At 29.5% G+C, this 922,746-nt stretch carries 972 protein-coding genes, 21 tRNA genes, 1 other RNA gene, 12 pseudogenes and 4 riboswitches (2 of these 1010 cut by a window edge); of the genes and pseudogenes, 458 read left to right on the plus strand and 548 right to left on the minus strand.

Annotated elements, in window-relative coordinates:
- The 3 genes in view from ACIJYA_RS01775 to ACIJYA_RS01785 are tightly spaced (at most 2 nt apart) and all read left to right on the plus strand, a layout consistent with a single transcriptional unit that may run on beyond the window.
- Positions 1-933: the 3' portion of a hypothetical protein gene (locus ACIJYA_RS01775; RefSeq protein ID WP_435088767.1), read on the plus strand. The gene continues 729 nt to the left of window position 1, outside the view; only the last 933 of its 1,662 coding nucleotides appear in the window; its start codon lies off the left edge, out of view; the stop codon is at positions 931-933.
- A 2-nt stretch (positions 934-935) separates the two neighbouring features.
- Positions 936-1,547 carry a DUF3726 domain-containing protein gene (locus ACIJYA_RS01780; protein WP_435088768.1) on the plus strand — a complete coding sequence of 204 codons (612 nt, stop codon included), beginning with the start codon at positions 936-938 and terminating at the stop codon, positions 1,545-1,547.
- Positions 1,540-1,707, plus strand: a complete 168-nt coding sequence (locus ACIJYA_RS01785; protein ID WP_435088769.1) for a hypothetical protein — start codon at positions 1,540-1,542, stop codon at positions 1,705-1,707. Before ACIJYA_RS01780 ends, ACIJYA_RS01785 begins: the two co-directional genes overlap by 8 nt.
- Here the strand turns inward: ACIJYA_RS01785 and ACIJYA_RS01790 are convergent.
- The 3 genes and pseudogenes from ACIJYA_RS01790 to ACIJYA_RS01800 form a co-directional block, all read right to left on the minus strand.
- Positions 1,704-2,249, minus strand: coding sequence for a hypothetical protein (locus ACIJYA_RS01790; RefSeq protein WP_435086650.1), 546 nt, complete (start codon positions 2,247-2,249; stop codon positions 1,704-1,706). The two genes, ACIJYA_RS01785 and ACIJYA_RS01790, sit on opposite strands and share 4 nt — an antisense overlap.
- A gap of 153 nt (positions 2,250-2,402) precedes the next feature.
- A pseudogene (locus tag ACIJYA_RS01795) lies at positions 2,403-3,762 on the minus strand (aminomethyltransferase family protein).
- Positions 3,755-4,483 carry a methylenetetrahydrofolate reductase gene (locus ACIJYA_RS01800; RefSeq protein WP_435088770.1) on the minus strand — a complete coding sequence of 243 codons (729 nt, stop codon included), beginning with the start codon at positions 4,481-4,483 and terminating at the stop codon, positions 3,755-3,757. The pseudogene ACIJYA_RS01795 and the gene ACIJYA_RS01800 overlap by 8 nt, the downstream one beginning before the upstream one ends.
- Before the next feature lie 103 nt (positions 4,484-4,586).
- Here ACIJYA_RS01800 and ACIJYA_RS01805 point away from each other — a divergent pair, with 103 nt between their 5' ends.
- Genes ACIJYA_RS01805 through ACIJYA_RS01875 form a run of 15 tightly spaced genes read left to right on the plus strand, consistent with a single transcriptional unit; the run spans position 4,587 to position 16,521 of the window.
- Positions 4,587-5,780, plus strand: coding sequence for an aromatic ring-hydroxylating oxygenase subunit alpha (locus ACIJYA_RS01805; protein WP_435089248.1), 1,194 nt, complete (start codon positions 4,587-4,589; stop codon positions 5,778-5,780).
- Between the two features lie 2 nt (positions 5,781-5,782).
- On the plus strand, positions 5,783-6,190 hold the full coding sequence (locus ACIJYA_RS01810; protein ID WP_435088771.1) for an AAA family ATPase: 408 nt from the start codon (positions 5,783-5,785) through the stop codon (positions 6,188-6,190).
- Positions 6,190-6,564 carry a cytidyltransferase gene (locus ACIJYA_RS01815; RefSeq protein ID WP_435088772.1) on the plus strand — a complete coding sequence of 125 codons (375 nt, stop codon included), beginning with the start codon at positions 6,190-6,192 and terminating at the stop codon, positions 6,562-6,564. Before ACIJYA_RS01810 ends, ACIJYA_RS01815 begins: the two co-directional genes overlap by 1 nt.
- A 6-nt stretch (positions 6,565-6,570) precedes the next feature.
- The gene (locus ACIJYA_RS01820; RefSeq protein WP_435088773.1) at positions 6,571-7,422 is read left to right on the plus strand and encodes a HalD/BesD family halogenase; all 852 of its coding nucleotides are present in this window, start codon (positions 6,571-6,573) and stop codon (positions 7,420-7,422) included.
- Between the two features lies 1 nt (position 7,423).
- On the plus strand, positions 7,424-8,203 hold the full coding sequence (locus ACIJYA_RS01825) for an enoyl-CoA hydratase (protein ID WP_435088774.1): 780 nt from the start codon (positions 7,424-7,426) through the stop codon (positions 8,201-8,203).
- The gene (locus ACIJYA_RS01830) at positions 8,203-8,400 is read left to right on the plus strand and encodes a hypothetical protein (protein WP_435088775.1); all 198 of its coding nucleotides are present in this window, start codon (positions 8,203-8,205) and stop codon (positions 8,398-8,400) included. The genes ACIJYA_RS01825 and ACIJYA_RS01830 overlap by 1 nt, the downstream gene beginning before the upstream one ends.
- 3 nt (positions 8,401-8,403) lie before the next feature.
- Entirely contained in the window at positions 8,404-8,838 is a 435-nt protein-coding gene (locus tag ACIJYA_RS01835) for a CoA-binding protein (protein ID WP_435088776.1), read from the plus strand.
- The gene (locus ACIJYA_RS01840; RefSeq protein ID WP_435088777.1) at positions 8,839-9,258 is read left to right on the plus strand and encodes a YeeE/YedE family protein; all 420 of its coding nucleotides are present in this window, start codon (positions 8,839-8,841) and stop codon (positions 9,256-9,258) included.
- Positions 9,255-9,668, plus strand: a complete 414-nt coding sequence (locus ACIJYA_RS01845; protein WP_435088778.1) for a DUF6691 family protein — start codon at positions 9,255-9,257, stop codon at positions 9,666-9,668. The genes ACIJYA_RS01840 and ACIJYA_RS01845 overlap by 4 nt, the downstream gene beginning before the upstream one ends.
- 5 nt (positions 9,669-9,673) lie before the next feature.
- Positions 9,674-10,246 (plus strand): NAD(P)H-dependent oxidoreductase, encoded by a 573-nt coding sequence (locus tag ACIJYA_RS01850; RefSeq protein ID WP_435088779.1) that lies wholly within the window; start codon positions 9,674-9,676, stop codon positions 10,244-10,246.
- Entirely contained in the window at positions 10,215-10,691 is a 477-nt protein-coding gene (locus tag ACIJYA_RS01855; RefSeq protein WP_435088780.1) for a hypothetical protein, read from the plus strand. The genes ACIJYA_RS01850 and ACIJYA_RS01855 overlap by 32 nt, the downstream gene beginning before the upstream one ends.
- A gap of 56 nt (positions 10,692-10,747) precedes the next feature.
- Positions 10,748-13,177, plus strand: coding sequence for a GcvT family protein (locus ACIJYA_RS01860; protein ID WP_435088781.1), 2,430 nt, complete (start codon positions 10,748-10,750; stop codon positions 13,175-13,177).
- A complete protein-coding gene (locus ACIJYA_RS01865; protein WP_297682372.1) occupies positions 13,177-13,926 on the plus strand; it encodes an electron transfer flavoprotein subunit beta/FixA family protein in 750 nt (249 codons plus the stop codon). The genes ACIJYA_RS01860 and ACIJYA_RS01865 overlap by 1 nt, the downstream gene beginning before the upstream one ends.
- A complete protein-coding gene (locus tag ACIJYA_RS01870) occupies positions 13,926-14,879 on the plus strand; it encodes an electron transfer flavoprotein subunit alpha/FixB family protein (protein WP_435088782.1) in 954 nt (317 codons plus the stop codon). The genes ACIJYA_RS01865 and ACIJYA_RS01870 overlap by 1 nt, the downstream gene beginning before the upstream one ends.
- A 22-nt stretch (positions 14,880-14,901) precedes the next feature.
- Complete coding sequence (locus ACIJYA_RS01875; protein ID WP_435088783.1) at positions 14,902-16,521, plus strand: electron transfer flavoprotein-ubiquinone oxidoreductase; 1,620 nt, start codon at positions 14,902-14,904, stop codon at positions 16,519-16,521.
- Between the two features lies 1 nt (position 16,522).
- Here ACIJYA_RS01875 and ACIJYA_RS01880 read toward each other — a convergent pair whose 3' ends face one another.
- Together ACIJYA_RS01880 and hisI are read right to left on the minus strand one after the other, a co-directional pair.
- Complete coding sequence (locus tag ACIJYA_RS01880; RefSeq protein WP_435088784.1) at positions 16,523-16,897, minus strand: DUF2237 family protein; 375 nt, start codon at positions 16,895-16,897, stop codon at positions 16,523-16,525.
- Positions 16,898-17,365 (minus strand): phosphoribosyl-AMP cyclohydrolase, encoded by a 468-nt coding sequence (gene hisI / locus ACIJYA_RS01885; protein ID WP_435088785.1) that lies wholly within the window; start codon positions 17,363-17,365, stop codon positions 16,898-16,900.
- 76 nt (positions 17,366-17,441) lie between these two features.
- Between hisI and folE the strand changes: the two genes are divergently transcribed.
- The 9 genes from folE to ACIJYA_RS01930 all read left to right on the plus strand — a co-directional run bounded on the left by folE (position 17,442) and on the right by ACIJYA_RS01930 (position 25,067).
- Entirely contained in the window at positions 17,442-18,059 is a 618-nt protein-coding gene (gene folE / locus ACIJYA_RS01890; protein WP_435088786.1) for a GTP cyclohydrolase I FolE, read from the plus strand.
- A 1-nt stretch (position 18,060) separates the two neighbouring features.
- Positions 18,061-19,062, plus strand: coding sequence for an oxidoreductase (locus tag ACIJYA_RS01895; RefSeq protein ID WP_435088787.1), 1,002 nt, complete (start codon positions 18,061-18,063; stop codon positions 19,060-19,062).
- Positions 19,062-19,949, plus strand: coding sequence for a LysR family transcriptional regulator (locus ACIJYA_RS01900; RefSeq protein ID WP_435088788.1), 888 nt, complete (start codon positions 19,062-19,064; stop codon positions 19,947-19,949). The genes ACIJYA_RS01895 and ACIJYA_RS01900 overlap by 1 nt, the downstream gene beginning before the upstream one ends.
- Before the next feature lie 135 nt (positions 19,950-20,084).
- Entirely contained in the window at positions 20,085-21,104 is a 1,020-nt protein-coding gene (locus ACIJYA_RS01905) for an extracellular solute-binding protein (RefSeq protein WP_435088789.1), read from the plus strand.
- 3 nt (positions 21,105-21,107) lie between these two features.
- Positions 21,108-21,278, plus strand: coding sequence for a hypothetical protein (locus ACIJYA_RS01910; protein WP_435088790.1), 171 nt, complete (start codon positions 21,108-21,110; stop codon positions 21,276-21,278).
- Between the two features lie 75 nt (positions 21,279-21,353).
- A complete protein-coding gene (locus ACIJYA_RS01915; protein ID WP_435088791.1) occupies positions 21,354-22,973 on the plus strand; it encodes an ABC transporter permease in 1,620 nt (539 codons plus the stop codon).
- Between the two features lie 7 nt (positions 22,974-22,980).
- A complete protein-coding gene (locus tag ACIJYA_RS01920) occupies positions 22,981-24,039 on the plus strand; it encodes an ABC transporter ATP-binding protein (RefSeq protein ID WP_435088792.1) in 1,059 nt (352 codons plus the stop codon).
- Between the two features lie 16 nt (positions 24,040-24,055).
- A complete protein-coding gene (locus ACIJYA_RS01925; protein ID WP_435088793.1) occupies positions 24,056-24,754 on the plus strand; it encodes an AzlC family ABC transporter permease in 699 nt (232 codons plus the stop codon).
- Entirely contained in the window at positions 24,747-25,067 is a 321-nt protein-coding gene (locus ACIJYA_RS01930) for an AzlD domain-containing protein (RefSeq protein WP_435088794.1), read from the plus strand. The genes ACIJYA_RS01925 and ACIJYA_RS01930 overlap by 8 nt, the downstream gene beginning before the upstream one ends.
- Here the strand turns inward: ACIJYA_RS01930 and ACIJYA_RS01935 are convergent.
- The gene (locus tag ACIJYA_RS01935) at positions 25,060-25,743 is read right to left on the minus strand and encodes an MBL fold metallo-hydrolase (protein WP_435088795.1); all 684 of its coding nucleotides are present in this window, start codon (positions 25,741-25,743) and stop codon (positions 25,060-25,062) included. The genes ACIJYA_RS01930 and ACIJYA_RS01935 overlap by 8 nt on opposite strands.
- Before the next feature lie 22 nt (positions 25,744-25,765).
- Here ACIJYA_RS01935 and ACIJYA_RS01940 point away from each other — a divergent pair, with 22 nt between their 5' ends.
- Genes ACIJYA_RS01940 through ACIJYA_RS01970 form a run of 7 tightly spaced genes read left to right on the plus strand, consistent with a single transcriptional unit; the run spans position 25,766 to position 33,266 of the window.
- Positions 25,766-26,203, plus strand: coding sequence for a DUF4396 domain-containing protein (locus ACIJYA_RS01940; protein ID WP_435088796.1), 438 nt, complete (start codon positions 25,766-25,768; stop codon positions 26,201-26,203).
- 3 nt (positions 26,204-26,206) lie between these two features.
- Positions 26,207-28,048, plus strand: coding sequence for a proline dehydrogenase family protein (locus ACIJYA_RS01945; RefSeq protein ID WP_435088797.1), 1,842 nt, complete (start codon positions 26,207-26,209; stop codon positions 28,046-28,048).
- Complete coding sequence (locus ACIJYA_RS01950; protein ID WP_435088798.1) at positions 28,011-29,243, plus strand: L-glutamate gamma-semialdehyde dehydrogenase; 1,233 nt, start codon at positions 28,011-28,013, stop codon at positions 29,241-29,243. Before ACIJYA_RS01945 ends, ACIJYA_RS01950 begins: the two co-directional genes overlap by 38 nt.
- Complete coding sequence (locus ACIJYA_RS01955) at positions 29,244-30,443, plus strand: MFS transporter (protein WP_435088799.1); 1,200 nt, start codon at positions 29,244-29,246, stop codon at positions 30,441-30,443.
- A complete protein-coding gene (locus ACIJYA_RS01960; protein WP_435088800.1) occupies positions 30,418-31,134 on the plus strand; it encodes a class I SAM-dependent methyltransferase in 717 nt (238 codons plus the stop codon). The genes ACIJYA_RS01955 and ACIJYA_RS01960 overlap by 26 nt, the downstream gene beginning before the upstream one ends.
- Positions 31,127-32,590, plus strand: coding sequence for a DUF294 nucleotidyltransferase-like domain-containing protein (locus ACIJYA_RS01965; RefSeq protein WP_435088801.1), 1,464 nt, complete (start codon positions 31,127-31,129; stop codon positions 32,588-32,590). Before ACIJYA_RS01960 ends, ACIJYA_RS01965 begins: the two co-directional genes overlap by 8 nt.
- Positions 32,574-33,266 carry a 3'-5' exonuclease gene (locus tag ACIJYA_RS01970; RefSeq protein ID WP_435088802.1) on the plus strand — a complete coding sequence of 231 codons (693 nt, stop codon included), beginning with the start codon at positions 32,574-32,576 and terminating at the stop codon, positions 33,264-33,266. The genes ACIJYA_RS01965 and ACIJYA_RS01970 overlap by 17 nt, the downstream gene beginning before the upstream one ends.
- Here the strand turns inward: ACIJYA_RS01970 and ACIJYA_RS01975 are convergent, their stop codons facing one another.
- Positions 33,267-33,794 carry a cytochrome b gene (locus ACIJYA_RS01975; protein WP_435088803.1) on the minus strand — a complete coding sequence of 176 codons (528 nt, stop codon included), beginning with the start codon at positions 33,792-33,794 and terminating at the stop codon, positions 33,267-33,269.
- On the opposite strand from ACIJYA_RS01975, the gene ACIJYA_RS01980 reads away from it, so the two are divergent.
- Together ACIJYA_RS01980 and ACIJYA_RS01985 are read left to right on the plus strand one after the other, a co-directional pair.
- A complete protein-coding gene (locus tag ACIJYA_RS01980; RefSeq protein WP_435088804.1) occupies positions 33,789-34,256 on the plus strand; it encodes a c-type cytochrome in 468 nt (155 codons plus the stop codon). The two genes, ACIJYA_RS01975 and ACIJYA_RS01980, sit on opposite strands and share 6 nt — an antisense overlap.
- Positions 34,257-34,285: 29 nt before the next feature.
- Positions 34,286-34,807: a hypothetical protein gene (locus ACIJYA_RS01985; protein ID WP_435088805.1), complete on the plus strand. Its 522-nt coding sequence runs from the start codon at positions 34,286-34,288 to the stop codon at positions 34,805-34,807.
- A 280-nt stretch (positions 34,808-35,087) separates the two neighbouring features.
- On the opposite strand, the gene ACIJYA_RS01990 is transcribed toward ACIJYA_RS01985, so the two are convergent.
- The gene (locus ACIJYA_RS01990; RefSeq protein WP_435088806.1) at positions 35,088-35,945 is read right to left on the minus strand and encodes an NAD(P)-dependent oxidoreductase; all 858 of its coding nucleotides are present in this window, start codon (positions 35,943-35,945) and stop codon (positions 35,088-35,090) included.
- 44 nt (positions 35,946-35,989) lie between these two features.
- On the opposite strand from ACIJYA_RS01990, the gene ACIJYA_RS01995 reads away from it, so the two are divergent.
- From ACIJYA_RS01995 to ACIJYA_RS02010, 4 genes are read left to right on the plus strand one after another with little or no spacing between them, the layout of a single operon-like run.
- A complete protein-coding gene (locus ACIJYA_RS01995; RefSeq protein WP_435088807.1) occupies positions 35,990-36,169 on the plus strand; it encodes a hypothetical protein in 180 nt (59 codons plus the stop codon).
- Positions 36,170-36,224: 55 nt separating this feature from the next.
- A complete protein-coding gene (locus tag ACIJYA_RS02000; RefSeq protein ID WP_435088808.1) occupies positions 36,225-37,031 on the plus strand; it encodes an inositol monophosphatase family protein in 807 nt (268 codons plus the stop codon).
- A complete protein-coding gene (locus ACIJYA_RS02005) occupies positions 37,028-37,591 on the plus strand; it encodes a DUF924 family protein (protein ID WP_435088809.1) in 564 nt (187 codons plus the stop codon). The genes ACIJYA_RS02000 and ACIJYA_RS02005 overlap by 4 nt, the downstream gene beginning before the upstream one ends.
- 2 nt (positions 37,592-37,593) lie before the next feature.
- Positions 37,594-37,941, plus strand: coding sequence for a DUF952 domain-containing protein (locus ACIJYA_RS02010; protein ID WP_435088810.1), 348 nt, complete (start codon positions 37,594-37,596; stop codon positions 37,939-37,941).
- Here ACIJYA_RS02010 and ACIJYA_RS02015 read toward each other — a convergent pair.
- The 5 genes from ACIJYA_RS02015 to ACIJYA_RS02035 form a co-directional block, all read right to left on the minus strand.
- On the minus strand, positions 37,938-38,273 hold the full coding sequence (locus tag ACIJYA_RS02015; RefSeq protein ID WP_435088811.1) for a DMT family transporter: 336 nt from the start codon (positions 38,271-38,273) through the stop codon (positions 37,938-37,940). The genes ACIJYA_RS02010 and ACIJYA_RS02015 overlap by 4 nt on opposite strands.
- The gene (locus ACIJYA_RS02020) at positions 38,274-38,606 is read right to left on the minus strand and encodes a DMT family transporter (protein WP_435088812.1); all 333 of its coding nucleotides are present in this window, start codon (positions 38,604-38,606) and stop codon (positions 38,274-38,276) included. It lies immediately after the preceding gene.
- Between the two features lie 45 nt (positions 38,607-38,651).
- Positions 38,652-38,858, minus strand: coding sequence for a tetratricopeptide repeat protein (locus tag ACIJYA_RS02025; RefSeq protein ID WP_435088813.1), 207 nt, complete (start codon positions 38,856-38,858; stop codon positions 38,652-38,654).
- Positions 38,859-38,957: 99 nt separating this feature from the next.
- Positions 38,958-39,278: a nuclear transport factor 2 family protein gene (locus ACIJYA_RS02030; RefSeq protein ID WP_435088814.1), complete on the minus strand. Its 321-nt coding sequence runs from the start codon at positions 39,276-39,278 to the stop codon at positions 38,958-38,960.
- Between the two features lie 24 nt (positions 39,279-39,302).
- Positions 39,303-39,596 (minus strand): hypothetical protein, encoded by a 294-nt coding sequence (locus ACIJYA_RS02035; RefSeq protein WP_435088815.1) that lies wholly within the window; start codon positions 39,594-39,596, stop codon positions 39,303-39,305.
- A 181-nt stretch (positions 39,597-39,777) separates the two neighbouring features.
- Here ACIJYA_RS02035 and ACIJYA_RS02040 point away from each other — a divergent pair, with 181 nt between their 5' ends.
- Positions 39,778-40,191 carry a hypothetical protein gene (locus tag ACIJYA_RS02040; RefSeq protein WP_435088816.1) on the plus strand — a complete coding sequence of 138 codons (414 nt, stop codon included), beginning with the start codon at positions 39,778-39,780 and terminating at the stop codon, positions 40,189-40,191.
- Here the strand turns inward: ACIJYA_RS02040 and ACIJYA_RS02045 are convergent.
- Both ACIJYA_RS02045 and epsC read right to left on the minus strand, forming a co-directional pair.
- Complete coding sequence (locus ACIJYA_RS02045; protein ID WP_435088817.1) at positions 40,188-41,189, minus strand: cysteine synthase A; 1,002 nt, start codon at positions 41,187-41,189, stop codon at positions 40,188-40,190. The genes ACIJYA_RS02040 and ACIJYA_RS02045 overlap by 4 nt on opposite strands.
- The gene (gene epsC / locus ACIJYA_RS02050) at positions 41,189-41,767 is read right to left on the minus strand and encodes a serine O-acetyltransferase EpsC (protein WP_435088818.1); all 579 of its coding nucleotides are present in this window, start codon (positions 41,765-41,767) and stop codon (positions 41,189-41,191) included. Before epsC ends, ACIJYA_RS02045 begins: the two co-directional genes overlap by 1 nt.
- Before the next feature lie 72 nt (positions 41,768-41,839).
- Between epsC and ACIJYA_RS02055 the strand changes: the two genes are divergently transcribed.
- The 7 genes from ACIJYA_RS02055 (at position 41,840) to ACIJYA_RS02085 (ending at position 48,822) form a co-directional block, all read left to right on the plus strand.
- Positions 41,840-42,250, plus strand: a complete 411-nt coding sequence (locus tag ACIJYA_RS02055) for a VOC family protein (protein WP_435088819.1) — start codon at positions 41,840-41,842, stop codon at positions 42,248-42,250.
- Between the two features lie 3 nt (positions 42,251-42,253).
- Positions 42,254-43,735 carry an aldehyde dehydrogenase gene (locus ACIJYA_RS02060; RefSeq protein ID WP_435088820.1) on the plus strand — a complete coding sequence of 494 codons (1,482 nt, stop codon included), beginning with the start codon at positions 42,254-42,256 and terminating at the stop codon, positions 43,733-43,735.
- Positions 43,736-43,854: 119 nt separating this feature from the next.
- A complete protein-coding gene (locus ACIJYA_RS02065) occupies positions 43,855-44,817 on the plus strand; it encodes an ABC transporter substrate-binding protein (RefSeq protein WP_435088821.1) in 963 nt (320 codons plus the stop codon).
- A 72-nt stretch (positions 44,818-44,889) separates the two neighbouring features.
- Positions 44,890-45,951 carry a quaternary amine ABC transporter ATP-binding protein gene (locus ACIJYA_RS02070; RefSeq protein WP_435088822.1) on the plus strand — a complete coding sequence of 354 codons (1,062 nt, stop codon included), beginning with the start codon at positions 44,890-44,892 and terminating at the stop codon, positions 45,949-45,951.
- The gene (locus ACIJYA_RS02075; protein WP_435088823.1) at positions 45,941-47,446 is read left to right on the plus strand and encodes an ABC transporter permease; all 1,506 of its coding nucleotides are present in this window, start codon (positions 45,941-45,943) and stop codon (positions 47,444-47,446) included. Before ACIJYA_RS02070 ends, ACIJYA_RS02075 begins: the two co-directional genes overlap by 11 nt.
- 9 nt (positions 47,447-47,455) lie before the next feature.
- A complete protein-coding gene (locus ACIJYA_RS02080; protein ID WP_435088824.1) occupies positions 47,456-48,064 on the plus strand; it encodes a LysE/ArgO family amino acid transporter in 609 nt (202 codons plus the stop codon).
- A 5-nt stretch (positions 48,065-48,069) separates the two neighbouring features.
- The gene (locus tag ACIJYA_RS02085; protein WP_435088825.1) at positions 48,070-48,822 is read left to right on the plus strand and encodes an alpha/beta fold hydrolase; all 753 of its coding nucleotides are present in this window, start codon (positions 48,070-48,072) and stop codon (positions 48,820-48,822) included.
- On the opposite strand, the gene ACIJYA_RS02090 is transcribed toward ACIJYA_RS02085, so the two are convergent.
- From ACIJYA_RS02090 to ACIJYA_RS02115, 6 genes are all read right to left on the minus strand, one after another.
- Positions 48,819-49,700, minus strand: coding sequence for a carbohydrate ABC transporter permease (locus ACIJYA_RS02090; RefSeq protein ID WP_435088826.1), 882 nt, complete (start codon positions 49,698-49,700; stop codon positions 48,819-48,821). The two genes, ACIJYA_RS02085 and ACIJYA_RS02090, sit on opposite strands and share 4 nt — an antisense overlap.
- Positions 49,701-49,702: 2 nt before the next feature.
- Positions 49,703-50,731, minus strand: a complete 1,029-nt coding sequence (locus tag ACIJYA_RS02095) for a carbohydrate ABC transporter permease (RefSeq protein ID WP_435088827.1) — start codon at positions 50,729-50,731, stop codon at positions 49,703-49,705.
- Between the two features lie 49 nt (positions 50,732-50,780).
- Complete coding sequence (locus ACIJYA_RS02100) at positions 50,781-52,007, minus strand: ABC transporter substrate-binding protein (protein ID WP_435088828.1); 1,227 nt, start codon at positions 52,005-52,007, stop codon at positions 50,781-50,783.
- Between the two features lie 97 nt (positions 52,008-52,104).
- On the minus strand, positions 52,105-53,232 hold the full coding sequence (locus ACIJYA_RS02105; RefSeq protein ID WP_435088829.1) for a cobalamin-independent methionine synthase II family protein: 1,128 nt from the start codon (positions 53,230-53,232) through the stop codon (positions 52,105-52,107).
- Between the two features lies 1 nt (position 53,233).
- On the minus strand, positions 53,234-54,202 hold the full coding sequence (locus ACIJYA_RS02110; protein ID WP_435088830.1) for an ester cyclase: 969 nt from the start codon (positions 54,200-54,202) through the stop codon (positions 53,234-53,236).
- The gene (locus tag ACIJYA_RS02115; protein ID WP_435088831.1) at positions 54,202-55,146 is read right to left on the minus strand and encodes a cupin domain-containing protein; all 945 of its coding nucleotides are present in this window, start codon (positions 55,144-55,146) and stop codon (positions 54,202-54,204) included. The genes ACIJYA_RS02110 and ACIJYA_RS02115 overlap by 1 nt, the downstream gene beginning before the upstream one ends.
- A gap of 40 nt (positions 55,147-55,186) precedes the next feature.
- Between ACIJYA_RS02115 and ACIJYA_RS02120 the strand changes: the two genes are divergently transcribed.
- Positions 55,187-56,266: an ester cyclase gene (locus tag ACIJYA_RS02120; protein ID WP_435088832.1), complete on the plus strand. Its 1,080-nt coding sequence runs from the start codon at positions 55,187-55,189 to the stop codon at positions 56,264-56,266.
- An 8-nt stretch (positions 56,267-56,274) separates the two neighbouring features.
- Entirely contained in the window at positions 56,275-57,330 is a 1,056-nt protein-coding gene (locus tag ACIJYA_RS02125; RefSeq protein WP_435088833.1) for an ABC transporter ATP-binding protein, read from the plus strand.
- Here ACIJYA_RS02125 and hisD read toward each other — a convergent pair.
- Together hisD and ACIJYA_RS02135 are read right to left on the minus strand one after the other, a co-directional pair.
- On the minus strand, positions 57,327-58,613 hold the full coding sequence (hisD, locus tag ACIJYA_RS02130) for a histidinol dehydrogenase (protein ID WP_435088834.1): 1,287 nt from the start codon (positions 58,611-58,613) through the stop codon (positions 57,327-57,329). The two genes, ACIJYA_RS02125 and hisD, sit on opposite strands and share 4 nt — an antisense overlap.
- 166 nt (positions 58,614-58,779) lie before the next feature.
- Positions 58,780-59,691, minus strand: a complete 912-nt coding sequence (locus ACIJYA_RS02135; RefSeq protein WP_435088835.1) for a bifunctional enoyl-CoA hydratase/phosphate acetyltransferase — start codon at positions 59,689-59,691, stop codon at positions 58,780-58,782.
- A gap of 71 nt (positions 59,692-59,762) precedes the next feature.
- Between ACIJYA_RS02135 and ACIJYA_RS02140 the strand changes: the two genes are divergently transcribed.
- Positions 59,763-60,944 carry an epoxide hydrolase family protein gene (locus ACIJYA_RS02140; RefSeq protein ID WP_435088836.1) on the plus strand — a complete coding sequence of 394 codons (1,182 nt, stop codon included), beginning with the start codon at positions 59,763-59,765 and terminating at the stop codon, positions 60,942-60,944.
- Here the strand turns inward: ACIJYA_RS02140 and ACIJYA_RS02145 are convergent.
- Genes ACIJYA_RS02145 through ACIJYA_RS02155 form a run of 3 tightly spaced genes read right to left on the minus strand, consistent with a single transcriptional unit; the run spans position 60,934 to position 65,238 of the window.
- A complete protein-coding gene (locus ACIJYA_RS02145) occupies positions 60,934-61,989 on the minus strand; it encodes an ABC transporter ATP-binding protein (RefSeq protein WP_435088837.1) in 1,056 nt (351 codons plus the stop codon). The genes ACIJYA_RS02140 and ACIJYA_RS02145 overlap by 11 nt on opposite strands.
- Entirely contained in the window at positions 61,989-64,148 is a 2,160-nt protein-coding gene (locus ACIJYA_RS02150) for an ABC transporter permease (RefSeq protein ID WP_435088838.1), read from the minus strand. Before ACIJYA_RS02150 ends, ACIJYA_RS02145 begins: the two co-directional genes overlap by 1 nt.
- A 52-nt stretch (positions 64,149-64,200) precedes the next feature.
- Entirely contained in the window at positions 64,201-65,238 is a 1,038-nt protein-coding gene (locus ACIJYA_RS02155) for an ABC transporter substrate-binding protein (RefSeq protein WP_435088839.1), read from the minus strand.
- 144 nt (positions 65,239-65,382) lie between these two features.
- Between ACIJYA_RS02155 and ACIJYA_RS02160 the strand changes: the two genes are divergently transcribed.
- Positions 65,383-66,228 carry a bile acid:sodium symporter family protein gene (locus tag ACIJYA_RS02160; protein ID WP_435088840.1) on the plus strand — a complete coding sequence of 282 codons (846 nt, stop codon included), beginning with the start codon at positions 65,383-65,385 and terminating at the stop codon, positions 66,226-66,228.
- Here the strand turns inward: ACIJYA_RS02160 and ACIJYA_RS02165 are convergent.
- Entirely contained in the window at positions 66,221-67,186 is a 966-nt protein-coding gene (locus tag ACIJYA_RS02165) for a MarR family transcriptional regulator (RefSeq protein ID WP_435088841.1), read from the minus strand. The two genes, ACIJYA_RS02160 and ACIJYA_RS02165, sit on opposite strands and share 8 nt — an antisense overlap.
- Positions 67,187-67,290: 104 nt before the next feature.
- Here ACIJYA_RS02165 and ACIJYA_RS02170 point away from each other — a divergent pair, with 104 nt between their 5' ends.
- Both ACIJYA_RS02170 and ACIJYA_RS02175 read left to right on the plus strand, forming a co-directional pair.
- Positions 67,291-67,482 carry a hypothetical protein gene (locus ACIJYA_RS02170; protein WP_435088842.1) on the plus strand — a complete coding sequence of 64 codons (192 nt, stop codon included), beginning with the start codon at positions 67,291-67,293 and terminating at the stop codon, positions 67,480-67,482.
- Between the two features lie 62 nt (positions 67,483-67,544).
- Positions 67,545-67,745 carry a hypothetical protein gene (locus ACIJYA_RS02175; RefSeq protein WP_271497336.1) on the plus strand — a complete coding sequence of 67 codons (201 nt, stop codon included), beginning with the start codon at positions 67,545-67,547 and terminating at the stop codon, positions 67,743-67,745.
- Here the strand turns inward: ACIJYA_RS02175 and ACIJYA_RS02180 are convergent.
- The 4 genes from ACIJYA_RS02180 to ACIJYA_RS02195 form a co-directional block, all read right to left on the minus strand.
- A complete protein-coding gene (locus ACIJYA_RS02180) occupies positions 67,725-68,729 on the minus strand; it encodes an Ldh family oxidoreductase (RefSeq protein WP_435088843.1) in 1,005 nt (334 codons plus the stop codon). The two genes, ACIJYA_RS02175 and ACIJYA_RS02180, sit on opposite strands and share 21 nt — an antisense overlap.
- 2 nt (positions 68,730-68,731) lie before the next feature.
- The gene (locus ACIJYA_RS02185) at positions 68,732-70,642 is read right to left on the minus strand and encodes an ABC transporter permease (protein ID WP_435088844.1); all 1,911 of its coding nucleotides are present in this window, start codon (positions 70,640-70,642) and stop codon (positions 68,732-68,734) included.
- A gap of 1 nt (position 70,643) precedes the next feature.
- Positions 70,644-71,441, minus strand: coding sequence for an ATP-binding cassette domain-containing protein (locus ACIJYA_RS02190; RefSeq protein WP_435088845.1), 798 nt, complete (start codon positions 71,439-71,441; stop codon positions 70,644-70,646).
- Between the two features lie 89 nt (positions 71,442-71,530).
- Positions 71,531-72,472: an ABC transporter substrate-binding protein gene (locus tag ACIJYA_RS02195; protein WP_435088846.1), complete on the minus strand. Its 942-nt coding sequence runs from the start codon at positions 72,470-72,472 to the stop codon at positions 71,531-71,533.
- 200 nt (positions 72,473-72,672) lie between these two features.
- On the opposite strand from ACIJYA_RS02195, the gene ACIJYA_RS02200 reads away from it, so the two are divergent.
- Both ACIJYA_RS02200 and ald read left to right on the plus strand, forming a co-directional pair.
- Positions 72,673-74,019, plus strand: coding sequence for an aspartate aminotransferase family protein (locus ACIJYA_RS02200; protein WP_435088847.1), 1,347 nt, complete (start codon positions 72,673-72,675; stop codon positions 74,017-74,019).
- Between the two features lie 35 nt (positions 74,020-74,054).
- On the plus strand, positions 74,055-75,167 hold the full coding sequence (gene ald, locus ACIJYA_RS02205; RefSeq protein WP_435088848.1) for an alanine dehydrogenase: 1,113 nt from the start codon (positions 74,055-74,057) through the stop codon (positions 75,165-75,167).
- On the opposite strand, the gene galE is transcribed toward ald, so the two are convergent.
- Positions 75,156-76,142: a UDP-glucose 4-epimerase GalE gene (gene galE, locus ACIJYA_RS02210; protein WP_435088849.1), complete on the minus strand. Its 987-nt coding sequence runs from the start codon at positions 76,140-76,142 to the stop codon at positions 75,156-75,158. The two genes, ald and galE, sit on opposite strands and share 12 nt — an antisense overlap.
- A 22-nt stretch (positions 76,143-76,164) precedes the next feature.
- Between galE and ACIJYA_RS02215 the strand changes: the two genes are divergently transcribed.
- The 3 genes from ACIJYA_RS02215 to ACIJYA_RS02225 all read left to right on the plus strand — a co-directional run bounded on the left by ACIJYA_RS02215 (position 76,165) and on the right by ACIJYA_RS02225 (position 79,052).
- A complete protein-coding gene (locus tag ACIJYA_RS02215; RefSeq protein ID WP_435088850.1) occupies positions 76,165-78,609 on the plus strand; it encodes a GcvT family protein in 2,445 nt (814 codons plus the stop codon).
- A gap of 88 nt (positions 78,610-78,697) precedes the next feature.
- Positions 78,698-78,907, plus strand: coding sequence for a hypothetical protein (locus ACIJYA_RS02220; RefSeq protein WP_435088851.1), 210 nt, complete (start codon positions 78,698-78,700; stop codon positions 78,905-78,907).
- A gap of 68 nt (positions 78,908-78,975) precedes the next feature.
- Positions 78,976-79,052 (plus strand) — tRNA-Met (locus tag ACIJYA_RS02225).
- 1 nt (position 79,053) lies between these two features.
- Here ACIJYA_RS02225 and ACIJYA_RS02230 read toward each other — a convergent pair.
- On the minus strand, positions 79,054-79,581 hold the full coding sequence (locus ACIJYA_RS02230; RefSeq protein ID WP_435088852.1) for an adenine phosphoribosyltransferase: 528 nt from the start codon (positions 79,579-79,581) through the stop codon (positions 79,054-79,056).
- A gap of 41 nt (positions 79,582-79,622) precedes the next feature.
- Here ACIJYA_RS02230 and ACIJYA_RS02235 point away from each other — a divergent pair, with 41 nt between their 5' ends.
- Positions 79,623-80,495 (plus strand): S-methyl-5'-thioadenosine phosphorylase, encoded by an 873-nt coding sequence (locus ACIJYA_RS02235; protein WP_435088853.1) that lies wholly within the window; start codon positions 79,623-79,625, stop codon positions 80,493-80,495.
- Positions 80,492-81,565, plus strand: a complete 1,074-nt coding sequence (mtnA, locus tag ACIJYA_RS02240) for an S-methyl-5-thioribose-1-phosphate isomerase (RefSeq protein WP_435088854.1) — start codon at positions 80,492-80,494, stop codon at positions 81,563-81,565. The genes ACIJYA_RS02235 and mtnA overlap by 4 nt, the downstream gene beginning before the upstream one ends.
- Here mtnA and ACIJYA_RS02245 read toward each other — a convergent pair.
- Positions 81,555-82,658 carry a DUF1015 family protein gene (locus ACIJYA_RS02245; protein ID WP_435088855.1) on the minus strand — a complete coding sequence of 368 codons (1,104 nt, stop codon included), beginning with the start codon at positions 82,656-82,658 and terminating at the stop codon, positions 81,555-81,557. The two genes, mtnA and ACIJYA_RS02245, sit on opposite strands and share 11 nt — an antisense overlap.
- A 9-nt stretch (positions 82,659-82,667) precedes the next feature.
- Positions 82,668-84,029: a TrpB-like pyridoxal phosphate-dependent enzyme gene (locus ACIJYA_RS02250; protein ID WP_435088856.1), complete on the minus strand. Its 1,362-nt coding sequence runs from the start codon at positions 84,027-84,029 to the stop codon at positions 82,668-82,670.
- Positions 84,030-84,082: 53 nt separating this feature from the next.
- Here ACIJYA_RS02250 and ACIJYA_RS02255 point away from each other — a divergent pair, with 53 nt between their 5' ends.
- The 6 genes from ACIJYA_RS02255 to ACIJYA_RS02280 are packed head-to-tail and all read left to right on the plus strand — an operon-like array spanning position 84,083 to position 88,878.
- A complete protein-coding gene (locus ACIJYA_RS02255; protein WP_435088857.1) occupies positions 84,083-84,715 on the plus strand; it encodes a class II aldolase/adducin family protein in 633 nt (210 codons plus the stop codon).
- Positions 84,716-84,718: 3 nt separating this feature from the next.
- The gene (gene speD, locus ACIJYA_RS02260) at positions 84,719-85,759 is read left to right on the plus strand and encodes an adenosylmethionine decarboxylase (RefSeq protein WP_435088858.1); all 1,041 of its coding nucleotides are present in this window, start codon (positions 84,719-84,721) and stop codon (positions 85,757-85,759) included.
- Between the two features lie 59 nt (positions 85,760-85,818).
- Entirely contained in the window at positions 85,819-86,670 is an 852-nt protein-coding gene (locus ACIJYA_RS02265; protein ID WP_435088859.1) for a transporter substrate-binding domain-containing protein, read from the plus strand.
- Between the two features lie 44 nt (positions 86,671-86,714).
- Positions 86,715-87,407 carry an ABC transporter permease gene (locus tag ACIJYA_RS02270; RefSeq protein WP_435088860.1) on the plus strand — a complete coding sequence of 231 codons (693 nt, stop codon included), beginning with the start codon at positions 86,715-86,717 and terminating at the stop codon, positions 87,405-87,407.
- Positions 87,407-88,081 (plus strand): ABC transporter permease, encoded by a 675-nt coding sequence (locus ACIJYA_RS02275; RefSeq protein ID WP_435088861.1) that lies wholly within the window; start codon positions 87,407-87,409, stop codon positions 88,079-88,081. Before ACIJYA_RS02270 ends, ACIJYA_RS02275 begins: the two co-directional genes overlap by 1 nt.
- A gap of 8 nt (positions 88,082-88,089) precedes the next feature.
- Positions 88,090-88,878: a phytanoyl-CoA dioxygenase family protein gene (locus ACIJYA_RS02280; RefSeq protein WP_435088862.1), complete on the plus strand. Its 789-nt coding sequence runs from the start codon at positions 88,090-88,092 to the stop codon at positions 88,876-88,878.
- Here ACIJYA_RS02280 and ACIJYA_RS02285 read toward each other — a convergent pair.
- Positions 88,868-89,257: a DUF6165 family protein gene (locus ACIJYA_RS02285; protein WP_435088863.1), complete on the minus strand. Its 390-nt coding sequence runs from the start codon at positions 89,255-89,257 to the stop codon at positions 88,868-88,870. The genes ACIJYA_RS02280 and ACIJYA_RS02285 overlap by 11 nt on opposite strands.
- A gap of 32 nt (positions 89,258-89,289) precedes the next feature.
- On the opposite strand from ACIJYA_RS02285, the gene ACIJYA_RS02290 reads away from it, so the two are divergent.
- The gene (locus tag ACIJYA_RS02290) at positions 89,290-90,231 is read left to right on the plus strand and encodes a glycosyltransferase family 9 protein (protein WP_435088864.1); all 942 of its coding nucleotides are present in this window, start codon (positions 89,290-89,292) and stop codon (positions 90,229-90,231) included.
- Here ACIJYA_RS02290 and ACIJYA_RS02295 read toward each other — a convergent pair.
- Together ACIJYA_RS02295 and ACIJYA_RS02300 are read right to left on the minus strand one after the other, a co-directional pair.
- A complete protein-coding gene (locus ACIJYA_RS02295; protein ID WP_435088865.1) occupies positions 90,221-91,273 on the minus strand; it encodes an AbrB family transcriptional regulator in 1,053 nt (350 codons plus the stop codon). The genes ACIJYA_RS02290 and ACIJYA_RS02295 overlap by 11 nt on opposite strands.
- Positions 91,273-91,971 (minus strand): IclR family transcriptional regulator, encoded by a 699-nt coding sequence (locus ACIJYA_RS02300; RefSeq protein WP_435088866.1) that lies wholly within the window; start codon positions 91,969-91,971, stop codon positions 91,273-91,275. The genes ACIJYA_RS02295 and ACIJYA_RS02300 overlap by 1 nt, the downstream gene beginning before the upstream one ends.
- A 117-nt stretch (positions 91,972-92,088) precedes the next feature.
- Between ACIJYA_RS02300 and ACIJYA_RS02305 the strand changes: the two genes are divergently transcribed.
- From ACIJYA_RS02305 to ACIJYA_RS02315, 3 genes are read left to right on the plus strand one after another with little or no spacing between them, the layout of a single operon-like run.
- A complete protein-coding gene (locus tag ACIJYA_RS02305) occupies positions 92,089-93,069 on the plus strand; it encodes a tripartite tricarboxylate transporter substrate binding protein (protein WP_435088867.1) in 981 nt (326 codons plus the stop codon).
- 27 nt (positions 93,070-93,096) lie between these two features.
- Positions 93,097-93,567, plus strand: coding sequence for a tripartite tricarboxylate transporter TctB family protein (locus ACIJYA_RS02310; RefSeq protein WP_435088868.1), 471 nt, complete (start codon positions 93,097-93,099; stop codon positions 93,565-93,567).
- Positions 93,564-95,063 carry a tripartite tricarboxylate transporter permease gene (locus ACIJYA_RS02315; RefSeq protein ID WP_435088869.1) on the plus strand — a complete coding sequence of 500 codons (1,500 nt, stop codon included), beginning with the start codon at positions 93,564-93,566 and terminating at the stop codon, positions 95,061-95,063. The genes ACIJYA_RS02310 and ACIJYA_RS02315 overlap by 4 nt, the downstream gene beginning before the upstream one ends.
- Here ACIJYA_RS02315 and ACIJYA_RS02320 read toward each other — a convergent pair.
- Genes ACIJYA_RS02320 through ACIJYA_RS02335 form a run of 4 tightly spaced genes read right to left on the minus strand, consistent with a single transcriptional unit; the run spans position 95,060 to position 98,510 of the window.
- Positions 95,060-95,947 (minus strand): DMT family transporter, encoded by an 888-nt coding sequence (locus ACIJYA_RS02320; RefSeq protein ID WP_435088870.1) that lies wholly within the window; start codon positions 95,945-95,947, stop codon positions 95,060-95,062. The genes ACIJYA_RS02315 and ACIJYA_RS02320 overlap by 4 nt on opposite strands.
- Before the next feature lie 59 nt (positions 95,948-96,006).
- On the minus strand, positions 96,007-96,870 hold the full coding sequence (locus ACIJYA_RS02325) for a DMT family transporter (protein ID WP_435088871.1): 864 nt from the start codon (positions 96,868-96,870) through the stop codon (positions 96,007-96,009).
- 3 nt (positions 96,871-96,873) lie between these two features.
- Entirely contained in the window at positions 96,874-97,956 is a 1,083-nt protein-coding gene (locus ACIJYA_RS02330) for a glycosyltransferase family 4 protein (RefSeq protein ID WP_435088872.1), read from the minus strand.
- Entirely contained in the window at positions 97,956-98,510 is a 555-nt protein-coding gene (locus tag ACIJYA_RS02335; RefSeq protein WP_435088873.1) for a thioredoxin family protein, read from the minus strand. Before ACIJYA_RS02335 ends, ACIJYA_RS02330 begins: the two co-directional genes overlap by 1 nt.
- A 20-nt stretch (positions 98,511-98,530) precedes the next feature.
- Between ACIJYA_RS02335 and ACIJYA_RS02340 the strand changes: the two genes are divergently transcribed.
- From ACIJYA_RS02340 to ACIJYA_RS02350, 3 genes are read left to right on the plus strand one after another with little or no spacing between them, the layout of a single operon-like run.
- Complete coding sequence (locus tag ACIJYA_RS02340) at positions 98,531-99,043, plus strand: gamma carbonic anhydrase family protein (protein ID WP_435088874.1); 513 nt, start codon at positions 98,531-98,533, stop codon at positions 99,041-99,043.
- Positions 99,044-99,046: 3 nt separating this feature from the next.
- A complete protein-coding gene (locus ACIJYA_RS02345) occupies positions 99,047-99,967 on the plus strand; it encodes an ROK family protein (protein WP_435088875.1) in 921 nt (306 codons plus the stop codon).
- Between the two features lie 24 nt (positions 99,968-99,991).
- Positions 99,992-100,282, plus strand: a complete 291-nt coding sequence (locus ACIJYA_RS02350) for a DUF1330 domain-containing protein (RefSeq protein WP_435088876.1) — start codon at positions 99,992-99,994, stop codon at positions 100,280-100,282.
- Positions 100,283-100,284: 2 nt separating this feature from the next.
- Here ACIJYA_RS02350 and ACIJYA_RS02355 read toward each other — a convergent pair whose 3' ends face one another.
- Genes ACIJYA_RS02355 through ACIJYA_RS02365 form a run of 3 tightly spaced genes read right to left on the minus strand, consistent with a single transcriptional unit; the run spans position 100,285 to position 102,010 of the window.
- Positions 100,285-100,491: a SlyX family protein gene (locus ACIJYA_RS02355; protein WP_435088877.1), complete on the minus strand. Its 207-nt coding sequence runs from the start codon at positions 100,489-100,491 to the stop codon at positions 100,285-100,287.
- 8 nt (positions 100,492-100,499) lie between these two features.
- Positions 100,500-101,129, minus strand: coding sequence for a flavin-binding protein (locus tag ACIJYA_RS02360; RefSeq protein WP_435088878.1), 630 nt, complete (start codon positions 101,127-101,129; stop codon positions 100,500-100,502).
- Between the two features lie 5 nt (positions 101,130-101,134).
- Complete coding sequence (locus ACIJYA_RS02365; RefSeq protein WP_435088879.1) at positions 101,135-102,010, minus strand: NAD(P)-dependent oxidoreductase; 876 nt, start codon at positions 102,008-102,010, stop codon at positions 101,135-101,137.
- 14 nt (positions 102,011-102,024) lie between these two features.
- On the opposite strand from ACIJYA_RS02365, the gene ACIJYA_RS02370 reads away from it, so the two are divergent.
- From ACIJYA_RS02370 to ACIJYA_RS02415, 10 genes are all read left to right on the plus strand, one after another.
- Positions 102,025-103,230 (plus strand): MFS transporter, encoded by a 1,206-nt coding sequence (locus ACIJYA_RS02370; RefSeq protein WP_435088880.1) that lies wholly within the window; start codon positions 102,025-102,027, stop codon positions 103,228-103,230.
- A 43-nt stretch (positions 103,231-103,273) separates the two neighbouring features.
- Positions 103,274-103,810, plus strand: coding sequence for a DNA-directed RNA polymerase subunit omega (gene rpoZ, locus ACIJYA_RS02375; protein WP_435088881.1), 537 nt, complete (start codon positions 103,274-103,276; stop codon positions 103,808-103,810).
- Between the two features lie 22 nt (positions 103,811-103,832).
- Positions 103,833-104,825: a tRNA dihydrouridine(20/20a) synthase DusA gene (gene dusA, locus ACIJYA_RS02380; protein WP_435088882.1), complete on the plus strand. Its 993-nt coding sequence runs from the start codon at positions 103,833-103,835 to the stop codon at positions 104,823-104,825.
- Between the two features lie 40 nt (positions 104,826-104,865).
- Positions 104,866-105,651 carry a sulfite exporter TauE/SafE family protein gene (locus ACIJYA_RS02385; RefSeq protein ID WP_435088883.1) on the plus strand — a complete coding sequence of 262 codons (786 nt, stop codon included), beginning with the start codon at positions 104,866-104,868 and terminating at the stop codon, positions 105,649-105,651.
- A 59-nt stretch (positions 105,652-105,710) separates the two neighbouring features.
- Positions 105,711-107,192, plus strand: a complete 1,482-nt coding sequence (locus ACIJYA_RS02390) for a tripartite tricarboxylate transporter permease (protein WP_435088884.1) — start codon at positions 105,711-105,713, stop codon at positions 107,190-107,192.
- A complete protein-coding gene (locus ACIJYA_RS02395) occupies positions 107,185-107,631 on the plus strand; it encodes a tripartite tricarboxylate transporter TctB family protein (RefSeq protein ID WP_435088885.1) in 447 nt (148 codons plus the stop codon). The genes ACIJYA_RS02390 and ACIJYA_RS02395 overlap by 8 nt, the downstream gene beginning before the upstream one ends.
- A 163-nt stretch (positions 107,632-107,794) precedes the next feature.
- Positions 107,795-108,775 (plus strand): Bug family tripartite tricarboxylate transporter substrate binding protein, encoded by a 981-nt coding sequence (locus ACIJYA_RS02400; RefSeq protein WP_435088886.1) that lies wholly within the window; start codon positions 107,795-107,797, stop codon positions 108,773-108,775.
- Between the two features lie 75 nt (positions 108,776-108,850).
- Positions 108,851-110,272: an acylating sulfoacetaldehyde dehydrogenase gene (gene sauS, locus ACIJYA_RS02405; protein WP_435088887.1), complete on the plus strand. Its 1,422-nt coding sequence runs from the start codon at positions 108,851-108,853 to the stop codon at positions 110,270-110,272.
- A 4-nt stretch (positions 110,273-110,276) separates the two neighbouring features.
- The gene (locus ACIJYA_RS02410) at positions 110,277-111,791 is read left to right on the plus strand and encodes an AMP-binding protein (RefSeq protein WP_435088888.1); all 1,515 of its coding nucleotides are present in this window, start codon (positions 110,277-110,279) and stop codon (positions 111,789-111,791) included.
- Between the two features lie 4 nt (positions 111,792-111,795).
- Positions 111,796-112,194 carry an HIT family protein gene (locus ACIJYA_RS02415; protein WP_435088889.1) on the plus strand — a complete coding sequence of 133 codons (399 nt, stop codon included), beginning with the start codon at positions 111,796-111,798 and terminating at the stop codon, positions 112,192-112,194.
- Between the two features lie 107 nt (positions 112,195-112,301).
- On the opposite strand, the gene ACIJYA_RS02420 is transcribed toward ACIJYA_RS02415, so the two are convergent.
- Together ACIJYA_RS02420 and ACIJYA_RS02425 are read right to left on the minus strand one after the other, a co-directional pair.
- The gene (locus tag ACIJYA_RS02420; protein WP_435088890.1) at positions 112,302-112,586 is read right to left on the minus strand and encodes a hypothetical protein; all 285 of its coding nucleotides are present in this window, start codon (positions 112,584-112,586) and stop codon (positions 112,302-112,304) included.
- Positions 112,570-114,024, minus strand: a complete 1,455-nt coding sequence (locus ACIJYA_RS02425) for a phosphomannomutase/phosphoglucomutase (RefSeq protein WP_435088891.1) — start codon at positions 114,022-114,024, stop codon at positions 112,570-112,572. Before ACIJYA_RS02425 ends, ACIJYA_RS02420 begins: the two co-directional genes overlap by 17 nt.
- Positions 114,025-114,181: 157 nt before the next feature.
- On the opposite strand from ACIJYA_RS02425, the gene ACIJYA_RS02430 reads away from it, so the two are divergent.
- Complete coding sequence (locus ACIJYA_RS02430) at positions 114,182-116,119, plus strand: ribonucleoside-diphosphate reductase subunit alpha (protein WP_435088892.1); 1,938 nt, start codon at positions 114,182-114,184, stop codon at positions 116,117-116,119.
- Positions 116,110-117,126, plus strand: a complete 1,017-nt coding sequence (locus ACIJYA_RS02435) for a ribonucleotide-diphosphate reductase subunit beta (protein WP_435088893.1) — start codon at positions 116,110-116,112, stop codon at positions 117,124-117,126. Before ACIJYA_RS02430 ends, ACIJYA_RS02435 begins: the two co-directional genes overlap by 10 nt.
- Positions 117,127-117,135: 9 nt before the next feature.
- Here ACIJYA_RS02435 and ACIJYA_RS02440 read toward each other — a convergent pair whose 3' ends face one another.
- The 4 genes from ACIJYA_RS02440 to ACIJYA_RS02455 are packed head-to-tail and all read right to left on the minus strand — an operon-like array spanning position 117,136 to position 121,395.
- Positions 117,136-118,260, minus strand: coding sequence for a bifunctional 2-methylcitrate synthase/citrate synthase (locus ACIJYA_RS02440; RefSeq protein ID WP_435088894.1), 1,125 nt, complete (start codon positions 118,258-118,260; stop codon positions 117,136-117,138).
- On the minus strand, positions 118,260-119,156 hold the full coding sequence (gene prpB, locus ACIJYA_RS02445; RefSeq protein ID WP_435088896.1) for a methylisocitrate lyase: 897 nt from the start codon (positions 119,154-119,156) through the stop codon (positions 118,260-118,262). Before prpB ends, ACIJYA_RS02440 begins: the two co-directional genes overlap by 1 nt.
- Positions 119,156-120,658, minus strand: coding sequence for an MmgE/PrpD family protein (locus ACIJYA_RS02450; protein ID WP_435088898.1), 1,503 nt, complete (start codon positions 120,656-120,658; stop codon positions 119,156-119,158). The genes prpB and ACIJYA_RS02450 overlap by 1 nt, the downstream gene beginning before the upstream one ends.
- A 53-nt stretch (positions 120,659-120,711) precedes the next feature.
- On the minus strand, positions 120,712-121,395 hold the full coding sequence (locus ACIJYA_RS02455) for an HAD-IA family hydrolase (RefSeq protein ID WP_435088899.1): 684 nt from the start codon (positions 121,393-121,395) through the stop codon (positions 120,712-120,714).
- A 70-nt stretch (positions 121,396-121,465) separates the two neighbouring features.
- Between ACIJYA_RS02455 and ACIJYA_RS02460 the strand changes: the two genes are divergently transcribed.
- The 10 genes from ACIJYA_RS02460 (at position 121,466) to rpsD (ending at position 130,960) form a co-directional block, all read left to right on the plus strand.
- The gene (locus ACIJYA_RS02460; protein WP_435088900.1) at positions 121,466-121,681 is read left to right on the plus strand and encodes a hypothetical protein; all 216 of its coding nucleotides are present in this window, start codon (positions 121,466-121,468) and stop codon (positions 121,679-121,681) included.
- Between the two features lie 133 nt (positions 121,682-121,814).
- The gene (locus ACIJYA_RS02465; protein ID WP_435088902.1) at positions 121,815-122,084 is read left to right on the plus strand and encodes a DapH/DapD/GlmU-related protein; all 270 of its coding nucleotides are present in this window, start codon (positions 121,815-121,817) and stop codon (positions 122,082-122,084) included.
- A gap of 3 nt (positions 122,085-122,087) precedes the next feature.
- Positions 122,088-123,908, plus strand: a complete 1,821-nt coding sequence (glmS, locus tag ACIJYA_RS02470) for a glutamine--fructose-6-phosphate transaminase (isomerizing) (protein ID WP_435088904.1) — start codon at positions 122,088-122,090, stop codon at positions 123,906-123,908.
- 28 nt (positions 123,909-123,936) lie between these two features.
- Positions 123,937-124,323 carry a DUF2306 domain-containing protein gene (locus ACIJYA_RS02475; RefSeq protein WP_435088905.1) on the plus strand — a complete coding sequence of 129 codons (387 nt, stop codon included), beginning with the start codon at positions 123,937-123,939 and terminating at the stop codon, positions 124,321-124,323.
- A 95-nt stretch (positions 124,324-124,418) separates the two neighbouring features.
- Positions 124,419-125,798 carry a class II 3-deoxy-7-phosphoheptulonate synthase gene (locus ACIJYA_RS02480; protein WP_435088907.1) on the plus strand — a complete coding sequence of 460 codons (1,380 nt, stop codon included), beginning with the start codon at positions 124,419-124,421 and terminating at the stop codon, positions 125,796-125,798.
- A 39-nt stretch (positions 125,799-125,837) separates the two neighbouring features.
- Entirely contained in the window at positions 125,838-126,575 is a 738-nt protein-coding gene (gene nadE, locus ACIJYA_RS02485; protein ID WP_435088909.1) for an NAD(+) synthase, read from the plus strand.
- A 45-nt stretch (positions 126,576-126,620) separates the two neighbouring features.
- Complete coding sequence (gene cysS / locus ACIJYA_RS02490) at positions 126,621-127,970, plus strand: cysteine--tRNA ligase (RefSeq protein ID WP_435089249.1); 1,350 nt, start codon at positions 126,621-126,623, stop codon at positions 127,968-127,970.
- On the plus strand, positions 127,967-129,568 hold the full coding sequence (cimA, locus tag ACIJYA_RS02495; protein WP_435088910.1) for a citramalate synthase: 1,602 nt from the start codon (positions 127,967-127,969) through the stop codon (positions 129,566-129,568). Before cysS ends, cimA begins: the two co-directional genes overlap by 4 nt.
- A 20-nt stretch (positions 129,569-129,588) precedes the next feature.
- The gene (locus ACIJYA_RS02500) at positions 129,589-130,302 is read left to right on the plus strand and encodes an RNA methyltransferase (protein ID WP_435088912.1); all 714 of its coding nucleotides are present in this window, start codon (positions 129,589-129,591) and stop codon (positions 130,300-130,302) included.
- 40 nt (positions 130,303-130,342) lie between these two features.
- A complete protein-coding gene (gene rpsD / locus ACIJYA_RS02505) occupies positions 130,343-130,960 on the plus strand; it encodes a 30S ribosomal protein S4 (RefSeq protein ID WP_435088913.1) in 618 nt (205 codons plus the stop codon).
- A 3-nt stretch (positions 130,961-130,963) separates the two neighbouring features.
- Here rpsD and grxD read toward each other — a convergent pair whose 3' ends face one another.
- The 7 genes from grxD to purB are packed head-to-tail and all read right to left on the minus strand — an operon-like array spanning position 130,964 to position 136,724.
- On the minus strand, positions 130,964-131,302 hold the full coding sequence (grxD, locus tag ACIJYA_RS02510; protein WP_435086857.1) for a Grx4 family monothiol glutaredoxin: 339 nt from the start codon (positions 131,300-131,302) through the stop codon (positions 130,964-130,966).
- A complete protein-coding gene (locus tag ACIJYA_RS02515) occupies positions 131,302-131,532 on the minus strand; it encodes a BolA/IbaG family iron-sulfur metabolism protein (RefSeq protein ID WP_435089250.1) in 231 nt (76 codons plus the stop codon). The genes grxD and ACIJYA_RS02515 overlap by 1 nt, the downstream gene beginning before the upstream one ends.
- Positions 131,532-133,724, minus strand: coding sequence for a phosphoribosylformylglycinamidine synthase subunit PurL (gene purL, locus ACIJYA_RS02520; RefSeq protein WP_435088914.1), 2,193 nt, complete (start codon positions 133,722-133,724; stop codon positions 131,532-131,534). The genes ACIJYA_RS02515 and purL overlap by 1 nt, the downstream gene beginning before the upstream one ends.
- Positions 133,721-134,404, minus strand: coding sequence for a phosphoribosylformylglycinamidine synthase I (purQ, locus tag ACIJYA_RS02525; RefSeq protein WP_435088916.1), 684 nt, complete (start codon positions 134,402-134,404; stop codon positions 133,721-133,723). Before purQ ends, purL begins: the two co-directional genes overlap by 4 nt.
- Before the next feature lie 3 nt (positions 134,405-134,407).
- Positions 134,408-134,650: a phosphoribosylformylglycinamidine synthase subunit PurS gene (purS, locus tag ACIJYA_RS02530; RefSeq protein ID WP_435088918.1), complete on the minus strand. Its 243-nt coding sequence runs from the start codon at positions 134,648-134,650 to the stop codon at positions 134,408-134,410.
- Complete coding sequence (gene purC / locus ACIJYA_RS02535) at positions 134,647-135,432, minus strand: phosphoribosylaminoimidazolesuccinocarboxamide synthase (protein WP_435088920.1); 786 nt, start codon at positions 135,430-135,432, stop codon at positions 134,647-134,649. The genes purS and purC overlap by 4 nt, the downstream gene beginning before the upstream one ends.
- Positions 135,432-136,724 (minus strand): adenylosuccinate lyase, encoded by a 1,293-nt coding sequence (gene purB, locus ACIJYA_RS02540; protein WP_435088921.1) that lies wholly within the window; start codon positions 136,722-136,724, stop codon positions 135,432-135,434. The genes purC and purB overlap by 1 nt, the downstream gene beginning before the upstream one ends.
- 93 nt (positions 136,725-136,817) lie before the next feature.
- On the opposite strand from purB, the gene ACIJYA_RS02545 reads away from it, so the two are divergent.
- The 4 genes from ACIJYA_RS02545 (at position 136,818) to ACIJYA_RS02560 (ending at position 141,444) form a co-directional block, all read left to right on the plus strand.
- Positions 136,818-137,276 carry a hypothetical protein gene (locus ACIJYA_RS02545; protein WP_435088923.1) on the plus strand — a complete coding sequence of 153 codons (459 nt, stop codon included), beginning with the start codon at positions 136,818-136,820 and terminating at the stop codon, positions 137,274-137,276.
- Between the two features lie 16 nt (positions 137,277-137,292).
- Complete coding sequence (locus ACIJYA_RS02550; protein ID WP_435088924.1) at positions 137,293-137,562, plus strand: hypothetical protein; 270 nt, start codon at positions 137,293-137,295, stop codon at positions 137,560-137,562.
- Between the two features lie 8 nt (positions 137,563-137,570).
- Positions 137,571-140,369, plus strand: a complete 2,799-nt coding sequence (locus ACIJYA_RS02555) for a carbamoyltransferase C-terminal domain-containing protein (RefSeq protein WP_435088926.1) — start codon at positions 137,571-137,573, stop codon at positions 140,367-140,369.
- 343 nt (positions 140,370-140,712) lie between these two features.
- Positions 140,713-141,444: a hypothetical protein gene (locus ACIJYA_RS02560; protein WP_435088927.1), complete on the plus strand. Its 732-nt coding sequence runs from the start codon at positions 140,713-140,715 to the stop codon at positions 141,442-141,444.
- Positions 141,445-141,606: 162 nt separating this feature from the next.
- On the opposite strand, the gene map is transcribed toward ACIJYA_RS02560, so the two are convergent.
- The gene (gene map / locus ACIJYA_RS02565) at positions 141,607-142,362 is read right to left on the minus strand and encodes a type I methionyl aminopeptidase (RefSeq protein WP_435088928.1); all 756 of its coding nucleotides are present in this window, start codon (positions 142,360-142,362) and stop codon (positions 141,607-141,609) included.
- Complete coding sequence (gene sfsA, locus ACIJYA_RS02570; protein WP_435089251.1) at positions 142,355-143,053, minus strand: DNA/RNA nuclease SfsA; 699 nt, start codon at positions 143,051-143,053, stop codon at positions 142,355-142,357. Before sfsA ends, map begins: the two co-directional genes overlap by 8 nt.
- Positions 143,054-143,073: 20 nt before the next feature.
- On the opposite strand from sfsA, the gene ACIJYA_RS02575 reads away from it, so the two are divergent.
- The 8 genes from ACIJYA_RS02575 to ACIJYA_RS02610 all read left to right on the plus strand — a co-directional run bounded on the left by ACIJYA_RS02575 (position 143,074) and on the right by ACIJYA_RS02610 (position 151,596).
- On the plus strand, positions 143,074-143,823 hold the full coding sequence (locus ACIJYA_RS02575) for a competence/damage-inducible protein A (protein ID WP_435088929.1): 750 nt from the start codon (positions 143,074-143,076) through the stop codon (positions 143,821-143,823).
- Complete coding sequence (locus ACIJYA_RS02580) at positions 143,823-144,227, plus strand: gamma-glutamylcyclotransferase family protein (protein WP_435088930.1); 405 nt, start codon at positions 143,823-143,825, stop codon at positions 144,225-144,227. Before ACIJYA_RS02575 ends, ACIJYA_RS02580 begins: the two co-directional genes overlap by 1 nt.
- Positions 144,228-144,231: 4 nt before the next feature.
- Positions 144,232-145,524: an NAD(P)H-dependent oxidoreductase gene (locus ACIJYA_RS02585; RefSeq protein ID WP_435088931.1), complete on the plus strand. Its 1,293-nt coding sequence runs from the start codon at positions 144,232-144,234 to the stop codon at positions 145,522-145,524.
- A gap of 264 nt (positions 145,525-145,788) precedes the next feature.
- A complete protein-coding gene (locus ACIJYA_RS02590; protein WP_435088932.1) occupies positions 145,789-149,316 on the plus strand; it encodes a Helicase associated domain protein in 3,528 nt (1,175 codons plus the stop codon).
- A 112-nt stretch (positions 149,317-149,428) separates the two neighbouring features.
- Positions 149,429-149,514 (plus strand) — tRNA-Leu (locus tag ACIJYA_RS02595).
- Between the two features lie 4 nt (positions 149,515-149,518).
- Positions 149,519-150,289: an NAD kinase gene (locus ACIJYA_RS02600; RefSeq protein WP_435088935.1), complete on the plus strand. Its 771-nt coding sequence runs from the start codon at positions 149,519-149,521 to the stop codon at positions 150,287-150,289.
- A gap of 6 nt (positions 150,290-150,295) precedes the next feature.
- Positions 150,296-151,003 carry a phytanoyl-CoA dioxygenase family protein gene (locus ACIJYA_RS02605; RefSeq protein ID WP_435088938.1) on the plus strand — a complete coding sequence of 236 codons (708 nt, stop codon included), beginning with the start codon at positions 150,296-150,298 and terminating at the stop codon, positions 151,001-151,003.
- 158 nt (positions 151,004-151,161) lie between these two features.
- Complete coding sequence (locus ACIJYA_RS02610; RefSeq protein WP_435088940.1) at positions 151,162-151,596, plus strand: CBS domain-containing protein; 435 nt, start codon at positions 151,162-151,164, stop codon at positions 151,594-151,596.
- 12 nt (positions 151,597-151,608) lie between these two features.
- On the opposite strand, the gene ACIJYA_RS02615 is transcribed toward ACIJYA_RS02610, so the two are convergent.
- A tRNA-Thr gene (locus ACIJYA_RS02615) sits at positions 151,609-151,685 on the minus strand.
- Between the two features lie 33 nt (positions 151,686-151,718).
- Positions 151,719-152,462, minus strand: a complete 744-nt coding sequence (gene rlmB / locus ACIJYA_RS02620; RefSeq protein WP_435088942.1) for a 23S rRNA (guanosine(2251)-2'-O)-methyltransferase RlmB — start codon at positions 152,460-152,462, stop codon at positions 151,719-151,721.
- 128 nt (positions 152,463-152,590) lie between these two features.
- Between rlmB and ACIJYA_RS02625 the strand changes: the two genes are divergently transcribed.
- The 42 genes from ACIJYA_RS02625 (at position 152,591) to ACIJYA_RS02830 (ending at position 182,223) form a co-directional block, all read left to right on the plus strand.
- A tRNA-Tyr gene (locus ACIJYA_RS02625) sits at positions 152,591-152,676 on the plus strand.
- Between the two features lie 45 nt (positions 152,677-152,721).
- A tRNA-Gly gene (locus tag ACIJYA_RS02630) sits at positions 152,722-152,795 on the plus strand.
- A gap of 45 nt (positions 152,796-152,840) precedes the next feature.
- Positions 152,841-154,031: an elongation factor Tu gene (gene tuf, locus ACIJYA_RS02635; protein ID WP_435088944.1), complete on the plus strand. Its 1,191-nt coding sequence runs from the start codon at positions 152,841-152,843 to the stop codon at positions 154,029-154,031.
- Positions 154,032-154,041: 10 nt separating this feature from the next.
- Positions 154,042-154,117: transfer RNA gene (locus ACIJYA_RS02640), tRNA-Trp, on the plus strand.
- A gap of 16 nt (positions 154,118-154,133) precedes the next feature.
- On the plus strand, positions 154,134-154,325 hold the full coding sequence (gene secE, locus ACIJYA_RS02645) for a preprotein translocase subunit SecE (RefSeq protein WP_435088946.1): 192 nt from the start codon (positions 154,134-154,136) through the stop codon (positions 154,323-154,325).
- Positions 154,325-154,855 carry a transcription termination/antitermination protein NusG gene (gene nusG / locus ACIJYA_RS02650; RefSeq protein ID WP_435088948.1) on the plus strand — a complete coding sequence of 177 codons (531 nt, stop codon included), beginning with the start codon at positions 154,325-154,327 and terminating at the stop codon, positions 154,853-154,855. The genes secE and nusG overlap by 1 nt, the downstream gene beginning before the upstream one ends.
- Positions 154,855-155,280 (plus strand): 50S ribosomal protein L11, encoded by a 426-nt coding sequence (rplK, locus tag ACIJYA_RS02655; protein WP_435088949.1) that lies wholly within the window; start codon positions 154,855-154,857, stop codon positions 155,278-155,280. Before nusG ends, rplK begins: the two co-directional genes overlap by 1 nt.
- The gene (gene rplA / locus ACIJYA_RS02660) at positions 155,280-155,969 is read left to right on the plus strand and encodes a 50S ribosomal protein L1 (RefSeq protein WP_435088950.1); all 690 of its coding nucleotides are present in this window, start codon (positions 155,280-155,282) and stop codon (positions 155,967-155,969) included. The genes rplK and rplA overlap by 1 nt, the downstream gene beginning before the upstream one ends.
- A 2-nt stretch (positions 155,970-155,971) precedes the next feature.
- Positions 155,972-156,493: a 50S ribosomal protein L10 gene (gene rplJ, locus ACIJYA_RS02665; protein ID WP_435088951.1), complete on the plus strand. Its 522-nt coding sequence runs from the start codon at positions 155,972-155,974 to the stop codon at positions 156,491-156,493.
- 3 nt (positions 156,494-156,496) lie between these two features.
- Positions 156,497-156,859: a 50S ribosomal protein L7/L12 gene (gene rplL / locus ACIJYA_RS02670; protein WP_435088952.1), complete on the plus strand. Its 363-nt coding sequence runs from the start codon at positions 156,497-156,499 to the stop codon at positions 156,857-156,859.
- Positions 156,860-156,915: 56 nt separating this feature from the next.
- Entirely contained in the window at positions 156,916-161,001 is a 4,086-nt protein-coding gene (gene rpoB / locus ACIJYA_RS02675) for a DNA-directed RNA polymerase subunit beta (RefSeq protein ID WP_435088954.1), read from the plus strand.
- A gap of 2 nt (positions 161,002-161,003) precedes the next feature.
- Entirely contained in the window at positions 161,004-165,176 is a 4,173-nt protein-coding gene (rpoC, locus tag ACIJYA_RS02680) for a DNA-directed RNA polymerase subunit beta' (RefSeq protein ID WP_435088955.1), read from the plus strand.
- Between the two features lie 170 nt (positions 165,177-165,346).
- The gene (gene rpsL / locus ACIJYA_RS02685) at positions 165,347-165,718 is read left to right on the plus strand and encodes a 30S ribosomal protein S12 (protein ID WP_023648422.1); all 372 of its coding nucleotides are present in this window, start codon (positions 165,347-165,349) and stop codon (positions 165,716-165,718) included.
- A complete protein-coding gene (gene rpsG / locus ACIJYA_RS02690) occupies positions 165,718-166,188 on the plus strand; it encodes a 30S ribosomal protein S7 (protein WP_028036888.1) in 471 nt (156 codons plus the stop codon). The genes rpsL and rpsG overlap by 1 nt, the downstream gene beginning before the upstream one ends.
- Before the next feature lie 6 nt (positions 166,189-166,194).
- Positions 166,195-168,273, plus strand: a complete 2,079-nt coding sequence (gene fusA / locus ACIJYA_RS02695) for an elongation factor G (RefSeq protein WP_435088957.1) — start codon at positions 166,195-166,197, stop codon at positions 168,271-168,273.
- A gap of 2 nt (positions 168,274-168,275) precedes the next feature.
- Entirely contained in the window at positions 168,276-168,584 is a 309-nt protein-coding gene (gene rpsJ / locus ACIJYA_RS02700) for a 30S ribosomal protein S10 (RefSeq protein ID WP_023648425.1), read from the plus strand.
- A gap of 2 nt (positions 168,585-168,586) precedes the next feature.
- Positions 168,587-169,297, plus strand: a complete 711-nt coding sequence (rplC, locus tag ACIJYA_RS02705) for a 50S ribosomal protein L3 (RefSeq protein WP_435088959.1) — start codon at positions 168,587-168,589, stop codon at positions 169,295-169,297.
- Entirely contained in the window at positions 169,297-169,920 is a 624-nt protein-coding gene (gene rplD, locus ACIJYA_RS02710; protein WP_435088961.1) for a 50S ribosomal protein L4, read from the plus strand. The genes rplC and rplD overlap by 1 nt, the downstream gene beginning before the upstream one ends.
- A 1-nt stretch (position 169,921) precedes the next feature.
- On the plus strand, positions 169,922-170,215 hold the full coding sequence (rplW, locus tag ACIJYA_RS02715) for a 50S ribosomal protein L23 (RefSeq protein WP_435088963.1): 294 nt from the start codon (positions 169,922-169,924) through the stop codon (positions 170,213-170,215).
- Between the two features lie 3 nt (positions 170,216-170,218).
- Positions 170,219-171,058: a 50S ribosomal protein L2 gene (gene rplB / locus ACIJYA_RS02720; RefSeq protein ID WP_435088965.1), complete on the plus strand. Its 840-nt coding sequence runs from the start codon at positions 170,219-170,221 to the stop codon at positions 171,056-171,058.
- Positions 171,058-171,354, plus strand: a complete 297-nt coding sequence (gene rpsS / locus ACIJYA_RS02725) for a 30S ribosomal protein S19 (protein WP_297681959.1) — start codon at positions 171,058-171,060, stop codon at positions 171,352-171,354. Before rplB ends, rpsS begins: the two co-directional genes overlap by 1 nt.
- 2 nt (positions 171,355-171,356) lie before the next feature.
- Positions 171,357-171,755, plus strand: a complete 399-nt coding sequence (gene rplV, locus ACIJYA_RS02730) for a 50S ribosomal protein L22 (protein WP_028036894.1) — start codon at positions 171,357-171,359, stop codon at positions 171,753-171,755.
- Positions 171,739-172,419, plus strand: coding sequence for a 30S ribosomal protein S3 (gene rpsC / locus ACIJYA_RS02735; protein WP_435088966.1), 681 nt, complete (start codon positions 171,739-171,741; stop codon positions 172,417-172,419). Before rplV ends, rpsC begins: the two co-directional genes overlap by 17 nt.
- The gene (gene rplP / locus ACIJYA_RS02740; protein WP_023648433.1) at positions 172,419-172,829 is read left to right on the plus strand and encodes a 50S ribosomal protein L16; all 411 of its coding nucleotides are present in this window, start codon (positions 172,419-172,421) and stop codon (positions 172,827-172,829) included. The genes rpsC and rplP overlap by 1 nt, the downstream gene beginning before the upstream one ends.
- Before the next feature lies 1 nt (position 172,830).
- Positions 172,831-173,022, plus strand: a complete 192-nt coding sequence (gene rpmC, locus ACIJYA_RS02745) for a 50S ribosomal protein L29 (RefSeq protein ID WP_435088968.1) — start codon at positions 172,831-172,833, stop codon at positions 173,020-173,022.
- On the plus strand, positions 173,015-173,251 hold the full coding sequence (gene rpsQ / locus ACIJYA_RS02750; protein ID WP_023648435.1) for a 30S ribosomal protein S17: 237 nt from the start codon (positions 173,015-173,017) through the stop codon (positions 173,249-173,251). Before rpmC ends, rpsQ begins: the two co-directional genes overlap by 8 nt.
- Complete coding sequence (gene rplN / locus ACIJYA_RS02755; protein WP_008544079.1) at positions 173,251-173,619, plus strand: 50S ribosomal protein L14; 369 nt, start codon at positions 173,251-173,253, stop codon at positions 173,617-173,619. Before rpsQ ends, rplN begins: the two co-directional genes overlap by 1 nt.
- A 2-nt stretch (positions 173,620-173,621) precedes the next feature.
- Positions 173,622-173,867: a 50S ribosomal protein L24 gene (gene rplX, locus ACIJYA_RS02760; protein ID WP_435088969.1), complete on the plus strand. Its 246-nt coding sequence runs from the start codon at positions 173,622-173,624 to the stop codon at positions 173,865-173,867.
- The gene (gene rplE / locus ACIJYA_RS02765; RefSeq protein WP_435088971.1) at positions 173,867-174,421 is read left to right on the plus strand and encodes a 50S ribosomal protein L5; all 555 of its coding nucleotides are present in this window, start codon (positions 173,867-173,869) and stop codon (positions 174,419-174,421) included. The genes rplX and rplE overlap by 1 nt, the downstream gene beginning before the upstream one ends.
- 2 nt (positions 174,422-174,423) lie before the next feature.
- Complete coding sequence (gene rpsN / locus ACIJYA_RS02770) at positions 174,424-174,729, plus strand: 30S ribosomal protein S14 (RefSeq protein WP_435088973.1); 306 nt, start codon at positions 174,424-174,426, stop codon at positions 174,727-174,729.
- 11 nt (positions 174,730-174,740) lie between these two features.
- A complete protein-coding gene (gene rpsH / locus ACIJYA_RS02775; protein WP_435088975.1) occupies positions 174,741-175,136 on the plus strand; it encodes a 30S ribosomal protein S8 in 396 nt (131 codons plus the stop codon).
- Entirely contained in the window at positions 175,136-175,675 is a 540-nt protein-coding gene (gene rplF, locus ACIJYA_RS02780) for a 50S ribosomal protein L6 (protein ID WP_435088977.1), read from the plus strand. Before rpsH ends, rplF begins: the two co-directional genes overlap by 1 nt.
- Positions 175,675-176,031, plus strand: a complete 357-nt coding sequence (gene rplR / locus ACIJYA_RS02785) for a 50S ribosomal protein L18 (RefSeq protein ID WP_435088979.1) — start codon at positions 175,675-175,677, stop codon at positions 176,029-176,031. The genes rplF and rplR overlap by 1 nt, the downstream gene beginning before the upstream one ends.
- Before the next feature lie 2 nt (positions 176,032-176,033).
- Positions 176,034-176,549, plus strand: coding sequence for a 30S ribosomal protein S5 (rpsE, locus tag ACIJYA_RS02790; RefSeq protein WP_435086916.1), 516 nt, complete (start codon positions 176,034-176,036; stop codon positions 176,547-176,549).
- The gene (gene rplO / locus ACIJYA_RS02795) at positions 176,549-177,001 is read left to right on the plus strand and encodes a 50S ribosomal protein L15 (protein WP_435088981.1); all 453 of its coding nucleotides are present in this window, start codon (positions 176,549-176,551) and stop codon (positions 176,999-177,001) included. The genes rpsE and rplO overlap by 1 nt, the downstream gene beginning before the upstream one ends.
- Positions 177,002-177,010: 9 nt before the next feature.
- The gene (gene secY, locus ACIJYA_RS02800; RefSeq protein ID WP_435088983.1) at positions 177,011-178,291 is read left to right on the plus strand and encodes a preprotein translocase subunit SecY; all 1,281 of its coding nucleotides are present in this window, start codon (positions 177,011-177,013) and stop codon (positions 178,289-178,291) included.
- On the plus strand, positions 178,292-178,933 hold the full coding sequence (locus ACIJYA_RS02805; protein ID WP_435088985.1) for an adenylate kinase: 642 nt from the start codon (positions 178,292-178,294) through the stop codon (positions 178,931-178,933). It begins immediately after the preceding gene.
- 55 nt (positions 178,934-178,988) lie between these two features.
- On the plus strand, positions 178,989-179,372 hold the full coding sequence (rpsM, locus tag ACIJYA_RS02810; protein ID WP_435088987.1) for a 30S ribosomal protein S13: 384 nt from the start codon (positions 178,989-178,991) through the stop codon (positions 179,370-179,372).
- A gap of 2 nt (positions 179,373-179,374) precedes the next feature.
- Positions 179,375-179,824 (plus strand): 30S ribosomal protein S11, encoded by a 450-nt coding sequence (gene rpsK / locus ACIJYA_RS02815; RefSeq protein ID WP_435088989.1) that lies wholly within the window; start codon positions 179,375-179,377, stop codon positions 179,822-179,824.
- A complete protein-coding gene (locus tag ACIJYA_RS02820; protein WP_435088991.1) occupies positions 179,824-180,852 on the plus strand; it encodes a DNA-directed RNA polymerase subunit alpha in 1,029 nt (342 codons plus the stop codon). Before rpsK ends, ACIJYA_RS02820 begins: the two co-directional genes overlap by 1 nt.
- Positions 180,852-181,295: a 50S ribosomal protein L17 gene (gene rplQ / locus ACIJYA_RS02825; protein WP_435088993.1), complete on the plus strand. Its 444-nt coding sequence runs from the start codon at positions 180,852-180,854 to the stop codon at positions 181,293-181,295. The genes ACIJYA_RS02820 and rplQ overlap by 1 nt, the downstream gene beginning before the upstream one ends.
- Before the next feature lie 10 nt (positions 181,296-181,305).
- A complete protein-coding gene (locus tag ACIJYA_RS02830; protein WP_435088995.1) occupies positions 181,306-182,223 on the plus strand; it encodes an RluA family pseudouridine synthase in 918 nt (305 codons plus the stop codon).
- Here ACIJYA_RS02830 and lipB read toward each other — a convergent pair.
- A complete protein-coding gene (gene lipB / locus ACIJYA_RS02835; RefSeq protein WP_435088997.1) occupies positions 182,201-182,818 on the minus strand; it encodes a lipoyl(octanoyl) transferase LipB in 618 nt (205 codons plus the stop codon). The two genes, ACIJYA_RS02830 and lipB, sit on opposite strands and share 23 nt — an antisense overlap.
- Positions 182,819-182,878: 60 nt before the next feature.
- Between lipB and mgtE the strand changes: the two genes are divergently transcribed.
- Entirely contained in the window at positions 182,879-184,258 is a 1,380-nt protein-coding gene (gene mgtE / locus ACIJYA_RS02840; protein WP_435088999.1) for a magnesium transporter, read from the plus strand.
- On the opposite strand, the gene ACIJYA_RS02845 is transcribed toward mgtE, so the two are convergent.
- Together ACIJYA_RS02845 and ACIJYA_RS02850 are read right to left on the minus strand one after the other, a co-directional pair.
- Positions 184,255-184,761 carry a pantoate--beta-alanine ligase gene (locus ACIJYA_RS02845; RefSeq protein WP_435089253.1) on the minus strand — a complete coding sequence of 169 codons (507 nt, stop codon included), beginning with the start codon at positions 184,759-184,761 and terminating at the stop codon, positions 184,255-184,257. The genes mgtE and ACIJYA_RS02845 overlap by 4 nt on opposite strands.
- Positions 184,758-185,069, minus strand: a complete 312-nt coding sequence (locus ACIJYA_RS02850) for a pantoate--beta-alanine ligase (protein ID WP_435089000.1) — start codon at positions 185,067-185,069, stop codon at positions 184,758-184,760. Before ACIJYA_RS02850 ends, ACIJYA_RS02845 begins: the two co-directional genes overlap by 4 nt.
- A gap of 34 nt (positions 185,070-185,103) precedes the next feature.
- On the opposite strand from ACIJYA_RS02850, the gene ACIJYA_RS02855 reads away from it, so the two are divergent.
- Both ACIJYA_RS02855 and ACIJYA_RS02860 read left to right on the plus strand, forming a co-directional pair.
- On the plus strand, positions 185,104-185,919 hold the full coding sequence (locus tag ACIJYA_RS02855; RefSeq protein WP_435089002.1) for a sugar phosphate nucleotidyltransferase: 816 nt from the start codon (positions 185,104-185,106) through the stop codon (positions 185,917-185,919).
- Positions 185,916-187,214: a UDP-glucose dehydrogenase family protein gene (locus ACIJYA_RS02860; RefSeq protein WP_435089004.1), complete on the plus strand. Its 1,299-nt coding sequence runs from the start codon at positions 185,916-185,918 to the stop codon at positions 187,212-187,214. The genes ACIJYA_RS02855 and ACIJYA_RS02860 overlap by 4 nt, the downstream gene beginning before the upstream one ends.
- A 1-nt stretch (position 187,215) precedes the next feature.
- On the opposite strand, the gene ACIJYA_RS02865 is transcribed toward ACIJYA_RS02860, so the two are convergent.
- The 6 genes from ACIJYA_RS02865 to ruvX are packed head-to-tail and all read right to left on the minus strand — an operon-like array spanning position 187,216 to position 193,610.
- On the minus strand, positions 187,216-187,677 hold the full coding sequence (locus tag ACIJYA_RS02865; protein WP_435089006.1) for a RidA family protein: 462 nt from the start codon (positions 187,675-187,677) through the stop codon (positions 187,216-187,218).
- Complete coding sequence (topA, locus tag ACIJYA_RS02870) at positions 187,674-190,265, minus strand: type I DNA topoisomerase (protein ID WP_435089008.1); 2,592 nt, start codon at positions 190,263-190,265, stop codon at positions 187,674-187,676. Before topA ends, ACIJYA_RS02865 begins: the two co-directional genes overlap by 4 nt.
- 37 nt (positions 190,266-190,302) lie before the next feature.
- A complete protein-coding gene (plsY, locus tag ACIJYA_RS02875) occupies positions 190,303-190,881 on the minus strand; it encodes a glycerol-3-phosphate 1-O-acyltransferase PlsY (RefSeq protein WP_435089010.1) in 579 nt (192 codons plus the stop codon).
- Positions 190,882-190,883: 2 nt separating this feature from the next.
- The gene (pyrC, locus tag ACIJYA_RS02880) at positions 190,884-192,170 is read right to left on the minus strand and encodes a dihydroorotase (protein WP_435089012.1); all 1,287 of its coding nucleotides are present in this window, start codon (positions 192,168-192,170) and stop codon (positions 190,884-190,886) included.
- Positions 192,171-193,112 carry an aspartate carbamoyltransferase catalytic subunit gene (locus tag ACIJYA_RS02885; RefSeq protein WP_435089014.1) on the minus strand — a complete coding sequence of 314 codons (942 nt, stop codon included), beginning with the start codon at positions 193,110-193,112 and terminating at the stop codon, positions 192,171-192,173. It lies immediately after the preceding gene.
- A 42-nt stretch (positions 193,113-193,154) separates the two neighbouring features.
- Positions 193,155-193,610 carry a Holliday junction resolvase RuvX gene (gene ruvX / locus ACIJYA_RS02890; protein WP_435089016.1) on the minus strand — a complete coding sequence of 152 codons (456 nt, stop codon included), beginning with the start codon at positions 193,608-193,610 and terminating at the stop codon, positions 193,155-193,157.
- 50 nt (positions 193,611-193,660) lie between these two features.
- On the opposite strand from ruvX, the gene gatC reads away from it, so the two are divergent.
- From gatC to ACIJYA_RS02940, 10 genes are all read left to right on the plus strand, one after another.
- The gene (gene gatC / locus ACIJYA_RS02895; protein WP_435089018.1) at positions 193,661-193,948 is read left to right on the plus strand and encodes an Asp-tRNA(Asn)/Glu-tRNA(Gln) amidotransferase subunit GatC; all 288 of its coding nucleotides are present in this window, start codon (positions 193,661-193,663) and stop codon (positions 193,946-193,948) included.
- The gene (gene gatA / locus ACIJYA_RS02900; RefSeq protein WP_435089020.1) at positions 193,948-195,405 is read left to right on the plus strand and encodes an Asp-tRNA(Asn)/Glu-tRNA(Gln) amidotransferase subunit GatA; all 1,458 of its coding nucleotides are present in this window, start codon (positions 193,948-193,950) and stop codon (positions 195,403-195,405) included. The genes gatC and gatA overlap by 1 nt, the downstream gene beginning before the upstream one ends.
- Positions 195,405-196,880 carry an Asp-tRNA(Asn)/Glu-tRNA(Gln) amidotransferase subunit GatB gene (gene gatB / locus ACIJYA_RS02905; protein WP_435089022.1) on the plus strand — a complete coding sequence of 492 codons (1,476 nt, stop codon included), beginning with the start codon at positions 195,405-195,407 and terminating at the stop codon, positions 196,878-196,880. Before gatA ends, gatB begins: the two co-directional genes overlap by 1 nt.
- Before the next feature lie 5 nt (positions 196,881-196,885).
- Positions 196,886-197,536 carry an O-methyltransferase gene (locus ACIJYA_RS02910; protein WP_435089024.1) on the plus strand — a complete coding sequence of 217 codons (651 nt, stop codon included), beginning with the start codon at positions 196,886-196,888 and terminating at the stop codon, positions 197,534-197,536.
- On the plus strand, positions 197,536-198,444 hold the full coding sequence (locus tag ACIJYA_RS02915) for a rhodanese-related sulfurtransferase (protein ID WP_435089026.1): 909 nt from the start codon (positions 197,536-197,538) through the stop codon (positions 198,442-198,444). The genes ACIJYA_RS02910 and ACIJYA_RS02915 overlap by 1 nt, the downstream gene beginning before the upstream one ends.
- Before the next feature lie 7 nt (positions 198,445-198,451).
- Entirely contained in the window at positions 198,452-199,822 is a 1,371-nt protein-coding gene (locus tag ACIJYA_RS02920; protein ID WP_435089028.1) for an MATE family efflux transporter, read from the plus strand.
- Positions 199,785-200,264, plus strand: a complete 480-nt coding sequence (locus ACIJYA_RS02925) for a thermonuclease family protein (RefSeq protein ID WP_435089030.1) — start codon at positions 199,785-199,787, stop codon at positions 200,262-200,264. Before ACIJYA_RS02920 ends, ACIJYA_RS02925 begins: the two co-directional genes overlap by 38 nt.
- 44 nt (positions 200,265-200,308) lie before the next feature.
- Positions 200,309-200,818 (plus strand): TRAP transporter small permease subunit, encoded by a 510-nt coding sequence (locus ACIJYA_RS02930; protein WP_435089031.1) that lies wholly within the window; start codon positions 200,309-200,311, stop codon positions 200,816-200,818.
- Positions 200,819-200,820: 2 nt separating this feature from the next.
- Positions 200,821-202,158: a TRAP transporter large permease gene (locus ACIJYA_RS02935; RefSeq protein ID WP_435089033.1), complete on the plus strand. Its 1,338-nt coding sequence runs from the start codon at positions 200,821-200,823 to the stop codon at positions 202,156-202,158.
- A 124-nt stretch (positions 202,159-202,282) separates the two neighbouring features.
- Positions 202,283-203,359 (plus strand): C4-dicarboxylate ABC transporter, encoded by a 1,077-nt coding sequence (locus ACIJYA_RS02940; RefSeq protein WP_435089034.1) that lies wholly within the window; start codon positions 202,283-202,285, stop codon positions 203,357-203,359.
- A gap of 46 nt (positions 203,360-203,405) precedes the next feature.
- Here ACIJYA_RS02940 and ACIJYA_RS02945 read toward each other — a convergent pair whose 3' ends face one another.
- Both ACIJYA_RS02945 and ACIJYA_RS02950 read right to left on the minus strand, forming a co-directional pair.
- A complete protein-coding gene (locus tag ACIJYA_RS02945; protein WP_435089036.1) occupies positions 203,406-204,161 on the minus strand; it encodes an SDR family NAD(P)-dependent oxidoreductase in 756 nt (251 codons plus the stop codon).
- 1 nt (position 204,162) lies between these two features.
- A complete protein-coding gene (locus ACIJYA_RS02950) occupies positions 204,163-205,539 on the minus strand; it encodes an aldehyde dehydrogenase family protein (protein WP_435089037.1) in 1,377 nt (458 codons plus the stop codon).
- Between the two features lie 71 nt (positions 205,540-205,610).
- Between ACIJYA_RS02950 and ACIJYA_RS02955 the strand changes: the two genes are divergently transcribed.
- Both ACIJYA_RS02955 and ACIJYA_RS02960 read left to right on the plus strand, forming a co-directional pair.
- Entirely contained in the window at positions 205,611-206,777 is a 1,167-nt protein-coding gene (locus tag ACIJYA_RS02955) for an iron-containing alcohol dehydrogenase (RefSeq protein WP_435089038.1), read from the plus strand.
- Entirely contained in the window at positions 206,774-207,562 is a 789-nt protein-coding gene (locus ACIJYA_RS02960; protein WP_435089040.1) for a glutamine amidotransferase-related protein, read from the plus strand. Before ACIJYA_RS02955 ends, ACIJYA_RS02960 begins: the two co-directional genes overlap by 4 nt.
- A 3-nt stretch (positions 207,563-207,565) precedes the next feature.
- Here the strand turns inward: ACIJYA_RS02960 and ACIJYA_RS02965 are convergent, their stop codons facing one another.
- Genes ACIJYA_RS02965 through ACIJYA_RS02990 form a run of 6 tightly spaced genes read right to left on the minus strand, consistent with a single transcriptional unit; the run spans position 207,566 to position 214,230 of the window.
- Positions 207,566-208,297 carry an amino acid ABC transporter permease gene (locus ACIJYA_RS02965; RefSeq protein WP_435089042.1) on the minus strand — a complete coding sequence of 244 codons (732 nt, stop codon included), beginning with the start codon at positions 208,295-208,297 and terminating at the stop codon, positions 207,566-207,568.
- Between the two features lie 39 nt (positions 208,298-208,336).
- Positions 208,337-209,104, minus strand: a complete 768-nt coding sequence (locus ACIJYA_RS02970) for a transporter substrate-binding domain-containing protein (protein ID WP_435089043.1) — start codon at positions 209,102-209,104, stop codon at positions 208,337-208,339.
- Between the two features lie 34 nt (positions 209,105-209,138).
- Positions 209,139-209,702, minus strand: coding sequence for a sarcosine oxidase subunit gamma family protein (locus ACIJYA_RS02975; RefSeq protein ID WP_435089044.1), 564 nt, complete (start codon positions 209,700-209,702; stop codon positions 209,139-209,141).
- The gene (locus ACIJYA_RS02980; RefSeq protein ID WP_435089045.1) at positions 209,695-212,700 is read right to left on the minus strand and encodes a sarcosine oxidase subunit alpha family protein; all 3,006 of its coding nucleotides are present in this window, start codon (positions 212,698-212,700) and stop codon (positions 209,695-209,697) included. Before ACIJYA_RS02980 ends, ACIJYA_RS02975 begins: the two co-directional genes overlap by 8 nt.
- A gap of 1 nt (position 212,701) precedes the next feature.
- The gene (locus ACIJYA_RS02985; RefSeq protein ID WP_435089047.1) at positions 212,702-212,977 is read right to left on the minus strand and encodes a sarcosine oxidase subunit delta; all 276 of its coding nucleotides are present in this window, start codon (positions 212,975-212,977) and stop codon (positions 212,702-212,704) included.
- Positions 212,977-214,230: a sarcosine oxidase subunit beta family protein gene (locus ACIJYA_RS02990; RefSeq protein WP_435089049.1), complete on the minus strand. Its 1,254-nt coding sequence runs from the start codon at positions 214,228-214,230 to the stop codon at positions 212,977-212,979. The genes ACIJYA_RS02985 and ACIJYA_RS02990 overlap by 1 nt, the downstream gene beginning before the upstream one ends.
- Positions 214,231-214,297: 67 nt before the next feature.
- Between ACIJYA_RS02990 and ACIJYA_RS02995 the strand changes: the two genes are divergently transcribed.
- A tRNA-Ser gene (locus ACIJYA_RS02995) sits at positions 214,298-214,389 on the plus strand.
- Here ACIJYA_RS02995 and ACIJYA_RS03000 read toward each other — a convergent pair.
- Positions 214,390-216,609, minus strand: coding sequence for a lytic transglycosylase domain-containing protein (locus ACIJYA_RS03000; protein WP_435089051.1), 2,220 nt, complete (start codon positions 216,607-216,609; stop codon positions 214,390-214,392). It lies immediately after the preceding tRNA gene.
- 43 nt (positions 216,610-216,652) lie between these two features.
- Here ACIJYA_RS03000 and dapA point away from each other — a divergent pair, with 43 nt between their 5' ends.
- Genes dapA through recO form a run of 10 tightly spaced genes read left to right on the plus strand, consistent with a single transcriptional unit; the run spans position 216,653 to position 223,981 of the window.
- Positions 216,653-217,534, plus strand: a complete 882-nt coding sequence (gene dapA, locus ACIJYA_RS03005; protein WP_435089052.1) for a 4-hydroxy-tetrahydrodipicolinate synthase — start codon at positions 216,653-216,655, stop codon at positions 217,532-217,534.
- Positions 217,534-218,004: an SsrA-binding protein SmpB gene (gene smpB / locus ACIJYA_RS03010; RefSeq protein WP_435089053.1), complete on the plus strand. Its 471-nt coding sequence runs from the start codon at positions 217,534-217,536 to the stop codon at positions 218,002-218,004. Before dapA ends, smpB begins: the two co-directional genes overlap by 1 nt.
- On the plus strand, positions 217,970-218,482 hold the full coding sequence (gene folK, locus ACIJYA_RS03015) for a 2-amino-4-hydroxy-6-hydroxymethyldihydropteridine diphosphokinase (RefSeq protein WP_435089055.1): 513 nt from the start codon (positions 217,970-217,972) through the stop codon (positions 218,480-218,482). Before smpB ends, folK begins: the two co-directional genes overlap by 35 nt.
- Before the next feature lie 19 nt (positions 218,483-218,501).
- Positions 218,502-220,247 carry a RelA/SpoT family protein gene (locus ACIJYA_RS03020; protein WP_435089057.1) on the plus strand — a complete coding sequence of 582 codons (1,746 nt, stop codon included), beginning with the start codon at positions 218,502-218,504 and terminating at the stop codon, positions 220,245-220,247.
- Positions 220,204-220,791, plus strand: coding sequence for an orotate phosphoribosyltransferase (pyrE, locus tag ACIJYA_RS03025; RefSeq protein ID WP_435089058.1), 588 nt, complete (start codon positions 220,204-220,206; stop codon positions 220,789-220,791). The genes ACIJYA_RS03020 and pyrE overlap by 44 nt, the downstream gene beginning before the upstream one ends.
- Positions 220,788-221,507 (plus strand): pyridoxine 5'-phosphate synthase, encoded by a 720-nt coding sequence (locus tag ACIJYA_RS03030; protein ID WP_435089059.1) that lies wholly within the window; start codon positions 220,788-220,790, stop codon positions 221,505-221,507. Before pyrE ends, ACIJYA_RS03030 begins: the two co-directional genes overlap by 4 nt.
- A 3-nt stretch (positions 221,508-221,510) precedes the next feature.
- Complete coding sequence (gene acpS / locus ACIJYA_RS03035) at positions 221,511-221,897, plus strand: holo-ACP synthase (RefSeq protein ID WP_435089060.1); 387 nt, start codon at positions 221,511-221,513, stop codon at positions 221,895-221,897.
- Complete coding sequence (gene lepB / locus ACIJYA_RS03040; RefSeq protein WP_435089061.1) at positions 221,894-222,631, plus strand: signal peptidase I; 738 nt, start codon at positions 221,894-221,896, stop codon at positions 222,629-222,631. Before acpS ends, lepB begins: the two co-directional genes overlap by 4 nt.
- Complete coding sequence (gene rnc / locus ACIJYA_RS03045; RefSeq protein ID WP_435089062.1) at positions 222,631-223,296, plus strand: ribonuclease III; 666 nt, start codon at positions 222,631-222,633, stop codon at positions 223,294-223,296. The genes lepB and rnc overlap by 1 nt, the downstream gene beginning before the upstream one ends.
- A gap of 4 nt (positions 223,297-223,300) precedes the next feature.
- Positions 223,301-223,981 (plus strand): DNA repair protein RecO, encoded by a 681-nt coding sequence (gene recO / locus ACIJYA_RS03050; RefSeq protein ID WP_435089063.1) that lies wholly within the window; start codon positions 223,301-223,303, stop codon positions 223,979-223,981.
- On the opposite strand, the gene hemB is transcribed toward recO, so the two are convergent.
- The gene (gene hemB, locus ACIJYA_RS03055; protein ID WP_435089065.1) at positions 223,982-224,971 is read right to left on the minus strand and encodes a porphobilinogen synthase; all 990 of its coding nucleotides are present in this window, start codon (positions 224,969-224,971) and stop codon (positions 223,982-223,984) included.
- A 95-nt stretch (positions 224,972-225,066) separates the two neighbouring features.
- Here hemB and ACIJYA_RS03060 point away from each other — a divergent pair, with 95 nt between their 5' ends.
- The 11 genes and pseudogenes from ACIJYA_RS03060 to ACIJYA_RS03110 all read left to right on the plus strand — a co-directional run bounded on the left by ACIJYA_RS03060 (position 225,067) and on the right by ACIJYA_RS03110 (position 234,550).
- The gene (locus ACIJYA_RS03060; protein WP_435089066.1) at positions 225,067-225,657 is read left to right on the plus strand and encodes an aspartyl/asparaginyl beta-hydroxylase domain-containing protein; all 591 of its coding nucleotides are present in this window, start codon (positions 225,067-225,069) and stop codon (positions 225,655-225,657) included.
- 1 nt (position 225,658) lies between these two features.
- Positions 225,659-226,083, plus strand: a pseudogene (rpiB, locus tag ACIJYA_RS03065) (ribose 5-phosphate isomerase B).
- Between the two features lie 2 nt (positions 226,084-226,085).
- Positions 226,086-227,393 carry a serine hydroxymethyltransferase gene (gene glyA / locus ACIJYA_RS03070; protein ID WP_435089067.1) on the plus strand — a complete coding sequence of 436 codons (1,308 nt, stop codon included), beginning with the start codon at positions 226,086-226,088 and terminating at the stop codon, positions 227,391-227,393.
- A 3-nt stretch (positions 227,394-227,396) separates the two neighbouring features.
- A complete protein-coding gene (gene nrdR / locus ACIJYA_RS03075) occupies positions 227,397-227,855 on the plus strand; it encodes a transcriptional regulator NrdR (RefSeq protein ID WP_271485343.1) in 459 nt (152 codons plus the stop codon).
- A complete protein-coding gene (gene ribD / locus ACIJYA_RS03080; protein ID WP_435089069.1) occupies positions 227,836-228,942 on the plus strand; it encodes a bifunctional diaminohydroxyphosphoribosylaminopyrimidine deaminase/5-amino-6-(5-phosphoribosylamino)uracil reductase RibD in 1,107 nt (368 codons plus the stop codon). The genes nrdR and ribD overlap by 20 nt, the downstream gene beginning before the upstream one ends.
- A gap of 1 nt (position 228,943) precedes the next feature.
- Positions 228,944-229,537, plus strand: coding sequence for a riboflavin synthase (locus ACIJYA_RS03085; protein ID WP_435089070.1), 594 nt, complete (start codon positions 228,944-228,946; stop codon positions 229,535-229,537).
- Positions 229,524-230,624: a 3,4-dihydroxy-2-butanone-4-phosphate synthase gene (gene ribB / locus ACIJYA_RS03090; protein WP_435089072.1), complete on the plus strand. Its 1,101-nt coding sequence runs from the start codon at positions 229,524-229,526 to the stop codon at positions 230,622-230,624. The genes ACIJYA_RS03085 and ribB overlap by 14 nt, the downstream gene beginning before the upstream one ends.
- A complete protein-coding gene (gene ribH, locus ACIJYA_RS03095) occupies positions 230,624-231,013 on the plus strand; it encodes a 6,7-dimethyl-8-ribityllumazine synthase (protein WP_435089074.1) in 390 nt (129 codons plus the stop codon). The genes ribB and ribH overlap by 1 nt, the downstream gene beginning before the upstream one ends.
- Positions 231,010-231,414 (plus strand): transcription antitermination factor NusB, encoded by a 405-nt coding sequence (locus tag ACIJYA_RS03100; protein ID WP_435089075.1) that lies wholly within the window; start codon positions 231,010-231,012, stop codon positions 231,412-231,414. Before ribH ends, ACIJYA_RS03100 begins: the two co-directional genes overlap by 4 nt.
- Positions 231,407-232,366, plus strand: coding sequence for a thiamine-phosphate kinase (thiL, locus tag ACIJYA_RS03105; RefSeq protein WP_435089076.1), 960 nt, complete (start codon positions 231,407-231,409; stop codon positions 232,364-232,366). Before ACIJYA_RS03100 ends, thiL begins: the two co-directional genes overlap by 8 nt.
- Before the next feature lie 78 nt (positions 232,367-232,444).
- On the plus strand, positions 232,445-234,550 hold the full coding sequence (locus tag ACIJYA_RS03110; protein WP_435089078.1) for a sodium-translocating pyrophosphatase: 2,106 nt from the start codon (positions 232,445-232,447) through the stop codon (positions 234,548-234,550).
- Here ACIJYA_RS03110 and bamE read toward each other — a convergent pair.
- Positions 234,537-235,022: an outer membrane protein assembly factor BamE domain-containing protein gene (gene bamE / locus ACIJYA_RS03115; protein ID WP_435089080.1), complete on the minus strand. Its 486-nt coding sequence runs from the start codon at positions 235,020-235,022 to the stop codon at positions 234,537-234,539. The genes ACIJYA_RS03110 and bamE overlap by 14 nt on opposite strands.
- Between bamE and ACIJYA_RS03120 the strand changes: the two genes are divergently transcribed.
- The 6 genes from ACIJYA_RS03120 to ACIJYA_RS03145 are packed head-to-tail and all read left to right on the plus strand — an operon-like array spanning position 235,021 to position 237,548.
- A complete protein-coding gene (locus ACIJYA_RS03120) occupies positions 235,021-235,488 on the plus strand; it encodes a ubiquinol-cytochrome C chaperone family protein (protein WP_435089081.1) in 468 nt (155 codons plus the stop codon). The genes bamE and ACIJYA_RS03120 overlap by 2 nt on opposite strands.
- 2 nt (positions 235,489-235,490) lie before the next feature.
- Positions 235,491-235,673 carry a 50S ribosomal protein L32 gene (rpmF, locus tag ACIJYA_RS03125; protein ID WP_008544930.1) on the plus strand — a complete coding sequence of 61 codons (183 nt, stop codon included), beginning with the start codon at positions 235,491-235,493 and terminating at the stop codon, positions 235,671-235,673.
- A gap of 12 nt (positions 235,674-235,685) precedes the next feature.
- Complete coding sequence (gene plsX, locus ACIJYA_RS03130; RefSeq protein WP_435089083.1) at positions 235,686-236,687, plus strand: phosphate acyltransferase PlsX; 1,002 nt, start codon at positions 235,686-235,688, stop codon at positions 236,685-236,687.
- Positions 236,688-236,691: 4 nt separating this feature from the next.
- Positions 236,692-236,991 (plus strand): integration host factor subunit alpha, encoded by a 300-nt coding sequence (locus tag ACIJYA_RS03135; RefSeq protein ID WP_435089084.1) that lies wholly within the window; start codon positions 236,692-236,694, stop codon positions 236,989-236,991.
- Positions 236,984-237,355, plus strand: coding sequence for a MerR family transcriptional regulator (locus ACIJYA_RS03140; RefSeq protein WP_435089085.1), 372 nt, complete (start codon positions 236,984-236,986; stop codon positions 237,353-237,355). Before ACIJYA_RS03135 ends, ACIJYA_RS03140 begins: the two co-directional genes overlap by 8 nt.
- Before the next feature lies 1 nt (position 237,356).
- Positions 237,357-237,548, plus strand: a complete 192-nt coding sequence (locus ACIJYA_RS03145) for a 50S ribosomal protein L33 (protein ID WP_028036963.1) — start codon at positions 237,357-237,359, stop codon at positions 237,546-237,548.
- On the opposite strand, the gene ACIJYA_RS03150 is transcribed toward ACIJYA_RS03145, so the two are convergent.
- Positions 237,549-237,839 carry a chorismate mutase gene (locus tag ACIJYA_RS03150; protein ID WP_435089086.1) on the minus strand — a complete coding sequence of 97 codons (291 nt, stop codon included), beginning with the start codon at positions 237,837-237,839 and terminating at the stop codon, positions 237,549-237,551.
- Between the two features lie 43 nt (positions 237,840-237,882).
- On the opposite strand from ACIJYA_RS03150, the gene ACIJYA_RS03155 reads away from it, so the two are divergent.
- Positions 237,883-238,908 carry a COX15/CtaA family protein gene (locus ACIJYA_RS03155; protein ID WP_435089088.1) on the plus strand — a complete coding sequence of 342 codons (1,026 nt, stop codon included), beginning with the start codon at positions 237,883-237,885 and terminating at the stop codon, positions 238,906-238,908.
- A gap of 29 nt (positions 238,909-238,937) precedes the next feature.
- Here ACIJYA_RS03155 and ACIJYA_RS03160 read toward each other — a convergent pair whose 3' ends face one another.
- Positions 238,938-240,266: an O-acetylhomoserine aminocarboxypropyltransferase/cysteine synthase family protein gene (locus tag ACIJYA_RS03160; RefSeq protein WP_435089090.1), complete on the minus strand. Its 1,329-nt coding sequence runs from the start codon at positions 240,264-240,266 to the stop codon at positions 238,938-238,940.
- Positions 240,267-240,268: 2 nt separating this feature from the next.
- Positions 240,269-240,335: riboswitch (SAM riboswitch) on the minus strand.
- A 138-nt stretch (positions 240,336-240,473) separates the two neighbouring features.
- Between ACIJYA_RS03160 and rplM the strand changes: the two genes are divergently transcribed.
- Genes rplM through ACIJYA_RS03195 form a run of 7 tightly spaced genes read left to right on the plus strand, consistent with a single transcriptional unit; the run spans position 240,474 to position 245,707 of the window.
- Complete coding sequence (gene rplM / locus ACIJYA_RS03165; RefSeq protein WP_435089254.1) at positions 240,474-240,932, plus strand: 50S ribosomal protein L13; 459 nt, start codon at positions 240,474-240,476, stop codon at positions 240,930-240,932.
- A 1-nt stretch (position 240,933) separates the two neighbouring features.
- The gene (gene rpsI, locus ACIJYA_RS03170) at positions 240,934-241,371 is read left to right on the plus strand and encodes a 30S ribosomal protein S9 (RefSeq protein WP_435089091.1); all 438 of its coding nucleotides are present in this window, start codon (positions 240,934-240,936) and stop codon (positions 241,369-241,371) included.
- 33 nt (positions 241,372-241,404) lie between these two features.
- Positions 241,405-242,424 (plus strand): N-acetyl-gamma-glutamyl-phosphate reductase, encoded by a 1,020-nt coding sequence (gene argC / locus ACIJYA_RS03175; RefSeq protein ID WP_435089093.1) that lies wholly within the window; start codon positions 241,405-241,407, stop codon positions 242,422-242,424.
- A complete protein-coding gene (locus tag ACIJYA_RS03180; protein ID WP_435089095.1) occupies positions 242,424-242,651 on the plus strand; it encodes a hypothetical protein in 228 nt (75 codons plus the stop codon). The genes argC and ACIJYA_RS03180 overlap by 1 nt, the downstream gene beginning before the upstream one ends.
- Complete coding sequence (locus ACIJYA_RS03185; protein WP_435089096.1) at positions 242,648-243,940, plus strand: homoserine dehydrogenase; 1,293 nt, start codon at positions 242,648-242,650, stop codon at positions 243,938-243,940. Before ACIJYA_RS03180 ends, ACIJYA_RS03185 begins: the two co-directional genes overlap by 4 nt.
- Positions 243,940-244,839, plus strand: a complete 900-nt coding sequence (locus ACIJYA_RS03190; protein WP_435089098.1) for an AEC family transporter — start codon at positions 243,940-243,942, stop codon at positions 244,837-244,839. The genes ACIJYA_RS03185 and ACIJYA_RS03190 overlap by 1 nt, the downstream gene beginning before the upstream one ends.
- 16 nt (positions 244,840-244,855) lie before the next feature.
- Positions 244,856-245,707 carry a DMT family transporter gene (locus ACIJYA_RS03195; protein WP_435089099.1) on the plus strand — a complete coding sequence of 284 codons (852 nt, stop codon included), beginning with the start codon at positions 244,856-244,858 and terminating at the stop codon, positions 245,705-245,707.
- A gap of 552 nt (positions 245,708-246,259) precedes the next feature.
- On the opposite strand, the gene ACIJYA_RS03200 is transcribed toward ACIJYA_RS03195, so the two are convergent.
- The 3 genes from ACIJYA_RS03200 to ACIJYA_RS03210 are packed head-to-tail and all read right to left on the minus strand — an operon-like array spanning position 246,260 to position 247,266.
- On the minus strand, positions 246,260-246,538 hold the full coding sequence (locus tag ACIJYA_RS03200) for a methylated-DNA--[protein]-cysteine S-methyltransferase (RefSeq protein WP_435089101.1): 279 nt from the start codon (positions 246,536-246,538) through the stop codon (positions 246,260-246,262).
- Positions 246,519-246,956: a GNAT family N-acetyltransferase gene (locus ACIJYA_RS03205; RefSeq protein ID WP_435089104.1), complete on the minus strand. Its 438-nt coding sequence runs from the start codon at positions 246,954-246,956 to the stop codon at positions 246,519-246,521. The genes ACIJYA_RS03200 and ACIJYA_RS03205 overlap by 20 nt, the downstream gene beginning before the upstream one ends.
- A gap of 40 nt (positions 246,957-246,996) precedes the next feature.
- On the minus strand, positions 246,997-247,266 hold the full coding sequence (locus tag ACIJYA_RS03210; RefSeq protein WP_435089106.1) for a hypothetical protein: 270 nt from the start codon (positions 247,264-247,266) through the stop codon (positions 246,997-246,999).
- A gap of 80 nt (positions 247,267-247,346) precedes the next feature.
- Between ACIJYA_RS03210 and ACIJYA_RS03215 the strand changes: the two genes are divergently transcribed.
- Genes ACIJYA_RS03215 through ACIJYA_RS03230 form a run of 4 tightly spaced genes read left to right on the plus strand, consistent with a single transcriptional unit; the run spans position 247,347 to position 251,529 of the window.
- The gene (locus ACIJYA_RS03215; RefSeq protein WP_435089107.1) at positions 247,347-248,303 is read left to right on the plus strand and encodes a site-specific integrase; all 957 of its coding nucleotides are present in this window, start codon (positions 247,347-247,349) and stop codon (positions 248,301-248,303) included.
- A 49-nt stretch (positions 248,304-248,352) separates the two neighbouring features.
- Positions 248,353-250,119 carry an LIC_10190 family membrane protein gene (locus tag ACIJYA_RS03220; protein ID WP_435089108.1) on the plus strand — a complete coding sequence of 589 codons (1,767 nt, stop codon included), beginning with the start codon at positions 248,353-248,355 and terminating at the stop codon, positions 250,117-250,119.
- Positions 250,106-251,050 (plus strand): FAD-dependent oxidoreductase, encoded by a 945-nt coding sequence (locus ACIJYA_RS03225; protein ID WP_435089109.1) that lies wholly within the window; start codon positions 250,106-250,108, stop codon positions 251,048-251,050. The genes ACIJYA_RS03220 and ACIJYA_RS03225 overlap by 14 nt, the downstream gene beginning before the upstream one ends.
- A complete protein-coding gene (locus ACIJYA_RS03230) occupies positions 251,032-251,529 on the plus strand; it encodes a hypothetical protein (RefSeq protein ID WP_435089110.1) in 498 nt (165 codons plus the stop codon). The genes ACIJYA_RS03225 and ACIJYA_RS03230 overlap by 19 nt, the downstream gene beginning before the upstream one ends.
- Positions 251,530-251,531: 2 nt before the next feature.
- Here ACIJYA_RS03230 and ACIJYA_RS03235 read toward each other — a convergent pair whose 3' ends face one another.
- The 10 genes and pseudogenes from ACIJYA_RS03235 to ACIJYA_RS03280 form a co-directional block, all read right to left on the minus strand.
- Positions 251,532-252,416: a glycosyltransferase family 2 protein gene (locus tag ACIJYA_RS03235; RefSeq protein WP_435089111.1), complete on the minus strand. Its 885-nt coding sequence runs from the start codon at positions 252,414-252,416 to the stop codon at positions 251,532-251,534.
- Positions 252,417-253,451 (minus strand): glycosyltransferase, encoded by a 1,035-nt coding sequence (locus ACIJYA_RS03240; RefSeq protein ID WP_435089112.1) that lies wholly within the window; start codon positions 253,449-253,451, stop codon positions 252,417-252,419.
- A gap of 62 nt (positions 253,452-253,513) precedes the next feature.
- A complete protein-coding gene (locus ACIJYA_RS03245; protein ID WP_435089113.1) occupies positions 253,514-254,500 on the minus strand; it encodes a glycosyltransferase family 4 protein in 987 nt (328 codons plus the stop codon).
- Positions 254,490-254,750, minus strand: a complete 261-nt coding sequence (locus ACIJYA_RS03250) for a GIY-YIG nuclease family protein (protein WP_435089114.1) — start codon at positions 254,748-254,750, stop codon at positions 254,490-254,492. Before ACIJYA_RS03250 ends, ACIJYA_RS03245 begins: the two co-directional genes overlap by 11 nt.
- 3 nt (positions 254,751-254,753) lie before the next feature.
- Positions 254,754-254,828: transfer RNA gene (locus ACIJYA_RS03255), tRNA-Glu, on the minus strand.
- Positions 254,829-254,878: 50 nt separating this feature from the next.
- On the minus strand, positions 254,879-256,573 hold the full coding sequence (recJ, locus tag ACIJYA_RS03260) for a single-stranded-DNA-specific exonuclease RecJ (RefSeq protein WP_435089115.1): 1,695 nt from the start codon (positions 256,571-256,573) through the stop codon (positions 254,879-254,881).
- Positions 256,570-257,518 (minus strand): annotated as a pseudogene (gene glpX / locus ACIJYA_RS03265) (class II fructose-bisphosphatase). The gene recJ and the pseudogene glpX overlap by 4 nt, the downstream one beginning before the upstream one ends.
- Positions 257,518-258,510 carry a putative transporter gene (locus tag ACIJYA_RS03270; RefSeq protein WP_435089117.1) on the minus strand — a complete coding sequence of 331 codons (993 nt, stop codon included), beginning with the start codon at positions 258,508-258,510 and terminating at the stop codon, positions 257,518-257,520. The pseudogene glpX and the gene ACIJYA_RS03270 overlap by 1 nt, the downstream one beginning before the upstream one ends.
- Before the next feature lie 7 nt (positions 258,511-258,517).
- The gene (locus ACIJYA_RS03275) at positions 258,518-258,799 is read right to left on the minus strand and encodes an ETC complex I subunit (RefSeq protein WP_435089118.1); all 282 of its coding nucleotides are present in this window, start codon (positions 258,797-258,799) and stop codon (positions 258,518-258,520) included.
- A 6-nt stretch (positions 258,800-258,805) separates the two neighbouring features.
- A tRNA-Pro gene (locus ACIJYA_RS03280) sits at positions 258,806-258,882 on the minus strand.
- A gap of 93 nt (positions 258,883-258,975) precedes the next feature.
- On the opposite strand from ACIJYA_RS03280, the gene ACIJYA_RS03285 reads away from it, so the two are divergent.
- The 3 genes from ACIJYA_RS03285 to ACIJYA_RS03295 are packed head-to-tail and all read left to right on the plus strand — an operon-like array spanning position 258,976 to position 261,181.
- Positions 258,976-259,449, plus strand: a complete 474-nt coding sequence (locus ACIJYA_RS03285) for a zinc-ribbon domain-containing protein (RefSeq protein ID WP_435089120.1) — start codon at positions 258,976-258,978, stop codon at positions 259,447-259,449.
- Positions 259,450-259,455: 6 nt separating this feature from the next.
- Positions 259,456-260,637, plus strand: a complete 1,182-nt coding sequence (gene nhaA / locus ACIJYA_RS03290; RefSeq protein WP_435089122.1) for a Na+/H+ antiporter NhaA — start codon at positions 259,456-259,458, stop codon at positions 260,635-260,637.
- On the plus strand, positions 260,630-261,181 hold the full coding sequence (locus ACIJYA_RS03295; protein WP_435089123.1) for a glutathione peroxidase: 552 nt from the start codon (positions 260,630-260,632) through the stop codon (positions 261,179-261,181). The genes nhaA and ACIJYA_RS03295 overlap by 8 nt, the downstream gene beginning before the upstream one ends.
- Here ACIJYA_RS03295 and ACIJYA_RS03300 read toward each other — a convergent pair.
- The 11 genes and pseudogenes from ACIJYA_RS03300 to rarD form a co-directional block, all read right to left on the minus strand.
- Positions 261,176-261,307: a hypothetical protein gene (locus ACIJYA_RS03300; RefSeq protein ID WP_435089124.1), complete on the minus strand. Its 132-nt coding sequence runs from the start codon at positions 261,305-261,307 to the stop codon at positions 261,176-261,178. The two genes, ACIJYA_RS03295 and ACIJYA_RS03300, sit on opposite strands and share 6 nt — an antisense overlap.
- Positions 261,308-261,328: 21 nt before the next feature.
- Positions 261,329-261,511 (minus strand): annotated as a pseudogene (locus ACIJYA_RS03305) (MBL fold metallo-hydrolase); the annotation flags it as partial.
- The gene (locus tag ACIJYA_RS03310) at positions 261,505-261,945 is read right to left on the minus strand and encodes an MBL fold metallo-hydrolase (protein ID WP_435089126.1); all 441 of its coding nucleotides are present in this window, start codon (positions 261,943-261,945) and stop codon (positions 261,505-261,507) included. The gene ACIJYA_RS03310 and the pseudogene ACIJYA_RS03305, both read right to left, overlap by 7 nt.
- Before the next feature lie 5 nt (positions 261,946-261,950).
- Positions 261,951-262,712, minus strand: a complete 762-nt coding sequence (locus ACIJYA_RS03315; RefSeq protein ID WP_435089127.1) for a TatD family hydrolase — start codon at positions 262,710-262,712, stop codon at positions 261,951-261,953.
- Positions 262,705-264,246, minus strand: a complete 1,542-nt coding sequence (gene metG, locus ACIJYA_RS03320) for a methionine--tRNA ligase (protein ID WP_435089128.1) — start codon at positions 264,244-264,246, stop codon at positions 262,705-262,707. The genes ACIJYA_RS03315 and metG overlap by 8 nt, the downstream gene beginning before the upstream one ends.
- The gene (locus tag ACIJYA_RS03325) at positions 264,239-265,168 is read right to left on the minus strand and encodes an AAA family ATPase (protein ID WP_435089129.1); all 930 of its coding nucleotides are present in this window, start codon (positions 265,166-265,168) and stop codon (positions 264,239-264,241) included. The genes metG and ACIJYA_RS03325 overlap by 8 nt, the downstream gene beginning before the upstream one ends.
- 67 nt (positions 265,169-265,235) lie before the next feature.
- Positions 265,236-265,778: a dTMP kinase gene (gene tmk / locus ACIJYA_RS03330; RefSeq protein ID WP_435089131.1), complete on the minus strand. Its 543-nt coding sequence runs from the start codon at positions 265,776-265,778 to the stop codon at positions 265,236-265,238.
- A complete protein-coding gene (locus tag ACIJYA_RS03335; RefSeq protein WP_435089132.1) occupies positions 265,771-266,922 on the minus strand; it encodes a D-alanyl-D-alanine carboxypeptidase family protein in 1,152 nt (383 codons plus the stop codon). Before ACIJYA_RS03335 ends, tmk begins: the two co-directional genes overlap by 8 nt.
- Positions 266,915-267,676, minus strand: a complete 762-nt coding sequence (locus ACIJYA_RS03340; protein ID WP_435089134.1) for an SPOR domain-containing protein — start codon at positions 267,674-267,676, stop codon at positions 266,915-266,917. Before ACIJYA_RS03340 ends, ACIJYA_RS03335 begins: the two co-directional genes overlap by 8 nt.
- Complete coding sequence (locus ACIJYA_RS03345) at positions 267,666-268,667, minus strand: lytic murein transglycosylase (protein WP_435089135.1); 1,002 nt, start codon at positions 268,665-268,667, stop codon at positions 267,666-267,668. Before ACIJYA_RS03345 ends, ACIJYA_RS03340 begins: the two co-directional genes overlap by 11 nt.
- Positions 268,654-269,532: an EamA family transporter RarD gene (gene rarD, locus ACIJYA_RS03350; protein ID WP_435089136.1), complete on the minus strand. Its 879-nt coding sequence runs from the start codon at positions 269,530-269,532 to the stop codon at positions 268,654-268,656. The genes ACIJYA_RS03345 and rarD overlap by 14 nt, the downstream gene beginning before the upstream one ends.
- Before the next feature lie 86 nt (positions 269,533-269,618).
- Here rarD and ACIJYA_RS03355 point away from each other — a divergent pair.
- Positions 269,619-269,708 (plus strand) — tRNA-Ser (locus tag ACIJYA_RS03355).
- Between the two features lie 6 nt (positions 269,709-269,714).
- On the opposite strand, the gene ACIJYA_RS03360 is transcribed toward ACIJYA_RS03355, so the two are convergent.
- Positions 269,715-269,978 carry a succinate dehydrogenase assembly factor 2 gene (locus ACIJYA_RS03360; RefSeq protein ID WP_435089137.1) on the minus strand — a complete coding sequence of 88 codons (264 nt, stop codon included), beginning with the start codon at positions 269,976-269,978 and terminating at the stop codon, positions 269,715-269,717.
- A gap of 22 nt (positions 269,979-270,000) precedes the next feature.
- On the opposite strand from ACIJYA_RS03360, the gene recG reads away from it, so the two are divergent.
- The gene (gene recG, locus ACIJYA_RS03365) at positions 270,001-272,052 is read left to right on the plus strand and encodes an ATP-dependent DNA helicase RecG (protein ID WP_435089138.1); all 2,052 of its coding nucleotides are present in this window, start codon (positions 270,001-270,003) and stop codon (positions 272,050-272,052) included.
- Here the strand turns inward: recG and ACIJYA_RS03370 are convergent.
- Positions 272,049-272,666 (minus strand): DUF502 domain-containing protein, encoded by a 618-nt coding sequence (locus tag ACIJYA_RS03370; RefSeq protein WP_435089139.1) that lies wholly within the window; start codon positions 272,664-272,666, stop codon positions 272,049-272,051. The two genes, recG and ACIJYA_RS03370, sit on opposite strands and share 4 nt — an antisense overlap.
- 112 nt (positions 272,667-272,778) lie before the next feature.
- Between ACIJYA_RS03370 and ACIJYA_RS03375 the strand changes: the two genes are divergently transcribed.
- The gene (locus ACIJYA_RS03375) at positions 272,779-273,606 is read left to right on the plus strand and encodes a M48 family metallopeptidase (RefSeq protein ID WP_435089142.1); all 828 of its coding nucleotides are present in this window, start codon (positions 272,779-272,781) and stop codon (positions 273,604-273,606) included.
- Between the two features lie 10 nt (positions 273,607-273,616).
- Here ACIJYA_RS03375 and ACIJYA_RS03380 read toward each other — a convergent pair.
- The 6 genes from ACIJYA_RS03380 to ssb form a co-directional block, all read right to left on the minus strand.
- Positions 273,617-273,692: transfer RNA gene (locus ACIJYA_RS03380), tRNA-Lys, on the minus strand.
- Positions 273,693-273,776: 84 nt separating this feature from the next.
- The gene (tgt, locus tag ACIJYA_RS03385) at positions 273,777-274,889 is read right to left on the minus strand and encodes a tRNA guanosine(34) transglycosylase Tgt (RefSeq protein ID WP_435089144.1); all 1,113 of its coding nucleotides are present in this window, start codon (positions 274,887-274,889) and stop codon (positions 273,777-273,779) included.
- 9 nt (positions 274,890-274,898) lie between these two features.
- On the minus strand, positions 274,899-275,459 hold the full coding sequence (locus ACIJYA_RS03390; protein ID WP_435089146.1) for a peptidylprolyl isomerase: 561 nt from the start codon (positions 275,457-275,459) through the stop codon (positions 274,899-274,901).
- Positions 275,452-275,946 carry a pantetheine-phosphate adenylyltransferase gene (gene coaD / locus ACIJYA_RS03395; RefSeq protein ID WP_435089148.1) on the minus strand — a complete coding sequence of 165 codons (495 nt, stop codon included), beginning with the start codon at positions 275,944-275,946 and terminating at the stop codon, positions 275,452-275,454. The genes ACIJYA_RS03390 and coaD overlap by 8 nt, the downstream gene beginning before the upstream one ends.
- Positions 275,946-278,525 (minus strand): DNA gyrase subunit A, encoded by a 2,580-nt coding sequence (gene gyrA / locus ACIJYA_RS03400; RefSeq protein ID WP_435089150.1) that lies wholly within the window; start codon positions 278,523-278,525, stop codon positions 275,946-275,948. Before gyrA ends, coaD begins: the two co-directional genes overlap by 1 nt.
- 5 nt (positions 278,526-278,530) lie before the next feature.
- The gene (gene ssb, locus ACIJYA_RS03405) at positions 278,531-278,983 is read right to left on the minus strand and encodes a single-stranded DNA-binding protein (protein ID WP_435089152.1); all 453 of its coding nucleotides are present in this window, start codon (positions 278,981-278,983) and stop codon (positions 278,531-278,533) included.
- Positions 278,984-279,071: 88 nt separating this feature from the next.
- Between ssb and uvrA the strand changes: the two genes are divergently transcribed.
- Both uvrA and ACIJYA_RS03415 read left to right on the plus strand, forming a co-directional pair.
- On the plus strand, positions 279,072-281,924 hold the full coding sequence (gene uvrA, locus ACIJYA_RS03410; RefSeq protein WP_435089155.1) for an excinuclease ABC subunit UvrA: 2,853 nt from the start codon (positions 279,072-279,074) through the stop codon (positions 281,922-281,924).
- Between the two features lie 55 nt (positions 281,925-281,979).
- Positions 281,980-282,582, plus strand: coding sequence for a urate hydroxylase PuuD (locus ACIJYA_RS03415; RefSeq protein WP_435089157.1), 603 nt, complete (start codon positions 281,980-281,982; stop codon positions 282,580-282,582).
- A 32-nt stretch (positions 282,583-282,614) separates the two neighbouring features.
- On the opposite strand, the gene ACIJYA_RS03420 is transcribed toward ACIJYA_RS03415, so the two are convergent.
- The 14 genes and pseudogenes from ACIJYA_RS03420 to ACIJYA_RS03485 form a co-directional block, all read right to left on the minus strand.
- Positions 282,615-284,576 (minus strand): acetoacetate--CoA ligase, encoded by a 1,962-nt coding sequence (locus ACIJYA_RS03420; protein WP_435089159.1) that lies wholly within the window; start codon positions 284,574-284,576, stop codon positions 282,615-282,617.
- 29 nt (positions 284,577-284,605) lie between these two features.
- Positions 284,606-285,496 carry a protein translocase subunit SecF gene (secF, locus tag ACIJYA_RS03425; RefSeq protein WP_435089161.1) on the minus strand — a complete coding sequence of 297 codons (891 nt, stop codon included), beginning with the start codon at positions 285,494-285,496 and terminating at the stop codon, positions 284,606-284,608.
- Positions 285,496-287,049 (minus strand): protein translocase subunit SecD, encoded by a 1,554-nt coding sequence (secD, locus tag ACIJYA_RS03430; RefSeq protein WP_435089163.1) that lies wholly within the window; start codon positions 287,047-287,049, stop codon positions 285,496-285,498. Before secD ends, secF begins: the two co-directional genes overlap by 1 nt.
- Positions 287,050-287,063: 14 nt before the next feature.
- Positions 287,064-287,351, minus strand: coding sequence for a preprotein translocase subunit YajC (gene yajC, locus ACIJYA_RS03435; RefSeq protein ID WP_435089166.1), 288 nt, complete (start codon positions 287,349-287,351; stop codon positions 287,064-287,066).
- 55 nt (positions 287,352-287,406) lie between these two features.
- Complete coding sequence (gene serS / locus ACIJYA_RS03440; RefSeq protein ID WP_435089167.1) at positions 287,407-288,666, minus strand: serine--tRNA ligase; 1,260 nt, start codon at positions 288,664-288,666, stop codon at positions 287,407-287,409.
- Entirely contained in the window at positions 288,659-289,429 is a 771-nt protein-coding gene (gene tatC / locus ACIJYA_RS03445; protein WP_435089168.1) for a twin-arginine translocase subunit TatC, read from the minus strand. The genes serS and tatC overlap by 8 nt, the downstream gene beginning before the upstream one ends.
- Positions 289,422-289,637 (minus strand): Sec-independent protein translocase protein TatB, encoded by a 216-nt coding sequence (tatB, locus tag ACIJYA_RS03450; RefSeq protein ID WP_435089170.1) that lies wholly within the window; start codon positions 289,635-289,637, stop codon positions 289,422-289,424. Before tatB ends, tatC begins: the two co-directional genes overlap by 8 nt.
- A gap of 5 nt (positions 289,638-289,642) precedes the next feature.
- Positions 289,643-289,843 (minus strand): twin-arginine translocase TatA/TatE family subunit, encoded by a 201-nt coding sequence (gene tatA / locus ACIJYA_RS03455; protein ID WP_435089171.1) that lies wholly within the window; start codon positions 289,841-289,843, stop codon positions 289,643-289,645.
- A gap of 43 nt (positions 289,844-289,886) precedes the next feature.
- Positions 289,887-290,591 (minus strand): annotated as a pseudogene (scpB, locus tag ACIJYA_RS03460) (SMC-Scp complex subunit ScpB).
- Complete coding sequence (locus ACIJYA_RS03465; protein ID WP_435089172.1) at positions 290,584-291,327, minus strand: segregation and condensation protein A; 744 nt, start codon at positions 291,325-291,327, stop codon at positions 290,584-290,586. The pseudogene scpB and the gene ACIJYA_RS03465 overlap by 8 nt, the downstream one beginning before the upstream one ends.
- Positions 291,328-291,336: 9 nt before the next feature.
- Positions 291,337-292,287 carry a glycoside hydrolase family 3 N-terminal domain-containing protein gene (locus tag ACIJYA_RS03470; protein ID WP_435089174.1) on the minus strand — a complete coding sequence of 317 codons (951 nt, stop codon included), beginning with the start codon at positions 292,285-292,287 and terminating at the stop codon, positions 291,337-291,339.
- Entirely contained in the window at positions 292,280-292,540 is a 261-nt protein-coding gene (locus ACIJYA_RS03475; protein ID WP_435089175.1) for a hypothetical protein, read from the minus strand. The genes ACIJYA_RS03470 and ACIJYA_RS03475 overlap by 8 nt, the downstream gene beginning before the upstream one ends.
- Positions 292,540-294,273 carry an arginine--tRNA ligase gene (argS, locus tag ACIJYA_RS03480; protein WP_435089177.1) on the minus strand — a complete coding sequence of 578 codons (1,734 nt, stop codon included), beginning with the start codon at positions 294,271-294,273 and terminating at the stop codon, positions 292,540-292,542. Before argS ends, ACIJYA_RS03475 begins: the two co-directional genes overlap by 1 nt.
- Complete coding sequence (locus ACIJYA_RS03485) at positions 294,270-295,388, minus strand: deoxyguanosinetriphosphate triphosphohydrolase (protein ID WP_435089178.1); 1,119 nt, start codon at positions 295,386-295,388, stop codon at positions 294,270-294,272. Before ACIJYA_RS03485 ends, argS begins: the two co-directional genes overlap by 4 nt.
- A gap of 50 nt (positions 295,389-295,438) precedes the next feature.
- Between ACIJYA_RS03485 and ACIJYA_RS03490 the strand changes: the two genes are divergently transcribed.
- Positions 295,439-295,756, plus strand: a complete 318-nt coding sequence (locus tag ACIJYA_RS03490) for a HesB/IscA family protein (protein WP_435089180.1) — start codon at positions 295,439-295,441, stop codon at positions 295,754-295,756.
- Positions 295,756-296,532: an exodeoxyribonuclease III gene (xth, locus tag ACIJYA_RS03495; protein ID WP_435089182.1), complete on the plus strand. Its 777-nt coding sequence runs from the start codon at positions 295,756-295,758 to the stop codon at positions 296,530-296,532. Before ACIJYA_RS03490 ends, xth begins: the two co-directional genes overlap by 1 nt.
- Here xth and ACIJYA_RS03500 read toward each other — a convergent pair.
- Genes ACIJYA_RS03500 through ACIJYA_RS03515 form a run of 4 tightly spaced genes read right to left on the minus strand, consistent with a single transcriptional unit; the run spans position 296,524 to position 299,497 of the window.
- Positions 296,524-297,522 carry an Ldh family oxidoreductase gene (locus ACIJYA_RS03500; protein WP_435089183.1) on the minus strand — a complete coding sequence of 333 codons (999 nt, stop codon included), beginning with the start codon at positions 297,520-297,522 and terminating at the stop codon, positions 296,524-296,526. The two genes, xth and ACIJYA_RS03500, sit on opposite strands and share 9 nt — an antisense overlap.
- A complete protein-coding gene (locus ACIJYA_RS03505; protein WP_435089184.1) occupies positions 297,523-297,921 on the minus strand; it encodes a Fur family transcriptional regulator in 399 nt (132 codons plus the stop codon).
- A 24-nt stretch (positions 297,922-297,945) separates the two neighbouring features.
- On the minus strand, positions 297,946-298,749 hold the full coding sequence (locus tag ACIJYA_RS03510) for a metal ABC transporter permease (RefSeq protein WP_435089185.1): 804 nt from the start codon (positions 298,747-298,749) through the stop codon (positions 297,946-297,948).
- Between the two features lies 1 nt (position 298,750).
- Complete coding sequence (locus ACIJYA_RS03515) at positions 298,751-299,497, minus strand: ATP-binding cassette domain-containing protein (RefSeq protein ID WP_435089187.1); 747 nt, start codon at positions 299,495-299,497, stop codon at positions 298,751-298,753.
- 71 nt (positions 299,498-299,568) lie between these two features.
- Between ACIJYA_RS03515 and ACIJYA_RS03520 the strand changes: the two genes are divergently transcribed.
- Positions 299,569-300,615: a zinc ABC transporter substrate-binding protein gene (locus ACIJYA_RS03520; RefSeq protein WP_435089189.1), complete on the plus strand. Its 1,047-nt coding sequence runs from the start codon at positions 299,569-299,571 to the stop codon at positions 300,613-300,615.
- A gap of 291 nt (positions 300,616-300,906) precedes the next feature.
- Positions 300,907-301,872: a hypothetical protein gene (locus ACIJYA_RS03525; protein ID WP_435089190.1), complete on the plus strand. Its 966-nt coding sequence runs from the start codon at positions 300,907-300,909 to the stop codon at positions 301,870-301,872.
- A 78-nt stretch (positions 301,873-301,950) separates the two neighbouring features.
- On the opposite strand, the gene ACIJYA_RS03530 is transcribed toward ACIJYA_RS03525, so the two are convergent.
- Positions 301,951-302,121: a hypothetical protein gene (locus ACIJYA_RS03530; RefSeq protein WP_435084866.1), complete on the minus strand. Its 171-nt coding sequence runs from the start codon at positions 302,119-302,121 to the stop codon at positions 301,951-301,953.
- A gap of 224 nt (positions 302,122-302,345) precedes the next feature.
- On the opposite strand from ACIJYA_RS03530, the gene ACIJYA_RS03535 reads away from it, so the two are divergent.
- Together ACIJYA_RS03535 and ACIJYA_RS03540 are read left to right on the plus strand one after the other, a co-directional pair.
- Entirely contained in the window at positions 302,346-302,495 is a 150-nt protein-coding gene (locus ACIJYA_RS03535; protein ID WP_435089192.1) for a hypothetical protein, read from the plus strand.
- Positions 302,496-302,506: 11 nt separating this feature from the next.
- Positions 302,507-303,025 carry a hypothetical protein gene (locus ACIJYA_RS03540; protein WP_435089194.1) on the plus strand — a complete coding sequence of 173 codons (519 nt, stop codon included), beginning with the start codon at positions 302,507-302,509 and terminating at the stop codon, positions 303,023-303,025.
- A 2-nt stretch (positions 303,026-303,027) separates the two neighbouring features.
- On the opposite strand, the gene ACIJYA_RS03545 is transcribed toward ACIJYA_RS03540, so the two are convergent.
- Genes ACIJYA_RS03545 through ACIJYA_RS03555 form a run of 3 tightly spaced genes read right to left on the minus strand, consistent with a single transcriptional unit; the run spans position 303,028 to position 308,578 of the window.
- Complete coding sequence (locus ACIJYA_RS03545; protein ID WP_435089196.1) at positions 303,028-304,233, minus strand: sugar phosphate nucleotidyltransferase; 1,206 nt, start codon at positions 304,231-304,233, stop codon at positions 303,028-303,030.
- On the minus strand, positions 304,233-305,951 hold the full coding sequence (ilvD, locus tag ACIJYA_RS03550; RefSeq protein WP_435089198.1) for a dihydroxy-acid dehydratase: 1,719 nt from the start codon (positions 305,949-305,951) through the stop codon (positions 304,233-304,235). The genes ACIJYA_RS03545 and ilvD overlap by 1 nt, the downstream gene beginning before the upstream one ends.
- Positions 305,951-308,578, minus strand: a complete 2,628-nt coding sequence (locus ACIJYA_RS03555) for a valine--tRNA ligase (RefSeq protein ID WP_435089199.1) — start codon at positions 308,576-308,578, stop codon at positions 305,951-305,953. Before ACIJYA_RS03555 ends, ilvD begins: the two co-directional genes overlap by 1 nt.
- A gap of 124 nt (positions 308,579-308,702) precedes the next feature.
- On the opposite strand from ACIJYA_RS03555, the gene ACIJYA_RS03560 reads away from it, so the two are divergent.
- A tRNA-Cys gene (locus ACIJYA_RS03560) sits at positions 308,703-308,776 on the plus strand.
- A gap of 50 nt (positions 308,777-308,826) precedes the next feature.
- Positions 308,827-308,902: transfer RNA gene (locus tag ACIJYA_RS03565), tRNA-Asn, on the plus strand.
- Positions 308,903-308,995: 93 nt separating this feature from the next.
- On the opposite strand, the gene ACIJYA_RS03570 is transcribed toward ACIJYA_RS03565, so the two are convergent.
- The 10 genes from ACIJYA_RS03570 to ACIJYA_RS03615 form a co-directional block, all read right to left on the minus strand.
- Positions 308,996-309,367 (minus strand): helix-turn-helix domain-containing protein, encoded by a 372-nt coding sequence (locus ACIJYA_RS03570; protein WP_435089201.1) that lies wholly within the window; start codon positions 309,365-309,367, stop codon positions 308,996-308,998.
- Positions 309,368-309,566: 199 nt separating this feature from the next.
- Complete coding sequence (locus ACIJYA_RS03575) at positions 309,567-310,301, minus strand: amino acid ABC transporter ATP-binding protein (protein ID WP_435089202.1); 735 nt, start codon at positions 310,299-310,301, stop codon at positions 309,567-309,569.
- Positions 310,302-310,307: 6 nt separating this feature from the next.
- Complete coding sequence (locus tag ACIJYA_RS03580; RefSeq protein WP_435089204.1) at positions 310,308-311,579, minus strand: amino acid ABC transporter permease; 1,272 nt, start codon at positions 311,577-311,579, stop codon at positions 310,308-310,310.
- A gap of 2 nt (positions 311,580-311,581) precedes the next feature.
- Positions 311,582-312,727 carry an amino acid ABC transporter permease gene (locus ACIJYA_RS03585; protein ID WP_435089205.1) on the minus strand — a complete coding sequence of 382 codons (1,146 nt, stop codon included), beginning with the start codon at positions 312,725-312,727 and terminating at the stop codon, positions 311,582-311,584.
- Between the two features lie 66 nt (positions 312,728-312,793).
- Entirely contained in the window at positions 312,794-313,834 is a 1,041-nt protein-coding gene (locus ACIJYA_RS03590; RefSeq protein WP_435089207.1) for an amino acid ABC transporter substrate-binding protein, read from the minus strand.
- Between the two features lie 167 nt (positions 313,835-314,001).
- Positions 314,002-314,079, minus strand: a tRNA-Arg gene (locus tag ACIJYA_RS03595).
- A 34-nt stretch (positions 314,080-314,113) separates the two neighbouring features.
- Complete coding sequence (locus ACIJYA_RS03600) at positions 314,114-315,241, minus strand: TrkH family potassium uptake protein (protein WP_435089209.1); 1,128 nt, start codon at positions 315,239-315,241, stop codon at positions 314,114-314,116.
- A gap of 285 nt (positions 315,242-315,526) precedes the next feature.
- Entirely contained in the window at positions 315,527-316,918 is a 1,392-nt protein-coding gene (gene trkA, locus ACIJYA_RS03605; protein ID WP_435089211.1) for a Trk system potassium transporter TrkA, read from the minus strand.
- Between the two features lies 1 nt (position 316,919).
- The gene (locus ACIJYA_RS03610; RefSeq protein ID WP_435089212.1) at positions 316,920-318,275 is read right to left on the minus strand and encodes a sigma-54-dependent transcriptional regulator; all 1,356 of its coding nucleotides are present in this window, start codon (positions 318,273-318,275) and stop codon (positions 316,920-316,922) included.
- Positions 318,275-320,053, minus strand: a complete 1,779-nt coding sequence (locus ACIJYA_RS03615; protein ID WP_435089256.1) for an ATP-binding protein — start codon at positions 320,051-320,053, stop codon at positions 318,275-318,277. Before ACIJYA_RS03615 ends, ACIJYA_RS03610 begins: the two co-directional genes overlap by 1 nt.
- A gap of 25 nt (positions 320,054-320,078) precedes the next feature.
- On the opposite strand from ACIJYA_RS03615, the gene ispF reads away from it, so the two are divergent.
- Genes ispF through ACIJYA_RS03630 form a run of 3 tightly spaced genes read left to right on the plus strand, consistent with a single transcriptional unit; the run spans position 320,079 to position 322,131 of the window.
- Positions 320,079-321,179: a 2-C-methyl-D-erythritol 2,4-cyclodiphosphate synthase gene (ispF, locus tag ACIJYA_RS03620; RefSeq protein ID WP_435089213.1), complete on the plus strand. Its 1,101-nt coding sequence runs from the start codon at positions 320,079-320,081 to the stop codon at positions 321,177-321,179.
- Positions 321,176-321,667: a phosphatidylglycerophosphatase A family protein gene (locus tag ACIJYA_RS03625; RefSeq protein WP_435089214.1), complete on the plus strand. Its 492-nt coding sequence runs from the start codon at positions 321,176-321,178 to the stop codon at positions 321,665-321,667. The genes ispF and ACIJYA_RS03625 overlap by 4 nt, the downstream gene beginning before the upstream one ends.
- A complete protein-coding gene (locus ACIJYA_RS03630) occupies positions 321,667-322,131 on the plus strand; it encodes a CinA family protein (RefSeq protein WP_435089216.1) in 465 nt (154 codons plus the stop codon). The genes ACIJYA_RS03625 and ACIJYA_RS03630 overlap by 1 nt, the downstream gene beginning before the upstream one ends.
- Here the strand turns inward: ACIJYA_RS03630 and ACIJYA_RS03635 are convergent, their stop codons facing one another.
- The 8 genes from ACIJYA_RS03635 to tpiA are packed head-to-tail and all read right to left on the minus strand — an operon-like array spanning position 322,132 to position 328,582.
- Entirely contained in the window at positions 322,132-322,587 is a 456-nt protein-coding gene (locus tag ACIJYA_RS03635) for a type II toxin-antitoxin system RatA family toxin (RefSeq protein WP_435089218.1), read from the minus strand.
- Positions 322,587-323,507, minus strand: coding sequence for a lipoyl synthase (gene lipA / locus ACIJYA_RS03640; protein WP_435089220.1), 921 nt, complete (start codon positions 323,505-323,507; stop codon positions 322,587-322,589). The genes ACIJYA_RS03635 and lipA overlap by 1 nt, the downstream gene beginning before the upstream one ends.
- Positions 323,497-323,799, minus strand: coding sequence for an FtsB family cell division protein (locus tag ACIJYA_RS03645; RefSeq protein WP_435089222.1), 303 nt, complete (start codon positions 323,797-323,799; stop codon positions 323,497-323,499). The genes lipA and ACIJYA_RS03645 overlap by 11 nt, the downstream gene beginning before the upstream one ends.
- The gene (gene eno, locus ACIJYA_RS03650) at positions 323,799-325,055 is read right to left on the minus strand and encodes a phosphopyruvate hydratase (protein ID WP_435089224.1); all 1,257 of its coding nucleotides are present in this window, start codon (positions 325,053-325,055) and stop codon (positions 323,799-323,801) included. Before eno ends, ACIJYA_RS03645 begins: the two co-directional genes overlap by 1 nt.
- On the minus strand, positions 325,055-325,879 hold the full coding sequence (kdsA, locus tag ACIJYA_RS03655; RefSeq protein ID WP_435089226.1) for a 3-deoxy-8-phosphooctulonate synthase: 825 nt from the start codon (positions 325,877-325,879) through the stop codon (positions 325,055-325,057). The genes eno and kdsA overlap by 1 nt, the downstream gene beginning before the upstream one ends.
- The gene (locus tag ACIJYA_RS03660; RefSeq protein ID WP_435089228.1) at positions 325,876-327,492 is read right to left on the minus strand and encodes a CTP synthase; all 1,617 of its coding nucleotides are present in this window, start codon (positions 327,490-327,492) and stop codon (positions 325,876-325,878) included. The genes kdsA and ACIJYA_RS03660 overlap by 4 nt, the downstream gene beginning before the upstream one ends.
- Before the next feature lie 44 nt (positions 327,493-327,536).
- Positions 327,537-327,836, minus strand: a complete 300-nt coding sequence (secG, locus tag ACIJYA_RS03665) for a preprotein translocase subunit SecG (protein ID WP_435089230.1) — start codon at positions 327,834-327,836, stop codon at positions 327,537-327,539.
- 5 nt (positions 327,837-327,841) lie between these two features.
- Positions 327,842-328,582 (minus strand): triose-phosphate isomerase, encoded by a 741-nt coding sequence (tpiA, locus tag ACIJYA_RS03670; protein WP_435089231.1) that lies wholly within the window; start codon positions 328,580-328,582, stop codon positions 327,842-327,844.
- Between the two features lie 56 nt (positions 328,583-328,638).
- On the opposite strand from tpiA, the gene ACIJYA_RS03675 reads away from it, so the two are divergent.
- The 7 genes from ACIJYA_RS03675 to gltX all read left to right on the plus strand — a co-directional run bounded on the left by ACIJYA_RS03675 (position 328,639) and on the right by gltX (position 336,054).
- On the plus strand, positions 328,639-330,060 hold the full coding sequence (locus tag ACIJYA_RS03675) for a SurA N-terminal domain-containing protein (protein WP_435089232.1): 1,422 nt from the start codon (positions 328,639-328,641) through the stop codon (positions 330,058-330,060).
- Positions 330,060-331,517, plus strand: coding sequence for an anthranilate synthase component I (trpE, locus tag ACIJYA_RS03680; RefSeq protein ID WP_435089257.1), 1,458 nt, complete (start codon positions 330,060-330,062; stop codon positions 331,515-331,517). Before ACIJYA_RS03675 ends, trpE begins: the two co-directional genes overlap by 1 nt.
- Positions 331,517-332,083 (plus strand): anthranilate synthase component II, encoded by a 567-nt coding sequence (locus tag ACIJYA_RS03685; RefSeq protein WP_435089233.1) that lies wholly within the window; start codon positions 331,517-331,519, stop codon positions 332,081-332,083. Before trpE ends, ACIJYA_RS03685 begins: the two co-directional genes overlap by 1 nt.
- Positions 332,084-332,087: 4 nt before the next feature.
- Entirely contained in the window at positions 332,088-333,080 is a 993-nt protein-coding gene (trpD, locus tag ACIJYA_RS03690; RefSeq protein WP_435089235.1) for an anthranilate phosphoribosyltransferase, read from the plus strand.
- Positions 333,073-333,864, plus strand: a complete 792-nt coding sequence (locus ACIJYA_RS03695) for an indole-3-glycerol phosphate synthase TrpC (RefSeq protein ID WP_435087282.1) — start codon at positions 333,073-333,075, stop codon at positions 333,862-333,864. Before trpD ends, ACIJYA_RS03695 begins: the two co-directional genes overlap by 8 nt.
- An 89-nt stretch (positions 333,865-333,953) precedes the next feature.
- On the plus strand, positions 333,954-334,631 hold the full coding sequence (gene lexA, locus ACIJYA_RS03700; protein ID WP_435087283.1) for a transcriptional repressor LexA: 678 nt from the start codon (positions 333,954-333,956) through the stop codon (positions 334,629-334,631).
- A gap of 22 nt (positions 334,632-334,653) precedes the next feature.
- Complete coding sequence (gene gltX, locus ACIJYA_RS03705) at positions 334,654-336,054, plus strand: glutamate--tRNA ligase (RefSeq protein WP_435087284.1); 1,401 nt, start codon at positions 334,654-334,656, stop codon at positions 336,052-336,054.
- Here gltX and lpxB read toward each other — a convergent pair.
- The 44 genes from lpxB to ACIJYA_RS03925 form a co-directional block, all read right to left on the minus strand.
- Complete coding sequence (gene lpxB, locus ACIJYA_RS03710) at positions 336,031-337,167, minus strand: lipid-A-disaccharide synthase (RefSeq protein ID WP_435087286.1); 1,137 nt, start codon at positions 337,165-337,167, stop codon at positions 336,031-336,033. The two genes, gltX and lpxB, sit on opposite strands and share 24 nt — an antisense overlap.
- Positions 337,164-337,949: a UDP-2,3-diacylglucosamine diphosphatase LpxI domain-containing protein gene (gene lpxI / locus ACIJYA_RS03715; RefSeq protein ID WP_435087288.1), complete on the minus strand. Its 786-nt coding sequence runs from the start codon at positions 337,947-337,949 to the stop codon at positions 337,164-337,166. Before lpxI ends, lpxB begins: the two co-directional genes overlap by 4 nt.
- Before the next feature lies 1 nt (position 337,950).
- The gene (gene lpxA / locus ACIJYA_RS03720; protein ID WP_435087290.1) at positions 337,951-338,733 is read right to left on the minus strand and encodes an acyl-ACP--UDP-N-acetylglucosamine O-acyltransferase; all 783 of its coding nucleotides are present in this window, start codon (positions 338,731-338,733) and stop codon (positions 337,951-337,953) included.
- Positions 338,730-339,710 (minus strand): UDP-3-O-(3-hydroxymyristoyl)glucosamine N-acyltransferase, encoded by a 981-nt coding sequence (lpxD, locus tag ACIJYA_RS03725; RefSeq protein WP_435087291.1) that lies wholly within the window; start codon positions 339,708-339,710, stop codon positions 338,730-338,732. The genes lpxA and lpxD overlap by 4 nt, the downstream gene beginning before the upstream one ends.
- 51 nt (positions 339,711-339,761) lie before the next feature.
- Positions 339,762-340,208 carry a 3-hydroxyacyl-ACP dehydratase FabZ gene (gene fabZ / locus ACIJYA_RS03730; protein ID WP_435087294.1) on the minus strand — a complete coding sequence of 149 codons (447 nt, stop codon included), beginning with the start codon at positions 340,206-340,208 and terminating at the stop codon, positions 339,762-339,764.
- Positions 340,209-340,337, minus strand: coding sequence for a hypothetical protein (locus ACIJYA_RS03735; protein WP_435087296.1), 129 nt, complete (start codon positions 340,335-340,337; stop codon positions 340,209-340,211).
- Between the two features lie 38 nt (positions 340,338-340,375).
- Positions 340,376-340,735, minus strand: coding sequence for a hypothetical protein (locus tag ACIJYA_RS03740; protein WP_435087298.1), 360 nt, complete (start codon positions 340,733-340,735; stop codon positions 340,376-340,378).
- Positions 340,735-342,978, minus strand: coding sequence for an outer membrane protein assembly factor BamA (gene bamA / locus ACIJYA_RS03745; protein WP_435087299.1), 2,244 nt, complete (start codon positions 342,976-342,978; stop codon positions 340,735-340,737). The genes ACIJYA_RS03740 and bamA overlap by 1 nt, the downstream gene beginning before the upstream one ends.
- 5 nt (positions 342,979-342,983) lie before the next feature.
- Complete coding sequence (locus ACIJYA_RS03750; RefSeq protein WP_435089259.1) at positions 342,984-343,949, minus strand: 1-deoxy-D-xylulose-5-phosphate reductoisomerase; 966 nt, start codon at positions 343,947-343,949, stop codon at positions 342,984-342,986.
- On the minus strand, positions 343,859-344,143 hold the full coding sequence (locus ACIJYA_RS03755; RefSeq protein WP_435087301.1) for a hypothetical protein: 285 nt from the start codon (positions 344,141-344,143) through the stop codon (positions 343,859-343,861). The genes ACIJYA_RS03750 and ACIJYA_RS03755 overlap by 91 nt, the downstream gene beginning before the upstream one ends.
- Positions 344,144-344,833 (minus strand): phosphatidate cytidylyltransferase, encoded by a 690-nt coding sequence (locus tag ACIJYA_RS03760; protein ID WP_435087303.1) that lies wholly within the window; start codon positions 344,831-344,833, stop codon positions 344,144-344,146.
- The gene (gene uppS, locus ACIJYA_RS03765) at positions 344,833-345,507 is read right to left on the minus strand and encodes a polyprenyl diphosphate synthase (RefSeq protein ID WP_435087305.1); all 675 of its coding nucleotides are present in this window, start codon (positions 345,505-345,507) and stop codon (positions 344,833-344,835) included. The genes ACIJYA_RS03760 and uppS overlap by 1 nt, the downstream gene beginning before the upstream one ends.
- 1 nt (position 345,508) lies before the next feature.
- On the minus strand, positions 345,509-346,060 hold the full coding sequence (gene frr, locus ACIJYA_RS03770; RefSeq protein ID WP_435087307.1) for a ribosome recycling factor: 552 nt from the start codon (positions 346,058-346,060) through the stop codon (positions 345,509-345,511).
- A complete protein-coding gene (gene tsf, locus ACIJYA_RS03775) occupies positions 346,061-346,912 on the minus strand; it encodes a translation elongation factor Ts (protein ID WP_435087309.1) in 852 nt (283 codons plus the stop codon).
- A gap of 1 nt (position 346,913) precedes the next feature.
- On the minus strand, positions 346,914-347,732 hold the full coding sequence (gene rpsB / locus ACIJYA_RS03780; RefSeq protein ID WP_435087311.1) for a 30S ribosomal protein S2: 819 nt from the start codon (positions 347,730-347,732) through the stop codon (positions 346,914-346,916).
- Between the two features lie 129 nt (positions 347,733-347,861).
- Complete coding sequence (gene dnaE / locus ACIJYA_RS03785) at positions 347,862-351,278, minus strand: DNA polymerase III subunit alpha (protein WP_435087312.1); 3,417 nt, start codon at positions 351,276-351,278, stop codon at positions 347,862-347,864.
- A complete protein-coding gene (locus tag ACIJYA_RS03790; protein WP_435087314.1) occupies positions 351,271-351,948 on the minus strand; it encodes an ABC transporter ATP-binding protein in 678 nt (225 codons plus the stop codon). Before ACIJYA_RS03790 ends, dnaE begins: the two co-directional genes overlap by 8 nt.
- On the minus strand, positions 351,941-353,176 hold the full coding sequence (locus ACIJYA_RS03795) for a lipoprotein-releasing ABC transporter permease subunit (RefSeq protein ID WP_435087315.1): 1,236 nt from the start codon (positions 353,174-353,176) through the stop codon (positions 351,941-351,943). The genes ACIJYA_RS03790 and ACIJYA_RS03795 overlap by 8 nt, the downstream gene beginning before the upstream one ends.
- Positions 353,173-354,507: a proline--tRNA ligase gene (gene proS / locus ACIJYA_RS03800; protein ID WP_435087317.1), complete on the minus strand. Its 1,335-nt coding sequence runs from the start codon at positions 354,505-354,507 to the stop codon at positions 353,173-353,175. Before proS ends, ACIJYA_RS03795 begins: the two co-directional genes overlap by 4 nt.
- 1 nt (position 354,508) lies before the next feature.
- Positions 354,509-354,754, minus strand: coding sequence for a DUF1467 family protein (locus ACIJYA_RS03805; RefSeq protein WP_435087319.1), 246 nt, complete (start codon positions 354,752-354,754; stop codon positions 354,509-354,511).
- On the minus strand, positions 354,754-356,409 hold the full coding sequence (locus ACIJYA_RS03810) for a ribonuclease J (protein WP_435087320.1): 1,656 nt from the start codon (positions 356,407-356,409) through the stop codon (positions 354,754-354,756). The genes ACIJYA_RS03805 and ACIJYA_RS03810 overlap by 1 nt, the downstream gene beginning before the upstream one ends.
- A gap of 1 nt (position 356,410) precedes the next feature.
- Positions 356,411-357,157: a type III pantothenate kinase gene (locus ACIJYA_RS03815; RefSeq protein WP_435087322.1), complete on the minus strand. Its 747-nt coding sequence runs from the start codon at positions 357,155-357,157 to the stop codon at positions 356,411-356,413.
- 10 nt (positions 357,158-357,167) lie between these two features.
- On the minus strand, positions 357,168-357,704 hold the full coding sequence (locus ACIJYA_RS03820; protein WP_435087324.1) for a biotin--[acetyl-CoA-carboxylase] ligase: 537 nt from the start codon (positions 357,702-357,704) through the stop codon (positions 357,168-357,170).
- On the minus strand, positions 357,704-359,122 hold the full coding sequence (gene nuoN, locus ACIJYA_RS03825; protein WP_435087326.1) for an NADH-quinone oxidoreductase subunit NuoN: 1,419 nt from the start codon (positions 359,120-359,122) through the stop codon (positions 357,704-357,706). Before nuoN ends, ACIJYA_RS03820 begins: the two co-directional genes overlap by 1 nt.
- A gap of 1 nt (position 359,123) precedes the next feature.
- Positions 359,124-360,605, minus strand: a complete 1,482-nt coding sequence (locus ACIJYA_RS03830; protein ID WP_435087327.1) for an NADH-quinone oxidoreductase subunit M — start codon at positions 360,603-360,605, stop codon at positions 359,124-359,126.
- Entirely contained in the window at positions 360,605-362,518 is a 1,914-nt protein-coding gene (gene nuoL / locus ACIJYA_RS03835) for an NADH-quinone oxidoreductase subunit L (RefSeq protein WP_435087329.1), read from the minus strand. The genes ACIJYA_RS03830 and nuoL overlap by 1 nt, the downstream gene beginning before the upstream one ends.
- A 2-nt stretch (positions 362,519-362,520) precedes the next feature.
- Complete coding sequence (gene nuoK / locus ACIJYA_RS03840) at positions 362,521-362,832, minus strand: NADH-quinone oxidoreductase subunit NuoK (protein WP_271491689.1); 312 nt, start codon at positions 362,830-362,832, stop codon at positions 362,521-362,523.
- Positions 362,825-363,457: an NADH-quinone oxidoreductase subunit J gene (locus ACIJYA_RS03845; protein WP_435087331.1), complete on the minus strand. Its 633-nt coding sequence runs from the start codon at positions 363,455-363,457 to the stop codon at positions 362,825-362,827. Before ACIJYA_RS03845 ends, nuoK begins: the two co-directional genes overlap by 8 nt.
- Positions 363,458-363,461: 4 nt before the next feature.
- Entirely contained in the window at positions 363,462-363,947 is a 486-nt protein-coding gene (gene nuoI, locus ACIJYA_RS03850) for an NADH-quinone oxidoreductase subunit NuoI (RefSeq protein ID WP_435087333.1), read from the minus strand.
- A 2-nt stretch (positions 363,948-363,949) separates the two neighbouring features.
- Positions 363,950-364,948, minus strand: coding sequence for an NADH-quinone oxidoreductase subunit NuoH (nuoH, locus tag ACIJYA_RS03855; RefSeq protein WP_435087334.1), 999 nt, complete (start codon positions 364,946-364,948; stop codon positions 363,950-363,952).
- Between the two features lies 1 nt (position 364,949).
- Positions 364,950-366,989, minus strand: a complete 2,040-nt coding sequence (gene nuoG / locus ACIJYA_RS03860; protein ID WP_435087335.1) for an NADH-quinone oxidoreductase subunit NuoG — start codon at positions 366,987-366,989, stop codon at positions 364,950-364,952.
- Entirely contained in the window at positions 366,982-368,313 is a 1,332-nt protein-coding gene (gene nuoF / locus ACIJYA_RS03865) for an NADH-quinone oxidoreductase subunit NuoF (RefSeq protein ID WP_435087337.1), read from the minus strand. Before nuoF ends, nuoG begins: the two co-directional genes overlap by 8 nt.
- Positions 368,306-368,914 (minus strand): NADH-quinone oxidoreductase subunit NuoE, encoded by a 609-nt coding sequence (nuoE, locus tag ACIJYA_RS03870; protein WP_435087338.1) that lies wholly within the window; start codon positions 368,912-368,914, stop codon positions 368,306-368,308. Before nuoE ends, nuoF begins: the two co-directional genes overlap by 8 nt.
- Positions 368,911-370,086, minus strand: a complete 1,176-nt coding sequence (locus ACIJYA_RS03875) for an NADH-quinone oxidoreductase subunit D (RefSeq protein WP_435087339.1) — start codon at positions 370,084-370,086, stop codon at positions 368,911-368,913. The genes nuoE and ACIJYA_RS03875 overlap by 4 nt, the downstream gene beginning before the upstream one ends.
- Entirely contained in the window at positions 370,070-370,675 is a 606-nt protein-coding gene (locus ACIJYA_RS03880) for an NADH-quinone oxidoreductase subunit C (RefSeq protein ID WP_435087341.1), read from the minus strand. The genes ACIJYA_RS03875 and ACIJYA_RS03880 overlap by 17 nt, the downstream gene beginning before the upstream one ends.
- A gap of 2 nt (positions 370,676-370,677) precedes the next feature.
- The gene (locus ACIJYA_RS03885; RefSeq protein ID WP_435087343.1) at positions 370,678-371,193 is read right to left on the minus strand and encodes a NuoB/complex I 20 kDa subunit family protein; all 516 of its coding nucleotides are present in this window, start codon (positions 371,191-371,193) and stop codon (positions 370,678-370,680) included.
- 12 nt (positions 371,194-371,205) lie between these two features.
- Entirely contained in the window at positions 371,206-371,574 is a 369-nt protein-coding gene (locus ACIJYA_RS03890; RefSeq protein WP_435087344.1) for an NADH-quinone oxidoreductase subunit A, read from the minus strand.
- 87 nt (positions 371,575-371,661) lie between these two features.
- Positions 371,662-371,738: transfer RNA gene (locus ACIJYA_RS03895), tRNA-Asp, on the minus strand.
- Positions 371,739-371,751: 13 nt separating this feature from the next.
- Positions 371,752-371,827, minus strand: a tRNA-Val gene (locus ACIJYA_RS03900).
- Between the two features lie 51 nt (positions 371,828-371,878).
- Positions 371,879-374,257 (minus strand): endopeptidase La, encoded by a 2,379-nt coding sequence (gene lon, locus ACIJYA_RS03905; protein WP_435087346.1) that lies wholly within the window; start codon positions 374,255-374,257, stop codon positions 371,879-371,881.
- Between the two features lie 60 nt (positions 374,258-374,317).
- A complete protein-coding gene (gene clpX / locus ACIJYA_RS03910; RefSeq protein WP_435087348.1) occupies positions 374,318-375,586 on the minus strand; it encodes an ATP-dependent Clp protease ATP-binding subunit ClpX in 1,269 nt (422 codons plus the stop codon).
- Positions 375,587-375,677: 91 nt separating this feature from the next.
- On the minus strand, positions 375,678-376,289 hold the full coding sequence (gene clpP / locus ACIJYA_RS03915) for an ATP-dependent Clp endopeptidase proteolytic subunit ClpP (RefSeq protein WP_435087350.1): 612 nt from the start codon (positions 376,287-376,289) through the stop codon (positions 375,678-375,680).
- Between the two features lie 33 nt (positions 376,290-376,322).
- Complete coding sequence (tig, locus tag ACIJYA_RS03920; protein WP_435087352.1) at positions 376,323-377,747, minus strand: trigger factor; 1,425 nt, start codon at positions 377,745-377,747, stop codon at positions 376,323-376,325.
- 10 nt (positions 377,748-377,757) lie between these two features.
- A tRNA-Leu gene (locus ACIJYA_RS03925) sits at positions 377,758-377,842 on the minus strand.
- A 101-nt stretch (positions 377,843-377,943) separates the two neighbouring features.
- Between ACIJYA_RS03925 and ACIJYA_RS03930 the strand changes: the two genes are divergently transcribed.
- Genes ACIJYA_RS03930 through ACIJYA_RS03940 form a run of 3 tightly spaced genes read left to right on the plus strand, consistent with a single transcriptional unit; the run spans position 377,944 to position 378,776 of the window.
- Positions 377,944-378,195: a DUF1289 domain-containing protein gene (locus ACIJYA_RS03930; RefSeq protein ID WP_435087354.1), complete on the plus strand. Its 252-nt coding sequence runs from the start codon at positions 377,944-377,946 to the stop codon at positions 378,193-378,195.
- Positions 378,188-378,358 (plus strand): hypothetical protein, encoded by a 171-nt coding sequence (locus tag ACIJYA_RS03935; RefSeq protein ID WP_435087355.1) that lies wholly within the window; start codon positions 378,188-378,190, stop codon positions 378,356-378,358. The genes ACIJYA_RS03930 and ACIJYA_RS03935 overlap by 8 nt, the downstream gene beginning before the upstream one ends.
- On the plus strand, positions 378,345-378,776 hold the full coding sequence (locus tag ACIJYA_RS03940) for a hypothetical protein (RefSeq protein ID WP_435087356.1): 432 nt from the start codon (positions 378,345-378,347) through the stop codon (positions 378,774-378,776). The genes ACIJYA_RS03935 and ACIJYA_RS03940 overlap by 14 nt, the downstream gene beginning before the upstream one ends.
- Here ACIJYA_RS03940 and ACIJYA_RS03945 read toward each other — a convergent pair.
- Complete coding sequence (locus ACIJYA_RS03945; RefSeq protein WP_435087358.1) at positions 378,773-378,904, minus strand: hypothetical protein; 132 nt, start codon at positions 378,902-378,904, stop codon at positions 378,773-378,775. The two genes, ACIJYA_RS03940 and ACIJYA_RS03945, sit on opposite strands and share 4 nt — an antisense overlap.
- Positions 378,905-378,952: 48 nt before the next feature.
- Between ACIJYA_RS03945 and ACIJYA_RS03950 the strand changes: the two genes are divergently transcribed.
- Positions 378,953-379,633, plus strand: coding sequence for a uracil-DNA glycosylase (locus tag ACIJYA_RS03950; protein WP_435087359.1), 681 nt, complete (start codon positions 378,953-378,955; stop codon positions 379,631-379,633).
- On the opposite strand, the gene ACIJYA_RS03955 is transcribed toward ACIJYA_RS03950, so the two are convergent.
- Positions 379,623-380,045, minus strand: a complete 423-nt coding sequence (locus tag ACIJYA_RS03955; RefSeq protein ID WP_435087360.1) for a YbgC/FadM family acyl-CoA thioesterase — start codon at positions 380,043-380,045, stop codon at positions 379,623-379,625. The genes ACIJYA_RS03950 and ACIJYA_RS03955 overlap by 11 nt on opposite strands.
- Positions 380,046-380,103: 58 nt before the next feature.
- Between ACIJYA_RS03955 and ACIJYA_RS03960 the strand changes: the two genes are divergently transcribed.
- Positions 380,104-380,244, plus strand: coding sequence for a hypothetical protein (locus ACIJYA_RS03960; protein WP_435087362.1), 141 nt, complete (start codon positions 380,104-380,106; stop codon positions 380,242-380,244).
- Here ACIJYA_RS03960 and ACIJYA_RS03965 read toward each other — a convergent pair whose 3' ends face one another.
- From ACIJYA_RS03965 to ACIJYA_RS03990, 6 genes and pseudogenes are all read right to left on the minus strand, one after another.
- Positions 380,245-380,895, minus strand: coding sequence for a DUF3047 domain-containing protein (locus tag ACIJYA_RS03965; RefSeq protein WP_435087363.1), 651 nt, complete (start codon positions 380,893-380,895; stop codon positions 380,245-380,247).
- 218 nt (positions 380,896-381,113) lie between these two features.
- Positions 381,114-381,860: pseudogene (locus ACIJYA_RS03970) on the minus strand (SDR family NAD(P)-dependent oxidoreductase).
- Positions 381,861-381,864: 4 nt separating this feature from the next.
- Positions 381,865-383,322, minus strand: coding sequence for a cytosine permease (locus ACIJYA_RS03975; RefSeq protein WP_435087364.1), 1,458 nt, complete (start codon positions 383,320-383,322; stop codon positions 381,865-381,867).
- A 26-nt stretch (positions 383,323-383,348) separates the two neighbouring features.
- Positions 383,349-384,683, minus strand: a complete 1,335-nt coding sequence (locus ACIJYA_RS03980; protein ID WP_435087366.1) for a TRAP transporter large permease — start codon at positions 384,681-384,683, stop codon at positions 383,349-383,351.
- The gene (locus ACIJYA_RS03985; RefSeq protein ID WP_435087368.1) at positions 384,684-385,322 is read right to left on the minus strand and encodes a TRAP transporter small permease subunit; all 639 of its coding nucleotides are present in this window, start codon (positions 385,320-385,322) and stop codon (positions 384,684-384,686) included.
- 68 nt (positions 385,323-385,390) lie between these two features.
- Positions 385,391-386,488 (minus strand): TRAP transporter substrate-binding protein, encoded by a 1,098-nt coding sequence (locus tag ACIJYA_RS03990; RefSeq protein ID WP_435087370.1) that lies wholly within the window; start codon positions 386,486-386,488, stop codon positions 385,391-385,393.
- A gap of 149 nt (positions 386,489-386,637) precedes the next feature.
- Between ACIJYA_RS03990 and ACIJYA_RS03995 the strand changes: the two genes are divergently transcribed.
- From ACIJYA_RS03995 to ACIJYA_RS04025, 7 genes and pseudogenes are all read left to right on the plus strand, one after another.
- Positions 386,638-388,233: a GMC family oxidoreductase gene (locus tag ACIJYA_RS03995; protein ID WP_435087372.1), complete on the plus strand. Its 1,596-nt coding sequence runs from the start codon at positions 386,638-386,640 to the stop codon at positions 388,231-388,233.
- Positions 388,233-388,824: pseudogene (locus tag ACIJYA_RS04000) on the plus strand (TerC family protein). Before ACIJYA_RS03995 ends, ACIJYA_RS04000 begins: the two are co-directional and overlap by 1 nt.
- Before the next feature lies 1 nt (position 388,825).
- Entirely contained in the window at positions 388,826-389,584 is a 759-nt protein-coding gene (locus ACIJYA_RS04005; RefSeq protein WP_435087374.1) for an SDR family NAD(P)-dependent oxidoreductase, read from the plus strand.
- Complete coding sequence (locus tag ACIJYA_RS04010) at positions 389,569-390,372, plus strand: M23 family metallopeptidase (RefSeq protein ID WP_435087376.1); 804 nt, start codon at positions 389,569-389,571, stop codon at positions 390,370-390,372. The genes ACIJYA_RS04005 and ACIJYA_RS04010 overlap by 16 nt, the downstream gene beginning before the upstream one ends.
- 9 nt (positions 390,373-390,381) lie before the next feature.
- On the plus strand, positions 390,382-391,158 hold the full coding sequence (locus ACIJYA_RS04015) for a fumarylacetoacetate hydrolase (RefSeq protein ID WP_435087378.1): 777 nt from the start codon (positions 390,382-390,384) through the stop codon (positions 391,156-391,158).
- Positions 391,158-392,309, plus strand: a complete 1,152-nt coding sequence (locus ACIJYA_RS04020) for a M24 family metallopeptidase (protein ID WP_435087380.1) — start codon at positions 391,158-391,160, stop codon at positions 392,307-392,309. Before ACIJYA_RS04015 ends, ACIJYA_RS04020 begins: the two co-directional genes overlap by 1 nt.
- A 115-nt stretch (positions 392,310-392,424) precedes the next feature.
- Positions 392,425-394,605 (plus strand): hypothetical protein, encoded by a 2,181-nt coding sequence (locus tag ACIJYA_RS04025; RefSeq protein WP_435087381.1) that lies wholly within the window; start codon positions 392,425-392,427, stop codon positions 394,603-394,605.
- Between the two features lie 136 nt (positions 394,606-394,741).
- On the opposite strand, the gene ACIJYA_RS04030 is transcribed toward ACIJYA_RS04025, so the two are convergent.
- On the minus strand, positions 394,742-396,046 hold the full coding sequence (locus ACIJYA_RS04030) for an NAD(P)/FAD-dependent oxidoreductase (RefSeq protein ID WP_435087383.1): 1,305 nt from the start codon (positions 396,044-396,046) through the stop codon (positions 394,742-394,744).
- A 39-nt stretch (positions 396,047-396,085) separates the two neighbouring features.
- Positions 396,086-397,870 carry a sulfoacetaldehyde acetyltransferase gene (gene xsc / locus ACIJYA_RS04035; RefSeq protein WP_435087386.1) on the minus strand — a complete coding sequence of 595 codons (1,785 nt, stop codon included), beginning with the start codon at positions 397,868-397,870 and terminating at the stop codon, positions 396,086-396,088.
- 115 nt (positions 397,871-397,985) lie between these two features.
- Here xsc and ACIJYA_RS04040 point away from each other — a divergent pair, with 115 nt between their 5' ends.
- Together ACIJYA_RS04040 and ACIJYA_RS04045 are read left to right on the plus strand one after the other, a co-directional pair.
- Positions 397,986-398,270 carry a UxaA family hydrolase gene (locus tag ACIJYA_RS04040; protein WP_435087388.1) on the plus strand — a complete coding sequence of 95 codons (285 nt, stop codon included), beginning with the start codon at positions 397,986-397,988 and terminating at the stop codon, positions 398,268-398,270.
- A 4-nt stretch (positions 398,271-398,274) separates the two neighbouring features.
- A complete protein-coding gene (locus ACIJYA_RS04045; protein WP_435089260.1) occupies positions 398,275-399,441 on the plus strand; it encodes a UxaA family hydrolase in 1,167 nt (388 codons plus the stop codon).
- Here the strand turns inward: ACIJYA_RS04045 and ACIJYA_RS04050 are convergent.
- Entirely contained in the window at positions 399,419-399,649 is a 231-nt protein-coding gene (locus ACIJYA_RS04050) for a hypothetical protein (protein ID WP_435087389.1), read from the minus strand. The genes ACIJYA_RS04045 and ACIJYA_RS04050 overlap by 23 nt on opposite strands.
- Here ACIJYA_RS04050 and ACIJYA_RS04055 point away from each other — a divergent pair.
- On the plus strand, positions 399,618-400,532 hold the full coding sequence (locus ACIJYA_RS04055; RefSeq protein ID WP_435087390.1) for a YeiH family protein: 915 nt from the start codon (positions 399,618-399,620) through the stop codon (positions 400,530-400,532). The two genes, ACIJYA_RS04050 and ACIJYA_RS04055, sit on opposite strands and share 32 nt — an antisense overlap.
- 5 nt (positions 400,533-400,537) lie before the next feature.
- Here ACIJYA_RS04055 and ACIJYA_RS04060 read toward each other — a convergent pair whose 3' ends face one another.
- From ACIJYA_RS04060 to mnmA, 12 genes are all read right to left on the minus strand, one after another.
- A complete protein-coding gene (locus ACIJYA_RS04060) occupies positions 400,538-401,617 on the minus strand; it encodes a sulfite exporter TauE/SafE family protein (RefSeq protein WP_435087391.1) in 1,080 nt (359 codons plus the stop codon).
- Positions 401,618-401,850: 233 nt separating this feature from the next.
- On the minus strand, positions 401,851-402,201 hold the full coding sequence (locus tag ACIJYA_RS04065) for a hypothetical protein (protein ID WP_435087393.1): 351 nt from the start codon (positions 402,199-402,201) through the stop codon (positions 401,851-401,853).
- Between the two features lie 20 nt (positions 402,202-402,221).
- Positions 402,222-404,081, minus strand: a complete 1,860-nt coding sequence (gene aprA, locus ACIJYA_RS04070) for an adenylyl-sulfate reductase subunit alpha (RefSeq protein WP_435087395.1) — start codon at positions 404,079-404,081, stop codon at positions 402,222-402,224.
- Positions 404,081-404,551 carry an adenylyl-sulfate reductase subunit beta gene (gene aprB / locus ACIJYA_RS04075; RefSeq protein WP_435087396.1) on the minus strand — a complete coding sequence of 157 codons (471 nt, stop codon included), beginning with the start codon at positions 404,549-404,551 and terminating at the stop codon, positions 404,081-404,083. Before aprB ends, aprA begins: the two co-directional genes overlap by 1 nt.
- A 33-nt stretch (positions 404,552-404,584) precedes the next feature.
- Positions 404,585-405,379 (minus strand): adenylyl-sulfate reductase, encoded by a 795-nt coding sequence (locus ACIJYA_RS04080; protein ID WP_435087398.1) that lies wholly within the window; start codon positions 405,377-405,379, stop codon positions 404,585-404,587.
- 111 nt (positions 405,380-405,490) lie between these two features.
- Positions 405,491-405,889, minus strand: coding sequence for an HIT family protein (locus tag ACIJYA_RS04085; RefSeq protein ID WP_435087400.1), 399 nt, complete (start codon positions 405,887-405,889; stop codon positions 405,491-405,493).
- Between the two features lie 3 nt (positions 405,890-405,892).
- Positions 405,893-406,663, minus strand: coding sequence for an aminotransferase class IV (locus ACIJYA_RS04090; RefSeq protein ID WP_435087402.1), 771 nt, complete (start codon positions 406,661-406,663; stop codon positions 405,893-405,895).
- Positions 406,626-407,183: an aminodeoxychorismate/anthranilate synthase component II gene (locus ACIJYA_RS04095; RefSeq protein ID WP_435087403.1), complete on the minus strand. Its 558-nt coding sequence runs from the start codon at positions 407,181-407,183 to the stop codon at positions 406,626-406,628. The genes ACIJYA_RS04090 and ACIJYA_RS04095 overlap by 38 nt, the downstream gene beginning before the upstream one ends.
- On the minus strand, positions 407,180-408,343 hold the full coding sequence (locus ACIJYA_RS04100) for a chorismate-binding protein (RefSeq protein ID WP_435087405.1): 1,164 nt from the start codon (positions 408,341-408,343) through the stop codon (positions 407,180-407,182). The genes ACIJYA_RS04095 and ACIJYA_RS04100 overlap by 4 nt, the downstream gene beginning before the upstream one ends.
- Before the next feature lie 4 nt (positions 408,344-408,347).
- Positions 408,348-409,568 (minus strand): MFS transporter, encoded by a 1,221-nt coding sequence (locus tag ACIJYA_RS04105; RefSeq protein WP_435087407.1) that lies wholly within the window; start codon positions 409,566-409,568, stop codon positions 408,348-408,350.
- Positions 409,569-409,575: 7 nt separating this feature from the next.
- Positions 409,576-410,751, minus strand: coding sequence for a trans-sulfuration enzyme family protein (locus ACIJYA_RS04110; RefSeq protein WP_435087410.1), 1,176 nt, complete (start codon positions 410,749-410,751; stop codon positions 409,576-409,578).
- Positions 410,752-410,915: 164 nt separating this feature from the next.
- Entirely contained in the window at positions 410,916-412,034 is a 1,119-nt protein-coding gene (gene mnmA / locus ACIJYA_RS04115; protein WP_435087412.1) for a tRNA 2-thiouridine(34) synthase MnmA, read from the minus strand.
- A gap of 41 nt (positions 412,035-412,075) precedes the next feature.
- On the opposite strand from mnmA, the gene ACIJYA_RS04120 reads away from it, so the two are divergent.
- Genes ACIJYA_RS04120 through ACIJYA_RS04135 form a run of 4 tightly spaced genes read left to right on the plus strand, consistent with a single transcriptional unit; the run spans position 412,076 to position 414,446 of the window.
- Entirely contained in the window at positions 412,076-412,261 is a 186-nt protein-coding gene (locus ACIJYA_RS04120; protein ID WP_435087414.1) for a DUF3553 domain-containing protein, read from the plus strand.
- Positions 412,258-413,505 carry a hypothetical protein gene (locus ACIJYA_RS04125; protein WP_435087415.1) on the plus strand — a complete coding sequence of 416 codons (1,248 nt, stop codon included), beginning with the start codon at positions 412,258-412,260 and terminating at the stop codon, positions 413,503-413,505. Before ACIJYA_RS04120 ends, ACIJYA_RS04125 begins: the two co-directional genes overlap by 4 nt.
- Positions 413,506-413,532: 27 nt before the next feature.
- Positions 413,533-414,297 carry a 3'(2'),5'-bisphosphate nucleotidase CysQ family protein gene (locus tag ACIJYA_RS04130; protein ID WP_435087417.1) on the plus strand — a complete coding sequence of 255 codons (765 nt, stop codon included), beginning with the start codon at positions 413,533-413,535 and terminating at the stop codon, positions 414,295-414,297.
- Positions 414,297-414,446 carry a hypothetical protein gene (locus tag ACIJYA_RS04135; protein ID WP_435087419.1) on the plus strand — a complete coding sequence of 50 codons (150 nt, stop codon included), beginning with the start codon at positions 414,297-414,299 and terminating at the stop codon, positions 414,444-414,446. The genes ACIJYA_RS04130 and ACIJYA_RS04135 overlap by 1 nt, the downstream gene beginning before the upstream one ends.
- On the opposite strand, the gene ACIJYA_RS04140 is transcribed toward ACIJYA_RS04135, so the two are convergent.
- Complete coding sequence (locus tag ACIJYA_RS04140; RefSeq protein ID WP_435087420.1) at positions 414,433-414,996, minus strand: regulatory protein RecX; 564 nt, start codon at positions 414,994-414,996, stop codon at positions 414,433-414,435. The genes ACIJYA_RS04135 and ACIJYA_RS04140 overlap by 14 nt on opposite strands.
- Positions 414,997-415,022: 26 nt before the next feature.
- Between ACIJYA_RS04140 and ACIJYA_RS04145 the strand changes: the two genes are divergently transcribed.
- Together ACIJYA_RS04145 and ACIJYA_RS04150 are read left to right on the plus strand one after the other, a co-directional pair.
- Positions 415,023-415,496 carry an ABA4-like family protein gene (locus tag ACIJYA_RS04145; RefSeq protein ID WP_435087422.1) on the plus strand — a complete coding sequence of 158 codons (474 nt, stop codon included), beginning with the start codon at positions 415,023-415,025 and terminating at the stop codon, positions 415,494-415,496.
- Entirely contained in the window at positions 415,489-416,076 is a 588-nt protein-coding gene (locus ACIJYA_RS04150; RefSeq protein WP_435087424.1) for a 2-hydroxychromene-2-carboxylate isomerase, read from the plus strand. The genes ACIJYA_RS04145 and ACIJYA_RS04150 overlap by 8 nt, the downstream gene beginning before the upstream one ends.
- Here ACIJYA_RS04150 and ACIJYA_RS04155 read toward each other — a convergent pair.
- Positions 416,073-416,456 carry a rhodanese-like domain-containing protein gene (locus tag ACIJYA_RS04155; RefSeq protein ID WP_435087425.1) on the minus strand — a complete coding sequence of 128 codons (384 nt, stop codon included), beginning with the start codon at positions 416,454-416,456 and terminating at the stop codon, positions 416,073-416,075. The two genes, ACIJYA_RS04150 and ACIJYA_RS04155, sit on opposite strands and share 4 nt — an antisense overlap.
- A 270-nt stretch (positions 416,457-416,726) precedes the next feature.
- On the opposite strand from ACIJYA_RS04155, the gene ACIJYA_RS04160 reads away from it, so the two are divergent.
- Complete coding sequence (locus ACIJYA_RS04160; RefSeq protein WP_435087427.1) at positions 416,727-417,737, plus strand: glycosyltransferase family 9 protein; 1,011 nt, start codon at positions 416,727-416,729, stop codon at positions 417,735-417,737.
- Positions 417,738-417,739: 2 nt separating this feature from the next.
- Positions 417,740-418,195 carry a peroxiredoxin gene (locus tag ACIJYA_RS04165; protein WP_435087429.1) on the plus strand — a complete coding sequence of 152 codons (456 nt, stop codon included), beginning with the start codon at positions 417,740-417,742 and terminating at the stop codon, positions 418,193-418,195.
- 51 nt (positions 418,196-418,246) lie between these two features.
- On the opposite strand, the gene ACIJYA_RS04170 is transcribed toward ACIJYA_RS04165, so the two are convergent.
- The 4 genes from ACIJYA_RS04170 to ACIJYA_RS04185 form a co-directional block, all read right to left on the minus strand.
- Positions 418,247-419,548 carry an ammonium transporter gene (locus ACIJYA_RS04170; RefSeq protein ID WP_435087431.1) on the minus strand — a complete coding sequence of 434 codons (1,302 nt, stop codon included), beginning with the start codon at positions 419,546-419,548 and terminating at the stop codon, positions 418,247-418,249.
- A gap of 139 nt (positions 419,549-419,687) precedes the next feature.
- Positions 419,688-419,963, minus strand: a complete 276-nt coding sequence (locus ACIJYA_RS04175) for an HU family DNA-binding protein (protein ID WP_023648697.1) — start codon at positions 419,961-419,963, stop codon at positions 419,688-419,690.
- Between the two features lie 157 nt (positions 419,964-420,120).
- Complete coding sequence (gene rseP, locus ACIJYA_RS04180) at positions 420,121-421,233, minus strand: RIP metalloprotease RseP (protein WP_435087433.1); 1,113 nt, start codon at positions 421,231-421,233, stop codon at positions 420,121-420,123.
- A gap of 6 nt (positions 421,234-421,239) precedes the next feature.
- The gene (locus tag ACIJYA_RS04185; RefSeq protein WP_435087435.1) at positions 421,240-421,689 is read right to left on the minus strand and encodes a YtoQ family protein; all 450 of its coding nucleotides are present in this window, start codon (positions 421,687-421,689) and stop codon (positions 421,240-421,242) included.
- A 160-nt stretch (positions 421,690-421,849) separates the two neighbouring features.
- Between ACIJYA_RS04185 and ACIJYA_RS04190 the strand changes: the two genes are divergently transcribed.
- Together ACIJYA_RS04190 and ACIJYA_RS04195 are read left to right on the plus strand one after the other, a co-directional pair.
- On the plus strand, positions 421,850-422,152 hold the full coding sequence (locus ACIJYA_RS04190) for an ArsR/SmtB family transcription factor (protein WP_435087436.1): 303 nt from the start codon (positions 421,850-421,852) through the stop codon (positions 422,150-422,152).
- On the plus strand, positions 422,152-423,192 hold the full coding sequence (locus ACIJYA_RS04195; RefSeq protein WP_435087437.1) for a permease: 1,041 nt from the start codon (positions 422,152-422,154) through the stop codon (positions 423,190-423,192). Before ACIJYA_RS04190 ends, ACIJYA_RS04195 begins: the two co-directional genes overlap by 1 nt.
- 7 nt (positions 423,193-423,199) lie before the next feature.
- Here the strand turns inward: ACIJYA_RS04195 and ACIJYA_RS04200 are convergent, their stop codons facing one another.
- From ACIJYA_RS04200 to ACIJYA_RS04215, 4 genes are read right to left on the minus strand one after another with little or no spacing between them, the layout of a single operon-like run.
- Positions 423,200-423,823 (minus strand): SOS response-associated peptidase, encoded by a 624-nt coding sequence (locus ACIJYA_RS04200; protein ID WP_435087439.1) that lies wholly within the window; start codon positions 423,821-423,823, stop codon positions 423,200-423,202.
- A gap of 45 nt (positions 423,824-423,868) precedes the next feature.
- Complete coding sequence (locus ACIJYA_RS04205) at positions 423,869-425,050, minus strand: NAD(P)/FAD-dependent oxidoreductase (RefSeq protein ID WP_435087440.1); 1,182 nt, start codon at positions 425,048-425,050, stop codon at positions 423,869-423,871.
- Positions 425,051-425,091: 41 nt separating this feature from the next.
- Positions 425,092-425,637, minus strand: a complete 546-nt coding sequence (locus tag ACIJYA_RS04210) for a tetratricopeptide repeat protein (RefSeq protein WP_435087442.1) — start codon at positions 425,635-425,637, stop codon at positions 425,092-425,094.
- A 33-nt stretch (positions 425,638-425,670) separates the two neighbouring features.
- Positions 425,671-426,279, minus strand: coding sequence for an arylesterase (locus ACIJYA_RS04215; RefSeq protein WP_435087444.1), 609 nt, complete (start codon positions 426,277-426,279; stop codon positions 425,671-425,673).
- Here ACIJYA_RS04215 and ACIJYA_RS04220 point away from each other — a divergent pair.
- Together ACIJYA_RS04220 and ACIJYA_RS04225 are read left to right on the plus strand one after the other, a co-directional pair.
- Complete coding sequence (locus ACIJYA_RS04220; protein ID WP_435087445.1) at positions 426,278-426,943, plus strand: ABC transporter ATP-binding protein; 666 nt, start codon at positions 426,278-426,280, stop codon at positions 426,941-426,943. The genes ACIJYA_RS04215 and ACIJYA_RS04220 overlap by 2 nt on opposite strands.
- Entirely contained in the window at positions 426,927-429,464 is a 2,538-nt protein-coding gene (locus ACIJYA_RS04225; protein ID WP_435087446.1) for an ABC transporter permease, read from the plus strand. Before ACIJYA_RS04220 ends, ACIJYA_RS04225 begins: the two co-directional genes overlap by 17 nt.
- A gap of 27 nt (positions 429,465-429,491) precedes the next feature.
- On the opposite strand, the gene ACIJYA_RS04230 is transcribed toward ACIJYA_RS04225, so the two are convergent.
- The 6 genes from ACIJYA_RS04230 to ACIJYA_RS04255 all read right to left on the minus strand — a co-directional run bounded on the left by ACIJYA_RS04230 (position 429,492) and on the right by ACIJYA_RS04255 (position 433,300).
- The gene (locus ACIJYA_RS04230) at positions 429,492-430,058 is read right to left on the minus strand and encodes an SOUL family heme-binding protein (RefSeq protein WP_435087448.1); all 567 of its coding nucleotides are present in this window, start codon (positions 430,056-430,058) and stop codon (positions 429,492-429,494) included.
- 4 nt (positions 430,059-430,062) lie between these two features.
- The gene (locus ACIJYA_RS04235) at positions 430,063-430,629 is read right to left on the minus strand and encodes a hypothetical protein (protein WP_435087450.1); all 567 of its coding nucleotides are present in this window, start codon (positions 430,627-430,629) and stop codon (positions 430,063-430,065) included.
- 49 nt (positions 430,630-430,678) lie between these two features.
- The gene (locus tag ACIJYA_RS04240; protein ID WP_435087451.1) at positions 430,679-431,434 is read right to left on the minus strand and encodes a sulfite exporter TauE/SafE family protein; all 756 of its coding nucleotides are present in this window, start codon (positions 431,432-431,434) and stop codon (positions 430,679-430,681) included.
- Positions 431,425-431,694, minus strand: a complete 270-nt coding sequence (locus tag ACIJYA_RS04245) for a GNAT family N-acetyltransferase (protein ID WP_435087453.1) — start codon at positions 431,692-431,694, stop codon at positions 431,425-431,427. Before ACIJYA_RS04245 ends, ACIJYA_RS04240 begins: the two co-directional genes overlap by 10 nt.
- 173 nt (positions 431,695-431,867) lie before the next feature.
- Entirely contained in the window at positions 431,868-432,950 is a 1,083-nt protein-coding gene (locus ACIJYA_RS04250) for a helix-turn-helix domain-containing protein (RefSeq protein ID WP_435089262.1), read from the minus strand.
- Entirely contained in the window at positions 432,926-433,300 is a 375-nt protein-coding gene (locus tag ACIJYA_RS04255) for a helix-turn-helix domain-containing protein (protein WP_435087454.1), read from the minus strand. Before ACIJYA_RS04255 ends, ACIJYA_RS04250 begins: the two co-directional genes overlap by 25 nt.
- A gap of 111 nt (positions 433,301-433,411) precedes the next feature.
- Here ACIJYA_RS04255 and ACIJYA_RS04260 point away from each other — a divergent pair, with 111 nt between their 5' ends.
- From ACIJYA_RS04260 to ACIJYA_RS04270, 3 genes are all read left to right on the plus strand, one after another.
- Complete coding sequence (locus ACIJYA_RS04260) at positions 433,412-433,573, plus strand: hypothetical protein (protein WP_435087455.1); 162 nt, start codon at positions 433,412-433,414, stop codon at positions 433,571-433,573.
- A gap of 56 nt (positions 433,574-433,629) precedes the next feature.
- Positions 433,630-434,904 (plus strand): isocitrate lyase, encoded by a 1,275-nt coding sequence (gene aceA, locus ACIJYA_RS04265; protein WP_435087457.1) that lies wholly within the window; start codon positions 433,630-433,632, stop codon positions 434,902-434,904.
- Between the two features lie 89 nt (positions 434,905-434,993).
- Positions 434,994-436,133, plus strand: a complete 1,140-nt coding sequence (locus ACIJYA_RS04270) for a glycine cleavage T C-terminal barrel domain-containing protein (protein ID WP_435087459.1) — start codon at positions 434,994-434,996, stop codon at positions 436,131-436,133.
- Here ACIJYA_RS04270 and ACIJYA_RS04275 read toward each other — a convergent pair.
- The 6 genes from ACIJYA_RS04275 to ACIJYA_RS04300 form a co-directional block, all read right to left on the minus strand.
- Positions 436,130-436,897 carry an ABC transporter permease gene (locus ACIJYA_RS04275; RefSeq protein ID WP_435087461.1) on the minus strand — a complete coding sequence of 256 codons (768 nt, stop codon included), beginning with the start codon at positions 436,895-436,897 and terminating at the stop codon, positions 436,130-436,132. The two genes, ACIJYA_RS04270 and ACIJYA_RS04275, sit on opposite strands and share 4 nt — an antisense overlap.
- Entirely contained in the window at positions 436,887-437,822 is a 936-nt protein-coding gene (locus tag ACIJYA_RS04280; protein ID WP_435087463.1) for an ABC transporter ATP-binding protein, read from the minus strand. The genes ACIJYA_RS04275 and ACIJYA_RS04280 overlap by 11 nt, the downstream gene beginning before the upstream one ends.
- 101 nt (positions 437,823-437,923) lie before the next feature.
- Entirely contained in the window at positions 437,924-439,366 is a 1,443-nt protein-coding gene (locus tag ACIJYA_RS04285) for a sodium:solute symporter family transporter (RefSeq protein ID WP_435087465.1), read from the minus strand.
- Positions 439,367-439,564: 198 nt separating this feature from the next.
- Positions 439,565-439,858: a hypothetical protein gene (locus ACIJYA_RS04290; protein WP_435087466.1), complete on the minus strand. Its 294-nt coding sequence runs from the start codon at positions 439,856-439,858 to the stop codon at positions 439,565-439,567.
- 1 nt (position 439,859) lies between these two features.
- Positions 439,860-440,366 carry a pentapeptide repeat-containing protein gene (locus tag ACIJYA_RS04295; RefSeq protein WP_435087468.1) on the minus strand — a complete coding sequence of 169 codons (507 nt, stop codon included), beginning with the start codon at positions 440,364-440,366 and terminating at the stop codon, positions 439,860-439,862.
- 55 nt (positions 440,367-440,421) lie between these two features.
- Positions 440,422-441,153, minus strand: a complete 732-nt coding sequence (locus tag ACIJYA_RS04300) for a 20S proteasome subunit A/B (protein ID WP_435087470.1) — start codon at positions 441,151-441,153, stop codon at positions 440,422-440,424.
- A gap of 103 nt (positions 441,154-441,256) precedes the next feature.
- Here ACIJYA_RS04300 and ACIJYA_RS04305 point away from each other — a divergent pair, with 103 nt between their 5' ends.
- Together ACIJYA_RS04305 and ACIJYA_RS04310 are read left to right on the plus strand one after the other, a co-directional pair.
- Positions 441,257-442,696, plus strand: a complete 1,440-nt coding sequence (locus ACIJYA_RS04305; protein WP_435087472.1) for a circularly permuted type 2 ATP-grasp protein — start codon at positions 441,257-441,259, stop codon at positions 442,694-442,696.
- A gap of 2 nt (positions 442,697-442,698) precedes the next feature.
- Positions 442,699-443,616, plus strand: coding sequence for an alpha-E domain-containing protein (locus ACIJYA_RS04310; RefSeq protein ID WP_435087474.1), 918 nt, complete (start codon positions 442,699-442,701; stop codon positions 443,614-443,616).
- Between the two features lie 11 nt (positions 443,617-443,627).
- Here the strand turns inward: ACIJYA_RS04310 and ACIJYA_RS04315 are convergent, their stop codons facing one another.
- The 13 genes from ACIJYA_RS04315 to ACIJYA_RS04375 all read right to left on the minus strand — a co-directional run bounded on the left by ACIJYA_RS04315 (position 443,628) and on the right by ACIJYA_RS04375 (position 457,991).
- Positions 443,628-444,212, minus strand: a complete 585-nt coding sequence (locus ACIJYA_RS04315) for an FMN-dependent NADH-azoreductase (RefSeq protein WP_435087475.1) — start codon at positions 444,210-444,212, stop codon at positions 443,628-443,630.
- 9 nt (positions 444,213-444,221) lie between these two features.
- Positions 444,222-444,929: a cytochrome c biogenesis CcdA family protein gene (locus ACIJYA_RS04320; protein ID WP_435087477.1), complete on the minus strand. Its 708-nt coding sequence runs from the start codon at positions 444,927-444,929 to the stop codon at positions 444,222-444,224.
- The gene (gene ppc / locus ACIJYA_RS04325) at positions 444,930-447,620 is read right to left on the minus strand and encodes a phosphoenolpyruvate carboxylase (RefSeq protein ID WP_435087478.1); all 2,691 of its coding nucleotides are present in this window, start codon (positions 447,618-447,620) and stop codon (positions 444,930-444,932) included.
- Entirely contained in the window at positions 447,580-448,506 is a 927-nt protein-coding gene (locus ACIJYA_RS04330) for an SMP-30/gluconolactonase/LRE family protein (RefSeq protein ID WP_435087479.1), read from the minus strand. Before ACIJYA_RS04330 ends, ppc begins: the two co-directional genes overlap by 41 nt.
- Positions 448,499-449,671, minus strand: a complete 1,173-nt coding sequence (locus ACIJYA_RS04335) for a mandelate racemase/muconate lactonizing enzyme family protein (RefSeq protein ID WP_435087480.1) — start codon at positions 449,669-449,671, stop codon at positions 448,499-448,501. Before ACIJYA_RS04335 ends, ACIJYA_RS04330 begins: the two co-directional genes overlap by 8 nt.
- A 6-nt stretch (positions 449,672-449,677) precedes the next feature.
- A complete protein-coding gene (locus ACIJYA_RS04340) occupies positions 449,678-450,520 on the minus strand; it encodes a fumarylacetoacetate hydrolase family protein (protein WP_435087482.1) in 843 nt (280 codons plus the stop codon).
- A gap of 21 nt (positions 450,521-450,541) precedes the next feature.
- Entirely contained in the window at positions 450,542-451,285 is a 744-nt protein-coding gene (locus ACIJYA_RS04345) for an SDR family oxidoreductase (protein WP_435087484.1), read from the minus strand.
- A complete protein-coding gene (locus ACIJYA_RS04350) occupies positions 451,282-452,151 on the minus strand; it encodes an NAD(P)-dependent oxidoreductase (RefSeq protein ID WP_435087486.1) in 870 nt (289 codons plus the stop codon). Before ACIJYA_RS04350 ends, ACIJYA_RS04345 begins: the two co-directional genes overlap by 4 nt.
- Positions 452,151-453,464 carry a TRAP transporter large permease gene (locus ACIJYA_RS04355; RefSeq protein ID WP_435087487.1) on the minus strand — a complete coding sequence of 438 codons (1,314 nt, stop codon included), beginning with the start codon at positions 453,462-453,464 and terminating at the stop codon, positions 452,151-452,153. Before ACIJYA_RS04355 ends, ACIJYA_RS04350 begins: the two co-directional genes overlap by 1 nt.
- A gap of 1 nt (position 453,465) precedes the next feature.
- Positions 453,466-454,035 carry a TRAP transporter small permease gene (locus tag ACIJYA_RS04360; RefSeq protein ID WP_051348057.1) on the minus strand — a complete coding sequence of 190 codons (570 nt, stop codon included), beginning with the start codon at positions 454,033-454,035 and terminating at the stop codon, positions 453,466-453,468.
- 66 nt (positions 454,036-454,101) lie between these two features.
- A complete protein-coding gene (gene dctP / locus ACIJYA_RS04365) occupies positions 454,102-455,118 on the minus strand; it encodes a TRAP transporter substrate-binding protein DctP (protein WP_435087489.1) in 1,017 nt (338 codons plus the stop codon).
- A 127-nt stretch (positions 455,119-455,245) separates the two neighbouring features.
- Complete coding sequence (locus ACIJYA_RS04370; RefSeq protein ID WP_435087491.1) at positions 455,246-456,214, minus strand: 2-hydroxyacid dehydrogenase; 969 nt, start codon at positions 456,212-456,214, stop codon at positions 455,246-455,248.
- A gap of 1 nt (position 456,215) precedes the next feature.
- On the minus strand, positions 456,216-457,991 hold the full coding sequence (locus ACIJYA_RS04375; RefSeq protein WP_435087493.1) for an IlvD/Edd family dehydratase: 1,776 nt from the start codon (positions 457,989-457,991) through the stop codon (positions 456,216-456,218).
- Between the two features lie 59 nt (positions 457,992-458,050).
- On the opposite strand from ACIJYA_RS04375, the gene ACIJYA_RS04380 reads away from it, so the two are divergent.
- Together ACIJYA_RS04380 and ACIJYA_RS04385 are read left to right on the plus strand one after the other, a co-directional pair.
- A complete protein-coding gene (locus ACIJYA_RS04380) occupies positions 458,051-459,556 on the plus strand; it encodes a UxaA family hydrolase (RefSeq protein ID WP_435087495.1) in 1,506 nt (501 codons plus the stop codon).
- 14 nt (positions 459,557-459,570) lie between these two features.
- Positions 459,571-460,446, plus strand: a complete 876-nt coding sequence (locus ACIJYA_RS04385; RefSeq protein WP_435087496.1) for a DMT family transporter — start codon at positions 459,571-459,573, stop codon at positions 460,444-460,446.
- On the opposite strand, the gene ACIJYA_RS04390 is transcribed toward ACIJYA_RS04385, so the two are convergent.
- From ACIJYA_RS04390 to ACIJYA_RS04440, 11 genes are all read right to left on the minus strand, one after another.
- Positions 460,436-461,473, minus strand: a complete 1,038-nt coding sequence (locus ACIJYA_RS04390; protein ID WP_435087498.1) for a Gfo/Idh/MocA family protein — start codon at positions 461,471-461,473, stop codon at positions 460,436-460,438. The two genes, ACIJYA_RS04385 and ACIJYA_RS04390, sit on opposite strands and share 11 nt — an antisense overlap.
- A gap of 1 nt (position 461,474) precedes the next feature.
- Positions 461,475-462,458 (minus strand): aldose epimerase family protein, encoded by a 984-nt coding sequence (locus ACIJYA_RS04395; RefSeq protein ID WP_435087499.1) that lies wholly within the window; start codon positions 462,456-462,458, stop codon positions 461,475-461,477.
- An 8-nt stretch (positions 462,459-462,466) separates the two neighbouring features.
- Positions 462,467-463,228, minus strand: coding sequence for an SDR family NAD(P)-dependent oxidoreductase (locus ACIJYA_RS04400; protein ID WP_435087501.1), 762 nt, complete (start codon positions 463,226-463,228; stop codon positions 462,467-462,469).
- Positions 463,228-464,007, minus strand: coding sequence for an ATP-binding cassette domain-containing protein (locus ACIJYA_RS04405; RefSeq protein ID WP_435087502.1), 780 nt, complete (start codon positions 464,005-464,007; stop codon positions 463,228-463,230). Before ACIJYA_RS04405 ends, ACIJYA_RS04400 begins: the two co-directional genes overlap by 1 nt.
- Positions 464,007-465,602, minus strand: coding sequence for an ABC transporter permease (locus ACIJYA_RS04410; protein ID WP_435087504.1), 1,596 nt, complete (start codon positions 465,600-465,602; stop codon positions 464,007-464,009). Before ACIJYA_RS04410 ends, ACIJYA_RS04405 begins: the two co-directional genes overlap by 1 nt.
- 73 nt (positions 465,603-465,675) lie before the next feature.
- On the minus strand, positions 465,676-466,581 hold the full coding sequence (locus ACIJYA_RS04415) for a sugar ABC transporter substrate-binding protein (protein WP_435087506.1): 906 nt from the start codon (positions 466,579-466,581) through the stop codon (positions 465,676-465,678).
- A gap of 175 nt (positions 466,582-466,756) precedes the next feature.
- Positions 466,757-467,659, minus strand: a complete 903-nt coding sequence (locus tag ACIJYA_RS04420; RefSeq protein ID WP_435087508.1) for an ROK family protein — start codon at positions 467,657-467,659, stop codon at positions 466,757-466,759.
- 5 nt (positions 467,660-467,664) lie between these two features.
- A complete protein-coding gene (locus ACIJYA_RS04425; RefSeq protein WP_435087510.1) occupies positions 467,665-468,414 on the minus strand; it encodes an SDR family NAD(P)-dependent oxidoreductase in 750 nt (249 codons plus the stop codon).
- Position 468,415: 1 nt separating this feature from the next.
- Positions 468,416-469,888, minus strand: coding sequence for a tripartite tricarboxylate transporter permease (locus ACIJYA_RS04430; protein WP_435087512.1), 1,473 nt, complete (start codon positions 469,886-469,888; stop codon positions 468,416-468,418).
- Complete coding sequence (locus ACIJYA_RS04435) at positions 469,889-470,395, minus strand: tripartite tricarboxylate transporter TctB family protein (RefSeq protein ID WP_435087513.1); 507 nt, start codon at positions 470,393-470,395, stop codon at positions 469,889-469,891.
- 24 nt (positions 470,396-470,419) lie between these two features.
- Positions 470,420-471,391 (minus strand): Bug family tripartite tricarboxylate transporter substrate binding protein, encoded by a 972-nt coding sequence (locus ACIJYA_RS04440; RefSeq protein WP_435087515.1) that lies wholly within the window; start codon positions 471,389-471,391, stop codon positions 470,420-470,422.
- Between the two features lie 68 nt (positions 471,392-471,459).
- Here ACIJYA_RS04440 and ACIJYA_RS04445 point away from each other — a divergent pair, with 68 nt between their 5' ends.
- Positions 471,460-472,458, plus strand: coding sequence for a 4-hydroxythreonine-4-phosphate dehydrogenase PdxA (locus ACIJYA_RS04445; protein WP_435087517.1), 999 nt, complete (start codon positions 471,460-471,462; stop codon positions 472,456-472,458).
- Complete coding sequence (locus tag ACIJYA_RS04450; protein WP_435087519.1) at positions 472,455-473,630, plus strand: L-rhamnonate dehydratase; 1,176 nt, start codon at positions 472,455-472,457, stop codon at positions 473,628-473,630. Before ACIJYA_RS04445 ends, ACIJYA_RS04450 begins: the two co-directional genes overlap by 4 nt.
- A 7-nt stretch (positions 473,631-473,637) precedes the next feature.
- On the opposite strand, the gene ACIJYA_RS04455 is transcribed toward ACIJYA_RS04450, so the two are convergent.
- Both ACIJYA_RS04455 and iolD read right to left on the minus strand, forming a co-directional pair.
- Entirely contained in the window at positions 473,638-474,795 is a 1,158-nt protein-coding gene (locus ACIJYA_RS04455; RefSeq protein ID WP_435087522.1) for a Gfo/Idh/MocA family protein, read from the minus strand.
- Between the two features lie 6 nt (positions 474,796-474,801).
- Complete coding sequence (gene iolD / locus ACIJYA_RS04460; protein WP_435087524.1) at positions 474,802-476,646, minus strand: 3D-(3,5/4)-trihydroxycyclohexane-1,2-dione acylhydrolase (decyclizing); 1,845 nt, start codon at positions 476,644-476,646, stop codon at positions 474,802-474,804.
- A gap of 93 nt (positions 476,647-476,739) precedes the next feature.
- Between iolD and ACIJYA_RS04465 the strand changes: the two genes are divergently transcribed.
- Positions 476,740-478,182 carry an NAD-dependent succinate-semialdehyde dehydrogenase gene (locus ACIJYA_RS04465; RefSeq protein ID WP_435087525.1) on the plus strand — a complete coding sequence of 481 codons (1,443 nt, stop codon included), beginning with the start codon at positions 476,740-476,742 and terminating at the stop codon, positions 478,180-478,182.
- Positions 478,183-478,184: 2 nt separating this feature from the next.
- Positions 478,185-478,976 (plus strand): HpcH/HpaI aldolase family protein, encoded by a 792-nt coding sequence (locus tag ACIJYA_RS04470; RefSeq protein ID WP_435087527.1) that lies wholly within the window; start codon positions 478,185-478,187, stop codon positions 478,974-478,976.
- Between the two features lie 12 nt (positions 478,977-478,988).
- Here the strand turns inward: ACIJYA_RS04470 and ACIJYA_RS04475 are convergent, their stop codons facing one another.
- A complete protein-coding gene (locus tag ACIJYA_RS04475) occupies positions 478,989-479,402 on the minus strand; it encodes a MarR family transcriptional regulator (protein ID WP_023648238.1) in 414 nt (137 codons plus the stop codon).
- A gap of 36 nt (positions 479,403-479,438) precedes the next feature.
- On the minus strand, positions 479,439-480,407 hold the full coding sequence (locus ACIJYA_RS04480; protein ID WP_435087530.1) for a DUF1907 domain-containing protein: 969 nt from the start codon (positions 480,405-480,407) through the stop codon (positions 479,439-479,441).
- A gap of 86 nt (positions 480,408-480,493) precedes the next feature.
- Between ACIJYA_RS04480 and ACIJYA_RS04485 the strand changes: the two genes are divergently transcribed.
- The 4 genes from ACIJYA_RS04485 to ACIJYA_RS04500 are packed head-to-tail and all read left to right on the plus strand — an operon-like array spanning position 480,494 to position 484,310.
- Positions 480,494-481,438, plus strand: a complete 945-nt coding sequence (locus ACIJYA_RS04485; protein WP_435087532.1) for a ketopantoate reductase family protein — start codon at positions 480,494-480,496, stop codon at positions 481,436-481,438.
- Positions 481,439-482,308, plus strand: coding sequence for a 2OG-Fe(II) oxygenase (locus ACIJYA_RS04490; protein ID WP_435087533.1), 870 nt, complete (start codon positions 481,439-481,441; stop codon positions 482,306-482,308).
- A 14-nt stretch (positions 482,309-482,322) separates the two neighbouring features.
- The gene (locus ACIJYA_RS04495) at positions 482,323-483,312 is read left to right on the plus strand and encodes a phytanoyl-CoA dioxygenase family protein (RefSeq protein ID WP_435087535.1); all 990 of its coding nucleotides are present in this window, start codon (positions 482,323-482,325) and stop codon (positions 483,310-483,312) included.
- A 41-nt stretch (positions 483,313-483,353) separates the two neighbouring features.
- Positions 483,354-484,310: a hydroxyacid dehydrogenase gene (locus ACIJYA_RS04500; RefSeq protein WP_435087536.1), complete on the plus strand. Its 957-nt coding sequence runs from the start codon at positions 483,354-483,356 to the stop codon at positions 484,308-484,310.
- 5 nt (positions 484,311-484,315) lie between these two features.
- Here the strand turns inward: ACIJYA_RS04500 and iolE are convergent, their stop codons facing one another.
- Positions 484,316-485,218, minus strand: coding sequence for a myo-inosose-2 dehydratase (gene iolE / locus ACIJYA_RS04505; protein WP_435087538.1), 903 nt, complete (start codon positions 485,216-485,218; stop codon positions 484,316-484,318).
- A gap of 137 nt (positions 485,219-485,355) precedes the next feature.
- On the opposite strand from iolE, the gene iolG reads away from it, so the two are divergent.
- The 10 genes from iolG (at position 485,356) to ACIJYA_RS04555 (ending at position 492,537) form a co-directional block, all read left to right on the plus strand.
- The gene (gene iolG / locus ACIJYA_RS04510) at positions 485,356-486,357 is read left to right on the plus strand and encodes an inositol 2-dehydrogenase (protein WP_435087540.1); all 1,002 of its coding nucleotides are present in this window, start codon (positions 485,356-485,358) and stop codon (positions 486,355-486,357) included.
- A 1-nt stretch (position 486,358) separates the two neighbouring features.
- Positions 486,359-487,213, plus strand: a complete 855-nt coding sequence (locus ACIJYA_RS04515; RefSeq protein WP_435087542.1) for an SDR family oxidoreductase — start codon at positions 486,359-486,361, stop codon at positions 487,211-487,213.
- A 19-nt stretch (positions 487,214-487,232) separates the two neighbouring features.
- Entirely contained in the window at positions 487,233-488,195 is a 963-nt protein-coding gene (locus tag ACIJYA_RS04520) for an aldo/keto reductase (RefSeq protein ID WP_435087544.1), read from the plus strand.
- A 142-nt stretch (positions 488,196-488,337) separates the two neighbouring features.
- A complete protein-coding gene (locus ACIJYA_RS04525; RefSeq protein WP_271490833.1) occupies positions 488,338-488,661 on the plus strand; it encodes a GYD domain-containing protein in 324 nt (107 codons plus the stop codon).
- A gap of 142 nt (positions 488,662-488,803) precedes the next feature.
- Positions 488,804-489,796, plus strand: a complete 993-nt coding sequence (gene moaA, locus ACIJYA_RS04530; RefSeq protein WP_435087547.1) for a GTP 3',8-cyclase MoaA — start codon at positions 488,804-488,806, stop codon at positions 489,794-489,796.
- 1 nt (position 489,797) lies between these two features.
- On the plus strand, positions 489,798-490,343 hold the full coding sequence (gene moaC, locus ACIJYA_RS04535; RefSeq protein ID WP_435087549.1) for a cyclic pyranopterin monophosphate synthase MoaC: 546 nt from the start codon (positions 489,798-489,800) through the stop codon (positions 490,341-490,343).
- An 11-nt stretch (positions 490,344-490,354) separates the two neighbouring features.
- On the plus strand, positions 490,355-490,624 hold the full coding sequence (locus ACIJYA_RS04540) for a MoaD/ThiS family protein (protein ID WP_435087550.1): 270 nt from the start codon (positions 490,355-490,357) through the stop codon (positions 490,622-490,624).
- Positions 490,624-491,076: a molybdopterin synthase catalytic subunit gene (locus tag ACIJYA_RS04545; RefSeq protein WP_435087552.1), complete on the plus strand. Its 453-nt coding sequence runs from the start codon at positions 490,624-490,626 to the stop codon at positions 491,074-491,076. The genes ACIJYA_RS04540 and ACIJYA_RS04545 overlap by 1 nt, the downstream gene beginning before the upstream one ends.
- On the plus strand, positions 491,063-491,968 hold the full coding sequence (msrP, locus tag ACIJYA_RS04550) for a protein-methionine-sulfoxide reductase catalytic subunit MsrP (RefSeq protein WP_435087553.1): 906 nt from the start codon (positions 491,063-491,065) through the stop codon (positions 491,966-491,968). Before ACIJYA_RS04545 ends, msrP begins: the two co-directional genes overlap by 14 nt.
- Positions 491,968-492,537, plus strand: coding sequence for a sulfite oxidase heme-binding subunit YedZ (locus tag ACIJYA_RS04555; RefSeq protein ID WP_435087555.1), 570 nt, complete (start codon positions 491,968-491,970; stop codon positions 492,535-492,537). The genes msrP and ACIJYA_RS04555 overlap by 1 nt, the downstream gene beginning before the upstream one ends.
- A 3-nt stretch (positions 492,538-492,540) precedes the next feature.
- Here the strand turns inward: ACIJYA_RS04555 and ACIJYA_RS04560 are convergent, their stop codons facing one another.
- On the minus strand, positions 492,541-492,888 hold the full coding sequence (locus ACIJYA_RS04560) for a DUF779 domain-containing protein (RefSeq protein ID WP_435087556.1): 348 nt from the start codon (positions 492,886-492,888) through the stop codon (positions 492,541-492,543).
- A 44-nt stretch (positions 492,889-492,932) separates the two neighbouring features.
- Positions 492,933-494,484, minus strand: a pseudogene (locus ACIJYA_RS04565) (aldehyde dehydrogenase family protein).
- A 310-nt stretch (positions 494,485-494,794) separates the two neighbouring features.
- Between ACIJYA_RS04565 and ACIJYA_RS04570 the strand changes: the two are divergent.
- A complete protein-coding gene (locus ACIJYA_RS04570) occupies positions 494,795-495,040 on the plus strand; it encodes a DUF1244 domain-containing protein (RefSeq protein WP_435087558.1) in 246 nt (81 codons plus the stop codon).
- Here the strand turns inward: ACIJYA_RS04570 and moaB are convergent, their stop codons facing one another.
- Positions 495,041-495,541, minus strand: a complete 501-nt coding sequence (gene moaB / locus ACIJYA_RS04575; protein ID WP_435087560.1) for a molybdenum cofactor biosynthesis protein B — start codon at positions 495,539-495,541, stop codon at positions 495,041-495,043.
- Positions 495,542-495,555: 14 nt separating this feature from the next.
- On the opposite strand from moaB, the gene ACIJYA_RS04580 reads away from it, so the two are divergent.
- The 3 genes from ACIJYA_RS04580 (at position 495,556) to ACIJYA_RS04590 (ending at position 497,998) form a co-directional block, all read left to right on the plus strand.
- The gene (locus ACIJYA_RS04580) at positions 495,556-496,302 is read left to right on the plus strand and encodes a sulfite exporter TauE/SafE family protein (RefSeq protein WP_435087562.1); all 747 of its coding nucleotides are present in this window, start codon (positions 495,556-495,558) and stop codon (positions 496,300-496,302) included.
- 38 nt (positions 496,303-496,340) lie between these two features.
- Complete coding sequence (locus tag ACIJYA_RS04585) at positions 496,341-496,931, plus strand: putative 2OG-Fe(II) oxygenase (RefSeq protein ID WP_435087563.1); 591 nt, start codon at positions 496,341-496,343, stop codon at positions 496,929-496,931.
- A 92-nt stretch (positions 496,932-497,023) separates the two neighbouring features.
- A riboswitch (SAM riboswitch) is annotated at positions 497,024-497,087 on the plus strand.
- Positions 497,088-497,095: 8 nt separating this feature from the next.
- Positions 497,096-497,998: a homocysteine S-methyltransferase family protein gene (locus ACIJYA_RS04590; RefSeq protein WP_435087565.1), complete on the plus strand. Its 903-nt coding sequence runs from the start codon at positions 497,096-497,098 to the stop codon at positions 497,996-497,998.
- On the opposite strand, the gene ACIJYA_RS04595 is transcribed toward ACIJYA_RS04590, so the two are convergent.
- Together ACIJYA_RS04595 and ACIJYA_RS04600 are read right to left on the minus strand one after the other, a co-directional pair.
- Complete coding sequence (locus tag ACIJYA_RS04595) at positions 497,991-498,878, minus strand: DMT family transporter (protein ID WP_435087566.1); 888 nt, start codon at positions 498,876-498,878, stop codon at positions 497,991-497,993. The genes ACIJYA_RS04590 and ACIJYA_RS04595 overlap by 8 nt on opposite strands.
- On the minus strand, positions 498,875-499,357 hold the full coding sequence (locus ACIJYA_RS04600) for a YbaK/EbsC family protein (protein WP_435087568.1): 483 nt from the start codon (positions 499,355-499,357) through the stop codon (positions 498,875-498,877). Before ACIJYA_RS04600 ends, ACIJYA_RS04595 begins: the two co-directional genes overlap by 4 nt.
- A gap of 135 nt (positions 499,358-499,492) precedes the next feature.
- Between ACIJYA_RS04600 and glnA the strand changes: the two genes are divergently transcribed.
- Positions 499,493-500,899 (plus strand): type I glutamate--ammonia ligase, encoded by a 1,407-nt coding sequence (glnA, locus tag ACIJYA_RS04605; RefSeq protein ID WP_435087570.1) that lies wholly within the window; start codon positions 499,493-499,495, stop codon positions 500,897-500,899.
- A gap of 7 nt (positions 500,900-500,906) precedes the next feature.
- On the opposite strand, the gene ACIJYA_RS04610 is transcribed toward glnA, so the two are convergent.
- The 9 genes from ACIJYA_RS04610 to ACIJYA_RS04650 form a co-directional block, all read right to left on the minus strand.
- On the minus strand, positions 500,907-501,077 hold the full coding sequence (locus ACIJYA_RS04610; RefSeq protein WP_435087572.1) for a hypothetical protein: 171 nt from the start codon (positions 501,075-501,077) through the stop codon (positions 500,907-500,909).
- A 66-nt stretch (positions 501,078-501,143) separates the two neighbouring features.
- Entirely contained in the window at positions 501,144-501,479 is a 336-nt protein-coding gene (locus ACIJYA_RS04615; protein ID WP_435087574.1) for a HesB/IscA family protein, read from the minus strand.
- Positions 501,479-501,778 (minus strand): SUF system Fe-S cluster assembly protein, encoded by a 300-nt coding sequence (locus tag ACIJYA_RS04620; protein ID WP_435087576.1) that lies wholly within the window; start codon positions 501,776-501,778, stop codon positions 501,479-501,481. Before ACIJYA_RS04620 ends, ACIJYA_RS04615 begins: the two co-directional genes overlap by 1 nt.
- 1 nt (position 501,779) lies before the next feature.
- Positions 501,780-502,244, minus strand: coding sequence for a Fe-S cluster assembly sulfur transfer protein SufU (gene sufU / locus ACIJYA_RS04625; RefSeq protein ID WP_435087578.1), 465 nt, complete (start codon positions 502,242-502,244; stop codon positions 501,780-501,782).
- The gene (locus tag ACIJYA_RS04630) at positions 502,241-503,461 is read right to left on the minus strand and encodes an aminotransferase class V-fold PLP-dependent enzyme (RefSeq protein ID WP_435087580.1); all 1,221 of its coding nucleotides are present in this window, start codon (positions 503,459-503,461) and stop codon (positions 502,241-502,243) included. The genes sufU and ACIJYA_RS04630 overlap by 4 nt, the downstream gene beginning before the upstream one ends.
- The gene (gene sufD, locus ACIJYA_RS04635) at positions 503,458-504,696 is read right to left on the minus strand and encodes a Fe-S cluster assembly protein SufD (RefSeq protein WP_435087582.1); all 1,239 of its coding nucleotides are present in this window, start codon (positions 504,694-504,696) and stop codon (positions 503,458-503,460) included. The genes ACIJYA_RS04630 and sufD overlap by 4 nt, the downstream gene beginning before the upstream one ends.
- The gene (gene sufC / locus ACIJYA_RS04640) at positions 504,696-505,430 is read right to left on the minus strand and encodes a Fe-S cluster assembly ATPase SufC (RefSeq protein ID WP_435087584.1); all 735 of its coding nucleotides are present in this window, start codon (positions 505,428-505,430) and stop codon (positions 504,696-504,698) included. Before sufC ends, sufD begins: the two co-directional genes overlap by 1 nt.
- A complete protein-coding gene (gene sufB / locus ACIJYA_RS04645) occupies positions 505,431-506,873 on the minus strand; it encodes a Fe-S cluster assembly protein SufB (RefSeq protein WP_435087586.1) in 1,443 nt (480 codons plus the stop codon). It abuts the gene before it with no gap.
- Positions 506,874-506,876: 3 nt separating this feature from the next.
- Positions 506,877-507,302, minus strand: coding sequence for an Rrf2 family transcriptional regulator (locus ACIJYA_RS04650; protein WP_435087588.1), 426 nt, complete (start codon positions 507,300-507,302; stop codon positions 506,877-506,879).
- 149 nt (positions 507,303-507,451) lie between these two features.
- Here ACIJYA_RS04650 and ACIJYA_RS04655 point away from each other — a divergent pair, with 149 nt between their 5' ends.
- Positions 507,452-508,096: an alpha/beta hydrolase gene (locus ACIJYA_RS04655; protein WP_435089263.1), complete on the plus strand. Its 645-nt coding sequence runs from the start codon at positions 507,452-507,454 to the stop codon at positions 508,094-508,096.
- Here ACIJYA_RS04655 and ACIJYA_RS04660 read toward each other — a convergent pair.
- Positions 508,093-509,241: an anhydro-N-acetylmuramic acid kinase gene (locus ACIJYA_RS04660; RefSeq protein WP_435087590.1), complete on the minus strand. Its 1,149-nt coding sequence runs from the start codon at positions 509,239-509,241 to the stop codon at positions 508,093-508,095. The two genes, ACIJYA_RS04655 and ACIJYA_RS04660, sit on opposite strands and share 4 nt — an antisense overlap.
- A 47-nt stretch (positions 509,242-509,288) precedes the next feature.
- On the opposite strand from ACIJYA_RS04660, the gene tyrS reads away from it, so the two are divergent.
- On the plus strand, positions 509,289-510,518 hold the full coding sequence (gene tyrS / locus ACIJYA_RS04665) for a tyrosine--tRNA ligase (protein ID WP_435087592.1): 1,230 nt from the start codon (positions 509,289-509,291) through the stop codon (positions 510,516-510,518).
- Here the strand turns inward: tyrS and ACIJYA_RS04670 are convergent.
- The 3 genes from ACIJYA_RS04670 to ACIJYA_RS04680 all read right to left on the minus strand — a co-directional run bounded on the left by ACIJYA_RS04670 (position 510,515) and on the right by ACIJYA_RS04680 (position 516,366).
- On the minus strand, positions 510,515-512,938 hold the full coding sequence (locus ACIJYA_RS04670; protein WP_435087593.1) for a hypothetical protein: 2,424 nt from the start codon (positions 512,936-512,938) through the stop codon (positions 510,515-510,517). The genes tyrS and ACIJYA_RS04670 overlap by 4 nt on opposite strands.
- A complete protein-coding gene (gene prfB / locus ACIJYA_RS04675; RefSeq protein WP_435089264.1) occupies positions 512,935-513,966 on the minus strand; it encodes a peptide chain release factor 2 in 1,032 nt (343 codons plus the stop codon). Before prfB ends, ACIJYA_RS04670 begins: the two co-directional genes overlap by 4 nt.
- Positions 513,967-514,029: 63 nt before the next feature.
- Positions 514,030-516,366, minus strand: coding sequence for a penicillin-binding protein 1A (locus ACIJYA_RS04680; protein ID WP_435087595.1), 2,337 nt, complete (start codon positions 516,364-516,366; stop codon positions 514,030-514,032).
- A 104-nt stretch (positions 516,367-516,470) separates the two neighbouring features.
- On the opposite strand from ACIJYA_RS04680, the gene ACIJYA_RS04685 reads away from it, so the two are divergent.
- Entirely contained in the window at positions 516,471-518,297 is a 1,827-nt protein-coding gene (locus ACIJYA_RS04685) for an Rne/Rng family ribonuclease (RefSeq protein WP_435087597.1), read from the plus strand.
- Here ACIJYA_RS04685 and ACIJYA_RS04690 read toward each other — a convergent pair.
- Together ACIJYA_RS04690 and thiS are read right to left on the minus strand one after the other, a co-directional pair.
- Positions 518,290-519,066: a thiazole synthase gene (locus ACIJYA_RS04690; protein WP_435087599.1), complete on the minus strand. Its 777-nt coding sequence runs from the start codon at positions 519,064-519,066 to the stop codon at positions 518,290-518,292. The genes ACIJYA_RS04685 and ACIJYA_RS04690 overlap by 8 nt on opposite strands.
- Positions 519,067-519,285, minus strand: a complete 219-nt coding sequence (thiS, locus tag ACIJYA_RS04695) for a sulfur carrier protein ThiS (RefSeq protein ID WP_435087600.1) — start codon at positions 519,283-519,285, stop codon at positions 519,067-519,069.
- Positions 519,286-519,301: 16 nt separating this feature from the next.
- Between thiS and aroQ the strand changes: the two genes are divergently transcribed.
- From aroQ to accC, 3 genes are read left to right on the plus strand one after another with little or no spacing between them, the layout of a single operon-like run.
- Positions 519,302-519,742: a type II 3-dehydroquinate dehydratase gene (gene aroQ, locus ACIJYA_RS04700; protein WP_435087602.1), complete on the plus strand. Its 441-nt coding sequence runs from the start codon at positions 519,302-519,304 to the stop codon at positions 519,740-519,742.
- A complete protein-coding gene (locus ACIJYA_RS04705) occupies positions 519,739-520,173 on the plus strand; it encodes an acetyl-CoA carboxylase biotin carboxyl carrier protein (protein ID WP_435087604.1) in 435 nt (144 codons plus the stop codon). Before aroQ ends, ACIJYA_RS04705 begins: the two co-directional genes overlap by 4 nt.
- 4 nt (positions 520,174-520,177) lie before the next feature.
- On the plus strand, positions 520,178-521,515 hold the full coding sequence (gene accC / locus ACIJYA_RS04710; RefSeq protein ID WP_435087609.1) for an acetyl-CoA carboxylase biotin carboxylase subunit: 1,338 nt from the start codon (positions 520,178-520,180) through the stop codon (positions 521,513-521,515).
- Here accC and ACIJYA_RS04715 read toward each other — a convergent pair.
- Positions 521,512-521,916, minus strand: coding sequence for a DUF2155 domain-containing protein (locus ACIJYA_RS04715; protein WP_435087611.1), 405 nt, complete (start codon positions 521,914-521,916; stop codon positions 521,512-521,514). The two genes, accC and ACIJYA_RS04715, sit on opposite strands and share 4 nt — an antisense overlap.
- Positions 521,879-522,238: an NADH-ubiquinone oxidoreductase subunit NDUFA12 family protein gene (locus ACIJYA_RS04720; protein WP_435087613.1), complete on the minus strand. Its 360-nt coding sequence runs from the start codon at positions 522,236-522,238 to the stop codon at positions 521,879-521,881. Before ACIJYA_RS04720 ends, ACIJYA_RS04715 begins: the two co-directional genes overlap by 38 nt.
- A 114-nt stretch (positions 522,239-522,352) precedes the next feature.
- On the opposite strand from ACIJYA_RS04720, the gene ACIJYA_RS04725 reads away from it, so the two are divergent.
- Positions 522,353-523,174, plus strand: a complete 822-nt coding sequence (locus ACIJYA_RS04725; RefSeq protein ID WP_435087615.1) for a ribonucleotide reductase — start codon at positions 522,353-522,355, stop codon at positions 523,172-523,174.
- A 2-nt stretch (positions 523,175-523,176) separates the two neighbouring features.
- Here ACIJYA_RS04725 and aspS read toward each other — a convergent pair whose 3' ends face one another.
- From aspS to ACIJYA_RS04740, 3 genes are read right to left on the minus strand one after another with little or no spacing between them, the layout of a single operon-like run.
- Positions 523,177-524,961, minus strand: a complete 1,785-nt coding sequence (aspS, locus tag ACIJYA_RS04730) for an aspartate--tRNA ligase (RefSeq protein ID WP_435087616.1) — start codon at positions 524,959-524,961, stop codon at positions 523,177-523,179.
- Entirely contained in the window at positions 524,962-525,624 is a 663-nt protein-coding gene (locus tag ACIJYA_RS04735; RefSeq protein WP_435087618.1) for a DNA replication protein, read from the minus strand.
- Entirely contained in the window at positions 525,621-526,700 is a 1,080-nt protein-coding gene (locus ACIJYA_RS04740; RefSeq protein WP_435087619.1) for a hypothetical protein, read from the minus strand. The genes ACIJYA_RS04735 and ACIJYA_RS04740 overlap by 4 nt, the downstream gene beginning before the upstream one ends.
- Before the next feature lie 11 nt (positions 526,701-526,711).
- On the opposite strand from ACIJYA_RS04740, the gene purM reads away from it, so the two are divergent.
- Both purM and purN read left to right on the plus strand, forming a co-directional pair.
- Entirely contained in the window at positions 526,712-527,743 is a 1,032-nt protein-coding gene (gene purM / locus ACIJYA_RS04745; RefSeq protein WP_435087621.1) for a phosphoribosylformylglycinamidine cyclo-ligase, read from the plus strand.
- Positions 527,721-528,299, plus strand: coding sequence for a phosphoribosylglycinamide formyltransferase (gene purN / locus ACIJYA_RS04750; RefSeq protein WP_435087623.1), 579 nt, complete (start codon positions 527,721-527,723; stop codon positions 528,297-528,299). Before purM ends, purN begins: the two co-directional genes overlap by 23 nt.
- Here the strand turns inward: purN and ndk are convergent.
- Both ndk and ACIJYA_RS04760 read right to left on the minus strand, forming a co-directional pair.
- Entirely contained in the window at positions 528,289-528,699 is a 411-nt protein-coding gene (ndk, locus tag ACIJYA_RS04755) for a nucleoside-diphosphate kinase (protein ID WP_435087625.1), read from the minus strand. The genes purN and ndk overlap by 11 nt on opposite strands.
- Positions 528,692-530,149: a leucyl aminopeptidase gene (locus tag ACIJYA_RS04760; RefSeq protein ID WP_435087627.1), complete on the minus strand. Its 1,458-nt coding sequence runs from the start codon at positions 530,147-530,149 to the stop codon at positions 528,692-528,694. Before ACIJYA_RS04760 ends, ndk begins: the two co-directional genes overlap by 8 nt.
- Before the next feature lie 60 nt (positions 530,150-530,209).
- Here ACIJYA_RS04760 and ACIJYA_RS04765 point away from each other — a divergent pair, with 60 nt between their 5' ends.
- From ACIJYA_RS04765 to rsmA, 7 genes are read left to right on the plus strand one after another with little or no spacing between them, the layout of a single operon-like run.
- Positions 530,210-531,322 carry an LptF/LptG family permease gene (locus ACIJYA_RS04765; RefSeq protein WP_435087629.1) on the plus strand — a complete coding sequence of 371 codons (1,113 nt, stop codon included), beginning with the start codon at positions 530,210-530,212 and terminating at the stop codon, positions 531,320-531,322.
- Position 531,323: 1 nt separating this feature from the next.
- A complete protein-coding gene (locus ACIJYA_RS04770) occupies positions 531,324-532,397 on the plus strand; it encodes an LptF/LptG family permease (RefSeq protein ID WP_435087631.1) in 1,074 nt (357 codons plus the stop codon).
- Positions 532,387-535,095 (plus strand): LPS-assembly protein LptD, encoded by a 2,709-nt coding sequence (locus ACIJYA_RS04775; protein WP_435087633.1) that lies wholly within the window; start codon positions 532,387-532,389, stop codon positions 535,093-535,095. Before ACIJYA_RS04770 ends, ACIJYA_RS04775 begins: the two co-directional genes overlap by 11 nt.
- Positions 535,096-535,098: 3 nt before the next feature.
- Positions 535,099-536,031, plus strand: a complete 933-nt coding sequence (locus ACIJYA_RS04780; protein WP_435087635.1) for a peptidylprolyl isomerase — start codon at positions 535,099-535,101, stop codon at positions 536,029-536,031.
- Entirely contained in the window at positions 536,021-536,230 is a 210-nt protein-coding gene (locus ACIJYA_RS04785) for a hypothetical protein (protein WP_435087637.1), read from the plus strand. Before ACIJYA_RS04780 ends, ACIJYA_RS04785 begins: the two co-directional genes overlap by 11 nt.
- 53 nt (positions 536,231-536,283) lie before the next feature.
- Complete coding sequence (locus ACIJYA_RS04790; protein WP_435089266.1) at positions 536,284-536,979, plus strand: 4-hydroxythreonine-4-phosphate dehydrogenase PdxA; 696 nt, start codon at positions 536,284-536,286, stop codon at positions 536,977-536,979.
- Positions 536,980-537,765 (plus strand): 16S rRNA (adenine(1518)-N(6)/adenine(1519)-N(6))-dimethyltransferase RsmA, encoded by a 786-nt coding sequence (rsmA, locus tag ACIJYA_RS04795; RefSeq protein WP_435087639.1) that lies wholly within the window; start codon positions 536,980-536,982, stop codon positions 537,763-537,765. It abuts the gene before it with no gap.
- Here rsmA and gmk read toward each other — a convergent pair.
- From gmk to fabD, 4 genes are read right to left on the minus strand one after another with little or no spacing between them, the layout of a single operon-like run.
- A complete protein-coding gene (gene gmk, locus ACIJYA_RS04800) occupies positions 537,754-538,386 on the minus strand; it encodes a guanylate kinase (RefSeq protein WP_435087640.1) in 633 nt (210 codons plus the stop codon). The two genes, rsmA and gmk, sit on opposite strands and share 12 nt — an antisense overlap.
- An 8-nt stretch (positions 538,387-538,394) precedes the next feature.
- Positions 538,395-538,634 carry an acyl carrier protein gene (locus ACIJYA_RS04805; RefSeq protein ID WP_008544320.1) on the minus strand — a complete coding sequence of 80 codons (240 nt, stop codon included), beginning with the start codon at positions 538,632-538,634 and terminating at the stop codon, positions 538,395-538,397.
- A 48-nt stretch (positions 538,635-538,682) separates the two neighbouring features.
- Positions 538,683-539,420, minus strand: coding sequence for a 3-oxoacyl-ACP reductase FabG (gene fabG / locus ACIJYA_RS04810; RefSeq protein WP_435087642.1), 738 nt, complete (start codon positions 539,418-539,420; stop codon positions 538,683-538,685).
- Positions 539,417-540,343 carry an ACP S-malonyltransferase gene (gene fabD, locus ACIJYA_RS04815; protein ID WP_435087643.1) on the minus strand — a complete coding sequence of 309 codons (927 nt, stop codon included), beginning with the start codon at positions 540,341-540,343 and terminating at the stop codon, positions 539,417-539,419. Before fabD ends, fabG begins: the two co-directional genes overlap by 4 nt.
- A gap of 87 nt (positions 540,344-540,430) precedes the next feature.
- Here fabD and rpsF point away from each other — a divergent pair, with 87 nt between their 5' ends.
- The 11 genes and pseudogenes from rpsF (at position 540,431) to ACIJYA_RS04870 (ending at position 551,914) form a co-directional block, all read left to right on the plus strand.
- On the plus strand, positions 540,431-540,784 hold the full coding sequence (gene rpsF / locus ACIJYA_RS04820; protein WP_435087645.1) for a 30S ribosomal protein S6: 354 nt from the start codon (positions 540,431-540,433) through the stop codon (positions 540,782-540,784).
- A gap of 2 nt (positions 540,785-540,786) precedes the next feature.
- Positions 540,787-541,059, plus strand: coding sequence for a 30S ribosomal protein S18 (gene rpsR, locus ACIJYA_RS04825; RefSeq protein WP_435085215.1), 273 nt, complete (start codon positions 540,787-540,789; stop codon positions 541,057-541,059).
- A 2-nt stretch (positions 541,060-541,061) separates the two neighbouring features.
- On the plus strand, positions 541,062-541,520 hold the full coding sequence (gene rplI / locus ACIJYA_RS04830; RefSeq protein WP_435087647.1) for a 50S ribosomal protein L9: 459 nt from the start codon (positions 541,062-541,064) through the stop codon (positions 541,518-541,520).
- A 68-nt stretch (positions 541,521-541,588) separates the two neighbouring features.
- Positions 541,589-543,007, plus strand: a complete 1,419-nt coding sequence (locus ACIJYA_RS04835) for a replicative DNA helicase (RefSeq protein WP_435087648.1) — start codon at positions 541,589-541,591, stop codon at positions 543,005-543,007.
- Between the two features lie 20 nt (positions 543,008-543,027).
- Positions 543,028-545,419: pseudogene (locus ACIJYA_RS04840) on the plus strand (efflux RND transporter permease subunit).
- 6 nt (positions 545,420-545,425) lie between these two features.
- Complete coding sequence (locus ACIJYA_RS04845) at positions 545,426-545,971, plus strand: CvpA family protein (RefSeq protein ID WP_435087649.1); 546 nt, start codon at positions 545,426-545,428, stop codon at positions 545,969-545,971.
- Positions 545,925-547,406: an amidophosphoribosyltransferase gene (gene purF, locus ACIJYA_RS04850; RefSeq protein ID WP_435087651.1), complete on the plus strand. Its 1,482-nt coding sequence runs from the start codon at positions 545,925-545,927 to the stop codon at positions 547,404-547,406. The genes ACIJYA_RS04845 and purF overlap by 47 nt, the downstream gene beginning before the upstream one ends.
- A 65-nt stretch (positions 547,407-547,471) precedes the next feature.
- Entirely contained in the window at positions 547,472-548,767 is a 1,296-nt protein-coding gene (locus ACIJYA_RS04855; RefSeq protein WP_435087653.1) for a glutamate--cysteine ligase, read from the plus strand.
- Positions 548,757-549,683 (plus strand): glutathione synthase, encoded by a 927-nt coding sequence (gene gshB, locus ACIJYA_RS04860; protein ID WP_435087655.1) that lies wholly within the window; start codon positions 548,757-548,759, stop codon positions 549,681-549,683. The genes ACIJYA_RS04855 and gshB overlap by 11 nt, the downstream gene beginning before the upstream one ends.
- Positions 549,680-550,540: a DMT family transporter gene (locus ACIJYA_RS04865; RefSeq protein WP_435087657.1), complete on the plus strand. Its 861-nt coding sequence runs from the start codon at positions 549,680-549,682 to the stop codon at positions 550,538-550,540. Before gshB ends, ACIJYA_RS04865 begins: the two co-directional genes overlap by 4 nt.
- Before the next feature lie 57 nt (positions 550,541-550,597).
- Entirely contained in the window at positions 550,598-551,914 is a 1,317-nt protein-coding gene (locus tag ACIJYA_RS04870; RefSeq protein WP_435087659.1) for an MFS transporter, read from the plus strand.
- Between the two features lie 8 nt (positions 551,915-551,922).
- On the opposite strand, the gene ACIJYA_RS04875 is transcribed toward ACIJYA_RS04870, so the two are convergent.
- Together ACIJYA_RS04875 and ACIJYA_RS04880 are read right to left on the minus strand one after the other, a co-directional pair.
- Positions 551,923-552,294, minus strand: coding sequence for a TlpA family protein disulfide reductase (locus ACIJYA_RS04875; RefSeq protein ID WP_435087661.1), 372 nt, complete (start codon positions 552,292-552,294; stop codon positions 551,923-551,925).
- A gap of 66 nt (positions 552,295-552,360) precedes the next feature.
- On the minus strand, positions 552,361-553,380 hold the full coding sequence (locus tag ACIJYA_RS04880; protein ID WP_435087662.1) for a D-2-hydroxyacid dehydrogenase: 1,020 nt from the start codon (positions 553,378-553,380) through the stop codon (positions 552,361-552,363).
- 72 nt (positions 553,381-553,452) lie between these two features.
- Here ACIJYA_RS04880 and ACIJYA_RS04885 point away from each other — a divergent pair, with 72 nt between their 5' ends.
- The gene (locus ACIJYA_RS04885) at positions 553,453-553,938 is read left to right on the plus strand and encodes a YajQ family cyclic di-GMP-binding protein (RefSeq protein WP_435087664.1); all 486 of its coding nucleotides are present in this window, start codon (positions 553,453-553,455) and stop codon (positions 553,936-553,938) included.
- 163 nt (positions 553,939-554,101) lie between these two features.
- Here ACIJYA_RS04885 and ACIJYA_RS04890 read toward each other — a convergent pair whose 3' ends face one another.
- Together ACIJYA_RS04890 and ACIJYA_RS04895 are read right to left on the minus strand one after the other, a co-directional pair.
- Positions 554,102-554,596: a hypothetical protein gene (locus ACIJYA_RS04890; RefSeq protein WP_435087666.1), complete on the minus strand. Its 495-nt coding sequence runs from the start codon at positions 554,594-554,596 to the stop codon at positions 554,102-554,104.
- Positions 554,597-554,599: 3 nt separating this feature from the next.
- Positions 554,600-555,826 carry an MFS transporter gene (locus ACIJYA_RS04895; protein ID WP_435087668.1) on the minus strand — a complete coding sequence of 409 codons (1,227 nt, stop codon included), beginning with the start codon at positions 555,824-555,826 and terminating at the stop codon, positions 554,600-554,602.
- A gap of 68 nt (positions 555,827-555,894) precedes the next feature.
- Between ACIJYA_RS04895 and ACIJYA_RS04900 the strand changes: the two genes are divergently transcribed.
- Positions 555,895-558,615, plus strand: a complete 2,721-nt coding sequence (locus tag ACIJYA_RS04900) for an Ig-like domain-containing protein (RefSeq protein ID WP_435087670.1) — start codon at positions 555,895-555,897, stop codon at positions 558,613-558,615.
- Positions 558,605-562,465: an Ig-like domain-containing protein gene (locus ACIJYA_RS04905; protein WP_435087671.1), complete on the plus strand. Its 3,861-nt coding sequence runs from the start codon at positions 558,605-558,607 to the stop codon at positions 562,463-562,465. Before ACIJYA_RS04900 ends, ACIJYA_RS04905 begins: the two co-directional genes overlap by 11 nt.
- A gap of 425 nt (positions 562,466-562,890) precedes the next feature.
- Here ACIJYA_RS04905 and ACIJYA_RS04910 read toward each other — a convergent pair whose 3' ends face one another.
- Positions 562,891-563,814 (minus strand): NADP-dependent oxidoreductase, encoded by a 924-nt coding sequence (locus tag ACIJYA_RS04910; protein ID WP_435087673.1) that lies wholly within the window; start codon positions 563,812-563,814, stop codon positions 562,891-562,893.
- Between the two features lie 384 nt (positions 563,815-564,198).
- Between ACIJYA_RS04910 and ACIJYA_RS04915 the strand changes: the two genes are divergently transcribed.
- Complete coding sequence (locus ACIJYA_RS04915) at positions 564,199-565,488, plus strand: alginate lyase family protein (protein WP_435087675.1); 1,290 nt, start codon at positions 564,199-564,201, stop codon at positions 565,486-565,488.
- A 77-nt stretch (positions 565,489-565,565) separates the two neighbouring features.
- Here ACIJYA_RS04915 and ACIJYA_RS04920 read toward each other — a convergent pair whose 3' ends face one another.
- A complete protein-coding gene (locus tag ACIJYA_RS04920; RefSeq protein WP_435087677.1) occupies positions 565,566-565,862 on the minus strand; it encodes a DUF3303 domain-containing protein in 297 nt (98 codons plus the stop codon).
- Between the two features lie 446 nt (positions 565,863-566,308).
- Between ACIJYA_RS04920 and ACIJYA_RS04925 the strand changes: the two genes are divergently transcribed.
- The gene (locus ACIJYA_RS04925) at positions 566,309-567,079 is read left to right on the plus strand and encodes a heparin lyase I family protein (RefSeq protein ID WP_435087679.1); all 771 of its coding nucleotides are present in this window, start codon (positions 566,309-566,311) and stop codon (positions 567,077-567,079) included.
- 104 nt (positions 567,080-567,183) lie between these two features.
- Positions 567,184-567,411, plus strand: coding sequence for a hypothetical protein (locus ACIJYA_RS04930; protein ID WP_435087681.1), 228 nt, complete (start codon positions 567,184-567,186; stop codon positions 567,409-567,411).
- On the opposite strand, the gene ACIJYA_RS04935 is transcribed toward ACIJYA_RS04930, so the two are convergent.
- The 6 genes from ACIJYA_RS04935 to mobA are packed head-to-tail and all read right to left on the minus strand — an operon-like array spanning position 567,404 to position 573,599.
- Positions 567,404-568,456 carry a threonine aldolase family protein gene (locus ACIJYA_RS04935; RefSeq protein WP_435087683.1) on the minus strand — a complete coding sequence of 351 codons (1,053 nt, stop codon included), beginning with the start codon at positions 568,454-568,456 and terminating at the stop codon, positions 567,404-567,406. The two genes, ACIJYA_RS04930 and ACIJYA_RS04935, sit on opposite strands and share 8 nt — an antisense overlap.
- Before the next feature lies 1 nt (position 568,457).
- Positions 568,458-569,573, minus strand: coding sequence for a serine/threonine protein kinase (locus ACIJYA_RS04940; RefSeq protein WP_435087685.1), 1,116 nt, complete (start codon positions 569,571-569,573; stop codon positions 568,458-568,460).
- A gap of 5 nt (positions 569,574-569,578) precedes the next feature.
- A complete protein-coding gene (locus ACIJYA_RS04945; RefSeq protein ID WP_435087687.1) occupies positions 569,579-570,796 on the minus strand; it encodes an aminopeptidase P family protein in 1,218 nt (405 codons plus the stop codon).
- Entirely contained in the window at positions 570,797-571,702 is a 906-nt protein-coding gene (locus ACIJYA_RS04950; RefSeq protein WP_435087688.1) for a DMT family transporter, read from the minus strand.
- A gap of 51 nt (positions 571,703-571,753) precedes the next feature.
- Positions 571,754-572,998 carry a molybdopterin molybdotransferase MoeA gene (locus ACIJYA_RS04955; protein WP_435087690.1) on the minus strand — a complete coding sequence of 415 codons (1,245 nt, stop codon included), beginning with the start codon at positions 572,996-572,998 and terminating at the stop codon, positions 571,754-571,756.
- Positions 572,991-573,599, minus strand: coding sequence for a molybdenum cofactor guanylyltransferase (gene mobA / locus ACIJYA_RS04960; protein WP_435087691.1), 609 nt, complete (start codon positions 573,597-573,599; stop codon positions 572,991-572,993). Before mobA ends, ACIJYA_RS04955 begins: the two co-directional genes overlap by 8 nt.
- A 43-nt stretch (positions 573,600-573,642) precedes the next feature.
- On the opposite strand from mobA, the gene ACIJYA_RS04965 reads away from it, so the two are divergent.
- From ACIJYA_RS04965 to ACIJYA_RS04990, 6 genes are read left to right on the plus strand one after another with little or no spacing between them, the layout of a single operon-like run.
- Entirely contained in the window at positions 573,643-574,041 is a 399-nt protein-coding gene (locus tag ACIJYA_RS04965; RefSeq protein WP_435087693.1) for an iron-sulfur cluster assembly scaffold protein, read from the plus strand.
- Entirely contained in the window at positions 574,042-574,518 is a 477-nt protein-coding gene (locus ACIJYA_RS04970) for an HPP family protein (protein WP_435087694.1), read from the plus strand.
- A gap of 3 nt (positions 574,519-574,521) precedes the next feature.
- A complete protein-coding gene (gene fdhD, locus ACIJYA_RS04975; RefSeq protein WP_435087695.1) occupies positions 574,522-575,361 on the plus strand; it encodes a formate dehydrogenase accessory sulfurtransferase FdhD in 840 nt (279 codons plus the stop codon).
- Between the two features lie 15 nt (positions 575,362-575,376).
- Positions 575,377-577,032 (plus strand): NADH-ubiquinone oxidoreductase-F iron-sulfur binding region domain-containing protein, encoded by a 1,656-nt coding sequence (locus ACIJYA_RS04980; RefSeq protein WP_435087696.1) that lies wholly within the window; start codon positions 575,377-575,379, stop codon positions 577,030-577,032.
- Positions 577,032-579,800 carry a formate dehydrogenase subunit alpha gene (fdhF, locus tag ACIJYA_RS04985; RefSeq protein WP_435087697.1) on the plus strand — a complete coding sequence of 923 codons (2,769 nt, stop codon included), beginning with the start codon at positions 577,032-577,034 and terminating at the stop codon, positions 579,798-579,800. The genes ACIJYA_RS04980 and fdhF overlap by 1 nt, the downstream gene beginning before the upstream one ends.
- 5 nt (positions 579,801-579,805) lie before the next feature.
- Positions 579,806-581,248: a protein adenylyltransferase SelO gene (locus tag ACIJYA_RS04990; protein WP_435087699.1), complete on the plus strand. Its 1,443-nt coding sequence runs from the start codon at positions 579,806-579,808 to the stop codon at positions 581,246-581,248.
- Between the two features lies 1 nt (position 581,249).
- On the opposite strand, the gene ACIJYA_RS04995 is transcribed toward ACIJYA_RS04990, so the two are convergent.
- Both ACIJYA_RS04995 and ACIJYA_RS05000 read right to left on the minus strand, forming a co-directional pair.
- A complete protein-coding gene (locus ACIJYA_RS04995) occupies positions 581,250-582,353 on the minus strand; it encodes an NAD(P)/FAD-dependent oxidoreductase (protein ID WP_435087700.1) in 1,104 nt (367 codons plus the stop codon).
- Between the two features lie 2 nt (positions 582,354-582,355).
- On the minus strand, positions 582,356-582,823 hold the full coding sequence (locus ACIJYA_RS05000; protein ID WP_435087702.1) for a TspO/MBR family protein: 468 nt from the start codon (positions 582,821-582,823) through the stop codon (positions 582,356-582,358).
- A gap of 21 nt (positions 582,824-582,844) precedes the next feature.
- Between ACIJYA_RS05000 and ACIJYA_RS05005 the strand changes: the two genes are divergently transcribed.
- Complete coding sequence (locus ACIJYA_RS05005) at positions 582,845-583,606, plus strand: SDR family NAD(P)-dependent oxidoreductase (protein WP_435087704.1); 762 nt, start codon at positions 582,845-582,847, stop codon at positions 583,604-583,606.
- On the opposite strand, the gene ACIJYA_RS05010 is transcribed toward ACIJYA_RS05005, so the two are convergent.
- From ACIJYA_RS05010 to ACIJYA_RS05055, 10 genes are all read right to left on the minus strand, one after another.
- Positions 583,603-584,151 (minus strand): DUF3833 domain-containing protein, encoded by a 549-nt coding sequence (locus ACIJYA_RS05010; protein WP_435087706.1) that lies wholly within the window; start codon positions 584,149-584,151, stop codon positions 583,603-583,605. The genes ACIJYA_RS05005 and ACIJYA_RS05010 overlap by 4 nt on opposite strands.
- Before the next feature lie 18 nt (positions 584,152-584,169).
- The gene (locus tag ACIJYA_RS05015; RefSeq protein ID WP_435087707.1) at positions 584,170-585,348 is read right to left on the minus strand and encodes a class I SAM-dependent methyltransferase; all 1,179 of its coding nucleotides are present in this window, start codon (positions 585,346-585,348) and stop codon (positions 584,170-584,172) included.
- Positions 585,348-586,112 carry a DUF1365 domain-containing protein gene (locus ACIJYA_RS05020; RefSeq protein WP_435087709.1) on the minus strand — a complete coding sequence of 255 codons (765 nt, stop codon included), beginning with the start codon at positions 586,110-586,112 and terminating at the stop codon, positions 585,348-585,350. The genes ACIJYA_RS05015 and ACIJYA_RS05020 overlap by 1 nt, the downstream gene beginning before the upstream one ends.
- Complete coding sequence (locus ACIJYA_RS05025; RefSeq protein ID WP_435087710.1) at positions 586,105-587,352, minus strand: NAD(P)/FAD-dependent oxidoreductase; 1,248 nt, start codon at positions 587,350-587,352, stop codon at positions 586,105-586,107. The genes ACIJYA_RS05020 and ACIJYA_RS05025 overlap by 8 nt, the downstream gene beginning before the upstream one ends.
- A 9-nt stretch (positions 587,353-587,361) precedes the next feature.
- Positions 587,362-590,220: an aminomethyl-transferring glycine dehydrogenase gene (gene gcvP / locus ACIJYA_RS05030; protein WP_435087712.1), complete on the minus strand. Its 2,859-nt coding sequence runs from the start codon at positions 590,218-590,220 to the stop codon at positions 587,362-587,364.
- The gene (gene gcvH / locus ACIJYA_RS05035) at positions 590,221-590,601 is read right to left on the minus strand and encodes a glycine cleavage system protein GcvH (RefSeq protein WP_435087714.1); all 381 of its coding nucleotides are present in this window, start codon (positions 590,599-590,601) and stop codon (positions 590,221-590,223) included.
- A complete protein-coding gene (gcvT, locus tag ACIJYA_RS05040; RefSeq protein ID WP_435087715.1) occupies positions 590,598-591,704 on the minus strand; it encodes a glycine cleavage system aminomethyltransferase GcvT in 1,107 nt (368 codons plus the stop codon). The genes gcvH and gcvT overlap by 4 nt, the downstream gene beginning before the upstream one ends.
- Positions 591,705-591,781: 77 nt before the next feature.
- Positions 591,782-591,871: riboswitch (glycine riboswitch) on the minus strand.
- Between the two features lie 23 nt (positions 591,872-591,894).
- Complete coding sequence (locus ACIJYA_RS05045) at positions 591,895-592,773, minus strand: DMT family transporter (protein ID WP_435087717.1); 879 nt, start codon at positions 592,771-592,773, stop codon at positions 591,895-591,897.
- On the minus strand, positions 592,773-593,717 hold the full coding sequence (locus ACIJYA_RS05050) for a biotin-dependent carboxyltransferase family protein (RefSeq protein ID WP_435087719.1): 945 nt from the start codon (positions 593,715-593,717) through the stop codon (positions 592,773-592,775). Before ACIJYA_RS05050 ends, ACIJYA_RS05045 begins: the two co-directional genes overlap by 1 nt.
- Positions 593,710-594,384: a 5-oxoprolinase subunit B family protein gene (locus tag ACIJYA_RS05055; RefSeq protein WP_435087721.1), complete on the minus strand. Its 675-nt coding sequence runs from the start codon at positions 594,382-594,384 to the stop codon at positions 593,710-593,712. Before ACIJYA_RS05055 ends, ACIJYA_RS05050 begins: the two co-directional genes overlap by 8 nt.
- A gap of 28 nt (positions 594,385-594,412) precedes the next feature.
- On the opposite strand from ACIJYA_RS05055, the gene ACIJYA_RS05060 reads away from it, so the two are divergent.
- From ACIJYA_RS05060 to ACIJYA_RS05070, 3 genes are read left to right on the plus strand one after another with little or no spacing between them, the layout of a single operon-like run.
- A complete protein-coding gene (locus ACIJYA_RS05060; RefSeq protein WP_435087722.1) occupies positions 594,413-595,186 on the plus strand; it encodes a 5-oxoprolinase subunit PxpA in 774 nt (257 codons plus the stop codon).
- Positions 595,186-595,674: a tetratricopeptide repeat protein gene (locus tag ACIJYA_RS05065; protein ID WP_435087723.1), complete on the plus strand. Its 489-nt coding sequence runs from the start codon at positions 595,186-595,188 to the stop codon at positions 595,672-595,674. The genes ACIJYA_RS05060 and ACIJYA_RS05065 overlap by 1 nt, the downstream gene beginning before the upstream one ends.
- 5 nt (positions 595,675-595,679) lie before the next feature.
- The gene (locus tag ACIJYA_RS05070; RefSeq protein ID WP_435087724.1) at positions 595,680-596,465 is read left to right on the plus strand and encodes a putative hydro-lyase; all 786 of its coding nucleotides are present in this window, start codon (positions 595,680-595,682) and stop codon (positions 596,463-596,465) included.
- On the opposite strand, the gene ACIJYA_RS05075 is transcribed toward ACIJYA_RS05070, so the two are convergent.
- Genes ACIJYA_RS05075 through ACIJYA_RS05090 form a run of 4 tightly spaced genes read right to left on the minus strand, consistent with a single transcriptional unit; the run spans position 596,466 to position 599,761 of the window.
- Entirely contained in the window at positions 596,466-597,173 is a 708-nt protein-coding gene (locus tag ACIJYA_RS05075; RefSeq protein ID WP_435087726.1) for an ABC transporter ATP-binding protein, read from the minus strand.
- Complete coding sequence (locus ACIJYA_RS05080) at positions 597,163-597,885, minus strand: ABC transporter ATP-binding protein (RefSeq protein WP_435087727.1); 723 nt, start codon at positions 597,883-597,885, stop codon at positions 597,163-597,165. The genes ACIJYA_RS05075 and ACIJYA_RS05080 overlap by 11 nt, the downstream gene beginning before the upstream one ends.
- Positions 597,882-598,895, minus strand: a complete 1,014-nt coding sequence (locus ACIJYA_RS05085) for a branched-chain amino acid ABC transporter permease (RefSeq protein WP_435087729.1) — start codon at positions 598,893-598,895, stop codon at positions 597,882-597,884. Before ACIJYA_RS05085 ends, ACIJYA_RS05080 begins: the two co-directional genes overlap by 4 nt.
- Entirely contained in the window at positions 598,895-599,761 is an 867-nt protein-coding gene (locus ACIJYA_RS05090; protein ID WP_435087730.1) for a branched-chain amino acid ABC transporter permease, read from the minus strand. Before ACIJYA_RS05090 ends, ACIJYA_RS05085 begins: the two co-directional genes overlap by 1 nt.
- A gap of 124 nt (positions 599,762-599,885) precedes the next feature.
- Between ACIJYA_RS05090 and ACIJYA_RS05095 the strand changes: the two genes are divergently transcribed.
- Both ACIJYA_RS05095 and ACIJYA_RS05100 read left to right on the plus strand, forming a co-directional pair.
- Positions 599,886-601,142, plus strand: a complete 1,257-nt coding sequence (locus ACIJYA_RS05095) for an ABC transporter substrate-binding protein (RefSeq protein WP_435087731.1) — start codon at positions 599,886-599,888, stop codon at positions 601,140-601,142.
- A 95-nt stretch (positions 601,143-601,237) separates the two neighbouring features.
- Complete coding sequence (locus ACIJYA_RS05100; RefSeq protein WP_435087732.1) at positions 601,238-601,849, plus strand: YjbE family putative metal transport protein; 612 nt, start codon at positions 601,238-601,240, stop codon at positions 601,847-601,849.
- On the opposite strand, the pseudogene panB reads toward ACIJYA_RS05100, so the two are convergent.
- From panB to ACIJYA_RS05150, 10 genes and pseudogenes are all read right to left on the minus strand, one after another.
- Positions 601,850-602,622, minus strand: a pseudogene (gene panB / locus ACIJYA_RS05105) (3-methyl-2-oxobutanoate hydroxymethyltransferase).
- A gap of 4 nt (positions 602,623-602,626) precedes the next feature.
- Positions 602,627-603,046: a VOC family protein gene (locus ACIJYA_RS05110; protein ID WP_435087734.1), complete on the minus strand. Its 420-nt coding sequence runs from the start codon at positions 603,044-603,046 to the stop codon at positions 602,627-602,629.
- A gap of 22 nt (positions 603,047-603,068) precedes the next feature.
- Positions 603,069-604,631 (minus strand): glutamine-hydrolyzing GMP synthase, encoded by a 1,563-nt coding sequence (guaA, locus tag ACIJYA_RS05115; protein ID WP_435087735.1) that lies wholly within the window; start codon positions 604,629-604,631, stop codon positions 603,069-603,071.
- Entirely contained in the window at positions 604,621-605,058 is a 438-nt protein-coding gene (locus tag ACIJYA_RS05120; protein WP_435087736.1) for a tetratricopeptide repeat protein, read from the minus strand. The genes guaA and ACIJYA_RS05120 overlap by 11 nt, the downstream gene beginning before the upstream one ends.
- Entirely contained in the window at positions 605,058-606,134 is a 1,077-nt protein-coding gene (guaB, locus tag ACIJYA_RS05125) for an IMP dehydrogenase (protein ID WP_435087738.1), read from the minus strand. Before guaB ends, ACIJYA_RS05120 begins: the two co-directional genes overlap by 1 nt.
- Before the next feature lie 37 nt (positions 606,135-606,171).
- Positions 606,172-606,783 (minus strand): RlmE family RNA methyltransferase, encoded by a 612-nt coding sequence (locus ACIJYA_RS05130; protein WP_435087740.1) that lies wholly within the window; start codon positions 606,781-606,783, stop codon positions 606,172-606,174.
- Complete coding sequence (locus ACIJYA_RS05135) at positions 606,784-607,695, minus strand: glycosyltransferase (RefSeq protein ID WP_435087742.1); 912 nt, start codon at positions 607,693-607,695, stop codon at positions 606,784-606,786.
- 21 nt (positions 607,696-607,716) lie between these two features.
- The gene (locus ACIJYA_RS05140; protein WP_435087744.1) at positions 607,717-608,616 is read right to left on the minus strand and encodes a glycosyltransferase; all 900 of its coding nucleotides are present in this window, start codon (positions 608,614-608,616) and stop codon (positions 607,717-607,719) included.
- Positions 608,616-609,419, minus strand: coding sequence for a CDP-diacylglycerol--serine O-phosphatidyltransferase (pssA, locus tag ACIJYA_RS05145; protein ID WP_435087745.1), 804 nt, complete (start codon positions 609,417-609,419; stop codon positions 608,616-608,618). The genes ACIJYA_RS05140 and pssA overlap by 1 nt, the downstream gene beginning before the upstream one ends.
- A gap of 2 nt (positions 609,420-609,421) precedes the next feature.
- Positions 609,422-610,069, minus strand: coding sequence for a phosphatidylserine decarboxylase (locus ACIJYA_RS05150; protein ID WP_435087747.1), 648 nt, complete (start codon positions 610,067-610,069; stop codon positions 609,422-609,424).
- Positions 610,070-610,144: 75 nt separating this feature from the next.
- Between ACIJYA_RS05150 and ACIJYA_RS05155 the strand changes: the two genes are divergently transcribed.
- Positions 610,145-611,359, plus strand: a complete 1,215-nt coding sequence (locus ACIJYA_RS05155; protein WP_435087749.1) for an NADP-dependent isocitrate dehydrogenase — start codon at positions 610,145-610,147, stop codon at positions 611,357-611,359.
- Here ACIJYA_RS05155 and alaS read toward each other — a convergent pair.
- The gene (gene alaS, locus ACIJYA_RS05160; protein ID WP_435087751.1) at positions 611,351-614,017 is read right to left on the minus strand and encodes an alanine--tRNA ligase; all 2,667 of its coding nucleotides are present in this window, start codon (positions 614,015-614,017) and stop codon (positions 611,351-611,353) included. The two genes, ACIJYA_RS05155 and alaS, sit on opposite strands and share 9 nt — an antisense overlap.
- A gap of 118 nt (positions 614,018-614,135) precedes the next feature.
- On the opposite strand from alaS, the gene ACIJYA_RS05165 reads away from it, so the two are divergent.
- On the plus strand, positions 614,136-616,436 hold the full coding sequence (locus tag ACIJYA_RS05165) for a tetratricopeptide repeat protein (RefSeq protein ID WP_435087753.1): 2,301 nt from the start codon (positions 614,136-614,138) through the stop codon (positions 616,434-616,436).
- Positions 616,437-616,628: 192 nt separating this feature from the next.
- On the opposite strand, the gene recA is transcribed toward ACIJYA_RS05165, so the two are convergent.
- From recA to ACIJYA_RS05190, 5 genes are all read right to left on the minus strand, one after another.
- Positions 616,629-617,777 (minus strand): recombinase RecA, encoded by a 1,149-nt coding sequence (gene recA, locus ACIJYA_RS05170; RefSeq protein ID WP_435087755.1) that lies wholly within the window; start codon positions 617,775-617,777, stop codon positions 616,629-616,631.
- Positions 617,778-617,884: 107 nt separating this feature from the next.
- On the minus strand, positions 617,885-619,177 hold the full coding sequence (locus ACIJYA_RS05175) for a TolC family outer membrane protein (protein ID WP_435087756.1): 1,293 nt from the start codon (positions 619,175-619,177) through the stop codon (positions 617,885-617,887).
- Positions 619,174-620,103, minus strand: a complete 930-nt coding sequence (locus ACIJYA_RS05180; protein ID WP_435087758.1) for a uridine kinase — start codon at positions 620,101-620,103, stop codon at positions 619,174-619,176. The genes ACIJYA_RS05175 and ACIJYA_RS05180 overlap by 4 nt, the downstream gene beginning before the upstream one ends.
- Before the next feature lie 8 nt (positions 620,104-620,111).
- Positions 620,112-620,477, minus strand: a complete 366-nt coding sequence (locus ACIJYA_RS05185) for a GFA family protein (protein ID WP_435087759.1) — start codon at positions 620,475-620,477, stop codon at positions 620,112-620,114.
- Between the two features lie 13 nt (positions 620,478-620,490).
- The gene (locus tag ACIJYA_RS05190) at positions 620,491-620,688 is read right to left on the minus strand and encodes a hypothetical protein (RefSeq protein ID WP_435087761.1); all 198 of its coding nucleotides are present in this window, start codon (positions 620,686-620,688) and stop codon (positions 620,491-620,493) included.
- Positions 620,689-620,859: 171 nt separating this feature from the next.
- Here ACIJYA_RS05190 and ACIJYA_RS05195 point away from each other — a divergent pair, with 171 nt between their 5' ends.
- Together ACIJYA_RS05195 and ACIJYA_RS05200 are read left to right on the plus strand one after the other, a co-directional pair.
- Positions 620,860-621,255, plus strand: a complete 396-nt coding sequence (locus ACIJYA_RS05195; protein ID WP_028036578.1) for a LexA family protein — start codon at positions 620,860-620,862, stop codon at positions 621,253-621,255.
- Positions 621,233-622,513 (plus strand): Y-family DNA polymerase, encoded by a 1,281-nt coding sequence (locus ACIJYA_RS05200; protein WP_435087763.1) that lies wholly within the window; start codon positions 621,233-621,235, stop codon positions 622,511-622,513. Before ACIJYA_RS05195 ends, ACIJYA_RS05200 begins: the two co-directional genes overlap by 23 nt.
- On the opposite strand, the gene ACIJYA_RS05205 is transcribed toward ACIJYA_RS05200, so the two are convergent.
- The 3 genes from ACIJYA_RS05205 to ACIJYA_RS05215 are packed head-to-tail and all read right to left on the minus strand — an operon-like array spanning position 622,506 to position 626,496.
- Positions 622,506-623,525: a hypothetical protein gene (locus ACIJYA_RS05205; RefSeq protein WP_435087764.1), complete on the minus strand. Its 1,020-nt coding sequence runs from the start codon at positions 623,523-623,525 to the stop codon at positions 622,506-622,508. The genes ACIJYA_RS05200 and ACIJYA_RS05205 overlap by 8 nt on opposite strands.
- Before the next feature lie 17 nt (positions 623,526-623,542).
- The gene (locus ACIJYA_RS05210; RefSeq protein WP_435087765.1) at positions 623,543-626,023 is read right to left on the minus strand and encodes a hypothetical protein; all 2,481 of its coding nucleotides are present in this window, start codon (positions 626,021-626,023) and stop codon (positions 623,543-623,545) included.
- Positions 626,020-626,496, minus strand: coding sequence for a hypothetical protein (locus tag ACIJYA_RS05215; protein ID WP_435087767.1), 477 nt, complete (start codon positions 626,494-626,496; stop codon positions 626,020-626,022). Before ACIJYA_RS05215 ends, ACIJYA_RS05210 begins: the two co-directional genes overlap by 4 nt.
- Positions 626,497-626,587: 91 nt before the next feature.
- On the opposite strand from ACIJYA_RS05215, the gene ACIJYA_RS05220 reads away from it, so the two are divergent.
- A complete protein-coding gene (locus ACIJYA_RS05220; RefSeq protein WP_435087768.1) occupies positions 626,588-626,719 on the plus strand; it encodes a hypothetical protein in 132 nt (43 codons plus the stop codon).
- Between the two features lie 137 nt (positions 626,720-626,856).
- Here ACIJYA_RS05220 and ACIJYA_RS05225 read toward each other — a convergent pair whose 3' ends face one another.
- The 7 genes from ACIJYA_RS05225 to ACIJYA_RS05255 form a co-directional block, all read right to left on the minus strand.
- Positions 626,857-627,861, minus strand: coding sequence for a heparin lyase I family protein (locus ACIJYA_RS05225; RefSeq protein WP_435087770.1), 1,005 nt, complete (start codon positions 627,859-627,861; stop codon positions 626,857-626,859).
- On the minus strand, positions 627,862-629,004 hold the full coding sequence (locus ACIJYA_RS05230; RefSeq protein WP_435087771.1) for a hypothetical protein: 1,143 nt from the start codon (positions 629,002-629,004) through the stop codon (positions 627,862-627,864).
- The gene (locus ACIJYA_RS05235) at positions 629,001-630,362 is read right to left on the minus strand and encodes a hypothetical protein (RefSeq protein WP_435087772.1); all 1,362 of its coding nucleotides are present in this window, start codon (positions 630,360-630,362) and stop codon (positions 629,001-629,003) included. The genes ACIJYA_RS05230 and ACIJYA_RS05235 overlap by 4 nt, the downstream gene beginning before the upstream one ends.
- 120 nt (positions 630,363-630,482) lie before the next feature.
- Positions 630,483-631,649: a DUF1501 domain-containing protein gene (locus ACIJYA_RS05240; RefSeq protein WP_435087774.1), complete on the minus strand. Its 1,167-nt coding sequence runs from the start codon at positions 631,647-631,649 to the stop codon at positions 630,483-630,485.
- Positions 631,646-633,091, minus strand: coding sequence for a DUF1800 family protein (locus ACIJYA_RS05245; RefSeq protein ID WP_435087776.1), 1,446 nt, complete (start codon positions 633,089-633,091; stop codon positions 631,646-631,648). The genes ACIJYA_RS05240 and ACIJYA_RS05245 overlap by 4 nt, the downstream gene beginning before the upstream one ends.
- A 2-nt stretch (positions 633,092-633,093) precedes the next feature.
- Entirely contained in the window at positions 633,094-633,966 is an 873-nt protein-coding gene (locus ACIJYA_RS05250) for a glycosyltransferase family 2 protein (protein ID WP_435087778.1), read from the minus strand.
- Between the two features lie 2 nt (positions 633,967-633,968).
- A complete protein-coding gene (locus tag ACIJYA_RS05255) occupies positions 633,969-635,291 on the minus strand; it encodes a glycosyltransferase family 39 protein (RefSeq protein WP_435087779.1) in 1,323 nt (440 codons plus the stop codon).
- Positions 635,292-635,369: 78 nt separating this feature from the next.
- Between ACIJYA_RS05255 and ACIJYA_RS05260 the strand changes: the two genes are divergently transcribed.
- Positions 635,370-635,891: a TraR/DksA family transcriptional regulator gene (locus ACIJYA_RS05260; RefSeq protein ID WP_435087781.1), complete on the plus strand. Its 522-nt coding sequence runs from the start codon at positions 635,370-635,372 to the stop codon at positions 635,889-635,891.
- 11 nt (positions 635,892-635,902) lie between these two features.
- Here the strand turns inward: ACIJYA_RS05260 and ACIJYA_RS05265 are convergent, their stop codons facing one another.
- The 6 genes from ACIJYA_RS05265 to ACIJYA_RS05290 form a co-directional block, all read right to left on the minus strand.
- Positions 635,903-636,349, minus strand: a complete 447-nt coding sequence (locus tag ACIJYA_RS05265) for an MOSC domain-containing protein (protein WP_435087783.1) — start codon at positions 636,347-636,349, stop codon at positions 635,903-635,905.
- A 52-nt stretch (positions 636,350-636,401) separates the two neighbouring features.
- Entirely contained in the window at positions 636,402-637,028 is a 627-nt protein-coding gene (locus tag ACIJYA_RS05270; RefSeq protein ID WP_435087785.1) for a glutathione S-transferase family protein, read from the minus strand.
- On the minus strand, positions 637,025-638,041 hold the full coding sequence (locus ACIJYA_RS05275) for an NAD(P)/FAD-dependent oxidoreductase (RefSeq protein WP_435087787.1): 1,017 nt from the start codon (positions 638,039-638,041) through the stop codon (positions 637,025-637,027). The genes ACIJYA_RS05270 and ACIJYA_RS05275 overlap by 4 nt, the downstream gene beginning before the upstream one ends.
- Entirely contained in the window at positions 638,042-638,362 is a 321-nt protein-coding gene (locus ACIJYA_RS05280; protein WP_435087789.1) for a 2Fe-2S iron-sulfur cluster-binding protein, read from the minus strand.
- Between the two features lie 61 nt (positions 638,363-638,423).
- Complete coding sequence (locus tag ACIJYA_RS05285; RefSeq protein ID WP_435087791.1) at positions 638,424-639,425, minus strand: fatty acid desaturase; 1,002 nt, start codon at positions 639,423-639,425, stop codon at positions 638,424-638,426.
- Positions 639,426-639,502: 77 nt separating this feature from the next.
- Complete coding sequence (locus tag ACIJYA_RS05290; RefSeq protein WP_435085334.1) at positions 639,503-640,270, minus strand: bacteriorhodopsin-like; 768 nt, start codon at positions 640,268-640,270, stop codon at positions 639,503-639,505.
- A 214-nt stretch (positions 640,271-640,484) separates the two neighbouring features.
- Here ACIJYA_RS05290 and ACIJYA_RS05295 point away from each other — a divergent pair, with 214 nt between their 5' ends.
- Positions 640,485-642,386 (plus strand): propionyl-CoA synthetase, encoded by a 1,902-nt coding sequence (locus tag ACIJYA_RS05295; protein ID WP_435087793.1) that lies wholly within the window; start codon positions 640,485-640,487, stop codon positions 642,384-642,386.
- On the plus strand, positions 642,379-642,711 hold the full coding sequence (locus ACIJYA_RS05300; protein WP_435087795.1) for a DMT family transporter: 333 nt from the start codon (positions 642,379-642,381) through the stop codon (positions 642,709-642,711). The genes ACIJYA_RS05295 and ACIJYA_RS05300 overlap by 8 nt, the downstream gene beginning before the upstream one ends.
- On the opposite strand, the gene ACIJYA_RS05305 is transcribed toward ACIJYA_RS05300, so the two are convergent.
- Positions 642,704-644,011 carry a dihydroorotase gene (locus tag ACIJYA_RS05305; protein ID WP_435087797.1) on the minus strand — a complete coding sequence of 436 codons (1,308 nt, stop codon included), beginning with the start codon at positions 644,009-644,011 and terminating at the stop codon, positions 642,704-642,706. The two genes, ACIJYA_RS05300 and ACIJYA_RS05305, sit on opposite strands and share 8 nt — an antisense overlap.
- A 43-nt stretch (positions 644,012-644,054) precedes the next feature.
- Here ACIJYA_RS05305 and ACIJYA_RS05310 point away from each other — a divergent pair, with 43 nt between their 5' ends.
- Positions 644,055-644,945, plus strand: coding sequence for a YgfZ/GcvT domain-containing protein (locus tag ACIJYA_RS05310; protein WP_435087799.1), 891 nt, complete (start codon positions 644,055-644,057; stop codon positions 644,943-644,945).
- 4 nt (positions 644,946-644,949) lie between these two features.
- Here ACIJYA_RS05310 and ACIJYA_RS05315 read toward each other — a convergent pair whose 3' ends face one another.
- Both ACIJYA_RS05315 and ACIJYA_RS05320 read right to left on the minus strand, forming a co-directional pair.
- Positions 644,950-646,338, minus strand: coding sequence for a dienelactone hydrolase family protein (locus ACIJYA_RS05315; protein WP_435087801.1), 1,389 nt, complete (start codon positions 646,336-646,338; stop codon positions 644,950-644,952).
- A 62-nt stretch (positions 646,339-646,400) separates the two neighbouring features.
- Positions 646,401-646,486 (minus strand) — tRNA-Leu (locus ACIJYA_RS05320).
- A 55-nt stretch (positions 646,487-646,541) separates the two neighbouring features.
- On the opposite strand from ACIJYA_RS05320, the gene nadA reads away from it, so the two are divergent.
- Entirely contained in the window at positions 646,542-647,531 is a 990-nt protein-coding gene (gene nadA / locus ACIJYA_RS05325; protein ID WP_435087802.1) for a quinolinate synthase NadA, read from the plus strand.
- Between the two features lie 4 nt (positions 647,532-647,535).
- Positions 647,536-648,369: a carboxylating nicotinate-nucleotide diphosphorylase gene (gene nadC, locus ACIJYA_RS05330; protein ID WP_435087804.1), complete on the plus strand. Its 834-nt coding sequence runs from the start codon at positions 647,536-647,538 to the stop codon at positions 648,367-648,369.
- On the opposite strand, the gene ACIJYA_RS05335 is transcribed toward nadC, so the two are convergent.
- On the minus strand, positions 648,366-648,737 hold the full coding sequence (locus ACIJYA_RS05335) for a phosphoribosyl-ATP diphosphatase (RefSeq protein WP_435087805.1): 372 nt from the start codon (positions 648,735-648,737) through the stop codon (positions 648,366-648,368). The two genes, nadC and ACIJYA_RS05335, sit on opposite strands and share 4 nt — an antisense overlap.
- 66 nt (positions 648,738-648,803) lie before the next feature.
- On the opposite strand from ACIJYA_RS05335, the gene fumC reads away from it, so the two are divergent.
- A complete protein-coding gene (gene fumC, locus ACIJYA_RS05340; protein ID WP_435087806.1) occupies positions 648,804-650,192 on the plus strand; it encodes a class II fumarate hydratase in 1,389 nt (462 codons plus the stop codon).
- On the opposite strand, the gene ACIJYA_RS05345 is transcribed toward fumC, so the two are convergent.
- The gene (locus tag ACIJYA_RS05345) at positions 650,180-651,673 is read right to left on the minus strand and encodes a hypothetical protein (protein WP_435087808.1); all 1,494 of its coding nucleotides are present in this window, start codon (positions 651,671-651,673) and stop codon (positions 650,180-650,182) included. The two genes, fumC and ACIJYA_RS05345, sit on opposite strands and share 13 nt — an antisense overlap.
- Positions 651,674-651,705: 32 nt before the next feature.
- Between ACIJYA_RS05345 and ACIJYA_RS05350 the strand changes: the two genes are divergently transcribed.
- Genes ACIJYA_RS05350 through ACIJYA_RS05360 form a run of 3 tightly spaced genes read left to right on the plus strand, consistent with a single transcriptional unit; the run spans position 651,706 to position 655,432 of the window.
- The gene (locus ACIJYA_RS05350; protein WP_435087810.1) at positions 651,706-653,742 is read left to right on the plus strand and encodes an ATP-dependent helicase; all 2,037 of its coding nucleotides are present in this window, start codon (positions 651,706-651,708) and stop codon (positions 653,740-653,742) included.
- Positions 653,739-654,416, plus strand: a complete 678-nt coding sequence (locus ACIJYA_RS05355; protein ID WP_435087812.1) for an aminopeptidase P family N-terminal domain-containing protein — start codon at positions 653,739-653,741, stop codon at positions 654,414-654,416. Before ACIJYA_RS05350 ends, ACIJYA_RS05355 begins: the two co-directional genes overlap by 4 nt.
- A gap of 14 nt (positions 654,417-654,430) precedes the next feature.
- Entirely contained in the window at positions 654,431-655,432 is a 1,002-nt protein-coding gene (locus ACIJYA_RS05360; RefSeq protein ID WP_435087813.1) for a M24 family metallopeptidase, read from the plus strand.
- Here the strand turns inward: ACIJYA_RS05360 and ligA are convergent.
- The 21 genes and pseudogenes from ligA to ACIJYA_RS05465 all read right to left on the minus strand — a co-directional run bounded on the left by ligA (position 655,415) and on the right by ACIJYA_RS05465 (position 677,632).
- On the minus strand, positions 655,415-657,445 hold the full coding sequence (gene ligA, locus ACIJYA_RS05365; protein WP_435087815.1) for an NAD-dependent DNA ligase LigA: 2,031 nt from the start codon (positions 657,443-657,445) through the stop codon (positions 655,415-655,417). The two genes, ACIJYA_RS05360 and ligA, sit on opposite strands and share 18 nt — an antisense overlap.
- Before the next feature lies 1 nt (position 657,446).
- Positions 657,447-658,286: an outer membrane protein assembly factor BamD gene (locus tag ACIJYA_RS05370; RefSeq protein ID WP_435087816.1), complete on the minus strand. Its 840-nt coding sequence runs from the start codon at positions 658,284-658,286 to the stop codon at positions 657,447-657,449.
- A 46-nt stretch (positions 658,287-658,332) separates the two neighbouring features.
- Entirely contained in the window at positions 658,333-659,253 is a 921-nt protein-coding gene (lpxC, locus tag ACIJYA_RS05375; RefSeq protein ID WP_435087818.1) for a UDP-3-O-acyl-N-acetylglucosamine deacetylase, read from the minus strand.
- 64 nt (positions 659,254-659,317) lie between these two features.
- A complete protein-coding gene (locus ACIJYA_RS05380; protein WP_435087820.1) occupies positions 659,318-660,013 on the minus strand; it encodes a hypothetical protein in 696 nt (231 codons plus the stop codon).
- Positions 660,006-660,662 carry a cell division protein FtsQ/DivIB gene (locus ACIJYA_RS05385; protein WP_435087821.1) on the minus strand — a complete coding sequence of 219 codons (657 nt, stop codon included), beginning with the start codon at positions 660,660-660,662 and terminating at the stop codon, positions 660,006-660,008. The genes ACIJYA_RS05380 and ACIJYA_RS05385 overlap by 8 nt, the downstream gene beginning before the upstream one ends.
- Entirely contained in the window at positions 660,643-661,557 is a 915-nt protein-coding gene (locus ACIJYA_RS05390; protein WP_435087822.1) for a D-alanine--D-alanine ligase, read from the minus strand. Before ACIJYA_RS05390 ends, ACIJYA_RS05385 begins: the two co-directional genes overlap by 20 nt.
- Position 661,558: 1 nt before the next feature.
- Entirely contained in the window at positions 661,559-662,464 is a 906-nt protein-coding gene (gene murB / locus ACIJYA_RS05395) for a UDP-N-acetylmuramate dehydrogenase (RefSeq protein WP_435087824.1), read from the minus strand.
- Positions 662,464-663,858 (minus strand): UDP-N-acetylmuramate--L-alanine ligase, encoded by a 1,395-nt coding sequence (gene murC / locus ACIJYA_RS05400; RefSeq protein WP_435087825.1) that lies wholly within the window; start codon positions 663,856-663,858, stop codon positions 662,464-662,466. Before murC ends, murB begins: the two co-directional genes overlap by 1 nt.
- A complete protein-coding gene (locus ACIJYA_RS05405) occupies positions 663,848-664,918 on the minus strand; it encodes a UDP-N-acetylglucosamine--N-acetylmuramyl-(pentapeptide) pyrophosphoryl-undecaprenol N-acetylglucosamine transferase (protein ID WP_435087827.1) in 1,071 nt (356 codons plus the stop codon). Before ACIJYA_RS05405 ends, murC begins: the two co-directional genes overlap by 11 nt.
- Before the next feature lies 1 nt (position 664,919).
- Complete coding sequence (locus tag ACIJYA_RS05410) at positions 664,920-665,864, minus strand: FtsW/RodA/SpoVE family cell cycle protein (protein ID WP_435089268.1); 945 nt, start codon at positions 665,862-665,864, stop codon at positions 664,920-664,922.
- A complete protein-coding gene (locus tag ACIJYA_RS05415; RefSeq protein ID WP_435087829.1) occupies positions 665,864-666,046 on the minus strand; it encodes a hypothetical protein in 183 nt (60 codons plus the stop codon). The genes ACIJYA_RS05410 and ACIJYA_RS05415 overlap by 1 nt, the downstream gene beginning before the upstream one ends.
- Positions 666,036-667,337, minus strand: a complete 1,302-nt coding sequence (murD, locus tag ACIJYA_RS05420; RefSeq protein ID WP_435087831.1) for a UDP-N-acetylmuramoyl-L-alanine--D-glutamate ligase — start codon at positions 667,335-667,337, stop codon at positions 666,036-666,038. Before murD ends, ACIJYA_RS05415 begins: the two co-directional genes overlap by 11 nt.
- Positions 667,337-668,422 (minus strand): phospho-N-acetylmuramoyl-pentapeptide-transferase, encoded by a 1,086-nt coding sequence (gene mraY, locus ACIJYA_RS05425; protein WP_435087832.1) that lies wholly within the window; start codon positions 668,420-668,422, stop codon positions 667,337-667,339. Before mraY ends, murD begins: the two co-directional genes overlap by 1 nt.
- A 6-nt stretch (positions 668,423-668,428) precedes the next feature.
- The gene (locus ACIJYA_RS05430; RefSeq protein ID WP_435087834.1) at positions 668,429-671,266 is read right to left on the minus strand and encodes a UDP-N-acetylmuramoyl-L-alanyl-D-glutamate--2,6-diaminopimelate ligase; all 2,838 of its coding nucleotides are present in this window, start codon (positions 671,264-671,266) and stop codon (positions 668,429-668,431) included.
- A 2-nt stretch (positions 671,267-671,268) separates the two neighbouring features.
- Entirely contained in the window at positions 671,269-672,960 is a 1,692-nt protein-coding gene (locus ACIJYA_RS05435; protein WP_435087835.1) for a peptidoglycan D,D-transpeptidase FtsI family protein, read from the minus strand.
- Positions 672,960-673,265 carry a cell division protein FtsL gene (locus ACIJYA_RS05440; RefSeq protein WP_435087837.1) on the minus strand — a complete coding sequence of 102 codons (306 nt, stop codon included), beginning with the start codon at positions 673,263-673,265 and terminating at the stop codon, positions 672,960-672,962. Before ACIJYA_RS05440 ends, ACIJYA_RS05435 begins: the two co-directional genes overlap by 1 nt.
- Positions 673,262-674,272, minus strand: coding sequence for a 16S rRNA (cytosine(1402)-N(4))-methyltransferase RsmH (gene rsmH, locus ACIJYA_RS05445; RefSeq protein WP_435087839.1), 1,011 nt, complete (start codon positions 674,270-674,272; stop codon positions 673,262-673,264). Before rsmH ends, ACIJYA_RS05440 begins: the two co-directional genes overlap by 4 nt.
- 18 nt (positions 674,273-674,290) lie before the next feature.
- Positions 674,291-675,773: pseudogene (gene ftsZ / locus ACIJYA_RS05450) on the minus strand (cell division protein FtsZ).
- 3 nt (positions 675,774-675,776) lie between these two features.
- On the minus strand, positions 675,777-676,244 hold the full coding sequence (gene mraZ / locus ACIJYA_RS05455; RefSeq protein WP_435087840.1) for a division/cell wall cluster transcriptional repressor MraZ: 468 nt from the start codon (positions 676,242-676,244) through the stop codon (positions 675,777-675,779).
- Positions 676,245-676,498: 254 nt separating this feature from the next.
- Positions 676,499-676,853: RNase P RNA component class A (gene rnpB, locus ACIJYA_RS05460), an RNA gene on the minus strand.
- Positions 676,854-676,894: 41 nt separating this feature from the next.
- Positions 676,895-677,632 carry an N-acetylmuramoyl-L-alanine amidase gene (locus ACIJYA_RS05465; RefSeq protein WP_435087842.1) on the minus strand — a complete coding sequence of 246 codons (738 nt, stop codon included), beginning with the start codon at positions 677,630-677,632 and terminating at the stop codon, positions 676,895-676,897.
- A gap of 102 nt (positions 677,633-677,734) precedes the next feature.
- On the opposite strand from ACIJYA_RS05465, the gene ACIJYA_RS05470 reads away from it, so the two are divergent.
- Together ACIJYA_RS05470 and ACIJYA_RS05475 are read left to right on the plus strand one after the other, a co-directional pair.
- Positions 677,735-678,532: an MlaA family lipoprotein gene (locus ACIJYA_RS05470; RefSeq protein ID WP_435087844.1), complete on the plus strand. Its 798-nt coding sequence runs from the start codon at positions 677,735-677,737 to the stop codon at positions 678,530-678,532.
- Between the two features lie 24 nt (positions 678,533-678,556).
- Positions 678,557-679,141, plus strand: a complete 585-nt coding sequence (locus ACIJYA_RS05475) for an MlaC/ttg2D family ABC transporter substrate-binding protein (protein ID WP_435087846.1) — start codon at positions 678,557-678,559, stop codon at positions 679,139-679,141.
- A gap of 9 nt (positions 679,142-679,150) precedes the next feature.
- On the opposite strand, the gene ACIJYA_RS05480 is transcribed toward ACIJYA_RS05475, so the two are convergent.
- The 5 genes from ACIJYA_RS05480 to ACIJYA_RS05500 form a co-directional block, all read right to left on the minus strand.
- Positions 679,151-679,227, minus strand: a tRNA-Ile gene (locus ACIJYA_RS05480).
- Between the two features lie 60 nt (positions 679,228-679,287).
- Positions 679,288-679,362, minus strand: a tRNA-Val gene (locus tag ACIJYA_RS05485).
- A gap of 7 nt (positions 679,363-679,369) precedes the next feature.
- Positions 679,370-681,196 carry an RNA polymerase sigma factor RpoD gene (gene rpoD / locus ACIJYA_RS05490; protein ID WP_435087848.1) on the minus strand — a complete coding sequence of 609 codons (1,827 nt, stop codon included), beginning with the start codon at positions 681,194-681,196 and terminating at the stop codon, positions 679,370-679,372.
- A 67-nt stretch (positions 681,197-681,263) separates the two neighbouring features.
- On the minus strand, positions 681,264-683,039 hold the full coding sequence (dnaG, locus tag ACIJYA_RS05495) for a DNA primase (protein WP_435087850.1): 1,776 nt from the start codon (positions 683,037-683,039) through the stop codon (positions 681,264-681,266).
- Positions 683,039-683,500 (minus strand): GatB/YqeY domain-containing protein, encoded by a 462-nt coding sequence (locus ACIJYA_RS05500; RefSeq protein ID WP_435087852.1) that lies wholly within the window; start codon positions 683,498-683,500, stop codon positions 683,039-683,041. The genes dnaG and ACIJYA_RS05500 overlap by 1 nt, the downstream gene beginning before the upstream one ends.
- Positions 683,501-683,626: 126 nt before the next feature.
- On the opposite strand from ACIJYA_RS05500, the gene carA reads away from it, so the two are divergent.
- From carA to ACIJYA_RS05520, 4 genes are all read left to right on the plus strand, one after another.
- The gene (gene carA / locus ACIJYA_RS05505) at positions 683,627-684,820 is read left to right on the plus strand and encodes a glutamine-hydrolyzing carbamoyl-phosphate synthase small subunit (protein WP_435087854.1); all 1,194 of its coding nucleotides are present in this window, start codon (positions 683,627-683,629) and stop codon (positions 684,818-684,820) included.
- Positions 684,798-688,022: a carbamoyl-phosphate synthase large subunit gene (gene carB / locus ACIJYA_RS05510; RefSeq protein ID WP_435087856.1), complete on the plus strand. Its 3,225-nt coding sequence runs from the start codon at positions 684,798-684,800 to the stop codon at positions 688,020-688,022. The genes carA and carB overlap by 23 nt, the downstream gene beginning before the upstream one ends.
- Positions 688,023-688,125: 103 nt before the next feature.
- Positions 688,126-689,997, plus strand: a complete 1,872-nt coding sequence (locus tag ACIJYA_RS05515; RefSeq protein WP_435087858.1) for a glycosyltransferase family 2 protein — start codon at positions 688,126-688,128, stop codon at positions 689,995-689,997.
- Positions 689,998-689,999: 2 nt separating this feature from the next.
- The gene (locus ACIJYA_RS05520) at positions 690,000-691,601 is read left to right on the plus strand and encodes an EAL domain-containing protein (RefSeq protein WP_435087860.1); all 1,602 of its coding nucleotides are present in this window, start codon (positions 690,000-690,002) and stop codon (positions 691,599-691,601) included.
- 1 nt (position 691,602) lies between these two features.
- On the opposite strand, the gene ccoS is transcribed toward ACIJYA_RS05520, so the two are convergent.
- The 7 genes from ccoS to ccoN form a co-directional block, all read right to left on the minus strand.
- Positions 691,603-691,764, minus strand: coding sequence for a cbb3-type cytochrome oxidase assembly protein CcoS (ccoS, locus tag ACIJYA_RS05525; RefSeq protein ID WP_435085395.1), 162 nt, complete (start codon positions 691,762-691,764; stop codon positions 691,603-691,605).
- 2 nt (positions 691,765-691,766) lie between these two features.
- On the minus strand, positions 691,767-693,986 hold the full coding sequence (locus ACIJYA_RS05530) for a heavy metal translocating P-type ATPase (protein WP_435087862.1): 2,220 nt from the start codon (positions 693,984-693,986) through the stop codon (positions 691,767-691,769).
- Positions 693,938-694,399 (minus strand): FixH family protein, encoded by a 462-nt coding sequence (locus ACIJYA_RS05535; RefSeq protein ID WP_435087864.1) that lies wholly within the window; start codon positions 694,397-694,399, stop codon positions 693,938-693,940. The genes ACIJYA_RS05530 and ACIJYA_RS05535 overlap by 49 nt, the downstream gene beginning before the upstream one ends.
- A gap of 1 nt (position 694,400) precedes the next feature.
- Positions 694,401-695,822: a cytochrome c oxidase accessory protein CcoG gene (ccoG, locus tag ACIJYA_RS05540; RefSeq protein ID WP_435087866.1), complete on the minus strand. Its 1,422-nt coding sequence runs from the start codon at positions 695,820-695,822 to the stop codon at positions 694,401-694,403.
- A 10-nt stretch (positions 695,823-695,832) separates the two neighbouring features.
- Positions 695,833-696,711: a cytochrome-c oxidase, cbb3-type subunit III gene (ccoP, locus tag ACIJYA_RS05545; RefSeq protein WP_435087868.1), complete on the minus strand. Its 879-nt coding sequence runs from the start codon at positions 696,709-696,711 to the stop codon at positions 695,833-695,835.
- A 150-nt stretch (positions 696,712-696,861) separates the two neighbouring features.
- Positions 696,862-697,602 (minus strand): cytochrome-c oxidase, cbb3-type subunit II, encoded by a 741-nt coding sequence (gene ccoO / locus ACIJYA_RS05550; protein ID WP_435087870.1) that lies wholly within the window; start codon positions 697,600-697,602, stop codon positions 696,862-696,864.
- Entirely contained in the window at positions 697,599-699,017 is a 1,419-nt protein-coding gene (gene ccoN / locus ACIJYA_RS05555; protein ID WP_435087872.1) for a cytochrome-c oxidase, cbb3-type subunit I, read from the minus strand. The genes ccoO and ccoN overlap by 4 nt, the downstream gene beginning before the upstream one ends.
- 81 nt (positions 699,018-699,098) lie before the next feature.
- Between ccoN and ACIJYA_RS05560 the strand changes: the two genes are divergently transcribed.
- The gene (locus ACIJYA_RS05560; RefSeq protein ID WP_435087874.1) at positions 699,099-699,311 is read left to right on the plus strand and encodes a heme exporter protein CcmD; all 213 of its coding nucleotides are present in this window, start codon (positions 699,099-699,101) and stop codon (positions 699,309-699,311) included.
- 44 nt (positions 699,312-699,355) lie between these two features.
- Positions 699,356-699,544 (plus strand): hypothetical protein, encoded by a 189-nt coding sequence (locus tag ACIJYA_RS05565; protein WP_435087875.1) that lies wholly within the window; start codon positions 699,356-699,358, stop codon positions 699,542-699,544.
- A 2-nt stretch (positions 699,545-699,546) separates the two neighbouring features.
- On the opposite strand, the gene ACIJYA_RS05570 is transcribed toward ACIJYA_RS05565, so the two are convergent.
- The 8 genes from ACIJYA_RS05570 to ACIJYA_RS05605 all read right to left on the minus strand — a co-directional run bounded on the left by ACIJYA_RS05570 (position 699,547) and on the right by ACIJYA_RS05605 (position 704,629).
- Positions 699,547-700,230, minus strand: a complete 684-nt coding sequence (locus ACIJYA_RS05570) for a 2OG-Fe(II) oxygenase (protein ID WP_435087876.1) — start codon at positions 700,228-700,230, stop codon at positions 699,547-699,549.
- Positions 700,231-700,242: 12 nt separating this feature from the next.
- A complete protein-coding gene (locus ACIJYA_RS05575) occupies positions 700,243-701,331 on the minus strand; it encodes a ribonucleotide-diphosphate reductase subunit beta (protein WP_435087878.1) in 1,089 nt (362 codons plus the stop codon).
- Positions 701,332-701,334: 3 nt separating this feature from the next.
- The gene (locus ACIJYA_RS05580; RefSeq protein WP_435087879.1) at positions 701,335-701,757 is read right to left on the minus strand and encodes a plastocyanin/azurin family copper-binding protein; all 423 of its coding nucleotides are present in this window, start codon (positions 701,755-701,757) and stop codon (positions 701,335-701,337) included.
- Positions 701,754-701,987 carry a hypothetical protein gene (locus ACIJYA_RS05585; RefSeq protein ID WP_435087880.1) on the minus strand — a complete coding sequence of 78 codons (234 nt, stop codon included), beginning with the start codon at positions 701,985-701,987 and terminating at the stop codon, positions 701,754-701,756. The genes ACIJYA_RS05580 and ACIJYA_RS05585 overlap by 4 nt, the downstream gene beginning before the upstream one ends.
- Positions 701,988-701,991: 4 nt before the next feature.
- Entirely contained in the window at positions 701,992-703,077 is a 1,086-nt protein-coding gene (gene nirK / locus ACIJYA_RS05590; RefSeq protein ID WP_435087881.1) for a copper-containing nitrite reductase, read from the minus strand.
- A 173-nt stretch (positions 703,078-703,250) separates the two neighbouring features.
- Positions 703,251-703,505 (minus strand): DUF6868 family protein, encoded by a 255-nt coding sequence (locus ACIJYA_RS05595; RefSeq protein WP_435087882.1) that lies wholly within the window; start codon positions 703,503-703,505, stop codon positions 703,251-703,253.
- A complete protein-coding gene (locus tag ACIJYA_RS05600; RefSeq protein WP_435087883.1) occupies positions 703,493-704,134 on the minus strand; it encodes an aspartyl/asparaginyl beta-hydroxylase domain-containing protein in 642 nt (213 codons plus the stop codon). Before ACIJYA_RS05600 ends, ACIJYA_RS05595 begins: the two co-directional genes overlap by 13 nt.
- Positions 704,135-704,458: 324 nt before the next feature.
- Entirely contained in the window at positions 704,459-704,629 is a 171-nt protein-coding gene (locus ACIJYA_RS05605) for a hypothetical protein (RefSeq protein WP_435087884.1), read from the minus strand.
- Between the two features lie 160 nt (positions 704,630-704,789).
- Between ACIJYA_RS05605 and ACIJYA_RS05610 the strand changes: the two genes are divergently transcribed.
- Positions 704,790-705,233: an Hsp20 family protein gene (locus ACIJYA_RS05610; protein ID WP_435087885.1), complete on the plus strand. Its 444-nt coding sequence runs from the start codon at positions 704,790-704,792 to the stop codon at positions 705,231-705,233.
- Positions 705,234-705,273: 40 nt separating this feature from the next.
- Here the strand turns inward: ACIJYA_RS05610 and ACIJYA_RS05615 are convergent, their stop codons facing one another.
- Complete coding sequence (locus tag ACIJYA_RS05615) at positions 705,274-705,990, minus strand: Crp/Fnr family transcriptional regulator (protein WP_435087887.1); 717 nt, start codon at positions 705,988-705,990, stop codon at positions 705,274-705,276.
- A 79-nt stretch (positions 705,991-706,069) separates the two neighbouring features.
- Here ACIJYA_RS05615 and ACIJYA_RS05620 point away from each other — a divergent pair, with 79 nt between their 5' ends.
- A complete protein-coding gene (locus ACIJYA_RS05620) occupies positions 706,070-706,597 on the plus strand; it encodes a hypothetical protein (RefSeq protein WP_435087888.1) in 528 nt (175 codons plus the stop codon).
- A gap of 5 nt (positions 706,598-706,602) precedes the next feature.
- On the opposite strand, the gene ACIJYA_RS05625 is transcribed toward ACIJYA_RS05620, so the two are convergent.
- Complete coding sequence (locus ACIJYA_RS05625; protein ID WP_435087889.1) at positions 706,603-707,265, minus strand: hypothetical protein; 663 nt, start codon at positions 707,263-707,265, stop codon at positions 706,603-706,605.
- Complete coding sequence (locus ACIJYA_RS05630; RefSeq protein WP_435087890.1) at positions 707,265-708,209, minus strand: mitochondrial fission ELM1 family protein; 945 nt, start codon at positions 708,207-708,209, stop codon at positions 707,265-707,267. Before ACIJYA_RS05630 ends, ACIJYA_RS05625 begins: the two co-directional genes overlap by 1 nt.
- Positions 708,210-708,230: 21 nt before the next feature.
- Between ACIJYA_RS05630 and trxB the strand changes: the two genes are divergently transcribed.
- Positions 708,231-709,175: a thioredoxin-disulfide reductase gene (gene trxB / locus ACIJYA_RS05635; protein WP_435087892.1), complete on the plus strand. Its 945-nt coding sequence runs from the start codon at positions 708,231-708,233 to the stop codon at positions 709,173-709,175.
- A gap of 41 nt (positions 709,176-709,216) precedes the next feature.
- Positions 709,217-710,236, plus strand: coding sequence for an NAD-dependent epimerase/dehydratase family protein (locus ACIJYA_RS05640; RefSeq protein ID WP_435087893.1), 1,020 nt, complete (start codon positions 709,217-709,219; stop codon positions 710,234-710,236).
- On the opposite strand, the gene ACIJYA_RS05645 is transcribed toward ACIJYA_RS05640, so the two are convergent.
- From ACIJYA_RS05645 to ACIJYA_RS05655, 3 genes are all read right to left on the minus strand, one after another.
- Positions 710,233-712,662, minus strand: coding sequence for an FAD-dependent oxidoreductase (locus ACIJYA_RS05645; protein ID WP_435087894.1), 2,430 nt, complete (start codon positions 712,660-712,662; stop codon positions 710,233-710,235). The genes ACIJYA_RS05640 and ACIJYA_RS05645 overlap by 4 nt on opposite strands.
- A gap of 83 nt (positions 712,663-712,745) precedes the next feature.
- Positions 712,746-713,402, minus strand: coding sequence for an NAD(P)H-binding protein (locus ACIJYA_RS05650; RefSeq protein ID WP_435087896.1), 657 nt, complete (start codon positions 713,400-713,402; stop codon positions 712,746-712,748).
- A 3-nt stretch (positions 713,403-713,405) separates the two neighbouring features.
- Positions 713,406-714,593 (minus strand): pyridoxal phosphate-dependent aminotransferase, encoded by a 1,188-nt coding sequence (locus tag ACIJYA_RS05655; RefSeq protein ID WP_435087898.1) that lies wholly within the window; start codon positions 714,591-714,593, stop codon positions 713,406-713,408.
- A gap of 35 nt (positions 714,594-714,628) precedes the next feature.
- Between ACIJYA_RS05655 and uvrB the strand changes: the two genes are divergently transcribed.
- The 5 genes from uvrB to pgsA are packed head-to-tail and all read left to right on the plus strand — an operon-like array spanning position 714,629 to position 720,365.
- Positions 714,629-716,800 (plus strand): excinuclease ABC subunit UvrB, encoded by a 2,172-nt coding sequence (uvrB, locus tag ACIJYA_RS05660; RefSeq protein WP_435087900.1) that lies wholly within the window; start codon positions 714,629-714,631, stop codon positions 716,798-716,800.
- Complete coding sequence (locus ACIJYA_RS05665; protein WP_435087902.1) at positions 716,782-717,534, plus strand: SDR family oxidoreductase; 753 nt, start codon at positions 716,782-716,784, stop codon at positions 717,532-717,534. The genes uvrB and ACIJYA_RS05665 overlap by 19 nt, the downstream gene beginning before the upstream one ends.
- The gene (locus ACIJYA_RS05670; RefSeq protein WP_435087903.1) at positions 717,531-717,956 is read left to right on the plus strand and encodes a dihydroneopterin aldolase; all 426 of its coding nucleotides are present in this window, start codon (positions 717,531-717,533) and stop codon (positions 717,954-717,956) included. Before ACIJYA_RS05665 ends, ACIJYA_RS05670 begins: the two co-directional genes overlap by 4 nt.
- Positions 717,943-719,778 (plus strand): excinuclease ABC subunit UvrC, encoded by a 1,836-nt coding sequence (uvrC, locus tag ACIJYA_RS05675; protein ID WP_435087905.1) that lies wholly within the window; start codon positions 717,943-717,945, stop codon positions 719,776-719,778. Before ACIJYA_RS05670 ends, uvrC begins: the two co-directional genes overlap by 14 nt.
- A gap of 2 nt (positions 719,779-719,780) precedes the next feature.
- Complete coding sequence (gene pgsA, locus ACIJYA_RS05680; protein WP_435087906.1) at positions 719,781-720,365, plus strand: CDP-diacylglycerol--glycerol-3-phosphate 3-phosphatidyltransferase; 585 nt, start codon at positions 719,781-719,783, stop codon at positions 720,363-720,365.
- Here the strand turns inward: pgsA and ACIJYA_RS05685 are convergent.
- Entirely contained in the window at positions 720,362-721,243 is an 882-nt protein-coding gene (locus ACIJYA_RS05685; RefSeq protein ID WP_435087908.1) for a branched-chain amino acid aminotransferase, read from the minus strand. The genes pgsA and ACIJYA_RS05685 overlap by 4 nt on opposite strands.
- 71 nt (positions 721,244-721,314) lie before the next feature.
- Here ACIJYA_RS05685 and ACIJYA_RS05690 point away from each other — a divergent pair, with 71 nt between their 5' ends.
- The 3 genes from ACIJYA_RS05690 to ACIJYA_RS05700 are packed head-to-tail and all read left to right on the plus strand — an operon-like array spanning position 721,315 to position 723,722.
- On the plus strand, positions 721,315-721,752 hold the full coding sequence (locus ACIJYA_RS05690) for a MarR family winged helix-turn-helix transcriptional regulator (RefSeq protein ID WP_435087910.1): 438 nt from the start codon (positions 721,315-721,317) through the stop codon (positions 721,750-721,752).
- On the plus strand, positions 721,745-722,422 hold the full coding sequence (locus ACIJYA_RS05695; protein WP_435087912.1) for a response regulator: 678 nt from the start codon (positions 721,745-721,747) through the stop codon (positions 722,420-722,422). The genes ACIJYA_RS05690 and ACIJYA_RS05695 overlap by 8 nt, the downstream gene beginning before the upstream one ends.
- Positions 722,403-723,722 (plus strand): sensor histidine kinase, encoded by a 1,320-nt coding sequence (locus ACIJYA_RS05700; RefSeq protein ID WP_435087914.1) that lies wholly within the window; start codon positions 722,403-722,405, stop codon positions 723,720-723,722. The genes ACIJYA_RS05695 and ACIJYA_RS05700 overlap by 20 nt, the downstream gene beginning before the upstream one ends.
- Here the strand turns inward: ACIJYA_RS05700 and ACIJYA_RS05705 are convergent.
- A complete protein-coding gene (locus ACIJYA_RS05705; RefSeq protein ID WP_435087916.1) occupies positions 723,700-723,945 on the minus strand; it encodes a hypothetical protein in 246 nt (81 codons plus the stop codon). The genes ACIJYA_RS05700 and ACIJYA_RS05705 overlap by 23 nt on opposite strands.
- 32 nt (positions 723,946-723,977) lie before the next feature.
- Here ACIJYA_RS05705 and lgt point away from each other — a divergent pair, with 32 nt between their 5' ends.
- The 7 genes from lgt to ychF are packed head-to-tail and all read left to right on the plus strand — an operon-like array spanning position 723,978 to position 729,908.
- Positions 723,978-724,748 (plus strand): prolipoprotein diacylglyceryl transferase, encoded by a 771-nt coding sequence (lgt, locus tag ACIJYA_RS05710; RefSeq protein ID WP_435087918.1) that lies wholly within the window; start codon positions 723,978-723,980, stop codon positions 724,746-724,748.
- Positions 724,738-725,793 (plus strand): SAM-dependent methyltransferase, encoded by a 1,056-nt coding sequence (locus ACIJYA_RS05715; RefSeq protein WP_435087920.1) that lies wholly within the window; start codon positions 724,738-724,740, stop codon positions 725,791-725,793. The genes lgt and ACIJYA_RS05715 overlap by 11 nt, the downstream gene beginning before the upstream one ends.
- Complete coding sequence (gene pgeF, locus ACIJYA_RS05720) at positions 725,780-726,544, plus strand: peptidoglycan editing factor PgeF (RefSeq protein WP_435087922.1); 765 nt, start codon at positions 725,780-725,782, stop codon at positions 726,542-726,544. The genes ACIJYA_RS05715 and pgeF overlap by 14 nt, the downstream gene beginning before the upstream one ends.
- An 8-nt stretch (positions 726,545-726,552) precedes the next feature.
- Positions 726,553-727,485, plus strand: coding sequence for a ribose-phosphate pyrophosphokinase (locus ACIJYA_RS05725; protein WP_435087923.1), 933 nt, complete (start codon positions 726,553-726,555; stop codon positions 727,483-727,485).
- Positions 727,486-727,530: 45 nt separating this feature from the next.
- Positions 727,531-728,235 carry a 50S ribosomal protein L25/general stress protein Ctc gene (locus ACIJYA_RS05730; RefSeq protein WP_435087925.1) on the plus strand — a complete coding sequence of 235 codons (705 nt, stop codon included), beginning with the start codon at positions 727,531-727,533 and terminating at the stop codon, positions 728,233-728,235.
- Between the two features lie 36 nt (positions 728,236-728,271).
- Positions 728,272-728,835 carry an aminoacyl-tRNA hydrolase gene (gene pth / locus ACIJYA_RS05735; RefSeq protein WP_435087927.1) on the plus strand — a complete coding sequence of 188 codons (564 nt, stop codon included), beginning with the start codon at positions 728,272-728,274 and terminating at the stop codon, positions 728,833-728,835.
- Complete coding sequence (gene ychF, locus ACIJYA_RS05740) at positions 728,835-729,908, plus strand: redox-regulated ATPase YchF (protein ID WP_435087929.1); 1,074 nt, start codon at positions 728,835-728,837, stop codon at positions 729,906-729,908. The genes pth and ychF overlap by 1 nt, the downstream gene beginning before the upstream one ends.
- Here the strand turns inward: ychF and ACIJYA_RS05745 are convergent.
- From ACIJYA_RS05745 to petA, 3 genes are read right to left on the minus strand one after another with little or no spacing between them, the layout of a single operon-like run.
- Entirely contained in the window at positions 729,885-730,664 is a 780-nt protein-coding gene (locus tag ACIJYA_RS05745) for a cytochrome c1 (RefSeq protein ID WP_435087930.1), read from the minus strand. The two genes, ychF and ACIJYA_RS05745, sit on opposite strands and share 24 nt — an antisense overlap.
- A gap of 1 nt (position 730,665) precedes the next feature.
- Positions 730,666-731,928, minus strand: coding sequence for a cytochrome b (locus tag ACIJYA_RS05750; protein ID WP_435087932.1), 1,263 nt, complete (start codon positions 731,926-731,928; stop codon positions 730,666-730,668).
- Between the two features lie 8 nt (positions 731,929-731,936).
- Entirely contained in the window at positions 731,937-732,446 is a 510-nt protein-coding gene (gene petA / locus ACIJYA_RS05755) for a ubiquinol-cytochrome c reductase iron-sulfur subunit (protein WP_435087934.1), read from the minus strand.
- 90 nt (positions 732,447-732,536) lie between these two features.
- Here petA and ACIJYA_RS05760 point away from each other — a divergent pair, with 90 nt between their 5' ends.
- From ACIJYA_RS05760 to greA, 3 genes are read left to right on the plus strand one after another with little or no spacing between them, the layout of a single operon-like run.
- Positions 732,537-732,995, plus strand: a complete 459-nt coding sequence (locus ACIJYA_RS05760) for a tRNA (cytidine(34)-2'-O)-methyltransferase (protein WP_435087936.1) — start codon at positions 732,537-732,539, stop codon at positions 732,993-732,995.
- A gap of 1 nt (position 732,996) precedes the next feature.
- Positions 732,997-733,824, plus strand: coding sequence for an oxygen-dependent coproporphyrinogen oxidase (gene hemF / locus ACIJYA_RS05765; protein ID WP_435087938.1), 828 nt, complete (start codon positions 732,997-732,999; stop codon positions 733,822-733,824).
- A 3-nt stretch (positions 733,825-733,827) separates the two neighbouring features.
- Positions 733,828-734,304 carry a transcription elongation factor GreA gene (gene greA / locus ACIJYA_RS05770; RefSeq protein WP_435087939.1) on the plus strand — a complete coding sequence of 159 codons (477 nt, stop codon included), beginning with the start codon at positions 733,828-733,830 and terminating at the stop codon, positions 734,302-734,304.
- On the opposite strand, the gene ACIJYA_RS05775 is transcribed toward greA, so the two are convergent.
- The 4 genes from ACIJYA_RS05775 to ACIJYA_RS05790 all read right to left on the minus strand — a co-directional run bounded on the left by ACIJYA_RS05775 (position 734,301) and on the right by ACIJYA_RS05790 (position 738,217).
- Positions 734,301-735,575 carry a CCA tRNA nucleotidyltransferase gene (locus tag ACIJYA_RS05775; protein ID WP_435087941.1) on the minus strand — a complete coding sequence of 425 codons (1,275 nt, stop codon included), beginning with the start codon at positions 735,573-735,575 and terminating at the stop codon, positions 734,301-734,303. The genes greA and ACIJYA_RS05775 overlap by 4 nt on opposite strands.
- A 3-nt stretch (positions 735,576-735,578) precedes the next feature.
- Positions 735,579-735,652: transfer RNA gene (locus ACIJYA_RS05780), tRNA-Gln, on the minus strand.
- A 33-nt stretch (positions 735,653-735,685) separates the two neighbouring features.
- Positions 735,686-736,531 carry a 4-(cytidine 5'-diphospho)-2-C-methyl-D-erythritol kinase gene (locus ACIJYA_RS05785; RefSeq protein ID WP_435087943.1) on the minus strand — a complete coding sequence of 282 codons (846 nt, stop codon included), beginning with the start codon at positions 736,529-736,531 and terminating at the stop codon, positions 735,686-735,688.
- Positions 736,532-738,217 (minus strand): tetratricopeptide repeat protein, encoded by a 1,686-nt coding sequence (locus tag ACIJYA_RS05790; RefSeq protein ID WP_435087945.1) that lies wholly within the window; start codon positions 738,215-738,217, stop codon positions 736,532-736,534.
- Positions 738,218-738,228: 11 nt separating this feature from the next.
- Between ACIJYA_RS05790 and ACIJYA_RS05795 the strand changes: the two genes are divergently transcribed.
- The 3 genes from ACIJYA_RS05795 to ACIJYA_RS05805 all read left to right on the plus strand — a co-directional run bounded on the left by ACIJYA_RS05795 (position 738,229) and on the right by ACIJYA_RS05805 (position 740,825).
- Positions 738,229-738,948: a uracil-DNA glycosylase gene (locus ACIJYA_RS05795; RefSeq protein ID WP_435087947.1), complete on the plus strand. Its 720-nt coding sequence runs from the start codon at positions 738,229-738,231 to the stop codon at positions 738,946-738,948.
- Between the two features lie 141 nt (positions 738,949-739,089).
- Positions 739,090-739,662 carry a ribonuclease HII gene (locus tag ACIJYA_RS05800; protein WP_435087949.1) on the plus strand — a complete coding sequence of 191 codons (573 nt, stop codon included), beginning with the start codon at positions 739,090-739,092 and terminating at the stop codon, positions 739,660-739,662.
- A gap of 92 nt (positions 739,663-739,754) precedes the next feature.
- A complete protein-coding gene (locus ACIJYA_RS05805) occupies positions 739,755-740,825 on the plus strand; it encodes a site-specific DNA-methyltransferase (RefSeq protein ID WP_435087951.1) in 1,071 nt (356 codons plus the stop codon).
- Here ACIJYA_RS05805 and ACIJYA_RS05810 read toward each other — a convergent pair.
- Together ACIJYA_RS05810 and ACIJYA_RS05815 are read right to left on the minus strand one after the other, a co-directional pair.
- Positions 740,822-741,973 carry an NAD(P)-binding protein gene (locus tag ACIJYA_RS05810; protein ID WP_435087952.1) on the minus strand — a complete coding sequence of 384 codons (1,152 nt, stop codon included), beginning with the start codon at positions 741,971-741,973 and terminating at the stop codon, positions 740,822-740,824. The two genes, ACIJYA_RS05805 and ACIJYA_RS05810, sit on opposite strands and share 4 nt — an antisense overlap.
- Positions 741,970-742,953, minus strand: a complete 984-nt coding sequence (locus ACIJYA_RS05815) for an A/G-specific adenine glycosylase (RefSeq protein WP_435087954.1) — start codon at positions 742,951-742,953, stop codon at positions 741,970-741,972. The genes ACIJYA_RS05810 and ACIJYA_RS05815 overlap by 4 nt, the downstream gene beginning before the upstream one ends.
- On the opposite strand from ACIJYA_RS05815, the gene ACIJYA_RS05820 reads away from it, so the two are divergent.
- The 15 genes from ACIJYA_RS05820 to rnhA are packed head-to-tail and all read left to right on the plus strand — an operon-like array spanning position 742,954 to position 755,530.
- Positions 742,954-743,442, plus strand: a complete 489-nt coding sequence (locus tag ACIJYA_RS05820; protein WP_435087956.1) for a DUF721 domain-containing protein — start codon at positions 742,954-742,956, stop codon at positions 743,440-743,442.
- An 18-nt stretch (positions 743,443-743,460) separates the two neighbouring features.
- The gene (locus ACIJYA_RS05825) at positions 743,461-743,928 is read left to right on the plus strand and encodes a DsbA family protein (RefSeq protein WP_435089270.1); all 468 of its coding nucleotides are present in this window, start codon (positions 743,461-743,463) and stop codon (positions 743,926-743,928) included.
- Positions 743,929-743,936: 8 nt separating this feature from the next.
- The gene (locus tag ACIJYA_RS05830; protein ID WP_435087958.1) at positions 743,937-746,510 is read left to right on the plus strand and encodes a chromosome segregation SMC family protein; all 2,574 of its coding nucleotides are present in this window, start codon (positions 743,937-743,939) and stop codon (positions 746,508-746,510) included.
- Positions 746,511-746,519: 9 nt separating this feature from the next.
- Complete coding sequence (locus ACIJYA_RS05835; RefSeq protein WP_435087959.1) at positions 746,520-746,795, plus strand: AtpZ/AtpI family protein; 276 nt, start codon at positions 746,520-746,522, stop codon at positions 746,793-746,795.
- Between the two features lie 10 nt (positions 746,796-746,805).
- Positions 746,806-747,537, plus strand: coding sequence for a F0F1 ATP synthase subunit A (locus ACIJYA_RS05840; RefSeq protein ID WP_435087961.1), 732 nt, complete (start codon positions 746,806-746,808; stop codon positions 747,535-747,537).
- Between the two features lie 18 nt (positions 747,538-747,555).
- Entirely contained in the window at positions 747,556-747,783 is a 228-nt protein-coding gene (locus ACIJYA_RS05845) for a F0F1 ATP synthase subunit C (protein ID WP_006997791.1), read from the plus strand.
- Between the two features lie 56 nt (positions 747,784-747,839).
- Complete coding sequence (locus tag ACIJYA_RS05850; RefSeq protein WP_435087963.1) at positions 747,840-748,379, plus strand: F0F1 ATP synthase subunit B family protein; 540 nt, start codon at positions 747,840-747,842, stop codon at positions 748,377-748,379.
- Complete coding sequence (locus tag ACIJYA_RS05855; protein WP_435087964.1) at positions 748,336-748,866, plus strand: F0F1 ATP synthase subunit B family protein; 531 nt, start codon at positions 748,336-748,338, stop codon at positions 748,864-748,866. Before ACIJYA_RS05850 ends, ACIJYA_RS05855 begins: the two co-directional genes overlap by 44 nt.
- Before the next feature lie 39 nt (positions 748,867-748,905).
- Positions 748,906-750,366 carry a phytoene desaturase family protein gene (crtI, locus tag ACIJYA_RS05860; protein WP_435087966.1) on the plus strand — a complete coding sequence of 487 codons (1,461 nt, stop codon included), beginning with the start codon at positions 748,906-748,908 and terminating at the stop codon, positions 750,364-750,366.
- Positions 750,366-751,217: a phytoene/squalene synthase family protein gene (locus ACIJYA_RS05865; RefSeq protein WP_435087968.1), complete on the plus strand. Its 852-nt coding sequence runs from the start codon at positions 750,366-750,368 to the stop codon at positions 751,215-751,217. The genes crtI and ACIJYA_RS05865 overlap by 1 nt, the downstream gene beginning before the upstream one ends.
- A complete protein-coding gene (locus tag ACIJYA_RS05870) occupies positions 751,204-752,268 on the plus strand; it encodes a lycopene cyclase family protein (RefSeq protein WP_435087970.1) in 1,065 nt (354 codons plus the stop codon). The genes ACIJYA_RS05865 and ACIJYA_RS05870 overlap by 14 nt, the downstream gene beginning before the upstream one ends.
- A 1-nt stretch (position 752,269) precedes the next feature.
- Entirely contained in the window at positions 752,270-753,205 is a 936-nt protein-coding gene (locus tag ACIJYA_RS05875; protein ID WP_435087972.1) for a Brp/Blh family beta-carotene 15,15'-dioxygenase, read from the plus strand.
- Positions 753,195-754,139, plus strand: a complete 945-nt coding sequence (ispH, locus tag ACIJYA_RS05880; RefSeq protein WP_435087974.1) for a 4-hydroxy-3-methylbut-2-enyl diphosphate reductase — start codon at positions 753,195-753,197, stop codon at positions 754,137-754,139. The genes ACIJYA_RS05875 and ispH overlap by 11 nt, the downstream gene beginning before the upstream one ends.
- Entirely contained in the window at positions 754,140-755,105 is a 966-nt protein-coding gene (locus ACIJYA_RS05885) for a homoserine kinase (RefSeq protein WP_435087976.1), read from the plus strand. It abuts the gene before it with no gap.
- Positions 755,105-755,530 (plus strand): ribonuclease HI, encoded by a 426-nt coding sequence (gene rnhA, locus ACIJYA_RS05890; protein WP_435087978.1) that lies wholly within the window; start codon positions 755,105-755,107, stop codon positions 755,528-755,530. Before ACIJYA_RS05885 ends, rnhA begins: the two co-directional genes overlap by 1 nt.
- Here rnhA and ACIJYA_RS05895 read toward each other — a convergent pair.
- From ACIJYA_RS05895 to ACIJYA_RS05935, 9 genes are all read right to left on the minus strand, one after another.
- Complete coding sequence (locus ACIJYA_RS05895; RefSeq protein WP_435087980.1) at positions 755,522-756,007, minus strand: peroxiredoxin; 486 nt, start codon at positions 756,005-756,007, stop codon at positions 755,522-755,524. The genes rnhA and ACIJYA_RS05895 overlap by 9 nt on opposite strands.
- Positions 756,007-757,377, minus strand: coding sequence for a threonine synthase (gene thrC, locus ACIJYA_RS05900; protein WP_435087982.1), 1,371 nt, complete (start codon positions 757,375-757,377; stop codon positions 756,007-756,009). Before thrC ends, ACIJYA_RS05895 begins: the two co-directional genes overlap by 1 nt.
- Positions 757,378-758,031 carry an SURF1 family protein gene (locus ACIJYA_RS05905; protein ID WP_435087983.1) on the minus strand — a complete coding sequence of 218 codons (654 nt, stop codon included), beginning with the start codon at positions 758,029-758,031 and terminating at the stop codon, positions 757,378-757,380. It lies immediately after the preceding gene.
- Between the two features lie 10 nt (positions 758,032-758,041).
- A complete protein-coding gene (locus ACIJYA_RS05910) occupies positions 758,042-758,830 on the minus strand; it encodes a cytochrome c oxidase subunit 3 (protein WP_435087985.1) in 789 nt (262 codons plus the stop codon).
- Positions 758,831-758,839: 9 nt separating this feature from the next.
- Positions 758,840-759,370 carry a cytochrome c oxidase assembly protein gene (locus ACIJYA_RS05915; RefSeq protein ID WP_435089271.1) on the minus strand — a complete coding sequence of 177 codons (531 nt, stop codon included), beginning with the start codon at positions 759,368-759,370 and terminating at the stop codon, positions 758,840-758,842.
- A 121-nt stretch (positions 759,371-759,491) separates the two neighbouring features.
- Positions 759,492-760,403, minus strand: a complete 912-nt coding sequence (gene cyoE / locus ACIJYA_RS05920; RefSeq protein WP_435087987.1) for a heme o synthase — start codon at positions 760,401-760,403, stop codon at positions 759,492-759,494.
- A gap of 31 nt (positions 760,404-760,434) precedes the next feature.
- Entirely contained in the window at positions 760,435-762,069 is a 1,635-nt protein-coding gene (ctaD, locus tag ACIJYA_RS05925; protein WP_435087989.1) for a cytochrome c oxidase subunit I, read from the minus strand.
- Position 762,070: 1 nt separating this feature from the next.
- Positions 762,071-762,886, minus strand: a complete 816-nt coding sequence (gene coxB, locus ACIJYA_RS05930) for a cytochrome c oxidase subunit II (RefSeq protein WP_435087991.1) — start codon at positions 762,884-762,886, stop codon at positions 762,071-762,073.
- Positions 762,887-762,946: 60 nt separating this feature from the next.
- Entirely contained in the window at positions 762,947-763,648 is a 702-nt protein-coding gene (locus ACIJYA_RS05935) for an RsmE family RNA methyltransferase (protein ID WP_435087993.1), read from the minus strand.
- A 16-nt stretch (positions 763,649-763,664) separates the two neighbouring features.
- On the opposite strand from ACIJYA_RS05935, the gene ACIJYA_RS05940 reads away from it, so the two are divergent.
- On the plus strand, positions 763,665-764,336 hold the full coding sequence (locus tag ACIJYA_RS05940) for a haloacid dehalogenase type II (protein ID WP_435087994.1): 672 nt from the start codon (positions 763,665-763,667) through the stop codon (positions 764,334-764,336).
- A gap of 2 nt (positions 764,337-764,338) precedes the next feature.
- Here the strand turns inward: ACIJYA_RS05940 and ACIJYA_RS05945 are convergent.
- Positions 764,339-765,401: pseudogene (locus ACIJYA_RS05945) on the minus strand (homocysteine S-methyltransferase family protein).
- 131 nt (positions 765,402-765,532) lie between these two features.
- Positions 765,533-765,598: riboswitch (SAM riboswitch) on the minus strand.
- 146 nt (positions 765,599-765,744) lie between these two features.
- Positions 765,745-766,104 (minus strand): winged helix-turn-helix transcriptional regulator, encoded by a 360-nt coding sequence (locus ACIJYA_RS05950; RefSeq protein ID WP_435087996.1) that lies wholly within the window; start codon positions 766,102-766,104, stop codon positions 765,745-765,747.
- A gap of 129 nt (positions 766,105-766,233) precedes the next feature.
- On the opposite strand from ACIJYA_RS05950, the gene ACIJYA_RS05955 reads away from it, so the two are divergent.
- Genes ACIJYA_RS05955 through ACIJYA_RS05970 form a run of 4 tightly spaced genes read left to right on the plus strand, consistent with a single transcriptional unit; the run spans position 766,234 to position 768,666 of the window.
- Complete coding sequence (locus ACIJYA_RS05955) at positions 766,234-766,470, plus strand: CDGSH iron-sulfur domain-containing protein (RefSeq protein ID WP_435087998.1); 237 nt, start codon at positions 766,234-766,236, stop codon at positions 766,468-766,470.
- A gap of 3 nt (positions 766,471-766,473) precedes the next feature.
- Positions 766,474-766,851 (plus strand): DoxX family protein, encoded by a 378-nt coding sequence (locus ACIJYA_RS05960; RefSeq protein WP_435088000.1) that lies wholly within the window; start codon positions 766,474-766,476, stop codon positions 766,849-766,851.
- Positions 766,852-767,688, plus strand: a complete 837-nt coding sequence (locus tag ACIJYA_RS05965) for a pirin family protein (protein ID WP_435088002.1) — start codon at positions 766,852-766,854, stop codon at positions 767,686-767,688.
- Between the two features lie 3 nt (positions 767,689-767,691).
- A complete protein-coding gene (locus tag ACIJYA_RS05970) occupies positions 767,692-768,666 on the plus strand; it encodes a quinone oxidoreductase family protein (protein WP_435088004.1) in 975 nt (324 codons plus the stop codon).
- On the opposite strand, the gene ACIJYA_RS05975 is transcribed toward ACIJYA_RS05970, so the two are convergent.
- Positions 768,659-769,063 carry a DUF2721 domain-containing protein gene (locus ACIJYA_RS05975; RefSeq protein ID WP_435088006.1) on the minus strand — a complete coding sequence of 135 codons (405 nt, stop codon included), beginning with the start codon at positions 769,061-769,063 and terminating at the stop codon, positions 768,659-768,661. The genes ACIJYA_RS05970 and ACIJYA_RS05975 overlap by 8 nt on opposite strands.
- A 49-nt stretch (positions 769,064-769,112) precedes the next feature.
- Between ACIJYA_RS05975 and ubiA the strand changes: the two genes are divergently transcribed.
- The 5 genes from ubiA to ACIJYA_RS06000 are packed head-to-tail and all read left to right on the plus strand — an operon-like array spanning position 769,113 to position 774,742.
- Entirely contained in the window at positions 769,113-769,979 is an 867-nt protein-coding gene (gene ubiA, locus ACIJYA_RS05980; protein WP_435088007.1) for a 4-hydroxybenzoate octaprenyltransferase, read from the plus strand.
- A 5-nt stretch (positions 769,980-769,984) separates the two neighbouring features.
- Entirely contained in the window at positions 769,985-771,727 is a 1,743-nt protein-coding gene (locus tag ACIJYA_RS05985) for an ABC transporter ATP-binding protein (RefSeq protein WP_435088009.1), read from the plus strand.
- Positions 771,727-772,965: a 3-deoxy-D-manno-octulosonic acid transferase gene (locus ACIJYA_RS05990; RefSeq protein ID WP_435088010.1), complete on the plus strand. Its 1,239-nt coding sequence runs from the start codon at positions 771,727-771,729 to the stop codon at positions 772,963-772,965. Before ACIJYA_RS05985 ends, ACIJYA_RS05990 begins: the two co-directional genes overlap by 1 nt.
- The gene (gene lpxK, locus ACIJYA_RS05995) at positions 772,962-773,885 is read left to right on the plus strand and encodes a tetraacyldisaccharide 4'-kinase (protein ID WP_435088012.1); all 924 of its coding nucleotides are present in this window, start codon (positions 772,962-772,964) and stop codon (positions 773,883-773,885) included. The genes ACIJYA_RS05990 and lpxK overlap by 4 nt, the downstream gene beginning before the upstream one ends.
- Positions 773,882-774,742: a lysophospholipid acyltransferase family protein gene (locus ACIJYA_RS06000; RefSeq protein ID WP_435088014.1), complete on the plus strand. Its 861-nt coding sequence runs from the start codon at positions 773,882-773,884 to the stop codon at positions 774,740-774,742. The genes lpxK and ACIJYA_RS06000 overlap by 4 nt, the downstream gene beginning before the upstream one ends.
- Here ACIJYA_RS06000 and ACIJYA_RS06005 read toward each other — a convergent pair.
- Positions 774,739-774,939, minus strand: a complete 201-nt coding sequence (locus ACIJYA_RS06005; RefSeq protein WP_435088016.1) for a DUF2093 domain-containing protein — start codon at positions 774,937-774,939, stop codon at positions 774,739-774,741. The two genes, ACIJYA_RS06000 and ACIJYA_RS06005, sit on opposite strands and share 4 nt — an antisense overlap.
- A 23-nt stretch (positions 774,940-774,962) precedes the next feature.
- On the opposite strand from ACIJYA_RS06005, the gene purD reads away from it, so the two are divergent.
- Together purD and rsmD are read left to right on the plus strand one after the other, a co-directional pair.
- Entirely contained in the window at positions 774,963-776,225 is a 1,263-nt protein-coding gene (purD, locus tag ACIJYA_RS06010; RefSeq protein WP_435088018.1) for a phosphoribosylamine--glycine ligase, read from the plus strand.
- The gene (gene rsmD / locus ACIJYA_RS06015; protein WP_435088020.1) at positions 776,225-776,788 is read left to right on the plus strand and encodes a 16S rRNA (guanine(966)-N(2))-methyltransferase RsmD; all 564 of its coding nucleotides are present in this window, start codon (positions 776,225-776,227) and stop codon (positions 776,786-776,788) included. The genes purD and rsmD overlap by 1 nt, the downstream gene beginning before the upstream one ends.
- Here the strand turns inward: rsmD and ACIJYA_RS06020 are convergent.
- The 6 genes from ACIJYA_RS06020 to ACIJYA_RS06045 all read right to left on the minus strand — a co-directional run bounded on the left by ACIJYA_RS06020 (position 776,785) and on the right by ACIJYA_RS06045 (position 783,213).
- Entirely contained in the window at positions 776,785-777,747 is a 963-nt protein-coding gene (locus tag ACIJYA_RS06020) for a glucose-6-phosphate isomerase (RefSeq protein WP_435088021.1), read from the minus strand. The genes rsmD and ACIJYA_RS06020 overlap by 4 nt on opposite strands.
- Positions 777,748-777,937: 190 nt before the next feature.
- A complete protein-coding gene (locus tag ACIJYA_RS06025) occupies positions 777,938-778,261 on the minus strand; it encodes a DUF3035 domain-containing protein (RefSeq protein ID WP_435088022.1) in 324 nt (107 codons plus the stop codon).
- Positions 778,261-778,752, minus strand: a complete 492-nt coding sequence (lspA, locus tag ACIJYA_RS06030; protein ID WP_435088023.1) for a signal peptidase II — start codon at positions 778,750-778,752, stop codon at positions 778,261-778,263. Before lspA ends, ACIJYA_RS06025 begins: the two co-directional genes overlap by 1 nt.
- Positions 778,749-781,481 carry an isoleucine--tRNA ligase gene (gene ileS, locus ACIJYA_RS06035; protein WP_435088025.1) on the minus strand — a complete coding sequence of 911 codons (2,733 nt, stop codon included), beginning with the start codon at positions 781,479-781,481 and terminating at the stop codon, positions 778,749-778,751. Before ileS ends, lspA begins: the two co-directional genes overlap by 4 nt.
- Entirely contained in the window at positions 781,481-782,401 is a 921-nt protein-coding gene (locus ACIJYA_RS06040; protein WP_435088026.1) for a bifunctional riboflavin kinase/FAD synthetase, read from the minus strand. The genes ileS and ACIJYA_RS06040 overlap by 1 nt, the downstream gene beginning before the upstream one ends.
- Positions 782,395-783,213, minus strand: coding sequence for a TIGR01459 family HAD-type hydrolase (locus ACIJYA_RS06045; protein WP_435088028.1), 819 nt, complete (start codon positions 783,211-783,213; stop codon positions 782,395-782,397). Before ACIJYA_RS06045 ends, ACIJYA_RS06040 begins: the two co-directional genes overlap by 7 nt.
- 122 nt (positions 783,214-783,335) lie before the next feature.
- Between ACIJYA_RS06045 and groES the strand changes: the two genes are divergently transcribed.
- From groES to ACIJYA_RS06060, 3 genes are all read left to right on the plus strand, one after another.
- Entirely contained in the window at positions 783,336-783,626 is a 291-nt protein-coding gene (gene groES / locus ACIJYA_RS06050) for a co-chaperone GroES (protein ID WP_008546060.1), read from the plus strand.
- Between the two features lie 23 nt (positions 783,627-783,649).
- Positions 783,650-785,311: a chaperonin GroEL gene (gene groL, locus ACIJYA_RS06055; RefSeq protein WP_435088029.1), complete on the plus strand. Its 1,662-nt coding sequence runs from the start codon at positions 783,650-783,652 to the stop codon at positions 785,309-785,311.
- Positions 785,312-785,415: 104 nt separating this feature from the next.
- Positions 785,416-786,072, plus strand: coding sequence for a GNAT family N-acetyltransferase (locus ACIJYA_RS06060; protein ID WP_435088031.1), 657 nt, complete (start codon positions 785,416-785,418; stop codon positions 786,070-786,072).
- Positions 786,073-786,373: 301 nt separating this feature from the next.
- Here ACIJYA_RS06060 and ACIJYA_RS06065 read toward each other — a convergent pair whose 3' ends face one another.
- The gene (locus tag ACIJYA_RS06065; protein ID WP_435088032.1) at positions 786,374-788,014 is read right to left on the minus strand and encodes a DEAD/DEAH box helicase; all 1,641 of its coding nucleotides are present in this window, start codon (positions 788,012-788,014) and stop codon (positions 786,374-786,376) included.
- A 176-nt stretch (positions 788,015-788,190) separates the two neighbouring features.
- On the opposite strand from ACIJYA_RS06065, the gene typA reads away from it, so the two are divergent.
- Entirely contained in the window at positions 788,191-790,017 is a 1,827-nt protein-coding gene (gene typA / locus ACIJYA_RS06070) for a translational GTPase TypA (protein ID WP_435088033.1), read from the plus strand.
- Here the strand turns inward: typA and ACIJYA_RS06075 are convergent.
- Positions 790,014-790,661, minus strand: coding sequence for a YczE/YyaS/YitT family protein (locus ACIJYA_RS06075; RefSeq protein WP_435088034.1), 648 nt, complete (start codon positions 790,659-790,661; stop codon positions 790,014-790,016). The genes typA and ACIJYA_RS06075 overlap by 4 nt on opposite strands.
- A gap of 50 nt (positions 790,662-790,711) precedes the next feature.
- On the opposite strand from ACIJYA_RS06075, the gene ACIJYA_RS06080 reads away from it, so the two are divergent.
- Complete coding sequence (locus ACIJYA_RS06080; protein ID WP_435088036.1) at positions 790,712-791,392, plus strand: DUF6134 family protein; 681 nt, start codon at positions 790,712-790,714, stop codon at positions 791,390-791,392.
- A gap of 2 nt (positions 791,393-791,394) precedes the next feature.
- Here the strand turns inward: ACIJYA_RS06080 and ACIJYA_RS06085 are convergent, their stop codons facing one another.
- Genes ACIJYA_RS06085 through tldD form a run of 3 tightly spaced genes read right to left on the minus strand, consistent with a single transcriptional unit; the run spans position 791,395 to position 795,095 of the window.
- Entirely contained in the window at positions 791,395-792,366 is a 972-nt protein-coding gene (locus ACIJYA_RS06085) for an NAD(P)-binding protein (protein ID WP_435088038.1), read from the minus strand.
- On the minus strand, positions 792,363-793,679 hold the full coding sequence (locus ACIJYA_RS06090; protein WP_435088040.1) for a TldD/PmbA family protein: 1,317 nt from the start codon (positions 793,677-793,679) through the stop codon (positions 792,363-792,365). Before ACIJYA_RS06090 ends, ACIJYA_RS06085 begins: the two co-directional genes overlap by 4 nt.
- A gap of 3 nt (positions 793,680-793,682) precedes the next feature.
- Positions 793,683-795,095, minus strand: coding sequence for a metalloprotease TldD (gene tldD, locus ACIJYA_RS06095; RefSeq protein ID WP_435088042.1), 1,413 nt, complete (start codon positions 795,093-795,095; stop codon positions 793,683-793,685).
- 88 nt (positions 795,096-795,183) lie between these two features.
- Between tldD and ACIJYA_RS06100 the strand changes: the two genes are divergently transcribed.
- On the plus strand, positions 795,184-795,531 hold the full coding sequence (locus ACIJYA_RS06100; RefSeq protein ID WP_435088044.1) for a DCC1-like thiol-disulfide oxidoreductase family protein: 348 nt from the start codon (positions 795,184-795,186) through the stop codon (positions 795,529-795,531).
- Here ACIJYA_RS06100 and ACIJYA_RS06105 read toward each other — a convergent pair.
- From ACIJYA_RS06105 to ACIJYA_RS06120, 4 genes are read right to left on the minus strand one after another with little or no spacing between them, the layout of a single operon-like run.
- Positions 795,528-795,821, minus strand: a complete 294-nt coding sequence (locus ACIJYA_RS06105; RefSeq protein WP_435088046.1) for a hypothetical protein — start codon at positions 795,819-795,821, stop codon at positions 795,528-795,530. The two genes, ACIJYA_RS06100 and ACIJYA_RS06105, sit on opposite strands and share 4 nt — an antisense overlap.
- Positions 795,822-795,851: 30 nt before the next feature.
- Positions 795,852-797,030, minus strand: coding sequence for a hypothetical protein (locus ACIJYA_RS06110; RefSeq protein WP_435088048.1), 1,179 nt, complete (start codon positions 797,028-797,030; stop codon positions 795,852-795,854).
- Between the two features lie 28 nt (positions 797,031-797,058).
- A complete protein-coding gene (locus ACIJYA_RS06115) occupies positions 797,059-798,249 on the minus strand; it encodes a class I SAM-dependent methyltransferase (RefSeq protein WP_435088050.1) in 1,191 nt (396 codons plus the stop codon).
- 1 nt (position 798,250) lies between these two features.
- Positions 798,251-799,135, minus strand: coding sequence for a dihydrodipicolinate synthase family protein (locus ACIJYA_RS06120; protein ID WP_435088052.1), 885 nt, complete (start codon positions 799,133-799,135; stop codon positions 798,251-798,253).
- Positions 799,136-799,184: 49 nt separating this feature from the next.
- Here ACIJYA_RS06120 and ACIJYA_RS06125 point away from each other — a divergent pair, with 49 nt between their 5' ends.
- Positions 799,185-800,147 carry a glycosyltransferase family 9 protein gene (locus ACIJYA_RS06125; RefSeq protein ID WP_435088054.1) on the plus strand — a complete coding sequence of 321 codons (963 nt, stop codon included), beginning with the start codon at positions 799,185-799,187 and terminating at the stop codon, positions 800,145-800,147.
- Here ACIJYA_RS06125 and ACIJYA_RS06130 read toward each other — a convergent pair.
- Positions 800,144-800,647 (minus strand): J domain-containing protein, encoded by a 504-nt coding sequence (locus ACIJYA_RS06130; protein ID WP_435088056.1) that lies wholly within the window; start codon positions 800,645-800,647, stop codon positions 800,144-800,146. The genes ACIJYA_RS06125 and ACIJYA_RS06130 overlap by 4 nt on opposite strands.
- A gap of 16 nt (positions 800,648-800,663) precedes the next feature.
- Between ACIJYA_RS06130 and ACIJYA_RS06135 the strand changes: the two genes are divergently transcribed.
- Positions 800,664-802,739 carry a S9 family peptidase gene (locus tag ACIJYA_RS06135; protein WP_435088058.1) on the plus strand — a complete coding sequence of 692 codons (2,076 nt, stop codon included), beginning with the start codon at positions 800,664-800,666 and terminating at the stop codon, positions 802,737-802,739.
- 100 nt (positions 802,740-802,839) lie between these two features.
- A complete protein-coding gene (locus tag ACIJYA_RS06140; protein WP_435088060.1) occupies positions 802,840-803,286 on the plus strand; it encodes an Hsp20 family protein in 447 nt (148 codons plus the stop codon).
- Between the two features lie 42 nt (positions 803,287-803,328).
- Here ACIJYA_RS06140 and ACIJYA_RS06145 read toward each other — a convergent pair whose 3' ends face one another.
- Positions 803,329-803,634 (minus strand): hypothetical protein, encoded by a 306-nt coding sequence (locus tag ACIJYA_RS06145; RefSeq protein ID WP_435088061.1) that lies wholly within the window; start codon positions 803,632-803,634, stop codon positions 803,329-803,331.
- A gap of 126 nt (positions 803,635-803,760) precedes the next feature.
- Between ACIJYA_RS06145 and ACIJYA_RS06150 the strand changes: the two genes are divergently transcribed.
- Complete coding sequence (locus tag ACIJYA_RS06150; protein ID WP_435088063.1) at positions 803,761-805,071, plus strand: NCS2 family permease; 1,311 nt, start codon at positions 803,761-803,763, stop codon at positions 805,069-805,071.
- A 38-nt stretch (positions 805,072-805,109) separates the two neighbouring features.
- Here the strand turns inward: ACIJYA_RS06150 and ACIJYA_RS06155 are convergent, their stop codons facing one another.
- Positions 805,110-805,643 (minus strand): phosphoribosyltransferase, encoded by a 534-nt coding sequence (locus ACIJYA_RS06155; protein ID WP_435088065.1) that lies wholly within the window; start codon positions 805,641-805,643, stop codon positions 805,110-805,112.
- Positions 805,644-805,671: 28 nt separating this feature from the next.
- Between ACIJYA_RS06155 and ACIJYA_RS06160 the strand changes: the two genes are divergently transcribed.
- Positions 805,672-805,968 (plus strand): DUF1330 domain-containing protein, encoded by a 297-nt coding sequence (locus ACIJYA_RS06160; RefSeq protein ID WP_435088067.1) that lies wholly within the window; start codon positions 805,672-805,674, stop codon positions 805,966-805,968.
- Here ACIJYA_RS06160 and ACIJYA_RS06165 read toward each other — a convergent pair.
- On the minus strand, positions 805,955-806,590 hold the full coding sequence (locus ACIJYA_RS06165; RefSeq protein ID WP_435088069.1) for a DNA-3-methyladenine glycosylase family protein: 636 nt from the start codon (positions 806,588-806,590) through the stop codon (positions 805,955-805,957). The genes ACIJYA_RS06160 and ACIJYA_RS06165 overlap by 14 nt on opposite strands.
- Positions 806,583-807,464 carry a DMT family transporter gene (locus ACIJYA_RS06170; protein ID WP_435088071.1) on the minus strand — a complete coding sequence of 294 codons (882 nt, stop codon included), beginning with the start codon at positions 807,462-807,464 and terminating at the stop codon, positions 806,583-806,585. Before ACIJYA_RS06170 ends, ACIJYA_RS06165 begins: the two co-directional genes overlap by 8 nt.
- A gap of 34 nt (positions 807,465-807,498) precedes the next feature.
- Here ACIJYA_RS06170 and msrA point away from each other — a divergent pair, with 34 nt between their 5' ends.
- From msrA to ACIJYA_RS06190, 4 genes are read left to right on the plus strand one after another with little or no spacing between them, the layout of a single operon-like run.
- Positions 807,499-807,942, plus strand: a complete 444-nt coding sequence (gene msrA / locus ACIJYA_RS06175) for a peptide-methionine (S)-S-oxide reductase MsrA (RefSeq protein ID WP_435088073.1) — start codon at positions 807,499-807,501, stop codon at positions 807,940-807,942.
- Position 807,943: 1 nt separating this feature from the next.
- Positions 807,944-808,756, plus strand: coding sequence for a rhodanese-like domain-containing protein (locus ACIJYA_RS06180; protein WP_435088075.1), 813 nt, complete (start codon positions 807,944-807,946; stop codon positions 808,754-808,756).
- 3 nt (positions 808,757-808,759) lie between these two features.
- Positions 808,760-809,755, plus strand: coding sequence for an efflux RND transporter periplasmic adaptor subunit (locus ACIJYA_RS06185; protein WP_435088077.1), 996 nt, complete (start codon positions 808,760-808,762; stop codon positions 809,753-809,755).
- A gap of 4 nt (positions 809,756-809,759) precedes the next feature.
- Positions 809,760-812,888 carry an efflux RND transporter permease subunit gene (locus tag ACIJYA_RS06190; protein ID WP_435088079.1) on the plus strand — a complete coding sequence of 1,043 codons (3,129 nt, stop codon included), beginning with the start codon at positions 809,760-809,762 and terminating at the stop codon, positions 812,886-812,888.
- Here ACIJYA_RS06190 and ACIJYA_RS06195 read toward each other — a convergent pair.
- Positions 812,878-813,477 (minus strand): lytic transglycosylase, encoded by a 600-nt coding sequence (locus tag ACIJYA_RS06195; RefSeq protein WP_435088081.1) that lies wholly within the window; start codon positions 813,475-813,477, stop codon positions 812,878-812,880. The two genes, ACIJYA_RS06190 and ACIJYA_RS06195, sit on opposite strands and share 11 nt — an antisense overlap.
- Complete coding sequence (locus tag ACIJYA_RS06200; protein WP_435088083.1) at positions 813,474-813,854, minus strand: VanZ family protein; 381 nt, start codon at positions 813,852-813,854, stop codon at positions 813,474-813,476. The genes ACIJYA_RS06195 and ACIJYA_RS06200 overlap by 4 nt, the downstream gene beginning before the upstream one ends.
- 43 nt (positions 813,855-813,897) lie before the next feature.
- Here ACIJYA_RS06200 and ACIJYA_RS06205 point away from each other — a divergent pair, with 43 nt between their 5' ends.
- Positions 813,898-814,611, plus strand: coding sequence for a 2,3-bisphosphoglycerate-dependent phosphoglycerate mutase (locus tag ACIJYA_RS06205; protein WP_435088085.1), 714 nt, complete (start codon positions 813,898-813,900; stop codon positions 814,609-814,611).
- Here the strand turns inward: ACIJYA_RS06205 and ACIJYA_RS06210 are convergent.
- The 7 genes from ACIJYA_RS06210 to polA are packed head-to-tail and all read right to left on the minus strand — an operon-like array spanning position 814,589 to position 823,081.
- Positions 814,589-815,278 carry a nucleotidyltransferase family protein gene (locus ACIJYA_RS06210; protein WP_435088087.1) on the minus strand — a complete coding sequence of 230 codons (690 nt, stop codon included), beginning with the start codon at positions 815,276-815,278 and terminating at the stop codon, positions 814,589-814,591. The two genes, ACIJYA_RS06205 and ACIJYA_RS06210, sit on opposite strands and share 23 nt — an antisense overlap.
- 1 nt (position 815,279) lies before the next feature.
- On the minus strand, positions 815,280-816,230 hold the full coding sequence (locus ACIJYA_RS06215; protein WP_435088089.1) for a phosphotransferase: 951 nt from the start codon (positions 816,228-816,230) through the stop codon (positions 815,280-815,282).
- A 9-nt stretch (positions 816,231-816,239) separates the two neighbouring features.
- Positions 816,240-816,695, minus strand: coding sequence for a tRNA (adenosine(37)-N6)-threonylcarbamoyltransferase complex ATPase subunit type 1 TsaE (gene tsaE, locus ACIJYA_RS06220; RefSeq protein ID WP_435088091.1), 456 nt, complete (start codon positions 816,693-816,695; stop codon positions 816,240-816,242).
- A complete protein-coding gene (ahcY, locus tag ACIJYA_RS06225) occupies positions 816,679-817,965 on the minus strand; it encodes an adenosylhomocysteinase (protein WP_435088093.1) in 1,287 nt (428 codons plus the stop codon). The genes tsaE and ahcY overlap by 17 nt, the downstream gene beginning before the upstream one ends.
- A 43-nt stretch (positions 817,966-818,008) precedes the next feature.
- Entirely contained in the window at positions 818,009-819,550 is a 1,542-nt protein-coding gene (locus tag ACIJYA_RS06230) for an ATP-binding protein (protein ID WP_435088095.1), read from the minus strand.
- A complete protein-coding gene (locus tag ACIJYA_RS06235; protein WP_435088097.1) occupies positions 819,550-820,257 on the minus strand; it encodes a response regulator transcription factor in 708 nt (235 codons plus the stop codon). Before ACIJYA_RS06235 ends, ACIJYA_RS06230 begins: the two co-directional genes overlap by 1 nt.
- 49 nt (positions 820,258-820,306) lie before the next feature.
- Positions 820,307-823,081 (minus strand): DNA polymerase I, encoded by a 2,775-nt coding sequence (gene polA / locus ACIJYA_RS06240; RefSeq protein WP_435088099.1) that lies wholly within the window; start codon positions 823,079-823,081, stop codon positions 820,307-820,309.
- A 115-nt stretch (positions 823,082-823,196) separates the two neighbouring features.
- Here polA and ACIJYA_RS06245 point away from each other — a divergent pair, with 115 nt between their 5' ends.
- Entirely contained in the window at positions 823,197-823,748 is a 552-nt protein-coding gene (locus ACIJYA_RS06245; protein WP_435088101.1) for a biotin transporter BioY, read from the plus strand.
- Here the strand turns inward: ACIJYA_RS06245 and ACIJYA_RS06250 are convergent.
- Positions 823,741-824,304 carry an ActR/PrrA/RegA family redox response regulator transcription factor gene (locus ACIJYA_RS06250; RefSeq protein ID WP_435089273.1) on the minus strand — a complete coding sequence of 188 codons (564 nt, stop codon included), beginning with the start codon at positions 824,302-824,304 and terminating at the stop codon, positions 823,741-823,743. The genes ACIJYA_RS06245 and ACIJYA_RS06250 overlap by 8 nt on opposite strands.
- A gap of 147 nt (positions 824,305-824,451) precedes the next feature.
- Between ACIJYA_RS06250 and ACIJYA_RS06255 the strand changes: the two genes are divergently transcribed.
- Genes ACIJYA_RS06255 through speB form a run of 3 tightly spaced genes read left to right on the plus strand, consistent with a single transcriptional unit; the run spans position 824,452 to position 827,557 of the window.
- Positions 824,452-825,636: a type III PLP-dependent enzyme gene (locus ACIJYA_RS06255; RefSeq protein WP_435088103.1), complete on the plus strand. Its 1,185-nt coding sequence runs from the start codon at positions 824,452-824,454 to the stop codon at positions 825,634-825,636.
- A complete protein-coding gene (locus ACIJYA_RS06260; protein WP_435088105.1) occupies positions 825,636-826,679 on the plus strand; it encodes a 1,9-bis(guanidino)-5-aza-nonane synthase in 1,044 nt (347 codons plus the stop codon). The genes ACIJYA_RS06255 and ACIJYA_RS06260 overlap by 1 nt, the downstream gene beginning before the upstream one ends.
- A gap of 2 nt (positions 826,680-826,681) precedes the next feature.
- Positions 826,682-827,557, plus strand: a complete 876-nt coding sequence (gene speB, locus ACIJYA_RS06265; RefSeq protein WP_435088107.1) for an agmatinase — start codon at positions 826,682-826,684, stop codon at positions 827,555-827,557.
- A 2-nt stretch (positions 827,558-827,559) separates the two neighbouring features.
- On the opposite strand, the gene ACIJYA_RS06270 is transcribed toward speB, so the two are convergent.
- Genes ACIJYA_RS06270 through ACIJYA_RS06285 form a run of 4 tightly spaced genes read right to left on the minus strand, consistent with a single transcriptional unit; the run spans position 827,560 to position 831,086 of the window.
- Positions 827,560-828,108, minus strand: coding sequence for a queuosine precursor transporter (locus tag ACIJYA_RS06270; protein WP_435088109.1), 549 nt, complete (start codon positions 828,106-828,108; stop codon positions 827,560-827,562).
- Positions 828,108-828,419 (minus strand): 50S ribosomal protein L28, encoded by a 312-nt coding sequence (rpmB, locus tag ACIJYA_RS06275; protein ID WP_435088111.1) that lies wholly within the window; start codon positions 828,417-828,419, stop codon positions 828,108-828,110. Before rpmB ends, ACIJYA_RS06270 begins: the two co-directional genes overlap by 1 nt.
- A 52-nt stretch (positions 828,420-828,471) precedes the next feature.
- Entirely contained in the window at positions 828,472-829,524 is a 1,053-nt protein-coding gene (locus ACIJYA_RS06280) for a quinone-dependent dihydroorotate dehydrogenase (protein ID WP_435088113.1), read from the minus strand.
- On the minus strand, positions 829,524-831,086 hold the full coding sequence (locus tag ACIJYA_RS06285; protein WP_435088114.1) for a lysine--tRNA ligase: 1,563 nt from the start codon (positions 831,084-831,086) through the stop codon (positions 829,524-829,526). The genes ACIJYA_RS06280 and ACIJYA_RS06285 overlap by 1 nt, the downstream gene beginning before the upstream one ends.
- A gap of 88 nt (positions 831,087-831,174) precedes the next feature.
- On the opposite strand from ACIJYA_RS06285, the gene ACIJYA_RS06290 reads away from it, so the two are divergent.
- From ACIJYA_RS06290 to ACIJYA_RS06300, 3 genes are read left to right on the plus strand one after another with little or no spacing between them, the layout of a single operon-like run.
- On the plus strand, positions 831,175-832,614 hold the full coding sequence (locus tag ACIJYA_RS06290) for a TrkH family potassium uptake protein (RefSeq protein ID WP_435088116.1): 1,440 nt from the start codon (positions 831,175-831,177) through the stop codon (positions 832,612-832,614).
- A 2-nt stretch (positions 832,615-832,616) separates the two neighbouring features.
- Positions 832,617-833,993 carry an AmpG family muropeptide MFS transporter gene (locus tag ACIJYA_RS06295; protein WP_435088118.1) on the plus strand — a complete coding sequence of 459 codons (1,377 nt, stop codon included), beginning with the start codon at positions 832,617-832,619 and terminating at the stop codon, positions 833,991-833,993.
- Positions 833,983-834,729, plus strand: a complete 747-nt coding sequence (locus ACIJYA_RS06300) for an NlpC/P60 family protein (protein WP_435088120.1) — start codon at positions 833,983-833,985, stop codon at positions 834,727-834,729. The genes ACIJYA_RS06295 and ACIJYA_RS06300 overlap by 11 nt, the downstream gene beginning before the upstream one ends.
- Here the strand turns inward: ACIJYA_RS06300 and ACIJYA_RS06305 are convergent.
- Together ACIJYA_RS06305 and hisC are read right to left on the minus strand one after the other, a co-directional pair.
- Positions 834,726-835,622 carry a prephenate dehydrogenase gene (locus ACIJYA_RS06305; protein ID WP_435088121.1) on the minus strand — a complete coding sequence of 299 codons (897 nt, stop codon included), beginning with the start codon at positions 835,620-835,622 and terminating at the stop codon, positions 834,726-834,728. The two genes, ACIJYA_RS06300 and ACIJYA_RS06305, sit on opposite strands and share 4 nt — an antisense overlap.
- 1 nt (position 835,623) lies before the next feature.
- Positions 835,624-836,706: a histidinol-phosphate transaminase gene (gene hisC, locus ACIJYA_RS06310; RefSeq protein ID WP_435088122.1), complete on the minus strand. Its 1,083-nt coding sequence runs from the start codon at positions 836,704-836,706 to the stop codon at positions 835,624-835,626.
- A gap of 191 nt (positions 836,707-836,897) precedes the next feature.
- Here hisC and metX point away from each other — a divergent pair, with 191 nt between their 5' ends.
- The 12 genes from metX to ACIJYA_RS06370 all read left to right on the plus strand — a co-directional run bounded on the left by metX (position 836,898) and on the right by ACIJYA_RS06370 (position 845,949).
- Entirely contained in the window at positions 836,898-838,016 is a 1,119-nt protein-coding gene (gene metX, locus ACIJYA_RS06315) for a homoserine O-acetyltransferase MetX (protein ID WP_435088124.1), read from the plus strand.
- Positions 838,017-838,018: 2 nt separating this feature from the next.
- Positions 838,019-838,615, plus strand: coding sequence for a methionine biosynthesis protein MetW (gene metW, locus ACIJYA_RS06320; RefSeq protein ID WP_435088126.1), 597 nt, complete (start codon positions 838,019-838,021; stop codon positions 838,613-838,615).
- A 1-nt stretch (position 838,616) separates the two neighbouring features.
- Entirely contained in the window at positions 838,617-839,336 is a 720-nt protein-coding gene (gloB, locus tag ACIJYA_RS06325; protein ID WP_435088128.1) for a hydroxyacylglutathione hydrolase, read from the plus strand.
- A gap of 65 nt (positions 839,337-839,401) precedes the next feature.
- On the plus strand, positions 839,402-839,815 hold the full coding sequence (gene rplU, locus ACIJYA_RS06330) for a 50S ribosomal protein L21 (protein WP_028035976.1): 414 nt from the start codon (positions 839,402-839,404) through the stop codon (positions 839,813-839,815).
- 12 nt (positions 839,816-839,827) lie between these two features.
- Positions 839,828-840,082, plus strand: coding sequence for a 50S ribosomal protein L27 (gene rpmA, locus ACIJYA_RS06335; protein ID WP_008544325.1), 255 nt, complete (start codon positions 839,828-839,830; stop codon positions 840,080-840,082).
- A gap of 27 nt (positions 840,083-840,109) precedes the next feature.
- Complete coding sequence (gene cgtA / locus ACIJYA_RS06340; RefSeq protein ID WP_435088131.1) at positions 840,110-841,093, plus strand: Obg family GTPase CgtA; 984 nt, start codon at positions 840,110-840,112, stop codon at positions 841,091-841,093.
- Complete coding sequence (proB, locus tag ACIJYA_RS06345; RefSeq protein ID WP_435088133.1) at positions 841,083-842,189, plus strand: glutamate 5-kinase; 1,107 nt, start codon at positions 841,083-841,085, stop codon at positions 842,187-842,189. Before cgtA ends, proB begins: the two co-directional genes overlap by 11 nt.
- A gap of 1 nt (position 842,190) precedes the next feature.
- A complete protein-coding gene (locus ACIJYA_RS06350; protein WP_435088135.1) occupies positions 842,191-843,441 on the plus strand; it encodes a glutamate-5-semialdehyde dehydrogenase in 1,251 nt (416 codons plus the stop codon).
- Position 843,442: 1 nt separating this feature from the next.
- Positions 843,443-843,964 (plus strand): nicotinate (nicotinamide) nucleotide adenylyltransferase, encoded by a 522-nt coding sequence (gene nadD / locus ACIJYA_RS06355; protein ID WP_435088137.1) that lies wholly within the window; start codon positions 843,443-843,445, stop codon positions 843,962-843,964.
- Positions 843,965-843,981: 17 nt separating this feature from the next.
- Positions 843,982-844,332 carry a ribosome silencing factor gene (rsfS, locus tag ACIJYA_RS06360; protein WP_435088138.1) on the plus strand — a complete coding sequence of 117 codons (351 nt, stop codon included), beginning with the start codon at positions 843,982-843,984 and terminating at the stop codon, positions 844,330-844,332.
- Positions 844,329-845,468, plus strand: a complete 1,140-nt coding sequence (locus tag ACIJYA_RS06365; RefSeq protein WP_435088140.1) for a S41 family peptidase — start codon at positions 844,329-844,331, stop codon at positions 845,466-845,468. Before rsfS ends, ACIJYA_RS06365 begins: the two co-directional genes overlap by 4 nt.
- Positions 845,469-845,472: 4 nt before the next feature.
- The gene (locus ACIJYA_RS06370; RefSeq protein ID WP_435088142.1) at positions 845,473-845,949 is read left to right on the plus strand and encodes an RNA pyrophosphohydrolase; all 477 of its coding nucleotides are present in this window, start codon (positions 845,473-845,475) and stop codon (positions 845,947-845,949) included.
- Here the strand turns inward: ACIJYA_RS06370 and atpC are convergent.
- The 6 genes from atpC to priA all read right to left on the minus strand — a co-directional run bounded on the left by atpC (position 845,942) and on the right by priA (position 852,794).
- Complete coding sequence (gene atpC / locus ACIJYA_RS06375; RefSeq protein WP_435088144.1) at positions 845,942-846,334, minus strand: ATP synthase F1 subunit epsilon; 393 nt, start codon at positions 846,332-846,334, stop codon at positions 845,942-845,944. The genes ACIJYA_RS06370 and atpC overlap by 8 nt on opposite strands.
- Positions 846,334-847,752, minus strand: a complete 1,419-nt coding sequence (gene atpD / locus ACIJYA_RS06380; protein ID WP_435088146.1) for a F0F1 ATP synthase subunit beta — start codon at positions 847,750-847,752, stop codon at positions 846,334-846,336. The genes atpC and atpD overlap by 1 nt, the downstream gene beginning before the upstream one ends.
- A 2-nt stretch (positions 847,753-847,754) precedes the next feature.
- Positions 847,755-848,630, minus strand: coding sequence for a F0F1 ATP synthase subunit gamma (locus ACIJYA_RS06385; protein WP_435088148.1), 876 nt, complete (start codon positions 848,628-848,630; stop codon positions 847,755-847,757).
- Positions 848,631-848,636: 6 nt separating this feature from the next.
- On the minus strand, positions 848,637-850,172 hold the full coding sequence (gene atpA / locus ACIJYA_RS06390; RefSeq protein WP_435088150.1) for a F0F1 ATP synthase subunit alpha: 1,536 nt from the start codon (positions 850,170-850,172) through the stop codon (positions 848,637-848,639).
- Entirely contained in the window at positions 850,173-850,730 is a 558-nt protein-coding gene (gene atpH / locus ACIJYA_RS06395) for an ATP synthase F1 subunit delta (protein ID WP_435088152.1), read from the minus strand.
- Between the two features lie 108 nt (positions 850,731-850,838).
- Entirely contained in the window at positions 850,839-852,794 is a 1,956-nt protein-coding gene (priA, locus tag ACIJYA_RS06400) for a replication restart helicase PriA (RefSeq protein ID WP_435088154.1), read from the minus strand.
- A gap of 114 nt (positions 852,795-852,908) precedes the next feature.
- Between priA and ACIJYA_RS06405 the strand changes: the two genes are divergently transcribed.
- On the plus strand, positions 852,909-853,754 hold the full coding sequence (locus tag ACIJYA_RS06405) for a sulfotransferase domain-containing protein (protein ID WP_435088157.1): 846 nt from the start codon (positions 852,909-852,911) through the stop codon (positions 853,752-853,754).
- A gap of 38 nt (positions 853,755-853,792) precedes the next feature.
- Here the strand turns inward: ACIJYA_RS06405 and lpdA are convergent, their stop codons facing one another.
- From lpdA to ffh, 23 genes are read right to left on the minus strand one after another with little or no spacing between them, the layout of a single operon-like run.
- On the minus strand, positions 853,793-855,193 hold the full coding sequence (gene lpdA / locus ACIJYA_RS06410; protein WP_435088159.1) for a dihydrolipoyl dehydrogenase: 1,401 nt from the start codon (positions 855,191-855,193) through the stop codon (positions 853,793-853,795).
- On the minus strand, positions 855,194-856,513 hold the full coding sequence (gene odhB / locus ACIJYA_RS06415) for a 2-oxoglutarate dehydrogenase complex dihydrolipoyllysine-residue succinyltransferase (RefSeq protein ID WP_435088161.1): 1,320 nt from the start codon (positions 856,511-856,513) through the stop codon (positions 855,194-855,196).
- Between the two features lie 6 nt (positions 856,514-856,519).
- On the minus strand, positions 856,520-859,429 hold the full coding sequence (locus tag ACIJYA_RS06420) for a 2-oxoglutarate dehydrogenase E1 component (protein WP_435088163.1): 2,910 nt from the start codon (positions 859,427-859,429) through the stop codon (positions 856,520-856,522).
- Between the two features lie 34 nt (positions 859,430-859,463).
- Entirely contained in the window at positions 859,464-860,339 is an 876-nt protein-coding gene (gene sucD, locus ACIJYA_RS06425; RefSeq protein WP_435088165.1) for a succinate--CoA ligase subunit alpha, read from the minus strand.
- A gap of 1 nt (position 860,340) precedes the next feature.
- A complete protein-coding gene (sucC, locus tag ACIJYA_RS06430; protein ID WP_435088167.1) occupies positions 860,341-861,501 on the minus strand; it encodes an ADP-forming succinate--CoA ligase subunit beta in 1,161 nt (386 codons plus the stop codon).
- 2 nt (positions 861,502-861,503) lie between these two features.
- Complete coding sequence (gene mdh, locus ACIJYA_RS06435; RefSeq protein ID WP_435088169.1) at positions 861,504-862,466, minus strand: malate dehydrogenase; 963 nt, start codon at positions 862,464-862,466, stop codon at positions 861,504-861,506.
- A gap of 8 nt (positions 862,467-862,474) precedes the next feature.
- Positions 862,475-863,968 carry a CoA-acylating methylmalonate-semialdehyde dehydrogenase gene (locus tag ACIJYA_RS06440; protein WP_435088171.1) on the minus strand — a complete coding sequence of 498 codons (1,494 nt, stop codon included), beginning with the start codon at positions 863,966-863,968 and terminating at the stop codon, positions 862,475-862,477.
- A 39-nt stretch (positions 863,969-864,007) separates the two neighbouring features.
- Complete coding sequence (locus ACIJYA_RS06445; protein WP_435088173.1) at positions 864,008-864,787, minus strand: succinate dehydrogenase iron-sulfur subunit; 780 nt, start codon at positions 864,785-864,787, stop codon at positions 864,008-864,010.
- Entirely contained in the window at positions 864,787-866,562 is a 1,776-nt protein-coding gene (sdhA, locus tag ACIJYA_RS06450) for a succinate dehydrogenase flavoprotein subunit (RefSeq protein WP_435088174.1), read from the minus strand. Before sdhA ends, ACIJYA_RS06445 begins: the two co-directional genes overlap by 1 nt.
- Positions 866,562-866,888 (minus strand): succinate dehydrogenase, hydrophobic membrane anchor protein, encoded by a 327-nt coding sequence (gene sdhD / locus ACIJYA_RS06455; protein ID WP_435088175.1) that lies wholly within the window; start codon positions 866,886-866,888, stop codon positions 866,562-866,564. The genes sdhA and sdhD overlap by 1 nt, the downstream gene beginning before the upstream one ends.
- Positions 866,885-867,268 carry a succinate dehydrogenase, cytochrome b556 subunit gene (gene sdhC, locus ACIJYA_RS06460; protein WP_435088176.1) on the minus strand — a complete coding sequence of 128 codons (384 nt, stop codon included), beginning with the start codon at positions 867,266-867,268 and terminating at the stop codon, positions 866,885-866,887. The genes sdhD and sdhC overlap by 4 nt, the downstream gene beginning before the upstream one ends.
- A complete protein-coding gene (locus ACIJYA_RS06465; RefSeq protein ID WP_435088178.1) occupies positions 867,258-868,265 on the minus strand; it encodes an aspartate-semialdehyde dehydrogenase in 1,008 nt (335 codons plus the stop codon). The genes sdhC and ACIJYA_RS06465 overlap by 11 nt, the downstream gene beginning before the upstream one ends.
- A 19-nt stretch (positions 868,266-868,284) precedes the next feature.
- Complete coding sequence (locus ACIJYA_RS06470) at positions 868,285-869,394, minus strand: dimethylsulfoniopropionate demethylase (RefSeq protein WP_435088180.1); 1,110 nt, start codon at positions 869,392-869,394, stop codon at positions 868,285-868,287.
- The gene (locus ACIJYA_RS06475; protein ID WP_435088182.1) at positions 869,391-870,167 is read right to left on the minus strand and encodes an alpha/beta fold hydrolase; all 777 of its coding nucleotides are present in this window, start codon (positions 870,165-870,167) and stop codon (positions 869,391-869,393) included. The genes ACIJYA_RS06470 and ACIJYA_RS06475 overlap by 4 nt, the downstream gene beginning before the upstream one ends.
- 8 nt (positions 870,168-870,175) lie before the next feature.
- A complete protein-coding gene (locus ACIJYA_RS06480; RefSeq protein WP_435088184.1) occupies positions 870,176-871,792 on the minus strand; it encodes a long-chain-fatty-acid--CoA ligase in 1,617 nt (538 codons plus the stop codon).
- Between the two features lie 2 nt (positions 871,793-871,794).
- Positions 871,795-873,558, minus strand: a complete 1,764-nt coding sequence (locus tag ACIJYA_RS06485; RefSeq protein ID WP_435088186.1) for an acyl-CoA dehydrogenase family protein — start codon at positions 873,556-873,558, stop codon at positions 871,795-871,797.
- Between the two features lie 26 nt (positions 873,559-873,584).
- Positions 873,585-874,691, minus strand: a complete 1,107-nt coding sequence (leuB, locus tag ACIJYA_RS06490; RefSeq protein ID WP_435088188.1) for a 3-isopropylmalate dehydrogenase — start codon at positions 874,689-874,691, stop codon at positions 873,585-873,587.
- Positions 874,684-875,289 carry a 3-isopropylmalate dehydratase small subunit gene (gene leuD, locus ACIJYA_RS06495; RefSeq protein WP_435088190.1) on the minus strand — a complete coding sequence of 202 codons (606 nt, stop codon included), beginning with the start codon at positions 875,287-875,289 and terminating at the stop codon, positions 874,684-874,686. The genes leuB and leuD overlap by 8 nt, the downstream gene beginning before the upstream one ends.
- A complete protein-coding gene (gene leuC / locus ACIJYA_RS06500; protein WP_435088192.1) occupies positions 875,289-876,692 on the minus strand; it encodes a 3-isopropylmalate dehydratase large subunit in 1,404 nt (467 codons plus the stop codon). Before leuC ends, leuD begins: the two co-directional genes overlap by 1 nt.
- An 11-nt stretch (positions 876,693-876,703) precedes the next feature.
- Positions 876,704-877,270, minus strand: a complete 567-nt coding sequence (gene rplS, locus ACIJYA_RS06505) for a 50S ribosomal protein L19 (RefSeq protein WP_435088194.1) — start codon at positions 877,268-877,270, stop codon at positions 876,704-876,706.
- Positions 877,271-877,286: 16 nt separating this feature from the next.
- Positions 877,287-877,973, minus strand: coding sequence for a tRNA (guanosine(37)-N1)-methyltransferase TrmD (gene trmD / locus ACIJYA_RS06510; protein ID WP_435088196.1), 687 nt, complete (start codon positions 877,971-877,973; stop codon positions 877,287-877,289).
- A 15-nt stretch (positions 877,974-877,988) separates the two neighbouring features.
- On the minus strand, positions 877,989-878,522 hold the full coding sequence (gene rpsP / locus ACIJYA_RS06515) for a 30S ribosomal protein S16 (protein ID WP_435088198.1): 534 nt from the start codon (positions 878,520-878,522) through the stop codon (positions 877,989-877,991).
- Positions 878,523-878,537: 15 nt separating this feature from the next.
- On the minus strand, positions 878,538-879,896 hold the full coding sequence (gene ffh / locus ACIJYA_RS06520; RefSeq protein WP_435088200.1) for a signal recognition particle protein: 1,359 nt from the start codon (positions 879,894-879,896) through the stop codon (positions 878,538-878,540).
- A gap of 161 nt (positions 879,897-880,057) precedes the next feature.
- Here ffh and dapF point away from each other — a divergent pair, with 161 nt between their 5' ends.
- Both dapF and ftsY read left to right on the plus strand, forming a co-directional pair.
- Entirely contained in the window at positions 880,058-880,882 is an 825-nt protein-coding gene (dapF, locus tag ACIJYA_RS06525) for a diaminopimelate epimerase (RefSeq protein WP_435088201.1), read from the plus strand.
- Positions 880,882-881,799: a signal recognition particle-docking protein FtsY gene (gene ftsY, locus ACIJYA_RS06530; protein ID WP_435088203.1), complete on the plus strand. Its 918-nt coding sequence runs from the start codon at positions 880,882-880,884 to the stop codon at positions 881,797-881,799. Before dapF ends, ftsY begins: the two co-directional genes overlap by 1 nt.
- On the opposite strand, the gene ACIJYA_RS06535 is transcribed toward ftsY, so the two are convergent.
- From ACIJYA_RS06535 to hspQ, 25 genes are all read right to left on the minus strand, one after another.
- Positions 881,792-882,355, minus strand: coding sequence for a hypothetical protein (locus ACIJYA_RS06535; RefSeq protein ID WP_435088205.1), 564 nt, complete (start codon positions 882,353-882,355; stop codon positions 881,792-881,794). The two genes, ftsY and ACIJYA_RS06535, sit on opposite strands and share 8 nt — an antisense overlap.
- A gap of 49 nt (positions 882,356-882,404) precedes the next feature.
- Complete coding sequence (locus tag ACIJYA_RS06540; RefSeq protein ID WP_435088207.1) at positions 882,405-883,196, minus strand: alpha/beta hydrolase; 792 nt, start codon at positions 883,194-883,196, stop codon at positions 882,405-882,407.
- A gap of 10 nt (positions 883,197-883,206) precedes the next feature.
- Positions 883,207-884,112 (minus strand): DMT family transporter, encoded by a 906-nt coding sequence (locus tag ACIJYA_RS06545; RefSeq protein WP_435088209.1) that lies wholly within the window; start codon positions 884,110-884,112, stop codon positions 883,207-883,209.
- 17 nt (positions 884,113-884,129) lie between these two features.
- Positions 884,130-884,306, minus strand: a complete 177-nt coding sequence (locus ACIJYA_RS06550; protein ID WP_435088211.1) for a hypothetical protein — start codon at positions 884,304-884,306, stop codon at positions 884,130-884,132.
- Between the two features lies 1 nt (position 884,307).
- Positions 884,308-885,636 (minus strand): amidase, encoded by a 1,329-nt coding sequence (locus ACIJYA_RS06555; protein ID WP_435088213.1) that lies wholly within the window; start codon positions 885,634-885,636, stop codon positions 884,308-884,310.
- Positions 885,637-885,643: 7 nt separating this feature from the next.
- Positions 885,644-887,005 carry a TRAP transporter large permease gene (locus tag ACIJYA_RS06560; protein ID WP_435088215.1) on the minus strand — a complete coding sequence of 454 codons (1,362 nt, stop codon included), beginning with the start codon at positions 887,003-887,005 and terminating at the stop codon, positions 885,644-885,646.
- A 2-nt stretch (positions 887,006-887,007) separates the two neighbouring features.
- Positions 887,008-887,580 (minus strand): TRAP transporter small permease subunit, encoded by a 573-nt coding sequence (locus ACIJYA_RS06565; RefSeq protein ID WP_435088217.1) that lies wholly within the window; start codon positions 887,578-887,580, stop codon positions 887,008-887,010.
- A gap of 89 nt (positions 887,581-887,669) precedes the next feature.
- Entirely contained in the window at positions 887,670-888,827 is a 1,158-nt protein-coding gene (locus tag ACIJYA_RS06570) for a TRAP transporter substrate-binding protein (protein ID WP_435088219.1), read from the minus strand.
- A gap of 188 nt (positions 888,828-889,015) precedes the next feature.
- Positions 889,016-889,435, minus strand: a complete 420-nt coding sequence (locus ACIJYA_RS06575) for a c-type cytochrome (RefSeq protein WP_435088221.1) — start codon at positions 889,433-889,435, stop codon at positions 889,016-889,018.
- The gene (locus tag ACIJYA_RS06580) at positions 889,435-889,830 is read right to left on the minus strand and encodes a hypothetical protein (protein WP_435088223.1); all 396 of its coding nucleotides are present in this window, start codon (positions 889,828-889,830) and stop codon (positions 889,435-889,437) included. The genes ACIJYA_RS06575 and ACIJYA_RS06580 overlap by 1 nt, the downstream gene beginning before the upstream one ends.
- A 79-nt stretch (positions 889,831-889,909) precedes the next feature.
- Complete coding sequence (locus tag ACIJYA_RS06585; protein ID WP_435088225.1) at positions 889,910-891,196, minus strand: PQQ-dependent sugar dehydrogenase; 1,287 nt, start codon at positions 891,194-891,196, stop codon at positions 889,910-889,912.
- A gap of 127 nt (positions 891,197-891,323) precedes the next feature.
- Entirely contained in the window at positions 891,324-892,277 is a 954-nt protein-coding gene (locus ACIJYA_RS06590) for a 2-hydroxyacid dehydrogenase (RefSeq protein WP_435088227.1), read from the minus strand.
- A gap of 2 nt (positions 892,278-892,279) precedes the next feature.
- Positions 892,280-893,575: a glycolate oxidase subunit GlcF gene (glcF, locus tag ACIJYA_RS06595; protein WP_435088229.1), complete on the minus strand. Its 1,296-nt coding sequence runs from the start codon at positions 893,573-893,575 to the stop codon at positions 892,280-892,282.
- Positions 893,575-894,855: an FAD-binding protein gene (locus ACIJYA_RS06600; RefSeq protein ID WP_435088231.1), complete on the minus strand. Its 1,281-nt coding sequence runs from the start codon at positions 894,853-894,855 to the stop codon at positions 893,575-893,577. Before ACIJYA_RS06600 ends, glcF begins: the two co-directional genes overlap by 1 nt.
- Entirely contained in the window at positions 894,809-896,305 is a 1,497-nt protein-coding gene (locus ACIJYA_RS06605; RefSeq protein ID WP_435088233.1) for an FAD-linked oxidase C-terminal domain-containing protein, read from the minus strand. The genes ACIJYA_RS06600 and ACIJYA_RS06605 overlap by 47 nt, the downstream gene beginning before the upstream one ends.
- A 5-nt stretch (positions 896,306-896,310) precedes the next feature.
- A complete protein-coding gene (locus ACIJYA_RS06610; protein WP_435088235.1) occupies positions 896,311-897,474 on the minus strand; it encodes a pyridoxal phosphate-dependent aminotransferase in 1,164 nt (387 codons plus the stop codon).
- Between the two features lie 21 nt (positions 897,475-897,495).
- Entirely contained in the window at positions 897,496-898,647 is a 1,152-nt protein-coding gene (locus tag ACIJYA_RS06615) for an alpha-hydroxy acid oxidase (RefSeq protein ID WP_435088237.1), read from the minus strand.
- An 8-nt stretch (positions 898,648-898,655) separates the two neighbouring features.
- Positions 898,656-899,156 carry an acyloxyacyl hydrolase gene (locus ACIJYA_RS06620; RefSeq protein WP_435088239.1) on the minus strand — a complete coding sequence of 167 codons (501 nt, stop codon included), beginning with the start codon at positions 899,154-899,156 and terminating at the stop codon, positions 898,656-898,658.
- Positions 899,157-899,175: 19 nt separating this feature from the next.
- Entirely contained in the window at positions 899,176-899,538 is a 363-nt protein-coding gene (locus tag ACIJYA_RS06625) for a cytochrome c-type biogenesis protein (RefSeq protein ID WP_435088241.1), read from the minus strand.
- On the minus strand, positions 899,535-900,053 hold the full coding sequence (locus tag ACIJYA_RS06630; RefSeq protein WP_435088243.1) for a DsbE family thiol:disulfide interchange protein: 519 nt from the start codon (positions 900,051-900,053) through the stop codon (positions 899,535-899,537). Before ACIJYA_RS06630 ends, ACIJYA_RS06625 begins: the two co-directional genes overlap by 4 nt.
- Positions 900,043-901,923: a heme lyase CcmF/NrfE family subunit gene (locus ACIJYA_RS06635; protein WP_435088245.1), complete on the minus strand. Its 1,881-nt coding sequence runs from the start codon at positions 901,921-901,923 to the stop codon at positions 900,043-900,045. Before ACIJYA_RS06635 ends, ACIJYA_RS06630 begins: the two co-directional genes overlap by 11 nt.
- Position 901,924: 1 nt before the next feature.
- A complete protein-coding gene (gene ccmE / locus ACIJYA_RS06640; RefSeq protein WP_435088247.1) occupies positions 901,925-902,344 on the minus strand; it encodes a cytochrome c maturation protein CcmE in 420 nt (139 codons plus the stop codon).
- A gap of 10 nt (positions 902,345-902,354) precedes the next feature.
- On the minus strand, positions 902,355-902,561 hold the full coding sequence (locus ACIJYA_RS06645) for a heme exporter protein CcmD (RefSeq protein ID WP_435088249.1): 207 nt from the start codon (positions 902,559-902,561) through the stop codon (positions 902,355-902,357).
- 17 nt (positions 902,562-902,578) lie between these two features.
- Positions 902,579-903,286: a heme ABC transporter permease CcmC gene (gene ccmC / locus ACIJYA_RS06650; RefSeq protein WP_435088251.1), complete on the minus strand. Its 708-nt coding sequence runs from the start codon at positions 903,284-903,286 to the stop codon at positions 902,579-902,581.
- A gap of 161 nt (positions 903,287-903,447) precedes the next feature.
- On the minus strand, positions 903,448-903,768 hold the full coding sequence (gene hspQ / locus ACIJYA_RS06655) for a heat shock protein HspQ (protein ID WP_435088252.1): 321 nt from the start codon (positions 903,766-903,768) through the stop codon (positions 903,448-903,450).
- Between the two features lie 87 nt (positions 903,769-903,855).
- Here hspQ and ACIJYA_RS06660 point away from each other — a divergent pair, with 87 nt between their 5' ends.
- Positions 903,856-904,407, plus strand: coding sequence for a septation protein A (locus ACIJYA_RS06660; protein ID WP_435088253.1), 552 nt, complete (start codon positions 903,856-903,858; stop codon positions 904,405-904,407).
- Positions 904,400-904,744: a DUF2794 domain-containing protein gene (locus ACIJYA_RS06665; protein WP_435088254.1), complete on the plus strand. Its 345-nt coding sequence runs from the start codon at positions 904,400-904,402 to the stop codon at positions 904,742-904,744. Before ACIJYA_RS06660 ends, ACIJYA_RS06665 begins: the two co-directional genes overlap by 8 nt.
- Before the next feature lie 2 nt (positions 904,745-904,746).
- Here the strand turns inward: ACIJYA_RS06665 and ACIJYA_RS06670 are convergent, their stop codons facing one another.
- Entirely contained in the window at positions 904,747-905,508 is a 762-nt protein-coding gene (locus ACIJYA_RS06670; RefSeq protein ID WP_435088256.1) for a Bax inhibitor-1/YccA family protein, read from the minus strand.
- Between the two features lie 84 nt (positions 905,509-905,592).
- Between ACIJYA_RS06670 and ACIJYA_RS06675 the strand changes: the two genes are divergently transcribed.
- The 7 genes from ACIJYA_RS06675 to ACIJYA_RS06705 are packed head-to-tail and all read left to right on the plus strand — an operon-like array spanning position 905,593 to position 910,990.
- Entirely contained in the window at positions 905,593-906,630 is a 1,038-nt protein-coding gene (locus ACIJYA_RS06675) for an NADP(H)-dependent aldo-keto reductase (protein WP_435088258.1), read from the plus strand.
- Complete coding sequence (locus ACIJYA_RS06680) at positions 906,621-907,133, plus strand: invasion associated locus B family protein (RefSeq protein ID WP_435088260.1); 513 nt, start codon at positions 906,621-906,623, stop codon at positions 907,131-907,133. Before ACIJYA_RS06675 ends, ACIJYA_RS06680 begins: the two co-directional genes overlap by 10 nt.
- Positions 907,134-907,137: 4 nt before the next feature.
- Entirely contained in the window at positions 907,138-908,325 is a 1,188-nt protein-coding gene (locus tag ACIJYA_RS06685) for an argininosuccinate synthase (protein WP_435088261.1), read from the plus strand.
- A 5-nt stretch (positions 908,326-908,330) separates the two neighbouring features.
- Positions 908,331-908,948 (plus strand): DsbA family oxidoreductase, encoded by a 618-nt coding sequence (locus tag ACIJYA_RS06690; protein WP_435088263.1) that lies wholly within the window; start codon positions 908,331-908,333, stop codon positions 908,946-908,948.
- Positions 908,949-909,002: 54 nt separating this feature from the next.
- Positions 909,003-909,461, plus strand: coding sequence for a UbiA family prenyltransferase (locus ACIJYA_RS06695; protein ID WP_435088265.1), 459 nt, complete (start codon positions 909,003-909,005; stop codon positions 909,459-909,461).
- Positions 909,461-909,841 (plus strand): phosphate-starvation-inducible PsiE family protein, encoded by a 381-nt coding sequence (locus tag ACIJYA_RS06700; RefSeq protein ID WP_435088267.1) that lies wholly within the window; start codon positions 909,461-909,463, stop codon positions 909,839-909,841. The genes ACIJYA_RS06695 and ACIJYA_RS06700 overlap by 1 nt, the downstream gene beginning before the upstream one ends.
- 6 nt (positions 909,842-909,847) lie before the next feature.
- A complete protein-coding gene (locus ACIJYA_RS06705) occupies positions 909,848-910,990 on the plus strand; it encodes an FAD-binding domain-containing protein (protein WP_435088269.1) in 1,143 nt (380 codons plus the stop codon).
- Here ACIJYA_RS06705 and ACIJYA_RS06710 read toward each other — a convergent pair.
- The 8 genes from ACIJYA_RS06710 to ACIJYA_RS06745 are packed head-to-tail and all read right to left on the minus strand — an operon-like array spanning position 910,987 to position 915,668.
- Complete coding sequence (locus tag ACIJYA_RS06710) at positions 910,987-911,595, minus strand: MarC family protein (protein ID WP_435088271.1); 609 nt, start codon at positions 911,593-911,595, stop codon at positions 910,987-910,989. The genes ACIJYA_RS06705 and ACIJYA_RS06710 overlap by 4 nt on opposite strands.
- Before the next feature lie 40 nt (positions 911,596-911,635).
- Positions 911,636-911,857, minus strand: coding sequence for a hypothetical protein (locus tag ACIJYA_RS06715; protein ID WP_435088273.1), 222 nt, complete (start codon positions 911,855-911,857; stop codon positions 911,636-911,638).
- Positions 911,858-911,875: 18 nt separating this feature from the next.
- Complete coding sequence (locus ACIJYA_RS06720; RefSeq protein ID WP_435088275.1) at positions 911,876-912,595, minus strand: type 1 glutamine amidotransferase; 720 nt, start codon at positions 912,593-912,595, stop codon at positions 911,876-911,878.
- A gap of 6 nt (positions 912,596-912,601) precedes the next feature.
- Positions 912,602-912,730, minus strand: coding sequence for a DUF2256 domain-containing protein (locus ACIJYA_RS06725; protein ID WP_435088277.1), 129 nt, complete (start codon positions 912,728-912,730; stop codon positions 912,602-912,604).
- A 2-nt stretch (positions 912,731-912,732) separates the two neighbouring features.
- Positions 912,733-913,458 (minus strand): LrgB family protein, encoded by a 726-nt coding sequence (locus ACIJYA_RS06730; RefSeq protein WP_435088278.1) that lies wholly within the window; start codon positions 913,456-913,458, stop codon positions 912,733-912,735.
- Positions 913,442-913,822, minus strand: a complete 381-nt coding sequence (locus ACIJYA_RS06735; protein WP_435088280.1) for a CidA/LrgA family protein — start codon at positions 913,820-913,822, stop codon at positions 913,442-913,444. Before ACIJYA_RS06735 ends, ACIJYA_RS06730 begins: the two co-directional genes overlap by 17 nt.
- Positions 913,823-913,848: 26 nt before the next feature.
- Positions 913,849-914,178, minus strand: a complete 330-nt coding sequence (locus ACIJYA_RS06740) for a hypothetical protein (RefSeq protein ID WP_435088282.1) — start codon at positions 914,176-914,178, stop codon at positions 913,849-913,851.
- Positions 914,178-915,668: a cryptochrome/photolyase family protein gene (locus tag ACIJYA_RS06745; protein ID WP_435088284.1), complete on the minus strand. Its 1,491-nt coding sequence runs from the start codon at positions 915,666-915,668 to the stop codon at positions 914,178-914,180. Before ACIJYA_RS06745 ends, ACIJYA_RS06740 begins: the two co-directional genes overlap by 1 nt.
- Positions 915,669-915,695: 27 nt before the next feature.
- Between ACIJYA_RS06745 and ACIJYA_RS06750 the strand changes: the two genes are divergently transcribed.
- Positions 915,696-916,406 (plus strand): SDR family NAD(P)-dependent oxidoreductase, encoded by a 711-nt coding sequence (locus ACIJYA_RS06750; protein WP_435088286.1) that lies wholly within the window; start codon positions 915,696-915,698, stop codon positions 916,404-916,406.
- A gap of 48 nt (positions 916,407-916,454) precedes the next feature.
- Here ACIJYA_RS06750 and ACIJYA_RS06755 read toward each other — a convergent pair whose 3' ends face one another.
- The 7 genes from ACIJYA_RS06755 to hemC all read right to left on the minus strand — a co-directional run bounded on the left by ACIJYA_RS06755 (position 916,455) and on the right by hemC (position 920,851).
- A complete protein-coding gene (locus tag ACIJYA_RS06755; RefSeq protein ID WP_435088288.1) occupies positions 916,455-916,715 on the minus strand; it encodes an SHOCT domain-containing protein in 261 nt (86 codons plus the stop codon).
- A gap of 3 nt (positions 916,716-916,718) precedes the next feature.
- Positions 916,719-916,922: a hypothetical protein gene (locus ACIJYA_RS06760; RefSeq protein WP_271483938.1), complete on the minus strand. Its 204-nt coding sequence runs from the start codon at positions 916,920-916,922 to the stop codon at positions 916,719-916,721.
- 81 nt (positions 916,923-917,003) lie between these two features.
- Positions 917,004-917,849: a bifunctional methylenetetrahydrofolate dehydrogenase/methenyltetrahydrofolate cyclohydrolase FolD gene (gene folD, locus ACIJYA_RS06765; RefSeq protein WP_435088289.1), complete on the minus strand. Its 846-nt coding sequence runs from the start codon at positions 917,847-917,849 to the stop codon at positions 917,004-917,006.
- Positions 917,850-917,858: 9 nt separating this feature from the next.
- Entirely contained in the window at positions 917,859-918,149 is a 291-nt protein-coding gene (locus ACIJYA_RS06770) for a YggT family protein (RefSeq protein ID WP_435088291.1), read from the minus strand.
- Entirely contained in the window at positions 918,146-919,231 is a 1,086-nt protein-coding gene (locus ACIJYA_RS06775; protein ID WP_435088293.1) for a mechanosensitive ion channel family protein, read from the minus strand. Before ACIJYA_RS06775 ends, ACIJYA_RS06770 begins: the two co-directional genes overlap by 4 nt.
- 2 nt (positions 919,232-919,233) lie before the next feature.
- Positions 919,234-919,932, minus strand: a complete 699-nt coding sequence (locus tag ACIJYA_RS06780; RefSeq protein ID WP_435088295.1) for a uroporphyrinogen-III synthase — start codon at positions 919,930-919,932, stop codon at positions 919,234-919,236.
- A gap of 1 nt (position 919,933) precedes the next feature.
- Positions 919,934-920,851 carry a hydroxymethylbilane synthase gene (gene hemC / locus ACIJYA_RS06785; RefSeq protein ID WP_435088297.1) on the minus strand — a complete coding sequence of 306 codons (918 nt, stop codon included), beginning with the start codon at positions 920,849-920,851 and terminating at the stop codon, positions 919,934-919,936.
- Positions 920,852-920,905: 54 nt separating this feature from the next.
- Here hemC and tsaD point away from each other — a divergent pair, with 54 nt between their 5' ends.
- Positions 920,906-921,979, plus strand: coding sequence for a tRNA (adenosine(37)-N6)-threonylcarbamoyltransferase complex transferase subunit TsaD (tsaD, locus tag ACIJYA_RS06790; RefSeq protein WP_435088299.1), 1,074 nt, complete (start codon positions 920,906-920,908; stop codon positions 921,977-921,979).
- 6 nt (positions 921,980-921,985) lie between these two features.
- On the opposite strand, the gene ACIJYA_RS06795 is transcribed toward tsaD, so the two are convergent.
- A complete protein-coding gene (locus ACIJYA_RS06795) occupies positions 921,986-922,504 on the minus strand; it encodes a 2OG-Fe(II) oxygenase (RefSeq protein ID WP_435088301.1) in 519 nt (172 codons plus the stop codon).
- Between the two features lie 83 nt (positions 922,505-922,587).
- Between ACIJYA_RS06795 and ACIJYA_RS06800 the strand changes: the two genes are divergently transcribed.
- Positions 922,588-922,746: the start of an EVE domain-containing protein gene (locus ACIJYA_RS06800; protein ID WP_435088303.1), read on the plus strand. It continues 255 nt past the right edge of the window; only the first 159 of its 414 coding nucleotides appear in the window; the start codon lies at positions 922,588-922,590; the stop codon falls past the right edge of the window.

Below are 922,746 nucleotides of genomic sequence, written 5' to 3' on the forward strand. Positions count from 1 at the left end.
CCTTTTATAGTCAATCATCCAACATTGTTAAATAATTGGATCCTTAGCAGAGAAATGGCATTAAAAGAAATTAGAGAAATAAAAATTGTTGAAAATGAGGATAGTGAACTTTTTATAGATTGTGTGAAAAAATCTATAAAAAATATTACTAGCTGGAATACAGATAGTGAATATCAACAAAAAAAAATTAGCTTACTCCTTAAGAATGTTGAAAAATTTATAAATTACATTGAAAATAATTTTGATTTTAAAACTGAATATCCATTTAATGAAATATATTTGTGGTTAGAGCAAAACACTTGTGAAGAATGTATAGAATATATCGTTTCTATAATGATGGAACCCTATAACAATATTACAAACCCTTTAGTTAGCAATATGAGCTCTGATGAAGATAAGTATTTTAACATTCCAACTAATCGAACAGTGCAAGAATTAAGAGACATTATTGAAATTAAATATCCAAATATTTTAGATATTAATTTTGATCAAAAAGAAAATCATCAAAATTTCTGGTTTATTTCTAAAAATAAAGAAGAACCTAGATTAGCGGATAGATTTGAAGAACATGGATCTGAGCTTGAGCAGCCACTTGCTGTTGCAAGAGACATAAAAAAACTTTATGAAAAATTATTGTCTGAAAAAAATAATTCATCTATTGCTGAATTTTTATCCTTAAACTCAGAATTAAGACACGTTGTTAGAAGAGCTTTTATAATAGAAAAATTTCCATATTCAGAAATTCAAGATAATACAATTGGTAAAAATATTGTCCCTATTGATATGTTGAGGCTTAAATTGTCTTTTTTTGGTGCATTAAAGTTTGATCCAAGATCAGATAAATGGTTAAGAATTTGCATGTTCCAAGGTGCACCATTGCCAGATGAATTAAAAAACTACGATGAGCAATGGGTATATAAAACTAATAATTAATTATGAGATCTTTAAGTGAAATTGAAACCACAACCAAAAGAGCAAGTAGAGCAGTTGGTTTCTCGTGGGGAAATTCTGAAGAAGTAGGAAAATCTATACGATTATTAGAGATGTTTGGATTGCAAGGAATTAAAAATTTAAATTATTATTATAAAGAGAAAGATACAAAAAATTTTGAAGAATTAAATTTAATTAGCGAAAAAAACGAACCTACTTCAGAAGCTTTCTGCCCAATTATACTTGGAATTAGTTTTTTGGATCAAATTAAATTGATAGAAAATTTTGAGACAATTAAATTTAAGAAAATTGCACATCCAATTATATTTTTATCATTTTTAAGTAGAGCATCAGAAATAAGTGGAAAAAAAATATATATTAAATTTGATCAAAATGAAATTTTGATGAATTTAAATGTAAATATTTCTTCAAATATTTTTAATAAAGAATTTCCTAAATTTGCAAATGAAATTGAGATCAAATTTATTAATAACCAAGATAATTTCACAGATTCAGAGTGGAATAGCTTGTATAAATTAGCTGAAAATACTTTTGTTGAAGAAAGTGATAGTTTAAAACAAGGTGCCGCTGGGGCAGGACTTACAGATAATGACTGATAAATCAGAGCAAAAATATAATGAAGAAATTGCTAAAGAATTAAACAATATTTGTGAAGAATGTAAGAAAGAAGATGAAAGTGTTTCTCAAAATTTAATTTTGACTAGTTATAAACTGTGCTCATCATGTAGAGTTTCTAAAACTATTTTTCCAATTTAGCTGATCTGATTTACGGGCAGCATATTCATTCTACTCATTACAAAAGAAATAGATAAGAATGCTATTATCAAAAAAGATAAAAATACTATTCCAAAAGATTTTATATTAGATTTCAATCCTAATATTTGTTTGGTAGAGATGATTAATCCTGCAAAAATCCAAAATTGTGTAAGAAAAATGATTGGTATCATCATATTTGGAGTTACTGCAAAAAATCTAAGTAAACCAGGTGCATGAGCAAATCCAACTGCAGTTAAAACTTTTTTAAAAGGAACTTTTGTTTTTTTGTCTGGAAAAAGTTTAACACCAATTACATAAATAAAAATTGCCCAAACTAACCAAGTTATAATTGATGTAAGTCCTGACATAGCAACTGCAGTTTTAATGACTGTGTTTGCGGCTACAGCACCAGCAATTCCGTCTAAGATCATTATAAGTCCAGCAAAATAAACTGAAGCTTCTCCAAAGTTTTTATTATCTGTATAAAGAGACTTATCTAATTTAATTGATTTAAAAACTATATTTAAAAATTCACCAAACATTAATCTTTATTCTTTTTATTCTTTTGAGCTTTATATGAAACTATTAGTGGGAATATTATTAAAGCAATCGCAATGATAATGCAAATTACGATTAAAAAACTTTTAGTCATTGAGAAAATGGGGAAGCTTTATTAAAGCTTCCCCAAAATAGATTTAGCCTTTTACAACTTCTCTTGTATTTGCGTTGAAAGACTCTTTAAATGGAATATCCACTACTACTGCATCAACAGGTGTTCCTGGTGTGTCAGAGTATTTTTCAGGTAGATGAACTTTAAATTTAGTTCCAACGGTACCTTTTGGAAAGCCATTAGAGTTTAATGTTCCATCAAATGGCACATATCCCATAGCAATGTTTTGTTTTTTCTCTGGGTGATACCAAGGAGATGTGATAAATCCAACTGGATCTCCACCATTCTCAGGTGACACTAGCCAAAAATCAGGAGCGTACTCTTCAATTGGTTTTCCACCTAATTCAAGTCCAACTAATTGAAGCTTGTAAGGTTTTTTACCATCTTTAAGTTCTGCGCCCATCTTTTCTAAAGCAGCTTTACCAACATAATCACCTTTTTTGTTCCATTCACCTTTTCCAGATAATGAAACTTGGTAACCTAGGTTACACTGAAACGGATTGTGTTGAGCGTCCATATCTTGACCCCATGAAAGAATCCCTGCTTGAATTCTTCTATGGTGAGCAGGAGCAATAACCATTAGGCTATGTTTTTTACCTGCATCAAGAACAGCATTCCACATATCCTCAGCATATAAAGTAGAGTCTCTTAAGTATATTTCATACCCAGCTTCTCCAGAGAAACCAGATTGAGAAATGACACAACTTCTTCCACCCACTTTAACTTCTGCCAAACCGTAGAAAGGCATATTGTCGAAATCAACTTGATCCCCACAAAGGTCTTTCATTAAAGCTTTTGATTTTGGTCCTTGTATTTGTACTGGACTGACATCAATCTCTTCAATCGTACAATCAAATCTTCCATCAGCATTTACCCCTTGAAGGTACATACCAATATCAGAGTTCTGATAAAGAGAACCAAAATTCATCCTCAGAAATTCTAAGAAGAATTGGATCATTTAAAACTCCACCATATGCATTACACAAGATTACATATCTTGCTCTCATAGGAGAAATTTTTGTTGCATCTCTAGTTATTACATAGTCAGTAAATTTTTCTGCATCCGGACCCTTAACTCTGATTTGTCTTTCAACAGCAACGTTCCACATAGTAACGTGATTTACAATTGCATCATACTCAACCATTGCTCCACCATCTTCTGGTTTTACATATCCTCTTGGGTGATAAATACGATTGTAAACTGTTGCTCTCCAGCAACCTGCCTGCATTGATAAATGCCAATAAGGTGATTTTCTTACTCTTGTTGAGATAAGCATTTCAACTTTAGTTGGCCCACTTTGTCTTAAATTGTATGGTACTGCACGATCTGATTGATCAACTGTAGTAGCATGTTTTAACTTAGTATAGTCAAACTCATTAGACATAACTATTCTCCTTCAACCACTTGTTTGTTTCCTTCAAGCCGCCGAATGTATAAATGTGGAAGTTATCAGTATGTGATTTAACTTTCCCAATTAAATCATTAGGGTCTTTAGGTTTCAATAAATCTAACGCCTTAGTAAAATTAGACTTAAGAAAGTTAATGGAATTTTTCGCCCCGACAATATTAGCAAATTTTATTAAGCTAGATATTTTCATCGGCCCAGTAATTCCAACATGCACTGGTACGCTTTGTTTAGAAATGAAATCAACAATAGGTTGACTATCTAATAACCATTGGGTTACTATGTAATCAGCATAAGGCTTCTTATCCATCATTGCTTTTTCTAAATTTTGTTCTGGTATATCTGGACTTCCTTCAGGATGACCTGCGATACCAATTTTAATTCCTTCAAAAAAACCTGTTTCTAAAATTTGATATGAGCTATCAAACTTTCCAATTGGCTCTCTACTTCCTCCAATTACTAGAGCTTGCTTAACTCCTTGATCTTTACATCTTGAAACATAATCTTTTAATTCATCTTCATTGTTTATTGATCTAGCTGGAAAGTGTGGAACTGGATTAAAACCTTTTTTTACAAGGTCTCCCGATTTATTGGCAGTTTCTTTATAATCACCACCTGGTAACATTGTAACATAAACATCCTTCACAGGAGGTAAAGTTTCTAGGTCAGTGTGTGGACCAATTTCCAATGAAAAATTCATTTTTTCCCGATCATTATCTTATTTGAAAAAGCTGTCAAAGAAATTCAACATGTTCCAAAATGGAAATTTGTTGCCAAAAATTATGGCCATGGTAATTTTTTTTATGGGCCAAAATCTTAAAAATAATTCTCTCTCAAAAATCTTGGATATTAAGAAATTGATGAATGTGGACAAATCTATTGAGACTGCAAATGGGCTTCCAAACGAATGCTACACCAATGAGCAATATTTAGAATATGAAAGGGGTAAGATTTTTTGTGATAAATGGACAGTAATTGGAGTGGGTAGCTCAATACCTAATGCTGGAGATGCCGAACCATACAATCTACTCGGGATTCCTTTGATGATAGTCAGAGACAGAGATCTTAATATTAGAGTATTCCACAATGTCTGCAGCCATAGAGGTTTCAAGCTTATAGACAGGCCATGCACTTTAAAGAATGTAATTAGATGCCCTTATCATTCCTGGTCATATGACTTTACTGGAAACCTGGTGGCTACCCCTCATATAGGAGGTTTAAATATTCATAATTCAGATCAATTTAAAAAGAATCAGAGCAATCTAAAAGAAGTTAGATCTAAAATATGGATGGATATTATTTTTGTTAATATTAATTCAAATGAAATTGAATTTGAAGAATATATCAATCCACTTGAACAAAGATGGTCTAAATTCATCAATCATGAAGATCAAAAATTATTAGTTCATTCTAAAGACCATGGTTCATTTGATTTAGAAGTTAAATGTAATTGGAAGTTTGCAATTGAGAATTATTGTGAAAGTTATCATTTACCAACTATTCACCCAGAACTAAACAAAGTATCAAATATTAATGATCATTATCACATTCAAGGGTTACCAAATCGATTTGCGGGACAAGGAAGTGAGAAATATGAACAACCAGTTAAAGGAAATAACAAATTTGATACATTTAAAAACTGGGAAAAAAAATCACTTAAAAATTCTGAATATATTGCACTTTTTCCAAATGTAATGATTGGATTGCACTTAGATCATTTTTATGTATTTTGGTTGGAACCACTTGCAACAAATAAAACTAAAGAACATATGCAAATGTATTATGTTGGTGATAAAAGTGCCAATGGACAAGAGCTTAAAGAATTAAGAAAAGAAAATGCAAGATTTTGGAAGGATGTTATGTTGGAAGATATAAGTGCAATCGAAGGAATGCAGGAAGGAAGAGGTTCACCAGTTTATAACGGGGGAAACTTTTCACCAGTTATGGATCAACCAACTCATCAATTTCATAAATGGGTAGCAAATAGTTTATTATAAAGATGAAAATTATTTTAATAATGGGTCTACCTGGCTCAGGAAAAACAACATTAGCTGAAGAATTAGCACCAATGCTTAATGCAAGAAGATTAAATGCAGATGAAGTTAGAAAAGAAGCAAATGATTGGGATTTTTCTGAGGAGGGAAGAAAAAGACAAGCAAAAAGGATGGCAGACTTTGCATTAAAATTAAAAGACGATGGAAATTTTGTTGTAGCAGATTTTATTTGCCCAACACCTGAAGCAAGAGAATTATTCCCTGCAGATTTTGTTATTTGGGTTGATACTATTAAAGAAGGAAGATTTGATGACACTAATAAAATGTTTGTTAAACCGGATAAGTTTAACTTTCATGTGACCACACAAGATGCTAAAAATTGGGCACCAAAAATATTAAAGGAGATAAAATAATGGCTCACAAATGGGATAATAAAAAACCAACTGCACAAATGTTAGGAAGATGGCAACCATTTCATGATGGTCATTACACTTTATTTAAAGAAATTGTAAAAAAAACTGGTCAAGTTTGTATTCAAATTAGAGATGTTCAGGGAGTTGATGACAATCCTTTTGATTTTGAAACAGTTAAAAAAAATATTGAAGACAGGTTAAATCCTGAATTTGAAGGTCAATTTAAAGTAATGCTTGTGCCAAATATCACCAACATTTGTTATGGACGTGGTGTTGGTTATAAAATTGAAGAAATTGAACTTTCAAAAGAAATTCAAGAAATCTCAGCTACTAAAATTAGAGCTAAGATGAGAGAAGAAGGAAAATTGGAATAAATTTTAATGAACGATAGATTAAAAACTATTGTAGATTTAGATAATTATCCAATTCACGATCTATCTTCCAGCAAGATACAAGCAATAATTAAAAAATGTAAAGACGATTTAGAGCAGTTCAGCTGCTCTACTATTCCAAATTTTATTTTGCCAAAGTCAATTGAGACCATGAATTTTGAATTGGAAAAAAAAATTGATAAAGTTTTTATGTCTAAAAAAAGTATTAATCCATATCTTAACTCTAAGGATGATCCTTCTTTATCTCCAAACCATCCCAAAAGAACTTTTTTAGAGAGAGATAATGGATATTTAAACTCAGATCTTTTTGACAACGGCTCTGAAATGAAATTTTTATACGAGCAGGAAGAACTTTTAAAATTTGTATCCGCTTGTCTAGGGATCTCGCCAATATACAGATGGGCAGACCCATTGGCTTGTCACGCTTACAATGTAATGAGGTCGGAAGGAATTCTTCCTTGGCATTTTGATAGCTGTGAATTTACACTCAGTATAATGATACAAAAACCTGATGAGGGTGGAATTTTTGAATATTGTCCATTTATTAGAGAGCCAGGAAATGAAAATTTTGATGAAGTTAAAAAAGTACTAGATGGTGACAGAACAAAGGTTCGGCAATTAAAATTAGAACCTGGAGATTTACAAATATTTAAGGGTAGATTTACACTGCATAGAGTTACAAAAGTAAAAGGAGAAAAACCAAGATATCTTTGTATACCAGCTTATGTATTGGATCCTTGGAGAGTTAATACTCCTGAACATTCAGAAGCTATTTATGGAAAAGTTCTACCAATTCATATAGAAAGAAATCAAGCTAGATCTGATGGTTTAGCTGATTGATATGGCAAGTAATATTAAAATAAAAAAAATAACTAATGAAATTGCATCAATTATTATTGATGAACAAAAAACTTATAATTCTTTATCGTTTAAAAATTTAACTGATTTACTTAAAGCTTTTAAAAAACTTGATACTGATAAACAATCAAAAGTTATTATTTTAGAAGGTGCCGGTAAAGGCTTTAGTGCAGGACACAATTTAAAAGAAGTTAGAGGATTAAAAAAAAGAGACAAATATCAAAAATTATTTAATCTTTGTTCAAAAGTAATGCTCCAAATTGTTGAGGGAAGAAAGCCAGTAATTGCAAAGATTCATGGAGCAGCTTTTGCTGCTGGATGTCAGTTAGTTGCAAGTTGCGATTTAGCTTACAGTGCCAATGATGCTTTGTTTGCTACTCCTGGTGTTAATATAGGGTTATTTTGTAGTACTCCGATGGTTGCTGTAAGTAGAAAAATTAATAGAAAACCAATGATGAAGATGTTGTTAACTGGAGAACCTATTAAAGCAAATTATGCAAAAGAAATTGGACTAATTAACGATTGTTATTTAAAATCAAAATTAGACAATGAGGTACTGAAAGTTGCTAAAACCATTGCCTCAAAATCAAATTTAACAATTAAAATTGGTAAACAAGCCTTTTATAAACAATTGGAAATGCCATTAAAAAAAGCATATGCATATACGAGTAAAATGATGACTGTGAATATGATGGCAATGGATGCTCAAGAAGGAATATCTGCTTTTTTGGAGAAACGAAAACCAAAATGGAAAAATAAATAATGAAAAACAAAAAAAATATTTTAATTATTATTTTTATTATTTCAGGAATGTATTTTGCTTTAAGTTTTAAAGATCACAATCTCAAAAGAGCTGTAGATGCATGTCTTGCTGGAAGTCAAAAATTATCAGAGTCAAAGATTACAGATTTAAAGGAAGCCCGAAAATTTTGTGAAGATCAGATAAAAAAAAATAAATAATTTATGTCTGAGATCAAGAATATTCTCTCAAAATACAAAACTATTGCAATGATAGGAGTGAGTAAAGATCCTGGCAAACCATCAACTATAGTTATGAAATATATGCAAAAATATGGATACAAGGTTATTCCAGTTAACCCAAGAGCTAAAGGTGAAAAAATCTTAGGTGAGGAAGTATTTGAAAAAATAACTGATATAAAAGAGCTGGTTGATATAGTTGACGTTTTTAGACCTTCCAAAGAAGTATTTCCCATTGCAGAAGATGCAGTAAAGATTGGAGCAAAAGTTTTGTGGTTACAGCTAGGTATAAAAGATGAGAATGCAAAAGAGTTAGTTGAGAAAAATGATATTGAATATATAGAAAATAAATGTACTAAAATGGAATATCAGAAACATTTTTTAAAAATTAGACAGGCATTCCCAGTTTTAAACAATTAAATGAATATAGTAAATTTTACACCCGTTACGGCAACTCTTGGAGGCATACTCATTGGCTTGGCTGTTGTGATATTTTTTTTATTTAATGGCCGACTAGTAGGTATAAGTGGAATAGCTGCCAATGCTCTAACTAATAAAGATAATAGATTTGATAACATATTATTTTTATTAGGTTTAGTAATTGGACCAATTCTTTATAGTTTGTTTGCTAATAACGAAATTAAAATCACAATTTCAAACTCTTTCATTTTGTTGATAATTGCAGGTCTTTTAGTTGGAATTGGGACCAGAATAAGTGGTGGCTGTACAAGTGGTCATGGCATTAGTGGCTGTGGAAGATTTTCACTTAGATCAATTGTTGCAACTGTAACTTTTATGATTGTTGGAATCTTAACAGTACTAGTAAAAAGTTTTATATGAATAAATTAGTTTCATTAATTTCAGGAATTGTTTTTGGTATTGGGCTAGTTATTTCAGAAATGATTAATCCTGAAAAAGTTTTAGGTTTTTTGGATTTGTTTGGAAACTGGGATCCTTCTTTAGCTTTTGTTATGATTGGTGCTTTAATAGTATCCTCACCACTATTTCATATAATCAAAAAAAAAGAAAAACCAATATTTGCTGAAAATTTTAACTATTCAAAAAACAAAAGTATTAATAATAAACTTATTTTAGGATCAGCAATATTTGGAACCGGTTGGGGATTAATTGGATTATGTCCCGGACCAGCAATATCATCAATTGCACTCTTAGATATTCACTCAATAACATTTGTTATAGCAATGTTTGTAGGTTTTTATTTAGTAAAGTTAATTAACTTCGATAATTAAAATTCATGAGTAAAAAAATATTTTTAGTTTATGGGCACTATAATGATAAATCTTTTAATGCCGCAATAAGAGATACCTTTATAAAAACGGCTGAAGAAAAAGGGAACAAAGTTGATGCTATTGATTTGTATAAAGAGAAATTTGATCCAGTTTTTGCAGGTGAAGAACCTGGTGGAGATGTTTTAAACCATCGTCAAAGAATTGAAGAGTGCGATACAATTGTTTTAATTGCACCAATTTGGAATTTTAGGATGCCAGCAATAGTTGAAGGTTGGATAGATAAAGTATTAGCACCACCTTGGGCGTTTAGATTTAAACAGTTGTGGGGTAACTATGGTTATCCGATTGGAAATTTGAGACAAAAAAAAGCAATTATTTTTTGCACTTATGGATCTCCAAGATTAGCAATTACGACCTTTTTTTTAAACCTTCCTATAAGAAGACTAAAAAGAGGAGTATTTCATATGTGTGGCATATATAACATTGTTTATAGAAGATATTTTGCAGTACCATTTGTTAGTGATGCAAAAAGACAAGAATTTTTAGATGATGTTAAAAAGACTGCCATTAATATTTAAAGTTTTAGTTCTACTTTTAATCACAATTTCAATATCCAAAGCAGAAATATTAAAGCCAAGTAGCGATATTAATCCTAAAGAAGTGGTTAAAATTCAGCTAACAGGCCTTCAGAAAAATGACCTTAATTTTAAAGACAGTGGCATAGAGCAAACATGGAATTTTGCCCACCCAAACAACAAAAAGGTTACTGGTCCCCTAGGTAATTTTAAAAGGATGTTGAAGGGTAACTCCTATGAGATGATGATTAATCATTTAAGTCACACAATTACCCAGCTTGGAAGTAGCGAAAATTGGGCTCAATTTGAGGTAGTTATTTTAGATAAAAATAAAATCTATCATAAGTTCAATTGGCAGGTTGAAAAGTATACTGAAGAGGGTGAACTTAAAGACTGTTGGTTGACGAGCATGGTCTCAAATCCGATCCCACTAGGCAGTTCAATTTAATTATCCACAGATACAATTTTGTTTCGTTATTTCAAAAAATTTAGTAGGAATCGCGAATGAAAACAAAAACTAAAGTTGTAGTAGTTGGCGGTGGAGTAGTAGGTGTTAGTGCTCTTTACCATTTAGCAAAAAAAGGTTGGTCAGATGTTGTTCTTGTTGAAAGAAAAGAATTAACATCAGGATCTACTTGGCATGCAGCAGGATTATTACCTTTATTTAATATGAGTTATTCAGTTGGACAACTTCATAAATACGCAGTTGATCTTTATAAAAAATTAGAAGAAGAAACTGGAAAAAATGTTGGCTTTAGTGTTGTATCAAATATTCGTTTAGCAAGTACTAAAGATAGAATGGATGAGTATCATCAGTATGCTGGTGTAGCTCAAACTATTGGCGTCGATGTAAAATTTTTAACACCAGATCAAGTAAAAGAAATTTGGCCTTTGTGTCATACAGATGATTTAGTTGGTGCGATCCAACACCCTGAGGATGGATATATTCAGCCTGCTGATTTAACTCAAGCAATGGCAACTGGTGCAAGAAATATGGGTGCCGAAATTTATAGAAATACAAGTGTACTTTCAATGAAACAAACTAAAGATGGTTGGGTTGTTGAAACTGACAAAGGTTCTATAGAGTGCGAACATATTATTTCTTGTTCAGGAAACTTTGCAAGACAAACTGGTAAAATGGTTGGCTTAGATATTCCTGTTATTCCAGTTGAACATCAATACATTGTAACCGAACCACACCCTGAAATTCAAAAAAGAAAAAAAGATGGTTTACCAGAAATGGGAGTTTTAAGGGATAGCGATAACAGATGGTACATGAGAGAAGAAGCAGGTGGATTAATTTTAGGTCCATACGAAGATGGTGCACCAGCTTGTTATGTTAATGGTCCCTCAAAAGATTCAGAGTATGAATTGTTTCAAGAAGATTTAGATAGATTAGCACCACACATTGAGGGTGCAATACACCGTGTTCCTGCGTTTGGAGAAGTTGGTGTTAAAAAAGTTTATAACGGTGCAATTTGTTATACACCAGATGGCAATCCAATTGTTGGACCTGCGTGGGGATTAAAAAACTTTTGGATTAACGAAGGACATAGTTTTGGAATTACTGCAGCGGGTGGAGCAGGATGGCAATTAGCTGAATGGATTGTTGATGGTGAGCCAACTATTGATATGCTTGGTGTTGAGCCTAGACGTTATGGAGATTATGCAACTAAGTCTTATTTAAAAGCTAAAAATGAAGAAGCGTATAGTCATGTATTTATTACCCACTATCCTGATGAAGAAAGACCTGCCGCAAGACCTTTAAGAACATCTCCTTGTTATGAAAGAATGAAAGATTTAGGTGCAGTTTTTGGACAAAAATTTGGTTGGGAAAGACCCAATTTTTTTGCAACAGATGGTATGGAGCAAAAAGATGACTGGTCGTTTAGAAGATCTAAGTGGTTTGAGGCTATTAAAAAAGAATGTCAAAATGTAAAAGACAATGTTGGACTTTTAGATATGACCGCATTTGCAAAATGCAGAATTAAAGGTCCAAAAGCTGAGGAATTTTTAGATCATTTAGTAGCAAATAAACTGCCAAAAAAAATTGGAAGAATTGGTTTGTGTCATGCTCTTAATACCAAGGGTGGGGTTCATTCAGAATTTACAATTATGAGAGAATCTGAAAATAGTTTCTATTTAGTATCTGCTGGAGCAAACTTAAGATTAGATCATGATTGGATTAAAAAATGGATGCCAGATGAAGGTGTTACCTTTGAAGATCTAACTAACAGCACGGGTGTACTGGTTGTAGCGGGCCCTAAATCAAGAGAGTTGTTGCAAAAAGTATCTACTGATGATTTTTCAAATGAGAATTTTAAATGGTTAACAGCACAAAATGTTGATGTTGGATATGCTCCTGTTAATGCCATGAGAGTAAATTTTGTTGGTGAATTAGGTTGGGAGCTTCATCATCCAATTGAATATCAAAATCATATTTTTGATAAGTTAATGGAAGCTGGTAAGGATCTAGGTATTAAACCTTTTGGTATAAGAGCAATGAACAGCTTAAGATTAGAAAAATCATATAAACTAGTTGGTACTGAGCTTTCAATTGAATATTCACCTTACGAGTCTGGGTTAGATAGATTTGTTCACCCTAACAAAGGTAGTTTCATAGGACTAGAGGCTCTTAACAAATGGAGAGAAAAAGGTTTTGATAATAAACTTATTACTCTTGAAATTCACAATACTAAAGACGCAGATGTTTTGGGAAATAACCCAATTTACAAAGATAACAAAGTTGTTGGAAGAGCAACTGGTGGCGAATTTGGTTTTAGATTAGATAAATCAATTGCTCTTGCCATGGTGAAGCCAGAGCATGCTAGGGTAGGCGACAAATTACAAGTTGATATTTTAGGTGAAATGTATGAGGCTACTGTTTTAGAAGAGAGTCCGTACGATTCTGAAAATAATTTGTTGAGAGCTTAATGAAAATTTTAGTCGCCGTTAAAAGAGTTATTGATTACAATGTTCAAATAAGAGTTAAAGAAGATGGCACAGGTGTTGTTACTGACAATGTTAAGATGTCAACAAATCCACCAGATGACAATGCAATCGAAGAAGCAGTAAAGATTAAAGAAAGTGGAAAAGCAACAGAAGTAATTGCTGTAACTGTTGGTGAAGAAAAAGCTCAGGAAACTGTCAGAAAAGCTCTAGCGGTTGGAGCTGATAGAGGAATTCATGTCAAAGCAGAAGGCATAATAGAACCCATTGCTGTTTCAAAAATTTTACAAAAAATTGTTGAAAAAGAAAAACCAGATTTAGTCTTTATGGGTAAACAAGCAATTGATGATGATTGCAATCAAACAGGACAAATGTTGAGTGCATTATTAAATTGGCCTCAAGCAACTTTTGCTTCAAAAATTGAAGTTAAAGATGGAAAATTAGAAGTTATTAGAGAAATTGATGAGGGTTTAGAAACTATCGAAATCAATACTCCAGCCATCGTAACCTGTGACTTAAGATTAAATGAACCAAGATATGCTTCATTGCCAAATATAATGAAAGCAAAGAAAAAACCAATTGAACAAATGAATGCATCAGATTTAGGAGTTGATACCGCACCTAAAATACAACAGATAAAAGTCGAAGAACCACCTAAGCGTAAAGCTGGAATTAAGGTTTCAAGTGTTGCTGAATTAGTTCAAAAATTAAAAAATGAGGCAAAAGTAATATAATGTCAGTATTATTAATAGTAGAGCACAACAATAAAGAGCTTAAATCTTTTACTTTAAATGCTGTTACAGCAGCATCTCAAATTGATACCGATGTTCACGCATTAGTTATTGGAAATAATTGTAGTGATGCTGCTAAAGCTGCCTCAGAACTACCCTTGGTTAAAAAAGTAATTACAGTTGAAGCTGCTCATTATGAAAATTTTTTAGCAGAAAATTTTGCTCCGGTTGTTACAAAACTTGCAGATAATTATTCTCATATAGTTTGTTCAGCAAATACATTTGGTAAAAATTTAATGCCAAGAATAGCTGCTAAATTAGATACATCACAAGTTAGTGATATTATCAAAGTAGAGTCTGCGGATACTTTTGTTAGACCCATTTATGCGGGAAATGCTTTTGCAACCGTTAAAAGTTCTGATGCAAAAAAATGTATTACTATTAGACCAACTTCTTTTGATCCATGTGAAAGCTGGGGGGGATCAGCACCAATTGAAACTGCTGAAGCAGGAGAAGAGTTTTCGTTAACAAAATTTATTAAAAGAGAAGAAATAAAATCAGATAGACCTGAACTTGGTACAGCAAGAATAGTAGTATCAGGTGGAAGGGGGATGCAAAGTGGAGATAACTTTAAATTAATTACTTCTATTGCAGATAAATTAAATGCAGCAATAGGTGCTTCTAGAGCAGCAGTGGATGCCGGTTATATCAGTAATGATCATCAAGTTGGTCAAACAGGTAAAGTAGTTGTTCCAGATCTTTATATTGCTGTTGGGATTTCAGGAGCTATTCAGCATTTAGCAGGAATGAAAGAAAGTAAAGTAATTGTTGCAATTAATAAAGATGGAGAAGCTCCCATTTTTAGTGTTGCAGATTATGGTTTAGAAGCAGATTTATTTGAAGCTTTGCCACAGTTCCTAGAAGAGCTGAACAAATTAAACACTATACAAAAATAATTCTTAAAGATAAAAATATCATATGGCTAGAGAGTCGATGGAATATGATGTTGTAATTATTGGAGGAGGTCCCTCTGGATTATCTACAGCAATTAAACTCAAACAACTTGATCCAAATTTAAACGTTTGCTTATTAGAAAAAGCATCAGAGATTGGTGCGCATATCTTAAGTGGTAATGTTTTTGAAACACGAGCATTGGATGAACTCTTACCAAATTGGAAAGAACTTAATTCACCGATTAAAACTAAAGTTTCAAAAGAAAAATTTTTATTTTTAGGTAAAACAAAATCATTAAGCTGGCCAACCTGGTTGCTTCCTAAGGTTCAACAAAATCATAACAATTATATCATTAGTTTAGCAAATTTATGCAGATGGCTTGCAGAACAAGCAGAGACCTTAGGCGTTGAAATATTTCCAGGATTTCCAGCGAGTGAAATTTTATATAACGAAGATGGATCTGTTAAAGGTGTTGCGACCCAAGATATGGGTATTGATAAAGAAGGAAATCAAAAAGATAGTTTTGAGCCTGGTATAGAATTACTAGGAAAAGTAACTGTATTTGCAGAAGGTTGTAGAGGTCACTTAGGAAAACAATTAATTGAAAAATTTAATCTCTCAAAAAATAAAGATCCCCAACAGTATGGAATTGGGTTTAAAGAAATTTGGGAAATAGAAGATAAAAATCATGAAGAAGGAATGGTAATGCATACTGCGGGATGGCCATTAGACAATAATACTTATGGAGGTAGCTTCATATATCACGCTGAAAATAAGCAAGTATTTTTAGGATATGTTATTGGCTTAGATTATAAAAACCCATATCTTTCCCCATACGATGAGTTTCAACGATTTAAAACCCATCCAGCAATTAAAAAAATAGTTGATGGAGGAAAAAGGATTTCTTATGGAGCGCGCGCATTAATTGAAGGAGGCCTTCAAAGTTTACCTCAAATGTTTATGCCAGGTGCATTATTAGTTGGTTGTGATGCGGGAACATTAAATATGCCGAAAATTAAGGGCTCTCATACAGCAATGAAAAGCGGTATGATTGCTGCTGAAACAATATTTGAAAAAATTAAAGAAAATAAAAACTTATCAATTTATGAGGAAAAATTTAAAAAAAGCTGGGTTTATGAAGAACTTCATGCGGCTCGTAATGTAAAACCAAGTTTTAGTTGGGGTTTAATACTTGGAATAATTTTTACAGGAATTGATCAAATTTTATTTAAAGGAAAGCTGCCTTTTACTCTAAAACACAAACATGCTGATCATGAAACATTAAAACCAGCAAATGAGATGCCTAAAATTGATTATCCAAAATATGATAATGTCATTACCTTTGATAAAACAAGTTCAGTTTATTTAACTGGCACAAATCATGCTGAAAATCAACCAGTTCATTTAAAACTTAAAGATCCTAATTTGCCAATTAGTTACACTTTAGAAAAATTTGATGAACCTGCGCAAAGATATTGTCCAGCAGGAGTTTATGAGGTTCAAAAAGAAAATGATCAAAATAAATTTGTGATTAATTCTCAAAATTGTATTCACTGTAAAACTTGTGATATTAAAGAGCCTTCACAAAATATTACTTGGGTAACACCAGAAGGTAGTGGTGGGCCTAAATATGGAAATATGTAAATTAAGATAAATCTATTGCAAACTTTTTTAATGTTTCAATAGGTACGTGCTTAAGAGTATTTTTATGAGTTCTTTTCAAAAATACTGGGCAACCTTTACCAGCTTCAACTGCTTTAGCGTACCAGCTAGCACAAACACACCATCCGTCACCATCTTTTAAACCAGGAAATCCAAACTCAGGGTGAGGTGTTATCAAATCATTACCTGCAGCTTTTAACCATTCTAAAAATTCAGTTGTAACTTTTGCACAAACAGTGTGAATACCATGATCATTTTCATCTGTATTGCAACAACCATCCCGATACCAGCCTGTTAAAGGATTATTAGAGCACTCTTCTAGATCCTCACCTAGAACATTTTTTTGTTTATCACTCATTTAAATTTTTGTTGGATTGGGCTGACCTTTGTAAACTTCTTCTGGATTAAAAGATTTTTCTTTTTCCTCAAACTTCATCTTTATTTCTCGACCATTATCTATTGGCCCCATCGGAATAGATCTATAAAAACATGATCTATATCCCACATGACAACTTGAGCCATCTCCAATATCAACTGTCATCCAAACAGAATCTTGATCATCATCAATTCTCAGCTCAGTTACTTTTTGAGTAAACCCGCTAGTTTTGCCTTTATGCCAAATAGCTTTTCTTGATCTACTAAAATAATGAGCTTCTTTTGTCTCGATTGTTTTTTTTAAAGCCTCAACATTCATATATCCGTGCATTAAAACGTCCCTTGTTTTAGAGCACATAGTAATTACTGGAATTAGACCATCATTATCAAATTTAGGGGATAGGAGATTTCCCTCTTCAATTTCTAGGACATTTTCTCTTTTTTTGAACATATGCATTGATTATTTAGCACATATCTCGATATATTAAATATTTTAAAATTAAGTAATTACTGTATAAAAAGGCGCTATGAAATTAGTAAAAGATACTGACAACAAAAATTTAGAAACTAACAAAGTTTCAGATAAAGAAGCAGAAGAAGCTTTTAAAACCATATTAGCTTGGATGGGTGAAGATCCAAGTCGTGAAGGTTTATTGGAAACACCAAAAAGAGTAGTTAAAGCTTATAAAGAATATTTTGCTGGTTACAAAGAAGATCCAAACAAAATTTTAGATAAAACATTTGGAGATGTTGATGGATATGACGATATGGTTGTTCAAAAAAACATCTCTGTTCAAAGTCATTGCGAACATCATATGGCACCAATCATTGGTAAGGCTCATGTTGCATACATTCCAAAAGAAAGAGTTGTTGGCTTAAGCAAGCTTGCAAGAGTAGTTGAAGTTTTTTCAAAAAGACTTCAAACTCAAGAGAGATTGACAATGCAAATCGCAAAAACATTAATGCAATCTTTGGATGCTAAGGGAGTTGCCGTAACAATAGACTCAACCCACCAATGTATGACCATGAGAGGTATTAAAAAGGAACAAGCATCAACTGTAACAAATTATTATTTGGGTCAATTTAAAGATGATCTAAGTTATCAAAATAGATATCTAAGATTTATCAGTATAGCAAAAGATTAAAGTGTCAGATCAATTTAAAGCATTAATCATCAATCAAGAGGGTGAAAGCTTTACAAGAGAAGTTAAATCAATTGATAAAAGTTTTTTAAAACATGGTGATGTAACTGTTAAAGTTGATTATTCATGTTTAAATTATAAAGATGCATTAATTTTAAATAACGGTGCAAAGTTAGTTAAAGAATTCCCTCATATACCAGGTATCGATTTTTCAGGAACAGTTGTTGAAAGTGCAAATGATAAATTTAAAAAAGATGATGAGGTAATCTTAACAGGTTGGAGAGTTGGAGAGATTTATTATGGTGGTTTTTCACAATATGCAAAAGTAAGTGGAGATTTTTTGGTTAAAAAACCAAAAAACCTATCTTCAAAACAATCAATGATTTTGGGCACAGCAGGCTTGACTGCATTACTTTGTTGTTTTGCAATTAAAGCAAGAGAGGAATTATTATTAGGTGAAAAAGTAAAAGATGTATTAGTTACTGGTGCTTCAGGGGGTGTTGGAAGTATTGCTGTAATGATTTTATCAAAATTTGGTTATGATGTAACAGCGGTAACAGGAAAAAAATCAAACGAAGATTATTTAAAATCAATAGGTGCAAAAACAGTTGTAAATAAAGACGATTTTGACAAAGATCCAAGACCACTAGACAAAGGTTTGTGGGATGGAGTAGTGGATACAGTGGGTGGAAAAATTTTAGCTAATGCATTAGCTCAAACAAGAGACAACGGAATTGTTGCTGCATGTGGAAATGCATCTGATTACAAATTAAATACAACAGTAATGCCATTTATAATTCGTGGAGTTAAATTATGGGGCATAAATTCTGTCACAGCATCAATTAAAAGAAGAGAATTTGTTTGGAGTGAAGTTTCAAATGTAATTGATTTTGATAAACTTGAAGAATCTATCAAAACAATTGGCCTGAATGAATTAATAGATATTTACTCTAAAATGCTAAAAGGAGAAACATCAGGTAGATATTTGATTGATGTAAATAAATAATGGATTGGGACAAATTAAAAATTTTTCATGCTGTAGCTGAAGCAGGAAGTTTTACCAATGCGACAGTAAACCTTAATTTGAGTCAATCAGCAATAAGCAGACAAATTCAATCACTTGAACAAGATTTAAAAGTTCAATTGTTTGAAAGGCATGCAAGAGGATTAACTCTTACTGAAAATGGGGAATATGTATTTAAGACAGCCCACGAAGTAATCAGCAAATTAAAAGAAGTTGAAACATCTTTAGGTGATCAGAAAAATAAACCAACTGGAAAACTAACAATTACAACAGTAAGAAGTTTTGGAACACACTGGTTAACACCTAGAATTCAAGAGTTTATGAGGTTAAACCCTGAAATAGAAATTGAACTAGTATTTGACGATAAAGAATTAGATTTAAGTACTCGTCAGGCAGATATTGGTATTTTTATGAGAAGACCAAAACAATTGAATTATATTCAAAAAAAATTAGTTGATATTAAATATTATATTTATGGATCTAATAAATATCTAGAAAAATTTGGAATGCCAAAAACTATTGCTGATTTAAATAAACATAATTTTATTTCATTTGGAAAAGGAGCGCCTTCACCTGTTTACAACCCTGATTGGGCATTAAAACTTGGAATGCATGATGGAAAAAAAAGAAAAACAGTTATGAAAGTAAATAGTGTTATGGGTTTACTTTTAGCTGTAGAGTCTGGAGTAGGATTAGCTGCTTTACCAGAGTATTTGGTTTTCAACTCAACTAATGTGATTAAAGTGCTACCTAAATCTGAAGGACCAATTACCGAAGCTCACTTTGTATATCCACAATCATTAAAAAACACTGCTAGAGTTCAGGCATTTAGAAATTTCTTGTTTAGCAAAATAGGTGACTGGAAATAAAATAATCCCTAAAAAATATCTCTTAAATTCCTAATATTTAATACTTTACAACTGCGTCAATATATGCGATTGATAATCATTCGCATTGAGAATAGTTCTCAACTAAAAAAAATTAAGGGTAAAGAAAAGGATAAAATGAAAAAAATAAGTTTATTAGCATTAACTTTAGTTTTCTTTACCAATTTAGGTTTTGCAGCTGAAGTCAATGTATTTAGCGCAAGACACTACGACTCTGATATTCAACTTTACAAAAAATTTACTGCAAAAACAGGCATTAAAGTAAATGTTGTATCAGGAAAAGATAAAGCTATTCAAAAAAGAATTACTGAAGAGGGGAAAGACTCTAAAGCTGACATTTATATTACTGCAGATGCTGGAAGATTGGGTGCATTTGATGCAAAAGGAATGTTTCAAAATTCAATGACGCCAGCAATAAAAGCCTCAGTTCCAAAAAACTTTAGATCAACAAATTGGACAGGAATAGCTAAGAGAGCAAGAATTATGTATTACTCTCCTGAGAGAGTTAATGCCAACGAATTAAATGGAATGACTTATGAAGGTCTTGCTGAGCCTAAATGGAAAGGAAGAGTTGTAATCAGACAATCAAATAACATTTATAACCAATCTTTAGTTGCTTCATTAGTTAAAAATAATGGAGAGAAAAAAACTTGTGAATGGGCAAAAGGTGTTGTTGCTAATATGGCAAGAGACTCTAAAGGAAATGATAGAGCTCAAATTTTAGCAGTAGCTGCTGGAGAAGCAGATTTGGCTATAGCAAATACCTATTATCTAGCTTTAATGTTATCTGGTAAAAAAGGAGCTGAGCAGCAAGCAGCAGCTAAAAAAGTTCTACCTTTTTTTCCTAATCAAGGAGACAGAGGAACACATATGAATATTAGTGGTGGTGGAGTTCTTAAAAATTCTCCAAATCCAGATAATGCAAAAAAACTTCTTGAGTTTTTATTAACAAAAGAAGCACAAGATCACATAGTAAATAATACATTTGAATATCCAATGATTGATGGTGTTGAGCCACATGAATTAGTTAAGCAAATGGGTTTAGGGTTTAAACAGGATTTAAATACTAAAGTAGTTAATTACGGAAAAAACCAAGCAAAAGCTTTAGAGTGTATGCTTGCGGCAAAGTGGAAGTAATTAATGATAAAAAAGAATTCATTAAATTTTGATTATAATAAGTCTTCTAGAGCATGTGATCCGTGTTTCTCAGAGTGTAAAAAAATTGAAAAAAAAATGAATAATAGAAAATTAACTGAGATCAAAAGTGATGAAACTGATCAATTCATAAACGTTTTTGATAAAAAAGATTAATTTTCAAAAAGTGAACATAATTTAATAGTCCTTACCCTTCTATTAATTATGTTCACTTAAAATTAAAGGGTAAGTATGGTTTTAAGAAAAATAAATATTTGGTATTTTAGTTCATTATTGATTTCAATTGCTGTTGCAATACCAATTATTACAGTATTTTCTAGCTTTTTTGAGAGCACTAGTGAATATTCAAGTATTATTAAAAATACGTTTCTTTATGAATATATTTTTAACTCTTTATCTCTTTTATTAGGTGTTTTATTTCTAACATTTGTAATTGGAGTATTAGGGGCTTATTTAGTCTCTTTTTATTCTTTTCCAGGATCAAATTTTTTCAAATGGGCTTTAATTTTATCTTTTGCAGTCCCCGCATATATCTATGCTTATTCATTAACAGCTTTTTTTGAAAATTATGGTACTGCCTTTACAATATTAAAGCATTTATTTGGTGAAGGTGATTACAATTCCTCAATACCAAAATTTGACGGAATGATGGGTGCAATAATCTCAATTTCATTTTCATTGTTTGGTTATGTATATGTTTTAACAAGAGCATCATTTCACTATCAGTCACAAAATTTAATAGAACTTGGAAAAAATCTTGGTTTTAGTAAGCAAAAATCATTTATGAAAATAATTTTACCATCAGCACGACCTGCAATTATAGCTGGACTATCGCTTGTTGCTATGGAAACTTTATCTGATTTTGGTTCTGTATCATTTTTTGGAATTTCAACTCTAACAACAGGTATTTATAATGCATGGATTTCATTTGACGATCTTGTACTGGCAAATCAATTATCTTTTTATCTTTTAATCTTTATCCTTGGATTATTTATATTAGAAAATTTATCCAGAAAAAAAGCACAATATCACTCACCAAGCAAAGGTGGATTTAAAAAAAAATCTTTAACAAACTTATATGGGATCAAAGCTTGGCTTGCTTTTTCATTTTGTTTTTTAGTATTTTTTATTAGCTTTTTATTTCCTGTGTCCCAAATGCTTTATTGGACAATTATTTTTCCCAAACATTTAGCAGATTTAAATTTAGTTGATTTATTTTCTAATACGATAATTCTCGTTTTATTATCAAGTATAGTTTTAATTGGATTTGCTTTTATTTCTAATTATGGAAATAGACTTTCTCGAAGTAAATTTTTGGAAATTTTGACTACTTTTTCAATATCTGGTTACGCCATCCCAGGCATTATATTAGCCGTTGCATTTATTACTTTTATTTCATGGTTTGATAATAGTATTATGAATTTGTTTGAAATTAGAAATGTAAAATCTATTTTCATCGGTTCTATTTTAGGCTTGGTTGTTGTTTATTTTATTAGATTTTTTTCTTTAGCAAGTAATGGATTAAAATCTGGTTATTTAAAGATAAATTATTCTATTGATGAAAGTGCATACCTTTTAGGTTACTCAAAATTTAAAACTTTTAAAAATATTCATATTCCTTATTTAAAAAATACTATCATGTTAATTGGTATATTGATTGCTATTGAAATTATTAAAGAGTTGCCCATAACATTGATAATGAGGCCATTTAATTTTGAAACTTTTGCCACCCAAGCCTATATATATGCTTCCCAAGACTTACTAGAGGCAGCTGCTGCACCTTCATTATTTCTTATTCTTATTGCAAGTTTCTTTATTTTAATTACATCTAGATATATTCTTAAGGATTAATTCTTATATGCCTAAAAATTTTTTAGAAATTGACAACGTTACATTTGCAGCAAGTGCAATAAGCAAAGTTAACAATGTTTCTTTAACTATAGAAAATGAAGGAGACATTGTTTGTCTTTTAGGCCCTTCTGGAATTGGTAAAACAACAATTTTAAGAACTATTGCTGGATTAGAAAAAATTCAATCAGGCAAAATTTCTTTAAAAAATAAAGTTATTTCATCTAAGTATGTTCATGTTGAGCCAGAAAATAGAAATATTTCCTTGGCGTTTCAAGATAATTCACTTTTTCCTCATTATAATGTTTTAGAAAACATCCAATTTGGTGCTGAAAGAAACAAGAAAAAGAAAAAAGATTTAACTATTAAAGAAGTTATCGAATTTCTTCATCTAGATCATGTTAAAGAAAAATTTCCTCATCAAATTAGTTCTGGTGAAGCTCAAAGAGCAGCATTAGCTAGAGCATTACTCTCTAAACCAGATTTACTTTTATTAGATGAGCCATTATCAAATGTTGATCAAAGTTTTAAAGAAGAGATTCAAGTTAAATTAAAACAAGTTTTAACTGACTTAAAAATTACAACAATTATAGTAACACATGATTCTTATGAAGCTTTCTATCTTGGAAGTAAATGTGGAATAATTTTAGACAGTCAACTCAAACAATTTGATGACCCATACAATGTCTATCATTTTCCAAATTCTGTAGAAGTTGTTAATTTTTTAAATAGAGGAATTTTAATTCCAGCAAAAGTGACTGGTGAAAATAGTTTAGAAAGTGATGATCTAGGAACTATTAATGGAAATTTTACAAAACGTTACCCAAAAGGATCAGACGTTCAATTATTATTACAGCCAGAAGATCTTGAGCATGATGATCAAAGTAATTTAAAGCTAGAAGTTGTTGATAGAAAATTTAGAGGTACTAACTTTATATATACCTTAAAAACTAGCAGTGATTTACTTATTCCTGTCTTTGTTCATTCCCATCATATGCATCAACATGAAATTGATGAAAAATTTGGCATTAAAAGACCGATAAATATTGATCATATAGTTTGTTTTTAATACATATTGTTTTTTAATGAGCAATAAATCTAAAATTTTCTTTAAAGGTGTAGTGGATGTAAGTCCATTAATGATACCTGTTGTGCCATTCGGGATAATATTTGGTGTTTTGGCTATAGATCTTGGCTTATCACCAATAACAACAATGGCTATGTCAATTATTATTTTTGGTGGAGCATCACAAATAATTTTTTTACAACTTTTTTCAGCAGGAGCTTCTTCGTTAGTAATCCTTAGCTCTGTTGGTGCAGTAAATTCAAGACATTTACTATATGGAGCTGTTTTATCTGAGCATATGTCAGATTTTAAAATGACTTGGAAAATAATAATTTCTTATTTTTTAGTTGACCAAGCTTTTGCAGTAACAAACTCTTATTTAAAAAAAAGTTCTGATAAAGATAGAGCATTTCATTCATTTGGTGCTGGTGCTACTTGCTGGATTATCTGGCAAATCACAACAATTATTGGAATATTTTTAGGCTCAATAATACCTGAAAAACTTGGATTAAGTTTTGCAGTTCCTTTAACATTTTTAGCTCTAATAGTAGATGATTTTAGAAAATTGATAAATGTAATTGTAATTATTATCTCTGGTTTAATAGCAACATTTGGCTATGAAATTATTCCATTTAAAGCGTACGTAATAGTAGCAGCAACAAGCGGTTTGATAGCAGCGATGATTTTAACAAAATTTAATAGATTTAATAATGGTTGAGTGGTCTTTAATAATTTACTGTGGTTTAATTACTTTCTTTTCAAGATATCTAATGATTGCAATACTTAAAAAAGAAATGTTCACAAATAGAGTGAGAGAAGTTTTATCCTTTGTTCCTTCTGCAATATTTCCAGCAATTATTTTTCCAGCTATTTTTTTAGATGTGACAGGAGATCTTTTAATTGAAAATAACCCAAAAATATTTGCAGCAATCATTGCCATAATAATTGGTCTTGTTAGTAAAAATGTTGTAGCAACAATATTTTCTGGATTAATTTCTTATTGGTTTTTAATTTTTGTTATATTTAATTAATACCTAATTGAATATTTCTACTAACATTGCTATCCATCATATCTGGTTTTGTTAAGTTTAGATTTGACATAATTTCAATATATTCATCAACGTTCTTAACTTGTAATCTAGGATTAAACTTTTTTTCATTACCAATTGTGCTTACTTTTTTACCATTGTAATCATGACCAGGATAAAGGAGCGTATCTTCTGGTAAGGTTAAAAGTTTATCAAAAATTGAATGATATGAGTCTTTTGAGTTTCCATTTTGAAAGTCAGTTCTACCAGTTCCGTTGATTAAAAGCGCGTCACCTGAAAAAAGATAATTATCTAGCAAAAAACTATAACTTTCCGATGTATGTCCAGGAGTATAGATAGATTTAATATTTAAATCATCAAGATTGATCATTTCGTTATCTTTTACTCTAATTTCAACTGTATCAGCAGGTGTGTGCTCCCCCATAAGTGTTGCACAACTAGTGGCTTGTTTTAATTTAGAAGCACCAGTGACATGATCTGCATGAATATGAGTATCAATGACTTTTACAAGCTTAAGATCTAATGCCTTTAAAAGTTGAATATATTCATTAACATTTTCGATTACCGGATCTATAATTATAGCTTCGCGACCTTTTGCCGAAGCAATTAAATATGTATAAGTTGAAGTTTTAATGTCAAATACTTGTTTAAAGATCATAAAATATTAATATCAAATTATTATGAATACCTCCACATTTGATTGGTCATGTAATCACACTTGGAAATCAAGTGCTAAAAATACGATGTGGTGTGTGATTGGTTGTTCGATTGGTGATTTTGGAACTATCTTATTTTTCCAAATTACACAAATTCCATGGACAGTTGCAGCCATTATGACTCTGGCAATCATAAACGGATTAATCACAAGTATAATCCTAGAGACTATAATATTAATGAGACAGAATTTTAATTTCAAAAGTGCATTTAAAACTGCGTGTGGGATGAGTTTTATTTCAATGATTAGTATGGAAATTGCAATGAACTTAACTGATTATCTTTTAACCGGTGGGGCAATGTTAACATGGTGGATTGTGCCAATCATGTTAATTGTGGGTTTTTTAACTCCATGGCCTTACAATTATTGGAGATTGAAAAAATTTGGAATAGCCTGTCACTAAGCAATGGAAAATATATTCAATAATAAATATTTAAATCAAAAAAAGTTAGTCAAAGATCATTTTTATTATCTAGTGTCTAATTTTTCAGAACTTAATCAAAAGCAAATTGATTATTTATCAATTAATATTGTTAAAAATGCTCAAAACTACAAAGCTGGAAGCCCATTTAGTAAATTAATTCATGAGTTCTCACTTACAAGTAACGAAGGTATTGTGCTGATGTGTTTAGCAGAAGCTCTTTTAAGAATACCAGATGTAACAACAATTAATGATTTAATAGAAGACAAAATTCCGATAGGGGATTGGAAAAAATATATCAAGAACGATAAAGATTTGTTTGTAAATATCTCCTCAATAGCTTTTTTATTAACAGGTAAAATTGTTGAAGAAAAAGTTGAAGAAAATAAAAATATACTAGGCAAAGTTGTTAAAAATCTTTCAGGCCCAATTTTAAGAAATGCAATCAAACAAGCAATTAATATTCTTGCTAAACAATTTGTTTTTGAAAGAGATATCAAAAAAGCAATTAATTTTAGTAATGAAAAAAAACATGACAAATATACTTTTTCATTTGATATGTTGGGTGAAGCTGCGGTAACTTATGGTGATTCTGATCGATATTATAGTCAATATGAAGAAGCAATAATTGAAACTGGCAAAGGAAAGAACCCTCATAAAAAAAGTATTTCCATTAAACTATCATCTCTACATCCAAGATATGAGCGAAACAAATTAGATTTATTAAAAAAAGAACTTTTTCCAAAGGCTTATAAACTTACAGAACTTGGAAGAGAAAATAATGTTGATATCTGTTTTGATGCAGAGGAAGCTGATAGATTAAATTTATCGTTATTCATATTTAAGGACATAATTGAAAGTAAATTAATTGATGAAAAATACCAAGGTTTTGGATTTGCGGTTCAAGCTTACCAAAAGAGAGCTTTTTTTGCATTAGATTGGCTTAAAAAATATTTAAATAAAGTTAATAAAAAAATTAATATCAGATTGGTTAAGGGAGCTTACTGGGATACAGAAATAAAAGTTGCTCAAGAACAAGGTTTTATTGATTACCCAGTGTTTACTAAAAAATTTGCAACCGACATATCATATCTAGCCTGTGCTCATAAACTCTATGAAAATGATAATGTTTTTTCACAATTTGCGACCCACAACGCTCATAGTATTTCATATATTAAAACTCTTTTTAAAGATCGGGATTTTGAATTTCAAAAATTACATGGAATGGGTGATGAAATTTATTCATATCTTGAAAAAGATGAAAATTTTAAATGTAGAGTATATGCGCCAGTTGGTGGTTATAAGGATTTACTACCTTATTTAGTAAGAAGATTGTTAGAAAATGGTGCTAACACTTCATTTATTCATCAACTAAAAACGAAAGATTTTGATGTCTCAAAATTAGTTCAATCCCCACTCGCTAAAATTGAAAAACTTGATGAGGACAAAATTAAAAAACCAATAGATATCTATGGAGATCGAAAAAATTCAAAAGGCTTAGATTTAAGTGAGGAAGATGTGGTTGAAAGTTTTCAATTTAATGGAAAATTTAAAGATATTAAAGCTTACTCATTAATTAATGGTAAGGATATTAAATCAGATAAAGAGATAGATATAAAATCTCCTCATAGCTCTTCTGTTTTAGGGAAAAAGTATTTTGCTGATGAGAAGATATCTGAAACAGCAATTGAAAGCTTAAAAGAATACTCTTCAAAATGGAAAAAATTTCCAATTGAAAAAAAAGCTGAGATTTTTTTAAAATTTTCAAATTTAATTGAAGATAATACAAATGACATTATTGAAATATGTGCAAAAGAGTTCTGGTAAAAGTATTAAAAACTCAATTGCAGAGATTAGAGAAGCAATTGATTTTTGCAGATACTATTCAAAAGAAGCTTTAAATTTATTTCAAACTCAAACATTAAAAGGACCAACTGGAGAACTTAATCAATACAGAATGGTAGGAAAAGGCCTTTCGTTCGTGGTAAGCCCTTGGAATTTTCCAGTTGCAATTTTTATAGGTCAAACTGTTGCTGCACTTATTACTGGTAATGTAGTAATTACCAAACCCGCTGAACAATCATCATTTGCAGCATATTATATTATAAAACTTTTATTAAAAGCTGGTTTGCCCAGTAATGCAATTGCATTGTTATTAGGTGATGGAGCGTTAATTGGAAAAAAAGTTATTAATGATAAAAAACTTAAGAATGTCATCTTTACTGGTTCCTTAGAAACAGCAAAAATTATTCAATCTAATCTTCAGCAAAAAGAAAATATTCCAACTTTCATTGCAGAAACAGGAGGTCTTAATTGTATGATTGTAGATACTTCAGCTTTAACAGAGCATGTTGTAAAAGATGTAGTTAATTCAGGTTTTGATAGTGCGGGACAAAGATGTTCAGCTTGTAGAATATTATGTGTTGAAGAAAATATCTATGAACATACTAAGCATACTTTGATTGGAGCAATGAAAACACAAAAAGTTGGTAATCCAGAAGAATTGTCAACAGATATTGGGCCAGTAATTGATACTGAAGCATTTGATAATATTAATAATCATATAAAGAAATTTGATAAAGTTTTCCAAACAGAGATAAATTTAAATCAAGGTAATTTTATTCCACCAACATTAATTGAAATTGAAAAACTATCAGATTTAAAAAATGAGGTATTTGGTCCAGTAGTTCACATGCTGAAGTATAAAGCTTCAAATTTAGATCAATTAATCGAAGATATAAATGATCTTGGATTTGGATTAACACTTGGTATACACAGTAGAATAGACAAAACCATTGATAGGGTGGTAGAAAAAGCTGAAATTGGCAATATTTATATAAATAGAAATATGATTGGTGCAGTAGTTGGAGTTCAACCTTTTGGAGGATATGAAAAATCAGGCACAGGTCCAAAAGCTGGAGGACCTGAGTATTTAAAACGGTTATGCCATGAACAAAGTATTTCTAACAATACTGCTTCAATGGGTGGAAATGCATCATTATTATCAGAAGTAGAAGATTAAATGGTAAATAAGAATCTAGTTCTTCTGACTATTTGTCAGGTATTTTCTTTTACTGCACCCCCAATAACAGTTTTTATTAGTGGTATTGTTGGTTTAAAAATATCTCCAATTGCATCTCTTGCTACATTGCCAACTTCACTTTCTATTGTTGGAACAGCTGTATTTTCTTTTTTTGCAGCAAAGATAATGAGTAAAATTGGAAGAAAAAAAGGATTTATACTTTCATCAACATACTCAAGTTTAGCTTCATTGCTTGGAGCTTATTCAATTTATAATGAAAATTTTATTCTATTTTGTATTTCATGTTTTGTAATTGGCACAGGGATTGCTTTTACTCATCAATATAGATTTGCTGCAGCTGAAACAGTTGAAAAAAATGAAAGCTCAAGAGCTATTTCAATTTTATTACTTGCAACAATTCTTTCTGCTTTAATAGGTCCTAACGTTGCAAATTTTTCAAAAAATATAATTTCAGATCATCTTTATACGGGATCTTATATTTCTTTAGCGGTATTAACTATTATACCAGTTTTTTTTTTAATCTTTTATAGAACAGATAAAAATCCAAAAACCAAAGAAAACATTAGTAGTAATCAAAGATCATATTTTGAGTTATTACAAAATCCGATTATTCTTCAGGCAATTGTTACAGCTGCTTTTGCATATTCAATAATGTCATTCATTATGACTGCTACACCAATCAGCATGTATAAGATGCATGGATTTACATTAGGTTCAACGAGTATTGTTATTCAATCACACATAATAGGAATGTTTTTGCCATCATTAATTACAGGTAGATTGATAAAGAAATTTGGACATTCGACAATTATTTATTCAGGAGCATTAATTTATCTAATTTGTATTTTCTTAAGTTTTTATGACCAAACATTCATCAATTATTTAATTGCTTTAGTTTTATTAGGCATTGGATGGAATTTTTTATTTATTGGAGGAACTAGTTTATTAGTGCTCTGTTATAAAGAAAGTGAGAAATTTAAAGTACAAGGTTTTAACGATGTATTAGTTTTTTCCATACAATCTATCGCAAGCTTAACTGCAGGCTACTCTATTTTAAAATTTAGTTGGAATGAGATAAATTTAGCTTGTATTCCTTTAGTTTTATTGATTATTTTGATTTCAATAAGAGCAGATTTCTATAAAAAAAAACAAAATGGTATCGTTAAAAAATTGGGATAATAAAACTTGGTTGTCCTCAAAAGATTATATTAAATCTTTCAGTAAATTCTTAATTAAAAACAGCAATCTTGATTCTAAATCTGAAATTTTAGATATTGGGTGTGGAAGGGGCAAAATTTCTGGAAACTTATATAATGAATTAAAGTTAATATCTAAACCTACAGGTATCGATATTGTAGACCACAAAGACAAAGATAAAAGAATTAGATTTAAAAAATCAAATGGTTTAAATTTTTTAGACAAAAACAAAAAGTTTTTTGATTTAATCTTAATAAAACAAACAATTCACTTGTTGAAAATAAGAGAAATCAAAAAACTAATTAAACTTTGTAAAAAATATCTAAAACCAAATGGTGTTATTATGGTGTTAACTTTAGATCCATATAAAAATGAAATCCCTACATTCAAATTAATGAACAGTAAACTTAAAAAATCTTTGAATAGGGATAAAAAGATAATTGCACTACTAAAGAAAAACAACAAAATTAGTAAGACAAAAAAATTTATTTATAAAGTTAAAATTTTAAAGTCAAAATACCTTCAAATGATTAACGATAGGTATATTTCAATATTATTAGAATTTGATCTAAATCAAATCAAAAAGGGAGTGAATGAAATTAATTCAAACTTTAAAAAAAAAATTATATTTAACGATAAGTTGCAATGTATAATTATATCTAGAAATGTCTAAAAGATCTAACAGTGTAGATTTGTTTACTAATAAAGTCATGGATTATATGACTGATGACTTTATCTTGGTTGAAAAAAATGAACTGGTTAAAACAACTATTGAGAAATTAAGAAAAGAAAAAAAATCAACTGTCATAATTCAAGAAAATGAAAAAATGATCGGAATAATAACTGAAAAAGATATTCTTAAAAGGGTCGCTTTTAGCGCTGATGAGAAAACAAAAGTTGATCAAGTTATGACACATCCAGTTAAATTCGTTTATGAGGACGATTTGTTATTTCATGCGGTAGGCAAAATGAGAAAATTAAATTTAAATCATCTTCCTGTTTTAGATATGAGTTTAAAAATACAGGGAATGATTGATATGAATACAGCTTTGCAAGCTGAATTAGGAGATGTGGTGAATCAAATTGATAACATGACTTATGATGAGCAAGACGTTTCAGGTTTAATTAAAATTAAACAACAACAAGTTATTTTAGCTAATAACATGTTAGTTAGAAATGCTTATCCAGGTGATATTTCATATTTATTAAGTTTTTTAAACAATGTCATCTACCGTAGAGCAATTCGATTGGCAGAAAAAAGAGTTGGGGAAAAAAATATAATAGAAAAAATCCCAGAATATTCAGTCATTGTTATGGGCTCAGGGGGAAGAATGGAAAGTTTTCTGCATCCTGACCAGGATAATGGAATAATCTATGAAACTAACAATGAAGACCCAAAAAAAGTAGATTTATATTTTAACGAACTTGCTAAGGATTTTACAAAAACCTTAGATGACTGTGGTATTCCTTTTTGTAAAGGAGACTTAATGGCAAGTAATCCATTGTGGAGAAAAAGCGTACCAGAATGGAAAAATCAAATTACTCAATTTTTAGATAATCACACCCCTCAAGATATGAGAAATATTGATATGCTTTACGATTTTAGATCTATTTATGGTAAAAAAGAACTAGCTGAAAATTTAAAGATTTATTTAAACGAAAAACTGCATGAAAAAAAATTATTAAAGTTTTTGTATTTTAGTGAAGAACAAAGTGATGCTGCAATTGGTTTTTTTGGTCAATTTATTTTAGAAAAAAATGATAAGGAAAATTTAGGATTATTAAACCTAAAACACACAGGAACACTTCCGTTGGTAGAAAGTATTAGATTATATTCAATCAAACATAAGGTTACAAAAATTTCAACATTTGAGCGATTAAATGAACTCAATAAATTGAAGGTTTTAACTGTTGATGAAGTAGATTTTTTCAAAAATGCTCATCGTTTTATGTCAAATATTTTACTTAAAAATCAAGTTGAAAGAACAAAACAAGGTTTAACAATTAAAAATTTTATTGATCCAAAAACTTTACTTGAAAGAGAAAAAAAAGTTTTAAAAATTTATCTTAAACAAATTAGAAAATTAAAACAAAGGGTAAGAGTAGATATTGGTGAAGAGTATTTTTAATAAGATTAAATATTATTTTGAAAAACAAAAGTTGTTTAATCGAGTAACACTTGAGCAATCTAATTTTGCAATTTTAGATACAGAAACAACAGGATTGAGAGTGTCTAAGGGAGATAAAGTTGTATCTGTTGCCTCTATTAAAATTAGTGAATTTAAGATCAGAGAAGATATGATTTTGGATGAATTGGTGAATCCTCAAATAAAAATTCCAGAACAATCAACTATGATACACAACATTAAGGATGAAGATGTCAAAGACAAACCAACATTAATTGAAATAGAAGATAAAATCCTAAAGTTTATTAAAAAGAGTGTTTTAGTTGGTCATAATATTGATTTTGATATTAAATTTTTAAAAAACAATGCTAAAAATACTAATCTTGCTAATCGAATGAAGGTCATTCAGCCAATTGATACAATTCATCTTACTGCAGGACTTTTCCCAGATTTAAAGAATTATGAACTAACAAGTTTATGTGAACACTTTAATATAAAAGCTGATGATCAAGTTAGACATTCTGCCCTAGGTGATTGCTGGTTAACAGCTAGATTGTTTTTGTTTCTTTTAAACAAAGCAAAAAATTTAGGAATAACAAATATTACAGGATTGATAAAATTGTGTGACCGAGGGTTGAACTTGCATCACATTATAAAGAATACAAAAAATATTCATTAGCTAAAGAATTCTTTTTAATAAATTGTCACCAAAAAATAATTTATGGGTAATCACAGCCATTAAATGAATAATGATAAGAGCTATCATCAAATAATTTGAAAAAACATGAATATCATAAAATAATTCTCCAAGTTCAAAATTATCTTGAATTTTAATTTTTTTAAAAATAATTGATATTGTTTCTCCATTGAATAATTTTTTAAAAATTCCAGATATTGTGATTGATAGAATTGTCACATACAGCAGTATGTGATTTAGCTTCGCTAAAAATTTTTGACCTTTAAAAATACTTGGCTCTAATTTTGGTGTTGGATTAAAAATTTTATAAAGTAATCTTAAAATAACTAAGTAAAATAGAGATAATCCAACTGTTACATGAATATTTTCTATATTTAATCTCTCTGGTCCAAAATCTAAATCTACCAAATAAAAACCAAGCGGAATTTGTCCAATAAGTAATATTGCACTCAGCCAATGTAATAATTTTGAAATTAAACCATACTCTGTTAGTGTGTTTTTCAAATGCATAGCCTAATTAAACATATTGCTAAGAATATTGGTATTAGTTTATTTTTAATAACTTCAATATTTATCAGTTCAAGCGTTAATGCCGAACAATCAATTGAAGAAATAATTAAAAATAGAAAAGCTTTATTTAAAAAAAATTATAATACAGCTAAAAAAGTTCAATCTCTTTCATCAAATGAAGATTTTGATGAAGCAAAAAAATTAATGCTAGAAATGAGTGAGAATTATAAATCCTTAAAAAAGATGTTTCCTGAAAATACTAAAGAAGGATTTAAAACAGAAGCCACCCCTTTAATTTGGCAAGAAAAAGATGCATTTAATTTGTTAATGGAAAAATCTTCTAGCAATATGATTGAATTAGCATCTGTTATTGAAAATGCAGAGAATATTAAGGGCACATTAGGTAAGCTAATGTGGGGTAGTTGCAAAGCTTGCCATTCAAAATACAGAAAAGAGCATTAAATTCTGCATATCTAAAATTTATAAGAATTATGATACCTGTAAAAATAAAAGAACATCTAGATGGTTATATTCATCAAGAAGTCTATGTACAAATAGCAGTAATAAAAGGTAAGGAAAAAGGATCCACTAAGGCTGCGATTAATAGTTATTTGAATTCAAATCATTTTAGAGATTTGTCTGAAGGTAGGCCTTATTACCATTTTATAGATGGATTAAATGATAAATGTTTAATTAAATTAATGAATTCACCTATGAAAGATAAGCAAACCAGTGACGAGGTAATTATTGAACTTCAAAAAAAATTAAAAGAGTTAAGTGAGGAAGAATTAAAAAACACCTTCTGGGAAATTGAGACAGGTGAGTTTGTAAACAGTGATCAGATCAAAGAATTAGAGTTAGAAAGAGATCATATGATTGAAAGTTTAGATCTCAAAAATAAAGAAAATGTTTATAAGGTTTTAATTACCTTTTGTAAAAAGTATGAAGAACTATGCAGCATCAAATATCCTGATGCACCATTGCCATTAGAAATATTAAAATCTGTTAATTAATTTTTAAGGGTTCGCTCTTTAAGATAAGTCCTAAAGAGCTCCCTTATATAGCCTCTTTGGCTTTTAAATCCGATTGGATTTTATTTATTGTTTTTATGGATTGTTTTTTCACTTATGTATCAGGTGGTGTAAGTTTTAACATAATAACCTCCTTCAATATAAAGATAGTAATTATAAAACTTATTTCAATTTATTTATTTGATTTATATGCAAATATACTTCTTGAATACAACCTAAGGCATTAGTAGAGTCTCGATAATTTAAATTATTCTTCTCTAAATTACTTTTTAGCAATCAATTCACTAATAAAATTTTCACCATAGCCATCATCAACCGCTTTTTGAAAATAATTTTTATTATCTTCTGCAATTTTTTCAGCTTCAGGAAATTCTTTTAACAAGTCTTGAATATAGCTTAAATCTTTTACAGAGTTGATAGCTGTAAATTTAAATCCTGTTAAATCGTTCTTAAGTAAAGCATCAAAAATTCTATTAAGTGCAGCTGAATTTCCAGAACCAAGTTTTGCTACATCGAAGAATTTTTGTAAATCAAGGCCAAATTTTTTGGCTGCTATTGTCATATGATTTATCAATGCAGCATTTCCAAGTGTTAAAAAATTGTTTAATAACTTTGATTTTGCACCCATTCCAACTGAACCAAAATGAAAATAATTTTTACAAAATAATCTTAAATAAGGTTCTGCTAATTTAAAATTGTTATCTGTAGCTCCCACAATACCACCTAAGATGCCTTCTTCTGCCTGAGCAGGACCTCCCATTACAGGACACTCAACATAATTGATGTTGCTAGATCGATAGATTTTTTCTGTCTCTATTGATCCTGTTTTATTGTGAGTTGTGATATCAATTATCAAAGTTGTTTTATCTAAAATCTTAGAAAGTTTTGTGGCAATTTCTTTTGCTATTGGTGTGTTAGTTACACACTTAACTAAAACATTTAACTGTTTTTCTCTAAACTCTTCTAAAGTTTTTACTTCTTTAGCACCTTTGCTAACAATTTTTTCAATTGGTTTTCTATTTTTGTTAGCAATTACAAATAAGTTGTTATTTTTAGTTAAAATATTTTTGGCTATTCCATAGCCCATGTAACCCACACCAATGAAGCCAACATTATTCATATAATGAAGTTTACATGATAATTTAATATGTATACAGTTGATTCATGAAATACTTATGTGCATTAAAAGATTTATTAATTAGTCTTGTTGCATCAACTATAATTATCTATGCAATTAATATTATAGCAGGTGCTGCTGGGGCTGACTACGTGTTCACACATGGAGAAGCTTTTGTTGTTTGGATTTTGATGGCAATACTAGTTAATAATTGTTTGAAAAAATAGACTAGTAATTAAATTTTAACTTTATTCAGCATTAATAAAATAGTAAGAGATTGATGTGGACCAATTTAATTCAAAAAACTATCTAATTTATGCTAATTTTTTAAATAAGTTAGCAAAAGATTTAACTAGTTTTTATTATTCAAAATTAAATAGAACTTTTAAAGTTTCAAATAAACTTGAAGGCAAAGGATACGATCCAGTAACAACATCTGACAAAGCGTTTGAAAAATTTATAAGATCTAAAATTAAAAATAAGTTTCCTGACCATCAAATAGTTGGTGAGGAATTTGGTCATCAAAAATCAAAAAGTGATTTTACTTGGGTTATAGATCCTATCGATGGCACTAGATCATTTGTTATTGGTAATCCAACTTGGAGTAACCTTATTTCATTAAATTATAAAGGAAATCCTATTTTAGGTTTAGCTAATTTTCCAGTTCTTAAAAAATATTATTTAAACTACTCCGAAAAAACTGCTTATGTAGTTGATAATGGAAAAAGAAAAAAGTTGTCAGTAAATAATAAAGCAACATTTCAAAATGTAAAAGTTTCAGCAGCATTTCATGGTTCGCTTTCGCTAGATAAGCAAAAAAAAATTCCACAAATTTTAAAATTAATGCAATTTCCATGTAGTGACGCTCTAAGCTATTCACATTTGGCCGAGGGAAGAGTGGATGTTGTAATTCAATGTTCAAATAAAATTTGGGACATTCACCCAATTATTCCAATTATTAAAGCCGCAGGCGGATATCTTTCTACTTGGGACAATAGAGATGCTGTTAATGCTGGAAATATTTTAGTATCCCCAAACAAAATTATTCATAATAAATTTTTAAGATTATTGAAACCAGTTTCAAAATGATCCCAAATAAAGCTCAAGAAATTTTAGATTTTTGGTTTAAAGAAACTCCATCTGAAAAAAGATTTAAAAAAGATGAAGTATTTGATAAAACTATAAGAGGCAAGTTTTTAAAAGACTATGAATTAGCTTCTCAGAATGAGTATGATGATTGGCAAGATCAACCGATGAGTGCCCTTGCGTTAGTTATTCTTTTTGATCAATTTTCAAGAAACATGTTTAGAGATGACAAAAAGGCTTTTGCACAAGATCACAAAACAAGATTGATTGTAAATGACGCTGTTTATGCCGGCTATCTTGAAGCAATGAATGAAAGCCAAAGATTTTTTATGATTTTACCTCTTATTCATAGTGAAGAAATAACAGATCACGACATGGCTTATTATTTGCTAAATAAATATCTCAGAGAGCATGAGGACTATGTTCAAATTAAGAAATTTTGGCAAGATCACACAAAAGCAATTAGATTATTCCATAGATACCCTCATAGAAACAAGGTTCTCGAAAGAGAGTCTACTGATGAGGAAATAACTTTTTTAAATAGTCCTAATTCTTCCTGGTAGTTGTGAATTTAAAATATATTTTTAAAATAATTGATAAGGATGAGTGGCAAAAAGTAAAAGAGGCTGAGACTTATTTGGGCTCTTCTAAAGATGCAAAGGATGGTTTTATTCATTTTTCAGGAGAAGATCAGGTCAAAGGAACTCTTGAAAAGCACTATTCAAAACAAAAGAATTTAGTTTTACTTAAAGTTGAAACATTAAAATTAGATAGTTTAATTTGGGAACAAGCCTCTGATGGAAATATGTTTCCTCATTTATATTCTTCATTAGATTTGTCTAATGTTGTAGATGAATTTGAGATCATCTTGTCAGATGATGGTACTCATAAATTACCCGATAATTTTAATTAATTTAATTTCCCTAAGTAATTAACCATCACAACTCCAATAATAATTAATGTTATTCCTACAAGACCATAAATATTTGGAATTTGATTATATTTAATCATAGCGAATGCCACAACACCTACTACTGTTAATCCGCTATATGTTGAATAAGCGAACCCAACTGGAAGTGCATGCATAGCTTTTGCAATACAAAATAAGCAAATCATCATCAGTAGATACATGTAAATTATTGGCAAAGTCTTTGTGAAACCCTCAGATATTTTTGCAAAACTATTAGCAGCTATCCCAGCAAAAATACCAACAACTAAAAACAAATATCCAAACAAAGGTTTCATTTAATTATTTCCCAGAAGGTTTACCATTAAAACTCCAATTATAATAAAGACCAAACCAATTATTGAATAGAGATTAGGCATTTGATCAAATCTAAATATTCCAACAACTACAGTTGCAATGATTGTTAAACCCGCAAAGGATGCATAAGTAATACCCATTGGAATATTTTTCATTACCATCGAAAGTGCATACATGCACATAACAATCGTTATTCCGGTAATAATACTTGGAAATAGAAGAGTAAAACCTTCAGCTGTTTTTGCAAAACTATTTGAAGTAACTCCCAAAACAACAGCCAATATTAAAAAAGTGTAAGAAGTAGCGAGATTCATCTAATTACTCTAAATGAAATCTCGCTAAATATATATAATTATTTATTAACTTTTAAATAATTCTAAAGCTTTGTTTAATAACTCTTCTGATTTTGCATGGTCACCAGCATCATGGGCTGCCATACCTTGATCTCTTAGTATTTGTGCTTCAGCAATTTTATCATCTAAGTTCTTAGCCATCATAGGACATGAACCTGCATAAACTGAACTTGTAAAAAGCACTAAGAATAATGTTATTACTATTTTTTTCATATTTTTCCTTGTTTGATTAATTGACTAAAAAATATGAAAATAATAAGTTTTTAAAATAACCATTATTGTCACTTTGCATGTGCAAAATGACCCAAATAGCTATTTAAGAATTTTTGTTGCACCTGTTTCAAGTGAAATCATCTTTCCATCTTGATATTTAAATACAGCCATTACAGCTTCAGTATTTCCATCATTAAATGTTACAAAAGCATGCTCAACACCAATTTCATCATTTTCAAAAAGAACTCTTATTTTATCTCTTTTAATATCACCACTCATTGCCCACTTGATTACATCTGCTTTATCCAGAACATTACCTGATGCATGCATCGTAAACTTATAATCATCATGCAGAAGTTCATTCATGGCAGCTTCGTCTTTAGCTTCCATAGCAGCATTATATTTTGCTAATATTGACATATTTATCCTTCTTTCTTTTATTCATTAACCAGAATGGTTCATTACTGAATCATTAGACATCATAGTCATTTTTGATTGATCTATAATTACACCAGCCTCAATTCTTGCTTTAATTATTTCTTCGTCTCCACTAAATCCTTTCATTCCTTCCATTGACTCAAAATGTACAATTACTGTCATTGTATTATCATCTTCTTTATCTGTGCCTGCAAAAGCAATTGTCATTCCATATTTTTTTAATTTATCTCCATTTGCAAGGATCATTTTTTTCCATAAGTTAAATCCCTTAGATAGTTTTTGTTCTATTTTTACATACATTTTTATTCTCCTTTCATTATTAATTTTTTATTATCCTAAAAAATTAAATGCATAACATTATAAAAATATCGAAAAAAAAGGCTTAGTACTTATAAAATTTAGTTATTTTACAACTTATCTTAGAATTAATTTCTTACATTTAAAAATTAACAATAACAATTTTTTTTGATAAAAATTAATTATGATTGAAAAATTTAATGGAATTTTTTACTTAATTCTTTTCATGGCTCATTTTTTAGGTTTCGGAATTTATGCTTATCAAATGATAATTAATAATAAAAATTTTAGAGCAAAATTTGAAATGGATGAAACAGCAACACCTATAATGCGAATGATAGGTGCTACTTTTTTAGGAGCATTATTGATGGCTCTTTATATAATGTTTGTCAGACCTAATGGTGTTGAAGGTACTTGGGCATTCTTTAATTTAATTTTTGTACAAAATGTATGTATCTTAATTGTAAACACTTATTCGATAAAAATGGACAAAACAGGAATTAGAAATGACTCGAACGAAGGTGTTATAGCACCACTAGTATTTACTACTTTGAGTGCAGTTCTAATATATGGGTTGTCAGATAAAATTTATATCTAAAGCCAATTAGGGAAGGGTAAACCTTTTTCTTCAAGGAATTTTTTATTAAACATCTTAGTTGAGTATTTATCACTTCTATCACAAAGAATTGTAACAATAGTTTTTCCAGGTCCCAGTTCTTTACCAAGTCTGATTGCACCAGCTATGTTAATTCCACAGCTTGTACCAAGGCTTAACCCCTCATTTTGAATTAGATCGTATAGAATTGGTAGTGCTTCATGGTCATCGATTGAATAAGCATCATCTATTTTAGCATTTTCAAAGTTTTTAGTTACTCTACTTGAACCAATTCCCTCAGTAATAGATCCACCTTCTGATTTTAACTCACCATTCTTTATGTAATTATAAAGAGCAGAACCTTTGGGATCTGATAAATAAATTTTTATATCTTTATTTTTTTCTTTAAGAGCATTACTTACACCAGAAATAGTTCCACCGGTTCCAGATGAGCAAACAAATCCATCAACCTTACCATCTGTTTGATCCCAAATTTCTGGTCCAGTTCCCTCATAATGACCTTTTGCATTTGCTGTGTTATCGAATTGATTAGCCCAGATAACACCGTTATTATTTGATGGTCTTAATTCATCAGCTAGTCTTGCTGCAATTTTTACAAAGTTATTTTCATCTTTGTAAGGTTTTGGTGCTACCAATCTAAGTTCTGCACCTAGGTTTTTTAATAAATCCTTTTTTTCCTGAGTTTGATTATCGTTCATTACAATAATGGTTTTGTACCCTAAAGAATTTCCTAAAAGGCCTAAACCAATTCCAGTATTACCTGCTGTTCCCTCAACTACAGTCCCACCTTTTGAAATCAATTTTTTTTCTTGAGCATCTCTAATTAATGCTAATGCAGCCCTATCTTTAACAGATCCACCTGGATTTAAAAATTCAGCTTTACCATAAATATTACATCCTGTTATTTCTGATGCAGCTCTTAATTTTATTAAAGGAGTGTTTCCAATCCCTGAAATAAAATCATTTTGAATTTTACTCATTAATCTGATTTTGTATCACTATCTGGAGTAATACCGTAAGGTTTGAATTCGCTATCAGCGATTCCAACATTTCTTGCAGGAATGCCAACCATAACAGCTTTTTCTGGAACATCTTTTGTAATCACTGCGTTAGCACCAATTTTAGCACATCTTCCAACTCTGACAGGACCTAACACTTGTGCACCTGATCCAATAACCACATCATCTTCGATTGTTGGGTGTCTTTTAATATTACGCTGACCATTTGAATTTATACTTGGAGCAATTCCTCCAAGTGTAACCATATGATAGATAGTTACATTCTCTCCTATTTCAGAAGTTTCTCCAATTACAACTCCCATTCCATGATCTATAAATAAATTTTTTCCAATCTTTGCTTTGGGATGAATTTCAATACCGGTCAAAAATCTTGAAAACTGAGAGATTATTCGAGCTATCAAATCAAATTTTGCTACACTAAAAAAATTAGCAATTCTGTGAAAGAACACAGCTTTAACTCCTGGATAAGTTAAAATTAAACTTAACTTAGATTTTGCAGCTGGATCTCGATCAATTATAGATTGTAAAAAATTTCCCATGTTTTTTTGCTAGATTGACTTAAAAGTGATCTTTATATAGTCATTATAATTCATAATTAAAGAGGAGAATTTATGTACAGAAATACAAATTGTTTTCATTTAGCGGTACCTTGTGGTGATTTAGAGGTTGCAAAAAAATTTTACAGCGAAACATTAGGCTGTAGATTAGATAATTCTGATCAAGAATGGGCTGATGTTGATTTTTGGGGTAATGAATTAACTCTTCATGCAAGTGAGCATAAATTGGATAATGAAAGACATGATGTTGATATGGGAAATGTTTCTGTTCCTCACTTTGGCGTGCATTTATCAAAGAAAGATTTTGATGCTCTTAAACAGAGATTAAAAGATAATGGCACTAAGTATTATGATGAGCCATACTTAAGATTTAAAGGAACTAAGTACGAACAGGAAACTTTCTTCGTAAAAGACCCTAATGAAAATGTTTTAGAGATAAAAACACTTACAGCTAATCCAGAATAGTTAGTGGCTACCAATTATAAAACTATCGCAAAGAAATTAAAGTTTGAAGGAAGAGCATTTATTAATGGTAAATATGTAAATGCTATTGATGGTAAAAAATTTGAAACAATAAATCCTGCAAAAGGTGAAAAACTTTGCACTGTTGCTAAATGCAATCATAAAGATGTTGATCTTGCAGTCAAAGTTTCAAGAAAAGCTTTTAATAGTGGTGTTTGGTCAAGATGTTCTCCAGAACATAGAAAAGAAATTTTATTAAAATTTGCAGAATTACTTCGAAAACATGGAGATGAAAATTCAGTTTTAGAGTGTGTTGATACTGGAAAGTTAGTTACAGATTGTATTAATGAAGTCGCCAATGATGCTCCAATGCATTTTCAGTGGTATGGAGAACTTATAGATAAAGTTTTTGGAAAAGTTGGTCCAACCGAACCATCTATTACAAGTTTAATAGTTAAAGAACCAATAGGTGTTGTTGCAGGAATTGTTCCTTGGAATTTTCCACTAATGATGGCTGTTTGGAAAATGGCACCAGCATTAGCTGCAGGTTGTTCAGTAATAATTAAGCCAGCAGAAGATACCCCGCTTACCGCAATTAGAGTTGCTCAAATTGGTAAAGAGGCTGGAATTCCAGACGGTGTATTAAACGTTCTTCCAGGATATGGAGATGTTGGTGAGGCTCTAGGTCGACATAAGGATATTGATGCTGTTTCATTTACAGGTTCAACCGAAGTTGGTGGATATTTTTTAAAGTATTCTAGCGAAAGTAATTTAAAACCTGTTGCTTTAGAGATGGGTGGCAAAAGTCCATTCATAGTTTTAGAGGATGCAAAAATTAATGATGATCTAATTGATAATGCAATAAATTCTGCTTTTTGGAATGGTGGTCAAAACTGTTCTGCAAATATGAGACAGATAGTTCATAAAAAAGTTAAAGATGAGTTTTTAGATAAAGTAATAAAAAGAGTAAAAAAATTAAAAGTAGGTGATCCATTAGATTTAAAATCGAATATGGGTTCTATGATTTCAAAAGGACATTTACAAACAGTCGATGGGTATATTCAAAAAGGAATAGATGAAGGTGCAAAACTTTTATCTGGTGGAGTATCAAACAATAAACAAAAAGGCTTTTATGCAAAGCCAACATTGTTTGATGGATTAAAAGAAAATATGACCATTGCTCAAGAAGAGATCTTTGGTCCAGTATTAGGAGTTTTGACAGTTAAAAATGATGAAGAGGCTTTGAAAATTGCAAGTAATTCAAAATATGGATTACATGCTAGTGTATTCACCCAAGATATAAATAGAGCTTTTCATCTAGCAAAAAGTTTACCTTGTGGGACAGTATCAATTAATACTTTTTCAGAGGGAGATATTAAAACTCCATTTGGAGGCTACAAACAATCAGGTTCATTAAGCAGAGATCAAGGAACTGAAGCTCTTAATTCATTTCTTCAGACAAAAACTATCTGGATTAGTCATCAATAATTACTGCGACCATTAAGTTAAAAAGACAAGGCTATATATATCTTTTGTAACTTTATTTCCTTTGACTCACTTTGTTCATTCGCGTTAGACTAAATTTTTAAATTAATAGGAGAGAGATAATGAGAATAATTAAAACTACAATTGTAGCTGGATTAATTTCACTTTTTGCTACTTTTTCGACATTTGCTGAGAAGGTAAAAATTGGAGATCCAGGTTGGACAGGTGCAACAGCTATTGCAAACTTATTAGCTGCAGTTGTTACAGATAAAATGGGTGGAGAAGCAGAACTTGTTCCAGGAAACAACACTGCTATTTATGGTGCGATCGACAGAAGTAAAGGTGAGATTGAAGTTCACCCTGACATCTGGTTACCAAATCAACAAGCTTACACAAATGATTTAGTTCCAAAAGGAACTTTAAAATTAAGTAGCAAACCATATGAAGGAAACCAAGGTTATTGTGTTTCTCAGCAATTTGCGAAAAAATTTAATATTACTGCAATTGAAGATTTAGGAAGACCTGAAGTTGTTAAAGCTATGGATAGTGATGGCAATGGTAAAGGTGAGTTTTGGATTGGTGCAGATGGTTGGGCTTCAGCTAATGTTAACCAAGTTAAGTTAAGAGACTATGGTTTATATGATGCGGGTATCGAACCAATAAGAGCAGCAGAAGCTGTTAAGAATGCAAGAGTTCTTGACTCTATTAAAAAAGGTGAAGGCTATGCATTTTATTGTTACAAACCGCATGCGATTTGGGGAATGGCTGATGTAGTTATGTTGGAAGAGCCAAAATTCGATCCGGCTAAATACAAAATGGTACAACCTAAAGAAGATGCTGATTGGTACAAAAAATCATACGTAGCTTCTAAAGACGCACTTAAAAAAATTCAAATTGGATGGGGAACTTCTCTAGAAAGTAAATCTCCAGCTATTGTTGAATTCTTTAAGAACTTTCAACTAACAGCAGATGATGTATCGGCTATGGCTTATGCAATTTCAGTTGAGAAAAAAAAACCAGCTGATGTAGCGAGAGCTTGGATGACAGCTAACAAATCAACAGTTGATGGTTGGTTAGGTCTTTAAACTAAAATAAATTATTTATACTCGGCAATTTTATATTGCCGGGTATATTTTCCTCAAATAAAAGAAAGTTAAATGGATTCATCTGAATCAGCAATTAAAATTGAAAATGTTTGGAAAGTGTTTGGTAACACTTCGAACGAAGCAATAGATGCAATTCAAAATAAAAGAATTTCAAAAAATGAAGCCTTAGAGAAATATAACTCAGTTATAGGTGTATCTGATGTTTCTTTTGATGTTAAGCAGGGTGAAATATTTTGTGTAATGGGTCTTTCAGGTAGTGGAAAATCAACATTAGTTAGACATATCAATAGACTTTTAGAACCAACATCCGGCAAGATTTTGATCAACGGTCAGGATGTAATGACACTTGATAGAGAAAGTTTACAAGAATTAAGAAATAAAAAAATTGGTATGGTATTTCAAAACTTTGCACTAATGCCTCATAGATCTGTTGTTGATAATATCGCAATGCCTCTTGAAATTAGAGGTGTAAGCAAAAACGATAGATTAGATGCTGCAAATAAAATTTTAGATATTGTTGAATTACAAGGTTGGGGAAATAAATTTGCTCATGAACTATCAGGTGGAATGCAACAAAGAGTAGGGCTTGCTCGAGCATTAGCAGCAGATCCTGATTTTTTATTAATGGATGAGCCGTTTAGTGCATTAGATCCATTAATTAGGAGACAACTTCAATCAGAATTTATTAAACTTTCAAAACAAATGAAAAAAACGACTGTTTTCATTACTCATGATTTAGATGAAGCCGTAAGAGTAGGTCATCGAATTGCAATTATGAGAGATGGTAAAGTTATTCAGGTTGGAACACCTGAAGAAATTGTTGTTAGTCCAGCAGATGATTATGTTGCTGATTTTGTTAAAGGTATTTCTAGATTAAAAGTAGTTCAGGCTAAATCAATAATGCAATCAGTTGAAAATTTTGAAAATAAAAATGGAAAACTTTCAAATGATTTAGAAGCTGTTAATGAAAGTGATTTATTGAGTAAACTTATTGAGACATCAGCTTCAAGAGATAAACCAATCATTGTAAATAATGATCAAAATAAAATTGTTGGGGTAATTTCTCAGTCTGATCTTTTAAAAGCAGTTATTGAAGGAGGAGATGGTGAGTAAAGAGCTAAATAATCCATCTAGATCAGAGTTAATAACTGATTTTGTTAAAACAAATCCAGATTATTATATTGATCAATTTCAAAAAATAGGTAGCAAGCCAACATTTTCTTTCTCATTTAATTTATACGCTGCAATTCTTGGGCCAATTTGGTTTGGAATGCGTAATATTTGGAATTGGGCCTTAACTTTTTTAATTATTGAAACTTTTTCAGTTGTTCAGATTATTAGAGGTTTATTTGGAAATATTACAAAGGATGCTATTCAAAAAATTGAACAGGTACAATCTACTATTGCCTTTAGAAACAAACAATTAGAAGCAGCTATAACAAATAATCCGGATAAAGTTGATGTCTATAAGAGGAACATTAAATCCTTAGAAGATGCTATGCAAGGCTATATCAATGAAGTCGATAGAATTGAAGCATCAGCTATTTGGATAACAATTTTTGGCATTGTTTCATTAATTTTAATTAAAATTATCCAAGGAGTGCTTGCAAACTCTAAATTAGAAAAAAGATATTCTGAATGGCTTTCAGACAAAACAATAAGTCCAGGCATGCAAACTAAAAACTATATTTTAAGTACAGTTTTTGCTTCTGTGATTATGTTCTTTTCTGTAGTTCATTATAGTTTTCCAGGTTTGATAGGTATTATGAATGAGTTTCCAACTCATCCTGATATTAGATTAACCTCTATAGCTTGGGTCGAAACTATTTTTAATTATGCGGTTTTAAAAGGAGATGCATTGTTCACAGCAATTACAATTGGCATAAGATCTGTTTTAGATTTCTTAGAATTATTGTTTGTTAAAACTCCCTGGATAGTAATTATAACTACCATAGTAACCTTAACAGGACTATCAGCTGGGCCTAGAGCTGCAATTTATTCAGCCGGATTTTTAAGTTACATGGGATTTTTAGGTTTTTGGGTAAAAGCTATGACAACACTAGCTTTACTTGGAACAGCAGCAATTTTAAGTATCGCAATTGGAATACCACTTGGGATTTTTTGCGCAAGACGACAAAGATTTTATTCAATGATAAGACCAATAATGGATTTTATGCAAACAATGCCAGCGTTTGTATTTATGATACCTGTAATTGCATTCTTTGGAACAGGGAAGGTTGCAGCAGTTATAATTACGATGATATTTGGCGGAACTCCTGTTGTTAGATTAACAGTACTTGGATTAAGAGGAGTTCCTGAAACAATCAGGGAAGCTGCAATAGCTTACGGTGCAACTAAATGGTATTTATTAAGAAAGGTAGATTTACCTTTAGCCACTCCATCAATTTTAGCAGGTGTAAACCAAACTGTAATGTTAAGTTTAGCAATGGTTGTAGTTGCATCACTAATTGGAGCAAAAGGTTTAGGACAAGATGTACTAGAAGCTTTACAATATGCTAATGTTGGTCAAGGTATACTAGCAGGTGTTGCTATATTATTTGTAGCTTTAATTTTAGATAGGGTTGTTCAAGGTAAGAAAAGAGTTTAATAAAACCTAATGGATTTTCTGCTATTAGGTTTTTTTACTGGATTAAGTCTTATTTTAGCAATCGGAGCTCAAAATATTTTTGTAATTGAACAAGGGTTAAAAAAACAACATGTATTTCTTGTTTGTATAGTTTGCTCTATTTCAGACTTAATTTTAATTTTTCTTGGAATATTTATTTTTCAATTTTTTAATCAGTATTTTAATTCAATTGTTGAATTAATATTTAATATAGCTTTAGTCATTTTTCTACTTCATTTTATTTATTCAAAAATAAAGAATTATAATACGGCAGTCAATTTTGATACAGATTTAACAAGTATTACAGCATTTAATATTTTTTTAAAAACTCTAGGATTTACATATTTAAATCCACATGTTTATTCTGATACAGTATTCTTTTTAGGAAATTTTTCAAAGAACTTCATAATAAGTCAAAAAATACTCTTTGGAGTAGGTGCATCAATTGCATCTTTTTTATTTTTTTTCTTAATTGGATATCTTTCAAAATATCTTTCTAAATATGCGAAAAGTAAAAAAATTTGGAATATAATTAATATCTCAATAATTATTTTTATGAGTTTTTTAACATTGTTTATTATAACAAAAATGATTAATTAAATATTATGAGTAAAATTTATATAGATGATGTAGGTGAGGGATATCCTTTAGTATTAGTTCATGGTTATTTAGGCTCATCTGAAATGTGGTGTAATCAAAGAAATTTTTTTTCAAACTTTTGTAGAGTAATTTCACCAGCCTTACCTGGATTTGGTGAGAGTAGTGGTGTCCAATCATTAGACTCAATTAATAAAATGGCCAAGTTTGTAATTAATATAATAGATGAAAAAAAAATAGATAAATTTAATTTACTTGGTCATTCAATGGGTGGAATGATAGTTCAAGAAATAACTAAAATTGCTGGTAATAGAGTTAATAAATTAATTTGTTTTGCAACTGGATCCATCGGTGAAATACCTGGAAGGTTTGAACCAATTGACGAAACTAGAAGAAAACTTAAAGACGATGGGGTAGAAATTTCATTTTCAAGAGTGCCACAAAAATGGTTTGTAAAAGGTGACCAGGATAAAAATTATTATTTATGTGCAAATGCAGTTAAAAATGTTTGTCTAGAGACTGCTGATAATGCACTTAAAGCAATGCAAAATTGGTCAGGAATAGATGAATTAGAAAATATTAAAAATCAAACATTAATAGTTTGGGGTGATAAAGATACCTCATATAATTTTGATCAAGTTGATACACTTAACAAAAAAATTAAAAATAGTAGATTAGAAATCTTTAAAGATTGTAGTCATAACGTGCATCTTGAAGAACCAGATAAATTTAATAATTTAATTAAAGATTTTGTTAATTAACCTTTTACAGCGCCTGCTGTTAATCCACTTATTACTTGTTTTTGAAAAAACATTACCAACAAGAATAAAGGTGCTGTAGCAGAAACTACTGCTGAAACTGCCCACATCAAATTACCCTCGTGTTGATTGGTTCCAAGGTAACTCTGAATTTTAGGAACCATTGTATGATTTTCTTGATTAAGTAATAAGGCTGTCACAGTAAAATCGTTATATGCTAGCATTAAACTAAATAATCCAGCTGTTATAACTCCTGGCCACATCACAGGCATAATTATATGTCTGAATGTTTGAAAGTATGTACACCCATCTATTAGTGCACTTTCGTCAAGTTCTTTTGGAACAGTTTTAAAAAAAGAGTAAAGTAGCCAAAGTGTAAATGGTTGATTAATTGCTATTAACACTACAATTGTTGTAGGTAGAATTCCCCAAATTTGTAATTGAAAAAAAGGAAATAAATATCCAGAAACTAAAGTTATATGAGGCATAGCTCTAAATACTAATGCAACAATCAATATCCAAAATGCATAATTTTTTGTAGATCTTGATAAAGCGTAAGCTCCTAAGGTTCCAAGAAACAAAGAGACAGAAACTACACTTACAGTTACTATTATAGTGTTTCTTGATGCTTTCCAAAACTCACCTTCAAACCATGCGCCACTATAAGCTTCAGTTGTAAAACTTTTGCCAGTTTCCAATAATGTGTTGAAAGCTGTTATTGCATACCACCAATCAGCTCTTGAAAAAAAGTCTGCTCTTACTTTAAAAGAACCCCAAAAAGTCCAAATAAAAGGAAAACATGCTATCAATAACCAAACAACTATAAACATAGTATTGAAGGTTTTTAAACTATTTGATTTTTTATCTAATCCGTAATCCATGATTATCTATTTGTTCTAAATTCTCTCCAAGTTCTTATTAAAACTGGCGTTAGTATTATTGCTATTCCAATAATTGTCATTATTGAAGTTGCAGCTGCTGAGCCAAATAAAATAACCTCTTCATTAACTAAATTATCATATATCAACCAAGACAATGATTGAGCACTACCTTGGGCACTAAAACCAATGATAGGTTCAAATACTCTAAAGTTATCCATTAAAGAAATTAAAGCTACAAATGTTACGACAGGATAAATATGAGGTAAAACAATATGCTTAACTCTCTGAAATCTTGAAGCACCATCAATAATTGAAGCTTCTAACGGTTCCTGAGGAACTGTTTGTAAAGCTGCATAGAATACTACAAAGGCAAAAGGGGAGTGATGCCAAATACCATAAATAATAATTGTGATCCAAGTAAGTGTTTTAGAAGATTTAACTGATAGATAGGGATCATTCATCAATAGTTGTAAGTTTGCTCCAATAATTCCTTCTGCATCTACCATCCAAAATAAAACTAAAGAACCAACTAATGGAGTTACTATCATTGGTAAAATTGTACCAAAGATTAAAGCACCTCTTATTTTCCTTGAAATTGAATTTAGACTAAGGGCAATAACAAATCCTAACAATAAAACACATGGTGTAACAATAATACAATAAGTAAAAGTAAAAATTAATGCTTTATAAAAAGGCAGATTACCTACTTTAGATAAAAATTCTCCAGCTGAGTTACTCTCATTCCAAAAATTAGATAATTGGTCAGTCGCTAAATGATTTCTGTCTACATAAGTTCCAAAACCATTAAATTTTCCAAGTGGCTTTTCTTCCCTAATTTTTGAAGTAGCTTCTTGATCAATTTGTACTGAAACCTTGCAGCCAAATGGATCACATTTTTTAACTTCTTTTAAAATCTGATCGTGTTGAGCATAAAAAGACTGAACACCAGTTGATATAATGGGTAAACCAATGAATAAAATCATTGCTAAACCAGTTGGTATAAAAAACCAAAAAAAACTTTTATTAGGCATGAATTTTAGTTAAGTGGGGAATAAATCCCCACTTAAAGATACTTAGATATTATAGGAACCCTTGTTCTTTTGCTTTAGTATTATAAGCAGCTTCAACATCCTTTAATGCTTGTTCAGCTAACTCATTTCCTTGCAAAAATTCAACAATTTCATTACCCAAGGCACCGTGCATTAGTCCCATTTGAGGCAACATTGGATAAGGTTTTGCACCCATTTTTACTGCTTCAATTACACCAACAGATTTTGGTCCTGGAACAAATCCTTCAACTAACCAAACCGCTTGGTCTGCAGCTTTTGCTACCATTTCTTTTGAAGAAGCAGCATGAGCCATTGCTCTAAAAGAAGCTTCTGCATCTGCATCTGGTCTATTTTTAGCAAGTGTAAATCCATCCCACCAAAGTGTTGCAGCAGGAATGTTTCCACCACCAACAGTTGCTGGTGCAACTAGCTTAGTAGCAGCTGTGATTTTAGCATCTCCCTCATCATCTAGAAGAGTTCCAGATCTTGAAGCCCATAAAGTCATAATGGCAACATTTCCAGCTTCCCATTCTACTTTAATTGCTTCACTATCATGTGTTAAATAATCAGGATTACTCAAATCAGCTAATTTTTTTAGCATATTTAGAGTCGCTACACCTTTAGCATTATTGATGTTTGGTTTTGCTGTTCCAGCTTTAAAAAATTCACCACCATGACCAATATACATGTTTACAAATTCTTCTGCTAAGTTCCAGCCAGCTTTATAGGCTGCAGCATAAGGATATTTCATTTTTCCAGCTGCTCTAATTTTTTCAGAAGCTGCAACAACATCCTCATAAGTTTTTGGAATTGCAATACCGTTTTCTTTTAAGACATCCGTTCTTACATATAAATGCTGAGTGTTAGCCATAAATGCAACAGCCATAACTTTTCCATCAATTGTAATTAATTGTGAGTCTTGAATGCCTTTTCCATATTTTTTAACTAGATCATTCATAGGTCTAATTAAATCACCATTCATTAATGGAACAATTGAACTGTTTGCTGCTACTCTAACAGAAAATTCTGAAGGATTAGCAGTTAGCGCTGGTACAGCAATTTTATTGTGTTCTGCTGAATGTGTTACTTTAAAATCTGCGCTACCTTTACATTCTTTAGCTGTATCAACAAGTGTTCTTAATGCTGGAAAATCATTCGCTAAGATGTTGATTGATCCAGATTTAATATTACAGTCTGCATTAGCATAAGTGCCAAATAGCAAAAATGATAATACGATTAATATTTTTTTCATATTCATTACCTTTCTATAATTTTAATCTTTAAACCCTACAAAATACTTGAAAGTATTTATAAAGCTATTTTGTCGTTTTTTTTGATAATTTCAAAGCAAAAAATTAAATAGCTTTAGAAGCAAGCTCTGTACCAATTACTAAAGACTCAAGTTTCTTATAAACTATGTTTTCGTCAACATTTCCAAATCCTGCAAAAGTACTGAAACCACAATCTGTTCCAGCCATTAATTGCTCTTTACCAATAACCTTTGAAAATTGAACAAGTCTATTTTTTACAACCTCAGGATGTTCTACAAAATTTGTAGTAGAGTCTATTACTCCTGGGGCTATGATTTTATCTTTTGGTAGTTTAATTTCTTCAAACGCTTGCCATTCATGAGAATGTCTTGGGTTGGAAGATTCTAGTAAATAAGTTCCAACATTTGCTTTTAAAATTAAAGGTAAGATTTTATCCAAAGAAATATCATATGAATGCGGTCCTTCATAATTACCCCAGCAGATATGCATTCTAATTTTAGATTGAGGAATATTTTTTATAGATTGATTTAAAAATTCAATTTGTTTTTCTGCTCTTTTTAAAAAATCTTCTTCAGACAAATCTTTAAATGTCATATGTCTTGCCAAAGCAAGGTCAGGACAATCTAATTGCAAATATATATCGTTAGAAACAATTTCTTCATATTCTTGTTTCATAAGTTTTGACAAAGATTCCAAATATTCGTCATCATTTTTATAAAATTTATTTGGTAAAAATGCTGAAATTACACCTGGGGAGGCTGCATTCATAAATGCATTACTATGATTATTTTCTTTGAGCGCATCTTTAAAGTTGTTGATATCCTTTGTTAAAGATAAAGTCTCTTTAATCTTTAATTCATGCGTACAACATGGTCTTGTATAGGTTGGTGTTCCACCTGATCTAGCAATTCGTTCTTTAAATGTTGGAAAATCATCAAGATCTCTTGGAGCTTTTCTTTCACTTTCACCTGAAAATCCATCTATTCTATCTTTAACATAAGTCGCATAACTGATTTTTGACATCTCTCCATCACTTATAAAATCAATACCTAGATCAATTTGTTTTTTTACAATTTTTTTTACATCTTTTTTTACTACTGCATCAAAATTTTCTAAATCAATTTTTTCTTGTTTGTCCTTTTTAAACAAAAGATCAGAAAGTTCATTTGATCTTGGTAGGCTTCCAACATGAGTTGTTTTTATTTTAGTCATTTTAATTATTATTTATTAGAATTTGTTTCCATATTGCAACCTCATCAAACAAAACCCATTCTCTTATAACCCCATCTTCATTTAATTCTACATGATTTATTCCCATAATAAATAATTTAGAATTTGTTTTTTTACCATAGTCTCCACTGTCTGCTGAGTGCATACCTTCTAAAAACCATCTAATTGATGCCCTTGGGTTTTTGTTAGACTCATCTAAATATCCAACATGTTCAATGGTAAATTTAATATCAGTAAAAATATCTTTTAAAGAGTTCCAAAATTTTGAAATATCTTCTCTTCCATGACCCAATTTGTTTCCTGGCCAATAAATACTTGACGCTCTATTGTAATCATTAAAATCATAACCTTCTTCAAAAACTTTACTTAATATTTCTGAATATTTTTGACCCGCAGAGTCTTTTTTTATTTTCTCTGGTTTATAATCTGATGGCTTGATATCATTTTTATCAAAAAGTTTTTTAGCTTTTTCTAATCCACCCTCCTTATCAATCATTATTTGAGCAAATTCTTTTGGAGTATAACCAATTTGTCTTACCATTGCTCCTTGATCTCTTACAATCCATTCATCGTACACTTGATTGCCTTTACAAGCGCAGTCCGCTATTACTCTATAATAAATATTTTTACCAGTTGGTTTGCCATAAAATCCATCTCCCAAATGTGTTCCTTTGCTTAAAATCCTATGTGAGGAATGATAGCCGTTAATATCATTTCCATTCCAGATAACATCTTCGCCAAGTAATTGTCTATTTGGGAATTCTTTTAATGTATTATAAGTTGCTTCTATTACAGGTTTATTTCCATAAGTAATTCCAAAAGGAGACCTAACTGGAATGTTGTCAGTATAAAATTCACCAATTGAGTCCACATCTTTTCCTTCCCAAATCTGTTTTGTGATCTTTAAAATATAATCTGGAAAATCTTTATATTTTTTATCAAAGCCTTTCATTAAGCTTTACTAACACAGTTTAAAAAACTGTCTTCATTATTATCAATAGAAATATTAATCTTAGTATTTAAGGGAACAGAAAAAGTATCCTTTGAATTGATGTCAAATTCATTATCTTCTACCTTGATTTTCCAACTCCCATTTTGTGAAAATAAAATAGTTGGTTTCTCAAAGATTAAATCTTCTACAAACCCTTTTTTGGCCTTTAGAATACTGTAATTAAAACCAGTGTTATGATTAATTAAAGGATCATAGTTTTTTTTACAAAAATTATTACCTATAATTTGAATTAACTTAATTCCATTATTTAAAATAGTTTCATGATTAATATGATTTTTAAATTTACAAACAAACTTATCAATTTCATTTATTTCATAATTATCAAATTCTTGAAGCTTTTCATTTGTGATTGGCTCTAAAAGTTTTCTGTTTTGAGGTATTTCACTTTCATTTAAATCAATCAAAGAATTGTCATCTAGCAAAGCCAATCCAGTTTCTTTTGCTTTAATCAAAACATTAGGAATCCAAGTGATTATTCCAGGGTCATCATTTCCCAATATTACAAAAATTAAACCTTCTTCATTACCAGCGTTTTCAAAACCTCTAAACATATTAGTTGGCATTGAAACAATATCCCCTTTACTTAAAATTATTTCATTTTTACCATCTGCACCCCAATAGAATCTCCATTTACCTGAATAGATTAAAAATACTTCAGCTGTTGTGTGACTGTGTAGCCCTGAACCATTTTTAGGGTTAGCGCTAACTGCACCAAGATTGTAACCATGAGATTTAGAAATTTTAACAGATTGATTGCTATCTTCTGCGACACCCGGACCTACAATTGAATAATTTTTTCTTTCTTTATGACCTTCCATTCTTCCCTCAACAAAAGGTAATGTGCTAGGTGTGAGTTCATTAAATCTTGCAATTCTTTCAGTCATAATATTTATTGTCTTTTTATTAAATATAACTGTTTTATATATGAAAATTGAAAATTTTGACACAGGACTTAAAGGGCAAGAAGACGTAGAAAATATTATTATTACCCCTGAAGAAAATTATAAAAACAAACAAAAAGTAAAAAATTATTTAACAGATATAGTTCATTCTGGAAAATCTAAGCTAGATGATAATTTAAAAAAATATTTTGCAAAAGATATTAAGGTTAATTGTTTTCACCCTGTTAATGAGTTTAGTGGTCTTGATAAATTTAAAGATGATTACTGGTTACCATTATTCGAGTCTTTTCCTGATCTAGAAAGAAGAACACAACTAATAATTGGAGGAGCTTTTAGAGATAAAATACAAGTTGCTTCTATCTCTACGCTTTCTGGAATTTTTAAAAAAAGTTGGTTGGGAATAAAACCAAATAATAAGATGGTTAATTTAAGATGTTGTGAAATACATGAACTTAAAAATGATAAAATAGTAGAAAGCCATATCTTAATAGATGTTATCGACTTAATCTTTCAAACAGGAGTTTTTCCAATTAACAAATCTAGAGGAGCTGAAGGCAATTGGTTAAATCCCATAAATACTGATGGGGTAAATTACTTTGAAAAAGATCTTAACATTTCTAAATCAAATTTAGATCAAGCACTTATAATGCAAAGAAGTTTAAATATTAAACCTGAACTAGATACAAATTCAGATGAAGATTTAAAATTAAAACTAATTGATCATCCACAAGCAGAGTTTTGGCATGATAAAATGATTTGGTATGGACCAAGTGGAATAGGGACTGCAAGATCTTTGGAAGGTTTTGTGGATAATCATCAACTTCCTTTTAGAAAAACTTTCAAAGAAAGAAATTACTGGAAACTAGGTCATTATTCTGAACTAGGAGATGGAAAGTTTTCTTTAACTGCTGGATGGCACAGTATTCAAGCAACATATGGTTCAAATGATTGGTTAGGATATCCCCCAAACAATAAAAATGTTACAATGAGAGTAATGGATTTTTATCATCATGATGAAGGAAAAATTAGAGAGAACTGGGTTCCAATTGACATCGCCCATATTTTAAACCAAATTGGTGTTGATATTTTTGAACTAATTTAAAAATAATAATGTCTAATATAAAATTTACTAATATTCACAAATCATTCGGAACTAATAAGATTATAAATAATTTTAATCTTGAGGGTAAAGAAGATGAGTTTTTAGTTTTAGTTGGACCTTCAGGTTGTGGAAAATCTACTTTATTAAGAATGATCGCAGGTCTGGAGCAAATTGATGAGGGTGAAATATTTATTAATGATCAATTAGTTAATGAATTACATCCATCAAAAAGAGAAACTGCAATGGTTTTTCAATCTTATGCATTGTACCCACATATGAATGTTTATGAAAATATGTCTTTTGGTCTAAAAATTGAAAAAAGATCTAAAGAAGAAATTGAACAAAAAGTTATGCAGGCTGCAAAAATTTTAAAAATTGAAGAATTATTAGAAAGAAAACCCAAACAGCTTTCCGGAGGTCAAAGACAAAGAGTTGCTATTGGAAGAGCTATTACAAGAAATCCAAAAATTTTCTTATTTGACGAACCATTATCAAATCTTGATGCTGCGTTAAGAGCTGAAATGAGGGTTGAGATTTCAAAACTTCACAATCAAATAAAAACAAATATGATTTATGTAACACATGATCAAGTTGAAGCTATGACTTTAGCTGACAGGATAGTTATTTTAAATCATGGAAATATTGAACAAGTTGGAACGCCAGATGAAATATACAGCAATCCTTCAAATATTTTTGTTGCCCAATTTATTGGAACTCCAAAAATGAATATTTTAAAAATTACAGCTGATAATATTATTTCAAATAACGAAATTAAATTTTTAGGAAATTCAATTAAAATTGATGGAATAAATTTTTCTAAAAAAGACTATTATTTAGGTTTAAGGCCCGAACATTTGAGTGTTTCAGAAAATAGTGAATACAAGTTTAATCCAAAAGTAGATTTAATTGAAAATTTAGGTAATGAAAAAATAGCCTATATCAAAATGGATCAATACGAAATCAGTGCAAAAATTCCAAGCCATCACTCTATTGAAAATAGTATCGGCTTTAACTCAAAAGATATTTTTGTTTTTGATGAAAATGGTAAAAGAGTTAAATCCTAATTAGAATAACCGTATTTTTTAAGTCTCACATCACCAGTTCTTGCGTGCGCTTCCATTCCTTCATATCTGGAAAGTCTAGCAGCCGCCGCACCAACTAATTCAGTAGATTCTTTGGTCATTCTTTGAAAACTTAGAGTTTTAATAAATTTTCCAACAAACAAACCACCTGTGTATCTTCCGGCACCTTTAGTAGGTAAAATATGGTTTGTTCCAGAACATTTATCACCATAAGCAACTGTTGTTTCTTCACCAATGAACAAAGATCCATAATTTTTTAATCTTTTATGAAACCATTCTAAATTTTTTGTTTGCACCTCTAAGTGTTCAGGAGCATACTCGTCACTAATAGAAGCCATTTCTTCGTCTGTATCACAAAGAACTACTTCACCATAATCTCTCCAAGCTGCATCAGCATTAGTTCTTGGAAGTTCTGGTAATTCAGCAATCAACTCAGGAACTCTTTTCATCACTTTTTCAGCTAATTCTTTACTTGTTGTGTATAACCAAGCAGGAGAGTTATAGCCGTGTTCAGCTTGACCAACTAAATCTACAGCAACAATTTCAGGATCAGCAGTTTCATCTGCTATTACAGCTATCTCTGTAGGACCTGCAAATAAATCAATTCCAACTTTTCCAAATAGTATTCTTTTAGCTTCAGCTACAAACTGATTACCAGGACCAACTATTATATCTGCTGGTGCATTGTTAAATAATCCGTTTGTCATAGCTGCTATTGCTTGAACACCACCTAAATTCATAATTACATCTGCACCACAAAGGTCAGCCGTATAAACTATAGTTGGGTGAACTCCTACACCAGGTTTTGGAGAACTACACACTAGAATATTTTTTACACCTGCAACTTTTGCAGTTGTTACACTCATAACTGCAGAAGCAATATGAGCATATCTTCCAGCAGGAACATAACATCCAGCTGTATTAACAGGAATTAATCTTTGACCTGCAAATAATCCTTCAGAAAGCTCAACTTCAAAATCTTGTCCATAGTTTTTTAATTGTGCTTCAGCAAATTTTCTTACTCTCTCATGAGCAAATTGAACATCATCTTTAGTTTTTTGATCTAATGTTTTTTTAATTTCTTCAATTCTTTCCTTAGAAATAACCACATCACCTTCAAATTTATCAAATTTTTTTGAAAGTTCTTTACAACCTTCTTCTTTAGATTGTTCTATGTCTTTAAGAATTCCTTCAACTATCCCTCTAGTTTTTGTATCGTCTGTTGAAGATGTTTTTGGTGATTTTTTTAAATATTGTATTGCCATTGATTATTTCCTTTGTTTTAAGAACATCTTAATAAAGTAAAAATGAATTTTATTCAATGATTTAAAAATAAAATCTATAGGCCATATTTACACTAGTCACACAAAGAATGATCACTAAGAGATATAGACTTATATAATCAATTGGTTTCATAAATTTAATTTAGAATTAATCTAAGGCAACTACTGCTGCTGCAATAGAAGCTAGTCTTGCTTGAGCTTCATCAGATCTGCTTGTAATTACAACTGGAACTTTACCACCAACTACAACTCCAGCAGCACAAGCGCCCATAAAATAAATCATCATTTTAACTAAACCATTTCCAGTTTCTACACTTGGAACTAACAAAACATCAGCTTCTCCAGCTACTACATTTTTAATCCCTTTTATAGCAGCTGATTTTTTTGAAATACTATTATCAAATGCTAACGGTCCAAAAACATCAGCTTCTAAATTTTCTTCTTTTGCAAGTTTTGTTAATTCAGCAGCATCTAAAGAACTTGGAACACTATCCAAAACTTCTTCTGTAGCTGATAAAACAGCAACTTTTGGCCTAGATATTCCTATTCTATTAGAAAAATTAATTACATTTTTGAGAATATGCATTTTTGTTTTAACATTGGGTAAAACATTTAAAGCACCGTCTGTAATGATTAAAGGTTTGCCATCTTTTTCAACAGTCATGTGCCAGATATGACTTAATCGGGTTTTTCCTAACAAATTATATTCACGTTTTAAAACTTCTTTCATTAACACATCTGTGTGAATATGACCTTTAACAATTATCTTTACTTTTTCTTCGCTAGCAAGTTTTGCTGCAATTTTTGCTGTAGCATTTTCTACAGGTTCATCAATAATTTCATACTGAGAAATATCCCATTTTAAATCCTCTGCACATTTTAGAATTTCTTTTTTGTCTCCTATAAAAATAGGTTCAATTAAATTTTCATTTACTGCATCTTGAACAGAAAGCATGGGTAAAGGTTTACCAGCATTAACAACAGCAACTTTTACACCTTTTTTTTTATGTGCTTCATCTAACAAGTTGTTGGGACAAATAATTTCTTTATTTGAAAGCATAAACAATGATTATAATTAAATTTTATAATGTATATAGTAGATTTTATTATTTTAGATATTAAATTTATTAAATGATTAAAGAATTCAACATTAATTTTACTAAAAAAGAAATATCTTTGATTTATCAAAAAGTAAAAGACTATCCGTGGGATTCTGTAGCTAATTTAGAAAATTGGGATCACGGAACCAATAAAGGTTATTTAAAAGAATTGTGTAACTATTGGGTTAAAGATTTTGATTGGGGCAAACACGAATTAAAACTTAATAAATTTTCCAACTTTACTACGAATGTAGATGGAGAAGAAATTCATTTTATTAAAGAAAAAGGAAGTAGCTCAAATTCTGCGCCATTATTGTTAATGCATGGATGGCCAGGATCTGTTGTTGAATTTTTAGATATTATCGAAAAACTTGCTCATCCTGAAAAGTTTGGAGGAGATAAAAAAAACTCTTTTGACGTAATCGTTCCTTCATTACCTGGCTTTGGTTTTTCAAGCAAACCTTCAAAACCACTTGGCCCAAGAAAAATGGCAGGAATATTTAACAAACTCATGACGGAAAATCTTGAATATAAAAATTACATAGCCCAAGGAGGTGATTGGGGAGCAACTATTGCAAACTGGATTGGTTATGATCATTCAAATTTTTGTAAAGCAATTCATATAAATTGTCTTACTATGCGTCACCCAGATGGTCCTCAGTCTGTTGAAGAAAAAGATTGGCAAATAAGATTTGATAAAGATCAAATTATGCAAGATGGATATAGGACACAACAAGCAACAAAGCCCCAAACTTTAAGTTACGGAATGATGGATAGTCCAGTCGGAGTAGCTGCATGGATAATTGAAAAAATGCATGCTTGGTCTGATTTAAAAGATAACAAAATTGAAAGTGTCTATTCAAAAGATAAATTATTAGCAAATATCATGGTTTATATTTTGACCAAAACCTTTGATACAGCAACTTGGATTTATTATGGAAGAAGAGAAGAGGGTGGAAGATTTTTTCCAAAAAATTTTAAAAAAATAGAAATTCCAACAGCTGCAGCAATATTTCCTGCTGAAATGTCTGAATGGCCACCAAGATCTTATGTTGAGAGAATATTTAATATCAAACAATGGACTGAAATGTCAGCTGGTGGTCACTTTGCAGCTTTAGAAAAACCAGATCTACTTGTTAATGACATAAGAAAATTCTTAAGAAGTTTAAGATATGATCCTTATGATGAGAGGGGTGGGCAATCTAATCTTTAAGAACTCGAATATCTTTTTCATTAAGACTTAAAAATACTTTTTCACCAACTTCAAATACATCATTTGTGTCATTAGCAATGACGTATAATTTACCCATCTCAGAGTTTAAAATATATTGGTAGCTACTACCAACAAAAGAAGCATTATTTACCGTTGCGTGAATACAATTCTTGTTATCAACTCTATCAATTTTAATTTTCTCAGGTCTTAAGGCCACAGAAACAGTTTTATTAAAATCATTATCGCTTTCAATTTTTACTTTTATTTCTGCTAATTTTATTTCATAAATATTTGATTGTTTGTTTATTATTTCAGCTTTAACTACATTTGCATCACCAATAAAATTAGCTACAAATTTATTTTTTGGAAAGTTATAAAGATCTTTTGGACTTCCTTCTTGAGCAATTACAGCTTTATTCATAACTATAACTTTATCTGATATTGCTAAAGCTTCTTCCTGATCATGTGTTACATAAATTGTTGTTACTCCAAGTTTTTGTTGAATTTCTCTTATATCTTCACGAACTTGTCGTCTTAGTTTTGCATCTAAATTTGAAAGAGGTTCATCAAATAATAATACTTTAGGTTTTAGTACAATTGCTCTTGCAACTGCTACTCTTTGTTGTTGTCCTCCAGACAACTCAGAAGGCATTCTTTTTTCGTATCCCTCTAGATTTACTAGTTTTAAAGTTTCTAAAGCTTTTTCAATATATTCCTCTTTATTTACATTGATCATTTTTAACCCATAAGAAACATTTTCTATAACACTCATGTGTGGGAATAAGGCATAAGATTGAAATACCATTGAAACATCTCTGTCAGTTGCTGGCAGCAGGGTAACATCTTCATTATCAACTAATATTTTTCCTTCTGTTGCTCTTTCTAATCCAGCAATTATTCTTAATGATGTAGTTTTTCCACATCCTGATGGACCAAGCAATGTTGTTAAAGTTCCAGCTTCAAAACTACAGCTGACATTATCTACAGCCACAGTTTCATTAAATTTTTTTGTAATATTTTCAAATTTTACTTCAGCTTTTTTCATTATCCTAAGTTTCCTTGTAAAATTCCTGCAGATTGATCTCTTCTTCCTAATTTTCGTTGGCCTATTATTAATTGCATAAGTAAAATTGTAAACAACATAACAATTATTAATGCTGATGAATATACTATCGCTAGACCATAGTCATTATTTTCTAATCTTCCTAAGATGTATGAAACGGCTAAGTCATAATTTGCACTTACAAGAAAGATAACAGCGCTAATAGCGGTCATTGCTCTTACAAAGCTAAACACTAAAGATGCAGTAATTGCAGGTTTAAGTAATGGAAGAATTATATTTCTGAATGTTTGAGAGCTAGATGCATTTAAAGTTGATGAAGCTTCATCTAAATGAGGATCAAGTTGATTCATTGCAGCTATTCCAGCCCTTACTCCAACTGGCATATTCCTGAATACAAAAGCAATTACTAGAATTATTCCTGTTCCAGTCAATTCAAGAGGCGGAACATTAAAAGCAAAAACATAGCTTACTCCAATAACACTTCCAGGGATTGCAAAACTTAACATTGTCCCAAATTCAAAAGCATTCTTACCTTTAAATTTATGCCTTGTGAGAAGATAGGCTGTTAAAATTCCTATTGCAGCTGTTGGTAAAGCAGAAATTATTGCTATGGTAAATGTTGTATTAAAAGAATTCCAAGCAGTACCAGTCCACAATAATCCTCTATCTTTAACCCAGTCAACGCTAAATGCTTCAATATAATGTTTTAAGGTGAAACTATGATCAACGCCCCACATTTCAACAAAACCTCCAAACATAATCATCACATAGATAATAAATGTCATTAACGCCCAGGGAAGTACGGTTGAATAAATTACCCATTTAGTTTTTTGAGGAAGTTCGGGATGCACGCCGCTATCACCTTTGCCAGAAATTGAAATATAAGATTTTTTACCCAACCACTGATTTTGAAGATAAAATATTACAAGAACAACAGATAATAAAATCATTGCTAAAATTGCTGCTTTTGTTTCGTCGTATTGCGCACCAACAATTGCAAAAAATATTTCTGTAGATAAAACATCATACTCCGCTCCAAGTACTAATGGATTACCAAAATCTGCTAAGCTTTCAATAAAACCAATTAAAAATGCATTTGCAATCCCAGGTCTCATTAATGGTAAAGTAACAGTTTTAAAAACTTGCCATTTAGAAGCTCTTAATGTTTGGGATGCTTCTTCCATTGATGGGCTAACACTTTCTACAACTCCAATTAAAATTAAAAATGCAATAGGAGTGAAGGCTAGTGTTTGTGCAAACCATATTCCTGGTAAACCATAAATCCATCTAGAAGGTTCAATATCAAATCCCCATTCTAGAAAAGTACTTACTACACCAGTTCTTCCAAATAAAATAATTATTGCTAAACCAATTACAAAAGGGGGAGTGATTATTGGTAATACAGATAATATTCTTATTGTTTTTTTAAATCTAAAACTAGTTCTTGCTATTAAAAGAGCAAAAGCTAATCCTAAAATGGTTGATGAAAATGCAGTAAGAGTTCCCATAGTAACTGTGTTCCAAAAAACTCCACAAGCATAATCACTATAAGTACAATCTAAACCCCAAATACCTTTATTAAATATTTTATCTGAGAAATTACTAATTTCATAACCTCCCTCTGTTCCTTTAAAAGCAACTGTAAACATCCTAAAAATTGGGAAGAATACAAAAGTAGAAACTAAAATAATGATACTTCCAATGCTACCAACAATAAAATTATCGCCATTTAGCCATCCACGTGAGGAAAGACCATGAGTAATATAGAATATAAATGTACAGCAAGTTAAAACTGCACCCAATCCAACTCCAAACTGATTTTCTACATCCCCAAAAATTGATTGAAAAATTTCAAAATTCCATCCTCTAATACCAATTGAAAACCCTTGTAGAAAAAAATAAAAAAAACCAATTAATCCTGAATATAAAAAAATCTTTGAGTAAAGAGGGTTATTTTGGTTTAATTTGATTGTGGTTAAAGGAAAAAATAAAGGAATAGTTAAAGGTAAAAGCCAATATTTTTTATTTATAAATACTTGAGGTAATACTGAACCATAATCTTCTAAAGAATATTCCTTAATCCAGCTAATAGAGAAAAACCCGTCACCTGTTACATACCAAGGAAAGATCAGGAAACCCAATCCTCCTATGAGTATCCAACAGATAACGAGTTCCTCTCATTAATTCCTAATATTATCTAGGAATTACAGATACATCGTTATCCCATTTGGATAACAGGCCCGCTCTAGTACTTTTATCTCCATAAACTTTAAAGTTATAATCAATTAAGTTTATAGTTGATAAATCTGGAGCATCAGGATCAGCTTGTGCTTTAGTATTAGATGGCACCTGCAAAGATTTTCCTGAAGTGAAAACCATAGTTTGAATCGGGGGACTTAAAGCCCAGTCATAAAACTTTTTAGCTTCCTTCATATTTCTTGCACCTGCAATAATACTCATAGATCCAACTTCATAACCAGTTCCTTCTTCAGGAGAAACAGTTACTACAGGTAAACCTTTTTTAGTTTGTTTAACACCATCATGTTGGAAACAAATACCTATTAGGTTTTCACCTCTACCAGTTGCTTTAATTGGAGCAGAACCAGATTTAGTATATGTGTTCACATTCAAATGAAGAGCCTTCATATAATCCCAACCTTTATCTTCTCCAAAAATTTGAATAATTGTAGCTAAAGTTGTGTAAGCAGTTCCAGATGAATTTGGATTAGCTATTTGGATTTCACCTTTATAAATAGGTTTAGTTAAATCCATCCATGATTTAGGAGCTGGCAAACCTTTTTTTGCTAAAAGTTCTTTGTTATATCCAAAACCTAATGCACCAACATAAATACCAACAGATTTATAGTTTGCATTTACAGCTTGGTTTTGAGCTGCTGGTAATAAATCATTAAAATGTTTTGATTTATATTCTGCAGTTAGATTTTCTTGAGCAGCTGTTAGGTGTGGATCACCTGTTCCACCAAACCAAACATCTCCTTTAGGATTTGAAGATTCTGCTTTAATTTTAGCAAAAGTTTCACCACTACTTGCTCTTGTCATTGCAACTTTAGTGCCTGTTTCTTTTTCATAAGCCTGTTCCAGCATTTCACAAACATCTATTTCAACACTGCAATATAAAGTAAGTTTTGCAGCTGAAGCTTTGTTTGTTAGACCGAACAAAGTAAATAAAAGAACCAAAGCAATTGAAGCTAGTTTCATTATATTTTTCATTATGTCCTCTCTCTAGTTAATATTTTTAAAACTTAGTATGAATTAATAAGGTTTGTCACTATTTATTTCAAAGTTATGACAGATTTTCAATTTGTGGTTTAATTAAATTTGCTAATAAAAGGAACTTCTATATAAAAACTATTAATGGAAATCGTAACTAAGATTGCACCAATTTGTTTAGCATTAATTATGTTAGGACTAGGTCTTGGTCTTTCAGTTAAAGATTTTACAAGAGTATTAAAAACTCCAAAGGATTTTTTTGTTGGTTTTTTTTCTCAATTAGTAATTTTACCAATAGTTGCCTTAGGTGTAGCTTTAGCTTTAGATCTTTCAGCTCCATTAGCTGTTGGTTTAATGATTATTGCTGCAGCACCAGGTGGAGTTACCTCAAACGTATTAACTAAGTTTGCAGATGGAGATGTTGCTTTATCAATCTCGTTAACTGCAATTGTAAGCCTAATCAGTATAATATCAGTTCCATTTGTTGTCATAAACTCAGCCGAATTTTTAGGAGCAGTTGTTTCAAAAGATATTTCAATGACAGGTATTGCATTAAAGATGGCATTAGTTGTAACAGTACCAGTTATCATTGGAATGATTATCAGAGGTTTTGCTGAAAACTTTATTTCATCTAAAATTAATATTATTAATAAATTAACTGGCTGGTTATTTATAATTGTTTTTGCTGCAATTTTGATTGAAGAAAAAGATAATATTTTAAATTATCTTACTCAAGCAGGTTTAGCTGTTTTAATCTTAAACGTAGTAATGATGTTGATAGCATATTTTATAGCTAAAAAATTTGTATCAGGAATAGCTCAACAAAAATGTATTGCATTAGAGTGTGGTTTACAAAATGGAACTTTAGCAGTGTTTGTTGCAACATTAATGTTTGATGATATTGCCTATATGATACCAACTGCAGCTTATGCACTTACTATGTATATAACTGGTTTTATCTTTATTTATATTTTAAGAAAATCTAATTAGTATTTGTAATCTTAATCTGGTTAAAAATTCTATACAAAAAGTTACTTAGATTTTTCATATTTTGATTTTGCATCTTAATTTGTTTTTTTAATCTTTGACCCGTTATGTTCAGTGTAATAAGTTTTTTTTCATTAATATGTAAAAAATCAGCTTCAATTAATTTTTTTATCTTTCTAACAACTGTAGGTCTAGGAATACCTGTTATATCTGATATTGACATTGCATTAACTCCCACTTCATCAGCTCCCTGAGCTAACTTTGACCAATGTTTCATATTTAAATCTTTTACCTTAAAACTTTTATTACTCATTGTATTTAAAAGAACCACTAACCCTATAGCCAAACTTTCTAAGTCAAATGTAGCGCTCCTCATACGATTGGTATAAATAAATAGTAATTTATAAAATTGATACCAGCAAAAAGAAAAATTAGTTTTAATTGACTCTGAAATTTCATTAGTATCAAATATATTATTAGTTATCTTTTCCTTCACTAACATTTCATTAAACCTACTTATTAAGATGCTTAATTCTTTTAAAGTTTGTTCTGCTTTTGCAGTTGTAAAGGCAGATCTATCTACAAAAATCTTTTTTCCAGTTTTTTTAATTACTCCTGATTTCTCTAATTCTTGAACTTTACGTCTTACACTTTCTTTAGGTATATGAAGATCATTTGAGATATCACTTATATTTATTTTTGGAATTTCTATTGATTTATCTTTATAAAATGTATCGTAATCAATCACTAATCCATTTTTTCTATAGAAAATTAAATCTTTATTAATGAAGTAGATTAAAATTATGAATTTATCGATGTCTTGAAAAACATTGTATGAACGAATAAGCCAACTAGAAATTAATTCAAACCAATAGGGTGCTATTTTACTAAAATTTTTATTGATAATTTTAAAGATTTTATCTTCATTAATTTGATTGGATATACTGGGTAATTGCTTCATATATTTTTAAAAAACCCAATTTGAACGATACAAATAAAGGAGTCAACCCATTTTGGACAACGGTAGTATATCAAAATTTATTGATGCATGATTAATTATCATCAATGAGTACAGAAAGCTTAAATAGAACATCTGATGTTGCTAAAGACCCTTCTCTCGTAATTAACACTAGAGTTAACGTGGATGTTCTTAAGCAAAGAATAATAGATCAGAAAAAAAAGGATAAATTTAAAAGAACAATTATCTTTTCTACAGTGTGTGTGTCTTTAGGTGCTCTAACTTTTCTTGCAAATTAATTTTGCCCAATTTGGACTGTCGATCTATTTAATTACAAATTTAGCAGTGATTAACTCATGTTATGAGCAAAGCGTTAGATGAAGCTTCTGAAAATAATAATGAATTAAATGAAGTCGAAAATCAAAAAAATCTATGTGTTCACGAACTTAAAAAAAAACTTAGAGTAAAACAAAAAAGACAATTTATTAAAAATACAATTATTTTATCTTTTATAATTACTTTTTTTGGAGCAATATCCTTATTAGTTTATCAAAGTCTCTAGATCTTTTTTAATAATATCTGGGATTGAGATTTCTTTTTTAAGATTTTGTTTGTATCGATTAAATTTATTTTGCCCAGGATACATTATTTCTTTTATGCCTTTAATCTTAGGAAGTTTTTTAATTGTTTTAATATTATCTTTAATTCTTTGATTATAATTTTTTTGAAATAAATTTGCTTTAAAAGCAATAAACAAATGTCCAATATTTTGTGGGCCAGAGAAATCATCAAAAGGATCTTTAACTCTTCCTGCATGATTGCCACCAGTTAATACACCACTTAAAATATCTACCATCCAAGCAAGACCTGAACCTCTAAATCCTGCTATTGGAAGTTGAACACCTGCTAAAGCTTTTTTTGCATCAGTTGTTGGGTTACCTGATTTATCTAGAGCAACACCCTCTGGAATTTTTTGATTGTTTCTTGCAGCTACTCTAATTTTACCTCTATTTATAACTGAGATTGATGTATCTAATATAAAAGGAATTTTAGAGCCAGTAGGGGTTCCAAAACAAACTGGATTTGTTCCAAATAAAGATTTTAAAGCACCATGAGGTGCAACAGCCGGAGGAGCATTTGTATAAATCATCGCTATTAAATTTTTCTTAACAGCTTGTTCTGCGTAGTAACCAGATAATCCATAATGACCACTATTCTTTACAGCTACCATTCCAATACCAGTTTTTTGAGCATGTTTAATTGCTGTTTTAATTCCAAGATCTGCTGCAACAAAACCAATACTATTGTTTGCATCTATATGTGAAACAGATTGAGAAATTTTCTTTATTTTAATTTTAGGTTTTGGATTAATTACTTTTTTTGAAATACGATCGCAGTACATTTTAAGTCTTGATAAACCATGTCCATAAGCTCCAACTAATTCTGCATTAATTAATGCATTTGCTGAAATTAAAGCATGATCTTTACTAAGACCATATTTTTGAAAGATTTTAATAATTTCTTTTTTAAGAATTGGGGTTTTCACTATTACCCTTTACCACGCCATGGAATATATTTGTCTATAAGTTTTCTTAAAGTTACATCAAACAATAAACCTAACATTCCCATAACAAAAATAGTGATCCAGATAACTTCATATTGGAAGTATTTTTTAGCAACGTTCTCAACAAAACCTATACCAGTGGTACCTGCTAAAAACTCAGCAGCAACTAATGTTCCCCAACACATACCAATTGCAACTCTAACACCTGTTAAAATTTCTGGTAATGAGTTAGGAAATATCACGTATCTAAGTATTTGCCATCTAGAAGCACCTAGTGAGTGAGAAGCATGGATTTTGGATAATTGAGTTCCTGATGCACCAGCTCTGGCTGAAATAATCATGATAGAAAACGATACCATAAATAGTAAAAACACTTTTCCAACGTTATCAATTCCAAGTACTGATATAATAAGTGGAGCCCATGCAAGCGGTGGCACAGGTCTATATAATTCAATTAATGGATCAAAAAAACCTTTAGCAAATCTGTTTAAGCCCATAAATAATCCAAGAGGAACACCCAAGATAATTCCAATTACTAAACCTAATAATACTCTTAAAAAAGAGTCCCATATGTGGCCCATGGGGATAGGTATTTTAAATAGACTAAACTCTCCAGATACTACGCTTAAAACTTTACTTTTAAAGTTAGGCTCAACAACTCCAAATTCATTATGCACAGGGTATTTGCCTGGTATTATATCTGCAATCCAGTCAGGTAAAACAAAACCAACAATTTTGCTTACATCCATCATTTCAAACCAAAGCAATGGAATATTTTTAAATCCAACACTTGGTTTTGATAGAAGAATAAATTTATTTAATGTATCGGATGGTTTTGGTAACCACCTGCCAGATCCTTGTTCAGAGCAATTTGGGCCACTTGATACAATGGTTCCTGCTGGAAATAAAAGAATATCAACTAATCTTAAAGATCCTTGTTCATTTTTTTGTACCTCATCAAATTTAAGTATAGAATTTTGCATTTTATCCAATGTATTTGGTGGAAAAATACTCGCGTATTCAATTCGTCTAGCAATTTTAAGGACATCTTTAGCTAATGTTGAAGCTACTTCTTCACTATCATCTGCTGCTTTTCTAAATGCTTTAACATCATCTTTGATTCCTTTCATTACTGATTTGTACTGAAAATTATGGTTTCTTAGCTTAAAGAACTCATCACTAATTACTTTTAATTCTTGAGCGGCAGCATCAAATTTTAAACCCTTATTAGTTTTAGGAATTGTTGGAACTTCAACTGTATTTTCTACAGCAGTTCCAGATGCACCCCAACCACCTTCAGCTTGAGCATCGATTAATCTTTTATTTCGTTGTTCTGAAGTTTCATAAGGATAATCTTCTTTTTTAAATTCATTGGATAATTGATCAATATTACCAGCAAGTTCTGAAATTTTAATTTTTGTTTGATTTTCAAGTAAACTTTCGTTTGTTAATAATGGAATAGTTGATTTAGTTTTATCAATTAATCCAATTAAAAAAGATCTGTGTTGCTCACTTATATCTTTTGAATTTTGAATTTCATTTTTAAGTTTAGCTATATTTTTATTTTCAGCTTTAATGATTGATGTACTTTTGAATTCTCTTTCTTCAATTGGGAATAAATATTTTAGTGATAATAAAGAGTCGTTTACTTTTCCAACTTGACATAATTCGTTAGCTGATTGAGGATAAAACGATTTAGCTATATCCCATGAGTAATAAAGCCATGTTAATAAAATGACACTACTTCCAACTATAATCCAGTGCGTACCTCCTTTAGCTCTTTCGGGGTTTCCAAATACTGCATCAACTTTTTCAGTTCTAATAAGCTTTCGGCCATACATAATACAGCCAATGATGGCTACAATAATTGCAAAGGTGATAAATTGAGTAAACATTTTATATATCCTTACCCATTATTTCTTCTTCCATGTTCCAAATCATGGTTAAAATCTCTTCTCTTTTACTTGTAAAATCTTTTAAGTTCTTGATATCTCTTAAATCTTCTTTTAATCCCATTGATGCAAATGGAAGATTATATTCTTTGTGAATTCTTCCAGGTCTTGGAGCCATTACATAAAGTCTTTCACCAAGTAATAGTGCTTCTTCTACTGAGTGAGTAATTAAAATAATTGTTTTTCCAGTTTCTTTCCAAATCTTTAAAACTAAAGACTGCATTTTTTCTCTAGTAAGTGCATCGAGCGCTCCTAATGGTTCATCCATTAATATTAAATCTGGATCATTGATCAAACATCTTGCAAGAGCAACCCTTTGCTGCATACCACCTGATAATTGATAAGTCGGTGTGTTACCAAATCCTTGAAGGCCAACAATTCCTAACCATTCTTCAACTTTTTTTGCAGTTTCAACTGGATTTTCTTTTTTCATCCTCAATCCAAAATTCACATTTTCAGCAACAGTTAGCCATTCAAATAGAGCTCCTTGTTGAAATACCATTCCTCTTTCAACACCTGGTCCATTAATTTCATTGCCACCTAATATTATTTGACCAGAAGTTGGTCTTAAAAATCCTGCTGTAATATTTAGTAAAGTAGTTTTCCCACATCCAGAAGGGCCAAGAACTGTTAAAAGTTCTCCTTTTTTTAAAGTAAAGTTTACATCTTTTAATGCGTGAACTGTTTCTCCTTTAGGAGTTTTAAAAATCATGTTTAGATTTTGTGAAACCAAATCACTCATAAGAATACTTTATATTAGAATATTTTAAAAAAATAGGCACCAACTATTTCTAATTGGCGCCTATTAAAATTTATTTTACGCTCTAAAAATTATAGAGGTAAAAAGCTTGTATCAACTGCTCCGTTAGGAGTATCCATTCCTTTTAAGAAACCAGCAAGGTTTCCAGAAGTCATAGACTTTTCAGTTTCTGAAGGTGTTAGAAATTTAAATCCACCGATTGTTTCTTTCATATCACCAAGTTTCATTTCAGCATCTTTAGCTATAACACCCATATCTGATTTTCCAGATGCGTATCTAGCGTTTGCTTCGTGAGTTACTTCGATGAAAGTTCTTAACATTCCTGGATTTTCTTTCATGAATTTGTCAGTTACAGAAGTAATATCAATACCTAAGATACCAGCATCTCTAGCTTCTTGAACTGTTAAAAGTCTTGATCCAACTGCAGTTGCAGCTTTGATAGAGTTACCACCAAATAGACAAGCCATAACAACGTCACCACTTACTAATGCAGCAGCACCTTCTTCTGGGTCCATTTGAATAACATCCATTTTAGATCTGTCAGCTCCAACAACTTTCATACTTTCGTCAAAAACGTATTCAGCCATTGTTCCTAGTGGAACAGCAACTTTTTTACCTTCTAACTCAGAACCATTTGCTTTTGTAATTCCAGAAGCATTAGATGTAACACAAGTTGTTCCACCCATTCCGTATTCCATAGCAATGTCTACAAGTTTTAAAGGCGCTTTAGATTTAACAGCATTAATAAAAGGTACTAAACCTTGAGAGTAAGAAATATCAATATCTCCTGCTAACATAGCATCAGTCATTGCACCACCATTTGAAAAGTTAGTCCATTTAACTGGAACACCTAGAGCTTTTTCATAAATACCTTTTACTTTATCTTCTTGGTTTGGCGTTGGCCATTCTAGAAAGAATGCAACTCTTACTTCTTTGGCAGCTGAGTTTGCAACTGAAATAGAAAGGTTAAGAGCAACGATAGATCCAAGAATAAAACTAATTATTTTTCTCATTTTGTTTATCTCCGTTAGTTAATTTATATATAAATTAGTGCCATTTAATTTGATATTGAGAGTGATGTAAAACAAAAAAATAGCACAGTACAATCCTTGGTTGTGTCAAATTATTATATTTATTTCTATTTATTTTTGTCTATAGAGGCCCTAGATTTAGAATTACTAAAATAAAATTTAATATTAAAGAGAGAAAATTTATGAGCTCAGAAAATAGAACTTCAGTACCAAATTCATTGAATGAACATTGGATGCCTTTTACATCTAATAAAGATTTTAAAGCAAATCCAAGATTGATTACTGAAGCTAAAGGGGTTTATTTAAAAACACATCACGGCAAAACACAAATCGATGCAAGCTCAGGATTATTTTGTAACCCATTAGGTCATGGAAGAAAAGAAATTACAGAAGCCGTTACAAAACAATTAGAAACTTTAGATTATGCTCAACCTTTTCAACAAGGTTTTGGTGGTTCTTTTGAATTAGCATCAAGAATTTCAAAACACACTCCAGGCGATTTAAATAAAATGTTTTTTACAATTTGTGGGTCAACCGCAGTTGAAACAGCTATTAAAATTGCTGTTGCTTACCATAGAGCTAAAGGGAATGCGCAAAGATTTAGATTTGTTGGAAGAGAACGTGGTTACCATGGAATGAACATTGGCTGTGTTTCAGTTGGTGGAATGGTAAATAATGTTAAAACATTTGCAAGTATTTTAATGCCAGGTGTTCAACACATTAGACACACTCATTTACCAGAACATAAATTTGTAAGTGGTCAACCGGAAACAGGTGACTATTTAGCAAATGACTTAGAAACTATTTGTCAAAACTTTGGTGGTGAAAATATCGCTGCTTGTATTGTTGAGCCTATTGCTGGATCAACAGGAACATTAGTACCGCCAAAAGGATATTTACAAAAACTTAGAGAGATTTGTGACAAGCATGGAATACTTTTAATTTTTGATGAAGTAATTACAGGTTGGGGTAGAACAGGCTCCAAGTTTGGTGCACATGAGTTTGGTGTAACACCTGATATTATGACAATGGCAAAAGCTACAACGAATGGAGTGGTGCCTATGGGCGTAGTTGCGTGCAACGATAGCATTTATGACGCTGTAATGGATGCCTCACCAACAGGTGCAGTTGAATTATTTCATGGATACACTTATTCAGGAATCCCAGTTGCAGTCGCTGCAGCTTTAGCTGTTCAAGATATTTTTGAAAAAGATGATATTTTTAACAGAGCTAAAAACTTAGCTCCATACTTCCAAAAAGGTTTATTTTCTCTTCAGGATCTAGAGTCGGTAGATAATATCAGAGGTTATGGAATGATGGGTGGAATTGATATGAAATTAAATACTAAACCAGGTAAAGCTGGTTTTGAATGTTTTAAAGCCTGTTATGAAGCAGGAGTAAACTTTAAAGCAACAGGTGACTGTTTAATTATTGCTCCACAATTTATTTGTGAAGAAAAACATATTGATGAAATTATTGATAAACTGAGAACAGGTATCACTAACTATCAAAAAAACCAAAAAAACTAATTAAATTAATACATTTAATTAAAGAAAGTAGCGTTATGAAAATAGGTGTACCTAAGGAAATCAAGCCACAAGAGCATAGAATTGGATTAACTCCAGAAAGTGTAAAAACTTTAATATCTGAAGGTCACGAAGTAATAGTGGAAAATAACGGTGGTTTTGAAGCTGGCTTTGAAAATGAACAATACACAAGTGTAGGAGCTAAAATTGCTAACTCAGCTGCTGACATTTTCAATGATGCTGAAATTATAGTTAAAGTTAAAGAGCCGCAAAAAGTCGAAGTAGATATGATTAGAGAAAATCAAATTGTATATACTTATCTTCATCTTGCTGCTGCAAAAGAATTAACTGAAGGATTAATTAAATCTAAAAGTATTAACATTGCATATGAAACTGTAACAGATGACAATGGAAGATTACCTTTGCTAGCGCCAATGAGTGCAGTTGCAGGTAGAATGTCTGTTCAAGCAGGAGCTCATTGTTTAGAGAAAAATCAAAAAGGAAGAGGTCTTCTATTAGGTGGAGCACCAGGAGTTGCTCCTGGCAAAGTTGTTATTTTGGGTGGTGGAGTTGTAGGTGAAAATGCAGCAGTTATTGCAACTGGCATGCAAGCCCAAGTTCATATTGTTGATAAATCTGAAGCAAGATTAAAACAACTCGTTGAAATGTTTGGGGATAAAATAATTCCAGAGCAAAGTGATAAAATTGATTTAAATAAATTAGTTTCAGAAGCTGATCTTTTAGTAGGTGGTGTTTTAATTCCAGGTGCTGAAGCTCCTAAATTAGTTACTAGAGACATGATTAAATTAATGAAACGTGGATCAGTTATTGTAGATGTTGCAATTGATCAAGGTGGATGTGTTGAAACAAGTAAACCAACTACTCACGGAGAGCCTACTTATATTGTTGATGATGTTGTTCATTATTGTGTAGCTAATATGCCAGGAGGAGTTCCAAGAACTTCAACACTAGCACTAAACAATGCAACTCTACCTTTTTTAGTTAAACTTGCTAATAAAGGGTATCAAAAAGCACTAGGAGAAGATAAAAATTTTTTAGCTGGATTAAATGTTCATAAGGGTGATGTTACATATAAAGCAGTAGCAGATGTATTTGGTCATGAATTTGTTGACCCTAGTTCAGTAGTCTAATTTTTTTTCCCAACTTATTGCACTTTTTATAATTAATTTTATATCGAAATATTTTGGTTTCCATTTTAAAACTCTTTTAAATTTTTTAGTGTTGGCATATACCTGGGCAATATCTCCAGGTCTTCTTTGTTGATATTGTATCTCAACACCTTTTTTTATTCTTTTAAAGATATTTACAATTTGCTGAACTGAATATCCTTTTCCATAGCCACAATTTAAGACAAATGATTTATTTTTATTATTTAGATATTTTAAACCTTTAATATGTATATCAGCTAAATCAGATACATGGATATAATCTCTAACACAGGTACCGTCATTAGTTTTATAATCATTTCCAAAAATTTTAACTTTAGGTTTTTTTTCCAACGATTTTATTGCTAAATTTTTTATTAAATGACCATGAGATGTTTCTATTTCTCCAATTTTTCCTGAATCACTTGCTCCAGCAACATTAAAATATCTTAAAATTCCATATTTAAATTTATATTTATGAGATAGTTTTTTTATTAATTCTTCACCTTTAAATTTAGTATATCCATAATAACCCTGCGGATTTGGTTTTTTATTTTCGCTAACTGACCCTTTTACGTTTCCATAAATACTACATGACGATGAAAAAACAATATTTTTAACATTAGAATTTTTACAAGCTTCTAAAATATTCTTAGTTCCAATAATATTATTTGTATAATATTTCTTTTTATTTTTTTCAGCCTCACTGACATTTAGATAAGCAGCAAGATGAATAATTGAACTTATATTATAATCTTTAATAATTTTGGTAATCTTAGATTTATTTTTGATATCTGCTTTAATAAATTTAGCTTTCTTATTTACCAATTTTTTATACCCAGTGACTAAATTATCTAAAATAATAACCGTTTCTTTATTTTTGATTAATTGTTCGACTACATGACTGCCAATGTAACCTGCACCACCTGTTACTAAAATATTTTTGCTTGATTCAAACATTTTATCTATACTTAAATTATAAATGATAAAAAATCTTCCCAAAAAATGTAAGGTCGTAGTAATTGGTGGCGGTGTTGCTGGATGTTCAGTTGCTTATCATTTAGCAAAATTTGGTTGGAAAGATACAATACTTCTTGAAAGAGACCAGTTAACATCTGGAACTACGTGGCATGCTGCAGGGTTAGTTGGACAATTAGGTGCAACTGCCACAATTACAAAACTTAGAAAATATTCACTTAATCTTTATAAAGAACTTGAAAAAAAAACTGAGCTTTCAACTGGTTTAAAACAAAATGGAGCAATAACGGTAGCAAGTTCAAAAGAAAGACTTCAAGAATTATTAAGACAAGCAACCTCTGCTCAACTTTTTGACGTAAATGTTGAAGTTTTAGATAAACAAAAAGTTAAAGATTTATATCCTGTAATTAATGATCAAGATATTTTGGGTGGTGTTTATATGCCTGAAGATGGTCAGGCAGATCCGGTAGGAGTTACAAATGTGTTGGCTAAAGCTGCAAAAATGGAAGGGGCTAAGATATTTGAAAAATCACCAGTGACTAAAATATTAGTAAAAAACAATAGAATTACTGGTGTTGAAACTAAAGAGGGTAAAATAGATTGTGAGTATGTAGTGCTTGCAACTGGGATGTGGTCTAGACAAATTGGAGAGGATATCGGTGTAAGCGTTCCTTTATATCCAAATGAGCATTTTTATATAATAACTGAACCAATGAAAGATCTGCCAAAAGATCTACCAGTTCTAAGAGATTATAATGACTGTCTTTATTTAAAAGAAGATGCGGGAAAAATGCTCGTCGGTATTTTTGAGCCAGGCGCAAAGAATGCATTTAAAGAAAAGGGAATAGTCCCTAATGATTTTTCTTTTGGAGAGTTCCCAGATGATTTTGATCATTTTGAACCCTATTTAGAAAAATCTTTTAAAAGATTACCAATGTTAGAAACAGCTGGTGTTAGAAAATTTTTTTCAGGGCCAGAGTCGTTTACACCCGATACTCAATATTTATTAGGGGAAACAGCAGAAGTTAACAATCTTTATACGTGTTGTGGTTTTAATAGTATTGGTATTGCAAGTTCTGGTGGAGCGGGGCGAGTTACAGCAGAATGGATGATTAATGGTTATATGAATGAAGATTTGTATTCATTAGATATTAAAAGATTTCAAAAATTTCATTCTTCTAAAAAATTTATAATGAATAGAGTTACAGAAACTTTGGGAGATTTGTATGATATGCATTGGCCATATAAACAACACAAGACCTCAAGAGATCAAAGATTGCTTCCATACCATGAAGAGTTAAAAAAAATGGGAGCATGTTTTGGTCAATCAGGTGAGTATGAAAGACCAATGTGGTATGCGTTAGATGATGCTAAACCAGATTACAAATATAGTTTTAATTATCAAAATTGGTATCCATCAGTTGAGTATGAATGTAAAAATACAATAGAAAATGTAGGATTGTTTGAGCTTTCACCTTTCTCAAAATATGAAATTAAAGGTGAAAAGGCATATGAAGAATTACAAAGATTATGTACTGCAAATATTAAAAATGAAATTGGAAAATGCACTTATACCCATATGCTTAATGAAGGAGCAGGAATTGAAACAGATCTAACGGTTGTTTGTATAGACAAAAATCATTTTAGAATAATAAGTTCTGCAGCTGTTAGAACACATGATAAAGCCCATATTTTAAAACATTTGTTATCCAAAGTTGAATTTAAGGATATTACTGATGACTTAGTTTGCTTAGGTGTATTTGGACCAAAAAGTAGAGAATTATTATCAAAAATTTGTGAAGATGATTTGTCAAATGAAAATTTTAAATTTGGATATGGTAAAAATATTACTATAAAATCGATAAATGTTTGGGCTCAAAGACTATCTTATGTTGGTGAACTTGGTTATGAGCTTTATGTTCCAATCAAAGATGCAAAAGAAATTTATAATTTAATTATAAGTATAGGAAAACAATTCAGATTATCTCATTGTGGTGCTCATGCGATGGATACTATGAGGATGGAAAGTGGTTTTTTACATTGGGGACATGATATTTCACCAGAAGAAAATCAGTATCAAGCAGGGCTTAATTTTGCAATTAGTTATAAAAAACCTTTTGATTTTATTGGTAAAAAAGCTTTAGAAAAAATTAAATCAAATAAAATAGACAGAAGATTTACAATGTTTATTTTAAAAGAAAATAAATCTGGTTTTCCACTGTTGCATCATGAAGAGCCAATTTATGTAGATAATAAAATCATTGGAAAAACTACATCAGGAAATTATTCATTTAATTACAATAAAAACATGTCTTTTGGTTATATTAACACTGAGCTTACTAATGATGAATTAAAAGATAAGAAAATATATATTGAAATAGAAAAACAAAAATATTTAGCTGAAGTATTATTTAAACCTTTAAAACAATCAAATTATAAATCAATTTAGATTCAATCCTTATTTAAATTCATGATTATTGGAAGATTATAGTTTAATTTAGTTTGAATTTATAACTAATTGCTGTTTAAATGGTGTTGTGAAAAAAGACGATCAAGAAATAACTTTATTAAATTCTGATATTGCTTCAAATAATGATCTAAAAAGAAATAACTTTAAAACAACCAACGTAAATATTTTACTTAATAGGGTTAGATTAGATAAAAAAAGAACTTTTAAAAAAAGAATTATTTTTTCATTTTTTTTAGTCGCTCTAATTAGTTCTTTAACTGTTTATTTTGTTATTTAGCAAAAAATCTGACCTAAAAAGGTTATTGAAACAATAAAGATTTATATTATAAGTCATCAATAAATAATGGCGGGGTAGCTCAGTTGGTTAGAGCGCAGGACTCATAAGCCTGAGGTCAGTGGTTCGATCCCACTTCCCGCTACCATTTAATGTCCTGGAAAATCAATTAAATTTTCAACTTTATAATTATTTTTCACTAAATTATCAGATCCACCTAAATCAAATAAGTTAATTACAAATACAAAAGCTGCAACTTTACTTTTCGAAATTTCTACAAGTTTAGCAGCCGCTTCAGCAGTGCCACCAGTTGCAATTAAATCATCAATAATTAGAACACTATCATTTTCATCTAAAGAATCTTTGTGAACTTCAATTGTAGCTGTTCCATATTCAAGTTCAAAATCAACAGAATGAACATCGGCAGGTAATTTATTTTTTTTTCTTAGCATTATGAATGGTTTTTTTAAAACATAGGAAACTGCAGAGGCAAAGACAAAGCCACGCGACTCTATTGCTGCAATTTTTGTAAAATTATATTTTTTAGATCTTTCAACAATTTGATTAATCGTTTCTGCAAAAGCATTTTCATCTTTAATTAATGTAGTGATATCTCTAAACAAAATACCTTTTTTAGGGTAATCTGGGATAGATCTAATATAATCTTTTAAATTCATAATAGTTAATTATAAAAGTATAAATAATTAAATTTTTATCTATGACAACTAATAAATTAGCAATAATTGGTGGAAGTGGTCTTTATGATGTTGAAGAGTTTAAAGACAGAGAATTACTTGATTTAAATACTCCTTGGGGAAAACCATCAGATAAAATCTTAAAAACAAAGTACAATAATAAAGAAGTTTATTTTTTACCAAGACATGGAAGAGGACATTTTATTTCTCCATCTAATATTAATTTTAGAGCAAATATTGATGCACTTAAACAATTAGGGGTATCAGATATTGTCTCTGTTTCTGCAGTAGGGTCACTTAAAGAAGATCTACCACCAGGTAAATTTGTTATTGTAGATCAATTTATTGATAGAACTTTTGCAAGAACTAAAACTTTTTTTGATGATGAGATTGTTGCACATGTTTCAATGGCTCACCCAACATCAAACGGATTGATGAATGCTTGTGAAGAAGCTATAAAAAAATCAAACATAGATTATCAAAGAAATGGAACTTATGTTGTGATGGAAGGGCCTCAATTTTCAACACTTGCTGAGTCAAATTTATACAGATCATGGAAAGCAGATGTTATTGGTATGACTAATATGCCTGAAGCAAAACTCGCTAGAGAGGCTGAAATTAGATACGCATCTGTTTCAATGGTGACTGATTTTGATTGTTGGCATCCTGACCATGAAAATGTCGATGTTAAGCAAGTTATTAAAGTTCTTTTAGGCAATGCTGAAAAAGCTAAGGTGATGATTAAAAATTTAATTGATAATTTTGAGAATTATATTGATCCAAAAGATCCAACAAATAATTGCTTAGATGTTGCAATAATTACAGTTCCAGAAAAAAGAACTCAAAAGACGATAGATAAACTTAAATCTGTAGCTGGTAGAGTTTTATCTAAATGAGAATAGAGGGAAAAGAGTATAGAACAATTTGGTTTGACAGTGGTGTAGTAAAGATAATTGACCAAACAAAGCTTCCACATAAATTTATAATTAAAGATCTCAAATCAGTCAAAGATGCAATAAATGCTATTAAAATTATGGAGGTGAGAGGGGCACCTTTAATTGGTGGAACTGCTGCCTATGGAATAGTTTTAGCAATCCAGGAAAATAATAATCCTGAATTTATAAATAAAAGTGCAGAACAACTAATTCAATCAAGACCTACAGCAATTAATTTGAAATGGGCAGTAGATCGTATGATGAAAAAATTATTAGGGATTAATAGTGACAAAACCTTAGATGTTGCTTTAAATGAAGCTAAAGAAATATGTGATGAAGATGAAAAGTTTTGTGAAAATATAGGTATCAATGGATTAAAAATAATTGAGGAAATTTATAATAGGAAGAAAGATACAGTTAATATTTTGACTCATTGTAATGCTGGATGGTTAGCAACTATTAATTGGGGAACAGCTACTTCTCCCATATATCATGCACATAAAAAAGGCATTCCAGTTCATGTATGGGTAGACGAAACTAGACCAAGAAACCAAGGTGCAAATTTAACTTCTTATGAATTAAATGAGGAAGAAATACCAAATACTATAATTGCTGACAATACAGGTGGAATTTTAATGCAGAGAGGTGAAGTTGATATGTGTATTGTAGGGACTGATAGAACTTTGTCTAATGGAGATGTTTGTAATAAAATTGGAACTTATCTAAAAGCATTAGCAGCTCATGATAATAATGTGCCTTTTTATGTGGCATTACCAAGTTCAACTATCGATTGGGAAATTAAAGAAGGTAAAAATATCCCAATTGAAGAAAGAAATTCAGAAGAGCTATCTCATGTTGAGGGAGTGGATGAAAATAATGAGATCAAAAAAGTTTTAATTTACCCTAAAAAAAGTAAAGCAATGAATCTTGCCTTTGATGTTACTCCAGCAAAGTATGTAACAGGTTTGATAACAGAAAAAGGTATTTCTGAAGCATCATCTAATGGTCTAAAAGAATTATTTAAGAAATAATTCTGGAAGAAATTAATCCATCAAGTGGTTTTGGGTGAAACCACGTAGACTTTTGTGGCATATATTTTTTCTTTTTTGCAAAGGATAAAACTTGTGAAATATTTGTAGGATATAACCTAAATGCTAAATTATACTTTTTAGAATTTACAAAATTTTCCAAGGCTTTTTTACCTTTAAATCCTGATACGAAATCAATATTTTTTTTATTTTTCAGAATTTTATCTAATATTAATTTTCTTAATATTGTTACATCTAATTCTTTTGATTGTTTTAAAGGCTTAATTGTATACCATTTTTTATTTGCATACATTTCAATTTGATTATTTTTAAGTTTTTTATTTATTTTGGATATTTTTAAAGAAAAGTTTTTTGAAATTATTTCCTTAATTTTCTCAAATTTTAGGTTGGTTTTTACAACTCTATTATAATCCAATATGTTTACTTGGTTATCTGGAAAAGCAATTATCATAGGAGCAATTTTTTTTTTACTTTTTAACATTGCTTGAATTCGATGATGTCCATCACATATATAAATCTTCTTTATATTTTTTAGATAATTTTTAAGTAATCTTACTTTATTTAAATTATTAACAACCCAAAGTTCATGTCTGCATTTATCTTTGGATTTAAAATTATAATCTGATTTAAATCTAAAAATATTCTTTAATTTTTTTAACGAACTTGGAGTACTATTGTATGTAGTATAAATAGGGCTTATTTGACTATTGAATTTTAATAATTGCTCTTTTCTTTTTTTAATTCTTTCAACAAAAGTTTCTTCATGACCTAATATTTTTTTGTCATCATAATTATCTAAATTTATTTTTCCAACTATCCCAAGTAACTTCTTATTATTGTATGTAATTCTATATAAATAGAAATGATTTGATGTATCTTGCTGAATAATGCCTTTATCTTTAAGACTTTTAAGAATTTTTTTTGATTTATTGATTTTCGAAGTATTTAATAAATTTAGAAAGTTTAATTTTTTATTTGGTTTATAATTATCAATATAACTAACGTTTGGAGAAGTAACTTCTTTTGCAAACCTTTTTTTAGGTCTTATTCCGCTAAATGGTTTTATGAGACTCAATTTTTTAAATTAAGCAATTTTTGGCAATTCTTCTAAAGCTTTATCAACACTTGCTTGGTCAAATTTATCTTCAGCTAAGTTTCCTTCGAAGAAATCACCGTAAGCCTTCATATCAAAGTGACCATGCCCACAAAGATTAAATAGTATTGATTTAGACTCACCATTCTTTTTGCACTCTAATGCTGCATCAATTGCACCTTTGACTGCATGAGTAGCTTCAGGAGCAGGAACAATTCCTTCTGTTCTTGCAAAGTTAACGCCTGCTTCAAAACATTCTTTTTGACCATATGCTTTTGCTTCTATTGCATTAAGCTCTTTAAGATGGCTAACCATTGGTGCCATAGCGTGGTATCTTAATCCTCCAGAGTGTGTTGCTGGTGGAATAAACTGTGATCCTAAAGTATGTGTTTTCATTAGTGGTGTTAATCTTCCTGTATCACCAAAGTCATAAACAAATTTACCTTTTGTAAGTGAAGGACATGATTTTGGTTCACATGCAATTACTCTTGTTTTTGTTCCTTCTCTAAAATTTTTACCTAAAAATGGAAAAACTAATCCTGCAAAGTTGCTACCACCACCTGTACATCCAACTAAAATATCAGGATAGTCATCAGCCATTTCCATTTGAAGTAATGTTTCATTTCCAACGATAGTTTGATGCATCAACACATGATTTAACACACTGCCAAGCGCATATTTTGTATCAGGATTTTTTGCTGCCATTTCAACAGCTTCTGAAATAGCTATTCCTAAACTACCAGAGCTATCTGGAAATTTCGCTAATATAGCTTTTCCACTATCAGTTTCTTCTGATGGACTTGCAACACATCTTGCTCCATATGTTTGCATTACTAATTTTCTATATGGTTTTTGTTCAAAACTTACTTTAACCATATAAACATCTAACTCTATTCCAAATAACTTACATGCAAAAGCAAGTGAGGTTCCCCATTGTCCTGCACCTGTTTCAGTAGTTATTTTTTTTGTACCTTCTTCTTTATTGTAAAAAGCTTGTGCAACCGCTGTATTTGGTTTGTGACTTCCTGACGGGCTTACCCCTTCATATTTGTAATAGATTCTTGCAGGAGTATCTAAATGTTTTTCTAATCTTCTTGCTCTGTAAAGTGGAGAAGGTCTCCATTGTTTATAAATATCTCTTACCGGCTCAGGAATTTCAATTTCTCTTTCTTGAGAAACTTCTTGCCCGATTAGAGCCATTGGAAATAACGGTGCTAAATCATCTGGTCCTATTGGTTTTAAAGTGCCAGGATGTAAAACTGGATCCAGGGGTTTTGGAAGATCTGCAGCTATATTATACCAAGTCTTTGGCATTCTACTTTCTTCAAGAAAATATTTAATTGTATCAGTCATTTTTTTCTTTATGTAGTCTGATCTTAAATTAAGTTAAAATCAAGTTTTTTTTAATGAAGAAAATTAAGGCTGAAATAATCAAATATTCCAAAATGCTTAACAGCAGAAAGCTATCTGCTCTTAGATCTGGCAATATATCAGTAAGATACAATGATGGTTTCTTAATCACTCCCTCTGGAAAAAAGTATTCATCATTAAAAGGTAGCGATATAGTTTTTGTTTCACTTAAAGGAAATTTTGACAAAAAAAAAGGAATTCCTTCTTCAGAATGGAAATTCCATCAAGATATTTATCTAAATAAAAAAGAGGCTAAAGCTGTAGTTCACGCTCATTCAACCAATGCAACGGCTATTGCTACTCATAAGAAAAGCATTCCTTCTTTTCATTACATGGTAGCTATGGCAGGAGGTCACGATATTAAATGTGCAAAATATGCAACTTATGGGACAAGAGAATTATCTAAAAATATTTTAAAAGCTTTAAAGGGCAGAAAAGCTTGCTTAATCAGCAATCACGGTCAGATTGCATTAGAAGAAAATTTACCGAAAGCTTTTGAGCTAGCTGAAGAGGTTGAAAATATATCACTTCAGTATATAACGAGCTTGAAATTGGGTAGGCCTAAAATCCTTTCGATAAAAGAAATGAAAAAAGTATTATCCAAAGCAAAAAACTACAAGAGAGGATAATTAATGACTAAAGTTGGAGAGCATATAACTCTAGACATTATTGGAACTACCAAAGAATACGATCCTTCTTTGTTTGAAAAAGTTATTAATGATATTGCAAAAGCAGCTGATGTTACAATTCTTAATATTTCTAAATATAAATTTGAGCCTCAAGGTTTTACAATTTTAGCATTATTAGCAGAAAGCCATATTAGTTTTCATACATTTCCTGAAAAAGGAATAATTAGTTTTGATTTTTTTACTTGTGGAAAAGTTAGCCCATCAGTTGCAATTGATATAATAAAAAAAGAATTTGTTCATAAAAGAATTGTTAAAAAAGAATTTAATAGAGATACAAAATCTCTTTATCATGACATTTATAGTTCACCGGGATTACAAAAGTCATATGTAGTTAATGATGTTCTTGAAGATTTTAAATCAAAAGTTGGTCAACATATTGAAATTTTAGAATTAGAACAATTTGGTAAGTCATTATTTATTGATGGAGAAATACAAGTCGCTGCAACTGATGAGCATTTATACAGCTCAACTTTTGTAGGTGCTGGTCTTCATTTAAATAAAAACAACGAAAGAGCCGCAATCATTGGAGGTGGTGATGGTGGTGTTGCAAGAGAGTGCATTTCTAAAAATTTTAATTTTATAGATTGGTTTGAGCTTGATCCAGAAGTTGTGGACGTTTGTAACAAACATCTTGGAGATATAGGTAAAAAAGCTACAGAAAAAAATTCAGTGAAATGTGTGTGGGGTGATGCATTTAAAAGTATAACATCAGTTGAGGATGATACCTACGATCATATTTTTGTTGATCTTAACGATGATCAATTTTGCATAGATCTTGCTGCTAAAAATATGGACTCAATGATCAGAATATTAAAACCAAAAGGTGTGATTACTGCTCAGGTGGGCAGTCAAGATAAAAAACCTAAACAAGTCGATAATTGGCTAAATGTATTTAACCATCATTTTGGAAATACTAAATTATCTAGAGTTTATATACCTAGTTTTGATTGTTCTTGGAATTTCTCTTCATCAATAAACCATTAATTTTTCTTTTTTAATTTTTAAAATTGTGAAATACTTCCTCAAAATTAAAGGAGAAAATAATGAATATATTCAAAAAAACTATTTTAACAGTTCTTGCTTCTTTATTGGTTATCGGAAATGTTTACGCTGACAAGATAAAAATTGGAACTGAAGGTGCTTACCCACCATGGAACTCTAAAGATGCATCAGGCAATCTTATTGGTTTTGAGGTTGAGTTAGCAAACGAACTTTGTGCAATCATGAAACATGAGTGTACTATCGTTGAACAAGACTGGGATGGAATGATACCAGCCTTATTGATGAGAAAGTTCGATGCAATTATGGCAGGTATGTCAATTACTGCTGAAAGACAAAAAACAATCACTTTTTCTCAAGGTTATGCTGATGAAGTAGCCTCGCTTGCAGTTATGAAAGGTTCTAGTCTAGAAGGTGTAGACACTCCTGAAGGTGTTAATTTAACTTTAGGTGGATCTGCTGTTAAAAAAGCCCTTAAAACTTTAACAGGTGCACTTGCTGGAAAAACTGTTTGCACTCAAACAGGAACTATTCACCAAAACTTTTTAGAGTCAGGTGACGTGGGAAGTGTTAATGTTAGAACTTACAAAACTCAAGATGAAGTTAACTTAGATTTAACATCTGGAAGATGTGATGTTGCATTAGCTGCAGCTGTTGCATTTACAGATTATGCTGACAAATCAGGAAAACCAGTTGTATTAGTTGGACCAACTTTTTCAGGTGGTGCATTTGGTAATGGTGTTGGTGTTGGTATTAGACAAGGTGGAGATGACGCGATTGGAAAAAGAGACGCTAAACTTCTAAAAGACTTCAACAAAGCAATTGATAAAGCTAGAAAACAAGGAATTATTAGCAGACTTGCTATTAAGCACTTTGGTTTCGATGCTTCTATGTAATTAATTTCAGATTTGGCGACTATAATATATAGTCGCCAATCTATATGGAACTTCTCGCATTTGGCAAAACTGGTTGGGGTGATGAATTATTTTACGCAACCTTAATGACTATAGCTGTCTCTGTTACAGCAATGTTAATTGGTTTTATTTTTGCGTTAATTTTTACTCCATTAAAGTTATCTAAATTTAAATCTTTAAATCTAATAGGAAATTTTTACACCACTGTTATCCGTGGTGTTCCAGAACTTCTAGTAATTTATCTATTCTTTTTTGGAGGCAGTGGAGCGATTATGTATGTGGCATCTATCTTTGGTTATTTTGAATACATAGAAATTAATGCATTTATTACAGGTTCGATGGCAATTGGTATAATTTCTGGTGCATACTCAACTGAAGTTTTTAGAGGTGCCATTCAATCAATAGACAAGGGTCAGTTTGAAGCTGCTAAAGTATTGGGTGTAGGTAAATTTGCGCAGTTCTATAAAATAATATTACCTCAAATGTTAAGATTAGCTATTCCCAACTTAAGTAATGTTTGGCAAATTACTTTAAAAGATACTTCTCTTATTTCAGTCACAGGACTAGTTGAAATTATGAGACAATCTTATATTGCAGCAGGATCTACTAGAGACCCATTATTTTTTTATTCTTTCGCTGCAGTTTTGTATTTATTATTAACTTATTTGAGCATGAAACTAATCAATAGATTAGAAGCAAAGTATAGCAGGGGGTATTAATGGATTTTGATTTAATGATCACCAGTCTACCTAAACTACTTAGTGCTACTTTAATTACACTGAAATTATTATCTGTATCTTTGATAGTTGGAATGTTTCTAGGTTTATTTTTTGCAATCTTGAGAATGAGTAAGAATATTTTTATCAATCAATTTGCATATGCGTATTCTTATGTATTTAGAGGAACTCCTTTACTGGTTCAAATTTTTATTATCTATTTTGGCTTGGGTCAAATTGAGTATTTAAGATCAACATTTTTATGGGTTATTTTGAAAGAACCATATTGGTGTGCAATTATTGCTTTTGCATTAAATACAGGTGCTTATACATCTGAAATTTTAAGATCAGCATTTCAAACTATTAAACCAGGTATTATTGAGGCTGGAAAAAGTTTAGGTATATCAAGTAAAATCATCTTTTATAAAATTCAAATTCCAATTGCTATCAGACAATCATTGCCTGCTTATGGGAATGAGATAATTTTAATGATGAAAGGGACATCGTTAGCAAGCACTGTAACCTTGATGGATTTAACAGGAGTTGCAAAATATATAATTTCAACAACTTTTAAACCTATAGAAGTATTTATTGTAGCAGGTGGAATTTATTTATTTATGACTTTTTTGATTCATAATTTAATAAAGTATTTAGAAAAAAAATATAGTTTCCAGTAAAATTTTAAATGCATCTTTCAAATAAACAGATTGAAGATTACCAAAATCTTGGAGTTATAATTGTAAAAGATATTTTTAAAGATTGGATAGAGCCATTAAGAAAAGGATTTCAAAAAGTTTTAGATAACCCAAGCAAACATGGACGAGAGAATGTAAATGATAAAAATGGTAGATTTTTTGAAGATTATTGTAATTGGGAAAGAATAGAAGAGTTTAAAGATTGTATTTTTAATTCACTTGGAGCTCAGATTGTTACTGAAGCAACAAATTCTAAATCATCTCAAATTTTTCATGAACATATTTTTATTAAAGACCCTGGCACACATAAAGAAACACCTTGGCATCAAGATATGCCTTATTATTGTGTTGATGGAAGTGATACAGGAAGTTTCTGGATACCCTTAGATGAAGTTGATAAAGACAATAACCTTAAATTGATTTTAGGTTCTCATAAATGGCAAAAGTTAATTAGACCTACAAAATGGTCTAATAATAGATCTTGGTATCAAGACGACAGCTCTTTTATGGATTTACCTCCATTAGAAAAATTTGAAAAAAATATTTTAATCCCAGAACTTAATTTAGGTGATGCAGTGTTATTTAATTTTAAGACCGTACATGGCTCAACTGGAAATAATAGTTCTAAATCTCGAAGAGCATTTTCAATGAGATTTATTGCTGATGATGTTAGGTATATTGATAGAGGAGGACCCACGTCCCCACCATTTGATGAAATTAATTTAAAAACTGGTGATTTAATGCGTGAAGATTGGTTTCCTAAAATTTTTAGTAACTAGTATATTCTTTAATCTCTTTAATAATTGATCCAGTATGATTATTGATCTCAAGTTTAATTTTTGCTCGATCATCATTTAAAAAATGAACATCTCTAGATAATCTTATAAATTTATCACCAAAGTCTTTATTTTTTTCACAATCTCTTTTATCGTCTTCTATAACCCATAACCTTGCATTTATTTCTTTTAAATCATGGAATAGTTTTTCTAATTTTTCATCTGTTTTAACATTTTTTTCTAGCTGATCTTTTAGAATTGAATGTTCATTAGATATAAATTTAAGTTTTTCAGGATCTTTAATTTTTTCTTTTTTAATTTCTAGGATGGAAATTTTGTCTAATAATTCACCAACTGATACTTCAACTAGAATTTTATTCATAAAAAAATATACTATGTTAAGTTGTTATTAATATGTCTAATATTTTAATCATTAAACATGGCTCATTGGGTGATATAGCTCAAGCTTGTGGGGCAATTCAAGATATTTCTGAAAATCATAAAGATGATGAAGTTTATTTATTAACAACAAAGGCATATTTTGATTTATTTAAAAAAAATCCACATATTTCAAACGTTATATTGGATAAGAGATTACCAAAATATAATCTCATTTATTTATATTCTTTGATGAGAAATATTAAGAAATATAAATTCACCAAAGTTTATGATCTACAAAACTCTAGCAGAACAGCTTTTTATAAAAGAATATTATTTCCTAATGCTACAAAAGATACATGGTCATCTACCGAAACCACATTACCTGAAGGAACTACAAAAAAAGATTTCGATAAAGACTCAGTTTTATCTAGATTTGATCATCAATTAAAAAGTTCTGAAATTAATACCAGTCACACTTTAACCCCTGACTTTTCATGGAGTCCATCAGATATATCTCAAATAAAAAATTACCATCAATTGGAAAAATATATTGTGCTTTTTCCTTTTTGCTCCCCTCATTTAACCTCTAAAAAATGGCCTTACTATAATGATTTAATTTCTATAATTAATGAAAAATTTGAAAATAAATTTAAAGTAGTTATTGCCCCTGGACCTGATGAAATTGAAGATGCATCAAGTATTAATGCAGTTTGTGTTTTAGATAATGGTAAAGCTCTAGATATTTCTCAATTAGCAGCATTGATTAAAGATAGTTCTTTTGTTGTGGCTAATGATACTGGACCTGCTCATATGACAGCCCATTTAGGATCAAAAGGAATTGCATTGTTTGGATCTCATACAACTCCTTTTAAAGTAAGTATTGAAAGAGAAAATTTTAAAGCAATACAAGCACCAGAGTTATCTAAGTTATCACCAGAAAAAGTTTTTGAAAGATTGTCTGAAATTATTTCTTAATTTTTTCTAATACTCTTAAAAATATGGGAATAGTGAAAAGTATAAAAAGTAATCTTATTATATGATGAAAAGCTACAAAGTCTGGATCTAGATCAAAAGCAATTGCTATCACTGCTACCTCATAAATTCCACCAGGACTAAAAGATAATATTAAAGTTAAAATATTTGTATCAACAAAAAAAGTTGCAACATAAGCTGCGAATAATCCCAAAGCGACCAATATAGTTGTTGCAACAATACTATGAAGTGAATTGTTAGCTATCTCTTTAACAGTTTTTTCTGCAAATCTACATCCAACCGAAGAACCAAGGATTAGTAGACAAAAATTTATAGTTTCATCTGGTAATTTATATGATGCTGTATCTGTAATTTGTAACAAACCACTAGCAAATAATGTACCTGAGAGCAAAGCTGCTGGAACTCTAATTTTATCAAAAACAAAAATAAAAAATATCGATGCAAAAATAAGTAAAATTAAATTTAAGTAATTTTGATCTAAATAATTGAAGTCGTCATTTAATAAAACATCGTTGCCAGTGTTATTTACTATAATAAATGGAATTACAGTTATTATGATTATCAATCTTATTAAGTGTGAAGTTGCAACTTGAGATAAATCTGTTTTTTCATTTTCAGCTAAAATCATTAGAGGACCTAATGCACCGGGAGCTGCTGAAAATATTGAAGCTTTTTCACCATAATTTGCAAATTTTTGAAGGTATTTAGCAACAATTAAAATACTAATTATTATATAGATTAGCATAATTAGTGAGGTCCAAATCCAATTACTTATTTGATTAAATAAATTTTGATCAATGTAATTTCCAATATGCAAACCTAAGATTATCAAGATAAAGCTTAATACAATTTTAGGCATGATAATTTTTAAACCTGATAATGCAGCAATTGATGTGATAATCATTGGGCCCAAAAACCAAGCTAGAGGAATATTAAAATAATCAGCAATAATTGCACTAGGAAAAGAAATAATTAAAACAGAAATAAATTTTATTGTGAAAATTTGATTGATTTGTTTTAACATTATTGAGTTTGAATTAAATTCTTTTCAATTTTAACTTTAGAGGATCTAAGAACATTTAGAAAGCTAATACAGTTTTTTTTATTAAAATTAGAAATATGACCTGCAACAGTTAATGCACCAAGAATTTGATTTTTTTTTCTAAATATTGGAACTGAGATAGATGCCATTTCTAAATCTCTTTCTCCAAAAGTCATAGCATATCCATTTTTTAAAACATCATCCTTATCTTTGATTTCTAAATTATTATAAGCTGACAAGACATGACCACTTGAACCTTTGTTTACAGGTTTTTTACCTCCAATAACCTCTTGGTGTCTTATTGATTTATTGGGTGAACTTGATTGGATACATACTCTTACATCATTTTGTCTAACAAAAAAACTTGCCGTCTCTTTTGTCTTGGATGATATGAAATCTAATTCAGCTTTTATAGAATTTTTTAAATTAAAACTACTCTCATAAATTTCAAATAATCTTGGGATTGTATGACCAATTTTAAATTCACCACTTTTTATTTTTCTAATGTATCCAAAATTTTCAAGTGATTTAGATATTCTTGAAATTCTACTTTTATGGTCTCCAGTAATATTAGCTATTTTGGTTATAGTTAAAGCTTCATTTTTTTCGGTGAAGCAATTTAGAATTTCTAAAGCTTTGTTTACTGCATCAACACCAATAACATTTTTGTTAGATTTCATAACAATTCTACTAAATAGAATAACATGTTCTACTCAATAGAACAATAGTATTATTATTATTAGACATTTCTTTAAAATATTAATTTAGTAATAAAAAAACTAATAGAGGGAAAAATAATGAAAAACTTAAAAAAAATATTTTCAGTATTATTTTCAGTAATCCTATTATTCTCAGCAACTGCAACTAGTTCAATTGCGATTGATAAAATTCATTTCGTAATCGGTGGTGGTGCTGGAGGTGGTTGGGATGGAACTGCTAGAGGTACTGGAGAAGCTTTAACAAAAGCTGGTATGTTAAAAAGTGCATCATTTGAAAATATGTCAGGTGGTGGTGGTGGTAAAGCATTAGCTTTCATGATTAATACTAAACCTGCAAATACAGTTTTAGTTCAATCTACACCATTAGTTTTAAGATCAATCACTAGACACAAAGGTTACGTGAGTGGAAGTGGTACTTTATCTTATAAAGATGTTGTGCCGATCGCTGGTGTAATAGGTGACTATGGCGCAATCGCTGTTGCAAAAAACTCACCTTACAAAAACTTTAAAGATGTAGTTGATGCATACAAAAAGAATCCAAGCTCTGTTAAAATGGCTGGTGGATCAGTAAGAGGAAGTATGGACCATTTAATTGGTGCTTTAGCTTTCCAAGCTGCTGGTGCTAATCCAAATGATGTAGCTTATATTCCTTATGATGCTGGTGGAAAAGCGTTAGCTGGACTTTTATCTGGAGAGACTCAAATTATTTCTACAGGTTTAGGTGAATTGATGGGTGCAAGAGACCAAGTAAGAATTATTGGTATTACTGCTCCTTCAAGAGTTTCTGATGCTCCAGATGCGCCAACTCTTAAAGAACAAGGTTATGACGTACAATTCGTTAACTGGAGAGGATTTTTTGGTCCTCCAGGTATGAGCAGTGCAGATAAAAATGCAATTGCTAAAATGCTAGGCGATGTACAAAAAACCTCTGAATGGGAAACTGTTAGAGCAAGAAATGCTTGGGTTAATATTTATAATCCAGGTGACAAGTTTGTTTCTTTCTTAGAAAAACAAACAGAAGAAATGACAGCTCTTATGAAGAAATTAGGAGTTATATAATCCTTAGGATTATTTAAAATTAGAGCAGTGAATATAAATACTACAAAAATTATATCACTGCTCTTTTTTATTTTTTCTGCATTTTATTTATATACAGCTTACCAAATTCAAGTTTTTGCATTTGATGAAAATGCACCGTTTAATGCCAGAACATTTCCAATTTATTTAGGTTATGCTGGATTATTTTTTTCAGGCCTTAAAGTAATTTTACCTGATCCAAACACAATTAAAGTTGAGCATAGAACTTTAGAGTACAAAAAAACTGCTATCTTAGTATTAATTGCAATAATTTATGGGGCTTTAATTCTAAAAGTTGGGTATTTTTTAACTACCTCTTTATTTCTAATGGCATCTTATTATTTTTTAGGTGAGAGAAGATGGGTGTTAATGTTTATGCTTTCTTTTCCATTTGTTGCAGCATTTATGTATCTTTTACACGGTGTGCTTGACATTTACTTAAGAGATCCATTTCTCCAAATGTTAGGAGTGATGGGATGATAGAAGGAATTTTAATTGGATTAAAAACAGCTCTTACATTTCAAAATATATTCATGGTAATGATTGGTTGCTTCTTTGGAACAATCATTGGAATGCTTCCTGGTCTTGGACCAATGACTGCGATAGCTTTAATGATACCTATTACTTACGGTTTTGATCCAGCAACTGGCTTAATTTTAATGGCTGGTGTTTATTATGGAGCTGTATTTGGAGGATCTACTTCTTCAATATTATTAAATGCTCCAGGAGTTCCTGGAACGGTAGCAACTTCGTTTGATGGTTATCCAATGGCACAACAAGGTAAAGCTGGAAAAGCTTTAGCAATTGCTGCCTGGAGTTCTTTTGCAGGCGGAACACTTGCTGCAATTTACCTATTATTTATGGCACCTAGTTTATCAAAAGTAAGTTTATCTTTTAGATCGCCTGATTACTTTGCTTTAATGATTTTAGGCTTAACCGCTATTGCTGCATTTTCATCCAAAGGACAATTTATTAAAGCAATGATGATGGTAGTGCTTGGTTTAATGTTAGCATCTGTTGGTCAAGATAGTTTATCTGACATTACAAGATTTACTTTTAATAATATGAACTTAACAGATGGAATAAGTTTTGTTCTTGTTGTTATGGCAACTTTTGCAATGAGTGAAGCACTCACTATTATTTTAAAACGTAACGATCCAACCGCAGCTGCAAAACAAGTATCTTTAACAGAACTTGGTTCAATTAAGATTAATAAAGAAGAAAGAACTAAAATGTTAAAAACCATTCCTCGAAATTCAATTATTGGCTTTTTAATTGGAGTATTACCTGGGGCGGGAGCAACTATTGCATCTTTCTTAGCATATGGAATGGAAAGAAATTTAGTAAGTGATGAAGAGAAAGAAAAATTTGGTAAAGGAAGTGTTCATGGATTAGCTGCACCTGAAACAGCAAATAATGCAGCATGTTCAGGAGCTTTTGTTCCATTACTAACCTTAGGAATACCAGGGAGTGGTACTACTGCTGTAATGTTAGGAGCTTTATTAGGATTTGGTATTCAACCTGGTCCAAGACTTTATGTAACTAATCCAGAAATTTTTTGGTCTGTTATAATGTCGATGTATATTGGAATGGTAATATTACTTATTTTGAATTTACCTTTAATTCCTTACATCGCTAGAATTTTAGCAATACCTAAAAATTATTTAATTCCACTTATTTTATTTTTTTCAATTACTGGAATTTACGTAATGTCATTTAATAATTTTGATATTTATTTAATGATTGGAATTGCTGTTGTTGCAACCTTTATGCGCTTATATGATTTTCCAATGCCTCCACTTATTCTAGCTTTTGTACTAGGAGGATTGATGGAGGAAAATTTAAGAAGATCTTTATTATTAAGTGATGGTTCTTGGACTTTTTTATGGGACAGAACTCTTACAGCCTGTATATTAGCTACAACAATATTGATAGTGCTGTGGCACATTTATAAAACAATTACAAAAAAAAATTAAGATTTAATATCAACTCTTTTTCTTATTATATTTTTATCTAGTTTCATTTCTCTGTAAGAAATTATAAGGACACCGGTAAATATTATAAGAGCACCAATCCAAGTATAAAGATCTGGCATTTCATCAAATATAAAATAACCAATAATAGACGCAAAAACTAAATTTAAAAAAGAGTAGGGTTGTGTCATGCTCACATCAACCAATTTAAATGCATGGTTAAGCGTTAAATGTAAAACTGTCCCACACATAGCCGCCAAGATTAAGTAGATAAATGTTTTTAAGCTGGGCATTTCCCAAAAAAATAAAACAATTAAGAAGCTAAGTAGGCTCATAAAAATAGATTGATAAGCTAGAATAGTAATTGCACTATCATCTTTGGAAATTTTTTTAGTTATAATTATATTAATTGACCAAAGTAATGCAGAAAATAAAACCATATAAACTCCAATAGATATATCTACAAAACCAGGTCGAATAATTACCAACATTCCACTAAAACCAAGTATTAGAGCTAAAGTTCGATATATATAAATCTTCTCTCCTAAAAAAAATACTGCAAGTATTGTTACCATTAAAGGAACTACAAAAGATATCGCGGTAAGTTTTTCAATAGGAAGCAGTACTAAAGCTGAAAAATATACAAGCATTGCAGGTAAGCCAAGTATTGCTCTTAAGAAATGTTGTTTAAGGTGAGTTGTTTTAAGTACAACATCTTTATTTTTAATTACGTATGGTAAAATTATTACTAACCCTAAAAAAAATCTAAAAAAACCAGCCACATAAACATTAACATCTTCTTGAGCTATCTTTAAAAAAGAAAGCATTACAGTTCCAAAAAAAACAGAAGTGATTATTAAAAAAATAGCTAATTTGTTATTGGACATTAATTAATTACTATAAGTATAACTGAAGTATAAACAATCTTAGTTTAAAACATCTTTAATCAATTTTTTGATGATTGATTTAAAACAAAAATACCCGAACAAGTAATAATTATTGCTCCAAAAATAGTAAACATATCGGGCACATCATTATAAAATATATATCCAAAAATTATTGCCCAAAAAATCAAAGTATAATGAAATGGCTGAATAATACTTGCTCTTGCTTTACTTAAAGCAATTATTTGAAGATAAAGCCCTAATGAAAAAAATATCCCTATACCTAAAAACATTGCATACGAGGATACATCTACTGGAGTCCAAAACTTAGAAGCCAACAATGACATAATTATTAATCCAATGATTGATGTATAAAATAAAGAAGTCTCATTTTTATCATGTTTAGAAACTTTTTTAGTAACGATTTGATAAAGTCCCAATATAAAAGCAGCAATCAATGGCAATAATGCTTTTGGATCAAAGATTGATGAAGTTGGTCTTAGAATAATCAAAACTCCAACAAAACCGATAAAAATTGCTACCCAAGTTTTAGGAGACACTTTTTCTTTTAAGATTATTGCTGATAGTGCCACCACTATTACTGGTGCCAGTGATCCAATACTATGAGCATTAGCTAATGATAAATATTTAAAAGATAATACAAAACATCCAGACTCTATTAATGATAATAAGCTTCTAAAGATCTGTAATTTAATATTTTTAGATTTATAAAATAAATAATTATTTTTTCTTTTAGACTCAATTAAACTCAAACATAAGACAAAAAAATATTTAACCAAAAGTAGCTGAAAAATAGAATGATGAAAAACCAAGGTTTTTTGAATAACATCTAAAATAGAAAAAGATAAATAAGCAAAGATTCCAAAAAGTATTCCAATAGACTTTTTGGATTTAAAAAGATGCATAGATTAATTTAGAATTTTTTTATATTCTTCAACAATATTTGGCCAATAGAACTTAGTGACAAAGTTTTTTGCATTTTTTCCGTACTCTAAATATTTTTTGTTTTCCAGCATGGAATTGATTGATGAATAAATTTCATCCAAATTATTACCATCACAAATTAAACCTGTTTTTTCATGATCAATTGCATCTGATGCTCCACCATCTCTACCACCAATTGAAGGGATATTGTATTGAGCAGCTTCAGTATAAGCTATCCCAAAACCTTCTACTGAAGATTTGTGAACAACAGATGGCATCACAAAAATATTTGATTTAGCAATTAAAGCATTTTTTAAATCATCACTTATATCTTTAAAAAAAATTACCTGAGCCTCTAAATCTAATTCTTTAACTAATTTTTTAACATTTTCCTCTTCATCACCATAACCAATACAAATATAAATAATATCTGGATAGATCTGTTTTAGATTTCTTAAGGCCATAACAACCTTTTCATGATTTTTTCGTTTATCAAATCTAGAAACGGTAATTAATCTTGGTGATTTTACTGCAAGTAAGCTTTCGACTTTATCTAATGATTTTTGGTCAAGTTCTTTTATAGGATCTATGCCTGGGTTGATAACAGTAATTTTTTCCTTTTTAACTCCAATATCAATAGCTAAATTTTTAGTATACTCTGAATTAGCAATTATTTTTTCAACATTATTTAAAACATTTAATAAACGTTTATTAATTCCTGATCCTTTAGCATGGTTAATTTCTTTACCGTGAATTAAGCAATATTTCTTTTTATTAGTTTTTAAATGCTCTAAGCTTTTCCAATGATCTGCAATAATTCCATTTACTTTGCTATCTTTTACAAATTCATCAATTAGATAAGCTTTTCTATATTTTCTAAGCAATTTAGGTCCACCAACTCTTTCAATAGAAAACGATGCTTGCTCATCAAAGATTTTATGGCTTTCAATGTAATCAGCAAAAACTTTAATCATAAAGCTTTTTGAAAGTTCTCTTGCAAGTCCCCACATCAAACTTTGCATCCCACCAACTTCTGGTGGAAAAGATCTAGTTACAATTAAATACATCAATCATACTTCCATTTGATACCACATCCAGCACTTGGAATTTGATCTTGTGGTCCGTTACCAGTTTCAGCAATTTGTTTCATAGACTTTAATAAATCACTTTCAGCATTTTTTACTGGTATAAAATTTTTAAGTTCTCTTAATCTACCTCTATATTGAAGTTCTAAATTTTTATTATAGCCAAAAAAATCTGGAGTACATACTGCATCATATGCTTTAGCAATTTCCTGTGTATCATCTTGAAGATATGGAAAACTAAACTGATTATTATTTGAAAATTTAATCATATTCTCAAATGAGTCTTCCGGATAATTAACAGCATCATTAGAACATATGGCAACTGAATTAATTCCAATTTTCTTTAATTCATTACAGTCTTCAACTAATTCTTTTGTAATAGCTTTTACATATGGACAATGGTTACAGATAAACATTATCAAGGTTCCGTTTTCACCCTTAATATCATCTAAAGTAATAATTTTATTTTCAGTAGATTTTAATTCAAAGGGTAAAGCTTTTTTACCAAAATCACATATTGGAGTTTGAACTGGCATACTATAAGAATATATAAATTATGTTTTATGATTTAAAAGATAAAAAACCACAAAACTCTGGCGAAAATTGGGTAGCACCTAACGCAACCATTATAGGAGATGTTACTTTAGAAAAGAACTCTAGTATTTGGTTTAATGCAGTTTTGCGTGGAGATATTGAAAATATTCATATAGGCGAGGGATCAAATATACAAGACGGCAGTGTTTTGCATACTGATCCAGGTTGTCCTTTAAAAGTTGGAAAAGATGTTACGGTTGGTCATCTTGTTATGCTTCATGGATGCACAATTGGGGACAATAGTTTAATTGGAATTGGTGCTGTTATACTTAATAATGCTAAAATTGGTAAAAATTGTATTATTGGTGCTAAAGCTCTAATTACTGAAAACAAAGAAATACCAGATAACTCGTTGGTGGTTGGTTCACCAGGTAAAGTTATAAGAGAAGTAACAGAAGAAGAGAAAAAATCAGTTCTAGAAAATACCAAACACTATCAAGATAATTGGAAGAAATACTCTAAATCAGTATTTTAATTAATGAGTAGGAAATTTAAAATTGGTATTGATTATGGAGGTACCAAAATTGAAGGAATTCTTTTAGATGAAAAGGGACTTCAAATAGAGAGAAAAAGATACTCATATGAAAAAAATTATTTGTCAGGAATTGAAACAGTAAAAAAACTTGTAGATGAATTTGATAAACTAAGTAATCAAATTTGCACAGTTGGTGTGGGAATACCAGGTTTTTCATCTAAGGAAACAGGATTGGTTACAAACGCTAACTCTATGTGGTTAAATGACAAACCATTTAAAAAAGATTTAGAAATTACACTTAATAGAAAAGTAAAGTTAATGAATGATGCTAATTGCTTTACTTTATCAGAAGCTGTTGATGGAGCTGGAAAAGATTATCAATCTATTTTTGGAATAATAATTGGTACAGGTTTTGGTGGAGCGCTCTCATTTAATAAAGAAATTATTGAAGGAGCTAATCAAATTGCAGGTGACTGGGGTCACCAACCTCTTCCTTACCCAACAAAAGAGGAAATTGAAACAAAGATAAATTGTCCATCAATGAATTGCGGAAGACCTCTATGTGCAGAACAATTTATGTCAGGTATCGGTTTTAAAGATGTATTTAATCAAAAACATAATACAAATTTTTCCTCAGAAGAAATTGTACAACTTGATTTAGATGGAGATCCTAGGGCTAATTTGGAATTAGATTTATATGAAGACAGGATGGCAAGATTAATGGCAGTGATGATAGGTATTTTTGATCCAGATGCCATTATACTTGGAGGAGGGATGTCAAACATAGATAGACTTTATAAAAATATTCCATCTCTAATACCCAAATATACTTTTTCAAATAAAGTAATAACAAAAGTGTCAAAAAATTTTCATGGAGACTTAAGTGGAGTTAGAGGTGCCGCTTGGCTTTGGAATAATGTATAATATTTTTACAAAAAGGAGAGAACAATGTCAGCAGGTTATGTAATAGCACAATTAAAAGTAACAAATCCTGAAAATTATAAAGAGTATGTGGCTAAAGTCTCAGAGGTTGTTAAAAAATATGACGGTGAATACCTTGTTAGAAATGGTGAATATCAAGTTGTTGAGGGAGAAGATAATTTTCCAAGATTGGTAATCATTAAATTTCCATCTTATGAAAGAGCTTTAGAATGGTATCATTCAGATGAATATAAACCTGTTAAAGATATACGATTACAAAATTCTGAGGGGAGTAATATAATAGTAAAAGGCGTATAAATTTAATAATGAGGTGGTTTTTTATCTTCTTTAAAAATATCTGAAGTTATCTCACCATTCAGTTCTTCAATTTTTTTATTTAAATTTGTAATTTCTCCCTTTAAATTTTTAATTTCTTTTTGTTGAGAATATAGCTCACTGCTTATTTGAGATATTTCTTGTTGAAGAAATGTAATCTGTTCTTCTAATTTTTTAACTAAATTTTCCATAAAAAAAACTAAGGAACCAACCAATAATCCCTGCTAACAGTATTTTCAGAACCAAGATTATCAGCAAATTCAAATCGTGCTCTTCGATGACCTTTAGCTGCTAGATAAAGCCACTCAATAGATTTAATTTTACACTGAATGACAGTAAAGTTTTTATAACCTTCTTCACTTTGTTCTTTTGTGTAGTCAAAATTATCACGCTCCGGTTTTAATCCAGAAGTTGGAATATCACTTTCTGTTCCAGGCCCATTATCAACTAAATAACATTTTCTAGATATATGTTGTGTTTTAGACCAAGACTCTTTTGTTATTTCGTTGTCATGATTAACAGTACATTCTACTTTAAGTCTTACCTGAATTTTTTCCTCTTTATCATAGAATAAAATTGCAGCATTTTTATTAGCTTTTAATTTTCTAATTTTATCTGATCTAATATCACTATGGTATTGAATAAGATTGTTAGCTTCATCAGCCTTTCTTAGAACAACTATTCGTCCATCAAAATCAGATTGATCTCCACAAATAAATACAGGTATTCTAAAAGGTGAGCTTCTATCTTTAACTGCATTTGTTAACATTGACCAAATTTTCTTTTTGATCTCAGCAAAATCCTCGTAGTAAGGAACTGTGTCAGTCACAGATATTATTTCTTCTTCTTTAGTAAGGCAATTAGACTTGAACTATCCCAACGATTACCACCCATTTCTTGAACTTTTGCATAGTAGCCATCAATAAGTTCTGTAATTGGAACTGGGGAACCATTTTTTTTTGCTTCCTCAATGACAATTGCCAAATCTTTTCTCATCCAGTCTACAGCAAAACCATAATCAAACTTATCATCAGTCATAGTTCTATATCTATTTTCCATTTGCCAAGATTGGGCGGCACCTTTGGATATAGTTTCCATAACGATATCCATATCTAAGCCAGCATTAATTCCAAAATTAATAGCTTCTGATAAACCTTGTACCGCTCCTGCAATACACATTTGGTTCATCATTTTAGTTAATTGACCACTTCCTGATTTACCAATTAATTTTACTTTTCTACTGTAGCAATCAATTACTGCTTCAGCTTTTTTAAATACAGCTTCATCACCACCAACCATAACAGTTAGTATTCCACCTTCAGCACCAGCTTGACCACCTGATATAGGAGCATCTAAAAAATCAAATCCTTTATCTTTAGCGGCTTTATACAGTTCTCTTGATATCTCTGCGGATACAGTGGAATTATCAACATAAACTGAACCTTCTTTAGCAGTATTGAATAATCCATTTTCACCAAGTGATACTTCCCTTAAATCATTATCATTTCCAACACAGGTAAAAATAAAATCAGCACCTTCAGCTGCTTTTGCAGGTGTATCTGCTTTTGAACCTTTATATTCTGCAATCCATTTGTCAGCTTTAGCAGCTGTTCTATTATAAACAGTTACATTGTGACCAGCTTTTGATATATAACCTGCCATTGGATAACCCATGACACCAAGACCTATGAAAGCAACATTACAAGACATAATTTTTATTTCCTATGTTTAATAGTTTGAAGTTTAAAGTAATTCTATTTGGATTTATTTTTACATTTTTTTCTAGCTTTGGACAGAGTTATTTTCTAGGCCTATTTAATTCCAGTATTAGAGAAGCACTATCTATTACCCACGGACAATTTGGCTCAATTTTTGCATCAGCAACCTTATGCAGTAGTCTTCTATTAATTTGGGTTGGGAAAAAGATAGATGATGTAAATATTTTTAAATTTGCTTTTTTTGTAACTATTCTTTTATCATTTGCTTGTTTCTTCTTTTCAAGAATAACATCAGTTTTTTTATTATTTATTGGAATTTTTTTAATGAGATTTTCAGGACAAGGAATGATGTCTCATACAGCTTCAACAACTATTTCAAGATACTTTACCAGAACCAGAGGTAGAGCTTTAAGTATAAGCTGGTTTGGTCTTTCATCTGCAGAATTTGTAATGCCCGTTCTAATGGTATATTTATTAACAATCATAGATTGGCAGAGTTTTTGGATTATTTTTTCCATTACAGTTTTAATAATTTTACCAATTGTATCTTTTTTATTAATTAAAAATTTAAATTTAGACTCAAGAGAGGCTAATGATGAAAATAAAAAAGAAGTTGAAATTAAACAATGGAAGAGAAGGGAAGTAATAAAGGATTATAGATTTTATATCATAAGCTCGAACATGTTAGCAATGCCGTGGATATTTACTGGTTTTGCTGTTTTTCAATCTTTTGTTCAAACTTCAAAAGGATGGGGTCCATATGTAATTGCTCAATCATTTATGTCTTATTCAATTTTTTCAGTACTTACTTTATTTTTATCAGGTTTTTTAATTGATAAATATTCAAGTAGAAAATTATTAATTTATATGAATATTCCACTTTTATTATCTGTAATTGTTTTATTCTCTTTCGATACACCTGTTACAGCTTTTGTATTTTTAGGTTTAGTAGGGATATCTAATGGATTCGCAAATATATTAGGATCTTCTACTTGGGCTGAGTTATATGGAGTTAAGTATTTAGGATCTATTAAAGCTTTAACTACTGCATTGATGGTGTTTGCCACAGCTTTTGGAACTGCTTTATTTGGGTATTTGATAGATACAGGTTTTACAGTGAGTGATATAGCTGTTGTATCAGGCGCTTATATATTCATTTCTTTAATCCTACTTTTCTTTGTAAGAAAAAAACTAAATCCGGTAATAATTTAGAAAATCCTTGCATTTTTAAGATCTCGGGTATAAATAATCGCCCATGGCAAGAGTAACTGTAGAAGATTGTATAGATAAAGTAGATAGCCCATACGAATTAGTGCTTGTTGCTAAAGAAAGAGCTACTCAATTAAATTCTGGTATCGAACCAACTTTGGATAGAGATAACGACAAAAATACAGTTATTTCTTTAAGAGAAATTGCAGAAGAAAAAATTCAAGTATCAGATTTAACTGACAGTGCAGTTTACAAACTTAGAAAACATGTTGAGCAAGTTGACGATGGTTCTGAGGATGATGAAGAAGTGGGTGATGATTTTGAAAACATGTACAAAGGTGAAATTTCAAAAAGTGGAACACCTATTTTACCATCTAAAAGAGCAAGAAAAACTCCAGAAAAAATTCAAGTTTCCCAAGATGATTTAGCTGAATTATCAGAGACAGCTAAACCAGACATAGATGTATCAGCTGAAGAAGAAACAATGAATGACCAAGGTGAGGTATCACTTGATGAAGTTTCAGAACAAGAAAATCAAGAGGCAGAAGTAATTACAGAAGATTCAGACGCTTCAAACTCATAATAAAATCATATAAAGTTAAACCATGAATAGGAAAGTATCAGTAGCTCCTATGATGGATTGTACAGATCGTCATGAGCGTTACTTTTTAAGATTGATTTCAAAAAACACACTTCTTTATACAGAGATGGTTGTTGATGAAGCAATTAATAGAGGTGATAAAAAACGATTACTTCAATTTAACATTAATGAAAAACCAGTTGCTCTTCAATTGGGAGGATCTTCTCCAAAACTTTTAGCCGAAGCTTCTAAAATTGGTGAAGATTTTGGTTATGATGAAATAAATTTAAATTTAGGGTGTCCAAGTAAAAAAGTTGAAAAAAGTAAATTCGGTGCATGTTTAATGAAAGAGCCAAATTTAGTTGCAGATTGCTTAAGCAAAATGCAGGCTTCAACCAATTTACCCGTAACTATCAAAACTAGAATTGGATATGATAATGTTGAAGATTATGAAAATCTTCATAATTTTATAACAACTCTTAAATCAACTGGTATTAAAACATTCATTATTCATGCTAGAAAAGCAATGTTAGGTAAGTTTACCCCTAAACAAAATTTAAACATTCCACCTTTAAAATATGAGTATGTTTACAAATTAAAAAAAGATTTCCCTAATGAAGAGATAATTATTAATGGTGGAATAACATCTGTAGATCAAATAAAGCCACTTCTTCAAAAAACAGATGGTGTGATGATTGGAAGGGCAGCTTACCATACACCTTATATGTTGGCAGATATTGAAAAAGAAATTTTTGGGACTGAAAACGTCTTAAGTAGACAAGATATCATTGAACAATTAATTCCTTATGTAAAAGATGAAATTAAGAAGGGCACAAGATTAAATCAAATAATGAGACATACTATTGGTTTATTTCATGGACAAACAGGAGCTAGTTATTGGAAAAGATATTTAAGCGAAAATATGTGCGTAAGAGATGCAGATGTTAAAAAAATTGATCACATTATGGATAAGATTAAGTACAATAATATTGTTACAAGTGTAGGGCAATCTGCTTAATTCAATTTTAGCAAACGAATATAGTTATTTTATCTTATTAATGGCATTAACAGCCATACCTGTTGGTTTTATAGCTGGTCTGTTTGGTATCGGTGGAGGATTGGTAATGGTTCCATTTTTATTTTATGTTTTTGAAAGCTTAAATATTGATACAAATTATATTATGCACCTGGCTGTTGGAACTTCTTTTGGTATTATTATTCCAACTTCTTTTGTTTCTGTAATGACTCATTATAAACTTGGAGCTGTTGATACAAATTTGGTTAAAACTTACGGTATATTTACAGTGATAGGTGTTTCATTGGGTACAATTTTTGCAGTTTATTTAAATACTAAAAATATGGTTTTATTTTTTTCTTTGGTACTTTTTTTGTTAAGTTTGTATTTATTATTTTTGAAAGAAAAAGAAACCATAATAGCAATTTCGATTAAGCAGAAATATAAAATTATTTTTGGCTTAATTTCTGGATTTATTTCTGCGCCCATGGGTATTGGAGGAGCAGTTATGAACGTACCAATATTTAAGTTTTTTGGCTATTCAATTAATAGAGCTATTGGGACAGCCGCAGCAATCGGTTTTTTTATTGCATTATTTGGTGCTATCGGTTTTGTCATAAGTGGCACCTATTTAAAGACCAATTTACCTCTTAGTGTTGGTTTTCTAAATATACCTACTTTTTTAATCTTCATTCCTATTACAACTTTTATGGCTAGAATCGGTGCTCGGACAGTTCATAAAATCGATAAACAAAAAATAAGTAAATATTTTGGACTTTTATTGTTTGTGGTGGCTTGTAAATTTTTATACGAATATTTAACGATTTAAACTTTAATTCTTCTATAGACTTTTTGATTAAAATTTAGTTAGAATTAAATTTTAACATTATGGAGTTTATAGGATATTTTTCTAACGTTTTCATATTTGAAAATTTATTAATTTTAGTTTTAGGAACTATTGGTGGACTTTTAATGGGAGCTGCTCCTGGATTGAGTCCTACAATGGCAGTTGCTTTATTAATTCCTTTCACTTTTAAAATGAGTCCTGACCAAGGTTTAATTATGCTTGGTGCGGTTTATACGGCTACTGTTGCTGGTGGAGCAATTAGTGCAATATTATTAAAAATACCTGGAGCTCCTGCAAACATTGCAACAGTTATGGATGGCTATCCAATGGCAAAAAGTGGTAAATCAAAAGAAGCTCTACATTATTGTTTTATCAGTTCATTCATTGGTGGCGTAATAGGAATTATTATTTTAATTTTTTTTACTCCTATATTAGCAAATTTTGCTCTTAAGTTTGGCCCATCACATATGTTTTGGATAGCAATATTTGGTGTTACTGTAATTGCAACATTAGATTCTAATTCAATAATTAAAGGACTTTTTTCTGGAGCCATCGGTTTATGGTTGGCAACTATAGGGTATGACTCTGTGTTAGGTGTTGAAAGATTTGTTTTTAATCCAATTTTTTCAGGAGGTATAAATATTATTGCTGCTTTGGTTGGTTTGTTTGCTATCCCTCAAGTCTTATCAATGATTGAAAAAAAACAATTAGATTCTGATCAATTTCAAATGGAAAAAAAAAGTATAGTTCAGTCTATTATTTACAATCTTTCAAGAATTAAAGCATTAGTAGTTGGAAGCGTATCTGGAGTTATAATTGGTTTAATCCCTGGTGCAGGAGGACAGATAGCAGGACTTGTATCTTACGATCAAATAAAAAAATTAAGTAAAAATAAAGAAAATTTTGGAAAAGGAGAACCTGATGGAATTATTGCCGCTGAGTCTGCAAACAATGCTATGGTTGGCCCATCTTTAGTTCCTTTACTTACACTCGGGGTTCCAGGAAGTCCAACAGCAGCTGTTTTGTTGGGAGGCTTATTAATACATGGAATGTTTCCAGGACCAAATCTTTTTACAATTTATGCTGAAACAACATGGACTTTTATTAATTCATTATTAGTTGCACAATTTATGATGTTGATTTTTGGATTATATATTAGCGGTTTAGCAAAATATGTAATTAAAACTCCAACAAATTATATGGCTGCAGCTATAACGATACTTGCTATCTTTGGAACCTATAGTGTCCAACATAACTTTGCGGATGTGATTGTTATGTTGTTTTTAGGTGTTTCAATGTTTTTTTTATCAAAATTTGGTTTTACAGCTGCACCGATAGTTTTAGGTTTAATATTAGGGCCAATTGCTGAAACTAATTTTAGTCAAGCAAAAATAATTGCAGATACACAAGAGGGTATTTTTAGATATTTAACATCAGGATATTTAAATTTAACAATAATAACATTATGTATAATTTCTATAGTTTATGGAATTGTTTCAGAAATGAAGAGAAAAAATGCTTAAGATAAATAATTTAATATCTTTGATTTGTATATTATTTATCTCAATTTTATTAGCATTTGCTTCGTTCACTGGTGGTTCAGAAAATACATCTGAAGCATATTTATTTCCAAAATTAATAACATCTGTAATGATAATCTTATCTTCTTTTTCATTAATCTTTTATTTTTTAAATAAAACTTTATCAGTTGCAGAGATTGATATTAAAAAACTATCAGTTTATTTAGTTTCTTTAATTATATTTATTTTTATCGGCGAAACTATTGGGTTTTATCTTTTAGCTATATTATTGTTTTTTATAAATAGTTACTACTATTCAGAAAATAAAAATATTAAAAAAATAATTCAAACCATAATTATAACAACTATATTCATGTTATTTATCTATTTCCTTTTTTCTATTATGCTTAAAGTTCAAGTGCCTAGATTTTTTCTTTTTTAGAAATATTTAATTAAGAATACAATCACAAGTAGTATTTTAAATAAGATACCTTTAAGACAAGTAATTTTACGTATCTTAAATATAATTAAAAAATATAACTAAAAAAAATAATGGTCAGACCAATTTTATTGTGATCTAATTTCTATTAACAGAGGAGGTAGATATGAATATAAAAAAATTTTTTTTATATATCACAATAATCTTATCGCTTCTTTCATTTGGATCAATTGCTAAAGCAGCTGATTATCCTGATAGACCGATAAGTGTAATGGTAGCTTATAACCCAGGTGGTGCTACTGATTTTCAAGCAAGACTAGTAACAATGATGGCGGCTCATCCTAAGAAAGATTATTTAGGACAGCCAATAGTTATTGTTAATAAACCTGGGGCTGGTGGAAAAGTAGGATGGAATTGGTTTGCATCTAAAGCTAGAAAAGATGGATATGATTTAGCTGCTTACAACATCCCACATTTTGTATCTCAATCAATAGTATTTGATGATACAAAATACAACATAGATAACTTGGAACCTATAGCGAACTGGGGAGCAGATCCAGCGGTTTTGATTGTCAGTAAAGACAGTCAATTCAATTCAGTTGGTGATATGGTTAAATTTGCAAAAGCGAATCCAGGTAAAGTTACTTTTTCAGGTGCTGGAAAATTTGTTGGTCATCATATAGCTTTTTTACAATTTCAAAAAGCTAGTGGAGCAAAGTTAACTTATGTTCCTCATACAGGAGGTGTTCCTGCATTAGCAGCTGTTAAAGGCGGTCAAGTAATGGCTGGTTTTAATAATCTTTCAGATGCTTTCAGAAGTCAGAATGATATTAAAATTTTAGCAATTGCTGATCTTCAAAGAGAAAAAACATTTTTACCAAATGTTCCAACATTAAAAGAAGAAGGTCTTGATGTTGATAATTCTAGTGTAAACTTTAGAGGCATCATGGCTCCAAAAGGAACTTCACCAGAAATTATTGAATATTTAGCAGCTAAAGTTCCTTTAATGTTTAATGATAAAAAAACTTTGAAACAAATGAAAAAAGGTGGTTCACCTGTTAGAATTATGAACAGAGCTGAAGTACAAGAAATGTGGAAAGCTAGAAAAGTAAGCTTAACAAAACTTCTTGCTGGACTAAAACCTTAATAGTAATTATTACTATATCAATAAAGTTTCGCCTTAATATTTTAAGGCGAAACTTCCGAAACTTAGTAAAAAATTATGAATAACAAGTCTTCTTCAGAAATAGTTCAATCATTAGTTCTTAAAGCAAAAAAAGCTCAATCTATTTTTGAAAATTATAATCAAAATCAAGTTGACGAAGTTGTTACCGCAGTTGCTTGGGCATTATGTAAGCCATCTAATAACAAAAAAATATCAAATTTAGCTGTGAGTGAAACTGGCCTTGGAAATCCAGAAGACAAAATTTTAAAGAATAAAAGAAAAACACTTGGACTGTTAAGAGATCTAAAAAATATCAAAACTGTAGGAGTGATTAATGAAAACAAGAAAAAAGGAATTATTGAAATAGCAAAACCAGTTGGAATTGTTGCAGCTGTTACACCGTCAACCAATCCAGCAGCAACTCCAATAAACAATATTATTAATGCCTTGAAAGGAAGAAATTCGATTATAGTTTCTCCATCACCAGCAGGATCTAAAGTTTTTAGGGATTTATTAATATTAATTAATAATGAGTTAAAAAAAATTAGTGTTCCTGAAAATTTAATTCAAACTTTTGATTGTGATGTCACAAAAGAGTTAACTAATGAGCTAATGAAAAATGTTGATTTAGTTATTGTAACCGGCTCATTAAATAATGTTAGGGAAGCTGCAAAATCTGGCACTAAAGCAATTGGTGTTGGACAGGGAAATGTAACATCAATTGTTGATGAAACAGCTGATTTAGTAGACGCTTTTAAAAAGATTAAAATGTCAAAAACATTCGACAACGCCACAAGCTGTTCATCAGAAAATAATTTGATTTTAATTGAAGATATCTATGAAAAAGCAATCAACTTATTATCTAAAGAAAATGCAGTTTTACTCAATAAAAATCAAAAAGAGGTTTTACAGAAAAATTTATGGATTGATGGAAAACTAAATAGAAAAATAATTGCAAAATCAGCAAAATTTATTGCAAATGAGTTAAATCTTAAAGTAGATGAAGATGTTCAAATATTAATGGTTGAAGAAGATGGAGTTGGATTAGACTACCCTTTTTCAGGTGAAAAATTATCACCAGTGTTGACCGTATATAGAGTCAAAAACTTTAATGATGCTAAGGAATTAGCCAAAAAAATTCTAAATTATCAGGGCATAGGCCATTCCGTTGGTGTACATACCAAAAAAGATGAAAGAGTAATTGAATTAGGATTAGATTTATCTGTGTGCAGAGTGATTGTTAATCAAGCACATACATTTGCTACAGGCGGAAGTTTTACCAATGGTCTACCTTTTTCTCTATCAATGGGTTGTGGAACTTGGCAAAAAAATACAATTGATAATAATTTAAATTACAAACATTTTTTAAATATAACTAAAATATCTAATTTAATCCCAGGTAAGGAAGCTGAACTTAAAGAGTATTTTAAAGATTACTGTGAAAAAAATGACCCCAAAGAATTAAAAAATTTAGAATAGTTGAATGGAATTAGGCACAGTAAGAGATTTTATAAACTTTAATTCAGAAAATAATCCAAATTTAGATTTTATTACTTGCCCAAATACTCAAAAAAAAATAACAAATAAAAACCTTAAAATAAATTTAGATAAGATAAATTATTATTTATCTGTTGAAAAAAAACAGAAGAAAAATTCACTTATTTGTACACTGACAGAAAATTCACTAAGCGGAATTCAACTCATGTTAGGAATTATGTATTCTGGAATGATACAAGTTCCTCTCAATTTAGTGGCAGGAGAGGAGCAGCTAGCATACATCATTGAGCATTCTGAATCTAAACTATTACTTTCAACTAAATCAAATTTAAGTTTAGCACAAAGAATAATCAAAAAGTCTAGAAGTGAAGTTGAACTTATAGAAATTGATAAAGACAATTTTATAGATGAATTAAATGATGAAAAAATAGAATTAGATAATCTTAATAAATCTAACAACGCTTTGTTAATGTATACATCGGGTACAACTGGAAAACCCAAAGGTGTAATGCTCACTCATGACAATGTTTTAAATGGAGGTAAAAACGTTTTAATTTCACATGAATTGATTACTACGGACAAGGCATTATGCGTTCTTCCATTATATCACATTAATGGCCTAATAGTTACGGTAATGGGACCATTAGTAAGTCAAAGCTCATTAGTTTTATCTGAAAAGTTTTCTGCTACAAATTTTTGGAAACACATTGAAGAATTTAAATGTACCTGGTTTAGCATAGTACCAACTATAGTTTCTTCATTATTAAATAAATATTCAGAAGCTGAATTTAAATCATTGGATACATCATTTATAAGATTTGGTAGAAGTGCATCGGCAGCATTAGCCCCAGAAACACATAAGAATTTTGAAGAAAAATTTAAGATAAAGATGATTGAAACAATGGGTCTGACAGAAACGTGTGCTCCTATTTTGTCTAATCCGCCTTCTCCCAATCCTATTAAATACGGCTCACCTGGTATACCTTATGGAAACGAAGTTAAAATTTTTGATAATGAATTTAATGAAGTTGAAAGAAATACAATCGGTCAAATTTGTGTAAGAGGTAAAAATGTGATGAAAGAATATTATAAAGATCCCAACGAAACAAAAAAAAGTTTTTACAATGATTGGCTTTTAACGGGTGATTTAGGTTTAATGGACTCTGAAGATTTTGTCTTTGTAAAAGGTAGAATTAAAGAACTCATAATTAAAGGAGGTGAAAATATTTCACCAAGAGAAATTGATGATGTTTTGTATCAACATCCCGATGTACTTGAAGCAGCAGCATTTGGTGATGAATGTAGTCATTATGGTGAAACTGTAAAAGCAGGTGTTGTGTTGAAAAATAAAAACTCATTAACTGAAATAGATTTGATTAATCATTGTTCAAAAATTTTAGGTAAATTTAAATCACCAGAAAATATATTTTTTTTTGATGAACTTCCAAAAGGATCTTCAGGAAAAATTCAAAGATTAAAGATTAAAAATTTAATTAAATAATCTTATGTATCGAATTAATAAGAAATTCTTAAAATCCTCTCATCATATAACTGAACTAAAATTATGCTCTATAAGACTTCATGATAATTTTAAATTTCCCTGGTTGATATTAATACCTAAGAGAAAAAATGTAACAGATATCAGTGAACTTAATTCTAAAGATCAGATATTGCTTATGAAGGAAATTGTTTTGGTAAGTAGGCTTATGAAGAAACTATTTAAAACATCAAAACTTAATGTAGAAAAAATAGGTAATATAGTTCCACAATTACATATCCATATTATCTCTAGAAAAAAAACTGATAACTCTTGGCCGTTATCTGTATGGGCTGTTAAAGGAAAAAAATATTCAGCAGAAAACTTAAAAGATGTTTTAAATAAAATTAGATCAGCTTTTAAATAAAAAGAGGTGACTTCAGTCTCCCTCCATCACCTCATATGTAAATTTATATGATTCTTTGTCTTTTACTAAGCACGTTTTGATTGAATCTTTATAGAATTGTATAACTTTTATTCTATGATCTTTTCACAGAATTTTGATGCAAATTGAGTATCTTCAATTATTTGTTCTGGTTTTTGATTAAATACACTATCCAATTCATCATCTGAAAACCTTTCACTTAATTTATTAACTGTGCATTCGCAATAGGCTTTGGCTTTGTCTGTACCTAGATACTGTTTAGAGTTCTGGTAGCAACCAATATACATCTGTTGCCCATTTTGTTCGCTAAAAGCATGACTTTTAAAGGGTATTAATAAGAATAGAATTAAAATTAGGCTATATTTTTTGATCATATTCACCAACCTTTCCAGTTTTTTGGAGTAAATCATCAATAAATTCAAAGATTTTTTTCTTCCTAATATCTGATGTTGGGCTTTCAGTTACAATCACTAGTGATGGTTTGTTTGAAGATGCTCTAATCAGCCCCCAAGAACCATCATTAAAAGAAAATCTTACCCCATTTACTGTTAATACTTCCGTTATTATTTGATCATCAATTTTAGTTTTGTTATTTTTTATTTCTTCAACTTGTTTAACTAATTCTTCAACTACTTGGTATTTTTCTTCATCTTTACAGAAAGGAGCCATAGTGGGGGTTTGATATGTATTAGGTAATTCATTAATGATTTCAATCATCATTTTGTTTTGATTATCCAATAAATGGCACACATGAATTGCTGAATTAATTCCATCATCATAACCATAACCTAAAGGTTGATTAAAAAAGAAATGACCACTCTTTTCAAATCCTGCTAGTGCTTTTTCTGTGTTTACTTTTCTTTTAATGTGAGAATGACCAGTTTTCCAATAAATAGTTTCGCAATTATTTTTTAATAGAACATCATCTTTTGAGTATAATCCTGTTGACTTTACATCTACGACAAATTTTGAATTTTTGTGTTTTGTAGATAAGTTTCTTGCAATTAATAAACCAATTTTATCAGAAAATATTTCATTTCCTTCGTTGTCAATAACACCAACTCTATCTCCATCACCATCAAAACCAAAACCTATGTCTGCATTATTATCTTTAACAGCTTTAGCAATTGCATGTAGCATTTCAAGATCTTCAGGGTTTGGATTATATTTTGGAAAAGTCCAATCTAAATTACAATCAAGTTCAATTACTTCACAACCAATTCCTCTTAAAATATCAGGAGCAAAAACTCCTGCAGTACCATTTCCACAAGCAACAACTGCTTTTAATTTTTTATTGATCTTATTACCGTTTATTAAGTCATCTTTATAAACTTTTTGAAAATTTTCTATTTGCTTTTCAGATCCAGCCCCATTTGAGAATTTTTCATTTAATGTAATCTCTTTTAATTCTTTCATTTCTTCAGGAGCATGAGTTAAACCTTTTTTGATACCCATTTTTACACCAGTCCAACCATTTTCATTATGACTTGCTGTAACCATCGCAACGGCATCTGCGTTTAAATTAAATTGTGCAAAATAAACCATTGGTGATAATGATAACCCCAGATCTTCAATATGACATCCTGTTGAGATTAAACCTTTTTTAAGAGCACTTTTAATTTCCTCACTATAAGATCTATAGTCATGACCAACTATAACCCTTGGATTTTCTTTTTGAGTGTGAATTTTTATTTGTGTACCTAAACCTTTACCAAGATTCGTGATTCCTTCTCTGCTAATATCTTTTTCATACAACCAACGAGCGTCATATTCTCTAAAACCATAAGGATCTATTTTTATTTTTTCAGACATTTGTTAATTACTTACTATTTTTTAAATTTTTTTATTGATATTTTTTTTGTCACGTTCTATAAATGTTCTGTTGATTAATTGTTTATATAGTATATCAACATAAAACGCATACAACATCTAGTTGTTTTCGTCACAATAACAAAATATAGTATTAATTATGAATAAGATTCTATCACAGGCCCTAAAGAAAGCTGTCTCTGAATATAGCCCAGAAGTAAAAGAGGTATCAAAAGGAAATAGACCTGATCTTTTTTCTTTAAGTACCGAAACTGAACTTTTTCAAAATGACAAGGGAATTATAATTAAGATCGATCGATCTAAAGATGCAAACTTAACAGACTTTGGTAAGGCAACATTGAAAGACAGATATCTTGGTCATAACGAATCTTTTCAAGATTTATTCGCCCGTGTTGCAAGCTCATATGCTGATGATAATTTACATGCACAAAGAATTTATAATTACATAAGTAACCTTTGGTTTATGCCAGCAACACCTGTTCTATCAAATGGCGGAACTAAAAGAGGATTACCTATTTCATGTTTTTTAAATGAGGCATCAGATAGTTTGGGAGGAATTCTTGATCTTTGGAGTGAAAATGTTTGGTTAGCTGCAAAAGGTGGTGGTATAGGAAGTTACTGGGGTAATCTTAGATCTATCGGTGAAAAGATTGGTAAGGTTGGAAAAACCTCTGGAATAATACCATTTATAAAAGTTATGGATTCTTTAACAATGGCAATTAGCCAAGGTTCTTTAAGAAGAGGATCTGCCGCTTGTTATTTGCCAGTCGATCATCCTGAAATTGAAGAATTTATTGAAATGAGAAGACCTACAGGTGGTGATCCAAATAGAAAAGCATTAAATTTACACCACGGTGTTTTACTTTCAGATGCATTTATGAGAGCTGTAGAAAATGATGAGCAGTGGGGATTAAAAAGTCCTGCAGACGGTACTGTTCAGCAAACAATTTCTGCAAGAAATTTATGGATAAGATTATTAACTGCAAGAATTGAAACAGGTGAGCCTTATATAATTTATATCGATACAGTGAATAGATTAATTCCACAGCATCACAAGCTTGCTAACTTAACGGTTAAGACATCAAATCTATGTAGTGAAATAACTTTACCTACTGGAATTGATAAAGATGGGAGAGATAGAACCGCTGTATGTTGTTTATCTTCATTAAACTTAGAAAAGTACGAAGAGTGGAAAGATGACCCAGACATGATCAGTGATGTAATGAGATTCTTAGATAATGTTCTAAGTGATTTTATAAAAAAAGCTCCCGATCAATTTAAAGATGCAAAATACTCTGCAGAAAGAGAAAGAAGTGTTGGATTAGGTGTAATGGGCTTTCATTCTTTTTTACAAAAAAATAGAATTCCACTTGAGTCAGTAATGGCAAAGTCTTGGAACAAAAAAATATTTAAACAAATTGATGAACAGGTTAACAAAGCATCTAAAGATTTAGCTGAAGAAAGAGGAGCTTGCCCAGATGCTGCAGAATATGGATATCAAGAAAGATTTTCAAACAAAACAGCTATTGCACCAACTGCATCAATTTCAATTATATGTGGTGGAGCATCACCAGGGGTAGAGCCGATTGCAGCTAATAGTTATACCCACAAAACTTTGTCAGGTTCTTTTAATGTCAGAAATAGATATTTAGAAGAAATCTTAGAAGGTCATGGTAAAAATGATGATGAAACTTGGTCTACAATCACAACAAATCAAGGCTCTGTATCTCATTTAGATTTTTTAACTGATTTAGAAAAAGATGTTTTTAAAACTGCATTTGAGCTTAATCAGCAGTGGATTATTGAATTAAGTGGAGACAGAACTCCATTTATATCACAAGCTCAGTCAGTAAATTTATTTTTACCAGCTGATGTTCATAAAAAAGAATTACACAAAATTCATTTTGATGCTTGGAAGAAAGGCTTAAAGAGTCTTTATTACTGTAGATCAAAATCAATTCAAAGAGCTGAAAATATCAATGATGCAAAATCAACAGATGTTTTAGCCAACGTTTATAAAAACAAACAAACTAAATCTGAAGAACCAGAATACGAGGAGTGCCTATCATGTCAGTAGCAGAAAAAATTAAGACACCAAGCAATGAAATAATCCAACCAAAAAAAATGGGTTTATTAGTTGAAAACCCAGTTTACAAACCTTTCAGATATCCATGGTGTTATGATGCGTGGTTAACACAACAAAGAATTCATTGGTTACCGGAAGAAGTGCCATTAGGAGATGATGTTAGAGATTGGCAAAAAAATTTAACTCAATCAGAAAAAAATTTATTAACTCAAATATTTAGATTTTTTACTCAAGCTGATGTTGAGGTTAGTAATTGTTATCTGAGACATTACACAACTGTATTTAAACCCACTGAAGTTTTAATGATGATGACAGCTTTTGCTTCAATGGAGACTGTTCATGTAGCAGCTTATTCTCATTTATTAGATACTATTGGAATGCCAGAATCTGAATATTCTGCTTTCATGAAATATAAAGAAATGAAAGATAAATATGATTACATGCAAGGTTTCAATGTAAACTCTAAAGAAGATATTGCAAAAACAGTGGCGGTGTTTAGTGCGTTTACAGAGGGACTTCAATTGTTTGCAAGTTTTGCAATTCTTTTAAATTTTCCAAGACACAATAAGATGAAGGGAATGGGGCAGATTGTTACTTGGTCTGTTAGAGATGAAACTCTTCACTGTAATTCTATGATTAGAGTTTTTAAAGAATTCATAAATGAGAACCCAGAAATATGGACTCCAAAACTTAAAAAAGAGCTTTATGAAGCATGTAGAACTATTATTGAACACGAAGATGCTTTCATAGATCTTGCGTTTGAAATGGGTCCAATGGAAGGTTTAACTGCTCAAGAAGTTAAAGATTACATTAGATTTATAGCTAACAGAAGACTTACTCAATTAGGTCTAGAGCCAATTTATGATGTACAAAAAAATCCTTTAACTTGGTTAGACACAATGTTGAATGCTGTTGAGCACATGAACTTTTTTGAAGGTCGTGCAACAGAATATTCTAAAGCATCAACACAAGGTACTTGGGTAGAGGCTTTTAGTTAATCTTTAAAATTATCTATAATTTAATTCCATAACTTTTCGATGCTTGCTACCTTTATACTTAGCAAGTGGTCGAATAAGTTTATTTGCTGCATGCTGTTCCATAATGTGAGCAGACCAACCTGTAATTCTTGAAATTACAAATATTGGTGTAAAGAAATCAGTATCAAATCCCATTAAATGGTAAGTAGGACCAGTTGGGTAGTCCACATTAGGGTGGATATTCTTTTTCTTAATCATCACTTTTTCAACAATGTCGTAGATTTTTTCAAAAGTTTTATCCTTTTTAATTTTAGCAACTTTTCCAAAGTATTCTCTCATAGTGGGAACTCTAGAATCTCCGGATTTATAAACTCTATGACCAAACCCCATTACCACATCTTTGTTTTTTAAAGCATCATTTATCCATTTTAATGCATTTTCGGGTTTTTTAATTTTTTTCATCATGTGCATTACTTCTTCATTTGCACCACCATGAAGGGGCCCTTTTAAACTTGCTATGGCTCCAGTTATAGCTCCATGAATATCAGACAAACTGCTAGTAATGGTTCTTGCGGTAAAAGTTGAAACATTAAAACTATGCTCAGCATACAAAATTAGAGATACATCAAAAGCTTTAACAATTTCTTTTTGAGGAACTTTACCAAAACACATATTAAAAAAGTTTTCAGCAAAACTTAATTCTTTTTTAGGCTTAATAATTTTTTTGCCATTTCTTACTCTGTAAAAAGCAGCTAATGCTGTTGGTGTTTTAGCAAAAATTCTTAGAGCTTTTCTCATATTAGCCTCTGGTGAGGAGTTTGATGTTTCATTATCTTCTAAACCCATCACACTAACAGCTGTTCTTGCAACATCCATAGGATGAGATTTTTTTGGCATATGTTTAATTATTTCATATAAATTTTTAGATAGTTCTCTGTTATTTTTTTCTTCTTTTTCAAATTGTTTTAATTGAATTGAATTTGGAAGGTCTTTATTTAAAATTAAATAAGCAACTTCTTCAAATCTGCAATATTCACATAAATCTTGAGCAGCATAACCTCTATAAGTTAGAGAGTTTATTTCAGGCATTACTTTTGAAACTTCCGTTTCATCAACCACAATTCCTAATAAACCTTTTTTAATTTCATCACTCATTACTCATGTCCTTCCGTACTAAAGTTATAAATCTTTTCATCAAGAGAGTTATATTTCTCATATTCAACTAACTCATAAAGTCTTTTTCTAGTCTGCATTTTATCAATAATATTGTTCTGATGTCCATTTGCATAAATGTCTTTTAAGCCATCTTCTACATTTTTCATGGCTAATCTTTGTGTGGTAACTGGATAAATCACAATATTATACCCAAAATTCTCTAATTCTTTATAATTGAAAAGTTTTGATTTACCAAATTCAGTCATATTAGCTAATAGATAACATGAGAGTTCTTTTCTAACTTTTTCAAAATCTTTTTCGTCATGTAAAGCCTCTGGAAAGATAATTTCAGCACCGGCATCAATGTATGCTTTACATCTATCAATCATTTTATCAATTCCCTCAACTCCTTTTGCATCTGATCTTGCAATAATCTTAAAATTACTATCTTTTTTTGCAGCAACACATTCTTTAATTTTATCAACCATGGCATCTGTTGAAATTAATTCTTTATTATCAAGATGCCCACATCTTTTCCGTTCAACTTGATCCTCTAGATGAACAGCTGCAATCCCAAACTCTTCAAACGTTTCAATTGTTTCTTTACAAGATTTAAAACCCGTATCTATATCTACAATAGTTGGTAAATTAGTAACCCTTGATATTAAATATGATCTGGTACTGACATCTTGTAATGTTGTTAAACCAATATCTGGAAAGCCAAGATCATTAGCCATCACTCCACCAGAAACATACACTGCATCATAACCTATTTCTTCAATCAGTTTGGCTGTTAATGGATTATAGGCACCTGGAACTCTTAATATTTTCTTTGATTTTAATTTATCAACAAAATCTATTCTTTTTTGACTTGGTTCTTTGTCAACAAAATGCACTAAAATATTCCTTTTTTTAAATTTCTTTTTAAATCATTTTTTTTAATTTCTATATTTAGTTTATCCAACTGACCTGATTTTAATTGTTTTAAGTTTTGAACTATTTTTAAGAAACGATCACTTTCTTCCTTATTAAGAATACCATCTGTAAGTGTTAAAAACTTATTAATATAATTTTGTCTTTTAAATGGTCTCGCTCCATATGGGTGGGCATCAGCTCTATCAAGTTGTTCACTAATTTTTTTACCATTATTTAAAGTTACAACTACCTTAGCACCAAAAGATTTTTTCATTGGATTTGGATCGTGATATTTTTTAGTCCATTTCTTATCTTCGTAAGTCGTAATTGATTTCCAAATTTTAATAGTACTTTTTTTATTTGCTCTAGCCTTTGTGTAAGATTTTACATGATGCCAATCTCCATCCTCTAATGCTACAGCAAAAATATACATAATAGAGTGATCAAGTGTTTCTCTGCTTGCATTAGGATCCATTTTTTGAGGATCATTTGCTCCTGTGCCAATTACATAATGAGTATGGTGACTAGTAAATATATCAATCTTTTTTATTTGATTTAAGTTAGGTATCTTATTTTTAAGTTTCTTAGCTAAATCAATTAAAGCTTGTGATTGATATTCTGCTGAATATTCTTTTGTGTAAGTCTCGAGTATAGCTTTTTTAATTTCCCCTTTTTTAGGAAGTGGCACTTTATAATTAGCTTTTTTTCCATCTAATATTCTTGCTATAACGCTATCTTCACCCTCATATATTGGACTAGGTGCACCTTCACCACGCATAACTCTATCAACGGCTTCGATAGCAAGTTTGCCTGCATGAGCTGGCGCATATGCTTTCCAACTTGAAATTTCACCTTTTCTTGATTGTCTAGTTGAAACAGTAGTATGTAACGCTTGTTGAACTGCTTGATAAATTGTTTCAGTATTTAGTTTGAGCATTGATCCTAATCCAGCAGCAACACTTGGACCTAAATGGGCAATGTGATCTACTTTATGTTTATGTAAACAAATTCCTTTAACTAAATTTACTTGAACTTCATATGAAGTAATAATTCCACGTAATAAATCTAATCCACTAATTTTATTTTGTTGAGCAACTGCTAAAAGTGGGGGGATATTATCTCCTGGATGACTGTAGTCAGCTGCTAAAAAAGTATCATGAAAATCAAGCTCTCTAACAGCAGTTCCGTTTGACCATGCAGCCCATTCACAATCAAATTTAAGTTTCGAATTCACACCAAATAAAGTAGCTCCATTTTTTCTTGAGTGTTTTAACGCCATTTCTCTTGAAGAGATTACAGGCTTTCTGTTTAAAGAAGCTATTGCAACAGAAGCGTTATCAATAATCCTATTGATTACCATTTCTATTGCGTCTTTGTTTAATTTCGCATTATCACTTGCGATTTCAGCTATTTTCCAAGCAAGCTGTTTTTTCTTGGGAAGATTGATTTTAGATGGATAAACTTTAACTGTATGTAATAACAAAATAACTCCTTAATAGTAATTTTGTTTTAATAGCTAAAAAAAATTAATCAACGTTAAAGATATTTTGTTATAATTTTTTCAATACCAGTAAAGTCTTTTATTAGGTGATTATGATATATTTCGGTTGTATTTTTTTCTGTATATCCATTTTCTAATAAAATAACAGGTATCTCAGCAGCTTTAGCTGCATTTGCATCAGTTTCACTGTCACCAATCATAATAGTTTTCTTCAAATCTCCATCTAATATTTCAACCACATTTGTTAGGTGTCTGGGGTCTGGCTTACAATAATCAAAAGTATCTGATCCGGCGACATATTCAAAAAAATCATAAATACCAATCTTCTTCAAAAGATCATTAGATAGATACTCCTGTTTGTTTGTGCAAACAGCCATAGATATATTTTGTTCTTTGCACCATATTAAAAAATTCTTTACTCCTGTAACTAGAGTACTTTCGTTAACAATATTTTTACCATAAAAATTTACAAACTCTTTGACCATTTCATCTTTAATTTTTTCATCTAAAACTTTACTAAATTCTTTTTTTGCTTGTCCCCATATAGATCTTCCAATTAAAGCCCCAGCACCTTTGCCAACTAAATTTCTAATATCTTCTGTTGATTTAGTAGGGTACCCAAATTTTCTCATTACATGATTGTGAGCTAACATCAAATCTGGCGCTGTATCTACAAGGGTTCCATCTAAATCAAATAAAATTGTGAATTTTTGCTTCATTTTTAAAAGTTTTTTAAAGAAATATTATGTGAATTAATTAAGACTTATTCTTAATATAAAGCATTTTAAAATGAAAGAATTAAATTTACAAAATTCACAAACTAAACTTCGTACCAGATTTTTAAAAAATGGTGTCAAAATGACTGGACCAGAAACAATTTTCTTTTCACATGATACTAAAATTGGAAAGAATGTAACCATTGAGCCTTATGTTGTAATAGGAAAAAAAGTAAAGATAGGAAACAATGTTATTATAAAATCATTTTCACATTTAGAAGTCTTGTAAAATAGAAAATAAAGTTGAAATTGGACCTTATGCAAGAATAAGACCCAATACGATTTTAAAAGAAGGATCTAAAATTGGAAACTTTGTTGAAGTCAAAAAAAGTACAATTGGAAAAAAATCAAAAGTAAATCATTTGTCTTATATTGGAGATAGTGAAATTGGAAAATCAGTAAATATTGGAGCTGGAACAATTACTTGTAATTATGATGGAGTTAAAAAAAGTAAAACAAAAATTAAAGATAATGTATTTATAGGATCTAATTCATCATTAGTTGCCCCAATTACAATTGATAAACAAAGTGTAGTTGGTGCTGGGTCTGTAATTACAAAAAATGTAGGAAAAAAATCTCTAGCTTTAACAAGAGCGAAACATACTGAATTAAAAAATTATAAAAGAAAATAAATTATGTGTGGTATAATAGGTATTTCTAGCAACAAATCTGTATCAAGCAGCATTATTAATTCTCTTAAAAAATTAGAATATAGAGGTTATGACTCTGCTGGTATCGCAACTTTATCTCAAGGTTTCATTAATGAAGTTAAATCTGAAGGTAGAGTAGAAAATTTAGAAAATAATTTTGATTTAAAAAACCTTTCAGGAAATATAGGTATTGGCCATGTGAGATGGGCAACTCATGGTGTACCAAATAGTGTTAATGCTCACCCACACTCATCAGAAAATGTTTCAGTAGTCCATAACGGAATTATAGAGAATTCTACATTGCTAAAAAAATATTTATTAAGCAAAGGTCATAAATTTAAATCTCAAACAGATACAGAGGTTATTGTGCATTTAATCACAGAAAATTTAAAAACATCTGAATTAAAAGATGCAATTACAAAAACTTTGAAACAACTTCATGGAAGCTTTGCTTTAGGAATTATATTTAAAGATATGCCCGATTTAATAATTGGAGCAAGAAGAGGCTCTCCTTTAGCCGTTGGGTATGGACCTAGTGAAAATTATCTTGGATCAGATTCTTATGCCCTTAAATCAATGACAAACAAAATAACTTACTTGGATGATGGTGAATTTTGTTTTGTAAAAAAAGATGAAGTGCATTTTTTTAATGAAGAGGGAACAAAGATTAACAAAAAAGTTTTAGAACTTTCTTCAGATCAGCAAAATTATGACAAGGGTGATTATAAGCATTTTATGGCTAAAGAAATTGAGGAGCAGCCTCAAACCTTGAAAACTGGTATCAAGGAATATCTGGATAATATGAATAATGACATCAATATTTACAATTTCCCATGGAAAATAGATGAAATTAAATCAGTCATGCTAATTGGCTGTGGAACAGCATACCATTCCTGTCTGATGGCTAAATATTGGTTTGAAGAATTAACAACTTTAGATGTTAACATTGATATCGCATCGGAGTTTAGATATCGAAAAAATAGATTTAAAAATGATACTTTGTATATCTTTGTTTCTCAGTCGGGTGAAACCGCAGATACTTATGCAGCTTTAGACTTATGTAATAAAAATAAGATGAAAACATGTGCTGTTGTAAATGTAATTGAAAGCTCAATAGCAAGAGATTCAAATTTTGTATTACCTATTCATTGTGGGCCAGAAATTGGTGTAGCTTCAACAAAAGCGTTTCTAGGTCAAATACTTGTTTTATATATTTTATCGTTAAAATTATCATCATTAAGAAATGAAATTGATAACAAAGATTACAAAGAAAAAATCAAAGATCTTAAAAATCTTCCAAACTTAATTGAACAAACATTATTAATTGATAATGATGTCCAGGCTATTGCATCAACATTTAACGAAGCTAAAGGATCAATGTTTTTAGGAAGAGGTTTCTCTTACCCAATTGCACTTGAAGGTGCGTTAAAACTAAAAGAATTATCTTACGTTCATGCTGAAGGATATCCTGCTGGTGAAATGAAACATGGACCCTTAGCATTAATTGAAGAGGGTATGCCTGTTGTGGTTTTAGCCCCGAGAGATAATTATTATAAAAAAACGATTTCAAATATGCAAGAAGTTGTAGCAAGAGGTGCAAAAGTTTTATTGATTACAAATAAAAGCAAAGATGAAATCATCTCTGAAAATATTTGGGAAAGTATTGAGGTTGAAACTACAAATGATGACTTGCTCCCATTTCTTTTAACTATTCCACTTCAAAAACTTGCTTATTATTCTGCTCTCAAAAAAGGTTACGATATCGATAAACCAAGAAATTTAGCAAAATCTGTAACTGTGGAGTAATTTTTAATAGAGAGTTACCCAATTAAATATGCAGATAATTTATGTTCATGCAGCACTTGCACTTTTAGCTATTCCACTTGGTTTATATATTTTTGTAAATAAAAAAGGGACAAAGCATCACAGAATACTTGGGCGTATCTGGGTGATTGTTTTGATAATTGTTTCTATAACAGCATTATTCATTCAAACAATAAACCCAGGACAATATTCATTAATCCATCTTTTAATACCATACACCATAGGTTCATTAATTTATTCTATTTGGAACATAAAGAAATTTAAGAAGACTAAAATAGAAAGATATAAAATTAAACACATGCATTCAATGATTGGTGTGTATATTGGAGCACTTTTAATTGCTGGTGCATTTACTTTGATGCCTGGAAGATTATTTCATGAGATTATATTTGGTTAAAATTAAAGAAATTAATAAAATTTAACTCTCTAGTCAAAACCAGCCAGTAACAGTTGAATAAAGTCTAAACTCTGTTAAACAATCCTTAGTTGAATATGAAAAATTGGAAAAAAAATAGCTGGAGAAAATATCCTGTAAAACACATTCCGGAATATCCCAATAAAAAGGAATTAGAGACGGTTTTGGATAAAGTTGGAACATTTCCACCATTGGTATTTGCAGGTGAGACAAGGCATTTAAAAGATCAGCTTGCTGATGTAGTGGATGGTAAAGCATTTTTACTTCAAGGAGGAGACTGCGCAGAAAGTTTTGCAGAATTTAATCCAGATAATATTAGAGATACATTTAAACTAATGTTGCAAATGTCATTAGTTTTAACTTATTCAGCATCATTACCAGTCGTAAAAGTTGGAAGAATAGCTGGTCAATTTTCAAAACCTAGAAGTTCGCCAGTAGAGTCTAAAGATGGTATAGAGCTTCCAAGTTATTTAGGTGATAATATTAATGGAATGGAATTTAATGAAAAGTCAAGAGTTCCTGATCCAAAAAGATTATTTAAAGCTTACTCTCAATCAGCTGCAACATTAAATTTAATTAGAGCTTTTTGCCATGGCGGATTTGCTGATTTACAAAATGTGCACAATTGGAACCTTGGATTTATCAAAAATAGTCCAACGTTAAAGAGATTTAAAGATTTAGAAGATAAAATAGCTGATGCATTAGCATTTATGGATGCATGTGGAATAAACTCTGACTTTAATAGAAGATTAAAGACAGTTAATTTTTGGACTTCACACGAAGCATTGTTATTACCTTTTGAAGAAACAATGACCAGAACAGACTCTACGACCGGAGAAAATCATGACACCTCAGCTCATTTTGTTTGGATTGGAGACAGAACTAGACAACTTGATGGTGGACACGTTGAATTTTGTAGAGGAATTGAAAATCCAATTGGAATTAAATGTGGGCCAACTCTAAAACCAGAAGATTTAATAAATCTTTGTAATAAAATTAATCCAAGTAATGAAAAAGGAAAAATTACTTTAATATCAAGATTTGGTGCAGATAACGTTTCAAAACATTTACCTAAATTAATAAGAGCAATTAAAAAAGAAGGTTTAAATGTAATTTGGTCGTGTGATCCTTGTCATGGTAACACAGTTAAAGCTGCTACAGGATTTAAGACAAGACCTTTTAATAGCGTTTTAAACGAAGTTAAAAATGTATTTGCTTGTCATCAAAGTGAAGGAAGTTATGCGGGAGGCTTACATATAGAAATGACCGGCCAAAATGTTACTGAATGTATCGGTGGAGCTCAAAAAATATCAGAAAAAGATTTATCATCTAGATATCACACCCATTGCGACCCGAGACTTAATGCAAATCAAGCCTTAGAATTAGCTTTTTTAATTTCTGATGAGATTAAAAAGAATAGCTCATATTCTAAAAATGCAGACAGAGCGGCATCTTAAAACATTGTAAAAGATACCAACTAATAATATTTTAAGATTATGAATGCTTTAGAAAAAGTAAATTTTATATCTAATTGGATAAAAGATTATGCCAACAATACGCCAAGTAAGGCACAATCATTGGTTATTGGGATCTCTGGTGGGATAGACTCTTCTGTTTCAAGCACCTTAAGTGCAATGACTGGATTAAAAACAATTGTATTATCAATGCCAATTAAACAAAAATCTCAGCAACATGATTTAAGTTTAAAACATCAAGAGTGGTTGGTTAAGAAATTTGATAATGTTGAAGCACACACAGTGAACCTAGATGAATTATTTTCTGCTTTTTCCTCTACTTTATCTCAATTTGATAATGAACATGGAATGGCAAATTCTAGAGCAAGATTAAGAATGACTACTCTTTATCAAGTAGCTGCAGCAAACAAAGGTATAGTTGTTGGCACGGGAAATAAGATAGAGGATTTTGGTGTTGGGTTTTATACTAAGTATGGTGATGGTGGAGTTGATATTTCTCCAATAGCAGATTGTAATAAAACAGAAGTTTGGGAGATAGGAAAAGAACTTAGAATTTTAGACGAGATAATTGAGGCAGCTCCTACAGATGGACTATGGGATGATGGTCGAACGGATGAAGGCCAACTTGGTTTAAAATATCATGAATTAGAGGAAGCTATGGATAACCCAAACTCACCTAATAGAGCTAAATACGAAACAATAAGAAAACAAAATTTGCATAAAATGGAGCCCATTCCAGTTTGCAAAATTCCAAATTAATCAAATAGATTCACAAATCTATAAATTAAGTATATTTCTAAAATGATGAATAAAGATATTTTTTTAACAAACAATCTAAGTAACAAAAAAGAAAAATTTGTTCCATTAGATGAAAAAAAAGTAGGCATGTATGTTTGCGGACCTACAGTTTATGATGACCCTCATATTGGTAATGCTAGACCTATAGTTATCTTTGATATTCTTTTTAAAATACTCAAGAGTAAATTTCCTCTAGTGACTTATGTAAGAAATATTACAGATGTTGATGATAAAATAATTAAATCATCAAATGATAAGAAAATATCTATCTCAGATTTAACTGAAACTGTAATCAAAAGTTTTGATGAAGATTGTAATTATCTAAATTGTGAAGCACCAACACATCAACCTAAAGCGACAGAACATATAGATTTAATGATTGAGATGATTTCTGAATTAATCAAAAAAGATTTTGCTTATGAAAATAATAAACATGTTTATTTTGAAGTCAAAAAGTTTGAAGACTATGGAAAATTATCCAACAAAAAGTTAGAAGATTTAATTGCTGGATCAAGAGTTGAAGTAAGTGACAACAAAAAGAGCTCTGAAGATTTTGTGTTATGGAAACCTTCTTTAGAAAATGAACCATCTTGGGACTCTCCATGGGGAAAAGGTAGACCAGGTTGGCATTTAGAATGTTCAGCAATGTCTAAAAAATTTCTAGGTAATGAATTTGATATACATGGAGGAGGAATAGATTTAATTTTTCCACATCATGAAAATGAAATAGCTCAATCAAGATGTGCAAATGACACTAAGGTTTTTGCAAGGTATTGGCTGCATAATGCTTTTATCACTATGTCCAATGAAAAAATGGCAAAATCTCAAGGAAATATATTAAAAATAAAAGATTTTAGAAAAAAAGTTAGCGGTCAAGTTTTAAGGTTGGCTTTAATTAGCGCGCACTACAAACAGCCATTGGATTGGAATGATAAACTATTAGAGGATTGTCAAAATACGATTGATAAATGGTATAATGTTTATATGCCGTCAAACAAAGATGTTAATGACGAAACTATCCAACCTTTGTATGACGATATAAATACACCTGGTTATATTGCAAATTTACATAAACTTTATGAAAAAGCTAATAAAGGAAATGATGAAGACAAACAAATATTTAATTCAGCTTGTAACTTTATAGGCTTACTTCAAGAAACCAAAGAGGTGTGGTTAAATTATAAAAAAGATAAAGCAGATATTTCAGAACAAGAAATTAAAAGCAAGATAGAGCTTAGAAATAAAGCTAGAGCTGATAAAGATTATAAAGAAGCCGATAATATAAGAAACTACCTTTTTGATAAAGGTGTTTTAATAGAAGATAAAGATGGTAAAACAATTTGGAAATTTAAATGAGTAAGGAAAAACTATATATTTTTGACACCACGTTAAGAGACGGTGCTCAAACTCAAGGTGTCGACTTTTCAATTGATGATAAAGAAAAAATATCAAATTCACTTGATAACTTAGGAGTTGATTATATTGAGGGTGGTTGGCCAGGAGCCAATCCAACAGATACTGAATTTTTTAATAAAGATCATGGTTTTAAAAATGCTAAATTAACTGCATTTGGTATGACCAAAAAATCAGAGCATAGTGCGGAAAACGACCCAATGTTAGCTTCATTAATTAATTCAAAAAGTTCATCAGTTTGTTTGTTTGGAAAATCCTGGGATTTTCAAGTTGATGTAGCACTTGGAATCACTAGTGAAGAAAATTTAGAAAATATAAGCGAAAGTGCAAAACATATAGTTGGCTCAGGTAAAGAATTTATGTTTGATGCTGAACATTTTTTTGATGGATATAAATCAAATCCAGATTACGCATTAAAATGCCTTAAGGTAGCGTTTGATCAAGGGGCTAGATGGATTGTTTTGTGTGATACGAATGGTGGAACTCTTCCACACGAAGTATCAAAAATTGTATCAGAAGTTACAAAACATATTCCAGGTGACAATTTAGGTATACATGCTCATAACGACACTGAAAATGCTGTAGCAAATAGTTTGGCTGCTGTTCAAGCAGGGGTTAGACAAATCCAAGGAACTATCAATGGATTAGGGGAGAGATGTGGTAATGCAAATTTAATGTCTTTAATTCCTTCATTGTTTTTAAAGAGTGATTTTAGTAATAAATTTGAACTTAATATCAAACGAGAAAATTTAAAAAATCTAACTCAATGCTCAAGATTATTGGATGAATTATTAAACAGAAAACCTAACAAACATTTGCCTTATGTGGGAGCTTCTGCCTTTTCACACAAAGGTGGAATGCATGTTTCTGCAGTTCAAAAAAATCCAAAAACTTATGAACATATTGAACCTGAGGAAGTAGGAAACTCAAGAAACATTGTTGTTTCAGACCAAGCTGGTCAATCAAACATAATGTCTAGATTAAAATCTATTGGTATCCAAATAGAAAAAAATGATCCAAAAATTAAAAAACTTTTAAGTGAAGTTAAAGACAGAGAATTTATTGGTTATAGTTATGATGGAGCAGACGCTTCATTTGAATTATTAGCTAGAAGATTGATAGGCGATATCCCGCGATACATATTAATTAATGAGTATGATGTATCAGTTAAAAAAGATAGTACTGGTGAAATCATTTCTCATGCTAAAGCTCAATTAGAGGTTGATGGTCAAAAAATATTATGTGAAGGACAGGGTAATGGACCTGTAAATGCACTTGATAATGCGATTAGAAAAAATGTAAATAAGCTTGCTAAATATTCTGAGTATTTAAAAGACTTAAAACTAGTTGATTATAAAGTAAGAATTTTAAATACAGGTACTGAAGCAGTAACTAGAGTTTCAATTGAAAGCACAGACTCTAAAGGTATTAACTGGTTTACCATAGGTGTTTCACCAAACATAATTGATGCATCATTTAAAGCATTGGTTGATAGTTTGGATTATAAATTATTTAAGGATAAGGCTCCAGCTAGCTTATAAGTTTTGATTTATCATTAATAATGTCATCAAATAATATTACTTTTATTTTACATAAGCCACAGTTATCAGAAAATATTGGTGCATGCGCTAGAGGAATGAAGAACTTTAATTTTCAAAAACTGTCAATTATTGATCCAAAACCTATTTTTCCTAATGATAAAATTTTAGCAACTTCTGTTGGTGCCAAAAATATAATTAATAAAAGTAAAGTGTTTGATGTCTTAGAGCCTGCACTAAAAGATATAGATTATGTCATTGCAACATCTGCTAGATTTAGAAACAAAAACATTAAGCATATTCAATTAGAAGACTTAAAAAAGATTGATTTCAACAAAAAAGTAGCATTTCTTTTTGGATCTGAAGCTTCAGGTTTGTCGAATAATGAAGTGAGTTATGCGAATTACACGTTACAAATTCCAACTAATCCTGAATTCAAATCTTTAAATTTATCTCATAGCTTAATTATCATTGCTCAGTATGTCTCAAGCATCATAAAATCTAAGACTTCCAATTTTAAAAAATCTAAAAAGGTTAAAGCTGCCTCTAAAAAAGAGATACATTCAATGACCAATTTATGCATTCAAAACTTAGATGAGATCAATTTCTTCAAACCAAAGGAAAAGAAACCTATTATGCTAGAAAATCTTAGAAATATTTTCTACAGAATGGAATTATCAGCCAAAGAAACGCGTATATTAGCCAGTGTATTCGCTAGTTTGGGTAAAAAACGTTGATTGACAAAATAGCCTGTAAGCTTATAAACCCCAATATCAAATGACAAAAAGATTAAACTCTAAACATAAAGTAGATAGAAGATTAAAAGCTAATCTATGGGGAAGACCAAAGAGTCCTTTCAATAAAAGAGACTATGGACCAGGACAACACGGTCAAGGTAGAAAAGGTAAGCCATCAGATTATGGAACGCAGTTGCAAGCTAAGCAAAAATTAAAAGCTTACTACGGTAACATTAACGAGAGACAATTTAGAAATATTTATAAAAAAGCTGTTATGCTTAAGGGTGATACTGGTGAAAATTTAATTGGTTTACTTGAAAGAAGATTAGATGCAGTTATTTACAGAGCAAAATTTGCAACAACAGTTTTTTCTTCAAGACAATTAATTAACCATGGCCACGTAAGAGTTAACGGTAAAAAAGTTAATATTGGTAGTTACATAGTTAAAGAAGAAGACTCAATTGAGATCAGAGATAAATCTAAGCAATTAGCAATTATTGATATTGCTTTAGCTAACAAAGAAAGAGAAACACCAGAATATATTCAAATGGATGAGAAAAACAAAAAAGTTAAATTTGTAAGAGTACCTAAGTTTGAAGAAGTTCCTTATCCAATTGTGATGGAACCAAACTTAGTAATTGAATATTACTCTAGATAATAATTAATTTTTAGCTTTAAAACTTATACCCTTGGTCTCAAGTAATTTTGCTAATTCACCACTTTCGTACATTTCTTTTACGATATCACAGCCGCCAACAAACTCTTTTTTGATATAAAGTTGTGGGATAGTAGGCCAGTCACTGAAAGTTTTAATTCCTTCTCTAACATTTTGATCTTCTAAAACATTTACACCTTGGAAGTTAACTTCAAGAATTTTTAACATATTAGATACAGCCATTGAAAAACCACACTGAGGAGCATCAGGCGTACCTTTCATAAACAAACATACTTCGTTACTATCAATATGAGTTTGAATTAAATTTTTTGTATTATCATCCATTATAGCTCCTTTGTTTTAATTGCTAAGGCATGTAACTCATTTCCCATTTTACCCTTTAGAGAATTATATACCATTTTGTGTTGTTCAATTTTGCTTTTACCTGAGAATTGTGCAGAAGTTACTGTTGCTGAGTAATGATTGCCATCACCAGCTAAATCTTGAATTTCAACTGTAGCATCAGTCAAAGCTTCTTTGATTAAACTCTCAATTTCTTTTAAATCCATTGCCATTAATTGCTCATATAATTTGTTAACCAATTTGTATTAGATGTTCTTAATTCGTCAATTGTTACTTTTGTCTTTTCATTAATAAACATTTGATCCTTATTAATTGTTCCAAGTTCATCATAATGAACTGCATTTTTGTTTAAAATATCAGTCACTTTTTTAAGACTATCCTTGTTTACTTCGATCACGTATCTACCCTGATCTTCAGCAAAAAAATATTCAATTTCATTAATTAAATATTTTGGTTTTTTAAGATTAATTCCCTTGTTTCCTTTAATACACATTTTTGCAACTGCAGTAATTATTCCACCGATAGATACATCGTGAGCACTTTTAATATGACCCACATCTATTAACTTTAATAAAGTTTCTCCATTATTTTTTTCATTAAACAGATTGATTTCTGGTGGAGGACCATTTTTTTCATCTAATATGTTTCTTGCAAACAAACTTTGATCAATATGTCCTTCAGTTTTTCCAATTACTAAAACGATATTATCAACCTCTTTAAAATCCATTGTAATCATTTTGTTATAATCTTTGATTAAACCAACACCACCAATAGATGGAGTAGGTTTGATACCTTCTTCTTTTGTTTGATTGTAAAAAGATACATTTCCTGAAACGACTGGAAATTTTAAATATTCAGCAGCCTCCCCAATTCCTTGAACACATTCAACAAACTCACCCATGTTTTCTTCATTTTCAGGGCTACCAAAGTTTAGGCAATTTGTAATAGCGACCGGTTTTGCGCCTACAGAAATTAGATTTCTAAAACTTTCACAAACAACTTGTTTTCCACCAGTTAAAGGATGCGCCCAACAATATACAGCAGATGAATCAACCGATGCTGCAACTGCTTTATCAGTTCCATGAACTCTCACAACACCAGAGTCACCACCTGGTTTTTGTATAGTGTCACCCATAACTGTATGATCGTATTGTTGCCAAATCCATTCTTTACTACAAACATTTGGATTAGATAAAACTTTTTTTAACACATCTATAATTTTTAAATTTTTAAGATCTTCTTTTTTAATTCTATTTTTTTTAGGTAATTTTGCTTTTTTCCATTTACGGTCATACATTGGTGAATTTTCAACCAAAGTATTAACTGGAATATTTGCAACTTGTTCATTATCAAAGAACAGTTCAATCTTCTTAGATTTAGTTGTTTTACCAATTACTGCAAAATCTAAATTCCATTTATCAAATATTTTTTTAGCCTGATCTTCTTTACCGTTTTCTAAAACAATTAACATTCTCTCTTGGCTTTCAGAAAGCATAATTTCATAAGGTGTCATCTTAGCTTCTCTGCATGGAACTTTATTTAAATTAATTTCAATTCCAAGGTTTCCTTTTGAGGCCATTTCAATACTTGACGATGTAAGTCCAGCTGCCCCCATGTCTTGAATTGCTATAATTGAGTCCCCAGCCATTAACTCTAAGCAAGCTTCAAGTAATAGTTTTTCAGTAAATGGATCTCCAACTTGAACAGTAGGTTTTTTTTCCTCTATTTTTTCATCAAAGCTAGCTGATGCCATGCTAGCACCATGAATTCCATCTCGTCCTGTTTTAGACCCTACATAAATTACTGGTTTACCTAGACCTGCTGCTTTTGAGTAGAAAATTTTATCTTTTTTCACTAACCCCAGTGTCATCGCATTAACTAGAATATTGCCGTTATACGAGCTATCAAAGTTAGTTTGACCTGCTATCGTTGGAACACCCATACAGTTCCCATAGCCACCAATACCGTGAACAACTCCTCTAAGTAAATTTTTAGTTTTTTTGTGTTGAGGAGATCCGAAATGAATAGAATTTAAATTAGCAATAGGACGTGCTCCCATTGTAAATACATCTCTCATAATTCCACCAACTCCAGTTGCTGCTCCTTGATAGGGTTCAATAAAAGAAGGGTGATTGTGACTTTCAATTTTAAATACAATTGCATCATTATCACCAATATCTACAACTCCTGCATTTTCTCCTGGTCCTTGAATGACTTGCTTTCCTTTGGTTGGAAGCTTTTTTAAGTGAAGTCTCGATGATTTATAAGAACAATGCTCATTCCACATTGCTGAAAAGATACCTAGCTCAGTAATATTTGGAGTTCGCTTAAGTAGCTCACAAATTTTTGCATATTCGTCTTTTTTAAGACCGTGATCTATAGCAACTTGTTCGTTTACAATCATTTTAGATTATTAATTAAATTATTAAAAAAAATAGACCCATCCTCACCTGATAGAGAAGGGTCAATCATCCTTTCAGGATGGGGCATCATTCCTAAAACATTTTTTTCTTTATTAAATATGCCTGCAATGTTTTTAATGGATCCATTAGGATTAAATTTATCTTCAGTTTTGCCATCTTTATCACAGTAATTGATTGCTACTTGTTCATTATCTTCAATTTCTTTTAATTGATCGTTGGTGCAAAAATAGTTTCCCTCATTATGAGCTATATGAAACTCTAAAACTTCACTATCAATGTTTTTAAAGTAAGTATTTTTTTTATCATTAATTTTAACAAATACATTTTTACAAATAAATTCTAAGTATTTGTTTCTTAATAAAACACCCGGAACCAAACCTGTTTCAACTAAAATTTGAAAACCATTGCAAATACCCATCACCATTCCACCTGAGTTTGCAAAGTTTATCACTGATTTCATTATTTTTGATTTTGACGCCATACTTCCGCATCTCAAATAATCTCCATAAGAAAATCCACCTGGTAAAACAACCAAATCACTTTTTGGCAGCTCAACATCATCATGCCAAACCATCTTATTTTTGAATCCAAATTTTTTTAAAGCAACGTCCATATCTCTGTCACAATTAGAACCAGGAAATGTAATGACGGATGATTTCATTAATTATTGTACATCAATAATTTTATAATTTTCAATAACTAGATTGGCTAAAAGTTTGATACACATTTCTTCAACTTTTTCTTTAGCTTTTTTGGGATCACTTTCTTTAGTGTCAATTTCAAAGTACTTACCTTGTCTCACTTCATTGATGTCATTAAATCCCATTCCATCCAAGGTTTGGTGAATAACTTTTCCTTGAGGATCTAGTACATCTTTTTTAAGCGTAATAATTACAGAAATTTTCATTTACGCTTCCTTTTAACTGAAGATAATTTTGTAACATTTACTGCAGAAACATTAGATTGTTCGTGAAGTATCCCAAGTCTTTTAGCAACCTCAGTATAAGCAGGAATAAGATCACCTAAATTTTTTCTAAATCTATCTTTATCTAACTTTTTATCAGTAATGCTGTCCCAAAGTCTGCAAGTATCAGGACTAATTTCATCAGCAAGAATAACCTCTTCTTTACCGTTAACTTTTAACCTTCCAAATTCCAATTTAAAATCAATTAATTTAATACCAACACCTCTAAACATGCCGATCATAAAGTCATTAATTCTTAAAATCATTTTCTTAACTTTCTCAATTTCTTTTTTTGTAGCCCAATCAAAAGCCAATATATGCTCTTCTGCTATTAATGGATCGCCTAACTTGTCATCTTTTAAGCAATATTCAATAAGAGGCTCTTTTAAGATTGTTCCATCTTCAATCCCTAATCTTTTTGTAATAGATCCAGTCGCAACATTTCTAACGATGAATTCAATTGGAATGATTTCAACCAATTTAATTACTTGCTCTCTCATATTAAGTCTTTTTACCAAGTGATTTTTAATTCCTATCTGAGATAGATTTGAAAGGATATGTTCTGAAATTCTATTATTTAAAACACCTTTTCCTTCTATAGTAGATTTTTTTTGGTTGTTAAATGCGGTAGCATCGTCCTTAAAATATTGAATAACTAAATTCTTATCATTTGTTGTGTAAATGATTTTAGCCTTACCTTCGTATAGTTTTTTTCCTTTTTTCATTATTTAAAAACTCTTCTAAAGATGAAATTTACATTTTTAAAGTGTTTTGCGTAACTAAATATAGATTTTAGCTTTTTAGGAGTGATTTTGCTCATAATTAATTTATCTGAGCTAATAACATCAAATAAATCTAAATCTTCAGCAAAACATTTTTTAGCATAATTTTGAACCATTCGGTAAGATTGCTCTCTACTTAACCCAGACTTTGTTAATTCAAGCATTACTTCTTGTGAGAAAATCAATCCTTTAGTGATATTTAAATTTTCTAACATTTTTTTTGGATAAACAATCATGTTATCTAAAATATTAGTTAATCTGACTAATGCAAAATCAGTTGTAATATTAGCATCAGGCCCAATATTTCTTTCAACACTTGAATGAGAAATATCTCTTTCGTGCCAAAGGGCAATATTTTCTAAAGCAGGAATTACTGCACTTCTAACCATTCTTGAAAGTCCTGTTAAGTTTTCACTTAATATTGGATTCTTTTTATGTGGCATTGCAGAGGAGCCTTTTTGATTTTTTGAAAAGAATTCTTGCATTTCATAAACTTCAGTTCTTTGTAAATGTCTAATTTCAACAGCAACTCTTTCAATTGATCCAGCGATAATACCTAGTATTGAAAAATAAAAAGCATGACGATCTCTTGGTATTACTTGAGTTGAAATTGGCTCAACTTTTAAACCTAATTTTTTTGCAACATGTTTTTCAACATTGGGATTAATGTTGGCAAAAGTTCCAACAGCGCCAGATATTGCACATGTTGATACTTCATCAATTGCATCAACTAATCTTTTTCTATTTCTCTTAAATTCTTCGTAAAACGAAGCCAATTTTAAACCAAATGTAACCGGTTCAGCATGAATGCCGTGACTTCTACCCATGCATGGCGTAAATTTGTATTTCTTAGCTTGTTTTTTAAGAACTTTTAAAATTTGATCTAAGTCTTTTAAGATTATCTTGCCAGATTGAACCATTTGAATATTAAAACTGGTGTCTAATACATCTGATGAAGTCATTCCTTGATGTAAGTATCTAGCTTTAATTCCAGCTCTTTCAGTAACAGATGTCAGAAAGGCTATAACATCATGTTTAACTTCAGACTCAATTTTGTGAATTCTACTTACATTGATTTTCGCTTTTTTTCTAACAACAGAAGCAACACCCTTTGGAATTTGATCAAGCTTTTCCATAGCTTCAGCAGCTGCAACTTCGACATCTAGCCAAATTTTATATTTATTTTCCTCTGACCAAATGTCAGTTAATTCTTTTCGAGAGTATCTTTTAATCATTAATTTAGTGGTTTCTATTAAACAAATAGCAGATTTTAATATAAAATTAACAAATATTTTGAATTTATGAAATAAACAAATATAAGGATTTATATGTTTCTAGTACCAGACAAAAAAACTAATTTATACAATACACTAGTTGAATTCGCATACGCTGAGTATGGTTCAGCTCTTGAAATGCTTAAGGCAGCAAAAACTGCAAACTCACCAAGATTAAAAGTAGGTTATATAAATCACGCTTTAGATGAATATAGACACTCTAAGTTAATTTTTGAAGTTCTTAATAATGAAGTAAAAAGAAATAAAGATTTTTTTAAAAAAGAATTTAGATTTTCACCACAAAATGTAGTTTTGAAAGGTTATGTAGATAAAAGGAATTTTTTAGTAGAAAAATTAAAACAAAAAAACTTTGTTGAGTTCGTTTATACCAATGAATTTTTAGCAAAAAACTCGTTCGATAGTTTAATAAAAAGAATTAAAAATAAAAGAGTCTTTAAAAATCTTAAAACAAATTTCACAAGAGGAAGAGAATCATGCAGATTACTCAGTTGAAACCCTTAATAATATTATGAAAGAAGAGGATAGGCATTGGACATTCGCTAAACTTTTTTATGATAAAAAGTTTCCAAACTCCAACCTTCAAAGTGCTTTTATAAAAGAAAAACTAAAAAATAAATTTAGAATGTTTTATTATAAGAACGTTATGTTTTTAAATAAAATTTTTGATCCAATAATTAATGGTTTAATATTGATTTTTGGATCTATTACAATTTTGCTAAAACCAAATTCATCATCTCATAAAAATTTAATGACTATTAGTGACAAGTCAGTCATTTAAACTCTTAAATGAAATATTATTTAGGAATTTCATGTTACTTCCATGACTCTTCCATTGCATTGTTAAATGAGAATGGTGATCTAATTGATTTTAAAAAAGAAGAATATTTTTCAAGAGTAAAAGGTGACAAGTCTTTTCCAAGATTAGCTCTTGAGGAAATTATTAATAATTTTAATCTAGACGATAAAAGTATTTTAAAAGTAACTTTTTATGAAAAACCCTTTAAAGCCTGGTTGAATATTTTAAAATACTCTATAAAAAATAATTCACTTTCCAATGAGTTAACAAGGAATTATTTTAAGAATATATGGAAGTCATCAATTATATTTTCTTATGATTTGTCAAAATATCTAAAAGTTTCAAATCAAAAAATTATTTATTGCGACCATCATTTAAGTCACACATTGTCAGGTGCTTATTATAATCAAAAAACTCCGATAACATCGATTGTAATTGATGGATACGGAGATGAAAGTACAAGCTCCATACATCATATAAAATCATCTAAAGAAATAAATAATGTTTGGTCAAGTTCTTTTCCACATTCGATAGGATTATTTTATTCTGCCATTACAGATTATTTAGGTTTTTCTGTAAATGAGGGTGAATATAAAGTAATGGGTTTAGCTGCTTATGGTGAGCCTATTTATTATGATGAGCTTAAAAAAACAATAAATTTTGTTGATGGTAAACTTAATTTAGATGATAGCTATTATGATTTCTGCAGAAGTGTAAGCAGATCTTACTCAGACAAGCTAAATGAAATATTTAATATTGGTGAGAGAGAAAGTAATCAAAACCTAGATTTGGATACCCCAAATTTTAAACAGTATGCAAATATTGCGTCATCTGCTCAAAAGATAGTTGAGAATTTACTAAAAAAAATATTTCTTTATGCTCATGAGATAACTAAAGAAAAAAGATTTATTTTTGCAGGAGGTGTTGCAATGAACAGTGTAGCTATAAATGAATTATCAAAACTTGATTTTGTAGAAGAAATAATAATACCACCATCTCCAGGTGACTCTGGAGCCGCCTTAGGAGCGGCATATTATGGCTATTTAAAAAATGGTAATGAATTTCTCACCAATAATAATGATATTGATATTTTGTCACCTGGCTTAGTTAAAAATAAAAATACTGATGAAGAATTTTTTTTGACAAATTATGATAAAATTTGTGATCATAACAATCTTATTGAAACAGCTTCAGAGTTAATAATATCAAATGAGGTTATAGCAACTTGCTATAAAAATATTGAGACTGGCCCTAGAGCTTTAGGACATAGATCAATGATCTGTAATGCACATTCATTAGAAGCAGTAAATTTCTTAAATGAAAAAATTAAAAAAAGAAGTAAATTTAGACCAGTAGCCCCTGTAACATTGCTTAATAACGCAAGTAAATATTTTTTGCTATCTGATAAAATTCATCAATCTTATTTTTATATGGGCTCTGTTGTAAATGTTAAAAATTCAAATGGGATAGAAGCAGTAGTACACAATGACAATACTGCAAGAGTGCAGATATGTGATGAAAATCATATTCTTGGAAAAATATTAAAAAAATTAGAAAAAAAAAATATTTTTGTGATTGCAAATACATCTTTTAATATTTCATCTGATCCAATGGTTTATTCTTTAGAGGACGCATATCTAGCTTTAGAGAGAATGAATATCAAATATCTAATGACAGAAAATGGTATTTATAAAAAAAAAATGATGAATAAATTATTTAAAATATTAGTATTTGTATTAGCAATAGAAATTATTTTAGGGTATGTAATTTATTTCAGAGGTTCTACATTAATTTCAGGAAATTATGTTTCATCAACATTAAGATTTATAGACAAAATAATAAGATTTACTAAACCCATAACAGATGATTACAAAGAAAAAAAAAAGATAAGAGAAATTAATAAAATTGATTGTAAAAAATTTGAAGAAAAAAACCAAATTCTAAATATTTCAGGATTTAATTCATTCAGAAAACCAATTAAATTTCAATCAAATTTAAATTTTTTAAATACATTTGATCAAGAAAAAGATTTTTTAATTGTGATTCAAGGAAATTCAGAGACATTTGGTTGGTATCAAAAAGATGAAGATAGATTGCACAGCTTGCTTCAAAAAAAATTAAGAGAAAAAATTAATACAAAAAATATATTTGTTTTAAATTTATCTTATGCAGGCGGCATGATAAGTGATCATCTTACAGATACATTAAATTTTTCAGAAATTTATCATCCAGATTTAGTAATTTTTTATACCGGAGGAAACGAATTACATTTGAGACAAACTTATAAAGATATTTTGGATAATTATTCCTTAAATATGGAAAATTTTAAACTTTACTCATTTGAAAAAAAAAATGATCACAACTCCACAGCACTTCTATTTCCAAATACTTTACAAAAATGTTTATCTGATAGTTTATATTTAACTGAGGAAAAATTTAAGAAAATTAATCAAAATATAAATGTTGAAACGTATATAAAAAAAAATTTCGAAAAAATTAATATATCTTTAAAAAACAGGTCAATTGACTTTTTATTCTATATTCAGCCTTTTAATAAAGAAATATCTAAATCAAAAAAGATAACTGAAAATTATAAAAAAATAACTTCTTTATCTATTCCTGATAAAAGTTTTAAAAATTTAAATTTAATTGATAAGAAAATTAAAATAAATTATGTTGACCTTTTTCACACTTTAGACACTAACAATACTTCTAATTATTTGGCAAATGATATTCTTATTAAATTTGAAGAAACTATTAAAGATAAAATAATTAATGAAAATAATTAAAATTATTATAATTGTCATAATTTTGATAATAATCACCTTCTTAATAAAAGAGTATATGTCTCATAAAGTTACACTTCCTTTTAATTATGATCTTATCGTTAAATAAAATTTTAGATATTTGCCTTAAATATTTTATTTATCCCTTAGTTCTTTTAATTATTTTGTTAGAGATTTCATTTCAAATAATTTTTTTTTTGACATTAAAAGTTTAAAAAAAACTATTCTTTTTTTTAATCCTTATTGCGATCAAGCTTATTGGAACATACAGGGAAATTCCTCTTATGATAAAAAAATATATTCATATCATCCAATTTTAACTCTTGTTAAAAAAAGTAATGAATCTTTGTATGAAGACAATATTATTAATGATAAAAAAGTAGTTTTTTATGGAAGTTCTTTCATTGATCATGAATATTTTTTACCCTTTTATGAGGAAGAAAATAACTTTGCAGTTAAATCATATGGTTTAGATCAAATTTATAAATCATACATGATTACCAAAAATAAATTCACTAATAACAATGTAATAATTGGTTTTTTACTTGAAGATCTTGACAGAGCTATTTTTGATCAAAGAAATTTTCCAAAATTAAAATTCGTTAAAAATAACAACATTTATGAGCTAAATAATGTTCCTATCATTTTTAGAGATAATATTAAAAACTTTAATCATATTTATACTTACAATTTTATTAAAAATATAATTTTTTTATTTTTGAATGAGTTTAATTATAAAAAAGATAAATGTGTAATTGACAAGAAAAAAGATATATTTAAATTTTTTATAGATAATATCATATCGAATTCAAAAAATCTTAATCAAAATTTAATATTTATAACTTTTAATTTTAAAAATGATGTTACTAATCCTAACTGGAGGTATCATTTTGTTAAAGATTATTTTAATTCTAAGAATGTGAATTATATAGATATGGCTAAAGTAATTAAAGATGACCAACAAAAAAACAATTTTGAAATTTCAAGCTATTATAACAATAAAGATTTTCATTTAAGTGAATATGGCTTTAGACTTGTTAAAAAAGAAATTGATTTGTTTATAGAGCAATATAAGTGAATGGAATTACAACCTTAATCAGTGAAAATATTCCAATTACAGCTAGAAGAATTAATAAAAACATAAAAATTATAAATTGAATCATACTTGTATTATTTTTAATATTTAAAATTAGACTAAGTATAAATTTAATAATTTTCATGCTATATGATTAAAAGAAAACTAAATATCGTATTTAATAGATTTAGTAAAGATTTCATAACCATTTTCAGTAATTCCTAATGTATGTTCAAATTGTGCTGATAAAGATTTATCTTTAGTAACAGCAGTCCAACCATCATTTAACATTTTAACATCATATTTACCGGTATTAATCATAGGCTCAATTGTAAAAGTCATTCCAGGTCTTAAATCCATACCTGAATTTTTACTCCCATAATGCAAGATGTTAGGGGGTTCATGAAACGTAGTACTTATGCCATGACCACAAAAATCTCTTACAACTGAAAAACCTTTATCTTCAACGAATGATTGAATTTCATATCCTATATCTCCCAATTTAATCCCAGGTTTTAAAATCTTAATTGCTCTCATCATAGACTCATAAGTTGTATCTATAAGATTATTTAATTTAACAGAGGTATTACCGATTGAAAACATTCTACTAGTATCTCCATAATGTTCATCAACAATAGCCGTAACATCTACGTTGATTGCATCACCATCTCTTAAAATTCTATCTGATGGAATACCATGGCAGACAACATGATTTAAAGATGTACATAAAGATTTTGTAAAACCCCTATAATAAAGTGGAGCAGAGTATCCACCGTTATCTCTAATAAACTCGTAACCTAATTTATCAATATGATCTGTTGATACACCTTCCTTGATATTGTCTGTCAGCATATCTAAAGTTTGAGATGCCAACTTTCCGGCTACTCTCATTTTTTCAAATTTTTCTTTATAATCACTCATCAATAATCTTCAGTTTTTTATCTATAAAAATTTTTTTAGAACTTATATCACATCTATAGGCTAAAAAGTTAACTCCTGCTTTTCTAGCAATTAGATAATTCTTATAATATTCAGCATCTACATCTTTAGCTATCTTAAACTTTTTCATGTTTTGGATTTGAACTAAAAATAATAAGTAACTTTTATAACCTTTTTTTATGGCATCAATAAGAGTGAGTAGGTGTTTGGTGCCACGTGCTGTCACAGCATCTGGAAACTCAGCTGTGTCTTTATTTCTAAAAAGAGTAACATTTTTAACCTCTACAAAGCTCTTTTGTTTATTTTTTTCAATTAAAAAATCAAATCTAGTCTCTTTATTGAAGAATACCTCTGGTTTAATTAGATCACAATTTTTAAGTTCTTTAATAAGATTATTTTCTAAAGCGTGTTGAGCTATTCTATTAGCCATGTGAGTGTTAACACCAACTAGGTTTTTTCTTGTTTTAATAATTTCAAGTCCGTATTTAAGTTTTCTTTTAGGATCATTATTTGGAAGAACATAGACATCATTCCCCTCATCTAACAGACCTTTCATCGATCCTGTATTAGGACAATGTGCGGTAACTACTTCTTTTGTTAATTGAACATCAGCAAAAAAACGTTTGTAACGTTTGATTAATTTGCCTTTTATTAAAGACTTGGTAAATTCCATTTCTAAATTATACATTTAAAATGATGAAAAACACAAAAGTTAATGCCGCAATATTAATTATAGGTAATGAAATTTTATCTGGCCGAACTCAAGATACGAACACTTCAACCTTAGCAACTTGGCTAAATTCAATTGGGGTTAAAGTGGGAGAGGTTAGGGTTATCCCGGACATTGAAAAGACAATAATCGATACACTTAATTTATTAAAGACAACTTACGATTATGTTTTTACAACAGGTGGTATTGGTCCAACTCACGATGATATTACTGCAGAATCTGTTTCAAAAGCATTTGGACTAAAATATGAGATACATAAAGAGGCATATAAAATTTTAGAGGCCTATTATAAACCAGGTGAATTTAACGAAGGCAGACAAAAGATGGTTTGGATGCCAGAAAATGCAAATTTAATTTTAAATCCCACAAGTGGAGCCCCAGGTTTTAGTGTTGAAAATGTATTTTGTTTACCGGGTGTTCCATCAATTTTAAAATCTATGATTGGCGGATTAACAAACACAATTGTAGGAGGTGCTCCTATTTTAAGTTTAACTATAAGCCTCAGAACTGTTGAAAGTGAAATTGCTGACTCTTTAACTAAAGTTCAAAATGATAATCAAGATGTTGAAATTGGAAGCTATCCTTTTTTTCAAGCTGGAAAGTTAGGAGTTTCAATAGTGATTAGATCAGAGGATCAATCCAAGATTGATAATACTAAATCACAAATTTTAAAATTTATTAATGACAAAAACATTGAAGTAGTAGATCGTTAATGCTTTATTTTGCTTACGGAAGTAACCTTCATCATTTTCAAATGAAAAGAAGATGTAAAGATAGTGTTTATTTAAAAAAGATAAATCTTAAAGATTTTAAATTAACCTTTAGAAGTAAATATAGAGCAGCAGATATTGAACCTAAAAAAAATTCAATTGTCCCTGGTGGATTGTTTGACATATCAAAAAGTGATGAAAAAAAACTAGATGTTTATGAGGATTATCCAAGTTTATATAGAAAGTTTTATTTTACCTATTATGGAAAAAAAGTGATGACGTATATGATGGTTAAAAAAACACCTTTTAGATTTCCTACGGAAAGATATCTAAATGTTGTTAAAAGAGGGTACAAAGATTGTGGTTTGGATAAAAAATACCTTACTCAAGGATTAATACCCAGATAAAGATATGTTTTTACACACTAAATTAGAAAATAGAAAAGAGCCAATAAGAATTGCATTCATTGGATGCGGTAAGTTTGTCAGCATGTTTTTGGCACAATATAATCATTTAGATAAAATTCAAATTGATAGCATTGTAGATTTAAATATAGAACAAGCAAAAAGAAACTGTAGCAATAGTGGACTAGACGAAACAACAATAAGTGAAATTAATTTTTCAAAATCTCTTGATGAAATATTAGAAAGAAATATTGAAATTTTTATTGAAGCAACTGGCAACCCAATTGTTGGAACTGTTCATGCGGTTAAGATTATTAAAAATAAAAAGCATGTTATTCTAGTAAATGTTGAGGCAGATATCACTTGTGGAAAATATTTGTCTGATATTGCAAAAGAAAATGAAGTTATCTGTTCAATGGCTTATGGGGATCAGCCATCATTAATTGTAGAACAAATTGAGTGGGCAAGATTAAATGGTTTCTCCGTTGTTTGTGCTGGTAAAGGTACTAAATATCATCCTACATTTGAGTACTCTACTCCCGATACTGTTTGGGGCCACTATGGCCTTACGAAAGAACGTGCTGAAAAAGAATCTGGAATGAATCCTAAAATGTTTAATAGTTTTTTATGTGGTGATAAATCTGCAATTGAAATGTGTGCTGTAAGTAATGCTGCAAATTTAAAATGTCCAAGTAACGGATTAACTTTTCCACCTATTGGAGTTTATGACATTGCAAAAAAATTGATTCCTAAACAAGAAGGTGGGTTAATAGAATTTGATGGTCAAGTTGAGGTTATATCCAGTATTGATTTAAATAAAAATGATATACCCAATGATTTAAGGTGGGGTGTTTACATAGTTATAAAAGCTAAAAATGAATATGTAAAAAATTGTTTTAAAGACTACGGAATGGTAACAGATTCTTCAGGAAATTATTCTGCAATTTGGAGACCATATCACTATATTGGGTTGGAGCTTGCTCAATCAATTTATTCAATAGCGCTCGATAATCGAGCAACGGGCTTTACAAAAAAATATAATGCTGATGTTGCAAGTTATGCAAAAAAGGATTTAAAAATAGGTGATAAACTTGATGGAGAAGGAGGTTTTTGCGCAAGAGGTAAATTAATTACTTCACAAAAATCTAAAGATGAAAAAATTTTGCCATTAGGACTTACAGACAATGCGATTTTGAAGAAAAATATCAATAAAGATCAAGTGATTAGATTAGAAGATGTTGAGTTAAATCTTCCCAAGGAAGTAATTGAAGCTAGAGATTATCAATACAATTTAATATAGTTGAGTTATAAATAATTGTGGATATAAAGATGAAATTCATTAATGCCCTCGTGGTGAAATTGGTAGACACAAAGGACTTAAAAGCCGAGGGATAGAAGTTAAAGTCAGTCCATAGTAGTCCAAGCTAGTCTAAAACATCCCATAAAATCTCATAACTTTAAATTAGCTTTCAATTTAGATTAGAAAATCAGACTAATTTAATTATGAAATTCTCGTACACGCCTCGTACATAGAGTGATAAATATTATATAATAAATTAGTTATATGACCTTCAATATTAATAATAATTTTTCAAACTTTATTAGCTCAATAATTGGGAAAGACAATGATGGTAAGGAGTTTGAGAAATTTGTTAAATGGTTTTTGAAAAATGACTCACAATGGAAAACTCAAATAAAAAAGATTTGGTTATGGGATGAATTTCCTCAACGATGGGGAAGAGATAAAGGTATAGATTTAGTATTTAGACATAATTCTGGAGAATTGTGGGCTGTACAAGCTAAATGTTACAATGAAGATTATTATATATCAAAACCAGATATTGATACGTTTTTAAGTGAGTCTGGGCGAAAACTAATTAAAAAAAGATTGTTAATTAGTACTACTGATAAAATTGGAAAAAATGCCAAAGATGTTCTTAAATCTCAAGAAAAATCAGTAACTTTATTTCTAAAAAACGATTTTGAAAAAAGTTTAATTAAATTTCCAAATTCTTTTAAAGATTTACATAAATCAACTTTTAAAAAAAAACCAAAACCATACAAGTATCAATCGAAAGCTATTAATGATGTAGCAAATGGTTTTAAAAAAGATCAAAGAGGTCAGCTACTTATGGCTTGTGGAACAGGCAAGACCTTCACAAGCATGTGGATTAAAGAAAAAATAAAATCTAAGCTTACATTAGTATTAGTACCATCATTAAACCTTTTGTCTCAAACAACCTGGGATTGGGCTTACGCGACTAATAAAAAAATTGATATCCTTTGTGTGTGTTCAGACATTTCTGTAGGTAAAAATGACGATCACTTAATTGAGGAATTAATAGATGTCTCTTTTCCTGTTGAAAACGATCCAAAAAAGATTGGTAAATTTATTAATAAGAAGGGGGATAAAGTATTATTTTGTACTTACCAGTCATCACATTTAATTCAACAAATTCAAAAAAACCAAAAAGTTAAAAATTTTGATCTATTAATAGCAGATGAAGCTCACAGGTGTGCAAGTGCAGAGCATGACTCTAATTATTTTACTATAGTATTAAATGATAAAAAAATAAGAGCAAAAAATCGATTATTTTTAACTGCTACTCCAAGAACATATGAGAGCAATATCAAAAAAATTGCTGCAGAAAGAGGGATTGTAGTTCATGGTATGGATGATGAAAAAATCTTTGGAAAGGTTTTTCATTCACTGACCTTTGCTGAAGCAATTAATCACAATCCACCATTATTATCTCCATATCAAATTGTAATAATCGGGGTTGAAGATCCTGAGGTAGAAAAAATAATTACTAACAGGGAATTAGTTAAATTTAAGGCTACTGAAACTTTTACTGACGCAGAAAGATTAGCAACTATAATTTCTTTTTTAAAATCTGTTAGAGATTATAAACTTAAAAATGTAATCTCATTTCACTCTAGAGTAAAAAGAGCAGAAAAATTTTCAAATCATCTAACACAAATAAAAACAAAACTTACTGATAACTACATAAAAAAAATAAAACTTTCTTCTGATTTTGTGAGTGGAACAATGCCAACTTTTGAAAGAAAAAAAAAACTTGACCAACTAAAAAATGTTAGAAAAAATGAAACAAGAATACTTGCTAATGCTCGATGTTTATCTGAAGGAGTTGATGTTCCTGCTTTAGATGGGATTGCATTCATTGACCCTAAAAATAGTCAAATCGATATTATTCAAGCAATTGGTCGAGCTATAAGATTAAGTAAAAATAAAAAAATAGGAACTATCGTATTACCTGTATTTTTAAATAAGAATGATGATCCAGATAAAATTCTTGAGACTAGTAGTTACAAAAAGATTTGGTGGGTGATAAATGCTCTTAAATCACATGATAGCAATTTAGTAGATGAGCTAGATAAAATTCGAACTAACCTAGGTAAAAAAAAACAATCTCCAGATGGACCGGTTTTACCTCCAGAGATAATATTAGATATTCCTCGAACTGTAGATGAAAAATTTTTCAAAGCTTTCAAAACTAGAATAATTGAGAAATCAACTCAGTCTTGGTTTTTTTGGTATGGTTTGCTTCTTAGTTATGTAAAAAAATTCAATACGTCACGTGTAAGTGCTGATTACATAACTGATGAAAAACATAAATTAGGACAATGGGTATCGTCACAAAGAGATAAAGATACACGTAAAAGACTTGATAAGAAAAAAATTGATTTACTCCAAGCTCTTCCTAAATGGTCATGGGATGTAAGGGCAGATAACTTTGAAGAAATGTTTGTTTATTTAAAAGATTATATTGAAGAGTTTGGAAACAGTAAATTACATAAAGATTATAAAAATAAAAATGGAATAGCTTTAGGGAAGTGGGTTTCTGCATTGCGTGATAGACATAAGATGGATACAGCATTTAATCGAACAAATGAATACAAGAACAGAGTTAAAAGATTAGAAAAACTAGCTGGCTGGTCATGGGATGTAGAAGGTGACAGATGGGATGAGGGATTTAATCATCTAAAAGATTATGTTGAAAAATTTGGGACAGCGGTTGTTGTAAAGAAATATGTTAACGAAGCTGGATTTAAACTTGGTCAATGGGTTTATAATCGTCAAAGGCACAGAAATAATAAAAAATTCGATAAAGATAAAAAAAAACTATTAGAACAATTGCCTGGCTGGATATGGAGCAACCAGGCTGAAGCTTGGGACAAAGGTTTAAGTGAGTTAAAAAAACACGTTAAAGTGACAGGTGATGCAAATATTTCAAGCACATTTGTTACTGAAGAGGAATTTAAATTAGGTGAATGGGTTAGAGGCAAAAGAAGAGCTAAAAAAACTTTAAGTAAAGAAAAAAAAGATATTTTAGAATCTTTACCTGGATGGTCATGGACTTCAACAGCTAGAGAGGAAAATGAAAATCGAAAATTTGATCAGGGAATAGTGGAAATAGAAAAATATATTAATGAATTTAATCACTGTATTGTTCCTCATTCATATGAGACTAAAGATAAATTTAAATTAGGTATTTGGGTTAGTAATATAAGAGCTAAATACAAAAAGAATAAACTTGATAAAACAAAAGAAAAAACTTTAAACAACATCAAAGGCTGGATGTGGGCAGTAAGAACTGAAATTTGGGAAAAAAATTTTGAAAAACTTAATGATTATATAAGTGAATTTGGAGACTCCATGGTTAAAATTTCTTATGAGTCTAAAGATGGTTTTAAATTAGGTGAATGGGTTCATAATCAAAGAAGAAGTATAAATTTAGGAAGTAAAAACCCAAAAATAATAAATCGTCACTCTAAATTGCAAAAATTAAAAGGTTGGACAAATGATGTTCTTGATGAAATTTGGAATCAAAATTTTGAAGCATTATTGAAATATTTAAAAAAATTTGGTCATGCATCACCACCTAAAAGATATATTGATCCAAACAAAATAGCTTTAGGGAATTGGGTGGTAAACACAAGGCAAGATAAAAAGGATGTAGCTTCAGGCAGAAAAAAGAAATATGCAAAATTAGATGAAAAAAAGATTAAGGAGCTCGAAAAGCTCAATGGATGGAAATGGAATCCTCGGAATTTAAAATATCCTACATAATGTAGGATGTCTCGTACAAGCCTCGTACACAGAGAGATAAAATAAAAAAATTTTACTTATTCCTCTTGTTCAATTATAAATATTAGCATAAACACTCATGAAATTCATTAATGCCCTCGTGGTGAAATTGGTAGACACAAAGGACTTAAAATCCTTGCCGCTTGCGGAGTGCCAGTTCGAGTCTGGCCGAGGGCACCACTAAATGAGTAAGCTTCAGATAATTTCTGATAAGAATAAAAAATCCTTAAGCATTAAAAAGTTATTAGTAAAAAAAATAGATAGTCATCAATTAAAACAAAACAATCTTGTAATTGTTATTGGTGGTGACGGTTTTATGCTTGAGACTTTAAAAAAAAATAAAAACTTAAATAAGCAATTCTATGGAATTAACTCGGGAAATTATGGTTTCTTGATGAACAAATTTTCTTCAGAAAATATTATTAAAAATTTAAAAAAAGCAAATATGATTTCTATTTCGCCGTTAGAAATGATTGTTAAAAATAAGAATAATCAAATAAAAAAATCTTTAGCTATAAATGAAGTGTCAATTTTAAGACAAAGTAGACAAGCTGCTTCATTATTGATTAAACATGGATCCAAACAAATTATAAAAAAACTAGTCTCGGATGGTGTTCTTGTTTCAACACCTGCGGGTAGTACAGCCTATAATTTATCAGTGCATGGACCTATACTTAGTCTAAATTCAAAAAAATTATCAATTGCTCCAATAAGCCCATTTAGACCAAGAAGATGGAAGGGTAAAATAGTTAATGATAAATTAAAGATTGTAATCACAAATTTAAATCCATCTAAAAGACCCATCAGTGCTGTTGCTGATAATCTTGAGGTTAGAAATGCTAAATCAATTATAGTAAAGACCAACAATAAGATTAAATTTAACCTTCTCTATGACAAAAATAGAAGTTTGCAAAAAAAAATAAAAATTGAACAACTAAGAAGAGAAACAACTTAATTTAAAGTGTTAACAAAAGAACAAATCAAACAATATCAAGAAGATGGCTTTGTAATTCCTGATTTTAAAATGTCTGATAATGATCTTTTAGAGATAGAAGAGAAGCACAATCAACTAATTAATAAATTTCCAGAGTATAAAAATTATTGTCCAGCTGTTCTTTTAAAAGATGAAAGTTTTTTAAAATATTGTTTGAATGATGAAATATTAGACTTTGTTAAGCAATTACTAGGCAGTAAGTTTGCTTTATGGAACTCAAGTTTTTTTGCAAAACCTGCTCATAATGGCTTTGAAACTCCTTGGCATCAAGATGGTCAATATTGGCCAATAAATCCTCTTGTGACATGCACTGTGTGGTTAGCGATTGATGATGCAACTGAAGAAAATGGATGTCTGAGATTTATCAAAGGATCACATAAAGATAAAAAACTTAAAGATCATTCTAGAAATAACAAAGAAAATTTAACATTGCATCAAGAGCTTAACAAAAATGAGTATGATATTTCTAAGTCAGTTAACTTATTACTTAAAAGAGGACAAATATCATTACATGATGTTTATATGGTTCATGGATCAAAAGAAAATAATTCTCCAAATTCTAGACGCGCAATGACAATGAGGTTTATGCCTCTATCAAGTAAATTTGATCATGAATTTATTTTTGATAGCAAGCCATCATTTAAAATTGATAAAATTTATCCTGTAAAAAATTAGATAATTGGTGTTACTGCACAGATACGAACTGTGGGTCTATTAATAATTAATCAAAAGTCTAAATTTAAAAAGATAAATAGTACCAACGTTAATTGAAAACTATTTCAAATCTATACACACTTTGAACACAGTGATAGGGTTTTATTAATAATAAAAAAATGACAAGATTAGAAAATTTTTTAAAACTAAATAAAAATAGAAAAATTTGGACTATTTCAAAAGACCAAAGTGTAATGCAGGCACTTATTTTAATGTCAGAAAAGAATATAGGTGCAATCATTGTTGTAGATAATAATGATTTTCCAATAGGTATTTTTTCAGAAAGAGATTATGCAAGAAAGGTTATTTTAAAAGGTAAGAATAGCAAAGATACATTATTAGACGAGGTTATGACTAAAGAATTAATTACCGTTACTAGTGATTTCAAAATTGATCAGTGTATGGAATTAATGACCGAACATAGGATAAGACATCTACCAATATTAGAAAATAAAAAAGTTGTTGGAATTATTTCAATTGGTGATGTTCTAAAAATTATGATCAAAGAACAAAAAGAACTTATAGATCACTTACAAAGATTTATAACTAGCTAAAATGCATATTGATGGTGCCCCCGCACGGAGTTCGAACCGCGGACCTATTGATTACAAATCAATTGCTCTACCAGCTGAGCTACAAGGGCATAGGCCATAACTATTAACTATTTATTAATTAATCAACTCTTTTTTTTTAAAAAACTTAAGTGATGAAAAACTATTGCTGCACTATTTGATATATTGAGACTTTCAATCTCTTTATTCATATCAATTTTAACAAAAAAATCTGCATATTTACCTGTGTGCTCTCGCATACCAAAACCCTCTGATCCAAAAAGAAGAACATTTTTTCCTTCCCATTTTACTTCTGTAAAATTTTTTTCACCTTTTGCATCAAAACCATAGACCCAAAAGTTTCTTTCTCTTAAATTCTTAAGAGTTGAGTTGATGTTAGATACTTGAAAAATATTTAAATGCTCCATACAACCACTTGCAGATTTGTACATAAGCTTACTATCTTTTGGAAATTGTCTTTCTTTAATAATTAAACCATCTATTTTAAATGATGCAGCACTTCTAATTAATGAACCAATATTTCTTGGGTCAGTTACTTCATCCAAACAAACAAAAGTACAATCTTTTTTTTCTTTAATGTATTCTTTTAAATCAGGTTGATCTAAATGTTCAATTTCTGCAACATAGCCACCATGCATTAAATGTTCTTTAGATGTATATTTGTCTAATTCTTTTTTAGATTTAAAATAAACTTTAACGTCTTCTAAAACATTTTTTTTTGGATTTTTCCTGTGTATATTTTTCTTAGCATCTTCAGTTAAAAACACTCTTAAAACCTTCCGTTCAGGATTTCTAAGAGCTTCGATAACAGCATGTTGGCCAGCTATAAAAAAAGATGATTTATTCATAAATTTTAATGAGTTTTACACGTTTTTTTGGATATTTTCTTATTAAATCACGTGTTGCATTTGAATAAATAAAATATATAAAACGCTTGTTGTTTGAAGCTTTATTGAACAGGGGACACTTCCCCAGAGGAGGGGTTCCAGAGCGGTCAAATGGGGCGGGCTGTAAACCCGTTGACTTCGGTCTTCGAAAGTTCGAATCTTTCCCCCTCCACCACTCAATAAATTTTTAAGTAACGTGGAGTGTTACTCTTGGGGTCGTGCGGGTGTAGTTCAATGGTAGAACGCTAGCCTTCCAAGCTGGATGTAAGGGTTCGATTCCCTTTACCCGCTCCAAGAAAAAAAATTATTAATGAAAACAAAAACTGAGGTAAAAAAGTAATGTCAAAAGAAAAATTTGTTAGAAGTAAACCCCACTGTAACATTGGGACTATTGGTCATGTCGACCATGGTAAAACAACTCTTACTGCAGCTATCACAATTACATTAGCAGAGGCAGGTGGAGCAGCAGCAGTAGCTTACGATCAAATCGATAAAGCTCCTGAAGAAAAAGAAAGAGGAATTACAATTTCAACAGCTCACGTTGAGTATGAAACTGAAAAAAGACATTACGCTCACGTTGACTGTCCAGGCCACGCTGACTATGTAAAAAACATGATCACTGGTGCTGCACAAATGGATGGCGCTATCTTAGTAGTTAACGCTGCTGATGGTCCAATGCCACAAACTAGAGAACACATTCTTTTAGGAAGACAAGTTGGAATTCCAGCAATTGTTGTTTACTTAAATAAAGTAGACCAAGTTGATGACAAAGATATGATCGAACTTGTAGAAGAAGAAATTAGAGAGCTTTTAACTTCTTACAAATACCCTGGAGATAAAACTCCAATCGTTAAAGGTTCAGCTTTAGCAGCAGTAGAAAAAAGAGATGATGAAATTGGAAAAAATTCAATTTTAGAATTAATGAAAGCTGTTGATGAACATATTCCACAACCAGCTAGAGAAGTTGATAAACCTTTCTTGATGCCTGTTGAGGACGTTTTTTCAATTTCAGGAAGAGGAACAGTTGCAACTGGTAGAATTGAGTCAGGTGTAATTAAAACGGGTGAAGAAGTTGAAATCGTAGGTATTAAAGAAACTAAAAAATCAGTTTGTACTGGAGTTGAAATGTTTAGAAAACTTTTAAACTCAGGTGAAGCTGGTGATAACGTAGGAATTTTATTGAGAGGGATTGAAAGATCTGACATCGAAAGAGGTCAAGTTCTTTGTAAGCCTGGTTCAATTACTCCACACACTAAATTTGAAGCTCAAGCATATGTACTTAAAAAAGATGAAGGTGGAAGACATACTCCTTTCTTTACTAAATACAGACCGCAGTTTTATTTTAGAACAACAGACGTAACAGGAGAAGTAGAATTACCAGCAGGTACTGAAATGGTTATGCCAGGCGATGATGCTAAATTTACTGTTAAGTTGATTACACCGATTGCAATGTCAGAACAATTAAACTTTGCTATCAGAGAAGGTGGAAGAACTGTTGGAGCAGGAGTAGTAACTAAAATTATAGAGTAACTCTATAAATAGGAGTGTAGCTCAATTGGTAGAGCGCCGGTCTCCAAAACCGGAGGCTGAGGGTTCGAGTCCCTCCGCTCCTGCCAATTAGAGCTAAAAATTATGAAAAACCCAATTAAATTTATTCAGGATGTAAAACAAGAGGCGTTTAAAGTTTCATGGCCCACATGGAAAGAGACTTTACAAGGTGCTTTAATGGTGTTTGCGATGGCAGTTGTGATGTCTTTATTTTTTTTACTTCTGGATCAAGTTTTAAAGTTTTTCTTAGAATTATTACTTAAGGTAAGTATTTAATGAAAAATTGGTTCATAGTTCAATCACACTCTAACTTTGAGAATAAAGTTTCTGGTTTAATCAGAGAAGAAGCTGAAAAAGCAAAAATTTCTGACAAATTTGAGGAAATTATTGTTCCAACACATGATGTAACAGAGGTTAAAAGAGGAAAAAGAATTCAGAGAAAGAAGAAATATTTTCCTGGTTATGTGCTTGTCAAGTGCGAGATGGACAACGATATTTATCATATGATTAAAAACTTAAAGAGAGTAAGCGGTTTTTTAGGATCTAAAGGAATTCCAGTACCAGTTTCAGACAAAGAAATTGAAAAGATTTTAGGTCAAATAAAAGATGGTGTGGCTCAGCCAAAATCTGGTATAGAGTACAGCATTGGTGAAAAAGTTCAGGTAGTTGATGGTCCTTTTGCATCGTTCAGTGGAATGGTGGAAGATATAGATGAAGAAAAGTCTAGACTTAAGGTCTCAGTTTCTATATTTGGACGTCCAACACCAGTAGATTTAGAATATAACCAAGTTGAGAAAGCAAGTTAATGGCAAAAGAAATTAGTGGATTTATAAAGTTACAAATTAAAGGCGGTCAAGCTAACCCAGCTCCTCCTGTAGGACCAGCTTTAGGACAACGTGGTGTTAACATCATGGAATTTTGTAAAGCTTTTAATGACAAAACTAAATCGATGGCTGGAAAACCTGTTCCAGTAGAAATTACAGTTTACAAAGATAAAAAATTTGATTTTAAAATTAAATCTCCACCAGCATCGTTCTTTATTAAAGAAGCAGTTAAACGTAAAAGTGGTTCAAAAGAACCCGGAAGAAATATTGTTGCATCAATATCAAAAAAACAATTAGAAGATATTGCCACTCAAAAAATGCAAGATTTAAATGCTCATGATTTAGAAGAGGCAGTAAAAATCATAGCAGGTTCAGCAAGATCAATGGGTATAGAGGTAAAAGAGTAATGCCATCCAAAAGATATAAAAAACTACCTGAAAAAACTAAAGATTTAAACGCTGAGGTGATTGAAAAATTATTACCTGAAGTTAAGAAAAATTGTACAACCAAATTTGATGAGTCTTTAGATTTAAGTTTTCAAATAAATAACAAACAAAAGAAAAGTGAAGTTAATATCAGAACTGTTGTTAACTTACCTGGTGGTACCGGAAAAAACGTTAAAGTTGCTGTTGTTTGTGAAGATAATAAAGCTCAAGAAGCTAAAGATGCTGGAGCTGACATTGTTGGTAGTGATGAGTTTGTTGAAAAAATTAAAGGTGGTGAATTAAATTTTGAAAAATTAATATGTACACCTGGTATGATGATTAAACTTTCTAGATTAGGTAAAGTTTTAGGTCCCAAAGGATTAATGCCAAATCCAAAACTTGGTTCGGTATCAGAAAATATTAAAGAAGCAGTAACTAATGCTAAATCTGGTCAAGTTGAAATTAGAAATGATAAAGATGGAAATATAGGTGTGAGCATTGGAAAAAAATCATTTCATGATGACCAATTATTAAAAAACTTTCATGCAATTTTAGATGCATTAGAAAAAGAAAAATCAAACAACACTTTAAAAGGTGATTTAATTAAAAACACATTTGTTACGTCATCAATGGGCGTTTCATACAAAGTTAAACTAGGGAAGTCGATATAGTCATGTTAACGAAAGAACAGAAAAAAAATTATATTACAGAAATGACTACACAGTTTGAAAATAGTAAAGCTGTAATGGTTACACATTATCAAGGTTTAACAATGACCCAATTAGATGAGTTAAGAGCTCAAATGAGAGAGCATGGAATAATCTTTAAAATAACTAAGAATAGAATAACCAAACTAGCGCTAGAAAAAACCAAGTGTAAAGATCTATCAGATTTATTTACAGGGCCAACAGCAGTCGCTTTTGGTGAAGATGCGATAATGTCTGCAAGAATTCTATCTAAATTTGCTAAAGACAACGAAAACTTAAAATTAATTGGTGGAATTATGGATAATGAGGTCTTAGACCAGGCCGGTGTCCAAAATGTAGCTAGTTTACCAACATTAGATGAAGCAAGAGCAAATATTGTAGGTATTTTAAATGCTCCAGCATCAAAATTAGTGAGTATTTTGCTTGCATACTCAGAAAAAATGAGTAATTTGTCGGCAGAAAATTCTGAAACACAACCCAAAGAGTAAATTATGCCTGACCTAAATAAAATCATCGAAGACCTTTCAAGTTTGACTGTTGCTGAGGCAGCTGAACTTTCAAAACAATTAGAAGAAAAATGGGGTGTAACTCCTATGGCAGCAGCGGCTCCAGCAGCAGCAGGTGCAGCTCCAGCAGAAGATAAAGACGATTTTACAATTATGCTTGTATCAGCTGGTGAAAAGAAAATTAATGTTATTAAAGAAGTTAGAGCAGCAACTTCATTAGGTTTAAAAGAAGCTAAAGATCTTGTAGAAGGAGCTCCAAAAGAAGTTAAGTCTGGTGTAAATAAAAAAGAAGCTGAAGAGATCAAAGCTAAGCTTGAAGCTGCAGGCGCAAAAGTAGAACTTAAATAAATTAACAAGAAAGAATTCGAATACTGATTATTTTTAATCAGTATTATTAAACATAAATGCAATTATCTTTTACTGAAAAGAAAAACATAAGAAAAAGTTTTGGTAAACTAAAAGAAAGTTTATCTATTCCTAACCTAATTGAAGTACAGAAAAATTCTTACAAAGAATTAACTGAATTTTATGCTGAAACAGAACTTACAAAAGGTTTTGACAGAGTTTTTAAAAGTATATTTCCAATTGAAGATTTAAATGACAAAGCAACATTAGAATATGTCTCGTACAGATTGGACAAACCTAAGTTCGATGTTGAAGAATGTATTACTAGAGGTTTAACTTATTCATCTGCTCTTAAGTGCACTTTAAGACTTGTTGTTTATGAAATTGATCAGGAAAATAATACTAAAGACATCTTGTCTGCAAAAGAACAAGAGGTTTATATGGGTGAAGTTCCCATGATGACTAACAGTGGTACTTTTATTACCAATGGTGTTCAAAGAGTTGTAGTTAATCAAATGCACAGAAGTCCTGGTGTATTTTTTGACCATGACAAAGGCAAAACTCACGCAAGTGGAAAACTATTGTTTAATGCAAGAGTTATTCCTAACAGAGGTTCTTGGTTAGATTTTGAATATGATGTTAAAGATTTTTTATATTTTAAAATTGATAGAAAGAAGAAAATTTTTGCTTCAACTTTGTTATTAGCATTAGGTTTTACTAAAGCTGAAATCGTTGACGAATTTTATGAAAGTGAACAATTTAACTTTGATCCTAAGACCGAAAAATGGAAAACAAAATTTAATCCAGAAAATTATAAAGCAAAAAATTTTTCAGAAGAAGTTACTGATGTCAAAACTGGTGAAGTAGTAATTAAGTTAGGTGATAAAATTAACTTCCTTAATGCAAAAAAATTAGCTAACGATGGACTTAAAGATATTTTGGTAACAAGAGAGTCTTTGTATGGGAAATTTCTACATAGAAACGTTAAAGTTAACGATGAAGAAGAGGGCACTTTTTCAATCGGAACAGAGTTAAATGATGCTGTGATTCAACAAATACTAGATGCAAACATCCATTCGTTACAAATATCTGTAACTAGCTCAATTAATAAAGGACCTTATTTATTAACAACAATTTTAAATGATAAGAATAATACTAAAGATGAGGCTATTACTGAAATCTATAAAATGCTTAGACCTGGTGAGCCACCAACAATTGAAATAGCTACTCAAATTTTTAATAATCTATTTTTTAGTTCCGACAGATATGATCTTTCTGACGTTGGAAGAGTTAAAATGAACTCAAGGCTAGAACAGGATTGTTCAGATAAAATTACAATTTTGAGAAATGACGATATCATAGCAATCGTTCATAAGATGTTAGATTTAAGAGACGGAAAAGATGAAGTCGATGATATTGACCATCTTGGCAATAGAAGAGTACGTTCTGTTGGTGAGTTAGTTGAAAATCAAGCACGTATCGGTGTCTACAGAATGGAAAGAGCGATAAAAGAAAAAATGACAACTTTAGATGTTGAGTCAGCAATGCCTCAGGATTTAATTAATGCTAAACCTTTAACAGTTTCTTTAAAAGATTTTTTTGCAAGTTCTCAACTTTCACAATTTATGGATCAAACCAATCCATTATCAGAGATTACACATAAAAGAAGGGTTTCAGCTTTAGGACCTGGTGGGTTAACAAGAGAAAGAGCTGGTTTTGAAGTGCGTGATGTTCACCCAACTCACTACGGAAGAATTTGTCCGATTGAAACACCAGAAGGTCCAAACATTGGATTAATAAACAGCTTATCAACTTATGCAAAAATTAACAAATATGGCTTTATTGAAAGTCCATATAAAAAGGTAAAAGATGGTGTTGTTCAAAACAATGTTGAGTATTTATCTGCTATGGAGGAAACAAAATTTACTATTGCACAGGCAAATACTAAATTAGATAAAAATGGAAAAATAATTGAAGAATTAGTTTCTTGCAGACAAAATTTAAATTTTCTTTTAGCTAAACCTGAAACTATTGATTACATTGATGTATCACCTAAACAACTTGTATCAGTTGCTGCTTCGTTAATACCTTTTTTAGAAAATGATGACGCTAACAGAGCTTTAATGGGATCTAACATGATGAGACAAGCAGTTCCATTATTAAAACCCGAGTCACCTTTGGTTGGAACGGGTATTGAAAGCGATGTTGCTTTAGACTCAGGTGTTACTATTGTTGCTAAGCGAGATGGAACAGTGGATAAAATTGATGGTAAAAGAATTGTAATTAAAGCTACTGAAGAAACTGACTTTACAAAATCAGGTGTTGATATTTACAATTTACAGAAATTTAAAAGATCAAATCAAAATACGTGCATTAACCAAAAACCTTTGGTTAGAGTTGGTGACAAGGTTAAATCTGGAGATATTATAGCGGATGGTCCTTCTACTAAATTAGGTGAATTAGCTTTAGGTAAAAACGTAACTGTAGCCTTTATGCCATGGCAAGGTTATAATTTTGAGGATTCAATTTTGATTTCTGAAAGATGTGTAACTGACGACGTGTTTACTTCTGTTCATATTGTCGAATATGAAATTATGGCAAGAGATACAAAATTAGGTGAAGAAGATATAACTAGAGATATTCCAAATGTTAATGAAGAAGCATTAAAAAACCTCGATGAATCTGGGGTTGTTTATATTGGTGCTGAAGTTAATGCAGGTGATATTTTGGTTGGAAAAGTAACTCCTAAGGGTGACTCTGCTTCAGGACCTGAAGAAAAATTATTAAGATCAATATTTGGAGAAAAAGCTATAGATGTAACAGATACATCTTTAAGAATGTCTAGAGGAAGTAGTGGGACTGTTGTTGATGTAAGAGTATTCAATAGACACGGTATTGAAAAAGATGAAAGATCAATTACGATTGAAAGAGCAGAAATTGAAGAAGTTCAACAAGACAAAATTGTTGAAGAAGAGATTTTAGAGAGAAGCATTAAACAAAGAGCATCACAATTTTTATCAGGATCTTCTTTAACTAAAAAAGTAAAAGATTTATCTGAAGGTACTAAATTAGATTTCGAATCAATAGATAATTTACCTATCAATGATGTTTTTAAAATTACAGTTGGCAATGTTAATGATGAAGCAACTTTAGCACAACTTAAAGATCAATATAATAAAGCAAAACAAGATATTACTGAAAGATTTGAAGATAAAGTTTTAAAAATTAGAAGTGGTGACGATTTACTTCCTAGCGTTATGAAGATGGTTAAAGTTTTTGTTGCAATTAAGAGAAGACTAAGACCTGGAGATAAGATGTCTGGAAGACACGGTAACAAAGGTGTTGTAAGTAAAATTGTTCCTGTTGAAGACATGCCCTATAGAGAAGATGGAAGACCTGTTGATATTGTTTTAAATCCACTTGGTGTACCAAGTCGTATGAACGTTGGTCAAATTTTAGAAACTCACTTGGGATGGGCTTGTAAAGAATTTGGTGAAGAGGTTAAAAGATTGGTTAATGAGAATCATAAAAAGATTGAAAAAACTGAAAAAATCTCAAAATTTTTAAAATCTGTTTATGGTGAAGAAACTTTTGATAATAAAGTTGAAAAATTAAGCAAACCTGAGTTCAAAGATTTAGTTGAAACTTTACAAGACGGAATAGCTATTTCAACACCAGTATTTGATGGTGCAAAAGAAAAAAATGTTACAGAAATGTTGGAGCTTGCTAAATTACCAGGATCGGGGCAAACATATTTATGGGATGGAAGAACAGGTGAAAAATTTGATAGACCTGTAACAGTTGGAATAATTTATATGCTTAAACTCCATCATTTAGTTGAAGACAAAATTCATGCTAGATCAACAGGACCTTACAGTTTAGTTACACAGCAACCTTTGGGTGGTAAGGCTCAATTGGGTGGCCAAAGATTTGGTGAAATGGAAGTTTGGGCATTAGAAGCTTATGGTGCATCATATACACTTCAAGAAATTTTAACTGTTAAATCAGACGACGTTGCTGGAAGAGTTAAGGTTTATGAAACTATTGTTAAAGGCGAGGAAAATTTTGAGTCAGGTATACCTGAGTCATTTAACGTTCTGGTTAAAGAAATTAAATCATTAGCACTAAATGTGGAGCTTAATTAAAAATGAAAAAAGAACTAACAGATTTATTTAAAAACACTGAGATTTCTGAAGCTCAAAATTTTAATAGCATCAAGATAACATTAGCCAGTCCTGAAAAAATTAAATCATGGACTTTTGGCGAAATAAAAAAACCAGAAACAATAAATTACAGAACCTTTAGACCTGAAAAAGATGGTCTATTTTGTGCTAGAATTTTTGGCCCAATTAAAGACTACGAATGTTTGTGTGGAAAATACAAACGAATGAAATTTAGAGGAATTATCTGTGAAAAATGTGGTGTTGAAGTTACAAAATCTAATGTTCGAAGAGAACGGATGGGTCACATTAACTTAGCAACACCTGTTGCTCATATTTGGTTTTTAAAATCATTACCAAGCAGAATTGCTTTAGCAGTTGATATGAAACTTAAAGAAATCGAAAGAGTTCTTTATTTTGAAAACTTTATAGTAATTGAACCTGGTTTAACTGGATTACAAAAAAATCAACTTCTTAATGAAGAAGAATTAGCCAAATACCAAGATGAGTTTGGTGAAGAATCATTTGAGGCAGGCATTGGTGCTGAAGCTGTACTTGAAATGCTAAAAAATTTAGATTTAGAATTAGAAAGAAAAAATCTTATTAGCTTTATTAAAGAAACAAAATCAAAAGTTAATGAAGAAAGAGCAATCAAAAGATTAAAATTAGTTGAATCGTTTATTGAAACAGGACAGAAACCTGAATGGATGATTTTAACGGTTGTACCAGTAATTCCACCTGAACTAAGGCCTTTAGTGCCTTTAGATGGTGGAAGATTTGCTACATCAGACTTAAATGATCTTTATAGAAGAGTTATTAACAGAAATAATAGATTAAAAAGATTAATGGATCTAAAAGCTCCTGATATCATTGTTAGAAATGAAAAAAGAATGCTTCAAGAGTCAGTGGATGCATTATTTGATAATGGTAGAAGAGGCAGAGTAATAACTGGTACTGGAAAAAGACCACTTAAATCTTTAGCTGAAATGCTAAAAGGTAAACAAGGTAGATTTAGACAGAACTTACTTGGAAAAAGGGTAGACTACTCAGGAAGATCTGTAATTGTTGTTGGCCCAGACCTAAAACTTCATGAGTGTGGTTTGCCAAAAAAAATGGCTTTAGAACTTTTTAAACCATTTTTATACGCACGATTAAATAAGCTTGGATTAGCATCTACAATCAAACAAGCAAAAAAATTAGTTGAAAAAGAAACAAATGCTGTTTGGGATGCTTTAGAACTAATTGTTAGAGAACATCCGGTAATTTTAAACAGAGCACCAACACTTCACAGATTGGGTGTACAAGCGTTTGAACCTAAACTTATAGAAGGTGATGCAATTGAATTGCATCCTTTAACTTGTGCAGCTTTTAATGCTGACTTTGATGGTGATCAAATGGCTGTTCACGTTCCATTAAGTTTGGAAGCTCAATTAGAAGCTAGAATATTAATGCTTTCTACAAACAATATTTTATCTCCATCTAATGGTAAGCCGATTATTGTACCAAGTCAGGATATGATTTTGGGTATTTATTACCTTTCTCAAGAACCTATGACAGATAAATCTTCTGGATATTTTGTCGATGTTGATGCTATTGAATTTGCTTTAGCTTCAGACCAAATTAAAGTTCACAGTACAATCATATCAAGAATTGAAACAGTTGATGATAATGGAAACAAGAAATATGAAAAATATACATCAACAGCTGGCAGATTTTTATTAGCAAATTTACTTCCAAAAAATAGCAATATTAAATTTTCTTTAGTTGATAGATTGCTACCTAAGAAAACTGTTTCTGAAATTATAGATGTAGTGTTTAGATTTTGTGGACAAAAAACAACTGTTATATTCTGTGATAAATTAAAAGATTTAGGATTTAAACATGCTTTTAAAGCTGGAATTTCATTTGGAAAAGACGATCTTGTAATTCCAGAAAGCAAAACTCAATTAATTGAAGACACAAAAGGATTAATAGCAGATTATGAAAATCAATATTCTGAAGGATTAATTACAAGAGGTGAAAAGTACAACAAAGTCGTAGATGCTTGGTCAAAATGTACAGATAAAGTTGCTGGTGAAATGATGAAGGGTATTTCTGCTACTGAAAAAACTCCAGAAGGCTTGAAAATTAATTCAGTTTATATGATGGCTGATAGTGGTGCTAGAGGATCTGCAGCACAAATGAAACAGCTAGCTGGTATGAGGGGTTTGATTGCAAAACCTTCAGGTGAAATTATCGAAAGCCCAATTATTTCTAATTTTAAAGAGGGTTTAACAGCATTAGAGTATTTTAACTCTACACACGGTGCTAGAAAAGGTCTTGCAGACACAGCCCTTAAAACTGCAAGTTCAGGTTATTTAACTAGAAGACTTTGTGATGTTGCTCAAGATTTAACAATTACTAAAGTTCAATGTGATGATCCAGGATTTATCGAACTTTCAGAAATTTTAGAAGGTGGAAATGTCGTAGTCAGCTTATCTGAAAGAGCTTTAGGAAGAGTTACTGCAGCTGATGTAAAAAACCCACTTACTGGTGAAGTTGTAATTAAAAAATCAAAAATGATTGATGAAGCAAGTTGCGATTTGATCGATGCTGCTGGTGTAAAATCACTTAAAGTTTATTCAGTAATGACATGTAGTTCAAAAGAAGGTGTTTGTTCAACTTGTTATGGAAGAGATTTATCTAGAGGTAAAATGGTGCATGTTGGAGAGGCAATTGGAATGATTTCTGCTCAATCAATTGGTGAACCAGGTACTCAGTTGACTATGAGAACTTTCCACGTTGGTGGAACAGCATCAGTTAAACAAGATTCTCAAATTGTAACCAAAAACGAAGGTACACTTAAAATTTTAAACTCTAATATTTTAGAAGATTCTAAGAAAAACTTAATTGTTATGGGTAGAAATACTCAACTTTCTATTGAAGATGATAATGGTGTTCAGGTAGCTGTTTATAAAGTTGCTTACGGATCAAAATTATTTTTTAATAATGGTGATAAAATTAAAGCTAATACAAAAATTTGTGAATGGGATCCATATACCACTCCTGTAATCGCTGAAAAAAGTGGTACAGCAAGTTTTGTTGATTTAATAGATGGTGTTTCAATTCAAGAAACTACAGATGATGCAACTGGTATATCTTCAAAATCAGTTATTGATTGGAGAGCTCAATCAAAAAGCACTGATTTAAAACCAAGAATTACTCTTAGAGATGACAAAGGAAATGTTATTAAAAAAGCTGATGATAATGAAGCTAGATATTATTTGGTACCAGACTCAATTCTTTCAATTAAAGATGGTCAAAAAGTTTTTGCTGGAGACGTTATAGCTAGATTGCCTAAAGAAACCACTAAGACAAAAGATATCACTGGTGGTCTTCCAAGAGTCGCTGAATTATTTGAAGCAAGAAAAGCAAAAGATAGTGCGATTATTGCTGAAAATGATGGGCAAGTTGTATTTGGTAAAGAGGTTAGAGGAAAACAAAGAGTTTCTATCGTTCCGGAAGATGGAGCCGAACCTTCAAATTATTTAATTCCAAAGGGAAAACACATTAATTTCAATCCAGGTGAAAAAATACAAAAGGGTGAATATTTGCTTGATGGACAACCTTTGCCACATGATATTTTAAGAGTATTGGGAATTAAAGAATTAACTGAATATTTTGTAAACCAAGTACAAGAAGTTTATAGATTGCAAGGTGTAATTATTAATGACAAACACATCGAGACTATACTAAGACAAATGCTTAAAAAAGTTGAAGTAAAAGTGTCTGGTGATTCTAGTTATTTACCAGGTGAAGTTATTGATAGAATAAAATTTGATATTGTAAATGAAAAGTTAGAAGCTGAAGGTAAGACACCTGCTGTTGGTGAGCGTGTATTGATGGGTATAACCAAAGCTTCGTTACAAACTGAGTCGTTTATTTCAGCTGCTTCATTCCAAGAAACTACTAGAGTTTTAACAGATGCAGCTATTAAAGGTAAAGTAGACCCATTAAATGGCCTAAAAGAGAATGTTATTGTGGGTAGATTGGTTCCTGCTGGAACAGGTCATATCAAAAACAAATGGAATAAAAAAGCACTTGAGGATGACAATAATTTTATTGCTGAACAAGATAAAATAGAAACATCAGAACCTTCAGAAACTCCTCCAAATCAGTAAAAATATCACTTAATACTTGAAGTTTTAGTTTGACAAAGTCAGATTAATAAGTATTTTGGCGATGTTTTTGGTTGGAATGTAGTACCTACTAATAGTACTAAACGCTGCCACAAAATAACCTGTCAGTTATTTTCTTCTAAAAATAAATTAATTAATTTTATAAAAAATTTATGCCAACTATTAATCAGTTGTTAAGAAAAAAAAGAGTTAAACAATTAACTAGGAACAAAGTTCCTGCATTACAAAAACAACCTCTCAAAAGAGGTGTGTGTGTTAAAGTTTACACAACTACTCCTAAAAAACCAAACTCTGCATTAAGAAAAGTTGCAAGAGTAAGACTGTCAAATGGTTTTGAAGTTACCGCTTACATTCCAGGTGAAGGACACAATCTTCAAGAGCACTCAGTAGTATTAATTAGAGGTGGTAGGGTAAAAGATTTACCAGGTGTTCGTTATCATATTTTAAGAGGAAATCTTGATACACAAGGTGTTGCTAATCGAAAAAAAAGAAGATCTTTATACGGAACTAAAAAAGGTAAATAATGTCTAGAAAAAAAACGCAACCAAAAAAAAATGTAGTTCCAGATCCAAAGTTTAATTCAACTATCATACCAAAGTTAATTAACAATATAATGTACGATGGTAAAAGAGGTGTTGCGGCTAAGATTGTTTACGATGCAATAGATAAAATTAAAACAAAATCTAAAGACGAGCCAATTAATATTTTTAATGAAGCTATAAATAATATTAAGCCTACTGTTGAAGTAAGATCAAGAAGAGTTGGTGGTGCTACTTATCAGGTTCCTGTTGAAGTAAAAAGCAAAAGAGCTCAAGCATTAGCTATTAGATGGTTAGTAGATTCTGCAAGAAAAAGAAAAGATAAACACATGTCAGATAAAATTTTTAATGAATTGTTTGATGCTTATGAGAAAAAAGGTGCTGCAGTTAAAAAAAGAGAGGATGTGCATAAAATGGCTGAGTCTAATAAGGCCTTTGCACATTTTAGATGGTAATAAATTATGGCTAGAACTCACACATTAGATAAATATAGAAATATTGGAATCATGGCCCACATCGATGCCGGCAAGACTACTACAACAGAAAGAATTTTATACTATACAGGTAAAAGCCATAAAATAGGTGAAGTACATGATGGTGCTGCAACTATGGACTGGATGGAACAAGAACAAGAAAGAGGAATTACAATTACCTCTGCCGCAACTACTTGTTTTTGGAATGATCATAGAATTAATATTATAGACACACCAGGTCACGTAGATTTTACAATTGAAGTTGAAAGATCTCTTAAAGTTTTAGATGGTGCGGTATGTGTTTTTGATGGTGTTGCAGGTGTAGAGCCTCAATCAGAAACTGTTTGGAGACAAGCAGACAAATACAAAGTTCCAAGAATTTGTTTTGTGAATAAGCTGGATAGAACTGGTGCAGATTTTTTTAGATGTGTGGACATGATTAGAGATAGATTAGGTTGTAAACCATTACCTCTACAAATTCCGATTGGTATTGAAGCATCATTGTCTGGTGTTGTAGATTTAGTGAAAATGAAAGCACAAGTTTGGAAAAATGAAGCATTAGGAGCTGAATGGGAATACAAAGATATTCCTGATGATTTAAAAGAAATTTCTCAAAAGTACAGAACTGAATTAGTTGAAACTGCTGTTGAACAAGACGAAAAATTAATGGAAGCTTATTTAAATGGTGATGAAATTAAAGAAGAAGATTTAGTAAAATGTATTCGAAAAGGAACTTTAAACTTTAGTTTCGTGCCAATTACTACAGGTTCTGCATTTAAAAATAAAGGTGTACAGCCATTACTTGATGCAACAATCAATTACCTACCAAGCCCAATTGATATTGGGTCAATTAAAGGAACAAAACCAGGTTCAGAGGAAGAACTAGAAATGAAATTTGAAGATACAGTTCCTTTTTCTGCTTTAGCTTTTAAAGTCGCGAACGATCCATTTGTTGGTTCACTTACTTTTATTAGAATTTACTCTGGAACTATCAAAACTGGTACAGCTGTTTACAACACATCAAAAGATAAAGAGGAAAGAGTAGGCAGAATGCTTTTAATGCATGCTAACTCAAGAGAAGATATTAAGGAAGCAAATGCTGGAGATATTGTTGCCTTAGCTGGTTTAAAAAATACTATAACTGGCCACACGTTATGTGATGAGAGCAATCCTGTGTTACTGGAACCAATGGAATTCCCAGAACCTGTAATAGAAATTGCTGTAGAGCCAAAGACAAAAGCTGACCAAGAAAAAATGGGTGAAGCACTTGGAAGACTTGCAGCTGAAGATCCTTCATTTAGAGTTACATCTGATGAAGAGTCTGGACAAACAATCATTAAAGGTATGGGTGAACTTCACTTAGATATTATTGTAGATAGAATGAAAAGAGAATTTAAAGTTGAAGCAAATGTTGGTGCTCCTCAAGTAGCTTATAGAGAAACTTTAGAAAATGCTTCGGAAGTTGAATATACTCACAAAAAACAAAGTGGTGGTGCAGGTCAATTTGCGAAAGTCAAACTACTAGTTGAACCTCAAGAACCAGGCGCTGGAAGATCTGTTGAAAGTAAAATTAAAGGTGGTGCAATTCCTAAAGAATTTATCCCAGGTGTAGAAAAAGGTATTGAAACTGTTTCGGATAATGGAATTTTAGCTGGTTTTCCCATGATAGATTATAAAGTAACTATTATCGATGGATTGCACCATGATGTAGATTCAAGTGTTCTTGCCTTTGAACTTGCTGGTAGAGCCTGTTTTAAAGAAGCTTGTACTAAAGGAACATTAAAACTGCTCGAGCCTGTTATGAGAGTTGAAGTAGTTACTCCAGAAGATTATATGGGTGATGTAATAGGTGACCTAAATAGTAGAAGAGGCCAAATAAGCACTCAAGAACAAAGAGGTAATGCAACTGTAATTACAGCAATGGTTCCATTAGCAAACATGTTCGGATATATAAATAATTTAAGATCAATGTCTCAAGGAAGAGCTCAATATTCTATGTTCTTTGATCATTACTCTAAAGTACCACAAAATGTACAAGACGAAGTAACTAAAAAGATTGCAGGGTAATTATGGAAAAACAAAATATTAGAATCAAACTTAGAGCTTACGACAATAAAATTTTAGATGCATCTACTGAGGAAATAGTAAACACTGTAAAAAGAACAGGTGCAACTATCAAAGGACCCATCCCACTACCAACTAGAATTGAAAGATACACAGTTTTAAAAGGGCCGCATATCGATAAAAAAAGTAGAGAACAATTTGAGTCAAGAACTCATAAAAGATTAATAGATATTATAGAGCCAACACCACAAACTGTGGAAGCTTTAATGAAACTTGACCTTGCGTCAGGTGTTGATGTGGAGATAAAAATTTAATTATGTCTGAAATAGCTCTAATTGGAAAAAAAATAGGTATGACTAGAGAGTTTTACAAAACTGGTCAGCTAGTTCCTGTGACTGTACTTAAAGTTGAAAAGGCTAGAGTTATCCAAGTTATAGATGAAGAAAAAAGAGGCTATAAAGCTGTACAACTTGGTTATGGAAAGATAAAAAATTCAAAACTTACGAAATCAATGAAAGGTTTTTTTGCTAAAAAAAACACTGAGGCAAAAAAAACTCTTAAAGAATACAGAGTTAAAGATACTGAAAGTTATAAAGAGGGTAACGAGTTTGGTTTAGAGATATTTAAAGACATTAAATTTGTAGACACAAGATCAAAAACAATAGGAAAAGGTTTTGCGGGTGCAATGAAAAGATGGAATTTTGGTGGTTTAAGAGCCAGTCACGGTGTTTCAGTTTCACATAGAGCCCATGGTTCAACAGGACATAGTCAAGATCCCGGCAAAGTATTCAAAGGAAAAAAAATGGCTGGTCATATGGGTGACAGACTTAGAACAATGCTTAATATTGAAATTATCAAAACAGATTTAGAAAACGAACTTTTGTATTTAAAAGGTTCAATTCCAGGTTCAAAAAATACAGAAGTAGTAGTGAGAAAATCAATTAAAAACATAAATAAAATGACAATTTCAGAAAAAATTGCAGCAGCAGAAGAAGCAAAAAAAACACCTGATAAAAAGAAAAAATAATGAAAATAGAAAAAATAAGCATTGATGGAAAAAAAGATACTATTGAAGTATTAGATAAAATATTTTCTGCAAAAATTAATAGTAAGTTGGTAAGTAGCGTTTTATATAAAACTAACGCTAACTACAAAGGTAGACATGCTAAAACGAAACAGCAAAATGAAGTAAGTGGCCCTACATCAAAAATTTATGCTCAAAAAGGAACTGGTGGAGCAAGACATGCAAGTAGAAAAGCACCAATATTCGTTGGTGGTGGTATAGCACATGGTCCTAAGGGTGAGCTTGCTTACAAAAAAAGAAAATTAAATAAAAATGAGAAGAAGCTAAGTGTAGCATCTTTAATTACTGAAAAAAATAAAGACAGAAATTTATTAATTTTAAGTGATTTTTCAGCTGAAATAAAAAAAACTAAAGAAATGAATGCAATTATTCAAAAATTAGAAATATCAAATTCTTTAATTATCTTAGATAAAGCTTCTAAAGAGAAAATTGAAAAATCAGCCAGAAACATTCCAAATGTTAAAGTAACTGATGTAAACCATTTTAGCTCATACGATATTATAAAATTTAAAAAAGTTGTTTTTACCGAAAGCTCAGTAAAAGAGCTAGAAAAGAGATATTCTTAAAATGGATAAAATACATTTATACGATAAAATTGTTTCTCCAATGGTTACGGAGAAATCAACAAATTTATCAGAACAAAATAAAATTGTTTTTAAAGTTCCTGCTGGTGCAAATAAAACAAATTTAAAAAAAAATATTGAAAAAATTTTTAAAGTAAACGTGACTAAGATTAATATAATCAACAAACAGAATAGAGTTAAAATAACCAGAGGAAAAAAAGTGAGAGTTTCTGGTTTTAAAAAAGCAATAGTAACACTTAAAAAAGGTCAAAGCATTGACCTAACCACAGGAATTTAATAAATGGCATTAAAAACTTTTAAACCTTATACAAAATCTACCAGAGGAACTATTCTGGTTGACAGAACTGGTCTATGGAAGGGTAAGCCTTTCAAATCACTTGTATCTCCAAAAAATGCAATGAAAGGAAGAAACAATAACGGACATATAACTAATATTAATAGATCTGGTGGCCATAAAAAAATGTATAGACATGTAGATTTTTACCGTAAAAAATTTGATATGGAAGCTACCGTTGAAAGAATTGAATATGACCCAAATAGATCGTGTTACATTATGTTAGTAAAATTTGAAGACGGTTCTCATGCTTACTATTTAGCACCACAAAAAATCAAGGCTGGTGATAAAATTGAAAATGGTTCTAAAAAAGAAATTAAAGTTGGAAATTGTATGCCACTCCAAGATATTCCAGTTGGTATAAACATACATAACGTTGAAATTCAACCAGGTGCTGGTGGTAAAATTGCTAGATCTGCAGGTTCGTCTGTAACAATTAGTGGTTTAGATGGAAACTATAGTTTAATTAAATTAGCTTCAGGCGAAGTTAGAAAAATTGACTCTAGATCTTTGGCTACAATAGGAATTTTAACTAATCCAGATCAAAAAAATATTAAAATTGGTAAAGCAGGAAGATCAAGATGGCTTGGAAGAAAGCCACATACTAGAGGAGTTGTGAAAAACCCTGTAGATCACCCTCATGGTGGTGGAGAAGGTAAATCAGCTGGTGGTAGACATCCCGTTTCACCTACAGGTCAATCTGCTAAAGGATTAAAAACAAGAGATAATAAGAGAACAGATAAATATATTGTTAAGAGAAGAAATAAGAGGAAGGATACTAAGTAATGGCTAGATCAGTATGGAAAGGACCTTTTGTTGAGGAAAGCTTAATGAAAAAAGTTGATAAATACAAAGATGATCCAAAGAAAATTCCAATTAAAACATGGTCAAGAAAGTCAACAATATTACCTGATTTTGTTGGTGTAAGTTTTCAAATTTATAACGGTAAAAAATTTATACCAATCACAATCTCAGAGGATATGGTTGGACACAAACTAGGTGAATTTTCGCCTACGAGAACTTTTTATGGTCATACACCAGCAGATAAAAAAGCTAAACCTGCAACAGCGGCTAAAAAATAAATATGAATAAGACAAAGAAAAAAAATAGAAAAAAAGTAGATACAGTTAAATCTGTAAACAATAGTATAAGAACTAGTGTTAGAAAGCTTAATCCTATTTTAAAAAGTATTGTTGGAAAAAAAGTAGATGTAGCTATTCGAGATTTACAATTCTCGGCTAAAAGAATTAGCAAAGATATTAGAAAAACAATTAGTTCTGCAGTCGCAAACGCAGAAAACAATTTTCAGTATGACATTGACAACTTAGTTGTTAAAGAAGCTTATTGTGGAAAAAAAATTGTAATGAAAAGATTTAGACCAAGAGCAAAGGGTAGAGCTGCACCAATTTTAAAACCTTGGTCAACAGTAACTATAATTTTATCAGAAGTTAAACAAATGGAGAGTCATGGGACAAAAAGTTAATCCTGTAGGTTTTAGATTGGGTATCAACAGAGGTTGGGACTCTGTTTGGTTTGCTAAAAAGAAAGATTTTGGAAATTATTTAATAGAAGATTTTAAAATTAGAGATTATATCAAAAAAAATGTAGTTAATTCTGGTGTATCCAAAGTGATGATAGAGAGAACATCTAATAAATGCTATGTAACTATCTACACCTCAAGACCTGGATTTGTTATTGGAAAAAAAGGTAGTGATATTGATAAAATTAAAAATAATTTATCAAAATTCACAACTAATGAAGTTGCACTTAACATTAAAGAAGTAAAAAAACCTGAAACTAATGCTTATTTGGTTGCTGAGAATATCGCTCAACAATTGGTAAAAAGAATTTCATATAGAAGAGCTATGAAAAGATCCATGCAATCATGTATCAGATTAGGAGCAAGAGGAATTAAAGTTTCTATAAGTGGAAGACTTGGTGGAAACGAAATAGCAAGAACTGAATGGTTAAGAGAAGGCAGTATACCTTCACACACTTTAAGAGCTGATATAGATTATGCTGAAGCAGAAGCTTTAACAACATATGGTATTATAGGAATTAAAGTTTGGATCTATAAAGGTGAAGTTTTTGCAAGAGAGTTCAGTCAAGAAACTAATAAAGCAGCACCAAAAGAGGTTAAAGAATAATGCTTCAACCGGTTAGAACTAGATGGAGAAAAGCTCACAAGGGAAGAATCCATGGAACAGCAACTAGAGCAAGTTCTATTAATTATGGTGCGTTTGCTCTGAAAGCTTTGCAACCAGAAAGAATTACAGGAAAACAAATTGAAGCTGCTAGAGTAGCTTTAACTAGACATATGAAAAGACAAGGAAGAGTTTGGACTAGAGTGTTTCCAAATATCCCAGTATCAAAAAAACCGATTGAAGTAAGGATGGGTAAAGGTAAAGGAAATCCTGAATTTTTTGCGTGTAGAGTTAAACCTGGAAGAATATTGTTTGAAGTTGATGGAGTTTCTGAGCAGATAGCTAAAGAAGCTCTTTACAAAGCTTCAGCTAAATTGCCAATAAAAACTAAAACTATTAAGAGGTTTGCTTAATATGAAAAAACAAGAAATTAAAAAATTATCAAAGGATGAAATGATAAAAAATATAGATAAATTAAAAAAAGATCTTTTTAATTTTAGATTTCAAAAAATAAATTCACAAGTAACAAACCCTGCAAAAATTAGTGAAACAAGAAAAACAATTGCAAGATTAAAAACTTTATTAAAAGGAAAAATTAATGCCTAAAAAAATATTAACTGGAGTAGTTATAAGTGATAAGCCAAATAAAACTATAACTGTAATGGTTGAAAGAAAATATTCTCATCCTGTACTTAAGAAAGTAATCAAAGTTAGAAAAAATTATAATGCTCATGATGAAAATAATACATTTAAAACTGGTGATAAAGTTTCAATTATTGAAAGCAAACCGTTTTCGAAAAATAAAAAATTCCAAGTAATGGAGAATACAAAATAATGATTGGTGTACAAACAGAATTACAGGTAGCAGATAACACAGGCGCTAAAAGAATAGAATGTATAAAGGTGCTTGGTGGATCTAAACGAAGATATGCAAGCATCGGTGACACTATTGTGATTGCTGTAAAAGAAGCAATACCAAAAGGTAAAGTTAAGAAAGGTACTGTCCATAAGGCTGTGGTAGTGAGAGTAAAAAAGGGAATTCATAGAAACGATGGTTCAAAAGTTAAGTTTGATAACAATGCTGCAGTTTTAGTTGATGATAAAGGTGAACCAGTGGGAACAAGAATTTTTGGTCCTGTAACAAGAGAATTAAGAAGCAGAGGGCAAATGAAAATAATTTCACTAGCACCGGAGGTTTTATAAAGATGATTAAAAAAGGCTTAAAAGTAAGGGTTTTAACTGGAAAAGATAAGAAAAAAGAAGGTGAAGTTATTGAAATTGATAGACCTAATAATAGAGCTAAAGTTAAAGAAATTAATATGGTTAAAAAACACGTAAAAACTACTAAAGAGAAAAAAGGTGGAATTGTATCGAAAGAAAGCTTTATACATTTATCTAACCTCAAACTAATTGATGAAAAAGTTACAAAAAAAGTAGAGGCTAAAAAATAATGACACCAAGATTAAAAGAAATTTACAGTAAAGAAATTCAGCCAGCTTTAAAAGACAGCTTAGCTCTTAAAAATATTTTTATGGTTCCTAAAATAGAAAAAATAGTTTTAAATATGGGGCTTGGACTTGATGGAGCTGATGCAAAAATTTTAAAAGCAGCAGAAGAAGATATGGGAAAAATTACTGGTCAAAAACCTGTGATTACAAAATTTAAAAAATCAGTTGCTAATTTTAAAACAAGAAAAGGCTCTAATGCTGGTTTAAAAGTAACATTAAGAAAAAATAAAATGTATGAGTTTATTGATAGATTGGTAAATATTGCACTACCAAGAATTAAAGACTTCAGAGGATTGTCTCCAAAAGGATTTGATAAATTCGGAAACTATACATTTGGTGTTAAAGAGCACATTATATTTCCTGAAGTAAGTTTTGATAGAGCTGACAAAGTTAGAGGTCTTGATATTGTAGTTGTAATAAAAGCTTTAAATAAAGAACATGCTTTTGCTTTATTAGAAAAAATGAATTTTCCATTTATTAAAAAAGGAGACAATTAAACATGGCTAAAGTAAGCGCTGTAAACAAAAACGATAAAAGAATTAAACTTTCTGATAGACTTTATAATAAAAGACAAAGTCTTAAAAAAATTATTATGGACAAAAAGTTACCATTGGAAGAAAGATTTAAAGCACAGCAAAAATTGTCACAGATGCCCAGAAACTCAGCAAAGATAAGGGTTATGAATAGATGCAAAATTACAGGAAGACCACATGGGGTTTATAGAAAATTAAAAATATCAAGAATAGCTTTAAGGGACTTAGGTTTAGCTGGATTAATTCCAGGAATGACTAAGTCAAGCTGGTAGAAAGGAAAATTATGAGTTTAAGTGATCCGATTGGAGATATGATAGCAAGAGTAAAAAATGCTCAAGCTAGAAACCACAAAAAAGTAGAATTACCATCTTCAAATTTTAAAACAAAAATCGCAGATATTCTTAAGAACGAAGGGTTTATTAAAGATTTTAAAATTGCTGCCGAAGATAATAAACCAACATTATCTTTGGAACTTAAATACTACTCTGGAAACCCTGTTATCAGTGCTTTTGAACGTGTATCAAAACCTGGTAGAAGAATTTTTTCTAGTGCTGAAAGTCTGCCAAAGGTAAATAATGGACTGGGAATTGCTATTATCTCTACACCAAAAGGTGTAATGACAGATATAGATGCAAGAAAACAACGTGTTGGTGGCGAAATTATTTGTAAGGTATTTTAATGTCTAAAATTGGTAAAATAAGTATTTCTATTCCTGAAAAAGTTAAAGTAGTTTTAGCAGGGAATATAATAAATATTGAAGGCCCTTTAGGAAAAAAGTCAATCGATATTGATTTAGAAATGTTTAATCTTGACATTAAAGAAGGAAAAGAAATTTCAATAAAACCGAAAAAAATTGACCAAGATTCAAAAAGACTTTGGGGAATGAATAGAAGCTTGATTAATAATGCGGTAATTGGATCAAGCACAGGATATGAAAAAATTCTTGAATTGGTTGGTGTTGGTTATAGAGCTGCTTTAAAAGGAAAACAGTTAAACCTTCAGCTTGGTTATAGTCATGATATTAATTATGATATTCCTGAGGGGATTAAAATTGAAGTTGAAAAACAAACAACTTTAAAAATTTCAGGTTCAGATAAACAACAGGTTGGTTCAGTAGCTTCAAAGATTAAAACTTACAGAAAAATTGAACCATACAAAGGTAAGGGTATCCGTGAAAAAGGTCAGTATGTTCTTAAAAAAGAGGGAAAGAAAAAATAATGAAACTAAATACTACCATTAGAAAAAGATTTAGAGTTAGTAACAAAGTCAAAAAAGTTGCTTCTAAAGATAGATTTAGATTATGTATTTCTAGATCAGCAAAAAACATTTCTGCACAGATAATTGATGATATTAATAAAGTTACTTTATTATCAGCTTCATCAGTTGAAAAAGATATTAAATCAGGTGAAAAAGTAAATAAAACTGAATTGTCAAAAATAGTTGCTACTAAGTTAGCCAAGAAAGCTCAAGAAAAGAAAATTACAAAAATATACTTTGATAGAGGAATATACAGATATCATGGTAGAGTAAAAGTATTTGCTGAAACCTTACGTGAAAATGGAATGGAATTTTAATTATGGATAATTTTAAAGACAAAAAAGCTGACGATATTTTAGAAAAATTAGTTCACATCAACCGTATTACAAAAGTTGTAAAAGGTGGAAGAAGATTTGGTTTTTCAGCATTGGTAGTTGTTGGAAATCAAGCAGGTAAAATTGGGATTGCTCACGCAAAAGCAAAACAAGTTCCAGATGCAATCAAGAAAGCTAATGAAGTAGCGAGAAGAAAATTGATACATATTCCTCTAAGAGAAGGAAGAACAATACACCATGATGTAAAAGCAAAAGATGGTTCTGGAAGAATCGTACTTAGAGCTGCATCAAAAGGTACTGGAATTATTGCAGGTGGACCAGTAAGAGCTGTTTGTGAAGTGCTAGGTGTAAAAGATATTGTTGCAAAATCAATGGGAACTTCAAATGCACATAATGTTATTAGAGCTACGATGAAAGCTTTATTAAAACAAAATTCACCAAAACAAATTTCAGCTATTAGAAATAAAAAAATTTCAGAAATAGTTGAGAAAAGAGGATAATGATAACTTTAAACACTAAAGATAAGATTAATAAATCTAAAATGAGAGTTGGTAGAGGTATTGGGTCAGGTAAAGGTAAAACCTCTGGTAGAGGTGTCAAGGGTCAAAAATCTAGATCTGGTGTTGCCATTAAAGCTTTTGAAGGTGGTCAAATGCCTTTATATCGAAGATTGCCAAAAAGAGGTTTTAATCCAATTTCAAGAGTAAATATAGCAATTATGAATCTTGAAAAGATTCAGTCATTTATTAATGAAAAAACGATTAATCCCAGTGACACTATAAATATGGAATTGCTTAAAAAATTAAGATTAATCAACAAAAATTCTCAAAAGTTAAAAATACTTGGTACTGGAGAAATTAAAGACAAAGTAAATATAGAAGCAGACTTAGCATCAAAATCAGCAATAGAAAAACTAGAAAAAATTAGTGGATCTATTCAATTGAAAAAATAATAAATTTCAATGAGCGCATCGTCATCAACAAACGATTTAAGAAACAGAATATTATTTACGATATTTATTCTTGCAGTTTACAGATTTGGTACATTTGTTCCTTTGCCAGGTATTGATCCAGAACAGCTTAAGATTATGATGGATGGTAACCAAAAAGGTTTACTTGGAATGTTCAATGTATTCGCAGGTGGTGCCGTAAGTAGAATGGCTATATTTGCATTAGGTATAATGCCATATATTTCATCATCAATTATAGTTCAGTTATTAACTGGTGTTTCTGATTATTTTAAAAATTTAAAAGCTCAAGGTGAAATTGGAAGAGCAAAAATCACGCAGATAACAAGATATGGAACAGTAGTATTAGCTACAGTTCAAGGTTATGGTCTATCAGTTGGTTTAGAGTCTTCAGCTGACCTAGTAATAAATCCTGGTGCCTTTTTTAAAATAACAACTGTTACAACTATTGTAGCTGGAACGATGTTTTTAATGTGGTTAGGTGAGCAAATTACTCAAAGGGGTATTGGTAATGGTATATCTTTAATAATATTTGCAGGGATCGTTGCTGAAATTCCAAGAGCTTTAGTTACAACCTTTGAACTTGGAAGAACAGGTGCGGTTTCAACATTTATGATTTTAGCTATTTTTGTTTTATTAATACTAACTATATTATTTATAGTATTTATGGAGAGAGCTTTAAGGAAGATATTAATAAATTATCCTAAAAGACAAATGGGTAATAAAATGTACGGAGGTGAATCTTCGCATTTACCATTAAAAATTAATCAAGCAGGAGTAATACCTGCAATATTTGCTTCTGCATTGTTGCTACTACCAGTAACATTTTCAAATTTTTCTTTTTCAAATAATGAAACATTCTTAAACTTAAGTTCATATTTTACACAAGGTCAGCCCCTTTACATGATGCTTTACGCATCAGGAATAATATTTTTTACATTTTTCTACACATCAATTACTTTTAATCCAACAGAAACTGCAGATAATCTAAGAAAATATGGTGGTTTTGTTCCTGGTATTAGACCAGGAGAAAGCACAGCATTGTATATTGAAAATATTTTAACAAAATTAACAACTATAGGTGCACTATATTTAACATTAGTTTGTTTGATGCCAGAATTTTTAATTGCTAATTATCCAATTCCTTTTTATTTGGGAGGTACTTCAATTTTGATTGTTGTTGTTGTGGCTATAGATACAGTAACTCAAATACAAACCAGATTAATGAGTTCTCAATATGAGCAATTAATCAAAAAAACTAAATTTGGAAAGTAAGTGAATATTATTTTATTTGGGCCTCCTGGCGCAGGTAAAGGCACACAGGCTCAATTAATTGTTAAAAAGCATAACTACTTTCAGTTATCAACTGGAGATCTGTTAAGGAATGAGACAAAAAAAAATACAGATCTTGGTAAAAAAATAGAAGCAGTTATTTCAAAAGGTAATTTTGCATCAGACGAAATTGTAAATAAACTTCTTAAAAATGCTATTTTAAACCTTAAGTTTAGAGATCGTATTATATTTGATGGTTACCCAAGAAGCATTGATCAAGCAAAAAATCTTGATTTAATCTTAAAAGAATTTAACCAAAAGATAGATTTGATAATTTCATTAGTTGTACCTCGTGAAATTATAGAAAAAAGGATAATTGGTCGAGTAACTTGTGACAAATGTAATTTAACTCTCAATGAATTTTTCAACAAAAAAGATATTAATTTACACCCTTGTGGAAAGGAATTCTTTGTAAAAAGAAAAGACGACAATCTAGAAACAATCATGTCTAGATACGATATTTATACAAAAACAACCGAGCCAGTTCTTCGCTTTCTATCGAAAAATTCAAATCTTCAAGAGATTGATGGAACACTCGAAATAGAGGAAATTACTGCTAAAATTGACACTTTTATCAATGTTTAAGACGTTGACTTTGAGTAATCTTATTATATAAAAGGCACAAATTATCACAAAAATTATGGCTCGTATCGCAGGTATCAACATCCCACAAAATAAACTTGTACACATAGGTTTAACTTATATTTATGGGATTGGAGATAAATTTTCTAACCAGATTTGTAGTTCACTTGAAATACCAAGAGCTAAAAGAATTAATGAATTGACTGATGATGAAATCTTAAAAATTAGAGAATATATTGATGCTAATTTTAAAGTCGAAGGTGATCTAAGAAGAGATTATTCACTAACTATAAAAAGATTAATTGATCTAGCTTGCTACAGAGGAACAAGGCATAGAAAAAAATTACCTGTAAGAGGACAGAGAACAAGATGTAATGCAAGAACAAGAAAAGGTAAAGCTATCGCTATTGCAGGAAAAAAATTAACTCCAACTAAAAAATAATTATGGCTAAAGTTGATAAAGTTGAAAATAAAGATCAGAAGGTAGAAAAATCTTCAAAGAAAAGTAACAAAAGTTCTTATTCAAAAAAGAAAAAAATTAAAAAAAATATTTTAAATGGAATTGCTTATGTGCAATCTACTTTTAATAACACAATTATTTCAATTGCAGATACTAACGGGAATGTGATTTCTTGGGCTTCTGCCGGCCAAAAAGGTTTTAAAGGATCTAGAAAATCTACCCCTTATGCGGCACAAATTGCTGCTGATGCTGCTGCCTCTAAAGCATTAGAGTATGGAATGAAAACTTTATCTGTTGAAGTTAAAGGCCCTGGGTCTGGACGTGAAACAGCATTAAGAGCATTACAAGCAAGAGGTTTTAAAATTTTATCAATTAAAGATACAACACCCATGCCTCATAATGGAACTAGACCACCAAAAAAAAGGAGAGTTTAATGGAAGTCGAAAATGTAAATGTAAAAAATTGGAAATCATTAATTAAACCATCTAAATTAGATGTCCAAATAAGTGATGATTTAACCCATGCAAAAATTATTGCTGAACCTCTTGAAAAAGGTTATGGCTTAACTTTAGGAAACTCTTTAAGAAGAATTTTACTTTCATCAATAAGAGGAGCGGCAGTTACTTCAATTCAAATAGACGGTGTTTTACATGAATTTACATCTATTAAGGGTGTAAGAGAAGATGTCACAGATATAGTTTTAAACGTAAAATCTTTAGCCTTGAAATGTAACTCAGAAGGAACAAAAAAACTTATATTAGATGCTAAAGGACCTGGTGAAATAAAAGCTTCAGATATTGCACAAGTTGCTGACGTAGAAATTTTAAATCCTGAATTAGTAATATGTAATCTTGATGAAAATACAAACTTTCATATGGAAATGAATGTAAGTACTGGAAAAGGATATGTGCCTGCTGATTTAAATAAACCAGAAGAGCCACCATTAGGACTTATAGCTATTGACTCACTTTACAGTCCAGTTAAGAAGGTTTCTTATTCAATAAGTACTGCTAGAGAAGGTAAGGCATTGGATTATGACAAACTTACTATGGATGTTGAAACCAATGGATCGATTTCAGCAGAAGATGCTGTGGCTTATTCGGCAAGAATTTTTCAAGACCAGCTAAAAATGTTTGTTAATTTTGATGAACCAGTTGAAGCACCAGTGAAAGAAGTATCAACTGAACCTGAATTCAATAAAAACTTATTAAGAAAAGTTGATGAACTTGAGCTTTCAGTAAGATCAATGAATTGTCTGAAAAATGATAATATAATTTATATTGGAGATTTAGTTCAAAAATCTGAAGGTGAAATGCTTAGAACCCCTAATTTTGGTAGAAAATCTTTGAATGAAATTAAAGAAGTTTTAACAGGAATGTCATTATATTTAGGAATGGAAATTCCAAATTGGCCACCAGATAATATAGCAGAAATGTCTAAAAAGTTAGAGGAAGCCATCTAATGAGACATGGAATGGCAAATAAGAAGTTAAACAGAACTTCTGAACATAGAAAAGCTCTTTTAAAGAATATGTTAAATTCTTTGATAAAGTATGAGCAAATCAAAACTACTTTGCCTAAAGCTAAATTTTTAAAACCACAAGCAGACAAAATTATAACATTAGGTAAAAAAGAAACTTTGCAAACAACAAAAATGTTAGTTTCTCAACTTCAAGATATTAAATCAGCTAATAAAGTTAAAAAAACTCTTTCAAAAAGATATGAAAAAAGAAATGGTGGTTATACCAGAATTATTAAAGCTGGATTTAGATATGGTGACAATGCACCTATGGCCATTATAGAGTTCGTTGATAGAGACGTTGAGGCTAGAAGAGTAGACAAAAAGAAAAAAGATACTTCCAAAGAAACATTAAAAGCTGAAGAAAAGAACCAAGCAACAGCATAAATTCTAAATCATGAAAAAGTCATTTACCGTTGATTCAACGTGTAATGATATGCGTATTGATCGTTGGATAAGATTTAAAATTGGCAAAATTCCACAAGGCTTAATCGAAAAATATTTAAGATCTGGAAAGATTAAGATCAATAAAAAAAAGATTAAAAGTTCTACTAAAGTTAAAATAGATGATGTTGTAGATATTTTTAATATAGATTTTAAAGAAACTATAGTTCAAAAAAAAATTAAATTTGAACCATCAAAAGATGTTATCAAATCTAACGAAGATCAAATCATTGATAACAATGAAAATTTTATAGTATTAAATAAAAGCTCAGGCATCTCTGTTCAAGGTGGGACTAAATCAAAAAAGAATTTAGTAGATATTTTTGCTAAAAGTGAAATTTTTCAAGGGACAAAACCATATTCTGTACATAGGTTAGATAAAGACACCTCTGGTGTTTTTATAATGGCTAAAACAAGAGAGTCTGCGCAACTATTAACTTCTTTGTTTAGATTACGAAAAGTTCATAAGACATATTTAGCTATATGCCATGGAGAGTTAAATAAAGATTCTGGAGAGTGGAATGATGACCTTATCCGATATGATGGAGAAAAAAAAATTATAGAAAAAGCAAAAACAATTTATAAAGTTTTAGATAAAAACTCAGAAGCTAGCCTGGTTGAATTAAAACCTATCACTGGGCGCAAACATCAACTTAGAAAACAACTCTACGCTGTGGGACAACCTATTTTTGGTGATACAAAATATAAATTATCTAATTCATACAAAGGTATTAACAAAAATTTAATGCTACATTCATATCAAATAAGATTTATAGCTAACGATATTAAACATACTTACACAGCCTTATTACCAGATTATTTTAGAAAACTACTAAAAACAAAAAGACTTAGATTTGAAGATTTAAAATAAAATTTTTAATTAATATATTTTCAAGATTAGAATAATCTTGATCATTAATTTTTTTTAAATTTGTTACTCCTCTGTCTGATACCCCACATGGAATTATTTTTTCATATTGATCTAGATTATTATTAATATTTATTGCAAATCCATGATAAGCAATCCACTTTTTTACTCTTACACCAATTGCTGCAACTTTATTTATCACTTGTTTTTTTTTATGCCAAATTCCAATATTATCTTTATCTGAAAATGTATCTATTTTGTAATTCTTTAGAGTTTCAATAATTGTTTTTTCAATACAAGTAATAAACTTTCTAATGTCTTTTTTTTTTCTTAAATCTAAAACAAAATAACAAATTAATTGACCAGGTGCGTGACAAGTAATTTTACCACCACGATTAGTTTTTATTAGGTTTATAGAATTATCTAAAATTTCGACTTCTTTATAACTTGTACCTGCTGTAAATATTTCATTATGTTCCAAAGTCCAAATAAGTTCTTTATCTTTATTTTTGTGTAAATCTTCCAATCTTTTCTCTAACAAGTTTATAGCTTCAAAATAATTTATTGGTTTTATTGACTTTTTGATCTCTATATTCATTTATAATTTGTATTATCTTAATTATCTATTAATAGTCCAATCTAAATTATAGGTGCATTTATGTCTTTAGTTAAAAAAATAAAAGATAAAAAAGTAAATTTTGAATTTAATAAAGAATACATAAAAGTTGTAACGTCAAAAATTGCAAATAATGATGCTCTTTTCATTACTAATTCTTTTAAAGAAATGCACCCAGCAGATGCTGCTGATATTATTGAGCATTTAAATCAATCAGATAGAGAGAGTTTAATTAAACTTAATAATTTTAACATTGATCCTGAGGTGTTTGTAGAACTTAATGAGTCTATTCAAACAGAAATTATTACCTATCTTTCATCTGACTCAATAGTTTCAATATTAACTAATCTTGAGTCTGATGATGCAATATCAATTTTAGAAAATGTACCTGAGGAAGAAAAAAATACTATTCTTAGTTCATTGCCACCTAAAGATCGTTTTGCTCTTTTAGAGAGCTTAAGTTATCCGGAAGATACGGCTGCAAGAATAATGCAACGGGAATTTACAGCTATACCAAGTAATTGGTCTGTAGGTCAAACAATTGACTATTTAAGAGAAAATAAAGATCTCCCTGAGGAATTTTTAGAAATTTTTATTATTAACGAGGAGTTTAAACCAATTGGAACAGTTCCTTCATCTCGTGTATTAACCACATCAAGAGATACTAAAATGCTTTCAATCATGTCCGAATCTCAATTATTAATACCAGTAGATATGGATAAAGAAGAGGTTGGTAATTTATTTGAAAACTATAATTTAAATTCAGCTGCCGTTGTAGATAAAAACAATAAGTTAGTTGGGATGATTATGAGTGATGACGTCTTGACTGTCCTAAAAGAAGAAGCTGAGGAAGATGCCTTGAGATTGGCAGGGGTAGGTGACGAGGAAATTACAGATGGCGTAATAACCAAAACAAGAAGAAGATTTAATTGGCTTTTGTTAAATTTATTCACAGCTTTTTTGGCAACTTGGTGTATTAGTTTATTTGGTGCAACGATTGAACAAATGGTTGTGTTAGCATTTTTGATGCCAATAGTTGCATCTATGGGTGGTAATGCAGGGATGCAAACTTTAGCTGTGACTGTTAGAACAATAGCGACCAATGATTTAACAGAGAATAATTTTTCATCAAATGTTTTAAAAGAATTCACTATTGGAATTTTAAATGGAATTATATTTGCAGCTATAAGTGCTTTTGTTGTTCAAATTTGGTTCCAAGATAATACACTTTCAATTATAATTTCAATTTCAATGATCTTAACCATGATAATAGCTGGACTATTTGGAATTTTAGTTCCAGTAACTTTAAAAAAGGTGAATATTGATCCTGCCATTGCTTCTAGTGTATTTGTAACAACAATTACTGATGTGATAGGTTTTGTATCATTCTTAGGTGTTGGTGCTTATTTTTTACAAATTTAAAAATTATCAATTAACCTAATACCTTTATAATAATAACTAACGAATATTTTAGATTTCAGGTATTTGTTTGAAATAGTTAGGTTTTTTATATTTCTATTTTCTAAATATTCAATTTTAATATTAAAAAATCTCTCTAAATCTTTTTTTAATTTTTGTAAAAATCTATTAATATTATTTATACTTTTAGTCTTATTTCTCAAATTTAAAAAGGTTTTTGAAATTTTTTCAACTTCATTGAGCTCTTGTTTATTAAATAATAAATTTCTTGAAGATAATGCTAATTTATTTTTATTTCTGACAGTTTTACATCCAATTACCTTAATATTAAATTCTTTTTCAATAAAATTTTTTACTAGATATAATTGTTGAAAATCTTTTTTCCCCATAAATATTTTTTTGGGTTTAATTAATGTGGTTAATCTATTCATTACATCTAAAACACCTTCAAAATGTCCTATTCTATATTTAGCACAAAGTATTTTATCTTTTCTTTTAATTTTTATTTGTGTTTTTTTTTATCTTCGTAAATGTCTTTGAATTTTGGAATATAAATAAAATCTAACTTTTTAATTTTCTTTAAAATAGTTAAATCATTCTTGATATTAGAAGGGTAAGATTTAAAATCTTTAATGTCATTAAATTGCTTTGGATTTACAAAAATACTTACTAGAGTTTTTTTGTTAGATTTGATCGATTTTTCAATTAAAGAAATATGTCCTTCATGAATACCTCCCATTGTAGGTACAAAACCAATATCATTAAAAGGCCCTAATGTTTTACGTAAAATACTATTATTTAATATAATTTTCATTTGTATTAAAATATTTAATAAGTAAAACATTTAAATGATTAAACAAGCTATTATTCCTTTGGCTGGATTAGGTACACGACTGCTACCTTTAACTAGTGTTTTTGCAAAAGAACTTTTACCTATCAATGGAAAACCAGGATTAGAATATATCATAAATGAATGTATTGATGCTGGCATTAAAGAAATAATTTTTATTATATCAAAAAGAAAGATGATGATTAAAAAATATTTTTACAATGATAAATTTTATAAAGATTTAATTAAAAAGAAAAAAGACCCACGTGTTATTGAGGAATATAAAAAAATTTTAAGATTTAGAAAAATGATTAAATTTGTCTACCAGAATAAACCAAAAGGAACAGGTGATGCAGTTCTTAAAACCAAAAAATTAATCAAAGATAAATACTTCTTAATGTTACTACCAGATGACCTTATAATTAAAAAAAACTGTTCCAAATCTATGATTAGCTCACACAAAAGATATAAATCATCTGTGATGGCAAGTATGAGTGTTAATAAAAAATCAGTTTCAAGGTGGGGCATTTATAAATTAGATAAAAAATTAAACAAAACTGATTATTTAATAAGTGATGTAATTGAAAAACCAGACTTAAAGAATGCGCCTTCCAATAAAGCTGTAATAGGAAGATATATTTTACCAAGATCAATTTTTACTAAACTAAAAACAACAAAACCTAGTAAAGGTGGAGAAATACACATTACAGATGCCATCCAAGCATTAATTAATGATAATGAAAAATTTATAGCTCATAATTTTTCTGGAAAATATTTAGATTGCGGTACTATGAATGGATATATCAACTCAACTTTGGAAATCAACAAGCTATGAAATTATGCATGATTGGTACAGGCTATGTTGGCCTTGTAAGTGGTGTGTGCTTTTCAGATTTAGGTAATACTGTTTATTGTGTTGATAAAGACAAAAATAAAATAGATTTATTAAATAAAGGAATTGTTCCAATTTACGAACCTGGTTTAGAAGAAATTTTAAAAAGAAATTCTAAGCAGAAAAGATTAATTTTCACCTCTGATTTAAATAAAGCAGTAGCTAATTCTGACATTATATTTATTTGTGTGGGTACACCAACTAAGAAAAATACTAATTCAGCTGATCTAAAAAATGTTTTCAAAGTTGTTCATCAATTAAAAAAAATTATATCTAAATATAAAGTAATAGTTACGAAATCCACTGTTCCTGTAACAACAGGTGATAAAATCGAAAAAATTCTAATTAAACTAAAAAGAAAGAAACTTGTTGATATAGTATCAAATCCAGAATTTTTAAGAGAAGGAGAGGCTATTAGCGATTTTTCTTCCCCTGATCGAGTAATTATTGGAACTGATAGCAAAAAAGCCAATACTAAAATGAAATCTTTATACATGCCGATTATTAAAAAAAGTAGCAGGTATTTTAATACATCTAGGAAAGGTGCTGAATTAATTAAATATGCTTCTAACGCTTTTTTAGCAACAAAAATATCTTATATTAACGAATTGGCAAATTTATGTGAAAAGGCTGGTGTTGATATTAAAGATATATCTCAAGGTATGGGTTCGGATCTTAGAATAGGAGAAAGATTTTTAAGAGCTGGACCAGCATATGGGGGATCATGCTTCCCTAAAGATACAAGAGCATTAATTGACACTGCAAATCAATTTAAAACTGATTTAACAATTGTCAAAAGTGTTGTCTCTTCAAATAATAATAGAAAACTTTTATTAACTAAGAGATTAGAAGAAATACTTCATGGTAAATTAAAAAATAAAACTATTACTTTTTTAGGTGTTACATTTAAACCGAATACAGATGATATGCGTGAAGCTTCAAGTATACCAATGATAAAATATTTGAACAAAAAAAATTCTAATATCCGTTATTACGATCCTTCAGGTGAAAAACATGAATTTAAAAAATTAAAAAATGTTGAATATTATAATGATATAACATCTGCTTGTTTTAACAGCGATCTTATTGTTCTTCACACTGAATGGAATGATTTCAAATTATTAAACTTTAAAAAAATTGTTAAGAAAAATAAATTTAAAGTCTTTGATATGAGAAATCTTTATTCACCAGCTAAAATGAAAAAATTAAAAATTGATTATTTTGGTATCGGCAGATAATCTAATTTAATTCAAAAATTGCATCCACTTCTACAGATACACCTAGAGGTAGACTGTTAGTGCTTACAGCAGCTCGAGTATGCATTCCAGCATCACCAAAAATTGAAGCTATTAAATCTGACGCCCCATTAATTACTTTTGGTTGTTCGATATAATCTTCTGTTGAATTGACAAAACCTGTTAATTTAATGCAGGATTTTACTTTTGAAAGATCTCCATTACATGCATTTTTAACTTGAGCAACAATACTTAATCCACATCTTTCAGCAGCTTTGTAGGCTTCCTCTGTAGTTAAGTCTTTGCCAACTTTACCTTTAATTAATTCCCCATTTGAATTCATTGAAATTTGACCAGAAACATAAAGTAAATTTCCTGAAATCTTAGTTGCTACATAAGAGCCAACTGGTGCTTTAGCTTCAGGTAGTTCAATTTTTAATTCTTTAATTTTATCATCGTAATTCATTTTTTAACCTTTTTTCTTTTTTTTGTTTTCTTTGTTTTATCGTATTCTTTTCTTTTCTCAATAAGGATTAAAGCCTCCTCCATTGTAAGTTCAGTAGGATCTTTTTCTTCCGGTATAGTTGCATTAAGCGATTTATATTTAATATATGGTCCATATTGACCCTTCATTACTCTAACTGGTTTTTTATCTTCTGGATGCTCTCCTAAATCTTTAATAATTGATGCAGACATTCTTCCAGGTTTAGCTTCAGCTATCAAAGTAATAGCTCTATTTAAACCTATCGAAAATATTTCTTCCAAATTTTCTATTCTAGCTGATTTATTTTCACACTTTAAGTAAGGGCCAAATCTTCCAGTATTAAGTGTAATGTCTTTTTGGTTTTCAGGATTTATTCCAAGAGATTTTGGTAGTGAGCATAAAAATTGGGCTTTTTCTAAATCAATATTTTCTAATTCTAAACCTTTAGGTATTGAAACATTTTTTAAAAGTTCATTGACATCAGCTTTCACTTTCTTGGCCTTCTTTTTTTTCTTGGTTATTTTTTCTTCTGTAGTTTTTTCAAGAACTTTTTCATATTGTAAGTAGGGACCAAATCTTCCATTTTTTAAATAAATATCATTTCCATTATCATGCTTACCTATAAATTTTGGCTCAGCCAATTGTGCTTGTGCAGCAGCTTTCGCTTTAGATAAAGGTCTTGTAAATTTGCATTCTGGATAATTAGAACAGCCAATAAAAGCACCTCCCCTAAAACTGTTTTTTAAACTTAAAGATCCTGTTTCACAAAGCTGACATTTTCTGACAACTTTACCGTCAGAGTCTTTGTCAAAAATTAGTGTTCCAAGACTTTCATTCAATAGATCTAAAACTTCTCTAGTTCTTTTTTCTTTAACTTGAGAAACGTTATTATTAAAATCTTTCCAAAACATTTCTAAAACTTTTATCCAACTTTCTTTTCCTGTTGTAATATCATCTAATTGTTCTTCTAAACCAGCAGTAAAATTATAATCCACATATTTTGAAAATAATTTTTCTAAAAAAGCAGAAATTAATTTTCCACGATCAGTTGGAAAAAATCTCTTATTAATAATTTCAGCATAACCACGATTAGCAATTGTTGATATTATACTTGCGTATGTTGATGGTCTCCCAATTCCTAATTCCTCTAATTTTTTTACAATACTTGCCTCAGAGTATCTGGGTGGCGGTTGTGTAAAATGCTGTTCATCAAAAAAAGCTTCTATATTTATTTGACCTTTTGACATTTCTGGTAAGATTGCTTCATCATCATCTTTACTAGGGCTTGGAAATACTTTCAAATAACCGTCAAATTTTAAAACAGAACCACTAGTTTTACATATTGTCTGACCATCATTGGAAGTTATTGTTATCGTGCTTCGATCAAATTTAGCAGACTCCATTTGAGATGATAGAGCTCTTCCCCAAATTAAATTATAGAGTTTTTGTTGGTCAGTGCTTAAATATTTTTTAACAGACTCAGGTGATCTATTGATGTCTGTTGGTCTTATAGCTTCATGAGCTTCTTGAGCATTTTTAGCTTTTTTTCCAGAATAATTTAGAGGATTTTCTGGAAGATATTCTTTACCGTATTCATTTTTAATATAATCTCTAAAATCTGTAATTGCATCAGCTGACAAATTTGTACCGTCTGTCCTCATATATGTTATTAAACCTATGGTTTCACCATCAATTTCAATACCTTGATATAGTCTTTGGGCAATTTGCATAGTTCTTGAAGCTCCGAAGCCCAATCTACTGGATGCTACTTGTTGGAGTGTAGAAGTTGTGAATGGACCAGAAGGGTTTCTGTTAATTATCTTTGACGAAATGTCACTAATAACAAATTTTTTATCTTTAATGTTTTCAATTGCTTTATCTATTTCAACTTTATTTCTAAATGAAAATTTTTCAACTTTATTTCCATTAAGCTGAAATATACTTGCACTAATTAATCTTTTTTTATCATCTTGAAAATTTATAGTTAAAGTCCAAAATTCCTCAGGATCAAAAGACTCAATTTCATGCTCTCTTTCTGTAATAAGTTTTAAGGCTACAGACTGAACTCTTCCAGCTGATTTTGATCCAGGTAATTTAGTCCATAGAATAGGAGAGATATTAAAACCAACCAAATAATCTAAAGCTCTTCTTGCCATATAAGCATCCACCAACAAAGGTTCAATTTGACGTGGATTTTCTATTCCATGTGTTACAGCTTTTTTTGTAATTTCATTAAATACAACACGCTCTACTTCTTTATCTTTTAGAAGTTTTTTTTCATTCAAATACTCTTTAACATGCCAAGCAATAGCTTCACCTTCACGATCAGGGTCGGTTGCTAGAATAATTTTTGAAGAATCTTTTGCGGCATCAGTAATTTCTTTTAAATATTTTTTTGAAAAACTATCAACCTCCCATTCCATTTTAAAATTTTGATCAGGATCTACAGACCCATTTTTAGATGGTAAATCTCTTATATGACCATAACTTGCTAAAACGGTGTAGTTGTTACCCAGATATTTATTTATTGTTTTTGCTTTGGCTGGACTTTCAACTATGACTAGATTCATAATTTAACAAACTACTCAAAAGAGTTTGATAGTCAAATTAATAAATTTTAGTCTTACTTTCCTCTTTATTTTTCAGTCGTTTGATATTTTCTCTATGTGTAAAAAAGATCAAAACAAACATTATTATAAAAAAAACTACATTATTACTTTGTCCTGCAAACAAAAGGTATACTGGTATGGATAAAGCCCCAATGATTGACGACAATGATGAGTATTTAGTTGAGATAAATGTAATCATCCAGCTTATTGTGAAAATTCCTCCTAACAAGATGTTTATAGAAAATAAAATTCCAACATATGTGGCAACACCTTTTCCACCCCTCAACTTAAGCCATACTGGAAATACATGACCTAAAAAGGCACACAATGAAGCTATAAATATCAATTCTGGAAAATTAATTTTGACATAAATAACAGGAATTATTGCTTTAGATATATCCAATATAAGTGTTGCATACCCTATAAGTTTATTGCCAGTTCTTAATGCGTTGGTAGCACCTATATTACCAGAACCTATATCTCTAATATCTTTTTTTAAAAAAATTTTTGTTAAAACAAAACCAAATGGAATAGATCCCATAAGGTATGAAATTATACCTATTGTAAAATGTTCCATTATTATATTTTAAATAATTCCTTACCTTTTACAAATGTATTAGTTACTTTGCCTTGAAGTTTTTTATCTTCTATTGAAGTATTTTTAGATTTTGAAACTAAGTTTTCTTTTTTTACAATCCATGGTTTATCTAAATCAACTATACATAAGTCAGCATCACTTCCTATTGAAAGATTTCCTTTGTTAATACCTAAAATTTTTGCTGGATTAGATGTTAAAGCTTGGATTATAGTTTCAAGTTTAACAGATCCATTGTGATAAAGTTCTAGACTTAATGATAAAAGCGTTTCTATACCAGAAGCACCTGTTGCTGCTTGAGAAAAAGTTAGTCTTTTAGACTCTTCATCTTCTGGTTTGTGATCTGAAACAATTACATCTATAATTTTATCTTTTAATCCTTGAACAAGAGCCTCTCTATCTTCTTCTTTTCTTAAAGGTGGTGATAATTTTAAAAATGTTTTGAAGTCTCCAATATCATTTTCATTCAAAGAAAGATTATTTATTGACACACCACATGTAAACTTAATGTTGTTTTTTCTTTCTTTAATTGAATCCACTGATTTTGCAGATGAAATTTGTGATATGTGATATCTACATTTTGCATTTTCAAGTAAAGTTAAATCTCTTTCAATTATAATTCTTTCAGCAATATCTGGTATCCCTGATAAACCAAGTTTGGTCGCTATTATACCAGAATTAATCATCCCATTTTTTGATAGGTGAAAATCTTCAGCATGTTGCATTATCAGGCATCCTAAATCTTTAGCTGAATTCATTATCTTGGACATCAAACTTGTATTTTGAATAGTTTTCACTCCATCTGTAAAACCAATTATACCCTTGCTTGCTAGTAGACCAAATTCAGTCATATTTGTACCTTCTGCATTTTGAGTTAGTGAAGCACAAGGAAATATATTTATTTTTGATTTATCTCTTCCTCTTCTTTTTAAAAAATCTACTATTGATACGTTATCTATAATTGGATCTGTGTTTGGCATTGTAACAACTGATGTTACACCACCCGATAATGCTGCATTGCTCAGGGTTCTAAAATTTTCCTTATATTCATATCCAGGCTCACCAACAAATACCCTCATATCCACAAGTCCAGGGAATATATATTTATCTTTTAAATCTATAGGCTTTTCTCTTGTTGGTAAATTATGGGTATTTACTTTTTTGCCTATAGCTTCAATTTTACCATCTTCACCAATAATTAAGCCTCCATTTTCATTTAATGAATTATATGGGTCAATTATATTTGCATTTATAAAATATTGTCTTTTCATTTATTCACAAAAAATTTTTAAACAAGCCATTCTCACAGCCACACCAAGTTCTACCTGTTCTTTAATTACACTTTTGTTAATATCGTCTGCCAATCTTGTATCAATCTCAATACCTCTGTTCATTGGCCCAGGGTGCATTATGATTGCATCTGGTTTTGCGTGATCCATTTTATCTGGTGTTAGGCCATAATATTCATAGTATTCACGGTTAGAAGAAAGAAACGAACCTGTCATTCTTTCATTCTGCAATCTCAACATCATTACTATGTCACAATCTTTTAGACCCTTGTTCATATCTGTAAAAGTATTTACACCAAATTTTTCTATTTCTTTTGGCATTAGATTTGATGGGGCAATAATATTTACTTCTGCACCAAGCATTGTTAGTAAATAAATATTTGATCTTGCAACTCTTGAATGAAGTATGTCACCACAAATTGCAATTTTAAGACCTTCAATTTTTTTTTTTCGATTAATAATTGTTAAAGCATCCAAAAGTGCTTGAGTAGGGTGTTCTCTTCTGCCATCACCCGCATTTAATACAGCGCAATTAACTTTTTGTGATAATAGGTTACATGCTCCAGAGTCTTGGTGTCTAATAACAATTATATCAGGATGCATAGCGTTTAAAGTCATAGCGGTATCAATTAAAGTTTCACCTTTTTTGACTGCTGAATTTCCCATATTCATAGACATTACATCAGCACCCAATCTTTTACCTGCTAACTCAAATGAGCTTTGTGTTCTTGTAGATGGTTCAAAGAATAGATTAATTTGAGTTTTGCCATTTAATACATTTAATCTTTTATTCTTACTTTGATTAAGCTTAATAAATGCCTGCGACTCATCTAAAATTAAATTAACATCATTAATTGATAAATCTTGGATACCTAACAAATGTTTTTGAGAGATTTTAATAGCTTTAGTTGTTTTAGTTGCCATTAAAATTAACTCTATAACTATAAAGTACTAATATGGCAAGAATTAATTATTTAAAAAATCGATTGCACCCTGTAGTATGAACGCCGCTGCATTTTGATCTATATTTTTTTCCCTTTTGCTAACATTTACATCAAGTTGACTGGATATATTAAAAGCACCTACGGTAGATAGTCTTTCGTCCCATAGGCAAACATTTACATCAATTGCCTGATCAATATTTTTTGATACATCATTTACTGATTGAGCAGATCTACCTAAAGACCCATCCATATTAATAGGATTGCCAATTACTATTCCTTTAATATTATATTCGCTAATTATCTCCTTTAATTGGTCAATTAATTCATTTGTGTTTGTTTTGTTAATAGTTTTAAAGGGGGTTGCAATAGATTGTCTTTCATCACAGATAGATACTCCAATTCTTTTAGAACCAAGATCTAATCCAATTAATCTAGAGGGTTCAGACTGTTTTTTTTTTAAATCTTCAATAGTGATCATATTGTATATTTTTAACTTAAGTGATAGTTTGCGACATATTTAAATATCATATGAGCATTGATCTTAAAACAATAAAGCACATTTCTAAACTATCAAGAATTTCAGTTGATGAGCAAAAAGCTGAAAAACTTGCAGGTGATTTAAACTCAATTTTCAAATTTATTGAAAAATTGAATGAATTAAATACTGATAAAGTTGAGCCATTAACATCTGTAGCTGAAACAACTTTAAAATTTAGATCTGATGAAGTTAAAAATCAAAATATTAGAGAACAAATTATAAAAAATTCTCCTGAAGATAACGAAGATTTTTTTGTAGTTCCGAAAGTTGTTGAATAATGTCTGATATAACTTCTCAATCATTAACATCATTAGTCAAAAATATTAAAGAAAAAAAACTATCATCAGAAGATGTTACGAAAGCATTCGTTGAACGTTCAGAAAAATCAAAAGAATTAAATTCTTATATCTCAGAAGATTTTTCAAATGCTATCGAAAAAGCAAAAAAATTTGATCAAAAACCAAATCTTGATTTAAAACTTCCAGGAATTCCAATGGCAGTTAAGGATCTTTTTTGCACTGAAAATATTAGAACTACAGCAGGAAGTAAAATTTTAGAAAATTTTATTCCAACTTATGAATCTACAGTCACCCAAAATATTTGGAACGAAGGTGCCATCTTACTTGGTAAGTTAAACTGTGATGAATTTGCTATGGGCTCTTCTAATGAAACAAGTTTTTATGGAAATGTGCAAAACCCAATTGATAAAGGTTTGGTACCAGGTGGATCATCGGGAGGATCAGCGGCTGCCGTAAGTGGTCAACTAACACCGATTACTATAGGAACAGATACTGGTGGATCAATCAGACAACCAGCATCTTTTACTGGCACAGTTGGATTAAAACCTACTTATGGAAGCTGTTCAAGGTATGGAATAGTTGCCTTTGCATCTTCACTAGACCAAGCGGGACCAATGGCTCAAAATGTTGAGGATTGTGCATTGTTACAGGAAGTAATTAGTTCTTATGATAACAAAGATTCTACATCAATAGATTTTAAAAGAAATGAATATAGCAAAGATTTAACCAAAGATATTAAAGGAAAAAAAATAGGAATACCTAAAGAATATAGAGTAGAGGGCATGCCCAAGGAAATTGAAGAGTTATGGCAAAAAGGAATTACGTATGCAAAAGATTGTGGTGCAGAGATAATTGATATTTCATTACCTCATACTAGTTACGCTTTACCAACATATTATATAGTTGCACCTGCAGAAGCTTCTTCAAATTTAGCACGATATGACGGTGTTAAATATGGTTTTAGAGCCAAAGGTGAAAATTTGATTGATATGTATGAAAAAACAAGATCAGAAGGTTTTGGTGATGAAGTACAACGAAGAATAATGATTGGTACGTATGTTTTATCATCTGGATATTATGATGCTTATTACCTTAAAGCACAAAAAGTTAGAAAATTAATTAAAAATGATTTTGATGAAGCCTATAAAAAAGTAGATGCAATTTTAACTCCATCAACACCTACATCAGCATTTAAAATCGGTGAAAAGAAAGATGATCCAGTTTCAATGTATTTAAATGATATTTTCACTGTACCTGTCAACTTAGCGGGATTACCTGCCATTTCTATCCCAGCTGGTCATGATACTTCAGGATATCCTTTAGGATTACAAATTATTGGCAAAGCATTTAAAGAACAAGAAATATTAAACCTAGCATATGCAATGGAAGATAAGATTAAATTTAAAAATAAAATTACTGACTGGTGGATTAAATAATGTCTAAAGATAATTCAGAATATTTAATTGAAAGATATGATAATGTTTATGAGGTTGTCATAGGGTTAGAGGTGCATGCTCAAGTGACTTCAAATTCAAAACTATTTTCATCCTCTTCGACAAAGTTTGGTGCTGAACCTAACACTCAAGTAAGTTTGGTTGATGCAGCATTTCCTGGAATGCTACCTGTAATCAATGAATATTGTGTAAAACAGGCAATAAAAACAGGAATTGGTTTAAGAGCTCAAATTAATAAAAGATCTGTTTTTGACAGAAAAAATTATTTTTATGCTGATTTACCTCAAGGTTATCAAATTTCCCAATTTAAATACCCTATAGTGGGAGAGGGGACTGTTGTTCTTGATATGCCCAATGGACAAAAAGAAGTCGGCATTGAAAGACTTCATTTAGAACAAGATGCAGGGAAAAGTATTCATGATATGGATCCACAAAACACACTAGTAGATTTAAATAGATCAGGTGTAGCATTGATGGAAATAGTTAGTAAACCGGATTTAAGAACTCCCGATGAAGTAAGTGCTTATATTAAAAAGCTAAGATCTATAATGAGATATTTAGATACTTGTGACGGTAATATGCAAGAAGGTTCTTTAAGAGCTGATGTAAACGTTTCAGTAAGATTAAAAGACTCAAAAGAACTTGGAACACGTTGTGAAATTAAAAATGTAAATTCTATTAAATTTATGCAAATGGCAATTGATTATGAGGCAAATAGACAAGTTGATCTAATTGAAGAAGGTAAATCTATTGACCAAGAAACAAGATTGTTTGATACAAAAAAAAATGAAACAAGATCAATGAGATCTAAAGAAGATGCTCATGATTATAGATACTTTCCAGATCCAGATTTATTACCATTAGAAGTTACAGATGAGTTTATAGAACAATTAAAAGTAGATATCCCAGAATTGCCTGATGATAAAAAGAAAAGATTTATAGATGAATTTAAATTGTCTGCTTATGAAGCAACAATATTAGTATCTGATATTGAAACTGCAAAATATTTTGAAGAAGTTGTTGCAAAAATGGGTAAGAACCGTGATATGAAATTAGCAGTTAACTGGATTACAGGTGAATTATTTGCTATTTTAAACGATAAAAATTTAGAAATATCCGAAAGCCCAATAAGTGCAAAAAATTTAGCAAAGTTAATTAATCTAATTAAAAATGGAACGATTTCTGGAAAGATAGGTAAGACAATATTTGAATTAATGCTTAGTGGGGATAAAGATCCCCAAGTAATTGTTGAGGAAAAAGGTTTGAAACAAGAAAGTGACCCTAAAGCTTTAGAAGCTTTAATTGATAAAATAATTAATGATAATCGTGAGAAAGCTATTGAATATAAGAACGGTAAAGTAAAACTATTTGGTTTCTTTGTAGGTCAGGCAATGAAAGTTTCAGGTGGTAAAGCAAACCCTCAATTAATAAATGAGATATTAAAGAAAAAGCTTTAATAAAAATGGGTGCAAACCTTGAAATAACTGAAAAATTACAAAATTATATTAATGATTTTGGATTAAAGTTAAATCCAATTCAGCAAGAAATAATTGATTACAATAATACATTAGGCGACATCAAAAGGATGCAAATTGATCCATCTCAATGCTATTTTTTGCATTTAATCGTAAAAATCTCAAATATAAAAAATGTACTAGAAATTGGAACTTTCACAGGATTAAGTGCACTCTCAATTTCACTAGCTTTACCAGAAGAGGGTAGACTGACAGCGCTTGATAAAAATGAAAAAACTAACAAGGTGGCATTAAATTTTTTTAAAAAAGCAAACCAAGATCACAAAATTAAAACAATAATAAAACCAGCTTTAGAAAGCTTAGAGGAACTTAAAAATAATAAATTTGATATGGTTTTTATTGATGCAGATAAAATGAATTACAAAGAATATTACGAAAGATCATTAAATCTAATAGACAAGGGTGGTTTAATAATTGTTGATAATGTTTTGTGGCATGGAGAAGTTGCTGATAAAAGAAATTTAGATAAATACACAGTAAACATAAGAGAATTTAATACCCATGTTGCTAATGATAAGCGTGTTGAACAAATTATAATTCCTTTAGGAGACGGTATGACAGTCTGTAGAGTTTTATAATGTTTAAAGTTCTTGGTTTTTATAAATTTGTAAAAGTTACATTTTTAAAAAAGAAAAAAGAATCTATGCAAAGATTCTTTATTAAAAATAATATAAGAGGAACCATTATTATTGCTAAAGAAGGGTTAAATGGAACACTATCAGGTCAAGTAAAAGATATAGAGAAAACAATTAAGAAACTTAAATCACTATTTTCTTTCAAGAATTTTGATAATAGCAATAATTCTAAATCTACTTTCCAACCTTTTCACAAACCTAAAGTAAAAATTAAAAAAGAAATTGTTCCAATGAATTTAACGTTAAATTCTAAAGAAAGAAATTTAGAAACTCATTTAGATCCAAAAGAATGGAATAAATTAATTAAAAAAAAAGATACCCATATTATTGATACAAGAAAGCCTTTTGAATTTGACGTAGGAACATTTAAAAAATCGGTAAATCCAAATGTAAATAATTTTAGAGATTTTCCTAAATATCTAAATAAATTAAAAAAAAACAAACCAGTAGCCATGTTTTGCACTGGTGGTGTTAGATGTGAAAAAACATCAGTATACTTAAAGAACAAAGGTTTCAAAAATATCTATCAATTAAATGGTGGTATTTTAAATTATCTCAAAAATACTAAGAAAAAAGATAGTATGTGGAAAGGTGAGTGCTTTGTTTTTGACAACAGAATCAGTCTCAAACACGGTTTAAGTGTTGGAAGCTATTTCATGTGCAGTGGATGTAGAAAACCAATTTCACAAAAAGACAAAAAATCAAAAAAATTTGAAGAAGGTGTTTCTTGCCCAAAATGTCACGATAATCTGACAAAATCTCAAAAGGCAAGATTTAGAATGAGACAAGAACAAATAAATCTTGCTAAAAAGAGTGGTTCAAAGCATATATTCCAAAAAGAATATAAATAAAAATAAATTGTCTAAACAAATAAATTTAACAAAAGATCCTATATGGGATCTTCTAAGAAAAGTAACCATCCCCGCAAGTGTTGGTTCGTTATTTCAAACCTTTTATAATTTAGTTGATACTTGGTTTGCAGGTAGAATTTCTGCTGAAGCTATAGGAGCAATTGCTAAATCTTTTCCTATATATTTTGTAATCATTGCTGTAGGTGTAGGTATTGGCGCTGCCACAAATGCTTGTATTGGTAATTTATTAGGTGAGAAAAAAATTAATAAGGCCTCACTATTTATTGCTCAATCCGTAGTTTTTGCAATTCTTACCTCTGTAATAGTAACTCTATTTGGTTTAAATGCTTCCAATTTTCTCTTAGGTGTAATGGGATCTGATGCAACAGGTATAACTCTTACAAGAGAATATTTAGATATTATTTTTTACGGTACATTCATTGTGATGATTCAAATTTCTTTGAATGGTGCCTTGAATGCTCAAGGTGATACTAAAAGTTATAGAAATGTATTAATTTTTAGCTTCTTTTTAAATATTTTTTTGAACCCATTATTTATATGGGGTTATGGATTTATACCAGCTTTTGGAATTGCTGGTCTTGCTATAGCAACTGTAATTTCACAATCAATAGGAACATTTTATTTAGCCTATAAGATCAATTCATGTAAATTAAAAAAATATTTATATATAAAGTGTTTTATTCCTAACTTTGATATGTTGAGAGAATTATTTTCTCAAGCCTTACCCATAATGTTTAGTATGTTGTTTATAGGTGTTGGAATATTCAATATTTTGTATTTTATTGGTCAATTTGGAGAACTAGCTACTGCTGGTTATGGTGCTGCTTTAAGAGTTGAGCAAGTGTTTTTATTACCAGTCATTGGTTTAAATACAGCGGTTCTTTCTATAGGGGGTCAAAATTTTGGAGCAAAAAAATTCAACCGAATAAGAGAATTATATTCAAAAGCTCTTTTGTTTGGCTCATCTTTTATGGTAGGAGCTGGAATAATATTATTTTTTGGTGCGGAAATTTTTGTATCACAATTTACAGATAATGTAGAAGCAATCAAACATGGTACTATTTATCTTAAAGTTGCAGCTTTGATAGGCCCAATTTATCCGGTGTTCTTTATCACAACAGCAGTATTTCAAGCTCTTAAAAAACCAATTTACAGCCTGTATTTAAGTATTTTAAGATTAACAGCATTTCCATTTTTGTCCTTATGGTATGTGATTAATATAAGGGGTGGTAATTATAATGATATATTTTATACAATAATGGTGACTAACTGGGTCATGGGTATTGCCTTAATCATCTTCATTGGATATTTCTTAAATAATGTATTTAAGCAAAAGAAAAGCCATTTTAGTTATTAGTGTTTCAGCGCTAGTTTTTTTTTTCACATATACCGACATTAAACCACAAGATATTAAAATAACGGATGGAGATACAATCAAGATTAATGGTGAAAAAATTAGATTTAGTGGAATAGATACACCAGAATTAAAACAAAACTGTATTAAAGAAGGTGAGATTAATCCTTGCGGAATAATAGCCAAACAAATTCTTACAGATAAGATTGGAAATAATAAAGTTATTTGTATTCGTGAAAGTAAAGATCAATATAAAAGAACTTTAGCAGAGTGTTTCGTAAATGATGAAAGTTTATCCAGTTATCTTGTTAGAAGTGGTTATGCATTTGCTTACAGAAGGTATTCAAAAAAGTTTATCCCAGATGAAGATTATGCGAGAATTAATAAAATTGGTATGTGGGACATGAAATTTAAGTATCCGTGGGATTATAGAAGAAATAATTAAAGTTTGATTGAAATTTCTATATGAATTATACATTTTAGTATTTTATGCCAAAAATATTTTCAATTTATGTAAATATAATAGACGCCATTTGCATTAAAGTAGGTAGGTTTGTGATGTATGGAGTTTTCTTCATGATGTTTCTTTTAATTTTATCATTTGTTACAAGAAATATTATCAATTACCCTTTGATGTGGATTATTGAAATGGCCCAATTTACTATTACTGCTTATTATCTTTTAGGTGGCGGTTATTCAATGCTAGCAGATGATCATGTAAGAATGGATTTGTTTTATGGAAAGTTATCAAAAAAAGGAAAAGCTAAAATGGATATTTTTACAAGTTTTTTTCTTATTTTCTATTTAGCTATTTTGTTTTTTGGATCAATAACTAGTTTAATTTATACTATTGAGACAAAACAAAAACTTTTTACTGCTTGGGCCCCATATGTTTGGCCAATCAAAACTTTAATGCTAATAGGAATTTTGTTAATGCTTCTTCAAGCCTTTTCTTCATTGTTTAAAAATATAGCTAACGTAACAAATAGAAAAATATAATTATGTTAGCTCAATATTTAAGTTATGAATTTATTGCTCTTTTTATGTTTGTAACAATGCTTGTTATGATGTTTACAGGACAAAGAGTTTTTGGTGCTATTGGATTTGTTGCTGCAGCTTCAGCCTTATTGATTTGGGGTGATGGATCTATTGAAATGCCTTACACCGCGACATGGAAACTTTTTAAGTGGTACCCAATGTTAACTTTGCCATTATTTATTTATATGGGTTTTATGATTTCAGAATCAGGAATTGCAAGTGACCTTTATAAAATGTTTCATGTTTTATTTGGTGGATTAAAAGGAGGTTTGGCTATTGGCACAATGTTTATGATGGTCGCAATTTCAGCTATGAATGGTTTAAGTGTTGCCGGTATGGCAATAGGTGCAACTATAGCGATACCTGAAATGCTAAAAAGAAATTATGACAAAAGAATGATCACGGGTGTTGTTCAGGCAGGTAGTTCGCTGGGTATTTTAATTCCACCAAGTGTTGTCATGGTTTTATATGGAATGATTGCGCGTCAACCTGTTAGCAAATTATGGATGGCTGGAATTTTACCAGGACTATTAATGGCATCTTTATTTTTAATATATATTTATGTGAGATGTAAATTACAACCAGAACTTGGACCCCCATTACCAAAAAAAGATAGAAATATTTCAACTTTAGAAAAAATTAAATTACTTAAGGCAGGAGTAATACCTTTTCTAATTTTTTTTCTTATGACAGGATTATTCTTAATGGGTATCGCAAGCTTAGTTGAATGTTCTGCAGTAGGCGCATTACTAGCAACATTAGCTTCTATCTTTAAAAAAAGGTTCAACAGAAAAGTATTAGATGCTACTTTAAAAAAGACATTAGGTGTTTCTTGTATGTTTATGTGGATAATATTAGCAGCTTTAACTTTCGGTGCTGTATTTGATGGATTGGGGGCGGGGAGAGCTATTGAAACATTATTTATTGAAAGATGGCAACTTTCGCCATGGGGTGTTTTAATTATGATGCAACTTTCATATATTCTCATGGGAATGTTTTTGGATGACACGGCTATGTTGGTAATAGTTGCGCCTCTTTATGTACCATTGATCATCGCATTAGGTTTTGATCCAATTTGGTACGGTGTTCTTTATACGATTACTTGTCAAATTGCTTACATGACACCACCATTTGGATATAATTTATTTTTAATGAGAGCCATGGCTCCAAAAGAAATTTCTTTACAAGATATTTATAGTTCAATAGTTCCATTTGTTTTAATAATGGTCTTTGGCTTAGCCATTGTCATGATTTTCCCTGAGATTGCGACATATCTTCCTGAAAAGTATTTATCAAGATAAAATTCAACTTATAGTTTAATTAAATTTTTTTTATAAAATTTATTTATTAAAAAAATAAATATTAAGTTTCATATCATCTAAATTTATAATAGTCTTTTAGCTTAACTTACGTAAAGGAGATCACGTGAAAAAAAATAAAAAAATAATAACGAGCAAGAGGCGTTCGTTTATTAAGAAAGCAGGTTTACTAACGTTAGGAGCTGCAGGTGCTACTACTATTAAAGCGCCTTATGCTTTTTCTGCAACAAACCCGATTAAATGGAGATTACAGACTTATTCTGGAGCTCCTCTTGGTGCGCACGTTATCAAACCACAAATAGAAGCATTTAATAAAGCTGCTCATGGTGAAATGGAAATTGAACTTTATTATGCAGATCAATTAGTTCCAACTGATGAGCTATTTAGAGCTATGCAGGCAGGTACACTTGATGCGGTACAAAGTGATGATGCTACAATGGGATCTCCAGTCGATATTTCTGTTTTTGGAGGATACTTCCCGTTTGCAACTAGATATAGCTTGGATGTACCAGCTTTATTTAAATACTATGGTTTAAATGAAATTTGGGATGAAGCTTATAGTGAAGTTAAAGGTGTTAAATGGTTAAGTACAAGTGCCTGGGATCCATGTCATCTTTTCACTGTTAAGAAAAAAGTTACTTCTTTAGCAGATATGAAGGGATTAAGAGTATTTGGTGTTCCTACAGCTGGTAAATTCTTAGCTCAATATGGCTTAATTCCAGTAACTGTTCCTTGGGATGATGTTGAAGTTGCTATGCAAACAGGAGAACTTGATGGAGTATGCTGGTGTGGATTTACAGAAGCATATGAAGTGGGTTGGGCTGACATTTGTAAATATGCACTAACTAACTCTGTTACAGGAGCTTGGTTTGGTTCTTATTTTGCTAACCAAAAAAGTTGGGATAAATTAAGTCCTAAACTTCAAGCACTTTACAGAATGTCTATTAATGACTCACATTACTATAGACAAGTTTGGTATTGGGGTGGTGAAGCTAAACTTCGTGTTGAAGGTAAGAAGATGGAGCTTACAAGTTTACCTGATAACGAATGGGGAAGAGTTGTAGAAGATTCCAAAAAGTTTTGGGATGATACTTCAAAAATTAGTCCTCGTGCTAAAAAAGTTGTTGATGCATTCAAAGCTTATGCTTCAACAATGGATAAAGCAGGATATCCTTACAGATAAAGATCATAATTTTAGGCGCCTTTTTCTTAAAGGTGCCTAATTAAAATTAAGGCTTTGATGTAATACCACCATCAACAATCAGTTCGGTCCCAGTAATATAACTAGCTTGATCACTTAGTAAAAACATAGAGGCATTTGATATATCCTCAGGTTTACCAACTTTTTTTAAGGGGATAAATTTTTCTAATTTTTTTTTTGCTTTAGGGTTTTTTTTCCATCTAATTTGCATTCCAGTATCTATAGGTCCAGGTAAAATTATATTTGATCTAATTTTATTTCCAGCAAATTGAATTGCAAAAGATTTAGAAAGTCTTATCATAGCAGCTTTTGATGCCCCATATGCATCTTGAGGTTTGTCATCCCCTGACAAGGCATCTATGGAAGAAATATGAACCATTGATCCAAAATTTTTTTTAATCATTTTAGGAACAATAATTTTTGAAAGGAAAACCATTGGCTTTAAATTAATTTGAAAAACTTTATCCCAAATTTTATCATCTATATTAATGGCTGATACATCTTTATCGAACCAAAGAACACCAGTAGTGTTGACTAAATAATCTATACTTTTGTTTTTTTTGTAAAATTTATCGATATGAGTTTTTATCGACTTTAAATTTGTTACATCAACTTTTTTAAATTCACAATTTTTATTTTTTTTTAAAAAATCATAACTAGGACTTTTAAGGTCCAACATCAAAACAGAAATATCATTTTGAGATAATTTTTTGGAAATTTCTAAACCCATTCCACCAGATGCACCAGTAATTATAGCTGATTTTCCTTTGTAGCTTAATTTCATGTTATTGTTCTTTTCTTAAATGAAAACTTTTTGGAGCTGTTAATTTTTCATAAGCAATCTCAGATAATGAGCAGCCTTTTCCAGTTTCTTTAACACCAGTCCAAGAAAGTGCTGGATCTAAATAATCACATCTGTTCATATAGAAAGTACCCGTTTGAACTTGGTTACCTATTTTTTCAGCTACACCCATGTCCTTTGTCCAGATAGAAGCTGTTAATCCGTAGGGACTGTCATTCATCAATTTTATAGCTTCGTTTTCATCTTTAACTTTCATTATACCCACACATGGTCCAAAAGTTTCCTCTGTCATAAAACTCATATCATGATTAACATCAATTAAGACTTGAGGTACTAAATAATTTTTATGCTGATTGGGGAAATTAAATTTACTTTCATCAATCATTTTTTTTGCCCCCTTATTAATAGCATTATTCATTTGATTTAAGATAAAATCAGCAGCTGATAATTTTACAACCGGGCCTAAATTAGTATCTTTATCTAAAGGGTTTCCAACTTTATAATTATAAGTTTTTGAAGCAAACAGTTCTATAAAATTATTATAAATTTTTTCATCAACATAAATTCTTTCAATTCCACAACATGATTGACCGGAATTAAAAAAAGACCCATCTACTAAATTTTCAACTGTTTTTTCTAAATCACAATCGTGTCTTGCGTATGCCGGATCTTTACCGCCTAATTCTAAAGCCATATCTATGAATTTGCTGTGAGTTGCTCTTTGTACATCATATCCAGCTTTTACTGATCCAGTAAATGACACAAAGTTAATTCGTTTATCAGAAACTACTTTTAGACTGTCTTCATGATTTAAATGCAGGTAATTGAAAACATCTTCGGGTAAAGTTTTTTTTGCTGATTCATATAATTGTTCAGCACACAAAGGTGTTTGTGCAGAATGTTTAAGGATGACTGTATTACCAGATGCCATTGCCGGTATTATGGAGTTAACAGCAACTAGATATGGATAATTCCAAGGTGCGATTACAAATACTACTCCTAAAGCCTTTCTTTTAATAAAACTTTTAAAATTACTATCTTTAGCTACATCAATATTTTCTAATTTTTTTTCTGCTATTGATAACATGTAGTCAGCTCTTTCTTTAAAACCATTTAATTCACCAGCAGCTTGTGAAATAGGCCTTCCTATTTGTCTACTTAATTCCTCGCTTATCATGTCACCTTTAGATAAAAAATCTTCAACAAATTTTGTTAATAATTTAACTCTTTCTTTAACATCTAGTTCAGCCCAAGATTTTTGTGCTTTCATTGAATTATTTATAGTTTGTTCAATTTTGTCAGAGTGATATTTTCTCTCAACATAAACAGTATTATCAATAGGTGTAATTGTTTTTTGCATAAATATTTTAGTTAAAATTGATTAAGAAAATGATATACAACATCTAATTTCATATAACAGTAAATATTATTATGCAAAAATACAACTGGAATTATCCAACTACAATGTGGGTAGGTGAAAATAGAATTAATGATATTGCCTTAGCTTGTCAAAACTTAGGTATTTCAAAACCATTATTAGTAACAGACAAAGGTTTGGCTGAAACCGATATTGTGAAAAATACTTTAACAATATTAAAAGTTAATAAGATTTCTACAGAATTATATTTTAATGTCGTTGGTAACCCGACAGGAACAAATGTAACTGAGGGTGCCAATTATTATAATAAAAACAGTTGTGATGGAGTAATAGCTTTTGGCGGTGGTAGTGGCCTAGATGTTGGTAAAGCTATTGCGTTTATGTCCGGGCAAACATTGCCATTATGGGATTTTGAAGACGTAGGAGATAACTGGACTAAAGCTAATTCTGATAAAATTGCTCCAATTATTGCTGTTCCAACAACTGCTGGTACTGGTTCTGAAACAGGACGTGCATCTGTAATTTTAAATGAAGAAACAGGTGTAAAAAATATAATTTTTCATCCTAAATTTTTGCCATCAATAGTTATTCTTGATCCAGTTTTAACACTTGGTTTACCTGCAAAAATTACTGCTGCAACAGGAATGGATGCTTTAGCTCATAATTTAGAAGCTTATTGTGCTCCAGGATACCATCCGATGGCTGATGGTATAGCTCTAGAAGGTATGAGAATAATTAATGAATGGTTACTTGAAGCTGTTAACAATGGTTCAAATATAGAAGCACGTCAAAATATGCTTACAGCTGCAAGTATGGGGTCAACTGCATTTCAAAAGGGATTAGGTGCAATTCATTCATTGAGCCATCCTGTAAATGCCTTAAATAATATTCATCATGGTTTATCCAATTCAATATTCATGCCTTATGTATTAACTTTCAATAAGAGTGTTATTGAAAAGAAGATAATAAAAATTTGTGATTACTTAGAACTTAATGAACGATCTTTTGATGGTTTTGTTAAATGGGTTTTAGATTTAAGAAAAAAACTAGATATGCCTCACAAACTATCCGATGTGATTGATGAAAAGGATTTTGATCTTGATAGGTTGTCAGAAATGGCTTTAGCAGATCCCTCTACAGGTGGTAATCCAAAAAAATTGAGCAAAGAAGATATGAAAATAATGTATCAACATAGTATGACTGGCGAATTGTTTAAATGAGTAATTTAAATATTTTAATTGTTGAGGGTAATATTAGAGAAGATAGTGAGTTCTTTATTAAAGCTGCTGGGGCCTCGGCAGCAGACAATTTAAGAAATTTAATTTTAAAAATAAATCCGTCAACAAATGCAGAAATTATAAATCCTGGTCATGACGATGAAACAAGTAAAGCCATTAAAAATATGAGTAAATACAATGGTATTATTTTTACAGGTGGTGCAATGAGAATAAATGATATGACCGATGTGATTAAAAAACACATTAATTTTGCATCTAATTGTTTTAATCAAAATAAGAAGATCCTAGCAATTTGTTGGGGATTACAAGTTTGTACGACAGCAGCAGGCGGTAAGGCAAATCCTGGAAAAAATGGTGCACATATTGGAATTGCATCTGATGTGATCATTAACAATGAAGGTCATAAACATTTTATATACAAAGATAAAAAAAATGAATTTACCACACCAGCATTTAATTTTGATGAAGTTAGTGAATTACCAAAAAATGCTACTCTCCTGTCAAGCGATAAGGTTAATAATGTGATGGGTGTAAGTTTTAATGTAGGAAATTCTGAGATTACAGGCTTACAATATCATCCAGATTATGAATATTATCAGATGATTAATCTAATTGCAGGCCGTAAAGAGAGATTATTTAAAAATAAAAATTTTTTAAATGAAGAAGAATATCAAAAACATATTTCATATATAAAAGCTGAAAATGAATTATTAGATTTTGAAGATCGAACTTGCGAAGTTAGGAATTGGTTAAATTATATTAAGTAAAATTTATTTATCTTTTAGTCTTTTTTCAAGTTTTCTTACAAAAAATGAAACAATCAGAATAAGAACTAAGTATTCTAGTATTAAAAAAGTATAAATTTCCAAAGGTCTATAGGTTGTGACTACCAATTCATTTGCTTTTCTCGTCAAGTCACCAATACCAATTATTGATACTAATGATGACATTTTTAATACATAAACAAATTGGTTCCCTATAGCGGGTAAAATATTTTTTATTGCTTGAGGAAGTATTACCAACCTTAATCTTTTGAAAAAATTTAGACCTAATGAACTCCCAGCTTCCCATTGTGCTTTCTTAATTGAATTTATACCAGCTCTAAAAATTTCTGCCTGAAAGGCACTTTCACTTATAGCCAAAGCAATTATTCCAGAAACAAACGGACTAAAACTAATACCTGTCATTATTGGTAATCCATAGTAAATCCATAAGATTAAAACTAATAATGGCACAGCTCTTACAATCTCAACATAACCAATATTAATAAAAGTTAAAAATTTATTTTTAGCTAAAGAGGGGATAGCAATTATCAAACCTAGTAACATCGATATAGCAATCGATATTAGAGAAATATAAATAGTTGTTGTTAAACCACTTAATAAAAATTTTAGATTTGTTAGTCCCTCAACATTATTTGGTGAAATAATAAACCACCCTAATTCTTGATTTGTACAAGAAGAGAATGGAATTATTAAAAGTAAAAAAAAAATATTTTTCACTCTAAAGTTATAGAGAATTAAAAATAAATATCTAACTGATTATAAGCTTTTAAGATTATATTTAGTTAATAATTTTTGAAAGAAACCAGAATTTTTTTTCTTTTCAATCCAGTCACTTACATAATTATTCCATTTAGTATCTGTTTTAGGAACCATCATAGCTAGAAAAGCAGGATTTTTTTCACCATCTTGAACAATTGCTAATTGAGGATATTTAATCACTAATTTGTTAGCCTCTGTAGAACTAGTAATATTTCCGTCAGCTCTACCCGCTAAAACTTCTTGAAAATCTCTAGCTGGAGCCTCAACTGATTTTAAAGTAGATTTTGGAAAAAATTCTTTTGCTTTTTGCTCTTGAGAAGTTCCAAGTGTAGTTGCTATTTTAACACCATCTTTATTCAATGAGTCCCAAGTTGAAAATTTGTTTAAATTCTTTTTAAGCACAAGTGGCACTGTACCATACTTATAATATGTAGAAGTAAAGCCAGCAACTTCTGCTCTTTTAGCCGTTTTAGTAACGCTTGTTGAAATATCATATCTGCCAGAAGTAATTCCTGAAACTATAGTCTTCCATTCTGTTGGAACAAAACTAACTTTTACGCCCATGTCCTTAGCCAATTCATTCATTACATCGATATCAAAACCCTTGTATTTATTTGTTGCAGGATCTTTCATTGTCATTGGATCCCAATCTCCTGTGGTTCCAACTTTTAATTCACCAGATGCTAATATTTCATCTAATTTTGAGTCTGCGTTAACTGAAAAGGGTAAAAGCACTATAAGTGCAAGTAAAATAAGTTTTTTCATAACTTCTTTTAACCAAAAATAATTAAGAATAACCTTATAACCTTGACGCACTATCATTTATCCAAGAGTACAAATGCTCAGAAAATGAACGTCTAACAAATAAATTAGCTAAATTTTCACCTTTATTATGAATTATTACATCAATATTGTTTAGCAATGTTTGTGTAGTAGACCCTTTTTTTTCTTTAAAATCATTAAAATTAAACGGACTACCGGAGGAAAATAGCTCATATATATTTGCTCCCTTCAATTCTAACATCACAAACTGATCAGTGACATCTACAACTGCACCCAAACTAGTTTTTGAAATACTATTGTACAGATCTTCTTCAAGATCATATTTATTTGTATCTTTTTCAATTTTATCATTTGATACAACCAACCATTCATCAGGACTAAGCCAAATAGATGTAAGTTTTGAGCTAGAAGAAGATGTATTTGCTTCTGTCGGTAAAATCATATCTAGATGTTTTCCAACTGTAGCAAAGAATTCTCTTTTACTTCCTCGTAAATTAAGTTTCATTATAGGAGATATTTCTTTTATGGATAAATCGTTATAATTAATCTGATTATCAATCGGTGAATTATAATTAAGCATTTAACCTCTTATTTTCTGTGTCAAAAAAGACTGGATTTTCTATAGTGACATTGATTGTTTTATCTTCCATTGGAATAAATAATTTTTTTCCCATCATATTTTTTCCACCTCTCACAACAGCTAAAGCAATAGATTTTTTTAAATTTGGACTGTAGTAACTTGAAGTTACATGACCAAGCATATTAACTGGAGATTGATTTAAATCAGAAACGATTTGAGCGCCTTCTTCTAAAACTATATTTGGATCATCTGTCAAAAGTCCAACTAATTGTTTACGCTCTTCTTTCATGGTATCAGATCTATAAAGTGATCGTTTACCGATAAAATCATATTTCTTTTTGCTTACTATCCAATCCATTTGAAGATCAATAGGTGTCATCGTTCCATCAGTGTCTTGACCCACTATTATAAACCCTTTTTCTGCTCTTAATAAGTGCATAGTCTCAGTTCCATATGGAGTGATGTTAAACTCCTTACCAGCCTCAATACATTTTTCCCAGATAGCTTTACCATAATTAGATTGAACATTGATTTCATAACTATGCTCACCAGTAAAACTAATTCTCATAATTCTACATTTAATATTTCCAATCTGAGCATTTTTAAATGACATATGAGGGAAACTTTCTTCAGATAAATCAAGATCTGGAGCAATTTTATTTAATATTTTTTTACTGTTTGGCCCACATAAACTTGCTGTTGCATAATGATCAGTAACTGAAGTTAAATAAACATCTAATTCAGGCCATTCTGTTTGTAGATAATCTTCAAGTTTACCCAATACGTTTGCGGCTCCACCTGTTGTTGTTGTCATTAAGTAGTGATTTTCTCCAAGTCTTGTTGTGACACCATCGTCATAAACCATTCCATCTTCATTAAGCATCAAACCATATCTGCATTTACCTATGCCAAGTTTTGACCAGGCATTTGTATAAATTCTGTTTAAAAACTCTGAAGCATCGGTTCCCTGAATATCAATTTTACCTAAAGTTGATGCATCTAATATTCCAGCACTTTCTCTTGCGGCCGTGCTTTCTCTTTGAACTGCTTCATGCATTGTTTCACCATTTGCTGGGTAATACCAAGCTCTCTTCCATTGACCAACATTTTCAAATTCAGCTTTATTTTCTATGTGCCAATCGTTCATAGGAGTTCTTCTAAAAACATCAAAATATTCACCAACGTTTCTTCCAACAATTGTTCCAAATGTTAAAGGTGTGTAGGGTGGCCTAAAAGTTGTAGTTCCAAGTTCACTCATTTTTACACCAGCCGTATCAGCTATTATTCCAAGTGCATGCATATTTCCAAGTTTACCTTGATCTGTTCCCATCCCAGTTGTTGTGTATCTTTTTACATGTTCAATTGATCTAAAACCTTCTCTCAAAGCTAATTTTATATCTTTAGCTGTTGCATCATTTTGATAATCAACAAAAGGTTTAGTTTTCCCAATTGGTTTATCTGATGGTAATAACCAAATATTTCTTTTTGAATTTTCTTCTTCGCTTTCTATCAAGATATTGTCAAAATCTGTCTTATCAACTTTTAAAAATTGTTTTAAATTAGTTGATAAATTACTAATAATTTCTTTTAACTTAAAATCACCATTACAAGAGCCAACACTCATTTGTTCAGACGGATATTTATTTGGCAAAAATACGTTATTATTTTCATCAAATTTTAATTTTCCACCTGATTGCGTAAATAAATGAACGGCTGGTGTCCAACCACCAGCGACACCCAGACAATCACAAGAAATATTTATCTTACTACCGGTAACAGATAAACCGTCATTAGATAACTTCATGGCATAGATACCGCTTAATCTTTTATACCCTCTTGTATCAACTATTGTATGAGACCAATGAATTTTAATACCTGCTTCTTCTACAGCTTTTACAATCTTTGAATTTGAATTTTCTCTAATATCAATTATTGCTTCTACATTTATTCCTTTGTTGTGAAGACAAAAAGCACTTTCGTAAGCACTGTCATTATTTGTAAAAAAAACATTCTTTTTACCAGAAACTACGCCATAATAATCTGCATATTTTTTTACTGCTGATGAAAGCATAATTCCAGGTCTGTCATTATTATTAAAGATCAGTGGTCTTTCTAAAGCACCTGTTGCAAGAATAACTTTTGTAGCTCTTATTTTTAAAAGTCTTTGTCTAATTTTTCCTTGTTTATCTTTCTTCTCTAAATGATCTGTTAAGTTTTCTCTCGCTAATAAATAATTATATCCATGAAACGCAGCAACACTAGTTCTTGTTTTAATTTCAAGATTTTTTATATTTCTTAATTCTTTTATTTCTTTTTTAAGCCAATCAGATGAATTTTGATTTTCAATCTTATTAAATTCTCTGTTTTGATAAATTGTTGATCCACCCAATTCATTTTTTTCATCAACGAGTAAGGTTTTTAAGTTATTTTTAGCAGCATTCCTTGCAGCCAATATTCCTGAAATACCCGCCCCAACTACTAATACATCGCAATGAATATATCTATGATCATACACATCGGGGTCTCTTTCAGTTGGTGATTTGCCTAGTCCAGCAGAGTGCCTGATTACGTATTCATATTTTTCCCAGAAACTTGCTGGCCACATGAAAGTTTTATAGTAAAATCCGGCTGGTAAAAAAGCTGAAATAGCATTATTAATTCCCCCTATATCGTAATTAACACTAGGCCAACAGTTCTGGCTAGAAGCTTCCAAACCCTCGTAAATTTCTACTTCCGTAGCTCTAACATTAGGTTCCGTTCTATTTGTACCATTACTTATTTGAACAATCGCATTTGGTTCTTCAGAACCAGCTGTCATTATTCCTCTTGGTCTGTGATATTTGAAACTTCTCCCAACTAAATGAACATTGTTTGCAAGTAGGGCTGATGCAAGCGTATCTCCTTTAAACCCATGATAATTTTTTCCATTAAATTTAAAAGAAACTCTAACAGTTTCATCAATAAATTCACTCGGTTTTATTCTAAAATCAGTCGACATATCATTCAGCAGGGGGTTTTTCACCCATCTTATAAATTAATTTAATTTGATCATTAGATGTATCTCTAACCATATTAAACCATTTTCTACATCCGTGTGCATGGTTCCATCTTTCAAATTGAATACCTTTAATATTTTTTCTCATGAACAAATATTCTGCCCATTCATCATCACTTAATTCAGTGGGCTGTTTTGGTCTTTCTATATGAGCTTCTCCACCAGCTTTAAATTCCTGATGATCTCGCTCTCCACAATATGGACAATTTATTAAAAACATTAATGAGCAACCGCTGCAGCACCATGTTCATCAACAAGGTCACCACTTATAAATCTATTTAAATTAAATGCTGCATTAAGTTTATGAGGCTCATCATTAGCTATTGTATGAGCAAATAAATCTCCAGAACCTGGTGTTGCTTTAAAGCCACCTGTTCCCCAGCCACAATTAAAATAAAGCCCTTTAACAGAAGTCTTACTTAATATTGGGCTAGCATCTGGACAAATATCTACAATTCCTCCCCATTGTCTAAGCATTCTCATTCTACTAAAAATTGGATAAAGTTCTAAAATTGCATTTAATGTTCCTTCTACAATTTGATGACTTCCTTTTTGCGAGTAAGAAACATAATCATCAGTACCTGCACCTATAACCAACTCGCCTTTATCAGATTGACTAACATAAGCATGCACTGCATTTGACATTACAACTGTATCAATTATTGGTTTAACAGGCTCTGACACTAAAGCTTGCAAAGGTTTACTTTCAAGAGGTAACTTTAATCCTGCCATGTTTGCTATAACACTTGAGTGTCCAGCGGCAACCACTCCAATTTTTTTAGTTTTTATAAAACCTTTTGTAGTTTCAATACCATCGACACTATCTCCGTTTCTACTAATTCCTTTAACTTCACAATTTTGAATTATATCAACACCCATTTCATCTGCACCTCTGGCATAACCCCATGCAACAGCATCATGTCTCGCTGTGCCAGCTCTTCTTTGCAATGTGCCACCTAATACAGGGTATCTGATTTCAGGTGATGTATTTATAATAGGACAAAATTTTTTAACTTCTTCTGTGCTGAGATAAACAGCATCTATACCATTCAATCTGTTAGCGTGAGTTCTTCTTTTTAAATCTCTCACATCTTGCAAATTATGAGCAAGATTCATTACACCTCTCTGGCTAAACATTACATTATAGTTAAGTTCTTGAGATAAACCCTCCCAAATTTTTAATGCATGATCGTAAAGACCAGCACTTGCATCCCATAAATAATTTGATCTAATTATTGTAGTATTTCTCCCAGTATTACCTCCACCAATCCATCCTTTTTCAACAACAGCAATATTTTTCATGTTATGTTTTTTTGCCAAGTAATAAGCTGTTGCTAACCCATGACCACCTCCACCAACAATAACGGCATCATATTCTTTTTTTGGAGCTGGGTCTTCCCAAGCTCTCTGCCAATTCTCATGATGTGAAAGAGCATTTTTAATCAAAGAAAATATTGAATACTTATTTTTCATAATTATCGAATAATTACTTTATAAATATTGAATTTTCAATACAATCACTTAATACACTATGTCATACGGAAGAGTGGGTGAGAGGCTGAAACCAGTCGTTTGCTAAATGACCGTGCGAGGAAACTTGTACCGAGGGTTCGAATCCCTCCTCTTCCGCCATCAAAATAGAGGCTGGTCTCTGAAAAAGTCTTTCATTAGGATGGGTCTTTTTTCTAGAATATATCTATAAACATTGTAATTTTCCAAGACTCGTTGAACGTAGTTTCTTGTCTCTCTAAATTTTATCAACTCAACCCAATCAACATAATTAATTTGATTTTTTTGTGGATTCTTATTTAATTTTTTCCAATATTTAACTCTATTCGGACCAGCATTGTATGCTGCTACAGCAAAAGGGTAGGCACCATCGTATTGTAAAATTAAACCAGCAATATAGTGAGAACCTAAATTAATATTATATTCTGGATCAGTAGTCAGTCTTGATTTTGAATAGGGAAGTTTAGCTTGTTTGGATACTAATTTTGCAGTGTAAGGCATTAACTGCATTAATCCTTTTGCTCCTGCATGACTGTTAGCGCTTAAGTCAAATTCACTCTCTTGTCTTATAATAGACAAAATAAAAGCACTTTCTGGAATTGTTCGTCCATTTATAGTTTTTGGTGTGCTAATTATTGGGTAGTTATATTTATTATGAAATCTTTTTTGATAAGATGATATTTTAGAAACTTGTATTGCAAAATCATATCTTTCAATATTGGTTGCAAGTTCAGCAGCTAAAACCTCACTTCCTTTTCCAATATTATCATTTGCTAAATGTCTTAAAACAAACTTTGTATATTTATCTTTTTTTAATTCATCCAAAAGATAGGTTATTTTAACTAATTCCTTATTAAAAAAAATATATCTATATTTATTGTCAACCAACATATCTTTATTTAGCTCAAATTTTTTATTTGGATTTAATTTTAAAAAAGCTAATTGACCATAGTAAGTAGTAAGATATTTTGCAGCCTCTTTATACCAAGTAATTGATTGTTCACGATCGCCTAATTTTTCAAAAGTACGCCCTAACCAAAACGCACCACGAGAGGTACTTATAGGATAATTAACATTGTTATAAAAATTTTTAAAATGATCTTTTGCAATTAATGGATCATTTAAAAAACTTAATGCTATCCAACCACTCATCCATTCAGCAGCAGCATAATCAGCACCTTCTACCATTCCATGATTACTTGAAATTTTATAAGCATTTTCATATTTTTTCTCATAAATAAGAGCTCTGGATATAATTTCTCGCTCTTTCCACCATTTTTCAGGATGCACTAAATACTCTTTGTTATTTTTGATTTTTAATAAAATTTCAACAGAAGAGTCTACACGACCTCTTTTTCTTCTCCATTTAAGCCTATCATAATTTAAGCCTGCATTATTTTTGAATTTATCAGGAACATTTTTTATTGCTTGATCTACACCATAACCTTTTGTCATTAAAATTTGTCTAGCTGTATATAAAAGTTCATAATCTTTAGGTAGATACCTCAATAATCTTTTTAAACCCCAGTACTTACTATTCCAAGCTAGGTTATCAGCTCTTTTTATGTAATCATCAGCATTAAGGTATTTTTTAAATTTTTTTCTAAAAAATTTTAATTCATTTTTTGATAAATCTGCTGTAATCCATCCATCTTTAATAAGCTTAATTCCCTTGGTTTTATCTCCAATTAAAATTAAACTTTCACCTAATATCATCATTCCATAGCCACTTGATGGGTTATTTCCATCAAACCAGTTAATGATCTTTTTTGGAGATATTTTTGCTGTGGATAATTTGTGTTCAGCGAGAAATCTTAATCTACTTATTCTTGGATATTGACTATTCTGATCAATAAAAACTTTGTAATCATAGAATGAAGCTTGATTGCCTGTTGTTAAAAGATACCTCCATTTAATAAAATTATATATAGATTTATCTTTTGCTTTTTTTGCAATTTTAAGCGAAGAGGTCCATCTACTTTTTTGCATTTCAGAAATTGCTTTTTTTGCAATACTAAAATCTTTTTTGCTATAATATTTAGATAATTTGACACGTGTTGTGCTTTTTTTTCCTACTACAGTCGGTTTTTTTTTGGGAATTTTAAAAGATAAATTTAAATTTTTTTTGGGTTCAATTGTTATTTTTTTCTCAACAGTTTTTTTTTGATTTTTGTTTGGTTTTTTTATGGGTTTAAGAATATTCTTGGATATCTTTTTATTCAATTCATCCCTTGATAAATCTGGTTTTTTCAAAGGAATAATAGATATGACTTCTGCTGACACAAGATTGAAATTTGTTAAAGTTGATACGATTAAAGATATAAATAATAATATTTTCAGCATAATCTTTTAGTATATGAATCTTTAAACTATGTTATAAGTATTTATGTTCAAAGGATCAAATGTTGCTTTAATTACTCCATTTAAAAATAATGGACTGGATGAAGAAGCGTATATTAGATTAATACATTTTCACATTGATAATGGCACAAGTGGTCTAGTTCCCGCTGGTACAACCGGCGAATCTCCCACACTTAGTCATGAAGAACATCAAAGAGTTATTGATCTTTGTATCAAAGAAAGCAATGGTAAAATACCTGTCATTGCAGGAACTGGCTCGAATTCGACAGAGGAAGCAATTTCATTAACATCCCATGCTGAAAAAGTAGGGGCAAATGGAGCTTTAATTGTTACACCTTATTATAACAAGCCAACACAAGAAGGCTTATATCAACATTATAAAGCTATCAACGATAAGTGTGGAATTCCAATTATAATTTATAATATTCCAGGCAGATCTGTAATTGACATGTCTGTTGATACAATGGCAAAACTTTTTGAATTAAAAAATATTGTAGGTGTTAAAGATGCTACTGGTGATCTTGATAGAGTTGATCAGCAACTGTCTAAAATGGGAAAAGAATTTATTCAATTGACTGGTAATGATGATAATGCACTTGAGTTCAATAAAAGAGGTGGTGTTGGCACTATTAGTGTAACTGCAAATATAGCTCCTAAGTTATGTTCTGATTTTCAAAAATTGTCTGTCTCAAATAATCAAGATGATATTAGCGAAGCTGGTAAATTAGATAGCATTTTACAGCCAGTCCACAGCGCAATGTTTATTGAAAGTAACCCAAGTCCAGTCAAATATGCTGCAAAATTAATGAACTTATGTGACGATGCTGTAAGGCTGCCTTTAGTAAAAACGTCTGATAACGCCAAACCTATAATTCAAAAAGCTTTAGAATCAGCAAAATTGATTTAATGAATAAAAAAACCAATCCTGGTTTAAAGATTATTTGTTTAAACAGAAAAGCAAGTTTCAATTATTTTTTTGAGGATCTTTTAGAGGCAGGTATTGTTTTGAAAGGATCTGAAATAAAATCTATAAGAGATGGTAAAATTAATATCGCTGAGTCTTATGCTGTAGAAAAAAATGGTGAATTAATCTTAATTAATTCTCATATAGCATCTTATAAACAGGCAAGCTATTCAAATCACAATCCAACAGATGAAAGAAAACTTTTATTAAATAAAAAAGAAATCAAAAAATTGATTGGTAAAATGCAAAGAGATGGCTTTACAATTGTTCCTACAAAAATGTATTTTAAAAATGGAAAAGCAAAAGTTGAATTAGCTGTTGCAAAAGGAAAAAAACAATTTGATAAAAGAGCTACAAAAAAAAATAGAGATTGGAATCGTGATAAAGCAAGATATATTAGAAAATCAAGTTAGGAATATTTTTTTAGGCATAGGTTCAAACTTAGGAAATAGATTTTTAAATATAGAAAAAGCCAAATCTCTTTTAATTGAGCGCAACATAAATCTAATTTCTGTATCCAATTATTATGAAACACCCTCTTGGCCAAATCCTAAGAACCCCAAATTTATCAATATTGTATTAAAAGTTAAGTGCTCATATAAACCTTTAGAATTGTTGAATTTGTGCAAAATAATCGAGGCTAAGTTGGGAAGAAAAAAATCTCCTAAAAATTCACCTAGAGTTTGTGACATAGATATAATTGATTTTAATGGATTGGTATTTAATGAAAAACTAAAACTTCCTCATGCTATGATGCATCTGAGAAATTTTGTTTTAATTCCTTTGTTTGAAATTCAAAAGGAGTGGGTTCACCCTTCTAAAAAAATGGATATAAAAAAGTTAATTTTATCCCTATCAAATAAAGATATTAGATCTATTAAACAAATTTGAATTAATGTTATAATAAAAAATGCTTAATTCGAATGATTTAATAAACAAGGTAAAAGTTTACAACAAGTTTTTAAATCCAGAAAGATTAGATAAAGCTTTTAATTTTGCTGTTAAGGCACACCAAAATCAAAAAAGAGCATCAGGAGATCCTTATTCAGTACATCCTATAGAAGTAGCAAATATTTTAACCGAACTAAAACTAGACAGCGCAACAATCACCACTGGTTTACTTCACGATACTATTGAAGACACCTTTGCTACATATGAGACTATTAAAAGTGAATTTGGTCTTGAAGTAGCAGAATTAGTTAATGGTGTTACAAAAATTTCTGTTTTTGAAAATACAGCAGGGTCAAATTCAAAAGTAGAAAATTTTAGAAAATTAATTCTAGCCACATCAAAAGATATACGTGTTTTGTTAGTAAAAATTGCCGATCGTCTTCATAATATGAGAACTATTAAAGCAATCCCTAAAGAGGAAAAGAGACAAAGAATAGCTCAAGAGACTATGGAAATTTATGCACCATTAGCTGACAGAATGGGAATGCATAGAATAAGAGATGAACTTGAGGATTTGTCTTTTGAAATTTTAAATAATGAAGCAAGAGAATTAATCAAAAAAAAACTTGATGAAATTAAATCAGATAAAAAAGATCTTTTTGAGTCTCTTTCTTTTGAACTAAGTGAAATTTTAAATGACAATTACATCAATGCTGAAATTCATGGTCGTGAAAAAACACCATTTTCAATTTGGCGTAAAGTTCAAAAAAAAAGAATTTCACTAGAGCAAATCACAGATATCATTGGATTTAGGATTACACTAAATTCAGTAGATGAGTGTTATAAAACTCTTGGTATATTTCATAAAAAATGGAACTGTATTCCAGGTAAGTTCAAGGACTATATATCTTCACCTAAAATAAATGGTTATAAATCACTACATACATCTGTAATTGGCTCAAATAAAAAACCAATCGAAATTCAGATTAGAACACATGAAATGCATGAATTTGCTGAGAGAGGAGTTGCTTCACATTGGAAATATAAATCCTCTGAGAAATTTAATTCTTTAAGTTGGAAAGAGTATGACTGGTTAAAAGATCTTGTTGAAATTATTGAAAAAAATGAAAACCCTGAACATTCTTATGAGTATACAAAACTTCAAATGTTCCAAGAGAATGTATTCTGTTTCACGCCAAAAGGTTCAGTTATAAAATTACCAAAAGACGCTACACCAATAGATTTCGCATATGCTGTTCATACTAAAATAGGTAACACAGCTATAGGATGTGAAATAAATGGAAATAAATCAGAATTACAACACGTTTTAAGAAATGGAGACAGAGTTAATATAATTACATCTAAAAACCAGTCACCATCCCTGCATTGGATACCAACAACTAAAACAGGTAAAGCAAGGTCTGCTATTAGAAGATATTGGCACGACAAAGGTGAACAAAAAGAGGAGAAAATTAAGAAATATAATACAACCTTATGGATTTCATTACCTGATCAACCAGGTCAATTGGGCGATATAAGTTCTTTGATTGGTAGTCATAAGCTTAATATTTCAAATGTTGAAATGGCAGGTAAAAATGCAAAGTATATCAATTTTAAATTTAGATTGATAATTACCAATTTAAAAAACTTCACAAATTTTATTGCAGAGCTTAAGCAAAAAGGTATAAAATTTAAGATAATTAGACACGAAGATAAAAGAAATGCTTTCACTCAAAAAATCCTTAGATATTTTAAAAAAGACTGATGCTCTTTTAGAGGGTCATTTTGTACTATCTTCAGGGTTGCATTCTTCTAAATACATTCAGTGCGCCAAATTATTAAGTTTCCCATATTTGGCAAATGAAATTTGTAAATCATTAGCTAACAAAATTAAAAAAAAACATAATAAAATTGACTTGATCTTGGCACCAGCAATGGGAGGTGTGATTATCGGTTATGAAATCGGTAAACTTTTAAAAAAAGAAACAATTTTCTGTGAACGAGTTAACGGTAAGTTTAAATTAAGAAGAGGATTTAATATTAAAAAAGGTGCCAATGTTCTAATTATAGAGGATGTTATAACAACAGGAAAATCTAGTTTAGAGTGTGTTAAATTGATAAAAAAAGCCAATGCCAAACTTTTGGGTTTTGCATCTATTATAGATAGATCAACAATTAAATCTCTTAAAATAAAAACAGGAATTATTTCACATTTAAAAATCGAAGTTCCAACTTATAGTGAAAAACAGTTACCACAAAAACTTAAGTCAATTCCTATCACCACACCAGGAAGTAGATTTATTAAGTGAAAAAATTAGGTGTAAATATAGACCATATAGCAACTGTCAGAAATGCTAGAGGCGAACATCATCCAGACCCATATTATGCAGCATTACAAGTTATCAAGATGGGTGCTGACTCAGTAACTATTCATTTAAGAGAAGATAGAAGACATATTAATGACTTAGATGCTAAAAAAATTTGTAAATCAAAAAAAGTTTTGGTTAATCTTGAAATTTCTATGAATGATCAAATTGTTAAAAATGCTTTAAAAATAAAACCTGATTATATTTGTTTTGTTCCTGAAAATAGAAAAGAGGTCACAACTGAAGGTGGATTAAATTTAATCAAAAATAAAAAAAAAATAAAAAATATAATTGAAAAATTTAAAAAAAATAAAATTCGTACAAGTTTATTTATAAACCCATCCATTAGAGATATTAGAATGTCTAAGGAGCTTAATGCCGATTGTATTGAAATTCATACTGGTAAAATATCAAATCTAGTTAAGTCAAAGAAAAGATATAACGTTGAATTGGATAGAATAAAAAAGTGCTCAAAACTTGCAAAAAAACTAAACTTAGAAGTTCATGCTGGCCATGGATTAGATTATAAAACAACAAAAATATTATGCAAAATTAAAGAAATTAAAGAATTTAATATCGGTCATTTTATAATTGGAGAGTCTATTTTTTTTGGATTATCAAGTGTAATAAAAAATTTTAAAAAGATAATTAAAAATTAATTTATGAAAATTCTTGGTATTGGCGTTGATATAATCGAAAATAAAAGAATTCAAAACTCAATTAAAAATCCAAAATTTAAAGATAGAATTTATAGTTCAAAAGAACTTAAATTTTCATCCTTATCCAAAAATAAAGTTGATTATTTTTCTAAAAGATTTGCGGCCAAAGAAGCTTTTGCTAAAGCTATAGGAACAGGATTTAGAAATAATTTAAATTTTAAAGATATAGAGGTAATGAATGATAAACTTGGAAAGCCCTATTATGTTAAAACAAAAAAAATCACCAAAATAATTAAGAAAAAATTTAATGTTAGAGATTTTAATTGTTTTCTATCAATTTCTGATGAAAAGAAATATTCAACAGCATTTACTATAATTCAAACAATATGAAACTAGACAAAGATTTTTTTTCTGAAAACATAAAAACGCTTTTTTATGCTTTAATCATTGCTATTGTAATAAGATCTTTGTTAATACAGCCGTTTTATATTCCATCATCATCAATGGAGCCAACATTACTTGTGGGTGATAGACTTTTTGTAACTAAGTATTCATATGGTTACAGCAAACACTCATTTCCATTTAGCCCACCCATTTTAAACAAAAGAATTTTATTTAATAGTCCAGAGAGAGGTGATGTAATAGTCTTTAAAACACCAGCAGATAACAGAACAGATTATATTAAAAGATTAATTGGATTACCGGGAGATAGAGTCCAGTTCATAGACGCTAATTTATATTTGAATAATAGTGAGATAATGAAATCTAGAGTTAAAAATAAGTTAGAGATAAATTGTGGTAACAGAACTATTGATGTCTATAGATTTGAAGAAAAGTTATCTAATGGAAAAAAATTTCATACAGTTTATTTAAAAGATTATACCTATCAAAACTCAGATGTTTTTATAGTACCGGAGGATCACTATTTTTTTCTTGGAGATAACAGGGATTGTTCCAAAGATAGCAGATTTTTAACAAGTGTTGGCTATGTTCATAAAGATAATCTTGTTGGAAAAGCTCAATTTATTTTTTTTTCATCTGATAGAAAGATAGGAAGTATTTTTGCTTTTTGGAAATGGCCTAAATCAATTAGATTTAATAGAACTTTTAATCGAATTAATTAATGAATATAAATTATCAGGATTTACAAAAAAAAATTAATGTTAAATTTAAAAATTTAGATTTATTAATACATTCTCTTACACATAAAAGTTTTGATACAAACAAAAATAACGAAAAAATAGAATTTTTAGGAGATAGGGTTTTAGGATTAGTTATAGCTAAAAAACTTTTAGAAGCTTATCCAGATGAAAAAGAGGGCATACTTGATAAAAAATTTGCATCCCTTGTAAACAAAAAAACATGTTTAGAGATAGCAAAAAAAATTAATTTAGAAAAATTTATTCTAACTTTTAATCCAAAAAATAAAAAAATTAAAATTGAAGATAAGATCGTGTCAGATGGTTGTGAAGCTTTAATTGGAGCAATATATCTTGATAAAGGCATAATTGTGGCTGAAAAAGTAATCTTAAATTTATGGAAGAATAAAATTAAGGAGAGTGTTGTTACACAAATTGATGCTAAAACAAAATTACAAGAGTTAGCGTTAAAAAATTTTAAAAAGTTGCCTAGTTATAAACTTATCTCTAGCACTGGACCTCGTCACAAACCATCATTTAAAGTTGGTGTTAAACTTCCAAATTCAAAATATTTTTTTGGGTTAGGTAAATCTAAAAAAGAGGCTGAACAAAATGCTGCCATTGCATGTTTAAAAAGTATAAGATTATAAATTTATGAACTGGATTGATGAAGGTTTTTTAATTAGCAAAAATAGATATAGTGAGAATTCTTTAATTGCCGAATTATATACAAAAGATCATGGAAAAATATCTGGCATAATTTTTGGAGGCACATCTAAAAAAATAAAGAATTATCTTCAAATAGGAAATAGATTGCATGTTAACTATAATTCTAAAAGCGATAATAGAATTGGATATTTTAAAGTAGAGATTTTAAATGCTTACAGCCCTTTATATTTTGATCACAAGCAAAAATTATCATGTATTACATCTGCAACAAACTTGATCAAAATTTTAACTGCTGAGTCCCAAGCTAATATTCAAGTTTATAAGATAATAGAAAATCTTTTCTCAATTTTAAAAGATAAACATTGGTTAAAAAAATATATTTTTTGGGAATTGGATCTACTAAAAATTCTTGGATACGATCTTGAGCTAGAAAACTTTGTTGAAAAAGATATAGTTGAAAATAAAACTGTTTATTATGCAAGTTCTTCAACAGAAAAAAAATATGTGCCTAATTTTTTAATTGAAAAAGAATTGGAAGTAAGTGATTTAAAAACTTTGTTGAATGGCTTGAAGTTAGTTGGAGATTATCTCGACAAAACCATTTTAAAACCAAATAATTTAAATTATCCAAATAATAGATTGTTATTTATTAATTCTTTGAAGTAGTTATTTTATAATTTTATCAATTCTATCCGCATAATAACTAACGATAGCACTAGCTCCAGCTCTTTTAAAAGCAACTAAGCTTTCAAAAACAGCGTCTTCATTAATTAATTTTTTTTGTATTGCATTTGAAATTAAACTGTATTCACCTGATACCTGATATGCAAATACTGGTATTTTAAATTTTTCTTTAATTGATTTAATAATATCCAAATAAGGCATCCCTGGCTTCACCATAACCATATCCGCACCTTCTTTAATATCTAGTGCAACTTCTCTAATAGCTTCGTCACTATTTCTAAAATCCATTTGATATGTTTTTTTATCTCCTTTTAGTGATCCTTTTGAACCTACAGCATCTCTAAATGGACCATAAAAACTTGACGCATATTTAGCTGCATAAGATAGGATCTGAACATTTTGAAATTTTGATTTATCCAAGGCTTTTCTTATTTTTCCAATTCTTCCATCCATCATGTCAGATGGTGCTAACACATCACAACCCATTTCAGCTTGTAACAAAGATTGGTTGACCAAAACTTCTATCGTTTCATCGTTTATAATTTGATTTGATTTTATTAAACCATCATGACCATGTGATGTATATGGATCCAAAGCTACGTCACACATTATTCCTATTTGATTTTTAAATTTTTTTTTAATTTCTATTATTGCTTTACAAACTAAGTTGTTTTCATTAAGTGACTCTGATCCAATTTCATTTTTTAAATTATTTTTAGTTTTAGGAAAAAGAGCTACCATTGGTATTTCTTTTTTAATTGCTCTATCTATAATTTGAGACAATCTGTTAATTGTATATCGATAAACACCAGGCATTGATTTTATTGATTCTTTTTTATTAGATCCATCTATAAGAAAAATAGGTAATATGAAGTCACTTGGACTTAATGTATTTTCTTGAATTAATTTTCTAGACCAAGAATACTTTCTATTGCGTCTAAGTCTCAAGTTTGGATATTTTCCTATTATCATGTTTTAATTTTTCTTTCAAAATGCGACAAATGTAATATACAAATATAGCTTAAAAAGGGTATTAAACAATTATTAAGGGTAAAAATATAAATATTATGACGCTAGATTTCCAAGATTTCCAAAAACAAGACGTAAATTTTAACATTAAAGAATTACAAAAAGCATATAATGAAATTGTAAAGATTAAGAATTTTGATGGTCCCGAAGGTATTACTAACTTTGGAGCTATATCTTTAACTCAAATTCCTGGCGATCCTGAGTCAATAAAAGGGCACAAAGCGAGAGGAGTTTTTTGGACTTACCCAGACTCTTCAGGAAAAGAACAAATTAGAGACGAGAAGATAAACGAGTCTGCTTATTCAGAATTTATTAACGATTATAAAAAAACTTATTTTAAAGAAGTTTTTGATGTGTTGTCATCAAAATATAAATTAGGGAGAATTAGAATTTTATTAAAACAACCAAGATCTACTTTAAGTTGGCACAGAGACCCAGAGCCACGATTACACATTCCGATAATTACAAACCCTGGATGTCATATGGTTATAGATAATGTCGCAAAACATTTGCCTGCTGATGGTTCTGTTTGGATTACAAATAATACTAAATATCATAATGCATTTAATGGTGGTGAAGAAAATAGAATTCACCTAGTTGCTTGCGTATTAGATCATAAATTTAATTAATTTGAAAAAAATATATATTTCATCAGATCACGCTGGTTATAAATTAAAAGAAGTTATAAAATCACACTTATCAAAAAAAAAATATCCTTTCAGGATATGGGCCCTTATAATGATGACAGTGTTGATTACCCTGATTTTGCTCATAAAGTAGCCAGAAAAGTTAAAACTAATAAAAATAATGTTGGTATTTTGGTTTGTGGCTCAGGCATGGGGATGAATATTGCGGCGAATAGACATAAAAATATTCGTGCAGCACAATGTTTTAATTTGAAATCAACAAAATTATCGAGATTGCATAATGATGCAAATATCATTACATTAGGCTCTAGGTTATTGACTAAAAGAATTGCTTTAAGTTGTGTGAGTGTTTTTTTAAATACTAAATTTGATGGTGGAAGACATTTAAAAAGAATAAAGAAAATATAATTATGTCTAGTGAAAAAAATTATATAAATGATAGTTACAGAAGTTTTTTTGAAGATAGTTTGTCTTTAAAAGATCCAGAACTTTATAAATCTATCAAAGATGAATTAATCAGACAACAACAACATATAGAGCTAATAGCCTCTGAAAATATAGTTTCTCAAGCAGTTCTGGAAGCTCAGGGTTCAGTTTTAACAAATAAATATGCAGAAGGTTACCCTGGTAAAAGATATTATAATGGCTGTGAACATGTTGATGTTGCTGAAAATTTAGCAATAGAAAGATTAAAAGAATTATTTAATTGCAAATTTGCAAATGCTCAGCCTCATTCTGGTGCTCAGGCAAATGGTGCTGTATTTTTAGCTTTACTGAATCCAGGTGATACTTTTATGGGAATGAGTTTAAATTCTGGAGGTCATATTACACATGGGTTAAAAATTTCAATGTCAGGTAAATGGTTTAATGCAATTGGATATGATGTAGATAAAGATTCTGAACTTATTGATTATGATAATGTTGAAAAACTTGCTTTGGAGCATAAACCAAAATTAATCATAGCTGGTGGTAGTGCTTATTCAAGAGTTATCGATTTTAAAAGATTTAGAGAAATTGCAGACAAAGTAGGCGCATACCTGATGGTTGATATGGCACACTTTTCAGGTCTAGTTGCTGGTCAAGGGTATCCTAATCCTTGCGAACATGCTCATGTAGTTACCTCAACGACCCATAAAGTATTTAGAAGTGCAAGAGGTGGTATAATACTTACTAATCATGAAGAGCTTTCTAAAAAATTTAATACTGCTGTATTTCCAGGTTATCAAGGTGGACCTTTAATGCATATCATAGCAGCTAAAGCTGCCGGATTCTTAGAGGCATTACAACCAGAGTTTAAAGATTATATTAAATCGGTTTTATCAAACGCTAAAATATTAGCAGAGACTTTAAAAAATAACGGTTTCAAGATTTATTCGGATGGAACTGATACCCATTTAATGTTGGTAGACTTAAGACCTTACAATGTTAAAGGAAACTTAGCAGCAGAAAGTTTATCAAGAGCAAATATAACTTGTAATAAAAATGGAATTCCTTTTGATGCAGAAAAACCCATGATTACATCAGGTATTAGACTGGGTACGCAAGCAGCAACTACTAGAGGTTTTGGTTTAAATGAATTTAAAACTGTAGGTGAGCTGATAACTAGAAATTTAAAAGGATTATCAGAAAATCCAACTGATAATTCCAAGATTGAAAATGAAGTTAAAAATGAAGTTATTTCTTTAACCTCATCATTTCCAATATATAAAAACTTATAATAAATGATTTGTTCAATTTGTAAAAAAGGTGAAACCTCAGTTGTTGATTCTCGTCCAACTGAAGACGGTACTGCTATTAGAAGAAGAAGACTTTGCGTTTGTGGAGCTCGTTTTACAACATTTGAAAGAGTCCAGTTTAGAGAAATTATGGTTGTAAAAAAGAATGGAAGAAAATCTTCCTTTGATAGAGATAAATTGTCTAAATCAATTTATATCGCTCTTAAAAAACGACCTATAGACACAGAAACGGCCGAAAAATTTATAAGTAAGATTTCAAGAGCTTTAGAAGAACTTGGGCAAAGTGAAATTTCAACAAATACGATCGGAACAATGGTGATGGAAGGTCTTAAGGAACTGGATCCTGTTGCATATGTTCGATTTGCTTCAGTTTATAGAAACTTTAGAGAAGAAAAAGATTTTGTACAATTTGTTGACAAGCTTGATGTCTACAAAAAAAGATAAATTTTCAATAAAAGATAAACTATATATGGAGCTTGCTCTTGATTTAGCAAAATCTCGAGAGGGTCACACAGGACCAAATCCTTCTGTAGGTTGTGTAATTGTAAAAGATGACAAAATAATATCTATTGGTCAAACATCTTTAAATGGAAGACCACATGCTGAATATAATGCAATTAAAAACTGTTATGAAGATGTCCAAGGTTCAAAAATGTATGTAACGTTAGAACCATGTTGTCATCAAGGTATTACATCACCATGCACATCAGTAATTATTAAGTCAAAAATAAGTGAGGTTATTTATTCAGTAAATGATGTCGATAGAAGAGTGAAAGGAAAATCAAAAAAAATTTTAAATTCAAAAAAGATTATTGTTAAAACAGGCTTACTTAAAGATAAAATTAAAGAATTCTATAATTCTTATTTTTATAATAGAAAATATGAACTTCCTTTTGTGACAGGTAAAATCGCGATATCAAAAAATAATTTGATTTATAGTAAAGGGAATAAAAGAATAACAAATTATCTATCAGATAATTTTACTCATCTATTAAGGTATAAAAATGATTCTATTATGGTTTCTTGCAAAACTCTCAATAAAGATGATTCAAAGTTAAATTGTAGATTAAAAAATGTAAAAAATTTCTCTCCCAGAAGAATTATTTTAGATAATAAATTAAATCTTAATACACAAAGTTTTTTATTTAAAAGTATTAAAAAAAACAACACTATAGTTTTTTATAATGAGGCAAATAGATCAAAAATTAAAGAATTTAAAAAAAATAAGATTATATTAATAAAATCAAAATTATCTAAAGATAAAAAATTTGATATGAAGGTTATCTTTAAAAAGATATATGCTTTAGGTACAAGAAATATTTTGATTGAAGGAGGAAATGAATTAACAACTCATCTTATCAATAAAAGATTATTTAATAAGTTTTATTTATTCAAAAGTAAAAAAATCTTATCTAAACTCGTCGAATATAAGGAGTTTACTGCCTTAAAAGACCTTAAAAAAAATTATAAAAATAGATTAAATTTAAAATTAAATTTTGGTAAAGATGCGATAACTTTGTATAAAAATTAAAATGTTTAACGGAATAATATATAACCAGGGCACAATATTGAAAATATTAAAAAGACCCAAGGGTATTAATATATTTGTAAAAAGTAATTTTAAATTAAATAAAAAAGACATCGGTTTGTCAGTTGCTTGTGATGGAGTTTGTCTTACTTTAATTTCATTTAAATCAAAATTAATGGAATTTTATCTCTCAAACGAAACTCTTGTTAGATCTAAATTTAAATTTTTAAAAAATAATGATATTTTAAATCTTGAGTTACCATTAAGTTATGGAACAAAAATTTCAGGACACATATGCCAAGGTCACGTAGATACTGTTGCACGTATATTAAACATTAAGAAAATTGATAAATCTTATCTATTTGAATTCCAAATTCCAATCAAAGAACGAAAAAACTTAATTGAAAAAGCATCAATATGCGTAAATGGTATATCTCTTACAATATCAAAGGTTTTAAAAAAAGGCTTTCAAATTTGGATTATACCTCACACATACAATGAAACAAATTTAGCAGCTCTTAAGAAAAATGATCTTGTTAATATAGAGATAGATATCTTATCTAAATACGTTAGAAATTATTTTAATGACAAAAAATAATTTTGCATCAATCGAAACCATCATCAATGTAGCTAAAAAAGGCGGCATGTTTATTCTTGTTGACGATGAAAAAAGAGAAAATGAAGGAGATTTGATTATCTCAACATCTAATTCAAATGCAAAAAATATAAATTTTATGGCTAAGTATGGTCGAGGTTTAATTTGTTTAGCATTAGATACTGCTCAAGCTAAAAGATTAAATTTATCTTTAATGTCATCTAACAATCAATCTCGAAACAAAACTGCCTTTGCAATATCAATTGAAGCAAAAAAGGGTATTACCACAGGAATTTCAGCAAAAGATAGAGCCAAAACAATTAGTATCGCCTCAAAAAAAAATGTTAAGAAAAGCGATATTGTTTCACCAGGTCATATATTTCCAATAATAGCAAAAGACGGTGGTGTTTTGGTTAGAGCTGGCCACACAGAGGCTTCAGTAGATATATCTAAATTAGCCAAAAAAAATAATTCAGCAGTAATTTGTGAAATTATGAATGAAGATGGATCAATGGCTAAAGGCCAAAATTTATTTGATTTTGCAAAAAGACATAAATTAAAGATCGGTAAAATTGAGGATTTAATTGCTTACAGATTAAAAAAAGAAAAATTAATCAAATTAAAAAAACAAAGTTTTATCATAGTTAAAAATCAAAAATACAAAATACGAATTTATGAAAATCTTCTTGATGGATCAGAACATTTTGCCCTAATTAAAGGAACTATAAAAAAAAGTATAACGCCAAGAGTAAGAGTTATTTCGTCTAACGTTGTGCAAAATTATTTAATAAACCAGCAATTACCAAATTCTTTTAATAAGACACTTAATTATTTTAAAAAATTTAACAGTTGCGTTTTGATATTCATAAAAGATACCAATCTAAGATCTGTTACCCAAACTTTAAAAGACTATAAAAATAAAGATTTTTATAAAAAAGGAAAAGATAAATTAATTAGAAATTATGGTATTGGTGCTCAGATAATTAAAGATTTAAAAATAAAAAAAATGACCTTAATTTCAAAATCTCCTAAAAAAGTTATAGGTTTGGATGGTTATGGTATAAGAATTACTAAACAAGAAATTATTTAATGAAAAAAAAATGTTTAATAGTTGTGGCAGATTACTATAAGGATATAGCAAAAGGTCTTCTTGATAGTGCTTTAAAATTAATTCCAAAATCAAATATTGTTAAGATTGTTTGTGTTCCGGGTGTTTTTGAAATACCAGTAACAATATCAAAAAATATTAAAAAATATGACGCTTTTTTAGCACTTGGCTGCGTTATTAAAGGTGAAACTCCTCATTTTGATTTCATATCTCAAGCTTCGACAAATGCTATTATGGATTTATCTGTACTTAACAAAAAACCAATTGGAAATGGGATTATAACTTGTTTAAATATGAGTCAGGCTAAATTCAGAAAAAAAAAGGGTGCTGAAGCAGCTATGGCTGTAAATTCAATTTTATCCCAAAAATGAAAACTCATTATAATCCAAAAAATAATCCAAGAGTAATTATAATCCAAAAACTATATGGTAAATTTTATAATGAAGACAATGATATAGAATTTCCAAAACATAGATTTAAAAAATTTATTAAAGATATTGTTTATGGAACAATAGAGCGCAATGATCTAATATTAGACGAATTAAACAATAAACTTGGAGATGGGTTTGTTGTAGACAATTTAGATAAAGTTTTTCAAACTATATTAAAAGCAGCAACATATGAATTTTTATATAAACCAAATATTTCTATCAATATCATAATCAAAGAATATTTAGACTCATCTAATTTTTTTTTAGAAGATTCTCAGACTAAATATCTAAATGCATTACTGGACAATGTTGGTAAAAAATTAAGAACTTCAAATGCGTGAATTTGAGTTAATTAAAAAGTATTTTTCAAAATTATCTAAATCAAATAAATCTTCATTAAATTTAAATGATGATGTTTTCTTTGATAAAAATAGATCTCTTGTTATCTCAATTGACACATACAATGAGGGAGTTCATTTTCTAAATTTTAAAAGACCAGATTTAGTTATTAAAAAGATTTTGAGATCATCTATTTCTGATCTAATATGCAAAGGTGTTTCTCCAAAATATTATTTTATATCAGGCAGTGGCAATAAAAAGACATTTACAAATAAAAATTTATCAAAAATTTCAAATTCATTAAAACACGAGCAAAATAAATATGGAATTTTTTTATGTGGAGGTGACACAACTTTTTCAAACAAATTAAGTTTTTCAATAACTTCTGTTGGTTTTTCAAAAAAGATTATTTTTAGAAATAAAGCAAAACTTAATGATGACATATATGTAACTGGTAATCTTGGCGATAGTTTTGTTGGTTTAAAAATTTTACAAAATAAAATTAGTTCAACAAAAATAATTGAAAATTATTTTGTAAAAAAATACTTCGAACCTGATATTCAAATAAAGTTAACAACGGCATTATTAAGATTTGCTAACTCATCAATAGATGTTTCTGATGGTCTGATAGATGATCTTGAAAAAATGATAAATAAACAGAGATTATCATATAAAATTTATGAAGAAAAAATTCCAATATCTAAAAATTTGAACTCTTTTCTTAAAAAGAATAAACTTAGAAAATCAAATTTTATATCAAATGGAGATGATTATCAGATTTTATTTACAGCCAGTGTTGACAAATCCAGAATCATTTCACGCACATCAAGAAAACTTGGTATCAAAATAACCAAAATTGGTAAAATTACTTCAAATAAGAAAAAATCAGCTATCATGAGTGAAAAAGGTAAGCATTTACTTGTTAAAAGTCATGGCTATGAACACCAATTCTAAAAGTTAATTATTGTCTTTTTTAGCTTTTTTTGTATTGTCCGGGCTTAAAATTTAACAACTAACAACCTTAAGGTTTATATGAGCGCAACAGTCGAGACTATTTTATTATACACAATCGGAGCTGGTTTTTTATCTATAGTTTATGGATTTTTTACTGGAAAAAATATTTTAAATCAAAGTGCAGGTAATGCAAAAATGCAAGATATAGCATCAGCAATTCAAATTGGTGCTAAAGCTTATCTGGCAAGACAATACAAAACAATAGCAATTGTTGGTGTAGTTGTTCTAGTAATTGTAAGTGTTGCTTTTAGTCCTTTAGTAGGTTTAGGATATTTAGTTGGTGCTGCGTTATCTGGTATTGCTGGTTATGTTGGTATGCTTGTCTCTGTTGAAGCCAATGTTAGAACAGCAGAAGCTTCTAGAAAAGGTCTTGCTCAAGGTTTATCTGTTGCATTTAAATCAGGCGCTGTAACAGGCATGTTGGTTGCAGGGTTAGCGTTGTTGGCTATCGCTGTTTATTATTATTATTTATTAAAATTTAATATTGATGAAAGAGAAATAGTTAATGCTCTTGTTGCATTAGGTTTTGGTGCTTCTCTTATCTCAATTTTTGCAAGATTAGGTGGTGGAATATTTACTAAAGGTGCTGATGTAGGCGCTGACTTAGTAGGTAAAGTTGAAGCTGGTATTCCAGAGGATGATCCTAGAAACCCTGCTGTAATTGCTGATAACGTTGGAGATAATGTTGGTGATTGTGCTGGAATGGCTGCTGATTTATTTGAAACTTATGCAGTTACAATAGTTGCAACAATGGTTTTGTCATCAATTTTCTTTCAAGGAGATATGAGCATGATGATTTATCCACTAACAATTGGTGGTGCTTGTATCTTAACTTCAATTTTAGGAACATTTTTTGTTAAACTTGGAAAAGACAAAAATGTAATGAATGCTTTATATAAAGGTTTTGTTGTATCCGCTATTTCTTCAATAGTAATTTTATACCCAGTGACAGATCATGTAATTGGATTTGCTACTGAATATAATGTTAATGGAAAAAATTTTACTGGAATGAGCTTGTATTACTGTGGAATAATTGGTCTTATAATTACTGGTTTATTAATCTGGATCACTGAATATTACACTGGTACGAATTATAGACCTGTTAAATCTGTTGCTGCTTCGTCGACAACAGGTCACGGTACTAATGTTATTCAAGGCTTAGCTGTTTCTATGGAAGCAACTGCTGTACCTGCGTTAATTATTGTTGCTGGAATTTTAGCTACAAATTCAATCGCTGGACTATTTGGGATAGCAATTGCTGTAACTACCATGTTAGCTTTAGCTGGGATGGTCGTTGCTCTTGATGCTTATGGACCAGTTACTGATAACGCTGGTGGAATTGCTGAAATGTCTAACTTAGATAAAAAAGTAAGAAAAACAACTGATGCTCTCGATGCTGTTGGTAATACCACTAAAGCTGTTACCAAAGGTTATGCTATCGGATCTGCTGGTTTAGGTGCTCTAGTTTTGTTTGCAGCTTATGTAGAGGATATTAAACATTTCTCTGGTGTAGCTGGCTCTAAATTAGAAGGTATTGTTGTAACTTTTGATTTATCAAATCCTTATGTAGTTGTTGGCTTGTTGATAGGCGGAATGCTTCCGTACTTATTTGGTTCAATGGGAATGCAAGCTGTTGGAAGAGCAGGTGGTGCCGTTGTAATTGAAGTTAGAAGACAATTTAAAAAGTTTCCTGGCATTATGAAAAGAAAACAAAAACCAGATTATGCTAAATTAGTTGATCTTTTAACTGTAGCAGCAATTAAAGAGATGATTATACCATCTTTATTACCTGTCTTATCTCCAGTTGTTCTTTATTTTATAATTCTTGCAATTGGCGGACAAGTAGCTGCTTTAGCTGCTGTGGGCGCAATGTTGTTAGGAGTCATTATCACAGGGTTATTTGTTGCTGTTTCAATGACTGCTGGTGGTGGCGCTTGGGATAATGCTAAAAAGTATATCGAAGATGGAAATCATGGTGGAAAAGGTTCAGAGGCGCACAAAGCTGCTGTAACAGGTGATACTGTGGGAGATCCATATAAAGATACAGCAGGTCCTGCCGTTAACCCAATGATTAAAATTACAAATATTGTAGCTTTACTTTTATTGGCTGTTATCGCTGGCTAATTTCTTTACGTTTTTTGGCCCTCTGACCAAGAGGGTCATTAATCTTCTGTCTCATACTAGACATAAAATCATAGACAAAAGCGTTTCTTTTAAATCCACTTTCTGTAGTAGCATCAACGAGCTTGATATTTTTCATATCATTTTTATCATACAGATCTTTTTTTCTGAGTACTCCAAATCTGTCAATTTCCAATACTAATACGTTATTTTCATATATTTTCATTCTACCAAAATTTTTTAATTCCGACTGAGTTTGTTTTCTTTCAATGTAAATCCATACATCGTTATCAAATTTACTTTTGGTAGATGGATTTCCTAAAATTCTTAAAATGTCATTTTTATTAGTTTCATTAATAGATAAAGATGATTGTTTTTTATCTAAAAATGGGACCCCATGATGTTTAACTACTTTCTTTAATGAACAATTTGAAACTATTAATGAAAGAAAAATTATATATAATATTTTTATCATGAGTAAAAAATATCTTAATATTTATAACAATTTGATTAAATTAACTAGAAATAAAGATTTATATAAATCTCTGGATAGAGATGATAATTTTTCAGATCGTTTAACCCTATTTTTATTACATTTTGCTTTTTTTTTAAAAAATTTTAAAAATGAGGAAAATAAGATTATTTTACAAGAGATTTATGATTTTAACTTCAGGCAACTTGAGCTTAGCATTAGAGAAATAGGTTATGGAGATCAATCAATTAATAAAAAGATGAAAGATTATATAAATTTATTTCACGCAATGGTTTCAGAAATACATTTTTGGAGGAATTTAACAAGAACACAGAAAATTGAAAAGTTTTCAATTTTTTTAAGCGATTTTAAAGAAAAGCATCATTTGCTTGATTATTTCGAACTATTTAATGAAGATTTATCAAAAAAAACTTTGAATTCTTACTTAAAAAGTGTAAGTAACCAATAATTATGGCTGTACCAAAACGTAAACAAACCCCGTCCAGAACTGGAATGAGAAGAGCTCAAACTATGAAATATTCAACAAAGAATATCGTTGAAGATAAAAAATCTGGTGAGTACCGGTTATCTCATCATTTAGATTTAAAAACTGGAATGTATAAGGGTAGACAAGTTTTAGACCCAAAAGAATAATATAAATCTAAAATGACAGATCTGATTAAAGTTGCAGTAGATGCAATGGGCGGCGATAACTCCCCTAAAAAAATTATTGATGGCATATTGCTAAATCACAAATCGAATAAAAATGTTTTTTATAAAATTTTTGGAGATAGAGATAAAATTATAAGTCTAATTGGAGATAAAATTAATAATGAATTTTATAAAATCATCCACACAACTGATGTAGTTAAAAGTACTGATAGCCCACTAGAGGGAGCTAAAAGAGGTAAAAATACAAGTATGTGGCTTGCAATAGATAGTGTTAAAAAAAAAGAGGCAGATATTGTAGTATCAGCAGGTAACACTGGAGCTTTACTTGTTATTTCAAAACTTAATCTTAAGATGATAGAAAATATTGATAAGCCAGCATTGTCTGCTTTATGGCCAAACAAAAAAGGTATGAGTGTTGTATTGGATTTGGGTGCAAATATTGAGTGTAGCTCTAAAAATTTATTAGATTTTTCTATAATGGGTGCATCTCTTTTTACTTCATTATATCCAGGCGATAAGCCAAATGTAGGTTTACTAAATATTGGATCAGAAGAACTAAAAGGAAATGAAACTATCAAAGAAACTTATCAAATTTTAAATGATAAGAAATCTAAAAATTATAATTTTTCAGGTTATATAGAAGGAAATCACTTAATGGATGGAGAGGTCAATGTGATTGTTTCTGATGGTTTTACAGGAAATGTAGCCTTAAAAACTGCCGAAGGCACTGCTAATTTTATTACAAGTGAACTTAAAAAAGCTATGACGGGATCAATAATTGGAAAAATCTCATCTTTGTTAAATATCTCAAATTTAAGAAAGTTTAAAAAACGTTTAGATCCTAGGCTTTATAATGGCGCTATATTCATTGGACTTGATTCACCGGTCGTAAAAAGTCACGGTGGAACTGATTATATTGGTTTTTCAAACTCTTTAGATGTTTGTCATAGAATTGTAAAAGGTAATTTGATAGAAAAGATTAAGCAAAATATTTAAACTAATGAGAATAAACTTAACTAAAAAAGACTTAGTTAATTTAGTATATATGCAGCTAGGTTTTTCAAAACAAATCTCTGAAAACCTTATTGAAGATTTTCTAGCGACAATTGTCACTAATATTAAACAAGAAAAAAAATTAAAATTATCTAAATTTGGAACTTTTTCTATTAGACAAAAAAAATCTCGAATAGGCAGAAACCCAAAAACTAAAGAGACTAAAATGATTTCTTCAAGAAATGTTGTGTTGTTTAGGCCATCAAAAGAATTTAAAGAATTTATAAATTTAAAAGATAATGGATAAATCTGACAGTGCTTACAAAACAATAGGCGAGGTTGCAAAAATATTAAATCTAAAAACTAACAAAAAAGGTATTCTACCAACTCATACGATTAGATTTTGGGAAACTCAATTTAAGCAAATTAAACCTAAAATCTTAAACTCAAACAGAAGATATTATGATGAAAACTGCATTAATCTTCTTAAAAAAGTTAAATTTCTTCTTAAAGAACAGGGTATGACAATTAATGGTGTAAAAAAGATCCTAAATGGAGGCGAGTCTTTAGAACTTGACGAAATTGCAAATAATTCTATAAAAGCTGTTAATTTAAGAAATAAATTAGTTAAAATTTCTAAAATTGTAAAAAACTTAAAAAATTTAAAATAATATGGCTAAAAAAACACACGTAAAAGTTAGACTTGTTCCAGAGTCTAAACCTGACAGTCCATTCTTTTATTATGTTAAAAAACCTGCTGGTGGTGAAAAAGCTAAAGTAAAGCTGTCTGCTAAAAAATATAATCCTGCAACTAGAAAACATGAAACTTTTGTGGAAAAAAAACTTCCACCACATAGCAAGTAATTATTTTTTTTTAAAATTTCTTCTCTCGTAGTCGATATATGACCAGATCATATTTTTCCATATTCTATTAGTGATTTTTGGATCGATTTTTAATTTTTTTGATTTTCCTTTAATTTTGTTAAGGATAAAATTAATTCTTTTTTGGTCAACTATTTCTTTTTTAAACTCTTTTAACTTAAGCACCTCTTTTACTAGGCCTGTTCTGTATTTAATCAGAGAAAGAAGCTTATTATCAAGTTTATCAAGCTTAACTCTAATTATATTTAATTTTTTTTTGTTATTAGGCGACATTTAATTTATTGGATTAATTAATAATTATTATATTTATCTACACATGTACAGTGCGAATAGTCATATAAATTATCAATTAAAAATTTGGTTACTTATATTATTATCATTGATTATTTTGATTATCTTAGTAGGTGGTCTAACAAGATTAACAAATTCAGGTCTATCCATTACAACGTGGGAAGTATTTGTAGGTTTTCTTCCCCCTTTAACAAGTGATAAATGGATAGATTATTTTAATCTTTATAAGACAATCCCGGAATATCAGGAACAAAACTTTAATATGACTTTAGATGAGTTTAAACTAATTTTTTGGTGGGAATGGGCTCATCGACAACTAGGTCGACTAATTGGTTTGATTACATTATTACCGCTTCTATATTTTGCAATTAAAAATGGTTTATGGGTTGTAAAAAGATATGGCATAATTTTTATTTTAGTTTGCTTGCAAGGTTTTTTAGGATGGTACATGGTATCCAGTGGTTTGGTAAATAGAATTGATGTCAGTCATTATAGATTATCCATACATTTGTTTACAGCCTTTATTATCCTTTCAATGGTTTTTTGGAATATCTTAAAATTGACCAAACTACAAATTAATCAAATTTCTATTAAATTATTTTTTATTAAATTTTTTCTTGTTTTGCTATTTATACAATTAATTATTGGTGCTTTTGTATCAGGTATGGATGCTGGAACCATTTATAATACATGGCCTTTAATGGGCGCTTCTTATTTTCCGGATGATAGTAAAATGATTGAATTTTTAAACATTTCTGTTTTTGATAATCCTTCTATTGTACAATTTTTACATAGAAATTTAGCTTACCTAATTATGATAGTTTATATTTTTCTGTTAATTTCTATTTTTAAGGAGACAAATAAAATATTTAGAAAACCAATTTTAATTATTGGGATAAGTTTGTTTTTACAGGTTGTGTTAGGAATATTAACTATTTTATCTGGAGTAAAGATTATTTATGCATCTTTACACCAGATAAATTCTATTTTAATAATATTATCGACTTTATATTTTCTCTACATATCCAGGTATGAGGAAAAAACTAATTAGTTTCTATTTGTTGACATATAAAACTCAAATTAACTAACAGCTTTTAATTTACCTTTAGAAGAATTCTCTAAAGCTTGATCCAAATCATCAATGATATCGTCTATATGCTCCAAACCAATACTCAATCTTACATAACCAGGTGTTACTCCAGCTGCAGCTAATTCATCTTCAGTAAGTTGACTATGTGTTGTTGTTGCCGGATGAATTGCTAAGCTTCTAGCATCACCAATGTTTGCAACATGGTAGAACATTTTCAAAGACTCAATAAATCTTTTTCCTGCTTCAATACCTCCAGCTAGTTCAATGCCAACTAGCGCACCATAACCACCTTTAAGATATTTTTTAGCTCTACTATTTATTTCATCATTATGTTCAGTAGCATAAATCACTTTATCGACCGCTTTATGTTTCTTTAAATAATCAACAACTTTAGAAGCATTTTCACAATGTTGTTTCATTCTTAAAGCTACGGTTTCTAAACCTTGAATTACGCCAAAGGCATTATCAGGTGATAGTGCTGAGCCAAGATCTCTTAAAATTGTTACTCTTGCTCTTACTGCAAAAGAAACATTAGCACCTGTAAGTTCTGGAACAGCTTTTCCCCAAACTACACCTCCATAGCTAGCATCAGGTTCGTTGAAAAGAGGTTGCCTTTTTGGATCTGCTGTCCAATCAAAATTACCACCATCAACTAAAGCTCCACCAACAACAGTTCCGTGACCTGCTATATATTTTGTCAGCGAATAAACCACAACAGCAGCCCCATGTTCTAATGGCTTACAAATTACTGGTGCAGCTGTATTATCAACAATAAGTGGTATATTGTATTTTCTTCCAATATCTGAAACTTCTTTGATAGGAAAAGCTCTTAAATATGGATTCGGTAAAGTTTCTCCATAAAAAGCTCTTGTTTTATCATCTATAGCTTTTTCAAAGTTTTTTGGATCAGAAGGGTCAGCATATCTTACTTCAATACCAAGTTTGCTTAAAGTATGCGTGAATAAAGATACAGTTCCACCATAAAGATCTGTTGAACTAACAATATTATCTCCAGCTTGAGCAACATTTAATATTGCAAAAGTTGAAGCTGTTTGTCCTGATGAAACGGTTAAACTTGCTAAGCCACCATCAAGTGCCGCCAGTCTTTTTTCCAATACATCATTGGTTGGGTTCATGATTCTTGTGTAAATATTGCCAAACTCTTTTAATGCAAACAGGTTGGCTGCATGCTCCGTGCTATTGAATTGATATGATGTAGTTCTATAGATAGGAACTGCTACAGCATTTGTTGCAGTATCACTTCTGTAGTCTCCACCATGAATTGCGATAGTTTCTGGATTATTTCTTTTTGTACTCATTTTTACTCCTTTTTTAGTGCTTTAACTTAATGTAAGGCGCACAATACAGTTCAAATGCCTACCGATAATGATGTGTAAATTCCTGTTTAGCAGTTTTATGCCCGCAATAGGATCAAATCGGCTTGAACCTTTTAACAGATAAGTATTGTAATGCAAGCCAAATATCAAATTGACTTTGCAATTAATAATAGTATTAATCCTGGCACAATGACAAAATTTGTAAAAAAAGACCAAGTAACATCATCATGGTTCGAGATAGACGCAACTAATGCTGTTGTTGGTAGATTAGCAACTGTTATTTCAAAAATCATTCGTGGCAAAAACAAAACTACTTATACTCCTCATATGGACCATGGTGATTTTGTTGTAGTTAAAAATATCGAACAAGCAAAATTTACTGGAAAAAAATTTGAGGATAAAATCTATTATAGACACACTGGCCACCCAGGTGGAATTAAAGAGACTACACCTGAGAAATTACACGAAAAAAAACCAGGTGAAACTTTAAAGCTTGCCGTTAAAAGAATGCTCCCTGGTGGAGTGTTAGGCAGAAAACAATTAACTAAATTAAAAATTTATACAGGTAGTGATCATCCACATGCAGCACAAAATCCTCAAATTATTGAGTTAGGCAAATTAAACAGCAAAAACTTAGTTAGAAACTAATATGGAAAATACTCAAACAGCATCAAAAACACCTAAACTAAAATTAGACTTTAAAGACAGTAAGTATGCAACGGGTAGAAGAAAAACTTCAATTGCAAAAGTTTGGTTAAAAAAAGGTTCAGGAAAGATTTATGTAAATGGAAAATTATTCAATGAATATTTCTCAAGTGAATTTCATCATCTTCAAATTACTAGACCTTTTGATATAATCAAACAATCTACTGACTATGATGTTAGATGTAGTGTTAGTGGGGGAGGTCCAACTGGTCAAGCAGGTGCCTTAGTTCATGGTATTTCTAAAGCTTTAGTTATGTTTGATGAAAATTTAAAATCTACATTAAAAACCGAAAAACTTACAACCAGAGACTCTAGAGCAGTTGAAAGAAAAAAACCTGGTAGAAGAAAAGCTAGAAGAAGCTTCCAATTCTCTAAAAGATAATTCTTTTTTAATTTTAAACTGTTATAATAAATTATGCCTAAGCTTAATGCATTGGTTGCTGGTTCAACTGGATATATTGGAGTTCAATTAATTAGATTATTAATTAAACACAAATTTATAAACATAAGATTTCTATGCGGAAATAGTTCTGTAGGAAAAAATATTTCTAGTTATGACAAATCTCTTTCAGGAAAAAAATTACCAAAAATTATTAAATTTAATAAAAAACTTTTAAAAGATGTTGATGTAGTTTTTACAGCATTACCTAATGGAGAAGCGCAAGATATTTCAAAACATTTAACAAAAAATATCATTTTAATTGATTTAGCTGCTGATTTTAGATTAGAAAATGAATCAGAATATTTAAAATGGTACAAACAAAAACACAGAGCAGTAAATTTAATTAAGAAAAGTATATACTGTCTTCCAGAAGTTAACGGAAAAGATATAGGTAAATATCAGATTGTATCTTGTCCGGGTTGTTATCCAACTTCAATACTTTTACCTTTAATTCCTCTTTTTAAAAAAAAATTAGTTAAAGTTAACAATATAATAATGGATTCTAAATCTGGCTATTCAGGAGCTGGTAGAGCTGTCCATAAAAAATATAAAGATAAAAACCTATATGAATCTTTAAGTGCTTATGGTGTTGGCTTTCACCGACATAATTCAGAGATTGATCAAATGTTAAGAAAATTCACTAAAAAGAAATTAAGTTTTAATTTTACGCCTCATTTAACTCCTATGTTTCGAGGTATTTTAAGTACTATTTATATTGATCTAGAAAAAGGTGTTACTCAGTCAAAAATAATTAAGACACTAACAGATTTTTATAAGAATGATGATTTTATAAAAATTTTAGAAGCAAATAGTCTGTTAAGTACAAATGATGTAATTAACTCAAACAATTGTTTCATTTCTGTTTGTAAATCTAAATACAAAAATAAGATTGTAATAATTTCAGCTATAGACAATTTGATTAAGGGTGGAGCAGGTCAAGCAGTACAAAATTTAAATATGAAATTTGATTTCCCAATTAAAACAGCTTTATAATGAAATTAGTCTTTATTTTTTTTATTTTTTTTATTTTAAATAATTGTTCATTAAACAAAGATTCTAAATATTGGACAGAAGATGTGGTAAAAAAAAGTGAAGATCAAAAAAAATTATCTGAAGTATTAAAAAAGTCAGAAGACATAACAAATATGAGTTATGACGAATATAAGATTTATATAGATGACTATACTAAAAAAAGTAAATATCTGGATATAAACCAATGAAAAAATCAATAAATATTGCTGTAGTAGGTCTTGGACAAGTAGGTTCTTATTTGCTTAATGAATTGAATACTAAAAAAAAAGATATTGAGCTTAAAACAGGCAAGAAGATTAATGTTGTAGCCATATCAGCTAGAAATATAAATAAAAAAAGACAATTTAGAATTAATAAAAAAATATTTTTTAAAAACCCGTTAGATATTTTTAGTAAAACAAATGTTGATATTTTGTTTGAAGCTATAGGTTTATCGGATGGGATTTCAAAAAAAGTTGTTGAGACTGCTTTAAAAAAGAAAATTCACGTAATAACTCCAAATAAAGCATTAATCTCAAAACACGGTAACGAATTAGCAAAAATTGCAGAACAAAATAATGTCAATCTAGAATTTGAAGCATCTGTTGCTGGAGGAATTCCGATATTAAGATCAATTAAAGAAGGTTTGGCTACTAATAAAATTTCAAAAGTTTATGGGATTTTAAATGGTACATCTAACTATATTCTCTCAGAAATGGAAAATTCGAACCAAAGTTTTGCTGATGTTCTAAAAAAAGCTCAAAAACTTGGATATGCAGAACCAGGAAATCCAAAATTAGATCTAAATGGTTTTGATGCTTTCGCAAAAGTTAGAATTTTATCATCATTATCATTTAATAGTAAAATTTCTAAACACAAATGCTTAATGGAAGGAATTGAGAAAATTGATCTTAAAGATATTAAAATTGCAAACCAATTAGATTTAAGAATTAAACTTCTTGGAATATCTGAGTTGAAAAATGGTCATTTATTTGAAACAGTACATCCATGCCTTGTAAGTAAAAATTCTTATATTGGTAACGTTATCGGTGTAATGAATGCTGTTATCCTTGAAGGAAAACCTATTGGTGAAAGTATTTTACAAGGAGAGGGTGCTGGCCCAGGTCCTACATCTTCTGCATTGTTGTCTGATTTATTATCTATCTTAAGAGGTAATATAAAAAAACCTCTGGGTGTTTCTGTTAATAAATTAAAATCCTTAAAACCATATAATGTTAACAATTATGTAAATTCTTTATATTTAAGATTTGAGGTAAAAGATAAGCCAGGTGTTTTATCTCAAATTACAAACCGTTTAGCTAAATATAATATATCTGTAAAAAGGCTAATTCAAACCCCTAATAAAAAAGATGATAAAGCTACTATTGTTATAATAACTCATAAAACTTCTGAACTTAATTGTAATAACTGTTTATCTATATTTAAGAAAAATAAAAATATTCTTAAAACACCAGTTTTAATCAGATTGTATAATTAATGGATATTTACTTAAAACTTTTTGAAGTTTTATTTCCTGTTTTTTTTATTGTCGGCATTGGTTATTTTTTAGGTAAAAAAAATCCAAAACTGGATACTTCTTTCATTACTAATTTTGCAGCAAATATTGGTACCCCAGCAATGGTGTTTTATTCAATAACAACAACTGGAATTACTTTTGAAATATTTACAAATTATTTTTGGTATGCTCTATTAGCTATCAATGGTTTTGCTTTAACAGGAATTGTTTTTTTATTTGCTCTTAAAAAAGAAATTATTAGAGAATTACCTCCTTTCATTTTACCTAATACAGGAAATATGGGTTTACCAATTTGCTTATTCGCGTATGGCAGTCAGGGTTTAGGTGTAGCTGCAACAATATCTTCACTAGTCATTTTATTCCACTTTACTTTAGGTGTTTTTTTAGCAAGCAGAAAGTTTGATCTTGATCTAATAATTAAAAATCCACCTTTTTATGCGATAATAATTTCAGTATTATTTCTTTATTTTGAAATTGAGTCACCAGTTTACATCGTTAATCTTACAATGATGCTTACATATACAGCTATTTTTTTAATTCTTATGTCGTTAGGAATAGCGTTAACAAGATTTAAAGTTTTTTCATTTCAATCTGCATTCATATCATCAATCGGAAGAGTGATAATTGGTCCAGTAATTGGTTATATGATAATAAAGTTTTTTAATTTATCTGGATTTGCTGCAGGGGTTTTATTAATTCAATGCGCGATGCCAAGTGCTGTATTAACATACCTAGTCGGCTCAATGTATTCTCCTAAAAAGATTGTTGATAGTGTTGCGAGTATGATCGTTGTATCAACAGTCATGTCATTTATAACTATACCAATCACCTTATTCTTTGCTTTAAAATACTTCTATTAAGCAGTATCCTTCTTGAATGAAGGCAATAATATTAAATGCTACTGCTTGGATGATTGTTCCGGTAATGGATGCAATTGCTAAACATCTAAGTCTTACAATGGATGTTTTTCAAATAACTTGGGCTAGATATTTCTTCACTGTTGTTTTCACGCTTTCTTTAATGGTTTTATTTTATAGAGAAACCCTTGTTTGGAGCAAAAGACCTAAGCTTCAGCTTGTCAGAGGAATAATTCTTGCTTTTTCAACTTTATGTTTCTTCTATTCAATATCAGTAATTTCACTTCCTAAAGCATTAACACTTGCATTTGTTGCCCCAATAACATGCACTGCTTTATCCCCATTTTTTCTTGGTGAAAAAGTTGGTATTAGAAGATGGTCAGCTGTGCTTGTAGGTTTTTTAGGGACTCTAATTGTTATCAGGCCAGGATTCATAGATGTTAATTTAGCCACTTTAGCAGCTCTAGCTTGCGGTGTTTGTTATGGCTTCTATTTAGTAATAACTAGAAAGTTAAGTACTTCAGATAATTCGCTTTTAACGCTTTTATTTACTGGTGTAGTAGGGTTAGCGATAATTAGTGTGTTTTTGCCTTCAGTGTGGGTTAATCCAACCCCAAATGAGTGGATCATGATGGCTATAATCGGCCTTATAGCCTCTGTAGCGCATCTTTTTATCATTTTATCACTCAAATATGCTGATGCTTCTAAATTAGCTCCTTTAGGCTATACAGAGATTATCACTAATATCATTATTAGTTATTATTTCTTCCATGAACTTCCTGATAATTGGACTTATCTTGGTCTTTTCATTATAGTATTAAGTGGTCTATATATCTCTAGGAGAGAATACTATCTAAGCAAATTAAATTAATAGTAATAAATTATTTACTAAATACTAATGTATTAGATTAATTTTATACACTAAACAATTGTAATTGTTGATTAATTTAATTTATAAAATATATAAATAAAATTGTAATATAGTAAAAAAAATATTACTATATATTCAATTAACCTCAATAATTAGCGATAATAATATAATCATTAATCCAATATTCAATTTTATATTAATAAAAATTATATCAACAAATCAAATTTATTGTGATTGATTAAAATTGTTTAATATCAACACTTTTAAACATTCTAACATAAATAATTAAGATCAAAGTGCAGGAGGGGAGCGAAAATAACTAAAAAAACAAGCTGTTTTTTCATCTTCTAAAAGTATTGATATCATTGAAAACTAGAGCAATGCACTATCCGAATATACGCTTTAAACGGCCATAGAGCACCTTATTTTAAGCAAAGATCGATATCTAGTACAACTAAAGGGTGCATAATACTATTTATGGGAAAAAGGATTATAATAGCTTAAAAGTGTTTATTTTAGCGGTTAATTTAAGGATTTGGTACATAAAAAACGCTATTTAATGAAAACCTTCTCTAACCTCAGTAATCGCCTTTTTTGCTGAATACCACCTTTTCCTGAGTAGCCACCAAGGCTGCCATCAGATCTGATTACTCTATGACAGGGTATTTTGGGAGAATAGGGGTTTTTACCTACAGCATTAGCAACAGCCCTAAAAGCTTTAGGTTTTCCAATGGCTTTAGCAACTTCAAGGTATGTTTTAACTTTACCTTTTGGTATTTTTCTCAAATAATTCCAGACCTTTAACTGAAACTTAGTCCCCTTTAAGTTCATAAAGTTCAAAACCTGTGTTATTGGCTATTTTATCGTATAGTTTTTTTGCAGTGGCATTGGAAGAGTGGGTGATCCAACGAATTCCATTCCAATTATTGGCTTTAGATAATGATTTTAGGTGACTAATGAGTTTTTGAGCTATTTTTTGACCTCTAAATTCTGGCTCTACGAACATATCGTCTAAAAAACCAATATATTGACCCTTAATTGGTCTTGGCATTGTTCTATAATGGGCAATTCCAATAATTTTATCCTTTAATTCAAAGCAAATTCCGTTAACATCATGAGTATCATCTTGAATCCAATCCCATAAAGTGTCTAAAATCTCTTTATTCATTGAGACTTTGTAAAAATCAGCATAACCATTGTATAATTTAGCCCAATTTTCTTTATCTTTTTTCTCTAATTTTCTAATCATTTACTTCATTTTATTAATTTAAATTATTAATATTATAGATTTAATTTATATCTAAACAAGCTGTATGCAGATCTTTTAGATTTACCACACAAAGTATTACAGGAGGATATTTTACCATTTTATCATCTAAAACTTTCATTTTTAGAGTGTAATAAACTTTACTATCATCAACTGAAACATCAAAAATTTCAAATCCTCTAACCATTAAATCGCTAATATCCATATTCATAATTTTTACTTTGTCAGCAGCGAACGTTAAATTTGCAAAGGTCAGGAAAAAAAATAGAATTATGAATAATTTTTTTTTCATTTACTAAATTTAAACTATTGACTTATAAAATCACTTATTATATTACTAACGATAATTAATGGTTATCAATAGTAATAAATATGAGCAATATAATAACTGATATAAAGGCTTTACAAGAAGAAACATTATTAAATTTACAAAGTTCTAAAGCTAATAACACTATTAGAGCTTATAAGTCAGATTATAAAGACTTCGAATTATTCTGTGTCAAAAATGGATTTAAAACTCTTCCCTCAGAACCCAAAATTGTATCATTATACCTGACTCATTTATCTACTAAAGATGTTAAAATGAGCACTTTAAAACGAAGATTAGTGTCGATTGGAGTTATTCATAAGTATAAAGGATATTATTTGGATACAAAACACCCAACAATAATTGAGAATATAATGGGCATTAAAAGAAGAAAGGGAAGTATTCAAAAAGGTAAAAAACCTATATTAATCAATGATTTAAAAATATTAATTAATGTTATAGATAAGGAAAATAAAGAAGAAATTAAAAAATTAAGAGACAGATCAATAATTTTAATTGGCTTTTCTGGAGGTTTTAGAAGAAATGAAATAGTTTCTCTAGACTTTGATGATTTGGATTTTGTAACAGAAGGACTTAAAATCAACCTTAAGAGGTCAAAAACGGACCAATATGGTGAAGGTTCAGTTAAAGGGCTTCCCTACTTTGATAACTCGCAATATTGTCCTGTGTTATCTATTAAAAATTGGATTGAATTATCAAATATTGACTCAGGTCCTTTATTTAGAAGGTTTTCAAAAGGTTCAAAATTGACTGAAAATAGATTAACAGATCAAACTGTAGCTCTTCTAATAAAAAAATATCTTAAGTTAGCAGGAATTGAAAGCAAAAATTATTCTGGTCATAGTTTGAGATCTGGTTTTGCAACATCAGCAGCTGAGTCAGGTGCAGAAGAACGAAGTATAATGGCTATGACAGGTCACAAGTCAACAGAAATGGTTAGAAGATACATTAAGGAAGCAAATTTATTTAAGAACAATGCATTAAAACATATTAAATTTTAAATTAATGGTTAATTGCAATTTTATGACTCCCAGATATTAAACATCATCAATGTCTATAATTCTAAATATTTCCTATTCTTTAATTTATTTAAGTTTTTTGTTTTTTTCAATTTGGGGATATGGATCTTTATTAAAGAAACAGTTTAAAAAAGAATTAAATTTTGGAGAAACTGGAATATATGGATTTGTAATAATATATTTAATTCTAGTAACTATACATTTTTTTTTACCAATAAATTATTTTGTAGGTCTATTAATAAAAGTAGTAGGTTTACTAATAGGTCTAAAAAATTATTCTTTAATTAAGAAAATAGACTCAAAATTATTTAACAAATTTTTAATAATAATTATAATTTTTTTTATATGTTCATTGACAGATAGGGTTCATGATGATTTCTACTGGTATCATTTACCAACAATTAATTATATACATGATTACAAGATAATTTTTGGTATAGCTTCTTTAAATGATCAATTAGGATACGGTCAAGGATATTTTTATCTATCATCATTATTTATTGATCCAATAGTTAAAATTAACTTTATATATCACCCATCAATAATCATAATTAGTTTTTTTTTAATCTTTATGATTGAAGAAAATTCAAAAAAAAAAATTATTGAAAATAAATTATTATTTTATTTTTTCATCTCAATTATTTTAATAAAGTTTACAAGATTTAAAGAGTATGGATTGGATGTATTTGCTTTTTGTATAATAGGTGTACTAAGTTACTATCTAATTAGTTTTTACAAAACTAAAGATAAAACATATTTTAATAAATCTTTATTATTAATAGTTTTTGGATTTTTTATAAAACAATACGTAATAATCACAATTTTTTATCTAATATATTATTTCTACAAACTTAAATTAAAAATATTTTTGTTTTTAAAAGATAGATTAATTTTATTTTTATGTATCTTCATATCAATTGTTTCAATGAGTAAAAATATAGTTCAAACAGGTTGTTTGATCTACCCTATTCCGGTTACTTGTATATCTAGTAATTATGTCAATTGGAGTTTGGGTAATGAGGTAGCAAAGAAAAGATTTGATCATCTTAAAGCGTACTCAAAAGGTATAAAAATGTACGCAAAAGAAATAAAAGACAATAATTTAAAAGCTGAAGAATATTTAAAAAATTTTAAATATAGTTTTCACAGAAAATTGATATTAGATAAAGGAGAGGTAGAAAAAATTTATATAGTATTGTTTTTAGCTTTTGTTTTAAAAATAATATTTCTTACATCTACAAAAACAAAAACATCTAATCCCTATTCAAAAAAAGATTTAATAGCGTTAATTTCAACATCATCGGTTACATTAATATACTGGTTATGGGAAGCACCTTCAATGAGATTTGGAGGGTATTTTTTTGTAATTTTTTTTATATATAGTTTATTTTTTTTTATACCACTGCAAAAAAATAATTATATTTTAACTTTTAAGAAATTTAATATATTGATCTTTTGTTTGGTGGGTCTATTTGTTTATAAAAACATTGCCAGAATAACTAAAGAAATTAATATTAATACAAACTTCCCAAAACATAAATTGGTTGAAATTAAATATCAATTATCAAATAAGTTCAAAGTGCCAATAAAAATATCAAATCATAAATATTTCTGTGGAAACATTAAAGAATTATGTTCTCCTAATTTAAATAAAATTAGTGTAAAGAAATTAGAAAAAAAAAATAATTATTATTTTATTTATCCTAACAAACTTGATCATCTTATGAAAATTGATAAAGAGTTAACCGATATAATGTATTCAATTGATAAATTTTCACCTACCTATGAAAAAAAATAAAAAAGTTTGTATTATAGGTGGTGGTCCAGCTGGATTGACAGCAGCTTACCAATTAACCAAAAAAGGTCAAAAGGTTTCAGTTTATGAAGCTGATAAGATTATTGGGGGAATGTCTAAAACAATTAAACTTTGGGGTCAATTAGTTGATTTAGGTCCACATCGTTTTTTTAGTGACGACCCACGAGTAAATAAACTATGGCTCGAAGTAGTAGGTGATAAATATTCAATGGTAAATAGAAAAACAAGAATTTATTTTGATAATAAATTTTTTGACTATCCTTTAAAACCATTAAATGCATTATTTAATCTTGGATTTTTTAGATCAACTTTATGCGTCATTAGCTACATTAAGTACAAAGTGTTTCCGCAGAGAAATAAAGAAAACTTTGAAACATGGGTTATAAATAGATTTGGTAAAGAGCTTTATGAAATATTTTTTAAATCATATAGTGAAAAATTATGGGGTATTAAATGTGATAAGCTAGATATTGACTTTGCATCACAGAGAATTAAAAAATTATCACTGTATGAAGCTATTAAAAATTCATTTTTCTCTAACAATAATTCTCATAAAACTTTGGTAGATTTATTTGCCTATCCAAAAAAAGGAACGGGTTACGTGTATAATAATTTTAAAAATAAGATTACTAAATTAGGTGGAAAAGTTATCTTAAAAAAAAGAATTAAGTCTTTAAAAATAATGAAAAATGATGTTTTGGTAAAATTTTCAAATGGTAAATTAGAAAGATTTGATCATGTAATTTCTACTATGCCAATTACAAATCTAGTCAATAATTTAAACAATGTTCCTAGACTTGTAAAAAAAAATATTTCTAATCTTTACTTCAGAAATACTATTCTTGTTTATCTTAAAATTAATAAAAAAAGATATTTTCTGACCAATGGATTTATTTGCATTCAAAAGATTTAAATGTTGGAAGAATTACTAATTTTTCAAATTGGAACTCAAAGATAAATAATAGCTCAAAAAATACAATATTATGTATGGAGTTTTGGTGTTACAATAAAGATGTCATATGGAAAAATAATGATAAAGATATTTCATCATTAGCAATAAATGAATTAATTAAGACAAATTTAGTAAGTTCAAAATCTATTATTGATACTAAAGTACTAAAGATTCCCAAATGTTATCCAGTTTATTTCAAAAATTATAAGAAAAATTTGAGACCAGTAATCAAATATCTAAAAACCATAAAGAGACTTGATGTTATTGGAAGATATGGTTCATATAAATATAATAATCAAGATCATAGTATTTTAATGGGAATTTTGGCTGCAGAAAACTTAACATTAAAAAAAAATCACGACTTATGGTCTGTTAATACAGATTATGATTATCAAGAAAAATCAGAAATAACTAAAACTGGTTTAAAAATTTCTAGTTAATTTTATTTAAACCTTATTAAATATAAATAACATATTTTAAATTTTCCTTTAATTAATTCTATGTAAAAATTAAGATTTTTTTTTGGCTCATCTAAGGGACTAACATATTTATTAAAAATCAAATTTTTATTATTATCTAGTCCTGACTTTAAATAAAATTTCTCAAAAAAATTAATACCAATACCCCATTTTATCAAAAATATTTTATTTCCTCTACTACCCAAATAAGTGAATAATGATTTATTTTTCTTTCTAGTGGTTATTGATCCAAAGTGATAGGCAAGAGATTTACCTAATCCCTTAAATATTCTAATATTTATTTTCCATAATTTCATAGCAAAATCTGTATCATCACCGCCTGTCGGAGAGAATTCTTCACTCCATCCGCCTACTCTTTCCCAAATTTCTTTATGAATTAGGCCAGGACATTTGGTGGTACCTTGAAAATCAAATGTTTTAATTTTTTCTAAATTTTTCAAAAGTTTTGCCTCATCAAAATTTTCTATAGTTTGTCCAGCGTCAAACTCAACTTGTCCCGCACCAACCATTGTCGATGATAAATAAAAATTATTATGACCAATAAAATTTACGTTATTTACAAGCTCAACATCCCAACCAGGACAATAATAAAAATCATCGTGAGAAATAACGATATAATCAAATTTAGCTTTAATAGAAGCTCTATTTAAAGCCTTTGGCATACCTATATTTTTAATACTTAGAGTAAAATCTAGTTTTTTATTTTTTACATACTCTAATGTTCCATCAATACCTTCGTTAATGTGTACAATTATCTGATGTTCATATTTTGAATTTTTTTGAATACTCTCAACACAAATCTTTAAGTATTCTAAATTATTATATGTAGGTATAAGTATTGAAAACATTTATGTTTTATTATGCCAAAAGGGGTTTTTTGAGTTATTCAACTCAACACACTTTAAGATGTAATTAGTTATTATCATATTATTCATATGATTGTGGTATTTTTTATAAGCTGATTTAGCAAATTTGATTCTAATTTTGTTATTCAAGGAATAATATTTAATTTTATCAATCAAGTCTTTTTGATTTTTGTAAAATACGACTTCTTTATTGGTAAATAATTTTTCAAATTTAGTTTTTTTATTCATAAAAACTAACATTCCATTACCAATCAATGATGAGATCCTGTCACTGGAATAAAGATTTTGATAAGATCCTCTACTGATATTTAGTGCCATTTTTGACTTTGATAGATAGTAATAATAGTTTGCACCCCAGATAGGTTCAAAATTATCCATACCAAATGATGCAAATTTAATTTCTGGTAAATTAAAAATTAATTGTTTTATGAATTTTTCTCTCTCATCAAATTTCCCTTTTTTTAGTATACCTCTATTTTGACCATGACTAATTGCTGAAAAAATATCGAAATTAAAATCTTCGTTTTCAAAATTTTTAAGGTTATCTATCGATGAATCGACAGGGTTTGGAATAAATTTTATCTTTTTAAAATATTTATTTCTTTTAAAAATTTTTGGAGAAGATGTGATAAAATAGTTATCTACATATTGAAGATTGTACATAAATTTTCTTTTCTTGTCTTTGTTTAAAAATTCTTTAGATATTGAGTCAATGTACCAAGAGCAAATTTTAATATTATTTTTTTTGCAATAATCGAATACATTTTTTTCTATATTGAAGACATGCCCAATTAATATTAAATTAGGGGAAAAATTTTTTAATGTATTAAGTATTTTTTCATTAAATTTCTTATTTTCATTAAAAGGGTTTATTAGTGATCTATTCAATTTCAAGAAAGATCTATCACTAATAGTTTCAATAATATGATTGTTTTTTATAAATCCAGCATTTAATTTATTGGCAAATGAATAGAATAATCTGCCATCAGAATTTTCATTAAAATTTGCAACATGCAAAATTTTTTGATTTTTAAATTTTGTTAATTTATTATTATCAAAAAAATTATCTCTTATATCATCTAATTTTTTAGATAATTTTTTAAGGTCAAAATTATTATTTTTATAAAATAAATTTTGTTTTTTTTTCTTAATTTATTGTTTTTTGTAATTTTAACTAAATATTCAAATAATTCATTAGTCGTATTTTTTTTTAAAACGTATGCAATTTTTTTGGACTCAGCAAGACCTCCCCTATCAGTAATTATCGGCAAGCATTTTCTGCTACTAGACTCGATGGCAATTCTTCCAAGTGGTTCATTCCAAACGGAATTACCAATGGCTATTTCAGATATTTTATAAAAATCTAAAACTTCACTATTCTTTAAATACCCAACTTCTGTAACAGAGTTTTTTGATGGAAATATTTCTTTTCTAGCTTCATTGCCAATGGCAATAAATTTCCAACTGGGATCATATTTATTGAATTTTAGTGCTGTATTACAAAATATATGATAACCTTTAGCTTTATTTAGTTTACCAACAAACAAAATATTTTTTTCTTTTTTATTTAAATTAACATTTTTTTCTTTATCAATTCCAACTGGTAATGATACCACGTTATTCAAATTAACATTTTTTAATCCTTGAAAAAACATTTGCTGTATCCAATTACTTAGAAAAATAATTTTATTTGTATTTGATAAAATATATTTACGTTCTTTAATATTTTCTGAACCTCTTAGTGTTAATGGATCATTATGAAAAAAAAGATTTATTTTTGCAGATGGAAAATACTTTCTTATATAAGTTAAATATTCAGGTCTATTATGAATTTCTATAATGTCAATTTCTGTATCTTTATATTTATTGCAAAAATTCAATATATAATTTTTATTTCTAAAAATTTTTATCTTATCAAACATTTCTGATGAAATAATTTTGATATCTCTTTTATATTTTGAGTAATTAGATGTATCTTTTACATAAATTGAAACTGCTCCTGCAAAATGAGGATTTATACTTTCTTTGTAAGGTAGAATTATATATATTTTTTTTTTACTCTTCATTAATAAAATTTTGTTTAATTTTTGATCTTAATTTGTAATTCTTTTTTAATTTATACTCATTTTTCATTGCATCTACTTTATTTTGATATTTTTTAAAATAAATTAGCTTCCACTTTTTTCCTTTAGTAAATTTTGCTCCTTTTGAAGTATTATGAAGCTGAATTCTATTTTTAATATTGTTTGTATATCCAACATAGCTAACATGTTTATCTTTATGCTTAGATAAAATCATATAGACAAAAAATGACATAATTGGCGGTCCCTGGGGGAATCGAACCCCCCTTTGCAGGATGAAAACCAGCTGTCCTAACCGATAGACGAAGGGACCGTTGAAGGGACTTTTATTTTAAATGTTACAATAATTCAAGACTTATTAATTTATAGAATTAAATCTTTGATGTTTAATTGAGCTGATCTTTTATTATTCCAAATATTTTCACTTATTTGAGCAATAATATTAATCTTTTTTTTATAAGATAATAAATATTCTCCAATTTTAGTATTCATACAGTTAAAACATATTGCTTTAATTGATGCACCTATTTTTGGCTTTACTATAACTGCTACATGTTTGCTTTTAATTATATCAAATTTTATGATTCTTAAATCTTTAATTAAGAAGATTGGTGAAAAGTTAAAATTTCCAAATGGTCCCAATTTATTAATATCATCAATGAATTTTTTTTTAATTGCTGATGAAGATAGCTCCATATCATATTTGTTTATATTTATTATAGGGGACATTTTTTTTAAATAATCATTTTGAATAAAATTATTTAAAGATTTTATTTTATTTTTTCTCATTGTAAAACCTGCAGCCATATTGTGTCCACCTCCATTTTTAATAATTTTATTATCAACTAGTTTTTTAATTACATTACCTATGTTGTATGATTGGGTAGATCTTGCTGAGCCTTTAAGTAGATGATTAGATGTTGTAATAACAATTGAAGGTTTTTCAAAAAAATCTTTTAATCTCGCAGCAATAATGCCAATTAATCCCTCGTTTAAATTATCTTTATAATAAATTATAACATCATTGTTTTCATTTTTAATTTGATTAAAATTGATTTCATCTAAAATATTTTGTTCAATTTTTTTTCTTTTATCATTAAGGTCTATTAATTTAATAGATCTATCTTTTATAATTTCCAGATTATCTGTTGATAACAATTCAACAGCGTATTTAGAATAGTTAAGTCTTCCACCTGAATTTATTATTGGTCCAATTAAAAAACCTAAATCCTCAACAGTTATCTTTTTTTTTAATTTATACTGATCAAATATAAAACTTAATGCTGCATTATTTTTTAAATTAAATTGGTTAATTGTGTTACGAGCTATAATTTTATTAATTTTTCTTAGAGGCATTACATCACATACAGTTGCAAGCAATACATAGATCAAAAAGTTTGATAATTTAAAACTTGATTTGGATTTCTTTACTAAAATATCAATAAAAAAATATGTTAAAGCTGTGGCACATAAAAAAGAGTTTTGTTTTTTATTTGACGTTTTTTTTGGATTTATAATAACATCTGATGTTGGATAGGGTTTGTTAATTTCATGATGATCAATTATTATTGATCTAATATCATTTTGATTTAAAAAATTTACCGCATCATTAGAGGTCGAGCCACAATCAACCATTATTACTAATTTAGGTTTTTTTAAAATCAATTTTTCGAATAGTTTTTTACTGGCCCCATAGCCATCATTGACTCTATCAGGAATATAAAAAAAATGTTTTTGATTAATATGATTAAAATATCTAACTAATAATGATGTTGCGCAAGCGCCATCAACATCATAATCCCCCAAAATACAAATATTTTCATTGTTTTTGATAGAATTCAAAAGAATTAAAGATGCTTTTTCGTAATCATGATCATCTTTAAATATATTTGTTAATATTAGAGTATTGTTGATCCCATATATTTCTGAGAGATCATAGTTTCTTGAAATGATTAACTGTGATATAATATTTCCAAGACCATGATCTTGTTCAACTTTTTCAACTAAATTTTTATTAACTTTTTGTTGTGTCCAAGTTTTTCCAGAAACAGAAATCATTCATTTATTGAATTAACACTTTTAACTATTTCTCTAAAATTACTTTTTTTATGAGTAACCAAAGTTTCACTTAAATATTTATTTCCCTCAATAGTAATTCCTTTTAAAACTTCACTATTAGTTATTCCTGATGCGCAAAAAAGAGAATCTCCTTTAACAATTTCGTTTAATTCATATTTTCTGTTTAAATCTGTGATACCCATTGATTTAGCTTCAATTATATCTTTTTCATTATCAAAAATAAATCTTCCTTGAAAATGACAGTCATAAGAGTTCAAGCGCACATGCTGCAAGAACACCTTCTGGACCACCACCAATACCTAAAAACATATCTACTGAATATTTTGGATCTGAAACATATAATGCACCAAGTACATCACCATCTGTTATAAGTTTAATATTTACATTTAAATCTTTTAACTTATCAATAATAATCTTATGTCTTGGTCTATCTAAAACACAGACAGTTATTGAAGAAATATCTTTGCTTTTAAATTCTGATAAATTTTTAATATTTTTTTCCAAAGGATAATCTAAATCAATTAAATCTTTATCAATTTTTCCTGTCGCAATTTTATTCATGTAAGTTTCTGGTGCATTAAATAAGTTACCCTTTTCTCCAATTGCTAATACAGCAATCCCACCAGGTAAATTATTAGCTACAAAATTTGTTCCCTCAACAGGATCCACTGCAATATCAAAATCTGGCCCATTTTTTGTACCTAAAAGTTCTCCAGTATAGAGTAGTGGAGCTTCATCTAAGGTTCCCTCACCTATTACAACACGTCCATTCATATTGATTTTATTTAGTTCTGACCGCATAGAATCAACTGCCGCTTGATCAGCAGCAATTTTATCTTTCTTACCTACTAAGTATGAAGCTGCTAGAGCTGCTTTAGATGTAACATTACAAAATTGGTCAATAAACTTTTTTTCAATTGCCATTAAATTTTTTCATCAACAAATTTATCTTGATTTATTTTTGACTCGAACTCTCTTAAACGTTTATAAACACTAGCTAATTCAATTATTGTAGGCCACGCTTTAAGTATATACTGCATAGAACCCTCTACTCTTCCAAAAGCTCTTATTATTTGCTGCATAACCCCAAGAGTAACAGCACCTGCTACAATTGCAGGTGCTAAGAAAACATATGCTGATAGTACATTTGCTTGTAAATAAGCAATTCTTCCAACATTGAAATATAAATATCTAATGTAACTTAAAAAATGTATTTCTCTTACACCATTAAATAGTTCTTCTATAGACTTTGGTCTAATAGTCCCATCATCTTCAGCTACAACTAATATTTTTCTATATGCTGCTTCTTTTTTTTGAAGATCATATTCAACACCAACTAATCTTAAAATTAATCCCAGTACAATTAAAAATATAGTTCCTCCAACAGACCAAATTAAAGCTCCAACAATTAATCCATAATCCCAATCACCAAAAAAGAAAATTGGTATGCTTACACTTAAACCAAATAAGATAGGCATAAATTCAATTAAAATCATTAAAGCTTCAATTAAACTAGTACCTAATGTTTCCATTATTCTAGAAAATTTTATTGTATCTTCTTGGACCCTCTGAGATGCACCTTCGATTTTGCGCGCTCTATCATAAACGCTATGATACCACTCAACCATTGCAGTTCTCCATCTAAAAAGATAATGGGATGTGAAAAAACTTACAACAACAGCCACACCAACATAAATTGCAGCAAGTGTTATAAAGGATAATAAGCTTGACCAATATTCTTCAATAGTTATTGCATTTGGTTTACCAAGTGCTTTTTGGATCATGTCATAAAATTGACCAAACCATTTGTTTATTTTAACATCAATTTTAACTTGGATCCAAAGTGAGGATAAAATTATTATTGATCCTAACCATGACCACATAAACCATTTTTTTAATTTAAAAAATCTAAACATTTATTTATTATTTTAAAAAGTTATCTGCGTATGATTTTTTTACAGTTTTTCTTTTCTTGGGTTCAATTAAATCAAAATCAATATTTCTTTTTTTTGCATAGTTAACAGCTAATTCTTTAGATGAAAATTCCAATTTAATTTCAGACAATGTATCTGAAGAGCTTTCCCAGCCCATTAAAGGGTTTTTAGTTGGGTCTTTAGTTATAAACTCTAAAATCCATATATTATTCCTTGCAGTTCCCGACTGCATAGGACTTTTGTTTGGAATATAAATTATCGCTTTATTCATCATAGATGGTCGGAGTGGCAGGATTCGAACCTGCGACCCTCTGGTCCCAAACCAGATGCGCTACCAGGCTGCGCTACACTCCGATCCGTGTACTATTACAGTACATTTTAATTATTTAAAAGGATAAAGATAAGCAAATTGAAGGTAATTTTAATAGAATCTGATATATAAAAATTATGATTATTGAGTGCAAAAATTGTAATAAAAAATTTAATGTAAATGACAAGCTAATTCCTCTAGATGGGAGGCAAATAAAATGTGGATCTTGCAATCATAGCTGGCACTTTGTAATTGAAAAACCCTTAGAAGAAACCATTATTGTTAAAGAAGAAACCACTATTATTAAAAATGAAGATTTGAGGCTTGATCAGACAGAAAACAAAAAAAATTTTGAACTTCCTACTAAAATTCAAGATAAAAATAAAACATCAAAAAAAGATTCAAATTTTAAAAATGATATTAAAAATCAAAAATCAAATAATTTTTTTTCATACTTATTAGTTTCTATCATTTCATTTATTGCGCTAATTATTGTTGTAGATACACTAAAAACACCACTTATTAGCCTCTTTCCTGGCTTAGAAATTATTTTATTTAATCTTTTTGAAACATTGAAAGATGTTAAATTATTTATTATTGATCTCACTTAAAATTTTATGATTAATTATTTATCTCAACCTTTTAAATGGTTCTTTAAACTTGAGGCTGCAAGTGGATTAATTTTATTAATTGCTGCTATATTGGCATTAATAATTAGTAACAGTGGTTTCAGTTATCTATATTTTCATAGTCTTGAAGCATATTTATTTATTGGTATTAACGAATTTGGATTAAAACTTAGTGTTCATCACTGGATTAATGATGCTTTGATGGCAATATTTTTCTTTTTTGTCACTTTGGAAATTAAAAGAGAATTTATCCAAGGTGAGTTATCAAATATTAAACAAGCTCTACTTCCTATTATTGCAGCAGTTGGTGGCATGCTGGTACCTGCTCTTTTTTATGTTTTTATCAATTGGGGGAATTCAGAAACTATGAATGGTTGGGCAATACCATCAGCAACTGATATTGCTTTTTCATTGGGGATTTTATCATTATTAGGATCAAGGGTTCCAATATCATTAAAAGTTTTTCTAACTGCTTTAGCGATAATTGATGACCTTGGTGCTATTTTAATTATCGCATTCTTCTATTCTGGAGATTTAAGCATTCCATATCTAAGTCTTATTTTATTAAGTTATATTTTACTTTTAATTTTAAATAAATTTTCTGTAAAAATCTTTATCCCATATCTGATTATTGGATTCTTTATGTGGTTTTTTACTTATAAATCTGGAATACATGCTACGATTGCTGGCGTTTTATTGGCTACTACAATTCCTCACAGAATAAAAGACAAGGATTTTTCACTACTTGTAAAAATAGAACATGCAATTTCACCATATGTTGCATTTATGATAATGCCTCTTTTTGCATTTGCGAATGCTGGTGTAAACTTAGAAGGTTTGTCTTTATCCAGCTTATTAGCTCCAGTACCACTTGGTATTTTATGCGGGCTATTCTTTGGTAAACAAATTGGTGTTTTGTTATTTTCCTATATATCGATTAAATTAAAGTTTGCTGAGGCACCAAATAATTCAAATTGGTTAAGTTTATATGGAGTTTCAATTTTAACAGGAATTGGATTTACGATGAGTTTATTTGTTGGTAATTTAGCGTTTATAGATAACACTCAGTACATTGATGGTGTTAAAATAGGAGTATTAACAGGATCTTTGTTGTCTACTATATTTGGATATTTATTGTTATTAATTTCGGCAAAAAAAATAAATGTTTAATAAAAAAATCATTGTTTATATAATAATTCTAGTGTTTTCTTTTTTAACTAAAACTATGTCAGATAATTCAAAAACTTTTTTTGATTTTAAAATTAATTCTATAAATGGTGATGAGCTAGATCTGTCGACTTTAAATGGAAAAACTGTATTGTTAGTTAATGTTGCTAGTAAATGTGGGTTTACAAAACAATACGACGATCTTCAAAAATTATATGATGATTATAAGGATAAGGGGCTAATCGTAATTGGCGTTCCCACTAATCAATTTGGTGGTCAAGAACCTGGAACGGAAACAGAGATTAAAAATTTTTGTGAAACTAATTTCAATATTACATTTCCAATGACCAGCAAGTACGATGTTAAAGGAGATAATGCTCATCCAATATACATTTGGGCAAAAGACTCATTTGGTAAATCAACAGTACCTAAATGGAATTTTCATAAGATTTTGATTAATAAAGAAGGTAAAATTGATGACACTTTTGCTTCTTTTACAGGCCCAACGTCTAAAAAAATTATAAATAAGTTAGATCAAATTTTATAAGTTTACTGACAATCCATCATAAGCTGGAATAATGTTTTTAGGTAATTTTTCCTTAATTACCTTGTAGTCAATATCACTATGAAGATTAGTTAAGATGGCTTTTTTTGGAGAAAACCTATTTATCATTTCTAAAGATTTTTCAAAATTAAAATGTGAAGGATGATTTCTGTACCAAAGACAATCAATAATTAGGTATTTAAGATTTTTGAAATATTTATAATCTTTTTCAAATATTCTACTTACATCACTTATATAAGCTAATTTTTTATCTATGACATAACATATAGAGTAAACTTTACCATGTTGAACTTTAATAGGTTTAATTAAGATATTTTTTTTTTATTTTTAATAAATAAATCTTTATTAATATTATTTAACTTAAGGGTCGCCGGATATTCTCTACTATATGTGTCAAAGCAATAAGAAAAAGTTTTTTTAAGATATTTAGATGTTGGGTTGTCAGCAAAAACATTAATTGGTTTTTTTTTTCTTATAAAGAAAGATCTTAAATCATTTATACCGTGGGTTTGATCTGCATGCATGTGAGAGTAAAAAACTTTATCAATTTTTTTTATTTTTTGACTTAACATTTGATTACGTAAGTCAGGAGAGGTATCAATTAAAATATTTTCTTGATCTGTTTTTATTAAAGCAGAACATCTTGTTCTATAGTTTTTTTTATTCTTAGGATCACAATTGCCAAAATAGCCATCTGGACGAGGTACACCCATCGAACTTCCACATCCAAGAATTACAAACTTCATAATATTTAATTAAAAAAAAGTTTATTAAAATTACTAGTGGTAGAGCTTATCAAATTGGATTTAGAAATATCTTTTATATCTGCTAATTTTTGAGCAATATAATAAATAAAAGATGGTTCATTCTTTTTACCTCTATTAGGGACAGGAGCTAAAAAAGGACTATCTGTTTCTATCAAAATTTTATCCAAAGGTAAAAATTTAAATGTTTCTTGTAAATCTAGAGAATTTTTAAAAGTTATAATACCACTGGCAGAAAAAAAGGCATTAAGGGTCAAAAGTTTTTTTGCAAAATCTTTGCTACCAGTAAAACAATGCATTAATATCTTTAGGTTTTGATCTTTATAATTGTTCAGGATATTAAAAGTTTCATCCTCAGCATCTCTAGAATGAATAATTAATGGAGTATTTGTTTTTAAAGAAGCTTCAATATGTTCTTTAAAACTAACTATTTGATTATCTCTATCACTATTATTGTAATAAAAATCTAAACCTGTTTCTCCGATTCCAATTATTTTTGTATTATCATTAAGATTTTTTACAATAAAATCTGAGGTAATTTTATTGTCAGTTGTTTCATGTGGATGAATACCAATTGTGCCATAAATCATTTCATCTTCTTCTATAATCTTCTTAATTCGATCAAAGCTTTTATATGAAGTTGAAATTGTTAATAATTTCTTTATACCCACCTCTTTTGAACGCTTAATAACGTTGCTTAAATCGCTTAATAAAGGCTCATGATCTAAATGACAGTGTGAATCAATCATTGTTTTTATCTATCTTTTTAAAAAGAATATCTATTTTATTTATTTTACTTCCATTTGATAAGAATTTATTATTTTCAATAGACGTTAAATTAATATCATCTTCATTAAGTTCAAAAATTTTTAGAGCTTTGACTGCTGATTGAGGAATTATTGGATAAAGTAAAAAGCTAATTTTTCTTACAATTTCTAAGGTTGAATAAACTATTGTATTTAATCTAATTGGATCTTCTTTTTTTTTCCATGGTTCTTGATCATTAAAATATTTATTAGCTTCAAATAAAGAGCTTATAATGAAATTTATGTAAAAATTAATATCTTGATTATCAATTTTCTCTCTAATTATTGATAAATTATCTTTATATCTATTTAAAATTACCAAATCTTCTTCCACAAATTTAATATTCTTTGGGACTTCGCTATTACAATTCTTGATAGCAAATGCTGTAACACGTTGACATAAATTTCCGAAATTGTTAGCAAGATCACTGTTAATACAATCTTCAAGTCTTTCTTGTGATATATTACCATCATTTCCAAAAGACACTTCTTTAATTAAATAATATCTTAATGGGTCTAGGCCATATTCGTTAATTATTTCAATTGGATCTAAAATATTACCTTTTGATTTAGACATTTTTTCATCACCAGAGAGTATCCAGCCGTGACCATAAACTCTTAAAGGTAATTCTATTTTAGCTGCCAAAAGAAAAGCTGGCCAATATACTGCATGAAACCTTAAAATATCTTTGCCAATTAAATGTATTGATGCTGGCCAAAAATTTTTAAACAATACATGATTGGTATCAGGATAATTTAATGCACTAATATAATTTGTTAGTGCATCGAGCCATACGTAAATAACATGATCCTTATTATTAGGTACTTTTATTCCCCATGAAAAACTTTTTCTACTAACTGATAAATCTTTTAATCCGCTTTTAACAAAACTTACAACTTCATTTTTTCTGGACTCTGGTGCAATAAAGTTTGGGTGAGATTCATAATATTTAAGAAGTGGTTTTTCCCATTTTGATAACCTAAAAAAATACAACTCTTCCTCAATCCATTCAACAGGTGATTTTGAAGAAATAGATCTTTTAATACCATCTATTTCTTCTATTTCATCTTCATTGTAAAAAGCTTCATCTGATACAGAATACCAACCAGAGTATTTTGATAAATAAATATCATCATTTTTTTCAAGTTCATTCCACAAATGTTGCACTGTTTTTTTATGTCTATCTTCAGTAGTTCTTATAAAATCTGTATTTGTTAAATTTAGTGTATGCGAAAGATCCCTAAATGTTTGACTAATTTGATTGCAAAATTCCAAAGGGTCAATATTTTGTTTTTCTGCTGAACGTTGTATTTTTAATCCATGCTCGTCAGTCCCAGTTAAAAATTGAACATCAAAACCATCCATTCTCTTAAATCTAGCAAAAAAATCAGCTATTATACTTGAATAAGCGTGACCCATATGAGGTTTGGCTGAAGGATAATAAATTGGTGTAGTGATATAAAACTTTTTATCCATTTAAAACTCTATCTTCAAATTCCATTAATAAACTTTCATCATCTAAATTAAAAATTTTGGTATCATTAATTTTATTTAAAAAATATTTTTGTTTGTTTAGTAATTTAATATTTTTAATTGATATATTCTTTCTAAAATAGATCTCTATTAAAAAGTATAATAAATGTTTAATAAATTGATCTTTTTTATATTTTTTTTCCATTATAACTTTTTTTATAAAGTCTTTTAAATTAATATCTTTTAAATCAATATCATTTTGATTGGCAAAATTTATTAAATTTAATATTGTTCCTGGTGTACTGTAATCATTTATCATTTCATCATTAATTGAATTCCTATAATCTGCCTCTAAAATTTTGTTAGTGATATCAAATGATTGATTAGATGTAAGATGAATTTTATAATTAAGACATCTAGATTTTAGAGTGGGTAGAATTTTTTTGTTATTATTGATCAATATAAAATAGATATTATCATTTGGTTCTTCTAATACTTTCAATAAAGCATTCACAGAATTAATATTTAAAAGCTCAATATTATCTATAAGTACAAGCCTAGGTTTTATATTAAAAGAAGATTTGTTTAGAGTTAAAATTAAATGTCTAATTTGGTTTATATCAATACTTTTTTTATCTTCATTGATATCAATTGAAATAAAGTTTGGATTAGATTTATTTGAAATCAATTTAAATGATTTATTATCTGGGTTAATTTTAAAATTTTTAACATCATATGCAAAATCTTCATCATATGACAAAATATAATTAATAATGTGGTATGCTAGAGTAGATTTTCCTATTCCTTTTTCGCCAGATAATAATATTTTATTGGGAAGTTTTTTATTAATATATAGTTTTTTAAAATTTATAAATTCGGCATGATGACCAAATAGGTTTAATTGATTTGATGGGCTCAAGTTCATTTAACTAATTTATCAATTTGATTCAAAATTAATGCTTGATTATACTCTATGTCTAAATTTGAATTAATTAGTTGGTATTTTTTTTTTTAATTTTCGATAATTTCAAAAATCCATTTTGAACCTTTTTATAAAATGATATATCAAATTTATCATATCTGTTTAGTGATTTTCTCACTTTTAATCTTTCCTTTAAATTCTTTTGATTAACTGTATTTAAAAATGTAAAACTAACGTTAATATTTTTCAGTAAATGATTGTTTAAAGTTTTAATTAAATTAATATCAACACCCATTCCATAGTGTTGATAGGCTATTGTTGAGTCTATAAATCTATCAATAAGTATTATTTTTTTATTAAATGATTTTTTTATAATATCTACATTTTCACTTCTTGCAGCCATATATAGTAACAAGTCAGTATTTTTATTAAAATTTGATTTATTATTTAAAATTAATTTTCTAATCCTTTCTGAATTTGGATTGCCACCAGGCTCTCTTATTTTTATATGACTAATTTTTTTTTTGTTAAGATACCTGGAAACGACAGAAATATGGTGACTTTTTCCACTTCCCTCTATTCCTTCAAAAACTATGATTGGTTTTTTAGACATCGCCCCAAATGAGATAATTAAGTGATTTTAATAATCTAGATACAAAATTTACTTGTTTAACTTCTTTTGAAGCCAGTAAATCGTATTCACCAACTAACTCACCATCATAAACAACCTTTAAAACAGCAACTTTTTCATCTTTTTTAATAGGGGCATTTACAGGCCCTTCATATTTGATAGAAACTTTTAAAAGTTTTTTTTTAGCTTTTTTAATAGTTTTGTAGATGTCTTGTTTGGTATAGACATCAACACTATTATCTTTTCCAAGCCATACATCTACTTTTTCAAATGATTCATTAGCTTTAGAAATCTTGACAAGATCAAAATTAGTAAGACCGAAAGTAAGTAATTTTGAACTTTCTCTTGATCTATTATTTTTTGAATTAAATCCACTACCAACGGCAATTAATCTTCTACCATTTCTAATAATTGATGATGCTAAAGAGTATTTTTCAACTGCTAAATATCCAGTCTTAATTCCATCTGCACCTAAGTTTTTATATAAAAGAGGATTTCTATTACCTTGTGTTATTGGGTCACCTCCTGTTCTATTCCAAGTAAATTTTTTTTCAGAAAAAATCTGATAGTATTTAGGATGTTTATCAATTAAATATTTAGACATTTTTAAAATATCTCTGACAGTTGAATAATTGTCTGGGTTATTTATACCTGAGGAATTAGCAAAATTAGTATTTTCCATCCCTATTTCCTTGGCTTTTGCGGTCATTAAAATTGCAAACTCTTCTTCAGTACCCGCAATACCTTCTGCTAATGCTACACAGGCATCATTTCCAGAAGCAATTATTATTCCTTTTAATAAATTCTCTACCGACACCTCGTCTCCCACCATAATAAACATAGATGAATATCCCGAGGTAGATAGACGCCATGCTTTTTCAGAAATTATAAACTTTTCATCTAATCTTAAATCACCTGATTTAATTAAATCAAATGCAATTATTGATGTCATAATTTTAGTCATTGATGCAGGATAGATTGAAATATCAGGTTCTTTTTCGTATAGAATTTCACCTGAATAATAATCTTGTAATATTGCAGTCCTAGCTTTTACATCAAAATTAGCAGTGGCTAATTCAGCATAATAAAAACTAACAAATAGTATTAAAAATAATTTTTTAAACATCTTTTAAAATTTCTATATTTTCAAAATTTAACGACTTAATTTTATTAAATGAGTCTTTAAGTTTTTTTATATCATTAAATGGTCCTATTAATACCCTATATTTAGTATTTGATATTGTTTTAATAACTGGGTTCTTAATATTTGTTTCATTAGTAATTCTATCTGACATATTCTTAGCAGAGTCTTGATAATAAAAATCAGCAATCTTTATTGAGTATTTAAAAATTTTGTCTTTTGAAATATCTTCTTTTTGTAAGCTAGAATTACTTAGGTTATCAATTTGAATACCATCAACAGGAGCTTTTTGAGCTACATTTTTTTCTTCTTTAAAAGTTTTAGCTTTTTTTGCAATAAATGTAGAGTTTTGTGAAATTAGAACAAGATCAATATAAGGTTCATTTAAATCTAATGATAATTCCTCTGCTATTCTTAATGTTATGACACTATTATAGAAATCAGAAAATTTTGCTTCATTTGAAATAACTTCTGCAATTACTGTTTTTTTGTTAGAGGGATTTGTTATCTTAACAAAAGAATTTTTTTTTAAATTTTTATGAAAAATTAAAAAAGATCTATTATCTATTTTTTTTGTAATTTTTTTTTCTTCTTTTAAAACAGCGTCATAAACTAAAGCAAAACCAGAGTTTTTATACTTTGTTAATATTTCTTGATTTAAAATATTTCTGTTAGGATTATTTTGTTCACACCCGGCTAACAATATAAAAAATAGTATAGATAAAACTCTATAATTCATTTTCAAATTTCTCTTTAAGTGTGCATACAGCTAATGAAAATCTTAATGATCTATTCCATTTTAAAATAATTTCATAATTATCAAAAACTAAATAAGCTGGGCTTAAATTTTCAGCATCTGGTATAATATCTTTATCAGGTGTTATTATTGATGTTGCTAGGTTGTCAAATTTTTTGTCCAAAACATCTTTGTTAACAATATATTTTCTAAAATATTTTAATTTTTTCTTGTTATGAAGTTTTTTTGCAGAAACATTTAAATATTTTTTTGGTACAGTTGTAGATAAATCTATTTTATAAAAACATGGTTGATCGTCATTCCACCCTATTTTATTTAAATAGTTTGCTGCTGATGCATAGGCGTCTTTGTTATTTTTTAGGTCGATATAATTGTTTTTATCAAAATCTATTGCGTAATTCTTCATTGTTGAAGGCATGAATTGAAAATAACCAAATGCTCCAGCCCAAGAACCATATAATGTTTTATAATCAATTTGATTATTTTCTATTAGTCTTAACAATATTAATAATTCATTTGTAAAAAACTCTGACCTGCGTTCATCAAAACTTAATGTAGCCAATGAAGATAAGATATCCATTTTACCAACATAAGTTCCGAAATTAGTTTCTATACCCATTAAGGCTAAAAGAAGTTCTTTTTCTATTCCATATTGATCCTCAATTACATTAATCAAATTAAAGTTTTTATTATAAAATTTTACACCTTTAGAGACCTTTTTAGACGAGGTTCTTTTTGATATATAAGTTTTGGTATCTTCATAAAATTCTGGTTGATATCTGTCATATTTAATAACATTTGGTAAAAATTTTACATTAGCCATAGCTGTGTCAAAAGTTTTTTCTGAGATATTATTTTGCAAAGCAGTTTTTTTAAAATTTTTCTTCCATGTTAGAAAACCTAATGGATTTTCTGCAAATGACGATGAGCAAATAAAAATTATACAAATAAATATATACTTAACTAGTTTCATATAAATCTTTCAAATATATGACTACAGCAATCCATATAAAAATAAAACTAACTAATTTTGCCAATGAAAATGGCTCGTCATAATAAAAATAACCAAGTAAAAATTGTAATGTTGGTGTTATATAAAAAATCATTCCAGTTGGACCTAAGCCACACAGTTCTACACCTCTAACATATAAAAATAATGGTATTACAGTCATAGGCCCAGCCAAAAATATAACCAACATCATTGGTGGATTTGATAACTGAAAATCATTATGCCCATATAAAGTTATCAAATAAAAAGCAATTAGAGCAAATGGTAAAATATAAAAACTTTCAATCAAAAGACCTATGTCTGTATCAATATTAATTTTTTTTCTAACTAAATTGTAAAATCCCCAGCTTAATGCAACTATGATGCCAACCCAAGGAAGAGACTTAAAACTAATTAATACTAAATATAAAATTGAAATAATTACCAATATAATTGATAAAATTCTTCGTTTGTTTAGTTTTTCATTAAAAAAAATGTAACCAAGCATAACACTTAAGATTGGCATCATAAAATACCCAAAGCTTGCATCAATTATTCTATTGGTTGCTATAGCGTAGATCCAAACAGCCCAATTAACAAAAATAAGAAAACCCGACAAGAAAAGATAAATCAAATTTTTTTTATTTTTAATAATTTTAAAAAAGATATGCCATTTTGAAAAAAAGAAAGTTGTAATTATTAAAGTAAATGTCGTCCATAAGCATCTGTGAACAACCAATTCTATGTGACCAATAAACGTGATATATTTAAAATAAAGAACACCAAAAAAACCCCACCAAAAAGAACCAGATCCAGCTAAGAACAGTCCTTTATTAAATTCTTTATTCATAGAAATTAAACTGATTTGTTATTAATAGCTTCTTTAGACTATTTTATAGTTGAATTAAATAATTTTAATAATAAAACAATGCTCACGGAGAGATGGCAGAGTGGTTGAATGCACCGGTCTTGAAAACCGGCAAAGGGGCAACTCTTTCCTGAGTTCGAATCTCAGTCTCTCCGCCACTATTTTTAATCATTGTATTTAAAATTTTTGTACAAAAGGTTAATTTTGTTATCTTTAAATTTAAAATCTGTCGCCAGACCATTGAAGAAGTTATAAAGATTAGCATCATCTATATCTAATAACTTTTCTAAATCAGCAAGATCTTCATTATTCAATTCATCAATATATTTTTTTGTAAAGGCGCCTAAGAGTTTATCCATTTCTTTTGTGCCACGATAATTTGAGCGGTAAATAATTTTTTTTTTTAATTGATCTATATTGAGCGTCATTAATATAATATATTATTAGTTTATGACTAATAAAAGTAATTATGAGTACTTATTATCAGATTTAACTGAGCTTAATGGTGTTGGTATTAAAACAACTAATTTATTAAAGAAAAAAAAAATTAACAATATTTTTGATTTATTATGGAAGTTGCCAAAATCATATACTGATAGAAGCTTATCAACAAAAATAAAAGATTTAAGGATTGGAGAAAATCAAACAATAACTATAATTCCTAAAAAATATCTGTTTCCACGTGTTAGAAATTTACCCAACAGAGTCTCATGTTTTGATGAAACTGGTGAAATTGATTGCATCTTTTTTAATAGCTATGAGGGCTATGTAAGAAAAATTCTTCCACTTGGAAAAGAAATTACTGTAAGTGGAAAAATTGGTTTTTACAGAAATAAATATCAACTTACTAATCCTAAATATGTTTCTGAAAACTCTTCTTTAATAAAACAGAAACATAATACTTACTCATTGACAGAAGGTATCTCGGAGAAAATATATAATAAAATTATTAATCAAATAATTAGCAATTTACCTATATTAAAAGAATGGCATTCAAAAAATATATTAGATAAATTTGATAACATTAATTGGAATGAAGCAATCATAGAATTGCATAAATCAGAAAATATTGGAAAATATCAAGATAACTTTTATCAGAGATTAGCTTTTGATGAAATTTTTTCTACTTTTCTAGTGAATTCAGAAATTAGAAAAAAAATAAAGAAAATTAAAAAAAAGAATAAAAGCTTAGATAGAAAAAAACAAACAAACATATTAAACAAATTAGAATTTTCCCTTACCAATGATCAAAAAAAAACCTTAAAAGAAATTAATCAAGATCTTTCCTCATCTAATAAAATGTTTAGACTTTTGCAGGGCGATGTGGGGAGTGGTAAAACAATTGTTTCATTAATCGCTGCTTACAATACTGTAAATTCTGGCTTTCAAGTTGCGTTGATGGCCCCTACAGAAATTTTAGCACGCCAACATTATAATTTTGCAAAAAAATTATTTTCAAAAGAAATTAATATAGAATTAATTTCAGGTAAATCTGATTATAAAACTAAAAAAATAATATTAAATAAATTAGACAATAACAATATCGATATCATTTTTGGTACTCATGCAATTTTTCAAAAAAAAGTAAATTTCAAAAATTTAGGATTAATCATTATAGATGAGCAGCATAAATTTGGCGTTAACCAAAGAAAACGTTTGTCTGATAAAGGTGGCAAAAATTGTGATGTATTATTAATGACCGCCACACCAATACCAAGAACTTTAACAATGACCATGTATGGAGATATGGATCTTTCTATTATAAGAGAAAAACCTAAATCAAGAAAACCTATTAAAACTTATAGTAAATTAGAAAGTAAAATTGATGATGTTATTAAGTTTATAAAAAAAGAAATACAACTAGGCAATCAAATCTTTTGGGTATGTCCTTTAATAGAAGAGTCAAAAAAAATAGACCACTCTTCAGCTATTAAAAAGTTTGAGTATTTAAATAAACTTTTTCCAAATCAAGTATCTCTACTTCATGGTAAGACCGATATAGAGGATAAGGAGATTATATTGGATAATTTTTTGAAAAAAAAATTTAAAATATTAGTATCCACAACAATTATTGAGGTTGGTATAGATTTTCCTAATGCAAACGTAATTATAATAGAAAATGCAAACAAATTTGGATTGTCACAATTACATCAATTAAGAGGTCGAGTTGGTAGAGGCAATAAAAATTCTACCTGCATATTAATGTTCAAATCAAATTTAAGTAATAATGCAAAAAAGAGAATTAACATTCTAAAGGAGTCTAATGATGGTTTTTATATATCCGAAGAAGATATGAAAATTAGAGGATTTGGTGATATATTAGGATTTAAGCAAAGTGGTATTAAAAATTTTAAATTAGCTGATCCAATACACAATAATGATCTTTTTCTAATGGCAGAAAAAGAGATTAAAAGAATAGAAAATAATAATGAAGATATAGGTAGGTTTAAACCACTTATTAAATTATATGATAGAGCAGATATTATAAATGATATTGCTTAAGGTTCTTTTTTTGAAGTACCTGCAGAAACAATAAATTTAGAAGCCTCTTCGAAATTCATATCTAAAAAAATCACATCATCAGCAGGAAACATTAATAAAAAACCACTTGTTGGGTTTGGTGTGGTTGGAACAAAAACATTAATGAGTTTTTTGTTAGTTTTATCTGACATTTCACCTTTATTCTCTTTAGTTGCAAAACCAACTGCCCAAACATCTTTTCTTGGGTATTCGACCAAAACAACACTTTTTTTGTCATCATCTTTTTTAGAAAAAGTTTCAGTCATTTGAACAATTGCTGAATAAACAGTTCTTAGAAAAGGAATTCTTTTAAATAGATCATCAATTAATCCAAGAATTTTTCTACCCAAGAATGACAAAGATAGTCCTCCTACGATAGTTATTAATAGTATAGAAATCAAAATTTCGACACCAGGGATGTCAAAAGGCAAATAGTGATTAGGGTTAAGATTTTTAGGAATTAATTTTGAGGATATACCTATTAAGAATTTACTAAGATATATAGTAAATCCGATAGGAATTAATACAACTACGCCTGTAATAAAGTAGTTCCTGAGTGTTAAAGATAAAGATTTTCTTTTAGATTTTTTATTCATATTTTAATTAAAACTTGAATAAATTACAAAAGCTATCGCAACAATAAATAATACTAATAAAATTTTATTATTAAGATTCATAATAAAATGATAATAACAACTATATATGAAAATGAATAGAAGAAAATTTTTGTCTTATGTTGGCTGTGGTTGCTGTGGCTTTATCATGCCCTCTTGTACAACTGCTCCGATTACTGAAAGAAAACAATTAAAAATTGTTTCTGAAGCAAGACTAAATGCTCAAGCAGCTCAAATATATGAAAAAGTCAAAGAAAAAGAAAAAATGAGCGATGACAAAAAAACATTAAATGAAATTAAAGAAATTGGAAAAAAAATGGAAGACTCAATTTCTGAATACTTTGATAGAGAAAATTTAGATGACCCAACTAGAAACTTTGATTGGGAATATATATTAATAGATAAAAAGAAAGTACGTAATGCATGGTGCATGCCAGGAGGCAAGATAGCTGTTTATACAGGTATTCTAGATGCAACAAAAAATACTAATGGTTTAGCGGCTGTGATGGGTCATGAAATTGCCCATGCTGTTGCAAAACATTCTGTTGAAAGAGCTAGTAGAGGTACTTTGTTAAATGTAGGTACTAGAATTATTGATATAGCAAGTGGCGGTGTATTATCTGACATTAATAGAACAACGGGTCAAAATACAGTTGGTTTATTAGCACAACTTGGAATTTTAAATCCTTTTAATAGAAAACAAGAAAGTGAAGCAGATTATCTTGGAATGATATTTTCCTCACTATCAGGATACGATATTAGAGAAACTGTTAAAATTTGGGAACGAATGAAAGAATTAAACAAAGGTAAAGAACCTCCTGAGTTTATGAGCACTCATCCATCATCTGATAATAGAATTCGTGATTTAAATGAAAAGATGAACGAGGTAATATTAGATTATCCACCAATCAAACTAAGCTAAATTTAAATAGTGGTGAGCCCTGATGGACTCGAACCATCGACCCATTCCTTAAAAGGGAATTGCTCTACCAACTGAGCTAAGGGCCCCCAAATATTCAAATTGAATAGTTGTTGTATACAGAATTATTCTAATTTTTCAAACGTCAAATTGAACAAAAAAATAGATATCTTTTACAACTTATCTATGTATTTATCATGAAATTGATCAAAAGTACCTTCTGAGATATTTTTTCTTATAGCTGACATTAATTCTTGATAAAAATTAATATTATGTAGAGTTAGTAACATTGATGCTAAAATTTCATTAGTATTGAACAAATGGTTTAAATAATTTTTTGAATATTTATTGAGACTTAAATTGTTACAATTAGCATCTAAAGGAGTATTGTCTGTTTGATATTTGTTATTTTTAATGTTTATTCTTCCATTCCAAGTAAATGCTAAACCAGTTCTTCCCGATCTTGTTGGTAAAACACAATCAAACATATCTATACCTCTTTTAACTGCTCCAATTATATCAGAAGGTGTCCCTACACCCATGAGGTAATGAGGTTTATCATCAGGTAAATGTTCTTTAACATCATCTAGTACATCAAACATTTCTTTTTGAGACTCTCCTACTGCTAAACCACCCATTGCATAACCATCAAATCCAATTTTAATTAATTCCTTTAGTGATTTAATTCTTAAATCTTTAAATAAGCCACCTTGGACAATGCCAAAAAGAGCTTTGTGTGGATTTTGACCAAAAGCTTTTTTCGATCTATCTGCCCAGTAAAGAGACAAATCCATTGATCTTTTTATCAGCTCATAATCATCAGATTTTCGGGGGCATTCATCCATTATCATAATTATATCGGAATTAAGGCCTAATTGAATTCTTATGCTTTCTTCAGGGCTTAAAAAAAACTTTTTACCATCAACATGTGAATTGAAAATTGCTCCTTTTTCTCTGTCAATTTTATTTAACTTAGAAAGAGACATTACTTGAAACCCACCAGAGTCGGTAAGAATTGGCAAATCACAGTTCATAAAATTATGAAGACCTCCTGCTGATTGGACTCTTTCGACACCTGGTCTAATCATTAAATGATATGTGTTTGATAATATAATTTCTGATCCAGTTTTCTTTATGTCATCGATGGTACAAGCTTTAACCGTAGCTTGAGTGCCAACAGGCATAAAAGCGGGTGTATTGATATTTCCTCTGTGGGTTTCAATTAAACCACATCTAGCAAATTTATCTTTTTTTAAAACATTAAAGGCAAAAGATTTTAATGCCATTTAAAAAAATTATAATGATTTAAAACTTATAATCTTATCCGGATCTGATACAGAACCGTTATTACTCTCATCACCTCTTTTAATTTTATCCACTAAATCCATACCCTCTAATACTTTTCCAAAAACTGTATATTGTCTATCAAGGAACGGTGCAGGTTTAAAACATATAAAGAATTGACTATTTGCACTATCAGGATCGGAAGATCTTGCCATAGATAATGTTCCTCTATCGTGTGGTACACTACTAAATTCTTGTTTTAAATCAGGTAAATCAGAACCACCCATTCCAGCTCTTCTTAAATCAAAATCATTTGAATCTGATTTCCCAAACTTTACATCACCTGTTTGAGCCATAAACCCGTCTATAACTCTATGAAAAACAACATTATCGTATTGTCCTCCGTCAGCTAATTCTTTAATTCTTTTAACATGATTGGGAGCTACATCTTCAAATAACTCAATTTTCACATCTCCATCTTTTAATTTTAAAATCATTATATTCTCCTGCGCTATTGATTGATTGGTAAATAAAAAAAATAAAATAAATATATTTGTTAAAATTCTATTCATATTTTTCTTTTAAAGACTTAATTGTACTTTTGGTAGTAAATTTTTTAATATCACCATTTAATTTTACAATTTCTTTTACAAATCTTGATGAGATTATTTGATTTTCTACATCAGACATTAAAAAAATTGTTTCAATATTATTATTAAGTTTTCTATTCATACCAGCTAATTGAAATTCATATTCAAAATCCGAGACCGCTCTTAAGCCACGTAGAATTATATTAGATCTATATTTTTTACACAAATCAGTTGTAAGAGAGCTGAATGAAACTACTGATATTTTTTTTCTATTTAGTTTTAAATCAATGAATAAAGCTTTATTAACGATATCTATTCGCTCCTCAGAATTAAATAGATAGTTTTTATTACTAACATTAGAAACTCCAACGACAATTTTATCAAACAGTTTTAATGCTTTTTTAATTACATCTATATGTCCGTATGTAATTGGGTCAAATGTACCTGGGTAAATAGCTGTCTTGTTCATTAAATTAGATTATCATCAATTTTAATTGCAGATACCACTTTTTCTTCACCTGATAATTTTATAATTCTTACTCCTTGAGTATTTCTACCTGCTGTTCTAATTTCTTTAACAGCAACTCTTATTACTCTTCCTTTATTTGTAGAAATAAGTATTTCGTCACCTTCAAAAACTGGGAATGATGATGTAATATTTCCATTTCTTGGTGAATTTACAATTCCAATTATACCTTTGCCACCTCTATTAGTAACTCTATAATCTATATGAGAAGTTCTTTTTCCATATCCATTCTCACTTATTGATAAGACAAATTTTTCTTTAGCTTTGATCTCAGATTTTTCATCTTTAGATTTTTTGCCATTTTTTTTTGTTTTATCGTTATTAATAACTGACAGAGATACAATCTGGTCATTTGAGGCAAGCTCTATACCCTTAATACCTTTAGATGATCTTCCTTTAAATACTCTTAATTTCTTTGCTTCAAATCTTATACATTTACCAAACTTTGTACTTAAAATAACATCTTGATCATCTTGACAAATTTTAACTCCTACAATTTTATCATTATTGTCAAGTTTCATTGCAATTTTTCCTGACGCATTAATTGATGAAAAATCTTCCAAACTATTTTTCCTAACTTTCCCTTGTGCTGTAGCAAAAATTATTTGGTAATTTTTAGACTCAGTCTCATTTTCTGGCATTGGCATTATAGAACTGATAGATTGGTGGTTTTTTAAAGGTAAAATATTAAACAATGATTTACCTTTTGAGGTTGTGGAACCCTCAGGAATTTTCCATGCCTTAACTTTATAAACTAGTCCTTCAGTAGAAAAGAAAAGGACTGATGTATGTGTGTTAACTGATAATGTCTGGATAACAAAATCTTGATCTCTTGTAGTAATACCAGATTTACCTTTACCACCTCTTTTTTGTTGTTTAACTCCATCCAATGATCCTCTTTTTATATAACCCTGTAGTGTAACAGTAATGATTACAGACTGTTTTTGAATAGTTTCCTCAATATCATAATTTAACACAGCATCTATAATTTTAGTTCTTCTTGGAACTGCAAATTTTTCTTTAATATTCTTAAGCTCCTCACTAATCACTTTTAAGAGTTCTTTTTTTGAAGATATAATTTTTTTGTATTTAGCTATTAACTCAGCTAGTTTTTTTATCTCAACTTCTATTTCATTTATTCCAAGGGCTGTAAGTTTTTGTAATCTTAATTCTAAAATAGCTGTCACTTGGGGTTCCGATAATGAGTAGATATTTTTACTTTTTTTACCTTCAACCAAAGAAATTAGTTTTTGAGTTTTGTTTATTTTCCACTTTGTTTTTAAGATAGATTGTTTGGCGTCATCTGGGGTTTTAGATGAACGTATAATCTTAATAATCTTATCTAAATTTTCTACAGATACAGATAAACCTAATAAAATATGTGCTCTTTCCTCTGCTTTCTGAAGATCAAATTTTGTTTTTTTAATAACAACGTCTTCTCTAAAAGATAAAAAGTTCGTTAAAAAATCTTTTAAATTACAAGTTTTAGGTTTTCCATCAACAATTGCTAAAGTATTAAACCCAAATGAACTCTCGATTTGAGTATTTTTATAAAGTTGTCTTTTAATCGTTTCGGGCTCAACACCATTTCTTAAATCTATTGCAACCCTGATACCTTCTCTATTAGACTCATCTCTAATATCTTTAATACCTTCAATTTTTTTCTCTCTAACGAGTTGAGCAATTCTTTCATTTAATACAGACTTGTTAACTTGATAGGGAATTGATGTGATAACCAATCTATCTCTACCATTTTTTAAAGTTTCAGAAGCTACTTCACCTCTAATCTTAAATGAACCTCTTCCATTATTATATCCTTGTTTAATGATATCTTTACCAATTATAACACCTCCTGTTGGAAAATCAGGTCCAGGGATATGTTTCATTAATTCCTTAACTTTAATATCTTTATTGTCAATCAAAGCTAATGTTCCATTTATTATTTCACCTAAATTGTGCGGAGGAATACTTGTTGCCATACCTACAGCAATACCACCTGCGCCGTTGACCAAAAGGTTTGGGTACTGTGCAGGTAAAACAGTTGGCTCTTTTTCAGTTTCATCATAATTACTTTTGTATGAGACTGTATCTTTTTCAATATCATCAATTAAAAACTGTGAAACTTTTGAAAGTCTTGTTTCAGTGTACCTCATAGCAGCAGCAGGATCTCCGTCAATTGATCCAAAGTTACCCTGACCTTGAACCAAAGGTAAGCTCATTGAAAAATCCTGAACCATTCTTACGAGAGCATCATATACTGACTGGTCACCATGAGGGTGATATTTACCAATTACATCCCCTACTATTCTTGCAGATTTTCTAAATTGTTTTGACCAATCATATCCACCTTTATACATTGCATATAAAATTCTTCTGTGAACAGGTTTTAATCCATCTCTTACATCAGGTAAAGCCCTACTGACAATTACACTCATTGCATAAGAAAGATAAGACGAGCTCATCTCATCATGCATTGAGATTAATTTAATATTATTGTCTTTTGGAGCTTCAGTTTTTTGCATAGATACTAAAATGGGATTTCGTCATCCATATCATTTGATACCTGTGAAGAATCCTCAATATTATTTTGTTGAGAAGTATCATTTTGAATTCCACCACCAGTATTTCCACCTCCAAGCATTGTTAGTGTAGTGTTGTACCCTTGAAGAACAATTTCAGTTGAATATTTATCTTGTCCAGACTGCTCATCTTTCCATTTTCTTGTAGTTAGTTGACCTTCTACATAGATCTGAGCACCTTTTTTTAAATATTGTTGAATAACATTTACAAGGCCTTCGTTAAATACAACTATACGGTGCCATTCAGTTTTTTCTTTTTTTTCACCTGTATTTTTATCTTTCCACGATTGACTTGTAGCTAAGCTAATTCTCGCAACACTTTTGCCATTAACCATTTGTTTGATCTCAGGGTCTGCGCCCAAACGACCAATTAATAATACTTTATTTAAACTTCCAGCCATAATATTTAATATTTGTTAAATTAATTAATAAGAACTATATCACAATTCTTCTCATTATTAATTTTATTAACTCAAAGCAACAAAAAATATGATCAAAAAGATAGTTATTAAGGGTGCCAAAGAACATAATTTAAAGAATGTTTCTGTTGAAATACCTAAAGATCAATTTGTTGTAATAACAGGTCTATCAGGGTCAGGAAAATCCTCACTAGCTTTTGATACTATTTATGCAGAAGGTCAAAGAAGATATGTGGAAAGTTTGTCTGCTTATGCAAGACAATTCTTAGATAAAATGAAAAAGCCTAATGTAGATCTTATAGAGGGCTTAAGTCCTGCAATAGCTATCGAACAAAAAAACACGTCTAAAAATCCGAGATCAACTGTTGCTACAGTTACAGAAATTTATGACTATATGAGAGTTTTATTTGCCAGAGCAGGTATTCCCTACTCACCGTTTACTGGTAAACCAATTACATCACAAACAATAACTCAAATTGTAGATTTAGTAAAAAAACTACCAAAAAAATCTACTATATATATTTACGCTCCAGTAGTTAGGGGTCGTAAAGGAGAATATAAAAAAGATATTTTAAGTTACAAAAGAAGAGGATTTAGAAAAATTAAAATTGATAATGTTTTATATGATATAGAAAAATCACCTAATTTAGATAAAAAACTTAAACATGATATTTCAGTTTTAGTTGATAGAATTGTATTAAATTCAAAACTAGGCAATAGATTGGCAGAGAGCATTGAGACAGCAGTAAATTTATCTAATGGATTAGTATTTGTTGAATATGAAGATGAAACACTTCCACAAAAATTTAGAAAAACAGAAAAACTTATTTATTCAACAAAATTTGCTTGTCCAGAAAGTGGCTTTACTATTGAAGAGATAGAGCCAAGACTTTTTTCATTCAATAGTCCTTATGGAGCTTGTGAAGAATGTGAGGGTATTGGAATTAAATTAAATGTTGATCCAAATTTAGTTATTCCAGACGAAAGAAAAAGTATTGCAGATGGTGCGATTGAGCCATGGGCAAAATCTACAACATTATATTATGCTCAAACATTAGCATCAATTGCTAAACATTATGGTTTTTCACTTGATGATAAATGGAAAAAATTACCAAAAAAAATTAAAGATGTAATTTTGTATGGATCTGATGAAGAAGAAATTAAGTTTAATTATGATGATGGTTATGAAAAATATTCGCATAAAAAAACATTTGAAGGTGTAATTAACAATCTGGAGAGAAGATTTTTAGAATCTGATAGTGAGTGGAAAAGAGAAGCTATAGCAGAATATCAATCAGATTCTGCTTGTGAAGGCTGCAATGGAAACAGACTTAAAGAAGAAGCTCTATGTGTAAAAATTGACAATCACAACATCAGTGAAGTTACAAAAAAATCAATCCTTGATGCGTCTCAATGGTTTAATGATTTAGAAAAAAATTTAGATAAGCGACAATTTAAAATTGCGGAACATGTCTTGAAAGAAATCAATGAAAGACTAAACTTTTTACTCAATGTTGGCTTAGATTATCTTACATTATCAAGAGAGTCTGGGACACTTTCAGGTGGTGAAGCTCAAAGAATAAGGTTGGCTTCACAAATTGGATCGGGACTTACAGGTGTTTTGTATGTTCTTGACGAGCCTTCAATAGGATTGCACCAAAAAGATAATGTTAAACTAATTAATGCTCTTAAAAGGTTAAGAGATTTAGGCAATACCGTAATTGTTGTAGAGCACGATACAGAGACAATGGAAAATGCAGACCATATTATTGATATGGGGCCAGAAGCTGGGACTAACGGTGGACAAGTCACATCACAAGGAACATTCGAAGAAATAAAAAAAGATAAAAACAGTATTACTGGACAATATTTATCCAATAAAAAAATAATTGAAATTCCTAAAACTCGTCGATTAGCAAAAAATGGAAGATTTGTAGAAATTAATGGTGCCACAGGAAACAATTTAAATAATGTAAACCTTAAAATACCAACAGGAAGTTTCACTTGTATAACAGGTGTTTCTGGAAGTGGTAAATCAACCTTAATATTACAAACTCTATATCATGCTTTAAATTTAACCCTAAATAATAAAGCTAGAAAGGCGCCAAAAGCTTTCAAAAGTTATAAAGGTGTTGAGTTAATAGATAAGATTATAGACATAGATCAATCACCGATTGGAAGAACTCCTAGATCAAACCCAGCAACTTATACTGGTGCGTTTGGTCCAATTAGAGATTGGTTTACTAGTTTGCCTAAGTCTAAAACTAGAGGTTATAAACCTGGAAGATTTTCTTTTAATGTTAAAGGTGGAAGATGTGAGGCTTGTGAGGGAGATGGTGTTATAACATATGAAATGCATTTTTTACCTGATGTGTATATTCAATGTGATGAATGCAAAGGTACTAGATACAATAGAGAGACATTAGAAATTAAGTTTAAAGATAAAAGCATTGCAGACGTTTTAAATATGTCGGTAGATGAAGGTTGTGAATATTTTGAAAATATATCGAATATTAAAACAAAACTTTTAACACTTAAAAAAGTAGGTTTAGGTTATATAAAAATTGGTCAACAAGCCACAACACTTTCAGGTGGTGAAGCTCAAAGAATAAAACTAGCAAAAGAACTTTCTAAAAGATCTACTGGTCGAACCATGTATATATTGGATGAACCAACTACTGGACTTCATCAGCATGATATAAAAAAACTTTTAGAAATACTTCATACATTTGTAAAACTAGGTAACACTGTCGTAGTTATTGAGCACAATTTAGACGTCATAAAAACTGCAGATTATATAGTCGACATGGGGCCTGAGGGTGGTGTTAAGGGTGGCAACATTATTGCAGAAGGTAAACCTGAGGAAATTTGTAAAATCCCAGGTAGTTACACTGGTCAATTTTTAAAACCATTATTAAAATAATATATTAAAAGATTGTTAAAATTTTTGAAAAATTAGTGTATAAATACTACGAATCATGAGTAACTTATTGTCATCACTTTCTAAAACAATCCATGCATCCCTAGCATTAGCAATATTGCTGTTTATTGGTTTATTTTATTTAAATGGTGGATTTGCATTCGATACATTGTTCTGGAGTTGGTTGTTTAGATATATACATGTAATTGTTGCAATTATGTGGATTGGTTTACTATGGTATTTCAATTTTGTTCAAATTCCAAACATGGGAAAGATTCCAGATGATCAAAAACCAGCGATTGGTAAAGTTATAGCTCCTGCAGCTCTATTTTATTTTAGATGGGCAGCAGCATTAACCGTGCTATCTGGATTGGTTTTAGCTTTACTTAATGGTTATTTACATGATGCGATGACACTAAGCATCGGCTCTGGAATTCCAAAACACACTGCTATTGGCATAGGTATGTGGCTGGGAGTAATAATGGCTTTTAATGTGTGGTTTGTAATATGGCCTAATCAAAAAAGAGCCTTAGGTATAGTTGATTGTGAACCAGAATTAAAAGTTAAATCAGCGAAAACAGCGATGTTGTTCTCAAGAACAAACACTTTACTTTCTCTACCAATGTTGCTTTCAATGGTAGCAGCGCAAAATCTTTACTAGTTTTTTTTATTTTTAATTTAGCTTTGCTTAAGTTAATACTGTAGTTCTTTTATATTGGTAAACTCATCTAAAACATGTGCGTTTGCTAAGGCTTCTTTGTTTTTAATTTTATTACCTTCAATAATATTTTTTACAGCTAATTCAACAATTTTACCACTTTTAGTTCTGGGGATGTCATTTACTTTTATTATTTTATGAGGAACATGTCTTGGAGATGCGTTTTTTCTAATTTGCAATTTTATTCTTTTTAATAAATCTTCACTAAGTTCATAATTTGAATTTAAAATTACAAATAAAACAATTCTAATATCATTATCCCATGACTGACCGACAACAAGAGATTCCTTAATTTCATTAAATCTTTCAATTTCAGAATAAATTTCAGCTGTTCCAAGACGAACACCACCAGGATTTAAAGTTGTATCTGAACGACCAACAATTTTAAAACCTTTTTTATTAGTTATTTTTGCATAATCGCCATGATGCCAAATATTTTTAAATTTATTGAAATATGCGTTATTAAATTTTATATCTTTTTTATCATTCCAAAACTTTAAAGGCATTGATGGGAAAGGATTAACACAGACAAGTTCTCCCTTTTCATTTAAAACAGATTTACCTTTTTCATTAAAGACACGAATATCCATTCCCAAACCTTTGTTTTGTATTTCACCAGAATAAACAGGTTGATATAAATTTCCTAGAACAAAACAAGATACAATATCTGTACCACCTGATATTGATGCGAGGTGAATGTTTTTTTTTATATTCTTGTAAACATATTTAAAACTATCTTCAGATAAGGGAGAGCCAGTTGAACAAATAGTTCTTAATTTAGGTAATTTGTATAATTTTTTAAAATCTTTTTTAGTTTTTCTTAATGAATCAATATATTTTGCACTAACACCTAGTAAAGTTATATTTTCTTTATTTGCTATTCTTAATAAAAGGTCCTCTTTTTTGTACATTGGAGAACCATCAAATAATACAATTGAAGCTTTTGAGGCTAAAACTGAAATTAACCAATTCCACATCATCCATCCACAAGTTGTAAAATAAAAGACATTATCGTGTTCTTTTATATCGCAATGTAGCTGATGTTCTTTTAAATGTTGTAATAATACACCACCAGTTTTATGACATATACATTTAGGTTTTCCAGTTGTACCACTTGAAAAAAGAATTGCTAATTCATGTTCAAAATCAAATTTTGAAAATTTTAATTCAATTTCGTCTTCTTTGATAATATTTTTCCAATTATAGGTTTTAATATACTTGTATTTTGGAAGTTGTTTAATTTCTGATTCACCTGGATAATTTGAGACAATTATATGTTTTATCGTTGGTATCTTTTTAATGATGTCGGGAATTCTTTCTAAAATATTAATCCTTTTTCCATTATAGAAATACTCATTTGTAACAAATAAGACTTTTGGTTTTATTTGTGAAAATCTTTCCACAACACCATTTACACCAAAATCTGGTGAGCATGATGACCATATAGACCCTATAGCTACAGTAGCTAAAAAAGCCTCAACTGTTTCTGAAGTGTTTGGCATATACGCTACTACTCTATCTTTTGGTTTGATATTTATTTTTTTTAAAAAAGCACCAACATTCTTTACGTTTTTATTTAATTCTCTCCAATTTTTTGTTTCACGAAATCCACCTTCACTAATAAAAGTGATCGCTTTATCATTATTATTTTTAGAAAGTAAATTTTCAGAAAAATTTAATTTTGATTTTGGTAAAAAAATATTTTTATAAAATTTTGGAGATTTTTTTACTTTGATTGATTTTTTCTCACCTTTTACTTTTGCATAATCCCAAACACTATTCCAAAAATTATGTGAATTTTTTACAGACCAACTATGAAACTTTTCGTAGTTTTTATTAAAATTTTTTTTAAATCTTTTTGATATAAATTTCTCAAATTTAAATAAATTTGAATTTATTTTTAATTTTTTTGAAGCTTCCCAAAGTTTTTTATTCATGCAAATATATTGCTTTAGATAGTTCTAATTTAACTATTATCATCCTCTCTCAAAACAGTTTTTTGAGAAACTCTAAGTCTAACTAAAACAGTGTTGGCAATATAAATTGAAGAATAAGTTCCAAAAACTACGCCTAAAATCATTGCTAATGAAAATCCTTTTAAAATTTCACCTCCAAAAAAATAAATGGCTATTAAAGCTAATAATGTTGTAACTGAAGTAATTATCGTTCTAGATAAGGTTTCATTAATTGAAATATTTGTTAACTCAAAAATTTTAATATCAGAATATTTTCTCAAATTTTCTCTTACACGATCAAAAATAACAACTGTGTCATTCATCGAATATCCCACTATAGTTAAGACGGCAGCTATGATGGATAAATTAATTTCAAGACTAAACAAAGAGAACACACCAAGAGTAACTATAACATCATGAAATAAAGCTAATATTGCACCAAGACTAAATTGCCATTCAAATCTTATCCAAATATAAAAGAGCATTATCGCTAAGGACAAAGAGATTGCAATTACACCAGATTTTAATAACTCAGCACTTACTTTAGGTCCAACATTTTCAACTCTTCTAAAATTAAAATTATTACCAAAAGATTTGCCAAGGTTAGTTTTTATTTCTTCAATTATATCTTTCTTATTATCTTTATTTTCAAATTTTACTAAATAATCAGATTCATTACCGAATTTTTTAACTGATACATCTCCAAGATTCATTTGGCTAAATTTATCTCTAAGTGAACTAACATTTATTTTTGTATCTGTTGATCTTAATTCAATTAGTATGCCTCCTTTAAAATCAATTCCAAAATTAAGTCCTTTAAAAAATAATAGAGCTAGCGAACAAGTAATCAATAGAACAGATATGTAATTAAAATGATTATAATATTTGTTAAAAGCAATCATTAAATTAATTTTTCCTTATTTCTATTTTTGGACACATAGAGGCTAGTGAAAAGTCTTGCAATAAAATAAACTGAAAATAGTGTGGTAAAAATTCCTACACCAAGTGTAACTGAAAAACCTTTTATTGGACCCGACCCCATAAAAAAAAGTATAATTGCTGCTAATAAAGTTGTGATGTTAGCATCAATAATTGCTGTTCGGGATTTAGTATAGCCACTATCAAATGCTACAATATTATTCTTTTCATCTTTTAATTCTTCTTTAATTCTCTCAAAAATTAAAACATTTGCATCAACAGCCATACCAACTGTTAAAATTATTCCTGCGATACCTGGTAGTGTTAATGTGGCTTCAAATAAAGTTAAAATTCCTAACAAAATAAATAAATTAATGATTAATGTTACGTTAGTGATTAAACCAAAAACTTTGTATTTAACAAACATAAACATTATAACCAATAGAAAACCTAAAGCTAAAGCAATCATTCCTGCATTAATTGAATCCTGACCTAAATCTGGCCCAACGGTTCTTTCTTCGATGATATCTAGTGGAGCCGGCAATGCACCAGATCTTAATAAAAGTGCTAAATCTGTTGCAGATTGGAATGTAAATCCTCCACTAATTTGTCCTGAACCACTTGCAATAGTGTCTCTAATAACTGGAGCACTTATTATTTTACCATCTAATACTATGGCAAGCTGTTTTCCAATACCAGTAGAAGTTGCTTTACCAAATCTTTTAGCACCCACCCTGTCTAATGAAAAAGAAACAATGGTTTGGTTTGTTTGTGTATCCATTTGAGGCTGTGCATCTAAAAGATTATCACCACTAATTATGATACGTTTACTTACAGTTGCTTCTTCAATTCCATCTTCATATTTTAATTTTTCAACACCAAACCTATCGTTTTCATTACTAGTAACAAATCTAAAAGTTAAGTTAGCGGTTTTTCCTAATAGTGATTTTACTCTCATAGGATCATCTAAACCAGGGAGCTCAACTAAAATACGATTGTTTCCTCTCTTCAAAATATTTGGCTCATTAGTTCCTACTTCATCAATTCTTCTTCTGACAATTTCTATTGCTTGATCTTGAGAAGAGGTTTTTAAAGAAATTAATCCTTGTTTTGAAAAATTTACTTGAATATTTGTGCCTGTATCTTCAATTTCTAATTGATGAGATTTGAATCTTGGATAATAAGGATTTAGATCACTATTTTCATCAGTAAAAACATCAATTATTAATTGTTTGCTCTGATCATCAGTATTAAAAAATATTTTTTCATCTTCAATTTTAATATTATTAATCTTTATATTTTGATCTTTAAAATAATTTCTAATTGTTGTGGTTAAATTTTGAAGTTTTTGCTCAATAACTGGTGCGTTATCAATTTCAAGCAATAGATACGAGCCACCTTGCAAGTCTAAACCTAAATTAATCTTTTTACTAAAAAAATTGTCATCAACTTTAATTAAATTTGATGAAGCTATAACAATAAATAATAATGAAAATAGAGTTATAAATAAGATTCTTAACTTTGAAAAATAAAGCACTTTACTTTAATTTATTATTTCTTAACTTCTTGAGTATTTAAAAGACCTTGAATGCCTGTTGCTTTCACAATTTCAACTTTAACATTGTCAGCTATTTCAACTTCGACTTTATCGTTATCAATTAATCTTTCAACGGTACCAGTAATACCTCCAGAAGTAATAACTTTGTCACCTCTTTTTAAACCTTCAACCATTGCCTTATGTTCTTTAACCTTTTTTTGCTGAGGTCTTATTAAGAAAAAATAAAAAATAACAAAAATTAAAATTAACGGTATAAATTGTCCTATTCCTGAACCTTCCATAAATCTCCTTATAAATTAGATGAATTATTATACTATCTTAATTGTGAAAACAACTTTAATTGAATGAAATACTTTCTAAATCGTTCATATAAGATCTTAAGACTTTTGGTACAATAATTGAACCATCTTTTCGTTGATAATTTTCTAAAACAGCTATCAATGTTCTACCAACAGCTAGTCCACTTCCATTAAGGGTGCCGACGTAGTGGGTTTCTTTATTTTCAGTTTTATATCTGGTTTTCATTCTTTGACCCTGAAATGTTGAGCATGACGAACAAGAAGAAATTTCTCGATATTTATTTTCTGAGGGAAGCCAAACCTCTATATCATAAGTTTTTTCAGCACTAAAACCCATGTCTCCTGAGCATAAAATAATCTTTCTGTAAGGTAATTCTAATTTATCCAATATATCAGTTGCACAGTTAGTCATTCTTTCTAGCTCTTCTGAGCATTTTTCTTTTTCAACAATACTAACCATTTCAACTTTATAAAATTGATGCTGCCTGATCATACCTTTAGTGTCTTTACCATAACTACCAGCTTCTTTTCTGAAACAAGGAGTTGACGCAACCAATCTTATGGGCAGATCCTTACGATCAACAATTTTATCTTTAACCATATTTGTTAATATTACTTCAGCTGTGGGTATCAAAAATTTTCTGTCAGACACTCCGTCAAATTTAATTTCAAACTGATCATTTTCAAATTTTGGGAGTTGCCCTGTACCAAACATTGTATTATCAGAAGCAATTAATGGTGGTGAAATTTCTTGATAGTGATTTTGATTTACATGAGTATCAAGCATAAAATTTGATAATGCTCTTTCCAATAAAGCTAACTGGCTTTTGACAAAAACAAATCTTGAACCTGTAGTTTTTGTTGCAAGATCAAAATCAAGCATTTTTAATTTTTCACCTAGCTCGTAGTGCGATTTAGGATTAAAATCGAATTGAGGTATTTTACCTGATTTTGAAATTTCAATATTATCATTTTCATCTTTACCATTAGGAACATCGGGATGAGGTATGTTTGGGATATTTGATAGTATATTTTCTAATTCAATTTTAATTTTTTTTTGATTATCAGAAACCTTCTCTAAATCAGAAGAAATTTCTTTTGATCGTTTGAACAAAGACTCATCTTTAGATTTTGATATATCTTTTTTTTCTTTTTCAAGAGTTTCTTTTTGTTGAATTAAATCTCTATTTTGTTCATCCAATTTTTGTAAATTCTTAAAATCAATATTTAAAGATCTTTTTTCCAAAGACTTTTTAAAGAAACTAAAGTCTTTTCGAATTTCTTTAATATTATGCATCAGTATTTTTTAAATTTTTGTTTTCTATAAATTTTACAGAAAATATAGATAATTCATATAAAATTAATAATGGAATGGCCAACCCGATTTGAGTAATTGGGTCGGGCGGTGTTAACAAAGCAGCAGCTGCAAAAATTATAACCACAACATATTTTCGTCTATCTTTTAAGAACTGACTATCCACAACACCTACTCTTGCTAACAAGCTAAGTACCACAGGTAATTGAAAACTTAATCCAAAAGCAAAAATAAGTTTCATTACAAGAGATAAATATTCATTTACTTTGGCTTCAAGCTGTATGGGTAAACTTGTTGATAGACCAGTACTTTCAAACGATAAGAAAAATTTAATCGCAAGAGGCATAATTAAATAATAAACCAACATTCCCCCTAGAAGAAATAATATTGGTGTTAAAATTAAGTAAGGCATAATTGCTATTTTTTCATGTTTGTACAAACCAGGAGCTATAAATTTCCAGATTTGCATAAGAATAAATGGACAAGTAACAAAAAAAGCTGTGAAGAAAGAAACCTTTAGATAGGTTAAGAACGTTTCTTGTAACGCTGTAAAGATTAATCTTCTTTCAGATCCATCATCTTTAACAGCCTTAGCGAAGGGATCAACCAAGAACCCATATATGGTTTCAGCAAAAAAATAACATCCAATAAAAAAAATAAACAAAAACAAAAAACTATGAATTAGTCTTTTTCTTAGTTCAGTTAAATGACTTATGAAGCCACCTTCATTTTCTTCGTTATTCATCTTTTTTATTATCTTTTTCTACTTTATCAATTTTTTCATCTTCAATATCAATATTTGAAACTTCATTTTGAATATCATTGATGTATCTTTTGGCTGTACCAATCCAAGAACCAGCTTTTTTCAACATTAAAGGAAAGTCTTTTGGACCAAGAACAACAATAGCAATAGCTACTACAATTAAAATTTCAAACCAACCAATAGTAGGCATGTATTTTAATCTTTATTATTTGAGTCTTTATTTTCGTCGGAAATATTTTTTGGCTCACTATCGTCAGTAACATCTGACGCCATTCCTTTTTTGAAACTTTTAATACCTTTAGCAACATCACCCATTAAACTAGATATTTTTCCACGTCCAAATAATAAGACAACTAATATTACAACAATTGCTATTTGCCAAATTCCTATACTCATAAAAACTTATAACCTTTTTATGGTTGATTTAAAAGTGACTTTTTTATGTATCTTTTTCCTCTTCATCAAGAGTGCTATTTAACATCTCATCAATATTTGAGTAGATATCTTCTTTCTTTTCATCTTGTTTTTCTTTAAAAAATTTACTCGAGCCAAAAATTGCATTATCAACACTTGCACTATCAATTAAACCAGCGGCACCTAATTCATCAACTGTTGGAAGATCTGATAATTTTTGTAAATTGAAATGACTTAAAAAGCCATCTGTTGTTAAGTATTGAATAGGTTTGCCTGGAACATCTTTACGGCCTCCTGGTTTAACCCAATCTAATTCCATTAATATTTCTAAAGTATTTGTCCCAAATGCAACACCACGTATTTCTTCAATTTCTGCACGAGTGACAGGTTGATGATAAACAATAATGGCTAAGGTCTCAATAGCAGCGCGCGATAATTTTTTTTCAACAGTTTTTTCTTAAGTCATTAAATTTGAAAGTTTTGGTGACGTTCTAAAAGACCATTTATCTTTTATACAAACCAAATTTATACCCCGGCTTGAATATTCATACTGTAATTTTTCTAACGATTTAGCAACATTTGCTTTTTTTGAAATTTTAGTTTCTATTGTGTCAACATCAAGAGGCTCAGCAGCCGCAAAAATTACAGCTTCAATTTCTTTTTCAAGATCTGTAAGTTTTGATGGAAATTTAACTATGTTATCTTTAGATATTTTTTCTTTTTTAATCATTAATTTCCCTTACATAGATATCATCAAATAGGTTTTCTTGTTTTATCGAAAGATTGCCTTCTTTGACTAACTCTAAAGATCCAGCAAATATACCCGCTTTGCCTGTCTTTTTATATTTTGAACCATTTTTAAAATTATTAGGTATTAAGTCATTTAAATTTTTCCAATCCATCAATTTGCCAAGAAATTGTTTTATAGTTTTAATGCCATCTTCAGTAGTAAATACAGGTAATTTAGGAATACTCATGGTCTGAAAGTCTTTAGTCATCACTATTGATGAATAAGATTTTAAAAGTTCAAATAAGCTTACATTATATTCAGAACTATAAATAGATCTTATATTGCCTTTAATACCACGAGTTCTAATTTCTCTCCCCAATCGATTTCTTTTAAGCATTTGCTCAGAAAGCAATCTAATTAGTTCCAATTTTTTAAGTTGTAATTTTAATTTTTCTGCAACCTCTTGAACTTTGAATTCCTCTTCAGGGGTGCCTGGGAGTAATAATTTTGATTTTAGATAAGCTAACCATGTGGCCATTAACAAATATTCAGACGCAATTTCTAAATTCAAATTTTTTTCGTTTGTAATATAGTTGTGAAATTGGTCAGCTAATTTAGTTATTGAAATTTCTTCTAAATCTACTTTTTGTGCTTTAGCAAGATCAAGTAATACATCTAACGGGCCATTATAGTTATTGATATCAACATTAAATAAAACAGAATCAGACTCAGGCATATACAAATATTAACTTAAAATTTTATAAAATTGTGATGTTTTTTTAATTATAAAGCTACTTATCAAGGGTGAATTTTCAGCAACTATCTTCATTTCATTGAGGTTACTATTGCAATGAAGAACTATATTACATCCAGCTTTAAATGATTTAATAGTATTGTCTTTCATGGTCTCTTTTAAGCTCTTCATTGAAAGATCGTCTGAAATTATAATGTTTTTGAAACCGATTGAATTCCTAATATGATTAATCACTTTTTTTGATTGAGTTGCTGTATTTAACTTATCAATATTTTTATAAATAACGTGAGCTGTCATTGCAAAAAAACAGTTCTTTTTTTTAAAAACACTAAAATCATATTTCTTTAGATAATTAAGCGATTTATCAACTACAGGAGTAAAATTATGACTGTCAACTTTAGCTAAGCCATGTCCCGGTATATGCTTTATTATTGTTCCAATCGAATTTTCTTGAAATAATTTTATACATAAATCACCCAACTTAGAGGCTATTTTTGCTTTTTTTGAAAAAGATCGATTACCAATTATATTACTAGATCCTTTAATTCTAAGATCTAAAACAGGCACAGTATTAATGTTTGCTCCTATTAACTTTAATAAGTAAGATGTTTTATCAATAAATAATTTATAAATAATATCAAATTTCATTTTATCTTTTTCATAAAGATTGCCAAAATATTCAGATGTTAAGTTGTCAAAAGAAATAATATTACTTAATCTATTTACTCTTCCACCCTCTTGATCAATTAATATTGGATAATTCTTATCTTTAAATATCTTTTTTATACTATCTGTTAAAACTTTGGTTTGTTTGATAGATTTAATATTTCTTAAAAACAATATCACGCCCCATGGTTTGTATTTAATTAAAAATTTTTTTTCATTACTTGATAACTTGTAAGATTTAATACCAACGATTATAGCTCTTCTATTTTTAATCATTTTCTAATAATTTCCAAAAGTTAAATTTTTTTTTCTTTTTTTTGTCTGTCTGTTTCACATATTCAATGACATTATCTGTATCATTTCTTAATAACGGTAAATTTTTTGAATAATCCTTAATTTTCTGATTAATATTTTTGTAAGATCTATAAGAATTTTTGATATTATCATTTGAGAAATAATATCTTCCCGTGAAAAAAAGAAATATTATAATAATTGTTATAAATATTAAATACTTAATCTCTTTTAACATTACATTTTAGTTGGAGAAGCAACACCAACTATATCCATTCCTGATTTAATTACATTTGCAATTGCTTTTAAAAAAACTAATTTATCTTGAGAGATATTTTTTTGATCATTGATAAATCGTTTTTCTGGAAATTGTTTTCCAAGATTCCAATAAGAATGAAATTCAGCAGCAAGCTCATATAAGTAAATTGGTATTCGATGAGGTTCTAGTTTTGTGCTAGATGCATCAATACATTTTGGCCACTCAGATATCTTCTTTAAAATTTTAATTTCATCAACAGAATATTCGAATTTAAAATTGTCTATATTAATATCTTTTTCTAAATCTCTGTCCAAATGCCGAAATACAGATGAAATTCTAGCATAACAATATTGAACATAGTATAGCGGGTTATCTTTAGATTTTTCTTTGACAGCATCAAAATCAAAATCTAGCTCCACATCACTACTTCTGTTTAACATAATAAATCTAGTTGCATCTTTACCAACTTCCTCAATTAAATCGTCAACTGTAATATAATCGCCTTTTCTTTTTGACATTTTAAATGGTTTGTTGTCTTTAATTAATTTTACAAGCTGACTAATTTTACAAATTAATTTATTTTGTTCTCCCGAAAGAGCTTCTACTGAAGAAGAAATTCTTTTTATATAACCAGCATGATCTGCGCCAAGTATATTAATTAGATAATCAAATTTACGATCAACTTTATTTTTATGGTAGGCAACATCACTTGCAAAATAAGTCCAGGTACCATCAGATTTTTGCAAAGCCCTATCCTTATCATCACCAAAATCTGTTGATCTAAACAACAATTGCTCTCTTTCTACCCAATCCTTCTTATCTTCCCCCGCCGGTGCTTTAATTTTACCTTTATAGACAAAATTATTAACTTCCAAAAATTTTATTACATTTTCAACTTCTTTATCTAAAACAATATTTTTCTCGCTAACAAAATTGTCATGTTTAATGCCAAGACTTTTTAGATTTTTTTTGATCAATAATAAGGCTTGTTCTATTGATAATTCAGTTAATCTTTCACTTATATTTTCATAATTTTCAAAATTTAATTCTGCATTGGAAGAAATAATATTTTTTGCAAAATCAACTAGATAGTCTCCTGGATATAGATCGGAATTATCAATTGGAAATTTTTCATTAAATTTAATCTCACGTATTCTGGCAAAAACAGATTTAGTAAAATTAATAATCTGATTTCCATAATCATTGACATAATATTCTTTAGTAACTTTATGATGGTTAAAGATTAATACATTTGAGATTACATCACCCAATATAGCTCCACGACAATGACCGACATGAAGGGGTCCTGTTGGGTTAGCTGAAACAAATTCTATTAAATAATTTAGCTTTTTTTCTTTTTCATTAACACCAAAGTTTTTTTTGTTAGTAATGATTTCTTGAATAAAATTTGTCCAAAACAAAGGTTTAAACTTAATATTAATAAAACCTGGTTTCGCAATTTTTATATTTTGGATTAATGAATCTTTATCTTTAATAATGGGAGATATTTGTTCAGCTATGTCTATTGGCGATCTTTTATTTAATTTTGAAAGTACCATTGCTACATTAGTCGATATATCACAATCAAATTGAGCTGGTGGAATTTCCGCATTAATTCCATTAAAAGTTTCTGGAATAAGTAACTCTCCTTGTTTGCTAAGATTAATTAAAATTAATTTAATTTTGTCTAGGTACGATTCAAAGATATTCATTTATAATTATTATATAGGTTAATAGCATAACGATCCGTCATACCTGAAATAAAATCTGAAATAGCTCTAAATTTATCACTAGTCAATTGATCTTTTGAAAGAAATTTTTTAGGATTAGATTTAATTATACTAAATAATTTTTTAATGATCGCTTTACCTCTTTGATTTTTCCTTAAAACTGATTTATTATTGTACATTTTAGTTCTCAAAAATAATCTAATTTCTCTTTCTGAATTCTGTAATTTATCTGAAAAATTAACTAATAATTGATCTGCCTTATTAACATCATTTACAGATTTAATTTTTAACTCTTTTAAATTTTTTTGTGTGTTAGACAACAAGTCTCTAATCATTAAATCAATTGAGTCTCTAATTATTTGATAAGTGGCAATTTTATAATTTCTTTTATTTATTTTATTTTTATACTTAAGATAAATCGATTTAAAAAAGTCTATTTCAACAAGTTCTTCTAATTTAAACAAATTAGCTTTAATTCCATCTTGAATATCATGATTATTATAAGCAATATCATCAGAAATTGCTGAAATTTGAGACTTTAAAGATGCGTAAGTGTTAAAATTAATCTTTCCTTTAAATACCTTTAAACCAATTAAGCTATTTACTAAGTTTGTATCTTCGACAGGTCCGTTATGTTTTAACAACCCTTCTAATGTTTCAATAGATAAATTTAGACCTTTAAATTTAAAATACTTATTCTCTAAGAACATAACTATTCTTAATGTTTGCAGATTATGATCAAAACCACCATAATTTTCCATACATTCGTTTAAAGCGTCTTCACCAGCATGGCCAAATGGTGTGTGACCTAAATCGTGAGCAAGACTTAATGTTTCAGCTAAATCTTCATTTAAATTTAAATATTTAGCAACAGATCTTGCTATTTGAGCAACCTCAATAGAATGGGTAATTCTCGTTCTGAAATGATCTCCCTCCGTATTTACAAATACTTGTGTTTTATGTTTCAACCTTCTAAACGATGCACTATGGATAATTCTATCTCTATCTCTTTGAAATGGTGATCGATACTTTGAAGTGGGCTCTTTACTAAGTCTTCCCTTACTTTTGAATACGCCTAACAAAGTGTGTTTTTTCATCCTTTAATTTAAATAATTAAGTATTATATTAGTAGTATCAGTGTTCAGACATGATTAAAGAAATTAAATTTACAAATAATGCTCTAAAACAGATAGCAAATTTATTATCTAAAAAAGATGATGGATCATTTTTTAGAATCGCTATTAAGGGCGGAGGATGTTCAGGTTTTCAATATGAATTTACATTTGAAAAATCCAAAAATGACGATGATTTAAATTTTGAAAACATCTTAATTGACAAAACTTCAGCAAATTTATTAAAAGGTTCTGAGGTTGATTATGTATCTGAGCTTATTGGTGAGTTTTTTAAAATTTCTAATCCACAAACCAAATCTTCTTGTGGCTGTGGTGTTTCATTCTCACTTTAATGATTATCTCATCTTGGAATGTTAACTCAGTAAGAGCCAGAATAGAAAATATCAAAAGCTATCTACTAAAATACAAACCTGACGTTTTAATGATGCAAGAAATAAAAACTGAAGATGTTAATTTTCCATATGATGATTTTGCCTCCATGGATTATGAAAGTCATGTTTTTGGTCAAAAAAGCTATAATGGTGTTGCCATCATATCTAAAGGAAAGTTAAATAATGTCAGAACTGATTTAATCAAAGATAAGTTAAAACAATCAAGAATAATTTCTGCAGAAATAGAATATAAAAAAAAAGTTATTCAATTAATAAATATCTATACACCTAATGGTAATCCTGTTGATACTGAAAAATATGATTATAAAAAAAATTGGATGGATCAACTTATCAAGCAACTAAAAACTTTATCTAAAAAAAATCAAAACATCATTTTAGCTGGAGACTTTAATGTTATCCCTGCTGCTGAAGATGTTTATAACGTTAAAAGCTTTGAAGACGACGCTTTGTATAGACTTGAAATTAGAAAAAAATTTAGAGAAATGTTAAATCTTGGTTTTAATGATGTTTATAGACACTTTAATGAAGATAAAGAGGGATATACATTTTGGGATTATATGAGAGGTGCTTGGCAAAAAAATAATGGTATGAGAATTGACCACTTCTTAGTTTCAAACTCTCTTATCGATAATATAAAAGATATTAATATTAATAAAGATCCTCGTGGTAAAGAAAAGCCATCAGATCATACTCCGATTGAAATTAAACTAACTTAAAGATTTAATTTTATTAACTAATTCTTCATTGATATGTCTAGGGCCAGTATCTTGTCGATTTTTATGTCTTCTTTCACCAGGTAATCTCACTTCACCCATTGATTTCATTTTTTCAAAAAATTCTTCTGCATGTTTTTGCCAGCTTGTACCTGCAGTTTTATCTGGACAAATAGCTAGAATAAATTCACCACCGCTTGGTGGGCCACCATCATTATTATCTTTAGCAGCTGTTTCATAACTGAAATTATCACCCACTAAAGCACCAGCTAACAACTCAACCATCATAGCTATAGCTGAGCCTTTGTATCCACCAAAAGGTAATAAAACACCACCGTCAGCAATCTCTGCTGGATCAGTAGTATCTTTTCCATCTTTAGTTAAACCTGTTCCAAGAGGAACTTTATGCCCTTCTCTTTTAGCGACTTGAACTTCCCCCATGGCCATAGAAGCTGTTGCCATGTCATATACAACAGGTGTCTTTCCAGGTCTTGGCCAAGCAAATGAAATTGGATTTGTACCAAACAAAGGTTTCATTGCACCAGCAGGGGCAACAGCAGGCTTGTATGATGTACAAGCAAAAGCAACTAAACCATCATCTGCTAACATTTCAGTTTCAGGCCACATAGCAGCCATATGATGTGAATTATTAATAGCTAAAACGGCAACACCATTTTCTTTCGCAGCTTTAGATAATTCAGGTAAACCTTTGTTCAAAACAACTGGAGCTAAGCAATTATTGCCCTGAACTTTAATTACAGATGAAGAAACTTTATTAATTTCAGGTTTTCCTTTACCGTCTATCTTTCCACTCTTAAGACCGCTTACATATGCGGGTAACCTAAATAAGCCATGGGATACAGATCCATCTCTTTCTGCATTTCTAATTAGATTTGATAAAATAGTTGCAGTTTCATCATTGCACCCATTAGCTATTAGCGTTCTTTTTGCTAATTCAAAAATTTCATCCAAGGATAAAGAAATATTACTCATTTATTTAGTCTTACAATTTTTACATAAACCAAAAAATTCTAAATTATACTTGCTGTATTTCATTCCAGTTTCATCCGTAAAGTTTGATAAATATTTTGAAAGCTTTGAATTGCTTATTTCAGAAACATTTTCACAATTTTCACAAATTGAGAATGCTGTTGCTTTAGAAATTTGACAATTAGAATTTTGACAAGCTATAAAAGCATTTCTACTTTCAATCTTATGGATCTTTCCAATTTCTACTAATTTATCTAACGCTCTGTAAACTTGTAATGGAGCTTTAATACCTTCTTTTTGAACATTAAACAGGATTGAATAAGCTTTCATCGGCTCACCAGATTTATCAATTATATCAAAAATGATTTTTTGGTTTTTAGAAAGATTGTGTTCTTTTTGCATATACAAATTCTTATCAATTAGTTGTTAATTTTTCAATTTAATCGATTGTTTAATATTAAGTAAAGACAATATAAATAAAACTAAAGCAGCCATAATTATTGAAGGTCCAGATGACGTATTAAATTCTAATGAAGAAAATAAACCCAATATTACTGATAAAAGACCACCAATAATTGAGTATAAAACCATTTTCTTTGGACTATCTGAAATATTTCTGGCCATTGCAGCTGGTATAATTAACATTCCAGTGATTAATAATAAACCAACCATTTTAATTGATATAGCAATTACAGCAGCCATCAGAATTGTAAATACAGCTTTTGATCTATCGGGATTTAATCCCTCTGCTTCTGCTAGTTCATAATTTACCGTAGATGCGAACAGAGGTTTCCAAATCAATTTAAGTATAAATAAAATTATTGCTCCACCTGTCCATATAATAATTAAGTCATTAGTTGTTACGGCTAATATGTCACCAAATAAAAGACCCATTATGTCGAAACGAATAAAGGTTAAAAAACCAATTACAACTAATCCAACAGCCAAAGAAGAATGTGCCAAAAGACCCAACAAAGCGTCTCCAGGTAGATTGGTTTTTTTCTGAAGCTGAATTAATATTAATGCAACTACAGATGAAATTATGAATACTGAAAGCGCAATATTAAGCTCAAAAGAATAAGCTATTGTAACTCCTAATAAGGCTGAATGAGATAGTGTATCGCCAAAATAAGACAATCTTCTCCATACTACAAAACAGCCTAGTGGGCCCGTTACCAACGCAACTCCTATTCCAGCTATTAAAGCTCTTATGAAAAAATCATCTAACATATTAATTTTTCTTTATTTGACCCTCATCTGAATGAACATGGTCATGTTTGTGCTCATAAACAGATAGAATTTGAGAGGCTTGTTCACCAAATAAAGTTTTGTACTCATTATTTTTAGCAACATCCATTGGTGTACCTGAACAACATACATGACCATTCAAGCAAACAACATGATCAGTTGCTGTCATAACAGTATGCAAATCATGGGAAATTAATAAAATTCCACAATTTAAAGTATCTGAAATTTTTTTGATCAATTCATACAACGCTATCTCTCCAGTATAATCAACGCCTTGAACTGGTTCATCTAGAACTAATAATTCTGGTTTTTTTGAAATTGCTCTTGCAATCAAAACTCTTTGAAATTCTCCACCTGATAAATTTCCTAAATTTTCATTTTTAAGATGACTAACTCCAGTTAGAGTTAAAGCTTCATTTATTGGTTCGTCTTTAATATCTTCAGTTAAAAGCATAAAATCATACACTCTTAGTGGCAAGGTCCAATCTATTGAAATTTTCTGAGGAACATAACCAACTTTGTTTGTAAATTTTTCAACACTTCCCACAATATTTTTGTAAATACCTAATGCAATTTTTGCTGTAGTACTTTTGCCAGACCCATTTGGGCCAATTAAAGTAACAATCTTTCCCTTCTCAACTTTTAACGAAACACCTTCAACTAACCATTTATTATTTTGTTTAAAACCAACTTTATTTAGTTCAACTAATATATTTTTATCTGAGTTCATTTATATCTTGACTTGTATATGTTATATTATTACATACTGTTATATTATAACAACTAATTAAATTACTTATTATGAAAAATATCAAAAAATTACCCTTAATATTATCAATTTTATCAATGTTAACATTCTTTACATCAGCTAGTGCTGAAATTAAAGTAGTTACATCAATAAAACCTATCCATTCTTTAGCAAGTTATCTTATGGATGGGGTTGGAAAACCAAGTTTAATTGTAAATGGCTATGCGTCTCCTCACGCATTTTCCATGAAACCATCTCATGCAAAAATGTTACAAAATGCAGATATTATATTCTGGGTTGGTGAAAGTATGGAAAATTTTCTAAAAAAACCATTGAGCTCAATAGCAAAAAAAGCCGAAAAAATCGAATTAATAGAAGTTAAAGGATTGAACGTATTAAAGTTCAGGGAAAGAAATATTTTTGATGAGCACAATCATGATGATCACGCTAAAAAAGAAGATGATCACGACGACCACGATCATGATGATCACGCTAAAAAAGAAGATGATCACGACGACCACGATCATGATGATCACGCTAAAAAAGAAGATGATCACGACGACCACGATCATGATGATCACGATGATCATGCACACGGAGATTATGACTTTCACATTTGGTTAGATCCAATGAATGCTAAAGTAATCTTAAATGAAATGGCTGAACATTTGATCGAAAATGATACTGAAAATGCATCTAAATATAAAAATAATTTAAAAAAAGCACTTAAAGAAATTGATACTCTTATAATCCAAGTGATGACTGAATTAAACAAAAGTGTGTCATCTATAGTTTTTCATGATGCATATCAATATTTTGAACAAAGATTTAATGTAAATATTCTTGGAGCGTTTACTGTTAACCCCGATGTAATGCCCGGTGCAGAACAATTAGCAGAAATCAGAGAAATTATTGAACATGATAAAGTTGCTTGCGTGTTTTCTGAGCCTCAATTTAATCCTGACATAATCAACGCTGTATCAAAAGATATGAAGATAAAAACAGGTGTTTTGGATCCATTAGGTGCAACTTTAGATCCAGGTAAAAATTTATATTTTGATTTAATAAAGAATATGTCTTTGTCATTTAAAGATTGTTAAGTCAGTAGTTTTGTAATTGTACTAAAATACAACTTATATTTGTAAATTTTAAGTAGACAAATTTTAAAGATAATATATTGATGATGAATCAGCTATTCCTTTAAAAAACTTCTATATTCTTACTGTGGACTTATGTTTTTTTTATTATAAATATCGATGAATCAACTCACTTCAAAAAAAAATAATAAATTTAATTATAGATAAATTTCCTCACACCTATTAAATCGTCATCAAGAATAAGAATTGTTCGAAACGGAAAACAATAAAGTAAACAAAAAAAATAGGAAAGAAATGGAACTGACAACAATATATACGATCGTCGGCTTTGCATTAGCTGGTTATAGCGTTATTGCAAATGATTCAATACAAACGCTAGGTACTTTTATAGCGTCTAAACAAAAATGGTTTAAATGGTACACTCTTGCTGGTTCAGCATCTGTAGTAATGGCTATAGCTATTACATGGGGGTGGTATTCGTATGATGGTGATATATCATACGGCAGGCTTAACAGAATACCATTTCAAGAAATTCAATGGTACCACGCAGTGGCTCCTGCTATTCTTTTAGTACTTACTAGAGTTGGTATACCAGTATCTACAACCTTCTTAGTACTTTCAGCATTTGCATCCACTGTAGTATTGGAGAAAATGCTAATGAAAAGTGTTGTGGGTTATGGCCTGGCTGCTGTAGTCGCGTATTTAGCTTGGATAGTAGTATCAAAGTTTATCAATGAAAAATTTGATGAAGTTGAAGATAAATGGATAGGATTTTGGAGAAACTCAGTTTGGGTGACTTCTGGTTGGTTATGGTGGGTTTGGTTATCTCACGACGTAGCAAATATTGCAGTTTATCTCCCAAGACAACTAGATGTAACTTTACTATTAATTGTTCTAGCGTACTTTACAGCATTATTGTTCTATATATTTTATATTCATGGTGGACCAATACAAAAAGTTGTTTTAGATAAAACTGGAACAAGATATGCGAGATCAGCAACAATAATAAATGTTATTTATGCTGCGGTACTATACTACTTTAAAGAACTTAATGACCTTCCAATGTCTACAACATGGGTATTTGTAGGTTTATTATGTGGTAGAGAACTTGCTATATCAACTATGAATAAAGAGTACAAATTCAAATACGTCTTCCCATTAATTGGAAAAGACTTCATTAAAATGATCTTTGGATTAAGTGTGTCTGTAGGAATTGTTTTAGCAATTCACTACATTATTATTCCGAATAATTGGTTTTAAATAAATCTAATTATGGTCGTGTTAGAAATATCTAATACGACCATGAAATGTATAATTTTAGTATTTTTTTTTAAGATATTATTTCTTGAATTTAGAAACTAACTCTTTTAATTTTAGTTTTTCTTTTTTTAATTTTCTTAGTTTTTCCCAAGAAGAAAAAGCTCTGTCATTCATTCTTAATTTTGTAAAATGCTTAATTGCTAATTCAATTTTTTTGTGTTTTTTGATGAGTTCTTTAAACTCCTTCATATTGAATAATCATAGCATAAATAAAATTAAAACAATCAGAATTTAAAAAAAAATTAATTTTAAAAAAGGGTTTAAAAAGGTGCTCTTAAGTAAATAAGAAAAAAAACTGAATTATTTTTTGCTTTAGTTTTGCGTCTACGGTATGATCTGTTTAAGTCCCGCACTAATTCAGCTTTAGGCTGATGATCAATTTTTAAAAATTAACAATTTAAAGTGTCAAAATTATGATTTTAAAATTGGTAAAATTACTGTGTTTTCTTGGATTACACAGATACAAAACAATAAATATTGAGTTTGGATTTAATCCAACAGATAGAATTACGACTCTTGAGTGTAAAAATTGTGGACACACTAAATTAAAAGCTGATGGCTAAAATTAGATAAAATGAAAAATATTAGAAAAGATATTGAGATTAGAAGATTTATTGAATGGTCTAAAATTGTTAGAGGAAAACCAATTCAAATTAGATTATATGAATTGATATATTTTGAGCTTCTAAATTTGTGGATAGAGCTAAACCAACCCCCATTGAGAAGATTAATATATGAAACCATAAATTCAAATAATTATGATGAAAAGTTTGTTAAGGGAAAAATTTTTCAAGAATATATTGATGAAATTTTAGAAACACCTTGTGAAGATAAATCTGGTTATTATAACCCAGACTCAAGAGAAGTATTGAGTAAAGTTAACATTAAAGAATTATATGATGTTAAATTTTTAATAAAAAGTGAATTAAATACTGTGATAATGATCGATAGATATAATGCAATTTACACATTCTGCAGACTATATGAAGAGTGGTGTTTAAAAAAAAAATCAGAACAAATTGATGATGTGACTAAAAAAGAAAGATTTGATGTAACAAAAGACTTACCAATAAAGATTTCAGCTCAAAGGTAAGTTTATTTAACCCTTCCATAAATATCTTCAAATCTAACTATATCTGTCTCTTTAAGAATTGATCCAACTTGAGCTTCAAATATTTTGACTGGTTTTTTTCCAGGATTTTGAATTCTATGAATTGCCTCTAGTGGAATAAAGATATGATCATTTGGTTTTTTTACAAAACTATTTTTGTTCAATGTTATCTTGGGATTTCCTTGAGTAACTAGCCAATGTTCAGCTCTATGATGATGTTTCTGTAAACTTAAAATACCTTTTGGTTTTACAAATAACTCTTTAATCAAAAAATCTTTACCTTCAAATAAATTTGTGTACCTGCCCCATGGTCGATAAAAGATATTCTTCTTCTTGATGTATTTATTCTTTTTTTTGTCATACATTTTTAAAATTTCTTTCCAACTTCCAAGATCTGACCAAGGTATATCTAGTTTGATAGCATTAATTTGCTTTGTTTTTTCTAAAATTGCATAGTCAAATGATTTAGCTGTAGCTTTGGTAAATGAAGTTTTGTTTAAATAATAAGTATTAGATTTTAGTTTTGCTTTTTTAACCGCATTTACACAGTTTTTATAAATAATTGGTTGGTTTTTTTGAAAGTTATTAATTATTGAGTCTTTTCTAAGGAAAAACATTCCTGAATTCCAATAACCTTTTTGTTTTATTACGTGTTTAGCTTTAGAGATTTTGGGTTTTTCAATAAATTTAGTTACTTTATTAATGTTTCCTTTAATCTTTTTAGTAACAAAATATCCGTATTCACTTGAAGGTGATGTGGGTTTAATACCGAATATGAAGATATTTTGATTAGTTAAATTTGATTTATTTTTATTTATCGCTTTATTAAACACACTCATTTTTTCAATTAAATGATCAGCTGTAAAAAACATCAATGGCTGATCATTTGGAATATCTTTAATTAAGGCAGTACTTAATATAGCTGGAGCCGTATTTCTTTTTGCAGGTTCTAAAACTATCTTATATTTTTTAATCTTATTTTTTTTAAGATGTTGTTTTACTTGTTTTAAGTATTTTTTATTTGTACTTATAATTGGAGAGTCATAAATAGGTGCTTTAGTTCGCTCTAAAGTTTTACCCAGTAAAGTCCAATTTCCAAAATCAATAAATTGTTTTGCTTGATGTTTTTTAGAATTTGGCCAAAGTCTTGTTCCGGCACCTCCACATAAAATGACCGGTCGTATCTTCATTAAATTTCTGAATAATCCTTAACTTCTTTTTTCTTACCAGGATGAGTTGGTGCGCCCAAATAAGCTGGTCCTACTGTTTGTGCGTATTTCCAAAGTGTGCCTGATCCAAAATCTGATTTTCTTGGTTTCCATTTTCTTTTTCTTAAAGTTAATTCTTTTTTAGAAAGCCTTACATTTATCGTCCCTTTTTTAGCATCTATATCAATTACATCTCCATTACGTAATAAAGCTATAGGGCCTCCTAGGGCCGCCTCAGGGCCTACATGACCCACACAAAAGCCTCTTGTAGCTCCAGAGAACCTTCCATCTGTTATAAGAGCAACTTTTTCACCCATTCCCTGACCATAAATTGCACCTGTTGTAGATAGCATCTCTCTCATCCCAGGGCCTCCTACAGGGCCTTCGTAACGGATTATAATTACATCGCCTTCTTCATATTTACGTTTTTGGACAGCGTCCATAGCTGCTTCTTCATTATCAAAGCATCTTGCTTTACCAGTAAATTGTAATTTCTTAAGTCCGGCAATTTTAACTATACCGCCATCAGGAGCTAAATTTCCTTTTAAACCAACAACTCCTCCATCTGGAGATAATGGATTATCATATTTTCTTAAAACTTTTTGCTTAGGATTAAATTTAATATTTTTTAAATTTTCCTTCATTGTTTTCCCGGTAACAGTCATACAATCACCATGAATAAAACCTCCATCATAAAGTGTCTTTAACAACATTGGTACACCGCCTGCTAACCACATATCTTTTGCAACATATTTTCCACCAGGTTTCAAATCAGCAAGATAAGGTGTTTTTTTGAAAATTTTAGCCACATCCATTAAATCAAATTTTATTCCAGCTTCGTTGGCAATTGCGGGTAGATGTAATGCTGCATTAGTAGATCCACCTGTGGCAGCAACTATAGTAGCAGCATTTTCTAAAGCTTTTTTTGTAACAATATCTCTAGGTTTAATTTTTTTTGCTAAAAGATTCATTACTGTTTTTCCACTTTCTTTAGCGTACTTATCTCTTTCTTCATATGGAGCTGGCGTTCCAGCAGAATATGGCAAGGCTAAACCAATAGCTTCTGATACACATGCCATCGTATTTGCTGTAAATTGACCACCACAGGCACCTGCACTTGGACATGCAACTAATTCTAATTTTCTAAGTTCTGCTGAAGACATTTGACCAGACGAATGTTTTCCAACTGCCTCAAATACATCAACAACTGTTACGTCTTTTCCCTTATATCTTCCTGGAAGAATTGATCCGCCATAAATAAATACACTTGGTACATTTAATCTAACCATCGACATCATTAGCGCTGGTAAAGATTTATCACATCCAGCAATACCAACTAATGCATCATAACAATGCCCTCTTACAGTAAGCTCAGCAGAGTCTGCTATTACCTCTCTAGATATTAAAGAAGCTTTCATTCCTTCATGACCCATTGCAATTCCATCTGTAACTGTAATTGTGCAAAATTCCCTTGGAGTACCACCATTAGCTCTAACACCTTTTTTAACTGATTGAGCTTGTCTCATAAGAGCAATATTACAAGGAGCAGCTTCGTTCCAAGTTGAAACAACACCTACAAAAGGTTTTGATACATCTTTTTCTGTTTCACCCATTGCATAATAAAAAGACCTGTGAGGAGCTCTATCTGCGCCTAATGATGTATGTCTGCTTGGAAGTTTCTTTTTATTAAATTTTGCCATTATATTCCCTTTATAGTTACTAATATTTTATCAATATCATTCTTTAAATTATTATAATTAGTTTTTTCCTGATCAACAATCTCTTTCGGTGCTCTATCTACAAAACTTTTGTTTTCTAATCTTTGCAATATCTTGTTCATTTCTTCCTGAATTCTATTTTGTTTACTAGTTAAATTTTCTTTAATTAATTTTAAATCAACATCTTTATCAAAATAAATCTTAAATAAATCACCTGAAACAACCATAGTTGCTGCTGGCTTATCTAAGTCATCATTAAGGATATTGTTTATTCTTCCCAATTTTTTAAGGATAATTTCATTGTCATTAATAAATTTTTTTTGGATATCATTAATATTATTGATAGACATGTCTATAAATGAACCTGGGATTACATTAAGTTCATTCTTAAAGGATCTAATTTCAGATATTATACTTATAATATTTTCAACTTGCTCTGTATTAGAGTCTTTGTTGATTTTACCAGAAGGCCAATTAGCAAGCATTAAAAAATCTTTACTTGAATTATCAAATTTATTTTTAAGCCATATCTCCTCTGTAACAAATGGAATAAAAGGATGTAACAAAATTAAGATTTGCTTGAATATATAACTTGAAACTTTTTTAACCTCAGATTTAGCTTCTTTATTATCCGAAAATAGTATTGTTTTAGATAATTCTAAATACCAGTCACAATAAGAGTGCCATGCAAATTGATAAGCATTTTTTGCTGCCTCGTCAAATCTATAGTCTTCTAAATTTTTCTCAATTTTAGATTTTGCTTCAATTAATTCTGCATAAATCCATTTATTGATATTAACTGATAAATTTGGAACTTTATCGATATCAGAAAAATCACATTCATTTGTGATTAAAAAATTATTAGCATTCCATAGTTTATTCAAAAAATTTCTATATCCTTTAACTCTGTCTTCTGAAAGTTTTACATCAGTACCAGGAGATGCCATTGAAAGAAGAGTAAATCTTAATGCATCGGCACTATATTTTTCAATTAAATCTAAAGGATCAATAACATTACCTTTAGATTTTGACATTTTTTGACCCTTCTCATCTCTAACTAAAGCATGAACATAAATATCTTTAAAAGGTTCTTTATTTAAAAATTCTGTTCCAAACATAATCATTCTAGCAACCCAGAAAAATATAATATCAAAACCAGTTACTAAAACTGAAGTTGGATAAAACTTTTCAACATACTCTTTATTGTCTGGCCAACCCAATGTTGCAAATGGCCAAAGACCAGATGAAAACCATGTATCCAAGACATCAGGATCTCGAATTAAATCAACATCTTTTTTATAATGTTTTTTTGCTAATAATTTTGCATCATCTTCATCTTCAGCAACAAATATCTTTTTGTCAGGACCATACCAAGCAGGTATCTGATGGCCCCACCAAAGTTGTCTTGAAATACACCAAGGCTCTATATTGTTCATCCATTGAAAATAAGTCTTAGACCAATTATCAGGAAAGAATTTAGTCTTTTTTGAATTAACAACTTCTTTTGCCTTAACAGATAATTTTTCTGCATCAGCAAACCATTGTTCTGTTAAGAAAGGCTCAATTATAGAGTTAGATCTATCCCCATATGGAACCTTATTTTTTATATTTTCTTCTTTAACAAAAAAATCTTTATCCTTTAATTCTTTTAAAATTCTCTTTCTTGCTTCAAATCTGTCTAATCCTATATATTCTTTAGGCGCGTTTTCGTTAATTTTACCAGCTTCAGTAAATATATTTATAATTTCAAGATTATTTCTTTGTCCAACATCGTAGTCATTAAAATCATGCGCAGGTGTAATTTTTAGTGCACCAGTCCCCTGTTCAGGATCTGCATAATCATCTTCTATAATATTAATCTTTCTTCCAACAATTGGTATTGTAACTTTTTTGTCGACAAAAGATTTAAAGCGATCATCTTTTGGATTAACTGCAATTGCAGTATCCCCCAACATTGTTTCAGGTCTTGTTGTTGCAATTGTTATAAATTCTTCGGTTCCATCAATAGGATACCTAATATAATAAATTTTTGAATTTACTTCTCTTTGATCAACTTCAAGATCAGAAATTGCAGTTTTTAAAACAGTATCCCAATTTACTAGTTTTTTATCTTTGTAGATTAAATCTTTATTATATAGATCAACAAATACTTTTATTACTGATTTTGAAAGGTTTTCATCCATTGTAAAAGCATTACGCGACCAGTCACAAGAGCATCCAAGTTTTTTTAATTGGTTAATAATGATGTCACCATATTGCTCTTTCCATTCCCAAACTTTTTCAATAAATTTGTCTCTACCAATTTCATTTTTATCAATTTTTTCAGCAGTAAGTTTTCTTTCAACTAAAGCTTGAGTAGCAATACCTGCATGATCTGTACCTGGTTGCCATAAAGTTTCATAATTATTCATTCTGTGATAACGAACTAACAAATCTTGAATAGAATTATTCAAAGCATGACCCATATGAAGACTTCCAGTCACATTTGGTGGAGGTATAACTATTGAAAATTTTTTTGAATTTTCTTTAGGTTTGAATAATTCATTTTTTTCCCAATAAGAGTAAATCTTATCCTCTACATCAGAATGTATATATTTATCGTTACTCATGAATGTATAAAGTTTATAATTTATTAATCTAAATTAACAATAATCAATTTAGATCGTTATTTAATAGACTAATGAGAAATATTTAATATAAAAAGGCATCTGAAGCTATTAGTCAAAACAAGATGGCAACGTGGCGGAATGGTTACGCAGTGGATTGCAAATCTACCTATCCCAGTTCGATTCTGGGCGTTGCCTCCAAAAAAAATCTTGTTTTAGTTCTAAAAAAAAGTAAGTTGAGTTTTTTACATTCCTCGGTAGCTCAGTTGGTAGAGCAGTTGACTGTTAATCAATTGGTCGTAGGTTCGAGTCCTACCCGAGGAGCCAAAAATTTACTTAATATATTAAAAATTCTAAAAATTGAATTTAATACAAATGATTTTTGATTATTTGTTTAGAGGTCTTAAATTTAATCTTAAATTAAACTGCTTTAGAAATAACTGTTCCTGATATTTGTAAAGATTTATTAAATTTTAATTTTTGATCAGCACTAAGTTCTGAATATAATTTTGTTAAAAAATTATAGTTAACATTCATGTGACCTTCTTGAGATTTTTCTAAGTTAATTAGATATTCAGAAAAATCTTCAAAGAAATAATTAATTGGAACTTTTAAATAATTAGATAATTGAAGTAATCTAATAGAGCTAACTCCATTAGTTCCTTTTTCGTATTTTTGAATTTGTTGAAATGTAACATTAATCGCTTTAGCAACTTTAGTTTGTGTTAATCCTAAAGCTAATCTTCTCAGCTTAAGTTTATTACCTAAGTGTTTGTTGAAATTATCTTCCATTAAGACCCCTCTTAATTAAATTTTAAAATCATATTGAACAAACTTATTGAGGTTCATGCAACAGATAAATTTATTTTTTTTCTTGTAAAAAGATGAGTGATAAAAAACCTGTCAAGCTTAAGATTTTAAAAAAACTATTGTTTTTAAGATAAAAATATCAAACAGTTATCCAAATTTTTGATAATAAAAGAGTTAAAAGTTATAAAATTTGGCTTAAAAATAGCTTTGTTCTATCGCTTTTAGGATTAGCAAAAAATTCTTTTGTGTCAGCCTTCTCTACTATCTTACCTTCATCCATAAATATCATGCAATCAGCAACTTCTTTAGCAAATCCCATTTCATGAGTAACAACTATCATGGTCATTCCTTGTTTAGCTAAATCAACCATTACATCTAGTACTTCTTTAATCATTTCTGGATCTAATGCAGATGTTGGTTCATCAAATAACATTATTTTGGGTTCCATACATAGCGCTCTAGCAATAGCTACCCTTTGTTGTTGTCCACCAGAAAGTTGTCCCGGAAATTTTTGAGCTTGATCTAAAATTTGAACTCTTTCCAAGTGTTTTAAAGCCAATTCTTCAGCCTCTTTTTTAGGCATTTTTTTAACCCAAATAGGAGCTAATGTGCAATTGTCTAAAATTGATAAATGCGGAAATAAATTAAATTGTTGAAAAACCATTCCGACTTCTGCTCTAACTTGTTCTATATTTTTTGTATCTTCAGAAATCTCAGTTCCATCAACTATAATATTTCCTTTTTGATGCTCTTCTAATCTATTAATACATCTAATTAGTGTAGATTTACCAGATCCAGATGGTCCACAAACAACAATTTTTTCTTTAGCTTTAACTTCAAGATTAATATCTTTAAGTACTTGAAAGTCTCCATACCATTTGTTTACTTCTTTAATCTGTATAATTGAATCTGACATAGTTATTTATCTATCTGTTTTAAATTTTAATTCTAATTTTTGACTATATTTACTCATACTGTAGCAAATAATCCAGAATATAATTCCAGCAAATACGTAACCTTCCATCGAAAACCCAAGCCATTTAGGATTTGTTTTTGCTAAATTTAACATTCCAACTAACTCCAATAACCCTACTACAAAAATTAATGGAGTATCTTTTACTAAAGCTAAAAAAGTATTGGCAATACCAGGTATTACCAATTTAAGAGCTTGTGGTAAAATTACTAATAAATGAAGTCTCCAGTACCCCATACCTAAAGATTTTGCTGCATCATACTGTCCTCTAGGTAGTGCTTGTAAACCACCTCTAATAACCTCAGCTGTATAAGCAGCTTCAAATAATGTAATAGCAACAATAACTCTAATTAATTTATCAACATATGTTCCATCTGGTAAAAACATTGGAAACATAACTGCAGACATAAATAATACTGTAATTAACGGTACACCTCTCCAAAACTCAATAAATGAAAGTGAAGAGTATTTAACTACTGTTAAATCAGATCTTCTTCCAAGTGCTAACATCATCCCTATGGGGAAACAGAAGATTAATGAAAAGAAAGAAACAATAAAAGTTAAGGATAAACCACCCCATGCACCTGTTTCTACCCATTCTAAACCAAATTCACCACCTGAAATTAGATAGTAAATTAAAAGAAATGAAATTATTGGTAGAAAGATAACATAATAAAAAGTTAGATATTTTTTATATTTCAATGGAAAAAAATATCCTGCTCCCATCAATCCTAAAACAATAATGAATGTTGCATTAACTCTCCATTGCTCAGCATTAGGATACATTCCATACATAAATCTATTAAACCAAGTTTTAATATAAACCCAACATGCACCACCTCCCGTACAAGCTTCTTTGCTATCACCAACAAATGTAGCATCAAGAACAAACCAATTGAGTAATGGCGCAACACTAAAAATTATCAATATAATTATACTTATGCTTAAAGCTGCATTAAAATTACTAGTGTTAATATTTTTGTTAAGATCGTCTAGAATTTTAATTCCAGAAAATTCTATTCTTACTAAATGTAATCCAATCATTCCAAAGATTAGAGGGGTAAAAAAACTGACAAAACTAGGTAAAAATCCAGTGATATTAGTCTCATAAAAATTATTTAGACAAAAATCAATTAACCCTAGTGCAAAAAATAAAGAACCTAAGATTAAAAATAAATTTAAATTTGTTCTATTGGGTTTTAAAAAATTTATATTACTCATTACTATTTTTCCTGTATCGCAATTCTTTTATTATACCAGTTCATGAATAGTGAAATTACTAAACTGATTGATAAATAAGTGGCCATTGTAATTCCCACAATCTCAATAGCTCTACCTGTTTGCATCATTGCAGTACCTGCAAAAACTAATACTAAATCTGGGTAAGCAATAGCTGCAGCCAAAGATGAATTTTTTGTTAAGTTTAAATATTGGTTTGTAGTAGGTGGTATTATAATTCTTAATGCCTGAGGTAAAATTACTAATTTCAAAACTTGGCTAGGTGTTAAACCAATTGATGCAGCAGCTTCTTTTTGACCTTTCCCAATACCCTGTATTCCAGCTCTTACATTTTCGGCAATAAAAGTTGCTGTATACAAAGTTAAAGCCAATGTCAGCGCTATAAGTTCAGGAGGTATTCCCATACCACCTTCATACGTGAAGGAAGTTTGAGCCAGTTGTTTCAATTCTGGAAAGCTCCAAGACAGATCAACACCACCTATTATAAAAGTTAATGCTGGTAGTATTATAAAAATTCCAAGTGAAATTAAAAATTTTGGATACTGTTTACCCTCTTCTTCTTGTTTTTTTTTTGCAAATTTATTGAAAGAATAAATTGCCACCATTGCAACAATCAAAGCAATCATAAATACATCAAAATTGTTCCAAATTGGAGCTGGTGTATATAGCCCCTTAATAGTCATAAAAGAAGATCCAAAAATTAATGGGGCATCCTCTGGCATTGGCAGTGCTCTTAAAGCTGCAAAATACCAAAAAAAGATCTGTAACAACAAAGGTATGTTTCTAAAGAATTCAACATAAAAACTGGCTGTTTTATTAATTAGATAGTTGGGTGATAATCTGGCAACACCAATCACAGCACCTAATAGAGTACTTAAAATAATACCAATGAATGAAACTAACAATGTATTTAATAGTCCAACTAGATAAGCACGTCCATATGACATGGAGCCATCATAATCAATTAACGAAAATTGAATATCAAATGAAGCTTCTTTTGATAAAAAACCAAAACCAAACTCGATACCTCTAGTATCCATGTTCTCTTGGGCATTCATTGTAAAGAAACCAAAGATTAAAACTATGAATAATAGAGTTAAAAATTGAGGTAAGATTTTTTTAAATTTCATTTGATCGGATAGTATAAAAAAAGGGCTAGATAAATCTAGCCCTTTTTATCAATTTATTACTTTTAATTATCTTGATGGTGGAACGTATAAAATACCACCTTTAGTCCATAATTCATTTGGACCTCTGTCTGGTAAGATACCAGTGTCAGCTATATTTCTCTTATAACTTTCACCATAGTTTCCAACTTGTTTGATAATTCTCAAGTTCCACTCGTTATCTAAACCGAATGCAGCACCCATTTCACCTTCAGCACCAACTAATCTTTTGATTTGTGGGTTTTCTGAAGTTTTCATCATGTCAGCATTAGCAGAAGTAACACCGTACTCCTCAGCTTCGATCATAGTATTTAAAGACCATCTTACGATATCTTCCCATACTGCATCACCTTGTCTAACAACAGGGCCTAATGGCTCTTTTGAAATAGTTTCAGGTAATACGATGTGATCATCAGGGTTTGACATTTTAGTTCTTTGTGCAGCAAGACCTGATTTGTCAGTAGTGTAAGTATCACATCTACCAGCATCATAAGCAGCTACAACTTCGTCAGCTTTTTCAAAAGCAACTGGAGTATAAGAAATTCCTTTAGAGTTAAAGAAGTCTCTCATGTTTAACTCAGTTGTTGTACCAATGTTAGTACAAGCTGAGATTCCATTTTTGAATTGGCTTGTTGAAGTAATTCCAGAGTTTTTTCTAACCATGAAACCTTGACCGTCGTAGAAGTTTACTCCAACGAAAGTTAGTCCAATGTCAGCATCTCTAGAAAGAGTCCAAGTTGTGTTTCTTGATAAGATATCAATCTCACCAGAAGTTAAAGCTGTAAATCTTTCTTTAGCACTTAATGGCGTGAACTTAACTTTGTTCGCATCACCTAGTACTGCAGCAGCTACCGCTCTACATACATCAACATCAACACCAGTCCAATTTCCTGCAGCGTCAGCATTAGAAAATCCTGGTAGACCTTGAGATACTCCACATCTTACAAAACCCTTCTTCTGAGTGTTTTTAAGTGTCTTAGATTTTTTAGCAGCGAAAGTTTCAGTTGTAAAAGTAAACAACACAGCAACCATTGCTACTAAAGAAGTTAATTGTTTTACGTATTTAAACATTATTCTTCCTTTTAGTTATTTTTATTTGTTAACAAATAATTCAAAATAAATTTGAATTAGGTTAATCTTTTATCATTATCTAAAGTTGATCAAAGTAAATTGATTAATTTAGAACGCTATTAACTATATGTTGTGTGAGCAAAAGTAAAGAGGATATATATTGATAATGGTGCGCCCTGCACGACTTCGAACGTGCGACCCTCGGTTTAGAAAACCGATGCTCTATCCAGCTGAGCTAAGGGCGCAATAAATAAATACTGATACATATATAATACTTAATTAGTATTTAAAAAGAAATTTTTTAGCTATTAAAAGTAAAGATAAGAGCTCAACTCTACCTATAATCATAAAAAAAATCAGAAAGTATTTAGTTAAAAAATGAAGATTATTAAAGTCAAAATCACTTAGACCATAAGCTGATGAATTGACTGTATTCATTAAAGTCAAAATTGCTAATTTAAATGAACTTTCAAAGCTAATGTCACTTAAACTTAATAAAGAAGTTAAAATAAATAATGAAATAATAAAGATTATTATTGTTAAGAAATATTTATTAATTTCTTTGACTTCAAAATTTATTTTAGAAAACATTAATTTATTCATAAAAACATTTTTAGGTTTACTAAAAGATAAAATTTGATTTAACGAATATTTGGTTAATGAATATATTTTTAAAAACCTTAAACCAGAACTTGTGGAGAAAAAAGATCCACCAACTATTACTAAAATTAAATAAATAAAACTCAATTTTGACTGGTCATACTCTAGTGAGATACCAATATTAGATATACTACTGACAAGAGATAAAAAACTATAAGTAAAATTATTATCAAAACTAAAGAAAATAAAAAAAATTGTAACAGCAAATAAAAGATACAAAAATAAATGAATATCTTCATAAAAAAAATTAAGATTTTTATTTCTTAAAAAAATCAAATTATAAATAAAGAAAATACTAAAAAAAGAAACTAACATTAATAATGAAAAAATAACTATTTGAGACTGGTTAATTAAAATTGATGAAAGATTATTGGATGGCAAAAAACCACCTGATGAAATTATAGTCATTGATAAATTAAGAGAATTAAAAGATCTAATATCAAAGAAATTTAAGATTAAAAAAATAGATATAGTTATACTTGAGTATAAAATAAAAATTTTAATTGTTTGCTTTAATACTTCGGCACTATTAAATGATAAAAAGTTTGTAAGTGATTTTTTTAAACTATCATCATAAATATCTATTAAAAAAATAATTGAAAAAAGGAAATATAAACCCCCTATCCATTGTATTGAGGATCTCCATAAAATTAAACCTTGATCAATGTGTTTTATATTATCAAAAATTGTAAATCCTGTAGAAGTAAATCCAGAAACAGACTCGAATATTGAGTTTAAAAAAGTCAAATTATAAATACTGAAATAGAAAGGGAGAGACAATATTACTGGCAATAAAATGTAGCCCAAAAAGACAGTTAAAATCTTTTCAAATATTGATGGTTTTCTATTAACTTCTTTGATCTTATAAAATAATAAACCAATAATTAATGAAGAAAATAAACTAAAATAGTATGTATTCAGATTTAGATATAAATTGAAATAATAAGAGTAAATTATATTAAAAAAAGAAAAGACTGATACTAGGATTAAAAAAAAACTTAGATATTTTACCCTAAATAGAGACATTAATAATTATATAGAACTTATTCTAAATATATTTTCTACTACTGATATTGAATCTTTTTTGGACAATAAAACAACTCTATCATCTTTTTGAAATATGAAATTTGATCTTGGTATCACCACTTTATCATCACGTAAAACAGCACCAATTCTAATTTCTTCAGGTAAATTTGAATTTTTCAATTCTTTGTTTATTAATTCTGACGTTTCAATAATTTCAGCTTCAATTACTTCGTATTCACCATTAAGAATAGTGTAGGCTGTTTCGATTGTACCTTTGTGGATATGTTTCAAAATACTTGAAACTGTATTCATCCTAGGATCAATTAAATCATCTATCTTCAAAGAGTTTTGTAATAATGAATAATTTGGCTTGTTTATTAAAGCCATTGTTCTTTTATCATCAATTTTCTTTTCATCTTTTGCAAATTTTTCAACAAGAACACTAACCATCAAATTATCTTCATCATCGTTCGTAAGTGCAAGCACAGTCTCTACTTCTTCTAAATTTGCTTCAATTAAAACTTCCTCATCAAGAGCATCACCATTTATAATAATAGTATTATTTAGTTCGTTTGCTAAAAATTCTGAACGATCTTTATCTTTTTCAACAATTTTTACTCTTGCTGAGTCTAAGCTTTCTTCAAGATTTTTTGCAAGGTTAAATCCAATGTTTCCACCACCTACAATCAATATCTTTTTTGATACCTTCTCATTGTGTCCGAAAGCTTCAAGCGTTTGTGACATTTGAGTTGAGTTGATTATAACATAAATTTTATCATCTTTTTGAATATCATCATTCTTTTTAGGAATTAAAAATTTATCCCCTCTAATAATACCAATTATATTTGCATCAAGATTTGGATGTTTTTTTGTTAGCTCATTAAGTTTAATATTAATTAAATTACAATTTTCATTTATCAAAATTTCTAATAATCTAATTCTGTTATCAGCAAAAGGTACGCTATCTAAAGCGCCTGGTGCTTCCAATTTTCTTTGAATTGATTTCGCTATTTCTAATTCAGGTGAAATAATTACATCAATTGGTAAATTCTCTTTATTATAAACAGTTGTAAATTTTGGATTTAAATAATCTTGCGATCTAATTCTTGCAATTTTTTTTGGGATATTAAAGATAGAAAAAGCTATTTGACAAATAACCATATTAATTTCATCGTTACGTGTAACTGCTATAATCATGTCGGCTTCAGAAGCGTTTGCTTTCTCTAAAATAGTTGGATACGTGGCTTTTCCAACTATAGCTTTAACATCCAAGGAGTCATCTATCTTTTGGATATCTTCGCTAGATTGATCTATAACAGTAATAGAATGGCCTTGTTCACTAAGCTGTTTGGCTATAGTAAAACCTACTCTACCCGCTCCACAGATAATTATATTCATTTTAATTAAATTCTTTAATTCCTAAACCTTTTAATTTTCTATGTAAGGCACTTCTTTCCATTCCAACAAAATTTGCTGTTTTTGAAATATTGCCATTAAATTTTTTAAGTTGGATAGTTAAATACTCTTTTTCAAACTTTTCTCTAGCCTCTTTTAATGGCACAGATAGGCTGTTTTCTGTAATCTGATCATCAAAATTATCAATTTTTAATGACTCTTTAATAATATTTGAAATTTTGTCTTTTGTGCCTGGTTGTAAAATCGCAATTCTTTCAATCAAATTTCTAAGCTCTCTAACATTTCCCTTCCAGTTATGATTTAAAATATAGCTATTGTTTTCATCTATTTCTAACTCTTTAATATTATAATTTTCTGATATTTTTTTTGAAAAATATTTTATTAATAATGGAATATCTGAAATTCTTTGGCTTAATGGTTCAATATTTATTTCAAATACATTTATTCTATGAAATAAATCTTCTCTAAAGTTACCTATTTGAATTTCTTTTTTTAAATCTTTGCTTGATGAGCAAATTAATCTAACATCAACACTTACATCATTGTTTCCATTAACTCTTTTAAATTTTTGATCAATTAAAACTCTTAATATTTTTGATTGAATATCTAGCGGTATTTCAGAAATTTGATCTATAAGTAAGGTGCCTTTATTAGCTTTCTCGAGAGCACCATAAGATATAGATCCATTTTCTTTTTCTTCGCCAAATAACTCTAATTCATATTTATTTGAGTCTAGCAATGCACCATTGAGCACGATAAACGGATTTTTATTTCGTGAAGATTTTTTATGTATCTTTCTAGCAATTAGTTCTTTTCCAGAGCCTGAAGGACCGTGAATAAAAACTCTGCTCTCAGTTAAAGAAATCTTTTTTATCTGGTCAATTATATTAATTGTATTTTTACTATCTCCAATTAAGTCATAAGATGAAAATAATTTACTTTCATACTCTTTATTTTGTTTTTTTAGATTATAATTTTCAACAGCACGACTTACAAAATTAAGTAATCTTTCTTGATCAAATGGTTTTTCGATAAATTCAAATGCGCCATGATGTAAAGATTTTATAGCCATTTCAATATTTGCATGACCAGAAATTATTATAACTGGTACATCCTTATTTTTAGTTTTAATGTGAGATAAAAGTTCAATGCCATCATTGTCTCCTTTATCAAGTTTTACATCAAGTATAGCTACATCAGGTAACTTTTTATCTATCTCTGCTAGAGCTTGGTTATAATTAGCAGCAATTCTTGTTTTATAACCAGCATCAATAATCAATTCATTAATAATATTTCTAATATCAGTATTATCGTCAACTATTAAAATTTCAGCACTCATTATTTAATTAAAGTAATTTTTATTATTGCACCATCTTCTTTAGATATAAATTCAATATTACCATTATGGTCATTAATTATCTTGTTTGCAATCGATAGACCAAGTCCCGTACCTTGTTTTTTTGTTGTAAAATATGGGTTTAAAATTTCTTTAATATTATTCAAATCTTTAAAACCTATCCCATTATCATTGATAATAAGACTTATATGACTATTAAGATCATTTAGTTCAATAGCAATAATCTTTTTAAAATTAGCAGCTTTTTCAGTTTTTTGCTGAATACTTTCAATTGAATTTTTAATTAAATTGAGGAAAACTCTACTTAATTGTTCCTTGTCACTATTAAACAATATTTGTTTAATGTTATTCTTAAACTCGATTTTAATTGTTTTATCTAATTCTTGAAGTAATTCAATATTATCCTTCATTAAAATAACTAAATCATTTTTTTGGAATATAGGTTTTGGCATTCTTGCAAAATCAGAGAATTCATTAACTAATTTTTCTATTTGATTAATTTGATTGTTAATAATCTTTAAATTTTCTTTAAAATTTTCTCTGTTTTTTTCATCTAATTCGTTGGAATATTTATTTTTTAATCTATCAATAGTTAATTGAATTGGTGTAAGTGGGTTTTTAATTTCATGAGCAAGTTTTCTTGCTAGATTACCCCAAGCTTCATGTTTTTCATTGATAATTAATTTATCTTGTTGATCTTTTAGTCGATCAATCATTTGATTGAAATTTTTATTCAATATTTCTAAGTCTTTATCGGTTTTAACTTCAGGAACTTTTATATCTAAATTTCCTTTTCCAATTGAGGTGGAAGCTAAGATCAAATTATTAATAGATCTAAAAAATCTAGATGAAAATCTAATTGCTATTGAAATAGATATAAACAATAAAAGAGATACAATAATAATATAAATTATCGCAAATGAAACTTTGATACCAGTACTTTTTTCTTCAACAGTATAATAAAAATTAATAGCCTCTTCTGACTCTGTTAAATATTTAGAAATATCTTTATCAAGATATTTAACAACATAAATAAATCTATCTTCAAAATTTTGTAATCGCATTATAGCAGCAGATCTATTTTCAAAAGCATTTATAATTTTTAAGGGACGGTCATCATCTAACACTAAGTTTAAAGCTTTATCAACTGGGGGAATATATGGATCATCATCTTCTATAGTTGAAAATAATAATTTTTTTTCTAAATTAATTATATGTATTTCATCAACACCACGAATTAATTTTTGTGTTTGTAAAAATCTTTTATATTCTCTTTCATTATCATTTAAAAATTTTTTACTTTTGTTTACATCAAAGGCAATAAGAACTATTTTTGATTGAATTTTGTTTCTTACTTCGTCAACATAACTCCTAGCTAGCTCATAAGAGTTATTAACAACCGTTGTAACTTTTTTGTCAAAATATTTTTCAAGAGCAAAAGAAAAAAGAAATAAAGAAAAAACAGATATTAGCAACGAGGGAATAAAAGTAAATAATGCAAAATATGTTATATATTTTTTATTAGATTTTAATCCATCCTTATCGATATCAATTTTAATTGTTTTTTTAATTTCTAAAAAAATAAAAACAAAAAGAAGTCCGAGCAAAACGAAATTTAGAATTAGTAAAAATTGTAAATTTTGACTTGATAATTCTATGAGACTTTTATCGATAAAAGTTAAAAAGGTTAAGAAACCTACAGATAATGTGATAATAAATAGAAATATTAAATATATATTTTTTTTGATAAAATCGTACATTCTTAAAAAATAATCACTATAAATGATGAACAATTATTTTATAATACTTGCCTCTGGACAAAGCAAAAGATTTAATTCAAATAAACCAAAGCAATATATTACTTATAGAAATAAAGCTCTTTTTGAACATTCTTTAGATAAAGCCATAAGATCAAAACTTTTTAAAAAATTTATCATAGTTGTTAACGATAAAAAACAAATCAAAAAAAAATATTCTAAAGATATTACAATTATTAAAGGTGGCAAAGAAAGATCAGATTCCTCTCTAATTGCCTTAAAATATATTAAAAAATTTAGTCCCAATAATGTTTTAATTCATGATGCAGCAAGACCCAATTTTACTATTGGTCTTTTAAATAAATTAATTAATTCTCTAAAAAAGAATAAAGCATCTGTTCCTGTTATTTCTTCTAAAGACTCAATTAAATATAAAGTTAAAAATCAATTGTTTAATCTTAATAGAAAAAATTCTTACTTAACTCAAACTCCTCAGGCATTTAAATTCAAAGACATCTATGATTTGTCTATAAAACAAAAAAATATAATTCAGGATGAGGCAACACTATTTATCGATAATAATTTAAAAATTAATTTTATTAAGGGTGAGGCTTTAAATAATAAGATTACTTTTAAAGAAGATTTAATTAATACAAAAACTTATTTTGGTATTGGATTTGATATTCATAGATTGATAAAAGATAAAAAACTTTATTTAGGTGGAATTAAAATCCCTTTTCATTCAGGTTTAAAGGGACATTCAGACGGAGATGTAATTTTGCATTCAATAATTGATGCTCTATTGGGTGCCATGAGAAAAAAAGATATAGGTAACTTTTTTCCTGATAATAAAAAAAAATTTAAAGATATTAGATCTCCAAAAATGCTAAAACCTATTGTTGATATTTTAGATAGAAATAATTTCTATATTAATAATTTAGATATTAATTTGATATGCGAACAACCTAAAGTTTCCAAATATAGAAATAAAATAATAAATTCTTTATCAAATTTATTAAAATTAGATAAAGATTTAATTAATTTAAAAGGTAAAACAGTTGAAAAATTAGGATTAATTGGAAAGGAAAAAGCAATAGCTTGTGAAGTTATTTGCTCAATATCACAATGAAAAAAATCAATGTGCTAATATCAACTTTTTTTGGTTATGGCTATTTAACCAAAATACCAGGAACTGTTACATCGTTAGTTACGACTGTTTTTATTTATATTGCATATGAATATCTTGGATACACAGATCTTAAATTTTCAATAATTTTTTTTACTCTTTTATTTTTCTACTCTTTTTATGCAGTTAAAGATGCAGAAAGTGAGTTTAAGAATAAAGATCCTAGACAAATAGTTATTGATGAAGTTTTAGGTCAAGCTATGCCATTAATCCTTGTGTTACACTTAAGTCAAAACAGTCAACTAAACTTACCAAATGAAGTTTATTATGTGTTGTCTTTTATTTTCTTCAGATTTTTTGATATTTTAAAGCCTTTTCCAGTTAGTTATTTTGATAAAAATTTCAAAAATTACTTTGGAATAATCATGGATGATATAATGGCTGGATTATATTCAATGTTATTAATTTACCTAATAAGTCTTAAATTTTAATGAGTATTCAGCTTCTCCATAAAAAATTAATTAATAAAAAATTAACTATATCTGTGGCCGAGTCTTGTACTGGTGGGTTATTGGCTCATAATTTAACTAAATTAGCCAACTCATCAAAATATTTTCAAATGGGCCTGACCACCTACTCCAATCAAGCTAAAATTAAAATTTTAAAAGTTAATAAGAATATTATTAAGAAATATGGCGCTGTAAGTTATGAATGTTGTAAAGCAATGGTAAGAAATTTATCAAAAATCTCTAAGAGTAAAATCAATATATCAATTACTGGAATTGCAGGACCTGGTGGAGCTTCAAAAAATAAACCAATAGGTTTGGTTTATATTGGTATTAAAAAAGGTAAAACCTTAATTGTTAAAGAAAATAGATTTAAATCTAATAACCGTAATTCTGTTCAAAAATTAACAGTTAGAGAGGTGATTAAGATAGTTTTAAATTTAATTTAATTAATCTTCTATTGGTCTATAAAGATCTTCTGCTCTTTTTTGAAAAGCATCTGCTATCTTATTCAAACCAAACTCAAAAGACTTAGACATCAAAACATTTAAGAATTTATTCTCGATTTCAAAATTAATATCAAAAGAAATTTCGGTGCCCCTTTTTGTTTCATTAAAATTCCAATTATTTTCTAAGTGATTTAATGGTCCACCAATATTGGTTACATTTATAGTACTGTTCTCTTTGTCAAATTTTACATCACTTTTATATGTATCTTTAAATGGTCCTTTACCAATGGTAAGATCAGCAATAATTAAAATTTGATTGCCTTCTTTATTTCTTTCATAAACATGTGAGTCCAAACAAAAAGGAACAAACTCTGGATATTTTTCAATATCAAGAACTAAATCAACAAGTTGATCTTTTTTACATTCAATTAATCTCTTAACTGATGCTTTAGGCATTAATGTTTGTTTAATCTATTTTGTTGAAGTTGAGCAAAATCTTCATCAGCATGATACGAAGATCTTGTTAATGGTGATGAAGAAACTAGTAAAAATCCTTTTGCTTTAGCTATTGTTCCTAAATCATCAAATTCTTTTGGAGTATAATATCTATCAAGTGGATGGTGTTTTGTTGATGGCTGAAGATATTGACCAATAGTTAAAAAATCTACATCTGCAGCTTTTAAATCATCCATTACTTGTAAAATTTCATCTCTACTTTCACCTAGTCCGACCATAATTCCAGATTTGGTAAAAACATTTTTATTAACTTGTTTGGCATTTTTCAAAAGTTCTAAAGAAGAAAAGTATCTTGAACCAGGTCTAACTTTTAAATAAAGACTGGGTACAGTTTCGATATTATGATTAAAAACATCTGGGTTTGCATCTAAAACTCTTTTATAAGAATCTCCTTTTCTCAAAAAATCAGGTGTTAATACTTCAATTGTAGTATTTGGATTTTGTTTTCTTGTTTGATTTATTGTTTCAAAAAAATGTTCTGAACCACCATCATCTAGATCATCTCTATCAACAGATGTTATCACAACATGTTTTAAATTTAATTTTTTAACAGCCTCAGCTATTTTAACAGGCTCTAGTTGATCCAATTTTCCAGGTAAACCAGTTTTAACATCACAAAAAGCACATGCTCTTGTGCAAGTATCACCCATGATCATAAATGTTGCATGTCTTTTACTCCAACATTCGGTAATATTTGGGCAATTAGCTTCTTGGCAAACAGTTACTAGATTATTATTATTTACAATTGTTTTTGTTAGGAAAAACTCTTTACTATTTACAAGCTTAGACCTTATCCAATCAGGTTTTTTCTTAATTGGATTTATTGGTTTGTTTTGTTTTTCTGGATGTCTAGTTTTCATCGTTTTTAATTATATAAATCGTCTCTCCTTCTTTGCCAAACAAAAATCTCTCCCTTATTAGTGTTTCAATATAATCAAGATCTAAATTGGTGCTTAGTAAAGTATTTTTATGATCTAAATCATTTATTTTATTAATTAAGGATAATTCTTTTTTTTTCAAGTTGGACAAAAGTTCTTTTTTTTCAATAAATGAAAAAAGACCCCTTTCACCTGATACAAGATTAAAAGCAAAGTAAAAAATCAAAAAAATAGATACTAATAAAAAATAATTTCTTTTTATTAATCCAAGCATTAATTGATTTTATTCATCCTCGCCTTTTTTCCAAGTTCTTCTTCAATACGAATTAATTGATTATATTTAGCTACTCTTTCGGATCTTGCTAATGATCCAGTTTTAATTTGATTAGAGTTTGTCCCAACTGCCAAATCTGCAATAAATGTGTCCTCACTCTCTCCTGATCGATGAGATATGATTGTTTTATATCCTATAGTTTGAGCAAATTTTATCACATCTAAGGTTTCAGATACTGTGCCAATTTGATTGAGTTTAATTAAAATTGAATTTGATGAAATATTTAAAAAACCTTTTTTAAGTCTTTCAAGGTTTGTTACATACAAATCATCTCCAACGATTTGAACATCTTTTACTGATTTCATTAATTTATTCCAAGCCAGCCAATCATTTTCTGCAAAAGGGTCTTCGATTGATTTTATTTTATATTTGTTAATAATTTTTTGATATTCTTTGATCGATTTTTCAACAGAAATATAACTTTTAGAATGAATGGAGTATTTATTCTTTTTAAATAATTCATTGCCTGCAACATCAAGACATATGGAAACATCTTTACCATTTTTAAAACCTGCTTTTTTAATTGCAGAAACAATTAAATCTAGCGCTTGATTATTGCTACTGATCATTGGGGCAAAACCCCCTTCATCACCAACGGATGTCGATAACCCCTTGTCTTTAATTAGCTTACTTAGACTTTTAATAACTAAAAAACAAACTCTCATTGCTTCAGAGAAACTTTTTGCACAATCAGGTCTGATCATAAATTCTTGAATTCTAAGACCATTGTTAGCGTGTGCCCCACCATTAATTATATTCATTAAAGGATATGGTAATTGAAAATTTTTCTTGACTGAAAATGTTTTATATAAAGGTAATTTTTTAACTTTAGCTGAAAGTTTTTTAACAGCCATAGAAACAGCCAACATTGCATTTGCCCCAAGATTTGTTTTTTGTCTTGTTCCATCAAGGTTAATTAAAAGGGTGTCAATTCGTTCTTGGTTATGAATATTTTGACCTTTTAATTTTTTTGAAATTTTTGTATTAACTAAATTTACAACACTAAAAACACTTTTTCCTAAATATCTTTTATTGTTTTTGTCTCTTTTTTCATAAGCCTCATAAGTTCCAGTAGATGCGCCAGAGGGACAGATGGCTGATGCGCTATTATTCTTTACATGGACTTCAGCTTCAACTGTTGGATTACCTCTACTATCAAAAACTTGTCTTGCTTTTACTTTTAAGATTTTGCTCACTACTTTTTAATTAAGTTATCAATATCAGTTAATTGTTTAAGTAAGTTTTCTAACTTATCTAAAGGAACCATGTTTGGACCATCTGATGGAGCATTATCAGGATCTTGATGAGTTTCAATAAACACTCCTGCAACTCCTACAGCAACTGCAGCTCTTGCTAAATATTCAACAAATTCTCTTTGTCCGCCAGAAGACTCGCCCTGACCACCTGGTTGTTGTACTGAATGTGTTGCATCAAAAATTACTGGATAACCATTCTTTGCCATGATCGGTAATGACCTCATATCTGATACTAAAGTATTGTATCCAAAGCTAGCTCCTCTTTCTGTAACTAAAATATTTTCATTTCCAGAGTCTGCTATTTTTTTTGTAACATTAACCATGTCCCATGGGGCTAAGAACTGTCCCTTTTTAACATTTATAATCTTATTAGTTTTAGCAGCAGCAATTAAAAGATCTGTCTGTCTGCATAAAAACGCTGGTATTTGTAAAATATCAACATGATCTTTTAATAAAGAACATTGCTCTGCGTTATGAATGTCGGTTAAAATTGGAACATTCAATTCTTTTTTAATTTTATCAAACACTGGAAGGGATGCTTCTAAACCAGCTCCTCTTTGACCTTTAAGACTAGTTCTATTAGCTTTATCAAAAGAAGTTTTATAAATAAATCCAAGATCAAATTTTTTTGTAATTTCTTGAATTTTACCTGCCATGTCCATTGCATGCTGTTCTGTTTCGAGCTGACATGGTCCGGCAATAATACAAATTTTATTATTATTTGAAATTTCTATATTTCCACAATTTACTTTTTTATTACTCATTTATGATTTTTTGCTGCCTTGATAAATGATGAGAATAAAGGATGAGGGGCTAAAGGTCTAGATTTAAATTCTGGGTGAAATTGAACTCCTATAAACCATGGGTGATTTTTTAACTCTATAATCTCAGGTAACTTATTATCGGGCGATAAACCAGAAAAAATCATCCCTTTTTTTTCAAACTTATCTTTATAAGCTATGTTCACTTCATATCTATGTCTGTGTCTCTCTTTAATCAATTTTGATTTATAAATTTTTCTGATTTGTGAATTATCCCTAAGCTTGGCATCGTAGGAACCTAATCTCATTGTCCCACCTAAATCTTTATCAGTTCCTTTAATCATCTTTCCATCTTTGGTCCATTCATTAATTAATCCAATTATAGGTAAACCTTTTTTATCAAATTCACTTGATGTAGCATTTTTTAAATTTAATTGATTCCTTGCAAATTCAATAATTGCCATTTGCATTCCATAACAAATACCTAAGAAAGGTATCTTATTTAATCTAGCATATTTGATTGCCTCAATTTTTCCATCAGTTCCTCTTTTTCCAAATCCACCAGGAATTAATATTCCTGAAATATTTTTGAGTTTTTTCTTAATTTCTGAAACTTTTAATTTTTCAGAGTCTATTCTAACTAGATTGACCTTTACTTTATTATCTATTCCGCCATGAGTTAATGCTTCATCCAATGATTTATAAGCATCTTTCAGCTCCACATATTTTCCAATAATTGCAATATTTACTTGCCTCTTATTTTGTAAAATTATTTTAGTAATTTTTTTCCAAGGATTTAGGTTTGCAGGTTTTTTAGATTTTAATTTAAAATAATTCAATACTTGAAGATCTAATTTTTCTCTAAAAAAACTCATTGGAGCTTCATAAATAGTTCTTACATCCACAGTCTCAATCACATTCTTAATATCAACATTACAAAATAACGAGATTTTTTTTCTATGATCTAAAGGGATTGGTCTTTCAGATCTACAAATTATTATATCAGGCTGAATACCTATGCTTCTTAATTCTTTTACAGAGTGTTGAGTAGGCTTTGTTTTTATTTCATCGGAAGCTTTTAAATATGGAACTAATGTTAAGTGAATAAATAATGCATTTTTTTTTCCAACATCATTTGCAAATTGTCTAATAGCTTCAACAAAAGGTAAGCTTTCGATATCCCCTACTATTCCTCCAATTTCACAAATTACAAAATCTTCTTTTGATGAATCGTGCTTGATAAATTGTTTAATACGATCTGTGATATGGGGAATTACCTGAACAGTTTTACCAAGATACTCTCCTTTTCTTTCTTTTCTTAAAACATCACTATAAATTTTACCTGTTGTTATATTGTCTGATTTTTTCGCAGATACTCCAGAAAACCTCTCATAATGTCCAAGATCTAAATCTGTTTCAGCTCCATCATCTGTTACATAAACCTCTCCATGCTGAAACGGACTCATTGTTCCTGGATCTACATTCAAATATGGATCTAATTTTCTAATTCTGACTTTGTAACCTCTTGATTGAAGTAAGTAAGCTAAAGAAGCTGAAGAAAGACCTTTTCCTAAAGAAGAAACCACACCGCCAGTGACAAATATATATCGCGCCATGGAACTATCTTATAGCGAATAAAAAATGAATTGAAAAGTAATAATTATTTTTCTTCAGGAATTGAAGGAGTGTCCTCAGTTTTTTCCTCAATAGTATCTAAAACTGAATTTGTAGGGGTTAATTCCGCTCTTGAAATAATTGTAAGCGCCAGACTACACACAATAAACAAAGTTGCAATCACAGCAGTTGCTTTGGTCATGAAGCCACCAGCAGATCTTGAAAGCATGAAGTTTTCTTGAGAAACACCAATACCAAGAGCCCCACCTTCAGATTTCTGCAAAAGTATTAATGACACTAAAATTAATGCAAGAATGATGTTAATGACTAACAATATATTTTCCATGCGGACTAATTAAAGGTTTTTTTGATTATATCAATAAATTTTTTTGGGCTTTGAGAGGCTCCACCAATTAAAAAACCGTCTATAACGTTAATATCTTTTAATTGAGCAATGTTATTGTTGTTAACTGAACCACCATACAAAATTTTTAGAGATTTTTTACTAAATCTATTTTTAATAAACGAGACAGATTTTAGTAAATCTTCAGATGCAGGTATCAATCCTGTTCCAATTGACCAGACAGGCTCATACGCTAAAATTATATTAGATTTGTTTTTAATAGATTTTAGACCGTTGTTAATTTGTTTTGCTAATACTTGATTGGTTTTCTTGTTTTTTCTTTCTTTATAAGTTTCACCAATACAAAATATAATTTTTAAACCAGCTTTAATTGCACTTTTAATTTTTAAGTTGATTAACTGATCAGTTTCACCAGATTGTCTATTTTCTGAATGCCCCAATATTATATATTTAGCCCCAACATTTTTTAACATTTTTGCATTTACGTTACCTGTGAAAGCGCCAAAGTTTTCACTTTCATGACAATTCTGTGCACCAACCTCTAACTTGGTTTTTTTTAATCTTTTTGACAATGGTCTGATAAGTGTATTTGGAGGGCAATAAACTATTTTAAATTTATTTTTCTTATTAGTATTTGAAAATTTTATAACACTATCAAGGGAATTTAATGTTCTTAAATCACCAAACATTTTCCAATTAGCTACAAAATACATATATTTATTTGTCATTATTGAATTTTTAATCTATAGATTTGTTTTTTGCAGATCAATATATTTATAGCTTAATGATAAAAAATTTGAAAAATTTTGGTGGAAAAAAATTGGGTGGTGTAATCCTAATTGCAGTAATTGTAATAGCGTTTGGATTTGGAGGTTTTGGTGGTGGATTTAGCACCAACAACCAGAATAATATTGCAAAAATAAACAAGACCAATGTAACCACACAAGATTTTATGGACTATCTAAATGGTAGTAACATTTCACAACAAGCAATTAGGGAAAACCTTGATCAAAATATAATTGAAGAATTATTGTCAGGACTGATTTCAACTACTTTAATTGATTTAGAGGTTGAAGATTTTGATCTTTCAATAACAGAATTGACTGTTTTAAAAAAAATAAAAGAAAATAAAAATTTTCAAGATGAAAACGATGTATTTCAAAGAATTAAATATGAAAAATTTCTTCTTTCAAACAATATGTCGGCTCCAATGTTTGAACTTCAGTTAAAAAATCGTGAACTTCAAAAACATTTATTTGATCTAATTGGAGCTGGAACAATAACGCCAGATTTTTTAATTAAAAAAAAATTTGAGGAACAAAATAAAACTCTAGATATTGAATATTTATCAATGTCTAAGCAATATAGAGAAAAAGATAGCTACACTAGTGAAGAAATTAAGAAATTTGTTGAGGAAAATAAAGATCAATTAAAAAGTGAATATATTGATTTTAAATATGCAGTTTTAAATCCTAAAAATTTAATTGGATTAGAAGAGTTTAATCAGGATTTTTTTGACGAAATAGATAAAATTGAAAACAAAATTTCTCAAGGAGATACGTTCGAAACAATACTCGAAAATATTAAAGCAGATGTAATAGAAATTAGCAAATACACAACTTCTTCCACTAAAAAGATTAATGAAGACAGAATTTATTCTAAAAGATCTTCAAATTTAGATATTATTGAAAATGGAGATAATTTTTTATTATTTTCAATAGTTGACAAATATGATCTTGGGCCTGACTTAGGAGATCTCACTACAAAAGATGAAATAACTGAATTAGTTTTTCAAAAAGGTAAATTTGACCTTAATAGAAATATTTTAGAAAAAATACAAAAAAAAGAATTTGATAATAATGAATTTAATAAAATGTCAGCTAATAGTCTTGAGTATGTGTCGCTTAATTCAATTAATGATGACAATACTTTTGAAACGAATTCAGTTAAAATGCTATACAGTCTTCCAGTTGGTTCTTTTACACTTGTAAATGATAAAGATAATAAAATTTATTTGGTAAAAATAGTTAATGCAAAAGATAATTCTTATAATGCAGCTGATGAAAATTATTTAAAATTTGTCCAAGAACTAAACACGGACAATAGAAAAAGTATTCTTCAATCATATGATCAATTACTTAATAATAAATATAAAGTTCAACTAAATCAGAAAACTATTGATAGAGTTAAAAATTATTTCAAATGATAATTAATCGAAACTTCAAAGATTTTAAGTTTCGACACAGAAGCAAAAAAAATCAAATAATATATACTTCAAAAAAAGTAAAAAATGACAACAATGTTTTAAATCTAATTGATAATTTCCTCACAGAAAAGAATAGCTTTATATTTGAGTCAGTTGAAAAAGGGAAGATCAAGGGTAGATATACTATTTTTGGCAAAAATCCTGACAAAATTTGGGAATTTAATAATGATAATTCATTCTTAATTAAAAACAAAAAAAAGATTAAATTAAAAGAAAAACCTGATCAATTAATTGAAAAAATTATTGAAGATTTTAAATTTGAAACCCCAAAAAAACTGCCTAAAATTTGCTCTTTAATATCAGGTTATTTTTCATATGACTCAATTCGATATATTGAGAAAATTCCAAACAAATGTAAAAATGATCTTAATTTACCAGATGTTAGGCTTTTGAGACCTAGAACTCTAGTTATTTACGATAATTTAAAAAAAGAAATTTTTTATATAATTAATATTTTTGGTGATGAAAAAATTAAAAACTATGCAAAAAAATATGAAGAAATTAAAACAGAATTATCTAAAATATTAATTCAATCTTCTTTAAAAATTTCAAATTATCTAACTAAAAAAACAATTAAAGACATTAAAGTTAAATCTAATACTCCCAAAAACAAATTTATTAAAATGGTGCATAAAGCTAAAGATTATATCAAACGAGGTGATATTTTTCAGGTGGTTTTAAGTCAACGATTTGAAGCAAAATTAACAAAAAAACCCTTAGATATTTACAAAAAACTTAGAATTACAAATCCATCCCCTTTTATGTTTTTCTTTAATTTTAATGATTTCCAAATCATTGGAGCCAGCCCAGAAATACTAGTTAGGTTGAGAGATAATAAGATTACAGTCAGGCCAATAGCAGGTACAAGACCTAGGGGCAAAACGATCAAAGAAGATCTTTTTTATGAAAAAGATTTGCTTAAAGATAAAAAAGAACTTTCTGAACATTTAATGCTTTTAGATCTTGGTAGAAATGATGCTGGAAAAGTTTCTAAAATTAATTCAGTCAAAGTTACTGAAAGCTTCATTATAGAAAGATATTCTCATGTAATGCACATAGTTTCTAATGTAGTTGGTGAATACAATAAAAAATTTTCAAAATTTAAATCTATGCTTGCGGGATTTCCTGCTGGAACTGTATCTGGAGCACCAAAAATTAGAGCAATGGAGATTATTGATGAATTAGAGACAACAAAAAGAAAAGTTTATGCAGGAAGTATTGGATATTTTTCAGCTAATGGAGAATTTGATACTTGCATAGCTTTAAGAACTGCTGTTGCTAAAAACAAAAAATTCTATGTACAAGCAGGTGCTGGAATTGTTGCAGACAGTAAACCAATTAATGAATATGAGGAAACAGTTAATAAAGCTAAAGCTTTAATTAATGCTTTAAGATAATGAAAATATTATTAATAGATAATTATGATAGTTTTACATTTAATCTTTATCATTATCTTTCTTCGTTAAAAACTAAAGTTGACGTTATAAGAAACGACCAAATTACATCTAAAGAAATTATTAAAAAAAAATATGATAAAATTGTAATTTCACCGGGACCTGGTAACCCTAACCAATCTGGAAATTGTTTGAATATTTTAAAGACACTTCATAAAGATCTACCTTTTCTTGGCGTATGTCTAGGCCATCAAATAATAGGTCAAGTTTTTGGTTCAAAAATTGTTCAAGCAAAGAAATTAATGCATGGAAAAACAAGTAAAATCAAATCAAAAAGAATTGGAATTTTAAAAAATCTTCCAAAAGCCTTTGAAGCAACTAGATATCATAGTTTAATTATTGATAAGAAATCTTTATCTGCAGACTTAGAAATTACTGCAGAAACTAGTGATGGTCTAATTATGGGTGTTCAACACAAAAAGTATAATATTCACGGTGTGCAATTCCATCCCGAAAGTATAAAGACTGTATTAGGAATTAAAATATTAAAAAATTTTATAAATCATTAATCTAGTGCAGCAATTTTTAGAAAAACTTAGAAAAAAACAAAACTTAACTTTTGAGGATAGTAAATTAGCTTTTGAATTGTTGATGACAGGAAAAGCAAGTGAAGATCAGATCTATGATTTTTTAACATTACTATCAGCAAAAGGTGAGGTTTCAGATGAAATTGCTGGTGGTGTTTATGTTTTAAGAGATAAATCTAAAAGAGTAAATGTTGATAATTGTGTTGATACTTGCGGTACTGGAGGAGATGGTATGAATACACTGAATATATCAACTGCTTCTGCCCTACTTTTAGCAAGTTTGGGTACAAAAGTAGCAAAACATGGAAATAAGGCTGTCTCATCAAAATGTGGATCTGGGGATGTGCTTGAAGCATTAAATATTAAGATTGATCTTGAACCATCTAATGTAGAGAAAGAAATTAACAATAATAATTTTGGATTTATGTTTGCTCCAAATTATCATAGTGCAATGAAATTTGTTGGTCCTATTAGAAAAAAAATAGGTAAAAGAACAATCTTCAATATGATTGGACCCTTAAGTAATCCAGCTTTAGTTAAGAGGCAGGTTGTGGGTGTTTTTGATAAAAAGTTATTAAAAATATTTGCTGAAGCTTTTAAAAATTTAAATATTAAATTTGCATGGATTGTTAATAGTGAAGATGGATTAGATGAAATATCACCTTATGAAAAAACAAATGTAATTCAATTAAAAGATGGTCAAATAACTGAATTTACAATTGATCCAAAAATATTAAATGTTAATGCTGAAAGATTTGAAAATCTTGTAGGTGATGATGCAAAATATAATGCAAATAAAATGATAGAAATATTTAAAGGTAAAGATAATGATTTTTCAAAAGCAGTTTGTTTAAATGCTGCAGCTGGTTTGATTGTTAGTGAAAAATTTAAAGAATTTTTTGACGCCTATAACTTCGCTAGAGAATTTATACTATCAGGTAAAGCCTTTTCACATTTAAAAAAAATACAAAATGTCTGAAAATATTCTTGAAAAAATAATAAAAAGAAAAATTGAAAGAATAGATATTTTAAAAAAATCTATAAATCTAAATTCTTTAAATGAAATTATTAATAAAAATATGTCTTTTATTGATTTTAAAAAAAAGATTCAAAATAATTTAAATAGAAATAAGAGTTCAATCATTGCAGAGATTAAAAAAGCAAGTCCTTCTGCTGGTGTTATTATTGATGATTATAATCCCGTTGAAATTGCTAAAATATACAATGATAATAATGTAACTTGTTTGTCTGTTCTTACAGAAGAAGATTTTTTCTTAGGTAACTTAATTCATGTTAGCAAAATAAAAAATAAGATTAAATTACCAATTTTATGTAAAGATTTTTTTATTGATAAATTTCAAGTTCCTTTAGCTAAAAGTTATGGCGCTGATGCAATCTTAATTATTTTAGCTGGAGTATCAGATGATTTAGCTAATGAATTATACGAAGAAGCTTTAAAGTTTAATATGTCAGTTATTGTCGAAGTTCATACTGTTGAAGAAGCAAAAAAAGCTTTGATCTTTAAGGAAGCTTTAATTGGAATTAATAATAGAAACTTAAAAACTCTAAAAACTGATATAAATACAACCTATGATATTCATAATGTGTTAATTGACCACAAGGGACCGCTAATTTCAGAGAGTGGAATTAAGACTAAAGATGAGCTCTTAGATCTAAAAAATAAAACATCTATAAATACTTTTTTAATTGGTGAATCGCTTTTGAAAAATTTAGAAAAAAATTCAATTTTTTCAGTTTTATAGACAGATAAACCGCAATTTTACTAGTTTTTTTTACTATTGTTAAAATAGAAGAACTTTTATAGAACATTATTTGTACGATATTTGTTCTTATGCTTACAAAAAAACAAAAAAACCTACTTTTATTTATCAACAAGAAGTTGAGAAGCTCTGGTGTTTCTCCTTCTTATGAAGAAATGAAGCAATCTCTAAATTTAAAATCTAAATCTGGAATTCATAGATTGATTAGTGCTTTAGAGGAAAGAGGGTTTATTAAGAGATTGGCTCATAAAGCGAGAGCATTAGAAGTAATAAAATTACCAGAAACAGCCTCTGCAAATGATATTTACAATAGCTTTTCACCAAGCGTAATTAAAGGTGGTTTGGATGAGGTAAACATTAATTCTGACGAAATGGAAGTTCCAGTACTTGGAAAAATAGCTGCGGGTACCCCTGTTGAAGCAATTCAAAATGAAGTATCAAGAATTCCTTTACCTAGTAACTTAGAAAAGAATGGTGACTATTTTGGATTAAAAGTTCAAGGAGACTCAATGATTGAAGCTGGCATCAACGAAGGTGATACAGTGATCATTAGAAGAACAGATAGCGCAGACAATGGTAAAATAGTTGTAGCTTTGATAGATGAAGATGAGGCCATGCTGAAAAGAATTCGAAAAAAAGGTAAGGTTGTTGCTCTTGAAAGTGCTAATAAAAACTACGAAACTAAGATTTTTGGTCCAGACAGAGTAAAAGTCCAAGGTGTACTGGTATCTTTATATAGAAACTTCTAAAAAAATAGTCTAAATAACACGAATGTCTAATGTTGCAACACGTTTTGCACCCTCACCTACTGGAGCGCTTCATATTGGTGGAGTAAGAACTGCTCTGTTTAATTGGCTTTATTCAAAAAATCAAAAAGGAACATTTCATCTTAGAATTGAGGATACAGATAAAGAAAGATCTAAAGATGAACATAAAGTTCAAATCATTAAGTCTTTAAAGTGGATTGGTATAGAACATGATGGTGAAGAATATATACAATCAACTAAAATTAAAGATCATATAGATATTGCTAACGAATTACTAAAAAATGGTAATGCCTATAAGTGCTATTGTTCTAATGAAGAAATTGAAGATCAAAAAAAGAGAGCTAGACAAAAAAAACTTCCTTATATCTATAATAGAAAATGGAGAGACATTTCAGAAGAAGAAGCTCCAAAAGATATAAAGCCTGTAATAAGATTTAAAAGTAAAATTGAAGGATCAACTGTACTAAAAGATTTGGTACAAGGCGATGTTGAAATCGATAATAACACAATTGAAGATTTTATAATTTTAAGAAATGATGGAACACCAACATACAATTTATCTGCAACTGTAGATGATCATCAAATGAACATGACTCATATCATTAGAGGAGATGATCATAAGATAAATACATTCAAACAAATGCAAATTTATTTAGCTATGAAATGGAAGTTACCACAGTTTGCACACATACCTCTTATTCACACAATAAACGGTAAAAAATTATCAAAAAGAGATAATGCTTCGACATTAGATGACTATTCAAAAATAGGTATAATGCCCGATGCATTAAGGAATTACTTACTTAGATTGGGTTGGTCTTTTGAAGACAAGGAAATATTCACCCTAGATGAAAGTATTAAGCATTTTAATTTGGAGGGTATAGGTAAATCTCCATCAAAACTAGATATGAGCAGAATTTTATCAATGAATGAACATTATATAAAAAACATAGACGAAAATGAACTCTACAAACATCTAGTAGAGTATTGTGGAATTTATAAAGAGAAAATAAACTCTGAAAAAGAAATAAAAATTAAACCATCATTATCATTTCTTAAAAATAAAGCCAAAACACTGGAAGATATTTACAATAACGCAAAATATATAATATTTGATGAAGTAAAATTTGGAGATGAAGATTTAAAGCTAATAGATGAAAAAGCAAAAAAAATAATAGCAGAATTTAAAAGTAAAATTACACCGATAAGCAATTTAAATAAGGAAATTCTTGAACCTATAATTAATGAGTTAATTAAAAAATACGAAACAAATTTTAAAGGAGTTGGTCAACCGATTAGAATTGCTTTAACGGGATCAAAATTTGGACCAGGTTTATACGATATAATAATTTCTTTGGGAAAAGATGAGGTTGAAAAAAGATTAAGTAATAAGATAATTGTTTAAAATTTTTGCTGCCTCATTCGAAGAAGATGTTTTGGATTTAATTCCTTCTAAAGTTTTACTACAAACATCCAATTGTTTTCTAATTAATTCAGGATTTTTTAAAAAATAAATAACCGTTTTATATATTTCTTCAGCATTACATTCTTTTTGTAATAATTCAGGAATTACTTCTTTATCATTAATGATATTAATAATATTTGCAAATTTAACATTAACCAGCATTTTAAAAATCATAAAATTAATAAAACTAAGTTTGTAGATAATTATTGATGGTATGTTAGAGTTTGAAATTTGAAGTGAAACAGTGCCTGATTTAGAAACAGCAAATATTGAATTAGATAAAATTTGTAATTTAATATTTTCATCAGAGATAACATCAATATTAGACAAATCAGTTTTTTTAATATGATTTATGATAAATTCTTTATTTTCATCTGTAGCATGAAAAACATAAGAATAAGTATTATCTTTTTTATTCATCAAATTAATAAAATCGAGTAAAATTGGTAATAGCACATTGGTTTCTGATTTTCGACTGCCAGGAAAAATTGATATGATTTTTTTATCTTTAGATATTAGTTCATTTAAGGTTGTCTTAACACTTTCATCTTTTTCGATTAATGGATGACCTACAAATGTATTTTTAATATTCTCTTCATCAAAGTATTTTTTTTCAAAGTTAAAAAGTAAAAGCATGTGGTCTATAAAATTTTTAATCTTTTTAACTCGACTTTTTCTCCAAACCCAAACTTGAGGAGCTACATAATGGATTGTCTTTATGTTACTATTAATCCTTTTAACTTTTTCAGCAACTCTTAATGTAAAATCAGGACTATCAACACTGAATAAGATATCAGGGTTAAATTTTATGATATCATCTACAGTTGTATTAATCTTTCTTCTTATTTTAAAAATATTAAGCAATACACTTGTGAACCCAAGATAAGTAATGTCTTTAAGATCAAAGATAGATTGTATTCCCAATTTTTTAATATGTGTTCCTCCAACTGACAAATATTCAATATTAAGATTGTGCGTTTTGAGTTTTGAAATAACTTTTGATGCTAATTTATCACCAGAAGGTTCACCTGTTAAAACAAAAATTTTTTTCATATGACATTAATGAATATCTTATTTTTATTAGCAAAAGTTATACATTTAGACTTATCTAAAAATATATTCTTTTTAGATTTTAAAACTATTCCTTTTAGACCGTATTTTTTACAATCTCTTAAAGTATTAAGACCAATAGTTGGTAAATCCATTCTTAAATCTTGTTTTTTCTTAGGTAATTTAATCAAAATTCCTCTAGATTTTTTTTTCAATTTTGACAACATTTTCTTTGTTCCATGTCGATCTTCTGAAGCTAAAATAGTATTTTCTTTAACAATAACAGCTTGAACATGATCTAAACTATTTAATTTATTAAAATATACAATCCCCTTTTGAATTGAACTTATATCATCTAAATTTGGTTTTGATTTGGTGTAATTTCCAGTTTTTACAGCTAGTTCAGGGTTAAAAAAAATGGAACTGATGACTTTTATATTCTCATTGTCTAAAATTTTTATTATAGCTTTTATAATTGCAGCGTCACCTAATTTTGCAGCCTTAATAACACTTGGCATATAATAAAAACCTTTTAAGTCCAATCTTAATGAAGCAAATTTTGGTTTTGCAATCTTTCCTGCAAACAAAACTTTTTTTGATTTTTTTTCTTTAATTAAATTTATTATTTCTCCAAATCTTCCAATACTTATTCGGTGAGAATTATTATCTTTATTAAATTTATTATTTTTTGAAAAATCAATAATAAAATACTTTATATTCAATTTTTTTATTTTCTTTAAAACGATTTCTGAAAAATCAGTATCTCCTAAAAACAATCCAATCATCTTATTTTGAAAATGGGGTACAAATAGGTCTTTTTTTATCTTTCTCTAAAAAGTTAACTACTTCTAATACAAGTTCATTTTTCTTATAATCTTCACTTAAATTAGATAAATTTTGAGTTAAGTTTTCATTTTTAAATATTTCTTTATAAGCGTCATTTAAAGTCAATATTTCTTTATTTGGAATATTTTTTCTTCTAAGGCCAATTAGATTTAGACCTTGTAATACACTTCTATTACCATGTGCAATTCCATATGGGATTATGTCTCTCACAACACCGCACATACCACCAATCATTGCAAATCTACCCACTCTAGTAAATTGTTGCACTGCAGAATTGCCACCAATAATTACGTTATCTTCAATTTCAGCATGTCCGCCTAATGGAACATTATTTGCTAAAATAACATTATTGCCGACTATACAATCATGAGCAATGTGAGAAGAGACCATAAATAAACAGTTATTACCAATCTTTGTTAGTTCACCACCTCCTTTTGTGCCAGGATTAATGGTAACATACTCTCTAATCTTATTATTGTCTCCAATTTCAAGCCTTGTTTCTTCGCCAGCAAATTTTAAATCTTGTGGATCGTTTCCAATAGATGAAAAGGGATATATTTTATTATTTTTGCCAATTCTAGTATTACCAATAATACTTACATGAGATTGTATTTCTGAATTTTCATCAATTTCAACATTAGGACCAACTATTGAAAAAGCTCCTATTTTTACATTAGATGAAATTTTTGCTTTAGGATCTATAATTGCTGTTTTATGTATCATCTATTTTCTCTCAAAAAATCTCTGATATTTTTTGCGGGATAACCCATCACCTTTGTATTATCAGGAATATCTTTTATAACCCCTGATCCACCGGCTATTTCAACATTATTGCCAATTTTTAAATGTCCTGAAATGCCTGCTTGACCACCAATTTTAACATTATTGCCAATTATTGAGCTGCCGGCAATTCCTACTTGACCAGCAATGATTGCATTTTCTCCAATTCTGACATTGTGAGCGATATGAATTTGGTTATCTAAATATGTGTTTTTTCCTATAGTCGTATTTGACATTGACCCTCTATCTATAGTTGAACTACAACCAATTTCACAATTATCTTCAATTATAACAATTCCCATGTGGGGATATCTTAAATTTTTATTATGAGTTGGAAAAAAACCAAATCCATGTTTACCTATAATGCAGTTATCTAAAATTTTAACATTGTTTTTAATTAAACTATTTCTAACTATAGTGTTTGAACCAATTGTACAATTGTCTCCAATAGAAACATTTTTTTCAATAATGGTGTTATGACCAATTAAACAATTAGAACCTATTGATACGTTTTGACCAATTAATACATTTCTACCATATTTAACTTTACCATTTAATTTAGTATTTGTAATTTCCTTAACTGTAGTATCAAAATCATCATTTATAGAGTCTGGATAAAATTTAGCAGTAATAATAGAAGTAGAAACCAAAACATTATCAACAATTATTGGTATACAACTTTTAGGTAATTCATTTTGTAAATTCTCATTTGTTATGCAAAAAGAAGCTTTTGTATTATTGGCAGCTAATTTATATTTTTTTGAATGAAAAAAAGTAATTTCATTTGCTTTTGAATTTTGCAAATCTTTAATATCAATAACTTTTAAATTGTTATTACTCTCTTTGATTTTAAGATTTAATTTAATTAGTATTTCACTAAATTTGAAAGGGCCATGATTTTTAAAAAATGGATTAACCATGATTGCTTTTAACAAAGCAAAATGAAATAAGTTATCAATATTTATTGCTGTTTATTTCTTGTCTACAATTGTAGCAGACCAAATAGCATCTGCCATTTTCTTATCATCAACAAAAGCCTCGCCTTTGTATTTCCAAACTCTACCATGAGATCTTATGGCCTCAATTTTAAGTAAAAGTTTACAATCTGGTACAACAGGATTTCGAAATCGTGCTTTTTCAACACCCATTAAAAAAACAAGTTTATTTTCATATGTAGCTTTATCTATTCCATTAGCTGTAAGAGCAGCAGCTGTTTGACCAAAAGCTTCAACAATAAGTACACCTGGCATAACTGGTTGTCCAGGAAAATGACCCTGAACAAAAAAACTATCTTTTTTTACATTAACTACTCCAGTTGCTGATGTTAATTTTTTAATATCATAAAGTTCATCGATTAATAACATAGGATCTCTATGTGGTAGTAAATTTTCAATTTCTTTTTTATTTAAGTTTTTCATTTATTTGATCTCAATACTTTTAATTTGATTGTCAATTAATTCAATTAAATTTTCAGTTATGTCATAGTCTTTACTTGCTATAAAAACATTTTTTTTATCCATTAGCATGTAAATTGAATTATCAGCCATATATTTTTCTATTATAGGGTTTATTTTATTTAAAAAATTTAAAATATTTCTATTTCTTTTTTTTTTAATGCTTCAATTTCATTAAATTTATCTTTTTCATATTTTTGAAATCTGTTTTGAAGCAATCTAAATTCTTTTTTTAATTCATCTTGAGAAATCAGGTTTTTTTTAGCTAAAATTTTTTTTTCTTCATTATTAAAATTTTCATCTTCAATCTTGAATTTATTAATCTTTAATTCTTCTTCTTTTTTAAAGGCAATTAAAAGTGATTTACCCACTGATGTATTAGATAAAATATAATCAATATTTATGTAGGAAACTTTATCTTTTGCATTTACAAAATTAATTGAAAATGAAAAAAAAATTATCACAAAAAAAATTTTTTTATTAACAAACATCAGAAACTTGTTCCTAAGTTAAACCTGAATGTCTCAGTTTTATCACTTTGTTCTTTTGTTAAAGGAAGGGCTAATGAAAAATTTATAGGCCCTATAGGACTAGACCAATCTAAACCAACACCAACTGATGACCTTATACCATCACCCTTAATTGAAGAATTATAATCAACTCCCCATAATTCTGCTACATCTGCAAAAAAAAGGATGTCTACATTTTGAGAATCTTCAAATAATTGAGGAATGTTAGAGGCAAAGTTAATAGAATAAGCATAATTTCCACCAATAAAATCATCTCCATCTTTAGGACCCACTCTTCCAGCTTGAAACCCTCTTAGTCTACTAGATGGAATTGATATTCTTTCTGATAATTTAATATCTTTGTTGTTTATAGAATTTGCTGATTGTAAATATAATGATATCGATGAAAAATTTTTTTCAAAGAAATCAAAATAATAAGAATAGTTATAATAATTCTTGATTGTATTTGTGTCACTAATAATTGGCAAATCTAATGAATAGAATGATTTAAACCCTGAGCTTGTTTGAAATTTTTGATTACGTTTATCATAATTCATTTTAAGTTTGATAAAAGAGTCCCAATAATTACCCTCTTGTGCTTGTTGTCGAGCTGATGCCGTACTATTTGTCTCTATTTTTTCATAAAAATTTGAATTACTTAAACCTAAATAGAAATCATTTAAATACTCAAAATTAGTACCAATGCTGAATCCAGTCTTATTAGTTTTATATCCAAATGTTTCGTAATTGTCATTCTCTAAAGCCTCAGCAGATATAAAAACAGATTTATCAGTATTTTTAAAATTAGGATTTGTAACAGAAAACTTTCCCTTAAACTCTTCAGCAGATATCAAAAAATTGGTATCTAAACCTATCCCCCTACCTAAAAAATTGTTTTCTTTAACACCAAAACCAATTGATGAACCAGATGTACCAGCACCTGCTGTTGCAAAAATTTCACCAGTAGGTTTTTCTTCAATAAATAAATCAATAGATTTTGTTTTATTGCCTTCATTAATTTGAATTTTAGACTCAACATTTTTGAAAAAATTCAAACTTTTGATATTATTAACTGATTTATTTAAAAGAATTTCACTAAAAGGATCACCTTCATCAAGGACTAGTTGATTTCGAATTACATTTTCTGCGGTAACAGTATTTCCAAAAATATTTATTCTATTAACATAAAAATTTTCTCCTTCTTCAACAATAAACTCTAAATCTATGATGTTTTCATTAATATTTTCTAAAACGTTAGCTTTTATAAATTTATACTGTTCAAAAGTTGTTATTAGGTCAATTTCATCAAGTATTTTATCTATTGTATTTATAGAATAAGGCTTACCACTTATTTCATTAAACAGTTTATTTATAGAATTGAAGTTTTTTTCATCAAAGTCTGGAGGTAAATTAAGGCTTAAATTACCAAAGAAAACTTTAGGTCCAGAATCTATATTAAAAATCAATTCAAAAGTATTTTCATCAATTAATTTTGCAAATGAAGAGTTAATTACAGCGTTATAATATCCGTTATTTTTATAAAAATTCTTTAAAAGTCTCTCATCTAATAAAACAGTATTTTGATTTAAGTATTTTCTACCAGAAATAAATTTCCAAAATTTATATTCTGTACTTGTTATAATTCTACTTAGTTTTTTATCTTTAAAAATTTTGTCTCCTATAAAAGAAATTTTATTTATTTTTGATTTTTTTCCTAATTTTATATTATAGGTAATATTCACTAAGTTATTATTTGATTTTTCAATAAAAATATCTGCTTTAGAATTATAATAACCCAAATTCATTAAAATATTTTTAATCTTTAACTTATCTTTTTTTATAGCATTTTCGTTAAAAGATGATCTTGATTTAATAAATGTTTGATTTTTGATTATTTCTAGAATTCTTTTACTTTTTATTCCTTTATAATAAATATTTTCAATAATCGGATTTTCAACAACACTTATAAACAAAGTATCATCTTCAAAATTAACACTTATGTCTTCAAAAAAATCAGTTTTATAGAGTTCTTTTAAAATATTATTTAAACTAGAAGCGTTTATTTCATCGTTAATATCTATAGAAATAAATAATTTTATAGTTTCATCTGAGATCCTATCATTTCCTATTATTTCAATTTTATTTAGAGTGTTAGAAAATGCATAATTTGAGAAAAAAATTACAATCAAACAAAAAGACTTAAATAAAATAGCAATAGATTTCATGATATTTAGTTAATTATTTTATTAATTTTTGTTCTAACTAGTTTGTTTAAATTAATAATTGATTTAACATTACCTGGTTTTTGTTTGATTAAATTTATAAAATTTTTCATATTTATCAATTTTTGAAGATGTGTATTTATATCAGTAAAATTCAGCTTTTTTAATAAAAAAAGATTTACCAATTCATCGTTAGCAAGAACAATGATTGTTTCTAATAAAGATTCATTGTTTTGCAACCTTTTTAACATTTTAATTGAAGGAAATTTACCTGTGTCAACTTTTTTTAAATTAAGAAAGTTTAATTTTTTGATATTTAATTGATCAGTTTTAATAATCTTATTCTTATTTTCGTGCAATGAATTAAATATTGGAATTTTCATATTTGTGTCATGCGCTACAATCTTAATCATACCATCCTTAAATTTTATTATTGCATGAACGTATGAGGTGGGATGAACCAATATATCTAGTTGATCGTAATTTAAATTAAATATTTTTTTTGCTTCCATAATTTCAAAAACTTTATTCATCATTGTTGCAGAATCTACAGATATCTTTTTTCCCATTTTCCAGTTTGGATGTTTTATAACCTCAGAAATTTTAATATTTCTAAATCTTTCTTTGGGTATATTGTTCAATGGTCCACCAGAGGCAGTAAGATATATTTTGTCAATATTTTGAATTTTATTACCTTGAAGCGCATAAAAAATTGAAAAATGTTCTGAGTCAATTGGAATAAATGTAGTTTTAAATCTTTTAAGATTTTTTTTAATAAGATGCCATCCACAAATAATTGCTTCTTTATTTGCAATTGCAATTTTTTTTGTATGTTTAATAATTTGAATTGTAGGTTCTAGTCCGTGAATTCCAGTTATTGAACTCATAGTATAATCAACTTTTTTTTTAAATATATCGTTAAATGAATTATAATTATTGAAAACTTTAATTTTACCAAGTTTTTTTTTTTTAATTTTTCAAATGATTTTTTATCTGTTATAATCAAATTCTTTGCATTTAGATTTTTTGCTTGGTCAAATAATTCATTATAATTTTTATTTGCTGTAAGCAAAAGGATATCAAACTTACTTTTGTCTTTTTTTACAATCTCAATTAAAGTTTTGCCAATTGAGCCTGTTGATCCAAGTATGGCTATTTTTTTTTTCATTTAAAACAATTTTAGTAAAAAATAAGAAAATGGCACAGCAAAAATAATTCCGTCTACTCTATCAAGGATCCCACCATGGCCAGGTAATATTTTACCAGTATCTTTAATTTTAGCTTTTCTTTTTAAAAATGAGATAAATAAATCACCTAGTTGACTGATTAATGAAATTAACAAGCAAAATATTATGTTATTTGTGTTAATTTCTAAATTTAAATAATTAAATTCAGAAATTATCATTAAGGGAATAATTGAAAATATAAAAGAACCTGTGGTACCTGATATTGTCTTATTAGGACTTATTTTTGATAATTTTTTACCTCCTATAATCTTTCCAATTATGTATCCACCAATATCTGTAAAAAAACATATGCTAATCACATAGAGAAAAAAAGTAGGGCCTTCTAATTGATGAATTTTGTAGGACAAAATACAAAAAACAAAAAAAACGTAGCAAAAAGTTATTAAATTCAAGATTAAAAATTTTGAATTAAACTTTTTTTTAGATAATTTTTTTTTTAAATATTGAGGCATTACCAGTTTTGAAAATATGTTATTAGCTTCAACACAAATAATTGAAGCGAGTATAAAAATTGATAAGATAAAAATATTTTGATGACTATAATTAGCAAAAAGTAACAAAGATAATAAAATAATTGAAGTGATTAATCTTTTTAAAAAATTTTGTGACATCAAATATTACCAAAATTTCTTTTTATTTTTCTAAATTTTCCAATTACCTTAACATAATCTTTCTTATCAAAGTCAGGCCATAATTTTTTTTCAAAAAAAATTTCTGTATAAGCTAATTGCCAGAGGAGAAAATTACTTAACCTTTTTGTATTTCCCGTTCTAATCAATATTTCAGGATCTGGTGTATTATTGGTTTGAAGGTACTTAGACAAGTTTATTTCATTAATTTTTTCATTATTTTTATTCATTTTTTTAATTGCATTAATAATTTCTAATTTTGAACCATAGTTTAAGGCAAGGTTGATTTGAAGCGTTGTATTTTTTAATGTTTTTTTTTCAGAAAAATTTAAAAGTTTATTCAATTTTTTTGAGAAGTTTTTAACTCCAATAATGTTAAGTTTTATATTTTGCTTGTGAAGATCTTCAATCTTATTTGTAAGGAAATTTTCAAGTAAACTAAATAAATAATTTATTTCTTTTTTTGGTCTATTCCAATTTTCTGTAGAAAAGGCGTATAGAGTAAGATAATTAATTTTTTGTTTTATAGTTTCTTTAATTATCTTTTCTACTGTATCTAATCCTGCCCTATGGCCTTCATTTCTAGAGTTCTTATATTTTAAACCCCACCTCCCGTTGCCGTCCATTATAATAGCCACGTGATTAAGTGGGTTCATCTTATATGGTCATTATTTCTTTTTCTTTTAAAGAAACCTTTTCATCAACAATTTTAATATGTTCATCTGTAATTGTTTGAACATTTTTTTCTGATGATTTTTCTTCATCTTCACCAATTTCTTTAGACTTTAAGAGTTTTTTTAATTCTTCATTTGCTTCTCTTCTAATATTTCTTATAGAAACTTTGCATTTTTCACCAATAGATTTAATTAATTTTTTTATTTCTGTTCTTCGCTCTTCATTAAGTTCTGGCACAGGAAGCCTAATTAATTGACCGTCTATTTGTGGATTTAAACCTAGGTCAGACTTTTTAATTGCTGCATCTATTAATGGCACATTGCTAGCATCCCAAACTTGAATATTTATCATTCTAGGTTCTGGTGTAGTTATGCTTCCAACTTGGTTTATAGGCATTTGTTGACCATAAACATCAACTTTAACTAAATCTAACATCGCAGCATTTGCTCTGCCTGTTCTTAAGGAAGATAGTTCTTTTGAGAATACCTCAATGGCTTTATCCATTTTGACATTGTATGACTTTTCGTCAAACATTTATTCTCCAATCTTTATTCTATAAAACTCTTTTATTTTTAAATCAGCAATTGAAAGTTCTTTTACTATATCTTGCACTTTCTTTTTAGGTTCCATAACCCATGCTTGAGATAGAAGAGAATTTTCTTCTTTAAACTTATTCATCTTACCTAAGCTAATTTTTTTTGCAATATCCTCTGGTTTTCCTGAATTTTTTAATTCTTCAGTTACAAGTTCTTGTTCTTTATCAATAACTGATTGATCAATTTGGTCAGTTGTAAGTGCTAATGGGTTAGAAGCAGCAATATGCATTGATAATTGTTTACCAAAATTTTTAACTGTATCTGAATTATCACTTGTTTCTAATGAAACAATCACTGCCAACTTTGAAATATTATCTTTCACAACTGTATGTAAATAATGATTATTTACAGTTCCAGCGTTCTCTATTGTTTTTGCCTTACCAATTGTAATTTTTTCACCAATTTTAGCAATTAAAGATACCACATTATTTTCTACAGTTTCACCATTTTGCATTTTAGAACTTTTAAGAGCATCTAAATTAGAGTTTTTTTCGTTATTTAAATCACTAAGTTCTTTAACAAAATTTGTAAAATCCTCATTTTTAGCAACAAAGTCTGTTTCACAATTAACCTCGATAACTGATGTTTTGATATCGTTACCACTCACAGCAACAACTCCTTCTTTAGCATCTCTAGACATTTTTTTTGAGGCTTTTGAAATTCCTTTTACTCGTAAAATTTCTATTGCTTTATCAATATCACCACCCGACTCTTTTATTGCAAGGTTGCAATCTTTAAATCCAGCACCAGTTGCTTCTCTTAATTTCTTAACATTTTCAATATCACTCATATTAATTTAAAGTCTCCTTTTTATCTTTAGAAAATTTTTGTTCTAGTTTTTCTCTGTCAATTTCTTGAACTGTTTTCCCTTGAGTTGTTTCTTTAGTTTCCTGAGAAGTTTCCTTTTTAGGTTCAGGAGCTGGAATTGAACTCTTAGCATTATTAATAGTTTCCTTAATTAAATTGCAATAAAGATCTATAGATCTACGAGCATCGTCATTTCCTGGTATTGGATAATCAATATTGTCTGGATTAGAATTACTATCAAGAATAGCAATTATAGGTATTCCTAATTTAACCGACTCTGCAATCGCTAGTGACTCATAATTTGTATCGATTATAAAAACCAAATCAGGAGTTTTTTTCATTTCAGCTATGCCACCCAATGATCTTTCAAGCTTATCTTTTTTGACATTCATTTTAAGAAGCTCTTTTTTCGTGAAACCTCTATTTTCAGCAACCAAATCAGCTTCATATTTTTTCATTTTTTTAATTGAACCAGATATAGTTCCCCAGTTAGTAAGCATACCACCAAGCCACCTGTAATTTACAAAGTACTGGTCTGTTTCTTTGGCAACTTCAGCGATAGCTTCTGATGCTTGTTTTTTTGTTGAAACAAATAAAATTTTGCCATTATTCGCAATTGTTGAATAAATTTTCTCTAAAGCTACTTTAGTTAGCTCTAATGTTTGGGTTAAATCCATTATATGGATTGAGTCTCTTTTTCCAAAAATGTATTTTTTCATCTTTGGATTCCATCTTAAAGTTTTGTGACCAAGATGTACGCCTGCTTCTAATAATTGTTGTATTGTTATGTTAGGTATTTTCATATTTATTCCCGGTTAAGCCACCACAGTAATTTCCAACTAAGGACCGGAGGTATAAAACCAACAACTGTGTGCGTGTTAATTTAAATTAGGGACTATTTACTAATAATTGATGAAATTAACAAGTTTTATTTAGCTTATAGAGCTAGATATTTTCCTTTTTCTCAAAAGATTTAAGGATTTTCGATCAAGATTCCTTGTGTTTTTGAGTTTAAATTTCAAGATTTTGTCATCAACACAAATATTAATATTTACCTCTGTTTTACCATCTTCTATCAGAATTGTTGAAATTGTCTTAAGATTTTCTTCGGAATTAACTTCTAATGACACTTCGTTAATTGGACTATTAAACAGATCCATCATAGATCCTATTTTTTGGACATTAATTCTTTTAAATCTATTTTCATCATTTGATATACTTTTAATTAAAGTTAGTAGTAAAGAATTACCTTCTTTTAAAATTTCACGATTTAATTCTAAAATATCAGAAAAAATAAATATTTCAAAAACGCTAGTTAAATCAGTTAATTTTAAAACAGCATAGGAATTACCTTTGGCAGTTTTTCTTTCTTGAACTTTTAATAAAGTGGCAGCAATATTTACATCTTTAATTTCATCACTAGAATTAAAATTTGAATAATCGATGATTTTATAATCATCAAAAATTTCTGTAAATTGATTTAAAGGATGATCTGAAATAAAAAAACCAACTGCCTCAAATTCTTTAGACAATCTTTCTTCAAACTTCCAATCTTCTATTTCGTTAATAATATTATTTTGTGATGTTTCATCCTCAGAAAATAAATCTATTTGATTTGCTGATTTATTTTCAAATATATTTTTAGTCTTTAAAATAAAATTTGGTATAGAGTCAAAAAGCGATTGTCGGTTGTTATTAATATTATCGAAAGCACCAGCTTTAACTAAACCCTCTAACTGTAATTTATTCATATCTTTAGGGTTAACTCTGTTTAAAAAGTCATTTATAGATTGAAATTTACCATTTTCAGTTCTTTCCTTAACAACATTTGATATAGCTTCAAATCCTACAGCTTTGATGCCTCCTAAAGCGTAATAAAATTTATCATCAATTGTTTTAAAATCTGCAAAACATTCATTAATATCAGGTCTTGTAATTTCAATATTTAATCTTTTTAATTCTTCATAAAATTCACTTAATTTATTTTGATTAGAAATATCCATTGTCATTGATGCAGCAATAAACTCTTTAGGATAATAAGTTTTTAAGAAAGCTGTTTGATAAGAAATAATTGCATAAGCAGCAGCATGACTTTTATTAAAACCATACTCAGCAAAAGGTTCTATCTTTAAAAAAATTCCTGCCGCAACATCTTTTGCTATTCCATTTTTCAATGCACCAGCAATAAAACCTTGTTTTTGTTTTTCTAATTCTGATCTTTTCTTTTTTCCCATTGCTCTTCTAAGAAGATCGGCTTGACCTGCTGTAAATCCAGATAATGTTTGGGCAATTTGCATTACTTGTTCTTGGTATATAATAACACCATAAGTTGGTTTTAAAATATCCTCTAATAAAGGGTGTAAGTAATCTGGAGTTTGTCTTCCATGCTTACAATCATTATAAGTAGGAATATTGCTCATAGGACCAGGCCTATAAAGAGCAACTAGGGCAATAATATCCTCTATATGATTGGGCTTCATTTGAATTAAAGCCTCTCTCATTCCAGCACTCTCAACTTGAAATAAACCAACAGTATTACCGCTAGACAATAGATCAAAAACTTTTTGATCCTCGTAACTAATATTTTCTATGTCGAAATCTTTATCAATTTTTTTTACTAATTTTTGAGTGTTATTAATAACTGTTAATGTTTTTAATCCTAAAAAATCAAATTTTACTAAACCAGCATTTTCAGCGGAATACATATCGAATTGCGTAGACGGTAATAATAAATTAGCTGAAACATCTTTATATAATGGAACTATTTCTGAAAGTTTTTTATCTGCAATAACAACACCAGCGGCATGTGTTGCAACATTACGGTTTAATCCCTCAAGTTTTAATGAAAGATCTGTTAATTTTTTTACCCTAGGGTCTTCATTTACAAGTTTTTGTAACCTTGGTTCACCAGCAATACACTGTGATAAACTTTGAGGTCTAGATGGATCGAAAGGTATCATTTTCGATATACTATCAACAAAACCGTAAGGCAAACCTAAAACTCTACCTACGTCTCTAATTACCATTCTTGCTTTTAACTTACCAAAAGTAATAATGTGAGCAACACTATCTTGATATTTTTTTGTCAAATATTCAAAAACTAAATCTCTTTTTTCCTCACAAAAATCTATGTCAAAGTCAGGCATAGAAATACGATCAGGATTTAAAAATCTTTCAAAAATTAAATTAAATTTGATAGGATCAACATCTGTAATTGAAAGACACCAAGCTACCAATGACCCAGCACCTGAACCTCTGCCTGGTCCTACAGGAATATCATTATTTTTAGCCCATTTAATATAATCTGATACAATAAGAAAATAACTAGAATATTTCATTTCAATTATAATTGACAACTCATGTTCTAATCTATCTTTATAATCTAAGTATTTTTTATTAGTCTCAAGGTCATTAGCTTTAATTCTAAAATTTTTATCGAATTTTACTCTTAGTCCATGTAAAGAATCTTTTTTTAAAACATCATCTGCATTTCCTCCTTTATCAGAACTAATATTTGGTAAAATTGGATTTGAAAATAGAGGCCTAAAATTGCATCTTAGTGGAAAATTATAGTTATTTTCTAATGCTTCTGGTAAATCTGCAAATAATTCTGTCATTTCAGAATTGTTTTTAAAATAGTGTTGATTACTTAATTTTATTCTTGATTTTTCATTAACATAAGTTTTGTTTCCAATACATATCAATGCATCATGTGCTTCATGCATATCTTTATCTAAATAAAAAACTTCATTTGTTGCGATTATTGGGATTTCTAATTTTAAAGATTTAGTTAAGTTAAATTTTTCAAAACCTGGTTCATTCTGGTCATTATGTCTTTGTATTTCTATATAAAAACGATCACCAAAGTTTAATTTTAGTTTTTTATATAATTCAAGGATTTCACTGAATTTTCCTTTATTAAATAGTTCGCCAAATAATCCAAAAACAGTACCTGAAAAAATAGCAACACCAATGTTGTCATCTAACAATTCGTTAAAATCAACATGTGGATCAGATAGCTCATCATTTTCAAGAAATGAGTTTGAAGATAGCTTGATTATTCTTTTATAACCCTCTTCATTTAGAGCAAATAATGGTAATAAACCAACATTGTCACCATATTTAAAATTAATTTGCGTGCCAATTATTGGTTGTGTTCCAACTTTTGAAATTTTTTCAGCAAATTCTAATGCTCCACATAAATTTGATGTATCACAAAGAGCTAACGATTTAATTTTATTTGATTTTGAGAAATCTTGTAAATTATCTATTTTTACAGCTCCCTCACAAATTGAATATTGCGAATGCATTTTTAGATGGTTAAAATTTTGACTAGAAGACTCAGGCATTAATAGTTTTTACACTACCATCTACAATCTCCAAAAGGCAATCTGCTTTATTGGCAAAAAATCTATTGTGAGTTGCAAATATAATAAGTCTATTGGGTTTTTTTTGGTTTTTTAAAAGTTGGAATATTTCTTTTGCAGTATTTAAATCTAAACTTCCAGTAGGTTCATCTGCAAGAATTATTTCAGGGTCATTAATAATTGCCCTTGCAATAGCTACACGTTGACACTCTCCACCAGATAGTTGAGATGGAAAATGATTTAACCTATTTGATAAACCTATTTTTCTCAACAAATCTTTTGCTTTTACCAAAGCAGAGTCTTTATCATTATTTATAGATAAGTTTGCTAAGTAAACATTTTCTATTGCCGTAAAATCAGGAAGCAAATTATTTTGTTGATAAACAATGCCAATATTTTTGGCTCTAAAAATATCATTTTTTTTATTATTTGTGAAATTAACTAAGTCATCATTAAACTTAATAGATCCTAGAGTAGGTCTATCTATTAAAGATATTAAATTAAGTAATGTTGATTTTCCTGATCCAGATGGACCCATTAATGCATACATTTTCCCTCTATCAAAATTGTATGACAGATTATTTAAAACTTTTATTTTCTTTTTAGTATTAAAATATTTAGAAATATTTTTTAATTTTAAAAAATTATTCATATTTTAATGCTTGAATTGGATCTAAATTAGCGGCTTTAAATGCTGGAAATATCGAAACAATAATTGTTATCAATATTGAGCAAATTGCTATCAATAGGATTGATGAGGGATTAATTTCTGATGGCATAGTACTTAAAAAATATATTTCTTCAGGAAATAGACTGATATTAAAAGTTGAACTTAAAAATTGTCTAAAATTTTCTATATATAACGAGAATGTTACACCTAAAAAAATTCCAAAAATTGTTGCTGAGGTGCCAATTATTAAACCAATCAAAAAAAATATTTTAACAATTGATTTATTTAAGACACCAATTGATTTTAAAATTGCAATATCTCTTGTTTTATTCTTAACTAAAATTGTTAATCCAGAGATAATATTGAATGCAGCAACAATAATTATTAAAGACAATATTATAAACATTACATTTCTTTCTACCTTTAATGCTGAGAATAAAGAGCTATTCATATCTGCCCATGTATAAATAAATTCTTGATCAAAAATTTTTTGAACTATTTGTTTTTGTGACTCTATATTTTTGGGATCTTTTAAATAAATTTCTAAGTTTCTATCATTTTTTTCAAACCCAAAAAAATCATCTAAAGTATCTAAATTAATAATAGCTATATTGTTATCAAAATCTGCTAATCCACTATTAAAAATTGAAGTTATTTCAAAAGTTTTTTGTTTGGGCATACTTCCAATGATGGTTTCAACTCCTGATGGCGACATAAGAGTAATTTTATCTCCTATTTTAAGATCCAAACTAAAACTTAATTCATTCCCTATAGATATAGAGGCTTCATTTAATCTAGATTTATCACCTTTAAATTTTTCATTTTTAATTATCGTTAAATTAGAAAATTCTTTAGATTGATAACCTCTTAAAACTATTCCTTTTGAAGTATTATTTTTTAAGATAATGGCTTCACCTGAGTTACTGAAAATTAGATTTTTAGTGATAAATTTTAAATTATTATTATTTAATTTGTTATGATCAATTCCATTATTATCATAAGATTTTACTGTTATATGTGAATTAAATCCTACTATTTTATTTATTAACTCTGTCCTAAATCCATTCATAACAGACATAACAATTATAAGGACCGCAACACCAAGACTAATTCCTATGAAGGAAAAAATAGATATAACATTTAAAAAGCCATCTTTTTTTCTAGCTTTTAAAAATCTAAAAGTAATTTCTTTTTCTAACGTAGAAATCAATTTGAAACTTTTTGTTTTGTTATAATTTCAATTATTTTTTCTAAATTTAAATTTTGAGTTTCACCACCAGTTTCTTTAAATTCCAGAAGATCGCCCTCAGATTTTTTTCCAATAACAATTTGATATGGAGCTCCAATTAAATTCATCTTTTTAATTTTTGATGAATAGTTTTCATCAGTATCGTCAATAATTGCGTCAATATTATTTTTTATTAGTTCAGAATTTATATTATTAGCTTTTTCAAGAGCAGAGTTATCATTTTTATTTATCATAGGAATAAGCGCAATATCATAAGGTGCAACAGACAATGGCCATTTCATGATTTCATTTTTATCGTCGTATTTAGCCTCTATAATAGCCCCTACCAGTCTTGATACACCAATTCCATAAGAGCCCATCTTAACAAAATCTTTTTTACCACCTGGAAGGTCAACAGCAGCACTCATTGCTTTTGAATATTTGTCACCAAAATAAAATATATGGCCTACCTCTATCCCTTTTGTTATCAATCTATTTTCTTCTGAAACAATCTTTTCGAATTCTTCTTTATTGAATTTTTCATCCGTAACTGAATAAAACTGTTCATATTTTTTACGCATTTGTTCCAAGGAAGATTTTTCTAAATTAGTACCTTCGCTAGTTAAGTCAAAAATTCTTTTATCAGTAAAAATTTTACTTTCACCTGTGTCAGCTAAAATTATAAACTCATGTGATAAATTTCCTCCTATAGGACCAGTGTCAGCAGCCATAGGTATAGCTGTTAATGATAATCTTTTAAAAGTTCTCAAATAAGATAAGAAAAATTTATTATAAGAGTAAAATGCATCTTCATCTGTAACATCAAATGAATATGCATCTTTCATATAAAATTCCCTACCTCTCATAATTCCAAATCGAGGTCTAATCTCATCTCTAAATTTCCATTGTATGTGATACAGAAGCTGAGGTAATGATTTATATGATTTAAGTGAAGATCTAAAAATCTCAGTTACTTGCTCTTCGTTAGTTGGTCCGTAAAGCATTTCTCTATTCTGACGATCTGTAATTCTGAGCATTTCTTCTCCATAATCATCATATCTTCCACTTTCTTTCCAAATTTCGCTCGATTGAATTGTTGGCATTAAAATTTCTTGTGCACCAATCTTATTTTGTTCTTGCCTTACAATGGCTTCTATTTTCTTCATCACCTTAAACCCAAGTGGAAGCCAAGAGTAAATACCAGCTGAAGCTTGTTTAATCATTCCTACTCTCAACATTAATTGATGAGATTTTATTTTGGCTTCAGAAGGATTATTTTTTAATATTGGAATAAAAGATTTTGATAAAAGCATCTTAATTAATAATATTTCTTAAATTTAAATATTCAAATTTAATTAATAAATAAATTATAATAAAAATAATAGTTGTAATTCCAGTACAATATAGGAATTTTTTCAGCATTTTAGGATTTTCTGGAGAACCAGGGTCTTCACCCTCAATTTTAACAGATTTTGATCTATTTACATCAATTGGTAATATAGCAAAAAATACAATCCACCATATAATTATGTAGATTATAGCTAATCCTGTAATACTCATTAAATTCTTACTAGATTAATATTTGTAAAAGGTTTTTTTCCAGTTTTTTCTTTTGAAAATTTTCTACAAGCAATTTTAAGAGCGTCAATTAAATTATGCTCTTGTTGTTTGCTTCCTAGTCTAAAGGTTCTGGTAATTTTTTCGATCTCATCTTCTAAGCCATAAATGAATTCCTCAGTATCATCAACTGGAATGCCTCTAAAAGTTAAAACTGGTCTTTTATGAATATTACCTTTTGGAGTAATTAATATGGTGGCCTCAATATATCCATTTGCACTTAAATTTTTTCTATCTTTGATTGATTGTGCATCTTCCACTACACTTATGTTTCCATCAACATAAAGTCTACCACTAGGAGCTTTATCATATACTGCAGGTTTTCCTGGATAAAGCTTAACAATATCACCATTTTCAACTTGAACAGGGTTTGGTACATTCATTTCTTTTGCAAATTTCATGTGTTCAATCATATGCCTGTGTTCACCATGAACAGGGATAGCACACTGTGGTTTTACCCATTCATACATCTCTCTTAAATCGTCTCTATTTGGGTGACCTGAAACGTGAACAAATTCATTTTCTTCAGATATAACTTCAATGCCATCTTTAACTAATTGATTTTGTAAATTGTATAATTTTTTTTCATTACCAGGAATAATTTTAGATGAAAATATGACAGTATCATCTTTTTCAATAAATACATCTGGATGAGTGTATTTGGCAATTCTCATCAATGCTGCCATGGGTTCACCTTGACTACCTGTACAAAGATAAACTATCTTTTCTCTTGAAATATTTTTCGCCTCTCGTGGATCAATTGGTTCAATAACATCTTTTAAATAGCCACATTGTTTGGCTGCTTTAAATATTCTGTGCATTGATCTTCCAACTAGAGATATTTGTCTGCCAGTTTTTTCTGCACAATAAAAAGCTGTTTCTAGTCTAGCAACATTGGAGGCAAAAGAAGCAATAATAATTCTTTTTTTTAAACTGCTCATAATGTTTAGCATGCTTTTTCTAACATCTAATTCTGAACCTGCTTTACCCAAACTAAAAACATTTGTTGAGTCACATATCATTGCAAGAACACCTTCGTTACCTATTTCTTTCAATCTATTAGAATTAATGTTTCCGCCAATCAAAGGTTCTGGATCAATTTTCCAATCACCAGTATGTAAAATTATACCTGCTGGTGTTTCTATTCTTAAACCATTTGGTTCTAAAATTGAGTGAGTTAGTGTTATGTATTCAATTTTAAATGGATTTAAATCAATTGTTCCATTTAATTGTACTATTTTTAGATATCTGGTTATATCAATATGTTTTTCTTTGAATTTTTCCTTGATTAAAACAGCAGTGAATGGAGTTGCAAATATATTGCATTCAAGTTGTGGCCAAAGATGAGCTATAGCGCCAATATGATCTTCATGAGCATGTGTTAAAACAATTCCCAAAAGATCTTCCTTTTTATCAACAATAAATCCTGGGTCAGGATATATTAAATCAATGCCTGGAAGTGTGTCGTCAGCGAAAGTAACACCTATGTCAACCATAATCCATTTGTGCTCTCCTGGTTTACCATAAGCAAACAAATTCATGTTCATGCCTATTTCTCCAGATCCACCTAGTGGACAAAATAATAATTCGTCTTTCATGTTATTTAATTAATTTTGAAATCCTAATTAGACCGTTAATTGTAATCTCTTTATTGTGATAAACTTTCGTTTTTATTGATTTTTTAAATAAGTTAGAAAATCCTCCAGTAATTATTACTTTAAAAGACTTTCCAGTCTCTTTCTTAATTAAATAAATGATATTGTCAATTAAACCTGCATACCCCCAAAAAAAACCAGATCTGACTGCTGAGATTGTGTCATTACCTATGACATTTTTTATCTTTTTCAAATCAATTTTAGGGATTAGCGTAGCTCGATCTGACAGTGTATTTAAAGAAAGTTTCACACCAGGCGCAATAATACCGCCAGAATATGTATTTTTTATCAAAACATCAAAAGTAGTAGCTGTTCCAAAATCTAAAATAATAAAGTTATTCTGACTATTTGTTAAACTAATTGCATTTGTTAACCTGTCAGAACCAACCTGTTTATAATTTGCTTTAATGTTTATTAAAGATTTTAAGTTTAAATCCTTTACTTCAAAACATCTAATTTTTATTTTTTTGGATAAAAATTTCTTAATCATATTAAATGATTTGGGCACAACACTACAAAATAGTACTTTATTTATTTTTTTATAATCAATCTTAAAATTAATGAATAATTTTTCTAATTTTATTTGATTTATATCTTTGGTTGAAAAAGTTAATTTCTTTGTAATCTTATTATTAAGTGAGACTAAAAAAATTTTAGTTTCAGTGTTACCTATGTCTCCAAGAATATACATTATTTAATTATTAATTTATTTTATACATTTTTAATAAATTTTTTTCAAAAATTACTTTAAGTTTATTCTCTATTTCTCTTTTATTAATAGATTTATCGATCAATTCATACAAGCTAGTAGTTGGATAATTTTTAATTCTAGGACTTTTCTTAATATTTATGCCAATGCCTATAATCAAAAAATTTTTATCAAAAATAGAAATTGTTTCTTGTAATATTCCACATATCTTTTTTTTTTGAATTAATAAATCGTTAGGTTTTTTAAATGTAATATCTTTTTTATAATAGTTTTTTAATAATTTTTTTATTAATAAACAATTAATTTTTGTTAATCTTGATATGGTTATGTTAATATTCTCTAATTCATAAAAAAAACTAACAAATAAGTTGCCTTTATGTGAAATCCATTTTTTTCCATATTGACCCCTACCCATTGTTTGTGCATCAGATATCACCATCCCATATTTATAATTTGAGTTTTTAATAATTCGAATTGCTGTGTTATTTGTGCTTTTAACTTTTTTGAATTTAAATTTTTTAAATTTCATTAAATAATATTAATTCTTGATACTACATCAATCAGTTGACTTGGAAAAATGAAGTATAGGAGAATTAATATTGTTGAAAGAGTAAGTGAAAATTTTAACCATAAACTATGGTCATCATCATATTTTTCTTTCTCTTTATCAAAGTATATTATTTTAATAATTCTTAAATAGTAAAATGCTGCAACAACAGTTGATAGCAAACCTACAATCGCTAAAAAATACATTGATTGTTCTATAACAGCTTTAAAAATATAAAATTTTGCAAAAAAACCAGCTAATGGAGGAATTCCTGCTAAAGAAAATAATATAACTAGTAAAGATAGAGATAATAGAGGGTGATTTTTTGATAAACCTGAAAGATCATCAATTTCTTCGTAATATTGATTGTTTCTTTTTAGCATCAATAAACATGAAAATAGAGCTAAGTTCATAACAACATAAATTGATATGTACACAATTGAGCTTTGAATACCTTCGTTAGACCCTGTTGCTAAGCCTGCTAATGTATATCCTATATGACCAATTGAACTGTAGGCTACAAGCCTTTTTATATTTGTTTGGCCAATAGCTGCTATTGCACCAAAAAGCATCGAAGCTATAGATAAAAATATTATAATTATTTGCCATTGATCGATTAAATTTAAAAAAGGTACATACAAAAACCTTATAAATACTGTTAAAGCAGCAATTTTAGGTACCATCGTAAAGAATAAAGTAACAGATGTTGGTGAACCTTCATAAACATCAGGGGCCCACATATGAAAAGGTACCGCTGAAATTTTGAATGCAAGTCCAACTAAGATAAATACAATACCAAAAGTTAACACATATTCGTTTGAATTTAGTTGATTTGAAATTACATTAAAGTTTGTTGAGCCTGAAAATCCATAAATTAATGAGCAACCATATAGAAGTAAACCAGATGATAAGGCGCTTAAAACAAAATATTTCAAGCCTGCCTCTGATGATTTTAATTGATCTCTATTAAAAGTAGCTAACACATAAAGAGCTAAAGATTGAAGCTCAAGACCCATGTAAAATACCATTAAGTCATTTGAGCTAATCATTACCATCATACCCAAAACCGAACTTAATATTAGAACCGGATATTCAATCTTATAAATTTTAAATGTTTTAAGGTATGAAGATGAAATTACTAAAACTAAAAAAGCCCCAAGTAATGTAATAATTTTCATTAGTGAAGACATGTAATCAATGACAACACTATTGTTAAACAAAGTTATACGATCGATACTAAAGGTTTCGTTAAGAGTAATTATTGCAGTTATTAAAAGAACTATAAATGAGATATTAAAAGTAAGTTTTGAACTATCTTTTTTAAAAACACCTAAAACTAATAAAAACATAATTGAAAGCGAAATAAATATTTCAGGTAGTACTAAATTTAAGTTTTCCATTTTATTTATTAATTAAATTTGAATTATACATATTAATTAGATCACTAACCGAAACTTCAATTGTGTTTATTAATGGGTCAGGGTAAAAACCAAAAAACAATGTTGGTATAGCTAAACATGCTAAAATAAAATACTCAGATTTATTTAGATCTATCATTGATTTAAGATCCTCATTGATTAATTTTCCAAAAACAACTCTTTTGTATAGCCATAACATATAAGCAGCCCCAAGAATTACACCTAAACTAGCTAAGACAGCGACTAAAAAATTATCTTTAAACACCCCCATTAAAATCAAAAACTCTCCAACAAAACCACTCGTTCCAGGTAAACCAAGTGCAGCAAGAGTAAATAACATGAACAAAATTGAGTATTTTGGAATGATAGACACTATTCCACCATACGAGCTGATTAATCTTGAATGCATCCTATCATAAACAACTCCAACACATAAAAATAAAGCAGCAGATACTAAGCCATGACTTATCATTTGAATGATACTTCCTTCTATACCTTGTTGTTGAATAGTAAATATTCCTAAAGTTACAAAGCCCATATGTGCTACAGAGGAGTATGCAATGAGTTTTTTCATGTCTTCTTGCATTAAAGCTATTAGAGATGTGAGAATTATTGCAATTACACTTAAAGTGTAAATTAAAGGTGTAAAAATTTCTGACGCAACAGGAAAAAGACCTAATGAAAATCTTATAAATCCATATCCAGCCATTTTTAGTAAAATCGCTGCTAACAAAACTGATCCAGCGGTAGGAGCCTCTACGTGTGCATCTGGCAGCCAAGTGTGCACAGGCCACATAGGTGTTTTTACAGCAAATGAGCTAAAAAATGCTAGCCATAATAAATTTTGATATTTTGGATCTATACCAAGTTCGTAAAGTTTAATTACATCTGTAGTGCCTGAAGTCCAATAAATTGAAATAATAGCAACTAACATTAATACAGAGCCAAGAAGTGTATATAAAAAGAATTTAAAAGCTGAATATACTCTTTTTGGACCACCCCAAATACCAATGATTAAAAACATTGGAATTAAACCTGCTTCAAAAAATAAATAAAAAACAACTAGATCAAGAGCGCAAAAAACTCCAATCATGAAGCTTTCCATAATCAGTATTGCAATTAAAAAATCTCTTAATTTAGTTTTGATCGAACTGTTTACCGATATGATACATAAAGGTGTAATAAATGTGGTTAAGATAATAAATAAGATTGAAATTCCATCTACACCAACTTTATAATTTATAAAATTCTCAATCCAAATTCTTTCTTCTATAAATTGAAAGTTAGATGAGGACTGATCAAAAGAGGCCCATAGATAAATAGAAATTACAAAATTAACTACTGATGTAAATAAAGCAACATATTTAACAGTTGAGTTGTTACCTTCTTTATCTTTGGTAAAAAATAAAAAAAGTGCACCAACAGTTGGTAATAAAATCAAAGATGAAAGAATTGGAAAGTTCATTATTTAACAATCAAAAAGGTTAATAAAGCTGAAAAGCCCAAAAGCATTACAAAAGCATATTGATATATGAAGCCACTTTGAAATTTGTTTGCCTTTATTGAACATTTTTTTATAAAAGATGAGATGCCGTCTGGTCCAAAACCATCAATTAATTTTCCATCACAAAATTTCCAGAAAAATAAACCTAATTTTTTTGATGGATTGATAAAAATGACTTCGTATAATTCATCAAAATACCATTTATTAATTAAAAATTTATATAAGGGCTTATTCATATTTGCTATTTGATTTGGTAATTCTTTGTTTTTAACAAATAAATAATAAGCTATTGGAATTGACAGCAATACTAAACAAGGTGTCATCAACAAAAACCAGGTTGGAGGATGCTCTAAGCTTAATGGTTCTAAAAATTTAATCGACTCAGCCCAGAAATGATTTTCCCCACCATGACCAACAAATAAGTCTTTGAATAAAAAACCTGCAAATATAGCTCCAATAGATAATATCACTAATGGTATCAACATTATTAAAGGGGACTCATGTGTTTCCTCAATATTTACTTTTTTATTATTATAATTTCCGTGGAATGTTTTAAAAATTAATCTCCATGAATATATTGAAGTTAAAAATGCTGTAAAAATTCCAATTCCTGCAGCATAATATCCAGTAGTATTTCCCTTCAAATATGCAAATTCAATAATGGCATCTTTTGAATAGAAACCTGATAGAAATGGAAAACCGGTAAGAGCAAGTGTTCCAATAATCATTAATGCATATGTATAAGGCAATTTTTTCCAGACGCCTCCCATATTGTTGATATCTTGTTCATCTTTAAATGCATGAATTACAGAACCTGAGCCTAAAAATAGTAAAGCTTTAAAAAATGCATGAGTAAATAAATGAAACATCGCCACGTTATAAGCTCCCACCCCGGCTGCAAAAAACATATAACCTAGTTGACTACAAGTTGAGTAAGCAATAATTTTTTTTATATCGGTTTGAACTAATGCAACTGTGGCTGCAAAAAAAGCAGTCGTCATTCCAACAATTGTTATCAAGTTCAATATTAATGGGGAGTATTCATAAATTGGTGAACATCTTACAACCAGAAAAACTCCCGCTGTAACCATTGTTGCAGCATGAATTAATGCAGAAACGGGTGTTGGACCCTCCATTGCATCAGGTAGCCATGTATGAAGTAAAATTTGTGCTGATTTACCCATCGCTCCAATAAATAAAAGCAAACAAATCAAGTCTATTGCTTTAATTTCGAAACCTAGAAAAGATAAATTTTTATCAATAACAGTTGGAATTTGTTGAAAAACTTCTGAGTAATTGACTGTTCCAAATAAATAAAAAATTAAAAATATTCCAAGAGCAAAGCCAAAATCTCCCACTCTATTAACAACAAAAGCTTTAATTGCTGCAGCATTTGCACTTTCTTTTTTAAACCAAAAACCAATTAAAAAATATGAACATAAACCAACTCCTTCCCAACCAAAAAATAATTGAATAAAATTATCTGAAGTCACCAACATCAACATTGCAAATGTAAACAATGAAAGATAAGCCATAAATCTTGGTTTATGTGGATCATGTGACATATAACCAATTGAATAAATATGAACTAAAGATGAAACAGAAGTAACAACAACTAACATTACTGCTGATAATGGGTCAATCAACATGGACCAATTAACATCTAGCGATCCGGAATTTATCCAAGTTGCTATAACAATATTTTCTTCATATTGATTAACTATAACTTGATATAAGACAAAGATTGATAAAAACGCAGATATTGAAACGAAAACACTTGTAATAATTTCAGAGTTTCGATCACCTATATATCTTCCAAAAAAACCAGAAATGATTGAAGCAATTAGGGGAAGAAATAAAATAGAAATTTCCATAATTATCCTTTCAACTTATCTATTTCTTCAACACGAATTGTTCCCGAATTTCGATAGTACACTACAATTATTGCCAGTCCAATTGCAGCTTCTGCAGCTGCCACAGTTAAAATAAATAAAGTAAACACTTGTCCAGCAAGGTCACCTAAGAAAATTGAAAACGCCACTAAATTTATATTAACAGCAAGCAATATCAACTCTATGCTCATTAATATAACGATAATGTTTTTTCTGTTTAAAAAAATACCAATAATACCAATTGAGAATATAACTGCTCCTAATGTTAAATAATGTCCTAAACCAATCTCAGTCATCGATTTTCACTCCTTTATTGGTTTCAACATCTAAAACCTGAACACCTTCAGATCTTTCTCTTGAAATTTGTTTTAAGTAACTTTGCTTTTTAACTCCTTCTCTTTTTCTAAAAGTTAAAACAATAGCACCAATCATTGCTACTAATAAAATCATTCCACTTAATTGAAATACATGAATATAGTCAGTGTATAAAATCTGTCCAAGCGCATGAGTATTACTCACATTAAAAGTATTTAATGAATTATTTATATCAAATAAATCAGGCTTATATTTCCAACCACCAATAACAATTATTAATTCAAAAAATATGATCGTACTAATGATCAAACCTACTGGAATGTGCCCTGAGCTTTCTTGTGAGGCAAACCACTGGTTTTTTTGTTGAGCAACGTTTAACATCATCACTACAAATAAAAACAACACTGCTACAGCACCTACATAAACAATTAACATTATCATTCCTAAGAATTCAGCACCTATCATTATAAAAAGACATGAGATACTTATAAAATCTAAGATAAGAAAAAAAACAGAATGGACAGTATTTTTAGAGACTGTAACCATAATTGCTGAAATTACAGCTATAATTGAAAAAGTATAAAAGAAAATTGAGTGAGCTATCATAGATTTATCTGTATGGATTATCAGCTTTGATATTTGCAGCTAAAACATTCTCCCATCTATCTCCGTTATCTAATAGTTTATCTTTAGTATAATAAAGCTCTTCTCTTGTTTCTGTAGAAAATTCAAAATTTGGACCTTGAACAATCGCATCAACTGGACATGCTTCTTCACATAAACCACAATAAATGCATTTCATCATATCAATATCGTATCTTGTAGTTTTTCGGCTTCCATCATCTCTAGCGGCTGACTCTATTGTTATAGCTTGAGCAGGACACACAGCTTCACATAATTTACAAGCAATACATCTTTCCTCACCATTAGGGTACCTTCTTAACGCATGTTCTCCTCTAAAACGTGGACTTATTTTTCCTTTTTCAAATGGATAATTAATAGTTTTCTTTGGTTTGAAAAGTTCTTTAATTGCAATAATTAAACCTCCAACAAAGTCTGTCATAAATATTGTTTTAAAAAATCTTGAAATTTTCATAATTAATTTGTTGGTAGTAAGTTAAAGTAAAATAAATAACTAGCAGTCAGCACAACCCAAGTTAAAGATAAAGGTAAAAAAACTTTCCAACCAAGTCTCATTAATTGATCATATCTATATCTAGGAACAATAGCTTTAACCAAAGCAAATAGAACAAATAACAATAAAATTTTTAATATAAGCCAAATCGCTCCAGGCACCAATGTAAATGGATAAATTTCAATTGGGGACATCCAGCCACCTAAAAACAAAATAGCACCCATAGCACACATTAATAAAATATTTGCATATTCACCTAGCCAAAACATTGCATACATCATTCCAGAATATTCTGTTTGATAACCAGCAACTAATTCTGCTTCTGCTTCTGGTAAATCAAAGGGAGGTCTATTTGTTTCAGCTAGAGCTGAAATAAAAAAAATAACAAACATGGGAAATAATGGAATAACGAACCATAAATTTTTTTGAGCTTCAACAATATCATTTAAATTTAATGATCCCACACATAATAGAACGTTAATGATTATAACACCTATAGAAACTTCATAAGAAACCATTTGAGCAGCAGATCTTATAGCTCCAAGAAAAGGATATTTTGAATTTGATGCCCAACCTCCCATTATAATTCCATAAACACCCAAAGAAGAAACCGCAAATAAATATAAAATACCCACATTAATATCTGCTAAAACTTGTGTTGCACTAAATGGTATTACAGCCCAAGCAACTAAAGCTAGGGTCATAGTAACAATTGGTGCTAAAATAAAAATTACTTTATTTGAGCTGGATGGAATAATAATTTCTTTAAATATGTACTTAAGAGCATCTGCTAACGATTGAAGTAAACCAAATGGTCCAACCACATTTGGACCTTGTCTTTTTTGAACAAAAGCCCAAACTCTTCTATCAAGCCAGACTATCATAGCAACAGATACAAGAACTGGTACTAACAAAAAGAGTATTTTGTAAATTTCTTGAAAAACAATATTTAAATATTCCATCCTAACCCTCTGTGCCTGTAGATTGATAATTTAATTTTGAATTATTGCATTCAACCATAGTTTTTGAAGATCTAGCTATAACGTTTGAAAAATAATAATCTTTTACATTAATTTTTAGAGTTTCATTTGTGAATTTACTTTCATCAAACTCAGTATTGTTATCACCTGTGTTTTTTTGTTTTTCTTTTTGTAAATTGAGATAATTAAACATGCTGCTTTCTAATTCATCTTTATCATTAAATAATTTTCTATTATTCATTAACTCAGCAAGCTCATTAATAATTTGCCAATCTTCTTTTGCATCACCTGGAGGATATGAAGCCTTATAAGCTTTTTGAAGCTTGCCTTCTAAATTTGTAAAATATCCATCTTGCTCGGTGTATGCAGAACCAGGTAAGATAATATCGGCTATTTCAGCACCTTTATCACCATGACTACCTTGATAAATAATAAATTCATTTTTTTTATCAAAGTTTAAATTGTCTTGCCCAACTAAATAAATGACATCAAATTTGTGGTTTTGTAAATCTTCTAATAGATTGTTCTCTTCATTTGCTAAACCCAGATCATAGTTGCCAACTGTTGCTGCGTCACGAGATAAAATATTAAACGGATTCCAATCCTCACTAACTTTTTTATTTTTAACAAGAAAATCTTTAATTTTATTAAAGAAATACATTGATGAATTTAAGTTAAGTAATGATTCACCTAATATTACCATTGGTTTATTTGCACTTATAATTTGTTTAGATAGATCATGTTTTCCATCAAAAATATCTTTAAGTGTTTGAGTTTGTCCATCTAAACTTTCATAAGGAAAAGTTAAGTCACCTAAATCATTTAATGAAATAATTTTAGTATTATTGTTTAAATAAGATTTTCTAATTCTTGCATTTAATATTGTTGCTTCATATCTTGGATTTGTTCCAATTAAAAAAATAAAATCAGATTCCTCTATGCCATTTATTGTTGAATTAAACAGATAATTTTCTCTTTTGTTTGTATTTACAAATCGATTATCTGATCTAAATTCATAATTTTGTGTGTCAAGAGTACGATCAAAAAACTCTTTAAAGATATATCCTGTCTCCATGTTAGATAAGTCACCCACAAAGCCACAAACTTTTTCTTTTGTAGTATTTTCAATTTTTGATTTAATAATTTTGTAAACTTCGTCCCAAGAAGCTTTTTCAAACTTGCCATTATATTTTATAAAAGGTGTGTCTAGTCTTTGACTTAATAAGCCGTCACAAGCATATCTTGTTTTATCAGAAATCCATTCTTCATTGATATCTTCGTTTATAATTGGCAACACCCTTTTTACTTCCCAATCATAAGTATCAACTCTTATATTTGATCCAATTGCATCCATAACATCTATGGACTCTGTCTTTTTAAGTTCCCAAGGTCTTGCTTCAAAAACGTAAGGTTTTGAAGTTAGGGCGCCAACTGGACATAAATCTACTACATTAGCTGAAAGCTCAGATTGCATCGATTGTTCTAGATACGTTGTAATTTGCATATCTTCACCTCTTCCAATTGCACCAATTTCTGGAACCCCAGCTATTTCAGTTGCAAACCTTACACATCGTGTACAGTGAATACATCTTGTCATTTGAGTTTTAATTAAAGGACCCATATTTTTTTCAGGGACTGATCTTTTGTTTTCTTTAAATCTTGATTTATCTACCCCATAAAACATAGATTGATCTTGAAGATCACATTCTCCACCTTGATCGCAAACTGGACAATCTAGTGGATGGTTAGCAAGTAAAAACTCCATTACACCTTTTCTTGCTTTTTCAACAAAGGCTGTGTTTGTCTTTATATTCATTCCTTCTGCTGCAGGCATTGCACAAGATGCTACTGGTTTAGGAGATTTTTCCATTTCAACTAAACACATTCGACAATTTCCTGCTATTGAAAGTTTCTCATGATAACAAAATCTTGGAATTTCAACTCCAGCTATTTCACATGCCTGAAGAACTGTTAAACCCTCTTCAACTTCTACATCAATATTGTTTACTTTTAGTTTAAGCATTTTTTTTATCTAATAAGTGTTGATCTACTAAGTAAGGAATTGTGTTCTTTTTCTCTACAATTAGATCTAAATTATTTCTTTCTTCTATTTCTTTTTTAAAATGTCTCAAAAGTCCTTGTACAGGCCATGAAGAACCCTCACCAAATGCACAAATTGTATGACCTGCAATTTGATTTGTAACATCACCTAGCATATCAACTTCATCTCTACTAGCTTCTCCTTTTGCCATACGCTCAAGCATTCTCCACATCCAACCAGAACCTTCTCTGCATGGTGTACATTGTCCACAACTTTCGTGTTTATAAAATCTTGCAATCCTTGCCATACATTTAATGATGTCCTGATCTTTGTTAATAACGACGATACCAGCGGTACCTAATCCACTTTTTTCAGCCATCAAAGAATCAAAATCCATAGTCAATGTTTCACATTTTTTTTTGGGTATAAGTGGCATTGATGAACCACCAGGTATTACAGCTTGTAAGTTTTCCCAGCCACCAACAACGCCGCCTGCATGAACTTCAATTAGCTCTTTTAGAGGAATGTTCATTTCTTCTTCAACATTACAAGGGTTATTTACATTACCTGAAATACAAAAAATTTTAGTACCTGTGTTTTTTTCTCTACCAAGTGACGCAAACCATTTGCCACCTCTTCTAAGAATAGTTGGCACAACAGCTATAGTTTCAACATTATTAATAATTGTAGGACATCCGTATAGACCTATTAAGGCTGGAAAAGGTGGTTTTAATCTCGGTTGACCTTTTTTGCCTTCAATACTTTCAAGCAAGGCTGTTTCTTCACCACAAATGTATGCTCCTGCACCATAATGAATATAGATATCTAAATCCCACCCCGTGCCAGCTGCATTTTTACCTATTAATTTTTTTTCATAAGCTTCATCTATTGCTGCTTGAAGTTTTTCACCATCAACAAAATATTCACCTCTAATATAAATATAGCAAACATGTGCTTGGACTGCATAAGCTGCAATCAAGCAACCTTCTATTAATTTATGAGGTTCAAATCTTAATATATCTCTATCCTTACATGTGCCAGGTTCAAACTCATCCCCATTAATTAATAAATAATGTGGTCTTGATCCAACTTCCTTAGGGGCAAAAGACCATTTCAATCCTGTAGGAAATCCTGCTCCACCTCTTCCTCTTAATTGAGAACTTTTAACTTCATTGATTATCCAGTCTCTTCCTTTGTCAATCAAATCTTTAGTGTCGACCCAATCTCCTCTTTTCTGAGATGAGGTAACATCTGAACCCATATCGTTATATAAGTTTTGAAAAATTCTATCGTTGTCTTTAAGCATTTTTTAAATCCATAAGTGTTTTTCTATTATTTTCAGGCTCATTATTTACACGACCTCTATAGGAACCCGGTTTAGGTTTTTCACCATTTAAAATCTTTTCTAATATTTCCAAAGTTTTTTCTTTATCAAGATCTTCATAATAATCATCATTGATCTGCATCATAGGAGCATTTACACAGGCCCCAAGACACTCAACTTCCATCCAAGAACAACTTTTATCACTTGATAGCTCTGTTTCATTTTCAGAGATTTTTTCTTTACAAGCTTCAACTAGCTTATTTGCACCTCTAATCATGCATGGTGTAGTTGTGCAAACTTGCACAAAAAACTTTCCAACAGGAGATAAATTGTACATTGTGTAAAAAGTAGCAACTTCATAAACTTTTATGTAAGGCATCTCTAAAAATTTAGCTATGCATTTCATTGCAGCTAATGGTATCCAGTTATTATTTTGCCTTTGAGCAATATATAGTAAAGCCATCACTGCACTTTGTTGTTTACCTTTTGGATATTTAGAAACAATAGTTTTAGCAGCTTCTAAAGATGAAGAATTAAACTCAAAAATTTCTGGTTGATCTTTAGCTGGCCTTCTTAAACTCATCTATCCACCTCTCCAAAAACAATATCTAAAGAACCTAAAACGGCTGGGACATCAGCTAACATATGGCCTTTTATTAAATAGTCCATTGATTGAAGGTGTGAAAAACCTGGCGCTCTAATTTTGCATTTGTATGGTTTGCTTGACCCATCTGAAATTAAATATACACCAAATTCACCTTTGGGAGCCTCCACAGCAGTATAAATTTCATCTTTTGGCACTCTATAACCTTCTGTAAAAAGTTTAAAATGATGAATCAAAGCTTCCATAGATTGTTTGATTTCTTTTTTAGATGGAGGGCTTATTTTTCCATCTAATGACTTTATGGGTCCTTTTTCCATCTTTGCTAAACATTGTTTTATTATAGAAACACTTTCCTTCATCTCTTCAATTCTGCACAAATATCGATCGTAACAATCTCCATTTTTTCCAACAGGAATCTTAAAATTTAATTGATCATAACAATCATATGGTTGAGATTTTCTTAAATCCCAAGGTATCCCCGATCCCCTTACCATAACTCCTGAAAAAGAGTAATCCAAAGCATCTTCTTTAGATACAATTCCTATATCTACATTTCTTTGTTTAAAAATTCTGTTATCAGTTAATAAACTTTCAAGATCATCAATAATTTTTGGAAATGTTTGACAAAATTTTCCAATATCATCTTCTAGTCCAGTTGGTAAATCTTGATGAACTCCCCCAGCTCTAAAGTAATTTGCATGAAGTCTTGATCCAGACGCTCTTTCATAAAAAGTCATCAATGTTTCTCTTTCCTCAAACCCCCACAATGAAGGAGTTAAAGCCCCAACATCTAATGCCTGTGTGGTTACATTTAAAATATGACTTAAAATTCTACCTATTTCACAAAACATTACTCTTATGTATTGAGCCCTAATAGGAACATCGATATTCAATATCTTCTCTACAGCAAGAGCAAAGGCATGCTCTTGGTTCATAGGAGCAACATAATCTAATCGATCAAAATAAGGTACTGCCTGCATATAAGTTTTATTTTCAATTAATTTTTCAGTTCCTCGATGAAGTAAACCTATGTGTGGATCAGCTTTTTCAACAACCTCTCCATCTAGCTCTAAGATTAATCTAAGAACGCCATGGGCGGCAGGATGCTGTGGTCCAAAGTTTAAGTTTAAGTTTTTAATTTTTTTTGTCATTATTGTCTATTTCATCTTTGATGTATTTTGTTCCTTCCCAAGGGCTTTCATAATCAAAATTTCTGTAATTTTGCTCTAATTTTACTGGTTCACTAATAACTTTTTTTTGATCTTCACTATACCTAACCTCAGTATGGCCAGTTAAAGGGAAATCTTTTCTTAAAGGGTGACCTTCAAAACCATAATCTGTTAATATTCTTCTAAGGTCTGGATGATCTTTAAAAGACACACCGTACATATCAAAAACCTCTCTTTCCATCCAATTAGCAGCTGGAAAAATACTTGTTAATGATTGAATTATCTCGTTTTCATTTATTGAGTAACTCATAATAATTCTTTGATTAAATTCATGACTTAAAAATAAATAAACCATTTTAAATCTTTGAGTATTCTCTGGGTAATCTACAACTGTGATATCTATAAGTTGTCTAAATTTTGTTTCTTGGTTTGTTTTTACAAAAAGTGTTACATCAATTAAATCCTCTTTATCAATTTCTATATACAATTGATTGTGTTTTATTTTGGTACTATTAATTTTAGTAGTTAACTCTGAATTTATCTTTTTTTCTAAATCTATTAAGTTATTCATAACTATCTAATGAAAGAGCCTTTGTTTCTTATTTTTTTTTGTAGCTGCAATATTCCATATAATAAAGCCTCAGCAGAAGGTGGACATCCAGGAACATAAACATCAACTGGCACAATTCGATCACAACCTCTAACTACAGAGTAAGAATAATGATAATAACCCCCTCCATTTGCACAACTACCCATCGATATTACATATCTTGGCTCAGGCATTTGATCGTAAACTTTTCTTAAAGCTGGAGCCATTTTATTAGTAAGGGTACCTGCAACAATCATAACATCAGATTGTCTTGGGGATCCCCTTGGTGCAGCTCCAAATCTCTCTAAATCATATCTTGGCATTGCAGTTTGCATCATCTCAACTGCACAACATGCAAGACCAAATGTCATCCAGTGTAGCGAACCTGATCTAGACCAGTTTATTAAATTATCTAGTGAAGTCGTTATAAATCCATTCTCACTAAAATCTTTAGCGAGTTGTTTAAATTCTTCTGGAACTTGATCTATTTTATTATTCATTATGATTAATTTTTATTCCCAGTCTAAAGCACCTTTTTTCCATTCATAAATAAAACCAATCGTAAGTATGAACAAAAAAATCATCATTGAGGAAAATCCTAATATACCAATATTTCCTAGTGAGATAGCCCAAGGAAACAAAAATGCAATTTCCAAATCAAATATAATAAATAAAATAGCGACTAAATAAAACCTAACATCAAATTCCATTCTAGAATCTTCAAAAGGTTCAAACCCACACTCATAAGCTGATAGTTTTTCTGGATCAGGTTTTTTTGGTGAAAGTATAAAATTTACAACAACAAAAGCACAACTAAGTCCTAATGCTATGACTAAAAATAGAATTATTGGTAAGTAATCTTTTAAAAATTCAGATAACATGGAAATCTATATACCAGTTTTTATCCTTAGTTGAAGAGCTGATACGTCACATTTTAATTGATATTATTTAAGTAAATTGAAGAAAAGTGGCGGGAGTGAAGGGACTCGAACCCTCGACCTATCGCGTGACAGGCGATCGCTCTAACCAACTGAGCTACACCCCCACTTTTATTATTTTGGTGGGTAGTAAAGGACTCGAACCTTTGACCCCCTCGGTGTAAACGAGATGCTCTACCAACTGAGCTAACCACCCACAAAATATGGCTACTTATTACATCAACAGTTTGATAAAGTAAATTAATTATTATTGAATACTAGCTTGAGATTTATCGTCTTTTTTAGATATATCAACCTCAACCCACTCAGTTCTTTTAAGTTCCTTTGTTAAAGCAACTTTTAAAACTTGATCAGCATATTCAACTGGTGTGATCTTAATATCATCAATTATTTTTTTCGGCATATCTACCAAGTCTTTTTCATTTTCTTTTGGTATTAATACCTCTTTAATTCCAGCTCTATGAGCTGCTAAAAGTTTTTCTTTTAACCCACCTATTGGCAAAACTTGTCCAGTTAGAGTCACTTCACCGGTCATTGCAACATCTCTTCTAACAGGAATTCCAGTAATTGATGAAACTATGGATGTAACCATTCCAATACCCGCTGATGGGCCATCTTTTGGTGTCGCTCCTTCTGGCACATGAATATGAAAATCTTTTTTTTCAAATAGCGGTGGAATAATTCCGTATTCTAAACATTTAGATCTTACAAAAGATTTAGCAGCTTTAACAGACTCTTGCATGACATCTCCAAGCTTACCTGTAATTTGCATTCTACCTTTGCCAGGCATAGTTACAGTTTCAATTTTTAAAATTTCTCCACCATACTCAGTCCATGCAAGACCAGTTACAATACCCACTCTGTTTTCAGACTCTAATTCACCAAATTTAAATTTAGCAATACCTAGAAAATCAGATAAATTTTTATTATTTATATTTACTTCCTTCTCTTCACCAGCAACTATTTTTTTAACAACTTTTCTTGCTAGTTTTGAAATTTCTCTCTCCAAATTTCTAACACCAGACTCTTTTGTGTAACCTCTAATAACTTCTTTAATGATATCGTTTTCTAATTTCATTTCTTTATCTTTCACACCATTGTCTTTGATTTGTTTGGGTAAAAGATATTTGTTAGCAATACTTATTTTTTCATCCTCTGTGTAACCAGCGAGTCTAATTACTTCCATTCTATCTAAAAGAGGCGGAAGGATATTTAATGTATTTGCCGTTGTAACAAACATTACATCAGATAAATCATAATCAACCTCTAGGTAATGATCATTAAACGTTGTATTTTGTTCTGGATCCAAAGCTTCCAATAAAGCAGATGAAGGATCTCCTCGGTAATCATTTCCAATTTTATCTATTTCATCTAATAAAATAAGTGGATTTTTAGTGCCAGCTTTTTTCATCATTTGTATTATTTTTCCAGGTAACGAGCCTATGTAAGTTCTTCTATGTCCTCTTATTTCTGCTTCATCTCTCATTCCACCAACAGACATTCTAACAAATTCTCTATTAGTTGCTTTAGCAATAGATTTTCCTAGAGAAGTTTTACCAACTCCGGGAGGTCCAACTAAACATAAAATTGGTCCTTTAATTTTTTCCATTCTTTTTTGAACTGCAAGAAATTCAATTATTCTTTCTTTAACTTTTTCTAGTCCAAAATGATCTTTATCTAAAATATTTAAGGCTTTTGTTAAATCAATATCAACTTCACTTTTCTTGTGCCAAGGAAGTTCTGTCATCCAATCAAGATAATTTCTAACAACAGTTGCTTCAGCTGACATTGGACTCATATTTTTTAATTTTTTAAGTTCTTGTAAGCATTTCTTTTCAACTTCTTTAGGCATTTTAGCTTTTGTGATAGCCTTATTAAGGCTAGTAGTTTCATCTTTACCATCCTCAATTTCACCTAATTCTTTTTGAATAGCTTTTAACTGCTCATTTAAATAATATTCTCTTTGAGTTTTCTCCATTTGAGTTTTAACTCTACCTCTAATTCTTTTTTCAACACCTATGATACTTGTTTCGTTTTCCATTATTTTGATAATGGCATTTAGTCTTTTCTTTACATCTACTGTTTCAAAAATTTGTTGTTTTTCAGAAATAGTTGCGTTGATATGAGATGCTATATTGTCAGCAATTTGAGAGGGATCTTTTAGTTGTTTAATCGTATTAATAGTTTCACTTGAAACTTTTTTATTAATGGAAGTTAACTTTTCTAATCTTCTAAGCGCAGTTGCCGCAAGTGGGTACAAATCTTCGTCCTTAGCAGCAACATCATTATAATGAGCGTAGTCACAAGTTATAAATTTATCATTATCTTTGAAATCTAATATTTTTACTCTTTTGATACCCTCAACTAGGACTTTTACAGTTCCATCAGGTAGCTTTAAAAGCTGTAGAATGCTTCCCTCACATCCATACATAAAGATATCTGTTTTTTTAGGATCATCAATTTCAGAGTTTTTCTGGGTAACTAAAATTATTTTTTTGTCTTTTTTCATTACCTCATTTAAAGCTGAAATAGACTTGTCTCTTCCAACAAATAAAGGGATTACCATGCTTGGAAACACAACTATGTCTCTTAAAGGTAATAATGGTAATGTGATTTTAACGTCCATAACTTTAATATGGATATTATATTTTATATTGCAATAGGTTTTTGTTAGTTATTAGTGATATTAAGCCGCTGATGGCTTGTTAGTCTTTGTTTTACTGTCCCCTTTAGTGTGAACTAATATAGGTTGAGACTGTCCTTTAGCGGCTCCTGCGTCAACTATAACTTCTTCTATGTTATCTTGACTTGGCAAATCATACATAGTTTTTAATAAAATATTTTCTAAAATTGATCTTAAACCTCTTGCACCTGTTTTCTTCTTAATTGCTTTTTGAGCAATTTCTTTTAATGCATTTTCTTTAAAAGTTAACTTTGCTCCATCAAGTTTGAATAATTCTTGATATTGTTTTGTTAATGAATTTTTTGGTTCTTGTAGAATTTTTATCAATGATTTTTCATCTAAGTCTTCAAGTGTTGCTATCATGGGTAGTCTACCAATAAATTCTGGGATTAAACCAAATTTTAATAAGTCTTCTGGCTCAAGTGTTTTCATCCACTCACCTGTTTTCTTGTCTTGTGTATTTTTAACATCAGCGCCAAAACCTATTGATGTACCTTTATCTCTTTGAGAAATAATTTTATCCAATCCAGCAAAAGCACCACCACAAATAAACAATATATTTGTTGTATCAACCTGTAAAAATTCTTGTTGTGGATGTTTTCTACCTCCTTGGGGCGGAACACTTGCAACTGTTCCTTCCATAATTTTTAGTAAAGCTTGTTGAACACCTTCACCTGATACATCTCTAGTGATTGACGGATTTTCTGATTTTCTACTAATTTTGTCAACCTCATCAATATAAACAATTCCTCTTTGTGCTTTTTCAACATTATAATCTGAAGCTTGCAATAATTTTAAAATTATATTTTCAACATCTTCACCAACATAACCTGCTTCTGTTAAAGTTGTTGCATCTGCCATTGTAAAAGGAACATCTAAAATTCTAGCAAGAGTTTGTGCCAATAATGTTTTACCACAACCTGTTGGGCCAACTAACAAAATGTTAGATTTTGCAAGCTCAACATTTTTACTTGTTTTGCTTTCATAATTTAATCGTTTGTAATGGTTGTGAACAGCAACAGATAAAACTTTTTTTGCATGTGGCTGACCAATTACATAATCATCTAAAACTGAACAAATTTCTTTTGGTGAAGGAAGTCCATCTTGGTGTTTAACAAAGGTGTCTTTGCTTTCCTCTTTGATAATATCCATACATAATTCAACACACTCATCACAAATAAATACCGTAGGACCAGCAATTAATTTTCTAACTTCATGTTGGCTCTTTCCACAAAAAGAGCAGTAAAGAATATTTTTATTATTTGTTGTCATAATATTTTTTTAACGAATCAATTAAATTACTGTATTATAGAAGACTCATACTAATCAAGTTTGGATTATATCGCATCCAATATATGGTGGTTTAAGATCTTTTTTCTACTACTTCGTCTATTAGACCAAAGTCTTTAGCAACTTCCGCAGTCATAAAGTTGTCTCTTTCTAGAGCAGACTTAACTTCATCCACAGATTTACCAGTATGTTTTGAATAAATTTCATTCAATCTTTTTTTTAATGAAGAGACTTCATTTGCATGTATTTCAATATCTGTTACTTGACCCTGAAACCCAGCTGAAGGTTGATGAACCATAACTCGTGAATTTGGAAGTGAAAATCTTTTACCCTTTGTTCCAGCAGCAAGTAAAAAAGATCCCATTGAAGCTGCTTGTCCAATACATAGGGTTGAAATGTCCGGTTTAACGTATTGCATAGTGTCATAAATTCCAAGACCAGCTGTAACAAGACCACCAGGACTGTTTATATATAAATAAATTTCTTTTTTAGGATCTTCAGCTTCAAGAAATAATAATTGTGCGGTAACTAATGATGCTACGTTGTCGTTAATTTGACCTGTTAAAAAAATAATTCTCTCTTTTAAAAGTCTTGAATAAATATCATAAGCTCTTTCACCCTTATTGGATTGTTCGACAACCATTGGGACTAAAGTGTTCATGTGTTCAGAAATATCTATTGTCATAAGTTGATTCGTCCTAACTTATACAACTTGAGATTACTTTTTGCTAACTTTTTTTGCTGCTGGCTTTGATTTTGAAGCTTTTGAAGGTGATTTTTTTTCTTTAGTAGATTTTGCTTTAACTTTTTTATCTTCGCCATGATCATGTTCATGGTCGTGATTGTGATCATGTTTATGTGCATCTTTTAGAATTTTTTCTGCCTCATCTTTAGAAATCTCTTTTTTATTTGGCTTAGCTTTTTCTTTAATCAAATTAAGAATTTTTTCTTCATAAACTGTTCCTCTTAAACTAGCTACAGCCGAAGGATTTTTTTGATAAAAATCCATTACCATCTTTTCTTGACCTGGCATCATTCTAAGTTGTTTTTGAACCTCAGCTTGAATTTCTTGCTCTGATACCTGAATTTTATTTTGTTCACCAAATTCATTTAATATTAATCCTGTTTTAATTCTAGTTTTTGCTGTCTCAGTAAATTTAGCTTTATTTTTCTTAGCTTCAGCTTCACCCATACCTTGTGAAAGAATTTTAACTTCTTCTTCAATTAAATTTTCAGGAACCTCGTCTATTTTAATTTTTTCAATTTCTTTTAATATTTGGTTTTTAGATAATTGATCTAATGAATTTTTATATTCATCATTTATCTGTTTTGATATTAACACCTTTAGATCATTTAAATCTTTAGCACCTAAATTTTTTGCAAAATCATCATCAATTTTTACTTCTTCAGGATTTTTTACATTTAAAATCTTACATTTAAATTTAGCAGATTTATTTACTAATTCTTTTTCGGGAAAGTTTTCTGGTAAAACTGCATCTACAATTTTTTCATCATCTTTTTTGACACCAATAAGCTGTTTGTCAAAACCTTTTAAAAACAAATCTTTACCAAGTGTTAATTGAGTATTTTTACCTTCGCTACCTTTAAATTCCTTACCATTTACAGTAGCTTGATAATCCAATGACACTAAATCACCCTCTTTTGCTTTGGTCTCAGCACTTGCTTCTTTAAAGCTAGGTTGATTTTTAGCTATTTCTTTAATTCTTTTATCTGTTTCGCTATTATCAATTTTAACAGAATATTGATCAAATTTTATACTTTCTATGGATTTAACATCTACTTTAGGTAATTCAGTTACAGACAAGACATATTCTAGCTCTTTATCTTCACCGTAAGTTTTTAGATCTAATTTTGGTTGACCCGCTGGTTTAATTTTATTTTCTTCAAGAGCCTTTGTTGATGTATCTTTTAATACTTTATCTAAAACTTCTCCAAATACAGCTTTACCGAATTGTCTTTTTAAAACTTCTTTTGGAACTTTTCCTGGACGAAAACCTTTTAGATTTACAGTGCCTTTAATCTCTTCATATTTTTCATCCATATAAGAGTTCATTGTCTCTTTATCGATAAAAACTTTAACGTCTTTATTTAAGCCTTTTATATTTTTTACAGTTACTTTCATAATATTTTAATGGTAGGGCGAAAAGGACTCGAACCTTCACATCCGAAAATATTGGTTCCTAAGACCAACGCGTCTACCAATTCCGCCATCGCCCCACAAATTACGTGGTTTTATATATTATTGAAACTATTTGTCCAATGACAATTGATCAAAAATTAACTATTTATCACCTATAATTTAAAAAAAATTTTGAAAAATGATAATTTCACCTTGTATTAGTATTTGTAAAACTGATCCCTCCACAGGTTATTGCTACGGATGTGGAAGAAATAATGATGAAAAGAAGATTTGGAAATCTGAAGATACAACAGATGAATGGAAAAAAGAAAATTTAGATAATATTAAAGATAGGCTTAGTGGTTGGCAGCTAGATAGTTTTAATGAGTCCTATCAGCACAAAATTAATAATGGAATTTCTCTATTTAAGAAAAATTTAAAAAATGAATAAATCAACAATTGTAATTATAATTTATATTATAGGTTTAATTTTTGGTGCCGTAGTATTGGATATGTGGAATGCCCAAACTAGTCCTAAAGCTTTAATAGGTATTGGGTGGACAACATTATTATTAATAGGATTATTTTTAACTGAAAAAAATGAAAAAAATTAAATTTTTAAATTATCTGGGTTTAATATTGTTTTCTTTAATTGCAGCTAATAGTCTAAATGCAGAAATTATCATCCTCAGTTCATGTGATAATAAAAAAGATGGTTTCTTAAAGAACGAATACATTTTAGATTTAGAAAAGTCATTAATGACTAGAAATTTTGTTTACAATAATAAAACGTTCAAAAAATATCGTATAACTGATCTCTCGGTTAAAAAAGAAAACACTTTGACAAAATTTATATACCAAGAAGATGATAAAATTTTAACTGATAAAATTGGCTACCCTCAATTTTATACACAATTATTATTTGAAATAGACAATCCAAATATTATGATAAAAACAGTAATTAATAATGAAGAAGGAATTTCTTTTATGTCTTCATGTAAAAAAATTGAAAGATTTGAAAAAGAAAGTTAATTTTTCTTTTTATTTTTTTTTGTAGAATTTTTGTTTTTAAAATTAAACCTACTGCTATTTGTAATGCTACTTCTATGTTTTGCGTAAGCTTGTTTTTGAGCTTGTTTCATTGCTTTTTTAGAAGACATAATATCTATAATCTAATATTCTATTTCCAATCAATATCAATTACTTAAATGAATTATAAATTTAATAGACTGAATAGAACAATTATTAAATGCAAAAAATGCCCAAGATTAGCTAATTTCATTAAAAAAGTTTCTAGAGAAAAAAGAAAGCAAAATATTAATGAAAACTATTGGGGCAAACCTGTTACGGGATTTGGTGATATAAATGCAAAACTTTTAATACTGGGATTGGCTCCTGCAGCACACGGGGGAACAAGAACAGGACGTGCATTTACTGGTGATAAATCTGGAGAATTTTTATTTCATTGTTTGTATAAATCTAAAATTTCTAATCAACCATTTTCAAAAAGTTTAAATGACGGTCTTAAAATAAAATCTACATATATCACAAATATTTTAAAATGTGTTCCTCCTGGAGACAAGCCACTAAATAAAGAATTAGATAATTGTTCTAAATATTTTGATACTGAAATTTCAAATCTAAATAAATTAAAGATAATTATTACGTTGGGAAAAGTAGCTTTCGATAACTGTCTCAAATTTTATAAAAAGAAATACACCTTAACTAAAAAGATGCATTTCAAACATGGAAAATCCTATCTATTACCTGATAATGTAACTTTAATTCCCAGCTATCATCCCAGTCCAAGAAATGTAAATACAAAATTAATTTCTGAAAAAATGATGGTTACTTTATTTAAAAGAGCTAAAAAAATATCTAAAGCTTAATACTATCGCAAAAATAAGGTTTAAAATTATCAAAAATTACATCTGGTAATTTGACTGGTTTACCTTTTTCATTAATGAAAACTAGATGAACTTGAGCCTCAACTATCGAAAATTCCTCTTTAGTAATAAACTGATTCATAAAAAATGATGTCTTTGTAACTGATTTTACAAATGATCTAACAACTAATTGATCCTCAAGATGAGCAGATTTTTTGTATTCAATGTTACAAGATTTAACAATAATAAGTGCGCCAAATTTTTCTTTTATTTGTAAATTACTCAATCCAATTGTTGCTAAAGCTTCTGTTCTGGCTCTTTCAAGGTATTTGAGGTAATTGGCATAATATACAACTCCACCTGCATCTGTATCTTCGTAATATACTTTAACATTATGGTAAAAGTTTTCATGCATAAAAGTATTCTATCAATAAAAATGATAATTTAATACAAACTAAGATATAATTTGAATAATGAAAATATATATTATTTGGTTAATTGGAGTTATTTTGTGGAATTTTGGTTTTCCTAACGCACAACCAATAGAGGATGTTATTGTGGCAATTCTTTTATCTTTTTTAAGTGTAGGATTAAAAAAATATTTTAAAAGTTAATTAATTTGCTGAAAAATAAATATTTTGAAAATAAGAGACAGCTTTCATTTTTGAGTTATCAGTATCTACCATAATCGCTAAGCCATCTAATTGGCTTACATCTAAATCATGAAATTTTTTAAAATCATCTTTAACATTTGCCTTAACTGTAACCCACTTATCCAAATTTTCTTTTGTGGTTGCCAAAACATTATCTATAGATTTTTTTGTATATGGACTTGGTGAATTAAATCCCACCCCATTATTACTCGAAAATACATAATTTATAGCCCTATTTGATAAAACAGTTGCTCCTGTTTTCTTTATGACAAAAACACGTGCCGCAAAATCATGTCCTTTTTTGGTATTTTCTTTAACTCCCTTTAAATCTCTCTCTATTTTCCAAGTAATATTGATATATGGAGTTTTGTTAAGATCAATATTTATCTCTTTTCCTAGTCCTGAAGCTGCATTATCAGCAACAGCTTTTAAATAATTACCATTCTCATTAGATCCTATAGAATAAACTGTTTTATTATCAGCTCCTCTTACTTTTCTTACTTCTAATTTGGATAGTTCTGAATTTGTAAATTCAAAAACATTTGTGACATCTGCGTTAACAGAAGAAAATGAAATAAAAATTAAAGAAATTAAACTAAAAATTCTGATCATAAAAAACTTATAAATAATTATTTTTTAATTACAACTTTTAGACATATTTTAAACATTCTTAACTCAATATTTGTCATTAAATCAAAATAATGAAAACAATTTCAATTTTTTTATTATTAATCTATTGGTCTGTAATGATTTTTGCACCAGTTATAGGAAAAGATACTAATATTAATGAAAATGAAAAAATTATTAAAAATTTATAACTACTAATTGTATTAATACGTAGATCTACCACCACTAATATCAAACACAGCCGCTGTAGAAAAAGAATTTTCCTCTGAAGAAAGCCAGCAAACCAATGCTGTAAACTCGTGTATTTCAAGAAATCTCCCTCTGGGTACCTTGGAAAGCATTCTTTGAACATGCTCTTTACTCATTTGATCTAAAATTCTTGTTTTGGCTCCTGCTGGAGTTACGGCATTTACAGCTATATTTTTATCGGCAAGTTCTTTTCCAAGAGACTTTGTAAGGCCTATTGCGCCTGCTTTTCCAGAACTATAAGCACTTGCATTTGCATTTCCATCTTTACCAGCAACAGATGCTACGTTTACTATTCTACCATAGTTATTTTAAATCATATTTGGAACTATCGCTCTGCAACAATTAAATGTACCATTAAGATTTATTTGAACTATTTTATTCCACGTCTCGACGTCATACTCCCACAATGGAGCTGTTGGGCCTGTTATCCCAGCATTATTAATTAAAATATCAATATTTGATTTTGCTGTAATGTCTGAAACTATTTTTTCAATTTGTTTATAATTCGAAACATCTACTACATTATAACTTAAATTAGGATTATTGACTTCATCAATAGCTGATTTAAGCAAGTTTTCGTCTATATCCCAAATTATAACTTTAGCACCAGAGTTTAAAAAGCGTTTTGCAATATCAAGACCAAACCCTTGACCACCACCAGTTATTACAGCTGTTCTATTTTTAAAATCAAATTCATTCATAAATTTATTCTTTTGCGAGCAAGTAATATGTTATTGAGGTGACAATTGCACCAATTATCCATGCGTAAGATTGTAAAAACATTAAATTAACATTCCAAATTGTTGAAGCAGAAAAAATAAAACCCAAAATTAAAGAATATGTTGCTTTGATGTGCCATCCTTTTGAATAATAATATGCGCTGTCGACTTCAACAGAGTAGATATCTTTATTACTTAAGCTACTTTTTTTTATCAGATAATAATCAGTTATTATTAAACCAAATAAAGGTCCAAAAAATGCACCAAATGTATCTATAAAAGACAAAATTCCAATTTGACTTAAAAATGTAAGCCAAAAAATTCCAATTAAAAAACCTATAATTGAAATTATATAACTAGCACTTTTTAGAGTTAGTTTACTTGGCATAGAATTAATAAGTGAATATTGAGATGGGATAAAATTTGCTACCAAGTTTGTAGAGGCTGAAGCAACAATTATAAAAAAAAGAACTGCAATGGTAATTTGCAAATTATCAAATTTACCAATGATATCTGTAGGATTTGTAAAAATTCTGTCTAAATCTTCAAATTTTTGATTTAAAAATGTGTCAGATCCAATAACAATAAACACAGCAAAAAATGAAAATATAATTAGATTTAAAATTAAACTGTAATTTCCTTTTTCTAAATTTTTCTCATCTTTTACATATCTTGAATAATCTCCAAAACTCAGAATTATTATTGAAAAATATGTAAAAATTGTTCCTGCTACTGTTACTAATGGCACTAAATTATTGATATCTAAAAAATTTTTAAAATCTAAAATGTCAATAAACGCTTTAGATGTGACCTTTACATCACTTAAAAGTACAACAAAGAAAAAAAATATCATTCCAGCATAAACTGTAATAGCCGAAATATTAATTAACTTTTTATTAAATTGAATTCCCACACTAAATATTAGTGCTTGAAAAATAATAACACCGCTAAACGATATCCAGTCAATAATGTTTAGTCCTAACAAAAATGTAAGAAAGATTTCTTGATCTAAAAGAGAATTATCAATTGAGAAAATTAATATTCTTATAAGATAACCAATAGCTTTTGATAAAAAATATGTTTGAATACCAAACATAAATATTCCAACAATACTTCTAAATAAACCAAAAAATTTTGCACCTCTAAACCCTAAAGAAGACCTTAATAAAACTGCAAATGGTAAGCCAAATTTTTGTGAGGGTGCACCGATTAAATTTGAAAATAAATAAACTAACAATGATCCTAGTATAGTTCCAAAAAAAACTACAAAAGTGTTCAAACTATAAATCGTGTATAATGAGGCAATTAAAGAAAATCCTATTATACTTTGAACATTAACGCCCCAATAACAAAAGAGGTCTTTCCAATCCCATTTTTTATAATTTGGGTTAACTGTAACAAGATCCCAGTTTGAAAGAGAATATTTTACTTTTGGCTGATTCACTAAAAATTATAATAAACTAATAATTTCTACTGTCCATATAGATAGGCAGGTAACCACAATGCGATCTTAGGGAATATAATTATTAATACTAAACCTATTACCTGAATGACCATGAATTGCATCATTCCATAATAGATATCTTTTAAATCCCATTCTGGAACAACTCCTTTTAAAAAATAAGCAGATAAGGCTACAGGGGGAGACAGCCAGGCCGTCTGGAGATTGACCGCAACCAAGATTGCAAACCAAGTCAAATTAAACCCTAATGCCTCAACTAAAGGTAAGATTATTGGAATTATAATCATGACAATTGGAACCCATTCTAAAGGCCATCCTAGCAAAAAGATCATCACCATGATCAAAGCTAAGATTAAATACTTATTCATCTCAAGACCTAGTAAAAAGTCAGTTAATAACATTGGAGTTCCAAGTCTTGAAAAAACTGCACCAAAGAAATTTGAAGCAGCAACTAAAACCATTATTAAAGCTGAAATTTCTAAAGTTTTAACTAATGCATCTTGTAATTTTTTTAATGTTAATTTTTTATATGCTAAAGCCAAAAGTAAAGAACCCATTGCACCACAACCAGCAGCTTCTGTTGGTGTTGCAAAACCAAATAGAATACTTCCAAGTGCTGCAAATACTAATGCTGCAGGTGGAACCAATCCTAAAAAGAACTCAATCCAAACAGCTTTCATGCTTGTTGCTCTAAGCTCTGGTGGTAACACTGGACCCAAACTTGGATCAATCCAACATCTAATAGTTGTGTATGCAGCATAAAGAGTAGCAAGTAAAATTCCTGGGATAATCGCAGCTGCAAATAAATCAGTAACAGGTATTTCCATAATCGGTCCCATTACAACAAGCATAATACTTGGTGGAATTAAAATACCTAAAGTACCTCCGGCTGTAATTGTTCCAGCTGCTAATCTTACATTATATCCTGATTTGTTCATGGACTTTGCAGCCATGATTCCTAAAATTGTAACTGAAGCACCAACTATTCCTGTTGCGGCAGCGAATACCACTGAAACAAATAACACTGCGTAATAAAGTGAACCTCTAACTTTTGCTAACATCAACTGGAATGCAGAAAATAATCTTTCCATTAATCCAGCTTGTTCCATCATTATTCCCATAAAGACAAAGAGCGGGACGGCAGCCAAGGTTTGTTCGGTCATGACCATTGAGAACTGCAAAGTCATTAAATAGAACACTAATTTACCAAAACCTAAGTAACCAAATACAAATCCTAAAAATATCAATGTAAATGAAATTGGAAATCCAACAAATATAGAGAACAACATTACTCCAATTAAAACAAAACCTAAAATCGCTGGATCTATAAACTCTGCTAACATTTATTCTTCTTCTCCCGGCCAAACACCTTTTGTGGCAGCCCAATAACTTTTAAATAACTCTGAAACTCCTTGAATAAGCAAGAAAACTATCCCAAACCATAGGGAAGCTTTAATAGGCCACATATATGGCATCCAAGCTGTATCCATTCCTCTTTCACCTCTCATTATCGACTCCTGAACAAAGCCAGTAGTCATATAAAGAAAAACAATTAATCCTGGGAAATAGAATAAAAGGTATAACCAAAAATCTATTCTTCCCTGTGTTTTGGTTTTAAAATTTCTATATAAAAAATCTGCTCTAATGTGCACACCTTTTGATAGTGCATAACCTGCACCTAACATAAATAAAGCACCGTACATAAATCTGCTCATGTCGTATGCCCACATTGTTGGTGCTGTAAATAATTTTCTGGCTAAAACTTCATATGTCATTGCCAATATTAAAGGAACTGTAATCCAACAAACAACATTTCCTACCCGTTTACTAAATAAATCAATTTTTGTAATTGAAGATGCCATCCACTTGGGCATGCTCTTGGGCATTGGTCCTGAACCACCTCTTCTTTCAGCTATCATTTCATCTGAAATATCGAGCTTCATGGGTTTAACTGGTTGTTTGGGTTTGTGATTTCTTGGCATGTAAAAATTCTTTAATTAATAAAAATAAAGCGGACAATTTCTTGTCCGCTTTATATAAAGTTTTAATACTATTTTAATGTCGCTGCGTGAGCCATTCCTAGCTTAGCATTAGACATTTGAGATCCAGACCAGAATGGTACTGCAATATCTGCAAAGTCTTTTTGAGACTGCCATACTTGAGCAAAGAACTTGTTCTTAGCAGCATTAGTCTCTAAAGATTTTTTAGCAGCAGCCATATACGCTGGGAAGTAGTCAGCTGGAGTATCATGTAAAATTACACCATGTTTTCCAGTTAACTCTGCAAGAGCTTTTCCGTTTTCGTATATTCTGTAACTCATTGATTTTGATAGAGATGCATTCGCAGCAACTTCTAAAGCTTTCTTCTCTAAAGCAGACATTTTCTTATATTTGCTTCCTGTTAAATAGAAGTCAGCGTTTACTACTACTTGGTGAAGACCTTGTAGGTAGTAATGTTTTAGAACTTTTTGGAAACCGAATGTCATGTCAGGTTTTGGACAACACCATTCAGCAGCATCAATTGTTCCTGCTTCAAGAGCTGGAAGAATATCTCCACCACCCATTGCAACAGAAGCTACACCAATATCTTTATAAGTTTGTCCTGGAATTCCTGGAGGAGTTCTGAACTTGTACTTTCTAAAGTCTGCCATGCTGTTAATTGGCTCTTTGAACCAACCTAAAGCTTCTGGGCCTACTGGTTGTAACATAAATCCTTTGATGTCTCTTCCCATCTCAGACCATAGTTGGTCGTAAAGTTCTTTACCACCACCATATTGGAACCAAGATAAAAATGCGATGTTATCAATACCAACACCTGCACCTGCTACTGGCGAACCAAATAACATAGCTGCTGGGTGATCACCTGACCAATAGTGAGTCCAAGCGAAACCACAATCGATAAGACCTTTATCTACTGCATCTAAAGTTTCTTTAACACCAACTACTGATCCAGCTGGCATAATTTCGAACTTAAGTGAACCTTCTGTTAGTTCAGTTACTGTGTCAGTGAAATCTTTTAACATTTTCACTTCGTCAGCTTTTGCACTAATTACAGTTTGACACTTAAGAGTTTGTGCAGAATTTGCTCCTGTAACAGTCATTACTGTTAAAAGAAGTGTTCCTACAACTAATGATATGATTTTTTTCATATTGTATTTTCCCTCTTGTTGTTTTTTTTATAAAAAAAGTACCCTGTCAAAATTTTAAAAGTATAACAAGGGCTAATATGTATTTATTCAACATTTTTTAGTAAATTTGTTATAAATAAATAATTTTAATTTATAAGAGTTCTAAGTTAATGGAAAATTTTGATTTTATAATTCTTGGTGCTGGATCTGCAGGATGTGTACTTGCTAATAGATTATCTAAAAACCCAAATCATAAAGTTTTACTTTTAGAAGCTGGTGGTAAAGATAACTATCCTTGGATTCATATTCCTGTTGGATATTTTAAAACAATGCACAATCCAAATACTGATTGGTGTTATCGAACAGAGCCCGATGAAAGTATGAACAATATTTCCATAAGATATCCTAGAGGAAAAACTTTAGGTGGAAGTTCATCAATTAATGGTCTTCTTTATATAAGAGGTCAACATAGAGACTATGACATTTGGAGACAATCCGGAAATTCTGGTTGGGGGTGGGACGATGTTTTACCCTACTTTATAAAAGCTGAAAATCAAGAGAGAGGAAAAAGTGAGTTTCATGGAGCTGACGGCCCACTATCAGTTTCTGATCAAAGAATTCATTTGCCTCTTTTAGATGAATTCCAAAACGCTGCTGAAGAGTTTGGTATTCCTAAAACTAAAGATTTTAACACTGGTGATAATCATGGATGTGGTTATTTCCAAGTAACCCAAAAAAATGGTTTTAGATGCAGCACATCAGTTGGTTATTTAAATCCAATCAAAAATAGAAAAAATTTAAGAATTGTTACTAATGCTCATATAAAAAAAATAATTTTTGAAAACAAAACTGCTAAAGAAGTAGAATTTTGGCATGGTGATGAACTTAAAAAAGTGCAAGCCAATAGAGAGATAATTCTTTCCTCTGGAGCAATTGGCTCACCTCAAATTTTACAAGTATCAGGTATTGGTAATGCGGAAAAATTAAAAAAATTAGGGATAAATTTAGTACAAGAATTAAATGGAGTTGGTGAAAATTTACATGACCATTTAATGTTAAGACCAATATATAAAGTTCATGGACTAAAATCACTTAACAAAAAAATTAATAGTTTGTTTGGTAATTTGATGATTGGATTAGAGTATGTGTTTAACAGAAGTGGCCCAATGACAATGGGTGCCAGTCAACTTTGTATGTTTGCCAAAAGTGATCCTTCTTTAGAATTGCCAGATTTGCAGTGGCATGTTCAACCAATGAGTATGGATACATTGGGTGCTACTAAAAACCATGATTTTCATGCCTTCACTCCTACTGTATCAAATATAAGACCCACAAGCAGAGGTCACGTGAGTATAGTAGATCAAGATTTAAGAACTTACGCTAAAATTAAACAAAATTATCTTTCAACTGATCACGATAGAATGGTTGCCGCAAGAGGCCTTAAATTAACTAGAAAAATAATATTAGAGTCTGAAACGTTTAAAAAATATGCACCAGAGGAATATAGGCCTGGAATAAATATTAATGATGATGAAGAATTAGTTAAAGATGCTTCAAATTATGCACAAACTATATTTCATCCTGTTGGGACTTGTAAAATGGGTCAAGATGATATGTCAGTAGTTGATGAAAAATTAAGAGTTAGAGGTGTTAACAATTTAAGAGTAATTGATGCTTCGATTATGCCCAACATCACTTCAGGAAATACAAATGCACCAACAATAATGATTGCAGAAAAAGGTGCAGATATGATATTAAGCAGCTAATGTTTTCAGAATTATTTGGAGCTGAACAGCTCGTTATTTTAAGTCAAATTATATTTATAGATTTAGTATTAGCAGGTGATAATGCAATTATTATTGGAATGGTTGCTTCTAAATTTCCAGTAGAACAAAGAAAAAAAGTAATTTTTTGGGGCATAGGTGGTGCTGTAATTTTAAGAATTATCTTAACAATGTTAACAGCATACTTACTACAAATTACAGGATTAAGACTAATTGGTGGATTATTATTACTTTATATTGTCTACAAACTTTATGTTGATGTGATCAAAGGTCAATCTAATGAAGAAGATATAAAAGTTGATAATTCAAGCTTCATGAAAGCTATATGGACAGTTTTATTGGCTGATTTTACAATGAGTTCTAGATAATGTACTAGGTGTAGCAGGAGCTGCTGGGGATCATTACGTATTATTAATTTTTGGATTAGCTTTGTCAATTATTTTAATGGCTACTGCTGCAAATTTAATATCTAGATGGATTAATGAGTATAAGTGGATTGCTTGGGTTGGATTAATTGCTATTCTGGTAGTTGCTATAGAATTAATCTATACAGACTTAAAATTATTTATTTAATATGTATTTACAAAAAATTAACTTAAAAAATAAATACGCATTAGTAACAGGTGCTGGTAAAGGCTTAGGTAGAGCTTGCTCTATTGCCTTGGCTGAAGCAGGCGCAACAGTTATTGCTTTAAGCAGAACTTCATCTGATTTAGATAAATTAGAAAAAGAGATAAAAAAAGTTAAAGGCAAAATTGTTAAAGTTCCATGTGATGTAATGAACTATAATGATTTAAAACAAAAGATAGAAAAGATTAAGATTATAGATGTTCTTGTTAATAATGCGGGAACTAATATTCCTGAACCATTTGAAAAAATCAAACAACAAAGTATGAACTACTTAGTTGATTTAAACCTTAAAGCAGCTTTTAATGTTGCTCAACTTGTGGTTAAAAAAATGTTAAAAAATAAAAATAGACCTGGTTCAATAATCAACATGTCTTCTCAATTAGGCCATGTTGGCATGAGTGGTAGAAATGTCTACAACATGACTAAATTTGGTATTGAAGGATTGACCAAAGGTATGGGTGTTGAGCTGGCGAAAAATAATATTAGAGTTAATACTGTAGCACCTACTTTTGTTGAAACACCAATGGTTAAAAACTTTTTCAAAAATAAAAAGTTTAAAAAATTAGCTTTAGGTAATATTCCATTAGGGAAAGCTGCAACAGAGAGTGATATTGCAACATCAGTTTGCTTCTTAGCTTCATCAGCTTCTTCAATGATCACAGGAACATCAATAGTAATAGATGGCGGATGGACAGCTCAATAATCTATAGATTTTTTTTAGTATTTTTAATCTTCACGACCTCTCAAGTTAACGCCATAGAATTTCAAGGGAAATTCACTCAAGGGCATTTTATTTTAGGTAAAACTGATCCTAAAGCTAAAATTAAAGTTAATAAAAAAGAAGTAAAAGTATCCAGAGATGGCTTCTTTGTTTTTGGAATTGATAGAGACAGAAAGTTTGACCTAACTTTTACGAAAACTTTAAATGGAAAAACATCTAAAATTACAAAAAAAGTTTTAAAAAGAAAATATAATATTCAAAGAATTGACGGCCTTGCGGAAAGTAAAGTAACTCCTCCAGAGTCAGTTTATAAAAGAATTAAAAAAGAAAATAACGCTATTGGTGAAGCAAGATCAATTAATTCTAGTTTACTTTTCTTTAAAGAAAAATTTATCATGCCCGTTGAAGGAATCATAAGTGGTGTTTATGGAAGTCAAAGAATATTAAATGGTAAACCTAGATGGCCACATTACGGTATTGATATTGCTGCAAAACAAGGAACAATGATCTTATCTTCTGGAACAGGAGTGGTAACAATGGCTGAAGATGATTTATATTATACTGGTGGAACAATTATAATGGATCATGGCCATGGAATATCAACAATATATTCTCACCTCGAAAATATTTTGGTATCAGTTGGTGACCAAATAAATCAAGGGGATGTAATTGGGACTGTTGGATCAACAGGAAGATCAACTGGCCCACATTTAGATTTTAGAATTAATTGGTTTCAAACAAGACTTGATCCAATGTCTGTATTAAAATAATAAAGTTATATGAAAAAAACTTTAAAAGATAAACTTTCAGATAAATTAGTTAACGCCTTTCTAAAAAATAAAATTATTGCACCTATTCCAAAAAAATTTACTCAAAAATTAGCAGAAGCAGATAAATTTAGAAAATTATGTGAAAGTAAGATTAAAGATCCAATAATTGGTTATAAAGCTGGTGGGACCGGAATTCCTCTTTTAAAAAAATTAAAAGAAAAAGAACCTTTTTATGCTTCAGTTTATAAAAGAAATTTTTTAAAAAATGGTAAGTGTGTTAAAATAAATAATTCAACTTTAGGAATTGAACTTGAGGTTTGTTATTTAATAAAGAAATCTTTTTTTAACTCAAAGGGTTTAATTACAAGCAAAAATGTTACCAAATTTATATCTCATATGGCTCCCTGTATTGAGGTGGTTGGTTATAGACAAAAAAGAAAAGGTATTACCTCTTTTGGCGATTTAAGTAGTGATTTTGGAGGAAATGTTAAGTTTTTGATTGGGCAAAAGAAAAAATATAAAAAGATAAATATTGGAAATTTAAAAGCTAATATTTCAAACAAAAAAGTTAAACAAAGTGTCAATGGAAATACAAATGCTGTTTACATTAACCCACTAAACTCTTTAAGATTTGTTTTAAACAAAGTTAAGAAAGACAAAGTTGATTTAGGTAAAGATTTTTATGTTTTTACAGGTTCTACTGTAGGTGTGGTTCCTATTCTTGGTAAAGGTTTATATACTGGTAAAATTGATAAATTAGGTTCAGTAAAAGCAATTATTTCTTAATGGCACTTCATTTCAGCAAAGAAGAGTTTTCTAAAAGAAAACAAGATGTTTTAAAATCTATGAAAGAGCAGAATTTAGATGCTCTTTTAATGTTTAGACAAGAGTCAATGTATTGGCTTACAGGATACGATACATTTGGATATGTTTTTTTTCAAACTTTAGTTTTAGATCAAAAAGGAAATATAGTTTTATTAACTCGAGCACCTGACTTAAGACAAGCTCAAAATACATCGAATATCCAAGATATAAGAATTTGGGTTGATAAAGATGGGATTAATCCTACAAATGATCTTAAAATAATATTAGATGAACTTGATCTAAAAAATAAAAAAATAGGTATTGAATATGAAGCTTATGGAATGACAGGACGTAATGCTTTAAGATTAAATAAATCCTTAGAAAATTATTGTAAAGTTGAAGACCAATCTGAACTAATAACAAAATTAAGAGTTATTAAATCTAATGAAGAATTAGTTTATGTAAAACAAGCCGCTGAGCTGGCAGATAGAGCTTTGGATGAAGCATGGAAATACACAAAAGCAGGTGCTAATGAAGCAAAAATTTTAGCTGAAATGCAAAGAGCAGTTCTTGAAGGTGGTGGTGATTACCCTGCTAATGAGTATATTATTGGCTCAGGTGATAACGCACTACTCTGTAGATATCAAGCTGAAAAAAGAAACTTATCAGATACAGATCAACTAAGTCTAGAATGGGCTGGTACTTTTAAACATTATCACTCTGCAATGTTTAGAACTATCCCTATCGGAAAAGCTGATCCCAAACATATTAAAATGCATGAAGCTTGTGTTGATGCATTAACGAATTGTGTAAAAACTTTAGTTCCAGGAAAAACTGCTGGAGAGGTTTTTGATGCTCACGCAACAACTTTTGATAATTTAGGATTTAATAAAGCAAGAATGAATGCTTGTGGTTATTCATTGGGATCGACTTTTTCACCTAATTGGATGGACTGGCCCATGCTTTACACTGGCAATCCATATGTCATACAGCCCGGAAATGTCTTCTTCATGCACATGATACTTATGGACTCAGATAATGAATTAGCCATGAATCTAGGAGAAACTTATCTTGTGACAGAAAATGGCAACGAGAGACTAGGAAAAAAAAAGCTAGATCTGGTGGTCCTTTAGTCTCATCCTGATTCAAAATAAAAAGATATCTTATTTACTAAGCTATTTGCTATTTAAAATTTCTTAATTATTTTAAAAAAAAGTGTAAACTTATTAACCAACATTAAAGAAACAAATGATTTATAAAATTTTTAATTTCTTAATTTTTTTCTGTTTATCGTCATTCATATTTATTTCAGGTGCTAAAGCCAAAGACTCGAAAGGGTTATTTGAACAACTGGTTATCTTGGCTGAAAGAGGACATGAAATTAATTTTGACAACGAAGCTAAAAATTATGGTTTCAAAAATTTTTCTAACGCTGTCAAAGCTTACAAAAAAGAGTTTAATGTAAGAGTAACAGTAGAAGAAGCAAAATCATTATTTAATGATATTTTGCCTGAAGGGGAAATTGAATATACCAAAGAAAATGCAGATAAACTTTTTGAAGTAATTATTAATTCAAAATATAAAAGTGCAAAAAGATACAAGAAGAAATATTTAACTTGGGATCCTCCCAATGGTTATAAAGCTTTTGCTATAACATTAAATGTTGAAAGAGAATTTTCCAGAATTACAAAAGATCCAAACATAAAATCTATAGCTAAACATACTTGGACATGGTGGAGTGGTTCTTCCAAAAATTTGGCTGTGAATCTTGTTATGAATGCATGTGAAGCAGATATAAAAAAATATAGAATCCCATTTCAAGAGTGTATGGTTATTGATATAAATGGAGACAACGTTCTTTATGAATTCATTCCCCATCTAAGAGAAGCTTCCTTAAAAAAACAAGTAAAAGAGAAAATTTTACTGTTCGAAAAAGAAAAAGAAGAAGCAAAGAAAAAGAAAGCTGAAGAAGTAAAGAAAAAGAAAGCTGAAGAAGTAAAGAAAAAGAAAGCTGAAGAAGTAAAGAAAAAGAAAGCTGAAGAAGTAAAACAATCAGCAAATAGTGATAAAAATAATAAAGTCAATTTTATAAAAAAAATTATTAAATCAGATTTTAAAGACAATGATTTCATTATAATAGCTAATTTAACTTCGACAGCCCCACACGCCTTATTTAATTTATCAGGTGAACTTACTTTTGATAAAAATTCTGCATCTTATTGTTATTTTAATTCTTCAAATTTAAATAAGTTTCAAGATGTTTATTTGAAAAAATTATTAATGGATAAGTATGATATACAATATTTCTATTTTCAAAATAATTGTGATTCAACTTCTATTTTAAAAAATGATATTATAATAACAGCTTCTAAAAATATAATCTCACTCGAAAGTGCTGATTTTTCTAAATTTACAGATCTATTTACTAAAAAAGATTTATTTTTAATTAATTTTAAAAGATTAGAGGATATAGAAATTTTCTTTGAATTAAGAAAAGAAAAAAGTAAAGAATTAAAGAATAGCATATTAAAATCAGAGATAGAAGGATTTGGATCAATTGTACTAGCAAACAATAGTCAAAAACTTTGTTTGGTAATACCTGAAGATGAAAAAAAGCATTTATTTTTAGTTAATAAACTGAATGATGAATATGCTTTAACTGGAGTCGATAAAGAATATAATTCGTTAAAATTTGGTAGTACCGAAGAAATTTTTATAAATATACAAAGAGATAATTGTGGTTTTTTATACACAAGCGAAGCAAATCTAAAAATTTTAATAAATGCTATGGACAAAGCATCAGTAGAATATGAACTAATTGGCAAATGGTTTTACCCAAAAGATGTAGATGAAGCAGAATTGTTGGAGCAAGATGAATTAATTAAAAAACAAAAAACAAAACTTAACCAACAAAAAAAAGAAGCAGAGGACATAGAAAAGAAGAAAAACTCTGGAGAATTACTTAGAGAATATACAGCTAATTTAAGAAAAAAACATGAAAATGAAACAAATGGGTTCAAAAATAAAATGCAAAAAGAATTTGAAAAATTTTATCTTGATAAAAAGTTTGAAGGTAATTTTTTTACCACAATGTTCCAAGATATTTACTTATACTATGATGATCTATTTTTAAAAGGATGGGAATCATCTGAGTTTAAAATAAAAACAATTGATTATGGTACAGGAATTTATAAAGGTCGTGAAGTAGCAGCTCACGTTGTAAATATTTATACAAAAATGAAAAATAATCAACTTGGTGAATACAAAGATAATTGTATTCAAATTGGAATACTTGAAGATTCTGAATTTAATTATTTTAGAAACCCTGATTTATTCGAGTGTGATGATAACAAAGATTTAAGAAAATGGTTTTTAAAAAATCAATTTAAAACATTATGGAATCCTACTTTAAAAGATACTGAAAATTAAAAAATTTTACTTAGATATTTTTACATTCCCCATCGCATAGCAACATTATGAACCAAAGAATCCCAATTCTTTAAAATTTTTTCATCACACTTAAGAAGATTAATTTAGGTAAACAAAAATTAGACTTGGTTGTTCTTTAAATTTCTGACCTAGCTCTTAAACGTTCATAAATAAGACGCGTTTTAACACCTAAATTCAGAAATGGTTGAGGTGGTAACCAAGTAGGTTTATTTCTTGCTTCTATAGTTTCTATTTCTTTTGTGTTTTCTTCGCTTGCTTTAATAGCAATTTGTTCACCAAATAAAGTACCCACACCAATACCTGAGCCATTATAACAACCAGCAACAAAAACATTATTGTCAATTTTTTCAAATATTTGTGAACTGTTTCTTGTTCTAGATACAACGCCAGACCATGATGACTGAATTATATCTTCGGGTAATTGTGGAAATCTTTTTTTAATACCAATTCTTTGATTAATTGATCTTATCTCTAGATCTGATTTTTTCATTTTAAAAGGATTGTGAACTTCTGCTGTATTTCGTATCAAAATTCTTTTATCATTAGTCATTCTAATTGTAGCGCCCATTGGTCTTACAGGTAGCACGCCCCACTCTTCTGGTTGACCAATAGTTTTAAATTCATCATCAGTTAATGGTCTTGTCATACTTGCAGTTAAAGTAATTGGAAAATTATAGTTTGATTTTATTCCTAATGATTTCAAAAAACCATTTGTAGCAAAAATAATTTTCTTAGTATTAATTTTACCATTTTTAAATTCACAAGAGATTATATCTTTAGTTTTATTCCAACTTATTAATGATGAATTTTCATATAAACAAACATTCTTTGGTAATACGTCAACCATTGCTCTAACTAGTTTTCCAGGATGCAATAAAACTCCACCCTTGGTATGAAGTGCTATATTATAAAAATTAGTACCTAGTCTTTTAGATAATTCATTATTAGATAATAAATTATGTTCAAAATTTAATTTTGTAAGAGTATAAGAAAAGTTTCTTAAAATTTTTTCATCTTCTCTTTTTGAAGATGCAAAATATTTTCCACATTCATTCCAATCACAATCTACTTGATGTTCGTTTATAAATTTCTTAACAATTTTTATTCCTAATTCATAAATATCAGCTTTTTTTTTATAGTTATCCAGCTCTTTGTTTGAAGTGAAACCATCATTAAGTGTTGTATCAACCAAATATCCTGAATTTCTGCTACTAGCACCCTCACCTGCTAATTGAGCATCAACTAGTATAATTCTTTGATTTGGATGTAATTGACCTAATTTTCTTGCAGCAGACAGCCCAGTGTAACCTGCTCCAATTACTAACCATTCACAATCCTCATTTGATTGAAGTGTTTTAACATTTGTTCGATGAATTAAATCTTTAACCCAACTACAACCATTATCGTTAGTCACTTCCATGAAGTGACTGTACGATAATTGGTATAAATTTTAAAGTTCTTAAGAGTTTAAAGAAGGTTGTTTTTTCATGTCAGCTTTGTTGATACCAGCAACTTTAACTGGTTTCTTCATTGCATCTCTTCTAAATGGTTCACCAAGCTCTTGGTTCAGAATTACTTCTATAAATGTTGTAATTCCTTTCTTTTGATCTTCACAAGATTGCTTGATAGCTGCTGTAGTTTCTTCCATCGTTCTAACAGAAACTCCTTTTAATCCACATGCATCAGCAACTTTTGCATAACTTAATTCTGGGTCTAACTCTGTTCCAACAAAATTATCATCAAACCAAAGGGTTGTGTTTCTTTTTTCAGCACCCCATTGATAATTTCTAAAAATAACCATTGCAATTGCTGGCCATTCTTCTCTAGCGCATGAGCTCATTTCATTCATACTGATACCAAAAGCACCGTCACCAGCAAAACCTATTACCGGAGTATCTGGACAACCGATTTTTGCACCTAAAATTGAAGGGAAGCCATAACCACAAGGACCAAATAATCCTGGAGCTAAATACTTTCTTCCTTTTTCAAATGTTGGATAGGCGTTACCAATTGCACAGTTGTTTCCAATGTCACTTGAGATAATAACATCTTCAGGCATCCCTGCTTGAATTGCTCTCCAAGCTTGTCTAGGAGACATTCTATCTGAATCTCTTTTTCTTGCTTCTTCGTTCCAAACTGTACCTTCATCATCGTCCTCATGATCAAGACTTGATAATTTTTGTAACCAAGCTGATTTAGTTTGATGAATAATATCTTTTCTTGCTTGTCTGTCATTATCACCTGCTGTTGGTGAAAGTTGAGCTAAGAGTTGTTGCGCAACTAATTTTGCATCACCACAAATTCCAACTGAAACTTTTTTGGTTAAACCAATTCTATCTGAATTCATATCTACTTGAATGATACTTGCCTCTTTTGGCCAGTAATCCATTCCATAACCTGGTAAAGTTGAAAAAGGATTAAGTCTTGTTCCTAATGCTAATACAACGTCAGCTTTTTGAATTAATTCCATTCCTGCTTTTGAACCATTATATCCTAATGGGCCAGCCGCTAATGGGTGACTTCCTGGAAAACTATCATTGTGTTGATATCCAGAACAAACTGGTGCATCTAATTTTTCAGCAAGTTTTTTACAATCTTCAATAGCTCCACCAATTACAACACCTGCGCCTGATAAAATTACTGGAAATTTTGCGTTAGATAATAAGTCTGCAGCTTTTTTAATTGCATCTACTCCTCCACCTTGAGTTTCCAATCTTACGATTGGCGGTAAGTCAATATCAATTACCTGTGTCCAATAATCTCTTGGAACATTTATTTGTGCTGGGGCTGAACCTCTAATTGCTTTTTCAATAACTCTATTTAAAACCTCTGCCATTCTTGAAGGGTCTCTAACTTCTTCTTGATAACAAACCATATCTTTAAATAAATTCATCTGCTCAACTTCTTGAAAACCACCTTGTCCCATAGTTTTATTTGCAGCCTGAGGTGTAACTAATAACAATGGAGTATGATTCCAGTATGCAGTTTTAATAGGTGTGACTAATCCAGTAATTCCAGGTCCGTTTTGTGCAATTACCATTGACATTTTACCAGTGGCTCTTGTGTAACCATCTGCAATTAATCCACCATTAGTTTCATGAGCAACATCCCAAAAAGTTATCCCAGCATCTGGAAAGATATCTGAAATTGGCATAAAAGCAGATCCAATAATTCCGAATGCGTGTTCAATTCCGTGCATTTGTAAAACTTTTACAAAAGCTTCTTCTGTTGTCATCTTTGTCATAAAACTAGAACTCCTCTAAAGTGTAAATTTAAAATATTTAAAAATCGTTTGTTAATTTTTGCGATTAATATATAAGATTTTACAAATTTCAAACAAACAAATCGACACAATAAATATGGCTACAGACATTATAATTCATGATAAAAAAGACAACGTAGGAGTAGTTGTTATTGAAAAAATCACTCCAAAACAAGACTGTGCTTGCTGGATAATGGAAGATGACAGTTCAACAAATATTCAATCAGTAGATGAAATCCCTTTAGGACATAAAATTGCTATGATTGATCTTAATGAGGGTGACACAATCCTTAAATATGGTCATGATATAGGTAAAGTGGTTAAATCAATTAAAAAAGGTGAACACGTTCATGTTCACAATGTTAAAACAAAGAAGTGGTAATAATATGGAAATTCCAAAAAGTTTTTTAGGTTATAAAAGAGAAAATGGCAGAGCTGGTACAAGAAATCACGTAATCATTCTACCAGTTGATGACATATCTAATGCATGTGCTGAAGCTGTAGCAAATAATATTAAAGGAACAATCGCTCTACCCCATTCATATGGAAGACTACAATTTGGAGCAGATTTAGAACTTCATTTTAGAACTATGATTGGAACTGGATGTAACCCTAATGTTGCTGCAGTAATAGTTATTGGTATTGAGCCAAAATGGACTAAAAAAATTGTAGATGGGATTGCTAAAACTGGAAAACCAGTTGAAGGATTTCACATTGAGCGTACTGGAGACATTGGTACTACAATGAAAGCATCAAAAAAAGCTCAAGAATTTGTAATGTGGGCTTCAGAAAAACAAAGAGAAGAATGTCCAATGAGTGATCTTTGGATTTCTGTAAAATGTGGTGAATCTGATACAACATCTGGATTAGCTGCAAACCCAACAGTTGGAAATTTAATGGACAAACTAGAGCCGATGGGTGTTCATTTATGTTTTGGTGAAACTTCAGAATTAACAGGTGCAGAACAAGTTTGTGCAACCAGAGGTGCAACTCCTGAGGCTTCAGATAAATTCATGAAAACTTGGAACTCTTACAATGATTTTATTTTAAAAGAAGCAACAGATGATCTTTCAGAAAGCCAACCAACGGCAGGTAATATTGCTGGTGGTTTAACTACGATTGAAGAAAAAGCTTTTGGAAACTTCCAAAAAATTGGAAATTGTAAATTTATAGATGTTTTGGAACCAGCAGAAGAACCAACTAAAGGTAAAGGTTTGTACTTTATGGATACCTCTTCAGCAGCAGCAGAGTGTGTTACACTTCAAGCAGCAGCAGGATTTAACATTCACTTGTTTCCAACAGGTCAAGGTAATATCGTTGGTAACCCAATTGAGCCAGTTGTTAAACTTACAGCTAATCCATTGACTGTAAAAGGTATGGGTGAACATATTGATTGCGACGTTTCAAAAATATTAACTCGTGAAATGAATATGTCTCAAGCTGGAGATGAATTAATCAAAACTACTTTGAGAGTTGCTAATGGAAGATTAACTTGCGCTGAAGCTTTAGGTCACAAAGAATTTGTGATGACTAAGCTTTACAGAAGTGCATAAAATCTTTTGTGCCTATTAATTTCCAATACTTAAAGTCAATCATACCAGGTGTTATTTTAGCTTTAGTATTTTGTTTATTTTCACAGGGAATAAATAACGTCTTAGCTATAGAAATTTTTGGAACTCCTAAAAGTCCGATTTCAACAGTTCTCATTGCAATATTACTTGGTATCTTAATGGGTAATGCATTTACTCCAAGACCAGGCATGATGATTGGATTAGATTTTACTCAACAATATATTTTAAAATTAGGAATTATTTTTTTAGGAATAAGATTAAGTTTTGAAGAACTTATTAAATTTGGGTCAATCGCTATTCCTTTAATCATTTGTTGCATTGTGGGTGTGTTAATACTTGTAAAATTATTGATTAAGAAAGTACCTATCTCATCAAAAATGTCTTATTTGATAGCTATAGGCACAAGTGTTTGTGGGGCAACTGCCATTGTTGCGACAGCACCAGTTATTAATGCAAAAAAATCAGAAGTAGCTTACGCAATAGCAAACATCACATTGTTTGGTGTAATAGCAATGATTATTTATCCTTATTTTGCAGAATGGTATTTTGATAATGATGCTTTAAAAATTGGTTTGTTTTTAGGAACATCAATTCATGAAACTTCTCAAGTTGCAGCAGCTGGGCTAATTTATGATCAGCAATTTAATAGTCCTGAAACATTAAATGTTGCAACTGTAACAAAGCTAATAAGAAATACTTTTTTAGTAATTCTAATACCTTTGTTTGCATTTTTGTATAATCGAGGTGAGTTAAAAGGCCAAAATTACTCTATTTTGAGTATTTTTCCTTATTTTGTAATTGGTTTCATAGGAATGATTATTTTAAGAAATATTGGCGACCAACTCTTTACACCTAACAACAACAGTTACGATCTTTGGATAAATTTAATTGGATATTTAAAAACTTTAGCTACAGTATTTTTAACAATGGCTATGGCTGCTGTAGGTATCTCAATTAATTTAGGTGAATTAAAGTCGATGGGCTACAAACCGTTTGTTGTAGGTTTAATAGCAGCAGTAACAGTCGGATTTATAAGTCTTATATATATTGAAACTTTAACTAAATTTATTTAGTAAATCTAAGATTTCAAAAATAATTTTTTTCTTAAATTTGAAAAAAATCGTCTTATAAAAGCAGCGCTAACACCCAGAAAAATTGCAAACATAATCGAAAACAGTCCATAAAAGAAAGGCATTTCTATAGAAAATTGTTGAATGAATAATGAAAAGAAATTTAAATCAGCATCTGACACCATGTTAATTTCACTTTCTACGTGTTCAGCAAAAAATGAGTCATAAGCAATAGCAATACCAACCACTAATAATAAAATCGCTAGTAAAGCTCTTAAGCCTGAGCTATCAATTTTCTCACCTAGTTTTTGTCCGATTTGAACACCTACAATTGATCCAACGACCAACATCACAACTAACAACAGATCTATAGATCCATAATTGAATGAATGTAAAAATGTAACTATGACACTTACAAAAATTGTTACAAATAGCGAAGTACCTGGAACTAATTTTGTTGGCATTTTAATAATGTAAATCATTGCAGGAACCAAAATGAAAGCACCACCAATACCCATAATAGCTGCAATAAAGCCTACCATTAAACCAATTATAATTGGTGTAAAAGCACTTTCATATAATTTAGATTTTGGAAATCTCATTCTTAATGGAAGACCATGTATCCAATAATGAACGTGTAATTTTTTTTTAATTAAAAGATTTTTTTTTGCTTTGTCGATCTCACCCAAACTTTCAACAAGCATTAATGTACCAATGATTGCTAGTATGTACATATAAGCTAAAGAAATTACAGTATCAATTTTACCAATTCCTTTAAAATATGAAAATGTATAAATTCCTAAAGAAGTTCCAATAGTACCACCCACAACAATCATTAAACCCATTTTGTAATCTAAAGTATTTTTTAAATAATGGGTTGTTGATCCAGAAACAGACGTTGCAAGTATATTGTTAGCTTCATTGGCAACAGCGTATGCTGGGGGAACACCTAAGAAAATTAAAAATGGTGTCATTAAAAATCCACCACCAACACCAAACAACCCTGAGAGAACTCCAACGATTGCACTTAACATAAGTATTTCAATTGGATTAACAAATACTTGAGCTATTGGTAAAAATACTTCCATAAAAAAATTAACAGTTGTTTAAAAACAACTTAGTTAAATGTGATAAAAGTTCCAACTAAAATAACACCCCAATAAGCGGCTAGGCTCATAAATATACCAGTTTTTATTAAAACAGATTTTAGATTTGTAATTTTATTTATGATTTTTATGTTAGAAAGTTGCATTAACTGCGTCAATACACCCGCAGGAATATTTGTCAAACAATTATTTTAATTCTTTATAATTTTTATTATTTAATAGATGGTAGCACCAAAGACTTTGATTGCGCCATCCTCCTCACCTAAAACTAGTCTTCCAAGAAATTCTCCTGAGATTTCTTTGTTCGTCTGTTTGATTAAGACAGTCACATGAACACCTCTTCTAAGACAACCAAATGGTTCAAATGTTTCTTTTAAATTGGTTATTATTTTGTTGTTGGCCCACTGCTTGCCGAGTTCTACCTCATTGGCTCCAAACAACATTTGAGTTGAAAAATCTTTAGTAAAACCACCATAATCTTTAAGATTTGATGATTTAACCAAATTATCCCAGATGGGTTTAGCTATCTCATAAACCTCATCGTCTGTCTTTGACAATATATCCATGTTGTTGACTTAAAGTCTTGTTAAGAAGCTTTTTTCTTCTCATTCTCATCCACTATATGGTAGACGGGAACTTTTTCCATACTAAACTTACCAGTTTTAGGATCTCTTCTAGAAACAGTCAAACAATGCCAATTATCATCATCAAGTTTCATATGATCACCTCTGTAATAGTATCCTGGCCATCTAGTTTCTTCTCTAAACATTGTATGTTCTGTTACACACTGAGAAGTAAGAGCTCTATGTTTTAACTCCCAGGCTCTCATCAGTTGGTGGTAATCTTCAGCTCCAACATTTTCAAGATCTTCCTCTAACCAAGCTAAAAGCTCCAAACCTCTTTTGAGCATGTTAGCATTTGTCATATAATTAGTCGCAATTCCACCTACATATTCGTCCATAATTCTTTGTAGACGCTGTAAACCTTGAATTGGTGAAATGTAACTTGGAGATACTGTTCCTCCAGTAATTTCATTTTGAGCAACTGTATATGTTTCAAGTGGTTTATAGACTTTAGTTTTAAAATCCTCACATTGATTATCAGAAACCTTTAAACCTTCAGCTTTTTTGTCTTCAATGTATTTAACTGCAGCTTTAGCAGCTAATCTACCTTCAGTAAAAGAACCTGATGAAAATTTATGAGCACTTCCACCTACTGTATCACCTGCACCAAACAATCCATCAATTGTAAGCATTCTGTTATATCCCCAGAAATATTCTGGTGGAGATAAATCTTCTGGACCACTAACCCAAGCTCCTGAACATGTAGCATGAGAACCCATTACGTATGGCTCAGATGTTGTTAATTCTGGATTTGTGTATTTTGGATCAATATTTTGAGATGCCCAAACAACTGCTTGACCAACTGTCATACCTAAAAAGTTTTCCCAACCAACAGTTTCTAAATGAGGGTCTTGGAATGCCTCAGTTGTAACCATGTGAATTGGTCCACCACCAGCCATAGTTTCTTGAATAAATGCATGGTTTCTCAAACAAGTTGGAGTAGGATGATGATCAATATATTCACCAACAAGCTCTTTAGTTTGGTCATACCATTTCTTCTCATAGTTTTCACCATTAGCATTTTGAGTATAAGTTTTTAAATGTAAGAAATATGCACCAACTGGTCCATACCCATCTTTAAATCTACATAACACAATTCTGTTTTCCATTTGTGTCATTTTTGCTCCAGCAGCAATAGGCAAAGCATAAGCTGAACCATTACTCCAAGGAGCATACCAAGTTCTTCCCATTCCTTCACCAACAGCTCTTGGTTTAAATATGTGAGAAGCACCACCAGCCGCAACTATTACAGCTTTTGCTCTAAACACATGGAAATCACCAGTTCTCATATTAAATCCAACAGCACCACCTACTCTGTTTTCTTGAGACTCATCCATCAATAAATGAGTAATCATAATTCTGTTGTAAATTTTATCAGCTGACTTTTTTGCAGCTTCTGCAACGATAGGCTTGTAACTTTCACCATGAATCATTATCTGCCACTTACCTTCTCTAAGATATCTACCAGTTTCCTCATTTTTCATCATTGGAAGACCCCATTCATCAAACATGTGAACTGTTGAATTTACGTGACGAGCCATATCATAACCCAAATCTTCTCTAACCATTCCCATTAGATCATTTCTTGCATATCTTACATGGTCTTCTGGTTGGTTTTCACCCCACTGCATTCCCATATAACAGTTAATTGCATAAAGACCTTGAGCAACAGCACCACTTCTATCGATATTAGCTTTTTCAACACAAATAATCTTCATGTCTCTTCCCCAGTGTCTAGCTTCAAAAGTAGCACCAGTTCCAGCCATACCACCACCAACAACTAGAACATCGCAATCTTCGTAATGTGTTTTATGTTTAGCCATTAGTAGTAAACTCCTTTTTTAAATGAATCTTTTGGAACAACTGGTAGTTCTCCATCAATATTAAGACCTTGCGGTTCTGTATATAATCTTTGAGAATTAATTTCGCCTTGGTTTGGTTTATCACCATCTGCAAGTTTTGGAATAAATTTTCCCCATGGTTTAGTTGTAATTGGTGAAACAAAATCTTTTGTAGTTCCATTTCTAAATTTAATTTTCCAAGAAATGGTTCCTTTTTCTTCTTCTCTTCTTACTCTAACACTGTGGCCCATTGGAGCAAAATCAGCATATCCTCTAACATCAATAGCATGATTAGGACAAGCTTTTACACAAGAATAACATTCCCAACAAAAATTAGGTTCAATGTTTTTTGCACGTCTAATATTTTCATCAATGTGCATTATATCTGATGGGCAAATATCTACGCAATGACCACAGCCATCACATCTAGTCATGTATACAAATGTTGACATATTATTTTCTCTCCTTATTTAAAATTTTCATAATTAATAATGTTTAGGTTGTTCTCTTTTAATACCTAAACCAAACTGTTCAGGCGCATCTGCTGGTGGTGGTAAATTATCTCTAGACCCATCAGCTTCAGCTAGATTTTTTTGTATTGCAGCACCAGGTTTGTAAAACATGTGAGCAAATTTTGACCAGTAAACTCCTCCAAATAAAACTAAATTTGAAACAACAAATAAAGCTAAAAATAAGAAAGAAAGTTCTGTCTGACCATTAGATTGAGTATATGACCAAGCTAGTCCAAAAGTCGAACATGCTAATAATGCTAATACAAATAAATCTGCTTTAATTATTCTATACCAAGGATGAGCTTCTGCCGAAACATCAACTCTTAAAAAAAACCAAAACCAATATCCACCAACACATGTCAAAATAGCACCAACATGCCATAACATTGACCACATAGATGATGATGATTTATCAGCACCTGTATAACAAAATACCAACACTGCTGATGACACCCAAAAAATAATTGTGCCATACATACCAAGCACATGGGATAATCTTCTTTTTCCAAATCCAAGTTCAGCGGTAGTACCAATATCAACAACAGTTGTTTTTGCTATTATAGATGCTTTTTCACCAGCTCCTATTTCTCTAGTTGCTTGAAGCTTGGCTTTTTTTGCATTATTTAAAAAATACGTCAAATTTTTATGATGTATCATTTGAATGATTGTACCTAGTGCAATTAATGCAATCATTGCGATAATGAAGGATTGCATAGCAAATGGAGATACCGTCTCTGCTAGTATTGAAAATGGATTAGTCTCTAACATTTTACCCTTGTGTTAAATTTTTATGAATTATTTAATGAGTTTTCTAATCTAGATATTTCCCCAGATCAACCCTAACTATTGAGCAATTTGTCTTTAATAACAACCTATAATTTAAATTTTACGCTTGTAGTGTTGATTTTTTTGGATCACTGACCTTACACCACCCTGGGGATTCTCAACATCATTTTCCCTTCTTGGAATTAAATGAATGTGGCAATGCATAATTGATTGGCCTGCAATTTTACCAGCGTTGGTTCCCACGTTAAAAGCTTTTACAGTTTTGTCTTTACTTAAAATTTCTTCTTTAATTTTTTTAATTAGATCATTACATGCGATTAACTCTTCATTGGTTAGTTCAAAATAATCAATTAAATGTCTTTTTGGAATTATTAGACAATGATGATTTGAAACAGGATAAGTATCATAACTTGCATATGCTAAATTATTTTCATGCGCTATACCACTAGCCTTAGAATTGCAAAACAAACAAGGATTATTAGGATCTCTCATAATTTATTTATATTTTGGACAATTATTTATAGCTGAATTGTAATGTTTTAATAGTTGGTTATAAATTTTGAATTCTTTTCTTTTCCAATTAATTTGATTAATTGTTCTGACTGAAGCAATTCCTTTTCCTGAACCAATTAAAATAATTTCGTCAAATTCATTTAAGGAATTTATTAAAATATCTTTTTTTATAATTTTTTTAATTTTTGCCTTAAAAAATTTATAAGTAATTCCCTTATAAAATTTATTTATTGGTGAAAAAATTTTTTTATCTTTTACAAAAAGTATATTCGATGTTCCTGTTTCAAGAATTTTTTTGTTAGAACACAATCCAATATCTGATTTAGAATTATCAAGTTTTGATAAATGTTTTAAAATTTCTTTATATTTCAAATTTTTAAATTCTGGTTTTTGTCGCTTTAAATTAACTAATTTTAAATTAAAATTTAACTTAGGCTTAATTCTTTTACGCAAAGAAATCGATAAAGTATTTTTATTGAGAGCAACTCTTAACAGATGGTTGTATTTAATTTTGTTGTCTAAATTTTCTTCAATTAATTTTAAAATATCAGATTTTATAGATACCTTTATAATAGAATAAGCTTTGGTAGACTTAATTAAATTATTAATATGATCTTTAAAAAAAAGAATTCTTGGAGGAGAACCAAAAATCCACATGGTAGTAAATACACCATGATCGCCCCAAAGATCTTTAAATTCAATTTCCTTAAGATCTTTAAGCTGATAAGATTTTTTTAATAAGTATTTTACCATTTAAAGTTAAAAAAGATTCTGGGTGAAATTGAAATCCATAAATTTTATCAATGTTATTTTCAAATGACATTGCGGCTCCTGAAATAACACATCTCATCGTTATGTCAAAATTTTCTGCCTTGAAAGGTTCTTTCAATTTTAAAGAATGATATCGACCGACCTTAAATTTCTGTCCAGTATTAAATAGTTTGCTTGATTTATTCACTAATACTTCTGATTGGAAACCGTGGTAAATTTTACTTTGCTCAATTATACTGGCCCCTTCACTAAATAATATTTGCTGAAATCCAAGACAAATTCCTATTATTCTCTTCTTACCTTTAAATTTTTTATAAATTTTTGAAGATGTAGGATAATCTTTTGGTGAACCAGGTCCTGGTGAAAAAACAATTGTAGATGCTTGGTTTAATTTAAATTTATCAATTTTGCTAAAATCATCGCACACAACATCATCAAATAATGAAAATTGATGAACCACATTATGTGTAAACGAGTCTTTATGATCAATTACATATATCATTTGTATAAATCTATTAGTGCTTTTGCCTTAATAAAATTTTCATTAAATTCATGTTTTGCATTACTGTCAATTACAACACCTGAGGCAACAGAGATCTCAGAAATATTTTTATAATTTAAAATAGATCTAATAATAATATTGAATCTCATATCACCATTAAATTTAATAAAACCAAAGCTTCCTGTGTATATATTTCTGTTTTCTTTTTCCTGATTATTTAAAAGATTGAGAGTATTTATTTTTGGACAACCAATAACTGAACCACCTGGCATCATAGCCTTTATGATATCTATGTTTTTGACATTCTTTTTGAGCTTACCAGAAATTAAACTTACATAATGATAAAGGTCTTTATATTCTTCAACGGATTTTTCATTTTTTAATCTTACACTCCCAGGAACACATATTCTTGAAAGATCATTTCTTTCCATATCAACAATCATGTTATGCTCTTTGGTTTCTTTAATATTGTTTCTAAAGAAATTTAAAGCTTTTGTTTTATTAATTTTTTTTGTTTTTCTCAAAGTTCCAGCAATTGGTTTGGTTGAAATAGATAAGCCATTTTTAGTAATCAAATTTTCAGGCGAGCAGCTTATAATTGAGAAATTCTTATCTTTAATCATAAATGCCTCAGGTGCCAAATTCGATTTAGCAAGTCTGCAAAAAAAATCTAAAGGATCAATTTTTGATTTATTCTTGTATTTTGTACATATTTTAATCTGATAAGTGTCACCAGATCTTATTTTTTTCTTAAATCTATTAAAAATTTTGCTGTATGTGTTTTGATTAATATTGATCTTAAAGTTTTTATCTACTTTCTTGTCACTATTAGATTTATAAAATAAATTGTCTTTTAGACTTACTTTGGTCTCTGGTTTGTAAAAAATTCCTTTGGGAAAATTGATAGTTTTTTGTTTAGGAAGCTTAACATCTATAAGGTTGTTCAAAATTTCATAGCCAAAAAATCCAATAAACAAATCTGTATCTTTTAATTTTTTTCTAATTTTTAACTTTTTGTTTAAAAATTTATTAATGTTTTTATTGTTGAGAACTATCTTTTTTGAAAAATCTGAATAGAGATCAAAACCTTTTTTACTTTTATATAAAATAAAAGATTTATTGGAACTATTGATTTCGTTAAGTAAATAATTTTTTGTCAATTTATTAAGTAGTTTGTAATCTTTTAACCTGCTTTTCAATAATTGGTAAATGTATCAAACCTGCAAAAATTGATAATGCGATAGAAATGTACCAAGCATAGTCGTAAGAACCATAATAATCATGAAAAACTCCCCCCAAGTAAGCTCCAAAAAAAGAACCTATTTGATGACTTAAAAATACTATGCCATACAATAAGCCTATATATTTTGTTCCAAATATAAAGCTTACTAATCCCATCGTAGGGGGAACCGTAGAAAGCCATAAAAAACCGAATGTAATTCCAAAAAAAATAGCCATGAATGTGCTCGGTGGTGAAAAAATAAATATAGCAATCACTAAACCTCTAGTTAGATAAATTACACTTAATATCAATTTTTTACTAAATTTTTGAGCAAGATAACCAGATGTTAATGTTCCAAAAATATTAAACAATCCAATCATTGATAAAATCGTAACAGTGCACCACTCAGGCAAACCTCGATCGTTTATGTATACAGGTATATGTGTTGCAACTAATGTAATGTGCCAGCCACATACAAAAAAACCTAAAATTAGATAAATAAAACTTTTATTATCAAAAGCCTCTTTAAGTGCTTCAGTTGCAGTTTGCTTGTCATCAATTTTTCCACCTACCACATCTTTAGGTGTAGTTAGAAGGAATGCTAAAATTAATCCAATAAACACAAACACTGCGAAAAATAACAAAGTATTTTCCCATCCAAATTCAACCAAAGAATATCTAGTAAAGATTGGGGAAACAAAAAAACCAAATGAGCCTGAAGCTGTAACTATTCCCATAGCTAAAGTTCTATTGGATTGAGGAAAATGTTTAGCAACAACTGAGACAGGGATACTGATTGCTGTGCCACCAAGAGCAATTCCTATAAAAACTCCAATTGCTGTCACAAAGTATAGCCCTGTATTAAATTGAGAATAAAGCATCAAAATACCAAATAAATAAAATACAAAACCAATTAATACAGCTATATGTCCGCCATACTTATCAGTGATTATTCCAAACCAAGGTCCAAATACTCCCCAAAGTAACATTTGAAGTCCGAGAGCAAACCCAAATTGAGACAGGGTTATTCCTAAATCAGTTGAGAAATCAAAATAAAACATTCCAAAAGTTTGCCTTATCCCAAGAGAAATAATTACAATTGAACAGGCTGATAACAAAGTAATTAAAACTGTTTTATTTTTTATGAATCTTTCAGATGACATTTAAAATCTATTTTAAATGTTTAAGTGCTTGTTTGATATCAGCTATAAGATCATTAGGATCTTCAAGTCCGATATGTAATCTAACAATATGCTCATTTTTTTCTAATTTTAAGTAACTTCTATTTCCTTGTTCTCTTATATTTTGATGTAAAGCTAAACTTTCAAACCCACCCCAACTATAACCATGGCCAAATAGTTTTAAATTATTCACAAATTTAACCACTGATTTTTCGCTTTTAGCTTTAACTCTTAGTCCCATCAAACCTGATGCTCCAGAATAATATTTCTTCCACATTCTAAAATTGTAAGAATCTTTTTTATATGGATATAGCAACTTAATATTTCTAAATTTAGATAAAAATTCTGCAACTTTTTTGGCATTCTCTCTATGTCTATCTAATCTAACATCTAAAGTTCTTAACCCTCTTGTTATCAAATAAGCGTCATCAGGTCCTAATCTTAAACCAGTAACTTTTTCTGCAGCTTTAACTTTAGCAAAAACTTTTTTATTAACAGCTAAGCTTCCCCCCATCACATCAGAATGACCTGAATAATATTTTGTTGCAGATACAATAGACATATCAAAACCAAGTTTAATAGGTTTTAAAAAATATGGAGTTCCCCATGTATTATCAATTGCAGTTAAAATTTTATGTTTTTTTGCTATAGAAATAATTTTACCAAGATCTTGAAAATCAAATGTGTTGCTTCCTGGATTTTCTACAAAAATTAATTTTGTTTTATTTGTAATAGCTTTTTCTAATGTCTTAAGATCGTGAGGATCATAAAATGTAGTTTTAATATTAAATTCTTTTAGAAAATCTTGTGAAAGTAAACGTGTTGGACTGTAAACTGGATCAGCTACAATTATTTCGTCACCTGGTCTAGTAACACTAAAAATTGCAAGAAAAACTGCTCCAAAACCTGTGGGAGTTAAAAAGGTAAAATAGCTTTCTTCTAGCTTTGATAAAATTTGTTGTAATATATGTGTTGTTGATGTCCCTTGTCTTCCATAATCAAAATGTCCACCTGTAGGGTTTTTTTTTGCTTTATCTTGAGTTTTTCTAATATCCTGCATCGATTTGAATATAATCGTTGATGCTCTGACAATTGGTGGATTAACAGACTGATTGTGAAAGTCTTTTGCGGTATGTTTTAAAAATGTTTTAAAAGAATTGCTCATAATAAAATTTGATATGTTTAGAAGACAATGCTATATCCCGTAAAAAACGTCAATAAAATTAATAAATAGGATTAAATGAGTTACCCAAAGAAACATAGAGGCCGAAGAAAACAAGGCTCTAAAAAGAGAAGAGCAAAGAGAAAAAACAAGAAGAAATAATTCCTCTATTCTTTAATCCAACCACCCCCAAGAACCCTATGGCCATATTGATCTTTGCTATAGAATACGCATGCTTGCCCCGGTGAAATACCATCTTCAGGATTGGTCAAATTAACATGGGCAGTATTATCATCTTTTAGATCTACTTTTGCTTCAAGAAGATTTCCTGTAGATCTCACTTTGACAAATATATTTTGATCTAAATCTTTTTTATCAGTTAATAAATTAAGATCTTTAAGAGATATGTCTTTTTTTCCAAGATTTTCTTTTGGACCAACTATAATTTCGTTATTATCTGAATTTATCTTTAAAACATAAAGAGGCTCCACATCAGAAACTTTAATTCCTTTTCTTTGTCCAATTGTAAAATTAATAATACCATCATGCACACCAATAACTTTTCCTTCTAAATTCTTAATATTTCCTTTTTGAAAAGAGTCTGGTCTAAATTTTCTAATTACTGATGCATAATCTCCGTTGGGTACAAAACAAATATCTTGACTATCAGGTTTATCCGCAACATTTAAATCTAGTTCTTTTGCAATCTCTCTTGTTTTATCTTTTAACATTCCACCTAATGGAAATCTTAAATAATCTAATTGTTCACGTGTTGTGTTAAATAAGAAATAACTTTGATCTCTGTTTTCATCAATTGCTCTATACATATTGTTAGTGTTATTTGTTGTAATATTTTTTACATAATGACCGGTTACTAATGCATCTGCATTAAGATCTTTTGAGACTTCAAATAAATCTTTAAATTTCACTGTTTGATTACATTGAACACAAGGTATTGGAGTTTCACCATTTAAATAACTATCAACAAAATTATCTATAACACCTTGCTTGAACTTATCTTGATAATATAAAATTTTATGTTCAATTCCCAATTTGTGAGCAACACGTTTTGCATCCATGATATCTTGTCCTGAACAACATTGTTTAGATTTAGCCACTTCTTTTCCATCATCATAAAGTTTTAAAGTTATTCCTATAACTTTATAACCTTCATTCTTCATAATTCCGGCTACAGTTGAAGAATCTACTCCACCAGACATAGCCACAACTACAGTGGTATCCTCAGGCTTTTTATCAATTCCAATAGAGTTTAATTCTTTATTCATAAGGTGGTATTTATACTTATTTACAATATAAGTTAAATTAAATGATTTTAGATTATGAGCCAGGTGACAAAGTCACTAATCCAAACAATAAAGACTGGGGTATTGGGCAAGTTCAATCTATCATAAATGGAAAAGTTACTGTTAATTTTGAAAATGTTGGTAAAAAAGTTATTAATTCAAATTTAATAAATCTAGAAAAACTCTCTAACAAAAAGAATACAAAATGAGAATAATATTAATAATAGTAATAAGTTTAATTTCATTTTGTAATTTTGCTTTTTCTAAAGAAAAGCTTTTACCTAATACTCTTTTAGAAATTAAAGTAATTGAAAACTGGAAACCAGTAAAAAACTTTCAAAAATTTAAAGAATATTCAAGAAAAAGACCTATGCCTGAAAATAAAAGATTTATAGAGAGAAACGATAAAGAATGGAAATGCTTTGATAGAATTAAGAATGTAAATCCTTATCCAAAAGATGATAACTCACATATGATATGGTTTAGTTGTCAAAACTATTTACATTTTATGGGAAATAAGAATCCTCAAATAATAGGTGATATATTATTACACTGGGCGTCAGCTAAAAAAGACCCAATGATTGAAAAAAAAACAACTAAATCAATTGGATATAATGTTTCTGGATATGATATTCCAAGTACAATTGGTACTTTTGCTCAATTTTATGCTGTCTGGTACAATGAAATTAATTTCACAGAACAAGAAAGACAATTAGTCAATAAATATTTAGTTCAGAAGCTCCTTGATCAAAAATTCAAAGTTTTAAATCATGGTAAAAGAAAATGTAATATCAAAAAATTAAAAAGTATTTATTCAAAAAACACAGGTACAAATAATTGTGGAAATATTAGAATGAAAGTTGCTGTTGGTGAGATTATGCTTGGCTTTAGATTGAAAAACCAAGAACTATTAGACAAAGGTCACAAAGATATTTATGTTGTGCAAGCTTTTATCAACAAAGATGGTATTAACATTAATCACGCAAGTAGAGGTGCTAATACTGTAAATTATTCATGGGAATACACAGGTTACTCAAGTATTCTAGCAGAAGTTTATAGACCTGTTGGATATGATTATTTTGAACATACTTTTCCTCGTGGAGCTAAAGTAAAAGATTACATAAAATTTAATTACAAACTTCTCAAAGATTTTAAATTAACAGCAGAATGGGCAAAAAGAAATGTAGGTTCACAATTTAATAAATATAAAAATATTTCTAAACTTACTCAAGCTGAATATTTGCAAACTGAATATGCAGAAAATGTTTATTCTTTTGAGCATGGTGATAAAGAATTCATAAAAGCACATCCAAGATTTACAAAAAAATATATGCCAGAAGTTTATTCAAGTGTTTCTGAAGAAGAAATTAAAAATTTTTACAATCATCGAGAAGGTCTAATTTCAGCTAATAAAGGTGTTAGTTCTTATGGCTTATATTATGGAAATAATTGAGAGTAATTTAAAATAAATTTTTATAATATGGATATAAAAACAATAATAGAAAGATTAATAGATCCCTTTTTAAAGGCTGGCGATTTATCGATAGCACTTAGAGAAAAAGGGTTAAAAAAAGAAATAAAATCTGACAACACTCCTGTAAGTAATGGTGATCTTGAAGTTAATAAATTTATTACCAAAAATATATCTGAAATCACACCGGATATTCCAATTATATCTGAGGAAACTTCTGATAACAAAGATAACACTCAATTAAAAAATTTTTGGTTAGTTGACCCTATAGATGGAACATATGATTACATAAATAACCTTGAAGAGTTCACAATTAATGCTGGTTTAATAATCGGTAACAAGCCTGCAGCAGGATTAATTTACGCACCTGCAAAAAGAAGAATGTTTTATTCATTTGGAGAAGGAAGTGCTTTTGAGTTAACTAACGGACAAACTATAAACTTAAGTGATAAAGTTATTGAAAATAAAAGACCTATTAAATTTATTTCTTATTCAAACAAAATTAAACCAGAAATTCAAAAAATATATCAAGAGATTGGTGTAATTGAAAATGTGAGAATGAAAAGTTCACTAAAATTTTGTGTGGTTGCGGCAGGAGAATATGATGGTTATGTTGCAGAACCGAGAGCTTATGAATGGGATATAGCCGCTGGTCATGCCATACTAGTCCATTCAGGAGGAACTGTTACAGATTTTAATGGGAATGAAATTTTGTATGGAAAAAAAGATCTTAAAAATCCTAGTCTAATTTTAAAAAGTAAAAATATATTATAATGGATGAACAATTAAGAATTATACTTATTATAATAGTTTCTGTTTCGATTTTTGGGCTATTAGTTTTTGTGTTTGTTAAAAACTATGTAAGACAAAAAATTAATAATTTAGTTGAAGAAGAAAAAGATACAAAAACTAAAGTAGATTAATTATTTTAAGATATTCATCTTTTTCTATATCCATTACTTTTCTTGAGGTTTCAAAATCAAAACCATTTCTAGCTAATAAAGAAATATCTTTTTTGTAAAATAAAGTTCTATTATCTTCAGCTCTTGCTGGTCCTATTCTTTTTTTTTTGCATATTTTTATTGCTGAAAAAAAATCTTGATCAGAATTATCTTCTTTAATTTTATCAACAGTGTCTTTAATAAACTCATCATGAATTCCTTTACCTATTAGATAGTTTCTAATTTTATTAATAGAGCTTCCTCTTTGGATCATACTTTTTGCTTTGCTTTCAGAATAAAATTGGTCATTAATAAATTTAGTTTTTTCTAAATCAGACAAAACAATATCAATCAATTTATTGACGTCTTTTTTTCTTACATCAGAGGAAGAAAGTTTCATATATTTCTTCAACAAATAAGTCTTTAACTGCTGTTTTGAAGGGGCATATTTTTCAACATAAGCAAATGCAAAATTTCTCATCTCTTCTACAGTTACTTGCAGTGTTTTTTTTCTATTTCTTATAGGAATCATGGATAGATTTTATATAATATATTTAAATGATCGAACAAATTTATACTTATTTTTCTATTGAGACACTTTATATGTGGATCAACATTGGTGTATTACCATTTTGGTTTATACTAATTTTTTTTCCTCAGTCTCATCTTGGTAGAATTTTTGTTGCATCGATATTTCCAATATTTGTCTTAAGTAGTGTCTATATTTTTGTTTTATATAAATCCTATTTAATTGGTTATGATTTTATTGGAAATTTTACATTATACTTAGGTTTAGATGAGCTCTCCAGATTATTTGAAGATCATCTATATTTAATGCTCTTTTGGACACACTTCATTGCAATCAATTTATTTGTGGGTGGGTGGATTGTTAAAGACTCACAAAAATTTTATATCAATAAAATCTTAATAGCGTTTCCTCTAATAGCTACTTATTTAGTAGGACCGATTGGTTTATTAATATATTGGATCATTAGAATATTCTATGCAAAAAGAATGAATTTATATGAGTGATCATATAGATTTTTATTTTGATATAATCAGCCCCTATTCTTACATTGCCCATAAAAAAATAAAAAAAATTAAAGAAAACAAAAAAATTACATTTAACTATAAGCCTATTTTATTAGGTGGTCTTCACAATCTAGCAGGTATAAGTGCTCCAGCTTTTAACAAGTATAAAATGAAAAATATGCAGAGTGATTGTGAATTAATTTCAAAAAAAAATAATATTTCTTTTAAATGGAATTTAAAATTTCCAATAAATTCATTATCAATTATGCGCGGATATTTACAAGTGAATGAAGATCAAAAAAAAGATTACTTGGATACTTTTTTTGATGCCTATTGGAAAGATAATTTGGATTTATCTTTAGAAAATGAATTGTGCAAATTGCTAAATTTGTTAAATATTGATACAGAAATTTTTTTTAAGGAAATCAAACATCAATCAATTAAAGATAATTTAAAAGAATTAACCAGTGATGCTTTTAAAAGAGAAGTTTTTGGTGCACCAACTTTTATAGTAAACAATAAAATTTTTTGGGGACAGGATCGTCTAAAATATGCTCTTGAAGAATTAAGTGATAATTAAACTATTTTAAACTTACTTTGTTTAATTGCACCAAAACCACCATCAATGTGAGATACATTTTCAAACCCCATATCTTTTAATGACTTAGCAGCTAATGCGGAACGCAAACCACCTGCACAAAATAAAACAATTTCTTTTTCTTTATCTAATTTGCCTTGTTGAAAATAAGGACTATTTGGGTCCATCCAAAACTCCAACATTCCTCTTGGTATGTGGTGAGAGTTTTCAACCCTTCCTTCTTTTTCTAGCTCTCTAACATCTCTTATATCAATAAGATTTATTTTATCTTTATTGAAACCTTCCAAAGCTTCATCAGTAGAAATAGTTTTAATTTCTAATAAAGCTTCGTTAACTAAATCTTTAGCCGATTTTATATTCATAAATTGTGTTATACATTATTTTTATACTAAATAAACAACTGTGGTTCCAAAATTCCTCAGACCTTATAACGTTAAATATTTTAATCTAATTAGAATTGGTCCTAAAATTGATGGTGGCTACATGATCAACAAAATAGTTTTTAATAAAAGTAATTTATTACTTGCATATTTTATTGAATGCAAAAAAATTTAAGATCAGTAGCAACTATACTAAAAGAGATTATCCAGTTATAAAGATAAATTATAAAAATTTTAAAAAAAGAAGAGATAGTGTTAAAATCAGATTTATCAAATAAAAAGATTTGTATAGTATATACGCATCACAAATTAGGTGATTTAGTTTGGCAACTTCCTTACATAAAAGCCATTAGCGACCACCACACTCAAAGTGTAGACTTAATATTAAGAGAAAAAACTCAAGCAAAAAATATTTTGCAAGATCTAAAGTATATAAACAATATTAATTACAATAATTTTAGAAAAAGTTTTTATTACTGGATTGATGTTTGGAAGTTAATTAAAATTTTTAATCAGAATAAATACAGTCACTTATACATATTGGATAAAGTAAATAAACCTGCAATAGCCGCCAAACTATCTGGCATCACAAATATTATCGGACCTGGTATAGGAAATCAAAAAAAATATCTTACCACAAATGTAATTTTAAATGATGATGATAGGAAATTAAGTTATTCTGAACAATCTCAGAAGTTATTAAAACTACACAAAATAAATATAGACAATCCTTATCCTCAAATTGAAGTAGATATAAAAAGATTTAATGAAAATAATCCAGATCTATTGTTTGACGGAAAAAAAATTGCATTTGGTGTTGACTCTTTTGAAGATTATAAAATGTGGTATGAAGAAGATTTTATAAAATTAGCTGATTTACTTTATGAAAAAAAATTATTTGATTATGTATATCTTATTTGTGGTCCTGATAAATCACATGTAGCAAAAAGAATTATTAAAACATCTCAAAAGAATTATTTTATAGATTGTTCAAACAAAGATCTTACCGGGGTTATTACTGCTATAAAAAATTCTAGTTTTTTTGTTGGCAATAACTCTGGTCCCTTAAATTTAGCTGCAGCATTAGGCGTGAAGTCATTTGGGATAATAGTAAATGACGCTATAAGTGAATTGAAATATAGTAAAATAGAATTTATAACACCCAAAAATTATAAAGATAACACTTGGATTAGAGATAGAAAAAATATGAAAACACTTAGTCCTGAGGAAGTTTTTAATGTATTGATAGATAAAATTAATTAAAAATGAGAGCATCTAATTTTACATTACCATCAACAAATAAAGAAAATTATTCTTTAAAAAACTCTTTGGGTAAATATGTAATTTTATATTTCTATCCAAAAGATGACACTCCAGGATGCACCCTTGAAACTAATGATTTTAATAAATTACTTTCAAAATTTAAGAAGTTAGATTGTGAAATATATGGAATTTCAAAAGATAATCTTAAAAGTCATGATAAATTCAGAGATAAATATAAGATAAAATTTGATTTATTGGCTGATGAAGAGATTAAAGTCCTTAAGAAATATAAAGTTTGGGGTAAAAAAAAATTCATGGGACGAGAATTTATGGGCATTATTAGAACTACATTTTTAATAGATAAAAAAGGAAAAATCATAAAGATTTGGAATAATGTTAGGGTTAAAGATCACGCCAAGGAAGTTATGAAAACTCTTAAATCCTTTATTGAAAAGTAAAAAAGGCCCCTTATTTCTAAGGGACCTCTAACGTTATAGAGAGAGAAATTTTTAGTCTCTAATAGCGTAAGCTATTACACCTGTTTCGGTAACATCAGTTCCTTTTGCTTGAGCCTCTTTACTTAAAGTAATTCCTACCAGAGAGTTAAGCACTGACCAGATAATATATGAAACAATAAATACAAATATATTTATTGAAACCACTCCAATTAACTGTGCACCAAACGTAGCATCCGGGTTTGTTAATGGCACGGCTAATGTTCCCCAAATACCTGAAAGTAAATGAGCTGGTATTGCTCCAACAACATCATCAAGTTTATAACTAAATAGTAATTTAGTTCCAAACACAACAATGACACCACCAACAGCACCAATTAAAATTGCAGTAAAGGGTGATGGAGCTAATGGTTCTGCTGTTATGGCAACTAATCCACCTATTGCACCATTCAACATTTGAACTACGTCAGTTTTACCAAACATTAATCTAGTAACTACTGCCGCTGCTAATACACCACCACAAGCTGCTAAATTGGTATTAATAAAGATTGTAGAAATCGAAACAGCATCAGCAAATGATCCAAGAGCTAATTGTGACCCTCCATTAAATCCAAACCATCCTAACCAAAGTACAAAAACACCGATTGTAACTAAAGGTATTGATGAGGCTGCAAAAGGTTTGATAGGTGTTGGTACACCAGATTTTGTAAATCTACCATATCTTGGTCCAAGTATCATTATACCTGCAAGCGCAGCTGCACCACCAGTTGAGTGAACTAATGTTGATCCAGCAAAGTCAGAAAAACCAATTTCAGCTAACCAGCCTCCACCCCACTGCCAACCCATTACGATTGGATAAATTACTCCAGCTAAAATAGCTGCAAAGAAAAAGAATGGCCATAATTTGATTCTTTCAGCCATAGCTCCTGAACAAATTGAAACTGTTGTTGCACAAAATACCATTTGGAAAAACCAGTCAGATCCATCTGAATAGCCAGTTTCTAATGAACTGGCATCAGACCAAGGTACAAAATTTCCTATATATCCACCTTCTGGAATACCGTATGCCAAGTTGTAACCAACTAGCCAAAACATAATTCCTGATATTGCATAAAGACCAATGTTCTTTGCACAAATTACAGAAACACTTTTTGAAGTTACCATACCAGATTCAAGCATTGCAAAACCTGCTGCCATGAACATGACAAGGAAACCACAAATTAAAAAAAATAGAGTATTAAAGATAAACCCTACTTCTGCTGATACTGTTGTTTCAGCATTTCCAACACTAATTAAACTCATTAATATTACTAATGAGAGCAATGGCGTTGATATTAGTTTAATAATTTTTTTCATAAGACCTTCCGTTAAAAGAAGACTTATAAATTGATGAATTTTAAAAACTAACGCTGATTAGGAAAATATGGTATGCAGTATTTGCATATAGTAACAGCCCTAAACGTATTTAAAGACGTTAGGGCTGTTAAAAAAATGATTACTTGTTGAATACTTCTTTTAAAGCTTTTGCAGGTAAGAATTTTACTTTTTGAGAAGCAGCGATTTGGATTTGTTCACCTGTTCTTGGGTTTCTTCCAACTCTTGCTTTTCTTTTAGCTACTTTATAAGTACCAAAACCAGCAATTTTTACTGAGTCATCACCTTTTAGTGCATCTAAAATAGTGTTGGTAATTGTATCAAATGTTCTTTCAGCATCTGCTTTGCTCAAGTTTAATGAGCCAGAAAGCTGTGCCATTAGTTGTTTTTTGTTCATTTTAGCTCCGGTTTAGTTGATTAATTATCATACTTGTCATAAACGTTGATAAATCAAGCTTTTTTTTAGTGCCTAATTTTTTTTTGCATACTATATCTAGTTGTAACTTAAATAAGTATTGATTTTATTAGGTTTATAGACGTTTTTATAAATAAAATTAATTGAATAAACCTATGTCTTTTAAGTCATTAAATGTCGTAAAAAACATCAATGATAGCAACAAAAACATTCCGATTCGAAAAAAACCTTCCTGAACTTTTTGAGATAAAGGACGACCTAATATCTTTTCAAAAGCATAAAACATTAAGTGTCCACCATCTAACATTGGGATAGGAAATAAGTTAATCAAACCAAGACTTACTGAAATATAAGCCATGATAGATATGAAAGGTAGGACACCAATTTCAGCTACCTGGCCAGTAATCTTAGCAATTCTAATTGGTCCCCCTAATTGGGATGTATCACCAGTACCTTTAAACATACTACCAATATATTTAAGGGATGAAGAGCTTACAAAATAAACTTCTTTAACAGAATGAATTAGAGCTTGGGCTGGTCCTAATTTAACATGATTTATTTCATTATTGTAAGCACCAAGTTTAATACCAACCATTCTTTTATTAATTTTATTACCTAAATTGTCTTCGCTTAAAACTATATTTGGTTTAATTTTAAGTAAATACTCTTGATCAGATCTCTCAACTTTAAAATCGATAATTTCACCTGTAGAAGTTGTGATAAATTTTGAAACATCCATAATGCTATTAACTTTATTGCCATCAATTTCCAAAATAACGTCATTTTGTTTAAGTCCACCAATCATAGCTGGACTATCTTTTTGAACTTCATTAATTACTGCTGGAGTAAAATCTTTTCCAATAAAAGTATAAATTGAAAAAAAGATTGCTATTGCTAAAAGAAAATTGGCAAGTGGTCCACCAAATACTATTAAAACTCTTTGATACAGAGGTTTTAATACAAATAACCTATCTTGATCTTCTTTATTATATTGTTTTAAAACTTTCTCTTGATCAGCTTGTGAAAATACGTTTCGATCCCCAAAAAACTTTACATAACCACCCAAAGGTATCCAGCAAATTTTCCATCTAGTTCCTGATTTATCATTCCATCCAAAAATTTCTTTACCAAAACCTATAGAAAAATCAGTAACTCCTACTCCATATCTTTTGGCAAACCAATAATGACCATATTCATGAATAAACACCACAACCAGAATTAGAATTAAAAAAGGGATTATATATGTTAGCATTATTAATTATTTTAAAGATCCTTCTAAAACATATTTTAATATTCGAACTGCTTGTTTTTGATCAGATGCAACGGCTGATGCAGCTGCATCAACTTCTTTTAGTGCATGTTGATGATCGTCATTATGAATAACAATTATTGATTTATTTAAAGCTGCTGCATAACCAGCATCAAAAGCAGCATTCCATTGTTTGTATTTTTCACCAAATTTAACAATAATTACATCACTGTCTTGAATTGATTTTTTAGTTCTAATTGAATTAATATTGGCACCTTTTCTATCTTTCCAAAAATTTTTTTCTTCAGCTCCTAAAATTTCGACACCACAATTATCAGAAGTTTCATGATCAGTAATAGGAGATGTAAACTCAATACCTAGTTTTTCTTTTTTACAAAGTTCAACAATTTCATTTCGCCAATCACTATGTATTTCACCAGCTAAATAAACTTTTAACATTAAGATCTCCTAATTATTATTATTATACAAAATGATATATCAAATATTAAACTTAACTTTAACTGTATAAAACCACACAGTTAATTGTAATTACATTCCTATTCTTTTACTTAATCATTGACAGCATACTATTAATAACTATATAACTAGTTATATAACTATGTTAGATACTGATAGAGCAGCAGAAGGATTTAATGCAGTAGGCTCAAAACATAGGTTAAGTGTTCTTCTAGAATTGGTTAAAATAGGTTCAAAAGGCTTATCAATTGGTGAAATACAAGATCTCCTTAATATACCATTATCAACACTAGCTCACCATCTCGATTATTTAAAAAAAGCAAATTTAATTAAACAAGTAAAAAAAGGTAGATCCATTTTAAACTTTGCTCAAATTAATCATATTCAATCTTTAGCTGATTATCTTTTAAAAGAATGCTGTGTAAATGAAAATAAAAGAAAATAATGAAAGCAACCTTTTTAAGAAATATTAGTAATTTTTACCTTAAAATTAATAATGTTTGGACACTTGTTGTTTTAATCCCCTTATTAATTTTCATATTTGAGTCTAATAATTTTAATTCTATTTTAATTTTTGCCTTAAAGGCTTTAATGGGAACTATTCCTTTTATTTTATTTGCTATCAGCTTAGTTGCATATTTAAAAGCAACTGGTGCCGAAAGTTTAGTTTCAAAAGCATTTAAAGGAAAAGAAGTTAGAACAATTTTTATCGCAACATTAGTTGGTGGTCTTGCTCCATTTTGTTCATGTGAAGTAATACCATTTATAGCAAGTATGCTAGCTTTAGGAGTTCCGCTATCTGCTGTGATGGCTTTTTGGTTATCTTCACCCTTAATTGATCCTCCAGCTCTGTTGATCACAGCAAGTGCTCTTGGTTGGGATTATGCAATAGCAAAAACAATTTCAGCATTAACTATTGGTTTAATTGGTGGCTTTGGAATTTATTTTTTAACAAAACTTGGGATGTTTACGAGCCCATTAAAAGATCAAAATAGATCTAGTAGTGGCTCATGCTGTGATACTAAAGATCCTTTTAATCAAGAGCTTGTCTTAAAATTTTGGAATAATTCAGAAAGAACTAAAATTTTTAGAGATGAATTTATAACGAATGGGTTATTTTTATTAAAATGGTTATCGCTTGCTTATTTAATTGAAGCATTAATGGTTCAATTTATGTCTGCTCAAATAATTGGAAGTTTTTTGTCAGGAGATGGATTGTCATCTATTGTTATAGGAGCTTTTGCTGGTGTACCTGCTTATTTAAATTCTTATGCAGCACCAGCTATTGTGTCAGGATTAATTGAACAAGGATTGAGTGCTGGTGGTGCTATGGCTTTTCTAGTTGGTGGAGCAATCAGTTCTATTCCAGCAATGACAGCTGTTTGGTCTCTGGTGAACCGCTCTACATTTATCGCTTACTTAACTTTTGGTTTTGGAGGAGCTATTTTATGTGGAATAGCTTTTCAATTTTATGTTAATTTTTAAACAAAATTTAATTTATTTTTTGAATTAATGATGTGCTGTTATTTGTAGGTTTGTTAACATCTTTTGAAACTTCATGAAAAATAAGATCAGGTTTATTACATTCCTTTAAAAAGGCTGAACCTTGTAATTCTAAATTCAAATATCGATTAACATCTGTTTGATTAATAATTACCGGTTGACGGTGATGTATTTCAGTGATGTTTTCTTTTGCTTCTTCTGTAATTAAACAAAATTGATCCTCTTCATAAATACCTGCAAAGAATATTGGTTTACTATCTTTTCTTGTAAAATAATGAGGAGTTTTCTCTTTTTCTTCTCTTTTCCATTCATAAAAACCATCAGCAACTACAACACATCTATTATTTTTAATTAGTTTTTTAAATGAAACCTTTTCATCAATAGTCTCTAGTCTTGCATTAATTAATGCTTTGAAATCTTTGTCTTTAGCCCAACCTGGAATTAAGCCCCATTTAAGTGCTTCTAAAGTATTTCCATTTTTATATTTTTTTATTACTGGAAGTTTTTGATATGGGTGTGCGTTATAGTTTTCAGTATCTTCAACTTGAATTGCTGATTTAACTAATTTACTAGTTTTAGTAACTGGGTTTTTAACAACATATCTTCCGCACATGTGTATATTTTAGCAAATAGAATGAGCTGAGTCGATATGATGGTTTTAAGCATATTGGCCCGCAACATAACCAGAAGACCAAGCCCATTGAAAATTATATCCACCTAAATGTCCAGTTACATCCACAACTTCACCAATAAAGAATAAATTTTTATATTTATTAGACATCATTGTTTTTGAGGACAATTCTTTAGTATCAACTCCTCCTAAAGTCACCTCTGCAGTTCTATACCCTTCTGATCCTGTTGGATTGATTAACCAAGAATTTATATTCTCACTTAATTGTTTTAATATTTTATTAGATAATTCTGAAATATTTCCACTTACTTTATTTTCACTACAAATAATTTGAGCTAATCTTTTTGGCAAAATTTCACTTACAATATTTAAAATATCAAATTTTGGATTTAACTTTCTTTTTTCCTCTAATAATTGATAAACATTTAATTTTGGTGACAGATTAACTTTAATATTATCCCCTTGTTTCCAATAGGACGAAATTTGTAATATTGAAGGGCCACTTAAACCACGGTGTGTAAATAACATTCCTTCTTGAAACAAAACTTTATTAAAAGAGACTATCGCTTCAACTGAAAGTCCTGTTAACTCTTTACAAATCTCTAATATCTTTTCATTAAATGTTAAAGGCACTAATGCAGGTAAGGTTTCAATTATATTGTGATCAAATTTTTTAGCGATTTCATAACCAAATGAAGTGGCACCAATTTTTGGAACTGATAATCCACCAGTTGCAACAATCAACGACTCTGATGAATATGTATCTGTTTCATTTGATACTAGATATTGATCATTATCTTTTTCAACATTCTTTATAATAAATTCTTTTAAAATAGTAACGTTTGCTAACTCACATTCTTTAAGCAACATCTCAACAATTTGTTGAGCACTATGATCGCAAAATAATTGTCCTAATTTTTTTTCATGAAATTTAATCTCATGCTTATTCATTAAATTGATAAAATCATTCTGGGTATATTGACTTAAAGCTGATCTTACAAACTTTGGGTTTTGAGAAAGAAATTTGCTTGGATTTGAGTTAATATTAGTAAAATTACATCTACCTCCACCTGAAATTCTAATCTTTTCACCAATTTTTTTATAATGATCAACAAGTAAAACTTTTCGACCACGTTTGCCAGCTTCAATAGCACTCATCATGCCAGCTGCACCTGCTCCAATTATTATAACATCATATTTAATGCTCATTATTTCCTAAATATTAAATCTGAAAAAATTTATCTTAGTAACTAAATTGATTGTCTTTTAATTAACTCTTCAATTTGTTCAATCATTACCTTTGAAGATTTCATGGCAGGATAAATTTCTTGTGCTTTTTTATAACTTCTTTTTGCTTTATCGTAATTCTTTAACTTTATGTTCACCATACCCTGTCCTGCTAGAGCTCCAAAATGTCTTTCTTCTAATTCTAGTACTTTATCAATATCATCTTGTGATTTTTGAAATTCTCCAACCATATAAAATACTGTTGCTCTTTTATTCCAAGCCTCAGCCCAGTTAGGGTCTAGTTCAATTGCTTCAGTAAAAACATCGATTGCTCTATTTAACTGTTGATCTTGAACTAATCTTGAGCCTTCATCTAACATCGATGTTAATTTTTGATCCGTAGGATGAGTACTCCATAACATCCATATCTGCTGCACAATTCCAGAAGATAAAGATGGAATGTTTTTTTTTAATTCTAAAAATAATTTATCAAGCTCAACATCTCTATCATTTGCACTTAAAGCTGTAGTTGAAACAAATAAAATGATAATGGATAGAATCTTTTTCATTAAAAACGATAACAAAAAAATAATATTAAGTCTTTATAGATTTTTTAAGATAGCTTTTTTTAGAGTGTTACCAATGATAATTGTGCCTTGGTCATTTGGATGCATGCCATCACTTAAATTAAATTCAGGTTTTTGCGCTACACCTTCAAGTAGAAATGGAATTAATTGCAAATTATATTTTTTAGATAAATCTGAAAAAATTTTATCAAAAGATTTCTTATATCCATAACCATACGAAGTTGGTGCGATCATTCCAGCTATGACCACTTTGATATTTTTGTTTTTTGCAATTTTAATAATTTCTTCTAAATTATTTTTTGTCTCCTTAGGGTTTATACCTCTAAGCATATCATTAGCTCCAAGACATAAGATCATAAGATCAATATTATTTTCTGATAAAGTCCACTCAGCTATATTTAATCCACCTGCAGAAGTGCTTCCTGAAACACTACCATTAACAATTTCTATGTTGTGTCCCTCTAGCTCTAAAATATTTTGTAAAACTACTGATAAATGTTGTTCATTAGGCAATCCATAACCTGCCATCAAGCTATCTCCAAATAATATTACTTTTTCTATTGCACTTACCTTTATGGTGACTAGACAGAGTACGATTATTTTAATAATAAAACTTTTATTCATGAGCATTCTTCTTAAATTAAATAAGGTAAATCTTAAATATCAAACTGGTAAAGATAATATCAGAGTTTTAAAAGATGTTAACTTAACAACCAAGAAAAAAGAGACAATTTCTATTGTTGGAGAAAGTGGGTCAGGAAAAACTAGTCTAATAATGTTAATCGGAGGGTTAGAAAAAGCTACCTCTGGAAAAATTTTTTTTCAAGATCATGAAATAACAAAATTAAATGAAGATGAGGTCTCTGAAATAAGAAGAAAAAACATTGGAATTATATTTCAGTCATTTTATTTAATCCCTAATTATACAGCAGTTGAAAATGTAGCCCTAACTCTTGAATTGAATAAATTCAAAAATCCTGAAAAAGAAGCAAAACAATTGTTAGATCGATTTGGATTAAGTCATCGATTTAATAATTTGCCAAGTCAGTTATCAGGTGGCGAACAACAAAGAGTTGCTATAGCTCGAGCCATTGCAATGAAACCAGAATTAATCTTAGCGGATGAACCTACTGGAAATTTAGATACTGAAAATTCAGTAATGATTTCTGATATATTATTTAAATATGTAAAAGAAGAAGGTTCCTCACTCATTATGGTAACTCATGATCCAAAATTAGCTAATAAAGCAAAAAGAAAAATTAAAATTAAAGATGGAAAAATTAAATAATCCATCTGAACTAAATTTAATTTTTAAATATGCTTTAAAAGATTTAAGCAGAAATTATAAAAAACTCGCCAGTATTATAATAACTCTTTTTATTAGTCTTTTCATTTTAAGTGCCATCTTCACAATTGAAGATAGCTTAAAAAAAGAATTAAATGATAATGCTAAATCTTTATTAGGAGGAGATCTTGAGATTGACTATAATCGTAATGAAGGAAATCTTGAACTGGTTAATCAAGTAAAAAAGTTTACAACAATTTCTCAAATGATTGAGTTCAGCACAATGGTCTCAACTACTGGTAGAGAAACAAACAAATCTCTTTTTACCAGAATAAAGACTGTAGACACTAAATATCCATTATATGGCTCTGTTGATTACGAACCAGTAGGTGCATTTGATAGAATGCACAATGAACCTAATACATTGCTAATTAATGAAAGTTTATCAAAAAATTTAAATTTAAAGATTAATGAAAAAATTAAAGTTCAAAATCAATTATTCACAATTATTGGAATTGTAAAATCTGTCCCTGATGTCAGTGGATTTGTAGCTTTCGGTGATTGGGCACTTGCAGGGGATCAAACATTAGAAATTTTAAAATTAAATGGAATTGGTAGTTTTTTAAATTACGAATACAAAGTAAAATTCAACGAAACAGATGATGCTAAAAAACTAGAAAAAAGAATTGAAGATATATTTAAAGATGATCAAAAAGTTAAGCTTAGATATCCTGAAAATTCTGCCAGTGGTTTAAAGAGAATTATCAATAATTTTTCACAATTTTTATCATTAGTTTCAATTAGTGCGATGCTTATTGCTGGAATTGGAATAGCAAATACCCTTCTTTCTTTTATCAATCAAAATAATATGTCTATTGCCGTTAGAAAAGCAGTTGGATTTTATTCAGGAAACATCAAAACACTTTATTATCTTCAATTATTTATCTTACTTTTAGTAATCACCACTTTTGCTTATGGCTCAAGTTTTCTAATAGTTCCTATTGTGGATCAATATTTATCAGATGGATTAGGGCTTAATGTTTCTCCAGTGTTTTCAATTTTAAACTTTATTAAGATATTTTTAGTTGGGTTATTAGTTCTTGTTATTTTTTCAATTCCAACCATAAGTTCAATTGACCAAGTAAAAGCTTCTAATTTATTTAGAAATGTTTTTCAAAACTTAGAGTTTTATTATTCAAAAAAATCTACAGCTTTAAGTCTAATCTTATTATCTATTTTAGTATTATTATTTAGTTTTGGATCTGAAAGACCTATTTATAGCCTTGGATATTTTGTGGCTTTTTTTGTTTGTTTGATTGTATTTTTTCTACTTTCAAAAATAATCATATATTTTTTAAAAAAATTTAAATCTACTTCCAACATATCTTTAAAAGTATCTATTAAAAACATAACACAAACAAAAAGCATAACACCAATTACAATTATGTCTTTGGGACTTGGGGTTACTTTGCTGTTAACGCTTGCATTAGTTGGAACTAATTTTCAAAGAGAAATTGCAAAATCAATACCTGATATTGCTCCTGACTATTTTTTTGTTGGAATTCAAAAAGGAGAAAAAGAAATATTCGAAAAAAATATATTGAATATGGATGCTGATGCAAAAATTGAAGTAGTACCGATGGTATCATCTGGAATTATTAAGATTAATGGAGTTAATCCAAATACTTATATTAAGCCTGATAATGATAGTTATTGGGTAATTGGGAGTGACAGAAGATCCTCATGGACCGATGAAGTTCCAGAAGATAATCCGTTAACCGAAGGTAAGTGGTGGGATCTTACTAAGCCTGACCAACTTCAAATTTCTTTAGATGCTGAAGTTGCAAAAAATTTAAATATTAAATTAGGTGATGTATTCACTCTTAATATTTATGGAAGAGAAATTGAAGGAGAAATAGTTAATTTTAGAGCTGTTGATTACCGTGATCTTAGTATTAATTTTGCAATGTTATTTAATCCTCAATTTGCAAATAATATTCCTCATGAATATTTAGCAACTACAAAATTTGAAACAATTGAAAAGTTTGATGAAACTTCAATGTTAGAAGTGCTTCCAAGCTTATCTATGATTAAAATTGCTGATTATTTAAACAAAGTAACTGATGTTTTAAATAAGGTATTTATTGCCGTAACCCTTATCTCGGCAGTCACTATAATCATTGGATTAATTGTAATTTCAAGCGCTATCATTGTTCAAGGAAAAGTAAAAGAATATCAAAATTTAGTATTTAAAATTTTAGGGTTTTCAAAAAAAGAAATTATTTTATCCTCCCTAATTGAATTTATCATAATCTTTAATTCTGTAATATTGATAGCAACCTTTTTTGCGGTAACTGCATCTAAATTTATAATTGAAAATATTTTTGAATTGGTTTGGGTTTTTGACTTCAAGGTATTGTTTAATTTAGGAATTAGTATCGGTTTAATAACATTACTTTTAATAATGATAACAAATATAAAGTATTTAAATCCTAAGGTTTACCCACTAATAAGAAATCAGTAATTTACAATACTTTATATTTTAATTCGTTTAATTGATCTCTACTTTAAACATTACTTCATTTCTCCTGTTCATCGGAAGTGTAAAAGGACTATCGTAGGTTGCTCTTATCGGTGAACTTATAATATTTGTATTATTATCTTTTAGCTCTTTTTCTAAAATATCTTTATGTTTAATAAAATTTTTATCTGAAGCTCTTCCTGTGTATCTTAAAACAGCAAAATAACCTCCAGCGATAGTAATTACTCTTACATCTTTCCTGGTTGGATTTGGTATATTACTAGAATTATATTTTGATGGTAAATAAAATTGCATTGTCATATTACCCTCTCTTTCAATACGAGTAACCGGTGTAGTCATTTTGATTTCTTCACTGGTTTTATTGTTTCCAGAAATATAGTTAAATAGCTTTCTAAAACTATTATTTTGACCATCAGAAATGGTCTCAACTGCTAACCGATCTGAGTATTTTCTTATCTCATAGACATCATTTTTATTTATTACCTCATAATTTGCTTCCTCTGCAGCCATGACAGCAGAATACAAAAAAAAGAATAATGTACAAAAAAAAATATTTAAAAAATTTTTAAAAATCATGGTGTTATTTAACTTTATACTCAAAATTTTGTGTATTTTCATTGATTTGGATTAATTCTGCACCATTTCTTGAGTGAAATTTTGTAGCCATATCAGTAAGCGGAGAAAGAGTTATCAGTCTGTTTAAATGGTTAGATTTTTTTATCTTTTTAAAAACTTCTTTCACAATTAATTTTCCACCTCCCTTTTTTTTAGACCAAACAGTGTAAGCAATTGCTATTTGGCCAATATTTTGATCTCTAAGTGCACTTTGTAAAAAGGCATCAGTACTCAATTTTTCCAACTCATCTACACTTGTGGGAATTTTGTTTGTATAAGCAAAACACATAACAGCATGAATTTCACCTTTGTACTCAACTCCATATATTTTTCTACCATACCCGGTTCTAAAGTTATTATCTAGTTCAGGTCTCACTGGATCTTCTTCAGTATTACACTCTTTAAGCTCAACAAGTTTAGCGCCTTTTACCCAACCAAAAAAACCATCAATACTTTTATTTAGTATTTGTTTATTTTTTCTAATACGCGCTTTAACTCTAGGTTTAAATTTTTTTTTTAAAATTTTAATCATAAAAAATTAATAGTACTTAATCGCTAAATTTCTAATATTTAGGAAATTGTCACACGTAATTAGTAAGATAATCATAGATTAATTTAGTGCTAGAAAATAAGATTAGTATATAAATTATATTATAAAATAATTTTTCATCTATTATTTTAAGAATTCTATATCCAATATATATTCCAACAATAGCTAGTGGCACCAGTATGATTGATTGTTTAAAGGTTTGAAGGTTCATCATTGATAGGTGAATATAAAATGGAAGTTTAATTAAATTAACAAAGGTAAAAAAAATAACTCTAGTTCCAACATAAATTTCTTTTTTTAATCTTAATGGCAATAAATAAATACTTGTAGGCGTACCACCTGCATGCACACAAAAGCTTGTAAACCCAGCAATAGCTGAACATATACCACCTTTAAAAAGATTCTTTTTAGACTTTTCTTCTTTATTTTTTTTAAACAAAAAATAATGAACTGTAAAAATGAATCCCATTACACCAACCAAAAATTTTAGTATGTCTTCTGAAAAATATGAAAATGTTAATGATCCTATTAAGATTCCAATTCCAGCAAACGGAATTATTAATTTAAGAGTGCTTAAATCAAATTCTTTTCTAAACCTATATACTGCAATCATGTCTGAAAATATTAAAATTGGTAAGATAATTGCTAATGCTTGACTCAAAGGCATCACCAATGTCATTAAAGGAACTGAAATTAATGATATAGATCCACCTAAGCCTGACTTAGCAATTCCATATAATATAATCGCTGGAACAACTGTAAAAAAAAATAATAAATCTATTTCCATTTATTTATTGAATTTAATAATTTTTGACCCAAAGGACTTATTGGTTCTTGAAGTATGATCTTTCTACCTGTTTTTTCTTTAACAAGGTTAAGTAATTTTTTTGCAAATCCTTGTTTTCTAAAAATAGGATTAACAAATATATATTCCACTTCACCATTGCCATTAAACCTTACAAAACCCAGTGTTGTATTTTCATTTTTATATGTGAAAACACCATCAGACTCATCTAATTTATAATTCGAAAAATCAAAACTGTTCATTAATCCTAGTAATTTAAGAGCAAAAGAATGATCGCTATTGCAGCAATAACAGAACTTATAACTATATAATTAAGCTTAATATTGAATTTTTTTTCAACAAAATCTATGATTTTTTCCCAAAATAAAACGATTAAGAAAATAATAATAGCTGGCAATATATATTTGATCATTATTTAAGAATTGTTGTCACTAACATAAACAGAAACTCCTCTTGAGTTTAAATCTACATCAAATTTTTTATGTAATGGTGGAAATGCTCTTTGAGAACAATCTAGACGATCACAAGTTCTACAAGAAACACCTATAGGAATTTCTGTTGATTTGTCATTAATATTTACATTTTCTGTATATACAAAATCTTTTGCATATTTAGCTTCACAACCAAGACCTATTGATAATATACTTTTTGCTTGTCCAAATCGTCCAATACCTTTTTCAACTGTTCTTGCAATACAAACATATTTTTCACCATTAGTCATTTTGCTTACTGCTGCTTGAATAACACCTGGTCTAGTTAATGCAGAATAAACATTCCATCTTGGACATGCCCCGCCGTATCTAGGTATATCAATACCTGATAAAGAAAATCTTTTTGAAATATTCCCAGCCATATCAACTCTTAAAAAATGAAATGGAATTCCTGGAAGCTTTGGATCTTGTAAGCATGTTACCCTATGAGTAACTTGCTCAAATGATGTGGCAAATGTATTTTGCAATAACTCTAAATCATATTTAAGTTTCTTACACTCTGCGTGAAATAATTTATAAGGCATTAATATTGCTGCACCACAATAATTCAACAAAGCTACTTTTGTTAATTTTTTAGATTCTTCCGATGGAAAACTAAACGTTGATAAGTATTTATCAATTTCTTTACTTGCTCCTTCTTGGGCAATCTGTGCTGCTGCATGCAATTTTTTTGTCTCTAATGAGCTATAATCACTTAATAAAAGTTCTTTTTTATTTTTATTATAAATTTTTGAAAAAGGTTTATTTTCTTCTGGTATTATATCTATAACTTTAATTGAATATTCAGATTTTAAATATTCGCATAAAGCAATATATCTTGTTCGATTATTTTTTTGAATTTTTTCAAAAACTTTATTTGCAAACTCTTCTAACTTAGGAAAATAGTTTCTATTTTGCTGAAGAAAGTCTGAAATAACTTCACCTGGGAATGAATTTTTTCTATTATCAACTATTTTTCCAGATATTTTTTCAATTTTATCAATTAGTTCATGATCTTTTTTTTTAATATGTCACCTAATCTTACGATTGCTTTACCAATTTTAGGATTGGTGCTGACTAAATCTTTAACTTCTGGTCCTAAAATATCTAAGTCTTCAAATAAACTATCATCTAAAATTTCAGAAATTGTGTTTTGTAAGTTGAGATCTGTCTTTGATGTTAAATCAGATAGCTCAATATTTAATTTTTCACAGACATTTAATAGTAGGTCACCGTCTATTTTTCTTTTTCCACTTTCAATTAAATTTAAATAACTCGGAGATATGCTTAAATCTTCCGCTAATTTGTTTGCCTGGAGACCTAATTGCCTTCTAAAAGCTTTGATTTTTGGTCCTATTTTTAAATCTATTTGACTCATATTTACTATTTGTAAATTTTGTAAATTTATTTTTACAATTTTTTTCTATGATTTACAAGCATTTTTGCGAATTTAATAGCTATTGTAAATTTTGTAAATTATAAGATCAGTATGAATAAAAAATTAAATACTAAAGAAAATGAAGCTCAAATCATAAAAAAGGAGGATTTTGATCAACATAACAGTAGAGGTATCTACATGAGAGATGATCATTGTGATTGGGGTTCTAGTGGAATGAATGATCTTATTAAGTCTTTAGACGATAATAACTAATCCATTCTTACTAATTCAATTTTCTCAAACAACTAAACATCATAGGATAAACAAAAATGAGTGCAGAAAATATCTCATACAATCTTAAAAGATTTGCTGGAATAAAACGTGATTACACTGACGATGAAGTTGAGCGTCTTCGAGGTTCAATTAAAATTGAGTATTCTATGTGCAAAAATCAATCACAAAAACTATGGAATTTATTAAATTCAGAAGCTTATGTTAATACACTTGGATCATTATCTGGTAACCAAGCAGTTCAACATGCTAAGGCAGGATTAAAAGCAATTTATCTTAGTGGATGGCAAGTAGCTGCTGATGCAAATACTGCAGGTGAAATGTACCCTGATCAATCTTTATATCCTTATGATAGTGCACCAAAATTAGTTGAGACAATGAACAATTCTTTGGTAAGAGCTGATCAAATTCAGCATATGGAATTACAAGATGGTGATATGAAGAAAGAAGATTCTGTTGATTATATGTTACCAATTATAGCAGATGGTGAAGCAGGATTTGGAGGACCATTAAATGTATTTGAATTGACTAAAAAATTTATAAGAGCTGGTGCAGCAGGTGTTCACTTTGAAGATCAGTTGGCTAGTGAAAAGAAGTGTGGCCACATGGGTGGTAAAGTTTTAGTTCCAACTGGAACTATGGTTAAAAATTTAAAATCAGCAAGACTTGCTGCAGATATAGCAGAAGTACCTTTGATTATTTTGGCTAGAACAGATGCTAATGCTGCAAAATTAATTACAAATGATTTTGATGAAAATGATAAACCATTTTTAACAGGTGAGAGATCTCCTGAAGGTTTCTTCTATGTAAAAGATGGAATTGAGCAAGCTATTTCAAGAGGACTTGCTTATGCACCTTATGCGGATTTGATTTGGTGTGAAACAGCAACACCAAATCTTGCTGAAGCTAAAAAATTTGCAGATGCAATACATGAAAAATTTCCTGGTAAATTGTTAGCATATAATTGTTCACCTTCATTTAATTGGAAAAAACATTTAAGCGATGATGAGATAGCTTCATTCCAACAAGAGATTGCTAAAATGGGTTATAAATTTCAATTTATCACATTAGCTGGATTTCATACTCAAAACATAGCTATATTTGAACTTGCAGAAAAATATAAAGCAGAAGGTATGACTGCTTATTCTAGAATACAACAACAAGAATTTTCTAGAGAAAAAGATGGCTACACAAGTGTGAAGCATCAAAGAGAAGTTGGAACTTCGTATTTTGATGCAGTATCAAACACTATTAGTAGTGGAAAGAGTTCAACAACTGCAATGGCAGGTTCAACTGAATCTGAACAATTTTAAACAAAAATAAATTCCCTCTAGTTTTTTAATAGCCCTTAACTGGGCTATTTTTTCTTTGAAAACATAGAAATAATTGTTAATTATCAAAAATGAGTAATAAAAATTTTGGTTTTGGCACGCAAATTAGAAAGTCTCCTTACTTCGACTCCACTGTTAAATGGGGTGCTACAGGATTTTCAGTTTATAATCATATGTATATTCCAAGGGATTTTGGCAGTCCTGAGCAAAATTTCTGGAACTTAATAGAAAAAGCTATTCTATGTGATGTGGCTGTTGAAAGACAGGTTGAGATTACTGGTCCTGATGCATACAGATTTACACAATTATTGACACCTAGAGATTTATCAAAGCTTGCTATTGGTCAATGCAAATATGTTTTAATTATAAATAATGAAGGTGGTATTTTAAATGATCCAGTTTTACTAAGACTAGCTGAAAACCATTTTTGGTTATCATTGGCTGACAGTGATGTTTTGTTATGGGCGCAAGGTGTAGCTGTTAATTCAAGCTTAAATGTACAAATTAAAGAACCAGATGTTTCTCCATTACAATTACAAGGCCCTACTTCTGGTGAAATAATGGTTAAACTTTTTGGAGAAAATATTAAAGATTTAAAATATTACTGGTTAAGAGAATATGATTTAGATGGAATTCCTTTAATTGTTTCAAGAACTGGCTGGTCAAGCGAACTTGGTTATGAAATATATTTAAGAGATGGCTCTAAAGGAAATGAACTATATGAAAAAATAATGTTAGCTGGAAAGGAACATGGTTTACAGCCAGGTCACACTTCATCAATTAGAAGAATTGAGGGAGGAATGCTATCATATCATGCTGATGCAGATATCAACACAAACCCATTTGAGCTAGGATTGGATCGTCTAATAAGTTTAGATAATGATATAAACTTTATAGGTAAAAATGCTTTACAAAAAATTAAGCAAATAGGGATTACAAGAAAACAAGTTGGTATCGAAATCGATTGTAAACCTTTAAAAGGACCAAATACTACCTTCTGGAAACTTTCAAAAGATAATATGGAAATTGGTAAAATTACATCTGCAGTTTATTCGCCAAGACTAAAAAAAAATATAGCTCTAGCTATGGTCTCAGTTGAGCAATCTGAATTAGGAAATAAATTTAAAGTATCTACAAACGAAGGTACATTTGGCTGCACTGTAGTTGAAAAACCTTTTTATGATCCTAAAAAAAAGATCGCGAGTAATTAAGATTTAATATTATATCCTTTTTTCAATAATACAGTCACTACCCCAATGCAGATGAATAAGAAAACTACCATTGAACTGATACTAATCCAGATATTAAAATCAGATACTCCATAAAAAGCAAATCTTAATCCATTAATTAAATAAACTACTGGATTAAAGTATGTAACTGTTTGCCAAAAAGGTGGCAACATATCTAGTGAATAAAGACTTCCTCCCAAAAATACCATTGGTGTAATAAATAATGTTGGGATGATAGACATTTGCTCAAAATTCGAGCTCATTAATCCTATTAAAAAACCAAACAATGCAAATGTGAAAGCAACGAGCATTAGTAAAAAAATAACTAAAAGTGGATATTTAACATCTACTTCAACAAAAAAATTAGCAGTAATAAAAATTACTACTCCAACAACTAATGTTTTGGTAGCTCCAGCCCCCACAAAAGCTAACACTATTTCTAATGTTGAAATTGGTGCTGCTAAAATTTCATAAATAGTTCCATTAAATTTAGGAAAAAATATTCCAAAAGAAGTATTAGTTATTGATTGAGTTAATAATGTTAGCATTAGTAACCCCGGAACTATATATGATCCATAACTAATTCCATCAATTTTTTCAACATAACCGCCTATGACAGATCCAAATACAATAAAATAAAGAGAGGTTGATAAAACTGGTGAAAGCAATGATTGCATCAAGGTTCTTCTAAATCTATCCATCTCATGAAGATAAATTGCTTTAAAGGCTGAGTAATTAAATTTCATTATTTTCCTTTACTAAACTAACAAATATTTTCTCTAAAGTACTTTGTTCAGTTTTTAAATCTTTTAATTTTAGCCCGGCATCTTTTATATCCTGTAATAAATTTGTAATTCCAGTTTGTTCTGCTTGAACATTGTAAGTGTAATCAATTGACATCTTATTAGGACCCAAAACTAAATTATATTTATCTAAACTGTCTGGAATTTTAGAAATTTCATCTTGAAGATCTACAGTTAATTTTTTATGTCCCATTTTTTTTAATAATTCTTTAGTTTCTTCAACAACTATTATTTCACCTTGATTGATAACTCCTACTCTATCCGCTATAGCTTCTGCTTCTTCAATATAATGTGTGGTTAAAATAATTGTAACTCCTGTAGCTCTTAACTCTTCAACAATTTTCCACATGTCTTGTCTTAACTCTACATCCACACCAGCAGTGGGTTCATCTAAAAATAAAATTGAGGGTTGATGAGATAAAGCTTTGGCAATCAAAACTCTTCGCTTCATTCCTCCTGATAATTGTCTTAATCTTTGATCCTTTTTATCCCAAAGACTTAATTGTCTTAAAATTTTTTCAATATGATTTGGATCAGGCTTTTTTCCATATAAGCCTCTTGAATATGAAACATTGTTAAAAACAGTTTCAAATTGTTCTAAAGTTAATTCTTGTGGAACTAAACCAATTCTAGATCTTGTTTCTCTATAATCGCTAATAATATCAAATTCGTCAACAGTGACTTTCCCAGAAGATGGTTTTACAATACCACAAATTATACTAATTAATGTTGTTTTACCGGCCCCATTAGGCCCAAGCATTGCAAAAATTTCACCTTTTTTAATATTTAAATTAACACTTTTAAGAGCATTAAATCCATTTGCATAAACTTTTGAGAGATTATCAATGATTATTTGGTTTTCTGACATGAGATGTAACAGTTATATAGAGGTTATCTATTGAATTTCAATAATAATAAAAGAAGTAATCTAAAGAGACCATTTTAAAATGGTCTCTATATGATTTTTGATTAACGTTTTTTTATCTCTAGAATTATGGCTGGAAGAAATGTCGCTACCATAAAAGACAAAAACAATAGAGATTGTAAAACAAATGGAGAAAACATTTCCTTAGACATTAATAATCCCACAAGTAAACTTTTTGAAAAATCTGGGAATGGAAATAATAAAAAACCACCAATTAATCCAATGACTATTGCAAAATAGGCAGTTTTTTCATTTAAACGTTTATTGTAAAAGCTGAAAAAAACGGTGTACACAAATGCACAACATAATAAATCAGCTAATAAAAATAAATACAAAATATCAAAACCCTTTGAAGCAATAAAAAATGAAACTAGAGATATAATTATAATAAAATATCTTGAAAGTTTTAAATAATCAGTTTTATTACTAAGATTAAATGTTGCTTTACCATCAACCACTAAAAGACTTGAAATTGCATTAACTAAAGTATCTACAGTTGAAATTGTAAGGGCTAGCCCAAGTATTATTATTAACAAAGATAAGGTTTGTGTTTGCTCTTTTAATAATAATGTAAAAAATCCTAAATCAGGTCTTTGACTTGGATCCACTGAAAAGGACACCATTCCAGTAAATCCCATAAAAAAAACTATAGGTATAATTATAAAAAAAGAAATTAATAAACTCTTTTTAAGAGTTTGATAATCTTTTGCAGCATAAACACGTTGCCAATTTCCTTGGTGAAATAAATTAGTTGCAGCTACTGCAATAAAAAAAGTTAATCCTGCTGTATAACTTGGGACATAAGAACTGCTAAGTAATTGAGGATTTTTTTGTTTTATAAATTCTAATGAATAACTGTTACCTGTATAGGATAAGATATAAGAAATTGAGATTAGCAACAAAAAAGTAATTACAATCATTTGAATGTTATCCGTAAATATTGATGCTCTTAAACCACCATACAAAGTGTAAGTAAGTGTCGCCATAAGTACAATTAATGCTGTAATCCATAGCTCAGTTCCTGAAATATAATTTATCAGTACTGCAACAGCGGTAACTTCTGCACATAAGAATATAAACATATAAAATATAGTAATTAATAAAACTAGTTTAAATAAACTTTTTCCAAATTTTCTTCTCATAAATTCAATTAATGATGATCCTTTTGGAAACTCAGTTCTAATTTTTTTTCCTAAATAAATTAAAAAAATCATTGGAAAAGCTGTACCGAGTGCATAACCAATAACAGCTCCTAGTCCGCCCCACGTAGCAGCGGCCGCAGGACCAAATAAAATCCATGCTCCTAATGCAGAAGCAATTAGACTTGTCGTTAATGAAAACAAACCAATATTTCTATTTGCTGTGAGATAATTATTGATCCCTTTAAATTTTTTAGAATGATAAAGACCTAGTACTGTAAATAATAGGCTTATAACTATAACTAACGATAACGATGTTGATTGACTTATAAGATATGTTTTATCCATTGTTCTCCCTTTCTGAATTACCGGACAGGTTCTTAGGGTTTATTCTCAGTCTGTTAAGACACCCCTTTCAAAATTAATATTATATTTTAGTAATTATTGATAGTTTTTTTTAGAAAAAATGTTTCTCAATCAAATAATACAAAGTAAAAATGATTAATGATGAACAAATAATGATAAAAACTCTCTCTTGATTGCTCATTACTGTTGGCTTTTGTGATTCATTATCTCAATCATGCATTGAGTAGCATATTCTCGCCATTCAGATGAGCTTTTTGTTTTAAGATTATCTAAATGATCACGATTACTTTTGATATCATTTTGATGTTTAAGTTTATCAGCACCATTAAGATTTTCTTCCATACTTGATAGATTTGTTTCCATCGCTTTTATCCATTCATTACCAAGTTCAACACATCTCTTGTCATCTTTTTCATCACATATTTGTTTGAAAAAATTAAATATCACATCATCTGTTTTAATAGCGGTGTTCATTTTACTTATTACAAATACCAATTGAACCTGGGCCGCAAGTTTCGCCACCTGTCCATGTTGCACCAATCAAATTAGCACCATCAAAGTTAGTATTGGTAATATTAGATGAAGTAAAATTAGCTTCCATTAAATTTGCATTTTGAAAATTTGCTTCAATTAAAGTTGCTCCCATAAAATCAACTCTTGTCAAATTGGAGCCAGCAAAATTAGTTTTTTCAAAATTTGCTCCAATAGAAATTGTTTCATAAAGATTTGCTCTAACAAAGGTAGACTCGGGAAAAGTTCCAAACGATAAATTTGAATTCATCATTATACTTTTATCAAAATTGACCTGAATAAAACTTGCAAAAGATAAATTTGAATTTGGAAGATAGCTTCCTTGTAAATCTTGCGCATCTGAAAATCTACAGTTTGAATAATCAACTCCGTCTGTCAAAGGATCGTCACACGCTGCATTGCTATTTGTAAAAAAAAGTAAGCTTATTATGATTAAAAGAACATTTTTCATAATTAATGTTAACAAATTAAGATTAATTACACAAATATAAGAAAGTTAATTTTTATTATTGTTTTTTTTCCCAATTAAATCTTGGAAACGTCTCAAAAGCTCGAATAATGCTTTGTGACCAACTATCAGTAATTGAAGAATACTCAGGATCATTAATTTCAAACTTATTTTGATATATAGGTTGAATTAATCCCTTTTTATAAACAACAAAATCAATTGGAGGACCAACTCTCAAATCACTTTTAATAGTTGAGTCCATTGAAATTAGCGCGCAACGAGCAGCATCACCAAGTGTAATATCAGGTTTTAAAACTCTATCCAAAATTGGTTTTCCATAATTAATTTCACCAATAATAAGATAAGGCCTGGCTTCGGACGGTCTAATATAATTACCCTGAGGATATACAAGATAAATTTCTGATTTTTGATTTTTAATCTGACCACCAACGATATAGGATGATCCTAATTGTAAAACCTCTTCATTAATTCCTTGAGGTGATGAATGTTTTACTGTTAGGGATCCAATATAATTTGCAACTTCCTCTAATGTTTCACATGTATTTAAGCTTGTATCAGGATTACTAACTTCCAAATCTTTTTTAATAGAGCCAAAAACTGCTTGTGATGTTGCCAAATTTCCTGAAGTAACAATTACTAAATTTCTATCACCTACTGCATAATTTAACATTTTGGTGTATACGTTGATGTTATCAAGTCCAGCATTCGTTCTTGAGTTTGAAGCAAAGACCATCCCTTCATTAACATTTATTCCTATACAATAAGTCATTTTGAATTACTTATTATATGAATTTGTCATTAAAAAGAACATTTTAATATTTAATTGTATTTTATTTTCATGTTTTTTTAATCTTTTTATGATTTAATTGTAAATGCCTAAAATTTCATGGGATAATTACAAAGCTAATAATGTTTTTGATGAATATTTAACATCAAAAAATAAATTAAGGCCAGAAACCAAAAATATCTCAAATTTTATTGCCAAATATTCAAAACAAAAACTTTTAACAACAATTAAAAGTTCAGAAAACGCAATTAGTCAAAGAGGTATCACATTTAGAGTTTACTCAGAAAATAAGCCAGCCGATCATTACTGGCCACTTGATATTATTCCAAGAATTATTACAAAAAAAAATTGGTCTAAAGTTTCTAAAGGACTTATTCAAAGGGTAAAGGCTCTTAACTTGTTTATTCATGATGTCTACAACGAACAAAGAATTTTTAAAGAAAAAATCATCCCAAAAAAAGTGGTGTTTGACTCTGGAAATTTTAGAAAAGAATGTGTTGGAGTAAAACCACCTTTTAAAGTTTGGGCTAATATTTGTGGATCAGATCTTATAAGAGATATTGATGGTAATTTTTTAGTTCTAGAAGATAATTTAAGAGTTCCTTCTGGTGTTTCTTATATGCTTGAAAATAGGATGGTTATGAAAAGTGTTTTTCCTGAAATTTTTGCAAAACATAAAATAAGCCCTGTTGATGAATATTGTTCAAAACTTTATTCTTGTATGCGCTCTCTTTCAAAAAATAAAAATGATCCAAAATTAGCTATTCTTACACCAGGTATTTATAACTCCGCATATTTTGAACATGCATACCTAGCTCAACAAATGGGGGTCGAACTTGTTGAAGGGTCAGATCTGTTTGTTGAAAAAGATAAAGTATTTATGAAAACAGTCGGAGGCAAAGAACAATTACATTCACTTTACAGAAGAATTGATGATTTATTTTTAGATCCAAAAGTATTTAATAAAAAATCTTTGATTGGTGTGCCTGGTATTTTTAAAGCTTGGAAAAAAGGTAATATTAGCATTCTTAATGCTCCAGGCTCAGGTGTTGCTGATGATAAGGCTGTTTATAGCTATGTTCCTAAAATGATTAAGTTTTATTTAGATGAAGAGCCACTAATAGAACAAGTAGAAACATTTTTATGTCATAATAAAAAACATAGAGATTATGTGATTGAAAATATTTCAAAACTAGTAGTAAAACCAGCAAATGAATCTGGTGGTTATGGAATTTTAATGGGTCCTAAAGCGTCAAAAAAAGAATTAAGTGAATATGTTAAGAAAATTAAAAAAAACCCAAGAAATTATGTGGCTCAACCTCTTATAAATTTATCTACATCACCAACATTAATTAACAACCAACTTGATCCAAGACATATTGATTTAAGACCTTTTATTTTATCAGGATCAAATCATTACGTAACTCAAGGTGGTTTAACTAGGGTTGCTCTAAAAAAAGGAAGTATGATTGTAAATTCATCTCAAGGAGGTGGAAGTAAAGATACATGGATTATAGATAGTTAAATATGTTAAGTAGAAGAGCTAAATTAATTTTTTGGATGTCTCGTTATTTAGAGAGGTCAAATTTTACATCAAGATTACTTATTACAACTAGCGAGCTACAGCTTGATTTATCGCTCGAAAATGAAATTTCCTGGAAACCATTATTAACTGCAATGAGTCTTAATAAAGACTATCTAAAATTGAATAAGAAATATTCTGAAAAAAAAATAATTGAATTTTTTATTTCAAATAAAGAAAATCATTCATCAATTATTAATTCACTTAATTATTCTAAAGAAAATTCCTTAATTGTTAGGGATATTTTACCCGAACAATCGATTTTAAAGTTGAATGAACTACTTATCAAATTTAACAAAACTATTAACAGAAAAAACTCTAATAAAAGAAATCTAAAATTATTAAGTAACATAATTCAAGGATCACAAAATTTTATGTATTCAACAGACTTAGAAATGCAAAGAAATATTGATTATCAGTTTCTAGGATTAGGTCGTTTTATAGAAAGAACAGATATGTTAATTCGAATACTCCAATCACAAACGTTAAGATCTAATCAACATAAAAAAGGATATGAGTATTTAACTTTAGAGTGGATTAATATCTTAAAATCAATTTCGGCATTTCAAGCTTATCGACAACATTCTAAAAAAGATATTTCTATATTAGATATTATTGAGTTTTTTTTAAAAACAAAAATTTTTCCAAGATCTATAAATTGGAATTTAAATCAAATTGAAAGAGCTATTTTTAGAATATCAAAAAAAAATGATCTGACAAAAAATATAAAAGAAATTCAAAGAGATGTGAATAATTTTAAAGTTAAATCAGATGATTTAGATAATTTTTTATTATTTTTAGAAAAAATACAAAAAAAAATTGTTAACCTAGATAATTTAGTTCAAAAAAAATATTTTTCTTAAAATAAAAAAAACTAAGAATTTAATTTTTCAATTTGTAATTCTGCATCTTTAATAGATTTATCATAATCAAGAGCCATCTGGTCAGCACTAACCACATCAACCTTTTCAATACCAAAAAAATTTAATATAAACTTTAACCAAGGTGTTAAGAAATCCTCTTTACTATTTAGCTTTGTTCCTCCTGATGTAATAACTAAATAAGCACGTTTATTTTTCAACAAACCCTCTCTTCTTCCATCAGGTTTAAATCTAAAAGTTTCACCAACTCTGGCAGCTAAATCAGACCAAGCTTTTAAAGTAGCAGGAGGACCATAATTATAAATTGGGGCTGAAATTATTATTATATCGCTCTCTTTTAATTCACTAACCAACTTATCAGATAGTTTAAACATCTTTTTATGTTCTTCAGTTTGATCTTTTTCATCAATTTTCATTCCAGACTCTGTCAAACCACTCACAAAAAGCATCTCATCATCTAAATCACGATAAATAACTTCATCACCAGGTTTTCTAATTTTATCCAACACTTTTTTTGCTAATGCTCTTGAAGAAGAACCCTTTTTCCTTGCGCTTGAATCAATTTGATAGATTTTCATTAAATAATCTTAACCGAAATTTTGCATAAAAGGAAAAATTTTAATTATATAAAAACCAACAGCTTGCAATTGATTTGTTAAAATTAATATTCCTGTAATTAAAAGAATAATTCCACCGACTTTAGATATTAAATTTATGTTTTTCTTAAAATTTTTTGAAAATAATAGAAATTTTTGAATTAAATAACCTGATAAAACAAAAGGTATTGCAAGACCGATGGAGTAGAAGCTTAATAAAATAATAGCTTTCGACAAAGTTTCTTCAATAGAAGCTAAAGCTAATATTGATCCTAGAATTGGTCCAATACATGGTGTCCATCCAAAACCAAAAGCTAATCCTATTGTATAAGGAAATAAAATATTTTGTGATTTTTTTGCCTCAAATCTTTTCTCTAAATTAAGATATCCAATGTTAATTAGCCCGATCAATTGTAAAGAAAAAATTATTATTACAATTCCTGCAATTATTCTTAAAGTTTCAGAATTTTGCAAAAGTGTTTGACCTAAAAAAGATGCTGATGCTCCTAAAATGATAAATACGGTTGAAAAACCAAAACAAAATAAAATTAAAGGTAATATATTAATTTTTTTTGATTTTAAAATTTCCTGTAATGACTGACCAGAGATAAAAGAAACATACCCAGGTATCAAAGGTAAAACACAAGGAGATAAAAAACTAATAAGTCCAGCTCCAAAAGCTATTAACAATTCAATCATTTATCCTGTATTTTTCATTGCTGCAGATATTCCAGCTATAGATGTCATTAACGCATCATCTAGAAATTTTTTATCTGATTTTTTATATTTTTTATTATTAAGTTTATTCATAACATTAGCCTGCAATATATTTAACATTTCTGTATAATTATTTCTTATAAATAATGCTTTTCTAAATTCTTTTCTCTCTTTAATTACTTCTTTTGGGGTAATTTTATTGTGTAATTCAACTAATGCTTTGAATTGAAATCTCAATTTTTTACCAATTCTTCTTAATGCTTTGTCTGCTAAATTATTTTCATAAATAATTGAAATCTCTGGGTCTACTTTTGAAATAACCATGTCTAATATATCCATTGTTGAGATAAAATAGGGCCAGTTTTTTTCCATATCAGTTAATGTTTTGGAATATTTTTTAATTGATCCATATCTTAGTGCTTCAGTGGTTCCTAACCAAGCAGGTAACATTAATCGAATTTGAGTCCATGCAAAAACCCACGGGATAGCTCTTAGACCTTGAATATTATCAATATTTTTTCTTTTGGTAGGTCTTGATCCAATTGCTAGCTTACCAAGTGATTTGTGTGGAGTAACAGTTTTAAAATATCTAATAAAATCTTCACTTTGATTAAGGTTTTTTCTGTAAGCTGATGTTGAAATTTCTGACATTTTTTCAATTAGATTTCTCCAATTTTTTTTAGATTTTGGTGGAGGGTTTAATGAAGCATCCATTACAGCTCCTATATAACTACAAAGATTATATTCTGCTAATGGCTTGTATCCATACTTTTGTTGAATAACCTCTCCTTGATCAGTAATTCTAATTTTTCCATTAACAGTATTTGACGGTTGGGATTTTAGTGTTGCTTGAATGGGGCCACCACCTCTGCCTGCAGAACCGCCTCTACCATGAAAAAATACTAAGTCGATCTTGTATTTTTTTGCAAGGTTTCTAAGTTCTTCTTGAAGCTTATATTGATGCCAACTTGCAGATAATTTTCCTGCATCTTTACTAGAGTCTGAATAACCAATCATTACCTCTTGTTGGTTTTTAATAAGTTTTCGATACCATGGTAATTTAAAAAGGTTTTCCATTACACTTTTAGCATTTTTTAAATCATCCAAAGTTTCAAAAAGAGGTACAACTCTTAATAGTTCATTAGCTTGGGTTTGTTTTTGTAAAAAAAAAACCGCTAAAATATCTGATGCCTTTGAAGTCATTGATATCACATAAGCACCGAGACATTGAGAAGGTTCATTTGATATTTGTTTAAAAGTATCCCAAACTTCTTTGTTTTCTTTATTTCTAATATTTAATTTTTTCAAAAAATATTTTTTTTGTTTAATTAAAGAATTAAGATAATTAATTTTTTTATCTTCACTAAAATCAGAAAAATTAATCTTATATTTATTTTTTAATATTTCATTTAACAATTGGTCATGCCTAGATGACTCCTGTCTAATATCAAGTCTAGCTAAATTAATACCAAAGCATCTCACTCTTCTTATTAAATCTAACAAATCAGAATTAGCTATATACTGTGAATTATTTGAATTTAATGACTCTCTTATATCTCTGAGTGGTTTTAAAATTTCGTTTTTATCTTTTAATAATTTACTTTCATCAAGTTGTTCATTTTTGTTTAAATGATTTTCAATTGATTGATAAGTAGTCCTAACTTTATCTCTGATTGGTCTTAAAAAAACCCTATAAGGTTCGAAAGTTTTGCCTGTTATTTTTCTAATTTTAGAAGAGCATTCTTTCATGGATAAATCTTGTATTAATTTAGTTAATTCTTTTTCATATAATTTTGCTGCTTGCCATCTAGAAAAAAGGATTGCTTTTTTTGTTACTTTAGCCGTGACATTTGGATTTCCATCTCTATCTCCCCCCATCCATGAGCCAAATTGAATGGGATTAAAACCTCTTGGCAAATCTTTTTTTAAATTTTTTCTAAAGATATCATTTAGTCTTTTATAAACTTTAGGAATTGTGTCCCATAAGCTATCTTCTATAACAGCTAACCCCCATTTTGCTTCATCTAATGGAGATGGCTTTGATCTTTTGAGCTCATCTGTTTTCCATATTATTGTGATTTGGGTATAGATTTGTCTGTCTATCTCTGTAATTTTTGTGGGATATCTTTTATATAAATGTCTTTGCTCCATTAAATCGATTAAATTTGCATATTTTTGAATCAATGTTCTTCTTTTAACTTCGGTTGGATGGGCAGTGAGAACAATGCCAATATTCAAATTTTTAGCTTGTTCATATACCTCATTATTAGAAATTTTTTTATTTTTAAAAAGCCCTTCAATTATGTCTTCAATAAATAAATTTTGATTTTTATTTTTAAAATAAGGATTGTTGTACTCATTAAGTTTTCTAGATGCATCAAGGGACTCAGCCAGATTCATTAAATTTAATATGTGTAAAAACGCTCTTGTAATTTTAAATGTTTGTTCAGGTGAAAATTTTTTAATTTTATTTGAAATCTTTAAAAAAACTTTATTCTTTTGTTTGTCCAATAACGTGTCTTTAGATAACAATCTAAGACTTTCTACTATTTTAAAAAATATTTCTCCTTCTTGATCCTTAATTACCTTACCAAGAATTGTACCTAAAAATTTAATATCCTCTCTTAAAAGTTTAGTTGGAATTCGTTCGTAATAAAGATCTCTTTTTTTCATTACTGAATATAAATTTTTTTTGTAAAATTCCTTTCGTGTTAGTTTTTACACTAAAAAGGAATCCTGAGTATCTATATTTTAGCAAATCTGCTTTGCTCATACCTTTTGTGGCTGTAGTGATAAAAATTTCACTATTATTATGTCCTCCAAATGCACAATTTGTAATATTTTTTGCAGGCAAATTTATTTTATGTATTAATTTAGCATTTTTGTTAAATACCGAGACACAAGCACCATGAAAATGTGCAACCCAGAGATTTTTATATTTATCCAATGTCATGCCATCTGGAGAACCATCTTTTATTAAAAATCTCTTGAATATTTTTTTTCTAATAATGTTGTTCTTTTTATCAATTTTTATTTTATAGATTATTTTTTTTGAGCTATCAGTGTGGTAAAAATTATATTCATCAATAAATGCAGGCCCATTTGTAATTCTATAATTCTTATCCACTTTTATTAAATTCAAATCTTTATCTAATTTATAAAGTGAGCCTTTTTCAATTTTTCTTTCAAGATTGTCCATAGTACCAAACCATAAATTTCCTTTTGGATCAGTTTTACCATCATTAATTCTATTTAATTTTATATCTTTTTCTATTAAAATACTTTTAATAATTTTTTTGGTTTCAATATTTTGGATTCTTAATTCTCCCTGAAGACCTAAAATAAAAATATTACCTTTAACATGGGCCAAAAAACCAATTTCTTTATTAACTTTATATTTTTTCTTTTTGTTATTTTTTATATTTAAAGAAAAAAAAATTTTCTTTTTAATATCTACAAAATAAATTGAGTTGTGCTCTTTAACCCATAAGGTTCCTTCACCCAATTTACATCTTAACTTCCAAAGTACTTCAGGTACTGAAGTTTTAATTTTATTCATTAATTTCAAATTCTTTAATAAAGTCATTATTTGGTGTTACGCCAATACCAGCATTGTCTGTAACGGCAGCCAATCCATCATTTTGTTTTACTTGATCTAATATTGAAAAATCCTCAGTTGGTAAATCTGTAATAAAAATATTCTTTTCTGTAGTATCAAACTCCAGCATTGCTTTTGATGGAAATAATCCTCCTGGCATATCAGGTTGGGCTGTTAATAAATGCAAATTAACTGCAATACTTACTGCTGATCCCCATACATGATTTATAACAGGAATAAAATTAGCTTGTGCTAGCGCTGATATTTTTAAATATTCTGTGATTCCACCTAAACCACAAACCTCTGGCTGAGCTATATCTATGCATTTGTTTTTTATTAATTCATTCCAACCATATTTTGTAAATTCTGCTTCTCCTCCAGCAATATTAGTATTTATTTTATGTTTTAATTCTTTATATCCCTCATAATCTTCAGGAGCTACAGGCTCCTCAAACCAAAATATATCAAGTTCATCCAACCCTCTTCCAACATATAATGCATCGTTTAAATTATAGGCATGATTGGCATCAACCATTAACTTAAAATCTATACCAATTTCTTCTCTAACCGCTTGAACTAATTTCAAGTCATCTTTTGGACCCAGTCCAACTTTCATTTTCATTGCTTTAAAGTTTTTGGATTTGATTTGTTTTGCTTCTTCCTTGAAAAGCTCAATCAATTCATTAACTGATTTATTTTGCAACATCATTCCATAACCATATACTGGTATTTGGTTATTACATTTGCCACCAATTAATTGATAAAGTGGCATATTTGTTTTTTTTCCTAAAATATCCCATAGAGCGATATCAACACCTGATAAAGCTTGGATTGGCATTCCTTTTTGACCACTATCCCTAAGTAAATTATATACTTTTTGCCAAATAAACTCTTTATTCATTGGATTTTCCCCAACGATTAAAGGCTGAATAACTTTTTCAACTATAAACTTATTAGCTAAAGCAATATTACCAGGTCCAAAACATTCTCCCCAACCTGAAATTCCTTCATCGGTTTGAACTTCAACGAGGTGGGTAGTTCTATGTTTATAGTACTGCTGTGAATAACCTAGCTCTTTATCTAACTCATATTTAAGTACATGACTTTTAATAGAAGTTATTTTCACAATTTATTATAAAGCAACTACTTTCGAGTTTTGCTCACCTAAATTTTCTATTGATAGTTTCATTGTGTCTCCTGCTTTTAAAAACTGCTGAGGCTTCATTCCCATACCAACACCTGGAGGAGTTCCAGTAGTTATTATATCACCAGGTTGTAAAGACATAAATTTGCTCACATAGGAAACAATTACATTTACATTAAATATCATTGTACTTGTGTTACCAGTTTGCATTCTATTGCTATTGACATCTAAACTCATTTTTAAATTATTAATGTCAGATATTTCATCTTTTGTAACAAGGTATGGTCCAATAGGCCCATAAGTATCATGAGATTTTCCTTTAACCCATTGACCCATTTTTTCTATTTGCCATTCTCTTTCACTCACATCATTAACTAAGCAATATCCTAAAATATGATCTTGAGCTTTATCCTCTGAAATATGTTTTGCTTCTTTACCGATTATAATTCCAAGCTCAACTTCCCAATCTAATTTCTTTGATCCATTTACAATTTCAACATCATCGTTTGGACCAGCTATACAACTAGTTGCTTTCATAAACATTATAGGTTCAGAAGGAACTTCCGCACCAGTTTCAGCAGCATGATCAGAATAATTAAGACCAATAGCTACAAATTTACCTGGTTTTGTTATGCATGAACCAACTCTTTCACTTGAAGATAGTTCCGGTAGTGAAGACAAATCTACACTTTGTAGTTTTGAAATAGTGTCAAAGTTCACATGATCAGGATTTAGATCTTTTATGTGTGAACTAATATCCCTAATTTTACCTTCTTTATCTAATGCTGCTGGTTTTTCACTTCCTTTTTGCCCTACTCTTAATAATTTCATAATTTACCTTTTTTTTATTAATTAAATTGAAATTCCACCATCCACTGAAATTGTTGTTCCAGTCGTAAATGTTGCATCATCACCTGCTAGATAAACAGCTACAGCAGCAATTTCTTCTGCTGTCCCTAATCTTCCCATAGGTTGTCTAGCTATAAAATCTTTTTTTGCTTGAACTGGATCTGGGCTTTGATTTACTCTGTCTTGCCACGATGGTGAAAATACTGTTCCAGGTGCAATTGAATTACATCTTATATTTTGTTTCACAAAGTCTGCTGCTATTGATTTAGTCAAACCAATAACTGCTCCTTTTGTAGTTCCATAAACAAATCTATTTGGAAATCCCTTTAAACTTGAAGCGCATGATGAGACGTTAATTATACTTCCACCATTTTGTTTAACCATTAAAGGCAAAATTGCTTTACACATTTGATACATAGATTTGACATTTACATCAAAAGAAAAATTCCAATCTTTATCCTCACATTCAAGAATGCTACCATGATGAACAAATCCTACTGCATTAAATAAAACATCAACTTTATCCAAACTTTTTACAAATTCTAAAATCGCATTATTATCTGTTGAGTCAAGCGTTTGAACATTAATATTAGGATACTCTTTATTTAGATCAGCAAGGGTTTTGTCGTTTAAATCTGTTGCGGTAACATTTGCTCCTTCATTATGAAATGCAATAGCAGTAGCTTTTCCAATTCCTTGACCTGCTGCAGTTACTACAATTTTTTTACCTTCTAATCTTCCACTCATTTTTTATTTATCCTTTCAATTTCTTTATATAGAGAACTATGATCTGTTTCTCCATGGCCATTTTCAACAAGAGTTTTATACATTTCTTTCACTAAATTTGAAATAGGTAAATGTGTGTTAAAACTATTTGCGCACTCTAAGATATTGTTCATGTCTTTAAGATGAACTGAAGTTTTTCCTTTTGGAGTAAAATCTTTATCAATCATTCTTTTTCCATGCGTTTGTAGTATTTTACTATCAGCCCAACCACCAGATAACGCTTTAATCATTTTATTTGGATTTGCTCCTGCTTTTTCACAAAGAGTTACAGCCTCTGCAACCGCTCCTATAGTTAGACCAACAATAACTTGATTTGCTAATTTGGAAACTTGTCCACTTCCTGAAGGTCCAACTAACGTTGGATTACCCATAGTTTTAAAAACTTCAATTGCCTCATCAAAAACAATTTGCTCACCACCCACCATAATTGCTAATGAAGCTTCTTCTGCACCAATAGTTCCACCTGACACAGGGGCATCTAAATAATTTATATTTTTTGATTTTAAGTTATTATAATGTTTTGTTGCAGTGGTTGGTTTTACCGAGCTCATATCAATGACTGTTGAGCCTGACTTTAAATTATCTAAAAAATTGGAGCTACTCATGACGTCATCTATTGCTGTGTCGTCAGTTAACATTGTGATTACAATATCACTATCTCTTACAACGTCATTAATAGTTGATGCGATTTCTGCACCTAACACTTTTAGTGGTTCTGTTTTATTTATTGATCTATTAAATACCTTTAAATTATATCCAGCTTTAAGTATATTTAGAGCCATTGGTAGACCCATTAGGCCTATACCTATAAAACCAATCTTTTTCATTATTTGGGCTTAAACTCGTGGAAATTTTGCGTAGTAAATTCTGGAAAGAACATTACACACGCTAAAACAATTAGTTGAATTAAAATGAATGGACCAAATCCTCTAAAAATATCTGTCAATGATATGTGTGGAGGAGTAACTGATTTTAAATAAAAAGCTGCAGGACCAAATGGTGGGCTTAAAAATGAAACTTGCATATTTACACAAAATAAAATCCCAAACCAAATAGGATCAAAACCAAGAGCTAAAACTATTGGCAAAAATACAGGCATTGCTAATAAAACAATTCCAACCCAATCCATAAACGCACCTAATATTAAGAACATTATTTGCATCATAAAAATTAAGTACATTGGTTTTAAATCATAACCTAAAATTAACTCAGCAACGTATGTTGGGCCACCTGCTAACGAGTAAGCTCCAGCTAAAGTTGTTGCACCAAATGTAATTGTTAAAATTGTTCCAGATGCTTTAAAAGTTCTAACTAAGGCATCTCTAAATAAAAACCATGTTAATTCTTTTCTAAAGAAAATTATAATCAATGTAGCAACAACACCCATACCTGCTGCTTCAGTAATTCCAGTGATACCAGAATAAATTGAACCCAAAACAATTACCACTATAGCAATTGGAGGAAGTAGACCTGGAAGGTATGACATCTTTTCTTTAAAAGTTAAAGCTGGTTCATCACTTATCGGCGCAAGATGAGGCTGAAGTCTTGTTCTGACAAGAATATAAGTAATAATTAAACCTGAAATCATTAATCCAGGAACTATTGCTTCTTGAAACAACATTGTAATAGAAGTTTGAGTTGTTAATCCATAAATAATTAAAACAATGGATGGCGGTATCATTGTTCCTAAAGATCCAGATGCACAAATAATACCAATGGACATATCTTGATCATATTTAAGTCTCAACATTTGAGGAAGCGCAATCAATCCTAGTAAAACTATTTCTCCTCCAATAATTCCACTCATAGCTGCCATGATTGTTGCCATTATTGCTGTTACAACACCTACTCCACCTCTAGTTTTTCTAAGCCAAGCATTTAAAGCATCATAAAGGTCTCTCGCTATGTTCGAGCGTTCAAGTAAGGAAGCCATAAATATAAATAAAGGAACAGATAAAAATGAATAAGTTACTACAAGCGAATAATATCTTGAAAGTAAAATTCCAAGTGCATGCTCACCAATATTTGCAAATACCACTACGGCAGCCATAAAACCAGAGGCAAAGCCAAGCGGAACACCTATTGAGATAAGTGCAAGTAAACCAAATATAACTATTAATGAAAGTGCTCCTATTTCCATATTATTTCAAATCTTTAGATGGGTCGTATTGTTTTTCTTTTGGATTTTTCCAATCCACTATTAAGTTATTTACTGATTGAACCGCAATAAGAAACACACAAATCAGTGTAAGTGGTTTCATGGTAGCAGGTATAGGAGGATCCCAAAAAGTTGCAAATCTTTCCCATGTTACAAATGATCTATGCGCGTCTTCCCAACCTCCATAAATGACAGCAGCAGCAAATATGACTATTACTAATGTGCTTATTAAATCAAAAATCCTTTGAGTTGGTCTTTCTACATAATCATAAAGCATCACAATTCTAATATGACTTCTAAGTCTTGTTGCATATATTCCACCAACTAAGTAAATAACCCCTGCTAACCACAAGCATAGTTCATTTACCCACATAGTTGGTTTTTCCATAATATATCTCATAAAAATTTCGTACATCATCACAATTACAATGACTGGTATTAAATATTTAATTGTATGACTTATGAATAAAGTAATTCTATCTATCCAATTGATTGGAAAGTCATCTTTGCTTGCAACTTTTTCTGTTTGTTCTTGTAAGGACTTATCAAGCATAATTTTTTAAATTTTGAAAAAGAAGGGCCCTTTCAGGCCCTTCAAGATTTTTCTGTATGCCTATAATTATAGGATACCGTTAGCTTTCATGTAAGCTTTGTGCATTTCTATAAGTTGAGCAGCCTCAGGAGATTTTGTCTTCCAAGTTTCCCAAGCTTTTAATGCAGATGCTCTGAACTTAGCTCTTTCTGATGGAGCCCAGTCATGAAGAGTAACACCCATACCTGCTAATTGTTTAACAGCTTCAGCATTTTTTCTCTCAACTAAGCTAGTGATAGTTCTACCAGCAATTTCTATTCCGGCTTTCATAGCACCTCTTTCATGAGCTTTTAACTTTTTCCAAACTTTAGAATTACAAGCTAAGTGGTCAGCTGGCATAGAGTGGAAACCGGGATATGTAGCATATTTATTTTGCTCATAGTGTCCACCTGCAGTGTTAGTTGCTAAACTAGAATAGTCAGCACCATCAATTAGACCAGTTTGTAAAGCAGTTGGAACTTCACCAAAATCCATTACGATTGGTTTAGCGCCTAACTCGGCAAAGATCATACTTTCCATTCCTGGAGGCGATCTAAATTTAAAGTCTTTAATAGATGCAACATCTGGAATTGGAACACTTGAAATAAGTGACTCATGTCCAGGTATCCACCAACCAATAAGTGTCATTCCATACTTATTGTATAGTGCATCAACTGCATCTTGAGCACCAGGGTACTTTAAGAAATCATATTGTTGATAAGGGTTATCGTATCCACCCATTACATCACCTGCAAATTGGAACGCAGCATTTTTACCAGTTTGGTAACCAGCACCCGTCATATCACAGTCAATAATTCCAGTTTGTGCAGAGTTAAATACTTCTGCAGATTTTCCTGAAACTGATGATGAATAAAACATTTCTACTTTTAAGCTTCCACCAGAAAACATTTCTACGTTTTTAGCGAATTGAGCTGCAACTTCACCATTTGGCGAATTAGCAGTAAAGTGAGTTTCAATCTTTAGTGTTTTTGCATTTGCAGAACCAAATAAAGCAACTGAAACAACAGCTACCGCAGCTATAGTTTTTGATATTAATTTTAACATTATCTTCCTCTCGGTTATGTTTTTAATAATAGAACTAAATCATATTTAATTAAAAATTACAAATTAATCAAAATAATTTGTGTATAGAAATTATATATATTTATTAAATAAACAACTTTAAGTTGTGTTAGACTACTTCTGAGATCAGTGGTTTATTTTCAAAGAAACAAAAAATATTATCAACTGCCATCATGCTCATTGCTAAACGAGTTTCATGAGTAGCACTACCAACATGAGGTAACACAAAACAATTATCTAGCTTCATGTATCTTGCATCTAAATTAGGCTCATTATTAAAAACATCCAAGCCAGCAGCATAAATTTTATTGTTCTGTAGAGCCTCTATTAAAGCATCATCATCAATAGTTGAGCCTCTTGAAGTATTAATCACTACAGCATGCTTTGGTAGCAAATTAATTGTTGCTTTATTTAAAATATGTTTAGTCTCAGCTGTTGCTGGTGTATGAATACTGACAAAATCACATTCAGGCATCATAGATTCTATATCTGAAAAATATTTTGCTCCATCTTCTAGATCAGAAGAAAGTTTGTTTCTATTATAATAAATAATTTTCATTCCAAACGCTTTGGCGCACTTTGCAGCCATTCTTCCTATTCTACCCATTCCAATTATACCAAGTGTTTTTCCTGTAACTGAATTTCCTATCATAAATTTTGTTAAATCAGGTTTTTGATCTTTCCATGTTCCAGATCTTACCAAATTATATGCTTCACCAATTCTTCTTGAAGCAGCTAAAATTAAAAGAATTGTCGTTTCAGCAACAGCTTCGTTTAATACATTTGGAGTATTGGTAACTTTAATATTTTTATCCTCAGCAGATTTAATCGAAATATTATCATAACCTACTCCCACCTGAGCAATAATTTTTAACTTTCCATTTAAATCTTTAAAAAACTCTTCTCCAATTTTATCAAAACCAGTTGATATAAATCCATCATACTCATTAGCCATCTTAATAAGTTCATTGTTTGGAATTGGTTCATCTTTTGGATTAAGCGTTACATCAAAATCTTTTTTTAATTTTTCTTCAGCTGTATCTGATAATTTTCTTGTAACTAATATTTTTGGTTTCATATTAATGTGAGTTTCTTGGTGTGCCTTTTTTAGTAGCAATATCTAGATATAGAGATCTGGATTTAATGCAAGCACCATCTTCAAGTTGTCCAACTGTATTTCTAAAAATTTCTTGCCATGGAGTTTGGTTGTCAATTTTAAGAAGTTTCTTTTTCTTTCTTCTTATTTTAAATTCAGCTTGAGAAATTAATAAATCTACTCTTCTTTTATTTAAATCTATAGTCATCTTGTCTCCAGTTTTAACTATCGCTAAATCACCCCCTACAGCAGATTCTGGTGAAACATGAAGGATAGATGGGCTTTCTGAAGTACCACTTTGCCTTCCGTCTCCAAGCGTCGGTAATGCATTAATCCCTTTTTTTAGTAACTTATCTGGTGGTTGCATATTAACAACTTCTGCAGCACCAGGATAACCAACTGGTCCACAGCCTCTAATTATTAAAATTGATTTTTCATCTATCTTTAATTTTTTACTATTTATTCTTTTGTGATAATCCTCTGGTCCTTCAAACACTACTGCTTTACCTGTAAAAACATTTGGTTTTTTAGGGTCTGATAAAAATCTTTCTCTAAATTCTTGGCTAATTACCGAAGTTTTCATTACAGCTGTAGAAAAAAAATTACTTTTCATAACCAAAAATCCTGCTTTTTCTGTTAAGCATTCTTTGAAAGTTTTGATTACACTTCTGTCAACATCTATTTTTCTTTTTAAATTTTGACCAACATTTTTTCCTGATACCGTCATTATATTGGTATGAATTTTTTTATGTTTCATCAATTCTTTCATAACAGCGGGAATTCCACCAGCTCTATAAAAACTTTCCATTAAATATTCACCAGCTGGCTGACAGTTGGCAAGCAATGGAATTGCATGTCCTAATTTTTGCCAATTAGATAAATCAAATTTAATTCCCATGTGTTTTGCAATAGCAATTAAATGCGTTGTACAATTACTTGATGCACCTATTGCACTCGCAACCACCACTGCATTTTCAAATGCTTTACGTGTCATAATTTTTGATGGTTTTAAATCTTCATGAACCATACCAACAATTCTTTTTCCAGTTTCAAAAGAAATTTGTTCTCTTTCTCTGTAAGGTGCAGGTATAACTGCACATCCTGTTAAAGACATTCCTAAAGCTTCGGCAACTGAATTCATGGAAGAAGCTGTTCCCATTGTATTGCAATGACCTATGCTTGGAGCAGAAGCGGATACCATATCCATAAACTCATCATAATTAATTTTTCCTTTTGACAACAATCTTCTTGCTTCCCATATAACAGTCCCTGATCCAGATAACTTACCTTTGTAAACACCATCTAACATTGGTCCACCTGATAAAACAATTGCTGGAATGTTTACAGTTGCTGCTGCCATTAAAGCTGCTGGAGTAGTCTTGTCACAACCTGTTGTTAAAATTACTCCATCTATTGGATATCCATAAAGTACCTCAACCAAAGAAAGATAAGATAAATTTCTATCTAACATTGCAGTTGGTCTTTTTCCCGTTTCTTGAATTGGATGTGTGGGAAATTCCATTGGAATACCACCTGCTCTTCTTATTCCATCCTTTATTCTTTTACTTAAAGACTGAAAATGTCTATTGCATGGTGTTAAATCACTTCCCGATTGAGCTATACCAATGATAGGATTGCCTGATTGAAGCTCCTTTCTTGTTAAACCATAATTGAGATAACGCTCTAAATATATAGCAGTTTGCTCAGGATCTTTTGGGTTATCGAACCACTGCTGACTTCTTAAATTCTTTTTTTTCATAGTAACAATGTAATTAAATTATTATGGCTTGTTTAAAATAATATTTATATAATAAAACTGTGAATAATCTAATAGTTTTAAACCAAAATGACAATGTTGGTGTAAGTCAATTTATAATTCCTGAAAAAACTAAAATAGAAGGGCATGATATTAGCACAATAGATCCAATTCCATTTGGTCACAAAGTTTGCTTAAAATCTATAAATAAAGGTGACCCAATAATAAAATATGATCAAATAATCGGTTTTGCTTTAGACAACATAAGACCGGGTGAGCATGTTCATTCACATAATCTAGAATTTAGAGAATTTAAGAGAGATTTTAAAGTAACTAATAAAAAGAATATTATTAATGAAAAAGCAGATACTTTTTTTAATGGCATCTTAAGAGATAATGGTGATGTAGCCACTAGAAATTATATTGGAATTGTAAGTACTGTTAATTGCTCTGCAACAGTGACTAAAATGATTGTAGAAAGAATTAAATATTCCAATATTTTAAAAGATTATCCAAACATTGATGGCATAGTTCCTATTACTCATTCTACTGGATGTGGAATGAATATAGAAAGTGAAGGTATGCAAATCTTTCAAAGAACAATTGATGGATTTAAAAATCATCCAAACTTTTCACATGTTTTTGTAATAGGTTTAGGATGTGAGTGTGCTCAAGTAAGTTTGTTTGATGAGTCATTAAAAAAACATAACAGAATTCACTTCTTAACCATTCAAGATGAAGGTGGGACAAAAAAGATCGTAGAAAAAGTATTATCTCAAATTAAAAATTTGCTGACTGAAGCAAATAAAGTTGAAAGAACGTCTCAATCAGTAAATCATTTAACGCTCGCTTTGCAATGTGGAGGATCTGATGGATATTCAGGAATTACTGCAAATCCTGCACTAGGTGTTGCTGCAGATCTTTTAGTTAAAAAAGGCGGGAGCTCAATATTATCTGAAACACCTGAAATATATGGAGCTGAACACTTGCTGATTAATAGAGCCAACTCACAGGAGACAGCAGATAAATTAATAAAAAGAATTGAATGGTGGAAAAATTATACATCAATTAATAATAGTTCGATGGATAACAATCCTGCTCCAGGAAATAAAAAAGGAGGTTTGACTACAATTTTAGAAAAATCTTTAGGAGCAGTTGCTAAAGGAGGCAACTCCATACTTCAAGATGTTTTGATGTATGCAGAGCCTCTAAAAAATAGAGGTTTTAACTTTATGGATTCTCCTGGCTATGATCCTGTATCCGTAACAGGTCAAGTAGCATCAGGAGCAAATGTAATTTGTTTTACAACAGGTAGAGGTTCATGTTTTGGATGTAAACCAGTTCCAAGTTTAAAACTCTCAACTAATTCAGCCATGTATGAAAAGATGTCAGAAGATATGGACATCAACTGTGGAACAATTGCTGAAGGTGAAGAAAAAATAGAAGAAGTAGGACAAAAAATATTTGAATTAATAGTAAACACAGCATCAGGAAATAAATCAAAAAGTGAGATCAACGGCTACGGTGACGAGGAATTTAATCCTTGGCAAGTAGGCGTAGTAATGTAACAAAGATCTTCATTGTGCCTCAACAAACCCCTTTATTTAACGTAATTTTACTAGCTGCTGGTGGATTTTTTATGTTTGTCTGTATGGATTCTACGGCAAAATTCCTTGGTACTGTCATGCCTGTTACTCAAGCAATTTGGGGGAGATTTTTTTTTCACTTAATGTCTCTAATTATATTTTTTTTAATTTTTAAACCAAAAGTAAATTTAAAAAAAAATTTTAAACTTCAAATAATAAGATCCTTATTGATGGTCACTGCCACAACATTCATGTTTTATTCTTTACAGAAATTTGACTTAGTAGATATATACGTTGTTTTCTTTTCTGCACCTTTAATAGTTTCGTTACTATCTGCATATTTTTTAAAAGATATCTTATCTTTTAAGGGAATAATATTAATGCTTCTAAGTTTTGGTTCGATTATCTACTCATTAGGACCAAGTATGAAAATATTTAGTTTAGACTTAATTTTTCCAATTGTGCCTCCGATTTGCTGGGCTCTTTATCAATTTTTTACAAAAGTTGTATCTTCTGATAACGAACCTTTTGCATCAATTTTTTATACATCAATTCTAGGAGCAATTATTTTTAGTATTTTTATCTCTTTTAATTGGGTACCGTTAGAAAAAAATATTTATTGGCTTTATTTAGTATTACTTGGTGCTGCAGGTTTTGTAAGTCATTCATTAATAATTTATGCAATACAATTATCTAATTTATCATTTGTTACAAATTTTCAATATTCACAATTAATTTGGTCTACGATTGTAAATTTCCTAATTTTTGGAGTACCTTTTGACTATAATAAAATTATAGGTGTAATTGGAATTATTATATTTGGATTATTGTTTATTCACACAGAGGGTAAAAAGGATAAGGTTAAAGTCTAATTTTTTTTCCAAGCTTAGTACTTTTTGTAATTGCTGCAAAAATTTTAAGTGAAATCAAGCCATCGTTACCATTTACTTTTGGTTTAACTTTTTTGCAAACTACGTCTGCAAAATGATCAATTTGATTTATTAAAGTACTATCATCTTTTTTATTTTTATCTTCAGTTACTAAAATTTTATTCCACCAACTTTGTTCATTTTTATAAAACCAATATTTTAAATTAGGAAATTGTAGTGACCCCTTTGTACCACCAATCATGTATGCAGATTGATTAGTTATAGGGTAAGCAGGATTTTCTCCAGCTGTTAACTCATAACTCCATGGAGCAACAATAGTATCAGAAATATTAAGAGTGCATAATGCACCAGATTTAAAAACTAAACTAACTGTTGCTGTATCTTCTACTTTAAATTTTCTATTTTTATTTGTTGTAAAAGCTTGAACATATTGAATTGGACCCAATAGATAACAGATCATATCAATATCATGGACAAGATTAATCCCTAAAGGACCCCCACCTTTATTTGTTCTCCATTTTTCTTTATAATATTCCTTATGTTTATAAAGCCAACACAGCACATTTGCTGAAACTATATTTCCTAATTTACCTTTATCGATAAGCTCTTTTACCTTTGATACTATTGAGTTATGTCTTCTGTGATAGCCTATCAATAACGGTGTTTTATTTTTACTAGCGCTACTAATAATTTTTTTAGCTGAATTAATATTATCTGAAATAGGTTTTTCTAATAACACTGGAATTTTTTTCTTTAAAAAACTAACTGTATGCTTTTCATGGAGTTGATTTGGGGTCGCGACAATAACAGCATCTAAATTTTTTGAGTTTAAAAGTTCATTTACATTTGAATACAATGGAATTTTATATTTTTTTGATAAATTTTTAGCATTATTACTAATATCTACTATTGAATGTAGATTAGCTTTTTTTGATTTTGAAATAGCTTTGATGTGCTGGAGACCCATTAACCCGGTTCCCACAATTGATATGTTTATTTTTTTATACATTTTATGAAATATTTATTTTTGTAAAGTACTTATAAAGTTTATTTGGTTTAATTAAAGTACTTGGAAAATTTTTTTTATTCGGTGCATCTGGATAATGTTGAGTTTCTAAACAAACACCTTGGTAAGGAGCAAGTTTATTTTTATATCGCAAACCCTGACTAGTATAGAGCTGTACCCCTGGAAGATTTGAATAAAAATCTAATTGGATATTAGTTTTATTATTTCTTAGTGAAGCTAGATAATTTTTAGAATTTTTTTTAATACAATATGTTAAATCAAATCCTAATTGATTTATTGTATTTGATATTCTATTTATTTTTTTGTTTTTAATGATATTCATTTTTTCTCCAATATTTTGAAACTTATTGAAATCATTAATAGTTTTTTTAACTTTTTTAATTTTGCCAGTTGGGATTAATTTATTAGTTACTTCAAGATATTTTTCAGAATTAATTTTTAAATCATGATTAAAAATTATTTCTTTTTTATTTTTATTCAAGTTCCAATAACTATGGTTCGTTAAATTCACATAAGTAAACTGATTTGATTTATATTGGTATTTGATAAACAAACTTTTATTCTTAATTTCAAAAATACACTCTGAGCTCAGATCTCCTGGAAAACCTTGGTCTAAATTTTTAGATAACAATTTATAGATAATTTTATTTTTTGAATGATTGTGTATTTTCCACTCCAATCTATCAAAACCTATTTTTCCTCCATGTAGTGTATTTTTTCCCTCATTGCCATCAAGCTTATAAATTTTATTTTTAATCTTGAATTTTGAATTTGATATTCTTCCTGCATACCGACCACATGTAGCACCTACATAAAAATTTTTACCACAATAATTTTTTGTAGGACCTAGATTTAAAATTAAATTTATTTTCTTTTGCTTGTCATAAACTTCATACAAACAAGCACCAATATTAATTGATTTAACTCTTAAATACTTATTTTCTATCGTTGAGCTTTGTACCCTCACAAAGTCTATTATAACCAGCCTTTATCAACTACGTAAGATTGATTGGTACAACCCGAAGATTGTTCTGATGAAAAAAACAATACTGCTTGAGCAAGTTCATGAGGCATTAATTTTTCTTTTAAACACTGTCTTTTCATCAATTCTTTCTCAAACTCATCATTTAACCACAAATCTATCTGTCTTTGAGTCATTACCCATCCAGGTACAACCGAATTAACTCTAATATTAAACTCTCCTAAATCTCTTGCAAAAGATCTTGATAAACCAACTACTCCTGACTTTGCTGCTGTATAGGCGGCCATACCTCCCTGACCCACCATCCATGATGTTGACCCCATATTAATGATTGCCCCACCACCATTGTCTATCATTGATTTTTTAACGGATTGGACCGTGAAGAAAAAATGTCTTAAATTTACATTTATTCTTTCATTCCAATATTCTTCAGTTACATCATCAATTTTATGTCTAGTGTCATTAGCAGCATTATTAATCAAAATATCTATTGGTCCCTTATTGCTAATAATGTCAGCTATAGTCTTTTGAAGCTCTTTAATATTTAGAAGGTCACATTTAATAAATATTGGTAAGCTATAATTTTTATTTTTTATATCTTCAATTAATTTTTTTGACTCATCTTCATTAATATCTATAAAATAAACTTCAGATCCTTGTTCACAAAAATGCTCAACAATTGAAGCTCCTATCCCTGATCCTCCACCTGTTATAAACACTCTTTTATTTTCTAAATCGTAATATTTTACTTTCATTATAATTCCAATTCTTTGGCAAGATCACCAATTTTTGCACCACCCGCCATCAATCTTTTTACCTCTTCATTACCAAGTTCTGAAGATAACCCTGAACCAATTACTTCTCCCAAACTTAAAAAAGTAAATCGATCAGCTATAAGTCGTGCATGAATTTCATTGTGTGTAATAAGTATAATTGCAATGTTTCCTAAACTTTGAACTTTTTTTATTGTTTTTAAAACTTCCATTTGCTGCTTTTGACCTAGTGCTGATGTAGGTTCATCTAATATTAGTATCTTCGCACCAAAATAAATTGCTCTTGCAATAGCTAAAGTTTGTCTTTGTCCACCTGACATTGTTCCTACTGGTTGATTGGGGTCTGAAATATTAATTCCAATTTTAGACATTTCTTCAGTCGTTATTTTGTCCATCTCGTCCATTTGCATTAAACCAAATGCGCCAGGTCCTTTGGTTAATTCACGACCAAGAAAAAAATTTCTAGTAACTGAAGTTAAGGCATTGAGAGCTAAATCCTGATAAACTGTACCAATGCCTGCATCAGATGCTTGACGTGGTGAAGTAAAGTTAACTATTTCTCCATCTACTTTTATTTCTCCACTTGTCATTGGATGAACTCCAGATAACACTTTAATTAAAGTTGACTTTCCAGCACCATTGTCACCTAAAAGAGCGTGAACTTCACCCGGATAAACATCTAACGAAACACCATTTAAAGCAGTAAATGCTCCAAATTTTTTAACTAAATTTTTTATTTCAATTAATGGTTTTTTATCCATTAGATGTTTCCCATAATTCGTTTCCTAATGTTCTCATTTGTAAAGGCAGCAGTAACAAGAACTGCTCCAAGAAACACTCTATAAAAAGATCCATCAATTCCAGGAATATAAAAGAAGGCTTCTTTTGCTATTCCAAAAATAATCGTACCCAGGATAATTCCACCTATTGTTCCAAAACCTCCTGTTAGCACAACACCACCTATAACCGCTGCAGCAATTGCTTCTAATTCTTTTAAATTACCTTTAGCTGTATCCGCAGTATTAACTTCAAATACCTGACATGCAGCAAACATAGTTGCGCAAAATGCAGTATTCACAAATAATGCAATCTTAACTTTGTTTGTTGGCACACCATTAGCCTTTGCGGCATTAAGATTTCCTCCAGTTGAATAAATCCAGTTACCTGCTTGAGTTTTACTCAAAATAAAATAACAAATAAAAGCAATGAGTCCCCAAATCATTAAAGCAGAATACATTCCTTTAGCAAAAATGTTACCAAAGTTATTTACATTCCAATCTACTGTAAAATACAACCAATTAAAAACTGGTTCCATAATATCGCCTCCAAAGAAATTGGCTACTGGTCTTGCAGTAACTATGGTGTCGATGTAAGCTTTTGCTATATCTATATCAGTGACCACTTTTGCCGTAACTGCAGGAACATCAATTCCAGCTTCAATTTTCTTTGTCAAAATTTCTACCATTGATTCATTGCCAGATTTTTTTGCCCCAGCTAAAGATTTTTCTAAGGTTTGAATCATTTTTTCTGAATTTATGTCAGTTTTTAAAGCTGCAACTTTTTCATTGATATATGTTAGTCGTTCAGTTAATTTTGCAACCGTGCTAGCAGGCACAGTGCTAAGAATTTCTAATAATTGGTCATTTGGTAAAGCTTTAGCTGCATCTCTTTCCATTTCTCCAAGACCTGGTACATTTATAATATTTTTGATATCTGGCAAATCGGTAACAGTTGTTGATCCAGCAGTTTGATCAGGAGCTCTATTAAATGCTCTATATGATACTTCTGTTAAACCTCGTAAAAAGAAAAGTCCACCTAGTGTAACAATGAAAGAAGATATACCACTTTTTACAATTACCCATCCCTGGATCCATCCAAAAGATAGAGTCATACATAACGTAATTAATATTGCTAATAATGGTGAGACGTCTCTAATTTCAAATAATTGAACCCCCTCAAAATGAAAACCTCCTACAAAAGATACATAAGGAATAACAACAGCAAAACCCCATTTTAGTATCATTGCCATACAACCACCAGCAAAACCAATCATTGAGCCAACTGAAAGATCAAATTCACCTGCAATAATTAACATCCCAGCAGCAAGTGCTACGATCCCTAATTGAGCAATTACCCTAAAATTATTTCTAATTCCTAAGGCGTTAAATCCTTCACCAGAAAAAGGGTTAAGAGAAAATTCTCCTTCTGGAATAGAAAAGTATCCCAACATACAAAAAAGTAAGATCATTACCCCCAAAGGTCCAATCTCTGGACGAGCCAGTAATGCGGAATACCATTTTTTTTCACCTTGTCGGTCTGACTCTTGTCTTGGTTTGTTTGTTGTTGATGTATTCATTTTTAAAAAAGGTTTGTTAATTTTATAAAAAAAAAGGGCCGATTAAATAATCGACCCTTTAAATTTTAACTAACTATCTGTCTATTCCTGCAAGAGCAGCAACTGAAGAAGCGTTAGACTTATCTACAAAGCCAGGTCCTGAAGGGATGTTAGCTCCTGGAAGAAGTCCAGCACTGTTGTTGTACAAGTGTAATACGATAACTGGCACATAACCTTGTAGTCTTTGTTGTTGATCAATAGTGAAAGATACTCTTCCAGATCCGATTAAGTCCATAACTGCAGGACTTAAGTCAAAGCAAGAATGGTGTACTGTCATACCAAGATCAGCTAAAGCTTTATCAACAGCTTCACATACGTGAGGTCCTACTGAAAGGATTGCATTGACATCTTTGTTAGCTTGTAAAGCAGCAGTAGCTCTAGTTTGAATAGTAGCAGGGTCAGATGTAGTATCAGTCATTTGCATAGGAACTGCAGAACCGTAACCTTCACATCTGTCTACAAGAGCTGTGTTGTATGCTTCTTGAATCATACAAAGTGCTTTAGTAGCACCTTCAGCTTTTGCTCTTTCACCAGCTTTTTGTCCAGCAAGTAATTCAGGCTGACCAACATGCATCAAAGCACCTAGGCTAGCAGAAGACTCTAAACCAGAGTTCATTGTAATTACTGGAACACCAGCTGCAACAGCAGCTTTAATAGCTGGTCCTAATGCATCTGGGTCTGGTAAAGAAATTACCATACCATCTGGTTGAGTAGCTGCAGCAGCTTGAATTGAGCTTGCCATATCAGCCATGTCAGCAGAAGGGTTGTAGATGTATTCGAAGTCAGCACCGATTGCTCTAGCTGCATCTTCACCACCTTTTTGAACTACTGGCCAAAAAGGATCTTTTCCTTCACCATGAGTTATCATGACGTATCTTTCAGCGAAAGCAGTAGTTGCAAATAATGCAAGAGCTGCAATCGAAAGTATAAGTTTTTTCATTATTTCTCCCTTTTAAATTAATTTAAAAAATGAAATATAACTGCTTTGAGGAAAGATCATAACAAAAAATATAAATACAACTTTCAATTGATTTTTTTTTATCAATTTTTTTTCCCTTCTATTCTTGTCTTTTGTAAAATTAAAATTTTCTAAATTAAATTTTTAATAGAAATTTCTAGTATGTGGCACTTCTTCCCAATCTTGCGGCACCACGAACACCACTAGCATCACCATATTTTGGTTTTAAAAAAACACCTTCGTATTCTCTGCCAATAACAAATTTCCTCACTAACGAGTCTATTTCATGTAAAAAATCAATTTCATTTGAAACCCCACCTCCAAAAACAAAAGCGTCGGGATCTAAAATATTTATTATACTTGAGAGTGACATTGCTAAATTTACTTTAAAATCATCTATAAATCTTTCTGCATCTAAATCATGTTTTCTATTTAATTCAAAAATTTCATTTGTTTTTAAATTTTTTCCATAAAGTTTATTAAATCTTTTTGCTAAACCTAAACCAGATAAAAAACTTTCAATCTCAGCTTCTCTTGGATTGCTCGAGTCAAAATTTTCTTTTTTAGCAGCAAAATAAGGAATTTGATTATGGCCCCACTCTCCTGCAACACCATTCGGACCACTTACTATTTTTTTATCAATCACTAAACCACCTCCAACTCCCGAACCCAAGATTATACCATAAACAATTTTGTAATGTTTGCCTGCTCCATCTATAGCCTCTGACAAAGCAAAACAATTTGCATCATTTTCACAAAACACTTCTTTCCCAAGTGCTTTACGTAAATCATTTTGAAAAGGTTTTTTTTCTAACCAAGTTATGTTGGGAGCATTTTTAACCAATCCTGTTTGAGGAGAGTGAACCCCTGGATGACAAACACCAATTGGAAGTTCTTTTTTAAATTCTTGCTCTAATTGTCTATGAATATCTCTTATAGAAGTAATAATTTGAGTGTAATTTTTTGGGCATAGTATTCTAGATCTGTGTTTTTCTTGTCCATCTTTTTCAAGTACAACACTCTCTATCTTTGTTGCACCAACATCTATACCTACTTGCATAATTATTAGTAAGTTGCTCTACCGCCACTTAAGTCGAAAACAGCAGCAGTTGAGAATGAATTTTCTTCACTAGATAACCATGTAACTAAAGATGCTAATTCCTCAACTTTTGCAAATTTATTTCTTGGAATTTTTGAGAGCATATAATTTATGTGTTCTTCTGTCATTTGATCAAAAATTCTAGTTTTTGCAGCAGCTGGTGTTACACAGTTAACAGCTATATTTTTAAGAGCCAACTCTTTACCTAATGATTTTGTTAAACCAATAACCCCTGCTTTTGAAGTACTGTAAGCACTTGCATTTGGATTTCCTTCTTTTCCAGCTATTGAAGCAATATTAACTATTCTTCCATAATTATTTTTTTCCATAAATGGAACAACTGCCTTACAGCAATAAAAAACCGAATTAAGATTTAAATTGATAACTTTATTCCATTCGTCTAAAGGGTAATCGGCAACTGTTGTATTCTTTCCAGCAATCCCAGCATTATTAATAAAAATATCTATTTTACCATTTTTACTTTCAATTTCATTTAAACTTTTAGTGATATTTTCAAAATTACTTACATCTACAATCTGGTAACTTAAATTTTCAGAATTAACTTTGTCTAATGCTTTTTTTATAGCATCTTCATCAATATCCCAAATAACTACTTTTGCACCAGCTTCGATAAATCTCTCAGTTACTGCTAAACCAAAACCTTGCGCTCCACCTGTAACGACTGCAACTCTTTTACCTAAATCATATTTAATCATATTATTTTTTTTTCTTTTTTGATCTTAATAAAGGAAAAGCTAGAGCAATTAAAGATAAAATAAAGAATGTTAAAGCAATAGGTCTTGTTAAAAACATTAACCAATTTCCATCAAATATTACTAATGATTGTCTAAGAGTACCCTCAACCAATTCTCCTAATATTAATCCTATAATAACTGGAACAACAGAAAAACCATATCTTCTCATAAAAAATCCAAGCACTCCAAAGAATATCATTATCCAAACATCTATAATTGATTGACTTAATGAATAAGTTCCACAAACAGACACTGCAAAAATCATTGGCCATAAAATCTTATTAGGTACCAATGTTATTCTTGCAAAAATCTTAGCACCAAAAAAACCAAATATAAAAAATAGTACGTTAGCAATTAACATTGCACCAAAAATTCCATATAAAAATTCTGGTTGCTCTCTAAATAAATCAGGACCCGGTCTTACCCCATGAATGATTAAGCCCGTTAATATTACGGCAGTAGTTGCACTACCAGGAATACCTAAAGCAAGTGTTGGCACCATCGCTCCACCTGTTGCAGCATTATTAGCAGCTTCTGCTCCTGCAATTCCTTCTATTGAACCCTTACCAAATTCTTCAGGTTTTTTTGAAAATCTTTTTGCTTCAGAATAACCGATTAAAGATGCAACTGTGCCACCTTCTGCAGGAAGCACTCCTATAAAAGATCCAATACCTGATGATCTTAAAATAGTTTTCCATGTTTGTTTATAATCATTAAGTGATGGTAATTTTACTGCTTTTAAGGCTACTCTTTTAAAAACTTGATCTAGTAAAGTTGATTGAGTTAACATTTCACTAATTGCAAATAAACCAACAACAACTGGTATAAAACCAATACCCTCAGATAATTCATTAATTCCATAGGTAAATCTATCTATTGAAGTCATAAAATCTTTTCCAATAGTTGAAATCAGTATTCCAAAAGCTCCAGCAATTAAGTTTTTTATTGGACTTCCATCGCCAATAGAAGCGAGCATAGTTAAACCAAAAATAGCTAAAGCAAAGTATTCTGGTTGCCCAAACTCATAAGCAAGTTTTGCCAATAAAGGTGCAAAAAAAACTAATATAATCACACTAAAAATTCCACCCACTGTGCTTGATACCGTTGCCATTCCAAGAGCTCTACCTGCCTCACCTTTTTGGGCCAATGGATAACCGTCCAAACATGTTGCTGCTGCTGCAGGTGTTCCTGGTGTGTTAATTAAGATAGCTGTAATTGCTCCACCATAAGTACCAGCACAGTAAATAGAGGTTAATAATACAATTGCTGAAAGAGGATCAAGTGTCATAGTAAAAGGTAAAATTAATGCACCACCTGTTGTTGGTCCTAGTCCTGGTAAAACTCCTAAGATTAAACCAAATAAAGTTCCAAAAAATAAAACTACCATTAGTTTAGAACTAAATAGAGGTGCCAACATTAATAATAAATTATCCATCTAATTATAATAAATGTTAGTTATTATTCCTGGTGGAAATCTTAAACCTAAAATTGTTTCAAAAAAAATAAATACTATTACTGGAAAAATTATACCTACTAATAATAAATAAAATAATCTTTTTTCACCCCAATTATAAGACACAAAAATTGATAAAATAGAAATTGCTAGAAAAAAATCTAAAGTTTTTGAAATTACTACAAAAAAAATAAAACTTAGTAATGTTAAAAAAAATGTTTTAGGTAATTTTTTTTCAATTTTCCATGGTTTTTTTTTTGATAAATAATAAATAATTAACGTTAAACTTATTATTAAAACCAACAATGCCTTTGGGAAAGTTGCTGGTTGAATACCTCTGTTTAAAATTGGAGGAACAATATCAAATGTAAAAGTTGTAATTAGTAAAATAGTAGAAATAAATATTATTATAAATGAAACTTTAAATTCATCTTTAAAAAAAAAGGGCAAACTTTTGTTTGCCCTTTTTTGTTTTCGTACATTATTCATTAATTAAATGTACTGTCTTTAAAATTACTTAATGTAACCTAAAGCTTTAAGCTGTGCAGTCATTTCAGTAAGCATTTCTTCCATTTGCTTACCCCATTCATCAGCACCAACTACACTAGTGTCATCAAGACCGATTTCAGTTAAGAAATTTTTGTAATAGTTGTGTCCCATAGCTTTCATCATTCCAGCTTCTAACTCTTTAACTCTTGCTGCTGGAGCTCCTTTTTTAGTTACGAAACCTCTAACAGTAGATAAAGAAACAGGTATTCCTAATTCTTTAGCTGTTGGAGAATCTCCAATTTTAGCCATTCTATTATTTGCTAAAACAACAGAAACACATAGTGTTCCATCATTTATTTCTGTTAATGCTTCCCCTAAGTTCAAAACACCTACATCAATATCTCCTTTGATTAGGTTAGTTTTGATTGGAGCTACACCTTTATAGGCAACAATAGTTGGATCTTTTAATCCACCTTTTTTAGTAAATGCAATTGCACTTACATCATCAATTCCACCAACATGAGTTGTTCCATATTTAAGTGATTTTGATTTTTGAACACTAATAAATTTTTTAGCATCTTTGATGTCAGCTTTACAATTTACAACAAACAATTGAGGATCATCAGTTCCTCTTGCAAGTGGCTGCATATCGCTAATTTTAACTTTAGTTTTACCTAATGCCATTGATACAGCATGACCAGTAGTCCAAGTTAAAGTGTGTTGACCGTCAGCAGGTAAGCTCATCATGTAGTCCATAGATACAGCTCCACCACCACCTTTTTTGTTAACTAATTGCATATCTTGTTTAAGAACTCTTCGAGCTCTTAAAAGCATCATTCTAGTAGTTACATCAGTACCACCACCAAAACCAGCGTGAGTAATTGCTTGAATAGCACCATCTGCTTTTGCAGAAGTAGTAAGCATTGGTAATGCTATAACAAAAAATTCAGTCACTAGAAATGCAGCAGCTAAGAAAAGTTTAAAACTTTTTTTCATTATTTCCCTCTTTAGTTAATTTATAATTAATTATATAAACATAATCTGATACAAATCGTAAGAAAAAAATGTCTCAAAAAAAAATTAATATTGCGCTTCTTCTAGGGGATCCTTCTGGTATTGGTCCAGAACTTGTATCTAAATTATTGAATAAGAAGATTACTAATAATGCTAACATAGTTGTTATAGGTGAAAAAAATATTTTAGAAGGTGGTAATAAAATTTCTGGTAGTTCACAAAATCTAAAATATGTTGATAACTTTGATCAAATAAATTTTGAGGAAGGCAATAAGTTTTTTCTGGATATTTCTAATGGAAAAAATCATAGTTATAAATTATCAGAGTGCTCTAAAGAGTTTGGTGAGAGTGTTCTATCTGCATTAAATTTAGCCTTAGAACTTGCTAAAGAAAATAAAATACACGCGATAAATTTTGGTCCATTCAATAAAACAAGTTTAAAACTAGGTGGTAATAAATATTCTGATGAATTGCATTTAATGGCTGAAAAATTGGAAGTAAAAGATTTCTTTTGTGAATTTAATGTTATTGATAATTTTTGGACAGCTCGTGTTACATCTCACATTCCAATTAAGGAAGTTCCAGATCATGTTAAAAAAGAAAAAATTATGAAACCAATTAAGCTTATCAATGAGGCAATGAAATTAAACGGTATAAAAGTTCCTAGAGTAGCAGTCCAAGCACTTAATCCTCATGCTGAATTTGGAACTGAAGAGAAAGATGAAATTATTCCAGCTATAGAAGAGGCCAAAAAACTAGGTATTAACGCTGATGGACCTTTGCCTTGTGATACTTCTTTTATTACTGCTTATAAAAATAAAAACCACGATTGTATTGTTGGTATGTATCATGACGCTCTTCAATCTGGCTTAAAAGCATTTGGTTTTGACAGAGGTGTTACTGTTCAAGGTGGATTACCTGTTCCAATTACTACACCTGCTCATGGCACTGCTTTTGATATTGCTGGCAAAAATGAAGCTAATATAGAACCTACTTTGAATTCATTTAAAATTGCATTAACAATGGCAGAAAATAAAAATAAAGCATGACAAAAATAAAAGATATTAGAACCAAAGTTTACCAATGGAATGGTAAAACTGTACCTCCACAAAACAACTTTTGTACAAATGCTTCAGATCTTTTATTTGAAAAGTCTGATGCTATGGGTTCGTTTAGATTTCATGAATGGTTGATTTGTGAAATTGAAACTGATGATGGGATCGTTGGAATTGGAAACGCTGCCTTGGCACCTCAAGTTGCGAAAAAAACAATCGATACATATTTAAAACCTTTAGTAATTGGTGAAGACCCTTTTGATTGCGCTTACATCTGGGAAAAAATGTACAGAAGAACTCATGCATGGGGTCGTAGAGGAATTGGTATGGTTGCAATTTCTGCTATTGATATCGCTCTCTGGGACATAATGGGTAAAATTACAAAGAAACCAGTTTTCAAATTATTAGGTGGAAGAACAAAAGAAAAAATTCCTGTTTATGCATCAAAACTTTACAGCCAACCTATTAAAGATCTTCAAAAAGAAGCTGAGAGTTATGTGAAACAAGGTTTTAAAATGTTTAAAATGAGATTTGGCTGGGGCCCTAAAGATGGTCCTGAAGGAATGAAAAAAAATATTGAACTCGCAGAAGCTGTACGAGAAGTAATAGGTGAAGATACAGATTTAATGATGGAATGTTATATGGGTTGGAATTTAGATTATGCAAAAAGAATGATTCCAAAATTAATGAAATTTAATCCGAGATGGTTGGAAGAACCAGTTATAGCAGATGACATTCATGGTTATGCTGAACTCAATAATATGAACATGATTCCAATTTCAGGTGGTGAACATGAGTTTAACATGTTTGGATTTAAACAATTATTAGATTTAAAGGCAGTAAGCTATATTCAATATGATAACAATAGAGTTGGTGGTTTTACTGCTGCTCAAAAAATTAATGCGATTGCAGAAGCTCACCAAGTTCCTGTTATTCCTCATGCAGGTCAAATGCACAATTATCATTTAACAATGTCTAATTTCAATTGTCCAATTTCAGAATTCTTTCCAGTTAATGATGTGGAAATAGGAAATGAACTTTTTTATTATATTTTTGAAGGTGACCCTGCGCCAGAAAATGGATTTATTGATTTAGATGATAATAAACCAGGACTAGGTTTGACAATAACTGATAAATATAAATCTGATTTTAATATTATTGAATAATAAAAATCTACTTTAATATTTTTTTTATTTCTTTAAATAAAAATGGCCTTGGTTTCTGGCAACTTGTTTTAATTAATTGAGAAACTCCAGAAGTACAAGCTTTCATTGTAGATTGAATTATATCCAAGACATGTAAAGATAATTCTCCATTACATTTGTTTATCTTTTTATTTTCTATTGAATAAGCCATTTCAGCCAAACCTGCTCCACGATAGTTTGCATTGGTTGAAGACTTATTAGCTCTTGAACTTTGAGATCTAATATTAATTTTTCCTAATGGCATCTTATTAGTTTTGTATTCTTTCCAAGGATCTCCCAAATTTTTACAAATATAAACCGAACCACCAAACATATTTGGGTCTGGAACTATCATCGATCCTTTATCACCATATAATTCTATGTGGTTTCTTTGGTGAGCTATGACATCAAATGATAAAGTTAACCTAATAATCGTTCCATTTTCAAACGTAATAGTTGATAAATAAGTTGTGGGACATTCAACTTTAAACGATTTATTTTTTCTTGGTCCAATGCCAATAATTCTTCTCTTAACTCCATTCACAACACTTCCTGTAACTTTTTTTGCTGGTCCCAATAAATTAACTAAAGCAGTTAAATAGTAAGGCCCCATATCAATTACTGGTCCACCTTCTTTTTTTGCAAACCAAGGTTCAGGATTAGGGTGATAAGATTGAACTCCAGGAAAAGCAAAAATTGCATTTCCTAAGTTAATTTTGCCAATAATTTTTTTATCGACTAGTTCTTTTGATTTTTGAATACCACCACCCAAAAAAGTGTCTGGAGCGTTTCCAATATAAAGCTTTTTCTTTTTTGCAATTCTTAAAAGATCTTTTCCATCCTTAAAATTAATTGCCAGTGGTTTTTCAGAATAAACGTGTTTACCATTAACCAATGCCTGCTTTGCAACTTTATAGTGAGCTTTTGGAATAGTTAGATTAAGAACAATTTCAATTTCTTTATCTTTTAAAAGTTCATTTACAGTTAATGCTTGAATTTTATAGGTTTTTGCACATCTAACTGCATTACCATGATTTATATCTGCACATTTAATAATTTTAATATTGTTAAAATATTTTTCAGCTCTGAAATAAGTCTCTGAGATATGACCGCAGCCAATGAGGCCAACTTTAAATATTTTATTCATAAAGAGTTACACGCCTTGTCTTTGTTTGCTCTTTCCCTCTTTATAAAGTTTTATAGCTTCTTTGTTTTCTTCAGTTGTTGGGATTTCTAATGTGGGACTATCCCAAAACGCAGAACCTTCTAACCACTGATAAGCATGTGTCTTAATTGAAATTACATATGTAACATCAGATTTTTTTGCTCTTTTAAATGCTTCTTCAAGTTCAGATATAGAATTTACATGTTCTGATTTAGCTCCCATGCTTTCAGCATGTTTTGCAAAGTCAACACCTACAAGTCCAGGTGTTTTTGAGCTTTTAAGTAGGTTGTTATATTCTTTACCACCCTTAAATAATTGAAGTCTATTAATGACTGCAAAACCTCCATTATCACAAACAACTATTATAAGTTTATTTTTAGTAATAACTGAAGAATAGATATCAGTATTATTCATTAAGTATGATCCATCACCAATAAATGAAATAACCTCTTTATCTGGGTTGGCCATTTTAATTCCAAGAGCACCTGAAATTTCATAGCTCATACAACTAAAACCCCATTCTGTTTCATGAGTGTTTAATTCTCTAGGTCTCCAAACTTGAACAACTTCACCAACTAGTCCACCGGCAGCTGTTACTGCTATATCTGATGCATCAGAATTTTTGTATACAGCGCCTATAACCTGAACATAACTTGGTATCTCTTGATTTGATGGAGCACTTGCTTTATCAACTTCTTCATTCCATGCTTTAAGTTCAGTTTGAGATTTTTTGTTCCACTCTTCTCCAGCCTTCCACTCATCTAAAGCTAAAGATAATTCATCTAATGAAACTTTTGCATCACCTATTACAGCTTGTGCTAAATGTTTGTTTGCATCAAATCTTGATACATTTATTGATACAAGTTTAAAATTTTCATTCTCAAAATTTGCCCAAGAACCTGTAGTAAAATCTGCAAGTTTAGTTCCAACTGCAATTGCAAGATCTGTTTGTTTGGCTAGAGAATTTGTATTTTTTCCACCCAAACCCCCTATTTGACCAGCATAATGTGAATGATCTCTTTTCATTGTGGAATAACCCATTACAGTTTGAGTTACTGGAATATTATGTTTAATTGCAAACTTGCTTAATTCGTCCATCGCATCAGAATAAAAAACTCCACCACCAGAAATAATTATTGGATTTTTTGAAGATTTTATTTTTTCAGCTGCTTCTTTTATTTGAAACTCATCAGGTCTAGGTCTTCTAATTGTATGTACTTTTTCTTTAAAAAATTCTTCTGGATAATCAAAAGTTTGTCCTTGAATATCTTGACATAAAGCAATGCAAGCTGGTCCACAATCAGCAGGATCTATCATAGTTTGAACAGCTGCTGGAAAAGATTGAATAATTTGTTCAGGTCTTGTTATTCTATCAAAATATCTTGTTACAGGTTTAAAAGCATCATTTGCTGTAATTCCTGGATTATTAAAATGTTCAACTTGTTGTAAAACTGGATCTGGCATTCTATTTGCATATGTATCCCCTGGTAAAAACAATATTGGCAACCTATTACTCATAGCAACACCAGCAGCAGTTACCATATTTGTTGCTCCAGGACCAACTGATGAAGTTGCTACAAAAATTTGCTGTCTTCTTTTTGCTCTTGCATAACCTATACCAGTTAAAGCCATATTTTGTTCATGATGACCTCTATAAGTGGGAAGTTCATTTTGATTTTCTTCAAGTGCCTGACCTAAACATGCTACATTTCCATGCCCAAATATTCCAAATACACCTGGAAACAAAGGTTCTTTTTTCCCATTAATTAATATTTTTTGAGCTATTAAATATTTAACTACTGCGTGAGCACAGGTGAGTGTAATTTTTTTCATAAATTAAGTTTATCTTTAAATGTATATAATGTTTATATATAAATATATTTATAAAATAAAAAACCACATTAAGTAAACTTAAAAATAAATTCTATGTATAGTAAATTTGGACAATTCATTGACGGTAAGTGGCAACAAGCAGAAAAAAATGAAACATACGATGTAATTAATCCAGCTACTGAAGAAGTAATTGGTAAAGCATCAAGAGCATCTTCAGCTGATGTGCAAAAAGCACTAAAATCTGCTGAAAAAGGCTTAGAGATTTGGAAAAATACTGCACCTTGGCAAAGAGCTTATACTCTTAGAAAAATTGCAGATTTAATGAGAGAAAAAAAAGATGTTCTTGCTAAGTGGTTAACACTTGAAGTGGGAAAACCTCTTGCAGAAGGTGTTGGAGAAGTTGGTGGTGGAGCTGATATTTTTGAATGGAATGCAGAAGAGACAAAGAGAATTTATGGTCAAACACAACAAAGTAGATTTCCAGATACTAGAGTGCATGTTTATTATCAGCCAGTTGGTGTAGTAGCAGCATTAGTACCTTGGAATTTTCCAATAGTTTTGGCTTCTAGAAAGATTTCTACTGCTTTAGCTGCAGGTTGTTCTGTTATTTGTAAGCCAGATACAATTACTCCTGGCGCAGTAATGGAATTAGTTAGCATATGTAAAGAAGCAGGAGTACCAGATGGAGTGGTAAACCTTCTATCAGGTGATCCGGCTGAAATATCAAATGAATTAATGGAATCTGATATTATTAAAAAAGTATCTATTACTGGCTCAACAAGAGTTGGAAAAATAATTTTAAAAAAAGCAGCTGATAAAGTTCAAAGAGTTACAATGGAACTAAGTGGTCACTCTCCCTTTATTGTTTGTGAAGATGTAGATATGAACAAAGTTGCTGATATAGCTATAACAGGTAAATTTAGAAATAACGGTCAAGTTTGTATTTCACCTAATAGATTTTATATCCAGGAAAATAGAAAAGATGAGTTTGTAAGTGCATTTATGGAAAGAGCAAAAAAACTTAAGATAGGTAATGGTATGGATGAAGGTGTTGAGTTAGGACCTTTAACTACCGCAAAAAGATTAGAAGAAATTGAAAAATTAGTTGAAACTACAAAAAATGAAGGCGCTAAAGTTTTAATGGGTGGAAAAAGACCTGCTGGTTTTAATAAAGGGTACTATTATGAACCAACAGTTTTTGATGATGTGAAAGATAATTTTACAATTATGAAAGAAGAACCTTTTGGTCCACTTGTGCCTATTCTAACATTTAAAACTTTTGATGAAGTTATTGAAAGAGCAAATGATAATGATTTAGGTTTATGTAGTTATTTATACACAAACTCAATGGACCAAGCTCATATAGGGTCTGAAAAATTAGAATCTGGATGTGTTGCGGTTAATACAGGCGTAGTTGCAATTGCTGAGGCACCATTCGGTGGAATAAAACAAACTGGTTATGGACGTGAAGGTGGATCAGGAGCAATCAAAGATTATCTAAATGTAAAATACACTCATATGGGTTTAAAAATATAAAAATGAGAAAAAATAAAATTAAGGAAATGATGAAGGCAGGTAAACCTGTCATTAATGGTTGGTTACAAATTCCTAGCACTGTTTCAGCTGAAGTAATGGCTCATCAAGGTTGGGACTCGCTTACAATTGATATGCAACATGGTTTAGTTGATTACACTAATGCTTTACCAATGTTGCAAACTATATCAACAACAGATGTAACTCCACTTGCAAGAGTAAACTGGAATGAACCTGGTCAAATAATGAAAATACTTGATGCAGGTTGTTACGGTATCATCTGTCCAATGGTAAGTAACAAAGAAGAAGCGGAAAGATTTGTTCAAGCATGTATGTACCCTCCTCATGGTTATAGAAGTTTTGGTCCTGTAAGAGGTTTAATTTATGGTGGTTCAGATTACGCTAAACATGCAAATGATGAAATGCTTAAGTTAGCAATGATAGAGACAAAAGAATCTTTAGGTAAACTTGATGAAATTATGTCAACACCCGGTGTTGATGGTATTTATATTGGTCCAGCAGACTTAAGTTTAGCTATTGGTGAAGAACCAGGTTTTGATAGACCAGAAAGCACAAAAGCTTATTCAGAAATTTTAAGAATTTTAGAACATGCTAAAAAAAATAATATTTTTGCAGGAATTCACAATGGTACGCCTGAGTATGCACAAAAAATGATTGATAAGGGTTTTAATTTTGTAACAATTGGTGCTGATCAAAGAGCATTAAGTGCTGGATCTAAGGCTGTAGTTGATAAAATGAAAGGTTTTTCTAAAAAAGAAGAATCTAAAGCTTATTAATTAAAATATTTATTATATCCCTTTATAAAGAATATCTCTTCTATCAATAAACCCTTCAAAAGTTTTTATTGTAATTACAGATGGTAAGATAAAGATAGATCTTTTGTCTTTTTCATTTCTTATAATTCTAAAAAATCCTTTTTTAATAGCAGTATCGATATAAACATTTGAGGTTAAGTAAGATTTTTCAATAACTTTTAATAATTCATTTTTAGTAATTGATTTATTTTTATAATAAGCAAGCATTACCATATGTAACATGATCCAATGTTGTGGAGTCAATGAGAACCAATTAAGTAATTCATTTTCCAATCTTCCTTCGAAGTCACCAAGTGACACTTCAGCTAATTTAATTCGTTTTTGAGTAATTTTTGGAATTTTTTTTTGTTCCTCAAAATGCTTAGGATACTTAAATTGTCTCTTCATTAGTCAAATGTTATCTTAAAGAAAGTTAAATTAATATTATTTTTTTTTGTTTAATTCTTTATATATATTGTTAACTCTGTACACTTCTTCTGCAGTATTAAAATACCCTTCGCACTCTATTTCATCTGGTGTTACATCAAAGTGATAGTGGCCAGCAATATTTTTTTTTGTATAAGAGTGAAAATGAGTGTGTTCGCCAGACTCTCTTAAGTTAAGTGCCCCTCCTGCTGGATCACCCGTCCAAAGTACGCTGTAACCTTGTAGCTCTGGTCCAACAGGTTCATAAAATTGTAAAAAATCTTTTACACACTTCATTTGTTTGGGGTCATAGTATTCATGTTTAATATCAGCATAATCAGGCTGAACATGTGATTTAATTTTTCCTTTTAATATTCTAAAAACGCCTGCTAATGCAAGATGATCGTTGCCCTCAATTTTTAAGTTGTCAGACAAAGCTTTTCTCATTGCTTGAGGTAAAGAGCCTTGTTCACCAGATCTTCCTTTTATTTTAATTTTGATAACTTTTCCTCTTACCCCATCAGTATAAAAAACGTTGCCTAAGCCACCATGTTTTCTAGCTGTATATTTTTCAGCAATACATTCTTTGTTAGCACCAACTCGAGCAATAATTGATTTTGACTCAGAGGTAATTAAATTTTCATTAATTACTAATTCACCACAATGACCTTCTAAACAAGACATGGCACCTGAGCCAGCACCTAATGCATAACTTTTTTCTGATCCAATCATTTTAGAAATTTCTTCATAATCGAATTCAGCACCAATAAATTTAGGATCGTGCATGTAAGGTTCGCCACCAACATCTATAATTTTTTGATTACCACTTATTCCCTCAGAAGGACAACCCCAATCTCTCAAATTTGGACAGTCAACTATAGATATCACGACGGTTTTGTAATTATTAGATAATCCAACTTGCAAAGCTTCAGAGATTTTATCTAATGAATATTCTTTAAATTTTGATTTTTCTATTTTTAATTGCATTATTAATTAAGCTATAATTTATTTTGCAAGATGTCTATAGATAATATATATAATATCTATACATAAATTAATTTTAAAAAAAGATAATGATAAATAAAAATTTAAAAGTTGCAGTTTTAGGCGCTGGTGCAATGGGCTGTTTGTTTGGAGGTTTGTTAGCTGAAAAAGGGCTAAATGTAATTCTAATAGATGTTTGGAAAGAGCATGTAGAAGCAATAAATAAAAACGGTCTTAAAATGGATGGTCATGGTGGGGATAGATTTATAAAAGTGAAAGCAACAACTAATCCATCAACTGTAGGTATTGTTGATGCAGTAATAGTAATGTGCAAAGCAACTGTTCTAGAGCCAGCTCTCAACAGTATTAAAAATATCATTGGTGAAAAAACTGTTTTTATGTCTTTTCAAAATGGTTTTGGACATGAGGCTATTATGAAAAAAATTGTTGGAGATGAAAAAGTTTTAGGTGGAACAACAACTCAAGCATCAAATATATTGGGACCTGGACATATAATGAACCACGCAGCTTTACCATCTTGGATAGGAGAATACGAGGGCGGTATGAGTGAAAGAGTTAAAGAGGTAGCTGATACTTTCACGGCATATAATTTAGAGACAATTGCGGCAGATGATGTAAAGAAAAGAAAATGGATGAAACTTTTTGCATTAACTGCAATTGGTCCTTTATCTGCAATTTTTGATCTACATCACACAGATTTATATATTAATAATAGTGCAAATGATGTTTCAAGATCTCTTGGTAAAGAAATCATATTAGAAACAAGACAAGTAGCTTTAGCAGATGGTGTTGAGGTATCTGAGGATGAGTGTCTATTTATGTTTAATAAAATTGTAGACTCCAATCAAACAAATAAATCATCTATGGCTTTTGATGTTCAATATAAAAGAAAAACTGAAATTGACTTTATAAGCGGTGTGGTTTCAAGTCTTGGAAAAAAACATGGAATAAAAACTCCTTTAAACGATTTAATGTACAAAATGATAAAAGTTAAGGAGGGAATGTATAGCTAAATGCTAAATATTGAGAAATTAAAAAAAATTAAAAGTAATTTTCCAGTTTTAGTAGGTAGAAACGTTATCCCAAAAAATATTTGCAAAACATTAATTAAAGAAATCAGTAACTCCAAATCTTTTGATGACATGATCATGGGTGGGAGAAGTCGAATAAACAAAGGGTCTAAAAATTTTAATAATTATATTAAAAAATCAAAAACCTCAAAAAAACTCTTTAAAGTTTTCAATGGTAAATCTTTCTATAAAAAAATTGAAAGTATATTTAAAAAAAACTTTAAAGATGGCTCTTGGGCAAATTCAAATCTTCCAAAAATTTTTAATCAAAAAAAGTTTACTATTAAAAAAAAATTAAACTCGAGTGAACTTCAAAAAATGCTTGGGAATAATTACTCTAACCCAAAAGTAAATTTAGATATTGATTTTTCTGTTTCAAAAGGTGGATACAGATTAAGACCACATCGAGATGACATTACAAGATTATATAATTTTTTAATTTACTTAACAGATATTCCAAAAAAGAACGGTGGATCACTTACTATTTATAAAAAAAAGGCAAAAAAGAATCTAAGAAAAAGCTTCAGGAGATTTCCTAAAATTAATGAACTTGAAATTGTGAAGGAGTTTACACCTAAGCAAGGGACGGCTGTTTTTTTTCAATCAACTCCCAACTCTTATCATGGCGTAAAAAGATTTATTGAAAAAAATTGTTCTAAAAGGTTTTTTATTTATGGAAGTTACGCCCTGAATAAGCCAGTAATTTGGAAATTTAATAATATTCCTTATTATCCTCACATAATTCAAAATAAAAAAAAAATGCTTACATCTTTTCATGATGCAAATTATCTTACCATCCCAACTACAAATTAATATAAGTTTAAAAAATGAAATCATTGACTAAAAAAAAATTTGAAGAACAGGGATACTCAATAGTAAAAAATGTTTTAAATTTTGATAATGATCTAAAACCCATCTTAAATGACATGGAATATGTAATGGATAGACTGATTCATAAATTCTCTCCTAAAAGAAAAATATCAAAAGCTTTAAAATTTAAATTTGAAAAAAAATATAAGTTTGTATCTTCTCTTAATATTTTTGATCTAGATCAGTATTTCAATACACGACTACCTAGAGACCATGTTAAAAAAGATAGCGAATACTTTGCAAGCCATTCTCTTTGGAATTTAATTAAACATAAAAAAATACTTAAAGTTGTTGAAAAAATACTTGGACCAGAAATACTTTCTAACCCAGTTCAAAACACAAGGATAAAACAACCAGAAAAAACATTACCTAAAAAATCAATTAATGATGGTTTAAGCGGAAGGACGCCTTGGCATCAAGATGCAGCTGTACTATCCACTAAAGGTCAAAAAAAAACTGAACTTTTAACAGTATGGATACCTTTTACAAAAACAACTAAGAGAAATGGCTGTATGATCACTGTTCCTGGAATAAATAAATTAGGATTATTAAATCATCACTCTGGCTACAGAGGACAAGTTGAAATAAAAGACTCAAAATTACTTAATTCAAAAAAAGTAGCTTACTTAGAAGCTAATGTGGGAGATATAGTTTTGCTACACCGACACTCTGCACATTGCTCCATTCCTAATAAATCTAATAATTTTAGAATAAGTGCTGATCTCAGATATAATAAAGCAGGTCAAACCTCTGGTCGAGAGCCATTACCAAGTTTTTATGTAAAAAGTAAAAATAAAAAAAATATTACTATTTCAAATTTTAAACAATGGCTTGCTCTATGGGAAAAAGCTAAAGAAAAATGTATACCTAGAAAATATGCCTTTAAATATCCTTTACCTACATTCAAAAATAAAAAAAGAGATCTATCTAGGTTAATTAATTTTTAAATAAATAATTTTATAAAATATATATTTGTGTATAAGAGCTTATGAAAAAAATTTTAGTTATACAGCCTATTCATGAAGCTGGAATTGAATTGCTTAAAAATAATACAAATTACGAATTTGAAATTGTTGAAAATGTAGATCCTAAATTTCTCAAATCTAAAATTAAAGACTGTGATGGAGTATCAATAAGAACAGCAAAATTAACTGGGGATGTTATTGAAGCAGCAAATAATTTAAAGATTATTTCTAGACACGGTGTTGGTTACGATAATATTGATTTAGAAGCTTCTAAAAAAAATAACTTAACTCTTGCCATTACAGCAACGGCAAATGCAGTAGCTGTAGCTGAACATGTAATGTTTATGCTCCTTAATATTTCTAAAAGAAAAACTATGTATGATGACACTGTTAAGGAAGGAAAATTTAATGATAGAAACAAATTGCCCAAAACTGTTGAACTTTGGGGTAAAAATATACTAATTGCTGGTTTTGGTAGAATTGGTCAATCTTTAATAAAACGATGTCTAGGGTTTGAGATGAAAGTTTTTGTTTATGATCCTTTTGTTTCTAAAGATGTTATTGAAAATTTAGGTGGTATCAAGGTTGATAGTATGGAAGATGCCTGCAAAACTATGGATGCTGTATCTCTTCATATTCCGTTAAATGATAAAACTAAGAATATAATCAATTATGATTTACTAAAAACAATGAAAAATAATTGTATTATTATTAACGCGGCTAGAGGTGGTATTGTAAATGAAGTTGATCTGGATAAAGCTTTGAATGAAGGTTTAATTTTTGGAGCTGGTTTAGATGTTTTTGAAACTGAGCCACCAGAACCCAATAATCCATTATTAAAAAACGATAAAGTTTTTCTAAGTCCACACACAGCAGCTTTTACTGAAGAATGCATGACAAGAATGGGTAAAGAGACAATACAAAATATTATTGATTTTTTTGATGAAAAGTTAGAAAAATCTAAAATTGTAAAATTATAAAAAAATTAGTTTTGAAAAACTTCTAAGTTACTTTTTTTAAGAGTTTCTGTTAAATATTTATAGCCGATCTTTGCATATTCAAAAGGATTTGCTTTTGAAGGATCTTGTTCCGCTTCTACCACTAACCAACCTGAGTAATTTTTTTCTTTCAATACATCGAACAAAGGCTTGTAATCAATACATCCATCACCTGGAACTGTAAATGCACCCTCTAAAAATGCCCCTCTAAAACTTAAATCTTCTTTCAAAGATTTTTCTAAAACATTTTTTCTAATATCTTTACAATGCATATGAATTAATCTTTCACTAAAATCATTTAATATTTTTAACGATTCTCCTTTAGCAAATAACATGTGACCAGTGTCTAATGTAAGTTTTACACTATCATGCGTGTTTTCAAGCAATCTCACTGTATCCTCTTCAGTCTCTATTACAGTGCCCATATGATGATGGTAAGCAAGTGGCATCCCTTCATCTTCAAGATATTTTCCCATTTCTGAAATTTTTTCATAGTATTTTTTAGACTCTTCAAGATCCATTTGAGGTCTTGTAGATAATTTTCGATTTGGATCTCCTTGGATTGAATCGGAAACTTCAGCAAAAACCATACAAGGTGAATTGCAATCTTTAAAAAGTTTTAACTGATCTTGAATTAAATTTTTTTCTTCATTTACATTATTTGTTCTTAAATTAGCTCCATACCAACCTGAGCAAAGATTTAGGTTAAATTTATTAAGTTTGGGAATTAATTCTTCTGATTTTTTTGGAAATTTACCACCAGACTCAATTCCAATAAATCCTGCCTGACTAGCTTCAGACAAACATTGTTCTAAAGAAGTGTCACCTCCCAATTCAGGCATATCATCATTACTCCATGCAATTGGTGCTATTCCTAATTTAATTGACATATAAAATTATTAAAAATTAAATGCATTTCTAAATTATGATCTTTTGTGCATCAAGAAAATTATCTTTATAATTGATATTTAATTCATCTTGAAAAATTGTTTCTTGATTTCAATCTTTAATTCTGTTGTAAATTCTTATGATTAACTTTTCTTTAATGGGAGCAGGACGGATTGGAAAAATGCATGCTAAATTTATAGCATTACATCCAAAAGCAAAATTAAAATATGTATATGATGTTAATTCTCAGTTTGCCGAAGAAATATCAAAATCAACAGGGTGTTTAATAGCATCTTCACCAGAAGAAGCTATAAAGGCTGACGATATAGACGCAGTTCTAATAGCATCGGCTACTCCAACTCATACTCAATTTATTACAATGGCAGCGAAAGCAGGAAAAGCAATTTTTTGTGAAAAGCCAATTGATTTAGATATCAATAAAGTAAATGAGTGTATGGAAAATATTAAGGGAACAAACGTTCCTATTCAAATTGGTTTTAATAGAAGATTTGATGCCAGTCATGCAAAGGCGCAACAGGCAAAAGTAAAAAAAGAAATTGGTGAATTGGAAATGGTTGTTATTACAAGTAGAGATCCAGAGCCACCAGGAATTGATTATTTAAAAGCTGCAGGAGGATTTTTTAGAGATACTACTATCCATGATTTTGATTTAACTAGATTTATATTAGGGGATGATCCTGTAGTTCAAATATCTGCATTTGGAGATGCTTTATTTGATAAAAATGTGCAACAAGAAAAAGATCTGGATACTGCTATGTTTATTTTAAAGTCAAAAAATGGAGTTTTAATTCATATAAATAATTCTAGAAGAGCTGTATATGGGTATGATCAAAGAGTAGAGGTTTTTGGTAGTAAAGGTATGGTAATTTCAAACAATCAAACCCCTACATCCATACAAAGATATACAAATACATCTACTGATGAAAAAGAACCTATACATTTCTTTTTTATTGAAAGATACGAGCAAGCTTACAGAGATCAATTTAATGAGTTTGTAAAATGTGTTGAAGATAAAACAAAACCATTAGTTGGATTTGAAGACGGCAGAAACGCTTTGATAATAGCTAATGCAGCATACGAGTCGCTTGAAAGTGGTAAAGCAATAGATATAAAATTCTAATATGTCCAATAAATATATATCTGAACAATCTAACCAATTTAAAAATAAAATAATAATTGTAACAGGAAGTACTCAAGGAAGTGGAGCTGAGACTGCAAAATTACTAGCAAGCAGAGGTGCTAAGGGAATAACTATTTGTGGAAGAAATAGCGAAAAAGGAAATAAAGTAAAATCTGAATTAGAAAGCATAGGTACAGAATGCTTATACGTTCAAGCAGATTTAGAGAAACTTACCGACTGTAAAAAAATAGTTTCTGAAACTGACAAAAAGTTTAATACAGTAGATTCTTTTATTAATGTAGCTGCTTTTACCGAGAGAGGAACGATCTTAAGCACAACAGAAGAAAATTATGATAAAAATTTTAATGTAAATGTAAAAGCTCCCCTTTTTATGATGCAAGACGTTATAAAAATAATGATTAGAGATAAAAAAAAAGGAACTATTGCTCATATTTTATCAATGGCCGGATACAGTGGTATGCCTTTCTTAACTGCTTACAGTTCTTCTAAAGCAGCATTAGCAATAATGATTAAAAATGTTGCAAATTCAGTTTCCGGGCATCAAATAAGAGTAAACGGAGTAAATTTGGGATGGACAGACACACCAGCAGAAACCGTAATTCAAAAAAAATTTCACAACGCAGATGATGATTGGCTAAAAAAAGCTGAAGCCAAAGTTCCTTTTAAAAGATTAAACAAACCTTTGGATGTTGCAAAGATCTTAGCTTTCTTATGCTCAGAAGAGTCAGGAATTATGACCGGAAGCATTGTTGATTTTGATCAAACTGTTGCAGGATGGCATTCATATTCAGCATATGACACCAAAATATTAGATGATAGTATTTTAGGTGAGTGAACCTAATTTAAATTAAATGATGAAAAAAAATAAAATTAAAGATACGGGTTTAGAAGTTACAGAATTGAGTTTTGGAACATCCTCTTTGGGGAGTATGCCAGATACTTATGGTTATGAAGTACCGGAACTAAGAGCTCAAGAAACGCTAAAAAGATTTTTTCAAGGGCCAGCTAATATGCTTGATACGTCAAGAAATTACGCAATGGGTGAAAGTGAAAAAAGAATTGGAAAAGCAATTAAAGAAAATGGAGGATGGCCTAATGGTTTTCTTTTATCTACAAAACTAGACAGAAATATGGACACCTTAGTTCTTGATAAAAACAGAGTTAGAGAATCATTAGAAGAAAGTTTAAAAACTTTAAATGTAGACTCAGTTGATATTTTATTTTTACATGATCCAGAATACGCAAAAGACATTACTGATATTACAAAAAAAAATGGAGCAATGGATGAGTTATTTAAAATTAAAAATGAAGGTCTTGCTAAAGCAGCAGGTGTTGCAATGGGTAAAGTAGATATTATGTTTCCTTTGCTAAAAGATTGGGATTTTGACGTGATAATTAATCATAACAGATATACCCTAATAAATAGAGAGGCTAATGAAATGTATGATTATGCTTCTAGTAAAAATATTGCAATTTTTAATGCTGCTCCATACGCAGGAGGAGTTTTAGCAAAAGGTCCTGATAACTTTAAAAAAGTAACCTATCAGGATGCTACGGAAGAGAAATTAGCCCCTGCTCGTGAGTTTGAAAAAGTTTGCAAAAAACATAATGTTGAATTAGGAGCAGCTGCACTTCAATTTTCTTTAAGAGATAATAGAATTACCTCAACGATATGTGGTGTAACTAGTGTTGAAAGCATAGAAAAAAATTTGGCTTGGGCAAATGCTGAAATTTCTAGTGAATTTTGGGATGAAATATCAAAACTACCATTTTCTACTAATGACCCAGAATCTGAAAGAGTTTTCACATCGGGATAATTTTAAAAGATTACAAATAAACTATACATAAAGTTGAGTTTAAAGAAATGGTACGACTTAACAGTTAAAAAATGCTGTGGATATATCTATTGCAATGACTCTGTTTTTCTATTTTAATTAGTCAAATTGAAAGGAGGTCTTAATGGCTAAGTTTTATATACTAGGAAGATATACGGATAAAGGTCTTGGAGGTTTTGTAAGTAATCCAGATACAGATCGAAAAGCTGCTACTACAGCTTTAGCTGAAGCAGGTGGTGCAAAACTTACTGGCTATGCTGGTTTAAGAGGCAAGTATGATTTCATGGTAGAAGTCGAAGGTACTTTTGATCAAGCAGCTGCATCAGGAATGGTTGCGGTTTCAAGTGGGGCTGTAACTGACTTTACCGTATTAGAATCTATTGACTTGAATGGTATTGCAAAAATTGCAAACAAAATGGTTGGTGGCTACAAAGAACCAGGTAAATAATTACAAAAAAACTCTTCCTCTATTTTTGTAGAGGAGGAGTTAAATATCTCTATAACAATGACAATCTCTTTAAATTATATAATTTTTTTTTCTTAAAGAATTTTATTCATATTATATAAAATCATATATATTATAATTGTTTATGAATATTCTTAAAGATAGCTTTGGTAGAAGATTTCCATACATTAGATTGTCAATTACAGATGTGTGTAATTTTAAATGTGGATACTGTTTACCTAATGGATATAAAATTGAAAAAAGTGATAATAGAACTTTCATCAATACTGATGAAATTGGTAGATTGGCAAAAGCACTGTCACAACTTGGTGTTTCAAAAATTAGACTTACTGGTGGTGAGCCAACAGTCAGAAAAGATTTTTTTGAAATAGTTAAAATTTTAAAAAAAAATTCAGGGATCAAAAAAACTGTAATAACTACCAATGGTTATAGGTTAGACAAAATTGCAAATGATATAAAAAATAGCGGTTTAGATGGAATTAATATCAGTATTGATAGTTTAAATGCTGATACTTTTAAAAAGATTACTGGTCATGATAGATTGGAAGAAATTCTTAAAGGTGTCAAAAAGCTAAAAAATTTAGATTTCAAAAATATTAAAATTAACGCTGTTTTACTAAAAGGAGTAAATGATTCTGATAAAGATTTTAATGATTGGGCTGAATTTATAAAAAATAATGAAATTGATTTTAGATATATAGAGTTGATGCAAACAGGAGAAAACCTTGACTATTTCAATAGATATCATGTTCCAGCAAAAAAATTTATTGATTATTTAAACAATAATAATTGGGTTATCCAAACATTTGGTAAAGATGCGGGACCATCAAAAAACTATTTAAATCCAAAGTTTAAAGGTAAATTTGGTGTTATCGCTCCATACTCAGAAGATTTTTGTAAAAGTTGTAATAGGTTAAGAATAACTGCAAAAGGTGATTTAAGATTATGTTTGTTTGGTAACACTGGAATAAATATTAGACATTTAATGCAAAAAGATAGTCAATTAGAAGAGTTAAAAGATTTGATTTTAAAACAGCTTAACTTTAAGAAAGAATCTCATTATTTAGAGATCGGTGAAACTGGTTTAACAAAGAATTTATCAACTACTGGTGGTTAATATGAAGAATTTAAAAGTAATAAAAAATAATGAGTTAAAAGATTGGGCAGAAGAAATTTTCAAAAAAAATTCTTTTAACATGGTTGATGTTTCAGCCAAAAAAGAAACGCACAGAAGAGCTTTAGCCTCTGGCAAAATTTTTGTTGGTAAAGAAGTATTTAATCTAATTAAAAATAAAGAAATGCCTAAAGGAGACCCTGTATCTTTAGCAGAAGTTTCTGCAGTTTTAGGAGTTAAAAAAACTAGTGAATTAATTCCTTTATGTCATCCACTACCAATCGACCATACAGCTTCTAAAATTATTATGCACGATAAAGATAACACACTTGAAGTGTTTTGTGTTGTTTCTGCATATGCAAAAACAGGTGTGGAAATGGAAGCAATTATGGGAGTAAATGCTGCTTTAATAACTATTTACGATTTAAGTAAAATTGTTAATCCTCATTTAAAAATTCATGATGTTAAGCTATTAATCAAAGAAGGTGGAAAAAGTGGTTTGTGGAAAAATCCAGAAGGGCTACCTAATTTTTTAAAAGAAATATTTTAATTAAAATATTAATGAAGGTACAGATTGAGCTATTTGGGGCAAGTCGAGACTTTAGTGATAAAAATTTTCTAGAATTCGAAATAAAAAAAAATTCAACAATTAAAGATATTAAAAATAAAATAATAGAGTATTTAGACAAAAATTTTATAGGTAATGAAAATTTTAAAAAGATTGTAAATTCATCTGTATTTTGTTCTAAAAGTAACAATATTGTCAGCGACAATTATAAAATAACAAGTAATGAAAAAATTGCTATTATACCCCCTATTGGAGGAGGTTAATGCTTCATACAAAAGTAATAAATATAAAAGAAAAAAAACTTTCAATTTTAGAAGCTGAAAATTTTATTTCATCTTCTCAATTTGGAGCTTCAATCTTTTTCTCTGGAACTGTAAGAAATCAAAATGATAATAAAAGTGTAGTAGGAATAACTTATGACAGTCATGACGCTCTTGTTATAAAAAGTTTTGAAGAAATTTACAATGAAGCTGATCAAAAGTTAAACATTAAAGATAAAGCAGTATTTATTGAGCATGCAAAAGGATATTTGAATCTCGGAGAAATTAGCATTATCATTGCTATTGCATGTAAGCATCGTGATGAAGCGTATGCTTTGTCTAGATATGTTATTGAAGAAATTAAGAAGAGGTCCCCAATTTGGAAAAAAGAACATTATACAAATAATGAAAGCGAATGGTTGAAAGGTAATCCAATAGTTCATGAAAAAAATTAAATATTCAGAAATTACACCAGAAAAAATTTATAATAACAGGAGATCCTTTATTAAATCGATTAGTATAGGGGCTGGTTCTATTGCAATGACCTCTCTTCCCTTTACTGGAGATGCTTTATCGGAAGAAAAAAATAAAAATACAAGTTACAAAGATATTACCACATATAATAATTATTATGAGTTTGGCACCTCTAAAAGTGATCCCTACATTAATTCCCAGAATTTTAAAACAAAACCTTGGACTATTAGTATTGAAGGTGAAATTGAAAATCCTATCAATATTTCAATGGAAGAAATTTCAGAAATGTTTGTATCAGAGGAAAGAATATATCGTCTTCGATGTGTAGAAGGATGGTCGATGGTAATTCCTTGGATGGGTTTTTCTTTAAGTAAGTTACTATCTAAAGTAACCCTAACTTCTAAAGCTAAATATGTTGAGTTTGAAAGTGTTTATGACCCAGATCAAATGAAAGGTCAAAGATATCCAGTTTTAAATTGGCCTTATAAAGAAGGATTAAGAATTGATGAAGCATTGCACCCATTAACAACTGTAGTAACAGGTTTGTATAATAAAAAACTTCCAAATCAGAATGGGGCACCTTTGAGAATATTTGTCCCTTGGAAATATGGATTTAAAAGTGCGAAAGCTATTGTTAAAATTAAATTAGTAGAAAAAATGCCAACTTCTTCATGGATGTGGGCATCACCCAGAGAGTATGGTTTTTATTCAAATGTTAATCCCAATGTTAATCATCCAAGATGGTCACAAGCTACAGAAAGAATTATAGGAAATGATATTTTTGCACCTAGAGTAAAAACTTTAATGTTCAATGGTTATGAAGAAGAAGTGGCTAGTTTATATACTGGTATGGATTTAAAAAAATTTTTTTAATGAAAAGATTTTTAAAACCAAGTGTTTTTATTTTAAGCCTTTTTCCATTTTTAATAATTACTTATAAAATTTTTTTTAATCAACTAGGGCCAGAACCTGTAAAAGAGATAACTCATCATACTGGTGAGTGGACGTTAATATTTATTATTTTAACATTAGCGATGACACCTTTTAAAAAAATTACAAAATTAAATGTCTGGATATCATTAAGACGTATGCTTGGATTGTTTGTTTTTTTTTATGCTACAATTCACATGTTAACATACGTGGTTATTGATTATCGTTTAGATTTACAAAGTATTTCAAAAGATATTTTTACAAAAAGATTTATCTTTGTTGGATTTGCAGCATGGCTCTTATTGACACCTCTTGCTTTAACTTCTTCAAAAAAAGCAATGATGTTATTAAAAGATAAATGGAAAAAAATTCATCGATTGATTTATATTATTGCAATATTAGGGGTGGTTCACTTTATTTGGTTGGTTAAAAAAGATTTAACAGAACCACTAATTTATATGGCAATAATATTAATACTTTTACTATTTAGATTTAAATTCAAAAAAGTTTAATAATTAATTTATATTTGTGTTTTCTGGAATACAGATCTCTGATCTAGTCAAAAATCTTCTTCCAGTTCCATTGTCTAAAGAAAACATTCCACCCATTCCCTTAATACAATCAATAATTAAATCTGTATTTTTCCATGCCTCATGTTGAGTTTCACTAATATAAAAGGGAATATCTCCAATTTTACCAACTAAAACATCATCGTCACTTACTTGAAATTCTTTGACAGGATAACACATTGGAGCACTACCATCACAACAACCACCTGATTGATGGAATAATAAATCATTACCATGAGTTTTTTTTAAATCTTCTATTAACTCAAGTGCTGTAGGTGTGGCTGAAACTTTCATTTTTATGTGGCCCGTATTTATTACGGGCCAATATAATATATCTGTTAAAAGAAGCCTAATTTTTTTTCACTGTAAGACACGTGTAAATTCTTAACTTGTCTATAGTGATTAAGCATCATTTTATGGGTCTCTCTACCGATTCCAGATTGTTTGTAACCTCCAAAGGCAGCGTGAGCTGGATAAGCATGGTAACAGTTTGTCCAAACTCTACCAGCTTGGATTCCTCTTCCCATTCTATAAGCAACATTTCCATTTCTAGTCCAAACACCTGCTCCTAAACCATAAAGAGTATCATTAGCAATTTCTAATGCATGTGCTTCATCTTTAAATTTAGTGACAGATACAACTGGTCCAAAAATTTCTTCTTGGAAAACTCTCATAGAGTTGTCACCTTCGAAAATAGTAGGCTGAATGTAATTTCCTTTTTCCAAACCACTGTTTAAGTTGGCAACTTCACCTCCACAAAGAACTTTAGCCCCCTCTTTCTTACCTAGATCAAGATAAGATTTTATTTTTTCCATCTGTTCTAATGATACTTGAGCTCCAATCATAGTTTCCATTTTTAAAGGATTGTCTTGAGTTACAGCTTTTGTTCTAGCAACAGCTCTTTCCATAAATTTATCATAGATAGAACTCTTGAACCAACACTCTACTTGGACAAGTGCAAACTTCACCCTGGTTAAGAGTAAACATTGCAAAACCTTCCATGCACTTATCAAAGAAATCATCATCTTGATCCATAACGTCTTCAAAGAAAATATTTGGAGATTTTCCACCTAATTCTAAAGTGATTGGAATTAAGTTTTGTGATGCGTATTGCATAATCAAACGTCCAGTTGTTGTTTCACCAGTAAAAGCTATTTTTCTTATTCTTTTTGATGAAGCTAATGGTTTACCTGCTTCCAAACCAAAACCACTCACAACATTAACTACTCCTGGAGGTAACAAATCACCAATAAGTTCCATTAAAAGTAAAATAGATGCTGGTGTTTGTTCAGCTGGTTTTAGAACTACACAATTTCCTGCAGCTAACGCAGGTGCAAGTTTCCATGTTGCCATTAGTAAAGGAAAATTCCAAGGAATAATTTGTCCAACAACACCAAGTGGTTCAGGTATATGGTAGGAATATTCACTGTTACTTATTTCAGAAACAGAACCTTCTTCAGCTCTTATCACTCCTGCAAAATATCTCCAGTGATCTACAACTAACGGTAAATCAGCAGCCATACATTCTCTAATTGGCTTACCATTATCTAAACACTCTGCGGTAGCTAATAGTTCTAAATTTTTTTCAATAACATCAGCTATCTTAAGTAATATATTTGATCTTTCAGTTATTGATGTAATTCCCCAAGTAGGAAATGCAGCATGTGCTGCATCTAATGCTGATTCAACATCTTTAGAATCAGATCTTGGAACTGAACATATAACCTCATTATTAATTGGGCTTACATTGTCAAAATATTTACCTGATTTAGGCTCAACAAACTTACCACCAATAAAATTTCCATATTTTTCTTTATAAGGAAACTTTACTTTTAAGTGAGATGTATCCAGTAAAGGAGACTTCCCAGCTTGTACTGTTTCTGTACTCATTATTTTTACCTCTCTATTTTTTTTGTTTATGATCTTATTTTTTTTTGTAGATATTTTAGAACGTTTCTTGGTCGCAGACGTTTTTGTAGCAACTTTTTTTTTTGTTTTGATTTTTTTTCTAGAAACTTTGACTTGTTTAGCCTTTTTTTTCTTAGTTTTTGAGTTTGCTATTTTTTTTTCTTAATAGCCATGGGAATAGTTAACTAAGGTTTTGTATCAAAGTCTATTTGTAATATATTTTATATTCTACTTTTGATTGCATCTAATACTACATCTTGTGCTCATAAAATAACTGACTAATAGTAAGTTTATGAATGATAATAAAAAAATAGAAATTCAATCAGCAACATTTGAAAGATTGTTAAAACATTTGGATGAAAGAAAAGATGTTCAAAATATTGATTTAATGAATTTAGCTAACTTTTGTAGAAATTGTTTGTCTAGGTGGTACAGAGAAGAAGCTGAAAAAAAAGGTGAAACTATATCTGATCCAGATGCAAGAGAACATGTTTATGGAATGCCTTATTCAGAGTGGAAAGAAAAATATCAAAAATAATTATTTTTCTTTCAGTCTTGGAAATAACTCAACAAAATTACAAGGTTTATGATTAATATCTAATTGATGTTTTAAAATTCCATCCCATGCATCAATAACACCACCAGAAGAACCTGGTAAAGCAAAAACATATTTACCATTTGCTAATACTGCGCATGCCCTAGATTGTATTGCAGAAGTTCCTACTGTTTTAAGACTTATTGTTCGAAAAACTTCTCCAAAACCAGGTATTTGTTTGTCTGCAACCTCTTCTATTGCTTCTGGGGTAATATCTCTTCCAGTAAGCCCTGTTCCTCCAGTAGTGATAACCACATCAATATCTTTTTTATTAATCCAATCTTTTAAAATTAAAACAATATCTTCTTTGTTGTCTTTACATATTTTTCTATCAATTAATTTATGGTTAGCTTCTTTAATTTTTTCTACAAGAATAGCTCCAGATTTATCATTATCAAATGTTCTGGTATCTGTTACAGTCAATAAAGCAATATTTACATTCATAAAATTTTTTAAGCATGATTATATTATCAATATTTTTTCTTATAACATCAATATTATATTCTAGTGTTGGTTTTGGAGGTGGGTCTACTTATCTGGCTTTAATGTTAATATGGGAAATTCCTTTTTACATCATTCCAATATTGGCATTATGTTGCAACATCATTGTGGTTTCGGGTAATTCAATAAATTATATAAAATCTGGTAATTTTAGTCTCAATCTTCTTTTACCCTACGTAGTGGGGTCTGTTCCTTTGGCATTTTTTGGTGCTTCATTATCAATTTCAAAAGAATTATTTGAAATATTGTTATTTATAATTTTAACTATTGCTGGAATTCTATTATTAAATAGAAGTAAATTTTTTGATAGTAATAAAATTAAGATAAATCAAATCCCAAAAAAAATATCTATTCTTATTGGTTGTGTCATAGGATTTATTTCAGGAATTGTAGGTATCGGTGGCGGTATCTTTTTAAGTCCAATACTTTTTTTAATAAAAGCTGGTTATCCAAAACAAATTGCTACAACTGCATCCTTATTTATTTTAATAAATTCTATTTTTGGAGTGGCTGGACAATTAACAAAAGATATTGTTTTAAATCAATTCTTAAATTTCTGGCCTCTTTTCTTGGTAGTCTTTATGGGTGGTCAAATTGGTAATTTTTTAAATATTAAGTTTTTATCGAATAAAACCTTGTCCTTAATTACATCTTTATTGGTCATATTTGTGGCTATAAGGATGGGTTTAAAGCTATTACCATAATCTTGATTTAATTAACATTTACTATATCTAAACATTCAATGAAAAATATTAAACCTTTTGGGCCAACAATTGGAAGAACAAGAATTTCGAATAAATTTTTTAAATGTCTAAATAATGAGTTTAATGAAAAATCTAAATCAAAAAAAATTGACTATAGTTCTAAATTAGCAAGCCAAATTAAAAAAGAATTAAAAATTTCAGAAAAATTTGTCAAAATAAATCTAGAAAAAGAATTAAAGAACCATATTACAAAATTTTTAAATAATGAAAAAATTAAGAATATAAAAGAAATTAAGATCTTAAATTTATGGGTTGTTCGACAATTTAAAGGTGAATACAACCCTATTCATTACCATGAAGGAGATTTATCAGGTGTGGGTTACTTAACAATACCTAAAGATATGACTAACAATAAAATGGTAAAGAATAAAAAGATTAAAACAAATGGAACTATAGATTTCATAAATGGACAAAAAGGTTTTTTAAGCAAGAGTATATATAATGTGGTACCAAAACTTAAAGAACTTATCATTTTTCCAAATTATTTACTTCATACTGCTTATCCTTTTAATATTAATGGTGAACGTAGATCGTTTTCTTTTAACGCAAAAATTATATTAAAAAAATAATATACAAATACAAATATAATTAGTATAAATAATTTTGCCGATTTGATCTTATTGCGGGCATAAACTGCTAAAAAGAATAATTCCCACAAAATCAATAAGCGAGGTAGTTGAACTATATTGTACACCTAGCATAAAGCTGAAGTACTAAAAAAGTAAGGACTAAAGTGGATTTAAATTTTTTCAAAAAAACAAGGGTGCTAGATGGTGGAATGGGCCAAGAACTTCTAGCAAGAGGCATGAAACCTAACGGAACATTATGGAGTGCTAACGCTATATTAGATGAAAATTACCATCAACTCTTATCTGATACACATAGGGATTTTATAAAAGCTGGTGCTGAAGTAATAGTCACAACAACTTTTACAACAAGACGAAAAAGATTAAGAGATAACAATGTTGAGGAAAAATTTGAATACTTAAATAAAAAAGCTGGTCAAATCGCACATGATGTTAAAAAAGAATTTCCAAATATTCTTGTAGCAGGTGGAATACCTCCTCAAAATTTAACTTACGAGGCAGATGAAAGAAGTGAAGAAGAGATTATTAAAAACTTTAATGAACAGGCAAAATTATTAAATCCTTATGTGGATTTTTTTTATTTTGATGTATGGAGTAGCATTAAAGAATTTAAGTGTGGAATAGAGGCAATTCAAGAATTTAATAAACCTTATCTCATTGGTATTCATATATCTGAAGGTATAAATTTACCGAGTGGTGAAAATATTTCAGATATTAAAAATATTATTGATGAACAATTACTTGGTATTATGCTTTCATGTGTGTCACCTGAAAACTATGAGGCTAATCTTGAGGAGCTAAAAAGTTTAAATGTTCCTTTTGGCTTTAAGATAAATGGGTTTATAACTACTAAACCCAAAAATGGTTACACCTCAACTTTCTCAAAATCTAATGGTAATCCAAATGAATTCTTAGGACAAAGAAAAGATCTTACACCTAAAAAAATTGGAGAAATTGTTAAAAAATTTAAAGATAACGGTGCAACGATATTAGGAGGGTGCTGCGAAACTAGGCCAGCACACATAAACGCAATGGCTGCAGTTAAATAGTTTTTTTATTATCAGCTTTTTTAACAAAATAGATACCAATACAGACAGCTATTAGAGATATTAAAACCTTAATCGTTATTAATTCTTTCAAGAATATATATCCTAGTATAGTGCCAAATATTGGTATTAGATACGATACTTGTGATTGAAAAATTAAACCATTGTTTTTTAAAATTCTGAATCTTAATAACCAAGCAACGCCTGTTGGCACTATACCAAGATATATAACTGATATTAATGAGTCAGTTCGTGGAATTGATTGCCAAGGTTGCTCTATAAAACTCATTAATGGTAATAAAATTATAATTGCCCAAATTAAAATTGACCCTGTTACATTTTCATTTTTTTTCTTACTTATCTTTAAAGTTAAAACGCCACCAACAACATAACAAGTTGAACCGAGCAATATTAGTAATGCTGAGTTGAAATTATTTTTATCAATTAAGATATTATCAGAAAATAAAAATACGATTCCTGAAAATCCAATTAAAATTCCAAATGTTTTTACCAAATTGAACTTTTCATTCTTAGTAAAAAAATGTCCAAGAACAGTAGAGCTTAATGGTGTAGTAGACATTAATATCGCTGCTAAATTACTTTGAACAGACTTTACCCCATATGCTATTAAAAAAAATGGCGCTACTAAGTTGATAAATCCAATCATAGCAAACCAATGCCAGTCCTTTGAAAATGCTTCTATTTTTATATTTTTGTAATAACAAAGAAGTAAAACTGGAATTGCTCCAAAAAAAACTCTTAAAAAAGCAATTGTCACGGGTCCAAATGAATATGTTGCAATCTTAATATTAAAAAAAGCTGACGCCCAAATTAAAGCTAATGTTGTTAATAAGATGTAATCTATTAATTTTGGTTGTCTCATTCTGTTATCTCTTTTATTTCACCGGTAGTTAAAATTTTTAATTGACTAAAATCTATTCTAAAGACACAATTTGGGTGCCCAGCTGCAGCGAAAACCGTTTTAAATCTATTTAAATTACTATCAATAAAAATTTTTACTTTATTTAGGTGCCCAACAGGTGAAACTCCTCCAATTGTGTAACCAGTAATTTTTTTAACATCATTTGGATGGGCCATGGACACATCTTTTTCATCTAAAATTTTTTTAAGTTTATTTAAAGAACATCTTTTATCGCCTGATACCAAACAAAGTACAAAGTCATTACCTGAATTAAATAGTAAACTTTTAACAATTGCCCCAACATTGCAACCTAAAGCTGTAGCCGCATCCTTTGCTGTTCTTGCTGTTTGCTCTAAACAAATAATTTTGAGATTTGGATCAAAATCTTTAATAGTTTTTCCAGCTCTTTTGACTGGTTCTTTTTTTAATAAAGGGTTCACTGTAAATAATTATTTAATAATATTGCATAAATACACCACTTATGTGAAAATTGCATAGGTGTTATTTATTAAATAAGCAATATTTTTCAAGATTATTTTGTTATTTAGCAGTTATAAAATTATACAGGAGATACAATGAGTGCAGCAAATGTTTTAAAATTTATAAAAGAAAAAGAAGTTGAATTTGTAGACTTAAGATTTACAGACCCAAGAGGTAAACTTCAACATCTAACAATGGATGTAACTATTGTTGACGATGAAATGCTAGATGATGGAGTTTTTTTTGATGGCTCTTCAATAGCAGGCTGGAAAGCTATTAATGAATCAGATATGATTTTAAAACCTGACACTTCAAGAATGGAAATGGATCCATTTACCTCTCATAATACATTGATTCTGTTCTGTGATATTTTAGATGCTGTTAAAAAATCCCCTTACGAAAGAGACCCTAGAGGAACTGCTAAAAAAGCAGAGGAATATTTAAAATCTTCAGGTGTTGGTGATAAAGCTTTTTTTGGTCCAGAACCAGAATTTTTTGTGTTTGACGATGTAAGAATTAGCAATGACCCAAATAATACCGGATTTGTTTTAGATAGCAAAGAAGGTCCATACAACTCTGGAAAAGTTTATGAAAATGGAAATATGGGTCATAGACCTCCTGTAAAAGGTGGTTATTTTCCCGTACCTCCTGTTGATAGTGAGCAAGATATGCGAGGAGAATATTTAAAAAATTTAAAAGAAGTTGGAATTAAAGTTGAAAAACATCACCATGAAGTTGCTCCAAGTCAACATGAATTGGGAATGTATTTTGGAACATTGGTTGATCAAGCAGATAATGTTCAATTATATAAATATGTTGTACAAATGGTAACCCACTCATTTGGAAAAACTGCTACGTTTATGCCAAAACCTGTTGCTGGAGATAATGGTTCAGGAATGCATATTCATCAATCTATTTGGAAAGGAAATACACCTGTATTTTCTGGTGATGCATATGCTGGTTTATCAGAAACAGCTCTACATTATATTGGTGGAATTTTAAAACATGCTAAGGCGATTAATGCTTTTGCTAACTCAACAACAAATAGTTACAAAAGATTAATTCCTGGTTTCGAAGCACCTGTACTACTTGCGTATTCAGCAAGAAATAGATCTGCTTCTTGTCGTATACCAATTACATTAAGTAAAAACGGTGCTAGATGTGAAATAAGATTCCCGGATGCTTCTGGAAATCCTTATTTAACTTTTGCAGCAATGCTAATGGCTGGCCTAGATGGAATTAAAAATAAAATTCATCCAGGTGAATCATTTGATAAAGATTTATATGAATTACCTCCAGAAGAAGTTAGTGCTATCCCAACTGTTTGTGGCTCATTAAGAGAAGCTATGGAGAGTTTAGATAAAGATAGAGAATTTTTAACGCAAGGTGGTGTATTTACAGATGATCAAATTGATGCTTACATTGCACTTAAGTTTGAAGAAATTCACAAATTTGAACATGCACCTCATCCTGTTGAATTTGAGATGTATTATAGTAGCTAGTAATTAATTACTGTCTAGTTGTTGCGATTGTATCTTTGTTAACACCTTTTTTCACAACGTAGTCCTGCGTGCCGTTTGCACCAGTCTCTACTTCTTTACGAAGATCTTTAAAAAAAGTTCTTTGCTTTAAAGAATTTTTAAGGCTTTTAACAAGATTTTTAAACTCAAATGTGTTCATACGTGATTCTTACACTAGATATGCAAGATATGCAATACTGATATGCAAATAGTAGGACAATACGTCCTACTCTATCTTAAATGACTCACCACACCCACAACGCTCAGTTTCATTTGGGTTATTAAAGACAAATGATGAGGATAATTCCTCTTTTTTATAATCCATTTCAGTTCCTAGGAGATACATAACTGCTGCAGAATCCACAAATACCTTAACACCTTTTTCTTCAATAACTTCATCGTTTGGATTAGCTTTCTTGGTGTATTCCATAACATAAGACATTCCAGCACAACCACCTGTTTTAACTGACACTCTTACACCTAGTGAGTCTTTTTCAGCATTAGACATAATTTCTTTAATTCTCAATGCTGCATTATCACTTAGTTTTATTATAGGGTTCATTATAGATTTAGCTCCAATTTTGCTGCCTCTGACATCATATCTTTATTCCACGGTGGGTCCCAAACTAATTCAAGATCAACATCATCTATTCCCTCAACTTGCATAGCACCATCTTTGACTTCCTTGGGTAAACTTTCTGCTACTGGACAATTGGGTGTAGTTAATGTCATTTTAATTTTTGCAAAATTATCATTTTCGACTTGAACATCATAAATTAAACCAAGTTCATAAATATTTACAGGCAGTTCTGGATCATAAATCTTTCTGATCTCTTCAATAATTTTTTCTTTTTTTGTCATCTTAATTCTCCGTATTTACTTGATCTTTTTTATTTTCAAAAGCTGAGACTAATGTGTGCCATGATAAAGTTGCACATTTTACTCTCATTGGGTATTGTTTTACTCCAGATAAACACATTAGTTTTGTTTTTTCATCTTCTTCTAGATATTCTGATTTAAGTTCAGGGTTTTCTTTAATCATCCCTAAAAAATCTTCGACAATTTCTTTTGCTTCATTTTCGTTTTTACCTTTAATTAAATCTGTCATAATAGATGCAGACGCCATTGAAATAGCACATCCACTTCCTTCAAAAGAAATATCTTCAACTATCATTTGTCCATTAAGTTTTAAATAAACATGAACATTATCTCCACATAAAGGATTGTTACCTTTGGCATCTTTATTGAAACCATCAGTCTTCCTCAAATTTTTTGGATTTTTACCATGTTCCAATATTATTTCTTGATATAATTCTTTTAAATTCATTTTAAATTAAATATTTTTTTACAGTTTTTAATTGAGTCGTTAAGCTTATCTAAATCATCTTTTGTATTATATATTCCAACTGATGCCCGTGCACTAGCAGGTATATTTAATTTATCATGTAATATTTGGCAGCAATGATGTCCTGCTCTTATAGCAACACCATCTTCATCTAAAATAGTTGCAATATCATGGGGATGTATACCTTCAATAGTAAAAGATAAAACCCCACCTTTGTCTTTAGGGCTTCCAATTAATTTAACAGAATTATTTTTTTGTAAAAGATCTTGACCATATTCAACTAATTCTGCCTCATGTTTCATAACATTGTCTATTCCAACACTCTCTAAAAATTTAATGGATTGGTCAAATGCTATAACTTGTGCCGTAGCCATCGTACCAGCTTCGTATTTATTAGGTAAATCACCGTAAGAAATCATATCTTTTTTAACTTCTTTGATCATGCCACCACCTCCTTGATATGGCGGCAACTCCTCTAACCATTTTTTCTTTCCATACAAAACACCCAACCCAGTTGGACCATACATTTTGTGACATGAAATAGCATAAAAATCACAATTAAGATCTTGCATATCTAGTTTTAAATGAGGTGCGCCCTGACAACCATCGACTACAACTACTATGTTTTTAGAGTGAGCAAGCTCGGTTATTTCTTTAATTGGTAAAATAGCACCTGTAACATTTGATAAATGTGTGATTGAAATTACCTTTGTTTTAGGTGTCAATTTTTTTTCTATTTCTTCTAGTGTGATTTCACCTTCTTCATTAATTTCTGCAAAATTAATTTTAATATTTTTTGATTTTCTTAAAAAATGCCAAGGAACATAATTAGAATGATGTTCTAGTTCTGTAATAAGTACTTCGTCTCCTTCTTGAAGAAAATTTTGACCCAAAGTATTTGCAACTAAATTAAGTGCCTCTGTAGCACCTTTTGTAAAAACAATTTCATTTTTATCTTTTGCATTAATATATTTTTGAACAGAGCTTCTTGTCCCTTCATATAAATTAGTAGCAGCAACAGCAAGAAAATGAACACTTCTTCCTACATTGGAAAATTGCTTTGTATAAAATTCATTTATTCTATCGATTACAACTTTTGGTTTTTGTGAGGAGTTTGCACTATCTAAATAAACTAGATCATTATTTTGAATTTTTTCATCAAAAATTGGAAATTCTTTTTTTATATTATTTATGATCATTCTTGAATGCCTGTTAATTTTTTAACTAAGGATTTTACACTTTCATTTGTAATCTTTTCGACAACCTCATTTAAAAATCCATTTGTTAATAGTTTTTTTGACTGAGCATGACTTAGACCTCTAGACATTAAATAAAAAATAGAGTTTTCATCTATATTACCTGAAGTTGATCCATGAGAGCATTTTACATCATCAGCATAAATTTCTAATTCAGGTTTTGCATTAAACTCCACATTATCATTAAGCAATAGTGCTCTACTTAGCTGATAGCCATCAGTTTTTTGAGCTTTAGAGGCTACATAAATTTTACCTTGATAAACTCCTTTGGAATTTTCATTTAATACACTTTTTATTAATTGATAACTTTTACAATTTTCTTCGTTATGGTTTATCGAAGTTTTGATCTCATGGTGTTTTTTATTATCTAAATCAATAACCCCATTAAGTACAACTGAGCCATGATCGTTATTAAGAGAACAATTAATATCGTGTTTTGCAAATTTTGAACCTTTTGATAAAATAAAATACTCTAAATGACTATTTTTATCTAAATCAATATCTTTAAATGAATACTTAATATTAGATGTTGGATTGATGTCTAAACTATAATTTTTAAGAGTAGCATTTTTACCGATATTAATTTTTTGTCTAAAATTTAAAAAATTATTATTTGTAGTTTCGTTTGAAATGTTGATTACATCTATAGAAGTGTCATCTTCAAGATCAATGTCTAGTCTCATGTTTAAACCGTAACAGTCTAAATCTGATGTTAAATAATTGTATAAAACCAATGGTTTTTGTAACTGATAACCCTTATTAATTGTGATTTTAATATAGCTAGAAAGAAAGGCAGTATTTAAGTTTAGTAACACATTTTCATTCAGTTCATTATCCAGTTCTAAATTTTGGTTTATACTAATTTTTTCTTTATCTTCATAACCAAAATCAATCTTAGATACGTTGCCGTTAATAAAAACTATTTTATTATGCTTAAATTCATTAATAAAATCATTATTAATGCTTGATGTATTGTTTTCTTTATAAAAATCTAGTTTTTCAAAATTAGTTGAAATGATTTGGTTTAAATCAGAAAATTTCCAATCTTCAATACGTTTATTTGGAAAGCCTTGTTCTAAAAATTTATTAAAATTTTTTTCTTTAATTTCTTTTTGTGAAATTGAATAATTTCCTTCACTTAGAGATTTTTCAAAATTTAATTTGATTTCATTTTGCATTAATTAAAATCCTCATATCCGACTTTTTCTAATTCTTTAGCTAACTCATAGTCACCTGATTTAATTATTTGACCATTTTTTAAGACATGTACAAAATCTGGTTTAATGTAATCAAGTAACCTTTGATAGTGAGTAATAATTAAAAAAGAATTTTCTTTATTTCTTAACGAATTTACACCTTCCGAAACTATCCTTAAAGCATCAATATCTAGGCCTGAGTCAGTTTCATCTAAAATAGAAAGTTTGGGATTTAAAATTGACATTTGTAAAATTTCATTTTTCTTTTTTTCTCCACCAGAAAAGCCTACATTTAATTGTCTACTTAATATTTTTTCATCAAATTTTAATTCTGCTGTTTTTTGTTTAATCAATTTTAAAAATTCAATAGCATCTAATTCTTTCTCACCTCTAGCTTTTTTAATTGCATTAATCGAAGTTTTTAAAAAAGTATTAGTGTTAACTCCTGGAATTTCTAATGGATATTGAAATGCTAAAAAAATTCCTTTATGTGCTCTTTCCTCTGTTTCTAAATCCAATAAATTTTCACCCTCAAAAGTAATATTTCCATTTACTTCGTACCCTTTTTTTCCTGACAAAATATTTGATAATGTGCTTTTTCCAGAACCATTAGGGCCCATAATTGCGTGCACTTCTCCAGGATTTATATTTAAATTTAATCCTTTTAATATTTCTTTTTCTTCAATCTTTGCTTTTAAATTTTCAATCGTTAACATTTAACCAACACTCCCTTCTAAACTAATTCCAACTAACTTTTGTGCTTCAACAGCAAATTCCATAGGAAGTTGTTGTAAAACTTCTTTGCAAAAGCCATTTACAATCAAGCTAACCGCCTCTTCTTGATTTAATCCTCTTTGATTACAATAATACAACTGTTCATCACTTATTTTTGATGTAGTTGCCTCATGTTCAATATTTGATTTTGGGTTTTTGTTTTTAATGTAAGGAATAGTGTGAGCACCACATTTATTGCCCATCAATAACGAGTCACATTGAGTAAAATTTCTTGAATTATCAGCCTTTGAAGAAATATCAACTAAACCTCTATACATCATATCAGAATTACCAGCTGATATTCCTTTAGAAATTATCTTACTTTTTGTATTTTTTCCTAAATGGATCATTTTAGTTCCTGTGTCTGCTTTTTGATGATTGTTTGTAATTGCTATAGAGTAAAATTCTCCTACAGAGTTATCACCTTTTAAAATACAGCTTGGATATTTCCACGTTATTGCAGAACCAGTTTCAACTTGCGTCCAAGAAATTTTAGAATTTTTTCCCTTACACAAACCACGTTTTGTAACAAAGTTGTATATTCCGCCTACACCATCTTTATCTCCAGGATACCAATTTTGTACAGTTGAGTATTTAATTTCAGCATCATCCAATGCAATCAACTCAACGTTAGCAGCATGCAATTGATTTTCATCTCTCATTGGTGCGGTGCAACCTTCTAAATAACTTACATAGCTTCCTTTATCAGCAATAATTAATGTTCTTTCGAATTGACCAGTTTCAGATGCATTAATTCTAAAATATGTTGATAGTTCCATTGGACATTTTATTCCCTCCGGAATGTAAACAAAAGAACCATCTGTAAATACTGCAGAGTTAAGAGTTGCAAAGAAATGATCTGTTGTTGGTATAACAGAACCTAGATATTTTTTGACCAAGTCAGGATGTTTTTGAATAGCTTCAGACATTGAGCAAAAAATAATTCCTTGTTTAGTTAATTCCTCTTTAAATGTTGTTGCAACAGATACCGAGTCAAACACAGCATCAACGGCTATACCATTTAATCTAGCTTGTTCTTGCAATGGAATTCCAAGTTTTTTATAAGTTTCTAGAAGTTTAGGATCAAGCTCATCAAGGCTCTTGGGTTTATCATCCATACTTTTGGGTGCTGAATAATAATATAAATCTTGATAATCTATTTTTGGATACTTTGGTTTTTGCCAATTAGGTTCTTTTAATTGTTTAAATCTTTCAAAAGCCTTGAGTCTAAAATCAAGCATCCATTGAGGTTCCTTTTTAATATTAGAAATAAACTTTATTATATCATCATTTAAACCTTTAGGCGCTCTTGTGTTTTCAATATCAGTTGAAAAACCATATTTGTAATCTTTTAAATTATCAATTTCTTTTTGTCTGTTATCCATCTTTTAATTACTTTGATTGTTATTGTCTTTTAATAAATCTTCTAAACTTTTCTTTTCAAAAAAACTGTTAATATGTGTTTCCAACTCATCCCAAAGATTGTGAGTAGAGCATTTTGTGGTTTTACCATTACAGCCTTTTTTTGACTCTTTTTTACATTGTACAGTTTTTACCTTTTCATCGACTGCATGAAAAATATTAGTAAGCTTTATCTCGTTCGGTTTTTTAGAAAGCACATAACCACCTTGTGTTCCCCTGGTACTTTGAACGATTTGATTTTTTTTTAATTTAGAAAAAATTTGCTCCAAATAATCCAGAGATATGCCCTGGCGCAAAGAAATGTCTCTCAGCGATACAGGATTAATGCCATCAAACCTGGCTAAATCTGCTAAAGCCATTACTGCGTATCTACTCTTTGATGTTAATTTCATATTACCCTTTAAAATTGTGCGTTTTAAACATACCTGACTAAAATGGTCAAGTATATATTGGTCTAAAAAAACTAACATATTGTCGCTCACTTATGATAAACGTAGTTTTTTTTTGAGAATAATAATCAATATCGCATATGGATAATAAAATTTTAGAAATATTTATTCCAGGTCCCGCTGGAAGACTAGAAGCAAAATACTATAAGAGTAAAAAAAATACATCTCCAATTGCACTAGTGTTACAGCCACATCCTCAATATGGAGGAACTATGAACAACAAAGTTGTGGTAGATACTTTTCATACATTTATGGATAATGATTTTTCAGTATGTAGGGTAAATTTTAGAGGTGTTGGTAAAAGTGATGGTGAGTTTGATAACGGACAAGGTGAGCTTGCAGATGCAGCTGCTGCATTAGACTGGCTTGAAAGAGAAAATTTTGACAACTCACAATGTTGGGTATCAGGATTTTCTTTTGGCTCATTAATTGCCATGCAACTATTAATGAGAAGACCAGAAATAAATAGATTTATCGCAATCTCTCCTCAACCAAATGTTTATGACTTTTCTTTTTTATCACCATGCCCTACCTCAGGACTGATGATTTATGGTAAAAAAGATGAATTAGTCCCTTTAGAATATATTACTGAACTAGACAAAAGATTAAGTGCTCAAAAAGGTATTAAAGTAGAATTTCAATCTGTCCCTGAAGCAAATCATTTTTTTTCAAAAACAGAAGAATCTTTAATTACAAATCTTGATAAATATATAAAAAAAGAAACTGCTCTTTACTAAAAGTTTTTAACTAACTTGCCACCTATTGTAGGTAATTCACAACCAGTAGTTTTTGGATATGATATTGGTAAATTTAAAAATGATCTAATTGCAAGATAACCAAATGCTTGTGACTCGATAAAATCTCCATTTAAATTATAATCCTCAATAGAGTTTAAACTAATATTTTTTTTGTGTAATAAATAATCTTTAACACTTTGGATAAGAAAAGTATTTTTTCTCCCCCCACCGCAAACTAAATATTTTATTGGTTTAATATTGTTTCCATTAGCATGTTCAATACCTTTTGCTATTAGATAGGCAGTAAAATTTGTTATTGTTGCACAACCATCTTCTAATGATAGTCCTCTTGCAAATGAAATATCAAAATCTTTAACATCTAAAGATTTATCAAAACTATCTATTTTGAAGTTATCAATTACTTGATTTAATATTAATTGATTAATTTTACCAGATTTTGCAATTGAACCATTCTCATCAAAATTATTTTTTGAATTTTTTCTTACCCATTCGTCAATCATACAATTACCAGGACCTGAATCAAAAGCTTCTAAGTTCTCTTCTAATTTTTCATCTTTTTTAATTATCTTAGTAATATTAGAAATTCCCCCAATATTAAGAAAGCAAAGAGGAAAATTTATTTGGAGTTTTTCATTTATTCTTTTAGACAATAAGTTATGAAAAATAGGTGTTAACGGGGCACCTTGGCCTTTATTCGCTAGATCTTCTTGCCTAAAATCATAAATAACTCTTTTTTTAACTAATTGGGACATTAATCTTCCATCTCCTAATTGTTTTGAAATCTTTTGCTTAGGATTATGAAAAATTGTTTGCCCATGAAAACCAACAAAATCAATCTCATCTTGATATTTTAATGACATCTCACTAACAATTTTACTGTGAAATATAGTAATTTCTCTTTCAAGCTCGTTTAATCTAGAAGAGTACAGCTTCAAATCATTACTGCTTAAAATTAAATTTCTTAATTTAATTAATTGTTGATGCAAATTTTCATTATATTCAAAATATTCATCTAAAACATTGGTAAATTGATTAAATCCATCTGATCTAATCAATGACACATCAACGCCATCCATTGAAGTTCCACTCATCAACCCAATAGCTGTATATAATTTATTTTTCATTGATATTCTTTTTAATAAAAATTTGTATATTGTGTAACTATAAGCTTATGAATAAATTTTTAAAAGAGTTTAAAGAAAGAGGATTCTTCTATCAATGTACAAATGAAGATGAATTGTCCAGCTTAATGGACAAGGAAAAAATTAAAGCATACATCGGATTTGATTGTACTGCTGAAAGCTTACATGTTGGCAGCCTATTACAAATCATGTGTCTTAGATTATTACAAAAAAATGGGCACAGACCCATTGTGCTACTGGGTGGAGGCACAACAAGAATTGGTGACCCTTCTGGAAAAGATAAAACAAGAAAAATACTAAGTGAAGAAGAAATTGAAAAAAATATTAAGAATATAAAAAATATACTAAAAAAATTTTTAGACAACAACGACCCAGAAACAAAACCTATATTTGTAAATAACTATACATGGCTTAAAAATTTGAATTACATCTCTTTTCTTCGGGACATAGGTAAACATTTTACAATTAATAGAATGCTAACTTTTGATAGCGTAAAGTTAAGATTAGATAGAGAACAATCTTTAAGCTACATGGAATTTAACTATATGATTTTGCAAGCTTATGATTTTTTAGAACTAAGCAAAAAAGAAAATTGTGTCTTACAAATAGGTGGCTCAGATCAATGGGGAAATATTGTTAACGGTGTTGAGCTTATCAAAAGATATTCAAATAAACAAAGTTATGGTCTAACAACCCCCTTAATTACTCTGGCCACAGGAGCTAAAATGGGAAAATCTGAAAATGGAGCAATTTGGTTGGATGAAAAATTTTTTTCAGCTTATGACTATTGGCAATTTTGGAGAAACACAGATGATAGAGATGTTATAAAATTTTTAAAAAATTTTACTGATATGAAAATGGAAGATATTAAGAAAATTGAAAATGATGATATCAATGATTTAAAAATAATTTTAGCTAATAAAACAACCACTATGCTTCATGGTGAAGATGCTGCTAAAAATTCAGAACAAGCTGCTAAAGAAGCATTTTCAGGCAATTCACTTGGATCAAGTTCACCATCTATCAAGATTAATTCAAAAAATATGAATAATAAATTTGATATAATTGATCTAATTATTCTTTCTAAATTAGAAAAATCCAAAAGTGAAATAAGAAGATTAATTAAAGGAAATGCAGTAAAAATTAATGATAAAGTTATTTCCGATGAGAAGTTAATTATTACAAATGAATTTTTTAATAAAAACTATCTTAAACTTTCTATTGGAAAAAAAAGACATTTAAAAATTGAATTAGATTAGTTTTTTTTAATCTTTTCTAGCGTTCTAGTTATAAACCTTGGAGTTAATGTTTTTATTGGATTTACAGTTGTTTCGAGTTTTTGTGGAGGACCTTTTACTTTAAAACTTACTCCAAAAACACCTTCACCAGCTTTCTTTCCAATAAGCAAATCTCCAATTAATGGAATTGAAGCAATAGATCTATTAATTGTAGTCGCTGGAACCAATGTTCCTCTTAAACTAATTACATCATTTTCATCAATATAACCTTCAATTAAAATAGATATTGCTGGCCCAATTGCGTACAACTCTTTAATAGTCATAAGTTCATTTTTGTTTGTAAAATTCATTTCAAAATCTGTAAATCTAATACCTTCTCCTGTTAGTAAATCTGCTATCCCCTGAAGAGAAGCAAGGGCAAGTAATTTTGCCAATGCAGGAATTTCTTTGACTTTAAAATTATCTATAATCAATTTTGAATTTGAAGTCCCATCCTTTTTTGAGGAATAAAAATCTAAATAACCTTCATTACTATCTTCAAAACCTTTTATGAATTTATATCTTTTTACAAGTGGTTTGGCCCTAGATGAAAATAGAGTGGTAATTTTTTCACCATCTTTAGTTTTTATTGTAAATGTTAAATTTTCACTATCATCATATAGTGCTGATATATTGGCTTGATCTACTTTGTTATCAACAATTCGAAGTTTACCATTTAAGTTTTTAACTATATTGTCATTATCAAGACAAACATTAGAAATATTAAGTGTGATATCTATATTTTCTTTAAAAAGATCTAGTTGTTGATCATCTTTACTTTTTAACAAACTCGTAATCAGACTATCAGCATTAAATAATGATCCATTTAGCTCATAATCATTATTTTTAGTTCTACTAAATGTAAATTTGTTTTTCTTGTCTCTATTATCAAAATAATCTAAGTCAATTTTATCTACTTTCACTATTTTATTTTTTTCATCTATAACTAAACCATTAATTATTAAGCTGTTATTCTTTGATAAAAAACTAATTTTTTTGAAATCAAGTCCAAATTTTTTCTTATAGCTTCCATTAATTTCTAATTGAGAATTTAAGTTTTTATTTTTTGTGTAATTAATAAAATCTATATTTAAAGGTGTGTCATTGATTTCTAAATTAGTTTCAAAATTAAATTTTTTATCTTTTGTTGAAAAAAAATATTCTATTTTATTCAACTCTTTCTCTAACTTAATTTTTCCTGAACCTTTTACTGATAAATCATTATCTTTATAATTTAATTCAATTTTATGATCTTTTAGGTTTAAGATTTCATTAGTTTTAGGCAAATAATCTATGATTAAATTTTGGTTTTTAATATCTAGTTCACTTAATTGGATATTTGATACTAAATTTAAATCAGAACCGTTATTTGTTATTTCATAATCAATAAATTCAAATTTATTTTGAAGTTTAACTTGTCCCTTTCCTTCAATCGATAATTTCTTATTGGCATAATTAGCTTTTATCTCGTGATCTTTTAAATCAATTAAGTCATTAATTTCGACGAAATTCTTACTAATTAAATTATCTTTTTTAAACTGAGAACTATCAATTAAAATGTTTGAATTGATTACCAAATTATCAACTTTTAGCTGATCATTAATATTAAAAGAAAAATCATTATCTGATACAAAGTTTGTGTTAATTAGATTAAATTGAGGATATTTTAATTTTATTACTTTAAGTAATTTTTCGTTTAAAGGAGAATTTTTATTTTTTATGTTGCCTTCAAGCGAATAAACTTTTTCATTTTTTTTAATATTTAGTTTCTTAGATAAAAAATTAATATTATTTGTATCAAAACTAATATCTCTAAAATTAAAATTATTTCCTGTAATATTAAAAAGAAAATTTATTTTTTCTAATTCATTTTTTTTAAATAAACTTATTTTACCATCTTTTAGTAATCCATTAACTTTATAATCTTCTTGGAGTTGACCAAACTCATCAAAATTCAATTCTAAATCAGCTATTAAATATCCTTTCTTTATAAATCGCTCTAAAAAAAATAATTCAGGTCTATTATTTATTGATCTTATAAATGATACAAAATTTTTAAGCAAAATTGGTTTAGTTGATATTTCTATTTGGGATGTAACTAATTGACTTTTAATTAATGAATTTAATGATATTTGGGTTTTTATATATTCAAGCTCAATTATCTTATCTTTAAAAATTATTTTAGTGTCTATTGTTTTTGCATTAAATTTAAAATTTAATGGGTCTAAGGTAAGTTTTATTTTTTTTAAACTAGTATCAAATTTATTATTTTTTTGCTTTACAAGATCTTGGATTTGTTTATTAAATTTTTCTGTCTCGATACCAATAGTGGTTAAATAAATTATTAATAAGACAAAAATTCCTACTACTATTGATATATATCTTAATATTTTTTTACTCATTTATTTTGATACAAAGATTGTTCTAAAAATTCATCTAAATCTCCATCTAAAACTTTATCTGGGCTCGTGCTTTCAAAATTTGTTCTATTGTCTTTCACAAGTCTATATGGTTGCAAAACATATGACCTAATTTGGTGACCCCATCCAATCTCAGATTTTGAGTTTTCTGCGTTTTGATTTTCTTGTTCTTTTTTTTTAATTTCATAATCATATAATCTTGCTTTTAACATGTTCATACATGTTTCTTTATTTTTATGTTGAGATCTCTCATTTTGACATTGAACAACAATTTTTGATGGTATGTGAGTAATTCTTACAGCACTATCTGTTGTATTTACATGTTGGCCGCCTGCTCCACTAGATCGATAAGTATCAATTCTTAAATCTTTTTCAATAATTTCAATATTGATATTTTCATCAACTACTGGATACACCCATATACTTGCAAAACTTGTGTGTCGTCTCGCCCCAGAATCAAATGGAGATATTCTAACCAATCTATGGATCCCAGATTCTTTTTTAAGCCAACCAAAAACATAATCACCTTCAACTTTAATTGTTGATGATTTAATACCAGCCTCATCTCCTTTATGTTCACTAATTAAGTTTGATTTAAAATTTTTTTGGTCTGCCCATTTTAAGTACATTCTTCTCAACATTTCTGCCCAATCTTGACTTTCGGTGCCACCTGCGCCCGCGTGTATTTCTATGTAACAATCAAGAGAGTCTGCTTCATTTGATAAAAAACACTTGACTTCATTTTTCTTTACTAAAGTTCTAAGTTCTTTAATGTTTTGTAATACTTCTTTTTGTACAGACTCGTTTTTTTCTTCTAAGGCTAACTCGCTTAAATCATCTAAATCTGATAGCTTTTCAATTGAAATTTGATAAGTGTTTAGCAGATCCTCAAATAATTTCTTTTCTTTAATTACTTTTTTTGAATTGTCTTTATCTTGCCAGAAATTAGCTTCTAACATTTTAGAATTTAATGCTTCAAGTTTTGAATGAATATTATTTTTTTCAAAGATACTCCTTAACTCTTGAGTTAATTTTTTCTATTTCTTTTTTATAATCTTGATATTTATCATCCATTAGTAAAATTTTAATATATTATTAGCATCTAATCTATCATTATTTGAATATAAAACTTTTCCTTCAATCACATTTTGTTTTTTATAGACTTCAATTATGGTATTTTTAGAATTAAATTTTGCTTTTTGACCAGTCTTTGGATCAACCACCATCATTACCGTCCCCTCTGCTGCTTTGAATGGTCTTGCATCTGATTTATTAACTGTTTTTTTAATAAATTCTTTAAAAATAGGTAAAGCTGTTTTTGAACCAGTTTCATGCCTTCCTAGGGGTGAGGGATTATCTAAACCGACATAAACACCAATTAATAAATTAGAAGTATATCCAATAAACCAAGTATCAGTATTTTTATTAGTAGTGCCAGTTTTTCCTGCAATGTTTAACTCCAGATCTCTTAATTTTTTAGCTGTTCCTCTTTGAACAACCCCTTCAAGTATTGAAGTCATCTGATAAGATGTTTGAGGAGAAAAAATTTTTTTATAATTATCTTTTACAATTGGATATTCTTTACCTAGGTAAGAAATTTGATCACAATTTATACATTTTCTTTTTTCATTATTAAAAATAGTTTTTCCTTCACTATCTTGAATCCTGTCAATTAAAATTGGGTCAACAAGTTTACCTCCATTAACAAATACTGAATAAGCTGAGGTTAGTTTTAACAAAGTTGTTTCAGTAGATCCAAGTGAAATGGATAAAAGTTCTTCAGGATTATCGTATATACCTAGATTTTTTGAAAAATTTACAATCTTTTTTACACCTAAATCTTGAGCTATTCTGACAGTCATCAAATTTCTTGATTTTTCTAAACCAATTCTCAAAGTTGAAGGTCCATAAAATTTTTTTCCATAATTTTCTGGTTTCCACATTTTAAGGTCTTCTCCTTGATCCAAAACAATAGGAGCATCCAAAATTAACGTTGTTGGGGTATAATTATTTTCAAGAGCCAGAGCATAAACAAATGGTTTGAAAGCTGAACCAGGTTGTCTAAAGGCTTGTGTTGCTCTATTAAATTCACTTTTTTTAAAACTGAAGCCACCGCTTAAAGCCAATACTCGACCTGTATAAGGATCCATAACAACTATTCCACCATTGACATTTGGCAATTGTTTCAAACTATAACTTTTAGCACCAACTTTTTTTACATAAACTATGTCTCCAACTTTAAATAATTGATCGAACTCTTTTTTTGTCCAAGAAATATCTTTGAATTCAATTTTTCCATTTAATTCATCTTCAGTTTCAATATTTACTGAAAATTTATTTAATTTTTTAATAATTGCTAATTTCCAATTAATTGAGTCTTCTAAATTATACTTCTCAAGATCCTTATTCCAATTTTTTGAATAATTTTTATTTGTTAAGACTCCCCTCCAACCTTTTCTTTTATCATAGGATATTAACCCATCTCTAAGTGTTTCAGTTGCTATTTTTTGAAATTCTAAATTTATTGGTGTGTTAATATTAAAACCTTGTTTGTAAACTTTGTCATAAGTTAAAGTCTCGATTACCTTTTTTCGAACATCTTCAATATAATATTGAGCGTCTTCTAAGAAAATTTTTTTTGATTTATTTAAATCAATTTTTTTATCTTTTAGATAATTGTATTTTTTTAAATCTATATATTTGTTTTCCAACAAGTTTTTTAAAACTAAATTTCTTCTAAATTTAGCTAACTTGATATCTCGATATGGATTATATTTACTTGGTGCTTTTGGAAGAGCGGCTAAAAGAGCTGCCTCACTATAGTCTAGATCTTTTATAGATTTGTCAAAATATTGTAAACTTGCTGCAGCAACACCATATGCACCGCTGCCAAGATAAATTTGATTTAAGTATAATTCTAAAATTCTTTGTTTTGATAGTGCTCTTTCTATTCTAAATGCTAAAATTGCCTCTTTAATTTTTCTGTTAAGACTAACCTCATTTGATAATAAAAAATTTTTAGCTACTTGTTGAGTTATTGTAGAAGCACCCTCAAGTCTTTTTGATGAAATTATGTTAGAAATATTGTTAATCACTGCTCTTAAAACTCCTTTTGCATCTACACCTGGGTGAGAGAAAAAATTTTTATCCTCAGCTGATAAGAAGGAATTAACTACATTTTTTGGAATTGAATTAAATGGAACAAATATTCTTTTTTCTTTTGAAAAATCTGCAACAAGGTCCCCATCGCCTGAGTATACTTTGCTTGATACAGGTGGTTTGTAGTTTTTAAGAAATCTATAATCAGGAATATTGTTTGAATAAGTCCATAAAATTCCAAATATCAAAATACTCATCAATAAAAGAATAGATAATGAAACAAATAGAGTATTTTTAAGAAATTTATTCATTTTGTTTCCATTATATCTTGGAATTTGTTAAAGATAAGGCATTAGAAATAAACAAAATTTTATAAACACTTAAAATATTAAATGAATCAATCAAATAAACAATTATGGAAAAAAATTTATATATTGATGCATCGCATCCTAATGAAACTAGAGTTGTACTTAAATCAGATGACAATATTGAAGACTACGAGTACGAAGGTTTAAAGAATAATTTAATAAAAAATAATATATATTTAGGAAAAGTTAGTAGAATAGAACCATCTCTTCAAGCTGCATTTATTGATTTTGGACGAGATAGACATGGTTTTCTATCTTTTAATGATATTCAATCGGATTATTACCAAATACCTAAAGCAGATTTAGATAGAATTAAAGAAGAAGAGGAAAGAGCTAGAGAAGAACTTTCTAAGGAAGTTGAAGCTAAGGAGGAAGAAAATATTGCTGATGGAAAACTTGAAATAGATGACCCTATTAATATTGAAAAAGATCTCTCAGAGGAAAATGATAATGGACCTGATGAAAAAAACAATTCAAATGAGGAAAAAAATAAAAAGAAAGAGACTAGATTTAAATTTAAAAGATATAAAATACAGGAAGTTATAAAACCAAATCAAGTTATTTTAGTACAAGTTATCAAAGATGAGCGTGGACAAAAAGGTGCAGCACTAAGTACATTTATTTCAATTGCTGGAAAATATATTGTCTTAATGCCAAATACTCCAAAAGGTGGCGGAATATCTCGTAAAATATTTAATCCAGCAGATAGAAAAAAAATAAGAACTATTTTAAATGAAATTGAAATTCCAAAAGAAATGGGATTAATTGTAAGAACAGCAGGTAGCAATAAGACTAAAAATGAAATTAATAATGATTTAGAAACTCTAATCAAAACATGGAGTCAGATTAAAGATACTGCGATCAATTCTATAGCTCCATCATTAATTCATCAAGAAAGTGAAATTATAAAAAGAACTTTAAGAGATATGTTTGATGAAAGTACTCAAAATATAATAGTTGAAGGTAACGAAGGTTATAAAAAAGCACAAACCTTTATGAAAATGATTATGCCATCCAGTGTTAAAAAGATAAAGAAATATAGAGGTAAAATTCCTCTATTTATTGAAGAAAATATTGAACAAAAATTAAACCAAATATTTGACTCAGAAATAAAACTTAAATCAGGAGGATATTTAGTAATTAACCCTACCGAAGCACTTGTATCAATCGATATAAATTCTGGAAGCTCAATTAAAGGTAAAAATGTTGAGAGCACTGCATTAGATACAAATATTGAAGCAGCCGAAGAAATTGCAAGACAAATTAAAATAAGAGATTTATCAGGTTTAATTATAATCGACTTCATTGATATGCTTAGTTATGGAAATAGAAGATTAGTTGAAAGGAAAATTAAAGAAAAATGTAGAGCTGATAGAGCAAGGATCCAAATTGGAAGAATAAGTAATTTTGGTCTTCTTGAAATGTCTAGACAAAGGTTAAGAGAAAGTGCAATTAAATGGAAAGTAACTCTAACAGACGAGTCATTTGCTCAAAAATTGCTTAAAACTGTTGAATTGAAAGCAGTAATTAATAAAGCTAAATTTGTTGAGCTTAAGGTGTGTGAGAAAATTTCTGATTTTTTAAAAGAGAATTTTGTTGATGATTTAACTTATTTTGAAAAGAAAAACAAAATGACAATAGATATTGTTAGCGATCCCACTCTTATTATTCCAGAATATATTATTAATATTCAAAATAAATCAAAAAAAACAATTGAACTCATCGAGCATTTTGAAAAATTAAAAAACTTAAAAATACAGATTAAAGAAGACAAGATTATTGATAAGAAAGATGCTAAAAAATTTCACAAAAAACCTTTTAAAAAGAAACCTTATTTCAAAAAAAAGTTTGTAAAAAAAGCAGTAGCTATTTAATAATTCCTGTTTTTGGTGAAGATGCATTTCCGTATAAATATTTATTGATACGTCCAGCTAAAAAAGATTGTCTACCAGCAATCACGGCATTTTTAAATGCAAGCGCCATATCAAATGGTTTTTTTGCTTTAGCAATAGCAGTGTTAACTAAAACACCATCACACCCTAGCTCCATAGCAATAGTTGCGTCTGATGCTTGGCCTAAACCAGCATCTATAATTAGTGGTAACTTTGTCTGCTTCCTAATAATTTGAATATTTGTTTTATTTTGAATGCCCAAGCCTGAACCAATAGGTGCGGCTAACGGCATGATCGCATCTGCACCTGAGTTTTCTAATCGTTTCGCCATTAATGGATCATCGTTGCAATAAACCATGACCTTGAAACCTTCCTTAGCCAAAACCTCTGTTGATTTTAGAGTTTCAATCATATCAGGAAATAAATTTTGCTTATCACCTAAAACTTCTAATTTAACTAATTTCCAACCACCAATTTCTCTAGCTAGCCTAAGTGTTCTTAAAGCTTCCTCTGAAGTAAAACATCCTGCTGTATTTGGTAAATAAGTAATTTTTTTTGGATCAAGATAATCCATAAGAAGTGGTTTTTTTTTATCAGTTATATTTACCCTTCTAACTGCAACAGTTACGATTTCAGCTCCAGAAAGTTTAATTGCTTTTGCACATTCTAACATGTTTTTGTATTTGCCAGTGCCAACAATTAATCGAGAATTAAATTTTTTATTTGCAATAATTATTTTATCATTTTTCATTTAACCTCCTCCAATAAAATGAACTATTTCAATTTTATCATTCTTTTTTATACTAATTTTACTAATATTTTTTTTATCTATTATCTCTCGATTAAGTTCAATTGCCACTTTTTTTAATGGGATTTTTAAATCTTTTACTAAATCTAAAATTTTAAAATTATCAGAAATAGATCTTAATTTACCATTTACTTTAATTTCTATTTTTTTTATTTTTTTCATCGTATATAAGTGTTGAATGAATAATAAAATTATTATTATTAATGGCCCAAATCTTAATCTATTAGGTGAAAGAGAACAATCACAATATGGCTCAACTACCTTTAAGCAATTAAAAGAAAGCTGTTTAAAAAAGTCAAATGAGATTGATTTAGAATTAGATTTTGTTCAATCAAATATTGAGGGAGAAATTGTAGATTTAATTCAAAATGCTAGAAAAAAATACGATGGTATGATTATTAATGCTGCAGGTTTTACACATACTTCAGTTGCAATCAGAGATGCTCTTGATTTATTTAAAAAGCCAATAATTGAACTTCATATATCAAATATATATAAAAGAGAGGAATTTAGACATAAATCTCTTATAAGTGATATAGCAACAGGAGGAATTTTTGGTTTAGGAGTTGAAGGTTATATTTTAGCCATAATTTCAATAGAAAAGATCTTAAAAAAATGAAAATAGATAAAAGTACTATAAAAGAATTAAGTGATTATTTGGATGAGTTCAATCTCACTGAGATTGAAATTACTGAAAAAGATACTAAAATTAAAGTTTCTAAGAATAATTTATCTATTAGCAATCAGCCAGTCATTACAACAGCAAGTGCACAAACTGGAAATGAAAAAGTTTCTGAGAAACCAAATATAAAATCAGGTACTGAAATTACCTCACCAATTATTGGTACCGCCTACCACGCCCCAGAACCTGGTGCGAAAAAATTTGTTGAAGTTGGTAGAAAAATTAAAAAAGGTGACACTATAATGATAGTGGAAGCGATGAAAACAATGAACCATGTGCCATCAACAACAGATGGTATTGTAAAAGAAATTTGTGTTGAAGACGGTCATCCTGTTGAGTTTGGTCAAACCATTATTATTCTAGAGTAAAATAATGTTTAAAAAAATCTTAATTGCAAACCGTGGGGAAATTGCAGTTAGAATTATTAGAGCTTGTAAAGAATGGGGAATTTCAACTGTAGCTGTTCATTCTGATGTTGATAGAGAAAGTATGCATGTGAGAATGGCTGATGAAAGTGTATGCATTGGATCTCACCAACCTGCAAATAGTTATTTAAATATTCCTAATTTAATGTCAGCAATTGAGCTTACTAATGCTGATGCGGTACATCCTGGTTATGGATTTTTATCTGAAAATGCTAGTTTTGCAAAAATTCTTGAAGAAAATAAAATAAGTTTTATTGGTGCATCATCAAAACATATTGAAATGATGGGTGACAAAATTCAAGCAAAGAGAATTGCTAAAGAAAATGGTTTACCAGTAATTGAAGGTTCTGAGGGTGGTGTTACTGATATAGCTCAAGCAAAAGAACTATGTAAAACAATTGGATTTCCAGTTTTAATTAAAGCCTCAGGTGGTGGTGGCGGAAAAGGTATGAAAATTGTTTATAAAGAAGAAGAATTTGAAACTTTGTTTTCAACTGCAAAATCAGAAGCGCAAAAATACTTTGGTAATGATGAAGTATATATTGAAAAGTTTTTTCAAAATCCAAGACATATAGAGGTTCAAATTTTAGCTGGTAAAAATAATGTTGTTCATCTACATGAAAGAGATTGTTCAGTTCAAAGAAGACACCAAAAATTAATTGAAGAAACACCAAGCCCAGTTCTTAATAATGAAATAAGAAAAGATTTATTTGAAAGAACTGTAAAGATGGTTGAAAAAATTGGTTATTTAGGTGCTGGAACTGTAGAATTTATTTACGAAGATGGAAAATTTTATTTTCTAGAGATGAATACGAGAGTTCAAGTTGAACACCCTGTAACAGAAATGGTAACTGGCATTGACATAATAAAAGAACAGATTTGGATTGCTTTTTCTGGAAAAACAGCCCTCAAACAAAGCGATATTAACCCAAGAGGTCATGCAATTGAATGTAGAATAAATGCAGAAGATGCTACCAAGAACTTTCAACCATCCCCTGGCACTATAGGCATGTGTCATCAGCCATCTGGTTTCAGAACAAGAGTAGATGGGGCTATTTTTCAAGGATATAAGGTAACTCCTTATTACGATAGTATGGTTTGCAAACTGATCTGTCATGGAAGAAATAGGACTGAGGCAATTCAAAGAATGAACAGATCTCTAGATGAATTTGTTATAGAAGGAATTACCACAACTATTCCTCTACATAAAAAACTGCTTAGTCATAAAAAATTTATTAATTCTGATTTTAACGTAAGCTGGTTAGATAAAGATACTATAGTCTAATAGCATTTAACAAGCCAAACATCATATACTGGATGATCAAATGGAGTAATTGATGGACTTGATGAAAACATCCAGCCATTAAATACGAATACCTCATTATTATTTTCATCAGTTAGATCTTTAACTTGTATATAGGCAGTAATTTCAGGATTATCATCAAATTCTGAGTTTTTACACTTTAAACTTTTTATAGAGAGATCTTTAAATGTAATAAGCTCTCCATTTTTCAATTTTACTAAGGTGTTTTTTGAACTAATTTTATCTAAAATTTTTAAATCTGTAAAAACACCTTCGGTATTATCTTTTGCAAATGAGTGATTTATTAAAAAAAAATAAACTAAAATAAAAAGATAAAAATTAAATTTATTGTTTCCAGCTAGAATATTTCTTTTTGATTCCATCTTTATCTTTGTTTGGATAATAAGCCTTTTCAGTGCCAGTTAAATTAGATTGATGAGGTTTTTGCCAATCATATTTTTTAAGTTCATGCGTTTTTTCTATTTTATTAGCTGTAAAATGCATCCAAGAGTACCATTCAACTGGTATTTTAGAGGCATCAATAGTATTTGCATAAATAACCCATCTCTTTCCATTTTTACTTTCATAATATTTATTACCAAGCTCATCACTACCAACTAATTTTCCAAAAAAAATTGTTTTTAATCTAGTACCAAAAGTATCTTGATTCCACCAAGTGAAAATTTTTTTTAAAAGTGTCAACATAAAATTTTTCTATTTATTCAATTAAAAATTGTATAATTTAAATTAGACTAAAATATGAATTTGTATATAAATTAATTGATTCAATATTCAAATTAAAATTTAAATTGGAGTTAAATGGCAAAATATTTAGTTGAAACTTACTACACATGTACGTTTAAAGTTAATCATTACTTAGATGATATAAATGAAACAGAGTTAAAAAACCTTGAAAAAAGAGATGATGGAAAGTTTGAGGTCCTAGATGTTAAACTTGATAATCGTAAAACTAAAAGTCTTGACCCCAATAATAAAGTTATTGAAAGTAAAAAAGTAGAAGTTGTAGCTGAAGCAAATCAGACTAGCTCTATGAATAAAGAAAATATTATTTCAAACTTCAATAAATCCTCTGAAAGAGGTGGTAAAAGGTTTGGGATGCCAGATAGAAGAAAAGGATATATTCAAAAAGCTACAATTGGTGACCATAAAGTTTATTTACATACTGGTGAGTATGAAGATGGTAAAATAGGTGAAATTTTTATTGATACAAGTAAAGAAGGAGAGCTAGTAAAAGCACTAATGAATAATTTTGCTATCGCTGTATCTTTAGGACTTCAGTATGGTGTACCTCTAGACGAATTCATAAGTGCATTTGTTGGTACTAAATTTGAACCCTCTGGAAAAGTACATGGAAACGACAGAATATTAAGTGCAAGTTCAATACTAGATTATATTTTTAGAGAACTTGCTATATCTTATCAAAATAGAGAAGATCTAGCTCACACACCATCTATTGGTGGAAATGAACCAGCTTCAAATGAGGAAATTCAATCTGAAGATCAAAACCAATTATTAAAAATTGTAAAAGATATAACAAGTAAAGGTTTTGTGAGAAATAATTATAAAAAAAATTTAGTAGATCTTTCAGATGTTAAAATAAGTTTAAAAGGTAAAAAATAGTTTTATTTCTTACTTTTTATACTAATACTAAGCTCTTTTAATTGTTCTTCACTAACATCAGATGGAGCTTTCATCATTAAATCTTGTGCATTTTGATTCATTGGAAACATAGTCACTTCTCTTATATTTTTTTCATTTGCTAGTAACATTACTATTCTGTCAATACCAGGTGCAATTCCTCCATGAGGTGGGGCTCCATAACTCAATGCATTAATCATGCCACTGAATTTTTCATCTACTTGTTTCTTGTCATATCCTGCAATTGAAAAAAGTTTGTACATAAGTTCTGGCTTATGGTTTCTTATCGCACCAGAAGAAAGTTCAATACCATTACAGACAATATCGTATTGATAAGCTAATATATCTAAAGGTTTTTTTAAATTTTCTTCATTTAAATTTCCCTGTGGCATAGAAAATGGATTGTGACTAAATTCAATTTTATTAGTTACTTCATCTTTCTCAAACATTGGATAATCAACAATCCAACAAAATGCAAAAACATCATCATCAATTAAATCTAGATCTTTAGCTATTTTATCTCTAGCGAGTGAGGTAATTTTTTCTAGATCATTTTGCTTTCCACATGCCATGAAAATACTATCACCTACTTCTGAGTTAGTTTGTTTCATAATTTTTTCTAAAGCTTCATGTGAAAAAAACTTTCCAATCGGTCCTTTAGCTGAAAGTTGATCTTCTTTTTCAAAAGTAAAATATGCTAATCCTGAAGCACCCTGTTCTTTCGCCCATTTATCAATATTGTCAAAAAAGCTTCTAGGTTTATCTTTTGTATTTTTAGTTGAAATACATCTGACTTTTGAACCAGATTTTACAAGTTTTTTAAATATCTCAAACGATACATCTTCTCTTGTAAATATTTCTGTAATATCATTTATAAGTAATGGGTTTCTTAAATCAGGCTTGTCACTTCCATAATTTAACATTGCATCAGCATATGAAATTTTTGGAAATTTATCATACAATAGTTTTTTATTTGAGAATTTCTTAAAGGTATTAATCATTAAACTTTCGACAACATTAAAAACATCTTCTTGTTCCACAAAAGACATCTCTAAATCTAATTGATAAAATTCCCCTGGACTTCTATCGGCTCTAGCATCTTCATCTCTAAAACAAGGAGCAATTTGAAAATATTTATCAAAACCAGAGACCATTATTAATTGTTTAAATTGTTGAGGCGCTTGTGGTAATGCATAAAATTTTCCAGGGTTTAGTCTGCTTGGAACCAAAAAATCTCTTGCACCCTCTGGACTTGATGATGTTAAAATTGGTGTTTGAAATTCTAAAAAACCAAGTTTAATCATTTCATTTCTGATATATGAAATCACTTTTGATCTTAAGATTATATTTTCATGAATTTTTTTTCTTCTTAAGTCTAAAAATCTATATTTTAATCTTATTTCTTCAGCGTACTCTTGATCACTAAAAACTGGCATTGGTAATTCTTTGCAAGTCCCTAATATTTCAAATTCATTTATAACAACTTCAATTTCACCAGTTTCAATCTCATTATTAATTGTCTCACCAGAACGGCTAACAACTTTTCCACTTACTTTTATGACAGTTTCAAGTTGAGTTTTTTCTAAATCTAAAAAATATCTATTTTCTTTATCTATAATACATTGGGTAATTCCGTAGTTATCTCTGAGGTCAATAAATAAAAGGTTCCCATGATCTCTTTTTTTATTAATCCACCCAGAGATTGAAATGTCTTTATCTAAATCATCTTTTCTCAATTCATTACAATTATGTGATCTATATTTATTCAATTATTCTCCTAGGGCCTCTTTTATAATTTTAAAATCGATTGGTTTTTTTCGTTTTAAACTAATTTTGTCGATTTTATATATGAAATCAAAAATTTTGCCATACGATCTATCAATTCTTTTAATAATAAAATCAACTAATTTCTTGTCTATAGATATTTGGCGATCAGATAAGTTTTTTAATATAAGCGCAAACATCAAATCATCTCCTGGTTTCTCAATATTACACAATAAAAAATTTTTAGATCTTGAATTTAAATCACTTAAATTAAAGGAGTGGTCAACAAGAGGAGTTTTCGAAGTTAAAATTAAATATTTATTGTCCTGATCAACAATATTAATTAAAGTGAATAATAAATTTTCATCAATTTTATCATTAAAATTTTCAATAATTATATTTTCAAAGACCTTAATTTTTTTTAGAAATTCATTATTGATTTCACTAGCTTCTATCTTAATTCCTTTAAACTTATGTAAAAAGATATTGACCAAATGAGTTTTGCCAGAAAAATTTTCTCCAATTAAATTTACAAAATTTTTTTCCCACTTGGGCCAACTATTTAATAATTTAAATGCAAACTCATTGCTTTTTGAAACATAAAAATCTTGATCTTTAAAATTTTGATCATAATCAAAATTTAATATTAATTGATTTAAATTACTCATTTAACTACCCAAATTTGATTTTGAATATCAAATTCATAATTTTTATTTTTCATAATTTTAAGAAAGTAATCTGGTGATCCATTAAATATAACTTTATAAAAATTATCTTTATTGTTTAATTTAAAAATATAATAATCGTATATTAAATCTGTATTGTCTAATATTTCTTCAAATTTTGAAATTTCTGAATTGTCATTGTTATTAATTGAAATAGTTAAAGATATCTTTACCGATGTATTAATTTCATTTTTACTCTTCCAATAATTTTCATAAATACTTTTTAAACTTTCAATTAATTTATCTGCTTCTTTATAATTATCTATATTAAGATTTTGAAAACTAATATTTTTAAGATCTTCTTCTTGATTAAAATTTATTTTATTTAAAACTTTAATTGCATTATTTTCTTTATAGATGATTGATATAATATAATCATCAAGATTATATTTTTTTATAATTTCATTAAAATTATAACTTTCCAAGATTTTTGAATATCTTTTTATTAAATTGAAATCATCTAGATCTTCAGTGGGTAAAACATATCTTAATAAATTATATTTTTGATTATTAAAATTCCAATTATTAAAAATATAATTTTCAGAAAAAATTGAAATTTCATCTTTATTTTTATCTACTAAAATTGGTAAAAAAAATATTTTTTTTTCAACTGGAAGAGACGGGAAGATATTTTTTTTTTCCATTAAATTTAATATTTTTTTTTTATTAAATGATACATTTAAAGATAAATAATAAACTTCATTAATAAATTTTTCCTCTTGAATTGAAAAAGTTTCAATCATACTTTTGATTAAACCAATTGGTGTTTTACTTAGTTTTTTTTGATCTTGTGTTTGCAATATGGATAAAACCAACCTATTAAATGCCTGCGCAAAACCTTCGTCAATTATCTTGTTTTTATCAAAATTAATCTCAAAAGGAGTTGATATTTCTATATCATTGATTGAGAAAGTCTTTGCTTGAATGTTTTCTGTGGAAAAAAAAATATTTAACAAAGCAAGTAAGTAAAAAAGAATATATGATCTTTTATAATTAAAAAGTTTAATATTAAATTTCATAAAATATATTAATGAATAATAAATTAATAACCTATAAAAAAAGTGGAGTTAACATAAATGCTGCTGATAAATTTGTTAATTTCATTTCATCTGTTTCATCAAAAAAAAGAGGCAAAAAAAAGTTTTCAAATATTGGTGGATTTGGTTCTATATCAGACATTCCAAATCAAATAAAACAACCTAAAATTGTTGCCTGCACAGATGGTGTTGGTACAAAAGTTGAAATCGCAAATATGCTCAATAAATATGACACTATTGGAATTGATTTAGTTGCAATGAGTGTGAACGATTTAATTGTTCAAGGTGCAAAGCCTCTACTATTTCTAGATTACATTTCTATAAATAAAATTGATTTAAAAAAATTAAAATCAATCATTAAAGGCATTGTAAAAGGTTGTAAGCTGTCACAATGTGAATTAGTTGGTGGAGAAACAGCTGAGATGCCTGGCACATATGAAAAAGGCAAATTCGATATTGCAGGTTTTGCAGTAGGAATTGTTGGTAAAGATAAAATTTTAAGTAAAAATAAAATTAAAAATAATGATTTAATTTTGGCTATTCCTTCAAGTGGTTTGCATTCAAACGGGTATTCTTTAGTGCGTTATCTTCTTAAGCAAAAAAAAATAGACATCCAAAAAAATAAATTTTTAAAAAAAGAATTAATCAAACCAACTAAAATTTATGTAAGTGAAGTTTTAAAATTAATAGATAAAAACTTGATTAATGGATGCGCCAATATTACTGGGGGTGGATTAGCTGATAATATTAAAAGAGTAATTCCAGATAATTTTTCAGCAGAAATAAATTTAGAAAAAATAAAAACATCTAAAATTTTCAAATGGTTATATAAAAATGGTATATCTGATAAAGAAATGCTAAAAACTTTCAATTGCGGTGTTGGTTTTTGTTTAATAATTAATCCAAAAAAATTTAGTAAAATTAAAGGATATTTTACTAATAATTTTAAACCGTATGTTATAGGAAAAATTACTAAAAAATTTAAAGATAAAGTTAAACTAAATGGCTCTGTCAACTGGATCTAATAAAATTAAAACAGCAATTTTTATTTCTGGAACTGGTAGTAATTTAAAAAGTCTCATCAAATTTTCAGAGCTTAAAAAATCACCAATTATCATTAAGATGATAATTTCTAATAATTCTAAAGCTAAAGGCTTGAAATATTCGAAAATTTACAAAATCAAAAAAAAAGTATTTGATTTTAAAAATTCTTTATCTGAAAAAAAAGTTATCAATGAATTAAAAGAAAATAATATTGATTTAATTTGTCTTGCTGGTTTTATGAAAATTTTATCCAAGAGTTTTATTAATAATTTTAAAGGAAAAATCCTTAATATTCACCCTTCTCTTCTTCCAAAATATAAAGGGCTTAATACTCACGAAAAAGCAATCAAAAACAATGACAAATATTCTGGATGCACTGTTCACTTTGTAAATTCTAAACTTGATTCAGGTAGAATTATAAATCAAAAGAAAGTTAGAATTAAAAAATTAGATACCCCTAAAACTTTAGCAAAAAGGGTTTTAATGCAAGAGCATAAACTTTATCCAGCAGCTATTATGAAGATACTTAGTCTCTAAAGAAGAAGTCTATTTCAATTTTTGCGTTTTCAACACTATCTGATCCATGTACAGAATTTTTATCAATAGAAATTCCATACCTTTTTCTGATAGTTCCTTCTTCTGCATCATTTGGATTAGTAGCACCCATTAACTCCCTGTTGCCTAATACTGCATTTTCTTTCTCAAGTATCATGACTACAATTGGTCCAGAGGACAGATAAGAACAAAGGTCATTATAAAATGGTTTTGTTTCATGAACCTTATAAAATTTTTCAGCTTCTGATTTTTCAATTTGAATTTTCTTTTCTTTTACAATTGAAAACCCTTTATTTTTAAACATTTCCTTTATTTCATTGTCTAAATTTCTCTCGACAGCGTCTGGTTTGATAATTGATAATGTTTTTTCAGTATTACTCATAATCATCCTCTATTAGTTTATTTAATAATCTTACACCATAGCCTGTTGCACCACCTGAATTTAATGCTCCACCATATTTTGAAAAAGCCATACCAGCTATATCTAAATGCGCCCAAGGTGTTTTGTTTAAAACAAATCTTTGTAAAAATTGTGCTGCGGTAGTTGATCCTGCTCCACCAACATAATTAATATTTTGCATATCAGCATTTTTAGAGTTTATTAATTTATCAAAATTTTTGTGAAGTGGCATTCTCCACAACTTTTCATCTACTTTATCTCCAGCTTCTAATAATTGATTAGATAATTTATCATCGTTTGAAAAAAGGCCAGCATATTCTGATCCAAGAGAAACTATAATTGCACCTGTAAGTGTTGCTAAATCAATCATAAATTTAGGTTTAAATTTTTTTTCAGTGAAAGTAAGAGCATCGGCTAAAACCAATCTACCTTCTGCATCTGTGTTTAATATTTCAATTGTTTTACCACTATATGATTTAACAATATCACCAGGTCGTTGAGCGTTTCCACCTGGCATATTTTCTACAAGCCCTACAACACCAACAGCATTAATCTTTGCTTTTCTTACAGCTAAGTTTTTCATTAATCCAACCACTGTAGCAGAACCTGCCATATCATAAGTCATATCTTCCATAAACTTAGCAGGCTTAAGTGAAATACCACCTGTATCAAAACAAACACCTTTCCCAACAAAGGCTAAAGGTTTGGAATTATTTTTTGCACCATTCCATTCCATTGTGACAAGATATGATCCTCTAATGCTACCTTGGCCAACACCAAGCAAAGCATTCATTCCAAGTTTTTTTAATTTTTTTTCATCATATATATTAATTTTTAATCCGAATTTTTTAAGGGAATTTATTCTTTTTGCATATTCATCAGGATGTAAAATATTACCTGGTTCAGAAACAAGATCTCTTGCAAAAAAAGTTCCTTCTTCTAATGCTTTAAATTTTAATAGATCCTGTGTAGATATTTTATTTTTATTTCCAATAATATTTATAGAAACAGACTTTTTATCTTTTTTTGATTTATAAATATCGAATACATAAGATTTTAATTTTAAACCATGTAAAAAATATCCTACAAAATTTTCTATTTTACTTTTAACAGTATCTGAATTTATAAAGTAATCATTTTTATTATCAAAATTTATATAACCATGAAATTTAGCGCCTAAATTTTCTATATCAGTGGTTTTAATGTTTTTTTTAATAGATACTAAAAATATTGTTTTTTTTGAGTTAATTTCAAAAACAAGTAAATCTTTTTTTAAGTCACTATTTTTTAATAAGTCTGAAATGTATAAAAATTCAGAATTTGAAATATTTTTTTTTAATCCACTAATATTGAAATTTTCATCAACAAATAAGACAAGGTTTGATGAAACTTTTTTTGAACTACTATTTCTATAATTAATTTGAACAGTCATAAATTTAAATACACTCCTTACGAGTAGAATGCTATATATTGTTAAAATTTAGAAAATTCAATGAAAAAAATTATATTCAGAAAGCTGCTACTAGATTGTTTAACATTTTTCTTTTTAGCTTTATTTGGTATCGGTACAATCATTTGGGTTTTTCAAGCAGTAAATTTTTTAGATATTATGATTGAGGATGGTAGGAATTATAATGTTTATTTCAATTATACTTTGCTTAATTTTCCTAAAATTATTAGTAGAATTCTTCCCTTTGCACTTTTTTTTAGCTTTTCCTACACTTTCATTAAATATGAGGCTAACAACGAATTAATTATTTTTTGGAACCATGGTGTTGATAAAATAAGTATAGTAAATTTTTTTTTCTGGATTTCAATTTTAATTATGTTGATCCAAATGATACTTCTATCAATTCTTGTTCCAAAATCCCAGGAAATGGCTAGATCAAAATTAAGAACTTCAAATGTAGATTATTTTGAAGAGTTAATAAAACCAAAAAAATTTAATGATACCATCAAGGGACTAACAATATTTGCTGAAGATAAAGATGATAATGAAGAATTTAAAAATATTTATATTAAAAATAATAAAAAAAAAGGATTTCAAATTACATTTGCCAAAAAGGGAATTTTCGAATTAAAAGGTAATAAAAGAGTTTTAGTTCTTTATGATGGTCAAACCTTAACACAAAATGGTGAAAATATTACAAACTTTAATTTTTCTAAATCAGATTTTGGACTTACAAATATGAACTCACATCTCATTACTTATGAAAAAATTCAAGATCAAACAACTTTTACCCTGATAAAATGTATACAATCTATTTTTGGGATAAAAATAAAAGACACAATAATTTGTAAGTCACCCAGAAATATTTACAAAGAATTATTTAAACGATTGATAAGTCCTTTTTATTTGCCTGTATTAATTTTGATTTCCTTATTATTAATTTTAATTACAAAAGAAAATCAAAAATATAACAAAAATAAATTTTTTGTTTTTTTTGCAGGTTTTGGAATAATTGTTTTATCTGAAAGTTCACTTGGTTATATTACTAATAATTTGACTAAAAATATTTTAATCTCAATTTTGCCATTTATCATTACTTTGATCATTTACTTTATATTTATCTATAAATTAAAATTATCTTTTAGAAAATTATAATATGAAAACATATACAAAATTTTTAGTTAATGGATTTATAAAGTCATTTCTTAACGTTTTCTATGTAATGATTAGTCTTGTATTCATTTTAAATATTTTGAAAGAAGTTGAGTTTTTGAGTAATAAAGAAGTTAATCCACTATATCCTGTTTATTTATCCTTAATGAGTTCTCCTTCTGTAATTTTTGAAATGTTTCCTTTTATCTTTTTAATAGCAACACAATTTTTTTTTCTTAAGTTATTTAATAACGATGAAATAAATATTTTTAAATATTCTGGGTTAAAAAATATTAAGATAATTTATATACTTAGTTTTATTAGTTTTTTTATTGGAATTCTTACTATAACACTGTTCTATTCACTCTCTTCAAATTTACAACATTATTATCTACAAGTTAAAAATCAGTTTTCTGAGGATAAACTTTACCTGGCAGTTATAAACAAAAATGGATTATGGATGAGGGATGTTGTCAATAACCAAACTAGTATTATAAATTCATCAAAAATTGATAATAATTTTTTAACTAATACTTTCATAACAACTTTTGATGAGAACTTTAATTTAATCAGAAGTCTAAAAAGTAACAAAATTGATATTAAGGATAATGAATGGTTAATTTTTGATGCTACAATTTTTGAAAATAACATAAGTCAAAAAAGTGATTTAATAAAATTTAGATCCAATTTTAATCAAAAGAGAATTGAAAGTTTATTTTCAAACTTATCTTCATTATCTTTGCTAAAACTTATTGATTTAAGAAATAACTATAAATCATTAAATTATTCTACTGTAGATGTTGACATGCAGCTTTATAAAGTTACGACATATCCTTTATTTTTAGTAATAATGACAATTCTATCTTCAATCATAATGCTTAATACCAAAAAAACTAGCAGCAAAGTATTAAAGATAATAATTGGTCTATTTTTTTCAGTTATAATTTATTATATAAATAATTTTTTTAATGTAATGGGATCAACTGAAAAACTTCCTTTAATAGTATCAATATGGACACCAATTATATTCTTAAGTTTAATAAATTTGATAATGTTGGTGAACATAAATGAGAAATAAATTGAAAAGTTATATATTGGTATTTTTTTGTTTTTTTCTTTTATCGAAAAATGGCTGTGCAAATGAACCATTTGTATTTAATGTTACTGAAATTGAAGTTTTAGAAAATGGAAATCAAATTAATGGTTATAAAGGTGGTACAGCCACATCTGAAGATGGTAGTACAATTACTGCTGAAAAATTTTTCTATAACAAACTAACAAATATTTTAGAAACATCTGGTAATGTAAAATATTCAGATAAAATAAAGAATATAATCATTACTACTGACAAAGCAATTTACCTTAAAAATGAAGAAAAAATATTTACAGTCGGTAATTCAAAAGCTGTAAATGATAATAATACAATTACAGCATCTAATCTAGAATATGACAAAATTAAAAACGTATTTGAAGCAAAAAAAAATGCTGTAGCTACCGATTTTGAAAAAGACACAACTATTTATGCTGATGAAATCACCTACTCTAAAAATGAGGAGAAAATTTTTACAAAAGGTAAAACTAAAGCTTTAGTTGAAAATAAATATGAATTTAATTCAGAAAATGTTTCTTATTATAGAAGTTTAGGTAATTTAATTTCTCAAAAAAAATCCTCAGTAGAAGATAAAAGTGGAAATATTTATAAACTCAAAAACTTTACGTACAATATTAATGAAGAATTACTTGTGGGTAAAGAAGTTGAGGTTTTAGCAAAAGTTGAAGGAAATAAAATTGACCAATATTTTTTTTCAGAAGGGTTTTTTAATTTTAAAAATAAAAGCCATTTAGCCAAAGAAACTAAGATTAAAACTCATAAAGATGTATTTGATGACGAGAATCAAGATCCAAGAATATATGGCTCATCTTCATTGAGCGATAAAAACAAAACTGTTGTTAATAATGGAATTTTTACCAGCTGTAAACTTAATGATAATTGTCCTCCTTGGAGCATAAAAGCAGAAAAAATAACCCATGACAAAATCAAAAAGGATATGATTTATAAAAATGCAATTCTAAAAATTTATGATGTACCTGTTTTATATTTTCCAAAGTTTTTTCACCCCGATCCATCAGTAAAAAGAAGAAGTGGGTTTTTACAACCACAATTTAATAATTCTGAAACCTTAGGTTCATCATTGTATATTCCCTATTTTAAAACTTTAGGTCATGACAAAGATTTAACAATAAAACCAACATTTTTTGAAAAACTTACTAAATTTGAAAAAGAAAAATACATCCTACAAAGTGAATTTAGAAAGAAAAGTGAAAATTCCTCGCTCATCGCAGATATTGCTTTTGTTAGAGATTATAAATCTCTGACAGGCTCAAAAAATAAAACTAAAAACATAAATCATTTATTTTTAAATTATTCAAATGATTTAAAAAAACCAGATTATCTAGAGAGTAAATTTGATGCTCAAATTGAAAAAGTTACTAACGATACATACCTTAAAGTTTTTCAAAATAATTTATTTGATACTCCTGTAATGCCAGGAAATCAAACAACAATGAATTCAAACTTAAAATTATACCTAGAGAAAGAAGATCAGCACTTAACAACAGGTATTGAGGTTTATGAAAATTTAGGAACAAAACACAGTGATAGATATCAATATACTTTACCTTATTACGATTTTTCAAAAAATTTGACACCAATTATTGCAGACAATTCAATAAATGGCTCCCTAAATTTTTATTCAACTGGAACTAACAAACTTTCAAATACAAATAATCTAAGAACTACTCTTGTGAATGACTTTAACTATAGTTCAAATGATCTTATATCAAAATTAGGATTTAAAAACAATTTTGACTTATACTTTAAGAATTTAAATGCTGTTGGAAAAAATGATACAATATACACATCTAATGCACAAATAGATGGAAAAAGCACTGTAAAAATTGATTCATCTTTTCCATTAATTAGATCAAAAGATATGATTAAAGAAACGCTTACTCCCAAAGTATCTCTTAGAATAAATCCAGGAAACAACATGGATAATTATAGTGGATCATCAGCAAATATAAATGCGAACAATGTATTTGATACAAATAGACTTGGCATATCAAATGATTTTGAAGCAGGAAGATCTCTTACACTTGGTATAGATTATAAATTTGATCAACTAGAAAAAAACCAATCAGAAGAAACAAAAGATAAATATTTAGAGCTTAAATTAGCGACAGTAATAAGAGATCAAAATGAAAATGATATTCCAATAAGTTCAACTCTCAATAAAAAAAATTCAGATTTGTTTGGATCAATCAACAACCGATTATTTGATAATGTTAATTTAACTTATGATTTCTCATTAGACAACGATATGAAAACTATAAATTCTAATTCAATTGAAACCGAAATTTCTATAAATAATTTTATAACAACTTTTAATTTTATTGAACAAAGGAATGAGATTGGATCAACTCATTTACTTTCTAATGTCACAGAATATCAGATTAATAATAATACCTCTTTAAAATTTTCAACAAGAAGGAACAAAAATATTAACTTAACAGAATATTACGATCTTAGTTACGAGTATAAAAATGATTGTTTAACAGCAGCATTAAAGTTTAATAAAAGTTTTTATCAGGATAATGACTTAAAGCCAACTGAGGATTTATTTTTTTCAATCACATTGATTCCACTGACGACATATGAGAGAGAAATTTATAAAAAAACACCTGGACAAAGCGGTATAAAGGGATGGTTTAGATAATAGATGATAAAAAACAAATATTTAGCATTTTTGACACTTGTTTTTTTTATATACAATACAAGTTCAATTAGTCTTGAAAATAAAATATTGGTAAAAATTGAGGACCAGATCATTACAAGCCTAGACGTAATTAATGAATATAATTATTTGGTTGCAATGAATCCAAGTATAAAAAATTCTAAAAAGGAAGATATTCTTAAATTTTCAAAAAGATCAATTATGCAAGAAAGAATCAAAAAAATTGAAATTGAAAATAATTTTAACAACCCTAAAATACCACAAAAAATCCAAGATCAAATTTTAAAAAATATTTATTCTAAAATTGGTTTTACCAACTTATATGATTTTAAAGAATATTTAGATAACAATGATATTAATTTTGAAAATGTCAAAAATAAACTAGCAATCGAAGCTTTATGGAATGAATTAATTTTAATAAAGTTTTCTTCAAAAGTTAAAATTAATAAAAAAAAATTAAGAGATAAAATTGAAAATAATAATAATAAATTTTTGAAATCATTATTATTATCTGAAATTTATTTTGAAATTAAAAATATTAATGAATTAGATAATAAATTTATGGAAATTAGTCAGGTAATAAAAAACAAAGGTTTTGATTTTGCAGCTCTTGAATACAGCTTATCTACAACATCAAATTTTGGAGGTAAACTAGATTGGATTAACGAAAGTTCACTTAACAAAAACATTATAGCAGCAATAAGTAATTTAGAAATTAATGAATTTACAAAACCTATAGTTGTTCCAGGTGGTTTTTTAATTTTGAAAATTAATGAAATAAAAAATACTAAAATTAAGATTGATGTTGAAAAAGAATTCAAAAAATTAGAAGATTTTGAAAAAAATTATCAATTAAATCAATATTCAAAAATTTATTTTAATAGAATTAAAAAAGATTTAAAAATCAGTGAATTATAAACCAATTATAATTGTAGCAGGTGAGCCAAATAGTGTTTTTTTTGAACTTTTTTTTAAAGTTATAAAAAATAAAATCAATTCTCCTATTATTTTAATCGCATCAAAAAAATTGATTATGAATCAAGCTAAAATTTTAAAAAAGAAAATTAGTTATAATGTTACCAATGAATTTGAGGTAATTAAAAAAAAAATAATTTAAAAAAGATAAATTTAATTGATGTTGATTTCAGACAAGCACCTGGATTTAGTAAGATTACACCCAAATCAAATCCTTATATTACTACCTGTTTTGATATAGCGATTAAATTACTTAAAAACAATGTTAGTGATAAATTAATAAATGGGCCTATTTCTAAGAAGACTTTTTTAAAAAAAAAATACAATGGAATTACCGAATATCTTGCTGATAAAACTAATACGAATAAGTTTGCAATGATAATATATAATAAAAATCTTTCCGTTTGTCCTTTAACCACTCACCTGCCAATAAAATATGTTTCTAAAAAAATTAATAAATTAGAAATAATTAATAAAGTACAACTTATCGATAACTTTTGGAAAAAAAAATTTAATAAACAACCAAAAATTGGTATCACAGGACTTAATCCACATTGTGAGACTATTGATAGTTTTAATGAGGACAAAAGTATTATTTTACCTACAATTAAAGAATTGCAAAAACTCAAATATAATATTGTAGGACCATTAGCTGCAGATACTATTTTCTTAAAAAATAATAGAAAAAAATTTAATTTAATAATTGGTATGTATCATGATCAAGTACTTGCTCCCATTAAAACTCTCTTTGAATATGATGCAATTAACATCACTATAGGTCTTCCTTTTATAAGAGTTTCCCCCGATCATGGTCCTAATGAGGCTATGCTTGGTAAAAATAAATCTAATTATCTAAGTTTACTTAATTCAATTAAATTTCTAGACTTTTAAGTGATTAGAGCAAAAAAAAGTTTAGGTCAAAATTTCTTAATTGATAAAAATATAATTGATAAAATAATTAACACAGTATCAATTACCAATAATGAAATTCTAGAAGTTGGTCCTGGAACGGGAAATTTAACTAGAGAAATTTTAAAAAAAAATCCAAATAAATTATATCTTGTTGAAAAAGATGCTTTTTTAGCAGAATCTTTAAAAGAAATAATTGATGAAAGAGTTAAAATATTTAACGAAGACATTCTTGAATTTGACGAAAATTCATTATCAAAAAAAAGAGTTATAGTATTTGGAAACTTGCCCTACAATATTTCAACGGAAATATTAAGTACATGGATTACAAATTTTAAAGATGATTATTGGTTTTCTGACCTTATTTTAATGTTTCAAAAAGAGGTAGCAGACAGAATTATAGCTAAATTTAACACTTCTGCTTATGGAAGATTATCAATTTTAGCTAATTGGAGACTTAATATTAATAAAATTTGTGATATCTCGCCTGAAAGTTTTTCACCAAGACCTAAAATACAAAGCTCTTTAATTCACTTTACTCCTAAAAAAGACTTTGCTGAAATTAAATATCCAATAAATTTAGAAAAAATTACAAGAATATTTTTTAGTCATAGAAGAAAAATGTTAAAAAAACCATTTAACCAAATATTTAATGGAAATACTGATTTGCTCAATAAATTTAATTTAGATTTAAATTTAAGGCCTCAAAACTTAGATTTTGATACTTATTATAAATTAACAATTGAGTATGAAAAATTAAGAAGTTAATTTTTCAACATGATTTCGAATATATTCCAAGTCATAATCTTTAGATCCGTTAGAAATTTCAGCATTAATTAAATTGGTAATTTTAGAATAACAATTTTCTAAATTATCATTAACAACTACATAATCATAGTTTATCCAATGCAGGACATCTCTTCCAAATTGCTTCATTCTTTCTTCGGCAATTAATTTATCCTTCATATCTCTATTAGATAATCTTTCAAATAAAACTTCTTTACTAGGAGGCAAAATAAAAAATGTTACTAGTTTATAATCTAACTTTTTATTTTTAATCTGGTCTGCACCTTGCCAATCAATATCAAATAAAACATTTTTACCTTTATTTAATCTATCTATTACTGGTGTTCTGGTGGTTCCATAAAAATTACTAAATACTTTTGCGTACTCAAGAAATTCCTGATTATTGATTAATCTTTTAAACTCATTTTCATTAACAAAATAATAGTCTTTATTATTTATCTCATTAGGTCTTGGCTGGCGAGTTGTGTGTGATATGGAAACTTCGTAGTTATCTATTTTAGACAACATTTTAACTAATGTGGTTTTACCCGCTCCAGATGGAGAGGATAAAACAATCATTACCCCATCATTTTCTGAGGGCATTTGAATTATTAGTTCGCTTTTCCTTCGATAAACTTAACTGCATCACCTACAGTTAAAATTTTCTCAGCTTCACTATCTGAAATTTCAGATCCAAATTCTTCTTCGAAAGCCATCACTAATTCAACAGTATCCAAACTATCGGCACCTAAATCATCTATAAAACTAGACTCTTCAGTTACTTTAGCTTCGTCAATACCTAGGTGATCAGCTACAATTTTTTTTACCTTGCTTGAAACGTCTTCTGACATATTGATCCTTTTTGTTATAAATTCTTAATAGTTTAAAAAGCCATTTTGTCAAGCCATATACATGCCTCCATTAACATGTATTGTCTCCCCATTTATGTAATCAGACTGATCTGAGCATAAAAATAACACAGCATTTGCAATATCATCTGGCTCACCTAATCGTGCAGATGGTATTTTTGATACAATAATCTCTTTAAATTTATCGTCAATTTTATCTGTCATTGCTGTTTTAATAAATCCTGGTGAAATACAATTTACATTAATATGTTTCTTGGCATATTCTATTGCAAGACTTTTTGACATAGCAACAATCCCCGCTTTTGATGCTGTGTAGTTTGCTTGTCCTAAATTGCCAGTATGGCCTACTACAGAAGTAATATTTACAATTTTTCCAGATTTATTTTTAAGCATTTTTTTAATAGCAAATTTACTCATTAAAAAAGTTGAGGTTAAGTTTATATTTATAACTTTTTGCCATTCATCCAAACTCATTCTAATTGCAAGGTTATCTTGCGTTATTCCGGCATTATTTACTATACCATCTAAGCTTCCACCTAATTCATTAGTAGCATTTTCGACAAACTCTTCAATTTTATCACTTTGCGAGATGTCAAATCTTAATATCTTAATATTTTTGAAATTTTTTTTAAGCTCTTCTAGCTTTTCAATTCTAGTTCCAGAAGCCAAAATATTTGCACCCGATTCATTTAATTTTTTAATTATAGAGTTTCCTATTCCACCCGATGCACCAGTAACAATGATATTTTTATTTTCTAAATTACTCATATTTTTAAACCTTCAATATCTCCTTGATTATTAATAGTGTCTATTTTAACCTCCTTACTAATTCTTTTAACCAAACCTGATAAAACTTTTCCCGGACCTATTTCAATAAAATGATTTATATCATTATTAATCATATTAATCACACTTTCTCTCCATCGAACTCTATTTTCAATTTGTTTAATTAATAAATCCTTAAGCTCGTTGGTGTTTGATATTTCTTTAGCTGTAACGTTTGAAATCAGTTTATTGTCACCTTTTATAAAGTTCAATTTATTTAGTTCTTCGCTCATGATGTTTGTTGCTTTATTCATCAAATTACAGTGAAAAGGTGCACTTACTGGTAACTTGATATTCTTAATATTATTTTCTTTTAAAACTATAATTAATTTATCTAAATCTTCTATTTTTCCACTTAATACAATTTGACCTTCAGAGTTATCATTGGCAATTTGAGCGCTTAAATTTTGCTCATTATCTTTTAATATTTTTTCGATTGTTTCGACAGTTGAGCCTAATACTGCAACCATACCCCCCTGTCCTTTAGGAACTGAGTTTTGCATGGCATCTCCTCTTATTCTTAAGATTTTTAAAGTATCAGAAAAACTTAGATATCCCGCACATGATAGCGCAGAATATTCTCCTAAAGAATGTCCAGCAAAATATTTTGCTTTACTTAAGTCAATATTAAATTCTTTATTAATTACGTTGTAAATTGAATAGCTAATTAAAAAAATTGCTGGCTGAGTATTTGCCGTTAAGTCTAACTTGTCTTTAGGGCCCTCTAGTATAAGCTTAGATATAGGAAAATTTAGCGTATCATCTGCTTCTTTAAAGAGATTTTTAACAATATCAAACTTGTCAAAGAATTCCTTTCCCATTCCAACCATTTGTGATCCTTGACCTGGAAAAATTACTGAAAACATATAAAAAAAACTATCTATTTTGCCTTTTTAACTATTGTAATTGAACATTTATAATAGTATATCCTCACTTTTTATTAAAGAACTTAAATGAATTTATACGAACATACTATTATAGCTAGACAAGATACTTCACCAAGTGAAATTAAGCAATTAACAGAAAAATATTCTAAAATTGTTGAAAAAAATGAGGGTGAAATTGTTAAAACTGAAAATTGGGGATTACTAAACTTATCATACTTAATTAAAAAAAATAAAAAAGGTAGCTACATTCACTTTAAAATTAAAGGTAAAGGAAATGTAATAGATGAGCTGGAAAAAAATGAAGCAATTGATAAAAAATTATTAAGATACTTAACAGTAAGAGTTAAAAAATTTGATCTAGAAGCTAATTACTTTGCTAAAAGAGAAGATGAAGATAAAAAAGAAAGCTACAGAAATTAATTATGCCTAAAAGACAAAGTGGGAATAAAAAAGGTAAACAAAGCAACTTTGCAAAATTAAGTATCTTTCAACCAAATAAATATAAATTCAAAAAAACATGTCCGCTATCAGCAAAAGGAGCACCTGCTGTTGATTATAAAAATGTAAGACTTCTAAAGAAATATATGTCTGAAAACGGAAAAATTTTACCTTCAAGAATTACTAATGTTTCTCAAAAGAAACAAAGAGAATTGTCTCTTTCAATTAAAAGAGCTAGAAACTTAGCATTAATATAGAAATGAAAGTTATTTTATTAGAAAACGTCAAGAGAATTGGTTCTATCGGTGAAGTGATAGACGTTAAAAGAGGCTATGCTAGAAATTTTTTAATTGCTAACAAAAAAGCATTGTACGCTTCAAAGGAAAATATTTCAGAAGTTGCAAAGATAAAAGCTGACTTGTCAAAAAAAGATAGCGAGAAAAAGAAAGAAGCTACTCAAATTTCAGAACAAATTAACGGCAAAGAATATGCAGTTAAAAAACTAAGCACTGAAAACAATGAATTATATGGTTCAGTTAAGCCAACTGAAATATCAAAACTAATTCAAGATGAAAATAAAATTGATATTAAGCCTTCAATGATACAACCAGTTGAAGAAATTAAATCTTTAGGTAAATTTAAAGTGAAAGTATCATTGCACTCAGAAGTTGATGCTGAAATTACAATCAGTGTTACATCCGCTGATACGATCCAATAATTATACATTCTTTTCCCCAACAGTTATTATTAATTTTAATTAAAAAATAATTCTATAAATTAATATTTATGGAAAACAATCTAAGCATCGTTAAAGATCAATTCAAAGAATTACCAAATAACATTGAAGCTGAACAAGCGGTTATTGGATCTATATTAGTTAGTAACGATATCTTTGATGAAATTAGTACAATAATTTCAAGTATTAATTTTCATGACCCAATGCATCAAAAAATTTTTGAGGCAATTGAAAGTTTAATTTATAAAGGGATGCTTGCTAACCCTATTACACTTAAAAATTATTTTGAGGATGAGAAAGATGATTTAAATGTTCCAGAATATCTAGTTAAAATTACAAAATTTTCTACATCGGTTCGTCAAGCAGTTGAATACTCAAAAATAATTTATGATATGTTTGTAAGACGAGAATTAATTAAAATTTCAGAACAAACCATTGATAGTGCAAAACTAAATGAGCTAGATACCAATGGTCAAACAATTATTGAAAATTCGGAAAGACTATTATTTGATTTAGCAGAAAAAGGCTCTTTTAACTCATCACTAGTTAAATTTGATGAAGCCATGAAACAAACAATCGAAATGGCATCTGCTGCTTATAAAAATGAGGAAGGTATTGTAGGTGTTCCAACAGGTCTTAGAGATTTAGATGATAAACTAGGTGGTCTTCACCAGTCAGATTTAATTATTATTGCTGGACGACCTTCTATGGGTAAAACATCTCTTGCAACAAATATTGCCTTTAATGCAGCACAAAAATTACAAGACAGTGGAAAAAAATCATCTATCGCTTTCTTTTCACTAGAAATGTCTTCTGAACAATTATCTACAAGAATTATTTCAGAACAAGCAAGAATTAGTTCAAATGATATTAGAAGAGGAAGAATTTCAGATGAACAATTTGATAAATTTTTAGAAACTTCAAAAAATATTGCTGAACTTCCATTGTATATCGATGAAACACCAGCAATTAGTATTGCCGCAATGAGTAACAGAGCTAGAAGAATTAAAAGATTATTTGGTCTTGATATGATTGTAGTTGACTATATTCAGCTAATGAGAGGAACAACCTTTAACAAAGATGGAAGAGTTCAAGAAATCTCACAAATCACTCAAGGTTTAAAAGCAATTGCAAAAGAATTGGCTGTTCCTGTTGTGGCTTTATCTCAACTTTCAAGACAAGTTGAACAAAGAGATGATCATAAACCTCAGTTAGCTGATCTTAGAGAGTCTGGTTCAATTGAACAGGATGCAGATGTTGTAATGTTTGTTTACAGAGAAGGATATTATTTACAAAGAAAAGAACCAAGAGAAGCAACAGTTGAACATGCAGAGTGGCAAGCAAAAATGAATGAAGTTGCTCACTTAGCTCAGATTATAATAGGGAAACAACGACACGGTCCAATAGGCAATGTAACTCTTGAGTTTGAAGAGAGATTCACTAAATTTAAAGATACTCAAATTAATTAAATTCCAATATAAAAGAGCTAATGTTTGCTCAATTGTATCATAATGGAGTTCTGAAAAACCCAAAATCAGTATTTATTGTACTTATTATTGCAATATTAAGCTTTGGGTATTATTCCAAAGATTTCAGATTAGATGCATCTTCTGAAACACTATTGTTAGAGGGTGACCCTGATTTAACCTATCTTCAAGAAGTAACTGAAAGATATGGTTCAAAAGACTTCTTAATTCTTACCTATACACCTAATGAAGGAATGGTAACTGACAGCTCAATTAATAATCTTTTAAGTTTAAAATATAAAATTCAAAGTCTCAATTGGGTTCATAGCGTCATCACTCTTTTAGATATACCTCTTTTAAGTAATTCAGAACTCTCCTCTACAAGAAAGACTTCAAAGTTTTAAAACATTAAAAGATGAGGGAGTAGATAAAAATCGTGGGTTTAAAGAAATTTTAAACAGTCCTGTGTTTAGAAATTATGTTATTAGTGAAAATGGTAATACGAGCGGTATTATAGTTAACATCAAAGAAAATAAAAAATTAGAAAATATTAAAGATTTATCAAAAAACGAAATAGAAATTTACAAGGATAAGATTAAAAAACAAAATCATGAAAATATATTAGAGATTAGACAAGTTATTCAAAGTTATGGCGATGTAGGTAAGATTTATCTTGGAGGAATTCCAATGATAGCTGATGACATGATGACTTTCATTAAAAGTGATATTGTAGTTTTTGGTATAGGAGTTCTTTTATTTATTATTGTAACTTTATGGTTTGTCTTTAGACAGTTAATTTGGATTATTGTTCCAATTTGTAGTTGCTTATTCTCAGTTGTGATTATGGTGGGCTTACTAGGAATTTTAGGTTGGAAGGTAACAGTTATTTCTTCTAACTTTATTGCATTAATGCTCATTTTAACAATGGCGATGAATATTCACATGAGTACTCGCTTTCTTCAGCTAAAAAAAGATTACCCTGCTAAAAATAATTTTGAAATTATATCTCTTACAACAAATAAAATGTTTTGGCCTATTTTGTATACAGTCTTTACCACTGTCTTTGCCTTTTTATCACTTATCTTTAGTGGAATTAAACCAATTATTGATTTTGGGTGGATGATGACTTTTGGATTAATCACGTCATTTATTATTACCTTCACCCTTCTTCCAACTCTTTTAAATTTTACGCCAACAAAAAATACATCTCTTAAAAAAGAACAAGATTCTAAAATTACAAATTATTTAAGTCTGCTTTCAATAAATAATAAAAATACAATTTTTGGATTAACTGGAATTATTATTATTTTGAGCATAGTTGGAATTAGCAAGCTCGAAGTAGAGAATAGCTTTATTAATTACTTTAATAAAAATACTGAAATTTATAAGGGAATGAAACTTATTGATGAAGAATTGGGTGGTACTACTCCACTTGAGGTAATTCTAAAATTTCCTGCAGTTGAAAATAAAGATATATCAACTGAAGATGATGAGTTTGAAGATTGGGATGATGAAGAGGATAAGAATGATGAAAAATATTGGTTTACTAAAGATAAAGTTGATAAAATAGCATCAGTTCACAATTATCTAGATAGTCTGCCAGAAGTTGGAAAAGTTTTATCTTTTTCATCTATCATTGATGTTGCAACACAGCTGAACAACAACAAGCCTCTTGGTACTTTGGAAATGGGCGTTTTGTATTCTAAAATTCCAGAAAGTATAAAAACAGAAATTATTGATCCCTATTTATCTATTGAAAACAATGAAGCTAGAATAAGTTTAAGAATAATTGACTCCCAAAAAAACTTAAGAAGAAATGATTTAATAAATAAAATAAATTTTGATCTTAAAGATAAAATAGGATTAGAGGAAAGTGAATTTAAACTAGCTGGAGTTTTAATTTTATTTAATAATTTATTACAAAGTTTATTTAAATCACAAATTCTTACTTTAGGGTTGGTAATGATTGGAATTTTTTCAATGTTTGTAATTTTATTTAGAAATATTAAATTGTCTTTAATTGGAGTAGTTCCTAATTTTATTGCAGCATTTTTTATTTTGGGAATTATTGGTCTTCTTGGCATCCCATTAGATATGATGACCATTACTATTGCGGCAATAACTATCGGTATAGCTGTAGACAATAGTATTCACTATATTTATAGATTTAAAGAAGAATTTGATAAGATTAAAGATTACAATAAAACTTTAAAAAGATGTCATTCAACAGTTGGTATTGCAATATTGAATACATCCATCACTATTGTTTTTGGTTTTTCAATTTTAGTTTTATCAAAATTTATTCCTACAATTTATTTTGGCGTGTTTACAGGACTTGCAATGTTACTTGCAATGATCTCTGTTTTAACTTTGTTACCTGCTTTAATCTTAACTATTAAACCTTTTGGAAGATAGTTGGTAATGATTGATAGTTTAAAAGATTTTTATAATTTAATATCTATAATTGATCTAATCTACATAATTATTACCTTCTTATCACTTGTTACTTGTTACAAAAAAGGATTTGTCTTAAGTATTTTATCAATGGCTAAATGGTTACTTGCCTACATCATCACTCTAATTTTATTTCCAAGAATAAAACCATACATTGAGGATATTATTGATAACGAGTATGTCTTAGATGTTGGGTTGGGAATTGCTATTTTTATATTGGTTATTTTTTTAGTATTACTTGTGAATAAAGGAATTAGTAAAGCAGTAAGTTACACTGGTATCGGAGGATTAGATTCTACCTTTGGATTCTTTTTTGGGTTTATTCGAGCATATATAATTTCAGTTTGTATTTTCTCTGGCTTTCATATTGTCTACAATTACGATAAATGGCCTATAAATATAGAGCAATCATACATCTTTCCTTACCTTGAAAAAGGTAGTAATTATCTCATAAAAGAATTTCCTAATGAAAAAACATATCAAGATTCTAAAGAAAAAATTGAAGAACTTTGATCCTAAATTAAAAGAAGAATGTGGTGTATTTGGCATAAGTAATTCAAAAGATGCCTCGGCTTTAACAGCCCTTGGTCTTCATGCTCTTCAACACCGTGGTCAAGAAGGCTGTGGAATAGTTTCTTTTGACGGTGAAAAGTATTACTCAGAAAAAAGATTTGGCTTAGTTGGAGACAACTTTAATAAAGAAAAAGTTCTTAAAAATCTTAAAGGAAACCATGCTATTGGTCATAACAGGTACAGCACAACTGGTGAAAATACATTAAGAAATATCCAGCCTTTTTTTGCAGATACTAATGCAGGTGGAATTGGAGTTGCTCATAATGGAAACTTAACAAACTCTATTGCACTTAGAAATAAATTGGTTGAAGATGGAGCTATTTTTTACTCAACATCTGATACAGAAACTATTGTTCAATTAATTGCAAAATCTAAACGACCCAAAACAATTGATAAAGTCGTAGATGCAGTGTTCCAAATTCAAGGAGGTTATGCCTTAGTAATGTTAACACAAAATTCATTGATTGGAGTTAGAGATCCATTTGGGATTAGACCACTTGTTATTGGAAAATTAGGTAACAGCTATGTACTTGCATCAGAAACTTGTGCATTGGATATTATTGGTGCTAAATTTGTGAGAGATGTTGAAAATGGTGAGATTGTTTTAATTGAAAATGATAAGTTAGAAAGTATCAAACCCTACCCTCCAAAAAAAGTAAGGCCTTGTGTTTTTGAATATATTTATTTTGCAAGACCTGACAGTATTCTTGACGGTAAAACTGCTTATGAGCATAGAAAAAATATTGGAATTGAGCTTGCTAAAGAAAATGATATTGAGGCAGATATAGTAGTTCCTGTTCCAGACAGTGGTAATGCAGCTGCTCTTGGCTTTGCCCAATATTTAAAAATAAATTATGAACATGGTTTAATTAGAAATCACTATGTGGGAAGAACATTTATTGAACCAAGTCAAAAAATTAGAAGCTTAGGAGTTAAGCTAAAATTAAATGCAAATCAAACAACTATTAAAGATAAACGAATTATTTTAATTGATGACTCGCTTGTAAGAGGAACTACCTCTCATAAAATTGTTAAAATGTTATATGATGCAGGGGCTAAAGAAGTGCATGTTAAAATTGCCTGTCCTGAAATCAGATATCCAGATTTTTATGGAGTTGATACTCCAACCAAAAAGGAATTGTTAGCTGCTAATAAGACAAATGAGGAAATTTGTGAGTATATTGGAGCTAAATCTCTAAAATTTTTATCTCTTGAAGGATTATATAAAGCAATTGGTTTTGACAAAAGAAATGATACTTACCCACAGCTTACGGATCATTATTTTACAGGGGACTATCCTGTAAAACCTATTGATCAATTAGGAGACAATAAAGTAACTCAATTATCCTTATTAAGCACTGGTTCTAACAATTAAATAGAAAAAATTTATTTTTTAATAATTATCTTTAAATTCTAAATTTAAATATTATCTAGATATATATGATCAAATCTAAAGAACAAATAATAGATTATTTTAAATCAGGAATTAAACAGACAAAAGATTTTAGGATTGGGATTGAGCATGAAAAATTTTTGTTCAGTAACATTGATAATAAAAGAATTAATTATTCAAAAATTAAAGAGATGTTTGCTGCTCTTTTAGAATTTGGCTGGAATCCAATTTTAGAGAAAAAAAATATTATAGGGCTAAACAAAGGTGGCAAAAATATTACTCTTGAACCTGGAAACCAAATAGAATTATCAGGTGATAAACTTAATCATATTCATGAAGCTTGTGCAGAGTCTCAGGATTATCTATTTGAATTAAGACAAGTTACTCAAAAATTAGGTATTAATATTGTAAGTGCTGGATTTGATCCTATTTCAAAATTAGATGAAATTCCAAATAACCCCAAACAACGATATGAGTTAATGACTAAGGACATGCCACTTGGGGGAGAACTAAGTTTAGATATGATGTATCGAACTTGTGGTACACAATTAAATATCGATTATAATTCTGAAGAAGATTTTAAAAAAAAATTTAAAGTTGTTAATTCCATAGTCCCAATTTCAATTGCTTTATTTGCAAACTCAGCAATTGTTGAAAAGAAAAAAAGTAATTATTTATCATATAGATCCAAAGTTTGGCAAAGCACCTCGAGGGGAGGACTTCCTAAATTATTTTTTGAAGAATTAGATTTTGAAAAATATGCAGAGTTTTCAATAAATTTTCCAATTTTATTTATTCAACATGAAGGGTCATATATTTCTGGAAGAAAATATACATTTAAAGATTTTATGGAGGGTAAAATTAATGAGATTGGAAACAGACTACCGACCGAAAATGATTTAACTACTCACTTAAGTACAATTTTTACAGAAAATAGATTAAAGAAATATATTGAACTTAGATCAATGGATACTTGTGGTTGGGATTGTCTATGTTCAGGACCCGCTTTCAATGTTGGGATGCTATATGGAAATTTAAATGAAGTTTATGAGTTAATTTCGACTTGGGATAAAGATAAAATTATTAACGCATATCTAGAAGCTCCCAAAAAAGGATTTAATACTCAACTTATGGGTAAAGATCTTCTTTATTGGGCAGGTACATTATTAGATTTATCTAAAAAAGGATTAGAGGACAGAGATATTTTGAATAAACATGGGAAAAATGAGACATTATTTTTAAATCATTTGCAAAAAGTAATTGATAATAAAACTACTAATGCAGATCATATGATTAATAAATTTTCTAAAACTGAAGATTTAAGTGAATTATATGATAAATAAAATCGTTGCTATTCAAGGAAATCACCCCTCAAAATTAAACTCTGAAACAGACACAAGTGTTTTTCTTGCTCATGAGATTCAAAGCAAAAACTACAAGATATTTTATTATGACCCAAAAGATTTGTCAGTAATTAATTCAAAAGTAATTGCCTCAGGATTTTTTATAAAGTTTAATTATAAAGATAAAAAATTTTTTAAAATCTTAAAAAAACAAAAACTAAATCTTACAAAATGTAAATTTATTCTAATTCGTCAAGATCCTCCATTTAATCTTGAATATATTTCGGCAACATACATTCTTGATACCATTAAAGATAAAGTTAAAATTTTAAACAACCCTACTTCAATTAGAAACGTATCTGAAAAACTATATTCTGCAAGATACCAAAAATTTATGCCAAGCACTATTTTTACTCAAAATATAAGTGAAATTAAAAACTTTTTTAAGATACATAAAAAGGTAATTATAAAACCTATCCATAGTTACGGTGGAAATGACATTCATCTTTTAAACAAATTTAATTCAAAACTAATTAATCAATTTATCAAAAGACATGATCACATAATGTGTCAAAAATTTTTACCTAAGATTAGCAAAGGTGATAAAAGAGTTTTTTTAATAAATGGTCAAGTATGTGGTGCAATATCTAGAGTTCCTAAACATGGTTCTTTTTTAAGTAACATGAGCAAAGGGGCAAAACCAATTAATGTCCAATTAACCAAAACAGAGCATAAAATTTCAAAATTAATTGCTAAAGATCTTAAAAAAGAAAATATTTTTTTTGCTGGAATAGATTTTATAGATCAAAAATTAAATGGTGATATCAATGTTACATCACCTACTGGATTAAAAACATTATACGATTTATCAGGAGTTAATCTAGCAAAAATATTCTGGAAAGAATTAAAAGCATGACAAATTTATCTGACCAACAAAAAGGATCTTTTTTAGCATTTGTTGCGGTAATGTTTATTACACCTGATAGTTTATTTATTAGATTATCGAATGTCGATACTTGGGGTTTAGTATTTTATCGTGGAATGATTCCGTTTTTTACTGTCTTGATTGGAATGTTAATCGTTTATAAATCCAATTTTTTTAAGATGTTATTTAATAGTGGTTACCATGGTTTAATTTTTATAACTACTTTCTCTATTACTAATATTACTTTTGTAGTCTCTATCCAAAACACTAATGTAGCTAATACTTTAGTCATGATTGCAATGGCACCTATGTTGTCTGCAATTTTAGGCGCTATTTTCTTAAAAGAGATACCTGATCAAAAAACTTGGGCTGCAATTGCAGTAACATTTTTGGCTGCAGTTTATATTTTCTACGACTCACTTCAATTAGGGAATGTTTATGGGGATATTTTAGGTTTTATCACAGGCCTTGGGCTTGCAATTAATGCTGTGACTATTAGATCGGCTAAGAAAAAAAACTTATTACCTGCAGCAGTTGTTGGAAAATTGTGTGTTGCAATATTCGCTATGTTTTTTATTGAAACCTACGCTTTAGTTGACCGAGATTTATTTATTGTACCATTAATGAGTATTATGTGTGTTGCTATTCCTTTTGTGCTTGTAACGATTGCTCCAAGATTTATTCCTGCTGAAGAGGTGAATTTATTCTTCCTATTAGAGACTATTATTGGTCCATTCTGGGTTTGGATGGTAATTAAAGAACAGCCTAGTATTGAGACCATTCAAGGCGGATTAGTCATCATTTTAACAATTGCGATTCACTCATTCCTAAAGCTTAGAAAATCATAAACCTCTAAATACATTTAACTTGATTTGGCCACAAATCAGAAATAGATACCGATTCAGATGGAAAAAGTATTAAAAAATTCATGGGCATTATTTTTAGGTATGGGGGCACTTATGCTTGCTTATGGATTTCAAGGATCATTACTTGGAGTTAGAGCTGTAAAAGAAGAATTTAGTTTAACAGCAACAGGGTTTATGATGTCTGGTTACTTTGTTGGTTACTTTATTGGTGCTAAAACTATTCCACAAATAATTTCTCGTGTAGGACATATCAGAGTGTTTGCAGCTTTTGCTTCTGTTGCTTCATTAGTAGTTTTAATTCATGCTATATATGTAAGCCCTTTTGCATGGTTTCTATTAAGGGTGCTTACTGGTATAAGTATGGTTTCTATTTATACTGTTGCTGAAAGTTGGTTAAATGATAGAGCAAGTAATAAAAATAGAGGCAGTGTCTTGTCCGTCTATATGGTCATCTTATATGGTGCTATGGGGCTTGGAATGTTTTTACTTAACTTTAGTGATCCATTAAACTTTGAACCCTTTATATTAATTTCAGTCATAACTTCAGCTGCACTAATTCCAATATTACTTACAAAAAGAAAAGCTCCAACGTTTAAAAAGATATCAACTATGTCTTTACAGGAAGCATTTATCTCATCTCCATTTGGGATGGTCAGTGCATTTTTTTATGGAACTATTCAATCTGCATTATTCACACTGCTAGCAGTATATGCAGCAACAATGAATTTTTCTATTTTTCAAATTTCATTAGTTACCTTTATGCTTGCGGTATCAGGTGCAATTTCTCAATGGCCTATTGGAAAATTGTCTGATATGTTTGATAGAAGAAGAGTAATTATTATAGTGACTTTTGCATCAGCATTCTTTGCTTTTTGTGCAATTTTATCTTCAAGACAAATGTATTTACCAGGTGAGTTAGCAACCAGTAAATTTTGGTTTTATGTTTTTTTAATTTTATTTTCTTTTTGTAGTCTTCCAATGTTCTCTTTAATTTTAGCACATACCAATGATTTTATCCCAAAAGAAAAATTTGTTGCAGCAGGTGCTAGTTTACAGTTTACATTTGGTATGGGTGCTATGGGTGGCCCTTTTTTATGTTCGGTATTTATGGGTTTCGTTGGACCTAATGGTTTTTTTATATTCTTAATATTTTTTCATTCTTTAATTGGAATTTATGGACTTTATAGATCAAAAGTTAGACCTGTTGTTGAAAATCCAGATTCTCAATTCGTTGCAATGCCACAATCAATTACGCCAGCTGGTATTGAATTAAACCCTTCAACTGAACCTATTGAAGAACCTGTTAAACCATCTTTAGAACCTGTAATTGAAGAAAACAAACCTAATAGTCTTTAGTATTTTAATTATTCTAAAGATTTGATCTGAGAGTAAATCTTATCTTTATTTGTTTGACCAATGGTTCGTGATAATTCTTTGCTATTTTTATAAACAACAATTGTTGTCCAATAATTAATACCTAAAGATTTTGCAATTTTTTTATCTTTCGTTTGTTCAAAGCTTAAAAATATTACATCTTTGAAATCTTGTTTGGCTTTGTCTAATACTTTTATTTGTTTAGCACAAGTTGTGCAGGTCTTGTTCCATGAATGGATTACAACAGTTTTTCCCTCTAATTGTGATTTTTCAAAAATCTCATTAGTAAAAGTAGTTTCTTTACTTACAGCAACTGAATTAAGGCCAAATATTAAAAGTATAAAGATTAGAATATTTTTCATAATTAGAAGTAATCTACACCCAACTAGTATTTCTGTAATTAAACAAATTGTCTCTATGACCTTACTTTAATAACCTAACTTTCTATCAATTTGATTAATAAGTTCCTTTTTTTCTAAAAAAAGTTTGAGATTTTTAAAGAATATCTTTAACACCATCTCAATATAATTGCCTTGACTATCTGATGAAATATGTGGTGTGATTATTAAATTTGGCGTATCCCAAAGATTAGAGTCTTTTGGTATGGGTTCGTGAGAAAATACATCTAAAATAGCACCAGCTATTTCATTTTTTTCTAATTTAATTCTTAAAGCCTCATAATCTAACACTGAGTGTCTGCCAATGTTAACAATTCCACAGGTAGATTTAAGACTGTCTAATCTAGTCTTATTAATTAATCCTTTTGTTTCTTCTGTTTCAGGAACTGCGAGATATAAAAAATCAGCACTTGGCAATACTTCATCTATTTTATTAAAGGTAATTACTTTTGAGCAACCCTCAACACTTTTTCCTTTTCGATTAACCCCAATAACTTCAGCTCCAAGTTTACTTATATGCTTTATCATTGAGCCACCTAAAGATCCGGTTCCAACTACAACAACTTTAAAACCTTCAATAGGTTTACTTAGTAATGTAACAAACTCTTTATTTTTTTGATTTGTAACTATTTTGGTTATTTGATTTTGAAGCATTAAAATACTCATTAAGCCGAATTCTCCTGCTTTTTTAGCATGCACACCACTACTGTTTGTTAAAACTAAATCTTCTTTCATCCAATCAAAGGGAGATAGATGATTAACTCCGGCAGAACTTACATGTATCCATTTAAGCTTTGGAGCTATAGCTTTAATATTTTCTGTTGGAAATTGCCAACCAAGCAAAATATCTGCTTCTTTCATAGAAGTTAGATAATTATCATCATCCCAATCTATTAAATACTCTATCTTTTCTCTAATTCCTGGAAATTGACTTAGTCCTTTTTCAAATTCTTCTTTAGTTATTGTACTATGCTTTTCACCTTCTGGATCACAAGGCAAAAAACCTTCTTTCCAGTGGTTATTTCTTATATGAATTTTAATTTTATTCATTTGTTAAATATTATCTTATCTTTAATTTCTTTTAATAAAAAATATATTATCATATAGATTAATAAAAATATAATGCCTTCATTTGATGTAATCAGTAAAATTAATTATCAAGAATTTGATAATGCCTTAGCTAATTGTTTAAGAGAGATTAGTAATCGATATGATTTTAAAGGACTAAATATTTCAATTGAACGAAAAGATAAAAATATCACTACACTTGCATCAGATGAGTTAAAGCTAAAACAAGTCAATGAACTGTTAGAAACTCATCTTGTAAGAAGAAAAGTGGATCCAAGAGTACTAAGTGTTAAAAATTCAGAAGGTGCATCAGGTGGAACCATTCGACAGGTTAGTGAATTAAAAGAAGGAATAAGCCAAGAAAATGCAAAAAAGATCATTGGGGACATAAAGAAACTTAAGCTTAAAATACAGATTAAAATCCAAGGAGAAGAATTAAGAGTTGATGGAAAAAAAAGAGATGACCTTCAAGATGCGATAGCTGTAATTAAAACAATTGATATAGGTTTACCAATTGAATTTATAAATTTTAGGGATTAATCCAGAATAAATGAAAAAACTTTTAGGGATCCTGGTTCTAGGTTTGTTGTTGAGTGGTAATGCTTATGCAGAGAATGAAAATTTCATAAAAAAGTATTTATTAAGTAATTCCTTATATAAACAAAACCCTAAGACAGACTTTTTTTGGAAAACACAAAATAAATTAAATTTTTAAATCAAGAAATTTTCTGACTATATCTTTTCTATCCCATCGTTGAATTAAACGAGCTAAATCAAGAGTAGTACCTGATGCAAAATCAGGAAAAATTTTAGTATAATTTTCACCCATTTGAATTGTTTTGTTGGGATTAATTGTTACAAAATTTTTATTTTGTAATAATAAAACCTTTCTTTTAACTGTTTCTCTAGGCATATTTAAAGAGGACGAAATACTTGTCACGGTTAACTTTGGGTCATTTAAGAACTCTGCATTAGAAGATTTTTCAAATTCAAAAGATAATGACTCTAAGGATAATTTTTTATTTTTATTTATTAAATATACATCATAGCTAACTACTACTTGCAATATTATAAAACTTTCAAAATCTAGGCCTAGTCTTTTATTAATTCGCTGATAAAAATTAATTAAAAAAATTGCCCAATCATAGAAACCTGATGAAAAATTTTCATTTTCTTTTATTTTATTTTTAGAGTTCATAAATTATTTATTTTTAATTTTTAACATGAAATAAAAACCTAATACGAAAAGTAGAGTGTTGGAAAAAAGACCAATTCTCTGAGAAAAGTAATAAGTCATTGTCCCAACTAATAAAGGGCCAGCAAATGAAGTAATTCGACCAGAAAATGCAAATAAACCAAAGCTTCTACCTGCTTGCTCTTCACTAATCAGTGATGTCATCATTACACGACTAGCACTTTGTATTATTCCAATAAATATAGAAATGACCATTACGACTGCAAAAAAATTCGATTTACTTACAGCCAGTAATGAAGCATAAATTATACACAATGTTAATGCTACTATACTTATTAAGATTAAATTTTTTGATGAATATTTATCATTTAAATGTCCTCCAACTATTACACTTAAAAAAGCAATAATATTTGAAAAAATAGCCATTTTTATAATTTCATCAAAGCTAAAACCAAATACACCACTTGCATAAACACCTCCTCCACTTATCAGAACAATAAGCGCATCGGCATATAACATTCTTGCTATTAAAAACTTTCCTGTTTCAGTTAATTTATTTTGCCAAATTATTTGAGTCAAAGATTTAAAATTTAAATGATTTTTTTTTATATCTTTAGAAGTTTTATCCCTAAAAAAGAAAAGCATGGGAATGGCGAATATAAAAAACCACAAAGCAACAATAAGTGCAGTGAATCGAATATTTTCAAATTCTTGTTTATTAAGATCAAATAAAACTGTGTCTGATAAAACAAAGAAATAAAGCACAATCAATAATACTGGAATTGTTCCTAAATACCCTAACCCAAAACCTAAGCCTGATGTTGTGCCAAGTTTATTTTTTTCAGATGCTTGTTGTAACAGTGAATTATAAAAAATTTGCGCAATTTCATAACAATAATTTGAACATAAAAAAATTATTAATGTGTAAAAAATAAAACTAGTTTCTGGTTTTGAAAACCAAAATAAACACGTTATGAGAATACATAGGATTGTAAATATGCGTAAAAAATTTATTAAACCATTTTTTCTTTTATCTGCTAGGATGCCAAAATAAGGACCTGTTATAGCAATTAATAAACCACAAACTCCCGTCGTCCATTGCCAGTAGGCAGCACCTAATTGCGCATCACCAACAATTTGCCTTGCAAAATAGGTAGAAAATATAAACGTAATGATGATGGCTGAAAAAGAAGAATTAGCAAAATCATACATTCCGTAGTTTAATTTTTTCACACTATGAACATCACCATTTTAGTGACATTTGCAACCCATAATGAGCACTTTTGGAGATAATAAACAATGTGTTCAAAAATTTAAAAATAAACATTCTATTTGTTATTTTATTTTCTCTTACAAGTTTTGAGTTATTAGCTGATGATAAGTTCTGGGTGGCTGCAGATTGTAGTGTTACTAACGATTTTAGCAATAATGCGAACTGGTCAAGCACAAAAGATGGCCCAGGAGGAGCAAGAAGACCAAATAAAAATGATGTTGCAATTTTTGGTGCGACTGCTGATAGTAGTGATTGTAATGCAGAACTTACATCAAGAAACGTTATTCAAAAACTAATCCTGAAAAATAACTACGATGGTACTGTTAGTGTAGCCAATAATCAAATACTTACATTAAGACAAAATTTTAGCATTAATGGGGGTACATTATTTCTTGGTACTGATGCAACTTTAAATGCAAGTAAAAGCATGTCTCATATTAATGACGGAGGAACTCTCTCATCAGCAAATGCACTTTTAGTTAAAATTTTTCCCAGCTTAAACATTCATGAAGGCGGGACTTTTATTGCACCTGCAAAAAACACATTATTTCTAGGTGGTTTTATCAATAATGGAACTTTCACGCACAGTAATGGTACGGTAACATTTTCTCCAAGGGATTCTAGTTATCAGGTTTTAACAAATGGTACAGGCACAGGTAAGGATTTTTATAACGTAATAAAAAATAATAAAAATACAACTCTGAGAATGAATGGGGATATGCAAGTTAATAACATAACCTTAAATAGAGGTATATTGAATGTAGACGGGAATGATCTGTATGTTAAAGGAAATTATATTGCAAATAGTAGTAATCGACGAGAGGTTACCAATACAAGCGCTTCAACATCAGTGATATTTAATGGAACTGGTAATCAAAATGTTATAGCTCATAATAGCGGTGCTTGGCCCAGTTTTGAAAATTTAACAATAACCAATACAACTGGCGTTGTTTCATTTTCTACAAAGAATGTAGGTATAGATAAAACTCTTACTATTAATTCTGGGGCAATTCTTGATATCAGTGGACTAAACATGACAGCGACTACTTTAGTTAATAATGGTACGCTTCAATTAGAAGGGGATGAAACAGTAACTATTACTAACAAAGATACAAACTCTGGAACAATCACTTATGATGGTTCAGGTACCTACAATGATCTAGAATACGGTGATAATTATTATAATCTAACTTTTAATGGTACTGGAACTTACACCCTTGATGCTAATTTAAATGTTGATGGAGCACTAACAATTACAGATGGAACACTCGATGTTTCCTCAGATGATAGAAGTATTAATGTTGCAGGAAATTGGACAAATAGTGATATTTTTAAATCTAGATCAGGTACAGTCACTTTTGATGGAACGTCAACTATTACCTCGGGTGGTATCACCGATCAAGCACAAGATTTTTATAATGTTATTTTAAGCGGCAGTGCAGGAACACAATCTACAAACCACGTAGATGTTGATAATGATTTTACAATTAGCTCCTCTGGAACCTGGAACACAAGTGGGCTTTGTCTTTTTGTGGCAGGCACTACAACCACAGGTAGTGGTACATTAACGAATACGACTCTTCCAACTGTTACTTTTGATCCTGCCAACTCTGATAATGATGTTCAACCTACAGAAAACATTACATTAACTTTTAATCATGCCATGCGTAACACAGATGATAGCGCTTTAACAAACACTAACGTTGATAGTCTTATCACTTTAAAAGTGAATAATTCAAGCGGTGCAGATATTGCTTTTGATGCTACGATTGATTCTGATAAAAAAGTTATTACTATTAATCCTGACAGCAATCTTACAGGCCAACAAAATGTGTATGTGGCAATAGGTGCTACAGTTGAAGATCAAACTTGTGGACAAGCAATTACTGCAGCCAATGCAACTTTTACTGTTGTTGATACTGATGTTCCAACACTAACATCATCTACTCCTACTGATGGCGCAACAGAGGTAGGTGTTAATGATAATATTGTTCTAAATTTTAGTAAAGCTGTTGACGCTGAGAGTGGTAATATTATTATTTATAAGGCTTCTGATGATTCTGAAGTTGAGTCAATTCCTGTCGGCAATGCTAAAGTCTCTGGATCAGGATCAACTCAAATTACTATTAACCCAGCAGCAACTTTAGACAGTTCAACTGCCTACTATGTTCAAATTGCTGCAACTGCTTTTGATGATAGTTCTAGTAATTCTTATGCTGGGATTAATGATAAGACTTCGCTTAACTTTACAACGGCTGACGTTAATGCACCAACCTTATCGTCATCTACACCAGCTGATGAAGCTACTGGTATTGCAGTTGATACAAATATTGTACTTAATTTCAATGAAGCTGTTGATGCTGAAAGTGGAAATATTATTATCTACAAAACATCTGATGACTCTCAAGTGGAGTCTATACCTGTTGGTGATGCTAAAGTATCTGGATCAGGCTCTACAACAATAACAATAAATCCTTCGACAACATTAGATGGATCAACGGCTTATTATATACAAGTAGCTGCTACTGCGTTTGATGATAGCTCGAGTAATTCGTATGCAGGTATTAGTGATGCCACAACCCTTAATTTTACAACAGCAGATATAGGTGCACCAACCCTATCATCATCTACTCCAGCTGATGGCGCTACAGGTATTGCTGTAGATGCAAATATTGTTTTAACATTCAATGAAGCTGTTGATGCTGAAAGTGGAAATATTATTATCTACAAAACATCTGATGACTTCTGAAGTAGAATCAATTCCAATTGGTAATGCTAAAGTTTCAGGTTCAGGATCAACAGAAATTACCGTTAATCCAGCAACTACCCTAGACAGTTTTACAAGTTATTATGTTAAAATTGAAGCAACAGCATTTGATGATAGTTCTAGTAATTCATATGTGGGAATAACAGATACAACTACACTTAATTTTACTACTGCAGACGTTGAAGCACCAACTCTAACTTTTAGTCCTTTAGATGGTACAACTGGTATTGCAGATAACACCAATATTACAATTACCTTTGATGAAGCAATAAGAAATACAGATAATTCAGAACTAACAAACTCTAATATCGACACTCTAATTACACTTAAAGAAGATAACTCTAGTGGCTCAAATATTGATTTTGATGCTACTATCGACTCTGATAAAAAAATTATTACAATAAATCCTAATAGTGATTTTTCAAGTGAACAAGTTGTATATGTTGCAATTGGGGCTACTGTTGAAGACTCCTCAAATAACGCGATAAGCGCATCAAATATAAGCTTTACTGTTGCTGCTCCTACTTCACCGCCATCTTTGACATTTAATCCTTCAGATAACAGTACAGGTAACGCTGTTGACACTAATATTACAATTACTTTTGATAAAGCTATTAGACATATTGATGATACAGATATTGCTGATACAGATATTGATAGTTTAATTACATTAAGAAAAACAAACTCTTCAGGAAATAGAATACCTTTTAATGCTACTATAGATAATACTAAAAAAGTTATAACGATCAACCCCTCAAGTAACTTTTCTAGCAGTCAAGTAGTCTATGTAGAAATAGGTGCAACCGTTGAAGATTATTATAATAACGCAATATCAAACTCGTCTATAACATTTACAGTTGCTGATACTGTAGCCCCAACTATTACTTTTAATCCATCAGACTCTGATACTGATGTAACAGTTAGTTCAAATATTACTCTTACTTTTAATGAAGCAATACGAAATACAAATAATACAGTTTTAACCGACACTAATGTCGATAGCTTGATAACATTAAAAAATTCAGATGAAGATGGAGATAATATTAGTTTTAACGCTACAATTAACTCAGATAAAAAAATTATTACTATTAACCCTGATAGTAATTTTTCTAGTGAACAAGTTGTTTATGTGGCAATTGGAACAACAGTTGAAGATTCATCAGATAATGCAATAACAGCTCAATCCATTACTTTTACAGCCGCTGACTCAACACCACCAACAGTAACTTTTAGTCCAGCTGACTCAGAGACTGGTATTGCCGTTAATTCTGATATAACAATTGCTTTTGATGAAGTAGTTCGAAATATTAATAATACATCTTTAACAGATGCCAACGTTGGTAGTCTAATTACTTTAAAAGAAACTAATACTAATGGATCTAATATTAGTTTTACGGCATTAATAGATTCCACAAAACAATTAATTACCATAACGCCAGATAATAGTTTTTCGAGTGAACAAGTTGTGTATGTGGCAATTGGTGCTACTGTAGAAGACTCTTCAGACAATGCTATAAGTGCAAGTTCTGTAACATTTACGGCAGCTGATTCCACTGCACCAGAAGTCACTTTTGATCCAGCAGATACATCAACAGGTGTGCCTATTACTGCAAATGTTACACTATCGTTTGATGAAGCTGTAAGAAATCCAGATGACTCTGAACTAACAAATTCAAATGTTGGAAATTTAATTACACTTGAGTATGTATCAGATAACGCATCTATTGATTTCACAGCAACTATTGATTCAGACAAGAAAATTATAACCATTAACCCTGATGAAAATTTTATAAGTGGTAGGTTTGTGCGTGTAGCAATACAAGCACTTGAAGATTCATCAAATAATACAATGTCAGCAACATCAGGCACTTTTAGTGTTACGGATTCAACGGCTCCAGTTGTTACTATTGATCCAGCAGATGGATCAACATTAGTTGCACTTGATACTGATGTAATTATTACCTTTAATGAAGAAGTAAGATTACTTGATAACTCTGCTATTAATAATACAAATGTTGATAGCTTAATAACTCTAAAGGACAGCAATTCAACTGGGGCAGATATTGCTTTTGATGCCACTATAAATTCTGACAAGACAATTATAACTATTGATTTAGTAAGTGATATTACAAGTGAGCAAACAGTTTATGTGGCAGTTGGAGCTACAGTTGAAGACTCTTATGGTAATGCAATAACCGCAACATCATCTACTTTTACGGCAGCAGATAAACTGCCACCTAGTGTAGAAATTGAAGCTGTTATTACAGCATCTATTGCTGTTAATTCAGATATTACTTTTACTTTTAGTGAAGCAATTCGAAATTTAGATGACACAACTTTAATAAGCTCCGATGTTGGAAGTTTAATGACATTAAAAGATACAGATGCAAATGGAGCTGATATTCCATTTGTTGCAACAATTAATTCTGCAAAAACTATTATTACAATTGATCCTGTCAGCAATTTTACAAGTGCACAAAAAATATATGCAGCAATTGGTGCAACGGTAGAAGATTTTGCGGATAATGTTATTCCAGCTTCAAGTAAAACTTTTACTGCAGAGTTTTTAAAAGAGGATTTAGAAAATCCATTTAATGAAAAGGATGTTATTGCTTTAATAGATGCTCAAAGAGAAACTTCTAAACGTTTTATAGAACAATCATCTTATGCTGTATTGAATAGAATGGAGTGGTTAAGAAGAAACAGAGATGTTAATAATTTATCTGAACAAGGAATCAAAATTAAATTTAGTGATGAAGAATATACAGAAATTGCCACTGCGTTAAATTTTGATAAATATATAAATCGTACCAAAGATTTATTTAACAATAATTGGGCTTTTTGGAGCGAAGGTACAGTTACATTGGGTGAAATAGATAATACCTCGCTTGCTTCACTGCAAGAAATTCAAACAACAGGTATTACAATTGGTGTTGATAAAAAAGTAAGCGATAGAAGAATGTATGGTTTTGCACTTAGAGTTGGTCTTGATGATGTAGATATAGGTACATCTGACACTAACCTAAAAACAGATATGTTTAGCTTATCTTCTTATGCAACCTTTCCATTTAATAATAAAACTTTTATTGATACGAATATAGGTATTAGCAGTTTAAAAATTGACTCAAGACGAAAACATGAAGCAGGATTTTTATTTGGGAAGAGAAATGGTAATCAAATTTTTGGATCAATTGTCTATGGAGGTGAATTTATAAAAAAAGATTTAAATATATCTCCTTATGGAAGAATTGATCTAGGATATACTATTTTAGATGAATATTTAGAAAGTGGTAAAATTTCAGCTCTAAAATACAATGAAATGAAAATTGAAAATAGTAAATCATCATTGGGTTTTCTAATTAATAATTCGTATGAAATTAACAATTTAAAATTTAAACCATTTAGTCGTTTTGAATATGGAAGAGGAAGTACCGACTCAAATGATACAATAGTTTCGTATCATAAAGCATATCCAAATACTAATTATACTAATAAGGGTGTAAATGAATCATCAGATAATTATAAAGTCACCCTTGGAACAGATTTAGATATTGGAGAAAATATGTTCTGTACTGCAAGTTTTGAGAGAAATGAAGAAATTGATTCAGGTTATACTAATACTATGAATTTTGCAGGATCTTACTTAATAAAACCAAATGCAGAACTAAGTTTTCATTCCAATTTAACAAATGAAAACACTTCACAATTTTCAATACAATATGATCATCAATCCAAGTCTGGGTGGGATTTAAATTACAATATTGAATTACAAAATAGTTTTAATGTTAATTCTGAAAGTATTGTTGGTATTAATGTTAAAAAAATTTTTTAAAAGTTTAATTAAGTAGAAGACTAATGAATAAAATCCTTTCAATTTTAGCCATGCCTCAGGCTTATTGAATATTTTTAGACGATTTTATAGGATAACTAGAAACTAACTAGAAACAAAAGAGATAAATCAAGAAATGGATCAGTGTGAATAAAGAAAACGCAAGTAAACTGTGGAAAATGATACAGGAAGCTGGCGATTATTTACGGGATTAGCGGTTCAACCTATCCTACACTCACCTACACTATTCTAAAGTACTTATGCGGATAATGAAAAGTTAGCTTAAAAAAAATTACTTTAAGACTCATCAATTTAATTAAAAAACTCGATGTCAAACTCGAAACAAAAGAGATAAATCAAATAGCTATTTTAAAGCAAATAGACTCATTGTTCGGGATTTAAACTTAAATAGCTTGATTATCTAAACTCTATTTAATTGTAAGAACAATTTTACCTTTGGTTCGACCTTCTGCTAGTTTTCCAAAAGCTTCTGAAGCCTGTTCCATTGGATACGTACTATCAATGATAGTCTTAATGGTACCCTGACTAATTAATGTTACAAGTTCTGTTAGCATTGCTCCATCAGGTGACATGAAAAACCATTCAAAGTTTACACCATATTTTTTAGCAAGGTTTTCAGTATCTTGACCCTTAATAGAAATCAGAGTACCTCCCTTTTTTAAAACCTTGAAAGACTTAGCAAGTACATCACCACCGATCATATCAAAGACTAAATCATAATCAGACAATTCATCTTCAAATGACTGAGTGCTATAATCAATTATTAGATCAGCTCCCAAACTTTTAACTAGTTCAGTATTTTTAGAACTTGTAGTCGTTGCAACTGTTGCCCCAAAATGTTTTGCAATTTGGATGGCAAGCGTTCCAACACCACCTGAACCAGCGTGAATCAACACTTTGTCACCTTGCTTAATATTACCTTTCGTAACTAATGCCTGCCATGCTGTCAAACCCGCTAGTGGGACAGATGCCGCGTCTATATGGCTTAGATTTTCTGGTTTAATAGCAAGTTCATTTTCTTGGATACGAGCGAATTCAGCAATAGAGCCAGCGTCTTCTTGATTGGGACGAGCAAACACTTCATCACCAACTTTGACATTAAGTACATCTTTACCAACCTCGACTACTTTGCCTGAAACATCGTAGCCCATAACGTGGGGAAAGCTAAGCTCTAGCATTTCTTTTAGATAACCTGCATGTAGAATATTATCGATCGGATTAATGCTAGCAGCATGCACTTCTACTAGGACAGACTTATCTTGAAGTTTTGGCTTTTCAATATCAATAATTTCAATATTGGCAGTATAATCTTTATAAACGACAGCTTTCATTGTGTATCCTTTTTAATTAAATAATTTTTTAAAATATATCAAAACATAAAGAAAGCTATGTAGTATATATTTTATTAAATAACAATCATTCCATCACCTAGACACCTGATTAGAGGTTTGGTAGGGTTTTGAATTATGAAAAAACTTTTAGGGATTATAGTTCTGGGTTTGTCATGATTGAATATAGAAGAAAAGAGAACTTATGAATGTATTTATAATTTTATCAGTGCTTATAATTGTTATTGGAGTTCTCTTATTAGTAACCACTCCATCAGTATTATTTACATTGAATTGGAAAGAAAAAACGGGAAAAGAAAAAATCCTAATGTTTATATTTTATAGTATTTTGGTTTATATAATAAATATCATTTATTGGATTATAAAATGAAAAAACTTTTAGGGATCGTGGTTCTGGGTTTGTTGTGGTGCAGCGTTGGTATTGCTGAAAAATATCCAAAAATTAAAGATCCAGTCAAATCAATATCTGGATCAATAAAGAAATTAAAAATACCAGGAAAAGTTAATTTAAAAGATTATAAGGTAAAAAACCCAGGGTCTAAAATTTACATAGATGTTGTTAAAAGACGTCTAGAGTTAAAAGGATATAAAAATAATCATAGATTATGTAAGCCATCTAAAAGTTATGAATTATTTCCTTCAATGCCAGAAATTGGTGGTCATAAATGGAAACAAGAAGGTGCAAGTCCGATAGATTTTATAAATTTTGCAGAACCAATGATAGAAATTGTAAATAAGCATACTCGAGGATGGTTAGCTACAGGTGATGCTTTTTACCTTGATAAAATGAAAGAACAAATTTTATTATGGTCTAAAGAAAATTCTTTTAATGTTCTAATATCTGATGGTTATAACAAAGAATGGGATAGTGATTTTGCTTATATTGATACTCTTGAAAATGTTAGGCAAACTTTAGTTGGTATGTTGATTGCATTTGATGTTTTGAGACAAGAAAAAGCACTTACAGCAGAAGAAGATAAAATAATTTATGAATGGTTTGAAAAAACTGTAGCTAAAACTTCCATAGGTACGAATGATGGATCAAAAGATAAAATGACACCAGGAAATCATACTGAAGCCTCTAAAGCTAGAATATATACTTTGTGGAGTATTTTAAGTGGTGATGAAAAATATTTTCAAGCTGGTTTAAAATTTTATGGAATAGCTCTTAATGTTACAAGAAAAGATGGGAGTTCTTCTCATGAAATAAGAAAACAAAAAGGTAAAAGTAATCGAAGTAAGAGAGGTTTATTAAAAATGACTCAAGTGGTAGGAGGTATGGTTATGATCGCAGAAGTTTTCGCAAATCAAGGCTATGACCTTTATTCATTTGAAACAAAAAAAGGTGTAACCGTTCATAAAATGATTGATTTTTTAATAACATATCTTGGTTATCCTGATTCTGGCGCTAAAAAGAAAGCTTATATAAATCCAGAAATTATGGAAACAAAACGTATACTTAAAAAAACAGGAATTAATGACAACACCCTAGGTTGGGCTCATGCATATGTCAAAAGATTCCCAAATAAAGAAACAACAAAAAAGTTGATAAAGTATTATTTAGAGCCATATGGTTGGTCTAGATATATTCAGAATAGTGGAGGATTTGGAATACACATGAGCTGTGCTTATGCCAACATAAATAAAATAAAATAAATGAAAAAACTTTTAGGGATCGTGATTCTGGGTTTTTTTAGTTACCCTCTTGAATAAGGGTAACTAAATTTTTTTGATTAACCTTTTTGATTAGCCATCATAGCTTTAATAGCTTTTCTTGCATTAGCATCATCCAATACTGGTTTAACAATAGGAAAAGTACATGCCCCAGACCAACCCATGATCCATGCTGTTAACGATTCTTGATTATCTGTCTCAACTATTATTAGGCCACTTCCATTAGCTGCATCATGCCAACGACCAATTTGTTTTACATCAGCAGGGTATTCTCCAGCAATTTGCTCATCAGTCATATTTGCAAAAAAAGCTTGTGTCTCTGCTTGCTTGTCTCGATCTAATTGATATGTACACATGAAAATCATTTTATTATCCTTGGTTAAGTTATTATTTGTATTTATCTACTTTTAACCTAACAGCAATTATAGTAGATGGCCACGCCTCAGTCTTATTGAATTTAGATATAGGATTTTATAGGATAGCTTGAAACAAAAGAGATAAATCAATAAATGGAACGGTGTGAATAAAAAAAACGCAAGTAAACTGTGGAAAATGATACAGGAAGCTGGCGATTATTTGGGGGATTAGCGGTTCAACCTATCCTACACTCACCTACACTATTCTACAGTACTTATGCGGATATTAAAAAGTTAACTTAAAATAAATCGCTTAAAGACTCATCAATTTAATTAAAAAACTCGATGCTAAACTCGATTTAAAAGAGATAAATCAAATAGATTTATAGCTTAAGACTTGCTAATATTTAATCATCAAAAAAATAAATAAACTATTCTTAATTTTTATGAAAATTATATTAATAATTTTGATGATACTTTTTCAAGTTCAACACGCAAATGCAAAAAAAATTAAAATGGTTAAAGATGAAAACACTAAATTTTATAAAAAAATAAATGATCCAACAGGTTTAGCGCCAACAAAGAAAGTACATTTTTTTAAATTTGGATCTGAGTGTGGTGATATCAAAAGGGACAAAAAGGGGGGGGAAGATCATGTTGGAGAATTTAAAGATTCAGATTGTGCAGAAAATAGTGTTCGTTCTGAAATTTCTCAGTATAACCAAAAACAACCAAAAGAGAGCTGGTATCGATGGTATGTTTATTTGCCAGAGGACTTTCCAATCCAAGATACTGGAAAATTATTGTTAGCCCAATGGCACAACGGTGAATGCCCTCATGTATCATTTACGAGTAAAGGAGGGGAAAAAGGAGTATTGTATTTTGAATTAATGAAAACTTGGCAAGGAGACTGTAAGGATTTAACGAGAATTCAATTTACTTCAATTCAAGAATTAAGAGGTAAGTGGACAGAGTTTGTAATTTTTTCACGATGGGATTATGGTAATGAAGGTATATTTCAAATTTATTTGGATACTAAACTTGTAGTAGACTGGAAAGGTCGAACGTTAACTATAGGAAAAAAGAAAAATTATCTAAAATTAGGTATTTATCAATGTTGTAACAATAAAAAAATCCCTATTAAACCTGCAAGTGCTTTTTTTACGAACCCAGAGATTTCAAAAAAACCTTTTAAAAGTTTAAAGAAAAAATTTTAAAACTCTCTAAGCAAAAGAAGCTTATTGAAATATAATTATAAAATTTTATAGGATAACTCGATTTAAACTCGATTTAAAAGATATAAAACAAGAAATGGGACAGTGTGAACAAAGAAAACGCAAGTAAACTGTGGAAAATGATACAGGAAGCTGGCGATTATTTGGTGGGCCAACTACCTGATCACCCAAACCATCCTAAAGGCAGAAATTCCTACGCACATGTTGCTATATGTGTGAAAGATCATTTCAATGCTAGTTATAAAGATATACCTGATGAAAAGTTTGAGGAAGTTGTAAAATATATTGAATTTTTAAAACAAAATCCTAATTAGAATTTTTTAAAGTCTCTAGCAAGCCATCAACGTCTTCTTCTTGAGTGTTCCAAGCAGCAACTAATCTTACAGATTTACCATCTAACTCTTCTTCATTCATTTTATAACCTTTTGAATTTAAATGTTCGATCATGTTTCTGGGAAATTTTGCAAATACTTCGTTAGCTTCCGTTGGATATGAAAGTTTAACATCTGAATGATGAGTCAATCCTTCACTTAGTCTTTTTCCCATTTTGTTTGCATGTTTTGCATTTCTCAACCAAACATCATTTGAAATATAAGCATCTAATTGAGCTGAAACAAAACGCATTTTTGATAATAAGTGCCCTGCTCTTTTCATTAAAAATGCAATATTACCAACTAAGTCTTTCTTAAAAAAAATTATTGCTTCTGCAGCAAGACAGCCATTTTTAGTTGCCCCAAATGATAATACATCAATACCTGATTTCCAAGTCATCTCAGCAGGTGTTACATCTAGAGAAACTAATGCATTAGCAAACCTTGCTCCATCCATGTGCATATTAAGATTATGTTTATGAGCAACATCTGAAATTTTTTTAATTTCATCTAATTGATAAACTTCTCCAGTTTCACAAACTTGTGTAATACTAACTGATGAAGGTTGTGTGTGATGAACAATTCCTTTTCCACCAATTGCTTCATCTAATTCTTTATTTGTTATTTTTCCATCAATTCCTTGTAATGTGACTAGTTTTCCACCTCCTGTATAAAACTCAGGAGCACCACATTCGTCTGTATTTATATGAGATAACTTGTGACAATAAATGTTTCCAAATGATGGGGTCATTGTTGATAGTGCTAAAGCATTAGCTGCTGTTCCAGATGCTGTTGGAAAAACAATTACCTCTTTTTCAAATATCTCTGAAAACTTGTCCTGTAATTCAGTTGATATTTGATCGTTTCCATAAGGAGTACTATCACCGTCATTTGCTTTGATAATTGCATCAAGAACTTCAGGACAAGCACCAGCAACATTATCTGAAGCGAATTTTACCCGCTCCCTTTTTGTTTTAATTTTAGCCATATTATTGTTTTGGAAAATAATCTTTTAGAGTGCCTTCTCTATATACATCGGCTGTACAGCAATGAAGTCCCCCACCAAATGCATAAGCATCTCTTAAATCAACCGGAATAACTTCCATGCCTAATTTATCTAATTGCTCTTGCTGATAAACTTCACTTTTTTCAACACACACTGTTTTAGGGTCTAGAACTAATACATTCATTGATAGCCAAGTTGATGAATAACATAAAGGTGGTGGTTCATTATGAGCAGGTTGTGCGCTATCAACAATTTCCCACCCATTATCTTCAAATAATTTTCTCTGTTCTTTTGGTAATCTTCTTTGAGGGTTATTGATAATTAAACCTTCTTTAATTGGAGTAAAGGTTGCATCAATATGAATTGGGTAAGGGTCACCTGGGAAATTAACAGCATGAACTCTATGTTTTTTATAATGTCTCTTTAACCAATCAATTCCTTTTAAATTGGTTGTAAAACCATGCTGAACTACAAGATCTTTACCAAATCTGAGTACATCTGCTGCATCAAATAATGGCTCCTCTTCAGTAGTTACAAAAAATTTATCTTCAGTCCATTCTAATCTTTTTTGAATACCAATTTTATCTGACAAATAGTCTTTTCTATAATCTTTATCTGTAAGTCTTGGTTTTGGTGCTGACTCATGTCTCATGTTTGGGTCTTGATTATAATATTCTTGAAGCAAAGGACGGTAACAAAGATATTCAAACCATCTACAACGATAACTCATTGTTGCTTCTAACATTTCATTTCCTACTGTAAGCAAAACATCTCTTGGCGGCATACAGCCAAACATCGTTTCTGCTTCCCAATCAGGCGTTGAAGTTTTTTTATTAAAATCAATTGGAGTTGGTCTATCTACTTTAACTCCTTTTTTTATTAGCATATTTGAAAAATCATCTAAGAGTTGATTAGCTTTATCAACAGTATCTTTGGTTCTTGGGCCAAACTGACCTCTCATGTCACTATCCTCTGGAACTTTAGCATCAAGTGCTGGCTCTGGAGCTGGTATACAAGTTCCATCAGCTCTTCCTACGATCACATGTTTTAATGGATCCCACTCATTCCAACTATTAACAATAGTTTTGTTATCACTCATAATTTTTAATTTCTTATAATATTATGTTCAGGCCCGAAAGGAAATTTTGTGATGTTTTCTGCGCCATCTTTACCGATTACCAATATATCATGTTCTCTATACCCACCTGCTCCTGGATTTCCTTCAGGTATCATTATCATCGGTTCCATTGAGATAACCATGTTTTCTTCAAGGACAGTGTCAATATCTTCTCTAAGTTCTAATCCTGCTTCTCTTCCGTAAAAATGAGAAAGAACCCCAAAAGAATGTCCGTATCCAAAAGTTCGGTAATGCAGATATCCTAGTTCTGCAAACAGTTCATTTAGCTCGTGACAAATATCAGAGCATTTAACACCTGGCTTAATAAGCTCTAAACCTCTTTTGTGAACTTTAACATTTGCTTCCCAAGCTTTTAATGATGCATCATCTGCATGATCTAAAAATAATGTTCTCTCGAGAGCCGTATAGTATCCTGAAATCATTGGAAAAGTATTAAGTGATAAAATATCTCCATTAATTAGTTTTTTATTTGTCTTTGGATTGTGTGCACCATCAGTATTAATACCTGACTGAAACCAAACCCAGGTATCCATATATTCTGCATCTGGATATGATTTTACAATTTCACGTTCCATTCGATCACGACCTGCAATAGCTATCTCAATTTCTGTATTGCCCTCTTTGATATTTTTAACTATTTCTTCTCCACCTAAATCAGCAATTCTTGCTCCATTTTTAATAATTTCAATCTCTTCATTAGATTTAATCATTCTTAGTTGCATCAGATCTTTTGAAATATCGCTAAAAACTGAAAATATAAAAATTGATCCTATTTTTTCTTTCATATCTAAAGTGACATGATCGTTCTCTAGACCAATATTTTTTGGAGGCTCATCTCTTCCAATGATAGATACTATGGCTCGTAAAAAATTATCTCTTTTCCAATCTGTATAAATTACATTATCACAATGTGACCTTCTCCAGGGCTGGCTAGCATCAATGTTTGCTGAGATTGTAGAAATTTTATTTTTTGTGACTACACAACCATAAGGCCTGCCAAAAGAACAATAAATAAATCCTGTGTAATATGCAATGTTATGCATTGATGTTAAAATAACCATATCAAGATTATTTTTATCCATTACTTTTCTTAAGTTGTTAACTCTTCTATCGTATTCAGTATTTGAAAAAGGAAGTTTAACTTTCTCTCCATTTTTTAATGTAAAAAAATCAGGTCTTTCCATTTAATTTAATCCTATGTATCTTTTATTCCATCTCATCACTAGACTGTAATAAGTAAGTGAAATAAAAAGAAAGAATCCACCAATAATAGTATTAGTTGTTGGAATTTCATTTATGCCAAACAAAGGCAACCATACCCAAAAAATTCCTCCTATTACTTCAGTTAGAGATAATAAAGTTAATTCTGCTGCTGGAATAGCTTTAGATCCAATAGAGTATAAAATTAAACCCAAACATACTAGGGTTCCATGCAGAGAGAATAACGAGCTGTTATAGCTTGATGAAAAGAAAACTAGATCTTTATTCAAAATTACTATCGTTGCAAAAACAAAACAGAAAAAACCAGCAAATGCAGTTGTTGTAAACTTGGGTGTTTCTTTACGCCATCTTAGAGTGACTGAAAAAACTGCAAACCCTAATGAAGATGTGATACCAAAAACAAATCCTACAAAAGATGTTTGGGCATTATTTCCTACAGCCATGATGCCAATACCAACAGTTGCAATAAAGATTGACACCCAAACATTTAAAGAAATTTTTTCTTTTAAAAATAAAAAAGCAAGTAAAGCTGTAAAAAATGGCATAGCGGCAAGACATAAAAGTGTAATTGCTGCACTTGTATTTGTTATAGAAAACATAAAAGAAATCATCGCAACACCTAGACCTGATCCACCAATTAAACCAGATAAACCCATCTTAAAATAATTTTTGTAAAAATTTTTTCCTTCTTCAAAAAATAAATAAAGATTTAATAAAATAAATATTGTTAAGCCTCTGCCAAAAATATACTGCCAAGGTATTAAATGCGGATCATTCATATATCGTACTACCAGTGGTCCAAAAGACCAGACAAGACCTGCAAATAAAACAACGGGAGCTGCAACTTTAGGATTTCTAAGCTCAAACATATTCAGATATTTAATTCTAAATAGATTTAACTACAACAAAAATGACAATACCTAAATTAAGGTTGAATTTGAGTTGTTAGGCAAAAAACAATCAACAATTTCTCCTTTTTTAAACCTAGTCTTGCCTGCTGGCAATAATGTCCAAATATTTGATTTTACAAATGATTTAATTCTAAACGACTCTTGTCCTTTAAGAATTTCAACTTCCATTTTTCCATTTTTAGTTGTGTTTAATTTACTTTTAGCAAACCTCGTAAAGTTTTTCTTCTTTAAGAAACTATTTTTAAGAATAGCTTTGAAAGGCTTTTCGCTATTAAGACCCAAAATATTCTCTATGTAAGGATATACAAAAAATCTAAAGCAAGCAGCGGAAGACATTGGGTTACCAGGTAATCCAAAAATTGTTTTTTGTTTACCTTTGATCCTAGCAAATAAAATAGGTTTTCCAGGTCTGATTGCTACACCTTTAAAAAAATGATCTAATTTAAAGGACTTTATCACATCAGGAATAAAATCAAACTTTCCAGCAGAAACTGCACCTGAGGTAATAATGATATCTATTTTGGAATTAAATGTTTGAGTAATTTTTGATTTAAAAATATTTTGATGATTATCTTTTAAAATTCCACCATCAATAAAATTAAACAAAAAATTTTCATTTAAGCTTTTGATATAATGGCTATTAGAATTTCTGACTTTCCAGTCAGGGATATCATCTTTATTTGATATTTCATTTCCTGTAGAGAAAAATAATATATTTATCTTTTTTTTAACTTTAATATTTTTAATACCCAGTGTTTTAAAAGCTAAAATATGATTAGCTTGAATAATTGTATTTTTTTTTATGACTAATTCATTTTTTTTATAATCAGAACCTGCAAACCTGACATGATTATATTTTCTAATCTTTTTGTTAATCAAAATATGTTTTTTATCTGTACTAAAAATAATTTTTTCAATTGGAATGATAGTATCAAAACCTATTGGCATTATTCCACCAGTCATAATCTCGATAGCTTCAAATTTATTGATCTTTTTTTTAAAAGGTTTTGTGCCTGCAGCAATAGAACCTATAATTTTGAAATTTATTGATAATTTTTTTTTAATTTTTTTTGTATCATTAGAATTTATTGCATAACCATCAAAAGCTGCATTATCTCCTGACGGATAATTAATATTAGAATAAATATCTTTTGACAAAACTCTGTTTAAAGAGTTTGTACTCTTAATGTCTTCATCTTTAATTTTGATGATTGCTTTCTTCAAAATTTTTTTTGAGTCTTGATAACTAATCATTTTTTAAAATTTCTTCAGCTTTTGCCAATTCTTCTTTGGTATTAATGTTAAAAAAAGGATCTTTATTTTCAAAATGCATATCAATTGATTTAACTCCTATGCTATTTGCCCAAATTTCAACCTTTCTCTCTCCTTTGTCTAAATCTTCTTCTAATTTATCTAATAGATCAATAGACCAAAGTCCAAATATATTGTGTCGTGTATTATTTGATTTAATGAAGAAAAGTTTGTTCTCATCAAAATTTATGGCTTGTAAAAACTTTTTTAATATATGCGTTTTAAAAAATGGAGTATCGGCAGGAAAAGTTGATATCCACTGATAATTTTTATTATTTTCTTTGACCCATTTCATAGCCGTCAAAACTCCTCCTAGTGGTCCTAAATTTTTCTTAAAATCGTTTATTAATGTAATATTTTTAGATTTCTTAAAATTGATTGAGTTATTGGCTACTAATAATATCTCTTCAAATTCATCAGTAATTTCCGATAAAATGTAATCAATCAATAATCTATCACCTAATTTAACTTGGCATTTATCTTCACCAAACCTTTGTGACTTTCCACCTGCTAGTACTACTCCTAAAATATTGTTATGATCCATTTATCAAAATATAAAACATTAAAACTTGAATTAAAGAAATATAATGAACCTTAGAATTTTAGAAATAGCTTCTTATACTGAACATAATAAAATTATTGAAAACTTTACCCATAAATCAAAAAATAAAAATCCATTATGTGGAGATGAAATGGAAATAAGCTTAGTAGTTAAAAATGATGTGATTAAGGATATGGGTTATCAATGCAAATCATGCATTTATTGTCAAGCATCAGTTAGTTTACTCTCCAGAAAAGTAAAAGATAAAAGCGTAGAAGAAATTAAGGATTTTATAGCTAACGGTGAAAAATTATTTGATGATGTTAAGGTTAATATTGAAAAACACTGGAATGATTTTAAAGAAATATTAGATAAAAAAAATCTCTCAAGAAAAGAGTGTTTGTTACTTCCTTTAAAAACTGTTTTAAAAGCTTTGAAGACTTAAATGATAAAGATTACAAAACCAATTTTACAAAAAGCATTAATAGCAGGTTTTTTTTCTGCATTCACTATTGGTGTATTAACTGTGCTTACTTATAAAAGCACATTGGGATATTTTTTAGCAGGATCATTTGGTTCTTCAATGGTTTTGTTGTATGGTTTTCCTGAAAGTCCTTTTGCACAACCTAAAAATGTTTTTTTTGGTCATCTTATAACTGCCTTGGTAGGTATAATTTTTGTTAATTATATTCCACTTCCAATTTATATTAACATTGCTTTAGCTGTTGGAGCTGGAATTTTTTTTATGATCTTGCTAAATGTAGTTCATCCTCCTGCTGGTGGTAACCCCATTATAGTTATAATTGGAAGTGTATCTTATGAATATCTAATTAGTCCAATAATTTTTGGATGTATTTTAATTTTGCTATTAGCAATTTTAATTAATAAATTTATTCTAAAAAGAAATTATCCTTTAAAATAATTCATGAGCTCAAAATATAAAATTTTAAAATTTAATTCAGGAAAATTTGAACAAGTTGAAGATTTAGTTTCAATTGAAGAACCATTAGAAATTTCTTTAAAATTTAAAAAACAAAACGATTGGATTACGCAAAATTTATCTATAACTATGAGAACTCCTGGTAACGATGAAGATTTAGTCAGGGGTTTTTTATTTAATGAACAAATAATTAAAAAGATTGAAGATATTAACTCAGTAGAAAGTTATGGAGAAAAAGTAGGACAATATAATATTCAAAATAAAATTTTGGCAACTCTTAATAATTCTGAGAACGTGAATATTTCTAAAATTAAAAGAGATTTTTTAACTAATTCTTCCTGTGGTGTTTGTGGTAAATCATCTTTAGATGCGCTTGAGATAATTAAAAAAGATAAAACAAACTCATCTGAACCTCAAATTTCAGAGGAAGTCGTCATACAATCACCAAACACGTTAAGGGATAATCAGTCTGAGTTTAGCAAAACGGGTGGTATACATGCTAGTGGTCTTTTTACTTCTAATGGTGATTTAGTTGAATTAAGAGAAGATGTTGGAAGACACAATGCTCTAGATAAACTCGTAGGAAGTGTATTAGTTAATCAACAGTTAGATCCAAAGTCACAATTTATAACATGTTCAGGTCGACTTAATTTTGAATTGGTTCAAAAGGTTTTAATGACCAATATTGGTATAATGATTGGGGTTGGTGCGCCAACTAGTCTTGCTATTGATTTAGCGAATAAATTTGACATGACCCTCATTGGTTTCGTAAAGAGGGACAGTTTTAATATTTACACAAATAACAAAAAAGTTATTGTGGGTTAAAAAAAAAGGGTATTTGTGTCAAAAAATATAAGCAATTTATCAGGAAGAATAGGTTTAAAAGATAACCTGTTCAAACAGATTTCGGAGAATACACTAAGTGACTCTCCTAAAGATATTAAAGAAATTGCTAAAGAGCATAATTTAGGTGTTTCAACACTTCATGGCGCAGAATCTTTTTACGAATTTTTAAGACCTTCTCATAGAGAGAAAAAAGCATTCGTTTGTAATGGAAGTGCATGTATGTGTGCTGGTACTCAAGACAAGTTAAAGGATACTTTAAAAGAAAAACTTGGAAATGATAAAGTTGGTGAAATGTTTTGCTTGGGTCATTGCTATGAAAATAATGCCTTTCATTATGATGGTGAAAATTATGCAGGAAAAGATATTGAAAAAATTGATCAAATCTTGAAAGGTGAAGATGTTAAACAAGAAAAATTCTTCTCAAAAAGTTTCGCTACAACAAGTTTTTTAATGGACGATAAACTTTCATCAGCAGATCAATTTAAAGATCAGTTAAATAAGTTTTTAAAAACAGATAAAAAAGAAATAGTTAAATCTTTGTTAGACTCTAACTTAACTGGAAGAGGTGGTGCAGGCTTCCCTACAGGAATGAAATGGGATTTTTGCAGTAAAGCAAAAGGAGAAAAAAAATATGTTATCTGTAATGCTGATGAAGGAGACTCTGGAGCATTCTCAGATAGATACTTGCTAGAAGATCAACCTCTCAAAGTTATTTTTGGTATGGTTATTTGTGGACTAGTTATTGGAAGTGATGAAGGAGTTTTGTATATTAGGGGTGAATATCCAAAATCAATAGAAGCTATTAATGGAAGTATAAATGAACTTAAAAAATTAGGTCTACTTGGTGAAAATATCTTGGGAACAGATTTTTCTTTTGATTTGGGAATTTGTATTGGGCAAGGTGCTTATATTTGCGGAGAGGAAACTGCTTTGATTGCATCAATAGAAGGAAGACGTGCCGAGGTAGATGTTAGACCACCCTTCCCAGTAACAGAGGGTTTATACAAAAAACCTACCGTGGTAAACAATGTTGAGTCATTAGCAGCCGCAACTGGAATTTTGATAAATGGATCTGAAAAATTTTCAGCAATAGGAAATAAAAAATCTGCTGGAACAAAATTAGTTTGTCTTGATAGTTTTTTTAATAATCCAGGTGTTTATGAAATTGATATGGGAACTCCTATGAGTAAAATATTTAATGAAATTGGTGGTGGATACAAAGAACCAATTAAAGCGTTTCAAGTTGGTGGCCCTCTTGGTGGTGTTGTTCCGATAAGTGAGATAGATAATTTAAATTTAGATTTTCAAGAATTTACTGCTAAGGGTTTTATGCTAGGACATGCAAGTGTAGTTAGTATTCCAAAAGATTTCTCAATGTCAGAATACATTCATCATTTATTTGAATTTTCTGCAGAAGAGTCTTGTGGAAAATGTTTTCCAGGTAGACTTGGATCATACAGAGGTAAAGAGATGTTTGATCAAGCAAAGAAAAAAACAGCTAAAATACCCCTTAAATTACTTAATGAATTGCTTGTTACTATGCAAAAGGGTTGCTTATGTGCACTTTGTGGAGCTATCCCTACTCCAATAATGAACATCCTTAAGTACTTTGGGGACGAAATGAAAAATGATATGGTTAAGGATAATTAATGAGTTCTGAAAAAAGAAAAATTGCATATATTGATGGAAAACCATACGAAATTGGTGCCAATCATACGTCTATTCTTAAATTCGTCAAAAGCTATGTTGGTGAAAAAAAAGTTCCTACACTTTGTGATGATCCTAATTTAGCTCCTTACGGTGCTTGCCGTGTTTGTTCTGTAGAAGTTGCTTTAGAGAAAGATGGTCCAACAAAAATTGTTGCATCATGTCATACTCCTGTTGCTGAAAATCAACACATCTTTACATCCAATGATGCTTTAACAAGTCTTAGAAAAAATATTGTTGAATTAGTTTTAACTGATCATCCTATGGAATGTGACAGTTGTGAGGTTAATAATAATTGTGAACTACAAACTGTTGCAAATGATTTAGGCGTTTCTGATCACAGATATAACAGTCCAAAACAGCATAAAGGAATTCCAAGAGACACTTCTCATGATTATATGAGAATGAACTTAGATAATTGTATTAATTGTGGAAGATGTGTACGTGCTTGTGATGAAATTCAAGGATCATTTGTTTTAACAATGAGTGGTAGAGGCTTTGAGTCTAGAATCACTACAGACAATGATATGATGTTCGGAGACTCTTCTTGTGTGTCTTGTGGCGCTTGTGCTCACACTTGCCCAACTGATGCCATCTCTGATGTTTTCAAATCAAAATCAGCAGATGTAGATAAAAAAGTTAGAACGACTTGTTCTTATTGTGGTGTAGGCTGTAATCTAGAAGCTTCCATCAAAGATAATAAGGTTGTTGCAATTGACACTCCTAAAGAAACAGAAGTTAACGCAGGTCACACTTGTATTAAAGGAAGATACGCATTTAGTTTTTATGATCATCCTGACAGATTAAAAACACCTTTGATTAAAAAAAATGGAAAATTTGAAGAAGCAAGTTGGGATGAAGCTTATGACTTTATAAAAAAAGAAATGAATAGAATTGTAAAAGATAGTGGCCCTGATGCTTTTGCTGGTATTTCTTCTGCAAGATGTACTAACGAAGAAAACTATGTTTTTCAAAAAATGATAAGAGCTGCTGTTGGAACTAACAGTGTTGATTGTTGTGCAAGAATTTGTCATTCACCTACTGCATGGGGAATGCAACAAACATTTGGAACAGGCGCTGCAACTAATTCTACTGATGACATTTATTATGCAGATTTATTTTTAGTAATTGGAGCAAACCCAACTAATGCTCACCCTGTTACCGGTGCTAAGATTAAACAACAAGCAATGAAGGGTAAAAAATTAATTGTATTAGATCCAATTACTACTGAACTTGCTAAACTTGCTGATTACCATATTAAACTAAGACCAGGTACCAATGTTGCTGTTCTTAATATGATGCTACATTTCATTATTAAATCTAAATTATATAATGTTGATTTTGTAAGAGACCGAACCGAAGGGTTTGATAATTTTATTAAAGAAATTGAAAAGCAAGATGTAGATCAGTTGGCTAAAGTCGCTGGTGTTGATAAACAAATGGTCAAAGAAGCTGCAATTGCATACGCAACAGCACAAAACTCAATGGAATTTCATGGTTTAGGGGTAACAGAGCATGAACAAGGTTCAAAAACAGTAATGTTAATCGCCGATCTTGCAATGATTACAGGAAATATTGGAAGAAGAGGTGTGGGTGTAAATCCACTAAGAGGACAAAATAATGTTCAAGGTGCAGCGGATATGGGATGTCAACCTCATCAAGGTGCAGGATACTTTGAAGTGGCTGATGAAAAAAACCAAAAATTTTATACTGAAAAATATGGTGTAACACACCCAACAAAACCAGGTCTTAAAATTCCACAAATGTTTGAAGCAGCAATTGATAAAGAATTAAAAGGCTTATGGATTATTGGTGAAGATATAGTTCAAACTGATCCTAATAGTGCACATGTAGTTGAAGCAATGAACTCACTAGAATTATTAGTTGTGCAGGAAATTTTTATGAGTGAAACAGCGAAACTTGCAACTGTAGTTTTGCCTGGAACAACATTCTTAGAAAAAGATGGAACTTTCACAAATACAGAGAGAAGAATTCAAAGAGTTAATAGAGCAGTTGAACCTCTACCAGGAACAAAACCTGATGGAGTTATTGTAACCGATATGATGCAAAAATTAGGTTTTGATCAACCAACATATGATGCTGATCAAGTTTTATCTGAAATTGCTGATGTAGTACCATTCTTTAAAGGTGTTACAAGAGAAAGACTTGGAAAATTAGGATTACAATGGCCTGTTCAAGAAGATGGAACAGATACCCAAATACTACACACGGAGACATTCAAAATAGGAAAAGGGCAACTTAAAAATTTTGATTGGAAAGAGTCCACAGAAATTGAAACTAATAAAAAAGATTATCCATTAATCTTAACAACCAGTCGAGTTCTACAGCATTACAATGCTGCAACTATGACTAGACGAACAAGCAATATAAATATTGTTAAAGAGGATGTTTTATTAGTTCATCCTAAAGATGCTGTAGAAAGAGATTTGAATACAGGTGATATTGGAAGATTATATTCAGGTAGAGGTGAAGTTGCTTTGAAAGTAGAAGTTACAGACAAAGTTAAACAAGGTATTGTATTTACAACTTTCCACTTTCCAGAACATATGGTTAACATGGTTACCGGACATGGAAAAGATGAAGAAACAATGTGTGCTGAATATAAAGTCTCATCAGTGCAAGTTCAGAAGATTTCAAATCAATTTAAAACTGAAGTACAACCAAAAGAAAATCAGGCTGAAATAAAATAAATAAAATGACCATTGGTTGGCATTTTGATAACACCTATTCAAGACTATCAAATACTTTTAAAGAAGAAATTAAACCAACACCTGTTCATAATCCTGAGCTTGTAATCATAAATGATAATTTAGCTAATGATTTAGATTTAAATTTTTCAAAAATTTCTAGAAAAGATCTATCTGAAATTTTTTCTGGAAACAAAATACCAAAAGATATCAAAACTATTGCACAAGCTTATGCTGGCCATCAATTTGGTCACTTTACTATGCTTGGAGATGGAAGAGCTGTTCTTTTAGGTGAACATATTACAAGTAATAACAAGCGTTTTGATGTTCAATTCAAAGGTTCTGGCCGAACATCCTTTTCAAGGACTGGGGATGGTCGTGCTGTTTTAGGTCCTATGTTAAGAGAGTATATAATTAGTGAAGCAATTCACGCATTAAAAATCCCAACGACTAGAAGTCTTGCAGTAGTAAAAACTGGTGAAAAGGTTGTAAGAGAAAATTTATTGCCAGGGGCAATCCTAACCAGAATTGCGTCAAGTCATATTCGTGTTGGTACTTTTCAATACATTTCAGCTAAACAAAATTTAGATGATTTAAATACCTTAGTTAATTACACAATAGAAAGACATTACCCAGAGATTAAATCATCAAATAATAGGGCTTTAGATTTACTTAATCTTGTAATGGAAAAACAATGTAAGTTAGTTGTTGATTGGATGCGTGTAGGTTTTGTTCATGGGGTAATGAACACAGATAATATGACAATCTCAGGTGAAACGATTGATTATGGTCCTTGTGCATTTATGAATCAATATGATCCTAAAACAGTTTTTAGCTCTATTGATAAATTTGGCAGATATTCATTCTCAAATCAACCTCCTATTACCAAATGGAATTTAGCAAGATTTGCTGAATGTCTAATACCACTAATCAATAAAGATGAGGATACCGCAATTACTTTAGCAACTGAGACTATTGATAACTTTCAAAATATATATGAACAAAAATGGTTAAATATGATGAGAGATAAACTTGGTTTATATGGAAATGATATAAATGATAAAAAGCTAATTAATAATTTATTAAATTGGATGGAGAAAAATAAAGCAGATTATACAAATACATTTTGTTATCTAATGAATGTCAAAATTAATGACCAAATATATAAAGATGAGTATTTTATAAAGTGGTGCAAAGAATGGCAAAACAGAATTTTTAAAGATGATGGTTCAAAAGAAAAATCTTTGGAACTTATGAAAAATTCTAACCCTGTTATTATTCCAAGAAATCATAAAGTCGAAGAAGCCTTAACAGCCGCTAATGAAGATAATTTAGAGGTAATGAATAAATTATTATCAAAATTGAGTAATCCTTATAATGAGCAAATTGATATTGAAGATTATAAGTCACCATCAAATGATAAAAATTATCAGACTTTTTGTGGAACTTAATTTATAATACGTATGGCTCTGGTCTTGCGCTATTTCCAAGAACTCTTTCAACAGCAAAATCACTAATATCAATTGTTTGATATGAGCCTGTGGTAATTAATTCTGTTAAAGCTCTTCCAATTCCAGGTGCTTGCATTAAACCTCTACCCGTAAATCCAGATGCCATATATACATTTTCATATTTTGGATGTTTGCCAACTACAGCATTGTTATCTAACTTATTACAATCATAGTAACCTGCCCAACCACCAGTTAGTTTTAATTCTTCAAATGCAGGTATTCTTTTAGCTAAGGCAGGCCAAACTAACTCTTCAAAATCATTCCATGCTGGCTCCAAATCTTCTGCATCAAATACTGAATTAGGTGAACCAGCAAGATACTCGCCACCCTCTGGTCTCCAATAAACGCCTGTTGTTAAATCGCCTGTTAAAGGCATTTCTTTAATATATTTTGGACACTTTACCCTAAAAACAGTATGTTTTTGTGGGACAACAGGGATATCATCAAGTAATTTTTTAGTCCAACATCCAGCAGCTGATATTATGGTGTTAGCTTTAATTTCAGAGATACTTTTTACTTCTCCCTTTATAAATTCAGCTCCTAATTCTATAGCTTTGCTTTTTAACGCTCCATGAAACATAAATGGATCAATCCATCCTTCACTTTGATTGTCTGTATAAGTAGCTGTTTCTATCCCTTCACTATTTATATAGGGAAATACTTTTAATAACTCAGAACCTTTAATATTTTTAGTTCCAGCTTCACAAACCTTATGATTTTCGAGAGCTCTATATTGTTCTTCTGCATGCTCAGGGCCAAACATTAATAAATAGCCATTGGTTACCATGCTAGCAGTTGGATTGGGATTCTTTTCTGTTTTTAAAAGATCAGGAATTTGATAAATAAATTCTCTTGCAAATTTACCAAGTAAAATATTTTCTTTCTGATAAAATTGTCTTCTAAAACCACCTAATGATAATGGAAACGAAGCTGTTTTATAAGTTGGATCTCTTTCTATTACTTTTACTTTTCTACCTTCTTTAGATAAAAAATAAGCACTTGCAGCCCCTATTATACCACCACCAATTATTACAACATCATCCATATTCAATTTAATATTATTAAACTAAAATTTAAAATCAAAGCAAAACTGCACCAAAGTATATAAGGAATCATTAAATAGGAACTTGCTATGTTGACACGATTAAATCTAATAATAAGAATAACGATTAGGCTAATTAGTATTATCAGCACAAATAAAGCTAATAACATGTTATGAAATACAAAAAAAACTATACTCCAAGTTGTATTAAAAACCAGATGGATGAAATAAATATAAACAGTATTCATATCTCGGTTTTTGTTGTGCCAAAAAACCCATATTGCAATTGTCATCATCAAATATAGTGTTGTCCAAACAGGTGCAAATATCCAATCTGGAGGATTGAACACTGGTTTATTTAACAATGAGTACCATGGTTCTTTAAAGCTAATTGTCGCTAAGCCTCCAATGAAAGAAGCTGAAAATGTAACTAAACTAAAAAGTAAGAATGATATGAATTTGTTTTTTAACACATATCTATTATACAATAAATTATGGAAGAAAAAAAAGTTATTTGGATAACTGGTGCAAGCAGTGGAATAGGTAAAGCTGTTGCAATTGAATTTGCAAAAAATGGGTGGATAGTTGCCGTATCTGCAAGACGAGAAAATTTGTTAAATGAACTTAGAGAAATTAATGAAAATATTTATCCCTTTGCGCTAGATGTTACAGATATTGATAAATGTAAAACAGTTGCAACAAACATAATTAATCAATTTAAAAATATTGATATTTGTTTATTTGGCACTGGAATGCATGATCCAAAATCAGAAAAAAAGTTTAATTTAGACAAAATAAGACAAATTATGGAAGTAAATTATTTTGGAACAATGAATTCTATAAACTCTATCTATGATTATTTTTCTGAAAAAAAAAATGGTCAAATATCAATAATTTCTTCTGTAGCTGGCTATCGAGGTTTACCTGCTGCTGGAGCATATTGTGCTTCAAAAGCTGCACTTACTAGTTTTGCAGAAAGTTTAAATTTTGATATGCAAATGAAAAATGTGCGAGTTTCACTTGTTAGCCCTGGTTTTATTAAAACCCCAATGACAGATCAAAATGATTTTCCAATGCCAATGATTAAATCACCAGAATTTGCAGCGAATGAAATATATAAAGGGTTAACTGTGAAAAAAAGTTTTGAAATACATTTTCCAAAAGCTTTTACGTATTTTTTGAAATTTTTACAATTACTACCTAGTAGTTTGTATTTTAAACTTGTTTCAAAAGGTATGAAAAAAATAGATTACTAATCTTTTACAAAAACTACAGTTAACTCAGCCACTTTAAATCCAAACTTTGTCATTGTAGCTCTGTTAATTGCAACTCTGTCATCTTGCTTAAAAATCCAATCATCAAATGTGATCTTCATTTCTTTGCCTTTGACAGGTACTAATAGAACATATTCAAATTTAAATGCAGGTCCATAAGAGTATCCTATTGCTTTACCAACAACATCTCCTGCAGTACCTTCATAATTATTTTCATCTATCTTGTTGATAGTCCATTCTCTATTTTGTACTTCTCCATCATCCCAATTAAATTTTTCTTTTAAAATTAATTGCTTACCATCCCAAGTTCCATCTAGGTCGGCAGAGAATTGTCTTGTTACTTTACCAGATCTATTCTGGAGAACACCCCAGGCTTTTACATTTCCTGTTAAATATTCTTCAATTATTAATCTTGGTTCTTTATTTTTAAAATCTTCTGGTTTCATTGCGCTATTATTTGAACAACTTGTAATTAAGAATAATGAAATTATCAATGAAATTGATCTAATAATATTTAAATGACGCATTTGTATCTCCTCTATGTATTATTTATTTTGAAGTGAAAATTGAATTAAATCAATATTTTTTGATTTAAAACCGGCTTCACAATACGAAAGGTAAAACTCCCACATTCGTTTAAAAGTTAAATCAAAACCTTGGTTTTTAATCAAATCCCATTTTTTATTAAATTCATCTCTCCATAAAGCTAATGTATCTGCATAATGGTCCGCATAAGAAACATACGAGTTCACAGTTAATCCATTATTAGACACAAGTTTATTAATAGTATTTTTATTAGGTAAAAACCCACCTGGAAAAATATATTTTTGAATGAAATCTTGTTTATTTTTATACCTATCAAACAAACTATCATCTATGGTAATAGCTTGAATAGCAGCCATGCCTCCGTCAGAGAGATTATGTTTGATTGTTTTGAAATAGCTCTCTAAGTAATTTTGACCCACAGCTTCAATCATTTCAATTGATGCTATGGAGTCATATTTTCCTTTTAAGTCTCGATAATCTTTAATTTCTATATTAACCTTTTCATTCAAACCACAATTATGAATTCTTTCTTTTGCATATTCAAATTGTCTCTTTGAGATAGTAATGCAATCCAATTTAACGTCATAATTTTTACCTAGATACTCTGCAAAACCACCCCAACCACAACCAATTTCTAAAACTTTATCCCCATTGCTGGGCTGAATTAAATTAATTAACTTTTGGTACTTGTTATTTTGTGCATCAGACAAATTTATATTTTGATCATCAAATATTGCACTTGAATATGTGAGAGTTTTGTCTAGCCAAAGAGAGAAAAAATCGTTTCCAAGATCATAATGTTTAGCAATATTTACCTTACTTCTATTTTTTGTATTTTTAATAAATCTATTTTTAATAAAATTTAAAAATTTTAAATCTAATAAACCAGCAAATTTATGTACAATATTAATATTTCTTGCAGTTAATTCAATTAAATCAGATAAATTATCAGTTTCAAATTCATCTCTCATATAGCATTCAGCAAATCCAATACTTCCTCCTTTGATTAAATTATAATTTAATGCAGGAGTTTTAATTTTTAAATTAGCCTTTAGTTTATCATTTGGATTGCCAAATTTTAATACTTCACCAGAAAAAGTTGAGATTTCTAAAGATCCAACATTTATTCTTTTAAGAATACTAAAAACTATTTTATCTGCAACGCTGTAAAGTAACATTAATTTTCAATTGTTATATTATTGTTAGTTTTAATTTTTTTTTTTATGAACTTAATTCCTTTTGTCCATAATTTAAACGCTTCATAATGTATCGCTAGGATGATCTTAAAAGTCATCATTGGATGTTTTAAATATGATTTAATTAAACATTTTGTATTAAAATCTGACCTAATTCCATCTTGTGAGGCATATAAAATTTTATCTTGAGCATCATACTGATCAATTATAACTGATATTTTATTTCCTGGTTTTAATAGTCGAAAAAAATAATTACAATTCATTTCAATAAATGGAGATACATGAAATTTTTTAGAGCAATTATTTTGTATTAAATTAGCATCCTTTTCTACTCGAAATATATAAGTATGTTGTTCGCCAAATGTATTTTTAACTTCATATAAAATTGAAATTAATTGATCTTTTAAATCATAAACATAAAAAACACTTAAAGGATTGAAAACAAAACCAAAAATTCTTGGATAACATAAAATCTTAATTTTTATATTGTCAGTAGAAATATTATTTTTTTTTAAATTATTATGTACCCATTCTACCAATGAAGATCCATTTCTTTCACCATGATCTTTGTCATAAAAGCTAATTAAATTAATCTTATTATATGAAAAAAAATTAACTTTATTATGTAGTGTTTCCAATTCAGAAAGATCTATTAATAATGAAAAAACATTATATTTAAAATAATGAATCTTTGGTTTAAACCTTTTGTGTATTACCTGCCCGTTATATATAGATGAATTAATCATTTAAAGTTTTTAGCATTTCAATTGAAGATTTTATGCCGTCTTCATGAAATCCATAACCAAAATAACTTCCTACAAATAAAGTATTGTTAACATTCTGAATAGAATTTAATTTTGACTGATTTTTTAATGCATTTTCATCATAATATGGATGAGCAAAATCTATCTCATTATAAATCTTATTAGAGTCAATTTTAAAAAAAGGATTTATTGTTAAAAAAATATTTTGATTAATCTTTAAATTTTGTAATTGATTTAACCAATAAGTAACTGATGAATTCTCTTTATTATTTGGATCTAATGATGAATTCCATGAACACCATGCTTTTTTATTATTTGGCATTGAGCTTTCATCAGAGTGAATTATTGCAATATTTTTTCTATATTTAAAATTATTTAATATTTGTTTTTCTTGATCAGAAGCATCCGAGATGATCTTTAAACTCTCATCAGCATGAGAAGCTAGTACAACTTTGTCATAAGTAAAAAATTCATGTTCTGATCCATAATAAACCTTTACCCTGTTGTCACCTCTTACGATTTTATTGATTTCATAATTTTTATAATATTCTCCACTTATATTAGATAAAATTTTATTAACATAAGTTTTACTTCTATTAGATACTGTGAACCACTGAGGTCTGTTTTTAAGTTTAAACAATCCATGATTTTTAAAAAAATTTAAAAAGAATGATAATGGCATTTGCGATGCCTCATATGGTGGCATTGACCATATCGCTGAAACCATTGGTATTATGTGATAATCTATGAAGAAATTAGTTTTTTTGATTTTTTGCAAATATTCTCCAAGTGTAATGTTATTTTCAAGTGTATTAGGATCTAATTTTTCACACCTTTTGTAAAAATTAATTATTTCAAAAATCATTTTTACAAATTTATAATTAAATAAATTTAATTTGTTTGAAAAAATACCATTTAAACCTTTGCCACAATATTCGATATTGGTTTCTTTAACATTGACTGAAAATGACATGTCACTTTCTTCAATTTCAATCTCATTTTCTTTAAAAAAATTAATTAAATTTGGGTATGTGATTTTATTAAAAACCATAAAACCAATATCAACGGCAACTTTTTCTTTATCATTGTATTTAACATCCAATGTATAAGAATGACCACCAAAACGATCCTGCTTTTCAAACAAATCAACTTTATGTTTTTTTGATAAATAGTAAGCTGAGCTTAATCCTGATATTCCCGAACCTACTACTGCAATTTTCATTTAATAATTTTATGCAGCAGTATCTTCATACTCATCCATTGATGGACATGTACAAAATAGGTTTTTATCTCCATAAACATTATCTACTCTTCCAACTGGTGGCCAATATTTGGCTGTCTTTAAAAATTCAGATGGATAAGCTGCTTCCTCCCTCTCATATTTATGTTCCCACTTGTTGGAAGCTAATTCAAGATGAGTATGTGGCGCATTCTTTACTGGATTGTCCAATTTATCATATTCACCTGAATGTATTTTATCGATTTCTTGTTTAATTTTTTGAAGAGTTGAGCAAAATCTATTTATCTCACTTAAACTTTCACTTTCAGTTGGTTCAATCATCATAGTTCCAGCAACAGGCCACGACATTGTGGGCGCATGGTAACCAAAATCTATTAAACGCTTAGCTATATCTTCCTCTGTAACACCTGTATCAGCTTTTATTTTTCTAATATCAATAATACATTCATGGGCAACATTCCCACTTTTGCCTTTGTACAAAATTGGAAATGAATCTTTTAATTTGTGAGCAATATAATTTGCATTTAATATAGCAACTTGTGATGCTTTCTTTAAACCTTCAGAACCCATCATTTTTATATACATCCATGAGATTGATAAAATACTTGAGCTTCCCCAAGGGGCGGCTGAAACAGCACCAATTCCTGTTGTAGGTCCACAATCTTTAATCACTGAGTGTTTTGGTAAGAAGGTTTCTAAATGTTTTTTGCAAGCTATTGGTCCCATGCCTGGTCCTCCTCCACCATGTGGAATACAGAATGTTTTATGTAAATTTATATGACAAACATCTGGGCCAAATTTTCCTGGTTTTGCAATACCTACTAATGCATTTAGATTTGCTCCATCCATATAAACTTGTCCACCATTTTCATGAATAAGTTCACAAATATCAGTTATTTTCTCCTCAAAAACTCCATGCGTTGAAGGATATGTAACCATTAATGCTGCTAAATTATCTTTATGTTCTTCAGCTTTTTTCTTTAAATCTTCAAAGTCTACGTTTCCATGATCGTCACATTTAACCACAACGACTTTCATCCCAACCATTTGCGCACTCGCAGGATTAGTGCCATGTGCAGAGCTTGGAATTAAACAAACATTACGATTAGCTTCATTATTTTTTTCATGAAATTTACGAATTACCATTAATCCAGCAAATTCGCCTTGGGCTCCAGCGTTTGGCTGCAGTGATACACCTGAAAAACCAGTAATTGATCTAAGCCAATTTTTTAAATCAGTAAAAAGTTCTCTATAACCATCCATTTGTTCTACTGGAGAAAAAGGGTGTGGTTGTGAAAACTCTTTCCAAGTTACTGGTATCATCTCAGATACTGCATTCAACTTCATTGTGCATGAACCTAAAGCTATCATTGATCTATTTAAAGCAATGTCTGCATCTTCTAGTTTTTTTAAATATCTAAGCATTTCAGTTTCTGAATGATAGCTATTAAAAACTGGATGATCTAGGTAAGTTGAACTTCTTAATAAATTTTTAGGAATATTAGATAAGCTCTCATTCATAGATTCTTTAATTGTTTCAGAACAATTAAAAATTTTTAGCAATTGATTAGCTCTGTATAGGTTTTTTCTTTCATCAAAAGAAACCGCAAGCATCTCTGAATTTACTTTTCTGATATTAACACCTTCATCTAAAGCATTTTTATAAATCTTATCAGTCTTATCCAAAGTTTTTACAGTTACAGTATCAAAAAAATGATCTGAATAAAGTTCATATCCAGATTGTTTCAACTTATCAGCAAAATTTTTTGTTAACTGAGAAACACTTTCTGAAATTTTTTTAATTCCTTTAGGGCCATGATAAACTGCATAAGCTGCAGAAACAATTGCCAACAAAGCTTGAGCAGTACAAATATTACTTGTAGCTTTATCTCTTCTAATATGTTGCTCTCTAGTTTGAAGAGCTAATCTATAAGCTTTTTTACCATGTCTATCTACTGAAACTCCAACTATTCTACCTGGCATCGATCTTTTGTATTCATCTTTTGTAGCAAAAAATGCTGCGTGTGGGCCACCATAACCCATTGGAATACCAAATCTTTGTGAACTTCCTACAGCGATATCTGCTCCTAATTCTGCAGGTGTTTTTAATTTTGCAAGAGCTAGCAAATCACAAACTAAAACTGCTTTACCATTTTTTTTATGTATTTTACTTATTGCTTCACTAGGATCTTTAATATCTCCTAATGTACCAGGATAACTGATTATACCGCAGATAATCTCATCTTTGATATCAGTCTCCTCATCACCAATAATTATTTCTACCCCTAAAGGTTCGGCTCTTGTTTTAATGACTTCAATTGTTTGTGGGTGACAATTCTTTGATACAAAAACTTTATTTGAGTCTGTCTTAGATATTCTATAGCTTAAACCCATAGCCTCTGCTGCGGCTGTTCCTTCATCTAAAAGTGAAGCATTAGCTATATCCATACCTGTAAAATCAATGATCATCTGTTGAAAATTCATTAACATCTCAAGTCTACCCTGAGCAACTTCAGGCTGATATGGTGTGTAAGAAGTATACCACCCTGGATTTTCTAAAATATTTCTCAATATAACGTAAGGAGTGTAGGTTCCGTAATATCCCATTCCTATAAAGCTAGAATAAACTTTATTTTTTTTTGAAATATTCTTTAATTTTCTGAGTGCTTTATATTCAGAATTTGGATCTCCTATCTCTAAATCATCTTTTAATAAAATGTTTTCTGGTACGGTATTTTTTATTAACTCATCTAGATTTTTATACCCTAACTCTTTAAGCATAATATTTTGCTCTTCAGTAGAGGGGCCGATGTGTCTTTGAATAAAATCTTTTTGAGCATTTTTTAACATTTAACTACCGCTTTCTTTTGCAAATTTGTCATATTCATCTTTGTTCATTAAACTATCTAGTTCATTTTTATCTTTAATTTTTAATTTGAAAAACCAAGCTTCATTTTCTGGATCTGAATTAATTTTACCAGGATCGTCAACTATAGATTGATTATTTTCCATTACTTCCCCTGATATAGGTGTGTAAACATCGCTTGCAGCTTTAGTTGATTCTACTACACCCGCATTTCCATCTTTTTCAACAGAAGTACCTACGTCAGGTAATTCTACAAATACAATATCTCCCAACATTTCAGTTGCATGCTGGGTAATACCTATTGTGCCAACATCGCCTTCTATTTTTATCCACTCATGTTCTTTAGAATATTTAACTTCACTCATTTAGTTGCTCCTTTCACATAACTTTTTTTATAAAATGGTAATCCACAAATATTTGCTGGATATTTTTTTCCTCTTACCTCAAGAAAAACTTTTGTATCTTTTTGAGAAAATTCTTTTTCAACATAACCCATTGCAACAGGTCCATTCAAACTTGGTCCAAAGGTACCACTAGTTACCTCACCAACAACCAACTCATCTTCATTGAAAATTTTTGTTTTCTCCCTCGCAATTAATCTTCCTTCTGGTTTAATGCCAACTCTAATTTGCGGAGTACCCTCATTAATTTGATTTATAATTTTATCTGAACCTATAAACCCACCATTTGTTATTCTTTCTTTAGATATTGCCCATTTAAGATTGGCTTCGATTGGAGTTTTATCCAAACCCAATTCATGACCATATAAACACAGTCCAGCCTCTAATCTCAATGTATCTCTAGCGCCAAGTCCTATAAGCTGAGCTCCATTTTCAAGTAATTTTTTTGTAAACTCTTCGGCAAAATCATTGGGGATAGATACTTCAAAGCCATCTTCACCAGTATAACCTGATCTAGTTACAAATAATTTTTGATCTTTATAATAAAACCAATTTCCTGTCATAAAATTTAGATCTTTTGCTCTATTAAGAATTAAATCTAAAATCTCTACAGACTTAGGTCCTTGTATTGCTATTAAAGATCTATTTTCCTCTAAATTCATCCTATATTTATCGTTAAGTAATTTAGATATAATTTTAAAGTCATTATCCTTGCAAGCAGCATTTAATATTATTAGATAACCACCATCTATTTTTGTAATAATCAAATCATCATAAATTCCAGCATTTTCATTCATTAAAAAACTATATTTTGATGAATTTACTTTTAAGTCTTTTAAATTAAGCGGAAAAATTTTTTCTAAATCCGCAGTTAGACTATCATCACCATAAATAAACAATTGCCCCATATGCGAAACATCAAAAATGCCTGAGTGTGTTCTTGTAAATTTATGCTCTTCAACAATACCTTTGCTGTATTGTATTGGCATTTCATAGCCTGCAAATTCTACAAATTTAGCTTTGTTGTCTTGATGAAGTTTGTTTAAAGATGTTTTTTTTATTTCCATACTAACTCGCTTTACCCATCTGTATATTTGCCTGAGAGTTTTGCTCCTTCGGCGAGAACTTAATCTCTTTCCAGAGTTAATATGTTACGGTCCTTTTTACCTGAGAGTTTCCTGGGTGGTTGCTCCTTCGGTGTTACAAAATTTGTAATCTCTCCCGTTAATGATCAACTTATCAACTATTTACAGATGGTCAATGAGAAATACTTTTTTTACGCGCACTTAATAGTGAGTAAAATTGAACTAATACAGCAAAAATAATTATAGCTCCTCCTATCAACCCAAACATAGATGGTCTTTCACTAACAAATATAAAGGCCCAAATTGGTCCCAAAACAGATTCAGATAACATTATTATTCCAACCATGGCTGAAGGTGTAGTTCTTGCTCCAGTTGTAATAAATATAAATCCTAATCCAACTTGAAAACAGCCACCTAGAAAACCTAGAAAAATATCATGCGGTGAAATCATTATTTTTGTTGAAAGTAAAAAACCAATAAAGCATGAACATATACCTGCTACAAATTGTGCTGGCACCATATCAACTGTTGGAAATTTTCTCACAATAATAATTAAAACTGCAAAGGTGATAGGCATTGTAAATGCTGCAAGATTTCCTGAAAGCTCACCTGGTGTTAATGAATTTCCCACCATTAACAAAACGCCTGATATTGCTAAAATAATTGATGTTAACGTAATTGCAGAAATTTTTTCCTTAAGAAAAAAATAACCAAATATTGCGAGAAATAAAATTTGAAGAGATATAATGAAATTCGTATTAGCAACCGTCGTGTTATACATTGCAAATACATATCCACAGAAACCAAAAGATAAAATAATTCCACCAATAAACCCTGGTAAACCAGAATCTTTAAATGCTTTAAAAGTTTTCTTCTTATAACTGATTATTAAAAAAGCTAGAACTGTCAAAGAAAAAAATAAGGATCTCCAGAATAAAATTTGCCATAAAGTTGAACCTTCAAATGACTTAACTATAAGTCCACCAAAACTTAAACAGCAAGCACCTAAAAATACTAATAAAGGTCCAGGTAATTTTGTAATTATATTCATTAGATTTGTGAAATTAAATTTTGAGTTTCCATTTCATACAACTTAAACAAAGTTTCTGCATCAGATAATTCTATTTCTTTAAATTTTATTTTTGACCCAGGTGATATTTGAACCAATCTGTCATAATCAACACTAGCAACAACTCCTATTTTTGGATAACCCCCTATCGTTCCATGGTCTGATAGCATTATAATTGGATTACCATCTGCTGGAACTTGTATTACCCCCTTCAACAAACCTTCAGATTTAATATTTGTATTAACAATGTTTTCTATTTCAGGGCCATTTAATCTCATACCCATTCGATCAGATAATTTTGATACTGTAAATTCTTTTTCAAAAAAATTTTTTTTTCCTTCTTCAGAAAAATAATCGAAATTAGTTCCTTTTATAACTCTTATATTTTCTACTTTTGAGTTTAAATAATTAGTTTTATTTTTTTGTTGATTTGTACTTATCTTTGAAATGATTAATTTTTGATTATTCTCTAATTTTTTACCCTCGTTAGAACCAATGTTGGCTTTTGTATTTATCGAGCAGCTACCCCATTGAAATTTTAAATCAAACTCCCCACTAACAGCCAAATAGCCATAAACAGATTTGTTGGTTGATAGAATGTCAATCTCATCTCCATTTTCTATTAGATAATTTTCATAACAATTACCCTCTATTTCGTTATCCTTTTTTCTTATTTTAAAGATTACATCTCCAGCCACAGCAATGGTAATATTGTCTCCACTATACTTTAATAAAGGACCTTGATATGCAAACTCGATAACTGGTAAGTCTAATTTATTACCAACTAGTCTATTAGCTAGTAGATAATTTCTATTATCCATGGCTCCACTGAAAGGAATACCAATATGGTATAAATTATTTCTTCCCATGTCTTGAAATGTTGTGTTTATACCAGCTCTTATTATTTCAAAATAATTGTTACTCATTATAATTTTTATATTCTTCAAATGTTATTTGTTTAAATTTAACAGTGTCACCTGGGTTAATTAAATTAGGATCTTTTTCTTTTGAAATATCAAATACTTCTAACGGGGTATTTCCGATAATGTTCCACCCACCAGGACTTTCAAATGTATAAATATCAGCAAATTGTTCTGTTATTCCAACAGATCCTTTTGGTACTTTTACTCTTGGAGTTTCCAACCGTTGAACTCTCATATTTTCATCTAAATCACCTAAAAAAGGCATGCCTGCTATAAATCCTGTCATATAACAAAAAAATTCTTTATTAAAAAAATTCTCTAGAATTTTTTCTTTAGTTAAATTTAATTTATTTTCTAATCTTTCCATGTCTAAAGAAAAAGAAGCATCACAGCAAACTGGCACTTCTAAATTTTTGTTATTTATCTTTAAAGTTTCTTCAACATTAAGTTTTTCAATTTTATCTTTGATTTCTCTAAAATTTGTTACACGAAGATCATAAGAAATAATCAATTTATTATAAGAAGGTGTAAGATTATTAATTCCTTTAATTTTTTTTTCTTTAATTGTATTAAAATACTTAATTACATCAGAGTTAATTTGTTTATTAACCTCAGTTCCAAAATCACAGTAAAGAGCTGCGTCACCAAGATTTGATATATTTTTTATCATGTCATGTTATACTTCAACATTTAAGACTATGGAAATTAATATAAATTGTGATTTAGGTGAAAAATCTAAACATCATTCTAATAAGTATGATCCTGATTTACTAGAGATAGTAAATTCTGCTAATGTTGCCTGTGGTTTTCATGCTGGAGACGATGAGTCTATGAACCAAGTTATTAAAATATCCAAGGAGAATGGGGTAAGCATTGGTGCACATCCATCATTTAATGACCCTGAAAATTTTGGCAGACAAAGAATGAATCTTTCTTCAGGTGAAATTACAAAATTAATAATTGATCAATATGATATTTTACAAACAATTGCAGACAATTATAAAGAAAATGTTACACACATTAAGCCTCATGGTGCACTTAACAATATGGCCTGTGAAGATATAGAATTAGCAACTACTTTAGCTAAAACAATAAAAGGAATTAACAAAGATTTAATTTACCTTGTTCCAACTGGTTCGAAAATGGAGGAAGCTGCAAAAAAATTCAACATGAAAATTGCATGTGAAATTTTTGCGGATAGAAACTATGAGGACGATGGAAATCTAGTTTCTAGAAAAAAATCTCACGCATTAATAACTGACCCAGAGCAAGCCAAAAAACACGTGCTAAATATGGTTAAAAATCAGGCACTTAATTGTCACAGTGGAAAACAGATACCTTGTGAAATAGACTCTGTATGCATACATGGTGATAACAATAGTTCATTAGCTACAGCAAAATCAATCAAAAATAATTTGATTGATAATGGACTTAAACTTAAACCTTTAAACTTAATGGAGAAATTTATTTAATGTTAAAAAAATATTTAATTGTGTCTTTTTTTATAACTTTATTTTCAATTAGTTCACAAGCTGCTGGAACAGATGATAGTTCAGCAAAAGTTAAATCTAATTATGACAAAGCTGTTTCACTTATTAAACAAGCAAAGAAATATGAAAAAAAAGGTAAAACTGATAAAGCTAATAAAAGATATGAGAAAGCTCAAAAATTACTTTTAAAATCTAATAAAAAAAAACCCCTTCAAGCTGATACTTTAAATTATCTGGGTTTTACAACTAGAAAACTAGGTGATTATGAAAATGGAGAAAAATATTATTTACTTGGTTTAGAAATTGATCCAAATCATAAAGGAATTAATGAATACTTGGGCGAACTTTACGTTGTAACCAATAGAATTGATCTTGCAAAAGAAAGATTAAATGTATTGGAAAATTGTAATTGTGAAGAGTATGGTGAATTAAAAGAAATAATTGATGGAACAAAAACATCAAAATATTAATTCATATGCTTGACATACAGAATCCAAAAGAAGCAAGAAAAGTTATCAGAAATAACGAATATACTGAACAAACAGCTGGATCAGCAAACAAATATGTACAAGGAAATATTTGTATTTTACCAAGTAAGTACGCAATGGATTTTGCTTCATTTTGTCAAAAAAATCCAAAGCCTTGTCCTCTAATAGGCTTTGGCACTAAGGGAGATCCATCTTTAAAAGATTTGGGAGATATCGATATCAGAACAGATATACCTCAATATAGAGTATGGGAAAAAGGAAAAATTATTGATGAGCCTTATGATATAAAAAAATATTGGAATGAAGATTTAACAACATTTGTTTTGGGATGCTCAATGTCTTTTGAGCTACCTTTAATTGAAGCAGGAATACCTATTCAACATATAGAAAATAATACTATTGTACCAATGTATCGAACATCTATAGATTGTGAACCTGCAGGCCAATTTTCAGGAAAGCTTGTGGTTTCTATGAGGCCATTGAATTCAAAAGATGCAATTAGATCAATTCAAATTAGTTCAAGATTTCCAGCTGTTCATGGTGCACCTGTACACTTAGGTGACCCTTCAGAAATTGGCATAAAAGATATAATGAATCCAGAATATGGTGATCCACCAAAAGCATTTAAAAATAATGAGATTCCAGTTTTTTGGGCTTGTGGAGTAACACCTCAATCAGTTTTACAAGATTCAAAACCAGATTTTTGTATAACACACAGTCCTGGGAAAATGCTTATAACTGATAAGCTAAATAATGATTTGGCAGCCTTATAATTAATTTCCTAAAAAAACTTTTGTAACTTTGTTGTTATCAATTAGATCCTCTGATTTTCCATCAATAACTAATCTTCCACTTTCAAGCACATAACCTCTATCAGCCATACTAAGAGCCAATCTAACATTTTGCTCAACAAACAAAATTGATATTCCTTCGTTAACAATATTTTTAAAAATTTTAATTAAATCTTTCATTACCATAGGTGACAAACCTAAAAAAGGTTCATCAACCATTAAAAGTTTTGGGAGTCCCATCATACCTCTAGCTATTGCCAACATTTGTTGTTCACCGCCAGACATTGTCCTCGCTAATTGGCTGGATCTAGCTTCAAGTTTTGGAAAGATCTTATAAATTTTATTTAGCGAATTATCTAATTCCTTTTTAGCTGCAGGGTGCCAAGCGCCAAGTAAAAGATTTTGCATTACATTCAAATGAGGAAAAACTCTTCTTCTTTCAAGAACATGAGATATGCCTAGTGCAGTTCTTTTATGTGTAGGTTCTTTGGAGATTAAATTGTTATCAAAATGTATACTTCCATTCTTATGATGTACTAAATTACTTATTGTATTTAAAATTGTACTTTTTCCAGAACCGTTTGGCCCTAAAAGAGCAACCATTTCTGCTTTCTTAACATTTATAGATACGTCCCAAATTACTTGAAAGTCATCGTATAAAACATCAATATTTTTAATATCAAGCAGCATCGAATGTTCCTAAATAAGAGTCCACAACCTGTTTATTATTTTGAATTTCTTTTGGAGAGCCATAGGCTATTCTTTCTCCTTGATCTAGAGCTAAGATATTATCTGAAATCTCCATAATGATATTAATATTATGTTCAATCGTAACAATTGTAACTCCTGACTTTTTAAGTTTTTTGATAAGTTCCACGAGACCAGGTATAGTTTTCTGGTCAACGCCACCAGTTACTTCGTCCATTAGTAATAATTTTGGCTCTATTGCCATTGCCCTTGCCATCTCAAGTCTTTTTCTTTGTCCTGTAGAAAGCTCTTTTGCAAAATGATGTCTTTTCTCAATCAAGTCAACAAAATCAATTATTTCTAAAGCTTTATCTCTAGCTTTTTTAATATTTTTTTCTTTAACAAACGAACCTATCATTACATTTTCAAGCAATGTTTGATCTGCAAATGGTTTTAATTTTTGAAATGTTCTTCCAATACCTAGTTTACTTATTTTGTCAGGAGTTAATCCAAAAATATTTTTTTCAAAAAATTTAACTTCACCAGTATCAGCTTTTGTATAGCCTGTGATTAAGTCGAATAAAGTAGATTTTCCCGCACCATTTGGGCCAATTACACCAAGTATAGAGCCCTCTTCAACGTCAAAAGAAATATTATTGTTTGCTTTAATTCCACCAAAAGCTCTACTTAAATTTTCTACTGATAAAATTTTCATCTTTGTTTTTTTCTCTCTAAAATATTTTTTGGAACAAAAGATATAAGTCCATCTGGTCTAAAGACACAAATTAACATTAATATTAGTCCATAAAGGATTAGATCTACCGCACCACCTGTACCACCTAAATATATTCTTGAATATTCTGAAATTGGAATCAAGATTGCTGCTCCAAGTAGTGGGCCCCAAACATTACCTATTCCACCAAGGACAGTTATCAACAAAACAATAATTGATATTTCAATATTAAAAACTCTATCGGGATCAATTATTAAAATATATTGAGCAAACAAACTTCCCATTGGAGCCATAATCATAGCTGATATTACATAAGCAATAATTTTATAATTTGAAACATTAATACACAAACTTAATGCCGCTTGAGGATCATCTCTCACAGCTCTTAATCTAAATCCTAATTTTGATCTACTTAAGATCCAAACCAAATAAAAAGTGATTAAAAAAAATACTAAAAAAACATAGTAGTAAGGCATTTTACTTGTATGAAATTGAAGCGCTAACCAAGAGTCACCAGATGTCATTGGAACCCATAAACCAGATGCTGCACCAACTAAATCCCATCTTTGAAAAACCACTTGAAAACTTATCCCTATCAGCAACGTTGCGATTGCGAAATAATGCCCACTTAATCTAAGCATTGGTATTCCAATTAAAACTGCTGCAACTCCTGAAAAAATTATTCCAAAAAAAATGCTTATCCAGGGAGAAATACCGTACTGAACATAAAAAAATGAAGTTGCATAAGCTCCTATGCCAAAGAAAGCACCATGGCCAAGACTAATCTGGCCAGAAAATCCAGCTATCACGTTCCAAGATTGAGCCATAACAGCATGCATGAAAATCATGATCATTAAATGGAGATAAAAAGAGTTTAATCCAAAATGAGGTAGTGCAAATAATAATAAAACTATACCAGCAATTAATGAAATAATTTTTTTGTCTGTGTTCCAAAGTGGCTCTGCTTGTGCGGTTAATAATTTATAGTTCATTAATATCTACCAAATAAACCTTGAGGTTTATAAATTACCACTAATAAATATATCGCAAAGACATACAAAAGTTTAAAAGATGGATCTATCAATAAGCCCCCTAATGACTCTACAAGACCAATAATTATTCCTGCATACAAACAGCCAATAATACTTCCAAAACCACCTAAAGCTACAGCAACGAATGCAAATAGAGCAAAATTAATTCCTACATCAGTAAAAATGAAAAAATAGTTAGCCATCATTCCACCTGCTATACCTACACATCCAAGTCCAATTGCCCATCCAATTGCAAACATTTTGTTTGAAGGAATTCCTAAAATTTCAGCAGCGTGTCTATCTTGAGCTGTAGCCTGTAAAGCTAAACCAGTTTCAGTTTTTGTGACAAATAAATACAAAGCTATAAAAGCAACCAAACATACTAAGCTTGCTACTAATTGTGGTTGACCAATAAAAACAGATCCTATTTCAAGCCTACCCTCCAATAAAGGTTTTTCTACATTTCTAAAATCTGGTGTCCATAATAATTGAGCTATAGATCTTATGAATATTGATAATCCAAAAGTAGCACAAATTTGAATTAACATTTTTGCTTTTAAGATGTATCTAATTAAAAAATAGTGTGTGAGTATTCCACATACAGCCATCAATAAAATTGTAATCGGAATTGAAAAAATAGGATCAATCCCAAATAATGACCACAGCCAAAATGAAGAAAACATTGATAGCATTAAATGTTCACCGTGAGCAAAATTCACAATATCCATTAAACCAAAAATTAAACTCAGTCCTGCAGCTATTAAGGCATAAATTAATCCCATCATTAGACCGGTAACAATTGCTTGAAGAATAATCTCTGATGTCATTAAGAATAAATATAAATTAGAAAACGTATAAACATTATATATAATTGCAAAAGTATATCATTGAATTGATTTTATATATGGTATTTAATTAGTTATTAACAAAAACAAATATGAGGGGAAATAAATGAAAAAATTAATACTTGCAGTATTTACTTTTTTATCATTAATTTGTGCACCTGTAGTAAGTTCTGCGCAAGATGTTAAAATTGGAGTACTGTATCCATTAACTGGTCCTGTAGCCCAAGTGGGTAAGGATGCGGTTGCTGCAGTACAAACTGCTTTAGATATTATTAATAATAGCCACAATATTCCTGGAATGCCTTTAGCAAAAGATGCTGGTCTAAAAGGTTTGGGTGGTGGAAAAATTTCAATAGTTGTTGGTGACCATGGTGGAAAACCAGATATTGGAGTTGGTGAAACAGAAAAAATGTTAAATTCTGATAAAGTTCACGCAATGTTTGGAGCTTACTATTCATCAGTTACTGGTGCAGCTAGTCAAGTTTCTGAAAGAGCTGGTATACCTTGGGTTAATGGTGAGTCTACATCTCCAAAATTAACAACAAGAGGATTTAAATATTTCTTTAAAGTCACTCCACACGATGGTGAATTTACTCAATTAATGTTTGAATTTATGAATGACTTCAACAAAAAGAATAATAACAAATTAAATACACTTGGTATTATTCATGAAGATACTTTGTGGGGATCTGATAGTGGTGGAACACAAAATAAAATGGCTAAAGATCAAGGATTTAAAGTTATTGAAAAAATTAGCTATAAAGCAAAAACAACATCTTTAAGTTCTGAAGTACAGAGATTGAAAGCAAAAAACCCTGATGTTTTATTGCCGTCATCTTATACTGCTGATGCTTATTTATTTTTAAATACTGCTAAAGAACTTGATTATAACCCTAAACTTTTAGTTGCACAGAATGCTGGATATACTGATCCAAAATTTATAGCTACTATGGGAAGTAAAGCTGAAGGTGTAATTACAAGATCTCCTTTCAATACTGACTTGGCTACTACAATTCCAATGATTGGTACTGTAAATGACCTTTTCAAAACTCACTCAGGCGGAAGAGATCTATCTGATGTACCAGCTAGAGCTTTTACTGGCTTTATGGCATTAGCGAATGCAATTAATAATGCTGAATCAACTGATCCTGAAAAAATTAGACAAGCGTTAGTTAATTTAGATATGTCATCAGACTCTTTAATTGTTCCTTACAGAGGAATTAAATTTGGTGCTGACGGTCAAAATGAAAAAACTAGAGGTATTTTGATGCAAGTTCAAGGTGGTAAATATTGTACAGTTTATCCATTTGAATTAGCTGCATGTAAATTGCAGTATCCAATGCCTACTTGGTCTCAAAAATAATTTTAGATAATATTAGAGGCGGTCATTAATTTGACCGCCTTTTTTTTTATACTTTTTATTGAATTATTATAAATTTAAAATAATATTAACTTACCTTGATTGAAGAACTCGTTATTTTAACTAAAATTATTTTTATCACTATTATCTTAACAGCTGATAACGCAGTTATAGTTGGTTCAATTGCAGCAAACTTTGTACCCAAAAATAGGAAACAAATTATTTTGTGGGGTGTGGCAGGAGCTTTTGTATTCAAAATTTTTTTTGCTATATTTGCTACTTACTTATTTAAATTTTATTTCATCAAAATATTAGGGGGATTATTATTAATTTGGATTGTCAATGATTTAAGAAAAGATTTGGTTGATATTAAAAAAATTAAATCACAAACTAAAAAAACAAAAGAACCCTCTTACATAAGTAGTATTGGAAAAGTTTTATTTGCAGATATTATGATTAGCTTTGACAATGTGATTGGGGTTGTTGCAGCGGCTAAAGAATATTTTGGTTTTATGATTTTTGGCCTTGTTTTATCAGTCGTTTTGACTGGAGCCTTAGCAACCTACATGGCAAATTACATACAAAAACATATCTGGATTGCTTATATGGGGTTAATATTTATTCTTATTGTAGGATTGCAGTTAATAATTGGTGGATTAGTTGATCTAGAAATTTTAAAAATTAATGAAGAATTTATTAAATATTTTTAGTTAATAAGAGTGTTTCTTTAGTGGAAACTTTTTTTGCTTCACATCCTTAGAATAATTAGATACTGCTTTTTTTATTTCTTTTCTAATGTTGCTATATTTCTTAACAAACCTAACATCTATTGGGTTAAGTCCAATCAAATCATCTAGTACCAAAATCTGTCCATCACAATTATTTGAAGCTCCTATTCCAATAGTTGGAATGTTAATCTGACTTGTTACTTTTTTTGCTAGAGTAGTTTCTACGCATTCAAGAACAATTGAAAATACACCTGCACTTTCTAATAATTTGGCATCATTTAAAATCTTATTTCTTTCAGAACTTTTTTTTCCTTTGTATTTAAAAGTTTTATCTGATTGAGGCAGTAATCCTAAGTGACCCATTACTGGTATTTTATTTTTAGTTAAAGCTTGAACAATATTATAAATTTTTTTTCCACCTTCCAATTTAATAGCATCACATTTTGTAATTGAAATTATTTTTTTTGCATTTCTAAGTGCTTCTTTAGCATTTCGATATGTGTTATGTGGCATATCAACAACCATTAAGCTTTTTTTTATACCCATTCTCACACTTTTTGAATGCTCTATCATAGTCTTTAAGCTTACTTGTCTTGTAGATTTATAATTGTATAAAACTGAACCAAGTGAATCTCCTACTAAAATTATATCGCAGAAGTTATCCAAGATTGAAGCAATATTCTTTGAATAAGCAGTTAAACTAACAATCTTTGATTTATTTTTTTTTTAATTATATCTAATATTTGCTTTTTCATCGACTTACCACGAGCCGGTATTTTCCATTGAAGCCCAAGGTTCTTTGGGTTCTAAATTTCCTTCTTGAAGTATTTCAATTGAAATATTGTCTGGAGATCTAACAAACGCCATATGACCATCACGAGGCGGTCTATTAATAGTATAACCCATATCCAGCAATCTTTGACAAGTTTCATAAATGTTATCAACTCTATAAGCTAAATGGCCAAAATTTCTTGAACCTTTACCAAGTTCATCGCCATCCCAATTGTATGTTAATTCAATTTCTGCTTTTTCATCATTTGGAGCTGCAAGAAAGACAAGAGTGAATCTGCCCTTTTCATTTTCCATACGCCTTATTTCTTTTAAGCCTAACCCATCACAGAAAAATTTTAATGACTCATCAATATCTTTAACTCTGATCATGGTATGCAAATATTTCATATGACTAATTTATAGTTTAAAACTACTCTAATTCAATAGTACTAGGTGGTTTTGAGGTAATATCATAAACAACTCTATTAATACCTCTTATGCTATTCACTATTTGATTAGAAATTGTTTCCATGAAAGACTTTTTGAACTCATAAAAATCTGCTGTCATTCCATCTTCAGATGTTATTGCTCTTAAAAGACATAAATACTCATAAGTACGATTATCACCCATAACACCTACTGTTTTGACAGGTAACAAAGCAGCATATGCTTGCCATATTTTATGGTAAAGACCGTGATCTCTTAATGCTTGTATAAAATAAGAATCAGCTTCTTTAAGTATTTTAATTTTATCATTTGTAATTATTCCTGGCATTCTAATTGCTAAACCAGGTCCTGGGAAAGGATGCCTTGAGATAATATCCTTACTTAAATTTAATTCTAAACCTAATTTTCTAACTTCATCTTTAAAAAGAAATTTTAAGGGTTCGACAAGTTTAAGCTTCATCTTTTTTGGAAGTCCTCCAACATTATGATGTGATTTGATTTTTGAGGTTTGACTGCCTGTTACTGATTTGCTTTCAATTAAATCTGGATATAGAGTTCCTTGAGCTAAAAATTTTACATTTTTAATTTTTTTTGCATATCTTTCAAATATTTTTATAAAAAGATTACCTATAATTTTTCTCTTTTTTTCAGGATCAGAAACATTGTGTAGCTTTTTTAAAAATTCCTTTTCAGCATTTACATAAATTAAGTTCATTTTTAAACGTTTCTTAAAAGTCTTAACAACTTGTACTTCTTCATTTTTTCTTAAAAGACCAGTATTAACAAAAATACAATATAATTTTTTACCAATGGCTTTATTAAGTAATTGAGCCACCACGCTACTATCAACACCGCCTGATAAAGCACAAATAACTTTTTCAGATCCAACTTGATCTTTAACTTCCTTAATAAGCTGTATTTTTTGATCTTTAGAAGACCAATTACGTTTAATTTTACAAATCAAAAAAATAAAATTACTAATCAATTTTTTTCCATTTTCAGTATGGGTTACCTCTGGATGGAATTGAATTCCATAAAACCTTTTTAATTTATTTTCTACAATGGCAAATTTTGAATTAGTACTTGATGCTACTACTTTAAAATTTTGTGGAAGCTTTGATACTTGATCTGCATGACTCATCCAAACTTTTTTAAATTTTTTTTTATTAAAAAAATTTTTAGTTAAAAGGCTTTCGTTTTTTTTATAAATATTAGCTAATCCAAACTCACGATGCTTTGATTGCTTAACTTTACCCCCATTAAGCTTAGAAAGAATTTGATGACCAAAACAAATACCAAGAATTGGAATATTTAAATTTATAATTTTTTTATCAAATGAATATTTGTTAATTTGATAAACATTTAAAGGTCCGCCAGATAAAATAATTCCTTTAATAGATTTATCAATATCTTTAATTTTGATTTTTTTGTGACTTATTATTTCAGAAAAAACTCCTAGTTCTCTAATTCTTCTAGCAATTAATTGAGTGAATTGTGAACCAAAATCTATTATTAAGATTTTATCAAGATTTTGATCAAGACTCATTTTCTGGTTCTATATTTTTAAGAGACTTTTGAATTTCTTTATTTTCATCACATAATTCATCACAAACTTTTACAAATGTTTGCGAGAGATCTTTGACTTTAGAGTAATTTGATTTCTTTAAAGCTATTTTCATTAACATTAAAATAACTTCTTCATTATTTGGCTCTATCAGTAACGCTGTGTCCAAGTTATATTCTTCCTTTTTTTGATTTTTTTCATGATTATAAATTTTTGCTAAATACAAATACGATTTTGCATCTTTAGGATTAAAAACTATATTGCGCTCTAACATAAATCGTGCATCATCATATTTTTTATCTTGATACTTTTTTAACGCTTCATCAAAAAAACTTTCTGCACTTAGTGCTAAGTTTATAGAAAATAAAGAAAAATATATTAAAGTGATTAATTTAAAAATTTTATTCATTAATATTTACTGTCATTTTTAACTACATCTACGTTGTGAACCATACTTTCATAAAAACCTGCTTTAGTAATCTTAACAAAGTTTGGTTTTATTCTAAGTTTTATTAAATTTTTGGATCCAAGATAGCCCATAGATGATCTTAGTCCACCAATCAATTTATAAATAATACTTCCTACATCTCCTTTATATTTTGCAAAACCTTCAACTCCTTCTGGAACATATTTTGATGTATCTTTTTGTTTGGTTTGAAAATATCTATCTGCTGAACCTTTGTTCATTGCTCCTACAGAGCCCATACCTCTAAAGCTTTTAAATAATTTTCCATTTTTTTTTATTAATTTTCCTGGTGTTTCATCTGTACCAGCAAATAATGATCCTATCATTACAGCATCAGCACCTGCGGCAAATGCTTTTGCTAGGTCACCCGAATATTTAATTCCACCATCAGAAATAATTTTTATATTTTTATTTTTCAATCCATTTCTTACAGACAAAATTGCACTTAATTGAGGAACTCCAATTCCTGCAACTAATCTTGTGGTGCAAATAGATCCAGGGCCAATTCCAACTTTAATAATATCAACACCTAATTTAATTAAAAATTTAGCTGCTTCTGGTGTTGCAATATTTCCAGCACATAAAGCAATCTTTTTATTCTTCAATTTTTTGATAAATTTAATGATCTCTCCAACTTTTTTAGTATGACCGTGAGCTGTATCAACCACTATTAGATCAACACCTTCTTTTATTATAGCTTTGGACCTATCAAATTCGTTTGGTCCAGCTCCAACAGCTGCGCCAACTAATAATTTTTGCTTTTTGACTTTTTTAATTTCTATAATTTGTTTTTTGATGTCTAGATTTCTATGAATAACTCCTATTCCACCAGCTTTTGCTATAGCAATTGCCATTTTACTCTCTGTGACCGTATCCATTGCAGACGATAGAAGAGGAATTTTTAGTTTAAGGTTACTAGTTAAATAGATGTCAGTATTTACCTCCGAAGGTAATATTTCAGAGTATTTTGGAGCTAGCGTGACATCATCAAAGGTAAGTGCTTCTTTTATAGGAACCATAATCTTTTATATACGATTCCTTTTAAATTAAAAGTACCTATCTAAGACTGCTACAAATGATAAAACTTTCTTTAGAGTCTTTTCTGCTAGATTTAGGTTTAAAAACCTTAACTTCTTTGAAATATTTTTTTCCTTCTGCAACTATCTCGTTAAAAGTGCCTCCCATAAAAATTTTTGAAATAAAATAACCTTTATCAGTTAAAAGATCCTTTGCAAAAAACATAGCTTCCTTGCATAGTTCACCTGTTTGGATTGAATCAATGTTTTTTATTCCTGTCGTATTAACAGCCATATCTGACATGACTACATCTATTTTAGTTTTTACATGTTTTTTGATTTCGTCTTGGATATTTTCTTCAGTAAAGTCACCTTGGATTTGAACGGTATTGCCTATGGGCTCCATTTCTTTTAAGTCTATCGATATCAGTCTACCACTTTTTGCAACTTTTGCCGCATATTGTGACCAACTACCTGGAGCCGCACCAATATCTATTACAGAAATACCACCTTTAAAAATTTTAAATTTTTCATCTATTTCAATTAATTTATATGCAGATCGCGCTCGATACCCATCCACTTTTGATTGCTTAACATAGGTATCTCTTCTTTGTTTATTAACCCAGTTTTTTGAAATTTTATTTTTTTTCAATTAATTATTAAACCTTAAACTCTTATTCACAGTTTTTCCTTGTAAAGTTTCAATATCTATTGCGATTTCTTTATTAAGTCTCATGTCTTTTTTATCTTTCCAGATTCCAGCAGCTAAGTGCATTATTCCAATTTTATAATTTGGCAAATAAGGTTCAACAAATGTAGAATTTTCCACATCATATTTTGGTAAAAGATTACTTGTTATCCAATTACAATTAAGAGGTAAAAATTCAGTTTCAATGTTGTCTATGTAAACAGACATATTCATTGCTAACTGTTCTGAGCCAAATATATCACCACCCTTTAAGGTTTGTTTTAGATTATTCTGCCAAGATTCCCATGCACCTGAGTTTTTTTCTAATGAAAAAACTCCAATATTTATATGTGGTGCAAACGCAAGCTTTCTTGCTTTTGCATAACTAATATTTGATTTTATAGCGTGTTTAAAATTTTGAGATTTGATAATTGCTAATTTTCCAATAATCCAATTAACTTTTGACGTTATCCTGTATCCCGGCCCAATAGTTTGCGTTATACCAAGCTTTCCATTGTCACATGCTTTGAAATATAATTCTATAGATTTCCAATCATTGACCCACGCATCACAATCAATCCATAAATATTTTTCATAACTTGGAAAATATTTTGAGAGAAATGCTCTTGAAACTTGGCTCTTTAGCCATTCTCTTCCTTTAATTTTGCTATCTGGAACTTTTATATCCCATTGAGCAGATTTAATTTCATCAACTTTTGTAGATAGTTTTTCTTTTTGTTCATTAGTTAAACCTGCATCTAAAACACAAATAGCAACATTATTACTTTCGCTAAATCTTTTAATAGAATTAATTAATTCATCAAGTAACGGAAAGTAGTTGGAGTCTGCCAATGACACAATAACATTTTTTTTCATAATTTTAAAATGAGAATCTTTTTATTCATTATTAAACCTAAGATTTTTTTCAATAATCTTACCATTAAGACATTCAATTTTACTTAGTGTTTTTTTATTATTTCTTATTTCATTATTGTGCTTACCTGCAAAATGAATAATACCAATTTCATGATTAGGCAAATAAGGTTCGACAAATGTTTTTCTGTCTTCATCATATTTCATTCCACTTATGTGTGTCCAATTACAATAAGCTGGGAGTATTTCTACAGGTAAATTATTATGATAAATTGTTATATTTAACGCTATTTGATCTGAACCCCAAACTTTTCCTGATTTTAAAGAGTCTTCTAAATTTTTTCTCCAAACTTTCCAATGTGGTGCGCTTGACTTTAAAGCAAAAACTCCAGCATTTAGATGTGGCCTTAAAGCAACTTCTCTTGCCACTTTTTCAGAAAATCCAGAAGATTTAGCATGTTTATAATTCTGTGATTTAACTCTAGCAAAACTTCCAAAAAACCAACCTACTCTTAGTCCTCCATAAGCTCTATCAGCATTTGTTGAAATACATAGTTTGTTATTTTCACAACCCTTAAAGTATAATTCAACTGCTTCCCAAGAATTTACCCAGGCATCGGCATCTATCCATAAATACTTTTCATAATTAGGAAAATATTCAGTAAGAAAAGCTCTTGTTATCAAACTTTTAAGCCATTTTTTTCCCATAGTCTTAAATTGACTAATTTTGATATCCCAGTCAGAGGATTTTATTTCATCCACTTTAGGTTTCAAAATTTTTATTTGATCATCTGTTAATCCACCATCTAAGATACAAATTGCAGTGTTATCACTCTGTTTAAATCTTTTTATTGAGTCTACCAGCTCATTTAATAACTCAAAATAATTAGAGTCTGCTAAAGAGATAATAACATTTTTTTTCATTATAAAATGTCTTCAAAGTTATCATCATCAGCTGGGTTGTTATCTGAATACTGTTTCTTTAATTTTTGATAGTGAAAAAAACTAATAGGTAACATTACCAGGTAAACTATTGAACTTATTGCTATAACATTAAAAGGGTAAACTAATAATAGTCCAAAAAATAGAACAATCCCAAACAATAAAAAAATAGTTGCTTTTCTTTGTATAATAATCTTTTTAAATGAATAGCTAGGGAATTTACTTATTAACAGTAAAGAAATTATTATAAAACAAGTTGATACAATAATATCATAATCAAGCATAATATAATCAAAATTTGTTATACTTATAATTAAAGGTGTCAAAACTAAAATTCCTCCTGCTGGTGAAGGAACGCCTTCAAAAAAATTATCTCTCCATGAAGGTCCTTGATTTGAATTAACATTGAACCTTGCCAATCTTAATGCCACACAGCTTACATAAATTAAACATAACAACCAGCCAAATCTTCCTAATTCATTTAACTTCCAAAAATACATAATAAATGCCGGCGCCACACCAAAACTTATCACGTCTGCTAAAGAGTCTAATTCTTTTCCAACTTCTGAAGTTCCTTTAATTAATCTTGCAATTCTTCCATCTAACCAATCAAATAAAGCTGCAAAAATTATTGCTATAATTGCAAATTCAAATTTTTCATCTAATGCAAATCTAATTGAGGTTAATCCAATACAAACGCCAACTAAGGTAAGTATATTGGGTAGAATAACTCTAGCATTTTTTTTATCTGCTATAATTTTAAAATTACTTTTGGGTTGTTCCATTTTTATTTTTTAGCCAACAAAGTCTCACCAGAAATAGTTTTTTGCCCAACTTTTACTAAAGGTTCATAATTCTCATAATAAATATCCGCGCGACTTCCAAATCTAATCATGCCAATTCTATCACCTTGGTTAACTTCTTGACCATTATCTGTTTCACAAACAATTCTTCTTGCAACAAGTCCAGCTATTTGAACTACTATTATATCGTTTCCACTTTTATCTTTTATTTTATAATAATTTCTCTCATTATCCTCACTTGCTTTGTCTAAAGATGCGTTGAAAAACTTTCCAGGTTTATATAATATTTCCTCAACTTTTCCTGAACAAGGTGTTCTATTTACATGACAGTCAAAAACATTCATGAACACACTTATCTTTTTAAATCTTTTATTTTCTAAACCAACTTCTTTAGGTCCATCAACTTCTTCAACTTTAATTACCTCTCCATCTGCTGGACTTACTAGATAATTATCGTCTTCTATTACAACTCTTTCTGGATCTCTGAAAAAATAATAAACCCACACAGTTAACAGTAAACCTATCGTTCCAAGAAAACCACTTAGAGATAATAAAATTATTGTAATGAAGCCTGCAATAACTAAAAATTTGTAGCCTTCTGTGTGTATCTTTGGAAATATCTTGCTAATCATTTTCTTCTATTTGCTAATTTTTGATTAATATGTATATAAACCATTCAAATTCAATTAATAAGATAAATTATTTTAATGAGTAAAATCAAGGTAAATAACCCAGTTGTAGAGCTTGATGGCGATGAAATGACTCGTATCATATGGGAGTTTATCAAGAATAAACTAATTCTTCCGTATCTTGATCTTGGAATTGAATATTATGATCTTGGTATGAAAAGTAGAGACAATACTGACGATCAGATCACAATAGACTCAGCAAATGCCATTAAAAAAATTGGTGTTGGAATTAAATGCGCAACAATTACACCTGATGAAGATAGAGTTAAAGAATTTGACCTTAAAAAGATGTGGAGATCTCCTAACGGAACTATAAGAAATATTATTGGTGGTACCGTTTTTAGAGAGCCAATTATTTGCAAAAATATACCCAAACTTGTGCCTTCTTGGACAGATCCTGTGATCATTGGAAGACATGCTTTTGGAGATCAATATAGAGCAACAGATTTTAAAGTACCCGGTAAAGGTAAGATGGAAGTTAAATGGACTTCTGAGGATGGCAAAGATGAAATAAAATATGAAGTGTTTAATTTTACCGGTCCTGGTGTTGCGCTTTCAATGTATAATTTAGATAAATCAATTGAAGACTTTGCTAGGTCTTGTTTTAGCTATGGCTTAATAAAGAAATGGCCTGTTTACATGTCTACGAAAAATACAATTTTAAAACAATACGATGGTAGATTTAAAGACATATTCCAAGAAATTTTTGAAAAAGAATACAAAACAGATTTTGAAAAAAATAACCTAACGTACGAACATAGATTAATTGATGATATGGTTGCTTGTGCAATGAAATGGAGTGGTAAATATATCTGGGCTTGTAAAAATTATGATGGTGATGTTCAATCTGATACCATGGCCCAAGGTTATGGATCTTTAGGATTAATGACTAGTACCCTATTAACACCTGATGGAAAAGTAATGGAAGCTGAAGCTGCACATGGAACAGTTACTAGACACTATAGAATGCACCAGCAAGGTAAAGAAACTTCAACAAACCCTATTGCATCTATCTTTGCTTGGACGCGAGGATTGGCACACAGAGGAAAACTTGATAACAATGATGAGTTAATAAAATTTGCTCAAACTATTGAAAAAGTTTGTATTGAATGTGTTGAAAATGGCGCAATGACAAAAGATTTAGCTATTTTAATCGGTCCTTCAAGTAAATATTTGACTACTAATCAGTTTTTAGATGAGATTGATGGTAATCTTAAAAAGAAATTAAATTAAAGTTTTTAACTTTTCAAAAGCATCATCAATTTTTGATTGGTCCTGGCCACCAGCTTGAGCAAAATCTTTTCTACCTCCACCTCCTTGACCTCCAATAATCTCTGATCCTACTTTAACAAATTTAACCGCATCAAATTTTTCTGTTAAACTATCGGTAACTCCAACTGCAATTCCAACTTTGTCATCTTTACTTGCAAAAACTATTACAATTCCATCACTCAATTCTTTTTTTCCTTTATCTACAAGTTTTCTTAATTCTTTTGGTTGTAATCCATCGACTTTTTGAAGTCTTAATTTAACTCCATTAATTTTTTCATCTTTAATAATATTTTTTGATTTATCTTCTAAAATTGAATTAACAGAGATTGTTTCTAGTTGTTTTGATAAATTTTTAATTAAAGTTTTTTGATCTGATTGATCTAAGTTTGGTTTTCCACCTAATTTAGATATTTGTTCACTTAATTCTTTAATAAACTCATCATTTTTTTCTGAGGAAATATTAGATAATTTCTCTTTATTTTGTAAAAAATCTTCTAATTGCTTATCTCTTAGAGCCTCAATTCTTCTCACTCCTGCTGCAATTGAAGATTGGCTAATTATCTTAAATTTACCAATATCACTCGTATTTTTTACGTGAGTACCACCACAAAGTTCTGTTGAAAAATACTTCCCTTCATCATCTCCCATTGAAAGAACTCTAACCTCGTCACCATACTTTTCTCCAAATAGAGCTAATGCTCCGTTTTCTACTGCTTCATCTGGTGTCATTAGACGAGTTTTTACGTCTGATTTTTTTGAAACCATTGTATTCACAAATTTTTCTATCTTATCAATTTCATCTGTTGCTATTGGCTTCATATGACTAAAATCAAATCTTAAACGGCTTGGTTCAACTAGAGAGCCTTTTTGTGTTACATGATCACCTAATACTCTTCTTAAAGACTCGTGTAACAAGTGAGTTGCGGAATGGTAAGCCCTGGTATCATCTCTTCTTTTAGTATCAATTTTAAGTTCAACACTTTCATCTATCTTTATTGATCCACTAATAACTTTTCCGTAATGCACATATAGATCACCTAATTTCTTTTGAACATCTGTTACTTCGAAATTAAAATTATTTGCAATAATTTCACCTGTATCCCCTACTTGACCTCCAGATTCTCCATAAAATGGAGTCTGGTTGACAATAATCATGCCTTCATCATTTTCTTTTAATTCATTAATTTCTTTATTGTTTAATAGAAGTGATAAAACTACTCCCTCTGCCTGGTTACTTTCATAACCTAGAAATTCTGTAGCTCCTAACTTATCTTTTATTCCAAACCATATATCTTCAACTGCAGCATCTCCAGATCCTTTCCAATTTTTTTTCGCAAGTTCTCTGCTTTCTTTCATCAATGATTGAAATTTATCTGTATCAATTGACATTGATTTATTTCTTAAAATATCTTCTGTAAGATCTAATGGAAATCCATAAGTATCATATAATTTGAATGCTACTTCACCAGGTAATACTTTATCTATTTTAGACACCTCATCATTTAAAATTTTAATTCCTCGATCTAAAAGAACTAGGAACTTCTCTTCTTCCATTCTTAGTGTTTCTTTAATTAAAGACTCCGCTCTTACTAATTCAGGATAATTACCTGACATTTCATTTTTGAGCGTATCAAATAAATTAAAAAAAACTGGATCCTTAGATCCAAGTAAATGGGAATGCCTCATACCTCTTCTCATTATTCTTCTTAGGACATAACCTCTACCTTCATTAGAAGGTAGTACGCCTTCCGCTATTAAAAAAGCGCTAGCTCGCAAATGGTCTGCAATAACTCTAAAACTAGATTGGTTAGATTGATCTTGTTTTATTTTAATTATGTCAGATGCTGAGCTTATTATTTTTTTAAAATGATCTGTTTCATAATTGTCGTGCGTACCCTGAAGTAAGGCTGCTATTCTTTCTAGCCCCATACCAGTATCGACAGATGGTTTTGGTAAATCTATTCTTTTATCTTTCGAAATTTGTTCAAATTGCATGAAGACTAAGTTCCATATTTCTATAAAACGATCACCATCTTCATCTTTTGTACCAGGTAACCCACCAGCTAAATGATCTCCATGATCATAAAAAATTTCTGAGCATGGTCCACAGGGGCCTGTTTCGCCCATTGACCAAAAGTTGTCGGATGTTGCTATTCTTATAATCTTATCATCACTAAAACCTGCAATTTTCTTCCAAAAATTGAAGGCTTCGTCATCTTCATGATAAACTGTTACATAAAGTCTATTTTTATCTATACCAAAATCTTTTGTAATTAAATTCCAAGCATAATGAATTGCCTGTTCTTTAAAATAATCTCCAAATGAAAAATTTCCTAACATTTCAAAAAATGTGTGATGCCTTGGTGTATAACCAACATTCTCTAAATCATTATGTTTACCGCCTGCTCTTACACATTTTTGAGAAGTAGTTGCTCTTTGATAATCTCTTTTCTCTAACCCTGTAAACACATTTTTAAACTGAACCATACCTGAGTTAGCAAACATTAAAGTAGGGTCGTTATTTGGGACTAAGTTGCTAGACTCTACAATCTTATGATCATTCTTTTCAAAATATTTTAAGAATGTATTTCTTATTTCGTTTAAAGATTTGTCTGCCATATTTTTAAAATACAGCTTTTTTATTCTATGTCTAGATAACAGTAAGAGAAAAAATATAAATCAAGTTAATAATTACATCGCCTAGACACCTTATTATAGATTTGGTAGCGTCTACTTTGTGAAAAAAATCTCTGATAATCTTTTAGAACCATCTCAGCAACAATTAAATAATTTATTAAAATACTATCAAACTGGACAATATATTGATGCTGAAAAACTATCTTTATCTATAACTCAAGAATTTCCTAAACATCAATTTGCCTGGAAAGTGCTTGCTGCTGTGCTCAAACAAAAAGGTAGGATAAATGAGTCATTAATTGTCAGTCAAAAATCTGTACAGTTAGATCCACAGGATGCCGGAGCCCACTACAACTTGGGTATCACACTGCAAGAACTGGGAAGATTAGAAGAAGCTGAAACAAGCTATAGACAAACAATATCATTAAGATCTGACTTGGCCGAAGTACACCACAACTTGGGTATCATATTGCAAGAACAGGGTAGATTTAAAGAAGCTGAAGCAAGCTACAGACAATCAATAACATTAAAACCTGACTTGGCCCAAACACACCATAGCTTGGGTAACGTAATGTTAAAACAAGGGAAATTAAAAGAAGCTGAAGCAAGTTATAGACAATCAATAACATTAAAACCTAACTTAGCCAAAGCACATAACAACTTGGGTATCATATTAAAAAAACAAGGAAGATTAGAAGAAGCTGAAGCAAGCTATAGACAAGCAATAAAATTAAAACCTGACTTAGCTCAAGCACATAGCAACTTGGGTGTCATAATGAGAGAACATGGAAGATTAGAAGAAGCATGCTCTGCTTTTATTCAAGTAATTAATTTAAAACCAGATTTCACTGATGCCTATGCAAATTTTGCTATAGCTATTAAAAAAATAAGGTTCACTTTATCAAACATTAAGCTCTACCCAATTTTAATCCAACTATTAAATACTGGTAATTATGTACGTCCTTCGGAATTGGCTCCCAGTATTTTAAGTCTCTTAAAACATGACCCTCTAATTAAAAATTTATTGCTCGAAGAAAATTTTGCTACAAACCTAAAAGAGGCAAATTCCATAATTAGTAGCCTAGATAAACTTACGCTTCTTCACCATCTGATGCGTGTATGCCCGCTTCCTGATCTTCAGTTTGAAAAATTCTTTGTAAATATGCGTAGTTTAATTCTTACGAATCTGGATAATTTCGACTCTACTCCTGAGTTCATCCATTTTTTATCTAATCTTTCTCTTCACTGTTTCACTAATGAATATATCTACTTTGAAAAAGACGAAGAGACTAAATTAATTAAGAATTTAGAGAATGAGATTACACAATCCATTGCAAAATCAGAGCAACCAGAAGCCAAAAAGATTTTGTGTTTAGCGTCTTATCGTCTATTACATCAATATAATTGGTGCCAAAAAATAGAAGCTCTCGATAATTTAATAGAGGTAAAATTTCGACTAATTGAAGAGCCTTATAGTGAGAAAGCGATAGTGACAGAAATTCCTATTTTAGGAAAAATATCAGACAATGTGTCTAGCAAAGTAAGAGCACAGTATGAAGAAAACCCCTATCCAAGATGGGTTAAAATAGGATTAGCTTCAAAAGCGAAATTAATCTCTGAGATTAGTGATGAAGAAAATCTTCATCTTCATTCAAAAAGTATTAAAAACGTGATTGCTCCAGATATACTTGTTGCTGGTTGTGGTACGGGACAGCACTCTATTGGAACAGCCTCTCGTTTTTCTGACTGCCAGGTCACTGCTATAGATCTAAGTCTTGCAAGTCTCGCATATGCTAAGAGGAAGACGACTGAGCTTGGAATTACTAATCTAGAATATTTGCAAGCAGACATCTTGTTGCTAAATCAGCTAAAAAAAAAATTTGACATCATTGAAAGTGTGGGTGTTCTTCACCATATGGATGAGCCCATGGCTGGCTGGAGAGTTCTCACGGATCTCCTAAAGCCCGGCGGTTTGATGAAGATAGGTTTATATAGTGAGTTGGCTAGACAACCTATAGTAGAGATTCGAAAGGAAATCATATTACAAAAAGTGGGTACAACAGAGGCTGACATTAGAAAATTCAGACAATCACTAGTAGAGTCTAAAGACGAGTATCATCAGCGATTAACAACGTCGAATGATTTTTTTAGTCTAAGTACTTTAAGAGACTTAATATTTCACGTACAAGAGCATCGTTTTACCCTTCCTCAGATTAAAAAATGTTTAGAGAAGTTGGGGCTAAAATTCTGCGGATTTGAAAATAATGACCTTATCTCAAATTTTAAAAAGTTTTACAGGAAAGAAGTGGATATTTATGATTTAGCGTTATGGCATCAATACGAGGAAATTAACTCTCGATCTTTTGGCGGAATGTACGTATTTTGGTGTCAAAAACTATAAGTATAATTATCCATTGCTAATCTCACATTCAACAGCAGCAAAACACTAAGTTTAAAAACTTACTTCAAAGTAAAAAAATAAAGTAAATTTTGAGTACGAGTGTCTTTGAATAAACTTTGGTTTTCCAAAAACAGTAAGGGAAAAAAGGCGCTTAAACTAAGCGCCTTTTAATAATTAAAGATGACCTTTTAACTAATTTTTTTTAGTAGGAACCACTTCCTCTTTCTTTTCTGCTTTTGGATCTTCAATTTGATCTTTTGCAGCTTTTTCAGGATCTAAAGGGTTTCCTTCAATCTTTTTTTGAATTACACCTGCTTTTTCTCTTATTAACAGTTCTATTTCAGCAGCTACTTTTGGATTTTGAGCAAGATAAGTTTTGGCATTTTCTCTACCTTGACCTATTTTTTCACCCTTATAAGCATACCATGCTCCTGATTTTTCTATAATGTCTGCTTTAGAACCTAGATCAACGAGTTCCCCCATTTTACTAATCCCTTTTCCATACATTAAATCAAATTCAACAACTTTAAATGGTGGTGCTACTTTGTTTTTAACTACTTTAACTCTTGTTGAGTTTCCAATAATTTCATCTTTATCTTTAATTGCACCAATTCTTCTAATATCCATTCTAACAGATGAGTAGAACTTCAACGCATTTCCACCTGATGTTGTTTCAGGGCTTCCAAACATAACTCCAATTTTCATTCTAATTTGGTTGATGAAAATCATCATTGTGTTTGTATTTGAAATTGAACTTGTTAGCTTTCTTAAAGCCTGACTCATTAATCTAGATTGAAGACCAACATGGTGATCACCCATCTCACCTTCAATTTCAGCTCTTGGAGTCAAGGCTGCAACTGAGTCAATTACGATAACTGAAATAGATCCTGATTTAACAAGAGTATCAGCTATTTCTAAAGCTTGTTCACCAGCATCTGGTTGAGAAATTAAAAGTTCTTCTGTATTCACACCTAATTTTTTTGCATAAACTGGGTCTAACGCGTGTTCTGCATCAACAAATGCACAAATTCCACCAGCTTTTTGTGCTTCAGCAACAACTTGTAATGCTAATGTTGTTTTTCCAGAAGACTCTGGTCCATAAACTTCAACTATTCTTCCTTTTGGCAATCCACCTATTCCTAGGGCCAAATCAAGACTTAAAGATCCTGTAGAAACAGACTCAATATCCATTGCTCTTCTCTGTCCAAGCTTCATTACTGAACCTTTTCCAAAATTATCAGTAATTTGTGCTATTGCTGCGTCTAATGCTTTGTTTTTTTCTTTAATATCCATTTCTTGATCTTTAGTAGATTTAACTACTTTTAGGTTACTTTTCGTCATTTTTTGCCTCTTTTTTTAATTTTTTTAACACTCGAATCATGAATTAAATGTACACATTTTGTTCTCATTAGCAATATATTAATTTTTTAGTCAAAAAAAACAAATAATTACTTAAGTTTTAGGTATTGGCTATTTAAAAGGCCAACTGCTTTTAACAGGTTATACTGAGCCATTAGATAATTTCTTTCTGAACTCACTAGAGATAGTTGAGCAGAAAGTAATAGAGAATATGACTGGATAACATCAAGTGTTGTTCTTGATCCTCTTTCATACTCAGCAGCAATTCCTTCATTTGCAATTTTAGCCGCTCTTACTTGTACTTTTACAGAATTTAAAAAACCTTTAGAGGACTCTAAACTTGACCATGCACTTGCTACATTTGTTTCGTTAGTTCTAACAGCATCATCCAATAATAATCTTTTTCTAGTAGTTAAATTAGATTGTTTGTTTATTTTTGATTGTGTTTTTCCACCTGTAAAGAAAGGCCAACTAACTGTTGCCTTTAATACATCTTTTTCTCTTTCATCAACTGTTGAACTTAGATTATCCGAATAGGATCTCTCAAATGATAAAGATGCTGAAGGTTTTAAATCTGATTTTGAGATAGCTACATCTTTTTCAGATTGGGCTAAATCAAATTTAGCAATTTTAATATCTGGATTATTTTGTTTTGATAAATTAATTGCTTCATTTAAAGAATTTGGAATACTTACAATTGATTTTGAATTTTTCTTTAATTGATTAGGATCGGCTATTTTTCCAATAATATTTTCATAAGTTAATTTTGCAATTAACAAATCATTTTTTGCTTGAGTAAATTGAGCTTGAGCACCAGCAAATGAAGATTCGGACTGTGCTAAATCAGTTATTGTAATTTGGCCACGGTCTAATCTAATTTTATCATTTTCAACTTGTCTTTTTAAAAGATTTAAATTTTTTCTATTTATATTTTGCTTTTCTCTAGCTAGTATTAAATTTGTATAAGCATCAACTGCACTATGAAGAATATCTTGTTCTTTTTTAATCAATTTTGCTTTAGCTAAATCTAATGCTGTAATATTTTTTTCAAGAGTTAAATCTCTTCCATAGTCTAGGAGCGTTTGTTCTAATTTTATTGATGTGGTAAATGGATCTACATCATTTATTGTGGCATCTCCTCCACTTTGATTAGTTAATTTATTTGTATTCTCTAAACTTTTAGATCCACTTAAAGTAAGTGTAGGTTTATAATCAGCTTTTGAAATATTAATATCTTCTTCTGATGCTTTTATATTTTCTCTTTCAGCATTCAGTTGAATATTATTTTGATAAGTTTGATTTAAAGCATCGTATAAAGTAACTGCAAAAGCGTTACTAAAGCTAAAGGCTATTAAGCTAACTAGTATTAATATTTTTTTCATTTTAACTTATATACCGCAGATTTAATTTGATGGTTACTGTTTAAATTCAAAATAATAGACGCATATTTAGGCATTTTTTTGAACATGTTTTCTGTAATTCTTTGATAAGTTTGCATAAAATTTATCACATCCCCTTTACTCATAATTTTGTGACTAGAAGACTTTTTAGTATTTAACCATAATTTGTGCTCTTGTTTTAGTCTCCATTTTTGAAGCAAGGTAAAGTTTTTAGCTTTTAGATAAATCATACAATTAAGTTGGGAATATAATTTCTTATATTTGGTCTTTAGTTGCTGATTAACATATCTTCTCCAGACTAACTTTTGATCATTTACTTTTTCAAGTGAATTTATTGATTTTTTAAGAGTTTTATTCTCTTCTGCCTTGGCTCCTACACACCAACCTTCAAATAATATTACATCAGGTTGTTCTTTTATCTTATACCAATTTTTTTTAGGAAATCTGTCATCAACCGCTTTATTAAAGTTTGGTAAATCGATTTTCTTAAAGTTTTTACTTTTTGCTTTTTTAAAAAAGCTTAACATCATTTGTACATCGTGTGTTCCTGGCACTCCTCTTGTAGCTAACATTGAATGAACTTTCTTTGATAAGTTTAATCTTTCTTTTCGAGTTTTATAAAAATCATCAATAGATATTTTAAACACTTTTAACTTAAAATACTTTTCTAATATAATCTTTATAATTGAACTTATTGTTGTTTTGCCAGTTCCCTGCCCACCTGCCAAACCAACGAAGTAAGGTTTTTTATTATTTGCTTTTTTTGCAATCCAAAAACACATTGGAATTAAAAAAGACTTAAGCATCCCCTCTTTATTACCAAACTTTTCTCTAGGTGTTTCTTGTGATTTAATAAATTTAAAACAATCTTTTTTAACTTTACTAAAACACTCTTCGGTAACTTTCATCAAACTTATTATTTTTTTTGGTCCATTGGATGGTTCTTTCCATCTATCAAAGTTATATCTTTTAAGTTTGCTACATCGACTTCATCAACACATCCTAAATTAAATCCAGTCATCGCAGTATTGCTTCTTGGATTGTGATGGGTGTAAATTCCACATTCAGAACAAAAATAATGTTTAGCAACTTTTGTGTGAAATTGGTAAAGTTTTAATTTATCTTCTCCCTTGGTAATTTTAAAATCTTCATTTTTAACCATGCCCATAGTTGCACTTTTTCTTTTACAAATTGAACAATTACATTTCACAATTTTTGCTAATTCATTAACTGGAACATTAATTTCAGCTTCAATAGCTCCACAGTGGCAATTTAATTTCATATAACTCTCTTTCTTAATTTGATTGATGCTCTTTATAAATTTGTTCTCTACTCTCTTTATTCATCCCTTTAGTTTTTTCTATAAATTCATTTCTTAATTCTCTTGTTTTAAATATATAAAAACAAACTGTATCTTTGCTATGATAAATAGCTTTTAACTCATCTTCTATATTGTTTAACTCTTTTGGTATTTCAGCTTTGATACAAATCATTAATCTATTTTCCTAAATTTAAACTACTAGTGGTTGGAGTTATCCACAATAGCACAAAATGTAGTTTTGGATGTTCACGTTTTGATTCACTTTTGATTCAGTTACAGACTCAAAATACAACCTCTTGAGTGTATTGTATAAATAGTCTATAAAGTAGAACAAAACAAGAACATGAAACTAACTATCCCTTATTATTTACATAAAGCAGGCGCTGGTTTTCCATCCCCTGCAACCGATTATATCGAAGAGGATATAGATTTAAATATGCATTTAATAAGAAATGTTCCAGCAACTTTCATTATCAGGGTGCAAGGTAAATCAATGGTGGATGTTGGAATTAATGATGGAGATTTATTGGTTGTCGATAAAAGTTTGAAACCAAAAAACTTTTCAACAGTGATTGCAAACGTTCATGATGAGCTTGTAGTTAAAAGCTTGGTTCAAGAAAGAGATAAGAAATTTTTAACGTCAGGATCTAAAGAGTTTACTGACAGAATTTTAATTAATGAAGAACAAGATATTTTTATCTGGGGAGTTGTAACTTATGTCATCCATTCTACGTACTAAAAAAATAGCATTAGTTGATTGTAATTCTTTTTACGTTTCTTGTGAAAGATTATTCAATCCTAAAATAAGAAGAAAGCCTGTTGTGGTTTTATCTAATAATGATGGCTGTATTATTTCAAGATCTACTGAAGCAAAAGCTTTAGGGATTAAAATGGGTGAGCCTTATTTTAAAGCAAAAGATATTATCATCAAAAATAAAGTAGAAGTTTTCTCATCTAATTATTCTTTGTACGGAGATTTATCTAGAAGAGTAATGCGAACTCTTAAAAGATTTAATTCAGATATGGAAATTTATTCTATTGATGAGGCATTCTTAGATTTATCAAATTTTCCAGATGAAGATGTAGAAAAAATTGGAAAAGAGATTAAGGAAACAGTCTTACAATGGACTGGTATTCCAACTAGTATTGGAATTGCTAAAACAAAAACCTTGAGTAAAATTGCAAATCAAATTGCAAAGAAAAAGCAATCAGGAGTTACTAGCTTAATTGGGATTGATAACTTAGATCCAGTACTTGAAAAAATTGAAATTAATGATGTATGGGGTGTTGGTAAACAATTAACAAAATTTTATAATAAAAATGGAGTTTATAATGCTAAACAACTTAAAAATAAATCTAACAGTTGGATTAAGAAGTCTTCCAATGTTTTAAGCTCAAGAACTGCAATGGAACTTAAAGGTATTCCTTGTATTAATTTAGAAACTACTACCTCAAAAAGAAAGAGTTGTGTTGTTTCAAGATCATTTGGAAAGAGAGTGGAAAGATTTCAAGAATTAAAAGAAGCTGTTGCAAATTATTGTTTAAATGCATCTGAAAAAATTAGATCAGAGTCGTTAGTTGCAAAAGCAATCACAGTATTTGTAAGAACTAGTCCATTTCAAAGAAACTATGGTTACTATTCAAATGCAAAGACTGTTGATTTTCCAATTGCAACAAACAACAGTATTGAAATAGTTAAAACTGCAGTAACAATTTTGGAAACAATTTTCAAAAATAGTTATCAATATCAAAAAGCAGGTGTGATGCTTACAGGACTTTCTAATGCTAATGAAAAAACAAACTTATTTTCATCTGAAAAAGACGAGAAGATAAACAGTTTAATGAGATCTATTGATAACACTAATCACAGATACGGTAGATCTACTTTAAGTGTTGCAAGCGCTGGTGTTCAAAAGAAATGGAGCATGAAAAGAGAGTATTCTTCTAAGATAGATACGGCAGATTTTTATAGTCTTCCAACAATTAGAGTTAATTAAGTTTAAAAGCCTTAGTAGAACCGTCTTTATATTGAAATTCTACTTCTGTTTTTGAGACAAGTTTTAGAGATGAAAAACCATCATAATTAGTAATAAAATCATTTAAATTTTTTCTACCCTTTTTACTCATCTTCCTGCCTGGTGCATTAACACCAACATCAACAATAACATCCGCTCCGTTTAAAAATGCATTTATCCAAGCTTTTACTGGGGGACCACAGGTCATGGCTTCTGTTAACCAAATAGGCTTATCAACATCTACACTTTTTAATAAGGCTGCAAACTCGTCTACCCAAAGCTCTTTATCACATTTTCCATCAGGAGTGCTTATGTGATGAATATTAGCAATATCAAAATTATCTTTTATTTTTGGTAAAGCATATTTCCAAAACTTTTTATTTTCTGGAAACATTCCAGCAGCACCTGCCATAACTATTATAGAGTCTTTTTGTTTTTCTTTAATAATCTTTGAAGAAAAATTAAAAATTTCTATAAACTCATCTTTCTTTCCTTTAAAGAACATCTTAAATTCTGGTTCGTTCATTATCTCCCAATATAAAATTGGCTTAGTTAATCCTTGCATATCATTATTACCATCTCCATCGTAACGATCTACTAGTGCTAAAAGAAAAGTTTTATAATTATCCATTGAACAAGGTTTGCTCAAATACTTTGAAAAATGTTTACCAAAAGGACTTCTTGCTTTTTTTCTTTTACAAGATTTTTGTTCCCAATTAGAGTATGGCCAAATAGTTGCTATGATTGTTTGATTGTGTTCTTGAGCATAAACAACTTGTGCATCAGCTTCATCCCAGGAATAACTTCCTTGTTTCCTTTCAATTTTATTCCATACAAAAGGTCCTGGATGAGGTCTTACCCACTGACCGTCTTTTCCTCTCATTCTTTCATCACGCATTTCTGTTAATTCACCAAATCTTGAATCAGAATAAGAAAATTTATATGAAAAAAATAAAAGAATTAAGATGTTAAAAAAAATAATTTTATTTTTCATTTTGTGATATTAATTTTTTATTTTGGGTCGCCACCTGGATCTCCTGGTCCGCCTGGATCACCTGGTCCACCTGGTCCACCTGGTCCACCTGGATCACCTGGTCCTCCTGGTCCGCCTGGCGCTCCTTCACCACCCATAGCACCTTCAACTGCTCCACCAATATTTCCCATAGCACCACCTGGATCTCCCATAGCTCCACCTAAAGCTCCACCTGGATCTCCCATGGCTCCGCCTGGATCTCCCATGCCACCCATAGCATCGCCCATTCCTGGTCCTGCAGGTCCTCCTGCCATAGCGCCTGCCATAGCTCCGCCCATAGCACCACCCATACCTTCTTTCATAGCTCCACCCATGGCTTCGCCCATAGCACCTTTGCCCATACCACCGACTCCCATTGCTGCTCCCATTGCATGAGAACCCATAGCTGAAGCTGCAGCTCCTTGAGCTGACATTGCTGCTCCCATTGCTGCACCTGCCAATCCTGATCCTGCCTCATTAGCTGCCATTGCAGCACCTGCAACTGAACCCATTGCTTTTCCAGGATCAATACCTGTTCCCATTGCAGCAGAAACTTGGCCTAAATTCATTCCTCCTTTCATCATGGCACCATCCATTCCTTTTGGATCTCCCATTAAATCTCCAAGTTTAGCTCCTTGTGGTCCTCCAGCTAAACCCATACTGGCTGCCATTTCTGGATTCATTTGTGCATTCAAATCCATTGCACCCATTCCAACCATTCCTCCACTCATTGCTGCTAATCCCATATCGCCACCTTCCATACCCATGGCTCCACTTAAACCTTTCATTCCATTTGCGCCCATTGCAGCCATTGTACCTTGATTAACCAAACCTACTTCCATCATGTCACCCATCATCCCAGCACCCATAGTTCCTCCTGCAGCCATTTCTGCCATTCCTTGTATTGCTTGACTTCCTAATCCTGCAACATTAGTTGACATAACTGATGTAATATCCATTCCTGCCATTCCAGCTGCACCCATACTTGCTACCATTCCTGGGGTTAAACCTGTCTGTGCTGCCATTTGAGCCATTCCTAATTCATTCATTGCTCCTGCATCCATTCCAGTCATTCCCGACATAGTTTTTCCCATTTCTGTTGGATTCATAGCTGCACCCATAACTCCAGCCATACCTGTCATACCCACACCAGCTTCAACACCAATTACTCCTGCTGCAGTCATACCCATTGCTGTCATACCTTCTGGTGGCGCCATTGCACCAGGTAATCCTCCTGCCAATGATGGTTTTGCCATAACCATTGCTCCCATCATCATACCTGACTCGCTAATATTTTCTGGCATGTCTAGAGCTTGCGGTCCTGCTTCTGCCATATTATTTGCAAAAGAGCCTTTCATTTCTGTTCCTTTTTGAAGTGCAGTTTTTTCTGTAGGAGCTTTTCCAGATATGGCTTGACTTATCATTCCTACTGTTCCTGACATTGCACCTGCAATGCCTACTTCTGGATTTGCAAATGCAGTCGATAATGATTTAGCCATACCTTCCATACCCATGTCAGCCATAGCTTTTCCAATTTCTTTCATTCCTTCAATACCTTTCATACCATCAGCCATATTTGCCATTCCTTGCATGCCAATATTACCTTCCATACTTTTCATCATATCTTTACCCATGCCTTTTGCACTCATAGTTGCAACTATAGCACCAGTCATAGTCTTGCCCATTTGTCCCATAGCTTCTGGATTAGCAGCCAAAGTTTCAAGCGCTGCTGTTGCTGCTCCAACAGGTAATGCTTCTAGTGCTCCAGCCATCATTGCAGGTTTCATTCCCATTTCTGCAACATTCATAGATGCAAAATTTCCTGCATCAAAATTTGCCATATCAAAATTTGCCGACCCAGTAACTGCTTCCATGTCAACCATTCCAGCATTAGCAAGTCCTTCCATCGCAGCTCCCATTCCGATACCTTGGGCATCAAGAGATCCCATCATACCTTTTGCATCAAATCCTGCAGCACCTAGCGCATTCATTTGTCCTGCCATTTTTTGCATAGCTACAACTTTTCCAGCTCCCATTTGTCCTGCTATACTTGATAATGCTGCCATTTCTGCTGGGGAAAAATCTTTTGCAAAATCTACTCCTGTCATATCTAAAGCTGTTGGATCAGGAATAGCCCCTAAAGCCATATCAGTTACACCCTCGACCAATGACATTGCTTGAACTGCAGAAGTAATATCCCCTTTAGCTAAACTTTCTGTTGCAAATGACATTGCACTTTCAGCTTGCGCTATTGAAACATCTAAAGCTTTACCAATATCACTTTTAGCCTCCCCTAACGCTTCTGTGGCGCCTGCTATATTTTCAGCAACTTTTCCTGCATCAGACGCTAATTGATCAGCTGCTGCTTGAGCCGAACTACCTGCTGCTTCAGAAATTCCTGACATAGAAGTAATATCATTTGCTTTCGCAACCATATTCAAAAATAGTAAGGATATAATTAAACTTTTTATAATCATCATTTAACTTCCTCAATTTTTTCTTGTGCTTTAATAGTTGCTGCTCTTTGAGCATTAACTTTTGCTGTTGCAATTTGTTTTTTTAAACTAGCTAGGACTGCTGCTCGCTCAGCTATTTCAGGTGTTAATTCTTTTACTTTTTTTTTCTTTTTCTTTTTATTTTTTTTATATGCTGCATGAAGCATCTTACCTGTAGCCCAAAATTTCAAAATTGCTTCAGATGATTTAGCTTTAGGAGAAATATTTAAACTCATTCTCATAGCTTCTCTTCCTTTTTTTAATCCCTCTAAAGTCTCAACTTTTGCATTTTTATCATTTAACATTTCATTAAATAAAGCCTCAAAGTAAGCCATGTCTCTTATCATATGATGTTGATATTTATTCAATTGTCCTTTTCCTTTAACAAATCTTGCATAAACTTTTTTTCCTGCAGCACCTTGTTTTTGCTTACTTGTTTTATGATTTTTATGAAACATTTTTTCTGGGTAATCTATTTTTTCATAGATAAATGCTTCTGGTCTTTCGCTCTCAGGCCATTCACTTAGGTTTTCATATTTTAGGCAATAAATGCAATCTTTCTCTTCTTTATCTTTTTTTTTTGCAGCTTCTAAATTTGATGAAGAAAAAATTATAAAAGTTAAAACAATTAAAATTTTTTTTACTAACGATACAGTTTTAAATTTAACTGAGCCTGGCTAAGAAACCATTCATAAGAAAAATCCTACTACTTATTATCCTTCATAGACATAGCTAATTTTTGTTTAAATATGTTATAAATGAAATTAATATTCAATTTTTACGTGTAAAAATTAATTAATTTTTGATTAAGGAAAAAATTAAAAAGGTCTTTGATTTTGTGAATATTTTAAATCCTTACAAAATGATTTTCCTGGCACTCCTCCACATAAAGCAACATTTTTTGCACCATGTACTTGAGATTTATCAGACAGTTGACTTATTATGTCGGAACACCCACTCCATAAATCATCACAACTATCTGCTTTGCCCACATTTGAGTATCGAATAACTGTATCAGGTATTTTTAATCCAGCATCGGTAGCTTCATCCATATGATGTCTATAAGGACCAAACTTAAATCTTGCACTTGATGCACCTACCATCGTATCACCAAAATAACTTGTTCTTAACTTACCATCTATCCAAAAATGCAAAAAACCTTTTTTGGCCCATTTCGCATTTATTAAAATATTAACCCACTTACCTTTTAGTGAAGAGAAATCAGGATCAAGGACTACAGTATAACTATCAAAATAATAATATTCTCCTCCAGTTTCATTTTTTTTAGAACCATAATTTGGTGAATTGAAAGACCAAGTAAAATTATTTTTTACTATATTTAATGAAGCATCATGTGTTCGTTCACCTTTGCCATAAAGTTTTTTAAAATCAAACAAAGAAATAGTATGCTCATCTGTTCTTATATCTTTTGGAACAAAGTAGCCTACTCTATACCACTTAGTTTTACCTTTTTTTGTAGTATGTTTGTAAGGTTCCATAATTTGAAATCTCTGAGCGTGACCTGGTTTACCCCATCTATTCCAATCATGTTTGTGTCCCTTGTTTGAATACTTTAAATTAAATTCAATTCCTTGCTCTGCAACACCCATATGATCTTCAAATTTATCAAAAAATTTGTAAAGACCATTTTTATTTGGAGCATTTCTGGTATTGAAAACCATTTTATTTTTTGACTGAGCTTTCAAAACATAACGTCCAAAATCTTTCTTCTCTTGTTTTTTCATATTTGTGTGCCATTTTCCAGCGTAAGAAAGTGATGGAAGCAAAAGAAGGGATAGAAGAGTGATTAAAATTTTTTTCAATTAACCTTTAATTACTGAATGAACTATTTTTTTCCAATTATAGTTTCTATATAATGAACTAACTACTATTATTCTTTTATTATCTAAATCAATTAATATTTGCTGACCTGCAAATCCGCTCAATCCTAAAATTTTTCTTTTTTTATCAATTCCAAAAATATCAAAATGGATTTGGCCGCCATATGATTTTGTATAAAGACCAACATCAGTTGCTTTTTTTGTCTTATCTTTTTTTTGAACTCTATTTTCATAAATAGTTTTTAAATATTTTCCAGCACAAGTATCATTGTGCCAATCATCCATCATAGTTTTAGCAATTCTTAAATAATCATATCTATTTGCATAAAATGAATATCTTGCAGAAACAAAGTCTTCGTATTTTAAATATTTTCTAGATTTTTGAAATTGAACTTTGTTTTTAACTCCAATATGTTCATTAAATACTTTATGTAATAATTTATCCCAATCTTCACCGACTTTGAATTTTACGTAATTCATAATCACATTAGTAGTCAGGGCACTATAATTATAAATTAATTTACTTTTTTCTGTACCTCTTAAATATTTATTCATTACCTTAACTAAACCAATGACATTTACATTTTCTTCTTTTTTTTCACCTTTGATCCTATTGTCAGATCCAACATTTCTTCTTTCACCAACCCATTTTTGATCTCCACCTTTCATATTTAAAAGATCGAGTAATATAGAGTCTTCGTAAAGGGTATTTTTAATTAAAGGCCAATCATTTAATTTTACATTTATATTATCTATATAACCCTCACAAATGGCATGCCCTGTTACATAAGAAACTAAACTTTTCCCCATTGAGTGTGATGGCAACATGCCATCAATGATTTTATCCCCTTGAACAGAATATGGTATGTCAGATTCATCAATTACTATTTGATCATTTTCAAATAGTAAGTAACTAATAATTCCTGTGTTTTTATTGTTCTTAAATTCTTTTAAAACATTCTTATCTTGTCTTAGATTTGATTTAAACTTGTAGTGATTTTCTGATCCTTTAACTACCCAGCCTTCATAATCTCTAAGTGGATAATCCCAAGTATTTTTGTTTTTATTTGCGTAAGTTGAAGTTGAAAATATTAATATACAAATAACTATTAAGATTTTTTTCATTTACCTTTTTTAAACCGATCGTGTAGTAGTTTTTTGTGATTATATTTATATTTTTTATTATTATAATGGAGTGAATTAACAACCAGTATTCTTGAATTTTCCACATCAATTAAAATCATATTCCCGCCATAGCCACCCATGCCAAATATAATTTTGTCTTTTAATCCTGGAAAATCCATATGAAATTGACCCCCATATGATTTTGTGCGATTAAATAAAGGCTCTTCTTTTTCTTTGCTTCCTTTTGGTATTCTTCTTTTATAAATTTCTTTTAAATATTTTCCAACACAAGTATCATTCTGATAATCATCCATTATAGCTTTTGCAATTCTAAGATAGTCAAATCTTGTTGCCATTATGTTGGGATGTCCATTTCCATTCTTTTCTTGAAAACTAGTATAGCCATAACGAATACTATGTTTGATCTTTATTTTATCGTTGAAAACTTTGCTATAAAGTTTTTTATAATCTTCACCAGTTTTAAATTTTATATAGTTCAAAATTAACTGAGTAACAAATCCATTATAATTGTATCTCTCCTTAGATTTTTTTGTATTTTTGTTTCTAAAGTGTGAGCGCATAGTTGTTTCAATATCTCTATCTTCATATGCGCCTAATTTACTGGTACCATCTTCAAATTCATCAATATATTTTTGATCGCCAGTATTCATATTTAAAAAATTAATTAATTTTTGATCATGATAAAGTGAATCTTTTATTACAGGCCAGTCATTTACTCTTGCATCAACTCCATCAATATAACCCTCACATATTGCGTGACCTACTAAATAAGAAGTTACTGACTTACCCATTGACATAGAATAAAATTTTGTTTCATTATTTAAAAACTCTCCTAATCTTTCTTTGGGAGAAAATTCATCAATCAATACTTCGCCATCTTGATAATATAAATAACTAAGGATACCTTTAGTTTTCATTTGTTTTTTTAAAAATTTATCTTCCATTAAGTTAAATTTAAAATCGTAGGAACTATTTGTTGTTTTAAACTCTTTTAAATGTGAGCCTCTATCTCTATAAGAGTATTTCCATAAATAATAAATCAAGGTGTCTCTATTTGGGTTTGAGTGATAAGCAATATTTGTGCCTGATAATGCTTTATTATCTATCTTGATATCTAGATTGTTAGATCCTTGAAATTGATCACATTTATTATAATACCAATTATTGCTATATTTTGGTTCTTCTTTGCAAATTGGGTTTGGTTCTAAGTTTACATATTGATGATAACCGTTTTCTAAAAGCCATTGATTGAATTGATTTTGGTTGGAGGCCTCAGAAGCAAATAGATTGTTTTGAAATGAAAAGATTAATACAACAATTAAAATTATATTTTTCATAATTTATATGTTGTCCCTTGATTTAAAAGTCAGCACAACCAGACTTTGTTATAATATTACAAACTTAGCAAATATTAAAGATACGGTCAAAATAAATAAAAAACAAAATAGGTTTATTTATTAAGCTTTAAAGAGCTTGTCGGAAAGATTTTGTAAATCCTCACCCCAAAAAACTTCTTTTTGAATACGTTTGAAATCTAAATCAAAAACAGTGGACATTGCTGATGCATAAACGGATCTAGCATCAATTGTAGCGTTAAGATCTCTGCCTTGATATAATTCTTTTTTCTTTAAACCTGGCCAATCTGTATGAACTTGGCTTTTCTTTAATAAACCCCCTGCCATAAATATTGCGGTTCCATAGCCATGCTCAGTTCCATTTCCTCCGTTTTGTTTTATGGTTCTACCAAACTCAGTCACTGTTAAAATAATTGTATCTTTGTAAGCTTCCTGAAGATTATCCTTCAAATTATTAATAATTTCATCCATTTCAACTAAACATTTTGTATGAGTGCCATCCACACCCCCTTGTGCTGCGTGAGTATCAAAACCATTAACTTCAAACACTGCTACTCTTGGACCATCTGATTTTCTCAAATATGTAGCTGCTTGTCTTGCAAGATTTTTATTTTTTCTTTTTCCACGACGATAGGAACCGCCCATCATTTGTTCATCTTTTCTTTTTTTAATGAAGTCCATCATCTCGTAAAGCTCATCTTCTGAGCTTTCGGCATAAACTGATCTTAAAAGATCCAAAGTGTCTTTCTGTGGAAGTTTTCCATCTACTGGAAAATAGTTATTATTTTTTGGAATACCTCTAAGCAATAATGGCATTGGTAATGATAGTGCTAATCCATCACCCTGTAGTTTTGCTAGCTTCATTGCTCTTCCAACCCATCCTGTTTTTTCTTGGTAGGCAATTTTTCCACCTGACTCCATTAAATTTTGGCCTTCAAAATGTGATCTTTGCGTGTAGGGAATACTAGTTGCATGAACTATTGATCCTGTATTATCATTCCAACATTTATTAAATCCTATTAATCTTGGATGCAAAGCAAAATCAGAATTAAGTTTTATTGTATTTTCAATTAAGATATTTTTTCGTCTTTTTTCGAAATTTTTGTCTCCAATTATAGGTACAGCACAAAGACCGTCCATACCTCCACGTAACATAATTACCACTAAGTTCTTTTTTTTGGATGATGAAGCTAAAGCTGGAAGATTAAATCCTGCTAAAAATAAAGTTGTAGCTGAACCTTTTAAAAAATCTCTTCTTGATATCTTCATGCTCTTAATACCTCAGGTAGATTAAATAAAACCATATGTTTTTCTTCATTACTTTTAGCTTTTGAAACTATCTTTAAAATTTTGTCTGGATTATCAAAATTTGTTCGAATAATTTTTTCATGAATAGTATCGTCTATCTGATCTTTAATTTTGTATGTATGAAAAGCTCTTTTCGCATACATTAATCTTCTAATTATTAATTCGGTAGACATCCAGTCACTTGATAAATCTGAATATCCATTAGGTTGTTTGGATCTATATGGATGATAACCTATATCTTTTAACAACCGATCAGGTTCTCTCAACTCTTGACTAATTAAATTACCTAATTCAAACTTATCCATCTTCTTTTCTGGTATTGGATATGCGTATGTAGCGCCTGACATATTTATAGTTTGCAACCACCAATTTTCAGGGTTTTGAAATTTTTGATATTTATCATTATATTCAAATGCAACTTTGATAGCAGCCTTATGAACCTCAGGCAGATATCCATCTGATTTTTCCCATGCTTTAATAATTGGAGCAATCATCTCTTTTGTTGGGTTGTCAGTAATTAGATACCTACAAAGTTTTGTTGCTATAAATTCTCTACATGAAGGATGATTTACCAAATCTTTAATAGCAATTTTCAAACTTTTTTTTCCTGCTTTATACTCTTTACCAAAAACATATTTTTTTCCTGGCTCATGTCGCTTTGACATAAATCTAATATCTGTTCCTTGATCTTTTGATTTTGTCCACTTTGGTCTCCAGCCCGTCATTATGCATGCAAGCCCCATGACATCTTCTTGGGTATAGCCAGCTTTTGGTGAAATTGTATGAAGTTCCATTAATTCTCTTGCATGATTTTCATTTATTGTTGCAGGTTCATTTTCCTTCTTTCGCCAATCTTCTTTTCCACTTATAGAATTTGGTCCAATATTATCTTTATTATCTAAATGCATAATCATCGGCCATGCAATAGTTCCTTCGATAGCCATAGTTTCAAAATTTTTATCCATATTAGCTCTTATAAATTCTCTTTGATAAGCTCCAGTTGAAAAACTTGGTAGCCTTTGGGCGTCACTTATTGTGAAATGATTGGTCCAAAAGTACCAAAGTTTAGCAAGTACAGGATTATTACTTCTTACTCCTTCTGCATGTCTCATGCATATTTCGTTATTGGGCCAAAATTTTGCACCACTGTCATCTTCAAGTATCTTTTCAGCTATTCTTAATCCTTCTGGATCATTTTTGTATTTTTTTTTAAAAGTTGTTTCTTCAGTAACTCTTTGTTTGATCCAATGTTTTCTCATTTCTTTTTCAGAAAAAATATATTTACCCTTCCAATTTAATTCAGGTATTGTTTCAACTTGTTTTTGAGCCCAAGATAGTGGATCAGATGGAGCTTTCTCTCCAGGTTTCAGACCAAAACCAACTTTTCTAAAAAAGCTTTTCATAACTATTTAACTATATTAATATTATTAATGTTTTCTAGTGATTTGTCAAATTCACTCATATTTTCTCTTAGAGCTAGATTAGAAATCGAATAAATCATTATCAATAATAAAACTAGTGGTAGTGAAGTGATAATAGAAGCATTACTTTTTATTAAAAGAATATAAAAAACTATAAATAATGCTGAACGAATTAGAACCGTTTTTCTAAAAACACTAATTATTGATAAAGAATGTTTTAGTAAATTAAAAAAACTCATCTTTGATGGTCCAAAATATCTAGTTCCTCTAATTGAAGGTATTGATAATAAGTCTTTTTCTACTTTTTTTAATGATCCTGAAAAACTATTCCAAGTTGCTTTTTCATTAAGTAATTTTTCAACTGTTGATTTTGACAAACAGGTAAAGTTACCAAATTTAATAGATTGATTAGTAAAAGCTAAAGTTAAAATTTTATGTGCTTGATAGCAAACTTTAAATATTAAACTTTCAGATCTTTTTACTCTTTCACCAATTATACTTTTGTCTTCTGTTTGATCTGCAATTTGTATAAAATTTTTTATTTCTTCAGGTCTATCTTCACCATCTCCATCCATGGGTATTACATAATCAAATTCTTTTTTTTCAAAAATATATTTAAGTCCAGAAGCAATACATCTTGCATGACCTCTGTTTTCTTTCATATTTATAATTTCAATTGAATTAATATTTTCAGTATTTTGATACCTATCGATTATCTGTTGAGAAGATGCATCGTTAATAATAATAACTGATATCTCAGCATTAAGACTTTTAGCTTCTGAGTTAATATCTTCAATTAACTTAGTTAAACTTTCTCTATCATTATAAATTGGGATTAAAATTATATACTTTTTCATATTTATCTTGAGCCAACACAAACATTATCAAGACACATATAATCTTTCAATTGATCAAGTTTTTCTCTTACAATAATTCCTTCCCAAACAGGTCTTGATTGAAGATGATATGATAAATTGCCAGCATTCCATTCGTTTCCATAAACTACGTTTATCTTAGTATTAAACTGCTGATTCCAAGCATACTGTGTTTTTAAGGCAATTTCTTTGCCAGGATAATCGGTCCTTTTATCTTCTTTTGATAATGAGACATATGCATAAAATATTGGAGATAAAAAGAATAGAAAAATAAATCCAACCATGAATGGTTTTAGCTTTTTGAAGTTTATTTGAGCTTGAAATAAATAAACAAATAAAGTTCCAAAAAATAAATAAAACGGTGTCATCCACATTGTCCTAATTTTAGAACCAGTAACTGTTGAAGTTAAAAACATTAATATGATGGGAAGAATATTAATAAATAATAAAAAAAGTAGCTTCTTATCTTTAAAATTAAATTTAAATTTTATTTTTTTTACTAACAACCAAACCAAAACTAAAAATGGAATTAGTAATCCGATTTGTTTTGTCAAAAAAATAAATGGAAATTTAATATGGTCAAATACACTAGATTGCTCTAATCCTGTTCTTGCAAGTCCATATGTTATTGTAATAAATTCATTGTTATTAAGCCAGATTAAATGAGGCACTAAAATTATCAAAAATACTTCTAGTGTTATTAAATATTTAAAATCAAATTTTCTATCTTTATTTATAAAAATTAAATACATGAATAATAGATCTATTGAAGCTAGTAGATAAACAAATAGATATTTGGATAAAAAACCAAAGGCTGCAAATAATCCAACTAAAAAACAATCAGAAAATTTTACCTCTTTGCTATTATAAATTTTCCATGAATAATAAACTGTGGCTGACCAAAATGGGAGTTGACAAACATTCACATTAAATTCAGGAGTTGTAAAATTATAGAAATAGATAGCCTCAATAAGTAAAACTGAAATTAAACCTAATAAATTATTGTTAAAAATTTCTTTAGAAAATTTAAAAACGTAATAAAAAGAAATAAGTACAAAAATTTGACTAAGCAAATAATAAGCCCAATCTTGAGAGCCAAAAATTTGATAAAAAACTTCTGGAAAAAAGGCACTCATTGGTGGATGTTTGTTAAATCCCCAATCTAAATTACTTCCCCAAGCTAATGCTTCTATAGTATCCAGTGGTAAATTGTGATTAGTTATAGATGGAACCAAAGTCCAAAATATTAGATGCGATATAACGAAAATATAAAAAATATTATTTATATTTCTGTTGTTATTGGTCATTTATAAATATTTATAACAATTCAGCTTGCTTGACACCTCTAATTTGCTAAATATACTGCGAAAATTCAAATTTAAACAATGCCAAAGACTACTAAAACTATAAAAAAAGTTTCTAAGCCTAAATCAAAAGCTGTTAAACCAAAAACAAAAGTTGCGGCCAAACCTAAAGTTGCAGCTAAAGCTCCAATAAAAATTTCAAAAACTTACGTGCCAAAAGATACTGAAAAATATATGTGCGAAAAACATAAGGTGTTTTTCAGAATGAGATTAACAGAATGGAAAAAAGATTTAGTTAAAGCCAATAATGAGGCGCTTTACTTTGGAAGTATGGACGATAATAGTATTTCTGCTGATGTTGTGGATCAAGCAAGTTCATACACTGATAAAAATGTAGAGATGAAAGCTATTAATAGACAAATCAAGTTAATATCTGAAATTGATAAAGCTTTGGCTAGAATTAGAGAGGATATTTATGGTTACTGCTTAGATACCGCAGAACCAATCGGATTAAAAAGGTTAATAGCAAGACCTGTTGCAAAATACACTATTGCCGCACAAGAAAAGCATGAAAAAAATGAAAAAGTTCATGCAGATGATTAATTAACTTTAAATTAATCTAGCACCTTTATTTTATCACCTATTTTGATACTAGAAGAGGTAAGCACTTGGCATCTTAGACCACCTCTTCTTAAAAACTCTTTTAAAATGTTATCCTGTCCAAGAACTTCAGTTAAATGCCTACATGGACGACACAAATCAATGCCTTCAACTTCTACATTTCCAACCAAAATCTTTTTACCAACTAAATCATTCAATTGAATTCCTTTAGTAACAACATTTCTTCTGAAATCTATATAGGGAATATTTAAACTATATTTAAAATTGTAATAATCAATATTTTCAGACTCGATTAAAGATAATTGATTATATGGGTCATTAAATTCTTTAAAATGTCTATCTCCTACAACACCTTGATTAGTCAGGACTTCAATTGAATTTACTTCATTTATTGGTTGATTATTTTTAATTGAAATTCCTAATTTATAAACTTCAGACATATTTAAATGAGGTTAATTTAAATCTTAAATGAAAACAAGCAAACAATGGGATTTAAAGGCTTGGAATTTTTGAACCATCTTTGAAAAGATCGTACCCTTTTATAACTGCATCACGGTTTGATATCTCAAGATACCATCTAGATAAATTTTTGTAATTCTTTAATCCAATATCATGCCACTCATGTCTCGCAAACCAAGGGAAAGTTGCAATATCAGCAATTGTATACTTTACTCCTGCAAGAAATTTTGACTCTTTCAATCTATTATCTAATTCTTGATATATTCTCTTTGCAATTTTAAAGTATCTCTCTTCACCAAATTCACTCTTGCCAGGATTGTAGTGATGAAATTGATGGTGTTGACCTATCATGGGTCCAATGGTTCCCATTTGAGCCATCAACCATTGATTAATTTTTAATCTATCTTGTTGATCATAAAGCTTTCCACTCTTTTCTCCTAGATACATTAGAATAGCTCCAGACTCGAAAATACTTTCATTGTTATCATGGTCGGTAATTACTGGAATTTTACTAAAAGGACTTAACTTTACAAACTCTGGTTTAAATTGCTCATCTTTACTTATGTCTATTTTTGTTACTTTATAATCGTAATCAATCTCTTCAAGCATAATAGAAATTTTTTTACCATTTGGGGTGTCAGCTGTAAAAAGTTCTATCACTCTTTAACACCAAGTCTATTTTTTATAGTTTTAGACGAAGTAGTAAATTCAAATCTATACTTTTCATCGGGTCGAGCTAATTTAAAACAAGCTCTAGCAGCTAATGCTCCTTCATGAAAACCTGACAAAATAAGTTTTAACTTTCCAGGGTAATTACATATATCTCCAACAGCATAAATACCTTTTTTGTTGGTTTCAAATTTTTCTGTATCAACTTCAATAGTTTTTTTATCAATATTAAGTCCCCAATTTGCAATAGGACCTAACTGCATTATCAATCCAAAAAAACCTAAAACATAATCAGTCTTAAAAGTTTTGATTTCACCATCATCATGTTTGATACCAATACTATCCAAACTTTTTTCACCACTAACATTTGCTAACTGATATTTTGTGTAAAGATTGATTGCGCCTGATTTTGCAAGCTCCTGTACTTTATCTACCGTTGATTGTGCACCTCTAAAATCATCTCTTCTGTGTATTAAATTTACTTTAGAAGTTTTTGATAACTCAACGGCCCAATCTAATGCACTATCTCCACCTCCAAAAATAGAGACTGTTTTTCCCTCAAATACCTTTTTATCTTTTACAGAATATAAAATTGATTGATTTTCATATTTCTCACACTCTTTTGGTGCAAATTTTCTTGGCTCAAAAGAGCCAACACCACCAGCAATAATTACGTTTGGTGTAATAAAAGTTTTTCCAGCGTTTGTTTTTACCAACCAGTTATTGTTTTCTTTTTTAACTTCATCCACTCTTTCATTTAAATGAATAGGTATATTAAAAGTTTTAATTTGGTTTATTAAATTATTTGTTAACTCTTCTCCTGTACATTCAGGAACTGCTGGAATATCATATATTGGTTTATCCGGATAAAGCTCAATACATTGCCCTCCAATTTTATCTAGGTTATCAACAATCTCACAGTTAAGACCAATTAATTTTAATTGATGAGCAGTAAAAAGTCCTGTTGGACCTGCTCCAATTATTAATGCATCTGTTTTATTCATCTAACCTTGTTTTGATGGAATGTTTACAACTAGACCATCTAATTCATCTGAAACAATTAGCTGACAACTTAATCTGCTATTTTGTTTTGGCTCAAAAGCCATATCCAACATATCTTCTTCACCATCTTCTTTGGCTGGAAGTTTATCTTTCCACTCTTCATTTACATACACATGACATGTTGCACACGCCATTCCACCTCCACAATCAGCATCAATTCCCGGAATATCATTTTGAACTGCACCCTCCATTACTGTTAATCCATTTTGAACATCGATTGTGTGTGTTTTGCTGTCGTGAGTATTATATGTAATTTTTGCCATGGGCTATATATAGGTTTTTATTTAGATAGAACAAGTGAGTAAAATCATACCAAGTCTATTTTCAGACATTTTGTAATTGAGGTATATCTTTTCTTATAAAATAACTCGCATCTTCTTTCTGTTTAATCAATGCTGGAATTATTTCTTTGTATGCGTCTATCAGTCCATTATTTGGTTTAGGCAATTGATCTTTTATATGGTGGTGAAGTTTATCTAAGTTATATGACGGGACTGTTGGAAACATATGATGTGTCAAATGGAATTCCATTTTCCAATATAAAAAGCTTAATATTGGATTTAGATACATTTCTCTTGATGAAAATCTGTGATCTTTAACATTTCTTGCAAGTCCCGCATGTTGAGTAAATGCAACAAGTTTGTGTAAAGTTTTTCCATAAAATTGTGGCAATAAAAAATAAAGCATCGGTAGCCAAGATGACGCTAGTATTGACCATAAAATAATTAACAACCAAATTGCAACATAAATTCTTGAACTAAAAATTACTTTTGCTTGTGCTTTTTCAGGAATACAGTCTTCCATTACTTTTGTTTTAACTCCAAATGCATGTTGAATAATTTCATATGAAATATGTTTTTTAAAAAATATTAAATCTAAAAACGGAATTATATTTATAATTAATCCTTTTGGAGTTTCTTTTAAATTGTTTCCATATTCAATTTCATGATCAAAAGGATTTTCAGTTGAATAAGTATTGCCATGATGAACAAAATGAGTGTATCTCCATCTGATTGGTTCAAAATTAGCCATATAAGATGAAATATAATAAAAAATTTCATTTAAAAATTTTGATTGAAAGGCAGTTTTATGACCCGTCTCATGCCACAATGGATTTGAAAATGAATAGATGTTTCCATACACTAAAAACCAAAACACCGACCACCAAGTTCCCCAAGTTAAATATGCCAAACTTCCAGTTAAAATTAATAAACCAAAAAAAAGAGAGATATGTTGTAAACCTTTTATGTCAGATTTTTTTGAAAGCTCTTTAAGAACTTCAATATCGACTTTACACTTGTGCCATTTGTCTAGATTAACTTCCATAGCTTAAATTATTGCAGGCAAAAAAAAAGGGCAAGTACAAAATTGTACCTGCCCTTAATTTAAACTTTTAAGTAAAACTACTTAGCTCTACCAGGTTGTTGCATTGCTGCTGCCCAAATGATTAGACCAAAAGCGATCTTGTTCAAAAAGTCAGCTGCGTTGTAAATCACGTTAAGTGAGTTAGCATCTACTCCACCTGTTAGGTAACCAAAAATGTAACCTAATGGGTAAATAGCCCAACCTACAGTAACGATCATTCTCATTGCACCAAAAGCAGTTACAAGTGCTTTGTTACCACTTTTTGCTGCTCTCTTACCTGCTTCACCAGAGAATACTTCATAAAGAATGTATACCCAACCAGCCATACCGATAATGAAACCAAGTGTAGCGTTGATGTATCCTGCTTCTCCTAAGTATCCACCTACTAGCATTACTAATGTACCAAGCATCAATCTCCAGAAAATTCCTGAATCTGCTTTGTTTACTGCTGATAGAACAAAATAGAATTCTAACATTAGTAGTGGCACTGTAATTAACCAGTCAATATATCTGTAAACAGTTGGTGAATCACCAGTCATGATCCATACATCTCTCATGTACATGTAGTGTACGAATGCAATACCAGTTACTAGACCAGCAACCGTCATTGAAACTCTCCATCCAGCTGGAACCGAACTTCTTTCTAAGAAAAAGAATACAGTAGCAGCTAAACAAGCCATTGATACTAACCAAAATGAAATACCCACGAAATCATCTTGAGCTAACATAACGGTCTCAGCGTTTGCTACACCTGTAACACCCATTAGGGCAACAGCTGTAAGAGCAAACAATTTAAGTTTTTTCATAAAAAAACTCCCTCTTTAGTTAGTTTTTATTTATTTAGTTTATATGAACTAAGTTCGAGTTTCCTCGAACAAAGATTTTGGTTAAATAGCAAATAAATTTAGATTTATGAAGAGTTAATTACTGTTAATTTACATTGATTTTACTTATTTTTTAAAATTAAATACAATTTGTGATTTAAAAACCAACAATAAATAAGAATTCGAATCAAAAATTATGTCAGAGAAATTTCAAAAAATTTACGAACAATCTATAAATAATCCTGAAAAATTTTGGCAAGAAGCATCTAATGATATCTTTTGGTTTAAAAAACCTAGTAAAATTTTAAATAAATCTAATCCTCCCTTTTATAAATGGTTTGAAGATGGTGTGACCAACACTTGTTACAATGCTTTAGACATCCATATTGATCAAGGTAGAGGAAAAAAAACTGCTCTTATCTATGATAGTCCAATTACAGGAAACAAAAGTCAATTCTCATACGAAGAACTAAGATCAAAAGTTTCAAAATTTGCAGGAGCACTAACTGCACAAGGAGTTACTAAAGGGGATCGGGTAATTATTTACATGCCAATGATTCCTGAAGCAGTTATTGCAATGCTAGCTTGTGCTAGGATTGGAGCAATACACTCAGTGGTTTTTGGTGGCTTTGCTTCTAACGAACTTGCAAGCAGAATAGATGACAGTAAAGCAAAATTATTAGTCACAGCTTCATGTGGTTTTGAGCCTGGAAGAACTGTTGAATACAAACCTTTGGTGGATGAAGCTGTTAAACTTGCCAATCATAAAATTAATAAAATGATTTTATTTCAAAGACCAGGTCATGAAGTAAAATTGAATGGTCCAATTGAAGTTAGTTGGGATGAAGTTGTTTCAAATGCATCAAATGCTGATTGTGTTGAAATGAATTCAAATGAACTTGCATATATTTTATATACCTCTGGTACAACCGGTACCCCCAAAGGAATAGTCAGAGATATAGGTGGCCACATAGTTGCTCTAAAATGGACTATGAAAAATATCTATAATATTGATACCGATGATATTTGGTGGTCAGCAAGTGATATTGGTTGGATTGTAGGACACTCTTATATTGTTTATGCTCCATTATTCAAAGGTTGCACTACAGTATTATTTGAAGGTAAACCAGTTGGTACTCCTGATGCTGGAGCTTTTTGGAAAATTATATCTGACTATAAAGTTAAATCTCTTTTTACAGCTCCTACTGCTTTTAGAGCTATTAAAAAAGAAGACCCTGAAGGTAAGTTTTTTTCAAAGTATGATTTAAGTAATTTTGAGAGCTTATTCCTTGCAGGAGAAAGAGCGGATCCAGACACAATTAAATGGGCAGAAAATTTATTAAAAGTTCCTGTAATTGATCATTGGTGGCAAACCGAAACTAGTTGGGCAATTAGCTCTAATTGCACTGGAATTGAAATGATGGAAACCAAATATGGTTCAGCCTGCAAAGCAGTACCTGGTTATGATGTTAAGATTATTAAACCTGATCAAACTTTAGCAAAACCAAATGAAATGGGTGATATCGTAGTCAAACTTCCACTGCCTCCAGGAACTTTTCCAACATTATGGAATGCAGATAAGAGATATAAAGAAAATTATATGTCAAATTATGAGGGTTATTACCAAACTTATGACGCGGGTCACATTGATGACGATGGTTATATTTGGATTATGTCTAGAACAGATGACATTATAAATGTTGCAGGTCATAGACTATCAACTGGTGCTATCGAAGAAGTTTTATCTGAACATCAATCAGTTGCTGAATGTGCAGTACTTGGAATTGCAGATAAATTAAAAGGACAACTTCCTATTGGGCTTGTTGTTTTAAAATCTGGAGTAGATAAAGATAATGAAACGATTTCTAAAGAGTGTGTGCAAATGGTTAGAGATAAAATTGGACCTGTTGCAGCATTTAAAGTTGTAATTGTTATTAAAAGATTACCAAAAACAAGATCTGGTAAAATTTTAAGAGGAACTATTAGAAAAATTGCTGATGGTGTTGAATATAAAGTGCCTCCTACAATTGATGATCCTGCAATCCTTGACGAGATTAAGCAAGACTTAATTGATAACAAAATTCTAAATAATGATTAAAACATATTTTTTTTTATCTATTGCAATATTTTGTGAGGTAGCTGGAACGATGTTATTGCCAGTATCACAAAATTTTACAAAAGTTATACCAACAGTTTGTCTTGCAATATTTTATCTTGCTTCATTCTATTTAATGACTTTTGTTATGGATAAACTTCCAATAGCGATTGTGTACGCAACATGGAGTGGACTTGGTGTGTTTACAATAGCAATACTTGGGTACATATTTTTTAAACAAACACTAGCTTGGCAAGCCATTTGCGGATTGTTCCTTATTGTTATTGGAGTTGTTCTAGTTAATAGTTTTACAGTAAAGCTTAGCTAAATTTTAAAGGTGTTCCATCAGGATCCCCTAGTATTTTACCATCTTGCATCTTAATTTTTCCAGCAATGATAGTCGAAGTTGGAGTTCCTTTAAATTTATATCCATTAAATGGAGTCCAACCACATTTACTCTCAATATTTTCATTTTTAATTTCAATTGTTTTATTCATATCGACAATTGTAAAATCAGCATCATAACCTTCTTTAATAAAACCTTTGTTTTGAATTCCAAAAATCTTAACTGGGTTTTCACATACTAAATTCATTAGTTGATTAAGAGAGAGCTTTCCATCGTTAACATGATTAAGCATAACTGGCATTAAGGTTTGAACTCCAGGCATACCAGATGGTGAATTTGGATAACTTTTTTCTTTATTTTCTCTTAAATGCGGAGCGTGATCTGAGCCTATTGTGTCATTAAAATTATTTCTAACTCCATACCACAATCTATCATAATGAGATTTATCTCTTAGGGGAGGATTCATTTGAGCATAAGTTCCAAGTTTGTCATAACAATCCGGCGCATAAATTGTTAAATGCTGTGGAGTAATCTCAAAAGTAATATTACCTTTATGTTGAGATAAAAAATCAATCTCTTCTTTTGTTGTTATGTGAAGAATATGTGCTTTTTTCTTATGTCTTTCTGCAATTCTAACAATTCGTCTTGTTGAGGATATTGCACATTCTGCACTTCTCCAAACAGGATGGGAATGAACATCACCATCTTTGATTAATTTTTTATTAACATTTAAAATTGCTTCATCTTCAGAGTGAACCGCAACAACTTTTGAACTATTTTGAAAAACCTTATCAATATCATCTTCCTCCGCAACCAAAAGGTTTCCAGTTGAAGACCCTGCAAAAAGTTTAATTCCACAACAACCCTCTAAATCTTTTAAACTTGCTAAATCATTTGCATTGTCAGCAGTTGCACCAAAATAAAATGCATAATTGCAATACATTCTATTTTTTGCGAGGTCCAATTTTCTTTGAAATTCTTTCTTATTAGAAGTTGGTGGATTAGTGTTAGGCATTTCAAATACACTGGTAATTCCTCCAGCAATTGCAGCTCTACTTCCAGAATGCAAATCTTCTGTATCCGTTGATCCTGGTTCCCGAAAATGCGTTTGAGTATCTATACATCCAGGTAAAACAGTTTGGCCTTGAGCATTAACTGTTTCCTTGGCGTCATCTGAAATTTGACCAATTTGATGAATTTTACCATCTTTAACAGCAACATCTACATCTTTCAATTCACCATCAATATAACATTTTCCGTTTTTAATTATTAGATCTAACATTTATGAAAAAAGTAATTATATTAAAATCATCAATCAATCAAATATGAATATTAAAAACGTATATATTTTGGATGACAGAGCCATTCTCTACTTAAATGGCGAGGATATAAAAGAGTTTCTTCAAAATCTAATTAGTAATGACATTAATAAAGTAAATCAAAATAATAGCTGCTTTTCTTCTTTGTTGTCTCCTCAAGGTAAATTCTTGTATGAGTTTATAATAATTAAACACAAATCTGGTTACATAATTGATTGTGAAAAATCTCAAGTAGATGGATTATATAAGCAATTAAGTATTTATAAACTAAGATCAAAAGTTGAAATTCTAAATCTTAGTAATGAATTTGTGGTTGCTGCTTTTTCTCATGAAAAATTCCTAACTTTTGAAGAAGCAAAAGATATTTCTGGGTTTACTTTAAAATATAGGGAAGATCCTATTTTTTTAGATCCAAGAAATAAAAAATTAGGAGCAAGATTAATTATTAATTTAGAAAAACTTTATTTATCTCTAAAGAAATTAGACTTGCATGATGCAAATATGAATGAATATCACTCATTTAGTCATAAACTTGGAATAGTTCCAAAGGATTTAAACAAATTACAAAATAAATTATTTGGAATTGAATGTAATTATGAAGAATTAAATGGAATTGATTTTAAAAAAGGTTGCTATGTTGGGCAAGAAAATACAGCTAGAATTAAATTAAAAAATAAGCTTTCAAAAAGATTATTGCCAATAAATGTTGTTGAAGGTGAATTAAATGAAGGTGAAAGTATTTATTATAATGATAATGAAATTGGCAAAGTATTAATAGATAAACAGTATCCATTTGCTTTAATTAAATACTTAGATGAAAATTTTAATGAAAAAGCTAATTTTAATACAAAAAACGCTATAATTAAGATTGAAAAACCAAATTGGATAAAATCTTAAATAATTATTTCACTCCAAAAATATTTTTTATAATATTAAGAGACTCGGTAGCAGCCTTATCGTTATATTTTATAGTGCTTTTAATATCACAACATTCTGCGTAATAATTTTTTCTATAATTTTCATCTTTTAAAGAAAAATATGACCATCCATTAGGTTCAGTTGTATCAAAAACACCTTCTCCTATAGTATACCTTGGATATGATGAGTCTAGCTTACTTAAAACAAATTCTTTTTTCATCTCACTAAAAGATTTCATTGTTATTGGGCTTTTTAATTCTTTCCAATCAAATCGATGAGTGGCTTCTGAAAAAACCTTGAGCACTGCATTTCCATTATTTTCTTTAATTTTTTTAACATAGTCCTCACAAAACTCATAAGGTGTTAATCTATCTTTTTCACCAACTAAAATATAAAGAGGTGCTTTGGTTGTCTTAATGTTTTTGTGTAAATAACATAATGGGTAATAAGCGATGTGCGCCATAAACCTATTTTTTGGTTTAATAATATCTATAAAAAAATTTTGATGAGTATTTATTGCTGCCATTGCACCATAGCTAAATCCCATTACTGCTATTTTATTTTTATCAATTCTTCGGTCTTTGGCTATATTATCAAGCGCAGCATACGCATCTATAGTCGCAGCCTCTTCAGATACCTCATAGTGCCATTGGTTTTCAATTCCTCTGGATTTGAATGTTTGAATATCAAGAATAGCTATACCTAGATTATTAAAATATTCAAAATGATGACTGGGTACAAAACCCATGGATGGATGCAGGGTAATAATCAAAGGAATTTTTTTTTTATTTGTTTGTGGAATATATAAATCACCATAAACTTTTTGTTTTTTTAACTTCTTTAAACCCCCAAGCATTTCTTTGGCAGTTTTGGGTGAAAAACTATTAAATTTTACAATTTCGCTACTACAAATAAATTTACTATCTTTGAATTTATCCACTTTTATTATTTTAAGCTGAACCTCTTCTTTTTCATAGTCTCCATACGGAGAAGAGGATTTTACTGATCTTTTTGTAATATCAAAATTTTCAATTTTATCTTTATCAAATTTAATATTTATCTTTGCATTTTTTAAATCTTCCCAGAGTTTTACTGTGCCAGAGACCGAAAATTTTTTTCCATTTTTTGATAATTTATATTTAAAATTTTTTCTATAATTTCCCTTAATTCCTTTATGGCAAGGTATGTATAAATGTTCCAATTTACCTTCATTAAATTTAACTGTATCAGCAATTAGATATTCAGATTTATCTTTGTCTTTGTACGTCCATAAAAATTTGTAAAAACCGTTTGGTAAAAAATGTTTTTCATTTGCTTGGGCGTTGCCAAAAATGAAAAAAACTAAAGATATTGTAATAAAAATATTTTTCATGTTCTAATGTAAATTATGCTATTTCTAAATTTTTATCAAAAAATTTGATCAGATTTACAATTTGGTGCAGTCGGAGAGACTCGAACTCTCATGGACTAGGTCCACACGGCCCTCAACCGTGCCTGTCTACCAATTTCAGCACGACCGCAATATGTCTCATAATAAATGAATGACAAGTAACTTTCAAATTGGTAAAAACCACTATGGATTTTACTCAAGAAGTACAAAAAGCAACTGATCCAATTTACCAAAAGATTTCAAAGGTTATGCCTGAAATCGAATGGTCAGTGCATGCTCCATATATCCATAAAATTAACAAACTTAAAAAAGAAAAGAATGCTGTGATACTTGCTCACAATTATCAAACTCCAGAAATATATCATGGTGTGGCTGATTTTGCTGCAGACTCACTTGCTTTGGCAATTGAAGCGTCAAAAACTTCTGCAGATATAATCTTAATGGCTGGAGTTCATTTCATGGCTGAAACAGCAAAACTTATGAGTCCTGAAAAAAAAGTTATATTACCAGACATGGATGCTGGTTGTTCATTATCATCATCGATTACCGGTAAAGATGTAAGATTATTGAAAGAAAAATATCCAGGAGTTCCTGTAGTTTCTTACGTTAATACATCTGCAGAAGTAAAAGCGGAAACAGATGTTTGCTGTACTTCGGCGAATGCAGTTAAAATTGTAAAATCATTAGGGGTAAAGAAAGTAATATTTTTACCAGATGATTATCTTGCAAAATATGTTGCTTCACAAACAGATGTTGAAATCATTTCATGGAAAGGCATTTGCATTGTCCATGATCAATTCAATGAAAAAGAAATACACGATATTAGGGAAAAAAACCCAGGAATTAAAATTATAGCCCATCCTGAATGTCCACCTGAAGTAATTAATGCTAGTGATTTTGCAGGGTCAACTTCTGGTATGATTAAATATGTTCAGGATAACCAACCTAAAAAAGTAATGATGGTTACGGAATGTTCTATGAGTGATAATATTCAGGTAGAAAATCCAAATGTAGATTTTATAAAGCCTTGCAACATGTGTCCTTACATGAAAAAAATTACACTTCCTAAAATATTAGATTGCTTAGAAAATGAAACAGGCGAAATAATTATGGACAAAGATACAATTGATAAAGCTAGAATATCTGTTGAAAAAATGGCAGCTATCGGCAGATAATTAAGTGTCAAAAATAAAACTTAGTCAAGACTTTATTCGTAATACAGTTAAGAGAGCTTTAAATGAAGATCTCTACCCCTCTGGAGACATCACATCAAGTTTAGTTAAAAATAATAAAGTTATTAAAGTTAAACTTCTTTCAAATCAAAATGCAATTATTGGTGGTTTGCTGTTTGTAAAACAAGCTTTTGATTTAGTTGATAATAAGATTAAATTTAACATTAAAAAAAAAGATGGATCTATTGTTAAGAAAGGTTCTTTGATTGCAACTATTGAAGGGAATGCTAAAAATATTTTAATTGCTGAGAGAGTTGCTTTAAATTTTTTATCTCATATTTCAGGCATTGCTACAAAAACAAATCAATTTGTAAAACTCGCTGGTAAAAAATGCAAAATTTGTTGTACACGTAAAACAATTCCTAACATTAGAGTTATTCAAAAATATGCTGTAAAATTAGGAGGTGGTACTAACCACAGATTTAATCTTAGTGATGAATTTTTAATTAAAGACAATCATATTGCATCATCAAATATTAAAGATTTAGTTTCGCTAGCTATTAACAACAAAAAAGGAAGGAAAATTACTGTCGAAGTTGATAATTTAAAACAATTAAAAACTATTATGGGTCTTAAATTCAATACTGTTCTGTTTGACAATATGAATGTTAAAAATTTAAGGACAGGTGTTAAGATCGCTAAAAAATATTACGAAACTGAAGCCTCAGGCAATATAAATCTAAAAACAGTCAAAAGCATTGCTAAAACAGGAGTGGATAGAATTTCAGTTGGAAGCATAACTCATAGTTCTACTGCTATTGATTTAAAATTAGAAATCTAAGATACAAATTTTGACAAATCAGGTTTAAAATAATTTGGACCCTTCATTACTTTTCCAGACTCATTATAAATAGGCTCACCATTTTCACCTAGTTTACTCATATTAGAGTTTTGAACCTCATCAAAACATTTATCTAAATCAATACCAAAGGCATGTCCTGCTCCATAAGTTACATATAAAATATCTGTTAGTGCATCAGCTACTTCTAGCAGATCATTATTATCCATTGCTTCTTTAAGCTCATCAAGCTCCTCCTTAATCAAATCAATCCTTAATTTATTGATTTTATCAGTGCTAAATGAAGGCTTAGTTTTGACCTCTTGACCAAAGGTTTTCATAAAAATTCCAACTTTATTAAAATTCGACATTTTGCTCCTGTAAGTTTTTTAAAATTATTGTATGTTAATAATTATTTATTACTTACAAATTAATCAATGAAATTAAGAAAAGAATTTGACAGTATAGGAAGCGTTAATGTCCCAAATGATAAATATTGGGGTGCATCCACTCAACGATCAAACAAATTTTTTAATATTGGTACAATTCTTGTTAATATTTCAATAATCAAATCTATAGCAATTATTAAAAGATCGGCTGCTATAGTTCATTCGAAAGATAAACTAATCAGTAATAAAATTTCTAAAGCGATTATTAAAGCTTCAGATGAAGTGATAAAAGGTAAGTTAGATGAAAACTTTCCTCTTAAAGTCTGGCAAACAGGCTCCGGAACCCAAACTAATATGAACGTTAATGAAGTAATCGCTAACCGAGCAATTGAAATTTTAGGTGGGAAAAAAGGATCCAAAAAACCAGTACATCCAAATGATCATGTTAATAAATCACAATCAACAAACGATGTTTTTCCAACAGCAATGCACATTTCTGTAGCAGAGGAAACCTTAAAAAAATTGGTACCAAGTTTAAAAATTTTAGAAAAGGAATTAAAAAGAAAATCAACTGAGTTTAAAAATATTGTAAAAATTGGAAGAACTCATTTACAAGATGCAACACCTCTTTCTCTTGGACAGGAATTTTCAGGCTATCACGTACAAATTCAAAAAAGTATTGAGAGAATAGAGTATGCTTTAAAAGAAATTTTATATCTTGCGCAAGGTGGAACAGCTGTAGGAACTGGTATAAATTCTAAAAAAAATTTTGATAAAAAGATCGTTAAAGAAATTGCTAAATTTACAAAAATTCCTTTCAAACCAGCAGCAAATAAATTTGCTGAACTTGCAGCACACGATTCAATTGTTAATTTTTCAGGAACATTAAATACATGTGCTGTAGCTTTAATGAAAGTTTCAAATGATATAAGATTTTTAGGATCAGGTCCTAGAGCAGGATACGGTGAGCTTATATTACCAGAGAATGAACCAGGCTCATCAATTATGCCAGGAAAAGTAAATCCTACTCAATGTGAAGCAGTTACTATGGTTTGTGTTAAAGTAATTGGAAATCATAATGGTATCACTATGGCTGGATCTCATGGGCACTTTGAATTAAATGTTTTTAAACCTTTAATTGCTCATAATATTTTACAATCAATTGATTTAATAGCAGACAGTACTAAAAATTTTGCCCTTTATTGTGTTAAAGGAATAAAAGCTAATAAAAAAAAAATCCAAGAGCATTTGGACAATTCTTTAATGCTTGTTACAGCCTTAGCTCCTAAAATTGGCTACGACAATGCAGCAAAAATTGCAAAAACAGCACTTAAAAATGACACAACACTTAAGTTTGAAACATTAAAGACAGGTCTGATTAGTGAAAAGGATTACGATAAAATAGTAGATCCTAAAAAAATGATCTACCCAGCATAATCATTCATTGCTTTGTTCACTAATTTTTTTAAATAAATTTTATTTTGTAGGTTGTTATCCTTAAAAATAATTTGATTTAAAGTTTTGTCAATTTTTTGGTTAATTATTTCATCTATTTTAAAGCTACTCAAGTCAGCAGTCATCTGATCAAAATTATAACTTAATCTAAACTCAACCTTTTTAATTTCTTTTCGATTATTACGAGGTGTTTGGAAAACCTTATAAACTTCGTTAAAATCTTTAACATTAATAGAAATTAAAGCATCCAAGATTAGATTGTTGTTGTTCGTATAAATTAAACTATCTGTTATTTTAATATCAGCATAATTTTTTAAACTAAATTTAGTTTCATTTATATCTACTAAACCTTCACTTATCTTAACATTAAGTACTAAATTAATAAAATCCCTTAAAGATGTAGCTTGTTTTGCAATGATATTTGAACTTATATTTAAATTCTTATTATTAAGTAATCCTGTTTTTAAAAATTGAATCAATATTGAGTTTGGATTTAATAATATATCTAAATTAATTTTATTTAAATTGCCTGATAATTCTGAAAAGAAAGGTTTAAGATTAATAAAACCATTATATTCAAAATTTTGATCAAGAGATTTATCAAAAAAATTTAAATCAAAAAAATCTTTTTTAAGATTATATGTACCTCCACTTTTCTTATGATTGTTTGTAATCACTATCAAGCCATCTTTTTCAAAATTTTTATAATTAAAAATATTTTCAATTTGAAGATCAATAAAATCTAAATTGATTTTACTAAAAATTTTATTTTTAGTAATGTCATCTTTAACTTCAATTTTATAAGGCAAGTTAAAAATCTCATTATCAGCAAATAAAATATTTTCTGAAATTTTACTGTCATAAAAATATTTTAATTTATTAATCTTGTTTATAAACAGAACATCATTTTCGATATTTTTATAAAAGATATTACTATTCTCAACTTTAAGTGAAAAATTAGAAAAATCATTATTCAAAAGTTTAATAAAAAAATTATAATTTTCTTTATTCAAATTAAAATTCATTTTATCAAAAATAACATCTTTTATTTTAATTTTGTTTGGGAATAAAAAATATTTAGGTGAGATATATATCCTGATCTCTCCCAAACTTTCAACTTGGTTTAGAAATGAGCTATTTTCAAATTTTAGGTTAGGCTTTGGAAGTAAATTGTAACTATAGTTATCTGATAAATTAAGATCTAAATTTAAATTTTTTAATAACTGATTCTTAATATTAGAAACTAATTTTTTACTATTAAACAGGTGTGGTATAGATAAATATAAAAAACAAGAAACAAATAAGATTGAAATAAAGACAAAAATTCTTTTAAAACTTAAAAAAGTTAATAATTTATCTCTTTCAAATAAAAAATTTAATTTGTTTAAATTTTTCTTTAAATGACTATTTATAAAGAAATTGATTTTTTTTAGGATTCTAACAAAATAATTATGTCTGTTCATAAAATTATAAAACTTATAATGAAATATTTTAAATGATAAACTCCGATTATTTAAAAAACCTAAATAATGCTCAAAAAGAGGCAGTATTATATTTGGATGGACCACTATTAATTGTTGCAGGTGCAGGATCTGGAAAAACAAAGGTTTTAACCTCAAGAATTGCACACATAATTAAAGAAAAGAGAGCCTTTCCTAATCAAATTTTATCAGTAACTTTTACAAATAAAGCAGCTAAAGAAATGCAAACAAGAGTCAGCAAAATGCTTGGATCAGCTGCAACTGGACTTTCATGGCTTGGAACATTTCACTCAATATGCGCAAAGATATTAAGAAAACATGCAGCAGCCGCAAATCTGAATTCAAATTTTACTATTATAGATACAGATGATCAAACAAGACTTATTAAGAATATCTGCAAAAGTGAAAATATTGATATCAAACAATTAGCACCTAGATTCATATTAGCAATAATTGATCGATGGAAAAACAAAGGATACTACCCTTCTGAAGTTATAGTAAATAACAAAGACGTTTATGAGAGAACTATACTTCCTTTATATAAAATCTATCAACAGAAATTAATAGACTTAAATTCATGTGATTTTGGTGATTTAATCTTGCATACTGTAAAAATTTTAGAAAATTATCCTGATATTAGACAGATCTATTCAACTAACTTTAAATATATTTTAGTTGACGAATATCAAGATACTAATTTTATTCAAAGCAAATGGTTAAATTTATTATCCGAAAAAAATAAAAATTTATGTTGTGTGGGGGATGATGATCAATCTATTTATAGTTGGAGAGGAGCAGAAATTAAAAATTTTTTAGAGTTTGATCAGGTATATGAAAATACAAAAGTAATAAGACTTGAACAAAACTATAGATCTTCTCAAAATATTTTATCCGTTGCATCAAATTTAATTTCAAATAACCAAAATCGAGTTGGCAAAACACTTACTACTAATATGGAGGAAGGAGATTTAATTAAGCTTAATTGTTTTAAAAATGGTAAAGATGAAGCGATTGGAATTTCTGATGAAATTGAAAAAAAATTAAAAAAAAATTTTTCATTTAATGAAATGGCTATTTTAGTTAGAGCTATATTTCAAACAAGAGAATTTGAAGAAAGGTTTCTTAAAATTGGCATGCCTTATAGAATTTTAGGAGGAACGAAATTTTATGAAAGAGCCGAAATAAAAGATTGTGTTGCCTATTTGAGATTAATTCATCAAGAAAAAGATGATCTAGCCTTTGAAAGAATTGTGAATAATCCAAAAAGATCAATTGGAGATACTACGTTAAAAACTGTTCATGAATTTAGAAAAGAAAATAATTTAAGTTTAGAGATAGCTGCAAATAAAATGCTTGAACAAAATTTAATTAAACCAAAAACTAAAATAGGTCTTAGTTTTTTTCTTAATGCATTAAATAAATGGAGAAATGACCTTAGTATCAAAAAGATAAGTCACATCAAATTGCTACAAATAGTTTTGGACGAGTTTGGTTACTCAGCTATGCTTAAAAATAAAAAAGATTTAGATAATGAAAATAGATTAGAAAATATTAAAGAATTATTAAGCGCAATGAAAGAATTTGATAATTTAGAGAGTTTTTTAGAACATGTTTCTCTTGCAACATCAATTGATCAAGAATGGGATGGTGAAAAAATTAATATGATGACGATGCATGCTGCAAAAGGGCTTGAATTTGACGTAGTTTTTCTTCCTGGCTGGGAGGAGGGGTTATTCCCACATCAAAAATCAATTGAAGAAAAAGGGCAAAATGGCTTGGAGGAAGAGAGACGTTTAGCTTATGTTGGTATTACTAGAGCTAAAAAAAAAGCTATAATTTCTTTTTCAATGAATAGATTTTACCAAGGTGATTGGATTGATAGCATGCCCTCAAGATTCATAGAAGAATTGCCAGAAAAGCATTTGGAAAAGAATTCATTTTTTGAAGAGGAGGTTGACGATAATCAAGATTTTGATTTTAATCAAGACTTTGAAATTGAAGAAGGAACAAGAAGTCCCGGATGGATAAGATATCAAAAGAGAATTAAATGAATAGAGAAGTAAAAGAGTTAAGAAAAAAATTTAAAGAATACGATATTGATGGATATGTTATACCTAAAAATGATGATTATTTTACAGAATATTCAAAAATAAATAGATTAAAAATTATTTCAAATTTTAGTGGATCTGCTGGTTTGGCTGTTGTTTTAAAAAATAAAAACTACTTATTTTCTGATGGTAGATACACTATTCAAAGTGAAATAGAGAGTGGAAAACATTTTAAAATTACTAGTTATGAAAAAATAATTAATTGTAATTTATTCAAAAATTTAAAGTTAGGATTAGACCCAAAACTCTTTACACATATGCAAATAAAAAATTATTTTTTAAAATATAATAAAGTTAAATTTTTATCAAATAACTTAATTGATGAAATTAAAACTCAAAAAGTTATAAATAATACTCCTTTTTTTCTACTCAAAGATGAAATAATTGGAGAAAATAGTGAGTCAAAAGTTAATAAAATTATAAATTATTTAAAAAAAAATAAAGCTGACAATTTATTTGTAACAGCCCCAGAAAATGTAGCTTGGATTTTAAATATTAGGGGTGCTGATGGTCCCAATAGCCCAATACCAAATTCAAGATTAATCATTAATAAATCAAAAAAGGTCTTTTTAATAACGGAGCCTCAAAAAGCAAAAGAATTAATAAAAAAAAAATAATTAATAAAAATCAATTGATTAACACAAATGATTTACCAAAAAATATTTTAACTTTAAGTGGAAAAAGTTTCATAATTGATAATAAATCTTGTTCATTTTTTTATGAGAATATTATTAAATCTAAATTTAGAATTATAAAAAGAGAAGATCCAACTTATCTTTTAAAAGCTATAAAAAATAATACTGAAATTAATAATATGATTAAATCTCATGTTATAGATGGAGTGGCACTAACAAAATTTATTTATTGGATTAAAAAAATTAATAAAAAAAAAATTACAGAAGTTGATGCTCAGATAAAATTAGAAAAATTAAGAAAAAAAAGTAACAATTACTTATATCCTAGTTTTGAAACGATTGCAGGATCTGGTGAGAATGGTGCTATTGTGCATTATAGAGCCAAAAAAGCAAGTTGTAGAACAATAAGAAAAGATGACATTTTTTTATGTGATTCAGGTGGTCAATATAAATATGGTACCACTGATGTTACTAGGACTATTTGTTTTAAAAAGCCAAAATCAAGCATCAGAAATATTTACACTAAAGTATTAAAAGGACATATAGCTGTAGCAAAAACAGATTTAAGAATAGATAATACTGGTACAAAAATAGATAAAAGAGCCAGAAAATACTTGAAAGAAAGCAAATTAGATTATGCTCATGGTACAGGACATGGAGTTGGTTTCTTTTTAAACGTCCACGAAGGACCACAATCAATTTCCAAACTAAATAAAGTCAAAATTCAAGAAGGTATGATTTTAAGTAATGAACCAGGTTATTATAAAAAAGGTTCTTTTGGTATCAGAATAGAAAATCTTGTTTACGTTAAAAAAAATAAAAAAAAAATGTTTTTTGAAAATTTAACTCTTGCTCCAATAGATAAAGAATTAATTAATTATAAACTTTTAACTAAATTAGAAAAAAATTATCTTTTTAAATATCACTTAGAAGTTTACTCAAAACTTTCGAAGTACCTCTCTCTTGATGAGAGAAAATGGTTAGCTACTCACATTTAACATTTTCAAAAACTGGCTTTGATTTAATATAGTAATTTTAAATTCTTTAGCTTTATCAACTTTCTTTTTTGTTGGTTTTTCACCAATTATTAAATAATTTAATTTTTTAGTTACAGTGCTTACTGATGCGCCAGAATTTACTTCTATCAAAGATTTCACTTCTGCTCTGCTGATACCATTTAATTTTCCTGTTACCATAAATGTTTTTTCATTTAACAATCCATTTTTATCATTAATTATTGCGTCTTTAACTTTTAAAATTTTTTGTAATTCTTTTAAAATATTTAGATTAACATTATTATCAAAAAAAATTTTTATTGACTTCAGCTGAGTTTCACCAATTCCATCAATGTTTAATATATCATCTAAAATTTTTTTATTTGAAAAACTAATGAACTTTGAAAATGATTTAAAATATTTAGATAAAATTTTTGCATTTTCTAAACCAATATGTCTAATACCTAGTGAATAGATTAATCTTTCTAAAGAAATATTTTTTCTTTGATTAATTGAATATTTTAAATTTTCCATTGATTGTTTACCCCAGCCTTCAAGACTTTCTATTTTATTAAAATCCAAATTAAATACATCGTGTGGTAATTTTAATAAATTGAGATTCCAAAAATTTTCTACTATTTTTTTACCAAAACCTTCAATGTTAAATGCATCTTTAGAAACAAAGTGTTTTAATTTTTCAATTGCAATTTTTTCACACTCATATCCTTCATTGGAACATCTTCTTACAGCATCTTCTTTTTTGGTAACATTATTAAATTCTTTAATTGTTTTTGAACCACATGAAGGACATTTTTTTGGAAAAATAAATTTTGTTAATTTTTTATCTCTCTTTAATTTGTCAACTGAAATAATATGAGGTATTACGTCTCCAGCTCTTTCAATAGTTGCTAAATCTCCAATTCTTATATCTTTTCTGTCAATTTCATCTTCATTATGCAAAGTTGCATTGGATACTATCACTCCTCCAATATTAATTGGTTTTATTTTTGCAACTGGGGTTAAAGCTCCTGTTCTTCCAATTTGAATTTCAATATTAAGAATTTTTGATATTGCTTTATTAGATGCAAATTTATGAGCAATAGCCCACCTTGGTGAATTTGCTACATATCCAAGTCTTTTTTGAAGTTCAAAGTTGTTTATTTTATAAACTATACCATCAATATCAAAATCTATTTTTGTTCTATCTTTTTCTATTTTGGAATAATTGGTCAATAAATTTTCAACACCTGCAACCAACTTATTCAATGGATTTGTTTTAAATCCCCAATCATCTAATTTTTTTAAAAAATCTATTTGGTTATTTATTTTGAGACCCTTTTGGTAACCAAAAGTATAAGCAATAAATTTCAAAGGAATTTTTTTTGTATCATCTGGATTTTTTTGTCGTAACGATCCTGATGCTGCGTTTCTAGGGTTAGCAAATTTTTCTTTTAAATTTTCAAAATCACTATTTTGTATAAAAACTTCACCTCTAATATCAATTTCTTCAGGAAAATCTTTTGACTTAATTTTTTTTGGAATATCTTTAATCGTTGCAAGATTAGCCGTTATATCTTCACCCTCTTTTCCATCACCTCTAGATAATCCAATTTTAAATTGACTATTTTTATATATTAACGACGCAGAAATACCATCTATCTTTGGTTCTGTGCTATAAGATAAAACGAAATCATCTTTTTTAGATAAAAAATTTAATATTCTTTTTTCAAAATTAATTAAATCTTCTCTTCCAAAAGCATTTGCCAAAGATAACATTGGGGCTCTATGTGTTATCTTTTGAAAATTTTTAGATGGTTTAAATCCAACTACTTTTGATGGTGAGTTTTCTGAATTGAGGAAAGAATACTTACTTTCTAGAATAAGAATACTATTTTTTAAATCATCATATACTTTGTCAGTAACTAATGGTTTACTAGCATCAAAATAATTTTTATTATAATTAATTAACAGCTTTATTTTTTTTTTATATTCAGATTCAATTATTTTTTTATTCATCTCAATTTAATAGAGATTTAAATTTTTTTATAATAGAGTTATTTTCTTTCTCAATATCTTTTATTATATTTTTTTTATATTTTTTATTAAAGACGCTAAATGATTTTTCATACCATTCAGAAGATTGATAATTATAACCCAATAAATTAGCATATTTCTTTGCTTCAGTTTCAATTCCTATTGTATAATAAATTTCAACTAATCTATGAATGGCTTCTTCTACATAAATTGTAGTTTCATAATCATCAACAACAATTCTAAATCTATTTAAAGCTGGAATCCATTTTTTTCTATCAACATAATATCTACCTAAATACATTTCCTTAGCTGCTAAAATCTCGTCTATTAGATTTATCTTAAACATAGCGTCTGTAGCAAATTCAGTATCAGGATGTTTTGAAACAAGACTTTCAAATGTTTTTTTAGCATTAATTATTGATTGAAGATCTTTCTTTTCATCCACAATTTGTTCATAATAACACAAACCTAATAAATACTCCGCATAAACTAAATCCTTATGATTAGGATAGACACGTAAAAACCTAATTAATTCAGCTATCGCATCACCATAATAATTTTGAGAGTAATAAGAATAAGCAGCCATCAAAGCAGATTTTGGAGCATACTCTGATTGTGGAAACAAAATTTCTGCTTCATTAAATTTCTTTGCTGCAAAAAGCGCGTCACCAGCATCAAGCTCTCTCAATCCTTCTTTGTAAGCTTCAATCATTTGAGACTCTAAATTCACTTCTTTTATTGTAGATTTTTCGATATTTTTTTTTGAACAAGAAAAACAAAGTAAAGTTATCAAAAAAATATTAAATAAATTACGATAAATCATAATTTGTTATACATTTAATTTATATCTTTTAAAATATATGTTTGGCTTAGGCTATAGCTTTTAATAATTTTCTGTTTATTAAGGTATGAGGTAGGTTTTTTTCTTTTATTTCAAGAATTGAAAAATTTTCTTTGTTTTCAAATACTTTTCTAAGTAATTGATTAGTAAGGTAGTGACCTCCTTGAGAACATTTTATTTTAGCAATTACTCTATAACCTGATGTATATAGATCGCCAATACAATCAAGTATTTTGTGATTAACAAATTCTTTATTATTTCTTAATCCTTCAGGATTTAAAATTTCATTATCCTTAACTACTATCGCATTTTGCAAACTTCCACCTTTGGCCAGTCCATTTTTCTTTATCAATTCAATATCTTCAAACAAACAAAATGTTCTTGAATTATAAACAGTAGTTAAATCATCTTCAAAAACTTTCACTTTATTACTTTGATTTCCAATTATTGGATTTTTATATTTCAGCTCAAAGTCTATGTCTAAACTTAAAGTAGATGGTTCTATTGAAATAAATCTCTCACCATCTGTAAATTTAATCTCTTTATTAATTTTTATAATTTTTATTGGTGCCTCGCTGACTACTAATCCAGAACTAATAATTTTTTCAATAAATTCTTTTGCAGATCCATCTAGAATTGGAACTTCTTCATTGTCAATTTCAATTAATGCGTTATCAATCCCAAGTCCAAATAATGCACCCATCAAATGTTCAATAGTTGAAACTTTAACACCAAATTCATTTTCAATAGTTGTATTAAGTGATGTATTGGTAACATTCATAAAATTTGGATAAACTAAGTTATTTTCTTTATAATCTACTCTTTTAAAAACTATTCCAAAATTAGGCTCAGCTGGTTTAATACATATATTGACATCTAAACCACTATGTAATGCAACACCGTTAAATAATACGTTATCTTTAATTGTTTTTTGAGTTAAATAAGACACACAAGTCTTTTAATTTGCTTTTAATAAGTTTTAAAAACAACAAATATTACTAGAAAAAACACTTTTAGCTAAATAATTGAAAAAATTTTTCAAAAAAACCTTTATTTTCAATACTTTTTGAAACTAATTGAGCTTCATTTTCATTCAGGCCATTATTTAATTTATTTGCCATCTCAGATAACTCGGTTGCATCATCACCAATATAACTTTTAATATAATTCCCTGACATATAGCGTCCAATCTTGATTTGATGATTTTCCAATAACTTATCAAACATATAAGTAAAGCTATTTGAAATAGAAATGAATTTCACCTCTAAAAATGAATAATCAACATTTATATTAGGATTATTAAATAAAAACTTATTTTCATTCACATCATTATTTATAATAATCATATGCATAATGATTTGATCTTGATAATTTTCTCTAAAAATATCTTTAACTTCTACTAGGGTGTTTTCTAGATATTTTCGATCTATATTTTTTTCATAATCTTTTTTTTTTATTGATATACTGACATCTATAACTTTATCATCCTCTAAAATCAAAATGATATTTCTAATAAAACTATTTATCGTTTTCTCAATTTTATAAATATTTTCATTAAGAAATTTTGAAAGGTTGTCTAGTTCAATCCCATCATTAATCTTAATTTCCTCATTGTATAAATTTTTTAAATTATTTTTATCAAAAACAAATATTTGATATTTGTTTTTAGAAATAAACAGAAAAGTTTCAAAATTAGTTTCTTCAATCATTTAAAATAATTTGATTTTCAATTCTTGCATCTATAAATTTATTATCGTCTAAAAATTCTATTACTAAATTAAGAGCAAGACTAATATTATCATTTGGCAATTTTATTATAGTATTATCTCTTAATTCTAAATCCCATCTTTTAGATGGAAAAAAATATAAATTTTTTATCTCTGTGAAGGAAATTTGAGATTTATCAATAATTTCTTTAACATTAAAAAATTCGATTATTTCTGGGTTTCCAAAAATAAAAGGTAATTGATTATCTAAAAAGTCTTTTTTTATATATTTTCTATTAGAGCCGATGTAGAAAATTTGACCGTTTTTATTTATTTTTGCTAAAAATTTAGTTTTCTCAATCTTTACATCTAGTGAAGATGGATATTTTTTAAAAATAGAATATTTTTCTACCAAAGAATTTGATTCAATTTCATTAACTAGATCAATCTTACTGATTGAAAAAATATTATTGAGATTTAAATTGTTTATTTTTTTAAGTAAAGATGACTTGTCCTCAATATCTAATCCAACAATATTAATATTATTAATATTCTGTAATTTTAAACGATTAAAATTGATATTATTTATTGAACCAACTACTAGTAGTAAAAAAAAATATATTAAAATTTTTTTACTTTTTCGTTGTTGCATTTTTTAAAATCCACTCAATTAGTTTTATGAAAGATATCCCCCCATATTTTGCTATTTCTGGAACAAGAGATAACTTTGTCATTCCTGGTTGAGTATTAATCTCAAGTAAATAAAACTTATCTTTAAAAAATTTAAAATCTGATCTTGTAACTCCCTTACAGCCAATAACCTTGTGTGCTTTAAGTGATAAGTCCATTACCTCATTTAATTTATTTTTTGGAAGCTCAACTGGAATTATATGTTCGGTTTTTGCGTTTGCACTGTATTTAGCCTCATAATCATAGAATTTTCTCTTTGGTTTTAGCTCTATTGCTCCTAATTTTTTATTGCCCATGATTGCAACCTGAATTTCTCTTCCACCAATAAATTCTTCTATAATTATCTCTTTATAAATTTTCATTAAGCTTAAAATTTTTGAAATATTTTTTTTTGTACAAATAAAAACGTTTACACTTGAGCCTTCATTTATTGGTTTTAGTACAACTGGAAATTTTAGTTTCTTTTCAATATTTTTTATTAAGTCATAATTATTTTCTTTATAAGAATATTTAATATATTTTGGAGTATTAATTTTATTTTGTATAAAAATTTTTTTAGATATTGCTTTATCCATTGCTAATGAAGAAGCAATTACTCCTGAATGAGTGTAAGGTATATTAAATCCTTCTAAGATGGTTTGTATATAACCATCTTCGCCAAACTGTCCGTGTAACGCATTAAATATAACATTTGGTTTAAATTGATTAATATTTTTTGACAAACTGCTATCTGGTTCAGAAATTTTAACTTTATAACCATTTTTTTTCAGCTCTTTTGCTACTTGTAAACCCGTATCAAGACTAATTAATCTTTCTTTTGAAATTCCACCAGCAAGTATTAATATTTTTTTTTTCAATTTATTCTAAAATTTTTATTTCTGTTTGTAGCTTTACACCAGTTTTTTTTAAAACACTTTCAGACACAAATTCTATTAATTTTTTCATATCATCAAATTTAGCATTGCCTTTGTTTACAAAAAAATTACAATGTTTTTCAGAAATACCAGCATCCCCAAATGATTTTTCTAGAGGAACTGACTCTTTTATTAATTGCCAAACTTTTTTGTCTGATTGACCTAATGGATTTTTAAAAGTACTTCCACTTGTTTTAATTTTTGTAGGTTGTGCTTTTTCTTTTTTTTCTTTTAATTTTATCATTTCATTCTTAACCAAATCTGATTTTTTACTAAAACCCTTAAAAGATGCACTTAAAAAAATTAAATCATTAGGTAATCCACTATCTCTATATTTAAAATCAATCTCTTTTGCTGGAATTGTAACAACTTGTCTTGATTTATTTATAGCTTGTACTGAAATTAGGATATCTTTAAATTCTCTATCAAAGCAACCTGCGTTCATTTTTATACCTCCCCCAACCGTGCCAGGTATACAAGATAAAAATTCAAATCCACCCAAACTATTATCCATTGCAAATTCTGAAAGTGATTTATCACTAACAGCACTTCCTGCAATAATTATGTCTTCTGACAGAAGGGAAATATTATTAAAATTATTTGATAACTTTATTACAACACCATCATAAGTTTTGTCAGTAATTAGAGTATTTGAGCCCCCTCCTAGAACAAATATTTTTTCCTTATTTTCTATTAATTTTAAAAATTTAATTAATTCTTTCAAATTTTCAGCTTTATAGAAAATTTTAGCATTACCACCTATATTAAACCAATTCCTTTTTTTTAAATTATAATCAAATTTAATATTTTCATTAAATTCTGATAACAAATCATTTTGGTTAATGCTCATTATAAATATTTAGGCATTTCTCTCATCCAAGTTGAGATAGTCCCTGCACCCATTCCAATAACTATTTTTTTTCCATAAATATTATTTTTAATATATTTCGCTAATTGAAATCTATCATCCGCTAAAAACAGTTTTACTTTTGAGTTTTTGATTATTTCTCTTGCAAAACTTTCATATTTAAAACCTAATGATATTTTTTCTCCTGCTGTATAAATAGGAAGTAAGATTAGTTTATCTGCATTTTTAAATGCATAAGTAAAATCTTTTTTTAAGTCTTTTAATCTTGATATTCTATGTGGTTGAAAAATACATACTTTTTCATATCCCTTATAAACTTTATTTACTCCTTCTAGCACAAATTTGATTTCAGTTGGATGATGGGCATAGTCATCAAAAAAGTCGACTTTATTAAATGTGAAAATTTTATTAAATCTTCTTTGAACACCCTTAAAGTTTTTTAATCCTTTTTTAATACTTGAAACTGTTAATCCAACTGTAATAGCCAAAGCTGATGCTGCAACTGAATTTCTAATATTGTGTATTCCTAATAAAGGTATCTTAATTTTTTTAATTAATTTATTTTTTATATTTGGCAAAATTATCTTTAAATCAAACTCAGAATAATCTTTTGATTGTTTAATATTTCTAATACAAAAATTTGATTTTGTATCTGTTCCATATGTATAAAAATTTTTATTACTCAGCCTCTTAATCAAATTTTTATTATTCTTATCATCAATACAAATAAAAGATTTTCCAAAGGATGGAACTTTTTTTACAAACTTAATAAAATAATTATTTAACTCATCCATAGAGCTATAAAAATCCATATGCTCTCTATCTATATTGGTTATTATTGAATATGTCGGTGGAACGTGGACAAAACTACCATCAGACTCGTCAGCTTCTAAGATAGACCAGTCACTTTTACCAAGTTTTGCAGTATTGTTGATAGAATTTATCACACCTCCATTAATAATGGTTGGATCTATTTTAGTCTCTTGAAAAATCGAGGCTATTAGTGATGTTGTAGTTGTTTTTCCATGAGAACCAACAACTACAATATTTTTTGTTAAAGAAACAATATTAGCTAGCATTTCTCCTCTTTTATAAATCGGCAGTTGTTTTTTTTTTGCCTCTATTAATTCAGGATTATTTTTTTTAATTGCAGAAGAAACTACTACAATTGTTGCTTTGTTAATATTTTGCTTTTTATGTCCAATTATAATCTTAATTTTATCTTTTTTTAATCTTTCAATATTTTTATTGTTTGCAATATCACTGCCCTGAACTTTAAATCCTTTACCCTTCATTATAAGTGATAATCCACTCATACCTATTCCACCAATTCCAATAAAATGAATAATTTCTGATTTTGCTAATTTAATTTTCATTAATAATATTTAATAAATTTTGATTAACATTATTCCAGGTGTTTTGATAATTTAATTTTTTTAAATTATTTTTTTTTATAAGTATTTCATCTTTATTACTCAATATGTTTAATATCAAATCTTCAAATTTTTTTTTATCAAAATTAATTTGATCAACAACCCAGCAGCAACCTTTATTTTTATAATAATTAGCGTTTTCTAATTGATGGTTATCTTTAGAGCTTGGTAATGGAATGGCAATAAATGGTTTTTCACACAAAGAAATTTCAGCTAAACTAGAGGCACCAGATCTTGTGATACACAAATCGGCTTGATCTATTAATAAATTAAGATTTTGATCATAACTGAAAACAGTATTATCAATCTTATTTTCTAAATATAGATTTTTGAGATTATCTATATTTTTTTGATTTGTTTGATGAATTACCTTTAAAGTTTTAAACTTCGAAACCCTAATAATTGACTCATGCAAAATTTTATCAAATATTTGTGCACCTTGACTCCCTCCTATTATTATTAAAGTAAAGTTATTATTATTATTATTTTCTTTTGATTTTTTATTATAATATTTTTTTCTTATAAGTGGATTTATAATATTTAATTTATTTTTATATTTTTTTGGAAAACTAATAATATTCTCAGAATAACATATAATTTTTTTGCAAAATTTAAGAAAAAATTTATTTGCCCTTCCAATTACCATATTAGGTTCTAGCAAATAAATTTTTATATTTAATATCCAGGCTGCTATACATAATGGTAGTGACATGTACCCACCAGTAGAAATAAGAATTTGAATTTTTTCTTTTTTTAATATTATCAATGATTTTAAAACTAAAAAGAATACTTTTAAAATTGATAATGGAAATAAAATTAAATTATTTAACTTGGGTGTATCAATAACTAGTATCTTATAAAATTTATCATCAAGATATTTAAGACCTCTAACATCACTTGAAATTGATATATCATAATTTTCTTTTAAATGATCATGGATTGTAATTGCAGGAATAACATGGCCACCAGATCCTCCCGTAGAGATTAAAATCTTACCTGTCATTTTAATTTTCTATTTTTCTTTTTGTTAAATTTAAGATTATGCCTGATATTATTGAGATACTTATTATTGAAGAACCTCCATAACTCAAAAATGGTAAGGTCATACCTGTGGTGGGAAACAATCTGATATTAACACCTATATGAATAGTTGCCTGCATTAAAATTAAGCTTACACATCCAATTAAAACAAGTTTAATTTTATCATCTTTTTCAAAGTTTATTTTTTTAAAAACCATATAAATAAATATTAAAAATAATAATAATATTAATATTATGGCAACAACACCAAACTCTTCAGAAATTACAGAGATTATATAATCTGTGTGTGCTTCCGGAACTAGATTTTTTAAAGTTCCTTCACCAATTCCTTTACCAAAGTAACCACCACTTGTAATGGACTCGATAGCTTTGTCAGATTGAAAATTATGTGTTCCTGTATCTCTATTAAAAAAAGAAAAAATCCTACCTTGAATATAATCAAACTTAGGTACGTACATAATTAAGTAAGCTAATGAAATAATAGCAATAATGGAAAGACCAAGAAGTAAAAAGATATTTACTCCAGATGTAAAAATTAAAACTGCCCAAGAGAAAATAACAAGAAGAGTTTGACCTATATCTGGCTGCATTATAAGAAATAAAGCAATTATTGATACTAGGACTATTGATAATAAATATTTTAAATAAATATTTGAAGTTCTGACACTACATAAAATAGTTGAAATCATGATAATGTAAAAGGGTTTTAATAATTCAATTGGTTGAAATCTTGGTAAAAAAAATAAATCTATCCATCTTTTTGACCCCTTAACTTCAACACCAATAATAGGAACTAAAAGTAAAGTAGCCAAAGTAATAAAAAAAAGAAAATATGAGTAATGAAATAATTGATTAGTTTTTAAAGAAGAAAAAATAAAAATTATAAAAATTCCAATAAAAATATAGATTAAATGCTTAAAAAAAAGAAGTAACTATTTGTATCTAATTTATCAGAAGCAATTAATGATGTAGAAACTAACGAGAAAAAAAGTCCAATTATAAATAATAAGCTAATAAGTAAAAATATTGATTTATCTATATTCTTCCACCATTGATAATAAAATTTAAATAAAAAAATATTATTTTGCATTAAGAATTTTTTTAATTAATTTGTTAAAATATTTTCCCCTATCTTCAAAATTTTTAAAACTATCAAATGATGCTCCTGCTGGACTAAAAAATATGATTTTTTTTTTTAACTTCTTATTTTTTAAATCAGAAAATATTTCTTTTAATATATCTTTTAAATATTTTAAATGATTGATAGGCATTTTATTTTTAATATTTTTTTCAAATTTTTTATAGTGGTTACCGAACACAAATGTTTTAAAATTCTTACAGTGCTTTTTAGATAAATTTAATTTATCGCCTTTTTTAGGGATGCCACCTAAAATCCAATAAACATTTTTTAAATTCTTTAATAAATTTTCTGATGAGGCAAAACTTGTTGATTTCGAATCATTAATTATTAATAAATTTTTATTTTCATAGATAATTTGTTGTCGATATTTTAATCCTTTAAATCTATTTAAGGTTTTAATTAATATTTTACTATTCAAATTTAATTCTTCTGAAATCTTTAAAATAAATGATAGATTTTCTAAGTTACCTGCAGATAAAAAGTATTTATTTTTTATTAGCTTAATCATTTTATTAGCTTTTTTTAAATCAACTTTAATAATCTTTGGATTGTATCTTTTGCTATTTAACTTTTTATTTATTAATACGTCTTTTTTTTTTATAAATGCTGTAGACTCCCTAGACTGTAAATCTAATAGCCTAAATTTAGCACTAATATAATTTTTTAAATTTTTATGCCTCTCTATGTGATCAGGACTTATATTAAGTATTACTGAGTATTTAGAGGTGAATAATTGACTATAATCTAATTGATATGATGAAGCTTCGACCACAAAAAAAGTATTTTTAGTAATTTTTTTTTCACATAATGCTGGATTTCCGATGTTTCCAACCAATCTACAGTCATACTTTTGGTCTGATAAAACTTCATGTAATATTTTAGCAGTGGTTGATTTTCCATTAGTTCCAGTGATAGTGATGCTTTTATTTTTGTAAAATGAGTAGAATACATCCAAATCTGTATAAATTTTAGATTTATTCTTTTTAAGAAATTTAGATAATTTACATTTTAAAACATCAATACCAGGACTGATAATAATACTATCAAACTTAATTTTAGATATTGACTGAATACTTTTTAGTCTTTGATATGATTTGTTTCTAATTTTTTTTTTTAAATCATCGTCGAATAAATATACTTTAGATTTATTTTTTAAAAATTTATATGAAGCGATTCCACTTTTTCCCAGACCATAAATTAATATTTTTTTTCCTAAAAAAATATTTTTATCTTCAATCATTATCTTAATTTTAAAGTTGCCAAACCTATCATTGCTAAAATGATTGAAATTATCCAAAACCTAATTACCACAGTTGACTCTGGCCATCCTTTTTTTTCAAAATGATGATGTATTGGTGCCATTCTAAAAATTCTTTTTCCAGTTAATTTAAAAGAAATTACTTGTACCATTACCGAAACAGCCTCTAAAACGAACAGCCCACCTGTAATTGCTAATACTATTTCATGTTTTGTAATTATTCCAACAGCGCCTAAAGAGCCTCCAAGCGCTAAAGAGCCTGTATCACCCATAAAAATTTTAGCAGGTGGGGCATTAAACCATAAAAATCCTAAACATGATCCTATTATTGCACCACAAAAAATTGAAACTTCGCCAGTGCCTTCAATGTATGGGATTTGTAAATAATCAGAAAAAACAATATTTCCAGTTACATAACTTATAAAAGCAAAACAACCTGCAACTAAAATTACAGGAACTGTAGCTAATCCATCAAGTCCATCAGTTAAATTTACTGCATTTGATGAACCTACAATTACAAATACAGAAAAAGGAATAAAAAACCATCCAAGATTAATTATTAAATTTTTAAAAAATGGAAAATATAAATTAGTAATTTCTTGATAATCAATAAAATAAACAAATAAACTAATTCCTAATATAGCTAATATAATCTGTGATAATATTTTAAATTTAGACGAAATTCCTGAAGAATTATTATATTTTATTTTTTTATAATCATCAAAAGCTCCAAGTAAACCAAATGAAATGGCAATATAAACACAAAATAAAATACTTATGTTTGATAAATCCCCCCAGCAGAAAACAGAAAATAGTAATCCAAACAAAATGATTACTCCTCCCATTGTTGGAGTACCAATTTTTTTTACAATATGATCTTGTGGACCATCGTCACGTATAGGATTAACAATTTTTCTATTTGAAAAAAAATTTATAAAAGGTCCTCCAATTAACAAAACTACAGTTAATGAGGTAAATAAGGATAATCCTGTTCTAAAGGTGATGTATTTAAAAACGTTTAAAAACCCAAAGGTATCAATGAAATTAAGTAAAAATTGATAAAGCATTTATTTTTATCCTTTGATTTCGCTTATTATCTTGTTAAATCCTGTCGCATTTGAGGCCTTAACCATGAGATAATCATTATTATCTAAATCATTTTTAATCAAATCAATTATTTGTGAGTTGTTATTCAACACCCTACCTTTTTTCATTTTTGAAATAGAATTATATGCAAATAAAACATTATTCCCTCTAACAAAGACTTTGTCTATCTTTGTGTTATTGATTATTTTTCCTATAGATAGATGAAGTTTTTTTGAGTGTTTTCCTAGTTCCAACATATCACCCAATAATAAATATTTTTTTCCTTTGTTAATTTTAATTTTATCAAAATTTAAAATTGCAGATTTAAGAGACAACGGGTTTGAATTATAACTTTCATCTATCAAGTTTAATTTTTTGTTATCAATCTTAATTTTAGCAATATCTCCTCTGCCATGTGGTGTTTTAAAACCTATAAAAATATTTTTTTTCAATTTAGATATATCTATAAAAATACTCATTACAGATAGGGTGGCTAAAATATTTAAGATATTGTTTTGAAAATTATTAGAAATAAAAAAATAAGTTTTTAAATTATTTACTCTAATTGTTGCTTTAAACTTATTGGAAAATTTTTTAATACTTGCCAGTTTTATATTTGCATTTTGATTATCAATACCAAATGATAAAATTTTAAGTTTTCTTTTATTAGCTATTTTTTTATGCAAAGTATAAAAATTGTCATCTGCGTTTAGAACAATAAAACCATTAATTTTTGTGTTGTTTATTATTTCTGATTTTGCTAAAGCAATTTGTTTTATATTTTTAAAATTCTTAGCATGTGCATAACTAATGTTAGTAATCAAACTAACATCTGGTTTAACAATTTTAGAGAGATAATCAATTTCACCTTTTTTATCCATCCCAATTTCTAAAACTCCATAATTATTTTTTTGATCTAAATTAAAAAGACTTAACGGAACTCCATACTTATTATTATAAGATTTAGGGGAAATACCTACTTTAGATAATTGGTTTAATGAGTTACCTAATAATTCCTTTAATGTGGTTTTCCCACAGCTACCTGTAATAGCAATAATTTTTGTTTTTATATTTTCTCTATATAACTCAGAACTTTTTGTTAAAAATTTAAGAGGATCTTTAACTTTAATTTGACGAGAAATATTTATTTTTTTTTCAATTTTATTAACTACTGCAATTGATGCTTTTTTTTTGAAAGCTTCACTTATAAATTTGTTACCATTATTTTTTTTTCCCTTAATTGCAAAAAAGATATCGTTTTTTTTTATTTCTTTTGAATTAATTCTAGCTTTCTCCAGAGAGATTTGGTTAGATAATTTTTTTTCTACACTAAGTTCGTTAAGTATATTAACCTTTAAATTATTTGATAAATTTAAATTTTTCCTCTTGATTGCATCAAGAATAATTTTTTTATCTGAAAAAAAAATTTTTTTTTCACCAATTTCTTGAACTTTTTCATGACCTTTTCCAGCTACAAGTAAAATCTCACCTGTATTTAAATGTTTTATTGCCTCTGCAATTGCCTTAGCTCTATTAGAAAATTCTAATACTTTTTGTTTTTTTATTCCTTTTTTTATGTCTTCTCTTATTTTGCTAGGTTGTTCTAGTCTTGGATTATCATCAGTAAGATAAATTTTGTCTGAAAAAATATCAGCAATTTTACCCATTTTAGCTCTTTTATTTTGATCTCTATTTCCACCACAACCAAACACTAAAGTTATTTTTTTACCTGGAAATTGTTCTTTTATATTTCTAAGACAAGTTTTTAAAGCATCAGGTGTATGTGCGTAGTCTAAAATTACTTTTGAGTTGTTTTTTATCCTGCCAACTCTTTCAAATCTTCCCTCTACAGACTTAATTTTTGGTATTATATTAAGTATGTCTTTAATATTGATACTACTTTTGATTGAGGCAATGACTGCCATTAATACATTTTTAAATTGAATTTTTCCTATCAAATTAAGCTTAATTTTATGAATTGAATTTTTATATTTTATCTCCAACAATTGAGACTCACCTTCATATTGATGAGACAAGAATTGAAAATTATTTTTTTTATCTAATAATGAAAAAAGATTTAAATTTTTATTGGTTGCTATATTTTTTATTTTTTTGAATTCTGGTATTTTTTCATCAGTTATTATATTCCCCCTCTTTTTAATTAATTTTTCAAATAAATATAGTTTCGCTTTTAAATAATTTTTTGTATTTTTATGATAATCCAAATGATCTTGTGATAAATTTGTAAATATTCCTGTATTAAATAATAAGCCATCCAGCCTGTTTTGACTTAGACCGTGACTAGAAGCCTCCATAATGACATTGTTAATATTTTGTTTTTTTAATTTATTTAAAATCTTACTTAATTGAATTGGGTCTATTGTAGTATTAGATAAATTTTTTTTATATTTTTTTGATTTAATCCCTAATGTTCCAATTGATGCAACTTTTTTATTATTCAAATCTAATATTTGATAATAAAAATCAGAAATAGAGGATTTTCCATTTGTACCCGTAACCGCAATAATATTATTTGGAATTTTGTTATTAATTTTAAATGATATTTCAGCTAATAACTTTCTAATATTATTTGAGTGAATAAATAAAATACCATTTTTATGTCCATTAATTTTTTTTTCAGTTACTATTATTTTTGCACCGTTAGAGATTGCAGATGACACAAAGTAATTACCATCTATTTTATTTCCTTTAATTGCAAAAAAAATATTATTTTTTTTTATTTGAGTACTATCAAAAGAAATTCCTGAAAAAAAAATTTTTTTATAAGTAGATTGAATATTTTGAAAATAATCGCCTAAGAACATAATTAATTAATTTCTAGATATTTTGTGGCTAAAATAGGCCCAATTTTTTCCATTATTTTTCCAGCCACCTCTACTGAAGTCCAACCTGCTGTATTATACAAGGTTCCCTTCCAGCCACCTTTTTGATGCCTGTATTTATAATAATAATCTTTTGCTTTTTGGGGTGTGTCCAACATAACAATAAATACATATTGTGGATTTGATGTCGGAAATATTGAAGCAAAAGTATTTATCTTTGCTTCAGAATAAGATCCTTCTTTTGGTTGATCGGCAGTTCCTGTTTTGCCACCAATCTCATAATTTGATACGTCAGCAAATTTTGCAGTACCTTCTTCTGTATTTACAATTTTTCTTAAAGCCATAACAACTTGGTCGGAAACTCCTTTATTAATTAATCTACTTTTTTTTTCTTCAGTTTCAGTGATTTTTTCAATCAAACTTGGTTTAATATCATAACCTCCATTAGATATTACCGCATAACCTTTTGCTAGCTGAAGAATTGTAGTTGCAATACCATGGCCAAATGAAGCTGTAGCTAATCTACATTTGCCAAAATTATAATCTTTTTGAGGAGCTATTTCATCTATATCAAAATCAATTGAATTTAATACACCTACTTTTTTTAAAAAGGATTTGTGTTTTTCTGGTCCTACTAATTGAGCAATTCTAACAGAGCCAATATTACCTGATCTAATCAAAATCTGTTCTGCTGTGAGATCTGAGGGAATTTTATTATCATATTCTCCAATCCTATGTTTGTCACAACGAATAGATTTTGGTAAATCTAAAAACTCAGTTTCTGGTTTTATTAAATCTTCGTTTAAAGCACTTGCAAATGTAAATGGTTTGAAAACTGAGCCAAGCTCATAAGTTCCTTTTGTTACTCTATTAATAAAATTTACATCAGTTATATTTTGTCTTTTATTAGGATTAAAATCAGGTAACGAAATAAGTGAAAGTATATTTCCATTATTCACATTCATTAGAATAGCAGCACTACCTTTGCTTTTAAAAATTTCTTGATATTTAATTAGTTCTTTTCTTATTAAAAACTGCACATCTTTATCAACTGTGAGCTTTATTAGTTTTTTTGAATTTCTGAGAACCTCATCATATGATTTTTCTAAACCTGATATTCCATTATTATCATCATCTATTTGACCAATTATGTGACTAAAAAGATTTTTTTGAGGATACATCCTTAAAACCTTTTCCTCAGGTTTTATAGAATTATCTCCAAGTTTCATTAGTTTTTCATAGTTTTTCTCAGAAACTTTTTTTTCTAACCAAAAAAACTTTTTTGTATCAAGTTTTTCTCTAATTTTATTAAAATCCTTATTTGGAAAAATGATATTTAAACTTAATAAAAGTTTTTTCTTATCTATTACATCTGATGTCTTTATACCTATATCAATAGATTTGACTGTTTTAGCTAAATAATTCCCATTTATATCAATTATATCAGCTCTATAGAGTTTATTGGCAAACTTTGACACATCATTATTCAATTCTATCTTAGATTTACGTGATCCAAGATGAATTAGATGAATTGAATAAATTAGATAAATAATAAAAAAGAAGAAAAATATAAATGCCACTCTATTAAATTGAATATTTAAATTTGTATCATTTTTTTTATAATTAAAATTATTTTTATAATCTTCAATAATAATTTTTGACCTTAATTTTTTCATTAATCTTTAGTTATTTTTAAATTTTCAATCTTTTTGTCTTTGTTGGTAATTTTAAAAACTTTTATATTTTCAATTTTTTTTTGTACTAAATCATTTTCAAAATATAAAGATTGAAATTCTAACAATTTGTCAGAGGAACTCAGATAATCAAATTCTAGTTTAATTTTATCAAGTTCGGAATTTAAAACTCTGATATTTTCTTTTATTGTAAAAATTTTATCTTCATTTTTTTTTGCAGAATTTTTGATAATAGCGGTAGATAAAATTAATGAAAAAATAATTGATACTAAAGCAATTTTTTTCACAACTTATTCCCAAAGTTTTCTATCTCTATCAAATTCCTAAATTGATCTAAAATATCAGTTTCAAAATCATAAAAATCAGTTTTTTTAATCGCATATCTCAATTTTGCTGATCTTGATGGTAAGTTTTCAACAATCTCTTCATCAGAGGGTGTAATTGCTTTTTTTTCATTTAATTTAAGTAATGTTTCTGGTTGCTCAATAATAGGAGCATATCTTGATATACTTTTTTTTTCAGAAAGACTTTTTAAAAAATATTTAACAATTTTATCTTCTAGTGAATGAAATGTAACCACAGCAAGCACACCATCTTTTTTTAGAACCTTTGTTGCATTAATTAATCCAAAGATTAATTCACTTATTTCTCTATTAACTAAAATTCTTAAAGCTTGAAAAACTTTGGTAGCAACATGAACTTTGAAGTTTTTTTTTCTTTTTGTTTTGTCTATAATCTCAACAAGTGTTTCAGTATCAATCTTTTTCTTAGATCTCTCCTTAATAATATTTCTAGCTATAAATTTACTCTCTTTTTCTTCCCCAAAGAATTTGAATATTTTATCTAATTCTTTCTCATCTAATTTATTGATTACATCTTCAGCTGAATAATTATTTAAACCCATTTTCATATTCAAATTTCCTTTAGATTGAAAAGATAATCCTTTCTTAGGATCCTTTATTTGAACATAAGAATAACCAAGATCAAATATTACTCCTCTAACATTCTCGTTTTTGAGTTTTAGATTATTTAGCTGACTAAATTTAATATTTTTAAATAAAAATCTATCGTCAAATTTTTCTTTTAGCTGATTAGCTTTTGCGACACTCTCAATATCACGATCTAAACCTATAACTTTAGTATTTTCAAACTCTAGAATTTTTTTTGAATAACCACCTTGACCAAAAGTACAGTCAATAAAGGTGCCACCATATTGAGGGGAAATAATGCTAATAATTTCTTTTAGCAGTACCGGATAATGCTTTTGCTCATCCGATACTATGGTGGCGTCCATTTATTTCTTTGAAGACCATTAATTTTTTTGTCTTCTTAAGAATGCTGGTATCTCAAGATCATCTTCTTCTTCTTCATTGCTTGAAGATAATAAATCATCTGAACTTGAATTTTCAGTTTCTGAACTAAATAAATCTGGTGCATCTGAGTCAACTCCAAATTCTTTAAGATCATTAGAAACATCTTCTTCAATATTTTCTTCTGCAGTCTGTTCTGAAGTAGTTTCCATGGCTTCTTGAGAAAAAGATTTTTCCATTTCATTTACAGAACTATCTTCAACAACACTTTCAGTTTCAAAATTATTACTATGCATCGTTTCCTCATTTGAAATATTAGAGTTCAAATGTTCTTGATGTTGTTCTTGAACAATTTCATTCTCAAGTTTAAGCGCATTTGCACCATGTGAAACAGGATTAGAAATAGAATTTGAAAAATTAAAAGATGCAGATGATCCAATATTTGAAAAATCTGAATAACCTGGATTTCTATTTTGGATACGATGTACCATGTTTATCACAGATTTAGTTTCTGGTTGTTGGCCATCTAATGATGTGGCAACAATAGAGACTTCTCATTTTTCCATCTAGCTCGGCATCAGTAATTGCTCCAATAATTAATTCTGCTTCTGGATCAACTTCAGCTCTAACTTTATTAACTGCTTCATCGACTTCAAAAAGTTTAAGGTCCTTGCCACCAGTAATATTAACTAATAATCCTTTTGCACCCTTAAGAGTATAGTCATCAATTAATGGATTGCTTACAGCCATCTCTGCTGCTTTAAGCGCTCTACCTTCTCCTTCTGCTTCACCAGTTCCCATCATTGCTTTACCCATTGAAGCCATAACAGTTTCTACATCAGCAAAATCAAGATTTATTAAACCTGGTCTTACCATTAAATCAGTAATGCTTTGCACACCATGCATTAAAACATTATTTGAAAGATTGAAAGAATCTTCAAATGTTGTTTGCTCATTTGCAATTTTAAACAAATTTTGATTTGGAATTACTATTATTGTATCTACATGTTTTCTTAACTCTTCTAAACCTTGTTGTGCTCTTCTCATTCTTGAGGGGCCTTCATATAAAAATGGAAGAGTCACAACACCTACAGTTAAAATATTTAATTCTTTTGCAGCTCTAGCAATTACATGAGCAGCACCAGTGCCCGTTCCACCACCCATACCAGCAGCAATAAAAACCATATTAGCACCTTGTAAAGTGTTTACAATTTCGTTTAATGACTCGTCAGCTGCTGCTTGACCAATATCAAGTTTTGCTCCAGCACCTAATCCTTTAGTCAAATTTAAACCAATTTGAATTCTTGTTTTACATTTGCTTAACTTTAAATCTTGCGCATCAGTGTTGACTGCAATAAATTCTACACCTTGTAGATTATTTTCAATCATTTCATTAATTGCATTTCCACCTGCTCCACCAACTCCCATTACTAAAAGTCGTGGTTGTAATTCTTTTATTTCTGGTGCTTTAAAGTTAATTGTCATCTGTTATTTCCCCTCGTTGTTGTTAAAATGTTTTTCCCATTTAAGGCTTGCTCGATTTAGATTTGCTTTTTTTTTTGCAGTAACCTTAAATTTTTCAAATGCTGCTGGTTCCCAAATTTGAAATGTTTGGCCCTGACCAACAAACAACATGTTATTTTTAATCTTTGCATGCTTCAATAATTTTGATGAAATTGATATTCTTCCTTCTCCATCGAATTGTAAATTTGTACTTTCTGCTAAAATTGACGTTGCAAAAAAATCTCTTTTTTCCTCAAATGGATTTAAAGAGTCTATAGCAGAGGAAATTTTTTCTATTCTATCTTGAGAACAAGCTTCAATAGAAGTATTATTAAAAGAAGGATAACAAATAACTCCATTATATCCTAAATTTGAAAGATGAGATCTAAAACTAGCAGGCACAGAAACTCTCCCTTTTTTGTCTAGTTTGTTCTCGTAAATTGATAAAAACATATAATTTATAATTTTTAAATTCCATAATTGGGAATATATGGGAATATATGGGTTATTTAATTTAGTGTCAAATATTGAATCTTGCAAATTATTGACAACTGTTAACAACTTTTTAATATCGAATGTAATAATTTATTCAAATTGTATTGATTAAGAGCCACATACCTTGAGTAGAAAAAATAGAACATTATTGACTCATTAGTGAATCAAAACGTGAACACTTATTTAAAGTGTAATGTTAAACTGTGGATAATTTTGCCAGATAAACTATAAGCCGGGTTCTGTCATTAAAACCTATCATTTGTCTAGGCTTAAGATCACTCTTAAGCTCAAGCAACTAACCCTGATGACTAGCCAAGGATGGCTTTTAGTCTTTCGACAATGTCATCTCTACTTAGTCTTGCTCCCAGTGGGGTTTTCCAGCGTTCATTGTTACCAATAGAACCGGTGTGCTCTTACCACACCTTTTCACCCTTGCCATGTTATGGCGGTTTATTTTCTGTGGCACTATCCCTAGGGTTGCCCCCGCCAGGTATTATCTGGCACTGTATCCTTGTGGAGCCCGGACTTTCCTCTTTAATAAATTAAAGCGATAAATCATTTATCTGGCAACTTCAACTTATTACTAAACTACAAAACTGCAAGAAATTTTAATTCAATTTTTTTGCTAAATTTTGACCTATAAGCAAACATTCTTGGTCAATTTTACCGTTTATCAACTCTTGTCTAAATCTTCTTTGAAACGCACTAACTGTAAGAATAAAAAATTTATCTTTTTTTGTTTTTTTTGAGCTATTTATTGAATATCCAATTTTTGATAAATTTTTATAAAATTTTTTTTTATCTACTTGGCTTATTTTTTTTCTTCTACTTTTGACGAGAGTTTTCTGTGATAATGAATGCCACTCACCAATTCCAAATTCAGCCAAATATTTCCATGGAAATTTTTCACCAGGATCTTTTTTTCTAATTGGAGCAATATCAGAATGACCTAAAATATTTTTTGGATTAATCTTGTATTTTTTAATTAAAAATTTACTTAACTTTTTAATTGATCGTATTTGTTTTTTGGAGAATTTTTTATAATTAAAGTTATGACCTGGGTTGCTTATTTCAATTCCGATTGAATTCTTGTTTAAAGATTTAAAATTTTTCCAAGATGATGCTCCAGCATGCCATGCTTCATACAAGTCTGGTACCATAACAACTATTTCTCCATTATTTTTAATCAAATAATGGCTGCTCACATTAGATTTTATATTTGTAAGTCTTGCTATTGCCTCTGATTCCTTTTTCATTCCTGTATAATGAAAAATAATAAATTTAATCTGATTAAGTTTTCTTTTTTTTACTTCAAAATTTGGAGAATAATTCAGAGTTGTATCCATATTCAATTTAGGTATAAATTTCGACTATTTATAAACACTTTGTAGACATTTTTTAAAATTAAATGTTTTTTTACAAACTATAATTATATAATATATATGATCATGTTGAGAAAATTAACAATAACTATAATTTATATCTTTTTATTAGCATTTAATGCAAACGCTGGATCTGATGGAGAATTGGTATTAAAGAAAAATCAACCAAAAGAAATAAAAGATTGTTTCGAAAAGTTAAATAGAACAACCTTTGCATTTAACCAGGGTTTAGATAAAGCAATTATTAAACCAATTGCAAAAGGTTATAGAAATTTGCCAAATCCGATTCAAAAAGGTACTAGCAACGCAGTTAAGAATTTATCTAACCTTATAACAATACCTAACAACATTCTGCAGGGAGATGTTAAAACGGCAATAATAAATACTGGCAGATTGGTCATAAATACTACCGTTGGACTTCTGGGTACTATTGATGTTGCCAATAAAATGGGTTTTCCAAAATATGAAATAGAAGATTATGGTCAAACTTTAGGTGCTTGGGGTATAGGCCCAGGTTGCTATGTGGTCTTACCAGTTCTTGGACCATCTACAATTAGAGATACAGCAGGTTCTTTTGCCAATGTATTAGGTGGGGACCCATGGTACAATGCATCAATTCATGGGAATAATGAATTTTTGAGTGAGAGTGTTTACATAACATCAAGAGCTTTAGGTGGTATTAACTTTAGATCAGATAATCTAGAATCATTAGATAATTTAGAAGCAAATTCAATAGACTTTTATGCATCCCTAAGAAGTTTATATTTACAAGACAGAGAAAATAAAATTAAGAATAACCAAAGAGGAAGTGTAGAAGTTATATATAAAGATGAAGATGACTGGGAAGAAATAGACACCAAATAATAATTCAAATAAACAAAAATTAGTATGAAAAAATTTTTTATAATTCTATTTTTTTTAAATCTAAGCTTTGGCTATGCTTATTCTATTGGACCAGATGTATTTGTTCAATCTACTGTAAATAGAGCATCACAAATTCTATCAAAAAATATCTCAAAAGAAGAAAAGATAAATGGATTAAAGATTATAGCTAAAGAGACAGTTGACATAAGAGGAATAGGATCTTACTCGCTTGGCTCAGTTAGAAAAAATTTAAATGATGATCAAAAAAAAGAATATTTTTATTTATTTGAAAATTATTTTTTAAAAAGTTTTTCAAGTAGATTGTCTGAATACACTAATCCAAAAATTGAGGTTCAGGATAAAAAAGTTATAAATAAGAATTATACTATTGTTAATAGTTTACTAATTAGCACACCTGATAGACCTGAGGTAAAGATTGATTGGAGGATTTATACAAAAAATCCTGACAATCCTTTAATCAGAGATTTAATAATAGAGGGACTTAGCTTGGCAAGAACACAAAAAGAAGAATTTGCATCAATTTTGAGCTCTAACGATAACAACATAAATATCTTATTTAAGACTTTAGAAAATTTTTCGAAAAACTAATAGTAATTTTGGTGGGCCCGCCAGGACTCGAACCTGGGACCAATACATTATGAGTGTACTGCTCTAACCAACTGAGCTACAGGCCCAAAATCATTCAGTTAACTATATCATTTTTTATAAGTTATCAATTATAGATAATATTTAAATGGTGGGCCGTGTTGGTTACGCTCCAACTACCCCTGCAATGTCAATGCAGTACTCTACTATTGAGCTAACGGCCCAGTAAAATTAACTTTCTAAGAAACTTTTTAGTTGTTTAGATCTGCTTGGGTGTTTTAGTTTTCTAAGAGCTTTTGCCTCGATTTGTCTAATTCTTTCTCTAGTGACAGAAAACTGAAGACCAACTTCTTCTAAAGTATGATCTGTATTCATCCCAACACCAAACCTCATTCTTAAAACTCTTTCTTCTCTAGGAGTTAAAGTAGATAAAATTTTAGTTGTTGCTTCTCCAAGGTTAGATTTTATAGCTTGCTCTAAAGGTGCCAATGCCTTTGTATCTTCTATAAAATCTCCTAAACTACTATCTTCTTCATCACCCACTGGTTTTTCTAATGAAACAGGTTCTTTTGAAATTTTTAGAACTTTTCTAACTTTATCTAGTGGCATTCTAAGTTTCTGAGCTAACTCTTCAGGAGTTGCCTCTCTTCCAAACTCACTCAAAATTAACCTTTGAGTTCTTACGATCTTATTTATTGTTTCAATCATGTGAACTGGAATTCTAATGGTTCTAGCTTGATCAGCAATTGATCTTGTAATTGCTTGTCTTATCCACCATGTTGCATATGTTGAAAATTTATAACCTCTTCGATATTCAAATTTATCTACTGCTTTCATAAGACCAATATTACCTTCTTGAATTAAATCTAAAAATTGAAGACCTCTGTTGGTATATTTTTTAGCAATTGATATTACTAATCTTAAATTAGCTTCAACCATTTCTTTTTTTGCAATTCTAGACTCTTTTTCACCTTTTTGAACTCGACTTACTAATTTTTTAAAGTCAGTAACAGAAATTCCCAACTTATGACTAATCTCAATTAATCTTTCTCTAATATTTTTAAACTCTTCTTTATTTTTTGCAAAAAACTTTTTCCAAATTAAGTTGGTATCTAAAAATTTTTTAAGATTTGGATTAATTTCGTTTCCAATATAAAATTTAATGAACTCATTTCTTGGAATATTATGATCCATTGCTAATCTTAAAAGATTTCCTTCTAGAGATATAATCTTTTTATTTTCAACATAGTGTTTTTGCACCAACTCCTCTAAAACTGAAGGTGATAATTGAAGTGATTTAATATTTTCTAAAATATCATCTACAATTTTTTGATATCCTTTTTCTTTTGCAGGAGAAAAATTTTGTGAATTTAAGATACAATCTAATTTTTCTTTTTGGTATTTTATTAATTTTGAATACTCTTTCGTTAAGGTGTTTACTGTTTTTAAAACTTTTGGTTTAATTTCAGTTTCCATGGCAGCAAGAGTTGGGTTAAAGTCATCATCATCACCGTCACCAGAGTTTTCATCTTTATCAGTCTCACCTGCATTTTTTTGTTTAGCGCTAGGACCAGTTGACTCATCTTCCATGTAATTTGTATCAATATCAATAATTTCTCTTACTAAAATTTCATCTTTTTGTAATTGATCATTCCATTCATAAAACTGTTGAGCAGTCATTGGGCTTTGCGACAAAGCAATTAACATTACATCTTTTCCAGCTTCAATTCTTTTTGCAATAGCAATTTCACCTTCTCTTGAAAGTAATTCAACACCACCCATTTCTCGAAGATACATTCTAATAGGATCATCACTTTTCTCCATTGTCTTACCTTCTTCTTTGGAGGATCCTTCTTTTTTTCTTAAAACTTTAAAATCAGATTTTTTTTCTACTAACGCTACGCCTTCATCTAAAATATGAATGAACGCTTGAGATAAATTTTCATCAGATAGATTTCTTTTTCCAAGAGATTTATTTAACTCTTCATAAGTGATGAACCCTCTGTGGGTTCCTCTACCCATTAATCTAGCAAATGATTTAGTAATTATTCTTTCCACAGCAATATAAGTTTGAAAGACTTATATAATATCAAATTAACAAAAATCCATTGCTAATTTATTGAGATTAGTTGATTTTTCTCTCTTTTTTTAGGTCTTTTAGCTCATTAAATGTTGTTTGGCTCATATCTTTTGAAAACCTCGATTCTAGTTCTTGGATTCTGAACTCAAGATCGTAATTAAACAAATCTTTAGAAATATCATCAAGTAACTCTATTGCTTGATTGTCATTTTCAGATTTATTTTTCAGAATATGTTTAATTGGAGCAAATTTATTTATCTTATCCAATAGCTGTTTATCCAAATTTACATCTTCAATACTAATTTGCTCACCAGACTTTAGTCTTTCAATAATAGAATTAAATATTTGTTTATTTATTTCTGTGAATAACTTTATATTTTCAATTAAATGAATATTTGCTTGAAAAAGAGATAGATTATTTAGAAGTAGATATAGTAAAGAAAATTCTTTAAGCTCTACACCAGTTATTGATTGGCTTTCATTAAAATATTTTTTAGTTGAGTCTAGTGATTTTGTTTTTTTTATATAAAACTTTTTTTTATTTTGATTGGAGTGAGGAGTTAACTCTGCAATTTTTTCCAAAAAATATTCAAGCACATATTTTTTAATAAAATCATCTTTAATCGTATTTGCTATAGATCTAAGTTTTTTTTCAAATATTGCCATTGAAGATGGGTTGTTTTCAGTTTGTTTCTTGTAATGACTAAAAATAAATTGATGAATGGATAGCTTGCTTTGTTTTGTAAAATCTACAAAGTAGTTTTTTCCATGTTTATTAACATAGCTATCAGGATCTTCTTTATCCGGTAAAAATAAAAAGGATATTTGTTTTTCAGGCCTTAATTCTCTTATAGAATTTTCTGCAGCTCTAAGAGCAGCTTTATATCCACTCTCATCACCATCAAAACAAATTATAATATCGTCAAAGAACTGATTTAAAGTTAAAATTTGTTTATCAGTTAATGAAGTTCCAAGGTTAGCAACTACATTTTCAATTTCATTTTTACTCAATCCAACAACATCCATGTATCCCTCAACTAAATAAATGTGGTCTAGTTTGTTAGATAATTTTCTAGCTAAATCTAAATTATATAAGTTTGAACCTTTTTTAAAAAAAGTTGTTTCAGGTGAATTAATATATTTTGCTAAGTAGTCTAAATTTTCTATTATTCTTCCGCCTAAAGCAATTGGCTGTCCTGAAATATTATTTATTGGAAAAATTAATCTTCCTCTAAATCTTTCAACATATATTTTTTTCTTTTCATCCAGGTAAAACAATCCACTCTCTACTAAAGCTTGTTCGCTAAATTCATCTTTTAATTTATCAAAAAAACTAGGATTTTTTTCTATGTAACCAATTTTAAATTTTTTAACTTCTTCTCTACCAAGTGATCTTTTTTTTAAATAGTCTCTAGCGTTAGAGTATTTTTCATTTTTTAATAGCTCACTGTGATAAAAATCAACATACTGACTATAGATTGATAGATATTCCTTCCATTTTTTTTCTCTTTCCTCATCTTGCTTTGAAAACATATAAGGCTGCATACCTGCTAGCTGAGCCAAGTGTTTGACAGCTTCACCAAATTTAAAATTTTGTGTTTTCATTATAAAATCAAAAATATTTCCATGCTCAGATGTTGCAAAACAATGATAAAATTCTTTTTCATCATTAACTGTAAACGATGGAGTTTTTTCAGTTTTAAATGGAGACAAACCTACGTATTCTTTGCCTCTTTTCTTTAAAGCAACTGACTTTGATACGACTGTTGAAACTTTGAGTCTCGTTTTAATTTCATCCAAGTACTCTTTGGGGTATTTCATTAACTGCCCAATAGTTCCTTAATTAGTGGACCTGCTTTTGCAAAATCAATTTCATCAGCATGTAGTTTTTTTAATTCACCCATTACTTTTCCCATATCTTTAACTGAACTTGCTCCAAGTTTTGATATAACTTCGGCACATATTTTCTTAGTTTCTTCTTCGCCAAGCTGTTTGGGTAAAAACGCTGTTAAAATTTCATATTCATTTTGCTCAATTTCTAAAAGATCTGATCTGTTGTTTTTTTTATAAATATCTATCGATTCGGCTCTTTGTTTAACCATTTTTTTTAAAAGCTTTTTAATATCTTCGTCATCAGTATCTTTTTTGTTAGGACCAGATCTATTCACAATGTCTAAATCCTTAATGGATGATAATATTAACCTATAGGTTGATATTTTAGTTTTATCTTTAGCTTTTAGTGCGTTTTTATAATCAGTTTCGATAGTTTCTTTTAATGCCATAATTTTTTAATCTACTTCAAAGAAAAAAATCTTCAAAAGAAAAATTGTTTTTTTACAATTTTATATTACATCTCTGTTGCGATAATAATGCAATTATTGTATTAACCTCTAACTCAAGAGTTGTAATTGATCAAAAAAGCAAAAAAATCGAACTCAAAAAATTCACAAATCAGCACAGGCGTCTTAGTTCTTGAAAATAAAAAGGTTTTTAAAGGAATTGGAATTGGCTTCCAAGGAGAAGCAACAGGGGAAGTTTGTTTTAATACATCATTAACTGGATACCAAGAAATTATATCAGATCCATCTTATGCCGGGCAAATCATAAATTTTACATTCCCTCATATTGGAAATGTTGGCACTAATAAAGAGGACTACGAGTCTGATAAAATATGGACTAAAGGAGTGGTGTTTAATTCAGAAATAACATCGCCATCGAATTACAGATCATTTCTTCATTTAGATGCTTGGCTTAAAAAAAATAAAATAGTTGGAATTACAGGGTTAGATACTAGAAGTTTAACTAATTTTATCAGAGATAAAGGTGCTCCAAAAGGAACGATCTCATATTCTAAAACTGGCAAATTTAATATTAGTAAATTAACCAACTCAACAATTAAGTGGAGTGGATTAAAAAACCTTGATCTTGCGGAAGAAGTTACAACCCCAAAAAACTATATTTGGAAAGGTCTTAAAACTTGGAAAAAAGAAACGGGATACAAAAAAAATACCAAGAATTCTTTTCATGTAGTTGCGATTGATTATGGAATAAAAAAAAATATTTTAAGATATTTTTCTGACTTTAGTTGCAAAGTAACTGTAGTGTCTTGCAAAACATCAGCTGAAAAAATTTTAGCTCTTAAACCAAATGGAATATTTTTATCAAATGGTCCAGGAGATCCAGCTGCAACTGGAAAATATGCCATCAATATAATCAAAGATTTAATTAAAAATAATTTACCCATATTTGGGATTTGTTTGGGGCATCAAATACTAGCCCTTACACTTGGTGCTAAAACAAAAAAAATGAAATTAGGTCATAGAGGTGCAAACCACCCAGTTAAGAATTTAGTTCACGACAATGTTGAAATAACAAGTCAAAACCATGGTTTTGAAATTATTAGAGAAAGTTTGCCAAAAAATATTGAAGTTACTCATAAATCTTTATTTGATAATTGTATTGAAGGTATCAGATTAAAAAATAAACCAATATTTTCAGTTCAATACCACCCTGAGTCAAACCCAGGACCACAAGACAGTGTTTATTTATTTCAAGAATTTATCAACAACATGAAAACAAATGCCAAAAAGAAAAGATCTTAAAAAAATATTAGTTGTTGGAGCTGGTCCAATTATTATTGGTCAAGCTTGTGAGTTTGATTATTCAGGTACACAAGCATGTAAAGCTTTAAGAGATGAGGGTTATAAAGTTGTGTTAATTAATTCAAATCCAGCAACAATTATGACCGATCCTGATGTTGCTGATAAAACTTATATAGAGCCTATTACTTTAGAGGTTTTAGAAAAAATTCTTAAAAAAGAAAAACCAGATGCAATTCTTCCAACCATGGGTGGTCAGACTGCTCTTAACCTTGCAATGGAAGCTGAGAAAAAAGGAATTCTAAAAAAATACAAAATAGAATTAATCGGCGCAAACTCTAAAGCAATATCAAACGCAGAAGATAGAAAAAAATTTAGAAAAAATATGATTGATATTGGTTTAGATCTACCTAAATCTGAAATCGTCAATAACATTAATCAAGCATCTAAAGTTTTAAAGAAAATAGGATTACCTGCAATCATTAGACCTGCATTTACTCTTGGAGGCCTTGGTGGTGGGATTGCTAAAAATGAAAAAGAATATCTAAAAATTATTAAAAGTGGATTACACGAGTCTCCTGTAAGCCAAGTATTAGTTGAAGAGTGCTTGGAGGGCTGGAAAGAGTTTGAGATGGAGGTAGTAAGAGATAAAAAAGATAACTGCATCATCATATGTTCGATTGAAAATATTGATCCAATGGGAATACACACAGGGGACTCGGTTACTGTTGCCCCTGCTCTCACCTTAACTGATAAAGAATATCAAGTAATGAGAAATGCATCCATTGCATGTTTAAGAAAAATTGGCGTTGAAACAGGTGGATCAAATGTTCAATTTGCAATCAATCCCAAAAATGGTCGAATGGTTGTAATTGAAATGAATCCAAGAGTGTCACGTTCATCTGCTCTTGCATCAAAAGCAACTGGGTTTCCAATTGCAAAAGTTGCAGCAAAACTTGCTGTTGGTTACACGTTAGATGAATTAAAAAATGAGATCACAAAAGTTACACCTGCATCATTTGAACCTAGTATTGATTATGTGGTAACAAAAATTCCAAGATTTACATTTGAAAAATTTTCAACTTCACCTGCAACATTGGGTACATCTATGAAATCAGTTGGTGAAGCTATGGCAATTGGTCGAAACTTTAAAGAGTCCCTTCAAAAAGCATTGGTGTCACTTGAAACAGGGTTTTCTGGATTAGATAGAATATTTGATCTAAATAAGAAACAAATTGAGAAGAAACTTAAAGAAAGTATTCCAAATAAAATTTTATTAGTTGCTGAAGCGATTAGAAAAAAGATCGATTTAAAGAGAATATTTACCTTATCAAAAATTGACCCTTGGTTCTTAGAGCAAATTAAAGAAATTGTAGATAATGAAACTAAGATTAAAAATAAAGGATTACCTAAAGATTTTAATGAGTTTAACCGAATAAAATCTATTGGTTTTTCTGATAAAAAGCTGTCTGAACTTACAAAAACATCGGAAGATGTCGTTAGACGTAAAAGAACTGCTCTTAAAATATTACCGGTATTTAAGAAAGTTGATACTTGTGCAGCTGAATTTAAATCGTTTACTCCTTATATGTATTCTACATACCAAAGAAATTTTTCAATTAATTCTGAGTGTGAGGCCGATCCATCAGCTAAGAAAAAAATTATAATATTAGGTGGTGGACCTAATAGAATAGGACAAGGGATAGAGTTTGATTACTGTTGTTGTCAGGCTAGTTTTGCATTGAAAGACGCTGGTTTTGAGACAATTATGATTAATTGTAACCCTGAAACAGTTTCAACTGATTATGATACCAGTGACCGGTTATACTTTGAGCCGTTAAAAGAGGAGTATGTCTTTAATATAATTAAAAAGGAAAAAGAAAAAGGAAACCTAATTGGGATTATTGCTCAATTTGGAGGCCAAACTCCAATTAAACTTGCTAAATTTTTACATGATAACAAACTTCCAATTTTAGGAACGCAGTACACATCAATTGATTTAGCAGAAGATAGAGATTTATTCAGAAATCTTCTTAATAAATTAAAATTAAAGCAAGCTGAAAGTGGAATTGCTAAAACGTTTAAGCAAGCTATCCAGATAGCTGAGAGAATTGGTTTACCCTTAATGGTTAGACCTTCTTATGTATTAGGTGGAAGAGCAATGGAGATTGTTCATGAAAAAAGTCAACTTAAAAACTTTGTAGAAGAAGCGTTTAAAGCAGCTGAAGAAAATCCAATTCTAATTGATAAGTTTATTGATCATGCAATGGAAGTTGACGTTGATGCAATATCTGATGGAAAACAAGTTCATGTAGCAGGTATTATGCAACACATTGAAGAAGCAGGAATTCATTCTGGAGACTCGGCTTGTAGTTTGCCTCCAATATCAATTAAGCCACATTTAATTAAAGAAATTGAAAATCAAACTAAGAAATTAGCTTTAGCTTTAAAAGTTAAAGGTTTTATGAATATTCAATTTGCAATTAAGAAAGATGAAATTTATGTAATCGAAGTAAATCCTAGAGCTAGTAGAACGGTACCGTTTGTATCAAAAGCAAAAGGTCTTCCGCTTGCTAAAATTGCATCACGTGTAATGGCTGGTGAAAAATTATCTAAATTTAATTTAAAAGATAAATCCAAAGGCATGTATGCAGTTAAAGAAGCTGTGTTTCCTTTTAACAAATTTCCAAACAGTGATTTACTTCTAGGGCCTGAAATGAAATCAACAGGTGAAGTAATGGGGTTTGATAAAAATTTTGGTATGGCATTTGCTAAAAGTCAAATCGGTGCTGCAAATTCATTACCAAAACAAGGTCTGGCGTTTGTATCATTAAAAGATTCTCATAAAGATGAAGGAATTGATTTAGCAAAAGAGTTAATCAAGTTAAATTTTACACTTTGTGCAACTAAAGGTACTGCAGAATATTTTAGAAAGTATAAAATTAAATGTAGAATTATTAATAAAGTAAGTAGTGGATCTCCTCATATAGTCGATGTCTTAGACTCTAAAAAAATAGCCCTTGTTATTAATACTGGGGGTGGAAATAGTGAACATAGATTAAATGATGCAATCGCACTTAGAAGAGCAACACTAAAGAATAAAGTTCCATATTGTACCAACATGTCTACTGCTCAAGCATGCTTAGAAGCTATAAAATCCCTTAAAACTAGAAAATTAGAAGTAACTTCACTTCAAGATATTTAAAAAAACCTAAAATAGTGAAGTTAAATCTTCAAAAAATTTTTTTTTTTATAAAAATATAGAAAATTAATTTTTAATAATTATTTATAACAAAACTTAATAAGCAATGTTGCAAATTTATAATACTAAAATTTTATCATTTCCAAGATCCAGAAAAATTATACAGGACGAAAAATTTAAAGTTAGAAAATACAAAGGGTTTAATTTAATAAATCTAAAACCTGAATTAAAAAAAATATCTCAAAAAATAATTAATAGAAAAAAAATTTCAAATTTAGATTATTATAAAACTTTAGCGAGCCTACATGGTTATGATTTCATTTTGTATAATGAAATTATAAGAAATAAAAAAATATCAAAAGATTTATCAAATTTTAGAAAAAAAAATAAACACATTTCTTACCTTGAAAATAGATGCCACCCTTTTTCAAAGCAAGATGATAAAATTTTAATTTTAGCAACAAATATAGATAGAAAATTAATAGATTTTTTATTGTCTGAATATCAAAAGGATCAAATAAAAATTGTATTAACAACACCTAGGGATCTAAAATTATTTTTTCAAAAAATTTATAAAAGAACGGATACTAAAAATGCATCTGAATTGCTTCATATTAGAGAACCTAAATTATCTGCAAAAAAAGTTTTTTCCCTGAAACTTACAATTTTTTTATTGTCATTAATTGGGACGTTAGTCACCTGTGGCTATAAATATCCAGCTGAAACCTCTTTTTGTTTTGCCGCTTTTTGTACGTGTGTTTTTTTAATTAATTCATCATTTAGGGTTTGGCTTTTTGTAGTGGCTATTTATTTAAAATTTAAAAATAGATATAAAAAAGAAATCCCCATTTTAGGACAAAAGAATTTACCAACGTACTCAATATTGATTCCTATATACAAAGAAACTGAAGTTTTAAAAAAACTTATTAAAAATATATCTGCATTAAAATATCCCAAAAAAAAGCTTGATGTAAAATTAATCTTTGAAGAAGACGATTTAGAGACTATTGAATTAGCAAAAAAATTAAATCCACCTCGTTTTTTTGAATTCATTATCGTACCTAAAAGTTATCCACAAACAAAACCTAAGGCATGTAATTATGCTTTAACATTTTGTCGGGGTGAATATGTTTGTATTTATGACGCTGAAGATAAACCTGAGACGGATCAATTATTAAAAGCTGTAGCTAAATTTAGATCTTTGCCCGATGATTATGTCTGTTTGCAAGCATCTCTTAATTATTACAATCAAGGTTATAATTATTTAACTCGTTTATTTTCATTGGAATACGCTCAATGGTTTGATTGGTTTTTACCTGGTTTAAATAAATTTAAATCTCCAATTCCTTTAGGAGGAACATCTAATCATTTTAAAAGAAAAAAATTATACGAACTTTATAATTGGGACTCTTACAATGTGACTGAAGATGCAGATCTAGGTATTCGTATTTATCAAAAAAGATTTAAGACAACAATTTTAAATTCTACTACATGGGAAGAGGCAACCGGTAGCAAAAGAGCTTGGATTAAACAAAGAACAAGGTGGATTAAAGGACACATGATTACTGTCTTAATTCATAATAGAAATCCATTTAAATTTTTATGGAGAACTGGTTTAAGGGGATTTTTAGGATTTCACTTATTTTTAACGCTGCCTTTAATAAATTTCTTAATTAATCCCTTTGCTATTTTACAAGGATTTTTCTTACTTACATCCCCTGATTATTCAAGCTGGGTGGGGTTTGGAGATGATTTATTAACATATTTTATTTATGGAATACTTTTATACAATTTATCAAATATTTTTATGTCAATGGTAGCAGGTATAAATAGAAAATTTAGTAAATTATATTTTATCTTACCGCTGGTTCCTATTTATTGGATGTTGCATAGTTATGCAGCTTTCATCGGACTTCTTGAAGTAATAACCAAGCCACATTATTGGGCCAAAACTACACATGGTAAATATTTAACTTAAATATGATAAAATTATTAATAAATTTAAAAACAACACATAAAGTTTTACTTTTATTTATTTTATTTGTTGTAATATTTTCAGGTTTTTTTTTAATTCATTTATTCTCACCTGATCACAATCATGAGTTTGAAAATTTAAATGATGTTATCTTAAATAATTTCATTGTTAGTTTTTATGAAGTTGTATTTATTTTTATAGTATTTTTTTTATTTGTAGTATTTTTATCTTATATTGTAATTAAAACAGATAAATTGGAAAGAATAGTTAATGTTGATGAACTTACAAATGTTCAAACAAGACGAAGTTTCTTTTTTAATAATAGTGATAATGGTAAAAGAACATTTGATTATTTAATTCTAATTATTGATATTGATTATTTTAAAAGTGTTAATGATAGTTATGGTCATGAAGTTGGTGACAAATATTTAAAAAAATTTGGTCAAGAACTAATAAAAATTGGAGTAGATAGTTTAAATTCTGTAAGATTAGGTGGTGAAGAATTTGCACTACTTTTCAATTTAAAAGATATTGAAAAAAAATATGAAACTACAAAAGGATATAAAGGTTTTACTCTATCTCAAAAGATAAATAAATTTTCAAAATCTATTCATAATAAATTGAATAGTATTTTCTTAGATGATAATAAGATAATAATACAAAAAACGTGTTCATTTGGTTCTGCATTACTTCCTGTTGATGGTAAAATTTCAGATTCTTTATCATACGCCGACAGAGCTTTGCAAGTTGTTAAAAAAAAAGGTCGTAATAATTATAAATTTGCAGATGATAAATTTATTAGTGTCTCTAAAGAATTAGATGAAATTATTACACTTGATGGATTAAGTGAAGCTCTTAAAAAAAGTCAATTAAGTTTTTATTTTCAACCTATTATTGATGTAAAAAATAATTCAATTAAATTTTTTGAATGTTTAATTAGATGGACTAAGCCTAATGGTACTATACTTTTACCAAAAGATTTCTTATCTAAATTTGTTCACTTAAATGCAAGATCTATGAAAGAAGGTACTAGAATATGGAGAACGGTTTTTGATAAAAGTTTTAAAAATATTAATATCGATAAAAGGATAAAATTTTCAATTAATTTTCAAATGTCTCACTTTGCAAATATTGGAGCAGGAAAGCTAGTGATGGAAGAAATAGAATATATAAAAACTTTAATTGATAATGAAATAATAGTAGAAATTACAGAAGCGCAAAATACTAGAATTGATGACAAAGTGGCCAATAAGGAAATACAATATGCGAAAAATCAAGGAGTGTCAGTTGCTTTAGATGATTATGGAGTAAAAGGAAGTAATCTTGAACGTTTGATTAATACACCCTGGAATATCATTAAATTAGATAAACAGTTAATTAATAATGTTGTATCTAATAAACGCTCTCGTGTTGCGGTAGAAGGAATTAAAACAATGGCAACTAGATTAGATAATCAAATAATAGCTGAAGGAGTTGAAACTAAACAGCAGCTAAAATATCTAAAAGAAATTGGTATAAATTTAATACAAGGTTTTTTATTTTCCAAACCAATGCCAGGTAATCAAATTGAAGGATATATAAAACAATTTTCTGCTAAATATCAATAGACTAGTCTCTATCATTTTTTTCTTTTTCTTCTTCAATCAAAATTCTTTCAGAAGCTCCTTCTAGATCTTCGTATTGATTATTTTTTAACGTCCATAAAAATGCTAGTAACCCTATTAAACCAAGAGTAAGTGCAATAGGTATAAGATAGAGCAAAATATTCATGATTAAATTTTTTTCCTTTTTAGATTTAAACGAAAACTATTTCCAATTACAAATAATGAAGAACTTGACATTGCAATAGCTGCAATTAATGGTGTAACTAAACCTATGATCGCCATAGGAATAGCAAAGATATTATAAATAATTGCCATTAAAAAATTTTGTTTGATTAATAAAACTGATTTTTTTGCAACTTTAATACAACTAATAATTGGAAATAGTTTTTCACCTTGAAAAACAATGTCTGCAGTATTTTGGGTAATATCCATTGCAGTCGATGGTGAAATAGATACATCAGCCTCAGCCAGCGATGGGGCATCATTCAAACCATCTCCAACCATCAGAATTTCTTTATTTTGTAATTTTAATTTTCTAATAAATTCACTTTTCATTTCTATTGAAAATTCAGAATAATAATCATTTATACCAAGGTGTTCTGCTATTCTTTTTACTACTTCATTTCGATCACCAGATAAAATTATTGGAGTAATTCCTAATTTTTTAATCTCATCAATTACATCTTTGGTATCTTTTCTTAATTGATCCTCAAAACTAAAACAGATTTTTTTTTCATTTTCTACCGAAAGCCATATCTCTGAAAAAATTTCATTTTCATCTTTTTGTGAAGGACAAGACCAATTTTTTTTTCCTAGTTTTAATAATTTACCTTTAAAATATCCTTCCACTCCACAACCAATTATTTCTTTTACATTATCTAAATTAAGTAATTTGCCATTAAATTGATTACAAATAGATCTTGAAAAAGGATGCTTGCTATAATGTGCTAACGATGCTGCAATTTGTAGATCTTCTTCTGAGTATGATCCTATTAAATTAGGCTTACCCACTGTTAGTGTTCCTGTCTTATCTAAAATTACATATTTCACTTTTGATAATTTTTCCAAAGCATCACCAGATTTTAAATAGATGCCTTTTTTCATAAGCGAATTATTTGCTAATACCTGAACGACTGGAACTGCTAAACCTAAAGCACAGGGACATGTAATAATTAATACGGTTACAGCTATTAAAAGTGAGGGTTGCCAAGCTAAATCAGCGAACATCCACCATCCAATAAATGTAAATAAGCCAGCTAAATGTACTGTTGGTGTGTATAATTTGGCTGCTTTATCAGCAATTCTGGTGTACTTGGATTTACTTATCTCTGCTTTTTCCATTAGTTTCACAATGTTTGTGAGTAAATTATTTTCTGTAGATTTAGAAACTTCAATTTGAATTGGTGCTGAAATGTTAATTGTACCGGCAAATACATTATCATTTATATTTGCTTTTTTAGGTAATGTTTCACCACTAATAAGACTTAAATCTATTTCTGTAGATCCGTTTAGAATAATTCCATCTGCAGGTATTTTTTCTCCTATAGAAATTGTAATAATATCTCCTGTCCTTATGTCTTTTATCGGAACAATTACTTGTTTTTCATCCTTTATAACTGTTGCAGTTCCACCTAAAGCTGAAAGTAATTCTTTAGCAGATTTTTTTGCCTTACCTTTTGCTAAGACATCTAGATACCTGCCAATGAGTAAAAAAAACAATAACATTATTGCAGAGTCGAAATAGATATGTTCACCATTATTAACTGTTTCAAATAAACTTATTAAACTAGTTAAAATTACTGCTAATGAAATCGGCACATCCATATTTGTATTTTTTTTTAGCAAAACTTTTAATGCTGAATAAAAAAATGGTCTTCCAGAATAGATTATAGCTGGTAGTGCAATTAAACTTGAAATCCATTGAAATAGTTCTCTTGTTGCAAATCCCATTGTCTCAACTGATGATGACCATAAGCCAACTGAAATTAACATTAAATTCGCTGCTGCAAAGCCTGACACTGCAATAGATCTTATCAAGACTTTTTTATTCTCTTCAAAATCATTATCTAAATTATCAACATCATACAAACTTATTGGATATCCCAACTCAGATACAATTTTAGCAAATTTATCTGCTAATTTTTTTTCACCTACCCACTTAATTTCTAATTTTTCAGTAGACATATTCACTCTTACAAAAAAAACATTTTCTAGAGTGTAAAGTGATTTTTCAATAAGATGGATACATGAAGCACAGTGAATATTTTTTACTTTAAAAATAATACTATTATTATTTTTTGGATCAATTTTAACAAAAGGAGAAAATAATTTATTTATCTCTACTTTATTAAAATTCGTTTTATTGTTTGATATTTGTGCTTGTTCCATATTACTAATATCTTTACATCCCACTGTCCTTTTAAAGGAAATTTAATTAATTTTTGGAATTTACCATTTGTTTGTTTTTCTAATTTAATTGAAAAATCATAACCAGTTTGAGTTGGTCTAACTAAAAAAGCTGTAACAGAAGCTCCATCAAAACTATCTTTTTTTTCATTTTCTAAATAAAAATTTAGAAAATCATCTTGATAAATGATTTCACTTTTCCAATTTAAATCATTTTGTTTTTTACTAGCCTCAATTATTTTGTTGTAATTTAATCCTTGATTGTAAGCGTTCTCTGTTACTACACCTCTATGAGTTGAGGTTGCTAGATAAACAAATATGCTATCTAAAATTATCAAAATAACGAAGAAAACTATAAAATAATGAGGAAAACTGTTATTTTTTTGCTTAATCATACTAATATTTCCCACTAATAAATATGTTTTCTACTGTATCCGATATTTCATCATCTAATTCTTTAATATTGAAAATTACTTTTTTTCGAACCTCTTTATTTTTATCCGCTATAAGAAAAATACGATAATGACCAACACTATTAGCTACAACAGGTAAGTTGTTAGAAGATAAACTTTCTATACCTTGAATTTTAATTTTTAAATTTTTTAGACCTTCAATAGAAAGTGAATATTTCTTACTTTTAAATGATTTGTTGAGAATTTTAATATCATAACTATTTCTTATTTGACCATTTGAAAGTTTTACAAATAATGGATTTCTATCATGCAAAACATTAAGTTCTAAAATTGATCTATTCAACAGCATATAAAGAATTGCAGCACTTAAAATAAGAAGGATTGATAAATAACTGTATGTACGTCCTCTTAATTGGCTTTTTTTTTCTTTTTCATTTCTAAAACGTCTACCTTTATTTTTTTCTGTGTCATATCTAATTAATCCTGCTGGTAGATTAATTTTCTTCATAATCTTATTACATGCATCTATACACAAACCACAGGCAATACATTCCATTTGCAAACCTTGTCTTATATCAATACCCATAGGACAAACTTGAATACATTCTGTACAATTAATACAGTGACCTTTGTTCTCCCAGCTATCACCAGCTTTATGTTTGCCTCTTGGTTCTCCCCTAAATTCATCATAACTTATAATTAATGTATCCCTATCAAACATTGCTGACTGAAACCGAGCATAGGGACACATATAAGTACAAACCTGCTCTCTTGCAAAACCAGCCATCAAATAAGTTGAAAAAGTTAAAACTACAATCCAGCTTAAAACAGACCAAGGAACATCAAAATTTATAATTTGTTCTAATAATGTTGGTGCATCATTAAAATAAAAAACCCACGCACCTCCAGTCAATATTGCAATTACGATCCAAGCTATATGAGTTGATAGTTTTTTCCATATTTTGTTAAAACTGATCGGTGCATTACTTAATTTCATTCTAGAGTTGCGATCTCCTTGAAAAATTCTTTCCACCCAAACAAATAAATCAGTCCAAACTGTTTGTGGACACGCATAACCACACCAGGCACGCCCTACAAGACTTGTGCTTAAAAATAATGCTACTGCTAAGAATATTAATATTCCAGTTAAGAAATAAATTTCCTGTGGCCATATCTCAATGAAAAAAAAGTATGCTCTTCTATTCGGCATATCAATTAATATTGCTTGATTTGGTATCTGTGGACCTCTATCCCATCTTATCCAAGGAGCAAAATAATAAACAAACAATGTGCAAGTCATAATAATCCATTTTATTTTTCTAAATTTTCCCCAAACTCTTTTTGGAAAGATGATTTTTTGCTCAGAAAACAAACGTAGTGGATTTTTTTCCAAACTTTCTTGCATAATTAATGTCTTATTGTGACGCTGATAGTGAATGAATATATAAAGCTAGCATTCTTATAGTTGGGTCATCTAAACGATCCTCCCAAGCTGGCATAATTCCATGTTTTGGCTTTTTAATTTGAGAAATAATGCTCGATTTATCGCCACTACTATAAAACCAAATATTATCTCTCAAATTAGGAGCGCCCAAATCTTGAATTCCTTCACCATTGTTTCCATGACAAGCAGCACAATTATCAGCAAATAAGGTATTTTCACTGGATTGGTTATTGTTTTCATTAAGAGATAAGATGTATTCAGCCAACTCATTAATTTGCTCATCATTTAAAACTTCTACAAACTCTGGCATTTCAGAATATTTACCTTCATCATGACCAGATCGAATACCATATTTTATGGATGAATAAATTTGTTCAACGTTTCCTCCCCACAACCAATCATCATCGTTTAAATTAGGGTACCCCTTCGCTCCAGCAGCGCCTGATCCATGACATGTTGCACAATTATCTCTAAATGCTGCTTTACCTCCTGCTACTGCATAAGTATAAGATTTTTTATCTTTAAGTATTTCGTCAAATGAAGTTGCTTTAAAAAACTCTTTATAATTTTCTCTAATATCTAATATTTCTTTTTGATTATCTCTTAATTTTTTGTATTGAGTCCAATCTAGTATCCCAACTGTCCCTCCACGATAACCGCTTCCAGTTAAAGTTGGCCAAGAAGGATAAACAATCCAATAACCAACTGACCAAATTACTGTAACTATAAATACCCATATCCACCACCTTGGTGCAGGTGTATTTAATTCTTTTAAACCATCCCACTCATGCCCAGTAGTTTCTTGGCCTGTTATTTTATCAATCTCTTTATTATTATTTTTTTCGGACATAGATTACTTTTTCATTTTTAATTGGTATAAATTTATGTGACTCAATTTTTTTTTTAAAATTTGGGTTAAATAACCAAATAACAACTACTGAAAAAATAGAGAAAAAAATAATTAGACCTAAAACACCTGCATTGTCAGAAATAAAACTTATCATTTTTTAACCTCTTCAACTATTTGAGGGTCATAATTTTTTAGATCCGCCATACTTCCTAAGACCTGAAGGTAAGAAATCAAAGCATCTAATTCTGTGGGTAAGTTTTCATTACCATCAAAATCTCTGATATTTACTTTTTCACCATATCTATTTCTTAAATTTTCTGCTAAATCTGTTTCTGGTCTTAATTGTGCAAGACCATCCTTTGAAGCATTTTCAATCATCTCCTTTGTGTAAGGAACACCAGTAATTTTTAATGCTCTCAGATGTTTTCCCATGTCATCAAAGCTTAAAACTCGATTACTTAAATGTTTGTAGCTAGGCATAATTGACTCTGGAACTACATTTTGAGGTTTGATTAAATGTTCTACATGCCACTCATCCGAATATTTACCTCCTAAACGAGCAAGGTCTGGCCCTGTTCTCTTTGATCCCCATTGAAATGGGTGATCATACATACTTTCTGCTGCTAAAGAATAATGCCCGTAACGTTCAACTTCATCTCGTAATGGTCTGATTTGTTGACTGTGGCACGTATAGCAACCTTCTCTTAAATAAATATTAAATCCTTTAAGTTCTAAGGGTGTATAAGGTCTAACACCTTTGATTGGTTCAATTGTAGTTTCCAATCTAAAAAGTGGAACGATTTCAATTATGCCACCAATTGAAACAGCGATAACTGTAAAAATTAATAATAAAATTGAGTTTTTTTCTAATTTTTTATGTTTTTCCATCATTGGATTTGAGCCTTTTGAGAAATTGTTGATTTATTTGTACTAGGTATCTCTAAAGTTTTGATTAAGTTGTAAATCATGATCAAAACTCCAACAAAGAATAGAACTCCACCAATACCTCTAATTAGATAAAATGGCTTCATCGCCATAACCGTTTCAACAAAAGAATACTCTAAAAAACCCAGATTATCGTAAGCTCTCCACATCAAACCCTGCATAATTCCTGATACCCACATTGAAGATATATAAAAAACAATACCAATAGTGGAAATCCAAAGATGAATATTAACCAATCTTAGTGAGTAAAGATTTTTTTTATTCCATAAAACTGGAAACAAATAATAAATTACACCAAAACTAATAAATGCTACCCAACCTAATGTGCCTGAGTGAACATGACCAATAGTCCAGTCAGTATAATGACTTAAAGCATTAACTTCTTTAATAGACATTAAAGGACCTTCAAAAGTACTCATCCCATAAAATGCTAGAGAAATTATCATAAATTTTAAAACAGGATCTTCTCGAAGTTTGTACCAAGCTCCAGATAACGTCATCATTCCATTTATCATTCCACCCCAACTAGGCATCCAAAGCATAATTGAAAAAGTCATACCCAATGTTTGAGCCCAATCTGGTAAGGCAGTGTAATGTAAATGATGGGGACCCGCCCAAATATATAAAAAAATTAAAGACCAGAAATGTAAAATAGATAACCTATAAGAGTAAATTGGTCGATTAGCTCTTTTTGGAATAAAATAATAAACCATTCCAAGAAATCCAGCTGTTAAAAAGAATCCTACTGCATTATGTCCATACCACCATTGGATCATTGCACTTTGAACACCTCCCCATAACGGATAACTTTTTGCACCAAACAATGATACTGGAATAGAAACACCGTTAACCAAATGTAGAACCGCAACTGTAACTATGAAAGCAAGAAAAAACCAATTAGCTACATAAATGTGAGGTTCTTTTCTTTTTGTAAGAGTAACTAAATAAATTATCAAATATATTACCCAAACTATTGTTAACCATAAATCAGCATACCATTCTGGTTCAGCATATTCTTTACCTTGAGTAACTCCAAATAAATATCCTAAACCAGCCATTAAAATAAATGCCTGGTATCCCCAAAATGTAAAATTTGCCCATCCATCACCTGATAATCTAGTTTGGCAAGTTCTTTGAACTACAAAATAACTTGTTGCAAACAACACATTGCCACCAAAGGCAAATACTACAGCTGAAGTGTGTAGGGGGCGCAACCTACCAAATGTTAATAATGGTTCAAAATTTAATGATGGGAAAACCATCTGAAAAGCAATTAGTAAACCTGCTGCTAATCCCGCTACAAGCCAAAATATAGATGCAATAGTAAATTTTTTAACTATCTCATCATTATAGTTGATCATTAAAAAGATATATCTTTTTTATTTTTTATTAGATTTGATGCAGATCAATCTTTATTTAAAAAAAAAAGGTTAAAAAATAATATGATTAATAAAATATTATATCTAAATGGTTATGGAATTTATATTTGGTCTGCATATATTTTTACACTTATAAGTTTTTCAATTTTGCATTATTCAATTAAACGACAGTTTGAGAAAGAGAGAGAAATCTTTCGTAAAAAATTTGGTTTACTTGATAATGAAAAAAAACAGGCAGCTTATAGACAAGAAACTAATAGAAAATTATTGGCTTAAAACATAGCTTTTTTACAATATTTAGATTTATTAGTTAAGAATTGATGAAAATAAATTACTCAGGTCTTATTTTTCTATTCCTTGGAATAATATTTTTATGGAAAGATATTAATCAGGACACAATGATGTCACACAGCAACGCTTTATTTTCTATTAATGAAATGACCTGGATGTGGTTCTCAATGGCATTGATCCATTTCTTTGTTATTAAAGAATGTAATTGTAAAAAATAAATTTAAGATAGTTTGTAAAGTTCTTTGGTACTTTTCCAATCACTTGATACATAATTTATAATCAAATTTCTTCTGACTCCAAAAATATATTGTTTAGGTACACCGTGCCATGTATCTTCACCTGGAACAAACATGAATCCAGTATTCTGTTTGTAGGGTGCTTTTGAATGGAATGTTAAATCTTTGTTGTAAATTGTAGTTCCCCAATCTTTTGCATAGGTGTTTGAGTCGCTTGAAAGATAAATTAAAAAAGTTAACATTTTTTCTTTAATATCTAAGTGCGGCTCAAGCCAAAAGTCTCCTGTATCTAATGTATACTCAATACGAAGTTTCCCTTTTGATAACTCTTTTCCACAAATTAAACTTAATGTACTGATAATTCCATCACTGTTAAAAATTTCTGCAATTTCCTCCATACAATCATATTTTTTACAATTTTCATTATTAAAAAATATTCGTGTCATGTTGTTGCTTTCTCTTTTTCCTGAATAAGAATTGATAACTGGTGGATCAATTGGAAGTTTGAGAAATTTATCTACTAAATTTTTTGGCAAAACTTTATCAAATGTCCAATAATTAAATGGGTGTTTAACTGATAAAGCATTATTTAAATTTTTTCTAACATCATTATATTCAAAAAAATTTTTGCATATTGGTTTGTCTTTTATCTCTGTTTTATTTAACATTTTATTTCCTTATTAATGTTCAGGTTTAAAAAATTCTGTTTCACCAACTACCTTATTTTTTTCAAGTAAATCAAAATAAGGTGATTTTAAATCTTCAAAAGCTTCATGCCATGTACCTTGGGTTGCAGCTTTAGAATATTCTGTGGATCTACCTTCAAAAAAGTTCATGTGTTCAACAGCATTTAATATAGAGTCCAACCAAGTTAATGGATTTTTTTTAATATTATAAATTCTATCAAGTCCTAATTGAACAAGTCTTCTATCTGCAATCCATCTTATATAATCTTTTACTTCTTGTGCCTTTAGATTTTCAAGAGGTCCCATTTCAAATGAAACATCGATAAAGGCATCTTCCTGTGATACCGCTATTCTACAGGCCTCATAAATCTCATTTTTTAATTTATCTGTCCAAATTTCTTTATTTTCCTTAATGAACACCTGAAACAATCTTATCATTGAATTGCAGTGCAAAGTTTCGTCTCTCACCGACCAAGTTATGATTTGTCCCATTCCTTTCATTTTATTATGACGTGGAAAGTTTAGTAAAATTGCAAAACTAGCAAATAGTTGAACACCCTCAGTAAAAGCGCTAAATATTGCCAGTGTTTTTGCGATATTATGAAGAGAATTCACATCACATTTTTGAAGGTAATCATATTTATCCTTCATAGCTTTAATCTTTAAAAATTCAGAATATTCTGTCTCAGGCAAACCTATTGTGTCTAATAAGTGAGAATAGGCCGCAATATGAACAGTTTCCATTGCAGAGAATACAGACAACATCATTTTCACTTCTGTCGGTTTAAATACATTCATACAGTGACCCATATAATAGTTATTCACCTCAACATCTGCTTGAGTAAAAAATCTAAATATCTGTTTTAATAAATTTTTTTCTGAAGCAGAAATTACTTTTTGCCAATCTCTTACATCGTCTCCTAACGGAACTTCCTCTGGCAACCAATGAATTCTTTGTTGCGTCAACCAAGCATCGTAACACCAAGGATATCTGAATGGTTTATAAATTGGGTCACCAGTCATTAATCCACTTTTATTTACAAACTTAGATGTATCAGAATTAATTTTTACTGTTTGTGCCATTTTTTATATTTGTTCAATCAATACTTTAGCTAATTTTTTAGACTGTCCAAAAAATCTTATTTTTTTAATCATATCTAAATTAGACTTATCATCACCAACGATGACAAACCCTATCATTCCTAAACTCTTGTGTGGAGTACACCAATAGGCATAAATACCTGGAATAGTAAATTCATAACTTACATCTTCATTTAATCTAGATTTAAATTTTTCTACACCATCAGGTACGCCACCTTTTATAAATTCGACGTTATGCCCTTTATCTGTTGCTTCCCAAAAAACTTTATCTCCAACATTAATATTGATAACCTTTTCTGAATAAACCATTCTTTCTTTATCTAGCTTATTTAACATTTTAATATTTATTTCTTCACTCATCGCGTAATTAGAAAATATTAAAAAAAGTATTAATATATATTTTTTCATGATGTAAACAGTTTTCTCCTTTGTGTTTTTTTTAGATTTTTAATTTCTCTATTTAAAATATCAGTATTATTTTTATAAAACTCAATCTCTCTTTTAAGAACACTTATAGTTTGTATGAACTTTTGTGATTCTTCATCCATTTCATCTTTGAGATATTTGTTTTCATTTTGTAATTTTGATATTTTTTCTAGCGTTATACTTTCATTCAAGCTTTTGTCGGATACATACATATTATTAATCTGCAATTCTTGTAGGCTCCATTAGTTGTTCCATTAAATCATTATTCCATTTACCTGTTACTTTCACTTCAGCTTTTGCCCCCAAGATAAACGCTTCAATAAGATTATGATTTAGATAAACATAAGTTCCTGGTTGTCTAAATTTATAAACCATTGCTCCAGCTGCACCTCCAGGTACAAACCAAGTTTCTAAGTTAGTTCTTGGAGGATCATTAAACGATCCGTTTGGCCATACATAATCACCATGTCCACCAATTAAGTGAGGTCGTGTATCTCTATTTGCTTGTGCATGGATAAACATTACCGTTTCACCTACTTTTGCAGTCAAAGCGTTATCTCCCTCTAAAGCACCTTCTGATCCATTAAATACTACATGAGTAGGTGTTAATGTTTTCATCACTTCTAAAACATCGCTAAAACCATCACCTGGGTGAATATATTCCTTGTAATTTCCATTATCATCTTTTGGAAGATAAAAATCCTGTTCTCCAATGTAAAATGCTTTGTCATATGTGATTGGATTTCCCTCTCTGTCTTTCAATCCATCTCTAGGTAAAACCATAACGGCGCCGTTCATTCCTTTAACAACGTGCCAAGGCACCATGGCACCACCCGGTGCACAGTGATAAACAAATACCCCTGGTTTAGTTGCCTTCCATCTTAGTATTACTGCTTCACCTGGTAAAATATGTGTAAGACCTCCTCCACCTAGAGCACCTGTTGCTGCATGAAAATCTAAATTGTGTTCAAAGTTATTCTTTTTAGGATTAACTAATGTTAGCTCAATATAATCTCCAACATGGGCAACGATAAGTGGCCCTGGTACACTATCATTAAAGGCAAAAACTCTGAACTTTGTTCCTTGTTTATCAATAGTGATGACTTTTTCTGTAATACTCATTCTAACTTTAATTACTTTGGGTCCCCCTTTTGCAACTATGTTATGAGCTGGAACTAATGGTGCCGGCACTAGCTCCTGGATAACTACAGGAAGCTTATCTGCTTCACCACTTTTTGCCTGAAATGTAATTGAAATTAATATTAAAGAGATAAAGATAGATATATATTTTTTTGTATTCATATTTTTGCCTGTAATGTAATTGAAATTAATATTAAAGAGATAAAGATAGATATATAATTTTTTGTATCCATAAATATCACCTTAATGACTGATTCAAAATTTTACTTGATCTTGATCAAAGTTTTTATAATTTGATTTGTGTCAAACGTTAGGTGGATAAAAATTTTATGAGATTAAATTGAATATCTTAAGACAATATAAGGAAGTAAAACAAAAAAAACTGTTAAGGTTACATGGAGAATGATGCCTTTGTAATGTGCTTTTGCAAAATCTTTATGTGAAACTTTAAAGCATGAATGATGTATCTTATAAATAAAACTTTTAGGATAACTTCCAAATATAAATACTCGGAAAATTATAAATAAGAAATTAGCTATAATTAGCCACGCTAAAAAATTTACTAAAAGATTTAAATCTAGCTCGCCCATTGATCCCAAAGTTGATTATAAGTGTACTTTTTTTTAGTAAATAATTTGCTATGTGGAAGTGTTGCAACCAAATGTATTCTATCTTCTTCTCCACCATTAAAAAAATTATGGTATTTTTTTGCATTAACTATCCATACACCCCCATCTGCAGGTAAATGAAAAGATCTGTCTTCAATTACAAATCTACATCCTGGATTAGTAATAATTGGTATATGTAACCTTGGTTCTGGATCTTTGTGCCAACTCAAGGTTGATCTTGGTCCTTTTTTTAATATTCGAGTTCTTCCTAAAGCGAATCTTCTAGATAATATATCGTAAACAAATTTAAAATATGTGTTTTCAAACTCTGGTAAAAACTCTGTGAAATTATTTTCCTCTATATAATCTGCTCTGGCCACCTCTTGACCTGAGCTATCTGGTTTCGTCCAATAAAGTCCCCATGAATATTTTCCAGATGTACTATCATCATTACCTGGAATTTTATTAAGAGAAATACTATCTATATGTGACACTGACCCATCACCTTGATCAAATTCTTTTTTTCTTTTGATTTCTCTATAAGTGTCAACCAGTCTATTAACATCAAATGATAAACCTGGAACTTTATAAACTAGATCTTTAATTGACATGATTTTTTTTTAAAGAAATTTAAAAAGAAAAAGTTGATGTGAATCAAAAATATTAAGATTTATTCTGTTACAAATTAGTAGGTCTCACCATGTATCTACCCTACGAGTATCAACATTGTCTCTGAAATGGTGGGGCCTATCCTAGAAAAGATATGGTGAAATCCAAATTGTAGCAAAAGTAATTAAAGAACTTATAGCTATGGCTAGTATCAAAGTTTTTACAAGATTATGTATTTTCATAATTGTAAAATAGATGTTTTTTAAAATTTGATATTGATTTAAATCAAAACTAACATTGGGGTCCGGACCCATCTATTTTTTATATTATGGTATTTGATTGTAATCTAAACCAGTGCCACCTACTCCAGTCTTAAGATTAGAAGTAAATTTTGGCATATAAACAGCAATCAACGTTACCGCTAATGCAATGAATATCATTGCAATCGCAATATTAGCTTTACCGTGATAAGGCCTGTTAGTTAACATGTAGTTCATTATTACTCCTTTTGTTGTAAGTATATTTAAACGATTAATTTTTGTGCTGATATGCATCAAAAAATATCAGTTTTGATCAAAATCAATAATTCATAATTTTGATTTAAACCAAATTTTTTTTTTCATGTTTTGTTAGTTTAAATTAATAGAAAGGAGAAACATGAAATCACTATCAATTATAGACTCATTAAAACCTTTTTCAGTTGGTTTTGATGATATGTTTAAACATTTTGAAGATATTCATCATAGAGAATTGGATGCTTTTGAAACCAACAGAGGTGGCTACAATATTACAAAGATAGGAAAACAAGACTACAACATTGAAGTTGCATTACCTGGCATTGATAAAAAAAATGTCAAAGTTAGTGTTGAAGATAATGTTCTTATAATAAAGTCTTCTTCAAATAATAAAATTGAAAAAGATGATAAAGAATATCTTTATAAAGGTGTTGAAAAAGAAAATATCTGTGCCAGCTTTATTATAAGCAAGGATATAAAAGTCAAAGAGGCGATCATGGAAAAAGGTTTATTATCAATTAAGTTAAGAGAAGAAAAACCTTTGCCAAAATATGTTGAGGAAATACCAATTACTAGCAGGCAATAATATTATGAGTAGTCTCAGTTAAATACTGAGGCTATTTAATTTATTTTGAAAGATTAGATAATTTATCGAAATCGTTAATATAGATTTGCTTAGAAGATAAGACTTTAACTATGTTTGAAGTTTTTAATTTAGATACTTCTCTACTTACTGTTTCAATTGTTAAACCTAGGTAATCAGCTATATCTTGTCTTGTCATTGGTAAACTTATTGGATTATTTTGCCAGCCAATTCTTTTTCTTTGATCTGATATATTTATTAAAAACTTAGTAAGTCTCTCTGTGGCATCTAATTTTCCAAGAACACCCATTCTATCTTGAGCCAGTGTTAATTCATGAGATGTTTGATTCAAAAGCTCTTTTGCAAGAACCATATTTTTATCAATGTATTCATCTAGTTTTTTCTGTTCAAAAACACATACACGCACCTGGCCAATAGCTTCTGCACAATAATTGTATTTACCATTTTTATAAGAACCAAAAAAATCTCCAGGGTAGAGAAAACCTATTATCTGAATACGACCATCATCAATTAATTGATAAATTTTAACATTCCCTTCAGTAATATTATAAATATTTTTTGCATCATCCTGTTGCAAAAAAATATTTGCTTTATTTTGAAATTTTTTTTCTGATGAAATATTTGAAAATTCTTTGAGCTTTTCCTCCTGTAGACATCTGCAAAATGAGTGTGGTCTAATATTGCACTCTAAGCATCTGCTCTTTTCGTTAAATTCTTTATTTAATTGAGTTGACTGCATATCAAAATATATAAAGAAAGTATAAATTGTTATTGATCCAGATCAAATAGTTCTTTTAAATTTAGGATAGATACAAAGTGTGCTTAGTACAAATAATACGAACAATCTGCCAGGTCTCAATATTTTTAGATTTCAAGATAGTGACTTAAACTTAATGGGTATTTTACCTTTATTAGCTGAAGAATTTCCATCTTGGGGGTTAGACAGATTAAAAAGTTATATTAGATTAGTTCTAAAACAAGAGTCGAACGGCATCTTGGTTGCAAAAAATAATTCTTTGTACAATGTTGGTTTGCTAATTTACTCAATGCAAGACATTATAAATAAAGGCTTTTCCAAAAATGCTAAAAAAGAATTTTCTAAATGTTTAGTTGTAGAAAATTTAATTTCTTCAAGTCCTGTTGTAGAAAAAAAAGTTTACCTCCAGCTCACTAATAAGGCTGTTGATATTGCTGAAAACAATAGCTGTGAAATTGTTGAACTACCTAGATTTAATTCTTCATTTGATTTGGTTAAAAAAAAATACGAAAAAAAAATTGTTAACTCAGATGGGTGGAGAACATTCATTAAAATTAATAAAATTTTAACTGCTAATAAAGAGCTTTAATTAAATTATAAAACTTTCCAGTCTGTTTCAAAGGTAACATAATTAACCTGGATGCAGCGTCTTTCTTTAACAATTTTTTTCTTTTCCATACCATGCCAAGTATTAGGCCCACTAGTAAACATGTATCCGTAATTATTTTTATATGGAACTGTTTTTACTTTTTCTAATTTATCATTATAAAAATCTGTTCCAAGCTTCTCTGACTCGTTAGTATTATTAACAAATATTAATCCTGACATTAGTTTCTCTTTAATATCACAATGAGGCTTTAACCAAAAACCCTCGCGATCACAAATAACCTCAACTCTGACATATGAGTTTGATAAATCTTTATTGATCATTTTTGAAATAGCTTGATGCACTTCTTTAGATTGAAGTTCGTTAATGAATTTAACTAAATTTGGAAATTGTTTTTCATTTTCTTTAGTTACAAAACATCTAAATTTTATTGCCTCACCACCAGAAGCTATTCCCTCTCTAAATTCAGCAGCTCCACCATCAATTGCTCTAGTTCCATCATAATTTAAATTATGTTTACTTACATCTGGAATATCTGCTTTAATAATTTCCTTTATTGTACCATTAGTAAGTGCGTTATGGTATTCCCAGTGATCAAAGGGAAATTCATGTTTTTTTGATTGGTTTTGAATTGAATCTAAAAGTGACATTATGAATTAATTTGTTGTTTGATAATACTTGCTACTCTATTCGTTTCGTCTAATTTTTGATAGTTCCAATTTTCAATCTCTTCACCTAAAATTCTAGTTATATTTAATTCTCTAAATAAATTTCTAAATCTTTGAAATCTTTTGTCATTTTTTTTAGGCAAAATATTAGCTACATAAATAGGTTTTCCCGTTAAAGCTGCCTCAGAGATCATTGAGCTAGAGTCGCATGTAACAATAATATTCTCTGCAAGTGCTAGAGCTGACAGGTAAGCTTTTTTATCAACATCCATTATAACCGTATGATTATCTCCAAAAAATTCTTTGGCATAATGAATTGTGTTTATTGGCGTTCTCATTGAAGGGATTATAACTAGTTGAAAATCATGTTTTTTTAGCAATTTGTATAACATCGTAAAGATATGTTTCATATTCTTTGTGGAATAATCGTAATACTTTGTTGGACCACCCATAATTAATGTCCAAATTTTTCTTTCATCTTTTTTAACAAATGAATTTAGGTAATCTTTATTTTCAGTAATTTCATTTTCTGTGAGATAATGAATGGCGCCTTTGGTGTTGATAACATTTTGACCTTCTAATCCATCGTGTTCTGGGGCAACAATAAAGTCAAAATGATTTAAATCTACTTTTGGATCTTGAATATGAATGTTAAATACTTTTTTATTAGCTTTATTTTTTAAATGAATTGAGGGAATTACACTTTTACGTCCGCAAGATATAATCACATCAAAGTCATCTTGATTAATTTTTTGATACACATTTTGTGAAATGGGTGTCAGCTTAGGTGGTATCACTTTCCAAAAACTATTTAGTTCAACTGTGTGGTGTGTAAAATCGATATCTAAAGCTTTTGCCAAACCCTCTACCTGACTAATCATGCCATGCATTCCTTGAGTTAATAATATGCCTTTTAATTTAGTCATTAATCACTATATAGCTTCCATATGAGTCAAAATCCAACAAAACACACAAAAGTGTTAATAATAGGATCTGGTCCTGCCGGATACACTGCAGCAGTTTATGCGGCACGTGCAATGTTAAATCCAATTTTAGTTTACGGCGTTCAACCGGGTGGGCAATTGACAACAACTACGGATGTTGAAAATTTTCCAGGTTTTGCAGATGTAATTCAAGGTCCTTGGTTAATGGATCAGATGAAAGATCAGGCTAAAGCAGTTGGAACAGAAATGATTGAAGATCATATCTCATCGGTAAATTTAAAATCTACACCCTTTGAAGCTGTTGGCGATAGTGGTCAAAAATATACGGCAGATAGCATTATAATTTCTACAGGCGCTCAAGCTAGATGGTTAAATTTAAAATCAGAACAAGAATTCAGAGGTTTTGGAGTTTCAGCTTGTGCTACTTGTGATGGTTTTTTCTTTAAAGATAAAGAAGTTGCAGTTGTTGGTGGTGGTAATGCTGCTGTTGAAGAAGCAATGTTTCTCACAAAATTTGCATCAAAAGTTAAATTAATTCATAGAAGAGATGAACTAAGAGCTGAAAAGATGCTTCAAAAAAAATTAATGGAAAATAAAAAAATTGAAATTATTTGGGATAGTGCTGTTGATGAAGTTATCGGAGATAATGATCCTAAAAATGTTAAAGCAATTAAAGTTAAGAATTTAAAAACTAACGATATTCAAGAAATGAAGATTGATGGGTTATTTATTGCGATTGGACATGATCCAGCAACAGCTTTATTTAAAGAACAATTAGATATGGATAAAGAGGGTTATTTATTAACTAAACCAGATTCTACAGAAACTAATGTCCCTGGAGTTTATGCTGCTGGAGATGTTAAAGACAAAACTTTTAGACAAGCTGTAACAGCTGCGGGGATGGGCTGTATGGCTGCGCTTGAAGCTGAAAAATTTTTATCTCACTGATAAGAACCATTAAAACTTAATACAAACTAAAGGAAAACAAAATGACTGATAAAGTACTGCTAACTGGAATAAGTGGCTGGATAGCGAAACATATAGCAATTGAATTATTAAATTCTGGATATAGAGTTTTGGGAACTGTTAGAAGTCAAAATTCATTAGAGAAAACTAAAAAAACTATAAGCGAATATGTTTCAACAGATAAATTATCATTTGTTGAATTGGATCTTTTAAAAGATGAAGGTTGGAATGAGGCTGCTAAAGACTGTAAATATATTATACATACTGCTTCTCCTTATCCCATGAAAAGTTCAAGAAATAGAGAAGCTTTAGTTCCAGCTGCTAAAGAGGGAACTTTGAGAGTTTTAAATGCGGGTATAGAGGCTAACATTGAAAAGATAGTTCTAACATCATCAATAGCCGCAATGTTTAAAAGACCAAATAGAACCAACCCTTACAATGTCGGAGAAAATGATTGGTCAGATACTGAATGGAGTGGTTCTAACGATTATATTATATCTAAAACTAAAGCTGAGAAAGTTGCCTGGGAATTAATGGAAAGCAAAGGATTGAAAGATAAATTAACTGTAATTAATCCAGGTGGTGTTAATGGTGATGCATTAGATGATAAAGAAAATACATCGACTAAATATGTTCAACTTTTCCTTAAAGGAAAATATCCAATGGCTCCAAATTTTGGAATATTAATTTCTGATGTAAAAGATGTAGCAAAAGCACATGTACTTTCATTAAAAAATTCTAAAGTAAATGGAAGACGTCTATTAATTGGTTCAGAAGTTAAAAAAATGCTGGAAATTTCTAAAATTATGCAAGAAGAGTTTCCACAGTACGCAAAAAAACTACCAAAAAAAGAAATGCCAAACTTTATGTTAAAATTAATTAGTTATCTGGATTCATCTGCAAAACTTATGGTACCAGAACTAGGCATTCTAATGCAAACAGATACTTCATATGCTGAAGACTTATTGGGGATAAAATTTAAACCAGCACGAGATAGCATCAAAGATGCTGGAAACTCAGTAATAAGACTTGGGTTGATTTAAGATCTTAATCGATCGTTATTTTTGTCAAAGATAGGTTCGTCAATTATTTTTGCTTTGATTTTTGCTCCTTGAATTTTGATAAATAACTCATTTCCTATGTTTGCACAATCTGGCTTAACATATGCAAAAGCTAAACTTTTTTTAACTCTAAAACCATAAGCTCCAGAAGTAGTAAGTCCCACTTTCTTATCATCAAAGTACACAGGTTCATTTCCATGTGCATCAGCATCTTTTGCTTCAACCTCAAGATATACCAGCTTAGTTTCTATTCCATTATCTAGTAATTTTGTTACTGCTTTGGACCCTTTAAATTCATTTTTCTTTTCAAGATTAAAAAATTTATCAAGACCTGCTTCAACAACACTAATTTCAGGAGTAAGTTCAGTTCCCCATCCTCTATATCCTTTTTCAATTCTCATAGAATTCATTGCTCGAGTTCCAAAGTCAATAATACTTTCTTGTTTACCTTCTTTAATAATAAGATCATAAATTTCACTCATCTGATCTATTGAATGATGAAGCTCCCAGCCTAATTCTCCCATGTAATTAACTCTGAGTGCAATTACATCTATATTATTAATCTTTATATGCTTTGATTTTAACCATGGAAAATTTTCATTACTTAAATCTGAATCTGTTAATTTTTGAAGTACATTTCTAGATTTAGGTCCTATTAAACCTAAAACTCCTTTTTCAAGAGTTACATTTTTGATTATAACTCTCTCACCTTCTTGTTTATTATGATTTAACCAGTCTAAGTCTCTTATTTCTGAAATAGCTGCGGATAAAGCATAATAATGATTATCTTTTAATTTAGTAATTGTAAACTCAGTTTGAATTCTGCCAATATCATTTAGAGCATGGGTTAAAATAATACTTCCATCTTTTTTAGGAATTCTATTCGAGCATAATCTATTTAAAAATTGATAACTATCCTCTCCTGTAATTTCAAATTTAGAAAAACTACTTAAATCAATTACACCAACATGATTATGAACATGCTCACATTCATTTTGAATATATGGAAAAACGTTATTTCTTTTGTAACTTAAAGCTTCTTTAACATTATCTTTATTAAACCAATCAGGTTTTTCCCATCCATATAAATCAAAATATTCTGCACCTTTATCTTTAAGTTTTTGATATATTGGCGTGGTTTTCATTGGCCTTCCAATTTCAATTTTATCATGAGGCATTGGAGTGACATACATTCTTCGATATTGTTCCTTTGACTTTTCAACAGAATAATCTTTATTGACCCAACTCATGTAACGTCTTGGTTCAAATTCTTGCATGTTAATTTCTGAGTCTCCATGAACAATCCATTGAGCCATGTATTTTCCTGCTCCACCTCCATGTGCAATACCAATGCTTGCAGCACAAAACATCCAAAAATTTTTAAGGCCAGGCGCTGGTCCTGCTAAAAAATTATCGTCAGGTGTATGAGTAATAGGACCACATATTATTCTTTTTATTCCAACATCTTTAAATTCAGGGATTCTATCCATACCTTTTTCTAAATGATCTGCAATTCTATCTAAATCAGGTTCTAGTAATTCCATATCAAATTTCCAATCCATTCCATCTAATGCCCAGGCTGCTACATCTTTTTCATATGGGCCAATTAATAATCCTTTGCCTTCTTGTCTTAAGTAAGATGAAGAGTCTGGATCTCTAACAACTGGTAATTCTTTATCTAATTTTTCTATTTCAGGATGAGCTTCCGTTACTAGATATTGATGAACCATATTAATACTTGGCACATTTTTTAACCCAACCATTGCAGCTACTTCAGGACAAAAACTTCCAGCAGCATTTACAACATGCTCACAAATTATATCTCCTTTTTCAGTAATTACTTTCCACTCACCCGAGGATGTTTTTTTAATGTCGGTTACTCTATTTTTTCTGTAAATTTTAGCTCCTCCATTCCTAGCGCCTTTAGCCATTGCATTCGTTGTGCTCGTAGGATCAGTATAGCCATCTTCAGTTGTTAAAAATGCTCCTTTAATTCCATCAAGTTTTATAAATGGATGATATTTTTGAATTTCTTCTGTAGAAATTATTGAACAAGGCGCACCTACTATATCCAATACTCCTTTAGTGTAATCAAACCATTCCAAATCATCATTTGTATATGCAAGTCTTAAACTTCCTGTTTCATGAAAACCAGTTGGCTGACCAGTCTCTTTTTCAAGATTTTTATAGAGATTTGTTGAATGAAGATGAATTTTTGCAAGATTCAAACTTGTTAACATATGTGGACACTGACCTGCGGCATGCCAAGTAGAACCAGAAGTAAGTTCGCTTTTTTCAATTAAAACCACATCACTCCATCCTTCTTTGGTTAAATGATATAAAAGACTTACACCCATTATACCACCTCCAATAATTACTAACTTTGCATGTGATTGTATTTTGTCCATAAATTTTAATAACAATATATTTTAGTTAGAAATAAATATATATAAATTTTCTACATTTTGAGGACGTGTGATGAAGATTAAAATTATGAACTACTTAAGTCAGCTATCTCATCAGACTCAAAAATTGTTTTTGAAACTTTATTTTGAGTAATGGCAATCATTGCTTTTGCAACAGTTGCTGATTGAATGGGTTTCATTTTCTTTAGAGGCCCTAAAAATAGAGGAGATAATAATTTAAATACAAAAATTCCTATTTTCTCGCCTATTCTCTTTTCTTTTCGATCTCCTAATAAAAAAGAAGGTCTCATTATTCCTAGGTTTGGAAAATTAAGTCTTTTTAATTCTTCTTCTACTTCTCCTTTGAATTTTAAATAATCTCCTGAACTTTTTGGATCTGCATAACCAGATGAGATAAAAACAAATGAATTTACTGAGTTTGATTTTGCAATTTGAGCAACTTGTTTTGGAACCTCAAGCTCCACTCTTTTATATTCATTTTTATCTGGTGAATTTTTCTTTGTAGTGCCAATACAAAAGAAGCAATCATCCCCTTTGATATCTTCTCTATGATTTTCTAAATTATTAAAATCTGTTTGAATAATTTCGATCTTTGGATCACTTGTATCTATTGATGAACGAACAAATAACTTAATCTTAGAATAGTTATTATTGCTAATTAATTGATATAAAACATGGCTTCCAACTAACCCAGATGCACCAAATAATAAGGCTGTTTTCACTTCTTAAGATAAACTTTCACAAAAAGTTTTTATTCTCTCCATTGCTTTTTTTAAATTTTGCATTGAAGTAGCATATGAAATTCTAAAATAACCATCTAATCCAAAGGCTGATCCTTGCACTACGGCAACATTTGATTTCTCAAGTAATTTTTGAACAAAATCAGTATCTGTGTTTAATTTTGTTTTTTTGTTTAAGAGACCTTTGCAGCTTGGAAATACGTAAAAAGCACCATTAGGTGTTAAGCACTTAATGCCTTTAATATTATTTAAACTTTTAACAACAAAATCTCTTCTTTCTTTAAAAGCTTTTGATCTTTTTTGAATAAAACCTTGATTACCATTTAAGGCTTCAACAGCTGCTGCTTGACTTATTGAAGATGGGTTAGATGTAGATTGTGATTGAATTTTACCAATCGCTTTAATTACATCTTTTGGACCTGCCGCATAACCTATTCTCCAACCAGTCATTGCATAAGATTTACTAACACCATTCATAGTAAGAGTTCTATCTTTTAATTTTGAATTTTGTGCGATGGTATAAAAATTAAAATTATCATATTTAATATGCTCATAAATATCATCACTCAAAATATGAACTTTTTTATTTTTAACTAAAACTTTTGCCAATTCCTCAATTTCTTTTTTAGTGTAACCTGCACCTGTTGGATTTGAGGGTGAGTTTAAAATTAACCATTTTGTTTTTTTTGTAATAGCTTTTCTTAATTTTGAAGGTGTAAGTTTGAATCCCTCTTGTTCAGTACATTTAACTATTTTTGGCTTTCCTCCAGATAATAAAACCATATCTGGATAAGACACCCAAAAAGGTGCTGGGATTATAACTTCATCACCTTTGTTTAAAGTTGCCATGAATGCGTTATATAAAACTTGCTTACCACCAGTTCCAACAGTGATCTGATCTGCAGTGTAACTTAACTTATTTTCTCTTTTAAACTTTGCTATAATTGCTTTTTTTAAAGCGGGAGTTCCATCCACTGCTGTATATTTAGTGTCTCCATTTTTAATAGCTTTAATTGCTGCATTCTTTACGTTGTCTGGAGTATCAAAATCTGGTTCACCAGCACCAAGGCCAATTACATCTTTGCCTGCAGCTCTTAATTCTCTTGCTTTTTGAGTAACAGCAATAGTTGGTGATGGTTTAATTCTTTTTAAACTGTCTGATATTATGCTCATTGAAATATAATTTTAATCTACTAGTTTTATAAATAATGCAGAATACTTATCAAGATTTAATTACCGAAATTCAAAATAAAAATCCTGGGATCAGCCCTAAGCTTGAGGGAGGTAAAAAGTTTCAGATGAAAACTGATTTTAAGCCTGCAGGGGATCAACCTGAAGCCATTAAACAATTAGTTAATGGCGCAAATAAAGATCAACTTAGTCAGGTTTTACTGGGTGTTACTGGATCTGGAAAAACTTTTACTATGGCTAAGGTTATCGAAAAAACTAATAGACCAGCTTTAATTCTTGCTCCAAATAAAACATTGGCTGCTCAACTATATGGAGAAATGAAATCTTTCTTTCCAGATAATGCAGTTGAATATTTTGTATCTTATTATGATTATTACACACCAGAAGCATATGTTCCACGTTCAGATACTTATATTGAAAAAGAAGCTTCAATTAATGAGCAAATCGATCGAATGCGTCACTCGGCAACAAGATCACTTCTTGAGCGAGACGATGTTATTATTGTATCAAGTGTTTCTTGTATCTATGGTCTAGGATCTGTTGAGGCTTACAGCAAGATGACTTTAAGTTTAAAGACTAATTATGATTACAACAGAGAAGAATTAATAAAATCTTTAGTAGCACTTCAATATAAAAGAAATGATCAAAATTTTTATCGAGGAACTTTTAGAGCCAGAGGAGAATACCTTGAAATTTTTCCTTCTCACCTAGAAGATCGTGCTTGGAGATTAAGTTTATTTGGAGACAAATTAGAAAAAATAGAAGAGTTTGATCCTTTAACAGGAGATTTGGTTAGTGAACTTGATGTAATTAAAATTTATGCTAACAGTCACTACATCACACCCAAACCAACTATTGAACAAGCAATAATTAAAATTAAAAGAGAACTAGAGGCAACTTTAAAAAGATTTAAAGAACAAAATAAATTACTTGAAGCACAGAGATTAGAAGAAAGAACTAAATTTGATTTAGAAATGATTGAAGCAACTGGATCTTGTGCTGGAATCGAAAACTATTCAAGATTTTTATCTGGAAGAAAACCTGGAGAGCCCCCTCCTACATTATTTGAATATTTTCCAGACAATACTTTAATTTTTGTTGATGAATGTCATGTAACTGTTCCTCAATTAAATGGAATGTATAAAGGTGATAGATCAAGAAAAAGTAATCTTGCAGAGTATGGTTTTAGATTACCTTCTTGTATGGATAACCGACCACTTAAATTTGAAGAATGGGATGCAATGAGAACGCAAACAGTTTTTGTGTCAGCTACACCAGGACCATGGGAACTAAAACAAACAAAAAATAAATTTGTCGAACAAATCATTAGACCCACAGGATTAATAGATCCTCCAGTTGAAATTAGGCCTGCAAAAAACCAGGTTGATGACTTAATGCATGAGTGTGTAAAAGTAATTAACAACAACTTTAGAGTATTAGTCACTACTTTAACTAAAAAGATGGCCGAAGATTTAACTGAGTATCTTCACGAAAATGGTATCAAAGTTAGATACATGCACTCTGATATCGACACCTTAGAGCGTATTGAAATCATGAGAGATCTAAGGCTTGGAGTATTTGATGTATTAGTTGGAATTAATTTACTAAGAGAAGGACTTGATATTCCAGAATGTGCATTAGTTGGAATTTTAGATGCAGATAAAGAAGGCTTTCTAAGATCTGAGACTTCTTTGGTTCAAACTATTGGAAGAGCTGCAAGAAATCTAGAGGGTAAAGTTATTCTTTATGCGGATAAGGAAACAAAAAGTATTAAAAATGCAATCAAAGAGACAGATAGACGAAGAACTATTCAAGTAGCTTACAACAAAAAACACAAGATCAGTGCAACAAGTATAAAAAAAGAAATTGGAGATGTGCTTGAAAGTGTTTATGAGAAAGACTATGTAAAAGTTGGAACTGATGAAAATATTGGTGGTAATCTTAAGAAACACCTAAAAGCTCTGAATAAAAGAATGAAAGAGTCAGCAACTAACCTTGAGTTTGAAGAAGCAGCAAAAATTAGGGATGAAATTAGAAAACTTGAAGCATCTGAGCTAGAAATTACTTTAAATCCAAAAGTAAAAAAATATAGTTCAAATAATAAAATGTATCCAAAAGGTAGATCAACTATGGGTCTTCCAGGAACAAGAGCGCAAAAAGGTAAAAAAAAGTGGAAGCAAACAAAATAATTATAACAGGAGCAGCAACTAGAATGGGTGCTGCGATTGCTAAAAAGCTATCAGGTCCAAATGTGGAAATTGTTATTCATTATAATAAATCAAAATTAAATGCTGAGAAATTACAAAAAGAACTAAAGAAAAATAAAACAAAAGTTTGGTTGATTAAAGGAGATCTATCCAAAGAAAATGATTTAAAAAAAATTATCAAGTTTGCAAAATCAAAATTAAAATACTTTGATTGTTTAATTAATAACGCTTCATTGTTTGAAAATGATAATTTAAAAAATTTTACATCTAAAAGTTGGAATAATCATTTAGATGTAAACTTAAAAGCTCCTGCTTATCTAACAAAAGAATTTGCAAATAATATTAAAGGTAAAAATAATAATATCATAAACATTATTGACCAAAGAGTTTTTAAACTAACTCCATTTTTTACTTCATACACATTAAGTAAAACTGGACTTTACACATTAACAAAAACAAGTGCTATGAGTTTGGCTCCCAACATAAGAGTAAACGGTATAGCTCCTGGACCAACAATAAAAAATAAGCGTCAAACAGATAAACATTTTAAAAAACAATATTTAGCTACACCTTTAAAGCAACAGGTGAATGTTAAAGAAATATGTAATGCTGTTGACTTTTTTATTAAAAACAGTTCTATTACAGGTCAAGTATTAGCTATTGATAGTGGACAAAATTTAAACTGGCAAACACCAGATGTAATTGGAAAAGAATGAAAAAAAGTAATTTTAAAGTTGTAAAAATAGACAAAAATAAAAGTTTATTTAATTACGAAAAAAAAATTCTTATTAAAGAATTAACCTTAGATCTAAAACTTGGTTATTACGAATTTGAAAAAGAAAAACCTCAAAAAGTAAAATTTAGCCTTGAAATTGATTATGAAGATAAAAAACCAACCAGTGACAAAGATATCAAATCTATTGTAAATTATGGGCAAGTTGTAAAATTGATCAAAAAACTTACCAAAAATAAGCATTACAATTTCTTAGAAACACTTGCGGAAGATGTTTTTGATATTTTATTTAAAGATAAACGTATTGGTAAAATAATGCTTCAAATTGAAAAATTAGAGATTTTAAAAGAATGTACGTCAGTTGGTATTCAAATTACCAAAAAAAGAAGTCATGAAAAGCTCTGAACTTGGAAAAGAAGTAATAAAAAAAGAGCTTCCATTAATTCCTAAAAGCCCTGGTGTTTACCGAATGCTCAATCATAAAGATGATATTCTTTATGTAGGTAAAGCCAAAAATTTACCGAATAGATTAAAAAGTTATGTGGCAGAGAAAAACCACATCATTCGGACAGAGAGAATGTTGTCTCAGACTTTTAAGCTTGAGATCACAACTACTGCAAATGAGAGTGAAGCCTTACTGTTGGAAGCAAATTTAATAAAAAAACATAAACCAAAATTCAATATTTTACTTAAAGATGACAAATCATTTCCCTTCATATTTATTGGTGAAAAAGAACAATGGCCAAGAGTTACAAAACATAGAGGGAAAAAAGAAAAAGAAGGATTTTACTTTGGTCCCTTTGCGTCTGCAGGCACTGCAAACTGGACTATTAAGATGCTTCAAAAAATATTTCAATTAAGAGTTTGTGATGATGGTACGTTTAAAAATAGAAAACGACCTTGTATACTTTATCAAATTAAAAGATGTTCAGGTCCCTGTGTGGGATACATAAATAAAGATGACTATAAAAGTTCGGTAGATCAAGCAATTCAATTTGTGTCTGGTAAATCTAGAGATATTCAAAAAAATCTCTCAAAAGAAATGGAGGCCGCAAGTGATCAACTTGATTTTGAAAGAGCTTCAATTTTTAGAGATAGAATAAAATCTCTAAATATCATTCAATCTTCACAAAGAATTAATGAGGCAAACCTAGTTGATGCTGATGTGATTGCTGGATATAAAGAATCTGGGAAAGCTTGCATTCAAGTTTTCTTTTATAGATCAAAACAAAATTGGGGTAATCAAGCTTACTTTCCAAAACATGATCCAGATCAAGAAATTTCGGAAATTATGTCTTCTTTTTTAATGCAATTTTATGAAAATAAAACTGTTCCTAAATTAGTTATTATTAATAGTGATATCAAAGATAAAAAATTAATAGAAGAAACTTTAAGTAAAAAAGAAGGAAATAGCATTTCCATCAATACAGCAAAAAAAGGAACTAAAGCAAAAGTTGTTGCAATGGCAGAAAAAAATGCAAAAGAGTCTTTAAATAGAAAACTTTATGAAACAAATAATAATAAGAATTTATTTGAAGGTGTTGCTAAAAAATTTGATTTAAAAAATGTTATCAATTTAGTTGAGGTTTACGACAATAGTCATATTTCAGGAACCAACAGTGTTGGGGCAATGGTTACATTTGGCAATGAAGGTTTTGTTAAAAAGAGATATCGAAAATTTGATATTAAAACAAAAGGTGCAGAGCAAGATGATTTTGCTATGCTTAAAGAAGTTTTATCTAGAAGATTTAAAAGAGCAATTTTAGAAAAAGGTAATTATTTAACCTTACCAGATTTAATACTGATTGATGGTGGAAAAGGACAGTATTCTTCAGCAAAAGAAGTGCTAGATGAATTGGGTCTACATGACCTTCCAATGATTGCTATTGCAAAAGGTAAAATGCGAAATAGTGGAGACGAAACATTCTTCTACAATGGTAAAAGCTATAAATTTGAAAAAAATGATCCAACTTTATTTTTTATGCAAAGACTTAGGGATGAAGCACATAGATTTGCAATTACCTCACATAGAGCAAAACGAGCTAAAGGATTATCGAAATCATTGCTAGATCAGATCGATGGTATTGGCGCTATTAGAAAAAGGGCATTATTAAACCATTTTGGTTCAGCAAGATCCGTTGAGTCTGCTAGTTTTGACGAGATAAAGTCTGTAGAAGGTGTTGAGGAAAAAGTTGCAAAAAAGATATATAACTTCTTTCACGAATAATTATGCTTAGAAAAATTCCTAATATATTAACCATTGGGCGAATAATAATTGTCCCTTTCTTTGTCTTGGCTTTTTATCTACCAGGCTTTTATGGAGATTTGACTGCGCTCATATTGTTTATAATTGCCTCGTTCACTGATTTTTTAGATGGAATGTTGGCTCGAATGCTTGGGGAAGAGTCTAAATTGGGTGAATTATTAGATCCAATTGCAGATAAAATTATTGTAGCTACAGCATTAATCTTATTAGTTATGGATGGTACCATAAGAAATTATGAGGTTATTGCTGCTATAATTATTCTTACACGTGAAATTTTAATTTCAGGATTAAGAGAATTTTTAGCTAAAGGTCAAATAAAACTTCCAGTATCAAATCTTGCAAAACTAAAAACTGTTTTACAAATGGTATCGATTGGTCTTTTGCTCTCAGGAGAGACGGGAAATAAGATTATTAATTTTCAAGATTATAATGCACAAACTATAGGAATTATTCTTCTTTGGCTTTCAGCATTTTTAACACTTTTCACTGGGTATGATTATATGCGTAAAGGAATAGATCACGCGATGTCAGAAGACAACAAAGATTAGGCTGCTTTTTTCTTTCTTACTAAAGCTTGATAACTTTCATTTAAATCAATTATAGTTTCACATACCTTAAATTGATTTTCTGCAATGCATGATACTGGTGTTACTTCCGCAGCTGTTCCAGTCAAAAAGCATCCAACGAAATTAGAAAGTTCTGATGGACTTATTTTTCTTTCATGAACTTTAATATTTTTAGATTTTGCAATTTCAATAACTGTTCTTCTTGTTATTCCATCTAAAAAAGAGTCTGGAATTGGAGTGTGAATTTCTCCATTTTTATCTTTGAAAAAAATATTTGCTCCAGTTGCTTCAGCAACATTTCCATCATGATCTAACATTAATGAATCCGTGTATCCTTGTTTTTCTGCTTCATGCTTAGATAAAGTACAAATCATATAAAGACCTGAAGCTTTTGTATCCCAAGGAATTGTATTTGGAGCTGGTCTTCGCCAATTTGAAATATTTAATTTTATTCCTTCTACTTTTAGTTTTGGATCAAAATAAGAGCCCCACTCCCAAGTCGCTATAGCAACATGAATTTTTGTTTGTTGTGCAGAAATTGCCATCATCTCGCTACCTCTCCAAATAGTAGGTCTTACATATCCGTTTTCTACTTTTTGAACTGAAATAATTTTATTGCAGGCATCATTTATTTCTTTTTCGCTGTAAGGAATTGTCATTCCCATTCTTTCTGCTGAATAAAAAAGTCTTGAAGTGTGTTCTTCTAATTTAAATATCGAACCATCATACACCCGTTCACCTTCAAAAACACAACTGGCATAATGAAGTCCATGATTTAAAACGTGTATCTTGGCATCAGCCCAATCAACTAGCTCACTATTATACCAAATTTTTCCAGATCTTTTATCGTACGGTACCATGTATGAAATTTTTTAAATTATTAGTGAAAATTATCTTTGTATCTTTAATATGTCAATATAACTTACCTATAATGAAAGAACTTTTATATTTAAAAGACGAACAACTAAAAGATTTAATTGAAAAATTATTTGTAAGCTACAGAGAAACATTTTCAGACGCCAAAAAGGTATTAGATAGATATTCAATTGGTTTAGCTCATCATAAGGTTATTCATCTATTATCAATGTACCAAGGTATTTCAATTTCAGAGCTTTTAAAGCGCTTAAAAGTAACAAAGCAAAGCCTAAACAGGGTGCTTAAAGATCTAATTAAATTAGAAATTGTAACTTTTAAAAAAGATGATCAAGACACTAGGGTAAAGCATGTTTTTTTAAATGAAAAAGGAAAAAAAATATTTAATGAAATTTTCGATCTACAAAAAAAAAGGATTTATAAAGCATTACTTGATTCAAATTCAGAAGAAGTAATTAATTTTGATAATGTCTTAACCAAAATTATAAATGGATAAATTTATTGCACATATTTTAGTTGTTGATGATGATGATGGAATTAGATCTTTGGTTAAAAAATATTTGAATGAAAATAATTTTTTAGTCACGACTGCTGATAGTGCAGAAAATGCATCAGAAAAAATTAGTATCATAAAATTTGATTTAATAATTTTAGATATAATGATGCCTGGAAAAAATGGACTAGAGTTTATCAAAGATCATAAAAAAAAATTAGATACACCTATTATTCTTTTGACTGCTAAAGGTGAAGCTAATGAAAGGGTCGAGGGATTAGAGGTTGGGGCTGATGATTATTTGCCAAAACCATTTGAACCAAAAGAATTAATTTTAAGAATTAAAAATATTTTAAATAAAACTATAAAAACTGAACAAGTTAGAATTATAGAGTTTGAAAATGTTAAAATTGACTTAAATAAACTATTAATTATTAAAAATGATAATGAGTTTAAAATTAACAATACAGAGAAAATAATATTAGAAAAAATGATTAATAATCCAGGTAAAACATTTTCACGTGAGAATATTGGTCAATTAATAGAGCTAGATAAAGAAAGATCTATAGATGTAATTATTACAAGGTTAAGAAAGAAAATTGAAATTGATCCCAAAAATCCAAAATTTTTACAAACAATAAGGGGTGCAGGATATGTTCTTTGGATTGAGTAATTTTTTAAAAAAAATATTACCTAAAAGATTGTTTTATAGGGCCCTTTTAATTGTAGCTGTTCCTGTCTTAGTTCTTCAATTAATCGTAACTATTGTATTTTTTGACAGCCTTTGGATCAAAACTAATAAAGGAATGACCAAGGCATTAATTAATGAAATTAATTTATTTGTTGAAGTTTATGATAATCAAAAAATTGATAAAGATGAATTAAAAAATCTCTTTTCTCTATTTATAGATCTAAACATAGAGCATGTTAATAATAAGAATTTTAATAGTAAATATAATAAAAGAACATTCAGTCCAATTGATAGGACTCTTAGAAGAGAATTAAAATCAAACTTTAATCTTGGTGAGTTTTGGTTTGATACAACAAGTTATAAAGAATTAATTGATATAAGAATAAAATATGAAGATGGATACTTTAGATTTTTAGTACCTAGAGATAGAGTTACTAGTTCGTCTGCACGAATATTTGCGCTTTGGATAACTGTTCCAGCAATTATAATGGTTATGATTTCATTAATATTTTTAAAAAATCAAACTAGACCAATTACCAATCTTGCACGTGCTGCTGAAAAATTTGGTAAAGGTGAAGAAATAGTGGAATTCAAACCTTCTGGTGCCTTGGAAATAAGACAAGCAGGGCATGAGTTTGATAAAATGAGAAAAAGAATTCTCAAACATTTAAATCAAAGAACCGAGATGTTATCTGGCATAAGTCATGATTTGAGAACGCCTCTTACGAGGATGAAACTTCAAGTTGCTTTCATTAAAGATAAGGATTTAGCTAAAAAACTAGCAGAGGATATTAATGAGATGGAAAAAATGCTTAATGAATATCTGCAATTTACAAGTTCATCCTATATTGAAAAAGATGAGATGTTCAACTTATCAGAATTGATAGAACAAATTGTTATCAAATATAATAACAAGAATATTCAAAAAGATTTAATACCCAGAGTTTATCTCAATGGTAGAAAAAATTTAATTAATCGATGTCTTAATAATATAATTGATAATGCGTTAAAATATGGAAATAAAGTTGAAGTAAAACTTAACAAAGAAAATACAAATTTGTTAATTATCATTGATGATGATGGTTCTGGCATTCCAAAAAAAGAACATGAAAATGTATTCAAGCCATTCTATAAAATTGATAAAGGTAGAGCAGAGTCCAAGTCAAGTGTCGGTCTTGGATTATCTATAGCATCAGATATTATCAGATCTCATGGGGGAAATATTGTTCTTGAAAAATCTAAAATGAACGGACTTCGTGTTAAGATTTTTTTACCTGTTTAATTTTCTTTTTTGTTTCCAATTTTTTAATTTTATTTTCTAAATTTTCAACTCGTTTTGATAACACATCAAATTCGTCCTTGCTGACGAGTTTCATTTTAAAAACAATTTCATCTCTTTTGGATTTCAAGATATTAAAAAGCTCTGAACTAAGATCTTTTGAGGAGATAATACCTTGTTCAAAAAGTTTACCAAGTTTATCAATTATAAATTTAGAATTTTTCATATTTAAGATATATAATATAAGTATTATTTAAAATGTTCATCAATAATTTTGACCCAGTCGCTTTTCAAATTATGTCATTTGAAATTAGATGGTATTCTCTAGCTTACATTTTGGGAATTGTTATTGGTTGGTCATTATGTAAAAAAGTATTTATCAAAGACTCAGATATAAATGAAAAATTTGATGACTATATAGCTTATCTTGTCATTGGAGTAATTTTAGGTGGAAGATTAGGATATGTTATATTTTATAACTTTTCATATTATTTAGATAATATATTTGATATTTTTAAGATATGGCAGGGTGGAATGTCATTTCACGGAGGATTATTAGGAGTAATCATTTCAAGTTTCTTTTTTGCAAAAAAAAATAATCAAAATCCATTTTCTTATCTAGATCAGGTGTCACTAGTAGCGCCAATAGGAATTTTTTTTGGAAGATTAGCTAATTTTATAAATTCTGAACTTTATGGAATAACTACAGATATTCCATGGTCAGTTATCTTTATTAAAGTAGATAATTTATCAAGACATCCATCTCAATTGTATGAAGCAATTTTAGAAGGTATAATTTTATTTTTAGTGTTGATATACTTTATAAAAAAAGACTATTTGAGAAAACCTGGTTTAATTTCAGCATTATTTTTAATTTTTTATTCTTTGTTTAGATTCTTTATTGAATTTTTTAGAGTGCCAGATGTACAGTTAGGCTATTTAGTTTTAAATTTAACTATGGGACAAATAATTAGCCTAGTGTTTGTAACGATTGGAACAATTCTTTTTTATCTTAAAAATGAAGATTAATAGAACAACAAATTTACCTTTAGATCAATTTATAGAATTTGCTCTATATAATAAAGATTCAGGTTACTATATGAAAAAAAATCCTTTTGGAAAAGAAGGAGATTTTATTACCGCACCAAACATTACAAGACTATTTTCAGAAATGATTGCGATTTGGGTATTAACCTTTTGGAAAAGTATCGGATCACCAAAAAAATTTAATTTGCTTGAGCTTGGAGCTGGAAATGGTGAAATGATGAAAGTCATAATTGAAACATTAAAAAATTTTTCAGGGTGTTTTAATAATTGTAATTTTCAAATACATGAAAAAAGTGAACTTTTAAAAAAAAAACAACAATTAAATTTAAAATCAGAAAAAATAACTTGGATAGAAGATATAAAGGTAAATAATTCATATCCGACGATATTTGTAGCTAATGAGTTTTTTGATGCACTACCAATTAAACAATTTTTTAAAAAAAAAGAAGGTTGGGTTGAAAGATTTGTGTATTTGAAAGAAGAAAACAAGGCTGAATTTAAAGAGCAATTAACAGAAATAAAAGAGATTGAACAGAGTCTAAACTTTGAAATTTCAAAAGATCAAGAAATTATTGAATATTCACCAGGCTCATTTGATTATTTAAAAAATATTTGTGATCTAATAAAAAAAAATAATGGCGGAATACTAATAATTGATTATGGATATTTAAATTTTAAAATGCATGAAACGCTCCAAGCTATCAATAATCATAAATATTCAAATGTTCTAGAAGATATTGGAGATTCTGACATTACTTATAATATTAACTTTGGTTTATTTAAAAAATTTGTTGATCAATTTAGTGATTTAAATTCAATAATTACTAATCAAAAAAAATTTTTAACTAGTATGGGAATAGTTCAAAGAGCAGAAATTATAAGTGAAAATATACCTTTCTCAAAAAAATCAGATTTATTTTATAGAATTAGGCGTCTTATAGATGAAAAACAAATGGGTGAGCTATTTAAAGTGATGTTGATAAAAAAGACAAAAAATCAATTTAAGATAGGTTTTGAAATTGATTAAATCAAAAAAATTAGTGGGATTAAGAAATTTAAAGCATGGCTTTTTTAATAGTAGCGGCGGTCAATCAAAAAAAATTTACAAGAGTTTAAACTGTGGACCTGGTTCGTATGATAAAAAATCTGATATTAAAAAAAACTTACAGATTGTAAGAAAAAAAATTAGCAATAAAGCAAAAAATATTTTTTTAGTTAAACAATTTCATAGTAACAAATTCATATATATCGACCAAAAATATAAAAATAAAAATAAACCTAAAGCTGATGCTATTATAACTAATCAAAGATACTTGCCTATTGCCGTATTAACAGCTGATTGTGCCCCAATATTAATTTATGACAACAAAATAAAAATGATAGCTGCAATTCACGCAGGCTGGAAAGGAGCCTATAAAGGTATAATAAATAATGTAATTAAATTTATGATCAAAAAAGGTTGTAATTTAGAAAATATTACTGCAGTCATAGGTCCGTCTATTTCTCTAAAAAACTATGAAGTAAAAGAGGATTTTAAGAAAAAATTTACCAAAAAAGATAAAAAAAATTTAATATTTTTTAAGAATAAAAAAAACAAATTATACTTTAATCTAACTGGTTTTATATATAAGTCCCTTAAAGCTATTAAGGTTAAACACATAGATGTTTTAAATATTGATACTTTTGATATTAAAAATAAATTTTTCAGTGCAAGAAGAGCTTTAAAATTAAAACATAATGATTATGGTAGAAATATTTCAATAATTATGATTAATTAGTTTTTTTAATGAAATTATTATCCGGAAATAGCAACAAACCTCTTAGCAAAAATATTGCAAAATATTTAAAGTCTAAATTGGTAAACTCTAGTATAAGAAACTTTTCTGATGGTGAAATTTATGTTGAGATTAATGAAAATATTAGAGGAAACAGTATTTTTATTATTCAGTCAGTTTCATCGCCGGCTAACGATAATCTTATGGAACTTTTGCTTTGTATAGATGCTTTAAAAAGATCCTCTGCAAAAAATATTACTGCCGTAATTCCATATTTTGGGTACGCAAGACAAGATAGAAAAGTTGTTCCAAGAACTTCCATTTCAGCAAAACTGGTGTCTAACCTAATAACTAAAGCGGGTGCTGATAGAGTCGTGACAGTAGATTTACATGCTGGTCAAATCCAAGGTTTTTTTGATATTCCAGTTGATAACTTATTTGCAACTCCTATTTTTGCAAGACATGCTAAGAAAAAAATAAAAAATAAAAATATTATTTGTGTTGCACCCGATGTTGGTGGAACTGAAAGAGCTAGAGCCTTAGGAAAATTATTAAATGTAGGGTTGGCAATTGTTGATAAAAGAAGACCAAAACCAGGTCAATCACAAGTGATGAATGTAATTGGAGATGTTAAGGGCAAAACTTGTGTAATTGTTGATGACATTATTGACTTAGGTGGGACAATAGTAAATGCTGCAAAAGCACTAAAAGATAGAGGTGCAAAAGAAGTTTATGTTTACATTACACACGGAGTATTGAGCGGTGAAGCTGTAAAAAAAATCAAAAATTCTGTAATTAAAAATCTTGTCATTACAGATACGATTGATAACTACGACAAAATTAAAAGCGCTAAAAACATTGAGGTTCTGCCTATTTCAGGCTTAATGGGAGAAGCGATCAAAAGGATATCTAATTCAACATCTGTTTCAGATTTATTTAAATAATTACCTTGAGTTATTAAAGAACTTGCGCTAAAAACCCATGATTTTATGATTTCATTAGAAGCAAACATTAGAAATACAAAAACTAAAGGTGAGCTTAGCGCACTTAGAAATAATGGCGGTGTACCGGCTGTAATTTATGGTGGTGAAGCACAAAATGAAACAGTATCAATTTCAAAAAAATTATTAAAATCTCTAATTGATAAAGAAAATTTTTTATCAAATATAGTAACTTTAAATGTTGATGGAAAACCTCAAAACGTTCTTCCAAGAGAGATTAAATATCACATTATTTCAGATGAACCAATTCACGTTGATTTCTTAAGAGTGGTACCAGGTGTAAAAATACGAATTGAAGTACCTGTACAATTTATTAACCATGAAAAATCTCCAGGCTTAAAAAGAGGTGGAGTTTTAAATATTGTTAGAAGAAAAGTAGAATTAAGATGTCCAAGTGAAAAAATTCCTGAAAGTTTAGTAATAAACCTTGATGGTGTTGATATTGGTGAAAGTTTCAAAATATCATCAATCAATTTAGAAACAGATGTGACCCCAACAATTAAAGGAAGAGACTTTGTTATAGCGACACTGGCTGCACCTACAGTAATGAAAGAACCTGAAAAACCAACTGAAGCAGAAGAGGCTGCAGAAGGTGAAGCAGCAGCAGATGCGGCAGCAGATGGAGATAAACCAGCAGCTGAAGGTGAAAAAAAAGAGGGTGACGATAAAAAAGCTGCCGAAGAAAAGAAATAAACTGTCAAAGTTAAATTTTACTATCCATTAAAAAATATGCTTTTATTTGTAGGCTTAGGTAATCCAACACCAGATAGTGAAAATAATAGGCACAACGTTGGCTTTAAAATTATTGATTCAATCAACAAAAAATTTAGTTTATCAAAACAAAAACCTAAATTTAAAGGACTACTAACAACTGGAAATGTTGGTGATCAAAAAGTTTATGCGATTAAACCTCTAACATTCATGAATAATTCTGGAATTTGCATAAGAGAACTTATTGAATATTTCAAAATAGATGCAGAAGACGTAATCGTTTTTCATGATGATTTAGATGTTGAATTTGGAAAAATTAAAGCAAAATTTGGTGGATCAAGTGCAGGACACAATGGAATTGCTTCAATTGATAAGTTTATAGGTAAAGACTATTCAAGAGTTAGAATTGGCATAGGTAAACCAAAAGAAAACATTGAAGTTGGAGATTTTGTTCTTCAAAATTTTGATGATGATGAATTGAATAAAATAGAAAAAATTTCAACTGATATCAATAATTCTATTTCCATATTAGTAGAAAAAAAATTAGATCTATTTTCTAGTACAGTAAATAATAATAAATAATGAGCTTCAAATGTGGAATTGTTGGTTTGCCCAATGTTGGTAAATCTACTTTATTCAATGCTCTAACAAATTCCAGTAAAGCTCAAGCAGCAAATTTCCCTTTTTGTACAATTGATCCAAATGTTGGGGTAGTCCCCGTGCCAGATGAAAGATTAAACAATTTATCCAGAGTATCAAAATCAAAAAAAATCATTAACACCACCATTTCATTTGTTGATATTGCTGGACTCGTAAAAGGTGCATCAAAAGGCGAAGGATTAGGTAATAAATTTCTATCACATATCAGAGAAGTAGATGCAATCATTCACATGATAAGATGTTTTGACTCTGATGATATTCAAAATGTCAATCCAACAGTGGATCCAATCAGGGATTTAGAAATTATTGAGACAGAAATGATGTTGGCTGATTTAGAGTCAATTCAAAAAAGATTAGAAAAAAGTAATAAAAAAAATGTTGATGAAGAACAATTAAAAATACTAGAGATTGCATTAGATTGTATTAATAATGATAAAGATATCTCAATTCTAAAATCCCAATTTGAAAGTAAACAGCTAAATCAAAGTGGTTTATTATCAATTAAACCAAAAATATTTGTATGCAATGTAGACGAACAAAGTGTTCAAGAAGGCAATCAATACACAAAAAAATTTATAGAAAAATTTGGTGAAGAAAATACTTTAATTGTATCAGCAGATATAGAAAATCAAATCAATGAACTAGAATCTGAAGAGAGAAAAAATTACATGGAAATGATTGGTTTAAAAGAGACTGGATTAAGCATGTTAATTCAGAAAGGATATAAAATTTTAGAACTAGACACTTATTTCACGTCTGGTGTAGAAGAAACTAGAGCATGGACTATTCAAAAGAATTGTACAGCCCCAAAAGCAGCTGGTGAAATTCATACTGATTTTGAAAAAGGTTTTATAAGAGCAGAAACAATTTCGTATGAAGATTTTGTAGCAAATGATGGGTGGGTTAATTCCAAAACTAATGGAAAAATGAGATTAGAAGGTAAAGATTATATAGTCAAAGATGGTGATGTATTAAACTTCAGATTCAACACGTGACCATATTTTTTTCATACTAAAATAAACTAAGATAGTTAAAATAATTAAGTAAACAATCGCTTTAAAGCCCATTTGATGTCGAGACTCTAAATGTGGTTCTGCCGCCCACATTAAAAATGTTGTTACATCTTTTGACATTTGTTCAACAGTTGCTTTTGTACCATCTCCATACTCTAATATGTCATCTGAAAGCGGTGCTGACATCATAATTTTATTACCATACATATATTTATTATAATGTACTCCTTCGTCCAAAGTCATTCCACTTGGGGCATCTTCATAACCTTGAAGTAAAGAATAAATATAATCTACCCCACCCCCTCTTGCTTTAACTAGAACAGACATGTCGGGCGGATAAGCACCACCATTAGCAGCTTGGGCTGCTTTAACATTTTCGTATGGCATTACAAATTTGTCTGATAGTTTTGCAGGTCTTACAAACATTTCACCATCTGCATTAGGGCCATCTGTTACTTCAAATGAAGCTGCAATTGCTTTTACTTCAGCTTCTGTAAATTCTGGTCCACCTTTTTCACCTAAGTTTCTATAACTCACATATTTCATTGAGTGACATGAAGCGCACACCTCTGTGTAAACTTGATATCCTCTTTGCAAGGCACCCCTGTCAAATTTTCCAAAAAGACCTTTAAAACTCCAATCAGTTTTTAAAAGTTTAGCCGTCTCTGCAGAATTAGAGTGTGTTGTTGCAAAGGTAATTAAAGCTAGAATTGACAATAATTTTATTAAATTTTTCACTTTATTTATCAAAACTTTCATTATGTTTAGCCGTAGCTAAGTTAGGAGAGCCTCCAAGCACTGGTTCTGTAATACTTAATGGAACAGGTAGTGTTTTTTCTTTAAATCCTAAAACAGGTAAAATCACTAAAAAATGAAGAAAGTAATATGCTGTAGCTACTCTCGCAATCAACAAGTAAAGCCCTTCAGCTGGCATAGCACCCATGTATCCTAAAATTAGAACATCAGCTACAAGTATCCAGTAAAACTGTTTGTACAAAGGTCTGAATACCGCAGATCTAATTTTTGAAGTATCCAACCAAGGTAGCACTGCTAAAATTAAAATAGCTGAAAGCATTGCCACAACTCCAAGTAATTTGTCAGGAACTGATCTTAAAATTGCATAAAAGGGCAACAGATACCACTCAGGAACAATGTGAGCTGGAGTAACCATTGGATTAGCTTCAATATAATTATCAGCATGACCTAAAATATTAGGTGAATAAAAAACAAAAAAAGCAAAAACAATCACAAACATTAGTAATGCAAAACCATCTTTAATTACGATGTAAGGATGGAACGGCACAGTATCTTTTGAAGGTTTCTTTATATCAATTCCAACTGGGTTGTTATTTCCAGGAACATGAAGTGCCCAAATATGCAAGACTACTAATCCCAAAATTAAAAAAGGAATTAAGTAATGAAGTGTAAAAAATCTTGTTAATGTAGGGTTGTCCACTGAATAACCACCCCATAACCAAGTGACAATTCCTTCACCCACTAATGGAATTGCACTAAATAAATTTGTTATAACTGTTGCTCCCCAGAAACTCATTTGACCCCAAGGTAATACATAGCCCATGAATGCAGCAGCCATCATTAATAAATAAATAATTATTCCAATAATCCAAATAATCTCTCTTGGAGATTTGTAAGATCCATAAAATAAAGACCTAAATATATGAATATAAACTGCTAAAAAAAACATTGATGCACCATTTGAATGAATGTACCTGATCAACCAGCCATAGTTTACATCTCTCATGATATGCTCAACACTTTCAAAAGCCATATCAGCGTGAGCTATGTAATGCATTGCAAGCGTTAAACCAGTGACAATCTGGGTTATTAAACAAAAAGTTAAAATTCCACCAAATGTCCACCAGTAGTTTAAATTTTTTGGAGTGGGATAATCTGTTAAGTGATTTGCTAAAGTTAAAAGCGGAAGCCTATCGTTAAACCATTTTCCAACTTTTGACGTAGGTGTGTATTCGTGATCACTCATAATATTATTTATCCAATTTTAATTGTGTTAGCGTTAACAAATTCATATTTTGGAACTTCCATATTTAAAGGTGCGGGACCTTTTCTAATTCTACCAGATGTATCATAATGCGAACCATGGCATGGGCAGAACCATCCATCATAATCACCTTTGTCATTTAATGGTACACAACCTAAATGAGTACAAACTCCAAGCATTACTAACCACTCAGGATCTTTAGCTCTGTCTTCATCTTTTTCAGGATGTTTTAAATCTTCCATTTTAACAGATTTTGCTTCTAAAATTTCTTCTGGCGTTCTTCTTCTAATAAAAACTGGTTTACCTCTCCAAAGTACAGTTATTGTATTTCCAGGTTTGACTGAACTTACGTCAACTTCCGTGCTTGCTAATGCTTTTACAGATGCGTCAGGATTCATTTGATCTACTAATGGCCAAACCACTGCACCAACACCAACTGCACCAACTGCGTACGAGGCAGTAAATAGAAATTCTCTTCTTTTAGGCTTTTTATCTGACATTTTTTTAAATATTATTGTTAAAAAATTACTTAATATACGATTTCTTATAAGATAATAGTTTTTTTTCTACTGAAAGAATGACACATAATTATGAGCCATAGACCCATTATTGCATTATATGAACCAGATATTCCTCAAAATACAGCAGCAATAATTAGAACATGCGCTTGTTTGGGCGCTAAACTTGAAATTATTGAACCATGTGGTTTTCATCTCAGTGATAAACGTTTTAAAAGAGTAGTTATGGATTATATGGATTGGGATAAAATTGATTTATATCAAAGTTCAAAACATTTCTTTGAGGCAAAAAAGAATCATAGAGTTATTTTAATGACAACAAAAGCATCGATATCTTATACAAAGTTTAATTTCAAAAAAGATGATACAATATTGTTTGGGCGAGAAAGTGCTGGTGTTCCTGAAAATATTCATCAATCTATAAATGATCGTTTGAAGATACCAATGAATGAAAATGCTAGATCACTTAATATTGCGTCCTCGGTTGCAGTTGTTTTAGCAGAAAGTTTAAGACAAACAGGGTTAATATAATATGGATAATGAAATAAAAAAAGACATCACTAGTAATTGGTTCAAGCTTTTACAAAATGCTATTTGTGATGATATTGTTAAATTAGAAAAAAATAAAGTTAAATTTAAATCAACGACATGGCAAAGAAGTAAAAGTAAAGATGAAGGTGGTGGTGAATATAGAATTATTAAAAATGGAAAAATTTTTGAAAAAGTAGGAGTAAATTTTTCAAAAGTTTATGGAAAATTTCCAAAACAATTTCAAAAAAATATTCCTGGAGCAAGTAAAGATCCAAGATTTTGGGCGTCTGGAATTTCGATAGTAATGCATATGCAAAATCCCCACATTCCAGCTATGCATTTCAACACTAGATATATTTGCACAACTGAAAATTGGTTTGGTGGAGGGATGGATGTAACACCTTCAATTAAAGATGTTAAAGAAAAAACCAAATTTCATCAATCACTAAAAAAAATGTGTGATCGTCACAGTAAAAAATATTATAAGAAATATAAAGAATGGTGTGATGAATATTTTTATTTACCACATAGAAATGAGGCAAGAGGAATTGGTGGAATTTTTTTTGATTATAAAAAAGATAATTTTGAAAAAGATTTTAAATTTATAAGAGATGTAGGAGTTACATTTCAAATGATTTTTAATGATATTATTGAAAAAAAAATCACAAAAAAATGGACTTTAAAAGAAAAAGAGATGCAGTATATTAAAAGAGGTAGATACGCTGAATTTAATTTATTGTATGATAGAGGAACAAAATTTGGCTTACAAACAGGCGGAAATGTTGAGGGTATATTGATGTCATTACCACCAATTGCTAAATGGAAATAAAAAATGGATAAAGAACCAATAACTCTAAATGGTTTAAACAAACTAAAGGAAGAATTAGTTTATTTAAAAGAAAAAAAGAGACCTGAAATTGTGGCTGCGATTGCAGAAGCAAGATCACATGGAGATCTCAAAGAAAACGCAGAATATCACGCAGCTAAAGAGGAGCAATCTCACAGTGAAGGTCGAATAACAGAAATCAATGATATCATTGCAAGAGCCAACGTCATTGATGTTACAAAATTAAATAATGATGGAAAAATAATCTTTGGTTCAACTGTATTTTTAGAAAACCTGGATAATGGTGAAAAAATTAACTACAAAATTGTTGGCAAAGATGAAGCTGATTTAAAACAAAAACTAATTTTTTTTCAATCACCAATTGGAAAAGGTTTAATTGGAAAAAATAAAGATGATCTGGTGGAGATTACCACTCCCGCTGGAGTTAAAAACTTTGAGGTAAAAGACGTCAAATATATTTAGCTTTTAATGATTTTTTGAATTTGTTTTTCTGAGATTTGAAAACTATTTTGAACCCAAATTTCTTCTATTAATTTTAACTTATTGCCCAATATCTTTCCCGCAGGAATATCATATTTAGTCATTAAAGTGTTTGCATTGATCGGTAGAGTTGGAATAATTTTATCTTTATAGGTCTCCACTAATTTAAGTAATTTTTTTTCAACTTTAAGTGATGTAAATAGTTTAAAATTGATAATATCAAGTACAGTTTGTTTGCCATTAAAGTAAAAAATCTTATTAAAATTCTTTTCATTAAAATTTTTTATACTTACGTTTTCTTTATAGAAAAAATCAATTGATCTTAATCTTTTTTGATCTTTTTTAGAGAGATTAAATTTATAAATAAAATAATCCGTATTATCAGTTCCATCTACAATCATTAGTGAAAGTAAAAAGATAAAATCAATCTTGGATAAATTATCAAGAGCATAAGAATTTAATTTTTTAAAATTTTCTAAATTTTTAAGTTGAGGAAAAATAATTTTTATAAGCTCTAAACTGATTTCATCTTTAAATATTTTTAAGAATGCTTTCGATTTTATTAATTTTTTAAATTCATCTAATAATCTTTCTGAAGATAATTTTGAAATCCCCCCAATATTTTTTTTAATTATTTTAATTATCTTATTGTTATGACTTTGATTTGAATAATTTATAAAAAATCTCACATATCTAAGAATACGTAAGTAATCTTCTTTAATTCTATTTTCTGCTTCTCCAATAAAATTAATAATTCCACTTTCAAGATCTTTTTTACCATTAAATGGGTCAAACAAATTTCCATCTTTGTCGGAGTATATTGAATTTATGGAAAAATCTCTTCTAGCTGCATCTTCTTTCCAATCTGTGGAAAATTCTACCTTTGCATGTCTTCCATCTGTAGAAACATCTTTTCTTAAAGATGTAATTTCATATTTATGCTTATCAATTATTGCCGTGATAGTTCCATGATCAACGCCTGTTTCATAAAAATTAATCTCTTTTTTTTTTAAAGCATCACAAACTTCACTTGGTTTTAGATTGGTGGCTAAATCAATATCATCAACAATTTGTTTTTTTATAATTTTTCTTACACAGCCACCAACATATCTAACTTCACTACCTTCCGAATAAGTATTAAGTGCTTCAAAAATTCTATTAGCAGGTGTTTGGTTTGTTAAATCAGTAAGATTTTGACTTATATAATCAAGATTACGAGATCTAAAAAAAATTTTATCTAAAAAATTATACATATTTGGCTGGGGCGCTAGGATTCGAACCTAGGATGCCGGTACCAAAAACCAGTGCCTTACCACTTGGCTACGCCCCAATATTGTTTTCATATAACATAAAAAAATAATATTTATATAGTTTTCGATGCATTACACCAATAATTTTTAAATTTTCTTTTAAATTTAACTTTGGCTAATTCACAATCTTGATTATTTTGATAATACGCAACTATTACCGACCCAGAGCCTGTCATTCTCACAAATAGAGGTTGGTTTAAATTTTCCATAAAAGATTTTAATTTTTTTAGTTTTGGATATTTTGAAAATGCAACTTTTTCTAGAGCATTTTCTTGTTTTAATAAAAATCTTAAATTTAACATATTCTTATTTGGATTGCTCAATACTGGTTTACTAAACTTTTTAACACCTGAATAAATTTTTTTTGTAGAGCATCCAAAATTTGGACGCACAAGTAAAATATAAAAATTAGAACTTTTTAAAAATTTTTTAATACCTCCACTGGATGACAAAATAGTACTTTTTTGAACTATACCTAAAATCACATCTGAACCAATTAAATTTGTTAATTGTAAAATTTTTTTTTGGTTAATTTTGACAAATTTTTTTTTAATCAAAAAATTTAAAATAGTTGCTGCATTCATTGACCCACCACCTAGGCCTGCTTCCTGTGGAATATTTTTTTGAATTTTTATTTCAAATTTTTTATTATTTAATAATTTCTTGTCATCTAAAATTTTAAATAATTTATCAACAGTGTTATCCTTTTTAATATTTCTAGAAAAAATTCCACTAAAAGAAATTTTATGTTTATTGCTGTCAATTCTCTTAATTGTAATTAAGTCATGCAATTTTATAAACTTTACGATACTTTCAATCTTATGTAGTTTAATTAGTTTGCCTGTAACATGCAAAGCTAAGTTTATTTTAGCAAACGATTTAAGTTCATAAATTTTCATTTAAGAATTATTGAGGCCTTCTATAATTTTAATATCTATTTTTTCCTTAATATCTTCATCAGTGTCATCTAATCTTAAAACGTAGTTCCAAAAGTATCTTGCTTGAATATTCCTATTCAATTTCCATAAAATATCACCATAGTGATCATTAACAGTTGGATCTTCAGGCATTAGCTCAACTGCTTTTTTTATATATTTTTCTGCCTCGTTATAATTTTTTATCAAGTAATACGCCCACCCTATTGAGTCCGTAATATAAGGATCATTACTCCTTAAAGCGTAAGCTTTCTCCAACATTTGTATTGCTTCATCTATTTTATAATCACGTTCTAACCATGAATATGCCAAATAATTTAAAACATAGGCGTCATCTGGATTTATTTCAAGTGAGTGTTTTAAATCTTCGTCTGCTTTTTGGTAATTACCCAATCGTTCATAACTACCACCTCTCCTATACAATAAATCAGATTTAATCTCCGAATTGACACTCAAAGATAAGATGATTTCACTGTAGTATTCAATTGCTTTTTCATAATTTTTTGAATTTTTGTAAAAGTTTGCAATATCAAAAACCATTTTCACATTCGGATTTTTAATTTTACTAAACTTTGAACTTATAAAATTTATACCCTCATTATATCCTTTATTTTTGATAATTATCTGAGCTTCTTTTTTTACTCTAAACCAATAATAAAATTCATATTGCTTATCAATTTTTTTTAGAATTTTTTTAGCCTTGTCATATTCGTCGTTAAGATAAAAGTTTTCAGCTACAAGTGTTGAATTTAAAATGAATTTTGGATTTAAATAATTTGAAAGATTTAGATAAAAATTGGATTTTTCAATATCATCTTGAGATGAATAAAGATTTGATATTAAAAATAAAAATTCACCAATTATGTCATTATGGTTATTGCATGAAAAAATTTTACCGAACTCTTTAAAATTTTTATTTTCCACCCAACTCTTACTTTGGGACAACAGAAGTGTAGAATTTATATATTCAAGTTGATCAGCGACTACCTTTACTTCCTCAATTTGATTATTCTCAATTAAATAATTGATATAAAAAAATATATATCTTGAATAATCTCCATCAGGATTATTTATTAAATTTAAAAAAGATGATCTAGTGTTTTCTTTTTTCAAATAGCATCTTTGAAATGCTTGATTTATAATAGAGATATTACCAAAGTTTTTTTTATTAATTAAAATTTTTTTATTTTTAAATGTATGAAGGTATTGTCTTAAAGTTTCAAATATTACTAAATTAAATCTATTTTCATTTTGAAATTTTAAACTTAAATTTAAATATTTTTCAGCTTGATCTAAATTATTTTTTTTTAAACTATCGGCTATTAAAAGAATGTATGCATCAAAAAAATCTAAATTACTTTTGTTATTACTATTTTTTATTACATTAATAGCTTGAGCAACTTTATTTTCTAGAACCAAAGAATAAGCATATCGTTTTAAATATGCGTCATGTTTATTAAGTAGTACCTTAGAAGCATTAAAAAATTTTAATGCATCAGAATTATCGTTATTCTCAAAGGCAATAATTCCTGAAAAATAATTTGATAGATCTCTTGAATTGAAATCATTAAAACTAGCACTTTTAGAATATACAGACGTCTGATAGAATAACCCTAAAACTACTATTAGTTTTATTAGTTTATTAAACATTTGATCATTGTATGACTAAAAAAGTGATAAATCAAAAAGGCAAATTCGACGAGGAATTAATAAATACGATTGAGCCTAACTATGTATTTAAAGATAAGCCAATAAATAGATTTAACATTATCGAAAATAGCAATGACAGTAATCAAACAAATAAAGCTGAGCTACTAGAAGAATTAAAAAAACAAATAAATTCAATCGAAAATTGTAATTTAAAAGACAATTCTCAAAATCTTGTCCTTGGGGATGGAAATATAAATAGTTCAATTATGTTAATTGGTGAGGCTCCAGGAATTGAAGAAGATAAATCTGGCACAACATTTAAAGGTGAGGTTGGAGACCTATTAAACAAAATGCTGCTCGCAATAGAAATAAAAAAACAAAATATTTATTGTAGTTATGCTATAAATTTTAGACCTCCAGAAGATCGCAAACCTACTACACAAGAAATTAAAAGATACTCTGTTTTCTTAAGAGAGCATATTTCTATTATTAACCCAAAAATTATTATTCTTATGGGCAGCTCAGCAATGGAAGCTGTAACAGGTATTAATAGTAAAATATCTTCTGAAAGAGGCAAATGGAAAGAAACAATATTAAAAAATAAGACATACCCAGTGATGATATCATTTAATCCATCCTATTTAATTAGATTTCCAGAAAATAAAAAATATTCTTGGGAAGATTTAAAAAAGATTAAACAGAAAATTAATGACATGAAAATTATTATTTAAATTTATATGATTAAATTACATAAAAGATATGTTTATTGGTGGAAAGAAAAACTCAATATCTCTAATTATGGCCTTCTATGGATTTCTTTCATAAAAGGAATTTTAGTTGGACTGCTAATTTACCACTTCTTAATTGTTTAAATGAAAATTATAGCTGGTGTCGATGAAGTTGGAAGAGGAAGTTTAATAGGGCCAGTTTATGCAGCTGCTGTAATATTAAATACAGATATTAATAAAAAGTTATTAAAAGATTCTAAAACTATTACTAAAGATAAAAGAGAATTATTATCAAAATATATAAAAAAAAATTCTATTTGGGTAATTGGTAAAGCATCAGTTAGAGAAATAGATAAAATCAACATCCTACAAGCAAGCTTGCTTGCAATGAAAAGAGCAATTAAAAAACTTAAAAAAAAACCTACACAAGTTTTAATCGATGGAAATAAAATTCCTTATTTAAAAAACTATAATTTAAAAGCAATAATTAAAGGTGACCAAAAAATTCCTTCTATTTCTGCAGCATCCATTGTTGCTAAGGTTGCTAGAGATAAATTCATAACTAAATTGGCAAGCAAGAATAAAGGTTACGGTTGGGATCAAAATTTTGGTTATGGAACTAAACAACATTTAAAAGCTATTAAAAAACTTGGAATAAATAAGCATCACAGGAAAACCTTTTCTCCGTTATCTAAATTAAAGACACACAATATCTAGTTGCCCAATATTAAGTCAGCACAAATCGAATCCAAATAATTCAATCTCAGGTTGACGCTGGAATCCTTTTGGAGTCTAATTATTTTATATAAATGAATACTGAATTTAAAAATAAAATTGTTAATGGAGATAGTCTTGAGGAGTTAAAAAATATTCCTAGCGAAACTTTTGATCTAATTTTTGCAGATCCTCCATATAATTTACAATTAAAAAATGAATTAATTAGACCAGATAGATCTAAAGTTAGCGCTGTGAACGATAAGTGGGATCAATTTGAAAATTTTAAGAAATATGATGAATTTACATATTCTTGGCTAGCAGAGTGTAAAAGAATTTTAAAAAAGGATGGAGCGCTATGGGTAATAGGAAGCTATCATAATATATTTAGAGTAGGAACGGCAATTCAAAATCTAGGATTTTGGATATTAAACGATGTCATTTGGAATAAAAATAATCCAATGCCTAATTTTAGAGGAACACGTTTTACTAATGCTCATGAAACTTTAATTTGGGCATCTAAGAGTGAAAAATCAAAATATACTTTTAACTATCAGTCTTTAAAATGTTTAAACGATGATCTTCAAATGAGATCTAACTGGAATCTGCCAATTTGCAATGGAACTGAAAGACTAAAAAAAAATGGAAAAAAAGTACATTCAACACAGAAACCAGAGGCACTGTTACATAGAGTTTTACTCGCTTCATCAAATAAAGATGATTTAATTTTAGATCCTTTTTTAGGGTCAGGTACAACAGCAACAGTTGCAAAAAAATTAGGTAGAAATTATTACGGTATAGAAAAAGAAAAAACATATTTTAAAGCTGCCGAACAAAGATTAAAAAACACCCAACCTATTAAGGATGATTTCTTAGATACTTTGAAAAATAATAGATCTAAACCAAGAATACCTTTTGGTTCATTAGTAGAGCTAGGTATAATTAAACCAGGTACAAATATTTTTGATAACAAAAAAAAAATTACTGCGAGAATAATGGCTGATGGAAGCATTAAGCATAATCAAGCAGAAGGATCTATTCATAAAGTTGCAGCAACTATTTTAGGTGCAGAAAGTTGCAATGGTTGGACTTATTGGCATTGTGATATTAACGGGAGAACTTATCCAATTGATTATTTAAGACAACGATTAATTTCTAAAAATTAATTTTTATAAATTCTACCTAAATAATTTTCCAAGAATCTCTTATTTTTAGTTAATATCCTTAAGCTAATATTTCTTAAAAAGACTATGACTGGGTTAGATAAGTGAAAAGCAAATTGATTTAATTTTGATCTATTATTAATCATTTTAACTTTTAAAATTCTATTATCATAAAAATTATTTTTATTATTTGTGATACAGTCAAACAACTCCGAACCACATTCAATCGATTGAGAGGCACCTTGTGCAAATGAAGGTGGAAAAGCATAAAATGCATCACCAATTAAGAAAATATTTTTCCCAGGTTTAACGAAACCTTTGCTTACAAATATTGGAAAACATTTAATATTTGTAAGATGATCTAAAATAGTTGAGGAAGTTTTGCTTTGTAAATTGTCTTTAATACCTTTAAAGAAAGTCACATCTTTAAAAAGACTATAATTTTCAAGCTCATTTGCTGTTAATTTATACTTTAAAACTCCAATAAAATTGAATGCTTCATTATTGTTATTAACCGGATAAATTACATAATGAAAATTTTGACCCATAAATAAAGAAATATTTTTTTCATTTAACTCATTGAGTTTATTTCTTGAGATATTTCCTCTAATCGCAATGGAATTATTAAAAACTGGTTTTATTTTATTGTCAGAAATTAATGATTTTCCTTTAGAAAAAACACCATCAGAAATAATTAAATGATCACAAATTACTTTGTTATTTTCGTTAAAAATTAAATTTATTTGATCGTTATTTTTTTCAATTTTTGAAATATTATGATTATATTTTAATAAATTAATATCCAACCTATCCTTTAAAAATTTAATTAATTTAGATCTCTTAAGTGCTGTATACTTGCAATCTTCAGAATTAAATTCTGAAATGTTAAGATCACATATTTTTTTTTGTTGCTTAAGTTCATAAAAATCAATTTTTTCTGGGTTAAATTTGTCTTTATTATCTAAAGTATTAAATCCAATTCTGTTGAGAAGCTTAATGCTGTTATTAGATAACTGTATTCCATACCCCTCATCCGATTCAATAGAACTATTTTTTTCATAAATAGTGACGTGGTAATTGGGGTTTTCTTTAAATAAATTTGCAATAAACAAACCTGAAATACCAGCTCCAATTATTGCAATTTTTTTCATTTACAGTTTTCCAGATAAGTAACAATTTTTTTTGTAAAAGTTGGCAAAGTATAGTTTTTTAATTTTTTAGGATCAATCCAATAAGAAAATGGGATTGGCTTAATAATCTTATCATTTTGAATTTTAATATTCATATTCATATTAGACATTTTAAAATTTAAATTTTGTTCAAAATTTTTAGGCTTAATTAATTCCTCCATCGGAAAAATATTAAAGTTCTTTAAAAAATTAAAATTTTTGTTTTTAACTAATAGATATTTATTATCTTTTTTATAAACCTTAAGTAAAAAATATTTTTCTTTGTTTTTCTTTTTAAATTTAGACAATTTAAAATCTTTTTTTATAAATGATTTACACTTTTTTGTGATAGGGCACTTTTCACAATAAGGATTTGTGGGCTTGCATATTAATGCCCCCAATTCCATTAATGCTTGAGCATAATCACTAGCTCTAGCAGATGTGCCTAAAAAAGTTTTTTGTTTGATTAAATTTTTCTTTTCAATTTCATTTTCATTTTTTAAATAAAGATATCTTTTTAACACTCTTTCAATATTACCGTCTAAAGGAATAATAGGTTTATTGAATGCGATAGCTAAAATTGCACTTGCTGTATAATCTCCAATACCAGGAAGTGACTTAAGATCTAAAAAATTATCAGGTAAATTTTGATTAAAATCTTTAATAACTTTTTGTGCAGTTTCTTTGAGATTTTTAACTCTTGAATAATACCCAAGACCTTCCCAAAGTTTAATTAGTTTTTGATTATCACAATTTGCCAAACTTTCTAAATTGGGAATTTCTTTAATAAATCTATTAAAATACGGAATCACTGTTGCAACTTGTGTCTGCTGCAACATAAATTCACTAACCAATGTATAATATTGTTTTTTTTTAGATGAAGTTTTTTTTCGCCAAGGTAATGATCTTTTATTTATATCATACCAATTAAGAATTTTATTTGTTATTATCAATTCTTTCATATGCAATTTAAAGATAATACTAAGCAGAGAAATAAAACCATTCAAGGCCTAAGATCATTTAAAGACACTTTGCCAAAGAATGTAAAAAAAATCATAAATAAAAAAGGACATATTTATTCTGAAACTTTAAATAACTGGAAGTACATTGTTGGTGAGAATTTATTTAAAGTTTGCTATCCAAAAACATTTAAAAATTCAAATAAATTTGGAGTAAGCACTTTATTGATAATGGTTAAAAGAGGTCATGAAGTTGATATGGAATATTCGAAAAAAGATATAATGGATAAAATGAATAGTTTTTTTGGATACTCAGTAGTTGAAAAACTTAAATTTATTAGCTTTGATGATGAGCAAAAAATTTTTGTTAAAACAAACACTGCTCGCCAAAATGACGCAATTAATAAATACCAAGATCAGATTAATAATGTTAAGAATGAAAAAATTAAAAAATCACTTGTCGAACTAACTAAGGTCTTTAAAAAAAAATGAAAAAATTTTTAACCTATAATTGCGTTTGAGTCTTTGACTTGTAGTCATTGTGCGAGTTTTCACAAAGATGTATACCCTCAACTTAAGAAAGAATACCTTGATACTGGTTTGGCTAAAATTGAATTCAGACATTTCCCATTAGATGTAGCTGCATTTAATGCCTCTAAAGTTTCGCAATGTAAAAATGATGGTGATTCGGCAATTTTGAATAGTCTGTTCGCCAACCAGCAAAAATGGGTAAAGGGTAATTCTGTAGAGGAAGCAAATAAAAATCTTCAAAAATTTTTAATTAACCAAAGTTTTGATATTAATTTTGAAAAATGCATAAATAACAAAGAAATAGAAGATTTTGTTTTAAATGATCGAATTGATGGAGTTAAAAAGTTTAAAGTAAATGCTACTCCTACGATAGTAATTAATAATAAAAAATTCGAAAAAACTCTTAATTATAAAAATTTAAAAAAAGCTCTAGAAAAACTGATATAAGTTTAAGCATGGAGTTTAAAAAAATCCAATTAAATGGATTTAAATCTTTTGCTGATAAAACGAATTTTCTAATTGAAGAGGGTTTAACTGGAATAGTGGGCCCTAATGGATGTGGAAAATCTAATATTGTTAAATCTTTAAGATGGGCTATGGGAGAAACGTCTGCAAAAAGTATGCGTGGCTCTGGCATGGAGGATGTAATATTTAATGGGACATCAAACAAAGCTTCCAAAAATATTGCTGAAGTTTCTATTGATGTAGAAAATAAAAATAACGAAGGACCAGTTCAATACCGTGAACTTGATCAGATAAGTGTCAGAAGAAAAATAGAAAAAGATAAAGGCTCCAAGTTTTATATTAATGATAAAGAAGTAAGAGCAAGAGATGCTCAAATGTTTTTTGCTGATCTATCAACCGGTGCACACTCACCTTCAATGATTAGCCAGGGTCGTATAGGGGCCTTGGTAACTGCAAAACCAACAGATCGAAGAGCTATCTTGGAAGAAGCTGCGGGAATATCTGGGTTACATGTAAGAAGACACGAAGCTGAACTAAGGTTGGGAGCTGCAGAAAATAATCTTAAAAGAGCTGATGAGCTTAGAAGACAACAGGAAAAACAATTAGCTAATCTTCAAAAACAAGCTGAGGAGGCAACAAAATATAAATTAATTACAGATGAAATTAAAAAAATAGAAGCAGGACTTTATTATTTAAAATTAATAGAAATAGACAAAGAAATACAAATAGAAAATGAAATTAATAGTGAGGCTGGAGGTGAAGTTGAGGGTTTTAATAGCAAAATATCTGAGCTGGAAAATTTAATTAAAACGGCAATGGATAAAGTTTCTCCACTTAGAGAAAAAAATATTGAAAATTTATCTAAAATTCAAAGATTAAACTTGGAACTACAAAGTTTAGATGAGGAAAATACGAGAACACAAGATGAAATTGAAGCTATTAAAAAATCTCTTCAAACCCTTGACGAAGATATCACACGAGAAAGAGGTATTATAATAGATGCAAATTCTAATGAAAAAAGACTTAAAGAAGAAAAAAGTGATTTAATAGAAGTAGACTCAAAATATTTTGAAACTGAAAAACTATCCAATGACGAGTTAGAAGAAGCTAAAAACAAACTTAAAGAGGAACAAAAAGCTGTTGATGAAGTAGTTAACAATATTGCTGAAGGAACACTAAATATAAGCATTGGCCCAATAAAGAATGTTAAAAACTCTATTGATAGAGTTAAACAATTAATAGACAGTAACGAAATAAATCAGGCTGTTACTCTTTTAGATAGATGCAACATGGAACTTGATAACTTCTTAAATGACTTAAAAAATGAAAAATCAAGAGAAGAGTTATTAAGTGTAAATGAGAAATCACAAAATATTAAACAACTTCAAGAAAAGTATGCTGATGCATATAGTAAAAATCAATCAATCAAAAATGAGTCTATTAAACGTAATGAAAGAATTAAAACTATTGAAACTGAAATTGAAAGTTGGATAAATTTATTATCAAATTCAGAAAAAATGGTTGCAGAATTAACAGAGAGAAAAAATAAATTAACAAAACAATTAAAAGAATTAGATAATCAACCAAGTATTCAAGCTGAAAGAAAAGGTCAAATTTCTGAAAATCTAAGAATTTCTGATAAAGAAAAAATAGATAATGACAATATCATAGAAGAAACAGATCAAAAAATTGAAGCTTTAAGACTACAGCTAAATGAAATTCAAGAACAATCAATTCAAATTAGAGAACGTAAAGCAAGTTCTGGTGCAACTATTGAAGGATTACAAAAAAGAAAAAGTGATTTACTAGATAGAATTAATTCTGAACTTAGTTTAACAGAAGAAAATATTTTAGAAAATTCGAACTTAAATGGTGTTGAAGAATTGCCAAATGCTGTTGATCAAGAAGATTCTTTAGATAAAAAAAAGCAAGAAAGAGAAAGTTTAGGATCAGTTAATTTAAAAGCTGACGAAGAAACAAGTAAGTATGAAGAAGAAATAAAAAAAATGGAGCAAGATCGTTCTGATCTAGTGACTGCAATCGATAAATTAAAAGACAGTATTAACGAACTTAATCAAAAAGGTAGAGAAAGATTAATTGAAGCCTTTGAAAAAGTTAATAGAAAATTTAATGAAGTGTATACTAAGCTTTTTAATGGTGGAAATGCAAAGCTTGAGTTAGTAGACTCTGATGATCCATTAGAAGCAGGCTTAGAAATGTTAGTAAGTCCTCCTGGAAAAAGACTCCAATCAATAACTTTATTATCTGGCGGGGAACAAGCTTTGACTGCTCTCTCTTTAATTTTTGCAGTTTTTTTAACTAATCCTTCTCCGATCTGCGTGTTAGATGAGGTGGACGCACCACTTGATGATGCTAACGTCACAAGATTTTGTAGCCTTCTAGAGGAGCTAATAAAGATTACAAACACAAAATTTATTATTGTAACGCACCACGCCTTGACAATGTCAAAAATGAACAGACTTTACGGGGTTACAATGCCAGAAAAAGGGATTAGCCAACTAGTAGCTGTTGATTTACAAAAAGCAGAGAGTATGGTTGCCTAAACTATACAAATGCCAAAAGATCCGTTAAAAACTCGCCTAGAGATTGCAAAAAGTAAGATTTTAAGGAAAAACTTATATAATAAAAAAGATAATCCATCATCTATTGGAACAGCCTTTAAATTAAGCACAGAATTAGTATCTGCAGTTGCCGTTGGGACAATTATTGGGTTTATTTTTGACAAGACCTTTGGTACTAAACCCTGGTTTATATTAATATTTTTTTTTGTGGGTGTCGTTGCTGGAATAACAAACGTAATTAGATCTGCAAAAAATATGCAAAAATAGATAAAATTTTATGGCAAATCCAATGACCCAATTCAATGTTCACAGAATTGGACCAGAAATTAAAGTTGGCACATTTGATATCTCATTTACAAATGCAAGTTTGTTTATGATTATTAGTTCAGTTGCAATTCTAGTTATTTTTAATCTTGGATCAAAAAAAAATTCATTAATACCAAATAAAATTCAACTTCTTGCAGAGCTTAGTTATACTTTTGTCTCTAAAATGATTAGTGATACAGCTGGTCTTAAAGCAAAACCATACTTTGCTTTTATATTTTCTCTTTTTATGTTTGTGCTCTTTTGTAACATGTTTGGAATGATACCTTACACTTTTACAGTTACAAGCCACATCATTGTTACGTTTATATTAGCTGCTTTTATATTTATTGGAGTGACAGTTATTGGATTTATGAAGCATGGTTTTGGTTATTTAAAATTATTTGTACCTAGTGGAGTTCCTGCAGTCCTGCTACCACTGATTGTTGTAATAGAAATAATTTCTTATTTAAGTAGACCAATTAGTTTATCAGTTAGATTGTTTGCCAACATGATGGCAGGTCATACTATGATGAAAGTTTTTGGAGGCTTTGTAATAAGTCTTGGAATAGTTGGTGGATGGCTTCCACTAAGTTTTTCGGTTGCGTTAACAGGTTTGGAGATCTTAGTTGCTTTTCTTCAGGCATATGTTTTTGCAATCTTAACCTGCATCTATTTGAATGATGCATTAAATTTACACCATTAATTAACATAGGAGGATATAATGGAATTAGAAGCAGCAAAAATGATCGGGGCAGGCTTAGCAGCAATAGCATTGGCTGGTGCCGGTGTTGGTATTGGAATAATTTTTGGAAATTATTTGTCAGGTGCGATGAGAAATCCATCAGCAGCACAAAAACAATTTCCTAATTTGCTTTTAGGTTTTGCACTTGCAGAAGCAACAGGATTATTTGGATTAGTAGTTGCATTAATCATTCTATTTGCATTTTAAATTTGATGATTAAAAAAATATATTTTCAGTCGATATTTTTTAGCTTCCTCTTTTCGATGGAAGCTTTTGCAGCTGAAAGCGGGGGTATGCCTCAATTAAATCCTGAATTTTGGATTTCTCAGATTTTTTGGTTAACACTAACTTTTGGAATTTTGTATATAGTTTTATCAAAATTAATACTTCCTAAAATTAGTGAAAACTTAGAGTCTAGAAAATCTCAAATATTAGAAAATATTGAGGCTGCAGAGAAACAAAGAGAAAATAGTGAAGAAAAGCTGAAAGAATATGAAGAAATTGTTTCAAAAGGTAAATTTGAAGCCAAGAATATATTTAATCAAGCTAGAGAGAAAGCTTTAAAAGACATCAATGCAAAGAAAGAAGTGCTAGATAAACAGATTGATGATGAAATTGTTAAAGCAGAACAAGAAATCAAAGTACTACAAAGTGGTGCAGCTGAGAAGATCAACAAGATAGCAATAGAAACTTCATCAGAATTAATACAAAAACTTATAGGAGCTGAAGTGAACAACAGCAGTATTTCAGCAATTGTAGATGACCTTTCTAAAAGAAGTGGAGACAAATATTATGGTAATTGATGCAACTTTTTGGGTAGCAGTTTCATTTGTTATTTTTTTTGGAGCCCTGATTTACCTAAAGATACCTCAAAAAATCACTGAAATATTAGATAAAATAATATCAGATATTAAAAGTGAAATTGATGAAAGTGAAAAATTAAGAACTGAAGCAAAAACTTTACTTGATAATGCACAAAATAAATTAGATACAGCACCAAAAATTAGTAATGAAATTTTAGAAGAAGCTAAAAAAGATTCAGATAAGTTAATTATTGAATTAAATGATAAATTTCATAAATCATCCGAAATTAAAAAAAATTTAGCCGAAAATAAAATAAGTCAAATGAAGGAAGCTGCCATCAAAGAGATAAAGGATGTATCAATTAAAATTACGGTAAACTCAGTTAAAAAAATTATTACTACCTCCATTGACAAATCTAAACTAGATACAGTATTTCAAAAAAATTTAGAAGAAACTAAAGAAGAGTTAAAAAAAATTAACTCATAATACCCTTACAATTTTTCAAAAAAACTATAAGTTGTTAAAATGAATTCTATAGTTATTGGTTCCGGATTTGGAGGAATTGCTGCAGCTCTTAGACTTAGAGCTAAAGGTCATGAGGTCACATTGGTAGAGAAACATTCTGACTTGGGAGGCAGAGCAAGGGTATTTAAAAGAAATGGTTTTACATTTGATGGTGGACCGACAGTAATTACAGCACCTTATTTAATTAATGAATTGTTTGAGCTTTTTAAAAAAAACCCTAAAGATTATATTAAAATTTCTCCACTAAAAATTTGGTATCAATTTATTTTTGAAGACAAAATAAAATTTGATTATTCGGGAAATGAAACTGAAATGAAAAACCAAATTGAAAAGATTAGTAAAGAAGATGTAAAAGGCTATGAAAAATTAGTGAATTTTACAAAAAAAATTTTTGATAAAGGTTTTACTGAACTAGCAGATATCCCTTTTGACAAACCATTTGTAATGATGCAGCAATTACCTGCGCTTTTAAAACTTAAAAGCTACAAATCTGTATATTCTTTAGTTTCGTCATATATTAAAAATGAAAGACTGAGAAGAATGCTAAGCATGCACCCTCTTTTGGTAGGAGGAAACCCTTTTACCACAACCTCTATTTATGGACTTATTTTATATTTAGAAAAAAAATGGGGAATTCATTACTCAATGGGTGGGACTGGAAATATCATTAAAGGTTATGAAAAACTAATGAGTGAAGTTGGAATAAATGTGATGAAAAAAAGTGAAGTTACTAAAATAATTTCAAAGAATGGTAAGATCTATGGAGTGCAGATAAATGGTCAATATAATTTAGAAGCTGACAATGTAATTTGTAATGCTGATCCTCCAGCTGTCTATGAAAAATTATTAAATGAAAACACTAACAATTCAATTCTATTTAATTGGAAAAAAAATAGGATGGAATATTCCATGGGATTATTTGTCTATTATTTTGGAACTAGAAAAATATATGATAACGTTGAACACCACACCATAAAGTTTGGCAATAAATATAAAGAACATCTTGACGATATATTTAATAAAAAAAAATTAAATAAGGATATTAGTTATTATTTACACAGACCAACTGCGACGGATAAATCAATGGCTCCTGAAGGTAATGATTGTTTCTATGTATTGGTCCCAGTGCCTAATAACCAGTCAGGAATTGATTGGGATATAGAGGGTGAAAAAATGAAAAGTTTAATAATTGATAAGATGGAAAAAGATTTAATGCCAAATCTTCGAGAAAATATTATAGAAGATTTTTACTTAACACCAAATTACTTTGAAAAAGATTTAAATACTAAATTTGGTTCTGGTTTTTCCATTCAGCCAAAATTTACTCAATCAGCCTACTTCAGATTTCATAATAAATCAGAGATATATAATGGTCTTTACTTTGTTGGAGCAGGTACACATCCAGGTGCGGGAGTGCCAGGTGTCTTGTCTTCCGCAAAGGTATTAGATAAAATCTTATAATGTCTAGCCGAAGTTATTTATCGCTATATGCAAAATCTTTCAATTGGGCGGGGTTTTTTTTACCAAAACAAACTTATTTAAAATGCTCAGCTTTGTATGATTTTTGTAGAGTAGCTGATAATATTGCTGATAACAATGACCCAATTGGAGAAAAAAAAATAAAATTTTTAGAATTTAAAAATAACTTTTATAATAAGAAATTTGATGACCCTATTATAAAGAATATGTGGGGGCTCATAAGTGAATTTAATATACCCTTAAAAGTAGTTCATGATTTATTAGATGGGATTAACTCTGATATCCAAGAAAATATAAAGCTAGATAAGAAAAAAGATTTACTAATCTACTCCTACAGAGTTGCAGGGACAGTGGGTTTGATGATGGCTAAAATTCTAAAAGTAAATGAAAAAAACTCATTAAAATCAGCTATTGACCTTGGCATAGCTATGCAATTAACAAACATATCCAGAGATGTTGTTGAAGATCTAAATAATGGAAGATCCTATATAAATTTAGATTTTGAAGAAATTAAATCTACAATACAACTTGCTGAAAATTATTATGAAAATTCGTTCTACTCAATTCAAAAAATTCCATTCAGCTTACGTTTTGCTATTTTAGTTGCGAGGAGAGTTTATAGAAAAATTGGATATAAAATTCTAAATAAAAAAAATTTAAATAATTATAAAAAATCAGGTAAAATTTATGTATCCAATCTTGAAAAAATAATTGAAACTCTTTATTCTTTACTGGATCTAATTAAATTATTTTTGATTAATAAAAGTGATGATGATATTCAACATAATCATTTTTTAATTAATGAAGAAATAAATTTAGATGAAAGAATTTGATTATATAATTATTGGGGGTGGTTGCGCAGGCTTATCGCTTGCCTATGAATTAAATTTGCACCAAAAATTAAAGAATAAAACTTTAGCAATTATTGAACCAAGAGATAATTATAAAAAAGACAAAACTTGGTCTTTTTGGAAAATTTTTTCCCATAATTTTGAAGATTGTATTAAAAAAAGTTGGAATAATTTTACTATCAATATTCCTAATCATACAAAATATATTGATTGTAGCAATGCGCCCTATCAAACGATTGATAGTGGTTTATTTTATGAAAAAATAGTTAATTCCTTGAGGCAAAATAATAATATTCATTTTTTTAAAAATATGAATGAAATCAATAAAAATAATTCATTTATATTTAATAGTGTTGCAGATGCAACGGAAGATAAGGGTAATTTATGGCAACACTTTTCGGGTTTTGAAATAGAAACAAATAAAGAGTTCTTTGATGAAGAAATCTTTAACCTAATGGATTTTGATTGTGATCAAAAAAATAATGTGCATTTTTTTTATACACTTCCATATTCAAAAAAAAGAGCTCTTGTTGAAACTACCTGGATTTCAGATTTAAAAAATACGTCTATTCAAGATTATGACAATCAACTAACCCATTATATTAAGAATAATTTAAAAATAAAAGATTACAAAATTAATTTTAAAGAATTGGGTGCTATACCTTTGTTTAATATGAATAATAATAAAAAGAACAATCAAATTAATATTGGAACTGCAGGAGGAATGACTAGATTAAGCACTGGATACACATTTCTTAATATTCAAGAGCACTCTAAATATATAAGAAATAATTTGGACAATATTCAAAGTGCTAATTTGTTTACGCTCAATAAAAAATATGAATTTTTAGATAATATTTTTCTTAAAGTTTTAAAAAATAATCCACAAGATATGGGTCAAATTTTTTTTAAAATGTTTAACTGTTCTCCTAGAACGGTAATCAATTTTTTATCAAATAAAAGTGGTGTTTTAGAAGATCTTTCAATTATCTCTAAAATGCCAAAATTAAAATTTTTAAAAGAAATGTTTTGATATGATTAATGAAATAAAAAAAATAAATTTAAATCATTCTTTTATTTTTTTTTTATTTTGTAACATTATTTCAATAATAGTTTTTAAAACTAATAATTTTGCTATCTCACCTATAGCATGCCTAATACTTATCTTAATTATTGGTGTTTCTCATGGATCACTTGATCACATTAAAGGAAGAAAGCTCTTAAAAATTTTAGATATCAACAAAATGTCATTTTTTTATCTAGCATACATTCTATTTGTTATTTTTATAATTGTTGCATGGGTATTAGTGCCAACCATCTCTTTATTAGTTTTCTTAATCTTTGCTTCTTATCATTTTGGTAAAGAAGATACTCAATTTCTAATGGAGAAAAATTCTATAAAAAATCAATTTTTTTATTTTCTTAAAGGATCATTGGTCATTTTAGCTCCAATGTTTTTTCACTTTGATGAAACAGTTGCAATATATAAATTTTTATTTGTTGAAAATGAGTCATTTTATTTAACATTGGATTACATAGAAAGTAATGATATTTTATTGATTGGAATTATATTAAGTACTTTATCAAGTGTTTTTTTATTTATTAAAAAATTTGAAATAAAAAAATTTGCTATTTTTTTAGATTTCTTTTCAATCATAATAATAAATTATTATTTTTCACCATTAATAGCATTTACAATTTATTTTTGTTTTTTGCACTCAATCAGACATAGTATTTCTTTAATTCATGAAATAGATAATTTTAACTTTAATAATGGCCTAAAGATTTTTTTAAAAAAGGCCCTTCCACTAACAATTTTGACAGCTATTCTGTGCTTAATAAGTGTATTTTTTCTAAACAATAGTCACAGTTTAAACAGTTCAATTTATAAAGTAATATTTATAGGTTTGGCGTCCTTAACCTTTCCTCATATATTGCTTGAATATTTATTAGAAAAAAATGAAAAATAAAGAAATCAAAATATTACTGTCAGCACCTCGGGGATTTTGTGCAGGAGTTGAAAGAGCTATTGAAATTGTTGAAAAATCAATTCAAAAATATGGAGCACCTGTTTATGTGCGTCATGAAATAGTTCATAATAAATTTGTTGTTGATGACTTAAAAAAAATGGGCGCTATATTTGTTGAAGAACTCGAAGAAATTCAAGATAAATCAAGGCCAGTTATTTTTTCAGCTCATGGAGTGCCAAAAAAAATACCTGTAGATGCTAAAAATTATAATATGACTTATATAGATGCAACTTGTCCTTTAGTTTCAAAAGTTCATAGAGAGGCCGAAAATCTTAATAAAGCTGGTTACCATATAATTTTAATTGGTCATGAAAACCATCCAGAAGTCGTAGGAACAATGGGTCAATTACCTAGCGGCTCAATCGAACTTATACAAAATGAAATAGAAGCAAAAAATTATAATAATAAAAGTAATAAAAAGATAGCATTTGTTACTCAAACCACTTTATCTGTAGATGATACAAAAGATATAATTCAAATTTTAAAAAGTAGATTTAAAGATATACACGAACCTAAAAAAGAAGATATTTGTTATGCCACAACCAATAGGCAAATGGCTGTTAAAAATATTGCAAAACAATGTGATATGTTTTTTATAATAGGCAGTAGAAATTCTTCAAATTCTGTAAGACTTGTGGAGGTTGCTAAAAAATCTGGTTGTGAAAATTCAAGGTTAATTCATTCAGAAAGTAAAATACCCTATAATGAAATACAAAATTCAAATACAATAGGTATTTCATCTGGTGCTTCTGCACCTGAAATATTGGTAAATAACTTTATCGATGATTTAAGAAATAGATTTACTATCAAAATAAATGAAATAGAAATAATTAAAGAAAACGTAGTATTTAAAATCCCAAAAAAATTAAATTAAATGGCTGTTTATACAAAGATTAATAAAAGAGATATTTCTTCAATAAATAATCAGTTTGAAATAGGAAAAATTATCGATTTCAATGGAATTACAAAAGGAATTGAAAATACAAATTACTTATTAAAAACAAAAAAAAATAAATTTATTTTAACAATTTTTGAAAAAAGAGTTTCAAATAAAGAAATACCATTCTTTATGAGATTAATGGAAATTTTGCATAGTTCAAATATTAACTGTCCAAAACCCCTTAAAAACAAAAATGGCTCATATTTGATTAAATTGAGAAATAAAACTGCATGCGTTGTTTCTTTTTTAAATGGTAAAGACAAAATTAAACTTAATTCAAAAAATTGCTTTGCAGTAGGCAAAATGATAGCAAAAATTCATCAAGCTACCAAGAACATTAAAATATCTAGAAAAAATTCTATGGGTATTAAAGAATTGGGACCATTATTAAAAAGTATAAAATTCAAATCAAAGAAATTTTCTAACTTAGAAAAATTTTTAACAAATAATTTGAATGACATTAAAAAAAATTGGCCTTTGGGACTTCCTAAAGGAATAATACATGGAGATTTATTTATAGATAATATTTTTTTTAAAAAAGATAAATTGTCTGGAGTAATTGATTTTTATTTTGCTGCAAATGATATTTTTATGTATGAAATTGCTATTTGTATCAACGCTTTATGCTTCGATCAAAAAAATTCAAAATTTAAGTTAAATAAACAAAAAATTAGTGAATTAATAAAAGGTTATGAGAGTATGAAAAAAATTTCATATAAAGAAAAAAAATCATTAAACATATTATGTAGAGGTGCTGCAATTAGATATCTTTTGACCCGGCTATTTGACTATTCTAATACTCCTAAAACAGCATTGATAAAAATTAAAGATCCTAACGAATATTATCAAAAACTTATTACACATAACAATTTAAATTCATACAAAGATTATTTAATTTAATGATTGAAATCTATACAGACGGTTCTTGCTTAACAAATCCTGGAAATGGTGGATGGGCTGCAATAATAATTGAAGATGGTAAAATTAAAAAAATTAGTGGTAATGAAAAAAAAACAACAAATAACAGAATGGAATTATTAGCTCCTATTAATGCATTAAAAGAAATGAATTCTAAGTCACAAATCTCTATTTATACAGACTCTCAGTATGTAAAGCTTGGGATAACTCAATGGATTAATAAATGGATAATTAATAATTGGCAAACATCTAAAAAAGAGGATGTAAAAAATAAAGATTTGTGGGTCGAATTATTTAATTTAAATAAATCTTTAAATGTTAAATGGAACTGGGTTAAAGCTCATGCTGGAAATACCATGAATGAAGAGGTTGACCTATTAGCCAAAAAAGCTGCAAATTCAGACTAGTTGAATAAAATTTTCAGCAGCAGAGACTTCGCAAGAACCAGCATCATCTTCTTCCTTTAATTTAACTACCTTTAAATTGTCTACTAGCATCGTGTACCTATTAGATCTAATACCTAGCCCTCTTGCACTTTTATCAACATCTGCTCCAATTGCTTTGGTAAAATTCAAAAAAGGATCACCAATCATTAAGATTTTATCACCAACACTGTGCTCTTTACCCCATGCATTCATTACAAATGGGTCATTAACTGAAATACAAATTATATGATCAATTCCTTTTTCCTTATATTTCTCAAACATCTTAACGTAACCTGGTAAATGTTTAGCCGAGCATACTGAAGTGTAAGCACCTGGTAGACCAAAAATAACCACTTTTTTATCTTTTAAAAATTCTTGTGTATTTTTCTTAACAGGATTTCCATTCTCCATAATAAAAATTTCAGAATTTGGAACTTGATCATTTTCTTTTATATTCATTAAATTCTTTCTTTTATTTGTTGTTTTACATATTCAACGTTATTTTCAATAATATCATAATTTTCTTTTTCATCCATAACAAACATTAATTCTTTAGGAAGCTCTGCTTTTAAATTTATAGCTTTTTTAATTGCATCTGGAAATTTACTGGGATGCGCTGTTGCTAAAACTATATTATTTCCATTTAAGTGTATTTTATCAAAAGCACCGTAGCCTATTGCAGTATGTGGATCTAATACAATATTGTATTTTTCATAAACTTCTTCAATAGTTTTAAGAACTTCTTCCTCACTCATTCGTGAAGATAAAAAATTAATATTAATTTTATCTAATTTATTTTGATCAATTGTATATTTTCCTTTTTCTCTAATATTTTTCATAACGTCTATTGTTTGTGAATCATCACAATCATTTAAATCGTAGAGCAATCTCTCAAAATTACTTGCAACTTGTATATCCATACTAGGAGACAGTGTTTCAGAAACATTTTCCACTTCATAACTACCTTTTGAAATAGCTCTGTGTAAAATGTCATTTTGATTAGTTGCTACTATCAATTTATTAATTGGAAGTCCCATTTTTTTTGCAAGATATCCAGCATAAACATCACCAAAATTTCCTGTTGGAACTGAAAAATTTATTGGTTGTTTGTTATCTTCAATTAAAAAATAACTATAAAAGTAATATACACTTTGAGCTATTATACGTGCCCAGTTAATTGAATTTACACCTGACATTTTAATATCACTTGAAAAATTTTTATCAGCGAACATTGTTTTAACTAAATTTTGACAGTCATCAAAATTCCCTTTGATGGCGATGTTGAAAACATTTTTATCTTTACCTGTAGTCATCAATTTTCTTTGAACGGGTGACACTTTATTATGTGGGTGAAGTACAAAAATATTCACGTTTTTTTTGCCTTTAATGGCATCTATAGCTGCAGCCCCTGTATCTCCTGAGGTTGCCACAACAATATTAAGTTTCTCATTTTGATTATTTAAATAGTATTCATAGAAATTACCTAGAAGTTGCATTGCAATATCTTTAAAGGCTAACGTAGGACCATGAAATAATTCAAGAACAGATCGATCTCCAACTTTTACAAGATTAACAACATTTTTTTTTCTAAAAACTGAATAAGATTGATCTACAATTTTGCCCAAGTCATTTTCAGTCATAAAACTTCCAATAAATGGATAAATAAGTTTCTTTGCTAATTCACTGTACTCAAGATTTTTAAGTTCATTAACATCAACTTTATGGAGAGATCTAGGTACAAATAAACCCCCATCATCAGCAAGCCCTTTTACAAAAACATCCCTGAATTCAAAGACTTTTTTACTGTTTCTTGTGCTTATATATTCCATCTAATAATTTTTTTTTCTAAAATATAGATATATTAAAAGAATTGAAATCGCCATTGAAAACCAAGTAATCGCATACTTTTTATGATTGTTAGAAATATTAGCTGTAATCACTTTCGGTTTTGGTAGCTGATAATCACCATTTAAATAGATAATATATTTTGAAAATTTTTTACCTGTATATTTAAAAATATCATCTCTATCTAATGTGAACCAATAATTTTTTCCAATATCATTTTTAGGTTTAAAAAAATTTGCTATAGTTTGGTTCTTTAATGTTCCATTAATGTTGTTTTGGTTGATTAAATTAATCTCAGGTTTTTCTTTTTTATCAAAAGGAATCCAGCCTCTATTAATTAAGTAATTTTCATTATCAATTAAAATAGGATTAATTACTTCAAACCCAGGTTTGCCACTTTCATTTAAATTATATAAATAAATTTGTTTTTCAAAATTGATATTCCCAGATGTTTTTATCCTTAAATAATTTTTTTTCTCACTACTTGATAGTTTAACTGGTTTATTTTTTAATGAGCCTTCAATTTGTTTTATTAAATCTAATTTCCAAGTTAATCTATATAGCTGCCATGACCCTAGTGACAAAAGAACCAGGATTATAAAATAAACAAATACTGAAAATAATAACTTATTCTTCAAGGACTAAATATTAACTTCCCCAAATATATATAGCTGCAAATAAAAACAACCAAACAACATCAACAAAGTGCCAATACCAAGCTGCTGCCTCAAATCCAAAATGATGATCTTTATTAAAGTGTCCAAGTTTACCTCTCCACAAACATACTGCTAAAAATATTGTACCTATTACAACATGAAAACCATGAAAACCTGTTGCCATATAGAAGACTGCTCCATAAATATGTCCTGAATAATCAAAGGTAGCATGATGATATTCGTATGCCTGAAGTAAAGTAAAACAGAAACCTAAAATGACTGTCAATGTAAGACCTTGAATAAAGCTTTTTCTATCATCTTCCAATAATGCGTGATGAGACCAAGTAACTGTCGTTCCTGAAAGTAGTAAAATAAGTGTATTAATTAAAGGAATATCCCATGGATCAAAAGTTTCTATATCCTTTGGTGGCCAAACATTCCCAACAAACTCATTTGGAAATAAACTGATATCAAAATATGCCCAAAACCAGGCAACAAAAAACATAACCTCTGATGCAATGAACAATGTCATCCCATATCTATGGTGAATTTGAACAACAGGAGTGTGATGTCCTTGATGTTCTGCCTCTATCACAACATCTCTAAACCACATGTAAGCACCATAAAGCACAAGAGCCAAACCTAGGTACATTCCCCATGAAACATCATTATGCATGTAATAAATTGTTCCAATTGCTAATACCAAGCAAGAAAATGATACGTAGATAGGCCAAGGACTTGGGTCTACTAAATGATAATCATGTTTTTTTTCAGCTGACATTTTTTGTGATTATGATTGTTTATAGTAATCTGTCGAGAAAAAAGTGTACGACATAGTTACATCCTCTAAATTTTTCGTAGTTGGGTCATTAACTAGCTCAGGGTCTAAATAAAAAGTCATTACGTAAGTGGCTTTTTCTCCTGCTTTTAGTTCTTGTTTTTCAAAGCAAAAACAACCCAGTTTACTATAATATTTTCCAAAACTTGACGGCGAAACATTAAAGCTTGCCACTCCATAAGTTGTTTCATTACCATAGTTTTCAACTTCAAACTCTATTCTGTTTACTTCACCTACTTTAACATCAATTACATTTGACTTGGCTTTAAAATCCCAAGTAAGATTGTTTACATTGGTGTCAAACCTTACACTGACAACTTTGTCTAATACTATATTTGGGGCTTCTTTAGATACCTGAGTGGTCCCTCCAAAACCAGTTATTCGACAGAACATGTCATAAAGAGGTACAGCTGCAAATGAAAGACCAAGCATAAGGAAAAAAATTCCACCAAGCAAAACTGGAGTTAAAGTTTTTTTTCTCATCATAGTTGTCTATCAAAAACTCCCACATTGTATAAAGTAAACACAAAAAGAAAAACCATAAATGCTAGAATTGCTACCGCAGTTAAAATATTTTTTTTCTTAGTTTTTTTATCTGGTATTATCATAAAATTTTATCAATTAAAAAAAGAACAAAAATCAAAAATAAATATAAAATTGAATATCCAAATATAGATTTTGCTTTTTTTGCACTAAATTTATTTTTCTTAAAATTATATAGTTCAAAACATAAAAAATTATAGTAAAAAGTTAAAATTAAAGATGGAATTAAAAAAATTAATCCCACAAAATCAATTGTATAAGGCATCACAATTACAGGCACCATTATCAAAGAATAAATAAAAATATTTAATTTAGTGCTTTCAATTCCATTTGTTAATGGAAGCATTGGAATTTTTGCTTTTTTATAATCATCAGATTTATAGAGGCTTAATGCCCAAAAATGAGATGGTGTCCAAAAGAAAATTATCAAAAAGAATGTTAAAGGTTCTAATGAAAGAGTATTCGTAGCAATGGTCCAGCCAATAACTGGTGGCAAAGCTCCTGCGGCCCCCCCAATAACTATGTTCTGTGCAGTTTTTCTTTTTAACCAAATTGTGTAAACCAACACATAAAACAAGATAGTAAATAATAATAAACTAGCTGATATTCTGTTAGCAAAAAAATCAAGAGCAATTACTGAAAACCCTGAAAGAGCAATACCAAAAACTAAAGCTTGGTTTTTATTAACTTTTCCAGTTGGTATTGGTCTAAGACAAGTTCTTGACATTAATGCATCAAGATCAAACTCATACCACATGTTCAATGCTCCAGCTGCTCCAGCACCAATAGATACTAGGATGATTCCAATAATTGCATCTTTGGTTGGAATAATGTTTGGTGCCATTAACAAACCAACAGCACATGTAAAAATTACTAATGACATCACTCTTGGCTTCATTAGTTTAAAGAGTTCTGAAAAATTAAAAACGTCTTCTTGGCTTAAGTTTCTATTTTTTAATTTAGACTTGATCATTTTTTTTAGTGTGAAAAATCTAAATTATTTTTTAACTACTAGATTTTTCAAGACTTTCTTCGTCTTCAAACTTTGGTAATTCATCAAAAGTGTGAAAATTAGGTGGTGATGGTACTGTCCACTCTAAAGTCGTAGCACCCTCTCCATAAGGATTTCGGGCTGCAGCTTTTTTCTTTGAAAATGAATAAATTAAATTTACAAAAAATACTAACAAGCCTATTACTGATATGTAAGATCCGATAGAAGAAACATAGTTCCATCCAGCAAATGCATCTGGGTAATCAGCATATCTTCTTGGCATACCAGCTAAACCTAAGAAGTGTTGTGGAAAGAACACTAAATTAACTCCTATAAAAGTAAGCCAGAAATGCAATTGTCCTAAAAATTCTGAATATTCGTATCCAGACATTTTTCCAAACCAATAATAAAAACCTGCAAAGATCGCAAATACTGCTCCTAAAGATAATACATAATGGAAATGTGCAACAACATAGTAAGTGTCATGCATTGCGGTATCAACACCTGCATTCGCAAGAACAACACCTGTTACACCACCAACAGTAAATAAAAATATAAATCCTAAAGCCCAAACCATTGGAGTTTTAAATGAAATAGATCCTCCCCACATTGTAGCTATCCAAGAAAATATTTTGATACCCGTTGGAACAGCAATGATCATAGTAGCTGCCAAGAAATAAGCTTTAGTGTCTGTACTTAAACCAACTGTGTACATGTGGTGAGCCCAAACTACAAAACCTACAATTCCAATTGCAACCATTGCATAAGCCATTCCTAAGTAGCCAAAGACAGGTTTTTTTGAAAATGTAGAAACAATATGACTAATCATTCCAAAGCCTGGTAAAATCAAAATATAAACTTCGGGGTGACCAAAGAACCAAAATAAATGTTGGAATAAAACTGGATCCCCTCCTGTTTGCGCATCAAAAAAGGCAGTACCAAAATTTCTATCCGTTAAAAGCATTGTAATTGCACCAGCTAAAACTGGTAATGACAATAATAGTAAGAACGCTGTAACTAAAATAGACCAAGCAAATAAAGGCATTTTGTGAAGCGTCATGCCTGGTGTTCTCATATTTAAAATTGTAGTAATAAAGTTTACTGCGCCTAAAATTGAAGATGCTCCAGCCAAGTGTAAACTTAAAATAGCAAAGTCCATTGCAGGTCCTGGTTGCCCAGCTTTAGATGATAAAGGTGGATATATAGTCCAGCCTCCACCAACTCCTGTTTGACCTGGAGGGCCATCCATAAAAATTGAAAGTATTAATAAAATAAATGAAGTTGGTAATAACCAAAATGAAATATTGTTCATTCTTGGAAAAGCCATATCAGGTGCACCAATCATAATTGGCACAAACCAATTTCCAAAACCACCTATCATTGCAGGCATCACCATAAAGAAAATCATTATCAATCCATGACCTGTAACTAAAACATTATATAAATGATAATTACCACCTAAAATACCATCACCAGGATGCATCAATTCCATTCTCATTAAAACTGAAAACGCAGTACCAATTACACCTGCAACAATTGCAAATATTAAGTACATTGTTCCAATGTCTTTATGATTAGTTGAATAAGCCCAACGCTTCCAACCAGTTGGTGTGTGATGATCGTCGTGTGATGCTGTTTGTGTATACATATTAGTTACTCGCTAGTTTTATATTTTCGTTTTCTAATAACGGTTCTTTTGCAAATTTAATTTTTGCTCCTGTTAGCCATTCTGCATAATCTGCTTCTGATACAACTCTCACAGTAATTGGCATAAACGCATGTTTAATTCCACAAAGCTCAGAACATTGTCCGTAGTAAGTTCCAACTTTTTCAGCTTTAAACCATGTTTCATTAATTCTTCCAGGCACTGCATCTCTCTTAACACCAAAAGATGGTAATGCCCAAGCATGTAAAACATCATTTGCTGTAATTAAAACCTTCACTACTTTATTAACTGGAACAACAACTTCATGATCTACTGAAAGTAGTCTTGGTTGATTTTCTTTTAAGTCTTTTGTCTCAATCATATATGAGTCAAAAATAATATTTTCATCTGGATACTCATAACCCCAATACCACTGGTAACCTATAGCCTTAACCGTAACATCTGCTTTTGGAATAGTGTCTTGTTTGTATAGAATTTTGAAAGATGGTACCGCTATAACAATCAGAATTAAGCATGGAATTAAAGTCCACAACACTTCGATTGCAACATTATGTGTTGTCTTTGATGGGTTTGGATTTCTTGAAGCTCTAAATCTAATAGACACGTAAATCATCAAAAATAATACGAAGACACTGATTGCAATTATAATAGGTAGTAACAAATTATCATGAAAATTAACTATCTCCCTCATTGACTGGGATGCAGCATTCTGAAAACCTAGTTGCCAATCTTTTGGTTGATTAGCAAACGCGTTTGATGAATAAAAAATAGTTAGAAATATGTATAAAAATTTTTTCATTTGTAAACACTATATAGTTCGTCTTTTGTAAAATTACACTTTACTTTTCGCGACAAAATATCAATTTATTGCATAATTTATGATCGATATAGCTGAAATCACAGCTGTTTCTGATCTCAGTATGTTTTCATTGATTTTAATTGGCTGAACACCTTCAAATTTAAGAATCTGTTCTCTTTCCAATTCAGAAAAGTCTCCCTCCGGTCCAATTATTACACAAGTTGGCTTAGACGTTATTTGATCTGTATCAATTTTATTATTTTTTGAGTTTAAATCCGTAAATATTAAATCCATGTTTTTATTTTTCAAAAAAGATTCCAAAGATTGAGGGTCTTCGATTAAAGGAACGTTAATCCGATTAGATTGTTCGGTTGCTTCAATAATGACTTTTTCAACTCTCTCTTTATTAATCTTACGAACAATAGTTCGATCAAATATTATGGGTAAAAACTTTGTAACACCTAACTCTGTAGCTTTTTGAATCATAAAATTAAAATAGTTTGATTTAATGGGTGAAAAAGCAAGCCATAATTCTTTGGGGTTTTCTTTTTGTCTCAATTGATTGGTAATATTAAATTTAACGATACTTTTTGAAATACTTAAAATTTTTGCTTCCCACTCTCCGCTACTATTAAATAATGAAAAAACTTCATTTTCTTTAACTCTCATTACTTTACTCACATAATGAGATTGTGATTTATCAAGTGTAGCTGTTAAATTAAGTGATAAACTTTCACTATAAAATAATCTAATATTACTCATTAAGACAAGTTTAATTATGAAAAATATTAAAGCAATAATTTTTGATGCATACGGCACATTATTTGATGTCAATTCAGCAGCAGAAAAATGTAAAGAAAAAATTGGTAATAAGTGGGAAGGTTTTGCAAATTATTGGAGAACAACTCAACTAGAATATACTTGGCTTAGAAGTTTGATGAAAAGACATAAAAATTTTTGGCAAGTGACTGAGGATAGTTTGGATAAGTCAATGCAAGCTTATAAAATTGACCTCTCGATGAGAAATGAGTTGTTAGATCTTTATAAAATCCTTTCACCATTTTCTGAAGTTACAGAAGTTTTAAAATCACTTAAAGAAAAAAAATATAAACTAGCTATTCTCTCAAACGGCACACCCACCCTTCTCAATCAATTAGTTAAAAGTAATAATTTAGAAAATATTTTTGATGATATTTTTTCAATCGAAGAAGTAGGGATTTATAAACCAGACACAAAAGTTTACGATATGCCAATTAACAAATATCAAATTAAAAAAAATGAAGTTGCTTTTTTGAGTGCAAACACTTGGGATGTATCAGGTGGAGGAAATTATGGTTATAATTCTATTTGGGTAAACAGAAATAATAATATTTTTGATAAACTTGACTACCAACCAAAGTTGGAGATCAATAACTTAAAAGATCTGTTACCCAATATAAAATCTAATTAAAATTAAGCCTTATCTCCATAATCAGTCATATGTTTTGGAATTCTTTTATTTTTTCCATACATAAAATGATTTTCCATTTTTTCTCTATATTTACTTGCTGGAACAGTTAATCCAACTGACTTCTGCAACTTCCCTAATCAGCATTGAATTAGCTCCACAGCAAACACCGAGATAATTTATCCCTAAATCATTTGCCTCTTTTGCGAATTGACCTATTTCATATCTATTACAAAAATGTGGATCTAAAGCTGTTGGGAATGTTCTTCCATGTGGAGAAGGACAGCCACAATCGGCTCTGTCAGGCAAATTAAAAAAAGTTGGAAATTTTTCATTAGTTCTATATGGAATTGGTAAAGCACCTACATGACATTTGACTGCTTTTCTAATCTCCTTTAAGAATGGCAACATTGTTGCTGGTCCTCTAAAACAATTTAAGCCCACAACATCAGCACCTCTTTGTTCCAGCTCTTTACATGTATCTACTACAGACTTTCCATCTCTCATTTTGTTTTCACCCATTGGAGAAATTGTTAATACAGTTGGAAGATTAGCTTTCTTCATTACTTCAAGAGCTTTAAAAGCTTCTTCAGCATAATAAAAAGTTTCACCAATTAACATGTCCGCACCTTCATCAACTGCCCAACCAATCATTTCAGAAAACATGCCTTCAACTACTTTTTGGCCTTGCTTATCATCTTCCTTCCAAATATTTGAGTTAGAAATATTTCCAGCCATTAAATTTGGCTGAGATCCTTTAGGTGTATCCAAAGCAACCTTTTTTGCAATTTTTAAAGCAGAACGATTTAGCGGTTCAAGTAATTCTTCTTTACCTATAACTCGCATCTTTTCTCTATGTCCATTGTAAGTAAAGGCTTCAACAATATCAGATCCTGCATGTTGAAATTCTCTATGCAAATTTTCAAGAACTTCTGGATGATCTAAAGATACCATTGGCACAAATTCTCCAGATGCCATATATCCACGTTTCTCTATTTCAAATAAAAAACCTTCAGCACAAATCACAGGTCCTTTATCTAATCTTTCTTTTAGTATATTTGTTTTCATTTTTTCTCCAATACAGAGTTAAGAGGCTTAAACTTTGATACAAATCAAATCAATTTATTTTGAAATAGCTCTTCCCTCCATTAATTTGGAGAAAAGAAACTAATTAACCAAAGAGGGTAAAAATTAGCTCTTCTCTCCTTTTTAGTGCTTTAGCAAAATGCTGGGCGCACAATACGGTTCAAATACCCGATTTTAATTTGAGAAAATTTCAAAAAAAAACCACCGGCTAAAGCGGTGGTTGAAGTGTCGCTTTAGCAGGATTTTTAAAGCGCTCTGCAATTTAACTTAAATCAGCGCTAATCAATACAATCACAAATAAACAATGTTGTCAAAAGAATAAGCTTTATCTTATTCTGTTTTCTTCAAAGTTTTTATTAAGTTTTAATGAGATAGTTTTAGTATTTCTTTTATTCCAATCAGAAAAAGATTTCAAAATAGGAATTACTGATAAGCCAAATTCAGTAAGTGAATACTCTACTTTAGGAGGCACTACTTGATGAACTTTTCGATTAACAATACCATCTATTTCTAACTCTTTAAGTTGCTTAGATAACATTTGTTGAGTGATAGTTTTTAATACTTTCTTTAACTCATTAAATCTTACCCTCTTTTTGTGAAACAGTGTAAATAGAATTCTTATTTTCCACTTACCGCCAAGAAAATATATAGCTCTTTCAGCTGGGCAATTAATTAATTCTTTCATATCTACTTAAATAACTATTTTATTTTAATTATCAAGGTATGTTTATACATACTAGTATGATTATTTTGCGTACTTGCATAATTTACAACAAATCATTAATTATGTTCGATATTAATCGAAAGGGTAAATATGACTAAAGGACAGAGTGCTGGCAATGGACCAATTGCAGTAGAAGTTGAAAAAGATAAATCTTATTATTGGTGTTCATGTGGACAATCAAAAAAACAACCATTTTGTGATGGATCACATAAAGGAACTGATTTTACTCCATTAGCATACAAGGCAGAAGAAACAAAGAAAGTATTTTTTTGTGCGTGTAAACAAACTAACAATGCACCATTCTGTGATGGTTCACACAATAAATAAATTATGACAAATATATTAGATTTAGTAGCAAGGTTTTTTATTTCACTTATTTTTTTATTAAGTGGAATAAATAAAATTGGAAACTATGAAGGAACTGTTGGTTGGATGGAGTCCTTAGGTATGCCTGGTATTTTTTTAATCCCAGCAATCATATTAGAAATCGTTGCTTCAATACTAATAATAACAGGATATAAAGTTAAAATTTCAGCAGCTTTGCTAAGTGTATTTTGTATAGCCACTGCGATTATTTTCCATAGTGATTTAAGTGATCAAATGCACTTTATTTCATTTATGAAAAACATTGGTCTTGCTGGAGGATTTTTATTTCTTGTTGTTAATGGAGCTAAAGATTTTAGTCTTGATAAAAAGTTTGGAAATTAAATGTCAAATATAGAAGTAAGTAAAATTATAGACCCTATTCCAGCATCAGATGGTGCTGGAGTAAAATTAAAAAGAAGTATTGGTGTTGAACCAAATTACTTTGATCCGTTTTTAATGTTGGACGAATTTGGATCAGAAAATAGTGAAGATTATATTGCAGGTTTTCCATCCCACCCTCACAGAGGAATTGAAACAGTCACCTATATGTTAGCTGGAGATTTTGAACATAAAGATAGCACTGGTGGCGAAGGTAGAATGACTGCGGGAGATGTTCAGTGGATGAAAACAGGAAGTGGAATAATTCATTCTGAAATGCCAGCAATGAAAGAAGGTAAGCTTCATGGTTTTCAATTATGGGTAAATATGCCTGCTAAATTGAAGATGAGTAAGCCTGAATATATTTATATTGATGCAGATAAAATGAGTGTTCACAAAGATGGAGATAAACAAGTTAAAGTCATAGCTGGTAAATATGAAAATGCTGAAGGCCCTGTCAAAGGTCATAATGTTGAACCAGTTTATTTTGATGTTGAATTAAATAAAGACAAAGAATTCAATTTTAAATTACCATCAACTCATAATAGTTTTATTTATTTGATTAATGGTGAAATCGAAATAGGCAAAAATAAACATGATAATGTTAAAGATAGTACTTTAATACTATTAACTAGAGGTGAGGATTTAACTGTAAAAGCAAAATCAGATGCTAAGTTTTTAGTGATTTCAGGAAAGCCAATTAACGAAGAAATTGCAAGAGGCGGACCCTTTGTAATGAATACTAAAGCTGAAATCTTGCAAGCAGTACAAGATTATCATAATGATACATTTGTAAAATAAATTATGAAAGCTGTAGAAATTAAAAAAAATGGTGGGCCTGAAGTTTTAGAGCTTAAAGATATTACTCTAGATAAGCCAGGCACGGACCAGGTAACAATAGAACAAAGAGCTATTGGTCTTAATTATATAGATACTTACCACAGATCAGGTTTATATCCTTTAAAAATGCCAAGCGGTTTGGGTTTGGAGGGTGCAGGTGTTATTACTGAAGTTGGAGACAATGTAAAAGATTATAAAATTGGTGATAAAGTTTCTTATGCTGGTATTCCATTAGGATCTTATTCAACACACAGAAATTACCCAACAAAAAATCTTGTAAAAGTACCAGAGGGTATTGATCTTGAGGTTGCAGCAACTTTGATGACAAAAGGTTTAACTACATTTTATTTATTACATAAAACATTTCCCGTAAATTCAGGACAAACAATTCTTTATCATGCAGCAGCTGGAGGAGTTGGTCAAATATTTGGTCAGTGGGCAAAAAGTTTAGGCTGCACAGTTATAGGTACTGTTGGTTCAGATGAAAAAATAAATATAGCAAAAGAAAATGGCTACGATCATGTAATTAATTATAATAAAGAAGATTTTGCAAAAAAAGTTTTAGAAATTACAGACGGTAAAGGTGTTCCTGTAGTTTATGACGGTGTAGGTAAAGACACTTTAGATGGATCTATTGAATGTTTGACAACAAGAGGAATGATGGTTTCATTTGGAAATGCATCAGGACCATTGTCAGATATAAACGTTCCTAAAATGCTTCAGCCAAAAGGTTTATATCTTGTAAGACCTGCTATGCAGCAATATCTATCTACTAAAGAAGAGCTAGATGAAGCATCTAAAGTAATGTTTGAAAAAATTAGTTCTGGAAAAGTTAAGATAAAAATATTTAAAAAATATAAATTAGATGAAGCAGTTCGGGCTCACCAGGATTTAGAGGGAAGAAAAATTTTAGGTCCTGCAGTAATTATTCCTAACTAACATCCACATCCATATCAGCCATATGCAATTTAAGTGCATTAGTTGAGATATGAATTTCTCTAATAAAGAAAAGAATTGAAATTATCATAGATAAACAACAAGAGCCAAAAATTAATCTTGCAATAAATATTTCATTTAAATAAAGGCCTAGTACGGTCATCATATTGAACAAAAATCCAAAAGCAGCAAACATAATAGTCCATCTCAAAAGAGTAATTCTTCCACTTAGGTTTATAAATTGTTTTTTCCACTCATGAGGAATATGGTTTTCGTAAACGTGTTCATCATGAAGTTCTCTAATAAGCTTACTAAGTGAATGAAATCTATTACTATAGATGCTCATTAGCAAAGGAATAGCTGGAAACATTAGTGCTGTAACTGTGTAATCTATATTCATACGAATCAATTTGATTATGAAACTAGCCTTTGTTATTTACAAGTAAATTATGAACCAAATAAAGCTATTTATTGAGCTCACAAGATTAGGAAGGCCTATTGGTTTTATGCTTTTGTTTTGGCCATGCCTTTGGGGGCTTACAATAGTTTACGATTTAAATTTAGATTTATTAAATTATTTTTTTTATTCTGCGCTTTTTCTTTCAGGCTCAATATTAATGCGCTCAGCAGGATGTATAGTAAACGATATAGCAGATAAAAATTTTGATAAAAAAGTTGAAAGAACTAAAAATAGACCCATTGCATCTGGTAAAGTTTCTATAAAGCTTGCATCAGTATATGCTTTATTTTTATGTGGTGCTGCTTTTTTAGTATTAATCAATTTTAATAATTTCACGATCTTGATGGCTTTGATATCTATGCCATTGGCTTTTACATATCCGTTAATGAAAAGAATTACTTATTGGCCACAATTATTTTTAGGAATTACATTTAATTATGGGTTAATTTTAGCCTGGATTTCAATTTCAAACGAAATTTCAATAGTTCCAATTATATTTTATCTTGGAGCCATATTTTGGACACTAGGCTACGACACAATTTATGGGTTTCAAGATATTAAGGATGACGAGATAATAGGAGTAAAATCAACTTCAATAAAGTTTAAAAATGATCCAAAAAAATTTTTGTATATTTCATACTCTTTATTTATTTTATCCTTGTTTCTAGTAGGGATATTAATGCAATTTAAAATCTATTATTTTTTATTTATGATAATACCAACTCTGCACCTATTAGTATTTCAAGTTAAAAAATTAAATACTGGATTATCTAATGACTGTTTAACTAAATTTAAAAGTAATAATTTGTTAGGGTTAATAATTTTTATCAATATTGTTATTGGAAAATTAATATAATTAAAATGATAAAATCAAAAATATTCAAAAGACTTTATCAAGATTATACAAAAAAATTTATTGGTAAAATTTTATTAGCTGCTTTTTTTTCTATAATAGTTGCTTTAAGTACTTCGGCAACAGCTTGGCTTTTAGATCCAGCAATAGAAAAAATATTCATTAACAAAGATCAAACCTTAATTATCTTAATTCCACTTGCAATTATTATTGCCTTTAGTGCAAAAGGTATTTCTCTTTATTTTGCAAAACTTATTATGATTAATGTATCTGAGGAAATTAAAAAAATTTTACAAACAGATATGTTAAAATCTTTTATTAGGGCTGATACTGAAATTATTGAAAGTAAACACTCTGGTAAATATATTTCAAATTTAAATTTTGATGTAAATCAAATCACAAGAATGTTAGCAGAAGCATTTCTAAGTATTTTCAAAGACGGTCTTACATTAATAGGATTACTTTGTGTGATGTTTTTGCAAAACTGGAAGCTTTCCTTAATTGCAATTATCATGATTCCACTTGCCTCTATCACTGCAAAAATTTTAGGAAAAAGAATGAGTAAAATTTCAACTCAAGCACAAGAAAAATCTGGGGATTTAAATAGATATTTGATTGATCTTTTTAAAAATCATAAGATTATTAAGATTTTTCAAAGAGAAAATTATGAAGAAAATAGATCTGAATCATTTGTTAATGATTTGAAAGAAAAATCTGCAAAAATTTCAGCTGTATATATTAGATCAGCACCAGTGATGGAAATATTAACAGGTATAATGATTGCAATTTTGATATTTTATTCTGGAAAATTGATCATTAGCGGTGAGATTGCGATAAATAATTTTTTTTCATTTCTTGCAGCAATGATGCTAGCTTATCAACCTGTAAAAACACTTACTAAAGTTAATATTTCAATATCACAGGGTTTTGCTGCTGCAGAAAGAATTCTACCAATTATAGATATTGAAAATAAAATTAATTTCAATGAAGATAAAGATAGATTGGTAATTTCAAATGGAAATATAATTTTTGAAGATGTTGACTTTACCTATAAGTCCAATCTGAATAATAAGGTCCTTCAAAATATTAATGCAAAATTTACTGGTGGTAAAATGACCGCGTTAGTTGGTCATAGTGGATCTGGTAAATCAACATTATTGAACATGATACCAATAATTTATGCCCCAACTAATGGTGCTATACATATAGACAATCAAGATATATCAGAATTTAATTTAGCATCTTTAAGAAGTGAAATATCCATTGTAGATCAAAACACAACATTATTTGACGATACAGTCTTAAACAACATTAAATATGCTAGACCAGAAGCTAGCAATGAAGAAGTTTTGGAGGCTGCAAAACAATCGATGTGTAAAGAGTTTATTGATAATTTAGAGAATGGTTATGAAACCATGATAGGTGAAAATGGAGTAAAATTATCTGGTGGAGAAAAACAGAGACTTTCAATAGCAAGGGCTTTTTTAAAGAAAAGTAAAATAATATTATTAGATGAGGCGACTTCATCATTAGACTCTGAAACTGAAGAAAAAATTCAAAAAGCATTAAGTCAGTTAATTTTAAATAAAACTACTATTGTAATTGCACACAGGTTATCAACAATTCTTAATTCAGATAATATATATGTAGTCGATAAAGGTAAAATTATTGACTCAGGAAAACATGAGGAGCTTTTAGCTCAATCAAAAATTTATAAAAATTTTTATGAACATCAAATTAAAAAAAATTAATGTATTTTTTTTACAATATATTTACCAACTTAATAATTATAATATCGCCTATAATCATTTTTTTTCGAGTAATTAATGGTAAGGAAGATATAAAAAGAGTTCAAGAGAAATTTTGTATATATTCTCAAAAAGAAAATAAAAAAAAAATTTGGTTACATGCAGCTAGTGTTGGTGAGCTAATGAGTATAGTTCCAATTATTAGAAAATTAGAAAAAAATAAAAAAATAAATAATATTTTATTAACAACATCCACAACTAGTTCTGCAAAAATTTTTAAAAAACTTAGATTAAAAAAAACATCACATGTATATTTTCCATTAGATAATAATTATATTGTAAAGAAGTTTATTAAATACTGGCAACCAGAATTAGCAATTTTTATAGACTCAGAAATATGGCCAAATATGATCAAAAATTTACATTTGAAAAATATTCCAATCATAATTATGAATGCTAGAATTACAGAACGTAGTTTTAACAAGTGGCAAATTTTTCCAAATTTTGCAAACCAAGTATTTAATAAAATATCATTAGCATTACCTCAAAATGTAGAGACCTTTAAATATCTCAAATTGTTAAAAGTTAAAAATATAGAGGTTGCAGGTAATTTAAAATATTTTGGTGAAAAAAATAATCAAGATCATGCTAACAAACCATTAAAAGATAAGTTCAAAAATGTTAAGGTATGGTGTGCTGCTAGTACACACAACACTGAAGAGATATTGATTGGTAAATTACATAAAAATTTAAAAAAAAAGGAAAAAAAATTAATCACCATAATAATTCCAAGACATATTAGTAGGACTAGTAAAATTATAGGTGATTTGAATACACTAGGTCTTAAAATTATCACTCATTCTTCTAAAAAAGAAATACAAAAAGACACAGACATATATTTAGTTGATAGCTACGGTGAGTCATCTAAGTTTTATGATTTAACAAATGTGACTTTTGTTGGTGGCTCAATAATAAAACATGGTGGTCAAAACCCTCTAGAACCTGCAAGATTGGGGAATTACATTATAAATGGACCCAATGTAAAAAACTTCAAAGAAATATATGCTTTTTTGAATAAGCTTAAAATGTCATCACCAACCTCTAATATTTCATCTATGGAAAAAATAATATTTAAAAAATTAAACAGTAAAAATGCCAATCAAAATATAGAAAAAATTATAAAAATAGGAAATGATGTACTTGAAAAAAATTTATTTTATATAAATAAATATTTAATATGAAATTAATCAAACCAAAATTTTGGCAAACAAAAAATTTTATTTCATTTATACTTTATCCTCTATCTCTAATTACATATTTAATTAATATTTCAAAAATACTTTTTATTAAGAAAAAATTTGCAATTAAAACTATATGCATTGGTAATATTTTTGTAGGTGGCACAGGCAAAACATCCTTGGCAATAGAAATAAATGAATTACTTTGTAAAAAATTTAAGACTGTATTTATAAAAAAAAAATATAAAAATCAGCTAGACGAAATAGATTTACTAAAAAATAAAGGAAAAATTATATCATCAGATAATAGAAGGAATGCTCTATTAACAGCTACAAAAAAAAATTATGAAGTAGCAATACTAGATGATGGATTACAACAAAAAAACATTAATTATGATCTAAAAATTGTATGCTTTAATTCAGAAGATGCTCTTGGAAATGAATTTATGCTTCCAGCTGGGCCTTTAAGAGAGAACATAAATGCAATTAATAAATATGATTTAATCTTTGTAAACGGAGAAAGAAAAAATTATAAACTTTTGTCTAAGCTTAAATCTATCAATCAAAAATTGAAAATTTTTGAGGGAAAATACAAGCCATTAAATTTAAAAAAATTTAATTTAAAAAAAAAATATTTAATGTTTTGTGGTATTGGAAATCCACATGAATTTGAGAAAACTTTACTTAAATATAAATTTGATATTTGTGAAAAAATAATTTTTCCTGATCATCATAAGCTTACACAAATTGAACTTAAAGAATTAAAAGACAAAGCTAAAAAGGGAAATTTTACAATAATAACAACTGAAAAAGATTTTTTTAGATTAAATAAAATTGAAAGAAAAAATATAAAATTTTTAAAAATTAAGTTAGAAATTAATGATAAAAAAAATTTTAAAAAAACTTTGCTATCAAAATTATGAAAAAATTAGTTTACCTTATTGAATTTATTTTAATTAAAATTTTGTTTATTTTATTTAAATTAATTGGTTATCGATTTTCATCAAACCTTGGTTTTTTTATTGGAAAAACTATAGGCCCAATATTTAGATCAAAAAAATTAATCATTCAAAATTTAAGGAAGGCAAACATTAAAAATCATAATAATCCTAATAAAATTGCCTCAAATGTTCTGGGTAATTATGGTAGAATTTTTTCTGAATACGTCTATTTAGAAAAATTTAGAAATAATGATTTAAAAAAATATGTCTCAATAGAAGGCTTCGAATATCTAGAAAATTTAAAAAAGAACAATAAAAAAGCTGTTTTTATTTCAGGTCATTTTAATAATTTTGAACTGATGGCAATGGAAATTGAAAAAGCTGGTATTGAACTTGCTACAATCTATAGACCATTAAATAATATCTTTTTAAATAAGACTATGGAAAAAATTAGAAAAGAAAATATTTGTAGAAACCAAATTAAAAAAGGAAGAGCTGGAAGTCGTGAAATTATTAAAAATTTAATTAAAGGTAAATCAATAGCTTTAATGATTGATCAAAGAGTTAGAGAAGGTGAAAAAGTTAAATTTTTTGATAATCTTGCAACAACTACAACTATACCTGCTCAACTAATAAAGAAATATAATTGTGAATTAGTTCCTATTTATATTGAGCGTTATAAAAAAAATTATTTTAAAATTTATGTTTCAAAACCAATCAAGGTAAATAAATCAAAATCTATCTTAGAAATTACTGAGTTTCTTAATAAAGTTCTTGAAAAAATGATTTTAAAAAATGTAGATCAGTGGATATGGACCCATGATAGATGGAAAAGTTAATTATTTATTTCGTCTTTTTCTCTCTTAATTGAAGACTCAACATAGGAAAAATAAGCCTCTTGTTTATCTACATTCCAATAATTTAAATTTTCTAAAGGTATTTTCTTTTGTGAAATAGCACAAATTACGTGATCACCTTCCTCAATAATTTGAAAATTATTTGGCATATATTTTAATTTAGCTAATTTATTTTTCATCTATAAGATATATAAATATTATTATGAAAATTGCAATTATAGGTAGTGGTGGTAGAGAGCACGCTTTTGCAGCTACAATATCTAAATCTCCTAATGTAAAAGAAATTTTTTGTATTCCTGGGAACGCTGGAACTTCACAAATTACAACTAACGTTGAGCTAGATATTAATGAATTTGATAAAATATACAAATTTATAAATGACAACTCAGTAGATTTAGTTGTTGTAGGTCCAGAACAACCTTTGGTAAATGGAATCGTTGATTATTTAGAAAAGCTGAACATAAAAGTATTTGGTCCAAATAAAATTGCTTCTCAACTCGAAGGTTCTAAAATTTTCACAAAAAAGCTTTGTCAGCAATACAATATTCCAACCGCCAACTTTGGTATTTTTGAAAATAGAATTGATGCAAAAAAATTTTTAAAACATACAAAATATCCAAATGTAATAAAAGCAGATAACCTTGCGGCAGGCAAAGGTGTTTATATTTGTAATAATGAACAAGAAAGTTTCATGGCCGTTGAAGAAATATTTGATGGAAAATTTGGCAAAGCTAAAAATGTGCTTATAGAGGAATTTCTTAAAGGGGAAGAAATGAGCTATTTTATAATTAGTGATGGAAGCACTTTTAAAGCATTCGAAACTGCCCAAGATCATAAACGGGCTCTTGAAGGAGATAATGGAAAAAATACTGGTGGGATGGGAGCCTATTCACCTTCAAGACTAATAAACAATGATTTAGAAGATAAAATTTTAAGTAAGATTATTAAACCTACTCTTAAAGGGCTTTCAGATCTTGGGACTGAATATAAAGGTTTTTTATATGCTGGTTTAATGATAGTTGAAAACGAACCCTATTTGATTGAATACAATGTCAGAATGGGAGATCCTGAATGTCAAACTATTCTTCCGAAGTTAAAAACTGATTTAGTAGAAATACTTGAAGCTTGTTGTGAAAGAAAACTTGCACAAAAAGATATTCATTGGGTTAATAAAAAAAGCTTATGCGTTGTTTTATGCTCTAAAGGATATCCAGATGCCTACAAAAAAAATGTTTTAATAAATAATCTTGAAAATTTTAATTTAGATAAAGACAACTTCGTATTTCATGCTGGGACTAAAAGAGGAGATAATAAAATATATGCTACTGGCGGTCGTGTGCTAAATTTTATCTCACTCTCAGATGATTTTTTAAAAGCAAGAAATGAAGTACATCAATGTCTAAAAAAATTAGATTGGAATGGTGGATTTTATAGAAGAGATATTGGTTTTAAAGTAATTGATTAATGAGAATCATTAGCGGTAAATTTAAGGGAAAAAAACTACTTGAACCTAAAGATAAAGAAACAAGGCCTTTAAAAGATCTTACAAAAGAATCTATATTCAACATCATCAATCATTCAAATAAGTTTTCAATAGATATTAAAAAAGCTCACGTTTTAGATTTATTTTCTGGAGTAGGTTCTTTTGGTATAGAATGTCTTTCCCAAGGTGCGAGTCATGTGACATTTATAGAAAAGTATGAAGAAGTTTTGCCTATTCTCAAAAAGAATTTAGATAATTTAAAGTCAAAAATTAATTATGAAATTATTGATGCAGATATTTTAAATAAATTTGAATTTAAAAGTTTAAAATCAAGATATGATGTTATTTTTTTAGATCCTCCTTATAAAGAACGAGCCTTAGAAGATATTCTAAATAAAATAATTAAAAACAATACTCTTAAAGATAATGGTATAATTATTATCCATAGGCATAAAAAAGAAATTGATATATTTCCAGAAGATTTTTATTTAATTGATCAAAAAAAATATGGAATTTCAAAAATTATATTTGGATCTTACTTTTAGAGTAGAATTTTCTTAGTTTCTTTTTTAATAAGTTCTACTGCTGGCTGATCATATGGGTTAATCTTTAAAGCTTTACCAATCAATATTGTTTCAAGGATAAAAAAACAAAAAAGTTCACCTAGTGTTTTTTCATCTCTTTTTTTTATTTCAAAACTTCTAAAGGGAATATTTTTATTTTTAAAAACAATTTCTGTAGCTTTTTTTTGGGCAAACATAATTTGGTTAATATCCTTGTTTTTTAAAAACTTTTGCTCCAACAAAACTGAATCATTATTTATTTTTGAAGAGTTTTTTTCTTGTGAATAAAAAAGAGTAAAAAAATTATTCTTAAAACCATCAAGGTATAATTGCATCACACTATGATTATCTTTTGGCATAACTGAAATAATAGGAAGTATGCCATTATTTTCTTTTCCAAGACTTTCAGCTACTAATTGTTGATACCAATTAAATAAATTAGTTGATTGTTCATCGTAATTAATAACAACAGAATTAAATTTTTTTGCTCTCAGAAAATAAATTGTAGCTTCTACATTTGAAACTAATGCTCTCATAAAATATTTATTTTTTACTAAATTATTTAATTGCCTGAAGTTTTTATAATTTAATCCCATTAATTCTGCCGGTAACATTCCAACCTCGGATAAAACAGAATACCTTCCTCCTATATAATTATTATGATCAACAATGTCTGCTTTTAATTTTTGTGCGAGTAAACTTAAATAGCTTTCTTTTTTTTCTGTTATAAATAAATTTTTGTCTTTTTTCCTAACTAAAATATTTGCATTTACTATAGTTTCAATTGTGTTTCCTGATTTAGATATAATCAAATTATTAAGATTTTTTTTTCCTTTTTTATTTTCAAAAGCATTTAAATTATCAACAAATATAAATTTTTTTTTTATTTTTTTCTTTAAAAAATCATAAATTGCTTGAGCTCCAAGCGTGGATCCCCCCATTCCTATAATTCTGTAATCTAATTTTTTATTAAAATTTTTAATATTTTTTTTATTAAAACTATCTTTATAAAATTTTGAAAGTGAATGAATTACTTGATTTTTTTCGCTTAAAATTAAATTTAAGTTTTTTTTAATTGTTAAATTTTTTTTTTTATTAAAAAATTTTTAAAACTTATATTTTTAGTAAACATTAATTATTTTTGATTTTATCCAGTATTGACTGTTCAAAATTTTTATCAGACTCAATGTTTTCTAATTTTTCAATATCATTATTATTTTCGGTAATTAAAGATTCAATATTATTTGTTTGATTTTCTTTATCTATTTTTTGATTTGATGGTATTGGCAATTCTTCAAAGCTTGGTGGCATTGAAAGAGGAGATTTTTTTTCAACTAAGAATTCTTCAGATGTATTTTTATTCTGTGGATCAAATGCTTTTTGAACAGAACCACAATTTGAAAGCAAAATAGTACTTATAATTAGTAAAATAGAAAATTTATTATTCTTTATCATTATTTTTCTGTCTCATTGTTTGCTAGCTCTAAAACAATCATGCTAATCACGCCTAATGTTATAAATATATCTGATACATTAAAAATAAACCAATGAAAATTTCCAACATGAAAGTCTATAAAATCTGGCACAGCATTATAAAAAATCCTATCATGTAAGTTACCTAATGCACCACCAACAATCATTAGTAACGAATATCTCTTAAAACCCTGATTTTTTAGTGACATTATAACCAGTATGACAACTATTATTGAAATTAATAAACTTAAAATATTGTATAGATATGCTTCATTAAAAGAGAATAAGCCAAACGCAATCCCTTTATTCCAAATTAACACAATGTTTAAATAAGAAGAATTAAAGATATCTGATCCAAGATTATTTTTATCTAATTGAATGACGAATATTTTTGTTAGTCGATCTAAAAAATAAATTAAAGTTATTATTGAAAAACTAATATAAAAATTTTTACTTAAAAATTTAAATATCATTCAGAATGTTTTGGACAAGTTTTTCTTGAACATGCCTCTTTGGTAATTTTCCAGCATACTTGACATTTTAAACCTTCTGCCTTCATAGTTTGAACTTTTGTCTCAGAATTTTCTAAATAAGAAACTTCTGCACTTGAAGTAATACAAAGTTCTGAAAAATCTACATCTTTTGAAATGTCATTTAGTTTTTTATCTAAATTAATTTTTAAACTTGCTTCTAAACTTGATCCAATTTCTTTAGTTGCTCTTTTTTCCTCAATACTAATATTGCAAACATTCCTAATTTTAATAAGCTCTAACCATTTTTGATTTAAATTTTCATTTTTGAAACTTATCGGAAACTCTAAAAATTTTGTTAAATGAATGCTTTTATTATCATTCAGTATTAACCTATATATCTCTTCTGTAGTAAAGGATAGAATTGGTGCAAACCATTTTAATAATGAGTTAAGAATAACATTTAATAATATAATTGTGGATTGTCTTTTTTTAGAATCTATGGAATCACAGTATAAAGAGTCTTTTCGAATATCAAAATAAAATGCCGATAGATCTACAGTACAAAAATTTAATAATTCTTTATAAAGATTATGAAAATCATAATTATTAAAATAATTTTTAAAATTTTCATTTAGAGAATAAATTTTATGAAGCATAAATTGTTCCAATTCTGGCAGTTCAGATAAATTTATTTTTTCCAGGTCAATTTCTTCAAAATTATCATTAAGATTTCCAAGCAAATATCTAAATGTATTTCTTATTTTTCTATAAGAGTCCGCATGCTGATCTAGAATTGAATGATCAATTCTTAAATCCTCTGCATAGTTAGATGAAGCTACCCAAATTCTCAAAATATCAGCGCCATATTTTTTCAAAATATCTTCAGGGGCAATTACATTTCCAAGTGATTTTGACATTTTTAGTCCTTTTCCATCAACAACAAAACCATGTGATAAAATTGATTCGAATGGAGCTTTCCCTCTTGTTCCACAAGACTCAAGAAGTGACGAATGAAACCATCCTCTGTGCTGATCAGAGCCTTCAAGATACATCGATGCTGGCCATTTTAAATCTTCTCTTTTTTCTAAAACAAACGAGTGAGTAGATCCACTATCAAACCATACTTCAACAATATCACTCAACTTTTCATAATCTTCTGACTTATATTTTTCACCTAAAAATCTTTGTGGATTGTCTGAAAACCAACAATCAGAACCTTCTTTTTCATAAATGTTTGCTATATTTTCATTTACTTCGTCATCGACTAAGATCTCTTTAGTTTTCTTATTAACAAAAATTGGAAGAGGAACCCCCCAAACTCTTTGTCTTGAAACACACCAGTCAGGTCTAGTTTCAATCATAGATCTTAATCTTTCTTTTCCTTTGCTTGGATAAAACGTAGTTACATCAAGAGCTTTTAAAGCTGTCTCTCTCAATTTATGACTTTCCATTGATATAAACCATTGTGGCGTTGCTCTATGTACCAATGGAGCCTTAGATCTCCATGAATGAGGATAAGAATGTGTCAGCTCACCATTTGATAGTAATTTTTTTTGTTCTTTGAGTTTTTCAATAATAATTGGATTGGCTTTAAAAATATGATTACCTTCAAATAAATGGACGTTCTTAGTATATTTTCCATCACCATCCACTGTTTCAATAGCTTTAATTCCATGGTTTAAACATAAATTAAAATCATCAGGTCCATGACTTGGTGCACAATGAACGATACCTGTTCCCTGCTCTGTTGTTACAAATCTTGCTTCTAACATTGGAATATCAAATTCATATCCCAAATCAAAAAAAGGGTGACTGCAGATTGTATTTTTTAAATCTTTACCTTTAAATTTTTTTATCTCTTTAAAATCTTTTATTTCACAATCTTTAATGACAGAGTCCAACAAAGCTTCTGCTACAACTATTTTTCGATTTTGAAAATCACCATCATCATTTAATTGTATCAACACATAATCAAGGGCCTCATTATACGCTAAAGCTTTATTGGCAGGTATTGTCCATGGAGTTGTTGTCCAAATAACAATCTCACTTCCCTCAAGCTCTTTGATGTTAGATGATTTAACAGTAAAAGATGTGTAGATGGTATCAGATTTATGATCTTGATATTCAACTTCTGCATCTGCAAGTGCAGTTTTTTCAACTGTTGACCACAAGACTGGTTTAAATCCTCTATATAAACTACCTTCTTTTAGAAATTTTCCTAATTCTCTTACAATTTGAGCTTCTGCATCATAACTCATTGTAGAGTAATAATTTTCCCAGTCACCTATAACGCCAAGTCGTTTAAATTGTCCTTTGTGAACTTCAATCCACTTTTCTGCAAATGATCTGCATTCCTTTCTAAACTCAACTATTGGAACTTCATTTTTATTTTTTTTATTTTTTTTATACTGCTCTTCTATTTTCCACTCAATTGGTAAACCGTGACAATCCCATCCCGGAACATATATCGAGTCTTTTCCATCCATTTGATGAAATTTTACTATAATGTCTTTTAAAATTTTATTTAAAGCAGTACCCATATGTATATTGCCATTTGCATACGGAGGGCCATCATGTAAGACAAACTTTTCTTTGCCTTTGCTAGATTTTCTAAGCTCCTGATAAAGATTAATTTTTTTCCAATATTTTAAGATTTCTGGCTCTCTTACTGGTAAATTAGCCTTCATAGAAAAAGCTGTCTTTGGAAGATTAATTTGTGAATTGCTCATTATGCTTTCTTTGCTATTTTTAAATCTAATTTAATTTGAGATCTCAACTTGTTAATATTTTTAAATTTTTTCTCTTTTCTTATAAATTTTAAAAACTTAACTGATAAGTACTTATTATAAAGATTTCCAGAAAAATTAAACAAATGAACCTCTAGTAGGATTTTTTTTTGATTAAATGTTGGTCTAAAACCAAGATTTGCTATTCCTTTAAGAGTTTTGGAATTATTCTTCCTTAAAACACTTACCGCATACACACCTGGTTTAGCTAGGACATAATCTTTGATGTCTATATTGCATGTTGGAAAACCAATTTTTTTTCCAATTTGTCTACCTTTTTGAACCATCCCATTAATAGACCATTTTCTATCTAATAATTTATTAGCTCTTTCTAAAAAACCTTTTTCCAGATAGCTTCTAATTAAAGAGGATGAAACTATCTTTTTATTAACTAAAAAAGGTTTTGGTTTAATAACTTGGTAATTATACTTATGTTCATTTTGAACTAAAAATTTTACATCTCCTTCCCTTTTATTTCCAAACCTGAAGTTATTACTAACAAATATAAATCTTGCTTTTAATTTTTTTGATAAAATATTTTTTATAAAATTGATTGATTTTGTTTTTGAAAAAGTTTTATCAAATTTTTTAGTTACTATAAAATCAACTCCAAGATTATTTAATAAATCAAATTTTTGAGTTACACTTGATAGTCTAAAATTTTTTAAAGTTTTATTAAAAAACATTTTTGGCATTGGATCAAAATTAATCACACCAATTTTTAAATTATATTCTTTCTTGTATGTTTGGGCTAATTTAAACAATTTTAGATGACCCAAATGTACGCCGTCAAAGTTACCAATTAAAATTATTGATCCTTTATGATTTTTATTAATATCAAAATTTTTATATAATTTTACCATATTAAATCTGACTGCATAAAATTAACAATTGACTCATATTGTTTTGATATTTTTTCTATTCCGTTATCTCTTATTTCATTTTTATGTACTCCATTAGAAATTAATAATGAGTCATAATTTAAAAGGTTTGCTCCCTTAATATCAGTATTAAGGTTATCTCCAATTGATAAAATTTTTTTATCCTTATTGTCTATTGATTGATTATAAACTTCTGGATAAGGCTTACCAAAATAAACAATCTCTCCTCCCATTTTTTCAAATACCATTGCAACAGATCCAGCGCATAATTCTCTTCTATTTCCTTTATCAACTATTAAATCAGGATTTGTACAAATCATCTTTTTGTCAATGTGGTTTTCTAATAAATTTTTATAATAATTTAAATCTTGATCATAATCATCAAACAAACCTGTGCATAAAAAATATTGGCATTTATCAATTTCTTTGGATTTATTGCTTCTAAAGTCATTAAATAAATCAAAATCTCTAGGTGGACCAATATGATAAAATCTTTTTAAAGAATAAAATTTCTTAAGATAATTTAGTGCTGCTTCACCTGAAGTAAATACTTTATCTCTAAATTTCTCATCTAATCCCATTTTTTTTAAAAATTCTTTAACCGGCTGGATGGGTCTTGGTGCGTTCGTTAATAAAACAAAATTTTTATTAATCTCTAATAGTTTTTTAAGGGTAAAAATTGCACCTTCATGAAGTTTAATGCCATTATGAATTACTCCCCATAGATCTATATAAAAGAGATCATAATTTTCAGCAATTGACTGCAAACCTTCAGAATCTAAATTTTTAGTCATATTTTAAGGTATAAACCATAAAATCCTTAATTTCCTAAGATTTTTCACAACTTATTTCTCAAATTATCTTGAAAAAGTTTAGTCAGTATCTATATGAAGCTCATATTTAATAAGGAGAATTTATGAAGTTTAAACCGTTACATGACAGAGTATTAATCGAAGTTTTAGACAGCAGTGAAAAAACTGCTGGTGGAATAATCATCCCAGATACAGCTCAAGAAAAACCTCAAGAAGGTAAAGTTGTTGCTGTTGGTGGTGGAGCTAAAACAGAAGATGGAAAATTAATTCCAATGGATGTTAAAGTTGGGGACAAAGTTTTATTTGGCAAGTGGTCAGGAACTGAAGTCAAAATTGATGGCAAAGAATACAGCATAATGAAAGAGTCAGACATTATGGGTATTTCAGGAAAATAATTTAATTTAAAGGAGAGAGTAAAATGGCAAAAATAATTAAATTTGACGCTGAAGCAAGAGCGGCAATGATGAGAGGTGTCAATATTTTAGCTGATACCGTTAAAGTTACTTTAGGTCCAAAAGGCAGAAATGTTGTAATGGATAAATCTTATGGTGCACCAAGAATTACTAAAGATGGTGTTTCTGTTGCTAAAGAAATTGATCTTGAGGATAAATTTGAAAACATGGGTGCTCAGATGGTTAAGGAAGTTGCTAGCAAAACTAATGAAGAAGCTGGTGATGGTACAACTACTGCAACTATTTTAGCTCAAGCAATTGTAAAAGAAGGTATTAAGTATGTAACTGCTGGCATGAATCCAATGGATGTTAAAAGAGGAATTGATGCAGCTGTTGAAAATGTAAAAGAAAACTTAATTTCTTCAGCAAAAAAAGTAAAAGATAGTGATGAAATAGCTCAAGTAGGAACAATTTCTGCAAATGGTGATAAAGAAATTGGAACAATGATTGCTAAAGCAATGCAAAAAGTTGGTAACGAAGGTGTTATTACTGTTGAAGAAGCTAAAGGAATTGAAACTGAATTAGATGTTGTTGAGGGTATGCAATTTGATAGAGGATATCTATCTCCATACTTCATCACTAATAGTGATAAAATGACGACTGAGTTAGATAATCCTTACATCTTATTACATGAAAGTAAATTAACTAACTTACAACCAATGGTTCCATTATTAGAAGCTGTTGTACAATCAGGCAGACCGTTAATGATTATCTCTGAAGATGTTGAAGGAGAAGCGTTAGCTACTTTAGTTGTAAACAAACTTAGAGGTGGACTAAAAGTTGTAGCTGTTAAAGCTCCAGGATTTGGTGATAGAAGAAAAGCTATGCTTGAAGATATCGCTATACTAACTGGTGGCCAAGTAATTTCTCAAGACTTAGGAATTAAACTTGAAAATGTTAAACTTGAAGACCTTGGATCTTGTAAAAAGATTAAAGTTGATAAAGATAACAGTACAATCGTTAGTGGTAGTGGTAAAAAATCAGATATCGCTGCAAGATGTGACTCAATCAAAAAACAAGTTGATGAAACAACATCAGATTACGATAGAGAAAAACTTCAAGAAAGACTTGCTAAATTAGCAGGTGGTGTTGCAGTTATCAAAGTTGGTGGTGCAACAGAAGTTGAGGTTAAAGAAAGAAAAGATAGAGTTGAAGATGCTTTAAATGCAACTAGAGCCGCTGTTGAAGAAGGTATTGTAACAGGTGGTGGTTGTGCTCTTCTATATGCTGCGCAAGATCTTGAAAAACTTAAAGTAAAAGGTGATGATCAAAAAGCAGGTGTGGAACTTGTAAGAAAAGCACTTGAAGCACCTATAAGACAAATTACTAAAAATGCTGGTGTAGATGGTTCAGTAGTAGTTGGCAAATTGTTAGAGCAGAAAAAAACATCATATGGTTATGATGCTCAAAGCGAAGAGTACTGCGATATGTTTGCAAAAGGTATCATTGACCCAGTTAAGGTTGTGAGAACTGCTCTTCAAGATGCTGCTTCTATCTCTGGATTATTAGTTACTACAGAAGCTATGATTGCTGACAAACCTGAGGAAAAAGATGCTGGTGGTGGAATGCCTGCTGGTATGCCTGGTGGAATGGGCGGCATGGGTGGTATGGGTGGAATGGGAATGTAATACGGTTCCCCGACCAGAACGCTCTAAGTACAAGAGTTAAACAAATTAGAAACCCTCAGAAAAAAGTTTCTGGGGGTTTTTTGTTTTTGAGATATAAATTCAAAATGTTAGGAAAAAAAATAAAATTTATAATTCCAAATGTACCTGGTAAAGAATTTCTAAAAGGTAAATTTGTAATCCTAGAACCAGTCAATCCAGCGAAACACGGTAAAGATTTATTTGAAACATTTAGTTTAGATAAAAAAGGTTTGTTATGGAAATATATGCCAGATGGACCCTTTAAAAATTTAAAACAATTAAATCACTATTTAAAAAGTACAGATTGTTTTTTTTACGCCATTTACTCAAAAAGACATAAAAAATATTGTGGATTAGCATCTTATCTAAGAATACAACCAAAAGTAGGCTCAATAGAAGTTGGTTATATAACTTATTCTCCAATTTTAAGAAAAACAGTTGAAGCAACTGAGACGATGTATTTAATGATGAAGAATGTGTTTGAGACACTTAAATACAGAAGATATGAATGGAAATGTAATAATGGGAATGCAAAATCCAAAAATGCTGCTTTAAGATTAGGATTTAAATTTGAAGGTGTGTTTAGACAAGCAGCAGTAATTAAAGGAAGAAATAGAGATACTGCTTGGTTTTCCGTTATTGACAAAGAATGGAAAAAATTAAAAAAAGGTTATTTAAGATATTTCGCAAATAAAAATTTAGATAAAAATTTTAAGCAAAAGAAAAGTTTAAAATTTAGTTAGTTGCTTTTGAGTTCCTTTTGAATTCATTACTAAAAGTGATGAACAGTGATGAACAATTTTAAGAAAACATAAGTAAATCAATAATTGTTGAACTGCTTAAATAGAATGTAATCCCGCTCTTTTCTAAAAAGAAATTTAAAGGCCATCTTTTTAGATGGCCTTTTTTTTTAATAAAATGCTATAATTTTAGGATGTCAAAAAGATACAGTGGAAAATCATTCAAAGACTCTAGCGTTAGTAAAAAACCAAAATTAAGTCTGAAGGAAAAGAGAAAACAAAAAAAAGAAAAGACTAAAAAATCTTAAGATTTAGCTCTTTTTTTACTATGTTTTTTAAAGCTAAAGTTTTTAGGTCTGCTATTTCTACTCTTAAATTTTTTCTTTCCCTTAAAACCAAAACTTTTTTTCTCTGAGTCTGAAGATGTGTTTTCCGAAGGTTTTCTTCCAAAATATTTTGGATTATTTGTAAAGCCAGATGGTTTTGCGTTATTTTTTTTTGTAAAACTTGATTTCCCTTTAAAACCAAAACTTTTTTTCTCTCCATCTCTTGATAGTTTGTCTCTAAAACTTGATTTCCCTTTAAAACCAAAACTTTTTTTCTCTCCATCTCTTGATGGTTTGTCTCTAAAACTTGATTTCCCTTTAAAACCAAAACTTTTTTTCTCTCCATCTCTTGATGGTTTGTCTGATCTACCTTTACTATAAGATTTTGATTTGCTTTTAAAATTTGACGATCGATCTTTTCTACCTTTTCCAAAAGATCTTTTTTCATCTCTAGCTTTTCTTTTTTTATTATTTGGTCCCTTGCCTCTTCTTTTGTTTTTTGAGTCTCTTCTTAAGCCACTAGGTGCTGGTTTGAAATTTGGATCAATTAATTTATTTATTGAATTCCACATTATTCTATCATCGGGTGTTAAAAATGTTAATGCAGATCCCTCAGATCCTGCTCTTGCAGTTCTTCCAATTCTATGGATGTAATCTTCTGGAACTTGTGGTAGATCATAATTGATTACATGTTGAATTAGAGGAATATCTAAACCTCTAGCTGCGACATCTGTTGCAATTAAAATTCTCTTTAGTCCTTTTCTAAAAGAATTAATAACACGATCTCTTTTACTTTGACGAAGGTCACCATGAATTGCATCAGCTGAATGTCCTTCTTCTTTTAGTTTTTTAACCATTTTATCAGCACCTCTTTTAGTTTTAACAAAAACTAAAATGGAACCCTTTCTGGCTAAAAATTGATCAATTAATTCATCGTATTTATTTTCTTTAAAAACTTGAAGAGTTTCTTGTTTAATCTTTGCAATTGGAATCGATGTAGCTCCTGTAGAAATTCTTTCAGGTTTGTTTAAATATCTGTCTGAAATTCTTAAAATATTTTGAGGTAAAGTTGCTGAAAATAATAATGTTTGGTGATCTTTTGGAACAAATTTTAAAATCATTTCAATTTGTGGGGTAAACCCCATATCGAGCATTCTGTCAGTCTCATCCAAAACCAAATACTTTGTGGCTGATAAATTTAAGCTTTTTCTTTTTAAATGATCATTAATTCTTCCTGGAGTTCCAACTATTATTCTAGATCTGTTACCTAGTTGTCTCAATTGTTTTTGCATTGATTCTCCACCAATAAGCAAAGCTGATTTAATACTTATTTTATCACTTATAATACTTTTGATTGCTTCCATTACTTGTGTTGCTAATTCTCTAGTTGGGCACATAACTAATGCAAAAGCATTCTTGTCTAAAATCAACTTATTAATTAGAGGTATACTAAAGGCTAAAGTTTTTCCTGTTCCTGTTTGTGCTGTTCCTAAAATATCTTTTCCTTCTAAGGCAGCAGGTATTGCCATTCCTTGAATAGGAGTGGGTTTTGTAAAACTCATTCGTTGCAATGAATTTTTTAGTGAATCTTCTATTTTAAGTAATTTAAAATTTTCCATTTAATGATTTAGATGTATAGACTTTGATTCTACGTCCATCTAATTTTACTGGGATATCTATATGTTTTTAAAACAATCACAAGAAATGAATTTTTTGTAAAAGACTTTTAATCAAGTAAATACTGTCTTTTTTTAAGTTTTCAAATGAAGGATTTGATGTATAAGAGCCACAATTTATGAGCAATAATATCAGAAACATCACCATCATTGCACACGTTGACCATGGAAAGACAACCATGATTGATAACTTAATGAAACAAAGTGGTTCATTTAGAGATAATGAAGTTGTTGATGAAAGATTAATGGATTCAGGGGAATTAGAAAAAGAGAGAGGCATAACAATTCTTGCTAAACCTGCATCAATTAATTGGCAAAACTCAAGAGTAAATATAATAGACACACCAGGTCACAGAGACTTTGCAGCTGAAGTTGAGCGTGTGCTTAGTATGGCTGATGGTGCGTTATTACTTATAGACTCTGCAGAAGGTGTAATGCCTCAAACAAAATTTGTATTAGCAAAAGCACTTAAACAAGGATTAAAACCAATCGTTGTAATTAACAAATTAGATAAAGCAGATCAAAGAGCAAATGAAGTATTAGACGAAACTTTTGATTTGTTTGTAAGTTTAGATGCTAATGAAGAACAATTAGATTTTCCTGTTTTATATGCAAGTGGAAGATCTGGATGGGCGAGTAAAGAAGTTGATGGTCCAAGAGAAAATCTCCACCCACTATTAGATTTAATAATCGAACACGTACAACCAGCAGAATTAGATAAAACTAAACCTTTTGCTATGCTCTCTACTTTGCTTTATGCAGATAGTTTTTTAGGAAGAAGTCTTGTTGGAAGAATATCTCAAGGAACTGCAAAAGCTAACCAGCCTATTAAAGCAATTAATCTTAAGGGTGAAAAAGTAGATGAAGGTAAACTTACAAAAATTTTTAGATATGAAGGAACTAAAAAAGTTCCAATTGAAATAGGCGAAGCTGGAGATATTGTTGTAATTGCAGGTTTAGAAAAAGCGAATGTTGCAGATACAATCTGTGATCCAGAATTAAATGATCCAATTCCTGCAACTCCAATAGATCCTCCCACAATGTCTATTACGATTAGTGTTAATAGTTCACCTTTAGCTGGAACTGAGGGCAAAAAATTAACAAGCACACAAATTCGAGACAGATTAGTTTCTGAGGCACAAAATAATGTTGGTATTACTTTCTCTCAAAATGCAAATGTAGATTCATTTGTAATAAGTGGTCGAGGCGAATTAATGCTTGAAATTTTACTTACCCAAATGAGACGTGAAGGATTTGAGATGACAGTAAGTCCTCCAAAAGTATTATATCAAAAAGATGAAGATGGTAATAAACTTGAGCCTATTGAAGAAATTACTGTTGACCTTGATGAAGAGTATTCTTCAAAAATAATTGACTCGATGAATAGAAGAAAAGGTAAACTTTTAGATTTAAAAGATACTGGAAAAGATAAAAAAAGATTAGTATTTCATGCACCAACTAGAGGCTTAATGGGTTACACAAGTAGATTCTTAACCTTAACAAAAGGAACAGGTGTAATTAATAGAATTTTTCATGGATACGGAAAGTTTGAAGGTGAAATGGATGGTAGAAAAAACGGTGCTTTAATTTCAATGTCCACAGGAAAAGCTGTAGCATTTGCAATATTTAACTTACAGGCAAGGGGTGAAATGTTTGTTACTCATAATGACCCTGTATATGAGGGAATGATTGTTGGATTAACTCCAAAACCTGGTGATATGATTATAAATGTCATGAAAGGTAAGCAATTAACTAACATGAGAACTCAAGGTACAGATGAAAATGTTGTGCTAACCCCTGTAAGACAAATGTCAATCGCGGAACAATTAAGTATGTTAAATACTGATGAAGCTCTAGAAATTACGCCAAAATCCCTAAGATTAAGAAAATCTATTCTTAACCCCCATGATAGAAAAAGAAGTGAAAAGTCTGGGACTGCTGCTTAGTTAAATAATTTATTTACTAAAAATAACCCCAAAGCTACACAAGGTCCTATCCCAAAAGCAAACAATAAAGTTCCAATTCCAACAGTACCTCCCAAGTACCAACCTATAGACATTACTGAAATTTCAAGCAAACCTCTTACAGTAGCAATAGGTAAATTTGTTATTTTTTGAAGACCAATCATCAAACCATCTCTTGGGCCTGCCCCTAAATTTGCAACTAAATAAATACCTCCTCCTATTCCTACAGTCAACACTGCAAATGCTCCAAGTAATATTTGGGATATATAATTTTCTGGAGTTGGAACATATCTAATGCACACATCTATCATTACTCCAATAATTAAAGCATTTAAAATAGTGCCAATTCCTGGTTTTTGTTTTAATGGAAGCCAAAGTAATAAAACTGCAATACTAATAAAAATAGTTATAAGACCGATTGAAAAACCAATATTTAAAAATATACCTTGTGCTAGCACACTCCATGGTGATGCTCCAGATGCTGAGACAATTAACATCCCTTCTCCCAAACCAAATAAAATCAAGCCAAAACAAAGAAAAAAAAAAGTAGAGATTTTTGGTTTTAAATTTAATGGTTTGTCAGAACTCCAGGAAACTCTTGGTATATTTTTAATTTGTAGAAACATATTTAATAAAATACTTCTTTTATTATCAAAGTCTATTAAACTAATATCAAATGAAAAAGTTTTTATTACTTATATTTCTTTTTGTATTCCCATTCAACAGCATGGCTCATATGGCTCACTATAATAAGTTTAACAAAATAGAAATGGAAATTTTAAAGGATGGTGAAGTGATAGGTTATAATTTTTATTTTTTTAAAAGAAATAAGAATGAAACAATAGTTACCAACCAAATAAAATTTACAGTAAAATTATTTGGTGCAACCGTTTTTGAAATTGAGGGTTTTGGTGAAGAAAAATATATAAAAGATAAATTAATTTCATTTGAGTCAAAAACACGCCAGAATAAAAAAGAAAAGTTTGTAAATCTTAAACTTTATGATCAAACAAATGAATTTGAAATTCAAGGGTCATCGTATACAGGAAAAGCATCAACAGATAATGTAGTTGGAAATTGGTGGAGCCATAAAATACTGCAGGCAAATAGCCAAATTAGCCCTGTTTCAGGCAGTATTAAGGAGCAGGTTGTGACTTTTATTGGTAAAGAAAAATTAGACCTATATGGAAAAACTTATGATGTAGAGCACTTTAAATTGACCTCAAAAGATATGTCTATTCCAAAAGATAAAAGACTTAATTTTGATGTCTGGTTTAACAAGAAAAATGCATTAATTTTAAAAGTTGCCTACTCAAGATTAGGTAATTGGGAATATAAAGTTAAAAAATTTGAATAACTTTACTTTACTATCTTTTTATAAAGATCATTGGCGCTTATCCATCCAGCTTCCAATCTTGGACCTACAAACCAATCTGCACAAACACCTAGATTAGTTGACGAGTCCCAAAAACTTTTTATTTTCAGAGGCTTTGAATTAGATGAATATTTCCAACCATGATTAAGAGAAAATAAAACTTTGGTTTTTTTAATTCCTGTCAACTTAAAGAACTGTTCAATTAAAATTTTAGAATTTAAATCTTTATTTTCTCTATTTTTATTAATTTTTTTATTTGCCCAATTATAAGTACTTTGTAGAGTCCATAAATCCTTACTACTTTTAAATCTTTTTTTTGTATTTTCTTTAGCAACCCACCCTAAAATCTTATCATCAAATAAGTAACTACTAATATTTGTTTTTATTTTTTTTGTAACTATCATCACTGTAATATTTGCATCCATTTTTATTTTTTTTTTAATGAATGAGTTTTTTATAAATTTTTTTGATAGTTTGGATAATTGAACAAATGGACAAGTAAGAATTAATTTCTCATAAATTTTTTTAGTTCCATCAGAAAAAGTTAGGACCCATTTTTTTTCTTTATAATCAATTTTTTTTAACTCTGCTTTAAAATTACAATTGATATCTTTGAGAAGATACTTGCTGATATCGTTATTGCCAAATTTGCCTATTATTTTTAAATGATTTTTATTTTCTCTCTTAATCTTATTTAGAAATAAATGTTTTCCACCCCAAGTTTTTAAAACTTTTTTTTTTATTAACTTTTGAATAAAATTTTTAAAGGATGAGTTTTTTGGAGAAATATATTGTGTTCCATGATCAAAACCCTTCAACTTATCTAATCTTTTAAATGAAGCTCTGCCTCCTGGCCCTCTTGCTTTGTCAAATAAATCAACTGAATGTTTCTTGCTTAAAAGATTGGCAATTGTTGCTCCTGAGATACCAGAGCCAATCACACAATAAGTGCTCATTTTCCTGCAACGGTCATTTCATCAATCATCATGGTAGGTGAGTTTACTGAATATTTAAATTCTAAATCATTTGCCAAAGTAATTTTTTTAAACATCTCATTAAAATTTCCAGCAATGGTTATCTCATTTACTGGATATTTAAATTCTCCACCCTCAATTAGAAAGCCAGTAGCTCCTACAGAGAAATCTCCTGTCACTAAATTAGTTCCATGTCCTATTGTCTCAGTCACGTATAAAATCTTAGAATGACTTTTTAGTAAATCATCATAATTAATTTTCCCGTTTTCAAAATAAAGATTAGTACATCCGCTACTTCGACCATTAGATTTTAGATTTAATTTTTTTCCATTATATGTATCAATTAAATAATCATTAAGAATTCCACTTTTAACTAATTCTAAGTTTTCTGTCGTTACCCCTTCAGAGTCAAAACACTGTGAACCCATACCCTTAATTAAATCTGGTTTATCAATAATATTAATCGAATTAGAAAATACCTGTTGTTTTATTTTGTCTTTTAAAAATGATGTGCCTCTTGCAATTGATGAGGCTGAAATAGCACCCGCAAAGGAGCTTAAAAAACCTTTGGATATTCTTTTATCAAAAATAATACTCATTTTATCACTACCAATTTTTTTTGGACTTAATTTTTTTATAGTTTGTTCAGCTGTTGTTTTTCCAAGCTCCAAAGGATTGGCAATATCATTTAAATGACATTTGCTTGTGAATTCATAGTCTCTTTCCATACTATTTTCATCTTTTGCGACAGTTACGCAAGATGCTGAGAATGAAGATGATTTGTACCCATTACAAAAACCATCACTATTTGCTAAAATAAAATTTGACTTATTTTCTGTAAAGCCTGACTCAGTATTAATAATCTTTTCATCAATTGAAGCTGTTTCTTCTAATTCTCTTAAATAATCTATTTTTTTATCATTCTCTATATGAGACTGATCATACAAATCTAAATCTTTAATGTTTTTTGCCAATAAGTCTTTTTCAGGCAAGGAATTGAATTCATCTTCTGGTGTCATCTTTGTGGTTTCATAACATTTTTCAATTAAAGTTTTTAAATTATCATCCAATAAATTTGATGATGATATTGATGATTTTTTTTTACCAATATATGTTTCAATACTTATTGCTAAACTATCTGATCTATTAGACTCATCTAAAACTTTATTTCTAAAACTAACAGTTTCTGAAATTGAGTTTCCAACAGTCACACTTGCATCTGTTGCTCCAAGTTTTTTTGCTAAGTCTAAGCAATATGAAGCTTTGGTTTTTAAATATTCTTGATTTTTAACCATGATTTATAATTTGGTTCCACCAACAGTCATTTTATCTATCAAAATTGAAGGTTGCGCTACTCCAACTGGCACACCTTGGCCTGCTTTACCACATGTTCCAATACCTGGATCCATCATCATGTCATTTCCCACCATTGATACTTCTTTCAAAATTGATGGACCATCTCCTATCAAGGTTGCTCCTTTAATTGGTGACCCAATTTTACCATTATTTATTTCATAGGCTTCCGTGCAATTAAAAACAAACTTTCCAGATGTAATATCTACTTGTCCACCTCCAAAACTGACAGCAAAAATTCCTCTATCAACTGACTTTATCATTTCATCTTGAGTTTGGGTTCCACTTAACATCATCGTATTTCTCATTCTTGGTAAAACAATGTGCTTGTAGTTCTCTCTTCTCCCACTACCTGTAGACCTGGTATTCATTAACCTTGCATTTAATCTATCTTGCATAAAATTTTTTAAAATTCCATTTTCTATTAAAACTGTTCTTTCTGTTGGAGTTCCTTCATCATCGATAGTAAGGCTTCCTCTTCTTTTATCTATTGTTCCATCATCAACAATTGTAACCCCTTCACTAGCAACTTTTTGGCCCATCAAATTATGAAATGCTGATGTTTTTTTTCTGTTAAAATCTCCTTCTAAACCATGACCAATAGCTTCATGAATTAATATTGCTGGCCAACCAGGTCCTAACACTACCTTCATTTCACCTGCTGGCGCTGGTTTACTATCAAGGTTTACAGAAGCAATTCTTAAAGCTTCCTCACAAACATTTTTCCAATTATCATCTTTTAAATAATCATCATAAGATTGTCTTCCACCAATTCCATAAACTCCCGTTTCTTTTCTGCCATTTTTCTCAAGCATTACTGAAACATTAAACCTAATTAGAGGACGAATGTCTGTTAAAGCTTCTCCACCAGAACGAATAATTTCAATAGATTTTTGTTCTCCACTAAAGCTTGCAGTTACCTGTTTAACTTTAGAGTCTTTTTTTCTTAAATAATCATTTACATTATTTAGAACTTCTAATTTAGAATCGAGTGTCTTTTGTTCAATGGGGTTTATGTCATCATAAAATTTGTTGTTAGTTTTTGGAATTTCATGATTATAAATTCCTTTACTAGATTTAAGTGTAGATTTTAAATTTTCAGCAGAACTTTTTAATGAATCTTTTGAAATTTCATTAGAATGGGAATAAGCAACTACCTCATTTGAAACAGCTCTAAAACCAAAACCTAAATCCGAACTATAATTTGAGCTTTTAATCTTATTATCATCTAATAAAATAGACTCTGATTTTGAATTTTCAAAATATAACTCGCCATCATCACAATTCTTTAAAGTGTCAGATACAATTTCATCCACATCTTTTCTAGTAAGATCTGATTTGTCAAAAAAATTTGCCATGGACATTACATAGCTATTTATAGTCAATTTTCAATGGATGAATTAACACATGTACATATATTAATTACATAGATACAAACTTTAATTTATGAAAGTATATTTTAATAATTCCTGTAAAATTTGTAGATCTGAAATTAATTTGTACAAAAAAGAAAAAATTCAAGATATCGATTGGGTTGATATAACAGATAATTCTATCGCTGAAAAAGAAACATCAAAAAAAGATAAAGATCTTTTAAGAAGACTTCATGTTAAAGATGGGGATAACATAATTGAAGGTGCAGAGGCATTTTTATATGTTTGGAAAAAAATTCCAAAATATAAGTTTCTATATAATTTTTTTAAACTTCCTGTAATTTTTACGTTTTTTAGAGTTGGATATGAAATTATTGCTTATTTTTTATATTTAAAAAATAAAAAACAACTAAAAAACTAATTTAGAAAAAATATTAAAAACTTGCTCAATAAAGACATAGAAGCAATAAACATAATCATTACAACTGAGTACATTAAAGTAACAATCTTATTTTTTTTTCTTCTCAGCCTCACAAAATCTTTATCATCTAAATCTGAAATGTCTCTTTCACCAACTACCTGATAATCATAACTCCAACGCCATGTAGAGTTTCCAAGTCTCGAGTCTAAGTTATTATAATAGGTTATCCAAGCAAGAGTATATCTTAGGATTAGGTATAGAATTGCCATTGTAATTGTACCAAAAAACATTCTAAATATTACTTAATTAAATAAGATAGTTTAATTGTTATTTTTTACCCTTTTTCTAGCAATAAGCTGTGTAAGAGAGTCAACCATCGTATCTGATGCTTTAAATATTTCATTATTTTTAAATTCATGAGATACATTTTTTTCTGGGTTAGTCTTATCTTCGATGACTATTCCTTCATCTGGTGAGTTATTTTTGATATATATTAATAATAACCATTCTTCATCAGAAGACTCATCCCATTTAACAAAGATCTCACCAGTCTCAAATCTTTTATCAATACATCTAAAGATAGACATGTGTCTTGTAATATGTCTTTTGTTTAACTGAAACACTAAACTGCTTGCACTGCGGTAAAAACTTTCAAGTGCAAATTCTATTTTTTGTCTTGCTATTGTGTATTCTTTTTCTTTTCTAAGTAACGTTTCTCTATCTTCATCACCTTGAATTTTTACTCCAAGGGCCTCCACTCTTTCTCTTATCTTCTGATCTCTAATTATTCGATATTTTTCTTTTAGTTTTTCTATTCGTTGTTGAAGGCCTGCATAGTCATCTCTTTTTTCTCTAAGTGATATTTTTTCTAATTTTTCTAACTCTTTAACTTCTCTAATTCTGAATTTTTCAATTTGTTTTTCTAATCTTAATTGCTTTAAGAATTGCTTTTGTTTTTCAGCTTGTTCTATTCTCAATAAAGCTTGCTCTTTTCGAAGAAAGATTTTTATATCTTTGGCTCTTTGTTTATCAAGCTTAATTTCATCTTTTAAAGCTTGTTCCTGTAACTTAATCTTTAATTCTTCCTGCTTTTGCTTTTCATTTTCAAGATTAATTTTTTCTAGTCTTTCTTTTTCTAATTTTTCTAATTTTAGTCTTCTAGCTTCATCTTTTTTAGTCTCTTTATATTCAAAAATTGTATTAGCTATTTTATCAAAGAAAGCTTGAATATATTTTTCAATACTAAAACTAATTTTAAAGTTTATTTGAGGTTTTAAAGAATTTTGAAAATTTATTAATCTTAAAATAAAATTTTGTTTTTTTGGTATTTTTTTATTTATAATTTTTTTTTTGGCTTTATCTAATTTTTTTGGTCTAATTTTTGATTTTATCTTTTTTATTTTTTTTCTGATAACTTTTGATTTTTTATTAACTTTTTTATTAACTTTTTTTTTAGTTTTTTTTTTAGTTTTTTTTGAATGTTTTTTTATTTTTTTCATGTTCAGGAGAATTATATCTATCAATAAATCATTGATAAATATAGTCTCTTGTTACCGGGACTGAAGTATAATTTTTTGTAAGTTGAAATTGATATACAACCTGATCACCCCACTTAAATGACATTTCGCAACCTGCTAAATAAAATTCCCACATTCTAAAAAACTTTTCATCAAACATTTGAATAATTTTTTCTTTATTTTTAATACAGTTTTCTTTCCAATGTCTTAATGTATGCGAGTAATGTAGTTTTAAAACCTCTACATCAGAGATTATTAACCCAGCTTTTTCGATAGGTGTGGTCACTTCACTTAAGCTTGGTGTATAACCCCCTGGAAAAATATATTTTGTTATCCAAGGATGTGGGTCTCTTGGTGGATTTACTGAGCCTATTGTATGAATTAAAGATATACCATCATCGCTTAATAATTTATTAATTTGCTTGAAAAATTTCTTATAAAATTTCCTACCAACATGCTCAAACATTCCTACACTTACAATTCTATCAAATTTTTCATTAAGCTGTCGGTAATCTATCAATTTAAATTTTAGCTGATTTTCTAAATTAAGTTCTTTTGCTTTTTTATTACAATAATTAAGTTGATTTTTAGACAATGTTATTCCTGTAACCTCACAATTAGCAGTTTGAGCAATATCAATAGCTAAAGATCCCCAGCCACATCCAATATCTAAAACTTTCTGATTAGGTTTTATGTTTAATTTTTTTATTATATGTTGAATTTTATTATTTTGAGCATCTGCGAGTGTATCATTTTCATTTTTAAAATACGCACACGAGTATTGTTTCTTGGGATCTAAAAATAAATCATAAAGATCATCTGAAATATCATAATGATGCGATACATTCATTTTAGATTTTTTGATGAAATTAAAGTTAGTTAAGTATCTATAAGATCCTCGAAGTCTATTTATTAAATAACTAAATAAATTTAGATCATTTCTTCCAAAATTCATTAATGCCAAATCTAAAAAATCACTCAAACTTCCATTTTCAATAATTAACTCTCCATTAGTATAAGCTTCCCCAAAATATAAATCTGGCTGGAATAACAGTTTATAATGAAGTTTTTTGTCTAAAATTTTAACTTTAATTGGCTTTTCACTTTTTGGTGATCCAATAATATAATTTTTAGAATAAGCATTTTCTAAAATAAAACCATCTTTCTTAAATACATTGTTAAGAAATCTAGCTAATTGCATTTTAGGCTGCCATTATTGGTTTGATGGAAAAATTTAATTTTTCTAAATTATCAATTAACTCCTTTTCTTCATTAGAATTTAAAATTGATAATGGTGGTAAAACGTTTTTATAAATTAAATCATTTTTTGAATAATAAGCATGAAGTCCAGATATTAAATTATATTTTTCAAATGTATTTCTAACATCACAAAGCTTTTGATTAACTGTTTGTTCCTTTTTATAAAAAAAGTCATCATAAACTTTTCTTGCTAATGCAGATGTAACATTACAAGTAGCTGTAATTATTCCTGAACACCCAAGTTCTAAACCTTTTAATAAATTAGACTCTGAGCCTGGTAGAATTGAAAAATTATCTATTTTTAGGTTTTCAAAAAGATTATAGGAACTATCCTTAACACCAATAATTTGTTCTGGAAATAATTTTACTAATTCTTGAACACATTCTACACTAAACTTATAACCACATAATTTTTCAAAATTATACAGCACTATTTCACAATCTGGGTGAACATCAATAATTTTTGAATAGAAATTAATTACATCATTATCTGAATATTTATAAAACGCTGGAGGCATAATTAAAAATTTCTTAAAATTTAAAGACTTAGCTACACTAATTAGATTTATATTTTCGCTTAAAGAATTTAAACCAGTACCAATTATATATTTTTCTTTATATTTACTTTTAGATAGTTGATTAAATAAATTTATCTTTTCACTAATTGAAATTAACTGGGCTTGACCCGTGCTACCAAATATTGCAGCCCCATGACAACCTTGATCAATAACCATTTCCGCATGTTTAATAGTTCTACTAATATTTAATGTTAGATTATTGTTTAAAACTGACATAACAGCGGCATAAATACCATTAATTTTACTCATACATAAAATTTATATAAAAATATTAATTAGTAAAGTTTATAAATAAAATATGAAAATTTTAGCAGTTCAGAATAGAATGGGAATTGGAGATACTGTTATTTTTTTACCTTTTATAGAGGCAATTTCTAGAAAATTTAATACCCCTGTGAGCTTACTTGTAAAAAAAAGTTCAAAAGTAGATGAATATATCAAGCAGACTGCTTATTTAGATAAAGTAATATTTTTAGAAAGAAATAATAAAAAAAATGAGAGACATAATGGATTTATGGGAAGTATTAGATTGGCTCAAGATTTAAAAAGATATAAATTTGACAAAATCTTTATATTTAATTCGTCGCTAAGGTTTAATTTGATTGCAAGATTAGCAAATATTAAAGAAATTTATCAATATCCTCTTTTAAAAAAAACTAATCAACATATTGTCCAACCCGCAAATTATTTAATCAAAAAAAATTTAGGGGTTAATGTTGTTAAAGATCCTCAAATTGAAATTAATAGTAATTTGATTAAAGAAGCAGAGTCAAAATTTAATATAAATTCAAGTGAACTAAATATTCTCCTAGGAATTGGTGGTTCAGGGCCCACTAAAAGAATACCTTCCGAAACTTTTTTATCTGTTATAGAAAAAATTTATAATTTTAAGAAAAGTAAATTTTTTTTAGCAACTGGAAAAAAAGATGATGAACAAATAATTTTAAATCAGATACTGAGCTCAAAATTCAGAGACAAATGTATCCCTTTAGATGACTTATCAATTGCTGATACTTTGCCAATTATAAAAAATTGTAACATTTCAATTTGTAATGACTCAAGTTTTAGTCACTTATCATCAGCTCTTGGGATTAAAACAATAACACTAATGGCCGACACTCCTTTAATTTATGGTTCTTATAGTTCTAACATGTATCCCATTTTACCAGATGGTGAGACTACTGTGGGACATAATACTTTTGGAAAAGACAAAATAAATCCAGATAAAATTTTTGATAAATTTATATCAATTTTAAATTAAGAAATATCGTTAATTACAATTTCTTTAGCTTCATTAACGATTGCAGACAATCTTGATGTTTCAGGAGAAATATCAGGATGTATTTTTTTTTGGATTTTTATATAAGCCTGATTTACTAACTCTATTGTTGGTTTATTATTTTTATCTAAATTTAATATCTTATAAGCCTCAGAAACAGACAGAGTATTTGAATTGTTATTTTGAGATTGATTAAAGGAAAATCTTCCTGATTGTCTAAGTGTCTGAATAAGTCTAAATAATGAAAATAATTGAAAAATTGATAAGCCTTTTAACTTCACTAGGGCTAAACTTAAAAGAGTTAAAGGCAATGTAAGTAAAATTTTACCACCTGCTGCAAATATGATGGCTAAAATGATTAGAATAAATATCGTGAACAACCTTACACTTTTAGACATGTTCTTTGAGAAAACACCTCTCCACCATTTCATTAAAAAATACAAAAAAGTCAAAATTATCAGTGTATAAATTATTATATTCATATATTTCCTATACTTTATGAAAATACCATATCTAAAAAAAAAACCAGAATTAAAATCATGTCATGATGTTACATGGGAAGACAATTATAGCTGGATACATCAAAAAAATATTTTAGAGGTACTTAGAGATAAAAATAAACTATTACCTGAAGTAAAAGATTATCTTGAAGAAGAAAATAAATACACTGACTATCATTTAAAAAACACGAAACCTCTACAAAAAAAATTATTTGATGAAATTAAAGGAAGAATAAAGTTAGATGACGAGTCTCTTCTCTATAAAGATCACACCTATGAATATTGGACCAAAACAACTAAAACTGGAAATTATTCAATTAAACTTCGAAAGAAAATTAATTCAGATTTAGTAGAAGAAATTTGGAATGGTGATAAAGAAAAAGAAAATCTAGGAGTAGAATATTTTGGTGTTGGAGATTTAGAAGTAAGCAATAATGATAAATACCTAGGATATTCTTTAGACACCAAAGGCTCTGAATACTATACAATTTCTATAAGAAATATTGAAACTAATAAAATCATCACAAAAGAAATTTCTGAAACTTCAGGAGGAATTACTTTTAGTTTAGATGATAAATTTATTTTTTATTCTAAACTTGATGAAAATCATCGTGCAAGAAAAATATACAGGCATGAAATTGGTAATTTTAAAAACCAAGATCAGCTAATTTTTGAGGAAAAAAATGAGGCATTCACTGTTAGCATTGGCTTAAGCTCCGATGAAAAATATTATTTTATTAATACATCTGACCATAACACATCTGAACAATACTATTTTAATGTAGATGAGAAAAATCCTTCACCAAAATTAATAATGAAAAGAGAGAAAGGAATTCTCTACTCGGTTAGTTCTTGGGATGGAAAATTTTATAATCATACCAACAAAAATGCCGAAGATTTTAAAATCGATATTTCTAATAGTCTTACACTTCAAGAATGGAAAACATTTATACCTCCAAGAGATGAAGTTCTAATAGGTGGGCTAACTTTTTTAAAAGACTGGATTATTAGATCTGAAACTTCCAACGCACTAGATAAATTATTTGTTAGAAATATTACATCAGATCTTGAAGAGGAATTAATATTTTCTAATGAAAATATTTATGTACCAGGTATTTCTTTGGTTCAAAGAGATAGAAATACTAACAAATTATATCTTGGCTATTCGTCTCCCAAAACTCCATCTAGGGTTTACTTGTACGACTTACATAATAAATCTAAAAAACTTGTAAAAGAACAGGAAATACCTTCTGGACATAATCCAGAAAATTATATTGTTGAAAGAGTAGAATACAAATCTCACGATGGAAGGTTAGTTCCTCTAACAATTACTAGACATAAAAAAACTAAAATTGATGGCTCAGCAAACATACTACTATATGGATATGGTTCATACGGTAGCTCTATGAGTCCAAACTTTTCTTCTACAAGATTAAGCTTAATTGATAGAGATATTATATGGGCAACAGCTCATATCAGAGGTGGTATGGAAAAAGGAATGAAATGGTGGAAAGAGGGAAAACTTACAAATAAAAAAAACACATTTGAAGACTATATCTTTGCTGCAAAATACTTAATTAACAACAAGTATTCATCAAAAGGAAAGATCATAGGTATGGGTGGATCTGCAGGAGGATTGTTAATGGGCGCTGTTGTTAATCAAGCTCCAGAATTATTTCTTGGAATTGTTATGGCTGTACCATTTGTAGATTCTCTAACAACAAATCTTGATCATTCTCTTCCATTAACTGTCGGAGAGTTTGATGAATTTGGAAATGCTCAAGATAATAAAGAACATTTTGATTATATATTTTCATATGCACCATATAATAATATTAAAAAAATGGATTACCCTCATATATTAATTACCACAAGCTTAAGTGATAATAGAGTTTTGTTTGATGAGCCTGCAAAATTTACTGCAAAATTAAGGGAATATAAAACTGATAATAATTTACTTCTTTTAAAAACAGAAATGAACGCAGGTCATGGAGGAAAATCTGGAAGAGATGGTGCTATTGAAGAAATTGCAATTGATTATGCGTTTGCACTTAAAATATCAGAAAAAATTTAATCCTGTAGATCTTGAAACAGTAAAACTAATTCCTATATATACTATGTAAGTCGCCTAATGGGGCTTACATAAATAAACTTGCTTAACAAAGGAGAATATTATGACAAGTAAGGATCTATCAATCTTTAACTCACTAAGACCATTTTCAATTGGTTTTGATGATATGTTTGATCAATTTGAAAGTATGCTTGGAAATGGAAATTTGACCATGCAGTCAAATTATCCACCATACAACATAAGAAAAACAGGAAAAGACAACTATGCTATTGAAGTTGCATTGGCTGGTTTTAATAAGAATGATGTTGAGGTTGAGTTTGAAGATAATTTATTAACTGTAAGAACCAAACAAGTTAATAAATCAGATGAAAACAATGTTGATGGGGAAATAATTCATAAAGGTATTTCACAAAGACAATTTGCAAGATCATTCACTATTGCTGATGACGTAAAGGTAAATGGTGCCGAACTAAAAGATGGTCTATTAAATATTTCTTGTGAAAGAATTATACCAGAACATAAAAAGAAAAAACTTATAGAAATTAAATAAGTTTACCTTGCTTGCGGGGATAAATTCCTCGCAAGTACTTAATTAAAAACAACCATTTGATACAAAACCAATAACAATTTTATCAGGATTTATTTCAAATCTTCTCTCGCAAGGAATTCCATATTTTTTTGTATTATAAATTAATTCAAAATTTCCTTTTGCATTCTTGAAATCTTCATCTGGTTTTCCTAAATCCATCTGTAAAACACTCGCTGGCTTACTAATGTATTTACTTAATTTTTCATTCTCTTTTTCAACAATTTTATTTGTTTTATCTTTGATTGTTTGACATCCGGCAATCATCAAAAATGAAAAAGATATAATTAAAAGTAATTTTAGTTTTGCCATTAAATAACAATAACATTACAATTATGGCATAATTATAAACTTCTGAGTTGAAATATGTGAATAAACGCTAGTTTTACAGGGTATTTATAAGAAGAATCAAATATTTATCATCTATTAGGAGGACAAATGCTTGAAAATTATTTCAATTATAAAAAACACAAAACAGATTTTAAAACAGAAGTAATAGCCGGAACTACTACGTTTTTAACGATGGCTTATATAATGTTTTTAAATCCATTTATCTTATCGGGTGAATTTGCCGGACCCGAAAAAGGTTTCTTTGATTTCGGCGCAGTTTATACAGCAACAATATTAGCAACAGCACTTGCATGTTTTATAATGGCTTTTTATGGAAAAACTTGGCCAATTGGACTTGCGCCTGGTATGGGGATTAATGCCTTTGTTGCTTTTGGAGTTTGTGCAGGAATGGGTTACACACCTCAAGAAGCTTTGGGTGCAGTACTAGTTGCCGGTGTATTATTTTTAATTATATCTCTTACACCTATTAGAGCTTGGTTAATAAATTCCATACCTAGAAGTCTTAAGTTAGGTATTGGAGCTGGTATAGGTTTATTCTTAGCAATTATTGGATTACAAATTATGGAGGTAGTTGTTGATGATCCAGTTACACTTGTAAAACTTGGTGATCTAGGTAATCCTTTAGTATTGCTTGGTTGTGCTACATTCATAGCAATTATTGTTTTAGAAAAAATGAATGTCAAAGGTAATATCATTATTGGTATTTTGGTATTCAGTATTATTGCCTGGGCTGCAGGACTTGCAAACTTTAATGGTATTGCGAGCTCTCCTCCACCAATGAGCTATCTATTTGAATTTGACTTATCTGCTGCAATGACTGCGGGAATGTCTACAGTAATATTTACTTTATTGTTTATTGACTTCTTTGATACAGCTGGAACATTAACTTCAGTTGCAAACGTTGCTGGTAAAGTTGATAAACAAGGAAAAGTTAAAGATATTAATAAAGCTATGTTAGCTGATAGTGTTGGTACAGTTGCTGGTGCAATGATGGGAACTACTACTGTTACAAGTTATGTTGAGTCTGGTGCTGGTGTAAAAGCTGGTGGAAAAACTGGTATGACATCTCTTGTAATAGGCTTGCTGTTTTTAGCATGTATATTCTTTGCTCCACTTGCAACTAGCCTACCAAAACAAATTGATGGTGCGGCTTTACTTTTTGTTTCTGTTCTATTTGTAAGAAATATTACAGATATTGAATGGGATGATATTGCAGAATCTGCTCCAGCTATTCTAGCAATGATTGCTATGCCGTTAACATATAGCATTAGTAACGGTATTGCTTTAGCATTTGTGTCATATGCTTTAATTAAAATATTTACTGGTAAGTTTTCATCTACTTCGCCAGCAATATTTGTTATCGCGATACTAAGTGTCGTAAGTTTTGCGGTTGCTTAAAAATATTTAATAGGGCTAGCTTTAACTAGCCCTATTTTTTAATTTCTTTTTATAATTTCTTCTATAGATAATTCTTCATAATGTTCGGTTGGCTGAACAATCCATGGATCTGTATCTAATCTTACTGGACAAAAATCTGGTTCAAAAGTTGATGATTTTTTTTTCCATAAACAGGCTGTTTTGACTTCATTTATGTAATCTTTCGTTGGACCATAATTTTTTAACCATTCTATACTTTTATTTAATGTTAAACCTGTGTCTGAAAGATCATCAACCAAAAGTACTTTATTATAATCTTTGTTTTCTGCTAAAGAACTAATTTCCCTTGCAAACATTAGTTGCCCTTGTTTATCTTCCATGCCTTCTCCAGAGTAGCTCTGGATAACAATGTAGGCTATTGGTAATTTTAAAATTCTTGAAAGAATATCCAAAATTGGAGCTGCACCTCTCATTATTCCAACTAGAACCGTAGGTTTATATTTTTTATGAATCTCGATTGCTAACTTTTCAACAATTTTGTTATACTCATCAAAAGTGATAATTAATTTGTCAGCCATAAATTTTACTATCATAACTAAAAAATTTTGAAAGGAAGAAATAATGAAAGCTTATTGGATCAGTTTATATGTAAAAGTTGAAAATCAAGATAATTTAAAAAAATATGCAGAAGTTGTTACGCCAATTATTAAAAGTTTTGGGGGTGTTCCCCTTGTAAGAGGCGGAAAACATAAAACATACGATGGAGATGATTTTTCCAGATCAGTTATTTGGGAATTTCCAAGTTATGAAAAAGCAATTGAATGTCACAATTCAAAAGAGTATTTAGCTGGATGGGATTTGGCAAAAGACACCACTAAGAGACATATGCAGGTAATTGAGGGCTTTAGTACTGAATAGGTTCAGGATCTATACTTCTCCACAAATACCAGGTTGCAACAGAACAATATGGTGAAAATCTTTTTTGCAACAAATTTACAAACTTCTCAGGTGGTAAATATTTTTTTTTATAATTTTTAGAAATTGCCCTGAGAAGTCCGATATCTTGTACTGGCCAAATATTGGAACGATTATAAGTAAATAATAAAATCATTTCTGCAGACCATCTACCAATTTGTCTTAATTGTGAAAGATATAAGATAGCATCTTCATCTGACATTTTTGATATTAATCTTGGATTAAAAGTTTTATCCAAAGTTTGTTTTGCTAAACTTTGAATTCCTTTTACTTTTTGTTTACTAAGACCGCATGATTTTAATTGTGTAAATGTTAATGTAGTTACCATTTTGGCATTAATCTTATTTTTACATTTATTTTTAAATTTTAAAAAAACCGAGTTTGCTGCTGCAACACTAATCTGTTGACCAATAATACTTTTACATAAAGAAAAAAAAATATCTTTTCTTGTTGTTAGAATTTTTTCTGTAGGAGATTTATATTTCATAATTAAACTAGCCATCACTTTATCTTTATTAGATAAATTTTTTTTTGCTCTACTCCAATAACTTGGTATCTTACTCATGTCTTGATAATGATAAATTTTTTTTTAAAACTATTTCACGTCTAAATATTATTATTGAAGATGCTATTACTAAAATAGCCCCTAATAGAGTTTTGGTTGTTGGAATTTCATCCCAAATTAAATAACCAAATATTATGGCAAATACTAATGCTAAATACTTTACTGGGGTAACCAAACTTACTTCGGATAATTTATAAGACTGGGTTAGCCATAAGTTTGCTAATCCTCCTAAAATTCCTATCATGGATAATAAAAATAAATCTACTAAATTTGGTAATAACCAATTTTGATAAAATGTAAAAAAACTTAAAATCATTATTGAAATTGAAAAAAAGAAACCTATTAACCAAACTGGTTCTGTTGTGGATAATCTCCTAATAGTTATAGCTACATAAGATAGTCCTAAGCAAAAAATAATAGGTAGAATAAAATAAAAATTTAAGGAACTAAATCCTGGCTCTGAGATAACAATAATCCCAATAAAACCAACTATAACTGCCAACCATCTATAAAAACCAACTTTTTCATTTAATAAAAATATTGAAAAAATAGTAGTAAATATTGGTGCTGCAAAAGTAACACTAACAACAGTAGCTAATGGAAGATTTCTTAAAGCAATAACAATTGAAATTAACGCAATTATTCCAGCCATACATCTTTTAAAATGTAACAATGGTCTGCTCGTTTTATAAAAATCAATATATCTTTCCTTAGGAATGATAAATAAAATAGGAATTAATCCACAAAAACCTCTAAAAAACAAAACTTGTCCAACTGGGTAATCATTGGTCCATTTTACAATCACATCCATTACAGAAAATGCACATATAGAGATAAACATGTAAAAAAAGCCTAATTGATTTTTAGAGAACATGTGATTAAGTCTAGATCAAATAATTTAATTATCAATGGAAATAGCAATTTTAGCACTTGGATGTTTTTGGGGACCTGAAATTAAGTTTAACAAACTTAAAGGGATTCTAAAAACAGAAGTAGGTTACTGTGGTGGTAACGGTAGTAAAACTAATTATAAAGAAGTTTGTTCAGGCACAACTAACCATGCTGAAGTAGTAAAATTAGAATTTGATCCTAAATTAATTTCATATGAAAAAATTATCAAATATTTTTATGAAATTCATGATCCAACCACCTTAAACTCTCAAGGTCCAGACTTTGGAACTCAGTATAGAAGTGAAATATTTCATTTTAACGATCAACAAAAACAAATTGCTGAAAAAATTACAAATGAGGAAAATAAAAAATTATCTGGGAAAATTGTTACAAAAATTTCTATGGTAAAAAATTATTGTCCAGCAGAAGAATATCATCAAAAATATTTAGAAAAGAGATAAAATGTCATTAGTAGATACAAATTGGCTAGAAGAAAATATAAATAAAGTTAAGATTATTGACTGCTCTTGGCATATGCCACAAACAAAAAGAAATGGTTTTATTGAATATCGTAAAGAGCATATTCCAAATGCTATTTTTTTTGATCTAGATAAAAATTCAAAGTTAAATACAGATTTGCCTCATATGCTAACTGATGCAAAATCATGGGAAGTAATTGTAAGTAACATGGGAATAGAAAATAATGATGAAATAGTAATTTATGACAACTCAGATGTTATAAGTTCCTGTAGATGTTGGTATAATCTAATTTATTTTGGTCATAACCCAAAAAAAGTTCATGTATTAAACGGTGGTTTAAAGAAGTGGAAAAATGAAAATAAATTAACAGACAGCAAACAAACAAATTTAAAAGTATCAATTTATAAAGCAGAAGAAAATAAGCAGCTTGTTAAAAATAAAAAAGAAATCGATGAAAATATTCAAAAAAAAGAATTTGAAGTTGTCGACGCTAGAAGCAAAGAAAGATTTGAAGGAAAAGTCGTAGAGCCAAGAAAAGGCTTAAAAAGTGGATCTATCGAAAATTCTTTTTGTATCCCTTTTTCTGAATTAATAAATGAGGATCATACATTTATTAACAAAGATAAAATTATAAAAAAATTTAATTCAGTAGGATTTGATATAAATAAAAACCTAGTATTTTCTTGTGGTTCTGGAGTCACTGCGAGCGTATTGGCACTAGCTTATTCAATAATAAATGATAAATATATGCCCACAATTTACGATGGCTCATGGTCTGAGTATGGAAAGAGTTAAATTATGAAAAGATCAACAAAAATTATATCAATAGTATTAATCTTCTTTTTTATCATTGCAGCAGTAATCATTGCTAGAACAATGATTGGTAATCATTTTAAGAAAAAATTTAGCAAAAGACCGCCCCCAGGAATAATTGTTCAAGTGGTTGAACAAAAATTATTTCAAAACACTATCGAGACATTTGGTACTGCAGTTCCAGCACAAATTAAATCCTTTAATATTGAAAAATATGAGATTTTAGAGCCGATTAAATTTAATACAAAAGTTAAAACAGGAGATGTAATTGCAAAATTAAAGAATAGAAACATAACCACTCCTTTCGATGGAATTATTGGTAAACGAGATTTTTCTAATGATATAGATGTATCAAAGAGTTCAATTATACTAAATTTAGAAGATACTTCAGTTCTATTTGTTGATGTAGATATACCTGAAACGTTTGCGCCATATGTAAAAAAAGGTCAAAACGTAAATATAAAATTTTCTGGAAATGCTCTTAAAAAATACTCTGGAACTGTAGAATCTACTGCAAGCAGAATTGATACAAATAAAAGATCTCTTCCAGTTAGAATTAAACTTGATAACCCTGACAATGAACTTTTATCTGGGTCGCTATTAGAGATCTCTATTAACTACAATGAGAGAAACTCGTTAAGCATTCTTGATACTAGTTTGCTAATGGAGGGTGATAATGTTTATGTATATAAAGTAGACAAAGAAAATACTGTAAAAAAAGTAGCAGTAGAAATTGGCTTAAGAAAAAAAGGAATTGTAGAAATCAAATCTGGTCTTGAAGATGGTGACACAGTAGTTGCTGAAGGTCTAAAAAAAACAAGACCTAATGGAAAAATAAAACCAATTAAATATGGTTCAAAACCAAAGTCATCAAGTTGGAAGAAAAAAGGTAAGCCAGCTAAGACAGAGCAGAAAAAAAGTAAGTTTGATTGGTTAAAAAAATTAAACCCATTTAAAAAATCTGAGACAGAGAAAAAATAAATAAATGTACATCACCGAAGTAAGCATAAAACGACCTGTAGTAGCATGGGTTCTATCTTTAATACTTATTGTATTTGGTTTATTTGTTTATTCTGAACTGCCGGTAAGAGAGCTACCTGATGGTTTACAGCCACCTGTAGTGCAAGTTAAAGTTGATTATAAATCTGCGTCAGCTCCAATTGTAGATCAAGAAATAACTCAGGTTATCGAAGATGTTATTGGAGGAGCAGAAGGAATTAAGAATATTGACTCTAAGTCTGAAAACGGAAGAAGTAGTATTAACATCGAGTTTGATACGGATATTGAGCTTGATGATGCCGCAAATGACATAAGAGAAAGAGTGGCTAGAGTAGTCGATAATCTTCCTTCTGAAGCAGATGCTCCACAAATATTAAAACAAGCAGCAGGTTTTACCACAACAATGTGGCTTTCTGTTTCATCTTCAACATGGTCGGATTTAGAACTTGGCGATTATGCAGATAGATATTTAGTGGATTCTTTCTCAAGTGTAAAAAATGTTGGAAGAATTCTACTGGGAGGTCTTAGAGAACTTAGTGTTAGAGTTTGGATTGATCCTATTAAGCTAGCTGCAAATGATATGACTATTCAGGAAGTAGAAAATGCACTTAGAAATGAAAACATAAGTCTGCCTGCTGGAACTTTGGAAGCAGATAATATAGATCTAACAATTAATTTAGATAAATCCTATAACAATATTGATGAATTAAAATTTTTACCTATTAAAAGAACAAAAGATAAAATAGTTAGATTATCAGATGTTGCAAATGTAGAATTAGGTCCTGTTTCTGAAAAAACATTATTTAAAGCTCAAAGTAAAAATAATTTAAATCAAAAAACAGTTGGTATTGGGATTTATGCCAAGAGTGGTGCCTCAACAGTTGAGCTATCAAAAGAAATCCAAAAAAAAATTGTTGAAGTTAGAAAAACTTTACCAGAAGGTCTCAAGTTAGAAGTTTCATTTAACAGAGCCACATATGTTAAGGCAGCAATTGATGAAGTTTATAAAACTCTAGCAATTGCATTTGTTTTGGTTGTAATAATAATTTATTTATTTTTAGGTAATATTAAAGCAGTAATAGTTCCTGCTGTTGCTCTACCAGTTAGCTTAATTGCATCATTTTTAGGTATTTATTTATTTGATTTATCAATAAATATTTTTGTGCTTCTAAGTTTTATACTAGCAATTGGAATTATAACCGATGACTTTGTTATTATGACAGATGCAATATATAGAAGAATAGAAAATGGAGAAAATCCATTAGTTGCTGCATATAAAGGGTCTAAACAAATTACTTTTGCAATTGTTGCAACAACTTTAATTTTACTTGCTGTTTTTATTCCATTGATTTTTATTAAAGGAATATCAGGAACTTTATTTAGAGAGACTGCTATAGCTTTATCTTTTTCAATTGTTGTATCATCATTTGTTGCTTTAACTTTGTCACCAATGCTTGCGAGCAAATTTTTAGATAAAAAAGCTAGTTCTGGATTCTTTGTAAAAAAATTTAATATTTTTTTTCAGGGTTTTTCTAATTTTTATAAAGAAACATTAAACTATTGGATTAATAAAAAGAAAACGATAATAACTTTTATTTTTTTAATTATAGCTGGATCTGTGGCTTTATTTATGTACACAACTAAAGAGCTTCTTCCAAAAGAAGATAGGGGTGTTTATTTAGTTATTGGTTTTACAGATGAAGGAAGTTCGTTTGATTATACACAACAAAAAGCTCAAGATGTAGAAAAAAGATTGCTTCCATTGCTACAGGCTGAAGATAGTCCTTACAATAAATTCATCATGAGAGTTCCAGGTTTTGGAAGCTCTGCAAATTCATTTAATAGTTTTATCATAATTGCTTTACTAGATGATTGGAAAAAACGAGATAAAGATGCAATGACAATCATGAGACAAGCTATAGGCAAGATAGTAACTGTACCTCAAACTTTAGCTTTTCCAATTTCACCTCAAGGGATAAGGGTTTCCAATTACAATAAACCAGTCCAAATGGTAATTTTAGGAAGTACCTACGAAGAACTAGAAGGTATTCAAAAAGAAGTTATAAGTAAACTTAGAAGAAATAGAGGATTGTCAAGAATTGAGTCAGATTTTAATAGGAATAAACCAGAAGTAAAATTAGTTATAAATAAAAATAAAGCTAAAGATTTAGGAATATCGACTAGATCTATTGGTCAGACATTAGAAACTTTATATGGTGGTAAAAGAGTTACTACATTTAACAAATTAGGAAAAGAATATCCAATTATTCTTCAGCAATATCTTGTTGATAGAAAAGATAAAGATAGTTTGAGCAAGCTATTTGTAAGATCTAGCATAACTGGTGAATTAATCTCACTATCAAACTTAGTTGATTTAAAAGAAGAAGGGTCTGCAAAAGTACTAGCAAGATACGATAGACAAAGAGCAGTAACAATATCAGCGAATGTAAATCCAAATTACTCGTTATTTGAGGCAATTGAATATCTGGAAAATATTATGTCAGAAGTTGCGCCCACAAACCAAATTACTTGGAAAGGTGAGTCTGAAGAGATCAAAGAAACTACCAATGAACTTTATATTATTTTTGCACTTGGTTTACTCACAGCATATTTAGTAATGGCTGCAACATTTAACTCTTTTGTCCACCCATTTATAATTATGCTTACAGTGCCATTGGCTGTTTTTGGTGGTTTAGTTTTTATTCTATTTTTAAATAGCTCAATAAATATTTTTTCTCAAATTGCTCTTGTAATTTTAATTGGGATATCAACTAAAAATAGTATTTTAATTGTAGATTATGCTAATCAAATAAGAACGACAGGTAAAGATTTGGTAAGCGCAGTAAAAGAAGCATCTAGTTTAAGATTTAGACCAATTATGATGACATCTATAAGTACCATGATAGCAATGATGCCTTTAGTAATTGGAAATATTGGACCAGGAGCTGGAGAAGCATCTAGACTAGCTGTTGGAGCAACTATTCTTGGAGGAATGATAATTTCTACTTTCTTTACACTATATGTGACACCAACAATGTACTTGGCACTTGCCAGAAATAGTAAAAGAATAGACTCGGTTGATTTAGAGTTAAAAAAAGAATTATCTAAAAAATAATATATTTATTTCTGCTCAGTGAGGTGCCACATTCTTTTAGCTGATTTTTATAAACATTAGATTGTTTCTCAACCCTTTTTGCCAAATTAATTATTTTTTTATTTTTTTTATAATGTTTATAATTTCCCCATCCTTCGTGATAAGCAACATATTGTTTAAAAGCATCAGTTTTTGGTATATTTAAATTAGTACTTGATTTATTGGTGTACCATCCAATAAAGTCAACACTATCCTTAAACCTTGTTCTAACTGCAAGTTTATTTCCTGTTTCTTTTTTATATTGTTCCCAGGTACCATTTACGGCTTGAGAATATCCAAATGAACTTGAGGGCCTTTTGTAAGGAATTACTTTAAAAAGTTTCTGTCTAGGGGGTTTGGCAAGCCAATCAAAATCTGACTCCATTTTAATTATAGCAAGTTGCAAATAAACAGGTGTACCCCACTTTACTTCTGATCTTTTTGCATGTTTAAACCATAAATATCTTTCACTAAATATTGAACAACTATTTGAAGTATTTTTAGGAACTGAAGAACAGCCTGCAATTAATATAACTAAAATAAATAAATAATTAATTTTTAAAATTTTCATTTTTTTTTAAAAGCGTAAAATATAATTATTACTATAATCACACCCACAAGGTTTCCAAATAAATCAGAAAATTCAAAACTTCTCTCCGGTATAAAGTAATGCAATATTTCAAGTATTATGGACAAAAATATTAAATAAATACTTAGAAATTTTAATTGTTCAATTTTTTTATAGGTAAAAAAACCAACAAAAGAAAGAATTAAAAAAGCATAAACGTGATTAGATGAGACTATAAGATTGGGGGTAATTTGTGGTTGTAAACTTGCATCATTATATAAAAACCAACCTAGAATACTCCCCGGGAATAAATATAAAATAATTATAATGAAATTGCATAAGTAAAAAAAAAATTTATATTTTGAAAAATAATTGATCATTAAGAATAGTTTTATTTATCAAATTGATCTAAAAGATAAACAAATGAGTTATTTAATTTTAGTAAGACATGGACAAAGTGTATGGAATCTTGAGAAAAAATTCACAGGTTGGGTAGATGTAGACTTAACTGAAAATGGCAAGTTGGAGGCTCAAAAAGCTGGTGAATTAATAAAAACAAATAATATAAACATTGATATTTATTATTCATCTTTTCAACTAAGAGCAAAAAATACCTTAAAATTAATAAAAAAAACATTGCAAGATACAAAAATTTCGAAAGAAGCCTGGCAATTGAATGAGAGACACTATGGGGCACTCACAGGTTTAAATAAAGATGAAATGAAAATAAAACTTGGTGAAGAAAAAGTTCATCAATTTAGACGTTCATGGGATTTGCGACCAGACCCTTTAGATAAAAACAATCCTTATCACCCTATTAATATTGATACCTATAAAAAAATACCAATCAATAAAATTCCTGATACGGAGTCTCTTAAAGATACTTATGAAAGAGTATTAGATTTTTATAAACAAGAAATTGAAAATGAGATTTCTAACAATAATATTTTAATATCTGCACATGGAAATTCGATTAGAGCATTATGTAAATATTTATTTAAATTAGATAAAAATCAAATATCTAAATTGGAGATTCCAACTGGAAATCCACTTGTAATAAAATTAGATGAAGAGAATAAAATTACAGATTGCAAATACTTAGATAAAGAAAGAGCTAAAGATCTTGTAGTTTTTTAAAAGTTTCAAGATCAGTTAAATGATAAAAATCATTATCAGTCTCAAATCCATATAGTTCTTCTTTTTCAATTAGATCGTTCCATACATTTGTTATTGAAAAAATTTTATCTTTATAATCAGATAGAAGTTTTTTATTCATAATTTGGCAACCCGTATAAATAAATTTACTCTCATTATTTTTTATGATTAAATTTTCTTTAAGATCAAAATCACCATTTAAATTTTTATCAAAACTTAATTCTTTTTTTACTAATAAAAGTATATTTTTTATTTTTTTGGAAAAATACATATTTTCCATTTCAATAATTTCATTGAAATAATTTTTCCTCCATATTGTATCTGGGTTAAATATTAAAACATTATCTTCACTTGTATGTTTCATCATATTGTTTATTCCGCCACCTGTATCAAGAATACTCTCACCATCTTCAATAATTGAAATTTTAGATTTAAATTTTTTATTATTTATAAAATCATGAATTTGATCTTTTAAATAAAAAGTATTGAGAATAATTTGCTGTATACCCAAACTTTCGATTAGATTAATACAAGTTTCAAGCACTGCAATATTGTTTAATTTGATCAAAGGTTTGGGAATATTTAGTGTCAGTGGATTTAATCTTTTTCCAAATCCTGCACATAAAATAAAGGCTGTATTAATTTTCATTTTACTTATTTATAAATTTAGGGAAATTAGTTGCCAATAATAACTTCAAATTAATTAAATCTTTATTTTTACTCATCCTGCTATCAATCATATTCCAGGCATATGGAATAAGTTTTAAATATTTTCTTTTCTTATCTCTTTCTGCCAATCTCATGAATATTCCAATAATTTTTAAATTTCTAAGAACAGATAAAATATCAAAATCATTTTTGAATTTATTTACATCAATTGTTTTATTGGTGTTTAAATAATAGTTGTACACCTTATCTTTTAATGAATTGGGTGTTTTATATCGGACATCATCAATTAAGGACGCTAAATCATAGGCTTTGTTTCCAATAAGAGCATCTTGATTATCAATTAATCCAATTTGATTTTTGGAGTTTATGATTAAGTTTGAAACATGAAAATCTCTATGGACAAAAGTATCATTTTTAAAGTTTAGTTTTGATAATACCAACTTAATTTCTTTATTAAATTTACTATTGAATATATTAATTTTTTTTTTATTTAATTTTTTTGGAACATACCAATAACTAAATAACTTTGCTTCATCTAATAAGATCTTGCTTTTATAATCTTTAATCAGGTAAAATTTATTTCTAAAATTTTTAATTTTTTTATCTTTTACTAATTGAATTTTATTTAAAATATTAATTATTTTCTTAAATATTAAATATTGATTTTTTTTATTTCTTGAAAATATTTGATAAATAGTTTTTTTTCCCAAATCATGTATTTCAATATAATTCTTTTTATAATTTTGACTTAATAATTTAGGGGCAATTATATTATTTTTAATTAAGATTTTATTAATTGAGTCATAAATTAATAAATTTTTAATTTTTTCTCTATTTGAAAACACTACAATTGAATTTTTTTTAGTATTTCTGTAAAATTTTCTAAAAGAAGCATCTCCTTTAATTTCCCTAAAATCTTTTGAAAGTTTCATATTAAAAGATCAGTCTAGACCATCAATTTTAACAGATCTATTATTTAATTCATTTTCATAGTTAAAAATTAAATCTATGGCCTTGTTAAAGTTTACTTTATTAATTAATTCTGGCCACTCAATAAGTGTTATTGTATTTTGATTATTATCAAATAAATCTAAATTCTTAACTTCAGACTCATCTTTTAATCTAAATAGGTCATAATGTTTAATAATTAAATCATCTGTCTCATATTCATTAAGTAAGTTAAAAGTTGGACTTGTTACTTCTGTAGTTTGTAATTTTTTTTTTATTTGAAATTGATTAATTAAATATTTTACAAAAGTAGTTTTACCTACCCCCATTTCTCCATATAAAAAGATTACTTCGCCACCTGTCAGATAATTGGAAAAATTCTTAGCTAATTCTTTGGTCGTCTCTTCTGAGGATATATCTATTATGCTATTTTTAATAGCGATAGGCATCTGGTTTGAATGGACCTTCAGTTCCAACACTTATATAATCTGCTTGTTCTTTGGATAATTTTGTAAGTTTAGCACCAACTTTTTTTAAATGAAGAGTTGCAACTTTTTCATCCAAATGTTTAGGAAGAACATAAACTTTATTTTCATAATTTTTATGATTATTCCAAAGCTCAATCTGTGCAATTACTTGGTTTGTAAATGAAGCACTCATAACAAAACTTGGATGTCCAGTTGCACAACCTAAATTAACTAGTCTACCTTCTGCCAATAGAATAATTCTTTTTTTGCTTGGCAATTCTATTTCGTGAACTTGTGGTTTAACTTCACTCCATTTATAATTTTTAAGAGCTTCAACTTGAATTTCATTATCAAAGTGACCAATATTACATAAAATTGCTCTATCTTTCATATCCCTCATATGGTCAGCAGTAACAATATCTTTATTTCCTGTGGCTGTTACAACGATATCAGCTCTGCTAATAGCTTCTTCCATCAAAACAACTTCATATCCTTCCATTGCAGCCTGTAATGCACAGATTGGATCTGCTTCAGTAACTAAAACTCTTGCTCCACTTTGTCTTAATGATGCTGCGCTTCCTTTACCTACATCTCCAAAGCCCGCTACGATTGCAATTTTTCCTGACATCATTACATCTGTTGCTCTTCTAATTCCATCCACTAAACTTTCTCTGCAACCATATAAATTGTCAAATTTTGATTTAGTAACTGAGTCATTAACATTAATCGCTGGCACTAAAAGAGAATTATCTTTTTCCATCTTATTTAAAGCTTTTATTCCTGTAGTAGTCTCTTCTGAAACTCCTTTTATATCTTTCATCAAATCTTTATATTCATTATGCATAATTGCAGTTAAATCACCGCCATCATCTAAAAGCATATTTGGTTTCCAATCAGGTTTGCCAATAATAGTTTGTTTGATACACCAGAGATATTCCTCTTCAGTCTCACCCTTCCATGCATAAACAGGTATTCCAGCCTTGGCGATCGCAGAAGCTGCATGATCCTGAGTTGAAAAAATATTACACGAAGACCATCTTACCTCAGCCCCTAGAGCAACCAATGTTTCTATCAATACAGCTGTCTGAATAGTCATATGCAAACAACCAATAATTCTTGCTCCTGATAATGGTTTAGTTTTTGAATACTCTTCTCTTAAAGCCATTAATCCTGGCATTTCACTCTCTGCTATCGAAATTTCTTTTCTACCAAATTCAGCTGATGATATATCTTTGACTTTAAAATCTTCCATGGAAAAGTTTTATACAGTTAACAACAAATTAATCAAGATAAGATTAAACGCTTGGAAAATTTATCTCTACGATAGCACCATCTCTATCTAATCGATTTGATGCTACAATTTCACCATCATGAAGATCAACTAAATTTTTAACAATATTCAATCCAAGACCTGAATGTTCTCCAAATTTATCTGGTCTATTGCTATAAAATCTTTTGAATATTTTTGATGTATCTATCTCTTTAAAGCCTTGGCCATCATCAATAATTTTAACCACAATTTTTTTATTTGCAGTATTGGATATATTTACAAAAATATTTTCTCCTTCTTTACAAAATGAAATTGAATTATCCAATAAATTAGCAATTATTTGCTCAATTCGGTTTTCGATACCATTAATGATATATTTTTCATTGCCATCATTTTTATAATTAATTTTAATATTTTTTTTAACTCCTTGGATGTTGTTATAATCATCTACAACAGATTGAATAATTGGCTCTATATTGATTTTTTTCATCTTTTCTTTACTAAGAGCTACTTCATCTTTTAACATCTGTGAATAATCAGTTATTAATCTTTCAATTCTCAAAACATCATGGCTAAGAATATTCAATAATTTTAATCGTTGTTCAGAGTTGTTACTGTCTTGCAATATCTCAGAAGCACTTTTTAAAGATGCAAGTGGGTTTCTTATTTCATGAACTAGATCTGTAGAAAAATTCTCAGCATGAGCAACTCTTTTTTGAAGTTCAATTGTCATATCATCCAGTGAATTTGATAAAAGTCCTAATTCATCATTACGACTTTTTAAACTTTCAATATTTGTTTTGGTTTGACTTTTGTCTTTAATAACTTTTGTATAGCTTACAAGGTTTTGTATTGGTTTAATAAAATATCTACTCAAAACAAAAGAGAAAATAAGAATTACAAAGCCTACAGCAATTGCGGTTCTAGTTACAAAAGCTTTCCTTTCATCAGTGGCAATTTTGATATCATTGGCATTTTCAGTAATGGCAATGTATCCAATATTAGAATTATCTTTAATTACATTTTTAATTGTAATTAATTTAAATTGATTAAGATCCTCCTGTATGAATGTATAAGAATTTCCATAAGCGTCAGAATTTAAATATTTTTTTAATATTTTTTCATAAGTAAAGTTCTTATTTTCAGTTAAATTATTATTTTCATTTGTATTATTTTTGTCATTTTCATTATCATTCAAACTTTCAAATTCAATTTCATCTAATCTTGTAGAAAAAGATCTTGGATCAAGATCTAAGGTATCTGTGTCACCTACTATATTTAAATCATTATCAAAAAAGATCACTCTATCAAGGTTTTGAAATATAAATCGTGTTGAAAATAAAAACTTTCTTATATCTTCAACATCAAATTTTACATCAAGTCTTACAAGAGTATTAATAGTGTTATCTATTACATTTACGTGTTTTACTGATTTTTTTTTAATTAGATTAGGTTGAACGCTGTTTAGATAAATAAATGTAAATAAACTAATAATTGTAAAAATTATAAAATTTATAAATAAAAATTTTTTTAATATAGATAGACTTTTTAAGTATTTACTAAACATTAGCTAACATTCCATCTATATCCACTACCATATCTAGTTTCAATAGCTGAAAAATCAGGGTCTACTTTTTTGAATTTTTTACGAATTCTTTTAACATGACTATCGATAGTTCTATCTTCAATATCAGTGTCTTCTCTATAAGCAATATCCATTAATTGTGCTCGTTCTTTAATAATTCCAGGTCTTTTTGCTAACTCTTTAACAATTAAAAATTCTGTTGTAGTTAACTTGTCTGGGAGCTGTTTACTGTTCCACTCACACTCAAGTTGAGATGGGTCTAATTTTAGCTTACCGTGTGAAATTAAACTTTTATTTTCCTCTAAAATATTATTCGTATCTTTTTTTCTTAGCTGAACTCTAATTCTTTCAATCAAAACTTTAATTGAAAACCCTCCAGATTTTTTTACAAAATCATCTGCTCCTAATTTCAATCCAAGCAACTCATCAATTTCATCGTCTTTGGATGTCAAAAAAATTACTGGTAGAGATGTTTTTTTCCTAAGTTTTTTAAGCAATTCTTCTCCATCCATTTTAGGCATCTTTATATCGATAACTGCTAAATCAGGAGGTGTTCTAGTTAGACCAATTAATGCACCTTCTCCATCTATATAAGTTTGAACTGTAAAACCTTCTTTTTCTAAAGCTATACTTAAACTAGTTAGAATATTTCTATCATCATCTATTAAAGCTATAGTTTGTTTATGCATTCCTTATATAAAAATACTAAATTGTTCTAAATTGGGCAATCTAATAAAATTAATGAAGCATTCCCCAATTATCTCCAACATTAACATCAACAGTTAGTGGAGTTGAAAATGAATGATAATCACTTTGTGCAACACTGGTCATTTCTTCTTTTATTAATTTGATCATCATTTTTTCATCTTTTTTTGGTACCTCAAATATTAATTCATCATGGATTTGCAAAAGCATTTTAGATTTAATGTTTTTTTGTTCTAACAATTTTTTGTCTAATCTAATCATTGCTAAACGCATAATTTCTGATGCCGACCCTTGTATAGGCGCATTGATTGCAGCTCGTTCTTGAAAGTTTCTCACATTGAAGTTTTTATCATTAATTCCATTAAAATGAGATCTTCTACCAAAAATATTATTTACATAACCACTTTTTCTACAAAACTTAATAGTAGTATCCATATAAACTTTTATTTCAGGAAATTTTCCAAAGTATGCATTTAAAAATTCTTCTGCCTCATAGTTTGAAACATTAATTTGTTTTGCTAAGCCATATTGTGAAATTCCATAAATAATTCCAAAGTTAATTGCTTTAGCTTTTCTTCGATGATCTTGATTTACTTTTTTAATATCAATATTAAAAATCTGGCTAGCTGTTAATGAATGTATGTCTTCATTATTCTTAAAAGCCTTTTTAAGCTCTTTAACATCTGCTAAATCTGCTAAAATTCTCATTTCAATTTGATTGTAATCTGCTGAAATTAACAAATGATCTTTTTTTGCAGCAAAAGCTTTTCTGATATCTTTTCCATCTTCTGATTTAATTGGAATATTTTGTAAATTTGGATCACTTGATGCCAATCTACCAGTTGTAGTTGCCGCTAATAAGAAAGAAGTATGCACCCTTTTTGTTGTTGGATTAATATGTTCTGGTAAAGAATCTGAATAAGTATTTTTTAGTTTTGATACTTGTCTCCAATCTAAAACTATTTGAGGAAATTTATGCCCTTTAAAAGCTAAATCTTCTAAAACACTTGCACTTGTTGCAAAGCTTCCTTTTTTTGTTTTTTTTAAACCTGCAATCTTTAAATCATTATAAATAATTTCACCTAATTGCTTTGGTGAGGCTATATTAAATTTTTTTTTTGAAATTTTAAAAACTTCTTTTTCTAAATTCTTAATTTTTTTTTCAAATTTTGAAGAAAGTGATTTTAAAAATTTGCTATCAACCTCAATTCCTTCCATTTCCATAAAGGCTAGGATTTTAATTAATGGTTTTTCAAATATTTCATAAATATTTACCATTTTTTCTAACTTTAAATTTTTAATAAATTTTTTATATAATCTAAAAGTTATATCAGCATCTTCTGCTGCATAATCTTTAGCTTTATCAACCTCTACATCACTAAAATTTATCTCTTTCTTTCCAGTTCCAACGATTTCTTTAAAAGATATTGTTTTATGTCCTAAATGAATTTCTGAAAGTATATCCATATTATGTCTATTTTTTCCTGCATCTAACACATAAGACATAAGCATTGTATCTTCCATTGATGAAATTGTTATTCCTTGCTTATATAAAACTATAAAATCAAACTTAATATTTTGACCAATTTTCTTAACACTTGGATCTTCTAATAAAGGTTTTAATTTTTTAATGACAATATCTTTCTTGATACATTTTGATGATTTATGCCCTATTGGAATATAACAAGCTTTACCAATTTTGGAACATAGAGAAACGCCTATTAAATCTGCTTGATGTGGATCTAAAGAATTTGTTTCTGTATCCACTGCAACCTCTCCTACTTCTTCAGCTTCTTTTATCCATTCATCTATTTGATCAGGATCGCTAATTAAGTGATAGTTCTTATTATTGATTGGTTGATGTTTTTCTGAAGCTTTTGTTTTATCAGATATGTCTTTTAGTTTTGGTTCACCATATGCAGAAATAACAGAACTTAAAAGTCGGTTAAATTCCATCTCTCTTAAAAATGTATAAAGTTTATCTTTATCTATTTCTTTTAGTCTAAACTCTGTCAAATCTCTGTTAGTTGGAACATCTTTCATTAATGTTACAAGTTTTTTACTAATCAATGCTTTATCTTTATTTTCAATTAATGTTTCTCTTCTTTTATTTTGTTTTATTTCACTAGCTGACTTTAAAAGTTTTTCTAAAGTTCCGTATTTATTAATCAGTTCAGCAGCTGTTTTAACTCCTATACCAGGTACACCTGGAACATTATCACTACTATCACCAGCGAGAGACTGTACATCGATCACTTTTGCTGCATCAACTCCAAATTTTGTAAAAATATCTTCTTCTGAAATAAATTTATTTTTCATAGGATCAAAAATTCGAACACCTTTTTTATATAATTGCATCAAATCTTTGTCTGACGAAACAATTGTAACTTTAGCTCCCTTCTTCAGTATTTTTTCCACATAAGTAGCAATTAAATCATCCGCTTCATAATTGGGTAGATCAACCGATGGTAAGTTGAAAGCTAGTACTGACTTTCTGATATACTCAAATTGAGGCGCCAAATCATCAGGTGCCTCTGAACGATTAGCCTTATAATCACTATAAATATCATTTCTAAATGTCTTTCTTGCTGAGTCAAAAATTACTGCAAAATGTGAAGGTTTTTGTAAATTTTGCTCTGACTTTGAGTCTTCAAGTAATTTAAAAAGCATACTGCAAAATCCACTAACAGCACCTGTTGGTAGTCCATCACTTTTTCTAGTTAATGGTGGTAATGCATAATAGGCTCTAAAAATATATCCTGAGCCATCAATTAGGTAAAAATGATCTGTTTTTTGAATTTTATCCATTAAAATATCGTTAAATATTACAGTCGTATTAAAATCTGTATATAAAAAAATTTCTTTTTTTTAAGATCATTAATTATATCTAGATTATTTTAATGTTTGATAGTATCATTTTGATATGGAGTTAACTAAAAATATATCTCAAACTAAATTAATAAAATCAATATTAGCAATAGTACTTGGATCTATAGCACTGACCATATCAGCAAAAATTAAAATACCTTTTTATCCAGTTCCAATGACTATGCAAACATTTGTAGTTCTATTTTTGGGTGTAAGCCTTGGATATAAAATGGGGCTTGCGAGTATTGGGCTGTATTTGTTTGAAGGAATTTTAGGTTTACCTGTTTTTTCAAATTCTCCTGAAAAAGGGGTTGGATTAATTTATTTTACAGGCCCAACTATGGGTTATTTAATCGGTTTTTTAACTGCTGGCTACTTAGCCTCAAAAGTTAATAGCAAAGACAGCCTTTTATTAATTTTAGCTAAACTAACAATAGCAACTTCTACAATTTATATGTTTGGATTATTATGGTTAGGAACACTTATTGGGTGGGACAAGCCAATTATAGCTTTAGGAGCTCAGCCATTTCTATTAGCAGAGATATTTAAAGTAGTGCTTTTAGCCTTGATAACGAAGCAAATTTTAAAAATTAGAAATTTTATCTAGGGGATCTTTTAGAAAGAATTCTTTGAAGAGTTCTTCTATGCATTTTTAATCTTCTTGCAGTTTCAGAAACATTTCTATTACATAATTCAAATACTCTGTGTATGTGTTCCCATTTCACTCTATCTGCAGACATTGGATTTTCTGGAGGAGCAGCTTTTTTTGCAGGATCTGCAAGTAAAGCTTTTTCTACATCCTCTGCATCAGCTGGCTTTGCAAGATAATCTATGGCACCCTCTTTAATGGCTGCCACTGCGGTTGGGATATTTCCATAACCAGTCAGCATAATTATTCTACTTTCGCTATTTGTATTTTGAATTTCTTTTACAACCTCTAATCCGTTACCATCTCCAAGTCTTAAGTCTACTACCGCAAAACCAGGCTTTTTCGCTTTAACCGATTCTACTCCTTTTTGTACACTCTCTGCTTGAATAACTTCAAATCCTTTTTTTTCCATAGCCCTTGCCAGTCTCTCTCTAAACGGATTATCATCATCAACTATAAGTAGAGATTTATTATCAAAATCGTTAATATTTTTAAGGACTACTTGTTCTTTCATTCGACTAATATGGTGATTAGCTATCATAATTCAATACCTATTATTTACTTTACATTATTAATCTATGGGCTTAATAGGAGGAAATTTTAAAGTTTTTTAGTAATAAAAAGCTTTTTTTTATTAAATTTTTTTTTGGAGGCATTTTATATGCAAAAATTTAAATCAGTTGAACAAATAACAAGTCAACTGAAACCTGAAAAACCGATATATTGTATCAGAAAGAATTCTATTCGTTCTGCAGTAAATTTTTTCAATAAAAATTTTCCTGGCAAAATTCTTTATGCAGTTAAGACCAATCCACATCCTGTCGTAATTCAATCAATCATAGATAGTGGTGTAGAACAATTTGATGTTGCTTCTATAGAGGAAATTAAAAGTATTAGAATGTTTAGCCAAACAGCAAAATGTTCATACATGCATACTGTAAAAAGTAAAGAAAGTATTAAAGAAGCTTATTTTAACCATGGAGTAAAAACATTCTCACTAGATACAAAGGATGAATTAATAAAGATTATTAAAAGCACAAATGGTGCCAAAGATTTAGAATTATTTGTTAGAGTTGCAGTTTCTAATGAGCATGCTGAAATAGATTTATCCAAAAAATTTGGTGCTTTAAATTCAGAAGCAGCAGGATTATTAAGACTAGTAAAACAACATGCAAAAAAAATTGGTTTAAGCTTTCACGTTGGTTCACAATGTATGCATCCTATTTCATACTCTAAAGGCATTAATGAAATTGGAAATATAATTAAAAAAACAAAAATTTTACCTGATTATATTAATGTTGGAGGGGGATTCCCAACAATTTATCCAGACTTAGTGCCTCAATCTATGGATAGTTATTTTAATGAAATTAAAAAAGGTTTAGAAAATTTAAAACTTGAGAAAATGCCTGAAATTATTTGTGAACCTGGAAGAGCTTTAGTTGCAGAAAGTGGTTCCACAATTGTCAGAGTAAATTTAAGAAAAAAACAAAAACTTTACATAAATGATGGTACGTATGGAACTCTGTTTGATGCAGGAACTCCAAATATAGTGTTTCCATCTAAAATGATTAAAGAAAATTCTAATAAGATAATATCAAAAAAATTAACAGCTTTTGATTTTTTTGGACCAACGTGTGATAGCATGGATTATATGAAAGGACCTTTTCTTCTTCCAAATAATATAAAGGAAAATGATTATATTGAGCTTGGCCAACTTGGTGCTTATGGTTTAACATTTAGAACTCAATTTAATGGTTATTACTCTGATGAAATATTTGAAGTTGAAGATAAACCAATCATGACAATGTATGACAAAGATATTAACAAAGCTACTTTGGTTGCTTAATGTCTGATCAAAAAAACCCAGGTCATAATAGTAAAAAAGACTTCTTAAAAAACCCTGTAGAACACATTGATATAACTTCGTTCGACTCTCGAAAAATAATCTCTTCAATGGAAAAAATGTCCTTTGTTTCAAGGGAAACCGCTAATGCTGCCACCATTTACAATGATATGTTGAAAGATAAAAATTGTACAATATTTCTAACTTTGGCTGGATCAACATCAGCTGCTGGGTGTATGAATATTTATAAAGATCTTGTGAAATACAATATGGTTGATGCTATTGTTGCAACTGGAGCTTCTATTGTAGACATGGATTTTTTTGAAGCACTTGGATTCAAACATTATCAAGGTTCTCAATTTCAAGATGATACTGAATTAAGAAATAATTATATAGATAGAATATATGACACGTATATTGATGAAGAAGAGCTTCAAATGTGTGATAAAATTATTTGTGAAATAGCTGATACATTGGAACCAAGAAGTTACACGTCACGAGAATTTATTTATGAAATGGGAAAATATTTAAAGAAGAATTCTAAAAAGAAAGACTCTTTAATCGAAACAGCTTTTGATAACAATGTGCCAATATTTTGTCCAGCTTTCACGGATTCAAGTGCAGGTTTTGGTTTAGTGATTCATCAAGAAAAAAATCCAAAACAACACATGACTATAGACTCTGTAAGAGAATTCAGAGAGTTAACAGAAATAAAGATTAAATCTAAAGGTTCGGGTCTATTCATGATTGGTGGAGGTGTACCAAAAAATTTTATTCAAGATACAGTAATTTGTGCTGAACTATTAGGTAAAGAAGTTGACATGCATAAATATGCTGTACAAATAACTGTTGCTGATAGTAGAGATGGTGCTTGCAGTAGCTCAACATTAAAAGAAGCAAGTTCTTGGGGAAAAGTTGATATTACAAAAGAACAAATGGTATTTGCAGAGGCAACAAGTGTATTACCTTTGATTGCAAGTGATGCTTATCATAAGGGTGAGTGGAAAAATAGAGATAGAAAAAACTTTACAAAAATTTTTGAATAAAATTGAAATATCTTTCAAATAAAAATGGATTTCTAGGAATTGACAATAAAGTCAATTTTAAAGAAAAAGTTGTAATAGTTCCTTTTGGTCTTGAAAAAACAGTGAGTTATGGTGGGGGAACAAAAAATGGTCCAAAAGAAATAATAAAAGCATCTCACCAAGTTGAACTTTATGACGAAGAATTGAATTGTGAGCCCCATAAAAAGATAGGTATTAAAACTTTAAAGCCATTTAAAATTGATAAAGATATCAAAAAAGCACTTAGTAAAATGTCTAAAATTAATGAGGAAATTTTAGATAAAAAACTTTTTCCAATGACTTTTGGTGGTGAACATTCTATCACACCTGGTTGTATTGCTCCTTTTGCAAAAAAATATAAGGATATTTGTCTACTACACTTTGATGCTCATGCGGACTTGCGTGAAAGCTATAATGGAGAAAAGTTCTCCCATGCCTCAGCTATAAAAAGATGTTTGGACTACCCAAACATTTCTCTAATTTCTTTTGGTATTAGAAATATATCAGAAAGTGAGATTCCTTTTTTAAAAAAAAATTCATCAAGAATTAACATATTTTGGGCAAAAGATAAAAATAAATGGAATCTTAATAAATTTAAGAAATTAATTAAGAACAAAACAGTTTATCTAACTTTTGATGTAGATGGATTAGACTCAAGTATCATGCCAGCAACAGGAACTCCTGAACCAGGTGGATTGTTATGGGATGAAACTTTAAATATTATTCGAATTGCAGCAAAAAATTCAAAAATTGTTGGTGCAGATATTAATGAATTATCACCAATAAAAGGCTTTAACTCATATAACTTTCTTGTAGCAAAACTAGCTTACAAAATTTTATCTTATAAATTTTTATATTAATTTTAGACAGGCTTACTGATCTTAAGTAAAATTTTAAATGGTACCAACATTACCAGAGATACAAATAGTTTTACTGCTAAATCACCCAATGATAATGTTATCCAAGGCACACCTGTTGCATAGAATGAAATCGAAAAAAATAAAAAAGTATCAACTGTAGATCCAATTACAGATGAAGTTAAAGGGGCTATAAACCACTCTTTTTTTCTTAGACGGTCAAAAATCTGAATATCTAATAGTTGAGCTGTTAGAAAAGCTATTCCAGATCCAATAGCTATTCTAATAGAAATTAAATCAGCAAAATTTGTTGAAAATATAAGAGTAAAAATAATTCCAATAAAAAATCCAAAATATACAATTTTTCTTGCAACAAATTTACCATAAAATCTATTGGCTAAATCTGTAATCAAAAAAGCTACTGGATAACTAAAAGCTCCATAAGTGAGAATCTCACTTAAACCATAATAATTAATTGGAAATTGAACTAGATAATTTGAGGATAAAACAACTACTCCCATCAAAATTGACAGGGTAATAAAAAGTTTGCTCATTAAGCAGTTTTAGCTATGGGCTTTTTCTTAAATGGAGATTTTATTAAAATACTTTTTTTTAGTTTTTTTAATCTTGGAGACAGATTTTTGTTTTTAACTGCCTTGAGAAATTCATCAAAGCTACCTTTTTTATCAACAGATCTAACACCAGAATTGCTTACTGTTAACTTTAGACTTCTCTTTAATAATTCACTTGTGAATTTTACTTTTTTTAAATTTGGCAAAAATCTTCTCTTGGTCTTGTTGTTAGCATGACTAACGTTGTGACCTTTCATGGGGATTTTTCCAGTTAATTCACATTTTTTTGACATAATAATAGTGCCTATATAAGGGGAGATATGGAAAGCGTCAAGTTTAATAGATTTAAGATAGAGTTTTATTTCCTACAATTTCAGTATAATTTTTAACTCCATCTCTAATTAATAATTCTTTTAGGTCTTTTTTTATAATTCCTGCAATATTTGGACCTTTAAAAACCATCCCTGTATATAACTGCACATAGTCTGCGCCAGCTGCTAACTTGTCATAAGCCGCCTTACCAGAATCAATCCCACCAACACCAATAATTTTTATTTTTCCTTTTAATAATTTATAAAATCTATTTATTAGAATGTTAGATTTTTCTTCAATTGGTTTTCCTGACAAGCCCCCTTTTTGATGTCCTTGTATATCACTCAGTTTATCCCTTGTAGCTTCTGATGTGTTTGAAATGATGATTGCTTTTATTTCACATTCTAAAAGAATTTCAGAAATTAAGTTAATTTGATTTTCATCTATATCTGGTGAAATTTTAACAGCAATAGGAATATTTGATTTTAAATTTTTTTTTTCTGTCATAATAGACTTGAGTAAATCTTTTAATTTATTACCTTCGTGAAATGTTCTTAAATTTTCAGTGTTTGGTGATGAAATATTGATTGTTATATAATCAGCTTCATCATAGAAAGTTTTTAATCCTATTAAATAATCATTCAATCTATCGTTAGAGTCTTTATTGGGTCCAATGTTAATACCAAGTAAGCCCACTTTGTTATTACGTTTAATGCGCTCTTTAACAATTTCAGCACCATGATTATTAAAGCCTAGTCTATTAATTAATGCTTCATCTTTTACCAATCTAAATACTCTAGGTTTAGGATTTCCATATTGTTTCAAAGGAGTAATCGTTCCAACCTCTACAAATCCAAAACCTAATTTAAATAATGAGTTGTATACTTCTGCATTTTTATCAAAACCAGCTGCCATTCCAATTGGATTATCTAAATCTTTGTCGAAAATTTTTGTTTGAAAAATAGGATCATTTTTACTTTCATCAAATACATTAGGAATTAAATTAAATTTTAACGATTTTATTGCTAACGTATGTGCTTTTTCAGGATCTACTTTAAATATCAGCGGTCTTAATTTAGAAAACATTATTTTAATTTATTCATTAACAACTCGGTAGTTTCTTTTACACCAAAAAAACTTATAAAAAATCCCATTCGAGGTCCATTTTCATCACCAAAAACTACCTCATATATTAATTTGAACCAATCTCTCAAGTTATCTGCATAACCATTTTCTTTTCCGGTAGAATAAATCAAAGTTTGAATATCTTCTGGAGACATTTCATCTGTACATTTTTTTAGAGTTTTCACTAATGCTTCAAGAGCTAGTTTTTCTGATTCATTTGGTGATTTATAATTTTTCTGAGCTTTAATTACATCATTAAAATATTTAATTGCATAACCAACCAGGCCATCAAAAATTGAAAAATTTTTTTCAGAAATATCTGACTTATATTTTTTAACAAACTTCCATAACAAATCCTTGCTATCAGCATTACTTGTTTCAACTAAATTAAGTAACATTGAAAATGTCATAATCATTTCTTCTTTTGGAATATTACCATTATGTACGTGCCATACAGGATTCATTAATAACTGTAGCTCATTTTGTTTTTTAGATTTTTCAATACAATCTAAATACTCATCAACAGCTTTGGGCACTATTTCTTTATATAGCTTTTTTGCTCTTTTTGGATTTTGATACATGTACAAGGATAAACTTTCTGGTGATGCATATTCCAGCCACTGATCAATCGTTATCCCATTTCCTTTTGATTTAGAAATTTTTTCTCCTTTTTCATCTAAAAATAACTCATATGCAAAACCAGATGGATTTTTCTTACCTAATAAATTTATTATTTTTGTGGATAAAATTGCACTTTCAATCAAATCTTTTCCGTACATCTCAAAGTCTACATCTAATGCGTACCATCTCATTGCCCAATCAACTTTCCATTGTAATTTACAATTCCCGTCCAAGACACTTGTCTCTAATTTTTTACCTTTATTATCAAAAATAATATTTGATTTTTTTTTATCAATTTCGATAACAGGAATTTCTAAAACATGTCCAGTCTCAGGACAAATTGGTAAAAAGGGACTGTAAGTTTGTTGACGTTCCTTACCCAAAGTTGGAATAATAATATTCATAATTCCTTCATAATTTTCTAAAATTATTTTAAGTGTTGGATTGAAGAATCCACTTTTATAAAGTGATGTAGAACTTTGAAAATTGTAATTAAATTTAAAACTATCTAAAAATTTTTTTAACATTTTATTGTTATGTTCACCAAAACTTTCAAATTTTCCAAATGGATCAGGAACTTTAGTCAGCGGTTTATGAAGGTTATCTTTCAATAATTCTTGATTAGGCACATTGTCTGGCACCTTTCGTAAGCCATCCATATCATCTGAAAATGTTATTATTTCAGTTGGAAGATCTGATAGTTGCTTTAAAGCATTTACCATCATTGATGTTCTTGCAACCTCGCCAAATGTTCCAATATGTGGAAGACCACTAGGACCATAACCTGTTTGAAGAGTAATCTTACCTTTTTTTTCTATAAAGGACTTTCTTTCTCGAAGTAGTTTTTTTGCTTCTACAAAAGGCCAAGCACTAGTTTTATCTAAATTTTCTTTTTTAATCATGAATTTGCTTCTAAAAATCTTAAATCAGTGATTTTACTAATTCTTATAGAGTTGAAATTTATTTACCATAAAATAATGTTCTTTCAAAATGTCTAATTATAAAACTGTTTTTTTTACACTGGGAATTTTACAAATAATTCTTGGGGTGTCCATGTTCATACCCATTATTGCTCAATTTGCTTATTCTGAAATAGACTCTTCATTTTTTGGAGCATCAATTGTTACAATAATTTTTGGAACTTTATTTTTTTTAGCTAACTTAGATCATGATAAAAAATTAAATTTACAACAAGCTTTTTTGCTCACTGCACTTTCTTGGCTAAGTATCGCAATTTTTGGATCTTTGCCTTTTATATTTTCAACAATAGAATTATCCATCACTGATGCATTTTTTGAAAGTATGTCTGGGATAACAACTACCGGCTCAACAATTATTTCAAATCTAGAGTTTACACCAAAAGGAATTTTATTATGGAGAGCAATACTACAGTGGTTAGGTGGCATTGGTATCATTGTCATGGCTATTACTTTAATGCCAATAATGAACGTTGGTGGAATGCAATTGTTTAAAATTTCTAGCAATGACTCTGAAGAAAAAATACTTCCAAAATCTAAAGAGATAGCTCTGAGGTTAATCTATATATATTCAGGATTAACTTTAATGTGTGCTTTGACTTATAGGTTATTTGGAATGAGTAAATTTGACAGCATAACACATTCTATGACTACGATCGCAACAGGTGGTTTTTCAAATTACAATCAATCTATAGGTTTTTTCAATAGTATTCCAATTGAAATAGCATCAATGATATTCATTATTTTAGGAAGTATCCCATTTATTGCATACATCAAATTTATAAATGGAAACAAAAAAATTTTTTTAACAGACGTGCAAATTAAAACTTTTTTTAAAGTTATTGTTACTGCAATTGTATTATTGTCGACATATCTATTATTAGTTAATAATGAAAATTTTAATTTAAGGTCAGTTTTTTTTAATACTATTTCTATATTGACAGGAACTGGTTATGTAAATTCTGAGTATGATAGTTGGGGTGGTTTTCCAATAACTTTGTTTCTAGCACTTATGTTTATAGGTGGATGTGCTGGTTCAACTGCTTGTGGTATCAAAATTTTTAGAATTCAAATTCTGTATTTGTTTGTAGTAAATCAACTTAAAAAAATTATTTATCCAAAAGGTGTGTTTGTGATCAAATATGATCAGGGTTCAGTTGATAATAAATTTATTGCGTCAATAATTTCTTTTATTTATTTTTACTTTGTAATCTTCTTTTTACTTACAGCATTACTATCGTTAACTGGTCTCGATTTTATTACAGCAATTTCAGGAGCTGCTACATCAATTTCAAATGTTGGACCTGGATTGGGGCCTATAATAGGTCCTAATGGAGATTTTTCATCTTTACCTGATATTTCTAAGTGGATCTTAACAGTTGGTATGATTTTAGGTAGACTTGAACTATTTGCAATATTAGTATTATTTTTACCATCTTTTTGGAGAAGTTAAAAATGCTTGAAATTAAAAAACAATCTCTTTCAGAAACTTTTTCAGTTTATTTTGATAGAAGAATGTTGAGAATACTATTACTTGGAGCAATCTCTGGTTTTCCATGGGTTTTGATCGGTAGTAGTTTAAGTTTATGGCTCAAAGAGGAAGGCTTAAGTAGATCAACAATAGGATGGGCTGGATTAATATTTGGGGTATACGCATTTAATTATTTGTGGGCTCCTCTTATAGATAGACTACAAATTCCCTATCTTACAAAAAAACTTGGCCATAGACGGGGATGGATAGTATTAATGCAAACTGCAATTTTAATCTGTTTGGTTGGTTGGAGTTTGATAAATCCAACAGAAAATCTTGCTCTATTAATTACAATTGGTTTAATCATTGCAATTGCATCAGCAACTCAAGACATAACTGTAGATGCATTAAGAATTGAGCAGATTGGTGAAAATGAGGGTAAATCAATGGCTGCTGGAGCTGCAATGGCAGTGGTTGGTTGGTGGAGTGGATATAAATTAGGTGGTGTAATAGCTTTATTTACTGCGGAATACTTTCAAAATATTGGCATAACTAATTACTGGCAATCAACATTTTTAATTTTAGGGATTGTAGTAATTTTAATGAATATTGGATTGATGTTTGTTTATGAAACACATTCAAATACTAGAAAGGTTAATCAGAAAAAAACTGATGAGCTTATACAAAGTAAACTTGGATCACAAAATTTTATTACAAACATGATTTCATGGATAAGTGGAACTCTTGGAGGTCCTGTAATTAGTTTTTTCAAAAAAAATGGGTTTTCTATTGCAATAGGTATTTTAGGATTTGTGTTTTTATTTAAGATAGGTGAGGCATTTTTAGGTCGTATGTCGATTGTTTTTTATAAAGAAATTGGATTTTCTAAGGGTGATATTGCAATTTACTCTAAAACCTTGGGCTGGATAACGACAGTTATTTTTACATTATTAGGTGGTCTTTTTGTAATTAGATCAGGAGTTTTAAAAGCAATGTTTCTTGCAGGTATCCTGATGGCTGCAACTAATTTATTATTTACAGCACTCGCATGGAGTGGAAAATCAGAATTGTTATTTGCAATTGCAGTTATTTTTGATGATATAGCTGCAGCTTTTGCAACAGTTGCTTTTGTAGCTTTTATTTCATTGTTAGTAGACAGAACTTATACTGCAACTCAATATGCACTTCTTGCCTCGATTGGAACGGCAGGAAGAACTACACTTGCATCCTCATCTGGAGCATTAGTGGATTGGCTAAATGGAGACTGGGGTATATTCTTTATTTTAACTGCAATTATGGTTATCCCCTCATTGATTTGCTTATGGTTTATTAAAGATAAACTTAAACTTCGTGAAAAATAATTTTTTTTATAAGAGTCAATTCTCAAATATTTATAAAAAGGCTTCAAAGAATTCTGAAGTTACTTCTCAAATAATCTATGGAGAAAAATTTAAAATCTTATCTAAAAATAAAGAATGGATAAAAATAAGATCTTCATTTGATAATTACATAGGTTTCATCAAAAATGAAAAATATACAGACAAACATAAGCCAAGTCATAAAGTTTATAGTTTAAAAGCTAAAGTTTGGAGTACACAAAAAAAAATAACCAATGAATTTTTACCCTTTGGTTCAAAAATTTCGATAATTAGAGAAAGTAAAAATCTTGCAAAATTTGAAAAAAATAAATGGGTAAAAAAATATGATTTAAAGAAAATAGATCATAAAGAAAAAAATTTTACTAAAATATTTAAATTATTTTTAAAAACCAAATATATATGGGGTGGTAAAACTTTCAATGGAATTGATTGTTCAGCTTTATTGCAGCTATTTTATTATTATAATAACTCCTTTTATCCAAGAGATACAAAAGACCAAATCAAATATTCTAGAAAACAATTAAAAAGAAAAGTATTTAAAAAAGGTGATGTAATCTTTTGGAAAGGTCATGTTGCCATGTGCATTGATTCTAAACAATTAATTCACGCTTATGGTCCAGAAAAAAAAGTATTAATTATGCCAATAATAAAAACAATAGAGAGAATTGAAAGAACAGCTAGCCTGTCTATAAAAAAAATATCCTCTATAAAATATTAACTTCTTCCAAAATCAGGTTTGTTAACATCTTGTTTTAATTTAATAATTTTTGTTCTTACTTTTTTGGTTTGAATTAATTTTTTTAAAATTGATTTATTGTTTTTTGAATTAATATCTTTTTTAAAAGAATTTAAGTTTTTGATAAATAGATCAATAGCTTTTGAAATATTTTTCTTATTGTTAAAAAATATATCTCTCCACATAATTTCATTTGAGGCTGCTATTCTTGAAAAATCTCGTAACCCACCTGCACTATATTTAATCAAATCATAATTTTGTATTTTTTCAAAGTCTTGTGCTGATTTTACTAAATTGTATGCAATCAAGTGTGGAAGATGACTAGTTATAGAGAAAATTTTATCATGTTTTTCTGGACTCATAATAACTATTTTTGATCCAATCTTTTTCCAAAACTTATTCAATATATTTAAATGATTTTTCTTAGTATTTTTCTCTTTTATCAAAACACACCATTTATCCTCAAATATATCTTGCCTTCCATGCTCTGGGCCACTTACCTCGGATCCTGCTATTGGGTGACTTTGTGTCCAAGAAATATCTTTTCTTAAAAATTTTTTAATAATCTTTGATGACTTTATTTTTGACGAACCTATGTCAGTTATAATAGTTTTGGATAATAAACATTTATTCATTCTAAGAATAAGATTCTTATATTCATTCATTGGTGTACATAAAATAATCAGATCTGCTTTTACAACTCCATCCTCTAATTTTTTTATAATTATTCCCGGTAGTTTTAATTTTTTTATTTTTGTAATGTTGGATTTTGATTTCTCATAAATATAAATCTTGTTAGCCATCCTCTTTTTTTGAATTCTTCTCAGCAAAGATGATCCTAATAACCCACATCCAATAATTAAAACATTTTTCATATTAATTTAATATTTTTTTTGCAGCATTCATAAATGCTAAATTTTCATTTTTAGATCCAATAGTTAATCTTAATTTATTTTTAATGTGATAACCATCTTCTGTGGATCTTAAAATAATTCCTTTTATTTTTAGTCTTTCATAAAAATACTTTGCTGTATATTTACATTTTTCAAAATCTAAAAATAAAAAATTTGCAGAAATTGGATTTGAAAAAATTTCGTATCTTTCAAGAAAAGATTTTAATTTATTTGCATAATATAAGTTATGTTTTATTGAGCGTTTTATAAAATTTTGATCTTTAAGTGACTCCGTTGCTGCCATTTGTCCAATATGACTAACATTAAATGGGGGTTTTATAACATTTAATGCATTTATTATCTTTTTGGATCCATATCCCCACCCAACTCGTAAAGAAGCTAGTCCAAATATTTTAGAGAATGTTCTTAATACAAAAACATTGTCTTTGTTTTTAAACAAATCTAATCCTGATTTATAGTCAGAATTTTTCATATATTCTGCGTAAGCATCGTCTACCACCAATAAAATATTTTTATTTAATTTTTTTCTAAGATCTAGTAACTCTTTTTTTGTCAAATAAGTTCCAGTAGGATTATTAGGGTTAGCAAGGAAAACTATTTTTGTATTTTTTGTTACTTTTTTGAGTATCTCAACATTTGAAATTTTATAGTTAATTTCTTTTGCAAATTTAACTTTTGCATCAACAATATTTGCATAAATTCTGTACATTAGAAAACTGTATTCTGGAACTACAACTTCATCTTTTGGCTTTAAAAATAACTGACATATCATTTGAATAACTTCATCTGAACCTGCTCCACATATAATTTTATCTGGATCACATTTAAATTTTTTTGATATTTCTTTTCTTAAATTCTGAGATTTACCATCTGGATATCTCTCTAAATTTAACCCTTTATTAGATATTATCTTGGTTGCTTTAGAACTCATTCCCAAAGCTGATTCATTTGCTGATAATTTAATTATTTTTTTTAGTTTTTTAATTTTGGATTTACCAGGTTTGTAGGGCTCAATATTAAAATTTTTAAATTTTGGAGTAGTCATATTTTTAATTTATGAGTTCTTTATAGATAAAATTATAAAATTTTACATAGAATAAGACATTTTTTAAAAAAATTGACATAATAAATAACATCTAGTACAAAATTTATGCGCTGATTTAACTGAATTGCGAGCGCTTAAAAAAAACCGCTAAAATTGTTTTTTTTCTCTCAATTCAAATAATAGCATTTATTATGAATACGGAATTAAACTTAAAAACTCTAATAGTTAAAAAACCACTTAAACTTGACTGTGGGAAAACTATCAATGATTTTCCAATTGCATACGAAACCTATGGAACCTTAAATGAAAAAAGAGATAATGCTATTTTAGTTTTTCATGCACTTACAGGTGACCAATTTGTAACTGGCCTAAATCCAATTACAAATAAAGATGGCTGGTGGTCCTATGCTGTAGGTCCTGATAAGGCAATTGATACAAACAAATATTTTGTAATCTGCTCAAATGTGATTGGTGGATGCCTTGGCTCATTTGGTCCAAGTCACAAAGATCCAAATACACAAAAAGTTTTTGGTACTAATTTTCCTGTAATCACTATTAATGACATGGTAAATGCTCAGAATAATTTACTAGATCACTTTGGTATAGAAAAACTTTTTTCTATTGTGGGGGGATCAATGGGTGGAATGCAAGTTCTACAATTTATTAGTAATTTTCCAGATAAGGCTAAAACTGTAATTCCTATTGCGTGTACCTCAAGTCATTCAGCACAAAATATTGCGTTTAATGAACTTGGAAGACAAGCGATTGCTGCAGATAGTAATTGGAATGAAGGAGATTATAATTCCAAAGATACTATACCCAATAAAGGTTTGGCAGTTGCAAGAATGGCTGCTCATATCACATATCTTTCAAAAAAAGGCCTTCAAGAAAAATTTGGGAGAAAATTACAAGAAAGAGAAGATCTAAAATTTGGATTTGATGCTGATTTTCAAATTGAAAGTTACTTGAGATACCAAGGATCAGTTTTTGTAGATAGATTTGATGCAAATAGTTACCTTTATATTACAAGAGCTATGGATTACTTTGATTTAGCTAAACAATTTAACGGAAATTTATCAGATGCTTTTAAAGAAACTAAAGCTAAATTTTTCATAATATCTTTTACATCAGATTGGCTTTACCCTACTCAGGAAAATAAAGATATCGTAATTGCTTTAAACGCTATTGGTGCTGATGTTGGTTTTGTTGAAATCGAGTCAGATAAAGGACATGATTCTTTCTTACTTGATGTCCCAGACTTTCTAAGTGCTCTTAAAAATTTTTTAGATAAATCTTATACAGATAATTAATTATGAAAAATGAATTCCAAGTTATTGCTGATTTAATTGAAAAAGATAAAAAAGTTTTGGATGTTGGGTGTGCAGATGGCACTTTAATGAAATTTTTAAAAGATAATAAAAATATTAACATTAGAGGATTAGAAATCTCAAAAGATAAAGTTCAAAAATGTATAGCAAAAGGATTAACAGTAATTGAGGGAAATGCTGAGAAAGATTTAATCCAATTTCCTGATAAATCTTTTGATTATGTTGTTTTAAGTCAAACACTTCAGGCATTTTTAAATCCTGAACTAGTAATAAATGAATTATTAAGAGTTGGAAAAAAAGCAATAGTTACCATACCTAATTTTGGTTATTGGAAAATTAGACTTCATTTATTAATTAAAGGAACAATGCCTATAACTAAAACATTACCTGATGAATGGTATAACACTCCAAATTTACATATGTGTACAATTAAGGATTTTGTTCATTTTGTAAAATCTAGAAATTTTAAAATTTTCAAATCGATAGCTCTAAGTAATGAAAACGTATCATCAATTAATGATACTAATTTGGGTCTTAAAAATTTATTTGCTGATCTAGGTATATTTTTAATTGAAAAATAATATGAGAATAGAAATAATTCACTGCTTAAAAGATAATTACAGTTATTTAGTAATTGATGAGTCTAATAATACAGCATGTGTTATTGATCCAAGTGAGTCTAAACCAGTTATTAATTTTATTGAAAAAGAAAATATTACTCTAAAATATATTCTAAATACACATCATCATTTTGATCATATTGGAGGAAATATAGATCTAAAAAATAGATACAATTCAATTATAGTTGGCTATAAAGATGATGCTAATAGAATTCCAGAGATCCAAGTTTTACTTGAGGATGGTCAAATTTGGAAAGCTGATAACTTTGAGGCAAAAATTATTCATGTACCTGGTCATACGACAGGTCATATTAGTTTTCATTTTTTTAAAGAAAAACTAATCTTTACTGGTGACACACTATTTTCTCTTGGTTGTGGAAAAATTTTTGAAGGCACTTATCAAGAAATGTTTAACTCTTTAGGAAAAATAAAAAGGCTTCCTGAGGATACTAAAATTTATTGTGGACATGAATACACACTTCAAAATTCCAAGTTTTGTATCAAACATGAGCCTGAAAATATAAATTTACAAAACAAAATATCAAAAATTAATGAAAAGCTTAAAAATAACCTGCCCACTATCCCCTCTAGTGTCAAAGATGAAATAGAATGTAATATATTTTTAAGAGCAAAAAACGTTGAATCCTTTTCAAAATTGAGAGATTTAAAGGATAATTTCTAGTTAATTCAACTTGACTAAAACCTTGCTACAACTATATTGCGGTAACTTAAATTTAAATTCTTACTATGTCTTACGCTATAATAAAAACAGGTGGCAAACAGTATAAAGTAAAAGCTGGTGAAATCCTGAAAATTGAAAAATTACCAGACTCAAAACCTGAATCTAAGATAGAATTCAACGAAATACTTGCATATGGAGATGATAAATCTATAGAAATAGGTACCCCACATGTTGAAGGTGCTAAAGTAGAAGCTGATTTAATTAAAAATGGTAAAGACAGAACGATTTTAATCTTCAAAAAAAGAAGAAGACATAATTCAAGAAGAAAAAATGGTCATAGACAAGAACATACAATGATTAGAATTAACAAAATTTTTTCTAAAGATGGTAAAGTTTTATCTGAAGCAGAAAAAATGGTTAAACCAACTAAAAAAGTTGAAGCTGAAGTTAAACCAAAAACAGAAGCGGCAAATAAATAAATTAGGTAAGTTATGGCAACAAAAAAAGCAGGTGGATCATCGAGAAACGGACGAGATAGTGCTGGGCGAAGACTTGGTGTTAAAAAGTACGGTGGTGAGACAGTAATACCTGGAAATATAATTGTAAGACAAAGAGGAACTAAAATTTTTCCTGGGGAAAATGTAGGAATGGGTAAAGATCATTCTATTTTTTCAGTAGTAAAAGGTAAAGTTGTGTTCAAAAAATCTAAAGCAGATAGAACTTTCGTTTCAGTAAAGCCCAATTAATAGTACAACTTAAATAAATGTTGTATTATGAAATTCCTAGATCAAGTAAAAATTTATATTAAAGCTGGAAACGGTGGTGATGGCTCACCAAGCTTCAGAAGAGAAAAATATGTTGAGTATGGAGGCCCTGATGGAGGTGATGGAGGAAAGGGTGGATCAATAATTTTAAAGGCTGAAGATAATCTTAACACACTTATAGATTATAGGTACCAACAACATCATAAAGCACAACGAGGAGAAAATGGTGCTGGACAAAATCGTACAGGTAAAGGAGGTGACGATTTATTTTTAAAGGTGCCCCTTGGAACTCAAGTTTTTGAAGAAGACAACAAAACTTTACTATTTGATTTTAATAAAAAAGGAGAAGATTTTGTCGTTGCTATTGGTGGTAAAGGTGGACTTGGAAATACTAGGTTTAAAAGTTCTACAAATAGAGCCCCAAGAAAATTTACCAAAGGTGGAATTGGAGAAGAGTTTACAATTTGGCTTCAATTAAAAACAATTGCTGACATTGGAATAATTGGTTTACCAAATGCTGGAAAATCAAGTTTGTTGGCTGCAATAACAAACGCAAATCCAAAAATTGCAAATTATAGATTCACTACTTTAAATCCTAATTTAGGAGTTGCATCTTATGATGATAAAGAAATTACTATTGCAGATATCCCAGGACTTGTAGAAGGTGCTCATGAAGGCGTTGGTCTTGGTATACAGTTTTTAAAACATATAGAAAGATGTAAATCATTATTGCATCTGATAGATATTACGAACTTAGATTTAAATGAGTCTTACGAACAAGTTAAAAATGAATTAAAAAGTTACAGCTCAAAATTAATTGATAAAAAAGAGCTTGTAGTACTTAATAAAATAGATTTAGTAGATGAAGATACTGTTAAAGATGTAATTGATTATTTTTCAAAAGGTAAAAATTGTGAAATAATGACTATGACTACATTAGAAAAAGACTCTATATCTAAAATTAAAGCTAAACTTTTGTCATATGTCTCTTAAAAATTCTAAAATAATAGTTGTCAAAATAGGATCTTCACTTCTCGTAGATAACAATAAAAAGATTAGAAAAAAATGGCTTTCTAGTTTTGCAAAAGATATCAAAAAATTAAAAGATAAAAATCAAAAAGTAGTAATTGTAAGCTCAGGTGCAATAGCGCTTGGATGCAAGAAAATGAATATAAATAAAAAAACAATTAAACTAGATAAGAGTCAGGCTATAGCTTCAATCGGGCAAATCGAACTGATGAACTTATTTTCTCAAACATTTACAAAATATAAGCTAAATATTTCACAAATCCTATTAACTCTTGAGGATACAGAGGAAAGAAGAAGATCTTTAAATGCTAAAAGAACTTTTGAAAATTTATTTGATTTAGATTTTATTCCAATCGTTAATGAAAATGACACAATAGCCACAACTGAAATAAAATATGGTGATAATGATAGACTAGCATCTAGAGTTGCACAAATTTCAGATGCTGACACTTTAATTCTTCTTTCAGATGTGAATGGTCTTTACACAAAAAATCCAAAAATTTACAAAGATGCTGAATTAATCAAAAATGTAAATGATATAAAAAAAGATTTAAAAGAGATTAATATTAAAGGTGTAAACGAATATGGCAGTGGTGGAATGGAAACTAAAATTGAAGCAGCAAAAATCTGTCAATTAGCAGGCTGTAATATGGTTATAGCAAATGGACTACACTTAAATCCTATCTCAATGATTAATGAAAAAAATAATTGTACTTGGTTTAATTCTAAAGTTTCAAAGCTTGATGCTAGAAAAAAATGGATCATAAGTTCTATTGCGCCAAAAGGATCAATTATAATTGATGATGGTGCAAAAAAAGCTTTAAGATCAGGAAAAAGCTTATTAGCCGCTGGGATTAAAAAAATTTCAGGAAAATTTAGTAAAGGGGATCATGTCAAAATTCTAGATAAAAAAAACAACGAATGTGCAAGAGGTTTAAGTTCTTTTACATCTGATGAAATAATTAAAATTATGGGAAATCATTCAAATCAAATAGAAAAATTACTAGGTTATGTTGCAAAATCAGAAGTTATTCACAAAGATGATATGGTAGAGATTTAAAATGATTAAAAAAATGAAATTAATAGGTATTAAAAGTAGAAAAGCCTCCGAAAAAAAAATTAATTTAGATACTAAAAATAAAGTTTTAAATCTTTACGCTAAATTACTTGATAAAGAAAATAAATCGATATTAAGAGAAAACTTAAAAGATGTTAAATTTGCTAAAAGCAAAGGAATTAAAGAAAATCTAATTAACAGACTACAAATTGATAAAGTAAGACTCAAAAATATCAAAGATTCTGTCATTAAAATTTCTAAACTAAAAGATCCTGTAAATGTAACTCTAAAAAAATGGAGTAGACCAAATGGATTAAATATAAAAAGAGTAACTATACCAATTGGCGTAATTGGTGTTATTTTTGAAAGTAGACCCAATGTAACATCTGATGTAGCAGGTCTATGCTTTAAATCTGGTAATGCTGTAATTCTAAAAGGTGGATCAGAAGCTTTGAATACCAACAGAATATTGGCAAAATTATTTCGACAAGCTCTTAAAAAAAATAATGTCGATGAAAATTATATTCAATTTGTAGACTCTAAAGATAGAAAAATGGTCGACATTATGCTTTCAAAAATGAAACAATACATTGATGTTATAATTCCTAGAGGTGGAAAAAATTTAGTTAAAAGAGTTCAAGAGTTTTCAACAGTTCCTACAATCGGCCACCTAGAAGGTATCTGTCACACGTTTATTGATAAAGATGCAGAATTAAATATGGCATCAAATATTATTTATAATGCTAAATTAAGAAATACAGCTATTTGTGGTGCAACCGAAACTATTTTACTTCATGAAGAAATAGTTAAAAAATTTTGTAATCCAATTTTAAAAAGACTTGAGAATGAAAATTGTAAAATATACGGTGATAATATCATAAGAAAATATTACAAAGGTAAAGTTTATCCAGCTAAAGAGAAAGATTGGTCTACAGAATATTTAACAGCTGCTGTATCGGTTAAAGTTGTTAAAAGTTCTGATGAAGCTATCAATCATATAAACAAATATGGAACAATGCATACTGATTCAATTATTACTAAAAATAAAAAAACAGCTAATAAGTTTTTAAAAAATGTTAAAAGCTCTATTGCAATGCATAATACTTCAACACAGTTTGCAGATGGTGGTGAATTCGGATTTGGTGGAGAAGTAGGTATATCAACTAATACACTACCTCCAAGAGGCCCTGTTAGCTTAGAGCAATTAGTTTCATACAAATATGAAATCTCAAGTAAAGGAAAAATAAGAGAATAACTTGAATATAAAAAAAGTTAAAATTGGAATTTTGGGAGGTTCATTTGATCCAGCTCACAAAGGTCATTTAGCAATATCTAAAGAAGCTAAAAAAAAATTCAAACTTGAAAAAATTATTTGGGCTATTACTAAGCAAAATCCACTTAAATCTGAGAGCAAGACACCTATTGCAAAAAAAATTAAGGATTGTAAAAAAATAATTGGATTGAATTCTTTTATAAAAGTAAAATTTTATGAAAATATAATTAAATCTAATAAAACTATTGATCTAATTAACCATCTTAAAAAAAATAAAAACTTTGAAATTTATTTTTTAATGGGGGCGGACAATCTGATTGATTTTCATAGATGGCACAAATCAGAATTAATTACTCAAAAATGTAATATCATCGTATTCGATCGTCATGGATATAAAAAAAATTCTTTAAAATCAAAGACATTTAAGAAGTTTAACAATAAAACTCTTTCATTTGTTGAATTTAAAAAAGTCAACATTTCATCTTCTCAATTAAGAAAAATTTGATAGTCTTATTTTAACTAATGGATAAAATTTCAGATCTTAAATCAGTTGTAATTGACACACTGGATCTTAACAAAGCTCAAGACATTGTAACTATTGACCTTAAAGATAAAAGTTCAATGGCAGACTATATGATTATTGCAAGTGGTACTTCTTCAAGACATATACAGTCTTTATCAGAGCAGGTTTTAGAAAAGTTAAAAGATAATGGTATCAAAAATTCAAAGATTGAAGGAAAAGAAAGTAGTGAATGGAAGCTGGTTGACGGAATTGATTTGATTGTGCATATATTCCATCCTGAAAAAAGAAAGTTTTATGAGCTTGAAAAAATTTGGTCAGAACTAATTCCAAAAGAAAAGTTAATTATATGAAAAAAATTCAACTTTATTTGATAATTTTTTTAATTTCTTTTTTTTTCTCCTATTCAATAAATTCAGCTGAAATAGATATTTATAAAAAAATTGATCTATTTGGAGAAGTCCTTGAAAAGATAAATGAAGAATATGTAGATGAAATTAATCAATCTGAAAGCATGGACTCTGCTATTAATGGTCTTCTTCAGTCACTTGATCCCTATTCCGCTTATATGTCACCAGAAATTTTTCAAGAGATGCAAACCGAAACTAGTGGGGAGTTTGGTGGTCTTGGAATTGAAGTTAGTATGGAATCAGGTGTTGTAAAAGTAATTTCACCCATAGATGACACTCCTGCATCAAAAGCTGGCATTAAAGCTGGAGACTATATTGTAAAAATTAATAACACTCAGGTGCAAGGAAAATCTTTAAGTGAAGCAGTTGATTTAATGAGAGGTCCAGTTGGTTCTAGCATTGAACTAACTGTGAGACGAAGAGGAGTAAAAAAAGCTCTTACATTCAACATAACAAGAGAAATAATTGAAGTACAATCTGTTAAATCAGATTTATTAGAAAATAATATAGGATACATCAGATTAACTTCTTTCAACGACAACAGTAGTCAACAGATTAAAAAACAAATTAAAAAACTAAATGAAAACGAAAACTTAAAAGCATTTATATTGGACTTAAGAAATAATCCTGGAGGTCTATTATCTCAGGCAATAAAAATTTCTGACTTTTTTTTAGAAAATGGTGAAATAGTATCAACGAAAAGCAGAAAAAAATCAGAGAATAGAAAATGGTTTGCAAGAAAAGGAGATATTACTGATGGAAAAACTTTATTGGTATTGATAAACTATGGATCTGCATCTGCATCTGAAATTGTTGCTGGAGCTCTTAAAGACCATAAAAGAGCAATTATACTTGGTGAAAGTAGTTACGGAAAAGGATCTGTGCAGTCAATAATTCCTCTAAAAAACAAAGGAGCTATCAGATTAACAATTGCAAAATATTACCTTCCATCTGGAAAATCTATATCAGAAGTAGGAGTAAGACCAGATATTGAAGTCAATGAAGAAGGTGATGACTTTAGAATTAAAACTGTTACCGATAATCAGCTAAATTACGCAATTAAGTTACTAAACGGATAGTAATATGAAAAAGAATTTTAGCGAACTACCGCTAAGAATTGGGGTAGGAATAATTTTATTAAATAATGACAATAAAGTTTTTGTTGCAAGAAGGATCGATAATGCAAAAAAATTTTGGCAGATGCCTCAAGGTGGGGTTGATGAGGGAGAAGATTTTTTAAAAGCTGCCTACAGAGAACTTGAGGAAGAAACTAGTGTTAAAAGCGTAGAACTAATCAAAGAAATAGATGGCTCTATAACCTACGAACTTCCTGATCGATTGTTAGGAATTATTTGGAAAGGTAAATACAAAGGTCAAAAACAAAAGTGGTTTTTAATGAAATTTACAGGAGAAGAAAAAGAAATTAATATCAAAACTAAAAATCCAGAGTTTTTAGATTGGAAATGGATCGATATTGATCAAATTACAGAAGTTGTGGTAGATTTTAAGCTACACGTTTACAAAGAACTCCAGGAAAAAGTTAAAAAGATTATTAATTAAGAGATCTTAGTACTTCAAGTTTTTGATCAACTAAATATTTAGATTGGTCATTTATCTCAGGGTTACTTGCTTCCTCTTCAGCCAATTTTAATAGATCTTGTTGCTTAGATTTATCTAAATCTGTGAGATTAAATATCGAGCTTGTCAGGATTGATAAATTATTATTTTTAAACTCAACAATTCCATCCTCAACATAATAATTTTCATCACCAGATTTTGACAAAATTTTTATAATACCTGGCTTTAAAAATGAAATTATAGAAATGTGATCTTTAAGTATTCCCATCTCACCTTCAAAGGCAGGAACAACAACTTCAGATGCATCTTCTTTAACTAAAAAAGATTTTTCTGGATTTACTATTTCAATCTTAAACTCTTCACTCATTAAGCAGCAGCTTCCTTAGCCATTTTTTCAGCTTTTTCTATTGCTTCTTCTATAGTTCCAACCATATAAAAAGCTGCTTCTGGAAGGTGATCATAGTCACCTTTACAAATTGCAGCAAAGCCTTTTATTGTTGAGTCTAAATCAACTAGTTTACCCGGAGATCCAGTAAACACTTCCGCAACAAAAAACGGTTGAGATAAAAATCTCTGGATTTTTCTAGCTCTTGCTACAACCAACTTGTCTTCCTCAGACAATTCATCCATACCCAAAATAGCTATGATATCTTGCAGCGATTTATAAGTTTGTAAGATTTTTTGAACTTCTCGAGCAACTCTATAATGTTCATCACCAACAATTCTAGGATCCAAAATTCTTGAAGTAGAGTCAAGTGGATCAACTGCAGGATAAATACCTATTTCTGCAATTTGTCTCGAAAGTACGGTAGTAGCATCCAAGTGAGCAAATGATGTTGCAGGCGCAGGGTCAGTTAAATCATCGGCAGGTACATAAATAGCCTGTACTGATGTAATCGATCCTTTATTAGTAGTAGTAATTCTTTCTTGAAGGTTACCCATGTCAGTTGCAAGTGTAGGCTGATAACCAACAGCCGATGGTATTCTACCCAATAGTGCTGACACCTCAGAACCTGCTTGTGTAAATCTGAATATATTATCTACAAAAAAAAGAACATCTTGACCTTCTTGATCTCTAAAATATTCAGCTACAGTTAATCCTGTAAGAGCAACTCTAGCTCTAGCTCCTGGAGGCTCGTTCATTTGTCCATAAACTAGTGCAGCTTTAGATCCAGCTCCATCTTTTTTAATAACACCTGAGTCTATCATCTCATGGTATAAATCATTTCCTTCTCTAGTTCTTTCTCCAACTCCTGCAAATACTGAAAATCCACCGTGTGCTTTCGCAACGTTGTTAATTAATTCCATAATTAAAACTGTTTTTCCAACTCCAGCTCCACCAAACAGTCCAATTTTTCCACCTTTTGCATATGGTGCTAGTAAATCAATTACCTTAATACCTGTAACTAATATTTCTGTTTCAGTAGATTGTTCGTTAAATTCGGGTGCAGCTCTGTGAATAGGCCAGCTTTCTTTTGTTTTTACTTCGCCTCTTTCATCAATAGGCTCTCCAATTACATTTATAATTCTTCCCAATGTTTCAGGGCCAACTGGAACTTGGATAGGCGCTTTAGTATTTGTCACCTCGTCACCTCTTTTTAAACCTTCAGTAGCATCCATTGCAATTGTTCTAACAGTAGATTCTCCTAAATGCTGAGCAACCTCTAAAACTAGTCTGTTGTCTCCATTTTTACATTCTAAGGCTGTTAAAATTTCTGGAAGATCTCCATCAAATTTTACGTCTACTACTGCTCCAATAACTTGTGTAATTGTTCCTTTGCTCATAATTATAAACTCTCTGCTCCTGATATGATTTCTATTAGTTCTTTAGTAATTGCTGCCTGACGACTTCTATTATACTCAATAGTAAGCTTGTCAACCATTTCACCTGCGTTTCGGGTTGCATTATCCATTGCACTCATTCTTGAGCCCTGTTCACTAGCTGAATTCTCTAACATTGCCTTAAATATTTGTGTTGAAATATTTTTTGGCAATAAATTGCCTAAAATCTCATCTTCATCTGGTTCAAACTCGTAACTATCCTCAGATTTATCATCCTCTGAATTTTCAACATTTAAAGGAATTATTTGTTGTGCTTGAGGAATTTGAGTAATTACATTTTTAAATTGGTTATAAAAAATAGTACAAACATCAAACTCTTCAGCTCCAAATTTTTCAATTACCATTTTACCAACTTTTTCAGCATCAAAATAGTTAGCATGTTTTGACTCTTTGAATGAAATATTTGCAATTATCTTGTCATTATAGGCTCTTTTAAGTTGGTCGTTACCTTTTGAACCTACAGTAATGATCTTTAGATCCTTTCCATCTTTTGAAAGCTTAGCAAAATAGCTTTTGGCCTTTTTAATAATATTTGAATTAAAACCACCACACAAACCTCTATCGGAAGTCATCACTACGCATAAATGAACTTTATCATTACCTGATCCAGATAATAATTTTGGAGCATTTTCTTTGTCAGAAATGCCACTAGAAAGATTTAGAATTATATTATTCATTTTTTCTGAATAAGGCCTTCCCCTCTCAGCACTTTCTTGGGCTCTTCTAAGTTTTGCTGCCGCTACCATCTTCATAGCTTTGGTAATTTTCTGTGTAGACTTTACACTAGCTATTCTTTTTTTAAGGTCGTCTAAACTTGCCATAATAAATTAAGATTTAAAATTTTCCTTTAATTGAGTTATTGCTTCAATTAGTAATTTTTCTTTATCATCTTCAAGTTTACCTGAGCTTTGAATTGAATCAATTATTTCAGGTTTATCAGACTTACATTTTTCAATGATTTTATTTTCAAATTCAGCAATATCTTTTAATTCAATATCGTCCAAATATCCCTTTACTCCACAGAAGACAGAAATAACTTGTTCAGCTACTGTCATTGGTGAGTATTGTTTTTGTTTTAGAAGTTCAGTTAATTTTGAACCTCTATTTAAAAGTTGTTGTGTTGAAGCATCTAGATCAGATCCAAATTGAGCAAAAGCAGCCATCTCTCTATATTGTGCTAGCTCTAATTTCATTGATCCAGAAACTTTTTTCATCGCTTTTGTTTGTGCTGAAGAACCAACCCTTGAAACAGATAAACCTACGTTAATAGCTGGTCTTATCCCCTGGTTAAAAAGTTCAGTTTCTAAGAAAATCTGACCATCAGTAATTGAAATTACGTTAGTTGGAATAAACGCTGATACGTCACCACCTTGTGTTTCAATAATTGGAAGCGCTGTTAAAGAACCTCCACCATGCTCATCACTTAATTTTGCTGCTCTTTCTAACAATCTACTGTGAAGATAGAATACATCACCAGGGTAAGCTTCACGTCCTGGAGGTCTTCTTAACAATAGGGACATTTGTCTATAAGCAACAGCCTGTTTAGATAAATCATCATAAATAATTAAACCGTGCATTCCATTATCTCTGAAATATTCACCCATTGTACAACCTGTGTAGGGTGCTAAAAACTGAAGTGGCGCAGAGTCAGATGCTGTTGCGGCAACGATTGTTGTGTATTCCATTGCTCCAGCTTCTTCCAATGTTTTTTGAATTTGTCTTACAGTTGATCTTTTTTGACCAATAGCAACATAAATACAATAAAGTTTTTGTTTCTCATCACCAGACTCATTAATTTTCTTTTGGTTAATGATAGCATCAATTGCAACTGCAGTTTTACCTGTTTGTCTGTCACCAATAATTAATTCACGCTGACCTCTTCCAACTGGAACTAGACTATCAATAGATTTAAGACCTGTTTGCATAGGCTCACTAACTGACTGTCTAGGAATAATTCCTGGAGCTTTTACTTCAACTCTACTTTTTTTAACACTTTTATCTAAAGGTCCTTTGCCATCAATTGGATTTCCTAACCCATCAACAACTCTACCTAATAATTCTTTTCCGACTGGAGTATCAACAATGTTCCCAGTTCTTTTTACAGTATCACCTTCTTTGATATTTCTGTCATCTCCAAAAATTACAACCCCAACGTTTTCACTCTCTAAGTTTAAGGCCATACCTTTAGAGCCATCTGCAAACTCAACCATCTCTCCAGCTTGAACATTGTCGAGACCATAAATTCTAGCGATACCATCTCCCACTGATAAAACTTGTCCTACCTCAGTTACTTCTGCTTTATCACCAAAATTTTTAATTTGTTCTTTTAATATTTTTGTTACTTCTGAAGGATTTATTTCCATTTATGCCTCTATCATTCTGTTTTCGATTTGTTGTAATTTATTTTTAATTGAGGTGTCAACCATAGTACTTCCAACTTGCACTATTAAACCTCCTATTAAACTTTCGTCATGTTTGTAGTTTAATTTTATTTTTGAGCTAAAATTTTTAGTAAGCTCTTCTGTAATTTTTGATATTTCATCACCAGATAATTCTTTTGCAGATTTTAATTCTGCTTTTAATTCTCCTCTTTTTTGAGAACATGTTTCAATGAAGCTCTTTAAAATTTGATCTACATAAAAAAAACGTCTTTTAGAAATTAAAAAACTTAAGAAATTTTTTAATAAACTTTCAAATTTGTTGTCATTAGAAATAATATCTATAACTTTTAAAAGATCTTCTTGGCTATTAGTTGGATCTTTAATTAGATCTGAGAAATCTTTACTTGATGAAATCAGGCTTAAGATAGATGAGGACTGATCTTCTACTTGAAAAAGAACATTGCTTTCACTTGCAAGCTCATACAAAGCTAAAGAATATCTTTCAGCTGAAGTTATTGAAAATCCCTTATTTTTACTCAACTTGGTACCTCTGTTATGTTGAAGATTATTTTAAAATCACGCTCTAATTAGCATATGACCATAATGTCTTCAAGTAGCACATTCGTTTAAAAGTCCTTTTTTTAAAGGTTAATTGAAGTTTATTGGATCAACATCAACTGAAAGTTTTATTCCTGATGAAAATTTGTAATTTGGGATAATTTCAGCGATTGAATTCTGTAATTTGAGAGATTTTGAACCTCTAATTAACATTCTTATTCTAAATTTCCTTTTTAGTCTAAAAATAGGTGCACTGACTGGTCCTAAAACTCTTCCATTAATTTTTTCTTCAATAAAATTTTTAAAATAAAAAGCTTCTTTTTCTAATTTTACTTCATTGTCTCCTGTTAGAATTAATGAAATAAATCTTTGAAATGGTGGAAGCTTGTTTTGTCTTCTAATATCTAATTCTCTATCAAGAAAGATGTCAGGATTACTATTTGTTAAATCTGAAATCATTTTAGTATTAGTATTATAAGTTTGAAAATACACAGTAGCAGGTTTACCTGTTCTTCCTGCACGGCCAGAAAGCTGGTGGTATAACTGTAAATTTTTTTCAGCTCCTCTCAGATCATGTCCTTGAGACGAAAGATCAATATCAACTACCACAATACAATTAAGGCTTGGAAAATGAAAACCTTTAGAGATCAACTGTGTTCCAACTAATATTTGAACTTCATTATTAATTATTTTTTCTAATTTATCGCTAGAGTCTTTTTTATTCATAGTATCACTCGAAAAAATTTCTATTTTTTTTGATGGAAAGTTTTTTTTAACTTCTTCAGATATTCTTTCCACACCAGGCCCACTAAAAATAAACTCACAGTCACCATCTTTTACACAAGTTCTTTTTAAAGAAGATTTGAAACCACAATAATGGCACAATAAATTATTTTTATTTTTATGATAGACTAAATTGATTGAACAATTTGGACACGAATAACTATTAAAGCATTTATTACAAAGTACATGTGGAGAAAAACCTCTTCTATTTAAAAAAAATAATACTTGGTCGTTTTTATCAAGATGAAAATTTACTTTCTCAATTATTTTTTTTGAAAGCCAAGATTGTTTTTCTAATTTTGTTTCATTAAGATTGATTATTTCATAATTTGGTAATGATGCATTTTGATAACGTTTTTCTAATTTAGAAATACTATATTTACCTTTTTTAATATTTTCATAAGTTTCAATTGATGGAACAGCTGTAATTAAATTGATAGGAATATTTTCAAATGACGCTCTTGAAATAGCCATGTCTCTTGCATTATAGGTAACTCCTTCATCTTGTTTATAAGATTGGTCATGTTCTTCATCAACAATAATTAGACCTAGTTTTTTAAATGGTAAAAATAATGATGATCTAGCTCCAATGACAACTTTTATTTCCCCGTTTGCAATTCCACTCCAAATAATTTCTTTCTTTTTTTTTGTAATACCAGAATGCCAAACTGCTGGGGTAAAACCAAAGAATTCTATAAATTTTTTTTCAAATTGACCTGTTAAGCCAATCTCAGGTAATAAAATTAAGCCCTGAAAACCTTTGTTTATAATGTCTTTAAGGGCTTCAAAATATACCATGGTTTTTCCTGAGCCTGTTGTTCCCTGGAGAACATGAACCCTAAATTTTTGATTAGAAAAATTCATTTTTTTAAGGGATTTTTTTTGTTCTTCAGAAAGCTTTATTGAATTTTTTTTGATACTTGTATCAAAAATTTTGTAAGCATCTTGTTGAAATTTTTCTACAGCATTACTACTTAATAAAACTAGTTTTAAAGCCATTCCTTTAGGAATTATATTGTATTCTGAAAACCAGTTAAGAAATTTGATAGTTGTTTTTTTTAATGGAGAAACGTCTAATTTTTTTAAAACACTCTTTATCTTAAAATTTCTATCATTTTTTTTTTCAAATTCATCCCAAACTACTCCTGTGATTTTAGATTTACCAAAAGGTACAACCACATAATCTCCTACTTTTAAAACAATATCGCTATCATAAGTAAAAGGATGATTAAATATATTTGGTAAAAGAACTGGGTATTTCATATTTGCAATAATTGTATCAGATTAATAAATTTTGATTATAATCTTAATATATTTTTTGACATTATTTATGTACTAGTTTTGTTGATTTTTTTAATCTAAATATTATAAATATTAATGATCATTTGGCTCACATCATACCCCAAAAGTGGCAACACATGGGTAAGGTCTATAGTGGCTGCTTTAATGTACACAGAGGATGGTGTTTTTAATTTTGATCTTTTAAAAAGAATTAAACAGTTTCCTGATAAAGCGCACTTTAAAAACTTTACAAATGACTATGGTAATTTTCATGAAATAAAAAAACACTGGATAGTTGCTCAGGATCTAATAAACCTAGATAACAAAGTTAAATTTTTAAAAACACACCATATTAATTGTAAAGTTGATAATCATAATTTTACTAATAAAAAAAATACTTTAGCTACAATCTATATTGTTAGAGATCCTAGAAATTTAGTAAATTCGATTTCAAATCATTATAGTAAAACATTGGAAGAATCAAAAGAATTTTTGTTCACTCCAAAATTAATTGGGGGATATAAAAAAAACGGTGACTTAATTAAAGACAGTTTAAAGGATCTTCTAGGTACCTGGAATGAACATTATAAATTTTGGAAAAATAATAATAAAGATTTTTTATTAATTAAATATGAAGATTTAATAAAAGATGCAAGATTTGAATTGGAAAGAATAATTAGTTTTATAAAAAATTATACTGAAATTCAAAGTAATGAGAAAAAAATTGAAAATATAATTAAGACTACTAATTTCAAATATCTAAAAAATTTAGAGGAAAAAGGTTATTTTAATGAAAATGCCTATGAAATAATTAATAAAAAAATAAAATTTTTTAATTTAGGTCCAGAAAATAACTGGAAAAAGTTATTAGATAAAAAAATTATAGAAGAGATTGAAACTAAATTTTCAGCTGAGATGAAAGAACTTGGATATTTAAAATAACTAAGGATAATTTAGGATTTTACTTTAAAATCCTATTGTTAAGAATGTATTGCTCTTTTATCTACTGATAATGCTGCTTCTTTAACAGCTTCTGAAAATGTTGGGTGAGCGTGACATGTTCTTGCAATATCCTCTGAGCTTGCACCAAATTCCATAGCAATTCCTATTTCTGCAATTAATTCACCAGCATGAGGGCCAATAATGTGTGCGCCTAAAACTTTGTCTGTAGTTTCATCTGCTAAAATTTTAACAAACCCTTCTGCATCATCTATTGCTTTTGCTCTAGAGTTTGCCATAAATGAAAACTTACCAATTTTATATTTTGTATTTAATTCTTTTAATTGCTCTTCTGTCTTACCAATTGATGCAACTTCAGGTGTTGTATAAACAACACCAGGAATCGTATCATAATTAACATGACCTGATTGACCTGCAATATTTTCTGCAACTGCAATTCCTTCATCTTCTGCTTTATGGGCAAGCATTGGTCCACTTATAACGTCACCTATCGCATATATGTTATCAACGTTTGTTTTAAACATATTGTCTGTTTTAACTCTTTTTCTTTCATCTAATTCAACCCCAACAGCTTCTAAATTTAAACCATTAGTGTTTGCTTTTCGTCCAACAGAAATAAGAACTACATCACAATCAAAATTATTTTTATTTCCATCTTTATCAACCGTTGAAACAACTGCTCCTGTTTTATTATTTTGGATAGCTTCAACTTTATTTTGCATATTAAATTTGATGCCTTGTTTTTTTAAAATCTTCATAAATTCTGAAGAAATTTCTTTATCCATACCTGGAGTAATATGATCTAAAAACTCTACTACTTGCACTTCAGCACCTAATCTTGACCAAACTGATCCCATCTCTAATCCAATGTAACCACCACCGACAACAACCATTTTTTTTGGAACTTTATCTAATTTTAACGCACCTGTTGAAGATACAATAATTTTTTCATCAATTTCTATTCCTGGCAAGGACACTGGAACAGAACCTGTTGCAATCACTGTTTTTTCGGCTTGAATAATAGTCTCTTTATTTTGATCATCTTTAACTATGATTTCATTTTTTGATTTAAAACTTCCAATTCCTTTATAATAAGTGATCTTATTTTTTTTTAATAAAAACTCGACTCCCTTAGTAAGAATAGTCACTGCTTTATCTTTACTTTTCATCATTTTTTCTAGATTTAGCTTAACTTCTCCAACTTCAATTCCTTTACTAGATAAATTTTGAACTTTATGAAATTCTTCAGATAAATTTAATAGACTTTTTGAGGGAATACACCCAACATTTAAACACGTTCCCCCAAGTGATCCTCTTGACTCTATGCAGGCTGTTTTAAGTCCAAGTTGAGCAAGCCTAATAGCACAAACATAACCACCAGGACCCCCTCCAATTACTACTGCTTGAAATTTTTCTGACATTTAAATATCCAAAAATAACCGTCTAGGGTCTTCTAAATTTTCTTTAACCATTTTTAAAAATGAAACTGACTCTTTACCGTCAATTATTCTATGATCATATGACAAAGCTAAATACATAATAGGTCTAATTTTTATTTCTCCATCAACCACAACTGGTCTTTCAACAATATTATGCATTCCAAGTACCCCTGATTGAGGAAGATTCAATATTGGTGTTGATAACATTGATCCATACACACCACCATTACTAATTGTAAATGTTCCACCTTGAAGATCTTCAATAGTTAATTTTCCGTCTCTTGCTTTTTCTGAAATTTCTTTAATATTTTTTTCAATATCAGCAAATGATAATTCATCAGCATTTCTTAATACAGGTACAACCAAACCTTTTTCGGTACCTACAGCAAAACTAAGATTATAATAATTTTTATAAATTATTTCATCACCATCTATCTCAGCATTTACTGCTGGGAAATTTTTCAATGCAACAACACACGCTTTAACAAAAAAAGACATAAAACCTAATTTTATTCCATAACGACTTTGAAAATCTTGCTGATTTTCTTTTCTCATTTCCATAATATTAGTCATATCAACTTCATTAAATGTAGTTAACAAAGCTGCATTTTCTTGTGCTTGTTTTAATCTCTTAGCTATCGTCTGTCTTAGTCTGGTCATTTTAATTCTTTCTTCTTGACCATACTGAGCTTTTCTTTCTGAAGGTTGTGGATTAGCTCCCATTAAACTTATTAGGTCACCTTTTAAAACCCTTCCATCTTTTCCTGAGCCTTGAACTGAATTAATATCTATTTTATTTTCTGTAACAATTTTTCTAACAGCTGGTGAAAGTGTTTGGCTTTCTGTATTGGCCTTAGGCTCTGATTTTTCTATTTTGGCCTTTGGAGTTTCTTCTTCTATGACCTCATCAGTTAAAACTAATGGTTCATCTTCAGTTTTTTCTTCTGGTTTTTCCTCAAAAATTTTTGGTTCTTTTTTAGATGCATCTAATTTAATTACGTTATCTTCTTTTTGAGTGGGTTCTACTTTTTTAATTTCCTCTTTTTTAACTGACCCTGCTGATCCACTCTCTGATACTGAGCCTAACAAAGCTCCAACTTCTACCACAGAGCCATCTTTTGAATTTATTTCTGTTAAAATACCTTTAACAGGAGATGGCACTTCAAGATTAACCTTATCTGTCTCAAGCTCTACGATTGGCTCATCAGCGTCAACAGCATCACCAGCATTTTTTAGCCATTTTGCAACTGTTGCCTCAGTAATACTTTCGCCAAGAACAGGAACTACAATTTTTTCACTCATCTATAATTATTCAAAAACCTTATCAATTATTTCTTGTTGTTGAGAATTATGCCTTTTTGCATATCCTGTTGCTGGGGATGCATCGGGGCTTCTTCCTATATAAGAAATTTCATTATTATTAGCCTTAATAGTATCCAATGTCCATTGGATATAATCTCTAACTGAAAACCAAGCACCCATATTTTTAGGCTCTTCCTGACACCAAAAAAATTTAGCATTCTTTGCGTATGGTTTAAGCTCTTTAACAAGAGTTTTCGCAGGAAATGGGTAGAGTTGCTCCACTCTATATAAAATTACATCATCTTTTTTTAATTTTTCTCTAGCTTCCAATAAATCAAAATAAACTTTACCTGAACACATTATTACTTTTTTAATTTTTGAACTTTCTTTTAATTTTATAAAACCTTTTGTTTGTGGGTCTATTGCATGGTCCCAAAGTATTCTATGAAAAGAATTCGATTTACTAAAATCTTCTAAGTTTGATACACAGTATTTATTTCTAAGTAAAGATTTTGGAGTCATCATAATTAATGGTTTTCTAAAATCTCTATGCATTTGTCTTCTAAGAGCATGAAAATAATTTGCAGGTGTTGTACAATTCATAACTTGCATATTGTCATTTGAGCACATCTGTAAAAATCTCTCTAATCTAGCTGATGAGTGTTCTGGTCCTTGACCTTCATATCCATGGGGCAATAACATTACTAATCCAGAAGCTCTTCTCCATTTTCTCTCTCCTGATGCAATAAATTGATCAATCACAACTTGTGCACCATTCGCAAAATCTCCAAATTGTGCTTCCCATAGAGTAAGAGTATTTGGTTCAACCAAACTATAACCATATTCAAATCCCAGAACAGCTAATTCTGATAAAAAGCTATCAACAACTTCAAATTGTTTTTGATTATTTGAAATATTATTTAGAGGAACATATCGACTGTTATTTTTTTGATTTCTTAATACTGAATGTCTCTGACTAAAAGTTCCCCTTCCAGAATCTTGCCCAACCAATCTTACTGGATAGCCCTCTTCTAAAAGAGATCCAAATGCTAAAGCTTCAGCTGTTGACCAATCAATATTGGATCCACTCTTAACAGCTTCTCTTCTATTATTTAATATTTTGACTATCGTTTTATGTAAATTTAATTCATCCGATGAAGCATTTATTTTTTCTGAAATTTGTAAAAGCTTTTTAGTATCTGCTCCCGTTACTCCTCTTTTATCTTTTCCTTTTTCAGGTTTATATGCTGACCACGTACCTTCAAACCAAGCAATTTTTGGTTTGTAATCTTTTGCATTTTTAAACTGATCATCAAGCAAGTTTTTAAAAGTCTTAATTGAATTATCTAAACTTTCATTTGAAATTACATTTTCATCTACAAGTCTTTTACCATAAACTTTTATTGTTGAAGGATGAGATCTAATTTTTTCATACATCAAAGGTTGCGTAAATGATGGCTCATCTCCTTCATTGTGACCAAACCTTCTGTAACAAATTAAATCTACAACTACATCTCTATTGAATTTAAGTCTAAACTCTGTTGCTATTCTAGCCGCATAAACAACAGCTTCTGGATCATCTCCATTTGCGTGAATTATTGGAGCATCAACCATCTTTGCTACATCAGATGGGTATGGGGAAGACCTGGCAAATCTTGGGCTTGTCGTAAATCCTATCTGATTATTAACTATTATGTGAATTGTACCACCAGTATTATGTCCAGGCAGTCCAGACATTGCAAAACATTCAGCTACAACACCTTGGCCTGCAAAAGCAGCATCGCCATGAATTAAAATTGGTATTACTTTGTTTCTCTCTTTATCCTTGTGGAAATATTGTTTTGCTCTAGTTTGACCTAGCACAACTGGATTAACTGCTTCTAAATGTGAAGGGTTATCAGTTAAACTAACATGAACTGAATTTCCATCAAATTCTCTATTAGATGAAGCACCTAAATGATATTTTACATCACCCGCACCCTCATCTGATGAAGTTCCAAATTCTCCAGCAAATTCATTAAATATTCTCTTATATGATTTTTGCAACACATTGGCTAAAACATTTAACCTACCTCTATGGGACATTCCAATTTTTACTTCTTTTACTTGTGATTGACCACTAATCTTAATAATTTGTTCTAAAGCTGGTATTAAGCTCTCTCCACCATCTAATCCAAATCTTTTGGTACCAACATATTTGGTATGAAGAAATTTTTCAAACCCCTCGGCTTGAATTAATTTATTCAAAATAGCTCCCTTACCATTTTTAGTAAAACTTAAATCATCTTCTGATTTTTCAATTCTATCCCTAAACCACTTTCTCTCTGTAGGATTTGAAATATGCATATATTCATATCCAACTGATCCACAATAAGTTTTTTTTAAAAATTCTAAAATTTCTTTTATATTTGAATTTTGTTTATTAATCACACCACCTAAATAAATATTTTTTTTATAATCAGATTTTTTAAAACCAAATGACTCAGGGTGAAGTTCATCTAAATAATCTGATTTAATTAATTCTAATGGATCTAATTTAGCTATGAGATGTCCTCTTTGCCTATAAGATCTTATCATCGAAACAGCTTTTATTGAATCTTCGTTTGATCCAGATGAATTTACATTCGTATCACCCACATTAGAAGCAGCACCATTGGAGTTATGATCTTCTTGATCAATTTTTTTCTGAAGCTCATCAATATCTATTTTGTTTTTTTTAGGACCCCAAGAAGGGCCATTAATTTCTTTTGCAATAATATTTAATTCATCTCCGATACCCTCAAAATAATCCTTCCAACTATCTGGTAAATCTGCATCTTTGTTAACAAACTTAAGGTGCATTCGCTCAATAAATGCACTATTAGACTTGTTTAAAAATGAGGTTTTTTCGTATTCGAGATTTTTTGATGCTGACATCTATCTATTTAATATAATCCTCTAATATTATTTTTCAATTTGACAATTTATTAAATAAAGTTTTACCAATTATTGAAGGTGATTTTGCTACTGTAATGCCAAATTCTTCCATTTTCTTAATCTTATCTTCGGCGCCACCTTTTCCTCCTGAGATAATAGCTCCTGCATGGCCCATTCTACGTCCTGGTGGAGCTGTAATTCCAGCAATAAAACCAACAATTGGTTTTTTAATTTTGTGATTTTTAACAAATTCTGCAGCTTCTTCTTCTGCTGTACCCCCAATTTCTCCTATCATTAAAATAGACTCTGTTTCTTCGTCATTTAAAAACAAATCTAAACAATCAATAAAGTTTGTTCCATTTATTGGGTCGCCTCCAATTCCAATACAAGTTGATTGGCCTAAACCGTTCTCAGTCGTTTGTGCAACTGCTTCGTAAGTGAGAGTTCCAGATCTAGATACAATTCCGACTGAACCTCTTTTATGAATATTTCCTGGCATAATTCCAATTTTGCATTCATCTGGCGTAATTATTCCTGGGCAATTTGGTCCAATCAATCTACTTTTAGAACCATTTAATTTTTGTCTAACTTTAAGCATATCCTGAACTGGAATACCCTCAGTAATGCAAACAATCAATTCTACAGATGCATCGATTGCCTCTATAATAGCTGCAGCAGCAAATTTAGCAGGAACATAAATCATTGATGCGTCCGCACCAACATTATTTTTTGCTTCAATAACACTATTAAAAACAGGTCTATCTAAATGCTTTTGACCACCTTTTTTAGGAGTTACTCCTCCAACTAAATTGGTTCCGTATTTAATTGCTTGCTCAGAATGAAAAGTACCATGTGCGCCTGTAAAACCTTGGCAAATTACTTTTGTGTTTTTGTTTACTAAAACAGACATATTATTTTATTGCCTCTACAATTTTTTTAGCTGCATCATCTAAATTTTCAGCAGATATCAATTTCAATCCTGAATTATCTAATATTTCTTTTCCTTCTTTGAAATTTGTTCCTGCAAGTCTAACAACTAATGGAACACTAATATTTATTTCTTTAGCAGCATCGACTACCCCTTGAGCAAGTACATCACATCTCATTATTCCCCCAAAAATATTAACTAAAATTCCCTTAACATTTTTATCAGATAGAATTATCTTTAAAGCCGCAGAAACTTTTTCTTTAGAAGCACCACCACCTACATCTAAAAAATTAGCTGGTTCTTTTCCATATAATTTAATTATATCCATTGTTGCCATAGCAAGTCCTGCTCCATTAACCATGCAGCCAATACTTCCATCTAATTTAATGTAAGCCAAATCATGTTTGCTTGCTTCTATTTCTGTTGGATCTTCTTCATTTAAATCTCTTAACTCAACAATTTCAGGGTGTCTAAATAAAGCGTTAGAATCAAAATTTACTTTTGCATCTAAGCAAATTATTTTTTCTTCTTTAGTTAAAATTAGGGGGTTAACTTCAACCATGTTTGCATCAGTATTTATAAACATTTGATAAATTGATTTTATTAGTGAAATTGCTTGTTTTTTTGCACTATCACTTAAGTTAAAGATTTTAACTATCTCCTCACATTCTTTATCTGAAATTTCATTATTTATATCAACTTTTGTTGTTATAATTTTTTCAGGTGAACTACTTGCTACCTCTTCAATATCCATCCCTCCTTGATCACTAGATATAAAAGCTATTTTAGAACTAGCTCTATCGACTAAACATGATAAATAAAACTCTTTATCTATATTTGACGACTCTTCAACGTAGAGTTTTTTAACTTCTCTACCCTCAGGACCTGTCTGATGGGTTACCAAAGTTTTTCCCATCAGTTCTTTTGCTGCATCAGTTAACTCTTCAATAGTATCTAAAATTTTTACTCCTCCAGCTTTACCTCTTCCACCCGCATGGATTTGTGCTTTTAATACATATTTTTTTGTATTTAATAATTTTGCTTTTTCTACTAATTCATCAACAGAAAGTGCAAACACACCCTCTGGAACGGTTGCACCATATTTCTTTAAAATTTGTTTGGCTTGATGTTCGTGAATGTTCATTATTACTTAGAAAGATCAGGATCTATTTTAGACGCTGCTTCCCAAAGAGCTTTGACTGCGTCAATGGAATGCATAAATTCTTTTTTTTCTTTATCATCTAAATCAATTTGCTCAATTTTCTCTACTCCATCTTTTCCTATAATTACTGGAACACCTGCATAAACATTGCTCACACCATACTCACCATTTAACTGAATAGCACATGGTAATAATTTTTTTTCATCATTTAAATATGCTTCTGCCATCTGAACTCCTGATGCTGCAGGCGCATAAAATGCAGATCCTTTTTCAAGGTATTTCACTATCTCAGCCCCACCATCTCTAGTTCTTTGATTTATTTCCTCTAATCTTTCTTTGGAAATTTTTCCCTCTTTTACTAAATCAAGCAAAGGTTTTCCTAAAACTTTTGTAAATCTAGGCATTGGTACCATAGTATCTCCATGTCCACCCATTACCATTGCATCTATTTCTTTTACAGGAACATTTAATTCTAAAGACAAAAATAATTTAAATCTTGAGCTATCTAAAATTCCAGCCATTCCAACAACCTTGTTAGCTGGTAAACCTGAAAATTTTTGAAATGCCATTACCATGACATCCAAAGGATTAGTAATACATATAACAAACGCGTTAGGGGCATTTTGCTTAATTCCTTCTGCTACTTGTTTAATAATTTTTAAATTAATTCCTAATAAGTCATCTCTGCTCATGCCTGGTTTTCTTGGTACACCAGCAGTAATAATTATTACATCAGAGTCTTTAATATCTTTATAGTCATCTGTGCCAGAAAATTTTACATTAAAACCATCAACTGATGAAGATTGCGCTATATCTAAAGCTTTTCCCTTTGCTATTCCGCTTGCAACATCAAACAAAACTACTTCGTTTACTAGCTCTTTTGTTCCAATTAAGTGTGCTAATGTTCCGCCTATTTGACCTGCACCAATTAATGATATTTTAGTCATGTTTTTCCTTATTTCATTGTTGGCATTACAAATTCCGCGTTTGAACGAATACCTGATGGCCATCTTGATGTTACTGTTTTTAATTTTGTATAAAATTTTATTCCTTCCATACCGTGCATTGCACTATCTCCAAATAAAGATCTTTTCCATCCTCCAAAACTATGAAACGCCATTGGAACCGGAATTGGAACATTAATACCAACCATACCTACTTGAATTTTACTTGCAAAAGTTCTGGCAGCATCTCCATCTCTAGTATAAATGCTTACTCCATTTCCATACTCATGATCATTAATCAATTTAGCTGCATCTTCGAAAGTTTTTACTCTAATAACTGATAGCACTGGTCCAAATATTTCCTCTTTATAAACTCTCATGTCTTTTGAAACATGATCAAATAAGCAACCACCAATATAAAAGCCATTTTCATAACCTTGGAGTTTTAAGTTTCTTCCATCTACAACTAGTTTTGCTCCCTCTTCAACACCTAGATCTACATAACTTTTAACTTTTGCTAAATGATCTTTAGTAACCAGGGGTCCCATTTCTGAAGTTTTATCCATGCCTGGACCAACTTTTAAAGCTTCAGCTTTTTTTGATAATCTCGAGACTAATTCATCACCTATGTCACCAACAGCCACCGCCACAGATTGGGCCATACATCTTTCGCCTGCGGAACCATAGGCTGCACCCATTAATCCATTTACAGCTCCATCTAAATCACAATCAGGCATAACCACTAAATGGTTTTTAGCTCCACCTAATGCCTGAACTCTTTTTTCATTTTTAGCTGAATTTTCATAAATGTATTTAGCAATAGGTGTTGATCCTACAAAACTTACCGCTTTTACATCTTTGTTTTCTAAAATTGCATCAACTGACTCTTTGTCTCCATTAATAACGTTAAATACACCATCTGGAAGCCCTGCTTCTGTAAGTAATTGTGCTAATTTGATTGCACATGAAGGATCTTTTTCCGAAGGCTTAAGTATAAATGTGTTTCCACATGCTATAGCTATTGGAAACATCCACATTGGAACCATTGCTGGAAAGTTAAAAGGTGTTATTCCAGCCACAACTCCTAACGGCTGTCTCATTGACCAGCTATCAACATTAGTTCCTACATTTTCTGAAAACTCACCTTTTAATAAATGAGGAATTCCACAAGCAAATTCAACTACCTCTAGTCCTCTTGTTAGTGAACCTTGGGCGTCATCATAAACTTTACCGTGCTCAGAAACTATTAATTTTGTTAGTTCATCCGAGTTTTTTTCAATTAATTCTTTAAATTTAAACATCACTCTTGCTCTTTGAAGAGGAGGTTTTAATGACCAAGTTTCAAAAGCTTTTTTAGCAACTTCAACTGCTTGATCTAAGTCTGATTTTGAAGCAAGTCTTACTTCAGATTCTTGTTCTCCAGTTGCAGGATTAAAAACTTTGCCCTTTTTATCTGATGAACCAGGAATAATTTTTCCACCAACGAAGTGCTCTATTAATTTCATGAATAGGGTCTTTTAGATCAAAAAAGCTTATTAGTCTATTTAAACATTGGCTGTAGCAATCATTTTTTTAATTTCAGCAATTGCTTTTGCTGGATTCAGGCCTTTTGGACAAGCATTTGTACAATTTAGAATAGTGTGACATCTATAAAGTTTTAATTCATCTGCAACTTTTTTTAATCTTGCTTTTCTCTCTTCATCTCTACTATCAATGATCCACCTATAAGCTTGAAGAAGAACTGCAGGACCTAAATATTTATCACCATTCCACCAGTAGCTTGGACAAGATGTTGAACAACATGCACACATAATACATTCATAGGCACCATCAAGTTTAGCTCTTTCTTCTTTTGATTGAACTATTTCAGTTGTTTCTTTCGTTGAATTATTTTTTAACCAAGGCTCAATTGATTGATATTGTTTGTAAAGCCCATCTAAATCCCCAATCAAATCTCTTTTAACTTTTAAGTGTGGTAAGGGATAAATATCTATATCACCATCAATTTCTGCATGAGGTGTGGTACATGCAAGGCCATTTTTACCTCCCATGTTCATAGCACAAGATCCGCAAACTCCATGTGCACAAGATCTTCGGTAAGCTAATGTTGGATCAATTTCATTCTTAATTTTATTAAGAATATCCAAAACTTTTGATGGACAATTATCCATATCCACTTCATAGGTATCTAACCTTGGGTTTTCTCCTGTGGACGGGTCCCATCTATAAACGCTAACTTTTCTTAAATTTTTTGAACCAGTTTTATCTTGATAATATTTACCCTTAGTTACTTCAGAATTTTTAGGTAAATTTATTTGAACCATTAATACACTCTTTCTTGCGGTGGAAAATATTGTACTTCGTTTGTCAGAGTGGACTTATGTACTTCTCTATAGCCAATTTTTGTGTTCTTACCATCGCACCAGGCAAGTGTATGTTGCATAAATTTTTCATCATCTCTTTTAGGATAATCTTCTCGAGCATGAGCTCCTCTACTTTCTTTTCTATTATATGCAGAGTCTACTGTCACTACAGCTTGTCTAATTAAATTATCAAATTCTAAAGTTTCTACTAAATCAGTATTAAATACTAATGATTTGTCTTTTACTGATATAGAATCTAATCCATCATAAGTTTTTCTTATTTCTTCAACTCCTTCTTTGAGAGTTTTTTCTGTTCTAAAAACTGCACATTTAGATTGCATTGTTTTCTGCATCGCTAGTCTTAATTCAGCTGTGCCAGTGTCTCCATCTGCATTTCTAATTTTATCAAATCTATCAATACATTTTTGTGTTTCATTCTCACTAATTTCTTCATGTGGTGCTCCAGGTTTAACCAGCTCAGCAGCTCTTTTTGCTGCTGCTCTTCCAAAAACAACTAAATCAATTAGAGAATTGGACCCCAATCTGTTTGCTCCATGAACTGAAACGCAGGCTGCTTCTCCAATAGCCATTAAGCCTGGCACTGTTTTTTCAGAACCATTCACTGTTAAAACTTCTCCTTTATAATTTGTCGGAATACCTCCCATATTATAATGAACAGTTGGCACAACTGGAATTGGTTCTTTGGTGACATCAACATTTGCAAATAATCTTGCAGCGTCAGTTATACCTGGCAATCTGCTTTCAATAATTTCTTTATCTAAATGACTTAAGTTAAGATGAACATGATCTTGATCTTTTCCAACTCCTCTTCCTTCATTAATTTCAATTGACATTGACCTGCTTACTACATCCCTTGAAGCTAGATCTTTTGCATTAGGAGCATATCTTTCCATAAATCGCTCACCTTTAGAATTTGTAAGGTAACCTCCTTCACCTCTAGCTCCCTCAGTTATTAAAGTACCGTGACCATATATTCCTGTTGGATGAAATTGTACAAATTCCATATCTTGTAAAGGTAATCCAGCTCTAAGAACCATTGCATTACCATCACCAGTGCAAGTGTGAGCTGAGGTTGCTGAGTAGTATACTTTTCCATAACCACCTGTTGCAATAATTACAGTATGTGCTCTAAATCTATGAATTGTTCCATCATTTAAATTCCATGCAATCAATCCTTTACACTCACCATCTTTCATCAATAAATCCAAAGCAAAATATTCTATAAAAAATTCAGTATTATGTTTTAGAGCTTGTCCATAAAGAGTATGCAATATTGCATGGCCCGTTCTATCAGCTGCCGCACAAGTTCTTTGTACTATTCCGTTTCCATAATTTTTAGTCATTCCACCAAATGGTCTTTGATAAATTTTCCCTTCTTCAGTTCTGCTAAATGGAACACCATATTTTTCTAGTTCAATTACTGCTTTTGGGGCTTCTTTACATAGGTACTCAATACTATCCTGATCACCCAACCAATCAGCACCTTTTACAGTATCGTACATGTGCCATCTCCAATCATCTTCACCCATATTTCCTAGAGCAGCTGAAATTCCACCTTGAGCAGCAGATGTATGGCTTCTTGTTGGAAAAACTTTTGAAATACAAGCTGTTTTTAATCCAGCTTCACTTAATCCTACAGCAGCTCTTAGACCAGACCCACCTGCTCCAAGAACAACAACATCGTATTCATGATCAATAATTTTATAAGAACTCATTAGTTTAGATTAAATAAAAAAATAATTGTTAATAATGGAATAATTATAGCAGAAATAAATAATAGTCTGTTTGCGACATATTTGATTTTATCCTCTGTTATATAATCTTCAAAAACCTCACTAATATTTAGTGCAGAAAAAAAGTAAGCAAAAATAATAAATAAGCTAAATAAAAATTTAGAAACTGAATTAGAAAAAAATTCTACTAATTCAAAATGATTTTGGTCATAAATTTCTATAAAATTTACTGCAAACCAAAACATTAACGGTAACAACATCACTGATGATATCTTTAAAAATACCCATTTTTTTGTAGCTAAATTCATATTAAATTTTTACCTATTAAATAAATCAAAATAGTTAATACAAATGATCCAAAGATAACCATAAAACCTGTGATACGAGTTGTTTGTAATTCAAAACCATAGCCCATATCCATGACCAAGTGTCTAATTTCACTTAACATTTGGAAGCTAAAAGACCAAACTAAACCTATTGCAATAAATTTTCCAAATATAGAATTTAAGAATTGATTTATTAAACTATAATTTGCATCACCTAACACTAAAAAAGAAACCCAAATACAAATCAATGTAATTGCAGCAATATTAATAATTCCTGTTATTCGGTGAGAAATAGATACTAATGATGAAATGTGCCACCTATAGATTTGTATATGTGGAGATAAAGGATTTTTATTTTCCATAAAAATTATTTTTAATTAATGTTTCTGCAATCTCAACTGCGTTTAAAGCTGCACCTCGTAAAAGATTATCTGAGACAATCCACATATTTAAGCCATTCCTTACTGTTTTGTCCTCTCTTATACGAGAAATAAAAGTTTCATCTTTTCCCTCAGCTTCAATAGGCGTTGAATAACCTTTGTCAGCTCTTTCATCAATTACTTTACATCCTTCAAAATTATCTAAGGCATCTCTAACTTTTTCTAATGAAAAAGAATTTTCAAATTCCATGTTAACTGACTCTGAATGAGAAACTAACACAGGCACTCTTACACAAGTAGCCGTTAAATCAATTTTGCTATCTAAAATTTTTTTTGTTTCATTTGTCATTTTAAGTTCTTCTTTTGTATAACCATCATCTGAAAATACATCTATGTGAGGAATTGCATTAAATGCGATTTGCTTTGTAAAGTTTTTAGACTCTATTTTATTATTTTGTAAAACTTGTTTTGTTTGCTCTATCAATTCATCCATGGGAGCCTTACCACCTCCTGAAACTGATTGATATGTTGAAACAACTATTCTTTTAATCTTAAATAAATCATGCAACGGTTTTAATGCTATGACAAGTTGAGCTGTCGAGCAGTTTGGATTTGCAATAATATTTTTCTTTATATTGTGTAAATGGTCTGAATTTACTTGAGGCACTATTAATGGTACATCTGGGTCCATTCTATAAAAACTTGAATTATCAATCACCAAAGAATGTTTTGCGGCAACTCCAGCAAAATTTTCTGAAATTTTTCCCCCTGCTGCAAAAAAAGTAATTTTTACTTTTGAAAAATCAAAAGTCTCTAAATCGATTACTTCATGCTCTTTTCCATTGAAAATAATTTTAGATCCTGCACTTCTAGATGATGCTAATAAATACAAATTATCTATAGCTAGATCTTTTCTTTCTAGAACTTCTAATATTTTTCTGCCTACATTACCAGTGGCTCCAACAATAGCTATATTCATGATTTTGTTAAAGTTTATACTAAATGAAAGGTAAATCGCAAACGTTTCCAGTACAAATATTGCCGTTTATCTCAGCTTTCACACTTAGAGACACTTCCCAGTAAGGCTTTTTAATCATTGCGATGCCAATTACTTTTTCGAAATGTGGTGAATAACATGCTGATCTTAATTCTCCAATAATGTTATTATTTTCATCTTTTAAGTCTAATGATCCTGATAAGCTGACCTCTTTAGCTTCAAATTTAATTCCCATAAGTTTTTTTTTAATTCCATTTAGTTTAACTTTTTTAAGATTTTCTTTTCCTAAAAAATTTATTTCATTATCTAATGAAACGTATTGATCAAAACCACATTCGAATGGATTATCATTATTGTCAAAATCATTTCCATACGAAAGCAATCCACTTTCAATTCTTTCAATTAAATTTGGGCAACCTGGTTTAACATTAAATTCTTTTCCTATCTCAAACAGGTGGTCATACAATCTCTGTCCTGATTGTGTGTCTTGAACATACACCTCATATCCCCCTTGTTTAGACCATCCAGATCTAGCAATTAAATGCTTTACTCCTTCAAAATCAAAATAACTAAAACCAAAAAATTTTAGTTCTTTAATTATTTTTCCAAATACCTTCTCCATTAAATCAAAAGATTTAGGGCCTTGAACAGCAATAATATCAACAACTGGTTCAATAATTTTGACATCAAATTTATATCCAGATGCTAAACCTTTTGCAAAAAAAATCACATCTGAGTCAGCAATTGATATCCACCATTTATCTTCTGCTAACTTTAAGATTACAGGATCATTTACTAAATTTCCTGAACCATCAATAATTGGACAATAATAACATCTTCCTATTTTAGATTTTGATAAATCTCTACATGTCATCAATTGAACTAGTTTTGCAGAATCTTTTCCTTGAATTTCAACTTGTCGTTCAGCTGCAACATCCCAAACTTGAACATCTTTTTTTAAATGCTCATATGAGTCTTCAATAGATCCAAATGCTGCAGGTAAAAGCATATGATTATAAACAGTATAAGCAGTTACACCTTGTTTCTCTATTCTTGAAGTGTATGGAGTACTTCTAAGTCTCCTGGATTTTGCAATTGAATACTGTTTCATTTTTGTAAAAATTCTAAGACTTTTTCCCGCATTTCAAAAGCTTTTTCAATCATAATCATATGTCCACATTCATCAATAATGTGAGTTGTAGAATTATTAATCATATTTGCAAATTTTTTTCCTACTTCTATGTTAACCATTTTATCTAAGGAGCCCAAAACAAGCATGGTGGGACAATCAATTGTTTTTGCCGCATTTGAACCATTGCTGTAATTGTTGCAAGCAACAAGATCTACTCCTAATATTCTACTAATATCTTTCGGAGATTGGATTATTCTTTTTATAGGATTTCCACCTATAAATTTTTTTGACCCTTCGTAACCCCATTTCATCATTAATTTAACAGCATCTGAGTCTCCGTTTTGAGCTAGGTCTATTAAGTCTTGATTTACTGGCATTTTATAAGAGCCACCAACAAATACTAACTTGTTTATTCTGCTCTTATATTTATTTGAGTATTCAAGCATTTCCAAACACCCCTGAGAATGACCAATTAAAATAACTTGTTTTAATTCCAATTTAATAAATACTTTTTCTAACCAGTCTGCGATCTCTTCTATTGTGTGAAGACAGGGCCCTGCAGAATTACCATGTCCAGGAAGATCAACGGATAAAACATTGAAATTTCTATTTGCAAAAAATTGTTCAACTAAAGACCAAATTATATGAGAAAGACCACTGCCGTGAAGAAAAATAATAGTTTCTTTTTTATGATCTAATTCTTGACCAGCATCTGACGCATAAATACTTTTATTTTCTATTTCGAATATCAAATAATTTCCTAGAATTGCTTTCTTAATTCAAATTTCTGAATTTTTCCTGTTGATGTTTTTGGAAGTTCACAGAAAACAACTTTTTTGGGAACTTTAAATCCAGCTAAAGTTTCTTTACAAAAATCTATTAATTCCTTTTCCGTAACTAGTTTGTCTTTAACTATTTCTATAAATGCACAAGGAACTTCACCCCATTTATCATCTGGTTTAGCAACTACTGCTGCAATGGAAACAGATGGATGTTTTGCAAGTGTATTTTCAATTTCAATAGATGATATGTTTTCTCCTCCAGAAATAATTATATCTTTAGATCTATCCTGTATCTTAACGTATCCATCAGGATGCATAACAGCTAAATCACCTGTATGAAACCAGCCTTCAGACATCGCTTTATCTGTTGCATCTTTATCTTTGAAATATCCCTTCATTACAATATTTCCTCTGATCATAATTTCACCAATAGTTTTTCCATCATGTGGAACTTGCTTCATTGTTTCAGGATGCATAACTGTAACCCCTTCAGTATTTGGATATCTAACGCCTTGTCGTGCTTTAATTTCATTCTGCTTATCTTCATCAAAATTGTTCCATTCATCATTCCAAGCACATTGCGTAACATGGCCATACGTTTCCGTTAAACCGTAAACATGCATTACTTCAAATCCTAAATCATTCATTTTCTTAAAAATGATACTGGGTGGAGGAGCTCCTGCTGTTAATACATGAACTTTGTGATTTAATTTTTTTCGATCACTCTCTGGGGCTCCTGTGATCATATTAAGTATAATTGGTGCACCACCAAAATGAGTTATTTTATATTTGTCTATTAATTCAAAAATTTTTTTAACATCTATATTTCTTAAACAAATGGTTCTTCCGTTTAACATTGGGATAGTCCAAGGATAACACCAGCCATTACAGTGAAACATTGGCACTATAGTTAGAAAATTTAGTCTATTCGGCATATTCCATGCAACTGAACTTCCAGTAGACATCAAGTACGCACCTCTATGATGATAAACAACTCCCTTTGGGTTACCTGTTGTTCCTGAAGTGTAACTTAAGGAAATAGCCTGCCATTCATCCTCTGGCATTTTCCAATCATAATTTTCATCGCCAGTATCTAAAAAATCTTCATATTCATATTCACCAATCTTTTCCAACTTTGATTGATCTGCATATTTGTCATTTATATCAATAATAATAATTTTTTTATCTATCATGCTTAAAGCTTTTTTAACTTCTACATGAAGTTGTCTGTCCACAACTAATACTTTGGCTTCACTATGGTCTAATATATAGGCAATAGTGTTTGCATCCAATCTAACATTAATTGTGTTTAGCACTCCACCAGTCATTGGAACTGAATAATGTGCCTCAAAAATTTCAGGAGTATTAAACGCTAAAAATGAAACTGTATCTCCTTTACTAATTCCAATTTTTGATAATGCGCTAGCAAATTTTACTGACCTCTTATAAACTTCTGACCAAGTATACTTTCTATCTTCATAAACTATTGCTTCATAATTGGGATAAACATCTTTAGCTCTTTCTAAAAAAGTTAATGGAGAAAGAGGAATATGATTAGCTTTGTTCTTATCTAAATTTACATCGTAACTACTCATAATTAATTGAATTTAAAATTCATTATATTTGAACTTCCAGATATTGCAGACTTATAATGAAATTCAGCTCTTGGTAACACTTTATCAAAATAAAATTTTGCTGTATTTATTTTATCTTCATAAAATTCTTTATTAGTTTCATAATCAGTAAAACTTACTTCTAATACCTTAATCCAAGAGTATGCTATTGATACATAACCAAGTGTTTTTAAATAATCATTTGCAGCAGCACTAACATCATCTTTCTCAATTTTAGATTTATCTTCAATCCAGCCTGTAAATTTATACAAAATATCTAAGTAATAATTTAATTCCTTGGAATATGACTTCACTTTTTCGTTCTTGCTATCACTTTCACTTTTAATCAAGTCTAGAAATTTTTGAATTATATTTCCATTTTTATTTGAAAGTTTTCTAAAAACTAAATCAGCTGCCTGAACTGAATTTGTTCCTTCATAAATTGGTGTAATTCTATTGTCTCTATATAATTGTTCAATTCCTTGATCTTTTGTGTATCCATATCCTCCATGAATTTGCATAGCATCATTAGTTATTTCCATTGCCAGATCAGTAAATAGTGATTTAACAACAGGGGTCATTAACGAAACATAATCGGAAGCCTCCTGTTTTATTTTATCGTCTGGATGATAAAGACTAACTTCTGTTTGTTGTGAAAGCCAAAAACAAAGGGCTCTTTCTCCTTCGATTATTGACTTCATGTTTAACAATGATTTTCTTATATCCGCATGTTCAATTATAAAATCTGCACCATTTGTTGATTTTGTATTATTAGTTTTGCCTTGTTTTCTCTCTTTAGCGTAAGCCAGAGAATTTTGATATGCTATTTCAGAAATACCCAAGCCTTGAATACCAACAACAATTCTCTCTAAATTCATCATAGTAAACATGGCATTCAAGCCCTTGTCTTTTGACCCAATCATGTAACCAGTTGCTTCATCAAAATTCAAAACACATGTTGCAGAGCCTTTAATACCCATTTTACTTTCAATAGATCCTGTGGATATTCCATTTCTTTGTCCTATTGTTCCATCTTCATTTACAATAAATTTTGGAACTAAAAATAAACTTATACCTTTTGTTCCTGCTGGTGAATCTGTTGATCTAGCTAAAACTAAATGAATTATATTTTCTGTTAAATCGTGATCACCTGATGTGATAAAAATTTTTTGACCACTTATTTTATAAGTACCGTCAGTTTGATGACTAGCTTTTGTCTTTAATAACCCTAAATCTGTTCCACATACTGGCTCTGTTAAACACATTGTGCCACTCCATTTTCCTTCAACCATTTTTGGTAAGTATTTCTCCTTAATTTCTTCAGGAGCATGGTGATTAATACAATTGTAGGCACCAATACTTAATTCGCTATATAATTTAAATGAGAGGCTTGCTGACGAAAGCATTTCATCAAAAAATCCACTTACTGTTTTAGGCATACCTTGACCACCATATTTTGGATCACAAGATAATGATGTCCAACCATCTTCAATATATTTTTGGTAAGCTTCTTTGTAGCCTGGAGGTGTTCTCACTACTCCATTTTCTAAAACAGCAGGATTTTCATCTCCTATCTTTGCTAACGGTAAGATTAAATTTTGATTAATTTTTGCTGCTTCTTCTAAAATATCTTTTACTAAATCTAAACTAACTTCATCATATTTTTTTAAATCATTGTAGTTTTTGTTATTTCTTAATTTTTCAAAAAGAAATAGCATATCTTCTACTGGCGCAGTATAACTTGGCATAATTTAAGCTTAGAATAATTCTAAGATTATTGCAATTTTGAAATTATCGCATCACCCATCTCAGAGGTTGATGTTTCTTTCATACCTTCTGATAGAATATCTTTTGTTCTAAGACCATCATTTAATACGTCTTGAACTGCTTTTTCTAAAGCGTCTGCTTCATTATCAAGATCTAATGAATATCTAAGAGCCATTGCAAAACTTAATATTGATGCAATCGGATTGGCTATTCCTTTGCCTGCAATATCTGGTGCTGATCCATGAATAGGTTCATACATAGCTCTCATTTCACCATCTTTATTTTTTGCCCCTAATGATGCAGATGGTAGAAGTCCTAAAGACCCTGTAAGCATTGAAGCTTGATCTGATAACATATCACCAAATAGATTATCAGTTACTATCACATCAAACTGTTTTGGGTTTCTTAAAAGCTGCATTGCACAATTGTCAGCAAGCATATGACTTAATTCTACATCCTTGTACTCTTTATCGTGAAGTTCTTGAACCTCTTCTTTCCAAAGCTGTCCTGCCTCCATTACATTTGATTTTTCACATGATGTTACTTTATTTGATCTTTTTTTAGCTAAATCAAAAGCAACTCTTGCTACTCTGGTAATTTCACTAGTTGTGTATGTATGGGTGTTAATTCCTTTTCTTTCACCATTATCAATTGGCTTAATACCTCTTGGCTCACCAAAATATATTCCACCCGTCAATTCTCTTACTATCATTATGTCTAAGCCTGATACAATTTCTGGCTTTAATGTTGATGCATCAACTAATTGTTCAAAACAAATAGCAGGTCTTAAATTAGCGAATAACTTTAATTCTTTTCTAAGTTTTAATAATGCTCTTTCAGGTTTTTTTGAAAATTCTAAATTATCCCACTTAGGACCTCCAACAGCACCAAGCATAACCACTTCACTTTCTAAAGCTTTGTAAAATACTTCGTCCGTTATAGGTGTACCATGTTTATCATAAGAACAACCTCCAGCAAGATCCACATCTATTTCGAAATCTAATGATTTATTATCATTGAACCAATTAATAATTTTTTTTACTTCGCCAATGACTTCAGGCCCAATACCATCACCTGGCAATAAAAGTATTTTTCTTTTTTTTACTTTAATCATTAAAAATCCATGGTTTTTTGTTTTTTAGATCTGTTTCAAAATTTTCAATTTTGTCTGACTTTTTAAGAGATAGAGCAATATCATCTAATCCCTCTAGCAAACACTTTTTCTTAAATGGATCTATATCAAATTTAATTTCATTATTTCCATAAACAATTTTTTCATCATTCAAATCAACTGAAATTTCTTCTTTTCTATTTGCATACTCTGATAGCTCTTTAATTTTTTCTTCTTCTAAAATTATAGGCAAAATTCCATTTTTAAAGCAATTGCTATAAAAAATATCTGCATAACTAGAACTAATTACACATGTTATTCCAAAGTCTAATAATGCCCAAGGTGCGTGCTCTCTAGAAGAGCCACATCCAAAATTTTTACCAGCAATTAAAATTTTTGAATCATTGTATGGACTTTGATTTAAAACAAAATCATTAATTTCTTTGCCTTGATCGTCATATCTCATTTCAAAAAATAAATTTTTTCCAAGTCCAGTTCTTTTTATTGTTTTTAAAAATTGTTTTGGAATGATCATGTCTGTATCAATATTTACTATAGGTAAATATGCAGGTACGCTTTTTAATGTATTAAATTTTTGCATTAGTTTTGATACTTTCTTACATCATCTAGATTTCCAGATATTGCTGCTGCAGCTGCCATACCAGGACTTACTAAGTGTGTTCTACCACCTCTTCCTTGTCGTCCTTCAAAATTTCTGTTCGACGTAGAAGCACATCTTTCCTCAGGTTTTAATTTATCAGCATTCATTGCTAAACACATTGAACATCCTGGCTCTCTCCATTCGAAACCAGAATTTACGAATATTTTATCCAAACCTTCTTGTTCTGCTTGCTCTTTTACTAAGCCAGAACCTGGAACAACCATTGCATTCACATGTGATGATATTTTTTTATCTTTTAAAATTTTAGCTGCTTCTCTTAAGTCTTCTATTCTGCCATTAGTACAGCTTCCAATAAACACTTTATCTATTTTAATATCTTTAGCTGCCATATCTGGTTTTAAGCCCATGTATTTTAAAGCTCTTTCAATAGAATTCTTTTTATCCTCATCGCTTTCATTTTGAGGGCTAGGAACTTTACCATCTATAGTAATTACATCTTGAGGAGAAGTCCCCCAAGTAATCATTGGTAAAATTTCATCTGCATTTAAATTCAGCTCTTGATCAAAACTTGCATCTCCATCAGTTTTAAGAGTGTTCCAATAGTTTAAAGCTTTTTCCCAATTATCTCCTTTTGGAGACATAGGTTTTCCTTTTAAGTAATTAAATATTTTTTCATCTGGTGCTATTAAGCCCGCTCTTGCTCCACCTTCTATTGTCATATTACAAATAGTCATTCTTTGCTCAACGCTTAAAGATCTAATTAAATCACCAGCATATTCTATAACAGAACCTGTTCCACCAGCTGTTCCAATCTTTCCAATAATTTGAAGTATTACATCTTTTGAAGTTACGCCTAGAGGTAATTGACCATTAACATTTATTCTAAAATTTTTTGCTTTTTTTTGAACTAATGTTTGTGTTGCCAAAACATGTTCAACCTCGGATGTCCCAATCCCAAATGCTAAAGAGCCAAAGGCACCATGTGTTGCAGTGTGACTATCACCACAAACTATCACTGTTCCTGGCTGAGTAAAACCTTGTTCAGGTCCAATTATATGAACTATCCCTTGTCGTTTATCAGCCATCCCAAAAAGTTGAACTCCAAATTCTTTGCAATTAGCTTCTAGAGTGTCTACTTGTATTTTAGACTCTGCATCGGCTATTCCTTTTGTTCTATCTGTTGTAGGCACATTGTGATCAGCTACAGCTAATGTCAAATTAGGATGTCTAACTTTTCTAATTGAATTTCTTAAACCTTCAAATGCTTGTGGGCTAGTAACTTCATGAACTAAATGTCTATCAACAAAAAGTAATGCTGTACCATCCTCTTGTTGATCAACTAAGTGATCGTTCCAAATTTTATCGTAAAGAGTAGTGGACATTGAAAAAAAAATTATTTTTTTTCTGAAGGGCTTTCTGATTTTTGTTCTTCTTTAACAACTTCAGTCGCTGGAGCTTCTTCTTTAGGAGCCTCTGCTGCTGGTGCCGCTTCTTTAGGAGCCTCTGCTGCTGGTGCCGCTTCTTTAGGAGCCTCTGCTACAGGCGCTAAATTTTCTTCAGTTACAGTTTCTGGCTTTACATCAACATCAATTCCAATTTTTTTTCTTATCTTTTCTGCAATCCTTGCTGATTTACCTGTTCTGTCTCTTAGATAATATAATTTAGCTCTTCTTACTTTTCCTGATCTTATTACTTTTATTGAATCTATTAGTGTTCCATATAATGGGAATGTTCTTTCAACACCTTCTCCAAATGAAATTTTTCTAACTGTAAAAGATGAATTTAAATCTCTACTTTTTTTAGCAATACAAACACCTTCAAAATATTGAATTCTCTCTTTTTTACCTTCTGTAATTCTAACACCAACTTTTACAACGTCTCCTGGATAAAAATCTGGAATTTTTTTCTCTGATAGTATTTTTTTAACGTTATGTTGGTTTATTTCTTCAATTGTTTTCATATCAATATTTATCAAGTTAATTCTTCTTATATTTTTGCCATAAATCTGGTCTTCGGTCGCGTGTTATAGCCTCAGATTGAGATAAACGCCAGTCTTTAATTTTACTGTGATCACCAGATAATAAGACCTCAGGAACAGCTTTTTCCTCCCAAATTTGAGGTTTTGTGTACTGTGGATACTCTAATAACCCATTTTCAAAACTTTCATCTGTTTTAGAGTTTTCATTACCTAAAACACCAGGCAAAAGTCTTAATATACTATCAATGACAACAAATGCTGCTGTTTCGCCTCCTGATAAAATATAATCTCCAATACTTATTTCCTCTATATTTCTAGTAGATAACACTCTTTCATCAACTCCTTCAAAATGACCACAAATGAATGATGTTGATTTATCATTTGATAATTCTTGAGCATAATTTTGATCAAATTTTTTACCTTTAGGTGATAAGTAAATTATTCTTCCACCTTCAATTTTATTTTGATCTAAAGATTTTGCTAAGATATCTGCTTTTAAAAGCATTCCAGAACCTCCACCATACGGAGTGTCATCAACTGTTTTATGCTTATCTTCAGCTGCATCTCTAATGTTTACAATATTTAAATCCCATAACTTTTTAGATAAAGCTTTTCCGTATAGGCCTTTTGATAAAGGCCCAGGAAAAACTTCTGGATAAAGTGTAAACACTTGAGCTTGCCACATAAATAATCTTTTAAATTATTTTTGTTCTTCTTTAGGAGCCTCTGCTGCTGGTGCCGCTTCTGCTGCTGGAGCTTCTTCTTTAGGAGCCTCTGCTGCTGGTGCCGCTTCTGCTGCTGGTGCCGCTTCTGCTGCTGGAGCTTCTTCTTTAGGAGCCTCTGCTGCTGGTGCCGCTTCTGCTGCTGGTGCCGCTTCTGCTGCTGGTGCTTCTGTCTTCGGTGCAGCTGCTGGTGCTGCTTCACCTTCTTTGTTTCTTTCTTTTTTTGGAACTGCCTTTTTCGGGTTGTTACCATTTGCAGGCATTGGCATTAATTCATTTTCACCTAAAATTCTAGCAACTCTAGTTGTTGGTTGTGCACCTTGACCCAACCAGTACTTAATTCTTTCAGCTTCAAGACCAACTCTCTCCTTTTTCTCTTTAGGTAAAAGAGGGTTGAAAAATCCCACCTTCTCAATAAATCTTCCATCTCTTGCAAAACGACTATCTGCTACAACAACTTTGTAAACAGGTCGTTTCTTTGTTCCACCTCTTGATAATCTTAGTTTTAACATTTGTTCTCCTTTTTATTATTTTAATTGATTAAATAGCTCTGGCGGTATTCCTTTATCAGACATACCTTTCAGATTTCCTTTTGACATCTTCTTCATCATTTCAGACATCATTTTAAATTGCTTAAGCAATTTATTGATAGTGGCTGGATCTGTGCCAGAGCCATTAGCAATTCTTTTTTTTCTAGAACCATCAATAAGTTTTGGGTTCTCTCTTTCTCTTTTAGTCATCGACAAAATAATAGCTTCATTTTTGGTAATAATACTTTCATCAATTCCAGCTGAGTCCATTTGAGATTTCATTTTTGAAACTCCTGGCATGAAAGACATTATTCCTTCGATACCACCCATTTTTTTCATTTGTCTCAACTGAGTTAAATAATCTTGCATAGAAAATTGACCTTTTTTTAAATTTTCTTCTGCTTTTTTAATATTTTCTTCACCTAAATCCTGTGCAGCTTTTTCTACAAGAGATACTATGTCTCCCATTCCAAGAATTCTATTTGCTATTCTGTCAGGATGAAATACTTCAAGATTATCAATTTTTTCACCTATACCTAAAAATTTAATTGGAACATCTGAAACATATTTCATGCTAACAGCTGCACCACCTCTTGCATCACCATCCGCTCTTGTTAAAATTATTCCAGAAAGATTTACTGTATTTTTAAATTCTTTTGCAACAGATGCTGCTACTTGTCCTGTTAATGAGTCTGCGACCAAGAATGTTTCTGTCGGATTTATTACACTTTCAATTTGCTTAATTTCACTCATCATTTGTAAATCAATTTGAGTTCTACCAGCAGTATCAAATAAAATAATCTCAGCTCCATTTAGATTTGCCGCACTAATTGCCCTTTGACAAATATCTGTTGGCTGTTGACCTTCAATTATAGGAAGTGTTAAAATATCATTTTGTTCTCCGAGTGATCTAAGTTGCTCCTGTGCGGCTGGTCTATAAATATCGAGACTAACCATCATTACTTTTTTCTTTTTGTTAGTTTCCAAATATTTAGCTAATTTTGCAGTAGTTGTTGTTTTTCCTGAACCTTGAAGGCCCACAAGCATCATGGGAACAGGCGGAACAGCACTAAGATTTATCTCGGTATTTGACTCACCTAATAGATTAACTAACTCATCATATACAATTTTTACAACCATGTCCCCAGGAGAGGTTGATCTTATAATTTCTTGACCTAGGACTTTTGGTTTAACATTTTCAATAAACTCTTTGGCAACTTCAAGAGTAACATCAGCCTCTAATAAGGCCTGTCTAATCCCTCTTAAACCCTCATCTACTTGAGCCTCATCAAGTGAAGGAGCCTTTTTTAAAGAAGAAAAGATTTCTTCGAATTTATTTGTTAAGTTTTCAAACATAATTATTACGCACAGCAGTAATCGCACTAGTGGGCGAAGCCTCGCTGACTAGTGTCGATCTCTTTGTTTCCAAAGACACCGCAAATTTAATGTTTTTGCGGAAACGGCAACAACCTATAATAGAGGTTCAAAAAGTCAATAAATAAGTTAAATATCTATATATGGATATTAAAGCATTTAAAATGGATGGTTTGGGCAATGATTTTGTGATCATTGATCAAAGAAATCAAAGTTATAATCTAAACAAAGATCAAATTATTAAAATATGTGATCGGAGTTTTATTGGATGTGATCAACTAATTTTTATTCAAAAAACTGACAGAAAAGATGCTAACTTAGAGTTCTACAATTCAGATGGAAGCGTTTCTGGTGCTTGTGGAAATGGGACTAGATGTGTAGCTGATCTTTTATCAAAAGAAAACGATGATAAAGAAATTATACTTTGGACTTCTTCAGGAAGATTAAAATCACAAATTTTAGGTGACAATTTAGTGGAAACGGAAATTGGTATTCCAAAAACCAATTGGAATGAAATTCCATTAAATAAAGATTTAAATACAAAAAACCTGAATATTAAAATTATTAACAAAGATAATATTGAACATATAGGTGGAACTGCAGTTAATGTAGGAAATCCTCATATTGTTTTTTTTGTAGATAATATTGAAGACTATGACTTAAAAAAAATAGGCCCTGAAGTAGAAAATCATGAATATTTTCCAGAGAAATGTAATGTTACACTTGCAAAAGTTGTGAATAAAAAATTAATTAGAGTTAAGGTTTGGGAGAGAGGGGCTGGACTTACAAAAGCTTGTGGAACAGCGGCATGTGCTACAGCAGTAGCGGCAAATATTAATGGATTAACAGATAAAAAAACTGATATTGAGTTCGCATTAGGTAAACTATCAATATCTATTGATGAGAACAATAGTATTCACATGAAAGGACCTGTCTCAGATATAAAAAATATTGAGATTAATATTTGATGGGAATTTTTGATAAATTTAAATCCGGTTTTAAAAAAAGTGCATCTGCTTTTACGTCTGGTCTAAGAGATATAGTTGTAAAAAAGGAAATAGATGACAAAACCTTAGACAGAATCGAAGAATATTTAATTCAATCTGATGTTGGCATTGTAGCTGCATCTGAGATTAAGGAAATAATTTCAGATAGTAAAATTGATCCAAAGAAAGATATTGCCGAAGAAATAAATACAATTTTAAAAGAATATATAATTTCTTTGATGAAGCCACTTGAGAACAATACTTTTTTTAAAAAAAAAGAAAAAATTAATGCCACACTAGTTTCGGGTGTAAATGGAGTTGGAAAAACAACAACCATTGGAAAAATTAGTAAAATATTAAAAGCAAATGGAAATAAAGTTATGCTAGCTGCATCAGATACATTTAGAGCTGCAGCTATTGAACAATTAGAAAATTGGGCAAATAAAGTAGAGGTTGAGATAACAAAATCTTCTCAGGGAGCAGATCCAGCATCTGTTGCTTATAAAGCTATAGAAGATGCAATTGCTAATAATTTTAATCAAGTTTTAATTGATACTGCTGGGAGATTACAAAATAAAAAAAATTTGATGGAAGAATATAAAAAAATTGCAAACGTAACAAAAAAGATAGATCCTGAAGCTCCTCACGATGTAATTTTAGTTTTAGACGCTACTTCAGGTCAAAATGTAATAAATCAAGTTGAAGAATTTAATAAAATCATTCCTATCACTGGTCTTATAATGACAAAATTAGATGGTACTGCAAAAGGAGGAATACTTTTAGCAGTTGCTAAAAAATATAAACTTCCAATTATCGCCTTGGGCTTAGGAGAAAAAGAAGATGATCTACAAATTTTTGATGCAGAAAAATTTGCTGATGCTTTTACTCAAATTAGTTGATTAAAGTGCTTGATATTAAAGGTTTATAGAAGCTACACTTATAATTTTCTTTAAAATTATCATGTCCACAATTTTTAGCTATTGATGAAATAATAAAATCAAATTTTCCATTTTTTGGATAAAGTTCTAATTTTTTTTTACTAATATCAAATTTAAAATTAGCATTTAGACTTTTAACAGCACTTATCATTACTAATGTTTTGTTATCTTTTAAAAGATAGTAAGCAAAATCATCTGGAAATACTGGAAAGTCATATTCTTCAAGAAAATATTTTGCTCTTTTGGGAAACCATTCATAAGAAATTAGTGGAGATGAACTTTTTGTTTTATAATCATACATATAAAGGTCTTTGGGAAAATCATTTATATAATTACTATTTTCTCCTCTTGCTAATATCGCCTTCTCTCTTGCCTTAAAATATAGAGCAAAATTTTCATTATGTGAGTTCATTTGATCTATATGGAATAAATTATCAATCAGTAATTTATTTTCTTCTGCTGCAACAAAGTTTTTAAAAGAAAAAAAAATGATAAGTATTAAAAGTGTTTTCTTCACACATAATATTTAATAAAAGAATTTGTGCTATGTTTGTTTAGAATGTGGCTTAATTTAAACTTTTGATAAATTTTTCTAGCTTAAATAAAAGCTTTTCATCATATTCCATCATATGATCGTCAAATTTAGTAAAATAAGAATACTTTGGCTGATTAGCCATTTCATAAATTTTTTTGCCCATCCAAAAAGGAACAATTTGATCAACTTCACCATGCATCACTAAAACTGGAATATTAATATTCTTGATCTTTTTTTGATTGTCATACTTATCCTTTAACAAAATAGAGACTGGAATATATGGATAAAAATTTTTTGCCGCTTCAACCATTGATGTAAAAGGTGTCTCAAGTACTAATCCAGCATAATTATTGCTTTGTGCTATCTCAGTTGCAACGCCAGTTCCAAGAGACTCTCCATAAAGTATAATATCTTTTTCTTTTAAGCCTAATTTTTTGAGCCACTGAATGGTACTTCTGGCATCTATATAAAGCCCTTTTTCATTAGGCTTTCCTTTATTACCACTAAAACCCCTCCAAGCTATTATTAAAAAATTAATATCCATATCTTTAAAATGATTTAATTTATGAATTCTATTTTCAAGTTTTCCAGCATTGCCATGAAAATAAACAATTGTCTTAAATTTTTTAAGATCTTTTTTGTGAAACCATCCTAATAAATCTATATTATCTAAAGTTACAATCTTCACTTTTTCTACGACTACTTCCAACTTATCATCAAAGTAATTGTTCTCATCAGGATGATACATTAAGCTTCTCTGAAAAATAAAAAGAAGAATTAACACTGATGCGTAAACAATAATTATTCCAATAATTAATTCCAAAAAAAAATTCCTACGTTTTAGTTTCATAATTTTTCTTAGCTAAATAAACACCAAAGAATACTAAAACTGTGCCTAAATAATGAAAAGTTTCCAATTTTTCATCAAAAAATATAAATCCATAAATTGCAGCATAAATTGTAAAAATATAGAGCGTAAAACCAGTTAAAGACGCACCTAGGCTTTTTTGAGCCTGAGTATAAAGAGTGAAAGCAATTATTCCTGGAGATATTGCAGCAAATATAACCCATAAAAAAAATTGTGAATTAAATAAAGTTCTTTGAACAGCTGCTTCTTCAATTATATAAAATGGAAGTAAACTTACTGCTCCAAAAAATGCTACTAATGTAAATCTTTGAAAAATAGGCAATTTAGATTTCCAATAAAAAAGGTAGACAGAATAAAGAGCCCAACCAATGGCTGCAGCTAACATCCATAGATCTCCAATTGTAAAATTTAAATTTAATAATAAATTAAAATCACCTTTGATAATGATTGCAAAAACTCCTAATAAACAAGAAATTAAACCAATAATTTTAATAAAATTAACTTTTTCGTTAAAAAAAATTGCTGAAATTAGAATAATAAATATGGGTGAAGAAGTATAAATAATTCCCATATTAGTAACCGTAGTTGTTTCCCCTGCTAAAAAAGGAAACGCTCCACAAACACCACATCCCATTGCGCCTAAAAAGAAAAGTTTTTTAAATTCTTTTTTAATTATTTTTGAATTTTTTATTAAAAAAGAAAATGTAAATGGTAGAAGCAATAAAACTACCACTGTCCATCTCCAAAATGCTAATGAAATTGGTGGCACATATTCAACCCCACCTCTTGCAACAATCAAATTAGATGCCATGAAAATTGGCTGAATAAATAAAAGTGAAAAAGCTAAAAAATTTTTTTTTTTATCAGACAACTTTTTTCTATTAGTAATTATTTTTTATCAAAGAAAGCTTCGTACAGCATCATGAAGATAGCTACAGCCATCAAAATATAAACTGGCAGCACATCAAAAAAACCAATCATAGAAGATCGAGTTAGCGTTGTTGCCAACCCAATTAAAAAAGCACCTGCAAGCAAAGACCCCAGAAATGTTGTAAATTTTTGCATTTTATTTATTACATTCCTTTTCTAGCCAATTGGCAACACCTAAAAACCTATGATCATCATAACGAGCACCCACTAGTTGTACTCCTAGAGGCATACCACCATCGCCCTGAAGTAATGGAAGTGAAATACAAGGTGTACCAAGATAAGACCAGACCTTATTAAATTCTGCTGTGCCTGTACTTTTCAAACCTTTTGGAGCAACACCAGGACTAGAAGGTGTTAAAACACCGTGATAATCCTCAAATACTTCTTCATATGAATCATAGCTTCTTTTCATAAAATCAATTGCCTCAGCATAATCTTTGGCTGAATGTTTATTACCTTTTGAAATAGCATCTTGCATATATTTAGATAATTTTTTTTTATATTTCTTAAAATACAAACCAAAATTATTTGCCAAATCAGTTTCATGAATTATTTGATGATATTTGTGAATATTCTTAAAGTAAGAAGGTGTATCGAAAACTTCAATATTTTTTTTAAATGATTTTATGAAATATTCAAATGCATCTTTTGATTTTTTATCAAGTAATTTCCAATAATCAGTTTTATAAAAAATAAACTTTGGTTCAAACAAGGGCCCTTTTTTTGTTTCACTCAACATGTTTTCCGTTGAGTAGTGAACTGTTGCTTTGTCGTGATTATCTTTCCTAATTAAAACTTTAGCAAGTAGAGCAACATCTTCAACTGATCTTCCAAATACTCCCATGTGATCTAATTTATCTGATGTTTTTAAAACACCATTTCTTGAAATTAATCCATATGTTGGTTTGTACCCAACAACACCACAATAAGATGCGGGTCTTATTACTGATCCTCCAGTTTGTGAACCAATTGATAGTGGTGCCATAAACGATCCAACAGAAGCTGCTGATCCACTAGAAGAGCCACCTGGTGTTCTTGAATGATCATGTGGATTTGTGGTCTTTGAGGGACCAAGATAAGCAAGTTCTGATGTTGCTGTTTTGCCCATGACAATTGCCCCCGCAGAAAGAAGTAAATCAACTATTTCTGCATTTTGTGAGTAAGATTTACCTTTTCTAATTGGTGTTCCACACTCAGTTGGCATATCAATTGTTCCAATAATATCTTTAAGTGCAACAGGAATTCCATGTAGTGGTCCTGTTGGTTTACCAGATCGTCTATATTCATCAGCCTCAGCTGCTTTTTCAAGTAATAGTTTTTTATCTAAATGAACCCACGCTTTTACATCTTTTTCAAACTTATTTATTCTTTCAATATATTTTTGGCAAACCTCAACCGAAGTCAATTGAGCATCTTTTATTTTTGATACGATGTCTTCAACTTTTAGCTCTAAAATATCTGTCATTTCTTATTTAATTCGCAAACAATGTTTCAGGTAACCATAATGCAATTCCAGGGAACATGTACATTAAAAACATTGCAAAAATTACAATGCCAAGGAATGGCATAATACCCCTAAAAATATCCATTAATTCAACATTATTTTTTTGAACACCTTTTAAATAGTAAGCTGACATTGCCATTGGAGGTGTTAAAAAAGATGTTTGCAAATTCAGAGCAATCAGCATTGCAAAGAAATATGGGTTAACATTAAATACTTCTAATAATGGTAAAAATATTGGAACAAAAATAATTAAAATTTCTGTCCATTCTAATGGCCAACCTAAAAGAAAAATTATTATTTGAGTAATTATTAAAAATTGCCAAGTGGTTATATTGATTGAAGTGAAGAAATGTTCAAATACCTCATGTCCTCCTAGATAAGAAAAGACTGAAGAAAAAGTCCAAGAACCAATAAACAACCACATAATCATCGCTGTAGTTTTTGCTGTTAAAAATACAGACTCTTTAAAGTTTTGCCATTTTAAAGTTTTATAAAACCACGATAACAATATTGCTCCAAAAGCTCCTGCTGCAGCCGCTTCTGCAGGTGTTGCTATTCCAGCTAAAATGGTTCCAAGCACCAACATAATTAGTCCAAAAAGTGGTACAAAAGAAACTAATACTTCTTTTAAAATTTCTGCTCGAGGCGGTATATCCTCTGCTTTAGGTTTTGGCGCAATTGACGGATTCATCCATGCTCTAAAAACTGCATAGCCAATATATAAACTAGCTAAAAGTAATCCTGGAAAAATTGCAGCAGCAAATAATCTTAGTGGTGACAGTTGTGCAATCACTGAATATACAATCAACATAATACTTGGGGGTATTAAAATACCTAAGCATCCCCCAGCACAAATGACCCCTGATGCAAATTTTTTATCATAACCTGCTTTCACCATCGCAGGCCAAGCAAGTAGCCCCATTAGCGTTACCACAGCTCCTATAATTCCTGTAGCAGTAGAAAATAATGTGCAAGTTATTAATGCAGCCACGGCCATCGATGCTGGAAGCCTATGTGCTGCTAATCTTATAGCAAAAAATAATTTTGAAACTATACCAGCTCTTTCAACTAGGTAACCCATAAATAAAAACAATGGTACTGCTGTTAGGACATTATTATCCATAACCGTATAGGTGTTTTGAACAAATAATTGAAATATTCTGTTATCGAATATGTGCTCCATCATTGTTGCATCGTAATATGCGTAATAGCCAAAACCAATTCCCATTGCCATTAACGTAAATGCGATAGGAAAACCCAAAAGCACTGCGAATAAAAATATTCCCATCATAAAAATTGCTACTTCAGGATTTGTAAGACTTAAAAACATTTTTATTTATTCTCACTTTCAGCTTGTCTCATTAAAACTTTTTCTGTTTCTTCTGCAACAACCATTCTTGCTGGCCATTTTCCTTCTTGAATACAAATAATTGATCTACATACTTCGCTAATTCCTTGTATGATCAATAAAATACCTGCCGCTGGTATCATTGATTTAACCATATAAATTTGGATTTGAGCTGGGCTACTCCAACTAGTTTCTTTTATTTTCCACGCTAGTGCTGCATACTCAAAACCATAAAATGCTAGAGCTACCACACCAGGAAAAAAGAAAAGAAAATAAAGTATTAAGTCAATCCAAGCTTGTTTTCTTTCACTAAATAATCTGTAAATAACATCTCCTCTTACATGGGCTTCTTCAGCCAAACAGTAAGCACCTGACATCATAAGTATTGCACCATACATTTGCATACTAAAATCAAAATTCCAAAGTGTTGGCTTGTTAAATGCGTAAGCCATTACGACTTCATAAACTGTACCACCCATTAAAATTACTATACACCAAGAAAAAGCTTTACCCATAGAGGTGCTTAGCGTATCTGCAAATTTAATAAAATTTCTCATTAATAAATAAACCTATCTTTATTTCTTTAAAAAATCTGTAAAAAAAAAGGGGGTTTGAACCCCCTTCTTTATAATTTATTTAAAGTTAATTAGATTTTAACTTTTCCGATTGGACCAAACTCATTTTCATAAGCTAATTTGTAGTTCGGTTGATTCATCAACAGATACTTCATTGTTCTCTTAGCGTATGCTTTTTGTGAGTCTACTACTTTCTTGAAGAAAGCATCTTTAGCAGAGAACTCACCAACGATTTTATCCCAACCTTTTAACTGTTCTGCTAGGATAGCATCAGATGTTTGGTAAACATTAACCTTATGCTCATTCATCAATTTAGCTAAGTCAGTAGAATATCTAACTAGCGCTTTGAAGTAGTTATCTGAGTTTGCAGCGTAAGCAGCATTCTTCAGAATAGCTTGATGAGCAGGTGAAAGGCTGTTTAGTCTCTTAGTATTCATAGGAATTTCAAACATTTCCTGAGATTGGTGGAAACTTCCTAAGTGATAGTGTTTAGAGACATCTTGCATTCCAAACTGTGAGTCTGATGTAGGGTTGTTAAACTCTGCAGCATCAATCAAACCAGTTTTCATAGCTGGTTGGATTTCACCACCTGGTAATTGTCTTACGACCATTCCCATAGCAGTTAAAACGTTAGTCGCAAGACCAACTGTTCTATACTTCATACCTTTAACATCAGATACTTTTGTTACATTCTTTTTAAACCAACCAAATGGTTGAGCTGGCATTGGCATATGAAAGAAACCAGTATAATTAAATCCTACACTTTTTACTGCTTCTTCGTATAATGCTCTTCCTCCACCATACTCCATCCATCCCATTACTTCTTGAGATGACATTCCGTATGAAGGACCAGTTCCAAAAAGTGAAGCTGCAGCATTTTTACCATACCAATATGCAGTCACCCAGTGACCCATATCAACTACGCCTGAACTTACTGCTTGTCCAATTTCTGAAGTTTTTACAATTGCTCCAACAGGCTGAAGATCAATTTTTAATTCTCCTCCTGACATGTCGCTAACCATTTTTGCATAATCTCCTGCCATTTCAAAAAAGATGTTAGCGCCTGATGGCCAAGCTGCTTGCATCTTTAAAGTTAATGGAGCACCAAAAGCTACATTTGGCATTGCCACAGCTGTTGCTGCTGCTGCACCTGTTGCTGCTGCTGCTTTGAAGAACTTACGTCTTGAAGGTGTTTTTGAACCCTTCAATGATTTCTTATCTTTAATCATTAGTATCTCCTCGTTTAGTTAATTAACTTTTAAAGTTAATTACATACAACGATTAGAGTCTATAACATTAACGGCACATGTTGATTTAGATACAATCCTTACTAGAATAGCTTGATTCATATCAATTTATTTTACAATCTTAGGTAGAATTAAATTCTGTATTTAATCAATTATATTAATCTTAATAATTATTTGCTTGGCTTAGCTAAAATTAAATTTGGATCAAAAATTCTTATCTTTATTCTTGAATACCATTCAGAAACATATTCAATTTCGTCATCAGTTAACATTTGAGCAATTATAGTCATTTGTGGATGGTTAACTTTACCTGATTTGTAATCTTTTAATTTGGCAATTAGATAATCCTTATGTTGTGCAGTTAAATTAGGTATTATAACCGAATTTCCACCAGAAGCTGCTACACCATCTAATCCATGACATGCCGAACATATAGTTTCAACTTTTTCTTTACCTCTTCTTAATTCTTCGGTCAAATTTTTTGAAACTGTAGCAGCAACCGATCCTGTTTCTGCTTGTTTTGTATCAGCATTAACTGATGAAAAAGTTAACAAGAAAAAACCAGTTAAAATAAAAAAAATCTTTTTCATTAATTCATTCTTGTGTGACTAATAATGGCAATTGCCTCTACCAATTTCAGCTCACCTTCTTTCAATTTTCCAGCTTCACACAAAGCTTTACCTTCAGCCTTAAGAGTATTAATTTTTGCTAAACTTTTTTCAGTATATTTATATTGTTTTTTTCCATAAGCTCTCTCAGATTCTTTCCAGATAGATTTTTGATAATATTTACATAGATAATCTGGTGCATTTAGTGATGCCTGGTATTCTTTTTCAGTAATACATTTGCTTCTAACGACTTTGTATTCGCCATCTTTTGTCCACTTACCAAATCCTGTACATATTTTTTTTTCCTCAGTGTCTGAAAAACTTGATCCACTACAAACTACTAAAAAAGATACAATCAATATAATTTTTTTAATCATAATATTATTATTTATAAATTAATTTTAATTTAGTTAAAAAAAAAGGCCGGTTATCACACCGGCCTCTAATTTATATTATTTATCCTTCGTATTTTATTCTATAAACTATTCCAGCTTTATCATCTGAAACTAGAATTGAACCATCAAAGTATTGTTGAACGTCTACTGGTCTACCTAAGTAAGTACCCATTTCAGTCATCCAACCATCAGCAAAAGGCTCTGTTTTTTTTGCATTACCTTTTGAGTCTAGATAAGTAACCATTACTCTGGCACCTCTTGGTTTTACAGCATTCCAAGAACCATGTTGTGCACTAAATATTGCATTATGGTATTTTTTTGGAAACTGTTTTCCAGTGTAAAACATCATACCTAAGTCAGCAGCATGAGCAATCATCTCTACTTGAGGTTTTACATATCTGTCAGCATCTTTTTTAGGAATTGTTTTTCCTTTATACTCGTTAGTTCTCACTTCTCCACCACCAGTATACGGGTGACCATACCACATACCCATTTTAGGCATTTTATTCAGTTCACCTGGAGGAGTTTCATCTCCCATACCGTCAACCTGGTTATCAGTAAACCACAAAGATCCATCTTTTGGATTAAAAGCATGTCCAACTGAATTTCTTATTCCAGTTGCAACAACTTCTCTATCAAGATCTCCTGGGAATCGATTAAATCTAATCATTCCACCAATTCCAACTTCTTGATATAAGTCCAACTTATTAGCTGGAGCTACATTATGTGGTTGACCCAAACTAACGTAAAGTTTGTTATCTGCTTTACTAATAGCACAAACCCTAGCAGTATGGTTATACGACTCTTCTTCTACAGGTATCAAATTTCCCTGACCTATAATTGGCACTGCTACTGTATCTGGACTTTCCATAAAATATTCAGCAGCTGGAAACCATAAAACTCTATTTCTTTCTGCCACATATAAGTGTCCATCATCGCTGAAACAAACACCATTAGGAATATCAAATTTAACTGTTGGAGCAAACTGCTCTACAGTATCTGCAATATCATCCATATCTCTATCTGTTGCTTGCCAAACTTTATCTTTTCTTGTTCCAATCCAAACAGTTGTTTTATTTCTTGCAACTGCCATGTGTCTTGCATCCGGCACTACTGCAAATACACTGATGCTAAATCCAGCAGGTAAATTAATATTTGGTAAAATATTTTTCTTTACATTTGCTGCAAATTTAGTGTCTTGTGGAATAACAATAGCTTGTGTGTCATCACCCGACTTGTACATACTACTCAATTTTTTAATAGTTGCCTCATCCCCAGCAGAAAAAACTTGTGTAGTTATTGAGCTTAGAAACAAAAAAGCACTTATTATTAAAAATGTTTTTTTCATTTTCCCCCCTCTTTTAAGTTATGTTTGGAGATATCCTCTCAGGATTTTTAGAACATGTATAGGTAATAATGCAAAAATGTCACAGGTAAAACGGCAATATTAAATTCTTATTCAATTTGAGATTGTATTAATTAACTTTATTTCTACAATTTCCTGTGTTGAAAAACTCATCAATATTATCTATCGCTAAGTTAGCCATTGCTGTTCTAGTATCTTTAGTTGCGCTACCAAGATGAGGTAAAATGAAAGCAGTTTTAATTTTTAGGTAACCAGGATTTAAATTTGGTTCCCCCTTATAAACATCTAAACCAGCTGCATAAATTTTTCTTCTATTTAAAGCATCAATTAAAGCTTCATCATCTACAATATCACCTCGTGCAACGTTTGTGATTACTGCACCTTTAGGAAAATATTCTACTGTTTCCTTGTTAATTAAATTTACAGTTTCTTTTGTAGCAGGGCAACAAATCGACAAAACATCTGATACTGAAAAAAGGCTTTTTAAACTATCATGATAAATAGCACCCTGTTCTTTTTCTTCACTTAATTTAGAACGATTGTGATAATGAATTATCATTCCAAGTGACTTTGCAATTTTTGCAATTTTTTGTCCAATTCTTCCCATTCCCAAAATACCAAGTCTAGTACCTGTTAACTGCTTCCCAATTAAATAATCTGCAGACCATTTCCAGTTACTTTCTTTAGCAGCTTCAATTCCCTCCGCTGCTCTTCTGCATGCTCCTAAAATGAGAAGAATTCCTATTTCAGCAGTTGCATCTGACAAAACTTCTGGTGTGTTGGTTACAGCTATTCCTCTTTTTTTCGCGGCTTCTAAATCTATATTTCCAAATCCAACAGCAAAATTTGAAATTACTTTAACAGTATCGGGTAGTTTATTGATTGTTTCTTCATCCATTTTATCAGTCAAAGATGTCAACACAGCATCACAACCCTCACTTAGTTCAATTAATTTTGACTGTGAATAAAGTTCGTCATTTGAATTTAATTTTGCATCAAAAGTGTTTTGAGCTTTATCTTCGCAATCTTTAAGTAGTCTTCTTGTAACCAATATCTTCTTCATAATTAATTCCTTAGTAGTGCTTGTGGTTTTGGGCCTCCTGTATACCAATCTAAAACTTCAATTGTATGTACAATTGGAACTTTTGTACCATGAGAAATTTGGGTAATACAACCAATATTTCCTGTTGAAATAAAATCAGGTTTCAAACTTTCAATATTATTTACTTTTTTAGATAATAATTTTTTAGCTATTTCTGACTGTAAAATATTGTATGTCCCTGCAGAACCACAACAGATATGACCCTCTGGGATTTCAAGAATTTCATTATTTGTTTTTTCTAGAAGAGATATAGGTTGAGAGTGAATTTTTTGACCATGCTGCATAGAACACGCTGAATGATATGCAACTTTATATTTTTTATTTTTTTCTTTAAGGTCTAATTTTAAACTCTCAAATATATATTCTGATATATCTCTAGTCAGCTCAGAGATAACTCTCGCTTTTTTGCATAATTCTTTATCGTCTCTAAATATAAATCCATAATCCTTCATTGTCGTACCGCAGCCTGATGTATTAGATAAAATTGCATCTAAATTTCCTTTTTGGTGCTCATCATACCAAGTATTAATATTATTTTTAAAGTCTTGATGTGCATCTTCTTCTTTTCCCAAATGATGATTTAAAGATCCACAACATCTAATTTTTTTTGGAACTACAACTTCAACCCCATGCCTATTTAGCAATCTAATAGTTGCCTCATTAATTTGTGGAGATATTTCTTTTTGTACACAACCTGTCAATAAAGCAACTCTTGCGATTTTCTTTTTTCCTTTAGCTTTATAAATTTCTTTATTTGGAAGTTGTTTTTTTGGAAAATGAGTAGGCATAAGCTCTATCATGTCCTTAATCTTAGACGGAAATAAAAATTTGAAAGGTTTGCTTAATTTAACTAAGAAACTGGATAATCTAAAAATTTTTGTATTAGGTAAAGTGATTGATAAAAAATATCTAATCAGTTTGTCAAAAAAAGATCTTTCATAATTTTTTTCGATATATTTTTTACCATGGTCTATAATGTGCATATAGTTCACTCCTGCAGGACATGTGGTCATGCAGCTATAACAAGATAGACATCTGTCAATATGCTTAACAACTTTACTTGTTGGTTTTTTATTATTTTCCAACATATCTTTAATCAAATAAATTCTACCTCTAGGTCCATCAAGTTCGTCTCCTAACAATTGATGAGTGGGGCACGTTGCATTACACATTCCACAATGAACACATTGTTTGAAAATTTTTTCGGTAGCTAAATTATCTTTATTTTCTAACTGTTTTTTTGAAAAATTTGTTTGCATTAAACTCCTCTATACATCTTTCCAGGATTTAAAATTCTTTTTGGATCAAAACTTTGTTTAATCTTTTTAGAAATCATCAGCCTAACATCGTCAATTGTAAAAATTGACTCTTCATAATCATATTCAGGAGATGCCTTAATAATTGTTAGGTATCCACCATATTCTTTAGTAATTTTCTTAATTTCCTTAATTTTCATATTTTTTTTTGCAGGCATCTCAATCCAAAATAATGAACCACACCAATCAATATAATATTTAAATTTATTACTTAAATACTTCATCATTTTGGACCCGTTAGAAGGTTCAATAACTATTCTCACCAAATTATTTTTGGTTTTTTCAAAAAGCTCAAGATTATTTATTTTTTCCCAAAAAGGTTCAGATTGATAATTATCCAATAAAAATGTCTTATAAGTGTTTAATTGCAACTCTTCTGTCAAAGATTTTATTTTTTCATTAATAGAAATTTTATCTCCCTCAACTCTAAATGCTAAAAATGAGCCTTTAAAATCCAAATCATTGAATTTGAATATTTTATCTCTATTCTTTAAGTAACTGTCGTCCTTAGGTTCTTCAGGGATAAATACAGCGCCTGATACCTCGCTACTTGAACCAGATATTTTGTTAAATAGGTCATAAATCAATTGATTGTTTTTTACGTCAATTACGATTGTATTAGAAAATTTTTTCTTTGGTAAAACTTTAAGAGTTATTTCAGTTAAAACGCATAAAGTTCCAAAAGAACCTGTAATTAATTTTGACAAGTCATAACCCGTTACATTTTTTACAACAGTTCCTCCAGATTTAATAATATCTCCTTTGCCATTTACTCCTTTAAACCCCAAGACATGGTCTCTTACACTTCCAACTTTAAATCTTCTTGAACCTGCATAATTACATGACAAATAGCCAGCAACAGTGCCTTTGTTAGATTGTCCATTTTCTATAAAACCAAAATCAATTGGTTCAAAAGCTAATTCTTGATTGTTTTTTTCTAAAGCTTTCTCAACATCCTCTAATAGAGTACCAGCTTTTACTTTTATGTATAGTTCCTCTGGAAAATAATCAATGATACCTGTTAATTTGGAAAGTGAAATTTTATTAGATGTTTGTGTTTTATTTCCAATAAAATTTTTTGTATTAGTTCCAATAATTTCAGTTGGAAGATTTTTTTTATAAAATTCTTTAATTAAAATTGATACTTCTTCCTCATTTTTTGGGAAATAAGTGTTGTTAGAATCTTGGAAGATCTGGGAATTTATTTTCGACCTTATGGACATGAACCCTTCCTTCCTCTGTGCATTTTCTTAAGATAGGATAAACTTTTCCTGGATTTAATAAATTTTTTTCATCTAATGATTTTTTAATATCAAGCTGTTGTTGAATATCCTTGTCATTAAACATTTCACACATTAATTCTCTTTTTTCTATACCAACTCCATGTTCACCAGTAATAACCCCACCTAATTTCACACAAAGTTTAAGTATTTCTGCCCCAAACTCCTCTGTTTTTCTTAGCTGCTCTTTATCGCTTCCATCGAACATTATCAATGGATGAAGATTTCCATCTCCTGCATGAAAACAATTAGCAACTAATAATTCATATTTTTGAGATAATTTTTTAATCTCTAATAAGGCTACTGCAAGCTTCCCTCTTGGAATAACACCATCCATGCAATAATAATCAGGTGCCATCGCACCACAAGCTGGAAAAGCTGCCTTTCTTCCGGCCCAAAAAGATAATCTTTCTTTTTCATTTTTACTCAACTTTAAACTTGAGCAATTATTTTTTTTTGAAATTTCACTTACTTTCTTCAATAATTCATTTACTTCTGACTCGGTCCCGTCTAACTCAACTATTAATAATAATTCTGCATCACGTGGATATCCTGCTTTACTAAAATTATCAGTTGCTTCAATTAAAGCTTTGTCCATTATTTCCATTCCAGCTGGGACAATTCCATTAGATATAATATCTGAGGCTGCATTACCTCCTTCTTTAATTGATGGAAACCCTATCAATGCTGCTTTAACTACTTGAGGTTTTTTTAAAATTTTAACAGTTACCTCCGTCACAACTCCAAGCAATCCTTCAGAGCCACAAATCAAACCCATTAAATCATATCCCTCTTGATCTAATGTTTTTCCTCCAATTCTACAAATAGTTCCATCCATCAAAACCATTTCAACACCTAAAATATTATTCGTAGTTGTTCCATATTTTAAAGAGTGAACACCACCAGAATTTTCAGCAACATTTCCTCCAATAGAACAAGCTAATTGACTAGATGGATCTGGAGCATAATAAAAATCTTTATGTTGTACTGCATGAGTTATTCCTAAATTAGTAACACCTGGTTGAGTTACTACATATTTATTTTCATAATTAATGTCTAAAATTTTATTAAATTTTCCTAATCCTAATACGACCGCATCCTGCAGTGGTAAAGCACCTCCTGACAAGCCTGTACCTGCGCCTCTTGGTATTACTTTTATATTTTCTTCATAGCAATATTTTAAAATCTCACTAACTTCTTTTGTATCTTTTGGTAAAATTACAGTTAATGGACTTTGTGTGTAAGCTGCTAAAGCGTCTGTTTCATAAGGTTTAATTTCATCAGGATGACTTAACACATTTTCTGAACCAGAAATTTTAGATAAGTTTTTTACAATTTCATCTTTACGTTTGATTGTATTTTTATCAATTTTCGGCAGCACTAGATCAGTCATTAATACTAGCCTAGCATTTTTTTGATATTTTCCAATGCGTTAGAAATGTTATCTTGAGAGGCTGCAAAACTAAATCTTACATAATCTTTAGAAGTTTTACCAAAAGCAGTTCCTGGAACTATTGCAACTCCAGCTTCATGCATTGCTCTTTTACAAAATTCTGAACCATCCATTCCAGTTCCTATAACTTTAGGAAAAGCGTAAAATGCTCCACCTGGCAAACTACATTCAACACCTGGCAAACTATTTAGCCCTTCATGAATTAATTTTCTTCTTTGGGTAAATTTTTCCATCATTTCATTTATAGAGTCGTCAGGTCCATCTAAAGCCGCAATACCTGCAAACTGTGCTGCTGCATTAACACATGACACGCTATTAATTAACAATTTATTAATATGTTCAACTAATTCTTCTGGCCAAAAACTCCAACCCAATCTCCAACCAGTCATCGAATAGGCTTTACTCCAACCTTCAAGAACTATTAATCTATCTCTTAATTCTGGATAGTTAAAAAATGAAGGCATTTCTTTTCCATCAAAAATTTGTCTACTATAAATTTCATCACTTAGAATTGTTACATGAGGATATTTTTTTAGTCCCTCTGCTAATTTGTCTATTTCTGATTTTTCTACAAAACTTCCTGTGGGATTATTCGGATTAATTAAAATTAACAATCTAGTTTTATCAGTTATCAAAGACAAAATCTTATCAGCACTAAATTTTAAATCTTTGTCTTCAGTCAAATCATAAGGGACTGCTGTTGATCCAGTATAATTAATCATAGACTCATAAATTGGAAATGCAGGTGTTGGGTGAATAATTTCTGCCCCAGGTTCACCAAAACATTGAATGGCGTAATGCATTGTAGGTTTTCCACCTGGCATTATAATAATTCTCTCTGGATCTATATCTTGATTATAAAGTTTTTTAATTTTTCTAGTGACTGATTGTCTGCACTCAAGAATTCCATTTGAAAGAACATACCCATGATGACCATCATCTAGAGCTTTTTTAGCTGCTTCAACTATATGTTTTGGCGTTTTGAAATCAGGTTGACCAAGTCCTAGATGTATCATTGGGTTTCCTGCTGCTTCTAATTTTTTAGCTTCTGCTAAAACACTGAAAGCTGACTCGGTTCCCAAGCGATTTAAACTTGCTGCTAATTTCATTTTTTAATTCTCCTTAATTATTTATTTTCGATAAATTATTTTTGATCTATTCAATTCTTGAATAGTTTTGCATCCCATTAGTACCATATTTCGATTAATTTCATCGTGCATATTTTGCAATAGACGTTCTACTCCTGCTTGACCCCCAGCACCTAGAGAAAATAAGAACATTTTACCGAAACTGCACGCTGTAGCCCCTGCTGCTAAAGCCTTTAAAACGTGAGTACCTCTTCTAATTCCACCATCTAAAATAATTTCAAGTTTATCACCAACCGCATCTGAGATTTCTTTTACTTGATCAAAAGGTGATCTTGAACCATCAAGCTGCCTTCCACCATGATTTGAGATCATTATAGCCGTACAACCAATATCAATTGCTCTCTTAGCATCCTCTACTGACATTACACCTTTCAATGCAAAAGGTTTGTTCCATTTTTTTGCACAATACTCAGCATCTTTCCAGTTCATTGCTGGATCATACTGTTCGTTAATATATTGTATTACTGATTTTGAAATATTAGTTCCTTTATCAGTCTTAGTTTTTACATTCGACAATTCAAATTTTCCATGCGTAAAATAATTAAATACCCATTCTGGATGCAATGCAAAACTCATTAAACTTTGTAGTGTAAGTTTTGGTGGTGTAGTAAATCCTGTTCTGTGATCTCGCTCTCTATTCCCAGCAACCAATGTGTCAACGGTTAAGCACATACCATCATAGCCTGATGTTCTACATCTCTCAATTAAATCATCTGTGATTGATTGATCTTTATGAACATAAAGTTGAAATAATTTTGGTCCTTTTGAAATTTCGGCAATTTCTTCAATTGTGTTGTTTGCCATTGTGGACATACTATAAAAAGTTCCAAACTTTTCAGCAGCTCGAGCTGAGGCTTTATCACCATCATGATGATAAAGTCTTTGCATAGCAGTTGGAGATAAAAATATAGGCATATCAATTTTTTTACCAAAAACAGTTGTTGATAAATCAGGTTTGCCTACACTTGCTAAAACATTGGGAACTAAATCACAGTCATTAAATGCTTCTGTATTTCTTTTAAGAGTAGCCTCATCATCTGCACCGCCATCAATGTAATGGAAGATGGGTGAAGGTAGTCTTTTTTTTGCTAACTTTCTAAAGTCACTAAAATTATAACAATCTTTTAAATTCATAGTCGTTATCAAAAATTTTTAATTAAATTAAACATATAACTATTCGCACCAGGATTTTTGTCTCCAATGCTTGCATTAGATACGTGATTGTATGATATACCAATTTTAGAATTTTCAGATAAATCATAAGAAAACTGAATTTCAGATTTAAATTCAAGAACATGACCCAAATCTTTTCCATCTCCTTTGAAGTACAAGCCAGGTGCAAAACTAGGTGTGAATGTTAAAGCGCCCATATCAACGTTCCACTCAAATCCTGTATAAACATATGCAGCAGAATTTTCTGTTATGAAACCACCAGTAATTGGTGAAATATTTCCTAAAAAAGTATCTCTTTCTAAATTTTCATTCTGATGTTGAATACCAAACAACATTGCTGCTTGCTTATCATCACTAAAATCAAAATTGCCTGTAAAAAAATTATACTGATGACTGCTGTTTTCTGCCGCAAGCAATCTAGTGGCAGTAAAAAATATAGTTAAAATTATAATTAATTTTTTAAAACTCATTATTGTTAATAGCAGATTATTATGGTTTTTTTATAAATTTATTAAATATTATTGCACCGCCAACAAAAAATATCAATAGAGGTAATAGCCAAAGAAAGTAGGTATTCCTATTAAACAAAGGATCATATAAAATCCATTCACCATATTTACTTTGAAAATAAGAATAAATTTGTTTTTCAGATAATCCTTCATCAATTTTACTATCAACTACAATTTTCAAACTATTTGCAAATTCTGAGTCAGAATCGTAAACTGATTGTCCCTGACAGATCAAACAACGTAAATTTTTTGTAATTTTATTTTTCAAAATTTCATTGTCGGCTTTCAAACTATTAATAGGAAAAATAAAAAAAATGATTAAAAAGAATTTAAATATTTTCATTTTATAAATAATTTAATTTCTTCCATAGACTCTTTGCTAAGTGGCCCTATATATTTTTTAATAATTTTATTTTTATTGATTAGAAAAGACTCCGGAACTCCATAAGCGCCCCATTCAATAGCATTGGTGCCATCATTATCAAAAATTATCTTATCATAAGGATTTCCAAGCTCTTCAAGGAATTTTTTTGCATTTTTTTTTGTGTCTTTGTAGTTAATGCCAATAATCTTTAAATTATCGTTTTTTATCAAATCCATTAAAATTAAATGTTCTTGCCTACAAGGAACACACCAAGATGACCAAATATTTAATAAATAAAATTTATCTGTATTAAAAATTTCAAGTGTATTAACTGTTTTGCCTGAATCAAATAATTCGACTGAAACTGAAGGCACTTCATAATTTATTTTTACTTCCGGGGTATAAATATTAGTGTCCTGTAAACCTTTATAAAAAATAATAAAAATTGTTATAAAAATTAAAACGATTGAAAATGGTAAAAATTTATTTTTCATATTCTTTTTTAACAAAGCTCACTAATCCACCAAAGCTGATCAAAATTACTGAAAGCCAAATCCACAACATAAATGGTTTAACCTGATACCTAACATTAAAAAAGTTCTGATTTTGAACCATGTTAATAACAATAAACTTATCTGACAATAGTGTCGTTTTAATATCAGCCTCACTAGTGGCAATATTTGGTTGATTATATATCCTTAGCTCTGGTGATAGATTTTCTATTTTACCCTTAGAATCTTGCACAATGAAATTACCTATAATTGATCTATAATTTTTTTCCTTTTTTTGACTAATACTTTTAAAAACTATTTTTGTTTTTGTGTCCTGAAAAATTTCTCCCACTCTTAAATTTGTAACAATTTCATTTGAAAATAAACTGTTAAAAAGAATACTTAAAATTAATAAACTAAAACCAAAATGAGCTATATTTTGTGCTAGATTTTTAAATCCTTTAATAAAAAAATCTCTTAAAGTAATAAAAAACAAATATAAAGCACTTGAAATTAAAATTGTGTTTATCAAAAAATTAGGGCTGAAGTTTTTAACAATTAAAATGGATAAAAAAATCGAAATGATTAATAATGAAATTAAATAAATTTTGTCATCTAAGTTTGATTTAATCCATTTCAACTTTGGTCCAATCGCCATAATCAGTAAAAAGGGAACTAAAAAAGGTATAATAAGCTTATGATAAAAAGGTGGTCCTACAGATATTTTTTGAGAAGACAAAACATCAAGAAAAATAGGATAAATAGTACCAATCAAAACAACTGATAAAAAATACATCATAAACCAATTGTTAACTATTATAGCTGTTTCTTTGCTTAACCAGAAAAAACTACTTAAATTATTTTTATTAGTTTTATGAAAAAAGAAAAAAATAAATAATGAAAGAAAAATTAAAGAAAATAAAAAAATTAAAATAAATAAACCTCTTTCTGGATCATTTGCAAAAGTATGTACAGAGTTAAGAATTCCTGATCTAACCAAAAATGTACCACTCATGCTTAGTGCAAATGTTGATATTGATAATATTATAACCCAAGAAGTTAAAATTAATTTTTTCTCTAAAACCAAAATACAGTGTAAAAGTGTTGTTAATGCAAGCCATGGCATTAAAGAGACATTTTCGACTGGGTCCCAAAACCAAAAACCACCCCAACCTAACTCATAATACGCCCAAATGGATCCCAATAAAATTCCTAGAGTTAAAAAAATCCACGAACTTAAAGCCCATTTTTTTATATGAGACGCCCATTTTTGTGAGACAATATTTAAAGTTGTTGCAGCCAGAACTGAAGAAAAAATTATTGAAGAACCTACATAACCCAAATATAAAATTGGAGGGTGAATTGCTAAAGCTGGGTCTTGTAGTATTGGATTAAGCCCCAATCCTTCTGTTGGTATTGGATAAATATAATTAAAAGGGTTTGATGTTTTGATCAAAAAAATAAAAAAACCTATAATTATAATCTGCTGAAACGTTAAAGTTAAAATTCTATACTTTATAGGTTGATTTTTAGTTCTTATTAAAAAAATAAGAATAAACAATGTTAAAACAAGTAACCACAATAATAAACTTCCTTCATGATTGCCCCAGGTTCCAGCAATTTTATAGAAAAATGGTTTTGTTGTATGTGAATTATTAAAAACAGTTTCGTTACTAAAGTCAGATAATACAAATGATAAAACTAAACATAAAAAACTAATTACAACTAAAAAAAATTGTAAAAATGTGAATGATAAAATTTTAGTATCTAATAATTTTGGATTTTTAAAATTTTTTACAGAAAGATAAATGAGAACCAATCCAAAAAAAAGTCCAAGAAATAATGAATAATTTCCTATAACACTAAATAGCATTTTATCTTTCTCCAAGCGCCTCTTTTACCTCTGGAGGCATATAATTTTCATCATGTTTTGCTAAAATTTTTGTGGCAGAAAAAAAATTTCTGTCTTTTAAAAAACCTTCTGCAACCACTCCTTTATCTTCTGCAAAAAGATTTGGGATTGCGCCTGAGTAAGTGACATTAATTTCATTTTTGAAATCTGTAATTATGAACTTAACTTCACTGGCCTCTACTAAAATAGAATTTTTTTTTACCATTCCACCTATTCTAATTTTTTTTTTATCTAATTCTGATAAAGCTTTAATCTCTGAAGGTGATTGAAAATATACTACGTTTTCTTCAAGTGATTTTAAGACTAGAAATACCGTAAGTATTAAAGTAATTAGAATAAGAGCTACAAACAAAAATCTTAATTTAACTTTACGACCATACATGGTTTAAAAGTTAATTATTTGTGGCGTTAGCTAAAATTTCTTTATTTATTTTTTGTGATTTTGCAGATTTAGCTTTCTCAGAGTTTAGAGATCCAAATTTAGCTACAAATTTATTTTGTTCCTTAGTAAATTGAACTTTTGTAATCAAGTATAGTGCTGAAAAACTTAAAAGTGTAAAACTGAAAGCAGACAATACGTAAGTCTCATATCCGTTCATAAAAAATAGTTCATTTATCATAGTCTATCTAGGCCTTTATTTTTAATTTTTATCAGTTCTGTATTATATTTCATTAAGAAAATTAGCAATGAAAAAAGAGCAAATGCCGCAGTCATTATTAGCAAAGGGAAAAGCATTGATGAATGAATTGAGCTTTTTGATAAAATATTGATTGATGCTGGTTGATGAAGTGTGTTCCACCAATCTACTGAATATTTAGTAATAGGAACATTGACTATACCTATAATCGTTATAAATGTTGTAATCTTAAAAACCTTTTCTTCACTTTCATAAATTCTCCACGAAACTAGATACATTGCATAAAAAAGTGCCAATATTAACATCGATGTAATTCGAGCATCCCAAGCCCACCATGTTCCCCAGGTTGGTTTTCCCCAAATAGAACCAGTAACTAATGCAATTATATTAAAAACAAAACCAGACGGTGCCAAACTTTTAGAGATTAAAAAAAAATTTTTATTCTTAAAAATAAAACCACTAATAGATAATAAAGTAATAGATGAAAAAATTCCTAATGTTGTCCAGGCAGCTGGAACATGTACATACATTATTCTAACAGCATCACTTTGTTTATAATCTTCCGGAGATAATATTAGGGCTTCAGTTAATCCAATAGAAAGCACAATCACAAATAAAAATAAAATATATTTCGGAGCTTTTGAGGTTATTCGAAAAATTCTATTTGGTTGAAAAAGTTTAAACATAATTAGTTAACAATGTTTATTACGAAAAGGATTTCTGATCAAGAATGCAGAGGGAGATAATAATTTTGAATTAAAATTTAACATCCCTGATCAGAATATAAGTTTTTTACTCAATTTATATGGCTTAGATTTGAGCTAAATGTGTTTGAAAAATGATAGATTTAATTAGACATCTTAAAATAACTTGACCCTTTTTTTCCTGAAAAAATTTCCTCAATTAAAGGATGTTTTATTGGCTCGTCAGAATCGTCCATTAATAGATTTTGTTCTGAAACGTAGGCTTCGTAAGTTATTTCCTCATTTTCAGCCAGCAAATGATAGAAAGGTTGATCTTTTCTTGGTCTAACATTTTTGGGAATAGATTGATACCACTCCTCAGAATTATTAAATTCAAAATCAACATCATATATAACCCCTCTAAATTCGAAATGTTTGTGTTTTACGATGTCCCCAATTGAGAACTTGGCTTTTTGAATTGGCATAGTTATTAGTATGGGTATTTAAAAATAAAAATCAATGCTAAAAATATTAATGTTTTGTGATGTGGCAAATATGTTATTATATTTTAAGTGAATAAATCTTTTTTAAAATTCGTTACAGATTTTGGACCATTAGCTATATTTTTTTTTTATTATTATAATAATGATAAAAATTTATCAGTTGCTATTCCTCCACTTATAGTTGCAACTTTAATTGCATTGGCTGTTGTTTGGTTTTTTGAAAAAAAAATACCAATGATGCCCTTAATAAGTGGAATATTAATTACTTTTTTTGGTGGCTTAACTATTTATTTTAATGATCCGATATTTATTTATATTAAACCAACAATTATAAATATTTTATTTGCTTTAGCATTATTTTTTGGGAAATATTTTACTAAAGAGCCTGTTCTAAAAAAAATTATGGGTAAATCAATCCCACTAACAGATATTGGTTGGGAATTATTAAATAAAAGATGGATGTTTTTTTTCTTGGGCCTTGCAATATTAAATGAATGTGTTTGGAGAACTCAATCGGAGGAGTTTTGGGTTAACTTTAAAGTATGGGGCATGTTGCCAATAACTATAATTTTTACCGGTTTCCAGATACCATTAATCAATAAGCATAAAATTGATGCCTAGTAATTTAAAACTAGTAGTCAATAATCCCCATAAACAAATAGAAGAAAGACAATTTTTTGAGCGAGATGAACTAAAGGTTATCTTAGATCTATATGCAAAAATGGTCTCTGAAGGATCATGGAAAGATTATGGCTTAAGTATCTCAAGTAAACAAGTTAGTTTTAGTGTTTTTAGAAATGCTGCTGAAAATGCTTTATATAAAATTTGTAAAAATTTTAAGCCTAAAAATCAAAATCTAAAATATTTAATAACAGATACCAGTGGAAAGATTTTAAAAAACTCTTTTGATCTAAAAATATTATTCAAAAATACTAACTGGAAAAAGTTACAAAAGTAAAACTATCTTCTTTGACCAAATAATCTTAGCAACATTATAAATAAATTTATAAAGTCTAGGTAAAGAGTAAGAGCACCCATCACTGCTTTTTTACCCATGATCTCACCTGTATCACTTGCTGCATACATATTTTTAATTTTTTGAGTATCATATGCTGTTAAGCCTACAAAAATTAAAACACCTAGGATTGATATTACAAAATACATCATTGAAGATTTCATAAAAATGTTAACTATTGAAGCGATTATTATTCCAATTAAACCCATCATCAAAAATGAGCCAAGTTTTGTTAAATCTCTTTTAGTTGTATAACCATAAATGCTCATTGCACCAAAAGTTGCTGAACATATAAAGAAAACCCTGGTAACACTCATTCCGGTATAAACTAATAAAATTGATGATAAAGATAAGCCCATTAATCCTGCAAAAACCCAGAAAGTCGTTTGAGCTTTTGAAGCACTCATTTTATTTATTCCAAAACTCATATAAAAAACTATTCCTAAAGGCGCCAGCATAACAAGCCATTTTAATCCAGACAAATATATTGCATTACCTATTGAGGTTAATGCTACAATAGATCCAGCATCATTAGTCACCACTGACATTTTAAATGTTAAAAGTGCAACTATTCCTGTTAATAAAATTCCAGTTGCCATGTAATTATATACTTTTAGCATGTAGGTTCTTAAACCTTCATCCATTACAACTGTTGACTGTTGAGCAGCTTTGGCTCTATTTAAGATTCCGTTTTTATCAAATTCCATAATAAGTAATATATAATAGTCTTTTACTAATTATTCAAGATACCTTAAAAAGATTAAAAATATCCAAATTAAACAAAAACCATTATGAATTATAAAAAACTAGGCAATACTAATCTCGAAGTAAGTACAATTTGTCTCGGCACTATGACTTGGGGTGAACAAAATACTCAAGAAGAAGGTTTTGAACAAATGGATTATGCTTTAGACCAAGGTATTAACTTTTGGGATACCGCTGAATTATATGCAGTTCCACCAAGGGAAGAAACTTATGGTCATACGGAAATCATAATAGGTAACTGGTTTAAAAAATCAAAAAAGAGAGACAAGGTTATTTTAGCATCAAAAGTTGCAGGCCCTATGAGAGCATATTTAAGAGGTGGAGGAAATAATTATGGAATAGATAAGATGACTCAAGCAATCAATGATAGCTTAAAGAGATTACAAACAGATTACATTGATCTTTATCAATTACACTGGCCTGAAAGAAATACAAATATGTTTGGACGTCTTGGATATGAACATAAAGAGAATGGTGAGTGGAATAAATTTGAAGATGTCCTTGGCAATCTCAAAAGATTCATTGATGCAGGAAAAATAAGAGAAATAGGTTTATCAAATGAAACACCATGGGGTGTTTCTAAATATTTGGAATTATCTAAAGAAAAAGATTTACCAAGAATGATGTCTATTCAAAATCCTTACAGCTTATTAAATAGAACCTATGAGGTTGGATTAGCCGAAATATCAATTAGAGATGAGATTGGTCTATTGGCATATTCACCATTGGCAAGTGGATATTTATCAGGGAAATATAGAAATAATCAACTGCCTAAAAATTCAAGAATTGAAAGAGATCCTGATTTTTGGACAAGATATGCAAAGCCTAACACAGAAAAAGCTGTTGATGCTTATTATGGAATTGCTAACAAACATGGTCTTGATTTAGCTCAGATGTCTTTAAAATTTTTAGAAATTCAACCATTTGTAACTTCCGTTATTATTGGGGCAACTACGATGGAGCAGTTGAAAACAAATATAGAAAGTGTAAATATCAACCTATCTGATGATGTCATTAAAGAAATTAATAATGTTCAAACAATTTATCCTAATCCATGTCCATAATTAAAAAAATTCTATCAGTTGTATCAATATTATTTATTGGTTGTGTTAATCAATTGTCTGCAGAAGAAATAAAAAAAATTGGTAAATATAAAGACTGGGAATCAATGATTTTAACTGATGCGACCGGGAAAGTATGTTTTGCTCAATCATCTCCGATTTTACAGGCTCCAAAATCAAATAAAAGAGATGCAAAGTTATTTATTGCTTTTAGACCTGCAGAAAAAATAATTGATGAAGTAAGTGTTACAGGTGGTTATGAGTTTAATAAAAATAACTCTGTAGTTGCCCAGTCAGGAAAAAATAAATTTAAATTTGATATAAAAGAACAAGGTTTTGCGTGGATTGCTGATAATAAAATTGAGTTTAGAATGATTAAGAGAATGAAAAAAGGCTCTAGAATAATGATTACTGGATATAATCAAAAAGGCTCTCAAACAATTGATCACTACTCATTACTAGGATTTACTAAGGCTTACAACTCTTCAAAAAAAGCCTGTAGTTAAATAAATGAAATCAAAAAAGAAAATTGTTCTAGCCTACTCAGGGGGCCTTGATACTTCTATTATCTTAAAATGGCTTCAAGAAAATTATGATGCTGAAGTAATTTGTTATACTGCAGATGTGGGACAAGAAATTGATAGAAAAAAAATTATCACAAATGCAAAGAAATTTGGCGTTAAAAATATAATCATAGAAGATTTAAAAGATATCTTTGTTAAAGATTATGTTTATCCAATGATTAGAGGTCACGCAATCTATGAGGGGGTTTATTTATTAGGTACATCAATAGCAAGACCACTCATCGCTAAAGATCAAATTAGAGTTGCTAAAAAATTTAAAGCTTATGCTGTATCACATGGTGCAACTGGAAAAGGGAATGACCAAGTTAGATTTGAATTAGGGTATCATTATTTTGGACCCAATATAAAAATTATCGCTCCATGGAGAATTTGGAAACTAAAATCTAGAACAGATCTTATTAATTATGCAAAAAAACATGGAATAACTATTCCAAAAGATAAAAAAGGAGCCCCTCCCTTTTCAATTGATGATAATTTATTTCATACATCAACAGAAGGTAAGGTTTTAGAAAATCCAAAAAATTCTGCTCCTGAATTTATTTTTCAAAGATCAATTTCGCCTGAAAAAGCACCAAATAAACCAAGCTTTGTAACTATCAATTTTAAAAATGGTGACCCATTTGCAATTAATGGAAAAAAACTATCTCCTGCAAAATTATTAGAAAAACTTAATCAGCTTGCAGGGAATAATGGAATTGGAAGAGTTGATTTAGTAGAAAATAGATTTATTGGAATAAAATCTAGAGGAGTATACGAAACTCCTGGTGGCACATTATTAATTCATGCACATAGAGCAATTGAGTCAGTAACACTTGATAAAGAAACCATGCATAAGAAAGATCAAATAATGCCTAGATATGCTGAATTAATTTATAATGGTTATTGGTATTCAAATGAAAGATTTAAACTTCAAAAAATTGTGGATCTCAAAAAGAATAAAGTTAACGGTTCTGTAAAACTTAAGCTTTATAAAGGGAATGTAATAATAGAATCTCGACAAACTAAAAGTTCTGCTTACTCAATGAAAAAAGTTTCATTTGAAGAAAACAAAACGTTTAATAAATCTAATGTTGAAAGATTTATTAATTTTCATAAGAAAAAACTTCGTTCTTAAATAAAATGCAAATAAACGTTTTTGCAGATACCATTTGTGGATGGTGTTTTATTGGACATAAAAATTTAAACAAAGCCTTAAGAAATTTTCCAAATATAAAATTTGATATTAGACATATTCCATTTCAATTAAATCCAGATATGCCAACCGAAGGTATTCATAGAGATAAGTATTTAGAAATAAAATTTGGTGGAAAAGATTATGCAGCACCCATGTATGAAAATATGAAATTAAAAGCAAAAGAATCTGGGATAAATTTAAATTTAGATAAAATAAAAAGAACTCCCAACACTGTTCTTTCTCATTTACTAATTGTTCTAAGTGAACAATTTAATTTACAAAATAAAATTAAAGAAAAAATATATCAGTCTTATTTTATTGATGGACTCGATATTGGAGATATTGATGTTTTAATTGGTATTGCTAAAGAAAATAATATTACAGAAAATATTTTTAAAGAATTTATTAATGAAAAAAATATTCAAAATGTGACTTCAAAAATTTTAATTGCTAAAGAGAAGAATATTAGTGGAGTTCCATTTTTTGAGATAGGAAAAGATTTTATTTCTGGTGCTCAAAGCTCAATTCAATTAGAAAACGCTATTAAAGCCAATTTAAAATAAGATTTAGGACAATTTGACATTTGTTATAATTACTAAAAATTATAACTTCACACCATGGAATCGTTAAAAAACTGGATGATGGATGCAGCAAATATCTTATTTGATGATAGTAAAAATGATCTAAGATCTCTTCCTAAAACTGTAAGATTACAAATCCTTTTAGTTTTAAGTTTTATTTGGACTACAGTTTTTAGTTTATACATTTTTTCTTATACAACTTTTGCCTTTGGTTGGGCGGGTCTTTATGTGGCTCACATTGGTTTAATATTTGCCGTCTATATGACTTTTAAAAATTTTCATAAAGCAGAGGAAAAATCTAGTAGTGTTTTTAAAACAAAAAATTTTGACCCATTTAAAATAATGGTGATTGTTTTTGTGGTAGTGTTTATTTTTGTATTTTCAAAAGGAATTGAGGTTTTAACTAGTCCTAATCCAAGTTCATATTCTATTCCTTATGATGGGCCATCTAAATCAGTATTTGAAAAATGGTTACCGTTCAGTAAAAACAAATAATGGAAAAAATAGCAAAAAATTTACAGTTAGCATTAATGTGTATTATTTTGATAAGCACAGTAATTGCTGTTGGTATAGAAATTAAATATATGATTCTAAATCAGTCTGTAACATTAGCCGATTTATTATTAATGTTCCTTTATTTGGAAGTATTAGCAATGGTAAGGGTTTTTTGGGATCAACAATCAATAAGCATAACTTTACCTCTTTTAATTGCGATTACTGCTCTTGCTCGATTTATTATATTGCAAGGTAAAGAAATGGATCCAACAGCATTAGTTTATGAGGCTGTTGCTATAGTTTTAATATCAGCTGCAATTGTAATTTTAAGATTAAGACACAGTGATAAATTGGGTCTAAAAAGAAAAAAATCTAAATAATTTAATATGATGTTTGAAGCCTCAAGGGCTAAAGCAGTTGATAAATTACATAATTTTGTAGAAAATAATTTAATTGATTATTCAAAATTAAGAAATTTTGATTTTGGACCTAATAACAGATCAAATATTTCCTGTTTGTCACCATACATAACGCATGGAGCAATCAATGAATTAGAGGTAATTGATAAATCTCTCAAAAAGTATTCATTTTCAAAGAATGAAAAGTTTGTTCAAGAGGTTCTATGGCGCGTTTATTGGAAAGGTTGGCTTGAGTTAAGACCAAATGTTTGGTCAGACTATTTAATAGAATTAGATAAAATCAAAAATGAATTCAAAGACAATCAGTATTATTTAGATGCCACTGAAGGAAAAACAGACATAGAATGCTTTAATCAATGGCTAACCGAACTTAAAGAGAATAATTACCTTCATAACCATACCAGAATGTGGTTTGCAAGTATTTGGATATTCACACTAGAATTACCGTGGCAGCTAGGTGCAGAATTTTTTATGCAACATCTTTATGATGGTGATGCCGCATCAAATACACTTGGTTGGAGATGGGTAGCTGGGGTTCAAACTCAAGGTAAACATTATCTAGCAAGTGAATGGAATATAAATAAATTTACTAACAATAGATTTCAAAACATAAAGCTTAATGAAAATGCCACACCAATATTCAGTGATAAAACTTATCAAGTAAATAAAAAAGAATTTTTAAATTCTGAAATTTTAAAGGATCAAACTTTATTAATATTTGAAAATAATATGACTTTTGAATTTTCTGATTTTAAAGATCATAAATTTAAAAAAATTTTATTAGTCTTAAATGATACAAATAGAGTTATCAAATTGAGTGAAAAAGTGTTGAAGTTTAAAGCTGATCTTTTAAAAGATCAAAAAACAAGGTTAGAAGATAAATCAATTAATTGTGAACTTATTAACATCAGTGATTTAGAGAATATTACTGAAAAAGTTTATGCTCTTTATCCAACTGTTGGTGAAAATTTAGATTTTATTCAAAACAATAATTTAAAAAATATCAAATTATTATATAGAAAGTTAGATCAGTTTTCTTGGCAATATTGCAATAAAGGTTTTTTTAACTTTAAAAATTATATCCCAAAAATTATTGCTAAATTTAATTAAGCTAAAAAAGTTTTAATACCATCTAAAATATATTGAACACTTAATCCTACAAGAATGATAGCTACCACTCTTGAGATAACCCCAATTATTTTTTTATTTATTAAATTAGAAAACTTTGAAGCTATAAAAAAGATTATAAAAGTTAGAGATAGTACAATTACCAATGAAAACATTCCTACTGTTTGATTTGTAAAATTAGTTCCAATATCTGAAACAGAAACAATTACTGAAGTAATGGCTGCTGGTCCTGCAATAATAGGTGTTGCTAAAGGAAATACACTCACGTTATCAGAATTTAAATCTATATCTTCTCCTTTCCTTTGCTGACGCTTGTCAAATAACATCTCTATCGCAATTATTAATAAGATAATTCCTCCTCCTATTGTAAAAGCTGGGTAAGAAATATGTAAATAGCTTAACAGTGAGCTTCCAAGTAACGCAAAAAATAACAATATGATAGTTGCAATTATAGTTGCACTAAATGCAACTTTAATTTTTTGTTTTGTCTCCATGTGTTGAGTAATACTCAAAAATAATGGAGTATTTCCTAATGGGTCAATTACTATAAAATATAGGAAGAAAGTTTGAATAAATATCTCTGACATCAGGTTTATCTATCTTTTTAAAAAGATTTTACAATTTAAATTAAAACCAACGTATCATTCCAATAATACCAGCGGTTGCATAAAAAAATTGCAACAAAAGTATTCCTTTATGGCCTCCTCTATAGGCCCAAATTCCAATCAATATCGCTGATAAAAGTAATAAGCAGAAGCCAAAAAATTCTATTCCAATATTTAATGCAACAAACAAGGAATATAAAATAGCAGTAATCACACCTGCCCATTCAAAAAATTTATTGCTCATTTTATTTGATTAAATAAATCACAATATGGTTTTAAAATTCTCATAAAGAATTTTGGAATAGTTATTCATGTCAGACATATTATCTTTTGCAGCATTATCAAATTTTTCTAAAGCACCTTCTCCCAACTGATCTTCAAGGGCTTTTTTATATTCTGGAACACACCCCCATTCATTAACTGTGGTATCTTTAATTTCTATATGAAATTGAATTCCATAAGCGTGGTTTTGGTATTTAAAAATTTGATATTTTGTTTCAGGAGACGATGCTAACAAAGTTACATCTTTATTATTTTCTATTCCCTGCACCTCATATGAATGCCATTGTAAACTTTTGATTTGTTCTGGAAATTTTGAAAAAAAATTATCTTTATCTTTTTCTTTGTTAAAGTTGATATCCATAATTCCAATTTCTGGCGTACTAGATTTAACTACTTTACCACCTACCACCTCACCTAGTAACTGACAACCAAGACAAAAACCTAAGTAAGGTTTTTTTAAATTGATAACAAATTCTTCAATTGCTTTTTTTTCTTCAATTAACCAAGGATATTCTTTTTCCATATAGGTATCCATTGGGCCACCCATACAAAACATTCCATCAAATTTACTTAGATCATTTGGAATTTTTTCACCTTCATCAAGTTCAATAGTGGTTAACTTGACTCCATCAGCCAACATTAAATCCTTAATATAACCAGGATCTTCAATTTTAATGTGTTGTAAAACAATTATATCCACTAAAGTTTAGCTTAGCTTAGAGCACTTCTTGGAGCAATATTTTACTTTATCCCAATTTAACTTCCATTTTTTACGCCAAATAAAGGGTCTTTTGCAAACGGGACAAATTTTTGAAGGTAGATTTTCTTTTTTCATTATTAAATAATAAATTTAATAATAATTAAGACAAAAATTGAAGTTGCAATTCCACTTAAACCCATGGCGAGTGCAGCAAAAACTCCTGCTGTTTTGTTTTTACTCATTGCTCTTGCAGTTCCAATACCGTGACTTGCTAGACCAAAACCAAACCCTCGTGCACTCATATCTTTTATATTAAAAATATTTAATGCAAAAGTTCCAAGGGAAGCACCCACAATTCCCGTAATAATTGTTATAATAGCTGTTAAAGAGGGAATTCCACCTATTAACTCAGCTATACCCATAGCTATAGGTGCAGTAACATTTCTCGGAACCATGGTTAGAATAATTTCCTGATCTAAATTAAAAAAAGAAGCTAAGTAATAAGTGATCAATATGGCAAAAGGAATTCCTAAAAAAATTGAAAATACAATTGGTTTAATTTCTTTTAAAATTAGGTTTTTTTTTTCGTAAATAGGTATTGCTAAAGCTACTGTTGCGGGACCTAACATAAAATGAATGAACTTGGCTCCATTAAAATATCGATCATAAGTGACATCCATCGTCAATAAAACAGATGAAACAATTAAAATACTAATTGCCACTGGATTTACTAGAGGATTAAGTTTTGATTTTTTGTATAAATAGTCTCCCAACAAAAAAGCGCCAAGAGTTAGAGTTATCCAAAATAAAGGCTCTGCTTGCAAGTATACCCAAATTTTATAAAGTTTATCTTCTTTTGACATTTTTTTTCTCTAATTTAATAATCTTTTCCATAACGAAAGCGGTAAATACTAAGCTTGCTAAAGTACCTATGACAATAATTGCTAAAATCTTAAATAAATTATCTCCAAGATAATTAATGTGCATCACAACACCTACTCCTATTGGAACAAATAATAATGACAGATAGTTAATTATTTGATGACTAGTTTCTGATATTTCCTGTTTAATTTTTTTATAGGGCGTTGGTGATTTAAGAAAAAATATAAATACTAATAATAATAAAATAAGTCCAATAACAGGTCCTGGAATATTTATTTCAAAAAATTTTTGTATTGCCTCCCCAAAAAGTTGAAAAGAAAATATAAAGAACAGACTTTTTAACATTTAATAATACACTTTATTTAATAAAACTAAATTTCTCTAAAATTTTCTTTCCATTTTTTTATTGCCTCTTCCCAACTTGGGATAACATTATCCTCATATCCATAAACAGAACCTGTTCCAATAAATCTAAAATTTTTCATAGCCAGTGCGTGATGCTTACCTCTTAGATAATCTAACATTTTGTTCTTATTTTCCCAAACTGTTAGGGTATGATGATACTTACTTATCTTTTTTGAGTCACAAAACAAATTTCCATTTGCTTTTCTTGCTGCAGCAAAACTTGGTATCGTATACCTCATGAATTTTAACATTCCAAAAAAACCCTTTACTTTAATGCCTGTTATAGAAATATACATTATGCAGTATTTAATTTTATAAATTTATCTGCTTCAGATAAAATCATTTTTTTTCTTTCATCTTTCATTTTATCAAAAATTCTAACCATCATCGACAGTCTTGGGTTCTTTAAAAAAAATTTCCTATTTCGATCTATAAACCTCCAATAAAGACCATCCATCGTATTACACCACTCCCCTTTTTTAAAATCCATCATCTTCATAAAATAAGCAGATCCACAAATGTATGGTTTAGTTGCAAAAATCCCTCCATCACTAAATAAACCCATGCCATAAACATTTGGAACCATCACCCAGTCAGATGAGTCAACAAACATTTCCATAAACCATTTATAAACATAAGTTGGTTTTACTTCACAGAGGTTCATTATATTTGATAAAATCATTAATCTTTCAATGTGATGAGACCACCCATGATCAACAGCATTTTTAATTGCATGATCTAATGGAGGCAAACCCGTAGTTCCTTCGTACCAAGATTTTTTCATTTTTCTATTTTGTTTAAAAAAATTTCCTACCTCCATTTCATCAGAATAGCCTTGATAAATACCTCTCATGAACTCTCTCCAACCTATTATCTGACGTATATAACCTTCAAGTGAATTCATTCTTATTTTGTATTTTTTATGGAACTCTAAAACTTTTTGAATAATAAATTCTGGTGTTATTAAACCCAGGTTAATATATGGACTTAAAGCACTATGAAATAAGATGTTATCTTTTTGATTTACAGCATCCTCATAATCACCAAATAAATTAGATTTTTCTTTAATAAAAAAATTTAAAAGTTTAACAACATCATCGTATTCTGTTGCAAACCAAAAATTATTTGTACTTCCGGGATGATCTTTAAATAATTTTTCAATAATTGGTTTTAATTTTTTTGTATGATTGGTTTCATTGATCTTTGGAAATTTTGGAATGGATATATCTTTAGGTAATTTATTTCTATTATCTTCATCAAAGCTCCACTTTCCACCAATTGGATTGCCATCAGCACCCATTAATATTCCAGACTTTCTTCTAACTTCCTTATAAAATGTTGCCATGAAAGGCTTTTTTGATTTTCCCAAATAATTTTTAAATTCATCTCTAGAATTTAAAAACATAGGCGTTTGTATAAAATTCCAATTAATTTTTTCTTTTTTTGAAAACTGAGAAATTTTTTTCTCAAAAAACTTATCTTCTACTTCAAAGCTTGTAATTTCAGTTATCTTATTTCTAGTAATTATTTTTTTAAGCTTTTTAAAATAATCATCTTTGAAATCTTTATCTTCAATTTTTAGGTAATCTAATTTATATTTATTTTTCTTTAAACTATCCGCATAAGAACGCATAGAAGATAAGAATAATAGGATTTTTTGCTTATGATGTTTTTCATAAGTGCATAATCCGTTATCTTCTGCCATAAAGAACACATGGTCCTTTTTGAAGCGGTCTAAGTATTTTAATGGAAATAATTGATTACCAAGTATAAAAAATAATTTCATAACTAAATATAACTAATAAAAAAATTTATGTCAGAAAAATATCTAATCTTTGGTGCGACAGGTTCAATTGGTTCAAGTCTAGCTGAACAATTAAAAAATGCAGGAAATGATATTCACTTAATTGCAAGAAATGAAAGTGAAGTAAGTGCAATTGCAGATAAATTAGGTTGCAAATTTACAGTTGCTGATGTTTTAGAAGATGGTTTTATTGAAAAAGTCAAAGCTGATGTTCCTGAGATAAAGGGAATTGCTTATTGTGTTGGTTCAATTGATCTTAAACCATTAAGAATGGTTACTGAACAAGATTTTAATAAATGTATGAAATTAAATCTTTATTCAGCTGTAGAGGCGATAAAAGGATATCAAGAAAGTTTAAAAAAAAATAAAGGCTCTATAGTTTTATTTTCAACAGTTGCGGCTCAAAGAGGTTTTACAAATCATGCTATTATTGCTTCGGCTAAAGCTGCTGTAGAAGGTTTAACAGTGTCACTAGCAGCAGAATTTGCACCAAATATAAGAGTTAACTGTATTGCTCCAAGTTTGACAAAATCAAAAATTGCTGAGCCTATGTTGAAGAATACTACAATCGCTGAAGGTATCGCTAAAGCTCACCCATTGAAAAGATTAGGTGAGGGTAAAGACTCTGCATCATTAGCTAAGTTTTTAATATCTGAAGATAGTTCTTGGGTAACAGGTCAAATTATAGCAGTGGACGGTGGTCGATCAAAACTTTCTTAAAGTAAAAAATTTATTTTTATACAAAAAATCACTTATGATTAATAAAAATTAAGTATCTAATATTTTCTTTTTTGCTTTTTCAAACTCCTCTTGAGTTAATACTCCACTTTGTAGCAAATCATTTAGTTTTGTAATTTCATTGCTGAGATTCTCACCTTCAGATTGTGAAATTACTGGTTCTTTTTCTTCTTGTTCTTCTGGCCTATTTTCTACTTTTGCTTTGAAGCCTTTCATAATAGCTGTTCCACCTAAATAAAAAACAAAACCCAATATAGGAATTGCTAGTCCAAAAAATATTATTTTTTCCATAAATTAATCTTCATCCTCATCACGCCAACCTTTTTGATACATCAAGTATCCAGCTAAAATTACTGAAAAGGTACCAGCTATCATCCCAAAGTCAAAACCAACTTGTTTTCCATATAGATACCAGCCTAATTGCGTTGCTCCAATTGGAACTGCCGTTAACAATATCATTATTAATCCAATTCGATATTCATAGGGCGGCTTTTTCATTTGGAAACTTTATCAAATTAGAGAGGAAATTAATTAAGTTTTATCAATTTGAGACAATAAAACTTATGAATGAAAAAGTGTTTATTTTTGTGATCTTTTAAAACAATCTATTGTATTTTTTAATAAACAAGCAATAGTCATTGGTCCTACTCCACCTGGCACAGGTGTTAAAGCCTTAGCAACTTTTGAAACCTCATCAAATGCAACATCACCCACTAAACCATTCTCAGTTTTATTTATTCCAACATCAATTACAATTGCATCTTTTTTAACCCAATCGCCTTTTACAAGCTCGGGGATACCAACTGCTGCAACAATAATATCTGCTTCTAGGCATTCAGCTTTTAAATCTTTTGTTCTTGAATGTGTAATTGTCACCGTGCAGTTTTCTTTAAGAAGAAGTTGCGTCATTGGTTTACCATTTAAATTTGATCTTCCAACTACAACTGCTTTTTTACCACTTAAATTTGGTTCAATTTTTTTAATCATCAAATAACATCCAAGGGGAGTGCATGGTACTGAACTTTCATAACCTGAAGATAAATTTCCTACATTCATTGGATGAAAACCATCTACATCTTTTGAGGGTGTAATTGTTTCAATTACTTTTTGCTTATCTATATGTTTTGGAAGTGGAAGTTGAACTAAAATTCCTGAAACACTCTCATCATTATTTAATTCTTCAATTTTTTCTAAAACAGTTTTTTCCTCAACTGTATCAGGGTATTTTATAACCTCAGATTTTAAACCTACTTCATTTGCTGATTTTTCTTTGTTTCGAACATAAATTTGGCTTGGAGCCATATCTCCAATTAAAATTACAGTTAACCCTGGGACTTTATTGTATTTTGTCTTTAGCTCAGTTACTTCTTGTTTTAATTCTTCTCTAAGTTCTGCTGCTGCTTTTTTTCCATCTATTAAAATCATATTTCTTCCTTAAAAAATCATTGGTGCAATGTAAAGCTTCATACACATTTCAATAAACCAAATCAATAAAAGAAGAATTATTGGTGATATATCTAATGAGCCTAAATTAGGCAAAAACCGTCTAATTCTATATAAAATCGGATCAGTTAAACGATAAGTTAGTTCTAAAATAGAGTAAACAAATCTGTTTTGGGTGTTTAAAATATTAAAAGATATTAGCCAACTAATGACAACGTTTGCTATAACAACATAAGAATAAAGTTTCAAAATTTGAAGTGCTAAATAAAAGATGGCTATCATTTTTTTTCAATATAAATCGACTGACTTGGAAAAGCAAAAGAAGCTCCATTTTTTTCAACAATCTGTTTAATTTCAATTGCAAGCCTCTCTTTAACTTCTAGTGAATTACTCCAACTATTAGAATTAGTAAAACATCTTACCAATATATCTATTGAACTATCTGAAAATTTTTCAATTCTTACTGCCACTCCCGCTGATTGATTATAATCATCACTTGAGTTTATATAGCTTTCAATTTCTTCTCTTACTTTTTTTAATTGTTCTATAGTTGAGTCATATTGAAGAGTAATAATCCATCTAATCCGCCAGTTAGAAGTTTCACTTACATTGACAACTGCATTTTCAGCAAATTGAAAATTTGGAATTATAGCAAGTGATTTATCAAATTTTCTTATTGAAGTTGATCTAAATCCAATATTTTCAACAGTACCTTCAATAATTCCTTCAACAGCAATCCAATCTCCAATTTTAAATCTTTTTTCCACTAAAACTAAAATACCTGAGATTAAATTTTTGAATAAATCTTGTGCGCCTAATGCAACGGCCACACCAAACAAACCAAGTCCAGCAATAATTGGCCCTATCTTTATTCCCCATAATTCTAAAACTGCCGCAAGCCCTAAAATAAAAATTAAAATTTTAAGTGACTTTATGATCCATCCAATTAACTCTCTGGTTAAAAGTTTATCCAGTCCACTTAAAATATAAGAAATTGGTTCAATGATTTGATGGATGACCCAAAAAATCAATATTGTAATTAGTGTTCTATTTATGGTGTCAACAATTTCACGGCCATCACTTGAAAAAGTCATGTAATAACTTGCAATAAAAAAACCAAGAACAATCGGTAGAAATCTAGCAGGACCTACTAAAGAATGAACGAATGTATCATCTAATTTATTGGTAGTTCTTTTAGAAATTATTTCTAACTTTTTAATAATAAGTTTGCTTATTAAACCTCTAAAAATTAAGAAAATAAAAAAAATCCCAATACCAATTAATATTTGAAAAATATCAACACCTAGAATTCCTTTTTTCCAAACCGACAAAAATATATCAGAAAAATTATTTATTATTTCCATAGCTAAATTTTATATAACAAAAACTCTTCATCTCCAGGATTAAAAAGAAATATCTTCTTCCACTTAATTTCATTCAGTATTGACGAGGTTTTTTCACCAATGCACATTAAATTTGTATTCATCCAAAGACTTTCGGATTGATGCATCTTAATAAAATTTATTAAACTTAAGGCACTATTTTGAGAGTAAACATAAACCATGTCAGGTATTTTAAGCTTTAATTTGTTTACAAATTCATCATCAAAATTTTGATTATGAGTAGTCCGATAATTAACTACTCTTTTAATATTATATCCTTCTTTTAAAAGTTGCTGGTCAAGATCAGCAGAAACTATTTCGCCACTTATATAAATTAAAGCTCCATCTTTCTGATTGAAATTTTGTAAAACTAATTCTTTTAAATTTTCAACATTTCCCTCAGCTGTAATTACATTTTGAAAACCAACACTTCTAGCTTTTTTTTCTGTAGCATTTCCTACACAGAAACATAAAAGATTTTTGTCAATACTTTTTAGATCTAAAAAATTTACAGCATTTGCACTTGTGAAAATAATCCCCTTAAAATCTGAAAAATTTATCTGTTCATAATCAACCTTATCTATTCTTAATAAAGGAAGATGAGAAACTTGATGTCCTAATGATTTAAATTTTATAATCATGTCAGAACAATCTTCTAGTGGTCTAGTAAGTAAAATATGCATATTATCTTTTGTAAGAATTGTTTGATTTAGTTTTTAAAATCTGCCCCACTTCTTTACCAAGTAATTTTGCATTTTCAATTTTTGAAGATTTTTTTTCATAAAATCTTTGACTACCATCCAGAGAAAAGAGCTCGGCTTCTAAAAGAATTTCATCACCTTCAATAATGGCATGAGCTCCAACGGCTGTTTCACAGTCACCTTCTAAAACTTTGAGAACATTTCTTTCAGCATTGGCTCTTTGGGATGTTTCTTGGTCATTAATTTTATCTAAAACTGAAATAACCTCATCATCATCATTTCGGCATTGAAGCGAGATAATTCCTTGTCCTGCACTTGGAATTATTTCTTTTGTTGAAAATACTTCTGTAATTTGATCTTCTATTGATAAAGATTTAATTCCTGCATATGACAATATTATTGCATCATACAAACCATCATTAAGTTTTTTAATTCTTGTATCAACATTTCCTCTTATAAGTTTATAATTAAGATCAGATCTAATATTTTTTATTTGAAATTCTCTTCGATAAGATGATGTTCCAATTACAGCTTCAGCTTTTAATTCTTTAAGTTTTTTTTTATCTTTAGTTATCAATATTTCCCTTGGATCGTTTCTTTCTAAAAATGTATCAGTTCTTAAACCATCAGTTTCAACAGCCGGCATATCCTTTAATGCATGAACTGCTATATCAATTTTTTTATCTTGAAGTTCTTTTTCTATATTTGTTGAAAATAAACCTTTTCCACCTACTTCTGATAATCTAATATTTTGAACCTGATCTCCTTTTGTTGTTATTTCTCTAATTACGATATCTTCATCATTTAAATTTGTAATTTGAACAATCTTATCTTTAGCGTTTTGAGCATAAACTAATGCTAACTTGCTTCCCCTTGATCCAATGACAATTTTCTTATTCATAAAAATATATTTCTTACTTGTATTGAGATTGTACAATTAATAAAAACTATTTGAATGTGTAAAAAACCCTTAATTTTAGGAATTGAGTCTAGCTGTGATGAAACAGCAGCATCAATAATTACTGAAAATGAACATGGAATACCAGTAGTTTTATCCAATATTGTTTCTAGCCAGGTTGATGTCCACAAAGAATTTGGAGGTGTTGTTCCTGAATTAGCAGCAAGATCACATATAGAAAAAATTGATTTGATTGTTCAAAAAGCAATAGATGACAGTGGTAGAAAAATTGAAGAGATAGATGCTGTTGCTTCCACAGCTGGTCCAGGCTTGATAGTATGCTTGTCTGTTGGTTTAAGTTTTGGGAAAGCATTCGCCTCTGCCTTAGATAAACCATTCATTGCTATTAATCATTTGGAAGGCCATGCTCTAAGCCCAAAACTAAATTCAAACCTAGATTATCCATATTTGCTTTTATTAATTTCTGGAGGACATTCACAATTTTTAAATGTTCAGGGCTTAGGTAAATATAAGAGATTGGGAACAACTATTGATGATGCTTTGGGAGAAGCGTTTGATAAAACTGCAAAGCTTTTGGGAATTGAATTTCCTGGTGGACCACAAATAGAAATTTTAGCAAAAAAAGGTGATCCAAATAAATATGATTTGCCTAAGCCAATTTTTAATAAGGGGGGGTGCAACTTATCTTTTGCAGGTTTAAAAACAGCAATTTTGAGAATAACAAAAAATATCAAAACAGATCAGGAAAAATTTGATCTTGCAGCTTCTTTTCAAAAAACAGTGGAGCAAATTTTATATAAAAAAACTAAGATTGCATTTACAGAATTTGAAAAACAAAATAATTTAAAAAAAAAAATATTTGTAGTTGCTGGGGGAGTAGCAGCTAATAAAAGAATTAGATCAATGTTAATTAATTTATGTAATGAAGAAAATTATCAAAATATTTTTCCACCAATTGAATTTTGTGGAGACAATGCTGCTATGATTGCTATGGTTGGTTTAGAAAAATTTAAATTAAAACAATTTAATAATCTGGATCATCCAGCCAAACCAAGATGGCCTTTAGATGAAAATGCTGCCTTTTTAAAAGGTGCGGGTGTTAAATTATAGGTTTTACTATCTAAATTTTGGTCCAGACATCCAAATAGCTAGCGTAAGTCTTTTCCCAGATGTAATTTTATTAACTTTATGATTAATATAAGATGGAAAAATAATTGCACTACCAGGTGTGTTGAACTCATTACATATAATCTCACTTGATCTAAATAAAACTAGATCTCCACCATCATAAGTTTCTTCTGACAGGTTTAATAAGGCAGTTAGTTTAATATCTCTCACTGGATCTCGAGGAACAGCATCAATGTGCCAATTATATTCAGTACCCTCCTCATAAATATTATAATTAAGTTTTTTCAATGTGGTCAGTGGATGAAGATCAAAACCAAAAAAATTGTTATTTGCTGTTAAACAAAACTCAACAAAAGGAGAGATATATTTTTGAATTTTTCCATAATTAACAAATTTTACATCAGAAGTTTTAACTGATTCTTTATCATAAACATCATTCCCTTGAATAAAATTTAATTTAATAATGTTATTAATTTCTTTTATTTGTTCTATATTAAATATGTTCATTGATGAATAATTTGCTGCTCTCATAGAAATATAGTTATCAAAATAAATTGATAAATTCTTTAAAAATAATACAAAGTATAAAAATGCAATATTGGCTATTAAAATCCGAACCTGACGTATGGTCAATTGATCAACAAAAAAAGGCAGGTGTAAAAGGTGCGCCCTGGGATGGTGTAAGAAATTATCAAGCAGCAAAAAATTTAAAAAGTATGAAAAAAGGTGACCTTTGTTTTTTTTATCAC

The sequence above is a fragment of the Candidatus Pelagibacter bacterium nBUS_29 genome, assembly GCF_051200905.1.
Taxonomy (GTDB): domain Bacteria; phylum Pseudomonadota; class Alphaproteobacteria; order Pelagibacterales; family Pelagibacteraceae; genus Pelagibacter.

What these genes read in the sequence shown, in the direction of transcription:
- ACIJYA_RS02325 (WP_435088871.1), bottom strand. Translation starts at nt 96,870, where the DNA reads ATGCATCTTTTTAAATCCAAAAAGTCTATTGGAATACTTTTTGGAATC.
- ACIJYA_RS02235 (WP_435088853.1), top strand. Translation starts at nt 79,623, where the DNA reads ATGACAACTAATAAATTAGCAATAATTGGTGGAAGTGGTCTTTATGAT.
- ACIJYA_RS02070 (WP_435088822.1), top strand. Translation starts at nt 44,890, where the DNA reads ATGGATTCATCTGAATCAGCAATTAAAATTGAAAATGTTTGGAAAGTG.
- ACIJYA_RS06775 (WP_435088293.1), bottom strand. Translation starts at nt 919,231, where the DNA reads ATGGAAATAATAAATAATTTTTCTGATATATTTTTGTCGGTTTGGAAA.
- guaA (WP_435087735.1), bottom strand. Translation starts at nt 604,631, where the DNA reads ATGAGTCTTGATCAAAATCTTGATAAAATCTTAATAATAGATTTTGGT.
- ACIJYA_RS05615 (WP_435087887.1), bottom strand. Translation starts at nt 705,990, where the DNA reads ATGCAGTCAACTCAATTAAATAAAGAATTTAACGAAAAGAGCAGATGC.
- ACIJYA_RS04585 (WP_435087563.1), top strand. Translation starts at nt 496,341, where the DNA reads ATGAAAAATATTAAACCTTTTGGGCCAACAATTGGAAGAACAAGAATT.
- ACIJYA_RS02365 (WP_435088879.1), bottom strand. Translation starts at nt 102,010, where the DNA reads ATGTCTTGTAATGTTGCTTTCATAGGTCTTGGTGTCATGGGTTATCCA.
- ACIJYA_RS05010 (WP_435087706.1), bottom strand. Translation starts at nt 584,151, where the DNA reads ATGCGTCATTTAAATATTATTAGATCAATTTCATTGATAATTTCATTA.
- ACIJYA_RS04150 (WP_435087424.1), top strand. Translation starts at nt 415,489, where the DNA reads ATGAGTGATCATATAGATTTTTATTTTGATATAATCAGCCCCTATTCT.
- ACIJYA_RS02475 (WP_435088905.1), top strand. Translation starts at nt 123,937, where the DNA reads ATGCAGATAATTTATGTTCATGCAGCACTTGCACTTTTAGCTATTCCA.
- ACIJYA_RS05895 (WP_435087980.1), bottom strand. Translation starts at nt 756,007, where the DNA reads ATGAATATAAAAGAAAATGATCAAGTTCCAAATTCTGAAATTTTTATT.
- ACIJYA_RS05845 (WP_006997791.1), top strand. Translation starts at nt 747,556, where the DNA reads ATGGAATTAGAAGCAGCAAAAATGATCGGGGCAGGCTTAGCAGCAATA.
- ACIJYA_RS04465 (WP_435087525.1), top strand. Translation starts at nt 476,740, where the DNA reads ATGTATAGTAAATTTGGACAATTCATTGACGGTAAGTGGCAACAAGCA.
- ACIJYA_RS05670 (WP_435087903.1), top strand. Translation starts at nt 717,531, where the DNA reads ATGAAAAAAAGTAATTTTAAAGTTGTAAAAATAGACAAAAATAAAAGT.
- ACIJYA_RS06135 (WP_435088058.1), top strand. Translation starts at nt 800,664, where the DNA reads ATGAAAATACCATATCTAAAAAAAAAACCAGAATTAAAATCATGTCAT.
- ACIJYA_RS02320 (WP_435088870.1), bottom strand. Translation starts at nt 95,947, where the DNA reads ATGTCCAATAACAAATTAGCTATTTTTTTAATAATCACTTCTGTTTTT.
- ACIJYA_RS01810 (WP_435088771.1), top strand. Translation starts at nt 5,783, where the DNA reads ATGAAAATTATTTTAATAATGGGTCTACCTGGCTCAGGAAAAACAACA.
- ACIJYA_RS05155 (WP_435087749.1), top strand. Translation starts at nt 610,145, where the DNA reads ATGAGTAAAATCAAGGTAAATAACCCAGTTGTAGAGCTTGATGGCGAT.
- ccoS (WP_435085395.1), bottom strand. Translation starts at nt 691,764, where the DNA reads ATGAATATTTTGCTCTATCTTATACCTATTGCACTTACTCTTGGTTTA.
- ACIJYA_RS06695 (WP_435088265.1), top strand. Translation starts at nt 909,003, where the DNA reads ATGGAATCGTTAAAAAACTGGATGATGGATGCAGCAAATATCTTATTT.
- ACIJYA_RS04155 (WP_435087425.1), bottom strand. Translation starts at nt 416,456, where the DNA reads ATGAATATAAAATCGGCTAAAGATTTAGTTAACGAAGCTTTATTAGAA.
- rplQ (WP_435088993.1), top strand. Translation starts at nt 180,852, where the DNA reads ATGAGACATGGAATGGCAAATAAGAAGTTAAACAGAACTTCTGAACAT.
- ACIJYA_RS06645 (WP_435088249.1), bottom strand. Translation starts at nt 902,561, where the DNA reads ATGAACGGATATGAGACTTACGTATTGTCTGCTTTCAGTTTTACACTT.
- ubiA (WP_435088007.1), top strand. Translation starts at nt 769,113, where the DNA reads ATGAACCAAATAAAGCTATTTATTGAGCTCACAAGATTAGGAAGGCCT.
- ACIJYA_RS06370 (WP_435088142.1), top strand. Translation starts at nt 845,473, where the DNA reads ATGAAAAAGAATTTTAGCGAACTACCGCTAAGAATTGGGGTAGGAATA.
- cyoE (WP_435087987.1), bottom strand. Translation starts at nt 760,403, where the DNA reads ATGATCAAGTCTAAATTAAAAAATAGAAACTTAAGCCAAGAAGACGTT.
- ACIJYA_RS03735 (WP_435087296.1), bottom strand. Translation starts at nt 340,337, where the DNA reads ATGGCTGATAATTCAATTTACATGCTAATGGATAAAAAAAATGTTTTT.
- ACIJYA_RS05875 (WP_435087972.1), top strand. Translation starts at nt 752,270, where the DNA reads ATGATTAATGAAATAAAAAAAATAAATTTAAATCATTCTTTTATTTTT.
- purN (WP_435087623.1), top strand. Translation starts at nt 527,721, where the DNA reads ATGGCTCTGTCAACTGGATCTAATAAAATTAAAACAGCAATTTTTATT.
- ACIJYA_RS04295 (WP_435087468.1), bottom strand. Translation starts at nt 440,366, where the DNA reads ATGAAAAATGTTCTTTTAATCATAATAAGCTTACTTTTTTTTACAAAT.
- greA (WP_435087939.1), top strand. Translation starts at nt 733,828, where the DNA reads ATGGATAAAGAACCAATAACTCTAAATGGTTTAAACAAACTAAAGGAA.
- ACIJYA_RS02435 (WP_435088893.1), top strand. Translation starts at nt 116,110, where the DNA reads ATGTCAGTAGCAGAAAAAATTAAGACACCAAGCAATGAAATAATCCAA.
- ACIJYA_RS02925 (WP_435089030.1), top strand. Translation starts at nt 199,785, where the DNA reads ATGTATTTAAGCAAAAGAAAAGCCATTTTAGTTATTAGTGTTTCAGCG.
- ACIJYA_RS02280 (WP_435088862.1), top strand. Translation starts at nt 88,090, where the DNA reads ATGCATCTTTCAAATAAACAGATTGAAGATTACCAAAATCTTGGAGTT.
- ACIJYA_RS02820 (WP_435088991.1), top strand. Translation starts at nt 179,824, where the DNA reads ATGGAAGTCGAAAATGTAAATGTAAAAAATTGGAAATCATTAATTAAA.
- ACIJYA_RS03965 (WP_435087363.1), bottom strand. Translation starts at nt 380,895, where the DNA reads ATGATCAGAATTTTTAGTTTAATTTCTTTAATTTTTATTTCATTTTCT.
- ACIJYA_RS02855 (WP_435089002.1), top strand. Translation starts at nt 185,104, where the DNA reads ATGATTAAACAAGCTATTATTCCTTTGGCTGGATTAGGTACACGACTG.
- ACIJYA_RS04015 (WP_435087378.1), top strand. Translation starts at nt 390,382, where the DNA reads ATGAAAAAAACTTTAAAAGATAAACTTTCAGATAAATTAGTTAACGCC.
- ACIJYA_RS03695 (WP_435087282.1), top strand. Translation starts at nt 333,073, where the DNA reads ATGTCTGAAAATATTCTTGAAAAAATAATAAAAAGAAAAATTGAAAGA.
- ACIJYA_RS01910 (WP_435088790.1), top strand. Translation starts at nt 21,108, where the DNA reads ATGATAAAAAAGAATTCATTAAATTTTGATTATAATAAGTCTTCTAGA.
- rplK (WP_435088949.1), top strand. Translation starts at nt 154,855, where the DNA reads ATGGCAAAAGAAATTAGTGGATTTATAAAGTTACAAATTAAAGGCGGT.
- sdhC (WP_435088176.1), bottom strand. Translation starts at nt 867,268, where the DNA reads ATGGAAAATAAAAATCCTTTATCTCCACATATACAAATCTATAGGTGG.
- thiS (WP_435087600.1), bottom strand. Translation starts at nt 519,285, where the DNA reads ATGAAAAAAATAAAAAAAATAGAAATTAAAGTAAATGGTAAATTAAGA.
- ACIJYA_RS03530 (WP_435084866.1), bottom strand. Translation starts at nt 302,121, where the DNA reads ATGAAGGAGTTTAAAGAACTCATCAAAAAACACAAAAAAATTGAATTA.
- ACIJYA_RS02015 (WP_435088811.1), bottom strand. Translation starts at nt 38,273, where the DNA reads ATGAAACCTTTGTTTGGATATTTGTTTTTAGTTGTTGGTATTTTTGCT.
- ACIJYA_RS02575 (WP_435088929.1), top strand. Translation starts at nt 143,074, where the DNA reads ATGATGAAAAACACAAAAGTTAATGCCGCAATATTAATTATAGGTAAT.
- ACIJYA_RS03790 (WP_435087314.1), bottom strand. Translation starts at nt 351,948, where the DNA reads ATGAATAATTTTTTAAAATTAAAAAATATTTCTAAATATTTTAATACT.
- ssb (WP_435089152.1), bottom strand. Translation starts at nt 278,983, where the DNA reads ATGGCTGGAAGTTTAAATAAAGTATTATTAATTGGTCGTTTGGGCGCA.
- ACIJYA_RS02085 (WP_435088825.1), top strand. Translation starts at nt 48,070, where the DNA reads ATGAGTAAAATTTATATAGATGATGTAGGTGAGGGATATCCTTTAGTA.
- crtI (WP_435087966.1), top strand. Translation starts at nt 748,906, where the DNA reads ATGAATTCTATAGTTATTGGTTCCGGATTTGGAGGAATTGCTGCAGCT.
- ACIJYA_RS04260 (WP_435087455.1), top strand. Translation starts at nt 433,412, where the DNA reads ATGAATAAAAAATTAAATACTAAAGAAAATGAAGCTCAAATCATAAAA.
- ACIJYA_RS03325 (WP_435089129.1), bottom strand. Translation starts at nt 265,168, where the DNA reads ATGAACTTGAGCCCATCAAATCAATTAAACCTATTTGGTCATCATGCC.
- ACIJYA_RS02285 (WP_435088863.1), bottom strand. Translation starts at nt 89,257, where the DNA reads ATGAATAAAATTCTAGTTGAAGTATCAGTTGGTGAATTATTAGACAAA.
- ACIJYA_RS04715 (WP_435087611.1), bottom strand. Translation starts at nt 521,916, where the DNA reads ATGGAATCAAAAAGAAATATTCTAGCTGGAAACAATAAATTTAATTTT.
- ACIJYA_RS06230 (WP_435088095.1), bottom strand. Translation starts at nt 819,550, where the DNA reads ATGTTTAGTAAATACTTAAAAAGTCTATCTATATTAAAAAAATTTTTA.
- ACIJYA_RS04455 (WP_435087522.1), bottom strand. Translation starts at nt 474,795, where the DNA reads ATGAATAAAATATTTAAAGTTGGCCTCATTGGCTGCGGTCATATCTCA.
- rpsD (WP_435088913.1), top strand. Translation starts at nt 130,343, where the DNA reads ATGACAAAAAGATTAAACTCTAAACATAAAGTAGATAGAAGATTAAAA.
- pssA (WP_435087745.1), bottom strand. Translation starts at nt 609,419, where the DNA reads ATGGAACAACCCAAAAGTAATTTTAAAATTATAGCAGATAAAAAAAAT.
- map (WP_435088928.1), bottom strand. Translation starts at nt 142,362, where the DNA reads ATGAGTGATTATAAAGAAAAATTTGAAAAAATGAGAGTAGCCGGAAAG.
- rlmB (WP_435088942.1), bottom strand. Translation starts at nt 152,462, where the DNA reads ATGAATAAATCATCTTTTTTTATAGCTGGCCAACATGCTGTTATCGAA.
- ACIJYA_RS04630 (WP_435087580.1), bottom strand. Translation starts at nt 503,461, where the DNA reads ATGATCATAAATAATATAAAAAAAGAATTTCCAATTTTTGATGAAAAA.
- purC (WP_435088920.1), bottom strand. Translation starts at nt 135,432, where the DNA reads ATGAAAAAAGGAAAAAAACTATACGAAGGTAAGGCTAAAATCATTTAC.
- ACIJYA_RS01835 (WP_435088776.1), top strand. Translation starts at nt 8,404, where the DNA reads ATGTCTGAGATCAAGAATATTCTCTCAAAATACAAAACTATTGCAATG.
- ACIJYA_RS04555 (WP_435087555.1), top strand. Translation starts at nt 491,968, where the DNA reads ATGAAAAGATTTTTAAAACCAAGTGTTTTTATTTTAAGCCTTTTTCCA.
- ACIJYA_RS04765 (WP_435087629.1), top strand. Translation starts at nt 530,210, where the DNA reads ATGAAAAAAATTATATTCAGAAAGCTGCTACTAGATTGTTTAACATTT.
- ACIJYA_RS03500 (WP_435089183.1), bottom strand. Translation starts at nt 297,522, where the DNA reads ATGAGTAATATTTCTTTATCCTTGGATGAAATTTTTGAATTAGCAAAA.
- tsf (WP_435087309.1), bottom strand. Translation starts at nt 346,912, where the DNA reads ATGAGTGATATTGAAAATGTTAAGAAATTAAGAGAAGCAACTGGTGCT.
- ACIJYA_RS05345 (WP_435087808.1), bottom strand. Translation starts at nt 651,673, where the DNA reads ATGAACAGACATAATTATTTTGTTAGAATCCTAAAAAAAATCAATTTC.
- ACIJYA_RS02305 (WP_435088867.1), top strand. Translation starts at nt 92,089, where the DNA reads ATGAAAAACTTAAAAAAAATATTTTCAGTATTATTTTCAGTAATCCTA.
- ACIJYA_RS04885 (WP_435087664.1), top strand. Translation starts at nt 553,453, where the DNA reads ATGCCTTCATTTGATGTAATCAGTAAAATTAATTATCAAGAATTTGAT.
- ACIJYA_RS01845 (WP_435088778.1), top strand. Translation starts at nt 9,255, where the DNA reads ATGAATAAATTAGTTTCATTAATTTCAGGAATTGTTTTTGGTATTGGG.
- ACIJYA_RS05260 (WP_435087781.1), top strand. Translation starts at nt 635,370, where the DNA reads ATGCCAAAGACTACTAAAACTATAAAAAAAGTTTCTAAGCCTAAATCA.
- ACIJYA_RS03475 (WP_435089175.1), bottom strand. Translation starts at nt 292,540, where the DNA reads ATGTTAAAAGAGATTAAGTATTTAATATTTATAACAATTATTATAATA.
- leuD (WP_435088190.1), bottom strand. Translation starts at nt 875,289, where the DNA reads ATGCAAAAATTTAATACATTAAAAAGCGTACCTGCATATTTACCTATA.
- ACIJYA_RS06580 (WP_435088223.1), bottom strand. Translation starts at nt 889,830, where the DNA reads ATGATTAAAAAAATTATATTGATTGTATCTTTTTTAGTAGTTTGTAGT.
- ACIJYA_RS03195 (WP_435089099.1), top strand. Translation starts at nt 244,856, where the DNA reads ATGAAGGCAATAATATTAAATGCTACTGCTTGGATGATTGTTCCGGTA.
- ACIJYA_RS04285 (WP_435087465.1), bottom strand. Translation starts at nt 439,366, where the DNA reads ATGGATAAAACATATCTTATAAGTCAATCAACATCGTTATCGTTAGTT.
- ACIJYA_RS01985 (WP_435088805.1), top strand. Translation starts at nt 34,286, where the DNA reads ATGATACCTGTAAAAATAAAAGAACATCTAGATGGTTATATTCATCAA.
- metX (WP_435088124.1), top strand. Translation starts at nt 836,898, where the DNA reads ATGAATACGGAATTAAACTTAAAAACTCTAATAGTTAAAAAACCACTT.
- ACIJYA_RS01935 (WP_435088795.1), bottom strand. Translation starts at nt 25,743, where the DNA reads ATGATCTTTAAACAAGTATTTGACATTAAAACTTCAACTTATACATAT.
- secY (WP_435088983.1), top strand. Translation starts at nt 177,011, where the DNA reads ATGAGCGCATCGTCATCAACAAACGATTTAAGAAACAGAATATTATTT.
- ACIJYA_RS05120 (WP_435087736.1), bottom strand. Translation starts at nt 605,058, where the DNA reads ATGAATAAAATTTTTAAATTAATCACTTTAATATATTTTTCTTTATTT.
- ACIJYA_RS06700 (WP_435088267.1), top strand. Translation starts at nt 909,461, where the DNA reads ATGGAAAAAATAGCAAAAAATTTACAGTTAGCATTAATGTGTATTATT.
- ACIJYA_RS03205 (WP_435089104.1), bottom strand. Translation starts at nt 246,956, where the DNA reads ATGATTAGAAAATTAGAGAAAAAAGATAAAGAAAATTGGGCTAAATTA.
- ACIJYA_RS02105 (WP_435088829.1), bottom strand. Translation starts at nt 53,232, where the DNA reads ATGACTAAAATAAAAACAACTCATGTTGGAAGCCTACCAAGATCAAAT.
- ACIJYA_RS01925 (WP_435088793.1), top strand. Translation starts at nt 24,056, where the DNA reads ATGAGCAATAAATCTAAAATTTTCTTTAAAGGTGTAGTGGATGTAAGT.
- ACIJYA_RS04740 (WP_435087619.1), bottom strand. Translation starts at nt 526,700, where the DNA reads ATGAAATTTAATATTAAACTTTTTAATTATAAAAGATCATATATTCTT.
- moaB (WP_435087560.1), bottom strand. Translation starts at nt 495,541, where the DNA reads ATGAATGTAAATATTGCTTTATTGACTGTAACAGATACCAGAACATTT.
- ACIJYA_RS02250 (WP_435088856.1), bottom strand. Translation starts at nt 84,029, where the DNA reads ATGACTGATACAATTAAATATTTTCTTGAAGAAAGTAGAATGCCAAAG.
- ACIJYA_RS06550 (WP_435088211.1), bottom strand. Translation starts at nt 884,306, where the DNA reads ATGCAAAAATTTACAACATTTCTGGGGTCTTTGCTTGCAGGTGCTTTT.
- ACIJYA_RS03340 (WP_435089134.1), bottom strand. Translation starts at nt 267,676, where the DNA reads ATGAATTATAGAGTTTTATCTATACTATTTTTTATATTGTTAGCCGGG.
- purM (WP_435087621.1), top strand. Translation starts at nt 526,712, where the DNA reads ATGAATAATAAATTAATAACCTATAAAAAAAGTGGAGTTAACATAAAT.
- ACIJYA_RS04340 (WP_435087482.1), bottom strand. Translation starts at nt 450,520, where the DNA reads ATGAAATTATTAAGAGTAGGGCAAAAAGGAAGTGAAAAACCAGCAGCA.
- ACIJYA_RS03185 (WP_435089096.1), top strand. Translation starts at nt 242,648, where the DNA reads ATGAAAAAATCAATAAATATTGCTGTAGTAGGTCTTGGACAAGTAGGT.
- ACIJYA_RS05150 (WP_435087747.1), bottom strand. Translation starts at nt 610,069, where the DNA reads ATGATTAGCAAGATATTTCCAAAGATACACACAGAAGGCTACAAATTT.
- trmD (WP_435088196.1), bottom strand. Translation starts at nt 877,973, where the DNA reads ATGTGGCAAGCTCAAGTGTTTACACTTTATCCAGAAGTTTTTCCTGGG.
- leuB (WP_435088188.1), bottom strand. Translation starts at nt 874,691, where the DNA reads ATGATTAAAGTAAAAAAAAGAAAAATACTTTTATTGCCAGGTGATGGT.
- ACIJYA_RS05240 (WP_435087774.1), bottom strand. Translation starts at nt 631,649, where the DNA reads ATGAAGATATCAAGAAGAGATTTTTTAAAAGGTTCAGCTACAACTTTA.
- ACIJYA_RS05910 (WP_435087985.1), bottom strand. Translation starts at nt 758,830, where the DNA reads ATGTCAGCTGAAAAAAAACATGATTATCATTTAGTAGACCCAAGTCCT.
- ACIJYA_RS04320 (WP_435087477.1), bottom strand. Translation starts at nt 444,929, where the DNA reads ATGATTGAATTGTTAATAGCTTTTGGAGCTGGACTTATTAGTTTTTTA.
- groL (WP_435088029.1), top strand. Translation starts at nt 783,650, where the DNA reads ATGGCAAAAATAATTAAATTTGACGCTGAAGCAAGAGCGGCAATGATG.
- ACIJYA_RS02300 (WP_435088866.1), bottom strand. Translation starts at nt 91,971, where the DNA reads ATGAAATCTAACAAAAATGTTATTGGTGTTGATGCAGTAAACAAAGCT.
- ACIJYA_RS04165 (WP_435087429.1), top strand. Translation starts at nt 417,740, where the DNA reads ATGAGAGCATCTAATTTTACATTACCATCAACAAATAAAGAAAATTAT.
- dusA (WP_435088882.1), top strand. Translation starts at nt 103,833, where the DNA reads ATGAATAGGAAAGTATCAGTAGCTCCTATGATGGATTGTACAGATCGT.
- ACIJYA_RS06615 (WP_435088237.1), bottom strand. Translation starts at nt 898,647, where the DNA reads ATGAATTTAAAAGATTGTTATAATTTTAGTGACTTTAGAAAGTTAGCA.
- aceA (WP_435087457.1), top strand. Translation starts at nt 433,630, where the DNA reads ATGAGTGCAGAAAATATCTCATACAATCTTAAAAGATTTGCTGGAATA.
- ACIJYA_RS03545 (WP_435089196.1), bottom strand. Translation starts at nt 304,233, where the DNA reads ATGAAGATACGACCGGTCATTTTATGTGGAGGTGCCGGAACAAGACTT.
- ACIJYA_RS02930 (WP_435089031.1), top strand. Translation starts at nt 200,309, where the DNA reads ATGCCAAAAATATTTTCAATTTATGTAAATATAATAGACGCCATTTGC.
- ACIJYA_RS02040 (WP_435088816.1), top strand. Translation starts at nt 39,778, where the DNA reads ATGATTGAAAAATTTAATGGAATTTTTTACTTAATTCTTTTCATGGCT.
- clpP (WP_435087350.1), bottom strand. Translation starts at nt 376,289, where the DNA reads ATGACAATAGATATTTCTGAACACATGAACACTTTAGTCCCAATGGTT.
- gcvH (WP_435087714.1), bottom strand. Translation starts at nt 590,601, where the DNA reads ATGAGTGAAGTTAAATATTCTAAAGAACATGAGTGGATAAAAATAGAA.
- ACIJYA_RS03160 (WP_435089090.1), bottom strand. Translation starts at nt 240,266, where the DNA reads ATGAGTACAAAAAGAAATAATCCAGAAACTATCGCAATTCATGGTGGA.
- lpxD (WP_435087291.1), bottom strand. Translation starts at nt 339,710, where the DNA reads ATGGTTAATCCATTTTTTAAAAATCATGGCCCTTTCAAATTTAGTGAA.
- ACIJYA_RS02395 (WP_435088885.1), top strand. Translation starts at nt 107,185, where the DNA reads ATGCTTAAGATAAATAATTTAATATCTTTGATTTGTATATTATTTATC.
- ACIJYA_RS06600 (WP_435088231.1), bottom strand. Translation starts at nt 894,855, where the DNA reads ATGTCCATAAGGTCGAAAATAAATTCCCAGATCTTCCAAGATTCTAAC.
- ACIJYA_RS02185 (WP_435088844.1), bottom strand. Translation starts at nt 70,642, where the DNA reads ATGTTTACTCAATTTATCACCTTTGCAATTATTGTAGCCATCATTGGC.
- ACIJYA_RS05820 (WP_435087956.1), top strand. Translation starts at nt 742,954, where the DNA reads ATGCAATTTAAAGATAATACTAAGCAGAGAAATAAAACCATTCAAGGC.
- ACIJYA_RS05215 (WP_435087767.1), bottom strand. Translation starts at nt 626,496, where the DNA reads ATGTTTCATAAAAATCATAAAACAAGTAAGCAAAAACAAGGTGCTGCA.
- ACIJYA_RS05415 (WP_435087829.1), bottom strand. Translation starts at nt 666,046, where the DNA reads ATGCAAAATAATATTTTTTTATTTAAATTTTATTATCAATGGTGGAAG.
- ACIJYA_RS05055 (WP_435087721.1), bottom strand. Translation starts at nt 594,384, where the DNA reads ATGATAAAAAATATATCAAATCTTGGTGACGCAGCTCTTTACTGTGAT.
- rpsQ (WP_023648435.1), top strand. Translation starts at nt 173,015, where the DNA reads ATGCCTAAAAAAATATTAACTGGAGTAGTTATAAGTGATAAGCCAAAT.
- rpoC (WP_435088955.1), top strand. Translation starts at nt 161,004, where the DNA reads ATGAAAAAAGAACTAACAGATTTATTTAAAAACACTGAGATTTCTGAA.
- ACIJYA_RS03510 (WP_435089185.1), bottom strand. Translation starts at nt 298,749, where the DNA reads ATGTTAGATGATTTTTTCATAAGAGCTTTAATAGCTGGAATAGGAGTT.
- ACIJYA_RS04175 (WP_023648697.1), bottom strand. Translation starts at nt 419,963, where the DNA reads ATGAACAAAAAACAACTAATGGCACAGCTTTCTGGCTCATTAAACTTG.
- ACIJYA_RS01960 (WP_435088800.1), top strand. Translation starts at nt 30,418, where the DNA reads ATGGTATCGTTAAAAAATTGGGATAATAAAACTTGGTTGTCCTCAAAA.
- ACIJYA_RS06585 (WP_435088225.1), bottom strand. Translation starts at nt 891,196, where the DNA reads ATGAAAAAAACATTTTTAATAATAAGTGCTTTTTTGTTTCTAAGCTCA.
- rseP (WP_435087433.1), bottom strand. Translation starts at nt 421,233, where the DNA reads ATGCTAACATATATAATCCCTTTTTTAATTCTAATTCTGGTTGTGGTG.
- ACIJYA_RS06090 (WP_435088040.1), bottom strand. Translation starts at nt 793,679, where the DNA reads ATGGTTAAAAATCAAGAATATTTAAAAACCAAAGCTTCATATTGCTTA.
- ACIJYA_RS02950 (WP_435089037.1), bottom strand. Translation starts at nt 205,539, where the DNA reads ATGCAAAAAACAATTACACCTATTGATAATACTGTTTATGTTGAGAGA.
- ACIJYA_RS04410 (WP_435087504.1), bottom strand. Translation starts at nt 465,602, where the DNA reads ATGAATACATCAACAACAAACAAACCAAGACAAGAGTCAGACCGACAA.
- gmk (WP_435087640.1), bottom strand. Translation starts at nt 538,386, where the DNA reads ATGCCCTCAGAAAATGATGGGGTAATGATTGTTTTATCCTCTCCATCT.
- ACIJYA_RS06715 (WP_435088273.1), bottom strand. Translation starts at nt 911,857, where the DNA reads ATGAGCAATAAATTTTTTGAATGGGCAGGTGTGATTACTGCTATTTTA.
- ACIJYA_RS05940 (WP_435087994.1), top strand. Translation starts at nt 763,665, where the DNA reads ATGAAAAATATTAAAGCAATAATTTTTGATGCATACGGCACATTATTT.
- ACIJYA_RS06670 (WP_435088256.1), bottom strand. Translation starts at nt 905,508, where the DNA reads ATGGAATTTGATAAAAACGGAATCTTAAATAGAGCCAAAGCTGCTCAA.
- proB (WP_435088133.1), top strand. Translation starts at nt 841,083, where the DNA reads ATGTCTCTTAAAAATTCTAAAATAATAGTTGTCAAAATAGGATCTTCA.
- ACIJYA_RS05810 (WP_435087952.1), bottom strand. Translation starts at nt 741,973, where the DNA reads ATGAAAAAAATTGCAATAATTGGAGCTGGTATTTCAGGTTTGTTTATT.
- ACIJYA_RS06685 (WP_435088261.1), top strand. Translation starts at nt 907,138, where the DNA reads ATGAAATCAAAAAAGAAAATTGTTCTAGCCTACTCAGGGGGCCTTGAT.
- pgsA (WP_435087906.1), top strand. Translation starts at nt 719,781, where the DNA reads ATGCTTAGAAAAATTCCTAATATATTAACCATTGGGCGAATAATAATT.
- rplR (WP_435088979.1), top strand. Translation starts at nt 175,675, where the DNA reads ATGAAACTAAATACTACCATTAGAAAAAGATTTAGAGTTAGTAACAAA.
- ACIJYA_RS03575 (WP_435089202.1), bottom strand. Translation starts at nt 310,301, where the DNA reads ATGTCAGATTCAATTATACAGATTAAAGAAGTAAACAAATGGTATGGA.
- ACIJYA_RS02385 (WP_435088883.1), top strand. Translation starts at nt 104,866, where the DNA reads ATGGCATTAACAGCCATACCTGTTGGTTTTATAGCTGGTCTGTTTGGT.
- argS (WP_435089177.1), bottom strand. Translation starts at nt 294,273, where the DNA reads ATGAATATCTTTGAATCGTACCTAGACAAAATTAAATTAATTTTAATT.
- ACIJYA_RS04650 (WP_435087588.1), bottom strand. Translation starts at nt 507,302, where the DNA reads ATGAAATTAACATCAAAGAGTAGATACGCAGTAATGGCTTTAGCAGAT.
- ACIJYA_RS04445 (WP_435087517.1), top strand. Translation starts at nt 471,460, where the DNA reads ATGTCTCAAAAAAAAATTAATATTGCGCTTCTTCTAGGGGATCCTTCT.
- ACIJYA_RS02265 (WP_435088859.1), top strand. Translation starts at nt 85,819, where the DNA reads ATGAATATATTCAAAAAAACTATTTTAACAGTTCTTGCTTCTTTATTG.
- ACIJYA_RS03880 (WP_435087341.1), bottom strand. Translation starts at nt 370,675, where the DNA reads ATGAATAACTTAATAGATTTAGAAAAAAAGATAAATTCAGAGTTAACT.
- ACIJYA_RS06795 (WP_435088301.1), bottom strand. Translation starts at nt 922,504, where the DNA reads ATGAACATATTTAATATAGAACAAATAAAAGAAATTAATAACATTATT.
- sufD (WP_435087582.1), bottom strand. Translation starts at nt 504,696, where the DNA reads ATGCAAAATGAAATCAAATTAAATTTTGAAAAATCTCTAAGTGAAGGA.
- nuoN (WP_435087326.1), bottom strand. Translation starts at nt 359,122, where the DNA reads ATGGAAAACTTAAATTTAGTACTACCTGAAATATTTATTTCGCTTTCA.
- ACIJYA_RS05140 (WP_435087744.1), bottom strand. Translation starts at nt 608,616, where the DNA reads ATGAAAAAAAATGTTATTATCTCTTTAGCAGACTCTAATTATTTTGAG.
- ACIJYA_RS05935 (WP_435087993.1), bottom strand. Translation starts at nt 763,648, where the DNA reads ATGAGTAATATTAGATTATTTTATAGTGAAAGTTTATCACTTAATTTA.
- ACIJYA_RS04330 (WP_435087479.1), bottom strand. Translation starts at nt 448,506, where the DNA reads ATGAATAAAATTAAAACTTCAGTACCTGAAGTACTTTGGAAGTTAAGA.
- fabD (WP_435087643.1), bottom strand. Translation starts at nt 540,343, where the DNA reads ATGTTTTCAGTAATTTTTCCAGGTCAAGGATCACAAATGGTTGGAATG.
- ACIJYA_RS02915 (WP_435089026.1), top strand. Translation starts at nt 197,536, where the DNA reads ATGTTTAAAGTTCTTGGTTTTTATAAATTTGTAAAAGTTACATTTTTA.
- ACIJYA_RS04770 (WP_435087631.1), top strand. Translation starts at nt 531,324, where the DNA reads ATGAAAACATATACAAAATTTTTAGTTAATGGATTTATAAAGTCATTT.
- dapA (WP_435089052.1), top strand. Translation starts at nt 216,653, where the DNA reads ATGTTCAAAGGATCAAATGTTGCTTTAATTACTCCATTTAAAAATAAT.
- ACIJYA_RS05350 (WP_435087810.1), top strand. Translation starts at nt 651,706, where the DNA reads ATGATAAACTCCGATTATTTAAAAAACCTAAATAATGCTCAAAAAGAG.
- ACIJYA_RS05060 (WP_435087722.1), top strand. Translation starts at nt 594,413, where the DNA reads ATGGAAATTAATATAAATTGTGATTTAGGTGAAAAATCTAAACATCAT.
- ACIJYA_RS05290 (WP_435085334.1), bottom strand. Translation starts at nt 640,270, where the DNA reads ATGAAAAAACTTAAATTGTTTGCTCTTACAGCTGTTGCCCTAATGGGT.
- ribH (WP_435089074.1), top strand. Translation starts at nt 230,624, where the DNA reads ATGAAAAAAAAATGTTTAATAGTTGTGGCAGATTACTATAAGGATATA.
- ACIJYA_RS02585 (WP_435088931.1), top strand. Translation starts at nt 144,232, where the DNA reads ATGTTTTTACACACTAAATTAGAAAATAGAAAAGAGCCAATAAGAATT.
- ACIJYA_RS03300 (WP_435089124.1), bottom strand. Translation starts at nt 261,307, where the DNA reads ATGATAAATAGGTTTTCTCCAAAAAAAGCCATCTTAACTAATCTTCAT.
- ACIJYA_RS05135 (WP_435087742.1), bottom strand. Translation starts at nt 607,695, where the DNA reads ATGAAAAAAAATGTTATTGTGTCATTGGCAGACTCCAACTACTTTCCG.
- tatB (WP_435089170.1), bottom strand. Translation starts at nt 289,637, where the DNA reads ATGCCTACTATTGGTTGGTTTGAAATTTTAATTGTAGTAGCTATTGCT.
- ACIJYA_RS04140 (WP_435087420.1), bottom strand. Translation starts at nt 414,996, where the DNA reads ATGATTCCTATAAGAAATAGAAAAAAAACACTGCAAGTAACTGTAGAA.
- ACIJYA_RS04450 (WP_435087519.1), top strand. Translation starts at nt 472,455, where the DNA reads ATGACAAAAATAAAAGATATTAGAACCAAAGTTTACCAATGGAATGGT.
- ACIJYA_RS04520 (WP_435087544.1), top strand. Translation starts at nt 487,233, where the DNA reads ATGAAAAAAAATAAAATTAAAGATACGGGTTTAGAAGTTACAGAATTG.
- ACIJYA_RS03415 (WP_435089157.1), top strand. Translation starts at nt 281,980, where the DNA reads ATGAGTAACTTATTGTCATCACTTTCTAAAACAATCCATGCATCCCTA.
- ispH (WP_435087974.1), top strand. Translation starts at nt 753,195, where the DNA reads ATGAAAAATAAAGAAATCAAAATATTACTGTCAGCACCTCGGGGATTT.
- ACIJYA_RS03635 (WP_435089218.1), bottom strand. Translation starts at nt 322,587, where the DNA reads ATGCCTAAAGCATCAGTTAAGAGATTAATTGAATGTAAAAAAGATCAA.
- ACIJYA_RS01920 (WP_435088792.1), top strand. Translation starts at nt 22,981, where the DNA reads ATGCCTAAAAATTTTTTAGAAATTGACAACGTTACATTTGCAGCAAGT.
- ACIJYA_RS04560 (WP_435087556.1), bottom strand. Translation starts at nt 492,888, where the DNA reads ATGAAAGTTTCAGCCACACCTACAGCACTTGAGTTAATAGAAGATTTA.
- ACIJYA_RS03875 (WP_435087339.1), bottom strand. Translation starts at nt 370,086, where the DNA reads ATGACAAAAAAAATTAAAAACTTAAACTTAAACTTTGGACCACAGCAT.
- ACIJYA_RS05090 (WP_435087730.1), bottom strand. Translation starts at nt 599,761, where the DNA reads ATGACATCAGAGATTATTCTTCAAGCAATTGTTACCGGTCTAATGATG.
- nuoG (WP_435087335.1), bottom strand. Translation starts at nt 366,989, where the DNA reads ATGCTTAAACTAAAAGTAAACAATATTGATGTAGAAGTTGAAGAGGGT.
- ACIJYA_RS02955 (WP_435089038.1), top strand. Translation starts at nt 205,611, where the DNA reads ATGCAAAAATACAACTGGAATTATCCAACTACAATGTGGGTAGGTGAA.
- ACIJYA_RS03590 (WP_435089207.1), bottom strand. Translation starts at nt 313,834, where the DNA reads ATGTTTAAATACGTAAAACAATTAACTTCTTTAGTAGCAATGGTTGCT.
- ACIJYA_RS05640 (WP_435087893.1), top strand. Translation starts at nt 709,217, where the DNA reads ATGACTGATAAAGTACTGCTAACTGGAATAAGTGGCTGGATAGCGAAA.
- fdhD (WP_435087695.1), top strand. Translation starts at nt 574,522, where the DNA reads ATGAGCTCAAAATATAAAATTTTAAAATTTAATTCAGGAAAATTTGAA.
- ccmC (WP_435088251.1), bottom strand. Translation starts at nt 903,286, where the DNA reads ATGTTTAAACTTTTTCAACCAAATAGAATTTTTCGAATAACCTCAAAA.
- msrP (WP_435087553.1), top strand. Translation starts at nt 491,063, where the DNA reads ATGAAAAAAATTAAATATTCAGAAATTACACCAGAAAAAATTTATAAT.
- ACIJYA_RS02440 (WP_435088894.1), bottom strand. Translation starts at nt 118,260, where the DNA reads ATGAGTGATGAAATTAAAAAAGGTTTATTAGGAATTGTGGTTGATGAA.
- lpxI (WP_435087288.1), bottom strand. Translation starts at nt 337,949, where the DNA reads ATGATTGGATTGTTTTTAGGAGATACTGATTTTTCAGAAATCGTTTTA.
- ACIJYA_RS03060 (WP_435089066.1), top strand. Translation starts at nt 225,067, where the DNA reads ATGACGCTAGATTTCCAAGATTTCCAAAAACAAGACGTAAATTTTAAC.
- ACIJYA_RS04080 (WP_435087398.1), bottom strand. Translation starts at nt 405,379, where the DNA reads ATGTTAGAGACTAATCCATTTTCAATACTAGCAGAGACGGTATCTCCA.
- ACIJYA_RS01905 (WP_435088789.1), top strand. Translation starts at nt 20,085, where the DNA reads ATGAAAAAAATAAGTTTATTAGCATTAACTTTAGTTTTCTTTACCAAT.
- petA (WP_435087934.1), bottom strand. Translation starts at nt 732,446, where the DNA reads ATGTCAGATAAAAAGCCTAAAAGAAGAGAATTTCTATTTACTGCCTCG.
- rpsG (WP_028036888.1), top strand. Translation starts at nt 165,718, where the DNA reads ATGTCTAGAAAAAAAACGCAACCAAAAAAAAATGTAGTTCCAGATCCA.
- serS (WP_435089167.1), bottom strand. Translation starts at nt 288,666, where the DNA reads ATGCATAATATTAAAGAAATTCGAAAAGACTTTAGTTTCTTTAAAAAG.
- ACIJYA_RS03945 (WP_435087358.1), bottom strand. Translation starts at nt 378,904, where the DNA reads ATGTCTTCTAAAAAAGCAATGAAACAAGCTCAAAAACAAGCTTACGCA.
- ACIJYA_RS05530 (WP_435087862.1), bottom strand. Translation starts at nt 693,986, where the DNA reads ATGGAACAAGCACAAATATCAAACAATAAAACGAATTTTAATAAAGTA.
- ACIJYA_RS05385 (WP_435087821.1), bottom strand. Translation starts at nt 660,662, where the DNA reads ATGCAACAACGAAAAAGTAAAAAAATTTTAATATATTTTTTTTTACTA.
- ACIJYA_RS04110 (WP_435087410.1), bottom strand. Translation starts at nt 410,751, where the DNA reads ATGAGCAATTCTTTTAAAACATTTTTAAAACATACCGCAAAAGACTTT.
- ACIJYA_RS04050 (WP_435087389.1), bottom strand. Translation starts at nt 399,649, where the DNA reads ATGCCTGGTCTTGGAGTAAATGCATTACCCATTAAGATACCAAGTAAT.
- ACIJYA_RS03235 (WP_435089111.1), bottom strand. Translation starts at nt 252,416, where the DNA reads ATGTTTTCAATACTTATACCTACATATAATAATTTAGAATACTTAAAG.
- acpS (WP_435089060.1), top strand. Translation starts at nt 221,511, where the DNA reads ATGAAAATTCTTGGTATTGGCGTTGATATAATCGAAAATAAAAGAATT.
- gloB (WP_435088128.1), top strand. Translation starts at nt 838,617, where the DNA reads ATGAGAATAGAAATAATTCACTGCTTAAAAGATAATTACAGTTATTTA.
- ACIJYA_RS06365 (WP_435088140.1), top strand. Translation starts at nt 844,329, where the DNA reads ATGAAAAAAATTCAACTTTATTTGATAATTTTTTTAATTTCTTTTTTT.
- purF (WP_435087651.1), top strand. Translation starts at nt 545,925, where the DNA reads ATGAAAAAACATATCAAGATTCTAAAGAAAAAATTGAAGAACTTTGAT.
- ACIJYA_RS06565 (WP_435088217.1), bottom strand. Translation starts at nt 887,580, where the DNA reads ATGAGAAATTTTATTAAATTTGCAGATACGCTAAGCACCTCTATGGGT.
- ACIJYA_RS06205 (WP_435088085.1), top strand. Translation starts at nt 813,898, where the DNA reads ATGAGTTATTTAATTTTAGTAAGACATGGACAAAGTGTATGGAATCTT.
- ACIJYA_RS02035 (WP_435088815.1), bottom strand. Translation starts at nt 39,596, where the DNA reads ATGTATGTAAAAATAGAACAAAAACTATCTAAGGGATTTAACTTATGG.
- ACIJYA_RS02100 (WP_435088828.1), bottom strand. Translation starts at nt 52,007, where the DNA reads ATGAATATGAAAAAAATATTAATCGTATTATCATTTTTGCTATTTGGC.
- sucD (WP_435088165.1), bottom strand. Translation starts at nt 860,339, where the DNA reads ATGTCTGTTTTAGTAAACAAAAACACAAAAGTAATTTGCCAAGGTTTT.
- ACIJYA_RS01785 (WP_435088769.1), top strand. Translation starts at nt 1,540, where the DNA reads ATGACTGATAAATCAGAGCAAAAATATAATGAAGAAATTGCTAAAGAA.
- ACIJYA_RS04950 (WP_435087688.1), bottom strand. Translation starts at nt 571,702, where the DNA reads ATGTTTGAGCTTAGAAATCCTAAAGTTGCAGCTCCCGTTGTTTTATTT.
- ACIJYA_RS03490 (WP_435089180.1), top strand. Translation starts at nt 295,439, where the DNA reads ATGATTAAAGAAATTAAATTTACAAATAATGCTCTAAAACAGATAGCA.
- ACIJYA_RS03760 (WP_435087303.1), bottom strand. Translation starts at nt 344,833, where the DNA reads ATGTCACAAAATTTTTTAAAAAGATTAATCACTTCAATTATTTTATTA.
- ACIJYA_RS02390 (WP_435088884.1), top strand. Translation starts at nt 105,711, where the DNA reads ATGGAGTTTATAGGATATTTTTCTAACGTTTTCATATTTGAAAATTTA.
- ACIJYA_RS04185 (WP_435087435.1), bottom strand. Translation starts at nt 421,689, where the DNA reads ATGTTAAAAGTTTATTTAGCTGGTGAAATACATAGTGATTGGCGAAAT.
- ACIJYA_RS04095 (WP_435087403.1), bottom strand. Translation starts at nt 407,183, where the DNA reads ATGATATATGTAATTGATCATAAAGACTCGTTTACACATAATGTGGTT.
- iolE (WP_435087538.1), bottom strand. Translation starts at nt 485,218, where the DNA reads ATGTCAATTAAATTAGGAATAGCACCAATTGCATGGAGTAATGATGAT.
- ACIJYA_RS04845 (WP_435087649.1), top strand. Translation starts at nt 545,426, where the DNA reads ATGATTGATAGTTTAAAAGATTTTTATAATTTAATATCTATAATTGAT.
- ACIJYA_RS02025 (WP_435088813.1), bottom strand. Translation starts at nt 38,858, where the DNA reads ATGAAAAAAATAGTAATAACATTATTCTTAGTGCTTTTTACAAGTTCA.
- ACIJYA_RS02075 (WP_435088823.1), top strand. Translation starts at nt 45,941, where the DNA reads ATGGTGAGTAAAGAGCTAAATAATCCATCTAGATCAGAGTTAATAACT.
- ACIJYA_RS02910 (WP_435089024.1), top strand. Translation starts at nt 196,886, where the DNA reads ATGGGTGCAAACCTTGAAATAACTGAAAAATTACAAAATTATATTAAT.
- ACIJYA_RS04880 (WP_435087662.1), bottom strand. Translation starts at nt 553,380, where the DNA reads ATGAATAAAATTAAAATTCATATAAGAAATAACCACTGGAAAGAAGGT.
- ACIJYA_RS06620 (WP_435088239.1), bottom strand. Translation starts at nt 899,156, where the DNA reads ATGAGTTTTAAAAAATTAATTATAATTTTAACTATATTTTTTACTGCC.
- rpmC (WP_435088968.1), top strand. Translation starts at nt 172,831, where the DNA reads ATGAAAAAACAAGAAATTAAAAAATTATCAAAGGATGAAATGATAAAA.
- ACIJYA_RS05005 (WP_435087704.1), top strand. Translation starts at nt 582,845, where the DNA reads ATGGAAGAAAAAAAAGTTATTTGGATAACTGGTGCAAGCAGTGGAATA.
- uppS (WP_435087305.1), bottom strand. Translation starts at nt 345,507, where the DNA reads ATGAACCCACTTAATCACGTGGCTATTATAATGGACGGCAACGGGAGG.
- ACIJYA_RS05585 (WP_435087880.1), bottom strand. Translation starts at nt 701,987, where the DNA reads ATGTATGTATCCGACAAAAGCTTGAATGAAAGTATAACGCTAGAAAAA.
- ftsY (WP_435088203.1), top strand. Translation starts at nt 880,882, where the DNA reads ATGGGAATTTTTGATAAATTTAAATCCGGTTTTAAAAAAAGTGCATCT.
- ACIJYA_RS04610 (WP_435087572.1), bottom strand. Translation starts at nt 501,077, where the DNA reads ATGAACACATTTGAGTTTAAAAATCTTGTTAAAAGCCTTAAAAATTCT.
- ACIJYA_RS06750 (WP_435088286.1), top strand. Translation starts at nt 915,696, where the DNA reads ATGTCAGAAAAATATCTAATCTTTGGTGCGACAGGTTCAATTGGTTCA.
- ACIJYA_RS03555 (WP_435089199.1), bottom strand. Translation starts at nt 308,578, where the DNA reads ATGAGTAACGATAAATATATACATTCTGATGTAGAGGATAAGATTTAC.
- ACIJYA_RS02400 (WP_435088886.1), top strand. Translation starts at nt 107,795, where the DNA reads ATGAATATAAAAAAATTTTTTTTATATATCACAATAATCTTATCGCTT.
- ACIJYA_RS04540 (WP_435087550.1), top strand. Translation starts at nt 490,355, where the DNA reads ATGAAGGTACAGATTGAGCTATTTGGGGCAAGTCGAGACTTTAGTGAT.
- ACIJYA_RS02830 (WP_435088995.1), top strand. Translation starts at nt 181,306, where the DNA reads ATGAAAAAGTCATTTACCGTTGATTCAACGTGTAATGATATGCGTATT.
- cimA (WP_435088910.1), top strand. Translation starts at nt 127,967, where the DNA reads ATGAGTAAGGAAAAACTATATATTTTTGACACCACGTTAAGAGACGGT.
- ACIJYA_RS04085 (WP_435087400.1), bottom strand. Translation starts at nt 405,889, where the DNA reads ATGAGAGATCCTAATAATCCTTGTTTGTTTTGCAATTCTAAGGCTAGT.
- ACIJYA_RS03465 (WP_435089172.1), bottom strand. Translation starts at nt 291,327, where the DNA reads ATGCCTGAGTCTGATTCTGTTTTATTTAATGTTGATATCAATAACTAT.
- atpD (WP_435088146.1), bottom strand. Translation starts at nt 847,752, where the DNA reads ATGAGCAAAGGAACAATTACACAAGTTATTGGAGCAGTAGTAGACGTA.
- ribB (WP_435089072.1), top strand. Translation starts at nt 229,524, where the DNA reads ATGACAAAAAATAATTTTGCATCAATCGAAACCATCATCAATGTAGCT.
- ACIJYA_RS02195 (WP_435088846.1), bottom strand. Translation starts at nt 72,472, where the DNA reads ATGAGAAAAATAATTAGTTTTATTCTTGGATCTATCGTTGCTCTTAAC.
- ACIJYA_RS03525 (WP_435089190.1), top strand. Translation starts at nt 300,907, where the DNA reads ATGGAACTGACAACAATATATACGATCGTCGGCTTTGCATTAGCTGGT.
- ACIJYA_RS05800 (WP_435087949.1), top strand. Translation starts at nt 739,090, where the DNA reads ATGAAAATTATAGCTGGTGTCGATGAAGTTGGAAGAGGAAGTTTAATA.
- nrdR (WP_271485343.1), top strand. Translation starts at nt 227,397, where the DNA reads ATGATTTGTTCAATTTGTAAAAAAGGTGAAACCTCAGTTGTTGATTCT.
- ACIJYA_RS05315 (WP_435087801.1), bottom strand. Translation starts at nt 646,338, where the DNA reads ATGAAAAATATTTTTATTACAATATCTTTAGTTTTTTTCATTTTTGGC.
- aroQ (WP_435087602.1), top strand. Translation starts at nt 519,302, where the DNA reads ATGAATAATAAAATTATTATTATTAATGGCCCAAATCTTAATCTATTA.
- gltX (WP_435087284.1), top strand. Translation starts at nt 334,654, where the DNA reads ATGTCTAATGTTGCAACACGTTTTGCACCCTCACCTACTGGAGCGCTT.
- ACIJYA_RS06280 (WP_435088113.1), bottom strand. Translation starts at nt 829,524, where the DNA reads ATGTTTTCTAAATTAAGACCGCTGATATTTAAAGTAGATCCTGAAAAA.
- carB (WP_435087856.1), top strand. Translation starts at nt 684,798, where the DNA reads ATGCCAAAAAGAAAAGATCTTAAAAAAATATTAGTTGTTGGAGCTGGT.
- ACIJYA_RS04010 (WP_435087376.1), top strand. Translation starts at nt 389,569, where the DNA reads ATGGACAGCTCAATAATCTATAGATTTTTTTTAGTATTTTTAATCTTC.
- ACIJYA_RS04435 (WP_435087513.1), bottom strand. Translation starts at nt 470,395, where the DNA reads ATGAATAATGTACGAAAACAAAAAAGGGCAAACAAAAGTTTGCCCTTT.
- ACIJYA_RS05190 (WP_435087761.1), bottom strand. Translation starts at nt 620,688, where the DNA reads ATGATTTGTATCAAAGCTGAAATACCAAAAGAGTTAAACAATATAGAA.
- ACIJYA_RS05285 (WP_435087791.1), bottom strand. Translation starts at nt 639,425, where the DNA reads ATGGAAGTTAATCTAGACAAATGGCACAAGTGTAAAGTCGATATTGAA.
- ACIJYA_RS05560 (WP_435087874.1), top strand. Translation starts at nt 699,099, where the DNA reads ATGATTAATAAAATATTATATCTAAATGGTTATGGAATTTATATTTGG.
- ACIJYA_RS02500 (WP_435088912.1), top strand. Translation starts at nt 129,589, where the DNA reads ATGTCATCAAATAATATTACTTTTATTTTACATAAGCCACAGTTATCA.
- ACIJYA_RS05685 (WP_435087908.1), bottom strand. Translation starts at nt 721,243, where the DNA reads ATGGTACCGTACGATAAAAGATCTGGAAAAATTTGGTATAATAGTGAG.
- tmk (WP_435089131.1), bottom strand. Translation starts at nt 265,778, where the DNA reads ATGTCTAAAAAACCAATCATAGTTTTTGAAGGAATAGAGGGAAGTGGA.
- kdsA (WP_435089226.1), bottom strand. Translation starts at nt 325,879, where the DNA reads ATGAGTAATAAAAAAGTAAATTGTGGAAATATAGAAATTTCAAATAAT.
- glmS (WP_435088904.1), top strand. Translation starts at nt 122,088, where the DNA reads ATGTGTGGTATAATAGGTATTTCTAGCAACAAATCTGTATCAAGCAGC.
- ACIJYA_RS06000 (WP_435088014.1), top strand. Translation starts at nt 773,882, where the DNA reads ATGAAAAAATTAGTTTACCTTATTGAATTTATTTTAATTAAAATTTTG.
- ACIJYA_RS05990 (WP_435088010.1), top strand. Translation starts at nt 771,727, where the DNA reads ATGTATTTTTTTTACAATATATTTACCAACTTAATAATTATAATATCG.
- ACIJYA_RS06745 (WP_435088284.1), bottom strand. Translation starts at nt 915,668, where the DNA reads ATGAAATTATTTTTTATACTTGGTAATCAATTATTTCCATTAAAATAC.
- uvrC (WP_435087905.1), top strand. Translation starts at nt 717,943, where the DNA reads ATGAAAAGCTCTGAACTTGGAAAAGAAGTAATAAAAAAAGAGCTTCCA.
- ACIJYA_RS06465 (WP_435088178.1), bottom strand. Translation starts at nt 868,265, where the DNA reads ATGAATATAGCTATTGTTGGAGCCACTGGTAATGTAGGCAGAAAAATA.
- ACIJYA_RS02290 (WP_435088864.1), top strand. Translation starts at nt 89,290, where the DNA reads ATGTCTAATATTTTAATCATTAAACATGGCTCATTGGGTGATATAGCT.
- ACIJYA_RS03930 (WP_435087354.1), top strand. Translation starts at nt 377,944, where the DNA reads ATGATAATTTCACCTTGTATTAGTATTTGTAAAACTGATCCCTCCACA.
- ACIJYA_RS03335 (WP_435089132.1), bottom strand. Translation starts at nt 266,922, where the DNA reads ATGTTTAAAAAATTATTTTTAATACTATTTGTTAGTTTTTATTATGCT.
- ACIJYA_RS06260 (WP_435088105.1), top strand. Translation starts at nt 825,636, where the DNA reads ATGTCTGATCAAAAAAACCCAGGTCATAATAGTAAAAAAGACTTCTTA.
- rsmH (WP_435087839.1), bottom strand. Translation starts at nt 674,272, where the DNA reads ATGGACGCCACCATAGTATCGGATGAGCAAAAGCATTATCCGGTACTG.
- polA (WP_435088099.1), bottom strand. Translation starts at nt 823,081, where the DNA reads ATGGATAAAATTCAAAAAACAGATCATTTTTACCTAATTGATGGCTCA.
- gcvT (WP_435087715.1), bottom strand. Translation starts at nt 591,704, where the DNA reads ATGGAAATAAAAAAAACATCTTTAAACAAACTTCATCAAGACAACAAA.
- plsX (WP_435089083.1), top strand. Translation starts at nt 235,686, where the DNA reads ATGACAGATCTGATTAAAGTTGCAGTAGATGCAATGGGCGGCGATAAC.
- ACIJYA_RS04270 (WP_435087459.1), top strand. Translation starts at nt 434,994, where the DNA reads ATGAGTAATAAAAATTTTGGTTTTGGCACGCAAATTAGAAAGTCTCCT.
- ACIJYA_RS05985 (WP_435088009.1), top strand. Translation starts at nt 769,985, where the DNA reads ATGATAAAATCAAAAATATTCAAAAGACTTTATCAAGATTATACAAAA.
- ACIJYA_RS05655 (WP_435087898.1), bottom strand. Translation starts at nt 714,593, where the DNA reads ATGAGCATAATATCAGACAGTTTAAAAAGAATTAAACCATCACCAACT.
- ACIJYA_RS02110 (WP_435088830.1), bottom strand. Translation starts at nt 54,202, where the DNA reads ATGAAAGGCTTTGATAAAAAATATAAAGATTTTCCAGATTATATTTTA.
- lgt (WP_435087918.1), top strand. Translation starts at nt 723,978, where the DNA reads ATGTTCATCAATAATTTTGACCCAGTCGCTTTTCAAATTATGTCATTT.
- ACIJYA_RS04580 (WP_435087562.1), top strand. Translation starts at nt 495,556, where the DNA reads ATGATTATATTATCAATATTTTTTCTTATAACATCAATATTATATTCT.
- ACIJYA_RS02330 (WP_435088872.1), bottom strand. Translation starts at nt 97,956, where the DNA reads ATGTATTTAATTGTAACTAGATCTTTTCCACCAGAAGTTGGTGGGATG.
- ACIJYA_RS03220 (WP_435089108.1), top strand. Translation starts at nt 248,353, where the DNA reads ATGTCTATAATTCTAAATATTTCCTATTCTTTAATTTATTTAAGTTTT.
- tpiA (WP_435089231.1), bottom strand. Translation starts at nt 328,582, where the DNA reads ATGACAAATAAATATATGTATTTTGTAGCTAATTGGAAAATGTTTGGT.
- glyA (WP_435089067.1), top strand. Translation starts at nt 226,086, where the DNA reads ATGTCTAGTGAAAAAAATTATATAAATGATAGTTACAGAAGTTTTTTT.
- rplX (WP_435088969.1), top strand. Translation starts at nt 173,622, where the DNA reads ATGATTAAAAAAGGCTTAAAAGTAAGGGTTTTAACTGGAAAAGATAAG.
- lpxK (WP_435088012.1), top strand. Translation starts at nt 772,962, where the DNA reads ATGAAATTAATCAAACCAAAATTTTGGCAAACAAAAAATTTTATTTCA.
- ACIJYA_RS04760 (WP_435087627.1), bottom strand. Translation starts at nt 530,149, where the DNA reads ATGACTGTTCAAATTAATTATAGAAATAGTAGTTCAAAAAAAGTTTCA.
- mgtE (WP_435088999.1), top strand. Translation starts at nt 182,879, where the DNA reads ATGTCTTTAGTTAAAAAAATAAAAGATAAAAAAGTAAATTTTGAATTT.
- ACIJYA_RS04370 (WP_435087491.1), bottom strand. Translation starts at nt 456,214, where the DNA reads ATGAAACCAAAAATATTAGTTACAAGAAAATTATCAGATACAGCTGAA.
- ACIJYA_RS01950 (WP_435088798.1), top strand. Translation starts at nt 28,011, where the DNA reads ATGACATTATTGAAATATGTGCAAAAGAGTTCTGGTAAAAGTATTAAA.
- ACIJYA_RS06350 (WP_435088135.1), top strand. Translation starts at nt 842,191, where the DNA reads ATGATTAAAAAAATGAAATTAATAGGTATTAAAAGTAGAAAAGCCTCC.
- ACIJYA_RS03275 (WP_435089118.1), bottom strand. Translation starts at nt 258,799, where the DNA reads ATGAATAAAGCGATAATTTATATTCCAAACAAAAGTCCTATGCAGTCG.
- ACIJYA_RS03100 (WP_435089075.1), top strand. Translation starts at nt 231,010, where the DNA reads ATGAAAACTCATTATAATCCAAAAAATAATCCAAGAGTAATTATAATC.
- ACIJYA_RS03225 (WP_435089109.1), top strand. Translation starts at nt 250,106, where the DNA reads ATGAAAAAAAATAAAAAAGTTTGTATTATAGGTGGTGGTCCAGCTGGA.
- ACIJYA_RS04925 (WP_435087679.1), top strand. Translation starts at nt 566,309, where the DNA reads ATGAAAATTATATTAATAATTTTGATGATACTTTTTCAAGTTCAACAC.
- sufC (WP_435087584.1), bottom strand. Translation starts at nt 505,430, where the DNA reads ATGTTAACGATTGAAAATTTAAAAGCAAAGATTGAAGAAAAAGAAATA.
- ACIJYA_RS05180 (WP_435087758.1), bottom strand. Translation starts at nt 620,103, where the DNA reads ATGAAAGTTACCGAAGAGTGTTTTAGTAAAGTTAAAAAAGATTGTTTT.
- ACIJYA_RS05255 (WP_435087779.1), bottom strand. Translation starts at nt 635,291, where the DNA reads ATGACCAATAACAACAGAAATATAAATAATATTTTTTATATTTTCGTT.
- ACIJYA_RS04145 (WP_435087422.1), top strand. Translation starts at nt 415,023, where the DNA reads ATGATCGAACAAATTTATACTTATTTTTCTATTGAGACACTTTATATG.
- ACIJYA_RS04805 (WP_008544320.1), bottom strand. Translation starts at nt 538,634, where the DNA reads ATGTCAGAAGACGTTTCAAGCAAGGTAAAAAAAATTGTAGCTGATCAC.
- sdhD (WP_435088175.1), bottom strand. Translation starts at nt 866,888, where the DNA reads ATGAATTTAGCTACAAAAAAATGGGTATTTTTAAAGATATCATCAGTG.
- ACIJYA_RS05610 (WP_435087885.1), top strand. Translation starts at nt 704,790, where the DNA reads ATGAAATCACTATCAATTATAGACTCATTAAAACCTTTTTCAGTTGGT.
- ACIJYA_RS04225 (WP_435087446.1), top strand. Translation starts at nt 426,927, where the DNA reads ATGGAAAAATTAAATAATCCATCTGAACTAAATTTAATTTTTAAATAT.
- aprB (WP_435087396.1), bottom strand. Translation starts at nt 404,551, where the DNA reads ATGTCAACATTTGTATACATGACTAGATGTGATGGCTGTGGTCATTGC.
- ACIJYA_RS06155 (WP_435088065.1), bottom strand. Translation starts at nt 805,643, where the DNA reads ATGATAGTAAAATTTATGGCTGACAAATTAATTATCACTTTTGATGAG.
- ACIJYA_RS04280 (WP_435087463.1), bottom strand. Translation starts at nt 437,822, where the DNA reads ATGTCAGAAAACCAAATAATCATTGATAATCTCTCAAAAGTTTATGCA.
- ACIJYA_RS05185 (WP_435087759.1), bottom strand. Translation starts at nt 620,477, where the DNA reads ATGAAATTAAATTGCCACTGTGGAGCTATTGAAGCTGAAATTAATGTT.
- rsmD (WP_435088020.1), top strand. Translation starts at nt 776,225, where the DNA reads ATGAGAATCATTAGCGGTAAATTTAAGGGAAAAAAACTACTTGAACCT.
- ACIJYA_RS03250 (WP_435089114.1), bottom strand. Translation starts at nt 254,750, where the DNA reads ATGTCATTTTTTGTCTATATGATTTTATCTAAGCATAAAGATAAACAT.
- ligA (WP_435087815.1), bottom strand. Translation starts at nt 657,445, where the DNA reads ATGAATAAAAAAATAATTGAATCTGAATATAAAAAAAAAATAAAGCTG.
- ACIJYA_RS02295 (WP_435088865.1), bottom strand. Translation starts at nt 91,273, where the DNA reads ATGTTAAAACAAATCAATCAAATTTTCACAATAAAATTTATTTCTGTT.
- ACIJYA_RS06570 (WP_435088219.1), bottom strand. Translation starts at nt 888,827, where the DNA reads ATGATTAAAGATAAGAAATCATTGAAGGGTTCAAAAACACCTTCAAGA.
- msrA (WP_435088073.1), top strand. Translation starts at nt 807,499, where the DNA reads ATGGAAATAGCAATTTTAGCACTTGGATGTTTTTGGGGACCTGAAATT.
- ACIJYA_RS03200 (WP_435089101.1), bottom strand. Translation starts at nt 246,538, where the DNA reads ATGAACTTAAAGGGGACTAAGTTTCAGTTAAAGGTCTGGAATTATTTG.
- ACIJYA_RS05595 (WP_435087882.1), bottom strand. Translation starts at nt 703,505, where the DNA reads ATGGGCGAGCTAGATTTAAATCTTTTAGTAAATTTTTTAGCGTGGCTA.
- ACIJYA_RS03145 (WP_028036963.1), top strand. Translation starts at nt 237,357, where the DNA reads ATGGCTAAAAAAACACACGTAAAAGTTAGACTTGTTCCAGAGTCTAAA.
- ACIJYA_RS05470 (WP_435087844.1), top strand. Translation starts at nt 677,735, where the DNA reads ATGTTGAGAAAATTAACAATAACTATAATTTATATCTTTTTATTAGCA.
- ACIJYA_RS03535 (WP_435089192.1), top strand. Translation starts at nt 302,346, where the DNA reads ATGATTTTAAAATTGGTAAAATTACTGTGTTTTCTTGGATTACACAGA.
- ccmE (WP_435088247.1), bottom strand. Translation starts at nt 902,344, where the DNA reads ATGTATGGTCGTAAAGTTAAATTAAGATTTTTGTTTGTAGCTCTTATT.
- ACIJYA_RS06045 (WP_435088028.1), bottom strand. Translation starts at nt 783,213, where the DNA reads ATGACTAAAAATTTAGATTCTGAAGGTTTGCAGTCAATTGCTGAAAAT.
- rplB (WP_435088965.1), top strand. Translation starts at nt 170,219, where the DNA reads ATGGCATTAAAAACTTTTAAACCTTATACAAAATCTACCAGAGGAACT.
- ACIJYA_RS03755 (WP_435087301.1), bottom strand. Translation starts at nt 344,143, where the DNA reads ATGAAAAAAAAAATAGCCATACTTGGATCAACAGGCTCAATTGGCAAA.
- ACIJYA_RS02145 (WP_435088837.1), bottom strand. Translation starts at nt 61,989, where the DNA reads ATGAAAAAAGCTGAAGTAAAATTTGAAAATATTACAAAAAAATTTAAT.
- ACIJYA_RS03990 (WP_435087370.1), bottom strand. Translation starts at nt 386,488, where the DNA reads ATGAAAAAAATCATATCATTAGTTGTAGGAACACTTCTTTTAACAGTA.
- ACIJYA_RS02990 (WP_435089049.1), bottom strand. Translation starts at nt 214,230, where the DNA reads ATGAAAAATAAGTATTCAATATTTTCTTTGATTAAAAATGCTCTTTCA.
- ACIJYA_RS05020 (WP_435087709.1), bottom strand. Translation starts at nt 586,112, where the DNA reads ATGATTAATTCATCTATATATAACGGGCAGGTAATACACAAAAGGTTT.
- ACIJYA_RS02425 (WP_435088891.1), bottom strand. Translation starts at nt 114,024, where the DNA reads ATGTCTGAAAAAATAAAAATAGATCCTTATGGTTTTAGAGAATATGAC.
- ACIJYA_RS06110 (WP_435088048.1), bottom strand. Translation starts at nt 797,030, where the DNA reads ATGAAAAAAATAAAAAAACATTCAAAAAAAACTAAAAAAAAAACTAAA.
- ccoG (WP_435087866.1), bottom strand. Translation starts at nt 695,822, where the DNA reads ATGCAAGAAAGTTTGGAAAAAAATCCACTACGTTTGTTTTCTGAGCAA.
- ACIJYA_RS04775 (WP_435087633.1), top strand. Translation starts at nt 532,387, where the DNA reads ATGAGAAATAAATTGAAAAGTTATATATTGGTATTTTTTTGTTTTTTT.
- uvrB (WP_435087900.1), top strand. Translation starts at nt 714,629, where the DNA reads ATGCAGAATACTTATCAAGATTTAATTACCGAAATTCAAAATAAAAAT.
- ACIJYA_RS06555 (WP_435088213.1), bottom strand. Translation starts at nt 885,636, where the DNA reads ATGACAGATATTTTAGAGCTAAAAGTTGAAGACATCGTATCAAAAATA.
- ACIJYA_RS03625 (WP_435089214.1), top strand. Translation starts at nt 321,176, where the DNA reads ATGAAAAAAATCAATGTGCTAATATCAACTTTTTTTGGTTATGGCTAT.
- ACIJYA_RS05310 (WP_435087799.1), top strand. Translation starts at nt 644,055, where the DNA reads ATGAATATTAAAAACGTATATATTTTGGATGACAGAGCCATTCTCTAC.
- ACIJYA_RS02055 (WP_435088819.1), top strand. Translation starts at nt 41,840, where the DNA reads ATGTACAGAAATACAAATTGTTTTCATTTAGCGGTACCTTGTGGTGAT.
- murD (WP_435087831.1), bottom strand. Translation starts at nt 667,337, where the DNA reads ATGATTGAAGATAAAAATATTTTTTTAGGAAAAAAAATATTAATTTAT.
- ACIJYA_RS02460 (WP_435088900.1), top strand. Translation starts at nt 121,466, where the DNA reads ATGAAAGAATTAAATTTACAAAATTCACAAACTAAACTTCGTACCAGA.
- ACIJYA_RS04090 (WP_435087402.1), bottom strand. Translation starts at nt 406,663, where the DNA reads ATGGTAAAATACTTATTAAAAAAATCTTATCAGCTTAAAGATCTTAAG.
- ACIJYA_RS05605 (WP_435087884.1), bottom strand. Translation starts at nt 704,629, where the DNA reads ATGAACTACATGTTAACTAACAGGCCTTATCACGGTAAAGCTAATATT.
- ACIJYA_RS03985 (WP_435087368.1), bottom strand. Translation starts at nt 385,322, where the DNA reads ATGCCAAGAAATCACAAACCCAAACAACCAGTTAAACCCATGAAGCTC.
- ACIJYA_RS04910 (WP_435087673.1), bottom strand. Translation starts at nt 563,814, where the DNA reads ATGAAAGCTGTCGTTTATAAAGATTATACTGCCAATATTGAAATTATT.
- ACIJYA_RS04220 (WP_435087445.1), top strand. Translation starts at nt 426,278, where the DNA reads ATGAGCATTCTTCTTAAATTAAATAAGGTAAATCTTAAATATCAAACT.
- ACIJYA_RS02120 (WP_435088832.1), top strand. Translation starts at nt 55,187, where the DNA reads ATGAAAATTGAAAATTTTGACACAGGACTTAAAGGGCAAGAAGACGTA.
- ACIJYA_RS03390 (WP_435089146.1), bottom strand. Translation starts at nt 275,459, where the DNA reads ATGAATAGAATTTTAACAAATATATTTATTTTATTTTTTTTATTTACC.
- lipB (WP_435088997.1), bottom strand. Translation starts at nt 182,818, where the DNA reads ATGAATATAGAGATCAAAAAGTCAATAAAACCAATAAATTATTTTGAA.
- ACIJYA_RS04915 (WP_435087675.1), top strand. Translation starts at nt 564,199, where the DNA reads ATGAAAAAACTTTTAGGGATCGTGGTTCTGGGTTTGTTGTGGTGCAGC.
- dnaG (WP_435087850.1), bottom strand. Translation starts at nt 683,039, where the DNA reads ATGAAATACCCCAAAGAGTACTTGGATGAAATTAAAACGAGACTCAAA.
- ACIJYA_RS06195 (WP_435088081.1), bottom strand. Translation starts at nt 813,477, where the DNA reads ATGAAAATTTTAAAAATTAATTATTTATTTATTTTAGTTATATTAATT.
- ACIJYA_RS03810 (WP_435087320.1), bottom strand. Translation starts at nt 356,409, where the DNA reads ATGAAAGACGAATTATTATTTTGTCCACTAGGTGGATCTGGAGAAATA.
- ACIJYA_RS02115 (WP_435088831.1), bottom strand. Translation starts at nt 55,146, where the DNA reads ATGACTGAAAGAATTGCAAGATTTAATGAACTCACACCTAGCACATTA.
- fumC (WP_435087806.1), top strand. Translation starts at nt 648,804, where the DNA reads ATGAAATTAAGAAAAGAATTTGACAGTATAGGAAGCGTTAATGTCCCA.
- ACIJYA_RS04905 (WP_435087671.1), top strand. Translation starts at nt 558,605, where the DNA reads ATGACTTCTGAAGTAGAATCAATTCCAATTGGTAATGCTAAAGTTTCA.
- hisD (WP_435088834.1), bottom strand. Translation starts at nt 58,613, where the DNA reads ATGGCAATACAATATTTAAAAAAATCACCAAAAACATCTTCAACAGAC.
- gcvP (WP_435087712.1), bottom strand. Translation starts at nt 590,220, where the DNA reads ATGTTAAAAAATGCTCAAAAAGATTTTATTCAAAGACACATCGGCCCC.
- sauS (WP_435088887.1), top strand. Translation starts at nt 108,851, where the DNA reads ATGAATAACAAGTCTTCTTCAGAAATAGTTCAATCATTAGTTCTTAAA.
- ACIJYA_RS06200 (WP_435088083.1), bottom strand. Translation starts at nt 813,854, where the DNA reads ATGATCAATTATTTTTCAAAATATAAATTTTTTTTTTACTTATGCAAT.
- ACIJYA_RS04545 (WP_435087552.1), top strand. Translation starts at nt 490,624, where the DNA reads ATGCTTCATACAAAAGTAATAAATATAAAAGAAAAAAAACTTTCAATT.
- aprA (WP_435087395.1), bottom strand. Translation starts at nt 404,081, where the DNA reads ATGGCTAAACATAAAACACATTACGAAGATTGCGATGTTCTAGTTGTT.
- lpdA (WP_435088159.1), bottom strand. Translation starts at nt 855,193, where the DNA reads ATGTCAGAAAAATTTCAAGCAGTAGTAATTGGAGGGGGTCCTGGTGGT.
- ACIJYA_RS06680 (WP_435088260.1), top strand. Translation starts at nt 906,621, where the DNA reads ATGTCCATAATTAAAAAAATTCTATCAGTTGTATCAATATTATTTATT.
- ACIJYA_RS06130 (WP_435088056.1), bottom strand. Translation starts at nt 800,647, where the DNA reads ATGAATATAATAATTTATACACTGATAATTTTGACTTTTTTGTATTTT.
- ACIJYA_RS03940 (WP_435087356.1), top strand. Translation starts at nt 378,345, where the DNA reads ATGAAAAAAATTAAATTTTTAAATTATCTGGGTTTAATATTGTTTTCT.
- ACIJYA_RS02170 (WP_435088842.1), top strand. Translation starts at nt 67,291, where the DNA reads ATGAGTACAGAAAGCTTAAATAGAACATCTGATGTTGCTAAAGACCCT.
- murB (WP_435087824.1), bottom strand. Translation starts at nt 662,464, where the DNA reads ATGAGCATTAACCAAAATGATTTGTTATCAGAATTTAATGAAAATATT.
- ACIJYA_RS05535 (WP_435087864.1), bottom strand. Translation starts at nt 694,399, where the DNA reads ATGATTAAGCAAAAAAATAACAGTTTTCCTCATTATTTTATAGTTTTC.
- ACIJYA_RS03890 (WP_435087344.1), bottom strand. Translation starts at nt 371,574, where the DNA reads ATGTTATCTGAATTTTTAAAAGATTACTTACCAATAATTCTATTTTTA.
- ACIJYA_RS02865 (WP_435089006.1), bottom strand. Translation starts at nt 187,677, where the DNA reads ATGAATTACGATGATAAAATTAAAGAATTAAAAATTGAACTACCTGAA.
- rnc (WP_435089062.1), top strand. Translation starts at nt 222,631, where the DNA reads ATGAATATAAATTATCAGGATTTACAAAAAAAAATTAATGTTAAATTT.
- rpsR (WP_435085215.1), top strand. Translation starts at nt 540,787, where the DNA reads ATGCCTAAAAGACAAAGTGGGAATAAAAAAGGTAAACAAAGCAACTTT.
- ACIJYA_RS06480 (WP_435088184.1), bottom strand. Translation starts at nt 871,792, where the DNA reads ATGAGTAGTTACGATGTAAATTTAGATAAGAACAAAGCTAATCATATT.
- ACIJYA_RS02515 (WP_435089250.1), bottom strand. Translation starts at nt 131,532, where the DNA reads ATGGCAATGGATTTAAAAGAAATTGAGAGTTTAATCAAAGAAGCTTTG.
- ACIJYA_RS05335 (WP_435087805.1), bottom strand. Translation starts at nt 648,737, where the DNA reads ATGTCGAATTTTAATAAAGTTGGAATTTTTATGAAAACCTTTGGTCAA.
- ACIJYA_RS06165 (WP_435088069.1), bottom strand. Translation starts at nt 806,590, where the DNA reads ATGAGTAAGATACCAAGTTATTGGAGTAGAGCAAAAAAAAATTTATCT.
- ACIJYA_RS02350 (WP_435088876.1), top strand. Translation starts at nt 99,992, where the DNA reads ATGTCAGCAGGTTATGTAATAGCACAATTAAAAGTAACAAATCCTGAA.
- tsaD (WP_435088299.1), top strand. Translation starts at nt 920,906, where the DNA reads ATGTGTAAAAAACCCTTAATTTTAGGAATTGAGTCTAGCTGTGATGAA.
- ACIJYA_RS05065 (WP_435087723.1), top strand. Translation starts at nt 595,186, where the DNA reads ATGTTAAAAAAATATTTAATTGTGTCTTTTTTTATAACTTTATTTTCA.
- ACIJYA_RS03310 (WP_435089126.1), bottom strand. Translation starts at nt 261,945, where the DNA reads ATGAAGTTTGTAATTCTTGGATGTGGAAGTTCGATGGGTGTACCTCGT.
- ACIJYA_RS02590 (WP_435088932.1), top strand. Translation starts at nt 145,789, where the DNA reads ATGACCTTCAATATTAATAATAATTTTTCAAACTTTATTAGCTCAATA.
- nadA (WP_435087802.1), top strand. Translation starts at nt 646,542, where the DNA reads ATGGATTTTACTCAAGAAGTACAAAAAGCAACTGATCCAATTTACCAA.
- ACIJYA_RS05580 (WP_435087879.1), bottom strand. Translation starts at nt 701,757, where the DNA reads ATGAAAAAATATATATTAATACTTTTTTTAATATTTTCTAATTACGCG.
- ACIJYA_RS01860 (WP_435088781.1), top strand. Translation starts at nt 10,748, where the DNA reads ATGAAAACAAAAACTAAAGTTGTAGTAGTTGGCGGTGGAGTAGTAGGT.
- lexA (WP_435087283.1), top strand. Translation starts at nt 333,954, where the DNA reads ATGCTTACAAAAAAACAAAAAAACCTACTTTTATTTATCAACAAGAAG.
- bamE (WP_435089080.1), bottom strand. Translation starts at nt 235,022, where the DNA reads ATGATAAAAATATTATATATAATTTTTCTTTCATTAATAGTTTCAAAT.
- rpmF (WP_008544930.1), top strand. Translation starts at nt 235,491, where the DNA reads ATGGCTGTACCAAAACGTAAACAAACCCCGTCCAGAACTGGAATGAGA.
- ACIJYA_RS03190 (WP_435089098.1), top strand. Translation starts at nt 243,940, where the DNA reads ATGGATATTTACTTAAAACTTTTTGAAGTTTTATTTCCTGTTTTTTTT.
- ACIJYA_RS03370 (WP_435089139.1), bottom strand. Translation starts at nt 272,666, where the DNA reads ATGAATAAAAAATCTAAAAGAAAATCTTTATCTTTAACACTCAGGAAC.
- ACIJYA_RS05430 (WP_435087834.1), bottom strand. Translation starts at nt 671,266, where the DNA reads ATGTTCTTAGGCGATTATTTTCAAAATATTCAATCTACTTATAAAAAA.
- ACIJYA_RS05515 (WP_435087858.1), top strand. Translation starts at nt 688,126, where the DNA reads ATGTTGCAAATTTATAATACTAAAATTTTATCATTTCCAAGATCCAGA.
- ACIJYA_RS04060 (WP_435087391.1), bottom strand. Translation starts at nt 401,617, where the DNA reads ATGGAAGTATTTTTACCAATAGCTCAAGTATTTGTTAATCCAATTGAA.
- rpsI (WP_435089091.1), top strand. Translation starts at nt 240,934, where the DNA reads ATGGAAAATACTCAAACAGCATCAAAAACACCTAAACTAAAATTAGAC.
- ACIJYA_RS04595 (WP_435087566.1), bottom strand. Translation starts at nt 498,878, where the DNA reads ATGAGACAACCAAAATTAATAGATTACATCTTATTAACAACATTAGCT.
- gatC (WP_435089018.1), top strand. Translation starts at nt 193,661, where the DNA reads ATGAGCATTGATCTTAAAACAATAAAGCACATTTCTAAACTATCAAGA.
- ACIJYA_RS05950 (WP_435087996.1), bottom strand. Translation starts at nt 766,104, where the DNA reads ATGAAAGAATTAATTAATTGCCCAGCTGAAAGAGCTATATATTTTCTT.
- ACIJYA_RS06235 (WP_435088097.1), bottom strand. Translation starts at nt 820,257, where the DNA reads ATGCATAAACAAACTATAGCTTTAATAGATGATGATAGAAATATTCTA.
- ccoO (WP_435087870.1), bottom strand. Translation starts at nt 697,602, where the DNA reads ATGATGGAAAAACATAAAAAATTAGAAAAAAACTCAATTTTATTATTA.
- ACIJYA_RS02370 (WP_435088880.1), top strand. Translation starts at nt 102,025, where the DNA reads ATGTTTAATAGTTTGAAGTTTAAAGTAATTCTATTTGGATTTATTTTT.
- hisC (WP_435088122.1), bottom strand. Translation starts at nt 836,706, where the DNA reads ATGACTACTCCAAAATTTAAAAATTTTAATATTGAGCCCTACAAACCT.
- ACIJYA_RS05230 (WP_435087771.1), bottom strand. Translation starts at nt 629,004, where the DNA reads ATGAAAAAAATCTTAATAGTTATTTGTATATTAATATTTTCAACTTCA.
- ACIJYA_RS06080 (WP_435088036.1), top strand. Translation starts at nt 790,712, where the DNA reads ATGAAAAAGTTTTTATTACTTATATTTCTTTTTGTATTCCCATTCAAC.
- ACIJYA_RS02430 (WP_435088892.1), top strand. Translation starts at nt 114,182, where the DNA reads ATGAATAAGATTCTATCACAGGCCCTAAAGAAAGCTGTCTCTGAATAT.
- ACIJYA_RS02095 (WP_435088827.1), bottom strand. Translation starts at nt 50,731, where the DNA reads ATGCCTAATAAAAGTTTTTTTTGGTTTTTTATACCAACTGGTTTAGCA.
- ACIJYA_RS03820 (WP_435087324.1), bottom strand. Translation starts at nt 357,704, where the DNA reads ATGAAATTTAAAAAATTTAAATTCAAAAAAGTTAAAAGCACAAATAAC.
- ACIJYA_RS04040 (WP_435087388.1), top strand. Translation starts at nt 397,986, where the DNA reads ATGGCTACAGACATTATAATTCATGATAAAAAAGACAACGTAGGAGTA.
- rplF (WP_435088977.1), top strand. Translation starts at nt 175,136, where the DNA reads ATGTCTAAAATTGGTAAAATAAGTATTTCTATTCCTGAAAAAGTTAAA.
- ACIJYA_RS05250 (WP_435087778.1), bottom strand. Translation starts at nt 633,966, where the DNA reads ATGAAAAAGTATATAATTTTAATCCCAATTTATAATGATAGAGAAAGT.
- ACIJYA_RS03740 (WP_435087298.1), bottom strand. Translation starts at nt 340,735, where the DNA reads ATGTTTGTTAATAAAAAAATTTTTTTTGTGATAATTTTTTTTTCATTT.
- ACIJYA_RS04725 (WP_435087615.1), top strand. Translation starts at nt 522,353, where the DNA reads ATGGCAAAATATTTAGTTGAAACTTACTACACATGTACGTTTAAAGTT.
- ACIJYA_RS04135 (WP_435087419.1), top strand. Translation starts at nt 414,297, where the DNA reads ATGGATGAACAATTAAGAATTATACTTATTATAATAGTTTCTGTTTCG.
- ACIJYA_RS05045 (WP_435087717.1), bottom strand. Translation starts at nt 592,773, where the DNA reads ATGAATATAATTACAAAATTACCTGGACCTTTATTAGTATTTTTAGGT.
- ACIJYA_RS05205 (WP_435087764.1), bottom strand. Translation starts at nt 623,525, where the DNA reads ATGAAAAATAAAATTATTTTTTTTAACATCTTAATTCTTTTATTTTTT.
- ACIJYA_RS05300 (WP_435087795.1), top strand. Translation starts at nt 642,379, where the DNA reads ATGATTAAAACATATTTTTTTTTATCTATTGCAATATTTTGTGAGGTA.
- ACIJYA_RS04495 (WP_435087535.1), top strand. Translation starts at nt 482,323, where the DNA reads ATGAAATCATTGACTAAAAAAAAATTTGAAGAACAGGGATACTCAATA.
- tuf (WP_435088944.1), top strand. Translation starts at nt 152,841, where the DNA reads ATGTCAAAAGAAAAATTTGTTAGAAGTAAACCCCACTGTAACATTGGG.
- ACIJYA_RS04945 (WP_435087687.1), bottom strand. Translation starts at nt 570,796, where the DNA reads ATGGAAAGACCTGATTTTTTTACATTAAAAAATGGAGAGAAAGTTAAA.
- ACIJYA_RS04685 (WP_435087597.1), top strand. Translation starts at nt 516,471, where the DNA reads ATGGAAAAAAATTTATATATTGATGCATCGCATCCTAATGAAACTAGA.
- fdhF (WP_435087697.1), top strand. Translation starts at nt 577,032, where the DNA reads ATGAGTTCTGAAAAAAGAAAAATTGCATATATTGATGGAAAACCATAC.
- odhB (WP_435088161.1), bottom strand. Translation starts at nt 856,513, where the DNA reads ATGAGTGAAAAAATTGTAGTTCCTGTTCTTGGCGAAAGTATTACTGAG.
- ACIJYA_RS06780 (WP_435088295.1), bottom strand. Translation starts at nt 919,932, where the DNA reads ATGCATATTTTACTTACTAGACCACTAGAAGATTGTTCTGACATGATT.
- ACIJYA_RS05245 (WP_435087776.1), bottom strand. Translation starts at nt 633,091, where the DNA reads ATGAAAAGCTTTTTTAGAAAAGTTGGTTTTGGTCTGAAACCTGGAGAG.
- ahcY (WP_435088093.1), bottom strand. Translation starts at nt 817,965, where the DNA reads ATGGAAGATTTTAAAGTCAAAGATATATCATCAGCTGAATTTGGTAGA.
- ACIJYA_RS05955 (WP_435087998.1), top strand. Translation starts at nt 766,234, where the DNA reads ATGACTAAAGGACAGAGTGCTGGCAATGGACCAATTGCAGTAGAAGTT.
- ACIJYA_RS04045 (WP_435089260.1), top strand. Translation starts at nt 398,275, where the DNA reads ATGGAAATTCCAAAAAGTTTTTTAGGTTATAAAAGAGAAAATGGCAGA.
- ACIJYA_RS04405 (WP_435087502.1), bottom strand. Translation starts at nt 464,007, where the DNA reads ATGGATAAAAAACCATTAATTGAAATAAAAAATTTAGTTAAAAAATTT.
- rpsN (WP_435088973.1), top strand. Translation starts at nt 174,424, where the DNA reads ATGGCTAAAGTAAGCGCTGTAAACAAAAACGATAAAAGAATTAAACTT.
- ACIJYA_RS03120 (WP_435089081.1), top strand. Translation starts at nt 235,021, where the DNA reads ATGAGTAAAAAATATCTTAATATTTATAACAATTTGATTAAATTAACT.
- ACIJYA_RS05695 (WP_435087912.1), top strand. Translation starts at nt 721,745, where the DNA reads ATGGATAAATTTATTGCACATATTTTAGTTGTTGATGATGATGATGGA.
- hemC (WP_435088297.1), bottom strand. Translation starts at nt 920,851, where the DNA reads ATGAATAAGAAAATTGTCATTGGATCAAGGGGAAGCAAGTTAGCATTA.
- rplO (WP_435088981.1), top strand. Translation starts at nt 176,549, where the DNA reads ATGATAACTTTAAACACTAAAGATAAGATTAATAAATCTAAAATGAGA.
- nusG (WP_435088948.1), top strand. Translation starts at nt 154,325, where the DNA reads ATGAAAAATTGGTTCATAGTTCAATCACACTCTAACTTTGAGAATAAA.
- ACIJYA_RS06065 (WP_435088032.1), bottom strand. Translation starts at nt 788,014, where the DNA reads ATGGAAAATTTTAAATTACTTAAAATAGAAGATTCACTAAAAAATTCA.
- thiL (WP_435089076.1), top strand. Translation starts at nt 231,407, where the DNA reads ATGCGTGAATTTGAGTTAATTAAAAAGTATTTTTCAAAATTATCTAAA.
- ACIJYA_RS04375 (WP_435087493.1), bottom strand. Translation starts at nt 457,991, where the DNA reads ATGAAAAAAAAGAATTTAAGAAGTCAGCAGTGGTTCGATAACCCAAAA.
- purL (WP_435088914.1), bottom strand. Translation starts at nt 133,724, where the DNA reads ATGATTGTAAACGAACAAGTTGCTATAGATCACGGTCTTAAAAAAGAC.
- dctP (WP_435087489.1), bottom strand. Translation starts at nt 455,118, where the DNA reads ATGTTAAAATTAATATCAAAAACTATAGCTGCGGTAGCTGTTGTTTCA.
- ACIJYA_RS01780 (WP_435088768.1), top strand. Translation starts at nt 936, where the DNA reads ATGAGATCTTTAAGTGAAATTGAAACCACAACCAAAAGAGCAAGTAGA.
- ACIJYA_RS03375 (WP_435089142.1), top strand. Translation starts at nt 272,779, where the DNA reads ATGAATAGAAGAAAATTTTTGTCTTATGTTGGCTGTGGTTGCTGTGGC.
- ACIJYA_RS01830 (WP_435088775.1), top strand. Translation starts at nt 8,203, where the DNA reads ATGAAAAACAAAAAAAATATTTTAATTATTATTTTTATTATTTCAGGA.
- ACIJYA_RS03515 (WP_435089187.1), bottom strand. Translation starts at nt 299,497, where the DNA reads ATGAACTCAGATAAAAATATATTAGTTGAACTAAATAAAGTTGGTTTT.
- ACIJYA_RS04305 (WP_435087472.1), top strand. Translation starts at nt 441,257, where the DNA reads ATGCCTAAAATTTCATGGGATAATTACAAAGCTAATAATGTTTTTGAT.
- ACIJYA_RS04275 (WP_435087461.1), bottom strand. Translation starts at nt 436,897, where the DNA reads ATGAAATTTAATTACTCAGCCTTTAAAGCAATTTATCTTCATGAGATG.
- ACIJYA_RS02340 (WP_435088874.1), top strand. Translation starts at nt 98,531, where the DNA reads ATGTTTTATGATTTAAAAGATAAAAAACCACAAAACTCTGGCGAAAAT.
- ACIJYA_RS04515 (WP_435087542.1), top strand. Translation starts at nt 486,359, where the DNA reads ATGTCCAATAAATATATATCTGAACAATCTAACCAATTTAAAAATAAA.
- gyrA (WP_435089150.1), bottom strand. Translation starts at nt 278,525, where the DNA reads ATGCAAAAAACTGAAGCTCCAAAAGACAATAATATTAAATTAATCTCA.
- rplS (WP_435088194.1), bottom strand. Translation starts at nt 877,270, where the DNA reads ATGAAAACAATTGAAGAAATAAACCAACATAACGTTAAAAAAATACTA.
- ACIJYA_RS04235 (WP_435087450.1), bottom strand. Translation starts at nt 430,629, where the DNA reads ATGATTAAAATTTTAAAAAAAAAATTTAAACCTAGAGTTAAAGCGCGT.
- ACIJYA_RS02980 (WP_435089045.1), bottom strand. Translation starts at nt 212,700, where the DNA reads ATGTCGACTGATTTTAGAATAAAACCGAGTGAATTTATTGATGAAACT.
- tsaE (WP_435088091.1), bottom strand. Translation starts at nt 816,695, where the DNA reads ATGCCTATCGCTATTAAAAATAGCATAATAGATATATCCTCAGAAGAG.
- tyrS (WP_435087592.1), top strand. Translation starts at nt 509,289, where the DNA reads ATGAATAAATTTTTAAAAGAGTTTAAAGAAAGAGGATTCTTCTATCAA.
- ACIJYA_RS01800 (WP_435088770.1), bottom strand. Translation starts at nt 4,483, where the DNA reads ATGAATTTTTCATTGGAAATTGGTCCACACACTGACCTAGAAACTTTA.
- ACIJYA_RS06710 (WP_435088271.1), bottom strand. Translation starts at nt 911,595, where the DNA reads ATGTCAGAGATATTTATTCAAACTTTCTTCCTATATTTTATAGTAATT.
- tatC (WP_435089168.1), bottom strand. Translation starts at nt 289,429, where the DNA reads ATGAATAACGAAGAAAATGAAGGTGGCTTCATAAGTCATTTAACTGAA.
- ACIJYA_RS05630 (WP_435087890.1), bottom strand. Translation starts at nt 708,209, where the DNA reads ATGACTAAATTAAAAGGCATATTATTAACTCAAGGAATGCATGGCATG.
- ACIJYA_RS05795 (WP_435087947.1), top strand. Translation starts at nt 738,229, where the DNA reads ATGACTAAAAAAGTGATAAATCAAAAAGGCAAATTCGACGAGGAATTA.
- ACIJYA_RS04875 (WP_435087661.1), bottom strand. Translation starts at nt 552,294, where the DNA reads ATGAAAAATATTCTAATCTTTATACTTTTAATATTTGGCCTTAATTCA.
- recO (WP_435089063.1), top strand. Translation starts at nt 223,301, where the DNA reads ATGAACTGGATTGATGAAGGTTTTTTAATTAGCAAAAATAGATATAGT.
- ACIJYA_RS06420 (WP_435088163.1), bottom strand. Translation starts at nt 859,429, where the DNA reads ATGTCAGCATCAAAAAATCTCGAATACGAAAAAACCTCATTTTTAAAC.
- rpsJ (WP_023648425.1), top strand. Translation starts at nt 168,276, where the DNA reads ATGGAAAAACAAAATATTAGAATCAAACTTAGAGCTTACGACAATAAA.
- sufB (WP_435087586.1), bottom strand. Translation starts at nt 506,873, where the DNA reads ATGGATAACAGACAAAAAGAAATTGATAATTTAAAAGATTACAAATAT.
- ACIJYA_RS06705 (WP_435088269.1), top strand. Translation starts at nt 909,848, where the DNA reads ATGATGTTTGAAGCCTCAAGGGCTAAAGCAGTTGATAAATTACATAAT.
- ACIJYA_RS05600 (WP_435087883.1), bottom strand. Translation starts at nt 704,134, where the DNA reads ATGTCAATTAAAGATCTAGTTTATAAAGTTCCAGGTTTATCATTTGAT.
- ACIJYA_RS03660 (WP_435089228.1), bottom strand. Translation starts at nt 327,492, where the DNA reads ATGGCGCGATATATATTTGTCACTGGCGGTGTGGTTTCTTCTTTAGGA.
- ACIJYA_RS06025 (WP_435088022.1), bottom strand. Translation starts at nt 778,261, where the DNA reads ATGATAAAGAATAATAAATTTTCTATTTTACTAATTATAAGTACTATT.
- ACIJYA_RS05575 (WP_435087878.1), bottom strand. Translation starts at nt 701,331, where the DNA reads ATGGCACAAACAGTAAAAATTAATTCTGATACATCTAAGTTTGTAAAT.
- ACIJYA_RS02275 (WP_435088861.1), top strand. Translation starts at nt 87,407, where the DNA reads ATGGATTTTGATTTAATGATCACCAGTCTACCTAAACTACTTAGTGCT.
- ACIJYA_RS06485 (WP_435088186.1), bottom strand. Translation starts at nt 873,558, where the DNA reads ATGCCAAGTTATACTGCGCCAGTAGAAGATATGCTATTTCTTTTTGAA.
- ACIJYA_RS05295 (WP_435087793.1), top strand. Translation starts at nt 640,485, where the DNA reads ATGTCAGAGAAATTTCAAAAAATTTACGAACAATCTATAAATAATCCT.
- rplL (WP_435088952.1), top strand. Translation starts at nt 156,497, where the DNA reads ATGCCTGACCTAAATAAAATCATCGAAGACCTTTCAAGTTTGACTGTT.
- rsfS (WP_435088138.1), top strand. Translation starts at nt 843,982, where the DNA reads ATGGATAAAATTTCAGATCTTAAATCAGTTGTAATTGACACACTGGAT.
- ACIJYA_RS04620 (WP_435087576.1), bottom strand. Translation starts at nt 501,778, where the DNA reads ATGACAAAAAAAGAAAAAATTATTGAAGAGATCAGAAAGATTTATGAT.
- ACIJYA_RS03585 (WP_435089205.1), bottom strand. Translation starts at nt 312,727, where the DNA reads ATGAAATTTAAAAAAATCTTACCTCAATTTTTAACTCTATTATTCATA.
- atpA (WP_435088150.1), bottom strand. Translation starts at nt 850,172, where the DNA reads ATGGAAATAAATCCTTCAGAAGTAACAAAAATATTAAAAGAACAAATT.
- ACIJYA_RS03685 (WP_435089233.1), top strand. Translation starts at nt 331,517, where the DNA reads ATGAAAATATTATTAATAGATAATTATGATAGTTTTACATTTAATCTT.
- ACIJYA_RS04670 (WP_435087593.1), bottom strand. Translation starts at nt 512,938, where the DNA reads ATGAGTAAAAAAATATTAAGATATATATCAATAGTAGTAGGAATTTTT.
- ACIJYA_RS03505 (WP_435089184.1), bottom strand. Translation starts at nt 297,921, where the DNA reads ATGCAAAAAGAACACAATCTTTCTAAAAACCAAAAAATCATTTTTGAT.
- iolD (WP_435087524.1), bottom strand. Translation starts at nt 476,646, where the DNA reads ATGAAAAAAATTACACTCACCTGTGCTCACGCAGTAGTTAAATATTTA.
- ACIJYA_RS04025 (WP_435087381.1), top strand. Translation starts at nt 392,425, where the DNA reads ATGATTTATAAAATTTTTAATTTCTTAATTTTTTTCTGTTTATCGTCA.
- ACIJYA_RS05805 (WP_435087951.1), top strand. Translation starts at nt 739,755, where the DNA reads ATGAATACTGAATTTAAAAATAAAATTGTTAATGGAGATAGTCTTGAG.
- rpsL (WP_023648422.1), top strand. Translation starts at nt 165,347, where the DNA reads ATGCCAACTATTAATCAGTTGTTAAGAAAAAAAAGAGTTAAACAATTA.
- ACIJYA_RS03935 (WP_435087355.1), top strand. Translation starts at nt 378,188, where the DNA reads ATGAATAAATCAACAATTGTAATTATAATTTATATTATAGGTTTAATT.
- ACIJYA_RS05500 (WP_435087852.1), bottom strand. Translation starts at nt 683,500, where the DNA reads ATGGCATTAAAAGAAACTATCGAAACTGATTATAAAAACGCACTAAAA.
- rpoZ (WP_435088881.1), top strand. Translation starts at nt 103,274, where the DNA reads ATGGCAAGAGTAACTGTAGAAGATTGTATAGATAAAGTAGATAGCCCA.
- plsY (WP_435089010.1), bottom strand. Translation starts at nt 190,881, where the DNA reads ATGGAACATTTTACAATAGGTATAATTTCATACCTTATGGGATCTATT.
- topA (WP_435089008.1), bottom strand. Translation starts at nt 190,265, where the DNA reads ATGAATCTAGTCATAGTTGAAAGTCCAGCCAAAGCAAAAACAATAAAT.
- ACIJYA_RS06605 (WP_435088233.1), bottom strand. Translation starts at nt 896,305, where the DNA reads ATGACTGATCTAGTGCTGCCGAAAATTGATAAAAATACAATCAAACGT.
- ruvX (WP_435089016.1), bottom strand. Translation starts at nt 193,610, where the DNA reads ATGATCACTATTGAAGATTTAAAAAAAAAACAGTCTGAACCCTCTAGA.
- recA (WP_435087755.1), bottom strand. Translation starts at nt 617,777, where the DNA reads ATGACGAAAAGTAACCTAAAAGTAGTTAAATCTACTAAAGATCAAGAA.
- ilvD (WP_435089198.1), bottom strand. Translation starts at nt 305,951, where the DNA reads ATGGCAAAATTTAATAAAAAGAAACTTCCAAGCAGACATACATCATTA.
- ACIJYA_RS02975 (WP_435089044.1), bottom strand. Translation starts at nt 209,702, where the DNA reads ATGCTTAATTATAATTCACCGATTGATAATCAGATTAATTATAACGAT.
- rpmA (WP_008544325.1), top strand. Translation starts at nt 839,828, where the DNA reads ATGGCAACAAAAAAAGCAGGTGGATCATCGAGAAACGGACGAGATAGT.
- priA (WP_435088154.1), bottom strand. Translation starts at nt 852,794, where the DNA reads ATGAAATACCCAGTTCTTTTACCAAATATATTTAATCATCCTTTTACT.
- ACIJYA_RS06255 (WP_435088103.1), top strand. Translation starts at nt 824,452, where the DNA reads ATGCAAAAATTTAAATCAGTTGAACAAATAACAAGTCAACTGAAACCT.
- ACIJYA_RS05750 (WP_435087932.1), bottom strand. Translation starts at nt 731,928, where the DNA reads ATGAGTGATCACGAATACACACCTACGTCAAAAGTTGGAAAATGGTTT.
- groES (WP_008546060.1), top strand. Translation starts at nt 783,336, where the DNA reads ATGAAGTTTAAACCGTTACATGACAGAGTATTAATCGAAGTTTTAGAC.
- ACIJYA_RS02200 (WP_435088847.1), top strand. Translation starts at nt 72,673, where the DNA reads ATGAGCTCAGAAAATAGAACTTCAGTACCAAATTCATTGAATGAACAT.
- ACIJYA_RS04020 (WP_435087380.1), top strand. Translation starts at nt 391,158, where the DNA reads ATGGCACTTCATTTCAGCAAAGAAGAGTTTTCTAAAAGAAAACAAGAT.
- ACIJYA_RS05520 (WP_435087860.1), top strand. Translation starts at nt 690,000, where the DNA reads ATGATAAAATTATTAATAAATTTAAAAACAACACATAAAGTTTTACTT.
- ACIJYA_RS04705 (WP_435087604.1), top strand. Translation starts at nt 519,739, where the DNA reads ATGAAAATAGATAAAAGTACTATAAAAGAATTAAGTGATTATTTGGAT.
- ACIJYA_RS05075 (WP_435087726.1), bottom strand. Translation starts at nt 597,173, where the DNA reads ATGCTGCTTGATATTAAAAATATTGATGTTTTATACGATGACTTTCAA.
- rpsE (WP_435086916.1), top strand. Translation starts at nt 176,034, where the DNA reads ATGGATAATTTTAAAGACAAAAAAGCTGACGATATTTTAGAAAAATTA.
- ACIJYA_RS05370 (WP_435087816.1), bottom strand. Translation starts at nt 658,286, where the DNA reads ATGATTTATCGTAATTTATTTAATATTTTTTTGATAACTTTACTTTGT.
- fusA (WP_435088957.1), top strand. Translation starts at nt 166,195, where the DNA reads ATGGCTAGAACTCACACATTAGATAAATATAGAAATATTGGAATCATG.
- ACIJYA_RS02455 (WP_435088899.1), bottom strand. Translation starts at nt 121,395, where the DNA reads ATGAAGCAAAAATTCACAATTTTATTTGATTTAGATGGAACCCTTGTA.
- ACIJYA_RS06150 (WP_435088063.1), top strand. Translation starts at nt 803,761, where the DNA reads ATGCTTGAAAATTATTTCAATTATAAAAAACACAAAACAGATTTTAAA.
- ACIJYA_RS04355 (WP_435087487.1), bottom strand. Translation starts at nt 453,464, where the DNA reads ATGGAAATAGGAGCACTTTCATTAATAGTTATATTTGGTTTACTTGCA.
- ACIJYA_RS03020 (WP_435089057.1), top strand. Translation starts at nt 218,502, where the DNA reads ATGCTTAATTCGAATGATTTAATAAACAAGGTAAAAGTTTACAACAAG.
- ACIJYA_RS04955 (WP_435087690.1), bottom strand. Translation starts at nt 572,998, where the DNA reads ATGATTAGTTATCAAGACTCAAAAAAAATTTTGAAGAAAGCAATCATC.
- rplW (WP_435088963.1), top strand. Translation starts at nt 169,922, where the DNA reads ATGGATAAAATACATTTATACGATAAAATTGTTTCTCCAATGGTTACG.
- ACIJYA_RS04475 (WP_023648238.1), bottom strand. Translation starts at nt 479,402, where the DNA reads ATGAAGAGACAATTTAAGTATCCTAAGCATTTTGAGGAACAAAAAAAA.
- ACIJYA_RS03295 (WP_435089123.1), top strand. Translation starts at nt 260,630, where the DNA reads ATGTTTAATAAAAAAATCATTGTTTATATAATAATTCTAGTGTTTTCT.
- ACIJYA_RS02090 (WP_435088826.1), bottom strand. Translation starts at nt 49,700, where the DNA reads ATGGATTACGGATTAGATAAAAAATCAAATAGTTTAAAAACCTTCAAT.
- ACIJYA_RS03615 (WP_435089256.1), bottom strand. Translation starts at nt 320,053, where the DNA reads ATGTACGATTTTATCAAAAAAAATATATATTTAATATTTCTATTTATT.
- ACIJYA_RS01990 (WP_435088806.1), bottom strand. Translation starts at nt 35,945, where the DNA reads ATGAATAATGTTGGCTTCATTGGTGTGGGTTACATGGGCTATGGAATA.
- rpsP (WP_435088198.1), bottom strand. Translation starts at nt 878,522, where the DNA reads ATGTTAAAACTAAGATTATCAAGAGGTGGAACAAAGAAACGACCTGTT.
- ACIJYA_RS04480 (WP_435087530.1), bottom strand. Translation starts at nt 480,407, where the DNA reads ATGCAATTAAAAATAGAAAAATCAAAATTTAAAGAATATTCATTAGAT.
- typA (WP_435088033.1), top strand. Translation starts at nt 788,191, where the DNA reads ATGAGCAATAATATCAGAAACATCACCATCATTGCACACGTTGACCAT.
- mdh (WP_435088169.1), bottom strand. Translation starts at nt 862,466, where the DNA reads ATGACTAAAATATCATTAATTGGTGCAGGTCAAATAGGCGGAACATTA.
- rpsK (WP_435088989.1), top strand. Translation starts at nt 179,375, where the DNA reads ATGGCTAAAGTTGATAAAGTTGAAAATAAAGATCAGAAGGTAGAAAAA.
- ACIJYA_RS03520 (WP_435089189.1), top strand. Translation starts at nt 299,569, where the DNA reads ATGAAAAATATCAAAAAATTACCCTTAATATTATCAATTTTATCAATG.
- ACIJYA_RS05715 (WP_435087920.1), top strand. Translation starts at nt 724,738, where the DNA reads ATGAAGATTAATAGAACAACAAATTTACCTTTAGATCAATTTATAGAA.
- ACIJYA_RS05475 (WP_435087846.1), top strand. Translation starts at nt 678,557, where the DNA reads ATGAAAAAATTTTTTATAATTCTATTTTTTTTAAATCTAAGCTTTGGC.
- ACIJYA_RS04125 (WP_435087415.1), top strand. Translation starts at nt 412,258, where the DNA reads ATGAGAATAATATTAATAATAGTAATAAGTTTAATTTCATTTTGTAAT.
- ACIJYA_RS01965 (WP_435088801.1), top strand. Translation starts at nt 31,127, where the DNA reads ATGTCTAAAAGATCTAACAGTGTAGATTTGTTTACTAATAAAGTCATG.
- ACIJYA_RS05235 (WP_435087772.1), bottom strand. Translation starts at nt 630,362, where the DNA reads ATGAAAAATATAATTTTAATTGTTGTATTAATCTTTTCATTTCAAAAC.
- sfsA (WP_435089251.1), bottom strand. Translation starts at nt 143,053, where the DNA reads ATGGAATTTACCAAGTCTTTAATAAAAGGCAAATTAATCAAACGTTAC.
- ACIJYA_RS03540 (WP_435089194.1), top strand. Translation starts at nt 302,507, where the DNA reads ATGAAAAATATTAGAAAAGATATTGAGATTAGAAGATTTATTGAATGG.
- ACIJYA_RS03215 (WP_435089107.1), top strand. Translation starts at nt 247,347, where the DNA reads ATGAGCAATATAATAACTGATATAAAGGCTTTACAAGAAGAAACATTA.
- ACIJYA_RS04690 (WP_435087599.1), bottom strand. Translation starts at nt 519,066, where the DNA reads ATGAAAAATGATAAAATAATTATTGCAAATAAAAAATTTAATTCTCGA.
- ACIJYA_RS02160 (WP_435088840.1), top strand. Translation starts at nt 65,383, where the DNA reads ATGGAAATCGTAACTAAGATTGCACCAATTTGTTTAGCATTAATTATG.
- secG (WP_435089230.1), bottom strand. Translation starts at nt 327,836, where the DNA reads ATGGAAAATATATTGTTAGTCATTAACATCATTCTTGCATTAATTTTA.
- ACIJYA_RS04855 (WP_435087653.1), top strand. Translation starts at nt 547,472, where the DNA reads ATGATCAAATCTAAAGAACAAATAATAGATTATTTTAAATCAGGAATT.
- dapF (WP_435088201.1), top strand. Translation starts at nt 880,058, where the DNA reads ATGGATATTAAAGCATTTAAAATGGATGGTTTGGGCAATGATTTTGTG.
- ACIJYA_RS06085 (WP_435088038.1), bottom strand. Translation starts at nt 792,366, where the DNA reads ATGAGCACTTATTGTGTGATTGGCTCTGGTATCTCAGGAGCAACAATT.
- ACIJYA_RS04680 (WP_435087595.1), bottom strand. Translation starts at nt 516,366, where the DNA reads ATGAATAAATTTCTTAAAAATACTCTATTTGTTTCATTATCTATTCTT.
- mnmA (WP_435087412.1), bottom strand. Translation starts at nt 412,034, where the DNA reads ATGAATAAAGAATTAAACTCTATTGGAATTGATAAAAAGCCTGAGGAT.
- ACIJYA_RS03580 (WP_435089204.1), bottom strand. Translation starts at nt 311,579, where the DNA reads ATGAGTAATATAAATTTTTTAAAACCCAATAGAACAAATTTAAATTTA.
- mobA (WP_435087691.1), bottom strand. Translation starts at nt 573,599, where the DNA reads ATGGATCATAACAATATTTTAGGAGTAGTACTAGCAGGTGGAAAGTCA.
- ACIJYA_RS02335 (WP_435088873.1), bottom strand. Translation starts at nt 98,510, where the DNA reads ATGCCAGTTCAAACTCCAATATGTGATTTTGGTAAAAAAGCTTTACCC.
- frr (WP_435087307.1), bottom strand. Translation starts at nt 346,060, where the DNA reads ATGTTTGACGAAAAGTCATACAATGTCAAAATGGATAAAGCCATTGAG.
- tgt (WP_435089144.1), bottom strand. Translation starts at nt 274,889, where the DNA reads ATGGCATTAAAATCTTTTGCCTTTAATGTTTTAAAAAAAGATAAATTT.
- ACIJYA_RS01900 (WP_435088788.1), top strand. Translation starts at nt 19,062, where the DNA reads ATGGATTGGGACAAATTAAAAATTTTTCATGCTGTAGCTGAAGCAGGA.
- ACIJYA_RS03805 (WP_435087319.1), bottom strand. Translation starts at nt 354,754, where the DNA reads ATGAGTATTACAGGATTAGCTATAATCTACATAATTATATGGTGGATT.
- ccoP (WP_435087868.1), bottom strand. Translation starts at nt 696,711, where the DNA reads ATGTCCGAAAAAAATAATAATAAAGAGATTGATAAAATAACAGGCCAA.
- ACIJYA_RS04870 (WP_435087659.1), top strand. Translation starts at nt 550,598, where the DNA reads ATGGAAAAAGTATTAAAAAATTCATGGGCATTATTTTTAGGTATGGGG.
- ndk (WP_435087625.1), bottom strand. Translation starts at nt 528,699, where the DNA reads ATGAGTAATACTGAAAAAACATTATCAATTATCAAACCAGACGCTGTC.
- ACIJYA_RS02610 (WP_435088940.1), top strand. Translation starts at nt 151,162, where the DNA reads ATGACAAGATTAGAAAATTTTTTAAAACTAAATAAAAATAGAAAAATT.
- ACIJYA_RS05865 (WP_435087968.1), top strand. Translation starts at nt 750,366, where the DNA reads ATGTCTAGCCGAAGTTATTTATCGCTATATGCAAAATCTTTCAATTGG.
- ACIJYA_RS05210 (WP_435087765.1), bottom strand. Translation starts at nt 626,023, where the DNA reads ATGATGATTATAAAAAGTTTAATTATATCCTTACTATTTTTGAATATG.
- ACIJYA_RS04940 (WP_435087685.1), bottom strand. Translation starts at nt 569,573, where the DNA reads ATGAGTGATAACAAAACTATTGTTAATAGTTGGAATGAGTGGGATCCA.
- ACIJYA_RS02970 (WP_435089043.1), bottom strand. Translation starts at nt 209,104, where the DNA reads ATGAAAAAACTTATTTTACTTGCACTTATAGTGCTTTTACCCTTTTCA.
- ACIJYA_RS03675 (WP_435089232.1), top strand. Translation starts at nt 328,639, where the DNA reads ATGATAAAAAATTTGAAAAATTTTGGTGGAAAAAAATTGGGTGGTGTA.
- ACIJYA_RS04300 (WP_435087470.1), bottom strand. Translation starts at nt 441,153, where the DNA reads ATGACTTATTGTATAGGAATAAATGTTAATGAAGGGATGGTCTTTGCT.
- ACIJYA_RS02860 (WP_435089004.1), top strand. Translation starts at nt 185,916, where the DNA reads ATGAAATTATGCATGATTGGTACAGGCTATGTTGGCCTTGTAAGTGGT.
- ACIJYA_RS02850 (WP_435089000.1), bottom strand. Translation starts at nt 185,069, where the DNA reads ATGAAAATTATATTAAATAATAGTATTTTACGTAAAACATTAGGGCCT.
- sucC (WP_435088167.1), bottom strand. Translation starts at nt 861,501, where the DNA reads ATGAACATTCACGAACATCAAGCCAAACAAATTTTAAAGAAATATGGT.
- lpxA (WP_435087290.1), bottom strand. Translation starts at nt 338,733, where the DNA reads ATGATACATAAAACAGCAATTATAGATCCTAAAGCAAAAATTTCATCT.
- ACIJYA_RS03470 (WP_435089174.1), bottom strand. Translation starts at nt 292,287, where the DNA reads ATGATTAAAAATAGAAGAGCTATAATCGTTGGTATTAAATCTTACAAG.
- ACIJYA_RS05305 (WP_435087797.1), bottom strand. Translation starts at nt 644,011, where the DNA reads ATGTTAGATCTAATAATTAAAAACGGAAAATGTTATATTGATGGTGAA.
- ACIJYA_RS03960 (WP_435087362.1), top strand. Translation starts at nt 380,104, where the DNA reads ATGAAAATATATATTATTTGGTTAATTGGAGTTATTTTGTGGAATTTT.
- ribD (WP_435089069.1), top strand. Translation starts at nt 227,836, where the DNA reads ATGTCTACAAAAAAAGATAAATTTTCAATAAAAGATAAACTATATATG.
- ACIJYA_RS05355 (WP_435087812.1), top strand. Translation starts at nt 653,739, where the DNA reads ATGAATAGAGAAGTAAAAGAGTTAAGAAAAAAATTTAAAGAATACGAT.
- ACIJYA_RS01805 (WP_435089248.1), top strand. Translation starts at nt 4,587, where the DNA reads ATGGGCCAAAATCTTAAAAATAATTCTCTCTCAAAAATCTTGGATATT.
- ACIJYA_RS02255 (WP_435088857.1), top strand. Translation starts at nt 84,083, where the DNA reads ATGAAGAAAATTAAGGCTGAAATAATCAAATATTCCAAAATGCTTAAC.
- xsc (WP_435087386.1), bottom strand. Translation starts at nt 397,870, where the DNA reads ATGACAAAGATGACAACAGAAGAAGCTTTTGTAAAAGTTTTACAAATG.
- ACIJYA_RS06405 (WP_435088157.1), top strand. Translation starts at nt 852,909, where the DNA reads ATGATCATTTGGCTCACATCATACCCCAAAAGTGGCAACACATGGGTA.
- ACIJYA_RS06180 (WP_435088075.1), top strand. Translation starts at nt 807,944, where the DNA reads ATGTCATTAGTAGATACAAATTGGCTAGAAGAAAATATAAATAAAGTT.
- argC (WP_435089093.1), top strand. Translation starts at nt 241,405, where the DNA reads ATGCCTAAGCTTAATGCATTGGTTGCTGGTTCAACTGGATATATTGGA.
- gatA (WP_435089020.1), top strand. Translation starts at nt 193,948, where the DNA reads ATGTCTGATATAACTTCTCAATCATTAACATCATTAGTCAAAAATATT.
- ACIJYA_RS04780 (WP_435087635.1), top strand. Translation starts at nt 535,099, where the DNA reads ATGATAAAAAACAAATATTTAGCATTTTTGACACTTGTTTTTTTTATA.
- accC (WP_435087609.1), top strand. Translation starts at nt 520,178, where the DNA reads ATGTTTAAAAAAATCTTAATTGCAAACCGTGGGGAAATTGCAGTTAGA.
- ACIJYA_RS04310 (WP_435087474.1), top strand. Translation starts at nt 442,699, where the DNA reads ATGTTAAGTAGAAGAGCTAAATTAATTTTTTGGATGTCTCGTTATTTA.
- rplI (WP_435087647.1), top strand. Translation starts at nt 541,062, where the DNA reads ATGAAAGTTATTTTATTAGAAAACGTCAAGAGAATTGGTTCTATCGGT.
- ACIJYA_RS01855 (WP_435088780.1), top strand. Translation starts at nt 10,215, where the DNA reads ATGATGTTAAAAAGACTGCCATTAATATTTAAAGTTTTAGTTCTACTT.
- ACIJYA_RS03315 (WP_435089127.1), bottom strand. Translation starts at nt 262,712, where the DNA reads ATGATTGATTCACACTGTCATTTAGATCATGAGCCTTTATTAAGCGAT.
- ACIJYA_RS04215 (WP_435087444.1), bottom strand. Translation starts at nt 426,279, where the DNA reads ATGAATAAAAGTTTTATTATTAAAATAATCGTACTCTGTCTAGTCACC.
- ACIJYA_RS05965 (WP_435088002.1), top strand. Translation starts at nt 766,852, where the DNA reads ATGTCAAATATAGAAGTAAGTAAAATTATAGACCCTATTCCAGCATCA.
- ACIJYA_RS04200 (WP_435087439.1), bottom strand. Translation starts at nt 423,823, where the DNA reads ATGTGCGGAAGATATGTTGTTAAAAACCCAGTTACTAAAACTAGTAAA.
- ACIJYA_RS02270 (WP_435088860.1), top strand. Translation starts at nt 86,715, where the DNA reads ATGGAACTTCTCGCATTTGGCAAAACTGGTTGGGGTGATGAATTATTT.
- ACIJYA_RS02555 (WP_435088926.1), top strand. Translation starts at nt 137,571, where the DNA reads ATGAAATATTATTTAGGAATTTCATGTTACTTCCATGACTCTTCCATT.
- ACIJYA_RS02155 (WP_435088839.1), bottom strand. Translation starts at nt 65,238, where the DNA reads ATGAAAAATATAATGAAACTAGCTTCAATTGCTTTGGTTCTTTTATTT.
- ACIJYA_RS03285 (WP_435089120.1), top strand. Translation starts at nt 258,976, where the DNA reads ATGATTATTGAGTGCAAAAATTGTAATAAAAAATTTAATGTAAATGAC.
- nadE (WP_435088909.1), top strand. Translation starts at nt 125,838, where the DNA reads ATGAATGCTTTAGAAAAAGTAAATTTTATATCTAATTGGATAAAAGAT.
- ACIJYA_RS04030 (WP_435087383.1), bottom strand. Translation starts at nt 396,046, where the DNA reads ATGGAAGTGACTAACGATAATGGTTGTAGTTGGGTTAAAGATTTAATT.
- ACIJYA_RS04865 (WP_435087657.1), top strand. Translation starts at nt 549,680, where the DNA reads ATGACAAATTTATCTGACCAACAAAAAGGATCTTTTTTAGCATTTGTT.
- nuoE (WP_435087338.1), bottom strand. Translation starts at nt 368,914, where the DNA reads ATGAGTTTAAGAAGGCCAGCTAAAGATCAACCAGAAATTTTTGAGTTT.
- ACIJYA_RS03420 (WP_435089159.1), bottom strand. Translation starts at nt 284,576, where the DNA reads ATGAATAAAAAACTTTGGGAAGCTTCAAAAAAATTAAAAATAAATTCA.
- ACIJYA_RS03180 (WP_435089095.1), top strand. Translation starts at nt 242,424, where the DNA reads ATGAAATTAGTCTTTATTTTTTTTATTTTTTTTATTTTAAATAATTGT.
- moaA (WP_435087547.1), top strand. Translation starts at nt 488,804, where the DNA reads ATGAATATTCTTAAAGATAGCTTTGGTAGAAGATTTCCATACATTAGA.
- ACIJYA_RS05625 (WP_435087889.1), bottom strand. Translation starts at nt 707,265, where the DNA reads ATGTCACTTTTAGATTCAATTCAAAACCAATCAAAAAAACATGAATTT.
- rplC (WP_435088959.1), top strand. Translation starts at nt 168,587, where the DNA reads ATGTCTGAAATAGCTCTAATTGGAAAAAAAATAGGTATGACTAGAGAG.
- gatB (WP_435089022.1), top strand. Translation starts at nt 195,405, where the DNA reads ATGTCTAAAGATAATTCAGAATATTTAATTGAAAGATATGATAATGTT.
- ACIJYA_RS03980 (WP_435087366.1), bottom strand. Translation starts at nt 384,683, where the DNA reads ATGTTAGCAGAGTTTATAGATCCAGCGATTTTAGGTTTTGTTTTAATT.
- ACIJYA_RS06105 (WP_435088046.1), bottom strand. Translation starts at nt 795,821, where the DNA reads ATGTTTTTTGGTACAATTACAATGGCAATTCTATACCTAATCCTAAGA.
- ACIJYA_RS01825 (WP_435088774.1), top strand. Translation starts at nt 7,424, where the DNA reads ATGGCAAGTAATATTAAAATAAAAAAAATAACTAATGAAATTGCATCA.
- ACIJYA_RS04935 (WP_435087683.1), bottom strand. Translation starts at nt 568,456, where the DNA reads ATGGCTAAAATTAAAACAAAAAGGGAGCGGGTAAAATTCGCTTCAGAT.
- ACIJYA_RS06290 (WP_435088116.1), top strand. Translation starts at nt 831,175, where the DNA reads ATGTCTAATTATAAAACTGTTTTTTTTACACTGGGAATTTTACAAATA.
- ACIJYA_RS03360 (WP_435089137.1), bottom strand. Translation starts at nt 269,978, where the DNA reads ATGACGCTCAATATAGATCAATTAAAAAAAAAAATTATTTACCGCTCA.
- metG (WP_435089128.1), bottom strand. Translation starts at nt 264,246, where the DNA reads ATGGATAAAAAGTTTTATATCACTACACCAATTTATTATCCTTCAGCC.
- ACIJYA_RS03140 (WP_435089085.1), top strand. Translation starts at nt 236,984, where the DNA reads ATGGATAAATCTGACAGTGCTTACAAAACAATAGGCGAGGTTGCAAAA.
- ACIJYA_RS04660 (WP_435087590.1), bottom strand. Translation starts at nt 509,241, where the DNA reads ATGAAAAATAAATTATATACAGCTATTGGGTTGATGAGTGGAACTTCA.
- ACIJYA_RS04210 (WP_435087442.1), bottom strand. Translation starts at nt 425,637, where the DNA reads ATGAAAAAGATTCTATCCATTATCATTTTATTTGTTTCAACTACAGCT.
- ACIJYA_RS06625 (WP_435088241.1), bottom strand. Translation starts at nt 899,538, where the DNA reads ATGAAAATATTTAAATTCTTTTTAATCATTTTTTTTATTTTTCCTATT.
- ACIJYA_RS05085 (WP_435087729.1), bottom strand. Translation starts at nt 598,895, where the DNA reads ATGAACTATAAATTATTAACCGCACAAGCAGAGCCACTTTGGAACACA.
- ACIJYA_RS02410 (WP_435088888.1), top strand. Translation starts at nt 110,277, where the DNA reads ATGGAATTAGGCACAGTAAGAGATTTTATAAACTTTAATTCAGAAAAT.
- ACIJYA_RS05690 (WP_435087910.1), top strand. Translation starts at nt 721,315, where the DNA reads ATGAAAGAACTTTTATATTTAAAAGACGAACAACTAAAAGATTTAATT.
- ACIJYA_RS06635 (WP_435088245.1), bottom strand. Translation starts at nt 901,923, where the DNA reads ATGCTATTTAGTGTTATAGGAAATTATTCATTATTTCTTGGACTTTTT.
- ACIJYA_RS04415 (WP_435087506.1), bottom strand. Translation starts at nt 466,581, where the DNA reads ATGAAAAAACTTATACTTTCGATTGCAGCTCTTGCATTATTTGCAACT.
- ACIJYA_RS05885 (WP_435087976.1), top strand. Translation starts at nt 754,140, where the DNA reads ATGGCTGTTTATACAAAGATTAATAAAAGAGATATTTCTTCAATAAAT.
- ACIJYA_RS02230 (WP_435088852.1), bottom strand. Translation starts at nt 79,581, where the DNA reads ATGAATTTAAAAGATTATATTAGATCTATCCCAGATTACCCTAAAAAA.
- ACIJYA_RS05175 (WP_435087756.1), bottom strand. Translation starts at nt 619,177, where the DNA reads ATGAAAAAAATATTAATACTAGTTAGCTTAATAGCCTTTAGCTTTAGT.
- ACIJYA_RS05760 (WP_435087936.1), top strand. Translation starts at nt 732,537, where the DNA reads ATGAGCCATAGACCCATTATTGCATTATATGAACCAGATATTCCTCAA.
- ACIJYA_RS05835 (WP_435087959.1), top strand. Translation starts at nt 746,520, where the DNA reads ATGCCAAAAGATCCGTTAAAAACTCGCCTAGAGATTGCAAAAAGTAAG.
- ACIJYA_RS05435 (WP_435087835.1), bottom strand. Translation starts at nt 672,960, where the DNA reads ATGAAAAAATTAAGGTCAAAAATTATTATTGAAGATTATAAAAATAAT.
- ACIJYA_RS04735 (WP_435087618.1), bottom strand. Translation starts at nt 525,624, where the DNA reads ATGAGTAATTTAAATCAATTAATATTAAATTTTGATTATGATCAAAAT.
- ACIJYA_RS04240 (WP_435087451.1), bottom strand. Translation starts at nt 431,434, where the DNA reads ATGGAAATAGATTTATTATTTTTTTTTACAGTTGTTCCAGCGATTATA.
- ACIJYA_RS06575 (WP_435088221.1), bottom strand. Translation starts at nt 889,435, where the DNA reads ATGAAAAAGATTTTTTTTATTTTAACTGGTTTTTTCTTGTTAACTTTT.
- ACIJYA_RS02030 (WP_435088814.1), bottom strand. Translation starts at nt 39,278, where the DNA reads ATGTCAATATTAGCAAAATATAATGCTGCTATGGAAGCTAAAGACGAA.
- hemF (WP_435087938.1), top strand. Translation starts at nt 732,997, where the DNA reads ATGGATAATGAAATAAAAAAAGACATCACTAGTAATTGGTTCAAGCTT.
- ACIJYA_RS06470 (WP_435088180.1), bottom strand. Translation starts at nt 869,394, where the DNA reads ATGAAACAGTATTCAATTGCAAAATCCAGGAGACTTAGAAGTACTCCA.
- ACIJYA_RS04430 (WP_435087512.1), bottom strand. Translation starts at nt 469,888, where the DNA reads ATGGATAATTTATTATTAATGTTGGCACCTCTATTTAGTTCTAAACTA.
- ACIJYA_RS06170 (WP_435088071.1), bottom strand. Translation starts at nt 807,464, where the DNA reads ATGTTCTCTAAAAATCAATTAGGCTTTTTTTACATGTTTATCTCTATA.
- ACIJYA_RS04190 (WP_435087436.1), top strand. Translation starts at nt 421,850, where the DNA reads ATGTTAGATACTGATAGAGCAGCAGAAGGATTTAATGCAGTAGGCTCA.
- fabZ (WP_435087294.1), bottom strand. Translation starts at nt 340,208, where the DNA reads ATGAAAAACTTAAATAAAAAAGAAATTGAAAATTTACTACCACATAGA.
- ACIJYA_RS04890 (WP_435087666.1), bottom strand. Translation starts at nt 554,596, where the DNA reads ATGAACTCTAAAAATAAAATAAAAGAAAATGAAAATTTTTCATCAGGT.
- ACIJYA_RS01880 (WP_435088784.1), bottom strand. Translation starts at nt 16,897, where the DNA reads ATGAGTGATAAACAAAAAAATGTTCTAGGTGAGGATCTAGAAGAGTGC.
- ACIJYA_RS06210 (WP_435088087.1), bottom strand. Translation starts at nt 815,278, where the DNA reads ATGAAAATTAATACAGCCTTTATTTTATGTGCAGGATTTGGAAAAAGA.
- trxB (WP_435087892.1), top strand. Translation starts at nt 708,231, where the DNA reads ATGAGTCAAAATCCAACAAAACACACAAAAGTGTTAATAATAGGATCT.
- alaS (WP_435087751.1), bottom strand. Translation starts at nt 614,017, where the DNA reads ATGGCAGACAAATCTTTAAACGAAATAAGAAATACATTCTTAAAATAT.
- mraY (WP_435087832.1), bottom strand. Translation starts at nt 668,422, where the DNA reads ATGCTTTATCAATTTTTACTTAATTTCATTGATACCTTTGGGTTTTTA.
- ACIJYA_RS02315 (WP_435088869.1), top strand. Translation starts at nt 93,564, where the DNA reads ATGATAGAAGGAATTTTAATTGGATTAAAAACAGCTCTTACATTTCAA.
- uvrA (WP_435089155.1), top strand. Translation starts at nt 279,072, where the DNA reads ATGATCAAAAAGATAGTTATTAAGGGTGCCAAAGAACATAATTTAAAG.
- ACIJYA_RS05095 (WP_435087731.1), top strand. Translation starts at nt 599,886, where the DNA reads ATGAAAAAATTAATACTTGCAGTATTTACTTTTTTATCATTAATTTGT.
- ACIJYA_RS02140 (WP_435088836.1), top strand. Translation starts at nt 59,763, where the DNA reads ATGATTAAAGAATTCAACATTAATTTTACTAAAAAAGAAATATCTTTG.
- ACIJYA_RS03830 (WP_435087327.1), bottom strand. Translation starts at nt 360,605, where the DNA reads ATGAACTTTCCAATTCTTTCATCTTTGATTTTATTACCAACTGTTGGT.
- metW (WP_435088126.1), top strand. Translation starts at nt 838,019, where the DNA reads ATGAAAAATGAATTCCAAGTTATTGCTGATTTAATTGAAAAAGATAAA.
- rplM (WP_435089254.1), top strand. Translation starts at nt 240,474, where the DNA reads ATGACAAAATTTGTAAAAAAAGACCAAGTAACATCATCATGGTTCGAG.
- ACIJYA_RS06610 (WP_435088235.1), bottom strand. Translation starts at nt 897,474, where the DNA reads ATGAAATTAGCAGCAAGTTTAAATCGCTTGGGAACCGAGTCAGCTTTC.
- ACIJYA_RS03345 (WP_435089135.1), bottom strand. Translation starts at nt 268,667, where the DNA reads ATGAAACTAGTTAAGTATATATTTATTTGTATAATTTTTATTTGCTCA.
- purB (WP_435088921.1), bottom strand. Translation starts at nt 136,724, where the DNA reads ATGATTAAAAGATACTCTCGAAAAGAATTAACTGACATTTGGTCAGAG.
- hspQ (WP_435088252.1), bottom strand. Translation starts at nt 903,768, where the DNA reads ATGCCAATTCAAAAAGCCAAGTTCTCAATTGGGGACATCGTAAAACAC.
- nirK (WP_435087881.1), bottom strand. Translation starts at nt 703,077, where the DNA reads ATGAATACAAAAAAATATATATCTATCTTTATCTCTTTAATATTAATT.
- ACIJYA_RS06760 (WP_271483938.1), bottom strand. Translation starts at nt 916,922, where the DNA reads ATGAAAAAGCCGCCCTATGAATATCGAATTGGATTAATAATGATATTG.
- ACIJYA_RS06245 (WP_435088101.1), top strand. Translation starts at nt 823,197, where the DNA reads ATGGAGTTAACTAAAAATATATCTCAAACTAAATTAATAAAATCAATA.
- hisI (WP_435088785.1), bottom strand. Translation starts at nt 17,365, where the DNA reads ATGTTCAAAAAAAGAGAAAATGTCCTAGAAATTGAAGAGGGAAATCTC.
- ACIJYA_RS05050 (WP_435087719.1), bottom strand. Translation starts at nt 593,717, where the DNA reads ATGAGTAACAATTATTTTGAAATAATAAGAGCTGGTATAAACACAACA.
- hemB (WP_435089065.1), bottom strand. Translation starts at nt 224,971, where the DNA reads ATGATAATAGGAAAATATCCAAACTTGAGACTTAGACGCAATAGAAAG.
- purD (WP_435088018.1), top strand. Translation starts at nt 774,963, where the DNA reads ATGAAAATTGCAATTATAGGTAGTGGTGGTAGAGAGCACGCTTTTGCA.
- ACIJYA_RS04470 (WP_435087527.1), top strand. Translation starts at nt 478,185, where the DNA reads ATGAGAAAAAATAAAATTAAGGAAATGATGAAGGCAGGTAAACCTGTC.
- ACIJYA_RS04490 (WP_435087533.1), top strand. Translation starts at nt 481,439, where the DNA reads ATGCTAAATATTGAGAAATTAAAAAAAATTAAAAGTAATTTTCCAGTT.
- ACIJYA_RS02020 (WP_435088812.1), bottom strand. Translation starts at nt 38,606, where the DNA reads ATGAATCTCGCTACTTCTTACACTTTTTTAATATTGGCTGTTGTTTTG.
- ACIJYA_RS06160 (WP_435088067.1), top strand. Translation starts at nt 805,672, where the DNA reads ATGAAAGCTTATTGGATCAGTTTATATGTAAAAGTTGAAAATCAAGAT.
- grxD (WP_435086857.1), bottom strand. Translation starts at nt 131,302, where the DNA reads ATGGATGATAATACAAAAAATTTAATTCAAACTCATATTGATAGTAAC.
- ACIJYA_RS04525 (WP_271490833.1), top strand. Translation starts at nt 488,338, where the DNA reads ATGGCTAAGTTTTATATACTAGGAAGATATACGGATAAAGGTCTTGGA.
- ACIJYA_RS04130 (WP_435087417.1), top strand. Translation starts at nt 413,533, where the DNA reads ATGGATATAAAAACAATAATAGAAAGATTAATAGATCCCTTTTTAAAG.
- ACIJYA_RS06215 (WP_435088089.1), bottom strand. Translation starts at nt 816,230, where the DNA reads ATGAAACTTTCAAAAGATTTTAGGGAAATTAAAGGAGATGCTTCTTTT.
- ACIJYA_RS06295 (WP_435088118.1), top strand. Translation starts at nt 832,617, where the DNA reads ATGCTTGAAATTAAAAAACAATCTCTTTCAGAAACTTTTTCAGTTTAT.
- ccoN (WP_435087872.1), bottom strand. Translation starts at nt 699,017, where the DNA reads ATGATCAACTATAATGATGAGATAGTTAAAAAATTTACTATTGCATCT.
- ACIJYA_RS05645 (WP_435087894.1), bottom strand. Translation starts at nt 712,662, where the DNA reads ATGGACAAAATACAATCACATGCAAAGTTAGTAATTATTGGAGGTGGT.
- rplP (WP_023648433.1), top strand. Translation starts at nt 172,419, where the DNA reads ATGCTTCAACCGGTTAGAACTAGATGGAGAAAAGCTCACAAGGGAAGA.
- coaD (WP_435089148.1), bottom strand. Translation starts at nt 275,946, where the DNA reads ATGAACAAGACAGCTATTTACCCAGGTACATTTGACCCAATTACATAC.
- ACIJYA_RS02175 (WP_271497336.1), top strand. Translation starts at nt 67,545, where the DNA reads ATGAGCAAAGCGTTAGATGAAGCTTCTGAAAATAATAATGAATTAAAT.
- ACIJYA_RS06190 (WP_435088079.1), top strand. Translation starts at nt 809,760, where the DNA reads ATGTACATCACCGAAGTAAGCATAAAACGACCTGTAGTAGCATGGGTT.
- cysS (WP_435089249.1), top strand. Translation starts at nt 126,621, where the DNA reads ATGAATAAAGATATTTTTTTAACAAACAATCTAAGTAACAAAAAAGAA.
- ACIJYA_RS06100 (WP_435088044.1), top strand. Translation starts at nt 795,184, where the DNA reads ATGAAAGTATATTTTAATAATTCCTGTAAAATTTGTAGATCTGAAATT.
- rplA (WP_435088950.1), top strand. Translation starts at nt 155,280, where the DNA reads ATGCCATCCAAAAGATATAAAAAACTACCTGAAAAAACTAAAGATTTA.
- rpmB (WP_435088111.1), bottom strand. Translation starts at nt 828,419, where the DNA reads ATGTCAAAAAAATGTGAATTAACTGGAAAAATCCCCATGAAAGGTCAC.
- ctaD (WP_435087989.1), bottom strand. Translation starts at nt 762,069, where the DNA reads ATGTATACACAAACAGCATCACACGACGATCATCACACACCAACTGGT.
- ACIJYA_RS04400 (WP_435087501.1), bottom strand. Translation starts at nt 463,228, where the DNA reads ATGAAAGTAAAATATTACGATTTAGAAAATAAAAGAGTGTTTATAACA.
- ACIJYA_RS01820 (WP_435088773.1), top strand. Translation starts at nt 6,571, where the DNA reads ATGAACGATAGATTAAAAACTATTGTAGATTTAGATAATTATCCAATT.
- rpsB (WP_435087311.1), bottom strand. Translation starts at nt 347,732, where the DNA reads ATGAAAATACCTAACATAACAATACAACAATTATTAGAAGCAGGCGTA.
- ACIJYA_RS05080 (WP_435087727.1), bottom strand. Translation starts at nt 597,885, where the DNA reads ATGAAAATTTTATCAGTAGAAAATTTAAGTAGAGCTTTTGGTGGAATT.
- lspA (WP_435088023.1), bottom strand. Translation starts at nt 778,752, where the DNA reads ATGATATTTAAATTTTTAAGTAAAAATTTTTATATTAGTTTTTCAATA.
- ACIJYA_RS05790 (WP_435087945.1), bottom strand. Translation starts at nt 738,217, where the DNA reads ATGTTTAATAAACTAATAAAACTAATAGTAGTTTTAGGGTTATTCTAT.
- ACIJYA_RS02580 (WP_435088930.1), top strand. Translation starts at nt 143,823, where the DNA reads ATGCTTTATTTTGCTTACGGAAGTAACCTTCATCATTTTCAAATGAAA.
- folE (WP_435088786.1), top strand. Translation starts at nt 17,442, where the DNA reads ATGAAATTAGTAAAAGATACTGACAACAAAAATTTAGAAACTAACAAA.
- mraZ (WP_435087840.1), bottom strand. Translation starts at nt 676,244, where the DNA reads ATGTTTTTATCAATTTACGAGAACAAACTAGACAAAAAAGGGAGAGTT.
- fabG (WP_435087642.1), bottom strand. Translation starts at nt 539,420, where the DNA reads ATGAGTAATTTAGAAAATAAAAATATCATTGTTACTGGTGCATCGGGT.
- folD (WP_435088289.1), bottom strand. Translation starts at nt 917,849, where the DNA reads ATGATTTTAATAGATGGAAAAAAAGCAGCAGCAGAACTTAGAGAAGAA.
- leuC (WP_435088192.1), bottom strand. Translation starts at nt 876,692, where the DNA reads ATGTCCACTACTCTTTACGATAAAATTTGGAACGATCACTTAGTTGAT.
- ACIJYA_RS04570 (WP_435087558.1), top strand. Translation starts at nt 494,795, where the DNA reads ATGAATGATAATAAAAAAATAGAAATTCAATCAGCAACATTTGAAAGA.
- ACIJYA_RS01915 (WP_435088791.1), top strand. Translation starts at nt 21,354, where the DNA reads ATGGTTTTAAGAAAAATAAATATTTGGTATTTTAGTTCATTATTGATT.
- ACIJYA_RS06560 (WP_435088215.1), bottom strand. Translation starts at nt 887,005, where the DNA reads ATGTTTTTAAGTCTTACAAATCCTGAAGTAGCAATTTTTATGATGGGA.
- nuoL (WP_435087329.1), bottom strand. Translation starts at nt 362,518, where the DNA reads ATGGAAATTTCTATTTTATTTCTTCCCCTAATTGCTTCAATCATTTCT.
- tldD (WP_435088042.1), bottom strand. Translation starts at nt 795,095, where the DNA reads ATGGCAAATTTTTTTGACAAATCAGATCTTACTAGAAAAGATGTGGAT.
- ACIJYA_RS05220 (WP_435087768.1), top strand. Translation starts at nt 626,588, where the DNA reads ATGCAATCTTTCTCTTCTTTATCTTTTTTTTTTGCAGCTTCTAAATTT.
- pth (WP_435087927.1), top strand. Translation starts at nt 728,272, where the DNA reads ATGCTTTTATTTGTAGGCTTAGGTAATCCAACACCAGATAGTGAAAAT.
- ACIJYA_RS04245 (WP_435087453.1), bottom strand. Translation starts at nt 431,694, where the DNA reads ATGAACAGTTTTGATTTTTCGAATTATAAATTAGATGAGTCTGATGGT.
- ACIJYA_RS05840 (WP_435087961.1), top strand. Translation starts at nt 746,806, where the DNA reads ATGGCAAATCCAATGACCCAATTCAATGTTCACAGAATTGGACCAGAA.
- ACIJYA_RS06270 (WP_435088109.1), bottom strand. Translation starts at nt 828,108, where the DNA reads ATGAGCAAACTTTTTATTACCCTGTCAATTTTGATGGGAGTAGTTGTT.
- ACIJYA_RS01995 (WP_435088807.1), top strand. Translation starts at nt 35,990, where the DNA reads ATGAAATACTTATGTGCATTAAAAGATTTATTAATTAGTCTTGTTGCA.
- thrC (WP_435087982.1), bottom strand. Translation starts at nt 757,377, where the DNA reads ATGGAATATATAAGCACAAGAAACAGTAAAAAAGTCTTTGAATTCAGG.
- ACIJYA_RS06020 (WP_435088021.1), bottom strand. Translation starts at nt 777,747, where the DNA reads ATGGGGGGATCCACGCTTGGAGCTCAAGCAATTTATGATTTTTTAAAG.
- ACIJYA_RS06730 (WP_435088278.1), bottom strand. Translation starts at nt 913,458, where the DNA reads ATGTCAAAAGAAGATAAACTTTATAAAATTTGGGTATACTTGCAAGCA.
- nhaA (WP_435089122.1), top strand. Translation starts at nt 259,456, where the DNA reads ATGATTAATTATTTATCTCAACCTTTTAAATGGTTCTTTAAACTTGAG.
- mtnA (WP_435088854.1), top strand. Translation starts at nt 80,492, where the DNA reads ATGAGAATAGAGGGAAAAGAGTATAGAACAATTTGGTTTGACAGTGGT.
- ACIJYA_RS04920 (WP_435087677.1), bottom strand. Translation starts at nt 565,862, where the DNA reads ATGTGTACATATCAATTAGATCGAGACAAGCAAGCAGAGACACAAGCT.
- smpB (WP_435089053.1), top strand. Translation starts at nt 217,534, where the DNA reads ATGAATAAAAAAACCAATCCTGGTTTAAAGATTATTTGTTTAAACAGA.
- ACIJYA_RS05070 (WP_435087724.1), top strand. Translation starts at nt 595,680, where the DNA reads ATGCTTGACATACAGAATCCAAAAGAAGCAAGAAAAGTTATCAGAAAT.
- ACIJYA_RS04965 (WP_435087693.1), top strand. Translation starts at nt 573,643, where the DNA reads ATGAACCTTAGAATTTTAGAAATAGCTTCTTATACTGAACATAATAAA.
- ACIJYA_RS05275 (WP_435087787.1), bottom strand. Translation starts at nt 638,041, where the DNA reads ATGAATAAAACAGATGCATTAATAATTGGAGCAGGTCCAACAGGACTT.
- rpsF (WP_435087645.1), top strand. Translation starts at nt 540,431, where the DNA reads ATGAATTTATACGAACATACTATTATAGCTAGACAAGATACTTCACCA.
- coxB (WP_435087991.1), bottom strand. Translation starts at nt 762,886, where the DNA reads ATGAAAAAATTTTTATACATATTTCTAACTATTTTTTATTCATCAAAC.
- ACIJYA_RS01940 (WP_435088796.1), top strand. Translation starts at nt 25,766, where the DNA reads ATGAATACCTCCACATTTGATTGGTCATGTAATCACACTTGGAAATCA.
- rplD (WP_435088961.1), top strand. Translation starts at nt 169,297, where the DNA reads ATGAAAATAGAAAAAATAAGCATTGATGGAAAAAAAGATACTATTGAA.
- ACIJYA_RS04230 (WP_435087448.1), bottom strand. Translation starts at nt 430,058, where the DNA reads ATGATTTTTAAAAATTTTTTAAATATTTTTTTTTGTACATTATTCTTT.
- ACIJYA_RS03155 (WP_435089088.1), top strand. Translation starts at nt 237,883, where the DNA reads ATGTACAGTGCGAATAGTCATATAAATTATCAATTAAAAATTTGGTTA.
- ACIJYA_RS06285 (WP_435088114.1), bottom strand. Translation starts at nt 831,086, where the DNA reads ATGATTAAAAAAGAAAATTTAGATAAAACTAGTGCTTGGCCTTTTGTA.
- ACIJYA_RS04005 (WP_435087374.1), top strand. Translation starts at nt 388,826, where the DNA reads ATGTATTTACAAAAAATTAACTTAAAAAATAAATACGCATTAGTAACA.
- ACIJYA_RS06440 (WP_435088171.1), bottom strand. Translation starts at nt 863,968, where the DNA reads ATGAAATTAATAGAGCACTTCGTTGGTGGAAAAATTATTCCTGGTTCA.
- ACIJYA_RS03485 (WP_435089178.1), bottom strand. Translation starts at nt 295,388, where the DNA reads ATGAAAAAACACACTTTGTTAGGCGTATTCAAAAGTAAGGGAAGACTT.
- rpsS (WP_297681959.1), top strand. Translation starts at nt 171,058, where the DNA reads ATGGCTAGATCAGTATGGAAAGGACCTTTTGTTGAGGAAAGCTTAATG.
- ACIJYA_RS02045 (WP_435088817.1), bottom strand. Translation starts at nt 41,189, where the DNA reads ATGAGTAAAATTCAAAATGATTTTATTTCAGGGATTGGAAACACTCCT.
- ACIJYA_RS05380 (WP_435087820.1), bottom strand. Translation starts at nt 660,013, where the DNA reads ATGATTGAAGAAACTAATTTTGAAACTTTTCTGTTTATTTCTAAAAAC.
- ACIJYA_RS02005 (WP_435088809.1), top strand. Translation starts at nt 37,028, where the DNA reads ATGATCCCAAATAAAGCTCAAGAAATTTTAGATTTTTGGTTTAAAGAA.
- ACIJYA_RS05815 (WP_435087954.1), bottom strand. Translation starts at nt 742,953, where the DNA reads ATGAAAGAATTGATAATAACAAATAAAATTCTTAATTGGTATGATATA.
- ACIJYA_RS04105 (WP_435087407.1), bottom strand. Translation starts at nt 409,568, where the DNA reads ATGTCATCTGAAAGATTCATAAAAAATAAAACAGTTTTAATTACTTTG.
- bamA (WP_435087299.1), bottom strand. Translation starts at nt 342,978, where the DNA reads ATGAAATCTATTGCTATTTTATTTAAGTCTTTTTGTTTGATTGTAATT.
- lipA (WP_435089220.1), bottom strand. Translation starts at nt 323,507, where the DNA reads ATGAAAACTAGACATCCAGAAAAACAAAACAAACCAATAAATCCAATT.
- ACIJYA_RS02125 (WP_435088833.1), top strand. Translation starts at nt 56,275, where the DNA reads ATGTCTAATATAAAATTTACTAATATTCACAAATCATTCGGAACTAAT.
- ACIJYA_RS06755 (WP_435088288.1), bottom strand. Translation starts at nt 916,715, where the DNA reads ATGGAAAAAATAATATTTTTTGGACTAGCAATTCCTATATTGGGTTTT.
- ACIJYA_RS03000 (WP_435089051.1), bottom strand. Translation starts at nt 216,609, where the DNA reads ATGCTGAAAATATTATTATTTATATCTTTAATCGTATCAACTTTAACA.
- ACIJYA_RS03950 (WP_435087359.1), top strand. Translation starts at nt 378,953, where the DNA reads ATGAATTATAAATTTAATAGACTGAATAGAACAATTATTAAATGCAAA.
- ACIJYA_RS06115 (WP_435088050.1), bottom strand. Translation starts at nt 798,249, where the DNA reads ATGCAATTAGCTAGATTTCTTAACAATGTATTTAAGAAAGATGGTTTT.
- ACIJYA_RS05870 (WP_435087970.1), top strand. Translation starts at nt 751,204, where the DNA reads ATGAAAGAATTTGATTATATAATTATTGGGGGTGGTTGCGCAGGCTTA.
- ACIJYA_RS04350 (WP_435087486.1), bottom strand. Translation starts at nt 452,151, where the DNA reads ATGAAAAAGATTGGTTTTATAGGTATAGGCCTAATGGGTCTACCAATG.
- ACIJYA_RS05195 (WP_028036578.1), top strand. Translation starts at nt 620,860, where the DNA reads ATGAAACTAACTATCCCTTATTATTTACATAAAGCAGGCGCTGGTTTT.
- rplU (WP_028035976.1), top strand. Translation starts at nt 839,402, where the DNA reads ATGTCTTACGCTATAATAAAAACAGGTGGCAAACAGTATAAAGTAAAA.
- ACIJYA_RS03085 (WP_435089070.1), top strand. Translation starts at nt 228,944, where the DNA reads ATGTTTAACGGAATAATATATAACCAGGGCACAATATTGAAAATATTA.
- ACIJYA_RS02065 (WP_435088821.1), top strand. Translation starts at nt 43,855, where the DNA reads ATGAGAATAATTAAAACTACAATTGTAGCTGGATTAATTTCACTTTTT.
- ACIJYA_RS02080 (WP_435088824.1), top strand. Translation starts at nt 47,456, where the DNA reads ATGGATTTTCTGCTATTAGGTTTTTTTACTGGATTAAGTCTTATTTTA.
- trkA (WP_435089211.1), bottom strand. Translation starts at nt 316,918, where the DNA reads ATGAATATAATTATCTGTGGAGCGGGTAGAGTAGGTTTTACTATAGCC.
- recG (WP_435089138.1), top strand. Translation starts at nt 270,001, where the DNA reads ATGACTAATAAAAGTAATTATGAGTACTTATTATCAGATTTAACTGAG.
- ACIJYA_RS01975 (WP_435088803.1), bottom strand. Translation starts at nt 33,794, where the DNA reads ATGCATTTGAAAAACACACTAACAGAGTATGGTTTAATTTCAAAATTA.
- glcF (WP_435088229.1), bottom strand. Translation starts at nt 893,575, where the DNA reads ATGCAAACAAATTTTTCAAAAAAACAGTTAGAAAATAAAGATAATTTA.
- gshB (WP_435087655.1), top strand. Translation starts at nt 548,757, where the DNA reads ATGATAAATAAAATCGTTGCTATTCAAGGAAATCACCCCTCAAAATTA.
- ACIJYA_RS05110 (WP_435087734.1), bottom strand. Translation starts at nt 603,046, where the DNA reads ATGAAATATTTGCATACCATGATCAGAGTTAAAGATATTGATGAGTCA.
- ACIJYA_RS04055 (WP_435087390.1), top strand. Translation starts at nt 399,618, where the DNA reads ATGGGTAATGCATTTACTCCAAGACCAGGCATGATGATTGGATTAGAT.
- ACIJYA_RS06060 (WP_435088031.1), top strand. Translation starts at nt 785,416, where the DNA reads ATGTTAGGAAAAAAAATAAAATTTATAATTCCAAATGTACCTGGTAAA.
- rpoB (WP_435088954.1), top strand. Translation starts at nt 156,916, where the DNA reads ATGCAATTATCTTTTACTGAAAAGAAAAACATAAGAAAAAGTTTTGGT.
- ispF (WP_435089213.1), top strand. Translation starts at nt 320,079, where the DNA reads ATGAACAATTATTTTATAATACTTGCCTCTGGACAAAGCAAAAGATTT.
- ACIJYA_RS06185 (WP_435088077.1), top strand. Translation starts at nt 808,760, where the DNA reads ATGAAAAGATCAACAAAAATTATATCAATAGTATTAATCTTCTTTTTT.
- ACIJYA_RS03845 (WP_435087331.1), bottom strand. Translation starts at nt 363,457, where the DNA reads ATGATAGCTCACTCAATTTTCTTTTATACTTTTTCAATTATAGCTGTA.
- clpX (WP_435087348.1), bottom strand. Translation starts at nt 375,586, where the DNA reads ATGACAACAAATAATAAAAATATTCTTTACTGCTCTTTTTGTGGAAAG.
- ACIJYA_RS03815 (WP_435087322.1), bottom strand. Translation starts at nt 357,157, where the DNA reads ATGTATATTCTTGGAGACATAGGTAACACTGAAACTAAAATTTTTTTA.
- ACIJYA_RS05830 (WP_435087958.1), top strand. Translation starts at nt 743,937, where the DNA reads ATGGAGTTTAAAAAAATCCAATTAAATGGATTTAAATCTTTTGCTGAT.
- pyrE (WP_435089058.1), top strand. Translation starts at nt 220,204, where the DNA reads ATGCTTTCACTCAAAAAATCCTTAGATATTTTAAAAAAGACTGATGCT.
- ACIJYA_RS05730 (WP_435087925.1), top strand. Translation starts at nt 727,531, where the DNA reads ATGATTTCATTAGAAGCAAACATTAGAAATACAAAAACTAAAGGTGAG.
- ACIJYA_RS03135 (WP_435089084.1), top strand. Translation starts at nt 236,692, where the DNA reads ATGAGAATAAACTTAACTAAAAAAGACTTAGTTAATTTAGTATATATG.
- purQ (WP_435088916.1), bottom strand. Translation starts at nt 134,404, where the DNA reads ATGAAATCATCCGTCATTACATTTCCTGGTTCTAATTGTGACAGAGAT.
- ACIJYA_RS05850 (WP_435087963.1), top strand. Translation starts at nt 747,840, where the DNA reads ATGGAAGCTTTTGCAGCTGAAAGCGGGGGTATGCCTCAATTAAATCCT.
- nuoI (WP_435087333.1), bottom strand. Translation starts at nt 363,947, where the DNA reads ATGAAAATTTCAAGATTTTTTAAAACAATATTTATGACAGACTTTGTT.
- ACIJYA_RS02415 (WP_435088889.1), top strand. Translation starts at nt 111,796, where the DNA reads ATGTATCGAATTAATAAGAAATTCTTAAAATCCTCTCATCATATAACT.
- ACIJYA_RS02480 (WP_435088907.1), top strand. Translation starts at nt 124,419, where the DNA reads ATGAAAAATTGGAAAAAAAATAGCTGGAGAAAATATCCTGTAAAACAC.
- ACIJYA_RS06770 (WP_435088291.1), bottom strand. Translation starts at nt 918,149, where the DNA reads ATGATAGCCATCTTTTATTTAGCACTTCAAATTTTGAAACTTTATTCT.
- ACIJYA_RS04195 (WP_435087437.1), top strand. Translation starts at nt 422,152, where the DNA reads ATGAAAGCAACCTTTTTAAGAAATATTAGTAATTTTTACCTTAAAATT.
- proS (WP_435087317.1), bottom strand. Translation starts at nt 354,507, where the DNA reads ATGCTTTTATCAAAATCTTTTATTCCAATATTAAAAAATAATCCTTCT.
- ACIJYA_RS05705 (WP_435087916.1), bottom strand. Translation starts at nt 723,945, where the DNA reads ATGAAAAATTCTAAATTTATAATTGATAAACTTGGTAAACTTTTTGAA.
- rpsC (WP_435088966.1), top strand. Translation starts at nt 171,739, where the DNA reads ATGGGACAAAAAGTTAATCCTGTAGGTTTTAGATTGGGTATCAACAGA.
- yajC (WP_435089166.1), bottom strand. Translation starts at nt 287,351, where the DNA reads ATGGAAGGTTCAGGAATAGGACAATTTATACCGTTAATTTTAATTTTT.
- ACIJYA_RS05915 (WP_435089271.1), bottom strand. Translation starts at nt 759,370, where the DNA reads ATGAGAAAAAAAACTTTAACTCCAGTTTTGCTTGGTGGAATTTTTTTC.
- rpsH (WP_435088975.1), top strand. Translation starts at nt 174,741, where the DNA reads ATGAGTTTAAGTGATCCGATTGGAGATATGATAGCAAGAGTAAAAAAT.
- ACIJYA_RS05975 (WP_435088006.1), bottom strand. Translation starts at nt 769,063, where the DNA reads ATGAATATAGATTACACAGTTACAGCACTAATGTTTCCAGCTATTCCT.
- glnA (WP_435087570.1), top strand. Translation starts at nt 499,493, where the DNA reads ATGAGTGCAGCAAATGTTTTAAAATTTATAAAAGAAAAAGAAGTTGAA.
- ACIJYA_RS06040 (WP_435088026.1), bottom strand. Translation starts at nt 782,401, where the DNA reads ATGGTAAAATTATATAAAAATTTTGATATTAATAAAAATCATAAAGGA.
- ACIJYA_RS02135 (WP_435088835.1), bottom strand. Translation starts at nt 59,691, where the DNA reads ATGCTTTCAAATAAAGAAATTATTTGTCCCAACAACTTGTTAGATGAA.
- ACIJYA_RS06140 (WP_435088060.1), top strand. Translation starts at nt 802,840, where the DNA reads ATGACAAGTAAGGATCTATCAATCTTTAACTCACTAAGACCATTTTCA.
- ald (WP_435088848.1), top strand. Translation starts at nt 74,055, where the DNA reads ATGAAAATAGGTGTACCTAAGGAAATCAAGCCACAAGAGCATAGAATT.
- ACIJYA_RS06735 (WP_435088280.1), bottom strand. Translation starts at nt 913,822, where the DNA reads ATGTTAAAAAGTCTGTTCTTTATATTTTCTTTTCAACTTTTTGGGGAG.
- ACIJYA_RS06075 (WP_435088034.1), bottom strand. Translation starts at nt 790,661, where the DNA reads ATGTTTCTACAAATTAAAAATATACCAAGAGTTTCCTGGAGTTCTGAC.
- ppc (WP_435087478.1), bottom strand. Translation starts at nt 447,620, where the DNA reads ATGAAAAAAAGAGATCTTTATTACGAACGAATTCCAACTAAACTTTTA.
- secE (WP_435088946.1), top strand. Translation starts at nt 154,134, where the DNA reads ATGAAAAACCCAATTAAATTTATTCAGGATGTAAAACAAGAGGCGTTT.
- ACIJYA_RS05725 (WP_435087923.1), top strand. Translation starts at nt 726,553, where the DNA reads ATGAAATTATTATCCGGAAATAGCAACAAACCTCTTAGCAAAAATATT.
- atpC (WP_435088144.1), bottom strand. Translation starts at nt 846,334, where the DNA reads ATGAGTGAAGAGTTTAAGATTGAAATAGTAAATCCAGAAAAATCTTTT.
- ileS (WP_435088025.1), bottom strand. Translation starts at nt 781,481, where the DNA reads ATGAGCAATTCACAAATTAATCTTCCAAAGACAGCTTTTTCTATGAAG.
- tatA (WP_435089171.1), bottom strand. Translation starts at nt 289,843, where the DNA reads ATGAGTATAGGAATTTGGCAAATAGCAATTGTTGTAATATTAGTTGTC.
- ACIJYA_RS04500 (WP_435087536.1), top strand. Translation starts at nt 483,354, where the DNA reads ATGAAAAAAATTTTAGTTATACAGCCTATTCATGAAGCTGGAATTGAA.
- ACIJYA_RS02165 (WP_435088841.1), bottom strand. Translation starts at nt 67,186, where the DNA reads ATGAAGCAATTACCCAGTATATCCAATCAAATTAATGAAGATAAAATC.
- ychF (WP_435087929.1), top strand. Translation starts at nt 728,835, where the DNA reads ATGAGCTTCAAATGTGGAATTGTTGGTTTGCCCAATGTTGGTAAATCT.
- ACIJYA_RS04615 (WP_435087574.1), bottom strand. Translation starts at nt 501,479, where the DNA reads ATGAACCCTATAATAAAACTAAGTGATAATGCAGCATTGAGAATTAAA.
- ACIJYA_RS01930 (WP_435088794.1), top strand. Translation starts at nt 24,747, where the DNA reads ATGGTTGAGTGGTCTTTAATAATTTACTGTGGTTTAATTACTTTCTTT.
- ACIJYA_RS04120 (WP_435087414.1), top strand. Translation starts at nt 412,076, where the DNA reads ATGATTTTAGATTATGAGCCAGGTGACAAAGTCACTAATCCAAACAAT.
- ACIJYA_RS06690 (WP_435088263.1), top strand. Translation starts at nt 908,331, where the DNA reads ATGCAAATAAACGTTTTTGCAGATACCATTTGTGGATGGTGTTTTATT.
- ACIJYA_RS03110 (WP_435089078.1), top strand. Translation starts at nt 232,445, where the DNA reads ATGAGCGCAACAGTCGAGACTATTTTATTATACACAATCGGAGCTGGT.
- ACIJYA_RS03645 (WP_435089222.1), bottom strand. Translation starts at nt 323,799, where the DNA reads ATGCTTGGATTAATAAAAAGAAATTATTTTTTATTAGTATCTATTTTT.
- cgtA (WP_435088131.1), top strand. Translation starts at nt 840,110, where the DNA reads ATGAAATTCCTAGATCAAGTAAAAATTTATATTAAAGCTGGAAACGGT.
- pyrC (WP_435089012.1), bottom strand. Translation starts at nt 192,170, where the DNA reads ATGAAAAGACAATATTTTATAAATGCAAATATAATTGACCCATATAAT.
- ACIJYA_RS04255 (WP_435087454.1), bottom strand. Translation starts at nt 433,300, where the DNA reads ATGAGTCAAATAGATTTAAAAATAGGACCAAAAATCAAAGCTTTTAGA.
- ACIJYA_RS01840 (WP_435088777.1), top strand. Translation starts at nt 8,839, where the DNA reads ATGAATATAGTAAATTTTACACCCGTTACGGCAACTCTTGGAGGCATA.
- galE (WP_435088849.1), bottom strand. Translation starts at nt 76,142, where the DNA reads ATGTTTGAATCAAGCAAAAATATTTTAGTAACAGGTGGTGCAGGTTAC.
- rplN (WP_008544079.1), top strand. Translation starts at nt 173,251, where the DNA reads ATGATTGGTGTACAAACAGAATTACAGGTAGCAGATAACACAGGCGCT.
- ACIJYA_RS05025 (WP_435087710.1), bottom strand. Translation starts at nt 587,352, where the DNA reads ATGAAAATTGCAGTAGTAGGTTCGGGAATATCAGGATTAAGCTCAGCT.
- guaB (WP_435087738.1), bottom strand. Translation starts at nt 606,134, where the DNA reads ATGGTTCCTATAAAAGAAGCACTTACCTTTGATGATGTCACGCTAGCT.
- ACIJYA_RS01870 (WP_435088782.1), top strand. Translation starts at nt 13,926, where the DNA reads ATGTCAGTATTATTAATAGTAGAGCACAACAATAAAGAGCTTAAATCT.
- ACIJYA_RS03270 (WP_435089117.1), bottom strand. Translation starts at nt 258,510, where the DNA reads ATGTTTAGATTTTTTAAATTAAAAAAATGGTTTATGTGGTCATGGTTA.
- ACIJYA_RS03150 (WP_435089086.1), bottom strand. Translation starts at nt 237,839, where the DNA reads ATGTCGCCTAATAACAAAAAAAAATTAAATATAATTAGAGTTAAGCTT.
- ACIJYA_RS03570 (WP_435089201.1), bottom strand. Translation starts at nt 309,367, where the DNA reads ATGGAAGATAATTTCAACAAACACTTAGGTAATAAACTTAAGCTGAGA.
- ACIJYA_RS04970 (WP_435087694.1), top strand. Translation starts at nt 574,042, where the DNA reads ATGATAAAGATTACAAAACCAATTTTACAAAAAGCATTAATAGCAGGT.
- ACIJYA_RS05015 (WP_435087707.1), bottom strand. Translation starts at nt 585,348, where the DNA reads ATGTTACTTTACAGCGTTGCAGATAAAATAGTTTTTAGTATTCTTAAA.
- ACIJYA_RS05465 (WP_435087842.1), bottom strand. Translation starts at nt 677,632, where the DNA reads ATGGATACAACTCTGAATTATTCTCCAAATTTTGAAGTAAAAAAAAGA.
- ACIJYA_RS03995 (WP_435087372.1), top strand. Translation starts at nt 386,638, where the DNA reads ATGGAAAATTTTGATTTTATAATTCTTGGTGCTGGATCTGCAGGATGT.
- lepB (WP_435089061.1), top strand. Translation starts at nt 221,894, where the DNA reads ATGAAACTAGACAAAGATTTTTTTTCTGAAAACATAAAAACGCTTTTT.
- ACIJYA_RS05405 (WP_435087827.1), bottom strand. Translation starts at nt 664,918, where the DNA reads ATGACAGGTAAGATTTTAATCTCTACGGGAGGATCTGGTGGCCATGTT.
- ACIJYA_RS02190 (WP_435088845.1), bottom strand. Translation starts at nt 71,441, where the DNA reads ATGAGTGATTTGGTTTCACAAAATCTAAACATGATTTTTAAAACTCCT.
- nuoF (WP_435087337.1), bottom strand. Translation starts at nt 368,313, where the DNA reads ATGCTTAAAGACAACGATAGAATTTTTCAAAACTTATATAACGATATG.
- rplE (WP_435088971.1), top strand. Translation starts at nt 173,867, where the DNA reads ATGACACCAAGATTAAAAGAAATTTACAGTAAAGAAATTCAGCCAGCT.
- ACIJYA_RS02215 (WP_435088850.1), top strand. Translation starts at nt 76,165, where the DNA reads ATGATAAAAAATCTTCCCAAAAAATGTAAGGTCGTAGTAATTGGTGGC.
- ACIJYA_RS01865 (WP_297682372.1), top strand. Translation starts at nt 13,177, where the DNA reads ATGAAAATTTTAGTCGCCGTTAAAAGAGTTATTGATTACAATGTTCAA.
- ACIJYA_RS01850 (WP_435088779.1), top strand. Translation starts at nt 9,674, where the DNA reads ATGAGTAAAAAAATATTTTTAGTTTATGGGCACTATAATGATAAATCT.
- ACIJYA_RS06725 (WP_435088277.1), bottom strand. Translation starts at nt 912,730, where the DNA reads ATGAAAAAAGAAAATCTACCTTCAAAAATTTGTCCCGTTTGCAAAAGA.
- ACIJYA_RS05775 (WP_435087941.1), bottom strand. Translation starts at nt 735,575, where the DNA reads ATGTATAATTTTTTAGATAAAATTTTTTTTAGATCTCGTAATCTTGAT.
- ACIJYA_RS04390 (WP_435087498.1), bottom strand. Translation starts at nt 461,473, where the DNA reads ATGTATAAAAAAATAAACATATCAATTGTGGGAACCGGGTTAATGGGT.
- ACIJYA_RS04990 (WP_435087699.1), top strand. Translation starts at nt 579,806, where the DNA reads ATGACCATTGGTTGGCATTTTGATAACACCTATTCAAGACTATCAAAT.
- ACIJYA_RS04170 (WP_435087431.1), bottom strand. Translation starts at nt 419,548, where the DNA reads ATGAAAAAAATTATTAAACTAATATCAACGCCATTGCTCTCATTAGTA.
- ACIJYA_RS05280 (WP_435087789.1), bottom strand. Translation starts at nt 638,362, where the DNA reads ATGGCAAAAATTACATATAATACTCACGACAGCAAAACACACACAATC.
- ACIJYA_RS02935 (WP_435089033.1), top strand. Translation starts at nt 200,821, where the DNA reads ATGTTAGCTCAATATTTAAGTTATGAATTTATTGCTCTTTTTATGTTT.
- ACIJYA_RS02550 (WP_435088924.1), top strand. Translation starts at nt 137,293, where the DNA reads ATGAAAGAAGAGGATAGGCATTGGACATTCGCTAAACTTTTTTATGAT.
- ACIJYA_RS02345 (WP_435088875.1), top strand. Translation starts at nt 99,047, where the DNA reads ATGAGTAGGAAATTTAAAATTGGTATTGATTATGGAGGTACCAAAATT.
- ACIJYA_RS04440 (WP_435087515.1), bottom strand. Translation starts at nt 471,391, where the DNA reads ATGAAAAAAAGTTTTAAACTTTTCTTAGCTGCTGCATTTCTAGTGACT.
- ACIJYA_RS04205 (WP_435087440.1), bottom strand. Translation starts at nt 425,050, where the DNA reads ATGAGCATTAAATATGATGTTATAATAATTGGAGCAGGTGCAGCTGGC.
- ACIJYA_RS04835 (WP_435087648.1), top strand. Translation starts at nt 541,589, where the DNA reads ATGGAAAACAATCTAAGCATCGTTAAAGATCAATTCAAAGAATTACCA.
- dnaE (WP_435087312.1), bottom strand. Translation starts at nt 351,278, where the DNA reads ATGCCTGAGTCTTCTAGTCAAAATTTTAACCATCTAAAAATGCATTCG.
- ACIJYA_RS04065 (WP_435087393.1), bottom strand. Translation starts at nt 402,201, where the DNA reads ATGGATATATTGTCAAAGACAGACGATGAGGTTTATGAGATAGCTAAA.
- ACIJYA_RS02985 (WP_435089047.1), bottom strand. Translation starts at nt 212,977, where the DNA reads ATGTTTTTAATAAATTGTCCATATTGTGGAGAGCGAGATCATCAGGAA.
- ACIJYA_RS06005 (WP_435088016.1), bottom strand. Translation starts at nt 774,939, where the DNA reads ATGAAAAATAAATTAGCTAAATTAAAATATATGCCAAATAATTTTCAA.
- ACIJYA_RS06675 (WP_435088258.1), top strand. Translation starts at nt 905,593, where the DNA reads ATGAATTATAAAAAACTAGGCAATACTAATCTCGAAGTAAGTACAATT.
- ACIJYA_RS03210 (WP_435089106.1), bottom strand. Translation starts at nt 247,266, where the DNA reads ATGAAAAAAAAATTATTCATAATTCTATTTTTTTTCCTGACCTTTGCA.
- ACIJYA_RS06125 (WP_435088054.1), top strand. Translation starts at nt 799,185, where the DNA reads ATGAAAATTTTAGCAGTTCAGAATAGAATGGGAATTGGAGATACTGTT.
- ACIJYA_RS06445 (WP_435088173.1), bottom strand. Translation starts at nt 864,787, where the DNA reads ATGGTTCAAATAAATTTACCTAAAAATTCTGAAGTAACTAAGGGTAAA.
- ACIJYA_RS01790 (WP_435086650.1), bottom strand. Translation starts at nt 2,249, where the DNA reads ATGTTTGGTGAATTTTTAAATATAGTTTTTAAATCAATTAAATTAGAT.
- purS (WP_435088918.1), bottom strand. Translation starts at nt 134,650, where the DNA reads ATGAAAATTTCTGTAATTATTACGCTTAAAAAAGATGTACTAGATCCT.
- ACIJYA_RS02545 (WP_435088923.1), top strand. Translation starts at nt 136,818, where the DNA reads ATGTTTCTAGTACCAGACAAAAAAACTAATTTATACAATACACTAGTT.
- ACIJYA_RS05570 (WP_435087876.1), bottom strand. Translation starts at nt 700,230, where the DNA reads ATGTTAAATAAAACAGAGATAAAAGACAAACCAATATGCAAAAATTTT.
- iolG (WP_435087540.1), top strand. Translation starts at nt 485,356, where the DNA reads ATGATTAACTTTTCTTTAATGGGAGCAGGACGGATTGGAAAAATGCAT.
- ACIJYA_RS02600 (WP_435088935.1), top strand. Translation starts at nt 149,519, where the DNA reads ATGAGTAAGCTTCAGATAATTTCTGATAAGAATAAAAAATCCTTAAGC.
- ACIJYA_RS04995 (WP_435087700.1), bottom strand. Translation starts at nt 582,353, where the DNA reads ATGGATGATGTTGTAATAATTGGTGGTGGTATAATAGGGGCTGCAAGT.
- secF (WP_435089161.1), bottom strand. Translation starts at nt 285,496, where the DNA reads ATGATTGCTTTTAACAAATATTATAATCATTTTAATTACATATCTGTT.
- speD (WP_435088858.1), top strand. Translation starts at nt 84,719, where the DNA reads ATGACTAAAGTTGGAGAGCATATAACTCTAGACATTATTGGAACTACC.
- ACIJYA_RS05565 (WP_435087875.1), top strand. Translation starts at nt 699,356, where the DNA reads ATGAAAATAAATTACTCAGGTCTTATTTTTCTATTCCTTGGAATAATA.
- ACIJYA_RS06590 (WP_435088227.1), bottom strand. Translation starts at nt 892,277, where the DNA reads ATGAAGAAGATATTGGTTACAAGAAGACTACTTAAAGATTGCGAAGAT.
- ACIJYA_RS03630 (WP_435089216.1), top strand. Translation starts at nt 321,667, where the DNA reads ATGAGTATTCAGCTTCTCCATAAAAAATTAATTAATAAAAAATTAACT.
- sufU (WP_435087578.1), bottom strand. Translation starts at nt 502,244, where the DNA reads ATGAATTTAAAAGAATTATATCAAGAAATAATATTGGAACATGGTAAA.
- ACIJYA_RS02945 (WP_435089036.1), bottom strand. Translation starts at nt 204,161, where the DNA reads ATGAAATTAAGCTACAAAGGAAAATCAGCTATAATTACTGGTGCATCT.
- recJ (WP_435089115.1), bottom strand. Translation starts at nt 256,573, where the DNA reads ATGATTTCTGTTTCTGGAAAAACTTGGACACAACAAAAAGTTAATAAA.
- ACIJYA_RS03955 (WP_435087360.1), bottom strand. Translation starts at nt 380,045, where the DNA reads ATGCATGAAAACTTTTACCATAATGTTAAAGTATATTACGAAGATACA.
- lpxB (WP_435087286.1), bottom strand. Translation starts at nt 337,167, where the DNA reads ATGAAAAAAATTTTTGTTTTAACAGGTGAACCTTCTGGTGATAAATTA.
- rplJ (WP_435088951.1), top strand. Translation starts at nt 155,972, where the DNA reads ATGTTAACGAAAGAACAGAAAAAAAATTATATTACAGAAATGACTACA.
- ACIJYA_RS04290 (WP_435087466.1), bottom strand. Translation starts at nt 439,858, where the DNA reads ATGAACACCGCTATTAAAACAGATGATGTGATATTTAATTTTTTCAAA.
- ACIJYA_RS04315 (WP_435087475.1), bottom strand. Translation starts at nt 444,212, where the DNA reads ATGAAAATCTATCAAATTGATTCAAGCGCAAGGAAAAAGGGTTCTTCT.
- ACIJYA_RS05970 (WP_435088004.1), top strand. Translation starts at nt 767,692, where the DNA reads ATGAAAGCTGTAGAAATTAAAAAAAATGGTGGGCCTGAAGTTTTAGAG.
- moaC (WP_435087549.1), top strand. Translation starts at nt 489,798, where the DNA reads ATGAAGAATTTAAAAGTAATAAAAAATAATGAGTTAAAAGATTGGGCA.
- ACIJYA_RS06385 (WP_435088148.1), bottom strand. Translation starts at nt 848,630, where the DNA reads ATGGCAAGTTTAGACGACCTTAAAAAAAGAATAGCTAGTGTAAAGTCT.
- ACIJYA_RS02885 (WP_435089014.1), bottom strand. Translation starts at nt 193,112, where the DNA reads ATGGCAACTAAAACAACTAAAGCTATTAAAATCTCTCAAAAACATTTG.
- rplV (WP_028036894.1), top strand. Translation starts at nt 171,357, where the DNA reads ATGAATAAGACAAAGAAAAAAAATAGAAAAAAAGTAGATACAGTTAAA.
- ACIJYA_RS03610 (WP_435089212.1), bottom strand. Translation starts at nt 318,275, where the DNA reads ATGAGTGCTGAAATTTTAATAGTTGACGATAATACTGATATTAGAAAT.
- ACIJYA_RS02420 (WP_435088890.1), bottom strand. Translation starts at nt 112,586, where the DNA reads ATGATCAAAAAATATAGCCTAATTTTAATTCTATTCTTATTAATACCC.
- ACIJYA_RS05265 (WP_435087783.1), bottom strand. Translation starts at nt 636,349, where the DNA reads ATGTCTGAAGTTTATAAATTAGGAATTTCAATTAAAAATAATCAACCA.
- ACIJYA_RS04485 (WP_435087532.1), top strand. Translation starts at nt 480,494, where the DNA reads ATGATAAATAAAAATTTAAAAGTTGCAGTTTTAGGCGCTGGTGCAATG.
- ACIJYA_RS05785 (WP_435087943.1), bottom strand. Translation starts at nt 736,531, where the DNA reads ATGAAAATTTATGAACTTAAATCGTTTGCTAAAATAAACTTAGCTTTG.
- ACIJYA_RS03245 (WP_435089113.1), bottom strand. Translation starts at nt 254,500, where the DNA reads ATGAAGAGTAAAAAAAAAATATATATAATTCTACCTTACAAAGAAAGT.
- tig (WP_435087352.1), bottom strand. Translation starts at nt 377,747, where the DNA reads ATGAAAGTAACTGTAAAAAATATAAAAGGCTTAAATAAAGACGTTAAA.
- nuoH (WP_435087334.1), bottom strand. Translation starts at nt 364,948, where the DNA reads ATGGAATATTTAAATATTGTTTTTCAAGAAATTTACAAAATACTCTTT.
- ACIJYA_RS04425 (WP_435087510.1), bottom strand. Translation starts at nt 468,414, where the DNA reads ATGATTAAATATGATTTAGGTAAAAGAGTTGCAGTCGTTACAGGTGGA.
- xth (WP_435089182.1), top strand. Translation starts at nt 295,756, where the DNA reads ATGATTATCTCATCTTGGAATGTTAACTCAGTAAGAGCCAGAATAGAA.
- ACIJYA_RS05700 (WP_435087914.1), top strand. Translation starts at nt 722,403, where the DNA reads ATGTTCTTTGGATTGAGTAATTTTTTAAAAAAAATATTACCTAAAAGA.
- ffh (WP_435088200.1), bottom strand. Translation starts at nt 879,896, where the DNA reads ATGTTTGAAAACTTAACAAATAAATTCGAAGAAATCTTTTCTTCTTTA.
- ACIJYA_RS06630 (WP_435088243.1), bottom strand. Translation starts at nt 900,053, where the DNA reads ATGAAAAATAAATTTTTACCATTTTCAATCGTTTTAATTTTTATAACA.
- ACIJYA_RS04720 (WP_435087613.1), bottom strand. Translation starts at nt 522,238, where the DNA reads ATGTTGACACTTTTAAAAAAAATTTTCACTTGGTGGAATCAAGATACT.
- ACIJYA_RS02960 (WP_435089040.1), top strand. Translation starts at nt 206,774, where the DNA reads ATGAGTAATTTAAATATTTTAATTGTTGAGGGTAATATTAGAGAAGAT.
- ACIJYA_RS06120 (WP_435088052.1), bottom strand. Translation starts at nt 799,135, where the DNA reads ATGAGTAAAATTAATGGTATTTATGCCGCTGTTATGTCAGTTTTAAAC.
- ACIJYA_RS01955 (WP_435088799.1), top strand. Translation starts at nt 29,244, where the DNA reads ATGGTAAATAAGAATCTAGTTCTTCTGACTATTTGTCAGGTATTTTCT.
- ACIJYA_RS05200 (WP_435087763.1), top strand. Translation starts at nt 621,233, where the DNA reads ATGTCATCCATTCTACGTACTAAAAAAATAGCATTAGTTGATTGTAAT.
- ACIJYA_RS06305 (WP_435088121.1), bottom strand. Translation starts at nt 835,622, where the DNA reads ATGAAAAATGTTTTAATTATTGGATGTGGGTTATTAGGATCATCTTTG.
- ACIJYA_RS01875 (WP_435088783.1), top strand. Translation starts at nt 14,902, where the DNA reads ATGGCTAGAGAGTCGATGGAATATGATGTTGTAATTATTGGAGGAGGT.
- ACIJYA_RS04420 (WP_435087508.1), bottom strand. Translation starts at nt 467,659, where the DNA reads ATGCAAGTAGGTATAGATGTTGGTGCAACAAAGATAGAGAGTGTTGTA.
- ACIJYA_RS04360 (WP_051348057.1), bottom strand. Translation starts at nt 454,035, where the DNA reads ATGCTTGATAAGTCCTTACAAGAACAAACAGAAAAAGTTGCAAGCAAA.
- ACIJYA_RS01980 (WP_435088804.1), top strand. Translation starts at nt 33,789, where the DNA reads ATGCATAGCCTAATTAAACATATTGCTAAGAATATTGGTATTAGTTTA.
- ACIJYA_RS06665 (WP_435088254.1), top strand. Translation starts at nt 904,400, where the DNA reads ATGCCTAGTAATTTAAAACTAGTAGTCAATAATCCCCATAAACAAATA.
- nuoK (WP_271491689.1), bottom strand. Translation starts at nt 362,832, where the DNA reads ATGACTGAGATTGGTTTAGGACATTATTTAACATTAGGAGCAGTTATA.
- ACIJYA_RS06250 (WP_435089273.1), bottom strand. Translation starts at nt 824,304, where the DNA reads ATGAAAGAACAAGTAGTCCTTAAAAATATTAACGATTTTGATAATAAA.
- ACIJYA_RS02355 (WP_435088877.1), bottom strand. Translation starts at nt 100,491, where the DNA reads ATGGAAAATTTAGTTAAAAAATTAGAAGAACAGATTACATTTCTTCAA.
- epsC (WP_435088818.1), bottom strand. Translation starts at nt 41,767, where the DNA reads ATGGGAAATTTTTTACAATCTATAATTGATCGAGATCCAGCTGCAAAA.
- ACIJYA_RS06740 (WP_435088282.1), bottom strand. Translation starts at nt 914,178, where the DNA reads ATGTATATTTCTATAACAGGCATTAAAGTAAAGGGTTTTTTTGGAATG.
- murC (WP_435087825.1), bottom strand. Translation starts at nt 663,858, where the DNA reads ATGAAAATTAAATTAGCAAAATCAGAAATTATTCATTTTATTGGAATT.
- ACIJYA_RS06145 (WP_435088061.1), bottom strand. Translation starts at nt 803,634, where the DNA reads ATGGCAAAACTAAAATTACTTTTAATTATATCTTTTTCATTTTTGATG.
- lon (WP_435087346.1), bottom strand. Translation starts at nt 374,257, where the DNA reads ATGGACGTTAAAATCACATTACCATTATTACCTTTAAGAGACATAGTT.
- ACIJYA_RS01815 (WP_435088772.1), top strand. Translation starts at nt 6,190, where the DNA reads ATGGCTCACAAATGGGATAATAAAAAACCAACTGCACAAATGTTAGGA.
- ACIJYA_RS05960 (WP_435088000.1), top strand. Translation starts at nt 766,474, where the DNA reads ATGACAAATATATTAGATTTAGTAGCAAGGTTTTTTATTTCACTTATT.
- ACIJYA_RS03885 (WP_435087343.1), bottom strand. Translation starts at nt 371,193, where the DNA reads ATGAATAATAAAATAGATCAAGTTCCAGAAGAATTTAAACAACTCGCT.
- ACIJYA_RS05855 (WP_435087964.1), top strand. Translation starts at nt 748,336, where the DNA reads ATGACCTTTCTAAAAGAAGTGGAGACAAATATTATGGTAATTGATGCA.
- ACIJYA_RS01945 (WP_435088797.1), top strand. Translation starts at nt 26,207, where the DNA reads ATGGAAAATATATTCAATAATAAATATTTAAATCAAAAAAAGTTAGTC.
- ACIJYA_RS04345 (WP_435087484.1), bottom strand. Translation starts at nt 451,285, where the DNA reads ATGAGTGGAAGATTAGAAGGTAAAAAAATTGTAGTAACTGCAGCAGGT.
- rnhA (WP_435087978.1), top strand. Translation starts at nt 755,105, where the DNA reads ATGATTGAAATCTATACAGACGGTTCTTGCTTAACAAATCCTGGAAAT.
- rarD (WP_435089136.1), bottom strand. Translation starts at nt 269,532, where the DNA reads ATGAATAAAGAATTTAATAAAGGACTGTTCTTAGCTGGATCTGGTTCT.
- sdhA (WP_435088174.1), bottom strand. Translation starts at nt 866,562, where the DNA reads ATGAGTTCTTATAAAATTATTGATCATGAATACGATGTTGTTGTTCTT.
- rpsM (WP_435088987.1), top strand. Translation starts at nt 178,989, where the DNA reads ATGGCTCGTATCGCAGGTATCAACATCCCACAAAATAAACTTGTACAC.